The sequence below is a fragment of the Bradyrhizobium quebecense genome, from assembly GCF_013373795.3.
In the GTDB taxonomy this organism is placed as follows: domain Bacteria; phylum Pseudomonadota; class Alphaproteobacteria; order Rhizobiales; family Xanthobacteraceae; genus Bradyrhizobium; species Bradyrhizobium quebecense.
In genome coordinates this window covers 6166058-7088803 of sequence record NZ_CP088022.1, presented here as the reverse complement: position 1 = coordinate 7088803, position 922746 = coordinate 6166058, and the positions used below count along the sequence as shown (strand labels likewise).

At 64.2% G+C, this 922746-nt stretch carries 837 protein-coding genes, 8 tRNA genes, 18 pseudogenes and 1 riboswitch (2 of these 864 only partly in view); of the genes and pseudogenes, 453 read left to right on the top strand and 410 right to left on the bottom strand.

Annotated features, from left to right (window positions below; all coding sequences use genetic code 11):
• Positions 1–234, bottom strand: the beginning of a protein-coding gene (locus HU230_RS34055) for a hypothetical protein (RefSeq protein ID WP_176534429.1). 927 nt of this gene lie to the left of the window's left edge; the window shows 234 of its 1161 coding nt (coding positions 1–234); it begins with the start codon at positions 232–234; its stop codon lies off the left edge, out of view.
• Between the two features lie 93 nt (positions 235–327).
• Entirely contained in the window at positions 328–702 is a 375-nt protein-coding gene (locus HU230_RS34050) for a response regulator (protein ID WP_176534430.1), read from the bottom strand.
• A gap of 200 nt (positions 703–902) precedes the next feature.
• Between HU230_RS34050 and HU230_RS34045 the strand changes: the two genes are divergently transcribed.
• The 10 genes from HU230_RS34045 (at position 903) to HU230_RS34000 (ending at position 10682) form a co-directional block, all read left to right on the top strand.
• Complete coding sequence (locus HU230_RS34045; RefSeq protein WP_176534431.1) at positions 903–1667, top strand: Crp/Fnr family transcriptional regulator; 765 nt, start codon at positions 903–905, stop codon at positions 1665–1667.
• A gap of 302 nt (positions 1668–1969) precedes the next feature.
• Complete coding sequence (locus HU230_RS34040) at positions 1970–3256, top strand: IS4 family transposase (RefSeq protein WP_224943361.1); 1287 nt, start codon at positions 1970–1972, stop codon at positions 3254–3256.
• A gap of 73 nt (positions 3257–3329) precedes the next feature.
• Positions 3330–4049 carry a prolipoprotein diacylglyceryl transferase gene (locus HU230_RS34035; protein WP_176534432.1) on the top strand — a complete coding sequence of 240 codons (720 nt, stop codon included), beginning with the start codon at positions 3330–3332 and terminating at the stop codon, positions 4047–4049.
• Positions 4030–5475: a radical SAM protein gene (locus HU230_RS34030; RefSeq protein WP_176534433.1), complete on the top strand. Its 1446-nt coding sequence runs from the start codon at positions 4030–4032 to the stop codon at positions 5473–5475. The genes HU230_RS34035 and HU230_RS34030 overlap by 20 nt, the downstream gene beginning before the upstream one ends.
• Positions 5472–5744, top strand: coding sequence for a hypothetical protein (locus tag HU230_RS34025; protein WP_176534434.1), 273 nt, complete (start codon positions 5472–5474; stop codon positions 5742–5744). The genes HU230_RS34030 and HU230_RS34025 overlap by 4 nt, the downstream gene beginning before the upstream one ends.
• Positions 5741–5980: a hypothetical protein gene (locus HU230_RS34020; RefSeq protein ID WP_092121303.1), complete on the top strand. Its 240-nt coding sequence runs from the start codon at positions 5741–5743 to the stop codon at positions 5978–5980. The genes HU230_RS34025 and HU230_RS34020 overlap by 4 nt, the downstream gene beginning before the upstream one ends.
• A 282-nt stretch (positions 5981–6262) precedes the next feature.
• On the top strand, positions 6263–8089 hold the full coding sequence (gene typA / locus HU230_RS34015; RefSeq protein WP_176534435.1) for a translational GTPase TypA: 1827 nt from the start codon (positions 6263–6265) through the stop codon (positions 8087–8089).
• Between the two features lie 197 nt (positions 8090–8286).
• Complete coding sequence (locus HU230_RS34010) at positions 8287–9540, top strand: flavin monoamine oxidase family protein (RefSeq protein ID WP_176534436.1); 1254 nt, start codon at positions 8287–8289, stop codon at positions 9538–9540.
• Between the two features lie 72 nt (positions 9541–9612).
• Positions 9613–9852, top strand: coding sequence for a hypothetical protein (locus HU230_RS34005; RefSeq protein ID WP_176534437.1), 240 nt, complete (start codon positions 9613–9615; stop codon positions 9850–9852).
• Between the two features lie 20 nt (positions 9853–9872).
• Positions 9873–10682, top strand: a complete 810-nt coding sequence (locus HU230_RS34000) for a protein NO VEIN domain-containing protein (RefSeq protein ID WP_224943869.1) — start codon at positions 9873–9875, stop codon at positions 10680–10682.
• A 76-nt stretch (positions 10683–10758) separates the two neighbouring features.
• Here HU230_RS34000 and HU230_RS33995 read toward each other — a convergent pair whose 3' ends face one another.
• From HU230_RS33995 to HU230_RS33985, 3 genes are read right to left on the bottom strand one after another with little or no spacing between them, the layout of a single operon-like run.
• Positions 10759–11166 carry a thiol-disulfide oxidoreductase DCC family protein gene (locus HU230_RS33995; protein ID WP_176534438.1) on the bottom strand — a complete coding sequence of 136 codons (408 nt, stop codon included), beginning with the start codon at positions 11164–11166 and terminating at the stop codon, positions 10759–10761.
• Between the two features lie 59 nt (positions 11167–11225).
• Complete coding sequence (locus HU230_RS33990) at positions 11226–12554, bottom strand: SDR family oxidoreductase (RefSeq protein ID WP_176534439.1); 1329 nt, start codon at positions 12552–12554, stop codon at positions 11226–11228.
• 17 nt (positions 12555–12571) lie between these two features.
• On the bottom strand, positions 12572–13039 hold the full coding sequence (locus tag HU230_RS33985; protein ID WP_176534440.1) for a DUF2269 family protein: 468 nt from the start codon (positions 13037–13039) through the stop codon (positions 12572–12574).
• A 361-nt stretch (positions 13040–13400) separates the two neighbouring features.
• Here HU230_RS33985 and HU230_RS33980 point away from each other — a divergent pair, with 361 nt between their 5' ends.
• Both HU230_RS33980 and ppa read left to right on the top strand, forming a co-directional pair.
• Entirely contained in the window at positions 13401–13910 is a 510-nt protein-coding gene (locus tag HU230_RS33980) for a GNAT family N-acetyltransferase (RefSeq protein WP_176534441.1), read from the top strand.
• A 165-nt stretch (positions 13911–14075) separates the two neighbouring features.
• Entirely contained in the window at positions 14076–14606 is a 531-nt protein-coding gene (ppa, locus tag HU230_RS33975) for an inorganic diphosphatase (RefSeq protein WP_028343771.1), read from the top strand.
• Between the two features lie 151 nt (positions 14607–14757).
• Here ppa and HU230_RS33970 read toward each other — a convergent pair whose 3' ends face one another.
• The 3 genes from HU230_RS33970 to HU230_RS33960 are packed head-to-tail and all read right to left on the bottom strand — an operon-like array spanning position 14758 to position 16291.
• On the bottom strand, positions 14758–15642 hold the full coding sequence (locus tag HU230_RS33970) for a bifunctional methylenetetrahydrofolate dehydrogenase/methenyltetrahydrofolate cyclohydrolase (RefSeq protein ID WP_176534442.1): 885 nt from the start codon (positions 15640–15642) through the stop codon (positions 14758–14760).
• Between the two features lies 1 nt (position 15643).
• Positions 15644–15967 carry a DUF167 domain-containing protein gene (locus tag HU230_RS33965; RefSeq protein WP_092121274.1) on the bottom strand — a complete coding sequence of 108 codons (324 nt, stop codon included), beginning with the start codon at positions 15965–15967 and terminating at the stop codon, positions 15644–15646.
• A 33-nt stretch (positions 15968–16000) separates the two neighbouring features.
• Positions 16001–16291, bottom strand: a complete 291-nt coding sequence (locus tag HU230_RS33960) for a YggT family protein (RefSeq protein WP_021078230.1) — start codon at positions 16289–16291, stop codon at positions 16001–16003.
• A 297-nt stretch (positions 16292–16588) separates the two neighbouring features.
• Between HU230_RS33960 and HU230_RS33955 the strand changes: the two genes are divergently transcribed.
• Positions 16589–16664 (top strand) — tRNA-Ala (locus tag HU230_RS33955).
• Between the two features lie 112 nt (positions 16665–16776).
• Here the strand turns inward: HU230_RS33955 and HU230_RS33950 are convergent.
• The 7 genes from HU230_RS33950 to HU230_RS33920 all read right to left on the bottom strand — a co-directional run bounded on the left by HU230_RS33950 (position 16777) and on the right by HU230_RS33920 (position 24871).
• A complete protein-coding gene (locus HU230_RS33950; protein WP_176534443.1) occupies positions 16777–17586 on the bottom strand; it encodes an enoyl-CoA hydratase in 810 nt (269 codons plus the stop codon).
• A gap of 241 nt (positions 17587–17827) precedes the next feature.
• Positions 17828–18631 (bottom strand): glutamine amidotransferase, encoded by an 804-nt coding sequence (locus HU230_RS33945; RefSeq protein WP_176534444.1) that lies wholly within the window; start codon positions 18629–18631, stop codon positions 17828–17830.
• A gap of 145 nt (positions 18632–18776) precedes the next feature.
• On the bottom strand, positions 18777–19556 hold the full coding sequence (locus HU230_RS33940; protein ID WP_176534445.1) for an SDR family NAD(P)-dependent oxidoreductase: 780 nt from the start codon (positions 19554–19556) through the stop codon (positions 18777–18779).
• Positions 19557–19783: 227 nt separating this feature from the next.
• A complete protein-coding gene (locus HU230_RS33935; RefSeq protein ID WP_092121262.1) occupies positions 19784–20287 on the bottom strand; it encodes a tellurite resistance TerB family protein in 504 nt (167 codons plus the stop codon).
• Positions 20288–20455: 168 nt separating this feature from the next.
• Positions 20456–21865 carry an adenylate/guanylate cyclase domain-containing protein gene (locus HU230_RS33930; RefSeq protein WP_176534446.1) on the bottom strand — a complete coding sequence of 470 codons (1410 nt, stop codon included), beginning with the start codon at positions 21863–21865 and terminating at the stop codon, positions 20456–20458.
• 145 nt (positions 21866–22010) lie between these two features.
• Complete coding sequence (locus tag HU230_RS33925; RefSeq protein WP_176534447.1) at positions 22011–23396, bottom strand: cytochrome P450; 1386 nt, start codon at positions 23394–23396, stop codon at positions 22011–22013.
• Positions 23397–23479: 83 nt separating this feature from the next.
• The gene (locus HU230_RS33920; protein WP_176534448.1) at positions 23480–24871 is read right to left on the bottom strand and encodes a hydrolase; all 1392 of its coding nucleotides are present in this window, start codon (positions 24869–24871) and stop codon (positions 23480–23482) included.
• A gap of 164 nt (positions 24872–25035) precedes the next feature.
• Between HU230_RS33920 and HU230_RS33915 the strand changes: the two genes are divergently transcribed.
• The gene (locus HU230_RS33915) at positions 25036–26715 is read left to right on the top strand and encodes an MFS transporter (protein WP_176534449.1); all 1680 of its coding nucleotides are present in this window, start codon (positions 25036–25038) and stop codon (positions 26713–26715) included.
• 59 nt (positions 26716–26774) lie between these two features.
• On the opposite strand, the gene HU230_RS33910 is transcribed toward HU230_RS33915, so the two are convergent.
• Positions 26775–26990: a cysteine rich repeat-containing protein gene (locus tag HU230_RS33910; RefSeq protein WP_176534450.1), complete on the bottom strand. Its 216-nt coding sequence runs from the start codon at positions 26988–26990 to the stop codon at positions 26775–26777.
• A 164-nt stretch (positions 26991–27154) separates the two neighbouring features.
• A complete protein-coding gene (locus HU230_RS33905) occupies positions 27155–27439 on the bottom strand; it encodes a hypothetical protein (protein WP_176534451.1) in 285 nt (94 codons plus the stop codon).
• 217 nt (positions 27440–27656) lie between these two features.
• On the opposite strand from HU230_RS33905, the gene HU230_RS33900 reads away from it, so the two are divergent.
• Positions 27657–28712 carry a polysaccharide deacetylase family protein gene (locus HU230_RS33900; protein ID WP_176534452.1) on the top strand — a complete coding sequence of 352 codons (1056 nt, stop codon included), beginning with the start codon at positions 27657–27659 and terminating at the stop codon, positions 28710–28712.
• 278 nt (positions 28713–28990) lie between these two features.
• Here the strand turns inward: HU230_RS33900 and HU230_RS33895 are convergent, their stop codons facing one another.
• A complete protein-coding gene (locus HU230_RS33895) occupies positions 28991–29428 on the bottom strand; it encodes a hypothetical protein (RefSeq protein WP_176534453.1) in 438 nt (145 codons plus the stop codon).
• A gap of 87 nt (positions 29429–29515) precedes the next feature.
• The gene (gene pdxR, locus HU230_RS33890) at positions 29516–30910 is read right to left on the bottom strand and encodes a MocR-like pyridoxine biosynthesis transcription factor PdxR (protein WP_224943854.1); all 1395 of its coding nucleotides are present in this window, start codon (positions 30908–30910) and stop codon (positions 29516–29518) included.
• Between the two features lie 256 nt (positions 30911–31166).
• Between pdxR and HU230_RS33885 the strand changes: the two genes are divergently transcribed.
• Positions 31167–32234, top strand: a complete 1068-nt coding sequence (locus HU230_RS33885) for a hypothetical protein (RefSeq protein ID WP_224943851.1) — start codon at positions 31167–31169, stop codon at positions 32232–32234.
• Positions 32235–32357: 123 nt separating this feature from the next.
• Here HU230_RS33885 and HU230_RS33880 read toward each other — a convergent pair whose 3' ends face one another.
• Positions 32358–34991, bottom strand: a complete 2634-nt coding sequence (locus HU230_RS33880; RefSeq protein WP_176534455.1) for a glycosyltransferase family 4 protein — start codon at positions 34989–34991, stop codon at positions 32358–32360.
• A gap of 87 nt (positions 34992–35078) precedes the next feature.
• Between HU230_RS33880 and HU230_RS33875 the strand changes: the two genes are divergently transcribed.
• Complete coding sequence (locus HU230_RS33875) at positions 35079–35309, top strand: hypothetical protein (RefSeq protein ID WP_176534456.1); 231 nt, start codon at positions 35079–35081, stop codon at positions 35307–35309.
• A gap of 159 nt (positions 35310–35468) precedes the next feature.
• On the opposite strand, the gene HU230_RS33870 is transcribed toward HU230_RS33875, so the two are convergent.
• The 4 genes from HU230_RS33870 to HU230_RS33855 all read right to left on the bottom strand — a co-directional run bounded on the left by HU230_RS33870 (position 35469) and on the right by HU230_RS33855 (position 39606).
• Positions 35469–35544: transfer RNA gene (locus tag HU230_RS33870), tRNA-Thr, on the bottom strand.
• Positions 35545–35653: 109 nt separating this feature from the next.
• A complete protein-coding gene (locus HU230_RS33865; protein WP_176534457.1) occupies positions 35654–37420 on the bottom strand; it encodes a heme biosynthesis protein HemY in 1767 nt (588 codons plus the stop codon).
• 20 nt (positions 37421–37440) lie between these two features.
• Positions 37441–38688: a COG4223 family protein gene (locus tag HU230_RS33860; protein WP_176534458.1), complete on the bottom strand. Its 1248-nt coding sequence runs from the start codon at positions 38686–38688 to the stop codon at positions 37441–37443.
• Between the two features lie 189 nt (positions 38689–38877).
• Positions 38878–39606 carry a uroporphyrinogen-III synthase gene (locus HU230_RS33855; protein ID WP_176534459.1) on the bottom strand — a complete coding sequence of 243 codons (729 nt, stop codon included), beginning with the start codon at positions 39604–39606 and terminating at the stop codon, positions 38878–38880.
• A gap of 173 nt (positions 39607–39779) precedes the next feature.
• Here HU230_RS33855 and tsaD point away from each other — a divergent pair, with 173 nt between their 5' ends.
• Together tsaD and HU230_RS33845 are read left to right on the top strand one after the other, a co-directional pair.
• Positions 39780–40853: a tRNA (adenosine(37)-N6)-threonylcarbamoyltransferase complex transferase subunit TsaD gene (gene tsaD / locus HU230_RS33850; RefSeq protein ID WP_176534460.1), complete on the top strand. Its 1074-nt coding sequence runs from the start codon at positions 39780–39782 to the stop codon at positions 40851–40853.
• 13 nt (positions 40854–40866) lie between these two features.
• Positions 40867–41847, top strand: coding sequence for an NAD(P)H-dependent glycerol-3-phosphate dehydrogenase (locus HU230_RS33845; RefSeq protein ID WP_176534461.1), 981 nt, complete (start codon positions 40867–40869; stop codon positions 41845–41847).
• 65 nt (positions 41848–41912) lie between these two features.
• Here the strand turns inward: HU230_RS33845 and HU230_RS33840 are convergent, their stop codons facing one another.
• Complete coding sequence (locus HU230_RS33840; protein WP_176534462.1) at positions 41913–42677, bottom strand: haloacid dehalogenase type II; 765 nt, start codon at positions 42675–42677, stop codon at positions 41913–41915.
• 113 nt (positions 42678–42790) lie between these two features.
• Between HU230_RS33840 and HU230_RS33835 the strand changes: the two genes are divergently transcribed.
• From HU230_RS33835 to HU230_RS33825, 3 genes are all read left to right on the top strand, one after another.
• Entirely contained in the window at positions 42791–43696 is a 906-nt protein-coding gene (locus HU230_RS33835) for a LysR family transcriptional regulator (RefSeq protein ID WP_176534463.1), read from the top strand.
• A gap of 123 nt (positions 43697–43819) precedes the next feature.
• Complete coding sequence (locus HU230_RS33830) at positions 43820–44932, top strand: alpha/beta hydrolase (RefSeq protein ID WP_176534464.1); 1113 nt, start codon at positions 43820–43822, stop codon at positions 44930–44932.
• Between the two features lie 96 nt (positions 44933–45028).
• On the top strand, positions 45029–45442 hold the full coding sequence (locus HU230_RS33825; protein ID WP_176534465.1) for an EVE domain-containing protein: 414 nt from the start codon (positions 45029–45031) through the stop codon (positions 45440–45442).
• Positions 45443–45489: 47 nt separating this feature from the next.
• Here the strand turns inward: HU230_RS33825 and HU230_RS33820 are convergent, their stop codons facing one another.
• Positions 45490–46677, bottom strand: coding sequence for a DNA topoisomerase IB (locus HU230_RS33820; protein ID WP_176534466.1), 1188 nt, complete (start codon positions 46675–46677; stop codon positions 45490–45492).
• Positions 46678–47494: 817 nt separating this feature from the next.
• Here HU230_RS33820 and acs point away from each other — a divergent pair.
• From acs to HU230_RS33805, 3 genes are all read left to right on the top strand, one after another.
• A complete protein-coding gene (gene acs / locus HU230_RS33815; protein ID WP_176534467.1) occupies positions 47495–49447 on the top strand; it encodes an acetate--CoA ligase in 1953 nt (650 codons plus the stop codon).
• A gap of 18 nt (positions 49448–49465) precedes the next feature.
• Complete coding sequence (locus tag HU230_RS33810) at positions 49466–50260, top strand: hypothetical protein (RefSeq protein ID WP_224943848.1); 795 nt, start codon at positions 49466–49468, stop codon at positions 50258–50260.
• 337 nt (positions 50261–50597) lie between these two features.
• Positions 50598–51113 (top strand): L,D-transpeptidase, encoded by a 516-nt coding sequence (locus HU230_RS33805; RefSeq protein WP_176534469.1) that lies wholly within the window; start codon positions 50598–50600, stop codon positions 51111–51113.
• Between the two features lie 86 nt (positions 51114–51199).
• Here HU230_RS33805 and HU230_RS33800 read toward each other — a convergent pair whose 3' ends face one another.
• Both HU230_RS33800 and HU230_RS33795 read right to left on the bottom strand, forming a co-directional pair.
• Positions 51200–51808 carry a thermonuclease family protein gene (locus tag HU230_RS33800; protein WP_176534470.1) on the bottom strand — a complete coding sequence of 203 codons (609 nt, stop codon included), beginning with the start codon at positions 51806–51808 and terminating at the stop codon, positions 51200–51202.
• A gap of 40 nt (positions 51809–51848) precedes the next feature.
• Complete coding sequence (locus HU230_RS33795) at positions 51849–52076, bottom strand: DUF1674 domain-containing protein (protein ID WP_176534471.1); 228 nt, start codon at positions 52074–52076, stop codon at positions 51849–51851.
• 182 nt (positions 52077–52258) lie between these two features.
• On the opposite strand from HU230_RS33795, the gene HU230_RS33790 reads away from it, so the two are divergent.
• The 3 genes from HU230_RS33790 (at position 52259) to purH (ending at position 57306) form a co-directional block, all read left to right on the top strand.
• Complete coding sequence (locus tag HU230_RS33790; RefSeq protein ID WP_176534472.1) at positions 52259–53605, top strand: RsmB/NOP family class I SAM-dependent RNA methyltransferase; 1347 nt, start codon at positions 52259–52261, stop codon at positions 53603–53605.
• 137 nt (positions 53606–53742) lie between these two features.
• Positions 53743–55494, top strand: coding sequence for a heparinase II/III family protein (locus HU230_RS33785; protein WP_176534473.1), 1752 nt, complete (start codon positions 53743–53745; stop codon positions 55492–55494).
• A 219-nt stretch (positions 55495–55713) separates the two neighbouring features.
• Positions 55714–57306 carry a bifunctional phosphoribosylaminoimidazolecarboxamide formyltransferase/IMP cyclohydrolase gene (gene purH, locus HU230_RS33780; RefSeq protein ID WP_176534474.1) on the top strand — a complete coding sequence of 531 codons (1593 nt, stop codon included), beginning with the start codon at positions 55714–55716 and terminating at the stop codon, positions 57304–57306.
• A 47-nt stretch (positions 57307–57353) separates the two neighbouring features.
• On the opposite strand, the gene HU230_RS33775 is transcribed toward purH, so the two are convergent.
• On the bottom strand, positions 57354–58733 hold the full coding sequence (locus tag HU230_RS33775) for an MFS transporter (protein ID WP_176534475.1): 1380 nt from the start codon (positions 58731–58733) through the stop codon (positions 57354–57356).
• A 126-nt stretch (positions 58734–58859) separates the two neighbouring features.
• Between HU230_RS33775 and ggt (HU230_RS33770) the strand changes: the two genes are divergently transcribed.
• The 3 genes from ggt (HU230_RS33770) (at position 58860) to HU230_RS33760 (ending at position 63176) form a co-directional block, all read left to right on the top strand.
• The gene (gene ggt / locus HU230_RS33770; RefSeq protein ID WP_176534476.1) at positions 58860–60599 is read left to right on the top strand and encodes a gamma-glutamyltransferase; all 1740 of its coding nucleotides are present in this window, start codon (positions 58860–58862) and stop codon (positions 60597–60599) included.
• A gap of 174 nt (positions 60600–60773) precedes the next feature.
• On the top strand, positions 60774–62072 hold the full coding sequence (locus HU230_RS33765) for an MFS transporter (RefSeq protein ID WP_176534477.1): 1299 nt from the start codon (positions 60774–60776) through the stop codon (positions 62070–62072).
• A gap of 207 nt (positions 62073–62279) precedes the next feature.
• Positions 62280–63176 (top strand): SDR family oxidoreductase, encoded by an 897-nt coding sequence (locus HU230_RS33760; protein WP_176534478.1) that lies wholly within the window; start codon positions 62280–62282, stop codon positions 63174–63176.
• Position 63177: 1 nt separating this feature from the next.
• Here HU230_RS33760 and HU230_RS33755 read toward each other — a convergent pair whose 3' ends face one another.
• Entirely contained in the window at positions 63178–63513 is a 336-nt protein-coding gene (locus HU230_RS33755) for a GIY-YIG nuclease family protein (RefSeq protein WP_176534479.1), read from the bottom strand.
• A gap of 102 nt (positions 63514–63615) precedes the next feature.
• On the opposite strand from HU230_RS33755, the gene HU230_RS33750 reads away from it, so the two are divergent.
• Positions 63616–64041, top strand: coding sequence for a DUF1330 domain-containing protein (locus HU230_RS33750; RefSeq protein ID WP_176534480.1), 426 nt, complete (start codon positions 63616–63618; stop codon positions 64039–64041).
• A gap of 8 nt (positions 64042–64049) precedes the next feature.
• Here the strand turns inward: HU230_RS33750 and HU230_RS33745 are convergent, their stop codons facing one another.
• Positions 64050–64715 carry a glutathione S-transferase family protein gene (locus HU230_RS33745; protein WP_176534481.1) on the bottom strand — a complete coding sequence of 222 codons (666 nt, stop codon included), beginning with the start codon at positions 64713–64715 and terminating at the stop codon, positions 64050–64052.
• Positions 64716–64846: 131 nt separating this feature from the next.
• Between HU230_RS33745 and HU230_RS33740 the strand changes: the two genes are divergently transcribed.
• From HU230_RS33740 to panE, 4 genes are all read left to right on the top strand, one after another.
• Entirely contained in the window at positions 64847–65434 is a 588-nt protein-coding gene (locus HU230_RS33740) for a DUF2239 family protein (protein ID WP_176534482.1), read from the top strand.
• Between the two features lie 113 nt (positions 65435–65547).
• Positions 65548–66897 carry an MATE family efflux transporter gene (locus HU230_RS33735; RefSeq protein ID WP_420840816.1) on the top strand — a complete coding sequence of 450 codons (1350 nt, stop codon included), beginning with the start codon at positions 65548–65550 and terminating at the stop codon, positions 66895–66897.
• 121 nt (positions 66898–67018) lie between these two features.
• A complete protein-coding gene (locus HU230_RS33730; RefSeq protein WP_176534483.1) occupies positions 67019–67624 on the top strand; it encodes a 2-hydroxychromene-2-carboxylate isomerase in 606 nt (201 codons plus the stop codon).
• 117 nt (positions 67625–67741) lie between these two features.
• Positions 67742–68662 (top strand): 2-dehydropantoate 2-reductase, encoded by a 921-nt coding sequence (gene panE, locus HU230_RS33725; protein WP_176534484.1) that lies wholly within the window; start codon positions 67742–67744, stop codon positions 68660–68662.
• Between the two features lie 185 nt (positions 68663–68847).
• Here the strand turns inward: panE and HU230_RS33720 are convergent, their stop codons facing one another.
• The 5 genes from HU230_RS33720 to HU230_RS33700 form a co-directional block, all read right to left on the bottom strand.
• Positions 68848–69429, bottom strand: coding sequence for a c-type cytochrome (locus tag HU230_RS33720; RefSeq protein WP_176534485.1), 582 nt, complete (start codon positions 69427–69429; stop codon positions 68848–68850).
• A 182-nt stretch (positions 69430–69611) separates the two neighbouring features.
• A complete protein-coding gene (locus HU230_RS33715; protein ID WP_176534486.1) occupies positions 69612–70889 on the bottom strand; it encodes a PQQ-dependent sugar dehydrogenase in 1278 nt (425 codons plus the stop codon).
• Between the two features lie 268 nt (positions 70890–71157).
• Positions 71158–71526 (bottom strand): DUF2865 domain-containing protein, encoded by a 369-nt coding sequence (locus HU230_RS33710; protein WP_234600280.1) that lies wholly within the window; start codon positions 71524–71526, stop codon positions 71158–71160.
• A gap of 153 nt (positions 71527–71679) precedes the next feature.
• Positions 71680–71754 (bottom strand) — tRNA-Gly (locus tag HU230_RS33705).
• Positions 71755–71914: 160 nt separating this feature from the next.
• The gene (locus HU230_RS33700; RefSeq protein ID WP_176534487.1) at positions 71915–72370 is read right to left on the bottom strand and encodes an SRPBCC family protein; all 456 of its coding nucleotides are present in this window, start codon (positions 72368–72370) and stop codon (positions 71915–71917) included.
• 239 nt (positions 72371–72609) lie between these two features.
• Between HU230_RS33700 and trxA (HU230_RS33695) the strand changes: the two genes are divergently transcribed.
• On the top strand, positions 72610–73530 hold the full coding sequence (gene trxA, locus HU230_RS33695) for a thioredoxin (protein WP_176534488.1): 921 nt from the start codon (positions 72610–72612) through the stop codon (positions 73528–73530).
• Between the two features lie 31 nt (positions 73531–73561).
• Positions 73562–74236 carry an LON peptidase substrate-binding domain-containing protein gene (locus HU230_RS33690; protein ID WP_092121146.1) on the top strand — a complete coding sequence of 225 codons (675 nt, stop codon included), beginning with the start codon at positions 73562–73564 and terminating at the stop codon, positions 74234–74236.
• 6 nt (positions 74237–74242) lie between these two features.
• Here HU230_RS33690 and HU230_RS33685 read toward each other — a convergent pair whose 3' ends face one another.
• The 8 genes from HU230_RS33685 to HU230_RS33650 all read right to left on the bottom strand — a co-directional run bounded on the left by HU230_RS33685 (position 74243) and on the right by HU230_RS33650 (position 82168).
• On the bottom strand, positions 74243–74662 hold the full coding sequence (locus HU230_RS33685) for a hypothetical protein (protein WP_143046786.1): 420 nt from the start codon (positions 74660–74662) through the stop codon (positions 74243–74245).
• Complete coding sequence (locus tag HU230_RS33680; RefSeq protein WP_176534489.1) at positions 74652–75563, bottom strand: FAD:protein FMN transferase; 912 nt, start codon at positions 75561–75563, stop codon at positions 74652–74654. Before HU230_RS33680 ends, HU230_RS33685 begins: the two co-directional genes overlap by 11 nt.
• Entirely contained in the window at positions 75544–76014 is a 471-nt protein-coding gene (locus HU230_RS33675) for an FMN-binding protein (protein ID WP_176534490.1), read from the bottom strand. The genes HU230_RS33680 and HU230_RS33675 overlap by 20 nt, the downstream gene beginning before the upstream one ends.
• 68 nt (positions 76015–76082) lie before the next feature.
• Positions 76083–77705, bottom strand: coding sequence for a hypothetical protein (locus HU230_RS33670; RefSeq protein WP_224943845.1), 1623 nt, complete (start codon positions 77703–77705; stop codon positions 76083–76085).
• 241 nt (positions 77706–77946) lie between these two features.
• A complete protein-coding gene (locus tag HU230_RS33665; protein ID WP_176534491.1) occupies positions 77947–78504 on the bottom strand; it encodes a cytochrome b/b6 domain-containing protein in 558 nt (185 codons plus the stop codon).
• A gap of 10 nt (positions 78505–78514) precedes the next feature.
• Positions 78515–78784, bottom strand: a complete 270-nt coding sequence (locus HU230_RS33660) for a PepSY domain-containing protein (RefSeq protein WP_420840907.1) — start codon at positions 78782–78784, stop codon at positions 78515–78517.
• Positions 78785–79008: 224 nt separating this feature from the next.
• Entirely contained in the window at positions 79009–81543 is a 2535-nt protein-coding gene (locus tag HU230_RS33655) for a bifunctional diguanylate cyclase/phosphodiesterase (RefSeq protein WP_224924760.1), read from the bottom strand.
• A gap of 274 nt (positions 81544–81817) precedes the next feature.
• Entirely contained in the window at positions 81818–82168 is a 351-nt protein-coding gene (locus HU230_RS33650; protein WP_176534493.1) for a hypothetical protein, read from the bottom strand.
• A gap of 93 nt (positions 82169–82261) precedes the next feature.
• Between HU230_RS33650 and HU230_RS33645 the strand changes: the two genes are divergently transcribed.
• The 3 genes from HU230_RS33645 (at position 82262) to HU230_RS33635 (ending at position 84102) form a co-directional block, all read left to right on the top strand.
• The gene (locus HU230_RS33645; RefSeq protein ID WP_176534494.1) at positions 82262–82798 is read left to right on the top strand and encodes a TetR/AcrR family transcriptional regulator; all 537 of its coding nucleotides are present in this window, start codon (positions 82262–82264) and stop codon (positions 82796–82798) included.
• A gap of 106 nt (positions 82799–82904) precedes the next feature.
• Entirely contained in the window at positions 82905–83102 is a 198-nt protein-coding gene (locus tag HU230_RS33640) for a Trm112 family protein (protein WP_018269337.1), read from the top strand.
• Positions 83103–83187: 85 nt separating this feature from the next.
• Positions 83188–84102: an alpha/beta hydrolase gene (locus tag HU230_RS33635; protein WP_176534495.1), complete on the top strand. Its 915-nt coding sequence runs from the start codon at positions 83188–83190 to the stop codon at positions 84100–84102.
• Positions 84103–84219: 117 nt separating this feature from the next.
• On the opposite strand, the gene HU230_RS33630 is transcribed toward HU230_RS33635, so the two are convergent.
• Entirely contained in the window at positions 84220–85440 is a 1221-nt protein-coding gene (locus HU230_RS33630; RefSeq protein ID WP_176534496.1) for a ubiquinone biosynthesis hydroxylase, read from the bottom strand.
• 232 nt (positions 85441–85672) lie between these two features.
• On the opposite strand from HU230_RS33630, the gene tesB reads away from it, so the two are divergent.
• Positions 85673–86536: an acyl-CoA thioesterase II gene (gene tesB, locus HU230_RS33625; RefSeq protein WP_176534497.1), complete on the top strand. Its 864-nt coding sequence runs from the start codon at positions 85673–85675 to the stop codon at positions 86534–86536.
• 5 nt (positions 86537–86541) lie between these two features.
• On the opposite strand, the gene HU230_RS33620 is transcribed toward tesB, so the two are convergent.
• Positions 86542–87432, bottom strand: a complete 891-nt coding sequence (locus HU230_RS33620) for a DUF4339 domain-containing protein (RefSeq protein WP_176534498.1) — start codon at positions 87430–87432, stop codon at positions 86542–86544.
• A gap of 305 nt (positions 87433–87737) precedes the next feature.
• On the opposite strand from HU230_RS33620, the gene HU230_RS33615 reads away from it, so the two are divergent.
• The 8 genes and pseudogenes from HU230_RS33615 to HU230_RS33580 all read left to right on the top strand — a co-directional run bounded on the left by HU230_RS33615 (position 87738) and on the right by HU230_RS33580 (position 93758).
• Complete coding sequence (locus HU230_RS33615) at positions 87738–88076, top strand: P-II family nitrogen regulator (protein WP_176534499.1); 339 nt, start codon at positions 87738–87740, stop codon at positions 88074–88076.
• 155 nt (positions 88077–88231) lie between these two features.
• Positions 88232–89550, top strand: a pseudogene (locus HU230_RS33610) (ammonium transporter).
• A gap of 138 nt (positions 89551–89688) precedes the next feature.
• A complete protein-coding gene (locus tag HU230_RS33605; RefSeq protein ID WP_016841428.1) occupies positions 89689–90003 on the top strand; it encodes an ArsR/SmtB family transcription factor in 315 nt (104 codons plus the stop codon).
• Complete coding sequence (locus HU230_RS33600; RefSeq protein ID WP_176534500.1) at positions 90000–90353, top strand: SRPBCC family protein; 354 nt, start codon at positions 90000–90002, stop codon at positions 90351–90353. Before HU230_RS33605 ends, HU230_RS33600 begins: the two co-directional genes overlap by 4 nt.
• Positions 90354–90409: 56 nt before the next feature.
• Positions 90410–91012 (top strand): ATP-dependent Clp protease proteolytic subunit, encoded by a 603-nt coding sequence (locus HU230_RS33595; RefSeq protein WP_176534501.1) that lies wholly within the window; start codon positions 90410–90412, stop codon positions 91010–91012.
• Between the two features lie 316 nt (positions 91013–91328).
• A complete protein-coding gene (locus tag HU230_RS33590; protein WP_029080945.1) occupies positions 91329–91667 on the top strand; it encodes a P-II family nitrogen regulator in 339 nt (112 codons plus the stop codon).
• Positions 91668–91706: 39 nt separating this feature from the next.
• A complete protein-coding gene (locus HU230_RS33585; protein ID WP_176534502.1) occupies positions 91707–93155 on the top strand; it encodes an ammonium transporter in 1449 nt (482 codons plus the stop codon).
• Between the two features lie 198 nt (positions 93156–93353).
• Positions 93354–93758: a GFA family protein gene (locus HU230_RS33580; RefSeq protein ID WP_176534503.1), complete on the top strand. Its 405-nt coding sequence runs from the start codon at positions 93354–93356 to the stop codon at positions 93756–93758.
• A gap of 201 nt (positions 93759–93959) precedes the next feature.
• Here the strand turns inward: HU230_RS33580 and HU230_RS33575 are convergent, their stop codons facing one another.
• A complete protein-coding gene (locus HU230_RS33575) occupies positions 93960–94733 on the bottom strand; it encodes a GGDEF domain-containing protein (RefSeq protein ID WP_176534504.1) in 774 nt (257 codons plus the stop codon).
• Positions 94734–94882: 149 nt separating this feature from the next.
• A complete protein-coding gene (locus tag HU230_RS33570) occupies positions 94883–95356 on the bottom strand; it encodes an NUDIX hydrolase (protein ID WP_176534505.1) in 474 nt (157 codons plus the stop codon).
• Positions 95357–95550: 194 nt separating this feature from the next.
• Here HU230_RS33570 and HU230_RS33565 point away from each other — a divergent pair, with 194 nt between their 5' ends.
• From HU230_RS33565 to HU230_RS33550, 4 genes are all read left to right on the top strand, one after another.
• Positions 95551–96777, top strand: a complete 1227-nt coding sequence (locus HU230_RS33565) for an aminotransferase class I/II-fold pyridoxal phosphate-dependent enzyme (protein ID WP_176534506.1) — start codon at positions 95551–95553, stop codon at positions 96775–96777.
• 16 nt (positions 96778–96793) lie between these two features.
• Positions 96794–99268 carry a DNA translocase FtsK gene (locus HU230_RS33560; protein WP_176534507.1) on the top strand — a complete coding sequence of 825 codons (2475 nt, stop codon included), beginning with the start codon at positions 96794–96796 and terminating at the stop codon, positions 99266–99268.
• A gap of 100 nt (positions 99269–99368) precedes the next feature.
• Positions 99369–100193: an outer membrane lipoprotein carrier protein LolA gene (locus HU230_RS33555; protein ID WP_176534508.1), complete on the top strand. Its 825-nt coding sequence runs from the start codon at positions 99369–99371 to the stop codon at positions 100191–100193.
• Positions 100194–100348: 155 nt separating this feature from the next.
• Positions 100349–101164 carry an exodeoxyribonuclease III gene (locus HU230_RS33550; protein WP_176534509.1) on the top strand — a complete coding sequence of 272 codons (816 nt, stop codon included), beginning with the start codon at positions 100349–100351 and terminating at the stop codon, positions 101162–101164.
• A gap of 90 nt (positions 101165–101254) precedes the next feature.
• Here the strand turns inward: HU230_RS33550 and HU230_RS33545 are convergent, their stop codons facing one another.
• Together HU230_RS33545 and HU230_RS33540 are read right to left on the bottom strand one after the other, a co-directional pair.
• Complete coding sequence (locus tag HU230_RS33545) at positions 101255–101695, bottom strand: Crp/Fnr family transcriptional regulator (RefSeq protein WP_176534510.1); 441 nt, start codon at positions 101693–101695, stop codon at positions 101255–101257.
• Between the two features lie 57 nt (positions 101696–101752).
• On the bottom strand, positions 101753–102439 hold the full coding sequence (locus tag HU230_RS33540; RefSeq protein WP_016841446.1) for a response regulator transcription factor: 687 nt from the start codon (positions 102437–102439) through the stop codon (positions 101753–101755).
• A gap of 242 nt (positions 102440–102681) precedes the next feature.
• On the opposite strand from HU230_RS33540, the gene HU230_RS33535 reads away from it, so the two are divergent.
• Both HU230_RS33535 and HU230_RS33530 read left to right on the top strand, forming a co-directional pair.
• A complete protein-coding gene (locus HU230_RS33535; protein WP_176534511.1) occupies positions 102682–103221 on the top strand; it encodes a L,D-transpeptidase family protein in 540 nt (179 codons plus the stop codon).
• A 116-nt stretch (positions 103222–103337) separates the two neighbouring features.
• Positions 103338–103565 (top strand): annotated as a pseudogene (locus HU230_RS33530) (2-keto-4-pentenoate hydratase); the annotation flags it as partial.
• Here HU230_RS33530 and HU230_RS33525 read toward each other — a convergent pair.
• Positions 103563–104681: an IS630 family transposase gene (locus tag HU230_RS33525; RefSeq protein ID WP_166107040.1), complete on the bottom strand. Its 1119-nt coding sequence runs from the start codon at positions 104679–104681 to the stop codon at positions 103563–103565. The pseudogene HU230_RS33530 and the gene HU230_RS33525 overlap by 3 nt on opposite strands.
• 85 nt (positions 104682–104766) lie before the next feature.
• Between HU230_RS33525 and HU230_RS33520 the strand changes: the two are divergent.
• Positions 104767–105333: pseudogene (locus tag HU230_RS33520) on the top strand (2-keto-4-pentenoate hydratase); the annotation flags it as partial.
• Between the two features lie 147 nt (positions 105334–105480).
• On the opposite strand, the gene HU230_RS33515 reads toward HU230_RS33520, so the two are convergent.
• Positions 105481–106185: a YggS family pyridoxal phosphate-dependent enzyme gene (locus HU230_RS33515; protein ID WP_176534512.1), complete on the bottom strand. Its 705-nt coding sequence runs from the start codon at positions 106183–106185 to the stop codon at positions 105481–105483.
• Positions 106186–106294: 109 nt separating this feature from the next.
• Here HU230_RS33515 and HU230_RS33510 point away from each other — a divergent pair, with 109 nt between their 5' ends.
• The 4 genes from HU230_RS33510 (at position 106295) to holA (ending at position 112534) form a co-directional block, all read left to right on the top strand.
• On the top strand, positions 106295–107986 hold the full coding sequence (locus tag HU230_RS33510; protein ID WP_176534513.1) for a sensor domain-containing diguanylate cyclase: 1692 nt from the start codon (positions 106295–106297) through the stop codon (positions 107984–107986).
• Positions 107987–108325: 339 nt separating this feature from the next.
• Entirely contained in the window at positions 108326–110950 is a 2625-nt protein-coding gene (gene leuS / locus HU230_RS33505) for a leucine--tRNA ligase (RefSeq protein WP_176534514.1), read from the top strand.
• On the top strand, positions 110937–111494 hold the full coding sequence (lptE, locus tag HU230_RS33500; protein ID WP_176534515.1) for an LPS assembly lipoprotein LptE: 558 nt from the start codon (positions 110937–110939) through the stop codon (positions 111492–111494). Before leuS ends, lptE begins: the two co-directional genes overlap by 14 nt.
• Before the next feature lie 8 nt (positions 111495–111502).
• Positions 111503–112534, top strand: coding sequence for a DNA polymerase III subunit delta (gene holA, locus HU230_RS33495; protein WP_176534516.1), 1032 nt, complete (start codon positions 111503–111505; stop codon positions 112532–112534).
• Between the two features lie 123 nt (positions 112535–112657).
• Here the strand turns inward: holA and HU230_RS33490 are convergent, their stop codons facing one another.
• The 5 genes from HU230_RS33490 to mnmE all read right to left on the bottom strand — a co-directional run bounded on the left by HU230_RS33490 (position 112658) and on the right by mnmE (position 118827).
• Positions 112658–113545 (bottom strand): ParB/RepB/Spo0J family partition protein, encoded by an 888-nt coding sequence (locus HU230_RS33490; protein ID WP_176534517.1) that lies wholly within the window; start codon positions 113543–113545, stop codon positions 112658–112660.
• A gap of 141 nt (positions 113546–113686) precedes the next feature.
• Positions 113687–114538 carry a ParA family protein gene (locus HU230_RS33485; protein ID WP_176534518.1) on the bottom strand — a complete coding sequence of 284 codons (852 nt, stop codon included), beginning with the start codon at positions 114536–114538 and terminating at the stop codon, positions 113687–113689.
• A 31-nt stretch (positions 114539–114569) separates the two neighbouring features.
• Positions 114570–115235 (bottom strand): 16S rRNA (guanine(527)-N(7))-methyltransferase RsmG, encoded by a 666-nt coding sequence (rsmG, locus tag HU230_RS33480; protein ID WP_176534519.1) that lies wholly within the window; start codon positions 115233–115235, stop codon positions 114570–114572.
• 130 nt (positions 115236–115365) lie between these two features.
• Positions 115366–117249 (bottom strand): tRNA uridine-5-carboxymethylaminomethyl(34) synthesis enzyme MnmG, encoded by a 1884-nt coding sequence (gene mnmG, locus HU230_RS33475; protein WP_176534520.1) that lies wholly within the window; start codon positions 117247–117249, stop codon positions 115366–115368.
• A gap of 252 nt (positions 117250–117501) precedes the next feature.
• Complete coding sequence (gene mnmE / locus HU230_RS33470) at positions 117502–118827, bottom strand: tRNA uridine-5-carboxymethylaminomethyl(34) synthesis GTPase MnmE (protein ID WP_176534521.1); 1326 nt, start codon at positions 118825–118827, stop codon at positions 117502–117504.
• On the opposite strand from mnmE, the gene HU230_RS33465 reads away from it, so the two are divergent.
• The gene (locus tag HU230_RS33465) at positions 118727–118987 is read left to right on the top strand and encodes a hypothetical protein (RefSeq protein WP_176528453.1); all 261 of its coding nucleotides are present in this window, start codon (positions 118727–118729) and stop codon (positions 118985–118987) included. The two genes, mnmE and HU230_RS33465, sit on opposite strands and share 101 nt — an antisense overlap.
• A gap of 141 nt (positions 118988–119128) precedes the next feature.
• Here the strand turns inward: HU230_RS33465 and rho are convergent, their stop codons facing one another.
• Positions 119129–120394 carry a transcription termination factor Rho gene (gene rho / locus HU230_RS33460; RefSeq protein WP_028341998.1) on the bottom strand — a complete coding sequence of 422 codons (1266 nt, stop codon included), beginning with the start codon at positions 120392–120394 and terminating at the stop codon, positions 119129–119131.
• A 251-nt stretch (positions 120395–120645) separates the two neighbouring features.
• Complete coding sequence (gene hemJ / locus HU230_RS33455) at positions 120646–121068, bottom strand: protoporphyrinogen oxidase HemJ (RefSeq protein WP_176535299.1); 423 nt, start codon at positions 121066–121068, stop codon at positions 120646–120648.
• A 449-nt stretch (positions 121069–121517) separates the two neighbouring features.
• On the opposite strand from hemJ, the gene HU230_RS33450 reads away from it, so the two are divergent.
• The 4 genes from HU230_RS33450 to dnaQ are packed head-to-tail and all read left to right on the top strand — an operon-like array spanning position 121518 to position 124363.
• Positions 121518–122354 (top strand): pyruvate, water dikinase regulatory protein, encoded by an 837-nt coding sequence (locus tag HU230_RS33450; RefSeq protein WP_173639852.1) that lies wholly within the window; start codon positions 121518–121520, stop codon positions 122352–122354.
• Between the two features lie 10 nt (positions 122355–122364).
• Positions 122365–122973 carry a Maf family protein gene (locus tag HU230_RS33445; RefSeq protein ID WP_176534522.1) on the top strand — a complete coding sequence of 203 codons (609 nt, stop codon included), beginning with the start codon at positions 122365–122367 and terminating at the stop codon, positions 122971–122973.
• A 36-nt stretch (positions 122974–123009) separates the two neighbouring features.
• Positions 123010–123609, top strand: a complete 600-nt coding sequence (gene coaE, locus HU230_RS33440; RefSeq protein WP_176534523.1) for a dephospho-CoA kinase — start codon at positions 123010–123012, stop codon at positions 123607–123609.
• Between the two features lie 31 nt (positions 123610–123640).
• Positions 123641–124363, top strand: coding sequence for a DNA polymerase III subunit epsilon (gene dnaQ, locus HU230_RS33435; protein ID WP_176534524.1), 723 nt, complete (start codon positions 123641–123643; stop codon positions 124361–124363).
• Positions 124364–124547: 184 nt separating this feature from the next.
• Here the strand turns inward: dnaQ and secB are convergent, their stop codons facing one another.
• Complete coding sequence (secB, locus tag HU230_RS33430) at positions 124548–125036, bottom strand: protein-export chaperone SecB (RefSeq protein ID WP_176534525.1); 489 nt, start codon at positions 125034–125036, stop codon at positions 124548–124550.
• A gap of 418 nt (positions 125037–125454) precedes the next feature.
• Here secB and HU230_RS33425 point away from each other — a divergent pair, with 418 nt between their 5' ends.
• From HU230_RS33425 to HU230_RS33415, 3 genes are read left to right on the top strand one after another with little or no spacing between them, the layout of a single operon-like run.
• Positions 125455–126159 carry a Tim44/TimA family putative adaptor protein gene (locus tag HU230_RS33425; RefSeq protein WP_092121026.1) on the top strand — a complete coding sequence of 235 codons (705 nt, stop codon included), beginning with the start codon at positions 125455–125457 and terminating at the stop codon, positions 126157–126159.
• Complete coding sequence (gene mltA / locus HU230_RS33420; RefSeq protein WP_224943843.1) at positions 126137–127741, top strand: MltA domain-containing protein; 1605 nt, start codon at positions 126137–126139, stop codon at positions 127739–127741. Before HU230_RS33425 ends, mltA begins: the two co-directional genes overlap by 23 nt.
• Positions 127738–128331, top strand: coding sequence for a Smr/MutS family protein (locus HU230_RS33415; RefSeq protein ID WP_176534526.1), 594 nt, complete (start codon positions 127738–127740; stop codon positions 128329–128331). Before mltA ends, HU230_RS33415 begins: the two co-directional genes overlap by 4 nt.
• Positions 128332–128333: 2 nt before the next feature.
• Here the strand turns inward: HU230_RS33415 and HU230_RS33410 are convergent, their stop codons facing one another.
• The 5 genes from HU230_RS33410 to hslV all read right to left on the bottom strand — a co-directional run bounded on the left by HU230_RS33410 (position 128334) and on the right by hslV (position 132623).
• Positions 128334–129458 (bottom strand): hypothetical protein, encoded by a 1125-nt coding sequence (locus HU230_RS33410; protein WP_176534527.1) that lies wholly within the window; start codon positions 129456–129458, stop codon positions 128334–128336.
• Between the two features lie 160 nt (positions 129459–129618).
• The gene (gene hslU, locus HU230_RS33405) at positions 129619–130923 is read right to left on the bottom strand and encodes an ATP-dependent protease ATPase subunit HslU (protein ID WP_176534528.1); all 1305 of its coding nucleotides are present in this window, start codon (positions 130921–130923) and stop codon (positions 129619–129621) included.
• 61 nt (positions 130924–130984) lie between these two features.
• Positions 130985–131581, bottom strand: coding sequence for a DUF2585 domain-containing protein (locus tag HU230_RS33400; RefSeq protein WP_176534529.1), 597 nt, complete (start codon positions 131579–131581; stop codon positions 130985–130987).
• Entirely contained in the window at positions 131578–132063 is a 486-nt protein-coding gene (locus tag HU230_RS33395) for a GNAT family N-acetyltransferase (protein ID WP_176534530.1), read from the bottom strand. Before HU230_RS33395 ends, HU230_RS33400 begins: the two co-directional genes overlap by 4 nt.
• A 2-nt stretch (positions 132064–132065) precedes the next feature.
• On the bottom strand, positions 132066–132623 hold the full coding sequence (gene hslV, locus HU230_RS33390; protein WP_074130005.1) for an ATP-dependent protease subunit HslV: 558 nt from the start codon (positions 132621–132623) through the stop codon (positions 132066–132068).
• A gap of 182 nt (positions 132624–132805) precedes the next feature.
• Here hslV and hisB point away from each other — a divergent pair, with 182 nt between their 5' ends.
• From hisB to coaA, 7 genes are all read left to right on the top strand, one after another.
• The gene (hisB, locus tag HU230_RS33385; protein WP_176534531.1) at positions 132806–133399 is read left to right on the top strand and encodes an imidazoleglycerol-phosphate dehydratase HisB; all 594 of its coding nucleotides are present in this window, start codon (positions 132806–132808) and stop codon (positions 133397–133399) included.
• A gap of 86 nt (positions 133400–133485) precedes the next feature.
• A complete protein-coding gene (locus HU230_RS33380; protein ID WP_176534532.1) occupies positions 133486–134016 on the top strand; it encodes a DUF2628 domain-containing protein in 531 nt (176 codons plus the stop codon).
• Entirely contained in the window at positions 134013–134663 is a 651-nt protein-coding gene (gene hisH / locus HU230_RS33375; protein WP_176534533.1) for an imidazole glycerol phosphate synthase subunit HisH, read from the top strand. The genes HU230_RS33380 and hisH overlap by 4 nt, the downstream gene beginning before the upstream one ends.
• Positions 134660–135391 carry a 1-(5-phosphoribosyl)-5-[(5-phosphoribosylamino)methylideneamino]imidazole-4-carboxamide isomerase gene (gene hisA, locus HU230_RS33370; RefSeq protein ID WP_176534534.1) on the top strand — a complete coding sequence of 244 codons (732 nt, stop codon included), beginning with the start codon at positions 134660–134662 and terminating at the stop codon, positions 135389–135391. The genes hisH and hisA overlap by 4 nt, the downstream gene beginning before the upstream one ends.
• A gap of 9 nt (positions 135392–135400) precedes the next feature.
• Positions 135401–136177, top strand: a complete 777-nt coding sequence (gene hisF, locus HU230_RS33365) for an imidazole glycerol phosphate synthase subunit HisF (RefSeq protein WP_106321824.1) — start codon at positions 135401–135403, stop codon at positions 136175–136177.
• A 168-nt stretch (positions 136178–136345) separates the two neighbouring features.
• Entirely contained in the window at positions 136346–136669 is a 324-nt protein-coding gene (locus tag HU230_RS33360) for a phosphoribosyl-ATP diphosphatase (RefSeq protein ID WP_176534535.1), read from the top strand.
• A 38-nt stretch (positions 136670–136707) separates the two neighbouring features.
• Positions 136708–137664, top strand: a complete 957-nt coding sequence (gene coaA / locus HU230_RS33355; protein ID WP_176535301.1) for a type I pantothenate kinase — start codon at positions 136708–136710, stop codon at positions 137662–137664.
• A gap of 57 nt (positions 137665–137721) precedes the next feature.
• On the opposite strand, the gene HU230_RS33350 is transcribed toward coaA, so the two are convergent.
• The 3 genes and pseudogenes from HU230_RS33350 to HU230_RS33340 all read right to left on the bottom strand — a co-directional run.
• A complete protein-coding gene (locus HU230_RS33350) occupies positions 137722–139977 on the bottom strand; it encodes a PAS domain-containing hybrid sensor histidine kinase/response regulator (protein WP_176534536.1) in 2256 nt (751 codons plus the stop codon).
• 103 nt (positions 139978–140080) lie between these two features.
• Complete coding sequence (locus tag HU230_RS33345; protein ID WP_224943841.1) at positions 140081–140638, bottom strand: hypothetical protein; 558 nt, start codon at positions 140636–140638, stop codon at positions 140081–140083.
• Position 140639: 1 nt separating this feature from the next.
• Positions 140640–140735, bottom strand: a pseudogene (locus HU230_RS33340) (ATP-binding protein); the annotation flags it as partial.
• A 367-nt stretch (positions 140736–141102) separates the two neighbouring features.
• On the opposite strand from HU230_RS33340, the gene HU230_RS33335 reads away from it, so the two are divergent.
• The 5 genes from HU230_RS33335 (at position 141103) to HU230_RS33315 (ending at position 143549) form a co-directional block, all read left to right on the top strand.
• Positions 141103–141270 carry a hypothetical protein gene (locus HU230_RS33335; RefSeq protein ID WP_224943838.1) on the top strand — a complete coding sequence of 56 codons (168 nt, stop codon included), beginning with the start codon at positions 141103–141105 and terminating at the stop codon, positions 141268–141270.
• Between the two features lie 69 nt (positions 141271–141339).
• A complete protein-coding gene (locus HU230_RS33330) occupies positions 141340–141966 on the top strand; it encodes a hypothetical protein (RefSeq protein WP_176534538.1) in 627 nt (208 codons plus the stop codon).
• Between the two features lie 104 nt (positions 141967–142070).
• A tRNA-Ser gene (locus HU230_RS33325) sits at positions 142071–142144 on the top strand.
• 140 nt (positions 142145–142284) lie between these two features.
• Positions 142285–143175 carry a DDE-type integrase/transposase/recombinase gene (locus HU230_RS33320; protein ID WP_176534539.1) on the top strand — a complete coding sequence of 297 codons (891 nt, stop codon included), beginning with the start codon at positions 142285–142287 and terminating at the stop codon, positions 143173–143175.
• A gap of 80 nt (positions 143176–143255) precedes the next feature.
• Positions 143256–143549: a hypothetical protein gene (locus HU230_RS33315; RefSeq protein WP_176534540.1), complete on the top strand. Its 294-nt coding sequence runs from the start codon at positions 143256–143258 to the stop codon at positions 143547–143549.
• 87 nt (positions 143550–143636) lie between these two features.
• Here HU230_RS33315 and HU230_RS33310 read toward each other — a convergent pair whose 3' ends face one another.
• From HU230_RS33310 to rsmI, 4 genes are all read right to left on the bottom strand, one after another.
• A complete protein-coding gene (locus HU230_RS33310; protein WP_176534541.1) occupies positions 143637–144608 on the bottom strand; it encodes an MBL fold metallo-hydrolase in 972 nt (323 codons plus the stop codon).
• 188 nt (positions 144609–144796) lie between these two features.
• Entirely contained in the window at positions 144797–145744 is a 948-nt protein-coding gene (gene gshB, locus HU230_RS33305; protein ID WP_176534542.1) for a glutathione synthase, read from the bottom strand.
• Positions 145745–145774: 30 nt separating this feature from the next.
• Positions 145775–146158, bottom strand: a complete 384-nt coding sequence (locus HU230_RS33300; RefSeq protein ID WP_176534543.1) for a YraN family protein — start codon at positions 146156–146158, stop codon at positions 145775–145777.
• Positions 146145–147098, bottom strand: coding sequence for a 16S rRNA (cytidine(1402)-2'-O)-methyltransferase (rsmI, locus tag HU230_RS33295; RefSeq protein ID WP_176534544.1), 954 nt, complete (start codon positions 147096–147098; stop codon positions 146145–146147). The genes HU230_RS33300 and rsmI overlap by 14 nt, the downstream gene beginning before the upstream one ends.
• Before the next feature lie 219 nt (positions 147099–147317).
• Here rsmI and HU230_RS33290 point away from each other — a divergent pair, with 219 nt between their 5' ends.
• From HU230_RS33290 to HU230_RS33275, 4 genes are all read left to right on the top strand, one after another.
• The gene (locus HU230_RS33290) at positions 147318–148532 is read left to right on the top strand and encodes a penicillin-binding protein activator (RefSeq protein WP_176534545.1); all 1215 of its coding nucleotides are present in this window, start codon (positions 147318–147320) and stop codon (positions 148530–148532) included.
• A gap of 331 nt (positions 148533–148863) precedes the next feature.
• Positions 148864–149724, top strand: a complete 861-nt coding sequence (locus HU230_RS33285) for a tyrosine-type recombinase/integrase (protein WP_176534546.1) — start codon at positions 148864–148866, stop codon at positions 149722–149724.
• Positions 149725–149744: 20 nt separating this feature from the next.
• Positions 149745–150971 carry an IS91 family transposase gene (locus HU230_RS33280; protein ID WP_176396397.1) on the top strand — a complete coding sequence of 409 codons (1227 nt, stop codon included), beginning with the start codon at positions 149745–149747 and terminating at the stop codon, positions 150969–150971.
• A gap of 418 nt (positions 150972–151389) precedes the next feature.
• A protein-coding gene (locus tag HU230_RS33275; protein WP_176528729.1) for an IS630 family transposase occupies positions 151390–152341 on the top strand; the annotation gives its coding sequence in 2 pieces (ribosomal slippage) (positions 151390–151730 and positions 151729–152341; 954 coding nt in all).
• Between the two features lie 12 nt (positions 152342–152353).
• Here the strand turns inward: HU230_RS33275 and hemW are convergent.
• Genes hemW through rph form a run of 3 tightly spaced genes read right to left on the bottom strand, consistent with a single transcriptional unit; the run spans position 152354 to position 154858 of the window.
• A complete protein-coding gene (gene hemW / locus HU230_RS33270) occupies positions 152354–153511 on the bottom strand; it encodes a radical SAM family heme chaperone HemW (protein ID WP_176534547.1) in 1158 nt (385 codons plus the stop codon).
• A complete protein-coding gene (gene rdgB, locus HU230_RS33265) occupies positions 153498–154133 on the bottom strand; it encodes an RdgB/HAM1 family non-canonical purine NTP pyrophosphatase (protein ID WP_176534548.1) in 636 nt (211 codons plus the stop codon). Before rdgB ends, hemW begins: the two co-directional genes overlap by 14 nt.
• A gap of 11 nt (positions 154134–154144) precedes the next feature.
• Positions 154145–154858, bottom strand: coding sequence for a ribonuclease PH (rph, locus tag HU230_RS33260; protein WP_176534549.1), 714 nt, complete (start codon positions 154856–154858; stop codon positions 154145–154147).
• 173 nt (positions 154859–155031) lie between these two features.
• On the opposite strand from rph, the gene hrcA reads away from it, so the two are divergent.
• Both hrcA and grpE read left to right on the top strand, forming a co-directional pair.
• Complete coding sequence (gene hrcA, locus HU230_RS33255) at positions 155032–156120, top strand: heat-inducible transcriptional repressor HrcA (RefSeq protein ID WP_092120971.1); 1089 nt, start codon at positions 155032–155034, stop codon at positions 156118–156120.
• A gap of 164 nt (positions 156121–156284) precedes the next feature.
• Positions 156285–156890, top strand: a complete 606-nt coding sequence (grpE, locus tag HU230_RS33250; protein ID WP_176534550.1) for a nucleotide exchange factor GrpE — start codon at positions 156285–156287, stop codon at positions 156888–156890.
• 45 nt (positions 156891–156935) lie between these two features.
• Here the strand turns inward: grpE and HU230_RS33245 are convergent, their stop codons facing one another.
• The 4 genes from HU230_RS33245 to HU230_RS33230 all read right to left on the bottom strand — a co-directional run bounded on the left by HU230_RS33245 (position 156936) and on the right by HU230_RS33230 (position 160051).
• Positions 156936–157361, bottom strand: coding sequence for a VOC family protein (locus HU230_RS33245; protein ID WP_176534551.1), 426 nt, complete (start codon positions 157359–157361; stop codon positions 156936–156938).
• A 68-nt stretch (positions 157362–157429) separates the two neighbouring features.
• Positions 157430–158284 (bottom strand): helix-turn-helix domain-containing protein, encoded by an 855-nt coding sequence (locus tag HU230_RS33240; RefSeq protein ID WP_176534552.1) that lies wholly within the window; start codon positions 158282–158284, stop codon positions 157430–157432.
• A 24-nt stretch (positions 158285–158308) separates the two neighbouring features.
• Positions 158309–159019 carry a bifunctional nicotinamidase/pyrazinamidase gene (gene pncA / locus HU230_RS33235; RefSeq protein WP_176534553.1) on the bottom strand — a complete coding sequence of 237 codons (711 nt, stop codon included), beginning with the start codon at positions 159017–159019 and terminating at the stop codon, positions 158309–158311.
• 96 nt (positions 159020–159115) lie between these two features.
• The gene (locus HU230_RS33230) at positions 159116–160051 is read right to left on the bottom strand and encodes a hypothetical protein (protein WP_176534554.1); all 936 of its coding nucleotides are present in this window, start codon (positions 160049–160051) and stop codon (positions 159116–159118) included.
• Between the two features lie 553 nt (positions 160052–160604).
• Here HU230_RS33230 and dnaK point away from each other — a divergent pair.
• From dnaK to HU230_RS33190, 8 genes are all read left to right on the top strand, one after another.
• On the top strand, positions 160605–162506 hold the full coding sequence (gene dnaK, locus HU230_RS33225) for a molecular chaperone DnaK (protein WP_097671378.1): 1902 nt from the start codon (positions 160605–160607) through the stop codon (positions 162504–162506).
• A gap of 170 nt (positions 162507–162676) precedes the next feature.
• The gene (gene dnaJ, locus HU230_RS33220) at positions 162677–163807 is read left to right on the top strand and encodes a molecular chaperone DnaJ (RefSeq protein WP_176534555.1); all 1131 of its coding nucleotides are present in this window, start codon (positions 162677–162679) and stop codon (positions 163805–163807) included.
• A 100-nt stretch (positions 163808–163907) separates the two neighbouring features.
• Positions 163908–164510 carry a class I SAM-dependent methyltransferase gene (locus tag HU230_RS33215; protein ID WP_092120946.1) on the top strand — a complete coding sequence of 201 codons (603 nt, stop codon included), beginning with the start codon at positions 163908–163910 and terminating at the stop codon, positions 164508–164510.
• Positions 164511–164641: 131 nt separating this feature from the next.
• On the top strand, positions 164642–165220 hold the full coding sequence (locus HU230_RS33210; protein ID WP_176534556.1) for an NADPH-dependent FMN reductase: 579 nt from the start codon (positions 164642–164644) through the stop codon (positions 165218–165220).
• Between the two features lie 6 nt (positions 165221–165226).
• On the top strand, positions 165227–165937 hold the full coding sequence (gene pyrF, locus HU230_RS33205) for an orotidine-5'-phosphate decarboxylase (RefSeq protein WP_176534557.1): 711 nt from the start codon (positions 165227–165229) through the stop codon (positions 165935–165937).
• Between the two features lie 23 nt (positions 165938–165960).
• Positions 165961–166257, top strand: a complete 297-nt coding sequence (locus tag HU230_RS33200) for a DUF1330 domain-containing protein (protein ID WP_057020363.1) — start codon at positions 165961–165963, stop codon at positions 166255–166257.
• 124 nt (positions 166258–166381) lie between these two features.
• Positions 166382–167194 (top strand): 4-hydroxy-tetrahydrodipicolinate reductase, encoded by an 813-nt coding sequence (gene dapB, locus HU230_RS33195; protein ID WP_176534558.1) that lies wholly within the window; start codon positions 166382–166384, stop codon positions 167192–167194.
• Between the two features lie 47 nt (positions 167195–167241).
• The gene (locus HU230_RS33190) at positions 167242–167865 is read left to right on the top strand and encodes a 2,3-bisphosphoglycerate-dependent phosphoglycerate mutase (protein WP_176534559.1); all 624 of its coding nucleotides are present in this window, start codon (positions 167242–167244) and stop codon (positions 167863–167865) included.
• Positions 167866–168009: 144 nt separating this feature from the next.
• Here HU230_RS33190 and HU230_RS33185 read toward each other — a convergent pair whose 3' ends face one another.
• Entirely contained in the window at positions 168010–168906 is an 897-nt protein-coding gene (locus HU230_RS33185) for a methylated-DNA--[protein]-cysteine S-methyltransferase (RefSeq protein ID WP_176534560.1), read from the bottom strand.
• Between the two features lie 112 nt (positions 168907–169018).
• On the bottom strand, positions 169019–169579 hold the full coding sequence (locus tag HU230_RS33180) for a DUF2244 domain-containing protein (RefSeq protein ID WP_224943836.1): 561 nt from the start codon (positions 169577–169579) through the stop codon (positions 169019–169021).
• A 22-nt stretch (positions 169580–169601) separates the two neighbouring features.
• On the opposite strand from HU230_RS33180, the gene nth reads away from it, so the two are divergent.
• From nth to HU230_RS33150, 6 genes are all read left to right on the top strand, one after another.
• Positions 169602–170387 carry an endonuclease III gene (nth, locus tag HU230_RS33175; RefSeq protein WP_176534561.1) on the top strand — a complete coding sequence of 262 codons (786 nt, stop codon included), beginning with the start codon at positions 169602–169604 and terminating at the stop codon, positions 170385–170387.
• Positions 170388–170509: 122 nt separating this feature from the next.
• Positions 170510–171604, top strand: a complete 1095-nt coding sequence (locus tag HU230_RS33170; RefSeq protein WP_176534562.1) for an HlyD family secretion protein — start codon at positions 170510–170512, stop codon at positions 171602–171604.
• The gene (locus HU230_RS33165; protein ID WP_176534563.1) at positions 171591–173219 is read left to right on the top strand and encodes an MFS transporter; all 1629 of its coding nucleotides are present in this window, start codon (positions 171591–171593) and stop codon (positions 173217–173219) included. The genes HU230_RS33170 and HU230_RS33165 overlap by 14 nt, the downstream gene beginning before the upstream one ends.
• Positions 173220–173365: 146 nt before the next feature.
• The gene (locus HU230_RS33160; RefSeq protein ID WP_176534564.1) at positions 173366–174427 is read left to right on the top strand and encodes a type III polyketide synthase; all 1062 of its coding nucleotides are present in this window, start codon (positions 173366–173368) and stop codon (positions 174425–174427) included.
• On the top strand, positions 174424–174936 hold the full coding sequence (locus HU230_RS33155; protein ID WP_176534565.1) for an isoprenylcysteine carboxyl methyltransferase family protein: 513 nt from the start codon (positions 174424–174426) through the stop codon (positions 174934–174936). Before HU230_RS33160 ends, HU230_RS33155 begins: the two co-directional genes overlap by 4 nt.
• Entirely contained in the window at positions 174933–176501 is a 1569-nt protein-coding gene (locus HU230_RS33150) for a DHA2 family efflux MFS transporter permease subunit (protein ID WP_176534566.1), read from the top strand. The genes HU230_RS33155 and HU230_RS33150 overlap by 4 nt, the downstream gene beginning before the upstream one ends.
• Here HU230_RS33150 and HU230_RS33145 read toward each other — a convergent pair.
• The 3 genes from HU230_RS33145 to HU230_RS33135 all read right to left on the bottom strand — a co-directional run bounded on the left by HU230_RS33145 (position 176498) and on the right by HU230_RS33135 (position 179840).
• Complete coding sequence (locus HU230_RS33145) at positions 176498–177250, bottom strand: sulfate transporter family protein (RefSeq protein ID WP_176534567.1); 753 nt, start codon at positions 177248–177250, stop codon at positions 176498–176500. The genes HU230_RS33150 and HU230_RS33145 overlap by 4 nt on opposite strands.
• Positions 177251–177399: 149 nt before the next feature.
• The gene (locus HU230_RS33140; RefSeq protein ID WP_176534568.1) at positions 177400–178812 is read right to left on the bottom strand and encodes an MFS transporter; all 1413 of its coding nucleotides are present in this window, start codon (positions 178810–178812) and stop codon (positions 177400–177402) included.
• A 155-nt stretch (positions 178813–178967) separates the two neighbouring features.
• Positions 178968–179840, bottom strand: a complete 873-nt coding sequence (locus tag HU230_RS33135) for a LysR family transcriptional regulator (protein ID WP_176534569.1) — start codon at positions 179838–179840, stop codon at positions 178968–178970.
• A gap of 171 nt (positions 179841–180011) precedes the next feature.
• On the opposite strand from HU230_RS33135, the gene HU230_RS33130 reads away from it, so the two are divergent.
• Complete coding sequence (locus HU230_RS33130) at positions 180012–181181, top strand: CaiB/BaiF CoA transferase family protein (RefSeq protein WP_176534570.1); 1170 nt, start codon at positions 180012–180014, stop codon at positions 181179–181181.
• A 7-nt stretch (positions 181182–181188) separates the two neighbouring features.
• Positions 181189–182136 (top strand): hydroxymethylglutaryl-CoA lyase, encoded by a 948-nt coding sequence (locus HU230_RS33125; RefSeq protein ID WP_176534571.1) that lies wholly within the window; start codon positions 181189–181191, stop codon positions 182134–182136.
• Between the two features lie 62 nt (positions 182137–182198).
• Here the strand turns inward: HU230_RS33125 and nikR are convergent, their stop codons facing one another.
• From nikR to HU230_RS33110, 3 genes are all read right to left on the bottom strand, one after another.
• Positions 182199–182732, bottom strand: coding sequence for a nickel-responsive transcriptional regulator NikR (gene nikR / locus HU230_RS33120; RefSeq protein WP_338077315.1), 534 nt, complete (start codon positions 182730–182732; stop codon positions 182199–182201).
• A gap of 54 nt (positions 182733–182786) precedes the next feature.
• Positions 182787–184385: a glycosyltransferase family 39 protein gene (locus HU230_RS33115; RefSeq protein WP_176535307.1), complete on the bottom strand. Its 1599-nt coding sequence runs from the start codon at positions 184383–184385 to the stop codon at positions 182787–182789.
• A gap of 179 nt (positions 184386–184564) precedes the next feature.
• On the bottom strand, positions 184565–185446 hold the full coding sequence (locus tag HU230_RS33110; RefSeq protein WP_224943831.1) for a YiiX/YebB-like N1pC/P60 family cysteine hydrolase: 882 nt from the start codon (positions 185444–185446) through the stop codon (positions 184565–184567).
• A 198-nt stretch (positions 185447–185644) separates the two neighbouring features.
• Here HU230_RS33110 and HU230_RS33105 point away from each other — a divergent pair, with 198 nt between their 5' ends.
• On the top strand, positions 185645–187054 hold the full coding sequence (locus tag HU230_RS33105) for a flavin monoamine oxidase family protein (protein WP_176534572.1): 1410 nt from the start codon (positions 185645–185647) through the stop codon (positions 187052–187054).
• A 497-nt stretch (positions 187055–187551) separates the two neighbouring features.
• On the opposite strand, the gene HU230_RS33100 is transcribed toward HU230_RS33105, so the two are convergent.
• The 5 genes from HU230_RS33100 to pheS all read right to left on the bottom strand — a co-directional run bounded on the left by HU230_RS33100 (position 187552) and on the right by pheS (position 193588).
• Positions 187552–188496, bottom strand: coding sequence for an MBL fold metallo-hydrolase (locus HU230_RS33100; RefSeq protein WP_176534573.1), 945 nt, complete (start codon positions 188494–188496; stop codon positions 187552–187554).
• A gap of 29 nt (positions 188497–188525) precedes the next feature.
• On the bottom strand, positions 188526–189302 hold the full coding sequence (locus tag HU230_RS33095) for a sulfite exporter TauE/SafE family protein (protein WP_176534574.1): 777 nt from the start codon (positions 189300–189302) through the stop codon (positions 188526–188528).
• Between the two features lie 181 nt (positions 189303–189483).
• Positions 189484–191892, bottom strand: a complete 2409-nt coding sequence (gene pheT / locus HU230_RS33090) for a phenylalanine--tRNA ligase subunit beta (protein ID WP_176534575.1) — start codon at positions 191890–191892, stop codon at positions 189484–189486.
• Positions 191889–192323: an endonuclease domain-containing protein gene (locus HU230_RS33085; protein WP_224943828.1), complete on the bottom strand. Its 435-nt coding sequence runs from the start codon at positions 192321–192323 to the stop codon at positions 191889–191891. Before HU230_RS33085 ends, pheT begins: the two co-directional genes overlap by 4 nt.
• Before the next feature lie 182 nt (positions 192324–192505).
• Entirely contained in the window at positions 192506–193588 is a 1083-nt protein-coding gene (gene pheS / locus HU230_RS33080) for a phenylalanine--tRNA ligase subunit alpha (protein ID WP_176534577.1), read from the bottom strand.
• Positions 193589–193783: 195 nt separating this feature from the next.
• Between pheS and HU230_RS33075 the strand changes: the two genes are divergently transcribed.
• The gene (locus HU230_RS33075) at positions 193784–194194 is read left to right on the top strand and encodes a hypothetical protein (RefSeq protein WP_176534578.1); all 411 of its coding nucleotides are present in this window, start codon (positions 193784–193786) and stop codon (positions 194192–194194) included.
• Positions 194195–194196: 2 nt separating this feature from the next.
• Here HU230_RS33075 and rplT read toward each other — a convergent pair whose 3' ends face one another.
• The 3 genes from rplT to infC all read right to left on the bottom strand — a co-directional run bounded on the left by rplT (position 194197) and on the right by infC (position 195680).
• The gene (gene rplT / locus HU230_RS33070; RefSeq protein WP_029081033.1) at positions 194197–194556 is read right to left on the bottom strand and encodes a 50S ribosomal protein L20; all 360 of its coding nucleotides are present in this window, start codon (positions 194554–194556) and stop codon (positions 194197–194199) included.
• Between the two features lie 77 nt (positions 194557–194633).
• Positions 194634–194834 (bottom strand): 50S ribosomal protein L35, encoded by a 201-nt coding sequence (gene rpmI, locus HU230_RS33065; RefSeq protein WP_008539890.1) that lies wholly within the window; start codon positions 194832–194834, stop codon positions 194634–194636.
• 306 nt (positions 194835–195140) lie between these two features.
• Complete coding sequence (gene infC / locus HU230_RS33060) at positions 195141–195680, bottom strand: translation initiation factor IF-3 (protein ID WP_092126381.1); 540 nt, start codon at positions 195678–195680, stop codon at positions 195141–195143.
• Between the two features lie 228 nt (positions 195681–195908).
• Here infC and HU230_RS33055 point away from each other — a divergent pair, with 228 nt between their 5' ends.
• Positions 195909–196703 carry an alpha/beta hydrolase gene (locus HU230_RS33055; RefSeq protein WP_176534579.1) on the top strand — a complete coding sequence of 265 codons (795 nt, stop codon included), beginning with the start codon at positions 195909–195911 and terminating at the stop codon, positions 196701–196703.
• Between the two features lie 23 nt (positions 196704–196726).
• Positions 196727–197197 (top strand): nuclear transport factor 2 family protein, encoded by a 471-nt coding sequence (locus HU230_RS33050; RefSeq protein WP_176534580.1) that lies wholly within the window; start codon positions 196727–196729, stop codon positions 197195–197197.
• A gap of 101 nt (positions 197198–197298) precedes the next feature.
• On the opposite strand, the gene HU230_RS33045 is transcribed toward HU230_RS33050, so the two are convergent.
• The 3 genes from HU230_RS33045 to HU230_RS33035 are packed head-to-tail and all read right to left on the bottom strand — an operon-like array spanning position 197299 to position 199962.
• Positions 197299–198096 carry an acyl-CoA thioesterase domain-containing protein gene (locus HU230_RS33045; protein ID WP_176534581.1) on the bottom strand — a complete coding sequence of 266 codons (798 nt, stop codon included), beginning with the start codon at positions 198094–198096 and terminating at the stop codon, positions 197299–197301.
• A 34-nt stretch (positions 198097–198130) separates the two neighbouring features.
• On the bottom strand, positions 198131–199321 hold the full coding sequence (gene queG / locus HU230_RS33040; protein ID WP_176534582.1) for a tRNA epoxyqueuosine(34) reductase QueG: 1191 nt from the start codon (positions 199319–199321) through the stop codon (positions 198131–198133).
• The gene (locus HU230_RS33035) at positions 199270–199962 is read right to left on the bottom strand and encodes a glutathione S-transferase family protein (RefSeq protein ID WP_176534583.1); all 693 of its coding nucleotides are present in this window, start codon (positions 199960–199962) and stop codon (positions 199270–199272) included. Before HU230_RS33035 ends, queG begins: the two co-directional genes overlap by 52 nt.
• 263 nt (positions 199963–200225) lie before the next feature.
• On the opposite strand from HU230_RS33035, the gene HU230_RS33030 reads away from it, so the two are divergent.
• Positions 200226–201032, top strand: a complete 807-nt coding sequence (locus tag HU230_RS33030; protein ID WP_097671347.1) for an undecaprenyl-diphosphate phosphatase — start codon at positions 200226–200228, stop codon at positions 201030–201032.
• Between the two features lie 295 nt (positions 201033–201327).
• On the opposite strand, the gene HU230_RS33025 is transcribed toward HU230_RS33030, so the two are convergent.
• On the bottom strand, positions 201328–202356 hold the full coding sequence (locus HU230_RS33025) for an IS110 family RNA-guided transposase (RefSeq protein WP_176528479.1): 1029 nt from the start codon (positions 202354–202356) through the stop codon (positions 201328–201330).
• 182 nt (positions 202357–202538) lie between these two features.
• Positions 202539–203507, bottom strand: coding sequence for a complex I NDUFA9 subunit family protein (locus HU230_RS33020; protein ID WP_176534584.1), 969 nt, complete (start codon positions 203505–203507; stop codon positions 202539–202541).
• Between the two features lie 148 nt (positions 203508–203655).
• On the opposite strand from HU230_RS33020, the gene HU230_RS33015 reads away from it, so the two are divergent.
• From HU230_RS33015 to HU230_RS44415, 3 genes are all read left to right on the top strand, one after another.
• Positions 203656–203742, top strand: a tRNA-Leu gene (locus HU230_RS33015).
• Between the two features lie 150 nt (positions 203743–203892).
• A complete protein-coding gene (locus HU230_RS33010; RefSeq protein ID WP_224943825.1) occupies positions 203893–205350 on the top strand; it encodes a DUF6538 domain-containing protein in 1458 nt (485 codons plus the stop codon).
• Positions 205351–205463: 113 nt separating this feature from the next.
• Positions 205464–205577 (top strand): DUF6538 domain-containing protein, encoded by a 114-nt coding sequence (locus HU230_RS44415; RefSeq protein WP_476727276.1) that lies wholly within the window; start codon positions 205464–205466, stop codon positions 205575–205577.
• Positions 205578–206661: 1084 nt separating this feature from the next.
• Here HU230_RS44415 and HU230_RS33005 read toward each other — a convergent pair.
• Positions 206662–207411, bottom strand: a pseudogene (locus tag HU230_RS33005) (IS1595 family transposase); the annotation flags it as partial.
• A gap of 73 nt (positions 207412–207484) precedes the next feature.
• Here HU230_RS33005 and HU230_RS33000 point away from each other — a divergent pair.
• Entirely contained in the window at positions 207485–207637 is a 153-nt protein-coding gene (locus HU230_RS33000; RefSeq protein WP_176534586.1) for a hypothetical protein, read from the top strand.
• A gap of 2 nt (positions 207638–207639) precedes the next feature.
• Here the strand turns inward: HU230_RS33000 and HU230_RS32995 are convergent, their stop codons facing one another.
• A complete protein-coding gene (locus tag HU230_RS32995) occupies positions 207640–207924 on the bottom strand; it encodes a hypothetical protein (RefSeq protein WP_176534587.1) in 285 nt (94 codons plus the stop codon).
• Positions 207925–208193: 269 nt separating this feature from the next.
• Here HU230_RS32995 and HU230_RS32990 point away from each other — a divergent pair, with 269 nt between their 5' ends.
• The 7 genes from HU230_RS32990 (at position 208194) to HU230_RS32960 (ending at position 222996) form a co-directional block, all read left to right on the top strand.
• Positions 208194–209498, top strand: coding sequence for a metallophosphoesterase family protein (locus HU230_RS32990; RefSeq protein WP_224943821.1), 1305 nt, complete (start codon positions 208194–208196; stop codon positions 209496–209498).
• A 3-nt stretch (positions 209499–209501) separates the two neighbouring features.
• Positions 209502–212993, top strand: coding sequence for an ATP-binding protein (locus tag HU230_RS32985; RefSeq protein WP_176534588.1), 3492 nt, complete (start codon positions 209502–209504; stop codon positions 212991–212993).
• A gap of 24 nt (positions 212994–213017) precedes the next feature.
• A complete protein-coding gene (locus HU230_RS32980; protein ID WP_176534589.1) occupies positions 213018–215705 on the top strand; it encodes an AAA family ATPase in 2688 nt (895 codons plus the stop codon).
• A gap of 546 nt (positions 215706–216251) precedes the next feature.
• Positions 216252–219140, top strand: coding sequence for an SNF2-related protein (locus tag HU230_RS32975; protein WP_176534590.1), 2889 nt, complete (start codon positions 216252–216254; stop codon positions 219138–219140).
• Between the two features lie 40 nt (positions 219141–219180).
• Positions 219181–219762 (top strand): hypothetical protein, encoded by a 582-nt coding sequence (locus HU230_RS32970; protein ID WP_176534591.1) that lies wholly within the window; start codon positions 219181–219183, stop codon positions 219760–219762.
• Positions 219725–222592 (top strand): site-specific DNA-methyltransferase, encoded by a 2868-nt coding sequence (locus HU230_RS32965; RefSeq protein WP_176534592.1) that lies wholly within the window; start codon positions 219725–219727, stop codon positions 222590–222592. The genes HU230_RS32970 and HU230_RS32965 overlap by 38 nt, the downstream gene beginning before the upstream one ends.
• Entirely contained in the window at positions 222592–222996 is a 405-nt protein-coding gene (locus tag HU230_RS32960; RefSeq protein ID WP_176534593.1) for a hypothetical protein, read from the top strand. Before HU230_RS32965 ends, HU230_RS32960 begins: the two co-directional genes overlap by 1 nt.
• Here the strand turns inward: HU230_RS32960 and HU230_RS32955 are convergent.
• Positions 222923–223171 (bottom strand): annotated as a pseudogene (locus HU230_RS32955) (ATP-binding protein); the annotation flags it as partial. The gene HU230_RS32960 and the pseudogene HU230_RS32955 sit on opposite strands and share 74 nt — an antisense overlap.
• A gap of 378 nt (positions 223172–223549) precedes the next feature.
• On the opposite strand from HU230_RS32955, the gene HU230_RS32950 reads away from it, so the two are divergent.
• Together HU230_RS32950 and HU230_RS32945 are read left to right on the top strand one after the other, a co-directional pair.
• A complete protein-coding gene (locus tag HU230_RS32950; protein WP_224497196.1) occupies positions 223550–223702 on the top strand; it encodes a hypothetical protein in 153 nt (50 codons plus the stop codon).
• Positions 223677–225779, top strand: coding sequence for a recombinase family protein (locus HU230_RS32945; protein ID WP_176529005.1), 2103 nt, complete (start codon positions 223677–223679; stop codon positions 225777–225779). The genes HU230_RS32950 and HU230_RS32945 overlap by 26 nt, the downstream gene beginning before the upstream one ends.
• 15 nt (positions 225780–225794) lie before the next feature.
• On the opposite strand, the pseudogene istB (HU230_RS32940) reads toward HU230_RS32945, so the two are convergent.
• Both istB (HU230_RS32940) and istA (HU230_RS32935) read right to left on the bottom strand, forming a co-directional pair.
• A pseudogene (gene istB / locus HU230_RS32940) lies at positions 225795–226421 on the bottom strand (IS21-like element helper ATPase IstB); the annotation flags it as partial.
• Entirely contained in the window at positions 226421–227920 is a 1500-nt protein-coding gene (gene istA / locus HU230_RS32935) for an IS21 family transposase (protein ID WP_176535224.1), read from the bottom strand. The pseudogene istB (HU230_RS32940) and the gene istA (HU230_RS32935), both read right to left, overlap by 1 nt.
• Positions 227921–227981: 61 nt before the next feature.
• Between istA (HU230_RS32935) and HU230_RS32930 the strand changes: the two genes are divergently transcribed.
• Positions 227982–228269 carry a hypothetical protein gene (locus HU230_RS32930; RefSeq protein WP_176534594.1) on the top strand — a complete coding sequence of 96 codons (288 nt, stop codon included), beginning with the start codon at positions 227982–227984 and terminating at the stop codon, positions 228267–228269.
• A 116-nt stretch (positions 228270–228385) separates the two neighbouring features.
• Here the strand turns inward: HU230_RS32930 and HU230_RS32925 are convergent, their stop codons facing one another.
• From HU230_RS32925 to HU230_RS32890, 8 genes are all read right to left on the bottom strand, one after another.
• Complete coding sequence (locus tag HU230_RS32925; protein ID WP_176534595.1) at positions 228386–232369, bottom strand: hypothetical protein; 3984 nt, start codon at positions 232367–232369, stop codon at positions 228386–228388.
• A gap of 26 nt (positions 232370–232395) precedes the next feature.
• Positions 232396–233259, bottom strand: a complete 864-nt coding sequence (istB, locus tag HU230_RS32920) for an IS21-like element helper ATPase IstB (protein WP_166107168.1) — start codon at positions 233257–233259, stop codon at positions 232396–232398.
• Positions 233259–234758, bottom strand: a complete 1500-nt coding sequence (gene istA / locus HU230_RS32915) for an IS21 family transposase (RefSeq protein ID WP_166309211.1) — start codon at positions 234756–234758, stop codon at positions 233259–233261. Before istA (HU230_RS32915) ends, istB (HU230_RS32920) begins: the two co-directional genes overlap by 1 nt.
• A gap of 696 nt (positions 234759–235454) precedes the next feature.
• Positions 235455–238301 (bottom strand): DEAD/DEAH box helicase, encoded by a 2847-nt coding sequence (locus tag HU230_RS32910; protein WP_210284348.1) that lies wholly within the window; start codon positions 238299–238301, stop codon positions 235455–235457.
• Complete coding sequence (locus HU230_RS32905) at positions 238298–240343, bottom strand: phospholipase D-like domain-containing protein (protein ID WP_176528455.1); 2046 nt, start codon at positions 240341–240343, stop codon at positions 238298–238300. Before HU230_RS32905 ends, HU230_RS32910 begins: the two co-directional genes overlap by 4 nt.
• Complete coding sequence (locus tag HU230_RS32900) at positions 240340–241656, bottom strand: hypothetical protein (RefSeq protein ID WP_210284349.1); 1317 nt, start codon at positions 241654–241656, stop codon at positions 240340–240342. Before HU230_RS32900 ends, HU230_RS32905 begins: the two co-directional genes overlap by 4 nt.
• A 26-nt stretch (positions 241657–241682) precedes the next feature.
• Positions 241683–245006: a TM0106 family RecB-like putative nuclease gene (locus HU230_RS32895; protein WP_176534597.1), complete on the bottom strand. Its 3324-nt coding sequence runs from the start codon at positions 245004–245006 to the stop codon at positions 241683–241685.
• 51 nt (positions 245007–245057) lie between these two features.
• Positions 245058–246080 carry a helix-turn-helix transcriptional regulator gene (locus HU230_RS32890; protein WP_176534598.1) on the bottom strand — a complete coding sequence of 341 codons (1023 nt, stop codon included), beginning with the start codon at positions 246078–246080 and terminating at the stop codon, positions 245058–245060.
• Between the two features lie 101 nt (positions 246081–246181).
• On the opposite strand from HU230_RS32890, the gene HU230_RS32885 reads away from it, so the two are divergent.
• From HU230_RS32885 to HU230_RS32875, 3 genes are read left to right on the top strand one after another with little or no spacing between them, the layout of a single operon-like run.
• On the top strand, positions 246182–246931 hold the full coding sequence (locus HU230_RS32885; protein ID WP_176534599.1) for an E2/UBC family protein: 750 nt from the start codon (positions 246182–246184) through the stop codon (positions 246929–246931).
• Positions 246928–248316, top strand: coding sequence for a ThiF family adenylyltransferase (locus HU230_RS32880; RefSeq protein ID WP_176534600.1), 1389 nt, complete (start codon positions 246928–246930; stop codon positions 248314–248316). The genes HU230_RS32885 and HU230_RS32880 overlap by 4 nt, the downstream gene beginning before the upstream one ends.
• The gene (locus tag HU230_RS32875; protein ID WP_176534601.1) at positions 248313–248648 is read left to right on the top strand and encodes a ubiquitination-like system serine protease family protein; all 336 of its coding nucleotides are present in this window, start codon (positions 248313–248315) and stop codon (positions 248646–248648) included. The genes HU230_RS32880 and HU230_RS32875 overlap by 4 nt, the downstream gene beginning before the upstream one ends.
• A gap of 323 nt (positions 248649–248971) precedes the next feature.
• On the opposite strand, the gene HU230_RS32870 is transcribed toward HU230_RS32875, so the two are convergent.
• The 6 genes from HU230_RS32870 to HU230_RS32845 form a co-directional block, all read right to left on the bottom strand.
• Positions 248972–249214, bottom strand: a complete 243-nt coding sequence (locus HU230_RS32870) for a hypothetical protein (RefSeq protein WP_176534602.1) — start codon at positions 249212–249214, stop codon at positions 248972–248974.
• A gap of 116 nt (positions 249215–249330) precedes the next feature.
• On the bottom strand, positions 249331–249666 hold the full coding sequence (locus HU230_RS32865) for a hypothetical protein (RefSeq protein WP_176534603.1): 336 nt from the start codon (positions 249664–249666) through the stop codon (positions 249331–249333).
• 201 nt (positions 249667–249867) lie between these two features.
• Positions 249868–250611, bottom strand: a complete 744-nt coding sequence (istB, locus tag HU230_RS32860) for an IS21-like element helper ATPase IstB (RefSeq protein ID WP_176529054.1) — start codon at positions 250609–250611, stop codon at positions 249868–249870.
• Between the two features lie 13 nt (positions 250612–250624).
• Complete coding sequence (istA, locus tag HU230_RS32855) at positions 250625–252163, bottom strand: IS21 family transposase (protein WP_420840815.1); 1539 nt, start codon at positions 252161–252163, stop codon at positions 250625–250627.
• Between the two features lie 125 nt (positions 252164–252288).
• Positions 252289–252708 carry a DNA ligase-like domain-containing protein gene (locus tag HU230_RS32850; protein WP_176534605.1) on the bottom strand — a complete coding sequence of 140 codons (420 nt, stop codon included), beginning with the start codon at positions 252706–252708 and terminating at the stop codon, positions 252289–252291.
• 35 nt (positions 252709–252743) lie between these two features.
• Entirely contained in the window at positions 252744–253322 is a 579-nt protein-coding gene (locus HU230_RS32845) for a hypothetical protein (RefSeq protein ID WP_176534606.1), read from the bottom strand.
• Positions 253323–253459: 137 nt separating this feature from the next.
• Between HU230_RS32845 and HU230_RS32840 the strand changes: the two are divergent.
• A pseudogene (locus HU230_RS32840) lies at positions 253460–253623 on the top strand (helix-turn-helix domain-containing protein).
• Between the two features lie 315 nt (positions 253624–253938).
• On the opposite strand, the gene HU230_RS32835 reads toward HU230_RS32840, so the two are convergent.
• The 4 genes from HU230_RS32835 to HU230_RS32820 form a co-directional block, all read right to left on the bottom strand.
• Entirely contained in the window at positions 253939–254598 is a 660-nt protein-coding gene (locus HU230_RS32835) for a metallophosphoesterase family protein (RefSeq protein ID WP_176534607.1), read from the bottom strand.
• Positions 254599–254744: 146 nt separating this feature from the next.
• Entirely contained in the window at positions 254745–255086 is a 342-nt protein-coding gene (locus HU230_RS32830; protein WP_176534608.1) for a DUF2958 domain-containing protein, read from the bottom strand.
• A complete protein-coding gene (locus HU230_RS32825; protein WP_176534609.1) occupies positions 255079–256275 on the bottom strand; it encodes a PGN_0703 family putative restriction endonuclease in 1197 nt (398 codons plus the stop codon). The genes HU230_RS32830 and HU230_RS32825 overlap by 8 nt, the downstream gene beginning before the upstream one ends.
• Before the next feature lie 384 nt (positions 256276–256659).
• Positions 256660–257016 (bottom strand): hypothetical protein, encoded by a 357-nt coding sequence (locus HU230_RS32820; RefSeq protein WP_176534610.1) that lies wholly within the window; start codon positions 257014–257016, stop codon positions 256660–256662.
• 501 nt (positions 257017–257517) lie between these two features.
• Here HU230_RS32820 and HU230_RS32815 point away from each other — a divergent pair.
• Positions 257518–258174: pseudogene (locus tag HU230_RS32815) on the top strand (NAD-dependent protein deacetylase); the annotation flags it as partial.
• Here the strand turns inward: HU230_RS32815 and HU230_RS32810 are convergent.
• A pseudogene (locus tag HU230_RS32810) lies at positions 258174–258418 on the bottom strand (hypothetical protein); the annotation flags it as partial. The pseudogenes HU230_RS32815 and HU230_RS32810 sit on opposite strands and share 1 nt — an antisense overlap.
• A gap of 27 nt (positions 258419–258445) precedes the next feature.
• Complete coding sequence (locus tag HU230_RS32805; protein ID WP_338077313.1) at positions 258446–258796, bottom strand: hypothetical protein; 351 nt, start codon at positions 258794–258796, stop codon at positions 258446–258448.
• Between the two features lie 692 nt (positions 258797–259488).
• Here HU230_RS32805 and HU230_RS32800 point away from each other — a divergent pair.
• Genes HU230_RS32800 through HU230_RS32785 form a run of 4 tightly spaced genes read left to right on the top strand, consistent with a single transcriptional unit; the run spans position 259489 to position 265823 of the window.
• Positions 259489–260091, top strand: coding sequence for a hypothetical protein (locus HU230_RS32800; protein WP_176534612.1), 603 nt, complete (start codon positions 259489–259491; stop codon positions 260089–260091).
• 54 nt (positions 260092–260145) lie between these two features.
• Entirely contained in the window at positions 260146–261648 is a 1503-nt protein-coding gene (locus tag HU230_RS32795; RefSeq protein WP_176534613.1) for a primase-helicase family protein, read from the top strand.
• Positions 261649–261650: 2 nt separating this feature from the next.
• Positions 261651–263711: an AAA family ATPase gene (locus tag HU230_RS32790; protein ID WP_176534614.1), complete on the top strand. Its 2061-nt coding sequence runs from the start codon at positions 261651–261653 to the stop codon at positions 263709–263711.
• Between the two features lie 12 nt (positions 263712–263723).
• Positions 263724–265823 carry a hypothetical protein gene (locus tag HU230_RS32785; RefSeq protein WP_176534615.1) on the top strand — a complete coding sequence of 700 codons (2100 nt, stop codon included), beginning with the start codon at positions 263724–263726 and terminating at the stop codon, positions 265821–265823.
• Here HU230_RS32785 and istB (HU230_RS32780) read toward each other — a convergent pair.
• Together istB (HU230_RS32780) and istA (HU230_RS32775) are read right to left on the bottom strand one after the other, a co-directional pair.
• The gene (istB, locus tag HU230_RS32780; RefSeq protein WP_166107168.1) at positions 265750–266613 is read right to left on the bottom strand and encodes an IS21-like element helper ATPase IstB; all 864 of its coding nucleotides are present in this window, start codon (positions 266611–266613) and stop codon (positions 265750–265752) included. The genes HU230_RS32785 and istB (HU230_RS32780) overlap by 74 nt on opposite strands.
• Entirely contained in the window at positions 266613–268112 is a 1500-nt protein-coding gene (gene istA, locus HU230_RS32775) for an IS21 family transposase (RefSeq protein WP_166309211.1), read from the bottom strand. The genes istB (HU230_RS32780) and istA (HU230_RS32775) overlap by 1 nt, the downstream gene beginning before the upstream one ends.
• Before the next feature lie 514 nt (positions 268113–268626).
• On the opposite strand from istA (HU230_RS32775), the gene HU230_RS32770 reads away from it, so the two are divergent.
• The 5 genes and pseudogenes from HU230_RS32770 to HU230_RS32750 form a co-directional block, all read left to right on the top strand.
• A complete protein-coding gene (locus HU230_RS32770; RefSeq protein WP_210284350.1) occupies positions 268627–274560 on the top strand; it encodes a DUF3320 domain-containing protein in 5934 nt (1977 codons plus the stop codon).
• Between the two features lie 78 nt (positions 274561–274638).
• Positions 274639–275097 (top strand): IS66-like element accessory protein TnpA, encoded by a 459-nt coding sequence (gene tnpA / locus HU230_RS32765; protein WP_166073826.1) that lies wholly within the window; start codon positions 274639–274641, stop codon positions 275095–275097.
• On the top strand, positions 275090–275443 hold the full coding sequence (tnpB, locus tag HU230_RS32760; protein ID WP_166073804.1) for an IS66 family insertion sequence element accessory protein TnpB: 354 nt from the start codon (positions 275090–275092) through the stop codon (positions 275441–275443). Before tnpA ends, tnpB begins: the two co-directional genes overlap by 8 nt.
• Before the next feature lie 52 nt (positions 275444–275495).
• Positions 275496–277067: an IS66 family transposase gene (tnpC, locus tag HU230_RS32755; protein ID WP_166213725.1), complete on the top strand. Its 1572-nt coding sequence runs from the start codon at positions 275496–275498 to the stop codon at positions 277065–277067.
• A gap of 283 nt (positions 277068–277350) precedes the next feature.
• Positions 277351–277581, top strand: a pseudogene (locus HU230_RS32750) (dihydrofolate reductase family protein); the annotation flags it as partial.
• A gap of 277 nt (positions 277582–277858) precedes the next feature.
• Here the strand turns inward: HU230_RS32750 and HU230_RS32745 are convergent.
• Positions 277859–279055 carry a hypothetical protein gene (locus HU230_RS32745; RefSeq protein ID WP_176534616.1) on the bottom strand — a complete coding sequence of 399 codons (1197 nt, stop codon included), beginning with the start codon at positions 279053–279055 and terminating at the stop codon, positions 277859–277861.
• A 712-nt stretch (positions 279056–279767) separates the two neighbouring features.
• Between HU230_RS32745 and HU230_RS32740 the strand changes: the two genes are divergently transcribed.
• Together HU230_RS32740 and HU230_RS32735 are read left to right on the top strand one after the other, a co-directional pair.
• Positions 279768–281330, top strand: a complete 1563-nt coding sequence (locus HU230_RS32740; RefSeq protein ID WP_176534617.1) for an anti-phage dCTP deaminase — start codon at positions 279768–279770, stop codon at positions 281328–281330.
• A 302-nt stretch (positions 281331–281632) separates the two neighbouring features.
• Positions 281633–282121: a Panacea domain-containing protein gene (locus HU230_RS32735; protein ID WP_176534618.1), complete on the top strand. Its 489-nt coding sequence runs from the start codon at positions 281633–281635 to the stop codon at positions 282119–282121.
• Positions 282122–282150: 29 nt separating this feature from the next.
• Here the strand turns inward: HU230_RS32735 and HU230_RS32730 are convergent, their stop codons facing one another.
• Positions 282151–282993 (bottom strand): IS5 family transposase, encoded by an 843-nt coding sequence (locus tag HU230_RS32730; protein ID WP_176534619.1) that lies wholly within the window; start codon positions 282991–282993, stop codon positions 282151–282153.
• Between the two features lie 30 nt (positions 282994–283023).
• On the opposite strand from HU230_RS32730, the gene HU230_RS32725 reads away from it, so the two are divergent.
• On the top strand, positions 283024–283818 hold the full coding sequence (locus HU230_RS32725) for a hypothetical protein (RefSeq protein ID WP_176534620.1): 795 nt from the start codon (positions 283024–283026) through the stop codon (positions 283816–283818).
• 892 nt (positions 283819–284710) lie between these two features.
• On the opposite strand, the gene HU230_RS32720 is transcribed toward HU230_RS32725, so the two are convergent.
• The gene (locus HU230_RS32720; protein WP_176534621.1) at positions 284711–285976 is read right to left on the bottom strand and encodes an MFS transporter; all 1266 of its coding nucleotides are present in this window, start codon (positions 285974–285976) and stop codon (positions 284711–284713) included.
• Positions 285977–286338: 362 nt separating this feature from the next.
• Between HU230_RS32720 and HU230_RS32715 the strand changes: the two genes are divergently transcribed.
• From HU230_RS32715 to ptsN, 7 genes are all read left to right on the top strand, one after another.
• Positions 286339–286953 carry a ribonuclease D gene (locus tag HU230_RS32715; RefSeq protein WP_176534622.1) on the top strand — a complete coding sequence of 205 codons (615 nt, stop codon included), beginning with the start codon at positions 286339–286341 and terminating at the stop codon, positions 286951–286953.
• A 182-nt stretch (positions 286954–287135) separates the two neighbouring features.
• Positions 287136–287861: an LPS export ABC transporter periplasmic protein LptC gene (gene lptC / locus HU230_RS32710; RefSeq protein ID WP_176534623.1), complete on the top strand. Its 726-nt coding sequence runs from the start codon at positions 287136–287138 to the stop codon at positions 287859–287861.
• 5 nt (positions 287862–287866) lie between these two features.
• Positions 287867–288589, top strand: coding sequence for an LptA/OstA family protein (locus HU230_RS32705; RefSeq protein ID WP_176534624.1), 723 nt, complete (start codon positions 287867–287869; stop codon positions 288587–288589).
• A 264-nt stretch (positions 288590–288853) separates the two neighbouring features.
• Entirely contained in the window at positions 288854–289852 is a 999-nt protein-coding gene (lptB, locus tag HU230_RS32700) for an LPS export ABC transporter ATP-binding protein (RefSeq protein WP_176534625.1), read from the top strand.
• A 90-nt stretch (positions 289853–289942) separates the two neighbouring features.
• Positions 289943–291598, top strand: a complete 1656-nt coding sequence (rpoN, locus tag HU230_RS32695) for an RNA polymerase factor sigma-54 (protein WP_176534626.1) — start codon at positions 289943–289945, stop codon at positions 291596–291598.
• Positions 291599–291783: 185 nt separating this feature from the next.
• Entirely contained in the window at positions 291784–292383 is a 600-nt protein-coding gene (gene hpf, locus HU230_RS32690; RefSeq protein ID WP_176534627.1) for a ribosome hibernation-promoting factor, HPF/YfiA family, read from the top strand.
• Positions 292384–292614: 231 nt separating this feature from the next.
• Entirely contained in the window at positions 292615–293076 is a 462-nt protein-coding gene (ptsN, locus tag HU230_RS32685; RefSeq protein ID WP_029082506.1) for a PTS IIA-like nitrogen regulatory protein PtsN, read from the top strand.
• 185 nt (positions 293077–293261) lie between these two features.
• Here ptsN and HU230_RS32680 read toward each other — a convergent pair whose 3' ends face one another.
• Positions 293262–293900, bottom strand: coding sequence for a TetR/AcrR family transcriptional regulator (locus HU230_RS32680; protein ID WP_176534628.1), 639 nt, complete (start codon positions 293898–293900; stop codon positions 293262–293264).
• A gap of 332 nt (positions 293901–294232) precedes the next feature.
• Here HU230_RS32680 and HU230_RS32675 point away from each other — a divergent pair, with 332 nt between their 5' ends.
• The 7 genes and pseudogenes from HU230_RS32675 (at position 294233) to HU230_RS32640 (ending at position 299109) form a co-directional block, all read left to right on the top strand.
• A complete protein-coding gene (locus HU230_RS32675) occupies positions 294233–295036 on the top strand; it encodes an SDR family NAD(P)-dependent oxidoreductase (RefSeq protein ID WP_176534629.1) in 804 nt (267 codons plus the stop codon).
• A gap of 36 nt (positions 295037–295072) precedes the next feature.
• Positions 295073–296192 (top strand): annotated as a pseudogene (locus HU230_RS43890) (DUF5938 domain-containing protein).
• Positions 296193–296335: 143 nt separating this feature from the next.
• Positions 296336–297388, top strand: a pseudogene (locus tag HU230_RS32660) (AMP-binding protein); the annotation flags it as partial.
• Positions 297365–297874: a class I adenylate-forming enzyme family protein gene (locus HU230_RS43885; RefSeq protein ID WP_338077477.1), complete on the top strand. Its 510-nt coding sequence runs from the start codon at positions 297365–297367 to the stop codon at positions 297872–297874. The pseudogene HU230_RS32660 and the gene HU230_RS43885, both read left to right, overlap by 24 nt.
• Positions 297875–298286: 412 nt before the next feature.
• Positions 298287–298538, top strand: coding sequence for a hypothetical protein (locus HU230_RS32650; protein WP_176534630.1), 252 nt, complete (start codon positions 298287–298289; stop codon positions 298536–298538).
• A gap of 91 nt (positions 298539–298629) precedes the next feature.
• Positions 298630–298872, top strand: a complete 243-nt coding sequence (locus HU230_RS32645) for a hypothetical protein (protein ID WP_176534631.1) — start codon at positions 298630–298632, stop codon at positions 298870–298872.
• A 36-nt stretch (positions 298873–298908) separates the two neighbouring features.
• Positions 298909–299109 carry a hypothetical protein gene (locus HU230_RS32640; protein WP_176534632.1) on the top strand — a complete coding sequence of 67 codons (201 nt, stop codon included), beginning with the start codon at positions 298909–298911 and terminating at the stop codon, positions 299107–299109.
• A gap of 49 nt (positions 299110–299158) precedes the next feature.
• Here the strand turns inward: HU230_RS32640 and HU230_RS32635 are convergent, their stop codons facing one another.
• Positions 299159–299716: a cytochrome P460 family protein gene (locus HU230_RS32635; protein ID WP_176534633.1), complete on the bottom strand. Its 558-nt coding sequence runs from the start codon at positions 299714–299716 to the stop codon at positions 299159–299161.
• A 263-nt stretch (positions 299717–299979) separates the two neighbouring features.
• On the opposite strand from HU230_RS32635, the gene HU230_RS32630 reads away from it, so the two are divergent.
• Positions 299980–300327, top strand: a complete 348-nt coding sequence (locus HU230_RS32630) for a DUF6665 family protein (protein ID WP_176534634.1) — start codon at positions 299980–299982, stop codon at positions 300325–300327.
• A 338-nt stretch (positions 300328–300665) separates the two neighbouring features.
• On the top strand, positions 300666–301946 hold the full coding sequence (locus HU230_RS32625) for an MFS transporter (RefSeq protein WP_224943815.1): 1281 nt from the start codon (positions 300666–300668) through the stop codon (positions 301944–301946).
• Between the two features lie 151 nt (positions 301947–302097).
• Here HU230_RS32625 and HU230_RS32620 read toward each other — a convergent pair whose 3' ends face one another.
• The 9 genes from HU230_RS32620 to HU230_RS32580 all read right to left on the bottom strand — a co-directional run bounded on the left by HU230_RS32620 (position 302098) and on the right by HU230_RS32580 (position 309409).
• Complete coding sequence (locus tag HU230_RS32620) at positions 302098–302364, bottom strand: BQ00720 family protein (protein ID WP_176534635.1); 267 nt, start codon at positions 302362–302364, stop codon at positions 302098–302100.
• A 50-nt stretch (positions 302365–302414) separates the two neighbouring features.
• Entirely contained in the window at positions 302415–302840 is a 426-nt protein-coding gene (locus HU230_RS32615) for an Hsp20 family protein (protein WP_092120814.1), read from the bottom strand.
• A 75-nt stretch (positions 302841–302915) separates the two neighbouring features.
• Complete coding sequence (locus HU230_RS32610; RefSeq protein WP_176534636.1) at positions 302916–303092, bottom strand: hypothetical protein; 177 nt, start codon at positions 303090–303092, stop codon at positions 302916–302918.
• A gap of 23 nt (positions 303093–303115) precedes the next feature.
• Positions 303116–304198 carry a sn-glycerol-3-phosphate import ATP-binding protein UgpC gene (locus HU230_RS32605; RefSeq protein ID WP_176534637.1) on the bottom strand — a complete coding sequence of 361 codons (1083 nt, stop codon included), beginning with the start codon at positions 304196–304198 and terminating at the stop codon, positions 303116–303118.
• A complete protein-coding gene (ugpE, locus tag HU230_RS32600) occupies positions 304198–305046 on the bottom strand; it encodes a sn-glycerol-3-phosphate ABC transporter permease UgpE (protein WP_092120808.1) in 849 nt (282 codons plus the stop codon). The genes HU230_RS32605 and ugpE overlap by 1 nt, the downstream gene beginning before the upstream one ends.
• Positions 305046–305927, bottom strand: coding sequence for a sn-glycerol-3-phosphate ABC transporter permease UgpA (gene ugpA / locus HU230_RS32595; protein WP_176534638.1), 882 nt, complete (start codon positions 305925–305927; stop codon positions 305046–305048). The genes ugpE and ugpA overlap by 1 nt, the downstream gene beginning before the upstream one ends.
• A gap of 62 nt (positions 305928–305989) precedes the next feature.
• Positions 305990–307306, bottom strand: a complete 1317-nt coding sequence (ugpB, locus tag HU230_RS32590; RefSeq protein WP_176534639.1) for a sn-glycerol-3-phosphate ABC transporter substrate-binding protein UgpB — start codon at positions 307304–307306, stop codon at positions 305990–305992.
• 263 nt (positions 307307–307569) lie between these two features.
• Complete coding sequence (locus HU230_RS32585; RefSeq protein ID WP_224943812.1) at positions 307570–308775, bottom strand: CaiB/BaiF CoA transferase family protein; 1206 nt, start codon at positions 308773–308775, stop codon at positions 307570–307572.
• Positions 308776–308983: 208 nt separating this feature from the next.
• Positions 308984–309409: an organic hydroperoxide resistance protein gene (locus HU230_RS32580; protein WP_092120797.1), complete on the bottom strand. Its 426-nt coding sequence runs from the start codon at positions 309407–309409 to the stop codon at positions 308984–308986.
• 172 nt (positions 309410–309581) lie between these two features.
• Between HU230_RS32580 and HU230_RS32575 the strand changes: the two genes are divergently transcribed.
• Entirely contained in the window at positions 309582–310043 is a 462-nt protein-coding gene (locus HU230_RS32575; protein WP_097671434.1) for a MarR family winged helix-turn-helix transcriptional regulator, read from the top strand.
• 367 nt (positions 310044–310410) lie between these two features.
• Here the strand turns inward: HU230_RS32575 and HU230_RS32570 are convergent.
• From HU230_RS32570 to HU230_RS32560, 3 genes and pseudogenes are all read right to left on the bottom strand, one after another.
• Positions 310411–310649, bottom strand: a pseudogene (locus tag HU230_RS32570) (GIY-YIG nuclease family protein).
• A gap of 116 nt (positions 310650–310765) precedes the next feature.
• Positions 310766–310841: transfer RNA gene (locus tag HU230_RS32565), tRNA-Ala, on the bottom strand.
• Between the two features lie 95 nt (positions 310842–310936).
• Positions 310937–311344: a TIGR02300 family protein gene (locus tag HU230_RS32560; RefSeq protein WP_173640712.1), complete on the bottom strand. Its 408-nt coding sequence runs from the start codon at positions 311342–311344 to the stop codon at positions 310937–310939.
• Between the two features lie 146 nt (positions 311345–311490).
• Between HU230_RS32560 and aroA the strand changes: the two genes are divergently transcribed.
• Positions 311491–312828: a 3-phosphoshikimate 1-carboxyvinyltransferase gene (gene aroA / locus HU230_RS32555; RefSeq protein WP_176534640.1), complete on the top strand. Its 1338-nt coding sequence runs from the start codon at positions 311491–311493 to the stop codon at positions 312826–312828.
• Entirely contained in the window at positions 312825–313454 is a 630-nt protein-coding gene (cmk, locus tag HU230_RS32550) for a (d)CMP kinase (RefSeq protein ID WP_176534641.1), read from the top strand. Before aroA ends, cmk begins: the two co-directional genes overlap by 4 nt.
• A gap of 88 nt (positions 313455–313542) precedes the next feature.
• On the opposite strand, the gene HU230_RS32545 is transcribed toward cmk, so the two are convergent.
• Positions 313543–313716, bottom strand: a complete 174-nt coding sequence (locus HU230_RS32545) for a hypothetical protein (RefSeq protein ID WP_176534642.1) — start codon at positions 313714–313716, stop codon at positions 313543–313545.
• A 497-nt stretch (positions 313717–314213) separates the two neighbouring features.
• Here HU230_RS32545 and rpsA point away from each other — a divergent pair, with 497 nt between their 5' ends.
• From rpsA to HU230_RS32495, 10 genes are all read left to right on the top strand, one after another.
• Positions 314214–315923 carry a 30S ribosomal protein S1 gene (gene rpsA / locus HU230_RS32540; RefSeq protein ID WP_173639763.1) on the top strand — a complete coding sequence of 570 codons (1710 nt, stop codon included), beginning with the start codon at positions 314214–314216 and terminating at the stop codon, positions 315921–315923.
• 287 nt (positions 315924–316210) lie between these two features.
• Positions 316211–317188, top strand: a complete 978-nt coding sequence (sppA, locus tag HU230_RS32535; protein ID WP_176534643.1) for a signal peptide peptidase SppA — start codon at positions 316211–316213, stop codon at positions 317186–317188.
• A 174-nt stretch (positions 317189–317362) separates the two neighbouring features.
• Positions 317363–317692: an integration host factor subunit beta gene (locus tag HU230_RS32530; protein ID WP_050426527.1), complete on the top strand. Its 330-nt coding sequence runs from the start codon at positions 317363–317365 to the stop codon at positions 317690–317692.
• Between the two features lie 77 nt (positions 317693–317769).
• A complete protein-coding gene (locus HU230_RS32525) occupies positions 317770–318156 on the top strand; it encodes a LapA family protein (protein ID WP_176534644.1) in 387 nt (128 codons plus the stop codon).
• Between the two features lie 77 nt (positions 318157–318233).
• A complete protein-coding gene (locus HU230_RS32520; RefSeq protein WP_176534645.1) occupies positions 318234–318893 on the top strand; it encodes a phosphoribosylanthranilate isomerase in 660 nt (219 codons plus the stop codon).
• Entirely contained in the window at positions 318890–320107 is a 1218-nt protein-coding gene (trpB, locus tag HU230_RS32515) for a tryptophan synthase subunit beta (RefSeq protein ID WP_095731854.1), read from the top strand. Before HU230_RS32520 ends, trpB begins: the two co-directional genes overlap by 4 nt.
• The gene (trpA, locus tag HU230_RS32510) at positions 320104–320940 is read left to right on the top strand and encodes a tryptophan synthase subunit alpha (RefSeq protein WP_176534646.1); all 837 of its coding nucleotides are present in this window, start codon (positions 320104–320106) and stop codon (positions 320938–320940) included. Before trpB ends, trpA begins: the two co-directional genes overlap by 4 nt.
• Positions 320941–321044: 104 nt before the next feature.
• Positions 321045–321986, top strand: coding sequence for an acetyl-CoA carboxylase, carboxyltransferase subunit beta (gene accD, locus HU230_RS32505; RefSeq protein ID WP_092120775.1), 942 nt, complete (start codon positions 321045–321047; stop codon positions 321984–321986).
• Between the two features lie 95 nt (positions 321987–322081).
• Positions 322082–323326: a bifunctional folylpolyglutamate synthase/dihydrofolate synthase gene (locus tag HU230_RS32500; RefSeq protein ID WP_420840904.1), complete on the top strand. Its 1245-nt coding sequence runs from the start codon at positions 322082–322084 to the stop codon at positions 323324–323326.
• A 153-nt stretch (positions 323327–323479) separates the two neighbouring features.
• Positions 323480–324220: a metallophosphoesterase family protein gene (locus tag HU230_RS32495; RefSeq protein WP_176534648.1), complete on the top strand. Its 741-nt coding sequence runs from the start codon at positions 323480–323482 to the stop codon at positions 324218–324220.
• Between the two features lie 57 nt (positions 324221–324277).
• Here the strand turns inward: HU230_RS32495 and trxA (HU230_RS32490) are convergent, their stop codons facing one another.
• From trxA (HU230_RS32490) to HU230_RS32475, 4 genes are all read right to left on the bottom strand, one after another.
• On the bottom strand, positions 324278–324598 hold the full coding sequence (gene trxA, locus HU230_RS32490) for a thioredoxin (RefSeq protein ID WP_016847387.1): 321 nt from the start codon (positions 324596–324598) through the stop codon (positions 324278–324280).
• Positions 324599–324715: 117 nt separating this feature from the next.
• The gene (gene addA, locus HU230_RS32485; RefSeq protein ID WP_176534649.1) at positions 324716–328192 is read right to left on the bottom strand and encodes a double-strand break repair helicase AddA; all 3477 of its coding nucleotides are present in this window, start codon (positions 328190–328192) and stop codon (positions 324716–324718) included.
• A complete protein-coding gene (gene addB, locus HU230_RS32480; protein ID WP_176534650.1) occupies positions 328186–331332 on the bottom strand; it encodes a double-strand break repair protein AddB in 3147 nt (1048 codons plus the stop codon). The genes addA and addB overlap by 7 nt, the downstream gene beginning before the upstream one ends.
• 83 nt (positions 331333–331415) lie before the next feature.
• On the bottom strand, positions 331416–332492 hold the full coding sequence (locus HU230_RS32475; RefSeq protein WP_224943796.1) for a LysR family transcriptional regulator: 1077 nt from the start codon (positions 332490–332492) through the stop codon (positions 331416–331418).
• Here HU230_RS32475 and HU230_RS32470 point away from each other — a divergent pair.
• Both HU230_RS32470 and HU230_RS32465 read left to right on the top strand, forming a co-directional pair.
• Entirely contained in the window at positions 332464–333366 is a 903-nt protein-coding gene (locus tag HU230_RS32470) for a hypothetical protein (protein ID WP_176534651.1), read from the top strand. The two genes, HU230_RS32475 and HU230_RS32470, sit on opposite strands and share 29 nt — an antisense overlap.
• Positions 333363–334376: a DUF2891 domain-containing protein gene (locus HU230_RS32465; RefSeq protein ID WP_176534652.1), complete on the top strand. Its 1014-nt coding sequence runs from the start codon at positions 333363–333365 to the stop codon at positions 334374–334376. The genes HU230_RS32470 and HU230_RS32465 overlap by 4 nt, the downstream gene beginning before the upstream one ends.
• A gap of 250 nt (positions 334377–334626) precedes the next feature.
• Here the strand turns inward: HU230_RS32465 and HU230_RS32460 are convergent, their stop codons facing one another.
• From HU230_RS32460 to ubiE, 8 genes are all read right to left on the bottom strand, one after another.
• Entirely contained in the window at positions 334627–335349 is a 723-nt protein-coding gene (locus HU230_RS32460; protein ID WP_176535320.1) for a nucleotidyltransferase family protein, read from the bottom strand.
• A gap of 116 nt (positions 335350–335465) precedes the next feature.
• Entirely contained in the window at positions 335466–335786 is a 321-nt protein-coding gene (locus HU230_RS32455; protein ID WP_176534653.1) for a PilZ domain-containing protein, read from the bottom strand.
• An 87-nt stretch (positions 335787–335873) separates the two neighbouring features.
• The gene (gene tsaE / locus HU230_RS32450; RefSeq protein ID WP_176534654.1) at positions 335874–337397 is read right to left on the bottom strand and encodes a tRNA (adenosine(37)-N6)-threonylcarbamoyltransferase complex ATPase subunit type 1 TsaE; all 1524 of its coding nucleotides are present in this window, start codon (positions 337395–337397) and stop codon (positions 335874–335876) included.
• On the bottom strand, positions 337394–339904 hold the full coding sequence (locus HU230_RS32445) for a sensor histidine kinase (protein ID WP_176534655.1): 2511 nt from the start codon (positions 339902–339904) through the stop codon (positions 337394–337396). The genes tsaE and HU230_RS32445 overlap by 4 nt, the downstream gene beginning before the upstream one ends.
• Positions 339905–340230: 326 nt before the next feature.
• Positions 340231–340689 (bottom strand): dUTP diphosphatase, encoded by a 459-nt coding sequence (dut, locus tag HU230_RS32440; RefSeq protein ID WP_173639734.1) that lies wholly within the window; start codon positions 340687–340689, stop codon positions 340231–340233.
• A complete protein-coding gene (coaBC, locus tag HU230_RS32435; protein WP_176534656.1) occupies positions 340686–342110 on the bottom strand; it encodes a bifunctional phosphopantothenoylcysteine decarboxylase/phosphopantothenate--cysteine ligase CoaBC in 1425 nt (474 codons plus the stop codon). The genes dut and coaBC overlap by 4 nt, the downstream gene beginning before the upstream one ends.
• A 64-nt stretch (positions 342111–342174) precedes the next feature.
• Positions 342175–343749, bottom strand: coding sequence for a 2-polyprenylphenol 6-hydroxylase (ubiB, locus tag HU230_RS32430; protein ID WP_176534657.1), 1575 nt, complete (start codon positions 343747–343749; stop codon positions 342175–342177).
• Entirely contained in the window at positions 343746–344507 is a 762-nt protein-coding gene (gene ubiE / locus HU230_RS32425) for a bifunctional demethylmenaquinone methyltransferase/2-methoxy-6-polyprenyl-1,4-benzoquinol methylase UbiE (protein WP_176534658.1), read from the bottom strand. Before ubiE ends, ubiB begins: the two co-directional genes overlap by 4 nt.
• A 139-nt stretch (positions 344508–344646) precedes the next feature.
• On the opposite strand from ubiE, the gene mutM reads away from it, so the two are divergent.
• The 3 genes from mutM to ggt (HU230_RS32410) all read left to right on the top strand — a co-directional run bounded on the left by mutM (position 344647) and on the right by ggt (HU230_RS32410) (position 347880).
• A complete protein-coding gene (mutM, locus tag HU230_RS32420; protein WP_176534659.1) occupies positions 344647–345528 on the top strand; it encodes a bifunctional DNA-formamidopyrimidine glycosylase/DNA-(apurinic or apyrimidinic site) lyase in 882 nt (293 codons plus the stop codon).
• 1 nt (position 345529) lies between these two features.
• On the top strand, positions 345530–346093 hold the full coding sequence (locus tag HU230_RS32415; RefSeq protein WP_176534660.1) for a GNAT family N-acetyltransferase: 564 nt from the start codon (positions 345530–345532) through the stop codon (positions 346091–346093).
• Positions 346094–346200: 107 nt separating this feature from the next.
• Positions 346201–347880 (top strand): gamma-glutamyltransferase, encoded by a 1680-nt coding sequence (gene ggt, locus HU230_RS32410; RefSeq protein WP_176535322.1) that lies wholly within the window; start codon positions 346201–346203, stop codon positions 347878–347880.
• Between the two features lie 211 nt (positions 347881–348091).
• Here the strand turns inward: ggt (HU230_RS32410) and HU230_RS32405 are convergent, their stop codons facing one another.
• On the bottom strand, positions 348092–349465 hold the full coding sequence (locus HU230_RS32405) for a serine protease (RefSeq protein ID WP_176534661.1): 1374 nt from the start codon (positions 349463–349465) through the stop codon (positions 348092–348094).
• A gap of 111 nt (positions 349466–349576) precedes the next feature.
• Between HU230_RS32405 and HU230_RS32400 the strand changes: the two genes are divergently transcribed.
• Positions 349577–350377, top strand: coding sequence for a HesA/MoeB/ThiF family protein (locus HU230_RS32400; RefSeq protein WP_176534662.1), 801 nt, complete (start codon positions 349577–349579; stop codon positions 350375–350377).
• 317 nt (positions 350378–350694) lie between these two features.
• Here HU230_RS32400 and HU230_RS32395 read toward each other — a convergent pair whose 3' ends face one another.
• Positions 350695–351696, bottom strand: a complete 1002-nt coding sequence (locus tag HU230_RS32395; protein ID WP_176534663.1) for an aldo/keto reductase — start codon at positions 351694–351696, stop codon at positions 350695–350697.
• Positions 351697–351817: 121 nt separating this feature from the next.
• Here HU230_RS32395 and HU230_RS32390 point away from each other — a divergent pair, with 121 nt between their 5' ends.
• The gene (locus tag HU230_RS32390) at positions 351818–352732 is read left to right on the top strand and encodes a LysR family transcriptional regulator (protein ID WP_176534664.1); all 915 of its coding nucleotides are present in this window, start codon (positions 351818–351820) and stop codon (positions 352730–352732) included.
• A 48-nt stretch (positions 352733–352780) separates the two neighbouring features.
• Here the strand turns inward: HU230_RS32390 and HU230_RS32385 are convergent, their stop codons facing one another.
• On the bottom strand, positions 352781–353785 hold the full coding sequence (locus tag HU230_RS32385; RefSeq protein ID WP_176529999.1) for an IS30 family transposase: 1005 nt from the start codon (positions 353783–353785) through the stop codon (positions 352781–352783).
• A gap of 198 nt (positions 353786–353983) precedes the next feature.
• On the opposite strand from HU230_RS32385, the gene HU230_RS32380 reads away from it, so the two are divergent.
• Positions 353984–355012: an IS110 family RNA-guided transposase gene (locus HU230_RS32380; RefSeq protein WP_176528479.1), complete on the top strand. Its 1029-nt coding sequence runs from the start codon at positions 353984–353986 to the stop codon at positions 355010–355012.
• 500 nt (positions 355013–355512) lie between these two features.
• Here the strand turns inward: HU230_RS32380 and HU230_RS32375 are convergent, their stop codons facing one another.
• Positions 355513–356517: a 2-hydroxyacid dehydrogenase gene (locus HU230_RS32375; protein WP_176534665.1), complete on the bottom strand. Its 1005-nt coding sequence runs from the start codon at positions 356515–356517 to the stop codon at positions 355513–355515.
• Between the two features lie 357 nt (positions 356518–356874).
• Between HU230_RS32375 and HU230_RS32370 the strand changes: the two genes are divergently transcribed.
• Positions 356875–357399, top strand: a complete 525-nt coding sequence (locus HU230_RS32370) for an SH3 domain-containing protein (protein WP_420831860.1) — start codon at positions 356875–356877, stop codon at positions 357397–357399.
• A 72-nt stretch (positions 357400–357471) separates the two neighbouring features.
• Here HU230_RS32370 and irrA read toward each other — a convergent pair whose 3' ends face one another.
• Positions 357472–357963 (bottom strand): iron response transcriptional regulator IrrA, encoded by a 492-nt coding sequence (gene irrA / locus HU230_RS32365; protein ID WP_176534666.1) that lies wholly within the window; start codon positions 357961–357963, stop codon positions 357472–357474.
• 329 nt (positions 357964–358292) lie between these two features.
• Here irrA and fabA point away from each other — a divergent pair, with 329 nt between their 5' ends.
• The 3 genes from fabA (at position 358293) to fabV (ending at position 361331) form a co-directional block, all read left to right on the top strand.
• A complete protein-coding gene (gene fabA / locus HU230_RS32360) occupies positions 358293–358814 on the top strand; it encodes a 3-hydroxyacyl-[acyl-carrier-protein] dehydratase FabA (RefSeq protein WP_028343922.1) in 522 nt (173 codons plus the stop codon).
• 43 nt (positions 358815–358857) lie between these two features.
• Positions 358858–360081: a beta-ketoacyl-ACP synthase I gene (gene fabB, locus HU230_RS32355; protein ID WP_176534667.1), complete on the top strand. Its 1224-nt coding sequence runs from the start codon at positions 358858–358860 to the stop codon at positions 360079–360081.
• Between the two features lie 77 nt (positions 360082–360158).
• Positions 360159–361331, top strand: a complete 1173-nt coding sequence (gene fabV, locus HU230_RS32350) for an enoyl-ACP reductase FabV (protein WP_176534668.1) — start codon at positions 360159–360161, stop codon at positions 361329–361331.
• Positions 361332–361445: 114 nt separating this feature from the next.
• Here fabV and HU230_RS32345 read toward each other — a convergent pair whose 3' ends face one another.
• The 9 genes from HU230_RS32345 to rimP form a co-directional block, all read right to left on the bottom strand.
• Positions 361446–362042 carry a glutathione S-transferase family protein gene (locus tag HU230_RS32345; RefSeq protein WP_176534669.1) on the bottom strand — a complete coding sequence of 199 codons (597 nt, stop codon included), beginning with the start codon at positions 362040–362042 and terminating at the stop codon, positions 361446–361448.
• A 267-nt stretch (positions 362043–362309) separates the two neighbouring features.
• Positions 362310–364466 carry a polyribonucleotide nucleotidyltransferase gene (gene pnp / locus HU230_RS32340; protein WP_176534670.1) on the bottom strand — a complete coding sequence of 719 codons (2157 nt, stop codon included), beginning with the start codon at positions 364464–364466 and terminating at the stop codon, positions 362310–362312.
• 318 nt (positions 364467–364784) lie between these two features.
• The gene (gene rpsO / locus HU230_RS32335; protein WP_016844725.1) at positions 364785–365054 is read right to left on the bottom strand and encodes a 30S ribosomal protein S15; all 270 of its coding nucleotides are present in this window, start codon (positions 365052–365054) and stop codon (positions 364785–364787) included.
• Positions 365055–365056: 2 nt separating this feature from the next.
• The gene (gene truB, locus HU230_RS32330; RefSeq protein ID WP_176534671.1) at positions 365057–366166 is read right to left on the bottom strand and encodes a tRNA pseudouridine(55) synthase TruB; all 1110 of its coding nucleotides are present in this window, start codon (positions 366164–366166) and stop codon (positions 365057–365059) included.
• A complete protein-coding gene (gene rbfA / locus HU230_RS32325; protein WP_176534672.1) occupies positions 366166–366576 on the bottom strand; it encodes a 30S ribosome-binding factor RbfA in 411 nt (136 codons plus the stop codon). The genes truB and rbfA overlap by 1 nt, the downstream gene beginning before the upstream one ends.
• A 174-nt stretch (positions 366577–366750) precedes the next feature.
• Positions 366751–369453, bottom strand: a complete 2703-nt coding sequence (gene infB, locus HU230_RS32320; RefSeq protein WP_176534673.1) for a translation initiation factor IF-2 — start codon at positions 369451–369453, stop codon at positions 366751–366753.
• A 107-nt stretch (positions 369454–369560) separates the two neighbouring features.
• Entirely contained in the window at positions 369561–370247 is a 687-nt protein-coding gene (locus tag HU230_RS32315; protein ID WP_176534674.1) for an RNA-binding protein, read from the bottom strand.
• A 15-nt stretch (positions 370248–370262) separates the two neighbouring features.
• The gene (gene nusA, locus HU230_RS32310; RefSeq protein ID WP_176534675.1) at positions 370263–371876 is read right to left on the bottom strand and encodes a transcription termination factor NusA; all 1614 of its coding nucleotides are present in this window, start codon (positions 371874–371876) and stop codon (positions 370263–370265) included.
• A gap of 3 nt (positions 371877–371879) precedes the next feature.
• Positions 371880–372656, bottom strand: a complete 777-nt coding sequence (gene rimP, locus HU230_RS32305; protein WP_176534676.1) for a ribosome maturation factor RimP — start codon at positions 372654–372656, stop codon at positions 371880–371882.
• 347 nt (positions 372657–373003) lie between these two features.
• Between rimP and HU230_RS32300 the strand changes: the two genes are divergently transcribed.
• Both HU230_RS32300 and HU230_RS32295 read left to right on the top strand, forming a co-directional pair.
• Positions 373004–374074: a DUF2336 domain-containing protein gene (locus tag HU230_RS32300; protein WP_176534677.1), complete on the top strand. Its 1071-nt coding sequence runs from the start codon at positions 373004–373006 to the stop codon at positions 374072–374074.
• Positions 374075–374278: 204 nt separating this feature from the next.
• Complete coding sequence (locus HU230_RS32295) at positions 374279–375121, top strand: phytanoyl-CoA dioxygenase family protein (protein WP_176534678.1); 843 nt, start codon at positions 374279–374281, stop codon at positions 375119–375121.
• 47 nt (positions 375122–375168) lie between these two features.
• On the opposite strand, the gene HU230_RS32290 is transcribed toward HU230_RS32295, so the two are convergent.
• The 16 genes from HU230_RS32290 to murJ form a co-directional block, all read right to left on the bottom strand.
• A complete protein-coding gene (locus HU230_RS32290) occupies positions 375169–375909 on the bottom strand; it encodes a tRNA (guanine(46)-N(7))-methyltransferase TrmB (RefSeq protein WP_176534679.1) in 741 nt (246 codons plus the stop codon).
• Entirely contained in the window at positions 375906–377030 is a 1125-nt protein-coding gene (locus HU230_RS32285; RefSeq protein WP_176534680.1) for a M20 family metallopeptidase, read from the bottom strand. Before HU230_RS32285 ends, HU230_RS32290 begins: the two co-directional genes overlap by 4 nt.
• 207 nt (positions 377031–377237) lie before the next feature.
• A complete protein-coding gene (locus HU230_RS32280) occupies positions 377238–377654 on the bottom strand; it encodes a helix-turn-helix domain-containing protein (protein WP_176534681.1) in 417 nt (138 codons plus the stop codon).
• Between the two features lie 263 nt (positions 377655–377917).
• Positions 377918–379531 (bottom strand): apolipoprotein N-acyltransferase, encoded by a 1614-nt coding sequence (gene lnt, locus HU230_RS32275; RefSeq protein WP_176534682.1) that lies wholly within the window; start codon positions 379529–379531, stop codon positions 377918–377920.
• On the bottom strand, positions 379528–380640 hold the full coding sequence (locus tag HU230_RS32270; RefSeq protein WP_176534683.1) for a hemolysin family protein: 1113 nt from the start codon (positions 380638–380640) through the stop codon (positions 379528–379530). The genes lnt and HU230_RS32270 overlap by 4 nt, the downstream gene beginning before the upstream one ends.
• Before the next feature lies 1 nt (position 380641).
• Positions 380642–381139, bottom strand: a complete 498-nt coding sequence (gene ybeY, locus HU230_RS32265; RefSeq protein ID WP_176534684.1) for an rRNA maturation RNase YbeY — start codon at positions 381137–381139, stop codon at positions 380642–380644.
• A 68-nt stretch (positions 381140–381207) separates the two neighbouring features.
• Positions 381208–382203: a PhoH family protein gene (locus HU230_RS32260; protein WP_176534685.1), complete on the bottom strand. Its 996-nt coding sequence runs from the start codon at positions 382201–382203 to the stop codon at positions 381208–381210.
• Positions 382204–382268: 65 nt separating this feature from the next.
• The gene (gene miaB / locus HU230_RS32255) at positions 382269–383657 is read right to left on the bottom strand and encodes a tRNA (N6-isopentenyl adenosine(37)-C2)-methylthiotransferase MiaB (protein WP_176534686.1); all 1389 of its coding nucleotides are present in this window, start codon (positions 383655–383657) and stop codon (positions 382269–382271) included.
• A 179-nt stretch (positions 383658–383836) separates the two neighbouring features.
• Positions 383837–384520, bottom strand: coding sequence for an HAD family hydrolase (locus HU230_RS32250; protein WP_176534687.1), 684 nt, complete (start codon positions 384518–384520; stop codon positions 383837–383839).
• A 5-nt stretch (positions 384521–384525) separates the two neighbouring features.
• Positions 384526–384978: a Fur family transcriptional regulator gene (locus HU230_RS32245; RefSeq protein ID WP_092120651.1), complete on the bottom strand. Its 453-nt coding sequence runs from the start codon at positions 384976–384978 to the stop codon at positions 384526–384528.
• Positions 384979–385045: 67 nt separating this feature from the next.
• A complete protein-coding gene (rimI, locus tag HU230_RS32240; protein WP_176534688.1) occupies positions 385046–385531 on the bottom strand; it encodes a ribosomal protein S18-alanine N-acetyltransferase in 486 nt (161 codons plus the stop codon).
• Entirely contained in the window at positions 385528–386223 is a 696-nt protein-coding gene (gene tsaB / locus HU230_RS32235) for a tRNA (adenosine(37)-N6)-threonylcarbamoyltransferase complex dimerization subunit type 1 TsaB (RefSeq protein ID WP_176534689.1), read from the bottom strand. The genes rimI and tsaB overlap by 4 nt, the downstream gene beginning before the upstream one ends.
• Before the next feature lie 88 nt (positions 386224–386311).
• Positions 386312–386881 (bottom strand): NifU family protein, encoded by a 570-nt coding sequence (locus HU230_RS32230; protein WP_092120642.1) that lies wholly within the window; start codon positions 386879–386881, stop codon positions 386312–386314.
• Between the two features lie 201 nt (positions 386882–387082).
• Complete coding sequence (locus HU230_RS32225) at positions 387083–387577, bottom strand: universal stress protein (protein WP_092120638.1); 495 nt, start codon at positions 387575–387577, stop codon at positions 387083–387085.
• A gap of 140 nt (positions 387578–387717) precedes the next feature.
• On the bottom strand, positions 387718–388770 hold the full coding sequence (trpS, locus tag HU230_RS32220; protein ID WP_176534690.1) for a tryptophan--tRNA ligase: 1053 nt from the start codon (positions 388768–388770) through the stop codon (positions 387718–387720).
• A 65-nt stretch (positions 388771–388835) separates the two neighbouring features.
• Positions 388836–390374, bottom strand: a complete 1539-nt coding sequence (murJ, locus tag HU230_RS32215; RefSeq protein ID WP_176534691.1) for a murein biosynthesis integral membrane protein MurJ — start codon at positions 390372–390374, stop codon at positions 388836–388838.
• A gap of 249 nt (positions 390375–390623) precedes the next feature.
• On the opposite strand from murJ, the gene HU230_RS32210 reads away from it, so the two are divergent.
• The gene (locus HU230_RS32210; RefSeq protein WP_176534692.1) at positions 390624–391625 is read left to right on the top strand and encodes an adenosine kinase; all 1002 of its coding nucleotides are present in this window, start codon (positions 390624–390626) and stop codon (positions 391623–391625) included.
• 135 nt (positions 391626–391760) lie between these two features.
• Here the strand turns inward: HU230_RS32210 and HU230_RS32205 are convergent, their stop codons facing one another.
• The gene (locus HU230_RS32205) at positions 391761–393461 is read right to left on the bottom strand and encodes an AMP-binding protein (protein ID WP_176534693.1); all 1701 of its coding nucleotides are present in this window, start codon (positions 393459–393461) and stop codon (positions 391761–391763) included.
• 148 nt (positions 393462–393609) lie between these two features.
• Positions 393610–394803: a serine hydrolase domain-containing protein gene (locus HU230_RS32200; protein WP_176534694.1), complete on the bottom strand. Its 1194-nt coding sequence runs from the start codon at positions 394801–394803 to the stop codon at positions 393610–393612.
• Positions 394804–395149: 346 nt separating this feature from the next.
• Here HU230_RS32200 and HU230_RS32195 point away from each other — a divergent pair, with 346 nt between their 5' ends.
• Both HU230_RS32195 and HU230_RS32190 read left to right on the top strand, forming a co-directional pair.
• Positions 395150–395473 (top strand): hypothetical protein, encoded by a 324-nt coding sequence (locus HU230_RS32195; protein ID WP_176534695.1) that lies wholly within the window; start codon positions 395150–395152, stop codon positions 395471–395473.
• Positions 395474–395610: 137 nt separating this feature from the next.
• A pseudogene (locus tag HU230_RS32190) lies at positions 395611–397098 on the top strand (NAD-dependent succinate-semialdehyde dehydrogenase); the annotation flags it as partial.
• Between the two features lie 70 nt (positions 397099–397168).
• Here the strand turns inward: HU230_RS32190 and HU230_RS32185 are convergent.
• The 3 genes from HU230_RS32185 to HU230_RS32175 all read right to left on the bottom strand — a co-directional run bounded on the left by HU230_RS32185 (position 397169) and on the right by HU230_RS32175 (position 399264).
• Positions 397169–397561, bottom strand: a complete 393-nt coding sequence (locus HU230_RS32185) for a CBS domain-containing protein (RefSeq protein ID WP_176534696.1) — start codon at positions 397559–397561, stop codon at positions 397169–397171.
• A 65-nt stretch (positions 397562–397626) separates the two neighbouring features.
• Positions 397627–398103 (bottom strand): hypothetical protein, encoded by a 477-nt coding sequence (locus HU230_RS32180; RefSeq protein WP_176534697.1) that lies wholly within the window; start codon positions 398101–398103, stop codon positions 397627–397629.
• A gap of 261 nt (positions 398104–398364) precedes the next feature.
• Positions 398365–399264 carry an amino acid ABC transporter substrate-binding protein gene (locus HU230_RS32175; RefSeq protein WP_176534698.1) on the bottom strand — a complete coding sequence of 300 codons (900 nt, stop codon included), beginning with the start codon at positions 399262–399264 and terminating at the stop codon, positions 398365–398367.
• A gap of 144 nt (positions 399265–399408) precedes the next feature.
• On the opposite strand from HU230_RS32175, the gene HU230_RS32170 reads away from it, so the two are divergent.
• Both HU230_RS32170 and HU230_RS32165 read left to right on the top strand, forming a co-directional pair.
• Positions 399409–400110, top strand: coding sequence for a GntR family transcriptional regulator (locus HU230_RS32170; protein ID WP_176534699.1), 702 nt, complete (start codon positions 399409–399411; stop codon positions 400108–400110).
• A gap of 57 nt (positions 400111–400167) precedes the next feature.
• Positions 400168–401535: an NAD(P)/FAD-dependent oxidoreductase gene (locus HU230_RS32165; RefSeq protein WP_176534700.1), complete on the top strand. Its 1368-nt coding sequence runs from the start codon at positions 400168–400170 to the stop codon at positions 401533–401535.
• Between the two features lie 98 nt (positions 401536–401633).
• Here HU230_RS32165 and HU230_RS32160 read toward each other — a convergent pair whose 3' ends face one another.
• The 5 genes from HU230_RS32160 to HU230_RS32140 all read right to left on the bottom strand — a co-directional run bounded on the left by HU230_RS32160 (position 401634) and on the right by HU230_RS32140 (position 406794).
• Positions 401634–402680, bottom strand: a complete 1047-nt coding sequence (locus HU230_RS32160; RefSeq protein ID WP_176534701.1) for an alpha/beta fold hydrolase — start codon at positions 402678–402680, stop codon at positions 401634–401636.
• A 71-nt stretch (positions 402681–402751) separates the two neighbouring features.
• A complete protein-coding gene (locus HU230_RS32155) occupies positions 402752–403558 on the bottom strand; it encodes a crotonase/enoyl-CoA hydratase family protein (protein ID WP_176534702.1) in 807 nt (268 codons plus the stop codon).
• 47 nt (positions 403559–403605) lie between these two features.
• A complete protein-coding gene (locus HU230_RS32150; protein ID WP_176534703.1) occupies positions 403606–404646 on the bottom strand; it encodes a zinc-dependent alcohol dehydrogenase in 1041 nt (346 codons plus the stop codon).
• 216 nt (positions 404647–404862) lie between these two features.
• On the bottom strand, positions 404863–405777 hold the full coding sequence (locus tag HU230_RS32145) for a phosphoribosylaminoimidazolesuccinocarboxamide synthase (RefSeq protein ID WP_176534704.1): 915 nt from the start codon (positions 405775–405777) through the stop codon (positions 404863–404865).
• A 99-nt stretch (positions 405778–405876) separates the two neighbouring features.
• Positions 405877–406794: a pirin family protein gene (locus HU230_RS32140; RefSeq protein WP_176534705.1), complete on the bottom strand. Its 918-nt coding sequence runs from the start codon at positions 406792–406794 to the stop codon at positions 405877–405879.
• 269 nt (positions 406795–407063) lie between these two features.
• On the opposite strand from HU230_RS32140, the gene HU230_RS32135 reads away from it, so the two are divergent.
• The 5 genes from HU230_RS32135 (at position 407064) to HU230_RS32115 (ending at position 412424) form a co-directional block, all read left to right on the top strand.
• The gene (locus HU230_RS32135) at positions 407064–407639 is read left to right on the top strand and encodes a GNAT family N-acetyltransferase (protein ID WP_176534706.1); all 576 of its coding nucleotides are present in this window, start codon (positions 407064–407066) and stop codon (positions 407637–407639) included.
• Between the two features lie 63 nt (positions 407640–407702).
• Positions 407703–408761: a helix-turn-helix domain-containing protein gene (locus HU230_RS32130; protein WP_176534707.1), complete on the top strand. Its 1059-nt coding sequence runs from the start codon at positions 407703–407705 to the stop codon at positions 408759–408761.
• A gap of 302 nt (positions 408762–409063) precedes the next feature.
• Positions 409064–410491: a serine hydrolase domain-containing protein gene (locus tag HU230_RS32125; protein WP_224943772.1), complete on the top strand. Its 1428-nt coding sequence runs from the start codon at positions 409064–409066 to the stop codon at positions 410489–410491.
• A gap of 128 nt (positions 410492–410619) precedes the next feature.
• Positions 410620–410910 (top strand): DUF1330 domain-containing protein, encoded by a 291-nt coding sequence (locus HU230_RS32120; RefSeq protein WP_176534709.1) that lies wholly within the window; start codon positions 410620–410622, stop codon positions 410908–410910.
• Between the two features lie 485 nt (positions 410911–411395).
• A complete protein-coding gene (locus HU230_RS32115; RefSeq protein WP_176528479.1) occupies positions 411396–412424 on the top strand; it encodes an IS110 family RNA-guided transposase in 1029 nt (342 codons plus the stop codon).
• A 330-nt stretch (positions 412425–412754) separates the two neighbouring features.
• Here the strand turns inward: HU230_RS32115 and HU230_RS32110 are convergent, their stop codons facing one another.
• Complete coding sequence (locus HU230_RS32110; protein ID WP_176534710.1) at positions 412755–414125, bottom strand: MmgE/PrpD family protein; 1371 nt, start codon at positions 414123–414125, stop codon at positions 412755–412757.
• A gap of 147 nt (positions 414126–414272) precedes the next feature.
• On the opposite strand from HU230_RS32110, the gene HU230_RS32105 reads away from it, so the two are divergent.
• Entirely contained in the window at positions 414273–415412 is a 1140-nt protein-coding gene (locus HU230_RS32105) for an FUSC family protein (RefSeq protein WP_176534711.1), read from the top strand.
• A 7-nt stretch (positions 415413–415419) separates the two neighbouring features.
• Here HU230_RS32105 and HU230_RS32100 read toward each other — a convergent pair whose 3' ends face one another.
• The 9 genes from HU230_RS32100 to rpsT form a co-directional block, all read right to left on the bottom strand.
• The gene (locus HU230_RS32100; protein ID WP_176534712.1) at positions 415420–416076 is read right to left on the bottom strand and encodes a 2-hydroxychromene-2-carboxylate isomerase; all 657 of its coding nucleotides are present in this window, start codon (positions 416074–416076) and stop codon (positions 415420–415422) included.
• A gap of 35 nt (positions 416077–416111) precedes the next feature.
• Positions 416112–417509 carry an MATE family efflux transporter gene (locus HU230_RS32095; RefSeq protein ID WP_176534713.1) on the bottom strand — a complete coding sequence of 466 codons (1398 nt, stop codon included), beginning with the start codon at positions 417507–417509 and terminating at the stop codon, positions 416112–416114.
• A gap of 150 nt (positions 417510–417659) precedes the next feature.
• Positions 417660–418952: a UDP-N-acetylglucosamine 1-carboxyvinyltransferase gene (gene murA / locus HU230_RS32090; RefSeq protein WP_176534714.1), complete on the bottom strand. Its 1293-nt coding sequence runs from the start codon at positions 418950–418952 to the stop codon at positions 417660–417662.
• A gap of 225 nt (positions 418953–419177) precedes the next feature.
• Positions 419178–421613 (bottom strand): DNA topoisomerase (ATP-hydrolyzing) subunit B, encoded by a 2436-nt coding sequence (gene gyrB / locus HU230_RS32085; protein WP_176534715.1) that lies wholly within the window; start codon positions 421611–421613, stop codon positions 419178–419180.
• 229 nt (positions 421614–421842) lie between these two features.
• A complete protein-coding gene (recF, locus tag HU230_RS32080; protein ID WP_176534716.1) occupies positions 421843–422979 on the bottom strand; it encodes a DNA replication/repair protein RecF in 1137 nt (378 codons plus the stop codon).
• A gap of 46 nt (positions 422980–423025) precedes the next feature.
• Positions 423026–423313 carry a GIY-YIG nuclease family protein gene (locus HU230_RS32075; protein ID WP_176534717.1) on the bottom strand — a complete coding sequence of 96 codons (288 nt, stop codon included), beginning with the start codon at positions 423311–423313 and terminating at the stop codon, positions 423026–423028.
• Between the two features lie 51 nt (positions 423314–423364).
• Positions 423365–424483, bottom strand: coding sequence for a DNA polymerase III subunit beta (gene dnaN / locus HU230_RS32070; RefSeq protein ID WP_176534718.1), 1119 nt, complete (start codon positions 424481–424483; stop codon positions 423365–423367).
• 266 nt (positions 424484–424749) lie between these two features.
• On the bottom strand, positions 424750–426180 hold the full coding sequence (dnaA, locus tag HU230_RS32065) for a chromosomal replication initiator protein DnaA (protein WP_176534719.1): 1431 nt from the start codon (positions 426178–426180) through the stop codon (positions 424750–424752).
• Positions 426181–427419: 1239 nt separating this feature from the next.
• Positions 427420–427686 carry a 30S ribosomal protein S20 gene (gene rpsT / locus HU230_RS32060; RefSeq protein ID WP_173639982.1) on the bottom strand — a complete coding sequence of 89 codons (267 nt, stop codon included), beginning with the start codon at positions 427684–427686 and terminating at the stop codon, positions 427420–427422.
• A gap of 371 nt (positions 427687–428057) precedes the next feature.
• On the opposite strand from rpsT, the gene HU230_RS32055 reads away from it, so the two are divergent.
• From HU230_RS32055 to HU230_RS32045, 3 genes are all read left to right on the top strand, one after another.
• Positions 428058–428375, top strand: coding sequence for a hypothetical protein (locus HU230_RS32055; RefSeq protein WP_092120555.1), 318 nt, complete (start codon positions 428058–428060; stop codon positions 428373–428375).
• Positions 428376–428504: 129 nt separating this feature from the next.
• Complete coding sequence (msrA, locus tag HU230_RS32050) at positions 428505–429161, top strand: peptide-methionine (S)-S-oxide reductase MsrA (protein ID WP_176534720.1); 657 nt, start codon at positions 428505–428507, stop codon at positions 429159–429161.
• Between the two features lie 201 nt (positions 429162–429362).
• Positions 429363–430112 carry a polysaccharide biosynthesis/export family protein gene (locus HU230_RS32045; protein WP_176534721.1) on the top strand — a complete coding sequence of 250 codons (750 nt, stop codon included), beginning with the start codon at positions 429363–429365 and terminating at the stop codon, positions 430110–430112.
• A gap of 139 nt (positions 430113–430251) precedes the next feature.
• On the opposite strand, the gene HU230_RS32040 is transcribed toward HU230_RS32045, so the two are convergent.
• Genes HU230_RS32040 through HU230_RS32030 form a run of 3 tightly spaced genes read right to left on the bottom strand, consistent with a single transcriptional unit; the run spans position 430252 to position 432110 of the window.
• Positions 430252–430926 carry a dienelactone hydrolase family protein gene (locus HU230_RS32040; RefSeq protein ID WP_176534722.1) on the bottom strand — a complete coding sequence of 225 codons (675 nt, stop codon included), beginning with the start codon at positions 430924–430926 and terminating at the stop codon, positions 430252–430254.
• Between the two features lie 48 nt (positions 430927–430974).
• Positions 430975–431313, bottom strand: coding sequence for a hypothetical protein (locus HU230_RS32035; protein WP_176534723.1), 339 nt, complete (start codon positions 431311–431313; stop codon positions 430975–430977).
• 23 nt (positions 431314–431336) lie between these two features.
• Positions 431337–432110 (bottom strand): alpha/beta fold hydrolase, encoded by a 774-nt coding sequence (locus HU230_RS32030; RefSeq protein WP_176534724.1) that lies wholly within the window; start codon positions 432108–432110, stop codon positions 431337–431339.
• A 288-nt stretch (positions 432111–432398) separates the two neighbouring features.
• Here HU230_RS32030 and HU230_RS32025 point away from each other — a divergent pair, with 288 nt between their 5' ends.
• From HU230_RS32025 to HU230_RS32010, 4 genes are all read left to right on the top strand, one after another.
• A complete protein-coding gene (locus HU230_RS32025) occupies positions 432399–432890 on the top strand; it encodes a (2Fe-2S)-binding protein (protein ID WP_176534725.1) in 492 nt (163 codons plus the stop codon).
• Positions 432887–435172, top strand: a complete 2286-nt coding sequence (locus tag HU230_RS32020; protein ID WP_176534726.1) for a xanthine dehydrogenase family protein molybdopterin-binding subunit — start codon at positions 432887–432889, stop codon at positions 435170–435172. Before HU230_RS32025 ends, HU230_RS32020 begins: the two co-directional genes overlap by 4 nt.
• 292 nt (positions 435173–435464) lie before the next feature.
• The gene (locus HU230_RS32015; RefSeq protein WP_176534727.1) at positions 435465–436562 is read left to right on the top strand and encodes an HD-GYP domain-containing protein; all 1098 of its coding nucleotides are present in this window, start codon (positions 435465–435467) and stop codon (positions 436560–436562) included.
• Between the two features lie 142 nt (positions 436563–436704).
• On the top strand, positions 436705–437994 hold the full coding sequence (locus tag HU230_RS32010; RefSeq protein WP_176534728.1) for a cytochrome P450: 1290 nt from the start codon (positions 436705–436707) through the stop codon (positions 437992–437994).
• 95 nt (positions 437995–438089) lie between these two features.
• Here the strand turns inward: HU230_RS32010 and HU230_RS32005 are convergent, their stop codons facing one another.
• Together HU230_RS32005 and HU230_RS32000 are read right to left on the bottom strand one after the other, a co-directional pair.
• The gene (locus HU230_RS32005; RefSeq protein WP_176534729.1) at positions 438090–439670 is read right to left on the bottom strand and encodes an AMP-binding protein; all 1581 of its coding nucleotides are present in this window, start codon (positions 439668–439670) and stop codon (positions 438090–438092) included.
• Positions 439671–439888: 218 nt separating this feature from the next.
• The gene (locus HU230_RS32000; RefSeq protein ID WP_176534730.1) at positions 439889–440308 is read right to left on the bottom strand and encodes a VOC family protein; all 420 of its coding nucleotides are present in this window, start codon (positions 440306–440308) and stop codon (positions 439889–439891) included.
• A gap of 199 nt (positions 440309–440507) precedes the next feature.
• Between HU230_RS32000 and HU230_RS31995 the strand changes: the two genes are divergently transcribed.
• The 14 genes and pseudogenes from HU230_RS31995 (at position 440508) to HU230_RS31930 (ending at position 449925) form a co-directional block, all read left to right on the top strand.
• Complete coding sequence (locus HU230_RS31995; protein WP_176534731.1) at positions 440508–441479, top strand: Bug family tripartite tricarboxylate transporter substrate binding protein; 972 nt, start codon at positions 440508–440510, stop codon at positions 441477–441479.
• Positions 441480–441614: 135 nt separating this feature from the next.
• Positions 441615–441953 (top strand): DUF3551 domain-containing protein, encoded by a 339-nt coding sequence (locus HU230_RS31990; RefSeq protein ID WP_420840814.1) that lies wholly within the window; start codon positions 441615–441617, stop codon positions 441951–441953.
• Positions 441954–442086: 133 nt separating this feature from the next.
• Positions 442087–442542, top strand: coding sequence for an ArsR/SmtB family transcription factor (locus HU230_RS31985; protein ID WP_176534733.1), 456 nt, complete (start codon positions 442087–442089; stop codon positions 442540–442542).
• A pseudogene (locus HU230_RS31980) lies at positions 442527–442889 on the top strand (SRPBCC family protein); the annotation flags it as partial. The gene HU230_RS31985 and the pseudogene HU230_RS31980, both read left to right, overlap by 16 nt.
• An 18-nt stretch (positions 442890–442907) precedes the next feature.
• Positions 442908–443645 carry a DUF899 domain-containing protein gene (locus HU230_RS31975; RefSeq protein WP_176534734.1) on the top strand — a complete coding sequence of 246 codons (738 nt, stop codon included), beginning with the start codon at positions 442908–442910 and terminating at the stop codon, positions 443643–443645.
• A 111-nt stretch (positions 443646–443756) separates the two neighbouring features.
• Complete coding sequence (locus HU230_RS31970) at positions 443757–444113, top strand: DUF1428 domain-containing protein (protein ID WP_176534735.1); 357 nt, start codon at positions 443757–443759, stop codon at positions 444111–444113.
• A gap of 128 nt (positions 444114–444241) precedes the next feature.
• Positions 444242–444859 (top strand): hypothetical protein, encoded by a 618-nt coding sequence (locus HU230_RS31965; RefSeq protein ID WP_176534736.1) that lies wholly within the window; start codon positions 444242–444244, stop codon positions 444857–444859.
• Complete coding sequence (locus HU230_RS31960) at positions 444846–445226, top strand: transcriptional regulator (protein WP_176534737.1); 381 nt, start codon at positions 444846–444848, stop codon at positions 445224–445226. The genes HU230_RS31965 and HU230_RS31960 overlap by 14 nt, the downstream gene beginning before the upstream one ends.
• Before the next feature lie 29 nt (positions 445227–445255).
• Positions 445256–445996 (top strand): di-trans,poly-cis-decaprenylcistransferase, encoded by a 741-nt coding sequence (locus HU230_RS31955; protein ID WP_176534738.1) that lies wholly within the window; start codon positions 445256–445258, stop codon positions 445994–445996.
• Positions 445997–446110: 114 nt separating this feature from the next.
• Positions 446111–447637 (top strand): magnesium-protoporphyrin IX monomethyl ester anaerobic oxidative cyclase, encoded by a 1527-nt coding sequence (gene bchE / locus HU230_RS31950; RefSeq protein WP_176534739.1) that lies wholly within the window; start codon positions 446111–446113, stop codon positions 447635–447637.
• Between the two features lie 123 nt (positions 447638–447760).
• Positions 447761–448171 carry an aminoacyl-tRNA deacylase gene (locus HU230_RS31945; protein ID WP_224943769.1) on the top strand — a complete coding sequence of 137 codons (411 nt, stop codon included), beginning with the start codon at positions 447761–447763 and terminating at the stop codon, positions 448169–448171.
• 54 nt (positions 448172–448225) lie between these two features.
• On the top strand, positions 448226–448381 hold the full coding sequence (locus tag HU230_RS31940; RefSeq protein WP_224943765.1) for a response regulator: 156 nt from the start codon (positions 448226–448228) through the stop codon (positions 448379–448381).
• A gap of 89 nt (positions 448382–448470) precedes the next feature.
• A complete protein-coding gene (locus tag HU230_RS31935) occupies positions 448471–448620 on the top strand; it encodes a hypothetical protein (RefSeq protein ID WP_176534740.1) in 150 nt (49 codons plus the stop codon).
• Positions 448621–448686: 66 nt separating this feature from the next.
• Complete coding sequence (locus HU230_RS31930; protein WP_176534741.1) at positions 448687–449925, top strand: threonine ammonia-lyase; 1239 nt, start codon at positions 448687–448689, stop codon at positions 449923–449925.
• Positions 449926–450072: 147 nt separating this feature from the next.
• Here the strand turns inward: HU230_RS31930 and HU230_RS31925 are convergent, their stop codons facing one another.
• The 4 genes from HU230_RS31925 to HU230_RS31910 form a co-directional block, all read right to left on the bottom strand.
• On the bottom strand, positions 450073–451005 hold the full coding sequence (locus HU230_RS31925) for an IS110 family RNA-guided transposase (RefSeq protein WP_176534813.1): 933 nt from the start codon (positions 451003–451005) through the stop codon (positions 450073–450075).
• Positions 451006–451177: 172 nt separating this feature from the next.
• The gene (locus tag HU230_RS31920) at positions 451178–451702 is read right to left on the bottom strand and encodes a DUF1697 domain-containing protein (RefSeq protein ID WP_176534742.1); all 525 of its coding nucleotides are present in this window, start codon (positions 451700–451702) and stop codon (positions 451178–451180) included.
• Positions 451703–451709: 7 nt separating this feature from the next.
• Positions 451710–452351: a glutathione S-transferase family protein gene (locus HU230_RS31915; RefSeq protein WP_176534743.1), complete on the bottom strand. Its 642-nt coding sequence runs from the start codon at positions 452349–452351 to the stop codon at positions 451710–451712.
• A gap of 13 nt (positions 452352–452364) precedes the next feature.
• The gene (locus tag HU230_RS31910; protein ID WP_176534744.1) at positions 452365–452670 is read right to left on the bottom strand and encodes a hypothetical protein; all 306 of its coding nucleotides are present in this window, start codon (positions 452668–452670) and stop codon (positions 452365–452367) included.
• Positions 452671–452887: 217 nt separating this feature from the next.
• Between HU230_RS31910 and HU230_RS31905 the strand changes: the two genes are divergently transcribed.
• Positions 452888–453652, top strand: coding sequence for a dienelactone hydrolase family protein (locus tag HU230_RS31905; protein WP_176534745.1), 765 nt, complete (start codon positions 452888–452890; stop codon positions 453650–453652).
• 3 nt (positions 453653–453655) lie between these two features.
• Here HU230_RS31905 and HU230_RS31900 read toward each other — a convergent pair whose 3' ends face one another.
• Entirely contained in the window at positions 453656–454768 is a 1113-nt protein-coding gene (locus tag HU230_RS31900; RefSeq protein WP_176534746.1) for a helix-turn-helix transcriptional regulator, read from the bottom strand.
• Here HU230_RS31900 and HU230_RS31895 point away from each other — a divergent pair.
• The 5 genes from HU230_RS31895 to greA all read left to right on the top strand — a co-directional run bounded on the left by HU230_RS31895 (position 454745) and on the right by greA (position 461757).
• A complete protein-coding gene (locus tag HU230_RS31895) occupies positions 454745–455113 on the top strand; it encodes a hypothetical protein (protein WP_176534747.1) in 369 nt (122 codons plus the stop codon). The genes HU230_RS31900 and HU230_RS31895 overlap by 24 nt on opposite strands.
• Positions 455114–455392: 279 nt before the next feature.
• The gene (locus tag HU230_RS31890) at positions 455393–456526 is read left to right on the top strand and encodes a hypothetical protein (RefSeq protein WP_176534748.1); all 1134 of its coding nucleotides are present in this window, start codon (positions 455393–455395) and stop codon (positions 456524–456526) included.
• A gap of 269 nt (positions 456527–456795) precedes the next feature.
• Positions 456796–458013, top strand: a complete 1218-nt coding sequence (locus HU230_RS31885) for an efflux RND transporter periplasmic adaptor subunit (RefSeq protein ID WP_420840903.1) — start codon at positions 456796–456798, stop codon at positions 458011–458013.
• Positions 458010–461144, top strand: coding sequence for an efflux RND transporter permease subunit (locus HU230_RS31880; RefSeq protein ID WP_176534749.1), 3135 nt, complete (start codon positions 458010–458012; stop codon positions 461142–461144). The genes HU230_RS31885 and HU230_RS31880 overlap by 4 nt, the downstream gene beginning before the upstream one ends.
• 130 nt (positions 461145–461274) lie before the next feature.
• Positions 461275–461757 (top strand): transcription elongation factor GreA, encoded by a 483-nt coding sequence (gene greA / locus HU230_RS31875; protein WP_176534750.1) that lies wholly within the window; start codon positions 461275–461277, stop codon positions 461755–461757.
• Between the two features lie 17 nt (positions 461758–461774).
• Here greA and HU230_RS31870 read toward each other — a convergent pair whose 3' ends face one another.
• Positions 461775–462413 (bottom strand): GntR family transcriptional regulator, encoded by a 639-nt coding sequence (locus HU230_RS31870; protein ID WP_176534751.1) that lies wholly within the window; start codon positions 462411–462413, stop codon positions 461775–461777.
• A 122-nt stretch (positions 462414–462535) separates the two neighbouring features.
• Here HU230_RS31870 and bioB point away from each other — a divergent pair, with 122 nt between their 5' ends.
• From bioB to HU230_RS31850, 4 genes are all read left to right on the top strand, one after another.
• Complete coding sequence (bioB, locus tag HU230_RS31865; RefSeq protein WP_176534752.1) at positions 462536–463531, top strand: biotin synthase BioB; 996 nt, start codon at positions 462536–462538, stop codon at positions 463529–463531.
• Positions 463532–463597: 66 nt separating this feature from the next.
• Positions 463598–464752, top strand: a complete 1155-nt coding sequence (locus tag HU230_RS31860) for an 8-amino-7-oxononanoate synthase (protein WP_176534753.1) — start codon at positions 463598–463600, stop codon at positions 464750–464752.
• Positions 464749–465381 carry a dethiobiotin synthase gene (bioD, locus tag HU230_RS31855; RefSeq protein ID WP_176534754.1) on the top strand — a complete coding sequence of 211 codons (633 nt, stop codon included), beginning with the start codon at positions 464749–464751 and terminating at the stop codon, positions 465379–465381. The genes HU230_RS31860 and bioD overlap by 4 nt, the downstream gene beginning before the upstream one ends.
• Positions 465378–466640 (top strand): adenosylmethionine--8-amino-7-oxononanoate transaminase, encoded by a 1263-nt coding sequence (locus tag HU230_RS31850; protein ID WP_176534755.1) that lies wholly within the window; start codon positions 465378–465380, stop codon positions 466638–466640. Before bioD ends, HU230_RS31850 begins: the two co-directional genes overlap by 4 nt.
• 117 nt (positions 466641–466757) lie before the next feature.
• Here HU230_RS31850 and HU230_RS31845 read toward each other — a convergent pair whose 3' ends face one another.
• Positions 466758–468053, bottom strand: coding sequence for a YXWGXW repeat-containing protein (locus HU230_RS31845; RefSeq protein WP_176534756.1), 1296 nt, complete (start codon positions 468051–468053; stop codon positions 466758–466760).
• 300 nt (positions 468054–468353) lie between these two features.
• On the opposite strand from HU230_RS31845, the gene HU230_RS31840 reads away from it, so the two are divergent.
• Positions 468354–469763 carry an MFS transporter gene (locus tag HU230_RS31840; protein ID WP_176534757.1) on the top strand — a complete coding sequence of 470 codons (1410 nt, stop codon included), beginning with the start codon at positions 468354–468356 and terminating at the stop codon, positions 469761–469763.
• Here the strand turns inward: HU230_RS31840 and HU230_RS31835 are convergent.
• Positions 469760–470662 (bottom strand): LysR family transcriptional regulator, encoded by a 903-nt coding sequence (locus HU230_RS31835; RefSeq protein ID WP_176534758.1) that lies wholly within the window; start codon positions 470660–470662, stop codon positions 469760–469762. The genes HU230_RS31840 and HU230_RS31835 overlap by 4 nt on opposite strands.
• 96 nt (positions 470663–470758) lie before the next feature.
• On the opposite strand from HU230_RS31835, the gene HU230_RS31830 reads away from it, so the two are divergent.
• The 6 genes from HU230_RS31830 (at position 470759) to HU230_RS31805 (ending at position 475266) form a co-directional block, all read left to right on the top strand.
• Positions 470759–471460: a haloacid dehalogenase type II gene (locus HU230_RS31830; RefSeq protein WP_176534759.1), complete on the top strand. Its 702-nt coding sequence runs from the start codon at positions 470759–470761 to the stop codon at positions 471458–471460.
• On the top strand, positions 471447–472685 hold the full coding sequence (locus tag HU230_RS31825; RefSeq protein ID WP_176534760.1) for a CaiB/BaiF CoA transferase family protein: 1239 nt from the start codon (positions 471447–471449) through the stop codon (positions 472683–472685). The genes HU230_RS31830 and HU230_RS31825 overlap by 14 nt, the downstream gene beginning before the upstream one ends.
• Positions 472686–472710: 25 nt before the next feature.
• On the top strand, positions 472711–473133 hold the full coding sequence (locus tag HU230_RS31820) for a PaaI family thioesterase (protein WP_176534761.1): 423 nt from the start codon (positions 472711–472713) through the stop codon (positions 473131–473133).
• Positions 473134–473387: 254 nt separating this feature from the next.
• Complete coding sequence (locus HU230_RS31815) at positions 473388–474128, top strand: pentapeptide repeat-containing protein (RefSeq protein ID WP_176534762.1); 741 nt, start codon at positions 473388–473390, stop codon at positions 474126–474128.
• 121 nt (positions 474129–474249) lie between these two features.
• The gene (locus HU230_RS31810) at positions 474250–474720 is read left to right on the top strand and encodes an aminoacyl-tRNA deacylase (RefSeq protein WP_173640024.1); all 471 of its coding nucleotides are present in this window, start codon (positions 474250–474252) and stop codon (positions 474718–474720) included.
• Positions 474721–474846: 126 nt separating this feature from the next.
• A complete protein-coding gene (locus HU230_RS31805) occupies positions 474847–475266 on the top strand; it encodes a CBS domain-containing protein (protein ID WP_176534763.1) in 420 nt (139 codons plus the stop codon).
• A 76-nt stretch (positions 475267–475342) separates the two neighbouring features.
• Here the strand turns inward: HU230_RS31805 and HU230_RS31800 are convergent.
• Positions 475343–475419 (bottom strand) — tRNA-Arg (locus HU230_RS31800).
• A 131-nt stretch (positions 475420–475550) separates the two neighbouring features.
• Between HU230_RS31800 and HU230_RS31795 the strand changes: the two genes are divergently transcribed.
• Positions 475551–476630, top strand: coding sequence for an LLM class flavin-dependent oxidoreductase (locus HU230_RS31795; protein WP_176534764.1), 1080 nt, complete (start codon positions 475551–475553; stop codon positions 476628–476630).
• Between the two features lie 106 nt (positions 476631–476736).
• Positions 476737–477777, top strand: a complete 1041-nt coding sequence (locus HU230_RS31790) for an alpha/beta hydrolase (RefSeq protein WP_176534765.1) — start codon at positions 476737–476739, stop codon at positions 477775–477777.
• A gap of 18 nt (positions 477778–477795) precedes the next feature.
• Here HU230_RS31790 and HU230_RS31785 read toward each other — a convergent pair whose 3' ends face one another.
• The gene (locus tag HU230_RS31785) at positions 477796–479139 is read right to left on the bottom strand and encodes an oxygenase MpaB family protein (protein ID WP_176534766.1); all 1344 of its coding nucleotides are present in this window, start codon (positions 479137–479139) and stop codon (positions 477796–477798) included.
• Positions 479140–479227: 88 nt separating this feature from the next.
• Here HU230_RS31785 and HU230_RS31780 point away from each other — a divergent pair, with 88 nt between their 5' ends.
• The gene (locus HU230_RS31780) at positions 479228–479902 is read left to right on the top strand and encodes a CerR family C-terminal domain-containing protein (RefSeq protein WP_176534767.1); all 675 of its coding nucleotides are present in this window, start codon (positions 479228–479230) and stop codon (positions 479900–479902) included.
• A gap of 11 nt (positions 479903–479913) precedes the next feature.
• On the opposite strand, the gene HU230_RS31775 is transcribed toward HU230_RS31780, so the two are convergent.
• Positions 479914–480318 carry a YccF domain-containing protein gene (locus tag HU230_RS31775; protein ID WP_092120423.1) on the bottom strand — a complete coding sequence of 135 codons (405 nt, stop codon included), beginning with the start codon at positions 480316–480318 and terminating at the stop codon, positions 479914–479916.
• Between the two features lie 338 nt (positions 480319–480656).
• On the opposite strand from HU230_RS31775, the gene HU230_RS31770 reads away from it, so the two are divergent.
• Positions 480657–481220 carry a carboxymuconolactone decarboxylase family protein gene (locus HU230_RS31770; protein WP_210284352.1) on the top strand — a complete coding sequence of 188 codons (564 nt, stop codon included), beginning with the start codon at positions 480657–480659 and terminating at the stop codon, positions 481218–481220.
• A 224-nt stretch (positions 481221–481444) separates the two neighbouring features.
• Here the strand turns inward: HU230_RS31770 and HU230_RS31765 are convergent, their stop codons facing one another.
• Positions 481445–483217, bottom strand: a complete 1773-nt coding sequence (locus tag HU230_RS31765; protein WP_176534768.1) for a putative bifunctional diguanylate cyclase/phosphodiesterase — start codon at positions 483215–483217, stop codon at positions 481445–481447.
• Positions 483218–483430: 213 nt separating this feature from the next.
• A complete protein-coding gene (locus HU230_RS31760; RefSeq protein WP_176534769.1) occupies positions 483431–484393 on the bottom strand; it encodes a sensor histidine kinase in 963 nt (320 codons plus the stop codon).
• Between the two features lie 178 nt (positions 484394–484571).
• Between HU230_RS31760 and HU230_RS31755 the strand changes: the two genes are divergently transcribed.
• The 3 genes from HU230_RS31755 to HU230_RS31745 all read left to right on the top strand — a co-directional run bounded on the left by HU230_RS31755 (position 484572) and on the right by HU230_RS31745 (position 486852).
• Positions 484572–485414: an SDR family NAD(P)-dependent oxidoreductase gene (locus HU230_RS31755; RefSeq protein WP_176534770.1), complete on the top strand. Its 843-nt coding sequence runs from the start codon at positions 484572–484574 to the stop codon at positions 485412–485414.
• 21 nt (positions 485415–485435) lie between these two features.
• Entirely contained in the window at positions 485436–486455 is a 1020-nt protein-coding gene (locus HU230_RS31750; RefSeq protein WP_176534771.1) for an adenylate/guanylate cyclase domain-containing protein, read from the top strand.
• A 193-nt stretch (positions 486456–486648) separates the two neighbouring features.
• On the top strand, positions 486649–486852 hold the full coding sequence (locus HU230_RS31745; protein ID WP_176534772.1) for a hypothetical protein: 204 nt from the start codon (positions 486649–486651) through the stop codon (positions 486850–486852).
• Between the two features lie 749 nt (positions 486853–487601).
• Here the strand turns inward: HU230_RS31745 and HU230_RS31740 are convergent.
• Positions 487602–488843: an LLM class flavin-dependent oxidoreductase gene (locus HU230_RS31740; protein WP_176534773.1), complete on the bottom strand. Its 1242-nt coding sequence runs from the start codon at positions 488841–488843 to the stop codon at positions 487602–487604.
• 269 nt (positions 488844–489112) lie between these two features.
• On the opposite strand from HU230_RS31740, the gene HU230_RS31735 reads away from it, so the two are divergent.
• Both HU230_RS31735 and HU230_RS31730 read left to right on the top strand, forming a co-directional pair.
• Positions 489113–490519 carry an MFS transporter gene (locus HU230_RS31735; protein WP_176534774.1) on the top strand — a complete coding sequence of 469 codons (1407 nt, stop codon included), beginning with the start codon at positions 489113–489115 and terminating at the stop codon, positions 490517–490519.
• A 209-nt stretch (positions 490520–490728) separates the two neighbouring features.
• Positions 490729–491904: an extracellular catalytic domain type 1 short-chain-length polyhydroxyalkanoate depolymerase gene (locus tag HU230_RS31730; protein ID WP_176534775.1), complete on the top strand. Its 1176-nt coding sequence runs from the start codon at positions 490729–490731 to the stop codon at positions 491902–491904.
• A gap of 15 nt (positions 491905–491919) precedes the next feature.
• On the opposite strand, the gene HU230_RS31725 is transcribed toward HU230_RS31730, so the two are convergent.
• Positions 491920–492588, bottom strand: a complete 669-nt coding sequence (locus HU230_RS31725) for an MBL fold metallo-hydrolase (RefSeq protein WP_176534776.1) — start codon at positions 492586–492588, stop codon at positions 491920–491922.
• A gap of 175 nt (positions 492589–492763) precedes the next feature.
• Between HU230_RS31725 and HU230_RS31720 the strand changes: the two genes are divergently transcribed.
• Together HU230_RS31720 and HU230_RS31715 are read left to right on the top strand one after the other, a co-directional pair.
• Positions 492764–493576: an RMD1 family protein gene (locus HU230_RS31720; RefSeq protein WP_176534777.1), complete on the top strand. Its 813-nt coding sequence runs from the start codon at positions 492764–492766 to the stop codon at positions 493574–493576.
• A gap of 107 nt (positions 493577–493683) precedes the next feature.
• On the top strand, positions 493684–495291 hold the full coding sequence (locus HU230_RS31715; protein ID WP_176534778.1) for an alpha-amylase family glycosyl hydrolase: 1608 nt from the start codon (positions 493684–493686) through the stop codon (positions 495289–495291).
• Between the two features lie 96 nt (positions 495292–495387).
• Here the strand turns inward: HU230_RS31715 and HU230_RS31710 are convergent, their stop codons facing one another.
• A complete protein-coding gene (locus HU230_RS31710) occupies positions 495388–497079 on the bottom strand; it encodes an alpha-amylase family protein (protein WP_176534779.1) in 1692 nt (563 codons plus the stop codon).
• Positions 497080–497209: 130 nt separating this feature from the next.
• Here HU230_RS31710 and HU230_RS31705 point away from each other — a divergent pair, with 130 nt between their 5' ends.
• The gene (locus tag HU230_RS31705) at positions 497210–497692 is read left to right on the top strand and encodes an MmcB family DNA repair protein (protein ID WP_176534780.1); all 483 of its coding nucleotides are present in this window, start codon (positions 497210–497212) and stop codon (positions 497690–497692) included.
• Between the two features lie 130 nt (positions 497693–497822).
• On the opposite strand, the gene HU230_RS31700 is transcribed toward HU230_RS31705, so the two are convergent.
• From HU230_RS31700 to HU230_RS31690, 3 genes are all read right to left on the bottom strand, one after another.
• Positions 497823–498755 carry an IS110 family RNA-guided transposase gene (locus HU230_RS31700; protein WP_176534813.1) on the bottom strand — a complete coding sequence of 311 codons (933 nt, stop codon included), beginning with the start codon at positions 498753–498755 and terminating at the stop codon, positions 497823–497825.
• A gap of 353 nt (positions 498756–499108) precedes the next feature.
• The gene (locus tag HU230_RS31695; protein WP_016845514.1) at positions 499109–499663 is read right to left on the bottom strand and encodes an ActR/PrrA/RegA family redox response regulator transcription factor; all 555 of its coding nucleotides are present in this window, start codon (positions 499661–499663) and stop codon (positions 499109–499111) included.
• Positions 499664–499797: 134 nt separating this feature from the next.
• The gene (locus HU230_RS31690) at positions 499798–501117 is read right to left on the bottom strand and encodes an ActS/PrrB/RegB family redox-sensitive histidine kinase (RefSeq protein ID WP_176534781.1); all 1320 of its coding nucleotides are present in this window, start codon (positions 501115–501117) and stop codon (positions 499798–499800) included.
• Positions 501118–501223: 106 nt separating this feature from the next.
• Between HU230_RS31690 and HU230_RS31685 the strand changes: the two are divergent.
• The 4 genes and pseudogenes from HU230_RS31685 (at position 501224) to HU230_RS31670 (ending at position 505364) form a co-directional block, all read left to right on the top strand.
• A pseudogene (locus HU230_RS31685) lies at positions 501224–502048 on the top strand (ABC transporter ATP-binding protein).
• Positions 502045–502869, top strand: coding sequence for an ABC transporter permease (locus HU230_RS31680; RefSeq protein WP_176534782.1), 825 nt, complete (start codon positions 502045–502047; stop codon positions 502867–502869). Before HU230_RS31685 ends, HU230_RS31680 begins: the two are co-directional and overlap by 4 nt.
• Before the next feature lie 128 nt (positions 502870–502997).
• Positions 502998–504326 carry a polyhydroxyalkanoate depolymerase gene (locus tag HU230_RS31675; RefSeq protein WP_176534783.1) on the top strand — a complete coding sequence of 443 codons (1329 nt, stop codon included), beginning with the start codon at positions 502998–503000 and terminating at the stop codon, positions 504324–504326.
• Between the two features lie 198 nt (positions 504327–504524).
• Positions 504525–505364, top strand: coding sequence for a M48 family metallopeptidase (locus HU230_RS31670; RefSeq protein ID WP_097671176.1), 840 nt, complete (start codon positions 504525–504527; stop codon positions 505362–505364).
• 218 nt (positions 505365–505582) lie between these two features.
• On the opposite strand, the gene HU230_RS31665 is transcribed toward HU230_RS31670, so the two are convergent.
• The gene (locus HU230_RS31665) at positions 505583–507826 is read right to left on the bottom strand and encodes a transglycosylase domain-containing protein (RefSeq protein ID WP_176534784.1); all 2244 of its coding nucleotides are present in this window, start codon (positions 507824–507826) and stop codon (positions 505583–505585) included.
• A gap of 139 nt (positions 507827–507965) precedes the next feature.
• On the opposite strand from HU230_RS31665, the gene HU230_RS31660 reads away from it, so the two are divergent.
• A complete protein-coding gene (locus HU230_RS31660) occupies positions 507966–508391 on the top strand; it encodes a DUF1330 domain-containing protein (RefSeq protein ID WP_176534785.1) in 426 nt (141 codons plus the stop codon).
• 209 nt (positions 508392–508600) lie between these two features.
• Here HU230_RS31660 and HU230_RS31655 read toward each other — a convergent pair whose 3' ends face one another.
• From HU230_RS31655 to HU230_RS31645, 3 genes are all read right to left on the bottom strand, one after another.
• Positions 508601–509827: an ABC transporter substrate-binding protein gene (locus HU230_RS31655; RefSeq protein WP_176534786.1), complete on the bottom strand. Its 1227-nt coding sequence runs from the start codon at positions 509825–509827 to the stop codon at positions 508601–508603.
• A 375-nt stretch (positions 509828–510202) separates the two neighbouring features.
• Positions 510203–511423: an ABC transporter substrate-binding protein gene (locus HU230_RS31650; protein ID WP_176528456.1), complete on the bottom strand. Its 1221-nt coding sequence runs from the start codon at positions 511421–511423 to the stop codon at positions 510203–510205.
• A 127-nt stretch (positions 511424–511550) separates the two neighbouring features.
• Positions 511551–511913 carry a DUF1304 domain-containing protein gene (locus HU230_RS31645; protein ID WP_176528457.1) on the bottom strand — a complete coding sequence of 121 codons (363 nt, stop codon included), beginning with the start codon at positions 511911–511913 and terminating at the stop codon, positions 511551–511553.
• 204 nt (positions 511914–512117) lie between these two features.
• On the opposite strand from HU230_RS31645, the gene HU230_RS31640 reads away from it, so the two are divergent.
• On the top strand, positions 512118–512642 hold the full coding sequence (locus HU230_RS31640; RefSeq protein ID WP_176528458.1) for a methylated-DNA--[protein]-cysteine S-methyltransferase: 525 nt from the start codon (positions 512118–512120) through the stop codon (positions 512640–512642).
• A gap of 758 nt (positions 512643–513400) precedes the next feature.
• On the opposite strand, the gene HU230_RS31635 is transcribed toward HU230_RS31640, so the two are convergent.
• The 3 genes from HU230_RS31635 to HU230_RS31625 form a co-directional block, all read right to left on the bottom strand.
• Entirely contained in the window at positions 513401–513787 is a 387-nt protein-coding gene (locus tag HU230_RS31635; protein WP_210284155.1) for a response regulator transcription factor, read from the bottom strand.
• A 90-nt stretch (positions 513788–513877) separates the two neighbouring features.
• The gene (locus tag HU230_RS31630) at positions 513878–514552 is read right to left on the bottom strand and encodes a response regulator transcription factor (protein ID WP_176528459.1); all 675 of its coding nucleotides are present in this window, start codon (positions 514550–514552) and stop codon (positions 513878–513880) included.
• On the bottom strand, positions 514546–516327 hold the full coding sequence (locus HU230_RS31625) for a PAS domain-containing sensor histidine kinase (protein WP_224943759.1): 1782 nt from the start codon (positions 516325–516327) through the stop codon (positions 514546–514548). The genes HU230_RS31630 and HU230_RS31625 overlap by 7 nt, the downstream gene beginning before the upstream one ends.
• A 299-nt stretch (positions 516328–516626) precedes the next feature.
• On the opposite strand from HU230_RS31625, the gene HU230_RS31620 reads away from it, so the two are divergent.
• The 3 genes from HU230_RS31620 (at position 516627) to HU230_RS31610 (ending at position 520586) form a co-directional block, all read left to right on the top strand.
• On the top strand, positions 516627–516950 hold the full coding sequence (locus HU230_RS31620; protein ID WP_224943758.1) for a hypothetical protein: 324 nt from the start codon (positions 516627–516629) through the stop codon (positions 516948–516950).
• Positions 516951–517275: 325 nt separating this feature from the next.
• The gene (locus HU230_RS31615) at positions 517276–518643 is read left to right on the top strand and encodes an HlyD family secretion protein (RefSeq protein WP_224943757.1); all 1368 of its coding nucleotides are present in this window, start codon (positions 517276–517278) and stop codon (positions 518641–518643) included.
• Positions 518640–520586: a glycosyltransferase gene (locus tag HU230_RS31610; protein ID WP_176528461.1), complete on the top strand. Its 1947-nt coding sequence runs from the start codon at positions 518640–518642 to the stop codon at positions 520584–520586. Before HU230_RS31615 ends, HU230_RS31610 begins: the two co-directional genes overlap by 4 nt.
• 217 nt (positions 520587–520803) lie before the next feature.
• On the opposite strand, the gene HU230_RS31605 is transcribed toward HU230_RS31610, so the two are convergent.
• Positions 520804–523596 carry a [protein-PII] uridylyltransferase gene (locus HU230_RS31605; RefSeq protein ID WP_176528462.1) on the bottom strand — a complete coding sequence of 931 codons (2793 nt, stop codon included), beginning with the start codon at positions 523594–523596 and terminating at the stop codon, positions 520804–520806.
• A gap of 435 nt (positions 523597–524031) precedes the next feature.
• Here HU230_RS31605 and HU230_RS31600 point away from each other — a divergent pair, with 435 nt between their 5' ends.
• Positions 524032–524541, top strand: a complete 510-nt coding sequence (locus HU230_RS31600; RefSeq protein WP_176528463.1) for an OsmC family protein — start codon at positions 524032–524034, stop codon at positions 524539–524541.
• A 147-nt stretch (positions 524542–524688) separates the two neighbouring features.
• Positions 524689–525489 carry a hypothetical protein gene (locus HU230_RS31595; RefSeq protein ID WP_176528464.1) on the top strand — a complete coding sequence of 267 codons (801 nt, stop codon included), beginning with the start codon at positions 524689–524691 and terminating at the stop codon, positions 525487–525489.
• 99 nt (positions 525490–525588) lie between these two features.
• On the opposite strand, the gene mutS is transcribed toward HU230_RS31595, so the two are convergent.
• A complete protein-coding gene (gene mutS, locus HU230_RS31590) occupies positions 525589–528315 on the bottom strand; it encodes a DNA mismatch repair protein MutS (RefSeq protein WP_176528465.1) in 2727 nt (908 codons plus the stop codon).
• A gap of 214 nt (positions 528316–528529) precedes the next feature.
• Between mutS and pcaF the strand changes: the two genes are divergently transcribed.
• The 7 genes from pcaF (at position 528530) to HU230_RS31555 (ending at position 534252) form a co-directional block, all read left to right on the top strand.
• Positions 528530–529738, top strand: a complete 1209-nt coding sequence (pcaF, locus tag HU230_RS31585; protein ID WP_176528466.1) for a 3-oxoadipyl-CoA thiolase — start codon at positions 528530–528532, stop codon at positions 529736–529738.
• A gap of 105 nt (positions 529739–529843) precedes the next feature.
• The gene (pcaH, locus tag HU230_RS31580) at positions 529844–530545 is read left to right on the top strand and encodes a protocatechuate 3,4-dioxygenase subunit beta (protein WP_176528467.1); all 702 of its coding nucleotides are present in this window, start codon (positions 529844–529846) and stop codon (positions 530543–530545) included.
• A gap of 1 nt (position 530546) precedes the next feature.
• A complete protein-coding gene (pcaG, locus tag HU230_RS31575) occupies positions 530547–531149 on the top strand; it encodes a protocatechuate 3,4-dioxygenase subunit alpha (RefSeq protein ID WP_176528468.1) in 603 nt (200 codons plus the stop codon).
• 245 nt (positions 531150–531394) lie between these two features.
• The gene (locus tag HU230_RS31570; RefSeq protein WP_173640060.1) at positions 531395–531718 is read left to right on the top strand and encodes an ArsR/SmtB family transcription factor; all 324 of its coding nucleotides are present in this window, start codon (positions 531395–531397) and stop codon (positions 531716–531718) included.
• 10 nt (positions 531719–531728) lie between these two features.
• Positions 531729–532193, top strand: coding sequence for an SRPBCC domain-containing protein (locus HU230_RS31565; protein WP_176528469.1), 465 nt, complete (start codon positions 531729–531731; stop codon positions 532191–532193).
• A gap of 21 nt (positions 532194–532214) precedes the next feature.
• Positions 532215–533066, top strand: coding sequence for a shikimate dehydrogenase (locus HU230_RS31560; protein ID WP_176528470.1), 852 nt, complete (start codon positions 532215–532217; stop codon positions 533064–533066).
• Positions 533067–533082: 16 nt separating this feature from the next.
• Positions 533083–534252, top strand: a complete 1170-nt coding sequence (locus HU230_RS31555; protein ID WP_176528471.1) for a Gfo/Idh/MocA family protein — start codon at positions 533083–533085, stop codon at positions 534250–534252.
• A 247-nt stretch (positions 534253–534499) separates the two neighbouring features.
• Here HU230_RS31555 and HU230_RS31550 read toward each other — a convergent pair whose 3' ends face one another.
• The 4 genes from HU230_RS31550 to HU230_RS31535 all read right to left on the bottom strand — a co-directional run bounded on the left by HU230_RS31550 (position 534500) and on the right by HU230_RS31535 (position 539497).
• Positions 534500–535810, bottom strand: a complete 1311-nt coding sequence (locus HU230_RS31550; RefSeq protein ID WP_176528472.1) for an ABC transporter substrate-binding protein — start codon at positions 535808–535810, stop codon at positions 534500–534502.
• A gap of 291 nt (positions 535811–536101) precedes the next feature.
• Positions 536102–537658: an MDR family MFS transporter gene (locus HU230_RS31545; protein WP_176528473.1), complete on the bottom strand. Its 1557-nt coding sequence runs from the start codon at positions 537656–537658 to the stop codon at positions 536102–536104.
• Positions 537659–537849: 191 nt separating this feature from the next.
• The gene (locus HU230_RS31540; protein WP_176528474.1) at positions 537850–539022 is read right to left on the bottom strand and encodes an HlyD family secretion protein; all 1173 of its coding nucleotides are present in this window, start codon (positions 539020–539022) and stop codon (positions 537850–537852) included.
• Positions 539015–539497 carry a MarR family winged helix-turn-helix transcriptional regulator gene (locus HU230_RS31535; protein WP_176528475.1) on the bottom strand — a complete coding sequence of 161 codons (483 nt, stop codon included), beginning with the start codon at positions 539495–539497 and terminating at the stop codon, positions 539015–539017. Before HU230_RS31535 ends, HU230_RS31540 begins: the two co-directional genes overlap by 8 nt.
• A gap of 201 nt (positions 539498–539698) precedes the next feature.
• Between HU230_RS31535 and HU230_RS31530 the strand changes: the two genes are divergently transcribed.
• Both HU230_RS31530 and HU230_RS31525 read left to right on the top strand, forming a co-directional pair.
• Positions 539699–540184, top strand: a complete 486-nt coding sequence (locus HU230_RS31530) for a Fur family transcriptional regulator (protein ID WP_028338147.1) — start codon at positions 539699–539701, stop codon at positions 540182–540184.
• 168 nt (positions 540185–540352) lie between these two features.
• A complete protein-coding gene (locus tag HU230_RS31525) occupies positions 540353–541285 on the top strand; it encodes a DMT family transporter (RefSeq protein WP_176528476.1) in 933 nt (310 codons plus the stop codon).
• Between the two features lie 127 nt (positions 541286–541412).
• Here HU230_RS31525 and HU230_RS31520 read toward each other — a convergent pair whose 3' ends face one another.
• Complete coding sequence (locus HU230_RS31520; protein WP_176528477.1) at positions 541413–542288, bottom strand: sulfurtransferase; 876 nt, start codon at positions 542286–542288, stop codon at positions 541413–541415.
• A gap of 318 nt (positions 542289–542606) precedes the next feature.
• Between HU230_RS31520 and ispG the strand changes: the two genes are divergently transcribed.
• A complete protein-coding gene (gene ispG, locus HU230_RS31515) occupies positions 542607–543896 on the top strand; it encodes a flavodoxin-dependent (E)-4-hydroxy-3-methylbut-2-enyl-diphosphate synthase (RefSeq protein ID WP_176528478.1) in 1290 nt (429 codons plus the stop codon).
• A 336-nt stretch (positions 543897–544232) separates the two neighbouring features.
• Here the strand turns inward: ispG and HU230_RS31510 are convergent, their stop codons facing one another.
• Positions 544233–545261, bottom strand: a complete 1029-nt coding sequence (locus HU230_RS31510; protein WP_176528479.1) for an IS110 family RNA-guided transposase — start codon at positions 545259–545261, stop codon at positions 544233–544235.
• Between the two features lie 269 nt (positions 545262–545530).
• Between HU230_RS31510 and HU230_RS31505 the strand changes: the two genes are divergently transcribed.
• The 6 genes from HU230_RS31505 (at position 545531) to HU230_RS31480 (ending at position 550958) form a co-directional block, all read left to right on the top strand.
• Positions 545531–546424: a TauD/TfdA dioxygenase family protein gene (locus HU230_RS31505; protein WP_092120270.1), complete on the top strand. Its 894-nt coding sequence runs from the start codon at positions 545531–545533 to the stop codon at positions 546422–546424.
• A gap of 142 nt (positions 546425–546566) precedes the next feature.
• Positions 546567–547103: a hypothetical protein gene (locus tag HU230_RS31500; RefSeq protein WP_176528480.1), complete on the top strand. Its 537-nt coding sequence runs from the start codon at positions 546567–546569 to the stop codon at positions 547101–547103.
• A gap of 27 nt (positions 547104–547130) precedes the next feature.
• A complete protein-coding gene (locus HU230_RS31495) occupies positions 547131–548177 on the top strand; it encodes a TAXI family TRAP transporter solute-binding subunit (RefSeq protein WP_176528481.1) in 1047 nt (348 codons plus the stop codon).
• Positions 548174–548797, top strand: a complete 624-nt coding sequence (locus tag HU230_RS31490; protein WP_176528482.1) for a hypothetical protein — start codon at positions 548174–548176, stop codon at positions 548795–548797. The genes HU230_RS31495 and HU230_RS31490 overlap by 4 nt, the downstream gene beginning before the upstream one ends.
• 108 nt (positions 548798–548905) lie before the next feature.
• Positions 548906–549436 carry a DsrE family protein gene (locus HU230_RS31485; protein ID WP_224943747.1) on the top strand — a complete coding sequence of 177 codons (531 nt, stop codon included), beginning with the start codon at positions 548906–548908 and terminating at the stop codon, positions 549434–549436.
• A 181-nt stretch (positions 549437–549617) separates the two neighbouring features.
• The gene (locus tag HU230_RS31480; protein WP_176528483.1) at positions 549618–550958 is read left to right on the top strand and encodes a Rieske 2Fe-2S domain-containing protein; all 1341 of its coding nucleotides are present in this window, start codon (positions 549618–549620) and stop codon (positions 550956–550958) included.
• A 292-nt stretch (positions 550959–551250) separates the two neighbouring features.
• Here HU230_RS31480 and HU230_RS31475 read toward each other — a convergent pair whose 3' ends face one another.
• The 3 genes from HU230_RS31475 to HU230_RS31465 form a co-directional block, all read right to left on the bottom strand.
• Positions 551251–552279: an IS110 family RNA-guided transposase gene (locus HU230_RS31475; protein WP_176528479.1), complete on the bottom strand. Its 1029-nt coding sequence runs from the start codon at positions 552277–552279 to the stop codon at positions 551251–551253.
• 185 nt (positions 552280–552464) lie between these two features.
• Positions 552465–554072, bottom strand: a complete 1608-nt coding sequence (locus tag HU230_RS31470; protein WP_176528484.1) for a Na+/H+ antiporter — start codon at positions 554070–554072, stop codon at positions 552465–552467.
• Between the two features lie 108 nt (positions 554073–554180).
• Complete coding sequence (locus HU230_RS31465; protein ID WP_176528485.1) at positions 554181–554555, bottom strand: nuclear transport factor 2 family protein; 375 nt, start codon at positions 554553–554555, stop codon at positions 554181–554183.
• 201 nt (positions 554556–554756) lie between these two features.
• Between HU230_RS31465 and HU230_RS31460 the strand changes: the two genes are divergently transcribed.
• Entirely contained in the window at positions 554757–555203 is a 447-nt protein-coding gene (locus HU230_RS31460) for a GFA family protein (RefSeq protein ID WP_176528486.1), read from the top strand.
• 12 nt (positions 555204–555215) lie between these two features.
• On the opposite strand, the gene HU230_RS31455 is transcribed toward HU230_RS31460, so the two are convergent.
• Complete coding sequence (locus HU230_RS31455) at positions 555216–555626, bottom strand: hypothetical protein (protein ID WP_224943745.1); 411 nt, start codon at positions 555624–555626, stop codon at positions 555216–555218.
• Between the two features lie 204 nt (positions 555627–555830).
• Between HU230_RS31455 and HU230_RS31450 the strand changes: the two genes are divergently transcribed.
• Entirely contained in the window at positions 555831–557720 is a 1890-nt protein-coding gene (locus HU230_RS31450; RefSeq protein WP_176528487.1) for a caspase family protein, read from the top strand.
• A gap of 10 nt (positions 557721–557730) precedes the next feature.
• Here HU230_RS31450 and HU230_RS31445 read toward each other — a convergent pair whose 3' ends face one another.
• Together HU230_RS31445 and HU230_RS31440 are read right to left on the bottom strand one after the other, a co-directional pair.
• Complete coding sequence (locus tag HU230_RS31445) at positions 557731–558411, bottom strand: DUF1345 domain-containing protein (protein ID WP_176528488.1); 681 nt, start codon at positions 558409–558411, stop codon at positions 557731–557733.
• A gap of 18 nt (positions 558412–558429) precedes the next feature.
• Entirely contained in the window at positions 558430–559350 is a 921-nt protein-coding gene (locus tag HU230_RS31440; RefSeq protein ID WP_176528489.1) for a polyprenyl synthetase family protein, read from the bottom strand.
• A 199-nt stretch (positions 559351–559549) separates the two neighbouring features.
• On the opposite strand from HU230_RS31440, the gene mtgA reads away from it, so the two are divergent.
• From mtgA to HU230_RS31420, 4 genes are all read left to right on the top strand, one after another.
• Positions 559550–560221 (top strand): monofunctional biosynthetic peptidoglycan transglycosylase, encoded by a 672-nt coding sequence (gene mtgA / locus HU230_RS31435; protein ID WP_176534791.1) that lies wholly within the window; start codon positions 559550–559552, stop codon positions 560219–560221.
• Between the two features lie 157 nt (positions 560222–560378).
• Positions 560379–560564 (top strand): 50S ribosomal protein L32, encoded by a 186-nt coding sequence (gene rpmF, locus HU230_RS31430; RefSeq protein ID WP_021077536.1) that lies wholly within the window; start codon positions 560379–560381, stop codon positions 560562–560564.
• A 227-nt stretch (positions 560565–560791) separates the two neighbouring features.
• Positions 560792–561424, top strand: a complete 633-nt coding sequence (locus HU230_RS31425) for a hypothetical protein (protein WP_176528490.1) — start codon at positions 560792–560794, stop codon at positions 561422–561424.
• A gap of 19 nt (positions 561425–561443) precedes the next feature.
• Positions 561444–561914, top strand: a complete 471-nt coding sequence (locus tag HU230_RS31420; protein WP_176528491.1) for a YybH family protein — start codon at positions 561444–561446, stop codon at positions 561912–561914.
• A 22-nt stretch (positions 561915–561936) separates the two neighbouring features.
• On the opposite strand, the gene HU230_RS31415 is transcribed toward HU230_RS31420, so the two are convergent.
• Positions 561937–562221 carry a hypothetical protein gene (locus HU230_RS31415; RefSeq protein WP_176528492.1) on the bottom strand — a complete coding sequence of 95 codons (285 nt, stop codon included), beginning with the start codon at positions 562219–562221 and terminating at the stop codon, positions 561937–561939.
• Between the two features lie 219 nt (positions 562222–562440).
• On the opposite strand from HU230_RS31415, the gene HU230_RS31410 reads away from it, so the two are divergent.
• A complete protein-coding gene (locus tag HU230_RS31410; RefSeq protein ID WP_176528493.1) occupies positions 562441–564132 on the top strand; it encodes a putative bifunctional diguanylate cyclase/phosphodiesterase in 1692 nt (563 codons plus the stop codon).
• A gap of 168 nt (positions 564133–564300) precedes the next feature.
• Here the strand turns inward: HU230_RS31410 and phaR are convergent, their stop codons facing one another.
• Positions 564301–564891, bottom strand: coding sequence for a polyhydroxyalkanoate synthesis repressor PhaR (gene phaR, locus HU230_RS31405; RefSeq protein WP_176528494.1), 591 nt, complete (start codon positions 564889–564891; stop codon positions 564301–564303).
• Positions 564892–565206: 315 nt separating this feature from the next.
• Between phaR and HU230_RS31400 the strand changes: the two genes are divergently transcribed.
• The 4 genes from HU230_RS31400 to HU230_RS31385 all read left to right on the top strand — a co-directional run bounded on the left by HU230_RS31400 (position 565207) and on the right by HU230_RS31385 (position 569139).
• On the top strand, positions 565207–566385 hold the full coding sequence (locus HU230_RS31400; RefSeq protein WP_176528495.1) for an acetyl-CoA C-acetyltransferase: 1179 nt from the start codon (positions 565207–565209) through the stop codon (positions 566383–566385).
• 268 nt (positions 566386–566653) lie between these two features.
• The gene (phbB, locus tag HU230_RS31395; RefSeq protein WP_092120223.1) at positions 566654–567379 is read left to right on the top strand and encodes an acetoacetyl-CoA reductase; all 726 of its coding nucleotides are present in this window, start codon (positions 566654–566656) and stop codon (positions 567377–567379) included.
• A gap of 137 nt (positions 567380–567516) precedes the next feature.
• On the top strand, positions 567517–568389 hold the full coding sequence (yddG, locus tag HU230_RS31390; protein ID WP_176528496.1) for an aromatic amino acid exporter YddG: 873 nt from the start codon (positions 567517–567519) through the stop codon (positions 568387–568389).
• A 153-nt stretch (positions 568390–568542) separates the two neighbouring features.
• A complete protein-coding gene (locus tag HU230_RS31385; RefSeq protein ID WP_176528497.1) occupies positions 568543–569139 on the top strand; it encodes a hypothetical protein in 597 nt (198 codons plus the stop codon).
• A 156-nt stretch (positions 569140–569295) separates the two neighbouring features.
• On the opposite strand, the gene HU230_RS31380 is transcribed toward HU230_RS31385, so the two are convergent.
• Both HU230_RS31380 and gloB read right to left on the bottom strand, forming a co-directional pair.
• Positions 569296–569730 (bottom strand): cupin domain-containing protein, encoded by a 435-nt coding sequence (locus HU230_RS31380; protein WP_176528498.1) that lies wholly within the window; start codon positions 569728–569730, stop codon positions 569296–569298.
• Positions 569730–570497 carry a hydroxyacylglutathione hydrolase gene (gloB, locus tag HU230_RS31375; protein WP_176528499.1) on the bottom strand — a complete coding sequence of 256 codons (768 nt, stop codon included), beginning with the start codon at positions 570495–570497 and terminating at the stop codon, positions 569730–569732. The genes HU230_RS31380 and gloB overlap by 1 nt, the downstream gene beginning before the upstream one ends.
• Positions 570498–570680: 183 nt before the next feature.
• Between gloB and HU230_RS31370 the strand changes: the two genes are divergently transcribed.
• On the top strand, positions 570681–571433 hold the full coding sequence (locus HU230_RS31370; protein WP_176528500.1) for a class I SAM-dependent methyltransferase: 753 nt from the start codon (positions 570681–570683) through the stop codon (positions 571431–571433).
• A gap of 60 nt (positions 571434–571493) precedes the next feature.
• On the opposite strand, the gene HU230_RS31365 is transcribed toward HU230_RS31370, so the two are convergent.
• The 5 genes from HU230_RS31365 to HU230_RS31345 form a co-directional block, all read right to left on the bottom strand.
• Positions 571494–572255, bottom strand: a complete 762-nt coding sequence (locus HU230_RS31365; protein WP_176528501.1) for a DUF4167 domain-containing protein — start codon at positions 572253–572255, stop codon at positions 571494–571496.
• A gap of 514 nt (positions 572256–572769) precedes the next feature.
• Positions 572770–573651 carry a peptide chain release factor N(5)-glutamine methyltransferase gene (gene prmC, locus HU230_RS31360; protein WP_176528502.1) on the bottom strand — a complete coding sequence of 294 codons (882 nt, stop codon included), beginning with the start codon at positions 573649–573651 and terminating at the stop codon, positions 572770–572772.
• A gap of 183 nt (positions 573652–573834) precedes the next feature.
• Complete coding sequence (gene prfA / locus HU230_RS31355) at positions 573835–574914, bottom strand: peptide chain release factor 1 (RefSeq protein ID WP_173640103.1); 1080 nt, start codon at positions 574912–574914, stop codon at positions 573835–573837.
• A gap of 57 nt (positions 574915–574971) precedes the next feature.
• A complete protein-coding gene (gene ptsP, locus HU230_RS31350; RefSeq protein WP_173640104.1) occupies positions 574972–577239 on the bottom strand; it encodes a phosphoenolpyruvate--protein phosphotransferase in 2268 nt (755 codons plus the stop codon).
• Between the two features lie 498 nt (positions 577240–577737).
• Positions 577738–578994, bottom strand: a complete 1257-nt coding sequence (locus HU230_RS31345; RefSeq protein WP_176528503.1) for an aspartate kinase — start codon at positions 578992–578994, stop codon at positions 577738–577740.
• Between the two features lie 208 nt (positions 578995–579202).
• On the opposite strand from HU230_RS31345, the gene HU230_RS31340 reads away from it, so the two are divergent.
• The 3 genes from HU230_RS31340 (at position 579203) to HU230_RS31330 (ending at position 581579) form a co-directional block, all read left to right on the top strand.
• Positions 579203–579670, top strand: coding sequence for a PH domain-containing protein (locus HU230_RS31340; protein ID WP_176528504.1), 468 nt, complete (start codon positions 579203–579205; stop codon positions 579668–579670).
• Positions 579671–579684: 14 nt separating this feature from the next.
• Positions 579685–580437: a bifunctional 2-polyprenyl-6-hydroxyphenol methylase/3-demethylubiquinol 3-O-methyltransferase UbiG gene (gene ubiG / locus HU230_RS31335; RefSeq protein WP_176528505.1), complete on the top strand. Its 753-nt coding sequence runs from the start codon at positions 579685–579687 to the stop codon at positions 580435–580437.
• A 242-nt stretch (positions 580438–580679) separates the two neighbouring features.
• Positions 580680–581579 (top strand): DMT family transporter, encoded by a 900-nt coding sequence (locus HU230_RS31330; RefSeq protein WP_176528506.1) that lies wholly within the window; start codon positions 580680–580682, stop codon positions 581577–581579.
• A 2-nt stretch (positions 581580–581581) separates the two neighbouring features.
• Here HU230_RS31330 and HU230_RS31325 read toward each other — a convergent pair whose 3' ends face one another.
• The 5 genes from HU230_RS31325 to HU230_RS31305 all read right to left on the bottom strand — a co-directional run bounded on the left by HU230_RS31325 (position 581582) and on the right by HU230_RS31305 (position 584609).
• The gene (locus HU230_RS31325; RefSeq protein ID WP_176528507.1) at positions 581582–582022 is read right to left on the bottom strand and encodes an EamA family transporter; all 441 of its coding nucleotides are present in this window, start codon (positions 582020–582022) and stop codon (positions 581582–581584) included.
• Positions 582023–582152: 130 nt separating this feature from the next.
• Positions 582153–582623, bottom strand: a complete 471-nt coding sequence (locus tag HU230_RS31320; RefSeq protein ID WP_176528508.1) for a DUF1178 family protein — start codon at positions 582621–582623, stop codon at positions 582153–582155.
• Positions 582620–583498 (bottom strand): carbon-nitrogen hydrolase family protein, encoded by an 879-nt coding sequence (locus HU230_RS31315; RefSeq protein WP_176528509.1) that lies wholly within the window; start codon positions 583496–583498, stop codon positions 582620–582622. Before HU230_RS31315 ends, HU230_RS31320 begins: the two co-directional genes overlap by 4 nt.
• A complete protein-coding gene (grxC, locus tag HU230_RS31310; RefSeq protein WP_176528510.1) occupies positions 583498–583770 on the bottom strand; it encodes a glutaredoxin 3 in 273 nt (90 codons plus the stop codon). The genes HU230_RS31315 and grxC overlap by 1 nt, the downstream gene beginning before the upstream one ends.
• 29 nt (positions 583771–583799) lie before the next feature.
• Entirely contained in the window at positions 583800–584609 is an 810-nt protein-coding gene (locus HU230_RS31305; protein ID WP_176528511.1) for a ComF family protein, read from the bottom strand.
• Positions 584610–584689: 80 nt separating this feature from the next.
• Between HU230_RS31305 and HU230_RS31300 the strand changes: the two genes are divergently transcribed.
• On the top strand, positions 584690–585562 hold the full coding sequence (locus HU230_RS31300) for a methyltransferase domain-containing protein (RefSeq protein WP_176528512.1): 873 nt from the start codon (positions 584690–584692) through the stop codon (positions 585560–585562).
• 401 nt (positions 585563–585963) lie between these two features.
• On the opposite strand, the gene HU230_RS31295 is transcribed toward HU230_RS31300, so the two are convergent.
• Positions 585964–586374, bottom strand: coding sequence for a (deoxy)nucleoside triphosphate pyrophosphohydrolase (locus HU230_RS31295; protein ID WP_176528513.1), 411 nt, complete (start codon positions 586372–586374; stop codon positions 585964–585966).
• A 175-nt stretch (positions 586375–586549) separates the two neighbouring features.
• Here HU230_RS31295 and HU230_RS31290 point away from each other — a divergent pair, with 175 nt between their 5' ends.
• Positions 586550–587899: a TadE/TadG family type IV pilus assembly protein gene (locus HU230_RS31290; protein ID WP_176528514.1), complete on the top strand. Its 1350-nt coding sequence runs from the start codon at positions 586550–586552 to the stop codon at positions 587897–587899.
• A 278-nt stretch (positions 587900–588177) separates the two neighbouring features.
• Here HU230_RS31290 and argJ read toward each other — a convergent pair whose 3' ends face one another.
• Positions 588178–589419, bottom strand: coding sequence for a bifunctional glutamate N-acetyltransferase/amino-acid acetyltransferase ArgJ (gene argJ, locus HU230_RS31285; RefSeq protein ID WP_176528515.1), 1242 nt, complete (start codon positions 589417–589419; stop codon positions 588178–588180).
• Positions 589420–589705: 286 nt separating this feature from the next.
• Positions 589706–590644, bottom strand: coding sequence for a peptidylprolyl isomerase (locus HU230_RS31280; RefSeq protein ID WP_176528516.1), 939 nt, complete (start codon positions 590642–590644; stop codon positions 589706–589708).
• Positions 590645–591023: 379 nt separating this feature from the next.
• Between HU230_RS31280 and secA the strand changes: the two genes are divergently transcribed.
• Positions 591024–593888: a preprotein translocase subunit SecA gene (gene secA, locus HU230_RS31275; protein WP_176528517.1), complete on the top strand. Its 2865-nt coding sequence runs from the start codon at positions 591024–591026 to the stop codon at positions 593886–593888.
• Between the two features lie 57 nt (positions 593889–593945).
• On the opposite strand, the gene HU230_RS31270 is transcribed toward secA, so the two are convergent.
• Entirely contained in the window at positions 593946–594380 is a 435-nt protein-coding gene (locus HU230_RS31270) for a VOC family protein (protein WP_173640120.1), read from the bottom strand.
• A gap of 308 nt (positions 594381–594688) precedes the next feature.
• Here HU230_RS31270 and HU230_RS31265 point away from each other — a divergent pair, with 308 nt between their 5' ends.
• Positions 594689–597121, top strand: a complete 2433-nt coding sequence (locus tag HU230_RS31265; protein ID WP_176528518.1) for a spermidine synthase family protein — start codon at positions 594689–594691, stop codon at positions 597119–597121.
• A 17-nt stretch (positions 597122–597138) separates the two neighbouring features.
• Here HU230_RS31265 and HU230_RS31260 read toward each other — a convergent pair whose 3' ends face one another.
• Positions 597139–597582 (bottom strand): MarR family winged helix-turn-helix transcriptional regulator, encoded by a 444-nt coding sequence (locus tag HU230_RS31260; protein WP_038387042.1) that lies wholly within the window; start codon positions 597580–597582, stop codon positions 597139–597141.
• 178 nt (positions 597583–597760) lie between these two features.
• On the opposite strand from HU230_RS31260, the gene HU230_RS31255 reads away from it, so the two are divergent.
• The 9 genes from HU230_RS31255 to HU230_RS31215 all read left to right on the top strand — a co-directional run bounded on the left by HU230_RS31255 (position 597761) and on the right by HU230_RS31215 (position 606997).
• On the top strand, positions 597761–598942 hold the full coding sequence (locus HU230_RS31255; protein ID WP_176528519.1) for a substrate-binding domain-containing protein: 1182 nt from the start codon (positions 597761–597763) through the stop codon (positions 598940–598942).
• Positions 598943–599027: 85 nt separating this feature from the next.
• The gene (locus HU230_RS31250) at positions 599028–600191 is read left to right on the top strand and encodes a substrate-binding domain-containing protein (protein ID WP_176528520.1); all 1164 of its coding nucleotides are present in this window, start codon (positions 599028–599030) and stop codon (positions 600189–600191) included.
• Between the two features lie 182 nt (positions 600192–600373).
• The gene (locus tag HU230_RS31245) at positions 600374–601888 is read left to right on the top strand and encodes an amidase (protein WP_176528521.1); all 1515 of its coding nucleotides are present in this window, start codon (positions 600374–600376) and stop codon (positions 601886–601888) included.
• Positions 601889–601930: 42 nt separating this feature from the next.
• Positions 601931–602788: a branched-chain amino acid ABC transporter permease gene (locus HU230_RS31240; protein ID WP_092120142.1), complete on the top strand. Its 858-nt coding sequence runs from the start codon at positions 601931–601933 to the stop codon at positions 602786–602788.
• A 5-nt stretch (positions 602789–602793) separates the two neighbouring features.
• Positions 602794–604014: a substrate-binding protein gene (locus tag HU230_RS31235; RefSeq protein ID WP_176528522.1), complete on the top strand. Its 1221-nt coding sequence runs from the start codon at positions 602794–602796 to the stop codon at positions 604012–604014.
• A 7-nt stretch (positions 604015–604021) separates the two neighbouring features.
• Positions 604022–605149, top strand: a complete 1128-nt coding sequence (locus HU230_RS31230; RefSeq protein ID WP_224943743.1) for a branched-chain amino acid ABC transporter permease — start codon at positions 604022–604024, stop codon at positions 605147–605149.
• Positions 605136–605870, top strand: a complete 735-nt coding sequence (locus tag HU230_RS31225) for an ABC transporter ATP-binding protein (protein ID WP_176528524.1) — start codon at positions 605136–605138, stop codon at positions 605868–605870. The genes HU230_RS31230 and HU230_RS31225 overlap by 14 nt, the downstream gene beginning before the upstream one ends.
• Positions 605863–606564, top strand: a complete 702-nt coding sequence (locus HU230_RS31220) for a branched-chain amino acid ABC transporter ATP-binding protein (protein WP_176528525.1) — start codon at positions 605863–605865, stop codon at positions 606562–606564. The genes HU230_RS31225 and HU230_RS31220 overlap by 8 nt, the downstream gene beginning before the upstream one ends.
• Before the next feature lie 259 nt (positions 606565–606823).
• The gene (locus HU230_RS31215) at positions 606824–606997 is read left to right on the top strand and encodes a hypothetical protein (protein ID WP_176528526.1); all 174 of its coding nucleotides are present in this window, start codon (positions 606824–606826) and stop codon (positions 606995–606997) included.
• Positions 606998–607040: 43 nt separating this feature from the next.
• Here the strand turns inward: HU230_RS31215 and HU230_RS31210 are convergent, their stop codons facing one another.
• From HU230_RS31210 to HU230_RS31200, 3 genes are read right to left on the bottom strand one after another with little or no spacing between them, the layout of a single operon-like run.
• Entirely contained in the window at positions 607041–607472 is a 432-nt protein-coding gene (locus HU230_RS31210) for a DUF3147 family protein (protein WP_224944249.1), read from the bottom strand.
• A 53-nt stretch (positions 607473–607525) separates the two neighbouring features.
• A complete protein-coding gene (locus tag HU230_RS31205; RefSeq protein WP_176528527.1) occupies positions 607526–607870 on the bottom strand; it encodes a DUF3147 family protein in 345 nt (114 codons plus the stop codon).
• A complete protein-coding gene (locus tag HU230_RS31200; RefSeq protein WP_176528528.1) occupies positions 607867–608493 on the bottom strand; it encodes a phosphatase PAP2 family protein in 627 nt (208 codons plus the stop codon). The genes HU230_RS31205 and HU230_RS31200 overlap by 4 nt, the downstream gene beginning before the upstream one ends.
• A 160-nt stretch (positions 608494–608653) precedes the next feature.
• Between HU230_RS31200 and HU230_RS31195 the strand changes: the two genes are divergently transcribed.
• Complete coding sequence (locus HU230_RS31195; RefSeq protein ID WP_176528529.1) at positions 608654–608884, top strand: hypothetical protein; 231 nt, start codon at positions 608654–608656, stop codon at positions 608882–608884.
• Positions 608885–608916: 32 nt separating this feature from the next.
• Here the strand turns inward: HU230_RS31195 and HU230_RS31190 are convergent, their stop codons facing one another.
• The 5 genes from HU230_RS31190 to HU230_RS31170 form a co-directional block, all read right to left on the bottom strand.
• A complete protein-coding gene (locus tag HU230_RS31190; RefSeq protein WP_176528530.1) occupies positions 608917–609312 on the bottom strand; it encodes a nuclear transport factor 2 family protein in 396 nt (131 codons plus the stop codon).
• Between the two features lie 334 nt (positions 609313–609646).
• Complete coding sequence (locus HU230_RS31185; RefSeq protein ID WP_176528531.1) at positions 609647–611104, bottom strand: L,D-transpeptidase family protein; 1458 nt, start codon at positions 611102–611104, stop codon at positions 609647–609649.
• A 229-nt stretch (positions 611105–611333) separates the two neighbouring features.
• Positions 611334–612296, bottom strand: a complete 963-nt coding sequence (locus HU230_RS31180; protein ID WP_176528532.1) for an acetyl-CoA carboxylase carboxyltransferase subunit alpha — start codon at positions 612294–612296, stop codon at positions 611334–611336.
• A 202-nt stretch (positions 612297–612498) separates the two neighbouring features.
• The gene (gene xerD / locus HU230_RS31175) at positions 612499–613479 is read right to left on the bottom strand and encodes a site-specific tyrosine recombinase XerD (RefSeq protein WP_176528533.1); all 981 of its coding nucleotides are present in this window, start codon (positions 613477–613479) and stop codon (positions 612499–612501) included.
• A gap of 16 nt (positions 613480–613495) precedes the next feature.
• Positions 613496–613642: a hypothetical protein gene (locus HU230_RS31170; protein WP_050405944.1), complete on the bottom strand. Its 147-nt coding sequence runs from the start codon at positions 613640–613642 to the stop codon at positions 613496–613498.
• 145 nt (positions 613643–613787) lie between these two features.
• Between HU230_RS31170 and HU230_RS31165 the strand changes: the two genes are divergently transcribed.
• From HU230_RS31165 to HU230_RS31155, 3 genes are read left to right on the top strand one after another with little or no spacing between them, the layout of a single operon-like run.
• Entirely contained in the window at positions 613788–614420 is a 633-nt protein-coding gene (locus HU230_RS31165) for a shikimate kinase (protein ID WP_176528534.1), read from the top strand.
• The gene (gene aroB, locus HU230_RS31160; RefSeq protein ID WP_176528535.1) at positions 614417–615559 is read left to right on the top strand and encodes a 3-dehydroquinate synthase; all 1143 of its coding nucleotides are present in this window, start codon (positions 614417–614419) and stop codon (positions 615557–615559) included. The genes HU230_RS31165 and aroB overlap by 4 nt, the downstream gene beginning before the upstream one ends.
• Before the next feature lie 17 nt (positions 615560–615576).
• Complete coding sequence (locus tag HU230_RS31155; protein ID WP_176528536.1) at positions 615577–616887, top strand: HlyC/CorC family transporter; 1311 nt, start codon at positions 615577–615579, stop codon at positions 616885–616887.
• A 180-nt stretch (positions 616888–617067) separates the two neighbouring features.
• On the opposite strand, the gene HU230_RS31150 is transcribed toward HU230_RS31155, so the two are convergent.
• Positions 617068–617553 carry a hypothetical protein gene (locus tag HU230_RS31150; protein WP_224943741.1) on the bottom strand — a complete coding sequence of 162 codons (486 nt, stop codon included), beginning with the start codon at positions 617551–617553 and terminating at the stop codon, positions 617068–617070.
• Between the two features lie 91 nt (positions 617554–617644).
• Positions 617645–617920, bottom strand: coding sequence for a BolA family protein (locus HU230_RS31145; protein ID WP_173640141.1), 276 nt, complete (start codon positions 617918–617920; stop codon positions 617645–617647).
• Positions 617921–618029: 109 nt separating this feature from the next.
• Here HU230_RS31145 and HU230_RS31140 point away from each other — a divergent pair, with 109 nt between their 5' ends.
• On the top strand, positions 618030–618665 hold the full coding sequence (locus HU230_RS31140; RefSeq protein ID WP_021082239.1) for a J domain-containing protein: 636 nt from the start codon (positions 618030–618032) through the stop codon (positions 618663–618665).
• A gap of 170 nt (positions 618666–618835) precedes the next feature.
• Here the strand turns inward: HU230_RS31140 and HU230_RS31135 are convergent, their stop codons facing one another.
• Positions 618836–619930 (bottom strand): citrate synthase/methylcitrate synthase, encoded by a 1095-nt coding sequence (locus HU230_RS31135; protein ID WP_176528537.1) that lies wholly within the window; start codon positions 619928–619930, stop codon positions 618836–618838.
• 76 nt (positions 619931–620006) lie between these two features.
• Here HU230_RS31135 and HU230_RS31130 point away from each other — a divergent pair, with 76 nt between their 5' ends.
• On the top strand, positions 620007–621230 hold the full coding sequence (locus tag HU230_RS31130) for a citrate/2-methylcitrate synthase (protein ID WP_176528538.1): 1224 nt from the start codon (positions 620007–620009) through the stop codon (positions 621228–621230).
• A 61-nt stretch (positions 621231–621291) separates the two neighbouring features.
• Here HU230_RS31130 and HU230_RS31125 read toward each other — a convergent pair whose 3' ends face one another.
• On the bottom strand, positions 621292–621954 hold the full coding sequence (locus tag HU230_RS31125) for a DedA family protein (protein WP_176528539.1): 663 nt from the start codon (positions 621952–621954) through the stop codon (positions 621292–621294).
• Positions 621955–622246: 292 nt separating this feature from the next.
• On the opposite strand from HU230_RS31125, the gene cobS reads away from it, so the two are divergent.
• The 5 genes from cobS to HU230_RS31100 all read left to right on the top strand — a co-directional run bounded on the left by cobS (position 622247) and on the right by HU230_RS31100 (position 627922).
• A complete protein-coding gene (cobS, locus tag HU230_RS31120) occupies positions 622247–623245 on the top strand; it encodes a cobaltochelatase subunit CobS (protein ID WP_176528540.1) in 999 nt (332 codons plus the stop codon).
• A gap of 3 nt (positions 623246–623248) precedes the next feature.
• Positions 623249–623659, top strand: coding sequence for a GNAT family N-acetyltransferase (locus HU230_RS31115; protein ID WP_173640145.1), 411 nt, complete (start codon positions 623249–623251; stop codon positions 623657–623659).
• Positions 623656–625554: a cobaltochelatase subunit CobT gene (gene cobT / locus HU230_RS31110; RefSeq protein ID WP_173640146.1), complete on the top strand. Its 1899-nt coding sequence runs from the start codon at positions 623656–623658 to the stop codon at positions 625552–625554. The genes HU230_RS31115 and cobT overlap by 4 nt, the downstream gene beginning before the upstream one ends.
• Positions 625555–625557: 3 nt before the next feature.
• On the top strand, positions 625558–626676 hold the full coding sequence (locus HU230_RS31105; protein ID WP_176528541.1) for an esterase-like activity of phytase family protein: 1119 nt from the start codon (positions 625558–625560) through the stop codon (positions 626674–626676).
• Between the two features lie 133 nt (positions 626677–626809).
• Positions 626810–627922, top strand: a complete 1113-nt coding sequence (locus HU230_RS31100; RefSeq protein WP_176528542.1) for an NADH:flavin oxidoreductase/NADH oxidase — start codon at positions 626810–626812, stop codon at positions 627920–627922.
• A gap of 31 nt (positions 627923–627953) precedes the next feature.
• On the opposite strand, the gene HU230_RS43880 is transcribed toward HU230_RS31100, so the two are convergent.
• Positions 627954–628097, bottom strand: coding sequence for an aromatic-ring hydroxylase C-terminal domain-containing protein (locus tag HU230_RS43880; RefSeq protein WP_338025819.1), 144 nt, complete (start codon positions 628095–628097; stop codon positions 627954–627956).
• A 38-nt stretch (positions 628098–628135) separates the two neighbouring features.
• Here HU230_RS43880 and HU230_RS31095 point away from each other — a divergent pair, with 38 nt between their 5' ends.
• Positions 628136–628384 carry a hypothetical protein gene (locus tag HU230_RS31095; protein ID WP_176528429.1) on the top strand — a complete coding sequence of 83 codons (249 nt, stop codon included), beginning with the start codon at positions 628136–628138 and terminating at the stop codon, positions 628382–628384.
• Between the two features lie 106 nt (positions 628385–628490).
• The gene (locus HU230_RS31090) at positions 628491–629591 is read left to right on the top strand and encodes an LLM class flavin-dependent oxidoreductase (protein ID WP_176528543.1); all 1101 of its coding nucleotides are present in this window, start codon (positions 628491–628493) and stop codon (positions 629589–629591) included.
• A 62-nt stretch (positions 629592–629653) separates the two neighbouring features.
• Here the strand turns inward: HU230_RS31090 and HU230_RS31085 are convergent, their stop codons facing one another.
• Positions 629654–631336 carry a phospholipase D-like domain-containing protein gene (locus HU230_RS31085; protein WP_176528544.1) on the bottom strand — a complete coding sequence of 561 codons (1683 nt, stop codon included), beginning with the start codon at positions 631334–631336 and terminating at the stop codon, positions 629654–629656.
• A 214-nt stretch (positions 631337–631550) separates the two neighbouring features.
• Entirely contained in the window at positions 631551–633818 is a 2268-nt protein-coding gene (locus tag HU230_RS31080) for a DUF2235 domain-containing protein (RefSeq protein ID WP_176528545.1), read from the bottom strand.
• Positions 633819–634040: 222 nt separating this feature from the next.
• On the opposite strand from HU230_RS31080, the gene HU230_RS31075 reads away from it, so the two are divergent.
• Positions 634041–634460 carry a hypothetical protein gene (locus HU230_RS31075; RefSeq protein ID WP_176528546.1) on the top strand — a complete coding sequence of 140 codons (420 nt, stop codon included), beginning with the start codon at positions 634041–634043 and terminating at the stop codon, positions 634458–634460.
• Here HU230_RS31075 and HU230_RS31070 read toward each other — a convergent pair whose 3' ends face one another.
• Positions 634461–635081, bottom strand: coding sequence for a TetR/AcrR family transcriptional regulator (locus tag HU230_RS31070; protein ID WP_176534793.1), 621 nt, complete (start codon positions 635079–635081; stop codon positions 634461–634463).
• Between the two features lie 52 nt (positions 635082–635133).
• On the opposite strand from HU230_RS31070, the gene HU230_RS31065 reads away from it, so the two are divergent.
• From HU230_RS31065 to HU230_RS31050, 4 genes are all read left to right on the top strand, one after another.
• Entirely contained in the window at positions 635134–635388 is a 255-nt protein-coding gene (locus HU230_RS31065) for a hypothetical protein (protein WP_176528547.1), read from the top strand.
• A 286-nt stretch (positions 635389–635674) separates the two neighbouring features.
• Positions 635675–639133, top strand: a complete 3459-nt coding sequence (locus HU230_RS31060; protein WP_176528548.1) for an acyl-[ACP]--phospholipid O-acyltransferase — start codon at positions 635675–635677, stop codon at positions 639131–639133.
• Positions 639134–639196: 63 nt separating this feature from the next.
• Positions 639197–640972, top strand: coding sequence for an NAD(P)-binding domain-containing protein (locus HU230_RS31055; protein ID WP_176528549.1), 1776 nt, complete (start codon positions 639197–639199; stop codon positions 640970–640972).
• 23 nt (positions 640973–640995) lie between these two features.
• A complete protein-coding gene (locus HU230_RS31050) occupies positions 640996–641958 on the top strand; it encodes an alpha/beta hydrolase (protein ID WP_176528550.1) in 963 nt (320 codons plus the stop codon).
• Positions 641959–642176: 218 nt separating this feature from the next.
• Here the strand turns inward: HU230_RS31050 and HU230_RS31045 are convergent, their stop codons facing one another.
• Together HU230_RS31045 and HU230_RS31040 are read right to left on the bottom strand one after the other, a co-directional pair.
• Positions 642177–643382 carry an ABC transporter substrate-binding protein gene (locus HU230_RS31045; protein ID WP_176528551.1) on the bottom strand — a complete coding sequence of 402 codons (1206 nt, stop codon included), beginning with the start codon at positions 643380–643382 and terminating at the stop codon, positions 642177–642179.
• 369 nt (positions 643383–643751) lie between these two features.
• Positions 643752–643979 carry a hypothetical protein gene (locus tag HU230_RS31040; protein ID WP_176528552.1) on the bottom strand — a complete coding sequence of 76 codons (228 nt, stop codon included), beginning with the start codon at positions 643977–643979 and terminating at the stop codon, positions 643752–643754.
• Between the two features lie 1494 nt (positions 643980–645473).
• On the opposite strand from HU230_RS31040, the gene HU230_RS31035 reads away from it, so the two are divergent.
• Together HU230_RS31035 and HU230_RS31030 are read left to right on the top strand one after the other, a co-directional pair.
• The gene (locus HU230_RS31035) at positions 645474–645671 is read left to right on the top strand and encodes a hypothetical protein (RefSeq protein ID WP_176528553.1); all 198 of its coding nucleotides are present in this window, start codon (positions 645474–645476) and stop codon (positions 645669–645671) included.
• A gap of 364 nt (positions 645672–646035) precedes the next feature.
• On the top strand, positions 646036–646491 hold the full coding sequence (locus HU230_RS31030; protein WP_338077310.1) for a very short patch repair endonuclease: 456 nt from the start codon (positions 646036–646038) through the stop codon (positions 646489–646491).
• Here HU230_RS31030 and HU230_RS31025 read toward each other — a convergent pair.
• The 4 genes from HU230_RS31025 to rpmB form a co-directional block, all read right to left on the bottom strand.
• Positions 646447–647709: a DNA cytosine methyltransferase gene (locus HU230_RS31025; RefSeq protein ID WP_176528555.1), complete on the bottom strand. Its 1263-nt coding sequence runs from the start codon at positions 647707–647709 to the stop codon at positions 646447–646449. The two genes, HU230_RS31030 and HU230_RS31025, sit on opposite strands and share 45 nt — an antisense overlap.
• On the bottom strand, positions 647706–648725 hold the full coding sequence (locus HU230_RS31020; RefSeq protein WP_338077476.1) for a hypothetical protein: 1020 nt from the start codon (positions 648723–648725) through the stop codon (positions 647706–647708). Before HU230_RS31020 ends, HU230_RS31025 begins: the two co-directional genes overlap by 4 nt.
• Positions 648698–649816, bottom strand: coding sequence for an IS630 family transposase (locus HU230_RS31015; protein ID WP_166107040.1), 1119 nt, complete (start codon positions 649814–649816; stop codon positions 648698–648700). The genes HU230_RS31020 and HU230_RS31015 overlap by 28 nt, the downstream gene beginning before the upstream one ends.
• Positions 649817–650298: 482 nt before the next feature.
• Positions 650299–650607 (bottom strand): 50S ribosomal protein L28, encoded by a 309-nt coding sequence (gene rpmB / locus HU230_RS31010; protein ID WP_176528557.1) that lies wholly within the window; start codon positions 650605–650607, stop codon positions 650299–650301.
• A 352-nt stretch (positions 650608–650959) separates the two neighbouring features.
• Here rpmB and HU230_RS31005 point away from each other — a divergent pair, with 352 nt between their 5' ends.
• The 8 genes from HU230_RS31005 to HU230_RS30970 all read left to right on the top strand — a co-directional run bounded on the left by HU230_RS31005 (position 650960) and on the right by HU230_RS30970 (position 661313).
• Positions 650960–651790 (top strand): DUF3108 domain-containing protein, encoded by an 831-nt coding sequence (locus HU230_RS31005; RefSeq protein WP_176534794.1) that lies wholly within the window; start codon positions 650960–650962, stop codon positions 651788–651790.
• 706 nt (positions 651791–652496) lie between these two features.
• Entirely contained in the window at positions 652497–656048 is a 3552-nt protein-coding gene (locus tag HU230_RS31000; RefSeq protein WP_176528558.1) for a helicase-related protein, read from the top strand.
• Between the two features lie 32 nt (positions 656049–656080).
• Positions 656081–656365, top strand: coding sequence for an RNA-binding S4 domain-containing protein (locus HU230_RS30995; protein ID WP_092120020.1), 285 nt, complete (start codon positions 656081–656083; stop codon positions 656363–656365).
• Between the two features lie 137 nt (positions 656366–656502).
• A complete protein-coding gene (fdxA, locus tag HU230_RS30990) occupies positions 656503–656841 on the top strand; it encodes a ferredoxin FdxA (RefSeq protein WP_092120017.1) in 339 nt (112 codons plus the stop codon).
• A gap of 424 nt (positions 656842–657265) precedes the next feature.
• Positions 657266–658057, top strand: a complete 792-nt coding sequence (locus tag HU230_RS30985; protein ID WP_176528559.1) for a CarD family transcriptional regulator — start codon at positions 657266–657268, stop codon at positions 658055–658057.
• Between the two features lie 202 nt (positions 658058–658259).
• Positions 658260–659495 carry an MFS transporter gene (locus tag HU230_RS30980; RefSeq protein ID WP_176528560.1) on the top strand — a complete coding sequence of 412 codons (1236 nt, stop codon included), beginning with the start codon at positions 658260–658262 and terminating at the stop codon, positions 659493–659495.
• A 137-nt stretch (positions 659496–659632) separates the two neighbouring features.
• Positions 659633–660193 (top strand): hypothetical protein, encoded by a 561-nt coding sequence (locus HU230_RS30975; RefSeq protein ID WP_176528561.1) that lies wholly within the window; start codon positions 659633–659635, stop codon positions 660191–660193.
• A 721-nt stretch (positions 660194–660914) separates the two neighbouring features.
• Positions 660915–661313, top strand: a complete 399-nt coding sequence (locus tag HU230_RS30970) for a nuclear transport factor 2 family protein (protein ID WP_176528562.1) — start codon at positions 660915–660917, stop codon at positions 661311–661313.
• A gap of 71 nt (positions 661314–661384) precedes the next feature.
• Here HU230_RS30970 and HU230_RS30965 read toward each other — a convergent pair whose 3' ends face one another.
• From HU230_RS30965 to cyoA, 7 genes are all read right to left on the bottom strand, one after another.
• Positions 661385–661921 carry a response regulator transcription factor gene (locus HU230_RS30965; RefSeq protein ID WP_176528563.1) on the bottom strand — a complete coding sequence of 179 codons (537 nt, stop codon included), beginning with the start codon at positions 661919–661921 and terminating at the stop codon, positions 661385–661387.
• Positions 661911–663236, bottom strand: a complete 1326-nt coding sequence (locus HU230_RS30960) for an ATP-binding protein (RefSeq protein WP_420840902.1) — start codon at positions 663234–663236, stop codon at positions 661911–661913. Before HU230_RS30960 ends, HU230_RS30965 begins: the two co-directional genes overlap by 11 nt.
• A gap of 87 nt (positions 663237–663323) precedes the next feature.
• Complete coding sequence (locus tag HU230_RS30955; protein ID WP_176534795.1) at positions 663324–664076, bottom strand: SURF1 family protein; 753 nt, start codon at positions 664074–664076, stop codon at positions 663324–663326.
• Between the two features lie 2 nt (positions 664077–664078).
• Positions 664079–664486 carry a cytochrome o ubiquinol oxidase subunit IV gene (cyoD, locus tag HU230_RS30950; protein ID WP_176528565.1) on the bottom strand — a complete coding sequence of 136 codons (408 nt, stop codon included), beginning with the start codon at positions 664484–664486 and terminating at the stop codon, positions 664079–664081.
• Positions 664483–665112 carry a cytochrome o ubiquinol oxidase subunit III gene (gene cyoC / locus HU230_RS30945; protein WP_176528566.1) on the bottom strand — a complete coding sequence of 210 codons (630 nt, stop codon included), beginning with the start codon at positions 665110–665112 and terminating at the stop codon, positions 664483–664485. Before cyoC ends, cyoD begins: the two co-directional genes overlap by 4 nt.
• Positions 665109–667112 carry a cytochrome o ubiquinol oxidase subunit I gene (gene cyoB, locus HU230_RS30940; RefSeq protein ID WP_176528567.1) on the bottom strand — a complete coding sequence of 668 codons (2004 nt, stop codon included), beginning with the start codon at positions 667110–667112 and terminating at the stop codon, positions 665109–665111. The genes cyoC and cyoB overlap by 4 nt, the downstream gene beginning before the upstream one ends.
• Before the next feature lie 10 nt (positions 667113–667122).
• On the bottom strand, positions 667123–668289 hold the full coding sequence (gene cyoA / locus HU230_RS30935; protein WP_176528568.1) for a ubiquinol oxidase subunit II: 1167 nt from the start codon (positions 668287–668289) through the stop codon (positions 667123–667125).
• 246 nt (positions 668290–668535) lie between these two features.
• On the opposite strand from cyoA, the gene HU230_RS30930 reads away from it, so the two are divergent.
• The gene (locus HU230_RS30930) at positions 668536–669828 is read left to right on the top strand and encodes an MFS transporter (protein WP_176528569.1); all 1293 of its coding nucleotides are present in this window, start codon (positions 668536–668538) and stop codon (positions 669826–669828) included.
• Between the two features lie 153 nt (positions 669829–669981).
• Here the strand turns inward: HU230_RS30930 and HU230_RS30925 are convergent, their stop codons facing one another.
• The gene (locus tag HU230_RS30925) at positions 669982–670791 is read right to left on the bottom strand and encodes a transporter (RefSeq protein WP_176528570.1); all 810 of its coding nucleotides are present in this window, start codon (positions 670789–670791) and stop codon (positions 669982–669984) included.
• Positions 670792–671008: 217 nt separating this feature from the next.
• Here HU230_RS30925 and HU230_RS30920 point away from each other — a divergent pair, with 217 nt between their 5' ends.
• Complete coding sequence (locus HU230_RS30920; RefSeq protein WP_224943738.1) at positions 671009–671317, top strand: c-type cytochrome; 309 nt, start codon at positions 671009–671011, stop codon at positions 671315–671317.
• On the opposite strand, the gene HU230_RS30915 is transcribed toward HU230_RS30920, so the two are convergent.
• The 3 genes from HU230_RS30915 to HU230_RS30905 form a co-directional block, all read right to left on the bottom strand.
• Positions 671302–672253 (bottom strand): IS630 family transposase gene (locus HU230_RS30915; RefSeq protein ID WP_176528729.1). Its coding sequence is split into 2 segments (ribosomal slippage): positions 671302–671914 and positions 671913–672253, totalling 954 coding nucleotides; the frame shifts between segments, so codons are not numbered across the junction. The genes HU230_RS30920 and HU230_RS30915 overlap by 16 nt on opposite strands.
• 418 nt (positions 672254–672671) lie before the next feature.
• A complete protein-coding gene (locus HU230_RS30910) occupies positions 672672–673898 on the bottom strand; it encodes an IS91 family transposase (RefSeq protein WP_176528572.1) in 1227 nt (408 codons plus the stop codon).
• 20 nt (positions 673899–673918) lie between these two features.
• The gene (locus HU230_RS30905; protein ID WP_029085027.1) at positions 673919–674779 is read right to left on the bottom strand and encodes a tyrosine-type recombinase/integrase; all 861 of its coding nucleotides are present in this window, start codon (positions 674777–674779) and stop codon (positions 673919–673921) included.
• Positions 674780–674952: 173 nt separating this feature from the next.
• Here HU230_RS30905 and HU230_RS44185 point away from each other — a divergent pair, with 173 nt between their 5' ends.
• Positions 674953–675042 carry a c-type cytochrome gene (locus HU230_RS44185; RefSeq protein WP_420840813.1) on the top strand — a complete coding sequence of 30 codons (90 nt, stop codon included), beginning with the start codon at positions 674953–674955 and terminating at the stop codon, positions 675040–675042.
• Positions 675043–675106: 64 nt separating this feature from the next.
• Here the strand turns inward: HU230_RS44185 and HU230_RS30900 are convergent, their stop codons facing one another.
• Both HU230_RS30900 and HU230_RS30895 read right to left on the bottom strand, forming a co-directional pair.
• Complete coding sequence (locus HU230_RS30900) at positions 675107–676600, bottom strand: M48 family metalloprotease (RefSeq protein WP_143046776.1); 1494 nt, start codon at positions 676598–676600, stop codon at positions 675107–675109.
• 53 nt (positions 676601–676653) lie between these two features.
• Entirely contained in the window at positions 676654–677439 is a 786-nt protein-coding gene (locus HU230_RS30895; protein WP_224943734.1) for a thermonuclease family protein, read from the bottom strand.
• Between the two features lie 148 nt (positions 677440–677587).
• Here HU230_RS30895 and HU230_RS30890 point away from each other — a divergent pair, with 148 nt between their 5' ends.
• From HU230_RS30890 to HU230_RS30875, 4 genes are all read left to right on the top strand, one after another.
• Positions 677588–678793 (top strand): ABC transporter substrate-binding protein, encoded by a 1206-nt coding sequence (locus HU230_RS30890; protein ID WP_176528573.1) that lies wholly within the window; start codon positions 677588–677590, stop codon positions 678791–678793.
• 133 nt (positions 678794–678926) lie between these two features.
• The gene (locus tag HU230_RS30885) at positions 678927–679721 is read left to right on the top strand and encodes an enoyl-CoA hydratase (RefSeq protein WP_176528574.1); all 795 of its coding nucleotides are present in this window, start codon (positions 678927–678929) and stop codon (positions 679719–679721) included.
• 15 nt (positions 679722–679736) lie between these two features.
• A complete protein-coding gene (locus tag HU230_RS30880) occupies positions 679737–680492 on the top strand; it encodes a VOC family protein (RefSeq protein WP_176534797.1) in 756 nt (251 codons plus the stop codon).
• Between the two features lie 276 nt (positions 680493–680768).
• Positions 680769–682883 carry an acetate--CoA ligase family protein gene (locus HU230_RS30875; protein WP_176528575.1) on the top strand — a complete coding sequence of 705 codons (2115 nt, stop codon included), beginning with the start codon at positions 680769–680771 and terminating at the stop codon, positions 682881–682883.
• A 160-nt stretch (positions 682884–683043) separates the two neighbouring features.
• On the opposite strand, the gene HU230_RS30870 is transcribed toward HU230_RS30875, so the two are convergent.
• The 7 genes from HU230_RS30870 to HU230_RS30840 all read right to left on the bottom strand — a co-directional run bounded on the left by HU230_RS30870 (position 683044) and on the right by HU230_RS30840 (position 691425).
• Positions 683044–683844: an enoyl-CoA hydratase/isomerase family protein gene (locus HU230_RS30870; protein ID WP_074126635.1), complete on the bottom strand. Its 801-nt coding sequence runs from the start codon at positions 683842–683844 to the stop codon at positions 683044–683046.
• A gap of 204 nt (positions 683845–684048) precedes the next feature.
• Positions 684049–685209: an acyl-CoA dehydrogenase family protein gene (locus HU230_RS30865; protein WP_176528576.1), complete on the bottom strand. Its 1161-nt coding sequence runs from the start codon at positions 685207–685209 to the stop codon at positions 684049–684051.
• Positions 685210–685227: 18 nt separating this feature from the next.
• Positions 685228–686295, bottom strand: a complete 1068-nt coding sequence (locus HU230_RS30860) for an acyl-CoA dehydrogenase family protein (RefSeq protein WP_176528577.1) — start codon at positions 686293–686295, stop codon at positions 685228–685230.
• 231 nt (positions 686296–686526) lie between these two features.
• On the bottom strand, positions 686527–687378 hold the full coding sequence (locus tag HU230_RS30855) for an IclR family transcriptional regulator (RefSeq protein ID WP_176528578.1): 852 nt from the start codon (positions 687376–687378) through the stop codon (positions 686527–686529).
• 2 nt (positions 687379–687380) lie between these two features.
• Positions 687381–688514 (bottom strand): NADH:flavin oxidoreductase/NADH oxidase, encoded by a 1134-nt coding sequence (locus HU230_RS30850; protein WP_176528579.1) that lies wholly within the window; start codon positions 688512–688514, stop codon positions 687381–687383.
• A gap of 58 nt (positions 688515–688572) precedes the next feature.
• Positions 688573–689790 carry an ABC transporter substrate-binding protein gene (locus HU230_RS30845; protein ID WP_176528580.1) on the bottom strand — a complete coding sequence of 406 codons (1218 nt, stop codon included), beginning with the start codon at positions 689788–689790 and terminating at the stop codon, positions 688573–688575.
• 15 nt (positions 689791–689805) lie between these two features.
• Positions 689806–691425: an AMP-binding protein gene (locus HU230_RS30840; RefSeq protein ID WP_224943731.1), complete on the bottom strand. Its 1620-nt coding sequence runs from the start codon at positions 691423–691425 to the stop codon at positions 689806–689808.
• Positions 691426–691634: 209 nt separating this feature from the next.
• Between HU230_RS30840 and HU230_RS30835 the strand changes: the two genes are divergently transcribed.
• Positions 691635–692396: an N-acyl homoserine lactonase family protein gene (locus HU230_RS30835; RefSeq protein ID WP_176528581.1), complete on the top strand. Its 762-nt coding sequence runs from the start codon at positions 691635–691637 to the stop codon at positions 692394–692396.
• Positions 692397–692500: 104 nt separating this feature from the next.
• Positions 692501–693283, top strand: coding sequence for an SDR family NAD(P)-dependent oxidoreductase (locus HU230_RS30830; RefSeq protein WP_176528582.1), 783 nt, complete (start codon positions 692501–692503; stop codon positions 693281–693283).
• 94 nt (positions 693284–693377) lie between these two features.
• On the opposite strand, the gene HU230_RS30825 is transcribed toward HU230_RS30830, so the two are convergent.
• Together HU230_RS30825 and HU230_RS30820 are read right to left on the bottom strand one after the other, a co-directional pair.
• Positions 693378–693656 (bottom strand): GlsB/YeaQ/YmgE family stress response membrane protein, encoded by a 279-nt coding sequence (locus HU230_RS30825; RefSeq protein WP_176528583.1) that lies wholly within the window; start codon positions 693654–693656, stop codon positions 693378–693380.
• Positions 693657–693692: 36 nt separating this feature from the next.
• Positions 693693–694301, bottom strand: coding sequence for a YidB family protein (locus HU230_RS30820; protein WP_176528584.1), 609 nt, complete (start codon positions 694299–694301; stop codon positions 693693–693695).
• A gap of 150 nt (positions 694302–694451) precedes the next feature.
• Here HU230_RS30820 and HU230_RS30815 point away from each other — a divergent pair, with 150 nt between their 5' ends.
• Positions 694452–695459 (top strand): 2-dehydropantoate 2-reductase, encoded by a 1008-nt coding sequence (locus HU230_RS30815; protein WP_176528585.1) that lies wholly within the window; start codon positions 694452–694454, stop codon positions 695457–695459.
• A gap of 282 nt (positions 695460–695741) precedes the next feature.
• Positions 695742–696164 carry a CAP domain-containing protein gene (locus HU230_RS30810; protein ID WP_176528586.1) on the top strand — a complete coding sequence of 141 codons (423 nt, stop codon included), beginning with the start codon at positions 695742–695744 and terminating at the stop codon, positions 696162–696164.
• Here HU230_RS30810 and HU230_RS30805 read toward each other — a convergent pair.
• From HU230_RS30805 to HU230_RS30795, 3 genes are all read right to left on the bottom strand, one after another.
• Positions 696154–696837 carry a hypothetical protein gene (locus tag HU230_RS30805; RefSeq protein ID WP_224944236.1) on the bottom strand — a complete coding sequence of 228 codons (684 nt, stop codon included), beginning with the start codon at positions 696835–696837 and terminating at the stop codon, positions 696154–696156. The genes HU230_RS30810 and HU230_RS30805 overlap by 11 nt on opposite strands.
• Before the next feature lie 216 nt (positions 696838–697053).
• Positions 697054–698124 carry a helix-turn-helix transcriptional regulator gene (locus tag HU230_RS30800; RefSeq protein ID WP_176528588.1) on the bottom strand — a complete coding sequence of 357 codons (1071 nt, stop codon included), beginning with the start codon at positions 698122–698124 and terminating at the stop codon, positions 697054–697056.
• Positions 698125–698345: 221 nt separating this feature from the next.
• Positions 698346–698996: a TetR/AcrR family transcriptional regulator gene (locus tag HU230_RS30795; protein ID WP_176528589.1), complete on the bottom strand. Its 651-nt coding sequence runs from the start codon at positions 698994–698996 to the stop codon at positions 698346–698348.
• Positions 698997–699081: 85 nt separating this feature from the next.
• Here HU230_RS30795 and HU230_RS30790 point away from each other — a divergent pair, with 85 nt between their 5' ends.
• The 5 genes from HU230_RS30790 to HU230_RS30770 all read left to right on the top strand — a co-directional run bounded on the left by HU230_RS30790 (position 699082) and on the right by HU230_RS30770 (position 704505).
• Positions 699082–700587, top strand: a complete 1506-nt coding sequence (locus tag HU230_RS30790) for a flavin-containing monooxygenase (protein WP_176528590.1) — start codon at positions 699082–699084, stop codon at positions 700585–700587.
• A gap of 119 nt (positions 700588–700706) precedes the next feature.
• Positions 700707–700783 (top strand) — tRNA-Arg (locus HU230_RS30785).
• A gap of 178 nt (positions 700784–700961) precedes the next feature.
• Positions 700962–702371 carry a UbiA family prenyltransferase gene (locus tag HU230_RS30780; RefSeq protein ID WP_176528591.1) on the top strand — a complete coding sequence of 470 codons (1410 nt, stop codon included), beginning with the start codon at positions 700962–700964 and terminating at the stop codon, positions 702369–702371.
• Between the two features lie 2 nt (positions 702372–702373).
• Complete coding sequence (locus tag HU230_RS30775; protein WP_176528592.1) at positions 702374–703759, top strand: FAD-binding oxidoreductase; 1386 nt, start codon at positions 702374–702376, stop codon at positions 703757–703759.
• Complete coding sequence (locus HU230_RS30770; protein ID WP_176528593.1) at positions 703759–704505, top strand: SDR family oxidoreductase; 747 nt, start codon at positions 703759–703761, stop codon at positions 704503–704505. Before HU230_RS30775 ends, HU230_RS30770 begins: the two co-directional genes overlap by 1 nt.
• Here HU230_RS30770 and HU230_RS30765 read toward each other — a convergent pair.
• Entirely contained in the window at positions 704486–705739 is a 1254-nt protein-coding gene (locus HU230_RS30765; protein WP_176528594.1) for a glycosyltransferase family 87 protein, read from the bottom strand. The two genes, HU230_RS30770 and HU230_RS30765, sit on opposite strands and share 20 nt — an antisense overlap.
• 298 nt (positions 705740–706037) lie before the next feature.
• On the opposite strand from HU230_RS30765, the gene HU230_RS30760 reads away from it, so the two are divergent.
• Complete coding sequence (locus HU230_RS30760) at positions 706038–706811, top strand: tetratricopeptide repeat protein (protein ID WP_176528595.1); 774 nt, start codon at positions 706038–706040, stop codon at positions 706809–706811.
• A 266-nt stretch (positions 706812–707077) separates the two neighbouring features.
• On the opposite strand, the gene HU230_RS30755 is transcribed toward HU230_RS30760, so the two are convergent.
• Positions 707078–707791: a hypothetical protein gene (locus tag HU230_RS30755; RefSeq protein ID WP_176528596.1), complete on the bottom strand. Its 714-nt coding sequence runs from the start codon at positions 707789–707791 to the stop codon at positions 707078–707080.
• Positions 707792–708112: 321 nt separating this feature from the next.
• Between HU230_RS30755 and HU230_RS30750 the strand changes: the two genes are divergently transcribed.
• The 3 genes from HU230_RS30750 to HU230_RS30740 all read left to right on the top strand — a co-directional run bounded on the left by HU230_RS30750 (position 708113) and on the right by HU230_RS30740 (position 712422).
• On the top strand, positions 708113–709657 hold the full coding sequence (locus HU230_RS30750) for an aspartate ammonia-lyase (RefSeq protein WP_176528597.1): 1545 nt from the start codon (positions 708113–708115) through the stop codon (positions 709655–709657).
• Between the two features lie 197 nt (positions 709658–709854).
• A complete protein-coding gene (locus tag HU230_RS30745) occupies positions 709855–710943 on the top strand; it encodes an FAD-dependent oxidoreductase (RefSeq protein WP_176528598.1) in 1089 nt (362 codons plus the stop codon).
• A 9-nt stretch (positions 710944–710952) separates the two neighbouring features.
• On the top strand, positions 710953–712422 hold the full coding sequence (locus HU230_RS30740) for an FAD-binding oxidoreductase (RefSeq protein WP_176528599.1): 1470 nt from the start codon (positions 710953–710955) through the stop codon (positions 712420–712422).
• A gap of 15 nt (positions 712423–712437) precedes the next feature.
• Here HU230_RS30740 and HU230_RS30735 read toward each other — a convergent pair whose 3' ends face one another.
• A complete protein-coding gene (locus tag HU230_RS30735) occupies positions 712438–714273 on the bottom strand; it encodes a c-type cytochrome (protein WP_176528600.1) in 1836 nt (611 codons plus the stop codon).
• A 259-nt stretch (positions 714274–714532) separates the two neighbouring features.
• Here HU230_RS30735 and HU230_RS30730 point away from each other — a divergent pair, with 259 nt between their 5' ends.
• Entirely contained in the window at positions 714533–715213 is a 681-nt protein-coding gene (locus tag HU230_RS30730) for an alpha/beta hydrolase family protein (RefSeq protein WP_176528601.1), read from the top strand.
• Between the two features lie 111 nt (positions 715214–715324).
• A complete protein-coding gene (locus HU230_RS30725) occupies positions 715325–716059 on the top strand; it encodes an aspartate/glutamate racemase family protein (RefSeq protein ID WP_176528602.1) in 735 nt (244 codons plus the stop codon).
• A 100-nt stretch (positions 716060–716159) separates the two neighbouring features.
• Here HU230_RS30725 and HU230_RS30720 read toward each other — a convergent pair whose 3' ends face one another.
• Both HU230_RS30720 and HU230_RS30715 read right to left on the bottom strand, forming a co-directional pair.
• Entirely contained in the window at positions 716160–716939 is a 780-nt protein-coding gene (locus HU230_RS30720; RefSeq protein ID WP_176528603.1) for an SDR family oxidoreductase, read from the bottom strand.
• A gap of 40 nt (positions 716940–716979) precedes the next feature.
• Positions 716980–717954, bottom strand: coding sequence for a ketopantoate reductase family protein (locus tag HU230_RS30715; RefSeq protein ID WP_176528604.1), 975 nt, complete (start codon positions 717952–717954; stop codon positions 716980–716982).
• A 167-nt stretch (positions 717955–718121) separates the two neighbouring features.
• On the opposite strand from HU230_RS30715, the gene HU230_RS30710 reads away from it, so the two are divergent.
• Positions 718122–718922, top strand: coding sequence for an enoyl-CoA hydratase-related protein (locus tag HU230_RS30710; protein ID WP_176528605.1), 801 nt, complete (start codon positions 718122–718124; stop codon positions 718920–718922).
• Positions 718923–718937: 15 nt separating this feature from the next.
• On the opposite strand, the gene HU230_RS30705 is transcribed toward HU230_RS30710, so the two are convergent.
• The gene (locus tag HU230_RS30705; RefSeq protein ID WP_210284157.1) at positions 718938–719189 is read right to left on the bottom strand and encodes a hypothetical protein; all 252 of its coding nucleotides are present in this window, start codon (positions 719187–719189) and stop codon (positions 718938–718940) included.
• Positions 719190–719264: 75 nt separating this feature from the next.
• Positions 719265–720149: a LysR family transcriptional regulator gene (locus HU230_RS30700; protein ID WP_176528606.1), complete on the bottom strand. Its 885-nt coding sequence runs from the start codon at positions 720147–720149 to the stop codon at positions 719265–719267.
• A 118-nt stretch (positions 720150–720267) separates the two neighbouring features.
• Between HU230_RS30700 and HU230_RS30695 the strand changes: the two genes are divergently transcribed.
• The 4 genes from HU230_RS30695 to HU230_RS30680 all read left to right on the top strand — a co-directional run bounded on the left by HU230_RS30695 (position 720268) and on the right by HU230_RS30680 (position 724502).
• Positions 720268–721629, top strand: a complete 1362-nt coding sequence (locus HU230_RS30695; protein ID WP_176528607.1) for an FAD-dependent oxidoreductase — start codon at positions 720268–720270, stop codon at positions 721627–721629.
• Positions 721630–721745: 116 nt separating this feature from the next.
• The gene (locus HU230_RS30690; RefSeq protein WP_176528608.1) at positions 721746–722750 is read left to right on the top strand and encodes an ABC transporter substrate-binding protein; all 1005 of its coding nucleotides are present in this window, start codon (positions 721746–721748) and stop codon (positions 722748–722750) included.
• A 158-nt stretch (positions 722751–722908) separates the two neighbouring features.
• Complete coding sequence (locus HU230_RS30685; protein WP_176528609.1) at positions 722909–723682, top strand: ABC transporter ATP-binding protein; 774 nt, start codon at positions 722909–722911, stop codon at positions 723680–723682.
• Positions 723675–724502, top strand: a complete 828-nt coding sequence (locus HU230_RS30680) for an ABC transporter permease (RefSeq protein ID WP_176528610.1) — start codon at positions 723675–723677, stop codon at positions 724500–724502. Before HU230_RS30685 ends, HU230_RS30680 begins: the two co-directional genes overlap by 8 nt.
• Before the next feature lie 183 nt (positions 724503–724685).
• Here the strand turns inward: HU230_RS30680 and gtdA are convergent, their stop codons facing one another.
• Positions 724686–725726, bottom strand: a complete 1041-nt coding sequence (gene gtdA / locus HU230_RS30675; RefSeq protein ID WP_176528611.1) for a gentisate 1,2-dioxygenase — start codon at positions 725724–725726, stop codon at positions 724686–724688.
• A 206-nt stretch (positions 725727–725932) separates the two neighbouring features.
• Here gtdA and maiA point away from each other — a divergent pair, with 206 nt between their 5' ends.
• The 3 genes from maiA to HU230_RS30660 are packed head-to-tail and all read left to right on the top strand — an operon-like array spanning position 725933 to position 728260.
• The gene (maiA, locus tag HU230_RS30670) at positions 725933–726565 is read left to right on the top strand and encodes a maleylacetoacetate isomerase (protein ID WP_176528612.1); all 633 of its coding nucleotides are present in this window, start codon (positions 725933–725935) and stop codon (positions 726563–726565) included.
• Positions 726555–727067, top strand: a complete 513-nt coding sequence (locus HU230_RS30665) for a MarR family winged helix-turn-helix transcriptional regulator (protein ID WP_176528613.1) — start codon at positions 726555–726557, stop codon at positions 727065–727067. The genes maiA and HU230_RS30665 overlap by 11 nt, the downstream gene beginning before the upstream one ends.
• On the top strand, positions 727067–728260 hold the full coding sequence (locus tag HU230_RS30660; protein WP_176528614.1) for a 3-hydroxybenzoate 6-monooxygenase: 1194 nt from the start codon (positions 727067–727069) through the stop codon (positions 728258–728260). The genes HU230_RS30665 and HU230_RS30660 overlap by 1 nt, the downstream gene beginning before the upstream one ends.
• Positions 728261–728585: 325 nt before the next feature.
• Here the strand turns inward: HU230_RS30660 and HU230_RS30655 are convergent, their stop codons facing one another.
• The 5 genes from HU230_RS30655 to HU230_RS30635 all read right to left on the bottom strand — a co-directional run bounded on the left by HU230_RS30655 (position 728586) and on the right by HU230_RS30635 (position 733945).
• On the bottom strand, positions 728586–729614 hold the full coding sequence (locus HU230_RS30655; RefSeq protein ID WP_176528479.1) for an IS110 family RNA-guided transposase: 1029 nt from the start codon (positions 729612–729614) through the stop codon (positions 728586–728588).
• Positions 729615–729824: 210 nt separating this feature from the next.
• Positions 729825–731435, bottom strand: coding sequence for a benzoate-CoA ligase family protein (locus HU230_RS30650; protein WP_176528615.1), 1611 nt, complete (start codon positions 731433–731435; stop codon positions 729825–729827).
• Positions 731432–732562, bottom strand: a complete 1131-nt coding sequence (locus HU230_RS30645; RefSeq protein WP_176528616.1) for an FAD-dependent monooxygenase — start codon at positions 732560–732562, stop codon at positions 731432–731434. Before HU230_RS30645 ends, HU230_RS30650 begins: the two co-directional genes overlap by 4 nt.
• A 348-nt stretch (positions 732563–732910) precedes the next feature.
• A complete protein-coding gene (locus HU230_RS30640; protein WP_176528617.1) occupies positions 732911–733132 on the bottom strand; it encodes a cysteine rich repeat-containing protein in 222 nt (73 codons plus the stop codon).
• Between the two features lie 39 nt (positions 733133–733171).
• The gene (locus HU230_RS30635; protein ID WP_176528618.1) at positions 733172–733945 is read right to left on the bottom strand and encodes a cysteine rich repeat-containing protein; all 774 of its coding nucleotides are present in this window, start codon (positions 733943–733945) and stop codon (positions 733172–733174) included.
• A gap of 249 nt (positions 733946–734194) precedes the next feature.
• Here HU230_RS30635 and HU230_RS30630 point away from each other — a divergent pair, with 249 nt between their 5' ends.
• Positions 734195–735352 (top strand): efflux RND transporter periplasmic adaptor subunit, encoded by a 1158-nt coding sequence (locus HU230_RS30630; protein WP_176528619.1) that lies wholly within the window; start codon positions 734195–734197, stop codon positions 735350–735352.
• 10 nt (positions 735353–735362) lie between these two features.
• Positions 735363–738533: an efflux RND transporter permease subunit gene (locus tag HU230_RS30625; RefSeq protein WP_176528620.1), complete on the top strand. Its 3171-nt coding sequence runs from the start codon at positions 735363–735365 to the stop codon at positions 738531–738533.
• A 258-nt stretch (positions 738534–738791) separates the two neighbouring features.
• On the opposite strand, the gene HU230_RS30620 is transcribed toward HU230_RS30625, so the two are convergent.
• On the bottom strand, positions 738792–739793 hold the full coding sequence (locus HU230_RS30620) for an NADP-dependent oxidoreductase (RefSeq protein WP_176528621.1): 1002 nt from the start codon (positions 739791–739793) through the stop codon (positions 738792–738794).
• 317 nt (positions 739794–740110) lie between these two features.
• On the opposite strand from HU230_RS30620, the gene HU230_RS30615 reads away from it, so the two are divergent.
• On the top strand, positions 740111–741400 hold the full coding sequence (locus HU230_RS30615) for a dicarboxylate/amino acid:cation symporter (protein ID WP_176528622.1): 1290 nt from the start codon (positions 740111–740113) through the stop codon (positions 741398–741400).
• A gap of 12 nt (positions 741401–741412) precedes the next feature.
• Complete coding sequence (locus HU230_RS30610; protein ID WP_176528623.1) at positions 741413–742369, top strand: amino acid ABC transporter substrate-binding protein; 957 nt, start codon at positions 741413–741415, stop codon at positions 742367–742369.
• A 132-nt stretch (positions 742370–742501) separates the two neighbouring features.
• Here HU230_RS30610 and HU230_RS30605 read toward each other — a convergent pair whose 3' ends face one another.
• The 3 genes from HU230_RS30605 to HU230_RS30595 form a co-directional block, all read right to left on the bottom strand.
• On the bottom strand, positions 742502–742729 hold the full coding sequence (locus tag HU230_RS30605) for a hypothetical protein (protein WP_176528624.1): 228 nt from the start codon (positions 742727–742729) through the stop codon (positions 742502–742504).
• A 71-nt stretch (positions 742730–742800) separates the two neighbouring features.
• A complete protein-coding gene (locus HU230_RS30600; RefSeq protein ID WP_176528625.1) occupies positions 742801–742947 on the bottom strand; it encodes a hypothetical protein in 147 nt (48 codons plus the stop codon).
• A 116-nt stretch (positions 742948–743063) separates the two neighbouring features.
• Entirely contained in the window at positions 743064–743330 is a 267-nt protein-coding gene (locus HU230_RS30595; RefSeq protein WP_176528626.1) for a hypothetical protein, read from the bottom strand.
• A 200-nt stretch (positions 743331–743530) separates the two neighbouring features.
• Here HU230_RS30595 and HU230_RS30590 point away from each other — a divergent pair, with 200 nt between their 5' ends.
• Positions 743531–743887, top strand: a complete 357-nt coding sequence (locus HU230_RS30590) for a response regulator (RefSeq protein ID WP_176528627.1) — start codon at positions 743531–743533, stop codon at positions 743885–743887.
• A gap of 26 nt (positions 743888–743913) precedes the next feature.
• Positions 743914–744114, top strand: a complete 201-nt coding sequence (locus HU230_RS30585) for a hypothetical protein (protein ID WP_176528628.1) — start codon at positions 743914–743916, stop codon at positions 744112–744114.
• A gap of 33 nt (positions 744115–744147) precedes the next feature.
• Here the strand turns inward: HU230_RS30585 and HU230_RS30580 are convergent, their stop codons facing one another.
• A complete protein-coding gene (locus HU230_RS30580) occupies positions 744148–745083 on the bottom strand; it encodes an ATP-grasp domain-containing protein (RefSeq protein ID WP_176528629.1) in 936 nt (311 codons plus the stop codon).
• Positions 745084–745380: 297 nt separating this feature from the next.
• On the opposite strand from HU230_RS30580, the gene HU230_RS30575 reads away from it, so the two are divergent.
• The 3 genes from HU230_RS30575 (at position 745381) to HU230_RS30565 (ending at position 749640) form a co-directional block, all read left to right on the top strand.
• Positions 745381–746154, top strand: coding sequence for a ferredoxin--NADP reductase (locus HU230_RS30575; protein WP_176528630.1), 774 nt, complete (start codon positions 745381–745383; stop codon positions 746152–746154).
• Between the two features lie 229 nt (positions 746155–746383).
• Entirely contained in the window at positions 746384–747253 is an 870-nt protein-coding gene (locus tag HU230_RS30570) for a patatin-like phospholipase family protein (protein ID WP_176528631.1), read from the top strand.
• Between the two features lie 761 nt (positions 747254–748014).
• On the top strand, positions 748015–749640 hold the full coding sequence (locus HU230_RS30565; protein WP_176528632.1) for an FMN-binding glutamate synthase family protein: 1626 nt from the start codon (positions 748015–748017) through the stop codon (positions 749638–749640).
• Positions 749641–749815: 175 nt separating this feature from the next.
• Here the strand turns inward: HU230_RS30565 and HU230_RS30560 are convergent, their stop codons facing one another.
• The 4 genes from HU230_RS30560 to HU230_RS30545 all read right to left on the bottom strand — a co-directional run bounded on the left by HU230_RS30560 (position 749816) and on the right by HU230_RS30545 (position 756158).
• On the bottom strand, positions 749816–751285 hold the full coding sequence (locus tag HU230_RS30560; protein WP_176528633.1) for an FAD-dependent monooxygenase: 1470 nt from the start codon (positions 751283–751285) through the stop codon (positions 749816–749818).
• A gap of 223 nt (positions 751286–751508) precedes the next feature.
• Positions 751509–753503 carry a carbohydrate porin gene (locus HU230_RS30555; protein ID WP_176528634.1) on the bottom strand — a complete coding sequence of 665 codons (1995 nt, stop codon included), beginning with the start codon at positions 753501–753503 and terminating at the stop codon, positions 751509–751511.
• Positions 753504–754046: 543 nt separating this feature from the next.
• Complete coding sequence (locus HU230_RS30550) at positions 754047–755690, bottom strand: NRAMP family divalent metal transporter (protein ID WP_176528635.1); 1644 nt, start codon at positions 755688–755690, stop codon at positions 754047–754049.
• Positions 755691–755867: 177 nt separating this feature from the next.
• A complete protein-coding gene (locus HU230_RS30545) occupies positions 755868–756158 on the bottom strand; it encodes a hypothetical protein (RefSeq protein WP_176528636.1) in 291 nt (96 codons plus the stop codon).
• A 337-nt stretch (positions 756159–756495) separates the two neighbouring features.
• Between HU230_RS30545 and HU230_RS30540 the strand changes: the two genes are divergently transcribed.
• Complete coding sequence (locus tag HU230_RS30540) at positions 756496–756765, top strand: metal-sensing transcriptional repressor (protein WP_176528637.1); 270 nt, start codon at positions 756496–756498, stop codon at positions 756763–756765.
• 195 nt (positions 756766–756960) lie between these two features.
• Here HU230_RS30540 and HU230_RS30535 read toward each other — a convergent pair whose 3' ends face one another.
• Entirely contained in the window at positions 756961–757224 is a 264-nt protein-coding gene (locus HU230_RS30535) for a hypothetical protein (RefSeq protein WP_176528638.1), read from the bottom strand.
• 138 nt (positions 757225–757362) lie between these two features.
• Positions 757363–758169: a creatininase family protein gene (locus HU230_RS30530; RefSeq protein WP_176528639.1), complete on the bottom strand. Its 807-nt coding sequence runs from the start codon at positions 758167–758169 to the stop codon at positions 757363–757365.
• Between the two features lie 145 nt (positions 758170–758314).
• Between HU230_RS30530 and HU230_RS30525 the strand changes: the two genes are divergently transcribed.
• The 8 genes from HU230_RS30525 to HU230_RS30490 all read left to right on the top strand — a co-directional run bounded on the left by HU230_RS30525 (position 758315) and on the right by HU230_RS30490 (position 764975).
• Positions 758315–759346, top strand: coding sequence for an ABC transporter substrate-binding protein (locus HU230_RS30525; RefSeq protein ID WP_176528640.1), 1032 nt, complete (start codon positions 758315–758317; stop codon positions 759344–759346).
• Between the two features lie 16 nt (positions 759347–759362).
• Positions 759363–760166 (top strand): ABC transporter ATP-binding protein, encoded by an 804-nt coding sequence (locus HU230_RS30520; protein WP_176528641.1) that lies wholly within the window; start codon positions 759363–759365, stop codon positions 760164–760166.
• A complete protein-coding gene (locus tag HU230_RS30515; RefSeq protein ID WP_176528642.1) occupies positions 760163–760951 on the top strand; it encodes an ABC transporter permease in 789 nt (262 codons plus the stop codon). Before HU230_RS30520 ends, HU230_RS30515 begins: the two co-directional genes overlap by 4 nt.
• Positions 760951–761934 (top strand): 2-hydroxyacid dehydrogenase, encoded by a 984-nt coding sequence (locus HU230_RS30510; protein ID WP_176528643.1) that lies wholly within the window; start codon positions 760951–760953, stop codon positions 761932–761934. Before HU230_RS30515 ends, HU230_RS30510 begins: the two co-directional genes overlap by 1 nt.
• The gene (locus tag HU230_RS30505; RefSeq protein WP_176528644.1) at positions 761934–762629 is read left to right on the top strand and encodes an AprI/Inh family metalloprotease inhibitor; all 696 of its coding nucleotides are present in this window, start codon (positions 761934–761936) and stop codon (positions 762627–762629) included. Before HU230_RS30510 ends, HU230_RS30505 begins: the two co-directional genes overlap by 1 nt.
• A 290-nt stretch (positions 762630–762919) precedes the next feature.
• A complete protein-coding gene (locus HU230_RS30500; protein ID WP_176528645.1) occupies positions 762920–763291 on the top strand; it encodes a YciI family protein in 372 nt (123 codons plus the stop codon).
• 18 nt (positions 763292–763309) lie between these two features.
• Positions 763310–763660, top strand: a complete 351-nt coding sequence (locus tag HU230_RS30495; RefSeq protein WP_173640245.1) for a YciI family protein — start codon at positions 763310–763312, stop codon at positions 763658–763660.
• A gap of 16 nt (positions 763661–763676) precedes the next feature.
• Positions 763677–764975 carry an RNA polymerase sigma factor gene (locus HU230_RS30490; protein WP_176528646.1) on the top strand — a complete coding sequence of 433 codons (1299 nt, stop codon included), beginning with the start codon at positions 763677–763679 and terminating at the stop codon, positions 764973–764975.
• Between the two features lie 78 nt (positions 764976–765053).
• Here HU230_RS30490 and HU230_RS30485 read toward each other — a convergent pair whose 3' ends face one another.
• Positions 765054–765491, bottom strand: coding sequence for a styrene oxide isomerase (locus HU230_RS30485; protein WP_224943726.1), 438 nt, complete (start codon positions 765489–765491; stop codon positions 765054–765056).
• A 247-nt stretch (positions 765492–765738) separates the two neighbouring features.
• Here HU230_RS30485 and HU230_RS30480 point away from each other — a divergent pair, with 247 nt between their 5' ends.
• Together HU230_RS30480 and HU230_RS30475 are read left to right on the top strand one after the other, a co-directional pair.
• Positions 765739–766767 carry a putative zinc-binding metallopeptidase gene (locus HU230_RS30480; RefSeq protein WP_176528647.1) on the top strand — a complete coding sequence of 343 codons (1029 nt, stop codon included), beginning with the start codon at positions 765739–765741 and terminating at the stop codon, positions 766765–766767.
• A complete protein-coding gene (locus tag HU230_RS30475) occupies positions 766764–767798 on the top strand; it encodes a D-alanine--D-alanine ligase family protein (RefSeq protein ID WP_171947882.1) in 1035 nt (344 codons plus the stop codon). Before HU230_RS30480 ends, HU230_RS30475 begins: the two co-directional genes overlap by 4 nt.
• A 710-nt stretch (positions 767799–768508) precedes the next feature.
• Here the strand turns inward: HU230_RS30475 and HU230_RS30470 are convergent.
• Positions 768509–769600 (bottom strand): lytic transglycosylase domain-containing protein, encoded by a 1092-nt coding sequence (locus HU230_RS30470; RefSeq protein WP_210284158.1) that lies wholly within the window; start codon positions 769598–769600, stop codon positions 768509–768511.
• 253 nt (positions 769601–769853) lie between these two features.
• Here HU230_RS30470 and HU230_RS30465 point away from each other — a divergent pair, with 253 nt between their 5' ends.
• Positions 769854–770786: a L,D-transpeptidase family protein gene (locus HU230_RS30465; protein WP_338077307.1), complete on the top strand. Its 933-nt coding sequence runs from the start codon at positions 769854–769856 to the stop codon at positions 770784–770786.
• 146 nt (positions 770787–770932) lie between these two features.
• Positions 770933–772468, top strand: coding sequence for a serine hydrolase domain-containing protein (locus HU230_RS30460; protein WP_224943721.1), 1536 nt, complete (start codon positions 770933–770935; stop codon positions 772466–772468).
• A 446-nt stretch (positions 772469–772914) separates the two neighbouring features.
• Here HU230_RS30460 and HU230_RS30455 read toward each other — a convergent pair whose 3' ends face one another.
• Positions 772915–773091, bottom strand: a complete 177-nt coding sequence (locus HU230_RS30455) for a hypothetical protein (protein WP_176528650.1) — start codon at positions 773089–773091, stop codon at positions 772915–772917.
• 359 nt (positions 773092–773450) lie between these two features.
• On the opposite strand from HU230_RS30455, the gene HU230_RS43715 reads away from it, so the two are divergent.
• Entirely contained in the window at positions 773451–773582 is a 132-nt protein-coding gene (locus HU230_RS43715; protein WP_275948933.1) for a hypothetical protein, read from the top strand.
• A gap of 59 nt (positions 773583–773641) precedes the next feature.
• On the opposite strand, the gene HU230_RS30450 is transcribed toward HU230_RS43715, so the two are convergent.
• The 4 genes from HU230_RS30450 to HU230_RS30435 are packed head-to-tail and all read right to left on the bottom strand — an operon-like array spanning position 773642 to position 777247.
• Entirely contained in the window at positions 773642–774397 is a 756-nt protein-coding gene (locus HU230_RS30450) for a GntR family transcriptional regulator (protein WP_176528651.1), read from the bottom strand.
• Positions 774398–774403: 6 nt separating this feature from the next.
• Positions 774404–775384: a Gfo/Idh/MocA family protein gene (locus HU230_RS30445; RefSeq protein ID WP_176528652.1), complete on the bottom strand. Its 981-nt coding sequence runs from the start codon at positions 775382–775384 to the stop codon at positions 774404–774406.
• Complete coding sequence (locus HU230_RS30440; protein WP_176528653.1) at positions 775381–776268, bottom strand: NAD(P)-dependent oxidoreductase; 888 nt, start codon at positions 776266–776268, stop codon at positions 775381–775383. Before HU230_RS30440 ends, HU230_RS30445 begins: the two co-directional genes overlap by 4 nt.
• A 19-nt stretch (positions 776269–776287) precedes the next feature.
• Complete coding sequence (locus HU230_RS30435) at positions 776288–777247, bottom strand: Bug family tripartite tricarboxylate transporter substrate binding protein (RefSeq protein WP_176528654.1); 960 nt, start codon at positions 777245–777247, stop codon at positions 776288–776290.
• A gap of 135 nt (positions 777248–777382) precedes the next feature.
• Between HU230_RS30435 and HU230_RS30430 the strand changes: the two genes are divergently transcribed.
• The 3 genes from HU230_RS30430 to HU230_RS30420 all read left to right on the top strand — a co-directional run bounded on the left by HU230_RS30430 (position 777383) and on the right by HU230_RS30420 (position 780581).
• Positions 777383–777772, top strand: coding sequence for a carboxymuconolactone decarboxylase family protein (locus HU230_RS30430; RefSeq protein WP_097670965.1), 390 nt, complete (start codon positions 777383–777385; stop codon positions 777770–777772).
• A gap of 71 nt (positions 777773–777843) precedes the next feature.
• Positions 777844–779205, top strand: a complete 1362-nt coding sequence (gene pcaB / locus HU230_RS30425) for a 3-carboxy-cis,cis-muconate cycloisomerase (protein WP_176528655.1) — start codon at positions 777844–777846, stop codon at positions 779203–779205.
• A 119-nt stretch (positions 779206–779324) separates the two neighbouring features.
• Positions 779325–780581: an aminopeptidase gene (locus HU230_RS30420; protein ID WP_176528656.1), complete on the top strand. Its 1257-nt coding sequence runs from the start codon at positions 779325–779327 to the stop codon at positions 780579–780581.
• Positions 780582–780588: 7 nt separating this feature from the next.
• Here the strand turns inward: HU230_RS30420 and HU230_RS30415 are convergent, their stop codons facing one another.
• The 6 genes from HU230_RS30415 to HU230_RS30390 all read right to left on the bottom strand — a co-directional run bounded on the left by HU230_RS30415 (position 780589) and on the right by HU230_RS30390 (position 786481).
• Positions 780589–781521 carry a GNAT family N-acetyltransferase gene (locus HU230_RS30415; protein ID WP_176528657.1) on the bottom strand — a complete coding sequence of 311 codons (933 nt, stop codon included), beginning with the start codon at positions 781519–781521 and terminating at the stop codon, positions 780589–780591.
• A gap of 11 nt (positions 781522–781532) precedes the next feature.
• Complete coding sequence (locus tag HU230_RS30410) at positions 781533–782582, bottom strand: amidohydrolase family protein (RefSeq protein ID WP_176528658.1); 1050 nt, start codon at positions 782580–782582, stop codon at positions 781533–781535.
• Positions 782583–782665: 83 nt separating this feature from the next.
• The gene (locus HU230_RS30405) at positions 782666–784054 is read right to left on the bottom strand and encodes an MFS transporter (protein WP_176528659.1); all 1389 of its coding nucleotides are present in this window, start codon (positions 784052–784054) and stop codon (positions 782666–782668) included.
• A gap of 33 nt (positions 784055–784087) precedes the next feature.
• Complete coding sequence (locus tag HU230_RS30400) at positions 784088–784549, bottom strand: MerR family transcriptional regulator (protein ID WP_092119706.1); 462 nt, start codon at positions 784547–784549, stop codon at positions 784088–784090.
• On the bottom strand, positions 784549–785544 hold the full coding sequence (locus HU230_RS30395) for an aldo/keto reductase (protein ID WP_176528660.1): 996 nt from the start codon (positions 785542–785544) through the stop codon (positions 784549–784551). Before HU230_RS30395 ends, HU230_RS30400 begins: the two co-directional genes overlap by 1 nt.
• 121 nt (positions 785545–785665) lie before the next feature.
• Positions 785666–786481, bottom strand: coding sequence for an MBL fold metallo-hydrolase (locus HU230_RS30390; protein ID WP_176528661.1), 816 nt, complete (start codon positions 786479–786481; stop codon positions 785666–785668).
• A 174-nt stretch (positions 786482–786655) separates the two neighbouring features.
• Between HU230_RS30390 and HU230_RS30385 the strand changes: the two genes are divergently transcribed.
• On the top strand, positions 786656–787594 hold the full coding sequence (locus tag HU230_RS30385) for an alpha/beta fold hydrolase (RefSeq protein ID WP_224943717.1): 939 nt from the start codon (positions 786656–786658) through the stop codon (positions 787592–787594).
• A gap of 8 nt (positions 787595–787602) precedes the next feature.
• Here HU230_RS30385 and HU230_RS30380 read toward each other — a convergent pair whose 3' ends face one another.
• Both HU230_RS30380 and HU230_RS30375 read right to left on the bottom strand, forming a co-directional pair.
• Positions 787603–789123 carry a permease gene (locus tag HU230_RS30380; protein ID WP_176528662.1) on the bottom strand — a complete coding sequence of 507 codons (1521 nt, stop codon included), beginning with the start codon at positions 789121–789123 and terminating at the stop codon, positions 787603–787605.
• Positions 789120–789872, bottom strand: coding sequence for an ABC transporter ATP-binding protein (locus HU230_RS30375; RefSeq protein ID WP_097670958.1), 753 nt, complete (start codon positions 789870–789872; stop codon positions 789120–789122). Before HU230_RS30375 ends, HU230_RS30380 begins: the two co-directional genes overlap by 4 nt.
• A 293-nt stretch (positions 789873–790165) precedes the next feature.
• On the opposite strand from HU230_RS30375, the gene HU230_RS30370 reads away from it, so the two are divergent.
• From HU230_RS30370 to HU230_RS30345, 6 genes are all read left to right on the top strand, one after another.
• Positions 790166–791041, top strand: coding sequence for a branched-chain amino acid ABC transporter permease (locus tag HU230_RS30370; protein WP_021080282.1), 876 nt, complete (start codon positions 790166–790168; stop codon positions 791039–791041).
• A gap of 10 nt (positions 791042–791051) precedes the next feature.
• Entirely contained in the window at positions 791052–792203 is a 1152-nt protein-coding gene (locus HU230_RS30365) for a branched-chain amino acid ABC transporter permease (protein ID WP_176528663.1), read from the top strand.
• Entirely contained in the window at positions 792200–792958 is a 759-nt protein-coding gene (locus HU230_RS30360; protein WP_176528664.1) for an ABC transporter ATP-binding protein, read from the top strand. Before HU230_RS30365 ends, HU230_RS30360 begins: the two co-directional genes overlap by 4 nt.
• A 10-nt stretch (positions 792959–792968) precedes the next feature.
• A complete protein-coding gene (locus HU230_RS30355) occupies positions 792969–793748 on the top strand; it encodes an ABC transporter ATP-binding protein (protein ID WP_176528665.1) in 780 nt (259 codons plus the stop codon).
• A 148-nt stretch (positions 793749–793896) separates the two neighbouring features.
• Positions 793897–795735 carry an AMP-dependent synthetase/ligase gene (locus tag HU230_RS30350; RefSeq protein ID WP_176528666.1) on the top strand — a complete coding sequence of 613 codons (1839 nt, stop codon included), beginning with the start codon at positions 793897–793899 and terminating at the stop codon, positions 795733–795735.
• Positions 795736–795815: 80 nt separating this feature from the next.
• Complete coding sequence (locus tag HU230_RS30345; protein WP_097670954.1) at positions 795816–797015, top strand: ABC transporter substrate-binding protein; 1200 nt, start codon at positions 795816–795818, stop codon at positions 797013–797015.
• 136 nt (positions 797016–797151) lie between these two features.
• Here the strand turns inward: HU230_RS30345 and HU230_RS30340 are convergent, their stop codons facing one another.
• Positions 797152–797898: a transglutaminase-like cysteine peptidase gene (locus HU230_RS30340; protein ID WP_176528667.1), complete on the bottom strand. Its 747-nt coding sequence runs from the start codon at positions 797896–797898 to the stop codon at positions 797152–797154.
• Between the two features lie 594 nt (positions 797899–798492).
• Between HU230_RS30340 and HU230_RS30335 the strand changes: the two genes are divergently transcribed.
• Positions 798493–802656 carry a VCBS domain-containing protein gene (locus HU230_RS30335; protein WP_176528668.1) on the top strand — a complete coding sequence of 1388 codons (4164 nt, stop codon included), beginning with the start codon at positions 798493–798495 and terminating at the stop codon, positions 802654–802656.
• Positions 802657–802749: 93 nt separating this feature from the next.
• Positions 802750–804984: a CHASE2 domain-containing protein gene (locus HU230_RS30330; protein ID WP_176528669.1), complete on the top strand. Its 2235-nt coding sequence runs from the start codon at positions 802750–802752 to the stop codon at positions 804982–804984.
• A gap of 342 nt (positions 804985–805326) precedes the next feature.
• Here the strand turns inward: HU230_RS30330 and HU230_RS30325 are convergent, their stop codons facing one another.
• Both HU230_RS30325 and HU230_RS30320 read right to left on the bottom strand, forming a co-directional pair.
• A complete protein-coding gene (locus tag HU230_RS30325; RefSeq protein WP_176528479.1) occupies positions 805327–806355 on the bottom strand; it encodes an IS110 family RNA-guided transposase in 1029 nt (342 codons plus the stop codon).
• A gap of 177 nt (positions 806356–806532) precedes the next feature.
• Positions 806533–808140 carry an ABC transporter substrate-binding protein gene (locus HU230_RS30320; RefSeq protein WP_176528670.1) on the bottom strand — a complete coding sequence of 536 codons (1608 nt, stop codon included), beginning with the start codon at positions 808138–808140 and terminating at the stop codon, positions 806533–806535.
• A 210-nt stretch (positions 808141–808350) separates the two neighbouring features.
• Here HU230_RS30320 and HU230_RS30315 point away from each other — a divergent pair, with 210 nt between their 5' ends.
• The 7 genes from HU230_RS30315 to HU230_RS30285 all read left to right on the top strand — a co-directional run bounded on the left by HU230_RS30315 (position 808351) and on the right by HU230_RS30285 (position 815758).
• Positions 808351–810003 (top strand): ABC transporter substrate-binding protein, encoded by a 1653-nt coding sequence (locus HU230_RS30315; RefSeq protein WP_176528671.1) that lies wholly within the window; start codon positions 808351–808353, stop codon positions 810001–810003.
• Positions 810004–810203: 200 nt separating this feature from the next.
• The gene (locus HU230_RS30310) at positions 810204–811157 is read left to right on the top strand and encodes an ABC transporter permease (RefSeq protein WP_176528672.1); all 954 of its coding nucleotides are present in this window, start codon (positions 810204–810206) and stop codon (positions 811155–811157) included.
• Between the two features lie 65 nt (positions 811158–811222).
• Positions 811223–812110: an ABC transporter permease gene (locus tag HU230_RS30305; protein WP_176528673.1), complete on the top strand. Its 888-nt coding sequence runs from the start codon at positions 811223–811225 to the stop codon at positions 812108–812110.
• Between the two features lie 3 nt (positions 812111–812113).
• Positions 812114–813187: an ABC transporter ATP-binding protein gene (locus HU230_RS30300; protein ID WP_176528674.1), complete on the top strand. Its 1074-nt coding sequence runs from the start codon at positions 812114–812116 to the stop codon at positions 813185–813187.
• Positions 813184–813375 (top strand): hypothetical protein, encoded by a 192-nt coding sequence (locus HU230_RS30295; RefSeq protein ID WP_092119665.1) that lies wholly within the window; start codon positions 813184–813186, stop codon positions 813373–813375. Before HU230_RS30300 ends, HU230_RS30295 begins: the two co-directional genes overlap by 4 nt.
• Positions 813372–814784: an amidase gene (locus HU230_RS30290; RefSeq protein ID WP_176528675.1), complete on the top strand. Its 1413-nt coding sequence runs from the start codon at positions 813372–813374 to the stop codon at positions 814782–814784. Before HU230_RS30295 ends, HU230_RS30290 begins: the two co-directional genes overlap by 4 nt.
• Entirely contained in the window at positions 814781–815758 is a 978-nt protein-coding gene (locus HU230_RS30285) for an ABC transporter ATP-binding protein (RefSeq protein ID WP_176528676.1), read from the top strand. The genes HU230_RS30290 and HU230_RS30285 overlap by 4 nt, the downstream gene beginning before the upstream one ends.
• Here HU230_RS30285 and HU230_RS30280 read toward each other — a convergent pair.
• Complete coding sequence (locus tag HU230_RS30280; RefSeq protein ID WP_176528677.1) at positions 815755–816663, bottom strand: LysR substrate-binding domain-containing protein; 909 nt, start codon at positions 816661–816663, stop codon at positions 815755–815757. The genes HU230_RS30285 and HU230_RS30280 overlap by 4 nt on opposite strands.
• A gap of 112 nt (positions 816664–816775) precedes the next feature.
• Between HU230_RS30280 and HU230_RS30275 the strand changes: the two genes are divergently transcribed.
• From HU230_RS30275 to HU230_RS30265, 3 genes are all read left to right on the top strand, one after another.
• Positions 816776–817570: an acyl-CoA thioesterase domain-containing protein gene (locus HU230_RS30275; protein WP_176528678.1), complete on the top strand. Its 795-nt coding sequence runs from the start codon at positions 816776–816778 to the stop codon at positions 817568–817570.
• Between the two features lie 149 nt (positions 817571–817719).
• Positions 817720–819471, top strand: coding sequence for a type I secretion system permease/ATPase (locus tag HU230_RS30270; RefSeq protein WP_176528679.1), 1752 nt, complete (start codon positions 817720–817722; stop codon positions 819469–819471).
• Positions 819472–819479: 8 nt separating this feature from the next.
• On the top strand, positions 819480–820790 hold the full coding sequence (locus HU230_RS30265; protein ID WP_176528680.1) for an HlyD family type I secretion periplasmic adaptor subunit: 1311 nt from the start codon (positions 819480–819482) through the stop codon (positions 820788–820790).
• 171 nt (positions 820791–820961) lie between these two features.
• Here the strand turns inward: HU230_RS30265 and HU230_RS30260 are convergent, their stop codons facing one another.
• Positions 820962–821444 carry a CinA family protein gene (locus HU230_RS30260; protein ID WP_176528681.1) on the bottom strand — a complete coding sequence of 161 codons (483 nt, stop codon included), beginning with the start codon at positions 821442–821444 and terminating at the stop codon, positions 820962–820964.
• A 173-nt stretch (positions 821445–821617) separates the two neighbouring features.
• Here HU230_RS30260 and HU230_RS30255 point away from each other — a divergent pair, with 173 nt between their 5' ends.
• The 3 genes from HU230_RS30255 to HU230_RS30245 are packed head-to-tail and all read left to right on the top strand — an operon-like array spanning position 821618 to position 824213.
• Positions 821618–822694 (top strand): amidohydrolase family protein, encoded by a 1077-nt coding sequence (locus HU230_RS30255; RefSeq protein ID WP_176528682.1) that lies wholly within the window; start codon positions 821618–821620, stop codon positions 822692–822694.
• Complete coding sequence (locus HU230_RS30250; RefSeq protein ID WP_176528683.1) at positions 822691–823800, top strand: amidohydrolase family protein; 1110 nt, start codon at positions 822691–822693, stop codon at positions 823798–823800. Before HU230_RS30255 ends, HU230_RS30250 begins: the two co-directional genes overlap by 4 nt.
• A complete protein-coding gene (locus HU230_RS30245; RefSeq protein ID WP_016846808.1) occupies positions 823800–824213 on the top strand; it encodes a Rieske (2Fe-2S) protein in 414 nt (137 codons plus the stop codon). Before HU230_RS30250 ends, HU230_RS30245 begins: the two co-directional genes overlap by 1 nt.
• A gap of 151 nt (positions 824214–824364) precedes the next feature.
• Here the strand turns inward: HU230_RS30245 and tcuB are convergent, their stop codons facing one another.
• From tcuB to HU230_RS30220, 5 genes are all read right to left on the bottom strand, one after another.
• The gene (gene tcuB, locus HU230_RS30240) at positions 824365–825468 is read right to left on the bottom strand and encodes a tricarballylate utilization 4Fe-4S protein TcuB (RefSeq protein ID WP_176528684.1); all 1104 of its coding nucleotides are present in this window, start codon (positions 825466–825468) and stop codon (positions 824365–824367) included.
• Between the two features lie 71 nt (positions 825469–825539).
• On the bottom strand, positions 825540–826574 hold the full coding sequence (locus tag HU230_RS30235; RefSeq protein ID WP_176528685.1) for an alpha/beta hydrolase: 1035 nt from the start codon (positions 826572–826574) through the stop codon (positions 825540–825542).
• 24 nt (positions 826575–826598) lie between these two features.
• Complete coding sequence (gene tcuA / locus HU230_RS30230) at positions 826599–827999, bottom strand: FAD-dependent tricarballylate dehydrogenase TcuA (protein WP_176528686.1); 1401 nt, start codon at positions 827997–827999, stop codon at positions 826599–826601.
• A 132-nt stretch (positions 828000–828131) separates the two neighbouring features.
• Positions 828132–829457 carry an MFS transporter gene (gene tcuC / locus HU230_RS30225; protein ID WP_176528687.1) on the bottom strand — a complete coding sequence of 442 codons (1326 nt, stop codon included), beginning with the start codon at positions 829455–829457 and terminating at the stop codon, positions 828132–828134.
• Between the two features lie 177 nt (positions 829458–829634).
• Positions 829635–830534, bottom strand: coding sequence for a transcriptional regulator GcvA (locus tag HU230_RS30220; protein ID WP_176528688.1), 900 nt, complete (start codon positions 830532–830534; stop codon positions 829635–829637).
• Positions 830535–830652: 118 nt separating this feature from the next.
• Between HU230_RS30220 and HU230_RS30215 the strand changes: the two genes are divergently transcribed.
• Together HU230_RS30215 and HU230_RS30210 are read left to right on the top strand one after the other, a co-directional pair.
• Complete coding sequence (locus tag HU230_RS30215; protein ID WP_176528689.1) at positions 830653–830856, top strand: DUF1127 domain-containing protein; 204 nt, start codon at positions 830653–830655, stop codon at positions 830854–830856.
• 70 nt (positions 830857–830926) lie between these two features.
• Positions 830927–831550: a GNAT family N-acetyltransferase gene (locus tag HU230_RS30210; RefSeq protein WP_176528690.1), complete on the top strand. Its 624-nt coding sequence runs from the start codon at positions 830927–830929 to the stop codon at positions 831548–831550.
• A 121-nt stretch (positions 831551–831671) separates the two neighbouring features.
• On the opposite strand, the gene HU230_RS30205 is transcribed toward HU230_RS30210, so the two are convergent.
• Positions 831672–832502, bottom strand: coding sequence for an enoyl-CoA hydratase (locus tag HU230_RS30205; protein WP_176528691.1), 831 nt, complete (start codon positions 832500–832502; stop codon positions 831672–831674).
• A gap of 159 nt (positions 832503–832661) precedes the next feature.
• A complete protein-coding gene (locus tag HU230_RS30200) occupies positions 832662–833363 on the bottom strand; it encodes an SDR family NAD(P)-dependent oxidoreductase (protein ID WP_176528692.1) in 702 nt (233 codons plus the stop codon).
• Positions 833364–833434: 71 nt separating this feature from the next.
• Here HU230_RS30200 and HU230_RS30195 point away from each other — a divergent pair, with 71 nt between their 5' ends.
• Positions 833435–835216 (top strand): acyl-CoA dehydrogenase family protein, encoded by a 1782-nt coding sequence (locus HU230_RS30195; RefSeq protein ID WP_176534801.1) that lies wholly within the window; start codon positions 833435–833437, stop codon positions 835214–835216.
• A 195-nt stretch (positions 835217–835411) separates the two neighbouring features.
• Complete coding sequence (locus tag HU230_RS30190) at positions 835412–836500, top strand: Zn-dependent alcohol dehydrogenase (protein ID WP_176528693.1); 1089 nt, start codon at positions 835412–835414, stop codon at positions 836498–836500.
• Between the two features lie 144 nt (positions 836501–836644).
• On the opposite strand, the gene HU230_RS30185 is transcribed toward HU230_RS30190, so the two are convergent.
• From HU230_RS30185 to mbfA, 5 genes are all read right to left on the bottom strand, one after another.
• Positions 836645–836998, bottom strand: a complete 354-nt coding sequence (locus tag HU230_RS30185; protein ID WP_176528694.1) for a nuclear transport factor 2 family protein — start codon at positions 836996–836998, stop codon at positions 836645–836647.
• Positions 836999–837112: 114 nt separating this feature from the next.
• Positions 837113–838585, bottom strand: a complete 1473-nt coding sequence (locus HU230_RS30180) for an amidase (protein ID WP_176528695.1) — start codon at positions 838583–838585, stop codon at positions 837113–837115.
• A gap of 84 nt (positions 838586–838669) precedes the next feature.
• Positions 838670–839200: a cytochrome b gene (locus tag HU230_RS30175; protein WP_176528696.1), complete on the bottom strand. Its 531-nt coding sequence runs from the start codon at positions 839198–839200 to the stop codon at positions 838670–838672.
• A 36-nt stretch (positions 839201–839236) separates the two neighbouring features.
• A complete protein-coding gene (locus HU230_RS30170) occupies positions 839237–840064 on the bottom strand; it encodes a hypothetical protein (protein WP_224943715.1) in 828 nt (275 codons plus the stop codon).
• A gap of 55 nt (positions 840065–840119) precedes the next feature.
• Positions 840120–841091, bottom strand: a complete 972-nt coding sequence (mbfA, locus tag HU230_RS30165) for an iron exporter MbfA (RefSeq protein ID WP_173640298.1) — start codon at positions 841089–841091, stop codon at positions 840120–840122.
• Between the two features lie 165 nt (positions 841092–841256).
• On the opposite strand from mbfA, the gene HU230_RS30160 reads away from it, so the two are divergent.
• Positions 841257–841979, top strand: coding sequence for a hypothetical protein (locus HU230_RS30160; protein WP_176528698.1), 723 nt, complete (start codon positions 841257–841259; stop codon positions 841977–841979).
• Between the two features lie 78 nt (positions 841980–842057).
• On the opposite strand, the gene HU230_RS30155 is transcribed toward HU230_RS30160, so the two are convergent.
• Entirely contained in the window at positions 842058–842435 is a 378-nt protein-coding gene (locus tag HU230_RS30155; RefSeq protein WP_176528699.1) for a hypothetical protein, read from the bottom strand.
• Between the two features lie 206 nt (positions 842436–842641).
• Positions 842642–843787 carry an alpha/beta fold hydrolase gene (locus tag HU230_RS30150; protein ID WP_176528700.1) on the bottom strand — a complete coding sequence of 382 codons (1146 nt, stop codon included), beginning with the start codon at positions 843785–843787 and terminating at the stop codon, positions 842642–842644.
• Positions 843788–843891: 104 nt separating this feature from the next.
• On the opposite strand from HU230_RS30150, the gene HU230_RS30145 reads away from it, so the two are divergent.
• The gene (locus tag HU230_RS30145; RefSeq protein ID WP_176528701.1) at positions 843892–844398 is read left to right on the top strand and encodes a hypothetical protein; all 507 of its coding nucleotides are present in this window, start codon (positions 843892–843894) and stop codon (positions 844396–844398) included.
• A 224-nt stretch (positions 844399–844622) separates the two neighbouring features.
• On the opposite strand, the gene HU230_RS30140 is transcribed toward HU230_RS30145, so the two are convergent.
• A complete protein-coding gene (locus HU230_RS30140; RefSeq protein WP_176528702.1) occupies positions 844623–846167 on the bottom strand; it encodes an acyl-CoA synthetase in 1545 nt (514 codons plus the stop codon).
• A gap of 192 nt (positions 846168–846359) precedes the next feature.
• On the opposite strand from HU230_RS30140, the gene HU230_RS30135 reads away from it, so the two are divergent.
• Positions 846360–847388, top strand: coding sequence for an IS110 family RNA-guided transposase (locus HU230_RS30135; protein ID WP_176528479.1), 1029 nt, complete (start codon positions 846360–846362; stop codon positions 847386–847388).
• Between the two features lie 340 nt (positions 847389–847728).
• Here the strand turns inward: HU230_RS30135 and HU230_RS30130 are convergent, their stop codons facing one another.
• On the bottom strand, positions 847729–848901 hold the full coding sequence (locus HU230_RS30130; protein ID WP_176528703.1) for an acetyl-CoA C-acetyltransferase: 1173 nt from the start codon (positions 848899–848901) through the stop codon (positions 847729–847731).
• A 187-nt stretch (positions 848902–849088) separates the two neighbouring features.
• Between HU230_RS30130 and HU230_RS30125 the strand changes: the two genes are divergently transcribed.
• The 10 genes from HU230_RS30125 to HU230_RS30080 all read left to right on the top strand — a co-directional run bounded on the left by HU230_RS30125 (position 849089) and on the right by HU230_RS30080 (position 859831).
• Entirely contained in the window at positions 849089–849754 is a 666-nt protein-coding gene (locus HU230_RS30125) for a TetR family transcriptional regulator (protein ID WP_176528704.1), read from the top strand.
• 46 nt (positions 849755–849800) lie between these two features.
• The gene (locus HU230_RS30120) at positions 849801–850559 is read left to right on the top strand and encodes an SDR family NAD(P)-dependent oxidoreductase (RefSeq protein ID WP_066513200.1); all 759 of its coding nucleotides are present in this window, start codon (positions 849801–849803) and stop codon (positions 850557–850559) included.
• A 201-nt stretch (positions 850560–850760) separates the two neighbouring features.
• A complete protein-coding gene (locus HU230_RS30115) occupies positions 850761–851723 on the top strand; it encodes an IS110 family RNA-guided transposase (protein ID WP_176528705.1) in 963 nt (320 codons plus the stop codon).
• Between the two features lie 314 nt (positions 851724–852037).
• A complete protein-coding gene (locus HU230_RS30110; RefSeq protein WP_176528706.1) occupies positions 852038–852844 on the top strand; it encodes an enoyl-CoA hydratase/isomerase family protein in 807 nt (268 codons plus the stop codon).
• 41 nt (positions 852845–852885) lie between these two features.
• Positions 852886–854754, top strand: a complete 1869-nt coding sequence (locus HU230_RS30105) for an AMP-binding protein (protein ID WP_176528707.1) — start codon at positions 852886–852888, stop codon at positions 854752–854754.
• Positions 854755–854871: 117 nt separating this feature from the next.
• A complete protein-coding gene (locus HU230_RS30100; RefSeq protein WP_176528708.1) occupies positions 854872–855999 on the top strand; it encodes an acyl-CoA dehydrogenase family protein in 1128 nt (375 codons plus the stop codon).
• A 118-nt stretch (positions 856000–856117) separates the two neighbouring features.
• Positions 856118–857365, top strand: coding sequence for an acyl-CoA dehydrogenase (locus tag HU230_RS30095; RefSeq protein WP_176528709.1), 1248 nt, complete (start codon positions 856118–856120; stop codon positions 857363–857365).
• A 28-nt stretch (positions 857366–857393) separates the two neighbouring features.
• Positions 857394–858638 carry an acyl-CoA dehydrogenase gene (locus tag HU230_RS30090; protein WP_176528710.1) on the top strand — a complete coding sequence of 415 codons (1245 nt, stop codon included), beginning with the start codon at positions 857394–857396 and terminating at the stop codon, positions 858636–858638.
• Between the two features lie 2 nt (positions 858639–858640).
• On the top strand, positions 858641–859351 hold the full coding sequence (locus HU230_RS30085) for a nitroreductase (protein ID WP_176528711.1): 711 nt from the start codon (positions 858641–858643) through the stop codon (positions 859349–859351).
• A 69-nt stretch (positions 859352–859420) separates the two neighbouring features.
• Entirely contained in the window at positions 859421–859831 is a 411-nt protein-coding gene (locus tag HU230_RS30080) for a hypothetical protein (protein WP_176528712.1), read from the top strand.
• Here HU230_RS30080 and HU230_RS30075 read toward each other — a convergent pair.
• Positions 859828–860823: a helix-turn-helix transcriptional regulator gene (locus tag HU230_RS30075; protein WP_176528713.1), complete on the bottom strand. Its 996-nt coding sequence runs from the start codon at positions 860821–860823 to the stop codon at positions 859828–859830. The genes HU230_RS30080 and HU230_RS30075 overlap by 4 nt on opposite strands.
• Before the next feature lie 84 nt (positions 860824–860907).
• Between HU230_RS30075 and HU230_RS30070 the strand changes: the two genes are divergently transcribed.
• Positions 860908–861561, top strand: a complete 654-nt coding sequence (locus HU230_RS30070; protein WP_176528714.1) for a glutathione S-transferase family protein — start codon at positions 860908–860910, stop codon at positions 861559–861561.
• 14 nt (positions 861562–861575) lie between these two features.
• Complete coding sequence (locus HU230_RS30065) at positions 861576–862010, top strand: DUF6157 family protein (protein ID WP_176528715.1); 435 nt, start codon at positions 861576–861578, stop codon at positions 862008–862010.
• Between the two features lie 177 nt (positions 862011–862187).
• Here the strand turns inward: HU230_RS30065 and HU230_RS30060 are convergent, their stop codons facing one another.
• Positions 862188–862973 (bottom strand): enoyl-CoA hydratase/isomerase family protein, encoded by a 786-nt coding sequence (locus HU230_RS30060; RefSeq protein ID WP_176534802.1) that lies wholly within the window; start codon positions 862971–862973, stop codon positions 862188–862190.
• Between the two features lie 11 nt (positions 862974–862984).
• A complete protein-coding gene (locus tag HU230_RS30055) occupies positions 862985–864097 on the bottom strand; it encodes a cyclic nucleotide-gated ion channel (protein ID WP_176528716.1) in 1113 nt (370 codons plus the stop codon).
• A 318-nt stretch (positions 864098–864415) separates the two neighbouring features.
• Between HU230_RS30055 and HU230_RS30050 the strand changes: the two genes are divergently transcribed.
• Together HU230_RS30050 and HU230_RS30045 are read left to right on the top strand one after the other, a co-directional pair.
• A complete protein-coding gene (locus tag HU230_RS30050; RefSeq protein ID WP_176528717.1) occupies positions 864416–865084 on the top strand; it encodes a Crp/Fnr family transcriptional regulator in 669 nt (222 codons plus the stop codon).
• A gap of 29 nt (positions 865085–865113) precedes the next feature.
• Positions 865114–865983, top strand: a complete 870-nt coding sequence (locus HU230_RS30045; protein ID WP_176534803.1) for a DUF6537 domain-containing protein — start codon at positions 865114–865116, stop codon at positions 865981–865983.
• Positions 865984–866099: 116 nt separating this feature from the next.
• On the opposite strand, the gene HU230_RS30040 is transcribed toward HU230_RS30045, so the two are convergent.
• The 3 genes from HU230_RS30040 to HU230_RS30030 are packed head-to-tail and all read right to left on the bottom strand — an operon-like array spanning position 866100 to position 866809.
• Positions 866100–866321, bottom strand: coding sequence for a hypothetical protein (locus tag HU230_RS30040; RefSeq protein ID WP_176528718.1), 222 nt, complete (start codon positions 866319–866321; stop codon positions 866100–866102).
• Positions 866322–866367: 46 nt separating this feature from the next.
• The gene (locus HU230_RS30035; protein ID WP_176528719.1) at positions 866368–866583 is read right to left on the bottom strand and encodes a hypothetical protein; all 216 of its coding nucleotides are present in this window, start codon (positions 866581–866583) and stop codon (positions 866368–866370) included.
• 34 nt (positions 866584–866617) lie between these two features.
• Positions 866618–866809: a hypothetical protein gene (locus tag HU230_RS30030; protein ID WP_176528720.1), complete on the bottom strand. Its 192-nt coding sequence runs from the start codon at positions 866807–866809 to the stop codon at positions 866618–866620.
• Between the two features lie 307 nt (positions 866810–867116).
• Here HU230_RS30030 and HU230_RS30025 point away from each other — a divergent pair, with 307 nt between their 5' ends.
• The 4 genes from HU230_RS30025 to HU230_RS30010 all read left to right on the top strand — a co-directional run bounded on the left by HU230_RS30025 (position 867117) and on the right by HU230_RS30010 (position 869096).
• On the top strand, positions 867117–867323 hold the full coding sequence (locus HU230_RS30025; protein ID WP_176528721.1) for a hypothetical protein: 207 nt from the start codon (positions 867117–867119) through the stop codon (positions 867321–867323).
• Positions 867324–867429: 106 nt separating this feature from the next.
• Positions 867430–867792 (top strand): PRC-barrel domain-containing protein, encoded by a 363-nt coding sequence (locus tag HU230_RS30020; RefSeq protein ID WP_176528722.1) that lies wholly within the window; start codon positions 867430–867432, stop codon positions 867790–867792.
• A 200-nt stretch (positions 867793–867992) separates the two neighbouring features.
• Positions 867993–868751, top strand: coding sequence for a Crp/Fnr family transcriptional regulator (locus HU230_RS30015; RefSeq protein WP_176528723.1), 759 nt, complete (start codon positions 867993–867995; stop codon positions 868749–868751).
• 102 nt (positions 868752–868853) lie between these two features.
• The gene (locus HU230_RS30010; protein ID WP_176528724.1) at positions 868854–869096 is read left to right on the top strand and encodes a hypothetical protein; all 243 of its coding nucleotides are present in this window, start codon (positions 868854–868856) and stop codon (positions 869094–869096) included.
• Positions 869097–869417: 321 nt separating this feature from the next.
• Here the strand turns inward: HU230_RS30010 and HU230_RS30005 are convergent, their stop codons facing one another.
• Positions 869418–870818, bottom strand: a complete 1401-nt coding sequence (locus tag HU230_RS30005) for a TAXI family TRAP transporter solute-binding subunit (RefSeq protein WP_176528725.1) — start codon at positions 870816–870818, stop codon at positions 869418–869420.
• A gap of 419 nt (positions 870819–871237) precedes the next feature.
• Here HU230_RS30005 and HU230_RS30000 point away from each other — a divergent pair, with 419 nt between their 5' ends.
• Positions 871238–871591: a DUF3307 domain-containing protein gene (locus tag HU230_RS30000; RefSeq protein WP_176528726.1), complete on the top strand. Its 354-nt coding sequence runs from the start codon at positions 871238–871240 to the stop codon at positions 871589–871591.
• A 170-nt stretch (positions 871592–871761) separates the two neighbouring features.
• Positions 871762–872169: a hypothetical protein gene (locus tag HU230_RS29995; RefSeq protein WP_176528727.1), complete on the top strand. Its 408-nt coding sequence runs from the start codon at positions 871762–871764 to the stop codon at positions 872167–872169.
• A 91-nt stretch (positions 872170–872260) separates the two neighbouring features.
• Here the strand turns inward: HU230_RS29995 and HU230_RS29990 are convergent, their stop codons facing one another.
• Together HU230_RS29990 and HU230_RS29985 are read right to left on the bottom strand one after the other, a co-directional pair.
• Entirely contained in the window at positions 872261–872596 is a 336-nt protein-coding gene (locus HU230_RS29990) for a YkgJ family cysteine cluster protein (RefSeq protein ID WP_176528728.1), read from the bottom strand.
• Complete coding sequence (locus HU230_RS29985; protein WP_092119525.1) at positions 872596–873294, bottom strand: helix-turn-helix transcriptional regulator; 699 nt, start codon at positions 873292–873294, stop codon at positions 872596–872598. Before HU230_RS29985 ends, HU230_RS29990 begins: the two co-directional genes overlap by 1 nt.
• Positions 873295–873487: 193 nt before the next feature.
• Between HU230_RS29985 and HU230_RS29980 the strand changes: the two genes are divergently transcribed.
• The gene (locus HU230_RS29980) at positions 873488–873721 is read left to right on the top strand and encodes a hypothetical protein (protein ID WP_029077926.1); all 234 of its coding nucleotides are present in this window, start codon (positions 873488–873490) and stop codon (positions 873719–873721) included.
• A 40-nt stretch (positions 873722–873761) separates the two neighbouring features.
• On the opposite strand, the gene HU230_RS29975 is transcribed toward HU230_RS29980, so the two are convergent.
• Positions 873762–874713, bottom strand: a protein-coding gene (locus HU230_RS29975; protein ID WP_176528729.1) for an IS630 family transposase whose coding sequence is annotated in 2 segments (ribosomal slippage) — positions 873762–874374 and positions 874373–874713 — 954 coding nt in all. Because the reading frame shifts where the segments join, the coding sequence is not laid out codon by codon here.
• A 130-nt stretch (positions 874714–874843) separates the two neighbouring features.
• Here HU230_RS29975 and HU230_RS29970 point away from each other — a divergent pair.
• On the top strand, positions 874844–875575 hold the full coding sequence (locus tag HU230_RS29970; protein WP_176528730.1) for a glutathione S-transferase family protein: 732 nt from the start codon (positions 874844–874846) through the stop codon (positions 875573–875575).
• Here HU230_RS29970 and HU230_RS29965 read toward each other — a convergent pair.
• Positions 875572–876207: a pyridoxamine 5'-phosphate oxidase family protein gene (locus tag HU230_RS29965; protein WP_176528731.1), complete on the bottom strand. Its 636-nt coding sequence runs from the start codon at positions 876205–876207 to the stop codon at positions 875572–875574. The genes HU230_RS29970 and HU230_RS29965 overlap by 4 nt on opposite strands.
• A 118-nt stretch (positions 876208–876325) precedes the next feature.
• On the opposite strand from HU230_RS29965, the gene HU230_RS29960 reads away from it, so the two are divergent.
• Positions 876326–877219: a LysR family transcriptional regulator gene (locus tag HU230_RS29960; RefSeq protein WP_176528732.1), complete on the top strand. Its 894-nt coding sequence runs from the start codon at positions 876326–876328 to the stop codon at positions 877217–877219.
• A 10-nt stretch (positions 877220–877229) separates the two neighbouring features.
• Here HU230_RS29960 and HU230_RS29955 read toward each other — a convergent pair whose 3' ends face one another.
• Complete coding sequence (locus HU230_RS29955; protein ID WP_176528733.1) at positions 877230–877685, bottom strand: PaaI family thioesterase; 456 nt, start codon at positions 877683–877685, stop codon at positions 877230–877232.
• Between the two features lie 239 nt (positions 877686–877924).
• Positions 877925–879094, bottom strand: coding sequence for a 4-hydroxybenzoate 3-monooxygenase (gene pobA, locus HU230_RS29950; protein ID WP_176534804.1), 1170 nt, complete (start codon positions 879092–879094; stop codon positions 877925–877927).
• A gap of 268 nt (positions 879095–879362) precedes the next feature.
• On the opposite strand from pobA, the gene HU230_RS29945 reads away from it, so the two are divergent.
• The 9 genes and pseudogenes from HU230_RS29945 (at position 879363) to HU230_RS29905 (ending at position 888515) form a co-directional block, all read left to right on the top strand.
• Positions 879363–880388 (top strand): TRAP transporter substrate-binding protein, encoded by a 1026-nt coding sequence (locus tag HU230_RS29945; RefSeq protein WP_176528734.1) that lies wholly within the window; start codon positions 879363–879365, stop codon positions 880386–880388.
• A 229-nt stretch (positions 880389–880617) separates the two neighbouring features.
• On the top strand, positions 880618–881127 hold the full coding sequence (locus HU230_RS29940; RefSeq protein WP_092126276.1) for a TRAP transporter small permease: 510 nt from the start codon (positions 880618–880620) through the stop codon (positions 881125–881127).
• A gap of 18 nt (positions 881128–881145) precedes the next feature.
• Positions 881146–882450 (top strand): TRAP transporter large permease, encoded by a 1305-nt coding sequence (locus HU230_RS29935; protein WP_176534805.1) that lies wholly within the window; start codon positions 881146–881148, stop codon positions 882448–882450.
• Positions 882451–882454: 4 nt separating this feature from the next.
• A complete protein-coding gene (locus HU230_RS29930; protein ID WP_176528735.1) occupies positions 882455–882916 on the top strand; it encodes a DUF3237 domain-containing protein in 462 nt (153 codons plus the stop codon).
• A gap of 272 nt (positions 882917–883188) precedes the next feature.
• A complete protein-coding gene (locus HU230_RS29925; RefSeq protein WP_176528736.1) occupies positions 883189–883983 on the top strand; it encodes a crotonase/enoyl-CoA hydratase family protein in 795 nt (264 codons plus the stop codon).
• Positions 883980–885864: pseudogene (locus HU230_RS29920) on the top strand (feruloyl-CoA synthase). The gene HU230_RS29925 and the pseudogene HU230_RS29920 overlap by 4 nt, the downstream one beginning before the upstream one ends.
• 20 nt (positions 885865–885884) lie before the next feature.
• Positions 885885–886646, top strand: coding sequence for an SDR family NAD(P)-dependent oxidoreductase (locus HU230_RS29915; RefSeq protein WP_176528737.1), 762 nt, complete (start codon positions 885885–885887; stop codon positions 886644–886646).
• A 194-nt stretch (positions 886647–886840) separates the two neighbouring features.
• Positions 886841–887260, top strand: coding sequence for an acyl-CoA thioesterase (locus HU230_RS29910; protein ID WP_176528738.1), 420 nt, complete (start codon positions 886841–886843; stop codon positions 887258–887260).
• A 103-nt stretch (positions 887261–887363) separates the two neighbouring features.
• Positions 887364–888515 (top strand): ABC transporter substrate-binding protein, encoded by a 1152-nt coding sequence (locus HU230_RS29905; protein ID WP_176528739.1) that lies wholly within the window; start codon positions 887364–887366, stop codon positions 888513–888515.
• Positions 888516–888642: 127 nt separating this feature from the next.
• On the opposite strand, the gene HU230_RS29900 is transcribed toward HU230_RS29905, so the two are convergent.
• The 4 genes from HU230_RS29900 to HU230_RS29885 all read right to left on the bottom strand — a co-directional run bounded on the left by HU230_RS29900 (position 888643) and on the right by HU230_RS29885 (position 892796).
• Complete coding sequence (locus tag HU230_RS29900; RefSeq protein WP_176528740.1) at positions 888643–889038, bottom strand: endonuclease domain-containing protein; 396 nt, start codon at positions 889036–889038, stop codon at positions 888643–888645.
• 214 nt (positions 889039–889252) lie between these two features.
• Positions 889253–889984, bottom strand: a complete 732-nt coding sequence (locus HU230_RS29895; RefSeq protein ID WP_176528741.1) for an ABC transporter ATP-binding protein — start codon at positions 889982–889984, stop codon at positions 889253–889255.
• Entirely contained in the window at positions 889981–891750 is a 1770-nt protein-coding gene (locus tag HU230_RS29890; RefSeq protein WP_176528742.1) for a branched-chain amino acid ABC transporter ATP-binding protein/permease, read from the bottom strand. Before HU230_RS29890 ends, HU230_RS29895 begins: the two co-directional genes overlap by 4 nt.
• A gap of 5 nt (positions 891751–891755) precedes the next feature.
• Positions 891756–892796: a branched-chain amino acid ABC transporter permease gene (locus HU230_RS29885; protein ID WP_176528743.1), complete on the bottom strand. Its 1041-nt coding sequence runs from the start codon at positions 892794–892796 to the stop codon at positions 891756–891758.
• A 179-nt stretch (positions 892797–892975) separates the two neighbouring features.
• Here HU230_RS29885 and HU230_RS29880 point away from each other — a divergent pair, with 179 nt between their 5' ends.
• A complete protein-coding gene (locus HU230_RS29880) occupies positions 892976–893494 on the top strand; it encodes a MarR family winged helix-turn-helix transcriptional regulator (RefSeq protein ID WP_097676731.1) in 519 nt (172 codons plus the stop codon).
• Positions 893495–893633: 139 nt separating this feature from the next.
• Here HU230_RS29880 and HU230_RS29875 read toward each other — a convergent pair whose 3' ends face one another.
• The 11 genes from HU230_RS29875 to HU230_RS29825 all read right to left on the bottom strand — a co-directional run bounded on the left by HU230_RS29875 (position 893634) and on the right by HU230_RS29825 (position 906170).
• Entirely contained in the window at positions 893634–894917 is a 1284-nt protein-coding gene (locus HU230_RS29875; protein WP_176528744.1) for a glycerate kinase type-2 family protein, read from the bottom strand.
• Positions 894918–894938: 21 nt separating this feature from the next.
• Positions 894939–896171, bottom strand: a complete 1233-nt coding sequence (locus tag HU230_RS29870) for an ABC transporter substrate-binding protein (protein WP_176528745.1) — start codon at positions 896169–896171, stop codon at positions 894939–894941.
• A 200-nt stretch (positions 896172–896371) separates the two neighbouring features.
• On the bottom strand, positions 896372–897598 hold the full coding sequence (locus HU230_RS29865) for an ABC transporter substrate-binding protein (RefSeq protein WP_176528746.1): 1227 nt from the start codon (positions 897596–897598) through the stop codon (positions 896372–896374).
• A gap of 157 nt (positions 897599–897755) precedes the next feature.
• The gene (locus HU230_RS29860) at positions 897756–898985 is read right to left on the bottom strand and encodes an ABC transporter substrate-binding protein (RefSeq protein WP_176528747.1); all 1230 of its coding nucleotides are present in this window, start codon (positions 898983–898985) and stop codon (positions 897756–897758) included.
• Positions 898986–899211: 226 nt separating this feature from the next.
• Positions 899212–900438 (bottom strand): ABC transporter substrate-binding protein, encoded by a 1227-nt coding sequence (locus HU230_RS29855; RefSeq protein ID WP_176528748.1) that lies wholly within the window; start codon positions 900436–900438, stop codon positions 899212–899214.
• 119 nt (positions 900439–900557) lie between these two features.
• Positions 900558–901787, bottom strand: coding sequence for an ABC transporter substrate-binding protein (locus tag HU230_RS29850; RefSeq protein WP_176528749.1), 1230 nt, complete (start codon positions 901785–901787; stop codon positions 900558–900560).
• 29 nt (positions 901788–901816) lie between these two features.
• Entirely contained in the window at positions 901817–902833 is a 1017-nt protein-coding gene (locus tag HU230_RS29845; RefSeq protein ID WP_176528750.1) for a branched-chain amino acid ABC transporter permease, read from the bottom strand.
• A gap of 2 nt (positions 902834–902835) precedes the next feature.
• Positions 902836–903714 (bottom strand): branched-chain amino acid ABC transporter permease, encoded by an 879-nt coding sequence (locus HU230_RS29840; protein WP_021076976.1) that lies wholly within the window; start codon positions 903712–903714, stop codon positions 902836–902838.
• Between the two features lie 12 nt (positions 903715–903726).
• Positions 903727–904440: an ABC transporter ATP-binding protein gene (locus tag HU230_RS29835; protein ID WP_097676739.1), complete on the bottom strand. Its 714-nt coding sequence runs from the start codon at positions 904438–904440 to the stop codon at positions 903727–903729.
• Entirely contained in the window at positions 904437–905234 is a 798-nt protein-coding gene (locus HU230_RS29830) for an ABC transporter ATP-binding protein (protein ID WP_050406254.1), read from the bottom strand. The genes HU230_RS29835 and HU230_RS29830 overlap by 4 nt, the downstream gene beginning before the upstream one ends.
• 69 nt (positions 905235–905303) lie before the next feature.
• The gene (locus HU230_RS29825; RefSeq protein ID WP_176528751.1) at positions 905304–906170 is read right to left on the bottom strand and encodes an IclR family transcriptional regulator; all 867 of its coding nucleotides are present in this window, start codon (positions 906168–906170) and stop codon (positions 905304–905306) included.
• 170 nt (positions 906171–906340) lie between these two features.
• On the opposite strand from HU230_RS29825, the gene HU230_RS29820 reads away from it, so the two are divergent.
• The 5 genes from HU230_RS29820 (at position 906341) to HU230_RS29800 (ending at position 913811) form a co-directional block, all read left to right on the top strand.
• The gene (locus HU230_RS29820; RefSeq protein ID WP_176528752.1) at positions 906341–908437 is read left to right on the top strand and encodes a 3-hydroxyacyl-CoA dehydrogenase NAD-binding domain-containing protein; all 2097 of its coding nucleotides are present in this window, start codon (positions 906341–906343) and stop codon (positions 908435–908437) included.
• A 157-nt stretch (positions 908438–908594) separates the two neighbouring features.
• Entirely contained in the window at positions 908595–910283 is a 1689-nt protein-coding gene (pimA, locus tag HU230_RS29815) for a dicarboxylate--CoA ligase PimA (protein WP_176528753.1), read from the top strand.
• A gap of 181 nt (positions 910284–910464) precedes the next feature.
• Positions 910465–911655 carry a pimeloyl-CoA dehydrogenase large subunit gene (gene pimC, locus HU230_RS29810; RefSeq protein ID WP_018269091.1) on the top strand — a complete coding sequence of 397 codons (1191 nt, stop codon included), beginning with the start codon at positions 910465–910467 and terminating at the stop codon, positions 911653–911655.
• 162 nt (positions 911656–911817) lie between these two features.
• Entirely contained in the window at positions 911818–912963 is a 1146-nt protein-coding gene (pimD, locus tag HU230_RS29805) for a pimeloyl-CoA dehydrogenase small subunit (RefSeq protein WP_176528754.1), read from the top strand.
• 74 nt (positions 912964–913037) lie between these two features.
• Positions 913038–913811, top strand: coding sequence for an SDR family NAD(P)-dependent oxidoreductase (locus HU230_RS29800; RefSeq protein ID WP_092119436.1), 774 nt, complete (start codon positions 913038–913040; stop codon positions 913809–913811).
• 281 nt (positions 913812–914092) lie between these two features.
• Here HU230_RS29800 and HU230_RS29795 read toward each other — a convergent pair whose 3' ends face one another.
• Positions 914093–915301, bottom strand: coding sequence for an O-succinylhomoserine sulfhydrylase (locus HU230_RS29795; RefSeq protein ID WP_176528755.1), 1209 nt, complete (start codon positions 915299–915301; stop codon positions 914093–914095).
• 75 nt (positions 915302–915376) lie between these two features.
• A riboswitch (SAM riboswitch) is annotated at positions 915377–915456 on the bottom strand.
• 181 nt (positions 915457–915637) lie between these two features.
• Between HU230_RS29795 and HU230_RS29790 the strand changes: the two genes are divergently transcribed.
• The 3 genes from HU230_RS29790 to HU230_RS29780 all read left to right on the top strand — a co-directional run bounded on the left by HU230_RS29790 (position 915638) and on the right by HU230_RS29780 (position 919499).
• Positions 915638–916696 carry a 2'-deoxycytidine 5'-triphosphate deaminase gene (locus tag HU230_RS29790; RefSeq protein ID WP_420840901.1) on the top strand — a complete coding sequence of 353 codons (1059 nt, stop codon included), beginning with the start codon at positions 915638–915640 and terminating at the stop codon, positions 916694–916696.
• 190 nt (positions 916697–916886) lie between these two features.
• Complete coding sequence (locus HU230_RS29785; RefSeq protein WP_176528757.1) at positions 916887–917936, top strand: hypothetical protein; 1050 nt, start codon at positions 916887–916889, stop codon at positions 917934–917936.
• A 120-nt stretch (positions 917937–918056) separates the two neighbouring features.
• Positions 918057–919499 carry an MATE family efflux transporter gene (locus tag HU230_RS29780; RefSeq protein ID WP_176528758.1) on the top strand — a complete coding sequence of 481 codons (1443 nt, stop codon included), beginning with the start codon at positions 918057–918059 and terminating at the stop codon, positions 919497–919499.
• Between the two features lie 179 nt (positions 919500–919678).
• Here the strand turns inward: HU230_RS29780 and HU230_RS29775 are convergent, their stop codons facing one another.
• From HU230_RS29775 to HU230_RS29765, 3 genes are all read right to left on the bottom strand, one after another.
• A complete protein-coding gene (locus HU230_RS29775; protein ID WP_176528759.1) occupies positions 919679–920095 on the bottom strand; it encodes an SRPBCC family protein in 417 nt (138 codons plus the stop codon).
• A gap of 128 nt (positions 920096–920223) precedes the next feature.
• The gene (locus tag HU230_RS29770) at positions 920224–920583 is read right to left on the bottom strand and encodes a VOC family protein (RefSeq protein ID WP_176528760.1); all 360 of its coding nucleotides are present in this window, start codon (positions 920581–920583) and stop codon (positions 920224–920226) included.
• Positions 920584–920639: 56 nt separating this feature from the next.
• Positions 920640–921479, bottom strand: a complete 840-nt coding sequence (locus HU230_RS29765) for a helix-turn-helix domain-containing protein (protein ID WP_176528761.1) — start codon at positions 921477–921479, stop codon at positions 920640–920642.
• Between the two features lie 260 nt (positions 921480–921739).
• On the opposite strand from HU230_RS29765, the gene HU230_RS29760 reads away from it, so the two are divergent.
• A protein-coding gene (locus HU230_RS29760) for a glycosyltransferase family protein (protein WP_224943712.1) crosses the window boundary here: on the top strand, positions 921740–922746 show its 5' portion. It continues 514 nt past the right edge of the window; the window shows 1007 of its 1521 coding nt (coding positions 1–1007); it begins with the start codon at positions 921740–921742; its stop codon lies beyond the right edge, outside the window.

Here is a 922746-nt window from a genome sequence, read left to right as displayed (position 1 = left end):
GCGCAGGATCGATACGAAGTTCTTCAGGGCATTGTCGTAGGTCTTGAGCGCGGCCGATTGCTCGCTCGTGAGCGCGGCTGGCTCGGCGATGGCCGGAGACACGAAACCGTCGACGACGGCCGAGGCCAGCGACGACAACGCCACACCGGCCATCGGATGCGTCGCAACCGGCGCGAGGAGCAGCCCGAGAGAGAGCGCCGCTGCGGGCGCAGCGGCGGATGTCCTGATCGCCATGACGACTTCCCGATGCCTGTGCGTCGCCGAATCCGATAAGCCGGATAGTAGACGACGAACGCACCGGCTGCGAGGCCGAAGCCCGGCAATCGGTCAGTGTCCGTTTCTCAGCGCGGCCTCGAGCGCTTCGCTCGAGCACGGCTTGGTCAGCCGCGGCTTGCGGGCGAGCGATTCCGGCAGCCTGATGTCCGCGCCATAACCCGTGACGAACGCGAAAGGCACCTTCAGCACATCCAGCCGCTCGGCGATCACGAAGGTCTTCTCGCCCCTCACGAGGCCGACGTCGAGCAGCGCGAAATCCGGTGCGCGCTCGGCGATCAATTCGAGCGCGCGGGCGACGTTTGCAGCGGTGCGCACCGTCCGGGCGCCGAAGCCCAGGATGGTGTCCTCGAAATACAGCGAGATGATCGGATCGTCCTCGACCACGAGAACGTCACCGGGCATGCCGGCATTGGGGGCGGATTCCATGGCTCGGTGTCCATTGCTTCGATGATGGATGACAGACCGGATCAGTCCGGCCGGATGGCCCGCGACCGGCGCCCAGAAGCACGCCGGCTGTTCCCGGGATGAAACCCATCACATCGCAAGCTGCGGCGTCTGTTCACTAGTGAACATAGATCCGGGAACTTTTTCAGTATGGTCCGCGTTGGGCTTTCAGGATTTTCCAAATGATTGCGAAACGGACCGATTTGGCCGGGACGAATGACCGGCCGTTCAACAATCTCTTGCGCCGGCTGAACGCCGCCGATTACGAGCTGATCGCGCCGTATCTTGCGGTGGTCGAGGCCGCGGCCGGCGACTTGCTCTACAATCCCGGCGACGATGTCCAGATCGTGCATTTCCCATGCGGACCGAGCCTTGCGTCCTACCTGGTGGCCAACGAGGACGGCCGCGACGTCGAGACCATCCTGGTCGGCCGCGAGGGCGCGGTCGGCGGCATCGTCAGCCAGGGATTCCTGCCGGCCTTTACCCGCATCACCGTCAAGTTCGGCGGGCCCTTCGTGCGGCTGCCGATCAGCAAGCTCGACGCCGCGAAGCTGACGTCGATCTCGGTGCGCAACATCTTCGCGCGCTATGCCGACTGCATGCTGGCGCAGATGTTCCAGTCGACCGCCTGCAACGCGATCCACTCGATCGAGCAGCGCGCCGCGAAATGGATCATCTCGGCGATCGAGCGCACCAATGGCGACGGCGTGGTGCCGCTGACGCATGAGCAGCTCTCGACCTTGCTCGGCGTCGGCCGCAGCTATACCAGCCGGGTGATCCAGAACTTCAAGGCGGAAGGCGTGCTGGACACGCGTCGCGGTGCGATCGTGATCCGCGACCCCGACAAGCTCAAGCTGCGCTCCTGCCTGTGCAACGACGCAGTGAAGGATCACTTCGAGGAAGTGCTGCGCGGCGTGTATCCGAGCGAGGACAACCCGACGAACTAGGCAGGCCGGACGCTTACCTCGCCCCGCTTGCGGGGAGAGGTCGGATCGCATCGCCAGATGCAATCCGGGTGAGGGGGTACGGGTCTCACCGCGGTCACAACTCGCGGAGGCAGCCCTCACCCCAACCCTCTCCCCGTAAGAACCTATCGCATTCACACATCTGGGTTGCGATTAGCGGTAAAGCGGGATTCTCTATCGGTAGGCAAGCCGGTGGAGGTTTTGATGGCCGGGGTGGCATATGGACTGGGACGATTTGGCGATCGTCGCCTGGAAAAAGGGGGGCGCGGCTGCATGCGGCGCTGGTGGCCCGGCCTGGCTCGTGCATCCGCCGCCTCGGTGAGGACCGTGCGGGCGAGATGCAGTTTCGCCGGCTTCTTCACAATCCGTCGGTGACGGCCGCAGAGATGTCACGGCATGCCGGAGACCTCACCGGGCAGCGAGCGGCTGGTCGGCATGTTGTTGTCGCACAGGACACGTCGGAATTGATCTTGGGCGGCCGGCGGTCGCGACAATGCTACGGACCGGTCGCCAAAGGCAATGCCGCGGGTTTGTTGCTGCATGTGGCACTGGCGGTAGAGGCCGAGACGCAAGGGTTGCTCGGTCTGGTCTCGATGCAGGTCTGGAACCGTAACCGAGAGGAGTTGGCACCACGGCGCAAGCGGGCGACGGCGGCTAAGGAATCGCAACGATGGATCGAGAGCAGCGAACGGGCGGGTGAGGTACTGGCTGCGGCGGCCAGCGTCACGATGGTATCGGACCGCGAAAGCGACTTTTACGAACTGTTCGTGAAGCGTCCGCAAAACGTCGAATTGGTTGTGAGGGCCTGCCAGAATCGGCGGATCGAGGGGTCCGAAGAAGACCCGGATTTGCTGTTCACCTTCATCGACGCCCAGGCCGAACAAGGGCGCGTTGCCATGACGGTCCCCGCCGCACCAGGACGGCGCGCGCGCGATACCGAGTTCGCAGTGCGCTTCGCGCCGGTGGCCGTATGCCGGCCGCTCCATGGAGCCGATCCGACGTTGCCCGAGACGGTTCACCTGACGCTGGTCGATGTCCGCGAGGTATCGGAGCCGAAAGACGGTAGCGCACCTGTGCATTGGCGGCTTTTGACTACCCACGCTGTCGCTACATTGAACGACGCGCGTCAAGTGGTCGGCTTCTACCGGACGCGTTGGGTGATCGAGGAGTTCTTCCGTACGCTCAAGACGGCAGGCTTCGATATAGAGGAAGCCGATATCGGCGACCCGCAGGCCATGATCAACTTCGTCGCTGCTGCAGCCGTTGCGGCCATCACCATCAAGCAACTCGTCCAGGCCCGCGACGGCAACACGGATCAGCTCCTGAGCGATGCCTTCGAGCCGGACGACCAACCCATCCTCGAAGCCGTCTCCGCCCGGCTCGAAGGCAAGACCGAGCGGCAACGCAATCCGCACCCGAAGGGATCCCTGGCCTTTGTCGCTTGGGTCATCGCACGCCTCGGCGGCTGGACCGGCTACTACGGCAAGCCGGGTCCCAAAGTCATCCGCATCGGCCTTGCCAAGTTCCACGCCATCAAATACGGCGCCAATCTAAGGCTTCAGAATGTGTGAATCTGATAGCCGTAAGAACGGGGAGAGGGAGAACCTATATCGCCCAACGCGAAAATCACGCTACACTCGCCTCATGAGTGGGGCTGAACTTCACGCCGTTTTCGACGTCGCAGCATGGTGCGCGGCAGCCGTGGCGATGTGGTGGCTGTCGCGCCTGCGTGGGCTGCAATTCCCGCGGCAATCCTTCGAGCTGACGTATATCGCCGCGCTGGTGTTCGGCGCCGGCATCGGCGCCTACATCTTCGGCACGCTGAACCTGTGGTTCTCCGGCGTGCCCGGCATCGCCCGCTCGGTCGAAGGCGCGCTGGCGGGCGGCATCGTCGCGATCGAGCTCTACAAATGGCTGCACGGCATTTCGCTGCGCACCGGGGCGCGGTTCGCGCTGCCGCTTGCGGTCGGCGTCGCGGTCGGCCGGCTCGGCTGCTATTTCGCCGGACTCGAGGATTTCACCTATGGCACGCCGACCACGCTGCCCTGGGGCCATGATTTCGGCGACGGCATCCTGCGCCATCCGGTGCAGCTCTATGAAAGCCTCGCGATGGCGGCATTCGCCGCCTTCTACGTCTGGGCCGTGTTGAACCGCAACGCCGCTGTCATCACCAATGGATTCTACCTCGTGCTGTTCTACTACGGCCTGCAGCGCTTCGTGTGGGAGTTCATCAAGCCGTATGGCGCGCTGATCGGCCCGTTCTCGCTGTTCCACCTACTGTCGCTGTTTGTCATGGTCTATGCCGCCGTCATGCTGGCGACGGCCCCGAATGTGAGCTTGAAGCATGAACGCGCCGCTGCGTAAGTCCCGCCCCTACATCTTCTGGGGCCAGACCCAATCGCTTTGCGAGACCTGCCTGACCCTGGTGCCGACCAAGATCCAGATATCAGGCAACGAGGTCTGGTACGAGAAGCGCTGCAAGCAGCACGGCGTGCAGTCGACGCTGGTCTCGACCGACCAGGCCTATTGGCGGCTGTGCAAGGATTTCATCAAGCCCGGCGACCGGCCGCTGGCCTTCCAGCGCCACACCGAATTCGGCTGTCCCTATGATTGCGGGCTGTGCCCGGACCACGAGCAGCACTCCTGTCTGGCGTTGATCGAGATCACCGAGCACTGCAACCTGACCTGCCCGGTGTGCTTTGCGGAGTCTTCGCCGGTGCGAACCAGCTTCACGCCGCTGGCGAAGGTCGAGAAAATGCTCGATGCGCTGGTAGCGAGCGAGGGCGAGCCCGACCTCGTGCAGATCTCCGGCGGCGAGCCGACGCTGCATCCGGATTTCTTCGCCATCCTGGATGCGGTGCGCGCCCGCCCGATCCGCCACGTCATGATCAACACCAACGGCCTCAGAATCGCGCGCGAGCCGGACTTTGTGGCCAAGCTCGCCGAGAACAAGCGCGGGCTGGAGGTCTACCTGCAGTTCGACTCGCTGAAGCGCGAGGCGCTGGTCAATCTGCGTGGCGCGGATCTGCGCAAGATCCGCCAGCAGGCGCTGGAGAATCTCGAACGCCACGGCGTCTCGACCACGCTGGTCGCGACCATCAAGCGCGGCGTCAACGACGTCGAGATCGGCGACATCGTCCGCCACGCGCTGACCTGGACATGCGTCCGCGGCGTTACCCTGCAGCCGGTGCAGGACGCCGGCCGCAACCAGGATTTCAACAAGGACACCGACCGCATCATGCTGTCGGAGATCCGCCAGCGCGTGATCGAGACCGGGGTGTTCGGCGACAACGACATGATCCCGCTGCCGTGCAATCCCGAGAGCATCTCGATCGGCTACGGCCTGCGCAGCGGCGACAAGGTGTTGCCGCTGACCTCGCTGATCCCGCAGGAACAGCTCGTCGCCGTGATGCCCAACACGATCAGTCCGGAGAAATATCCGGTGCTCCGGGAAAAGTTCGTCGATTTGTTCTCGCTGTCGTCGGGGCCGCTGAACACCAGCGAGCGAGTCTGCGAATTGCTGTGCTGCCTGCCGAGCTTCGAGGTGCCGGACGGCCTGACTTACGAGAACGTGTTCCGCGTCACCATCGTGCAGTTTCTCGATCGCTTCAACTTCTGCGTCGGCAACGTCAAACGAAGCTGCATCCACTTCGTCACCGAGAGCGGCGCGATCATCCCGTTCGACACCTACAACCTGTTCTATCGCGACGGAAAGATCGACGGCATCCGCGCGAGCCTGGCCGGGCAAACCTATCGGGAGGCCCGGCAAGGTGAGGAGGTGCCGCGATGAGCGACGACGACCGCCCCATCAATCCGGATGGATCTCTGCCCTCGCTGCCCCCGCCCCTTCCGCCACCACGCGGCGGCTGCGCGACTGCGTTCATGGTGCTGTTCGGGCTGATCCTTCTTCTGCCCGGGCTCTGCGCCCTCCTGTTCGGGTTCGGCGTCCTGAGCGAGTCGAGAACCGATCCCTCCATTCTCTTCCTGATCCTGCTCGGGCTCGCGGTCTGCTTTGCCGGTGTGATGCTGATCCGCGCCGCGATCAAGGGAAGCTCATGAGCAATTCCGACACGCCCCCGCCAACGGAACCGCCGCGGCAGGAATCGCGCCTGCCGCGTGGTTGCGCGATTTTCATGCTGATCGTCGGGGTGCTGCTGCTGATCCCGGGCGCCCTCTGTGTGGTCCTCAGTGTCACTCTGGGTGGGTCCAACGACCCGATCACCGGCCTTGCGGTGCTTGTGACGCTTGGCGGGCTCGGGCTGATTGTGTTCGCGCGGGCGCAGAAGCGAGGCTGAATCGGCCCCGAAAAGCCCCTCAAAACCGGCTTCCGGAGCGAAAATCAGGCACTTAAACCGCCAATAAACCGTTGTTTTTTGACGTTTTCTGACTATATTGCGCCGCAACGCGCAAGGTGCCCGGTCCTCTGACCGGGCTTCCTTTTTGGGGTGATGCGTCCCCGTCAAATTTCTTGGGTATGAGCGTGATCCGGGCCCCGATTGGGCCACGTGAGCGAGCGGCCGGCCAAACTGGTCCGGCGAGATCGCGCATCTGACCATTGCACGACCAGAAGAAGAGCCATGAACCTTCGTAACGTCGCCATCATCGCCCACGTCGACCACGGCAAGACCACCCTCGTCGACCGCCTGCTGCAGCAATCCGGGACCTATCGCGAGAACCAGAAGGTCACCGAGCGCGCCATGGACTCCAACGATCTGGAGCGTGAGCGCGGCATCACCATTCTGGCCAAGGCGGCCTCGGTGCAGTGGAAAGATACCCGCATCAACATCGTCGACACCCCCGGCCACGCCGATTTCGGCGGCGAGGTCGAGCGCATCCTCAACATGGTGGACGGCGCGCTGGTGCTGGTCGATGCCGCCGAGGGCCCGCTGCCGCAGACCAAGTTCGTGGTGTCGAAAGCGCTCAAGGTCGGTCTGAAGCCGATCGTCGTGATCAACAAGGTCGACCGCCCCGACGCACGCCCGACCGAAGTCATCAATGAGGTGTTCGACCTGTTCGCCGCACTCGATGCCTCCGAGGAGCAGCTCGACTTCCCGATCCTGTACGGGTCGGCCAAGCAGGGCTGGATGGGCGACAGCCCGGAAGCTTCGCATGACGCCGGCATGCAGCCGCTGTTCGACCTGATCGTGCGCCATGTCGCGCCGCCGAAGGTCGAAGAGGGCCCATTCCGCATGATCGGCACCATCCTCGAAGCCAACCCCTATCTCGGCCGCATCATCACCGGCCGCATCTCATCGGGTTCCATCAAGCCGAACCAGGCCGTGAAGGTGCTTGGCGCCGACGGCAAGACCATTGAGCAGGGCCGTATCACCAAAATCCTCGCCTTCCGCGGCATCGAGCGCACCCCGCTGGAGGAAGCCGACGCCGGCGACATCGTCGCGATCGCGGGCCTCACCAAGGGCACCGTCGCCGACACCTTCTGCGACCCCACGGTCGAGACGCCACTGCCGGCACAGCCGATCGATCCGCCGACGGTGTCGATGTCGTTCATCGTCAACAACTCGCCGCTCGCCGGCACCGAAGGCGACAAGGTGACCTCGCGCATGATCCGCGACCGCCTGATGCGCGAGGCCGAGGGCAATGTCGCGCTGCGCGTCGTCGAGGCCGCCGACAAGGATTCAATGGAAGTCTCCGGCCGCGGCGAATTGCAGCTTGCGATCCTGATCGAGACCATGCGCCGCGAGGGTTTTGAGCTCTCGGTGTCGCGCCCGCGCGTCGTGCTGCAGAAGGACGAGGCGACCGGCGCGTGGCAGGAGCCGATCGAAGAGGTCGTGATCGACGTCGACGAGGAGCATTCCGGCGTCGTCGTGCAGAAGATGAGCGAGCGCAAGGCCGAGATGATCGAGATGCGCCCGTCCGGCGGCAACCGCCTGCGGCTGGTGTTCTACGCGCCGACCCGCGGCCTGATCGGCTACCAGGGCGAACTGCTGACCGACACCCGCGGCACCGCGATCATGAACCGTATCTTCCACGGCTATGCCGCCTACAAGGGCGAGATCCAGGGCCGCCGCAACGGCGTGCTGATCTCCAACGACCAGGGCGAGGCGGTGGCCTATGCGATGTTCAAGCTGGAAGACCGCGGCCCGATGATGATCGAGCCGGGCTGGAAGGTCTACAAGGGCATGATCGTCGGCGAGCACACCCGCGACAACGACCTCGAGATCAACGTGCTGAAGGGCAAGCAGCTCACCAACATCCGCACCACCTCGAAGGACGAAGCGGTGCGCCTGACGCCGCCGATCCGGATGACCCTGGAAAAGGCACTCGCCTATATCGAGGACGACGAGCTCGTCGAGGTGACGCCGAAGTCGATCCGGCTGCGCAAGAAGCATCTCGATCCGAACGACCGCAAGCGCGCCGAAAAGGCCAAAGAGGCTGTAGCTTAAGCCCGTCTGTCATGCCCCGGCACCGGGTCGGCGCGAAGCGCCGTCCGATGACCAACACCTCCGGGGCACCCAGTACGCCGCGGCCTGTCCGCTCAATCATCACCGTCTCTGGAATACTGGATCGCCGCATGCACGGGTGATGACAGTTATGCGCGTGGTGACTTCAGGCGTCTTTCCAGACGTGCTAGAGTCGGGCTATGAGTTCCCTCCCCTCCACGATCGATGTCGCCATCATCGGCGCCGGCGCTGCGGGCCTCGGCGCCGCGCATGCGCTGAAGGGCACCGGCCTTTCCGCCATCGTTCTGGAAGCCCGCGACCGCCTCGGCGGCCGCGCCCATACGATCCAGGCCGCACCTGACGTGGTGTTCGACGTCGGCTGCGGCTGGCTGCACTCGGCCGACCAGAACAGCTTTGTCGGCATCGCCCAGCAGCTTGGCTTCGAGCTCAACAAGGACCTGCCGCCGTGGCGCGAGCGCGCCTATGGCAAGGCATTCCCGCAGACCGACCGCGACGCGTTCATGCTTGCGCTCGACCAGTTCTACGACCGCATCGAGCAGGCCGCGCGCGGCGGCAAGGACGCATCCGCCGATCGCTATCTCGAGCCCGGCAACCGCTGGAACCCGATGATCGATGCGATCTCGACCTATGTGAACGGCTGCGAGCTCGACCAGCTCTCGATCCTCGACTTCGACGCCTATGAGGACAGCAACGTCAATTGGCGCGTCAAGCGCGGCTATGGCGCGCTGGTCGCAGCTTATGGCGAGCCAGTACCGGTCGCGCGGAACTGCGAGGTCCGGCTGATCGATCACGCAGGCCCGCGCCTGCGCATCGAGACATCGCGCGGCGTGCTTGAGGCGGACAAGGTGATCGTCACCGTGCCGACCAATCTGATCGCCGACGAGGCGATCCGCTTTTCGCCCGCGCTGCCGGGCAAGCTCGATGCCGCGCGCGGCCTGCCGCTCGGCCTCGCCGACAAGGTGACGCTGGCGCTCGCCGAGCCCGAGGCGCTACCCAAGGAAGGCAATCTGCGCGGCGCCACCATGCGCACCGAGATGGGCACCTATCACATCCGCCCGTTCGGCCAGCCCTGCATCGAAGGCTTCTTCGGCGGCCGCTTTGCGCGAGAGCTTGAAGACGCCGGCGACGGCGCCATCGCCGCCCACAGCATCGACGAGATCGTCTCCTTCCTCGGCAACGATTTCCGCCGCAAGCTAAGGCCGCTCAGCGAATCCCGCTGGGCGCACGACCCGTTCGCCCGCGGCTCCTACTCGCACGCGCTGCCCGGCCACGCCGACAAGCGCGCCGTGCTGGCCGCGCCGGTCGACGGCCGGCTGTTCTTCGCCGGCGAGGCCACCTCGCCGCATTTCTTCTCGACCGCGCATGGCGCGCGGGACTCGGGCGAGCGGGCGGCGAAGGAAGTGGTGGCGGCCATCGCTCCTAGCTCTCAGTAGCTGGATGTATCGCTTAGACTGATCTACTCTGTCGCAATAGATGCCGTACTCGCGATAGATTAAGGCCTCAAAATGAACAGTCTTGAAGATGGCTGGGCGTGGACAGACATGACTTTCTCCGAGTGGAGCATGGCCGTCAATCGACGGCTCAAGGATATTTACGCGATCAGCATTGCCGACGCGGGTATCGACCGCAAGCTTCTCAAGTCCCATTGGGAAGAGAAGGAAGCTCCGTTTGATTTTGTGTCGTGGTTTGGAAACAAATACGATCTCGACCCGAGGCAAATGTTTGGCCACGTGTGGATGAAATAATTTCTCCTTGTTGAACGAAAATGGCCGACGAGAATAGATTCGGATTGGATTGGAGCGATGATGAAGTAGACTTCATCATCGCCGATTATTTCGAGATGCTCCGCGCGGAACTGAATGGTGTCGACTACAATAAATCTGCGCATCGCCGCTCTCTTGTGGAGCGCATAGGGCGAACGGAAGGATCGGTCGAACGCAAGCACCAGAACATTTCCGCGGTTCTCATTGAGCTCGCGCTGCCGACAATCTCTGGCTACAAGCCACTTCCAAATTTCCAAAAGTCGATTATCGAAGGCATCGAGCGCTATTTGACCCGCAATCCGGGAGATTTGATTCCAGAGCCGTCGGCTAAGAGCTTTGGCGAAGCGCCGAGTCTATTTGTCGAACAGCCGCCAGTCCTTCAGACTGTCGCTCATAGAGATAGGGAGCTGGTGCGCTTGGTCAGGAAGTTTGACCCCGTTGAGCGCGACTTCCGGAACAGGTCTTTGGGAAAGGCAGGCGAAGAACTAATCTTTGCCTTTGAGCGGCAGCGTCTGATTACACATGACCGCACGGACCTTGCGCGGAAAGTTAGATGGGTCTCCCAAGAAGATGGAGATGGAGATGGAGCCGGGTACGACATCCATTCGTTCGATCACAACGGTTCAGAGCGTCTGATCGAGGTCAAGACAACCAACGGTCTTCAAACCACCCCGTTCTATCTGACAAGGAACGAACTTTCCTTTTCAAACGAGAGGCCAAGGGAATTTCCGCATATGTCGACTTTACGACTTCTCCAGAAAGCCAAAATTGTTCGAACTAGAGCCTCCCATCGAAAAACTTGTTCGACTTGAGCCGCTCTCCTTCGCGGCGTCATTTCATTGATGGCGGCACGCAGTTTGAGTAAGGCCCACTTGTTCCGTTGACAAGCTACTCCAGCACCCTCGCCCGCATATCCGCATCCGGCACGAAACACGTCTCGTATTTCCCGAAGATCTTGTAGCGATTGCGTGCGATGAGACTGTAGACTGCGTCGCGCAGCGGCTTAGGCACCGCGAACAGCACGCGGGTCCAGCGCCAGCCGGGGAGATGGCTCAGCACCGTCAGTGCCGCGTCCGACTTCATCCAGGCGATGCCGCCATGGACCACGGCGTTGGTGTCGGGATCGTCGGGGTCGATGCCGAAAGTCTTTGCCAGCCGCGTGCCGTAGTCGGACTGGATCGGCGTGAAGCGGAAGCGGCGCGTTGTGTCGCGGGCGATGACGAAGCGAACCCAGCGTGAGCAGAAGATGCAGACGCCGTCGTAGAGGATCACGTCGTCATCCGGCCACTTTCTCATCTTGATTTCCTTCGACGCGTTTTCTTCACGCGAACCGGTTCCCACTTCGCTCGAAAACGCTACCGGTTATCCAACATCAGCAACGCGACCAGCATCAGCACGATTGCAGGCCCGGTCTTCACCAGCGCGCCGAGCGGTTCGATCCAGAGATCGGGCGTCAGGATCGCCGATCCGGCCATGTAGCCGAGCGAAGCGATGATGCCTGCAACAAGACCGAACGCCGCCGTGCGGCGGAAGGCGATCAGCACACCGATGCTGATGTCCATCAGGCTGGTCAAGACCGTCACCGGCCCGACCAGGGCGGGCGGGAAATGGTGCGCGTTCAGGATGCCGGCTGCCGCGTCATAGGAGATGACCAGGGCGATGAAGCCGGACGCGACCCAGAACAGCACGAGGCTTGCAAAGATCAGCGCCTTGATCAGGAACAGCCGGGCGAACCATTTGTCCTGGATGGTCGCCGGGCGGCCGCCGACGGCTTGCGCGATGGTCTTCGGCACGATGCCGGTCGCTTCCATCCAGGCCGAGGGATTGCCGGTGACGCCGCGGCGCAATTCGGCGATCGCGTTGGAGCGCAGCGGCGGCATCCAGCCGAGGCGGCTCGTGAGATCGCCGAGGCGGGCGCCGAGATCGATCAGGAACGGCGGCGTCGGAAGGCGGACATGTTTCGCCGTGCCGAACGACCAGCGAAACTTAGCGATGACGCCGCCGAGCGAGATGGGTTGCGGCTGCATCAGATCCCATGTCACCGATCGCACCGCTTCATCGGCGACGTCGCGCGAAGCGAGCCACGCGATGGTGGCGGCGATATCCTCGACTACAACCGGTTGGAACGGCGTCGCGGCCTCGTCGGCCGGCAGATCGACCGGCAGCGCCGCCAGCGCGCGCAGCATGGCGCTGCCGCCATAGGCCGCAGGCGCGATGACAAAACCCGGGCGCAGGATTGCGTGTGCGATCCCGGACGCCGCGATCAGCCGTTCGGCCTCGCGCTTGGTGGTGCTGAAGGCCGTGCGGTCCTCACCATCCGTGCCCGGAATCGAAATGTGGACGAGACGGATGGCGCGGTGGCTGCCCCTGACAGCCTGCAACAGCCGCGCGACGAAATCGCGATGCACGGCGCGGGTGTCGCTACCCGGACCGTCCTGCAGCACGCCGAGGCAATTGACGACGATGTCCGCCTCGTGGGTGCGAAGCAGCTGCGTCAGTGCCGCCGCTTCCATCGACATCACCGGAAGCTCGAGGTCGGCCGCGCTCATCTTTTGCGCCGACTTGAAATGCCGCGCGATCCCGACCACGTGAAAGCCGCGCGCTCTCAGGTCGTCGGTGACATAGCGCCCGATCAATCCTGACGCGCCGAGCACGAGGATGTTGTGTGATGCGTCGTCACTCATGGGTGTCGGATCATGCGCTAAAATGGCTTTGCGATCATCAGCCACAGGATGATCATCACCGATCCGAAGCCGGGAATCCCGAACAGGAACCAGCGGCGAAACAGCGCATCGTAGCGCGGCGGCAGCGGGAGACCTTTGTCGGCGGCCGCCTGCGCGAGGTCGCGCATCTCCATCTGCATGAAGATGACGGGAACCCAGAACACGCCGGCCAGCGCGTAGAGCGCCAGCGAAACCAACAGCCAGCGTTCGGTCAGGCTTGTGGCCGACAGCATCATCAGCAGTCCGCCGCTCACCGGCTGCAGCAGCACGGCGCTCAGCGTGAAGATCATGTCCGCGATCACGACGGTCGCCGCCGTGCGCGCGATGAAAGCCGCATCATGCGTGCGATGCGCCGCCAGCATGAAGAAGGCGATGCCGGTCCCGGTGCCGAGGATCACGATGGCGCCGAGCACATGCAGATATTTGATCAGGAAGTAGAGCGTCATTGCAGTCCGCTCGCGATCGGGCCGGGTTCGGCGCGCACAGATACCGCTGCTGCCATAGGCCGGGCGTGCACGAAAATCCACCGCGGCGGCGCACTGGGAGTACCCACATCGCGTCTGGATCGCTCGCCAAATCGTGCCGGCGAATCAGCCTTGAATGAGCTTTTTCCAAGCGACGGCAGTGTCATATTGCGCGCGCGATTCACGCTTTGCACAGGCCCGGACCAGCGATTGGTCGCTTGAACCCGGCAAGTGTCCTTTTTCGGAACAAGTTTTCATGACACTGATGCAAAAAATCCACAGGTTAACCGATAATTAACGATGGACCTTGAAGGCGGCCCTCCGACTTGCTTTGATTGCAAGCATGAGCACAACGCTGATCGAGGTCCGGCCGGCCAAAGCTGCAGACGCAGCCTCGGTGGCGTCTACCCATGACGAAGCCTGGCGCTCGGCGTATCAGGGAATCATCCCCGGCGCCGAACTTGAAAAGCTGATCAATCGCCGTGGCCCGCAGTGGTGGGACAGTGCCATCCGCAAGGGCAGCCGCGTCAGCGTGCTGGTGTTCGGCGACCGGATCGCGGGCTACGCCAATTACGGCCGCAACCGCGCCCGCAGCCTGCATTTCGAAGGCGAGATCTACGAGCTCTACCTGCGGCCGGAATTCCAGGGCCTCGGCTTCGGCCGGCGCCTGTTCGCCGCAGCCCGCCGCGACCTCCTGCAGAGCGGCCTGAAGACCATGGTGATCTGGGCGCTTTCCGACAACGAGTCGGCGACCGAGTTTTACCGCGCCCTGGGCGGCCGCATGGTGGCGCGCTCCTCGGAGCGGTTCGGGCCGAAGTCGCTCGACAAGGTCGCTTTCGCCTGGTCCAACTGAAAATCCTGCTTCTCTCGCAGCTGCAGCAAGGCTAAACAGCCTGAGCGCTTGCGCGCGACGGCCAGCCCGGCTCCCAAGGCCGGGCCTGAAGCTGTTTCGCGGCCTGGCGGCGCCAAGCAAAAAATCACATCCTTTTCAACTTCCAAAGGCCACGCGGAGCAATCCATGCGTATCGACGCCATATCGATCGGAAAAAATCCGCCCCACGACGTCAACGTCATCATCGAGGTTGCCGTCGGCGGCGAGCCCATTAAGTACGAAATGGACAAGGAGGCCGGCACGCTGGTGGTGGACCGCTTCCTCTACACGCCGATGCGTTATCCCGGCAATTACGGCTTCATCCCGCACACGCTGTCGGGCGACGGCGATCCCTGCGACGTGCTGATCGTCAACACCCGCGCGATCGTGCCGGGCGCCGTGATGAGCGTCCGCGTGGTCGGCGTGCTGCTGATGGAAGACGAGGCCGGCGGTGACGAGAAGATCATCGCGGTGCCGTCATCGAAGCTGACCCAGCGCTACGACAAGGTGCAGAACTATAACGACCTGCCCGACATCACGCTGCAGCAGATCCAGCACTTCTTCGAGCACTACAAGGACCTCGAGAAGGGCAAGTGGGTGAAGGTGCTGCGCTGGGGCGACGCCGACGAAGCCCGCAAGCTGATCCTGGAAGGCATCGAGCGCGCAAAGAAGAAGTAATCTTAACCCCGCCCCGCTTGCGGGGAGAGGTCAGATCGCATCGCAAGATGCGATCCGGGTGAGGTGGTACAGATTCCCTCAGCCGTCAGCACTTGCGGAGAGAGCCCCTCACCCCAACCCTCTCCCCGCAACAGCGGGGCGAGGGAGTAGATCAGACCGCCGGCGCCGGCAGGCCGGCAATCGCGCAGGCGGCACGCAGGGTGTTGACCAAAAGGCACGCCACCGTCATCTGCCCGACGCCGCCAGGCACCGGCGTGATCGCGCCGGCGACGCCAAGCGCTTCCTGGAATGCGACATCGCCGACCAGCTTCGGCTTGCCGCCGGGCACCGGAATGCGGTTGATGCCGACATCGATCACGGTCGCGCCCGGCTTCAGCCAGTCGCCACGCACCATCTCCGGACGGCCGACCGCGGCATAGACCAGATCGGCCTGGGCGCAGAGCTTCGGCAGATCGCGCGAGCGCGAATGCGCGATCGTCACCGTCGCGTTCTCGTTCAGCAGCAATTGCACCAGCGGACGGCCGACCAGATTGGAGCGACCGACCACGATCGCGTTCATGCCCTCGAGCGAGGGGTGCACGCTCTTGGTCAGGATGATGCAGCCGAGCGGCGTGCAGGGCGACAGCGCGGCAAGACCGCCGGCGAGCCGGCCGGCATTATTCGGATGCAGGCCGTCGACGTCCTTGGCCGGGTCGATCGCGTTGATGACGGTTTCGGTGTGCAGCGATTTCGGCAGCGGCAGCTGCACCAGGATGCCATGCATCTGGGGATCGCGGTTGAGCTGTGCGATCAGCGCCAGCAGATCGGCCTGCGACACGTCCTCCGGCAGCTTGTGCTCGAACGAGGCCATCCCGGCGGCCTGCGTCTGGGTGTGCTTGCTGCGGACATAGACCTCGCTCGCCGGATCATGGCCGACCAGCACGACGGCGAGCCCCGGCGTCAGCGCATGGTCGCGCTTGACGCGGGCGGCCTCGGCGGCGACGCGGGTGCGAAGCTCGGCGGCGATGGCTTTTCCGTCGATGATGCGAGCAGTCATGTCAGTCCCTTGTTTCCTGCTTGGTCAGCTTCCTCAACGTTTCGCCAAGCCCTTTCGGGTCGCCGTCCACCGCCACCTGCTTCAGCCGCGAGGTAGCGCCGGACAACAGCTTCACCCTGGCCTTGGGCACGCCGAGCGCCTTGGCCAGCAGCTCGGTCACCGCACGGTTGGCCTCGCCGCCTTCTGCGATCGCGCGCACCCGCACCTTCACCACCGAGCGGCCGTTGGCCAACGTCTCGATCCCATCGATGTCGTCGCGGCCGCCGCGCGGCGTCACGCGCAAGGCGATGCTGATGCCCCCGGTGGAATAGCGCCAAGGATCCATCGCCAGGGCTCCATCAGCAAGGGTCGCGAGGGATCAGATCACGTTGGGATAGATGTAATAGGCAATCACCCGCTGGATGAACATGATGATCAGAATCACGATGATCGGCGAGATATCGAGCCCGCCCAGATTCGGCATCACGTTGCGAATCGGCCGCAGCACCGGCTCGGTGATCCGGTACAGGAACTCGGCTACCGCGGAGACGAACTGGTTGCGCGTGTTGACCACATTGAAGGCGACCAGCCAGGACAGGATGGCGGAGGCGATCAAGAGCCAGACATAGAGGTCGAGGACGATGATGACGATGTCGAGAACAGCGCGCATATGATGGGGGCTCGCGGGTGGGACGACCAGGTGAAGCGCTACGAGACCGGACTGGGCCGCCAGCGCGCTTCTTGTTTGAGCAGGATCTTTTCAGAAAGCCGCGACGCACTTTTTGCTGGCGCGGCTCGCCGGGTCCGGATCATGCTCTAAATATCGGTTCATTCCCCCGCAAACAAGGGAAGTTCCCGGCCGGACAGGTCGAAAACCGTTGTTTCAGCGTTCTTGACTTGGCCTTGGGCGGGACTGTAAATGGCGCCCGACTGACGGCCGGGATACTCAGCAATACCCGGCCGCAATGGGGCCATAGCTCAGCTGGGAGAGCGCGTCGTTCGCAATGACGAGGTCGGCGGTTCGATCCCGCCTGGCTCCACCACGCTTCGCCCTTCGGGCTACGCGTGGCGCAGCCGCGCAGAGCCCGAAGGGTGAAGCGTGGTGTCCGGCGAAGCCCGAAGGGCGAAGACGGACCTTATCGTCCCCTCTCCCCCTCACGTCCCCGTAAACCGGGGCGGGCGCTTCTCGACGAAACTCGCGACGCCTTCCCTGAAATCATTGCCCTTCAGCGCGATCTGCATTTCGCGGTTGGCATCGATGGTGGCTTCGGCAAGCGTCTGGAACGGCACGTCGTAGACCTGACGCTTGATCACCGCGATCGCACTCGGCGAGACGAAATCGGCGAGGTCGCGGGCATAGGCATAGGTTTCCTCCCGCAGCTTCTCCGGCGAAGAGAGCCGGTTGACGAGGCCGATGCGCAGCGCCTCCGCAGCCGATACGCGCCGCGCCGACATCAACAGATCGAGCGCGTTGGCGTGACCGACGATGCGCGGCAGCATCCAGCTGATGCCGTGCTCGGCGATCAGGCCGCGCCGCGCGAAGGCGGTGGTGAACACCGCGCTGTCGGCCGCGAAGCGCAGGTCGCAATACAGCGCGTGGACCAGGCCGATGCCGGCCGTGGCGCCGTTGAGCATCGCGATCACGGGTTTCTTGATGGCGGGGTAGTAGGCGTAGCGCGTCTGCCAGTCGGCGCGACGGTTCATGTCGAATGCAACGCCTTCACCGCGCCGGACCTCATTGGGATCGATCCCCTTCAGCGCTTCCATGTCGGCGCCGGCGCAGAAGCCGCGGCCCGCGCCGGTCAGCACGATGACGCGAACATTGTCGTCATTGGCCGCCGCCTCCATCGCATGGCGCACGTCGCGCTCCATGATCGCGGTCCACGCATTCATGCGGTCGGGGCGGTTCAGCGTGATGGTCGCGATCCTGTCGCTGACCTCATAGAGGATGTGTTGGTAGCTCACGGCGATCTCCCTGTGCTGTGTTTGTCTTGTTGTTCTGAGTTCGCGCGACCATGCGGCGCCGCGCGCAGCCGTTGCGAGACTAGAGCATTTTCGGTTCTGATTGAATCAGAACCGAATCTCTAGATTCTTGTTTGACGCGTTTTCTTCACGCGAACCGGTGTCCACTTCGCTCGAAAACGCTTTAGCACAGAAGCGAAAATGAATAGCCGTGTCGTGTGACGCGCGAAATTCCGCGCGGCGGCTATTCCGCGGCCTGCAGCACGACCGGCCGGGGCACGCGCGCAATCCAGCCGTCGATGAAATGCTTCAGCCAGGCGCGCTCGGCGGCATCGTGCACGGCGCGCTCGGCGAAGTGCAGATGACCCGGCTGCGCGCCCGGCGAATCCATCCGCGCGCAACCGCGCGTGGTCCAGCGATGCATCATCGCGTAGGTCACGTCGGGATGGAATTGCAGGCCGAAGGCGTTGCCGAACTGGAACGCCTGCACCGGGAAATCATCGCCCGCTGCGAGCAGGTCCGCGCCCGTGGGCAATTGAAAGCCCTCGCCATGCCAGTGATAGACCCGCGCCGGCCAGTCCGGGCACAACGCGCGGCCAGCCTCCGTCGGCCGGACCGGGTAATAACCGACCTCGACGCGGCCTTGCGGATGCGGCGCGACCTTGGCGCCGAGTTGCCGCGCCAGCATCTGCGCGCCGAGGCAGATGCCCAGGAACGGACGCTGCTCGCGCAGCGGCACTGAAATCCAGTCGATCTCGCGTCGCACATAGTCGTCGGGATCGTTGGCGCTCATCGGCCCGCCAAAGATCACCGCGCCGGCATGCGCCTCGAGCGTGTCGGGCAGCGCGTCACCGAAGCGCGGGCGACGGATGTCGAGCGGGTAGCCGAGCGCGCGCAGGGCGTTGCCGATCCGGCCGGGGGTCGACGTCTCCTGATGCAGGACCACCAGCACCGGCCGCAGCGACGCCCGGTCTGCCGGCGTGACCGCGGCCGGCCTTCGGCTCGCGAAGGGCACCACGACACGGGTTGGGTCAGACCGGAACGACATTGCCTCTGCTTAAAGTTTCGGCACGTAAGGCACGATCATAGCTAAGTGGTCGTTAACATCGTGTGAGTTTGCGCACACCCGTGCGAAGCAAATCGCGGGCCAGAGGCAGGCTTAGCGGCGCTGGAAGGGGGTCTTACGGGTGAAGCTAGCGCTTGCGGAGCTGAAATCCGCCGACCGCGGTCAGGATGAAGGAGCGCGGAAACAGCCGGAGCAGGAACGGCACCAGCTTGATGAAGGCGCCGGGCAGCACGGCGCGCTTGTTGGCCATCAGGCCGCGATAGGCCTGACGGGCGACCTCGGCAGGCGCAACGTCGAGGATGGCAGAATCAAAGCCGGGGGCAAAGCCGGCGCGGTCCTGGAATTCGGACGGCACGGGACCGGGGCAAACCACGGTGACGCGCACGCCCTTCGGCGCCAATTCGCAGCGCAACGCCTCGGAAAACGACAGCACATAGGCCTTGCTGGCATAGTACACGGCCATGCCAGGGCCCGGCAGGAATCCCGCGATCGAGCCGAGATTGAGGATGCCGCCGCGGTTGCGGATCAGCTGGTCGGCAAAGCGCAGCGTCAGGTCGGTCAGCGCGCGGATATTGACGTTGATGATGTCGAGTTGTTCGGCGCGGTCGCGCTCCACGGCGAGGCCGAACAGGCCGAAGCCGGCATTATTGACCAGATATTCGACCTCGACCCCGGCGTCGGTCAGGGCCTGTGCGATCCTGTCGCCGGCATCGGTCTGCTGCAGATCGCAGGGAATCACGATCGGCGCCGGGCCGCCCTTGGCGCCGAGCTCGTCGGCGAGGGTCTTCAGGCGATCGGCGCGCCGCGCCACCAGCGCCACGCGGTGACCATTCGATGCAAACACGCGCGCCAGTTCGGTGCCTATGCCCGCCGATGCCCCGGTTATCAGCGTCACACGCTCAGTCACGTTTCAAACTCTTACTGCAAATTCTAGTGAGGTCCCCAGCGGGGCGACGAGAGCATAGGGATGCGGTGTGACGCAAGCCGCGTATGGGCTTGTGGATAGCGGCGGGGCCGCTGGTTTCGTGACGAAACGACCGATTTTCAGTCGGATCGCCCACAATCGCGGCGGACATTAAAATTTCGTCATCCGCAACGCCGGCAGGGGGGCGTCCGCCTGCGCAGGCAGCCGTGTCAGATTGCCGCGTCTGCCGTGCCCCAGGGGCCCTTTGGCAGCTCCGCCTGCTTCTCGGCCACCCGGTGCTTGAGGTCGATGCGGTCGCGCGAGGAAATGCCGAGCAGATCGGCAGCACGCCAGACCACATTGTCCTCGAACTCGCTCACCTGGCCGTCGGCATAGACCAGCTCCCACATCATCTCGACGATGCGCAGCCGTCCCTCCTCATTCACCGAGCGCATGATCACACTGGTAAAGTGATAGAGATCCACGGCCTCACCTTCGACGCGCATGGCGGAGGCGATCAACTTGTCGGCGGTGCCGGGATCGAGCTGAAAGCGGCTCTCGATCAGGCTGTGCAGCTTGCGCGTCTCGGCCGGCGTCGGCTCACCATCCAGCGAGACGACATGCACCAATAGCGCCGTCGCCGCCAGGCGGTAGTCGCCGTCATCGAAGGCGCGGTCAGCCTGGGCATCGGGGGAGACGATATCGGCAATGAATTGGCGGAGTCCGTCGAGCATCGCTCTCTCTGGGATGAAGCCTGGAAGCTTTGATTGAGCATCCGTCCGGAAAACTGCCGGACCATGCGCTGTTGAAATCTATATGGCGTGGAAGCAGAACCGGCGCAATCCGCGCGGGTTCCCGCTGCGGCATTACGTTTCAGCAAGCATTACGTGTCGGCAATGTGACTACGGTATCTCGTACACCACGAGCTTGTCGGCAATGCCGCGCAGCGCCGCTTCCTTCTGGATCGGCTTGATCGCCGCGCGATCGAGGATGCCCGCGACCTCCGCTGCTTCCATCACCGGCTGGGTCAAATGGATTTCCTGTGACGTCGACAGGCTCTGCACCCGCGCGGCGATATTCACGGTCTGGCCGAAATAATCCTGCCGCTCGTTCAGCGTCACCGCGAGGCACGGCCCCTCATGGATGCCGATCTTGACGATCAGATCTTCCTTGCCGCGCTCGGTGTTGAGCTGCTTCATCGCGGCCCGCATCCGCAGGCCCGCCGACAATGCATGCTCGGGCCGGATGAAGGTCGCCATCACGGCATCGCCGATGGTCTTCACGACTGCGCCGTGTTCGGAGGCGATGATCTCGAGCAGCGCGTGGAAATGCGCGCGCACCAGGTCGAACGCGGCGAGATCGCCGACCCGCTCATAGAGCGCGGTCGATCCTTTGAGATCGGTGAACAGGAAGGTCAGCGCGGTGATCTTCAGCCGCTGGTCGACGGTGAGGTTGTCGGCCTTGAACACGTCGCGGAAGGTCTGGTTCGACAGCATCCGCTTCGCAGTGAGGATCGGCTTGCGCTTTCCGAGCAATTTGTGCAGCGGATCGCCCGCGATCCATACCGAAGGCAATACGCGAACGTCGGCATGATTCTCCAGCGAGAGCCGCAGCGGCCCCGGCCGCATCGTCGAGGTGCCGGTCGGCGCATGAGACTTGTTGAACGCGATCGAGAACTGCTGACGCTCGGTGGTCGGCTCGCCCTCGATGGCAAAGAAATGCGCCGAATGCGTCACCGGCTCGAACACGATGACGAACTGATTGGGCAGATTGAGCGACAGGATCGCCTTCTCGCCGGGCGGCAGCTCGAGCCCCTCCAGTGTCACCTCGTTGATCAGGGTCGACACCGCGCTCTCGTCGAACTCGATCCCGGAACTCCAGAACATCTGGCGGAAGTATTCCCAGATCGGCAGCGTGTTGGGATCGTGCGCGGCGATGTGGCGGACCCGCGGGCTGACGGTGAAGGCAACCTCGACCAGCTCGTCGACGGAGGCCTCGTAGCCGGCCGCGCACAGCGCGCAATTATAGTCGTCATGGCGCAGCGACTTCAGCGTGGTGTGGGCGTCGAGCACTCCGCCACAGCCCGGACACAGCACGTTCCAGCTCATGTCGAACAGCCCGAGCCGCGAAGCATGCAGGAAGCCGGAGATCACCTTCTCCTCTTCCAGCCCGGTGCGGCGCGAGAAATCCAGGGCGTTGATGCGATTGAGCTCGCGATCATGGCCGTCCGCGATCAGCTGCTGCATGGCATCGACGACGGCCGGATCGGTCGTCTGCCTGAGGACTGCGAAGTGGGCTTGCGTATCGCTCATGGTGAGCCCCTAGAGAGCATGATCCGGAAAAGTGTGTAGCGGTTTTCCGCAAAGATCATGCTCAAAACAAAGAGATAGAGCGGGATGACGATTCGACGAAGAGTCATCCCGCTCAAGATGAGCATTGGGACACCGTCGCGCAAGGTCAGCGCGGTCTGATCGTGAACACCGGCGAGCGGTTCGGCTGTGTCGTCACCACGCCGATCGGAAGCACCGGATCCTTGTCCGCCAGCGCGACGCGAAACGTACCGATCATCCGCGCAAGCGCAAGCGTCGCCTCGACCAGCGCGAAATGCGCGCCGATACAGACCCGCGCGCCGACCCCGAACGGCAGATAGGCGAAGCGATCGGGCGGCGTTTCCGCCATGAAACGCTGTGGCACGAACGCGTTAGGATCGCGCCACAACTTTTCATGCCGGTGCAACAGCCACGGCGCGATCAGGATTACGTCATGCTTTCTGACCGGACGGCCCGCGATGGTGTCGGGACCACCAGCCGCACGCGCGATCAGGAACGCCGGCGGATAGAGCCGCATGGTTTCGTCGATCACCGCGCGGGTGAATTTCAGCCGCTCGATGTCGAGCGCGCCAGACGTCGTCACGCTCCTGACTTCTGCTGCCAATTGTTCCTGGGTCTCGGGATCGAGCGCCAGCAGATAGAGCGCCCAGAACAGCGCGGTCGCGGTCGTCTCATGGCCGGCCAGGATCATCGTCGCGACCTGGTCGCCGAGCTGGGCGTCGGTGAAAGCCTCGCCGGTTTCAGGATCGCGCGCGGCACCCATCAGGTCGAACAGGTCGCGAGCCGGCGCGTTGTCATCCTTGCCGGTGGCGCGGCGCTCGGCCATCAGCTGGCCGACAAACGCGGTCCAGCGCTTGCGGAAGCGGGCGCGCCGGAAATCCTGCAGGGTCGGCCAGCTCAAGGGCAGCACCAGGTCGAGCATATGCGGCCGCGCCAGCGTGTCGCCATACTCCATCACGAAGTCGCGCAGCGCGGCGCCGTGGCGATCCATGCCGAACGAGAACATGGTGCGGCCCGCAATCTCCAGCGTCATGCGCTGCATCACCTCGCGCAGATCCACCGGGCCGCCGCTCGCGGCCTTCAGCTTGCCGATGGTCTCGTCGACCGCCGCGATCATGGAAGGCACCAGCGTCGTGACCGCGCGCGGCGTGAACGCCGGCGCCAGGGTGCGGCGCTGATGCTTCCACGCGCGGCCCTCGGCAATCAGCAGTCCCTCGCCCAGCATCGGACGCAGCACGCGGATGCCGGCCGGCGTGCGGGTGTAGTTCTCGTAATTGTCGACCAGCACATGGCGGATCGCGTCCGGCGTGTTGAGGATGAAGCTCGAGCGGCCGAGAAAGCGGCCCTGGACAATGTCGTCCTCATAGGCGCGCTGGCCCCAGGTCTCGATCGGCGAGTTGCGCATCACCCGCATCCGCTCGAACGCACCCATGTCGTCGGGCGCGCGCGGCGGCGCCGGCGGGACCAGGGGACGCCGCGTGACCGTGATGTCGCAGACTTCGGCTATGCTCATGGTCCTCGCTTCCTGCCTCACGCAATGGCCGATCCGGCTATGCGATCCCGGCGCCATGAAGGCGCGCGGACCCTCTACCAGACCTAGTAAGTCAGCTCGGCGACTGCAATCCGATTCTCCGACGCCGGCCAGGCCCGCATCACAATGCGTTCCTGATTGAAGGCGGCAACCACCGGACGGCCGACATCGGCTGCGGCGAGCCGCAACGTCGTCACCGCATCGGTCGGCACGCCGGATTTGACGTCGGCCGGTTCCTTGCCGTCGAACAGCACGATATCGCGTGGCAGGCCGAAATAGCCGCGCGGCCGCGACATCAGCACGATGGCGCCCGCGCCGGCATCGGCAGGCAGCAGCGGTCGTGCCGCGCGCAAATGCACGATCTCGGACGAGCGCGGAAATGGCGAGCGATAGATATGCGTCGTCACGGCATCAGGCGAGGTCAGCACGAATTCGAGCGGCCAGGACGGATCGACCTGCGCCGGACCCCAGCGGCCGTCGGCGCCGGTCTGCGAGCTGTGCAGCGGGCCGCCGACGCGCTCGCCGGTTTCCGCCGACACATGATAGATGTCGACCGTGGCACCCGGCACCGGCCGGTTGGTCGGCACGCCGCCGGGCGTGCCCGTGACAAGGCCGCTCAGCCTCACCACCGTCTCCGGCACGATCTCGATCCGCGACGGCTCGTGCCCCGCGATGAACTTGTAGATCTCGCGAAAGGCGCGCGGATGATACGCGGTCTCGCGATGGTCCACGGCGCCGAGCACCAGGTTGGTCGCGCCTTTCAACGCCGGACCTTCGGACGTGACGTTGGTCGGCGTGCCCGGCTTGCCGATGAAGCGGCCGTCGGCTTGCGCATATTTGTCGAGGCCATCGCTGCGCAAGGTCAGGAATGCGGTGCCAGCAGTCACTTCGCTGTCGCCATCGTTCAGCCCGCGCAGGAACGGACCACGCCCGTTGAACTCGTTCCCGAGCCCGTCGTCCGAGGCATACACACCATGATTGGGCGTGCCGCACAGCACCGCGTGGCTGATGTCGCCGCCACCACCGTTCTTGACGTAGTTGCGGATCGCATTGCCGCCGCGCGAATTTCCGACCAGCGCGATGCGCGCGGCGCCGCTCTTTTGCTTCAGCTCCCTGACCGCCTCGGCGAGCTCGCGGCGCTGATCCTCGGTCGAGGAGCGGTTGGCTTGCTCGACCTTGTCGTCCGTGCGCGCCAAGGGATCGGTGAAATTGATCGCGGCCATGCGCTCGCGCGGCACGCCGTTGGATTCCATCCGCCAGAGCGTCGTCAACCAGAGCGCCGCGTGATCGCCATTGCCATGCACGAACAGGATCGGCGGGATGTCGCCGGCGGGCGCCGACTGGGCCAGGGCCGACCGAACCAAGGCCGCCTGAGCCAGGCCCGGGACGGCAAGACGGCCGGACAGCAGGGACAGCGCGCCGGCCCCTTGCAAAATTGTTCGCCGCGACAGCGCCATCGGTCCCCTTCCCCTAAGCCTTCCTCAGGTCTTTCAGTGCTTTAGCTGTGTCCTGCAGCCCGTAAGGATACCGTAAACGCTGGACAGGACACGCGTTTCGCGGGCATCAGTTGATTACAGCCGGAATCATTCAACAAGCCATAGCAGGCCAACCGGAACCGGATATGACCGCACCGCCTGATCGACCCGACAGTATCACTGCACCGTTGCGGCATTCAATCTTCAGGCGGATCTGGCTCGCCAGCCTGCTCTCCAATCTCGGCATCCTGATCCAGGGCGTCGGCGCCGCCTGGGCGATGACCCAGATGACCGCGGAGGCCGACAAGGTCGCGCTGGTGCAGACCGCGCTGATGCTGCCTGTGATGCTGATCGCGATGCCGGCCGGCGCCATCGCCGACATGCATGACCGCCGCATCGTCGCACTGGTGTCGCTGGCGATCGCACTCTCCGGCGCCACCACGCTGACGGTGCTGGCCTGGCTCAATCTGGTGACGCCGAACATCCTGCTTGCGCTGTGCTTCGTCGTCGGCAGTGGCATGGCGCTGTTCGGCCCGGCCTGGCAATCCTCGGTCAGCGAGCAAGTGCCGTCGGAGACGCTGCCCGCCGCGGTCGCGCTGAACGGCATCAGCTACAACATCGCGCGCAGCTTCGGCCCGGCGATCGGCGGCATCGTGGTCGCCTCCGCAGGCGCCGTGGCGGCATTCGCCGCCAATGCGGTGCTGTATCTGCCGCTGCTCGCCGTGCTGTTCCTGTGGAATCGCGTCAGCGAGCCGTCGCGGCTGCCGCGCGAACGGCTGAACCGCGCCATTGTTTCCGGCGTGCGCTACATCACCAATTCGCCGTCGATCAAGATCGTGCTGACCCGCACCATGGTGACCGGCCTCATCGGCGGCTCGGTCTCGGCCCTGATGCCGCTGGTGGCGCGCGACCTGCTGCATGGTGGCGCGCAGACCTACGGCATCATGCTCGGCGCCTTCGGCATGGGCGCAGTGATCGGCGCGCTCAACATCAGCGAGATCCGCAGCCGGCTCAGCGGCGAAGCCGCGGTGCGCACCTGCGCGCTGCTGTTGGGCGTCGCGATCGCGATCGTCGCCGTGAGCAACCAACCGGTGCTCACCGCCGCCGCGCTGGTGGTTGCCGGCGCGGTGTGGATGCTTGCGATCGCGCTGTTCAATATCGGCGTGCAGCTGTCGGCGCCGCGCTGGGTCGCGGGCCGTTCGCTTGCAGCTTTCCAGGCCTCGATCGCCGGCGGCATTGCGATCGGAAGCTGGTGCTGGGGCCGCATCACGGACCTCGGCGGCGTCGAGATGGCGCTGTTGATCTCCGCCGGGCTGATGCTGCTGTCGCCGGTGCTCGGCATCTGGCTCAGGATGCCGCCGGTCGGCGCGCGCAACGAGGACGCGGCCGATACCCTGGCCGATCCCGAGGTGCGGCTGCAACTGACCGGGCGCAGCGGCCCGCTGGTGGTCGAGATCGAATACCGGGTGGCGCAGGACAATGCCCGCGCCTTCCACAATGTGATGCAGGACGTGCAGCTCAGCCGCCAGCGCAACGGCGCCTATGGCTGGTCGATCGCGCGCGATATCGCCGATCCCGAATTGTGGACCGAGCGCTATCATTGCCCGACCTGGCTCGACTTCCTGCGCCAGCGCAACCGCGCCACCCAGATCGAGCGCGAGCTGCATCAGAAGGCGGCCGGCTTCCACATCGGCGCGGAGCCGATCCGGGTGCGCCGGATGCTGGAGCGTCCGTTCGGCTCGGTGCGCTGGAAGGACGAGACCCCGGACCGCGCCGCCAAGGAAGTGATCCCGGTGGTCGCGACCGCGGCGGGCAGCAGCACGTAGTTTCTCAATCGTCGTTCCGGGACACGCGAAGCGCGAGCCCGGAATGACGACGATCGGAGCTACTGCCCGTTGTCGATGAGCGTCTGCAGGCAGGCCTTGCTGAGGCGGCTGCGGTGCTCCTTCAGGCAGGCCAGCACGACCTGATCGCCCTCGCTGAGATGGGCGCGGCAGAACCGCGAGGCGTCGCGCGAGCAGGCATCACGCCCCTGCTGCTGCGCGGAGGCGGCCGACGCCAACAGAACCAGTGGAACGACGGCAAACAGAAATCGGGTCATCTCTCAAAGCCTCTAAGGAATGCAACGCCGGTTCTATAGCGTTTCAGGGTCGCGAAGAAGCTTGAAACCGAGGGCGAATCGGCAGGTTCCGCCCGGAGATGACCATCCGGAGACGGCCTGCGTCTCGTCGCCGCAGGTTTGCCCCCATCAGATGCCGCGCAAGATCACTCCGCGGCGGCCCTGCGCTGGGCGGCGAGATCGCGATCCAGCACGACGCGGCAGCCGCTGCTCAGCTGGGAGCGATTCTTGACCATGCAGGCGGTGATCCTGGGGATGTTCGGGATCTCCGCGCTGCACAGGCGGAACGCGTCGCCCGAGCACATCTGCTGTGCCTCGGCGCTGAACGCAAAGCTCGCAGTCGGCGACAGCACGGAAACGGTGGCCGCAAAAGCCAACGCGACGCTGCGAACTGCACGCCCTAGAACCTGACTTTTGAAGACGGTGGTCATGATCGGCTCCCATCGGCGCCGCAAATGGCGGGGCCCGTTGTTCGATCATCCGATCCTGAACGGCAGCGCGTCTGAAGACTGTGACGGTCATCACGCATGGGTAAGACCCGCTTTTTGTTGTCCTTCCGGCGCCTTGTTGGGATCGCGTTAAGACCTTGTTGGCATTAATCGCTCGTTGCGGCTGTGGCGTATCCCGAGTTCCAAGAGAGTGTTAGCGATGCGTAGTGCGTTGGGCCTGATGCTGGCCAGTGTTGTAGCGGCGATCGTGATCGCCGGCGTGTGGTTCTGGACCTCCTCCCCGCGTGCCGACGCGGCTCCTCCGCAGACAACTGCCGCAGCCAAGGCCGATCCGCTCCCTGCGGCAGCGGCAAAGCAGGCTGCCAAGGACGATGTCGAGACGACCGCCGCGCTGTCGACGCGCGCCGATGCCACCCAGGCGGCAGCCCCGGCCGCTGCCCCCGCCCCGGCGCCGGCCCCGGTTGCCGCCGCACCCAGATGCGCCAATCCCGATGCGCTCGGCATCAGCCGCACCGTCGTGGTCGACACCACAGGCGGCCCGGGCTTCGGCTTCCTGCAGTACAAGCAGTATGACTTCCTGACCGACCATGAGGTCGTGCTGACCTTCGACGACGGTCCGTGGCCGACCACGCCCGCCGTGCTGAAGGCGCTGGCGGACGAGTGCACCAAGGCGGTGTTCTTCCCGATCGGTCTGCACACCACCTATCACCCGGACATCCTCCGCCAGGTCGCCGCCGCCGGCCACACCATCGGTGCCCACACCTGGTCGCACGCGCATCTGGCGAGCAAGAAGCTCACCGAGCAGCAGGCCAAGGACGAGATCGAGAAGGGTTTCAGCGCGGTGAAGCTGGCGCTGGGTGCGAACCCCGCTCCGTTCTTCCGCTTCCCAGCGCTGGCGCACACCCCGGCGACAACAGCCTATCTCGGCACCCGCAACATCGCGATGTTCTCGGTCGACGTCGACTCCAACGACTTCAAATCGAAGAGCTCGGACGAAGTCATCAACAACGTGATGACCAAGCTCGACAAGGAGCACAAGGGCATCATCCTGATGCACGATTTGCAGAAGCACACCGCCCAGGCATTGCCGACGCTGCTGCGCAAACTGAAGGCGGGCGGCTACAAGGTGGTCTGGATGAAGGCCAAGACCCAGATCGAAACGCTGCCGGAATACGACGCGATGATGGCGAAGACCGAGAAGCCGATCGCAACGGGCCGGCCAATCGGCAACGTCGTGCAGACGATCGCCGAGTAACGCAGCCCGCACATTGAATACGCCCAACGCAAAGCGCCCCCGGATCCGATCCGGGGGCGCTTTCGCTTTCTGATCGCAACCGCCTTCTGCTGGTCCGACACGACCGGGCGACCTTGAACGCCAATGCGCCTTCGAGAGTGGCGCCATCGCGCCCGCTGGCTGCGGCTGCCACCAAAATATCGAAAACAACCCCATGCAAAGTAGCTGGCGGGCGGGCCATTTTGCTTGAAGGCGCGCCCTCGCGCGCTTGCCCAGGCATGACGAAACTGAACTCGTGGCTACCAGTAAATCCCGTGGCGATGCAGCTCGCCGATGATGCGGCTCTCGCTCCAGCGCCGCGCGTGGCGGCGATGGCTCGACCTGTGCGAAGTCATCCGCTGCTCGCCGGCCAGCCTGGCGTCGGGCGCCGCCTGCGGCTGGACGTTGGCCTGTTGCACTGGCGCCTGCTGCACGGTGGGCTGGGCGGGCGGCTGCGGAGCCGGTGCTGCCGCCGCAACGGGTGCTGCGCGTTCGACATATTTCGGCGCTTCCGGCGGCTTCGGGGGCGGCTCGACGGCGGGCGCTGCCGGCGCAGCAGGAGCCCTGTCCGCCGTAGTGACCGAATTCGACACGGCTGCCGGCAAGGACTGTCCAGCGCCCAACGACAGGCTTCGTTCGCCGGCCTGCGCGCAAGCGGAAGCCAAAACCATCGCCGTGATCAGGATGAGTTTGCGCATTGTTGTTCTCCCGTTGGTGGCCGGAAAACTAGCCAAGTCGTACCAACGACTGTGTGAGCTGCTTCACGCAGCCATCGCGTGCCGCATTCATCTCCCTGTGATCGCCCGCCGCAACAACGCCACCACCTCGGCGACGTCCTGCTCCGCGATATTGGTGAAGCTCATCAGCAAGCCTTCGCCCGCATGATGCGCGAGGGACCGTTCGGATAGCGCCACCGGCGCGAGGCCATGTTGCCGCGCCCGATCGGCCAGCCGGACATCCGGCCCATGGTTCGGAAAGCGCGCCAGGATATGCAGGCCGCCGGGCTGCAGCGAAATGCACACGTCGGCGCCGAACTGTCGCTCCAGCTCATCGACGAGCGCCTTGCGCCGCGCGCGATAGTGCGTCCGCATCCGCCGCAGGTGCCGCGCGAAATAGCCCTCCGACAAGAAGGAAGCCGCGACCGACTGTTCGAACGCCGCCGCTCCGCGATGAAGCATCTGGCAGGTGCGTTCCGCCGTTGCGACGAACGCGGCCGGCAGCACCAGATATCCGAGCCGCAGGCTCGGATACAGCGTCTTGCTGAAGCTGCCGGCATAAAACACGCGATCCGCTGTATCGATGGTCTTCAGTGCCGCAGGCTTGCGGCCGCTATAGTAGAACTCGCAATCGTAATCATCCTCCAGCACCCATGCATCGCAGTCGGCGGCCCAGGCCAGCAGCGCCGCGCGACGCCGGGGCGACAACGGCATGCCGAGTGGAAACTGGTGGGTCAGCGTCACCACCGCGAGCCGTGCATCCGGACGGCTCGCGCGCGCGTCATCCACGCGAAGCCCCTCATCATCGACCGGAATCGGAACGATGCGCATCGAAAGGCGCGCGAACGCCTGCTGTGCGAAGACGTAACCGGGGTCCTCCAGCCAGACCTGATCATCGGGCTTGAGCAGCAGGCTCGCGACCAGGCTCAGGGCGCCCTGATAGCCTGACGTGACGACGACCTGATCCGGCCGGCAGACAATGCCGCGGGCAACAGCGAGATAGGCCGCGATCGCCTCGCGCAGCGCGGGCACGCCCATCGGATAGGCGTGGAAAAGCCGCGCCGCGGACAGCTTGCGCGCTTCCCGCGCGGCGAGCCGGGCCCAGACCTTGCGCGGAAACAGATCGAGGGCGGGCACGCCAAGCCGGAGCGGCGGCGGCATCTCGGTCGGTGCCGGACCACTTGTCGATGTCGGTGGCGCGAGCGGCTCGGCCGGCATCGCGCCGGAGCGCAGCTCGGGCGCGACGATGGTGCCGCGCTGGCCGCGTGCGACGAGATATCCTTCGCTCGTCAGTCGCGCGTATGTGATGTCGATGGTGCCGCGCGCGATGCCGAGCTGCGCCGCAAGGCTGCGCGTCGACGGCACGCGTTCTCCCGACTGGATCCGCCCCTCGACGATGGCCGCGCGAATGCGATCATAGAGCTGCTGCTGGATCGACGTACTCGAACCCTTCTCGATCTCCATGGCGTCCAAGTGCCAGCCCTCTGATGGCCCAATCGGATAGATGAAAAATGGCTCTGTCTGCCGGGCGGCGGCGGGATTAGTTCAGGCATATCGGCACCGATCCTGGCGCAGCGACATTGCCCGAGCGTGCCGGCGGCCGCAGCACACAGCTGCGTGTACTTATGGGAGCACGGTCAACTGTTCGCTTTGGCGCGCTGTTCCACGGACTGACCGCCGGGGTCTTTGCCGTCCTCAACTCGAGCTTCCGGAGATATCGGTGAGTGCAATCGAACAGAGCAGCATACGGCGCGGCAACGATCGCCTCGCGATAGCAGTCGCGGACAAGCTGCGCAGGCTGGCGCCGGCGGCCGGCGCGATCGCCTATCCGTTCCTGCTCGATGGATTTCATCTCGCGGTCTCGCCCGCTGACGATCCGATATCGTTTTGGCGGCTGGCGCTGGCGGCACTCCTTCTGCTGGCTGCAACGGCCGCGCCCTTGCTGGGTCTGGCCTGCGCCTATTGGATGACCAAGCCAGCGCCTTCGTCGTTCGAGCTGCGCGCCCGGCGGCTCGCCTATCTCAGCATCGGTACGCCGCCCCTGTTCGTGTTGACCGGCGTAGGTCTTGGATTGCTGCATATCCATGTCAGCGACGAGCTCGTCTGGGTCGCGGGTTGGCTCGCCGCGTGTCTCTATGCGCTGCTCGCCGGCGAGCAAGAGCGGCCGGCAACATCAGCCGCGATGGTTCCGTCCATTGCCAGATGGCGTGTCACGCATGGCATCGCCGCGGCGGTCATCCTTCTCTATGTCGCGTTTCACCTCACCAATCATCTGCTCGGCCTGCTCGGACCCGAGGTTCATGCCGCCGTGATGAAGATGGGCCGTACGGTCTATCGATCGTCCGTGGTCGAGCCGGCGCTTGTCGCTTTGATGCTGTTCCAGGTCGCCGTCGGGGTACGGCTTGCCTGGCGCTGGAGCTCACTGCCGGCCGACGCATTCCGCGTGTTTCAGATCGGCTCCGGCGTCTACCTCGCGGCGTTCATCGTCACCCATCTGAATTCCGCGTTCGTCTCGGCGCGGGCCGTGCACCACATCGACACCAATTGGGACTGGGCGTCGGGCGCACCGACCGGCCTGATCCACGACGCCTGGAGTATCCGCCTGGTGCCGCACTACGCACTCGGCGTCTTCTTCGTCCTCGCGCATCTCGCTTCAGGATTGCGCGGCATTCTGATCGCACACGGCATGGCGACGGCGGTCGCCAACCGGATCTGGGCAACCGGGCTCGGAGCCGGCGCGCTGATCGCAATTGCGATCATGAGCGGACTGTGTGGCGCGCGGATCTAGAGCGTTTTCGAGCGAAGCCTGTCCCGCACTTGATGCGGGATGGCCACCGGTTCGCGTGAAGAAAACGCATCAAAGCAAAATCTGGAGCTTCGGTTCTGATTCAATCAGAACCGAACAAATGCTCTAGGCGGCGCAAATCGTTCGATAGGCGGCCAGTTGGAGCGCGACGACGCGCTGCGCGGAATGACACTTCTCAAACCACAGACGCGCGGCATCGCCGCAGCCGTTGCCGTCCAGCGGATCAGCAAGAACCTCGAGAATCCGGGCCGCGCACGACTCGACACTGTCGGCGGCCAGGCAGGGCGGCGCCGCTCCGAAGAACTCCGCTGATTGGGTTTCATCTAGATTGGTTATCACTCGGCGTCCGAGCGCCATTGCCTCAAAGGTAACGCCGCCGATCGCCGGTATCCTGAACTGATCGACGACGACGTCGCTCGAGCAGTACAGCTGTCGAAGCTCCGCCTTGTTCAACGACGGTATCCACGAAACCATATCTTCGATTCGAAGCTCCTGAATCAGTTCCTTGCTTCGGTGAACGTCAACACCCCACTCGACCAGGATGATGCGAAAATCGCGGTCCGTCTGCGCAACCTGCGCGGCCGCCCTCAAGAAAAGGTCATTGCCCTTCTGCATCGAAACAGGTGCAGCGCGCCAGTGATGGCGCGACGGGCTAAAGAATGTGGTGACCTTGAAGTCTCGCTTCGGAAGCTTGAGGCCCGCTCGAAACCTTGAAATCTTTTCATCATCGAAGGCATGCGGAAGATAAACCGTCCGCTCCCTCTTCAATTTCAGCCGTGCCACAGACGGCAGCACGTCCGAGTTGGTCACGAAGGAGAAAGCCGCATTCTTGTACGACGCCGAACAAAGAATGCCGTTATAGGTTTTCTCAAAAGGCAGTTCCCGCAACGTGCCGTGCTCGTAACATGTGTAATTCTTGAGTCCGTTGATGAAGGGAATGAACCCGTCGATCGAATAACCCTGAATGATGTCATAGTGCTCCAATACGTCAGCGAATTCATTGGCAATGGTGGATGCGAAGGCTTCGACCAAGACCAGGGCTTCTGCCGGATAATCCGTGAACTGTCGCAGCAGGTCACCAAGAAGTGCCGCACGCTGCGTAGCGTTTCGATCCTCTCCCTTGCCGTATTTTTCGAAATAGCGAAACTCCGGGCGGTCGACGATGTCCGGGTGGGTCACCACGGGAATGACTGATGAACCGACGTCAGCGGCCGCGCCGTTGCTTGTGGTCGGCGTCACGGTGTCAAGATTTGGGATCGTGAACACATCGCTTTCGCTTGCAACCGGCGTCGCGGTGACAGGATTTGGGATCGTGAAGACATCAGCAGGAAACTCGAAGCCAAAGCGCGGCAAGCCGCGGCTGCGTCTCTGACTTCGCCAAATTGCGACCGCCAAATTTGGCCTGGCGACAACGCCGGCTTCCGCCTCACGCCGCAAATGAGCAAACACATATTTCGTCAGCAGGGAGCGATAGATCGACGTAAGGCGGCCAGGTCCTTCGGGAGTTGGTGACCGCGAATCGCGAGACGTCCGATCTTCATCGCTTTCGCCTGCAGCCGGCGTCGCGATGTCAGGATTTGGGATCGTGAAGACATCAGCAGGAAACTCGAAGCCAAAACGCGGCAAGCCGCGGCTGCGTCTCTGACTTCGCCAGATCGCGACCGCCAAATTTGGCCTGGCGACAACGCCGGTTTCCGCCTCACGCTGCAAGTGAGCAAACACATACTTCGTTAGCAGGGAGCGATAGGTTGATACGAGCCGGCTTGGCCCTTTGGGAGTTGATGACCGCAAGTCGCGGAACGTCCGGTCTTCATTGCCTTCGCCTGCAGCCGGCGTCGCGATGTCAGGATTTGGGATCGTGAAAACATCAGCAGGAAACTCGAAGCCAAAACGCGGCAAGCCGCGGCTGCGTCGCTGACTTCGCCAAATTGCGACCGCCAGACTCGCCCCGTCGGCGACGCCGGTTTCCGCCTCACGCCGCAAATGAACAAACACGTGCTTCGCCAGCAAGGCGCGATAGGTTGATACGAGGCGGCTTGGTACTTCGGGATTTGGATATTCGTTGGCGAGAGATCGGCTTTGCTCCGGCTGCGGATCTGGCGAGGCCGACTTTGATGAGGCCCGCGAAATCGGAGAGAGTGCAGACTCAGGCTCTATGGTCGCCCCTGGCAGGACGATGGTCGGCTGATCGGGCGGCGGCGCGATTTTGGATGCCCTGCTTGCCTGGAAATCCTGAAACTCGCGCGCAATTGAAATTGTGTCTGCCAGATGCTCCGGCATCGGTGGACGGACCCGGCTCTCTGCGGCAGCTATGCCATCAAGCATCTCCCAATATCTTGCCTGCAGCAGCGTCCAGAAAAATGCTGCGGCTGCGCTGTCACCGGCGTTTTTCGCACGAAGGTACGAGAGGCAATCGAGAACGGGGCCTTGCACAAACCAATCCGGTCGCCGCCAACCGCCCAACTCGGTGGCCCACCAATCCGGGAACATGTTGTCGACGTTGCCGTCGAAGCTTGCGGCCTCCCATTCCGGGCAACCCATGACGTGATAGTAGTTATAGCAAATGACATCCGCTTCGATTCCAAAGCGCCGCTGGATCAAAGCATTGTTGTAGGCGTTGTTCGCGATATTGCCGATATGCAGGACGCGCAGCGGGCGATTGTGGGCGCGTTGGAACTCCCTCAGGAAAGCAAGCTGTAGTTGAAAGTCGCTATCACGATCCTTCTGCACCAACGTCATTCCCCGGCAATCGTAGTTCAGGTATTAAACTTCCGCGCGAAAATGCACAATCAACGAACACCGATTCCGCAGCGTTTATTCTGCTCCATGTCGCGCATCATCTCACCAATCATTTGGTCGGCTTGCGCAATGGGTGCGGTTCGCCATGCGCTGGAGCTATCGGCGGATGTGTTCCGGGTGTTGCAGATCGGCTCGGGCGTTTACGTCGCCAGGTACATCGTCACCCATCTGAATACCGCGTTCATCTCGACGCGAGCCGCGCGTTCGGTGTTTTTTTCGTGTTTTCGCATCTCACGCCGGGGTTGTGCGGCGTCCTGACGCGCCCCGGGGCCACCACAGTCGCCAATCGGATCCGGGCAACCGGGCTCGCAGCAGGCGGAACTGGCCGCGATTGCGATCATGAGCAGATTGTGCGGTGCGAGAATCCCGGCGAACAAAGCTCCGCTGCACATCGAGGCGGGAGATGTTCCTGAGGGGTGGTGCCGCAAGAGGGACTCGAACCCCCGACCCCGTCATTACGAATGACGTGCTCTACCAACTGAGCTATTGCGGCGAACCGTTCGGCAACGGCCTGACAGCGCGCGCCACCTGATATCGGGCATGACCCCGATTGGCAAGGAAAACGCAGCTATTGAACCGGACACCGGTTATCTAACCGCCAATTAGCTTCCCAAACGTGACAGAAATCCGCGCCAACCGCCGATCTGGGCCTTGGGCGGGCCGATTTGTTCCGCAAATTCGTCCACGGCACCGTCCTCGTCGACCCCGGGGTCGTCGGGGGCCCGGACGATCGGGATGACGGCCGGAATGGGCGCAGGCGCCGCCTTCGGCAGGTCGGTCCGGGAACGGAACAGGGGGGCGGGCGCCGGGGGAACCGATTCGGCGGCCGGCGGCGGAGCCGGCTCCGATGCGGGCGGGTCGGCCTGAACTGGGGCCGGGTCGGCCTCGATGGCTGCCGGCAGGGGGGCATTATCCTGCACGGGCGGTGTGGCCGGCTCCAAGGACTTCGTCTCGACCGGCTTTACCTCGACCGGCTCGGCCGGCTTGCCGTCCGCCGGCTCGCTGGCCACGTCCTTGGGGGGCTCGACCCGGCGCGGCGCCAGCATCGCCTCCTCGAACGGCGAGGGCTCGATCGCATTGCCCTTGTCGGACGGCAGCGCCGCCACCGGCGTCTGCCACTGGAAGGCATCGAGACGGCCGGTGACCGGCGAGACCGGACGCCAGCGGTCGGAGACATAGCCGTCCGCGGTCCACACCGGATCGTGCAGCGCGCGCACCGCACGCAAGGTCCAGGCCCGCGCCCGGCCGCTGTCGCCATGCTCGGTGCGCTCGATCTCCGCCATCAACAGCGCGACGCGCTGCGTCGGCGCCGCCGTGAACGGCTCCAGCGCCGCACGCGCTTTGGCGAACTCGGTCGCATCGATCGCGGCGCGCGCGATCGCCAGCGCGCCTTCGATATGGCCCGGCGTTTTCGCTGCCAGCGTCTCGACCCGCACCAGGCGCTGGCGCGCGGCATCACCGAGCCGCACATGCGAATAGGCGTCGGCGAGATCGGGATGCGGCTGCGCCAGCCACGCGGCCTCGACGATCCGCATCGCACGGCGCACCTGATGCGCCTCGCTCTCGAATTTGGCGGCAAGCACCGCGGCCGGGATCAGCGTCGGCGCCAGCTTGAGCGCCTCCATCGCGCTCGCGCGCGACAGGTCGCGATCGACGGTCTCGAACTCCAGCGCACGGGCCGTGAGCAGCACGCCGCGTTGCCGCCGATAGGTCGCCTTGTCGATCAACCCGGCGGCCTGGTTATTGTCGATGATCGACAGCGCACCGGCCCAATCGCCCTTGGCGCAGCAGAAGCCGAGCACCGCATGCGAGGCCCAAGACGAGGACGGCGACATTTTCAGCGCTTCTTCGGCAATCATCACGGCCGCAACCGGATCGTCGGCGCGCTGCGCCTCGATGAACAGGCCGCGCAAACCGAGCAGCCGCGTGTCCGCCCGCTCGGCCATGGCGCGGAAGGCGCGCTGCGCGCCGTCGCGATCGCCGTCGAGCTGCGCCGATTGCGCGTGCAGCAACAGCGCCAGCGGATCGCCGCCGGCGTGGCGCCGCGCCACTTCGGCATGCGCGCGCGCGGCCGACGAATCGCCGTGCCCGATCGCGAGCAGGCCTTGCGTGATGGCGTGACGGCCCCGCGCGTGGCGCCGCTCGCGCCTGCCGCGGCGGACATGGCCGGGGATCTTCCATAGGCCGCGCAGGATCACACCGGCGACCATCGCGACGACGATGACGAGGCCGAGCAGATACATCGGCTGCTTGGACGTGAAGCGCAGACCGCCCCAGTTCAGCACGAGATCGCCGGGCTGATCGGCCAACCAGGCCGCACCCGCTGCAGCGAGCGCGATCAGCAGCAGGAACAGAATGATCCGGATCATCGAGAACCTATTGCAAAGACTTACTGGTTGACCGTGGCGAGCGCCGCCATGGCGTTGTCGGCAAATTTCCGCGACGCATCGAGCGCGGCGCGGCGCGCGTCCACCTTGGCGAGCCAGGCTTGCGCCGCGGTGCGATCGGCCGGCGGCAACGACTTCAATTCGCGCTCGGTCAATGCGAGATCATTATGCACGGCGGCCGATGTCACGCGCGCGACGATGCTGCCGCGGTCGGTGCCCGTGCCGTCGGTCCGCTCGATGCGGATCAGCTTGGATGCGCCGGCCTGCAGGCGGTCGACCAGCCCGGCGCTGGCTGCCGCAGCTTCCGGCGGCGGCGGTGCGAGTTGCGGCACGATCTCGATCAGCTCGCGGCACAGCTGGTTCGGGTTCGGCACGCCTGACGCAGCGAATACGTCGAGCGGCTTCAGCATGTCGGGATTGTCGGTGATCGCCTTGGCGGCCTCGAGCGCCGACGCATAGGGATCGCCGTGACGCACCGCGACGTCGAGCAGCGACGCCGCGACCACGCGGCGCAGCGGCACGTCATCCGCCTTCGCCTCGGCCTTGGTGTCGGCGATCTTGCTGTCCTGTCTGGCGATCGCGGCGCCCTGCGCCTTCACCGCGCCCTCGACCTTGTCGATGCGCGCCGTGATGCCGGAAATGTCAGGCGCCGCCGCGCCATCGCGTGGCGCAGACTTCGCGTCATTGACCGCAGCGGCAAGCTTGTCGGATTGCGCCCGCGTCGCGGCAAGCTCGGTGCGCAGGGCGGCGATCGATTTGTCGAGTGCCTCGAGCCTTGCGGTTGCCGCGGGATCGGCGACCGCAGCGGCCGGCCGGCTCGCCTTTGTTTCGAGCGCGGTCAGGCGCGTGCCGAGTTCGTCCATCGTCGCGGCGCTGGGCTGCGGCGCGGACGCCGGCGGCACCGAGGGCCAGCCGAGCAGCCAGCCGACCCCGATCACCAGCGCGGCGGCGACCGCGCCCGACACCGGCGCCACCACCCAGGGCGACACCGGCCGCGACGGCTCGGTATCCGGCGCGGCGGATGCGGCCTCCGGCTGCGGCTCTGCATGAGGGGCAGGATCGGGATGCGGCTCCGCCGCAGGCGCAGCTGCCTCCGCTGCCCTGTCAGCGTCGTTGGCGGCGTCCGCGCTGGCCTCGGCCTTCGACGGCTCGCTGGAGATCTCGGTCGCCTGAAGATCGATGGTCGGCGGCGCACGCTTGGGCCGGGAATCCGGCGAAGGTCCTGTGTCGTCGGGCCTTTCTTCAGCCATCGCGAGGGTCCTCAAAACTACTGGCCGCACATTCTAGAGCATGATCCGACCCGATTGAATCGGATCATGCCCTCATCCATTTGTTTGGTCGCGTTACCTTAACGCGGACCGCTCCGTCAGGCTCTTAGAGCACGATCCGAAAACCGGAGCATTGCCTAACATCATGGTCAGACGAAAGAATTATTCCGCTCACGGCGGCATTGTGCGGTCGAGCGCCTCCAGCAGGGCGTTTTCGTCCGGGCGCGCCGCCACCACCACATTGGTCGCGCCGGCGTCATGGAGCACCGCGGCGACTGCGGCCGAGATGCAGCACTGCGGCAGCGCTAGCGCCGAAATCTCCAGGCCGTCGGCCCGGATTGTGTCCAGGAAGGCCTGCGCGCTGCGGCGGGAATAATGCAGCACCGCCGTGATCCGGTTCGCCATGAAGGCGTCGCTGACCTCCCTTGGAAGGGCGGCCACCGGCGCCATCCGGTAGGTGGTGTGGGTGACGACGGTCAGGCCCCCTTCGCTGAGTTCGCCGGCGAGATCGCGCGACAGGTCGGCGCCGGCGAGATAAAGCAGCATGGCGGACGCCGGCAGCTCCCCGGCCTTGACCCGCGCGAGCACGAGATCGCGCAGCGAGATCGCGTCGCCCTTGGCGACGATCACCTTGTCGAAGCCCGCCCCGCGCGCGGCATCGGCGGTATGTTCACCCACCGCGAACAGCGGCAGCCGCAGCAGCCGGCTGGCGCCGAGATCGATCGCCCGCAGCGCGTTGGCGCTGGTCAGGATGACCGCGTCATAATCCGCATCATCGTCATGGAACGGCAGCGGCTCGAAGCGCAGCACCGGCGCCGCGATCGCCTCGTAGCCGCGCTGGCGCAGCGTCGCGAGCGTCGCGTCACTGTCCGGATGCGGTCGTGTGACAAGGATGGTCACGGGGTCAGGCCTCCAGCCTCGGAAATTGGACCTTGCCGACCGATTGCACTTTCAGACCTCGCAATGCTACCCCGGAGGGGACATTTGATGAGCATGATCTTGCCGGAAACCGGTTCCGGCCTGTCCGGATCATGCTCGTAGCACAAGGGCCGAATTTGGGACACGAACCACCGATGCTGGTGTTGGGGATCGAGACCACCTGCGATGAAACCGCAGCCGCCGTGGTCGAGCGCCAGGCTGACGGACAGGCAAGGATTCTCTCCAATGTCGTCCGCTCGCAGACCGAGGAGCACGCCCGCTTCGGCGGCGTGGTGCCGGAGATCGCGGCGCGCGCCCATGTCGACCTGCTCGACGGCATTGTCGCTTCCGCCATGAAGGAGGCCGGCGTCGGCTACGGACAATTGTCGGCGGTGGCGGCCGCCGCCGGCCCCGGCCTGATCGGCGGCGTGATCGTCGGCCTCACCACCGCGAAGGCAATCGCGATGGTGCACGACACGCCGCTGATCGCGGTGAACCATCTCGAGGCGCACGCACTGACGCCGCGACTGACCTGCGCGCTGGCGTTTCCCTATTGCCTGTTCCTGGCCTCGGGCGGCCACACCCAGATCGTCGCCGTGGTCGGGGTCGGCGAATATGTCCGGCTCGGCACCACGGTCGACGATGCGATGGGCGAGGCGTTCGACAAGGTGGCGAAGATGCTGTCGCTGCCCTATCCCGGCGGACCGCAGGTCGAGCGCGCGGCCGCCGGCGGCGACCCGACGCGGTTTGCCTTTCCGCGCCCGATGCTCGGCCGTCCCGATGCGAACTTCTCGCTGTCGGGATTGAAGACGGCGGTGCGCAATGAAGCGAGCCGGCTGGAGCCATTGGAGCCGCAGGATATCAGCGACCTCTGCGCGAGCTTCCAGGCCGCAGTGCTGGAAGCGACCGCGGACCGGCTGACCGTCGGCCTGCGGTTGTTCCAGGAACGCTTCGGCACGCCGCGCGCGCTGGTCGCAGCCGGTGGTGTTGCCGCCAACCACGCCATCCGCAGCGCGCTGCAGGATGTCGCCGCGAAAGCGCAGACCACGCTGATCATCCCGCCGCCGGCGCTCTGCACCGACAATGGCGCGATGATCGCCTGGGCCGGTGCCGAGCGAATGGCGCTCGGCCTCACCGACACGCTGGAAGCGCCGCCGCGGGCCCGCTGGCTGCTCGATGCCAACGCCAAGGCGCCGGCCGGCCACGCCAACAGCCGCGCCGGATATTGAACTGAGGGTTCCGATGCCCGCGCATATGTCAGTCAGCGTGATCGGTGCCGGCGCCTGGGGCACGGCGTTGGCCGAGGTCGCGGCGCGCGCCGGACGCAAGGTGACCCTGTATGCGCGCAATGCCGAGCATGCCGCGCAGATCCAGGCGACGCGGGTCAATCCGAAGCTGGCCGGTGTCCAGCTTCAGCCCGACATCGCGGTGACATCGGATATCGCCGCTGCCGCGCGCGCGGACATCATTCTCGCGGTCACTCCGGCGCAGCATTTGCGCGCCGCGGTCAGCCATCTGGCGCCGCATCTTGCGCCCGATACACCTGTCATCGCCTGCGCCAAGGGCATCGAGCACGGCACACACAAGTTCATGACCGAGGTGATCGCGGAAGCAGCACCGCGCGCCGTGCCCGCGATCCTGTCGGGGCCGAGTTTTGCCGACGACGTCGCGCGCGGATTGCCGACGGCCGTGACGTTGGCCACCCAGGACGAGGCGCTGGCACGCGCGCTCGTCCAGGCGCTCGGCTCGGCGACCTTCCGGCCCTATCACACCACCGATGTGCGCGGCGTCGAGATCGGCGGCGCGGCCAAGAACGTGCTGGCGATCGCCGCCGGCATTGTCGTTGGCAGAAATCTCGGCGCTTCCGCGCTCGCGGCGCTGACCACGCGCGGCTTCAGCGAACTCGCGCGATTGGGCCGCGCCTGCGGGGCGCGCACCGAAACCCTCTCCGGCTTGTCTGGATTGGGCGATCTCCTGCTCAGCTGCTCGACCGCGCAGTCGCGCAATTTTGCGCTCGGCCTCGCGCTCGGCCGCGGTGAAGCGGCGCCGGTCGGCAAGCTCGCCGAAGGCGCATTCACCGCGCCGGTGCTGTGCGAGCTCGCCGCCGCGCAGAGGATCGATATGCCGGTGTCAAGCGCGGTCGCCGCGATCCTGAGCGGCCGGCTGACGATCGATGACGCGATCGAAGGCCTGCTGACGCGGCCGTTCAAGGCCGAAGGCTAGAGCTGATCGTACTGACGCGTTGTCTCCACGCGAGACGGCGACCGCTTCGTTCAAGAGCGTTCTCATCACCGCGCCGTCGCGAAGGCGACGAGGTCGTGCAGTCCGGGCCCCGCTCCGTCGGGTGTCACGCCGAGCTCCTCGGCTGACGCGTTGCTGCGGTTGACCCAAAAGGTCGGATAACCGAACCATTTTGCGCCGGCCACGTCCCATCCGGCGAATGCGGCAAAGAGGATCTCCTCCTTCTTCAGTCCAAACGCGTCGACACCCATTTGATAGGCGCGCGCGTCCGGCTTGAAGGCAGCGACCTTGTCGGTGCTGAGGTGATCTTCGAACAGACCCTCGAGCCCGGAATTCTTGATCGCCGCGTCCAGCATCGGTGCGGTGAAGTTGGAGAGAAACGCCATGCGCAGGCCGGCGGCACGAAGTTGCACGAGCGCCGGCACGACGTCCGGCCACGCCTTCAGTTCCAGGTAGCTCTGCATCGCGCGGTCGCGCTGCTCGGGCGAGAGCGAGATCTTCATCGCCTTCGCCGCGAACACCAGCGCGTCCTCGGTGACCCGCCAGAAGTCGGCATATTGCCCGCCGAGCGTCCTGAGCCAGGTGTATTCGAATTGCCGGGTTCGCCACACGGCGCTCAGCTGCGCGCCCATGCCGGGGAGCATCTCGTCCAGCCGGGCGGACACGGGACGGGGATCGATCACGGGGAAGCCGTCGAAGGCGACCGCCCGGAACGGCGGGCGGCCTGCCGCGCGCGACCGACCGGGCAGCACCGTCGCCGCCGTGACGGAAGCCGCGGCCAGGGTCGTAAACGTCCGGCGATCCAGGAGCATGTCGTTTCCTCGCATTGTGTGCCGCCAGCGTTCACACAATTGCGTGTTGGCACAATCGCCCGATTTCAGCAGAGATCATTCCGTGTTTCAGAACAATCTGGAAGGGGATGACGATGGACCGGCTCGAGGAGTTCCGCCTGTTTCTCGCGATCGTCGACAGTGGAAAGTTTGCGTCCGCCGGCCGCAAATTCGCACGTTCACCGTCCTCGACGACGCGGATCGTTGCCGAGCTCGAGCGGCGCCTCGGCACCCGGCTGCTGCAACGGACCACGCGAAAGCTGTCGCTGACCGACTCCGGCGCGCGGCTTGCAGCGCAGGCGCGCCGCCTGCTCGCCGATTATGACGAGGCGATCGACGGCGCGATCGGAGAGGCCGCAAGCCTGCGCGGCAACATCAAGCTGTCGGCGCCGACGCTGTTCGGCAGCCGTCACATCGCACCGCTGGTGCGCACATTCCTTGAACGTCACCCCGACATCACGCTGCAACTGGCGCTCGAGGATCGTCTCGTCGATCTGATCGACGAGCGGATCGACATCGCGCTGCGGATCGGCCATCTGACGGACTCCTCGCTGAGGGCCCGGCGCATCGGAGAAGTCCGACGCATTGTCGTAGCCAGCCCCGATTATTTGAAGCGACACGGCCGGCCGCGCAGACCCGACGATCTCGCGCAGCATCACGCCGTGACCTTCGTCAATCAGGCGAGCCCCGCGATCTGGTCGTTCCAGCACAAACAAGCGGGTCCGCAGAAGGTCAAGGTATCGAGCCGCATGGAGGTCAACCGCGCCGAGACGGCAATCGGACTGACGCGTGACGGCATGGGCTTGACGCGGGTGCTGTCGTACCAGGTTGCAGGTGAACTCGCGGCGGGGTCCCTGGTCCGCGTGCTGAGGGATTATGAAGTCGCGCCGATACCGGTCCAGCTGGTCTATCCCAGCGCGCGCCTGATGGCGCCGCGCATTCGGAGCTTCCTGGACTTCGCCGCCGGCGAGATTCCCCTGATCGGGTTCAACCACCTATAGCGGGTCTGAGCTGTCGCGCTTGACGGCGCGGACTTCCGCGCAGAGATCATGCGCACTGTGATAGCGTGGCGGCGACCGTCGGATCCCGTTCCAACAACAAGATACCGAACTTGGGGAAAGTACATGCGTCAACCGCGTCGCGTTATCGTTTCGATCAGCATTCTGTTTGCCGTCGCCACCTCTTGCGCCACCACGCGCGCGCAAACGGCCGTACCGTACGACGAACTCGCCAAGCGCGAGGCTGCGGCGAACGCCGAGGACGGCAAGCGGGTCGCCCCGCTCAAATCGATCGGCAATCCCTCAAGTGACGTCTCCCCGGAGATGCAGGCGATGATCGGCGCGCCCTACCCGCCGCATTTCAACGCCGATCCGAAGACCCCAGCGGAGTGGAAGGAGTTGATCGACCGCCGCGCCAAGCTCCTGATCGCGGGCATTCCGGCCATGAAGGCGAAGCTCGGCGTCAAGGTCGAGGAAACCAGGATTGCCGGCGTGCACTGCTACATCGTGACGCCGAACAAGATCGCGCTCGAGAACCGGCGGCGCCTGCTGATCCACGTGCATGGTGGCGGCTACGTGTTCGGCCCCGGCGAAGCCGCGTTGCCGGAAGCCATCATGATGGCCGGCTTTGGCGGCTACAAGGTGATCTCGGTCGATTACCGGATGCCGCCGGACTTTCCCTATCCGGCTGCGATGGACGACGCGATGGCGGTCTGGAAGGAAGTCCTGAAATCGCACGAGCGCCACCGGCTGGCGATCTTCGGCACCTCGACCGGCGGCGCGATGACGCTTGCGATGGTGTTGCGTGCGAGGGACGAGAAGCTGCCGCTGCCTGCGGCCATCGCGCCGGGTACACCATGGTCCGACATCGACAAGATCGGCGACAGCTACGCGAGCAATGAGTGGGTCGACAATGTGCTGGTGACCTGGGACGGATGGCTCGGCCGCGCGGCCAGGCTCTATGCCAACGGGACCAGTCTGAAGAATCCCTACATTTCGCCGATCTACGGGGACTTCAAGGGTTTCCCGCCGACCATCCTGACATCAGGCACGCGCGACCTGTTCCTCAGCAACACGGTTCGCACGCATCGCAAACTGCGGCGCGCCGGCGTGATCGCGGACCTCAACGTCTATGAGGGACAATCCCACGCGCAGTACCAGATGAACATCGATGCGCCCGAGACGAAGGAAGCCTTCACCGACATTGCCAAATTCTTCGATCGATATTTGAAGCAGTGAGCGCTGTCGTCAAGATCAGCTGCCCACGCTTGTCGCGGGCGCCCGGGTGCCTGTAGATTGCCGCGCGATGAACGATCGAGACTGGGGTGAGTCGTAATGAATTATTGGCTGGTGAAATCCGAGCCGTCGACGTGGTCGTGGGACCAGCAGGTCGCCAAGGGCGCGAAGGGCGAAGCCTGGACCGGCGTGCGCAACTTCACGGCGCGACAGAACCTCGTCAACATGAAGAAGGGCGACAAGGCGTTCTTCTATCATTCCAACGAGGGCAAGGAGATCGTCGGCATCGCCGAGATCATCAAGGAGGCCTATCCCGATCCGACCGACAAGACCGGCAAGTTCGTCTGCGTCGACATCAAGGCCGACAAGCCGCTGAAGACGCCGGTGACGATGGCCGCGATCAAGGCCGACAAGAAGCTCGTCGACATGGCGCTGGTGAAATATTCGCGGCTCTCGGTGCAGCCGGTGACATCAGAGGAATGGAAATACGTCTGCAAGATGGGCGGGCTGTAGCCTTCCGACCAACTCTACCGTCGTCCCGGCGAAGGGGGATGCGGAGCTTACGCCCCGGCCGCCATCACCACCTGCGCCAGCAATTGCTCGCGCTTGGACTGGGTCCGGTAACCGCCCATCGTCGCGGCGAAGCGTTCGAGGATGCCGTCCTCGAAGGCGGTGACGATGGTGTCGTGGACATAGCTCTTGCGGCAGATCGCCGGCGTGTTGGAGAGCTGGTCAGCGGCGGCGCGGATCGCGTCCAGCACCTGGCGCTTGCGGCCGCGCTGGCTGGCGGCCGGCGTGATCCGCGACAGCGATTCCACGACGACGGCCGAGGCCATCAGGGTGCGGAAATCCTTCAGCGAGATCTTGATGCCGGCGAGCTCGCGCAGGAACGCATTCACCGCCGTGGTCGACGCCGCCCGGACGATGCCGGACCGGTCGTAATACTGGAACATGCGCTTGCCCGGGACGCCGCGCAGAATGCCGATCGCACGCACCAGCTTGGCCGCATCGCATTCCTTGCGCACGGCCTTGCCGCCCTTGGCCTTGAAGGTCAGCACCAGAGAATCGTCCTCCAGCGTGACGTTGGACTTCAGAAGCGTGGTGGCGCCGCGGGTGCCGTTGAGGCGGGCGTAGGATTCGTTGCCGGGCCGGATCGCGGTGCGCGCGATCAGCTCGATCACAGCCGACAGCGCGAACTCGCGCGTCGGCTCGTCGCCGGACAGGAACGCCGAGACCTTGCGCCGGATCTTCGGCAGCGCGGCGACGAGCTTGGCCAGGCGATGCGCCTTGCGCTGCTCGCGGACCTTCTCCCAGTCGGCGTGATAACGGTACTGCAATCGGCCCGCGGCATCGCGGCCGACCGCCTGCAGATGCGAGCTCGGATCGCTGGAATAGCGCACCTGGCGATAGGCCGGAGGAACCGCCATCGCATGCAGCCGGCGGATCGTGCGCGCATCGCGGACGCGCGAACCGTTGGCGCGAACGAACGAATAATTCTTGCCGCGCTTGATGCGGCGGATGGTCAGCTCATTCTGGTCGCCGAGCCGCAGGCCCAGATCGCGCGCCAGATCCTCCACCGAGGTCTTGATAACAGCGGGCGCGTCAAGCTTGAGCCTTGCCCGGAGCGACTGCAACTTTTGCAACTTTGCCTTCGGCTGCTTGGGCCATTGGCCCAGCGCCTTCGCCAGGGCGACAGCGGGATCGGCGGACAGGGGCCGCACAGCCGCGATGTTCTGCTGATCCATCATACTTCCAAGACGCCTTGTTCCGCTGTTCTCCCGGTAATGCCGTTGCTTCGGGCTTCGTTCCGGTGGGCCATCCGACCTCGGTTTCGCGATTTAGGGCGTCGAGGCCGACATTGCGAGTCGCGAATCAGTTATCGACGGTTCCTAATTACCTTTCATGGGTGCCATTCGCCCGCTAACCTTGATTTTGGTCGCTCCGGGATCGGTCAAAATGGCCAGATCGCAGCCCGGAACCGGCTTTGGGGGCCCCATCAGGCCGGCTGGACCGGCGCAAATCAGGTCAGAGACCATGTCCTTACACGCGCGGCGCGCAGCCTCATCCGCACGCTACAGGTTGGCCGCCCCCCTGTCCGGCCGGCAGGGACTGCGCGGCGCGAACGGGCGTCCTTGCGACAGATTTCTGGCTGGCCCGACCAAAGCCATCCAGATCTCCAACCGAGCAATTGTTGACGTAGATCATCGCGGCGACGTCCGGCAATTCGTTCAATGGCGGTTGAAGCGGTCCGTCAAAATTGGCGTCTGCGTATCCTGTCGCGCGCGGCATTGTTGCGGTGACGGCGCGGTGCGGAGAGCGACATCACTACGACCAAGAGACCAGTGACCCGGAGCAGGCGATAGAGCATAGGTTTCTCTCATCAACGAAGCGCGGTAAACCGCCCAATCAGATGCGGAAGCCTATGGGATGTCCGGCGGCTTCCACGCGACGAAAGTGACAGCCTTTTTCCTTGCCCGGCCGGAATGCGGCAACGCATAATCGCGGCAATGATCAAGGCGGCTTGTCGGCGCGTTGTGTGCGATCGGCAATAAGTGGAGGAAAATGATGTCCGAGAAGGTTTATGACGTGCCGGCCGACTGGGCCAAGCGCGCTTATGTCAACGACGCCAAATATCGCGAGATGTACGCGCATTCGGTCAAGGACCCGAACGGCTTCTGGGGCGAGCACGGCAAGCGGATCGACTGGATCAAGCCCTTCACCAAGGTCGAGAACGTCTCCTTCGCGCCGGGCAACATCTCGATCAAATGGTTCGAGGATGGCGTGCTGAACGTCGCCTGGAATTGCATCGACCGCCATCTCGAGAAACGCGGAGACCAGACCGCGATCATCTGGGAGGGCGACGATCCCTCCGAATCCAAGCACATCACCTACCGCCAGCTGCACGACGAAGTCTGCAAGATGGCCAACATCCTGCGCACGCGGAACGTCAAGAAAGGCGATCGCGTCACGATCTATCTGCCGATGATTCCGGAAGCGGCTTACGCCATGCTGGCCTGCGCGCGGATCGGCGCGATCCACTCGGTGGTGTTCGGCGGCTTCTCGCCGGACAGCCTCGCCCAGCGCATCAAGGACTGCGACTCGAAGCTGGTCATTACCGCCGATGAAGGCCTGCGCGGCGGCAAGAAGGTGCCGCTGAAGGCCAATGTCGATGCCGCGATCGCCAAAACCGGCGGCGTCGATTGGGTCGTGGTGGTGAAGCGCACCGGTGGTGCGATCGACATGAACCCGACGCGCGACCTCTGGTATCACGAGGCCGCCGAGATGGTGACGACGGAATGCCCGGCCGAGCACATGCATGCCGAAGACCCGCTGTTCATCCTCTACACCTCGGGGTCGACCGGCACGCCGAAGGGCGTGCTGCACACCTCGGGCGGCTATCTCGTGTTCGCGTCGATGACGCATCAATACGTGTTCGACTATCACGACGGCGACGTCTACTGGTGCACCGCCGACGTCGGCTGGGTCACCGGCCACAGCTACATCCTCTATGGGCCGCTCTGTAACGGCGCGACCACGCTGATGTTCGAGGGCGTGCCGAACTACCCGGACAATTCGCGCTTCTGGAACGTGGTCGACAAGCACAAGGTCAACATCTTCTACACCGCGCCGACCGCGATCCGCGCGCTGATGCAGGGCGGCGACGGGCCGGTGAAGAAGACCTCGCGCAAATCGCTGCGCCTGCTCGGCTCGGTCGGCGAGCCGATCAATCCCGAAGCCTGGGAGTGGTACTACCGCGTGGTCGGCGACGACCGCTGCCCGATCGTCGACACCTGGTGGCAGACCGAGACCGGCGGCATCCTGATCACGCCGCTGCCCGGCGCGACCAAGCTCAAGCCGGGTTCGGCGACGCGGCCGTTCTTCGGCGTGGTGCCTGAAATCGTCGATGCCGACGGCAAGACGCTGGAGGGCGAGACCTCGGGCAATCTCTGCCTGGCCAAGTCATGGCCGGGCCAGATGCGCACGGTTTATGGCGACCATGCGCGGTTCGAGCAGACCTATTTCTCGACCTACAAGAACAAGTACTTCACCGGCGACGGCTGCCGGCGCGATGCCGACGGCTATTACTGGATCACCGGCCGCGTCGACGACGTCATCAACGTCTCCGGCCACCGCATGGGCACCGCCGAGGTCGAGAGCTCGCTGGTCGCGCATGAGGCGGTGTCGGAAGCCGCCGTTGTCGGCTACCCGCACGACATCAAGGGCCAGGGCATCTACGCCTATGTCACGCTGATGAAGGGCACCGAGCCGACCGAGGCCTTGCGCAAGGAGCTCGTCGCCTGGGTCCGCAAGGACATCGGCCCGATTGCTTCGCCGGATCTCATTCAGTTCGCGCCCGGCCTGCCGAAGACGCGCTCCGGCAAGATCATGCGCCGTATCCTGCGCAAGATCGCCGAGAACGAGCCGTCGAGCCTCGGCGACACCTCGACCTTGGCCGATCCGGCCGTGGTCGACGACCTCGTGCAGAACCGGCAGAACAAGAAGGGCGCGCCGGGTTAGAGGCCACGAGACTTGGCTTTGTTCCGGCATTTGGTCGATCGCGCAGTCCTGCTGGCCTGCGCGATCGTGCTGTTCGGCAGCTTGTCGGCGCCCGCGCAGACGCCGGCACCTTCCCCGGACAATTTCACTTACTTCTACCGCGATCCAACACCGGAGCATCTGACCGACATTTTTGCTCACGTGCAAAGCGCGGCAACAAGTTGGAATGTCTATCCTCCGCTGACAGGCCTGCTGGCCGCCGATTTCAAATCTCACCCGGAGCACATCGATAGGCTTGTCCCGATCGTCACCGACGTCAAAGCTTCCTATGCCGTGATCACCGCGGCGCGGTTGTCCGGCCAACCGGCGAAGGCCGAACTGCTGCGCGCCAAATTCGCCAGCCTTGGTTTCGATCAAACGCTGAACTCCGAGTTCGCAGGCATCCCAACACGCTTCGAAGACCTGCGAATCACGCGACCTACACATCTGGATATTTTGTGGGGCGCGTCGTTCGCCGCCGGCGACGGCCGCTACGTCACACCGATCATCGACTATTTCGCCGCCGCCGCGAACGCGTCCGAGCTCGTTGCGATCGACATTGCCAAGACGACCATTGAAATGACGGGCGGCCCCAAAGGCACCATTGCGAGCCTCAAGGGAAAATACGGCGATGCCGGCGCCATGCAGCTGATCTATGCTGCGACAGCGCTTTGGGCGATTGCGGCCAATTCGCGCCAGCATCCGTTCGTGAAGCAGACCGTCACAGAGTACATCACAAATCACCCCGGCACGCCTGCAACGAAGGCCCTCTCAGCCCTGACCGGGATAAAGTAGGTTATCTTGTCGATGCGAGCGGCCGGCTTATCCGGCCGGGCCCGGCACGCTGTGTCCAACGCCGACCCGCACCATTTCGACCATTTCACGGGATTGTCAGAGGCGAGGCGCCATTGCGGCGCGTTTGTGGCCAAGTGTTGTTTTCAGGTCATTTACTTTAATCCGAACTTTTCCTTTTCTCACCGCCATCAGGACGTGTCTCGCGGCCGGTGTGAAACCAGCCGGTTAAGACACGCGGTTAATATTATGTGCGCGAGACCGGCGGGCCCGGTTTTTCAGGGCTCTGCACCTTCGTTTTTGGCTCCCTCACAGGAGCTGTTGGGAAGTGGAGAGGTTGATGTCGATGAAGTTTGCGGTGGCGCTGGCTGCCACCCTTGGTGCTGTTATTGTGATGTCGCAGACGGCCGAAGCGCGGCCGGAAATGGTCGGAATACACGCCGACAATTATGAGCCGGGCACCATCGTGGTGAAGACCAACGAACGGCGGCTCTACCTCATTCTCGATTCCGGCCACGCGATGCGTTATCCGGTCGGCGTCGGCAAGTCGGGCAAGCAGTGGGCCGGCACGACCCGGATCGACGGCAAGTACCGCAACCCGGCCTGGTCGCCGCCCGCCGAGGTCAAGCGCGACAAGCCGAGCATTCCGAACGTGATCGCAGGCGGTTCGCCCGCGAACCCGATGGGCGTCGCCGCGATGACGCTGGCCGGCGGCGAATACGCGATCCACGGCACCAACGTGCCGGGCTCGGTCGGCGGCTTCGTCTCCTACGGCTGCATCCGCATGCTGAATCCCGACATCACTGATCTCTATTCGCGCGTCTCGGTCGGCACGACGGTGGTCGTCACCCGCTGATCGCGCGCAAGGCGCTTCGCCGAAAGAAAAGCCACGCCACTGCGCGGCTTTTGTTTGGCTGTCCTGCGTTATCGCGCCGATAACACTTAGCGGGCAAAATTTCCGCACCAGCCGAAGCGATGGCCGCCATTGTAGGCGCGGGCATGCCCGGCCGCGAGCAGCGCGGCGGAGACGTTGTCGGTCTTCTTCGTCGCGACGTCGGCGACGACGCGACCCTGATATTTGTCGGGCCCGATATTGTAGATCGCGACATCGCCCTGGCCGAGCAGATGGCGCAGCGCCACCGTGGCTGCTTGCGCCATTTGCAGTTCGCGCGCGCACGACGCCTTCAGCTCCGGCGCATCGATGCCGCGCAGCCGGACCCGCGTGTACAGATCGGGTCCCGGCGCGAGATGCACCCGCGCCTCGAACGTGTCGCCATCGATCGTCCTGATGACATCGACAGAATGGCGAGCGTCGGGCGCGCCGGCCCGCTGCCAGATCATTTCGGCATCGCGCGACCGGCTCAACGACCAGTGCGGCGGCAAGGGTATCCATTGAGGCGCCCATCGGCGGATCGGCAGCGTGCTGCCGACGGCAATGCCGAGCACGAACACCCACGGCAGCGCTGCCGAGACGCGGCGGCCCCAGGGTGAGCGGCGAAAGGGCGGACGTCCCGTCCCACGATAAGGATTTATTCTCTCGTATGGGGACATATTCCCAGACTGGTCTGAGTCGGATCGTCAGGCAAGACGCTCAAAAATCCGAGGCGATGCCCTTGGTCTCCCAATCACCGTAACGCGTCGGTTCCGGTCCCTTCGGGCCCTGGAATTCCTTCGGCCGCGCGGCCGCCTCCTTCGCAGCGACCTCCTCGGCAGCCTTGCGCCGCGCCGCAGCCTCGGCGAGCGCGCGCTGCGCGGCCGGCGTCAGCGGCTTGCGCGGTGCGGGTTCCGGCGGCAATGGCGATGGCGATTTCTCAGACATTGGGGCCTTCTTGGCAAAACTTTCTGCCTGCGAGTTTCTTATCTTGGTGTTGGCTCAGTGACGGCATCACGAGAAATCCCGCAAGACGATTCTTACATTTGGCATATTCGCATGCCAGTGGTGTTTTCGAGTTGATGGCATGAGCCGAATGTAACTCAGCACCTTCGAGATATTTCCGCTCCATGCCTCCTTCAAGATTTGCAGTTCCTGCCGAAGTCCCCGGTCTCGCGGCGCGCCGTATCGCGGCCGACATCCTCGACGGCGTGCTGCATAAGCACCGCACGCTCGACGATCAGCTCGACGGCGCCGGCGCGCATCCCGGCCTGAAATCGCTGGCCGATCGCGACCGCGCATTGATGCGCCGGCTGGTGTCGACCATCCTGCGCAAGCTCGGCACGCTCGGCCATGTGCTGTCGCGCCTGCTCGACCGCGGCGTCCCGACCGATGCGCCGCGCGCGCAGAGCGCGCTCCTGATCGGCGCCGCGCAGATCCTCTGGATGGACGTGCCTGACCATGCCGCGGTCGATCTCTCGGTGCGGCTGGTGCAGTCGGACCGGCGCGCGGCGAAATATGCCGGGCTGGTCAACGCCGTGCTGCGCCGCTGCGCGCGCGAGGGCCAGGGCCTGATCGACGAGATCAGCCCGCAGACGCTGGATCTGCCGCAATGGATGCTGGCGCGCTGGAATGCGCATTACGGTGAAGCCACCGCGCGCGACATGGCGCTGGCGCTCGGCCATGAGCCGTCGCTCGATCTCACGGTGAAGTCCGACGCGCCGCAATGGGCGAGCCGCCTGCATGGCGAGATATTGCCGACGGGAACCGTGCGCACGCTGCTGCAGGGTTCCGTGACCATGCTGCCGGGCTTTGCCGAAGGCCAATGGTGGGTGCAGGACGCCGCCGCCGCGCTGCCGGTGCGGCTGTTCGGCGACATCAAGGACAAGCGGGTCGCGGACCTCTGCGCGGCGCCCGGCGGCAAGACGGCCCAGCTCGCGCTGGCCGGCGCACAGGTCACCGCGGTCGACCGCTCGCCGGCGCGGGTCGCGCGGCTGCGCGACAATCTCACACGGCTGGCGTTGCAGGCGGAAACTGTCGTCGCCGACGCCGCCGAATGGCCGGCGGAAGCCGCGAGCTTCGATGCTATCCTGGTCGATGCGCCCTGCACCTCGACGGGAACCATCCGCCGCCATCCCGACGTCGCCTGGCTGCGCCAGGAAGGCGACATCGCCGCGCTGACGGCCCTGCAGAAGCGGCTCCTGCATAAGGCCGCCAATCTGCTGAAGCCGGGCGGCACCCTGGTCTACTGCACCTGCTCGCTGGAGCCGGAGGAAGGCGAGCACGCGATCGCCGCGCTGCTGGCGAGCGAATCAGGCCTGCGCCGTGCGCCGGTCGAGACAAGCGAGGTCGCCGGCCTCGACGACATCATCACCGCCGACGGCGATTTGCGTACCTTGCCCAGCCATTTGCCCAACGCCGACCCGCGGCTGGGCGGGCTGGACGGCTTTTACGCCGCCCGGCTGGTTAAATCCTGATTTTAAACTTCAGTCTTCTAAGCTCGAAGTGATTCGTGCGGTATCAAGAGGGTGTCTTGTTTATCAAGAAGGTGTCTTGGGCGCGTTTCCGGATTAAATAAGGATTCGTTGAAAATTCCCTCCCCGCAAGGTTAGGCGTGTCGGTCGCTCAAAGCAGACGCATCTCGACGCTGATTGCTGGCCGGTTTGCCCGCAGCATGCTCGCACGCGCCAGCGGGAGCACGGTGGCGCTGTCGCGGCTCTGGCCCGGCCGCACCGACCGGCTGATCATCGCGCCGCACGACCTCCGGACCGCCGACGCCACCCGCGCGGCCGAGATCTATGCCGGGCGATTCGTGTTCGCCGGCAAGATCGTCACCTGCCACGGCCGCTCGATCTTCGATCTCGAACCGCCATCGGAGGATTGGGAAGCCGCCCTGCTCGGCTTCGGCTGGCTGCGTCATCTGCGCGCCGCCGACACCGCGCTGACCCGCGCCAATGCCCGCTCGCTGGTCGACGACTGGATTTCCAACCAGGCCCGCAAGCGGCCGCTGGAGCGGCGCGCCGACGTGCGCGCGCGGCGCGTGATCTCGCTGTTGTCGCAGGCGCCATTGGTGCTCGGCGACACCGACGGAAAATTCTACCGCAAGTATCTGCGCGGGCTGGCGCGCGAGATCCGCTATCTGCGCCACTCCACGCACGAGAATGACGGCGTTCCGCGCCTGCAGGTCTTGATCGCGCTGTGCTACGCCTCGCTCTGCCTCGCCAACCAGGCGCGCAACATCAAATCGGCCACGCGCAGGCTGTCGGACGAATTGCAGCGCCAGATCCTGCCCGATGGCGGCCACATCTCGCGCAATCCCGGCGCGCTGGTCGAGCTGCTCAGCGATCTCTTGCCGCTGCGGCAGACCTTTGCTGCACGGAATATCGCGCCGCCGCCGGCACTGCTCAACGCGATCGACCGCATGATGCCGATGCTGCGCTTCTTCCGGCACGGCGACGGCAGCTTCGCGCTGTTCAACGGCATGAGCACCGCGCCCTCCGATCTCGTCGCGACGCTGCTCGCCTATGACGACACCCGCGGCGTGCCGATGGCGAGCATGCCGCACACCGGCTTCCAGCGCCTCGATGCCGGCAACATGACCCTGATCATCGACACCGGTCCACCGCCACCGGCAAGCGTCAGCCAGGATGCGCACGCCGGCTGCCTGTCGTTCGAGCTCTCCTCCGGGGTCAGCCGCATCGTCGTCAATTGCGGCATGCCGAACACCGGGCGCGACAATTGGCGGCCGTTCGCGCGCTCCACCGCGGCGCATTCGACGCTGACCTATCGCGACACCTCGTCGTGCCAGTTCGTCGAGCTGTCGGCGATGAAGCGGCTGTTGCGCGGCGCGCCGGTCACCAGCGGGCCCGGCAATGTCGAGAGCTACCGCGAAGCCATCCCCGACGGCGACGTGCTGACCGCCTCGCATGACGGCTATCTCTCCCGCTTCGGCGTCATCCACCGCCGCGTGCTGATGATCGCCCAGGACGGCACCCGGATGGAGGGCGAAGACTCGCTGTCGCCGGCACCCGGCGGCCGCATCAAGGGCAGCGAGGCCGAATTCGCGCTGCGCTTCCATTTGCACCCCTCGGTGAAGGCGAGCCGGCTGTCGGATGCCCGCGGCGTCATGCTGGTGCTGCCCAACCGCGACGTCTGGACCTTCGAGGCGATGGACGACAAGGTCGACCTCGAGGACAGCGTCTTCCTGGCCGGCAATGACGGCCCGCGCCGCACCTCGCAGATCGTGATCCGGCAGAACGCAAGGCAGGCCGCTACCATCCGCTGGAGCTTCGTGCGCTCCTCGACCTCGGCCACCGCCACCAACGCCCGCCGCAACGCCCGCCGCGAGCCGGAACTGCCGCTGTAGCCTGACCGTCCGCCGCCGGACCGTCACCCTGAGGAGCGCGCACTGGCGCGCGTCTCGAAGGGTCGACGGCCGCCAGCCGGGCCGCGCATCCTTCGAGGCTCGCAAGGGCTCGCACCTCAGGATGACGGGGTCAATTTGCGGGGATTCGGTCCCACGGACCGGTTTCGTATGGCACAAAACCATGCTACCCGGCTGCCTTAACAGCCAGGGATTTCCTCAATGACCGAACAGCTTCGCCGCGTGACCCGCGCTCTGTTGTCCGTTTCCGACAAGACCGGACTGATCGATTTCGCCAAGGCGCTTTCCGACCATGGCGTCGAGCTGGTCTCGACCGGGGGCACCGCCAAGGCGATCGCGGCGGCCGGGCTCAAGGTCAAGGACGTCTCCGAGCTCACCGGTTTCCCGGAGATGATGGACGGCCGGGTCAAGACACTGCATCCGAAGGTGCATGGCGGCCTGCTCGCGATCCGCGACAACAAGGAACATGCCGCGGCGATGGCCTCGCATGGCATCGCGCCGATCGACCTCTTGGTGGTCAACCTCTATCCGTTCGAGGCCACCGTCGACAAAGGCGCCGGCTTCGAGGAGTGCATCGAGAATATCGACATCGGCGGCCCCGCGATGATCCGCGCCGCGGCGAAGAACCATGACGACGTCGCCGTGGTGGTCGAGGCGCAGGATTATCAGGCCGTGCTCGACGAGCTCGCCGCGCACAAGGGCGCGACCTCGCTCGGCCTGCGCCGGCGGCTCGCGGCCAAGGCCTATGCCCGCACCGCGGCCTATGACGCCGCGATCTCGAACTGGTTCGCCGTGCAGCTCGACACCAAGGCACCGGACTTCCGCGCCTTCGGCGGCAAGCTGATCCAGTCGCTGCGCTATGGCGAGAACCCGCACCAGACCGCGGCATTCTATGCCACGCCGGAGAAGCGGCCGGGCGTTGCGACCGCACGCCAGCTGCGGGGCAAGGAACTGTCCTACAACAATATCAACGACACCGACGCGGCCTATGAGTGCGTCGGCGAGTTCGATCCGCAGCGCACCGCGGCCTGCGTGATCGTCAAGCATGCCAACCCCTGCGGCGTCGCCGAGGGTCCGGATCTTGCGACCGCCTATGCCCGCGCGCTCGCCTGTGATTCCACCTCGGCCTATGGCGGCATCATCGCGGTCAACCGCAAGCTCGATACAGATGCTGCGCGCGCCATCATCGGCATCTTCACCGAGGTGATCATCGCACCCGATGCGACCGAAGAGGCGATCTCGATCATCGCAGGCCGGCGCAACCTGCGCCTGCTGCTTGCAGGCGGGCTGCCGAACGCGCGCGCGATCGGGCTCACCGCCAAGACCGTTGCCGGCGGCCTCTTGGTGCAGAGCCGCGACAATGCGGTCGTCGAGGACATGAATTTGAAGGTTGCGACCAAGCGCGCGCCGACCGATGCCGAGCTGCGCGATCTCAAATTCGCCTTCCGTGTCGCCAAGCACGTCAAGTCGAACACCATCATCTATGCCAAGGATCTCGCCACCGTCGGCATCGGCGCCGGCCAGATGAGCCGGGTCGATTCCGCACGCATCGCCGCGCGCAAGGCGCTCGATGCGGCAGCCGAGCTGAAGCTCGCAGAACCCCTGACCAAGGGGTCGGTGGTCGCCTCCGACGCGTTCTTCCCGTTCGCCGACGGCATGCTCGCCTGCATCGAGGCCGGCGCGACGGCGGTGATCCAGCCCGGCGGCTCGATGCGCGACGACGAGGTGATCAAGGCCGCCGACGAGCACGGCATCGCCATGGTGTTCACCGGCGTGCGGCATTTTAGGCACTAAACTCTCAGCACGGTCGTCCCGGCGAAAGCCGGGACGACGGCGGCGAGTTATCCGCGCACCTTCGCCAACAGCGCCAGCCCCACCACGAAGAACCCCACCAGCACCGCCATGCCGTATTTCTGGCTCGCGGTCGCTGCCGTGATCGCGCCGATCAACAGCGGGCCGATGAACGACGTCACCTTTCCGGTGAGCGCGAACAGTCCGAAATACTGCGCGATGCGATCCTTCGGCGCGAGCCGGATCAGGAGCGAGCGCGAGGCTGCCTGGAGCGGCGCGCCGGTGGCGCCGATCAGGCAACCCAGCACGATATAGGCGCGCTCGGCGGCGCCCGCGAACAGCGGAGCGCCAGGCACCGGCGGCGCGACCTGGATGAACAGGATGGAATCCTTGTTCACCGTGAGGATCACGACGATCGCAAACAGCAGGATCACGAGGCTGCCGGTGATCACGCGTTTCGGCCCGAACGCATCATCGAGCTTGCCGCCGAGCCAGCCACCGAACGCCCCCGCCACTGCCAGGATGATGCCGAAGGTGCCGATCCGGATCGTGTCCCAGCCGAACGTGCCGGCGGCATAGATGCCGCCGAACGTGAACAGCGAGACCAGCCCGTCGGTGTAGATCATGTTGGCCAGCAGGAACCGCGCCAGCGATTTCTGCTTCGGCAGGCTCACCAGTGATTCCCTGAGCTCGCGCAGGCCTTCGCCGAGCGCCGCGCGCATCGGGCGCTTCGCCGGATAGTCCGGCGTGAACAGGAACATCGGCGTCACGAAGATGATGAACCACAGCCCGGTCAGCGGCCCGGTGATGCGGTCGCCTTCATGCATGACCGGATCGAGACCGAACAGCGGCGTGAAGCCGAACAGCGTGCGGCCCGTCTCGGCGTTGGCGGCGAGGAAGCCGAGCACCAGCACGAGGCTCAGGATGCCGCCGACATAGCCGGTAGCCCAGCCGGTGCCGGAGAGCCGCCCGATCCGGTCCGGCGGCACCAGCGTCGGCATCATCGCATTGTTGAACACGGTCGCGAACTCGACGCCGACGCTCGCGATCGCATAGGCCAGCAGCAGCGCCGGGATGATGTCGGGATTGCCGGGCTTGCCGATCCACATCGCGCTCGAGCCGATCACCAGCAGCGCGCCGAAAACAGCGATCCACGGCTTGCGCCGGCCGCTGGCATCGGCGATCGCACCCAGCACCGGCGACAACAGCGCGATCGCCAGTCCCGCGGCTGCGGTGGCAAAGCCCCACAGCGCCTGCCCGCTCGCGGCATCGGGCGCAACGAAGCTCGCGAAATATGGCGCGAACACGAAGGTCGTGATCAGCGTGAAATAGGGCTGCGCGGCCCAGTCGAAGAAGATCCAGCTGACGACGGCTGCGCGGCCAGGATAGACGTTGGTGCAGGCCTTCGCATGTTCAGTGCCCGTCTGCATTGTTGCCGTCATCGCGAAAGATATTCCCCAACTCGAACCGCAGGCAGGCTTTCGCCGCTTCAATCCGTTCCCATATAGCATGGGCCGATTTTGCTGATACGGCGATGAACAGGGCAGGACATTTCGATGGCGCCAACGATGTCGCGACGGCTGTTTGCCGCTCTCCTCGTGATCGGCATCGCGACTCCCGCCCTCGGTCAGGTGCAGCGGCGCGCTTACGAGCCCTCAGCCACCAGTACGATTCAAAGCATTCGCGCCGAAAACGGCATGGTGGTGGCGCAGGAGAAGCTGGCGGCGCGGGTTGGCACCGACATCCTGCGGCAAGGTGGCAACGCCGTCGACGCCGCGGTCGCGACCGGCTTTGCAATGGCGGTGACCTATCCGCGCGCCGGCAATATCGGCGGCGGCGGTTTCATGGTGATCCATCTCGCCGGCCGCAACGAAGATGTCGCAATCGATTATCGCGAAACCGCGCCGCAGGCCGCGTCGCGCGACATGTTCCTGAACGCCGACGGCAAGCCGGACCCGGACAAGTCCCGCAATTCCGCGCTCGCGATCGGCGTTCCCGGCACGGTCGCGGGCCTTGCGCTGGCGCTGGAGAAATACGGCTCCGGCAAGTTCACGCTGGCGCAGATCGTCAAGCCCGCGATCGATCTGGCCCGCGACGGCTTCATCGTCACCGACGACACGTCGGACACGCTGTCGGACATGTATCGCCGCATGTCGCGCTGGCCGAACTCGGCCAAGACGTTCTCGCATGCCGACGGCACGCCGCTGCATGAGGGCGACCGCCTGATCCAGGGCGATCTCGCTGGCGTACTGACGGCAATTGCCGAGCAGGGACCGCGTGGCTTCTACGAGGGCGCGGTCGCCGAAAAGCTTGTCAGCGGGATCAGGAATGCCGGCGGCATCTTTACGCTCGCGGATCTGAGAGCCTATCAGCCGGTGATCCGTACGCCGATCCGCGGTACCTATCGCGGCTTCGACATCGTCTCGATGCCGCAGCCGTCCTCCGGCGGCGTCGTGCTGCTGGAGATCCTCAACATCCTCGAAGGCTTTCCGATGTCGGACATGAAGCAGGGCTCGGCCGCCTCGCTGCATGTCATGATCGAGGCGATGAAGCGGGCCTATGCCGATCGCGCCCGCTATCTTGGTGATCCCGCCTTCGTCGACGCGCCGACGCAATTGCTGATCGACAAGGACTATGCCGCCAGGCAGCGCGCGACCATCGACCTTGCCCGCGCCACGCCCTGGACCGATGTCCGCAACGCCAAGCAGCCGCACGAGGGCGACAACACCACGCATTATTCGGTCGTCGACGCCAACGGCAACACCGTCAGCAACACCTACACGCTGAACTTCCCCTACGGCGTCGGCCTCGTCGCCGACGGCACCGGCGTGCTGCTCAACAATGAGCTCGACGATTTCACCGCCGCGCCCGGCGCCTCCAACGCTTTCGGCCTGGTCGGCTTCGAGGCCAATCTGCCGGGGCCGGGCAAGCGCCCGCTGTCGTCGATGTCGCCGACCATCGTGCTGAAGGACGGCAAGCCCGTGCTGGTGACGGGATCGCCGGGCGGCAGCCGCATCATCTCCGCGGTGACGCAGATCATCGTCGACGTCATCGACTACAAGATGGACATCGCGGCCGCGGTCGCCGCGCCCCGCATGCATCATCAATGGCTGCCCGACGAGGTGCGGATCGAGCGCGGCTTTCCCGACGAGGTGCTCGCCGAGCTGCGCGCCAAGGGCCACAAACCGGTCGAGCCGCTCGGCTACTCCTCCGCGAACTCGATCGTCGTCACGACCAGTGGTCTGCTCGGTGCGCCCGATCCACGGACACGCGGCTCGGAAGCGGCCGGATACTAGAGCTTGATCCGGAAAAGTGCGAAGCGGTTTTCCGAAAAGATCATGCTCAAACTAAAGACCTAGATGGGCAAACGCGGCTTTGCCCGGCCTGCAACATCGCGATAGATTGGCGGTCCGCGCAACTCCGGCCGCGGATCGCAAACAGCCGGTGAAAGATTTCTCCGGGGAACGCGCATGAGCACGGCCGAATCCAAAACGATCGAAGTCGCAGAGATCGAGGACACCAGTCTCCTCGCCTTCTATCGCGACATGAACCTGCCGGAGCGGCGCACGTTCTGGGCCTGCGCCTCGGGCTGGACGCTCGACGGCATGGATTTCATGATCTATCCGCTGGTGATCGGCACCATCATCACGCTGTGGAAGGTCGATGCCGGCACTGCCGGCCTCGCCGGCACCGTGACGCTGCTGGCTTCCGCCGTCGGCGGCTGGCTCGGCGGCTATCTCTCCGACCGGATCGGGCGGGTCAAGACGCTGCAGCTCACCATCATCTGGTTCTCGTTCTTCTCGCTGGTCTGCGCCGTGGTGCAGAATTTCGACCAGCTCCTGATCGCCCGCGCGCTGCTCGGCTTGGGCTTCGGCGGCGAATGGGCGGCAGGCGCGGTGCTGATCGGCGAAGCGATCCGGCCGCAATATCGCGGACGCGCGGTCGGCTCGGTGCAATCGGGCTGGGCGATCGGCTGGGGCCTTGCGGTGCTGGCGCAGGCGATCCTGTTCTCGATCCTGCCGCCAGAGAACGCCTGGCGCTGGATGTTCGTGATCGGCGCGCTGCCGGCGCTGCTGGTGTTCTACCTGCGCCGCTATGTCACCGAGCCGGAGATCTCCGCCGCGACGATGGCGCAGCAGCAGGCATCCGGCAGCGGGCCCGCCGCATTGTGGGAGATTTTCCAGGGACCGATCCTGAAGACCACGCTGCTGGCCTCGCTGGTCGGCACCGGCATGCAGGGCGGCTATTACGCCGTCACCTTCTGGGTGCCGCGCTTCCTCACCACCGAGCGCAAGCTCTCGGTGGTCGGCTCGACCGGCTATCTCGCGACGCTGATCATCGGCTCCTTCATCGGCTATCTGGTCGGCGCCTGGCTCGCCGACCGGATCGGCCGGCGCAATCTGTTCCTGATCTTCTCGCTCGGCGCCATCGCGATCGTGCTGCTCTATACCCAATTGCCGCTGTCCAACGAGGTGCTGTGGGTGCTGGGCTTCCCGCTCGGCTTCTTTGCCTCAGGCTATTTCTCCGGCATGGGCGCGTTCCTGACCGAGCTCTACCCGACCCGGCTGCGCGGCTCCGGCCAGGGCTTCTGCTACAATTTCGGCCGCGGCGTCGGCGCGCTGTTTCCGTTCCTGGTCGGCGCGCTCTCGACCACGACCACGCTGGCTAACGCGATCGCGATCTTTGCGGTGGCGGCCTACGCCGTGTTCTTCATCGCCGCCTACGCGCTGCCGGAAACGCGCGGGCGCGTGCTGCATGCGGGTGGGTAACATTGAGCGCGAACCCTCAGCTTGCTCAGTTTTGCCTCTCCCCTTGTGGGAGAGGCCGGATTGCATCGGAAGATGCAATCCGGGTGAGGGGTCGCGGTCCATCCACACGGTTTGTCGTGTGGAGGGATACCCCTCACCCCCAACCCTCTCCCACAAGGGGAGAGGGAGCCTGACATGGTGCATCCCTAACTGTGGAGGAGCCAACAGATGACATCGCTCAAAGGCAAGACGCTGTTCATCTCGGGTGCGAGCCGCGGCATCGGGCTTGCGATCGCGCTGCGCGCCGCGCGTGACGGCGCCAATGTCGCGATCGCGGCGAAGACCGCCGAGCCGCATCCGAAGCTGAAGGGCACGATCTACACCGCCGCCGACGAGGTCCGCGCCGCCGGCGGCAAGGCGCTGCCGGTGATCTGCGACATCAGGGACGAGGCGCAGGTGATGGCGGCGATCGAAGCCACCGTCGCCGAATTCGGCGGCATCGACGTCTGCGTCAACAATGCCAGCGCCATCAGCCTGACCAATTCGCAGGCAACCGACATGAAGCGCTACGATCTGATGATGGGGATCAACACCCGCGGCACCTTCATGGTGTCGAAATACTGCATCCCGCATTTGAAGAAGGCGGAGAATCCGCACATCCTGATGCTGTCGCCACCGCTCGACATGAAGACCAAGTGGTTCGAGCATTCGACCGCTTATACGATGGCGAAGTTCGGCATGAGCATGTGCGTGCTCGGACTGGCCGGTGAGCAAAAATCCGCCGGCATTGCGGTCAACGCATTGTGGCCGCGCACCACGATCGCAACCGCCGCGGTCGGCAATCTGCTCGGCGGCGATGCCATGATGCGCGCCAGCCGCACGCCGGAGATCATGGGCGATGCGGCCTATGCGATCGTCACGCGGCCATCGCGCGAGTTCACCGGCAATTTCTGCATCGACGACAAGGTGCTCTACGCCAACGGCGTGCGCGACTTCGAGCGCTATCGCGTCGATCCCTCGGTGCCGTTGATGTCGGATTTCTTCGTGCCCGACGACGACGTGCCGCCGCCCGGCGTCACCGTGCAGCCGTTGCCGTCGGCGGGCGGTGCGCAGACGTCGCGTTAATCTAGACGGCCGACGCGTTGAGCTGCGCGCGCCAATGCTGCACGCGCTCCTTGAGCAGCGTATCGCGGACATAGGCAAGCTCCTCGTCCTCGATCCGCTCCAGCGTTTCGAGCGAGAGATTGTCCGCGCCATGCGCCGACCAGGCGCGCTGCAGCTCGGCATTGCCATGGCTGCCCATCCGCAGCGTGAACCAGATGCGGTTCTGGATTTTCTCCAGATCGAGCGCCTGCCCGACCCAGACCTCCCCGGTCGCGCGGCAGCGGATCGCGAACACGCCGGCCACAGCAGCGCGCTTCTTGTAGTCGGCAATGGCCAGCTTGCGGTCTTCGGTCTTCATGGCGGCTCCTGTCGTATCGGCACCAATTATATCCGGGTATTATTGACAAGGCAATTACACCCGGATAAAACATCGCATCGAACGCGAATAGGACGAGCTGACATGGACACCACCTGCCATCTGGAGCCGACGTGGAATGCCGGGCGCGACTTTGCCCAGCGCGAGATCACCGGCGAGCTGGTGATGCTCAACCTGCTGCGCTTCCGCGACATCGCCGACTATTCGCAAAGCCCGGAGCTGGCCCCGCCGCACCCGGTCACGGGTGCGGAAGCCTACGACCGCTATGTCGCGCACACGCTGTCGCATCTGCGGAAGAGCGGCGGCGACATCCTGTTCATGGGTGAAGGCGGCTCGTTCCTGATCGGGCCCGAGGGCGAGCGCTGGGATCGCGCGATGCTGATCCGGCAGAAGGGCCGCGGCGCGTTCCTCGCCTTCGCGGTGGCGGAAGCCTACCTCGCCGGCATCGGACACCGCACGGCGGCGCTGGCCGATTCACGGCTGCTGCCGCTGGTCGAGTTGCCGCGATGACCGAGATGCTAGCGGCCAACCTCGTACGGCCCGCCCTTCTCGAGCGCCCGCGCGTAGGCCGGGCGCGCGTGGATGCGCTCGAGGAAGGCAACACATTTCGGGTGGCCGTCCGCGAGCCCGCCACGCGCAGCGGCCGCCTCCAGTGGAAAGCTCATCTGGATGTCGGCGCCGGAGAATTCGTTGCCGGCGAACCACTCGCTCTTGCCGAGCTCGCCTTCCCAATAGGCCATGTGCTGCTTGAGCTGCGGATTGACCAGCGTGGAAAGCGCCTGATTCGACACCTTGCGCACCAGCGGCCGCAGCAGCGCCGGCGCGCGCTTCGGCATCAGCGTGAACAGCAGCTTCAAGAGCAGCGGCGTCATCGCCGAGCCTTCGGCATAGTGCAGCCAATAGGTGTAGCGCAGCCGCTCCGGCGTATCGGCCTGCGGGATCAGGCGGCCGTTGCCGTAGGTCGCGATGATGTATTCGAGGATCGCGCCGGATTCCGCGATCGTGTTGCCATTGTCGGTGACGACAGGCGACTTGCCGAGCGGATGGATCGCGCGCAGCTCCTTCGGCGCCCGCATGTCGGGCTGCCGCTGGTAGCGCACGATCTCGTAGGGCACGCCTAATTCCTCGAGCAGCCACAGCACGCGCTGCGAGCGGGAATTGTTGAGATGATGAACCGTCAGCATGGGCGTCCTCTGAAATGTCGGCGCAATCGGGCGGCGTGTGGTGCCAGCCGGGAACGGGAAAGTCGAGATCCACGCGCCGTGCTTGCTGGAAATGACCCGGGCAATACGTCGCGCAATCGATGAGGTCTACCATGAATCCTGCCTATGTCGCCTTCGAAGGCGAGCATCGCATCGGAGCCGGTGACCTCCCGGAGGTTGCACGCGCCGCCAAGCAGCTGCTTGACCGGCGCAAGGATGCCGCGGTCCTGGTGTTCAACGGCCGCACCTCGGCGCTGGTCGATATCGATTTCCGCGGCTCGGTCGACGACGTGCTGGCGCGGCTGCCGAAGCTCGCGCCTCCGCGCGACGAGGAACCGGCAACGCCAACCGCGCCGCGCGGTCCGGGACGGCCGAAGCTTGGCGTCGTCGCGCGCGAGATCACGCTCTTGCCGCGTCATTGGGACTGGCTCGCCCAGCAGAAGGGCGGCGCATCGGTTGCGATCCGCAAGCTGATCGACGAGGCGCGGCGCGCGAGCGGCGACAAGGACCGCACGCGCCGCGCCCAGGATGCCGCCTATCGCTTCATGACAACGATGGCCGGCAACCGGCCAAACTACGAGGACGCGATCCGTGCCCTGTTCGCGCATGACCGGCGGCGCTTTGCAACCCTGATCGCGGACTGGCCGGCCGATATCCGAGATCACGCGATCCGGCTCGCCTATAGCGATCAGGCGGACTGACGCGCTTTCGCGCGAAAGAGGTGGCGGTCGCGGATCGGTGGTTCGGCGTTCAGAGCAGAACCGCAGACCCAGCCCGCCGCCGTCCTGACGGTCTCGATTTTTGGAAGTTGAACGTGTCCAATCCTCCCTCCTTACGCAAAGCCTTCCTGTCGTTCCTGGCGCCGATGCTGCTGAGCAATGTACTGCAGTCGCTGTTCGGCACCATCAATGGCATCTATCTCGGCCAGATGATCGGCGTCGACGCGCTCGCCGCTGCGTCGGTGTTCTTTCCGGTGATGTTCTTCTTCATCTCCTTCGTGATCGGCCTGAGCGCGGGCGCCTCGGTCATGATCGGCCAGGCCTGGGGCGCCGGCGAGCCCGACCGCGTCAAGGCGGTTGCCGGCACGACCATGACCGTGACGCTGCTGCTGGCGCTCGCGATTGCGATATCAGGCGGCCTGTTCGCCCGCCCGCTCTTGATCGCGCTCGCCACGCCACCAGACGTCCTCGACGCCGCGGTGTCCTATGCCCGGATCATGATGATCACGATGCCGGTAACCTTCGCATTCCTACTGCTCGCCGCGATGATGCGCGGCGTCGGCGACACCGTGACGCCGCTGGTGGCGCTGACGGTCTCGACCGTCGTCGGCCTCGTGGTGACGCCCGCATTGATCCGCGGCTGGCTCGGCCTGCCGATGCTGGGCGTGGCCAGTGCCGCCGTTGCTTCCGCGATCTCGGGCGTGGTGACGCTGCTGTGGCTGCATATCCACATGCTGCGGCGCAAGCATCCGCTGGCCTTCGACGCCGCGTTCCTGCGCGCGATGCGGCCGAACGGCGCCCTTCTGCGCATCGTGCTGCGGCTCGGCATTCCGACCGCGATCGGCATGGTGGTGGTCTCGCTCGCCGAACTGGTGCTGCTCGGCCTCGTCAACGGGTTCGGCTCGGAGGCCACCGCCGCCTATGGCGCGGTCAACCAGGTGATCGGCTATGTGCAGTTTCCGGCGATCTCGATCGCCATATCCGTGTCGATCTTCGGCGCACAGGCGATCGGCCGCGGCGATTCCGACCGGGTCGGCGCCATCGTCCGGACCGGGATCGAGATGAACCTCGCACTGACCGGCGGACTGGTGGTGCTCGGCTATCTCTTTGCGCGGCCGCTGATGGGTTTCTTCATCGTCGACGGCGCCGTGCTCGCGCTGGCGCAGCAGCTTCTTTACATCGTGCTGTGGAGCATGGTGCTGTTCGGCATGGCGACGGTGTTCTCGGGCGCGATGCGTGCCGGCGGCACGGTGTGGATGCCGCTGTTCATCTCGATCCTGGCCATGACGCTGGTCGAGGTGCCGGTCGCGATCCTGCTCAGCCGGGCGGTCGGCATCAGCGGCATCTGGATCGCCTATCCCGCCACCTTCGCAACCATGTTCGTGCTGCAGATGGCCTATTACGCCCTGGTATGGCGCAAGCAGACCATCAAGCGGCTGATTTGACATCGCGCGCCGCGGCTCACATGATGAGTATCATATTCTCCTGATGGCGCCTGCGGCAGCAGGCCCATGCTCGAGAAAAGCCAAACAAGCCCAAACCAGACAGGCCGAGGGAGAGACCGCCGTGAGCCAGAATCCGCAATTCCTGTTCGATTTCGGCAGCCCCAACGCCTTCCTCAGCCACGAGGCGATCCCGGCGATCGAGCAACGCACCGGCGTCAAGTTCGAATATGTCCCGATCCTGCTCGGCGGCATCTTCAAGGCCACCAACAACAAGTCGCCGGCCGAGACGCTGGCGGGCGTCAAGAACAAGCCCGAGTTCATGAAGATCGAGACCGAGCGCTTCCTCAAGCGCTTCAACGTCAGGCCCTACGTCTGGAACCCGTTCTTCCCGGTCAATACGCTGAACCTGATGCGCGCGGCGGTCGCCGCCCAGTTCGAAGGCGTGTTCGAGAAATACATCGAGGCGGCTTTCCACCACATGTGGGTCGAGCCGAAGAAGATGGATGATCCCGAAGTAGCCGGCAAAGCCATCGCCGCCTCCGGCCTCGACGCCGCCAAACTGTTCGCCCGCGCCCAGGACGCCGACGTGAAAGCCAAGCTGATCGCGAACACCCAGGCCGCCGTGGAGCGCGGCGCATTCGGCTCGCCGACCTTCTTCGTCGGCAACGAGATCTTCTTCGGCAAGGAGCAGCTGCGCGAAGTCGAGGAACTGGTGTCGGGAAAGTGAGATGAGCAGTTGGCCAATAGCGGGTAGCGAATAGTCGAACAGCATTCCTATCTAGTCGCCATTACCCATTCGCACTTCGCTCGCTTCCCGGGCAACAACAAAGAAGGACAAATTCCCATGCGTGTTCTCGTGGTCGGCGCCGGTGCGATCGGCGGTTATTTCGGCGGCCGGATGCTTCAGGCCGGCCGCGACGTCACATTTCTCGTCCGGCCCCGCCGCGCCTCCGAGCTCGCCTCCGCCGGGCTCGTGATCAAGAGCCCGAACGGCGATGTCACCTTGAACAATCCGCCGACCGTGCAGGCCGACAAGCTCTCGGACAAATTCGACGTCGTGCTCTTGAGCTGCAAGGCGTTCGATCTCGAGGATGCGATCAAGTCGTTTGCGCCTGGTGTCGGCGACAAGACCGCAATCATCCCGCTGCTTAACGGCATGCTGCATCTCGATGCGCTCGACAAGAAATTCGGCGCTCAGCATGTGCTCGGCGGTCTCTGCGCGATCGCGGCGACGCTGAACGAGAAGCGCGAAGTGGTGCAGCTGCAGCCGATGCAGTCGCTCGGCTTCGGCGAACGCGCCGGCGGCCTGTCGGACCGGGTGCGCGCGATCGCCGAGACCTTCTCCGCGATCAACGGTGCGGCCGCCAGCGAGCACGTGATGCAGGATATGTGGGAGAAGTGGGTGTTCCTGGCGTCGCTCGCCGCTTCCACCAGCCTGATGCGGACCTCGGTCGGCAACATCCTGGCCGCGCCCGGCGGCCAGGATTTCCTGCTCGGCATCCTCGACGAATGCAGCGCGATCGCGGCCGATGCCGGCCACGCGCCGGGCGGCCCGTTCTTCCAGCGCACCCGCGGGCTCTTGACCACCGAAGGCTCGCCGATGACCGCATCGATGTTCCGCGACATCAAGGCGGGGCTGCCGGTCGAAGCCGATCACGTGATCGGCGACCTGATCGTCCGCGCCGATGCCGCCAAGATCCCCGTGCCGAAGCTGCGCACGGCCTATACGCATCTCAAGGCGTATGAGAAGCAGCGGGTTGGCTAGCCTTCACCCTCCCCTGGAGGGGGAGGGTCGGCTCACATGAAGCGAAGCGGAATGTGAGACGGGGTGGGGTGATCTCTCAACACGGGCACTGTTCGAGTGGAGAGACCGTCACCCCACCTCGTCGCTCATTTCATTCGCGCCGATCCTCCCCCTCCAGGGGAGGATAAGAAAGCGCGAGCGCCCTCTCACAAATGCGCCAGATAATGCGCGAGCGCGGTGATCTCCTCGTCGCTCAGCGGATACGCCACATCGGCCATCGCCGCCTGCGCTCCGCCGGAGCGTACGCCCGATTTGTAGTCATGCAGCGCCTTGACGAGATATTCCTCGCGCTGGCCGGCGATGCGCGCGACCGCCTTGGTACCGACAAAGGTATCGGTGTGGCATGAGGCGCAGCGGCGGCCGGCCGCGGCCTGTTTGCCCTTTTCGGACAATTCCGGATTGTCGTCCTTGCCGCCCTTGAACGGCGTCAGCGAGGCGAAATAGGCGCCGAGATTGCGGATGTCGTCATTGTTGAGCTGCTCGACGATCGGCTGCATCTGCTCGTTCTTGCGCGCACCGGCGCGGAAGAACACCAGCTGCCATTGAATGAACTGGTCGAGCTGGCCGGCCAGCGAGGGAATATTCTCGGTCTGCGAGATGCCGTTGTCGCCATGACACCCGGCGCAGATTTCGGCCTTCGCCTTGCCGGCGGCGACGTCGGCGGCCTGGGCAAGGGAAGTCATCGCGATCGCTGACGCGAACAGCATTCCGAATGACAAAAGGCGCATTGCCAGTTTTCTCCGCGTGTCATTGCCGGGCTCGACCCGGCAATCCATCTGGCTTGAAGAAGGGTTTCTTGGTTTGGATGGATGCCCGGATCAAGTCCGGGCATGACGAGGTGGTTCCGCGGCCGATCACAACAGAGGCTGCGGCCGCCTCGTGGCCACCGCAGCCTCTTGGCCTTCAACCGTTACTTCTTGCTGTAGCTGATGCGATAGATCGCACCGGCCCAGTCGTCGGCAACGAGGATGGAGCCATCCTTGTCGAGCAGGATGTCGGCGGGACGGCCGAGATAGCCCTGGTCACCCTCGATCCAGCCGGAAGCGAAGATCTCCTGCTTGGCATTCTTGCCGTCGGGGCTCGCGGTGATCTTCACGATGCGGCCGCCCTGATACTTGTGCCGGTTCCAGGAGCCGTGCTCGGCGATCAGGATGCTGTTCTTGTATTCGGCCGGGAATTGGCTGCCGGTATAGAACTTCATGCCGAGCGGAGCCACGTGGGCGCCGAGATTGTAGACCGGCGGGGTGAACTCCGAGCACTTGTGACCCATCGCGAATTTGGTGTCCGGCAGGTTGCCCTGGTGACAATAGGGATAGCCGAAATGCTCGCCGATCTTCGAGATCATGTTGAGCTTGTCGCTCGGCAGATCGTCGCTGATCCAGTCGCGGGCGTTTTCGGTGAACCAGTACTTGCCGGTGCGCGGATCGACGTCGCCGCCGACCGAGTTGCGCACGCCGAGCGCCCAGATCTCCGCATTGCCGGTCTTGGGGTCGACGCGGCGGATCTGCGACACCGAGGTCGGCGGGATGCCGATGTTGAAGGGAGGTCCGAATGGAATGTAGAACCAGCCGTCCTTGTCGACGGCGATGTATTTCCAGCCATGCGCCGCATACGACGGCATGTCGTCATACACCACCTTGCCGCTGCCGAGATTGTCGAGATTGGCTTCGGCATTGTCGTACTTGATCAGCTTGTCGACCGCGATGACGTACAGCGCGCCATCGCGGAACGCGAGGCCGGTCGGCATGTTGAGGCCCTTCAGGATGGTCTTGACCTCTTTCTTGCCGTTGTTGTCCTTGATCGCATAGACGTTGCCGAGGCCGAACGAGCCGACGAACAGCGTGCCCTTGTCGCCCCAGGCCATCTGCCGCGCCGCGAGCACGTTCGAGGCATAGACCTCGATCTTGAAGCCCGGCGGCAGCTTGATCTTCTTCATCATGGTGGCGAGTTCGGCGTCGGATGCGCCGGTCGGCGGACCGGACGGCGGGGCAAGACCCTTCTGCGCTTCGGTCTCGTCGCCGAGGAACCAGTCATCCGGCGGATGGGTCCAGAATTCCTTGGTACCGGATTCGTACTTCTTCAGCGCCCGGTTCTTGTCGGTTTGTTGCTGCGCATTGGCGAAGGTTGTCCCCGCCAGCAGCGCGATCGCCGCGAACGCAAGTATGGATCGATTGAAAGCCGATTTCATCGCGTCACTCCCCTACGCAAGCCGTTGCAGCTTGCCTGTTATTGATTTTGAACGCCTTGAGAGATGATGGTGGCGGTCTGTGAGGTAGGTCAGACGGCAAAATGGTAGCACATCCATCGACGCTGAAAAGCGCATGCTCGGGTGTGCGCTGCGTCAAAACAAGTTGAGACGAAATTTGAGACGAAATTTTCCTGCGCTGACTGCCTGATAACAAGGCATTCTGCACCGCAGCGTGATATTCAAACGAAGCTAACGCTCGCGATCGCGTCTATCGCGACGAGAGGCGCGAAAGGCCAAGCGCCTGCGCCTCGGCTTTCGACAGCGGCCTGAACAACACGCTGCGTTTCTGCCCGCTGGAGATTGCTGCGATCCTGAAGCCGTCATCGGCGGCGATGATGTCGCCGGTCCGCAGCATCATGTCGTCCTCGATCGCAATCGGTGACAGTCCGGTGGACGCGCCGGCGCTGCACGCGCATTGCGGCACGATCTCGCGCTGGAATCGGAATGCATTTGCGCGCGTCTTGTCGGTCTCGCCCGCTTCGGTTCCGGCGCTGTCGATATCGGAGCCGGAATGCAGCTTCACCTCGGCGGCGGGGCAGACCGCCTCGCAGGTCCCGACATCCGCCGCCGCATTCACGCGCGGCAGCGGGAAGAAGCGGCCGTCGCGGGCCGCGGCATCTTGACCGCGAGATCACGGCGCTGCCTGAACTGCAAAACCGTCCGAACAGCAAAAAGCCCGCACCAACGGGCGGGCCTTCATCAGACTGTCAGCTCGGTCAGCGAGATATTTTGGAGCGGGCGAAGGGGCTCGAACCCTCGACCCCGACCTTGGCAAGGTCGTGCTCTACCACTGAGCTACACCCGCATCCGAAATGGCGGCGATCACTCGCCGGCAACGGCAGACCTATGCCAAATGCTGTCTGTGAATGCAACACAAGAGCGCGGTCCGAACTTCACGAAATCGCACGGTTTCCTTAAAAATTGACCCCGAATCGGCCGAAACCGGTCGTCGCGACGATTTCTTTTTATGTTTCGGCCGGAACCAGCCTCAGAGCCATCTCATCCCGGAGCGATTCGAGCCAGGTCTCGAACCAGCCGGTCAGCTTCTGCACCAGCTCGACGCGGCGGTCCGCGTCGCAATCGAACACTGCCCACCATTCGATAAAGGCCCGGTCACCGTCGACCACCGGGGTCACCCGCAGGGTCGCGCTGAAGTCCGTCATCGGAAGGGTAGGCGGACCGGCAAATTCGTAGGTCTGAAAGCGCTCGACGTCGGACTGTGCGAGCAGCCGCTGCCGGATCCGCCGTTCCCGGTACAGGACGTTGCGCACGGCGCCGATCGTGTCGCCGGACTTGCCGTCCTCGATCTCGCTGGTGCCCGCACCGTGGACCCAGACCGGGTAATTGTTGAAATCGCGGATGATTTTCCAGACCTCGCCGGCCGGCTGCTCGTACACGGTGCTGTAATAGGCCTTTGCCATGGGCGATCCCCTGTTGCCATGAAGGAGCGCCATCGTCGGCCGTTCCGGACCTCAAACCCACCCGATCTCCGATGGAACAGGCCGGGCGGCGAGCGATTGAATTTTGCCGGCCAACCGCCATCTACGGAGCATGTTCCGGGATCATGCTCTAGGCTGACAGAACGGCTGAACACGCCGTCCGGAGCGTGCTAGAACGCCCCCGTATTTTTCCGACCTCAGAAGACCAAGGCGAGGACAACGTGACGATAATGGAGCAGGGCGGCCCCACGCCCGAGGCAGCGCCCGATCTGATCAAGGAGACGACGACCCAGACCTTCGTCAAGGACGTCATCGAGGAATCGCGCCGCCAGCCGGTCATGATCGACTTCTGGGCGCCGTGGTGCGGTCCGTGCCGCCAACTCACCCCAATGCTGGAAAAGGCGGTTCGCAACGCCAAGGGCCGGGTCAAGCTGGTCAAGATGAACATCGACGAGCATCCGCAGATCCCCGGCCAGATGGGCATCCAGTCGATCCCGGCCGTGATCGCCTTCGTGGGCGGCCAGCCCGCCGATGGCTTCATGGGCGCGGTGCCGGAGAGCCAGATCAACGCCTTCATCGAGAAGATCACCAAGGGCGTGCCCGCCGCCGGCGAGCCCAATCTTGCGGAGATCCTGGCCGAGGCCGACGCCGTGCTGGCCGAGGGCGACGTCGAGGGTGCGGCGCAGACCTATGCCGAGGTGCTTGCGCACGACGCCACCAACATCGCGGCGCTGGCCGGCCTCGCCAAGTGCTACGTCACGTCGGGCGCGGTCGAACAGGCCAAGCAGACGCTCGCGATGGTGCCGGAATCCAAGCGCAATGATGCCGCGGTGAAGGCGGTGCAGGCGGCGATCGATCTTGCCGAACAGGCCCAGTCGGTCGGCCCGATCGCGGAGCTGGAACAGAAAGTCGCGGCAAACCCGCTCGACCATCAGGCCCGATTCGATCTCGCGACCGCGCTCAATGCCATGAACAAGCGCACGGAGGCGACCGAGCAGCTGCTCGCGATCGTCAAGCGTGACCGCAAGTGGAACGACGACGGCGCGCGCAAGCAGCTGGTGCAGTTCTTCGAGGCGTGGGGCGGCACCGATGAGGCAACCGTCGAGGGGCGCAGGCGGTTGTCGACGATTCTATTCTCGTAACGCACGCCCCGTCACAGCAGCGGGACCGCAGATGCCGATCAATGCCGAATATCGCGGGCCCGGCGAGCTCCCCGAGGTGATCCCGGTGTTCCCGCTGCCGGGCGCGCTGCTGTTGCCGCGCGGCCAGATGCCGCTCAACATCTTCGAGCCGCGTTATCTCGCGATGATCGACGACGCGCTGCGCGACGGTCACCGCCTGATCGGCATGATCCAGCCCGACGTGGCGCATTCGCAGAAGGAGGCGAAGCCGGCGCTGTTCCGCGTCGGCTGCGTCGGCCGCATCACCCAGCTCGCCGAATCCGGGGACGGCCGCTACATCCTCGAACTGACCGGCGTCGCGCGCTTCAAGGTGGTCGAGGAGCTGACAGTGCAGACGCCGTACCGGCAGTGCAAGGTCGACTTCTTCTCCTTCGCCGGCGACTTCACCGCGCGCAAGGGCGAGGACGCCGTCGATCGCAAGGCGCTGCTCGAGGTGCTGGCGGATTTCCTGGAAGCCAACAATCTGAAGGTCGACTGGGAAGGCATCGAATCCGCGCCGAACGAGGCGCTGGTCAATGCGCTGGCGATGATGTCGCCCTATGGTCCGGCCGAGAAGCAGGCGATGCTCGAGGCGCCCGACCTGAAGACCCGCGCCGAGATCCTGATCGCCGTCACCGAGATGGACCTCGCCAAGAAGCGCACCTCCGGCGACCCGCCGGTGCAATGAGGCGCTTCACCGCAACTCTCGTCGGCCCAGCCAGATGTGAAGCGGAAACATCAGGGAGAGGGCAAATCCCGCTGTGAGGTGGATCCAACTCATCCAGGGCCGCACCTCCTCGGATCCAAGATAATAGAGCCCGAAGGCGGTCACGATCAGGACCGCATTGAACGCCGCCATGATCGATCCCGAAATGCGATTCTTCCGGCTCCGCCACGCGCGCAGCAGATGCACGGGGATGAGGGCGCCCAGCGTTAACAGCGCCAGCATGGCGACCCCGCCATGAACCATCAATAAATTGGCGGCGGCCTGCTGCCATATCTCGTCGCCGGCAACGTTCTTTTGCCAATCCGCCACCAGCCAACCGGCGCCCGTCAATAACAACGCTCCGAACGTCGCGTACATCGAATAGCGAAATGAACGTTTAAGCCGCAAGATGCACCGCCTGAGGCCAGTCGGAAGTGATCCGAACGTCGCCGTCGGTCGAGATCAGCAAGGCACTTGCCTTGTAATGCTCAAGCAGGTCGCCGGCATCGGTCCCCGAGATCATGACAGCCTTCGTCAGCGCATCGGCGATCATGCATGAGGGCGCGCAGACCGTAGCGCCGATCGCGACGTTGGTCGGATTGCCCGTGGCGGGATCGATGATTGCCGAAGTGCCCGGAGGCGCTCCGTCGACCAAATCAAAACGAAGTGCGGTCGATGCCAGCGCCTGATCAGTCAGCTTGATACGAGCGAGCAAGTGGAGCGGGTCGCGGGGGTCGCGCAGATGGACCGTGTGCTGTTCCTGTCCGAACACCCGAAGATCGCCGCCGGCATTTACTACCCCGCCCGGAATATCGAAGCCGCGCAACACCTCGACTGCGCGGTCGACGGCAAAGCCCTTGGCGATCCCTCCGAGATCGATCGTGATGCACGGTGATCGAAGGCGCACTGCTAATTCGGGCAGCAGCTCGATCGCATTGTCGAGGCTCTGTTCCGGCCCGATGACGCGACCGCCGCCCGGTCCGGGCAGCAGGCCCATGGCTTGCAACACCGGCGCAACGGTGACATCGAAGGCCCCCTTGGAGCGGCGACGCATCTCGAGCGCCGCCTCCAGGACCTCGAACGTCCAGGCATGAACGCGCGTCGGCCGGACGCCGGCATCCCGGTTGACGCGGCTGACGTCGCTGTCGTGCTCGTGAAAGCTCATCAGCCGATGAACCCGCGCAACGGCATCGAATGCGGCGTTAATGGCGGCATTCGTTTCGGGTCCGGCGGCAGCCGCGACCTCGATCTCGACGAAGGTGCCGAGCAGCGGCCGGGCGCGACGAAGACTATCGGAGACGACTGGCATAGGCGGCCAATATCCTCTTAACGCCCTCCGTGACATGCGTCGACGACAGTGTCGCGCCAGAAATATTCCGGATGTCGCCGTTGATCTTCAACGCGCTGCCGCCGGTCTTGCCGACGAATTGCGCCAGCCAGCTCGGACTCCGGATCTCGCCGCCATAGGACTCCCGATATTGCAGGATTTCGACCTTATGCACTGCGCCGCCCGGCGTCAGCGCCACAGCATAGTCGATGAACAGGTGCTTGCCGATCACCCGGTCGAAGACGAAGAAGCCCGCGACCTTGCCTCCGGCTTCGGCCTTCCAGACCCGGCCTGCCTGGACTTCGGTGAAATGCGTCGCCGACGGAAACGCCTGCTTCTGCGCCTCCTCGATCGACAGATACTGAACGGCATAGGCCGGCGAAGCAACCGACACGATCGCCGCTGCAGGCAGTGTATATCGAACCCACGTCATCTCTCACCTGGCTCCAATCGTTTTCGTCATGCGCGCGGAGCGTTTGCTCCGACGCGGCCGTGCTGATCTCAGAAGAAGAATCCGACGCCACCGAGGAACGAATCCGACATCGCGCCGGTGATGCTCTTGTCGATGACGTGCTGATAGGTCGCCTTCAGCGCGATCTTCGGTGACGGGAAGAGCGCGAAGCCGGCGGTGTGGAACTGGCGTTGGCCGGCGCCGGTCGGCATATTGGCATCCGTGCCGGCAAAGCCGCCGCTCTGCAAATTCTGGTAGGTGTAGCGATAGAAGGGCACCGCCTCCCACTCGCTGTTCAGGATGGTGCCGAGCGGCACGTGATAGGCGATCTCGCCGGAATAGCCGTACATCGCCTTACCGACATTGTTGGTGGGATCTGAATCGTTGTTCGCGCGCAGGTTCTCCGGATGGCTGAATTCGGCGTGAACATACTCGCCGCGAAGCTCGAGGCCCGTTTCCGGGACGCGGTAGCGGAACTCGGCGTCGAACATCGCCAGACTGGAGTGGCCCAGGAAATTGCCGAGATCATCGTGCGCCCCCCGTGGCGTCGTGTTCGGCGAGAAGTAGGCGCTCACACTTCCCGCGAACCCGGGCAGGAATGTCGGCGTGACGTCGAGCCGTCCGGAGACGGCGACGGCATTGTTGAGCTGCTGGAAGTCGCCGAGCGGGGGCCTGGAGAACCCGAGCCCATTCAGGCCATCGATGCCCGCGGCGTAGGGCGTTCCGGGAAGCGGCACGGTCTTCGCTGCGGTGCGATTGTCGAAGGTATCGCCGAAGTCCTCGTTGCTGGTGCTGACCATCACCTGATACTTCAGATCTTCGCTGATGGTGCCGTAGACGCTGCTCGACGGCACCTTCCAGGTCGATGGAATAAGGCCGTTGTACAATTCGGGCCGGTTCACACTGTAGAACTGCGTCGGCTCGTGATGCTGGTTGATGTAGCCTATCGGCACGAGATCGATGCCGGGCGCGCGCCAGTTGAACTGGTCGAGGATCTTGAAATCGATCCAGAGCTGCTCGATCTCCGCGGTGCCGTGCAGCTTGTCGTCATTGTCAAAACCGGACCCTGCGTGCTCGAACTCGATCTCGGCGTTGAAGATGATGTTCGGTGTGATCGCATAGGTCGGCAACAAGACGAATCGTGCAGCATCGAAGCCCTTCTGCCACTGGCCGTTGGCGGCAGGGTTTTGCATGGCGCCGAACTTGATCTCGCCATAGGCGCCGATGCTGAGACCGGCCACGGGCGAGTCCGTCAGCCCGAGAATGGGCTTGTCACCCACCGCTGGAAGCGGGGGCAACTGCAACATCGGCTTGGCCGGCGTCTGCGCTGATTGAGCCGCGGGCTTGCTCTTGGCGTCCTTCGGGTCCTTGGTGTCTGCTGCCTCTTTCGGCTCGACCGACGAAGCCGCGGCATTGGCGCTCCGGATCGACGCCGCCTGCGGCGCGGGTGTGCGGCTGTCCTTCTGCTTCAACTCGGCCTCGAGCGCCTGGATACGCCGCTCCATCTTGTCGAGCTTTTTCAGCAACGCCTCGTTCGCGCCATCTTCAGCTCCAAAAGCGCTGCCGCTGCTGATGATCGACAGCGCGGTCGCCGCGAGCAGCGCCGCGCCCCTGGAATTAAAGCCAAGATCGAGTATCGATGCACCTAACCCCACGCAACGATGCGATGACATGTGCCCCCCTGCCCTGCGGAAACGAAAAGCCCGCGACATAAGGGCGCACCTAACACCACTAAGAATGATTTCGGAAAGTTTCCGTCATCCGAGTGGCAGCTCGGCGATTAGAATCGCTCAAGTTTGGAATTGGAATAAGAATAAGCTTCAACTGTTGGTCGGGATCATCCAACGCCGGAGGCGGATTTGCGCATGGGCTTCCGAACCAAAGACGCGACCGGGCCTGACGGCTCGAAGGCGCTTACCGAGGACTGCGGAAAACCTTCCGTCCGGTGAACATCGCGCGCACCAGGTTCTGACGCTGCAGCAATCCGACCACGACGACGCCGAGCACGTGCAGCCCGACCAGGACGATCGCCGCATCCGAGGCATAGGCGTGGGTGTCCTCGACCCACCAGACGCCGAAGAAGGTGACGGTGACCTCCATTGCACCCGTAATCGCGGAGACCGCGAGCGTGAGCAGCAGTGCCACCAGCATCACGGTGCCCGCGGGATTGAGCCCGATATAGCGACCGGTGATGCCGCGGCGGAGATTCCAGATATAGCGCGGCGCGGCGCGCAATCGGACGCCGAGCTTGCCGAAGCGCGCATAGCGCGTGCCGGCAAAGCCCCAGATCAGCCGGAACGCCAATAGCCCGATCACGGCATAACCCGCCAGCCGGTGCAGCCGGTCATAGACGTTGGGCGTCACCCAGGCGACCAGGACGAGAATGGCGAGCGCCCAGTGCCAGAACCGCAGCGGCAGGTCCCAGACCTGCACGGTGGTGGCGCCGCGGCCGCCGGGCGCCGCCTTCGTCATCGCGCCTGCTTCACTTCGCGATCGTGTGCTTCAGGCTGAGATCTTCCGGGCTGTAGAACAGCTCGTAGAGCTTGCCTTCCTTGACGCCGTACACTTCGTAGCAGGAGCCCTCGATCTTCGAGCGGCGCACCTCGTAGCCGGCAGCCTTGGCCTTGGCTTCGGCATCGGTTGCCGGCTTCCACGACGCCTTGTCGAGCTTGGTGCAAGTCTTGTAGCCGTCGGCGAACGCCGCCGAACCCAAATGCCCCAGAACGCCCGCTGCAAGCGCAGCGCTCATCATTACTCTCACGCGCATCTCCCCTCCGTTGACGATCATGCCCACAACGCCATCGCGCTGAGCACATGCGTGAACAATGCCGAGGTGATTGCCAAGTCAAGGAAGCGCGGACGCGGCACGCTTTAGAGAAATTCTAACGGCTGCGAAAACCGCTTTGCGCTCCACGCGCAATTTCGTTTTGACCGCTTGCTGCGGCGCCTCATGGGTCTGCCGGCGCGGCCTTTCAGTCAGGACGCGGCACCCGCCATTGCCAGACGAACCGCGGGGCGTTCGGTCGTTACGGGCATCCGCCCACTGATCATCTGTGCGACCTTCTCGCTCTGGACCGCGGGGCTGAAGTGGAAGCCCTGCACTTCCACGCAGGCGTCGGCGCGCAGGATGTCGAGCTGCTCCCTGGTCTCGACGCCTTCGGCCGTCGTCGTCTTGCCGAGACTGACGGCGAAGCGAACGATCGCGCGCGCAATCCGGCGCGACTCGTCGGTTGCGCCCGAGAGTTCGGACACGAAGCTGCGGTCGATCTTGACCTTGTCGAACGGAAACTTCTGCAGGAAGCTCAGCGACGAATAGCCGGTACCAAAATCGTCGAGCGCGATCCGCACCCCGAGATCATGCAGCTGACTGAGCGCCGCGAACACCGCCTCGCTGTCCTGGATGATCGCCGTTTCGGTGACTTCGAGCTCGAGCCTGTCAGGCGAAACGCCCGAGCTCGCTAACGCGTGCACGATCACCGGGACCAGCTCCGGGCTCCTGAACTGCACCGGCGACAGATTGATAGCGATCTTGAGATCATCGGGCCATTTGGCGGCTTCCGCACACGCGGTGCGCAGCACCCATTCGCCGAGCGGCACGATCAGGCCGGTCTCTTCCGCCAGCGGAATGAACTGCGCCGGTGAGACCATGCCGCGTTGCGGATGATGCCATCGCAACAGCGCCTCGAAGCCACAGGTCTCCCCGCTCGCGACATTGATGAACGGCTGATAGTACAGCTCGAACTCACCGTTGGCGAGCGCGCTGCGCATGTCGCGCTCGAGGCTGCGCCGGGTCTGCAGCTGCCGATCGAGCTCCGGCTCGAAAAAACGGAACGAGCCGCGTCCGCCGCTCTTGGCCGAGTAGAGCGCAAGATCGGCGCTGCGCAGCACCTCGTCGGAATGGCTGCCGTCGCGCGGTGCGATCGCAATCCCGATGCTGCTCGTGGTGGTCACCCGATGATCGCCGAGATCGATCGGCTCGCTGAGCGCCTTTTTGATCTTCTCCGCGAGCAAACCGGCTTCCGCGACCGGATCGCTGACGTGGTCGATCACCGCGAATTCGTCGCCGCCGAGCCGCGCGACCAGCGTAGTGTCGCTGACGCACCGGCGCAACCGTGCGGCCACCGACTTCAGCAACGCATCGCCCGCCGGGTGTCCAAGCGTGTCGTTGACGTCCTTGAAGCGGTCGAGATCGAGCATCAGCACCGCGAGGCTCGGCCCGCCACATCTCGCGCCGGAGAGCGCCTGCTCCATCCACTCCTTGAGGAGCACGCGATTCGGCAAATCGGTCAGCGCGTCGTGTTGCGCCATATGGGTGATCTTAGCCTCGGAGCGCCGCTGCTCGGTGACGTCGCGATGCGTCGCCACCCAGCCACCGCCGGGCATCGGCTGTCGCGTCACGCAGATCAGCCGGCCGTCGGCAAGCTCGTCGACCCGGCTGCTGATCTCGCCGGCCGGCAGCGCGTTCAGTGTTGCGAGCACCTGGGTCGCGGCGCTGTCGCTGGTCTCGCCCTTGAGAAGGCCGTTGGCGATCCGATGCGTGATGATCTCGCGATGAGCGGTGCCGGGCAGCAGCAATTCGGGCGGCAGCCGGTACATCTTGGCGTAGCGATCGTTGCACACCACGAGGCGCTTCTCCGCATCGAACATGCAGAGGCCTTCACCCATGTGGTTGATCGCCGTATCCAGCCGGAGCCGGTGTTCCTCCAGCTCCTTCTGCGAGGCCTCGACCTGCTGCCGCGCCAGCGAGAGCTGGCTGATGATTTCCTCGAAGCGACGGGTGCGAAGCGCGAGGCGCCGGTCGGCAAGCACGCCGACCAGGCTCATCCCGAGCACGGACAGCGCCACGCCCGCGATCACGATGGCGAGGAAGGCGGGAGAGAGCGACAGGGCTTGCGGAGCTTGCAGCGGGTCCGGAACGATCTCGACCGCGCCCATCGCGGTGAAATGATGCGACACGATCGCAAGCGTCAGCAACAGCGCCGCGACCAGCGACATCCAGCGATCCTGATAGCGGACCGCGACCGACAGCGCGGCGTAACCGAACAGCATGCCGAGCACGATGGAGGCCGCCACGAGATCCATCGACCACACCACGTGGCCCGGCACTTCCAGCGCCCACATTCCGAGATAATGCATGCTGGCGATGCCGGCTCCGATCACCGCGCCACCGACCGGCGCACGCCAGGAGCCGGGGTCGCTGGCGGCAAGGCCGAGTCCGCCGGACGTCAGCATCATCGCGACGGCGAGCGACAGCGCCGTGAGGACGATGCCGTAGCCGGTCGGCACGCCCGGCTCGTAGGCGAGCATGGCGATGAAATGTGTTGCCCAGATGCCGTAGCCGATCGCAGCTCCCGCGATCGCGATCCAGATCAGCCGCGTCCTCGCCTGCGAAGCGATCGCGCGATGGAAGATGTTGACGGCGACAATGCTGGCAACGAAGCAGACCAGGCCGGCCAGCAGAACGAGCCGCCAGTCATGCTCACCTGAAAGACACGTAAGAACACGAAACATGCGTCGGTCCTGGTTGTCCGCGCCGACAAGCTAGGCCGATTGAATTGTCTTCTCGATAATTTTCTACAACTTTCAGTGGCATGGTTATCCGCGCGTAAGCCGATTCCGCACGGAAATTGATGGCTCCATAAATATTCCACATGACCTGCGATCGCACGTCTTCAGCCCTCGAGCGGAACCAGGACGGTTTCGCCGGTTGTGACCAGCGACGCCTCGCCCTGCGCGTTCTCCGCGAAACATGCGCAGGCCGATGCGATCGGTCGTCACGCGCCCGCTAGTAGCCGGCGGCGGCGAGCGCCACGACGGCGCTCATCGCCATCCAGCCGAAATGCCGGCCGCGGGTCGCGACCCCATTGGCGAGCGCGGCGCTGCCGAACACGATGGCGAGCGTCGCCACGATCCAGTGCCGCGCGGCATCGGAGGCCATCGCCGGCGCGGCGACCAGCAGCACGCCGCCCCCGATCCAGGCGACCGTGCCGGCCTGATAGACCAGACGAAGCAAGAGACGCAGCCGCGGCGGCTCGACGGTGGCGCGTGCGAACACTTTGGTCTCGCCGAGAACGCCATGGATCAGGCTGACCAGGATGGCGATGATTCCGGCGCCTTGCAGCAAAAGATCACGCATCGCGACGTCTCCATACAGTGCTGTATGGATAGGACACCGCCGGCTGGCGCCTGTCAATACACTTGTGTATGGTCCGGACGCGGACAGGGAACCATGACGGAACAGCTCTCGGTCAAGGACTGGCTCGATCAGGGCCTGAAGACGCTGGCGAAGCACGGCTTCACGGCGCTCAAGGCCGAGCCGCTGGCCAAGGCCATCGGGGTCTCGCGCGGCAGCTTCTACTGGCATTTCGCCGACATCGGCGCCTATCGCACCGCGATCCTCTACCATTGGCGCGAGGTTGCCGCCGAGCAGGTGATCGCCGAGCTCGAGACCGTTCCGGAAGGCGGCGACGCGCTGGCGCTGCTGCTGCGCCGGACCTTCTCGGCGCGGCTGGCGCTGGAGCGCGCGGTGCGCAGCTGGGCGACCGCCGATGCCGCGGCGCGCGCCGCCGTGCTCGAAGTCGACCAGCGCCGCATCGGCTATATCGAAACCCTGCTCCGCCACGCCGGATTCCCCGACGACGTGGCGCGCGGCCGGGCGCAGATCTTCTATTGGGCGTTCATCGGCTATGCGCTGTCCGAGCAAACGCTGCCGAAGCCGCGTCAGCAGGCCGCAATCGACGAGCTGTTGCGGATGACCAAGCGCTGACAGTTGACACGAGAATGTGCTACACGACGGCCAGTTTGTTCTGACGCGTTTTCTTCACGCGAACCGCTGCCCACTTCGCTCGAAAACGCTCCAGTCGGAGACATCAATGAATTCGACGACCGACCATCTCGAGAGCACCGCCGACCCAAAACTGCTCGAAATCCTGGTGTGCCCGATCACCAAGGGACCATTGGAGTTCGACGCCGCGCGGCAGGAGCTGATCTCGCGCTCCGCAAAGCTCGCCTATCCGATCCGCGACGGCATCCCGATCATGTTGCCGGAAGAGGCGCGCAAGATCGACTAAAACATGATCCGGAAAAGTGTGAGGCGGTTTTCCCGCGACAAACGCAAGCGTTTGCGCTGAGATCATGCTCCAATAAGAGGACCACATGCGCGCCCTCGTCACATGGCTGCTGCTGCTCGTCTCGGTGGCGAGCGCGACGGCCCACGAGAGCAGGCTGCGCATCGGCGCCATTGACGCGGTGCTGACCGTGCCGTCCGACATCGCAAAGCCGCCGGTGGCGCTGCTGATCGCCGGCTCCGGCTCGACCGATCATGACGGCAACGGGCCGCAGCTCAAGCCGGCAACGTTGAAGAAACTCTCCGAGCAGCTGGTCGCACGCGGCATCGCGACGCTGCGCTACGACAAGCGCGGCGCCGGCGAATGGAAGAAGGAGTTCGGTCGTCCGGAGGACTTTCGCTTCAAGGACTATGTCGGCGACGCGACGGCACTGATCGAGTATCTGCGCGGCAGCGGCAAGTTCGCTCATGTTGCGGTGGTCGGGCACAGCGAAGGCGGCCTGGTCGCGATCCTCGCCGCACAGCGCGTGCCGATCGACCGGCTGGTGCTGCTGGCAACGGCGGCGCGCAAGCAGGGCGACCTGTTGAAGGCGCAGCTCGAAAAGCAGCTGCCGCCGGACAAATTCGCGCCGATCGGAAAGGCCATCGACGACATCATGGCCGGGCAGATCGTCAACCCACCGCCGGCGGGACTGGCGATCGCGCCAGCGATGCAGCCCGCCATCGCATCTGCCTTCACCGAGGATCCGATCGATCCGATGAAGAAGATTACCGGGCTTGTCCTGATCGTCGCGGGCGGCCGCGACCATCAGCTGGCGCGGCTCGACTTCCTCGCACTCACCACCGCCGACTTCGCGGCCAAATCATTGTGGCAGCCGGACATGAATCACCTGCTGGTCGACGTCACCGACGCGGCGGACGACATGGCGAGCTACAACGAGCCGGAGCGGTCGCTCGACCCCGACCTGATCGACGCAGTGGCTGGCTTCATTTCACAGAAATAGTGGATGCGAAGGCCGTCACCCGGACGAAGCGCAGCGCAATCCGAGGCCGATCCACCTGAGGAGAGACTGCTCCCGGATTTCGCTTCGCTGCATCCGGGCTTACGGCACCGAGCAAGCCTACAGCGCCTCGCCCTTCAGCAGCCGCGGCACTTCGCCTGACAATCCCGCTGCCTGGCGGATGAACATGCTCTTCAGCGGCGGCGCGCGATCGACGAGGCCCAATCCGATGTCACGCACAGTGCGCAGCAGCGTCGATTCGTTGGAGAACAGGAAGTTGAGCGAGTTGGTGGCAACGCCCATCGCCATCGTATCGAAGCGCCGCCAGCGCTGATAGCGCTCGAGTACGTCGGCTTGTCCGAGATCCATGCCGAGCCGCGCCGCATCGACGACGACCTCGGCAAGTGCGGCGACATCCTTCAGGCCCATGTTGAGCCCCTGTCCCGCGATCGGATGGATCACATGCGCGGCGTCGCCGATCAGCGCCAGCCGTTCGGCGATGAAGGAACGCGCAACGAAATAGCCGAGCGGAAACGCCCGCGGCTTGTCGAGCGCCTTGATCTCGCCGAGATGCAGGCCGAACCGCTGTTCGAGCTCGGCGTGGAATTCCGCCTCGCTCAGCGCCGTGATGCGCGCGGCATCCTTGCGCGTCTCGGTCCACACCAGCGACGAGCGATTGCCGGTCAGCGGCAGTATCGCGAATGGACCCGCGGGCAGGAAATGCTCCTCGGCGCGGCCGTGATGTTCGCGCTCGTGTCCGACGGTGACCACGATGCCGGATTGGTCATAGTCCCAGCCATGGGTCGCGATCCCAGCGCGCTCGCGCAGCTTCGATCGCGCGCCGTCGGCGGCGACCAGCAGGCTCGCATCGATCTCGGTGCCGTCGGCCAGCCGCACGCTGACGCCGTCGGGCCGCGAGTCGAAACTCGACACCGGGGTGGCGCGCAGCTCGACCCCCTCGGCCTCGGCGCGGGTTGCGAGCGCATCGATCAGATAGCGGTTCTCGACCATATGGGCGAACGGCTCGCCCGGCTCGACATTGCCGGCGAAGGTCAGGAACACCGGACGCGTGGCGTCCTCGAGCTTGGAATCGGTCACGACCATGTCGGTGATCGGCTGCGCCGTCGGCGCCACCTGCCCCCAGACGCCGAGGGTCTCGAACAGCCGCCGGCAGGCCGCCACGATCGCGGTCGCGCGCGGATCGCGGCTCGGGCGCTGGCTCAGCGCCGGATCGGCCACGATGACCGGAATGTCCGGCCCCAGCCCCTGGCGCAACGCCACGGCCAGCGCCAGACCCGCAAAAGCGCCCCCGCAGATGACAATACTTCGCTGTGCCGGCATGCCGTTCCTTTACGCGCCCTGCGCTCTCAGACTGTGCTTGCTACCTGATAATAGCTGGGCGAAACAGGGGACAGAAACAAGAGCGGCTAATCAGCCCCGTCGTCATTCCGGGGCGCGCAACGCGCGAACCCGGAATCCATCAGGCCGCATCTTCCGTGGATGAATGGATTCCGGGCTCTCGCTTCGCGAGCCCCGGAATGACGGCATTTAACCCATTCAGGACGCACCCCTCATGTCCAAGAGCCTGATCGACCTGTTGTCCATCCTCGATCTCGAGCAGCTCGAGGTGAATTTGTTCCGCGGCAACAGTCCGAAGACGAGCTGGCAGCGCGTGTTCGGCGGCCAGGTGATAGGCCAGGCGATGGTCGCGGCCTGCCGCACCGTCGAGGGCCGGCTGCCGCATTCGATCCATTGCTATTTCATCCTGCCGGGCGATCCGCAGATCCCGATCATCTACCAGGTCGAGCGGCTGCGCGACGGCAAGAGCTACACCACCCGACGCGTCACCGCGATCCAGCACGGCAACGCGATCTTCTCCATCATGGTCTCGTTCCACGCCGAGGAAGAGAGCAACTTCAATCATCAGGAGAAGATGCCCGACGTGCCGCCGCCGGAGAAGCTGACCGCGGAGGAAGTGTCGAAGCAGCCGATGTTCAAGGAAATGCCGGAATTCATCCGCCGCTACTATGAGAGCGACCGGCCGATCGAGCTGCGCCCGGTCGAGCTCGGCCGCTATTTCGGTCAGCAGATCGAGGATGGCCGCATCCATGTCTGGATCCGTACCGCGGCGAAATTGCCCGACGATCCGGCGCTGCATCTGTGCGCACTCGCCTATGCATCGGATTTCTCGCTGCTCGATGCGGTCATGGCGCGCTACGGCCGCACGCTGTTCGACCGGCGCATGATGCCGGCGAGCCTCGATCACGCGATGTGGTTTCATCGCCCGTTCCGCGCCGACGAATGGCTGCTCTACGCGCAGGATTCGCCGAGCGCGCAGTCCGGCCGCGGCCTGACCCGCGGCCTGATCTTCAAGCCCGACGGCACGCTAGTGGCATCCGTCGCGCAAGAAGGTTCGGTGCGCGAACGCAAGGCGTAATCGCTTTAGCCGTTGGCGTAGGCGCCGCGCTCGGTCAGCGCGAATTGCGAGATGAACCAGTTGGCGTACCAGCGCAGCACCCACGGAATCGGGATCAGGAACCCGCAGCCGATGGTGAACACGATGGTTCGCCACAGCACCTCGAGGCCGGAGGCATTGAAGGTGACCTCGCGGCGCGTGCCCTCGACGTTGCGGCAGATCCAGCGCAGCCATGCCGTCATCACCCAGGCCCAGCCGATGATGGTGACGGCTGCGATCACCATCAGCACGTACCAGCCGACATAGACCGCCGGGCTGCCGTTGAACGAGATCGGCAGCTCCTGACCGCTCGAGCTGAGACGGCTGAAGATCCAGCGGACGATCATCCAGCTCAAGAAGCCCTGGAGCAGCAGCGAGAGCAGCGTGACGATGTTGCTGTTGGCCGCTCCGGCATAGGTCAGAAGACCGAGCACGATGAAGACGTACCAGATGTCGAGCGGCTGCCCGGTGAAGCCGAGATGCGGCCGCCCCGGCACGCGGATATAGGGAATCGCGAAGCGGTATAGGCCGGTCGCAGTCCACGGCGCGGGGATGACGAAAATCTGGCCGATGAACATCAGCAAGCTGCGTCCGAACAGGCCCCAGATCGGGAAGTCGGCGGACAGCGCGCCGCCGCTATAGCTTGCCGATGCGGCCACCGCCGGGGGTCCGCCGGCCTGCGGAAACGCCGGCGGCGCACCGGCGCTCGGAACAAGGCCAGGAATCTCCCCAGCCTTCTGCCAGCCGGCCATGCCCTCGGTCCACACCAAGGTATCGGCGCCCACCATGCCACGGGTGATCAGGTCGCGGAGCTGAGCTTCAGGCAGGGGGCCTTTTTGCTGGCCTTCAGATGCATAAAACCAGTTTCGATTCGACATTTTATTGTTCCTCGGGGCGCGGGTGCACGCGCTGTGGCGAGAATGAGCCAGCGGGAGCGCTGGCCGGGGCGGGAAAGCCATATTCTGGCCGACGGTTGTCGTCCCGTATAGTGACGGAGTTCACGCGCTGCGCACGTTTTCCCCTTCAACCTGCAACTTTTTTATGCCATTTGCCCAGAAAGCTGCCAGATTTGGCGGACGGCAAATTGCCGCTCCGCTGGCGGGACGTGCAGGCTCGGAGATGGCAAGTGCCGCTCCGGGGATGGACGCACACGGAAAACCTCAAGGAAATGAAGGCCTGAACCATGAAACTCGTCGTCGCGATCATCAAACCGTTCAAGCTCGATGAGGTACGCCAGGCCCTGACCGCGATCGGCGTTCACGGCATGACGGTGACCGAGGTGAAGGGCTACGGCCGCCAGAAGGGCCACACCGAGATCTATCGCGGCGCCGAGTATGTCGTGAATTTCCTGCCCAAGCTCAGGATCGAGATCGCCGTCGACACCGCGCTCGCCGAAAAGGCGGTCAGCGTCATCACCGAGCACGCCCGCACCGGCCAGATCGGCGACGGCAAGATATTCGTGACGCCGATCGACCACGCGCTGCGCATCCGCACCGGCGAGACCGACAACGACGCGCTCTGAGCCTTGAAGTATGGCTCCTGGAGCATGATCCGGAAAAGTGGAAGCCGGTTCTCCGAAAAGATCATGCTCAAGAAACGTTCGAGATCATCGCCGGCAACGACGCCGGTGCACGCCGAAATCCACACCGAGAAACGACGACACGCCGGGGAATGATGATGGGGGCACGAGCTCTTCGTGCAGCGATATCAGCTGCGCCGATCACTGCTGCAATCCTGCTCTCGTGGGGTACGCCGGCGTCAGCGCAAGACTCCAGCGCCACCGGTATCAACGCCGCCGACACCGCCTGGATGATGGTCGCCACCGCGCTGGTGCTGATGATGACGATTCCGGGGCTTGCGCTGTTCTACTCCGGCATGGTGCGCAAGAAGAACGTGCTGGCGACGATGGCGCAGAGCCTCACGGCCGTTGCGATCATTTCGATCCTCTGGGTCATCTTCGGCTATTCGCTGACCTTCGTCGGCAACGGTCCCTGGCTCGGCTCGCTCGACAGCTGGTTCCTCGCCGGCATCACGATGGACAGCGTCAATCCGGCGGCAAAGACCATCCCGGAAGCGCTGTTCATGCTGTACCAGATGACGTTTGCGATCATCACGGTGGCGCTGGTTGCCGGCTCGGTCGCCGACCGCATGCGGTTCTCCGCCTATGTGCTGTTCTCGATCGGCTGGTTCATCTTCGCTTATGTGCCGCTGGCGCATTGGGTGTGGGGCGGCGGCTTCCTCGCCTCGATGGGCGTGATGGATTTCGCCGGTGGCCTCGTCGTGCATCTGTCCGCCGGCATCAGCGGCCTGGTCGCGGCCAAGGTGATGGGCAACCGGCACGGCTATGGCCATGACAATCTGTCGCCGTTCGACCTGTCGCTCGCCGTGGTCGGCACCGGCCTGCTCTGGGTCGGCTGGTTCGGCTTCAACGGCGGCTCGGCGCTGGCGGCCAATTCGCGCGCGGTGATGGCGATCACCGCCACCCATCTTGCGGCCTGCGCCGGCGCGCTGACCTGGGGCGCGATCGAATGGGCGACGCGCGCCGCAAGCCGTCGGTGCTCGGCATGATCTCGGGCGCGGTCGCAGGGCTCGGCACCATCACCCCGGCATCCGGTTTCGTCGCGCCGTGGCACGGCATCATCATCGGCATCATTGCCGGCCTGGTCTGCTTCTGGGCCTGTACCTGGCTGAAGCACCGTTTCCAGTATGACGACTCGCTCGACGTGTTCGGCGTGCACGGCATCGGCGGCCTGACCGGCACGCTGCTCGCGGGCGTTTTCGCCACCGCGGCGATCGGCGGCACCTCCGGCCTTCTGGAGGGCAATCCGGGGCAGCTGCTGATCCAGCTCTACGGCGTCGTGGTCACGCTGGTCTGGTGCGGCGGCGTCACCTTCGTGCTGCTCAAGCTGGTCAGCGCCTTCGTCCCCTTGCGGGTCTCGATGCAGCAGGAGCTGGAGGGCCTCGACATCTCGCAGCACGGCGAGGCGCTGCAGTAGCGGCCGAGGTCATGGGGGCGCCGCGAGGGCAATCTCGCAAAACAACCCCATGCAAAGGGACCGGGCGCGATCTCACCCCGCACGGCGCGCGTAGAGTTCACGCTTGCACGACACATAAGTGTATGCCTATGTGTCGGCATGGTCGATACCGATATCTTCAAGGCGCTGGCCGATCCGACCCGCCGCAAGGTCTTCGAGAAGCTGGCCGGCGGCAGCCTGAATGCCAGCGCCTTGCGCGACGGATTGGAAATCAGCCAGCCGGCGATGTCGCAGCATCTGGCCGTGCTGCGCGCGGCTGGACTGGTGCGCGAGCAGCGGCAGGGCCGCTTCGTGAATTATGAAGTCGACCCGGACGGGATCGCCAGCATCGGGACCTGGCTCGCCCGCTACCGCGCCTATTGGCCGAAGCGCATCGAAGCGCTCTCCGACCTCTTGAAGGACATGGATCAATGAGCGACACGGTTGAGCCTGACGCCGACGCAGCCTTGGTGATCGAATACGACCTCGACGCACCGCCTGAAAAAGTATGGCGCGCCGTCACCATTCCAGCCCTGCGCGAGCGCTGGCTACCGGATCGCGATCTCGCGGGCGCTGAACCCTTATCATCCGTCGCAGGCGAAGAGGTGCGTTACCGGCTCCGCGATTCCGAGCCGCCGTTTCGCGAGAGTCACGTCACCTTCCGGATCGAGCCGAACGAGGCCGGGGGCACCCGGTTTCGCATCATCCAGGAAGCCTGCGACCAGCGCGCAAACCAGCCGCAAGCGGCCAACAGCAACAGCCGCGTGCTGATGCGCGCGGCCTGATCGCAGACTTCATCGTCCGCTGAAACTTCATCACCTGCTGAAATGGGAGGTCGCCGATGCGCGACATGATGCAACTCGTCCCGATGGTCGTCGAGCAGTCGTCCCGCGGCGAGCGGTCCTTCGACATCTATTCCAGGCTGCTGCGCGAACGCATCATCTTCCTCAACGGCGAGGTCAATGATGCGATGTCCGGACTGGTCTGCGCGCAGCTTCTGTTCCTCGAGGCTGACAACCCGAACAAGCCGATCAACCTCTACATCAACTCCTATGGCGGCGTGGTCACCAGCGGGCTTGCGATGTACGACACCATGCAGTTCATCAAGGCGCCGGTGCACACGCTGTGCATGGGCACCGCGCGCTCGATGGGATCGTTCCTGTTGATGGCCGGCGAACCCGGTCATCGCGCTGCGCTTCCCAATGCCAGCCTGCACGTGCACCAGCCGCTGGGCGGCTTCCAGGGCCAGGCGTCCGACATCCAGATCCATGCCGCCGAGATGCAGGCGACCAAGCGGCGCATCATCCGGCTTTATGCGCAGCATTGCCGGCGCACCGAGGCGGAGGTGGAACGGACACTGGACCGCGATCACTTCATGTCAGCGGAGCAGGCGCTCGAATGGGGATTGATCGACAGGGTTTTTGCAGCACGCGACGCCGCCTAATGGCCCGGCATTGCTTTATCTGGATACCGGCGCCTGCACCGCGGCTGAGCAGAATTGTGTCCGGACCCTGGCTTGCTCACGAATTAGGCCAATCTGATTAGATTTTAGGCGCGACGGAATAGCGCAGCGGCAGCTTGCTCCCGCAATGCGGGAAAAGGTCCGGATTCATAATCCATTAGCGAACCCGAGCCGTTTGGCACGGCATTTGATTCTAAGGGTCCCGGCTGTGCCCGCGTAGTGGATGTCTTCCGCGTGGTGAACCTCAGTCGAAACTCCCGGTGTTCGTTCGCACCGGGCCCAAGCGGGGATAGGACTCATGAAAATTGTTATGGCGATCATTAAGCCATTCAAGCTGGAAGAGGTCCGTGACGCCCTGACCGCCATTGGCGTTCACGGTCTCACGGTGACGGAAGTCAAGGGGTACGGCCGTCAGAAGGGCCACACGGAAATCTATCGCGGCGCCGAATATGCGGTGAGCTTCCTGCCCAAGATCAAGATCGAGGTCGCAGTCGCCTCCGACCAGGTCGACAAGACCATCGACGCCATCACCTCCGCCGCCAAGACCGGACAGATCGGCGACGGCAAGATCTTCGTCATCAGCCTCGAGCACGCCGTGCGCATCCGCACCGGCGAGGCCGATGCCGCGGCCCTCTGATTTCGCGCTCAACCTTTAAGACCTCAGGAGTGAAATAACATGACGTTCAAGCGTCCCTATGGCGCGGGACTGGCGGCCCTCGCAGTCGGCCTCTTTGCCGCAACCGCCGCCTACGCCGAGCCAACCGTCAACAAGGGCGACAACGCCTGGATGCTGACATCGACGGTGCTGGTGCTGTTGATGACCATCCCGGGCCTCGCGCTGTTCTATGGCGGTCTCGTCCGCTCCAAGAACATGCTCTCGGTGCTGGCGCAGGTGTTCTACACCGTCTGCATCGTCACCGTGCTCTGGGCCCTCTACGGCTACAGCCTCGCCTTCACCGGCGGCTCCGACTTCATCGGCGGCTTCTCCAAAGCCTTCCTGATGGGCGTCACACCGGACTCCAAGGCCGCGACCTTCTCGGTCGACGCCAACATCTCGGAGCTCGTCTATATGTGCTTCCAGATGACCTTCGCGGCGATCACGCCGGCCCTCATCGTCGGCGCCTTTGCCGAGCGGATGAAGTTCGCTGCGATCGCGCTGTTCATCCCGATCTGGGTGACCGTGATCTACTTCCCGATCGCGCACATGGTCTGGTATTGGCCGGGCCCGGACGCGATCCAGGATGCTGCCAAGGCGCTCGCCGCCGCGGCTGACGGCGATGCCAAGACGAAGGCGCAGGCCGCCCTCGACGCGATCAACGCCGACGCCGGCTGGATCTTCAAGAAGGGTGCGATCGACTTCGCCGGTGGCACCGTCGTGCACATCAACGCCGGCATCGCCGGCCTGGTCGGCGCGCTCCTGATCGGCAAGCGCACCGGCTACGGCAAGGAGCTGATGGCTCCGCACTCGCTGACCATGACCATGATCGGCGCCTCGCTGCTCTGGGTCGGCTGGTTCGGCTTCAACGCTGGTTCGAACCTCGAAGCCAATGGCGGCGCTGCGCTCGCCATGACCAACTCCTTCGTGGCCACGGCCGCGGCGGCGCTGGCCTGGATGTTCGCGGAATGGATCATCAAGGGCCATCCCTCGCTGCTCGGCGCGCTCTCGGGCGCGGTCGCGGGCCTCGTCGCGGTGACGCCAGCGGCCGGTTACGCCGGTCCGATGGGCGCCATCGTGCTCGGCCTCGTGGTTGGCGTGGTCTGCCTGTTCTTCTGCACGGTCGTGAAGAACGCGCTCGGCTATGACGACTCGCTCGATGTGTTCGGCGTCCACTGCGTCGGCGGCATCATCGGTGCGCTCGGCACCGGCATCCTGGTCAACCCGGCGCTCGGCGGTGCCGGCATCATCGACTACACCGCGATCCCGCCGAAGGTTGCCGATTACGACTTCGTGGCGCAGATGACCTCGCAGGTCTGGGGCGTCTGCACCACGCTGGTGTGGTCGGGCGTCGGCTCGGCGATCCTCTACAAGATCGTGGACGTGATCGTCGGCCTGCGTGCCAACGTCGAGACCGAGCGTGAAGGCCTCGACATCACCGAGCACACGGAGCGCGCCTACAACATGTGAGTTCTCCCGGGGCGCGACCTCCCCAAGCGGTCGTTCCCAGAACTACGGTCCGGGCACATACCCGGCAATGTCCGGACCGTTGAGGGGCTCCAGCGCAAGTTGGAGCCCCTTTCTTTTTTCTGCGGCTTGAGAAAATATTGTCGGAATTGCCTGCTATCGTGGAATAACAGGCTACAGACAAGAAAACGGGAGGACGTCATGAAGGTGCAAGGCAGGTGCTATTGCGGCAACGTGCGCTATGAGGCCGAAGGCGAACCGATGATGGCGGCGCAATGCCTGTGCCGCGAATGCCAGTACATCACCGGCGGCGGACCGAACATGTTCATGGCGATGCCGACCACCGGCTTCAAATACACCGCCGGCCAACCCAAGCAGTTCACCCGGAAAGACCTCGAGCGCGCCGTGACGCGCGAATTCTGCCCGGAATGCGGCACCCATCTCGTGACCAAGGTGCCTGGCCTGCCCGCCACGATCCTGAAGGTCGGCACGTTCGACGACCCCAGTGTGTTCACCCCGCAGATGACGATCTACACCTGCGACAAGCAGACCTTCCACCATGTCCCCGACGGCAAGCCGTCGTTCGAGAAGCTGCCGGCGCGGTAGACTTCATACCGTGCGGCTCAAACCTCCCCTTGAAAAGGGGAGGTCGCTTTGCTCATCAGAGCAAAGCGGGTGGAGATCTGCTCTCTCCACATGCACCGTTGCCCGCGGCTGACCCCCATCCCGACCTTCCCCCTTTCAGGGGGAAGGAGAGGATAAAGACCGCGGCGCGCCGGCGCGAGCGACCGCGCATAGGCCGACAAGTCACGCCGCGTCGCGCGCGTGCTCGACGCGGTCGCGGCCATGGCGCTTGGCGGCGTAGAGCGCCTGGTCGGCGGTTCGCATCAAATTGCCGAGATCGAAGCCGGAGTTCTTCAAGGTGAAGCCGATGCTGATCGTCACCGGCAGCTGAGTCACGCCGTCGAGGATCGTGCGCGCCGCGCAATCGCGGCGGATTTCCTCGGCGCCGTGCGCCGTCTGCTCGTGGCTCAGGCCGGTCACCACAGCTGCGAATTCCTCGCCGCCGTAGCGGGCGACCAGCGCGCCGTGCCGGATCGCGAACTGGCGCAACACGTCGGCGATCTCGACCAGCACTCTGTCGCCGATCTCATGTCCGTAGCGGTCGTTGATCGACTTGAAATGATCGATGTCGCACATCAGGACCGCCACCGACGCGCCATCCGCCTGCGCCTGGTCGAGCGCCGCGGCGGCCTCAGTGTCGAAGCCACGGCGGTTCAACAGACCGGTCAGCTGGTCGGTCTGCGAGATCTGGGCGAGCTCGCGGCGGGTATGCGCGAGCTCCAGCATCAAGAGGCCGGCGCGATAGGACATCGCGCCGCTGAGCGCGATTGAGATAAAGACGCCGGCGGTGAGCCCGAACAGCTGCATCTGCCCGACCGTGATCGGCGCGGCCAGATCGCGGCCGAACACCAGCATGCCGATGGTGAAGGACATCACCGCGGTCATGCTGGCGGCAATCACCATCACCTTGCCGGTACGGCGCAGAACGTCGCCGCGTGTCTCGATCCTGATGGCCATGTCCGTCTGCACGTCCTCGCAATACACGGGATCATTCGGTCGTGCTGTGTTGCGAATTGCTGAAGGGATTCGTGCTGCGGGACGCTGGCGTTAATGGCGGGTAAAGCGGATCACTCGAATGCGTGACAGCGTGCGTGCGCCAGGCCCTTTCAGTCGATCAGGACTTCCTCGTCCGGCAGTTCGCTTGGCGCGCCGTCGCGCAGATAGCTTTCAAGGATGCCGGCCAGCGACAGCGGCGTGAGGCGCTCCTCCGCGCGGGATAGATCGGCGATCGGCCACCAGCGGAAGCAATCGAGCACCTTCGCCTCGGCCTTGTCGGCCATCACGGGCGCGAAGCGATCCGAGTGGACGATCCGGTATTCTTCCCTCTGGGAGATTCGCCGGCCGCCCCAGTTGAAGATGTGATGACGCCGCCAGACGGCGGGACCGGGCTCGAAATCGATTAGCCCCAATTCCTCGGCCAACTCCCGCTGCAACGCCGCTTCCGGCGTCTCGCCGGCCTCGATGCCGCCGCCGGGCGCGATCCAGAAACAGTTGCCACCGTGCGGCGGGTGAATCCGCATCAGCAGAACGTCGCGTTCACCCGTGATGATGAGCGCCCTGACGGCGCGGCGATGGATCATGTCTTGGTGCAATTTTTTGCTGCGGCTTTTCAATGCGGGTTTCTCAGGGGAGCGCTGATATCACGCGCCGGCCAAACGTGCCGCGCCGCCGATGGTTAATCGCGTCTTAACCTCGCCCTATCTATGGTGATTTGATCGGTTTACGGTCGGCTCCCCTCACCCCCGACCGCAGTGAAAGTGCTGGCATTTCAACCATGGCAATGACCGCCTCATCCGGCTTGGCGCAGGGCGCCGGCGATGTCGCATCCGCCGGCCAGGCCGAGCGTTCCCCGTTCTTGCGTACAACCGAGCTGCTGGCGCCCTATCAGCCAGCCAAGTCTTTGATTACGCTGTCGTTAGGCGAACCGCAGCACCCCGTGCCCGAATTCGTCGGGCCGGTGCTGGCAAAGCATACCGCCGAGTTTGGCCGTTACCCGATCGCCAAGGGCATCGAGCCGTTTCGCCGCGCGGTCGCGACCTGGCTATCGAGCCGGTTCCAATTGCCGCGGCCGGTCGATCCCGAGAGCGAGGTGATGGTGTTGAACGGCAGCCGCGAGGGGCTGTTCTTTGCCGCCATCACCGCGTCGCGATATGTCGCCGCGCGCAAGGGCCGGCCGGCGATCCTGATGCCGAATCCGTTCTATCCGGCCTATGGCGCCGGCGCCCGCGCGGCCGGCTGCGAGCAGATCCATCTGCCGACCACGCTCGCCAACGGTTTTCTGCCCGATCTCGATGCGATCGACGAGGCGACATGGGCCCGCACCGTGGCTTTCTTCATCGCCTCGCCTGCCAATCCGCAAGGCTCGGTCGCCTCGCGCGCTTATTTTGCGCGGCTGAAAGAGCTCGCCGACCGGTTCGGCTTCATGATTCTCTCAGACGAGTGCTATTCGGAGATCTACACCCGCGAGGCGCCGGGCAGCGTTCTCGAATGCGCCGGTCCCGACTTCAGCAATGTGGTCGCGTTCCAGTCGCTGTCGAAACGCTCCAACCTGCCGGGCATGCGGGTCGGCTTCGCCGCGGGCGACAGAAAGTTCCTCGCTGCATTCCACGAGCTGCGCAATGTCGCCGCACCGCAGGTGCCGGTGCCGCTGCAGCATGTCGCGGTCGCCGCCTATAGCGACGAGGCGCACGTCGAGGAAAATCGCAGGCTCTATCGCATCAAGTTCGATTTCGCCGACCAGATCCTCGGCAACCGCTACGGCTACAAGCGCCCGGCCGGCGGCTTCTGCGTCTGGCTCGACGTCTCCGATCGCGGCAGCGACGAGGCGGTGACCGTCAGGCTCTATCGCGACGCCGGCGTTCGCGTGATTCCCGGCAGCTATCTGGCGCGCGAGCAGAACGACGGTTCCAATCCGGGCGCGGGCTATATCCGCCTTGCGCTGGTCTCCGACAGTGAATCGACGGCCGAGGCGATGCATCGCCTGGTCGAAACCCTGGGTTAATCGCGAAGCGCGAAGATTGAGTATGCCAGCGATCGAACGTGTCATCCCCCTGGTCGGCCACCTGCCGCTCTCGTTGCGCGAGGCGCTGGCGCGGCGGCTGCGCGAACTCACCGGGCTCGGCCTGATCGCGTTGTCGGGCGCCGTCACCGCTGCGCTGATGACCTGGTCGGTGCAGGATCCGTCACTGAGCCACGCCACCTCGCGCGCGATCCGCAACGTGCTCGGCTATCCCGGCGCGATCGGCGCCGACCTCTTGATGCAGATTCTCGGCCTCGGCGCCATCATGCTGCTGCTGCCGGTCGCGGTGTGGGGCTGGCGGATGCTGACGCATCGTCCGTTCGACCGCGAGGCGCTGCGGCTCGGCTGCTGGATCCTGTGCATGGTGATCGCGGCGGGCTTCGCCAGCTGCTGGCCGCACAACACCGCATGGCCGCTGCCGACCGGGCTCGGCGGCGTGGTCGGCGACGCGCTGGTGCGCACGCCGGCCGTCGTGTTCGGGCCGCCCGGCTTCCTCTATCGCGTCGTGCTCGGCCTGATCCTGTTTGTCGCGATGGCAGCTAGCTTCCTGTTCGCCTGCGGTTGGGGCGCCAAGGAGCAGGACGAAGAACTGACGCCGATCTCGGACGACGACGAGCCGTTCGTCGAGGACGAAGACAGCGACCGCAGCTCGGTCTCGCTGGGCTGGCTGTTCCACGCGCTGATGAGTGCGAAAGCACGGCTCGGCTGGCTGTTCTCGACCGCCTACAAATCGCTGGTCTCGAGCGGAGCGCAGGGCCGCAGCGCCGCGTTCGAGCGCCAGGAGCCCAATATCGGCGGCGGCCGATCGGCGCCCTCGATCGCGCCCGCCCATGACGAGAACGAAGACGAGACCGAGGCTTTCGACGACGAAGAAGCAGAGGATGACGAGGAGGAAGCTCCCGTCGCCCGCGCCCCGCGCAAGAAGGCCGAGCCGAAGCCGAAGAAGAAGAACTCCGACAAGTTCGAGCTGCCGTCGGTCTCCGTGCTCAGCGCGCCGAAGGCGAGCGATCGCCAGCCGCTGAGCAAGGCCGAGCTCGAAACCAATTCGCGCGCGCTCGAAGGCGTGCTGCAGGATTTCGGCGTGCGTGGCGAGATCGTCAAGGCCAATCCGGGCCCGGTGGTCACGCTGTACGAACTGGAGCCCGCGCCCGGCATCAAGTCGTCGCGCGTGATCGGACTGTCCGACGACATCGCGCGTTCGATGAGCGCGCTGTCGGCCCGCGTCGCCGTGGTTGCCGGCCGCAATGCGATCGGCATCGAACTGCCGAACGCGCATCGCGAAAAGGTCTACCTGCGCGAGCTCCTGGTCGCCAAGGAAAGCGTCGATTCGGTTGCGAAGCTGCCGCTGTGCCTCGGCAAGACGATCGGCGGCGATCCCGTGATCATCGATCTTGCGCGCACGCCGCATATGCTGATCGCCGGCACCACCGGCTCCGGCAAATCGGTCGCGATCAACACCATGATCCTGAGCCTGGTGTACCGGCTGCGGCCGGATCAGTGCCGCCTGATCATGGTCGATCCGAAGATGCTCGAACTCTCCGTCTATGACGGCATCCCGCATCTGCTCACGCCCGTCGTCACCGACCCGAAGAAGGCCGTGGTCGCGCTGAAATGGGCCGTGCGCGAGATGGAAGAGCGCTACAAGCGGATGGCCAAGCTCGGCGTGCGCAACATCGACGGCTACAATGCGCGCCTCGTCGAAGCGAAGGCCAAGGGCGAAGAGCTGACGCGCACCGTGCACACGGGCTTCGACAAGGAGAGCGGCAAGGCGATCTACGAGGAAGAGAAGCTCGACCTCGAGCCGCTGCCCTACATCGTCATCATCGTCGACGAAATGGCCGACCTGATGATGGTCGCCGGCAAGGACATCGAAGGCGCGGTGCAGCGCCTCGCGCAGATGGCGCGAGCCGCCGGCCTGCACGTGATCCTCGCCACACAGCGTCCGTCGGTCGACGTCATCACCGGCACGATCAAGGCGAACTTCCCGACCCGCATCGCCTTCCAGGTGACGTCGAAGATCGACAGCCGCACCATCCTTGGCGAGATGGGCGCCGAGCAGCTGCTCGGCCAGGGCGACATGCTCTACATGGCGGGCGGCGGCCGCATCAGCCGCGTGCACGGCCCGTTCGCATCCGACGAGGAAGTCGAGAAGGTGGTGCGCCACCTCAAGACGCAGGGCCAGCCGGAATATCTCGAAGCCGTCACCGCGGAGGAGCCGACCGACGAGGACGGCGCCGTGTTCGATGCCACCGGCATGGGTGGCGACGGCGGCGGCGATCTGTTCACGCAGGCGGTTGCGATCGTCAAGCGCGACCGCAAGGCGTCGACCTCCTACATCCAGCGCCGGCTGCAGATCGGCTACAACCGCGCCGCCTCACTGATGGAGCGGATGGAACTTGAGGGCATCGTCGGCCCGGCGAATCACGCCGGAAAGCGCGAAATCCTGGTCGAGGAGGAAGAAGGCCAGTTCTGATCGGGGGCGATCATCACGGAAAAACCATATCTCCCTCGGAAGAGGCGGGATAAAATCCGGCAAAGCGGGACGAGCGTCGAACAGAGACCTGACATATCTGATGGCAAAACATCTCATTGACCGCGGCACGCGCACTGCGCTGGCTCTTCTCGTCACCGCCGCGATCGCCGGCGGCGCGACTGCGCAGAATGCGCCGGCGACGCCGAAATCCGTGGCCAACGCGGGACCTAAGGCTGCACCGAAAGCCAAGGACGCCGGCGCGCAGAGCAACGCGGACAAGGGCCCGGCCACCACGGGCGCCACGCAGGCGCCGCCGGACCCGGTGATTCCCGATCCGCGCCGCAACGTGCCCGCCAACATCTTCCAGACCTTCGACGCCAACCAGAAGGCGCAGGCCGCCAAGGTCTCGGCCTATCTGTCGTCGCTGCAGACGCTGGTCGGAAATTTCGTCCAGGTCGGTCCCGACGGCACCAAGACCAAGGGCGATTTCTACATCCAGAAGCCCGGCAAGCTGCGCTTCGAATATGACAATCCGAGCACCATCGAGGTGATCGCCGACGGCTCGTCGGTCGCGGTGCGCGATCGCAGGCTCGCCACCCAGGACATCTATCCGCTGTCGCAGACCCCGCTGCGCTATCTGCTGTCGGACCGCATCGACCTGATGAAGGACACCAACGTCGTCAGCGTCACCGCCGACGACGTGTTCGTCAGCATCACGATCGAGGAGAAGCAGGCGCTGGTCGGCACCAGCCGCTTCCTGCTGATGATCGGCGCCAAGGACGGCAAGCTCAAGCAGTGGACCGTCACCGATCCGCAGGGCTACGACACCACAGTTGCAGTCTACAATCTCGACGCGACGCAGAAGCCCGATCCGGGGTTGTTCAAGATCGACTTCACGACGTATCCGGGTTCATCGCCGGGTTAGCCATCTTGCGTAGGATGGGTAGAGCGCAGCGAAACCCATCACCTTCGTGCCGTGAATTGAGATGATGGGTTTCGCTTCGCTCTACCCATCCTACGGCGCTTGCTTGTGGACAAAGCGCCAACCCGCAGCGAGAACCGTGCTAAGACGCACCTCTCATGCGGTTCTCCGTCACCACCTGGAACATCAACTCGGTGCGCCTGCGCATCGACATCGTCGCCAAATTCCTGAAGAGCGCGCGGCCGGATGTGCTGTGCCTGCAGGAGACCAAGTGCATCGACGATGCATTTCCGCTAAAGCGCTTCAAACGGCTCGGCTATGAGCACGTCGCGCTGAACGGGCAGAAGGGCTATCACGGCGTCGCCATCGTCTCGCGCCTGCCGTTCGAGACGACCGACATCCGGACGTTCTGCGACAAGATCGACTCGCGGCACATCTCGGTTTCCTTTGGCGAGAAAGCGCAGCTTTCAAAACCGCTGGTGCTGCATAATTTCTACGTGCCGGCCGGCGGCGACATTCCCGATCCCGCGCTCAATCCGAAGTTCGAGCACAAGCTGCAATTCCTCGACGAGATGAAGGCCTGCGAGCCGCTGCATCCGCGCGGCGACGACCGTCACATCCTGGTCGGCGACCTCAACGTCGCGCCGCATGAGAACGACGTGTGGTCGCACAAGCAGCTGTTGAAGGTGGTCTCGCATACGCCGGTCGAGACCGAGAAGCTGCTCGCAGCCCAGGCCCATGGCGAATGGTTCGACATCGCGCGCGAGCGGATCCCGATGTCGGAAAAGGTCTACACCTGGTGGAGCTATCGCGCCGCGGACTGGACCGTCGGCGACCGCGGCCGCAGGCTCGACCATATCTGGGTCTCGCGTGCGCTGAAGGATCAGGTTAGCGATTTCAAGATCACCCGCGACGCCCGCAGCTGGGAGCGCCCGTCGGATCATGTGCCGGTCACGGCGGTGATGGAGGTTTAGTCTCGCTGTCGTCCCTGCCTAGAGCGTTTTCAAGCGAAGTGGGGTACCGGTTCGCGCTCGCGATGCTCGCTTGTCCCGGACGACGAGGAATTACGTGCTCAACTTCCCGCCCGCTATCAGGATATCGCTCGCGAGCTGGCTGGTGCGCAGCGCGAGTTCGTCGCGTAGCCGGCGGGCAGCGGCCGGATCGCTTTCCAGCACGCGCTGGAACAGGCTGCGCGCGACGCGGATCACCGAGCCTCGCTCCAGCGCGGTCGCGGTCGAGGGCCGTTTCATCGCGACGATCAGCGCGAGCTCGCCGATCAGCGCGCCGGGACCGGCGATGATCTCGGCGCCGCCTTCCTCGACCCGGAACGTGCCGCGCTGCACGACATAGCCGGCATCAGCCGTGTCCCCGGTCTTGAACAGCACCTCGCCTGCGTTGAAATCGCGTTGCTCGGAGCCGATCGCCAGCATGCGCAAGGAGCTGTCGCCCAACAGACGCATCGTCGGGACCTGCTCAAGCAGGGCTACGTCATCATCGATCGACATTCAGGGCCGGTAATCGCGGTGCGCCTCGATTTCACGAATCGTTGAGCGCGAAGCGTATCACGGCACCAGCTTGTAGCCACCGGCTTCCGTCACCAGGATTTCCGGGTTGGCGGCGTCCTTCTCGATCTTCTGGCGCAGGCGGTAGATGTGGGTTTCCAGCGTGTGGGTGGTGACGCCCGAATTGTAGCCCCAGACTTCCTGGAGCAGGGTCTCGCGCGACACCGGCATCTGGCCAGCGCGGTAGAGGAAGCGCAGGATCGCGGTTTCCTTCTCGGTCAGCCGCACCTTGCGGGCATTGGCGCCGGTGAGCATCTTGGAGCCGGGCCGGAACGAGTAGGGGCCGACCGAGAACACGGCGTCCTCGCTGGCCTCGTGCTGGCGCAGCTGCGCCCGGATCCGGGCCAGCAGCACCGCGAAGCGGAACGGCTTCGCCACATAGTCGTTGGCGCCGCTTTCCAGGCCGAGGATGGTGTCGGAATCGGTGTCGTGGCCGGTCAGCATGATGATCGGGGCCTTGAAGCCGCCCTTGCGCAGGCTGCGCACCACTTCGCGGCCGTCGGTGTCGGGCAGGCCGACATCCATCAAGACCAGATCGGGAGAATTGGCTTTGGCGGCAGTGGCGCCCTTGGCGCCGGTATCGACTGCGGAGGCTTCGAATTCCTCGTGCAGGGACAGCTGCTCGACCAGCGTATCGCGCAGATCGGTATCGTCATCCACGATCAAGATCTTGCGGGCATTGGCCATAGGTACAATCCTTCGGGGGCGGGGCGGTCAGAAGCGGAGGGCGCTTATGGCCGTAGCATCGGCTAGATACGTGCTCAGGTAGGCCGTCGTTACCGATTCACAAGGCAGCGTAGTCTACCTCAAATCCGGCGGGGCAGGACGTGAATGTCCTGTAATGCCGGGAGATAGAATGATCGAACCGTCCAAGGCAAGTTCAGTTTTGAACGATTCTTAAGGGAAGACCAGCTATTTCAATCACTTATATGACAGCGAAACGTGATCGCCCGCTCTCCGCCATCGAGGTCCGCAGCGCCGCCGGCGATCGGCGCCGGGGTTGGCTGACGGCCGATGGCTGGACCGTTCCCGTGGCGCTCGGACGCGGCGGAATCCTCGCCAACAAGCGCGAGGGCGACGGCGGCACGCCGCGCGGCATCTTCCATCCGCGGCAACTTTGGTGGCGCGCCGACCGGCACCGGCGTCCGGTGACCTTCCTGCCGGCGCGGCCGATCCGTCGCGAGGACGCCTGGTGCGAGGACCCCGCCGATCGCCATTACAACCAGCCGATCCGGCTCGACCGGGAGCAGGGCGGCGACCGCCTGACGCGCGAGGATCACCTCTACGACTTCATTGTCGAGATCGACCACAACGCCGCGCCGCGCATCGCCGGCCGCGGCAGCGCCGTGTTCCTGCATCTGGCGCGGCCGAATTTCGCCCCGACAGCGGGCTGCGTCTCGATGACCAAGGCGTCGATGCTGCGGCTGCTGCGGCGGATGTCGCCGCAGACCAAAATCATCATCGGGTAAAATTCTCGAATTGCTGAGCATCGGTTTTCCCACGCGACAAGCGCGACGCGTTTGTGCTGAGATTGCGCGCAGCAGAAAAACATTCCCAAGAATGATTCACGGGGGAAGCGAAAACCATGCTCGACAACAACCAGATCGCCGCCGCTGCAAAAGTCCTGCACGATCACTGGCACGCAGGAACGAAACTCGGCGCGCTCGAAGGCGCCATGCGGCCGCGCGACCGCGTCGAGGGTTACGCGGTGCAGGCTCAGCTGGAAAAGACATCGCGCGAAAAACTGTTCGGCTGGAAGATCGCGGCGACCAGCGAGGCCGGCCAGAAGCATATCAATGTCGCAGGGCCGCTAGTGTGGTGGACCAGAAGTTCGCGATATCGAATCTGGATTTGGCGGAGCGTTGTACCGGCAGAAGCGTTCGATGGATGCCAGGATGTCATCGGCGGACTTAGTCCAGCGGAACGGCTTGGGATCGGCGTTGTGCCGGTCGATGAAGGAAGCGATGTCTGCCCGGAGGGCGGCAACGCTCCGATAGATGCCGCGTCTGATCTTCTTGTCGGTCAGGAGTGCGAAGAAGCGCTCGACCTGGTTGAGCCATGACGAACTGGTCGGGGTCAGGTGCACGTGCCACCGGGGCCGCTTGGCGAGCCATCTTCGGATCAATGGCGTCTTGTGCGTGGCGTAATTGTCCATGATCAAATGGACGTCGAGGTCGCGCGGCACGGCAGCCTCGATCTCGTCGAGGAACTTGCGGAACTCGACAGCACGGTGGCGTCCGTAGCACTTGCCGATCACCCGTCCACTGGCAATGTCGAGGGCGGCGAACAGCGATGTGGTGCCGTGCCTTGTGTAGTCATGGCTTCTTCGGGCCGGTTGGCCGGGACGCATCGGCAGCATCGGCTGACTGCGGTCCAGTGCCTGGATTTGGGATTTCTCATCCACACAGAGAACGATGGCGTGCTCCGGCGGGGAGACGTAAAGTCCCACGACGTCGCGCACTTTGGCCACGAAGTTTGGATCGGTCGAGAGCTTGAACGTCTCCAGCCGGTGCGGCTGGAGCCCGAAGGCCCGCCAGATGCGTTGCACCGTCGACACCGACAGGCCGCTGGCCTTCGCCATGCCGCGGGAACTCCAATGGGTGGCGTTCTCGGGGCAACTCTCCAACGTCCTTACGATCAGGGCTTCGATGCGGGCATCGTCAACCGTACGTGGCGCCCCGGAGCGGGCCTCGTCATGCAGCCCGTCCACGCGCCGCTCCACAAAGCGCCGCCGCCACTTGCCTACCGTTGACCGGCCCAAGCCCAGCTTGGCCGCCACTTCCTTGTTTTGACCGCCTTCCGCGCAGGTCAGCACGATCCGGGCTCTCAGAGCCAGCGCCTGCGCCGTCTTCCGCCGCGTCGTCAGCGCCTTCAGTTCGGCGCGCTCTTCATCACTCAATGTCAGGGAGGCAAGTTGCCGGACCGCCATCAGATCCTCCGTCACTGCTGCTGCCTCCAGCCTTGGCACAGCGACGCGAACCTACTGCGAATCTACGATTGCGAACTTGTGACTCGGGACACTAGCCGGGCGCATCCTCGCCGAAACATTGATCCCCGATGGCGGCACCGCATCGATGACGGGCAACGAGATGCGCGTCGGCGAGCCGGAATACGCCTTCCGCATGGCGCGCGATCTCGGTCCGCGCACCACACCGTACAGTGTGCAGGAGGTACTCGACGCGGTCGGCACGCTGCATCCCGCGATCGAGATTCCGGATTCACGCTTCGCTGATTTCGCATCCGCCGGCGAGGCGCAGCTGATCGCCGACAATGCCTGCGCGCATCTGTTCGTGCTCGGACCTGCAACGTCGGCCGACTGGCGCGCGATCGATCTGATCGAACAACGCCCGACCATCACGCTGCGCGGCGAGCGCTACACCGGTCATGGCAAGAACGTGCTCGGCGATCCCCGTGTGGCACTCGCCTGGTGCGCCAACGAGCTGCGCGCGCTTGGCCTGACGTTGCGGGCAGGAGAGGTCGTCACCACAGGCACCTGCCATCCGCCGCTGCCGATTCAGGCCGGCGACGTGTTCGCGGCGGACTTCGGCGCGATCGGAAACGTGTCGGTGAAGTTTGCGTAGGCGGCGCGCGCTCAACGCACACACCGCCGTCGTCCTGGCGAAAGCCAGGACCCAATACCACCGCTGTCGCTTGCAAGATGAATGTCTCGCCGCGTGCCCTTTGCGATGGCCGCGGCGTATGGGTCCTGGCTTTCGCCAGGACAACAGTCAGGGATGCGCCACCGTCCGCGTCCCGAAGATCGCCGAGCCCACCCTCACATGGGTGGCGCCCATCTGGATCGCCACCGCGAAATCCGCGCTCATGCCCATCGAGAGATTCTTCAGCCCGTTGCGCGCGGCGATCTTGGCGCACAGCGCGAAATGCGGCGCCGGGGCCTGGTCGACCGGCGGGATGCACATCAGTCCTGAAATCTTCAGGCCATATTTGTCGCGGCATGCCGCGATGAAGGCATCCGCGTCCTGCGGCGCGACGCCGGCCTTCTGCGGCTCCTCGCCGGTATTGATCTGGACGAACAGCTCCGGATGCTTCCCTTGATTTTTGATTTCCTTGGCTAACGCTTCGCAAATGCTGGCGCGGTCGACCGAATGGATCGCATCGAACAGCGCGACCGCTTCCTTGGCCTTGTTCGACTGCAACGGCCCGATCAGATGCAGCTGCAGTCCCGGATGAGCCTGGATCAATTCCGGCCACTTGCCCTTGGCCTCCTGCACGCGGTTTTCGCCAAATACGCGCTGTCCGGCGCGAATAATCGGAAAAATTGCGTCGGCCGCGAACGTCTTCGACACCGCGATCAAGGTCACCGACGCGCGCTCGCGACGCGCTTCCTTGCAGGCGTGTGCGATCTCCTGCTCCACGGCGGCGAGGCCGTGTGGTGAATCAGCCGATAACGGCGCAGTCGGGCTTTGTGTCATGCTTGTGCCGTTCTCTGACAGGCGCGGGGGGTTGGCTCGAATTTTACCAAATTCGGGAAAGGCTTTTTGAAGCCCTTCACTCTACCTTGCGCCCGGGCAAGGGACCAGAATGTCGGGCGTCACTTTCAACCGCAACCGGGTCAAACTCAAGAAGGTTCTGGGCATTCGTGCCCGGCTCGCCTTGCTTGCGGTGATGCTGGTCGCGCCCTTGATGCTCGATCGCGTCCGCACGCTGGAGAATTTCCGCTCAACGCAGATCGCGCAGGCCGCGGCAGGCTATGCCAACCTCACCGCGCACGCCGCCGAAACCCAGCGCGAGGTGGTCTCCTCGGTCGAGACCATGCTGAAATCGGCCGCCTATATCCGCGCTTCCGGCGGCATCGGGCAGAGCTGCGAGGTGCTGCGCGCCAGCCTGCCGACGGTGCTGCCATGGATCCGCAGCATCATGTTCGTCTCGAGAGACGGGCTGGTACAGTGTTCGACGCTCAACAGCCAGGTCGGGCTCAATCTCGGCGACCGCGAATATTTCAAGAAGGCGCAGGACAACCGCGGCTTCGTGTTCAGCGACTATCTGCGCGGCAGGACCAATGGCCGCCCGATGATGATGGCCGCCTATCCGGTGGCCGCGATCAATCCGGAGCTCGACTCCATCGTCGTCGCCGGCATCAATATCGACTGGCTGTCGCAGATCATGGCCAATCTCGGCGGCCAGCCCGGCATGTCGGCGGTTCTGGTCGACTCGACCGGCGTCGTGGTCGCAGCCCCCGCGGATCATGCGAGCCTGATCGGCCGCTCGCTCGACACCATCCCCTTGATGTCGGCGATTGCGGAGAAGGCGCTGAGCTACGACGAACCGTCAGGCTCGGTGTCGTTCACGGCGTCCGACGGCGCGCAGCGCACGCTGAGCTTCGCCCGCATCGCCGGAACGCAATCCCGCCTGATCGTGAGCATGGATGAGGCCAAGGTGACGGCGGCGATCAGCCGCGAGATCCGCACCGCCTATCTGCAGCTCGGCTTCGTCTGCCTCTTCGTTTTGTTGGGTGCCCTCGTCGGCGCGGAGCGGCTCGTCATCCATCCGATCGAGCTGATGACCAGCATGGCGCGCCGCTTCGGCGAGGGCGACTGGTCGGCGCGCGTCGCCAAGCACAGACTGCCGTCGGAATTCGTGCCGCTGGCGCGCGCCTTCAACGCGATGGCGGCGCAGCTCAGCCAGCGCGAGCGCGAACTCGTGGCGTCCAACGATCGTCTCACCGTGATGGCCTCGATCGATGCGCTGTCCGGCCTCGCCAACCGCCGCGGCTTCCAGAGCCGGCTCGATTTCGAGTGGATGCGGGCGCAGCAGTATGAATGCGAGCTGTCGCTGATGATGATCGATGTCGATCATTTCAAGCTCTACAACGACACCTACGGCCATCCCGAAGGCGACGTCTGCCTGACCCGGATCGGCGAGACGCTGGCCGGGATCGCCGCCGACACCATGGGCTTCGCCGGCCGCTATGGCGGCGAGGAATTTTGTCTGTTGCTGCCGAACACCGACGCCGCGCACGCACTCGCGATCGGCGAGACCGTGCGCACCGCAATCCTCGGCCTCGCCGTGCCGCACGCACCCTCGAGCCATTGCGTCGTTACCGTCAGCGTCGGCGTCGCGACGACAAAGCCGAACGAGACCCAGCGCCCCGGCGACCTGATCGAAGCCGCCGATGCCGCCCTCTACGCCGCCAAACGCCGTGGCAGGAATGCCGTGATCGAGCACGGGTTCTTGCAGACGCTGGATGAAGCGGGGATGGCGCTGGCGAGTTGAGCGGCGTCGCGAGGACGCGGAACCATGACCACCGGTGACGCCGCACCTTCGGTGTCGTCCTGGCGAAGGCCAGAACCCATTTCGCCCGCTGGTTGCGCGGAGCTGTGGCCGCGGTCCGTTATCCCAACAGAACCCTGTGGTTATGGGTCCTGGCCTTCGCCAGGACGACGGGGAGGCTGAGGGCGACGCCCCCTGCGACGGCGCAGGGCGGCTGCGCGACGGGATCGGGAGTTTGGAGCCCCCAAGCCGTTGACCCCATGGGCGATTTTATGGCCTAGTCCGCCGTCCCCGGATGGGACCCGAAAATCACCCAAAGCCACCCAGAATCCCTGCGATTTCATGACCTCCGAACGCTACAACGCCCGTGAATCCGAGCCCCGCTGGCAAGCCGCCTGGGACGACAAGGCGATCTTCGCCTCCAAAAACGACGATCCGCGGCCGAAATACTACGTGCTCGAGATGTTCCCCTATCCGTCCGGGCGCATCCATATCGGGCATGTCCGCAACTATACGCTCGGCGACGTGCTGGCGCGGTTCATGCGCGCCAAGGGCTTCAACGTGCTGCATCCGATGGGCTGGGACGCGTTCGGCCTGCCGGCGGAGAACGCCGCGATCGAGCGCAAGGTGGCGCCGAAGGCCTGGACCTACGACAACATCGCCGCGATGAAGAAGCAGCTCAAGTCGATCGGGCTGTCGCTCGACTGGTCCCGCGAGTTCGCGACCTGCGACCCCAGCTACTACAAGCACCAGCAGAAGATGTTTTTGGACTTTTTGCGCGCCGGCCTCGCCGAGCGCGAGAAGCGCAAGCTCAACTGGGATCCGGTCGACATGACCGTGCTCGCCAACGAGCAGGTGATCGACGGCCGTGGCTGGCGTTCCGGCGCCGTCGTCGAGCAGCGCGAAATGAGCCAGTGGGTCTTCAAGATCACGAAGTACGCGCAGGAGCTGCTGGAGGCGCTCGACGGTCTCGACCGCTGGCCCGACAAGGTGCGGTTGATGCAGCGCAACTGGATCGGCCGCTCCGAGGGCCTGTTGATCCGCTTCGCGCTGGATCCGGCGACGACGCCGGCCGGCGAGAACGAGCTGAAGATCTTCACCACGCGGCCGGACACGCTGTTCGGCGCCAAATTCATGGCGATCTCGGCGGATCATCCGCTGGCGCAGGCGGCCGCCGCGAAGAACCCGAAGCTCGCCGAGTTCATCGCCGACATCAAGAAGATCGGCACCGCGCAGTCGATCATCGATACCGCCGAGAAGCAGGGTTTCGACACCGGCATCAAGGCGGTGCATCCGTTCGATCCGAGCTGGAAGCTGCCGGTCTATGTCGCGAACTTCGTGCTGATGGAATACGGCACCGGCGCCATCTTCGGCTGCCCGGCGCACGACCAGCGCGACCTCGACTTCGTCAACAAATACGGCCTCGGCAACGTGCCGGTGGTCTGCCCCGAGGGCCAGGACCCGAAGACGTTTTTCATCACCGATACCGCCTATGACGGTGACGGCCGCATGATCAATTCGCGTTTCCTCGACGGCATGACGATCGACGAGGCCAAGGAAGAGGTTGCGAAACGCCTTGAGAGCGAGCTGCGCGGCAACGCGCCGGTCGGCGAGCGGCAGGTGAATTTCCGCCTGCGCGACTGGGGCATTTCGCGCCAGCGCTACTGGGGCTGCCCGATCCCGGTGATCCATTGCCCGACCTGCGACGTGGTGCCGGTGCCAGACGACCAGTTGCCGGTGACGCTGCCGGAGGATGTCAGCTTCGACAGGCCGGGCAACGCGCTCGACCATCATCCGACCTGGAAGCACGTCACTTGCCCGAAGTGCGGCGGCAAGGCGGTGCGCGAGACCGACACGATGGACACCTTCGTGGACTCGTCGTGGTACTTCGCGCGCTTCACCGACCCGTGGAACGAGACAGCGCCGACCACGCCCGCGGTCGCCAACCGGATGATGCCGGTCGACCAGTATATCGGCGGCGTCGAGCATGCGATCCTGCATCTGCTCTACAGCCGCTTCTTCACCCGTGCGATGAAGGCCACCGGCCACATCGACATGAGTGAGCCGTTCGCCGGCATGTTCACCCAGGGCATGGTGGTGCACGAGACCTATCAGAAGGCCGATGGCAGCTGGGTCACCCCGGCCGAGGTCAAGATCGAGGTCGGCGGCAACGGCCGCCGCGCGGTGCTGATGGCGACCGGCGAGGACATCGCAATCGGCCCGATCGAGAAGATGTCGAAGTCGAAGAAGAACACCGTCGACCCCGACGACATCATCGCAAGCTACGGCGCCGACGTCGCGCGCTGGTTCATGCTGTCGGACTCGCCGCCGGATCGCGACGTGATCTGGAGCGACGAACGCGTACAGGGCGCCTCGCGTTTCGTGCAGCGGCTGTGGCGGCTGGTGAACGAATCGGCGGAGATCGCGAAGGCGGCGCCGGCGGTCCGGCCGGGCACGTTTGGGTCCGAGGCGTTGGCGTTGCGCAAGGCGGCCCATGGCGCGCTCGACAAGGTGTCGTCCGGGATCGAGCGGCTGCATTTCAACGTCTGCCTCGCCCATATCCGCGAATTCGCCAATGCGCTGTCCGAGGTCCTGGCCAAAGGCGACAAGCCGGGGCCGGACGTCGCCTGGGCGGTCAAGGAAGCCGCGACCATTCTGGTCCAGCTGTTCTCGCCGATGATGCCGCATCTGGCCGAAGAGTGCTGGGTGGTTCTGGGCCAGTCCGGGCTGGTTTCCGAGGCCGATTGGCCGCAAATCGAACGCGATTTGCTGGTCGAAGACAGCGTGACCCTGGTCGTCCAGGTCAACGGTAAAAAACGAGGTGATGTTACCGTGCCACGGGCGGCGCAAAATGCGGATATAGAGGCTGCCGTTTTGGCGCTCGATGCGGTAAAAGCCGCACTGGGCGGCAAACCCGTCCGCAAGGTGATCGTGGTGCCCATGAGGATCGTCAATGTTGTCGGCTAGGATCAGGATCGCCGCCCGGCTCGTGGCCGTGGCAGCCTTGGCCGCGCTGACGGCTGGTTGCTTCCAGCCGATGTATGCCGAGCGCACCCTCGACGGTCAGTCGTCCGCCTTGCGCGAAAAGCTGATGGGCGTCGAGGTTCCGCCGGTCGACAAGGCGAACGCGTCCCGCGAGGCCCGGGTCGGCGTCGAAGTCCGCAACGCCCTGGCCTTCAAGCTCTACGGCACCGCCACCGGCGCGCCGCCGACGCACCGGCTGGTGCTGCGCTTCTATACCAGCCGCTCCTCGCTGATGATCGACCCGACCACTGCGCTGCCGACCAGCGAGAACTACGGTATCGATGCCCAGTTTAACCTGATCGAGATCGCGTCGAACAAGTCGGTCATGACCGGCACCACGTTCTCGCGCGTGTCCTATGACATGCCCGGCTCCTACCAGCGCTTCGCCCGCAACCGCGCCCTCCGCGACGCCGAGGACCGCGCCGCGCAGGAGATCGCCGACAACATCCAGACCCGCCTCGCCTCCTTCTTCTCAGCCGGGACCTGATCGCCGCATTGGTCGCGCTTCGCGGAAAAGAGATCGACAGCTTCCTCGCCCGGCCTGACGCCGGTCGCCCGATCATCCTGCTTTACGGTCCGGACCTCGGCCTGGTGCGCGAGCGCGCCGACGCGCTGATGGCCTCCGCCGTCGACGATCCCAACGATCCATTCTCGCTGGTGCGGCTCGATGGCGACGAGCTCGCCGCCGAACCATCGCGGCTGGTCGACGAGGCCATGACGGTGCCGCTGTTCGGCGGCCGCCGCGCCATCCGCGTCCGCGCCGGCTCGCGCAATTTCGCAAGCGGCGTCGAGACGCTGACCGAGACCACCGCGCTCAGGGATTGCCGCATCGTGATCGAGGCCGGCGAGCTCAGGCCGGAATCGCCGCTGCGCAAGATCTGCGAGCGCGCCAAGACTGCGGTCGCCATCGGCTGCTATCCCGACACCGAACGCGATCTGGCGAAGCTGATCGAGGACGAGCTGCGCGTCTCCGACCTGCGGCTCGCGCAAGATGCGCGCGCGGTGCTGATGTCGCTGCTCGGCGGCGACCGCATGGCCTCGCGCAACGAGCTGCGCAAGCTCACGCTGTTCGCGCATGGCAAGGATGAGATCACGCTCGACGACGTGATGACCGTGGTCTCCGACGCCTCCGAGCTGAAGCTCGATCCGATCGTCGACGGCGCGTTCGCCGGCAACGCCGCGCTGGTCGAGAGCGAGTTCACCAAGGCGATGGTCGCCGGCACCTATCCCGGCGTGATCATCTCGGCCGCGCAGCGCCAGGCGGCGTGGCTGCACAAATCGGCACTCGCGATCGCGGACGGCACGCCGGCGTCAACCGTACTCGAGGGCGGCTTCCCGCGGCTGCATTTCTCACGCAAACCGGCGGTCGAGATCGCGCTGCGCAATTTCACGCCGCCGCGGCTGGTGAACGTGATCGACCAGCTCGCGACTGCGGCGCTCGACATGCGCAAGCAGGCCGCGCTCGCCGCCGTCATTGCACAGCGCGCGCTGCTGTCGATCGCGGCGAATGCGAAGCGGCGGGGATGAGACACGATATTGGAGTGACGTCATTGCAAGCGAAGCGAAGCAATCCATCTTCCCGCATGCTCGGAAAGATGGATTGCTTCGTCGCTGTCGCTCCTCGCAATGACGGAGACGGATGTCGGCGGGCTAGCCGCCCTCCAGCCGCCGCACCACCTCGTCGAGCTGCTCGAGGTTACGGTAGCTGATCTGGACGGTGCCGCCGGGATCGCGATGGCTGACGGTGACGGCAAGGCCGAGCGCATCGCTGACGCGCTTCTCCAGCGCCAGCGTGTCGGCGTCCTTGTCGACCTTCGCGGCGCTGCTCCGCGGCTTCTGCGGCTTGCGCTCCGGCACGCCCTCCTCATGCGCCAGCGCCTCGGCCTGGCGGACGTTGAGGCCCTCGGCGACGATGCGCTTCGCGGCAGCGAGCGGATCCGGCACGCCGATCAGCGCGCGGGCGTGGCCGGCGGAGAGATCGCCCTTCGAGATCAGCGCCTGCACCTCGGCGGGGAGCTTGGTCAGCCGCATCATGTTGGCGACATGGCTGCGGCTTTTGCCGACGATCTTGGCGATGTCTTCCTGGCTGCGTTTGAACTCGTCGGCGAGCGCGTGATAGCCCAGCGCCTCTTCCATCGCGTTGAGGTCTTCGCGCTGGACGTTCTCGATGATCATGATCTCGAGCGCGTCTGCATCGCTGACCTCGACCGGCACGATCGGCACTTCATGCAGGCCGGCGAGTTGGGAGGCGCGCCAGCGGCGTTCGCCGGCGATGATCTCGTAGCGGTCCTGCACGCCCTTGATCGCGCGCACCACGATCGGCTGGATCACGCCGCGCGCCTTGATCGAATCGGCGAGCTCGCCGAGCTCGGTGTCGGCGAAGCTGCGCCGCGGATTGCGCGGATTGGCCTTGAGGAATTCGATCGGCACCTTGCGCTGCGTGCGCGGCCGCTCGACATGCGCGGCCGCCTCGCCGCCGACATCTCCGATCAGGCTTGCCAGCCCGCGCCCCAGTCGCGAACGCGCTTCATCGGCCATTGTTGCGAGCTCCCTTGGATTCACACGCAGTACTCCAGACTTGAATTTCAGAATCGTCGGATGGGCGGCGCGCCGCGAAACCCATCGCTCTCGTTGCGTGCCAGGATGGGGTTCGCTTCACTGCGCCCATCATCGGCATCGTCAGTGCGCGCGCAGCTCGCGCTCGCGCTGGATCACTTCGGTGGCGAGCTTGAGATACGCATCGCTGCCGGCGCATTTGAGGTCGTAGACCAAGACCGGCTTGCCGTAGGACGGCGCTTCCGAGATGCGCACGTTGCGCGGGATCATGGTGTCGTACACCTTGTTGCCCATGAACTGGCGCACGTCGGCAACCACCTGGTTGGAGAGGTTGTTGCGCGAGTCGAACATCGTCAGCACGATGCCGTGGATCGACAGGGTCGGATTGAGCGTCGAGCGCACCTGCTCCACGGTCTGCAGCAATTGCGACAGACCTTCGAGCGCGAAGAACTCGCATTGCAGCGGCACCAGGATCGCGTCCGACGCTGCCATCGCATTGACGGTGAGCAAATTGAGCGAGGGCGGGCAGTCGATCAGCACATAGGTGTAGTCGGCTTCCGGCGAGACGTTGTTGTTCAGCCCGGCAATCGCATCGCGCAGCCGGAACGCACGGCCCGGCGTGGTGCCGAGCTCGAGCTCGAGGCCGGACAGATCCATGGTGGAGGCCGCGATATGCAGTCGCGGCACGGCGGTCGCGACCACGGCATCGCGCAGCGGCGCCTCGCCGATCAGCACGTCGTAGGTCGAGCAGTTGCGGCTGCGGCGATCGATGCCGAGCCCGGTCGAGGCGTTGCCCTGCGGATCGAGATCGACAATCAGGACTCGCTCGCCAATCGCAGCGAGTGCGGTACCAAGATTGATCGCTGTGGTGGTCTTGCCGACGCCGCCCTTCTGGTTGGCGAGCGACAGGATGCGCGGATGGCCAGGCGGATGGGACGCCTTATCCTCTTGATAAACCTCGTCCATCACAGTCATACCAAAATACCATTTGCTCTTGCGGAGTCCCCTAGCGCCGCTCGATTGACCCGAGTTCGACGATCCAGCCCTGTCCGCCGGTCCGGCTGGAGTGTAGCTTTGCCTCAATATTCCAATATTTAGTGGCCTCGGTCAATTCGGCCTCTACATCTTGACCCTTCAAAAACAGCGCCTTCGCGCCCTTTTTGACCCACGGCTCTGCAAAGCCGATGAGTTGATGTAACGGAGCCAGCGCCCGCGCGGTGACGCAATCGATGGGACCTGCGATTCTATCCACAGTATCCCCGATATCAGCCACATGCACCGTCCCCGGTGACGCCGTGACCCGTATCGCCTCGCGCAAGAATGCGGCCTTCTTGGCGATTCGTTCAACCAGATGGATCCGTGCGCCGGGTGTCTCGGCCAACGCACAGGCGAGCACGACGCCCGGAAAGCCGCCGCCGCTGCCGAGATCGACCCAGGATTTTGCCGAGGGTGCGAGGTTCAGAAGCTGCAGCGAATCGGAGACATGCCGCGTCCAGAGATTCGGCAGCGTGGAGGGCGCGACGAGATTGGTCTTGGCCTGCCACTCCAGAAGGAGGGCGACGTAGCGATCGAGCCGCGCCTCTGTTTCACGTGAAACAGGCGTGAGCGCGAGCGCTGCGGCCTTGTCCTTGGCGGAGGCGCTGAGTTCGGCGGATTGCGGGGCTGGAGCCATTCTTGGTGCAGGCCGTTTGTCTGACGTGGTGAAAGCCGGGTGCGACGCCGACAAGCGGCACGTGGGTCGATTCGGGTCGATTCGCCTTCACAAAAGATAGGCGCTCACCCTTCGTGTTTCACGTGAAACGTCAGGCGGTCGCCTTGGCCGATTTCCGTCGTGCCTCGCGCCGCAGATAGGCCGCCAGGATACCCAGCGCCGCCGGCGTCACGCCGTCAATCCGGCCCGCCTGCCCGACCGTCCGCGGCTGCGCCTTCTGCAGCTTGGCGCGGGCCTCATTCGAGAGACCCGGCACGTCGGCATAGTCGACATCGGTCAGGACGAGGCTCTCGTCACGCCGGAAGGCGTCAACGTCGGCGGTCTGGCGCTTCAGATAGACATCGTATTTGGCATCGATCTCGAGATGCACCGCGATCGCAGGGTCAATGGCCGACAGCTCCGGCCAGATCGCCTGAACTGCGGGCCACTCGATCTCCGGGTAGGCCAGCAGCTCGAAGGCGGACCGACGATGACCGTCGCGATTGAGCGCCAACCCATGCTTGGCGGCCTCATTCGGTGTGATCGCAAGCGACTTCGCCAACGCCTTGGCCGCGCCCAGCGCCGCCATCTTGGTCCGGTGACGTTCCGCGCGCGCCGTTCCGACGCATCCGAGCGCGTTGCCCTTGTCGGTCAGCCGCTGGTCGGCATTGTCGGCACGCAGCGTCAGCCGGTATTCGGCCCGCGAGGTGAACATCCGATAGGGTTCGGTGATCCCGCGGGTCACGAGGTCGTCGATCATCACCCCGAGATAGCCGTCGGCGCGGTCGAACACGATCGGATCGGTCCCGCCGGCGGCCAGCGCAGCATTGAGCCCGGCAACAATGCCCTGCCCCGCCGCCTCTTCGTATCCCGTGGTGCCATTGATCTGGCCAGCCAGGAAAAGTCCGCGCAGACGCTTGGTCTGCAAGGTCGGATCGAGCTCGCGGGGATCGACGTGGTCGTATTCGATCGCATAACCCGGTCGGACCATCCTCACTCGTTCGAGGCCAGGAATGCTGGCGAGGATCGCGAGCTGGACCTCTTCCGGCAGCGAGGTCGAGATGCCGTTGGGATAGACCGTGCTGTCGTCGAGCCCTTCCGGCTCCAGGAAGATCTGGTGGCCGTCGCGATCGCCAAAGCGGACGATCTTGTCCTCGATCGAGGGGCAATAGCGGGGCCCGGAGCTCTTGATTTGGCCGGAATACATCGGCGAGCGATGCACATTGGCCCGGATCACCTCATGGGTCGCCGGCATGGTGCGGGTGATGCCGCACTGGATCTGCGGGGTCGTAATCCGGTCCGTCATGACCGAAAACGGCTCCGGAGGCTCGTCTCCGGGCTGCATTTCGACCGCGGACCAGTCGATCGTGGTGCCGTCGAGGCGCGGAGGCGTCCCGGTCTTGAGCCGGCCGAGCACGAAACCTGCCCGTTCGAACGAGGCAGACAGACCCATCGCCGGCGCCTCGCCGACCCGGCCGGCCGGCCAATTCTTCTCGCCGAGATGAATCAGACCGCGCAAGAAGGTGCCGGTCGTGATAACAACGGCATCCGCTGAAAGCTGACGGCCATCACCCAGGCGAATGCCGGTCACGCGCCCATCAATGACAATCAGCTCGTCCGCCTCGCCTTCGATGACGGTCAGGTTCGCAATCTCTGTGATCGCCGCCTGCATCGCGGCCGCATAGAGCTTGCGGTCGGCTTGGGCCCGGGGCCCACGGACCGCCGGACCCTTCCGGCGATTGAGCATGCGGAACTGGATGCCGCCGGCGTCGGCGACCCGGCCCATCAGACCGTCGAGTGCGTCGACTTCGCGGACCAGATGGCCCTTACCGAGGCCGCCGATCGCGGGATTGCAGGACATCGCGCCGATGGTCGTAAAACGATGGGTCACCAAGGCTGTCTTCGCACCCATCCGGGCGGCCGCACTCGCGGCCTCGCAGCCGGCATGGCCGCCGCCGATGACGATGACGTCAAATGTGTCTGCCCTGGAAGTCATGGCGGACTTCTATCGCGGAGTGATGAAAGCCGGAAGAACGAAGTTGGGTCGCGGGCCCGAGAACCAATCCTGGGTCGAGATATGGATTGATTCCGCCTTCGGGGACAAGTCGCTTCGTTCGCACTGACGGGAGCGGACCTGTTTCACGTGAAACAGGTCCGCTCATACCGCGACATTTGTTTCACGTGAAACAGGAGGAAGTGTCCTTAACCAGATCTAAACCATGTTTCACGTGAAACAGATGGGCGCCCGCTACTTCCCGACACAGAACTCGCGGAAGATGACGTCCAGGATGTCCTCGACATCCACCCGACCGAGCAGATGTCCGAGCGAATAAGCGGCCCTGCGAAGTTCCTCGGCGGCGAGTTCCTCGCCCTGCCCGACCACATCGATGCTGCGCCGGAGAGATTCGACGGTCTCCTCAAGCATTCTGCGCTGCCGCGTGCGGCTGATCAGACCGCCCTCGCTGGTCGCGAAATAGTCGTGAGCGAAACCGACCAGTGCGGCGATCAGTTCGGAGAGGCCGTCGCCGCGGGCCGCCGAGATCCGGAACTCGGCGTAACTGCTGTCTTCACCCGACGGGGCCCTGACGAGGTCGATCTTGTTCCGCACCAGCCAGGTTGGCGTCGTTCCGCCATGCCCCACCTTGTGGCCGCGGCTGTCGGCCAGCCACAGCACGAGATCGGCTTCCGCGGCGCGGGTCCGGGCGCGGCGGACACCCTCCTGCTCCACCGGGTCGTCGGTCTCGCGGATCCCGGCGGTGTCGATGACCGTGACAGGATAGCCATCGAGATCGAGCTGCACTTCGATCACGTCGCGGGTGGTGCCGGCATGCGGCGAGACGATCGCGACCTCGCGCTTGGCAAGCTGATTGATCAGGGTCGATTTGCCGACATTCGGCGGACCTGCGATCGCGACCACCAGGCCGTCGCGCAGCCGCTCGCTTTGGCCCTGCCCCGCAAGCACCTGTTTGATCTCATCATACAGCGCCCGGATCTTCTCGAGCGCCGGCGCGATCAGCTCCGCCGGGATATCGCCTTCATCGGAGAAATCGATGCCGGCCTCGATCAGCGCGGATGCCGCGATGATCCGCTCGCGCCAGTCGCGCGCGCGATCGCCGAGCAACCCTTTCAGCTGGCGCAGCGCCTGGCGCCGTTGGCGATCGGTATCGGCATGGATCAGATCGTCAAGGCCCTCGGCCTCGGTCAGGTCGAGCTTGCCGTTCTCGAATGCCCGCCGGGTGAACTCGCCCGGCTCGGCCGGCCGCACATTCTCGAACGCCGCGATGGCATCGAACAGCGCGGCCAACACCGCGCGTCCGCCATGGACATGAAATTCGGCCACGTCCTCGCCGGTCGCACTCGCCGGACCCGGGAACCACAACACGACCGCATCATCGATCGGTTGATGGTTCGAATCGCGGAGCAACGCGCGGGTCGCCATTCGCGGGACCGGCGTCTTGCCCACCAGTCCTGCAATGACCGACTCGGCCATTGGGCCAGACAACCTGACTATGGCGATCGCACTCGGTGGCCGCCCGGAGGACAATGCGAAGATGGTCTGGTCGCGCGGATGCATCGCCTATTTCTTCCAGCAAATCGGCAAAGGCAATGCCGCTTCCATTTCGCGTGCCATGCCGCAAATATACTGCAATGCAACAGAGCCCATCTGGTTGCGACAAGCGCGCGGCAATCTTTGCTGCACTACCGCTGACCAGACCATAGTCTATAAGGAATAAAGATGAATTATATCAGATATTTATGTGAATATTCGGTGAGCCGAACCAGCCCAAACCATGCTGCGCCCTACTGCAGCAAATCCGCAGCATAAAAAAGGCGCCCCGTTTGTGCGGAGCGCCCTATTCGGTTCGGCCGTGGCCTCAGGTGTTCATGGAATCGAAGAATTCCGAGTTGCTCTTCGTGTTCCGGAGCTTGTCGAGCAGGAAGTCGATCGCGTCCATGGTGCCCATCGGATTGAGGATGCGGCGCAGGACGTACATCTTCTTCAGCACCTGCGGATCGGTGATGAGCTCCTCCTTACGGGTGCCGGAGCGGGCAATATCGATCGCCGGGAAGGTCCGCTTGTCCGAGACCTTGCGGTCGAGGATCAGTTCGGAGTTACCGGTGCCCTTGAACTCTTCGAAGATGACTTCGTCCATACGGCTGCCGGTGTCGACCAGCGCGGTCGCGATGATGGTCAGCGAACCGCCCTCCTCGATGTTGCGCGCGGCACCGAAGAAGCGCTTCGGGCGCTGCAGGGCGTTGGCGTCGACACCGCCGGTCAGCACCTTGCCGGATGACGGCACCACGGTGTTGTAGGCCCGGCCGAGGCGTGTGATCGAGTCGAGCAGGATCACGACATCGCGGCCGTGCTCGACGAGACGCTTGGCCTTCTCGATCACCATCTCGGCGACCTGAACGTGACGCACGGCGGGTTCGTCGAAAGTCGACGACACCACCTCGCCCTTCACCGAGCGCTGCATGTCCGTGACTTCTTCCGGACGCTCGTCGATCAGAAGCACGATCAGATAGCAGTCGGGATGATTGGCGGTGATGGAGTGCGCGATGTTCTGCATCAGCACCGTCTTGCCGGTGCGCGGCGGCGCCACGATCAGCGCGCGCTGGCCCTTGCCGATCGGCGCGACGATATCGATCACGCGGGCAGAGAGATCCTTCTTGGTGGAATCCTCAAGCTCCATGCGGAAACGCTGATTGGGAAACAGCGGCGTGAGGTTGTCGAAATTGACCTTGTGCTTGGCCTTCTCGGGATCCTCGAAGTTGAGCGTATTGACCTTCAGCAGCGCGAAGTAGCGTTCGCCTTCCTTCGGGCTGCGGATGTGCCCTTCGATGGTGTCGCCTGTGCGCAGGCCGAAGCGGCGGATTTGCGAGGGCGAGACGTAGATGTCGTCGGGACCAGGCAGGTAGTTCGCATCGGGCGATCGAAGGAAGCCGAATCCGTCGGACAGCACCTCCACGACGCCCTCGCCGACAATGTCGGTCTCGGCGGCGGCGAGGTTTTTGAGAATGGCGAACATCAGCTCCTGCTTGCGCATGGTGCTGGCATTCTCGACCCCGTTCTCTTCCGCGAACGAGACGAGCTCGGCCGGCGTTTTCGATTTGAGGTCCTGGAGTTTGATTTCCCGCATCGGGGTCGTCCTGTGAGGAAGTAAGTAGGGAAGGGGTGCGAGGTGGCTTGGAAAAAGCGGACGCCAAAGGAAGGTCCGCAGGTCTCAGCCAGGAAAGTGCCGTTTGGGCTTTCAAACCTGATGCGGCGCCGGCCCGAAAAGAACCGAAACGCGACCACATCCGCCTGCGTGGGGTGGGATAAGCCCTATATAGAAAATCGATTCGTTCTTCGCAAGAAGGACTGAAGCATGCGTCTTGAGCATCGCGATGTCTAGAACGGCTTCACGACCACCATGATCACGATCAGGATCATCAGAAGCGTCGGCACCTCGTTGATAATGCGATAGAATTTCTGGGTGCGTTGATTCCGGTCGGCGGCGAAATCCTTGACGCAGCGGGACAAAAAGCCGTGGATACCCGACATGATGAGGACCAGCGTAAATTTGACGTGAAACCAGCCCGATAGGTACCAGTGTCCGGCCCAGGCCAGATAAAGCCCGGCGAGCCAGGTCACGATCATCGCGGGGTTGATGATCGCCTTCAAAAGTCGCCGCTCCATGACCTTGAAGATCTCGGACTGCTTCGAGCCCGTCTCGGCCTCGCAATGATAGACGAACAGCCGCGGCAGATAGAGCATGCCCGCCATCCAGGAGATCACGGCAACGATGTGCAGGGCCTTGATCCAGTCATACAACATCGCGGCGATGCCTTTCAGGGAACAGCTCGGGCGGTCTCAGCGTTGCGAGCCAAGCCCTGCTTGCGAGGGACCGATACATATCCGCTCACACGGCTCTCCTAAACTTAATTAAGTTTAGAATCTAAGGTTTGAGTCTAAGTGACGGTGAATTGGACTCATGCAAAACAATCCAGCCGTTCTTGCGGGCTTGTTCACATCCCTCAACATTTCGGCCGGCGGGACCGGACATCCGGAATCTGTCGCTCAACTCAATCGGTTGCGTACCTCTGTGGCCAGCTTATGAAGAGACAAATCCACACCGGTTCACTATCATCCGTCCGATGACGTCGACTTATCCTTTTCGGCGGTGCTGTGAAGAAGGGGACGAGATATACAGGGACCTGGCGGCGGACCCGGATTCTTCTCCTCGACCTCCACAGGGATTCACAGGATAGACAGGGGCCCCGGTGCCGACGACCTCTAATTATTTCCACCTGCATCTGGTGTCTGATTCGACCGGCGAGACGCTGATCACCGTGGCGCGCGCGGTCGCCGCGCAATACGCCAACGTGACCGCGGTCGAGCATGTCTATCCTTTGGTGCGCAGCCAGAAGCAGCTCGATCGCGTGCTCGACGAGATCGAGGAATCGCCGGGCATTGTCCTGTTCACGCTGCTTGAGAAGGATCTGGTCGGCCGGCTCGAGGGCAAGTGCAAGCAGATCAACGTGCCGAGCCTGTCGATCATCGGGCCGGTGATGCAGTTGTTCGAGGCGTATCTGGGTGCCGCGACGACCGGACGCGTCGGTGCGCAGCATGTGCTGAACGCGGAATATTTCAGCCGGATCGACGCGCTGAATTACACGATGATCCATGACGACGGTCAGCATGTCGAAGGCCTCGAGGAGGCCGACGTCGTCCTGGTCGGCGTGTCCCGCACATCGAAGACGCCGACCTCGATCTATCTCGCCAACCGCGGCATCCGCACCGCGAATGTGCCGCTGGTTCCGGGCATCCCGCTGCCGCACCAGCTCGAGACCCTGAAGAAACCGTTGGTGGTCAGCCTGCATGCGACGCCGGAGCGCTTGATCCAGGTCCGGCAGAACCGCCTGCTCACGATGGGCGACCGCGACAACGACACCTACATCGACAAGCAGGCGGTGGCCGACGAAGTCGCGTTTGCACGGCGCCTGAGCGCGAAATTCAACTGGGCATTGCTCGACGTGACGCGTCGCTCGATCGAGGAGACGGCGGCTGCGATCATGAAGCTCTATAACGACCGCCAGCGCGCGCGACCGTCGGAGTAACCGCCAAATCATGAGCATCTGGCGCGGCCCGCAGAAGCTGATCCTTGCATCGCAAAGCCGTGCGCGAAGGATGCTGCTTGAAAGCGCCAGCCTCGAATTCGAGGCGCTGCCGGCCGATATCGATGAGCGCGCGGTGCAGAAAAATTCCGGCCTTTCGGCGCCGGGCGAGATCGCATCGCTCCTGGCGCGCGAGAAGGCGCTGTTCATATCGAGGCAGAGGCCGGGTCAATATGTCGTCGGCGCCGACCAGACCCTGGCGCTGGGGGAGCGGATGTTCAGCAAGCCTGCCGGCCGTGCCCAGGCTGCCGAGCAGCTCGGCCTGCTCGCCGGACAGACGCACGCGCTGCACTCAGCCGTCTCGGTCGCGCGCGATGGGAAAGTCCTGTTCGACGATGTGAGCGTGGCCCGGATGACGATGCGGCGGCTTGCTGCCGACGAGATCGAAGCCTATCTCGACCAGGCCGGGGAGGCGGTGACGACCAGCGTCGGTGCCTACCAGCTCGAGGGCCTCGGCGTGCATCTGTTCGAGCGGATCGAAGGCGACCATTTCACCATCCTCGGCCTGCCGCTATTGTCGCTGCTCGCATTCCTGCGCCGCGAGAAACTTCTCGCGGTGTGAGGTGCCGAGACATGGCGACGGAGAGATGCTGATCCGATGTTGATTTTGGGACTCACCGGCTCGATCGGGATGGGAAAATCCACCACGGCCAAACTCTTCATGGAGGCTGGCGTGCCGGTGTACGACGCCGATGCGGCCGTGCATCAGCTCTATGAAGGCGAAGCCGCACCTGCGATCGAGGCAGCCTTTCCCGGCACCACTGCGAACGGCAAGGTCGACCGCGCAAAACTCTCGGCACGCGTGGTGCACGACCCTGCGGCGATGCGGCAGCTCGAGCAGATCGTGCATCCGATGCTTGGCGCCTCGCGGCAGAAATTCTTTGCCGACGCGGAAGCCGCCGGCGCGCCGATCGTCGTCGTCGACGTGCCGCTGCTGTATGAGACCGGCGGCGAGAAGCGCGTCGATGCGGTCGTCGTCGTCACCACCTCGCCGGAACTGCAGCGCGAGCGCGTGCTGGCGCGGGGCACCATGGATGCCGCCAAGCTCGACGCCATCATCGCCAAGCAGATGCCGGACGCCGAGAAGCGCAAACGCGCGGATTTCATCGTGGATACCTCGCACGGACTTGATCCGGTGCGGGCGCGCATCCGCGACATTCTGGCCGAGGTTGTTAAGATGCCGGAGCGGCGAACCTGATTCGCCGCGCTTTTCCGGATTCCCTCACGTCATGCGCGAAATCGTTCTCGATACCGAAACTACTGGCCTCGACCCGCTGCGCGGCGACCGGCTGGTCGAGATCGGCTGCGTCGAGATCTTCAACCGCATGCCGACGGGGCAGACCTACCACGTCTACATCAATCCCGAACGCGACATGCCGGCGGAAGCGTTCGCCGTGCATGGGCTGTCGACCGAATTCCTGGCCTCCAAGCCGCTGTTCAACGAGGTGGTCGACGAGTTCCTGGCCTTCATCGGCGATACGCCGCTGGTGATCCACAACGCGTCGTTCGACATCAGCTTCATCAATGCCGAGCTCGACCGCATCAAGCGGAAGGCCATTCCGAAAGACCGATTGGTCGACACGCTGTTATTGGCGCGACGCAAGCATCCCGGCGTGTCGAACCGGCTCGACGACCTCTGCTCGCGCTATCAGATCGACAATTCCCGCCGCACCAAGCACGGCGCCTTGCTCGACGCCGAGCTGCTGGCCGAGGTCTATATCGACCTGATCGGAGCGCGGCAGTCGCAACTCATCCTGGCGTCGGAAAATTCGAATGCGCGCAGCGGAAGCTACGGCGATACGCCGCGGCGGCAGCGCGAGACGGCGCTGGTTGCGCGGGTCAGCGACGCGGATCGCGAGGCCCACCGGGCGTTCGTCGCGACGCTCGGCGACAAGCCGATCTGGAACGATTACTTGCCGCCGCCAGCGCCCGCTGCAGCACCGGCGGCTTGATCTCTATATCCCCGTCATCCCCGCGCAAAGGCTTCGCCTTTGTCGCTGGAGGCGCGAGCGGAGCGAGCCTCGAAGGATGCACGGCCACCGGCGGGGCCGTCGATCCTTCGAGACGCCCGCAAGCGCGGGCTCCTCAGGATGACGGATTGCACTTCCCCGAGTGTTACTTTCTCGAGCGTAGGGATCAGCTCGGTTTGACGCCGGAGGCGGCCTGGGCGGCTGCCTGCCGCTCCATGTTCTGACGGTAGAGACCGACGAAATCGACGGGGTCGAGCAGCAGGGGCGGGAAGCCGCCGTCGCGGACCGAGGTCGCGACGATCTCGCGCGCGAACGGGAACAGCAGCCGCGGGCACTCGATCATGACCAGCGGATGAAGGTTCTCCTTCGGCACGTTCACGATCCGGAAGACGCCGGCATAGGCGAGGTCGAAGCTGAACATCACCTTGCCGGCCGACTCGGCCTTGCCCTCGATCGAGAGGATCACCTCATACTCATTCTCCGACAGGTTGTTGGCGGAGACGTTGATCTGGATGTTGATCGCCGGCTGCTGTTGCTGCTGGCCGAGCGAGGTCGGCGCATTCGGGTTCTCGAACGACAGGTCCTTGGTGTACTGCGCCAGTACGTTGAGCTGGGGAGTGGGCTGTTCGACGGGGGCGCCGTTGCCATTGGTCATGAAAATGTCTCCTGGAGCGGCGCTCGGGATTAGATGTCCGACGGCACGCGTTAAGGTTTGGGAATGCCGATGCCGGCGAGTGGCTATCATAGCCCCGGCTCGGTCCACAAGGACGACGAGCGCGTGCACCCCGGCGGGCCTGCGGCCAAATCGCCGGCAACGGGGCAGTGAGCGCAACTCCGCCCAATCCCTTAACGGCTTCCTAAATTATTGAAGATACGCGATTTCCGGGAAGGAACGGGTTTCCCCCGGGGTCAAAACGCGCTACACTTGCCCGTGCCAAAAAGCGCCATTGGCCGGGCATAGTTTCGTGCCTACATGCTGCGGACTCAATCGGTGATGTAATCTCTGCCGTTCCCGACCGGGAACGCTTTGATGCCCGGCCCGTTGCCGGCAGAGACCAGAAAGCGAATTCGACGTGGATATCTACACCATCATCTTCCTGGCGCTGGCCGTATTTATCTTCCTGCGCCTGCGCAGCGTTCTCGGCCAGCGCACAGGAAGCGAGCGGCCGCCGTATGATCGTGCAGCACCCAACGTCCTGCAGCGCGGCCAGGATAACAACGTCGTGCCGATCCCGGGATCGGTGATCGATCAGCCGGCCCCGGCCGCGCCCGCCGAACCGGTCGAGCCCACGGAGCGCTGGAAGGGCATCGCCGAGCCCGGCACGCCGCTGGCGCAGGGTCTCGACGCGGTTGTGGCCCAGGATTCCTCGTTCGATCCGCGGCATTTCCTCTCGGGCGCCCGCTCGGCCTATGAAATGATCGTGCTGGCCTTCGCCAACGGCGATCGCCGCGCGTTGCGCGACCTGCTGTCGGCCGAGGTCTATGAAAGCTTCGAGGCCGCGATCAAGGATCGCGAGAAGCACGAGCAGAAGACCGAGACGCGGTTCGTGTCGATCGACAAGGCCGAGATCGTCAGCGCGGAGACGCGCGATCGCTCGACCCAGCTGACCGTCCGCTTTGTGTCGCAGATGATCTCGGTCACGCGCGACAAGGCGGGAACGATCGTCGACGGCAGCCCGGACAAGGTCGCCGACATTACCGACATCTGGACATTTGCCCGCGACTCGACTTCCCGCGATCCGAATTGGAAGCTGGTTGGAACTGGAAGCGCTCACTAAACATCTCAGCTACGGGCGCCTCGCGATCGCGTGCTGCGCGCTCGCGGTTGTGTGCTCCACCGCGGCGATAGCCGCGCGCTACAGGTCGAGCCGGCACGCTGCGCCGCGACACGAGCATAGCCACCCGATCCCCTATCCCAATCTGGAATTGCCGTTGCAGGTCAGCGGCAGCCAGTATGAGCCGCTCGCCTGGGCCAACGTCTCCGGCTGGAGCGACGACGATCATCTCGCGGCCTACAGGGCGTTTCGCACCAGCTGCAAGCCGATCACGGCCCAGCAGGGCGCGCCCGCGGATTCGAAGGCGCTCGGCAGCTCGCTGCGCGATCCCTGCGGGATCGCCAAGGGGCTCGATCTCGCCAGTGGCGCGAAAGCGAAGGAATTCTTCGAGCAGAATTTTGTCCCGCTGCGCATCTCGCGCCTCGGCGAGGATGCCGGCTTCGTCACGGGCTATTACGAGCCGGTGCTCGATGGCTCGCGGACCCAGACCGACGTCTACAATGTTCCGGTCTATCGCCGGCCGTCCAACCTGTTCGTGCGGGGCAAGACGCAAGCTTCTGTCGGCCTGCCCAACAGCGGTCCTGTGTATCGCAAGATCGGCCGGCGCAAGCTCGTGCCCTATTACGACCGCGGCCAGATCGAGGACGGCGCGATCGCCGGCCGTGGGCTCGAGATCGCTTGGCTGAAGAGCCAGACTGATCTCTTGTTCGCGCAGATCCAGGGCTCGGCGCGGATCAAGTTCGAGGACGGCACCACCCTGCGCATCAATTACGACGCGCATAATGGCTATCCCTATACGCCGGTCGGACGCGTCCTGATCGACCGCGGCATCATCCCGAAGGACCAGATGTCGATGCAGAAGATCAGGGAGTGGATGGAGCAAAATCCCGACGGCGCCAAGGAGTTGCGGCGGCAGAACCGCGCCTACGTGTTCTTCCGCGAGGTTCCGCTGTCCGACAAGGACGAGGCGGTCGGCGCGCAGGGCGTGCCGCTGACGCCCGGCCGCTCGATCGCGGTCGACAAGGCGCTGCATGTCTACGGCACGCCGTTCTTCATTGCCGGCGAGCTGCCGATCGAATCCGAGCAATCCAAGACGCCGTTCCATCGCCTGATGATCGCGCAGGATACTGGATCGGCGATCGTCGGCCCGGCGCGCGCCGATCTCTATTTCGGCGCCGGCGCGGATGCCGGCAAGGTCTCGGGCCGGCTGCGGCACAACATGCAGTTCGTGATGCTGGTGCCGAAGGGGCTCGATCCCGTCGCGCGCGGCCACAAGCTGCCTATCCCTGACGAGCGGCCGTCGGCCAGGATCGCAAAACTGTTTCCGCAGACCGATCCGCTAAAGGACAAGCCGGCGGATGTACCGACTGCGACCGTCGCCAAGGCTGGGAGCAAGGACGCGGCAAATGGCGCCGCCAAGGGCCCGGCCGCGAAGGATGTCGCGCCCGCAGCACCGGCTGCAATGACCTCTGTTGCACAGTCGGCGCCTGTGGCAGAACCGGTGCCGTTGCCGGTCGCCCGGCCCGACATTCCGCAACCGGAGAAGCGGCGCACTCGGCGCTATCGTCATCACCGCGATCAATGAAACGACCCGTGCCGATCCCCGATCTGTCCGCTCCGTCGCGGCGCAAACGCGCGCTGAGCGAGGAAGAGCGTGCGCTCTGGGAAAGCGTGGCCAAGCAGGTCAAGCCGCTGCGCAAGAGGCCGGCCGCACCGAAAGCCCACGCCGCAGCCTCTGACCCGGCCACGCATCACGCCGCGGCCAAGCCCATCCCGGTCAAGCCGGTGACGTCGGTCAAGGCGGCGCCGGCGTCGCGTCCGCAGGTGCCGCCGCTGGCGCCGATCGGCCGCCGCGAACGTGCAAAGCTTTCGCGCGGCCGGCAGGAGATCGATGCGCGGCTTGATCTGCACGGCATGACGCAGATCCGCGCGCATCGCGTGCTGTTCACCTTCCTGCAACGCGCGCACAGCGACGGGCTCACCTTCGTGCTCGTCATCACCGGCAAGGGCAAGGTCGGCGGGGCGGATTCCGAACGCGGCGTGCTGCGCCGGCAGGTGCCGGAATGGCTCAGCCTGCCGGAATTCCGTTCGCTGGTGGTCGGCTTCGAGGAAGCGCATATCGGCCATGGCGGCGAGGGCGCGCTCTATGTGCGCGTCCGGCGCGCGCGAGCCTGAGATTAGAACGGCCGCACGATCCCGACGCGCGGGATCAGCGTAACGATCCAGCCGAAGATCGTCGTCTTGCGATCGTCTGACGGGATCGGCGGCACGTCCTTCGACGCTGGCAGCATCTTGGTGGCGTGCAGCATCAGGAACGTGCAGACCGCCCAGTTCGAGATCCAGCGCGAATAGTCGAACACGGTCACGAACATCACGAAATAGCCGGCGCTGATCATGATGAGTGCGGCGAACACGATCCGCCGATGCAGCTCATTCGCGAGCGCGCCGATCAGCCGCGTGAAATAGCGCCACAGCGGCGCGTGCAGCCAGATCAGCAGCGCAAACACCGGGACGCCCAGGATGTTCGAGGGCATCCGCGCCCAGGTGTCGGCGAACTCCTTCGACAGCGGCTGGTACCAGATGTAGCCGAACTGAAGCAGGTCGGTTCGCGACGGATCGGCCATCCGGCTCTGCAGATGACGGATGAATTCGTCATAAGGCACCTCGACCGTGCCCGCGAACTGCGCGACCAGGAACAGGATGCCGACCGCCGCGAGCGCGATAAGGCCGACGGCGATGTTCCGCGGCATCACGCGTTGCATCAGATAGAAGCGCAGCACCACGATCGCCGCGATGGTCGGAACATACATCAGGACGAAGATGTGATGGACCAGGATCAGCAGGATCGAGAACAGCGCCGCGATCAGCACATAGAGGACCGAGCGCGCCGGAATCAGCAGCAGCACGATCGTCAGCGCACAGCCATAGATGTCGAAATGGCCGAGCGTGTGCATGAAATTCTTCAGGAAGAACGGCGATCCCGCGATGAAAATGAACAGCGGCCAATGCGCATCGTCGAAGCCGAATGTCCGCTGGAACAGTTTGACGAACAGGGCGAGCGTCACCAGCCAGACCGCGCCGGCCAGCGCGAACACCAGCCACACCGGCACCTTGTCGGTGAACAGCGACACGATCGCGCCGATCAGTGCGCGCTTGGTGAAGCCGTAGTGATAGTCGACCAGGAGATGGATGTAGGGGACGAAGGGCGGCAGCGCGATCTTGTGCAGGAACACCCCGACCAGCACCGCCGCATTGACGGCCAGCATCAAGCGCCAGGGGTTTTCCCAGACTCGCAGATTCATCGATCGCCCACTCTCGTCGTCCCGGGCAAGCGAAGCGCGACCCGGGACCCATAACCACCGAAGGCAGTTTTTAGAAGGAATGTCGGCCCGAGTCTTGGTTACTGCGGGCTGCGGGGGTTATGGGCCCCGGCCTTCGCCGGGGCGACGATAGCTGTCCCGCCTACAAAATAAACCGGCTCAGATCGGCGTTCTTGGCGAGGTCGCCGACATGCTTGGTGACGTAGTCGGCGTCGACCTGGATCGTCTCGCCGTGGCGATCAGGCGCGGTGAAGGAGATCTCGTCCAGCACCCGCTCCATCACGGTCTGCAGCCGGCGCGCGCCGATATTCTCGACCGTAGAATTGACCGCGACCGCGACGTCGGCCAGCGCGTCGATCGCGCCGTCGGTGATGTCGAGCGTGACGCCCTCGGTCTTCAGCAGCGCGACATATTGCTTGATCAGCGACGCCTCCGGCTCGGTCAGGATCCGGCGCATGTCGTCGCGGGACAGTGCCTGCAACTCGACGCGGATCGGCAGGCGGCCTTGCAGTTCGGGCAGGAGGTCCGACGGCTTGGCGATATGGAAGGCGCCCGAGGCGATGAACAGGATGTGGTCGGTCTTGACCGCGCCGTGCTTGGTCGAGACCGTGGTGCCTTCGATCAGCGGCAGCAGGTCGCGCTGCACGCCTTCGCGGGAGACGTCGCCGCCGGCGCGGTTCTCGCGCACGCAGATCTTGTCGATCTCGTCAAGGAAGACGATGCCGTTGTTCTCGACGGCGCTGATCGCCTCCTGCACCAGCTGGTCGGTGTCGAGCAGCTTGTCGGACTCCTCGTTGACGAGGATCTCGTGCGAGCCTTCCACGGTCAGGCGGCGCGTCTTGCTGCGTCCGCCCATCTTGCCGAAGATGTCGCCGAGCGAGATCGCGCCCATCTGGGCGCCGGGCATGCCGGGGATTTCGAACATCGGCATGCCGCTGCCGGACGACTGCGTCTCGACCTCGATTTCCTTGTCGTTGAGCTCGCCGGCGCGCAGCTTCTTGCGGAACGACTCCCGCGTCGCCGGGCTTGCTCCGGGGCCGACCAGCGCATCCAGCACGCGCTCCTCGGCGGCGAGCTGGGCACGCGCCTGGACGTCCTTGCGCTTGCGCTCGCGGGTCTGCGAAATCGCCACCTCGACGAGGTCGCGGACGATCTGCTCGACGTCGCGGCCGACATAGCCGACCTCGGTGAACTTGGTGGCTTCGACCTTGAGGAACGGCGCGCCTGCAAGCTTGGCCAGCCGCCGCGCGATCTCGGTCTTGCCGACGCCGGTCGGCCCGATCATCAGGATGTTCTTGGGCAGAACCTCCTCGCGCAGGGAACCGGCAAGTTGCAGCCGCCGCCAGCGGTTGCGCAGCGCGATCGACACCGCGCGCTTGGCATCGGCCTGGCCGACGATGAAACGGTCAAGTTCAGAAACAATTTCGCGGGGGGAGAAGTCGGTCATTGGCTCTAGCTAGGTTGAAATCGTGGTCTCGGCAAGCGGCTGCGTTCCAAGGCATGACCGCCTAAAGGATCGGCGGTCCGGCCTGCCACTGCCTGATCGCCTCGAACGGGTGGATCAGCATGATGATGTTAAGCGTCAGATTGTCGCGAATGTGGAGCAGCATCACGGTTTCGAAGGCAACGCCGAGCGCGACCGTTGCAACGATTGGCAGCTTGCGCGCGAGCAGGAAACCGAAGACCATCGCCAACGTGTCCGACACCGAATTGACGATGGTGTCTCCGTAATAATCCAGCGAGATCGTGCCGGCGCGGTAGCGCTCGATGATCCAGTTCGAGTTTTCGACGAGCTCCCAGCTTCCCTCGATCAGCATCGCGACAATCAGCCGTCCCGGCCAGGCGCGGCGAGGCAGCGCCAGGAAGGTCAGGCCGTAGAACATCAGGCCATGCAGCACATGCGATAGCGTGTACCAGTCGGTGATGTGCTGCGAATTCTCCGAGCTCTGGACTGCACCATGCCAGAGTTTGACATAGCCGCAGGCGCAGATCGGCAGGCGGCCCATCGCATAAAGCAGCGCGGCCTGCAGTGCGAGCAGTGCGGCGGCGATTGCGAGCCAGTGCCAGGCTGAAACGCCGGTGTCGGACTTCGGCGCGAGTGTCATTTGTCGCGGACCATCAATAGCGCAGGCCCGTCGGGCGTATCGACTATTCCGGCCTCCTGAAAACCCGCTTTCGCATAGGCGCGTACGGCCCGCGCATTGGCCGGATCGGGATCGGTGACGATGCGTGGCGCGCCTTGCGCCAGCCGGTCGTCGACAAAGGCGTGGATCAGCGCCGAGCCGTGGCCACCTGCCACCATGTCGGGCTCACCGATGAAGAGGTCGATGCCGCGGGTGCCCTCCGGCTGCTTGCCGAAGCCGCAATTCCACGTCGTCAGGTCGTAGCACTGGATGTAACCGAAATCGTTGTCCTCGGAGGCAACGATGAACTGGTCCATCGCCGGCTCGTCGAGGTCGCCGCTGACCAGCGCATATTGCTCGGCCGGATCGCCCCACCACTCCCGGACATGCGGCTGTGCCAGCCACTGCTTGATTAGCGGCAGGTCGGCCGTCGTCATCGGACGGAAGTGATAGGGGCTGGCCATGCTCAGCCGCCGATCGTCTCGATCGTCACGTTCCGGTTGGTGTAGACGCAGATATCTGCGGCGATATCCAGCGCGCGGCGCACGATGGTCTCGGCGTCCTTGTCGGTATCGACCAGCGCGCGGGCCGCGGCGAGGGCATAATTGCCGCCGGAGCCGATCGCCATGACCCCGGAATCGGGCTCCAGCACGTCGCCGGTGCCGGTCAGCACCAGGGAGACGTCCTTGTCGGCCACGATCATCATGGCCTCCAGCCGGCGCAGATAACGGTCGGTCCGCCAGTCCTTGGCGAGTTCGACGGCCGCCCGGGTCAGTTGCCCCGGATATTGCTCCAGCTTGCTCTCCAGCCGCTCGAACAGGGTGAAGGCGTCGGCGGTGGCGCCGGCAAAGCCGCCGATCACGTCGCCCTTGCCGATCCGCCGGACCTTCTTGGCATTGGCCTTGATCACGGTCTGGCCAATCGAGACCTGCCCGTCGCCGCCGATCACCACCTTGCCGCCCTTGCGGACCGTGCAGATCGTGGTGCCATGCCAGACCGGCAGCTCATTTTGGGATGCTTGCATAGGTTACCTCTCTTCCGGGCAGATTTAGGCGGTCGGGCAGGGGGTTACAATCGGGCGATTTAGCAAGGAATTTGGGTCACCATGGCCCGAAGTTAGGGCGTTTCGGGATCATCCCGCAGTAGCGAAGGTGACATCAGCCTGTTAAAAGACCGGCGTTTTCGGCACGGGAAAGCTCAATCTTCATGCGCACGGCAACCATCAAGCGCAAGACCAAGGAGACCGACATCGAGGTGACGGTCAACCTTGACGGAGCGGGCGTATCCACGGTTTCGACCGGGATCGGCTTCTTCGACCATATGCTCGACCTCCTGGCCCGGCATTCGCGCATCGACATCACGGTGAAGGCGGATGGCGATCTCCATGTCGATTACCACCACACCACCGAAGACGTCGGAATCGCGCTCGGGCAGGCCGTGAAGCAGGCGCTCGGCAACATGGCCGGCATCACCCGCTACGCCTCGATCCACATGCCGATGGACGAGACGCTGTCGCGCATCGTGATCGACATTTCGGGCCGCCCGGTGCTGGTGTTCAAGGTCGAGTTCCCGCGCGACAAGATCGGCGAGTTCGACACCGAGCTGGTGCGCGAATGGTTCAACGCCTTCGCGATGAACGCCGGCGTGACTCTCCACGTCGAGACCCTATATGGCGAGAACAGCCATCATATCTCCGAATCTTGTTTCAAGGGTTTGGCGAGGGCGCTCCGGACGGCGGTTGCGATCGATCCGCGTGCCCAGGGCGAAGTGCCCTCGACAAAGGGCCAGCTCGGCGGCTGACCCCGGGAGCATGATCCGGACACGGTGGCACCGGTTTTCCCGGAGATCATGCGGTAAGTAAGAGTCCATCCTCGGCGGAGCGTTCGATGCCGGTCTATACAGTGCATGCCCCCGTGGCCAACGGCGCCGATCTCGCGGCGGCCGACAAGTTCGTCTTCGTGCGCGACGGCTTCCATTTCTGGGCCGCGGTCGCCGGCGCGGTCTGGCTGGCCTGGAACAGGCTCTGGCTGGCGCTGATCGGCTGGCTGGTGCTGACCTTCGCGATCGATTTTGCGCTGGCCAAGCTCGGGATCGGCCGCGGCGCGATCTTGCTCGTCGACCTGGTGTTGATGGTGCTGATCGGGCTGGAGGCTGCGACGTTGCAACGCTGGACGCTGTCGCGGCGCAAGTGGCGCCAGCTCGACGTCGTCGTGGCCGACAACATGGACGCGGCCGAGCGCCGCTTCTTCGAGCGCTGGACCGCGCGGCATCGCGGCGCTGTCAACGACCAGCGGTCTGTCGATCGCGGCGGACCGCCTCCGACCCGGGACGTGCCCGGTCAATCATTCTCAAAACCCCCGCCGATGCCGCAGGGCGGCATCATCGGATTGTTTCCAGAGCCGGGAGGATCGCGATGACCGTTGCAATCATCGATTACGGCTCCGGCAATCTGCATTCGGCGGCAAAGGCCTTCGAGCGCGCCGCGCGCAGCATGCAGGATCCGCAAGCCATCAAGGTGACGCGCGATCCCGATGCGGTGTATCGCGCCGATCGGATCGTGCTGCCTGGCGTCGGCGCGTTCGCCGATTGCCGCCGCGGCGTCGATGCGGTCGACGGCATGCTGGAAGCGCTCACCGAGGCGGTGCGGGTCAAGGCGCGGCCGTTCTTCGGCATCTGCGTCGGCATGCAGCTGATGGCGACGCGCGGCAAGGAGCACGTGATCACCGAGGGCTTCAACTGGATCGGCGGCGATGTCGTGAAGATCGAGCCGCGCGACGAGAGCCTGAAGGTCCCGCACATGGGCTGGAATACGCTCGACATGGTGCGCGAGCATCCGGTGCTGGAGCGGCTGCCGCTCGGGCCGAAGGGGCGCCACGCCTATTTCGTGCACTCCTATCACCTCAACGCCGCCAACGAGGCGGACGTGCTGGCCCGCGCCGACTATGGCGGGCCGGTGACCGCGATCGTCGGCAAGGACACCGCTGTTGGCACCCAGTTTCACCCCGAGAAGAGCCAGCGTTTCGGCCTCGCTCTGATCTCCAATTTCTTGAAGTGGAAGCCGTGATTCTTTTTCCAGCGGTTGATCTGAAAAACGGCCAGTGCGTGCGCCTGGAGCAGGGCGACATGGCGCGCGCCACCGTGTTCAATCTCGATCCGGCGGCGCAGGCGGCGAGCTTCGCCGCGCAGGGCTTCGAATATCTCCATGTCGTCGATCTCGACGGTGCCTTCGCCGGCAAGCCGATGAATGCGCATGCGGTAGAGGCGATGCTGAAGGCCGTCACCATGCCGGTGCAGCTCGGCGGCGGCATCCGCGACCTCAAGACCATCGAAGCCTGGCTCGACAAGGGCATTGCGCGCGTCATCATCGGCACCGCGGCGGTGCGCGATCCCGAATTGGTGAAGGGCGCGGCAAAGAAATTCCCCGGCCGCGTCGCGGTGGGTCTCGATGCGCGCGACGGCAAGGTCGCGGTCGAGGGCTGGGCCGAGACCTCGCATGTGACGGCGCTCGAGATCGCGCAGCGCTTCGAGGATGCCGGCGTGGCCGCGATCATCTTCACCGACATCGCCCGCGACGGCCTGCTCAAGGGCCTCAACCTCGACGCCACGATCGCCCTCGCCGACCGCATCTCCATTCCGGTGATCGCCTCCGGCGGCTTTGCCTCGATCGACGACGTCAAGGCGCTGCTGGAGCCGCGGGCCAAAAAGCTCGCCGGCGCGATCGTCGGCCGCGCGCTCTACGACGGACGGCTTGATCCGGCCGCCGCGCTCAAGCTGATCCGCAGCGCGGCGTAGGAGGCATACATGTTCAAGGTTCGTGTGATCCCCTGTCTCGACGTCAAGGACGGGCGCGTGGTCAAGGGCGTCAACTTCGTCGATTTGCGCGACGCCGGCGACCCGGTCGAGGCCGCGATCGCCTATGACGCCGCCGGCGCCGACGAGCTCACCTTCCTCGACATCACCGCCACGCATGAGAACCGCGGCATCATGCTGGATGTGGTGCGGCGGACGGCGGAAGCCTGCTTCATGCCGCTGACCGTGGGCGGCGGCGTCCGCACCGTCGACGACATCAAGATCCTGCTGCGGTCCGGCGCCGACAAGGTCTCGATCAATTCAGCGGCCGTCAGCCGCCGTGAGTTCGTCAAGGAAGCAGCCGAGAAGTACGGCGAGCAATGCATCGTGGTCGCGATCGACGCCAAGCGGGTCAAGCGCGCCGGCGGCTCGGAGCGCTGGGAGATCTTTACCCATGGTGGGCGTAATGCCACCGGGATCGATGCCATCGAATATGCCCAGGAGGTCGTCGCGCTCGGCGCCGGTGAAATCCTGCTGACCTCGATGGACCGGGACGGCACGAGGCAGGGCTTTGACCTGCCGCTGACCCGGGCGATCGCGGACAGTGTTCCCGTACCGGTCATCGCGTCCGGTGGCGTCGGCAATCTCGATCATTTGGTCGATGGCGTCCGCGAGGGTCATGCCACCGGCGTGCTGGCCGCCTCGATCTTCCACTTCGGGGAATTTACCATCCGCCAGGCCAAGGATCACATGGTGCGCGCCGGCCTGCCGATGCGCCTCGATCCCTAGCGTGCGTGGTCCGGACCGGTACGGCCGCGTTAGCGCAAAGTGGAGACCGGTTTTCCGAAAAGACCACGCTCAAACCGAGTGGTTGGGGACTCCGTGTCACAAAAATGCTAAGCCCCCACCTAGGGATGGCACCAAAGCGGTGCCGGTGCGCATGCTTGAGTTGAGTTGATGTCGCGTTTCACGGTCCACGATCTGGCTGCCACCATCGACGCCCGCGCTGCAACGGGCGGCGAGGCGTCCTATACCCGCAAGCTGCTCGACAAGGGCGCGGAGCATTGCGCCAAGAAATTGGGCGAGGAAGCGGTCGAGACCGTGATTGCCGCGGTCGGGAATGACCGCGATCATCTCATCGCGGAAAGTGCCGATCTGGTGTTTCACCTGCTGGTTCTGTTGAAATCACGCGGCGTGAAGCTGGAGGATGTCGAGGCCGCGCTGGAGAAGCGCACCTCGATGTCGGGACTGGAAGAGAAGGCGTCGCGCAAGCGCGACTAGCGCACATGATCGAGCGCATTGATGAGAGGGGCGGCCTCATGGACATCCGGGCACCAGATCAGCAGTACAACCCCTACCGCACCTTCACGCGCCAGCAATGGTCGCATCTGCGCGACGATACGCCGATGACGCTCGAGCCGGGCGAGTTCGACCGCCTGCGTTCGATGCACGACCGCCTCGATTTGCAGGAGGTCGAGGACATCTACCTGCCGTTGTCGCGACTGCTCTCCATTTATGTCGATGCGACCCAGCGGCTGTATTATTCGCAGCGCCAGTTCCTCAACATCCGCGACCGCAAGATGCCCTATATCGTCGGCGTCGCCGGTTCGGTGGCCGTCGGCAAGTCGACCACCGCCCGCGTGCTGCAGGCGCTGTTGGCACGTTGGTCGCCGCGGCCGAAGGTCGACCTGATCACGACCGACGGTTTCCTGTTTCCGAATGCCGTGCTCGAGCGGCAGGGCATCATGCAGAAGAAGGGCTTTCCTGAGAGCTACGACCTGCCGACCCTGCTGTCGTTCCTCAGCGACATCAAGGCTGGACGGCGCCGCGTGCGCGCGCCGGTCTATTCGCATCTGACTTATGACATCGTGCCGAACAAATGGGTTGAGATCGACCAGCCCGACATCCTGATCGTCGAGGGCGTCAACGTGCTGCAGACCGGGCGGCTGCCGCGCGACGGCAAGGCCGTGCCGTTCGTTTCCGACTTCTTCGATTTCTCGGTCTATATCGACGCCGACGAGTCCGCGCTGCGGCAGTGGTACATCACGCGCTTCCTGGCGCTGCGCGACACCGCGTTCACCGATCCGAGGTCCTACTTCCACCGCTATGCGCTGCTGTCGGACGAGGAAGCGACCGCAACCGCGATCGCGATCTGGGAGCGCACCAACCTCGCCAATCTCGAGGACAACATCCTGCCGACCCGGCCGCGCGCGACGCTGATCCTGAAGAAGGGCGCCGACCATGTGGTGCAGTCGGTCGCGCTGCGCCGGCTGTAGCGTTTCCAAATCACAGCCGTCGTCCCTGCAGGGACGACACTGGAGAGGTTTTGCCTGCTACGCCGCGATATGCCGCGCGGCGGCAAGGGTCGCCAGCGCTTCTTCGAGCTTCTCGCGGTCGAGCGGCTTGATCAGAAAGCCATCCATGCCGGCTTCGAAGCAGGCGTAGCGATCCTCCACCAGCGTGTTGGCGGTCAGCGCCAGGATCGGCGTCCGGCGTCCGGACTGGCCGGACAGCCCGCCGGACTCGTGGGCGCGGATCTGCTTGGTGGTCTCGATGCCGTTGAGGCGCGGCATCTGGATGTCCATCAGCACGAGATCGTAAGGCGTGCCGGCCGACCTCGCCGAGAGCCAGGATTCCATGGCCTGCTCGCCATTGGTGGTGATGACCACGGTGTGGCCGAGCCGGGCGAGCAGCGAGCGCATCAGGAGCGCGTTGATCTCATTGTCTTCCGCAACCAGGATCGAGAGCCCCGGTGGCGCGGCCGCCGGCGCAGTGGGCGCGGACTCGGCGACCGTCTCGATTGCAAGGCTTGGCGCGGCGATTTCGGGTGACGCGGTCAGGCGTGCGGCGAGCGACGACGCACGCAGCGGCTTGACCAGATAGCCCGTGAACACGGTTGCATCGGAGGCCGAGAGGTCGTGCCGCGTCGCCGGCGTGACCATCACGATGCGATGGGTTGCGTGGATGCGAGCAGCGTTGGCGAACGCCTCGATCGCCTGCGGGCCGAGCGTGTGATCGATCAGGACGGTGTGCCAGCTCCGCTCCGGCAGCAATGCCTCGGCGACATTGGTATCCGACACGATGCACGTCTGCGCGCCCCAGCGCTGCAGCCGCCGCGAGGCCAGCGAAGCCTCGATGCTGTGCGGTGCGACCAGCATGATGGATTGGCCGGCGAGGTCGGGCGCTGTGAAGCCATTGGCCTCGCCGGTGTCGGCGGCGGCGAGCGGGATCGAGACCTCGAAGGTCGAGCCCGCGCCCGGCGTGCTTGCAAGCGAGATCCGGCCACCCATTCGCTTGACGATGCGGTCGCTGATCGAGAGGCCGAGGCCGGTGCCGCCATAGCTGCGCGCGATGCGGTCGTCGGCCTGCTCGAACTCCCGGAAGATGCGCTGCTGCGCGTCCGGTGCGATGCCGATGCCGGTATCGCGAACCAGGAAGCTGATCTCGTTCGGCCAGATGCCGGGCTCGACGATCAGCGCGACGCCGCCGGTCGCGGTGAACTTGATGGCGTTGCCGGCGAGATTGAGCAGCACCTGGCGCAGTCGTGCGGCGTCGCCGGTTACCTGCATCGGCAACCGCTCGTCGACATAGGCGGCGATCTCGATGCCCTTGGCCTGCGCGCGCGGCGCCAGCAATTCGGTGGTGTCCTCGATCAAGCCGGACAGCGCGAAGGCGCGGTGTTCGAGATCGATCTTGCCGGCCTCGATCTTGGAATAGTCGAGCAGCTCCTCGATCAGCGCGAGCAGCGCGTCGCCGGAGGTCTTGACCGCCTTGACGTAGGTCGTCTGCTCTGGCGTCAGCTGGGTGTCCATCAGCAGTCCGCTCATGCCGATGATGCCGTTCAGCGGGGTGCGGATCTCGTGGCTTGCCATCGCAAGGAAGCGCGACTTGGCGCGGTTGGCGGCGTCGGCCTGATCGCGGGCTTCGGCCAGCGCGCGCTCGCTTTCGGTGCGGTCGGTGACGTCCCGGCCGACGCTCTGCATCTCGGCCGGCGCGCCGGCATCGTTGCGCACGAGGCCCTCGCGCCAGGCGATCCAGCGCGGCCCGAGCGGTCCCTCGATCTTCTGGTCGTAGACTCGCGTGCCGTTGGATTCGAGCGCGGTGTCGCCCTGCTCGAGCACCTTGAGGGTAGCGGTACTGCCGATCAATTCGCCGCGGGGGATTTGGGCCAGCGCGCAATAGGCGTCGTTGGCGTAGGTGATGAGGCCGTCGAGGTCGCGCAGCACGATCAAATCGTCCTGCGCCTCGAACAGGGCGGAGGCGCGCTGTTCGGCCTCCTGCAGTTCCCAGTTGCGGTCGGCCATCGCCTCATTGTGCATGACGATGGTGCGCAACCTTCTGCGCATCAGCCGCAGCCGGATGCCGAGCGTCACGATCCAGAGACAGGCGAGCGCGAACAGGAAGCTGACACCGATCGCGAATGTATTGGGATCGTAGCCGCTGTGTTGCGAGAGCGCGCCTGAAATGAACCCGAAGGCGCCGCCGAATGCGACGGAGAAGATCGTGAAGGAACGGACGATCGTCGCGACCCAGGAATGGCGTCGCAGGAAGCGGCGAAGGCGCAACTTGATCCGGAAGAAACGCCCCATCAATGGTGGTCCTGAGAGTGCCCGATCTGGTGACGACGATGCGTCGGCCACCTTGAAAAGTGCTTGAGGTTGGTGGCCGTTTCGCGCCACCCTCGGAACAGGGTTAGCGGGGGGTTAACTCCGCCATTGTCTGGTCGCGCAAGCGTGCGTACGGCGCCAGCGATGCCGCTTCGAGACGGCGGTGTCCGCCGCGGGCGCTGACGATCAGGGCAGCGGCATCGCGCGCCGAGAACGTCTTCGACTGCACGTAGACGCGGTAATCGAACGGGCCGTCATGGGAAAGATAGATGATCGGGCCGGTTGCGGTCGGCGCGCTGGAAATCCCGATCAGCTGCGGCGCGGCGTTGCCTTCGCAGGCGCCGGCCTCGGCCTCGTCGATGTCGTCGATCACCGTGAAGTCGGCGGCCTCGGCGCTGTCGGCGATCCGGACCCGGACGGTGGCAAGGCCGGGGTCGTCGGTGAAGCTGACGTGAAGCCGCGCCTGCCAGGGGACCGAAATGTAGCTGCGGGCAAAACAAAAACCAGCCGTGAGTAAGGCGGCGGCCGACCCCTTGAAGCCGATCTGAGTGAAGCCGGGGACGGGCGGGTGGCCAAATAGGGTCCGGTGAACGATAGGGGACCCGTAGAAATACGCTGATGTTTTGTCATTGACAGTCAGCATTTGCAAACGCTGGCAGACCCGGCGCGACCTGGACCTGTACGTCGACCGCGCGAGCCTCGATCCCCTCGAATGCGACGGTGGAAACCCGCTGGACCATGCTGCCCCTATCTTCCGCCACCCAAGGTAGCGGAGCAGGCTACCCAGCGGTAATGCCTCAGTTTGAAATCTTGGCAACTTGATCGGTCTGGCGATTCCGCCTACGGGCCGCCATATTTTGCCGATGTTCCGAGCAGAAGTTGTATTGGTCGATCAATACGGCCCCGACGATAACGAAGCGCCACTTCACGTCCTGCCGGACGCATTTGCGTCTGCGGCAGAGGCTGAAAAGTTTGCGCGCGTTGCCCTAATCTGCCTGAGACGACCGCCCGGAACAGCTTATTATCGCGTCTGGGAAGAACGGAAAGATACCGATGCCTAAAGGCCCCAAGGGCGAGAAGCGCCACGCTGACACCGTGCAGAACGCCATGCTGATCGGCCGCATCGCGACCGGCGAAGTCGAGGACGTGCCCAGCAAGGCCCCGAATCGGGCCAAGGGCGGCAAGATCGGCGGCGAATCACGGGCTGATAGCCTTTCCCCGGCGCGAAGGCGCGAGATCAGCAAGAAAGCTGCGCAAAAAAGGTGGGAATCTTAATCTTGTGCCTTGTAGAAGTTACGTAGAAGGCCTACACGGAACCCATCCGGTAGAATCGGGTGGACGTAGATGGACGACGAGGTTCGTAAAGCAGCTGCGGGCGCAGTAGTCGAGAAGTTCCGGGACTTGATGGAACAGCGCGCCGATGCAGTGCGTCGACGCGGCGAGGTTGAGCGCGAGATTCGCGGATTTGACCGCGCCTTGTATGATTGCAGGGCGGCCGGTCGGCTCTTTGGCGTCGATATCGAGCTGCCAGAAGATGTGCGCCCGGGGGTGATCATTCCACCGCGCTTGCAAGCTCGGGCACCCAGTCAAGCAACCCTTTTCCCGAAAGTACCATCCGCCTTTTTCTCTCAACCAGCTACGCCCAAGATCACGGCAGGCGATCTCACACAGAGCAGACCAGCGCCGACTGTGGCATCCACTACGTTGCCAGCAGGATCGGAGCCGTCAGTCCGCGACTTGATCCTCCATTATTTGCGCATTGCCGGTGCCGCGGGCGAAAAGGCGGCCGTTCTGCGTCGCCGCATAGAAACCTTCCTGAATCGTCAAATCCACTACAAAACCGTGGGGATGAGCCTTTACAGGCTCTCTAAAGAGACACCACCGCTCGTCCGGAGGCAGGGCCAGACCTGGTTCTTGTCCGAGGCGGGCATGGAAGCAAAGAACCCCAGCGCTGGAACGCCGGGGCTCTGAGAAAGGAGGTGAAGGCGATGAGTAGGCACCGCTACGACACCAGCTAGTTCTGATCGCGACTACCGGCGGGAGTAGCGCCCCGCCGGACTTTCTTTGCCTTGCGTGCACCGGTAGCTCAGCTGGATAGAGCGCCTGTCTGCTAAACGGGGGGTCGCTGGTTCGAGCCCAGCCCGGTGCACGCCTATAATGGGGAAAATTTGCCCCAACGCAACAAGAAATCCCTACGAATCCAAATGCTTACATGGAACTGGTTACCATTTGGAATCCAAACTGAACTAAATGCTTGACATCTGTAGGGAGTTTGTTCATGATACGTGCATGAATAGACTCCCGGTCGAGAAGCGCGCCCAAATCCTCCAGATGCTCTGCGAGGGTTCCTCCATGCGCTCCATCTCCCGGGTTGCCGACGTCTCTCTGAACACCGTGACTAAGCTGCTGGTGGATGCCGGCATCGCGTGCAGCGCCTTCCATGATGCGACCGTCCGCAACGTCAATTCCCAGCGCGTTCAGTGCGACGAAATCTGGAGCTTCGCCTACCCTAAGGCAAAGAACCTCCCGAGCGCGAAGGCCGCGCCCCTTGGTTCTGGCGATGTGTGGACGTGGACCGCGATTGATGCCGATACCAAGCTGATCCTGTCTTGGCTTGTCGGTGATCGCGACACCCACGCCGCGACCATATTCATCAACGATTTGAAAGATCGGCTCGCCAATCGCGTCCGACTCACCACTGACGGCCATCGCCCCTACCTGACGGCGATTAGCAATGCGTTCGGCCCGGACGGCATCGACTACGGCATTCTGCAAAAGCTGTATGGCAAAGAGTCGGAAGGTGCGAAGCGCTACAGTCCGCCGAAACTGATCGGCATTGACCGCGACCTGGTTCTCGGTTCGCCCGATATCAAGCACGTCTCAACGTCGTTTGTAGAGCGCCAGAACCTCACCATGCGTATGTCAATGCGCCGGTTCACGCGCCTTACTAACGCTTTCTCTAAGAAGGTCGAGAACCACTACCACGCGCTATCGCTCTATTTCGTCTGGTACAATTTCATCAAGTCGCACAAGTCACTTAAGGGCCTGACGCCCGCAATGGCCGCCGGTCTGGTCTCGTCGCCACTTGAAATGAGCGATATCGTGGCGCTGATCGACAAGCGCGAGGGCGAGCCGAAGAAGCGCGGGCCATATAAGAAGCGTGCAATTTCGGCCGCTTAAGCTTCACAAAGGGGGAAGAGGTGAGAACGCGAGTTTCAGCTTTAGTGATCTTCCTCACGTTACAGATAAGTACCCCGGCCATGTCTGGCTCCGTTGCGGCAGTGGGCGTGGGCACAGCAACGTGCGGACAGTACAGCACTTTATACAAGGCGAACTCAGAAGAAACCGAGAAGCACTTTATCGGATGGCTTGATGGCTTTCTTTCCGGATTGAACGTCTACGCTCTAAGGAAGGGCGAACGATCCAAAAATTTGGGCTCGCTTCAAGCCCGCAAAAGCTTGCTTCACAACTACTGTGACGAACATCCCCTGCAAGATGTCGGGAAGGCTGCGATGGCCATTTACGATTCGCTGCCCGCCAATCCGCCAAAGTAAATTTCAAACTGGGGCATTACCTGCCCAGCGCAAGAACATTAAGGGATCATCCGGGGGCGACGCGCGCCGCCCCCGGATGCGCCGCCGTCAGAGCGTCATTTGCATCGGTTCCGGATAGTAGTGGAAGCCTTCGCCGGCCTTGGCAACGTGGCCGTAGCCCGGCCAGGCGAAGTGATAGGACATCACCGGCGTCTTGTTCGCGGCCAGCATATCGAGGAGCTTGACCCGTGAGTTCGCCGCCTGCTTCGGATCGGTGTCGTAGGAGAACTCCATCCGCGGCCGCTCCAGCAGCAGCACCGCGTGATGCGAGAGGTCGCCGAGGAAGGCAAAGGACTTGCCGCCCGAACTGACCAGGAAGATGGTGTGGCCCACGGTGTGGCCGGGCGCCGCGATCGCCTGCACACCGGGCAGGAATTCCTGGCCATCCTTGAAGAACACGATCCGGTCGCGCACCGGCAGCAGGTTCTTGCGAGCGTGCACCACAAAGTCCTTCAACGGACTGCCCATCTTGCCTTCGTCGGTCCAGAAATCGAGATCGCTTTGCGCGATGTAGTACTGCGCATTCGGGAACAGCGGCTTGTCGTCGGCGCCGACGATGCCGCCGATATGATCGATGTGCGCGTGCGACAGCACGACGGCGTCGATGTCCTCCGGCTTGATGCCGGCTTCCTGCATGCTCTTCTGCTGCCGGCCGGTGGTCGGACCGAAGGCCTTCGAGGTGCCCATGCCGGTATCGAACAGGATCAGCCTGTCGCCCATGTTGACGATCGGCGAGTTCTGCTCGAGCACGACATTGTCGGGCGAGAGGAAATTGTCGGAGAGCATCTTCTTCACTTCTTCCTTCGGCACGCCGGTGAAGGTGCCGGAGGGGTCGCCGAGCGGAAGCGGGCCGTCGGAGACGACGGTCACTTCGGCATCGCCGAGAACGAAGCGGTGCCAATAGGGTGTCTGCGTGCCGAGCTTCGGCGCGCGCGCCTGTGCGGTGCCGCCGAGGAGTGTGCTGGCGCCGAGACCGGCACCGAGCGCGAGCAAGGATCGTCGTGAGACATTGAGCGTCATAACGTCTTCCTCCACATTTTTTATGAGATTTTCGCGTTGTCGCCCGCGTTGGCCGCCGCTTGACCTGACGCAGGCAAGAGGATGCTGCCTTCGCCTGCGCAAGCTGGCAAGAAGAATAAGGCGAACGGCAGCGCGGTCGAACTCTGGCTGGAGCTCAACCTGCATGTGCAGCGCACAAGGGAAGAGGATTATTTCGCGGCGCGCTTCTTCTCGATGGTATCCCAGATCATGGCTGCGACATCCGGGCCGTTGAGCCGCTGAATTGCGCGGATGCCGGTCGGCGAGGTGACGTTGATCTCGGTCAGATTGCCGTCGATCACGTCGATGCCGACGAACACCAGGCCGCGTTCGCGCAGCGCAGGTCCGAGCGTGGCGCAGATTTCGCGCTCGCGATCCGAGAGCTCGGTCGCCTTGGCGGCACCGCCCCGCACCATGTTGGAGCGCAGATCGTCCGCCGCCGGCACGCGGTTGACGGCGCCGGCGAATTCGCCGTCGACCAGGATGATGCGCTTGTCGCCATGCTTCACCTCGGGGAGGAAGCGCTGGATCACCCAGGCCTCCCTGAAGGTGACCGAGAACATGTCGAACAGCGAGCCGAAGTTCATGTCCTGCGGCATCACGCGGAACACCGCGGCGCCGCCATGGCCGTGCAACGGTTTCATGACGACGGCGCCGTGCTGGTCGCGGAAGGCGTTGATCTCGTCGAGGTCGCGCGAGATCAGGGTCGGCGGCATCAGCTGCGGGAAATTCATCACGAACACCTTTTCCGGCGCGTTGCGCACGCTGGCCGGATTGTTGACGACCAGGGTCTTCGGATGGATGCGCTCGAGGAAATGGGTCGAGGTGATGTAGGCGAGATCGAACGGCGGGTCCTGCCGCAGCAGCACGACGTCGAAGCCGTTGAGCGGCTCCCGCTTCGGCTCGCCCAGCGTGAAGTGATCGCCGACCTCGTCGCGCACGGTGAGAGGCTGCACCGGCGCCACCAGCTCCTCGCCGCGCAGCGACAGCTTGTCGGGCGTGTAGTAGGAAATGCCGTGGCCGCGCTTCTGCGCCTCGAGCAGCAGCGCAAAGGTCGAATCGCCGCGGATGTTGATGCGCGCGATGGGATCCATCTGGACGGCGATCTTCAAATTCATAAGTGTGTCCCGCGAGGTCTGAGGGTAACTTTAAGGGCTTGCGTCGAATGCCGCTAACAGATGGCGCGGCAGGCTCTTCGGCGCAATCAGCACGGCGTCGAATCTGAGATCAAATTCGGCATGTTCGGGATGCGCCATCAGCCAGGCCTGGGCGGCGTTGACGATGCGCTGCTGCTGGCGCGGCGTCACCGCATAGGCGGCGTCGTCGAGGCTGGCACGGGCCTTGACCTCGACGAAGGCGACGAGATTGCGCCGCCGCGCCACCAGGTCGATCTCGCCATAAGGGGTGCGGAAGCGCCTTGCCAGGATGCGATAGCCCTTGGCGATCAGAAGGGCCGCGGCGCGGCTCTCGGCCGAGATGCCGGTGCGGAACGCGGCGACGCGTTCGGGCGAGGCGCTGTCAGTCTTCGCCATCGCCGTCCCCGATGGTCTTCGCGAGCTCGAGGGCGCGGGCGTAAACTTCGCGGCGCGGCCGGCCCGACAGTTCGACCGCGTGGGCCACCGCATCCTTGACGCTGCCGCGGCCAAGCTGCGCGCGCAGGAGATCGTCGAGCGCATCCTGGCCCATCACCCCGGCATCATCGGCCGGCGGTCCAATCACGAGCACGAACTCGCCGCGCGTCTCCAGCGCGTCCGCGTCTGCCGCAAGCTCGGCGACCGGCGCGCGCTTGACCTCCTCGTGCAGTTTGGTCAGCTCGCGACAGATCGCCGCATCGCGCCCAGCCATGATCGCGGCGAGATCGCGCAGCGTGTCCTGCACCCGATTGCCCGATTCGAACATCACGAGCGTCGCATCGATCCGGGCGAGCTCGGTAAGCCGCGCGCGGCGCGCGTGCTCCTTCGCCGGCAAAAATCCTTCGAAGAAGAACCGGTCGGTCGGCAGCGCCGCAACCGACAGCGCTGATAGCACCGACGATGGCCCCGGCACCGCGATGACGGCATGTCCGGCGGCGCAGACCTCGCGCACCAGCTTGAAGCCGGGATCGGAGATCAGCGGCGTGCCGGCGTCGGAGACCAGTGCGATCGAGGCGCCCTGCGCCAATCGCTCGAGGATCTTGGGCCGGGCCTGGGCCGCGTTGTGCTCGTGATAGAGCGCCAGCTCGGCGGTGATTGCGTAACGTTCGGTCAGCCGGCGCGTAATCCTGGTGTCCTCGCAGGCGATGACGTCGACGCCCGCCAGCGTCTCCAGCGCGCGCAGGGTGATGTCGGCGAGATTGCCGATCGGGGTCGCCACCAGATGGAGCCCGGGCGCGGCCTTTGGCGCCGCCAGCTGCTGGCCGCCGATCGAAAAGGTCCTGGCCGCAGTGCCTGTCGTGGCATCGGAATGGTGGAGGGAACTGGCTTTTGCGCGCATAATGCCAATCTAGAGGGATGGCAGCACTTGCGCCACATCCGGAAACCGCGATGACGGTAGGCGGTTGCTGAGGGAAACGGGAGCCGCGGCAACGGCGCCGCGAGGCCATAATCCTTTTGTTTTAGTTAACTAATCGCCGACAATATGCCTGAATCCACCCGCCTCATCAGAGCCGGATGGAGTCCTGGCCGATCCTGGTCGGTCAAGAGAAGAGAGACGATGGCAGGTCCGCATCACCGCACGTCCCCACCGTCGGGCACGACCCGGCGAACCGCGCTTGGTCTGCTCGTGGGCGCGCCGTTGCTGAGCGCCTGTTCCGGCGTCCAGCAGAGCTTGAGCCAGTTTTCCAGTCCGTTCGGCGGCAACCAGGAAGCCGGTCCGGCCGGCCCGCCGCAACAGCCGCAGGCGGTCGGCACCGGGCAGGTCAAGATCGGGCTGATCCTGCCGCTGTCGGCGTCCGGCAATGCCGGCCTCGCCGCGCAGTCGATGCGTAACGCCGCCGAAATGGCGCTGGCCGAATTCCAGAACCCGAATATCCAGCTCCTGATCAAGGACGATGGCGGCAGCGCACAGGGCGCGGCACAGGGTGCGCAGCAGGCGCTGTCCGAAGGCGCCGAGATCATTCTGGGACCGCTGTTCGCAGGCTCCGTGCCGGCGGTCGCGCAACTGACACGGCCGCGCGGCACCTCGGTGATCGCGTTCTCCACCGATTCGAGCGTGGCCGGACGCGGCGTCTATCTGCTGAGCTTCCTGCCGGAATCCGACATCAATCGGATCGTCGACTACTCCGCCGGGATCGGAAAGCGCTCGTTCGCCGCGATGGTGCCGGACAACGCCTATGGCAACGTGGTCGAGGCCGCATTCAAGCAGGCGGTCGGCCGCAAGAACGGCCGCGTCGTCGCATTCGAGAAATATGGCGCCGATCGCGCAACGCCGGCGCGGACCGTTGCCCAGGCGCTCGGCCAGGCCGATGCGCTGCTGCTCGCCGACGACGGCGATTCGGTGGTCGCGACCGCCGACGCACTCACCACAGCGGGGGCCAATCTGCGCAACATCCAACTGCTCGGCACCGGGCTGTGGGACAATCCGCGGGTGTTCGCGAGCCCCGTCCTGCAGGGCGGCCTCTACGCCGCGCCCGATCCGTCGGGTTTCCGCAGCTTCGCCGGCCGTTATCGCGCCAAATACGGCGGCGAGCCGGTGCGCACCGCAACGCTTGCCTATGACGCCGTCGCGCTGATGGCGGCGCTGGCGCGTACCCAGGGTGCGCAGCGTTTTGCACCGGAGACGCTGACCAATCCATCCGGCTTTGCCGGGATCGACGGTCTGTTCCGTTTCCGCTCCGACGGCACCAATGAACGCGGCCTTGCCGTCATGAAGGTGGCGTCCGGCGGCGGCACGCCGGTCGCCGGCTCGCCGAAGAGCTTTGGCGCTTAATTTTCGTCAGGCGGTCAAGCTGCCTTGTCGAGCGCCGGAACCCGCCAGCTACTTTGCATGGGGTTGTTTTCGATATTTTGGCAGCGCCTAGAGCGTTTTCGAGCGAAGTGGATACCGGTTCGCGTGAAGAAAACGCGTCAAAACAAGAATCTGGAGCCCCGTTCCGATTCAATCCGAACGGGATAGGCTCTAGAGCATTTTCTGACCTGGCGGAATCGGAAGGGATTGAACTAAGCCGCTGCCGCGGCGTAGGGGGCAAGGTGGCATAGATCGCCTCCTGGCTGAGAGGATGTGGGTGTTGGAGCCCACCCCCTCAGACAGGAGTATCGAGATGGCCGATTTGAGCCCTCTTCGCCGCCGCCTGATCGAAGACATGACCGTCCGCAATCTGTCGCCGGCGACGCAAAGATCCTACATCAGCGCGGTTTCGAAGTTCAGCCGCTATTTTGGCCGATCGCCTGACCGGTTAGAGCTGGAAGACGTCCGCGCCTTCCAGGTGCATTTGGTCTCGACCGGCATCTCATGGCCGGCGCTGAACCAGATCGTCTGTGCGCTACGGTTTTTCTACGGCGTCACGCTCGGCGAGGCGCTCATCCCAGAGCGCATTCCCTATGCGCGAGAACCGCGCAAGCTGCCGGTCGTTCTCAGCGCCGACGAAGTGGTTCAGTTTCTTGAAGCGGTATCGAGCCTGAAGAGCCGCGCCGCGCTCACCACCGCCTATGCGGCCGGGCTCAGGGCCTCGGAGGTTGCGGGACTGCGGATCGAAGACATCGACAGCGCCCGCGGCGTCATCCAGGTGCGCCACGGCAAGGGCGCGAAGGATCGCAACGTGATGCTGTCGCCCCAGCTGCTGGGCATCCTGCGCACCTACTGGCGGCTCGCCCGGCCGCGGCTTTATCTGTTCCCTGGTCGTGACGAAGATCATCCGATCGATCAGACCGTGCTGCATGCCGCCTGCCGGTCGGCGGTGAAGGCTGCGGGCCTGACCAAGCGCGTCACGCTGCACACGCTGCGCCACAGCTTCGCGACACATCTTCTCGAGAACGGAACCGATATCCGGATCATCCAGGTCTTGCTCGGGCACAATAATTTGTCGTCGACAGCGCGCTACACGCAGGTCGCCACCGATACGATCCGAGCGACGCAGAGCCCGCTCGATCGCCTGTCGCTGGAGGTGACGCCACCTGGATGACCCGCAGCGGGATGCGGGTCATGACCCGCTCCGACATCCGCTCCAACAGGCCCGCCATCGAGATTGCCGATATTCTGCGCCGGCATGGCGACGCCTATCGCCGTGTACATGCCGGTCATCTGGGGCGGGTCGAGCGGCGCGTAATGAGCGCGATCGTTGCGTGCCGGACCGAGGCGCTCGGCGGCCACATGCAGGCTTGCGACGACTGCGGCACGACACGCGTTGCCTATAATTCCTGCCGCAATCGGCACTGTCCGAAGTGTCAGGGGAGAGCCCGAGCCGCGTGGCTCGCCGCGCGTCAAGCCGACCTGCTTCCGGTTCCCTATTTCCACGTCGTCTTTACACTTCCCGCACCGATCGCCGCGATCGCTTTCCAGAACAAGGCCGTCGTCTATGCCATCCTGTTCAAGGCTGCCGCCGAGGCGATGACGACGCTCGCCGCCAATCCACGCCGGCTCGGCGGTGCGATCGGCGGCGTCGCCGTCCTCCACACCTGGGGACAGACGCTGATGCATCATCCCCACGTCCATTGCGTCGTTCCGGGTGGCGGCCTCTCGCCCGATGGCGCGCGCTGGACCGCTTGCCGACCGAACTTCTTCCTGGCCGTCAAACCGTTGTCCAGACTATTTCGCACACTTTTTCTCAAACGTCTGTCGGCAGCCTTCAACTCCGGTGCCTTGCGTTTCTTCGGCGATCTCGGAGCTCTGGCCGAGCCGGCTGCCTTTGCGGCCCACCTCGACGCCATGCGACGCATCAACTGGGTTGTTTACGCCAAGCGGCCCTTCGGCGGACCCGCACAGGTCCTGGCCTATCTCGGCCGCTACACCCATCGCGTCGCGATCGCCAACAGCCGGCTCGTCGCACTCGACGACGATCATGTCGCCTTCTCATGGAAGGACTATCGCCAAAACAGCGCGACAAAGATCATGAATCTCAAGCCCGATGAGTTCATTCGCCGTTTCCTGCTTCATACGCTGCCTGACGGCTTCCACCGCATCCGCCACTTCGGCTTCATGGCCAACCGCCATCGCGCTGCCAAGCTCGCCCTTTGCCGCGAACTTCTCGATCATGAGCGAACAGCCCCAAACGATGGCCAGCCGTCGCCTGTGGATTCGGAGGCTCAAACCTGGGCCGAGGTTCCTGCCTGTCCCGATTGTGGTGGCGTCATGCGCATCATTGAGCGCTTTCGACATAGCTTCAGACGCCCCAGCCCTCGAACATCACCGTTCCGATGCGACACATCGTGAGCCAAGTCATGTCGTGCACGACGATCATCATTCGTCATTTCGCTCCCAGCGTCTCGATCATCGCGGACGATGTCGAATCCGTGCTGTCACACTGCGCGACAACAACCGTCCGATGCAGCAAAAGGCCTATCGCGATCTCAGGCGAAGCGCGTCTGATCTCAACTCTTCCAGGATGCGCACTCCTGTGTCTCTGCCTCACGCGCCGAGCCAGCAGATCGGGCATGGCGATCTCGAACAATCCCCATAGCTGCAAAACCGCGAATAGCCTCCCGCGCCTTCGTTCAATCCGGCTTCAATGAGGTCGCGTCATAAGCGCCTGCCGCGCCCTCGCGTGAGCGCGACCTCACAGAACCCTCCAGATTCCCTTGTGAGGCAAATCGTGATTCACCCTGAGGGCTGGTGATGGAGGCCAGCCCCCATGGCTAAGCCGCTCTCGCCGGACCTTCGCCTTCGCATTATTCGGGCTGTGGAAGAGGAAGGCATGAGCTGTCGGGGCGCCGCCGGCCGGTTCGGCGTAGCGCCATCGACAGCGATCGAACTGGTCAACGAATGGCGCAGCACCGGCGCTTGTGAGGCGGGAGCGCAGGGCGGAGACAGACGTTCAGCTCGGATCGAGGGTCATGCTGCGGAGATCCTCTCCCTGGTCAAGGCTACGCCTGACATGACGCTGGCCGAGATCGCTGACCATCTCCTCAAAGTCCACGGCGAGCGTTTCGTGCCGAGCGTGGTCTGGCGATTCTTCGATCGCCGCAACATCACGTTCAAAAAAAACATCGCACGCCAGCGAGCAGGATCGGCCGGACGTGGCCGCTGAACGCGCGGCGTGGAAGGCATCTCAGCCTGAGATCGGCATCCATCGGTTGGTGTTTATCGACGAGACGGGAGCCTCGACCAAGATGGCGCGGCGCTATGGCCGCTCGCCGTACGGCCAGCGCTGTGTCGCAGCGCTCCCGCATGGTCATTGGAAGACGACGACCTTCGTCGGCGCGCTCAGAGCGACCGGCATGACTGCGCCGATGGTCCTTGACGGTCCCATGGATGGTCTGGCGTTCGAGGCTTACGTGACGCAAGTCCTCGTGCCGACACTCAGGCCCGGCGACATCGTGGTGATGGACAATCTCGCAGCACACAAGCGCGCCGAGGTCGGCATCGCAATCGATGCCGTGGGCGCCCAGCTCCTCTATTTGCCGCCTTATTCGCCCGACCTCAATCCGATCGAAATGGCCTTCGCCAAGCTCAAAGCCGCACTTCGAAAGGCCGCCGCCAGATCAATCGAGGCTTTGGACAACGCTATTGCCACCGCCCTGACCGCCTTCACCGCCCAAGAGTGCCTGAACTTCTTCGCCGCAGCCGGTTATGACCGTGTCTGATCAGAATCTGCTCTAGGCCGCGAGATCCGCGACGACGGCGTCTAGCACCGGAAATCCCGACTTCGTCACGCGCAGCCTTCCGTCGGCATCGACGGCGATCGCGCCTTCCTCGCGCAGCATCGCGATCCGGTGCGGATCGAGCTTTCGGCCGGAGAGCTTCGCATAGCGCTGGGGATCGATGCCCTCGGCGAGCCGCAGCCCCATCAAGAGGAATTCGTCGGCGCGTTCTTCGCTGTTGAGGCTGTCATCGGTGACGACGCCATGACCGCGCTCCTCGACGTTCAACAGCCAGGCCTCGGGGCGCCGCTCGGTCGCGGTCGCGTGCCTGACGCCGTCGATGTCGAGCCTTCCATGCGCGCCGGGGCCGATACCGGCATATTGCTCGCCGCGCCAATAGACGAGGTTGTGCTTGCACTCGGCGCCGGTGCGGGCGTGGTTGGAGATCTCGTAGGCCGGCAATCCCTCGCGGGTGCAGACCTCCTGCGTCACGTCGTAGAGCGCGCGCGCGGTCGCTTCGTCCGGGGTCTGCAATTTGCCGGCGGCATGCAGCCCGAAGAACGGCGTGCCTTCCTCGATCGTGAGCTGATAGAGCGACAGATGCTCGGCCGCTTCCGAGATCGCCTGCTTCAATTCATCCGCCCACATTTGCGGCGTCTGGTCGGGCCGCGCATAAATCAGATCGAACGAGTAGCGGTCGAACGCGGAGCGCGCGATCGCAACCGCGTCGAGCGCCTCGCGCGCGGTATGCAGGCGGCCCAATGCCTTCAGCGAAACATCGTCCAGTGCCTGTACGCCGAGCGAGACGCGGTTGACGCCGGCTGCACGATAGCCGCGAAAGCGCGTCGCCTCGACGCTGGTCGGATTGGCCTCGAGCGTTACCTCGACATCGCGCGAGACCTGCCAGTGCTTGCCGATCGCATCGAGCACGGCGCCGACGGTCTGCGGCTGCATCAGCGAAGGCGTGCCGCCGCCGAGGAAGATCGACGACACTTCGCGTCCCGGCACCCGCGCGGCCGTGGTCTCGATCTCGCGGGCGAACGCGCGCACGAAGCGCGCCTCGTCGACCGGCGCGTGCCGGACGTGGCTGTTGAAATCGCAATACGGGCATTTCGACAGGCAGAACGGCCAGTGCACGTAGACGCCGAAAGCTTCTCGTTCAGCGTGGCTCAAGGCAGATCTCCGCGAGCTTCACGAAGGCGCGGGCGCGATGCGACAGGCCGAGCCCGAGCGGCGGCAGGCCGTGCTTCTCGATGCTGCTCATCTCGCCAAAGGTCCGCGTGTAGCCGTCGGGCAGGAAAGCCGGATCATAGCCGAATCCGGCGGTGCCGCGCGGCGGCCAGACCAGGGTTCCATCGGCACGGGCCTCGACCTCTTCGAGGTGATCGTCGGGCCAGGCCACGCACAGCGCGGAGACGAAGTGCGCCCTGCGCTGGTCCGGCGCGATGGCGCCGCGCTCCTGCAGCAAGCGCTCGATCCGCGTCATCGCCGCCTTGAAGTCCTTGCCCTCGCCGGCCCAGCGCGCCGAGTAGATCCCGGGTGCGCCGTCGAGCGCGTCGACCACGAGGCCGGAATCGTCGGCGAAGGCCGGCAGTCCAGAGGCCTTCGCGGCCGCGATGGCCTTGATCGCCGCATTGGCGCGAAAGTTGTCGCCGGTCTCGTCGGGCTCGGCGAGCCCGAGCTCGCCGGCCGACACCGCCTCCACGCCGTGCGGCGCCAGCAGTTCCCGCATCTCGGCAAGCTTGCCGGGATTATGGGTGGCGATGACGAGCCTTCCGGTGATTCGGCGATGCATGGCCAATCTGACTACGCCACCGCGATCTTTTGCAAGTCGACCAGACGCGCGACACCTTTGCGCGCCAGTGCCATCAGCGCCAGGAATTCACCTTCCGAGAACGGTGTCTTCTCGGCGGTGCCCTGCACCTCGATGATGCGGCCGTCGCCGGTCATGACGAAATTGGCGTCGGTGTCCGCCTCGGAGTCCTCGGCATAGTCGAGATCGAGCACCGGCGTGCCCTGGTAGATGCCGCAGGAGATCGCCGCCACGTTGTCGCGCAACACGTTGCTCTTCAGCATGTTGCGGGTCTTCATCCAGTTGATGCAGTCGGCCAGCGCCACCCAGGCACCGGTGATCGAGGCGGTGCGGGTGCCGCCATCGGCCTGGATAACGTCGCAATCGACCGTGATCTGGCGCTCGCCGAGCGCCTCGAGGTCGACGGCCGCGCGCAGCGAGCGGCCGATCAGCCGCTGGATCTCGACCGTGCGGCCGCCCTGCTTGCCGGCGGAGGCCTCGCGGCGCGTGCGTTCCAGGGTGGCGCGCGGCAGCATGCCGTATTCGGCGGTAACCCAGCCGCGGCCCTGGCCCTTCAGCCACGGCGGCAACCGCTCTTCCAGCGTGGCGGTCACCAGCACATGGGTGTCGCCGAACTTCACCATGCAGGAACCCTCGGCATATTTGACGACGCCGCGTTCCAGCGACACGGGACGCAGTTCATCGGGCGCACGGCGGCTTGGCCGCATTGGAAATCCTCCAGAATTCCGAGAAAATGAGTTGGCCGTGCTTGTAGGAGGGGGAAGGGGCAGCGGCAAGGGTTTTCGGCCCCGGTAACGTCCCGGTATCAAGGGGGTGAATGCATGCTTGTCACCGGCCTCCCGGATCGACAAATTAGACAGCAATTGTGAGGGACTGGAGTGTGACTCATCACGATCCGATCGGCCTGATCGCGCCGCATGCCGGGCTCGCCCAGCTCAATGAGCGGTCGCGCGACATTTTTCGTCAAATCGTCGAAAGCTATCTCGCGACCGGCGAGCCGGTCGGCTCGCGCAATATCTCGCGCCTGATCGCATTACCGCTGTCGCCGGCCTCGGTCCGCAATGTGATGTCGGACCTCGAGCAGCTCGGCCTGATCTATGCGCCGCACACCTCGGCGGGCCGGTTGCCGACCGAACTCGGCCTGCGTTTCTTCGTCGACGCCCTGATGCAGGTCGGCGACCTCACCGAGGCCGAACGGCAATCGATCCAGACCCAGCTGGCGGCCGTCGATCGCGCGCAGTCGGTCGAGGCGGCGCTTGGCGAAGCGCTGACGCGGCTGTCGGGGCTGACCCGTGCCGCGGCTGTGGTGCTGACGCAGAAGTCGAATGCGCGGTTGAAGCACATTGAATTCGTGCGGCTGGAGCCGGAGAAGGCGCTGGTCGTGCTGGTCGGCGAAGACGGCCAGGTCGAAAACCGGGTGCTGGCGCTGCCGCCGGGCGTGCCGTCCTCGGCCCTGACCGAAGCGACCAATTTCCTCAATGCGCGGATCCGCGGCCGGACGCTGGCCGAAGCGCGGCTCGAGCTCGAGACGGCATTGACGCAAAACCGCGCCGAGCTTGATCAGCTCACGCAAAAGGTCGTCGCGGCCGGCATCGCGAGCTGGTCCGGCGGCGCGAACGAGGACCGCCAGCTGATCGTGCGCGGCCACGCCAATCTGCTCGAGGATCTGCATGCGCTGGACGATCTTGAGCGCATCAAGTCGCTGTTCGACGATCTCGAGACCAAGCGCGGCGTGATCGATCTGCTCGGCCGTGCCGAGCGCGGCGAGGGCGTGCGGATCTTTATCGGCTCGGAGAACAAGCTGTTCTCGCTGTCGGGTTCCTCCACCATCATCGCGCCCTACGGCGACGCCCAGGGCCGGATCGTCGGCGTGCTCGGCGTGATCGGGCCGACGCGGCTGAACTATGCGCGGGTGATTCCGACCGTGGATTATGCCGCGCGCATCGTCAGCAAGATGCTGGGCGGCTGACCGGAGCGGATTTCGCTTTCATTTGACGGGTTTTCGTTGCCCAAGCCGGAGGTGCCTGTTCCCGGAGCCGGTATGTTACGCTTGATTTTCGCCGCCCAAAGCACGATATCCCGGCAAGCAATCCCCAAGATTTGAACCGACGCGAGTTTTCGAGAAGGCAAGCCATGACCGATCCGAACCGGGCCAATGACAACACCGAGAATTCGGCGCCGACGGGTGAGCCCGTGGTTTCGAAGCCCTACATCATGCCCGACGATCCCGAGGTGGGATCGGCCGAGGCGCTGGCCAAGGAACTCGCCGAGGCGAAGGACCGCACGCTGCGCACGCTGGCCGAGATGGAGAACCTCCGTCAGCGCACCCGCCGCGAGGTTGCCGACGCCAAGACCTACGGCATCACCGGCTTCGCCCGCGACGTGCTCGATATCGCCGACAATCTGCAGCGCGCGCTCGACGCGGTGCCGGCCGAGACCAAGGAAGCCGCCGATCCCGGCCTGAAGGCGCTGATCGAAGGCGTCGAGCTGACCGAGCGGTCGCTGCTCAACGCGCTGGAGAAGAACGGCGTGAAGAAGTTCGATCCGATCGGCGAGAAGTTCGATCCGAACTTCCAGCAGGCGATGTTTGAGGTGCCTGACACCTCGGTGCCGTCGGGCACGGTGGTGCAGGTCGTGCAGGCCGGCTACATGATCGGCGATCGCATCCTGCGTCCGGCGCTGGTCGGCGTCTCCAAGGGCGGCGCCAAGGCCGCTCCGAGCGCCGACATCACGGTCTGATTGCTTCGACGCCGGGCCTGAAGCTGTGAGCTTGCTGCTGTCGTGTCACGCCAGCGGCTTCTCATGAGCCTTCGGCCAATAGGTGCCGAAGCTCCAGAGATTTCCTTCCGGGTCACGGCAGGCGAAATCGCGGCTGCCGTAGTCGGTATCACGCAGTTCCATTTCGATCTTTGCACCCGCCGCCCTGGCCTTCGCATGCAGGGCGTCGGGATCGTCGACGGCGATGTAGATTGAATCGGTGCGGCGGCCGGTGACATCGCCGACCAGCCTGCCATAGGCATCGTCGCGGCTCTGCCCCAGCATCAGCATCGAGGAACCGTAGGCAAGCTCGGCATGGTGGATCACGCCGCCGTCGCGGTAGACCACGTGCTCGGTGAATCCGATCACTGTCTTGAGCCAGCCGATCATCGCCTCGGCGTCCTTGCAGCGCAGGGTCGGGTAGATGCGGGGCGGTTCGATGTCGTGCGTCATGGGGGCTCATCTCCTTGGCTGATGGCGCCACTCTGCACGAGGCAATCCGGCTTCGGCTTGAAGGTTTGTTACCAGTCCGACAGCAGCTCGCCGGAATGGGAGAGCCGGCTGTCGGACTGCGTCAGGCGGCGTGCCCAGGCGGTCGGTGGTTCCCCGGCAAACTCGACGAACTCGCGAGCGAGATGGGCTTGATCGGCGTAGCCGCTCTCGGCAGCGATTGTGGCCCAGCCGTCGGCTGCGCCAGACTGCGCAAGCCGGCAAGCCTGATGAAAGCGCATCATGCGCGCCACCGGCTTGGGCGCGAGGCCGAGCTCGGATCGAAACCGGCCAGCGAGGTGTTTACGGCTCCAACCGATCTCCGAAGCGATCGCCGTGATCCGGGCGGTGCCGCCCGATCGCGCCAACATTCGATAAGCGAACGCGACTTCCTCGGACGGCCCGCGGCCGAGGCGGCGAAGTACGAAATCCTCAATCAGGTCGAAGCGGCGCCGCCAGCACGGTACAGCGCCGATTTGCTCGCGCAGCCGCCGCCCATCGCGGCCCAGCACATCACCAAGATCGACCATGCGCCCGGTGAGCTCGGCAATGGCGCCGCCGAAGAAGCGATAGGCGCCAAGCGGCGTGAAATCCACCTGCACGGATTCGGCGCAGCCGTCGGACTCGATGTTGACGGGTCCGGCGTGCAGTCCGGCCGTGAAGCTCAGCTGACGGTCGGATGGTCCAGGCCGACGCGCGAGCGCGATTAGATAGGGCGAGCCGAAGCTGATGATCAACGGCACGATCAGCGGTGCGGTCTGACGGTGGAAGAAGTGGCCTGCCGCCGTCTCGCGGTAACCTGTAATTCCGACAATCAGGCCTGCCATGCGCGGCGACGGCGGGCGTCGCGCGAAGTCGAATGCGACGGGGGCCTCAAACTCGGCCATGCGAATCTCGCGCGAGGCCGCGACTTACCCGATATCGGACGACTGGATCCGCTTGACACCGGCCTTGTCCATGTCGGTCCAGGCCTTGGCCAGCGACCCCTGGGTGTCGATGCCGCGGCAGGCGTCCTCTACGACATAGGTTTCGAAGCCGGCCTTGCGCGCATCGAGCGCGGTCCATGCCACGCAGAAATCGGTGGCGAGCCCGGCCACGAAAACCCGCTCGACATTGCGCGCCTTCAGATAGGCGGCAAGCCCGGTGGTGGTCTTGCCGTCGGCTTCGGTGAAGGCGGAGTAGCTGTCGACGTCCTTGTGAAAACCCTTGCGGATGATCAGCTCGGCCTGCGGGATCGCGAGATCCTTCGACAGCGAGGCGCCGTCGGTGCCCTGCACGCAGTGGTCGGGCCACAGCACCTGCTTGCCGTAGGCGAGGTCGATGGTCTCGAACGGCTTCTTGCCGGCATGGACCGAGGCAAACGAGACGTGTCCGGGCGTATGCCAGTCCTGCGTCATCACCACATTGGCAAAGCTCTTGGCGATCTTGTTGATGACAGGCACCACCTGCTCGCCGTCCTTCACCGCGAGGCTGCCGCCGGGCAGGAAGCAGTTCTGGACGTCGATCACGAGCAGCGCGGAGCCCTCGTCGGGCTTGATCGCAGCGGCCCAGAGATTCCTGGGAACCAGGGTCGCAAGCGCCAACGTGCCGAGGCCTGCAACTATCTGTCGTCGATCCAACATCGCGCCCCTCCTCGCTTTGATACCGCGCGAGGAGGCTAGTTCCGTTCGGCGAACGACGAAAGTGGGATTTTTCCAACCGGCCTTGCGAACGGCCGATCAGCCGCGCGGCTGGATGCCGTCGCGGACCGCGCGGAAGCGCGGGAAGGCGGTCTCCCAATCGGTGCGCGGCGAGCTGCCGATGATCCGCAGCGATGTCTGCCCGCCGAACCGCAGCCACTGCACGATGGTCACCGGGGTGTTGTCCTTGCCGCTGACGGCGTCGATCCGGGTCTCGAAGCCGGGCTGGCCGTCGATCCGGATCGGTTCGGACATGGTGATCCGCCCATCGCGCACGCCGGGGATCGTGGTGGCGATCTGCTGGGCAAAGCGGCCGCGATCATCGGGCGTGGCCGGCGCCGAAGCGATCACGCCGAGCAGCATGAAGGGCTTGGTCTCCAGGCCCTTGTCGTCGCCGTCGGCCATCAGCAGCGCTGCGCCCGGCGCCAGCATGCGGATGTTCTTGAAGCTGCTGAGCTCGGTGACCTTGAACGGCATCATGGCGAGCTGCTCGTCGACCGGCACCTCCTTGCGGATTTCGGCGGAGGCGAACATCTGCCGGACGGCGTCGTCGGTGTAGATTTTGCTCGCGTTCTCCGGCACCTGCACCGCGACATAGCCGGAGAAGGTCGGCCCCGGCAGGATCATGGAATAGCGCCGCACATTGCTGGCGCCGTCGCGGGCGCTCTCCACGGTGTAGTAGGCGAGGCCGGCCGGCGTCTCGAGGCTCTCGGGCTTGATGTTTCCGGTACCGGCCGGGTTGGCCTTGAAGGCAGTCACGACCTCGTTGTAGGCGTCCGCGGGCAGGTCGGCGATCAGGACCTTGACGCCCTGGTCCTCGGTCTCGAAGCCGACGAAGGATTTGGCGCGGACGAGGCCCACCAGCGGTTTCATCCCGACATGCGCGCCCGGCGGAAACACCACGTCGGCGGCAAAGCCACGACAGGTGGCAGCAATCAGCAAGGCAACCGCAACGAGAACTCGAAAAGGCGTCATGGGGGATCTACCGGTTTTGCTTGGTGGCCGCGCAACGGGGCCGGTGCAGGGCTGGATGGCCTCTTCAGTCGGACCGCTTTTAGCGGTTTTGATGGCCCTGCAACAGGCCGCCAAATCTCCGCTCCAGGCCAGCCGGTTCGATTCCATGGGCTTTTCGCCTTGACTGGCAGGCACTTTCCAGTTTCCCGAGGTTTCCAGGAACGACCGCCTGCGGCCGCCAGCGGCCAAACAGCGCGCCCTCGACTCGTGCGCCGCTCTCGCATACGACGTTTGTGAGCGTTCACTCAACAGCGCTGACGTCGCGGTGGACGGCATTCTTGCCGATTTGTTAACTTGGTCTGGGCTTGAACCGGTGCCGCGGCCGGGCTGACACAATCTTTCAAACGTCAGTCTTTTCAGGCCTCAACGTTGCGTCCAGTCCTTGCGGGCAGGACCCTCTCTCCTATATCAGGCTCACCGTCGCAATATCGCGAGTATGTGAACGTCTGGGGGTTCGGTACGGAGCGCCGTCAGGGCCCAACCAACCTGCCGTAGCAAAGAGGATATCAAAACCATGGGTAAGGTCATTGGGATCGACCTCGGCACCACGAATTCGTGCGTCGCCGTGATGGATGGCAAGAACGCCAAGGTGATCGAGAATGCCGAGGGCATGCGAACGACGCCGTCGATCGTTGCTTTCACCGACGATGGCGAGCGCCTTGTCGGACAGCCGGCGAAACGCCAGGCGGTGACCAATCCCGAGCGTACGTTCTTTGCGGTGAAGCGCCTCATTGGCCGCCGCTATGACGACCCGATGGTCGAGAAGGACAAGAAGCTCGTTCCCTACAAGATCGTCAAAGCATCGAACGGCGATGCCTGGGTCGAAGCCGACGGCAAGACCTATTCGCCCTCGCAGGTCTCGGCCTTCATTCTGCAGAAGATGAAGGAGACCGCTGAGGCGCATCTCGGCCAGAAGGTCGATCAGGCCGTCATCACGGTTCCTGCCTATTTCAACGACGCGCAGCGTCAGGCCACCAAGGATGCCGGCAAGATCGCCGGCCTCGAAGTGCTGCGCATCATCAACGAGCCGACGGCTGCCGCGCTCGCTTACGGTCTCGACAAGACGAAGGCCGGCACGATCGCCGTGTACGATCTCGGCGGCGGCACCTTCGACGTCTCGATCCTCGAGATCGGCGACGGCGTGTTCGAGGTGAAGTCGACCAATGGCGACACCTTCCTCGGTGGTGAAGACTTCGACATGCGCCTGGTCGGCTATCTCGCCGACGAGTTCCAGAAGGAGCAGGGCATCAACCTGCGCAACGACAAGCTCGCTTTGCAGCGCCTCAAGGAAGCCGCTGAGAAGGCCAAGATCGAGCTGTCGTCGACCACGCAGACCGAAATCAACCTGCCGTTCATCACGGCCGACCAGACCGGTCCGAAGCATCTGACGATGAAGCTGACCCGCGCCAAGTTCGAGGCGTTGGTGGCCGACCTCGTCGAGAAGACCATCGAGCCGTGCCGCAAGGCGCTGAAGGATGCCGGCCTGACCGCCGGCGAGATCGGCGAAGTGGTGCTGGTCGGCGGCATGACCCGCATGCCGAAGATCCAGGAAGTGGTGAAGCAGTTCTTCGGCAAGGAGCCGCACAAGGGCGTCAATCCCGACGAAGTCGTCGCGATCGGCGCTGCGATCCAGGCCGGCGTGCTGCAGGGCGACGTCAAGGACGTGCTGCTGCTCGACGTGACCCCGCTGTCGCTGGGCATCGAGACGCTGGGCGGCGTGTTCACCCGCATCATCGACCGCAACACCACGATCCCGACCAAGAAGAGCCAGGTGTTCTCGACGGCCGAAGACAATCAGGGCGCCGTCACCATCCGCGTCTTCCAGGGCGAGCGTGAAATGGCGGCCGACAACAAGATGCTCGGCCAGTTCGATCTGATGGGTATTCCGCCGGCTCCGCGCGGCATGCCGCAGATCGAGGTGACCTTCGACATCGACGCCAACGGCATCGTCAACGTCTCGGCCAAGGACAAGGCGACCGGCAAGGAACAGCAGATCCGGATCCAGGCATCCGGCGGTCTGTCCGAGGCCGACATCGACAAGATGGTCAAGGACGCCGAGGCCAATGCGGCCGAGGACAAGAAGCGCCGCGAAGCGGTCGACGCCAAGAACCATGCCGATGGCCTGGTTCATTCGACCGAGAAGGCTTTGGCCGAGCACGGTTCGAAGATCCCGGAGACGGACCGTCGCGCAATCGAAGATGCCGTCAGCGACCTCAAGGAAGCGCTGAAGGGCGACGACGCCGAGGCGATCAAGGCCAAGACCAACACGCTGGCGCAGGCTTCGATGAAGCTCGGCGAGGCCATGTACAAGCAGCAGGCCGAGGCCGATGCGGCAAAGGACGCTGCAAAGGATGACGTTGTCGACGCGGAGTTCACCGAGGTCGACGACGACAAGAACAACAAGAAGTCTGCCTAAGCGGGCTTGCGATCATGGCCCTCACACCAAAGAGCACGCGACGCGTCTCGGAGGAGTGGGGGTCATTTTTCTTTAAGGCGATCGCTGCATCTTCCAGACAGGCGCAATCCTTGACGCAATCCTCAGCGCAATCTTTGGCGATCGCGATGAACTTCGGACGGAATTGAAGGATGTCCACCAAGCGCTGCTATTACGAGACCCTCGAGGTCGAGCGGAACGCGGACGAGACCAAGCTGAAATCGGCTTTCCGCAAACTCGCGATGAAATGGCATCCGGACAAGAATCCGGGCGACGCCACCAGCGAGGTCCGGTTCAAGGAAATCAACGAAGCCTATGAGGTGCTGAAGGACGGCGACAAGCGCGCCGCCTATGACCGCTTCGGCCATGCCGCTTTCGAGCAGGGCATGGGCGGTGGCGGTCCCGGCTTCGGCGCCGGCTTCGCCTCCTCCTTCTCCGACATCTTCGAGGACCTGTTCGGCATGGCCGGGCAGCGCCGCGGCGGTGGCGGCCGCGAACGCGGTGCCGACCTGCGCTACAACATGGAGATCACGCTCGAGGAGGCCTTCCAGGGCAAGACCGCGCAGATCGAGATCCCGGTCTCGGTGACCTGCGAATCCTGCTCCGGCACCGGCGCCAAGGCCGGCACCAAGCCGAAGACCTGCTCGCATTGCGGCGGCGCCGGCCGTATCCGGCAGGCCCAGGGCTTCTTCACGCTGGAGCGGACCTGCCCCGGCTGTCAGGGCCGCGGGCAGATGATCGAGGACGCCTGCGCCTCCTGTGCCGGTTCCGGCCGGGTGACGCGCGAGCGCACGCTGTCGGTCAACATTCCTCCGGGTGTCGAGGATGGCACCCGTATTCGTCTCGCCGGCGAAGGCGAGGCCGGTGTCCGCGGCGGGCCGCCCGGCGACCTCTACATCTTCCTGTCGCTGACCACGCACCAGTTCTTCCAGCGCGACGGCGCCGACCTGCACTGCCGCGTGCCGATCTCGATGGTGACCGCAGCCCTCGGCGGCGAGTTCGAGGTGCCGACGATCGACAAGGGCCAGACCAAGGTGAAGGTGCCGGCCGGGACCCAGTCCAGCCGCCGATTCCGCATCGCATCAAAGGGTATGCCGGTGCTCCGCTCGCGCCAGACCGGCGACATGTATGTCCAGGTTGTGGTTGAAACGCCGCAGAATCTGACCAAGAAGCAGCAAGAATTGCTGATGGAGTTCGAAAAACTCTCGTCCGGGGCAACGCAACCGGAGGCAGCGGGTTTCTTCTCTAAGGTCAAGGACTTCTTCGGAAGCCGCTCCGTCTAGCCGCAGTCGTTATGCTTGACCGTAACGACTTCGATCTATACGTGTTTATGACTGTTTTCTGACAACCGCTCGATTGTGCGCGGTCCCGCCTGGTAGCGACATGCCTCTGCAATCGTCCGTGCGTGCGTCGAAGAAGCCCCTGCGTCTTGACGACGAGGTTCGTTTTCTCCGTTCATGGATCGAGAAGCCGCTGCATATGGGCGCGGTGATGCCGTCCGGGCGGCTGCTCGCGCGCACCATGGCGCAATATGTCGATCCCGAAGCCGAAGGACCGGTTGTCGAGCTCGGACCCGGCACCGGTGCGATCACCAATGCGCTGATCGAGCACGGCGTCGATCAAAAGCGTCTCGTCCTGGTTGAATACAATCCCGGCTTCTGTGCGTTGCTGCGCGAACGCTATCCGCAGGCCAAGGTGGTCCAGGGCGACGCCTACAGGCTTCGCGATACGTTGTGGGACGTCATGAAGTCTCCGGCCTCGGCCGTGGTCTCCGGCCTGCCGCTGGTCACCAAGCCGATGCTGACCCGCCTGAAGCTGGTCCGCGACGCCTTCCTGGCCCTCGCGCCCGGTGCGCCGTTCGTACAGTTCACCTATTCGGTGGCGCCCCCGATTCCGAAGTCGCTGCCCGGCGTGTCCACCGAGGCGTCCGAGCGGATCTGGATGAACCTTCCGCCCGCGCGGGTCTGGGTGTATCGCAAGGGCTGACGCGTATTCCGCAAAAGCGGGTACCGGTTTTGCGCATGGAATACGCGCAGAACATTAGCTAAGAGCATTTTCAAAGAAAATGCTCGCCCTGCGTGGTCGCGCCGGGCGCGTGCCCTAACCGCGATTTCGAAATGTCCGCGCTGAAAATCCTTGTGATCCCCGGATCGCTGCGATCAGGCTCGCTCAACGCGAAGCTCGCCGCTGTGCTGGCGCAGGAGCTCGCGCAATCAGGGGCCGACGTCACCCGTATCTCCCTCGGCGATTTTCCGCTGCCGATCTATGACGGCGATTTGCAGGCCAAATCGGGCGTGCCGCAGCATGCCGTCAATCTGAAGCGGATGATCGGCGCCCATCATGGTGTTCTGATCGTGACGCCGGAATACAATTCCTCGGTGCCGGCGCTGGTGAAGAACACGATCGACTGGGTGAGCCGCGTGCAGGATCCGCACGAGACCCGTGGCCAGGTTTTCCATGGCCGCGCCTTCGCGATCGCGGCGGCATCCGGCAACCGGCTCGGCGGCACGCGCGCGCTGGCGGCGCTGCGCCTGATCCTGACCGCGTGCTACGCCACCGTGATCCCGAACCAGCTCGCGCTGTCATTCGCAGAACAGGCCTATGACGACATGGATCGCCTGAAGCATCAGGCCGACATCGACACGATGCGGGCGCTGGTGCGGCAGCTGATCGACCATTCCCAACGCATGATGTGAGGTGACATGCAGCCAGCCAAGATCGCTCCAAGAGACCGGTTGATTGTGGCGCTCGATTTGCCGTCGGTCGCGAGCGCCGAGGCGATGATCGACAGGCTCGGCGACAGCGTCACCTTCTACAAGATCGGCTATCAGCTCGGTTACGCCGGTGGCCTCGCGCTGGCGAAGCAGCTTGCAGGCAGCGGCAAGAAGGTCTTCCTCGATCTCAAGCTGCACGACATCGGCAACACGGTGGCGCGCGGGGTGGAAAGCGTCGTCGCTCTCGGCGCGACCTTTCTCACCGTGCATGCCTACCCGCAGACCATGAAGGCGGCGGTCGAGGCGCGTACCGGCTCCGGCCTGAAGATACTCGCGGTGACGGTGCTGACCTCCTACGACGACAGCGACCTGCACGCGGCGGGCTATCGCCTCAACGTCTCCGATCTCGTCGAGGCGCGCGCCAGGCAGGCGCAGGCGCTCGGTGTCGACGGCCTCGTCAGCTCGCCCGAGGAAGCCGCCGCCCTGCGCAAGATCGTGGGCGATCGGATGAACCTGGTGACACCGGGCATCCGCCCCGCGGGCTCGGCGACCGGCGACCAGAAGCGCATCATGACGCCGGCCCGCGCCATTGCCGCCGGCGCCGACTATCTGGTGGTCGGACGTCCGGTGATGGAAGCCGCCGATCCGAAGGCCGCGGCCGAAGCCATTCATGCCGAGATCGCCCAGGCACTCGCCTGAGCCAACAACAGGGGAGAACAGAGATGGCGAAGGGATACTGGATTGGACGCGTCGACGTTCACAATGAGGAGGGCTACAAGCCCTATATGGCGGCCAACCCCGCAATCTTCCAGAAATTCGGCGGCAAGTTCATCGTTCGCGGCGGCAAGTTCACCGGCGTGGAGGGCCAGAGCCGCTCGCGCAACGTCGTGATCGAATTCCCCGATTACGCGACCGCGCTCGCTTGCTACCAATCGCCGGAATACCAGGCCAATATCAAGGTGCGGCAGCCGCATTCGATCGCCGACCTGATTATCATCGAGGGGCACGACAGCCCGTAGCCCGGACGCCGGTTCGGCTGCTCGGAACAAGGCTCCGATGGCCGTCGTTCAGGCATGTTGTTGCTCCGGAAAACCGGTTTCCACTTTGCCGGATCATGCTTTATACGGCGGTGAGAGGTGAGCCATGGCAGACATGCGTCTGATTGTTGCGGGAGCCGGCGGCCGGATGGGCCGCACGCTGACGCGGGTGATTTCCGAAACCCCGGGGGCAGTGCTGGTCGGCGCGCTGGAAGCGCCGGGCTCGGAACTGCTCGGCAAGGATGCCGGCGTGCTCGCCGGCCTTCCCGCCAACGACGTCAAGCTGTCGGCCGATCTGTGGTCGATGTCGGCGGCGGCCGACGGCATCCTGGATTTCACGGTGCCGGCCGCGACCATCGCCAATGTTGCGATCGCGGCCGAGCGCGGCCTTGTTCACGTCATCGGCACCACCGGCCTGTCGCAATCCGACGACGCGGTGATCCGGAGTGTGACCAACCGCGCCATCGTGGTGAAATCAGGCAATATGAGCCTCGGCGTCAATCTGCTCGCCGCGCTGGTCAAGCGCGTTGCGCAATCACTCGACGAGAGCTTCGATATCGAAATTCTCGAGATGCACCACAAGTCCAAGATCGATGCGCCGTCGGGCACCGCCTTGATGCTCGGCGAAGCCGCTGCTGCCGGACGCAAGATCGCGCTGGAGCAGCATTCGGCGCGCGGCCGCGACGGCCTGACCGGCGCACGGCGCGCCGGCGATATCGGCTTTGCATCGCTGCGCGGCGGCACCGCGGCCGGCGATCACAGCGTGATCTTTGCCGGTCCCTCCGAGCGCATCACGCTGTCGCATCATGCCGAGGACCGCGCGCTGTTCGCGCAGGGCGCGCTGAAGGCGGCGCTGTGGGCGCACGGCAAGAAGCCCGGCATGTATTCGATGACCGACGTTCTCGGGTTGAACGACTGAGATCGGGCGACAAAATAAAATCCAGCCAAGCGAAAACGGAATCTGAAATGAGTGATCGTCTTCTTGTGCTCGTTCGTCACGGTCAGAGCGAATGGAATCTGAAGAACCTGTTCACCGGGTGGAAGGATCCCGATCTCACCGAGCAGGGCATCGCCGAAGCCAAGGACGCCGGCCGCAAGCTGAAGGCGCAGGGCCTGTTGTTCGACGTCGCCTTTACGTCGGACCTGACGCGCGCGCAGCACACGCTGAAGCTGATGCTCGCCGAGATCGGCCAGACCGGACTGCCGACGACGAAGAATCTCGCGCTCAATGAGCGCGACTACGGCGATCTCTCGGGCCTCAACAAGGACGACGCCCGCAAGAAGTGGGGCGAGGACCAGGTCCTGGTCTGGCGCCGCTCCTACGACGTGCCGCCGCCCGGCGGCGAAAGCCTGAAGGATACGCTGGCGCGCACGCTGCCCTATTACGTGCAGGAGATCCTGCCCGGCGTGCTGCGCGGCCAGCGCACGCTGATCGCCGCCCACGGCAATTCGCTGCGCGCGCTGATCATGGTGCTGGAGAAGCTTTCGCCGGAGCAGATCCTCAAGCGCGAACTCGCGACCGGCGCGCCGGTGGTCTATCGGCTCAACGCCGACTCCACCGTTGCCTCCAAGGTCGATTTGGCGGGCTAGGCAAATCGGTTTGGATCGTCGACCCGTCATCCTGAGGAGCGCGAAGCGCGTCTCGAAGGATGCACGGCCCCGCTGGTGGCCGTCGACCCTTCGAGGCTCGCTTGCGCGAGCACCTCAGGGTGACGGTGCAGCAGCGCGTTCGCTTTAGTGCAATCCCACCTGGCCGGCTTCCCAGCCCAGCATCGCCTGCTTGCGGGTGATGCCCCAGTGATAGCCGGTCAGCGCACCGCTCTTGCCGAGTGCGCGATGGCAGGGCACCACGAACGACACCGGATTGCGGCCGACCGCGGCGCCCACGGCGCGCGAGGCCTTCGGGCTGCTGATCTTGTTGGCGATGTCGGAATAGCTCACGGCGCGGCCCATCGGGACCTTGAGCAGCGTTTCCCACACCCGCACCTCGAAGTCGGTGCCGATCAAGACGACGCGCAGCGGCTGGTCTGCCCGCCACAACCGTGTATCGAACACGCGCTGCGCCAGTGCGGTGGTGCCGTCGGTGTCCTCGACAAAGGTCGCGTTCGGCCAGCGGCGCTTCATGTCGGCAAACGCGGTCTGCTCGTCTCCGGGGTCGGCGAAGGCAAGCCCCGCGAGCCCGCGGTCGGTTGCGATCACGATCGCGGTGCCGAACGGCGAGGGGTGGAAGCCGAAGCGCAGCGTCATGCCGCCGCCGCCGGTCTTCCATTCGCCTGGAGACATCGCCTCATGCGTCACGAACAGATCGTGCAGCCGTCCCGGTCCCGAGAGACCTGAGTCGAGTGCGGCGTCGAGCACGCTGGCGGAATCGCGCAGCAGGTTCTTGGCGTGGTCGAGGGTCAACGCCTGCATGAAGGCCTTCGGCGTCAACCCGGCCCAGCGGCGGAACAGATGGTGCAGTTCATCCGGCGTCACGGCGGCGGCATCGGCCATCGCTTCGATGGTCGGCTGCGCGCGCCAGTGCTCCGAAATGAACGCGATGGCGCGCCGCACCGAGTCATAGTCGCGCAGCGCGGCGCTCTGAAGGCCCGGCTTGGCCAGGCGCTGGTCGTGTATGGCGAGTGTCATCATAGTGTCTGATCTAGGAGCCATGGCGCGTCCAAACCACCCGATTTCCGACAAGCATGATCCGGAAAAGTGGGGACCGGTTTTCCGACGAGATCATGCTCAAAAACAAACTCGATCAAGCGATGGGATTGTAAGTCGGGCCGCGTTTCGCGGCATTCTGCGCGGCAGTCAAGGCTTTGGAAAAACTTGCCTTTTCGTCCGGGTTCAGGAAGCTGCCGACGCTGACCCGGCGGCCCCGGGACACCAGGTAAAGCCGTTCGATGCCGAATTCCTCATGCGAGATCTGCTCGAACCGCACCCAGAGCGGGTTGAGCACCCATTCGGCCACATGGCCGCGGTGACTGATCCGGCGCACCCGCAGTTCCGACGGCGTGACGGTGATCTCTTCGCTCGCCTTGGCGGTGCGGAAATTGACCTTGAACGCCCAGTAGATCACCAGCACGTCGAGGCCGAAGAAACCGAAGATCGGCCAGGCGCCCAGCCACCAGAACACCGCGCCGGCGATGAAGCTGACCACGGTGACGAACGACATCAGCACGATGAAGCCGGTGCGATTCAGCGAGCGGTGCGGCGTCAGCAGCGCCGAGAACAGTTTCGGCTCCGCTTCGGGCGCATCGACGTCGAGGTCATTGGCCCTGGGGTCTTCGCCCGGATCAAAGTCGTTGCCTGCGGTCATGACGTATCAGTATATCCCGTTCATGGCCAAAATCATCCGCTCTCAACACGCCAGCACCTCAAGCGTTCGGTCCGCGCCGAAGAAGAAAGCCGCTAAAGCGGCAAAGCCGCTGCCCAAAGGCGCGGCAAAGAAGCCGGCGACCAAGGCCGCCAAGAAGGTTGCAAAGCCAAAACCATGGACGGCGGCGGAGGTCTACGAGGCCTTCGACCGGTTCCGCAAAGCCAATCCCGAGCCGAAGGGCGAGCTCGAGCACCTCAACCCCTACACGCTGCTGGTTGCGGTGGTGTTGTCGGCGCAGGCAACCGATGCCGGCGTCAACAAGGCGACGCGGCCGCTGTTTGCAATCGCCGACACGCCGGAGAAGATGCTTGAGCTCGGCGAAGACAGAGTACGCGAGTACATCAAGACCATCGGGCTCTATCGCAACAAGGCCAGAAACGTCATCGCACTCTCCGAGAAGCTGATCGCCGAATTCGGCGGTGAGGTGCCGCGCACCCGCGCCGAAATCGAATCATTGCCCGGCGCCGGCCGCAAGACTGCGAATGTCGTGCTCAACATGGCATTCGGCGAACATACGATGGCGGTCGACACCCATGTGTTTCGCGTCGGCAATCGCACCGGTCTCGCGCCCGGCAAGACGCCGCTCGAGGTCGAGCTGGGATTGGAAAAGGTGATCCCGACGGAGTTCATGCTGCACGCCCATCACTGGCTGATCCTGCATGGCCGCTATACTTGCCTCGCCCGCGGTCCGCGTTGCGACGTGTGCCTGATCAATGATCTTTGCCGGTGGCCGGAGAAGACCATCTGAGCCATGATCGTCATGTGCTAAGTGACGCGCCCGGCGTTCGGCGCGTGTGATTGAGGGGAGTGTGGTGTGGCAGAGCAGGTTCAAGAGGTCCGTCACAAGTCAGCCCGACCGCGCCCGCACCAGTGGCAACACCAGCCAAGCCGCAGCCTGCGGGGAGCGGCTTCGGGAGCCGTTTCGCCATTCCGCTGTTTGCGGTGCTGGCCGCGCTTGTGTTCGTCGCGGTGGCGACCACGCATTGGGACGCCTGGGTCGGCAGTGCCACCATCCAGAGCACCAATGATGCCTATGTGCGCGCCGAGTTGACCCAGCTCAGCAGCCGCGTGTCCGGCGAAGTGCTCACCGTCGCCGTCTCCGATTTCCAGCGCGTCAAGGCCGGCGATCTCCTGGTGCAGATCGATCCTGCCGACTATCAGGCACAGGTCGCGCAGGCCGAGGCGGGGGTGGTCGGTGCGCAGGCCGCGCTCGATAACCTCAACAACCAGGTCGAGCTGCAATATGCGACCATCGCGCAGGCCGAGGCCTCGCGGTTGTCTGCGGAGGCGCAGCAGACCCTGGCGCGCCAGGAGGAAGAGCGTCAGCAGTCACTGTCGCAAACCGACGCCGGCACGCGGCAGCGGCTCGAGCAGGCCACCGCGGCCAGCGCCAAGGCGGAAGCCGATGTGCGCGCCAGCCGCGCGGTGATCGCAGCGCAACGCCATCAGCTCGAGGTCCTGCAAGGCACCAAGAAGCAGCGTGCCGCCGACCTCGACGCCGCCAAGGCGCTGCTGGCATCGGCCAAGCTCAAGCTTGGATACACCAGGATCGCCGCGCCGTTCGACGGCGTGACCGGCGAGCGCCAGGTGCAGCCGGGCGACTACGTCAACATCGGCACCAATCTGATCAATGTCGTGCCGCTGCCGAACGTTTACGTGATCGCCAACTACAAGGAAACCCAGCTGACCAACGTCAGACCGGGCCAGCCGGTCGAGGTCACCGTCGACACATTCTCCGGCCAGACGCTGCGCGGCGTCGTCGAGCGCATCGCGCCGGCGAGCGGCTCGCAATTCGCGCTGCTGCCGCCCGACAACGCCACCGGCAATTTCACCAAGGTGGTGCAGCGCATTCCGGTGCGTATCCAATTCGACAAGGGCCAGCCGTTGCTCGAGCGTCTGCTGCCGGGCATGTCGGTCGTCACGCGGATCAACACCGGCGAGGCGGTCGCCAATGCCGGAAAATGACGAGCGCGAGCGCGGTCCGGTCTCGCGGGGCGACGTCGCGCGCTATCCGGTGTTTGCCGTCGTCGCCGTGCTGCTCGGCGCGTTCCTCGCGAATTTCGACAGCCGCCTGACCTCGGTCGGCCTGCCCGACCTGCGGGGCGCGTTCTCGCTCACCTTCGACGAGGGGGCCTGGCTCTCGACCGCCGCCATCGGCTCGCAGATCTTCATCGCGCCCGCGGTGGCCTGGCTCGCCACCGCGTTCGGTCTGCGCCGCGTGCTCGGGATTCCGAGCCTGGTCTATGCCGTGGCCTCGCTGATCATCCCGTTCGTGCATGACTACACGACGCTGATCGTGCTCAGCATCGCCCACGGCATGCTGCTCGGCACCTTCGTGCCCGCGACGCTGATGATCATCCTGCGCAACCTGCCGATCCGCTGGTGGCTGCCGGCGATCGCGATGTATTCGATCCGCGTCGGCTTCGCGCTGGACTCGTCGAGCTCGCTGGTCGGATTCTATGTCGAGCATCTCGGCTGGCAGTGGCTGTACTGGCAGGGTGTCGTGATCGCGCCGCTGATGGGGCTGATGGTGTATCTCGGCACGCCGAATGAGCCGCTCAATCGCGACCTGCTGCACCATGCCGATTGGGGTGGCATGCTGCTGCTCGGCGCCGGCCTGGGGATGGTTTATGCCGGGCTCGATCAGGGCAACCGGCTGGACTGGCTGTCGTCGGGCACCGTGATGGCGCTCCTGATCGGCGGCGGGCTGTTGATCATCGCCTTCATGATCAACGAGACGGTCGCGCGCCGGCCCTGGGCGCATTTCAACGTGCTGTTCTCGCGCAATATCGGGCTCTCGCTGATCGTCATCCTGCTCTACACGCTGACCAGCCTGTCGAACTCGTCGCTGGTGCCGAATTTCCTCGGTACCATCGGCGCGCTGCGGCCGGAGCAGTCGGGCGTGCTGCTGTTCACCTACGGCGCGCTGCCGATGTTCGTGCTGGTGCCGATCTCGATTGTCCTGTTGCGTCACCTCGATCCGCGTATCGTCGTGGTGCTCGGATTCTCGGCATTCGCAGCCGCCAATCTCTGGGGCACGCAGCTGAGCCATGTCTGGGTGCGGGAGGACTTCGTCGGCATCGTCCTGCTCACGTCGGTCGGGCAGGCGTTCACGCTGCTGCCGATCATCATCATGGCGCTGTCCAATTCCGATCCGTCGCGGGCGACCGCGTTCGCGGCCTATATCCAGATCATGCGGCTCGGCGGCGCCGAGATCGGCATCGCCCTGATGGGGACCTGGCTGCGCGTCCGCGAGCAGATCCATTCGAATTATCTCGGCCAGCACGTCCAGAGCGGCGACGTCGACGTCGTGAACCTGCTGAAGCGGTTGGCCGGTGAATTTTCCGGCCACGGCATCGGGACGGCGACGGGGCGTGCCGTCGGCACGCTCGCGGCCCTGGTGCAGCGCGAGGCCAACACGCTCGCCTACATTGACGGCTTCTGGCTGTGCTTCTGGATCGCGATCCTGGCGCTGTTGCTGGTCGCCCTGATCACGCGCGCGCCGCAGGGTCCGCTGTCGCCGGTGCCGCTTGGCTTCGTGAAGAACGTGCTGCGCAGGCTGGGCGCCGCCGCTTCCTGATTTGCGAGCGGCGCGGCTCGGATATCTCCCGCGGCTTGCCGCTGCCGATGTCAATTTATAGTGAATGCGGCGCGCCAGCTATCTCGCGGGCGTCTGAAATATTTTGCATGCCGCGTGGTTCCACAAGCGGGAGAACGGGAGCCACGATGATCGAGACCAAGCAGACCGCCGCGCTTGTTTCCATGGCGACGGCGGTTCCATCGCATCTATTCCATCAGGGACAAGTCCTGCAGGCCGCGCGCGACCTTCTCGCCGACCGCTATCCGGAGTTCGACACGCTCTCCAGCCTGTTCGCCAACACCGGCATCCAGCATCGCTACGGCGTGAAGCCGATCGAGTGGTATCTCGAACGGCGCGGCTGGCCGGAGCGAACGCAGGCCTTCCTGGAAGGCGCGGAGGCGCTGTTCGTCGATGTCGCCCGCAAGGCGTTGACCCGTGCCGACCTGACCGGCAGCGACATCGATATCGTGGTCACGGTGTGCTCGACAGGCATCGCCACGCCGACGCTGGAGGCGCGCGTCGCCGGCAAGCTCGGCTTGCGGACCGATGTGTCGCGCGTGCCGGTGTTTGGCCTCGGCTGCGCGGGCGGCGTGTCGGGCCTGTCGATCGCGGCGCGGCTGGCACAGGCGGAGCCAGGCGCGAATGTGCTGCTGGTTGCGCTCGAACTCTGCACGCTCGCAGTCCGCCATGATGAGCTCACCAAGGCGAATATCGTCGCGGCCAGCCTGTTCGGCGATGGCGCCGCCGCGATCGTGCTGCGCGCCGGAGACGGCGGCGCGACGCGGATCGAGGCGGCCGGCGAAAAGCTGTGGCCGGATACGCTCGGCATCATGGGCTGGACGGTCGATCCGGAAGGATTCGGCGTCGTCTTTCAGCGCACCATTCCGGATTTCGTCCGCGACCATGTTGGACCGGCCGTTGCCGAAATTCTGGCGCGGATGGAGCTGACGGCCGATGACATCGATCGCTTCCTCTGCCATCCCGGCGGCTCCAAGGTCATCGCCGCCCTGGAGCGGGCGCTCGCGCTCGATCAGGGCACGCTCGATCACGAACGCGACGTCATCGCGGCTTGCGGCAACATGTCGGCCCCGACCGTTCTCTTTGTCCTCGAACGCGCCCGTGCCAGCGGCTTGCCGGCGCGCTCGCTGCTCACGGCGCTCGGGCCCGGCTTCACGCTTAGCTGCGTCGCGCTCAGGCACGCGGCATGAGCTTCGCTTCGGTCATCCTTGCGCTGGTGACGCTGCAGCGTCTCGGCGAGCTCGTGCTGGCGCGGCGCAACACGGAGCGGCTGCTGGCGCGCGGCGCGATCGAGGTCGGCGCCAGGCATTACCCGCTCATTGTGCTGGTTCACGCCGGCTGGCTGACCGCGCTGTGGATCTGGGGCCGCAACCAGGATGTCAACCTGGCCGCGCTCGCGGCCTTTCTCCTGCTGCAAGGCTTGCGGCTGTGGATCCTCGCCACACTCGGACCGCGATGGACCACGCGGATCATCGTCTTGCCGGGCACGCCGCTGGTCGCATCCGGGCCGTACCGGCATTTCCCGCATCCAAACTATGCCGTCGTCGTCGGTGAGATCGCGCTGCTGCCGCTTGCACTGCATCTGCCGGTGCCAGCGCTGATCTTCACCGTGCTCAATCTCGCGGTGCTTGCGATCCGAATTCGCGCCGAGAGCCGTGCTTTCTCGGTTGCGGATTGGCCGCGCGTCAGCACGCCATGAGCGGCCGGGCGGAGCATCGCACCGACAGCCCATCGGCGGCGACCTGGGCAGGCTTCCTCCTGATGTGCTTCGGCATGTTCATGGCGATCCTCGACATCCAGGTCGTCGCGACGTCGCTGCCGACGATCCAGCGCGCGCTCGCGATCTCGCCTTCCGCGATGAGCTGGATCCAGACCGCCTATCTGATCGCGGAGGTGATCGCGATCCCGCTGCCCGGATTGTTCACCCATGCGCTGTCGTTGCGATGGCTGTTCGCGATCGCCGTGAGCCTGTTCACCATCGCCTCGGTCGGTTGCGCCTTCAGTGGCGGCTTTGCCGTGCTGTTGGTGTTTCGCGTGCTGCAGGGATTTTCCGGCGGCGTCGTGATCCCTGCGGTGTTCTCTGCCGTGTTCACGCTGTTTCCGGCGCGGCTCCATGCGGTAGCCACCACGATCGGCGGCGTCGTCGCCGTGCTCGCACCGACCGTTGGACCGGTCGTCGGCGGCTGGATCACGCAGACCTGGTCGTGGCCTTGGCTGTTCCTGATCAACCTGGTTCCGGGAACGATTGCGGCCACGGTCACGCCGTTGCTGCTGCCGAAGCAGGGCGTGAATCTCCGCGGGTTCGCCAGACTGGATAAATCGTCGCTGGTCCTGCTGGCAGCGGCGCTCGCAAGCCTCATGATCGGTTTGAAGGAAGCGCCGCAGCGTGGCTGGGTCTCGATGCCGTGCCTGAGCCTGCTGATCGGAAGCATGGCCGGAATGGCGCTGCTGATCCGGCGCACGATCCGCGCGGCGGATCCGATCGCGCGATTGACCCTGTTCAGGCGGCGTTCGTTCGCGATCGGTTGCGCCCTGAGCTTCTGCCTCGGCATCGGCCTGTATGGATCGACCTATCTGATGCCGGTCTTCCTCGGCTTCGTCCGCCGCCATGATGCCTTCGAGATCGGCTCCATCATGCTGGTCACGGGGGTTGCGCAGCTGATCGCCGCGCCATTGGCGGCAATCCTCGAAAGCCGCGTCGGCGCGCTTTTGTTGACTGCTACAGGCTTCGCCTTGTTCGCGCTCGGTCTCGGCTTGAGCGCCTTTCAGCCGCGCACCGCGGATTTCGGCGAGATGTTGTGGCCGCAGATCGTGCGCGGTGTCGCGATCATGTTCTGCCTGCTGCCGCCGACACGCATTGCGCTGGGCACTCTGCCGGAGGCGGAGGTTGCCGACGCCAGCGGGTTGTTCAACCTGATGCGCAATCTGGGTGGCGCGATCGGGATCGCCTTGATCGACACCATCCTCTACGGCCGAAGCCCAATTTATGGTGAGGATTTTCGTGCACGCCTGCTGGCAGGTGATCTCAACGCGGCACAGGCGATCGGCCTCGATCCAATGTTGCTGATCAACCGTCCGCCGGGTCCGCCGGACGACGCGACGGTGGCGTTTATCCGGCCGCTGGTCGAGCGAGCATCGCTCGCACTCAGCGTCAACGAGGCATGGGCGATGCTCGCCTGCGTGGCGATCGTCGGGCTTCTGCTGGTGTTATTCGCGCGCGATCGGACGCCTGCACCACTGCCGGTGCCTCGGGACGCGGCCTAGATCGAGGATACGTTGCTTCGCCGCGCCGGCTCGATCAGCTCGCGCCGCGGGCCTGACAGGCGCTTGTACATGTGCACCATGAACGCCATCCCGAACAGCGGCGTCGCCAGATTGACGATCGGGATCGACACAAAGGCGGCGATGAACAGGCCGGCGGTGAACACGGTCGCCGCATTCTCCTTGCGCATCGCCTTGGCGTCCTCTGGCGAGCGGAAGCGCATCGCGGCGAGCTCGAAATATTCGCGGCCGAGCAGCCAGGCGGTCGCGATGAAGAAGATGATGAAGCCCGCGCCCGCGAACAGCACGAACGGCAGTGCGACCAGGTAGACCAGGATCGTCAGCAGCGCGGTCTTGACGCCCTCGATGGTCGCGAGCGTCACCGGCAACGCCGTGCCGGGATGGTCGGCCGGATAGTGCTCGCGCTCGACATGGTCGGCGACGTCGTCGACAAACAGGCTGGCCACCAGCGAGGTGATCGCGGGCATCAGGAAGATGCCGCCGAGCACGACGCCGAGGCCCGCCGAGATCGAGATGATCCAGGACAGCACGTGCAGGGTGGAATGGAAGTTGGGGCCGAGCATGCCTTCGGCCCAGACCTCGCCGGTGTCGGCAAACCAACCCAGCAGCCGCTGCAATCCGATTGCGAGCACGATGATCAGCACCAGTGCAAGCCCGATCGAACGCCAAAGGATCGTGCGCATCGGCGGCGACAGGATTTGCGAAAGCGCCTTGACGGCGGCGTCGAACATGACTGGGTTACCTCTGCAAAATGACGAGCGAGAGGTAGCCACCCAATATGGCTTCGGCAAGTGCCGCTTGTGTCGCGGTCACAGCCTTTTCGAGCGAAGTCCGCCCGCACTCGATGCGGGGTGGACTCCGGTTCGCGTCAAGAAACGCTTTAGGCGTCGAGCGGCTTGCCGCGGACGTTGGGCCCCCAGACACCGATCGTAATAATTACGATCACCATCGCCGCGGTGATCAGGCCGAACACCCCGCTGACGCCGGCCTCCTTCAACATGAACGCCACGATGAAGCCGGAGAAGGTCGCGCTGAGCCGGCTCATCGAATAGACGAGGCCCGCCGCGCGCGCCCGGATCGCGGTCGGGAACACCTCGGTCTGATAGGCGTGATAGGCATAGGACAGCGTCATGTTGGCGCCGGTCACCAGCACGCCGCTGGCGATCAGGAGCATCGGCTCGGTGAGCTGCGCGAAGGCGAGGCCGAACACCGAGATCGCGGCGGCCGCGCCGCAAATGATCCATTTGCGCTCGAAGCGGTCGGCGAAGGTTGCGGCCAGCAGCGGCGCGAGCGGATAGGCGAAGGCGATAATGAAGGAGTATTGCAGGCTCTTTGTGATGTTGATGCCCTTCTCGACCAGCAGCGCCGGAACCCAGTTGGAGAAGCCGTAGACGCCGAACGCCTGGCACAGATTGAAGATCATGAAGAGCACGACGAGCGAGGCGTAGGGCGGCCGGAACAAATCGGCATAGCCGGTCTCGACCGGCGCACGTGCCGGCGCCATCGCGGCTTTAACGGCAGGACGTGGCGCGGCCGCAGGCGATGAGGTCTCGAGCGTCCGCATGATCTTCTCGGCCTCGGCAAGGCGGCCATGCCGGGCCAGCCAGAGCGGGCTCTCCGGCACGTAGAGCCGCAGCACCCAGATGATCATGCTGGCGGCGGCGCCGATCAGCACCACCCAGCGCCAGCCATCGATGCCGTAAGGCGAGAGCGGCACCAGCCACCACGACAGCGCGGCGACGATCGGCACCGCCGACAGCATCACCGCCTGGTTGATTGCAAAGGCCCGGCCGCGCATCCAGCTCGGCACCAGCTCGGTGATGTAGGCGTCGATGGTGATGACCTCGATGCCGATCCCGATTCCGGCGATGAAGCGCCACAGCAGCACGCCGCCAGGCGTGGTCTGGCACGCCATAATCACCGACGCCGCGCTGTAGAACAGCAGTGAATAGGTGAAGACGGCCTTGCGCCCGTAGCGATCGGCGAGGAAGCCGAGGCAGAAGGTGCCGATGAACAGGCCGGCGAAAGTTGCCGCGACGAAGGCGCCGATCCCGGAGAAGCCGAAGAAGGCCTGCGTCGTCGTGGTCATCAGCCCGCTACGGGCGAGGCCCGGCGCGATATAGCCGGTGAAGAACAGATCGTAGATTTCGAAGCAGCCGCCGAGCGAGAGCAGGATCACCAGCCGCCAGACGTAGCCGGAGGTGGGCAGCGCCTCGAGCCGCCGCGAGATCTCGTCCGGTCCGCTTGTCGTGTTGGCAAGATCGGCAACCGAGCCGAGTTCGACGGCGCTCATGATGGTCCTCCCCGAATGGTCCAATGGCCGCCTTTCTTGCGAAGGCGTGCCGGTTGCGCATGTTTGGCAGCCGGGTGCCAGAAATCCAGACGAACATATCGAAGGAATCGTTCGATATTTTCGATAGCGCTGTTTCTGATGCGCTTGAAAGCGCCTTAGATCAGCAGCGTCGCCTCCCACGCGCCACGCCCGACCTGTTCAGCGATCAGGGAGCGGATCAGCCGGCACATCTCCTCCATCACATAGGTCATCGGCCGGTTGCGCAAGCGGCAGAGATAGAGCGTGCGGCTCAGCCTGGGTTCGATCACCTCGCGTGCGACCAGCAAGCGCGCTTTCAATGGCTCGCTGACGAAATGCGTCGTCGCGATCGTGCAGCCGAGGCCCGCGGTCAAGGCACCGATCATCCCGCTGGTTGAATTGAGGTGCAGGATTGCATTGGCCTCCAGCCGCTTCAGCGGCACGGGGTCGTCCAGCAGGGCGCGGGCCGACAGGCCGTGCCGCAGCAGGATCAGCGGCAGTTGGGCCACCTGCTCGAACGTGATCGGCCCCTTCTTGCCGATCAGCTTCTCGGTGCCGACGCAGAACATCTGCTCCTCCAGCACCGGCTCGGCGATCAGGTCCTTTTCCGACGGCGGATTGTAGACCAGCGCGAGGTCGACATCGGAGCTCATCAAATGCAGCAGCGTCGCGCCGGAGAGACTCTCGGTCAGCGACAGCTTCAGGTTCGGATACTTCGCCAGCACGGTCCGCATCAGCGGCACGCCGATCGCCTTCATGCCGGAATTGGCCATGCCGATCGAGATCTCGCCGGCAATTGCGCTGCCGCCTTCCTTGATCTCGCGCTCGCCCGCCGCGGTCGGTTCCATGCCGCGCGGCTTGCGCTCGAACAGCGGCGTGGCGAATTCCGCCTCGAGATTGGCGATGTGGTGGCTGAGCGCTGATTGCGCGACATTGGCCTGATCCGCCGCCCGCGACAGGTTGCGTTGCTCGTAAACCGCGATGAAATAGCGAAGCTGGCGCGAATCCATTGGGGTTCTGCGTTCTAGAACGACGAATGCACTATTCGACAGATTATATTTTTCAGATCGCGTGCGGAAGCCTAACCTGCGCCGATCACAAAGCGTTTTCGAGCGAAGTGGGTACCGGTTCGCGTGAAGAAAACGCGTCTGAACAAGAGTGCAACGAGCACGGAGAAACCGATGACCGGGAGCGGACTGCCGCTGGAAGGCGTGAGGGTCGTCGAGATGACCCACATGGTGATGGGGCCGACCTGCGGAATGATCCTGGCGCAACTCGGCGCCGAGGTGATCAAGGTTGAACCGCCCGCCGGCGACAAGACCCGCTCGCTCGGCGGCATGGGCGTCTCGTTCTTCCCGCTGTTCAATCGCGGCAAGCGCAGCGTCGTGCTCGATTTCGCCAAGCCCGAGGACCGCGACACCATGCATCGGCTGCTCGCCGGCGCCGACGTGTTCCTGGAGAATTTTCGTGATGGCCAGCTCGACAAGCAGGGGCTTGGCGCAGACGAGCTGCGCACGAAATATCCGCATCTGATCATCGCCGGCCACAAGGGCTTTCTCTCCGGCCCCTACGATCATCGCCCGGCACTCGACGAGGTCGTGCAGATGATGTCGGGGCTTGCGGCGATGACCGGCACGCGCGACAAGCCGCAGCGCGTCGGCTCTTCCGCCAACGACATCATGGGCGGCATGTTCGGCGTGATCTCGATCCTCGCCGCGCTCTATCAGAAGCGTGGCGGCAACCGGAATGGCGCCGACATCCGCATCGGCCTGTTCGAGAACTGCCTGTTCTTGGTCGCCCAGCACATGGTCGAGTACGAGATGACCGGGCGCAAGCCGCGCTCGATGCCGGAGCGCGAGCATGCCTGGCCGATCTACGACATCTTCGATGCCGCCGGCGGCGACCGCATCTTCATCGGCGTCGTCACCGAAGGCCATTGGCAGAGCTTCTGCCGCGAGTTCGGCCTGACGGAATTCGCCGACGATCCGACGCTGCGCTCGACCACGGACCGTATCATGGCGCGCGACCGGATCATTCCGCGCGTCGCCGAGGTGATCAAAGGCTGGAACGTCGCCGACCTCTCGGCCAGGCTCGACGCGCTCAACATCTGCTTCTCGCCGATCAACCGGCCGGAGGATCTGCTGCAGGATCCGCATGTGCTGCGGCCGGGTGGGCTCGTCAACAATGTCAACGCCGACGGCAAGCCGTTCCGCGTTCCGGCGCTGCCGGTCGAATGGAACGGCAGCCATATCGGCGAAGGCCTGAAAGTGCCGGTGCTGGGCGCCGATACCGATGCGGTCCGCGCCGAACTCGCACAACAGAAGATTTCATCAACCGGAAACGCTGCGTGAGGCTGATATGACCCGCATCCACGATATCTATCCCAACGACAAGGTGAGCCTGCGCGAGGTCGGCCTGCGCGACGGCCTGCAGCTCGTGAAGACATTCCCGTCGACCGCCGCGAAGCAGCGCTGGGTGCGCGACGAATATGCCGCCGGCGTCAGGCATTTCGAGGTCGGCTCGTTCCTGCCGGCCAAGACTTTCCCGCAATTCGTCGATGTGCGCGATGTCATCGCAACCATTGCCGCGCTGCCCGGCGCGCACGGTGTCGCGCTGGCGCTGAACGAGCGCGGCGTCAACGAAGCGCTGGCCTCGGGTGTCGCCGAGATCGCCTCGGTGGTGTCGGCGACCGAGGAGCACAGCCAGGCCAATGCCAACCGCTCGCGCGAGTCGGCGATCGAGAAGATCAAGCGCCTCTGTGAATTGCGCGACGCCAGCGCGCACAAGCCGCTCGTCAATGCGGCGATCTCGATGGGGCTCGGTTGCTCGATCGTGGGTGCGGTCGATCCGAAGGAGGTGCTGCGCCTCACCGAGAAGCTCTATGAGGTTGGCGTCGACATGGTCGCGATCGCCGATACCGTCGGCTATGCCGGGCCGAAGCAGGTCGGCGAACTGACGCGCGGCGCGGTGAAGATCGCCGGTTCCAAGCCGGTCTGCGTCCATCTGCACGACACCCGCGGCATGGGCATCGCCAATGCCTCCGCGGCGCTCGACGAGGGCGCCCGCGTGCTCGACGGCTCGCTCGGTGGCCTCGGCGGCTGCCCGTTCGCGCCGGGTGCCACCGGCAATGTCGTGTTCGAGGATCTCGTCTTCCTCTGCGAGAGCAAGGGATTTCCGACCGGCATCGATCTCGACCGCCTCATCGAGGTGCGCGCGATCCTGAAATCCGAGATGCCGAACGAGCAGCTCTATGGCGGCCTCGCCCGGGCCGGCCTGCCGCGCGGCGCCAAGGCGAAGGCGGCGTAGCGAATTTATCTGCGTAGCCCGGATTGCGCTGCGCTCCATCCGGGCTACGCAGCAGCGCAAGCTCAATCATGCCTGTCCCCGTGCCCCCGCTTGCGCGGCTTCTTGTTCGCGGCCGTCGGGATCATCACGACGCGGCCGTAACGCACCCCGCGCTCGGCGATGATGTGGTCGGCGAAATGGCGGACCTCGCAGCTGGCGCCCTTCAGCGCGGTCACCTCCATGCAGCTGTCGTCGTCGAGATGGACGTGCAGCGTCGCCAGCGACAGGTCGTGACGGCCGTGGAAATTCGGCACCAGCCGCTTCGACAGGTCGCGCGCGGCGTGATCGTAGACATAGACCAGCGCCGCGACGCATTGCCCTGACGGCGCGTCTTCCGCGCTTTGCTGCAGACCGGCGCGCGCGAGGCCGCGGATGATCTCGGAGCGGTTCTGATAGCCGCGCGCCTCGGCAGCGGCGTCGATCTCCGCGAGCAGATCGTCCTCGATGGTGATGGTGATGCGTTCCTCAATCTCTTCAACGCGCAAACCAACCAGATCGAATATGACTATCTGTCGCGGCTGCCGGGCGAACCGATCGACGGCGTCGCCGATCGTCATGAGCTTCCCGCCGAGCCGCTTGCCGTGCGTCTGACGCTGGCGGCGACGTTCTGATCAGTCGCGCGCGCGGCGGCTCGAGCTGAAATCCTCGACATCGGGCTGCGCAGGGGGTGTCTCGCGATAAGGCGGTACGATCAGCATCACGACCCGCCGTGTCCGGCCGCGCCTGCCCAGCAGCGTCGCCTGGGCATCAAACTCGGAGCGAAAGACGTCGGTCGCGCGCAACGTCGTCCGCTCCATCCAGCTCAGGCAATCCGTCTGGTCGGCGAAGCACAATGCGGCCCAGCCGCGATCGAGCGTGGTCTTGCGCGGCAAGCCCCAAGTGTACTGATAGGCGAACGGTCGGGCATAGTGCGGATGGTCCGGACTGTAGAAGGCGGCAGCGAAAGCGAGCGCGTCGTCGCCGCTGACGGCGGCGAGCGGTGTCCCGGCCGCATCGCGCCATCGCGCGGTGAGCTCCGCCGCGGCGGCGTGATAGAAGTCGCGGCCTTCTTCATAGCCGTAAGCATTGCGATAGAGGGCATGGATCGGAGCGCCGACGGTGACGGCGAGAATGGCGATCCCGGCCACCATGACGGCCAGGTTGACCGCGTAGAAGCGCTCGATCGGGTAGCTTGTTGCGCACACGATCAGAACCACGAACAGGAAGAGACCCTGCACCGCCCAGAGCGACGGCAGGTCGGTGCCGATCGCGAGCGAGACGATCACCGGAAACAGGATGGTCCCGATTGCGACCAGCAGCAGCAGACGGAGTCCGGGGTTCATCGCGCGGAAATCGGCCGGCAGCCGCGCCAGCCGCGAGCCGGCAATGAACACCCAGGTCACCGCCGGGATCGCGAGCGCCGCGATCAGGCCCGTGATGAAGTAGGTGACTTCCCATAGCGCGGCGACATGATCGGCGCCGGCATGCGCGAGCGCATAATCGAACGGCGTTGCCCCTGTGGTGGCGAGCCAGTGCAGATGCGGGCCAAGCACGAGCATGCCGGCCAACGCCGAGATCCAGGGCGAGGCCGACAGCAGATAGCGGCGGCGATCCGGATGCAGCACGGCTGCGAAGACGAAGCTCGCGACCAGGAAGATCGAATAATATTTGCCGAGCATCGCCAGTGCGCACGCCGCACCCGCCGCGATCGCCCAGCCGAGCTGCCTGAGCGCCTCGAACGCACGCAGGAAGCAGTAAGTTGCCAGCGGCCAGGCTGCCAGCAGCACCGTGTTCGCATTGAAGCGCTGGGCGTGGAATTGATAGACCGGCAGCAGCATCAACAGCAGCAGCACGATCGCCCGCTTCTCGCCGCGGACAAAGCGGCGGGCAATCAGGTCAACCGCCCACAGCGCCACCGCTGCGTTGACCATCGCCATCAGTTGCAGCGACCAGTCGGTCAGGGGGAAGATCGCCGTCCATCCCCGCGTGATCCAGCCCATCAACGGCGGATGCTTGGGATATCCCCATGCGAGGTGCCTGCCGAGCGTCCAGGTCTCGAGCACATCGGGGTGCAGGCCGGCGCCGAGATAGGCGATGACCAGATACGCAGTCCAGATCGCGACAAAGAGGACGAGCAGAATCGGGATCGACCACCCGGTCTCGATTCCCTCCAGCCATTTGATCAATGGACGGCGCCAGCGCGCCGGGTCCTGCTCCGACGCGGCAGCCATCGCCGAGAAACTGATGAACGAAAGCACCGTAAAACTACCGAATGAAAGCAGGCTTGAAGCGCGCCCACCCTAGTGATGCGAGAGCGAGAACTCAACGACGAAGCCGGATGACGAGACGAATTCCAGATCGGGCTCGACGCTGCCAGCGCTCGACATGTCGAGCCTGACGCCTGCGGCCGTCACACCGGTGCGGTTTCCGGCGCGGTCACTTCCGCAGCCGGAAGCGCCGCCTCTTCGTCAATCGCTTCAGGAGCAAGCGGCGGCGACTTGTACTCTGGAAACACACTGAATTCGCCCGCTACCTCCTGGAGCGGCTTCTGCTTGTCGGCCCAGTGCAGGGCCGTGTAGTCGAAACCGTGCACGATGGTGGGTTTGACGATCTCGAAATAGGGCGAGATGTCGAAATCGCGCGGCATGTAGAGCGAGGAATCGCGGATGTGCAGGATCTCGCGGCGCGCCTTGCGGCTGGCAGCACGCGTGATCTTGGGCAGGATCGGATAGCGCACGGCGTCGAATGCCTGCGCGATCAGCGCCGAACAGATGATCTTGGTCGGATCGCCGGAGCCAAATGCGATCATCCGGCGCCGCCAGCGCTGCGGGATCGGCAGCGGAAACAGATAGCGCGCGAGATCGACGATGTTCTTGGTGTCGTAGCCGAAGCCGATGCGGTTGATGGCGTAGCGGCACACCGTGGTGCGGTCCTCGAAGGACAGCCCGACCGGCCGGCAGAGGCGGGTGTGATAGGACAGGTATTTCGAAAGCGGCGCGGAGGTCACGCCGTCGCCGATATTGGCCTCGATCAGCACATGCTGTTCGCCGTCAGGCTCGAACGCGCCGTCGATCGGTCCAACGAAAAGCGCGGCATGCGACCAGGTCGATTGCGTGAGGTATTTGATGATACCGGAGATCCGGTTGTTGCCCTCGACCAGCAGCACATCGCCGGGCTGCATGATGCTCCGCAGATGGTCCGGGTCACTCGGCGTGAACGGCTCGTAACCGGGGACCTCCTTCTGCAGGTACCCCGCGATCCATTTACCGACGGTATCGAGCATTACGCCCATGGATTCCCCCCAGCGGTTCTACGACCGCTTCCGTTCACTTAATCATGGTCGCAAGCCGTTGCAATTTAGTTCATGCCATCGGCGGATCAATCATGATTGATTTACCATGATGGTTGCTGCGGTCGGTGAGATGCGGCACAGTTCGCGAAGCGTTCCCATTCTCCGCAAGTCCCCGGAAACCATGCCAGAAGCTATGTCATGACAGTGACCCGCCGCGATTTCCTGTCGGCGTCCGCAGCTCTGGCGCTGGCGCCCGTGCTGGGCGGCCGGGTTGTCGCTGCGCCGCTGCCGCGCGAGGCCGACATCGTGGTGATCGGCGCGGGGGCCGCGGGCATTGCCGCGGCGCGACGGATTGTTGCCGCGAACCGCAAGGTGATTGTGGTGGAGGCGTCCGGCCAGGTCGGCGGGCGCTGCCAGACCGATGCATCGACCTTCGACGTGCCGTTCGACCGCGGTGCGCGCTGGATGCACAATCCCGAAACCAATCCGATGATCCGGCTGGCGCGCTCCGCGGGCTTCGACATCGTCACCGCGCCCGCAGGCCAGAAGATTCGCATCGGCCGGCGCTACGCCCGCCCCGGCGAGACCGAGGAGTTTCTGGCGGCGCTGGTGCGCGCCAATCGCGCCATCGACGACGCCTCGCGCAAGGCCGATATCGCCTGCGCCGCGGCAATGCCGAAGGATCTCGGCGATTGGGCTGGCACTGCGGAATTCCTGCTCGGCGCCAATTTCAGCGGCAAGGATCTGAAGGACCTTTCGGCCGTCGACAAGGTGCGCGCGCAGGATCGCAACACCGCGATCGCCTGCCGGCAGGGGCTCGGCGCGCTGATCGCGAAGCTCGGCGAGCAGCTTCCGCTGGCGCTCTCGACACCTGCGCAGCGCATCCTGTGGAGCAATCGCGACGTGATGGTCGAGACGCCTGTCGGCAAAATCACCGCGCGCGCGGCCATCGTTACGGTGTCGAGCAACGTGCTCGCGAGCGGCAATATCAAGTTCGCGCCCGATATCCCGAAGCGCGCGCTCGATGCCGCCGCCAAGCTCGGCCTCGGCAGCTACGATCGCATCGCGTTGCAGATCCCCGGCAATCTGCTCGGGCTGTCGCGCGACGACGTCATCATCGAGCAAAGCAATTCGACCAGGACGGCGCTGCTCTACGGCAATATCGCGGGCTCCTCGCTGTGCACGATCGACGTCGCAGGCTCGTTCGGCCGCGACCTGTCCGCGCAGGGCGAGAAGGCGATGACTGCTTTCGCGGTGGAATGGCTGACCAAGCTCTACGGCAGCGAGGTCGGCGCTGCCGTGAAGAAGACCAGCGCGACGCGCTGGAATGCACAGCCCTTCATCCTCGGCGCGATGTCGTCGGCAGCCCCCGGCGCGCAATTCTCCCGCAGGATCCTGTCCGAGCCGATCGGCGCGATGTATCTCGCGGGCGAGGCCACGCACGAGACGCTGTGGGGCACGGTCGACGGCGCCTGGGAAAGCGGCGAGCGCGCAGCCGATGCCGCGCTGCGCAGGATCGGCGGGGTGAAGGATGCGACGCCGGAGCCCGCAGCGCCAGCCGCAAAACACAAGCGCCGCGCGCCTCGCTCCGCCGGGCCGATGAATTGATGGCTGTGTGAGATCAGGCATCGCGATCTGACAGGCTGGCAGAACGAGGCCGCCGAGCAACAGGTGTCGTCCCGGCGAAAGCCGGGACCCCTAACCACCGAACCATGTTATCGAAGTGAGCTGGAGCCCCAGCGTGGCGTCGCAATGACCATTGGTGTTTATGGGTCCCGGGTCGCGCGGAGCCTGTCATCGGGCGGCGCTTCGCGCCGACCCGTTGGCTTGCCCGGGACGACGCGGAATTTGTTTCACGACCCGAGAGTCATACATCCGCATTCTCGCGACATGATTTGGCCTCCGGTAAACCGAAATATTCTTGCTGCGGGGGCTTGCGCCGTCGGGCAACTCAGTAATTGGGGGGCGGTGACTCTCTCTCTCTCTCTCCCTTCATTCCGGGTGTGCGAAGCACGAGCCCGGAATCCATATCGAATGTGCGCCCCGATGGATGGATTCCTCGCTTCGCGAGCCCTGGAATGACGAGCGCAGAGAGTTTCGCCGGCTCACACCGGCAGCTTCAGCTCCATCAGATCCTTGGCCACCACGATCCGGCCCTTGAAATTCGTCTTCACGTCCCTGGTCCAGTCGTCGTCGGTGACATCAGGGTCGTCGCCGGGGACGAAGTGGCTCAGCACCAGTGTCTTTACGCCGGCGGCGGCTGCGATGCGGCCGACGTCTTCGGTCGAGGTGTGGCTGTCGAGCAGATGCTTCTTCAGCGTCGCGCCGTTCTTGGTCTTTGCCACCAGCCGATCGACCGCGGGAATGTAGAGGCATTCATGCACCAGCACGTCGGCACCCTCAGCGAACTCGGCAAGCTTCGGATTGTAGGCGGTGTCGCTGGAGAACACGATCGTGCCGTCCGGCGTCTCGAACTTGTAGGCGAAGTTGTCGACGATGGGCGGATGCGGCGTGCGGAACGCCGTGACGGTGACGTCAGGCGTCTTCAGCACCACGCCGTCGTTGGTGATGTCTTTGGCGATCAGCAGCTTGCGTGGATCGGGCCGGCCTTCGTCCGCGATCCGCGTCTCGACGTCGATCTTGTTCAGCTCCCAATATTCCTTGGTCATCGCCTCGATGCCCTTGGGACCGAACGAATGGATCGGCGTCGAGAGGCCGGCCGCCCAGGCGTTGTAGAACAAATTGCCGTATTCCAGATTGTGATCGGAATGGTGGTGGCTGATGAAGATGTACTTCACGGAGGGGATCGGCACGCCGGCGTTGACCAGCTGCCGGCTGACTCCCATGCCGCAATCGATCACGAACGGCGTGTCGTTGACGACGACGAGATTGGCCGGATTGGAAGCGCCGATGCCGACCCGCGGTCCGCCCTTGGTGCCGAGGAACACGATTCGCGTGCGCGCTCTTGTGCCCTGCGCGCGCACCGCCGGTGCCGCGAGCATAGCAGCGCTGCCGAGCGCCAGTTTCAATGCATTGCGGCGGTCGATCATCGGTTCTCTCCCTGATTATTTTCTGGACCCTACCCGCCGCGCAAAATGCCATCAAGCGCCGGCAGGCCGACGATGACGGCCGCCGCGATCAGCTCGTAGCAGATCGCGCGAAATACCTGCTCGCTGGCCTTGCCGAACAGCGAAGCGCCGAACCAGACGCCGATGCCGTAGATCGGGCCGACGATCAGCGAGAACTTGACCGATTCGATCGTGATCAATCCGGTGAACCAGTAGCTGACCAGCGAGAAGAAATCCGAGGCGCCGAAAAACAGCACGATGTTGGCGCGCGAGATCACCGACGAGATCGGGCGTCCCAGCCAGTAGGCGACGATCGGCGGGCCGCCGGTCTGCGCAAGGCCGCTGCAGAAGCCGGAGAGGCCGCCGACGCCGATCGAGAGCGCGGCGTGATCCTTGCCGTGATAGCGCCAGCCCGACAGCAGCAGCGCGAGCAGCGCCGCGACGAAGCAGGAGATGATCCAGCGCGTCGTCACCGGCTCGAGCACCGTCAGTAAATAGGTGCCGACGGGAACGCCGACCAGCGCGCCGGCGACCATGACCGCGGTCGCCTTGCGGTCGGCATGGGTCCAGGCGTTCGGCAGCAGCGGCGCCGCCGCCACGAAGTCGATGATCAGCAGCAGCGCCGCCACCAGCCTCGGCGCCGCCACGCTGCTTGCGAGCGGCATGAAGATCAGTGCTGAGCCGAAGCCCGAGAAGCCGCGCGCCGTGCCCGACACGAACGCAATCGCGCAGATCGCAAGTGCGATGCTGGTCGAGATGTCGGAGGGGAGGAGGGTGAGGGAGGTCATGGGAGGCGTCACTTACCTCGCCCCGCTTGCGGGGAGAGGTCGAAATTCAAGCACAGCTTGAATTTCGGGTGAGGGGGAGTCTCCGCAAGCAACTATCACCGTACACGTGGAGAAAGCCCGTCACCCCAACCCTCTCCCCGTAAGAACGGGGCGAGGGAGCAATCCATCGTCTGCGTCGACATCACGCCCGCAGCGTGCCGCCGGTCTTCTTCGTCACCTCGGCGACGACCTTGGCGGCGATCGTGTCGATCTCCTGGTCGGTCATCGTCTTCTCGCGCGGCTGGATCGTCACCGCGATTGCGATCGACTTTTTGTCGGGATCGATGCCCTTGCCTTCATAGACGTCGAACACGGTGACGTCGGTGATCAGCTTCTTGTCGACATTCTGCGCCGCGCGGACAATGTCGCCCGCCTTGACGCTGCGATCGACGATGAAGGCGAAGTCGCGTGACACCGGCTGGAACGCCGAGAGCTCCAGCACCGGCTTGGCGCGCGTCGCCCGCTGCTTGCCTTGCCGGACGCGATCAAGGATCACCTCGAACACGATCATCGGGCCGTCGGCGCCGAGCGCCTCGGCCGCACGCGGATGCAATTCGCCGAAGGTGCCGAGCACGTTCTGCGGGCCGATCTGGATGGTGCCGGAGCGCCCCGGATGCAGCCAGGCGGGACCGCCCGGGACAATCTGCAGCGCCTGCATCGGCGCGCCGGCGGCCGCCAGCAGGGCGAAGGCATCGGCCTTGGCATCCATCGCGTCCGCCGTGGCCGAGCCGGTCCAATGCCGCCCGATGCCCTTCGACGAGGCGTAGCCATGGCGTACGCCGGAGGCAGCCACGAGCTGGTCCTCGGGTCTGTCGCCGCGGAACACCTGGCCGACCTCGAACAGCGCGACATCGGGATAGCCGCGGTTGATGTTGGCCTGAGCCGCCGCGACGAGGCCGGGCAGCAGGCTCGGCCGCATGTCGGAGAGATCGGCCGCGATCGGGTTGGCAAGCACCAGCTCGCTCTGGCCGCCGCCGAACAGTTTTGCCGCGTCGTTGGTGATGAACGACCAGGTCACGGCCTCCACCATGCCGCGGACGCCGAGCGCGCGCTTGGCGCGGCGGGTGCGCAGCTGCATCGACGTCAGCACCGGCTTGCGCGGCTCCTCGCCACGCTCGAACGGCGTCATCGGCACCTTGTCGACGCCGACGATGCGCACGATCTCCTCGACGATGTCGGCCTTGCCCTGCACGTCGGTGCGCCAGGACGGGATCGCGATCTTCACGACAGGGCCGTTGCCGGCCAGCATGAAGCCGAGCCGGGTCAGGATCAGCTTCACTTCGACCAGCGGGACCTCGATGCCGGCGAGGCGCTTCACCTCGCTGAGCGGAAAATCGATGATGCGATCCTCGCCGAACTGCTTGCCGACCACGACGTTCTCGGACGGCGTGCCGCCGCACAGCTCCAGCACCAGCTTGGTCGCGAGCTCGAGCCCGGGAACCATGAAGGCCGGATCGACGCCGCGCTCGAAGCGGTAGCGTGCGTCCGAATTGATGCCGAGCTTGCGGCCGGTCTGCGCGATGTTGATCTCGTTCCACAGCGCCGATTCGATCAGCACATCGGTGGTGTTGTCGTCGCAGCCCGAGGCCTCGCCGCCCATGATGCCGGCGAGCGACTCGACGCCGTGCTCATCCGCGATCACGCAGACATTGCTGTCGAGCGTGTAGGTGCGGCCGTCGAGCGCGAGCAGGGTCTCGCCGTCTTTCGCGCGGCGTACGGTGAGGTTGCCCTTAACCTTCTTGGCGTCGAACACGTGCAGCGGACGCGCGCGGTCGTAGGTCATGAAGTTGGTGATGTCGACCAGCGCGTTGATCGGGCGCAGGCCGATCGAGGTCAGCCGCTGCTGCAGCCATTCCGGCGACGGACCGTTCTTCACGCCGCGCACCAGCCGCAGCGCGAAGCCCGGACACAGCGCGGCGTCTTCCACCTTCACCTGAACCGGGCAGGGGAATTCGCCCTTGATCGGCCTGATGCCCGGGTCCCTGAACTTGCCCATGTCGGCGGCGGACAGATCGCGCGCGATGCCGTGCACGCCGGTGCAGTCCTGCCGGTTCGGCGTCAAATTGATCTCGATGACGGGATCGCCGAGCCCGGCCCAGTCGGCATAGCCCTTGCCGAGCGGCGCGTCCGCCGGCAATTCCATGATGCCGTCGTGGTCTTCGGAGATCTGCAATTCGGCCGCCGAGCACAACATGCCGCGGCTCTCGACGCCGCGGATGGTGCCGACGCCGAGCGTGATGTCCTTGCCCGGGATGTAGGTGCCGGGCGGCGAGAACACGCTGACCAGCCCGGCGCGCGCATTCGGCGCACCGCACACCACCTGCACCGGCGCGCCGCCGTCGCCGGTGTCGACCATGCAGACGCGCAGCCGGTCGGCATTCGGGTGCTGCTCGGCCGAGATCACGCGCGCGATGGTGAACGGCGCGAGCGCCTTCGCCTTGTCCTCGATGTTCTCGACCTCGAGCCCGATCATGGTGAGCTTGTCGGCGAGCTTGTCGAGCGGCTCGTCGGTCTCGAGATGTTCCTTCAGCCAGGAGAGGGTGAACTTCATGACGATGACTTCTCCGGTCCCCTCTCCCGCTTGCGGGGGAGGGTCAGGGTGGGGGCTCTCTCCGCAATGGCAGCGGCGATTGTTTCAAGGACGCCTGCTCGGTTTGTCATGACGTCGAGATTGCTGAAGCGAAGCACTTTGACGCCTCTCGCTTCGATGACGGCCGAGCGCGCGGCATCGGCGCGTTCGCCCTGGTCTGAAGAATGCTGGCCGCCGTCGAGTTCGATCACCAGCTTTGCGGCATGGCAGACGAAATCTGCGATGTAGTTGTCGATCGGCACCTGTCGGCGGAAGGTTGCGCCGTTCAGACGCTTGCCGCGCAGTTCCGACCAGAGCATTCGCTCCACATCGGTCGAGTTCTTGCGAAGTGCGCGGGCGTTGGACCGGAGTGTACCGGACACCTTCCAATCCGGATGCTCGGGATCGACCATCGGCAGCCCCATTGTGGAGAGACCCCCACCCCAGCCCTCCCCCGCAAGCGGGAGAGGGAGTCCGACCATCCGCGGCGATGGAGTCTTCGTATCCACTTGAACAAGTCCTATCCATTCCCTCCCCCGCTTGCGGGGGAGGGTTAGGGTTGGGGCTTTCTCCACGGTGGGAACGAAGTCCAAGCTCACGTACTCAATCCTCCCGCGATCGTCGGGATGTCGAGCGGCTTGAAGCCGTAGTGGTTGAGCCAGCGGATGTCGTTCTCGAACAGCTGCCTGAGATCGGCGATGCCGTATTTCAGCATCGCGATGCGATCGATGCCCATGCCCCAGGCGAAACCCTGGTAGACGTCGGGATCGATGCCGCAGGCGCGCAGCACGTTCGGATGCACCATGCCGCAGCCGAGGATCTCCATCCAGTCCTCGCCCTCGCCGAAGCGGATCTCGCCCTTGTCGCGGCGGCACTGGATGTCGACCTCGAGCGACGGCTCGGTGAACGGGAAGAACGACGGCCGGAACCGCATGTTGATGTGGTCGACCTCGAAGAACGCCTTGCAGAACTCGTGCAGGATCCATTTGAGGTGGCCAAGATGCGAGCCCTTGTCGATCACGAGGCCCTCGACCTGGTGGAATTGCGGCGTGTGGGTCGCGTCCGAGTCGATGCGATAGGTGCGGCCCGGGCAGATCACGCGGATCGGCGGCTTCTGGGTCAGCATGGTGCGCACCTGCACCGGCGAGGTGTGGGTCCGCAGCAGCATGCGCGAGCCGTCCTCCTTCGGATTGAAGAAGAAGGTGTCGTGCATCTCGCGGGCCGGATGGCCGATCGGGAAGTTCAGCTTGGTGAAGTTGTAGTCGTCGGTCTCGATGTCGGGACCTTCGGCGACCGCAAAGCCCATGTCGGCGAAGATCGTGGTGAGCTCGTCCCACACCTGGCTCAGCGGATGGATGCGGCCGGTCTCCGCCGGCGTCTCGCGCAGCGGCAGCGTGACGTCGATGGTCTCGGCGGCAAGGCGTGCATCGAGCGCGGCCGCTTTCAGCACATCGCGCCTGGCCGCGAGCGCCTGCGTCACCGCGTCCTTGGCGAGGTTGATCCTGGCGCCCTCGGTCTTGCGCTCCTCTGGCGACATCTTGCCGAGGGTGGCAAGCAGGGCCGAGATCGAGCCCTTCTTGCCGAGCGCCGAGACGCGCACCGCCTCGAGGGCGGTCTCGTCAGCGGCCGAGGCGATCTGGTCGAGGATGGATGTTTCGAGCGTTGCGAGGTCGGACACGGTCAATTCCTGCGCTGAGCATGATCCGGCGGGAAGAGCCATCTTCCGAACCATGCGCCAAAATTCGGCTGGGTTGTCGCCGCCCGAAGGCCGTAACGTCAAGCAAAAAGCCGGTCATTTCGGGCTTGTGGCCGGCGGCATTGAACCCCGCGCGGAGGTCGGGCTACCCAAGGGGAGTTCAAGGAGACCCACGCGATGTTGCTGCGATCTTGCCTGGCCGTGCCAGCGGTCCTGTTCATGCTCGGCACGGCGTATGCCGCGACCGAGGAATGTCCCGCCAAATCGACCCAGATGGACGACATCATCGCGGTGCTGGAGAAGGCGCCGAGCTGCAACCGCGCGATGAAGATCTTCGAGGCGTGCGAATACGGCGCCAGCGGAGACGTCCAGTTCGGTGCCGTGGTCGAGAAGAAATGCGAGGCGGACTTCCGGTCCGGCCTCAAGGGCGCGCCGAAGCGGGCGTATCAGCACGAGATGCAGGTCTGCGACCGCAAGTACCGGAATGAATCCGGCACCATGTACATCTCGTTTACGGCGTTCTGCCGGGCGCAGGTCGCCCAGCGCTATTCGCAGAAGGCGCTGAAAGCGGGCCCGAAAGCCCGCTAGGATCAGGCAGCCAGCGCGGCCTTGGCCTTCTCGGCGATCGCCTGGAACGCAACCGGCTCGTGGATCGCGAGATCCGACAGCACCTTGCGGTCGACCACGACGCCCGACTTGGAGAGGCCGTTGATGAACACGCTGTAGGTCATGCCGAACGGACGGACCGCGGCGTTGATGCGCTGGATCCAGAGCGCGCGGAAGGTGCGCTTCTTGCGCTTGCGGTCGCGGAAGGCGTACTGGCCGGCCTTTTCGACGGCCTGCTTGGCAGTGCGGATGGTGTTCTTGCGGCGGCCGTAATAGCCCTTGGCGGCCTTGAAGACTTTCTTGTGCTTGGCGTGAGAGGTCACACCGCGTTTGACGCGAGACATGACTGATATCCTTGAGATCTAGAAGAAGTGACGGGGCGCCGCGCTTCAGGCGGCCGGGTTCAAGCGGAGGAGCGCGATCAGGCGTTCGGCAAGAAGTACTTCTTGACGTTGTCGCCGTCGGTCTTGAACAGCACGCGGGTGCCGCGGAGCTGACGGATCTGCTTCTTCGTCCGCTTGATCATGCCGTGGCGCTTGCCGCGCTGGGCGTGCATGACTTTGCCAGTGGCAGTCACCTTGAAGCGCTTTTTAGCGCCCGACTTGGTCTTCAACTTGGGCATTTAGCTCTCCTGTCGCCCAACACGAATATCGCCCAAAGAGGCGTTCGGCCGGCTAAAATGCTCGTTAGAGCGTTGAAAGTGCTATGGTTTTTTCCGAATTGAAAGAACCTGCACTGAACGTCGCCACGGCAGCCCTTGATCAGCCGGGCGGCGAAGGCCCGGCTTATGACAGAGGATCGGCGGTTTTGCAACGTTTCAGGTAGCTAAACTACGGAACCGTAGCCCGGATGAAGCCCCCCAGACACGAAACGGCCCGCCAGAGGGTCTGACGGGCTGCTCCATTTTCAGCAAAGCGACAAACTCGAATTAGCGCGGCGCCAGCACCATCACGACCTGGCGGCCTTCGAACCTCGCGTCCTGCTCGACCTTGGCGAACTCGGCAACGTCGGCCTTCACCTTGTCCAAGAGCTTGGTGCCGATCTCCTGGTGCGCCATCTCACGACCGCGGTAGCGCAAGGTGATCTTGACCTTGTCGCCTTCCTCGAAGAAGCGCTGCATCGCGCGCATCTTCACGTCATAGTCGTGATCGTCGATCATCGGGCGGAGCTTGATCTCCTTGATCTCGACGACCTTCTGCTTCTTGCGAGCTTCGGCGGCCTTCTTCTGCGCGGAATATTTGTACTTGCCGTAGTCCATGATCTTGCAGACCGGGGGACTGACGTTCGGCGAAATCTCGACGAGATCCATGCCGGCTTCCATGGCCATCTTGATGGCCACCATGGTTTCGACGGTGCCCTGGTTGACACCATCTGAATCAATCAGCTGGATCTGCGCGTTGCGAATCTCATCATTGGTGCGCGGCCCGTCTTTTGCGACTGTGGGCGGGGCTCTATTGGGACGGCGAATGGGTAACTCTCCAAAGTTGTGAAAGGGAAGGCGGATATTTTGAAGCAAGACGCTGCGACGGGCAAGCGAACTTGCTCTTTTACGCGGCAAAACCGTCAATTGCGAGGCATTTTGGCCACGCCCGGCACATATAGCGGGCGCGCCTGCTCTGCAAGGCGGGCCTGCTGCCGTTGACCGCTGCCGCGCGACGATTGAAAAGCGGACATCTGACACGCGAGTGACCAAACCATGAGCCAAACCGCCACATCCGAGCAGGAACCCGCGTTCATCGAGGTCGGCGAGGGCAGTTCGGCACGCCGGATCGCGGCGCGCGCCCGGGCTGGCAGCAATCCCGGCCTGGTCTGGCTCGGCGGCTTCAAGTCCGACATGACTGGCACCAAGGCGATCGCGCTCGATGCATGGGCCGCCGAGCATGGCCGCAGCTGCGTCAGGTTCGACTATTCCGGCCATGGCGAATCCGGTGGCGAGTTCGCCGACGGCACGATCGGCCGCTGGCTCGAGGAGAGCGTCGCGGTGTTCTCGCAGTTCTGCCGCGGGCCGCAGGTCGTGATCGGGTCCTCGATGGGCGGCTGGATGGCGCTGCTGCTGGCGCGCGAGATCATGCGTCGCGGGAACGCGAAGGCGCAACTCGCCGGTCTGGTGCTGATCGCACCGGCGCCCGACTTCACCGAGGAATTGATGTGGAAGGGCTTCTCGCCGGAGATCCGCGCCGAGATCGAGGCCAAGGGCGTCTGGCTCAGGCCATCCGAATATGGCGACGGCTCGCCCTATCCGATCACCCGCAATCTGATCGAGGAGGGCCGCAACCACCTCTTGCTCGGCAGCAAGATCGACGTCGGCTGTCCGGTACGCATTCTGCAGGGCGCGCAGGATCCCGACGTGCCGTGGAAGCATGCGTTCGCGCTGGTGCACCGGCTGCCGGCCGAGGACGTGGTGCTGACCATGATCCAGGACGGCGATCACCGCCTGTCGCGTTCGCAGGACATCGCGCGGATCATCGCCGCGGTGGCGGAGATCGGCTAAGCTCCCTGCACAGGGAGAAGCCGATGGATACGACAACGATGCTGCGCGCGTTCTGCGACGCGGTCGAACAGCGCGACGGCAAGGCCTTCGCAAGCCTCTTCACCGAGGACGGCGTCTACCACGACGTGTTCTACGGCGCGTTCGAAGGGCGCGCCAGAATCGCCGAGATGATCGACGACTGGTTCTACCGGACCGCGACCGATTTCCGCTGGGTGATGCACGATCCCGTCTCCGACGGCGCGACGCTCTACGCGCGCTACACGTTCAGCTACCGCTCGACGTTGCCGGAAGCCAAGGGAGCGCGTGCGATGTTCGAGGGCGTCGCGATCATGCGGCTGCGCGACGGCAAGATCACGGAGTACCACGAGGTCGCCAACACCGCGCCGGCCTTCGTCGATCTGAACTTCGCGCCGGAGCGGATCGCCAGGATCGTCGGCAAGCAGGGCGCCGCGCTGAGGGCCCGGCCGGAGATGAAGCGGCATTTGGCAGAGTAGTTCGCCGTCATTGCGAGGAGCGAAGCGACGAAGCAATCCATGCCTCAGCAAGCGGAGCCATGGATTGCTTCGCTTCGCTCGCAATGACGAAGGTAGAGAGCCTACGGCGGCGGCGGATTGCTCATCGGCTTGCGCTGGGCGAGCGCCGCCACGGTGGACGTGCCGATCGCGCCCTTCTCGTCATAGAGCCAGCATTCGCCGATCGCTACGCCGTCGGTGGCGTGATGGTTGACGACCTCGAAGCCGATCCAGTTGCTCACCGGCAAACGGTGCAGATAGATCGTGACGTCGCTGTTGATGTAGCCGAGGCCCTGGTCGCCGGCATTGGCGAAGGGGCTGGCGAAATCCGCGCCGGTTGCGACATGGACGAACGGCGTCATCTTCACGCCCGCGACGAGCTCGCGGACTTCGCTCATCCAGAGCCTGCGCTCGCCGAGCGAGCCCATGTGGCCGATGATCGGCCGCGTCTCCCACTTGCCATTCATGCCGAGCCTCGGATCGGTCGGCTTCGGGATCTCCGCGGGCGCCGGCACCTGCCAGTTGGGCGGCGACCACACATTGCCGGGTGCATTTTCCGTCCTGCGCAACAATTGGCAGGAGGCGCGCGCCATGCTGGTGCCGCCGGAGACGAACTCGGCCTCGATCACCTTGATGCGGAGCCCATCGCGCACGAGCTTCGTCGTCACCTCGACCGGCGTCGTGATGTTGGGCAGCCGGAACATGTCGACCGTGAGCCGTGCCGGGACGAAATCGTCGGAGCCGTGGCGCTCCTCGATGACGAAGCCGAGCAGGCCGATCACGACGCGGCCGTGCATCGATTCCGGGCTCCACGGTCCGTTCGCAACTGACGTCGGCATGAAGCCGTCGCCATGTCTGGTGAAGAAGGGCGGGTTTGTCATGGTTGTCGACCATGACGGGAACGGCGCGATGAAATCAAGAGGCGGCTGCCGCGCGCCACTCCTGCTGCACGCTGATATCAGGCTCGCCACCGGCCCGTGACGCCAGCGCCGCGAACGCATCGCGGGCGATCAGTTGCGACAGCGCCCACACCGCTGCGCCGCGCACCAGCGGGCTTGCATCGTCGAGCAAACGCTGCGCCTCACCGGCGAGGCTTGCATCGCCGGAATTGCCGATCGCGATCAGCACATTGCGGATGAAGCGGTCGCGGCCGATGCGCTTGACCGGCGATTTCGTGAAAAGCGCGCGAAACGCGGCATCGTCGAGGCGTGCGAGATCGGCGAGCGCGGGCGCGCGCAACGCGTCGCGCGCCGCAAGCTTCTGCTCGCGTCCCGCCATAGCGAACTTGTTCCACGGACACACCGCGAGGCAGTCGTCGCAGCCATAGATGCGGTTGCCGATGGCCTTGCGGAATTCGTGCGGGATCGGACCCTTGTTCTCGATCGTCAGATACGAGATGCAGCGCCGCGCATCGAGCTTGTAGGGGGCGGGAAACGCCGCGGTCGGGCAGATGTCCTGGCAGGCGCGGCAGCTGCCGCAATGATCGGCTTCGTCCTCATCGCGCGGCAGCTCGGTGGCGGAATAGATCGCGCCGAGAAACAGCCACGAGCCGAAGTCGCGCGACACCAGATTGGTGTGCTTGCCCTGCCAGCCGATGCCCGCGGCTTGCGCCAGCGGCTTCTCCATCACAGCGGCGGTGTCGACGAACACCTTCACCTCGTCGCCCGTCATCGCGGCGAGCCAGCGCGCCAGAATCTTCAGCCGCTTTTTGATCACGTCGTGATAGTCGTCGCCCTGCGCATAGACCGAGATCGCGCCATGCGATCGGCGCGCGAGAATGTTGAGCGGATCGTCGTCGGGCCCGTAATTGACGCCGAGCATGATGATCGAGCGCACGGCACCCCACAGCACGCGTGGGTCCGTGCGCCGCTCCGGATTGGCCGCGAGCCAGTCCATCTCGCCATGGCCGCCGGAGCCGAGGAATTCAAAAAAATATTGTCCGGCCGCGCGCGTCGCATCCGGATCGGTAAAGCCGATGGCATCGAAGCCGAGCGCGCGCGCCTCGCGCCCAAGCGCTTCCTTGAGATCGGACGGAGAGAGCCTGACCGCCCGGTTCAGAAGTCGAGGTCCACATAGGTGCGCGACGCCGGCACCCCCGCCAGCCATTCGCTGAGCAGCGGGCGGAACGACGGGCGGGATTTCACCCGCGCGTACCACGACTTTGCCGCGTCGTCCTCGCTCCATGGCACGTCGCCCAGATAGTCGATCGCCGAGAGGTGCGCCGCGGCGGCGAGATCCGCGTAGGTCAGGCGGTCGCCGGCGAGATAGTTCCGCGTCTTCGCCAGCCAGCCGATATAGTTCAAATGATAGCGCACATTGACCTTGGCGGCGCGCATGATGTCGGGGGCCGGCGGGCCGCCGCCATTGTCCTCGCTCATGAAGCGCTTGTAGATCCGCTCGGTCACCAGCGGGTTGGAGGCTTCTTCGAAGAATTTCTCGTTGAACCACGCCATCAGCCGGCGCACCTCGACGCGCTCGGCCGAAGACGTCGGCAGCAGCCGACGCTCGCCGGCATCGAGACCATGCGTCTCGTCGACATATTCGGCGATCACGGGCGCCCCCGGAATCGGCGGAAAGCCCTCGGCGATCAGCACCGGCGTGTTGGCCGCCGGATTGAGCGCGAGGTACGCCTCGCGCCGCTCCCAGACCCGTTCTTCCACCAGGCGCAGATCGAGGCCATACTCGCCGAGCACGAGGCGAATGAAGCGCGAATGCGGACAGAACGGATGGTGATACAGCGTATACATGAAGCCCTTGGTAGTGTCGTGGCGCTTAAGAAACCATCAACCTGTGTGACCTGAACCTGTGATTTGGCCAGACCAGTTCCGCTCGTCTCTATGTCGCGTCGGCACGCAAACCGGTAGCCACCCCCGCAGATGGTGCGGGTCACAAAAACGCTATAGCCCAGCAAATCGGCCGGGTAACCCATTGTTTGACGATTCTTTGCGATTGCGGCCTATGTGCGAATAAGCGAGAAGAATTCGGTTTTCCACACAGGGCAGATCAGATCATGATGACGGATATGCTGCGGGCGGTGATTCTCGGCATCGTCGAGGGCGTCACGGAGTTCCTGCCGGTCTCTTCGACAGGCCACCTGCTGCTCGCGGAACGTTTCTTCAATCTCGGCGAAGGCAATTTCTGGAAAAGCTTCGCGATCCTGATTCAGCTCGGTGCGATCCTTGCGATCCTCGCACTCTACTTCACCAGATTGTGGCGCGTCGCGCTCGGCATGTTCTCCAATCCCGACGACCGCCGCTTCGTCATCGGCGTGCTGGTGGCGTTTCTGCCCGCCGTCGTGATCGGCCTGATCGCCGGCAAATACATCAAGGAATTCCTGTTCAATCCGTGGGTGGTCTGCTTCACGCTGATCGTCGGCGGCGCCGTCCTGCTCTGGGTCGATCAGCTCGATCTCAAAGTGTACGAGGACGACGCGACCCGGTTCCCGCTGCTGATGTATTTCTGGATCGGCGTCGCGCAGTGCCTGGCGATGATCCCCGGCGTGTCGCGCTCCGGCGCCAGCATCGTGGCTGCGATGCTGCTCGGCGCCGACAAGCGCTCGGCGGCGGAGTTCTCGTTCTTCCTCGCGATCCCGACCATGGTCGGCGCGTTCGCCTATGATTTCTACAAGAACCGCGCCGACTTCTCGTCCGACAATCTCAGCGTCATCGCGGTCGGCTTCGTGGTCTCCTTCATCGTTGCAATGGTCGTGGTGAAGACGTTCCTCAACTACGTCACCCGCCACGGCTTCACGTTCTTCGCCTGGTGGCGCGTGATCGTCGGCACGCTCGGCCTGATCGCGCTGGCGATGGGAAGGTAAGGCCTAGCTCGTCGTCCCGGCGAAGGCCGGGACCCATATGTGGACGGCCCCCGTGGCACAAGAGCTTTCTGGGATTGGTCGGATCGCTGTCATCCATATGTCCGGCCTGTTTGATGCGATCGTGTTGATCGCTGGGCCAAGATGGTTTCCGCGACGCGAGTGCCAAACAACCTGGCGACCTTGTGAAGGCCAATGGGTCCCGCGGCTTGTCTCGCGTTCTGGATCGATCGATCATTCCATCTGCTCTTGCAGCTCCGGTTCGTCCGGCGAGCGCTACGTCCGGCCGGCCGACCTGTTAGGTGACAGCGTTCATGCGTGCGGCATCATAGCTCTCGCCGGTCGCCATCAGCTTCCAGGCGATGCGGGCCACCTTGTTGGCGAGCGCCACGGCCGCAAGCTTCGGCGGCTTGCGCCTGAGCAACGCCACGAGCCAGCGCGAGGGGTGGCCGCGCCCGAGCCTTGCCTGCCGGATCACCGCGGTCGCCCCGGCCACGAGCAGGCGACGCAGGGTCTCGTCGCCAGCGCGGGTGATCTTGCCGAGCCTGGTTTTGCCGGCGGTGGAATGGTCCTTGGGCGTCAGGCCGAGCCAGGCCGCGAACAAGCGGCCGGAGCGGAAGGCGTGCGGGTCCGGCGTCTTCATCACAAGCGAGGTCGCGATGATCGGACCGACCGAGGGGATCTGGGCCAGACGACGGCTTGTGGCGTTGGCCTGGTGCCAGGCCAGCAGCCTGGCCTCGACCGCCTTCAGCTCACCCTGCAACTGCGCATAGTCACGGCCCTGCATGGCGAACAGCTCGCGCGCCATAGCGGGAACGCTCTCGTCCTGCGTGATCCGGGCCAACAGCGGCTCGATCTTGTCCAACCCCTTCGGCGCGATCAGGCCAAACTCCGCCGCGTAGCCGCGGATCGCATTGCTGAGCTGGGTACGGCGGCCGATCAGCCCATCGCGGACACCTGCAAGCATCAGCGCGGCCTGCTGTTCGGCGCTCTTCACCGGCACAAACCGCATCCGCGGTCGGCCCATCGCTTCGCACACCCCATCCGCATCTCGCCCGTCGTTCTTGTTCCGCAGCACATAAGGCTTCACCAACTGCGGCGCTATCAGCTTCACCTCATGGCCAAGCTTGCCAAGCTCGCGCCCCCAGTAATGAGCCGCCCCGCAGGCCTCCATCCCGATCACGGTCGGCGGAAGCTTGGCAAAAAACTCAAGCACCTGCTTGCGCGACAGCTTCTTGCGCAACACCGGCTGTTCCGCCGCGTCAACTCCATGCAGCACAAAAATATGCTTCGACGTATCCATCCCAATACGGATAATCTCTCTCACGGACGGTCTCCTTGTCTGAGATTTACAACAACCTCATTCTGGCACACTGATGCCGTAGGGGGCCGTCCACACCATCAACCCAAGTCTTTGTTGGTTACGCGAGATGGGGCCACAGCTCCGCACAAAGCGGACATTTGTGGCTATGGGTCCCGGCCTTCGCCGGGACGACGGGTGGAGAGTGCTTACGCGCTCTTCTTCTGGAACTGCCCCGTCGCGCGGAAGCGCCAGAGATATTGCGGGGCGATCGCTTCCATCGAATCGGGCGTGATGCCGAGGCCGGCGAAGGTCAGGCCGGCGGCCTTGGCGGCGTCGGACACCACATTGTCCGAGCGCAGCATCGCGACCTGATCCGGGGTCAGCGTGAACGGCCCCGGCGCGAATTGCAGGACATACGACTGCAGCTTGGCGAGGCCGAACGGCAGCGGCGCCAGCAGGCGGTCGCGCTGGGTGATCTGAAGGATGATCTGCATCACCTCGCGCATGGTCAGCACTTCCGGGCCGCCGAGCTCGTACGTCGCGCCCGGCTTCGCCTTGCCGTCGACGGCATCGGCCACGGCGTCCGCGACGTCGGCGACATAGGCCGGCTGCAGTCTGTTGACGCCACCGCCGACCAGCGGCAGCACCGGCGACATCCGCGCCAGCGCCGCAAAGCGGTTGGTGAACTGATCCTCGGGCCCGAACAGTAGCGACGGCCGCATGATGGTGGCCTGCGGCAGGGCGGCCTGCACCGCCTGCTCGCCTTCCGCCTTGGCGCGGTAATAACCCGACAGCGAATCCTTATCGGCGCCGATCGCCGAGACATGGACCATCCGCCCGCCCACGGCGGCTGCCGCCTTGGCGATGGTCTCGGCGCCCTTCACCTGCACGGCGTCAAAGCTCTGCCCGCCGCCCTCGGCCAGGATGCCGACCAGGTTGATGGCGATATGCGAATCACGCATCGCGGCCTCGACCGAGGCCGGGTAGCGCACATTGGCCTGGACGGCGTGAATCTGCCCGACGCGGCCGAGCGGCTGCAGATGGCCGGCCAGTTCAGGCCGCCGCACCGCAACGCGGATGCGGTAATCGCGCTTGCAGAGCGCCCGGACCACGTTCCGCCCCAGAAAACCGGATCCGCCGAAGACCGTGACGAGCGTTTCCAGGTTCGATGCCATGAGGTCCATTCCTGCCGGATTCGAGAGCGATTGGGCGTATTTAGAGCCTCTCGCGATACGCCATCAGCCCAATCCTGTACAGGCTATTTGAATTTCCAATCGCGAATTTGACAAGCGCGTAACCGATCCTTACTAAGCCGCTCCACATGCCCAGGTGGCGGAATTGGTAGACGCGCTGGCTTCAGGTGCCAGTGGCTTAACGGCCGTGAAGGTTCGAGTCCTTTCCTGGGCACCACACTCCTTCTAAGCAATTGTTTTGGAAGGAAATAAGCAAGATCAATGGCTTGACGCTACCCGCCTGGTACAAAAGGCTGGTACAATGCCCCTTGCAATGTCACGTCCCTGGAAACATCCGAATAGTGGTGTCTACTGGCTCCGGAAAGGTGTGCCGGAGGACCTGCGCGCGCTTGTCGGCAAGCGGGAGGAGAAGCGGAGTCTGCAGACGCGCGACCCCGTCGAGGCCAAGCGTCGGCATGCCGAAGCCCTCGCTGAAATCGAGGAACGCTGGGCCAATCTACGCGCGGGCCCAAAGGCGCTTACCGAGCGAGAGGCCCACCAGTTGGCTGCGGTCGTTCATGACCGGTGGTTGCAGCAGCACGCGGACAATCCGAGCCAACAGACCGCCTGGAACGTTGATCTCGCCGATCGCCTGTTCGCGCCTCCTCGGAGACTGAGGTCGTATAATATTTTGGATCCTGACTTTGACGACCCAAACGGCGTGCAAATCCTTCAAATGGAGAGATGGTGCCTGGAGGGGGCTGACGAATGCTTGGCGACCCGTGGGATGGTGGTGGACGACCAAAGTCGACGCCTCCTCGCCAAAGCCATCGCGGCAGCAGTGCAACGGGCAAGCCTGACGCTGGCGCGGCTAGCGATGGGAGAAGTACCCGCAAGTGGGTTCTTGCCGGTACAAAGCGCGGTGGTGCCATTCGCAGCGTCCCAACAGCCTCTTCCTCTGACCGATCTTGTAAAGGGTTGGGCAGCTGAACGTCGGCCCGCCGCCAAGACGCTCTATGAGTGGTCGCGTGTGGTGCGTCAGTTGGGAGATTACTTAGGCCACAGCGACGCCCGGCGACTAACCGGTGAAGATTTAATTGGTTGGAAGCAATCGATGGTCGAGGGCGGTCTGCGACCCAAAACGATCCAAGACGCCAAATTGGCGCCGATGAGGGCCATTTTGCAATGGGGCGTTCATAATAAGCACATTGCCTCAAATCCCGCCGAGGGCATTTCTCTCGATGCCAGAAGTAAGCAGGGCGAGAAAAAACGCAGTTTTTCGGATGAGGAGGCAAAGATAATCCTTCGTGCGGCACTGGCAGAAAAGGACCCGGTTCGACGGTGGGTGCCTTGGATTGGGGCCTATTCCGGGGCGAGAGTTTCTGAAATTTGCCAGCTGCGCTCGGAAGACATCATCAAGATCGAAGAGATCTGGTGCATGAAATTTGACCCGGAAGCGGGTTCACTGAAAACCAGTGGATCCGAAAGGATCATTCCTCTTCATCCAGCTCTCATCGAGGCAGGATTTTTGAAGTTCGTGGCGAAGATAAAGGCGGGGCCAATATTTGCGGCTCTTGCGCCCGATAAATTCGGTAAGCGCGGTGGAAACGGCACGAAGGTGATCGGGCGATTCGTTCGTCAGCTGGGTTTAACCGACACCCGACTTTCCCCCAGCCATTCCTGGCGGCACCGAATCAAAACGTCGGGGCGGAAGCATGGGCTGGCTCAGGATATTTTGGATGCCATCACCGGCCACGGGTCCAGGTCGGTTGCGGACTCGTATGGGGAGTTTCCGGTTGAGGCCCTCTATAGGGAAATCTCTAAGATCCCGAAACTTGAACTGTAGGACGTTTTCGAATCCCTCCGGCTCCGCCCTTCCTAAGCGACTGATTTTACTAGAACAACGTCCGAAATAATCACGAAATCTGTCACAGGCCCCTGTCACACGCAGGGTTCAAAATGTACGTTGCTAAAAGGAACGGCGTTTACCAGTTCCGCAGACCCATTCCCAATTCTCTTAAGCCATTGTTCGGCCGCGACGACCTGCGGATGAGGGCGGTAATACACATTTGATGATCTCGCGAACGGCAAAGAGCCGCCGGAGCAACTCTGATGTCCAACAACCTTGCGCGACCCGCGTCCAGACGAATGGCAACGAGGGGATTTATTTCCTTTCATCGAGGAGGCTTGGAGCAACTCGGTCGGGATCGTCGGCAACAACAATGTGGTGGCGGCGCGGTTAACGGCGATCGATGGCTCATGACAAAGCGGGTCGGAGTCGCGCTGCGGGTCAACGTGAAAACGGCGTTGTCCGGTGCGATCAGGGGCCGGGGCAATACATGCTTTGGGAGATTGCCCGATAGCAGGGCGGACAAGCCCGTAGCTTCACGTGAGTCCTTCCGGGGCAAGCCCTCGGCCACAATAAATAATTGCCCCGTGAACAACAGAATATCGGCATGGTGTAGGCCATTGGCCGACAATTTTTCGCTTGGGAATCCCTGAGGAATCACTGATACTTATAGGTAATTTGGGGTTACGGGACATCCCGGTTTCCCCCTCTTTCCACCATATTTAGTATTTGATTCAGGAACTCGTACTAATCGTTGACGCCCCAGATAGAGTCGCCTTACCGTTACGGGTGTTCGGGCCGCGGATTCGCGGTCCCGTCAACGAAACGCCCCAACCTTTCGGAAGGGGCGTTCTACGGAAGCTGTGTCACCAGCTTTCGCTGCGTGGGCCGGGGTAGCTTATTGGTGCAAGCGCTGGTCTGTTAAACTTGAGACGCTCGGTTCGATTCCGACACCCGGTACCACCATCCTGAAGATAAGGCTCCCTCGAAAGAGGGGGCCTTTTTCTTTACCGCAGTGAGAATGCCAGAGTCGACTCTTTCTAGCAAGCAATTTAATGTCGATTTTTGGCAATAAAATGCGCCGAGTTGAGTATGGCGGGGGCTCCACAAAAGGAAGATACGATCCTGATACGGCTAACCGTATCGCGGAATGTGTATGCTTACCTCCGGCTGCTTAAACGAAAAACGGCTCTGGGCGCGTCTGAGGGGGACATAGCGCGATACGTCCTCACCCAGCGCATTGAACAAATGATTGCTGAAAAATATCACGACGCGCAGGCTGTCCCGACTGGCGATTAAGGATCGCAGTTACCGGCGCGCCACGCGTTGCCAATAGCCCTTCCACTGGCGCGAAACAGGATGCGCGAGCGCTGCGCTAGTCGTCATCAAATACTGTTCGCCATTGCTGACGCGGCGGTTGTTTTCGCGCCAAGCCATTTCGCTGGCATAGGCTGATAGGTACGGTCCGGCCACATGATGGTGGATGCCGATTTCGGCGCGGCGCAAGCGGGAGAAAAACGACTCAGCCTGATTGGTATTGGCTTCGTCCGTTGAATACGCCTCAGAGTGATTGATCCGCTTCGTCAGGAAGCGCGCATGAAGCGCGTCCCAATGACCGGCTTCGTCGGCATAGACGACACTGCCGGGGGCAACGGTGCGGGCAATCGTGACGACCGAAGCGTCCTCAGACCTGAACACGAAAGGCAGCGTCCGGCCGCCGCGCTCGCGCATGATGACAACAACGCGGCGCTTGCCCGTTTGATGTTCGGCAGGACGGCGATCGCGGCGATTGATCTTGTTGTTGGCCTGGCGCACATGCCCGCCAAAATACGCGCCGTCCACCTCGACCTCGCCGGAAACGGTCGCGCCGTTCGCTTCGGACGCCAGCCTTTCCCGGATTTTGTGCGCCATGACAAACGCCGTCTTGTACTGGCAATCCAGGTCCCGGCTCAGTTGCAGGGCGCTATGGCCCTTCGCGCCGTTGACGAAAATCGCGATGGCAAGCAAGTAGTCGCGGATTGAAAGCTTGCGGCTGGCAAAAATGGTCCCGCTCGTCACGCAAAGGACTCGTTCTGGTTGTGGATTTTGATATTATCCATCTGTGATTCAGTGAGTCGCAGGGAGAGATTTGATGGCGAAGAAAGAGCAAATTATCCCGCCGAAGAAATCGGCGGGCAGTCAGGCCAGTGGCGGCCTGAAAAAGGGTAATCCGGTCTCGGCGCGAGTTATGGCCGACCTGTCTGTCGCCAAGCGCCAAGGTGTAAAGCGTCCGCCGGGAAAATGATCTCACTTGAGCCGCCTTTCCGAAAGGATGGCGGACTTAGGAATCAGCATTCCCCCATACGCGTGCCGATTGTCCGGATGCTCAAAATCCGCGATGGTCGGCACAATTATTTTGCCGTTTTTGTTTTCCGAGATCAGGAAGCCAACGCTGATACCGCGATGCAGGTACGGGTCGGGAATATCGCCGTAATCCATCCAGCCTACCGCTAAGCGGCTAGCGTCCGTCCACTCAATCAGAACCAGCGGATGGCCAATATTAGGCCCCGCCTTTCCGCCTGATTTCTTCATGTTTTGACCTTGGTGAGTTTGCTACCTAATGCCGACCATCTGCACATCCTAACCGGGTATCGAATCACGTACGGTTGCGGTTACAACCGGATGGCTGCGGGTTTTTGCGAGGCTGTCTTAGTAATTTGGCCGTTGCATGCGGTAGTTCTACCGCGACAACTCATCGTCCTAGCAATGGGGTTGAGTTGCGTTCAGAGGCAACAAGAGGAAAGATCTGTGGCGACCATAGCGCCGTAAATGCAAATGGCGTTGACAGCTAGGCGGGCGGGGTGACGCCCAATCTAGTTACGAAGGAGGGGAACATCGCATCGTATCGCTTCGTCCATGCCGCCGATATCCATCTCGATTCTCCGCTGCTTTCGCTTGCCCTGCGCAACCCCGATCTTGCCGATCTGATTGGGAACGCGACGCGGCGGGCTTTCGTGCGTATCATCGATCTGTGCTTGGAAGAGCGTGTCGACGCGCTCATGTTGGCAGGCGATCTTTATGATGGCGACCAGACGTCGATGAAAACGGCCCGTTTTCTGGCCGAGCAGATCCGCCGACTTCATCAGGCCGGGATTCAGGTCTTCGTCATTCGCGGCAATCACGACGCGCTCTCACGGATCACCAAGGAGCTGATCTTTCCTGGCTCGGTGAAGGTCTTCGGCGGTCGCGCCGAAGCGGTGGCGGTCGGCCGGGACGCAGGCGATTTTTCAGTTGCAATCCATGGCCTGAGTTTCGCTCAACCGCACGCGCCCGAAAGCCTGATTGCAAAGTACAAACCTGTTGTCGCGGGCGCGGTGAACATTGGCATCATGCACACGAGCCTCGCGGGCGCTCCTGGTCACGATCCTTATGCGCCATGCAGTATCGCTGACCTGCACGCCACCGGCTTTCAGTATTGGGCCCTGGGTCACGTGCATAAGCGGTCGATCGTGCAAGGCGCCTGCGCGATCGTGATGCCGGGCATGCCGCAAGGACGCGACATTAATGAAGCCGGCGCCAAATCGGTGACGCTTGTTACCATCCGGGATGATCGTTCGATCCACATCGAAGAGCGCGCCACCAGTATCGCGCAGTTCGAACGGGTCTCAGTCGACGCCGCCGGCCTTGATGACTGGCGTGATCTTATCACTGCAGTGACGCGCGCGCTGGAGCAGGCGCGTGAGTCCGTCGTCTCCGAACACCTCGTCGCCCGGCTGCGCGTGACCGGGGCCACGCCATTGTCCTGGCGCATTCGGCGCGACCTCGATCTCCTTAAGGCCGAGGCGGATGATCGTGGCACTCGAATTGGTGCGTGCTGGATCGAAAAGCTGGAAGTGGCAACCCGCGCCTCGGACGAGATCGTCGATTCCTCCGCCGACCCGCTCGTTGAATTACGCCGCCTCATAGAGGAGGAGGTGCTTCAGTCGGAGACGTTTCAGACGGATCTCTTAACGGTCGCCGAGGAATTGAGAGCGCAGCTTCCGCAGGAGTGTCGCGACAGTCTCGGGGCCGACGAGACAGCCTTCAAGGCTGGCCTCGGGCTTCTCGCGCGAGAGGGCGCTGAAGATATTCTTGCGAAGCTCCATGCATCCGAAAAAGGCGCATAGCTCATGCGTCTCAAGCGCCTCGATCTCACCCGCTACGGGAATTTCACCGGTCGCAGCATCGAGTTCGGTGAGAAGCAACAAGGCCTGCCTGACCTGCACATCGTCTATGGTCCGAACGAGGCGGGCAAGTCGACGGCTCTCGCGGCCTTCCTCGATCTGTTGTTCGGGATCGGAACGCAGAGTCCATTCGGCTTCCTTCACCCCTATCCGACCATGCGGGTGGGCGGCCTCATCGAGGTCGGCGCTGAAGCCCGGGAGCTGGTTCGCATCAAGCGGCCGCAGAACAGCCTGCTTGATGCCGACGATCGACCCATTGCCGAAAACGTCATCCGCGGTGAACTCGGCGGGGTCGATCGCGAGTCATATCGCACCATGTTTTCACTTGATGACGAGACCCTGGAGAAAGGCGGCGAGAGCATTCTAGCCAGCAAGGGCGATCTTGGAGAACTGCTTTTTTCGGCCAGCGCGGGCCTTGCCGATCTCAGCCGCAGGCTGCTCGACCTGAGGGCGGGGGCCGAGGGCTTCTACAAATATCGTGCGCGTAGCGGGATTCTTGCCGAACTCAAAACGCGTCTCGCCGAATTGAAGGCCGAACGGGAGCGGTTCGATACGCAGGCGTCTGACTACGCGCGGCTCATCGACATTCGCGACCGGGCTTCGTCACAATATGACGAAGCGATCGGTGAACGGACGCGCATCCAGGCGCGGGTCGATGAAATCCAGCGTCATCTCGCTGCTCTGCCGCGTCTCGCTGCGCTCCGAGCGATCCGCGAACGTCTCCAACCGCTCGCCGAGTTGCCTGCTCCGCCGCCAGTCTGGAGCGAGGAATTGCCCAAGCTCCAGAAGGAGGAGATAGAGCTCGGCGTACAAACGCGTGCGGTCGCCGACGAGATCGAGCGGCTCGGCGCCGAAATCGACTCGATCGTCATCGACGAGCCCGCGTTGCGTCTGCTCAGCAAAGTGGAGCAACTCGCCGACCTTCGAGCCCGTCACGTGACAGCCGAGAAAGATATCCCGGAGAGGCGGTTGCAACTGCAAGCGGCGGAATTAGCCGTGTCAGGCATCTTGACGCGGATGGAACGGGAAGGGGAGGCGGACCCCCGCCGACTCTTACTCGGCGCCTCGACGGTCGGCCGCCTGCGCGAACTGGTCGAATCCCGTTCGGGCATTGACAGCGCCATCCGCACCGCGGCAACGGAACTTACTGACGCCCGTCGTCGTCTGACCGATGCCGAGGCCTTGCTGCGTGAGGCCGGAGACGATCCGAAAACCGAGCGAGGCAGGGACGGCGCGATAGCCCGACTGACGGCCGCCATGGCCGCTTCGCGCAACACCGACCATGTTGCGCGGCGCCGATTGGCGGAGAGAGCCCGTGAGACCGCAATCACGACCCTGACCGACCGTCTCCGTACGCTGCATCCTTGGCGAGGCGAGGTCGAGGATCTTGTCGGTATGCGATGCCTTAGTGGGGATGCGATCCAGCAGTGGAAGACAGCGCTTGATAATGCGCAGCGAGAGCTCCGCCAACATGTCAACGATGTCGATCGGCTGACAAGCGAGATCCGCCGACTAGAGGCGGAACGCGACGCCATCGCCGGCATGACAGGCATCGTCTCCGACCAGGAGGCTGCCGCCATCCGGACACATCGTGAGCAGGCCTGGTCAGCGCACCGCCGTCATCTCGAGGCCACATCCGCCGATGCGTTCGAGAGTGCGCTGCGGCACGACGACATCGTCACGTCGAGCCGCCAAGCGCATATGTCAGACTTGGCGAAACTCCATCAGACCGGACAGTCTCTCGCCATCGCCGCAGCTGAATTGACGCTGGTGACTGAACTCAAAGATGCGGCTGCCGCGGCCGTGCAGTCAATCCGCGAAAAGATTGCTACTGCCGTTCGGACGATGGCGACGTCGTTTGCCGACGATGTCACGCTGACAGACGTCGAAGACTGGCTCGCGCGCCGCGACAAGGCACTGGAAGCACGAGAGGCTATTCTCGCGGCCGAGCAGGACCTACGCGAAGCCAAGGCCGACGCGCAGGAGGCTCACGACCGATTGAAGGCCGCGCTCGATGGCGCCGGCCTATCCTATGACGCTGAATCCGGATTCGACGGTCTTCTCACGGCGGCTCAAGTCGTCCTCGACCGCGAAGGCGAGACCCGGGCGCTGCGCGTTGCGACGGAGGAGCGAAAACGCGAGCTGCTACTACGCGAACGCGCGGCGGAGCAGGCGAACGCAGATGAGCAGGCCTGGACCGCATCCTGGACTACAGCGTGCAAGGCTTGCTGGCTCGGCGATCAGGCCGAAATTCCGACGCTTGCGACAGTGCGCGAGATTCTATCGGCCGCCGGCGATCTCGGGCCTGCTCTCGAGAAGAAGGTCGGCTTGGTCGACCGTATCGAAAAGATGGAGAAGGACCAAGTCTCGTTCCGGGACGAAGTTGCGGCCATCTGCGGCGATATGGCGATTCCGGTCGGTTCAAACGCGGTTCTCGATCTGGCGCAGCGCGTCGGCGATCGTGTTCGTGACGCGGTCGCCGAACGCGCGCGCCGCACCAAAACGACAGATAGTCTCGAAGAAGCGCGGAAGAGGAACCGGTTGCTTGCCGAAACCCTGGCGGTTCACGAACAGCAGAAACAGACGATGACGTCGTTCTTCAGCGTCGGGTCGCTGGCCGAGGTAGCTGGGAAGCTTCTGGATGTCGCGAAACGACGTGAGTTACGGCAGCACGTCGAAGATGCCGAGCATGAGATCCTCGAAGCGATGCGACTCTCCGATATCACTGAAGCCGGACGCATCCTCGATACCGCCGATCGGCCCGCGCTGGAAGCGGAGCTTATCGAGCTCAAGGCGCGTTTCGATGACCAGGACAGGCGCTGTCACGAACTTTTCGCCACGCGCAGCCAAGCGATTGATCAAGTGGAGGCGATCGGAGGGGATTCGAAGGTCGCCGAAATCGAGGAGCGCCGCCGCACAACGCTGCTTGAAATCCAGGACGGCGCGGAACGCTACCTGCAACTGCGTGCCGGTACGGTCGCCATGGAGCAGGCGCTGCGCGCCTATCGCGAGCGCCATCGCAGCTCGATGATGACGCGCGCCTCCGCTGCATTTCGGACTGTCAGCCGCGGCGCCTACAGCGGGCTCGCAGCCCAGCCCGGCAAGGACGGCGAAACCTTGATTGCCCTGTCGGAGGGCGGCGGCTCAAAGTCCGCCAACGAACTATCGAAAGGCACGCGGTTTCAACTCTATCTGGCCCTGCGCGTGGCCGGCTACCACGAATTCGTTCGAGCGCGCTGCCCCGTGCCGTTCATCGCTGACGACATCATGGAGACGTTTGACGATTTTCGAGCCGAAGAGGCGTTCCGTCTGTTCGCTGACATGGCCGGGGTAGGGCAGGTCATTTATCTGACCCATCATCAGCACCTGTGCGACATCGCGAAGAAAGTCTGTCCGGACGCGCGATTACACAGGATCGGAACAGATCAACAAGAATAATGACGATAAGTTTTGGGGGCGGGAATGGCCGAAGTTGGACTCCTGGAATGGGCAGACAAGCAGCATGACTGGATCAGAGACGCTTTAAGAAGGCATGCCGCGCGACCCGGCTTTATCCTCGAGGAGGAGGACAGGGCCGGTATAGCCGCTCGGGTCCGCCACGTCGGTGGATTTGCGTTGGATGAGCCGCCGGAATGTTCTCCGCTCGCGGCGGAGCATTTGAAGGCCAGTAGTTCGGACGAGCCGCGTGCGGTGCTTTGCTCGCTCGGCCCCGTCAAGCATTTGAACCGCCTTGCGGAAGAACAACAGTTACGGTTCGCTACCGATGGCGTCACCATTATCTACGGAGACAATGGAAGCGGAAAAAGCGGCTATTGCCGGATCGCTAAGAAGCTCTGCCGCAGCCTGACGGCGGATGATCTTCTCGGCAATGTGTTCGAGATCGGTGCCAAACCGCCGGCCGAGGTGCTTGTCCGGTTTCTCGAAGAGGGCGCCACTGAACCGACTCCCATCACCTGGAAGGACGGAACGCAACCGCCTGCGACAATTGCCCGGATTTCTGTTTTCGATTCCGCAAACGCACGCCTTTACGTCGACAAGCATAACCGGATCGGGTTTCTGCCGGCAGCCATCGCGCTTCTCGAACGTCATGGCCTTCATCGCGGCGAGCTCGAGGCAGAATTTCGGGAAGAAATTAAAGCGATCGAGAAGAAACTGAAGACACCACCGCCCGGCGGATACACTGCTGCCGGCGCGGTCGCAAAGCTGCTGGCCCGTCTCGAAATCAAGTCCAAGGAAGCGGTGCCGTCCATCGACGAGATCAAGAATCTCGCGGCGGTGTCAGAACAGGAGATGGCTGAGCTCGCTGGTCTCGAGCAGGCTCTGGCAAGTGACCCTTCAACAATGGCGGCAAGGCGTCGGCGCTGCAAGGCGGCCTTGGAAAAACTCCTGACAGCATCTGAACAGATCGACGAGGCGCTCTCAGTGGCGGCTGTCGAGACCTATCGCGATCTTTATGCAACAGCCGAGTCGGCAGCCCAGGCCGCAAAGCTCGCTGCGTCAGGCGCCTTCGCGACGATGCCGCTGACCGGCGTCGGGCTTTCTCCCTGGAGGCTCATGTTTGACCATGCCCGCGCTTATGCGGCGAGCGTCACCGGTATCGATCATCAGCATTTACCGGATCAGGAAGGCGATCGTTGCATGCTGTGCCAGGAGCCCATGACGGCGGATGCTGCCGAGCGCGTGCGGGCGTTCAACGACTTCGTGACGGGTGCAGCAAACAAGGCAGCCCAAACCGCGTCCGTGGCCCATGGCGAGGCTCTGCGCAGAATAAAGGAACTTGTTATCGCCAGCGAAGATGTCGTCGAGACAGCGCTCGGCGAATTCGGCGATCTATCGGCCAAGCGCAAGGAGATGGTGCCGTTGATCGCGACTTATTGCGGCAACGCCGGTAAGAGGCGGGATGCAATTGCCGCCGTCGCCACGCTGGCCGACTTCGCCGCACTCCCTCTGCTTGCGGACCCTATCGCAGCGAAGGTGCGAACGGAGGTGGAAGAACTGGAAGCCGAGGCGCTGGCGGATGACGAGGCCGCGGCCAACGACGGCAATCGCGCTACCGATCGGACGCGGCGCGACGCGCTCAAGGATCGAAAGAAGCTGTCTGACGATCTCGCCGTAATTCTGGCGCGTCTGGCGGATTTGGAAGAGCGACGCAAACTTCTCGCATGCTGCGACGCCGTCGAGACAGGTTCGGTCTCCCGGCAGATGACATCGCTTCGGCGTAGCCTTGTCATGGAGAGTCTCGAAAAGCGCATAGTCGCCGAGATCGAGACTCTGGCGCTAACGCACATTCCTTTCGCCGTTAATGATCGTAGCCAGGATGGGCAGAGCTATTTCGAGGTTGGCCTCAACGCGGCGAAAGCCATCACAAACAGCAAGGTGCTGAGTGAAGGAGAACAGCGCGCGCTTGCACTGGCCTGTTTCCTTGCCGAAGTCGGAGGAGACACATCGCGCCAGGGCATGATCATCGACGATCCCGTATCGTCTCTCGACCATGTCCGGATCAGGCGGGTTGCCGCAAGGCTCGTGAAAGAAGCCGCGACCGGGCGTCAGATCATCATCTTCACGCATAATCTTCTGTTCTTCAATGAGGTGATCGATGCAGCAGCCCAAGCCAGTCCGGCGATTCCCCTCGTCCGAAATTATATCAACAAGTCGGAATCTGCTGGCTTTGGCCTGATCAGCGAAACTGATGAGCCGTGGATAGCGCAGTCTGTTACGAAGCGCATCGACACTCTCAGGGCGCGCCTGAAGGATTTGGACGGCGCCGCGGATTTCACAAATGACGCGTGGCGAAGGTCTGCGAAGGACTTCTACACCGACCTTCGAGAGACTTGGGAAAGGCTCGTCGAGGAAGTCCTGCTTGGCAAAGTCGTTGAGCGGTTTAACAGCGATGTCAAAACGCAGAGCCTGAAGGGTGTCGTGGTCGAGGACGAAGACCACAAAAAGGTCTTTTGGGCCATGAAACGGGTGTCCGAACGCTCGGGACATGACATGGCGGCCGGTAAGGCCATTCCGATTCCGACACCGGCCGATATGAAGAGCGATCTTGATGTGATTGACCAATATCGTATTGACGTCAACAAACGAAAGAAGGATGCCGAAAAGCGGCGCATCGATCTTGAGCAACCTCCTAAGGCGACCGTGATGTAGATGAAGCGGCTAAGCGATGATCAGAGCTGCCGCGTTGGCAGGTGGAATGATCGAGCTCAAGTCCGCAGCATCGAAGACGCCGCAGCGCAGCTTGGTTGAGCGAGCCTAAGGCTTAGCAGGACGAGCTTTCTTCATTGCGAGTAGGTGGCTTCCGTTGGCTTCCGAGAGTATGCGACGTCGTGAGCCTTGAATCTCGCTCTTACCTGCCAAATTTGCGTGCTGCGCTGATTGCCGATCTGCTAGCGTGTCCATCGGCTCCGAACTAAAAGGGCGCCAAACACGTGACGAATGGTATTGCCAAGGATGGGATTTAACGCCGAACAGGTCTAAAGTGGTTGCAACTCTCGGGGGGGGGGTATACTTGCGCCGTACATCCATAAACGCTGCCGAAGACAGCTTCGGATGGGCCGGCTTCGCTGCGTCCAAATCCTTGGTGATCGAAAGACTGCGAAGTCCGAACGATGGTGTCAGCGCCGGTGAAGAATATCGACATTCTACGCTGCAAGTTCCATCGCAGGCAGAGCGTAAGAGGCCTAAAGACCACAAATGAACGTTACGGCCTATCACGCCAAATACTATGCGTACGACCTAACCCGCAAAGCAGCGACCGGGCTTGATCGCCTCTCCATGTCCTTATTTGATGCCGCGGTAGACCTCAATCCACATCAGATTGAGGCCGCTTTATTCGCGCTCGAATCACCACTTTCTAAAGGCGTCCTACTTGCCGATGAAGTCGGACTCGGGAAAACCATCGAGGCAGGCATTGTGCTTTGCCAGCTATGGGCCGAGCGCAAGCGCCGCCTCATCGTAATCTGTCCGGCTTCAATCAGAAAGCAGTGGGCTCTTGAACTTTCGGAAAAATTTAATCTTCCGACGCGGGTGCTGGATGCAAAAGCCTTTAAAGACGAACAACGCCTCGGCCGAGCTCCGCTAAACGAAAGATCAATCCTTATTGTTTCATTTAATTATGCAAATGCTTTGCGTGAAGACATCAAGGCGATTGCATGGGACCTAATTGTCATCGACGAAGCGCATAAGTTGCGGAACGCATATCGTCCGAGCAACAAGGTTGGTCAAGGCATACGCTGGGCAACCGAAGACTGCCGTAAGTTGTTGTTAACGGCGACGCCTTTGCAAAACTCACTTATCGAACTCTACGGGCTTTCAACACTCATCGATGATTATCTGTTTGGCGACATCAATGCGTTCAGGGCGCGCTATGCCAGCGCCGGGAGCAGCCTCACCGACCTTCGGCAGCGGCTGGCAACATTTTGCAAGCGTACGCTTCGCAACCAGGTTACCGAGTACGTCAGGTATACGGACCGGCGGGCGATTACTCGTCCCTTCACCCCGAATGACGCAGAGCATTCCCTCTACGAGGCCGTGTCAGCGTTTTTACAGCGTCCCAACAGCTATGCGCTGCCTCAGCGCCAGCGTCACCTGACAGCACTTATCCTACGGAAACTGCTGGCGTCATCATCCCAAGCGATAGCCGGCACGCTGGATACCCTGCGGCTACGTCTGGAAACGCTGCGTGACGAACAAATCGCAGATGATCCCGAGTTCGCCGAACGTCTCGTTGAATCGGAGGATATCGAGGACGAGCTGCTTGACGACATTCTCGCGGAGGAAACGCCATGGCAGAATGCAGAAGAGCGCCCTCTCGCCATCGATCGGCAACGGCTCAAAGAAGAGATCGACCTTCTGCAGCGCCTCGCGACCCGGGCACGAGGGATTCCGGTCGATACCAAAACTGAGACCCTGCTCAAGGCGCTCGATATCGGCTTCGCGCAGATGGCCGAAACTGGCGCGGCGCGAAAGGCGCTGATCTTTACGGAGTCCCGCCGGACGCAGGACTATCTGAAGAGTTTTCTGGAGGCCCACGGCTACAAGGGGCAGGTCGTGCTGTTCAACGGGACTAACGGAGGCCCGGAGGCGACGACTATCTACGAAAACTGGCTTGCGAACAACCGAGATACCGGGCGATCATCGGGGTCGCGCGCGATTGATGTTCGCGCCGCTTTGGTCGAGCACTTCCGCGATCAGGCGACGATCTTTCTGGCGACGGAGGCGGCTGCTGAGGGTGTGAACCTCCAATTCTGCTCGCTTGTAGTCAACTACGATCTGCCGTGGAACCCACAGCGGATCGAGCAGCGCATTGGACGATGCCATCGTTACGGCCAGAAGCACGACGTGGTCGTCATCAATTTTCTGAACGAGCGCAACGAGGCCGATCGGCGCGTTCTTGAGTTGCTCGGCGAGAAGTTCAGTCTGTTCGACGGCGTGTTTGGCGCATCGGATGATGTTCTCGGCAGCATCGAGTCAGGTGTCGATTTCGAGAAGCGCATCCTTGCGATTTATCAGGAGTGCAGGACATCTGAAGAGATCGAAGCCGCCTTCCAAAAACTTCAAGAAGAAATGGATGAGAGCATCCGCGCCCGGATGGATGACACGCGGCGCAAGCTGTTCGAACGGTTCGACGAGGACGTTCATCAACGGCTCAGGATCAAACTCGCCGACGCGAAAGCTCAGCTCGATCGTGTCGGACAGCGGTTCTGGTCGTTGACGCGTTTCATCCTGGGTGAGCGCGCGCGATTCGACGACGATGCGCTGGCTTTTGATCTCACGCGGCCACCGATCCCGGACATTAGCATTGGTCGCTATCATCTTATCTCCAAGTCGCAGCCGGAATCCGGATTGGACCGAAGTGACGAACAGGGCCGCTTCCTGTACCGCTTGTCGCATCCGCTGGGTGAAAACGTTGTCCAAAGCGGTAAGACGCTGGTCACACCGTCCGCCGGCCTGATGTTCGATGTCACGAACCATGCCCCCCGCGTACATGTTGTCGAGGCGCTTCGCGGTAAGGCTGGTTACCTAATTCTGACGCGCCTGCAGATCGAGTCCTATGAGCGTGAGGAATATCTTTTGTTCTCCGCCTTTGACGATGAGGGTGCATCGCTCGATCAGGAGACGATGGAGAAGTTGTTCGGATGTTCTGGCCGGGTCGACGACAACACCCAGATTCCGGATGCGATCGGCAAGAGGCTCGACGCGGAAGCCCGGCGTCACGCCAAGGCAACGATCAGTCTGTCGTTGGAGCAAAACAGCGCTCATTTTAACCAGGCCCGCGAGAAGCTTGAGAAGTGGGCCGATGACATGGTGCTTTCCGCCGAGAAGGCGCTGGCCGACACGAAAGAGCAGATCAAGGTGTTGCGTCGTCAGGCGCGGCAAGCCGTGACTCTTGAAGAGCAACACGGCATCCAGGAAAGAATCCAGAAGCTGGAACGCCAGCAGCGCCGTCAGCGGCAGGAGATTTTTACGGTCGAGGACGAGATCATGGGGAAGCGGGATTCTCTCATCGACCAGCTGGAGCAGCGCCTCGCGCAGCGGACGGAAACAGAGACCCTCTTCACCATCCGCTGGCGGGTCGTTTGATCCGCTGCGAATGCAATTTAAACAAGAAACGAGACGCATAATGAGCCAGAAATTCGAGAAGCTGAAGACCCTGCTCAAGGAGTTGTTCCAACTCGACCAGCCCGATTTGGATTTCGGCCTCTATCGGATCATGCACGCCAAGAGCGCCGAGGTGACGCAGTTCCTCGACAAGGATCTGCTGCCGCAGGTGAAGCAGGCGTTCGGCCTCTATAAGACTTCCGACAAGGCGGAACTGGAAAAGGAACTCGCCAAGGCGATCCAGCAGGCTCAAAGCCTTGGCGCCGATCCCGAGACATTGCCGAAGGTCAAGGACCTGCGCGCCAAGCTCGCCAACGACGCGGTCGATATCGGCGGGCTTGAGAACGAGGTCTACGACCATCTGTTCAGTTTCTTCCGCCGCTACTATTCGGAGGGCGATTTTCTTGCCAAGCGAGTCTATAGGCCGGGCGTCTACGCGATCCCCTATGAGGGCGAGGAAGTCAAACTTCACTGGGCCAATCGCGACCAGTATTACATCAAGACCAGCGAGTACCTGCGGGATTACGCTTTCCGGCTGAAGCCGGACGATGCCCCTAATCCCATGCGTGTTTACTTCCGGCTCGGTAGATGCTACCGAGGGTGAGCACGGCAACGTCAAGGCGACTGAGGGCAAGGATCGCGTCTTCATCCTGGCGGGCGAGGATTTCATCGCCGAGGAAGATGGCGATCTGGTTCTGCGCTTTGCCTATCGCCCAGCGACGTTGACCGACTGGCCGGAGAGTGAGCGGGAAGGGAAAAAGAAGCCGCCTGCTCAGAAGGACCTCACGGCGTCCGCTGTCAGTCGCATTCTGGCGGTCACTGATGCAGCCTTCACGTCGTGGATTGCCGAACTCGCCAAGCCGCATGTGAACCTGAACGGCGAAACGCCCGGCCATTCCCGCCTCGAAGGGCATTTAAGGCGCTACACCGCCCGCAACACCTTCGACTATTTCATTCACAAAGACCTGGGCGGCTTCCTGCGCCGAGAGCTCGATTTCTACGTCAAAAACGAGGTGATGCATCTCGACGATATCGAGAGGGACACCGCGCCGCGCGTCGAACAATATCTCTCGAAGATCAAGGTGATCCGACGGATTGCCGGCAAGATCATCGACTTTCTTGCACAGCTTGAGGATTTCCAGAAAAAGCTGTGGTTGAAGAAAAAGTTCGTCGTCGAGACGCAGTATTGCATCACGCTGGATCGGATTCCCGAAGAGCTTTACCCGAAGATCGCCGCAAACGATGCGCAGCGCGCGGAATGGGTGAAGCTCTTTTCGATCAAAGAGAAGGAAGGATACTCGGCTCCGCTATCCGTTGAGTTTCTGAGCCAGAACCAATCACTGGTTCTAGATACAACCCTATTCGATGTGCAGTTTTTGGAGAGCGTCCTTTCTTCGCAAGATCAATTGGGCGAGGCGCTGAGTGGCATCATGGTTCACTCGGATAACTTCCACGCTCTCACGCTAGCCCGCCGGCGCTTTAGCGATGTTATAAAATCCATCTACATCGACCCTCCCTACAATACGGACAGCAGCTCGATTCCCTATAAGAACAACTACAAGCATTCCTCTTTTGCGACTCTGATGAGAGATCGAATTGCCGCCTGCCATCCTCTCTTAAGACAGGATGGGGCGATCTTCGTGAGCATCGACAAGACGGAGCGAACCATTCTGGAGCACGCTCTCGATGAAGTTTTCGGAGCAGAGAACCACATCGAGGAACTGATCTGGACGCAGGCGACCGCCAACAGCCAGCTGCCGAACTATTCCACCAACCACGAATACGTGGAGGTCTACGCGAGCAATCGTGCTTCCGTGGAAGCTGACAAGGCCATGTTCCGTGAGCCCAAGCCCGGCTTTTCCGAAGTCATGGAACTGGTCGCGACATTGGACGCCGACTATCCGCCGCTCAGCGACGTGTCGAAAGCACTGCAGACGCTCTTCGAAAAACACAAAGAGGAGTATCGAGCCGAGGTTGAAGGGACTGGGCAGGAATGGGACGCGGACGCGAAGCGGCAGGACCCCTGGCGTGGGCTCTATCCCTACAATCGTGCTGAGTATCGCGACGCAGGAGGGACGTATGTTCCGGAAGAGGAGGCCAGGCAACGCCAGGCGAAGCTCTGGGTATGGAGTGAAATCCCCACCGGCGCGCCCGCATCCAAGCAGTCGCCAACCACCAAGGACCCCAACCACCCCAACTACCGATATTACAAGCCTGTTCACCCGGTGACCGGCAAGCCGTGTCCGCATCCGCAAAGTGGATGGAAATTCCCGGCGAAGCCGGACAACAACAATGCTGATCGCCGGTCTTTCGAATCTCTGGAAGCGGACAAGCGGATTGCTTGGGGAGACGACGAAAATAAGGTTCCAAGGACAAAAGGGTTCCTCCACGAAGTAGAGACAAACATCGGCACCAGCGTCTTCTATGAGTACAACGATGGCGAGGCCGAACTCGGCAATTTGTTCGGAGAGTCTGGGCTGTTCCTGTCTCCGAAAAGTTCGAAGTTCGTCAAGAAGTTCGTGCTCCAGTCAACCAAGGCGGACAGCTGGTTTTCGGACTTCTTTGGCGGAAGCGGGAGTTCGGCCCACGCCATCATTCAGGCCAACCGGGAAGACGGCGGGCAAAGGAAGTTTCTGACTGTTGAAATGGGCCACTATTTCGACACGCTCACCAAGCCGCGCATTCTCAAAGCGCTTTACGCTAGCGATTGGAAAGGCGGCGCGCCGCGCTCACATGACGGAGGAAGCGCCGTCATCAAGATCGTTCGTCTCGAATCGTACGAGGATGCACTTAACAACCTCGTGCCGGTGCGCACCGCGCGGCAGGAGGATCTCCTGACTTCGGCTGAAGCGCAGGGCGCCGATCGCTTCAAAGAGCAGTACATGCTCCGGTACATGCTCGACGTGGAGACGCGCGGCAGTCAGTCGCTTCTGAACGTCAAGGCTTTCACGGACCCGACCGCCTACCAGCTCAAGGTGAAGCGCCCGGGATCGGACGAAAGCCGGGAGGTGAATGTCGACCTGCTGGAGACCTTCAACTGGCTGGTCGGCCTCACCGTTCAGGGCATCGCCGCACCGCAGACCTTCGCCGCCGAGTTTGAGCGGGACAGCGAGGGACGGCTCGTCCTTAAGGGGCGGTTGCGCCTGGATGCGGGCGGCCCTTGGTGGTTCCGCACCGTGACCGGCACCACCCCGGATGGGCGCCGCGCGCTCATCATTTGGCGCAAGCTCACCGGCAACGCCGAGCAGGACAATCTCGTGCTCGACACGTGGTTCACGCGCGCCGGCTATTCCGCCAAGGACAGCGAATTCGGGCTCATCTACGTCAACGGCGACAACAATCTGGAGAACCTGAAAGCGGCCGATGACACATGGAAGGTCCGCCTCATCGAAGAGGACTTTCACCGGCTGATGTTCGACACGGAGGGCCTGTGATGGCACGCGGCGCGACAACGACCGCGCGCCGGCGCGCCAATGGCCGACCGCAGGTTCCCTTCGTTCACAAGCTGGTTCTGAACCAGTGGCTGCTCTCGCTGTTCGACGTGAAGCGGTTCGAGCAATTGGCCGAGCATCTGCGTAACGAGAAGCTGGAAGGGATGGACGAGAACAACGTCCACCATTTCCATCACGCGCTGACGGCACAGCTGTTCAACCTGACCAAACTTCCAACCGAGCTTCTGCTGGAATACGACCAGAACATCGTCAAGCACACCCAGCGCTTGAACGAGCGCCGCATTACGCGCGGCGAAGCGCCGATCGTCTGTGTCAATCGGCGTTCGACTGGGACCCCCTATCGGCATCCAAAAGGGACCCCTTTGATCGGCGTGCTCTGCTGGTAGCGCTCGGGTCGTCGGAGCTGGTCGGGGTTGCGGAGACGGCGCGAGCGCGGGTTGTTTGAACATCGTCGCGGCTTTTGAATCGCCAGCTGTCGTTGCCGGTCTCGACGATGTCGCAGTGATGGGTCAATCGGTCGAGTAGCGCGGTGGTCATTTTGGCATCGCCGAACACGGCAGAGTACCCCTATTCTTGAACGGGTCGTGTCTCACGTCACGATCACTGACCCGCATCATTTCCTATTTGGGCACCGGCTTGAGGTGCTGAAGGAGCGGTCGGGACGCGGTCCCGCCTACGTTGTTGTCGCGCTGCCGGACGGACGGCGGCGGGGGGTTCGGATCGCGTCGACGGATCTTACCGAGACGTCGATCGCTTTCCGCCCGAACGCGGCCGACCTGCCGCGCATCAGTGTACGGACGCTGATCCCATTGATGCAACATTTGAGCGCGAGTCTGAGCCTTCTCGACGAGAAGGTGATTCGCGATGACCCACCGACCGCTCCCAGGTCGCGTTGCGTATCGACCCCTGCCAACGTTGGCAAATCCATCCGGCCGTCCGATGGCCGATATTCCGCGCCTCTGGCCGAATCTGTCGACCGCGACGCAAACCCAGATTGCTCAAACGATCGCCGCGCTGATGCGGCGAATGCAAGCGATCCCCGGCACGCCCGGAAGGGGACTGGGTCGTGCTGATCAGCTCGACCGTCGCTGACGAGCGGCTCACGACGGCTCACCGAGCCAAGTTGGCCTATGTCTACGTGCGGCAGTCATCCGTGAACCAGGTGCGCCAGCATCAGGAGAGCACCGAGCTGCAGTACCGCCTTGTCGATCGCGCCATCGGTCTGGGCTGGCCGCCCGAGCGCGTCCAGGTGATTGACGAGGATCTGGGCAAATCCGGTGCTGGCGGCGTGGACCGTCATGGTTTCCAGAAGCTCATTGCCGAGATCGGCCTTGGCAACGCCGGTCTCGTGGTGAGTCTCGACGCTTCGCGCTTGGCCCGCAATAACCGGGACTGGCATCAGCTTCTCGAACTGTGCTCGGTATTTGGCGTGCTGATTGCGGATGGCGAGCGGCTTTACGATCCGCGCGCCTATCACGACCGCCTGCTGTTGGGCCTGTCCGGCATCATGAGCGAGGCGGAGCTGCATCAGCTTCGGATGCGCCTTCACCAAGGGGAACGGCAGAAGGCGGCGCGGGGCGAACTGCGGCTGCCGCTGCCGGCCGGGCTCGCCTACGATCGAGCGGGCACAATTGTTCTCAATCCGGATGAGGAGGTGCGCGCCCGTCTTCATCTCGTGTTTGCTAAATTCCGGGAACTGCAAAGTGCGCGCCGTGTGATGCGCTACTTGGACAGGAATGGATTGTCCTTGCCGGTTCGGCCGCTGCTTGGACCTTCTCCACACGAGATCGTCTGGCGTGCGCCAGATAGCACACGCGTCCTTAATATCCTTCAGAATCCGGCCTATGCTGGGGCGTATGTTTATGGCCGCCGGCAAAAGGACCCGAGCCGATGCCGGCGGGGATCGCTGACGGGAACGGTCAAGGTAGCGATCGCGGATTGGGCGGTTTGCCTCCACGCCGCTCACCCAGGCTATATCAGCTGGGAGGAGTTCATGGCCAACCAGGGGCGATTGGCAGATAACGTCTGCCGCTATGAGGCAGGTCACTCTGGCGTACCGCGCAAGGGGGCAGCCCTGTTACAAGGAATTGCGGTCTGCGGTCGTTGTGGACGGCGCATGAGCATGCGCTACACGGGCCCGAATGCCGACTATCCGGTCTATTGCTGCCGCTCGGATCGGGACCAGCAAGGCAGTGCAATGTGCCAGGAAGTCCGGGCCTTGGCGGTTGACGCGCTGGTCGAGCGGATAGTCCTCGACGCCCTGGTGCCGGATCAGATTGAGATCGCACTCGCAGCCGCGGGCCAACTGGAGCAGGAGAGCCGTCAGCTCGAGCGCCAGTGGGCGCTTCGCGTGGAGCGCGCCCGCTACGAGGCCGAGCGCGCTCGGCGCCAGTATGACGCCGTAGAGCCCGAGAACCGTCTTGTGGCGCGCTCACTTGAGCGGGCTTGGGAAGAGAGGCTGCGTGTCGCAGAGGCGGTCGAGCAGGAGCATGCGCGTTGGCGCGGGCAAGAGCCGCTTCTGATTGGCCCGGCGGAATGCGCAGGGCTACAAGCGCTCGGCGAGAACCTGCCGCGGATTTGGAACGCGGCCACCACGTCGGCAGCCGATCGCAAGCGCATTCTGCGATTTGTGATCCGCGAAGTCGTTCTTGATCAGAAGCGGACCCGAGGTCAGGTGTGGCTCAAGATCGTCTGGCAGACCGGTGCAACCAGCGAGCATCACGTGCAACGGCGCGTTCAGACATACCGTGATTACATCGACATTGATCGGTTGCGGCAACGGATCGTCGAGTTGAATGCTGAACACAAAATGGATGCCGAGATCGCGGCAATACTCAATCAGGAAGGCTTCGTCGCGGCTCGAGGCTGCGCCTTCAAAGGCGAGAATGTCTGGCTGTTGCGTACCCGCTGGGGCATTCCCACCGTCAAAATCAACGGCGTGGACAAGAATCCGATGCGCTGGCCCGATGGAAGCTTCTCAATTCAGGGCGCAGCGGCTGAGCTTGGAGTGACCCCGCAGACGGTGTTCGATTATCTCGCGCGGGAATTGCTGGCAGGTCGTCAGTTAGCCAAAGGCCAGCCATGGCAGATCGAGCTCTCAGACGACCAAATCCGTCAGCTTCGCAATCGGGTACGACGCACCAAGCGTTCGAAGAAGGAGGCATCATGAAGTCATCGGCTCACCGAACACACTGGGCCATTCGCCGAACGCAAGATTGGTGGTGACAATGATGGAGGTGCGCTCGTAGAGCCGGCTGATGAGATGGAACAGGAGCTGACCGCCGGATTGCGCGAACGGCAGATAGCCCAGCTCGTCGAGAACGATGAAGTCCATGCGGGTCAGATGCTCGGCGAGCCGTCCCTGCCGACCGTTGCGGGTCTCGGTCTCGAGCCGGTTGACGAGGTCGACTACGTTGTAGAAGCGTCCTCTGGCGCCATCGCGGATGCAACTTCTGGCGATGGCAATGGCCAGGTGGGTTTTGCCTGTACCGGTGCCGCCAACCAGCACGACGTTGCGTTGTTGGGCGATGAAGCCGCCGCCAGCGAGATCATTGACGAGAGTCTGATTGATCGGCGTGCCGTCGAACTGGAAGTCGGCGATGTCCTTGGCGAGCGGCAGCTTTGCAATGGTGAGCTGGTATTTGATCGACCTGGCTTGCTTCTCGTTGATCTCGGCGTTGAGCAGGTCGCCGACAATGCGTTGAGGCTCGTGCTGGCGCTTGACGGCAGTTGCCATGATCTCGTCGAAGGCAGCCTTCATGCCGTAGAGCTTAAGTTCGCCCATGAGGTCGAAGATTTGGGTTCGTTCCATCAGATGGTCCTCCGGAGGTTGTCGTAGCGGGCACAATCGGCGATCGGTGCATGACGGAGCGTCAGTGCGGCCGGCGTCATGATGTTGGCCGGTGGGGCGGGTTCACGTTGACGGGCCAGGATATTGAGAACGACATCGGCGGAATGGACGCTGTGACTGAGCGCTTCGGCACAAGCCGCTTCCACCGCGGACAGACCGTCAGTCAGCACCGCGGTGAGGATGTCGACCATCTGCCGATTGCCATCGTCGGTGCTGGCCAGCTTGCGCCGGATCCGCTCGATCGCGGCCGGCAGCACCCAGTCTTTGAAGGGAGCACCGTTGCGCAAGGCGCCGGGTTTGCGGGCGAGCACCGGCACATAATGCCAGGGGTCGTAGACGGTATCGCCGCGGCCAAAGGATCGCGGGTGCTCGGCAACGATACGTCCATCCTGACGGATCACGATGCGATCGGCATAGGCTTGAACCTCGACCGGTCGTCCGACTGCACTGGCTGCGACCGAGTACTTGTTGTTGTCGAAGCGCACCAGGCAGGTCTTCGAGACCGATGCTGTCACCGCATGGAAGCCGTCGAAGCGGCCGGCATAGGGAACGAGTTTGGGGCGTTCGGCTTCGAACACGTCCCAGATCGTCTGATCGACCAGCTCCGGATGGCGATGAGCCTTGGCGTAGGCGATGCACTTGTCGAGCAGCCAGGCGTTTAACTCGTCGAGGTTTTTGAACCGCAGCCGCGGCGTGAAGAGGCGCTCCCGGACCAGCCCGACCTGGTTCTCGACCTGCCCCTTCTCCCAGCCCGACGCTGGCGTACAGGCGACCGGATCGACCAGATAGTGGCTGCACATCTGCAGGAAGCGGCGATTGTAGAGACGGCCTTTACCGACAAAGATCGTCTCCACCGCGGTCTTCATGTTGTCGTAGATGCCGCGGGTGCAGGTGCCTTTGAACAGGGCGAATGCCCGGTCGTGGGCGTCGAACACCATCTCCTGCGTCTCCCGCGGATAGGCCCGCACGAACAGCATGCGACTGTGACAGAGCCGAACATGAGCAGCCTTCACCATCACCGTGGTGCCGCTCAGCAGGACCACCTCGTGGCTCCAGTCGAACTGGTAGGCTTCGCCTGGTGCAAAGCTCAGCGGCACATAAGCCGACGCTGTCGAGGTGCCGCGTTCCTTGGTCCACCGTCGGGCGTATCGACGAACCGCATCATAGCCGCCGGCATAACCCAGGCCGCGGAGTTCCTCGAATAGCCGGATCAGCGTCAGCCGTTCCCGCGCCGCCTTGCTCTCATTCCCTGCCAGCAACCGATCAAGCTCGGCACTCCAGGCACCCATCTTCGGGAGCGGCTGCGTCTCGCGCTCGTACCGGAACTCCGTCGCTTGAGAACGAATGACCTTGCGAACCACCTTCCGCGATACGCCAAGTTCTCGGCAGATCGCCTTGATCGGACGACCATCAACAAAGTAGGCGCGACGGATCTTACCAATCGTCTCCACCACCAGCATCCCAACCTCGGCTTCCATGACTCGATGGAAGCCACTGTGGACCCTTATCCCGGGGTCCCGATTGGATGCCGATCACCCCGAAACGGGGGTCCTTATTCCATGCCGAAACACACCAAAGATTCAATTCTTCCAAACCATCAAGGACATCGAGCGACGCCTCAATGAGCCGTCGGTGACCCTGAGCAGCTTCATTGTTTCAAACACGCCTTCGCACGTGATGCGACTGTTATGGGCGGTCGACAAGCCAGCAATGGAGGCACGGAACATCCTTTTCCAGGAGGAGGACAAGGAAACCTACATTGGCAAAATGATGCAGCGGATAGCCTCGACTCCGATGGCTTCAACGTAAACCACTAGGCACGAACATTGGTGGTTGCATCCAGATCGGCCTCAATCGGACCTTTGGTAAGAAAGGCCGTAGCGACAACAGGGCACCCAAGCATATCTGGGGAACGCCGCTGCCGTTTATAGGCAGCTCGCCGCTTTCGCCGGTTGCGTTGCCGGCAAATCGACGATCCGGTGCTTAAGTAGAGCCAGATCGGAGGCGTCCCGGGGCAAAGAGTTCACCAGCGCCGCCGTCAACGCTACGCGGTATGTGAAGCTGCGCGGCGGCATCGAAGGCGGTGAGGTCGGTTGCCAATCGCCATCGGGCAATTGGTCGCTTCTTCGTCCCTCCCAGATCCAATCGACGAACCGCTCGGCATTCGCGAGTTCGACGGCCGGTCGCCAGATCCATGCAACCTCGTAGTCGTCCTGCAATTGCAGAGGAAGCAATACTGCGAGGCAATACTCATCGCCGATCGCGCCGCATTTTGCGAACTCGAGATCCGACCAGTAGATGAGTCCCGGCATGCTACCAAGGCGTTTGACTTCGATGTGGATCGCTCGCCCGTCGAGCCGAATCACGAAGTCGCTTTCGCGGTTCAAAACGTCACGCTCGTTTCTGGCGATCGGACGCCCGGGAAACGCCGCGGTCAGCTTGGCGTAGAGCCAGTCTTCCGCGTGCCGTCCGGCTTCGGAAGCAGCTGCCGGATCCCCGCGTCCATCACCGCGTGACGTCCACGGTTGCGTTCCTAGGCGCTGCACATGCACAGCTGGCTGGCCGGTCGTCCCTATCTGGGCTCTCGTCCTCTCCCATCGGCCGGCCGTCGAGGAGATCGTCGGAGACGCTCCGGGCGCGATTGGGTTTCCGGGAGCGGGGTGTGATCGCGTTACGGCCGGCTGCGTCGTCGCCGGCATACCCGTCTCGCTCACTTTCGCTTCGTCGTGCGTCGAGATATCGCTCGACGCAAACTTTGAGCCAGCTCTTTCCTTCGACATCTCCGCATGAACGGCCTCGAGCTCTTGAGCAGGAACGCCCTGATCCCTGAGTCGCTCGATCACTTCCTCCTCATCCGCCGCCGAAAGAATGTTCTCGAATATCGCGGTATGTCTGGGATTGCCGATCACGTAATGGGCGAGGCCCAATCCGAGTGCGCGACAGTAGGCGCCGTCGCCCGCGATCATCAGCGTACTGTGCCGGTTGCGGAAAGCCCGCACTTCCGCGGCAGCGATTTCCCTTCCGTCTCCGGAAAGCATCGAGATGGATAGGCGGGACGTCGCTTCGATCCGTAGTTCCTCCTTCAGCAACGCTCGCTGGGACTCGGGGACCACGGCGCGCAAAGCACGTATCCTCGACAGATAGAGTGCACCGGAGACGGCTGTGCCTTCCTCGTCGATCCCGCCGGAAACCGGCGTCAGCGACACCGCGTCCGAAAGGCGACCGATGCCGAGAAGCTTGTCCGCTTCATCGGCTTGGTTCAGGAAAAGGATGAAGATGCGATAGCCGTGCGCCAAAAGTGCATGCCGTATATCCGGCGCCTCGAAGATCGCCTGGTCGAGCCATTTCGCTTCGTGCGCCCGGACGAACGCCAAATGCTCCTGATCCTCTCCTCCGGCGAAGCAGGGCACGCGCAGTCCGGGAAATGCGTAGATATCGTCGATGGCAGCGTTGAACAGCCGGCGATAGAGTGTCTTTGCAACCTCGAATAGGATCGACTTGTCCGCCGGCGCGTGTCGAGATGCGTCGGCCAGACGTTGCATCCAATCGATCCATGCGGATCCATCCTTCGGGAGGGAATCCTTGATGCCGATCGCCCTGAGGAAACGCAACAGTTCGTTCTTCCGCCTGGGCTCGACGTCGGGCAGGGCGATCTCGGGAAGAAGTCCCTCTATTCCTTTTCCCGCCAGGTAGGCATCGGCAGCTGCCACCGCTCCTTTCGGAAAAAGCAGGGACTTCCTGTGGGGAAGCCACTCGGCCGCTTCGAGTTGTTGACGCGAGAAGTTGGTCTTCAACGTCTGATACTTCTGCTTGGACGGCGCGATATATTTCGCGGGATATCTGAGCGTGGTCGCCAGCAGCGTTCTGCCCGCCTCGAGCAACGGAAGAAGCCTGTTCTCCGTGGCAAGACATTGCGGAAAGTGCTCGATCTGAAGATCGAATTCGCTCCTGTTGAACTCCGCAAGATGTCTGTCGACGTATTCGCGAGTGAGTTCGCCCCAATGGGCCGCGACGAGCTTCGGCTCCCAAGCCACGCCCGCGAAGCGCAAAAGGCCCTTCCAGGCGTCGAGGTCGGTCTGCCCCCGCAGCGGCTCCTGCCAACCGCGGAGCGGCCGCACTACCGCGCGATTCTCTACGTCTTTGAAGTAGGCTCTGAACGACTTGGGTGCTCCCCACGTTAGACCGGCGTAGCACTGCTCCGCCGCCCGCCAGCCCTTATCCGTCGGCAGGTGAAGTGCCCGCGACAGCCGACGCCGAAAGACATCTACCCCCTCAAGCTCGCGGTCTTGGACGATCGGAAGTCCTGAAACGTCCTCGAATTTCCGTTCGGGCGACCATTCGCGGTACCAGCGCAGAACGTGCCACCCGCTCTCGTCCCATTCCTGCGGGGTCATCTCTTCCATCGAGGGCAGAAGTGCCCTTTCGAGATATTCGCCCTTATGAACGAACCGCCTGACGACCCAATCCCAGGCCGCGTGCTTGCGCTTCGCCGCAGCGTCGGCGGAGAACTCCGTTTCAATGGCGGTCAAATGACGACGGGCTTCCGTCGAGAGCGCATCGGCCGGCACGGACTTCGGCCAATTCCGCGGTCGGGAGTAAAGCAGGATGCCGCCGGCGATCGATCGCGCCGATCCGGCTTCCGTCCACCAGCACGGCACCTGCTCCAGCCAACCGTAGTACGGGTTCCAACCGAGTATCGGCGCGCCTTCGTGCAGCAGCACGTCCACAGCGCTTTCGCACTCCGCCGGCGAGCCGTTCCTGCAGTAACGCATCGCACCGAAGAAGTCGTGTGCATCGATCGATTTGGCCTGTAACGCCTGCAGCACCGCGTTGCGATCGCTCACGGAAGGATGCAGAAGGCGGTAGTCCTTCAGTTCGGCCGCATCGTGCCGAAGAACCGTCCCGAACTTCCCGGTCCAGACCACCACGTCGCGCGGCCGCACTTTTTCGCCGCCTATGGTAGGAACGAAGCATGTCTCCTTGACCGCGTCCAATATCGCCGAAGCTAGACCGCGCGCCGCGCCGCTCGCGGCCTTGGGATCGACGGAGCCAAACACGTCGAGAACGACTTCCGCCGGGACCGCGGCGATGATCTTGGCGACGAGCTCGCGCATCCGTGGATAAACGAGCGCGTTCCGTTCGCTGATACGGAAATGCTTTCGGTTTTCTGTGACATCCAGAGACGCATGAACGATCGCCCTCGCACCGATCGTTTCGTCGGTTGGGAAAAAGACGTGCACCGGAGGCTTGTCGTCCTCCGCGAGGGCGCGGGGCTCGGCCGCCTTCGCCTCGCCTCGCGGCAGGCACACGGCCACGCTCAAGCGCTTGTCTTCGCCTTCGTGATTCCATTGATGGAACCATTTGGTCCAACGTTCGACGTTCGTCTTCGCGCCCAAGGCCCGCGTAGAAAGAGCGATCTCCTCCCTGCCCGAAGTGACGGATGACCGACTGACGCCGATCTTGCGGAGCCGTCCGGATACCTCGATCTGCAGCCGTTCGACATGCTGCAACAGAAGGAGAAACCTGTGGTCGAGACGTTGTACATCATCGCGCACCTTCGCGGCGATCTCGGCGTTTCGGAATGGAAGACGTATCGCCGTGGCGTACCCCTGCTGCAGCACTTCCGTGATCTCGAGAGTTTCGTCGGCAGCATGCGGAATCTCGAAAGTCGGAGCACGGACCTTTTTGCCTAGGCTTGATTGCAGCAGCGCCTCCGTGTCCGCCTTGCTGAAGTAGAAGGCGAACGGCCGAGAGAAGATTTCCGGCCGATCCGTTATTTCCAGGACCGAGATGAACCCCAACCCTTTCGTGCCAATCAGTTCGGCCGCTTCTGCGGAATCGTCGGCGAGCGCGTCGTCTGCGTTTTGAAGGAGTTCCCAAAGATATCGGCCCCTGTAATCGGCCGTCACGCCTCTTTCGTGCCGGAGATCGCGTGTCAATCGGCGTTCGACTGGGACCCCCTATCGGCATCCAAAAGGGACCCCTTTGATCGGCGTGCTCTGCTGGTAGCGCTCGGGTCGTCGGAGCTGGTCGGGGTTGCGGAGACGGCGCGAGCGCGGGTTGTTTGAACATCGTCGCGGCTTTTGAATCGCCAGCTGTCGTTGCCGGTCTCGACGATGTCGCAGTGATGGGTCAATCGGTCGAGTAGCGCGGTGGTCATTTTGGCATCACCGAACACACTGGGCCATTCGCCGAACGCAAGATTGGTGGTGACAATGATGGAGGTGCGCTCGTAGAGCCGGCTGATGAGATGGAACAGGAGCTGACCGCCGGATTGCGCGAACGGCAGATAGCCCAGCTCGTCGAGAACGATGAAGTCCATGCGGGTCAGATGCTCGGCGAGCCGTCCCTGCCGACCGTTGCGGGTCTCGGTCTCGAGCCGGTTGACGAGGTCGACTACGTTGTAGAAGCGTCCTCTGGCGCCATCGCGGATGCAACTTCTGGCGATGGCAATGGCCAGGTGGGTTTTGCCTGTACCGGTGCCGCCAACCAGCACGACGTTGCGTTGTTGGGCGATGAAGCCGCCGCCAGCGAGATCATTGACGAGAGTCTGATTGATCGGCGTGCCGTCGAACTGGAAGTCGGCGATGTCCTTGGCGAGCGGCAGCTTGGCAATGGTGAGCTGGTATTTGATCGACCTGGCTTGCTTCTCGTTGATCTCGGCGTTGAGCAGGTCGCCGACAATGCGTTGAGGCTCGTGCTGGCGCTTGACGGCAGTTGCCATGATCTCGTCGAAGGCAGCCTTCATGCCGTAGAGCTTAAGTTCGCCCATGAGGTCGAAGATTTGGGTTCGTTCCATCAGATGGTCCTCCGGAGGTTGTCGTAGCGGGCACAATCGGCGATCGGTGCATGACGGAGCGTCAGTGCGGCCGGCGTCATGATGTTGGCCGGTGGGGCGGGTTCACGTTGACGGGCCAGGATATTGAGAACGACATCGGCGGAATGGACGCTGTGACTGAGCGCTTCGGCACAAGCCGCTTCCACCGCGGACAGACCGTCAGTCAGCACCGCGGTGAGGATGTCGACCATCTGCCGATTGCCATCGTCGGTGCTGGCCAGCTTGCGCCGGATCCGCTCGATCGCGGCCGGCAGCACCCAGTCTTTGAAGGGAGCACCGTTGCGCAAGGCGCCGGGTTTGCGGGCGAGCACCGGCACATAATGCCAGGGGTCGTAGACGGTATCGCCGCGGCCAAAGGATCGCGGGTGCTCGGCAACGATACGTCCATCCTGACGGATCACGATGCGATCGGCATAGGCTTGAACCTCGACCGGTCGTCCGACTGCACTGGCTGCGACCGAGTACTTGTTGTTGTCGAAGCGCACCAGGCAGGTCTTCGAGACCGATGCTGTCACCGCATGGAAGCCGTCGAAGCGGCCGGCATAGGGAACGAGTTTGGGGCGTTCGGCTTCGAACACGTCCCAGATCGTCTGATCGACCAGCTCCGGATGGCGATGAGCCTTGGCGTAGGCGATGCACTTGTCGAGCAGCCAGGCGTTTAACTCGTCGAGGTTTTTGAACCGCAGCCGCGGCGTGAAGAAGCGCTCCCGGACCAGCCCGACCTGGTTCTCGACCTGCCCCTTCTCCCAGCCCGACGCTGGCGTACAGGCGACCGGATCGACCAGATAGTGGCTGCACATCTGCAGGAAGCGGCGATTGTAGAGACGGCCTTTACCGACAAAGATCGTCTCCACCGCGGTCTTCATGTTGTCGTAGATGCCGCGGGTGCAGGTGCCTTTGAACAGGGCGAATGCCCGGTCGTGGGCGTCGAACACCATCTCCTGCGTCTCCCGCGGATAGGCCCGCACGAACAGCATGCGACTGTGACAGAGCCGAACATGAGCAGCCTTCACCATCACCGTGGTGCCGCTCAGCAGGACCACCTCGTGGCTCCAGTCGAACTGGTAGGCTTCGCCTGGTGCAAAGCTCAGCGGCACATAAGCCGACGCTGTCGAGGTGCCGCGTTCCTTGGTCCACCGTCGGGCGTATCGACGAACCGCATCATAGCCGCCGGCATAACCCAGGCCGCGGAGTTCCTCGAATAGCCGGATCAGCGTCAGCCGTTCCCGCGCCGCCTTGCTCTCATTCCCTGCCAGCAACCGATCAAGCTCGGCACTCCAGGCACCCATCTTCGGGAGCGGCTGCGTCTCGCGCTCGTACCGGAACTCCGTCGCTTGAGAACGAATGACCTTGCGAACCACCTTCCGCGATACGCCAAGTTCTCGGCAGATCGCCTTGATCGGACGACCATCAACAAAGTAGGCGCGACGGATCTTACCAATCGTCTCCACCACCAGCATCCCAACCTCGGCTTCCATGACTCGATGGAAGCCACTGTGGACCCTTATCCCGGGGTCCCGATTGGATGCCGATCACCCCGAAACGGGGGTCCTTATTCCATGCCGAAACACAATCGCGCTTCGGACGGTTTGGGTCGGCCCGATACACGCCGATGGCGCTGTTTGCGATGGCTTGGAGCAGCTCTTTGTCGGGCGTATGGGGATAATCCTCAGGTTTCTCGTCTTCGCGTCCACTCTTCTCAGAGAGATCGGACGCGCAGAGCGCAAGAACACCGAGGCGAGAAACAGGTCGGCCGTCGTTCGCCACGATGAGGGCGTCGTCGGTAACTCGGATCAGGACTTCGCTGCGTTGTTTTGACATCGAGAGGTGACGCCTACATTTGTTGAGCGCCACCGGCGTCATTTGCGTCGGGGGTTGCGCTGATGTTTGCAGATATTAGCGGCTCGTTTCTCGGAATCCAGATCAAGGAGACGTAGTACCCCCTGGTTGCGTCACCGCCTTCGCGGCCGACCACCTGACTGGTCAGCCTCGTCACTCAGACGTCTCACCCGCTCCTGCCCAGGCTCGTTCGAACTTGGAAGTGCATAGTGATGGGCTTGGAAAGTCGAGCTAGCAAGCTATTGAAGTATTTATTAAAGTAGACCATCGCTCAACTACTGATCCGTCGCGATTTTCTATGCGTTAGCGCCTGACCTCTAGGTTGTCTGTCGCGCACCAATTGGCGACTCTTCATGTTTCCGGGCATCGCAGGCAGACTTGACCGATAAGTCGAACGCGAGCGCCCTCGCAGCGGCGACGGGCAGGGGAATCCGCTCCGCCGCCTTTTCGGTAAAGTGCTCATCGGTTCGATAGTCGGCGCCCATCAGTACTTGGAACCAGCGCTCCCGGTCCATGACGACACGAAATTGTTTCTCATCCTGTGTCCCACCCACATACGGAAGGAAAACCTCGATCGGTTTTCGGACCGTTTCGGCTATGGCGCCGATTCTATCGACACGGCCCGTTCGCTGCTCAAGGGTGCTTGGATTCCAGCTTAAATCATGATGGATCACATGCCGGCAGCTGAGGTGGAGATCGACGCCCTCGGCAAGCACGCTTGAGGCGACAAGGACCTCCGGAAAAAACGGGGTATTAAAAGCTAGCATCAGCCGTTGGCGCGTCTCTTGCTTCACCAGCCCGTTGGCGAGCCGGATGTTGGGCATCACGCTAATCCCTTTCATCTGGCTCAAATCATCGTCATTCTCGCGCAGGGTTTCCCCGCGAATCCCCGGCTGCATTCGGCTCAGGGCTTCGAGGTAATCCTTTCGCTCAGGATGCGAGCATCGCCTAGCGATGAATTTCAAGAACGAATCGATCTTCTCGCCCAGGGAGATGCCGGACAAGTCGCGCGTGCCGAACGCCTCCCGCAATGTGGATTCGCCTGAGCGCGCGTCGATGTCGAAGTGGCGGGCGACAAACAGCGGCGTTCGGACGAAGCGCCGAACGACATCCTGTATGTGATTTCGCTCCTCGCTACTCAATTCAACGTAAGGCGCGAGGCGCCGAGCCAATTCCTCGTGCAAGGGCTGACGCATGCCCCCATTCGTGTCGAAGCGTGCCCCAAAATCGGCAACGGCTTTTCGGACGGCTTCTTGCTCAAGCCCAAATCTTTGTGCAGCGTCGCTCCAAAGCTGTCGTTCCAGCGCCGCCGACAGGTGCCTTACGATGGCTCGCCCGGTCTCACGGTAATGACAGAAGACCACCACTTTCTCGCGGTGCCGCCAAAGATCGAGAACCCGCGCAATCAGCGGGGCAATCTTCGGATGCTGGGCATAAGCAGCTTCATCGGGAAGCGCCGTCGTCAGCTTCTCAACGTAACGGTTAACGAGCTGGCCGGGCAGCGCCGCCTTGAGTTCCTGTTCCTCGTCCTCGTGGGACGATCCGTTGCGTCGCGTCTCAAGGAAAGCTTCGTAACTCGACGCTAGCCCTTCCGCAAATGTCGCCCGTCCGGCCTTTATGCCTTCGCGCACAACCACAGCCTGGGCACGAGCGGCGAGTAAGAACGGAAGCAAAGCCTCGTCGCCCACAGGCAGACCGCCATCGCCTTCGAGCGACAAAGAAAGCGCCCGGCCGGAATGTCGCGAACGCCGCGGCACGTTGGTGCCCGGAAGCATTGGATCGCGCAGGTGGCGGACAACCCATTTGCGCAGCGGCGCCTCGGCTTCTTTCATCGCGGCCTGGGCCTGATGGAAGGATCGCATGACCATTTGAATGCGTTCCGGGCGATCCTTGGAATCAGCGGCGGCACTTTGCCACCAATCGTCGATAGACACCTCCCGGCCGCTTTTATCGACGAGATCGCCTTCACGGAGGGAAGCCCATCGCTTGTCGAGTTCGGCCGCGCGGTGTTGTGCGCAGTCCAGTGTCTTACCGAGCGCCTCCAGTTCCGCTTCAAACTGCTCCTTTGTGTAGTGGGGCATCGTTTTCCAGGCCACGCCGCGGAATCGGTCGATCACGTTTAGCAGTTCATGATGCCCGAGCTGAAATGGCGTGGCCGTCAAGAACATCATCCGCTCGAACGACCCCTCCAACGCGCCCGTGATGGTGCCGGCATCCTCCCGCGCTTCATCGGTCACAAAGAGGGACGCCAAGCGGGTCGCCGGATTTTTCAGATGATGGGCTTCGTCCATGATCAGAAGGGGAGAGCGAAACCGGGCTTTCGCGAGGGTCGATGGCCACATCGTTCGCAGCGCATCGTTAATCGCGCGGCGTGCGCGCTCCAGTCGCTCGTTGATGAAAGCCGACTCCCTGGCAGGCAATTCGCGCAAGCAGTCGCGCAATTCGGCGACATCGATGTCGCTCGAATCGAGCACTTTCTGAATCGCCTCGGGAATGGGCGTGTCATGGAGTTGAAGATCGGGGCGGGCCCGATAGTGTTCGTTGATGACGAGCCGCCATTCTCGATTGGGGATACGCAGCAGCTTGGCGAAGAGCTCCGGGTCATTGTAGGAGGACTTGGTTCGCAGCAAGTCGGCGGCAAACCTGGGCAACGCATTTCGCTTTTCGCCGAGATGTATGCCGCTGATCGCGCGCTTGATCAGTGCGAGACGTACCCACTGATCAATGTTCTGCACATGGAAAGCTCCATGCTTGAGAAAAATGATCTGCGGACGGTTCCTGGCTTCGCTATCGATGAGTCGGAAAAATTCGAGCGCTGACGCAACAGGTTTGGCGCGAAGCGCCTTGTCATCGGAGCGCTGGATCGCGCGATCGACGAATACCTTAAAATCGCGAGGCCATTTCTCGTGTAGTGAAGCGGGCACCATGATGACGACGGGCCGCTTCCCGCGGTCGGAGAGGGCCGCCTTCATCGCAACGCCAAGCGCGACAAATGTTTTACCCATGCCAACTTCATCGGCCAGCACGATGCCTGGCTGATTGCCGAGCCGGCGCAGAATCTCCGCGATCGTTCGCTGTTGCCGTAACGCATCCTCGCTGCTGACGCGATCGTTTCTGAGATCGAGACGCTCGCCGAGATCGCCGGTATCAACGGGCCAAGTCACGATAGCAGCTCCTCAAAAGAGGTCGCGACATAGGCGGCAAGACCGGACGGGGCGGGTGCCGCGTGGGCAAGCTCCTGCAATGACCGGGTGATCTCGCTGACTTCGAGGCCAATGGCATGCTTGTCGAGCGTGCCCAAAGGCCTCCACACGACGCTGCGCAGTGTGGCGGCGACCTCGGCGATCATGAACGCTGCACCTTCCGAATCTTCGGCCGAGAGCCGCTTGGCCAGGGCAACGGGTCCGATCGGCCCGCGCAGGCGCCAGCGAAGAGCGTCGAGGGAGCTCACCGGCTGTTGCATGCGTTCACGCATACCCTCCAGCGCCTGGGCAACGCGCCGCATGCGACGCAGCAGGAATTGGCTTGTGTCGACTCTTTTGTGCGGATCAACCTCGATAGCCGTTCCAGGCTGTTTCTGGCTTTCCCGGCGCTGAAGGATACGAAGAACAACCTCGTGCAGCGGGCGCGCGGACGTAAGAATCTCAATAAGTTCCGCGAGCGAAAGGCTTCCGAGCTCATCGGGTGGCGGCAGGGCCGACGTATCGGCAACATTCACGATCCATGGCGCGCTCCATTCGTGCTTCGCAGCGTCATGCCAGCGAACTTCGAGCGAGCTGGGAGGTCGCTTCGTGTCCCAGGGAAGAACGACGGCATGCGGACTTCCGCTGCTTGCCCAGCCCTGATTGTCTAGGAGTGATCCGTGCTCATTGGACAGGATCTCAAAGACCAGCGGCGCGTCGGTGCCGATCTCAAGTTCAAGGCGCGCGCCATGTTTGTCCAGGCAGAATAGCGCCAGGCCGAAAGCGGCCGGCAAGGGTGGAGCATCCAAGTTGTCGGCCGAGTCAGGTGATCCGCCGAGAAACTGGACACTCTCGATGTCCTCGAGTTCATTCTCGTGTGGCCACGACTGCGCGCAGAGCTTTCCGAAACGCGACGCGCGATCACGGATGATGTAGGCGAGGTTCAATTCGATATTGTGCCGGGGGTGGAGGCCAAGCCCCGCAGCCGTGAAATTGCTCGATCCAAGCATGTAGAGAGCGCGGTCGCCGCGCTCCAGCCAGACGGATTTCGCGTGAAGCGGCCGATCTTCCTGTTTTCTTTCGATCTCGATGCGCTGTTCGACGACTGCAAACGTATGCTGGAGTGATGGATGCGAAGATTTCTTGAGCGTTGCTGGTGCATCAATCTGCACCGTTCCGTCCGGCAGGGTCCGTCCGGGCCCGGCAAAGCTTAGCCAACGTTTACCGCGCACCGTGAGAAGGGCTGCAAAAGCTTCTGCTGTGGCGCCGGCACGGGTCTCCTCGTCGAAAAACGGGCTCAGCACCCATGCACGGTCCGGCCGTGGTCCAACCCACCGTGCGGCGAGTTGCTGAATGACCGTATCCCCGTCGGGGACGAGGGGTATCAACGCGCATTCGGCATCGTCACGATCCGCGGGCGGCAATGAGCGAGCCCGTCGATCCACGGATGATAAAAAGTCCGCTAGAGCGACTTGTGGTCCGCTGCCGGTACGATCGATGCCAGGGGCGTACCCTCGCACGCGATGGAGGAAGGCAATACACGCGCGCAGCAGTTCGGGTGCAGCATTGCTCTCGGGACCGAAATCGAGCGTGGCCATGACCTCTTGATTTCGGCGGTAAGCAGGTTCCGTCAGATTGGCGGACCCGATCAGAACCCGAATAAAATTCTCCCACACAAGCAGGGTGAGCTTAGCGTGCAATATGCCGCCGCCCGGCAATCGGACCGGCAACATATGCCAACGCAAGCTGCGGTTGGCGGCGGTATGCGTGGCATCGACAAGGACACAGGCGAAGCATTGAGCAAGCTTTTCTTCACGTTCGATGAGGTAGGCTTTCGCGGTTTCGTTGGGATTGCTTTGGATCGACAAGAACCGCGCCAGGCACTGCTCTTCAAAATGCTCGGCGTCGAACGTAAAGCTTGTTGCCACGCAGCCGAGCGGGCGACCAAAAGCTTCCTCGCGGGTCCAAAGGTCGAGCAGGCGCGCCCGCGGTTGCTCGGAAGCCGACGAACGCCGAGCGCTCATTGAAGGACTCCCAAGTCGGAGAGAAAACCGGAAAAAGTTGGAATGCGATATTCGTGAACATAGCCGCCCTTGCCGGAAGGCGGTTCGGGCAGGGTATAGCCGGCGCGCAAAACCACCCGCCCGTGCGGGCCACGCTCGAACCAAGCGCGTTTCCCATGTGGGGGCTTCTTGCTCTGAACTTGATCGTGATGATGGAGGATTGCATCAAAGAGGTCGGCGGTGGTTCGAACCTCGTCGAACCGGTCGACGGCTTGTGCAATGCCTTTCTCGTCGTGTTCCCATTCCAGCAGTGTTGGATGGGAGCGAACACGCGCGAGGCTGGGGGCCAAGAGTGCGAGCGCGGACTGGGCAGACTTTGTCGCAGAGAAAATCTGGGCGCCTACCGGCGCGCCACCGTTACTCGATGCGCAATAGCGCAAGCCATCGAACGCGTCGGTGATCACGCGCCCAAACATTTCATACGCATCGATCGCGGTGAGCAGTTGTTGAAGCTCGGCGGGAGCCTTGCGAGCAAGTTTTCGGAGAAAGGATGCTTCATGGTCCCGCCCGCTGACGCCACCTTGCCCAACCAGGGCGTCTTTGAGGTGCGCGATCATTTCGGCGTCGCCGGCACGTGATAAAATGCGCTCAGTCAGGATTGTTTTTTCGCGGCGGCCCGGTGCTGTCGGATCGAGGCGGCTCGCGAGCTCTCGCCAGAACTCCCCAGACTGGTATGTGGTGTGTCCCTTGTCCATGCCTTGAGCAACCGCACGCCGAAGCCGCTCACGAAAGGCGTGCCCGGCGCCCCCGGACCCGTCGAGGAAGCCGTCGAGCCCTTGATCCGTTGCCCATGCGGAAACTAGTTCATAGCCGCCGTCGTCGAGCGCGCCATCGTCAGTGATGATCCCGACTCGATAGGCAAGGCGCCGAAACACGCCGGTAAAGCCAAACGCATTCGGAGTTTTGAGATAGGCCGTCGCACAGACAGGCCGTTGGTCGCGGAGTGCCCGCCTAACTTTCTGGATGCCGGGAACGCCGGACCTCGCTGAGGGGGAGTTCTGCGAGCGCACGAACGCCTCGACGACAAACCATTCCCACACGAGCCATGGCGGCGTTATGCCGTCTGCGGCAACCGCATCGTCGTCCCAATCGTCCAATAGGCGGGCGCCGACCGCTATGGCCGTTACGAAGCGTGGATGGCCCATCCGTACGGTAACGGCTGGCAACAAGCGGTCGGCGAGACGTTCGTAGCTGGGCAGCAGTCCCAACGGATCGGTACTGCCTTCGGCTTCCTCGGAAGGATCAAACTCGGAACTGAACGGCGCTCTCAACATAACTTTCTACTCAAAAACAGGTGCGCTCACGGTCGGTTCAGCGCGATTGATTCGGCGTGAGCAAATAGATTCAGGCGGCGAAGGTCGTCGATCTTCGTCCACGCGCCTTCGAGCAGCTGGGCGCCATGAACGACAAGAGCCAAGCATTGCGCACGGCTTACGGCAACGTTGAAGCGGTTTGGATTGAACAGGAATTCGGTGCCGCGCGGCGCCTCGACACCTTTGGATGTCGTCATCGAGACGATCACGACCGCGGCTTCCTGCCCCTGAAACTTGTCCACCGTGCCCACGTGAGAGCCCGACGGCAAGAGCTGCTTTAGAAGGTTCACTTGCAAGTTATAGGGAGCGACGACCAGAATATCGTCGAGGGTGAGGGGCGACGCGCTGCCATCCCTAATGACCTCTTGCGCCAACAGCGCCTGCACGAGCTCGGCAATCGCCTCGGCCTCGGCGCGGCTTGACTGAGTGCAGCCATCATGCCCGACCGGGACAAAGGACAATCCAGCCGGCCGAAGCGCACCAGGAGCATCGGGCCGAAGGCGCAGGTATCGGGCCTCCGTCGATGGATGCGAGCCGAGGCGTCCATCATAAATCGCATTGGAAATAAATCGGCAGAGTGCCGGATGCAGGCGGCGGCTCTCGTTCAGAAGGATGCCGCGGTCCTCCGGCACTGTGGCGCGGTCCTCCAGAAGGTACTCAAGGCTTGAGAGGCCGGTCTCGCCCGGATGCACGCCCTGGACCGGCTGGGGAAGCTGCATTTGATCGCCCACCAGCACGATATTGGCCGCGGCGGCCCCCATCGCGACGAGATTGCCAAGCGACACCTGTCCGGCCTCGTCGATAAACAGATAGTCATACTCGTTGCGCTGATCGTCGCGGCAGAAATGAAACACAGTCCCACCGACGAGGCTGTGCTGCGGCATCACATCCTCCGATTTAACGACCGTCACGATGTTGGTGCTGTCGTATTCAGTCTCGGGTTTGCCGTCGTTGCCCTTCTTGGCGCCCTTAAAGCGGAATTGCGCCTCGGCGGCGCGCGCATCAACCTCGGCAAGCAGCTTGTTGATCGCCTTGTGCGAGTTCGAGGAAACACCGACGCGCTTGCCGGCCTTGAGCAGCGTGACGATCGCCAGCGCGGCCGTATAGGTCTTGCCCGTTCCGGGCGGTCCTTGGATGAAGAGATAGCTATGGTCGAGATCGGCGACGGCGCGGATCACAGCGTCGGTCAATGGCTCGTCCGGCTGGCGTATCGGCAATCCGGTCGTTCGGCCCTTCAAGCGCGGGGTGCTGCGCATCAGAATATCGAGCAGTGCCTGATCTTCCTGGCTCGCTCCACTGACGAAGCGATTGGCGAAGTCCAGAACGGCCTCCGGGACGCCTTGCAAATTGATCGGTGCCGGAACCAGGCTGAAACGGTCCGGCATGACTGGAGCCTTCGCGCCGCGTCGAAGCACGACACGGCCATCTTCCGCTGAAATCTCGATGATCGTGCCGGCACTGCCGATCGTTTCGGCAATGCGCGGCATGTCGCCAACTTTGAGCTTGGTGTCCTGCGGCGGAAAGACGAATGCCGTGTCAAATGACCGTTTGACCGGCACAGGCGCTTTCGAGGTGTCGCGTTGAAGGCCGCCGAGGCTTTCGGCGTCGTCAACCAGCTCATCTTCCGACCAGGCCTGCCGCTCGAAGAGAGCCCACCAGCCTGGCTTCTGCGAGCGCTGGTGGAACCACAACAGCTCGGCGATAAGGTCGCGCATGCGCGCGTCGCCATGGGGACAGGTCCGCACGGCCACCGCAAGAGCCTGCTTGCGGACCTCAAGCTGGGCGCGCTCGGCCGACTGCTCGCGTTTCTCGCCGGCAGTATCGTCGACAATCTCAAGATTGATGCCGGGCGGACGCAGCTTCTCAAGCCAGGCGTGCAGCTGTGCCGTCGAAACACAGTCGTCCTTGTTGTAGGCGGCAATCGAATCGAGGATGGCGTTGTCTTTGGTCAGGCACCAACGCTCGTATTCGACGATGCTGTCGGAAGCCGTGCGTACCTCGCCGCTACGCGCGCGCCAATAAAGAGCTTCGAGGTCCTTGATCGAATAGCTCTCGGTCGATGCGCGCATCGCCTGTACGACGGCCCGGTAGAGATCGACGAAACGGCGCTCGCGCAAGAGTTGATCGAGCTCCGCTTCCATCGTCGCGTAACGCATGGCAAGGCGCTTGAGGGCGGTCGTCTCGTAGGCGGCGTAATGATAGATGTGCGCGTTCGGATGGCGCCGCACCTGTTCGATGAGAAGGCGCATCAGCTTTTCAAACGCCACCTTCTCATCGGCGGGATTATGCGCCCAGATGGGCTGGAAGGCCGGCTCGTGCGAGCCGTTCAAGCGACCGTAGATGCCGAACAGGTATTCGAGCCCTTCGCCTGCCAGAGGATCGCCCTCCATATCGAAGTAGAGATCGCCGCCGTCGGGGACGGGAAGCATCGCAAAGCCGCGCCCGCGTGCGTAAGGTAGCAGTTCGAAGCCGTGCTGGCCGCTCGCGCGGGCCGCGCCCTGAAGGCGGGCTTGCGCCGACAGCTTCTCCAGCGTTTCTGTACCCATGCCATCGACTTTGGCGTTCGCCGGCAGAGCCGCCAACTGCGCGAGCGTGGTGACGCCGGCCGCCGCGAGTTTTGTGACCTGTGCCCCGCTGACGCCTGCCACGAAAAATGGACTGTCGGCTTCGCGCCATTCGGATTCGCAGCGCGCCTTGTAGTCGCATTGGGGGCAGGCGGCGCAGGGTCGCGGCTTGGTGGCGCGTTTCTCTTTGGCGACGAAGCGCTCGAAGCTGCGCATCAGCCGCCGGAGAATAAAGCGTGTGCGCCGCAGATCGAAGGGCACCGGTTCGCCGGCTGCGACGTGGATGACGCCGCCCTGCACGGGGATGCCGAACAGCTCTTCCAGCAATTCGGCATAGATCCCAAGTTGCAGGACATATTCCCCTTTGGCCGACCGCGCGAGCTTCGCGTCCTCGGGCTCGAAGGTGGTCGCGCCGTCATCTCCGTTTCGCACCAGGAAGTCGGGATAGCCGAGCCACGCATCCTTGATAAGCGCGCCCTGATATATCAACTTCGCACCGCGCGTGATGGCTTCTCGCGTCAGGCGAGTGCGGTCGGCGAGACTGGCATCCGAAGGGATGTGCTCGGCAGGACCGAAGCGCTCTTCGAGCCGCGCCAGCACGGCGGCCTCATGTTCGAAGCCCTTGTCGCGGATGAGTTGCAAGGTCGCGTCCGCGTCCTCGGCCGGCTTGATGCCGGCAAGCCAAAGCGCGGCCTGGTGTGGGCAGCCGAGATAATCATTGAGGCGTGAGGCGGAAAGCGAAGGCATGATGCGGGAAAATGGAAGTTGGGTGCGACAGAATTGGACGTAGCCGTCCGGCTAGGATGCTTTCTTCGGGTCAGCGACGTAGGCGAAACGCAGGGGTTCTTCGTGATGCGCCAGTGCGGCGCGCAATTCGGTGGTGATCTGCTGGCGCAGGGAAAGCGGCTCGACGATCTCGACCTTGTTGCCCCAGGTGAAGAGATGCCACGCCAGCTCCAGCATGCCACTGGCGCGGAAGCGCACGATGAGGCCGCCATCGGGGTGCGCATCGACGGTCTGGGTTGAATGAAACCGATGGTTTTTGAAATCCTCCAGGCCGCTCGGGAGGATATGCAAGACTACGTCTTCCTGTTCGCCCTCGAAATAGGCGAAAGCCGTGTTGGCGAACACCGCGAGGTTAAAGTCCGCCGGAGGCGACGCAGTCTCGTCCAGGCATTCGAGCTGTTCGATCCGGTCGAGCCGCCAGTGCTTCGGCTTGGCCGTGCCGGCATCGGCGCCGATCAGATAATTCATTCGGCCGAAGATGATGCCGTAAGGGGCGACGTCGCGCGAAGCCCCCGGCCTTGAGCCGCCATGATAGATGAAGCGCAACATTTTCATCTCCAGAAGCGCACGGCGAAGGATCATGAGAACGGCCGGGTCCTCCGTCGGCCGCGGTCCCGCCTGCATCGCGATGCGTTCGGCGCGCAGCAAAGCCTCAACATCCGTCTCGGTGGCGCGGCGGCGCCCGTGCCGCATGGCTGCGCGGATTTTCTTCTCAAGCCCGCCGAGCGACGTAGCGCGCGCGGTTGCTCCGGACTCGCTGAGCTCGGCAACAACGACGCCAAGATCGCTCAGCTCTTCGGTCGTCGGGTCCTGGAAGAAGCCGTCGAGCCCCCTCGGAATATGGAACCGCTTCTTCGGGTGATCCGGAACTTCTTCCATCTGTGGGAACACCGTGCGGATGGTGTCCCGCATGCGCTCAACAGTGCGTCGCTCGCATCCCGTCACCTCGCACATCTCGTCCAGCGTCAGACCCTCGGCGCTGCTAGCCAGGGCCCGTGCCAATTCCAGGATGTTTCGGGTTTTATCATAACGCATCGCGTGTACGTCCAAATCTGACGCAGCAAGGTAGCAAAGTACAGGCTCGCGGTCACATCGACCGGAAAACGACGTCAAAACAGATAGATACGGAGACTAGAATGAGCAACGAGAACGAATCCCCTCCGAACGGTGAGGGCGAAGAGCCTCATCGTCACCACGAGGGTGGCCAAGCCGGTCACCACCACCATGGCGCGCATGAGCATCATCATTCGCATCATGAGGTGTGGAAACTGAATGTTCAAGGCGTCATCATCGAGTCGCGGAAGCCCGAGATTGTCGTGCGGGAGGCGATCCAGCAAGCCGGCTTCAACCCCGATATGCCGTGGATCATCGTGCTCAAGGTGGCGGGCGAGCCGAAGCGGGAGGTGGCTCTCTCCTTTGTTATCGACCTGCGCCACAAGGGCATCGAGAAACTCCGCCTCACCCCGCGGCAGATCAACAACGGGGAGATTTGCGGGCAGCGCCGCATTGCTTTTGCGATGCTGCCGCAGGACGAGGCGCTTCTCGACCGCCTTGGCTTCGTATGGGAAACCGTGGTCGATGCTGGCCGCCGCTGGCTGATCATCCGCAACTATCCGCTTCCGCCGGGGTATCGGGTTGCGACGGCGACGATCGGCATCGAGGTGCCGGTCAGCTATCCGGGCGCCCAGCTCGATATGTTCTACTGCCATCCGCCGCTCGCGCTTTCCTCGGGCGCGGCAATCCCGCAGACGCAGCAGATCGAGACGGTCATCGGCTTGCCGTTTCAGCGGTGGTCGCGCCACCGCCAGTGGGACTCGGCGCGCGACACGCTGGCGACCCACCTCGCTCTCGTCGATGAATCTTTGCACCGCGAGGTAGGGCAATGAAGCGCGGTCATACCTTGGTGCTGACCGCGAAGCTGGCCGACGAACTTAGGGCCCATCTCTTTCCCGGTGATGGTCTCGAAGCGGCCGCGCTCTTGCTCTGCACAGTGACAGGCGCACGGCGCCAAAAATGGCTCGGTCGGGAAGTTATTTGCGTTCCTCACGCGCACTGCACGCGCCGGCCCGATTTCATCACCTGGCCAGGCGAATATGTGGAGGCGGCGATCGACCGAGCGTCGGCGCGCGGTGACGCGGTGATCGCTGTCCATGCGCATCCGGGTGGGCTCTTTTCGTTCTCTGGTACCGACAACGAAAGCGACCGCATGCTGATGCCTGCCATACGGGCCGGCACCGACTGCGCAGCGGGCTCGGCGATCATGATACCGAGCGGAGCGATGCGGGCGCGTCTCTATGATGACGACCGCGCCACACCGATCGACCTCGTTATGAAAGCCGGAGCTGACATCGAAACCTGGTGGCACACCGGGGCGACGGCCTCAGGCCCGTTGAAGCCGGCGATGGCTTTCACCGGCGAAATGCGGGCGTCGCTCAACCGTCTCAGCGTCTGCGTGATTGGCGTGTCAGGGACCGGATCGATTGTTGCCGAGCAGCTCGCCCGCCTCGGTGTCGGCGAAATTATTCTCATCGATTTCGACAAGATCGAGGAGCGTAACCTCAACCGCATCCTCAACGCGACGCACGCTGACATCGGCTCCCTCAAAGTCGAAATGTTTGCCGACGCCATCCGGCGCTACCGGTCCGATGTCGAGGTGGTCGGCGTGCCGCACTCCGTCGCAACGCGCGAAGCTGTCCTGGCAGCGAGCCAGGCCGATATTCTCTTTTCCTGCGTCGATTCCGCGGAAGGTCGCCATATCGCAGACCGGCTAACCGCCAGTTTCGCGATGCCGTTATTCGATGTCGGCGTTGCGATCCCGACCGAGACGTTGCCATGCGGTGGGCACCGCATCGCGGAGGTCTACGGTCGCGTTGACTATGTCTATCCCGGCGGCTCAAGCCTGATGGATCGCGGCGTCTACGATGCGGCGCTTCTCGAAACAGAGTATCTCGCGCGCTCGGCGCCCCACGCGCTCGCCAGGAAGATCGAGGACGGCTATCTACGCGGAATGGCGGAGGAAGCGCCGGGCGTCATCACTCTCAACATGCGCGCGGCATCGGCCTGCGTCGTCGAATTTATCGCGCGGCTGTTTCCATTCCGTGAGTCCTCAAACGAAAGGAGAGCGCGCACGATCTTTATGCTCGCTGAAGGGGACGAAGACGTGTTTGCCGAAAGCCAGTTCAAGTATGGGTGCCGCTTTCCGGTGGCCCAAGGCGCGGCCGAGCCGCTCCTTGGTCTGCCTGCACTCGCGGTGCAGCGGAGGGTCGCATGAAAAAGAAGCCGCTTTGGTGGCGTCGGCTCGTTGCCGCCCTCGCGCCTCGCCGCAAGCTCAAAATCGTCGATGGCGACATGCTCCCGGAAAAGCTGCCGTTGTGGACTCTTGTCATCGCCCGCGACGACGGCGAGGATTGGTCAGTCGGCATGCGGTGCCCCTGCGGCTGCGGCGAGCGTTTGGAAATGATGCTGCTGAGGGAGGTGAAGCCGCGGTGGGATGTTTCTGTCGATTCTCGTGGCCACATATCGTTGCATCCCTCCGTCTGGCAGCGCGAAGGGTGCAAGTCGCATTTTTGGGTACGATCGGGCAAGATCATTTGGTGCGACTGACAGCATCCGGCGCCCAGCCACGGAATGCGGACTTACTCACCAACCGACCCCAACCTTCCGTCGAACATTTTTGCCCATACCCCAGCCCATATTTGTGCGGAAATTGCAGGCGAATAGGTGCGACTGCGTGTGGTGCCGAGCGCACAGCTTACGCCTATGGCGCGCGCTTTTCTTGGATGCCGGCGACCACCGACGAATGAGGGCGATATAGCCTGTTTTGGACACTCTCTCCGCCAAGGATCTGCATGATGGAAGCGTCGCGAAGATGCCGATCGCCATGCCCGGAGTGCAGTTGTGGAAACCTGCGCCACTCCGAGGATACCTTAGGATGGTCGCTGCGCTGAGAAGAATGCTTTAAGTCGATCAAGCTCAGGCCCGGCGTCCTCAATTGCTCGTGCGATCTCAGTGAGGTCCTTGCGCGTGCAATCTCCCAGCGGTTTGCCGTTTGGCATCATCAAACTGAGCATATTCCCTTCTTTTGCGGCAATGTCGATCCGAGCCGTTAAAGCCAAGGCTTCAATAGCGGAAATCCTTAATTTCGTTTTGGTCTTTCGTTTTTCCGGCATGACTACTTTCTAGCTTGCTTGAGGCGATGATAAAACAGCATGGATCATAACGGCGAGGACGGCAAAGTCATCCCGTTGTATGTTATACAAGACTCGCGGACATTGGACTGAGCTGGTTATGTGACAGTTTTATCCGGACGCATGCGGACGAAGAAGGGGTGCCGGAATTGACCGTCTAGCGTGATCTCGAGGCAACTAACTTCGATCATTTGTCCGACCAGTCTACCAGCCTTCGCTTCGGCCCATAAGAGTTCGCGCTCGGTGTCCGAGAAGCCGCTGCCCACGCCACCCTTAGCTGTAGTGACGTAACCCAGCCGGCCGCTATGCTTGCCGCGGCCTTCGAAGAAGCCGGTGATCGTGACGTCGTGCGTTTCTTCTGGCTTGACCTTAATCCAGTGATTGCGTTGACGAAGGACCAAACCTTCGTGGCCGAGGTCGTTTGCGTATTCCACGGATGGTGATCAGCGATTGCAGGCGATCGTGATCACGGATTCCAGACGATGGTGATCACTTGCGGAGGCGAACACGACTGACGTGCTTAATGTGTGCTGGAAATGGTCTTCCTGGTCAAGACAGACGGGAGGGTTTGGAGATCGGTCCGGCGGTCCATGGGAGGGACCTGTGGGCCGGTGGGGCGATCGGGCGTGCGGTGGTCACGCGTTTGTCCTATCGTCGGCCCGCCGACGCAGGCTGTCGCCCTTGAGCTCGATGCGGTGTGCATTGTGAATGATGCGATCCAAGATGGCATCGCCAAGCGTGGGATCGGCAATCACGTCATGCCATTGCGACACGGGGAGCTGACTTGTGATCAACAATGATCCCTTGTCGTAGCGATCATCGACGATCTCGAGTAGATCACGACGCTGGTCGGCGGTGAGCGGTTCGGGTCCCCAGTCGTCAAGGATGAGTAGATTGACGCGCTCCAGCGCCGCGATCAGACGGGCGAGACGGCCTTCGCCACGCGCCTGGGCGAGATCGGCGAACAAGCGGGGCACGCGCTTGTAGAGGACGGAGAAACCATCGCGGCATGCTCTGTTGCCGAGCGCGCAAGCCAGCCAGGACTTACCGGTGCCGGTCGGGCCGACAATCACCAGATGGTTGTGATCGCGGATCCATTGGCCGGAGGCGAGGGTCTGGAAGAGCGAACGGTCGAGACCGCGCGCGGTGCGATAGTCGACGTTCTCGATGGTGGCGGCCTGGCGGAGCTTGGCATTGCTCAAGCGGCGCGTGAGGCGACGGTTGTCGCGGGCGGTCACCTCGCGATCGACGAGGAGGCCGAGCCAATCGGGGTGCGGCATCTCGGCGGCCTCGGGATTGTTCTGCAGTTCGATGACGGTATCGGCCATGGCAGTGAGGCCGAGTGCGCGCAGGCGTTCGACGGTCGGATGGATGAGCACGATGATCTCCTGATCAGTTGTAGTAACCGCGGCCGCGGATGTTGGCGTGGAAGAGGATGGGTGCGTCCTGGGTCGGAGGCGCGGTTTTGTCGGTGCCGTTCTTGAGGATGGCAGCGACCGATTTGTAGGAACGGGCATTGAGCAAAAGGGCACGGGCGCAGGCGGCGTCGACGCGCTCCTGGCCATAGCGTTTGACCAGCCCGAGAATGCCGATGGCCGAGCGGAAGCCCTGCTCCGGATGCGGCCGCGAGCGCAGGATGACGTCGATCAGGGTCTCGGCGTCGGGCCCCACCTTGGCGGCTTCGGAGCGGATGCGCTCGTGGGTCCAGTCGCGGTAGCGGCGATGCGAGCTTGGCATATGCTCGGGGATCGTCGTCGGACGATGCGGCAGGGTGCTGCGCAGATGCGAGGCGACACGCTTGCCGCGCAGGAAAATCTCGACGGTTTTGAGGGTGATCCGTGCCTCGACCTCCTGATGCACGAGGTGGTGAGGCACGCTGTAATAATGTTTGGCAATCTCGATATGATAGTCGAGATTGACCCGGCAGCGCTTCCACTCGGCATACTCGTAGGGCTCATCCGGCAAGGGGGTCAGCGCCGGGCGATCGAGCTCCTCGAACAGGTCGCGCCGGCTTCGTCCCCAGCTCCGGAGAGGTCGATCGTTCAGCTCGACAAGGAGTGCGTAAATTGCCTCGTTGAGGGCGGCGAGCGAGAAGAAGCGGCGGTTGCGCAGGCGCGCCAGAATCCATCGCCCGACGATCTGGACCCCGACTTCGACCTTGGCCTTGTCGCGCGGACGATACGGCCGCGCCGGCACAATGGCGGTGCGGTAATGGCGGGCGAGATCGGCATAGGTCCGGTTCACCATCGGCTCGTGAAAGCAGGCCCGGGTGATGCCGGCCTTCAGATTGTCGCTCACCGTCTGCCGGGCGGTGCCGCCGAAATAGGCAAAGGCGCGGACGTGCGAGCCGATCCAGTCCGGCAGGCTCTGGCTGAGGCTGGCCTCGGCGTAGGTGTAGTTCGAGGCACCGAGCACGGCGACGAAGATCTGCGCGCTGCGCACCTCGCCGGTGAGCCCGTCAACCACCTCCATGGTGTGGCCAGAATAGTCGACGAACAGCTTCTCGCCGGCGACATGAACCTGGCGCAGGGTCGGCTTGAGGCGGCTGGCCCACTCCCTGTAGCGTTCGCAGAACCACGAATAGCTGAAACTGTCGGAGTGGGAGCCGCAATACTCCTCCCACAACAACATCAGCGTGACGTTCCTCCGCCGCAGCTCGCGATGCACGAGCGCCCAATCCGGCTGCGGCCGCTCGTCGCTGGGCAAATCGGACGGTGGCGGAAACAGCCGGTTCTCGAGCCGGACATCGTCATCGAGCTCCGGCGGCAACGGCCAGGTCAGGCCGGCCCGGCGCGCTAGGTTGAGGTACTTGTTGACCGTGCCCTGGGCCAGGCCGAGGCTGCGGGCAACCGCGCGCTGCGACATGCCGACGCTGTAGTGCAGGCGTAAAACTTCGCGAATGTGGCGCATGGACAGTCTCTCTGTCGGCATCTCGATCCTCTGCTGTCGGGCAAAAGATCAAGCTACCTGGGTTGCAGACTGTCAGTGGTGTCCGGCTCGCTGTCCCCGATCATGATCCGCTGGAAATAGCGATCACGATCCTGTGGAATTGGTGATCACGATCCCCTGGAAACGGTGATCACGATCGTCTGGAACGCGCAGTCGTTGGCGCGTTGAAGCTGGGCGAGGATGTCGTCGGGGGTCGGATTGGTTAGCGTGCCCCAACGGAGGCGCGGATCGAGCGGTTCGAGGCCGTACATGTGCGTTGGTAGAATGGCGGGCGTGTTGCCGTTTACGAATTTGGTGCGCGTCGCTTTGATAGTGTCGCGAAACGTTCCGACGAAAACCTCGCAATCGCGGGGGCGGCCTTGCCGGCATGGTGGAAGGTTGTAGAGCGGTTTTTTGGCTCGGCTTAGCCAGCCTTGCTCGTCGTGCCAAATAGCACGGACGCCATCAATCTTGAGGCTCACTAACCAGTCGCCGGCTAGTTTGTTGCCATTCCAGGCGCGGGGTCTGTTGATCTCGGCGCTTTTCATGCGATCTCCGTTTTGCAATCTCGCCGGCGTCGCGCCTAAAGCTGCTTTTTGATTGCGTCCGGGACCTTTTCGAGGGACGGCTTGAAGTTCTTGTATTTCCTCTCGTTCTGTTTGACGCACTCTGCCAGCGGGGCGAGCATCGTGCTTCCCTTGCTTTCGAAGCTGGCAGAGAGATTCTGGAGGTTGCCCGGCATTACCAGAGTGAAGTATCGGGTATTCCAAATAGCGTCTGAGAAGCGCTTGGGCTCGATCTGCAAGACTAGAATCGTATTCTTGTCCTTGACGACGAACTCGAAGTCCGCGCCGTTGACGAGAGCGCCTTTGGCACCGAAGAAGTTCCAACGAAGCTGACCACGGTCCTGCCCCTCGATCTCCCACGCGGTGTTGTGGATGATGGCCCAGATTTCACCGTCAACCAGGGAACGATGAATTTGAATGAATGATCCGTCCTTTTTATTCGCGCGGCCGTAGCAGGTGGCTTGCCCTGTCTCGGCGTCGGCTCCGCCAAACACCGACCACCAGCTGTCCGTCTCCCGTTGATAAAAGGAGATTTCCTCGGCGCCTGCGCTGCAAGCGTAAAGAGCGAGGAGCAGTATCGCTGAGATCAGACGCATTTCGCTTTCCTGTTACGTCAATGTGGCGAGGGCGCTTCAAGCCGAAGGGAGTCCACCCAGCAGCTTCGCCTCTTTGGATTCAGAAATAAGGTTTCGATGTTACCTGCCGCTGGCCAACGGCTGCGTCGGCGAAGGGGCTGACTCAGGAAGGGGAGGAGGCGCGGTCGGGGCTCATTCCGAAGCATCTCAGCGGCCTGGAGCGGGGGTGCGCAACCCAACCGTTCTAACGCTGTATGAATTCGCCCGGGCCCTCGATGTATCGGTGATCGATCTCGTACGACCGGATCGAAAGAGGGATTAGTCCGAATTTCGCATTGACCGCCGGCAGACGAACGCGTGGCAACGTCCCAAATAATGGTTTTCTCGGCAAAGCGCAGACGGGATTTTATTTCCCGTCTGATGGATGGCGGGTAGGTCGGGGGTGGGTGACGGGTCGGTGGATAGGTGGATAGACAGACAGATGGATAGGAACTGACCTCTTAATTAATATAGCGCTGAGAAAGGGCCAAGCCTACGCCGCTAAGTGAAATATCGCGCAATGGGTAGAGCGTTTCACACGACTGAGTAGCGCGGCGGTACGCTTGCTGACCTTCACGAAGACGACCGCCAGGTCTAACTAATCGGCCGCAATGAAACCCTTCGGACCGGTTTCGTCCGCCTCGAAGACAGCTGCAGTCAGTGGGCCACCGAAGACTGCCCCGGTATCCAAGTTCAGGCGATTGGCACGGAGGTCCGGTCGCCAACTAGCCAGCGGTGTGTGACCATGAACGATAAGACGCCCGTATTCCCTTTCCGATAAAAGAAATCGCTTTCTGATCCAGAGTAGATCGTCTTCATCTTGCCGGTCGAGAGGGCGGTCCGGGTGGACACCGGCGTGCACGAAAAAGCGCCGGCTATCGTCGAAAAACAACGGGAGCTTTCGAAGCCAATGAACGTGGTCCTCGGGGAGTTCGGCGGCGCTTGTTACCCCGTAGCTTTCGAGCGTCTCAACTCCGCCATTGTCCAGCCAGCGATCCTCGAAGAAGTCGCTGTCTGCGGCCGCGACCAGAAGATCCTCGTGATTTCCCTTGAGGAAGATATCCCGGCCAGTGTGGGCTCGCTGGAGTTCCATCAGAAACGGTACGACGCTCCGACTATCGGGCCCCCGGTCGACATAGTCGCCTAGGAACACATATCGCATTGGCCGGCCGGCGGCGTCATTGTCACAGCGACGGATAAGTTCTTCGAGCTTGACCATGCAGCCATGGATGTCGCCGATGGCATACGTAAGAATCATAACGGCACTGCGCTTCCGTAAATTACGCCGATGTATCTGAGGCTGGCGCCCGATTCGTGCAAGGGGTCTAGTGTTGTTACGGTGGTCTCCCGATCGATAGTGGTTTCAACCAAGGGCGGCGGTTCTATCCACCGCCCTTGATGATGTTAAGTAATGATGCGGCCTTTGGCGCGGGCTTCCTCGGCGTAAGACGACAGCGGCTTGTTGGCGACGAAATTGGCGTCGCGTTCGACCGGGAGCCCCAGGCGGCCTCTGACTTCCTTGATTTCCGATAGGTTGACCCAACCGAGTTCAGGAAAATTAAGACCGAGGTCGCACAAGCCGAACAGCCGATCCGGTTCGTCAGGGTCACATTCCGAGATCAGCCAGGTTGCGTTCGCATCCGGTGTAAAGATTTTTACAACCGGATATGGATCACGTTCGTTAGCCAAGGCGTTAATCAACAACCTGACCCGATCGTCCACTCCAAGAAGATCGTCGTCAAGCATGCTGATCTTCCTTTTTCTCCCCGGATTGAGGTTCAGAGGTGCGCGGTTGCTCCGCGGACCGCTGTCGATCTTGCTTCCGAGAGGCATTGCCTGATTCATTCACCATTTTCGGCGAACGCGGCGAGCCACTCAGACCTGCCTTGGGCGCGAGGACGTTGAGCGCGGCGTCGTAGATCCGCTGGAAGTTACAGTATCGCTGCCACAATCGATCTGCCGTCTCTCGGTCGCCCGCGACGTCAATGGCGTCAATGAAGGCTTCGAGCGTAAAGTGCTGGAAGGCGACGCGGGTTGGATCGGTCCCGTCGACCGGCAGAAGCTCGTTGGCATAGACACGGAAGGCGGCTTGGACTCGTCGGTTGAGGCGCGGCCCGATGGCAATGAACATCGCGCGTGGGACGATGCCGTTGTCTACGGAGAGCTGCGCGATCGCGTGTTCTCGGAAAAGCTGCTCTATTGGCGCCGAGCGGAGGATGGGACTGTCCGGGTTTTTGTAAAGCTTAACCTCATGAAGTGCCTCAGAGTAACGATCGCGCCACCGTGCCACTGGGCCAAGCAAGTCCTCGCTCAGCTTGACTTCGACATAGACGATGCCTGGTTCGCCTTGGGGCGTAGCGACATGAATGGCTAGATCGAACGCTGTACGGTCGGAGAGGTAGCGTGGATCTTTGCGCCCCGGGCTGTGCTCCCAGGCAACACGCTGGACCGAATGGACGAAATCTGGGAGCAATTGACGAAGGACCTTGGAGCCGAATTTAGTGTCGAGGGCCAATGGACCGAAGAGGTTCACGGCCAGCGGCATCGAACTCAACGGGTTCGAAAGCAATCGGTCCTCGTCAACGGCGGCATCCTCCTCGCGCATAAGTAGGAGCTCCCTCAGCGCAAGCAGATGAAGTTCTGGGGAGTGGAAGTTGAGCCCTGCTTCTGCCGCATCGGCGCTGAGATGCGAGGCGAGATGCGAGAAGCGATCGCCATCGGCGCTACCTGTTGGAATCTCGTGGTCCCGCATCCAAAAGACACTCAGAAGTCGCTGGGCGCGCCGGAACCGGCTATCAATATCGCATATGCCGCCGTATTCCTGAAGAAGCCGCTCTGGCACCCAGGGGACGCGGCCGAGTTGCGTGAATTTAGGCTTTCTTTTCCGGGTGCTTGATGAAGCGGAGGCCGGTGTCGTTGCTTCGGTGTTGCTCAAGGTGTCTCTCTCTCTCTTGTTTCGCCGTTGTGGCAAGAGGGATTCGAGCGACCGCCGATGGAATTGATGATCGGACAAAAATTAAGTCCAGTCCGACAGGACGAATGTTCCTCACCTTGTAGACGCGCATTCGTCATTTCGGAGCGAAATTCGCCGTTCGATCCGACTGAGGATGTCGAAAAGACAATCCGTTTGTCGCTCGGACAGATGGGTGCGCATACCGAATTTGTCGATCTGCATGGAGATGCTATAAAGAAAGGTGGCCTCGGACTCCTTAGCGTATCCGCTGAGGAGCACATCATTGATGCGGGTCTCGAGGCGTTTGTGGCTATATTTTATGAACATTCGAGCTCAGTCCGACTTTGTTACCGGGAAGGCAGGCGCTTACGGGGCGCTTCGAATTGTGAAACGGATTTTCTCATCGTCATCTTCAATAGCCGATCTGATATCGAACTCTTTGGGTCGCTCCTCCTCGTGCAGAGCGAATTTGTTGGAAGATGCTCTCTTTGAATCGCTTTTATTCAGGGTGCGGACGTTGTTCAGAATAGTCAGGAATTTCTCGAGGCCGCGCTCGGTAAGTGCCGTTTTCGCGCCGTCCAGGTAGATCGTCCCCTTGTTCGGATAGAAATTGTAGGGGCCGACCTTGATTTGGAACGGGGAAGTTTGCTGGTGACGAATGCCCAAGGCAGTGAGCCGCTTGATAGCGGAATTCATTTCATCACTATTGTCGCGATGGTTCACGGATAGTCTCCTTCGTTAAATGGTTCTCGGCGCAAAGCGCGGAAGGGAAGTCTCTTGGCAGCTGGATCGATCGGCGAGTGGATAGAGTTGAGAGTCTTATCGTTGGACCATCAGTCGGAGGATCGCTGGCTCTCCAAAATCATATAGAGCGCGACAGCGGGGCAGCTCAGCTGACCAGAGGCGATTGTTCGCCATGTGTACAGCGATGCGGAGAGAGCGATTGGCAGCTCAAGTGATTGCTTTGTGCGGCGGTGGTCTCGCCGAAAGCCCGCAAGTCCGCTCGACTGTGGGGGCGACACCGGCCTAATCAGCAGGTTGACTATCTCCACGTCGTTATCAAGATGGAGCCAGGCCCGGGGAGAGCGAAGTGGTGTCAGATTCAATCGTTGAGAAGATCAAAGGCGCGTTCAAGCATTATGAACATGCCGAAGGTTCTTCAATGAGAATGGGTGCTTTTTCCGCCGCTCCTAAGCGGAACTAGTGTCGGCCGCGCGTATCGCAATGGCAAATGCGTCGATCAAATCCTTCGTTGAAAGACATCGGCGGTCCTGACCGGAGCCGGCTGCAGCACGAACTCCGGCATTCCCGATTATCGCGATCGCAACGGGAATTGGAAGCGCGCGCAGCCGGTCCGCATCCAGGAATTCCTCGCTGAGGAGATGACGCGCCGTCGGTATTGGGCGCGCAGCATGGTCGGCTGGCGGCGGTTCGGGCAGGCCCGGCCCAACGATGCGCACCATGCCTTGGCCAGGCTCGAGGCCAACGGGGGATGTCAGCTTCTCCTCACGCAGAACGTCGATCGGTTGCACCAGGCCGCCGGAAGCAGGAAGGTCGTCGATCTGCACGGACGGCTTGACCACGTGCGATGCATGGCTTGCTCGGCAACAACATCCCGAGCGGACTTTCAGAAGGTGCTGGCCAATCTCAACACCGACTGGATCCGTCTGGACGCCGTGGCGTTGCCCGATGGCGACGCCGACATCGATCGTCTTGATTTTTCCGGCTTCACCGTTCCGCCTTGCGGCTCTTGCGGCGTATCCTTAAGCCCGACGTTGTTTTCTTAGGTGAAAGCGTGCCGCGCACGATGTCGCTGCAGCCCAAGCAGCCATGGAACAAGCTGCCGCCATGCTCATCGTCGGTTCTTCGCTGATGGTCTACCCGCCGTTGACCGCCTGGTCGATTGTCGGCGACGGATCGACGGACCTCGATCGGCCCACATTCGTTCATTCCATGATTCGCAGAGCAACCGGTTGGCTTCCCGGATCAAAGCTTCGCCTTTGCCCCTAAGTTCGTGCGACTGTCGCGCGAGCACGGTCGTCATGGCGCGGGCTCGGTCGAGCTCGTTCTTCAATGCTTTCCTGTTGCCTCCGCTCAGGGGCGTGGGGTGGTATTTCGGCGCCATCGGAACATCCGAACGCGGCAGGATGAGTTACTCGAATCTCGGCCAGCAGCCGTCCTCTTCGTAGCGACCCGTGCGCTGCTGGCAGGTGTTGTCGAGCAACCGTTGCCCGACGTCCTTCCACACCGCGTCCGGACCGTAGAAGCGGGCGGCGTCGACCTTCTGAATCTCGACGATGCGACCGCAGCGACCGCAGGAGACCCGCAACAGGTGCCGCGAGATTTCGGAAAGCCGCAGCGTCCGGTTCGAACGGCCGGGTGCTTCGGCATCGAGGCGGGGATCGTTGGCGACCGACTCCCAGTATTCGGCCGGCATCTCGTCGCGCGGCCCGAAAGTCCGGGTCGCAGGGTTGTTTCCGCCGGTCGAAGCCAGCTTTTCCATCTCTTTTGGGGTCGGAATGCGCCAGGTGGCGGGTCGGTCACTCATACAGCGATTAGAACATAACAAGAACAAATGTCGAGTCGGCTCCGACTAAAAAATGCGGTTGGACGTCCAGAGGGGGGGGCGGACCCACACCGGTCAGCTTCTCGGACGCCCGCCCAGGCATTCGGATTCGGGCGCGGCCCCCTAAGTCATCGAAAGAGATGTTCGGCTTTCATCATGTTCAGCAGCCTGATCAGGTTCGTCAGGTTCGTCAGGATCGTTAGCCTGTAAGGCGGCGCGCCCGCGCGCAGAAACTTCCTAAACAAAATGAGTACGCCCCGCTCTCGGATGCGAGGCGTCACACAAACGTCGTCCATAAAAGATGGCCGGACATCAGTAATCGACGCTCTGCCGGAGCAGCTAGCGCTTCAATGCGTAGTTCGCGCCGACAATGTACGTGCTTCTGCGGCGGGGTCGGTTCGCGCTTACAGCACGACGAAAAGAACGCGTTCGTCCGCTGTATTTTGCGGGTATTGGAGTTGAATATACAATATCTAGCGGGGAGCATAGTTAGGAAAAAGCTTAGGGCTTTAAGTGGCAACCAAAGACGATACATCCGGGTTTCTAGCATGCGTCGCCTTTCGGCACGTCCACCAAACCGAGAGACCAATGCGTTCTCTCATTTCTAACTAACTAGGAATCTCCCAACCATGACTATCGATAGTAAACCCGGCTCGAACCGGGATCACGCTTTGCGCGCGCAAAGCCCAGTGGCTTCAAAAACACTGTCCTCACCAAAAGTAGAATTTGTGTCCATTTACACGCGTGAAGAGCTGACGCTTACCTCAGATTCGAATGTCCGCGTTCACGGCGGAATACCGCAGGTTAAGAAGCTCGAATTGCGTAGCTGGAAGGACTTGCTCAAACTCATCGCTGAGCGCGACGGACTGCCGTTTATTGATACAGATGATCTGTCCTCTTCTTCAGATGACGAAATGCCTGAGACTAGCTCGATCCCGGCCCTCGGCTCGTCGTCGGCGTGCTTGCCGTATGACGTTTCTATCGAAGCTGATGACAGCGTCTCGAAGGTTGAAGGCGACGATACTGACGAGGTCGACAATGAAGCATTCTACGAAAATCACCCTGAAATGCGCGACGTAGACATGATCTACGACCGGGAGGAGAAGGCCCATTTTTTGCGGATGTCCGGCCTTGATCCGAACGCCCACCCTCGCATCAACGCTGCCTTTCGCAGCACTGCCTCCCGCAGCGGCCTTCATTCCTGCATGCTTCGCGCTTCTGGAATGATCTAACGACTGACACAAACGCAGCCGCCGCGGTTACCGCGGCGGTGGCGGTGAGCTTCCATGCAAGAAATCCAAGAAAATAGCAGTTCGACCGTGACGCTCGCCCCGACAGCTGCGCCCGGCAGCGTGTCGCAGCACTGCGTTGATCTGATTCCGCTTCAGGAATCTGTACCGCATCACGCCCGATCGCGAACGGCCAATGATGTTGCCGACGTCGACGCAACGATCGAGTTCGTCAGAGACTACATCAACACTCAACAAATCGAGATTCTTTTCGACGGCACGCTGTTCCTTCGAGGACGGCCGTTGCAGGCGACGATGCCCGACGAGGTCGACGCTGTTCTTGCCGTCGATGCGCCGAGCGTGTCGGATTTGCTCGATGAACTTTACTTCTTCGCCAAGAACAGCGGCTTTCGCGCCAAAAAGGTCGAGCTTTCCGCCGCATTACGTCAACTACTGCGCTCAGAAAAGCGGCGCCGGTATCAGGCCATCATGGGTCCGCTGATTTCGGGCGACGTCTCGTCGCGCGCGCAGGCAGAGGAGCAGTGGGACCGGCTTGGTACCCTATTCGATATGGACCGCAAACTCGCTGTTGCTGTCCTGCAGCATTTCTGCTGGAGCGTGAAGCAAAAGCAGCTTGGTCGTCCAGTCGTGCATCATTGCATGCCGATCATCTTCAGCGCCGAGCAGGGCACCGGCAAGACCGTCTTCGCGAAGAAATTCCTTTCGCCGTTGCGCGAGCTCGCAACCGACTCCGCGCTCTTCAGTGACCTAGCGGATCGCCGAAGCGGAGACATCTTCCGATTTCCGGTCATTCTGCTGGATGATATGGAGCAGATTCCATCCTCAATGGTGCCGGTGCTTAAATCTGTTCTAACCTCTGACAGACTTCGGCGGCGACGGCTTGGGACATCCTTGTCCGACGGCATCCGGCAATGCAGCGTTCCCATCGGTACCTCAAACCAGATGGTCCACGAGTTGGTTGAAGATGGCACCGGCCACCGACGCTTCGTCATGCTGCCGTTCCGCAATGGTGCCATCGCCAAAGGCGGTGATGCCGATATATGGCAAATCGTGAATTCAACGGACTACGAAATGTTGTGGCGAGCGGTTGACGCCTTCGCGCCTAGCCCTCTTCTGCCGCACCTGGAGAAGCTCCGAGATCATCAGGGTGCCGGTAGCAACAAAGGTGGCGTTCTTGAATGGGTGCGCGGCCTTGATCTAGACTCGGAGCCGGTCCGGAACTTGACCACGAAGCGCGGCATTCGAGCGCAAGGGTTGCACGCCCTCTTCATGGCGCAGACCGGCATCGATCTCTCACCTAAGCGTTTTTCCGACGAGATGAACCGGTGCGCCCTGCGGCCGGATACGCCGTTTGCCGACAAGATCAAGATCGAGACCGGCTGGCTCTATCGTCCCAAGGGCACTCTGAGTGACGCCCGCGACCAAAAACGTCAGGCTCCCCTAGCTCAGCGGTCGGCCCCAAGTTCGGCATCTCTGTTAGGTCCGTCAGCTTCGTCAGCTCCGTCACGCGTGTTGAGCGCGGATGAGGGGATTGAGTAACCATGGGTCTTACGCTTGCCGACAAATACCGGCCTCAACGGTTCGACGACATTTGGGGTCAGGCGACCTCTGTGAAACTGCTGTCCAGGTTGGCCCAGCTGCGTCGAGGTAAACCTTTGCTGCTCAGCGGCGCCTATGGGTCTGGGAAGACCTCGCTGGTCAGACTCTTTGCCAAGGCTCTCAATTGTGAGCGCCCCGACAAGGACGGCTCCCCCTGTCATGAATGTCGGTTCTGCCTCGGCCAAGAACATAGTTATCTTGTCGAATACGACGTTCCTGCCAGTGGTGGTGAAAAGGACAAAGTCCGAGCGTGGGTTGATGCGCACCACCGCGAAGTTCGTGACGGTTGGCGCATTCTGTTTCTAGACGAAGCGCACGCCTTGACACCGGCTGCGATGACCAGCCTCCTCAAGGACGTCGAGGACTCTAAGCGTGGAATCGCTTTCGCCTTTGCCACGACCGACCCGTGGCAATTGACAGCGGCATTGCGGTCTCGGTTGTTGGATATTGAAGTTCGTCCGCTCGATGTGGCTGATGCGGTCGATTTCTTGGAGTCCATCGCCCGACGTGAAGGTATCTCTTACGACAGAGAGGGGCTAATCCTACTCGCCTCGGTCAAGCAGGGGCACGTCCGCGATTTACTCGGTGGCCTTGAGCATGTTGCTGGCTCCTTCGGCCACGTGAGCGCCGAGAATGTAAAATCGATTTTTTCCGTCCACCATCTCGAATTGCTGGTCGAGTATTTCCAGGCGCTTGCCGCAGGAGATCCTGAAGGCCAGATATCGGCGATGCGGAGATGGCATGATCCGATTTCCGCAAAGGTCCAAGGCGTGCAAGCGCTTCTCACATCGATTTTTTATAATGAAATCCTCGGCCAGAAGGTCCTGATCGACGCTTTCGTAGATTCGCTAACCAGTGAGCGGGTGGGGATCGTCTCCCGTTTCTGCACGCGCCTCAATGTTGACAGCCCGCGGAAGCTTGAGCGCTTCTGGGAGAAAATGCTGAGGTTTTGGGCTGGTCGTCAATCAAAGGATGAAACCAGCCTGGGGCTTTGCCTCTCACTATTTGAGAATCTGGTGAACCGAGGTCTGACACCTGAAGTCGGGTTGATGGCGACTATTGTTCCTTTTGCCGAAAGCCCACCGGCTCCACAGGAGACGTGGGGTCCGAACATTGCTGCCGGGCTCGTCTTCGAACCCCTTACAGAGGTCGACGATAAGTGTGATCAATATCTGAGCCGCGCTGACGTCCGCGAAATCATAAACCGTGCCTCATTTTTCATCCAGCATCACGATCGAATGATGAATGCAGCGTTCACCGTCTATCCCTCTTGGCGGGCCCGGTCGTCCGAACGCACGGCAATTGAAGCCATCAGGCAATTTCGGGAAAAACTGGATTGTCTTTGCTCGGATGCGGGAGAGGCGCATGCAAGCATGACAGTCTATGAACGTGACCTAGATGGCATTTTCGGACATGTAGTAGCTCACGTTCCGCAGCTTATTCGGAAACCAAAATACGCAGCCGTCCTTGCGGACTGGTGCAATGGCTTCGACGAAGACGATAGCGGTGGGCTTCTTGTTAATTGCGATCAAAATCCCGGCCCCAACGATCCGAGATCCCTGACGTTCCATTGGGACCGCGTCTTGGCGCTTTGCGCCTCGTTAGACGACGACGAGGTATTTCGTAGTCCGTACTCGCTTCTCGATTATCTACGGATACCTCGAAAAATCAGACGACAATCGGGACCGATACGGAGCCCGGTGCTTGAGTTGTCGGGCGCTCTAACTACGGAGGCCATCGAGAAATCCTGTGTGAACAACATGACGCCTTTGTCCGCGTTCGATGCGCTGGAATGGTCATGGATCCGACGGGGCTGGGAACGCAAGGAGTACGTCGACCGGCAAGAGGAGATCAAAAGACGGCAAGATGAGCTAGCCAGAGTTCAGAGGATCTGGGCCGCTGACCGCGGTCGGCAAGTCGCCGAGGCGGAGAACCTCACGAAGGGGTGGCCGAGCGATCCGCAGAATCGTAACCGGAGTTGGCGCGGCTGGTGGGTTGCTTAGAGGTCGCGTAACGTGCTGGACGTCGAATATCTTCTGAAGCCCCCGGTTCGCCTTGAGCGAACGCTGGTCTATCGCTACCGAACCGGGATGCTGCGTTCGGGGCTAATAGAGGCTCTTTCCCAAATTGCGGAGCGCGATGGAAATCTAGTCCTTGACTGCTCCTTTGACGAATTGTGCTCCTCGAGTGTCGGTGGCGGTCTATTTCAAGGAATAGGCATCTGTGACTGGCCAGAGGATGGGCTCGACGTCACCGCCGACCAGATTGCCGCGACATTGGAAGCAATTTGCCGCCCGGACGGGCAGCCGGTGGTCCTATTCGTTTCCAACGAGAGCGCGCTTCTAGAGCATCCGCTGTGGTCAAAGGTGGAGGAAGCGTGCGACGTGATTCACGAGCCTGTCGTGAGTCCTGCTACTCTGCTGCCGATATTAACGTATCTCGAGTCGCGAAGTGTTCTTGTCCCGCGGCGCGGCCTTCTAAGCCAGCGTGAATTTCTGAACTATTTTGAAAATATCGTCGGTCAAGATCCGATGAACTTACCTGAGCTTAGGGGGGCATTTGATCGCGTTGTCTTGCTGTTCGTTGATCCCGATACCGGTCTGTTCTCCGGTGAAAGTGCTAGCCGAGAGCAGCAACGTAGCCGCAGCATCGTCATGCGGCCATTGCGCGCGATGGTCGAGCGGCGGGATTCGGTACAGCTTCCCGAATTACTGCGCGGGCTGGCGGTTCGGTTCCCAAGCGGACGACGAGGGGGAGAGCTAGCCGATGAACTGGCTCGGCACACACAGACTCTCCTGAAGCTAAATCCCTCGAGCGATCGGCAGAGGGGCGCATCGGGTAACTCTGCGTGGTCAGGTAAGCCCGAAGATCGCAAAAGTAGGGCGTTGGTTTGGGCTTGTATTGTCTTAATATTTGCGTATCGATTCTCCGAAATCGATGCCCAGCGGCACACTTCCAGGTTCAGGGTTGATCAAACCCTTGTCTTGGTCGACGAGCTGGGGCGCGATTTTTTGGATCGAACGGCGCCGGCCATGGCGGACGATCCGCTGGTTGGACTCTGGGCAGAGCTACGGACCTCGATATCACTCGCGCGCGCCAGTAGGGAGGAGACCGATACGAGCCTCGGCAAAGGTGTGCGAGATCTCGTTTCCTTTTTGACTGAATCGGCGGTGGCGGAAAGGCCGTGGGTTGCACGCCTGCTTGAGCTCCTGACGAACGATGCGAATGCCGTCACAAGCAAGCGGCAATCCGATGAATCGAGCTCGCCGCGGCCAGTTTCGAAACTTCAGCCGCAGTCGTTTGTCGACGTCATCGGTCATCAGGTTGCTGTCCAAGGACTGCAGCAACGCATCAGCTCGGATCGGCATAGCACACCGCTAGTTCTTTGCGGGCCTGAGGGTGTCGGTAAGAGAACGCTTGGACGCATTTACGCAAACAGGCTGCTATGCGAGGGTGCGCTTAACGTGAGTGGATCGCCCTGCGGAAAATGCCCAACCTGCAAGGAGTTTGAAACAGGAAGTCCGTTTGACTTTATCGAATTTGATGCTGGATCTCCGTCTGCGGTGCAATATGTGCAGGAGGAACTGCTAAATAACCTGAGGTTTGCCTCGATGTCGGGCCGCCGCGCCGTAATGGTCACGAACCCAGATAGCAATCCACAGCTCGTTGAAATCTGCCTCAAGACGCTCGAAAAATCCTCGGCGGTAAACAGCTTCATATTCACCGTCACCGATGTAAGGGGGCTTAGCGGCGCCGGACAATCCCGATCCGAGATGTATCGCCTCGCCGCACTTACTCCACCAGAAAGCAGGCGACTCGCAGAGAGTTTTTTAGGGCCCGCCGCACGTTCATACGATAGCCAAGTGCTTGATGTGATAGTGGCCGAATCTGGCGGATTGCCGCGTCGGTTGCAGGAATTGTGTTACCGCGTCGCGAGCACGCAATCAACAACACTCGACGAAGTGCGAAGTGCATTAGGGCTAGGCTGGGCGGGGGCAGCAATATCTTTTTGGCGTCTGCTCCTTGCGCAGCACGAGCCTGTCAATCGGCGTTCGACTGGGACCCCCTATCGGCATCCAAAAGGGACCCCTTTGATCGGCGTGCTCTGCTGGTAGCGCTCGGGTCGTCGGAGCTGGTCGGGGTTGCGGAGACGGCGCGAGCGCGGGTTGTTTGAACATCGTCGCGGCTTTTGAATCGCCAGCTGTCGTTGCCGGTCTCGACGATGTCGCAGTGATGGGTCAATCGGTCGAGTAGCGCGGTGGTCATTTTGGCATCACCGAACACACTGGGCCATTCGCCGAACGCAAGATTGGTGGTGACAATGATGGAGGTGCGCTCGTAGAGCCGGCTGATGAGATGGAACAGGAGCTGACCGCCGGATTGCGCGAACGGCAGATAGCCCAGCTCGTCGAGAACGATGAAGTCCATGCGGGTCAGATGCTCGGCGAGCCGTCCCTGCCGACCGTTGCGGGTCTCGGTCTCGAGCCGGTTGACGAGGTCGACTACGTTGTAGAAGCGTCCTCTGGCGCCATCGCGGATGCAACTTCTGGCGATGGCAATGGCCAGGTGGGTTTTGCCTGTACCGGTGCCGCCAACCAGCACGACGTTGCGTTGTTGGGCGATGAAGCCGCCGCCAGCGAGATCATTGACGAGAGTCTGATTGATCGGCGTGCCGTCGAACTGGAAGTCGGCGATGTCCTTGGCGAGCGGCAGCTTGGCAATGGTGAGCTGGTATTTGATCGACCTGGCTTGCTTCTCGTTGATCTCGGCGTTGAGCAGGTCGCCGACAATGCGTTGAGGCTCGTGCTGGCGCTTGACGGCAGTTGCCATGATCTCGTCGAAGGCAGCCTTCATGCCGTAGAGCTTAAGTTCGCCCATGAGGTCGAAGATTTGGGTTCGTTCCATCAGATGGTCCTCCGGAGGTTGTCGTAGCGGGCACAATCGGCGATCGGTGCATGACGGAGCGTCAGTGCGGCCGGCGTCATGATGTTGGCCGGTGGGGCGGGTTCACGTTGACGGGCCAGGATATTGAGAACGACATCGGCGGAATGGACGCTGTGACTGAGCGCTTCGGCACAAGCCGCTTCCACCGCGGACAGACCGTCAGTCAGCACCGCGGTGAGGATGTCGACCATCTGCCGATTGCCATCGTCGGTGCTGGCCAGCTTGCGCCGGATCCGCTCGATCGCGGCCGGCAGCACCCAGTCTTTGAAGGGAGCACCGTTGCGCAAGGCGCCGGGTTTGCGGGCGAGCACCGGCACATAATGCCAGGGGTCGTAGACGGTATCGCCGCGGCCAAAGGATCGCGGGTGCTCGGCAACGATACGTCCATCCTGACGGATCACGATGCGATCGGCATAGGCTTGAACCTCGACCGGTCGTCCGACTGCACTGGCTGCGACCGAGTACTTGTTGTTGTCGAAGCGCACCAGGCAGGTCTTCGAGACCGATGCTGTCACCGCATGGAAGCCGTCGAAGCGGCCGGCATAGGGAACGAGTTTGGGGCGTTCGGCTTCGAACACGTCCCAGATCGTCTGATCGACCAGCTCCGGATGGCGATGAGCCTTGGCGTAGGCGATGCACTTGTCGAGCAGCCAGGCGTTTAACTCGTCGAGGTTTTTGAACCGCAGCCGCGGCGTGAAGAAGCGCTCCCGGACCAGCCCGACCTGGTTCTCGACCTGCCCCTTCTCCCAGCCCGACGCTGGCGTACAGGCGACCGGATCGACCAGATAGTGGCTGCACATCTGCAGGAAGCGGCGATTGTAGAGACGGCCTTTACCGACAAAGATCGTCTCCACCGCGGTCTTCATGTTGTCGTAGATGCCGCGGGTGCAGGTGCCTTTGAACAGGGCGAATGCCCGGTCGTGGGCGTCGAACACCATCTCCTGCGTCTCCCGCGGATAGGCCCGCACGAACAGCATGCGACTGTGACAGAGCCGAACATGAGCAGCCTTCACCATCACCGTGGTGCCGCTCAGCAGGACCACCTCGTGGCTCCAGTCGAACTGGTAGGCTTCGCCTGGTGCAAAGCTCAGCGGCACATAAGCCGACGCTGTCGAGGTGCCGCGTTCCTTGGTCCACCGTCGGGCGTATCGACGAACCGCATCATAGCCGCCGGCATAACCCAGGCCGCGGAGTTCCTCGAATAGCCGGATCAGCGTCAGCCGTTCCCGCGCCGCCTTGCTCTCATTCCCTGCCAGCAACCGATCAAGCTCGGCACTCCAGGCACCCATCTTCGGGAGCGGCTGCGTCTCGCGCTCGTACCGGAACTCCGTCGCTTGAGAACGAATGACCTTGCGAACCACCTTCCGCGATACGCCAAGTTCTCGGCAGATCGCCTTGATCGGACGACCATCAACAAAGTAGGCGCGACGGATCTTACCAATCGTCTCCACCACCAGCATCCCAACCTCGGCTTCCATGACTCGATGGAAGCCACTGTGGACCCTTATCCCGGGGTCCCGATTGGATGCCGATCACCCCGAAACGGGGGTCCTTATTCCATGCCGAAACACACACGAGCCGAACGAAAGGGAGCTTAGCCCCCGGTGGGAGTGCCTCCCAGCGAAGCGGCTTATCGTGTTCGGTCGGTTCTGAACGAAATCTACTATGTCCATTCAGGCGGGGAGACGCGACATCCGGCCCTGATGCACTTGGAAGGTGACCCGATCTCGGAGCTTGTCTCCAAAATCACCGCTCGATCAGCAGAGCGGGGAATGTCATTTCACGAGCTATGGGCCGCGCTGTCAGAACTTTGGCTAAGCGACGATCACGGGGACGCGGCGGGATTTCGGAGCGCTAGCCTAAAGTCGCATGCTATCCTTTGATCTGGATCCGCCGGCTGCCTGTTTCGGGTAGAACTTTCCTCCTTCGATCAATTATTGCTAGAATGTGGCCCACTACTGGGGGCACAAGAATATGGCGGAGACCATCGAGGCGGAAGGGGAAACGGCCAAGGGACTAAAGGTCACTTGCGTCGCGGCGCACCAGGTCAACATCGCCTTCTATCAGAACGCGATCCCGATTGTTCGCGAATTGGCTTTGGAAAATAGACTAGGTCGCGACCTGACGGACATTTCGGTTCACCTTTCCGCTGAGCCGCCGTTTCTCACCCCGAGTGTGTGGCGTGTAGAACGCATCTCGGATAGCGCCACACATCACATTCGCAGCCTCGATTTTAAGCTCGACCCTGCGTTTCTGGCCGGGATTAACGCCTCGCGCCGGGGGGAGCTGCGCGTTCGCGTTCAGGCCGCGGGCGAGACCGTTGCTGAGCATACCCTGGACATCGATCTCCTTCCGCCATCTCACTGGGGCGGAATCAATTCGGCGCCCGAACTTCTTGCCGCTTTCGTCCGTCCGACCGATCCGAGTGTGGACGTTATTCTTCGCGAGGCGTCCGGAAAGCTAGCCGCGGCCGGCCGCAGCGATGCCATGGACGGTTACCGAAAGGGGACTAAGGCGCGCGCCTGGGAAATCGCCGACGCCATTTGGGCGGCACTGGTTTCTCACGGCATTGCTTATGTGTTGCCGCCCATGAGCTTTGAGCGTTCTGGGCAGCAAGTCCGTGGCCCAAGCGACATCCTTTCACGAAAGGTCGGCACCTGTCTCGATCTGACGCTGCTTTACGCCTCTTGCCTCGAACAGGCTGGCCTCAACCCCATCCTAGTATTGACAGAGGGACACGCGTTCGTGGGTGTCTGGTTAGTCGATGAGGATTTCTCGACTTTCGTGATCGACGATCCGCAGCTGCTGCGAAAGCGAGTTCAGCTCGATGAGATGGTCTTAGTCGAGACGACACTTCTGACGGGCGCTACCCCAGGGCGGTTCAAGCAAGCGGTCGAAGCAGGTAAGAAGCTGGTTGCCGAGGAAGCCGCCGTGGCCTTCGAACTCGCGATCGACGTGCGTCGGGCGAGGAGCGCCAAGATTCGGTCGCTCGACCTTTCGGACTCCAACGAGCCAGCGATCACGCCTGCGACAGCAGCGCCAGTCGCTCAGGAGGTCGGCGAAACGCCGCTGTTTGAGGAGGAGCTGGACAAGCGACGCGAGGCCACTCCGGGTAAACCGCTTGATCGACTCGAGACTTGGAAAAGAAACCTCCTCGACCTCTCCTTGCGGAATAAGCTACTCAATTTCAAGGACACGAAGTCGACTATCGCCATCGAGTGTCCCGACGCCTCAAGGCTCGAGGACCAACTCGCCAGCGGAGCTAAATTTAAGCTGCTCGGCAGGACGGGCATTCTCGATGGCAGCGATGGCCGCGATAGTACGCTGTTGGGGGAACGGCGGGACGACGACGTCCGCAAGGACTTCCTTCTGGACGCAATGGGGCGCGGCGACCTGCACACCAGCGTTCTCGAAACCGAAGTCGATGGCCGCCTGACCGACCTTTATCGGGGTTCGAAACTTGCCTTCGAGGAAGGAGGCGCGAACGTCCTCTACCTTTGTCTGGGGTTCCTCAAATGGACTCCCTCCGAGGGAGCCGGGCCATATCGAGCACCGGTGGTGCTCGTCCCCGTCCAGCTCGAACGCAAGAGCGTGCGCTCCGGCTTCAGGTTGACGCTGCACGAAGACGAAACGCGCTTCAATCCGACGCTGCTGCAAATGCTCAAACAGGACTTCGATCTGGCGATGCCGGAGTTCGAAAATGAATTGCCAGAAGACGGCTCGGGCATAGACGTCGCGGAGATATGGCGGTCCGTCCGCCGGCACGTAAAAAACATCAAGGGCTGGGAGGTGACCGAGCAAGTTGTGCTCGCGACCCTCTCCTTCACGAAATACCTGATGTGGAAGGATCTGATCGATCGCACCGACATCCTTAAGCGGAATCCGGTGGTTCGCCATCTGATAGACACGCCCACGCACACTTATGCGGGGGGCTCGGGAAGCTCCTTTATCGTGGCCAACACGATAGACCAAATCATCGACCCAGCCGACCTGTTCACGCCGTTGTCGGCCGATTCGTCGCAGATCGCAGCCGTCGTTGCCGCCCAGCGCGGCGGGGATTTTGTGCTGTTTGGCCCGCCGGGAACCGGCAAGAGCCAGACGATTGCAAACATGATCACCAACTGTCTGGCCCACCAAAAGACAGTCCTGTTTGTTTCTCAGAAGACCGCCGCCCTAGAGGTTGTCCGGCAGCGCATGAATTCCATCGGGCTAGGCAGCTACTGCCTCGAGGTCCATTCCACAAAGGCTCAAAAATCGAGCGTTCTGGAGCAACTGGCGAGCGCATGGCGCGAGCGTGACGAGGTGACGGAGGAACATTGGTCGTCTGCCGCCGGCGATCTGAAGGCAAAGCGCGACCAGCTGAACAAGCTAGTATCCGCGCTCCACCGGCGGCGCGCAAACGGCATGACAGCCTATGAGGCCTTCGGCCGGGTGGTAGCCGATCGAGGCCGTCTTCCAGATATCGAACTGAGCTGGCCGGTTGGAACGGTGCATTCACCGGCGGAGCTCGCACGGATGCGAGACACATGCGCCGATATCCGAACCGCGCTTCAAGCGGTCGGCGATCCGGCCACGCATCCGCTTCAGGGTATCGAACAAACGAAATGGAATCCAGCTTGGGTCCAGGCGCTGCAGCAACACGTCGATCGCCTTCAGGCAGCTTTAATCGAAGTAAAGACGGCTGCCGAAGGCCTCGCCATATCGGTTGGGCTCGAGCAGGTCATTACCGACGGATTGTTGCCTCAGCTGGTGAAGCTAGCCTCTGTGATGCTGCACGCCGATGCGGCCGACGGCGTATTACTCTTGACCGATGATGCCCTCGAACACGTTCGCGCGCTGTCGGACCTAGCTGACGCGGTACGTAGATTGGAGGCCAAGAGGGCGGAGCTTTCGGCCGAGTACGATCTCAAGGCTACTCATCTCGACCTGGAGGAATTGCAACGCGATTGGTTCGAGGCTTGCGCTTCCAACATGGTCATGCGCGGAAGCCGCAAGAAAAAAGTCCGGCTTGTACTTGAACCCTATTGTAGCGGCGGTGTCCCGGATGACATCGGTCGAGATATCGTGGTGATGCAGGACCTCGCGATATTGCTGCGCGAGATCGCAATGATCAGACCGCGATTCGCGGGTATCGAGCGTCTTTGGCGGGGGACGGCGACCGATGTCGCTCGGTTTGACAGCTTGATTTTGTGGGCGGACAGCATGCGTGACGTTGTGGACGCTGTTAAGCTTGACGATGTGGCCCCCGAACGCCTGCTCGCCTACGTCGCGGACCAACTGAATCGCGACGTGGCCAGGTTTAGGCCCGGCGGACAAGCGAGACGTGCATTCGAAGCTATGACTAGGGCTTTCCCCGCGATGCGCGAGGCAGCTCGTGCGCTTGGTGCCTGCGTCGGCCTTGAAGAACCAGAGAGCATTATCAGCGTCGAAACGGGGTGGATAGATAAGCTCCTCGAGCGGACTGCGCGTTGGAAGGCAAACGTCATCAAGGCCCCGCAATGGGCGACCTGGCAGGCGGCTGCGCAGGGAGCGCGCGGGGCAGGCCTCTCTCCGCTGATCGATGCCGTCGAGCAGGGGCGGATTGCGGGACAGGAAATAACCCGTGCATTCGAATACTCCTATGCGCGATGGACCGCGGAAGCGATCGTCAACGAGGACGAGACCTTAAGTAGCTTCCTTGCCCAGAAGCACGAGGCCACGATCGAGGGGTTCGTCGCGGCCGACAAAAAGATTGGCGATCTTGCTCGCCAAATCGTTAAGGCGCGTATCGGAACTGCGCTGCCGACCCAGACGAACTTTGGCGCGGATCCGGAATGGGGCACGCTCGCACGCGAAATCAATAAGAAGGCAAAGCACATACCTCTTCGCCAGTTATTTGGACGTATTCCGAACGTTCTGACTAAGCTTGCGCCTTGCGTGATGATGAGCCCGCTGTCGATCGCGCAGTACCTGCCGGCGGACGCCAATCCCTTCGATGTCGTGATCTTCGACGAGGCTTCGCAGATCCCAGTTTGGGATGCGATTGGCGCCATCGCCCGTGGCAGTCAGGTCGTCATCGTGGGTGACCCCGAACAGTTGCCGCCGACCAGCGTTGGCCAGCGCGGCGTCGACGACGAAGACGACGACGGGTCAACTATCCAGAGCCAGCAGAGCATCCTCGACGAGTGCCTCGCTTCTAATCTACCGAGCATGCGGTTGAGTTGGCATTATCGTAGCCGTCACGAGAGCCTCATTGCGTTCTCTAATGCAAAATACTACCGCGGCGAGCTGATGACTTTTCCGTCGCCGGTAACTCGCGACACCGCTGTGCGCTACATCCACGTGGCAGATGGTGTTTACGAACGCGGCGGCGCCAAGGTCAATCGCAAGGAGGCCGCCGCCGTCGTAGCAGAGATCGTCAGGCGCGCAAAAAGCTCCTCGGACTCGATTGGCGTTGTCACTTTCAACTCAGAACAGCAGCGATTGATCGAGAACATGCTCGACCAAGAGCGCCGCAGCGATCCATCCCTCGAACCGCACTTCGACCGGAACCAGACCAGGGAGCCGATTCTCGTCAAGAACATTGAGAACATCCAAGGCGACGAGCGCGACATCATCATCTTCTCGGTAGCGGTTGGACCCGACAAGACGGGACGTATCACGGCCCAGATCTCGTCGCTCAACGGTGAGGGCGGGCATCGCCGGCTAAACGTCGCAGTGACCCGCGCACGGCGCGAGCTTCTCGTATTCGCGACCCTGCGGCCGGAGCAGATCGACCTTGGGCGCACCAATGCGAAAGGTGTTGTCGATTTTAAGCACTTCCTGGAATTTGCCGAAAGCGGCGCGCGCGCCATCGCCGAAGCATTCTCACCGACAGGGCGCGGAACCGAGTCACCCTTCGAAGATGCTGTGATGCGAGCACTCCAGGAGCAGGGTTGGGTAGTTCATTCCCAGGTCGGCGTCTCTTTCTTTCGTATCGACCTTGGGGTGGTGCATCCGGACTTCCCGGGGCGTTACCTCGCGGGTGTCGAATGTGACGGCGCCACCTATCACCGCTCGGCGACGGCGCGCGATCGCGACCGACTGCGCGAGATGGTGTTGACCGACCTTGGCTGGCGGATCAGGCGTATCTGGAGCACCGAGTGGTGGATGGATGCAGCCACTGCGATGGAAAAGCTCCACGCCCGCCTGACTGCCGACCTGGAAGCTGACCGAGCATCTCGCGCGATGGCGTCCACAGCAACCGCAGCACCGGACACTGAGATCGCCGTGCCAACGAACGATGATGTGGATGATGGCCCCGCCGTGTCGTCGGTCCTAGCCGCGCCGCCGACCGTAGCTGACGATCGGGCGCAACCGCTGCCGCAGCCGGCTAACGACCGCGACGAGGTCGAGCTCCGGAGATACGCCCGCGGGCCCGAAACAAGCGATCCAAGCCGCGAAGTGCCGCCAGGTACATATGTGAAAGCCAATCCTGAAGATGTAGCTCGCCCCGATCGCGAAAGTTTCTATGAGCCGTCCTACCGCGGCCACCTACGCCGCATGGTTGATCATGTGATCTCGCAGGAAGCTCCGATCTATTTCGACGTACTCGTAGAGCGCATCGCTCGAGCTCACGGTTTCCAGCGCTCCGGTGAGGTCGTACAGAAGACAGTTTGGGCAGCGCTGGGCAAGGGACGCTTCCCGAGCAGCCGGGATGGCGACCGTCATCTTATCTGGCCTGTGGACGCCGAAGTGGTCTCCAAGACTTCTTATCGTGGCGCCGGCGGCCGTGACCATGGCGACATTCCACTCCCGGAACTCGCTGGCCTTGCCGAAATCCTGCGGGCCGAAGGTCTGGAGGAAGAAGAGGAGATCATTCGCGGGATGCAGGAGCACTTCGGCTTGGGAAGGCTCGCTGCATCAACGCGCGAGCGATTTGAAGCGTAAGCGCGAATTTCTCCGCACCTTTTGCTTTTGAGAGTCCTGATGCATGAGGTGTCCACCAAAATAGGTGGACACCTTGTGATGAGCGACGATGATCAGAAACTGCGGGTCAGGCTTGTCGGCCGGAACGGTCGCCGGCGCTACGAGGCGGCATCGAAAGAGCGTCTTGTCGCGGCCTGCCTTGAGCCTGGGGTTTCGGTATCGAGGCTTGCACTCGAACATGGGGTCAACGCGAACCTCCTTCGGAAGTGGATCAAGAAGCACAGCGCGACCAGGTCGCTGCCGCCGTCCTCACGCCCGGCGTTCATCCCGGTTCAGCTTGAGGGGAAGTCCGAGCGGGACCTGTCGCGAAAAGACAGCGTGGCGACGGTTGATTTGCCGGCTTACGATGAAGTGCGTGGTTCGGAACCCAAAGGGACTCCAGCTTTTTGTTCTCCGGCCAAAGTGAGCGTGTCGCTGCCGAATGGCGTGAAGCTCGCGCTGGAATGCGGCGATGTGGATGCATTGACGGCGATCATCGGAGCGCTGGGCGATGTTTAGACTGGGCGATGACCTGCAGGTCTATCTGCACCGTGAGCCGATCGACTTCCGGGCTGGCATCAACAGCCTTGCGGTCCTGGTCCAGGAGACGATGGCGCTCGATCCATTCACTCCGGCGGTTTTTGCGTTCTGCAATCGCCGTTGCGACCGGATGAAGCTTCTGTTCTTCGATCGGTCCGGCTTTGTACTGGTCCTGAAGCGGCTGACCGAAGACAGGTTCCGATGGCCGCGCCGCCAGGAGGCGATCGTCACGCTGACGACGGAGCAATTGCACTGGATCCTTGACGGCATCGATATCGATGCGATGGTCCGCCATCCGGTGCGGCAATATCAGGTTGCCGGCTGAGCTCTCGAGTTGAGCGGTTGACGCGTCGGTACGGTTCAGATTCAAGAATTCGATGAATCGAACCGGCGATCCGAGTGTTGAAGTGCTGTTGGCACGCATTGCTGCGCTGCAGGCGGAGAACCATCAACTCGCCGACCGCGTCGCCAAGCTCGAGGAAGAACTGGCGCTGGCACGCCTGCATCGTTTTGCGCCGCGCAGCGAAAAGCATGTTGATCGTCTCTTCAATGAAGCCGAGCAGGCCTCCGATGAGGAGGACGCCGGCAGTGAAACGAACAATATCGCCGAACTTCCGGACACGGGCTTGCCACCCGTCGAAAACACAATGGGAAAGAAGCGCGGCCGCAAGCCGCTGCCGGGGAACCTGCCTCGTGAGCGCGTCGAGTATGACCTGTCCGACGATCAGAAGGCGTGTCCTTGCTGCCGTGGCCAGATGCATCGCATGGGCGAGGCTGTCACCGAGCAACTTCATATCGAGGTGAAGGCGAAGGTTTTACAGAATGTGCGCTTCAAATATGCGTGCCGCCATTGCGATCGCACCGGGATCCACGCCCCTGTCGTGACCGCGCCGATGCCGCCGCAACCATTGCCGGGCAGCGTTGCCACGCCCTCGACGCTGGCGTTCGCGCTGGTTCACAAATATGTCGATGGCACGCCGCTCTACCGCCTGGCGCAGGCCTTCGAACGTGCAGGTGTTCCTGTCAGCCGCGGCGCTTTGGGCCACTGGGTGATTGGCTCGAGCGAGAAGCATCTGCATCGCATCTACGACGCCCTGAAGCTGCGGCTCAGATCACAACCTCTCATCCATGGCGACGAGACAACGGTTCAGGTCCTCAAGGAGAAGGACAAACGGGCCACCAGCACATCGTACATGTGGGCTTATCGCAGCGGCAAGGGCAGCCACGAGCCGATCGTTCTTCTGGATTATCAGCCGGGCCGCGGCCAAATCCACCCGCAAGCCTTCCTCGGCGATTACCGTGGCATTGTAATGAGTGACGGCTATACCGCATGGCGCACGCTGGAAGGGGCCACCCACATTGGATGCATGGCCCACTCCCGGCGGCGCTTTGTCGATGCCCTCAAAGCCAGGAAGAAGGGCGGCGGTCCGCCCGAGCAAGCGCTGCGGTTCTTTGAACAGCTCTACCGGGTTGAAAGGCGGGCGTGGGACGGAATACCGGAGAAGGGTGAAACACAGGCCTACTGCATTCGCCGCTTCCGCCAGCAACATAGTGTCCCCATCCTCAATGCTCTCAAAGTATGGCTCGATGACATGGCCCCGAAGGTCTTGCCTGACAGCAAGCTCGGCGACGCCGTATCCTACACCCGAAACCAATGGGAATATCTGACGCGCTACACCGGGGACGGCAGCATGCCGATTGACAACAATCTTCTGGAGCGCGACATCAGGGTTTTTGCAACTGGCAGGAAGAGTTGGTTGTTCAGCGATACCGTGGACGGAGCCAAGGCCAGTGCCGTCGTCTATAGCCTGATGCTGACCTGCCGCGCCTCACGTGTCGAGCCGTTAGCGTGGTTGCGCCACGTCCTCACCGAATTGCCTCAGCGCGCCGGCGACGCCGATATTACAGACCTGCTGCCCTTCAACTTCCACAAAGCCGCCACTGCCTGAACGGCTCGGTATCGCCCGATACCAGGGCAATCCATCAAAACCGCCGGCGTGCGAAGAAAATCGCGCTTACTTTGAAGCAGCTACGCGTGAATGACCAATAGCCAAAGCGGGCGAAGACGAAAAAAGTGTGCGAACTCTCGACAATGCATGGAAATATTGAGGACTCGGCACGATGTTGCCAGACGCCCCCGCGTTTCACAAAGTGTGAATCGGCGTGGGGTCCCGATGCCGATCGGCACGCTAAGCCATTGATTCATTTTTGCGGTGGAGGGGTCACTCTTGGGCTTATTCACAGCTGAAGGCCGAGCGCGACGGGGAGATCGAAGTTGCTGGGCCGGACTTGGCGCAAAGCCTCACCGAATTTGGCCTGATCGATGAATATCGAATCTACCTGCACCCCGTCGTGCTCGGTCACGGCAAGCCATATTTCGCCCGACCCCGGCCGCCGCTCCGCCTTATGGCTAATGATCGGATTGGCGAGGATGTGATTAGGTTGACGTACATTCCTGCTTAATCACGCGACTTGCTTGCCGGACTGCGCCGTCATTCGCTCACGAAAGGGGCTGTCCGCGCCACGTCCGCCTTTCCCCCGATTGTTGCACGAACTGCTGCCCTGGGAATGGAAGCTCCTGCGCCAAGCCGACAAGCCCGCCGGTCAGCAGGCCGCCTGAACTTCACGCAACGCCATCATAGCGCTCGCCGTCCCCGCGCGCATGCGTCAATCCGGCGGTCTTCGTCGTATGCATACGGTAGATCTTAATCGCTGCCGGTCTAAGTTGTGTTGGTTACGCTTAATATTTGTATCCGAGCTTGACCAAGTATTGATCGCTCTTGACCAGAGTATCTCTGTCGGTCCCGTGATCGTACTCTAACGAAATAGTAGACCCGCCGGTTATTGCGCAATCTGGATAGACTCCAACGACAGGCGCGTCAAAGCTGCAGAGACCAAGATTATATTGAAGTTGTGCAGAGTAGGAGCGAACGTCCATCGAGGAACGAGCATCCCAATAATATTGAGCGGTGCCAATCAGCGTGAACCTATTTACGAGCCATGTATCGATCCATGCATTCCCGGTAGGAAGAGGCAAAAATAGCACCGTCCCTCGCGCAGCATAACCGAGCCATTCATAAAAACCCTTCCGCTGATTGGTAACGCCAGGATCAGAAACATCGCGCAGATCGAACTCTGGCCTAAAATTCCAAAAAACCTGAACATATCCCGTTGTCTTCCCAGCTCCCAAATGAAGCTCGGGAATGACCGGCTCCCAACTGAAATTGAGTCCCCCCGTTCGTTCCAAACCACGAAAATCGGTTAGAACATAAGGATCGAAGCCAAAATAGTTGTCCCAATGGCGTCCTGAAGCAAAGAGGTCGTCACTTATAATTCTGAGCTGGCTGTCTGCACCAATCTTGAGCGCAGTGTTCTCGGGTCTCTTTAGCGGCTGCTTCCAAGTCCCGTTGCCTGAAATCCACCCCGCGAAGGCGTATTCGTATCCCTTGTCCAGGTCGGAAACACTCGGAGGAACTAAAAGGTAACTGACTCGGCCGTTTATGGTCGCTGACTGTGTGTCGGCCAACCGATCATTTGTGTAGCTCACGGAAGCGCCTTGGACACCCGTTAGCCCGGCGCCCGGAGGAGCCAATGAATACCAGAAATTATCGATGGCATCGGCTCGTACAAACAAGCGCTTCGGTTCAGCATCTCTGGGCGGAGTTTGGTTGTTTAGAGTTGGCGGAAGTTCTGCCCGCGCACTTTCGGGTCCGAGATTGCTCAACTTGCTCTGGGCCGCTTTGATTTCAGTAGCGCGGTTACTCCGCTTTGTAGCAAAAAATGCACCGCAATCCCGCAATGTTTGGTTGTCGTCGGTGAGTGCCGCGCGATGACATATACGAGACAATACCTCTTTTGCAGATGAGTTTGGTTCAGCATGGGCTATGCCGCATGTAGTCACGGCAACAATTGCCACCAATGAAAGTCGCTTGCTCATTTGCCCCCGCCCTGCCAGCAACTGTTTCAGTCTTGAATTACCGTCCAACCTCGCGACTTGTACCAAGCTTCAATCTTCTTCTCGAAATCGAGAAGAGTAACGGTCCCTTCAACAGCCGAAAGCTTTAAGCCGGTCTGCTTGTTACTGAGGCCATCATCTATAAACGTTCTGTATTGGCAGACGTCATCCCACATCTGCTCAGCTGGGTCGTTCCCGCCATACACCCGTGAAATAGCAATATTCAGATCAATGTGCGGTTCGTCGATTGCCGCTCGAACGCACTCTTTCACCGTTGAGCTAGTAACCCTCTTTGAAAGAGATGGGCTTCCTCTGTATGGGGTTGATATACCCCTCGAGCTGCGCGCCATCCTGCCCCTCGCAATGCTTTGTTTATTCTGCAATACACGCAATGGATGACAGAGTGTTACCGGGCAACCAATCGAGTCAAGCCCTTGGGCGCCTTACCCGGTCAAGATTACCTATTTTTTCGAGTGTGAGGGCGGTCGCAGCCGAGGTTCCCTTTCGTCGCCCAACACGTCAATCCGGCATTGGGTAGCAAACTCACCTTCTGCCTGGCGGGGGTTGTAGATGGCTGATTTTCAGCTAATCCTGTTCGCCTCCGCGAGAGAACTCGGCGCGCGAACGTCACCAATATTTCAAAGGCAACCCGTGATCTTACTGGGAAGGTTATCAACAAAACCGGGAGGAAGCTGTGGTTGAGCCAATCGTCTTGCGACCGAGAGCGGTCGAAGAGCAGCAAAAACTAGCCAATGAAATCTCCGAAAGACTCTCGCAAGAGCTCGTCATCGCGCTTGTTGGTCCAGTAGGATCAGGCGTTTCAACTTCGGCCAGATACATCGCGGAGATATTGATCCAACAGTTCGGGTATGACGTTGCCCCAATAATCGGCATGAGCGATATTATTCGCGCTGAGGCGCGTCGCGTTAGCATAACGCCGCCTGTCGCTATTCCGATTAACAACTACATCAACGTGATGCAGAATGCGGGGAATGAGCTTCGGTCGAAGTTCGGAAACAATTATTTGGCGGAGAAAGCTGTCGAAAGAATCGCTAAGTTTCGGGGTGAGCGAGGTGGCACTACGGCGGACGGCAGCCTAATGCCCGGACGCCGAGCTTACATTATAGACTCACTGAAAAATGCGGAAGAACTCGCACTATTGCGCCAAATTTATCGCGAGACCCTCTTGCTGTTTGGAGTATTTGCGCCGGACGAGATTCGAAAGAAACGCTTGGTGGACAAGGGCGCAGATGAGAAGGACGTGCAGACAGTCGTGGATCGGGATCAGGGCGAAGTAGCGACGTTCGGTCAAATGACCCGAAAGATATTTGTGCTCTCCGACTTTTTCATTTGTAACGATAAAAAAGAAGATGAATTGAAACGTCGTCTCAATCGATATTTAGAGATCATTTTCGACACGAATATTCACACACCAACCAAATTTGAGTCGGCGATGTATGAAGCGACTGCCGCGATGGCGGGATCAGCGTGCATGTCACGGCAAGTCGGAGCAGCCATTATCTCGGCAACCGGTGAATTGATTTCGGTAGGTTGGAATGATGTTCCAAAGTTTCGTGGTGGATTGTATACCGAAGACGATCAGAATGTTTGGGATCAAGCAAAGCGCGGTCTTGAAGACAAGGATCATCGTTGTTTCAAGTGGGGTAGCAAAATTTGTCACAACGAAGTGCGTCGAACCAAAATCGGTGATCGCATCGCAAAGCTTGTGCTAGATTCTGGGCTGCTCAAGGCAGGCTCAAAGCTTGAGCAGATACGTAAGATAATAGACGGCACTGAAGTAGATGACCTGACAGAGTTCTCGCGCTCCATTCATGCTGAGATGGAGTCCATTCTTGCCGTCGCACGGGAAGGCCGGCATTCCCTTGTTGGGGCAACGATGTTTACAACCACTTATCCATGCCATAATTGCGCAAGGCATATAGTCGCAGCAGGTATTGCAAAGGTGATATACATCGAGCCTTATCGAAAGAGCCTAGCCATTGCCTTACACAGCGACGCAATTACTGAAGATCCGGAAGACCGAACAAAAGTCATCTTTCAACAATACGATGGGGTCGGACCCCATCTTCATCTGAAGTTATTTCGGCAAACGACACCCCGTAAGCAGGATGGAAAGTTCGCGCGGCAGGAATCCAAAAATGCGGTTCCGATATTTCAGGTACCGCTGGACTCGCCTGTTGAATACGAGGCCAAGATCATTGCGGATCTGTCCGCGAAAGAAGATACTATTCGTTAGCGAATCAGGCGCAGATATTTGATATGTCAAAGCAAGACGCGCCCCATAGTTCTCCACAGCAATTGTCGCTCGATTTTTGCAAGAAGAACGAGCTGCGTGGGCATTCGGGAGATATTTCCGATGTGCGAAACTTTGTCGACTCAGGGACGTTGGCGGTCCGCAGGCAGGCACTGGAACGGGTCAAGGCGGCGAAGATATTTGTACCGCCTAATCGTCGATCGCGCTGAGCGCCAAAACTTCCAACGGCACTGCCCGTCCGACTATCGGGCTGAAGAAGCTGCGATTTATGCCGAAGTTGAACTATGCCCTATGATGTTAGAGCCATCGCAAACTTGGTCCTTCAAACGGCTGAGCGGTTAGATATTACCGTTACGAATATTGCGATCAACAAGATCGTCTACTTCTTGCATGCGTGGTACGTCGCAAAAACAGGCAAGCCGCTCGTAACGGCGAAGATTGAGGCTTGGCACTACGGGCCAGTTTTTCGAGAGTTGTACACACAATTTAAGCGTTTCGGCGCAAGCAAGATTTCGGCTAGGGCGACCAGAAGAAACCCCTTAACTGCGCAGGAAGAAGAATGCCCGTCGGATGTCGATCCAACGGACTGGGAATTTCTTCGACCGTTGCTGATTCGCTACCTTGGAATGTCTTCGAGCTCCTTAATAGAACTTTCCCACACCCCGGACGGACCGTGGGATCAGGTATATAATCATTCTGGCGAATCGAATCCCGGGATGCGAATTTCTGATGAAATTTTACGCCGACATTTCGAGTCCCAAACAAGGCACTGACTGAGGCTCAAAATGTCTAAGAGCCTGACTCAAAATTGCATTGCTGTTTTTATCGCTGCGATGCGCCTTGTCATGAGTTGGACAGAGGCGAGGAAGAGCCAGGCAGTTGCGCTTTCGATGGTTCGCTCGAAGTCCTTGGCTAATCTGCGATTGCGGCCGAGCCAGGCGAAGGTTCGTTCGACGACCCAGCGCCGCGGAAGCACCTGGAAGCCCCGTGCAGCATCGGAGCGCTTGATGATCTCGACAGTCCACCGGCCGATCTTTTCCAGCACCGCCTTGAGCTTTTCGCCGGCATAGCCGCCATCGGCGAAAATATGGCGCAGCCAGGGGAAGCGATAGCGAATGCTGCACAGGACATCTGGCGCGCCATCGCGATCCTGGACGTCGGCAGCGTGAACAATCGCTCCGACCAGGAGCCCTTGGGTGTCGGTGACGATGTGACGCTTTCGACCCTTGATCTTCTTTCCCGCGTCGTAGCCGCGAGGGCCGCCACTTTCCGTGGTCTTGACCGATTGGCTGTCGATCACGCCGACCGTCGGCGAGGCCTCCCGGCCGATCGCCTCGCGCGCCAACATCAGGAGTGCGTGGTTGATCGATTGCCACAATCCGCTGTCGCGCCATTGGTAGAAATAGTACTGCACCGTGGTCATTGGTGGAAACAGAGTGGGCGGCAGCATGCGCCACGGCAACCCGCCGCGCAGCAGATAGAGCACTGCCTCGACGATGTCGCGATAGCTCCATTTCGGGCGCCGCCCGCGCTTGGCCCGCACAGGAAGCAACCTCTCCAGCACGCCCCATTCCGCATCCGTCAAGTCGCTTGGCAAACGCAGCTCCTCTCGGGCAAACTGTGCCCGGGTGATATCAGTCCACATTCTCGATCCCTTTGATGCTTCGCAACACCAATGGAATCAGAACTCGCTGATATCACTCAACTTATTTTTCGGTCGGACACTAAGAAGATCGATCGTCCGCCGTTTGTCCATAATTGGGTACGCTTCAACCATCCCACCGAACTTTCGACTGTAAAGTCGATCGTTTCTTTTATGACGGGGACGCCCCAAATCTCTTATGCAGCGGGGCAACCAATTATTCGAGACAGGATCGCCCTTAAGTTAGATCGCGATACCGCGCTAAAGGCGGCGCTCAACAATGGTCACAAAAAAAGTAGGCCGTACGTCGCAGAGTACGTTAACGCTTTCTATGACTATGATGACGTTCGAAACTACTCGGGGAAACCATCATACGATCAATACGTGGCTCCTTATAGCATTAGCCGCGATACAAGAATCCCGGTGAAGCCTCTGATAGTTATTTCTGAGGCAGGCGTTCTGAAGCCTATCTTCATCGTGGGATGGGCGACGATGCCCCTGACACTATTCCAAAGACGCCTCCTTATGACGGTTTTGGAAGATGCCGTATTCTCCTTGACCGATTTCCAAGATTCCCCAGGTGAATTTATCTGCTTTCCAAGGGCGAAGGGCACTGGCTCTGGCCGCTATGCCGAAGTCTGGAACCGTGGAGACTTTGTGTTGCTCACGGAGTCCGAAATGAAGGATCAAACGGAGCTGTATCTTCGTGCCCTCGCTACGGCGAAATCGATAGTCGCGGGAACGACGCCAACGGAAGCTCCGTCACAAACAGAGCGTACAAGCGTTGACCAAACTCAGACCGGTGACCTCTTCGGCAAACGATGGTGAGTCCTACCTTGCCCGGCTAGCCTGCCGCCCGAGCGCTGCCGCGGTCCGCCCCAACCCCTGTGACGCTTTGTGACTAATCCGAAGTGTGCGTTGCCGAGTCGAGCAGCCGACCAACCGACTGATCTGACTCACGATTCTCGAAAATCGCCTTTTTCGCTACTGGACACGCAGTTCGCTGCCCTGGAGTTTCGAATCGAATCACAAATGGGATGATTTGTGAACATCGGCTCGGCCAATCACATGGACACTTTTGGCAAGCGAATTTTGCCTCAAGTGATTCAAGAGATTCGGTTTTCTGCGTATCGCCGCCGCAAACTTCGGACTAATGGGTCGGTCCTTCGCGACTCCGCGCGAACGTTACAACGTTACCAACATTTCAAAGGCAAAAGGCGTTATAGCGTTGATCGTTCATACGTCCCAATTATGTACAGCCCTCCGTCAAATGCGTGAGCGCGCCTGAAGCAGAGCGGCAGAGATAATAGCAAGCTAAGTAGGCAGAGCATTGGGGAAGACGAATTCTGCTATCGACATCGGCACATTTGCTTGGTACAAAGCCGGCATCCGAGGTGGCGTTAAGTAATTGGTTTTGCTTGCTTTAAGCGTCTTGGGAGACAATCCTTTCCTGGGCACCACCCCCTTTTCAAGCGATTGAAATCGCTAACGTTCGTGGGGCGGGTTAGGCGAAGCCGTAACCCGCCACCGACGAGGGCGTTTGGGCTTCAAGCAGCACTGATCTTAGAAGTAGGCGGATCGTTGCGTCGCTGCCTAACGAGATCAACCCAGTATCGACAAGACCAATCGGACGAGACGGCCAGCCCGCGCCACCAATTGGTCCGCGCTGGCCGATTCAAGCTCGTCCCGGCCGCCATACCTCCAGATCCGCGACCGCCCGTCACACCACCCGCCGCCCCGCGCGCTTTGCGATCGGCCGCTGCACAAAGTACATCGCGATCATTGAGATCATCGAGCTCGCTACCACGACATAGCCGATCCGGTCGAAATGCAGCAGCGAGCCGTCCGGATTCTCGGCGACGATCGCGGCTGCAGCCACCGAGCCCAACCCGCCCGACAACTGCTGCACCGACGCGCTGATCGCGCTGAACGATCCGCGCTGGCTCGCATCGGGGATCGCCGACATCAGCGCCTGGGAGGGGATCATGCGCGAGAAGATGCCGACGAACATCAGCACATTGACGATGATCGCGGTCAGCAGCGAGACGTGGCCGAGATGGGTGTAGATCAGCACCATGATGGCCGACACCACGCAGCCGAAGATGAAGGTCGGATATTTGCCGAACGCATCGCTGGCGCGGCCGACCAGCGGTCCCATCAGGATGCTGAACAGGCCGGAGACCAGATAGATCGTCGGCAGATGGACGATGTCGATGCCGAGATTGTGCACGGTGAAGGCGCTGCCGAACGGCATCAGCATGAAGCCGCCGGTCGCCAGCAGCGTCGTGACCAAAAAGGCCAGCGTGTAGCGCGGCTGCGCGACGGTTGAGATCAAATGCTGGAACGGGTTGCTGTCGTGCTGCAGCTTGAGATGTCCGTCGACCGGCTCCATCACCAGCGCGATGGTGGCGATTGCCGCGATCGACAGGCCGACGATGGCCACGAAGCAGATGTGCCAGTTCCAGTGATTGGCGAGGAAAAGCCCGGCGGGCACGCCGAGCACCTGGCTCGCGGCGAACGCAGTCTGGATGAAGCCCATCACCCGGCCGCGCAGATGCAGCGGAAAAAGGTCGGTGACGATGGCGAGCACGACGGAGCCGATCACCCCGCCGAACAGGCCGGTGACGATGCGGCCGAGCAGCAGCACATGGAAATTCTGCGCCAGGGCGCAGAGCACGGTGCCGAACGTGAAGCCGACATAGAAGAACAGCAAGAGCCGCTTGCGGTCGAAGCGATCGGCAAAGCCGGCGGCGAGGATGCCGGAAATGCCGGCCGCGAACGCGTAGGCCGAGACCGCGACGCCGAACTGCCCGGCCGTGATGTTGAGCGACGGCATCAGGATGGCGCCGAGCGGCGACATGATGATGAAGTCGAGGATCAGGGTGAACTGCGTGAAGGCAAGCAGCGCGATCAGGAACGATTGATAGCGCGAAAAGCCGCGTTCCTGCGGCTCGTCGATCGGCGCGGCGATGGTCTGTTCCGACATGAGGCTCATTCGTGATGATGAGTGGAGCTGCGAGCGGCTGGGCACAGATAGGGGCCCCGTTCGCGGATTTCATCGGCGCCGAAATGCAAAAAATGCGCGGAAGCGTGATCGAGGGCCGCGAAATTTCCCATGCTTCCATATGGGAATTGTGCCGCCTCCGATCATCCCACCTCTGATCGTTTGAATTGCAGCGTGATCCAAATGCAACAGCAGTCGCGCGACTGGGCCGCCGTGTCGGGATATGGCAAAGCTGGGCGGAAACCCTTGGCTGAGGGGCCCGAGACGTCCTATCCGCTCGCATCCCGGGCGTTTGAGCGCTAGTGTCGCCCGTCGAATCGATCCGAGACCCGAGGCCCTTTTTCATGACCATCCGCCTGCATCGCGGCGACCTGCCTGATCTGTCCCGCTACACCGATTCCGTGGCAATCGACACCGAGACCATGGGACTGCATCCGCACCGTGACCGGCTCTGCGTGGTGCAGATGTCGAACGGTGACGGCACCGCCGACGTGATCCAGATTCCGAAGGGGCACACGGACTCGCCGAACCTGAAGGCGCTGCTCGCGAATCCTGCGATCACCAAGATCTTCCATTTCGCGCGGTTCGACGTCGCGGTGCTCTACAACACGTTCGGCGTGATGCCGGCGCCGGTCTATTGCACCAAGATCGCCTCGCGCCTGGCGCGCACCTATACCGACCGCCATGGCCTGAAGGATCTGGTGCGCGAGGTGCTGAACGTCGAATTGTCGAAGCAGCAGCAGTCGAGCGACTGGGGTGCGCAAAGCCTCAGCGAGGCCCAGCTCGCCTATGCCGCGTCCGACGTACTGCATTTGCATGCGCTGCGCGACAAGTTGAATGTGATGCTGGCGCGCGAGGGACGGACTGATCTCGCCCAGGCGTGCTTTGATTTCCTGCCGACGCGCGCCAGGCTCGATCTTGACGGCTGGGAGGCTGAGGACATCTTCGCCCATTCGTGATTTCGCCCGTTCATGGTGGGCGCCGAATTCGTCGCAGCCGGGCCGGTTCCGCCCCGTTTCGGCCAAACTGTTCACGCGTGGTCCGCCTTGAAGTCGGCTTGGGGCGCGCGACGCGAGGTCCGGGCTGCATATTGGGGCGGCTCCGGCTAGAATAGGGGCAATTCCGCGCCTCTGGAGCTCAGGTGAATTCGGTTCAGAATCCAGCCTATGTCACGGGCCTCGAGGCGCGCTTTGCCGCCGCCGCGCGGCACAGCCGCATGGTGCGGATCCTGCGCATCGCGGTGCCTGCGGTGGTCGGGCTGTCGATGGCCTCGATCATCTTCATCTCGCTCTACAATCCATTCCGCGAGCTGATCCCCAAGCTGCCGGTCGAGATGGACAACCTCGTCGTGTCCGGCACCAAGATCACGATGGAATCGCCGCATATCGCCGGCTTCTCGGCCGACGGCCGGCCCTATGAAATGTGGGCCAAGGCGGCGATCCAGGACGTCACCGATCCCGACCATGTCGAGCTGAAGACGATCCGCGCCAAGGTGGCGCAGCAGGATCAGTCGACGGTGACGATGGATGCACGCACCGGGTTCTTCGACAACAAGAAGCAGCTGCTCGACCTGCGCGAGGATATCTTCCTGCAGTCGTCCACCGGCTATGAGGCCAAGCTGACGCAGGCCTTTGTCGACATCAACAAGGGCAACGTGTCGTCGGACGAGCATGTCGACGTCAAGCTGCTCGAAGGCACGCTGACCGCCGACCGCCTCAGGATCTACAACAGCGGCGAGCTCGTGCGGTTCGAAGGCAATGTCGTGATGAACCTGGACAAGCTCGGCGACAACAACCCGAGCCCGCCCGCCGAGCCCGCGCCACCTCCGCCGCCACCGAAGCCGCGCAAGTCCGCCAACCCGAAATGAATTTGATGATGAGACGTTTTCCGCACGGCATCGCAATTGCGGCCTTTCTGCTCACGCTGTTCGCAGCCGGCGCTGCGTCCGCGCAGGGCTCGATGAGTGGCGTTCCCAACGCCATGCAGGGCTTTTCGCAGAACCGCGACCAGCCGATCCAGATCGAGGCCGCCTCGCTCGAAATGCGCGACAAGAAGAAGGAGGCGACCTTCGCCGGCAATGTGAAGGTCGTGCAGGGCGACACCACCATGACCTCGAAGGTCCTGGTCGTGTTCTACGAGGATAAGTCGACCCAGACGCCGGCGCCTGCTCCGGCCGGCAGCAAAGGCGGGGCCACCAAGGGCGCTGCGCCGATACAGTCGGCAACGCCCGGCCCCGGCGGCGCGTCCTCGATCAAGCGCCTGGAGGCGAAGGGCAATGTCGTCGTCACCCAGAAGGATCAGGTGGTTACCGGCGAGACCGCGATCTTCGACACCAAGACCAACCTGATCACCATGCTTGGCGGTGGCGGCGGCCAGGTGGTGCTGACCCAGTGCCAGAACGTGCTGCGCGGCGACCGTCTGCTGGTCGACATGACCACCGGCGTCTCGCGGGTGGAATCCGACAGCGGCAAGGTGCAGGGCCTGTTCATCCAGTCGCAGGGCGGACAGAACGGCAAGGGCGGCTGCGGCGCGCCGGCTGCCCCCGGCGCGGCCCCGTCGCCGCTCCAACTGTTTCCGGGTAGCAAGTCGAAATAGGCTTCACAAAGTAAGCTTCGCGTAAGGTGAAGTAGAATCAATAAGTTAGATAATATTTTGCGACCGCGAGGTTGAAGCGCGCGGGGCGAGACTGTATCTACTGCAGCGGCCCGGCCGGACGATGTGCCTTTGAGGGGGAGTTATGTTGGCCGGGACAGGGGCATCCATTCATTCAAGGCGCGGGTGATCGCGCTTCGCCGTGCGAATCGATTGGTGCGCAGGCAAGGTTGCGGGATCACCGTGAAAGGCTGAAGCGAAGCGGGGATGGTGGATTTTCTCGGCATGTTCCGGCGGCGCCCTGCGAAACGCAGTTCCGGATTTGCGCGCGCGCATGACGACATCACGGCGCTCGGCGACCAGTTCGGCGAGATGCTGACGTCACCGGTGCGCGACGCGCCGCCGATGGCGCGCGCCGCTCCGGTTCCCGCCGTCGAGCTGCCGCGATCCCAGCCCGCAGCAGCACCCGCCCCGGCGCGGGCGAGGCCGGCCAGGAATCCGGCTAAGAACAACGCCGCTTCTGCGCCGCAGCTCATCAAGCGGCCGGGCTATCTGGCTGTGCATAGCGTGGAAAAGAGTTTTGGCAGCCGCCAGGTCGTGCGCGGCGTCAGCATCTATGTGCGCCGCGGCGAGGCGGTCGGCCTGCTCGGGCCCAACGGCGCCGGCAAGACCACGGTGTTCTACATGATCACCGGCCTGATCAAGGCCGATCGCGGCGCGATCGAGCTCGATGGTCACGACGTCACCAAGCTGCCGATGTATCAGCGCGCGCGGCTCGGCATCGGCTATCTGCCGCAGGAAGCCTCGATCTTCCGCGGCCTGTCGGTCGAGCAGAACATCCGCGCGGTGCTCGAGGTCGTCGAGCCCTCGAAGAAGAAGCGCGAGCACGAGCTGGATTCGCTGCTCGACGAATTCAACATCACGCGGCTGCGCAAGAGCCCGTCGATCGCGCTGTCCGGCGGCGAGCGCCGCCGCGTCGAAATTGCGCGCGCGCTGGCGACGCGTCCGAACTACATGCTGCTCGACGAGCCGTTCGCCGGCATCGACCCGATCGCGGTCGGCGACATCCAGGACCTCGTGCGCCATCTCACCAACCGCGGCATCGGCGTGCTCATCACCGACCACAACGTCCGCGAGACGCTCGGCCTGACCGACCGTGCCTATATCGTCTATGCCGGTGAGATCTTGACTGAGGGCAGCCCGGAGGAGATCGTTAACGACCCGGATGTACGCAGGCTTTACCTTGGCGAGGAATTCCGCCTGTAGCCCAAATTTTGCATCCGTCAAGCCGTGTACATCCCAAGCGGACTAAGATAAGCAAGAATCGAGCCAATTTTTGGGATCGTTCTTGCCTCCATGGCGCTGACGCAAAGACTAGAGTTCCGCCAGTCGCAGTCGCTGGTGATGACGCCGCAGCTGATGCAGGCGATCAAGCTGCTGCAACTGTCGAACCTGGATTTGTCGGCCTTTGTCGAGGAAGAGCTGGAGCGCAACCCGCTGCTCGAGCGGGCCGCCGACGGGCCGGAACCGCCGGTGGCAGGCGAGCCGGCGATGGAGCGGCCGGACTACGGCGATTCCGATGGTTCCTCGAGCTACGGAGACGAGGGCGAGGCGTCCGACATGACCGCAGGCTCGGGCGGCGAGGCCGCCTTTGAGCCCGGCCAGGAGGAATGGCTGAACCGCGACCTCGGCACCCGCGCCGAGATCGAGCAGACGCTCGATACCGGGCTCGACAACGTGTTCTCCGAAGAGCCGGCCGAAGCCGCCGCGCGCGCCGCGCAGGACGCGCCGCCGTCGGTCTATACCGAATGGGGTGGTGGCGCCTCCAGCGACGACGAATACAATCTCGAAGCCTTCGTGGCCGCCGAGCTGACGCTCGCCGATCACCTCGCCGAACAGCTCGCCGTGGCATTCTCGGCGCCGGCGCAGCGTATGATCGGGCAGTATCTGATCGACCTGGTCGACGACGCCGGCTACCTGCCGGCCGATCTCGGCCAGGCCGCCGAGCGGCTCGGAGCGCCGCAGCAGGCGGTCGACGAAGTCGTCGCGGTGCTGCAGAAGTTCGATCCGCCGGGCGTGTGCGCGCGAAACCTGAGCGAGTGCCTGGCGATCCAGCTGCGCGAGCTCGATCGCTACGATCCGGCGATGCAGGCGCTGGTCGAGCATCTCGATCTGCTCGCCAAGCGCGACATCGCGGCCTTGCGAAAGCTGTGCGGCGTCGACGACGAAGACATCACCGACATGATCGCGGAGATCCGCCGGCTCGATCCGAAGCCGGGGCTGAAGTTCGGCACCGCCCGGACGCAGACCATGGTGCCCGACGTCTATGTGCGTCCGGGCCCCGACGGCGGCTGGCATGTCGAGCTCAACAGCGACACTCTGCCGCGCGTCCTGGTCAACCAGACCTATTACTCTGAGTTGTCGAAGACGATCCGCAAGGACGGTGACAAGTCGTACTTCACCGACTGCCTGCAGAACGCGACCTGGCTGGTCCGCGCGCTCGATCAGCGCGCCCGCACCATCCTGAAGGTCGCAACCGAAATCGTCCGCCAGCAGGACGGATTCTTCACCTATGGCGTCGCGCACCTAAGGCCGCTCAATCTGAAGGCGGTGGCGGATGCGATCCAAATGCATGAATCGACGGTGTCGCGCGTCACCGCCAACAAATACATGGCGACCAATCGCGGCAGTTTTGAATTGAAGTATTTTTTCACCGCGTCGATCGCCTCCGCCGACGGCGGCGAGGCGCATTCGGCCGAAGCGGTGCGTCACCACATCAAGCAATTGATCGACGGCGAGGCGGCGTCGGCGATCCTGTCCGACGACACGATCGTGGAACGTTTGCGCGCTTCAGGCATTGATATCGCCCGCCGCACCGTCGCGAAGTACCGCGAGGCGATGCGGATACCATCCTCGGTGCAGCGTCGCCGTGACAAACAGAGCATGCTCGGTAATGCCCTATCGGCTCCTGCCTCCTCGCCCGACCGCTCGCGCGATACAGCCCCCGTTTAGGTTACTTCTTGAGTACGACCCCGTCCGAGTACGGGCAGGATCATGCCCTCGTTGCGTTCGCGTCAAATCGCGATAGTCTCAATCTTTCCTGGCGAAGCGTCGTCCAGCAAGGGAGGTGACCGGAAGCCCAGCAAACATCATGCTCCTGCAAGAGTGATCGAGGCATCCAGCAATTGAGGCATCAAATGACCCTTCGAATCTCGGGAAAGAGCATCAGCATCGGCGAGGCGCTTCGCGCGCGCGTCAGCGAGCGCACCGACGAGGTCCTGCGAAAGTATTTTGATGGCAACTATTCCGGTCACATCACGCTGAGCAAGGATGGCTTCGGCTTCCGAACCGACTGCTCGCTGCATCTGGATTCCGGCATCACGCTGGAAGCCGAATCCAACGCCGCCGATGCCTATGCCAGCGCGGATGCCGCGCTCTTGATGATCGAGAAGCGCCTGCGCCGCTACAAGAGCCGGCTCAAGGACCGCTCGGCCCGTAAGACCTACACCGCGAACGCTGCGTTTGCCGAATTGAACGGCGTCGGGCTCGACGCGCCGAGCTACGTGATCGAGGCGCCCGAGAACGAGGACGAGGTCACCGAATACAGCCCGGTAATCATTGCCGAGGCAACCACCGCGCTGAAGCGGCTGTCGGTCAGCGAAGCCGTCATGGAGCTCGATCTGACCGGCGCCTCCTGCCTGGTATTCCAGCATGGCGGCAGTGGCCGGTTGAACATCATATACCGCCGTACGGACGGCAATGTCGGCTGGGTCGATCCGCCGGCGGTGAGCCCCTGAGGATAGTTGGCCCATGGCATTGACGTCCGAAGCTAGCCCTGCTTATGGTCCGCCGCCTCCAGGAATAAGGGGGCGGAACAGGGTTCGCAGGTGTTGGCACCGCCGATACGTTGGAGTAGAAGCCCTGCCAGCTGGACCCGGGCTAAGCCCGCATCCCACCTCAACTTCTTGACGCCGCCGCTGTAAAGCCTATTTCGCAACCTGACGGTTCATTCACCTCGGAACGTCCCAATGCCGATTACCGATTTGGTCGCACCCGAGGCGATTCTCCCGGCTTTGAAAGTCATCAGCAAGAAGCAGGCGCTGCAGGAACTCGCGGCGCGCGCGTCCGCGCTGACCGGGCAGAACGAACGCGCGGTGTTCGAAGTGCTGCTGCAGCGCGAGAAGCTCGGCACCACGGCGGTCGGTTATGGCGTCGCCATTCCGCACGGCAAGCTGCCCAAGCTGGAGAAGCTGTTCGGCTTCTTCGCCCGCCTCGAGCGCCCGATCGATTTCGAGGCGATGGACGGCCAGCCGGTCGATCTGATCTTCCTGCTGCTCGCGCCGGAAGGCGCCGGTGCCGATCACCTCAAGGCGCTGGCGCGCATTGCCCGCCTACTGCGCGACCAGGACGTCGCCAAGAAGCTGCGTGCCTCGCGCGACGCGCAGGCGATCTACTCGGTGCTCGCGCTGCCGCCGGCGAGCGCGGCCTAATCATCCGCATTCGCGAATTCGTTCGCGCAACTGTCATCAAGCCATAGTTCGTTCGTCACGCGATGGCGCGCGACACTGCGCGATCATTTCGATCGCCGTAGCCCGGATGAAGCGAAGCGCAATCCGGGGAAAATCTCGCAAGCCGCGCAAATCCCGAATTTCGTTGCGCTTCGTTCGCAACTCTATCAACAGATCGTCGGCAGCAGACGGCGGACTTCGTCGAGCAGATCGGGGATGGCCTTCTCGTCGCTGGCGAGGTGCCTGAGCAGCGCGCTCTGGAACAGGCCGTCGAATAGCGCGTAGAGCGCAGCCGGAGATGATGCCGGCTTCCTGTTGCCCAACTCCGCGTAGCGCGTGGCGATGCGCCAGATCATCGCTTCCAGGCTCTTGTCGATCTCGAGCACGTCCTTGCGAAACGCGGGCTCGAACATCGCTTGCGAGCGCAGGTCGTACCAGAGCCGGTGCATGCGGGCTTCGTCCTGCAACGTCGCCGCGAGCTTGGCGAGGAAGCCTTCGGTCAATTCGTCGCGGCTTCGTGCCGTCGTCACCACCTCGTCGTAGCGCGTCACGCATTTCGCCTTGTAGTGACGGACGCAGCAGCAGATCAGATCGAGCTTGTCGCTGAAGTAGTAGTGAAACACACCGTGCGTGAACGCGGAGTTCTGCGCGATCTCGCGCAGGCTGGTGCGCGCGAAGCCGAGTTCGCCGAGCGTTTCCAGCGCGGCCTCCGCAAGCTCGATGCGGCGTGCGTTGAACTTCTCGTCGCGCAGCGTCTCGGCCGCCACCGCCACGCGTTGGGCCGCTCCTGTCGCTTGCCGCGCCATCTCGTGCCTTTCCTGTCTCTTCCCTGCAGCAACTTATACCGCGCGGACCGCAGCGCGCTCCATCTCTTCAAAATCATCCTCTTGGACACTTGTCAAATTCAGGCTTGACAAGTGTCAAGTTCCTGGACGAGGGTTGGCGCAATAATTTGGACAACCGTCAAGACGGCTGACCTAACGACATCAAGGAGGAAATGCACTGCGGGGCGCGCCAACGCTGCGCCCCCGCCGACGCCGGCCGTGACCACCAATGCGCTCAGAATGCGCAAGGCCGCCGAGCGTGCTGTCGATCGCCAAAGCACCGATCAATCACCAAGCAAAGGGAGGACTACGTCATGAGTGGGAAGAGCCTTGAAGGCAGGAAAGCCCTGGTCACCGGCGGCGCCCGGGGGATTGGCGCAGCAATCGCGCAGGCGCTGGCGCAGTCCGGCGCCGCGGTCATGATCGGTGATATCCTCGACGATGCCGGCAAGGCCAGCGCCGCCGAGATCGCCAAGGCCGGGGTGAAAACCGGCTTCGTCAAGCTCGACGTCACCGACGACGCGCAATGGGAGCGGGCCGTCGCCGCAACGGTCGAAACCCTCGGCGGCTACGACATCCTGATCAACAATGCCGGCATCGAGATCACCTCGCTGGTCGCCGAGATCAAGGCCGAGGACGCGCGCCGCATGTGCGACGTCAACATCGTCGGCACCGTGCTCGGCATGAAGCACGCCTTCCGCGCGATGCGGCCGGGCGGAGCCGCGGGCAAGGGCGGCGCAGTCGTCAACATCGCCTCGGTCGCGGCGACGATCGCCTTTCCGAGCATCGCCGTCTACTCCGGCACCAAATCCGCCGTCGATCGCATGACGCGGGTCGGCGCGATGGAAGCCGGCAAGCTCGGCTATGGGGTGCGGGTGAATTGCATCTATCCCGGCCTGATCCCGACCGACATGGGCCTGCAGCTCGCCAATGACATCGTGAAGATCGGACTTGCGCCCGACGTCAACGCCGCCGTCGGCTCGGTGGTGGAGCAGACGCCGCTCGGCAAGCTCGCCGAGGTCTCCGACATCGCCGACGCCGCGGTGTTCCTGTGCTCGAACGAGGCCCGCTTCATCACCGGCATCGGCCTGCCGGTCGATGGCGGAATGGGCATGTAGTAACAAAGCCGACAACAAGCATTTCGGAGGATCGCAATGAGCGAGAAGAAGCCCGTCATCGTCTATGGCGCTTCCGGCTACACCGGCCGGCTGGTCTGCGAATATCTGCGCGAGTACAACATCCCCTTCATCGCCGCCGGTCGCAGCGGCGAGAAGCTCAACGCGGCGATGAAGTCGAACGTGGCCGGCATCGAGACCGCCGACCACGAGGTGGTGACGGTGCAGCACACCGTGGCGGCGCTGACCGAATTGTTCAAGGGCGCCTCGGTGGTGCTCAACACCGTGGGTCCGTTCGCCAAGTTCGGCAACGAGGTGGTGCAGGCCTGCCTGGCTGCCAAGTGCCACTACACCGACACGACAGGCGAGCAGGACTGGCTGATCACGCTCGAGCAGGAGTTTGGCACCAAGTTCGCCAATGCCGGCCTGCTGCTCGCGCCGGGCATCGCGCAGATGTACACCACCGGCGAGATCGCCGCGCAGCTGTGCCTGGAGACGCCCGGCCTGGACACGCTTGATATCGCCGTGTTCTGGGGCGGCAGCCCGACCATCGCCTCGACGCAGACCATCCTGGTCAACGCCGCGATGGCCAAGGCTTACTACCTTGAGCAGAACAAGTACGTCGAGCATCAGCCCGATGCCGGCCTCTACAACCTCGCCATCCCCGGCCAGCACGAGCTGGCGCTGGGGCGGCACCTCGCACCCGGTGTGGTTCAAGCGCGATCCGCGCGTGGCCAACGTGAAGGTGCTGGGCGGGGTGTTCAACCGTGCGCTGATGCTGGGCGTGCCGCAGATCGTTGCCGCCGCGCTGGAAGCGACCAAGGACATGAAGCCCGACGAGCGCTACGCCGCGCTGGCGCAGACCGCTGCCGGCGTGATGAACACCATGCCGCCGCGCGAGAACCCGCGCGTCAACAAGTCGATGGATTCGGTGTATGCCTCCGGCCCGCTGGGGCGCGCGCACTGCGTCATCTACGGCAACAGCAACTACAAGCAGACCGGCATGCTGCAGGCCTTTGCCGCGGCGTACCTGCTGCAGCAGCCGCCCAAGCGCGTGGGCTTCGCCTCCGGCTGCCAGGCGTTCGGCCATCACGAGTTGCTCGGGCAATTGCGCAGCTTCGGCCTGGTCGGCAAGCCGGTCCTGACCGTGCACGATTGAGCTTGGGCCCCGATTGGCTCGGGGCCCAACACTCCGTTCCCTGAAGCGTTTTCGTCAAGCGGACCGGTATCCAATTTGCTCGAAAACGCTGCTTCCGCGGGTGACGCAGTAGCGCGTCACCCGCCTCTTGCGCGAGACCTGCCATGCGCTTCATCGATTATCTCGACAAGGGTGCCTCGCTCGGCGCCGACGCGCCGTGCCTCACGATGGATGGCCGCGATCTCAGCTATGGCGAGGTACAGCGGCTGAGCTACCGGATCGCGCGCGGGCTCGAGCAATCGGGCATCGCGCCCGGCGAGAAGGTCGCGATCCTGTCCGGCAACGATCCGCTCGCCTTCGCCTGCGTGTTCGGCATCTCGCGCGCGGCCGCCGTGTGGTGTCCGATCAATCCGCGCAACGAGGCGACCGAGAACAAGTTCATCCTCGACCAGTTCGATTGCAGCCTGCTGCTGTTTCATTCGAGCTTCGCGCCAATGGTCGAAGCGGTGAGGCAGGATCTGCCCAAGCTGCGCGCGCTGGTCTGCCTTGATACCGAGCTGCCATTTGCGCCGTGATTCGACCGCTGGCTCAGCGGTGTCGCCGATGATGTCTATCAGCGCGAGACGATCGACGATCTCGCGATGATCCCGGGCACCGGCGGCACCACCGGAAAGCCGAAGGGTGTAATGCTCTCCGGCCGCAACATCGAGGCGATGACGGCGCTGACCCTGATGGGCTACCCGTTCAAGGGCCGTCCGATCTATCTGGCGCTGGCGCCGCTGACGCATGCCGCCGGGGTGCTTTGTTTCCCGATCATGACGCTCGGCGGCCGCGTCGTGATCATGCACCACCCTGACATCGGCGAATACCTCGCGCTGATCGAACGCTATCGCGTCACGCATACGTTCCTGCCGCCGACTGTGATCTACATGCTGCTCGATCATCCCGGGCTCGATGCAGCTGATCTCACCTCGCTGCAATGCTTCTGGTACGGCGCGGCGCCGATCTCGGCGACGCGGCTCGCCGAGGCCCTGAAGCGGATCGGGCCGATGGCGCAGCTGTTCGGCCAGACCGAGGCGCCAATGATGATCTCGATGATGGCGCCCGCCGATCACTACAATCCAGACGGCACGATCGCGATGGAGCGCCTTGCCTCCGCCGGGCGGATCGGTCCGCTGGTGCAGGCCGGCATCATGGATGGCGCCGGCAGGCTGTTGCCCGCGGGATCGCGCGGCGAGATCGTGGTGCGCGGTTCGCTGGTCATGGAAGGCTACTACAAGAACCCGGAGGCCACGCGTGAGGCCTCGGCGCACGGTTGGCACCACACCGGCGATATCGGCTACATCGACGGCGACGGCTACCTCTACATCGTCGACCGCGCCAAGGACATGATCATCACCGGCGGCTTCAACGTCTACTCGATCGAGGTCGAGAACGCGTTGCGTGCCCATGAGGCGGTGCAGGATTGCGCGGTGATCGGACTGCCCGACGACAAATGGGGCGAGCGCATCGTCGCGGTGGTGCAGCCGCGCGCCGGCCAAACCGTCGATACGACGGCGCTGGCCGCGTTCGTCAAGCAGCGGGTCGGCAGCATCAAGACGCCGAAGCAGATCGAGGTCTGGGACGATCTTCCGCGTTCCAAGGTCGGCAAGGTGCTGAAGCCGGACATCCGCGCGCGCTTGACCGAGCGTTCAGGCAGCTAGGGCGGCGCTTGATGGTGACGCTGTGGACCTGACGCTGCTGCCGCACCGGGTTTTAAACGCTCGCTATTCGCCGACCTTGAGCGTAGAGTCGCGTCATCACCGCCCATCCACGGCATCCACCGGTGACTGAGGGTAACGTAGGGCTCCCGCCAAAAGATGAGGAGCATACGTGTCTGGATTTCGTCTGGCCGATTGGATCGTGCCGCCGGTGATCGTTCCCCTGTTTCTTCTGCTCCTGGTGGCCGCTGCCGCCGTCCTGCATGGATAAGGCGACGCAACGATGAATTCGGCAGCGCCGGCGTTTGGCCACGCCAGGCGGACGCCCGATGCGACCGGCAACGCGCAAGCGCGCAGTCGGCGCACAACCAAAATCATCAAACGCTCGGTGTGAGTCGCCCGGAAAGGCACCTGTATGAAAACGCTTCTATTCGCCGCGGTGGCGGCCGGCCTGCTTGCACAAGGCGCGTTCGCCGCCGAACCGGCCTGCCACAAGATCGAAGGCACGGTCGGTCGTCTCGCCTGCTACGATGCCGCGTTCCCTCCGACGGTCAAGAAGCCTCCGGCCATCGATAGCAACGCGCCGCGATCCGAATACAAGGACCCGTTGATCGCGGAAGAGGCCCGCCTTGCGGCGAAGCTGAAGAACATTTGTCGCGGTTGTTGAGATTTGCGACGAGATACGCGAGTGGCCGGCGACGAGCGCATCGCTTCGTCCTTGGCGTCACCGCGTCCGGTGGCCGGCGGAGGGAGCCTTGATGGCAAGCGAAACAACCTACGTCGTGCAGGCGTTCAACGCCGGCAAGGGCGGGCATCTCAAGCCGGACCCTCCGATCGTCTGCAAGACGGCAAATGGCGCACTGCGAACGGCAGAGCGCCTGGCGTTGAGCAAGCTCGCCGTCGTTGCATTCTCGTCCACCGGCGATCCCGAAATGGGTGACTATGATGATGAGCCGATGGTCTTCTTCCGGAAGGGCGATCTTCCGGCGGTGTTCGGCTAAGGCCCGGTTGCGAAAGCTACGTAAGGGAGGACCCGGATGAGCGAGCGACTCGAAACACTGAAGAAGGCCCGCGATCGCATGATCGAGGACAGGGACGCGCATGCGAAAGTGCTGGCCGCTCCGTTCGATCGTGACAAGGCGGAGCGGGCCCGCAGCAAGTTCGTCGAGGTTCAGGCGTTGGTCGAGGCTCTGGATCGCGCCATCAGCGCGGAGGCCTCCGTTTCAGCAAGGGACTGAAGCCGGAAACCGGCGCGGCTAACGGAACGCCGGCTCGCGCGATCGGCGTTCACCTCTTGCCGTATTCGGTGAAAACGTAATCGCGGTTTTGTACCACGGTGTGGCAGGCATAGCCACACTTCGCGTCGTTCTCCTGTGGCGGATTGTCCGCCGTGGTGGCCGGCCTGAACACATCCGACGCCGCGTCATACTCGAACGCGCCGTATCCCCATCCGCCGCTATCCGCGAACCGCTTGCTGTCCTTCAGCATGAAGTCGACGTCGTGTTGGGCGCCCGGCACCGTCGGCTGACCGGGATACGCTTCCTGCTTTTTCGGGATCCAATGGATCTTCGCCATCCTGGCGCCGTCCGGGAACGTCTTGCCATTGCCGGGCACGCCCTCGCGGTAAGCGCCGATCATCGCCGGATTGCCCAGGATCACGGCGATGACGCCTTCGTTCTCGCTGATCGCGATCACCGGCCAGTCCTCGTATCCCCTGAACTCGGAGAATGCGAGCCCACCAGGCACTTGCAGACTGTATTTGTCCTGCGCGGAAATCGCGACACCGGTCGCGAGGATGGAAATCGACACCGAAGCAACGAGATTGATCAGCGAGCTCTTCCGCATGGTCGCATCTCCCTCAATCGATTTGGCGGCGGATAATCTCTTGCTGGAAATTCCTCTTTATCGCGTTGCCTTCTCCGAGGCTCAGGACTGCGCGGACCGTCGGTCACGGGAACGAATTACAGCATGGAATGGCGCGGAGCGAAATGGGGCCGCTGCCATGGTCCGCGGCCCGAAGCCACGGCGTGAGCGCCTATTGACAACCGTCCCATCGCGCCAGAAGACTCAGGGCGCATCGTCGTGCATGCGACCCCATGGGATAACCGATGTCCCTCGACTTTCGCTTCCATCGCACTCCCGTCGACGTTCTCGCCTACGAACTCGCCGAGGAGAAAGCTTCGGCACTCGGACGGATGGGCCGCGCGCTGGAACAGGCTCTCGCCAGGCTGCGCGAGTTCGATGCTGCCCATCCGCGCGCTGAAGCACCGGCATCCGCCCAACAGGCACGGCGCATCCTGGTGCGGGAAGCCGGCCACGCGCTCTGGATGTTCGTGGTGCAGCGGGAAGCTTGCGGCATGCGCGACAGCCGCGCGATCATGCGCACCTACAATGTGCCCGGCGAAGTGCAGCACTGCATGGGCCCGATGCTCGCCGCATCGACCGCATCGCCATAAAGGCGCGGACCGCCACCGCGCTGCAGCAGTGGCAGACGAGCATGTTCGACGACCATTCCCACAGACCAAGGTCGAATTTACCGGGCGGACCGAAGGACTAGATTTCGGATTGCAAGACCGTGTCATGAAGGGATGTCGTACTCCCGCGATGGCGATCGGTTAGGCCGCGCGCGATCCAGGACCGGCTTCCTCAAGGCCTGCATGGGCACGCCCCGCGCATTTGCGGCCCTGCCCCAACCAAACAAATAACCGGGCATCGATACCCCCGTCCACCGCCGTGGACGGGGGACGAAACGCATTCCAGATGGCCCGAACATGTCGGGCCAGGGAGATGTACAATGACGACATTGGACATTGCAGTCGCCCCGCTCCCGGAAGCCGAGCATCAGGCGCAATTGCGGCGCGCATTGATTGCCAGCACGGTAGGCACCACCATCGAATGGTACGACTTTCTGCTCTACAGCACGGTGACCGGCCTGGTCTTCGGCAAGCTGTTCTTTCCCAAGTCCGATCCCCTGGTTGGCGTGCTGGAGGCCTTCGCCATCTACACGGTCGGCTTCATCGCGCGGCCCATCGGCGCCGCGATCTTCGGCCACTATGGCGACCGCATCGGCCGCAAGGCAACGCTGATCGCCACGTTGCTGCTGACCGGGCTTGCCACGACGGCGGTCGGCCTCGTCCCGACCTATGACAGCATCGGCATCTGGGGTGCCGTCATCCTGACCGTCATCCGCTTCATTCAGGGCGTCGGGGTCGGCGGCGAATGGGGCGGCTCGGTGCTGCTGTCGATGGAGTGGGCGCGGACCAACAAGCACCGCGGCTTCATCACGTCCTGGCCGCAGCTCGGCGGTCCCGCGGGATTGCTGCTGGCAAACATCGCGGTGCTGGTGTTCAGCCGCATTTCCGGCGACCAGTTCCTGGTTTGGGGCTGGCGCATCCCGTTCCTGCTGAGCCTCGTGATGATCGCCATCGGGCTCTACATCCGGCTCGGCATCATGGAGACGCCGACATTCCGGCGGATCGTGGCCGAGAACCGTGTCGCGCGCGTCCCGGTGATCGAGGTGATCAAGCGTCAGCCGCGGTCGATCATTCTCTCGGCGCTGGCGCGGATGGTCGAACAGGCGCCGGCCTACATCTACCTGGCCTTTGTCTTCGCTTACGGCACCCAGGTCATCCATCAGGATCGCGACTTCCTGCTCATCTGTCTGATCTGCGCCGGCACCCTTGAGCTCTTCACCATCCCGCTGGCGGGGCACCTGTCGGATCGGATCGGGCGCAAGCGCCTGTACCTGATCGGTGCGGTTCTGACCGGGCTGTTCGGCTTTGCGTATTTCGCGCTGCTGAACACGGCAGCTCCGGCGTTGATCTTCATCGCCATCGTGCTGTCATTCATACCGCATGCTCTGACATATGGCCCGCAGGCGGCGCTCATAGCCGAGTGCTTCACCCCGCGGCTGCGGTACAGCGGTTGCTCGATCGGCTACCAGCTCTCCTCGGTCATTTCAGGCGGGCCGGCACCGTTGATCGCCACCGCACTGCTGGCCGCCACCGGCTCGGGCTACGTGATCGCGCTCTACATTCTGTTCTCGCGGTCGTCAGCATTGTCGCGACCGCCATGATGCCCGACTACACCAACAAGGACATTTCCGAGGAGCACGACAGGCCTTGATCGAATGATCCAAACGAGGTCTGCAAAAAAATGCGCGGGCCGCCTCGATCGGTGTCGAGGCATGCCCGCGCATTGAACTCGCGGATGCTGAATTAGCCGCGCTAGTGCACGCTGACGGCCTGCAGCTCGTTGCTCCAGGCGTTCGCGATCGCGGCTTCGCGGCTGTCGGTCAGCATGATCGGCGTGCCGTCGGCGGCATGCAGTGCGAACAGCTTGAGGCCCGGCGCGATCTTCGGCGCCTGCGGAAAGAGATCCGGCACGTCCTCGGAACGGACTTGCTTCACATAGGCGATATGGCCCTCGCCCAGATGGGCCAGCGCTTCCGGCGTGACGCTCTCGGATTGGAAGATGATATTCGCTTCACTCATGGTCTCGACTCCTCAGTCAGATAAGCGGTCGAGTCCGCTCGTTGTTTCTATTATTCGTGTTCATTGATAGCGATTGTCTTAACGACCCGTTCAGGTTCCGGCCTGGCCAGGTCAATCGACAACAACCCGTTCTTCAGATCCGCGCCGAGCACCTGCATCCCCTCCGCCAGCACGAAGGTGCGCTGGAAGTGGCGCGCGGCGATGCCGCGATGGATGTATTGCCGAGCCTTGTCGTCCTGCTGGCGGCCGCGGATGACGAGCTGATTTTCCTCAATAGTTACATCGAGTTGGTCGCGGGTGAAGCCCGCTACCGCCAACGTGATGCGCAACCGCTCGGGCTGCCCGTTGGTACGGTCGCACCGCTCGATATTGTACGGAGGATAGCCGTCAGCGCCCTTCACGACGCGGTCGAGCGCACGCTCGATCTCGTCGAATCCCAGAAGGAACGGACTGGACAACGATGGAACACGAGACATTACAAAGTCCTCTCGAAGCGACTTTGAGGGGCCCTTGCGGCACCCCATGCAACCGGCGGGCCGCTTGCCCGTCGGTCACCAGCCAATATGGGAGTGATCTGGATAGCGTTCAAGCGCCTCTGAAACCAGCGTAAATGCCGCCTGGAGCAAATCGGTTCTGATCAAATCAGGACCGATATGCTCCACTTTTTGTTTCGGGCGCGTTTTCTTCACGCGAACCGGTGTCCACTTCGCTCGAAAACGCGCCAGCATGGCCCCCAATCGTTCCGGATCGGTTACGGGCCGACGCGCTTGCGGCCGTCAGCGGTAAAAAGATGCAGTTTGTCGCGCGGCGCGACCGCCCGGATCTGCTCGCCGATCGCAGGCCCAGTGGCGCCGGGAATCCGGACGATCACTTCGCCGGGCGGCAGCTCGCCCGGATTGGCGGCGATGGCCCGTTCCTCGCGCTGGCGGCTGCCATAGACGAAGGTCTCGGCGCCGACATGCTCGATCGCCTCGACCGTCAGGCCAAGCGCGACGCCGCCGGATGCGGTCTCGCTGGTGATCACGAAATCTTCCGGCCGGATGCCGACGATGCCGGCACCATCGGCGCCCGCGATCTGGGACGTCAGCTCGTCCGAGCGCAGCGGCATCAGGTTCATCGGCGGCGCGCCGATGAAGGAGGCGACGAAGGTGGTCGCCGGCTTCTGATAGATCTCCAGCGGATTGCCGATCTGCTCGACCTGGCCGCCATTCATGACCACAAGGATGTCGGCGAGCGTCATCGCCTCGAGCTGGTCGTGGGTGACGTAGATCGAGGTGGTGTTGAGCCGGCGCTGCAGCTTGCGGATCTCGACCCGCATCGCGATGCGCAGCTTGGCGTCGAGGTTCGACAGCGGCTCGTCGAACAGGAAGACTTTCGGCTGGCGCACGATCGCGCGGCCCATCGCGACGCGCTGGCGCTGGCCGCCGGAGAGCTGCCGCGGCTTGCGCTCCAGCATCGGCGAGAGCTCGAGGACGCGCGCGGCTTCCTCGACGCGGGTCTTGACTTCGGCTTCGGCCATGCCGCGGTTGCGCAGGCCGTAGGCCATGTTGTTATAGACGCTCATATGCGGATAGAGCGCGTAGTTCTGGAACACCATCGCGATGTCGCGATCGGCGGGCTCGATCTGGTTGACGACGCGGCCGCCGATGTCGATCTCGCCGCCGGTGATGGTCTCGAGCCCCGCGACCATGCGGAGCAGCGTGGACTTGCCGCAGCCGCTTGGGCCGACCAGCACGCAGAACTGGCCGTCGCCGACGTCGACATCGACGCCCTTGATGGCCTCGAAGCCGCCGGGATAGGTCTTGCGGACGCTGCGCAGCGTGACGTTAGCCATTACTTTTCCGTCTCCACCAATCCGCGCACGAACAGTTTCTGCATCACGACGACGACGAACACCGGCGGCAGCATCGCGAGCAGCGCGGTCGCCATCACGACGGGCCATTCGGTCAGTGCGTCGGTCGTGGTGATCATCTTGCGGATGCCGACCTGGATGGTCTGCATGTCGTCGCGCGTGGTGATCAAAAGCGGCCAGAGATACTGATTCCAGCCGAGGATGAACAGGATCACGAACAGCGCGGCCATGTTGGTGCGCGACAGCGGCAGCAGCGTATCCCAGAAAAAGCGGAACGGGCCCGCGCCGTCGATGCGCGAGGCCTCCAGCAATTCATCCGGCACGGTCATGAAGAACTGCCGGAACAGCAATGTCGCGGTGGCCGAGGCGATCAGCGGCAGCGACAGGCCGGCATAGCTGTCGAGCAGATGCAGATCGGCGACGATCTTGTAGGTCGGATAGATGCGCACCTCGACCGGCAGCATCAAGGTGATGAAGATGATCCAGAAGATCGCCATCCGGAACGGAAATCGGAAATAGACGATCGCGTAGGCCGAGATGATCGAGATCGCAATTTTGCCGACCGCGATCAAGAGCGCCATGATCAGCGAGTTCAGCATCATGTTGAGCACCGGTTCGCGGGTCGAGCCGCTCGTGCCGACAAACAGCGTCTGGTAGTAGGTCTCGAGGAAATGGCCGCCGGGCAACAGCGACATCTGGCCGTTGGCGATGACGGCATTGTCCTGGGTCGAGGCGACGATCGCCAGATAGACCGGGAAGGCGACGATCGCGATCCCGATCCACAGGATGGCGTGAGCCAGATAGCGCTGGAAGCCTTCCTCCTCGACCATCAGTAGGTCACCTTGCGTTCGACGAAGCGGAACTGGATTCCCGTCAGCACGACGACGATGACCATCAGGATGACCGACTGTGCCGCGGAGGAGCCGAGATTGCCGCCGAGCAGGCCATCCGTATAGACCTTGTAGACCAGCGTTTCGGTCGCCTTGCCCGGGCCGCCGCGGGTCATCGTGTCGATGATGCCGAAGGTGTCGAAGAAGGCGTAGACGATGTTGATCACCAGGAGGAAGAAGATGGTCGGCGACAGCAGCGGGAAGATCACGGTCCAGAACCGCCGCATCGGGCGGGCGCCGTCGATCGCGGCGGCCTCGATCACGCTCTTCGGGATGCTCTGCAGCCCGGCGAGGAAGAACAGGAAATTGTAGGAGATCTGCTTCCAGGCCGCGGCGAGGATGATCAGGGCCGCCGCCTGGTCGCCGTCGAGCAGCGGATTCCAGTCAACGCCCATCGCGCGCAGATAGCGCGACAGCACGCCGAGCGAGGGGTGCAGCATGAACACCCAGAGCACGCCGACCACCGGCGGGGCGACCGCGTAGGGCCAGATCAGCAGCGTGCGGTACAGCGTCGAGCCGCGCAGCGGCTTGTCGGCCATGACCGCGAGCAGCAGCGCGAACGACAGCGAGGAGACCGCGATCGCGAACGAGAACGCGAAGGTTCGGACGATCGCCGCGAAATAGGCCGGGTCCTTGAACAATTCGAGATAGTTCTCGAACCACACGAAGGCGGTCGAAAGGCCGAAGGCGTCCTGCAGCAGGAAGGATTGGATCACCGCCTGCGCGGCCGGCCAGTAGAAAAAGATCAGGACAATCGCGAGTTGCGGGGCAACCAGCGCGTAAGGCAACAGCTTTGACTGGAAAATCGCTTGCTTTTGCATGATCTCGGCAAAATGGCAGGCCGCGTTTGCGGCCTGCCGGTTGATGGCCTCAAGGCATCATGTCAGTGGACGGCGGTCTTTTCAAACTGCCGCAGCATCTGGTTGCCGCGTTCGACGGCCGAGTCCAGCGCCTGCTTGGCGGTCTTCTTGCCGGCCAGCGCCTGCTCGATCTCCTCCGACCACATGTCGCGGAGCTGCACCATGTTGCCGAGGCGCAGACCGCGGGAATTCTCGGTCGGCTCCTTGTTAGTGAGTTCGAGCAGCGGGGTCTCCAGATAGGGCTGGTCCTTGTAGAAGCCCTCTTCCTTGGCCTTGGCGTAGGCTGCCTTGGTGATCGGCAGATAGCCCGAGGCCTTGTGGATCCAGATCTGGCGGTCAGTGTCCGAGAGGAAGGTCAGGAACTTGGCCACGCCCTTGTATTCCTCGGCCGACTTGCCGCCCATCACCCAGAGCGAGGCGCCGCCGATGATCGAGTTCTGCGGTGCGCCCTTGGCGTCGGGATAATAGGGCATCGGCGCGGCGGTGAAGTTGAACTTGGCCTGCGCCTTGACGTTGCCGAAGAAGGCCGACGAGGTCAGGTAGATCGGGCATTCACCCGCGGTGAAGCGGCCTTCACCGGTGTTGGTGCGGCCGGCATAGTCGTAGGTCTTGTCCTTCTGTAACTCGACCAAGTTCTCGAGATGCTTGACCTGCAGCGGGCCGTTGAATTCGAGCACGGTGTCGAAGCCGTCGAAGCCGTTGGCCTTGCTGGCGAGCGGCACGTTGTGCCAGGCCGAGAGCTGCTCGAGATTGACCCAGGTGACCCACGAGCCGGAGAAGCCGCAGGTGGTGTAGCCGGCCGCCTTCAGTTTCTTGGCGTCCTCGAACACTTGCGGCCAGGTCTTCGGAATCTCCGCGATGTTGGCCTTCTTCAGCGCGTCGAGATTGACCCACATCACGGTCGACGACGAGTTGAAGGGGAACGACAGCATCTCACCCTTCGAGGTCGAGTAGTAGCCGGTGATCGCGGGCAGATAGACGCTCGGATCGAACTTCTCGCCGGCATCGGCCATCAGCTTGTAGACCGGTTTGACGGCGCCGGTGGCGGCCATCATCGTTGCGGTGCCGACCTCGAACACCTGCATGATGTGCGGCGCGTTGCCGGCGCGGAATGCGGCGATGCCGGCGTTCATGGTGTCGGCGTAGCCGCCCTTGTAAGTCGGGATCACCTTGTAGTCGGATTGCGAGGCGTTGAAGTCGTTGGCCAGCTTGACGATGACGTCGTTGTTGGCGCCGGTCATCGCGTGCCACCACTGAATCTCCGTCACCGCGAACGCAGGCGACGCGAATACAAGCGTGGCAGCAGCTGCCGCAGCAGCGCCGAGTCGTCTGAAAACCATCAAAAGCCCCTCCGGTTGGAACACCATCTTTCGTTGGGCGCGTTATCAGCGCCGGATGACGTTCAAATGACCGTATAAACGAAAGCCATGGTACGGGGGAAGCCGAAGCGAAGGGAAGCGCTAAAAAAGGCGGAGAACGCCGCCCGCGTGCGTGCGGTGCAACGCCGGACGCGACGTTGCACCGCAGGGGCGATGTGTTGGCTTGATGTGAACGGTGCCCATCCCGCATCACGTGCGGGACGGGCTTTGCTTCGAATACGCTGTTAGCGCTTGCGCTGGGGACCGCAGACCACGCCCTTGTCGACCAGGCCGTTGATCTCGTCCTTGGAGTAGCCGAACTCGCCGAGTACTTCCGCAGCGTGCTGGCTGAACTTCGGTGGCGTGCGGCGCAGGCTCGGCTTGGTCCGTTCGAGCCGGATCGGCGAGGCGACGCCCTTGTACCAATCCTTCTCGATGACGTCGCCGCGATGGATCGTGTGCGGGTTGGTCAGCGCCTGGTCGATCTTCTGCACGGGGCCGGCCGGCAGGCCGGCGGCGAGCAGCCGGTTGCACAGCGGCTCGGCCTCGTGCTGGCTGAACACCGCGGCAAGCTCGGCCCGCAGCGCATCGCGGTTGGCGATGCGGTCCTTGTTGCGGGCAAAGCGCGGATCGGTGCCGAGCTCCGGCTTGCCGATCTCCTTGGCGAGCTTGCGGAAGGTGCCGTCATTGCCGACGCCGATGAAGATATTGTCGGTCTTGGTCGGGAAGATCGCGTAAGGCACGAGGTTGGGATGCTCGTTGCCGGTGAGCGACGGTGGCTTGCCATGCATGAAATAGTTCGCGGTGTGCGGATGCATGATCGCAAGCCCGGTCTCGTACAGCGTGGTCTCGATGAACTGGCCGAGCCCCGAGCGCTGCCGCTCCGACAGCGCCATCAGGATGCCGATCGCCGCGTAGAGGCCGGTCGTGATGTCGACCAGCGGCACGCCGATGCGCATCGGGCCGCTCTCCGGCGAGCCGGTCGCCGCGATCATGCCGGTCATCGCCTGGATGATCGCGTCATAGCCGGGATTGCCGCCGCGCGGGCCGTCGGCGCCGAAGCCGGAGATCCGGCAATGCACGAGGCGCGGAAATTTCGCGCGCAGCACGTCGTTGCCGATGCCCCATTTGTCGAGTGTGCCGGGCTTGAAGTTCTCGATCAGCACGTCGGCCGTCTCGAGCATCTTCATCAGCACCGCACGTCCCCCCTCGGAGGCGAGGTCGAGGCCGATCGAGCGCTTGTTGCGGTTGATGCCGACGAAATAGGCCGCGTCATCTTCATGGAAGGGAGGGCCCCAGTCGCGCACCTCGTCGCCGGCGGGCGGCTCGACCTTGATCACATCGGCGCCGTGGTCGGCAAGGATCTGGGTGCAATACGGGCCGCCGAGCACGCGCGTCAGATCGATCACGCGCAGTCCGGTCATCGCGCCCGTAGCCGCTGGGGTATTCATGGAAACAACCTTCGCTCAGTTGGGATCGGAAAACGAGGGTCCCAGAGCTAACGGTCTTCAGGCGAGGCAGCAATGCTTCCGTCGGCGCAGGCCCATGCAGCAGGCAGCGCGCGCGTTCGCCAAGCGAACTGGCATCCGAGATGCAATACTCTCTTGAAAAGCAATAGTCCGCCACGCGGGACGTGGCGGACAATTGGCAGTCGGTGAACTAGACGACGCTCAGCTTGACGTCGACATTGCCGCGGGTCGCGTTGGAATAGGGGCACACTTGATGGGCCTTCTCGACCAGCGCTTCGGCGTCGGCGCGTGAGAGGCCGGGCAGCGAGACGGCGAGATCTACGGCGAGGCCGAAGCCGCCTTCCGAGCGCGGGCCAATCCCGACCGTCGAGGTCACGGAGGCGTCGGCGGGAACCTTGGGGCCACCCTGGGAGGCCACGAACTTCATGGCGCCGATGAAGCAGGCGGCATAGCCGGCTGCGAACAGCTGCTCCGGATTGTTGCCGGCGCCACCGCCGCCACCGAGCTCCTTCGGGGTCGTGAGCTTGACGTCGAGCGCGCCGTCGAGCGTTGCCGCATGGCCGTCGCGGCCGCCGGTCGCCTTGGCGCTGGTCTTGTAGAGCACGTTCACAGACATCGTGGTCTCCCTTGGGTTTGGACTGAAGTTTGGATTCAACGTCGAATGTATTGCATCCAATTAGATTGTGTACAATATAAATTATGCGGCCTCACATTTAATTGTTCGCAATTGAATCCGCGGTCCTGTGAGCCCAGAATGACCCGCAAACGAGATGGATTCGATGGGAATCATGGTCAGGAAACAAACGGCGGCGGATCAGGCGCTGCGGCTCGATAACCAGATCTGCTTTGCGGTCTATTCGACCGCGCACGCCTTCAACCGCGTCTACAAGCCGCTGCTCGACCGGCTCGGGCTGACCTATCCGCAGTATCTCGTGATGCTGGCGCTGTGGGAGCGCGACGACGTGCCGGTGAAAGACCTTGGCGAGCGGCTGTTCCTGGATTCCGGCACGCTGACACCGCTGCTGAAACGGCTCGAAGCGGCGGAACTGATCCGGCGGACCCGCAGCACCGAAGACGAGCGGGTCGTGCTGATCGCGCTGACGCCGCAGGGCCACGCGCTGCGTGAAAAGGCCAAGGCCGTTCCGCAGTCGATCCTCGCGGCCTCGGACTGCACGGTTGGTGAGCTGATGGCGATGAAGGATGAGATCGTCGCGCTGCGCGACCGGCTGAATGCGGTGCTGGGGGAGTAGGGGGCGTGGAACGAGGTGCGCCTGTTATGGCAGCACCGGCACTCGACAAGTCGTGCACTGGAAATCGCTGCCGCGCTCGTCGTGAAGAATCTCAAAGCCCTCCGGGACCCTATCGATCCGGTTTCTGAAGGGGGTGATTTCCGAGAGCCGGGCATAGCCCGTGCGCGGGCACCTTGGGCACCGCAAGAATTCCGTCCAGGTGGAATTGCGCATGGCTTGGCATCCGTTGGCGCCAGATGGGGTAGCAAGCGATAGACGCTCGAACTTTGTTCTGAATCAAAATGCGGGGCGGATCCCGTGGATCGGCGAACTGTTCGCACGAGGGATAAGATCGTCGTGCTGCGCGATGGCTGGGAAGGGTGGGTGGTCAGAGGCGCTTCTTGGCGAAGGCGCGGCCGGATGCGACTTGAGGTATTTCTCGAACGCCAGGGCTTTGTACTTGTCGGGAAATGCGCAGTACCAGATGAGCTGCCACGGCTTGAATTTTGAGGTGTGCGCGGATTTGCCGGCATTGTGCTCGGGGACCCGTCGTTTCAGGTCCTCGGTGGCGCCAACATATTCCTGGTCAGGGAAGTTGATGCTGCGGATGATGTAGACGTACCACATTTGCACCCATGGCTAGCCGGAGTACCGGACCGTCCGTCTTCGCCCTACGCCGGACACCACGCTTCGCCCCTCAGGCAACTCGTGGCTGCGCCACGCGTGGCCCGAAGGGCGAAGCGTGGTGGAGCCAGGCGGGATCGAACCGCCGACCTCTTGCATGCCATGCAAGCGCTCTCCCAGCTGAGCTATGGCCCCTTATCCAGTGGGGATGATCCTGGGGGATCGATCCCGGCCCGCGCGGCCTGGATGACTCGCGCGGCAGCACCGTTGATCATAGATCGGCGCCGATCTCAAGTCTCTTCGTCACCGCCGACGTCACCAATAATATCGGTCACGTCCTCATCGCCCTCTTCCTCGTCGGCGATGAAGGTCGAATCGTCGTCGTCATCGTCGTCGATGGTCTCATCGACCTCGATATCGTCCTCGGATTCGGGAACCACGGCCTTGACCTTGCCGGTGTTCTCCTCGGCATCGGCCTCCTCGAGCGAGACCAACTCTTCGGTCTCGGCCGCCTCGGGCATCTCGGCGGCGGTCGCGGGCGAACTGACGGTGGCGCCACGACCCCGCGGCGGGGTGACAGGCGCGATCGGCACGACCTCACCGGTGTAGGGCGAAATCACCGGATTCTTGTTGAGGTCGTAGAACTTCTTGCCCGTGGTCGGGCAAATGCGCTTGGTTCCGAGCTCGGACTTGGCCAACGTGGTCATCCCAGAATTTTGCTGAAAAACGGTGCTTCACTTGGCTAGTTGAGGAGCCGCTGTCAATAGCGGTTTGCGCGCAAGTGACGGGCGCGTGACGCGGTGTTGCCTATGTGATACCTGCCGCGGCGCGAGAGGACACAATCTTGGCTCATTCCGACACCCCGACCCCGCTGGAATCGCGCGTTTGCGGCCCCCTGGCCGGCAAGGTCCGCGTTCCCGGCGACAAATCGATTTCCCACCGCGCCCTGATCCTCGGGGCGCTTTCGGTCGGCGAAACCCGCATTTCCGGCCTTCTGGAGGGCGAGGACGTCCTCAATACCGCCAAATCCATGCGCGCGCTGGGCGCCAAGGTGGAGCGGACGGCGCCCTTTACCTGGTCGGTCTCGGGCGTCGGCGTCGGCGGCTTCGCCCAGCCCGCGGCCCCGCTCGATTTCGGCAATTCCGGCACCGGCTGCCGGCTGGTGATGGGCGCGGTGGCCGGCTGCCCGATCGCGGCCATTTTCGACGGCGACGCCTCGCTGCGCTCGCGCCCGATGCGCCGGATTCTCGATCCGCTGGAGCTGATGGGCGCCCGGACCAGCGACATCAGGGAGGGCGGCCGGCTGCCGCTCACCCTGCACGGCGCCCGCTATCCGGTGCCGATCGTCTACAAGACCCCGGTCGCCTCGGCCCAGATCAAGTCCGCGGTGCTGCTGGCGGGCCTGTCCGCGCCCGGCATCACCACGGTCATCGAGCAGGAGGCGAGCCGCGACCACACCGAACTGATGCTGAAGCATTTCGGCGCCGAGATCTCCACGGAGAAGGAAGGCAGTCACGGCCGCAGGATCTCGCTGAACGGCGAGCCCGAGCTGCATGGCGCCCAGGTCGTGGTGCCCGCCGATCCGTCCTCGGCGTCGTTCCCGATCGTCGCGGCGCTGATTGTCGAAGGGTCCGACGTCGTGTTCTCCGACGTGATGACCAATCCCCTGCGCACCGGCCTGTTCACCACGTTGCGTGAAATGGGCGCCTCGATCGAGGAGAGCGATCTGCGCGGCGATGCCGGCGAGCCGATGGCGCAATTGCGCGTACGCGCCTCGAAGCTGAAGGGCGTCGAGGTGCCGCCGGAGCGCGCGCCGTCGATGATCGACGAATATCTGGTGCTGGCGGTTGCGGCGGCGTTTGCCGAGGGCACCACGATCATGCGCGGCCTGCAGGAGCTGCGCGTCAAGGAGTCCGATCGTCTCGAAGCCACCGCCGACATGCTGCGCGTCAACGGCGTCAAGGTCAAGGTTTCCGGCGATGATCTGATCGTCGCGGGCCGCGGCCACGTTCCAGGCGGCGGCCTTGTTGCCACCCATATGGATCATCGCATCGCGATGTCGGCGCTGGTGATGGGCTGTGCTTCGGATCGGCCGGTGAAGATTGATGACACCGCCTTCATCGCCACCAGTTTCCCGGATTTCATTCCGATGATGCGCGCGCTCGGAGCTGACTTCGCATGATCATTGCCATCGATGGACCCGCCGCCTCCGGCAAGGGCACGCTCGGCAAGCGGCTCGCCCACCACTACGGCTACCGCCATCTCGACACCGGCGTGATCTACCGCGCTGTGGCCTATGCGATGATGGCGCAGGGCGCCGACCTCAACGACGAGGCGCTGGCGGTGGCCGTCGCGCTCGAGCTCGATCCCGAGAAATTCGGCAATCCGATCCTGAAGACCCAGAAGGTCGGCGAGGGCGCATCTGTCGTCTCGGCCTTTCCCAAGGTCCGCGAGGCGCTGGTCAACTTCCAGCGCCAGTTCGCCGCTGATCCGCCTGGCGCGGTGCTGGATGGACGCGATATCGGCACCGTGATCTGCCCGGATGCCGACGTGAAGATCTTCGTGGTCGCCGACCCCCGCGTGCGGGCGCGGCGGCGCACCCTGGAGGCCCGCGCCCGCGGCGAGGACGCTGACGAGGAGGCGGTGCTGGCCGACATCCTCAAGCGTGACGAGCGGGACAAGAACCGCGCCGTCGCGCCGTTGCGGCCGGCGGCGGATGCCCACACGCTGGACAATTCCAATCTCGACATCGAGGCCGGCGTCCGCGCCGCCATCGCCATCGTCGAGGCGGCGCGCGCCCGGCGCTGACCGGTCAGGCCCCGGACAAGAAAAAGCGCGATGACGAGGTCATCGCGCCAAGCGCACTTCAGGCCGTCTGCTTTTTGGACCCGTTGGATCAGTTCTTCGACCAGTAGCGGTCAAACGGCAATTCCTGCTCGGCCATGCTGAGCAGCGGCTGCGCCGCCGCGGCAGACGTGCCGTGCGCGGCCGGAGCAGCGCCGGGCATCCCGGCAATCGCATTTCCGATCGTCAGGACGGCGATCGCCGCCAGCACCACAAAGCTTTTCATTGGTAATCCCCCTGTTTTGAACGGTGCTATTGTGTGGGGTGCTGCTTAAGGGCGGGTTCCGCGGCGTTCTCTTGCGGGGGCCTTTCGCGCGACGCGGTCAACAGCGCGTTGAGACAGCGGATCTGGAGCGCCGCCGGGGCGAGATTAGCCTTAAGCGCCCGTAAATCGGGCATTTCCGGCTTGCCCAAAATGGGCCCCGGAGCTATATCAGCGCCGTTCGGAGCAGCATCGACGGTGTCGAGGCCGTGTCTGAGCGGGCCGGCGCCGGGTTTGAGCCCTCGCCGCATATGGAGGAACGCCCGCTCCCAGGTCTTGAAGTCGATATTTTCGTTTCAGGCTCCCGACAATTCAAACGTACCGAACGTGCAGTTTTGCTGCCGGCCCGCTGTTGCACCTCCTGCAATATGCGGTCGTCAGGGTTTGCGGAACCCTGACACTTCACGCGCGGTGCGCCCATCAACCCGAACGGCCGGCAAGATCCCGCATTTGGAGAACAAATGGCTTCGAATACTGTGTCTTCCTATTCCCCGACCCGCGACGACTTCGCGGCGATGCTTGATGAATCCTTTGCCGGCGGCAATTTGCAGGAAAGCTCGGTCATCAAGGGCAAGGTGGTTGCAATTGAGAAGGACATGGCCGTCATCGACGTCGGCCTGAAGACCGAAGGCCGCGTTGCGCTGCGCGAATTCGCCGGCCCCGGCCGTGAAAGCGATCTGAAGGTCGGCGACGAAGTCGAGGTGTTCCTCGACCGGATCGAGAATGCGCTCGGCGAAGCCGTGCTGTCGCGCGACAAGGCGCGCCGCGAGGAAAGCTGGGGCAAGCTCGAGAAGGCGTTCCAGAACAACGAAAAGGTCAACGGCGTCATCTTCAACCAGGTCAAGGGCGGCTTCACGGTCGACCTCGACGGTGCGGTGGCCTTCCTGCCGCGCTCGCAGGTCGACATTCGTCCGATCCGCGACGTTGCGCCGCTGATGAACAACTCGCAGCCGTTCCAGATCCTCAAGATGGACCGCCGCCGCGGCAACATCGTGGTGTCGCGCCGCACGGTTCTCGAAGAGACCCGCGCCGAGCAGCGCCAGGAACTGGTGCAGAACCTCGAAGAGGGTCAGGTGATCGACGGTGTGGTCAAGAACATCACCGATTACGGTGCGTTCGTTGATCTCGGCGGCATCGACGGCCTGCTCCATGTGACCGATATCGCCTGGCGCCGCGTCAACCACCCGACCGAGGTGCTGACCATCGGCCAGACGGTCAAGGTCAAGATCATCAAGATCAACCACGAGACGCACCGCATCTCGCTGGGCATGAAGCAGCTGCTGGATGATCCGTGGCAGGGCATCGAAGCCAAGTACCCGCTGGGTGCCCGCTTCACCGGCCGCGTCACCAACATCACCGACTACGGCGCGTTCGTCGAGCTCGAGCCCGGCATCGAAGGCCTGATCCACGTCTCCGAGATGTCGTGGACCAAGAAGAACATGCACCCCGGCAAGATCGTTTCGACCTCGCAGGAAGTCGAAGTGCAGGTGCTCGAAGTGGATTCGGTCAAGCGCCGCATCTCGCTCGGTCTCAAGCAGACCATGCGCAATCCCTGGGAAGTCTTCGTCGAGAAGTTCCCGGTCGGTTCGGTGGTCGAGGGCGAGGTCAAGAACAAGACCGAGTTCGGTCTGTTCCTCGGTCTCGAGGGCGATGTCGACGGCATGGTCCACCTCTCCGACCTCGACTGGAAGCTTCCTGGCGAGCAGGTCATCGACAACTTCAAGAAGGGCGACATGGTCAAGGCCGTGGTGCTCGATGTCGATGTCGAGAAGGAGCGCATCTCGCTCGGCGTCAAGCAGCTCGAAGGCGACCCCTTCGCCGAGCCGGGCGACGTCAAGAAGGGCGCGGTCGTGACCTGCGAAGTGCTCGAAGTGAAGGAGAGCGGCATCGAGGTCCGGATTTCGGGCACCGAGTTCACCACCTTCATCAAGCGGTCCGAGCTGGCCCGCGATCGCAACGACCAGCGCGCCGAACGCTTTGCTGTCGGCGAGAAGGTCGATGCCCGCGTCATCCAGTTCGACAAGAAGGCCCGCAAGGTGCAGGTCTCGATCAAGGCGCTGGAAGTTGCCGAAGAGAAGGAAGCCATCGCGCAGTATGGCTCCTCCGATTCGGGAGCGACGCTTGGCGACATCCTCGGCACCGCGCTGAAGAATCGCGGCACCGACAAGTAAGCGTTCGCTTGAGTTCAGGCGAACATTGGGGCCCCGGCGCAAGCCGGGGCCCTTTTGCTTTGGGAATGCCCGTAGCCCGGATGAAGCGCAGCGAAATCCGGGAGCGCCTCTGCCGTAGATGCAGGCCCCGGATTACGCTGCGCTTCATCCAGGCTACCAATGTCGGCGATGTCGCGGGCCTTGTTTTCTTCATATTGCGTCGCAATTGATGTATTTGGCTAAGCTGATAGTGACGCTGCGACGGCAAAACGCGCGGATTGCGCGCTGACTATTTCTGGAGAGATCGGATGTCGCTGGATTCAGACGTGATCGTCGACCGCCGCCGTATCAGGCGCAAGCTGACATTCTGGCGCGTCGCCGCTGCCGTCATTGCGATCGCGGCCATCGTCGGCGTGGGCGTGATCGCTGCCGGTGGACGCGGCGCCTTCTCGACGTCGAACACGATCGCGCGGATCAATATCGACGGGCTGATCCGCAGCGACCAGGAGCGCGTCGAGGCGCTGGAGCGGCTCGGTAAGTCGAGCTACGCGGCTGTTGTCGTGCACATCAATTCGCCCGGCGGCACCACCGCGGGCTCCGAGCAGCTTTACGATTCGCTGGTGCAGTTGAAGGCGAAGAAGCCGCTCGTCGTCGTGGTCGAGGGATTGGCGGCCTCGGGCGGCTACATCACGGCGATCGCCTCCGACCACATCGTCGCCCAGCAGACCTCGCTGGTCGGCTCGATCGGCGTGCTGTTCCAGTTCCCCAACGTTTCCGAATTGCTCAAGACCGTCGGCGTGAAGATGGAGGAAATCAAATCTTCCCCGCTGAAGGCGGCGCCCAACGGCATGGAGCCGACCAGTCCGGAAGCCCGCGCCGCGATCGAGGGTCTGGTCAAGGATTCCTATGCATGGTTCCGTGGATTGGTGAAGGAACGGCGCGGCATGGACGACGCCCTGCTGGAGAAGGTCGCGGATGGACGCGTCTTCACCGGCCGGCAGGCGGTCGATCTCAAGCTGATCGATCAACTCGGGGATGAAAAGACCGCGATCGCCTGGCTGGTTGCGGAGAAGAAGGTTAAAAGCGACCTGCCGGTGCGCAATTACAAGCTCAATCCGCGATTCAGCGACCTGACCTTCCTGCGCACCGCGGCGTCGATGACGCTCGATGCGTTCGGTCTTGGCGGCATCGCGCGGCGGGTCGAGCAGGGTGGCGTAGCCCAGGCGGTCGACCGGTTCGGGCTCGACGGCATGCTGGCGCTGTGGACTCCCGGAGGAACCGACTAGCCGAGCGCGAAAGGCGTACTGATCGGGGTATTCCCGCTCTGCGGGAATCGCCGCATGCCCCAATTGGGCTATTTGTCACGCGATTTCACGGCGCTCTAAATTGATTTAGCGTCTTGACAGTGCACGGCATTTTCACGGAAATGGGTTTCCGCAAGAGCCCGGATCCCATTTTCGATGATCAAATCCGAACTTGTTCAGCGTATCGCCGAGCACAACCCGCACCTCTACCAGCGGGACGTCGAGAACATTGTGAATGCGATTCTCGATGAAATCGTCGCGGCGCTGGCGCGTGGCGACCGCGTCGAGCTGCGCGGTTTTGGCGCTTTCTCGGTGAAGCATCGCCCGGCCCGTGCCGGCCGCAATCCGCGTACCGGTGAGCATGTGCCGGTCGACCAGAAGAGCGTGCCGTTCTTCAAGACCGGCAAGGAAATGCGCGAGCGCCTCAATCGCGACGAAGCCGAGGCTGGAGCCTCCAAGATCGACGCGCCCAAGGCTGACGCTTAAGGCTGACGCTTGGCGCGACGCCCGCCGTTGCCGCGGGCGATGGGCCCGCACTTTCTCCATCGCGGCGAGAGATGGTCATGCGAAAGTTCTTCACGGCAGTGATCGTCGTTCCGCTCGGGCTGATCTTCATCATCTTTGCCGTCGCCAACCGTCACTGGGTGACGGTGTCGTTTGATCCCTTCAACTCTGTGACGCCGACGGTTGCGGTCACACTGCCGCTGTTCGTCGTCATCATCGCGTCCGCCATTCTCGGCGTGATCGCCGGTGGCATCGGAACCTGGTTCAAGCAAGGGCGCTGGCGCCGTGCCGCCCGCCAGCACGAGGCCGACGCCCGCCACGTCCGCGCCGAGCTCGCCGACCTCAGGGCCACGGCCTCCCGGGACGACGCGCAGCGTCGTTCGGCCCCGGCCCCGCTGGGCTTTTACGGGCCCAATGGGCGAGACAAGCAGGGCGCGACGTTGTAGAACCCGCCGCGTCGGACCGGGGGCCAGCCCCTGTTCCGGCCGCCCGAAAACCCGTTTTTGAGACCCGTTTCGAGACCATGCCCCTGCTCGTCAAAATCTGCGGCCTGTCCACGCGCGAGACGCTCGACGTCGCGCTTGATGGCGGTGCCGACATGGTGGGGTTCGTGTTCTTCTCCCCGTCGCCGCGCCATATCAGCCTCGAGACCGCGCGCGAGCTCGGCAGCCGCGCCAAGGGCCGCGCCGTCAAGGTCGCGCTGACCGTCGATGCCGACGACGCCACCTTGGAAAACATCGTCGAGACGCTGCGGCCGGATATCCTGCAACTGCACGGCAAGGAAACCACCGCGCGGCTGCGCGACATCAAGCAGAAGTTCGGCCTGCCGCTGATGAAGGCGCTGCCGGTCGAGACCGCTGCCGACCTCGCCCCGCTGCCGGGCTATGCCGGCGTCGCCGACCGCATCCTGTTCGATGCCCGCGCGCCGAAGGATGCCACGCGGCCGGGCGGTCTCGGCGCGCCGTTCGATTGGCACCTGCTCGAAAATCTCGATCTCGCGCTGCCCTACATGGTCTCCGGTGGGCTCAATGCCGACAACGTCGCTGAAGCTGTCCGCGTCACCCGCGCCGGCGGGGTCGACGTGTCGTCGGGCGTCGAGCGCACGCCGGGCGTCAAGGATCCCGAGCTGATCCGCGCCTTCATCCGCGCCGCACGCGCAACCCAAGAACTGATGGTTCGATGAATCAAAACCTGCCCAATTCCTTCCGCAGCGGCCCCGACGAGCGCGGGCATTTCGGCATTTTCGGCGGACGCTTCGTCGCGGAAACGCTGATGCCGCTGATCCTCGATCTGGAAAAGGCCTATGCCGACGCCAAGGCCGATCCGGCATTCCAGGCCGAGATGAACGTCTACCTGAAGGACTATGTCGGCCGGCCCTCGCCGCTCTATTTCGCCGAACGGCTTACCGAGCATCTCGGCGGCGCGAAGATCTATCTGAAGCGCGAGGAACTCAACCACACCGGTTCGCACAAGGTCAACAACGTGCTGGGCCAGATCATGGTCGCGCGCCGCATGGGCAAGAAGCGCATCATCGCCGAGACCGGCGCCGGCCAGCACGGCGTGGCGACGGCGACGCTGTGCGCGCGGTTCGGGCTCGAATGCGTCGTCTATATGGGCGCGGTCGACGTCGAGCGGCAACAGCCCAACGTGATCCGCATGGAGATGCTGGGTGCCAAGGTCGTCCCGGTGCAGTCGGGCGCGCGCACGCTGAAGGACGCGATGAACGACGCGCTGCGCGACTGGGTCACCAACGTGCACAACACCTTCTATTGCATCGGCACGGTGGCGGGACCGCACCCCTACCCGATGATGGTGCGCGATTTCCAGTCGATCATCGGCCACGAGACGCGCAAGCAGATGCAGGAGGCCGAAGGCCGCCTGCCGGACTCGCTGATTGCCTGCATCGGTGGCGGCTCCAATGCCATGGGCCTGTTCCATCCGTTCCTCGACGATCCCTCGGTCGAGATCTTTGGCGTCGAGGCAGCCGGTCACGGGCTGACGCAGCTGCATGCCGCCTCGCTTGCCGGCGGGCGTCCCGGCGTGCTGCACGGCAACCGCACCTATCTTCTGATGGACGCCGACGGCCAGATCGAGGAAGCGCATTCGATCTCCGCCGGCCTCGACTATCCCGGCATCGGCCCCGAGCACGCCTGGCTGCACGAGACCGGCCGCGTGAAATATCTCTCGGCGACCGACGAGGAAGCGTTGGCCGCGTTCCAGCTGCTGTCGCGGCTCGAGGGCATCATCCCCGCGCTGGAATCCGCGCACGCGATCGCGAAACTGTCCGAACTCGCGCCGCAGCGACCGAAGGATCACCTGATGGTGGTCAACCTCTCGGGCCGTGGCGACAAGGACGTGCCGCAGGTCGGCGACATCTTGAAGGCGAGGCAGAAGTGAGCACCCGTATCGACGCACGTTTCGCCGAGCTGAAGCAGCAGGGCCGCTCCGCTTTTGTCACCTTCGTGATGGCCGGCGACCCCGACGCAAAAACCTCGCTCGACATCCTCAAGGCGCTGCCGAAGGCCGGCGCCGACGTCATCGAGATCGGCATGCCCTTCACCGATCCGATGGCCGATGGCCCGTCGATCCAGGCCGCCGGTCTGCGCGCGCTCAAGGGCGGCATGACGTTGCGCAAGACGCTGGCGATGGTCCGCGACTTCCGCAAGGACGACAACACGACGCCGATCGTGCTGATGGGCTACTACAATCCGATCTACATCTACGGCGTCGAGAGCTTCCTGGCCGATGCCAAGACCGCCGGCGTCGATGGGTTGATCATCGTCGACCTGCCGCCGGAGGAAGATACCGAGCTCTGCATCCCTGCGATGAAGGCCGGGCTGAACTTCATTCGCCTCGCGACGCCGACCACCGACGACAAGCGTCTGCCGGCGGTGCTCGCGAACACCTCGGGCTTTGTCTATTACGTCTCGATCACCGGCATCACCGGCGCTGCGACGGCCGATTCGAACGCGGTTGCGGAAGCCGTCGCCCGCATCAAGCGGCATACCAAGCTGCCGGTCTGTGTTGGCTTCGGCATCCGCACCCCGGAAACGGCGCGCGCGATCGCCGAGAACGCCAATGGCGCCGTGGTCGGCACCGCGATCGTCGACGTGGTGCGCGCCAATCTCGATGCCGAGGGCCGCGCGACGCCGAAGACCGTGAGCGCGGTCGCGGACCTGGTGTCCGCGCTGGCGCAGGGGGTCCGGGGCGCCAAGCAGGCCGCTGAATAAGCCACATTTTGCGGCAACAAGGCCGCAGACGGCGGCTTGCCGGGTTCGCCCGGCCCGCCATATATCCAGCTGGTGCGGGACCGACCCGCATTTCGGAGCGAACCATGAACTGGCTCACCAACGTCGTCCGGCCGAAGATCCGCAACATCCTGCGGCGCGAGACGCCGGAAAACCTCTGGATCAAGTGCCCGGATTCCGGGCAGCTGGTGTTCTACAAGGACGTCGAGGCCAACCAGTTCGTGATCCCCGGCTCGAACTACCACATGCGCATGGGCGCGGTGGCGAGGCTGAAGTCGATCTTCGACAACGAGACCTGGTTCGATGTCGCGCTGCCCGAGGTAACGGCGGATCCGCTGAAATTCCGCGACGAGCGCAAATATGTCGACAAGATCAGGGATGCGCGGGCCAAGACCGGCCTGAACGACGCGGTCAAGGTCGGCTACGGCAAGCTCGAAGGCACCGGCGTCGTGGTCGCGGTGCAGGATTTCGATTTCATGGGCGGCTCGCTCGGCATGGCCGCGGGTGAGGCGATCGTGCGCGGGCTCGAGCTCGCGGTCGAGAAGAAGTCGCCCTTCATCGTGTTCGCCGCGTCCGGCGGTGCACGGATGCAGGAAGGCATCCTGTCACTGATGCAGATGCCGCGCACCACGGTCGGCGTGCAGATGCTGCGCGAGGCGAAGCAGCCCTATATCGTGGTGCTGACCAATCCGACCACCGGCGGCGTGACAGCCTCTTATGCGATGCTCGGCGACGTCCAGATTGCCGAACCCGGCGCGCTGATCGGCTTTGCCGGCGCGCGCGTGATCGAGCAGACCATCCGCGAGAAGCTGCCGGAAGGTTTTCAGCGCGCCGAATATCTGCGCGAGCACGGCATGGTCGACATGGTCGTGCATCGCCATGAGATGAAGGCCACGCTGGCGCGGCTGTGCCGCCTGCTGACCAGGGCACCGGCGCTTGAAACCGCGTCCAAGCCCACGGTCGCCGTCACCGAGCCGGCCCAGATCGTCACGGCCCCGGAGACGGTGCCGGCCGCGCCGCACGCGTGACGGCAAGCGCCGCCCCATCGCAACCCTCGTTCGAGGCGTTGATCGCACGGATATCGGCGCTGCATCCGAAGCGCATCGATCTCAGCCTCGATCGCATGCGCAGCCTGATGGAGCGGCTCGATCATCCCGAGCGCAAGCTGCCGCCGGTGATCCATGTCGCGGGCACCAACGGCAAGGGCTCGACGATCGCCTATCTGCGCGCGATCCTCGAAGCCGCCGGTCTGCGCGTGCACGCCTTCACCTCGCCCTATCTGGTGCGGCTCAACGAATGCTACCGGCTGGGTGCCACGGGCGGCGGCAAGCTCGTCGGTGACGACGAGCTGCGCACGACGTTCGAGCATTGCGAGCGCATCAACGCCGGCAACCCCATCACCATCTTCGAGATGGAAACCGCAGTCGCGTTCTGCCTGTTCGCGAAGCATCCGGCCGATGTCGCGCTGCTCGAGGTCGGCCTCGGTGGCCGGCTGGATTCGACCAATGTGGTCGAGACGCCGCTGGCCTCGGTGATTACGCCGGTCAGCATGGATCACATGGAATTCCTCGGCGATACGCTGACTTTGATCGCCGGCGAGAAGGCCGCGATCATCAAGCGCAAGGTGCCGGTGGTCTCTGCCGAGCAGGCGCCGGACGCGATGGCCGTGATCGAGGCGGAGGCGAGGCGCATGCGCGCGCCGCTGCATGCCGCCGGACAGCAATGGCATGTCGGCGTCGAGCGCGGCCGGCTGGTCTATCAGGACGAGCGCGGACTGATGGATCTCGCTGCGCCAAGACTGTTCGGCCGGCACCAGTTCGATAATGCGGGGCTTGCGATCGCGACTTTGCGCGCGATCGACACGTTCAAGCTCAACATCGCGGCCTATGAGGCCGGCATCGTCAATGCGGAATGGCCGGCGCGGATGCAGCGGCTGGTCTCAGGCAGCCTCGTCTGCCAGGGACCGCAGGGCTCCGAGGTCTGGCTCGACGGCGGGCACAATGCCGAAGGCGGCCGCGTTGCAGCCGCTGCACTCGGCGATCTCGAGGAGCGGGTGTCGCGGCCGCTGGTCGTGATCACAGGCATGATGGCCAACAAGGATGCCAATGCCTTCCTCGCCAATTTCGCCGGACTGACCCGCCACATCATCGCGGTCCCGGTGCCCGGCCGCGACAACGGCATGGCGCCGGACAAGCTCGCCGATGCAGCCCGTGCGCTCGGCATGCGGGTCGAGATCGCATCCGGTGTCGACGCCGCGTTGCAACGGCTTGCCACGCTGGCCTACGAGGTGCCGCCGCGCATCCTGATCACCGGCTCGTTGTACCTGGCGGGTCCAGTGCTTGCCGCCAACGGCACGCCTCCTGCATAAGTGGTCCCGCGTCCCGGATGCGGTGCGCACCAGAGTCCTTTCCGTTCCGATTGAATCGGAACGGAAAGGACTCTGGATTTTCGTTTGACGCGTTTTCTTCACGCGAACCGGTACCCACTTCGCTCGAAAACGCTTCAGGGGGGACGAGACGTCATGCGCTTTGCTGCAATCGCCGACATCCACGGCAACCATCTCGCACTTGAAGCGGTGCTGTCGGATATCCGGGCGCAGGGAATTTCTGACATCGTCGACCTCGGCGACATGGTGAGCGGGCCGCTCGACGCCCGGCCGACCATCGACGTGCTGATGCAGCTCGATGCCGTCCATCTGCTCGGCAATCACGACCGCTATCTCATCGACCGTCCGCACGAGAAAATGGGCTCATGGGAGCGGCTGACCTATACGCAGCTCGAGCCGCAGCATCTCGACTGGCTGCGCACCCTGCCGGCGAATGCGGTCTATCGCGACGCGGTTTTCCTCTGTCACGCGACGCCCCAGGATGACGAGACCTACTGGCTCGACACCGTGCTGCCGGGCGGCGAAGTCTGCATGTCCACGCTGGAATCGATCGAGGCGCGGGCGGCCGGCCTGACGCAATCGCTGATCCTTTGCGCGCACACCCATACCGCGCGAGCCGTGCGGCTTCGCGATGGGCGGCTGATCGTCAATCCCGGCAGCATCGGCTCACCCGGCTATCGCGCCGGCAAGCCGCATCCGCATGTCGTCGAGGCCGGCTCGCCCGATGCGCGCTACGCGGTTCTTGAAAAGGTTGATGGCGGCTGGGACGTGACCTTCCGCCACATCCCCTACGATCACGCGGCGATGGCAGCGCTGGCGCGGCGCAATGGTCAAGCCGAGCTCGCCTCGGCGCTGGCGACGGGATGGATCAGGTAAAACAAAACGGCCGGCTTCTCGCCGGCCGTTTGCACAAATCAGCTAATGCGAAACAGATCAGACCGCAGCGGTGATCCACTGCTGCAGCTTGGCCTTCGGCGCGGCGCCGACCTGACGGGACGCCATCTCGCCGCCCTTGAAGATCATCAGGGTCGGGATCGACATCACGCCATATTTCGACGCGGTCTTCGGGCTCTCGTCGACGTTGAGCTTCACGATCTTGACCTTGTCGCCCATCGCGCCGGAAATTTCATCGAGAGCGGGCGCGATCATGCGGCAGGGTCCGCACCACTCGGCCCAGAAGTCGACGACCACCGGCCCGGTCGCCTTGAGCACTTCGGCTTCGAAATCGGCGTCAGAAACCTTGCCAACGGCCATGCGAGTACCTCGTTCGGTTGAGACAAAAGGGCGCGGCGGAGAATCGCGCCCGGGGAGCATGGGTCAAACCTATGAACGCCCCCTTGCCGGGTCAAGCTCGGTCACATTGACATGATCTTATGCCAGCCCGGCGTCCAGCGCGGAGGCCGAAATCTCCATGATTTCAGGTGTTTCGGTCCAAAGCAGCGCCGCCCGGACGGGCAGTTGGGGATAAAGCTTCGCCAGCACGGCCCGATAAAGCGCGAGCTGCCGGACATAGCCCTGCGGCGCCTCGGCAACGGTCTTGGGCGGGGCGTGGTTGGTCTTGAAATCGACGATCAGGACGTCGGTTGGCGTCACCACCAGCCGGTCGATCTGGCCCGAGACCAGCGCCTTCGGCTGGCCCGGTCGCTCCAGCCGTCCGACGATCGAGACCTCCGCGCGGCTGCCGGGCGCGAACACGGCGGCGAAACGCGGATCGGCAATCAAGTCCAGCACCTGGTCTGCGAGCGTGGCTTGCTCCTCTGCGCTCCAGCCGTCGGCGTTGCGCGCGAGGTAGCCGAGCGCGGCGGTGCGCCGCCGCTCGGCGGCAATTTCGGGCAACGATTGCAGCAGACGATGCACCAGCGTGCCGCGTTGCAGAGCACGGGCGCGCAGCAGCACCGATTCGCCGGTTCGTATCGGATGGCTGTCGCCATCGGCCGGATCGGACGGGCGCAGCACGCCCGTTGCGGACGCTTCAGGTGCAGCCGCCGTCCGCAGCCAGGACGGCAGCGCGATCCGCTCTGCGGCCGTTGATGCAGCAGCGCCGGTGAGATCGGCGACGTCATCCGGCCGCGAATAGCGCATCACCTTGCCGGCCGGCGTCTCGATCTCCTCGAGCTTGAGCCCGGCATTGGCGAGCCCCTTGGTAATCAGATCGTACCAGGAGGATTTCCGTACCGTGTTCATGTTGCCGGGCATGCAGCCGCCGACGATCAGCCGGTCGGCCGCACGGGTCATCGCGACATAGAGCAGGCGGCGATATTCGTCCTCGGTGTCGCCGAGCATCGCCTTGCGCGCATCGGCGACATTAGGGGGATCCTCGGCCTTCTTGCCGGCCCACACCACGACGCCGGGCGCGTTCGGCGCGGCGTTGCCCTGCGGCAGATGGATCAGCCGCAGCCGCTGCGTGTCGGACGGCGAGGTCGTGGTGTCGACCAGGAACACCACCGATGCCTCGAGGCCCTTGGCGCCGTGCACGGTCATGACGCGAACCTCGTCGCGCGAAATCTCCATGTCGCGCTTCACCTCGGTGTCGGCGGCGCGCAGCCAGGCGACGAAGCCCTGCAGCGAGGCCGGCGCCTTGCGCTCATAGCTCAGCGCGAGCTCGAGGAATTCGTCCAGCGCGTCATTGGCCTCGTGGCCGAGCCGACGCAGGATGCGCGCCCGCCCGCCGTCGCCGCCGAGCAGCCAGGCGTAGAATGCGAACGGCGTCTCCTGGGTGAAGCGGCGCTCGCATTGTTCGAGGCGGCGCAGCGCGGCTGAAAAGCGTTCATCGGTCGGCGCCTGCGTGGCCAGCGCCTCGCGCAGCGTGCCGCGGCGCTGATACGCCAGCTTGAACAGATCGTCGTCGGTGAGGCCGAACAGCGGGCTCTTCAGCGCCACCGCGAGCGCGAGGTCGTCCTGCGGCAGCAGCAGCGCGTCGGCGAGGTTCATCAGGTCGATGATTGCGATGTGCTCGGTCAGCTTCAGCCGGTCGGCGCCGGCGACCGGAATGTTGGCGTGCTTCAGCGCCTGGATCACCGCGTCGAACGCGTTGCCGCGCCGCCGCACCAGGATCAGCATATCGCCGTAACGCAATGGCCGCCGCCCGCCGACGCTGCCGGTCATGGTGCCGCTGCTGACGAGGTGCTTGATCTCGGTCTGGATGCGCCGCGCGAGTTTTACCTCGGGGCTGGTCACCGCGACGCCGTCGAACGGCGCGCGCCAGCCCTCGATGTCCTGGCGGTCGTCCGCGACCGCGAGATCCCACAGCTCGATCAGGCTGGGGCCGGCATCGGCCATCGCATTGTGAATCGGATAACCGTTCTCGACCGCATGAATGCTGCGGAAGATCTCCTGCTCACGAAACACATGGTCGACCGAATGCAGGATCACCGGTCCCGAGCGGAACGAATAGGTGAACGACACCGGGTCGAATTTCAGCCCGGCTTCCTCGAAGCGCCGCTTCAGCTCGCGCCGCCGTAGGTCGAATTCGCGCGGTGCTGCGCCCTGGAACGAGAAGATCGACTGCTTCTCGTCACCGACCGCGAACACGGTGCGCACCAGGCAGTCGCGCGCGCCGGCGCCGGAGGTGAATTCCGAGATGATGTGCGCGACGATGTCCCATTGCCGTGGGCTCGTATCCTGCGCCTCGTCGATCAGCACGTGATCGACGCCGCGGTCGAGCTTGTAGTGCACCCAGCCCGAGGAGACGCGGTCGAGCATCGCCAGCGTCTTGTCGATCAGATCGTCATAATCGAGCAGGCCGCGTTCCAGCTTTTCGCGCCGGTAGTGCGCGGCCGCGGCGGTCGCGATATGGATCAGCGCCTCGGTGCGGTCGCGCGCGACCACGGCGCGGCGGCGCTCGATCAAGGGGGCGAGACGGTCGACCTCCGCCTCGAACCGGTGGCCTGCGACGGAATTCTTCTTGATGAAGCTGTTGGTGACGACAGACGCGCGCGGCGCGCGGTCATCGGTCAGGAAGACGCCGAGATATTCATCGACCTGGGCTGCGCCGGTGAAGGTCAGCGCCGCCCGCAGCCGTTCGGCCTGCTTCTGATCCGCCTTGCTGCTGGTGTCGAGCAGCGTCGCCATCTCCTTCCAGCTCGACCGCGGCAGGTTCGGACCGTCGACGATCTCGCGCTCGACATCCTCGATACGGATATCGGCGGAGACGCCGAGCGCGGCGGACATCTGCGCGGCCGCGGCCGCGGCATTGCCGGCGGCATCGGTCCAGGCCATGAAATGGTCGCGGCTGAGACAGGCCTCGCGGACCACCTCCTTGAAAGTGACGTCGGCAGCATTCGCCATCGCCGTCCGCAGCGCGCGGCCGATGGGACTGTCGGGAATCCGCGACGCCTCGAGGAACACCGCCAGATTGGCGCGTTCCATCATCTCGTTCTGGTCGCGGTCGTCCAGCACAGCGAAGCGCGCCGGCACGTTGGCCTCGAACGGAAACTGTTGCAGCAGACGGGTGCACAGCGCGTGGATGGTCTGCACCTTCAACCCGCCGGGCGTTTCCAGCGCGCAGGCAAACAGCTTGCGCGCCTCGCGCCGCAGTGTGGCGCTGGGATGCGCGATGCCGGCCTCGCGGATCGCGGTATCGAGCGCGGCGTCATCGAGCGTCACCCATTGGCCGAGCGTTGTGAACACGCGCTCGGCCATGTTGGCCGCGGCAGCCTTGGTGAAGGTGATGCAGAGGATCTTCTCCGGCGGCACGCCGGACAGCAGCAGGCGGATCACGCGCTGCACCAGCACGTGGGTCTTGCCCGAGCCGGCATTGGCCGACACGAAGGTCGACGCCTTCGGATCGGACGCGCGCGCCTGCGCGTCGCGCACCGCCGGCGGGATGGGTCTGATAGCCTTCACCATTCCTCGATCCCCAGGCCGCCGGCCGCGGACCATTCCTTGATGCGCGCAAGATCGTCATAGGCGCCGTAACGGTTCGCCCACATCGAGAGGTTCAGCGAGGTGTAGGCCTGCTGCTCGTCGTCGAATGCGCGGATCAAGGCTTCCAGCTTGCGCCGTGCGCTGTCGGCGGCTTCATCGGGCGGCTGCGGCGTGTCGTTGGTCTTGATCTTCAGCTCCAGCGAACGCTGCTCGCCCGGCGGGTTGTTGCCGCTCAGCCTGACATAGACGAGGTCGCCGACCGAGGAGCCCGCCGGGATGCCGGCAAAGCCGCCCTCGCGCAGGATCGCGGCTTCCAGCGTGAGCTGCGGCGACAGGCCCATGCGCACCTGCTTGCCGGTCGGCGGCTGGCCGGTCTTGTAATCGAGGATCGCAAAGCTGCCGTCAGCATGCCGTTCGATGCGGTCGGCGCGCGCCGAGAGCACGAATGTCCTGGCATCGTCGAGGGGGATGCCGATCTCGCCGCGGATCTCGGCCTTGATCGCGTCGATACTGCCGCGCCGGGCCTGTTCCCATTCGGCAAACCACGCCGCGATACGCTGGAAGCGTGGCCACCACAGCGCGCGCGCTTCGGGCCGCTCCATCAGTGGCGCAAAATGCTTGGCCCCGATGTCGCGCAGCGCGCTCTTGATGTCGTCAGGCAGCGCGTCGGCATAGACCTGCGTGAACTCGCCGAGCGCCTCATGGATCGCCGAGCCGCGATCGGCCGCCGACAGCGGCATGTCGACGGGATCGAGCGGGTCGAGCTTCAGGATATAGCGCGCATAGATCGTGTAGGGATCGCGCAGCCAGTCCTCGATCGCGGTGACCGACATTTTCAGCGGCCGCGCCTCGCGCGGCGGCCGCGGCTCCGGTTGCGGGATCGGCTGAACTGAGTCGGGCCGGTCGAGCTCGGCGGCATATTGCACGTAAGCTTCGCCGGCCGATGTCGCCGCCTTCCAGCGCGCTTCGCCCGCAACGGCTTCGAGCCGATGCAGGAAGCGCGAGGCGACCGCCGGCGCGCCGCCGACCTTGGCGGCGTGGGTGAGGATCACCTCGTCATGGCCGAGCAGCTGCGCAAAGTCGTGCGCGGAGAGGCCGATGCGCCGTTCGGGGAGATCAAGCCCGAGCTCGTGCCGCATCGGCCGGCTCAGCCACGGATCGATCCGCGGCGCCGGCGGCCAGACGCCCTCGACCAGACCGCCGAGGATGACGCGATCCGACTCGGTCAGACGTGCTTCGAGCTGGCCGAAAATGTTGAGCTGCGCGCGCGCCGATTCCGGCCGCCGCACCATGCGGTCGGCGAACGCGGTCTGGAACACCTCGGGATAATCTGACAGCGGCGTCATCAGCCCGCTCGGCTGCTGCTTGGCGAGCAGCTCGTCGAAGGCGGACGCGAGCGAAGCCCCGGTGCGCTCCTCGAACACGATTGCGACGCCGTTCTGGTCGGCCGACAGCGCGATCAGCGCCTCGCGGTGACGCGCCGCCAGCTCGGCGAAATCATGGGGCTTTGACGAGGCCATGCCTTCCAGCGGCGCCAGCGCCGTTTGAAGCTTATCTATCAGGGCCTGTGCCTGATCGAGTTCGCGGTCCCGCAACCGTGCGCGTTGCTCCTGTCGATGCAGCGAGGAAGTTTCGCCGCTATTGAGTTTGACGAGCTCGGCGCGGAAGCGGGCGAAGTCGCGCGCGAGGCCGCTGGTCGCAGCTTGCGGCCGCGTGCCGCGGAGCAACGCGATCTCCAGCACCTCGATCGCACGCTTCAGCGCGCCATGGGCGCCGCCGAGCCGGAACAGCGGATGCTTGAGCAGCGCGAGCAAGGTCGGCGGCTCAAGCCCCTTGGCCGCGGCCTCCGCGGTGAGGCGGGCGAACACACCGGCCGGCGTTTCCATCAGCGCATCGCCGCCGGAATCGTCGAACTCCAGCTTCCAGCGCGTCAGCGAGGCCATCACGCGGCGTGCCAGCGCGCGATCCGGCGTCACCAGCGCAGCCGATTTGCCGAGATGCCGCGCCTCGCGCATCGCAACCGCGATCGCCAGCGCTTCCATTTCCGGATTGGGGGCTTCGACCACCGTGAGATTGGTCATCCCGGCGGAAATCCGCGCCACGATCTCGGGCCGTTCCAGCCGGTCGTGCCATTGCGCGGTCGCGGTCGACGGCCGCATCGTCTCCGACACCAGCACCTCGCGGCCGAGCGGCGCAGGCTCAGCAAGGCTCTCGACGTCGCGGCGCTTGATGCCGAAGCGGTCGAGCAACGCGTGCATCGCGAATTGCGGGTGGTTCGACGAGGGCGGCGTGGCGAACCTGCCATCGTCGCCGCGCTCGCCGCCGATCGTGTCCCAGGAATCTTCGTCGAGATCGGTATCGAGCCCAGGCAGCACCACGGCGCCGTTCGGAAGCTTCGCCACCGCGTGGAGGAATTTTGCGGTGGCCGGCATCGAGCCGGTCGAACCGGCCGCGATCACCGGGCCGGCGTGATGCGCGGTCAGCCGCGCCGCTTCCGCCTCGATCAGCTGATCGCGGCGCGCCGCGGGCTCGATCCGGCCGATCTCCTTGAGGTGGTTCGGCCAGGCGTCGCGCGCGATGCGCAGGAAGTCGAGCGAATGCTGCCAGTATTTGTCGAGCTGGTCCGGCACCAGGCGGTCGAGCGCGCGCCAGTCGACGCCGCGCGTCACCATGTCGTCCATCAGCCGCGCCAGGTCGCCGGCGAGCTGCAGCGTCGAGGCCGGGCCGCCGACCACCAGCGGCGCCGACACCGGCGTCTTCGCCCAGGCCGCGACCAGATGCGCCAGCGTCAACCGGCGCTCGAGTTCGCCGAGTCTCGGCGGGATCTCCAGCGGCGCAGTGCCGCCGACATCGTCGCCCTGGTCGGCGAAAGCGAGCTCGTCCTCATCGATCTCGCCGAGCGCGACGATGCGCGGCAGCACCGCGGCGTCGGAATCGAGCACATCGAGGAAGATCTCGCGCGCCAGCCGTCCGGCGCGGCGGGTCGGCAGATAGAGCGTGGCGCCGGCGAGCCTTGCCGGATCGCTCTGCGCCTCGAATCCCGCGACCAGCCGGCCATCGACCAGCGCCGAAATGACGGTGCGCAGGAACGGCGCAGAGACGGGAACGCTGAAAACGCGCATGGGCTGCCTGGTTCGAATCAGGCGCCAATATAGGGAGCGGCGGCCGTCGTTAGCCACCCCTGCGGGTCAGCCATCACCGCTGATTATCGTAGCCGGGTGGCGCAGCGATCGACGGCATCCAGGAACCAGCGCAGCGCCGGATCTTCAGCCGCGCGGACTGTATGGATCAGGTCGATTGCGAAGGCCGGGATGTCGATCGGCGGCATCACGACGGCAATTTCGGCGAGATGCGTGAAACGGCGGGCGACGCGTTCGGCCATCGTGGCGATGAGATCGGTGCCGGCCACGGCGAAGGGAACGGCCACCACATGCGCCAGCGTCACGGCCACCCGTCGTTTCAGCCGATGGCGCGCCAGCAGCGCGTCGATCACGCTCGGCAGCCCATCGCCGCCGGCCGCGGAGAACAGCGCGTGCGGCAGGGTCACGTAATCTTCCAGGCTGAGAGCCTCGGATCGGCTCGCGCGCGCCGCATCGCGGATGCAGACGAAGCGTTCCTCGAAAAGCCGGTGTCGGACGCAGCGTGGCGAGTCCGGCAGATGGCCGCCGATCAGCGCATCGAGTTCGGCGCGCTCGAGCTTGGCCAGGGCCGCCGTCGTGTCAGTTAGCGGACGCACGGCAAGGTCGATGCCCGGCGCTTCCATGCGCAACAGGCGGCTCAATTCCGGCACCAGAACGAGGTCGCCGTAGTCGGTCGCTGCGATGGTGAAGCGCCTGCGCGCGGTGGCCGGATCGAAGCTCCGATCGGGCGCCAGCGCGCCCCGGATGTGCCGCAACGCCTCTCCGATAGGCCCGGCCAGCGCCAGGGCCTTCTCGGTCGGCTGCATGCCCGCGCCGGCGCGCAGGAACAGTTCGTCCGCAAACAGCGCGCGCAGCCTGCGCAACGCGCTGCTCATCGACGGCTGGGCGAGGCCAATGCGCTCGGCCGCACGGGTGACGTGGCGCTCCTCCATCAGCGCCTCGAAGGCGACCAGCAGGTTGAGATCGACGGCGGCTAAATTCATCACAGCAATAATGCTTATACCAATAATCGATTTCAACAATGATTTGCACAAGCCTACGATTGCGACTGACACGACGATGAGGCGGGAAGACTTGAGACGTTCAGACTTGGGACGATCATTCGCGAAGCTGATGCCGCGCGGGCCGACCTTGCTGATCATCGGCGTGCTGGCCGGGCTGGCTTTCCCGGCCCTGGCGGACAGCGTGCGCCCGCTGATGGCGGCAGCGATCTTCGTCCTGGTTCTCGGGACCTTTCTCCAGGTCGACGGCGCGGCGTTCCGGCGTGCGCTGGGGCGTCCGCTGGTCTCGCTGCTGTTGCCGGCGCTGGCGATGCTGGCTTGTCCGCTTGCGGTCGGCTTCGCGGCGCGCGGCGCCGGATTTCGGCCGGAGTTGATCGTTGCATTGGTGCTGTCGGTGTGCGCGCCGCCATCGACCGGCACGGCGGCAGTCGCGCGCATGCTCGGCTTCGACGCGACCGTTCCATTGGCCGTGACGCTGCTGTCGATGGCGCTGGCCCCGATCACGGTTCCGCTGATCGCAGCGGGATTTGCCGATCTTGCGCTCGATCCGCTGGCGCTCGCCGCGCGGCTGGCGCTGCTGGTCGTCGGCGCCGGCGCGCTGGCGTTGCTGCTGCGCCGTCAGGCCGCTGCACAATTGGCGCGGCATTCGCGCACCATCGACGCGCTTGTGGTCGCCTCACTGTTGCTGTTCGCCATTGCCACCATGGCCGGGGTGCGTGCGCAGGTCGCAGCGCAGCCGGCCACCGCGCTGGCCTTGGCCGGCCTTGCCTTCGCCTGCAATCTCGCGCTGCAAGCGCTTGGCGCGGTGCTCACGCTGGGCCCGCTGGCCGAGCGGTTGACCACGGGCCTCATTCTGAGCAACCGCAACGTCGGACTGGTCTGGTCGGCGATGGGCGCGGCGGTGTCGCCGATGACGGCGCTGTTCTTCGCCGCCACGCAGTTTCCGATCTATATGATGCCGCGCCTGATCGAGCTGCTGGTCCGGCGCGAGCGCAAGGAGAAAGCCTCATCATGAGCGAGACGATCCTGACCGAAGACCTCGCCGTCCGTTTCGCCCGCATCGCGCTCGGCCATGTCGGCCGCGAATATCCGAACAAGCCGGATCATGTGCTGGCAGGGCCGCAGGACGCACGCACGCCGCGCGAGCTGCATCCGGTGTTCTTCGGCAGCTACGATTGGCACTCCTGCGTCCATAGCTACTGGATGCTCGCCCGGCTGCTTAACCGCTATCCGGCGTCAGAAGCGGCGGACGATATCCGCACCCTGTTCGACGCGCAGTTCGTCACGGAGAAGGTCGCGGCCGAATGCGCCTATCTCTCGGCCCCGACGGCGCGCGGCTTCAAGCGGCCTTACGGCTGGGGCTGGCTGTTGAAGCTCGCAACAGAACTCTCGTTGCTCGATGAGACGCGATGGCGGGAGCGGATCGCGCCACTTGCCGCAATCTTCGCGCAGCGCTTCCGCGATTTCCTGCCGCTCGCCACCTATCCGGTGCGGGTCGGCACGCATTTCAACACCGCGTTCGGGCTTCGCATGGCCGCCGACTACGCCGCGGCGACGCAGGACGATGCGTTCGACGCGCTGTTGCGTGAGACCGCGTTGCGCTGGTACGGCGCCGATCAGGATTGTCCCGCCTGGGGTGAGCCGAGCGGTGATGATTTCCAGTCGTCTGCACTGATTGAAGCGGAGTGCATGCGCCGGCTGCTGGCGCCGGGCGACTTCCTGCCCTGGTTCGACCGCTTCCTGCCGCGGCTCGCGCAACGCGCGCCCGCAACTCTGTTCCGGCCCGCAACGGTCACCGATCGGTCGGATGGCAAGCTGGCGCATCTCGATGGGCTCAATCTCAGCCGGGCATGGTGCTGGCGCGCGCTGGCCGGCGCGTTGCCGGAGGGCGATGCGCGGCGCCCGATCCTGCAGGATGCTGCGCGAGGCCATCTCGACGCCGGCCTGCCGCATATCGCCAGCGACTATATGGGCGAACACTGGCTCGCGAGTTTTGCAGTGCTCGCCATCGACAGCGATGGCTAAGAAAGCTTTGCCTAAAGCGGGACGAGTTTTGGTCGAATCGGCTTGGCGCGGTCTCGGTTCACCTCTCCCCATTGGGGAGAGGTCGGATTGCGCCTGGCGATGCGAAGCATCGTCCAGTGCAATCCGGGTGAGGGCCCTTGCTCTCTCGATAGACCGTAACCCCTCACCCGATTTGCTGCGCAAATCGACCTCTCCCAAGGGAGAGGTGAACTTGCGACGCCGTTCTAGCTCAAGCCAGTCTCATCAGGCTCTAAGCGACGCTTTCGAGGAAAGCTTCTTCCGCGGCCAGGATCGCGTCGGGGGTCCCGACATGCATCCAGACGCCGTCGAGGCGCAAGCCGAACAGCCGCTCCTGCTCGTTGGCGCGGTCGAACATCTTGGTCAGCGAGAATTCGCCGGTGGGGGCGTCGGCGAACAGCGCAGGCGACATGATCGCTGCGCCGGCATAGACGAACGGCACCACCTGGTTCTCCCGCCGCTTGCGCAGCGCGCCGTCGGGCAACATCGAATAGTCGCCGCGGCCGCTATAGCCGATGCTCGAGGCGGTCGGCGCCATCAGCAGCAGAATGTCCATCCGCGCGGGATCGAAGGCTTCCGCCAGCCGCGCCAGATTGGAACGCACGCCGTCGATCCACATCGTGTCGGCATTGAGATGGAAGAACGGCGCATCACCGAGCAGCGGCAGCGCCTTCACCACCGCGCCGCCGGTGCCGAGCACCTGGTCGCGCTCGTCGGAGATGATCACGCGCGGGCGGCTGCGGGTCTTGACGTGCTCGATGATCTGGTCGGGCAGGTAATGCACGTTCACGACCGCTTCGGTGACGCCGGCGCCGGCAAGCTTGTCGAGCACATGGTCGAGCAGCGGCTGGCCGGCGACGCTCACCAGCGGCTTCGGCATCGTGTCGGTCAGGGGGCGCATGCGCACGCCGAGGCCCGCAGCGAGCACCATAGCCTTGTGGGGAGTGACGGGCATTTTCCTGATATTCTCGGTCATCATCTCTCGGCGCCGATCATATCACGGCGATTCGGCAAGCGCATCGATCAGACGCCATAGTCACGGGACATGACGGCCGTAAGACGGCAACGGGCCTAGACGTCGGCAGCTTGCGCGCCGCGTTTGGCAGTTTTCTTCTTCTTGTCGCCTTGTTTGAGGAAGTTGACGCCGATCTGGTCGCCATTGACCCATGCCAGCTCGCAGCGGCGATAGGCCAATCCTGTGGACGACAGCAGCAGAAAGAACTCCTTCAGGTTCAGGCCCTCGACCGAGCCGTCGACGGAGAGCTTGGCGCCCGTCTCCGACACGTCTTCCATGGTGCAGTCGCGCCGCCAGGTGCCGTCAATGCCCATCATGTGCGCGGCTATGCCGCGCTCAAACGTGACACGATCGCCCCTGCGTCGTTCCGTCCCCATCGTGTGGTCCTGCTCCCGATCCGGCCGCGTTCTGGATGAAATGCGGCCTTCGCAACTTTAGGAGACCCAAGGCTAATAACCCGTAAACTAAGGTACTGGGGGAGGGACGTTGGCTGTGTACCAGATGCGGAAGGTGGCCAATGCCGGATGGGCCAGTGACCGTTCCAGGTAGGTCCAGATCCGCGGCTGGTGCTTCAGATACTGCGGCTTGCCGTCGCGGCGGTTGAGCCGCGCAAAGGTGCCGAGCAGACGGGTGTTCCGCTGCGCCGACATGATCGCATAGGGCTCGGCGAACCCTGCGGGATCGAAGCTCTCGTCGGTCGCGCGCCGGGCCTTGATGTAGCGCGTCAAGAGCGACAGCTCGAGCTGCTCGGGCACGTCGATCCGCGCATCCTGCAGCAGCGACACCACGTCATAGGCCGCAGGCCCGAGCAGCGCGTCCTGGAAGTCGATGATTCCGACGCGCAGGATGCCGGTGCGCTCGGCAAGCCAGATGATGTTCGGCGAATGGAAGTCGCGGATTACCCAGGTCTGCGGCGCCGCGGCGGGCTTCTGCAGAAGCCCGCGCCACATCCCGAGGAATTCGGTGCGGAGCTCCTCGTCCGGCTGCATGCCGCGGTCGGGCAAGTACCATTCCAGCATCAGCCCGATCTCGATCAGCCAGGCGTCGATATCGAACACCGGAATGTCGTAGCTCTCGTCTGACGTCACCGGCAGCGTGTCGGGCAGCACCTCGCGATGCAGCGCCGCCAGCATGTCCACGGCGGCCTCGTAACGTTCGACGATCGGCCGCGGCGGATCGCCTTCGATCACGCCTTCGGCGCCGAGATCCTCGGTGATCAGGAAGCCGGATTCGAGATCGATGTGGCGGATCGCGGGTGCGGAGAAGCCGTGCTTGCGCAGGCCGTTTCCGATGGCGACGAACGGCCTGACATCTTCGGCGAGATGCACCGCTGCACTGTAGGACCGGCCGTTGTAGATCGCCGGGCCGTCGGGACGGCGCGGCGAGTTCATCAGGATGACGCTGCCGTCGTCGTTGCGCAGCCGCGCATAGGAGCGCGTCGAGGCATCGCCCGGCATGCGCTCGCGCCGGGCGTTGAGGAAGCCGCCGCGCTCGAGGAACTGGCGCAGCTCGTTGAGCCGCGCAACCTTCGCCGCGCCCTTGCCATGGCCGGTGATCTCGGCCGCGCGTGCGGCCGATCCGAGCGCCGGGCGGTGGCTGAACGCGATGTCGATGCGATCAGTGGGCATGGCGTCCGGCGCGCGTTCCGGCCATTCGATCAGCGCCACGATATCGTCGGGCAACGGCGACAGCCCGATCTCCTCGAGTTCGCTGGCATCGTTGACGCGATAGAGGTCGGCATGAACCAGCGGAAACGACGGCAGCTCGTAGCTCTGCGCCAGCGTGAAGGTCGGGCTCGGCACTTCCAGCGTTTCGTCGGCGGCGAGGTAGCGGATCAGCGCGCGTGCGGCCGCGGTCTTGCCGGCGCCGAGGTCGCCCGACAGCGTGATGACGTCGCCGGCGCCGATCAAGAGCGCGAGGTCGGCCATCAGCTCGGCCGTCGCGGTTTCGTTCGCGAGTGCCATCGAGAATGTCGAGGTCGCCGTCATTCGGCGGCGTTGCGATGTGCGGTCTGGTCGATCGGGAAGTCGCAGGTCACGGTCGTGCCGCGGCCTACGATCGAATCGACGCGCACCCGTCCGCCGTGCAGTTCGACAAAAGAACGGACCAGCGACAGGCCGAGCCCCGCGCCGCGATGCCGCGAGCCGTGCGAATGGCTCTCGAACCACTCGAACACCTTGTCGCGCATCTCGGCCGGAATGCCGGGACCGGCGTCGGTCACCGAAAACACCACGCTGTGCTCGGTGCGGTGCGCGCTGATCGTGACGACGGCATCATGCGGCGAGAAGCCGACCGCGTTGGCGAGCAGATTGTAGAGCACCTGCACCACGCGCCGCTCGTCGCCGACGAAGGCGCCGATGTTGGGCTCGATATCGACCTTGAGCGTGATGCGGTCGGTCGCGAGACGATCCTGGATGCCTTCGGCGGCGGCCTCAATCGCCTGGCCGATATTGACCGGGCCGAGCTCGAGCTTCATCGCGCCGGCGTCGATGGTGGCGAGATCGAGAATGTTGTTGGTCAGCGCCAGCAGCGCGTTGGTCGATTTGGTGACGTAGTCGAGATATTCGGCCTGCTTCGGCGTCAGCGGTCCGGTCGAGGGATCGCTGAGGAAATGCGCGAAGCCGATGATGGTGGTGAGCGGCGCGCGCAGCTCGTAGGAGACGTGGTGGACGAAATCCACCTTCATCTGGTCGGCGGCTTCCAGCGCCTCGTTGCGCTCGCGCAGCGCCCGCTCGACATTCTCGGTGTCGGTGATGTCCTGGAAGGCCAGCAAGGTCTTGCCGTCGGGCAGCGGGATGGTCATGCAATTCAGCACGCTGCCGTCCTTGCGCTCGAGCTTGAGCGCGACCTGGGCGCGGTTCTCGATCGCGGTGATCTGCTCGCGCAGCGTCCGCCAGGTCAGCGCGTCGTCGAGCAGCGGCCGGCACAGCGCTTCCACCGCCTCGATATGCGGTTCGCCCTGCAGCGCATCGGCCGGCAGCTTCCACATCTTGGCGAAGGGCGGGTTGAACAGCTCGGCGCGGCCGTTGCTGCCGAACACCGCGACCGCTTCGCCGAGATTGTCCAGAGTCTCGCGCTGCACCCGGGTCAGGCGGTCATAGCGGCGTGCGAGGTCGAGGCTCTCGGTGACGTTGTCGAACAGATAGGTGACGCCGCCCTCGAGGTTCGGCGTGGTGACGACGCTGATGGCGCGGCCGTCGGGCAGGAACCAGGTATAGGTCTCGGATTCGACCGCGCGATAGGCCTCGTGCAGCTTGGCCTTCCAGGCGCGGAAGTCCGGCTGCTCGGGCAGCTTGCGGTTGGCGCGCAGCCGGTCCAGCACGCTGGAATCATCGGGATTGCTGTCGAGGAAGGCCTGGTCGAGGCCCCACAGCCGCCGATACGACTCATTGTAGAAGGTGAGCCGCCGGTCGGCATCGAACACGGCGACGCCCGAGGATAGCTGATCGAGGGTGCGCCGGTGCGCTTCGACCATCCGCGCGATCGCCGCACGCAACGCGGCGGCTTCGCTAGCGTCGATTGCGATACCGGCGCTGCCGCCGTTTAGCTTGAGCGCCTGCACGTCGTAGATCCGCCGCTCGCCGCTGACCACGATCGGCAGCCGTGCCGCGTAATTGGCATTGTCGTTCAGCGCGCGGGTCAGTTCGGTCCGCTGGTCGCTTTCGAGCAGTTCGAGGTTGCGCTGGAGCGCGTCCGACACGCTCTTGCCCTCGGTGGCGCGGACATAGGCCGCGTTGGCATAGCGCAGATTGCCCTCGAGGCTCTTGGCCCAGATCGGCCATGGCGCGGCGGCGGCGAAATCGCGCAGCAGCTCGGTCTCCTCCTGCAGCGTCTTGTAGCGCAGGTTGGATTCGGCAAGTTCGCGGCGCAGGCCGCCGAGCTCGCGGATCCGCACGATGGCCTGGCCGCCGATCGCGCGGCCCATCGCCTCGATGGCGCGGCCGGCCGAGGTCGAGAGGTTGAGCAGAAACGCTTCGCCCTTCTCGCGCAGCGCGTCGACCGCGTGGTCCATCTGCAGCGCCGGCTCGGGCGGCAGCCAGGTTCCGAAGGCAAGGATGCGTTGCGGCGCGCTTTCCTGCGACATCACCAGCGAGACGTCGCCCGAGATCTGCGGCCGGTTGTCGCCCGCGGCCCAGGAGATCAGGACCTGCGGTTCGACGAACAGCAGCGCGCGCAGCCGGTCCGATTGCGCCTGCAGGTCCGTGATCTCGGACTGCAGCTGCTCCTCGTTCCGGGTGGCGCGCAGGCGAGTGCGCATCAAAAGGATCGCGGCGACGGCGGAAAAGCCGACCAGCGCGAACGACGTCGCGAGAACCGCGATCTCCTGATGATTGAAGCCGAAATGATCCGACATCGCCTGGGCGACCAGGCTTTCAGCGGCAAAGGACGTGCGGGCCGGCAGCAATGCGGTGATGGCGAGCCCAAGCATGCCGTCGCGCGCCAGTGAGGTGCATGACAGCAGGGTTCGACGCATTGCCGCGACTACGCCCGACATATGTTGCCCCAGAACGCACAAACCTTAAGGCATGATCCGGAAAACAGGAGACCGGTATTCCCCCATGGCAAACGTATAACGTTTGTCCGGGGACCATGCCCAAGCAGGACCCAACAGCCCGACGAAGACCCCCGTCGCGCTCGAATCAATCCAGAATAGTCCCAACCGGACTCGGCGAGTAAGAGTCCAGACCGTGAACGCAGAATCCGCTGTGAAAAAATGCGGCGGCTGATGTGGATTTTACGCGAATTGACTCCGTATTCGCGCGGAGAGCGCGCCCGAAGCGTGATCTCCCGGAGACGGCCGCACACTTCTCTGGTCGCGTTCTAGCGTCCGGTCGAGCCGAAGCCGCCGCTGCCGCGATCGGTCGACGACAGCACGTCGACCGGAACCAGCTCGGCCCGGGTGACCGGCGCGATCACCATTTGCGCGATGCGCTCGCCGCGCCGGATCGAAAACACCTCCTGGCCGTGATTGATCAGGAGCACATTGATCTCGCCGCGATAGTCGGCGTCGATCGTGCCGGGCGAGTTCAGCACCGTGACGCCGTATTTGGCGGCGAGGCCGGAACGCGGCCGCACCTGCGCCTCATAGCCCGGCGGCAGCGCGATCGTCAGCCCGGTCGGAACCATCTCGTAGCGGCCCGGCAGCAGCAGCAGCGGCGCCGACCGCGGCACCGCGGCCAGCAGGTCGAGCCCGGCGGCGTCGGCGGTCTGATAGATCGGCAGCAGAAGATCCGCGCCATGCGGCAATTGGTGGACTTCGACCTTGATGGTGGCGCTCACGATGCGGTTCCTACGGCTCTTGCGATGCGCGATACCAGCGCGCTCGCGACTTCTTCCTTGGTCATCACAGGCCAGGAGTCGACGGTGACATCCTTGCCCTCGCGCGAGAGCAGATGAATGGTGTTGCGGTCGCCGCCCATCACGCCGGTTGCCGGCGAGACGTCGTTGGCGACGATCCAGTCGCAGCCCTTGCGCGCGAACTTCGCCTTGGCGTTCTCGATCAGATGCTCGGTCTCGGCCGCAAACCCGATCACCAGCGGCGGCCGCTTCTCCTTCAGCTTGGAGATTGTCGCAAGGATGTCGGGGTTCTCGACGAGCTGCAGCGGCGGCATCCCGGCCGGGGTCTTTTTCAGTTTCTGGCTGCCTTCGATGGCGACGCGCCAGTCGGCGACCGCGGCGGCGAAGATCGCGACGTCGACCGGCAGCGCCGCCTCGACCCGGTGCAGCATGTCGCGCGCGGACTCTACCCGCATGACGGAGATGCCCTGGGGATCGCCGAGCTCGACCGGGCCGGTCACCAGCACGACCTCGGCGCCGGCGGCACGCGCGGCGGCGGCAATGGCAAAGCCCTGTTTGCCGGACGAGCGATTGGCGATGTAGCGAACTGGATCGATCGCCTCATGGGTCGGGCCGGCGGTGATCAGCACGCGCTTGCCGGCCAGCGGACGCGGCTGCGGCGGCCGCAGCATGCGGTCGGCGGCGGCGGCGATCTCGGTCGGCTCGGCCATTCGCCCGACGCCGGCTTCGCCGGCCTCCGCCATCTCGCCGGCATTCGGACCGACGGTATGGACGCCGTCGCGGCGCAGCTGCAGCACGTTGCGGCGGGTGGCCGGGTTGTTCCACATCAGCGGGTTCATCGCCGGTGCCAGCAGGATCGGCCGGTTGGCCGCCAGCAGCGTGGCGGTAGCCAGATCGTCGGCATGGCCCTGCGCCATCTTGGCCATCAGGTCGGCGGTCGCCGGTGCCACCACGATCAGATCGCAGTCCCGCGCCAGGCGGATATGACCGGCGTCGAACTCGCTCTCGGCGTCGAACAGGTCGGTGTAGACGCGCTCATGTGACAGCGCGCTGGCGGCCAGCGGGGTGACGAATTGCTGGGCCGCCTTGGTCAGCACGCAGCGGACCTGGATGTGCCGCTCCTTGAGCCGCCGGATCAAATCCAGCGCCTTGTAGGCCGCGATCCCGCCACCGATGATCAGGGTCACCTTGGGCTCGCCGGTCGCGCTGGTGACCCGTGGAGCAGGGTCTGCAGCCGTCGGGGAACCCGCGCGGGGCGTCTCTGCGGGCTCCGTACCGCCCTCTGCGAGCTCCCGGAGGATCACCCGGATCTCCTCCTCGACCGAGCGCCCGTTCCTGGCGGAGCGAAGCCGCAGATAGGCCTTCAGAGTGTCGTCGAGTTTGCGGATGGTCAGGCTGGCCATGGCGTGCCCCCAGCATCATGCTCAAATATGATAGCGATGCTATCACATAGTGCATGCATTGCAATCAGTGCGCGCGGATGGCGAAAAAGATTGCGATCAGGGCAGCGGCAATGACCCAGAGGCCGATGGTCTGCACCCGCGCCTTGCGGGCCTCCGCGCGGGCCATTTCGTCGATCGAATCGGACGACAGCATGTGGCCCTCCCGCGTCATGGTCTCCAGCTGCTCGAGCACAGTCACGGCGCGGTTGGCAATCGACGGCAGGTTGGCGACGATGCGGCCGAGTTCGCCCGCGCCCGATAGCGCGCCCTGGATGCGTCCGGCCGGGCCGAGATTGTGCGTGATCCATTCGCGCACCACGGGGTCTGCGATCTTCCAGATGTCGAGCTTGGGGTCGAAGCCGCGCGCGACGCCCTCGACCACCACCATGGTTTTCTGCAGCAGGATCAGTTCGGGCCGCGTCTGCATGTCGAACAGCCCGGTGACCTCGAGCAGAAGCGTCAAGAGCTTCGCCATCGAGATTTCCTCGGCGGTGCGGTTGTGGATCGGCTCGCCGATGGCGCGGATCGCCTGCGCGAAATTCTCCACCGAATGGTGGCCCGGCACGTAGCCGGCCTCGAAATGCACCTCGGCGACGCGGCGATAGTCGCGGGTGATGAAGCCGAGCAGGATCTCGGCAAGGAAGCGCCGCTCTTTCAGCCCAAGCCGCCCCATGATGCCGAAATCGACCGCGACCAGCCGGCCGGCCTCGTCGAGGAACAGGTTGCCCGGATGCATGTCGGCATGGAAGAAGCCGTCGCGCAGCGCATGCCGCAGGAAGCTCTGGATCACCTTGCGGCCGAGGTCCGGCAGGTCGACCTCGGCCTGCGCCAATCGGGCGTGATCGTTCAACGCGATGCCGTCGATCCATTCCATCGTCAGCACGCTGTGGGCGGTGCGATCCCAATCCACCGCCGGCACCCGGAAGTCCGGATCGTCGCGGGTGTTCTCGGCCATCTCGGACAGCGCGGCCGCCTCGAGCCGCAGGTCCATCTCCATCGCGACCGAGCGCGACATCGTGTTGATGACCTCGATCAGCCGCAGACGCCGCGCCTCGGCGGAATGCGCTTCCGCCTTGTGCGCGACAAAGAAGAAGTCGCCGAGGTCGCGGCGGAAGCGCGCGGCGACATTGGGCCGGAGCACCTTGACCGCAACCTGATGCCGGACACCGTCGCGCTCGACCTCGGCGCGATGCACCTGCGCGATCGAGGCTGCGGCAACCGCCGGACCCAGATTCACAAAGGCCTGCGACAGCGGCCGCTCCAGCGATTGCGTGAGGACAGCTTCGGCCTCTTCCTGCGCGAATGGCGGCAGCCGGTCCTGCAGGGCTTCGAGATCGCGCGCCATCGCCACGCCGACGACGTCGGGCCGGGTGGCGAGGAATTGCCCGAGCTTGAGATAGGCGGGCCCGAGCCGGGTCAGCGCGCGCGACAGCCGCGGACCGGATTTGGCGGAGCGGCGCTCGATCAGCCGCGCCAGCTTCAACGCAAGCTGCCCGGGCGGCGGCACCAGCGAGGGATCGACGACGCCGAACACGCCCTCGCGCGCAAACACGAAACCGGCGCGGGCAAGGCGCGCGATGTGGGTCAGTGCAGAGATCACAAACGCCAGCCCGAATGCAGCGCCACGATGCCGCCGGAGAGGCTCTGCCACTTCACGCGCGCAAAGCCGGCGGCGCCGATCATTTCGGCGAACGCGTTCGGCCGCGGGAATTTGCGGATCGACTCGACGAGATATTGATAGGACTCGGCGTCGCCGGTGACGGCGCGGCCGAGCGGCGGGATCACCTTGAAGGAGAACAGGTCGTAGATCCGGTCGAGGCCGGGCACATCGACGGTGGAGAATTCCAGGCACAGGAAGCGGCTGCCGGGCTTGAGCACCCGGTAGGCCTCGCGCAGCGCGAGGTCGATCTGCGGCACGTTGCGGATGCCGAACGCGATGGTGTAGGCGTCGAACGAACGATCGGCGAAGCCCAACGCCTCGGCATTGCCCTCGACAAACGACACGCGGTCATCGAGGTGCTGCCTCGTGGCGCGCTCGCGGCCGACGGCGAGCATGTCGGTATTGATGTCGCAGACCGTGGCATGGAAGCCGGTGCCCGCAGTCTTGGCCGCCCGGAACGCGATGTCGCCGGTACCGCCGGCGACGTCGAGCAGCGCGAACGGCCGGTCGCCCTTCGGCGGGTCGAGCGTGGTGATCATGACGTCCTTCCAGGCCCGGTGCAGGCCCACCGACATCAGATCGTTCATCAGGTCGTAGCGCGACGCCACGCTGTGAAACACCTCGTTCACCAGCGTCTGCTTCTCGCCCAGGGGCACGTCCCTGAAGCCGAAATGGGTGGTTTGATCCGGCCGATCCATCAACTCATACTCTCACCTTTTTGGTCGCGTTTTCTTCACGCGAACCGGTGCCCACTTCGCTCGAAAACGCTCCAGCCGGACCATAGCGCGGCGGCCGCAATGGCGCTATCACGTCACTTCCAAAAGGTGAATGCCTGCCATGCCGGAATTACCCGAAGTCGAGACCGTCCGCCGCGGCCTGCAACCGGCCATGGAGGGGTCGAAAATCCTCAAGGCCGAGGCCCGCCGCAAGGATTTGCGGTTTCCGTTTCAAAAGGACTTTATCGCCCGGCTCGAGGGCCAGACCATCACCGGGCTCGGCCGCCGTGCCAAATATCTGATGGCGGACCTGAACTCCGGCGACGTGCTGCTGATGCATCTGGGCATGTCGGGCTCGTTCCGCGTGCTGAAGCAGGAGGGCGCGGCGGCGCCGGGGCAATTCCACCATCCGCGCAGCGAGGATCGCGCGCACGATCATGTCGTGTTCCACATGTCGTCGGGGGCTGCGGTCGTCTTCAACGATCCGCGACGCTTCGGCTACATGAAGATCATTGCCCGCAACGCGATCGAGGATGAACCGCTGCTGAAGGGGCTCGGACCCGAGCCGCTCGGCAACGAATTCGACGCGGCGATGCTGGCGCGCTCCTGCCACAACAAGAAGACCAGCCTGAAGGCCGCGCTGCTCGATCAGCGCGTGGTGGCGGGACTTGGCAACATCTATGTCTGCGAGGCGCTGTTTCGGTCGCATCTGTCGCCGCGGCGGTTGGCCGCGACGCTCGCAACCAAGAAGGCCGAGCCCACCGACCACGCCAAACGGCTGGTCGACGCAATCCATTCGGTGCTCAACCAGGCGATCAAGGCCGGCGGCTCCTCGATCAGCGACCATCGATTGACCAACGGCGATCTCGGCTATTTCCAGCATTCGTTCCAGGTCTACGATCGTGAAGGCGAGACATGCCGCACCTCGAGCTGTGAAGGCATCGTCAGGCGCTTCACCCAGAACGGCCGTTCGACGTTCTGGTGCCCGAAGTGCCAGAAGTAACATGGTCGAGACGCCACGCATCGAGACGCGACGCCTGATCCTGCGGCCGCTGGCGCTGTCGGATGCCGCTGCGATCCAGCGTCACTTCAACAATTGGAACGTGATCAAGACTCTCGCCACGGTGGTGCCGTGGCCCTATCCCGAGGACGGTGCGGAAAGCTTCATCAAGCGGGAGCTCGACAAGATCGCGGCCGGCGAGGAGAGCTATCAATGGGTGCTGGTGTTGCGCACCGGCGATGGCGAGGCGATCGGCAACGTCAATTTCCGGCCGCGCGCCGACGGCCGCAAGGGCAATCGCGGGTTCTGGCTGGCCGAGCCTTACTGGAATCGTGGCCTGATGACCGAGGCGATCGCCGCGGTGAATGATTTCGCCTTCCTGACGCTCGGCCTCGATCACTTCCATGTCTGCAACGCGCAGTCCAACGTCGCCTCGCGCCGGGTCAAGCAGAAGACCGGAGCCGAGTTCGTCGGCTTCGTCGAGCTTCCGCACCACAATGGCGAATCCCGAGCGGAGAAGTGGAAGGTCACGCGCGAAACCTGGCTGCGCGATCGCCCAACGACGTGACCTCATCGCGAATGCCGCCGTGAGGGAATTCGGTACGGCTTGACCGCGCGTGCGCGGCTGGCGAACATGGGCGCCATCGCTCCTTCAAAAACGAGAACACAATGGCGATCAACGGCAACTGGCGCGATCGCGCCGCGACAATCTTTCAGTGCGAGAAGCAACCGGCCACCAGCAGCCGCGGCATGGTGGTGAGCAATCATCCGCTGGCGTCGAGCGCGGGCGCCGAGATGTTAGCTGCCGGCGGCAATGCGATCGATGCAGCGATCGCGACCCTGTTCACGCTGACTGTGGTCGAGCCGATGATGGTCGGCATCATCGGCGGCGGCATGGCGCATATCCGGCTCGCCGACGGCAGCCATCGCTTCATCGACGGCCAGAGCACAGTGCCGAAGGCGGTGCGGCCGGACACCTACACCTCGAAACCCGGTTCGGCGCATGACGTGTTCGACACCGTCGGCAACGAGAATCTGAACGGGCCGAAGGCGGTCGCGGTGCCGGGCTCCTTGAAGGCCTGGTGCGAAACGCTGCGCCGTTTCGGCACCATGAGCCTGGCCGACGTGATGCAGCCCGCGATCAACCATGCCGCACGCGGCTACGCGGCAACGCCCTATCTGCACGAATGCATCACCGATGGTGCCGAGGAGATGCTGAAGGACAAGCCGATCTCGGCGATCTATCTGCCCGACGGCACGCCGCTGAAGCCGGGCGAGCGCGTCGTGCAGGCCGAATATGCCGAGACGCTGAAATACATCGCCGACCATGGCGACAACGCGCTTTACCAGGGGCCGCTCGGCGACATCCTTGTCGACTACATGAAAAAGAACGGCGGCTTCATCGCGCAGGAGGATCTCGCGGCTTACAAAACCGTCGAGCGGCAGCCGATCCGTTGCGACTACCGCGGCTGGGAAATCCTCGGGCCCCCGCCGCCCGCGGCGTCAGGCGTGCACATCACAGAGATGCTCAACATCCTCGAAGGCTACGACATCGCGCGCCTCGGCTTCGGCACGACTGATGCGATCCACTATCTCGCCGAGGTGCTGAAGATCGCCTTTGCCGACCGCGCGGCCGCGAGCGGCGATCCCGCCTACATCAACGTTCCGGTGGAGCGGCTGACCTCGAAGGCCTACGCCGAGGAGCGGCGCCGCGCCATCGATCCCGACCACGCGCAGGCCTGGAGCGCCGGCGTCAGCCAGCTCGAAAGCGCGCACACCACGCACATGACCGCTGCGGATGCGATGGGCAACGTGGTCGCGACCACGCAGACCATCAACAATCTGTTCGGCGCCAAGATCCTGATCCCGGGCCTCGGCACCGTGCCGAACAATTACATGAACCTGCTCGATCCGCGGCCGGGGCACGCGCTGTCGCTCGCCGCGGGCAAGCGCGTCACCACCTCGATGTCGCCGATGATGGCGCTGCGCGACGGCAGACTGGTCTACGCGCTCGGCCTGCCCGGCGGAAAGCGCATCTTCCCGAGCGCGATGCAGGCGCTGATCAACCTGATCGACCACGGCATGGACCTGCAGGAGGCGGTCGAGGCGCCGCGGGTGTGGACCGAGGGCAATGCGCTGGAGGTCGAGCAGGCGATACCGGAGAGCATCCGCGCCGCGCTGTCGGCGAAAGGCCACAAGGTGCAGGTCGTGCCGACGGTCGCCGGCGGCATGAACGCGATCCAGTTCCACGCTGACGGCACCATGTCGGGCGCGGCCTGCTGGCGCGCCGACGGCACCCCGGTCGGCATCGCCGGCGGTCTGGCCCGCGCCGGGGTGCGGTTTGCGTTGAGGTGAGCGCAACTACGCCTTTTGGCAGGTTGAACCGAGCACCATCCCCATCGTCGTCCTGGCGAAAGCCAGGACCCATTACCCCAAATCTCATTGTTGTGCGACGCCGGCGCCGCGATCTGGCTTCATCGCTGAATGCGGTGGTTATGGGTCCTGGCTTTCGCCAGGACGACGCGTGGGAAGAGCCGTGGCTGAATCACGGTGATGACGGCCTGAATTATTTCCGCACGCAGATCACGCGGACCACGGCGGCCTTGGCGTCCGCCGATTCGCCCGACGCGTTGACGCCGTGCGCCTTCAGGAAGTTGCGCACCGTGTCGGCCGGCACCAGCGCGGCTTGCGCCGGCGGTGCCGCATTGGCCGGGCCTGCAACGATGACAGGCTTCAGCATCGCGATGCCGGCAAACTTGCCGCCGCCGTCGAGTGCTGCCGCGCCGGAGAACCCGATCGCCGGCGGCGGCGACAGCGCCTGATCGCCGCCGCCGAGTTGCGCCACCGACGCCTTGACGCTGCTCGCAGCTGCACCGCCGCCCTGGTTCTGCGGATCGGCGATGCCGGTGATGTCGAGCGCGGTCTGCGTCGCCTGGCCTGCGATGTTGAGCGGCTTCAGCCCGCGCGCGCCATAGATGCGCAGCAAGGCGAGATCGTGCTCCTTGTCCACCGCGACCCGATCGGCACTGCCGTAGCCCGGGATCGTCAGCGCGATGCAGTCGTCGGTCGCCACGCGGTCGGTGACGACAGCGCCATCGTCGCTGACCACGACGCCGGTGGCATATTCGACGGTCTTGCGCGGCGGCGGGCCGGCCTGCACGCCGGACGGAAATGCGTTGAAGGCGCTCGACATCGCGATCAACACCGGCTCGACGGTGGTCTGCATCGCCTGGTCATAGAGAATAGTCAGGATGCGCACCTCGTCACCCTTCAAGGTGCCGCGCAGATAGAACTTCTTCAGCCCCTGCATGCCCGACAGCACGAAGAAATCCGGCTTCACCACGGTGTAGTCGATGGTGCGGCCGGCCGGCTCCTTCTTTTCCTGCTCGGCGAGCTTTGCGGTGGTCGGGCTCGCCTCCTTGCGCCGGGTCAGCAGCACCTGGACGGTGCCGGTTGGCGAGGTCCATTTGGCGCCGGAGGCGTCGCTGGTGAGCTGCGGCACCAGTTTGGTGGGAATGCCGAGCCGCGCCCCGGTGGCAGGCTCGGTGACGACCCTCCAGCCGACGCTCTCCTGCTTCCGCCGCGCGGTGTCGGCGAGCACGCCGCGCTCCTGCGGGTTCAGCACGCCGGTCGGCTTGCCGCCGCGGTTCTTCTGGAATTCCTTGATCGCATTGACCATGCGCTCGCTGACGTCGCCGGTGATTGCGCCATTATATTCGCCGACCCAGGCGAGATCCGATTGCAGCGCCAGCCGCTCGGCCTGCGCCATCGCGCTCGCGGTATCTTCCGGCTTCTGCAGAGCGGGGCGGACCGGCACCGTCGTCACGGTCTTCGGCTTGGCCCCGGCCGTCGTCGGCGGCGTCAACTGGGCGTGCGCGGCGCCCATACCTGCGACCATCATGGCCGCGACCATCGATGTTGCCGAAAGCACCAATCTCATGACAAATCCGGGGGAAATGACTGATACCATTGACGTCCACGCAATTAAGCACATCTGCTTGGTCGGCAACAACCGCGCTCCGGTTCAGGGAACAGCGCGCAGGACATCAAGATGCTGAGTGCCGACGAACTTGAACGCTATGCCCGCCACATCGTGCTGCGCGAGGTGGGCGGCCCCGGCCAGAATGCACTGAAAAAGGCGTCGGTGCTGGTGATCGGCGCGGGCGGTCTTGGCGCGCCGGTGCTGATGTATCTGGCCGCCGCCGGCGTCGGCCGGCTCGGCGTGATCGATGACGACATCGTCTCGCTCTCCAACCTGCAGCGCCAGATCATCCATACGACGTCTGATATCGGCAAGCGCAAGGTCGACAGCGCGGCAACGCAGATTCACGCACTCAACCCGCATGTGACGTTCGAGGCGCATCCAACGCGGCTCACCGCCGACAATGCGATGGCGCTGATCGGAAATTACGATCTCGTGCTCGACGGCTCCGATAATTTCGAGACCCGCTATCTTGTCGCCGACGCCTGCTTCCTCGCGAAAAGGCCGCTGATCACCGCGGCGCTGGGGCAGTTCGACGGTTCGCTGACCACGATCCGCGCGCATGAGAAGAACGCGGACGGCGTGTTCAACCCGACCTATCGCTGCCTGTTCCCGGAGGCGCCGCCGCCGGGGACGGTGCCGGCCTGCGCCGAGGCCGGCGTGATGGGCGCGCTCGCGGGCGTGCTGGGATCGATGATGGCGCTGGAAGCGATCCGCGAGATCGTCGGCTTCGGCGAGGGCCTGGTCGGCCGCCTCCTGATGGTGGATGCGCGCGCGATGCGGTTCGAAACCTTGCGCTACGCGCGCGATCCGCAGAACCCGCTCAACGGTGATACACCCGGCATCACCGATCTGAGCGGGCATCGGTAGTTCGTCACAGCATGATCCGGAAAAGTGTAAGAGCGGTTCCGGAAAGATCATCTTCAAGAAGAAGCTATGGCAGGATGACGTGAGGTTGAATCAGTTTGGCCTCGGGTTCGGCTCACCTCTCCCCAGCGGGGAGAGGTCGATTTGCGGAGCAAATCGGGTGAGGGGCCGCAGCTCCAACGCGAGACCGTAACCCCTCACCCGGCGCTGCGCGCCGACCTCTCCCAAGGGAGAGGTGACCTTCGACGCTGCTCCAATTCAACTTGATCTCATCCTGCTCTGGGGCGCGGGAAGATGCTGACCTCCTCGCGCCTCGGCGTTCAGGTCGCGGGCTTCTCGCTGTCCATGTGCCGGAGGTGCTCCTCCGGATAGCGTCCGCCGGCGGCTGCGCCGGGCGGAAATGCTTCGGCGAGCGCGGCGAGATGCGCTGCGGTCAGCTTCACATCGAGCGCGCCGAGGGCCTCGGTCAGCCGCTCGCGCCGCCGCGCGCCGACCAGCGGCACGATGTCCTTGCCTTGCGCCGCGACCCAGGCAATCGCGACCTGCGCCGGAGAGGCGCCGATCTCGCCGGCGATGATGCGTAGCCGATCGGCGAGCGCGAGGTTGGTGTCGATATTGCCGGCCTGGAAGCGCGGGCTCAGCAGGCGAAAGTCTTTTGCACCTGCGCGATCCTTCGACCAGTGCCCGCTGATCAGCCCGCGTGCCAGCACGCCATAGGCTGATATGCCGATGCCGAGCTCGCGGCAGGTCTTCAGGATGTCGGTCTCGATGCCGCGCGAGATGAGCGAATACTCGATCTGCAAATCGGCGATCGGATGCACCTTGTGGGCGCGGCGGATGGTGTCGGAACCGACCTCCGACAGGCCGATATGCCTGATCCAGCCGGCCTTGATCATGTCGGCCATCGCGCCGACCGTGTCCTCGATCGGCACGTTGGGATCGAGCCGCGCCGGGCGATAGATATCGATGTGATCGACGCCGAGCCGCTGCAGCGAATAGGCGACGAAATTCTTCACGGCAACGGGACGGCTGTCATAACCGAGGAAGCCATAGTTGCGATCGCGCAGCGCGCCGAACTTGACGCTGATCTGCAGATTGTCGCGGCTGCGGCTCTTCAGGGCCTCGCCGATCAGCATCTCGTTGTGGCCCATGCCGTAGAAGTCGCCGGTGTCGAGCAGCGTGATGCCGGCATCGAGCGCGGCATGGATGGTGGCGATGCTCTCGCTGCGGTCGGTGGGACCGTAGAAGTCGGACATGCCCATGCAGCCGAGGCCGATCAGCGAAACCGTCGGGCCGGTGGAGCCGAGTTTGCGTGTGTCCATGGTGGTGTTCCCAAAACGTTGCAGCGGATGATCCGCCGCCAAATGACGCGGCTGATATGGGCCGGTTCGGTCTTCGGGATAAGCTGGACAATCCCGAATGGGTTGTTCACTATATCGAACAATGCAGGATTTCGACCTTCGCGACCTCGATGCCTTCGTGGCGGTGGCGCGCACCCGCAACTTCCGGCGTGCGGCTCTCGAACAGCGCGTCTCGGTCTCAAGCCTCAGCCAGCGCCTGCGCGACATGGAGGAGCGGCTCGGCGTCCGCCTGATGAACCGCACCACCCGCAGCGTTGCGCTGACCGAAGCCGGCGAACTGCTGCTCGCCCGCGTCGCACCGGCAATGGTCAACGTCGCCGACGCGATCACCGAGGTGCGCGGCCTGCGCGCCGAGCCGTCGGGGCGCCTGCGCATCAACGCGCCGCCGCCCGCGGTCGATCTCGTGCTGGCGCCGATGGTCGCACCGTTCCTCGCCAGATATCCGCAGGTCGATCTCGATATCGTCGCCGAAAGTGCGTTCGTGGATATCGTCGCGCAAGGCTTCGACGCCGGCGTGCGCTATGGCGAGCATCTGGCGCAGGACATGGTGGCGGTCCCGCTCGGCGCGCCGCAGCGTTACGCGGTGGTGGCGTCGAGCGATCATGTCGCGAAGCACGGCCGGCCGATGCACCCGAAGGACCTGCTGAAGCACGCCTGCATCCGCACCCGCTTCGGCAGCGGTGCGATCTTCGATTGGGAGTTCGAGAAGAACGGTCGCGTGGTGAAGGTTTCGCCACCGGCCAGGCTGATCGCGACCTATCTCGGCCTCGCGTTGCGTGCGGTCCATGACGGCGTCGGCTATTGGGCGACGTTCGAGGGTTATGTGCGTTATGGCGTCAAATCCGGCGCGCTGGTCAGCGTGCTCGACGACTGGTGTCCGCCGTTTGACGGGCCGTTCCTGTATTACCCAAGCCGCCGCCAGCCGCCACCGGCGCTCGCCGCGTTCGTGTCGTTCGTCGCCGACTGGCGCAAGCAGGCGCGGCGGAAGACGAAATAGGGCGGGCCGTCACCACATCGTCGTCCCGGCGAAAGCCGGGAGATGGAGTCACGTTTGAAGTGCAACGATTGATTTGAGTTTGGAGAATGCCTCGGCGGGGGTCTTGAAGTCGAGGCATTTGCGTGGGGTATCGTTGAGGCGCTGAGCGAGGCGCCTGAGGACGGCTGCCGTGATGAACCTGAGGTCAGTTTTGCGTGGCAGAGAGCGTCGTAAGCGCCCGATGGAGTTTTCCACGCCGCCTTTTTGCCAGGGACTATGGGGATCGCAGAAGAAGGTTTGGACGCCGAGGGCGTTGTGAAGCCTGTGATGCTCGGCGAACTCGGTTCCGTTGTCGAAGCTGATGGTTTTACGGATCGCCTGTGGAAGCTTGCCGAGTTGACGGGCGATGGTCCGAGCGGTGAGGACAGCTTTCCGATCGCGTGGGTGCAGCACGATGCTGAAGCGAGTTTGGCGCTCGTGGAGAACCAGCAATCCTTGGCCATATCGCGCGAACAGCATGAAGTCGGCTTCCCAATGACCCGGCGTCCCGCGACCTTCGACCTCGGAGGGTCGTTCATCGATCGAGCGCCGTTGTTTAATGAAGCTGGCAGGGCTGCCGCCTGGGCGTCGCCGGCGCCCTCGTCTGAGTTTATGGCGCGGCAGCAGGCGGTGCCAGTAATCCTTCTGGGCGGTACGATGATAGATGAAACGATAGATTGACTCGTGGCTGATCATGACGCGACCATGTTCTCGCGCCAGTCGACCAGCGATCTGCTCCGGCGAATGTCCCATCGCAAGGCTTTTGCCGACGCAGTCCCGCAGGGCCGGCTGGCGCGCCAGCTTGAAGCGGCCATCCTGCCGTCGCCGACGTTCGGCCAATTGTTGAGCCCGGACCGGTTCGTAACCGCCCTTCCAGACCTTGGTAGGCCGCGAGTTGCGCTTCAGCTCCCGACTTATCGTCGACGTCGCGCGGTCAAGCGCAGACGCAATATCGTTTTGAGATTTACCGCCTACATGCAGGCGGTAAATCTCAACGCGCTCTTCAAGGCTGAGCTGGCCATAACATTGTCCCATCGCCACAACACCCTAGCAGGTGTTGCACTTGTGTCGTGAACCCAAGGGACCCATACTCCGCAGCGGAAGTTGGGAGCGGGACTCGTCGTTCCAGCACGGTGGAGCAATGACTATCGGTGGTTGATGGTGTGGACGGCCCCCTACGGCATCAGTGTGCCAGAATGAGGTTGTTGTAAATCTCAGACAAGGAGACCGTCCGTGAGAGAGATTATCCGTATTGGGATGGATACGTCGAAGCATATTTTTGTGCTGCATGGAGTTGACGCGGCGGAACAGCCGGTGTTGCGCAAGAAGCTGTCGCGCAAGCAGGTGCTTGAGTTTTTTGCCAAGCTTCCGCCGACCGTGATCGGGATGGAGGCCTGCGGGGCGGCTCATTACTGGGGGCGCGAGCTTGGCAAGCTTGGCCATGAGGTGAAGCTGATAGCGCCGCAGTTGGTGAAGCCTTATGTGCTGCGGAACAAGAACGACGGGCGAGATGCGGATGGGGTGTGCGAAGCGATGGGCCGACCGCGGATGCGGTTTGTGCCGGTGAAGAGCGCCGAACAGCAGGCCGCGCTGATGCTTGCAGGTGTCCGCGATGGGCTGATCGGCCGCCGTACCCAGCTCAGCAATGCGATCCGCGGCTACGCGGCGGAGTTTGGCCTGATCGCGCCGAAGGGGTTGGACAAGATCGAGCCGCTGTTGGCCCGGATCACGCAGGACGAGAGCGTTCCCGCTATGGCGCGCGAGCTGTTCGCCATGCAGGGCCGTGACTATGCGCAGTTGCAGGGTGAGCTGAAGGCGGTCGAGGCCAGGCTGCTGGCCTGGCACCAGGCCAACGCCACAAGCCGTCGTCTGGCCCAGATCCCCTCGGTCGGTCCGATCATCGCGACCTCGCTTGTGATGAAGACGCCGGACCCGCACGCCTTCCGCTCCGGCCGCTTGTTCGCGGCCTGGCTCGGCCTGACGCCCAAGGACCATTCCACCGCCGGCAAAACCAGGCTCGGCAAGATCACCCGCGCTGGCGACGAGACCCTGCGTCGCCTGCTCGTGGCCGGGGCGACCGCGGTGATCCGGCAGGCAAGGCTCGGGCGCGGCCACCCCTCGCGCTGGCTCGTGGCGTTGCTCAGGCGCAAGCCGCCGAAGCTTGCGGCCGTGGCGCTCGCCAACAAGGTGGCCCGCATCGCCTGGAAGCTGATGGCGACCGGCGAGAGCTATGATGCCGCACGCATGAACGCTGTCACCTAACAAGTCGGCCGGCCGGACGTAGCGCTCGCCGGACGAACCGGAGCTGCAAGAGCAGATGGAATGATCGATCGATCCAGAACGCGAGACAAGCCGCGGGACCCATTGGCCTTCACAAGGTCGCCAGGTTGTTTGGCACTCGCGTCGCGGAAACCATCTTGGCCCAGCGATCAACACGATCGCATCAAACAGGCCGGACATATGGATGACAGCGATCCGACCAATCCCAGAAAGCTCTTGTGCCACGGGGGCCGTCCACATATGGGTCCCGGCCTGCGCCGGGACGACAGCGAGTGTTGGTTTCAAGTTGCGTGGTCGAGCTCCGGCCGCACCGGCTACTTTGCATGGGGTTGTTTTCGATATTTTGGCGGTGTCGTAGCCCGGATGAAGCGAAGCGTAATCCGGGGCGGTCTTGACGCGGCGATGCTGTCCCGGATTTCGCGGAGCCTGTCATCGGGCGCGCGTTCGCGCGACCCGTTGGCTCCATCCGGGCTACGGAATTCCTACAGCATGCTCGGCAGCACGCGATCCGGCGGCTTGTGGGCGTCGAGGAAGGTTCGGATGTTGATGATCACCTTCTCGCCCATTTCGACGCGGCCTTCGATGGTGGCCGAGCCCATATGCGGCAGCAGCGTCACCTTGCCGGCCCTGGCAAGCCGCACCAGTTTCGGGTTCACCGCGGGCTCGTGCTCGTAGACGTCGAGACCCGCGCCGCCGACATCGCCGGCTTCGATCAGCTTGATCAGCGTGTCCTCGTCGATCACCTCGCCGCGCGCGGTGTTGACGATATAGGCTTCTTTCCGGATCAGCTTGAGCCGCCGCGCCGAGAGCAGGTGATAGGTGGCCGGCGTGTGCGGGCAGTTCACCGAGATGATGTCCATCCGCGCCAACATCTGGTCGAGGCTTTCCCAATAGGTCGCCCCCAATTCATCGGCGATCATGGGCGCCACCGGACGGCGGTTGTGATAGTGGATCTGCAGGCCGAAGGCGCGGGCACGGCGCGCCACGGCCTGGCCGATGCGGCCCATGCCGATGATGCCGAGCCGCTTGCCCCCGATGCGGTGGCCCAGCATCCAGGTCGGCGACCAGCCGGCCCAGTGTTGCTTGCCTTCGGTCAGGATCGCGGCGCCTTCGATCATGCGGCGCGGCACGGCAAGGATCAGCGCCATCGTCATGTCGGCGGTGTCCTCGGTCAGCACCTTCGGCGTATTGGTCACCGTGATGCCGCGGGCATGCGCGGCGGTGACGTCGATATTGTCGACGCCGTTGCCGAAATTGGCGATCATCTTCAGCTTGCAGTCGGGCTGATTGATCACGTCCTCGCGGATCATGTCGGTCACGGTCGGCACCAGCACGTCCGCGGTCCTCGCCGCTTCGGCGATCTGCTCCGGCGTCATCGGCGCGTCGTCGAGATTCAGTCTGGCATCGAACAGCTCGCGCATCCGGGTCTCGATCGAGTCCGGCAGCTTGCGGGTGACGACGACGAGAGGCTTTTTCTTCACCGACATGTCCTGCTTTCATGAGGCGCGCGGCCCGTCAAAAACCGAGCCGTTGAGGCCTCATTAACCCGGTTGTTCGACACTGCTGATAGCCGCGCTGTCCCGGCGTTTCCTTCGCGTTTCCTAGGGTTCCCCGATACTTGCCCCGGCTGTCGCCAAGGGGAGGCAACGGGAAATTCGGGTGTTCTGGCTCTCAGGCGCTCCGTCCTCTCTAGCAGAAGGCCGGGCCAAGACAAGAACCCCTCGGATCCGTGCGGTCAGGGAACGAATAGCGCCGGCGCAGGGGCCCTCGGGCACGGGTTTGAATTTGGGTTTGGGTTGCAGCTCGCCGAATGCGGGTTGGGCATCTCGGCAGGAGACGAGTTGATGGTCTGGCGTTTCGGTTCATTGGTGGCTCTGGTCGGGAGCATGCTGAGCGCGTCGGTCATCCCCGGACATTCCGCCAAGGATTTGAGCCCCACCACCAGCGGCCTGCCGATTCCGCGCTATGTCAGCCTGAAATCCGATCATGTGAACGTCCGGGCCGGCCCGACCAAGGACAATGACGTCGCCTGGGTCTACACGCGGTCGGGGCTGCCGGTCGAAATCACCGCCGAGTTCGAGAATTGGCGCCGGGTGCGCGATTCCGAAGGCGCCGAAGGCTGGGTCTATCACTCGCTGCTGTCCGGTCGCCGCACCGCGGTCGTCACGATGAAGAACAAGGACGACCTGGCCTCGCTGTACGATCGTCCCGACGCCACCAGCGCCATCGCCGCGCGCCTGCAGGCCGGCGTCGTCGCACAGGTCAAGAAATGCGCCAACAACTGGTGCCGGGTCACCGGCAACGGCTTCGACGGCTGGATCGAGCAGCAGCGCCTGTGGGGCGTCTACGCCGACGAGAAGGTGGACTGAGTTTCTTCGTCGCAAACGACAATGGCCGGGACGAGCCCGGCCATCACAAGTCAAATCGCCGTCAAGGCCGGATCAGCGCTTCTTGCGCAGCCGCACGACCATGTCGACGCGGGAAATCTCGTAGCCATCAGGCACGTTGGGCATCCTCGACAGCACGAGGTTCGGGTCGGGAATGTCGACCAGCTCGTGATTGTGCTCAAGATAGAAGTGGTGATGCGTCGACACGTTGGTGTCGAAATAGGTCTTGGTGCCGTCGACGCTGACCTGGCGCAGCAGGCCGGCATCGGTCAGCTGGTTGAGCGTGTTGTAGACGGTCGCCAGCGACACCGGAACCTTGGCCAGCGTGGCTTCCTCGTACAGCATTTCAGCGGTCAGGTGGCGGGCGCCCTTGCCGAACAGCAGCCAACCCAGCGCCATGCGCTGACGGGTCGGCCGGAGACCGGCAGACTGCAGCATCTCGTTGACGTCATGCCACGGACAGCCGGTCAGGGCAGGGTGGTGCCCAGCGCCCCGGGCAGCCGGGTGCACGGCATCATCGTTCACAGCCGGTACTTCGTCGTTCATATCCACTCTATGCACCCAACTCATGCAATATTCCTCATAAATATAAAAAGGATGCCCATCAGATGCAAGTTTTTCGCAACTAGAACAAATCCAAGCTGCGGTAGAAACCTAAGGAGAAACGGTAATTTATCATCGGAATGCCGCTTTGCCGCCCGATTGGCCCTATGTTAGAGAGCGCGCGGACCACATATGCGCTTTCGGCAGAGATAACAGGTCGGCAGCGTACCCAGGTAGCGCCGAGATGCGGGACGGGTTATTCCGGTTCCCGTGGGTAGATTAAGGTCCGACCAAGCAAAGCGCTTCATCGGGACATCAGAGGTGGAATGAGGATGCTGGATCGGCGCGGCGGTTACGAATACGAGGATTTGCTGGCTTGCGGGCGGGGCGAGCTCTTTGGTCCCGGCAACGCCCAGTTGCCGCTGCCACCGATGCTGATGTTCGATCGGATCAGTGAGATCTCGCAAACCGGCGGCGAGTACGGCAAGGGGCTGGTGCGCGCCGAACTCGAAGTGAAGCCGGATCTCTGGTTCTTCGGCTGCCATTTCAAGAACGATCCGGTGATGCCGGGCTGTCTCGGCCTCGATGCCATGTGGCAAATGGTCGGCTTTTACCTCGGCTGGATCGGTGGCGAAGGTCGTGGCCGCGCGCTCGGCCTCGGCGAGCTGAAGTTCTCCGGACAGGTGCTGCCGCACGCGCGCAAGGTTGTGTACAACATCGATATCAAGCGCGTGATGCGGTCAAAGCTCGTGCTTGGAATTGCCGACGGGTGGCTTTCCATGGACGACGAGATTATTTATCGCGCCAAGGATTTGAAGGTCGGATTGTTCAAGCAGGGCACGGCGCCATCTTGAGCAGGATCATCATGCGGCAACATAAAGGCAGGGCGAGGCGAACATGAGGCGGGTTGTCATCACGGGGATGGGGATTGTCTCGTCCATCGGTAACAACACCCAGGAAGTGCTTGCGAGCCTCTACGAGGCAAGGTCGGGCATTTCGCGTGCGGAGAAGGCTGCCGAGCTCGGCTTCCGTTCGCAGGTGCACGGTGCGCCGACACTCAATCCCGCCGAGGTGATCGATCGCCGCGCGATGCGGTTCCTCGCCGAAGGTGCCGCGTGGAATCACGTCGCCATGGAGCAGGCGATCCGCGACTCCGGCCTCGAGGAGAACGAGGTCTCCAACATCCGCACCGGCATCATCATGGGATCCGGCGGACCGTCGACGCGCACGCTGGTGGAGGCCGCCGATATCGCGCGCGCCAAGGGCCCGAAGCGCGTTGGTCCGTTCGCTGTGCCGAAGGGAATGTCCTCGACCGCGTCGGCGACGCTCGCGACCTGGTTCAAGATCAAGGGTGTGAACTACTCGATCTCCTCGGCCTGCGCGACGTCGAACCATTGCATCGGCAATGCCTACGAGACGATCCAGATCGGCAAGCAGGACATCATTTTCGCCGGCGGCTGCGAGGAACTCGACTGGACGCTGTCGGTGCTGTTCGACGCCATGGGCGCCATGTCGTCGAAGTACAACGACACGCCGGCGACCGCCTCGCGTCCCTACGACATCAGCCGCGACGGTTTCGTGATCGCCGGCGGCGCGGGTGTCGTGGTGCTCGAAGAGCTCGAGCACGCCAAGGCACGCGGCGCGCGGATCTACGGTGAGGTCGTCGGCTACGGCGCAACCTCCGACGGATACGACATGGTGGCGCCGTCGGGCGAGGGCGCCGAGCGGTGCATGCGCATGGCGATGTCGACGGTGGACACGCCGGTCGACTACATCAATCCGCACGCCACCTCGACGCCGGCCGGCGATCCGCCGGAGATCGAAGCGATCCGCAAGGTGTTCGGTACCGGCGACAAGTGCCCGCCGATCTCGGCGACCAAGGCGCTGACCGGCCACTCGCTCGGCGCCACCGGCGTCCAGGAAGCGATCTACTCGCTGCTGATGCTGAACAACGGCTTCATCTGCGAAAGCGCGCATATCACCGAGCTCGATCCGGTGTTCGCCGACATGCCGATCGTGCGCAAGCGCATCGACAACGCCAAGCTCAATACCGTGTTGTCGAACTCGTTCGGCTTCGGCGGCACCAACGCCACGCTGGTATTCAGGCGGCTTGATGCCTGATTTCGCCTCTCCTCGCTTGCTGAGGGAGGTCCGCAGGCAGCGAATGGGATATTGCAACGATCCGGAATGGGGTGGGAATGATTATTGAACCGCGCGTGCGAGGCTTCATCTGCACGACGGCACATCCCGTCGGCTGCGCCACGAATGTCCGCGAACAGATCGCCTACGTTCTCAAGCAGGGTCCGGTCGCTGACTGTCCGAAGCGGGTCGCCGTGCTGGGCTGCTCGACGGGCTACGGCCTCGCGAGCCGCATCGTGGCGACCTTCGCCGGCGGCGCTGATACGATCGGCGTATCGCTGGAGCGCGAACCGTCGGAAAAGAGGAGCGCCAGCGCCGGCTGGTACAACAACCGCGCCTTCGAGATCGAGGCCGAGAAGATCGGACGCTCGCCGCTCACGCTGGAGGGCGATGCCTTCTCCGACGAGATGAAGAAAGACTTCATCGAGCGTGTGCGCGAAAAATTCGGACAGCTCGACTTGCTGGTCTACAGCATGGCGGCGCCGGTCCGGACCGACCCCGACACCGGCAAGACCTATCGCTCGGTCATCAAGCCGCTGGGCGCGCCGGTCGAGATCAAGACGCTCGACACCGAGACCGGCGAGGTGTTCCAGACCACCCTCGAGCCTGCGAACGAGGATCAAACCGCGGCCACGGTTGCGGTGATGGGCGGCGATGACTGGAAGCGCTGGATCGACCAGCTCGCTGATGTCGGCGTGCTGGCGCCGGGCTTCCGGACGCTCAACTACACCTATATCGGCAGCGAGCTGACCTGGCCGATCTACTGGAACGGCACGCTCGGCCGCGCCAAGGTCGATCTCGACAGCAAGGCGGAAGCGATCCGGGTCCGGCTCGGTCCGGACGCCGCCCGCGTCGTCGCGCTGAAGGCCGTGGTTACCCAGGCGAGCTCGGCGATTCCGGTGGTGCCGCTCTATGGCACGGTGCTGTTCAAGGTGATGAAGCAGCTCGGGCTCCATGAGGGCTGCATCGAGCAGATCGACCGCCTGTTCCGCACCCGCCTTGGCAAGGGCGTCGAGCTCGACGATGCGCAGCGCATTCGGGTCGACGATTGGGAGCTTTCGCCCGAAGTGCAGACGGAAGTGTCGCGGCGCTGGCCGCTGCTCACCACCGAGACGCTCGGCGAGTTGGCGGATCTCGGCGAATACAAGAGCCAGTTCCTCCGCCTGTTCGGCTTCGGCATCGACGGCGTCGACTACACGAAGGACGTCGATCCGCGTGTCGTCCCGGGCTAGGGCCGGAACCACCGCTCCGTAGCCCGGATGCAGCGAAGCGCAATCCGGGACAGAGGTTGACGTGGAGATAGTTTCCCGGATTTCGCTTCGCTGCATCCGGGCTACGTCGCTGCGTTACCCCGCCGCGATCTTCTCTGCGCGCTGGAACGCGGGCCGCGCCACGCAGCGGTCGATATAGGCCTCAAATGACGGCCGCGGCGGCACCATCTTGAACACGTGCACCGCAAAGTTCAGTCCCGCGCCGATCGCGATGTCGGCGGCGGAGAACTGATCGCCGAGGATCCATGGCCCCTTCTGCAACTCGGCATCGAGCACGTCGAACACCTGCGCCGCGCTGCCCCATGCCGCGGTGCTGGTCGGCACCTCGAGCTTGGTGAAGAGCTGGATCAGCGCCGGCTCGATGCAGCTCGGCGAGAAGAACAGCCATTGCAGATAGCGTGCGCGCTTCGGATCGTTGGTGGCCGGCGCGAGCTTCGTCTCCGGATAGCGGTCAGCGACATAGGCGCAGATCGCGGCGGCCTCGGCGAACTGGGCGTCGCCGTCGGTCAACGCCGGCACCTTGCCCATCGGGTTGATCTTGAGGAACTCCGGCGACTTCTGCGCGCCGGTGCTGATATCGGTCAGCACCCGTTCGTAAGCCAGGCCGGATTCTTCCAACAGCCAGATGGCGGAGAATGAGCGCGAGCGCGGCGACCAGTACAGCTTGATCATGGTGCGGTCCCTTCTTTGGCATGGACGAACGGCGTCCGTTACATCGCGCGTCCGCCACGAATTGGCAACGCACGACGGATGGGCAAATCGCGTGACCTCAGGTCGAGATGTTGGTCAATTAGGTTGGCTGCGACAGATTGGACTCCTGGAGCGTTTTCGAGTTGCCACCAGCGAGCCCTGCTCGGTATCGCGCCCGGCGCTCAGGCATCGCACCAAACAAAAAGGGCGGCCTTTCGGCCGCCCTTCGTTGTTTCATTCCAGACAGGCTTACTCGCCGGCAGCTTCGCGCGGGGCCGGGGCGTCGGTCTTCTGCTTGGCCTCGAGGTCCTCGCCGGTCTCCTGGTCGACCGCCTTCATCGACAGGCGGGTCTTGCCGCGATCGTCGAAGCCGAGCAGCTTGACCTTGACCTTGTCGCCTTCCTTGACGACGTCGGAGGTCTTCTGCACGCGGCTGGCCGCGAGCTGGCTGATGTGGACAAGGCCGTCCTTGGCGCCGAAGAAGTTCACGAACGCGCCGAACTCCATCACCTTGACGACGGTGCCCTCGTAGATCTGGCCGACCTCCGGGTCGGAGGCGATCGACTTGATCCACTTGATCGCAGCCTTCATCGCCTCGCCATCGTTGGAGGCGACCTTCACGGTGCCGTCGTCCTCGATGTTGACCTTGGCGCCGGTCTTCTCGACGATCTCGCGGATCACCTTGCCGCCGGTGCCGATCACTTCGCGGATCTTGTCGGTGGCGATCTTGAAGGTCTCGATGCGCGGCGCGTATTCGCCGAGCTCGGCGCGCGCCGCGGTCAGGGCCTTGGACATTTCACCCAGGATGTGGATGCGTCCTTCCTTGGCCTGGCCGAGCGCCACCTTCATGATCTCCTCGGTGATGCCCTCGATCTTGATGTCCATCTGGAGCGAGGTGATGCCCTGGTCGGTGCCGGCGACCTTGAAGTCCATGTCGCCGAGATGATCCTCGTCGCCGAGGATGTCCGACAGCACCGCGAAGCGCTGACCTTCGAGGATCAGGCCCATGGCGATACCGGCGGTCGGCCGCTTCAGCGGCACGCCGGCATCCATCAGCGACAGCGAGGCGCCGCAGACCGAGGCCATCGAGGACGAGCCGTTCGACTCGGTGATCTCGGAGACCACGCGGATCGTGTACGGGAACTCGTGATGCGGCGGCAGCACCGGGTGGATCGCGCGCCAGGCGAGCTTGCCGTGGCCGATCTCGCGGCGCTTGGTGCCGCCGAGGCGACCGGTTTCACCGACCGAGTAGGGCGGGAAGTTGTAGTGCAGCAGGAACGTTTCCTTGTACGTCCCCGACAGCGCGTCGATGTACTGCTCGTCCTCGCCGGTGCCGAGCGTGGTCACCACCATCGCCTGGGTCTCACCACGGGTGAACAGCGCCGAGCCGTGGGCGCGCGGCAGCACGCCGGCCTCGGCGATGATGTTGCGCACGGTCTTGGCGTCACGGCCGTCGATGCGCTTGCCGGTGTCGAGGATGTTCCAGCGAACGATCTTGGCTTCCAGTTCCTTGAACACGCCGGCGACGCGGAGCTTGTCGTATTTCGGCTCCTGGCCTTCCGGGAAGAAGTGCGCCAGCACCTTCTCCTTGACGGCGCCGACCGCGGCATAGCGTTCCTGCTTGACCGGGATCGCGTAGGCCTTGCGGAGATCCTGCTCGGCAATGCCAAGCATCTCCTTCTCGATCTCGGAATTGTCGATCGTGGTGACTTCGCGCGGCTCCTTGGCGGCCTTCTCGGCGAGCTCGATGATCGCGTTGATGACCGGCTGGAAGTGGCGGTGGCCGAACATGACCGCGCCGAGCATCACGTCTTCGTTGAGCTCCTTGGCTTCCGATTCGACCATCAGCACGGCGTCGGCGGTGCCGGCGACGACGAGATCGAGCTGGGTCTCGGTCATCTCGTCGAGCGTCGGGTTGAGCACGTATTCGTCATTGGCGAAGCCGACGCGCGCGGCGCCGATCGGGCCCTTGAACGGCGCGCCCGACAGCGTCAGGGCGGCGGAGGCGGCGACCAGCGACACGATGTCCGGATCGTTCTCCATGTCGTGCGACAGGACGGTGACGATCACCTGGGTCTCGTTGCGCCAGCCGTCGACGAACAGCGGACGGATCGGGCGGTCGATCAGACGGGAGACCAGCGTCTCCTTCTCGGTCGGACGGCCTTCGCGCTTGAAATAGCCGCCGGGAATGCGGCCCGCGGCGTAGGTCTTCTCCTGGTAGTCGACGGTGAGCGGCAGGAAGTCGACGCCTTCGCGCGGCGTCTTCGCCGCGACGACGGTGGCAAGCACCACGGTCTCGCCGTAGGTGGCCACCACGGCACCATCGGCCTGGCGGGCGATCTTGCCGGTTTCAAGTTTGAGGGGACGTCCACCCCAGTCGATCTCGACGGAATGCGAATTGAACATTTCGGTTTTCTTTCATGGTTTCACGAAAGCACGGCGCCCCGAAACACAAAGACCATGCCAAGACGGCGAGACACTGATGCGCTGCTGCGCGGTCAGCATCCGGCGATCCTGCCATGGTCCCTGGATTTCGGATGGCGTCCATCCTTTCGGTCATCTGGGCATCTTGCCCGGTCCAGCGGCCGGATTGCTGCTGGACGCTAGTGTGCATGGCGCGATGGCCATGCTGTTGCGCATGATCATCTTTCGACAATTCGAAAGCCCGAGTTCACGGACGACCATACGAAAACGCGCGCGAACCTCGCGCGCGTGCTTCTCAAATCAACGACGGATGTTGTGCTTCTCGAGCAGCGCCTTGTACCGCGCCTCGTCCTTGCGCTTGATGTAGTCAAGCAGGGAGCGACGCGTCGACACGAGCTTCAGGAGGCCACGGCGTGAATGGTTGTCCTTCACATGGCTCTTGAAGTGCTCGGTGAGGTTATTGATGCGTTCCGACAGGATCGCGACCTGAACCTCGGGCGAGCCGGTGTCGCCGGCTTTGTTGGCATTCGTCTTGATGACTTCCGCTTTGCGTTCGGCGGTAATCGACATCGTCAGTTACTTTCATTGTTGCGAGCCGGACCGGCAGTCAGTCCGTTCAGGTTGAACACGCGCTTGGGGATGAGTTCGCCATTGCCAATTTCGGCAAGCGCGAGAAGTCGGCCTGCCACCGTGACATAGACTGTGCCGCTGGTATTGGGCGCATCCCGTCCGCGCAACAAAACGGCCTGGCCCCGGTGGAGCCTTGCCGCATCAGCCCGTGTGACGGCCAGTGCCGGGATGTCGTCCAGCGCGGTCTCAACGGGCAAAAGCGCGTCGGCGAGGCTGCCCTCGCCAGACGCGGCTCTATTGCATAAAGCCTCCAACTGTTCCAGCGGAATCATGTCCCGCTCGGTAAACGGACCGACCAGGGTCCGCCGCAGGGCGCAGATATGGCCGAAACAGCCCAGAATCCGGCCCATATCGCGGGCCAAGGCCCGGACATAGGTTCCCTTGCCGCACTCGGCCTCGAACACGGATTGTCCGTTATCTCTATGTTCCACAAGGGTTAATTCGTGAATCTCGACCGGGCGGGGCTTCAGCTCCACGGTCTCGCCGTCGCGTGCCAGATCATAGGCTCGCTCGCCCTGCACCTTGATCGCCGAATATTGCGGCGGGACCTGCTCGATCACCCCGGTGAAGCGCGGCAGCAGTTGGCGGATCGAATCGGCGGTCGGCCGGCTCTCGCTGGTTCTGACCGGCCGTCCCTCGGTGTCGTCGGTGTCGCGCTCCTCGCCCCAGCTGACCGTGAAGCGGTAGCGCTTGCGGCCGCCCATCACGAACGGCACCGTCTTGGTGGCCTCGCCCAGCGCGATCGGCAGGCCGCCGGAGGCGAGCGGATCGAGCGTGCCGGCATGGCCGGCGCGCTTGGCCTGGAACAGGCGCTTGAGCACGGCCACGGCCTGCGTCGAGGTCATTCCGATCGGCTTGTCGAGCACCACCCAGCCATGGACGTCGCGCTTGTCGCGGCGCGGCTGCTGGTTCTGCTTGCCCTGCTTCTGGCGCGGGTCGTTGTTGGTGCGGCGCGCATCGTCGGTGCGCGGCCCGGCAAAAGCATCCCGCTCAGCGTCGCGCGCGTCGGCATCCTTCGCGTCGATCACGCTGTTGGTCGTCATCACAGTCATCACTCGTCGTCCGAATCGGGTGCAAGGTCTCGCTGCACCGCAGGTGTCCGCAGTAGTTTCTCGATGCGCTCCGCCTCGTCGAATCGCTCATCGACGCGGAAGCGAATGTCGGGTGCAAATTTCAGGTTGACGCGATGCGCGACCTCGCCGCGAAGGAACTTCTTGTTGCGCTCGAGCGCGGCGATCACCGCGTCGGTGTCGCGTCCGCCGAGCGGCATCACGTAAACCGTGGCGAGCTTCAGGTCCGGCGACATATGCACCTCGGGAACGGTGATGATGTGGCCTTCCAGATCGGGATCGTGGACCTCACCCTGCGACAGAATCTCGGCAACTGCATGGCGAACCGTTTCGCCGACGCGTAGCTGACGTTGCGATCCGCCGGGGCTGGAACTCTTCTTTTGACGGGGCATGACCTTCTTCCAAAACCGTCGCGCCCGCCGGCCTTGGCCGCGGGCATCAATGTCTAGCTTTGCTTTCAATCGGACGATGCGCCGGTGGCCGGACTAAAAGTCCGGCCACGTCGTCGCATTCTCAGTTAAATGGACCCAACGCTTAGTAAGATCTGCGCTTCGTAAGATTTGGACTTACAGCGAGCGCTGGATCGTCTCGATGCGGTAACATTCGATCACGTCGCCGACACGCATGTCGCCATAGTTCTCGAATGCCATGCCACACTCCTGGCCGGCGACCACTTCCTTCACTTCGTCCTTGAAGCGCTTCAGCGTCGACAGCTTGCCTTCGTGCACCACGACGTTGTCGCGGATCAGGCGAACATTGGCGCCGCGTTCCACGGTGCCGTCGGTGACGCGGCAACCCGCGACCTTGCCGACCTTGGAAATGTTGAACACTTCCAGGATCTGCGCGTTGCCCAGCATGGTTTCGCGCAGCGTGGGCGCGAGCAGGCCGGACATCGCCTTTTTGATGTCATCCACGAGGTCGTAGATGATGTTGTAGTAGCGGATCTCGATGCCGTTGCGCTTGGCTGCGGCCGCGGCTTCCTTGTTGGCTCGGACCGAGAAGCCGATGATCGCGGCGTTGAAGCCTTCCGCCAGCGTGACGTCGGACTCCGAGATGCCGCCGACGCCGGCATGCAGGATGCGGGCGGCGACTTCGTCGGTGCCGAGCTTCTCGAGCGAGCCCAGGATCGCTTCCAGCGAGCCCTGCACGTCGGCCTTGACGATCAGCGGGAACTCCTTGCGGCCTGCGGTCTTGAGCTGCGACATCATCTGCTCGAGCGAGCCGCGCATGCCGGAGATCGAGGCAGCCGCGTTCTCGCGCTTCTGGTGCGCGCGGTAGCTCGTGACCTGGCGGGCGCGGGCTTCGTTCTCAACGACAGCGAGACGGTCACCGGCTTCCGGCGGACCGTTGAAGCCGAGCACCTCGACCGGAACGGACGGGCCGGCCTCGTCGAGATTCTCGCCCTGGTCGGAGATCAAGGCGCGGACGCGGCCCATCTCGGCGCCGGCCACGATGATGTCGCCGATCCGCAGCGTGCCGCGCTGGACCAGCACGGTCGCGACCGGACCGCGGCCGCGATCGAGCTTGGCTTCGATCACGGTGCCTTCCGCCGGACGCTGCGAATTGGTCTTCAGGTCGAGGATTTCGGCCTGCAGCGCGATCATCTCGAGCAGCCGGTCGAGATTGGTCTTGTTCTTGGCCGAGACCTCGACGTCGACGACGTCGCCGCCGAGCGATTCGACCTGCACCTCGTACTGCAGCAATTCGGTGCGCACGCGCTCCGGCCGCGCATCGGGCTTGTCGATCTTGTTGATCGCCACGATCATCGGCACCTTGGCCGCCTTGGCGTGGTTGATCGCCTCGATCGTCTGCGGCATCACGCCGTCATCGGCCGCGACCACCAGCACGACGATGTCGGTGACCTTGGCGCCGCGGGCGCGCATTGCGGTGAACGCGGCGTGGCCCGGCGTATCGATGAAGGTGATCTTCTTGCCGCTTTCCGGCGAAGTCACCTGATAGGCACCGATGTGCTGGGTGATGCCGCCGGCTTCGCCCGACACCACGTTGGCGTGGCGCAGCGCGTCGAGCAGCGAGGTCTTGCCGTGGTCGACGTGACCCATGACGGTGACCACGGGCGAACGCGGCTCGGTGTCGGTGGAATTGTCGACGACGTCGAACAGGCCTTCCTCAACGTCGGATGCGGCGACGCGCTTGACGCTATGGCCGAGTTCTTCGGCGATCAGTTGCGCGGTGTCGGCATCGATCACGTCGGTGATCTTGTGCATCGCGCCCTGCTTCATCAGCATGCGGATGACATCGACCGCGCGCTCCGACATGCGGTTCGCGAGTTCCTGGATCGTGATCGCTTCCGGAATGACCACTTCGCGAATCAGCTTTTCCTTCTGCTCGTTCGCGGCGTGACCCTTCAGACGCTGGGTACGGCGGCGGAACGAGGCGATCGAGCGCTCGCGCACGTCGTCGGCGTTGAGCGCCGTGACGACGGTGAGGCGTCCGCGCTGCTTCTGCGGGCCGGGCTTCTGGGTGGTCTTCGGGGCCGCGACGGGACGCACGGCGCCGCCGGGACGGCGCACCAAGCGCGGACCTTCGTCTTCGTCCGCCGCCTCTGCGGCAACCCCCGGGGGCCTCGGCGCGACGACCGGTGTGCGCGCAGGCGTCGCGGTCGTGGTGCGGGCTGCCGGCGCCCGGGCTGCCGGAGCAGACGCGGGTGCGGCTGTGGCAGGCCTGGCCGGTGCAGCGGCAGGCGCTGCGCCGGGCTTGGCTTCGCCCTCGCCGAAGCGGCGCTTGGCCTCGACTTCGGCCTTGCGCTTGGCCTCTTCCTCGTGGCGGTGGCGTTCCTCTTCCGCCTTGCGGCGGGCCTCGGCGGCTTCACGCTCGACCTTCTCGGCAGCCTCGCGGACAGCGCGGCGCTTGGCTTCCTCTTCGGCCTGACGACGCTCCTCGATGTCGCGCTGACGCGCGTCGGCAAGCGCGCTGGCACGCGCGGAACGCTCGTCCTCAGTTAGGGTCGGCAGCACCACGCCGGAGCGGGTGTTGCGCTGTTGCTGGCCCGACGACGGGCCTCCGGGGCGGCCCTGCGGCGGCCTGGGGGCGGGCGCCGCCGGCTTTGCAACCACGGGTTCCGGCGCATGCGCCTCGCCGGGGCCATCGCCACCGACGCGACGCTTGCCGCGTTTCTCGACCACGACCTGCTTGGTCCGGCCGTGGCTGAAGCTCTGGCGCACGGTGCCCGTCTCGACGCGCGGCTTCAGCGACAACGTCTTGCTCGGGACACTCAGAGTCTTGTCGCCAGGGGTCTTGGTATCAACCATTCAGCAGTCCTAATCTCGTTTCGCTGTGCGTATGCCGCACAAATCCTTCAACTGTCGTCGTTTGCTGAGCATGATCCGGTCGGAAAGACGGCATCCGCCTTCCTGGATCAGGCTCTGGAATTTCTGGCCGCTTCGGCGGTCTTGTCGTCGTCGGCCATCCGGTATCGGACCAGCATCTGGCAGCGCGACAGGAACGTCTTGCTCGCCGGGCCCGCGAGCAGCGCAGCATGTATCACATTTGACCGCCCAAGTGCCAAATCCAATTCTTCCGACGTCAAAACATTGACGACGGCGATTACCGGCGATTCACCACGTTTTTCGCCCCTTTGCCTGACGATCGCGCCCAATTTGCGGATTCCGTCCGCCGCGCCGTCCGAAGCGTGGATCAGGGCTGCAGTTTCGCTCCGGTTGAGGGCGTCCTCGACCTTGCCGAAGCCCGCGACGACCTGACCGGCCTTGGCGGCCATCGCCAGGGCCTCGGTGACGCCGCGGACCAGGAGGGCGTCGGTGTCGGCGGGAAGGGTCGGCGCGACGCGGACATCGCGCTTGAATCCCTTGCTAAATTGGTGACGACGGACCGCTTCCGCAACGCTGCGCCGCGATGCGGAAACCCACATTCCGCGGCCCGGCAGCTTGCGCTTGAGATCCGGGATCACCTCGCCCGTGGGCGCGATGACGAACCGGATCAGTTCGTCGATCGGACGCACCTCGCGGCTGACCGCGCACATCCGCGTGGTCGCGGACTTCTGCATCCGCGGCCCATCGTCGAGATCGGGGTCAGCCTGAGCGAGCATCCGTGGGGCATCTCCTTACGACGCCGTTTCTGCTTCGGCGGCCTCGGCCTCCTCAGCAGGCTTGGCAAGGTCGGCCTCGGTGATCCAGCCGGCCTTCAGACGGGCCTGCATGATCAGGGCCTCGGCCTCGTCGCGCGAGACCTCGATGCCATCGAGGAACCCGGCATGCTTGGTCGGCTCGCCGCCTTCTTTGCGCTCGGTCCAGCCGACCAGGTCGTCGGTGGCACAGCCGGCCAGATCCTCAACGGTCTTCACGTCGTTCTCGCCGAGCTTCACCAGCATCTTGCCGGTGACGCCGGGCACGTCCTTCATGGCGTCCTCGACGCCGAGTTCCTTGCGCTTGACCTCGAGTTCAGCCTCAAGCTGTTCCAGATATTCACGGGCGCGGGTCTGCAGCTCGGTAGCGGTCTCCTCGTCGAAACCTTCGATACCGGCGAGTTCCTTGACGTCGACCAGCGCGAGTTCCTCGACCGAGGTGAAGCCTTCGGAGGCGAGCAGCTGGCCGACCACCTCGTCGACATTGAGCGCTTCCATGAACACGCGGGTCGAGTTCTCGAAGTCGGCCTGGCGGCGCTCCGACTCTTCCTGCTCGGTCAGGATGTCGATGTCCCAGCCGGTCAGCTGCGAGGCGAGACGAACGTTCTGGCCGCGGCGGCCGATCGCCAGAGAGAGCTGGTTGTTGGTGTCGGGAACCACGACCTCGATGCGCTCGCGGTCTTCGTCGATCACGACCTTGGCGACTTCAGCCGGCGCCAGCGCGTTGACGACAAAGGTCGCGATGTCGGGCGACCACGGAATGATGTCGATCTTCTCGCCCTGCAGCTCGTTCACCACGGCCTGCACGCGCGATCCGCGCATACCGACGCAGGCGCCGACCGGATCGACCGAGGAATCGCGCGAGATCACACCGATCTTGGCGCGCGAGCCGGGATCGCGGGCGACCGCCTTGATCTCGACGATGCCGTCGTAGATTTCGGGCACTTCCTGCGCGAACAGCTTCGCCATGAACTGCGGATGGGTGCGCGACAGGAAGATCTGCGGACCGCGGGTCTCGCGGCGGACGTCGAAGATGTAGGCGCGGACGCGGTCGCCGTTGCGGAACACTTCGCGCGGCAGCATCTCGTCGCGGCGCACGATCGCTTCGCCACGGCCGAGGTCGACGATCACGCTGCCATATTCGACGCGCTTGACGATGCCGTTGACGATGTCGCCGATGCGGTCCTTGAATTCCTGGTACTGCCGGTCGCGCTCGGCTTCGCGCACCTTCTGCACGATCACCTGCTTGGCGGACTGCGCGGCGATACGGCCATATTCCAGCGGCGGCAGCGTGTCGGCGATGGTGTCGCCGACCTGGGCGCCCGGATTGGCGCGCTGCGCATCGTGCAGCGAAATCTGGTTCGACGAGTTCTCGACGACATCGACCACCAGCATGTGGCGGGTCAACCGCAGTTCGCCCTTCTTGGCGTCGATCTCGGCATGGACGTCGGTCTCGCTGCCGTAGCGGGCACGCGCGGCCTTGGCGATGGCGTCTTCCATCGCCGCGATCACGATGGAGCGGTCGATCGACTTTTCGCGCGCAACTGCGTCTGCGATCTGCAGCAGTTCGAGTTTGTTGGCGCTGACTGCCATGGCTTAGTCTCCTTCGAATGGATCGATCTCGCCACGGCGCGCGCGTTCGGCGGCCAGGCGGTGCTTTTTGGTGTTGGTCGGGGCCGGCTTGGTGCCGGGCTTGTGAGCAGGCTTGGGTTTCGGCTTCTGACTCTTCGCAGGATCGCCCTTCCTGGCGTGGGCCGGCTGCGGCGGCGCGAGGCCGAACTCGCGGCGCAGCTCGCGCTCGGCGGCCTTGCCGCGGCGCATCGATTCCTCGATCAGCTCGTCGGTCAGCACCAGCCGCGCGTCCGAAATGTCTTCCATCACCAGGAGAACTTCAGCGTCCTCGGTGGGACGTGAATCGTCGCGCTTGATGCGCACCGCATTGCCTTCGACGCCGGCGAGCAGGCCGCGGAACCGCTTGCGGCCCTGATGCGCCACCGCCATTTCGATCTTCACCAGATGCCCGGTGTAGCGCTCGAAGTCGGAGCGGCGCACCAGCGGCCGGTCAATTCCGGGCGACGAGATTTCCAGCCGGTAGGCGCGCTCGATCGGGTCGGCGACATCGAGCACCGGCGACAGCGCGCGCGAGATCGCCTCGCAATCCTCGAGCTGCATCGAGCCGTCGGGACGCTCCGCCATGATCTGCACGGTGCAGCCGGCGTCGCCCGAGACCTTGATGCGGACCAGGCGATAGCCCATGCCCTGCAGCACCGGGACCGCGACGGCGGCGACGCGCGCCGCGACCCCGGGCTCGACGACAAGCCGCGGCTCGGCGAGCAGTTCGGTGTCCACGGACGTGGCGGTCGGATCGGTCATATCCAGTGTCAAAGGCTGTCTAAGGTCTAGAGGTTGTCTGAGGTCTGTTGTGTTGTTCAGGTGGCCTTAAGGGGCCGCTAACGCTACCTAAACTGGACCCGGCCTCGCTGGGTCCCGTCAGGTAATAAAAAAGAGCGGGTCCCGGGGGGCCCACTCTCCTACGCGATCGTATGAGATACCATAAGTTGCGGTGGATATAGCCCTTTCGCCGGGGTCCGGCAAGGCCTCCCGGCCCGGCGGAGGGCGATTTTGCGGGCTCCGGGGTGCAGGTTTGACCTAACCCTCCGTTTACGAACGGGGCCATAGATTGCCGAAAATCGGCAGAAGTCGCCGGTTGGACAAGGCTCATGACGACAGCCCCCGCGCTGATCCCGGAACTCGACGACATCGTTCGCCGCGGCGACCCCAAGCGCCGCGCCGAAGCCGCGCGGCGGCTCGGCGAGCTGTTCCTGCAGGGCGCCGCGAGCTTTCGCCCCGACCATATCGACCTGTTCGACGGGGTGCTGACCAGTCTGGTCCCGCATGCCGACCTTGCTGCACGGATCGATCTCGCCGAACGGCTTGCGCCGCTCGCCAACGCGCCGCGGCATCTGGTCGGGCAACTCGCCCGCGAGGACGAGGTCGCGATCGCGGGGCCGGTGCTGCGCCAATCGCCGGTGATTGACGAAAAGGTGCTGGTCGAGATCGCCAATGCCAAGGGCCAGGGCCATCTGCTGGCGATGGCCGAGCGGTCCAAGCTCTCGACCGCGGTGACCGATGTCATCGTCCGTCGCGGCGATCGCGACGTCATCCGATGCGCAGCCGGCAATGCGGGCGCGGCATTCTCGGACGCGTCCTTCACGACGCTGGTGCGGCGCGCCGGTCAAGATGGCGTGCTGACGCTGCGGATCGGCCGCCGCGACGATCTCCCGCCCGTGCATCTGAAGAGCCTGCTGGCCGGCTCGATCGACGTGATCCGCCGCCGATTGCAGGTCGTCGCCAAGCCGGAACGGCAGGCCGAGATCAAGCTGGCGCTGAACGAGATCGAAGGCGTCGTCGCGCAGGTCGAGGGCCGCGATTTCGCTGCCGCGCAGCGCGCGATCCTGGCATTGCATCGCGCCGGCGAATTGAACGAGGCCGCGGTGGCAGGCTTAGCCAAGGCCTTCAAATACGAGGAATGCGTGGCGGCGCTGGCGGCGATGACCAGCGTGAAGATCGTCACGCTCGATCGCCTGATCTCCGGCGATCGCTACGATCCGATCCTGATCGCCAGCAAGACCATCGGTTTCGAATGGCCGACCGTGCGCGCCCTGATCCTGATGCGGCTCGGGCCGAACCGCGTGCCGTCGCCGGCCGATATCGAAGGTGCGCGGGTGAACTTCGTCCGCCTGATGCCGTCGACCGCGCAGCGCGTCGTGGATTTCTGGAAGTCGCGCTAGTTCGAGGGGCGGGCTAACTCTCTCCCTGTCATTGCGAGGAGTGAAGCGACGAAGCAATCCGCCACAACAAACGGTAGAATGGATTGCTTCGCTTCGCTCGCAATGACGAGGCTAAGCGGCAGTGTCGAAAATTCCTTCCCAAAAACTGAAACGGCCCGCTATGCTTTCCGCAAGGCGCGACACAGCGCCAACGGGGAGATCGCCATGCTGACGGACGCCGACATCCAATCCCACGCCGAGCGGATCCGCGACGACGGATACACCGTGATCGAGCGCGCCGCCTCGCCGGACCTGATCGAGGGATTGAAGGACGCGGTGCTGAGAATCGAGAGCGAGCACAATCTCGCACCTGCCAGGACATCGTTCGAGGGTTTCAAGACGCTGCGCATCAACAACCTCCTGACCTTTGACGATCTGTTCTGGGAGGTGCCGCTGCATGAGAACGTGCTGCCGGTGGTCGAGCGCGTGCTGGACAAAGAATGCCTGCTGTCGTCGTTCTGCTCGCTAGTGCTTGGCCCCGGCCAGGAGGCGCAGCCGATCCACGAAGACACTCAATTGATCCCGCTGCCGCGGCCGCACATTCCGATCACGATCAATGCGATCTGGGCGCTGTCCGATTTCCGCGACGACAACGGCGCGACGCGGATCATTCCGCGCAGCCACAAGTTCGATTCGTCGCCGGAATACGGCAAGGACTACGACGCCGTCACCGCGACCATGCCGACGGGCAGCGTGATGCTGTTCGACAGCGCGCTGTGGCATGGCGGCGGCGCCAACACCAGCGACGCCAGGCGCTTTGCCTTTTCCTGCGCCTATTGCTGGGGCTGGATGCGCCAGCAGGAGAATCTGCAGCTCGGCATTCCGCGCGAGACCGCGGCCCGCTTTCCGCGCCGCCTGCAGGAATTGTGCGGTTACAGCGTCTACAAGGGCCAGTTCGGCCACATCGACAATCACGATCCGATCGAGCTGCTCGGTCGCGAACGCGGCAAGCGCATGGTCTGGGAGGCCACCGACGTCAGGAAGGCGCGGATGGCGGGGCAGGGATAGCATCTCGTCGATCCGGGTTCGTGCTTCGCACGCCCCGGAATGACGACTTAGGCCAATCGCCGAAACCTCAGATACGCAGCCTTGCGCCCCTCGCGCTCGGCCTTGGCGCCGTAGCGCGTCATGGTGTAGTCCGGCCACGGCTGCTGCCAGTCGATCGCGCGCTCGGCGAGCCAGGCGAAGTCGGGCGAGCGCAGCAGATGCGCGAGCGTCCAGGCGCAGTAATCGTCGATATCGCTGACGAAGCGGAATTCGCCGCCCGGCGGCAGCAGCCGGGTCATCGCCGCGACCGTTGCATCCTGAACGAAGCGCCGCTTCCAGTGCCGCCGCTTCGGCCAGGGATCGGGATGGATCAGGTCGATGCGCGCCAGCGAGCGCGGCGGCGCCCAGGCCAGCAGCTCGGCGGCGTCGCCGGCGAACAGGCGGATGTTGCCGATATTGTGCGCCTCGATCTGGGTCAGGATCTTGGCCATCCCGTTGACATAGGGCTCGCAGCCGATGAAGCCGGTCGCCGGAAATGCCTGTGCCTCCGCGATCAGATGCTCGCCGCCGCCGAAGCCGATCTCGAGCCTGACATTGTCGATGCCCTCATCGAACAGTTCGGTCAGCGCCTCGGGCGCGGGCGCCGAGATGTCGAGCGAAAGATGCGGCAGCAGATTGTCGATCAGATCGGCCTGGTGCGCGCGCAGCTTGTGGCCCTTGCGCCGCCCGAAGAACGAGCCGCGCGAATGGGCCGTCGCGCCATCGTCGGAAGAACCGCGACCGCCGCTGTCGTTCGGAGCCGGTGTCATCGCAGCGTCTGGTAGAGACGGTGGAGCAGGCGCGCGCGGGGCTCGATCGACGAGATGTAGAGCTGCTCGTAATGGGTATGCGCGCCCTTGCCGTCGACGCCGAGTCCGTCGAGCGTTGCAGTATGCGGTGCGGTGAAATTGCCGTCGGAGCCGCCACCGGTGAACACATCGATCAGCTCGAAGCCGAGTTCGCCTGCAAGCTCCCTGGCGTGTTCGTAGAGCGCGGCGCCGGCATTGCTCTTCTCATAGGGCGGACGGTTCAATTCCCCGGTCACCTTCACGGTAACGCCGTCGGTGCGCGAGGTGATGCCGAGGATCTTCGGCACCAGCTCGTCGGCGTCGGCCATGGTCGGCACGCGCATGTCGACTTCGGCGTAGGCCTCTTCGGCGATCACATTCGGCTTGGTGCCGCCGCGGACCACGCCGACATTGACGGTGACGCCGCGCTTGAGATCGTTCATCGCCTCCAGCGCCAGGATCACATGGCCGAGTTCCCGGATCGCGCTGCGGCCATCCTCGGGGCGCGTGCCGGCATGTGCCGGCGCGCCCTTGATATGCACGTCGAAGCGCGCGACGCCCTTGCGCCCGGTGACGATCTTGCCGCCGTCGCGCGCCGGCTCGGTCACCAGCACGTATTTGGCCTTGCGTCCCTCGGCCTCGATCAGCGCCCGCGAGGTCGGGCTGCCGATCTCCTCGTCCGATACGTAGAGCTGGGTGATGCCGAGCGGCGGGCGCACGTCAGCGGCGCAGATCTGCCGGAACGCATGATAGGCGAGATAGGCGCCGCCCTTCATGTCGTAGATGCCCGGGCCGAACGCACTGTCGCCTTCGATCTTGAATGGTAACCGTTCGATGAATCCCATCGGATGAACTGTGTCGAGATGGCTCAACACCAGAATGCCCGGTGCGTCCTGCCCCCAGGACGAGCGCGTCACCAGGTGATCGCCGCAGCCGTCGCGTCCCGCAACGCGGTCGACGGTGGCCGGCAGGTCGCGATATTCAGACGCGACGAGATCAGCCAGCTTGTTGACCTGATCCGGCCGCTCCGTCGGAGATTCGATCTCGACCCAGCGGCGAATTCCGTCGAGGATATCAGCGGTTTCGAACGGGTTGCTGGCCATGTTGTTATCGTCGCCTGTGAATTCGCTTTGTCATTCAGCGCACGCGCCAAAGCATGATCCGGAAAAGTGTGACGCGGTTTTCCGAAAGATCATGCTCGATCAAGGAGCTAGAGCGCGACGAGATTCCATCGGAACTCGTCACGCTTTAACACTGCGCCGGAATGACATATTCCAGATTTGACGATCTCTCAAACGGATATGGCCGGATCAGACCTGCTCGGCCGCCTCGCGCGCCGCGATCTGCTCGACCAGTTCGACGATGCTGCGACGGAGCTTGACGTCCGCGATCCGCGTGAACGCGCGGGTCAGGGCCAGGCCTTCGGCGGTTGCCAGAAAATCGGACACATAGGCCGGCGAGGAGCCCTCGCTGAAGCCGTCAGCGGTCTTGACCCCGCTCGGGCCGCCATCGAACAGGAAAGAGACCGGCACCTGCAGGATTTCGGAGATCTGCTGCAGTCGGCTGGCGCCGACACGGTTGGTGCCCTTCTCGTATTTCTGCACCTGCTGGAACGTCAGGCCTAACGCCTCGCCCAGCTTTTCCTGGCTCATGCCGAGCATGATGCGTCGCATACGGACGCGGCTGCCGACATATTTGTCAACAGGATTGGGCGCTTTGGTGGACATCTCCAACTCTCCTAAGGGATTGCGCGCCCGGGGGGTGAGGCAAGTTGGACGTGGAGTATGCCTCAGGCGCCGGTGCCGTCAAATCCTGCAAGGAGGATCGGGACGAAATGCGGACAATTTGCGCAAAGGGGCTGACTTGGCTTGTGATTTCGCGTGGACCCGTACAATGCGAAGTGCACGGTCGATCTGTCAACAGGTGGAATCACGCTGAGGTAAATTTCGACACTTTTTCGGGTTCGTGTGACAACCGGCGATAAGCGCCGTCAGGCCTTTCGCCTGACAAAACGCCTCCGCAATACGATTGCGAGGGCAACTAACACAATCACAGCGGCGGGGATGTTTCCGACACGCGCATAGATCGTCGGCGCGATGGCCGCCGGCAGGCCGGCATCGAGCACGCCTTCGATGCCGAGCCCGAGTCGGGCGACAATCCGCCCGAGCGGGTCGATGATGGCCGATATGCCCGTATTCGCGGCGCGCACCATCGGCAGGCCTTCCTCGATCGAGCGCAGCCGGGCCTGCTGCAGATGCTGATAGGGACCGGTCGAGATTCCGAACCAGCCGTCATTGGTGACGTTGATGATCCAGCCGGGACGGTCGTCGCGGCTCACGACATTGCCGGGAAAGATCGCCTCGTAGCAGATCAAGGGCAGCGCGCGCGGCGCGTTCGGAATATTGAGCGTCCGGCGGATCGTGCCGGGAATGAAGCCGCCCTGCACCTTGGTGAGCTGCACGAAGCCGAGCTTCTCCATCCAGTCCTGGAACGGCAGATACTCTCCGAATGGGACAAGGTGCAGCTTGTCGTAGACCGCAAGCACGCTGCCGTCATGGTCGATGACGTAGATCGAATTATACGCGCGCGTGACGCGGACGCCGGGCGGCAGATCGGGCGCGCGCACCGAACCGGTGATCAGCACGGTACCCTTCGGCAGCAAGTCGGCGATCTGCGCCATCGCGTCGGCTTCCTTGGTCAGGAAGAACGGAAACGCGGATTCCGGCCAGATCAAGATGGTGGAGTCGCTCACGCCGGTCGAGTGTGGCCCGGACGCACGATCCGACAGAGTGAGATATTTCTGCATCACCGCCGCCTTGGCGGAGTAGTTGAACTTGGCGTCCTGCTGCAGATCGGGCTGCATGATGCGCAGCTTGACGCCGCTGACCATGCTGGTCGGCTCTCGCGAGAGGCGCACCGCACCGAACGCCAGCATCGCGGCGAGAACCAGCACCGCGGCCACTGGCGCGCGCCACGGCTTGCGGCCGCGCGAGGCGCCGTCGATCAGCACGGCGGGACTTGCGAAGATCGCGACTGCCAGGAATGTCATGCCCCACAGCCCGATCAGCGATGCGGTCTGGGCCAGCGCCAGGGGTTCGGTCAGTGCGTAGCCGAACGCATTCCATGGAAAGCCGCTGAGGAGATGGCCGCGCAGCCATTCCGAAATCGTAAGCCCGATCGCCAGCGCCAGCACGCGCGAAGCGTCGCGCGGCCAGGTCAGCCGTGCGAGCGCGAAGCCGAAGGCGGTGAACAGCGCGAGATAGGCGGGCAGGCCGAGCACCGCGAACGGCGTCAGCCAGGCGAAGGTGTCTGCATCGACGAAGAAGGCGTAGCCGATCCAGTACAGTCCCGGCACGAAATAGCCGAGGCCGAACCAGAAGCCGGACAGCGCTGCGGCGGGTACGCCGCGCCAGCGTCCCGCAGCGCTACCATCGATCAGCCAGACCGCGATCGAAAACGTCAGAAACAGCACCGGCCAGGCGTTGAACGGCGCCATCGCCAGCGAGGACAAGGCGCCGGCCGCGAGCGCGAGCACGACGCGCTTCCATCCCCATGTCAGGATGACGGCGAGACCGATCGATCGGAGCTTGTCGGAAAGCCTCACTGCGGACCGGCTCCCTCGCCGGGCGGCGGCATGTTGTCATTCGCCTGCGGATTGCCGGAGTCCGGTGCCTGCTCGCGGCGCCGCTCGCGCTCCTTGCGCGGCGCCGGCCGTTCCTTGCGCGTCGTGATTCGCACACGCTTGACCCGACGCGGATCGGCGTCGAGCACCTCGACCTCGTAATTGCCCGGACCGGAAATCACCTCGCCGCGCACCGGCAGGCGGCCGACGAACGACACGAGATAGCCGCCCAGCGTCTCGACCTCCTCGCCGGCCTCGCCGGTGACGAAGTCCTCGCCGATCACCGAACGGACATCGTCGAGGCTGGCGCGCGCGTCGGCGATAAAGGAGTTGTCCGGCTGGCGGACAATGGACGGCGGCTCGTCGGAATCATGCTCGTCGTCGATCTCGCCGACGATCTGCTCGACGATATCCTCGATCGACACCAGCCCGTCGGTGCCGCCATATTCGTCGACCACCAGCGCGAGATGGATGCGCGAGGCCTGCATCTGCGCCAACAGGTCGATCGCGCGCATCGACGGCGGGATGTAGAGCAGCTTGCGGATGATATGAGCGTCGGCCAGCGGCAGCGCGAGATCGACGCTGCGCAGATCGAGTCCGGCCGGGAACGGTTTCTTGCGCTTCGTCTTGGTCGCGTCGGTGACGCGCGCCTTCGCGGTCATGAAGGCGAGCAGGTCGCGGATGTGCACCATGCCCTCGGGGTCGTCGAGGGTTTCGTTGTAGACGACGAGCCGCGAATGCGCGGCGCTCTCGAACAGGCTCATCAATTCGCCGAGCGGGATGTCACGCTTGACCGCGACGATGTCGGCGCGATGGATCATGACGTCGGCGATCCGCCGCTCGTTCAGCGACAGGATGTTGCGCAGCATGGTGCGCTCGATCGCCGAGAAGCCGACATCGTCGGGCGTCGAGGCGTCGAGCACCACCTGCAAATCGTCGCGCACCGAGCCGGCCTTCCAGCCGAACAGCGTGCGGATCGCGCGCACCAGCCAGCCTTCGGCGGCCGGGCGCTGCACCTCGCCGTCGTGCACGACGGCAGGCAGGTTGCTCACGTTGCGCGGATTGTCATGGGTCGGGTCGGAATCCGGCATGTCAGGCGATCCGATCCGCATAGGGGTCGGGAATGCCGAGGGAGGAGAGGATCTCGCGCTCGAGCGCCTCCATGTCCTCGGCATCGTCGTCGTTCTCGTGGTCGTAACCGATCAGATGCAGGAAGCCATGCACCGCGAGATGGCTCAAATGATGGTCGAACGGTTTCTGTTCTTCATCGGCTTCCCGCCGCGTCGTCTGATAGGCGATCGCGATATCGCCGAGCATGCGCGGGGCATCGTCGGGGCCGCCGGCGCCTTCCGGCTGCAGCGCCGGAAACGACAGCACGTTGGTCGGCTTGTCGATGCTGCGCCAGTTGGCGTTCAGGGTGCGGATCCCGGCGTCGTCGGTCAGCATCACCGCAAGCTCGGCATCCGCGACATCGGCGTCGGCGATTGCGGCGGCGGCCTCGATGGCGCGGTGAATCACCGCGTCGGCATCGGGCTCGGCCTGCCAGCATTCGGCGGTGACGAGAACCTCGGTTGCAGGAAAAGCAGACACGTTGGTTTCAAAATCTGCGTTAGGGCCGGAACCCGCATCGCGCGGGCTCGCGGCCGAAGCTATTGGTCTCAAGATCTGGCGTTTGCCGGCTTTTGCGGCAATCCCTCATAGGCGGCCACAATGCGCGCCACCAATTCATGGCGGATGACGTCCTCGGCCTTGAAATGCACCTGCGCGATGCCCTCGACGCCGCCGAGCAGCTTCACGGCTTCCGTGAGCCCTGAAGCCTGGCCGTTCGGCAGGTCGACCTGCGACGGATCGCCGGTGACGATCATCCGGCTGTTTTCGCCGAGACGCGTCAGGAACATCTTCATCTGCATCGTCGTGGTGTTCTGCGCCTCGTCGAGAATGATGGCGGCATTGGTCAGGGTGCGACCGCGCATGAAGGCGAGCGGCGCGATCTCGATCTCGTTGCCCTGCAGCGCGCGCTCGACGACGCGGGCATCCATCAGATCGTACAGCGCATCGTAGATCGGGCGCAGATACGGATCGACCTTCTCCTTGAGGTCGCCGGGCAGGAAGCCGAGCCGCTCGCCGGCCTCGACCGCGGGCCGCGTCAGGATGATGCGATCGACTTCCTTGCGCTCGAACAGTTGCGCTGCGTGGGCGACCGCGAGCCACGTCTTGCCGGTGCCGGCCGGGCCGATGCCGAACACCAGCTCATGCCGCTTCAGCGCGCGGATGTAGGAATCCTGCGCCGCGGTGCGGGCGCGCACCGGACGCTTGCGAAGATTGATCGTTTCAAACGTCGGCTTGGCGGTCTTGTTGTCGAACTCGAACAGCGAGCCCTGCGCGATCACGGCGCGGATCGCGCCTTCGACTTCGCCCTGATCGAGGTCGTGCCCCTCGACGGCCTGTGCATACAGGGTCTCAAGCACGCGCCGCGCCGCGTCGCAGCCGTCGCGGGAGCCCGCGATGGTGAGATGATTGCCGCGGGAATCGACCACGACGCCGAGCCGCCGCTCGATCAGCGCCAGATTCTGTCCGTAAGGGCCGACCAGCGCGGATGCGGCACGATTGTCGTCGAAATCGATGACGACCTGGGTCTCAGGTGGCACTTGCATGTCGCGGTCAGGTTTGCGGCTGGGAGCTAACGAAGATGAATCCGATGCGCTTTTGGGCAAGGATTTCAGGCTCCAATGGTCTGCGAAATGAGGCCGGGTGCGGATCGGGTCGCGAGCTCGCCGATCAGGCTGTAGCGCTCGAGGCTGTCGATCCTCACCGGGAGGATCTGGCCGATGATGTCAGGCGATGCCATCACATGGGCGGGCTGCAGATAGGCGGTCCGGCCAACGATCTGGCCCGGATTGCGCGCGGCGCGCTCGAACAGCACATCGACCGTTGTGCCAATCGCAGCCCGGTTGAAGGCCGATTGCTGGCTGTCGATCAATTCCTGAAGCCGCCCCAAGCGCTCGTCCATCTCGGCTGCTGACACCGTCTCCCGCATCTCCGCCGCCGGCGTGCCTGGCCGAGGCGAATACTTGAATGAATACGCCGCAGCGTAGCCGATTTGCGTGACAAGCGCGAGAGTGGCGGAAAATTCTTCCGCGGTCTCGCCGGGGAAGCCCACGATAAAATCTGATGAAAAAGCAATGTCTTGCCGCGCCGCCCGGAACCGGTCGATGACGCGCCGGTAGTCATCGGCGGTATGCTTGCGGTTCATGGCGGCCAGGATCCGGTCCGCCCCCGATTGCACCGGCAGGTGCACGAACGGCATCAACTGGGGCAAATCGCGATGCGCCGCGATCAGGTCGTCGTCGACGTCGCGCGGATGGCTGGTGGAATAGCGCAGCCGCGTGACGCCGGGCATTTCGGCGAGCCGCTGCAGCAATTTGCCGAGCGGCCAGGCGCGGCCATCGGGCCCTTCGCCGTGATAGGCGTTGACGTTCTGTCCGATCAGCGTGAATTCGCGCACGCCGTTGTCGGCGAGTTGCTTGACGTCGTCGATGATCTTCGCGACCGTCCGCGAGACTTCCGCGCCACGCGTATAGGGCACCACGCAGAAGGTGCAGAACTTGTCGCAACCTTCCTGCACCGTCACGAAGGCGGAGATGCCGCGGGCGCGGATCGCATCGGGCTTCGGCTGCGGCAGGAAGCTAAACTTGTCCTCGACCGGAAATTCGGTCTCGAGCGCGCGGCCGTTTTCCTTGGCGCGCTTCAGCAGCGCAGGCAGATGATGATAGCTCTGCGGCCCGACCACGATGTCGACGGTCGGCGCGCGGTGGATGATCTCGGCGCCTTCCGCCTGCGCGACGCAGCCGGCGACTGCGATCTTCATCTCGCGGCCCTGGCGCGCGGCTTCATCCTTGGCGACGCGGAGCCGCCCGAGTTCGGAGTAGACCTTTTCCGACGCCTTCTCGCGGATGTGGCAGGTGTTGAGGATCACGAGATCGGCGTCTTCGGCGCTCGCGGTCTCGACAAAGCCCTCGCCGGCCAGCGTGTCCACCATGCGTTGCGCATCGTAGACGTTCATCTGGCAGCCATAGGACTTGATGTGCAGCTTGCGCGGCGGCGTCATGGAACCCTGAATGCGAAAATGGAAACGGCGCCATCAGGGCGCCGTTGCTCAAATAAGGCTTAAACCGGGGAAAATCCAGCGTCTCAACCGTCATTCCGGGATGGTCCGAAGGACCAGACCCGGAATCTCGAGATTCCGGGTTCGCTCCCTTCGGTAGCGCCCCGGAATGACGGAGTGGCTCAGTCGGCGATCTGGAGGTCAGCGCCAGCTTGGGCGATCAAATCGGGCAATTGGCGCATATCTGCGAAGGTTATGGCCGCGCCGGCCTGGCGCAGCATGTCCTCAAGTTCCGCCGTGCAATGGCTGCCGCCGTAAAAGCCGAGCACGGTCATCCCGGCGGCGCGGGCGCCGGTAATGCCGGCCACGCTGTCCTCGATTACGATACAGCGCGCAGGGTTGGCGCCCATCTGGGTGGCCGCCAACAGGAACAGATCGGGCGCCGGCTTGCCGCGCTTGACCTGGGTGGCGGAGAAGATATGCGGCGCGAGCTGGTCGTAGAGCCCGGCGCAGGTCAGGCCGTGATGGATCTTCTCCGGCGTGCCGCTCGACGCCACGCATTTCGGCAGATCGAGCGCGGCGATCGCCTCACCGACATGCGCGATCGCGCTGAGATCGTCGGCATATAGACTGAGCGTCGCATGCTTGACCTCGGCCTCGAAGCTGTCGGGCAGCGGGCGGCCGATCTCGCTTTCGACGATCCGCCGCGCCTCGCGGTCGGATACGCCGAGGAAACGCTTCAGCACGCCGTCGGGCGTGATCGGAAAGCCGTGCCGCGTCAGCGTGTCGGCATGCGCGCGACAGGAGATCACCTCGCTGTCAACCAGCACGCCGTCGCAATCGAAGATGACGAGATCGAAGCTCACCCGGTTTACGACTTGCTGTCGTCATCGAGCGGGACGCAATAGAGCTCGAGACGGTGATCGACCAGCTTGTAGCCGAGCTTGCGCGCGATCTCGGCCTGCAGCTTCTCGATTTCCTCGGAAGTGAACTCGATCACCTTGCCGTCGCGCAGATTGATCAGATGGTCGTGATGGCTCTCGGGCATCTGCTCGTAGCGCGCGCGGCCCTCGCGGAAGTCGTGACGTTCGATGATGCCGGCATCCTCGAACAGCTTGACGGTGCGATACACCGTCGAGATCGAGATCTTGTCGTCGACCGCCACGCAGCGGCGATAAAGCTCCTCGACATCGGGATGATCCATCGCCTCCGCCAGCACCCGCGCGATCACGCGGCGCTGTTCGGTCATGCGCATGCCTGTCGCGGCGCATCGCGCCTCGATGCCGGTATTTTTATGCGCAGGCGGGATTTTCACCGTGGTCATGGGTTTCGGGCCGTATTCTTCAAACCTTGGGTGGCAGAGCGGAGGGTGTTCTGCCATCGCGCCGATGTTACGACAAGTCGCGGCGCATCAGAAGCGCGTTCAAATGTTCCCCGCCGGGCTGCTTGTAATAGCGTTCGCGGCGGCCGATCACGCCGAATCCGGCCCTTTCATAGAGCCGTCGCGCCGGCTGATTGTTCTCTTCTACCTCGAGGAAGATGGTGCGGATGCCGCGGCCGGCAAGGTGGCCGAGATGGGTCAGCAGCAGCTCGCGCGACAGGCCGCGCCCGCGCTGATTGGAATCGATCGCGATCGACAGGATTTCCGCCTCATCCGCCGCCATCCGCGAGACGGCGAAGCCGATCACCCTGCGGCCCTGGCGCAGCCGGTGCACCAGCGTGTTGCGCTCGGTCAGCATCGCCTCGAATTCGCCTTCGCCCCAGCCGCGATGAAACGAGGCGCCGTGCAATTGGGCGAGCCGCGCCGCATCACGCAGCGATGCGGGCTCGACCGCGGCCGGACCGCCGCCCCACCATCGCGACAGCCAGCCGATCATGTCGATGGCGGCGCGCTGATGACCAGGCGATCCTTCGGCGGCTTCGCGTCGGGTGCGCGCAGATAGAACGGTCGCGGCGGCGCAGTGTCGGGATCCACGGCGGCGCCGACCCACGCGACCCAGGTAATGTCGGGTGCGGGCTGCCTGTCGACCTTGACCGGCGGAGCAGCGTCCGCAGGCCATCGCTCGGCGAGGATATTGGCGGCGTTGCCGACCAGATGCAGCGGGCCGAACTGTGCGGCCTCGAGCGCTTCCGCGATCGGCGCAACCTTCGGCTTGAGCATCAAGCTGCCGTCGCCGCCCACGAGTTGGAAATAGACGTGATCGTGCCGCGCATCGATCGCCGACAGGATCGCGTGCGCGCCATTCTCGGCAACCACGGGCGCGGCGTAGGCGGCGAGCGTCGATAGCCCGACGACCGGCTTTTCCGCAGAGAGTGCGAGGCCGCGCGCTGCCGACAGGCCAACGCGGAGGCCGGTGAAACTGCCGGGGCCGGTGGTGACGGCGATGCGGTCAAGCCCGGCAAAGCCGATGCCGCTCTCCTTCATCACCCGCGCGATCAACGGCATCAGCGCCTCGGCATGGCCACGCTGCATCGCCTGTGATTCGATGGCGATGGTATTGCCGGACGTGGTGTCGAGCACCGCCGCGGAGCAGGCGTCGAGCGCCGTATCGATCGCGAGAATCATCATGGGAGGGCGAATGGCGAATACGAAGTGGCGAACAGGGAATTCGAGGAGAACGCTATTCGCGATCCGCCATGCGCCATTCGCCGCTCCATCACATCGGCCGGACTTCCTGCACGTCAGGCACGAAGTGCCGCAGCAGGTTCTGGATGCCGTGTTGCAGGGTCGCGGTCGATGACGGGCAGCCGGCGCAGGAGCCCTTCATGTTGAGATAGACGATGCCGTCCTTGAAGCCGCGGAAGGTGATGTCGCCGCCGTCATTGGCAACCGCCGGACGCACGCGGGTCTCGATCAGGTCCTTGATCTGCTCGACCGTCTCGGCGTCGGCCTCGTCGAAGAACTCGTCTTCTTCGTCGCGTGCGTCGTCGCTGCCAGCGGTGCCGTCGGCGAGCAGCGGCGCGCCGGACATGTAATGCTCCATGATGGCGCCGAGGATCGCGGGCTTGAGGTGCTGCCAGTCGCCGTCCGCTTTGGTCACGGTGACGAAGTCGGCGCCGTAGAACACGCCGGTGACGCCGGACACGGCGAACAGCCGTTCGGCGAGCGGCGAGCGCGCGGCGGATTCGGGCGAGGAGAATTCCATGGTGCCGCTGTCGAGCACCGTACGGCCCGGGATGAATTTCAGGGTGGCGGGATTGGGCGTGGCTTCGGTCTGAATGAACATTTGCTGTCTCCGGCGTCGCCGGTTCAAGGCCGGCGCGTTGGGTTCCATTATAGCGTTTTCGAGCGAAACGACACCGGGTCGCGTGAAGAAAACGCGTCAAATCAAGGAGTCAGATGGCAATTAAAAAGCCCGCGATCAAGCTGCAAAACCGCGGTTCCAGGCCCCAATCCATGCTCTGGAGCGGCTTCGAGGCCGATAACGCTAGGACAGGGCGTCGATCTCGGCGTCGGTCAGGCCGCCGGGCACAATGGTTACCGGGATCGGGAATGCCCCCATGGTCTTGGCCATGGTTGTGATGATCGGTCCGGGCCCCTCGGCGCCCGGGTTGGCGGCCAGCACCAGCATCGCGATATCGACGTCCTTGTCGATCACGTCGAGGATCTGCTCGGTCGGGTCACCCTCCCGAATCACCCGCTCCGGCGTAATCGCGGCGATGCCGTTGGCGCGGCCGGCGGCGCGATCGAGCGCCTCGTTGGCGGCTTCCTCGGCCTCCGCGCGCATGATGTCGGCGACCCCCAGCCATTGCTGGTTCTGGTCCTCCGTCTCGATCACCCGCAGCATCAGAACGCCGCCGCCGACCCGGATGGCCCACCGGCTGGCGTAGTAGACCGCGCGGTCCCATTCCGCGGTGTCGTCAACGATGACGAGGCATTTCGGCTTGTGACCTGTCTCGTAGCTTCGTCGCTGGGCGGTCATGCATGTCCCGGTGCTGAACCAACAAGCATGATCCGGAAAAGTGCGCAGCGGTTTTCCGAAAAGATCATGCTCAAATGAGACCCATGCTGCCACACTCCCTCCCTGTTGGGGAGAGGGCGCGCGCAGTTCTGCCGGCGATGTCAGCGTGGGCGGATGAAGCCGACGATGTCCTTGGTGAGGCGCATGGTCTCGTCGGCGATGCCGCGGGCGCGGTTGGCGCCGTCGACCAGGATCGAATCGACATGGCCGGGATCGGCGACCAGCTTCTTCATCTCGGAGGCGATCGGCGCCAGTTTTGCGACGCAAACATCGACCAGCGCGTTCTTGAAGCTCGAGAACTGCCCCCCGCCGAACTGGGTCAGCACCTCCTGCTTGGAGACGCCGGCGAGCGCCGCGTAGATGCCGACCAGATTGTCGGCCTCGGGGCGGGTCTCGAGACCCTTTTCCTCCGACGGCAGCGGCTCCGGATCGGTCTTCGCCTTGCGGATCTTCTGCGCGATGGTGTCGGCGTCGTCGGTGAGGTTGATGCGCGAATTGTCCGATGCATCCGACTTCGACATCTTCTTGGTGCCGTCGCGCAGGCTCATCACCCGCGTCGCGGGTCCCGTGATCAGCGGCTCCGGCTGCGGGAAGAACAGGCCGTCGGCAAAGCCATGGCCACGGATCGAATCGCCGAAATCGTTGTTGAACTTCTGCGCGATGTCGCGGGACAGCTCCAGATGCTGCTTCTGGTCCTCGCCGACCGGCACATGGGTCGCGCGATACAGCAGGATGTCGGCAGCCATCAGCACCGGATAGTCATAGAGGCCGACGGAGGCGTTCTCGCGGTCCTTGCCGGCCTTCTCCTTGAACTGCGTCATGCGGTTCAGCCAGCCGATGCGCGCGACGCAGTTGAAGATCCAGGTCAGCTCGGCATGGCCGGCGATCTGGCTCTGGTTGAACACGATGTGCTTCTTGGCATCGATGCCGGAGGCGATGAAGGCCGCGGTCACCTCGCGGGTGTTGCGCGCGAGCTCGGCCGGGCCGCCCCAGACCTCGACGCCTTGCGTGATCGCATGCATGTCGACGACGCAATAGATGCAGTTGTGGGTCTGCTGCATCTTCACGAAGTTGACGATGGCGCCGAGGTAGTTGCCGAGGTGCAGATTGCCCGTCGGCTGGACGCCTGAGAAAACCCGTTCAATGAACGCCATGGTCTAATTCCCGGAAATTGCGGCTTTGGCGGCGTCGTTTGCCACTTAAGCCCCGCGTGCGCAAGTCAGGCCGGGCGTCTTTGCCTGACGGCGTTAACCGCCTCACGCCAGCCTGTGACGCCGAAAAGCTGCAAGAGGAGCCCGTAACTGGCGATCCCGGCCGCGATCAGCACGAGGAGGGAGGCCGCCTGCACGAAACCGTGGCTGCCGGCGGCCGGCAGCGCGCCTGCCGCGAGCCAGAGCAGGGCGCCCATCGCGAGCGCTGCGGCCAGGATGCGTGGCAGCCGGCGGCGCGCCTCGGCATCGATCGAAAAGCCGAAGGTCGCGGCACCTTTGCGGATCAGCGCCAGCGCATTGCTCCAGGCGCCGAGCGCAACGCCCGCCGCGATTCCGCTCGCGCCGAACATATGGCCGAGCAGGAAGGCCGCCGCGATCGCGACCACAACGGCCTTCAGCATCGCAAATAGCGGCGTCAGCGTGTCCTCGCGCGCAAAGAACGCCGGCGACAACGCCTTCACCAGCACATGCGCCGGCAAAGCGAGCGTCAGCCAGATCAAGGCCTGCGCGGTGGCCGCGGTATCTTGCCCGGTGAATGCGCCATGCTCGAACAGCATCCGCACGATCGGCTCGCTCAGCACCATCAGGCCGAGCGTTGCGGGCAAAGCGAGCCCGACCGCGAGTTCGAGCCCGCGCGATTCCGCATGCGCGATCGCGGCGGGCTCGCCGCTGCCTACCGCGCGCGTCATCTCCGGGATCAGCACCGTGCCCATGGCAACGCCGACGATGCCGAGCGGCAGCTCGAGCAGGCGGTTGGCGAAATAGAGCCAGGACACCGCCGATGGCGAGGTCGATGCGATCACCGCGCCCGCCACTATCAGCCATTGCGGCGCGCTGCTCGCGACCATGCCGGGGACCGCGCGGCCAAGAAAGCCGCGCATCTCGGGGTCGAAGGAGACGCGGAGCGGCGCGGCGAGTTTTGCGCCGCGCAGCGCCAGCATCGAGAGTTGTAGCAAGCCGGCGACGCCGATCGTCGCGGCCATCACCAGCGCAGCCTGCACCGGCTGCTGCTGCCGCGCCAGCAGCGCGGCCATCACCGCGATCAGCGCAATGTTGAACAGCAGTGGCGAGAACGCCGTCAGCGCGAAGCGTCCCTGCGCATTGAGCAGCGCCATCATCACAGTGACAGGGCCGGCGAAGGCGAGATAGGGCAGCATCAGCCTTGCGTCGTCGACGGCGAAATGCAGCGTGTCGCGGCCGACAAACCCCGGCGCGATCGCCGCGATCACCAGCGGCATCAGCACGCCGATCACGAGCGCCGCCGCGATGACAGCGGCGCTGACGGTGCCGAGCACGCGGCCGGCAAACGCGGTCGCCGCGGCCGCGCCGTCGGCGTCGCGCGTCTTCAGCCATGCCGGCACCAGGGCGGCATTCAATCCACCCTCGGCGAGCAGCCGCCGCACGACATTCACAAGCTGGAATGCGGCCAGAAAGGCATCCGCCACCGGCCCCGCGCCGAGCAGCGCCGCGATCACGGAATCGCGCACGAAGCCGAGCAGTCGCGAAGCCAGCGTTCCCGAGGAGACCGTGAGGAAGGAGCGGAACATGGGGCCTGTATAGCAGCCGCGCGCTTTGCTGCCAGCGTCACTGTACTAAACCCGTCATCCTGAGGTGCGAGCCTCTTCGGCGAGCCTCGAAGGATGAATCGGCCCGGACTGTGGCCGTGCATCCTTCGAGGCTCGCTCCGCTCGCGCCTCAGGATGACGGAACAGACAGCTTCAGCTTCCCTTGCTGCCCCGAGGCCTAACGTGATAGGTCGCGGCTCTTGTTGGGTGGCGTTAACACAGGGCAGGTCTATGGCTGACGCAAAATACGACGTTCTCGGGATCGGCAACGCGATCTTCGACGTGCTGGTGCAGACCGACGAGGCATTCCTTGCCCGTCACGGCATGACCAAGGGCTCGATGCAGCTGATCGACGAAGCGCGTGCCACCGCGATCTACAGCGACATGGGCGTGGCGACCGAGATGTCGGGCGGCTCGGCCGCCAACACCATCGTCGGCGTCGGCAATCTCGGCGCCCGCGCCGCCTATGTCGGCAAGGTCAAGGACGACCAGATCGGCAAGCTTTACGTTCACGACATCCGCGCGGCCGGCGTCACCTTCGACACCGCGCCGGCCAAGACCGGCGCGGCCACCGGCTGCTCCTACATCCTGGTGACGCCGGATGGCGAGCGCACCATGAACACCTATCTCGGCGCCGCGCAGGACCTGACGCCCGACGACATCGATCCGGCCCAGATCGCAGCCGCCGGCATCATCTATCTCGAGGGCTATCTCTGGGATCCGAAGAACGCCAAGGACGCCTTCGTGAAGGCGGCTGAGATCGCGCATAGCGCGGGCCGCCAGGTCGCGCTGACGCTGTCGGATTCGTTCTGCGTCGATCGCTACCGCGACGAATTCCTCGGTCTGATGCGCAAGGGCACGGTGGATCTGGTGTTCGCCAACGAGTCCGAGCTGCATTCGCTGTATCAGACCTCGGATTTCGACACCGCGCTGAAGCAGTTCGGCAAGGATACAAAACTCGGCGTCGTCACCCGCAGCGCGAAGGGCTGCGTCGTGATCTCAGGTGATGGCGTCGTATCGGCGCCCGCCTCCCCGATCGACAAGCTCGTCGATACCACCGGTGCCGGCGATCTGTTCGCCGCAGGCTTCCTGATTGGTCTCGTGCGCAATGTCGGCCATGAGAACGCCGGCCGCCTCGGCGCGCTCGCCGCCGCCGAAGTGATCCAGCACATCGGCGCCCGGCCGCTGGTCTCGCTGAAGGATCTGGCGAAGCAGAAGGGGTTGCTGGTGTAAGGGCGGCGGGTTCTTCACCTCTCCCGCTTGCGGGGGAGGTCGGCGCGTAGCGCTGGGTGGGGCTCTCTCCACGATGTGACTCGCTGAGAGAGCCCCCACCCCGACCCTCCCCCGCAAGCGGGAGAGGGAGAAGAGTCACGCCGTCTTCGCAGCCTTCAATCCCAGCCGCTGCTCGACCGCGTCGCGCATCACGAATTTCTGGATCTTCCCCGTCACCGTCATCGGGAATTCCTCGACGAACTCGACATAGCGCGGGATCTTGTTGTGGGCGATCTGGCCCTGGCAGAAGGCGCGGACTTCGTCTGCGGTCAGCGTCTCGCCGGCCCTGACCCTGACCCAGGCGCAGAGCTCCTCGCCATAGCGCGGATCGGCGACGCCGAAGATCTGCACGTCCTGGATCTTGGGATGGCGGTAGAGGAATTCCTCGATCTCCCTTGGATAGAGGTTCTCGCCGCCGCGGATCACCAGGTCCTTGATGCGGCCGACGATGTTGCAATAGCCTTCGTCGTCGATCACGGCGAGATCGCCGGTGTGCATCCAGCCATTGGCGTCGAGCACCTCGCCCGTCTTTTCCTTCTCGTCCCAATAGCCGAGCATCACGCTGTAGCCGCGGGTGCAGAGCTCGCCGCGTTCGCCGCGCGGCACCACCTTGCCGTCGAGATCGACGACCTTGACCTCGACATGCGGATGGATGCGGCCGACGGTCGAGACGCGACGCTCCAGGGGATCGTCGGTCGCGCTCTGGAAACTCACCGGGCTGGTCTCGGTCATGCCGTAGGCGATCGTCACCTCGCGCATGTTCATCTCGGTATTGACGCGCTTCATCACCTCGATCGGGCAGGGCGCGCCGGCCATGATGCCGGTGCGCAGCGACGACAGATCGAAGCGCTTGAACTCGGGATGGTCGAGCTCGGCGATGAACATGGTCGGCACGCCGTACAGCGTCGTGCATTTCTCCTGCGCGACCGTCGCAAGCGTCGCCAGCGGGTCGAAGCCTTCGCCGGGATAGACCATGGTGGTGCCCAGCGTGACCGATGCGAGGTTGCCCATCACCATGCCGAAGCAGTGATAGAGCGGCACCGGAATGCAGATGCGGTCCTGTTCGGTCAAGCGCATGGCGCGGCCGGTGAAGTAGCCGTTGTTGAGGATGTTGTGATGGGTCAGCGTCACGCCCTTCGGCGAGCCGGTGGTGCCGCTGGTGAACTGGATGTTGACCGGATCGTCGAATTGCAGGCTGTCGCCGAGCGCCGCGAGCTGCTCGCGATGGCGCGCACCGCCCATCTTCGACACCTGCTCGAATGGAATCGTGCCTGGTGCTGCCGGTCCGCCGATCTGGATCACGGCGCGCAGTTGCGGCAGCCGCGCCGAGCGCAGATGGCCGGGCTCGGAGCTTGCAAGCTCGGGCAGCAGCGTGTTCAGCATCTCCATATAGGCCGAGGTCTTGAACGCGGTCGCGGTCACGATCGCGGCGCAGCCGACCTTGCCGAGTGCGAATTCGAGCTCGCTCAGCCGGTAGGCCGGATTGATGGTGACGAGGATCAGGCCGGCCTTCGCGGCGGCGAATTGCGTCAGCGTCCATTCCGGCCGGTTCAGCGACCAGATGCCGATCCGCTCGCCGCGTTGCAGCCCGAGTGCAAGGAAGCCCGCCGCCAGCGCTTCGACGCGCTCGGCGAATTCGTTCCAGGTCCAGCGCACATTGTGGCTGGGCGAGACCAGTGCCTCGCGCTCGCCCCAGCGCGCGCGTGCGCGGTCGAGGCTGCGGCCGATGGTTTCACCGAGCAGCGGCGTATCGGAAATGCCGCAGACATAGCTGTCTGCCTTGGGTGTGGGTGCCAAGCTGGTCCTCCTCCTGGTCGTATTTGTGTCGTCACGCTTTTTTGCGCGATCTTAGTCGTTTGGCGCCGACAGGACAGGCCCGACCTATGGCGGGTATGAAAAATCCCTCCCTGTGAGGGGAGGGATTTCTTGTTGCTAGACCGGAACTTCAGGCCGCCCGCTGCCCGCTGCCGGCATCGAGGCCGGCATAGATGCCCTTCTCGAAGCCTGCGAAGGCCTCCAGGCTGTGCTTGTCCGCGAACGGCAACAGCTGGGTCAGGATCACGCCGCAGACGTCGCGCGACGGATCGATCCAGTAATAGGTATTGGCGAGCCCCGCCCAGGCGAGGCTGCCAGGGCTGCGGCCTTCCGGCGTCTTGGCGGTGTTGATCAGGAAGCTCAGCCCCCACTTCTTCACCTGGTCCGGATAGAGATCGACGTCGTTGGTGTACATCGGCGCCGCCGTCGTCATCTTGTCGACGGTGAGCTCGCCGATGTGGTTCTGTCCCATCAAAGCTACGGTCTCGGCCTTCAGCACCTGGTTGCCGTTGCCTTTGCCCTTGTTGAGGATCATCTGGCAGAACTTGATGTAGTCGGCCGCGGTCGAATAAAGGCCGCCGCCACCCATGTGGAATTCGGGGTTCTGCTCGAGCTCGAACGGGATCGCGGCCAGCGTGCCGTCCTCGCCGCGGGCATGCATGCCGACCAGCCGCTTGCGCATGTTGTCGGTGATCTTGAAGGCGGTGTCGCTCATGCCGAGCGGCGCGAATATGTGCTCGCGCAGATAGGCATCGAGCTTCTTGCCGGATGCGGCTTCCACCGCCTTGCCGACGAAATCGATATTGGTGCCGTATTCCCAGCGCGTGCCGGGGTCGGTCATGATCGGCGTCTTCAGCGCGGCATTCAGGCAGGTGATGATGCCGGGCGTGCCGGTCTTCTCCAGATATTTCCCGAGATTGGCGTCCCACATGTCGTAGGCGAAGCCGGCGGTGTGGGTCATCAGCTGACGCAGCGTGATCGGCTTTTTCGCCGGCCGCAGCTTCGGCTCGCCCTTGGCATCGAAGCCGTCGAGCACCTGTACGGCGGCGAGATCGGGCAGCAGCTTGCCGATCGGCTCATCGAGCGAGAGCTTGCCCTGCTCGACGAGCTGCATCGCGCCCGCGGAGGTCACCGCCTTGGTCATCGAGGCGATCCAGAACACGCTGTCCGCCGTCATGGGATCGCTCTTGGAAAGGTCGCGCTTGCCGAACGCGCCCTCGTAGATCACGTCCTTGCCGGTGGCCGCGATGGCGACCACGCCGGGAATCTCCTTTGCCTCGCTCTTCTGCCGCAATACCTGATCGATCTGAGCCTTGCTTTGCATTGGGGGCTTCCTCCGGTGGGGTTTATTGTTTTGAAGTGGGCGGATCATCCTCCCGCTTTCCCGCTCCCGCAAGGCAGGCGCGATGCGATGATGTCGCGATGTCGTGAAAGCCGGGGTGGCAGGAACGGTCTCGCTTAGCGGGCGTTCACCACGCGCCCAGATTTTGCGGTGGACTTTGGGCAAGTCCGGGTGACCGGCAGGGAGGGCCACGGTAACGTGATCGACAGATTGATTTTCGTACCTGTTTATTTGCAATAACGCATTCAGATCGCTGCACAATCGGTGCGGCACAAACGGATGATTTGACGAAAACCATCGTCATATTTGGGGTTGCGGGGACGCAGCAATGATTTCGACATGGAGTGAATGGAAGCGCTATCCGCGGCCGGGCCGCGGCGAGAATATCGAAGCGCCGATCAGCCCGGGTCTCTACGAAGTTCGTTACACGGGTACCGGTGCCCTGCACTCGTTCGAGGCGGTCGACAATGTCGCGCAGGCGCTGGCGCTGCTGCAGACGGGCACAAAATCCTGGTTCGGCCGCCGCGATGCGCGGGCGCAAGCCGACCTCGAATACCGGACCTGCGCGACCTCGACCAAGGCGGATGCCAAGGCTGCGGCCGAGCGCATGATCGGCCGCCGCGAAACCTATATGTCGGGCGGCGCGCTCTAAGCGCCGGCGTATCTAGGAACGGCGCGCCAGCCCTCAATATTGCTTGAAGCAGGGTCGCGCCCGGCGCCGGTGCATCGCAGCGGCTTTCCGCTTATATAGGCCGCGAATACCCCCAAAGAAATTCCAGGAGTAACGCCATGACCCCGCCCGTTGCCGCACGCGCTACGCAATCCGCAGCATCCTCCCTGCAAAGCCGCCTGAAGGACCCCTCGCTGCTGCGCGACCGCTGCTACATCGACGGCGCCTGGGTCGGCACGCCGGAGTTCGCCGTCAACAATCCCGCGACCGGCATCGAGCTGATCAGGATTCCGCAGCTCGGCGCAGACGATGCGACCAGGGCCGTCGAAGCCGCCCAGCGCGCGTTCCCGGCCTGGGCCAAGCTGACCGCCAAGCAGCGCTCCAATACCTTACGCAAATGGTTCGACCTGATCATCGCCAACCGCGAGGATCTCGCGCTGATCCTGACCTCCGAGCAGGGCAAGCCGCTGGCGGAGGCGCTCGGCGAAGTCGATATCGGCGCGGCCTATGTCGAGTTCTTCGCGGAGGAAGCGCGCCGCGTCTACGGCGAGACGATCCCGACCCAGCGTCCGGATGCCCGCCTGCTCGCGATCCGGCAGCCGATCGGCGTCTGCGGCGCCATCACGCCGTGGAATTTCCCGAACTCGATGATCACGCGAAAAGTGTCGCCGGCGCTGGCCGCCGGCTGCACCGTCGTGCTGAAGCCCGCCAACGAGACGCCGCTGTCCGCGCTCGCGCTGGCTGTGCTGGCCGAAAAGGCTGGCGTGCCGAAGGGCGTGCTCAACATCGTCACCGGTGATGCGCCGCCGATCGGCAAGGTGCTGTGCGAGCATCCGGCGGTGCGGTTCGTCGGCTTCACGGGTTCGACCAATGTCGGCAAGATCCTGTACCGGCAAGCATCGGTCGGCGTGAAGAAGCTCGGCCTCGAGCTCGGCGGCAATGCGCCGTTCGTGGTGTTCGACGATGCCGACATCGACGCCGCGGTCGAAGGCGCTATCGTCTCCAAGTACCGCAACATGGGCCAGACCTGCGTCTGCGCCAACCGTCTCTACGCGCAGGACAAGATCTACGACCAGTTCGTCGAGAAGCTGTCGAAGAAGGTCGCCGAGATGAAGATCGGCGACGGCACGGAGGCCGGCGTGACCCAGGGACCGCTGATCAACATGAAGGCGATCGAAAAGGTCGAGCGGCACATTGCGGATGCGGTGAAGGGCGGTGCCAAGGTCGTGACCGGTGGCAAGCGCTCGGCGCTGGGCCGCAGCTTCTTCGAGCCGACCGTGCTGTCGGACGTGAGACCCGACGCGCTCGTCGCGCAGGAGGAGACCTTCGGCCCGCTGGCGCCGGTGATCCGCTTCAAGGACGAGGCCGATGTGATCGCGATGTGCAACGCCTCGCCGTTCGGTCTCGCCTCCTACTTCTATTCGCGTGACATCGGCCGCGTCTGGCGTGTCGCCGAAGCGCTGGAGTCGGGCATGGTCGGCGTCAACTCCGGCCTGATCACGACCGAGGTCGCACCGTTCGGCGGCGTCAAGGAAAGCGGCCTCGGCCGCGAAGGTTCGCGCCACGGCATGGATGAGTATGTCGAGATTAAATACGTGATGATGGCCGCGAGCGGGCCCGCCCCGCCATCCGGCGGTTGCCGGATGGCGGGTGCTCACCTCACAGCCGAACTCGCCATCAGTAAACGGTGACCTCCACCATCATGTGATCATTGACGGTGGTCACGCCGGCTGCGACCCTGATGGCTCGCCGGGCGGTATCCGGTTCGGCAAAGCCCCAGAGATCGACGACGCCGTGGCTTACGGCCACGTTCAGCCTGTGAGCGTGCGCCCACGGCTGTTTCTTCAACTCGTCGAGCAGCCGGGTGCGGATCGTGGCATCCGGGACGCTGACCTCGAGTCTTGGCCGCGCGCCTGCGATTGCCTGGATGATGTTGGCGCGGGTAACGATGCCGACCAGATCGCCACCCTCGCTGACGATCGGGACGCGGTTGATGTGGCTCTCTTCGAACATTCCCGCGATATCATGCAAGGGCGTGTCCGGAAACGCCGTCACCACGTCGCGCGTCATGATGTCTTTCACGCTGGTCGCGTGAGATTTGATGTAGTTCTCCGCAATCACACGTTCGCCGATGGCTAAGGCTTGCCCTTCGGCTGGAACGCCTGGTTCGAAAACGGCTGCTCGGCAGGTGTGCGCAGCACGATGAAGGCGCGGTCCATCGATTGGTGACAGCTGTTGCAGCCCTTGGTCAGCTCGCCGAACTCCTTCACGAACCTGTCCGGGTCCTTGCGGTCGATGGCCTCCGAGATAACGGAGATGGTCGAGGCGAGCGTTGTGATGTTGGAGACTGGAATCCCCCTGTAAAGCAGCGCTGCCTCGACGAGGCTTTCCTTGATTTGTTGCAGCTCATAGGCCGCAAGCGGCCAGTTTCGGGCCGTTCCGGCGGACCACAGCTTGAGATGCTGAAGTTGCGCGGCGGTCATGATGTTGGCGAGCTGCGGGACATATCGCTCGGAGTTGCTCGCAGCGGGGAGCGACTCGGCCCAACTGGTCGGGATCGTCGCCGCGACCGACATGGCGACCAGCACGGCCGCAAATGGCATTGCTTTCATGCGCGTTCCAGACTTCGAAGGGCGGGGCGATCACGACGCCCACGAACACCTCATGTTTCTCAAACAAGCATGCGTCAGCCGAGGTGGCCTCGCGTTGATCCAGCGCAAGGGAATCGATTTCGGAACGTTTCGAAATTATCATAACGGGCTCTGGCCGAGGCTGGCCCCATGAAGCTGCCGCGGCCGCGGCTACCATGTCCGCGTCGGGCCGGATGCCGAGTGGCCGTCGTCGCTGCGGGCCGACCCGAACCGCCGCGCCTGTCAGACGCCCTTGTCGTTCGGATTGGCGACCGCGTCCTTCAGCGGCGCCGTCATCGGGAAATTCAGGTTCACATTCTTCGGCGGAATCGGCCGCGTGAACCATTTCGCGTAGAGCTCCTGGAATTCGTTGCTCTTCATCATGGCAGCCAGCGTCCGGTCGACCAGCGCCTTGAATTCCGGATCGCCCTTGCGGATGATCAGCCCGTAGGGCTCGGTGCGCAGGCTGTCGTCGATGATGCGCCAATCGGACGGATTGGGGCTGCCCGCGATCAGGCTCGCGAGCAGGATGTCGTCCATCACGAAGGCGTCGCTGCGCCCGGTGGTCAGCGCGAGGAACGACGCGGCATGATCCGGGGTCAGGATGTTCTTGGTCTGAAAGTTCTTCGCCTGGGCGCGCGCGCTCAACAGGCCGATCGAAGTTGATCCCGAAGTCAGCGAGACCGGCCTGCCGCCGAGGTCCTCGAAGGTCTTGATCGGGGCGTCCTTCTGCACCACCGCGCGGATGCTCGACACGAAGATCGTGGTGCTGAAGGCGACGACTTTCTGCCGCTCCAGCGTGTTGGTGGCGGGACCACAGACAATGTCGATGGTGCCGTTCTCGATCAGCGGTATCTGGGTGGAGAGCTGGATCGGCTGCAGCCTGGCCTGCAACGCCGGCAGCTTGAGCTCGCTCTTCACCGCCTCGACGATCCGCGCGCAGAGGTCCATCGCGAAGCCGACCGGCTTCTGGTTGTCGTCGAGATAGGAGAACGGGACCGAGACGTCGCGGTGCCCGAGCCGGATTTCGCCGGTATCGCGGATCTTGGCCAGTGTCCCGCCGGGCGATTGGGCCTGCGCCGGGACGGATGCCATCGTCGCAAGAAAGGTTAGGTAGATCAATCGCTTGAATGCTTTGTTCATGAGGGTTCTCGCGGACGCCGGCAGAATTGGATACGATGGCTCAAGATTTTATACATTGGATTGCATAATCAGCAATCTAATTTTATACAATCATGACCAAGTCGGATATCTTGGCTTGGCTCACCAGCGAGAGAGAGAAGCCGGATGGAACCTGCGACCGCCGCCAGCCATCGAGGGGCCGGACCTCACGGTTCCGCTCCGGACGCCGTGCGCGAGGCACTGCGGGCCGCGATCAGTTCCGGCGAGCTCGCGCCCGGACTGCAGCTCCGTCAGGACGAGCTCGCTGCCCGGTTCGGCACCAGCCGCATCCCGGTGCGCGAGGCGCTGCGCCAGCTCGAGGCCGAGGGTTTTGTGACCTTCCTGCCCAACCGCGGCGCTGTCGTCTCCGACCTATCGATCGATGAGGTGATCGAGCTGCTTGAGATCCGCATCGCACTCGAATGCCACGCGTTGCGATTGGCAATCCCCGCGATGGGCGAGATCGATCTCGAGGCGGCAACGAAAATCCTCCGTGCCTACGACGCCGAACCTGATCCGGCGCAATGGGGCGCCTTCAACTGGAAATTCCACGCCACGCTCTACGCGCCGTGCAATCGTCCGCGCCTGCTCAGCATGATCGAGGCGAACTACGGCCACGTTGGCCGCTTCACGCGGGCGCTGGTGTCACAGGCGACCGGCAAGGAGCGTCCGCAACGCGAGCACTACCGGCTGCTCGAACTCTGCCGCGACGGCGAGGTCAAGAAGGCCGTCCGCCTGCTGCGCGATCACATCGAGGAGACGCAGAAGACGCTGCGCTCGGCGCAACGCCAGGCGTTGCGCGATGCGGGCCCGGAACGTCCGATCTGATCGCTGGGACAATTCAAATCATCGCAGGCCCCACTGCGGGCCTTTGGGAGACACCGCGTGAAGACCAATGACGTCGAAATCCTGGTGATCGGTGCGGGCATCGTCGGCATCGCCACAGCCTACTACCTCGCCGTCCAGCACAAGCGTTCGCGCCTTTTGATCGTCGATGAAGGCCAGCCGATGGCACTGACCTCGGCGCAGTCGGGCGAGAACTACCGCAACTGGTGGCCGCATCCGACGATGGCCGATTTCACCGATCATTCCACCGACCTGATGGAGGAGATCGCGCGCCGCAGCGACAACCGCATCCACATGACGCGGCGCGGATATCTGCTGGTCACGCGCGAGGAGAAACCTGAGGAATTGCTCCAGCAGCTCTACGCCGGCTACGGCGAGCAAGCTGCAACGTTGATCCGCCTGCATGAAGGATCGGGCCGCGGCTATGTGCCGCCGCATTCGTCGGACTGGCAGAGCGCGCCTGACGGCGTCGACGTTCTGCTCGGCCGCGATCTGATTGCGGCGCATTACCCGACCTTCGACAAGAAGGTTTCGGCTGCGCTGCATATCCGCAGGGCAGGCGACATCAGTGGTCAGCAGCTCGGCCAGTACATGCTGGAGACGATGCGGCCGCTGGGCGCGCAATTCCAGCAAGCCAAGGTGGTCGGCATCGCGGAGACCGATCGCTTCGCCGTCGACGTGCTGGCCGATGGCGCGAGGCAGACCATCAAGGCGGACATCATCGTCAATGCCGCGGGCCCGTTCGCCGCGCATGTCGCGGCGATGCATGGCGAAGCGCTTCCGATCGTCAACGTGCTGCAGCAGAAGATCGCGTTCGCCGATCGCAACCGCGCGGTCGATCGTAAAATGCCGTTTGCGATCGATCTCGACGACCAGACGCTGGCCTGGTCCGATGACGAGCGCGAGGCGCTGTCCGCGGCGCCTGAATTCGCGCGCCTGCTGGCGCCGATGCCGGGGAGCATTCATTGCCGGCCTGATGGCGGCGACCATGGCGAATGGATCAAGCTCGGCTGGGCCTTCAATGCCGAGCAGACCACGGCGCCGGTGCGCGAGCCGGAGCTCAATCCATATTTCCCCGAAGTCGTGCTGCGCGCGGCGAGCCGGCTGCAGCCGCGGCTCGCGCAGTATCTCGGCGCGCTGCCGCGCGACCGCGTGCATTACGGTGGCTACTACCCGATGACGAAGGAAAACTGGCCGTTGATCGGCGCGGCGAAGACGCCGGGCGTCTTCCTCGCCACCGCGCTGTCGGGTTACGGCACGATGGGTGCCTGCGCCACCGGCGATCTCTGCGCCCGCGCCGTGGTCGGCGCGCCCACACCCGCATTCGCCCGCAGCCTTTCGCTGGCGCGCTATGACGACAAGGCGCTGATGGATCAGCTCGAAGCGACCGCGAGCGGCTTGCTCTAGAGCAATTTCGGTTCTGATTGAATCAGAACCGAAGCTCTAGACTCTTGTTTGACGCGTTTTCTTCACGCGAACCGGTGTCCACTTCGCTCGAAAACGCTCTAGCCGAGGCTCTCCATGAACGCGCGCAGCTGCGGCGCCCATTTGTGCGCGTCGCGGCCCGATGCCGAATGGCCGTAGTCGCTGTCGAGCAGAAAATAATCGGCGTCGACGCCGGCGGCCTTCAGCGCCGGCATCACCTGCGGTGCAAGCTCCGGCGGGAACAGCTTGTCGGTCCGCGACAGGACATAGAGCACCTTGGCCTTGATCTGTCCGAACTGCGCCGTGACGTCGAAGCCGCGCAGCGCCTTGGCCAGAGTCAGCAGCGAATTGGCGTCGAACCCCCTGGCCCATTCCGCCGCCTCGGCGCGGATCGCGGTCTCGATCTCCGCCGGGTCGGTCATCGTGTCGCGCAGCCGCGTCTCGATGCCGTAGCTCTTCAGCGTCGCGGTGCGGATCTGGATCATGCTTTCGAGCACGCCGCCGTGATCGTAATAGTCGCCGCCGTTCCAGTTCGGATCCTGCGACAGCACCGCCATCAGGCGCGCGACATTGCCTTCGGCGCGCTCGCGCGGCACCAGCGGCGCGGTGACGACAGCGGCGATGCCGCGCATGGCGTCGGGATAGTTCACCGCCCATTGCAGCGCCTGGAAACCGCCATAGGACGGACCGACGATCGCAACGAGCTTGTCGATCCCGAGATCATCGAGCATCGCGCGCTGGGTGGCGACGATGTCGCTGACGGTGATGTCCGGGAAGCGCGGCCCGTAACGCCGGCCGGTCCGCGGGTCGATACTCGCCGCATTGGTCGAGCCGTAGGACGAGCCCAGCATGTTCGGGCAGATCGCGAAGTAGCAGTTGGTGTCGACAGCCTTGCCGGGGCCGACGATCTCGTTCCAGCTGCCTTCGCCGGTCGATCCGCCGGGATCGATCATCTGCGGCCCGCTGGTGTTGCCGTGGGTGATCAGCACGACATTGTCGCGGTTGGGCGCCAGCGTGCCGACGGTGCGGTACGCGACGGTGACTTCGCCCAGCACGCTGCCGTTCTCCAGGCGGAAATCGGATGTCGTGAAGTTCTCCAGCTCGGTTGCGATCGATTGTGCGGGCATGGTTTTGCTTTCGGAATGGTGCGACAGCTCAGCACGTCGGCAGCAGGAGCGCAAAGGCTGGCGCTGTGGGACTACCCATTGCCGCCCTCATTGCCGAACGCGCCGTGGCGGCCGATACCCGAGGCGAAGCGCGCCGCGCCGGATAGCGTCTCGCCTGAAGCGATCACCTCGAGCCCGCCGCGCATCTCGTTCCGGATCGCCTCTTCCTCGTCGAGGTCCCATTGCCGCAACGCCGACAGCCGATCGGCGCGCAGGCAGTTCTGCGGGAATTTCGCGATGTCCTTGGCGAGCACAATGGCGTGCGCGCGCGTCTCGCCCTTCGGCACCAAGCGGTTCGCGAGCCCCATGCGAAGCGCCTCGGGGCCTGCGACCGGACGTCCTGTGAGGATCAGATCAATCGCCTGGGAATGGCCGATCAGCCGCGGCAGGCGGATGGTGCCGAGGTCGATCAGCGGCACGCCAAAGCGGCGGCAGAACACGCCGAAGGTGGCGTCCTCGGCGACGACGCGCATGTCGGCCCACAGCGCGAGCTCCATGCCGCCGGCGACCGCAAAGCCCTCGATCGCGGCGATCACCGGCTTCGACAGCCGCAGCCGGCTTGGCCCCATCGGCGCGATCGTGTTGTGTCCGCGAACCTCGCGCTTCTTCTCGGGATCGCCCGCTGCCACCGCCTTCAGGTCGGCGCCGGCGCAGAAATAGCCGCCGGTGCCGGTGAACACCGCGACCGATGCACTCGCGTCGGCGTCGAAGGCCAGAAACGCGTCATACAGTTTTCGCGCGGTGGCGCCATCGACGGCGTTGCGGTTGTGCGGACGGTTGATGGAGATGATGGTGACAGGACCATCGCGCTCGACGAGCACGGTATCGGCATCGGACATGGGTCGCTCCCTGGGCTTGTTAGTTGGAGCCAACCTAATGGTCCCGGTCAGGCAATGCCATCACGAACGAAGGCGACGCGGATGGTCGGGTCCCCGATCGCCTCATGCGCATCCTCGAAACGGACGCGGCGGGTGATGACATGTTCTGGATGGTAATGTCCTGCCGTCACATGCGCGACGCAGTCGGGCAGCTCGGCGCGCACATTGACGCGGCTGACCTTCAACGTGATCCCGACTCCATACATATGCCGCAGCGGCACCGGCGTGGTCTCGGCGAAGGCGCCATACATGCGCTGGCAGATGCCGTTGGGTTCCGTCGCGCGGAATGCCAGCAGGATGCTGGTGTCGGTCGCGGCCGCATCGATCACGATCGGGAACAGGCCGGGCGGCTCCATCGACAGGCCGACTGGCGCTTCGATGATGTCGGCCCCGAGCGACTTCGCCTTGGCGAGGCGCGGCGCGTGGTCGTCGAGATAGACGACGCGGCCCGCGCCGCGCGCCACCGCCGCCTGCACCGCGAACAGTGCGAGCGACTGCGCGAAGCCGCCGATCACGAGCACGTCGGCGCCGGGCCGTTGCGCGAGCCAGCGCGCCACCGCGCTGAACCCGTCGGTCGCGCCATCGGCCAGTCCTGCGGTTTGCGACAGGGCATGACCGTTCGGCTGGCGGACCAGCATGTGATCGGCAAACGGTACGCGGATGAGGTCGGAGAGGCCGCCGCCATATTCCACGCCGCAGACCGGCTTCAGCCCGTAGGACGAACGAAACGGCACCGCCATGCAGGCATTGGTGTGGCCGCGCCGGCAGCGGTCGCAAGTGCCGCAACTGATCTGGAACGGAACGATGACGAGATCACCGGGCGCGAAATTCTTCACCGCGCCGCCGATGTCGACGATGCGGCCCGCGGTCTCGTGTCCGAGTGCAAACGGACCGGCGAGGCCCGATCGGCCATGCACGATCGCAAGATCGAGATCGCAGCGCGTCACGGCAAGCGGCTGCACCAGCGCGTCGCGGTCATCCTGGAGCTTGGGTGGGGGAACGTCCCACCATTCGACCTTGTTGCCGCCGATATAAGTCAATTGCCGCATCGTGCACTCTCCGTTTAGGCGGAGAGTGCAGGGAGGCTGACGCGACGACAAAAGGTATGTCTTCAACCGGGGTGAATTGGATTCACTTCAGCCCGCTCTGCTCGTCATTGCGAGGAGCGGAAGCGACGAAGCAATCCATCCTTCCACACGTGGCGAGGTGGATTGCTTCGCTTCGCTCGCAATGACGGAGGAAGAATACGGCGCTGCTGACGGAAGCTAGATCTTCAGCTCGCTGCCCGTCACGCGGCGATACGCTTCGAGATACCGCTTGCTGGTCGCATCCACCACGCTGGCGGGCAGCGGCGGCGGCGGGGCGTCGCCGTTCCAGCGGCCGGCGTGGCGTTCGACGTCGAGATAGTCGCGCAGCGGCTGCTTGTCGAAGCTCGGCTGCGGCTGGCCGGGCTTGTAGGCATCGACCGCCCAGAACCGCGACGAATCCGGCGTCATCACCTCGTCGATCAGGATGATGCGGCCGTCTTTGTCGCGGCCGAATTCGAACTTGGTGTCGGCGATGATGATGCCGCGGGCGCGGCTGGTTTGTTCGCCGTAAGCGTAGACATCGCGCGCCATCTTCTCGAGTGTCGCGGCAATGTCCGCGCCGACGATCTCGCGCACCCGCTTAACCGTGATGTTCTCGTCATGGCCGGCCTCGGCCTTGGTCGCCGGGCTGAAGATCGCGGGCTCGAGCTTTTGGCTCTCGACCAGGCCTGCTGCCAGCTTCTCACCGGCGAGCGTGCCTTCAGCGGCGTATTCCTTCCAGGCCGAGCCGGAGATGTAGCCGCGGATCACGCATTCGATTGGGAATACGGTGGTGCGCTTGCACAGCATCGCGCGTCCGAGGATGTCGGCGCGATGATCCTTCAATGCAGGCACTGCGCGGATGATCTCGTCGGCATCGGCGCTGATCATGTGGTGCGGCACGGTGCCTTCGAGCTGCCGGAACCACCAGGCGCTGATCTGGGTCAGCACCGCGCCCTTCATCGGAATGGTTTCCGCCATCACCACGTCGAATGCCGAGATGCGGTCGGTGGTGAGCAGCAGCACACGGTCGTCGCCGACGGCGTAGATATCGCGCACCTTGCCGCGGCCGATCCGGGGCAGGGGCAAATCGCTGGAGAGCATCGCGGTCATGGGCGGGGTCTTTCCGGGCTCGTTTCTCAAAGACGCAGTGTTCAAAGACGTGCGCCCGCACGAGGCGTGCGGGCGCCGAAGACTAACACGGGAAATAGCTCACTCCGGCAGCGGAATGAACTCGTGTTCGTGCGGAACCTGCGAGAAACGCCCGGTTTTCCAGTCCTGTTTGGCCTGCTCGATCCGCTCCTTCGACGACGAGACGAAATTCCACCAGATGTGGCGCGGCCCTTCCAAGGCGTCGCCGCCTAGGAACATCATGCGGGTCGGCCGCAGCGTCTTCACGGTGATGCGGTCGCCGGGCCGGAAGATCAGGAGCCGCGGGCCCTCGTGGCGGTCGCCCGCGATCTCGACCTCGCCCTCGACGAGATAGATCGCGCGCTCCTCGTGATCGGGGTCGAGCGGCACCGAGGTGCCGGCCTGCGCGGTCACTTCAGTGTAGAACCACGGCGAGACCATGCTGACCGGCGAGCTGATGCCGAACGCTGAACCTGCGATGACGCGCGCGGTAAAATCGCGCTCCGAGATCATCGGCAGGTCGCCCGCGCCATAGTGCTGGAACGAAGGCGCGATCTCCTCCTTGCCGGCCGGCAGCGCGATCCAGCTCTGTAGCCCGAGCATCTTCTGGCCGTCGCGGCGCTGCACGTCGGGCGTGCGCTCGGAATGCGCGATGCCGCGGCCCGCGGTCATCAAATTCATCGCGCCGGGCTGAATCTCCTGGATGTTGCCCTCGCTGTCGCGGTGCATGATGCTGCCGTCGAATAGATAAGTGACGGTGGCGAGCCCGATATGCGGATGCGGCCGCACATCCATGCCCTTGCCGGCGAGGTATTGCACCGGACCGAAATGATCGAAGAAGATGAAGGGCCCGACCATCTGCCGCTTGCCATGCGGCAGTGCGCGACGCACGGCAAAACCATCGCCGAGATCGCGAGTGCGCGGCACGATGATCAGGTCCAGCGCGTCGCAGGTCTTGGGATCGCCGAGTTCGGGATCGGTTGAAGGCTGCCAGCTCATGTCGGACTCCTTGCAGTTTTGCCGGATCATACTCTCTATCTGTCGTCCCGGCCAAGCCAACGGGTCGGCGCGAAGCGCCGCCCGATGACAGGCTCCGCGCGAGCCGGACTCATAACCACGAATGCTTACGTTGCGAAGGCTGTGGCCGCAGCCCTCCGCACCAACTGATATCGGTGGCTATGCTCCCTGCTCTTTCGCAGGGACGACGAAGTACTTCTGGCGTGTGCACGCGCGTGATAACAGCATAAATTTGGAAACCGGAGCCAACCATGGTTTCTCTGATCAAGCCGGGCGCAAAGCTGTTGCAGGTCGATGGGCCCGTGATCGAGACCGCGCGTCTCATCCTGCGGCCGTGGCGCGCGTCCGACATCGCTGACAACACGCGGATGCTGTCCGATCCCGAGACGGCACGCTTCATCACGCCGGATCATCAGCCGGTCGCGTCGGAGCTGAAGGGCTGGCGCAATGCGGCGGTCATCTCCGGCCATTGGGCGCTGCACGGCTTCGGCATGTTCGCGGTCGAGGAGAAGTCTTCCGCCCGCTACATCGGCCGCGTCGGGCCGTATTGTCCGCCTGAATGGCCGGGCCTCGAAGTCGGCTGGGGCATCGCCAAGGAGTGTCGCGGCAAGGGTTATGCGGTGGAGGCGGCGCGTGCCGCGATCGACTTTGTGTTTGCCAATTTCACGGTTGACCGCATCATCCATTGCATCGATCCCGCCAACGTCGCCTCGCAGGCCGTGGCGCGGCGGCTGGGTGCGGTGAATGAGGGCCTGGGCAAGCTCGAGGGTGATGTCGTCGATATCTGGGTCACGCAGCGCAGCCGCTGGCCGCGCGATGGTTCTTGAAAAAGCCGGCGTGACGGCCGATGTTCGAGCCGTTGCCGTTTCGAGCCCGAAGCAAACCGACCGATGACCTTTGCCGCGACCGAACTGTGTCTGCGCGCCGCCACCGTGACGCTGCTGATGGTGCTTGCGGCCTCGATGTTCGCAGATTTCCGCAAGGTGCTGGCCGGGCGGCTCGCGATCGCCTTCGCGCTCGGCTCGGCCGCGCATGCGGTGACCGCGTCGATGGGTGCCGGGCCGCCGGTCTCGGACTGGCATGCGCCACTGATCGCGCTCGCGACCGGCGATATCGTGGTGTTCTGGCTGTTCACGCGCGCGCTGTTCGATGACGCGTTTCAGCTGCGCTGGTGGCACGGCCTGATCTGGGCTGCGGTCGTGGCCTACAGCTTCGTCAATTGCATGTGGATCGCACCCGCCGGTCACGCGCGGATCGCGATCATCATGGTCAATTCGCTCACGCTCGCCTTCGTTGCGCTCGCGGTGGCGCAAACCATCGGATCGTGGTCGGCGGATCTGGTCGAGCGCCGCCGCCGTGTCCGCGTCTTCATCGTCGCCGCATCTGCGCTGTACGGCGGCATGAACGCGCTGCTTCAGATCGCCTATGCCGGCAGCCGCGTGACCGTGGAATGGGCCAATTTGCTGAACGCGGCCGTGCTCACCGCCATCGTGGCCGCAATCACCTGGGCGATGATGCGCGTCGACGGTGCCGACCTGTTCACGGTGCCGGCGGAGGCCGTCGTGCTGACGAAGCCGGCTGCGGTCGAGGAGGCGGCGGACCAGAGACTGGTCGATGCCCTGATGCGGCTGATGGCGGACGAGCGCATCTATCGCCACGACAACGTCACGATCGGCACGCTGGCAACCCGGCTGAAGATCCCCGAATATCGTCTCCGGCGGCTGATCAACCAGCGGCTCGGCTACCGCAATTTCAATGTCTTCCTCAACAATCACCGGATCGAGGAGGCCAAGGCCGCGCTCGCCGATCCCTCGCAGTCCGCAGTTCCCGTCATCACCATCGCGATGGACGCCGGCTTCCAATCGCTCGGCCCCTTCAACCGCGCCTTCAAGGCGACGACCGGTGTGACGCCGACGGAGTATCGGAAGCGGAAAGCGAGCGCGGTGTGACTCTTCTCCCTCTCCCGCTTGCGGGGGAGGGCCGGGGTGGGGTGCCTCCGCGAGGTACGCGCTGTCATTCTGAGGAGAGAATCCCCACCCGGATCGCATCGTTCGATGCGATCCGACCTCCCCCGCAAGCGGGAGAGGTGACACGAGTCCGCGGTTGCACCCTTTGTAATCATTGTACAATTCCAGAATCGGCGAGTCGCACCGAGTCCTCGGCCAGCGCGATTCCAAATCCGGCGAGCGCTTGCGCGTCCGCTCCGGCCTGATCCCGGCCACGCGCCCCACGCGCCATGCCGGAGGATCCCGTGACCCGTCGAAAGCTCGCCTTCATTCTCATTGCCACCACCGCTTTCGGTGCGCTGGCGCTGTCTGCCGCCCGGGCCCGCGATGTGCCCAAGGTTGCGACCGGCTTTGTCGCCAACGTCGTCTGCTCGGAGACCTTCGTCAGCGGGCTCGATCCGAAGCGAAACCTGGCCGAGACCACAGATGCGATGCCGGGGGCCGGCCTGATCATCTGGGCGATGGACACCGAGGTCGACCTTGGTCGGAAAGACGTCACCGTGACGCTGTTCGGGCTTGGCCGCAGCCACGCGGTCTATCGCGAGGGGTTCGGCTGCACGCTCGACCACGGCGTGGTGCTCGCCGATACCGCGCCTCCGCCCTCGAAACCGCAAGCCGCATCGCTGCCCGAGATCGCAGGTCCTGCGCTCGTCGCGCCACAAAGCCCGCAGCTTGGGGCCGCGCTCGACCGTGCCTTTGCCGAGCCGGCGGAGCCGCCGTTCCGCCACACCCGCGCTGTTGTCGTGATGAAGGACGGTCGCATCGTCGCTGAACGCTACGCCGACGGCATCGGCATCGAGACGCCGCTACTCGGCTTCTCCATGAGCAAGTCGGCGGTCTCGGCCCTGATCGGAATCCTCGTCCGCGAAGGCAGGCTGACGCGCGACCAGCCGGTCCCGATCGCTGCCTGGCGGAATCCAGACGATCCGCGCCACGCGATCACGGTCGACGAGCTGCTGCGCCACACCGCAGGGCTTGCGCTCGGCAGCTCGCTGCAGGCGTCGCTGGCGTCCGTGCTCGAGCCGGTCAACCGCATGAAGTTCATGGAATCCGATATGGCCGCCTTCGCCGAGAGCGCTCCGCTGGAGAGCGTGCCTGGCCAGGTCTGGAATTATCATGACGGCAACTACCTCATCCTCTCGCATCTGATCCGCAACGCCGCCGGCGGGCAGGCGGCGGACGTCATCCGCTTCGCGCGTGAGAAGCTCTTCGGTCCGCTCGGCATGCGCAATGTCGTGATGCAGTTCGATGCTGCGGGTACGCCGGAAGGATCGGGCGCGATGATGGCGAGCGCACGCGACTGGGCGCGTCTCGGCCAGCTCTACCTCAATGACGGGATGGCCGGCGACAAGCGCATTCTGCCCGAAGGCTGGGCGGCCTATTCGGCTTCGGCCACGCCGAATGCCTGGGTCGGCTACGGCGCGGGCTTCTGGACCAATCTCGGCAACAGCTTCGGCGCCAACCATCGCATCGCGCATGGCTGGCCGCGCGATGCCTTCTTCGCCAAGGGCACGATCGGGCAGTATGTGATCATCGTGCCGTCACAGCGGCTCGTCATCGTGCGGCTCGGCCGCTCGCCGAACATGCCGCCCCAGGCGGACGGCGTGTTCGATCTGGTTCGCGATGTGGTGACAGCAACCACCACAGGCGCGCGGCTCGCGGGCGGCAATTGACTGCTACGTCACACAACACCCGCGCGATCGTGAATTGAATCTCGGCCTCCGGAATTTTCTGATGCTGTGGCGCATCTCGCAGGAGATGCGCCACAGCTTCTTGAAACACGCCTCAGCCGGAGACCATCATGCCGAAAGCCTACTGGATCGTGCACGTCACGGTTCACGACGAAGCGCATTATCCCGAATATCTCGCCGCCGCGATGCCGGTATTCGCCAGATACGGCGCCAATTTCATCGTGCGCAACGGCCCCTATGAGGTGATGGAAGGCGCAACGCGTGAGCGCAACTTCGTCATCGAGTTCAAGGATCGCGCCACCGCGATGGAATGCTACACCTGCCCCGACTATCAGGCCGCGAAAGCGATCCGGCAGAAATACTCGGACGGGGATTTTGTGATCATTGATGGAGCGGAGTAGGTCTCCGTCATTCCGGGGCATGCGAAGCATGAGCCCGGAATCCATTTTGCCACGCGTGATGCGGCTTGATGGATTCCGGGCTCATGCTTCGCGAGCCCCGGAATGACAGTGAGGTTCGGACGAATCATGTCGTGAAAATGCGAAGCTGCGTCGTCAACCACACCTGTCATCGCCCGGCTTGACCGGGCGAGCCAGTACGCTGCGGCCTCTCGGCTCAAGCACAGCTGTCTCTGGAATACTGGATCACCCGCATGCGCGGGTGATGACACCGAACAAGCTGTTTGACGCCTTGAATTGCGCGACCCATCCTCATCGTCGTCCTGGCGAATGCCAGGACCCATTACCCCGAATGCGCATTGTTGCGCGAAGCTGGGGCCGCAGCTCACTCTCACAACGCAACCCTGTGGTTGATGGTGTGGACGGCCCCCTACGGCATCAGTGTGCCAGAATGAGGTTGTTGTAAATCTCAGACAAGGAGACCGTCCGTGAGAGAGATTATCCGTATTGGGATGGATACGTCGAAGCATATTTTTGTGCTGCATGGAGTTGACGCGGCGGAACAGCCGGTGTTGCGCAAGAAGCTGTCGCGCAAGCAGGTGCTTGAGTTTTTTGCCAAGCTTCCGCCGACCGTGATCGGGATGGAGGCCTGCGGGGCGGCTCATTACTGGGGGCGCGAGCTTGGCAAGCTTGGCCATGAGGTGAAGCTGATAGCGCCGCAGTTGGTGAAGCCTTATGTGCTGCGGAACAAGAACGACGGGCGAGATGCGGATGGGGTGTGCGAAGCGATGGGCCGACCGCGGATGCGGTTTGTGCCGGTGAAGAGCGCCGAACAGCAGGCCGCGCTGATGCTTGCAGGTGTCCGCGATGGGCTGATCGGCCGCCGTACCCAGCTCAGCAATGCGATCCGCGGCTACGCGGCGGAGTTTGGCCTGATCGCGCCGAAGGGGTTGGACAAGATCGAGCCGCTGTTGGCCCGGATCACGCAGGACGAGAGCGTTCCCGCTATGGCGCGCGAGCTGTTCGCCATGCAGGGCCGTGACTATGCGCAGTTGCAGGGTGAGCTGAAGGCGGTCGAGGCCAGGCTGCTGGCCTGGCACCAGGCCAACGCCACAAGCCGTCGTCTGGCCCAGATCCCCTCGGTCGGTCCGATCATCGCGACCTCGCTTGTGATGAAGACGCCGGACCCGCACGCCTTCCGCTCCGGCCGCTTGTTCGCGGCCTGGCTCGGCCTGACGCCCAAGGACCATTCCACCGCCGGCAAAACCAGGCTCGGCAAGATCACCCGCGCTGGCGACGAGACCCTGCGTCGCCTGCTCGTGGCCGGGGCGACCGCGGTGATCCGGCAGGCAAGGCTCGGGCGCGGCCACCCCTCGCGCTGGCTCGTGGCGTTGCTCAGGCGCAAGCCGCCGAAGCTTGCGGCCGTGGCGCTCGCCAACAAGGTGGCCCGCATCGCCTGGAAGCTGATGGCGACCGGCGAGAGCTATGATGCCGCACGCATGAACGCTGTCACCTAACAGGTCGGCCGGCCGGACGTAGCGCTCGCCGGACGAACCGGAGCTGCAAGAGCAGATGGAATGATCGATCGATCCAGAACGCGAGACAAGCCGCGGGACCCATTGGCCTTCACAAGGTCGCCAGGTTGTTTGGCACTCGCGTCGCGGAAACCATCTTGGCCCAGCGATCAACACGATCGCATCAAACAGGCCGGACATATGGATGACAGCGATCCGACCAATCCCAGAAAGCTCTTGTGCCACGGGGGCCGTCCACATATGGGTCCCGGCCTTCGCCGGGACGACAGTGGTAGATGCGGCGTGCAGCCTGCGCCTCGACGACGGCCCGGCTTACTGCCTTCCCAGCTGCGTCGCCTTCTCCACGCGGTCGAACCGCTCCAGCGTCAGGATCGCGTCCGCGAGCTGGTCGGCGCGCTTGTCGAGCACCGGGCGGGCCAGCGTCAAGAACTTCTGCTGCATCGCCTGCGCATCGGGGAACGAGGTCGGCTCGCCGGATGGATCGGCATAGAGGCGCTCGTGGGTGCCGTCATCGGTGGTGATCGAGACGCGAGCGCCGAACGGATGGGTGCGGCCGACCTCGAGGCGGTCGTCCTGCACCACGTCGAACTTGTCGGCGAGCGCGTCGATCGCCGCATCACCGAGCCGATCGTAATCGTCCCAGCCGAAATGGCCCTGGTCGAGCGCGATTGCGCCGGTGAAGAACATCGAGAACTGGCCGCCGACCACCGAGGTCGGGTGGCGCTTGGTGGCGGCATCGCCGGTCAGCGTGATGCCGTTGCGGTGCAGGCCGATCTCGACCTTCCTGATCTGGTCCGGCGTCAGATTGTGCTCGCGCCGCATCGCGATCAGCGCGTCGATCGCGGCATGGGTATAGCGGCAGCTCGGATACGGCTTCACGCCGATCTTCAGCGTCTCATAGGTGCTGCCAAGTCCGGCCACTGCCTTGTCCGGATGCGCGTCATCGGTATAGCCGACCAGCAGGCCGTGCTTGCCCTCGACCGATTCGCTCGAACCGATGAAGTCGTTGCGCGCCAGGGTCGCTGCGATCACGCCGTTCATCGCGGCGGCGCCGACCTGGTAGCGCTTGTTCCAGGCGCCGTTGACCAGGAATTGCAGCGAGCCGGCAGCCTGGCTGCCGGAGACGCCGAACGCGGAGACGATCTGCTGCTTCGACAGGGCGAACAGCTTGGCCGCCGCCGCCGCCGCGCCATAGGTGCCGGCCGTCGCAGTCGGGTGGAAGCCGCGGGCGTAATGCGAGGTCGGATCGAGGGCGTTGCCGAGCCGGCAGCACACTTCATAGCCGGCGACGATCGCGGTCAGCACGTCGCGGCCGGAGGCGCCGACCATCTCGCCGACCGCGAACGCGGCAGGCACCACGGGTGCGCTCGGATGCAGCGAGGAATCGGCATGGGTGTCGTCGAAGTCGAGCGAATGGCCGAGCGCGCCGTTGAGCAGCGCCGCGACCGCCGGCGTCCAGGTCTTGGTGTCGCCGAACACCGTGGCCTCGCCCTTGCCGTCCAGCGCCAGCGCCTCCAGCATCTTCATCAGCGACGGGGTCGATTCCGCATCGCGGCGGGCGCGGATGGTGCTGCCCAGGAAATCCAGCGTCAAAACCTTGGCGCGCTCCAGCACCTGCGGTGGGATATCGGAATATTTCAGGTCGGCGACGTAGGCGGCGAGCGTTGCGGTTTCGTGGGCCATCGTGTTTCCTCAATTTTGCGGCGCAGGGTAGGCGGGCGGGTTTGGCCTTTCAAGCCACCTTGCCGCCGCGGGCAGCAGCCATGCTTCCGGTCGCTGGACGTCAAGTCATGTAACACGGGCCTTTCCATTGATTGCGGATCAGGGTGCATGAGGACCTTCGCAAAACGCATGTTCGAGCAGCTCTGGACCCGCAAGACGCAGCTGGCGCTCGCGGTCCGGATCGCGTCCGCCGGCGTGGCGGCCTATGCCATAGCGCTGGCGCTGCACCTGCTGCTGCCGCTGTGGGCGGTGTTGACCTCGCTGATCGTGACCCAGATGAGCGTCGGCCGCTCGCTGAAGGCAACCCGCGACTACATGCTCGGCACCATCGGCGGCGCCATCTATGGCGGCGCGATTGCGGTGCTGATCCCGCATTCCGGCGAGGGCAGCCTGCTGGCGCTGCTGGTCTTGGCTATCGTGCCGCTGGCGTTCATCGCCGCGCTCAATCCCAGCCTGAACTCGGCGACGGTGACGGCGGTGATCGTGCTGCTGCTGCCGACGATGCATCATTCCAATCCGCTGGACTCCGCCATCGACCGCGTGCTCGAGGTCACGGTCGGTGCGCTGACTGGCCTTGTGATCTCGTTCCTGGTGCTGCCGTCGCGCGCGGTCAGCCAGATCAGGGTCAATGCGTCGAAGCTGCTGGAACTGCTCGCGGCGGCATTCGCCGAATTGCTCGCCGGCCTGACGCGCGGGCTCGACAACGACGCATTGCACCGGATCCAGGATGGCATCGGCAGCGCGGTGACCAATCTGCACGCAACCGGCCTCGAGGCCGAGCGTGAACGCACCATGCATCTGTCATCCGGGCCGGACACCGGTCCGCTGCTGCGGACGATCCAGCGGCTGCGGCACGACGTCGTGATGATCGGGCGCGCCTGCGTCGTGCCGCTGCCGGCCGATATCCAGGCCAGGCTGGCGCGGCCATTGGCCGACGTCAGCAATGCCATCGTGACCTATATGGTGGCGGTCGCGACGGCCCTGCGCGCCGGCAGCGGCCCGGCCGACATGGCGCCGGTCGATGCCGCGCTGCATGCCTACAGCGAGGAGGTTGCCGCGGTGCGCAGCGAGGGCCTGACCCGGGGCCTTCCGGTCGATGCCATGGAGCGGTTCTTCGCGCTTGGATTTTCGCTCGACCAGATGCGGCAGAACCTGAACGACCTCAAGCGCTGCCACGGCAATTGGTGCACGAACGAAGATGGTTCCGAGAAGATCGTTGCGGAAACTTCGGAGAAGAGCGCGGCATGACCTTTGGCTATGCCGTGCGGCGCGTCAGGCCCTTGCTCTCCATGCGCCAGATCAGGAGGTCGATACGGTCCTGACCGAAGAACGGTTCGTTGGCGAACACGAAGGTCGGCACGCCCCAATGGCCGGAGGCCGCATGCGCCTCCTCGTTGCCCTTGATGACCGCTTCATAGCGATCGGGGTCGGCGGCGATCGCCGCATCCATCGCAGCGAGATCGAAACCGGCGGCATCGGCTGCTCGTGCCAGATGATCGCCCTCGTTCCAGCCTTTCACCGAGCCGTCCCACAGCACGCGGCTGATCGCGGAGGTGAAGGCAAGCGACTGCCCCTCAAGCTGGACGGCAGCGCCGAGCCGGGTCAGGCGGTGGATGTAGGGCTGGTGTTCGGCGACGTCGAGCGTCGTCATGTCCTGCACGATCGGGTCCGGGCGCGGAAAGCGGAACGGGATGTTCTCGTGCTTGGCGACGCGGCCGGAATCGAGCACGACATAGCGGGCGAATTGCGGATTGGTCTTCTTGAAGAAGCCGGGCACGCGCACCGCGAGCGGATAGACCGGCCGCAAATTCACCGCGACGTCGTAGTCGGCGACCATCTTCAGCGTCTTCGGCAGCGCCAGGTAACTGTACGGACTGCGGAACGAGAAGAACAGGTCGACCGCCAAGGTCATGCGCTAGCCTCCGTTCGGTGCGACCTCGGCAACCTTCATCCAATCAGTCTGCGTGCCAGCAGGCGGAAACGCAAGATCAGGAGGGTCGCATAAACCGCAGTCCCGAGTGACAGCCCGATCCAGACGCCGGGCGCCTGGAGCCCGGCCCAGAAGGCGAGCGCGTAGGCGGACGCGAACCCGATCAGCCAGTAGCTGATGGTCGCGAACAGCAGCGGCACCCGGGTGTCGTGCATGCCGCGCAGCGCGCCGGCGGTGGTGGTCTGCACGCCATCGGCGATGAAGAACGTCGCGCCGATCAGGAGCAGCATCGCGGTGAGCTGCGCGGTGGCGTCAGAAGCTTCGCCGAGGAACAGTGCCGCGATCTCGAAGCGCGCCAGGATTACCGCGAGCGTCATGATGCTCATGAACACGCCGGAGAGCGCGACCGCGACAAAGCCGGCACGCTGCACCGCGTCGGTGTCACGGCGGCCGACCGCCTGGCCGACCCGCACGGTGGCGGCCATGCTGACGCCGAACGGCACCATGAACAGGATCGCCGCGATCTGCAGCGCGATCTGGTGCGCCGCCAGCGCCGTGGTGCTGATCAGCCCCATCAGCAGGCCGGCCGCGCCGAACAGGCCGTATTCCAGGAGGAAGGCGATCGAGATCGGCGCGCCGATGGCGACAAGCTTGCCCATCAACGGCCAGTCGATGCGCCACACGCGGCTGAAGACATGGTACTTGCGGAACGGGCGGCGCCGCGCCGCGAACCACACCCCGGCGAGGAAGGTGCCGAGATTGACGATCGTGGTCGCAAGCCCGGCGCCGAACATGCCGAGTTCGGGCATGCCCCATTTGCCGTAGAGCAACAGGTAGACCATCAGCGCATTGGCCGGGATCGCCGCGAGCGTGATCCACAGCACCGGCTCCGGCCGGTTCACCGCGCTCATGAAGCCACGGATCGCAATGAACCACAGCGCCGGCAGGATGCCCCAGGCGAGCCCGAACAGATATTGCTGCGCCAGATGCGCGGTGGCCTGGCTCTGGCCGAGCGCGAGCAGGACGCGCTCGCCCTGGAACGGCAGCGCCATCAGCGGCAGCACCATGAAGAAGGCGGCCCACAACCCGACGCGCAGCGAACGCCGCATCACGCGCGGGTTGCGGGCGCCGAACGCCTGCGCGGCCAACGGCGAGACCGCCGCCATCATGCCCATGCCGATGGTGAAGCTGACGAAATACTCGGTATGCGCCAGCGCCGCCGCAGCCACGTTCTCGCTGCCGAGCCGGCCGATGAAGGCGAGATCGGTCGTCATCATCGCGATCTGTCCGAGCTGCGTCAGCGCAAGCGGCACCGCGAGCTTCAGCGTTTCGGCGAGCTCGGCCGTGAGCAGCTTGCGAGAGGGGACGACGGCCGCGTGCGACGCGGCCGGATCGATCTTGTCGATGCAGGTCATGACGGCACGCTTTGCACGGCAAACCGGCCGGAAGGATGGCCAAACTGCCCAAACGCGACGATCTCACGCAGAGATCATCGCCTCCCAGATTGTCGTCTGAGCATGGTCCGACCGAAAAAAAGCTTCACGTTTTTCCGGATCACGCCCGGATCACGATCGCGCTGGTATCCGCTTGATCTTGGCGCCGAGCGCGTTGAGCCGTTCGTCGATCCGCTCATAGCCGCGCTCGATCTGGTCGGCATTGTTGATGGTGGAGGTGCCGTTGGCGCACACCGCGGCCAGCAGCATCGCCATACCGGCGCGGATGTCGGGCGAGTTCATCGGCGCGCCGCGCAGCCGGCTCGGACCGGCCACGATCGCGCGGTGCGGGTCGCACAGCACGATCCGGCCACCCATCGCGATCAGGTTGTCGACGAAGAACATCCGCGACTCGAACATCTTCTCGTGCATCAGGATGACGCCGTCGCACTGCGTCGCGGTGACGATCGCAATCGACATCAGGTCCGCCGGGAAGGCGGGCCAGGGCTGGTCCTCGAGCTTCGGCACGTGGCCGCCGAAATCGTCCTGGATCTTCATGGTCTGGTTCGACGGCACGACGAGGTCGTCGCCCTCGACGCCGCAGACGATGCCGAGCCGCTCAAAGCCCATCCGGATCGAGCGCAGATGCTCGACGCCGGCGCGCGCGATGCGCAGCGGCGAGCGGGTCACCGCCGCAAGGCCGATCAGCGATCCGACCTCGATATGGTCGGGCTGGATCGCATAGGTCGTGCCGCCGAGCGTCGCCTGGCCGTGCACGGTGATGGTGTTGGTACCGATGCCTTCGATCTTTGCGCCAAGCGCGACCAGGAAATTGGCGAGATCCTGCACATGCGGCTCGGAGGCTGCGTTGCGCAGATAGGTGGTGCCGCGGGCGGCGACGGCGGCGACCAGCGCGTTCTCCGTCGCGGTGACGCTGGGCTCGTCGAGGAACACATCGGCGCCCTTCAGGCGCGCGGCGCGGAATTCCAGCCGGTGCGTCGCGGTGACCGTGGCGCCGAGCTGCTCGAAGGCCAGAAAATGCGTGTCGAGCCGGCGGCGGCCGATCACGTCGCCGCCGGGCGGCGGCAACGCGACCTCGCCGCAGCGGGCGAGCAGCGGACCTGCCAGCAGGATCGAGGCGCGGATCCGCGCGCACAGAGCCGGATCGAGATCGGCGGCGCGGATCTCCTTGGCATGGATCTGCAGCGTGTTGCGCTTGGTCCATTCGGCGCTGGCGCCGACCGAGCGGCACAGCTCGACCAGCGTTTCGGTGTCGCGAATGCGCGGCACGTTGGTCAGCGTGACCGGATGCTCGGTGAGCAGGGCAGCTGCGATGATCGGCAGCGCGGAGTTCTTGTTGCCCGACGGCTCGATGGTGCCCGAAAGGCGGCGGCCGCCTTCGACGATGTATTGGATCGGCGGCACGCGGAATGTCCCCTAACGCATCATCCAGACTTGGATTCGAATTGGGCCACGCGAAATTCCGTAGCGGAATCAATGGCTGTCCGGCACCGTAACACGACTCCCGGCGCAGCTTCCACACGAAAGGTAGCCGCGCGACGGTGCGGAGCGCGCGGTCACGGACACGTCATCTTGGCCGAGCCGTCGCGTCGGAAAGCGCATGTCCGCCTGGCCGCAGGGAGCAGGTCCCTAGATGTCGATGGTGGCGCTGAGCGAGTTTTCCTGGATGAAATCGCGGCGCGGTTCGACCACATCGCCCATCAGCTTGGTGAAGATATCGTCGGCCTCGTCGACCTCCTTGATCTTCACCTGGAGCAGCGAGCGCGCCTCGGTGTCCAGCGTGGTCTCCCACAGCTGCTCGGGGTTCATCTCGCCGAGACCTTTGTAGCGCTGCAGCGAGACGCCCTTGCGGGCGGCATCGGTCACGGCCTCGAACAGGTCGATCGGGCCGTGAATGGTCTGCTCGGCATCCTTGCGCCGGAGCTTGCCCGCCCGCACGTAGATCTCCTGCAGCCTGGTCGCATACTCGTCGAGCTTGCGTGCATCGGCCGAGCCGAGAAACGCGTCGTCGATCACGGCCACTTCCTTGACGCCGCGCACGGTGCGCTCGAACTGGAAGCCCTGGCCTTCCGTGAAGGTGCCGATCCAGCCGCGCTCCACTTCGTCGGCAACTGCGTCCAGCCGCTTGGCGATGTAATCAGCCGCGGAGTTGGCGGTCGCGATATCGCTGGTGATTCTCGGGGTCAGCACGCCGGCGATCGCGGCCTGCTCGATCACCGCGCGATTGTAGCGGCTGTGAAGGTTGCGCAGCACGGAGCGGATCGTCCGGGCGTCTTCGACCAGCGACAGCAAGTCACGGCCCGAGCGGTCTTCGCCGGAGGCCGGCTTGAAGACGCATTCGTCGAGCCCGGTCGAGATCAGGTAATCCTCGAGCGCGCGTTCGTCCTTCAGATATTGCTCGGACTTGCCGCGCGAGACCTTATAGAGCGGCGGCTGGGCGATATAGAGAAAGCCGCCATCGATGATCGAGCGCATCTGGCGATAGAAGAAGGTCAACAGCAGCGTGCGGATATGGGCGCCGTCGACGTCGGCGTCGGTCATCACGATGATCTTGTGGTAGCGCAGCTTGTCGACCGAGAAGTCGTCGCTGATGCCGGTGCCGAGCGCGGTGATCAGCGTGCCGATCTGCTCCGACGACAGCATCTTGTCGGGGCGCACGCGCTCGACATTGAGGATCTTGCCGCGTAGCGGCAGCACCGCCTGGAATTCGCGGTTGCGGCCCTGCTTGGCGCTGCCGCCTGCCGAGTCGCCCTCGACGATGAACAGTTCGGACTTCGCCGGATCCTTCTCCTGGCAGTCGGCGAGCTTGCCGGGCAGCGAGGAGACGCTGAGCGGATTCTTGCGGGTCAGCTCGCGCGCCTTGCGCGCAGCCTCGCGGGCTGCGGCGGCCTGGATCACCTTGCCGACGATTTCCTTGGCTTCCTTCGGATTCTCCTCGAACCAGGCCGCCAGCGCCTCATTCAGGACGTTCTCGACCACCGGTCGAACCTCCGAGGACACCAGCTTGTCCTTGGTTTGCGACGAGAATTTCGGATCGGGCACCTTCACCGACAGCACCGCGGTGAGACCTTCGCGGCAATCGTCGCCGGTCAGCGCGATCTTTTCCTTCTTCGCATTGGCCTCGGCATAGCCGTTGACCTGGCGCGTCAGCGCGCCGCGGAAGCCGGCCAGATGGGTGCCGCCGTCGCGCTGCGGGATGTTGTTGGTAAAGCACAGCACGTTCTCGTGGTAGCTGTCGTTCCACCACAGCGCGGCTTCGACGCCGATGCCGTTGGCTTCCGCGCGCACCATGATCGGCGCCGGCACGATCGCCTTCTTGTTGCGGTCGAGATATTTGACGAATTCCTCGACGCCGCCGGAATAGTGCATCTCCTCGCGCTTCTCGACCGCGTGGCGCATGTCGGAGAGCACGATGTGGACGCCGGAATTGAGGAAGGCGAGCTCGCGCAGCCGGTGCTCGAGCGTCGCGAAATCATATTCGATGTTCTTGAAGGTCTCGGGCGAGGCGAGGAAGGTGACCTCGGTGCCGCGTTTGCCCGGGGCATCGCCGACCACCCTGAGCGGCGCCACGGCATCGCCGTGCGCGAATTCGATGTAGTGCTCCTTGTCGTCGCGCCAGATCCGCAGCCCGAGCTTGCTGGACAGCGCGTTGACGACGGAGACGCCGACGCCGTGCAGACCGCCGGAAACCTTGTAGGAGTTCTGGTCGAACTTTCCGCCGGCGTGGAGCTGGGTCATGATGACCTCGGCCGCGGAGACGCCTTCGCCCTTGTGGATGCCGACCGGAATGCCGCGGCCGTCGTCGTACACGGTGACGGAATTGTCGGCGTTGAGGGTGACCAGGACGCGGCTTGCATGGCCCGCCAGCGCCTCGTCGATCGCGTTGTCGACGACCTCGTAGACCATGTGGTGCAGGCCGGAACCGTCGTCGGTGTCGCCGATATACATGCCGGGCCGCTTGCGGACGGCGTCGAGGCCCTTCAGCACCCGGATCGATTCCGCACCATATTCAGCCGGAATGGGATGCTCAGATTCGGCAGGTGTCTGCCGGGCAGGTTCAGTCATGTGAGGCCTTCGAGGATGTCCCGAATCAGCTGCACAAAATGAGGCGCTGATTCCGCTATTTGTGCCATGAAAGAGCAGTTGCGCCTAGCGCAAAGTCTCCGTCTACAAACTATTGAATAAATAGGATTTTTTCGGCCTGTTTCAAGGCTCTCAAAGGCCGATTCCGGAGGCTCTGAAAAGCCCGATTCGAAGGCAGATTCGCCCCCCTTTCGGAGGCGATTCCGCGCGCTTAGCCGCGCCGTGTGGCGCGGCCGGATTCAACGTCGAAAATCTCTCCCGTCGGGCCGATATCGAGGAAGGCGGCAGGATCGGCGCCGGTCATCCAAACCTGTGCGCCGAGCTTGGCGAGTTCGTCGAACAGCGCCTTGCGCCTATTGGGATCGAGATGGGCGACGACCTCGTCGAGCAGCAGCAGCGGCACGATGCCGGTCATCTCCGCGACCATCGTGGCATGCGCCAGCACCAGCCCGATCAAGAGCGCTTTCTGCTCGCCGGTCGAGGCATCGCGCGCCGGTATGTTCTTCGGCGCGTAGACCACCTGCAGATCGGTCAGATGCGGTCCGTCGAGCGTGCGCCCGGCGGCGGCGTCGCGCGGACGGCTGGCGCGCAGGATCTCGCGGTAGCGGTCCTCCACCGCGGTCGCAGGCTCCTGCAGCAGCGCGTTCTCCATCCAGCCGTCGAGCATGATCTCGGCGGACGGGAAGGCCGAGGCGGCGCCGCGCTCGTGCAGCATCGCGGCGAGCTTGGCGGCGGTCTGGCCGCGCGATGCTGCGACCGCGACCGCAAGCTCCGCGGTCTCGCGCTCGATCGCATCACACCAATGGTCGTCGTAGTTGCGCACCTCGAGCAGCCGGTTGCGCGAGCGTAGCGAGCGCTCCAGCGCCGAGACCCGGCTGGAATGCTCGGAATCGATCGCCAGCACCAGGCGGTCGAAGAAGCGCCGCCGCTCGGAGGCGGCGCCCATGAACAGGCCGTCCATCGCCGGCGTCAGCCACACGATGCGCAGATGGTCGCCGAAGGCGGTCGCGGACCCCACCGGTTCGCGATCGATGCGGCAGCGCCGGCTGTTGCTCGCCTCGCCGGTCGGGGGATCGATGCCGGTGCCGAGCGTGGCGAGGCCGAGCGCGCCCTCGACTTCGGCCGAGACCGCCCAGGAGCCGTCGCCCTGATTGTCGGCGACGTCCTCCAAGGTCGCGCGGCGCAGCCCGCGGCCCGGCGACAGGAACGAGACCGCCTCCATGCAATTGGTCTTGCCGGCGCCGTTCGGCCCGACCAGCACCACCATGTCGCCCGCGACCTGCAGCGTCGCCGCCCGGTAATTGCGGAAATGCGTCAGCGACAGGCGATGAATGCGGGACGGGGTCATGTTACCTTGTCATTGCCGGGCTTGACCCGGCAATCCATCGTCCGCGCTAGCCGACAATTTCATCATATAAGTCTCGCCAGTCGGGATTGCCGGCAACGATCAGATCAATCTTCCACTCACGCGACCAGTGCTTGATGTTTTTCTCGCGCTGAAGCGCCGCGGCGATTGTCTCATGCGCCTCAAAGTAGACGAGGGTCTTGATGCCGTACCGCTTGGTAAAGCCTTCGGCCAGACCCTCGCGATGCTCATAAACTCGCCGGACCAGATTATTGGTCACGCCAACGTAGAGAGTTCCACCGGGCTTGCTCGCGAGGATGTATACCCAATAGTTCATCTCTTGTTCGATGGATGGCCGGGTCAAGCCCGGCCATGACGAGAGGAGAAGTCACACTCGCATCGGCATCAGCACGTAGAGCGCGCCCTTGCTGTCGCGGTCCTGCACCAGGGTCGGGGAGCCGGGATCGGCAAGCTTCAGCACCGCGACCTCGCCCTCGATCTGGGCAGCAATGTCGAGCAGATAGCGCGAGTTGAAACCGATATCGAGCGCGTCGGAGGCGTATTCGACCTCGAGCTCTTCGGTGGCGCTGCCGGAATCCGGGTTGGTGACCGAGAGCACCAGCTTGCCGGGGGACAATGCCAGCTTCACCGCGCGGCCGCGTTCGCTGGAAATGGTCGAGACGCGATCGACGGCGGCCTCGAAATCCTTCTTGTCGACCACCAGTTCCTTGTCGTTGTTCTGCGGAATGACGCGGCCATAGTCCGGGAAGGTGCCGTCGATCAGCTTCGAGGTCAGCACCACATTGCCGAGCGTGAAGCGGATCTTGCCATCCGACAGCTCGATCGAGATCTCGGCGTCGTCGCCCTCGATCAGCCGCTGCACCTCGCCGACCGTCTTGCGCGGGACGATCACGCCGGGCATGCCGGTCGCGCCCTTGGGCAGCGCGAGGTCGATCTGCGCCAGACGATGGCCGTCGGTCGCAACCCCGCGCAAGGTCGCAGCCTTGGCGCTGCCGGCGGCGTGCAGATAGATGCCGTTGAGGTAATAGCGGGTCTCTTCGGTCGAGATCGCAAACTGGGTGCGGTCGATCAGCCGCTTGATGTCGGAGGCCGGCAGCGAGAACGAATGCGTCATGTCGCCGGCGGCAAGGCCCGGGAAATCGCTTTCGGGCAGCGTCTGCAGCGTGAAGCGCGAGCGGCCGGCGCGCACCGCGAGCACCGAGCGGTCGCCGTCGGCCTCCAGCACGATCTGCGAGCCGTCGGGCAGCTTGCGGACGATGTCATAGAACATGTGCGCGGGCACCGTGGTCGAGCCGGCGGTTCCGGTCTCGGCGGCCAAGGTCTCCGTCACCTCGAGATCGAGGTCGGTTGCCTTCAGCGACAATTTGGCGCCCTCGGCGCGGATCAACACGTTGCCGAGGATCGGGATGGTGTTGCGGCGCTCGACCACGCGGTGAACGTGACCCAGCGATTTCAGGAGTTGCGCGCGCTCGACGGTGACCTTCATTGCAATACCCGCCAGATCCCTCAGATGGAAAAGCCGGGCGGCCGTTCAGGGCAGCACCGCGGCATTGGAAACCCGATAAGCCGGATCAATACCGGATTTGATCAAACCCACGGGGGGACCGCAAGGTGGCGCGGATGGGCGACCGGTGCAAGGGATACCGGCGCGAAACGGGCCCCGTTCCCCACGTTTTGGGCCGGAAAAAAGTTTAGCCCTCCCCTCTTGATAAAGGGGAGGGCTATGGAACGAGCCAGCCAAATGAGGCGGTCTTATTCCTGCAGCTGACGCTTCAGCGATTCGACTTCCTCTGACAGCGTCGTGTCCTTGGCGACCAGTGCCTCAATCTTGCGCACCGCGTGCAACACCGTGGTGTGGTCGCGGCCGCCGAAGCGCCGGCCGATCTCCGGCAGCGAACGCAGGGTCAGCGTCTTGGCCAGATACATCGCAACCTGGCGCGGACGCACCACGTTGGCGGTGCGGCGGGACGACAAGAGGTCGGAGCGGCTGACATTGTACTGCCGGGCGACCACGCGCTGGATGTCCTCGATCTTGATCCGCTTCGGCTCCTGCGGGCGGATCAGGTCGCGCACCTCGCGCTCGGCCATCTCCAGCGTCACCGGCTGGTTGTTGAGCTTGGAGTGCGCCAAGAGGCGGTTGATCGCGCCTTCGAGGTCGCGGCCGTTGTGAGTGATGGTGCGCGCCAGATAGTCCAGCACTTCCTCCGGCACGTCGAAGGTCGCATGGTGGGCGCGGGCCGCGGCGACGCGCGACTTCAGGATGCCAAGCCGCAGTTCCTCGCCGAGCGAACCCATCTCGACCACCAGGCCACCGGCGAGCCGCGAGCGCACGCGGTCGTCGAGGCTTTCGAGATCGGACGGCGGACGGTCGGCGGCGATCACGACCTGGCGGCCGGCGTCGATCAGCGCGTTCAGCGTGTGGCAGAACTCGGCCTGCGTCGACTTGCCTTGCAGGAACTGCAGATCGTCGATGACCAGCACGTCGATGCCGCGCAGCGCCTCCTTGAACGCCAGCGCCGTCTGCGTCTTCAGCGCCGCGACGAAGCCGTACATGAACTTCTCGGCGGTGAGATACAGCACCTTGCGCTCGCCGCCGGAATTGCCGGCCCAGGTCACGGCTTGCAGCAGGTGCGTCTTGCCGAGGCCGACGCCGGCATGGATGTAGAGCGGGTTGAACATCACGGGATCGCCGCGGCGACCCTCCGCGACCTGGCGCGCAGCCGCATGGGCCAGCGTGTTCGAACGGCCGACGACGAAGCTTGCAAAGGTCAGGCGCGGATCGAGCGGCGAGCCGCCAAGCGCGTCATGGCTGGCGGACACCGGCGCCGTCGCGAACGAGCGCAGTTCAGGCGCAGAACGGCCGTCATTGCGCTCGACACGGCGCACTTCGACCGGCGCAGCCGCTTCCTTTACTGGGGCCATCGCGCGGATCGCCGAGCGCACGGTGAGGTCGATGCGATGTACTTCGGGCATCTCGGCCTGCCAGCAGGACAGCACGCGTTCGGCGTAATGCGCCTGGATCCAGCTCTTGAGGAACCGGGTCGGAACCGACAGATGCACGCTCTCATCGTGCACGCTCTCGAGATCCATCCGCGCGAACCAGCTCGTGTAGACGTCCTCGCCAACGCTCGTCCGCAAACGTCCCTTTACCCGCGACCAGCGATCCTGTTCCGTGTTCGTCATTGCCTTCGTACTTTTCCAAAACTGAGAGATGATGATTGCGAAAGCGCCGTGCAGGGGTCCTGCCACGACGCGACCTCTAGCGGGCGCGGTCTGCTCCGGACAAAGCTCTCCCGTGTGGCGGCCATGCGCCACGCGACAGGTCAGCTGTTTGGAGAAGATGCGTCCCGCGAGGTCAGCGCGTACTCGACGGTCTCTGCGGGTAAGAGCCAGCGTCCGAGGGGTTGATTACGGCACCACAGGAAATTTGCACTTCGGCCGTCGTTGGTTCGACTGCAGTGATGATACCGTAAGGCATAAGTCCTCCCCCTCCCGCCGCGACGTATCGCGGCAAGTTGCCAGCTTGCTCGTGTCTTCAAAATCGAACTGCCGCTACCGAACACCGAGATGCCCGGCGCTTCGCCGCCGCGTGTCGTCGTCAACCCGTTCGCTCGCGCCGCGTTCCCGTTGCCAGATTCCGACTGACGCCCTGGTCTCTCTTGTTCGATCCCCCAAATTGTCGGGGACACCGCCGGAGATATTTTGACACAGGTCGACCGTCCTCATATCGCTATGAGCCGTCAATCTAGCTTCGCTTGGAAAGCGTCGCTAACGCGCACACCGCCGCCGATTTGCACGTCCGCCCTTGGGTCTCAAACCGCGCTGATCTGGAGATCCGTGAGCGTCGCGAACAAGAAATAAATACACCAAGCGCATTTTCTGACAATCCGTGGATTCGACGGGGATCGAGACTCTTCGCGACTGTTGCGGTGTTGCCGACGCTGAGTTGCGAAAGCAAGGTTTTGAATCAGCGCACAGATTCACGCGTGTCACAAACGACGGTGCAATACCAAAATTTTTTCATAGAAAATTTACATTTGGTCTCGCGCCGGTCATTTTTCCAATCGCTGTTCAGCGCTATGTGCATAAGTAATTCGCGAGACGTCATTTTTCGCGATTACTTTTGCAGGGTAACCCCGCTGCACAATTTTCAACGCGAGATATTCGCGCACTATTCCATCTATCCAGCTTAGCGCAGAACAATCTGTGCGCGAGTGCGGCGCATTAAGCATAATGAGCCGGTAGAACTACGGACGCGACGAAACATGACACGCAGTTCGTTGCGCGGCAACGCCGACTCTTCTCGCGCTATGAGACTTCCACGACAAAATGCGAGACCAAAACAAAAAGCCCGGCGCGAGCCGGGCTTCGTGACGAATGTGTTCTTCGGTCAGCTCACGCGGCGAGCTGTACTCGCTGAGCTTACTTGGCGAGCTTGGCGATGCTCTGCGTGAGGCGCGACACCTTACGGCTCGCATGGTTCTTGTGAATGATGTTGCGCTGCGCTGCCTTCATCAGTTCGGGCTCGGCGTGGCTCATCGCCTTGAGTGCCGCCTCGCGGTCGCCGCTCTTGATTGCTTCCTCGACGGTGCGCACCGCGCCACGCATCTGCGTGCGGCGCGACTTGTTGACGATGGTGCGGCGGGCAATCTTGCGGGTCGCCTTCTTGGCGGAGGTGGTGTTGGCCATGGTTCTCTAACTGTCCTTCGGCGGTGATCGCTCGGTGGTCGGGCTTGCGCGCACCGGCCGGTTCAAATCTCAACTCTGATGTATTTGTCCAAGGTGGTTTTCTCGGGTGTCCTTGAGGCGGCCATGCCAAGGCGCATAATGCTGCCCCCGCATGCGGCACTGTCCAAAGAACAGCGGCGGCAGGATTGCGCCCGCCGCCATCGGCCGGTCTTATAGATGGCGCAGGCGTAACCGTCAACGCTTTCGGGACCGAAAAAGGGCCCGAAATCGGCCTCGCAAGGGCCGGATAAGCCGCTGAAGAGGTTGAATTTCCGGGGGCGCCCGGTAAGGCCTGTCGACGCGTGGGGCGTGACAGGGAGTTAGGGTGACGCATGATCCGCGGCTTTTTCCGCCTGATCGGCCTTTTGCTGCTGGCCGGCAGTTTCATCTTCATGGTCTATGACGGGGCCCGCTACGTCGCCGACCAGAGCCTGCGCTTTACCCAATTCGGCCAGTTCTGGAATGATATCCATCAGTCGAGCCAGCAAGCGTTCCATGCCTGGGTGGATCGCTTCGCGCCCTGGCTCTGGAACGGCGTGATCCGCGTGCTTCTGGAGCAGCCGGTGTTCGCGGTGCTCGGCATTGCCGGCATCCTGCTGATGATCCTGTTCCGGCCGCGCAAGCCGCTGATCGGCTACGCACGCGACTGAGTTGGCTGCAACCCTGTTGGCCGCGGCCGTCAGTAACGGGGCTGCCATCATCCGCGTAAGGACATATATAGGTGAAAGCCGGCCCGCAGGCCGTTGCCGCGTCGGCCGATGTCCCGCCCGGAGGTATCCATGTTGTTCATGCGCAAGACCACCGCGTTGCCAAGCGCCGCCGAGGCGCTGCCAGGCCGCGCGACGCCGATCCCGACCGCGACCACGCATTTCGTCAATGGCAGCAAATTGACGCCGCCCTATCCGCAAGGCCTCGAGCAGGCCGTGTTCGGGCTCGGCTGCTTCTGGGGCGCGGAACGGAAGTTCTGGGAACTCGGCGACGGTATCTACACCACGGCGGTCGGCTATGCCGGCGGCCACACGCCGAACCCGACCTATGAAGAGGTGTGCTCGGGACGCACCGGCCACACCGAGGTCGTGCTGGTCGTGTTCGACCCGAAGAAGGTCTCCTACGAGAAGCTGCTGAAGACATTCTGGGAGAACCACAACCCGACGCAGGGCATGCGCCAGGGCAACGACATCGGCACGCAGTATCGTTCCGCGATCTACACGTTCAGCGACGCGCAGCACAAAGCCGCCGATGCGTCGCAGGCGATGTATCAGAAGGCGCTCGCCGCCAAGGGCCTCGGCGCGATTACGACGGAAGTGGCACCGGCCGGCGAGTTCTACTTCGCGGAGGACTACCATCAGCAATACCTCGCCAAGAATCCGGCGGGTTATTGCGGGCTTGGCGGCACCGGCGTGTCCTGCCCGATCGGCGTCGGCGTTACCGCCTGATCGCTGCTTCTGTTGAGTATGATCTCCGCGCAAACGCTTTCGCGTTTGTCGCGAGGGAAAACCGGTTCCCACTTTTCCGGATCATGCTCCAAATCGAGGGGGGAGGTCGGCTTTCCGGCTCCCCATTCGGTCCTCGAAAACCCTTTATTAACCATAAGCGGTGCAAGACTGGGCTTGTCTCGCCGTTGAGGGATAGGTCCGGTGCCGGTTGCACGCGCGTTACGATTGCCGATCACTGCCGTTGTGGCTGCGCTCGCGCTGTCTGGCTGCATGAGCACGTCGGGTCCGGTTGCTGTCGGCCCGCAAGGTGTCGATGCCGTCACCTATGGACCGGATTACGCATCCGGCCCGGTTGCCGATGCCGGCGGTGGTGGTGCGATCAGCGCGCTGCGTTCCGCCTTTGCCAGTACTTCTCCTGGTTATGGCTATGCCGCGCCGGGGACCGCCCCGGTGGTTTATGCCGCCGCACCGGGTGGGCCCGCCGGTTACGACAACTCCTATCATCTCGGCCCGGGCGACAAGCTCCGCGTCGTGGTGTACGGTCAGGAAGGCCTGACCAACTCCTATGCGATCGACGCCGCCGGCTCGATCACCATGCCGCTGATCGGCTCAGTGCCGGCGCGCGGCCGCACGCCGGCCGGGCTCGCCGGTGAAATCTCGGCACGGCTGCGCAACGGCTTCATCCGCGATCCTTCGGTGGCGGTCGAGATCGAGTCCTACCGGCCGTTCTTCATCCTCGGCGAGGTCCAGGCTCCCGGCCAGTATCCCTACGTGCCGAACATGACCGTCGAGAGCGCGGTCGCGATCGCCGGCGGCTTCTCGCCGCGCGCCAAGCGCGACCAGGTCACCCTCACCCATACCGATGCGTCCGGCTCCGGCCGCTTCGTGGTGCCGCTGGGCACGCCGATGAGCCCAGGCGATACGGTGTTCGTCGGCGAGCGCTGGTTTTGACGAAGGACAACCTCCTTCGTCATTCCGGGGGCGATGCGCAGCATCGAACCCGGAATCTCGAGATTCCCCACTACGCAATTGCGCACCTGCAGCCCGCGCTTTGCGCGCCCCGGAATGACGAGTTGGAGAAGGCGGCGCCCTATCTCTTCAAATGCTTTCCGAAAAATTCCATGCTGCGCGGCCAGGCGATGTCGGCGCTCGCCTTGTCGTAGCTTGCGCGCTCGTCGCAATGGAAGCCGTGCTGCGCGCCGGGATAGATGAAGACCTCCACCTCGGGCCGCTTCGACTTGATGGTCTCGACATCGCTCAAGGGAATGCCGGCATCCTTCTCGCCGAAATGCAGTTGCGTCGGCACGGTCGGCTTGTCGTCGGCGAAGCGGATCACGGCGCCGCCGTAATAGCCGATCGCGGCCGAGAGCCCGGTCAGCTTGGTGGCGGCCGCATAGGCGATGCTGCCACCGAGGCAGAAGCCGATGATGCCGACCGGCCCGACCGACCTCACCGCGTCGATCGCTGCCTGGCTGTCGCGCAGCATCGCGGCAAAGTCCGGATTGGCGACGAACTTGCGCGCTTCGGCCACCTCATCGGGGGAGTAGCCGCTCTGGAAGTTCGGCGTGATGCGGTCGAAGATCGACGGCGCAACCGCGACATAGCCTTCCTTCGCCAGCCGGTCGCAAACCGAGCGGATGTGGTGGTTGACGCCAAAGATCTCCTGGATCACCACGATCGCGCCCTTCGGCGCGCCAGCGGGATCGGCGCGATAGGCGCCGAGTTCAAATCCATCTGAAGCCTTCAGTTTGATGTCTTGTCCCATGGTCCATCCTTGTCATGTTGGGGGTTGCATGAAGCTCATCGATGAGGTTTAGCGCCACATCCAGTTCTCGCCCCAGTCAGCCTTCCAGCCAGTCAGCCGGTGCTTGCGAAATTGCAGGAAGAGGCGGTCATGGTGCGGAAACAGCCCGCTGCCGCCGAGGTCGCGGAAGGTCAGGAATATCTCGTTGCCAGGCCGTCCGCTGACATGGGTGAAGGGGGTGCCCAGCGCGCGCTGCGCGGCCGCGACATCCATGCCGAACACCAGCGGTGTGTTGTTCGACAGCGTCGCGGTGAAGGCCGATGCGGGTCCGCCGAACGGCGGAAGCTTCTCCGCGCTGGCGGCCGTGGCGGCCCCAGTCAGCAGCAGGGCGACGGCGATCGTCTTCATGGCCTGATCCTTCATTTGGCCTTTCACGCTGCGCCGGTTTCGAGGCGATCCAGGAACGGCAGCACGGCGGCGATGAAGGCCTGCGGCTGGTCGATGTTGACGGCATGGCCGGCGTTCGGAATCACCGCTTTCTGCGCACCCGGAATCTTCGCCGCCATGTAGTCGGACGCCGCCAGGAACGGCGTGTCGTCGGCCCCGACCACGACCAGCGACGGGACATTGATCCCGGGTAATGACTCGATCACCCGCGCATCGCGCTGCGCCAGCATGCCGCGCGCGGCGAGCGCCAGGCCCCTGGCGTTGCGATGCGTGACCGACGCGCGCTCGGCGCTCAGGGATTTCAGCACCTCGAGCCCTTCGCGGTCGAAGCGGTCGCCGGTGTCGCGGGCGCGCGTGTTCCAGACCTCGCGGGCGTCGTCCTTCTTGAATCCCGGGCCGGTGTCGATGATCAATAGCGCGCGCACCCGCTCCGGATGGGCGCGGTGGAAGGCGAGCGACATGTAGCCGCCGAGCGACAGGCCGCCGACGATCGCCTTGTCGGCGCCGGCAACATCGAGCAGGGCGGCGATGTCGCCGACCGTCGCCGCTTCACTGTAAGCATCCGGATTGTCGGGATAGTCGGACTGGCCGTGCCCGCGCATGTCCCAGAGAATGAGCTTGTGCCGCCTCGACAGCGCCTCGATCTGGCCGTGCCACATCGCCGACGTCGACGAATAGCCGTGGGTGAGGATCAGGGACGGGCCGCTGCCGTGAATCTCGTAGTAGATATCGACGCCGCTGCGGTTGAGCTTGGCCATTGACGGGCTCCTTCCTGTTGTCGATGTCAGGTCCGGCAGCGCTACCGACCTTGGTAGGAGTGATCGATACGGCATCAATACTGGCATTTCAAAAGCTTCATGCCGTTGCCGCATCGCACAACAGGTAGTTTCCGAAATTTATTCCTTTCGAGCAATTCCAAATTGGATTGCCTCCAGCCAGGAACCGGATCATTGTTTCGGCAACTGTCGCTTACCCGGTGGGCGCCAGCCATGACCCAACAGTGAGTTGCCGCCGTAAGCGGCTTCCTACACCGGAAGGGGAGAGAGATGCCAAATCTCAATATCAACGGACGGAATATGTCCGTCGAGGCGGCCAATGACACGCCGCTGCTTTGGGTCATCCGCGAGCAATTGCAGATGACGGGCACCAAATTCGGTTGCGGCGCCGGTCTCTGTGGCGCCTGCACGGTTCACGTCAATGGCGAAGCGGTGCGGTCCTGCCAGACCTCGCTCGCCGACGCCGTCGGCAAGAAGATCACCACCATCGAAGGCCTCTCCGCCAAGGGCGAGCATCCCTTGCAGAAGGCCTGGGTCGCCGAGCAGGTGCCGCAATGCGGCTACTGCCAGTCCGGCCAGATCATGCAGGCGGCAGCGCTGCTGTCGAAGAACACCAATCCGACGAAGGAAGAAGTGGTCGCGCATATGGACGGCAACCTCTGCCGTTGCATGACCTATTCACGAATCCAGAAGGCGATCATGCGCGCTGCGTCCGACATGCGCACCGCATCGGCCACCGGATCCGAGCGGAGGGCCACATGAACAAGCACGTGAAAAACCTCGCTCCCGAGACGACCGATCTCAGCCGCCGATCCTTCCTGGTCGGCACCGCTGCGACCGGCCTCGTGCTCGGCTACGCCGCGTCCGGCATCGATGAGGCGCTCGCGGCGCCCGCACCCGCCAACTTCGAGCCGAGCGTCTGGTATTCGATCGCGCCCGATGGTCTCGTCACCGTGACCTGCGGCAAGGCCGACATGGGCCAGCACGTCGCCTCGACGATGGCGCAGATCGTGGCCGAAGAGCTCGGCGCGAACTGGAAGGACATGCGGGTCCAGCTCGCCTCCAACGATCCGAAGTTCAACGATCCCGTGCTGGGCGCGCAGATCACCGGCGGCAGCTGGTCGACGATGATGAACTTCGACGCCATGAGCCGCGCCGGCGCCGCCGGTCGCATCGCATTGACCGAGGCGGCGGCGGCCTCGATGGGCGTGCCGGCCAGCGAGCTGGTGGTGCGCGCGTCGACGATCAGCCATCCGAAGTCGAAGAAGTCGATGTCGTTTGCCGAAGTGGTGAAGAGCGGCAAGGCGACCAAGACCTTCACGGCGGATGACCTGAAGGCGATCAAGCTGAAGTCTGCCGATCAGTACACCATGATCGGCGTCTCGGTGCCGCAGCTCGACATTCCGTTGAAGGTCAACGGCACCGCCAAGTACGGCATCGACGTGATGCTGCCGGGCATGGTCTACGGCGCGCTGGTCACCCCGCCGATCCGCTACGGCGCCACCGTGAAGTCGGTGGACGATAGCGCGGCCAAGAAGGTGCCGGGCTTCATCAAGGCCGTCACCCTGGACGACAAGACCACAACCACGACCGGCTGGGTCGTCGCGGTTGCCAACACCTATGCGCAGGCGAAGAAGGCGGCCGAAGCGCTGAAGATCAGCTATGATGGCGGCCCGAACGCCAAACTGTCGAGCGAATCGCTGTTCGCCGAGGCCAAGCGACTGCAGGGACTCAGCGATTCCGGTGAGTTCTTCGTCAAGGACGGCGATCCGAATGCAGCCTTCGGCACGGCGGCCAAGGTGTTGGAGGCGGAATACACCACCAACATCAATATCCACGCGCCGATGGAGCCGATGAACGCCACCGCGGAGTTCAAGGGCGACATCCTGCACATCTATTCCGGCAACCAGTTCGCGACGCGCTCCGGCGCGATCGCAGCCGGCGCCGCCGGGATCGATCCGAAGTTCGTGGTGATGCACCAGATGTGGCTGGGCGGCGGCTTCGGCCGGCGTCTCGACGCCGACATGATGGTGCCCGCGGTGCAGGCGGCCAAGGCCGTCGGCAAGCCGGTCAAGGTCATCTACACGCGCGAGAACGACATGACGATGGATTTCTCGCGTCCGCTGACCTACCAGAAAGTAAAGGCTGGCGTGGACGGCGACGGCAAGCTCGTCGCATTGAGCCACGATGTCGTCTCTGCCTGGCCGACCCAGCGTTGGGGCATCCCCGACTTCCTGTCGCCCTCGGTCGACAAGAAGGGACCGCTCGATGCTTTCACGGTGAACGGTTCGGACTTCTTCTACACTGTCCCCAACCACTATGTGCGGGCGATCAAGAACGAGATGGCGCACAACGCCACCCCGTCCGGTCAGCTCCGTTCGGTGGCGCCGGGCTGGACGTTCTGGGCGGTCGAAAGCATGGTCGACGAGATCGCGCATGCGACCGGCAAGGATCCGGCCCTGCTTCGCGTCGAGCTGCTCGACGGCAAGGGCAAGAACGACGGCGGCGCACAGCGTCTCCGTAACACCTTGCTCGCGGCGATGGGTCTCGCCGGCTACGGCACCAAGAAGCTGCCCAAGGGCGAAGGCATGGGCGTTGCCTGTGTGTCGTCGCAGGAGCGCGCCACGGCGAGCTGGACCGCTTGCGTCGCCCACGTCGCAGTCGCCCCCTCGGGCGAGGTGACGGTGAAGAAGCTGACGGTTGCGACCGACGTTGGTACGCAGGTGAATCCCGACGGCATCCGGGCCCAGGTCGAGGGCGCGGCGCTGTGGGGCATGTCACTGGCGCTGTTCGAGAAGGCGACGTTGAAGGACGGCGGCATCGAGCAGACCAATTTCGACACCTACACGCCGCTTCGGATGAGCCAGCTGCCGGAAGTCGCGGTCAACGTCATCGCCAATGGCGAGAAGGCGACCGGCGTCGGCGAGCCTGCGGTGACGGTGGTGGCGCCGGCGATCGGCAACGCTGTCTTCAACGCGGTCGGCGCCCGCGTCCGCGGCCTGCCGATCACCGCGGAGGCCGTCAAGGCTGCGATGAAGGCATAACGGCCTGAACCAAGAAGACGCCGGAGAGCACAAGCTCTCCGGCGTTTTTCTTTGCGCCGGGTGTCGGTCGGCTGGTGACGGCATCACCATCTTTGACGCCGCAAGAATTCATGATTTGCCAGCGCTGCCTCCGGCGGCGTCGGATTTCGGCCGGCCTGATTTTGCTGGCGGATTTGACGGTCCCTCAAATTGTATCCATTGCGCTTAACCGTCGTTCAGCATCCCCATTAAGCCGGAGGGAACGCATCGTCAGGTAGCGTCCACCGTCGGTCGTTACCGCGACGGGGATTCCATGACTGCCTTGGCCAACAACCAGACTTCGAAGCGCCGCCTCTTGCTGGCCTCAGATCGAACCGATCAGAGCAACGAACTCGCCAGCATCCTGCGCTCGGTGGGCGAGGTCGATACCGTTCCGACTTCGGACATTCCCGAGCACCCGGCCCGCGATCTCTCCGGCATCGTGGTCGACATCAATCTGCGCTCGCCCGAAGCCGTGCAAATGGTCCGCGCCAAGCTGCAGACCGACGCTTATCGCGAGATGCCGCGGCTGTTCGTGCTGGCGGATGCGCTGCATCACGCCTCGATGCAGGCCTGGGCGCTCGGCGCCACCGACACGATCTCGCGGCCGTTCGACGCGCGCGGCATCCTGCAGCGCATCCGCGCCGCGTTTCCCGATAACAGCGGCTATGACGAGACCGACCGCGGCAAGGCGCTCAACCGCGGCGTCGAGGCCGCGCACGGCGTGATGGTCAAGATGTTCGAGCGGATGCGCGCCGGCGAGCCGCTGAAGTTCGAGGACATCGTCGCCGCCGAAAACAAGATCCTGAAGGCGATCAAGCACAACTCGCTGCGTGAATGGCTGACCACGGTCGGCTGCCATCACCAGGAGACCTACCGCCACTGTCTGTTCGTGACCGGCTTTGCGGTCGCGTTCGCGCAGCATCTCGGTATGCGCGACGACGACCAGCGCCGGCTCGCCCGCGCTGCGCTGCTGCACGATGTCGGCAAGGCCTTCGTTCCGGTCGCGCTGCTCGACAAGCCCGGCGCATTCACGGTCGAGGAAATGGCCGAGATGCGCGAACATCCGCGCCGCGGCTACGAGGCGCTGTCGGCGCAGGGCGGCTTCCCGCCGGAAATGCTCGACGTGATCCTGCATCATCACGAATTCCTCGACGGCACCGGCTATCCGAACGGCCTCAGCGGCAACCAGATCAGCGACATCGTCCGCGTCACCACGATTGTCGATGTCTATGCCGCTTTGGTCGAGAAGCGCGCCTACCGGCTGCAATTCACCCACGCCAAGGCTTTCTCCATGATGGAGGAGATGGGCGGCAAGCTCGACCAGCAGTTGCTGCAGGCGTTCCGCCCGGTGGCGTTCGGGCATTATTGAACCCGCCGTCATTGCTCCGCCACGCCGCGCAATAGCGTGTGCGGCGCGGCGTCTAGCCAATCAACGCAAGTCGTCCTCCTTACCTCCGCCTAGATTTCGGCGATCATCGGCGCGACCGGTGCTTGGGCAGGTGAGGACGATCATGGACACGACAACGACCGGGGATCTCGACATCCCCGCCAACATCGCGGAAACCCTCGTCGATCCCGTCGCCTATGCCGACGACCGCATCCACGACAGCTATCGCTGGCTGCGCGCCAACAACCCGCTCGGCATCGCGCGGCCCGACCGCTTCGACCCGTTCTGGGTGGTGACCAAGCACGCCCATATCCAGGCGATCAGCCGGCAGAACGAGCTGTTCCACAATGCCGACCGCCCGACCACGCTGACGACGCAGGCGCTCGAGGAGCGGGTGCGCAAGATCACCGGCGGGCCCAATCTGGTGCGCTCTCTGGTGCAGATGGACGCGCCCGACCATCCGAAATACCGCGCGCTGACGCAGGGCTGGTTCATGCCGGCCAATCTCGGCAAGTTCGAGGGCCGCGTCCGCGAGATCGCGCGTGCCACAGTGCAGCGCATGCTCGACCGCGGCGGCGCCTGCGATTTCGTCGAGGACGTCGCGCTCGGCTATCCCCTGCACGTCATCATGGAGATCCTCGGCGTGCCCGAAGCGGACGAGCCGCGCATGCTCAAGCTGACGCAGGAGCTGTTCGGCCCCCAAGATCCCGACACCGCGCGCGTCCGTGAGGCGTTGAGCGCGGAACAGGTCTCGGCGATGTTGCAGGCGATCGTCGCCGACTTCTCCGCGTACTTCCGCAAGATCACCGAGGATCGCCGCCGGAACCCGCGCGACGATCTCGCCACGGTCATCGCCAACGCAAAGATCGGCAGCGACTACATGCCCGAGCACGATCAGACCAGCTATTACATGATCGTCGCGACCGCGGGCCACGACACCACCTCATCCTCCACCGCGGGCGCGATCTGGGCGCTGGCCAGGGACCCCGCGGAATTCGCCAAGGTGAAGGCCAACCCGGAATTGATCCCGGGCCTGGTTGACGAGGCGATCCGCTGGATGACGCCGGTCAAGCATTTCATGCGCTCGGCCACCGCGGATACCGAGCTCGGCGGCCGCAGAATCGCGAAAGGCGACTGGCTGATGCTGTGCTACGCCTCGGGCAATCGCGACGAGGACGTGTTCGAGGATCCCGATCGCTTCCGCAGCGACCGCAAGCCCAATCGCCACGTCGCGTTCGGCTATGGCGCGCATCTCTGCCTCGGCCAGTATCTGGCCAAGCTCGAGATGCGCATCTTGTTCGAGGAGCTGCTGCCGCACCTGAAATCACTCAGCCTCGCCGGCGAGGTGAAGATGACGCAGGCCTATTTTGTCAGTGGCCCGAAGAAGCTGCCGATCCGGTTTGAGGTGAATTGAGCGTCATTGCGAGGAGCGAAGCGACGAAGCAATCCATTGTCCCGCATGCGCTGAACCATGGATTGCTTCGCTTCGCTCGCAATGACGATAAGGGTCTATTCCAGCATCTTCCGCAGCTCCGCCTTCGCAACCTTCTCCAGCGTCGAACGCGGCATCTCGTCGACGAAGCGGATTTCCCGCGGCACCTTGAAGTCGGCGAGCGCAGAGCGGCAGGCAGTCATGACCTTGTCGTGCAGGTCGGCGGGCAGCGCCGCGACGCCGGTTTGCGGGATGATGAAGACGACCGGCACCTCGTCCAGCATCGGATGCTTCTTCGCCACGACGGCGGCCTCGCGCACGCCCGGCACCACCGCGATCACCTGCTCGATCTCGGAGGCCGCGACATTCTCGCCGCCGACCTTGAGCATGTCCTTGGAGCGATCGCCAAACCTGACATAGCCGCGTTCCAGCATCGTGACGCGGTCGCCGGTGATGAAGTAGCCGTGTTCGTCAAAGCTCTCGCGCGTCGCCTTCTCGTTATACAGATATTCGGCGAACAGCGACAGGCCGGGGATGCCCTTGATCAGGAGATTGCCGGTCTCGCCGACGCCGGTCGGCGTACCATCATCGTTGGTGATGCGGATTTCGTATTCGGGCGCGGCGCGGCCGATCGACATCGGCGGGTTCGGCTGGTCGACCTCGCCGATGATGCCGTGGGTGATGGTTTCGGTCATGCCCCACCAGCCGATGATCTTGATGCCGAACACGGCGAATGCCGGCGGCTCGTTCACGGCCGTGCCCCAGAGCCTGAACGTGTGGTTCTTCGGAACCTCGTGCTCCAGCAGCGCCTTCATGCAGAACGGGATCGTCGAGGTCCAGGTCGAGCCGTGCTCGAGCGCCACCGGCCAGAAGCGGCTCGCCGAGAAGCGCGGCTGGATCACGCAGGTCGCGCCCACCCACAGGCTTGCCAGCATCGAATAGGCCAGCGCGTTGGTGTGGAACAGCGGCAGATAGGTCTGGTGCACATCAAAGGCGTGCAGATCCTGATGCGCGGCGTTGATCTTGGCGCCCCATAGCGCGTTGGCATGCGTCCAGAGCACCGCCTTCGGCCGCGACGTGGTCCCCGAGGTGTATTGCACGCTGCACGGTGCGAGCGGATCGATCGGGCGCTTCGGCCGGTCGGCGCTGTCGGCGAACAGCGCGTCAAAGCTGTCGCCGCGCGCGGGCGCCTGTGCCGGCGGCTGGCCCGCATCGTGCGAGGTCACCGCGATCCAGCGCAGCCCCTTGCAGTTGGCCGATAGCAGTTCGGCATAGGCCGGCTGGGTGATCGCGGCGACCGCGCCGCAATGGCCGACAAAGTAGTCGATCTCGGCCGCAGCCGAGCGGGTGTTGGTGGTGACGGCAATGGCGCCAAGCTCGACACAGGCGAACCACGACATGATCGCCTCGACGCAGTTGTCGAGATGGATCAGGACATAGTCGCCCTGCTTGATGCCGCGCTTGGCGAGGCCCGCCGCGAGCGCGCCGACGCGCTCATGGAATTCGCCGTAGCTCCAGCGCCGCGCCGGCGCATCGAACGGCGCCCAGATCAGGAACGGATGATCGCGGCGCACCTCGGCGCGCATCCTGAGCAGCCATGGCACGTCGAGCCCCGCAAACGGTCCGACGATGCCCGGCACTGGCTGTGAAGTCGTCATATGTCCTCCCGCGCAGCCTTGCCGGCCGCCATTGATCTTGGTTGGGACCAGTTCTGCCATCGGCGTGCGCCGAGAGCAAATCGGCATTTGCAAAGTCATCTTGCGCTGGCGCGACGAAGCAATTCCGTTCCGCCGCACGGAACGGATGGATCTATTCGCGCGGCCTGTCGTCGGGCGCGCATTCGCGCGAACAGTTGGCTCGCAATGACGAACGATGGCTAGCCTGGATCCCTCTCATACGACGAGATCTCGATCAGGCTGCCATCGGGGTCGCGGCAATAGACCGAGCGCAGCGTGCCGCGCGCGCCCTGCTTGGCCACCGGGCCTTCCTCGATCTTGACGCCATGGGCCTTCAGATGCGCGACAACCGCCTCAGGCGTGCTCGAGGTGAGAAAGCAGAGATCGTCGCTGCCGGCCGCTTCATGATCGGCGGTGAACCACTCCACCTTGTCGGCGTCGCGCGGCCGCACATTGATCTTCTGGTTGCCGAACACCAGCGAGGTGCGCGGTGTCTTGCCCTGGCCGGGGTCGAACACCTTCACCTCCATGCCGAGGATCCTGCTGTACCAGGCAACCGAGCGCACCACATCGGTGACGTTGATCACGAGATGGTCGAGCCCATTCACCTTGACGGACATGATCGATCCTCTTCGGTCCAGAGTCTTAGACAAGAATTCAACGCTTCGGCCTGATGCAGGGCCGAGGCTTAGCCTTTCGTCGCGGTCGGTGTCGCACGTGTCGCACTGGCCGCTTCAGACATTGTTTGTTAAAACCGCGCCGCACGCAACGCAACAGAAACGGGCAGGGGTCAAACCCTGCGGGATTGGGAGAGACTTCATGATTTCACGCCGCGCCGCGCTGGGCCTGATCGGGTCGGGGATTTCGACATTCGCGATCGGCCGCGCTTCGGCTGCTGACTATCCGGCGCGACCGGTGCGCTGGATTGTTGGCTATCCGCCGGGCGGCGCCACCGACATCATCGCGCGCCTGATCGGGCAGCGGCTGTCGGAGAAGCTCGGCCAGCAGTTCGTGATCGAGAACAAGCCGGGCGCCGGCAACAATATCGGCACCGAAGCTGCGATCAACGCCGAGCCGGACGGCTACACCGTGCTGCTGGTCAATCCCGCGAACTACATCAACGCCTCGCTCTACGCCAATTTGAAGTTCAATTTCGTGCGCGATGTCGCGCCGGTTGCTTCCTTCAACCGCGTGCCGAACGTGATGACCGTCAACAAGGACGTGCCGGCGAAGAACGTCGCCGAGTTCATCGAGTATGTGAAGGCCAGTCCCGGCAAGGTGAACATGGCCTCTTCCGGCAACGGCACCTCGGTGCACCTCTCCGGCGAGATGTTCATGTCGATGACCGGCTGCAAGATGCAGCACGTGCCGTATCGCGGCGCCGCGCCTGCGATCACCGACATGCTCGGTGGCCAGGTGCAGGTGATCTTCGACAACATGCCTTCGATCATCCAGCACATCCGCTCCGGTTCGCTGCGCGCGCTCGGCGTGACCACGACGGAGCGCTCCTCGCAATTGCCGGACGTGCCGGCGATCGCCGAGACCGTGAAGGGCTATGAAGCAAGCGCGCTGTTCGGCATGGGTGCGCCGAAGAACACGCCGAAGGAGCTGACCGCCAAGCTCAACACCGAGATCAACGCCGTTCTCGCCGAACCCGACATGAGGAAGCGCCTGGTCGAGCTCGGCGGCGACTCGCTGATCCAGACGCCGGAGGCCTTCGGCAACGACATCAAGGCCGAGACCGACAAGTGGAAGAAGGTGGTCGAGTTCGCCGGCCTCAAGGTCGAGTAGTCTTCGGGCTGCAAATGCGGGACAGGTCCGGCCGCAAGGGGCGGACTTGTCTTGCGGCCGGGCTCCAAGACCGGGACTCTAAGAATTGACCGGCCCTGACGCCGAATAAGATGGCGTTCAGGAACTTGACCCGATATGTCGCGGTTGATTGATTGCGGCATCTTGAGAGTCGGAACGGGTGGGATCATGCGCACATCGCGATTGGCAGTGCTTGTGTTGGGAACGATGACGCTTGCCGGTGCGGCGAGCATCGATCGCGCGTCCGCTGATCCCTATGATTACCCCTGGTGCGCACAGGGCCCGAGCCTCGGCTATCCCGGCGAATGCGCCTACCAGACCTACGATCAGTGCCTTGCGAGCGTGTCCGGACGCTTTCTTGCTTGCGGAGAAAATCCGCGCGTCCTGTTTCGCGAGCAGCTCCAGCCCGAGCAGCCTCGGCCGCACCGTCATCGGCATCGGCACCATCGGCAGTAGCCGCCGGCTGGGAGGGCGCTTCTGCTCTCCGCCCGCGATCGTCCCAACCATCCGGCGTCGTGGTGTCCCGGCATTGACGTGATCGTGAAGCCGGGCGCTTGACGTCCTGCCGATTACGCCTATACTAAACCGTATGGTTAAGTATCAAGACGAGACGCTGGACCGGACCTTTGCTGCGCTTTCCGATCCCACCCGCCGCGCGCTTCTGGCGCGGCTCGGCGAGCGGGAAAGCCTGTCGGTGAGCGAGCTGGCGCAGCCATTCGCGATGTCGTTGCCGGCGATCATGAAGCATCTCGACGTGCTCACGGATGCCGGCCTGGTCGCCCGCGAAAAGACCGGCCGCACGGTGGCGTGCCGGCTCACCGCGAGGCCGATGGAGCAGGCGATGAACTGGCTCAATCGCTATGCGCAATTCTGGTCCGACAATCTCGACCGCCTTGCCGCTTTTGTGGAGGAAGACCCATGGCAGTTAAATCCGCAGTCGCAGCCGACGCCGGCCTTGCCGCGCGTCCAAGCCTCACCCTCACGCGGCGCCTCCGCGCCCGGCCGGAAAAAGTCTACGCCGCGTGGACCGAGCCGGAAAACCTAGTGCAGTGGTTCGGCCCGGGCCAAGTCAAGCCCGGCACGACGCAGGCCGAGCTTGATGTCCGTGTCGGCGGCCGCTACCGGATCAAGTTCACCGGCACCAACGGCGAATATCACGAGGTCGGCGGCGTCTATCGCGAGGTGGTGCCGAACGAGAGACTGGTGTTCAGCTGGGCCTGGCATTCGACGCCGGAACGCGAATCCGAGGTGACCGTGTCGATCAAGCCCGATGCCGGCGGCACATTGCTCACCTTCCATCACGCGCAGTTCGTCGACGAGACCGCGCGCGACAACCACCAGCGCGGCTGGACCGAATTCCTCGGCAATCTGGCACAGTATGTCGACGCCTGAACCGCAAAGGAGCATCTCATGCAACAGCACAAGATCGTCTCGCGCGAAGAATGGATCGCAGCCCGCAAGGCATTGATGGCCGGCGAGAAGGAGCTCACTCAGGCCCGCGAGGCGCTGAGCCGGCAGCGCCGTGAACTGCCCTGGGTGAAGGTCGACAAGGACTATGTGTTCGACGGGCCTGACGGCAAGGTGACGCTCGGCGATCTCTTCAAGGGCAGGCCGCAGCTTGTGGTGCAGCACGTGATGTTTGCGCCGGAGTGGGATGCAGCCTGCAAGAGCTGCTCGTTCTGGGTCGACGGCTTCGAGCGCATGGTTCCGCATCTCGCCGCGCGCGACACCACGATGGTCGCGGTCTCGCGGGCGCCGCTGGCCAAGCTCGAGGCCTTCAAGCAGCGGATGGGTTGGACCTTCGACTGGGTGTCGTCGGGCACCAATGACTTCAATTACGATTACGGTGTGTCGTTCACCCAAGGGCAGATCGATGCGGGGGACGCGAAATACAATTACGGAACCACCCCGCTCTATGGTCCCGAGCTGCCTGGCATCAGCGTGTTCTTCCGCGACGACAAGGGGATCGTGTTCCACACTTACTCGACCTTCGCGCGCGGCCTCGACATGATGAATGCGGCCTATCACTATCTCGATCTGACGCCGCTCGGCCGTCACGAGGAGGGATTGCCCTATCCGATGGATTGGGTGCGGCTACGTGACCAGTACCAACCGGCGCCGGTTCAGGCATCCTGTTGTCACTCCTGATCGTCATTGCGAGCGAAGCGAAGCAATCCATCGCGCCGCAAGCGTCGAGATGGATTGCTTCGTCGCTTTGCTCCTCGCAATGACGGCGAAACCAAACAGCAGGAAACGCCCATGCCTTACGTCGATGGTTTCGTCGTCGCCGTGCCGAAGAAGAAACTCAAAGCCTATGCGCAGCTCTCGAAAAAGGCCGGCAAGGTCTGGCGCGAGCATGGCGCGCTGGATTATCGCGAATGGGTCGCCGACGACGTCAAGCCGGGCAAGCTGACCTCGTTTCCGCAGAGCGTGAAATTGAAGGCCGGCGAAACCGTCGTGTTTGCCTGGATCACCTACAAGTCACGCGCCCAGCGCGACAGGATCAACGCCAAGGTGATGGCCGATCCTCGGCTGGCGTCGATGGGCACGGGCGACGTGCCGTTCGACGTCAAGCGCATGATCTATGGCGGCTTTGCGAGTCTGGTGAAGGTCTGAGCCGGCACGGTTTCGCCGCAATCTGCGCAGCAACCAGCTGTTAAACGTCACGACCGGCACGCCGCGCGATGCCGCTTGCGTTTACTTGGCGATCCCGTATACTTTGCATTACAAAGTGCGGGCAAAACATGCGCGACCTCGACAAGGCGTTGGCCGATATTCTCGCGATCCGCAGCCAGATTGCGGCCGGAACCGCGTTCCGCGGCTACGGTCCGGCGACGGTCGCCGCCACCAGTGGCATCGCGCTGGTCACGGCGCTTGCGCAATATCTCTGGCTCGACAATCCCACCGGCCATCCAATTGTGTTTCTCGCGGGCTGGGCGGCCGCCGCGTTGCTGTCCGCGTTGCTGATCTGGATCGAGATGCAGGCGCGCTCGCGGCGGCATCATTCGGGCCTTGCGGATGCGATGGTCCAGCAGGCGATCGAGCAGTTCGTTCCCGCTGTGATCGCCGGCGTGCTGCTCGCGATCCTGCAATGGAAATTCGCGCCCGAGACGCTGTGGATGCTGCCCGGCCTGTGGCAGGTGCTGGTCAGCCTCGGCGTGTTCGCCTCGGTCCGCCTGCTGCCGCGCACGATCGCGCTCGGCGGCGCCTGGTACTTCCTGTCGGGCTTCACGGTGTTGTTGATCGCAAGCCAGAGTCACGCGCTGTCGCCCTGGACCATGGGACTGCCGTTCGCGATCGGCCAGTTGCTGCTCGCGGCACTGTTGTATTTCGCTTCCGGAGGCAATGATGCCGAAGACTGACCTGACCACCGCGCCATTCGCCTATGATGGCCTCGACCGCGTCATCCACGAGAAGGCACGGCTCGGCCTGTTGACCTCGCTGATGGCGCATCCGAAGGGCCTCGCCTTCGCCGATCTCAAGCAGCTCTGCGGCCTGACCGACGGCAATCTCAGCCGGCATCTGCAGGTGCTGCAGGAGGCCGGCCTCGTCGACGTCATCAAGGGCTATGAAGGCAATCGCCCGCACACCACCTGCCGTTTGACCAAGAGCGGCCGCCGCCGCTTCCTCGACTATCTCGCCGTGCTCGAGCAGCTGGTGCGCGACGCGGCCAGCGCCGCCGGCAAAGACGAAGGCAGGTCTCGCCGCCTTGGTATCCAGCCGATTTGATCATCCCATTTTTGTCCGGAGACTTTGTGATGCAAAGTAACGTCGCGCTCAAGCCGGAGGTAGCCGGACGGCTCCACGTCGGCATCATCATGGACGGCAACGGCCGCTGGGCGACACGGCGCGGCCTGTCGCGCCTGCGCGGCCATGAGGCTGGCGTCGAGGCGATCCGCCGTATCGTCGAGACCGCACCGGACCAGGGCGTCGGCACGCTGACGCTCTACGCGTTCTCGAGCGACAATTGGCGCCGCCCGAAGGCCGAAGTCACGGCGCTGATGGGGCTGCTGCGGTTCTATCTCGCCAACGAGATCGCAGCCCTCGTGCGCAACGGCGTTCGCCTCACCGTGATCGGCCGCCGTGATCGGTTGCCCGACGGCATCGCCGCCGCGATCACTCGCGCCGAGGCCGAGACCGCCGACGGCACCACGCTGCATCTGCGCATCGCGATCGACTATTCGGCGCGCGACGCCATCCTGAACGCCGCCGCGCGCGTCGCCGGCGCAGGCCAGCTGAGCCGCGAGGCTTTTGCCGATCTGATCACCGGCGAGGCCGGCCTGCGCGATGTCGACCTGATCATCCGCACCTCGGGCGAGAAGCGGCTGTCGGACTTCCTGCTCTGGGAAGGCGCCTATGCCGAACTGCATTTCACCGAGCGGATGTGGCCCGAATTCGATGCCGACGATCTCGCCGACGCGCTCTCTTCGTTCCATCGCCGCGAGCGCCGTTTCGGCGGCCTGACCGCGATCGCGCCGGCGGAGGTGCCGAACCTCTAGCGCGTCAAGCGGCGCAAGCTGCTCTCTTCTCAAAGCCCGGCCGGGGGGTTGGGCTCTCCTTACACAAGATGCGGGGACGAACGATCACGCCAACCAAAGCGGGAGCGATCATCCATGCGCATTCTTCTCATCAACGTGCCTCATCCGGCGATCGGCAGCCGGATCCCCGACGATCATTTGCCGCCGTTCGGCCTGCTGTCGATCGGCGGTCCCCTGATCGACGACGGACATGAAGTCCGTCTTCTCGATGCCGAGTTCGGGCCGATGCCGCTGACTACCATCCTGGCGGAGGCATCGCGGTTTTCGCCGGATGCAGTGTTGTTCGGCCACTCCGGCTCGACCTCGGGCCATCCCGTCATCGCCGAGGTGGCGCAGGCGGTCGTCAGGGCTGTGCCCGGGACGCTGATCGTCTACGGCGGTGTGTTCCCGACCTATCACTGGCGCGAGATTCTGCGCGAGGAGCCCTACGTCACCGCGATCGTGCGCGGCGAGGGCGAGGAGATCGCGCGCCGCCTGATGCGGGCGCTGGAATATGGCGGCGATCTCGGCAGCATCGACGGCATCGCATTCCGCGACGATGGGGGGCCGCGCGCCACGCGGCCCGCGCCGGTCATCCGCGATCTCGATGCCTATCGCGTCGGCTGGGAATTGATCGATCACGCGCGCTACAGCTACTGGGGCGGGCTGCGCGCCGTCGTGGTGCAGTTCTCGCGTGGCTGTCCGCATCTCTGCAATTATTGCGGCCAGCGCGGCTTCTGGACGCGATGGCGGCACCGCGATCCCGCGCGTTTCGCCAGGGAATTGGCACGGCTCCATCGCGAGCACGGCGTCAAGGTGATCAATTTCGCCGACGAGAATCCCACCGTCTCGAAGAAGGTCTGGCGGGCTTTCCTCGAGGCCCTGATCGCGGAGAATGTCGATTTGATCCTGGTCGGCTCCACCCGCGCCGACGACATCGTCCGCGATGCCGACATCCTGCATCTCTACAAGAAGGCGGGCTGGCAGCGCTTCCTGCTCGGCATGGAGAACACCGACGAAAGGACGCTGCAGCTGATCCGCAAGGGTGCGACCACCACGATCGATCGCGAGGCGATCCGCCTGATGCGCCAGCACGGCATCCTGTCGATGGCGACCTGGGTGGTCGGCTTCGAGGAGGAGACCGATCGCGATCACTGGCGCGGTTTGCGCCAGCTGTTGTCCTACGATCCCGATCAGATCCAGATGCTCTACGTCACGCCGCATCGCTGGACGCCGTATTTCCGTCTCGCGGCAGAACGGCGCGTCATCCAGACCGATCGCAGGCTCTGGGACTACAAGCATCAGGTGCTGGCGACACGGCACATGCCGCCGTGGCGGGTGCTGCTCTGGTTCAAGTTCACCGAGATGGTGCTGCAGTGCCGCCCGAAGGCCTTGCTCCGCGTGCTGCTGCATCGCGACGCCGGACTTCGTCATGCGATGCGCTGGTACACGCAGATGGGACGCCGGGTCTGGCCGCACGAGATTCTCGGCTTCCTGCGCGCCCGCAGATTGAAGCACGGGCCGACGGTGCGGGAATTTTGGGGCGCGCCCCAGGATATGGAAGAGGAGTCGATGTCGTCGCAGCGGCCCGAGCGCCGCGTCGGCGCATCACGCGCAGCGTAAATCGATACCGTCATGCCGTCTCTGGATAACTGGCGCTGATGACTGGACGCCTGAGTCATCAGCGCGATAATTTCCAGATCGGCTGCGCAGAACAAAAAGAACCGTGGCGGTCGAGGCGTCGAGTTGAGCATACAGGTTGCGATCTTAAAAATATTGGCCAGTCACGTCAGCGGCAGAGCCACGCTCGATTCACTCAAGCACGACCTCGCTATCCTCTCGTCGAGCGGCGAGGATTGGCATGCGCGGATCAAGCGCCTCGCGTCGCGGGTTCCCGAACTCGACATCTTTAGCAATGGCTACGTGCTGCGTGACGCCGAAGGCTGGGAGATCACAGCGGCCGGTCGTGAGTTCCTGCGCGCGCTGGAGGCCGTCACCCAGGACAATCTACCGCTTGAGCCATTGGCCGAGGCCGCGATCCGCGAAGAAGGCAAGCTGATCGTGGTCGGTCACCGCTTCAGGAACAGGGCACGGCCACAGCGTAACCCGGAGCCGAGCGCATCGGTGCGCCGCCGGCCGTTCCGCGAGCCGCGTTGAACCTCATAGCTCTGCGCGCGACCTAACTTCGGGACGTGGCTCTGGAGGTCGCAAATGACTGCTTTGGCTCAATCGATCGCACGCGTGTTTCCGGCCAATTCGCTTCGGAGCAGCATCGCCCGGCATGTCCTGCTGTTCGGCTTCGCGGTCCTGTTCGTCGCGGTGCTCAGGGCGAGCTACGGTCTCGATCTCAGCGCGGGCTTCTTCTGATTTTTCCAGCGGCACGTCATATTGGATTAACCGGACCGGGATAGCTAAGCGCACGCTTTCCTTGCATCTCGAACCCGGGTCGATCTTCCATGGACAAGCCGATGCGCTGCCGGTGCGGCAGGACGCGCACCATTGTGCTCGACAAGCATTTCCGGACCGCGCTGGTTTGCCCCAAATGCGATGAGATCGAGCTGGCCGGGCCGGCCAAGCCGGAGGAAGAGGCATTGACCGAGCGATAGCGCGGTCGTTTTCGGCGCCGAAACACGCTAGGTTCCGTCCGACGAAACGGTCCAAAGCGAAACCCGATGCCGCATCCTTCCGATACTACCGCCGTAACTCCTGCTGACGTCACTCTTGCTGACGTGCGCCGTGCCGCCGACGTGATCCGGGATTCGGTCATGGTCACGGCGTGCAACGAGAGCCGCACGCTGGGCGAGATCTGCGGCTGCCGCCTGTTCCTCAAATTCGAGAACCTGCAATTCACCTCGACCTTCAAGGAGCGCGGTGCGCTGAACAGGCTGCAGGCGCTGTCCCCCGAAGAGCGCAAGCGCGGGGTGATCGCGATGTCGGCCGGCAATCACGCCCAGGGCGTCGCCTATCACGCCAAGCGGCTCGGCATCCCCGCCACCATCGTGATGCCAATTGGCACGCCGATGGTGAAGATCGAAAACACCAGGCGGCACGGCGCCGAGGTCATCATCACCGGGCAGACGCTGGAAGAATGCTTCGCGTTCGTCAGCGCGTATGCCGCCGAGCGCGGCCTGATCCTGATCCATCCCTATGACGATCCGCTGATCATTGCCGGACAGGGCACGATCGGGCTCGAAATGCTCGCGGCGGTGCCGGAGCTCGATATCCTGGTGGTGCCGATCGGCGGCGGCGGGCTGATCTCAGGCATCGCCACCGCCGCCAAGGCGATCAAGCCGTCGGTGCAGATCGTCGGCGTGCAGGCCCAGCTCTATCCGTCGATGTACAATGCCGTCAAAGGCGAGCAGCTGCCGATGCGCGGCGACACGCTTGCCGAGGGCATCGCGGTCAAGGCGCCCGGGCAGATCACCACCAGAATCGTCCGCGATCTCGTCGACGACATCGTGCTGGTCAGCGAGGACCAGATCGAGCGCGCGGTCGCGACCCTGATCTCGATCGAGAAGACGGTGGTCGAGGGCGCCGGCGCCGCCGGCCTCGCGGCAGTGCTCGCGGCACCCGGCCGCTTTGCCGGCCGCAATGTCGGCCTCGTGCTCACCGGCGGCAATATCGACACCAGGCTGATCGCTTCGGTCCTGACCCGCGAGCTGGCGCGCGAGGGGCGGCTGACGCAACTGGCGCTCGACATCGTCGATCGGCCCGGCCAGCTCGCGGCGGTGTCGATCCTGCTTGCGGACGCCGGCGCGAACATCATCGAGGTTTCGCATCAGCGCACCTTCTCCGACCTGCCGGCGAAGGCGACGCTGCTCGAACTCGTAATCGAAACCCGCGACCGCGCCCATCTGGAAGAGGTGCTGGCGACGCTCGGCGCCGAAGGATTCGCGGTGCGGGAGAGCTAGCGACGCTGCTCCTATCCGCGAGTCGAAGCACCTAACCCGTCATCCTGAGGCACGAGCGGAGCGAGCCTCGAAGGATGCACGGCCCGGCTGGTGGCCATTCATCCTTCGAGGCTCGCTGCGCTCGCACCTCAGCGACTGTGTTCTTGGTCAAGCGGGTTGCCATGGTTTTTGGTCCCTGAGCATGGCGTTGAGGGTTGTAAGGACTTTGCGCGCAACGGCGATGAGGGCGACCATCTTGGGCTTTCCAGCGGTCACCAGGCGCCGGTAGAAGACCTTGAGCTGCGGATGGTATCGGCTGGCCGACAGAGCGGCCATGTAGAGCCCGGCACGCAGCTTGGCTCTTCCGCCGCCGATCATGCTCTTGCCCTTCCAGCGGCCCGACTGGCGGGTGAACGGGGCAAGACCGGCGAGGCTCGCAATCTGGCGCCGATTGAGCGTGCCGAGCTCCGGCACCTCGGCAAGGAAGGTCCGCGCGAGGGTGTTGCTCACACCAGGAAAGCTGACCAGCAGCTCCTCCTTGGCGCGCCAGACTGGCGAGCCGCGCACCAGCGTGTCGATGTCGTTGTCGATCTCCGGCAGCTCCTTCTCGAGGACCTTGATATGGCGGGCAAGGCTCTTGCGGACGCGGACGTTCTCGGCGCGCTTCTCGCGCTGACGCTCGGCAACGATCATCTCGATGATCTGCCGTCGGCGGCTGACCAGCTCAGCCAGCAGCCGAGCTTCCTGATCCGGCATGGCACGTGGCTCCGGCTTCACGGCCTCGACAAACCGCGCGATCACCGCCGCATCGATCGGGTCCGTCTTGGCACGCTGACCAACCGCCTGCGCGAAGTGCCGGATTTGGGCCGGGTTGACCACCACCAGCGGCAGCTGGGCGCCGGCCAGCGCAGCAGCAACGATCGTCTCGAAGCCGCCAGTTGCCTCTACCGCAATCAGCACCGGCGAGATCGCCTGCAAGCGCGCAACGAGCTCTTCCAAGCCTTTGCCGTCACGCGCCACGGCAAAGGCTTCCTCGCCCGGACGGACATGCACGTCCAACCGGTCCTTCGACACATCAATGCCAACATAGATCGCTTCCATCTGCACCCCTCCTTGCGCAATCGGGCTCGCCAGGCGGCCCTCGCGACTGTTCGGGTTCAATGGAACAACGGACGGGGCGCCGCGCTGAGGTTCGGGCTTCGATGCCCTGGGATGAAGCGGTCTCCCGTCCGTCACCGCGCCGGACATTCTAGCCGATCCGGCGATTCGAGACTTACAAGGATGACGGGTCCTGGGCCGCGAGCTCGGCGAGCTTCGCGATCGTGTTGAGGTTGCGCGCGGTGCCGTTGGCGGCGGCGGGAATCTTCAGCTTCGAGCGGCCCATGCCGCTGCCATAGGCGACATAGATCTCGCGCTTGCCGAGGCGCATTTGCTCGTCCTGTTGGCCCTTGACGTCCTTCAGGGCGTCTTTGGGTGGCGGCTCGTCGAGGAAGATCGCGACGGTCGTGTTCGGCGGCGCTTTCGGAAACGGATTGGCTTTCAGCACCGCGGCGATCTCGTCCGCGCTCCGCACTGCGACGCCAACCGGCTTGCCGGCATAGGCGTGCAGTCGCTTCTCCAGCGCGGCCTTGACCTTAGGCGCGCCGAGCTTCGAGGAGAACACGACATTGCCGCTGGCGATGTAAGTCTGCACGTCGGTAAATCCCTCGTCGACGCACATCGCCATCAACTCGGTCATCGGCAGCTTGCCGGTGCCGCCGACATTGACCGCGCGCAGCAAGGCGACAGAACGCGGCATCACGGCCTCACGTCAGCAGCAGCGCCATGCCCGGATCGCCCTTCTGCATCGCGCGCTGATAGGCCGGGCGTGCGGCGATGCGGCCGAGATAATTCCTGATGTTGGGGCAGCGGCCGAGGTCGTAGGGCAGGAAATAGCGCATCGTCGTCAGCGAAAAGCCGATCATGATATCGGCCGTCGTGAACGCCTCGCCCGCGAGATATTCGGCGTCGCGGACGCGTGCCTCGATCAGATCGAACGAGCGGTCGACCCGCGCTTTGGTCGCTATCAGCATCGGATTGTCGGCCGCGAGGTTGAGCCGGTTCAGGATCATGCTGCGGCCCATCTGCGCCTGCAGCGTGCCGTTGGCGAAGTGAAACCAGTACAGGAACTGCGCGAAGTCGGGATGGTCTGATGTCAGCGTCAGCCGTCCATTGCCGTATCTTGCGACGATATACTCGACGACCGCACCGGATTCGGCCAGCACCAGGGCGCCGTCGGTGATGACGGGCGCGGCGCCGATCGGGTGCAGCGCCTTGTAGTCGGCCGGCGCCAGCATCGTGACCGGATCGCGCGTGGTGTGCTTCAGCTCGTAGGGGATTTCCAGCTCCTCGCACAGCCAGACGATCCGTTCCGATTGCGACTTGCCGAGATGGTGAACGATGAGCATGCGCGCTCCTTAACTAGGCGTCCGCTTTCTTCTTCGCAGGCTTGCTGGCCGGCGGCGGCTCTTCCATCGCCTTCTTCATGGCGCGGGCATAGGCGTCGGCGGCGTTCTCTGCCGAGTTCTGCAACCGCTTGGCGGTCGCGGTCGCGTTCAGGATCGTGCTCTTGGCCAGGAAGCGGAAGCGCGCCTTGGTCTCCTTGTCCTTGGCCTTGGCGGCGCGCGCGACCCAGACGGCCTGGCGCTTCTTGGCAGCCGCCATCACGGCCTTGGTCTGCGCTCTTGCGGTTTGCCGGATGACGGCGTCGAGGTCGGCTTCGGCCATTCAGATACACTCATTGACTGGACGTGCGCCAGGGTGGGCGCGCGGTGGGAGGAGGGGGAGGTATCACTAGCGCAACCCGCGCCGTTTGAACATGCGATCCTTCGATGCCCCGAGGGGCGTGGCCCGGCGGATGGTTGCACGCTCTATCGGGCGTGCGGTTCGGCATGATATAGCGGCGCGGCCCGGCCGGCGGCCGCGCAGTCCAGGCGAGGTTTCGATGCAAGCGATCAGCCGAAGGAGCCTGCTTGGCGGCATTGCCCTGCTGGCGACGGCGTCTTCGCTTGCAGCGGCGGCCGAGCAGCTGACCGTCGATGCCGGCGAAGGCCGCGTCACGGTCAGCCGGTTTGCCTCGGAGCGCAGCGGCAAGCGGCCGGCCGTGCTTGTCCTGCACGGCTCGCGCGGCTTCGATCTCAGGCCGCAGGCCTATCAGCGCTATGTCAAAGCGCTGACGGCAGACGGCATCGACGCTTATTTCGTTCGTTACTACACCCCGGCCGACGAGAAGGCATTCGGGACGCTGAACACGCGCGAAACCCGCGAGGCCTACGAGACCGGGCGTTTCGAGGCCTGGGCCGCGCGGGTCTCGGCGGTACTATCGGCGGTGCTGTCGGGCGCGTACAGTTCCGGCCGGATCGGACTGCTCGGGTTTTCGCTTGGCGGCTACGTTGCTGCGGCCGCGGCGGCCCGTGACGAGCGGGTGTCTGCGCTCGCCGTGCTGTACGGCGGCATGCCCGACAAGATCGCGCCGCAGGTGAAACATCTACCGCCGATGACCGAGTTGCACGGCGAGGCCGACCGCAACGTGCCGCTTGCCAGCGGTGAGGCGCTGGTCAGGCTGGGCGAGTCGGTCGGCGCCGCGGCGGAGATCGTCCGATATCCGGGCAAGGCGCACGGCTTCGACTTCGCCGACAATGATCCAATGACTGCCGATGCAGTTAACCGTGTTGGCGATTTCTTCCAGGCCCGTCTGAACGCAGCTTGAGTCTCAGTCGGCAGACGAACCCGGCGGCACCTTGGCGCCGGCGAGCAGTCCGGCCAATTCCACCTGTCGGCCGAGCCCGGTCTTCGCCAGCACGGCCTTGAGCTGGTTGCGCACCGTTTCGCGAGAGATCCCGAATGCGACGGCGATGGCCTCGACGGTTCGTCCTTCGCCGATGCCGCGCGCGACGCGCGCCTCGGCCGGCGTCAGGTCGAACAGGCCTTGCAGCACTTCCGCGGTCGGCACCTCCGATGGCACCACCGGCGTCACGATCACGATCGCCAGCGCGCGGTCGAACAGATCGCGCGCGGCGCCCTGGATCGGGACCAGGTGCACGATCAGCGGCGGCCGATCGTCCTGTGCGGCGATCGGCACCGAGCGGACCTCGACGCCGATGAGCCCCTGATCGAGCGCCGCCACTGCCTGCGCGAACAGCGCGTCGGCGGTAGCTGCCGCCAGCGTCAGGCGATCGGTGCGATCCTGCATCACGTCGGGCACCAGGCGGTCGAACAGCGTGTTGGCCGTCATCAGACGGCCGCCGCGCCGCAGCACCGCCGCGGGCAGTCCAAGCATCGCCAGCGACTCGGTTGCCGCCCTGGCGCGCTCCATTCCAAGCCGGGCCGACAGCAGCGCCGCCCGCGCCAGATGCGGGCGCAGCGCGTCGAGCTGCTCGATCGCTTCCCGCTCGATCGGTCCGTGCTGGTATTCGCGCTCGACGCTATAGATCAGCACGTCGCCGCTCGGCACCGGGATCGCGGTACCGGCGCCCCATCCGAGCCCGCGTGGGCGGAAGAACTCGCGGATCTGGAAATCCTGCTGCACTTCCTCGGGCGTATCGAACACGTCGATGTCGCGCAGGAAGCCGGCATGATTGGCCGCGAGCAGGCGTGGCAACCGCCCGTTGCGCTCGTGCCAGCAGCCTTCGACATAGGCAACCGTGTCGTCGTGCATGTCGGGGGATGCGACCCAGCGGACATCGTGCGGGGCTGCCGTCAGCAGCACGATACCGCGCGCCCGCGCGATCGCGCCGACCTGATGCAGCAGGTTCGGCCACAACTCGGGGATGACCGCGGCCTCGTAGGCCAGGTCAATCAGATGCTCGTGCAGGTCGTTCGCCATCGGTCATTCCAGGAAATATTGCTGCCCAACAGATTAACCCCTCGACCGCGTAAGTATTGCGTAGAGCAATTCAGCCCAAGCCACGAGTCCGGGCTTTCCCGGTGCGCGTCAGCGCGCATCAAGGGGAATTGCGGCGTTCGCCGGGGCTCGTTCGGGATTTTCGCGTATGATTTCGGCGACGGATATATCGGCACGGCCGGCGCCTCCATCCGGCAGGTCCGGCGGCCCGACGAGGTTCAGCCCTGGGCGCTGAACGTGCAGATCGGCTTCCAGAAGAAGCTCGATTTCGGCGACGCGCCGAAGGCCGCCGACGCAAAGGTCACCGAGGTCAAGCCCAAGACGTGAAGATCAAGAGTTGATGGTCAAGGCCTGATGATCGGGACCTGACGATCGCCGCCGCGTGTGGCGAAATTGATCCCGCGTGACAGTCAGAAATACTTTCGAAGCGTCTCGAAACGTATTCAGCATGAATCGCTGCGGCGCGAGGCCCGTCAGCGTCACACGTTTGCAACGCTGCGCGCGATCCTTCAACCATGAACATCCTTTAATTTGTATCCGCACGACTTGTCGCGCCTGCTAAGCGGCGACATGCAGTCGAGCCATCGCCGGCTCGGGGGAGGGCCGATGATCAGCCGCAGGGCGCTTTCCGGATTGTTGATGACACTGGTCGGTCCCTCGTCGGTCACCGGCAACACGCTGACGCTGAGTCATTGCCAGGGATCATGCGCGAATGTCGATCTGCCGGCGCTGGGCTACGATACGTTCTGCCGGTCGTTCTTCGATATCGCGACGCGAGGAAAGCTGCGCGCAGTCGCCACCGGCCCCGACATCCGAAGGGAGATGCGGTCGCTGTTTCGGGGGCGGCGGCTGTATCGGCCGTCGCGCGACGAGATCCGGATTCTCTGGCGCGGCACCGCGGATGGATTCTCGGTCGTGAGGGTCGAGTTCGATCTGGAATGCGGCGTGCCGGTGCGCGGATGTCTCGGGATTCCCGACGGCGCGTTCAAGGGATTGATCCTGCTCGGCCATGGCATGGCGAGCACGCCGGAGCGGTGCTTCGATGATGCCGACAAGGATTACATGAACGCGCTCGGCAAGCAGCTTTGCCAGGACGGCTATGTCGTGTGGTGCCCCTACATCGTCCAGATCGGAAATCAGGAGAGCCAGAACAACATCGCCGCGATGCTGGCATCCCATGGCATCTCCGCGCACAACGTGTCGTGTGCATCGATCGACGCCGGCGAAACCGTCTGCCGGAAGCTGACCGGAGCGTCCGGTCTGAATGTCGGCGTCTACGGGGTGTCCTCGGGCGCCTTTCTCGCGCTGCATCTGGAAGCCGCCACCGGGCGGATGCGGCCGACCGTCGCCTCCGGTTATATGCGTGACGAGAAGAAGTTTCTGACGTCGTCCGCCATCAGCAAGAACCTCGGCATCGAACTTGCGGCCTACATTCATTTCGCCAACAGCCGCGCCAAATACACCGGCGCGGAGCTCGCGTATCTGCTCTGTCCGTGTCCGCTGTTCGTCGAGATTGGCAGCCGCGATACTGCAAACGCGATCGATCTCGGGCGGGATGAGAAGTTCGCGGAGATGCGATCCGTCTATACGTCGTCGACCCATCCGCATTTGATCGACATGGATGTCTTCGACGGCGCGCACGAGGCCAACGGCAGGCGCGCAAGGCCATGGCTATACGGCCATCTGGCGTCGCCCGCCTACCAAGAGACGTCGCGCTTGAAGAACGCCATCGCGTTGTGAGCGGCACGCGCCGTTGTGTCTGCTTTCAAGACGCCGGCATACAGGCGCCACGTCTGACTTCGACCATACATAGCTCGAAGCGCCTGTTGCCGGGATCAGCGAAACAGGGCGATCGGGCTACAGGATTGTCGGATTGGCCGCGTTATGATCTCCTGTCATGCACCTAGCCCATCCTGACCTTCTTCGGTCTGAGGGAACTCGACGTCATATCCGTCTCGTAGAGCTTGTTGGTAGCCGAAGGGTTGGACAGCATGAGTGGTACGGAACGAATGCTCGGTGGATTGGCAGGGCTTCTGGTATCGGCGGGATTGGCGGCACTCGGGATTTCGGCGGCCCATGCCCAGGCGGGTCCGCCCGGGCCTCCTGCCGTGGGCGTGTTCGAGGCGGTGAAGCGGCCGATTACCCAATCCAATGAATTCCTCGGACGCATCGAGGCTCCCAACCGCGTCAACGTGGTGGCGCGCGTCACGGCGTTTCTTGAGAAGCGGAACTTCGTCGAGGGCTCCGAAGTCAAGGCCGGTGACCTGCTGTATCAACTCGAGCGCGGTCCGTTCGAGGCCGACCTGGCATCGAAGAAGGCCCAGGTCGCGCAGTTGCAGGCGACGCTGGTCAACGCCAAGCTGACCACCGACCGCGCCAAATCGCTGCTCGGCGGACCGGCCGGCCAGCAATCGAGCGTCGACGCCGCAGTCGCCAACCAGCAGAGCCTCGAGGCACAGGTGCAGGCCGCGCAGGCGCAGGTCGACCTGTCCCAGATCAATCTCGACTACACCGAGATCCATTCACCGATTGACGGCAGGATCGGACGCACCGCAGTCACCGAGGGCAACGTCGTGACGCCGAGCTCGGGAACCCTGACGACCATCGTCAGTCAGGACCCGATGTATGTCACGTTCCCGGTGCCGGTGCGCGAGGCGCTCGATCTGCGCGAACGCTATGCGACGCGCGGCGGCTTCAAGGCCGTGGTCATCCGGCTGCGCCTGCCCGACGGCCGGCTCTACGACAAGGTCGGCGAGCTGAACTTCGTCAACAACACCATCGCGCAGAACACCGACACTATCTCCTTGCGCGGCACCATCCCTAACCCGTCGACGTACACATCCGTCGCAGCCGGCGGTGCGGTCCGCGAGCTGACCGACAATGAGTTCGTGACCGTGCTGCTGGAAGGCGTGCAGCCGGTCGAGGTGCTGGCGATCCCGCGCTCGGCGGTGCTGTCGGACCAGCAGGGTGAATATGTCTACGTCGTCGGCGCGGACAACAAGGCCGAGCAAAAGCGGATCCAGCTTGGGCAATCGACATCGACGATTGCCGCGGTGACGAACGGCATCGCGCTCGGCGACAAGGTGATCGTCGAGGGGTTGCAGAAGGTCAGGCCGGGCGAGGCGGTCGCGCCGGGGCCCGCCAGCGCGCTGATCCAGTCGAGCATGAAGGTTTCTGCGGACGGCGGCGCCACCAGCACGCCGAAATCGACGGGCAATAACCCATGATCTCCGCTGTCTTCGTCGATCGTCCGCGGCTTGCGATCGTCATCGCGTTCGTGATCACGATCGCGGGCGCGCTGGCGCTGATGCAAATCCCGGTCGCCCAGTTCCCGGACATCGTGCCGCCGCAGGTCACGGTCTCGGCCGTATTCCCTGGTGCTTCGGCCGAAGTGGTAGAATCGAGCGTCGCCCAGCCGCTGGAAGCGCAGGTCGTCGGCGTCGACAAGATGCTCTACATGAAGTCGACCAGCGGCAATGACGGCAGCTACACGCTGACGGTCTCGTTCGCGCTCGGCACCAACCCCGATATCAACACCGTCAACGTCAATAACCGGGTGCAGAGCGCGCTCGCGCAATTGCCGACCGAGGTGCAGGCGCAGGGCCTGACCGTGCAGAAGAAATCCTCGGCGGTGCTGCAGTTCATCGTGCTGTACAGCAAGAGCGGCGAGCAGGACCCGCTGTTCATCACTAATTACGCCATCATCAACGTGCTGGACGCAATCTCGCGCACGCCCGGCGTCGGACAGGCCTCGCTGTTCGCCAAGCTGAACTATTCGATGCGGATCTGGTTCGATACCCAGCGCCTGACCAGCCTCAATCTGGCGCCGTCGGACGTGATCGCCGCGATCCGTGCCCAGAGCGTGCAGGCGCCGGTCGGCCGCATCGGCGCGCGTCCGATCAGCAACGACCAGCAATTCCAGTTCAACGTGCAGACCCAGGGCCGCCTGACGACATCCAAGCAGTTCGGCGACATCGTGCTACGGGCCAATCCGGACGGATCGGTGCTGCGGATCAGGGATGTCGCCCGCGTCGAAATCGGCGCGCAGAACATGGATTCGGAATCGCGGATCGACGGCAATCCCGGTGTGCCGATGGGCATCTATCTCGCACCCGGCGCCAACGCCGTGACCACGGCCAAGGCCGTGCAGGCGACGCTTGCGAAGTTGTCGGAGCGGTTCCCGCCGGGGCTGACCTACCTCGTGCAGTACGACTCCACGACCTTCGTCTCAGATACGATCAAGGAAGTCATGAAGACGCTCGGCGAAGCCTTCGTGCTCGTCGTGATCGTGGTGTTCCTGTTCCTCGGCAATCTGCGCGCCACCGTGATCCCCGCGGTCGCGGTTCCGGTCAGCCTGATCGGCGCCTTCGCGGTGCTGCTGGCGCTCGGCTATTCCGCCAACACGGTCTCGCTGCTGGCGATCGGCATCGTCGTCGACGACGCCATCGTCGTGGTCGAGAACGTCGAACGCGTCATGGAGGAGGAGCCGGAGCTGTCACCGGCCGATGCCACCAAGAAGGCGATGGAGCAGATCACGGCGCCGATCATCGCGATCTCGCTGGTGCTGCTCTCGGTGTTCGTGCCGATTGCGTTCATTCCCGGCATCTCAGGTACGCTGTTCCGCCAGTTCGCGGTGACGATCAGCGCCGCGATGGTGATCTCGGCGCTGAACGCGCTGACATTGTCGCCGGCGTTGTGCGCCGTGTTCCTGCGTCACGGCGGGCCGCGCCGCGGCATCATGGGACGGGTGCTGGGCGGCATCGACTGGATCCGCGACCGCTATGCTGGCATCGTGCAGCGGCTGCTCCGCGTGGCGGTGCTGTCATTGGTCGCAGTGCTGGTGTTTGCCGGCGCGGTGTTCGGCGTGTCGAAGATCACGCCGACCGGCTTCCTGCCCGAGGAGGACCAGGGCGCCTTCTTCATCGCGGTGCAACTGCCTGACGGCGCGTCGGTGGCGCGCACCAGCGAGGTCACCAAGCAGGTCGAAGCGATCCTGAAGAAGAACCCGGCGGTCGACCACGTGCTGTCGATCATCGGCTTCTCGCTGCTCGACGGCGCCAGCGAGCCCAACTCGACATTCATGGTGGCACGCATGAAGCCGTTCGCCGATCGCAAGGCTGTCACCGACTCGGTGCAGGCCGCGATCCGGCAGACCTTCATCGCGGGATCGCAGATCCGTTCGGCCTCGGTGCTGCCGTTCAACCTGCCGCCGATCATCGGGCTCTCGACCTCCGGTGGCTTCGAATATCAGCTCGAGGCGCTGGAAGGGCAGGATCCGGCTGCCCTCAGCAGCGTGATGGGCGGGTTGATCGGTACTGCAAACCGCAATCCAAATCTGACCCGCGTGTTCTCGACCTTCACCGCGACCAACCCATCGGTCTATCTCGATATCGACCGCGCCAAGGCGCAGGCGCTCGGTCTCAACATGGCCGACGTGTTCACTGCGCTGCAGGCCACGCTCGGCGGCATCTATGTCAACAATTTCAACCTGTTTGGCCGTACCTGGCAGGTCAACGTGCAGGGCGACGCGGCCGACCGCGGTGACATCCCCGACATCTGGCAGATCTATGTGCGCAACACCGGCGGCGAGATGGTGCCGATCCGCTCGATCGCAAGCTTGCGGATCGTCACCGGCCCGCAGGTGATCACGCGCTACAACAATTATCGCTCGGTCACCGTGAACGGCAGCCCGGCGGCGGGCGTGTCCTCGGGCACCGCGATTGCGACGATGGCCGACCTGTCCAAGACGACTCTGCCTTCAGGCTATTCCTATGAATGGACCGGCACGGCCTATCAGGAGCAGGCGGCGTCCGGCCAGACCGGTATTATCCTCGCGCTCGCGGTGCTGTTTGCCTATCTGTTTCTGGTGGCGCTGTATGAGAGCTGGACGATCCCGATTCCGGTGCTGCTATCGGTCACGGTCGGCGTGCTGGGCTCCTATCTCGGCATCAAGCTCGCAGGCCTCAATCTCGATCTCTACGGCCAGATCGGCCTCGTGGTGTTGATCGCGCTCGCCGCCAAGAACGGAATACTGATCGTCGAATTCGCCAAGGAGCAGCGCGAGGCCGGCCGGCCGATCGCGGAGGCCGCGACGATGGGCGCGCAAATGCGCTTCCGCGCCGTGATGATGACATCGATCGCCTTCATCCTCGGCCTGGTGCCGCTGGTGGTCGCGACCGGCGCCGCGGAAATCAGCCGCCGTGCGGTCGGCACCGCGGTGTTCGGCGGCATGCTGGCCGCGAGCTCGATCGGCATCTTCCTGGTGCCGATGCTGTTCGTCACATTCCAGGGGTGGCGCGAGGGTGTAAAGAACCGGTTTGGTCGTCGGGGCAAGGCGGAACAGCCGGCGTCGCATTAGCGCATGATCCGGAAGGATCATGCGTAAACAACGAGCTAATCTGCGATGACGATCCAGCCTAATCCCATCGCGCATTAGCGGCGCGGGTGCGGCGGGGCTATACTACCTGCCCCATCGATGGAGTTCCGGATTGAGCGTCGCCTTCACCAAGGAAGAAAGTGCCGAGACCGCGTCCGAAACGCTGTTGCCGGACCGCCCCATTTCGCCGCATCCCAATCTGGTGACCGAAGCAGGACGCAGAGCGCTGGAGCGCCAGCTCCAGGAGGCACGCGAGGCCTATGAGGCGGCGCAGCAGCTGGACGACGTCAACGAACGGCGACGGCAGTCGGCGGTTCCGTTGCGCGACACACGCTATCTCACGGAACGGCTCCGCACCGCGCAGGTCGTGCCCGACCCTGCCTCGGCCGAAACCGTTGCCTTCGGCAGCACCGTGACCTTCAGCCGCGCCGATGGCCGCGTGCAGACTTATCGCATTGTCGGCGAGGACGAAGCCGATCCAAAGGCCGGCTCGATCTCTTTCGTCTCGCCGGTGGCGAGGTCGCTGATGGGCAAAGCCGTGGGCGACGTCGTTGGGTCGGGCGCCCAGGAGCTGGAGATCGTGGCGATCGCCTAGCGGATCGCAGATCCCGATCACGCCGCCGGCAGGGCAAGCCGCTCGATCGTCTGAATATGCCGCGCGAGCAGGCTGCAGGCTTGCTCGACGTTGCGGGCGCGCAGCGCCTGCAGGATCACGCGATGATCCTGGCTGGGCCGCGGCCGCCAGCCGGCATTGCGCGCCATCGCGAACACCAGTCGTGAGTTGGCAAGTTGCAGGCCGTCGAGGCTGGCGAGCAGACGCGGCATCGCGCAGGGCGCCACCAGCGCGTGATGGAAGGCGCGATTGGCCAACTCGAAATCCTGCACCGTCTCGGCATTGTCGCCTTCGATCAACGCGACCTCGATCCGCGCCAGATGGGCCGGCGTGAATTTCGGCGCCGCATTGCGCAGCGCGACCACCTCGAGCGCGGCGCGCATCTCGGCGATCTCCTTCACCGACTTGGTGTCGAGCGGCGCAACCCGCACCCCGCGCCGTGGCACAGCAACGACGAGATGCTGCGCCTCCAATTGTCTGAACGCCTCGCGCACCGGGACGTGGCTGGAATGGAATTCCCGCGCGACATGATCCTGGCGGAGCGGGGCGTCCGGCGGCAACGCGCCGCTGATGATGCGCTCGCCGATCGCCTCGGCGATGCGTCCCGCCGTCGTCGTGTTCTCGCCAACGTCAGTCATAGATTATCTATCACAAAAACGGGTGCGCTTCCGCGCGGGCTCGGTTAGCATCATTCCAAGTCCATAATCATAGATAATACACCGTATTATCTATGATCTGCAACAATCGAGAAGGCAAGCCTATGGTTGATGTCGTTGAGATCGAACGGACCGACAGAAGCAGCAACGCACCGCTCCACAAGCACTGGGAGCGTGCCGAAGCCGAGGCGCTCTACAACCTGCCGTTCGCGGACCTGATGTTCCAGGCGCAGGGCATCCACCGCGCCAATTTCAATCCGAACCACGTCGAAACCGCGAGCCTGCTCAGCATCAAGACCGGCGGCTGTCCGGAAGACTGCGGCTACTGCTCGCAAAGCGCGCATTACGACACCGGCCTGAAGGCCACCCGCCTGATGCCGCGGGACGAGGTGGTCGCGGTCGCGCAGCGCGCCAAGGACGCCGGCGCAACCCGTTTCTGCATGGCCGCGGCCTGGCGCAGTCCCAAGGACCGCGATCTCGATCAGGTCTGCGACATGGTCAGCGCGGTGAAGGGGCTCGGCATGGAAACCTGCGTCACGCTCGGCATGCTGACGCCGGACCAGGCCGAACGCCTCTCCGACGCCGGACTCGATTTCTACAACCACAACGTCGATACCTCGCCCGAGTTCTACGACAAGATCATCACCACCCGCACCTTGCAGGATCGCATCGATACGCTCGCGCATGTGCGCGACGCCGGCATCAAGGTCTGCTGCGGCGGCATTATCGGCATGGGCGAGCAGGTCGAGGACCGGCTCGGCATGCTGATGCTGCTCGCCAATCTCCCCAGCCATCCCGAAAGCGTGCCGATCAATCTGTGGAACGAGGTCAAGGGCGTGCCGGTCAACGACACCGCCGAGCGGCCCGATCCGATCGCGCTGGTGCGGCTGGTTGCGACCGCGCGGATCATGATGCCGAAGAGCGTGGTGCGGTTGTCGGCCGGACGGCAATACATGACCGATGAACTGCAGGCGATGTGCTTCCTCGCCGGCGCGAACTCGATCTTCATCGGCGATGTACTGCTGACCACCAAGAACCCGCAGCGCGATCGCGACGCCGATCTGCTCGACCGGCTCGGCATCACATCCCGTCTCGCCTGACTGTACCCTCCGGCACGCGCGCGGCGTCATTCGCCGCGCGACCAACCACCATCCTGAGAGTAAAGCATGAGCGCAATCCATGCGGCCAAGGCCGCTGATTACGCCGCGGCCTTGCGCGCCCTGAGCAAGGACGATCGGCTGCGCGGTCTGAAGCCGCGTGCGGGCATCGATTTCGTGTCGAACGACTATCTGGCACTCGCGAGCGCGCCACGCATCAAGCAGGCCGTGTCGGCCGCGCTCGAGGCAGGCACGCCGATCGGCGCCGGCGGGTCGCGGCTGTTGCGCGGCAATTGCGAGGAGCACGAAAGGCTGGAGGCCGAGGCCGCCGCGTTCTTCCGCGCCGAGACCGCGCTGTTCTTCGGCGGTGGTTATGTCGCCAACTTTGCCGTGCTGACGACGCTGCCGCAGCGCGGCGATCTGCTCGTTCTCGATTCGCTGGTGCACGCCAGCATCCACGAAGGCGCGCGGGCAGGCCGGGCCGCGTTCCGGTTCAGCGCGCACAACGACCCCGGGTCGGTCGAGGACACCATTCGCGACTGGCGCGCCGATGGCGGAACGGGCCGGGTCTGGATCGTGGTCGAAAGCGTCTACAGCATGGACGGCGATGTCGCGCCGCTCGACGACCTCGTCGCCATCGCCGAGCGGCACGACGCGTTCCTGATGGTGGACGAGGCGCACGGCACCGGCGTCTACGGCGAGCAGGGGCGAGGGCTGACGGCGCCCTATGAAGGGCGCGAGAATCTCGTGATCGTGCATACCTGCGGCAAGGCGCTGGGCGCCGCCGGCGCATTGGTCACGGCCTCGACCGTGCTGCGCGACTTCATGGTCAATCGCTGCCGCCCGTTCATCTTCGCCACCGCGCCGTCACCGCTTGTGGCCGTCGCCGTGCGTGAAGCACTGCTGATCCTGCGAGAGGAGCCCGAGCGCCAGCAGCGCCTCGCAGAACTGGTCGCGTTCACGCATCGCGAGCTCGATCGGCGCGGCCGGCGCAGTCCGTCGCGCTCGCAGATCGTGCCTTATATCGTCGGCGACAATGCGCGCGCGATGCAGCTTGCCTCGGCGTTGCAGGCGCGCGGCTTCGACATTAGAGGCATCCGCCCGCCGACCGTGCCGGCGGGCACCGCGCGGCTGCGGATTGCGTTGACACTCAATGTCGACGAGGACGACGTGCGCGCGCTGCTCGATGCGCTTGTCGAGGAGACGAAAGGCTGGTCGCGATGATCAGCTGGATCGTGGTGACCGGCACCGACACCGGAATCGGGAAGACGATCTTCTCCGCGGGCCTCGTCGGCTTTCTCGGCGCGAGCTACTGGAAGCCGGTTCAGTCCGGCCTTGAGGAAGAGACCGACGCGCAACTGGTGACGCGGCTTGCAGGTCTTGCGGCCGATCGCATCGTGCCGGAGCGTTACCGGCTTCACACGCCGGCGTCGCCGCATCAGTCCGCGGCGATCGACGGCGTGCGCATCGATCCCGCCGCGCTCGATCTGCCCGACACGGGGGACCGGCCGCTGGTGATCGAGGGCGCCGGCGGACTAATGGTGCCGCTGAATGACGACACGCTCTTTATCGACATGTTCGAGCGGTGGCGGCTTCCGGTCGTGCTCTGCGCCCGCACCGCGCTCGGCACCATCAATCACTCGCTGTTATCGGTCGAGGCGCTGCGCAAGCGCAACATCGATGTTCTCGGGATCGCCTTTATCGGCGAGAGCAATCCCGAGAGCGAGCGCGCCATCTGCGAGATCGGGCAAGTGCGCCGGCTGGGCCGGTTGCCCTGGCTGTCTCCGCTCGCGGCAGACACGCTGCAAACGGCTTTCCACGCCTCGTTCCGGCGCGACGATTTCAACTCATGATATCAGCGCAGAGATCGCCGATCTGGCACCCGTTCACCCAGCACGCGCTGCACGATCAGATGACCAGGATCGTGCGCGGGGAGGGTGCCTATCTCTACACCGCGGAGGGACGCCGGATCATCGATGCGATCGCATCTTGGTGGGTGGTGACCCACGGCCATTGCCATCCGCATATCGTACGCGCGATCCAGAACCAGGCGGAACAGCTCAACCAGATCATCTTTGCCGGCCATACCCACGATCCGGCCGAAGACGTTGCCGCGCAGCTCCTGAAGCTGGCGCCGCGTGGCTTGGAGTATGTGTTCTTCTCCGACTCTGGATCGACCAGCGTTGAAGTGGCGCTGAAGATGGCGCTCGGCTACTGGCACAATATCGGCGTGCCGCGCACGCGGATCATCGTGATGCAGCACTCCTACCACGGCGACACCGTGGGGACGATGTCGGTCGGCGCGCGCGGCGTCTTCAACAAAGCTTATGAGTCGCTGCTGTTCGACGTCGTGTCGATCCCGTTTCCGGCCGCCGGCCACGAGCAGGCGACACTCGATGCGCTCGAAGCCGCGTGCAAGACGGAAACTGCGGCCGCATTCATCGTCGAGCCGCTGATCCTGGGCGCGGGCGGGATGCTGATGTATCCGCCCTCGGTGCTGAAGGAAATGAAGCGCATCTGCGAGGCCTCCGGTGTGTTGTTCATTGCTGATGAGGTGATGACCGGCTGGGGCCGCACCGGCACATTGTTCGCGTGCGAGCAGGCCGACGTTACGCCGGACATTGCCTGCTATTCGAAGGGCCTCACCGGCGGATCGCTGCCGCTCGCAGTGACGCTCTGCCGCGCCGACATCTACGACGCGCATTATTCCAGCGATCGTTCGCGAACCTTCTTCCATTCGAGTTCCTACACGGCGAACCCGGTCGCCTGCGCCGCCGCAAGGGCAAACCTCGAACTCTGGCAACGCGGCGCGGGCGAGCGCACAGCCTCGCTCGCCGCGATGCAGGAGCGACTGATCGCACCATTCCGCACCGACACACGATTTGAAAACGTCCGCCGCACCGGGACCATCACGGCGCTTGACCTGAAGGCAAGCGATGCCGGCTATCTCGCAGGCATCGGCCCAAAACTTCAGGCCTTCTTCACGCGTCGAAACCTGCTGCTGCGCCCACTCGGCAACACGGTCTACGTCATGCCGCCCTACTGCGTGACGGAGGCTGATCTCGTTGAGATTTATGCCGCGATCGCGGATGCAGCTGACGAGCTGGCCTGACGGTACGCTTGCGCGCCTGAAATCCCGTGACTGACGATTTGCATCGCGTGCCGTTCTGCGCGCGATGGGTTCCCATGTGAAATCGGCGTGCCGTTGCGGGCACGCCGATGGGCTGGATCACGCGTGCCTGTGTGGCGCCGGCCTCGCAGCGGGATGCTGCGGCCGTGGCGCGGGATGAGGCCGCGGAGCCGGCCGCGACACATGCGGTGCTGCGGGCCGGGGCGGCGGCCGGTGCACAGCCGCTTGCGCGACGCGCGGCGCCGGCGGATGCGCGGCCGGGCGTGGCGCCGCTGGTGCGTGCTGTGCGATCTGCGGTCTCGGCGCGTGCACGGCTGGCGCTGCGACGTGCGGTGCCGGAGCGGGATGGTTGACGGCGACAGGCGGAGCGTGTCCCGTCGGCAGCGCGTGTGCAGCCGGCGAAGCGCTTGCCGCAGGCAAGGCGTGTCCCGTTGTCGACGCATGTGCCGGCGGTAGCGCGTTTCCGGTGGGCAAGGCGTGTCCTGTCGTCGTTGCCTGTGCCGGCGGCAGCGCGTTTCCGGCCGGCAGGGCATGCCCCGTCGGCGATGCGTGTGCAGCCGGCAGAGCGTTTCCGCTCGGCAGAGCGTGTCCCGGCGGCAGAGCATTTCCTGTCGGCAGAGCGTGGCCTGCGGTGGCCTGCGCATGATGAGGCGGCGGCGCAGCGATTGGCTTGCCCGGGTGCGCGGCGATCACGCCGGCGCCGCTGAACCGTGCCGCGTGCGCGGTCGCGGCGATCGCCGGATGACCGTGGTTGTTGGCGAGCGTCAGCGCCGGATCCTTCATCGCTGCTTCCGCGTGCCGCGTTTGCTCGGCGGTCGCAGCCACATGGCGCTCGTTCGCGACGGCGAGCTGCTGCGGCGTCGGTCTCACCGTGGTGCCGCCGGTGCCACCGTTGTAGCTGACGTTGGTCGTGTTGTTGATGACGGTCTTGTTGTAGACGTTGGTGACCGAGACATTCGAGATGTTGTTGACGGAGCTGTTGTAGAAGAAGTTGCCGCCGCGCCAATAGCCGCCCTCATAGCCGATGCCGGTGTAGCCGAAGCCATAAGAGATGCCGCCGTAGAAACCGACGGTCGCTCCCCAATAACCGGCGTGGAACGCGTAGACGCCATCGTTCCAGCCCCAATAGCCGGGCGTCCAGAGCAATGCAGGCGCGGGCGGAAGCACCCAAGTGCCGGGAACCCAGTAGTAACCGATATCGTCGCTCCACGCCCAATAGCCGGGCGTCCAGATGTAGCCGTCGCCTGGGATCGGCGGCTGTTCGTAGACGGGCAGTGGCGGCGGTGCTGCATCGATGCTGATGCCGATGGCGAGCTGGGCGCGCGCAGCGTGCGGTGGTGAGAGACAGCAGAGGCTGAGAGCTAAGGCGAAAGGCAGTCCGGCGATGCGGCGCATGGCGCATACTCCAATCTTCTTCCCCCAGCGTTGGAGTTGAATAGTGGCGCCGACATGAACCCGCTGTGAATGTTTGTGCTGACATCGTGATTTCGCGATCGCGCTTCGATGGAAGCGTTAACGACAGCGAGTGCGCGTCAGCTCGGTGTCAGGATGGAACGCGATCCGTGCGGTTTCGGCGGCTTCATCACTGCGCCAAATAGTCGAATTTTTGTTTTGAATTGGACGACGCCCCCCTGCGCGTCATCAATCGGTGATCGGAGCATCCGGCTCGCACAAGGCCGGGCAGGGAGGTTTGGAATGGCGCGATCCGCCGACATCGACATCAACGCGGGCGCGCGTCTGGACAGGCTGCCGATCTGCGGATTCCACTGGCGCATCCTGGCCCTGATCGGCGCCGGCATGTTCCTCGATGCATTCGACATCTATCTCGCCGGCGGCGTGCTGGGCGCGGTGCTCAAGGAAGGCTGGTCGACGCTCGAGCTCAACGCGGCATTCGTCTCCGCGACCTTTGTCGGCATGACGATCGGGGCGTGGTTCTCCGGCATCCTCGGCGACCGCTTCGGTCGCCGCTTCTCCTACCAGATGAACCTCGCGATCTTCGGCCTCGCGTCGATCGCGGCTGCTTTCGCGCCCAGCATGACGGTTCTGATCGGTCTCCGTTTCATCATCGGCATTGGCCTCGGCGCGGAGATCGTGGTCGGCTACGCGACCTTGACGGAGTTCGTGCCGGCTGCTTCGCGAGGACGCTGGATCGGGCTTCTGGCCGTGATCACCAACTTCTCGCTGTTCGCGTCATCCATGATCGGCCTGTGGGTGATCCCGACGCTTGGTTGGCGCTACATGTTCGCCCTCGTAGGCCTCCTGGCGATGATCGTCTGGTTCTTGCGCAAGTCGATGCCGGAATCGCCGCGCTGGCTGGCCACCAACGGCCGCGCCGATGAAGCCGAGAAAATTCTATCCGCGATCGAAGCGGAGGCCGCGCGCAAGGGAGCACTGGCTCCCATCGCTGCGAGCGCGCCGGCGCAGGAATCGCCCGGCGCGGTCTGGCGCCTGTTCCAGCCGCCATATCTCGCGCGCACGCTGCTCGGCAGCCTGCTGCACATCGTCGTCGGCTTCAGTCTCTACGGGTTCATCGGCTGGCTGCCGACCTTCATGGTCAAGGGCGGCCACAGCGTGGTCTCTTCGCTGGGCTACACCACCGTGATGGCGTTGGGCGGGCCGGTCGGATCGCTGATCGGGCTCGTGCTGGCGGACCGGCTCGGACGCAGGCTCTCGATCGTCTGCTCGTCGATTGCGGCGGCAGTGCTCGGCATCGCCTATCCGTACATGGCGGATGGTGTCGCGCTCGCGGGCGTCGGCTTCCTGCTGGTCACCGCGATCTACGTCATGCTGGCGACCGGGTTCGCGATGCACGTCCCCGAACTGTTCCCGACGCGCTACCGGCTTCGCGGCACGGCAATCTGCGCCACGTCCGGGCGGATCGCGACCGCGCTGGTGCAGTACGTCGTGGTCGCGATCTTCGCCTGGCAAGGGTTGACCGGCGTGCTGACGACCCTGGCCGGCATCCTCGTGTTCCAGGCTGTGGTGTTTCTCGTGTTCGGATTCGAGACCAAGGGACGCTCGCTGGAGGACGCGTCGGCCGTCACGGAAGCCGAGGCAGGAAGCGAGCCGTCCATCGCGCGGAGGCCGGCGGACATCGGCGCCTAGCTCAGATCGGAGCACGCAGCCCTGAGCCGATCGCGGAGCCAGCCGTTGGCATTGCTCTGATCGTATCTGCGATGCCAGTACAACATCCAGTCGAACGGCGCGGACTCGAACGGCAGTTCCTCCATCCGCAGGCCGTCGTCCATCAGCACCGCGGCGAGGTGCCGCGGCATCACCGCGAGCAGGTCGGTCTGCTTGAGAACATGAGGCACGACCAGCCAATGCGGCACGTTCAGCGCGATGCGTCTTCGATGGCCGCGTTCGGCGAGCACGTCGTCGACGAAGCGAAGGTCGGTCGGGCTCATCGAGACCTTCATGTGCTCCTGCGCGATGAAGCCGTCGAAGGTCAGCCGTCCGCGCTTGACCTGGTGACCGCTCCGCATCAGGCAGACCATGCGGTCGCGCAGCAGCGTCTCCGAACGGATCGACGCGGAATGCTCGAGGCCCATGCTGACCGCGACGTCGATCTCGTCCCGCTCCAGCGCATCGATCGTCAAGGCGGGCGGCAGATGGATCGTGTTGTAGGAGATCCGCGACTCAGGCGGCCGCGCTGCGGCGAGTCTCGGCAACAGCAGGCACGCGAGAATGTCCGACATTCGGATCGTGAAGGTGCGTTCGGTCCGGCCTGGATCGAAGCCGGTGTCGCTCGCCATCACGCGTTCTACCTGGCGCAGCACCTGACGCAGCGGCTCCGCCAGTTCGGTGGCGCGGGGCGTGGGCTTCATCCCGCTCGTCGTCCGCACCAGGAGTTCGTCCTCGAACATCGCGCGCAGCCGGTTGAGCGCGTTGCTCATGGCCGGTTGACTGAGGCCGACGCGGTCGGCCGCCTTGGTGACATGACGCTCGGTCAACAGTGCGTCCAACGCGACGAGCAAATTGAGGTCGATGGATCGGAGGTTCATGCCGTCATTCATATCGTGAATAGTGAGAGAGCACAAATCCATTTCATCTATGGCAGTGCGGCGCGTATCCAATCGATCTGAACCAAGGAGGCATCAATGAGCTTTGAGACCATCAAACGCGAAGTGAAGATCTGCATGTTCGATCAGTACGGCACCGTCGTCGACATGCAGGGCGGCCTGACCAGGATCGCGGCGCCGTTCCTCGCAAGGAAGGGCTGGAAGGGCGATCCGAATTCCTTCGTCACATGGTGGCGCCGCACGCATTTCGAGAACTCGATGATCGATGCGCTGCTGCATCGCGAGCACACGCCCTATCGCGAGATCGGGCATCGCGCGGTGTCGCACGTGATGGACCGCGCCAAGATCGACTACACGATGGATGACGTGCGTTATCTCGTCGGCGAGATCGAGAAACTGGTGCCGTTTCCGGAAGTGCCGGAAGCGCTCACACGGTTGCAAGCCAAGTACAAGCTGGTGGTGCTCTCGAACGGCGATCCCGACATGCTCGAGACCGCGAAGCAGTATCACAAGGTCCCGTTCGATCGCGTGATCTCGGTGGCCGAGGCCAATTCGTTCAAGCCGCATGTCGCGACCTATACGAAAGCGGCCGAGATCATGGGCGTGAAGCCCACCGAGGTGCTGTTCGTCGCCAATCATGCCTTCGACTGCATCGGCGCCAAATCCGCCGGCATGCGGACGGCCTTCATCGACCGGCGCAGCCGCCCGTTCGGCATCACGCCGCACCAGCCCGATATCCTGGTGCCGTCGATGAAGGACCTCGCTGATGCGATCGTCTGATCGCGAACCGCTGTCGGGCATCAGGGTTCTCGACCTCTGCCGGGTAGTCTCCGGCCCCTTTGCCACGATGCAGCTCGGCGATCTCGGCGCCGACATCGTCAAGATCGAGGATCCGCGGCAGGGCGATGAAAGCCGGCGCTACGGACCGCCCTTCGTCGGCGGCGAGAGCGCATACTTCCTGTCGGTGAACCGCAACAAGCGTAGTTGCGCCATCGATTTGAAGTCGCCGGCGGGGCGCGACGCGGTGCTCGATCTTGCATCCGCCGCCGACGTCGTGATCGAGAATTTTCGCCCGGGTACCCTCGACAAATGGGGCCTCGGCTTCGACGCGCTGCGCGCCCGCAGGCCCGACATCATCCTGTGCAGCATCTCGGGGTTTGGCCGCACCGGCGCGGACGCCGGGCGCCCCGGCTACGACCTGATCCTGCAGGGCGAATCCGGCGTGATGGACATCACCGGCGATCCGATTGGGCCGCCGACCAAGGTCGGCACCTCGATCGCCGATCTTGTCACCGGCCTGTATGCGTCGCATTCGGTGCTCGCCGCCCTGATGCGGAAGAGCCGGACGGGCGAGGGCGGCCGGGTCGACGTCGCCATGCTCGACGCCATGGCATCGCTGCTGACGTTCAACGCCGGCATGTACTTCGCCACGGGAGAAAGCCCGAGGCGCCGTGGCAACGTCCATCCGACCATCAGCCCGTACGAGCCGTTCGAGGCGAGCGACGGCTGGATCAATGTCGGGGTCGCAAACGACAAGTTCTGGGCGGCCTTTTGCGACGTCATCAGCCAGCCGGACCTGCGCGAAGATAGCCGCTTCGTGACCGCCCCGAAGCGCGCGGCGAGCCGGAACGAGCTCGTTGCGATCCTCGCCCCCATCTTCGCCGGCAGGAGTCGCGCCGATTGGCTACAGGCGCTGGGCGTGGCCGGCATCCCCTGCGGCGCGATCAAGTCGGTCGGCGAGGTCTGCGAGACGCCGCAACTCACGCAGCGCGGAATGGTCCAGACCGTCCACCATCCAGCCGCAGGAGATGTGAGGTTCATCGCGAGGCCGACGCGGTTCGGCGACGAACCGCCGGCACCTTCCACGCCGCCGCCGATGCTCGGCGAAAACACAAGCGAGGTGCTTGCGGAATGGCGCGGCTGGACCGACGATCGGCTCGAGAGATTCGCCCTCGAAGGCGCGTTCGGAGACTTTGGACGGAGCTTCGTGCGATCGCCCAGGTGAGGATCGCAATCAAGTGAGTGTCGTCATGAGAGATATCGCCGAACAAATGATGCGTCGCGCCGTCGCAGACGAGCGGCAGGAATTCGGGTCGTTCTTCCTGTCGCGTTTCCTCGGCCTGGAGATCGCCTACCAGGGCGAGGCGTGCATCGTCTCCTTCGATGTCGTGACGCCGCTGTACAACCCGCAAGGCACGCTGCACGGCGGGGTTCTCGCGACCGCGCTCGACATCTCGATGGGGCATCTGGTCAACCACGTCGCGGGTGCCGGCACCACGCTCGAGATGAAGGTGCAGTATCTCGCCGCGGTGCGCGAAGGGCGCGTGACCTGTCACGCGACCTTCCTGAAGCGCGGCCGGAAGACCTTCTTCCTGCAATCCCAGGCATCCGCCGCGTCCGGCGAGACGATCGCGCATGCCACGTCGACCTGGCAACTGCTGAGCCGAGGCTGAGAAGCGCGGCCGGTTCGCGTCGACCCGTTGTCTCGCTGCCAAAACTGTCGGTTTCGCGGCGGAGCGGACCCCTGACGCGAATCTCCGATGTCGTGAAAGCACGACCTCCCGAGGCCCCGTTCCTTCGCACGAAACGGTCACGAGCATTGCCAGGATCGTGATCCGGTCTCATACTCTGAAGCTGGAAGCGCATCTCCACGGCGCGGCCGGTGCAAAGATGCGAGAGGCGATATCTCAAAAGCGGAAAGACGGCGATGCGGTCTCATCTCGCATTTGCCCTTGTATCGATGGCGGCGCTGCTCGTTGATCCGATTGCCGCCATGTCGCAGGACATGTTGCGCAGCGTCGACCTCGACAGTCCCGAGATGACGACGTCGGAGATGACGCGCGCCGAGGTCGACGCGCTCCTCAAGGCCGCGCCTCAAGGGGACCGACGCACTTTAGATTTGGAGGGAAAGCGGCTGTCGCACCTCGATCTCTCGGGCCTCGACTTCTCCGGCGGCAACCTTCATCTCGTTAAGCTCAACCGAACCAATCTGAAAGCCGCGCGCTTCGATCGGGCCATACTGAACCAGGCTTGGCTCATCGACGCAGATCTGACGGAGGCGTCCCTCGTCAAGGCATCGCTGCTCGGCACGCAGATGCAGCGCGCCAAGCTTGGCGGCGCGGATTTGAGCGCTGATATGCGCAACCAATCGATGGGCCTGATGCGTGGCGTGCTCAAATCCGCCGATCTCCGGAATGCGGATCTGAGCGGCGCCAATCTTGCGCGCGCCGATCTCGAATTCGCGCAGTTGCAGAATGCCAATTTGGCGAACTGCAACCTCAACAAGGCTGACCTGGCGGGAGCCGATCTATCTGGAGCCAATCTCGCCGGCGCCGATTTCACCGAGACCGACCTTGCGTCGGCCCTCTTGCCGGGTGCGACCGCGCTGGCCGAGGCCCGCAATCTGGACAAGGCCCGGAACTTGGACCTGGCGCGGCGCCCAAACTAGCGATCGAATTGCAGTGTCCTGCAGCAGGGCTTATATTTTGCGTTGAGAACCACGCAGCCGCTCATCGTGCGGCAGGCAGGGACCACGGTGGATGGTTGCATGTCGCACCGGAGGTGACGCCATGACCATTTCTCCCACACTGCACAAGTATCTCGCCGCCGAAAACATCGCGTACGACGAGATCCCGCATGTGCTGACGCTGTCGTCGGCCCTGACCGCCCAAGCATGTCACGTCCCGGGTGATCGCCTGGCCAAGGCCATTGTGTTGCGCCGCAATGGCGGCTACCTGCTCGCCGTGCTGCCGGCATCGCATCACCTCAGGCTGGCGGATCTGAGGGCGAGCTTCGGCGACGATATCGCCATGGCCGCTGAAAGCGAAATCGATCGGCTGTTCGCGGACTGTGCGCATGGGGCGGTTCCCGCCGCCGGCATCTGCTACGGGCTCGACGTCATTGTTGATGACAGCATCCAGATGCAGCCCGAGATCTATATCGAAGCCGGCGATCATGAGACGTTGCTTCATCTCGGTCGTGCGCAATTCGCGCGCTTGACCGCCGGTTCCCTGCACGGCCGCTTCAGTACGCACGACTGAGGGCATGATAGCCGGACCACCTGTCGCTGCGCCTTGACCAAGGCGCAGCACGCACGCATGCGATCACGCCCGATCTGCTGTATAGTTGCAAGCGAGGGGGCTGCTGCCTTGCAAGGGAGGTCCTCCATGAAGGTCAAGGATGTGATGCACAAGGGCGTCGATTGGGTCAGCCCCGATACCCCGATCACTGAAATCGCGAAATTGATGCAAGGGCACGACGTCGGGTGCATTCCGGTCGGGCAAGACGATCGTCTGATCGGGATGGTGACGGATCGCGACCTCGTCTGCAAAGGTCTTGCGAGCAAGGACTTCAACTCTACGCGCACGACAGCGCGCGATGTGATGACCGAAGGCATCCACTGCTGCCGGGAAGACGACGATCTGGCGAAAGCGGTGCATCACATGGAGACGCTGAAGATCCGCAGGCTGCCTGTCATCAACAAGAGCAAACGGATGGTCGGCATGGTCAGCCTGGGGGATATAGGCCACTTTGCCGGTGCCGATCTGATGTCCCAATACATGAAGGGCGTGTCGGCTCATCATTGAGGCGAGGCCGGTCTGCCGGAAACCGGCAGATCGGCCGGCACTATGGCCGGACATCGAAGCGGACAAAAAATCGAAGTGGCGCACCCGACACGATTCGAACGTGTGACCTTTGCCTTCGGAGGGCAACGCTCTATCCAGCTGAGCTACGGGTGCGTGCAGGCCACCATTTAGCTGATTGGCTCCGGGTCGGCAACGGCGTTGTCCGGCCGGTTAAGGGCTGTAAACTGCCTGCGCCAATATGACAGGCCTTGCGGAAAAAGGCTGTCTTTCGAGGGAGTTTGCCCATGCGTCCGCTGGAATTCGGCTGGTATCTGCCCACGCATGGCGACACCACGGCCTATGGGCTGATAGAGGCGCAGGTCGCCGGCTCGCCGGAACTCTGCGACCGCGTGGTCAAGGCGGCCGAGGATGCCGGGTTCGAATATCTCCTGATTCCGGTCGGCTCGGTGTGCTGGGAGGCCTGGATATCCGGCGCGTTCATGGCGGCACGCTCGGCGCGGATCAAGCCGCTGATTGCAGCAAGGCCGGGCTACATCAACCCGGTGCTGATGGCCAAGATGATCTCGACTTTCGACCAGATGTCGGGCGGGCGGATCTGCATCAACCTGATCGCCGGGCAGAACGAGAGCGAGGTCGAGGCCGAAGGCGTACGCTACGCCAAGGAGGAACGCTACGCGTTGATGGAGGAGGAGGTCTCGATCCTGAAAGCGCTGTGGACGACGCGCGGCCCGGTCAACTTCCAGGGCAAGTTTCACACCATCTCGGGCGCGCATATCCGGCCGCGTCCGCTGCAGCAGCCATTTCCAAGATTCTATCTCGGCGGCGGCTCGCGGCAGGCCTGGGAGGTCTCGGCGAAGCATTCCGACGTTCATCTGTTCTGGGGCGATCTGCCGGAGCGCATCGCGGAGAATATCGCCGAGATCCGGCGGATGGCGCGGGCGCATGACCGCGAGGACGCGATCGGCTTCGGCATGCGGCTGCAGATTATCTGCCGCGAGAACGAGGCGGATGCCTGGGAGGCGGCCGACCAGCTGGTGCGCCACGCCACCGAGCGGCAGAAGCAGGAGATAAGGACGCTCTATGTCAGGTCCGAGGCCAACCAGCGCGTGCAGCAGCTCGCGCGCGACTATGGCGACCTCGTGATGCCGCATCTGTGGACCGGGATCACCAAGGTGCGGCCCGGCGCCGGCATCGCTGTGGTCGGTAATCCCGCACAATGCGCCGCGACCTTGCAGCAGTTCATCGACGCCGGCTGCCACTCGTTCTGCCTGTCCGGCTATCTGCATGACGAGGAGGCCGAGCGGTTCGGCCGCCTGATCCGCCCGATCCTTGCCGCGAACAATCGCGGGCGGTTCGCCGCCTGAGATGCGGTCCGGAAGCTTTCCCAAAATTCATGGGTGAATCGGCGCCTGACGCGACATGACCCAGCTTCATCGCATCGCGCCTGGCTGCGCTAACGGAGTTTGAACCATGCATCGTCAAGCCTGGCTTGCGGCACTGGCGCTGCTCGCCATGACGGCGGCTCACGCGCCGATCGCGTCGGCAACGCAGACGCGGATCGAGCGTGACCGGAAGCCGGTCAAGGAGGTCGCCAGCGGTCGCGTTGCCGTCGGCAGCGCGACCTTTCCGGTCTATCTCTCGGCCGACTGGTCCAATCCGTTGCCGGACGTCACCCGCGCGGTGCTGGTGCTGCACGGGGTGCTGCGCAATGCCGACGACTATTTCCGCGCGGCGCTAAGCGCGCAGGCTGCGGCCGGCGATACCGGCAAGAGCACGCTGATGATCGCGCCGCAATTTTTGATCGAGCCCGACGTCGAGGCGTTCAAGCTGCCGGCGGAAACGCTGCGCTGGAGCCTCTATGGCTGGCAGGGCGGCGAGCCCGCGCTCGCGCCGGGTCCGGTGAGCTCGTTCGAGGCGCTCGATGCGATCCTGGCGAAGCTCGGCGACCGCAAGCTGTTTCCGAACCTGAAGCAGGTCGTCGTGTTCGGCCATTCCGGCGGCGGCCAGGTGGTGCAGCGCTATGCGATCGCGGTGAAAGGCGACCAGGTGCTGCTGCGCGAGGGCATCGGCGTACGCTACGTCGTCGCCAATCCGTCCTCCTACGCCTATTTCACCAAGGAGCGGCCGCAGCCCGCGATCGCCGCGAAGTGCGAAGGCTACAACAGCTGGAAGTTCGGCATGGACGACCGTCCGCCCTATCTCGCCGAGCCGACGCCGGCCGCGCTGGAGCAGGCCTATGTCGCGCGCCGCGTGATCTATCTGCTCGGAACGCTCGACACCAATCCCAATCATCCCGCGCTCGACAAATCATGCATGGCGGAAGCCGAAGGGCCGTATCGCTACGCGCGCGGGCATTCCTATGTCGCCGCGATGCAGGCGCGCGACCACGGCGCGACGAACCACAGCGTGTGGGATGTGGCCGGCGTAGGCCACGAGGGCGGCAAGATGCTCAACTCGCCTTGCGGCCTGACCGCGGTGTTCGACATCCCCGGCTGCGAGGCGGCGCGCTGAGCCCGCGCCGGAAGTGCACTAGGATTTCGCCGGCGAGGGGTGGGCGGGTCGATAGGCCGTGGCGTCCGTCGTGAACTCGGCGTGGCCGTAGTCCTTCAAGAGATTTTCGATTCGCTTGACCAGCCGCCGGTCCGCTGCCGCGCGCAGGCCGGGAATGCGGGATGCCAGCCGGTAGAGCGCAAGCCGGGTGAACAGGAAAATCCCGACCACGGCCGTCACGGTGCGATCCCTGGCCGTGATCGGCACGCCGATCGATGCGGCTCTGGCCCGATCGCCGTTGAGGAAGCTGTTCAGGAAGAACGTCTTCGCGAAGCTGCGCTCGAAGAATTCGAACAGACGGCCGCCAATGGATTCGTCGGAGCGCAAGGTTGCCGCCATCGTGGCCCGGACCAGTTCGCCGCAGGTCTTGTCGTCATAGCCGGCCCGCAGCGTCGCGGAGCGCAACAGCATGAGGTCGACAATTCCCTTCGGCGTGTCGGCGAGCAGGTCCTCCGGCAGGCCGAGCAGGAAGCAGCGGTAGCGCGCAAGCTCGACGCGGGCCCGTTCCTCCGGCGTGAACTCCGTGCGGCCGTCGGCCAGCACTTTCTGCGCCAGCAGGAAGATCGGGATCAGTCCGGCAGGCATCTGGTCGACTTGCGGAATCGGGATGCCGTAGACCGCAATGTCCCAATTGTCGGCGCGCCGCATCACGTTGGCGCGCACCATCGAATGCATCAGCCGCACCATCGCCGCCGCCTTGAAGCCCGGCCCGAACCGCCCGAGCGCACCGGGAAGCACTGAGGTGGCAAAAAACGTTGCAGTTTCCTTGACGCGACGTGCCGACGTGCCGCTCGACAATGCGTTGGTGATCGCCATCGGCAGCGCCGCGTACTTGTTCATGAAGGTCGCAAGGAACGCGCCGCGGATGATGAAGGGGCTCAGATTGGCGGCCGCATTGCGATCGATCCGCGCGCCTTCCTCGACCAGTTTCATGTCGAGCCAAGCGGGCGTTCGCTCCATGTCGCGGATCAGCGCGATCAGTTCGCCCGGCGCATCCTCCACCGCCTCGACGCCCGCATCGCAGGCCTGAACCAGCATGGTGACCAGCCTGCGGAAGCCGTATTCGCGCATCAGCGCCGCATAGGCGTCGGCCGGCGGATCGCCCATCATCGTATAGCTGCGGATGAACGCCATGCGGTCGGGATCGGCCAGCAGCGCCGCGCGGGCGGCTGCGAATTTTTCGGGAAGCACGCTCGGCGTGCCGGCATCTTCCGCAAATCGCTCCGGGACGATGGCGAAATCGACCTTGCCGTAGATCCCGGGATTTCTCTCCCTTTGCGCGGCAACATTGCTGCGCAGCTTGTCCAGCGTTCCGGCCTGCATGAGCGGCTCTCCCTGATCTTCGTTGGACTTCAATTTATATCAAGCGATAGGAAATGCAATAAATAATATCGTGTGATATGATTTTTTGATGAGCGCACGAAACAGCCCCCTGCCGCCGCCGACGCGATCGGCCACGACGCCTTACAAGAAGGGTGACGAGACCCGCGACCGCATCCTCAATGCCGCCCTCGCGGCGTTCGGCGACAGCGGCTTCGCAGGGGTGACGACCCGCCGGATCGCCGAGGACGCCGGCATCAACCTGCCTGCCCTCAACTATTATTTCGGCAACAAGGAGGGCCTGTATCTCGCCTGCGCGCATGAAATCCTGGCGCGCTATCGCGAGAGCATGGCAGCGGTCGGCGAGGCCGCCCTGGCCTCGCTCGAGGGGCCGCCCGATCCGGACGCCGCCCGCGCGCAGTTGAAGCTTCTGCTGACGGCGCTGGCACGCTTCCTGCTGACGTCGGCGAGCGAGCAGAACCGTCTGTTCGTTCAACGCGAGCTGGCGGATCCCGGGCGCGCGTTCGAGGTTCTCTATGCCGGGCTGTGGCGGCCGGGCATCGAGCTCGTCGCCCAACTGATCATTGCAGCTTCCAAAGAGCGATTGACGGCGGCGCAGGCGCGCGTCCGCGCCGTGATGATGATTGCGGGGCTGACGGGCTTTCAGTCCGGCGCGCCGATCATCTCGCGGACGATGGGCAAGGCGGCCTCGTTGACGATGGTGATCGAGGCGCTCGAAGCGCAGGTCGACGCGCTGGCGAACTGACGCCGGAGACGCTACGCCGGCACGATCACCTTGCCGATCGGCCACAGCGCGATGCCGGCGAGCTTGAGATGCGCCCAGGCGAAGGGGATGCCGATGATGGTCACCGCCAGCAGGATCGCCGTGATCAGATGGCCGATCGCAAGCCACCAGCCGGCCAGGATGAACCAGATCAGATTGCCGATCACGCCGAGCGGTCCGGTTCCGATATCGGACATGCCGGTGACTTCGTCGCGGCGCACCGCACGTGAGCCGAACGGCAAGAGCGTGTAGACCGCGATGTTGAAGGCGGCGCGCGCCCAGGGCAGCCCGATGATGGTTACGGCCATGATGACAGCGGCGATCAGCCAGCCGAACGCCATCCAGGCGCCGCCGATCAGGATCCAGAGGATGTTGAGGAGGATAGACACAGGCTGCATGGTTGACACCTTCGCGCCGCTTCGGACGCCCTCAATATAGGTTGATGTCGGACGTGGCGGTAGGTGCGGCCAAACGCGCGCCGACCTCGTTGCATCTTCCTCGATCGCGACTAGAGCATTTTCGGTTCTGATTGAACCGAAGCTCTAGATTCTTGTTTTGACGCGTTTTCTTCACGCGAACCGGGTCCACTTCGCTCGAAAACGCTCTAAGCTCGCGCGGTCGTGCAGGACACAAGAAGCCTGCATCGAAAAGGGAGAGCAACAATGAGAAAATTACTTGGGGCGGGCGTTCTGGCGGTCCTGGCGTTGGCCGCGCGGCCGCGCGCAGCGAGGACGCTGTGCGGTTCGCGCCGCTCAAGGCCGAGGAACTGTCGCCGCCGCAAAAGGCCTGGGCCGACCTGATCAGCGCGTCGCCGCGCAACGCCAAGTTCACCGTGCCGCCCTACCGCGCCTATATCCGCAACCCCGATCTGGCGCCGAAGCTGTCGAACCTGTCGGATTATCTGCGCTGGAATACCTCGCTGCCGGCGCGGCTGAGCGAAATGGCGATCCTGATCACGGCGCGGCACTGGACCGCGCAATACGAATGGTACGCGCACTATCCGCTGGCGATGAAGGGCGGGCTCGATCCGAAGATCGCAGACGGCATCGCCAAGGGCACGCGGCCCGACGGCATGAAGGACGACGAGGCCGCGCTCTACGATCTCGGCATCGCGCTTTATCGCGATCGGAAGGTCAGCGACGCCATCTACAAGGCCGCGCTGGAGAAGTTCGGCGAGCGCGGCATCATGGATATCATCGGCATCATGGGCTATTACGACCTGGTCTCGATGACGCTAATCACGATGCAGGCCGGCTCCGCCAATGACAGCGTACCGCCGTTGCAGGTGCTGGAGAAGTAGGGCTGTAAGTTTGTCGAACCTTAGACGCGCCGGGACCGCGCTCCCTCGCCCCGCTCTTGCGGGGAGAGGGGTGGGGTGAGGGGTTCCCTCCACAGATTCGGTGGCAGATGGATTCGCGGTGACTCCCCCTCACCCGGATCGCATCTGACGATGCGATCCGACCTCTCCCCGCGAGCGGGGCGAGGTGGCAAGCAGCGTCTGCTTGTTCGAAACGAAGCGGTCTTTTATCGCCGAAAGCCGCTGGCGCGCGAGTAGCTCTGGCGGCCTTCCTGGGCCGGGCGCGCCGCCATGCTGGCGCGCGTCTCGCTGGCCACCGGCGTCGCGGGCTTCAGGTCCTCGAGGAAGATCGGCTTGGCGAAGTAATAGCCCTGGGCGTAGCGGATCTTGGTCGCCGCCTGCAGATAGGTGAGCTCCTCGTAGGATTCGATGCCCTCGGCGATCACGGTCATGCCGAGCGCCTCGCTCAGCGATTCGATCGCGCGCAGGATGCCCTGGCTGCGCGGCCGCTGATGGATGTCGGTGATGAAGGAGCGATCGATCTTGATCTCGTCGGCGGTGATGTCGGCGAGCGCCGACAGCGACGAGTAGCCGATCCCGAAATCGTCGATCGAGATGCCGACGCCGATGCCGCGGAGGATCGGCAGGATCTGATCCTGGAAATGCGACCGGGTCACGAACGCGTCCTCTGTCACCTCGATCATGAATCGCTTCGGGAAGCCGGTCTCCTCGATCGCGCGCGCGAAGCGGCGCATGAACTCGACGTTGGAGGCCTGCTTGGCGGCGATATTGATGCTGATCGTCGCCGTGGGGCCGAACGTGTCGTTGATCAGGTCGATTGACTTGACGATCTCCGCCAGCACCAGAAACGTCAGCTCGTCGATCAGGCCGAGCTCCACGGCGAGGTTGATGAAGGTGCCCGGCGCCTGGATCACGCCCTCGTCGTCGCGCAGCCGCACCAGCGCCTCGATGCCCTTGATCTCCTGGGTGCGGATATCGACCTTGGGCTGGAATGCGCAGCAGAAGCGCTTTTCCAGGATCGCCAGCCGCAGCGACTGCTCGATCTTCATCCGCGCCAGCGCCTCGCGCTCCATGCTGTTGTCGAAGAACGCGGTCGCACCCTTGCCGTTGTTCTTGACGCGGTACATCGCGATGTCGGCGTTCTGGCGCAGCGCCTCGTAGCTCCTGCCATGCATGGGGTGGAGGCTGACGCCGATCGAGGTCGAGGCGAAGATCTCGGAGTCCTCGATGAAGAACGGCGCCTTCAGCCGTTCCTGCATGAGGTGGATGAATTCGGCGACCTCGTCGTTGCCGCTGATCGGGTTCAGCAGCAGCAGGAACTCGTCACCGGAGATCCGCGACAGGATATCGGTCTCGCGCAGCGCGTGGCCGAGCCGCTTGGACAGCTCGACCAGCAGCGCATCGCCGATCGCGTGGCCGTAATAGTCGTTGATGTGCTTGAAGTTGTCGACGTCGAGGAAGGCGAGCGCGAAATGGCTCTGCGCGGAGTCGCGGATCAGGCCGTTGACGCGATGCTCGATCACCCGCCGGGTCGGCAGGCCGGTCAGTTCATCGTAATAGGCCGAGCGGAACAGCTGATCCTCGAACGCCTTCTGCTCGCTGATGTCGGTCGAGGTCGAAATCAGGAGATTGCGCCCGGCGATCTGGACCGGCCGGTGCGCGGTGAGAAACACGTATTTGGATGCGCCGCAGGCGAGGACTTCCTCGAGCACCACCGGACGGCCGCTGCGCAACAGGTCCAAATTGGCGGCGTGGCGCTCGTCGACCGGCGATGGCTGGCTGGCGCCCGCGGCCAGCTGCAACTGGCTCGCTGCCGCTTCGTTCACCAGGATGAACTGGCCCTGCTCGTCCTGGACGGTCACGCCGGCCGGCAACAGCTGGAGAAGATCGCGCAAGATGCGCAATTCATTGCTGGAAATGTCGTCCTGCCCGGTCGCTGCCGTGCCCGCCTGAAAATCGTTTTTGGTGAAACTATGCATGTGCCGACCTTGGCAAAGTCCGTTGTAGTTTTGGTTAAGCGGACTTACGAAAGGCCGTGACAGAAAGAGACCCGGGCTGCTTTCGCAAGCCGTCGCGGCAATCGTCATTAACAGAGTATCAATGTCGGCATCGGCCGCCGGTGAAAGCGATTGCGGCGCGCGCGGTTGCATCGGCACGCGCAAACAAAGCGCGTGTGCCGAAAAGCAGACTTATCAACAGCTGGGGAGATTGCACTGCATGGTGCAGTGAACACCGGTCTTCAGGTAACTGATCTCGGTCTTGCCGTCGAACGGCCGCAGCGCCGACTTCAAGAGTTTGGTGCCGAAGCCGGCTTCGCCGACGACCTCGACCACCGGTCCCTCGGTTTCGTCCCAGATCACGTTGAGACGCCCATCGTCCACCGTCCATGACACCTGCAGAAATCCGCGCGGCGAGGAGAAGGCGCCGTATTTTCCGGCGTTGGTTGCGAGCTCATGGAAGATCAGCGCTAGCGAGACGGCGAGCTTGGCGGGCAGGAACAATTGCTCGCCATTGAGATTGAACCGCACGTGGCCGTAGGGCCCGAGCTCCGAGCGCAGCAAATCCTTGATATCGCAACCATAGCCGTCGACCCGCGCGATCAGATCGTCGGTCGCCGCGAGCGCGCGGATACGATGGTCGATGCGCTGCCAGACATCGGGCCGGTCCTGCAGCGCTTGATGCAGCACCGCATGAATGGTCGAGGACTTGTTCTTCAGCCGGTGCTGTAATTCATCGACCACGATCTTGCGGTACTGCTCCTCCTCGATCAGCCGCTTGGAAACCTCGCGCTGCTGCGCGACCAGGGAACGGTAGTGCTCCACCCCCCAGATCGCGATGCCGCACACCACCCAGAAGATCATCAGCAGTGCAAAGCGCGCCGGGTCGGCGTGCGCGCTGCTGAAATTGAGCACGACGCCGAGCAGGCCGCTGGCCAGCGCGGTTGCGATCCCGATCCGGAAGCCGCCAAGGGCGGTCGCGAAGAACACCGCCGGGAAATAGGGCGTGAAGAACACGTCCGGTCTGATCTGGGCCAGCCCGAACCGGGCGGCCGTGGCCAAAACGAGACAGAGCACGGCGAAGCTGACCGCAAGCAGCAGCGATGGCGGCGCATCGCCCCGCCAACTCGCCCTGAAATCGTCGATCCACTTCACCATCGGTCGTTCCAGTTCACGTGAACAGGCGATCCAAAATAAGGCCGCTGCGACCGAAAAACCGCAGTTGTGGCCTTCTGGCCACAGGCGGACCTCGCCGGCCGTTAACCGCACCTGCGCTTGCGTTGTCAGGAGCGGCTGGGGAATATCCGCAACATCATACGTAAGTTGGGGGATCGGCATGGGACGGCTGGACGGCAAGGTCGCGGTGATCACTGGGGCGACCAGCGGCATCGGGTTACGCACGGCCGAGATCTTTGTCGCGGAGGGCGCGAGGATCGTGATCGCCGGACGCCGCGCGGCGGAGGGCGAGGCACTGGCCCGCCGGCTCGCCGGCAACTGCATCTTTCGCCAGACCGACGTCACGGTCGAGCAGCAGATGCAGGCGCTGATCGCGCTTGCGGTGGAGAAGTTCGGCCGGATCGACTGCCTGTTCAACAATGCCGGCGGCCCGGCGCAGACCGGGGGCATCGAGGGCCTCGACGTCGAGCGGTTCGACGCTGCGATGGCAACCCTGGTACGCAGCGTCATGCTCGGCATGAAGCATGTTGCGCCCATCATGCGCCAACAGGGTTCCGGCAGCATCATCAACAATGGCAGCATCGCCGGCCGGCTCGCCGGCTTCTCGTCGTCGATGGTCTACGGCGCCGCGAAGGCCGCGGTGATTCATTTCACCAAATGCGTGGCGATGGAGCTCGGCGAGTCCGGCATCCGCGTCAACTCGATCTCGCCCGGCGCGATCGCCACCGGCATTTTCGGCAAGGCGCTGGGGTTGCCGACCGAAGCCGCCGAGAAGACTTCGGCCGTGATGCGCGATGTCTACAAGGCGGCGCAGCCGATCCCGCGCGCGGGCCTGCCCGACGACATCGCGCATGCCGCGGTGTTTCTGGCGAGCGACGAATCGAGCTTCATCAACGGCCACGACCTCGTCGTCGACGGCGCCATGACCGGCGGCCGCAACTGGAGCCAGCAGCAGGCGGGCTACGTCGCGCTGCGCAAGGCGTTCGATCAGGGGGCGGGGTGACGCTGTCACCGGGGCGGGAGCATGAACGCGAAGCTTGAACGCCGGCTGCGCTATCTGGTCGCCGTCATTGTCGCGGGCGTGGTGGCGAGCATCGGAATCAATCTCGTGCAAGGCCGTCATACGCTTGGGCCGCTGGTTGCGGGATTCGCTTATGCCTTCGTCACCTGTGTGGCGATCGGAGGGGTCGAACTCTTCATCCTTCAGGGCCCGATGATGGAACGGCTCAATCGCCTGTCCTTCGTCGGGCTTCTCGCTGTGCGCAGCACGATCTACGCTGTCATCATCATCGTCATACAATTGCTCCAGGTCGGCGAACGGGTTGCCGGGTTTCCACTGCAAACCTCGATCGCGGATTTCGGTGTCAGCATCGCCTATTCCGCCGCGGTCTCGGTGCTGCTGAACCTGGGTTTCAGCATCGCCAACCTGATCGGCCCGCGCGTCTTCATGAACTTCGTCTCCGGCCGCTATCACTCCCCGGTCGAGGAGAACCGCTTCGTGCTGTTCGTCGATATCGCAGGGTCGACCGGGCTTGCCGAACGGCTCGGCGGCATCGGCATTCACCGCTTTCTCGATCGTACCTTTCGTCTGCTCACGGAATCTGTCGTGGATTATCGCGGCGAGGTGCTGAACTATGTCGGCGACGAAATCATTGTGACCTGGCCGGAACACCATGGGGCGATTGACTGCCGGCCGCTGCGGTGCTTCGTGGCGATGCGCGCAGCGCTGCGGAAGGCGGCGTCGCAATTCGAGCGCGAGTTCGGCGCGGCGCCGCAGATCCGGGGCAGCCTGCATTTCGGGCCGGTGATCGTTGGCGAGATCGGCGACATCAAGCCGGCCATCGTGTTCAACGGCGACGTCATGAACACCGCGGCGCGGCTGGAGGAGCTGAGCCGCAAGGTCGACGGCGGCTTCCTCGCCTCGCGCGCGGCAATGGCGCGCTTCGCCGCGCCGCCGCCATTTCCGGTCAGCGATCTCGGCCAGCTTCCGATCCGTGGCCGTGTGGATGGCATCGATGTGGTGGGGATCGGGGCGGTGGCGTAACTGTTCATCTATCTCGCAAGCGGAGGGGGGAGGCGTTGTCTCGATGCGGCTTGTGATGGGGCGTGTGTTCACGTCGAGTTTCGATATGAGTGCATGTCTGCTTCGGGCAAACGGAGGCAGGTCGAAGAAGCGCCAAATTCCCGAAGCAGATTGGCTTCGGCAAAGTGTTCCCGCGAGAAAATGAGATCGCCTCATGGACGCGAAATCAGCCGCAAGATTTAAGCAGCACGCAGAGCGCGTCATTGAGGAGTTGTCCTTGGCGCTCACGCTCGCCAAAGAAGGCTCTCCAACAGATGAGCTTCTGAGATTGAGGACATCGATCGGCGATATCATCGCTCGGGTAGACACTATGCTTCTGGAGAGTATCTATAAAGATCATCCCGATCTGATGGTATAAAGCACGGACCTGTTGGCGGCCGCTTCGGGCCCACAAGGCGACATAAGCCATCGTCGTCGGAGCACGAGGCTGCGACAAATTAACCCGACGGGCAAATTTTCGTTTCGCGTTTCACCCAACTCAGATGTTCAATATGTCTGTCTCACCCGATCGAGGGGCGGATCGCGATCGTCACGAACGCGGTGTGGGATGCGGTGGACGCGGATGTCACGGCTGACGAGTGTGACTGAAGCGGACGGTGAAGTCGTGTGGTCCTGACGCCCTAGTGGCAGGTGTCTTTTCGCATTGCGCGATGCGCGTTGTGAAGACGGTGACAAACAAGCCCAGTCTCGCCGGGGAGAGCACGAAGTAAGCCGTAACCCATCGCGCAGGGAAAGCCGGAGTGTTTCCGGTTACACCTGTGGTCCTACCCCCGTGCTTTCTACCTTTTGCACGGGGCCCATGGGTGCGATCGGCACCCGGCTTTCCCTGCGCCCTCTATTCATGAGAGGGCGGAACGAAATGCAAAGCTCGGACAGATCATGTCGCGAGAACGCGGAAGTATGACTCACCGGCCGCGCAACAAATTCGACGTCGTCCTGGCGAAGGCCAGGACCCATTACCCCAAATCTCAATTGTTGCGCGATGCTGGGGCCGCGATCCCGTTCATCACCGAGTGCAGTGGATATGGGTCCTGGCTTTCGCCAGGACGAGGGTGTGGGTGTAGCGCGACGTGCGTTACCTTCGCCCCTCGGGGCGAGGGTAGCAAATCACACCTTCTGCTTCGCCGCTTCCTTCGCGAGGTCGGGCGCATTCACGGCCGGGATCGCGACGCGGCCGGTGCCGGTATGCTGAAGCGCGGCGGCGGCCTTGTCGTTCTGCATGATCTTGGCCATGACAGCCTGGCCGGCGCGTTCGAACACGGCGCGGTTGTCGATCACGAACTGGCGCGACTTGCGCAGGCCGTCGATATAGCCGTTGATCTCGGGCACGACGTAGCGCGCGACCATGTCCCAGCTGCGGCGGGTGTTTTCTGGATTGGCCCAGTCATGGGCGAAGCCGATGATCGATCCGACGCCGCCGGAGACGTCGACCAGGTTCTTGATCATTTTGATCAGATCATCCGGCGTGCCGATGGTGGAGGCAGCACCTTCGACGAAGGCGGTCTTGTCGACGGCTTCGTCCGGCGAGGCGAACGCGGTCAGGCCCGGCCGCATCAAGGTGCCGACGTTATATTCGTTGTGCCAGCGCAGCAGCCCGGCGCCGGCCTCGCGCCGCGCCTGCTCGCGCGTCTCGGCGATGTGCCAGGACAGCAGCACGCGCCAGTTGGAACGGCTCACCGTGGTGCCGGCCTTCTTGGCGGCGTCCTCGGCGAATTGCCACTGCTGCGGCAGTGCCATCAGGCCCTGGGTCGACATCGAGCCCAGCGAAATGATGCCGATGCCGTATTTGCCCGCGAGCGTCATGCCGGACGGCGAGATCTGCGAGGCCACCACGAACGGCATGTCCTCCTGCAGCGGCAGGATCTGCAGCGCGGCGTCGTGCATCTCGAACCAGTCGGTCTTCGCGGTGACGCGCTCGCCGTTGAACAGGCGGCGGATCACCGCGATCGCCTCGTCCTGGCGGTCGCGTTGGGTCATCGGGTCGATGCCGAGCGTATGCGCGTCGGAGGCGAGCGCGCCCGGGCCGGAGCCGAAGATGGCACGGCCGCCGGTCATGTGGTCGAGCTGCACCATGCGCTGCGCGACGTTGAAGGGATGGTGATAGGGCAGCGAGATCACGCCGGTGCCGAGCTTGATGCGCTTGGTGCGCTCGCCGGCGGCGGCCAGGAACATTTCCGGCGAGGCGATCGTCTCCCAGCCCGAGGAATGGTGCTCGCCGCACCAGAATTCGTCATAACCGAGCGCGTCGAGCTGTTCGACGAAATCGAGGTCGCGGCGGAATTGCAGCATCGGATGCTCGCCGATCGGGTGATGCGGGGCGAGGAAGGCTCCGAACTTGAGGCGCGCCATGGGTCGTTCTCTCCGGCTTATTGTTGTCGGGGGCTTTCCGCCAACCTACGGGGTGGCCCGAGGCAAGGCAATGCTCCGGGGCTGCGGCGCCCGCATGGTTGTTGCGCAAATCGGCGGCGATTGCCGCCCTCCGGAATGTTTCCCAGCGCGTCAACGCAAATTGGAGCCGGGTCGAGCGTCTGTGATCCTCTACCTACCTCGCGGGTAATCGAAGCGATGACCGGAATCTGCTGATGTCGGCCGCAACGTCATTTCGGGCAGGACAGGGCATGCACCAGATCGTATCGACGCGCGCGGAGACCTCCCGCCGCTGGTGGGTGCTTGCGATCGTCGTCGCCGCGCAGTTCATGTTCGGCGTCGATGCCTTCATCGTCAACGTCGCGATCCCGACGATCGCGGCGGAGCTGCACGCGACGCCCGCCCAGATCGAGGCCGTGATCGCGATCTACCTGATCGCCTATGCCACTCTGGTGGTCACCGGCGGCCGGCTCGGCGATATCCATGGCACCAGGAACGTGTTCATCGCCGGCGTCGCGGGCTTCTCGGTGACCTCGCTGTGGTGCGGTCTCGCGCAATCCGGACCCGAGCTGATCGTCGCACGGCTGGCACAGGGCGCGACGGCGGCGCTGATGGTGCCGCAGGTGCTGGCGACGCTGCATCTGCTGTTCTCCGATGCCGCCCGTGCACGGGCGTTCGGCATCTACGGCATCGTGCTGGGGCTGGCCGGCGCGGCCGGCTTCCTGCTCGGCGGCGTGCTGGTGACGCTCGATCTCGCCGGCCTCGGATGGCGCGCGGTGTTCTTCGTCAACGTGCCGTTCGGCGTCATCATCATCGCAGCCGCGCTGAAGATCATGCCGACGGTGCCGCGCCGCGCCGGCACGCGGCTCGATATCCCGGGCGCGGTCGTGCTGTTTGCGGGCTTGCTGTGCCTGATCGGGCCGCTGCTGTTCGGTCACGATCTCAACTGGACGGCGTGGGTGTGGCTGGCGATGGCCGCTGGTGTTGCGATCATCGCGGCCTTCGTGCGTCTCGAACACAGCGTCGCGCGCCGTGGCGGCATGCCCCTGATCGACCTGTCGCTGCTGTCGGATCGCGCCTTCATGCGCGGCCTGGTCGCGGTGTTTTTCTTCTTCTTTGCGAACCTGTCCTTCTACCTGGTCATGACCATGTTCATGCAGCAGGGCTTGCAGATCCCGCCGTTGCAGGCGGGGCTGGTGTTCGTGCCGCTGGCGCTGACCTTCGTGATTGCCTCGCGCCACAGCGGCATGCGCGCCAGGCACCGCGGCACGCTGGTGCTGATCGAGGGCTGCGCGCTGCAGATCGTTGGCCTCGGTGTGCTGGTCGCGACGGTCCAGGCGATCGCATCACCATCGGCGCTGTTGCTCGCGCTGGTGCTTGTCATCTTCGGCTATGGTCAGGGCCTGGTGATGGCGCCGCTGTCGAATGCGGTGCTGTCGAGCGTGAAGCCTGCGAGTGCAGGCGCCGGCTCCGGCATGTACGGCACGACCACGCAGATCGGTAACGCGGCCGGCGTCGCCGCGATCGGCGCGGTGTTCTTCGCCGTGGAGAGCGCGAAATCAGCACATCTGGCGCTGTTTGCGGCATGCGCATTGTTCGGGCTGTCGATCATTATTTCAGCCGCATTTCTGTCATGGATGCGCCGCGCGAGCGCATGAATCCGTAGGGATCTGGCGCCGATTTTCGAAAAGTTCACGTTCGAACAAGGTGCTACGGCAACTATTTCGATCGGTCCTCGGCGCGATCACGCGTTAACGCCGATTCTCACATTTCCGCAGGCAAAGACAGCACACGGCCTTTTCATTTTGCAGTGCAGCAATTATCTGATCGGGTGACACAGAAGAATAAATCACCTCAGGAGTTGCTGTTGTCCCTGGTCAACAACGTCGAATTTTTGCGTCATCTGCCCAAGATGAACGCGTTTAGCGGTCTCGGCGCGCTTGCGCCGGCCGTGCCGACGCCGCTCGTCGAGACGACCGAATTCGGCGTCAACCCCGGCGATCTGAAGATGTTCTCGTTCGTGCCCCCGCAGCTTGCGCGGTCGCCCGCGCTCGTCGTGGTGCTGCATGGCTGCGGCCAGACGGCTGCGTCCTATGATCTCGGCGCCGGCTGGTCGACATTGGCGAAGCATTACGGCTTTGCGTTGCTGATGCCTGAGCAGCAGGCCGTCAACAACGGCAACACCTGCTTCAACTGGTTCAATCCGCAGGACATCGCGCGCGGGCAGGGTGAAGCCTGTTCGATCCGGCAGATGATCGCGCACATGGCCGGCGCGCATCAGATCGATCCGCGCCGCATCTATGTGACGGGACTGTCCGCCGGCGGCGCGATGGCCTCGGTCATGCTCGCGACCTATCCGGATGTGTTCGCGGCCGGCGCCATCATTGCCGGCCTGCCGTTCGGCGTCGCCACCGATCTGCGCGAAGCGCTGCATGCGATGATGCATGCGAGCGCACTGTCCGCGCCCGAACTCGGCGGTTTCGTCCGCAACGCGTCCACGCATGACGGCGCATGGCCGAGGCTTTCGGTGTGGCATGGCAGCGCCGACCGCACCGTACATCCCGGCAATGCCGATGCGATCGTCCGGCAGTGGCTCGACGTTCACGGCCTGCCGCTGGCGGCAATGTCGAAGGCGGATGTCGACGGCCATCCGCGCGAGGTCTGGTGGAATGTCGATGGCGAAACGCTGGTCGAATCCTTCAGCATCACCGACATGGCGCATGGCACGCCGCTCGGGTTGGCCGACAATGACGAGCGCTATGGCGTGGAGGGCGCGTTCCTGATCGAGGCCGGGATCTCCTCGTCGTATCACATCGCGAGCTTCTTCGGCCTGACCGACAAGGTCCGTCAGCCGCATATTGCTCCGACCGGAATCCCGCGCGAGCGCGCTGACACGATCTCGATGACGATCCCGGTGCCTGCGGCCGAGCCCGAGGCAGTATCCGGCCGCAAGAGCGACCGGCCGCGCAAGCGACGGAGCAAGGGTGTCGACGTCGGCGCCGTCATCACGCGGGCGCTGACCGCCGCAGGCCTGATGAAGTAACGGTTGATGAAGTAGTTACATCTCGCCGGTCAGGAACGGGTTCGTCATCCGCTCCTGGCCGATGCTCGATCCCGCGCCGTGGCCGCAGATGAAGCCGACATCGTCGCCGAGCGGCAGCAGCTTCTGCTTGATCGATTGAATCAGCGTCGGATGGCTGCCGCCCGGCAGGTCGGTGCGCCCGACCGAGCCGGCAAACAGCACGTCGCCGACATGGGCGAAGCGCAGCTCCTTGTTGAAGAAAACCACGCTGCCCGGCGAATGGCCGGGGCAGTGCAGGATGTCGAAGGTGAGGTCGCCGATCGAGACCTGATCGCCCTCGTCGAGCCAGCGATCCGGCCCGAAATTGCGCACCCCGGTCATGCCGAAGCGCTCGCCGCTCGAGACGACGTTGTCGAGCAGATATTTGTCCGCAATATGCGGGCCTTCGATCTTGACCTGCAGCGCGTCGCGCAATTCGGCGGCGCCGCCGACATGGTCGATATGGCCGTGGGTCAGCCAGATCTTCTCGACCGTCACGCCGGTCTGCTCGATCGCGGCCTGGATCTTCGGCACGTCGCCGCCAGGGTCGATCACCACGGCCTTCTTGGTCGGCTCGTGCCAGATGATGGTGCAGTTCTGCTCGAACAGCGTCACCGGCACGATGATCGCTCCGGCCTTCGGTTTGGTATCGGTTGTCTCGTTCATGGGGGCACCATAGGCTACCGGAAAATGCCGTCAACACGCTCGGGAAATGCGTCGGCCCCGGCGTGTGATCCCAAAACGGACCGTGATAAGGTCGCCTCCAGCAGAACATGTTCGTGAGCAGGCCGGTACGCGGTTGCTCTTGATCACGATCTAAGTCCTCGCAGTCCGGAACTTCATGACCCAAGCCCCCAATTCACCGCTCGGCGGACCCCGGACCACCGCCCGCGCCTTCTTCGTCGCGGACCGCATCAACACGTCCGGCCTCGAGCGCGGCGACGTGCTGGCCACGACGCCGCTGGCGTTTCGTGTCAATGACAATGGTGTGGCGATCCTGTTCCGCTATGGCGTCGTCGTTCTGATCGGTCTCAACGCGCTGGAGGAGGATGAATTCCTGCGCAGCCTGCAGTCGCGCATGACCGGATTATTCACGCGGCGCGAGGAGGAGATCGCGATCATCGAGCTCGCGGCCGAGAAGGAGGACCAGATTCCGCCGGGCGGCCCGATCTATCTGCAAAGCCTGTCGCCGGAGCGGCTGATCCTGGTCGGCGAGGCGCTGGCCAAGAGCGTGGTGCTGGCGCGGCATGAGCGTGAGGTCCGGGCCGTCTTCGACACGACCGAGCCTTTGGCGCGCGAGCTTGCGAAGGGCGGCCAGGTCCATGGCGGCCGCGTCGCGATCCTCAAGCACATCGGCAACGCGCTGTTGGTGCGGCATCGCGTGGCCGGACCGGTCGAAGTGTCGGAGAAGCCCGACATCCTCTGGGACAAGCCGCATCTCGAGCGGCTCTATGCCCGGCTCGAGGACGAGTACGAATTGAAGGAGCGTGCGGAATCGCTGAACCGCAAACTCGCAGTCGTGGCTGAAACCGCGCAGGTGCTGACCGATATCATCGACACCAGCCGCTCGCTGCGGCTGGAGCTGATCATCGTCTTCCTGATCCTGTTCGAGGTGCTGATCACGATCTATCAGCTAGCGATCGCCCGCCACTGACGCATTGCAGCCATTTTTCCGTCCCGAATTATGCGTCATCCCTGAACCGACAGGCCGCCCCGGGGCGCGGGGCGGCCTGGACCGGGCTGCGAGCTTGGGGGGACGGGATGGATCAGGACGGCAGGGACTGGTGGCGGCGTGGCATCTTCTATCAGGTCTATCCGCGCTCTTTCGGGGATAGCGATGGCGACGGCGTCGGCGATCTCAGGGGGATCATCGCGCGACTGCCCTATCTGACGCGGCTTGGCGTCGACGCCGTCTGGCTGTCGCCGATCTTCCCCTCGCCAATGGCCGATTTCGGTTACGACATCTCGGATTACACCGGCATCGACCCGCTGTTCGGGACGATGGAGGATTTCGACGCGCTGGTCGCGGCTGCGCACGATTCCGGCCTCAAGCTGATCCTCGACCTGGTGCCGAACCATACATCCGATCAGCATCCGTGGTTCATCGAAGCGAAGAGCTCGCGCGATAACCCGAAACGCGACTGGTACATCTGGCGCGATCCGGCGCCGGATGGCGGTCCACCGACCAACTGGCTGTCGGAGTTCGGCGGCAGCGCCTGGACGTATGACGAGGCCTCCGGCCAGTACTACTATCACGCGTTCCTGACCCAGCAGCCCGATCTGAACTGGCGCAATCGCGAGGTAAGAGATGCGATCTACGATGTGATGCGCTTCTGGCTGCGCAAGGGCGTCGACGGTTTTCGTGTCGACGTGATCTGGCACCTGATCAAGGATGCCGAATTCCGCAACAATCCGCCGAATCCGCATTATCGCGAGGGCCGGCCGCCGCATGAGAAGGTGCTGACGCAATATTCGACCGATCAACTCGAAGTGCATGAGGTCATCACCGAGATGCGCCGCGTCACCGAGGAGTTCGACAACCGCGTGCTGATCGGCGAGGTCTATCTGCCGCTGCACCGGCTGGTCGCCTATTACGGCAACGATCTGCGCGGTGCGCAGATGCCGTTCAATTTCGCGCTGCTGTCGACCTTGTGGAGCGCGCGCTCGGTCGAGCAGATCATTGCCGATTACGAAAAGGCGCTGCCGCCGGGCGCATGGCCGAACTGGGTGCTCGGCAATCACGACCGGCCGCGGGTGGCGAGCCGGGTGGGGCCTGCACAGGCACCGGTCGCCGCGATGCTGCTGCTGACGCTGCGCGGCACGCCGACGCTGTATTACGGCGACGAGATCGGCATGCACCAGGTTGCGATTGCGCCGGACGAGGTGCGTGATCCCTTCGAGAAGAACGTGCCTGATATCGGCGTCGGCCGCGACGGCTGCCGCACCCCGATGCAATGGAGCGCCGAGCGCTATGCAGGTTTCTCGACCGCCAGGCCGTGGCTGCCGCTTGCGCAGGATTTCGCAAGCGACAATGTCGCAAGCCTGGAGGCGGAGCGAGCGTCGATCCTCAACCTTTACAAGGCGCTGATCTCGTTGCGGCGAAAGCTGCCGCAGCTCGTCCATGGCAGCTATGAGCCGGTGACGGCGCACGGCGATGTCCTACTCTACCGGCGGCGCAGCGCCGAGGGCGTGGCCGTGATCGCGCTGAACTTCGGCGCGGCCCCCGCATCGGTCTCCTCCAGCGCGATCGGCTTCAGCAACGAGGTTCTGCTCTCGACCTTCATGGACCGGCAGGGCGAGAAGGTCGAAGGCGTGCTCGATCTGCGCGGCAATGAGGGCGTGATCCTCGGGCCGCATCAGGACGACTAAAGCGCGATGAGATCAGGTTGAATCATCGTCACGCTTTAGCTTCGTGTTTGGGCATGATCCTTTCGGAAAACCGCTTCACACTTTTCCGGATCATGCCTAACGCGACGTACGGGGCTCCTTGGTGTCGATATCGCTACGCTTGAGCAGGTAATCGAGCCCACCGACCCTGTACCAGCGATAGCCGTAGGCTTCGATCAGAAGCTTGTGACGGCCGCTATCGTCGGCGCGGCTGTGATCCTCGGTCAGAAGGTTGACGAGGTGATTGCCGGCGTCATCGGGCAGCCCAACGTCGAACGATATCTCGAGTGGCTTTTCCGCGAAATTGTGCACGAACAGCACCGAGTTGTTGCGCCAGTCGTAACGAATGACCAGGACGGCAGGATTTCGGCTGCTGATAACCTTGAAGTCTCCCCAGCCGATCTCGGGGACTTCCTTGCGCATGCGGATGATGCGTTCGGTCCAGTTCAGCATCGAATTCGGGTCACGTCGCTGCTTGGCGGCGTTGACGTGTTCATAGCCGTAGGGGCCTTCGTCGATCACGGGCACACATGGCCGATCGCTCTCGGTAAAGCCGCCATGCGGCTCGGTCGACCATTGCATCGGTGTGCGCGCGCAAGTGCGCTCGGGCAGGTCGAGATTATCGCCCATGCCGAGTTCGTCGCCGTAGCGGATCACGGGCGTGCCGGGAAGCGTGCACATCAAGCTATAGGCGAGCTCCAGGCGCCGCCGATCGCCGCCCAGCATGGGCGCAAGGCGCCGACGAATGCCGCGGTCGTAGAGCTGCATGCTCTTGTCGGGACCGAATGCCTTGAACACCGTCTCGCGCTGGGCCTTGGTGAGGCGGCCGAGATCGAGTTCATCGTGATTGCGCAGGAACAGGCCCCATTGTGCGGTCGCGGGCCGTGGCTTGGTCGCCGTCAAGGCTTTCGCCAATGGCTTCGAATCCGCTGACGCCAGCGCGTAGAACAGATGCTGATTGACGTGGAAATTGAACATCATCTGCATGCGGTCGCCGTCGCGCCCGAAATACTCCATGTCCGTTTCGGGCAAGACATTGGCTTCGGCGAGGATGATCGCGTTACCCTGGCGCCATTGCAGGAATTCGCGGAACGATCGCAGCATGTCGTATTGCTCGACCGGCTTGCGCACGGAGGCGCCCTTGGTTGCGATCACGAAGGGCACGGCGTCCATGCGGAAGCCGGAGACGCCGAGCTGGATCCAGAACCCCATGATCTTGAGGATCTCGGCCTGTACGTGCGGGTTCGACGTGTTGAGGTCCGGCTGGAAATCGTAGAAGCGATGGAAGTACCAGGCTCCTGCCTGCTTGTCGCGCGTCCAGGTCGATTTCTGCACCCCCGGAAACACCATGCCCGTGTTGGCATTAGCGGGCTTCTTGTCCGACCAGACATACCAGTCGCGGTAAGGCGAGTCCTTTGGGCTGCGCGCTGATCGAAACCAGGCGTGTTGGTCCGAGGTGTGATTGACGACGAGATCAATGATCACGCGGATGCCGCGTTGCCGGCAGCCATGGGTGAATTCGACGAAATCGCCCAGCGTGCCGTAGCGCGGGTCGACGCCGTAATAGTCTGCAATGTCGTAGCCGTCGTCCTTGCAAGGCGAAGGCTGAAACGGCATCAGCCAGATCGCAGTGATGCCGAGCCCATGCAGATAATCCAGACGGCGCAGCAGACCCCTGAAATCGCCGATGCCGTCGCCATTGGCATCCATGTAGGTGCCGACGGAGAGGCAGTAGATCACGCCGTTCTTGTACCAGAGGTCGTCGATCACCAGGCAGCCCTCATCGGTCCGCCCATGGTGGCGGCCGTGGGATAAGCGGCGAGGCGGCGGTGGGTTCCTGCCCGGAGCGCCGTTCCACTTTTCCGGATCATGCTCTCGTGGAATCGGCTATTCTTGAGCGATGGAATCGCCCGCCCGCCAGATCGCGCTTGTGCCCTCGCCCGACCGACGCCAGTCGGAGACCGCGCTGGCGATCGCGCGCGGGACGGCGCGGCTTCTGAGGTCGCTGGGATTTTCCTGCATCAGTGAATTGCCGCTGCCGTCCGGCCGCCGGGCCGATCTGGTCGCGCTGAATGAACGCGGCGAGATCTGGATCGTCGAGATCAAGTCATCTCTCGAGGATCTGCGCGCCGACCAGAAATGGCAGGACTACCGGATGCATTGCGACCGGTTGTTCTTCGCCTTCACGCAGGATCTGCCGTGCGAAATCTTCCCGGCCGGCACCGGCCTGATCATCGCCGACGCCTACGGTGCGCATCTGCACTGCGAGGCGCCGGAGCATCGGCTGTCGGCAGCAACCCGCAAGGCGATCACGGTGCGCTTTGCGATGGCGGCAGCGCAGCGGATCAATCGCCTGGTCGATCCGCAGGGGTATGAACTCTAACATCAAGCGCTATCGTAATCCGTCATCCTGAGGAGCGCGGAACGCGCGTCTCGAAGGATGCACGGCCACGAGCCGGGCCATTCATCCTTCGAGGCTCGCTGCGCTCGCACCTCAGCGACTGTGTTCTTGGTCAAGCGGGTTGCCATGGTTTTTGGTCCCTGAGCATGGCGTTGAGGGTTGTAAGGACTTTGCGCGCAACGGCGATGAGGGCGACCATCTTGGGCTTTCCAGCGGTCACCAGGCGCCGGTAGAAGACCTTGAGCTGCGGATGGTATCGGCTGGCCGACAGAGCGGCCATGTAGAGCCCGGCACGCAGCTTGGCTCTTCCGCCGCCGATCATGCTCTTGCCCTTCCAGCGGCCCGACTGGCGGGTGAACGGGGCAAGACCGGCGAGGCTCGCAATCTGGCGCCGATTGAGCGTGCCGAGCTCCGGCACCTCGGCAAGGAAGGTCCGCGCGAGGGTGTTGCTCACACCAGGAAAGCTGACCAGCAGCTCCTCCTTGGCGCGCCAGACTGGCGAGCCGCGCACCAGCGTGTCGATGTCGTTGTCGATCTCCGGCAGCTCCTTCTCGAGGACCTTGATATGGCGGGCAAGGCTCTTGCGGACGCGGACGTTCTCGGCGCGCTTCTCGCGCTGACGCTCGGCAACGATCATCTCGATGATCTGCCGTCGGCGGCTGACCAGCTCAGCCAGCAGCCGAGCTTCCTGATCCGGCATGGCACGTGGCTCCGGCTTCACGGCCTCGACAAACCGCGCGATCACCGCCGCATCGATCGGGTCCGTCTTGGCACGCTGACCAACCGCCTGCGCGAAGTGCCGGATTTGGGCCGGGTTGACCACCACCAGCGGCAGCTGGGCGCCGGCCAGCGCAGCAGCAACGATCGTCTCGAAGCCGCCAGTTGCCTCTACCGCAATCAGCACCGGCGAGATCGCCTGCAAGCGCGCAACGAGCTCTTCCAAGCCTTTGCCGTCACGCGCCACGGCAAAGGCTTCCTCGCCCGGACGGACATGCACGTCCAACCGGTCCTTCGACACATCAATGCCAACATAGATCGCTTCCATCTGCACCCCTCCTTGCGCAATCGGGCTCGCCAGGCGGCCCTCGCGACTGTTCGGGTTCAATGGAACAACGGACGGGGCGCCGCGCTGAGGTTCGGGCTTCGATGCCCTGGGATGAAGCGGTCTCCCGTCCGTCACCGCGCCGGACATTCTAGCCGATCCGGCGATTCGAGACTTACAAGGATGACGGTGATAAGCTTTGACGATCTGTCGGATGGGTAGAGCAAAGCGAAACCCATCGCTTGTCGCCACGGCACGAAGGCGTGGGTTTCGCTTCGCTCTACCCACCCTACGAAAGGACAAAAGCAAATGGCCGGGGCGAGCCCGGCCATCGCAAAACAATATGAAGCGATCGCTTAGCGCGGCGCACGCTTGGCGAGGATGCGCTGCAGGGTCCGGCGGTGCATGTTGAGGCGGCGCGCGGTCTCCGAGACGTTGCGGTTGCACATCTCGTAGATGCGCTGGATGTGCTCCCAGCGCACGCGGTCCGCCGACATCGGATTGGCCGGCAGTTCGGACTTCTCGGTGCCGGTGGCGAGCAGCGCAGCGACGACGTCATCGGCGTCGGCGGGCTTCGAGAGATAGTCGACGGCGCCCATCTTCACCGCGGTCACGGCGGTCGCGATGTTGCCGTAGCCGGTCAGCACGATCGCGCGCGCCTCGGGGCGCTTGCGCTTCAACGCGGAGACGACGTCGAGGCCGTTGCCGTCGCCAAGGCGGAGGTCAACGACCGCAAAAGCGGGCGCGGCGCGGCCGATCTCAGCGAGACCATCGGACACCGTGTCGCATGACTTCACCGCGAAACCCCGCGTCTCCATCGCGCGCGACAGGCGTTCCAGGAACGGCTTGTCGTCCTCGACGATGAGGAGCGAGCGGTCGGCATGGTCATTCAGTTCAGTGATGGCGTTCACGATCCATTTTTCCCTGTGGCAGGCACCTATTATATGGGGTCCTACTGCGGCGCTGCCAAGGCAGCCGAAAGTCGCGTGCAGCTCTGGAAAGAGCGATGCATCCGGTATGCCAGAGTTGCGACTAAGAATCGTTCTTAGGCTTCGTTTTCGTCGGCCGGCGTGGCTTCTTCGAAACGCTCTCGGGGCCAGACGATCTGCACCACGGCGCCGTGATCGGGGAAGGTGCGATTGGTAAACGACACCTTGGCTCCGGTGCGTTCCAGCAGCGTTCTTGCGATGAAAACGCCCAAGCCCAGGCCGCCACGCGCGTTTTGGGCCTCGTCTGCGCCCCGGCGGCGCGACAAATACGGCTCGCCGATCCGTTTCAGCATGTCGGGTGCGATGCCCGGGCCGTCGTCGGAAACGACGATCTCGATGGTTTCGGCGTTCCACCACGCGTTCACCTCGACGGTCTGGTGCGCGAAATCGACCGCATTTTCGAGAATGTTTCCGACGCCATAAAGGATCGCGGGATTGCGCGCGGCGACCGGTTCGCGCGTTGCTGCGACAGCAAGCCGCACCTTGATGTTGATGCCGAAATCGCGATGCGGCGCCACCGCCTCCTCGATCAGGGTCGACAGCTTCATGGTGTCGAACGGCGCGCCGCTTGATGACAATTGCGCGATCTTGCTCAGGATGTCGCGGCAGCGCTGCGCCTGCTCGCGCAGGGTCTTGAGGTCGTCGGCGATCGCCGGGTCGTGCACCGTCTTCTCGAGCTCGCGCGAGATCAGGAAGATCGTCGACAGTGGCGTGCCGAGTTCATGCGCGGCGGCGGCGGCGAGACCGTCGAGCTGGGTCAGATGCTGCTCGCGCGTCAGGATCAGCTCGGTCGCGGCAAGCGCGTCGGAGAGCTGGCGGGCCTCCTCCGTCACCTGGAATGCGTAAAGGCTGGTGACGCCGATCGCGAGCAGGATCGAGAGCCAGACGCCGATCAGATAGATCGGCGGCAGCACCAGCGGGTCGTCACCATCCCAAGGCAGCGGCAGATGGTAGAAGAACAGCGCCGAGGCGCAGGCGACCGCAAGGCAGCCGAGCGCGATCGTCAGGCGGATCGGCAACACGGTGGCCGAGATCAGGACCGGCGCCAGGAACAGGAACGAGAATGGGTTCTGCAAGCCCCCGGTGAAGTACAGCAGACCGCCGAGCTCGACGATGTTGAAGGCGAGCAGGGCCGCGGCATAGACCGGCTCCAGCCGCTGCATCGGGTTGAACGCGACCTGCAGCGCCAGGTTGAGCAGCGCCGAGAAGGTCACAATGATGACGCAGGGGACGATCGGAACGTCGAATTCCAGTCCCTGGGCCACGATGAAGATCGCGACGAGCTGGCCCAGCGCGGCGAGCCAGCGCAGCCGCAGGATCGTATCCAGGCGGACATAGCGGCGAGGTTGGCGGAAATCCGAAGCGAAGTCGGTCATATCAGGGACTTTAGCTGTGCCGTGGGCGGCGCACAAATTCGCGACTTAGCGCAAGCGCGCCGGGCAAGCCTTGCGCTTATTGTCGCAATGGCTCAATGACGGCCATATGCAACAGCGCGGGACAGGTCAGGCGCAAGCGCCTGCGGCCAACCAGGCGCCCGCGGCCGATCAGGACGGATCGGCCGCGATCGACGTTGCGCATCTGGTCAAGGTCTACAAGGCCACCCGCGCGGTCGACGATATCTCCTTCCGGATCGCGCGCGGCAGCATCACCGGCCTGCTCGGCGGCAACGGCGCCGGCAAGACCACGACAATCGCGATGATCATGGGGCTGGTGCTGCCGACCTCGGGCAGCGTCACGGTGCTCGGCGCGAAAATTCCCGACCAGCGCTATGACGTGCTCGGCCGGATGAATTTCGAGAGCCCCTATGTCGACATGCCGATGCGGCTCACGGTGCGGCAGAACCTGACCATCTTCGGCCGCCTCTATGCCGTGAAGCATCTGCGCGAGCGGATCGAGCAGCTCGCCGCCGATCTCGATCTGAAGGAATTCCTCGACCGTTCCAACGGCAAGCTCTCCGCTGGGCAGAAGACCCGCGTCGCGCTGGCGAAGGCGCTAATCAACGAGCCGGACCTGCTGCTGCTCGACGAGCCGACCGCATCGCTCGACCCGGATACCGCCGACTGGGTGCGGCAGCATCTCGAGACCTAACGCAAGACCCATAACGCGACCATCCTGCTGGCCTCGCACAACATGCTGGAGGTGGAGCGCCTTTGTGACCGCGTCATCATCATGAAGCGCGGCAAGATCGAGGATGACGACAGTCCCGAGGGGATCATGGCGCGCTACAACCGTGACACGCTGGAAGAGGTGTTTCTCGACGTGGCGCGCGGCCGCCTCCGGGAGGGCGCGCCAGAGGGCACACCATGAGCGAGATCGTCAGCCATCAGCGGCGCGGCATTTCACTGCAACGCATCAACGCGATGGTGCTGCGCTATTGGTATCTCTTGATGTCGTCATGGCCGCGGCTGCTGGAACTGGTCTACTGGCCGGCCTTGCAGATCATCACCTGGGGCTTCCTGCAGAACTACATCTCGCAGGCATCCGGCTTCTTCGCCAAGGCGGGCGGCACGCTGATCGGTGCCGTGATCCTGTGGGACATTCTGTTTCGCGGCCAGCTCGGCTTCTCCATCTCGTTCCTGGAAGAGATGTGGGCGCGCAATCTCGGCAACCTGATGATGAGCCCGCTGAAGCCGATCGAATTCCTGCTCTCGCTGATGATCATGAGCCTGATCCGGCTCGCCATCGGCGTGATCCCGATGACGCTGCTGGCGCTGTTCTTTTTCGGCTTCAATTTCTACGCCATCGGGCTGCCGCTGATCGCGTTCTTCTGCAATCTGATCTTCACGAGCTGGTCGGTCGGCGTGTTCGCCTCGGGGCTCGTGCTGCGCAACGGGCTCGGCGCGGAGAGCATCGTCTGGACGCTGATGTTCGCGGTGATGCCGCTCGCCTGCATCTACTATCCGGTCGACGTGCTGCCGGTCTGGCTACAGTATGTCGCCTGGACGTTGCCGCCGACCTATGTGTTCGAAGGCATGCGGTCGCTCCTGATCGATCACGTCTTCCGTGCCGACCTGATGGCCTGGGCGCTGGTCATCAACGCCATCCTGTTCGTTGCCTCTTTTGCGGTCTTCCTTGCCCTTTTGCAGAGCGCCAAGCGCAACGGATCGCTGCTCGGGGGTGGTGAATAAATGTCACTTTCCCGTGGATTCTCGGTGTTTTAGCCCGATATCGACCCCATATTCGGCTCGCGGCGCATTGACGCATTGTTACGCATTGGTCAGTATGCTGCGGCGCAAAACAGGGGTCTGAAAATACTATGCCCATCGGTGAATTTGGCGGTGCCCCGCCACTAGCGGCGGAAGGCAGCCCGGCACTCACGACGCCGCTGTACTGGATGTACGAGATGGCGCATGCGTCGCTCAATCCGGTACGGGCCGTGACCGACGCCACCAAGATCCTGTTTCAGAATCCGCTCAATCCGTGGACGCACACCGAGTTCGGCAAATCGGTCGCCGCCGGCTGCGAGTTGTTCGAGCGCACCACGCGCCGCTACGGCAAGCCGGATTGGAACCTGCCGACGACCGAGGTCAATGGCATCCGCACGGCGGTCGAGGTTCGCACCGTCTGGGAAAAGCCGTTCTGCCGTCTGCTGCATTTCGATCGCAAGCTGACGCGTCCGCTGCGCTCGCCGCAGCCGCGCGTGCTGATCGTGGCGCCGATGTCGGGCCATTATGCGACGCTGCTGCGTGGCACGGTCGAGGCGTTCTTGCCGACGCATGAAGTCTACATCACCGACTGGGCCGATGCGCGCATGGTGCCGCTCGCGGAGGGCCGGTTCGATCTCGACGACTATGTCGACTACGTGATCGAGATGCTGCACGCGCTCGGCGGCAACATGCACGTCGTCGCGGTGTGCCAGCCCTCGGTTCCGGTGGTTGCGGCCGTCTCCGTCATGGAAGCCAACCACGACCCGTTCGTGCCGCTGTCGATGACGCTGATGGGCGGCCCGATCGACACGCGGCGCAACCCGACCGCGGTCAACAACCTCGCGGGAGAGCGCGGCATCGAATGGTTCCGCAACAATGTCATCACCAAGGTGCCGTTCCCGCATCCGGGCGTGATGCGCGACGTCTATCCGGGTTTCCTGCAGCTCAACGGCTTCATCAGCATGAACCTGGATCGGCACATGGACGCGCACAAGGCGTTGTTCGCCAATCTGGTGAAGGGTGACGGCGATCTCGTCGACAAGCACCGTGAATTCTATGACGAATATCTCGCGGTGATGGACCTCACCGCCGAGTATTATCTGCAGACCGTCGACCTCGTCTTCGTCAAGCACGCGCTGCCGAAGGGCGAGATGACCCATCGCGGCAAGCCGGTCGATCCGTCGAAGATCCGCCGCGTCGCGCTGATGACGGTGGAAGGCGAGAAGGACGACATCTCCGGCCTCGGCCAGACCGAGGCAACGCACGCGCTCTGCACCGCGATTCCGAACCATCGCCGCGTGCACTACGTGCAGAAGGGCGTCGGGCACTACGGCGTCTTCAACGGCTCGCGGTTCCGCTCCGAAATCGTGCCGCGGATCTCCGATTTCATGGTTTCGGCGGCCAATACGTGGCTTTCCCTGGTCGCCGCGGCCGAATAGGTATCGCCCCGGCCGCGTTTATCGCGGTCGCGCAAGTCGCTGATTTAACTAAAAGAATCTCAAATCAGCCAAGGCTCAAGTGATGAATTTAATTTCATCTCTTGGGCCTTTTTCGTGACTCCGATTCATCAGAAAAAATCGGGTTCCGCCCCCTGCCGGTAGAGGTCAATTAACGGCCAACCCCTGTATATTGGGCAAATGATTTGTTTTTGCGCCGAGCGCTTTCCCTGGCGGCGGATATGGCAAAGTTCGGGCGAACTCCTGCTCCCCGGACTCTCAGAAATGGCTACTCGCGCGCTCCTCTATCGGCGGCCTGCCGAACCCGCGACCGTATTGGTCAGACACGGCTCCCAGTTCTTCACCGTCAGGCTGCGCCGGCATAGGCGCGCGCGCCGCTATACGCTCAGGATTCATCCAACCGATCGCGAAGCGATCCTGACCATGCCGCCGCGCGGCACGATCGTGGAGGCGAAGGAGTTCGCCAATATCCATGGCGGCTGGATCGCCGCCCGTCTTGGCCGTTTGCCGAAGGCCGCGCCGTTCCAGCCCGGCACCGTGGTGCCGTTGCGCGGTGTGCCGCATCGTCTGGTGCATCGCTCGGGAGAGCGCGGCACGGTCTGGACCGAGACGCGCGACAGCGGCGAGAAGATCCTCTGCGTCGCCGGCGGCGTGGAGCACATGGATCGCCGGGTGCATGACTTCCTCAAGCGCGAGGCGCGCAAGGATCTGCAGAAGGCGGCGCAGCTGCACGCCGCGGAGCTCGGGGTGCGGGTCCGGCGGATCTCGATCCGCGACCAGTCGAGCCGCTGGGGCTCGTGCACCTCGGCCGGTTCGCTGTCGTTCTCGTGGCGGTTGATCCTGGCGCCGCCCTTCGTGCTCGACTACCTCGCCGCGCATGAGGTCGCGCATCTCGTCGAGATGAATCACTCGGCGCGGTTCTGGCGGGTGGTCGACAAGGTCTGCGCGTCGGTCACGCGCGCCAAGAACTGGCTCGACACCTACGGCAACGACCTGCATCGCTACGGGATTCAGGAGTAAGCCAACTCTTCGCCCCGGTTATTGCTGTCATCGCCCGCGAAAGCGGGCGATCCAGTATTCCAGAGGCAATTGTAACTGAGCCGAAAAGCCGCGGCGTACTGGATCCGCCGAGGCATTCTCCAAACTCAAATCAATCGTTGCACTTCAAACGTGACTCCATCTCCCCGCGTTCGCGGGGACGACAGCCGAAATTGGGCTCGGCTAAAGCCTATATCGGCCTACCGAAACAACCTATCCGCAAGCCAGCCGTCCAGCCCCGCCGCCGCTTCGGGCCGCGCGTTCGGGTTGGGTGGCGCCGAGGCGCGGGCCGGCGTCGGCGGTGGCTGGCGATAATAGCCGCCGCCGGGCGGGACCGGCGCGGGCGGTGGCGCCTGCATCGGCGGTTGAATCTGCATTGGCGCCGCCGGTGCTGAAGGCGCTGATATCTGCGACGAGATCTGCATCAGGTTCGCCGGCGCCCAGCTGCCCTGCGAGTTCGGGATCGCCGCGACCGGCACGCCCTGATGCGCGGCCTTCATGAAGCGGGTCCACACTTCCACCGGCAGTCCGCCACCCGTCGCCTTCTTGGTGGGCGAATTGTCGTCATTGCCGAGCCAGACGCCGGTGACGAGCTTGGCGGTGTAGCCGATGAACCAGGCGTCGCGATAATCCTGGCTGGTGCCGGTCTTGCCGGCGGCGGTCCAGCCGGGGATCTCCGCCTTGCGCGCGGTGCCCGAGATCAGCGTCTCGCGCATCATGCTGTTCATCATCGCATCATAGCGCGGCTCGATCACCTGGTTGGGCGGCTCCGTCGGGCGGTCATAGAGCAGCTTGCCGGAGCTGGTCTTGATTCTGGTCACCACATGCGGCGACACGGCGTAGCCGCCATTGGCGAACGGCGCATAGGCGCCGACCAGCTCAATCACGGATACTTCCGACGTGCCGAGCGCGATCGAGACGTTCGGTTCGAGCTTGGAGGAGATGCCGAGCCGGTGCGCGGTGCGCACCACATTCTTGGCGCCGACCTCGACGCCGAGCCGCACCGCAACCGTGTTCAGCGACATCGCCAGCGCCTGGGTCAAGGTCACCGAGCCGAAATATTCGTGGGTGTAGTTCTCCGGCTTCCAGCCCTTGATGTCGAGCGGCGCGTCGGTGCGGATCGTGTCCGGCGTCAGCCCGGATTCGACCGCGGTGAGATAGACGAACGGCTTGAACGACGAGCCCGGCTGCCGCTTCGCGGTGACCGCGCGATTGTACTGGCTCTCGGCATAGTTCCGGCCGCCGACCATGGCGCGCACCGCGCCGTCGGGCGTCATCGCCACCAGCGCGCCCTGGCTGACATTGAACTTCACGCTCTTGGCGGCGAGCTCGTCGATCACGGCGGCTTCGGCGACGTTCTGCAGCTTCGGATCGATCGTGGTCTGCACCACGATGTCCTGGTCGATCTGACCGACCAGATCGTCGAGCACTTCACCGATCCAGTCGGCGACATAGTTCACGGTGCCGGCGCCGGCCGGCTTCACCGCAATCGAGGGTTGGCCGATCGAGGCCTTTGCTTGCGCTTCGGTGATGAACTTGGCGTCGGCCATCGCCGCGAGCACGACCTGCGCGCGCTGCTCGGCGCCCTCGGGGTTGCGGTTTGGCGCCAGCCGCGACGGCGACTTGACGAGGCCCGCGAGCATCGCAGCTTCCGGCAAGGTCACGTTCTTCGCCGACTTGCCGAAATAGCGCTGGGCGGCGGCCTCGACGCCGTAGGCGCCGGAACCGAAATAGACGCGGTTGAGATAGAGCTCGAGGATCTCGTTCTTGGAATGCTTGCGTTCCAGCCACAACGCGAGCTCGGCCTCCTGCAGCTTGCGTTGCATGGTGCGTTCCTGAGTCAGGAACAGGTTCTTGGCGAGCTGCTGGGTCAAGGTCGAGCCGCCCTGCGAGACGCCGCGATGCAGCACATTGGTCACTGCTGCGCGTAGAATGCCGAGCGGGTCGACGCCGAAATGCGAATAGAAGCGGCGGTCTTCAATGGCGATGAACGCCTTCGGCAGATAGGGTGGCAGGTCCTTCAACGCGATGTTGGCGCCGGCCATTTCGCCGCGCTGCGCCAGTACGCTGCCGTCGATCCCGACGATCTGGATCGTCGGCGGACGTTTGGGAATTTCCAGGGACTGGATCGGCGGTAGATGCGCGCCGACCCACACCACGACACCGATCACGGCGATGCCCGCCCACAGGCCGAGCACCGCGGTCCAATAGAACAGCCGGCCGATCCCAAAGCCGCGCGACTTGCTGCGCCGCTTGCTGCCGCTGCGCGACGGGCGCGGTTTCTCGCTGCCGGAATCGCTGCTCTTGGGTTTGGATTTGGCGGGCGTATCGTCGCCGCCGCCTGGAACGCGATCGGAGGGCGACAGTCTGAGGTCGGCAAGCGCAGCCGGAAGCCCGAACAGCGGCTCCTTGCGCGCACCGCCTTTTTTACGTCCCCACGCCATCCGCAACGCTCACACCCTGACAGGGGCGCACGCTAGCGTTCCCGGTTTAAGGGGCGGTTACGCAAAGCTTAACGGGGGATTAGGAGGTGAGGCGGTGCGTGCTAAATAGAGATGGAACAACAAAACAAAGGAGCACCGCATGGGCCATATCGATCCGACCAAGGACGTGTTTGCGCAATTCCGGGACAACAACCGGACGGGCCCGATCCACATGCTCAATCTGGTGCGCTTACGCGAATGGGCCGCCTATCCCGACGGCCGCAAGGCGACCGGCGCGGAGGCCTATGCCGCCTACGGCCGCGAGAGCGGGCCGGTGTTCGAACGCCTCGGCGGCCGCATCGTCTGGCAGGGCCGCTTCGAGCTGATGCTGATCGGTCCGCAAGAGGAGCGCTGGGATCACTGTTTCATCGCCGAGTATCCAAGCGTTGCCGCTTTCGTCGAAATGATCCGGGATCCCGTCTATCGCGAGGCGGTGAAGCATCGCCAGGCCGGCGTGGAGGATTCGCGGTTGATCCGACACGCCGTGCTGCCGGTCGGGAAGAATTTTGGCGAGATTCCGGAGTGAGCGCACGAAGCGAGATTTCTATCCCGTCATCCTGAGGAGCCGCGAAGCGGCGTCTCGAAGGATGCACGGCCCGGCTGGTGGCCGTCGACCCTTCGAGACGGCCGCTGCGCGGCCTCCTCAGGGTGACGGTGATGGAGTGGTCGGGCGAAGCCCAAAAACAAATCGGCGGCCCGGAGGCCGCCGATTGCATTTCAAACCTGCACGAACGACTAGCCCGCCGGGCCGGCATCCTCGAGGATCGGGCCGAACAGCTCCCAGCGCTCGCCGTTGAACTTCATCATCTGCAGCTGCTTGTTGACGCGATAGTCGTTCGGCGTGGTGTTGCCCTTGATGCCGGGCAGCGCCATGTCGAGGTCGACGTTCTTCAGGTTGGTGGCCTGCTTCAGCACGTTCTCGCGCGTCAGCTCGTCGCCGCACTGCTTCAGCACATGCACCATCAGCTGGGCGGTCGAGTAGCCGTAGGTGTTGAAGTTCGAGTTCTTGTCGCCGTCGGGATAGTACTTGGCCATGAAGTCGAAATAGCGCTTCATGCCCGGATCGTCCTTCCACTGCGGATCGGCCGGATCCTTGCCGTAGTTGGTCGAGATCAGGCCCTTGGAGGCCTCCAAGCCCGCCGGCTGCAGCACGGCGCCGACCGAGGTGGCGTTGATGTCGACGATGTGGACCGGATGCCAGCCGAGCTCGGCAATCTTCTTGATCGCCTGCGCTGCCTGCTTCGGCGTCGAGGCCGAGAAGAACAGGTCGGCGCCGGCGTCCTTGATCTTGATCACCTGGGAATCGATCGTCGGGTCGGAGACCTCATAGGAGGCTTCGGCCACGATCATCTTGGCCGCCTTGTCGCCGAGGCCGGCCTTGATGCCGTTCAGATAATCCTTGCCGAGGTCGTCGTTCTGATAGAGCACGCCGATCTTGGCGTTCGGATGCTCCTTCAGGATGTACTGGCCGTAGATGCGGCCTTCGACGAAGTAGTTCGGATTGAAGCCGAGCGTCCAGGGGAAGTTCTTCGGATCGGTGAACTTCGAGGCGCCGGTGGCGGCGAACAGCTGCGGCACCTTCTTGGCATTGAGATACTTCTGCACGGCGGCGTTCGACGGCGTGCCGACGATCTGAAAGGTCAAGAGCACTTCGTCGCTCTCGACGAGCTTGCGCACCTGCTCGACGGCCTTGGGCGGCGAATAGGCGTCGTCATACTGGATCAGGTTGATCTTGCGGCCGTTGATGCCGCCCTGATCGTTGATCATCTTGAAATAGGCCGCCTGGGTCTTGCCGATCGAGGCATAGGCGGAAGCCGGTCCGGAGAAGGGGACGGTCTGGCCGATCTTGATCTCGGTATCGCTCGCGCCGGGATCGTACTTCTTTTGCGCAGAGGCCGACGTTGCAGACAGCGCGATCGCGAGCGCCGTTCCCGTGACCAGGTGGAAAATCCCATTCCTCATAATGCTGTTTCCCTCACGTGACTGATGGTTGGCCGATGATCTTGTCCGCGGGTTCAAGGTCCCGCGGTCGCCATCGCTGGGCCGGGATACTGGAGGAACCGTTGCTGCGACGCAAGACGACGGATGCCGAAAAGGCGAGCAATTTCAGTCAACGAAAGTAGGAGGCGGCGCAAAAAGAACCGGCGCAGCGGGGATGCGCTGCGCCGGCTCCAGTGCTGTCTCTTGCTTCACCTCTCCCGCTTGCGGGGGAGGTCGGATTGCATCGCAGATGCAATCCGGGTGGGGGCTCCTTCCGCAACATGACTCTTGGATAGACCCCCACCCCAACCGTCCCCGCAAGCGGGAGAGGGGGAGCAGCTTCTTCGCGTCCGCGACCTAACCCGCCGGCCCGGTGTCCTCGATGATCGGGCCGAACAGCTCCCAGCGCTCGCCGTTGAACTTCATCATCTGCATCTGCTTGTTGATGCGATAGTCGTTCGGTCCCGTCGTGATCGACATGCCTGGCAGCGCCAGACTCGGCACGAACTTCTTCAGGCTGGTCACCTGCTTCATCAGGTTCTCGCGGGTGAGGTCGTCGCCGCACTGCTTGAGCACCTGGATCAGGAGCTCGGCCGTCGAATAGCCGTAGGTGTTGACGGTGTTGAGCTTGTCGCCCTCCGGGTAATACTTGTCCATGAAGGCGAAATAGGCCTTCACGCCGGGATCGTCCTTCCACTGCGGATCGGCCGGGTCCTTGCCGTAATTGGTCGAGATGATGCCCTTGGAGATGTCGAGGCCGGCCGGCTTCAGCGTTGCCGACACCGGGCTCGCATTGATGTCGAGGATGTGCACCGGGTGCCAGTCAAGGTCCGCGACCTTGCGGATCGCTTGAGCAGCGAATTTCGGCGTCGACGCGTTATAGAGCAGGTCGACGCCGGCGGCCTTCAGCTTGACGATCTGGGAATCGACGGTCGGGTCGGTCAGCTCGTAGGACACCTCGGCGACGATCATGCTCGCTGCCTTGTCGCCGAGCCCGCTCTTCAGGCCGGTGATGTAGTCGCGGCCGAGATCGTCGTTCTGGTAGAAGATGCCGATCTTGGCGTTGGGGTGATTGGCCAGGATGTATTTGGCGTAAATGCGTCCCTCGGACTGGTAGTTCGGGTTGAAGGCGATCGTCCAGGGTGCGTTCTGCGGATCGGAGAAGCGCGAGGCGCCGGTGGAGGCGAGCAGCTGCGGCACCTTCCTGGCATTCAGGTATTTCTGCACGGCGGCATTTGAGGGCGTGCCGATGATCTGGAAGGTGAACAGCACCTCGTCGCCCTCGACCAGCTTGCGCACCTGCTCGACCGCCTTCGGCGGTGAATAGGCGTCGTCATACTGGATCAGGTTCAGCTTGCGGCCGTTGATGCCGCCCCGATCGTTGATCATCTTGATGTAGGCCGCTTGGGTCTTGCCGATGCCGGCATAGGCGGATGCGGGGCCCGAGAACGGCACGGTCTGGCCGATCTTGATCTCGGTGTCGGTCGCACCGATGTCGTATTTCTTCTGCGCGGTGGCCGATGTAACCGACAACGCGATGGCAAGCGCTGTCGCAGCGAGCAATTGCACGCTCCTCATGTCCGTGACCTCCCATGTTGCCGGTGATCTTGTCCGCAAGCATTGGCCGGCGGATGTCACCGTTATCAGGGATGATGGAGGAAGGGCGCGGGCATTGCAAGGCGATGCTCCTGCGCGCGATGTCGCGTCAGGCGAGCCAGAGCAGGATCAGTGCGAGCGCCGCGGGTGCCGCCTGCACATAAAGGATGCGCCGGCTGACGGTGGCGGCGCCGTAGGCGCCGGCGACGATCACGCAGAGCAGGAAGAATGTCTTGATCTGGAATGCGAAGCCGGCATTGCCGTGCACCAGGCCCCAGATCAGCCCGACGGCGAGGAAGCCGTTATAGAGCCCCTGATTGGCGGCGAGCACCGCCGAATCGGTGGCCTTCTCGATCGAGTTGCGGAAGGTCTTCAGTCCGAGCGGCTTGGTCCAGAGAAACATCTCGAGCACAAGGAAATAGATGTGCAGCGTGGCCACCACCGCGACCAGAGCATTGGCAAGCAAAAGCATATTGCGGCCCCCCAGAGCTTCGGTTCTGATTGAATCAGAACCGAAGCTCAAGATTCTTATTTTGACGCGTTTTCTTTACGCGAACCGGTGTCCACTTCGCTCGAAAACGCTTTAACCGGAATTCGGGTGGACGCTAGCACGCGCACGGTGAATTGTATGCCGAGCGACCTGTTTCGAGAGCAATGACGTTCCAGAGTGACTGATATGGCCGACCGTAAGACCGCACAGACGTTCAACCTCGACCGCCTCAAGACGCCGATCGGCACCGCGCTGCTGGTGGCCGATGACGATGGCGTGCTGCGCGCGCTCGACTGGGACGACTATGAGGGGCGAATGCTCGACCTGCTGCGGTTGCACTATGGCGCCGTGACGCTGCGGGACGGCCGCGCACCGGCGGCGATGCGCAAGGCGCTCGGCGATTACTTCAACGGTGATCTCGATCGCCTGACCGATGTCGAATGGCGCGTCGCCGGCACGCCGTTCCAGCAGAAGGTCTGGCACGCGTTGCCGAAAATTCCGCCGGGCACCACCATGAGTTACGGCGCGCTGGCTATGAGGCTGAAAGTGCCGAATGCGATGCGCGCGGTCGGCCACGCCAACGGCTCCAACCCGATCAGCGTCGTCGTGCCCTGTCACCGCCTGATCGGCGCCAACGGCTCGCTGGTCAAATATGGCGGCGGACTGGAGCGCAAGCGCTGGCTGCTGCGCCACGAGGGTGTCGAGATATAGCGTCCGACCTCGGCCGCAGTGAGACGATCAATCGAGATCCTCGCGAGGCATGTTGCGCAGATCACGCACGATGTAGAGGAATACAACGAACGAAGGCACCCACGCGAGGATCGCTCCTACCAGCATCGCATCGACCGTCGTCATCGGAGCTCCCTGGAGCGTTGTTCGCGCATTTTCGAACGAGGTGGCCGCCGGTTCGCGTGAAGAAAACGCGTCAAACAAAATCTGGCCTTCTCCCTCAGATCAGCTTTTTCGATGGGCCGCCGGTTGTCGGAGGGGATAGAGCCACTTCCAATAGACCTTGTTGCGCTCCAGCTGCCGCTTGTAGATCTCGCGGCACTTCGTCGAGCAGAACTGCTCGAAGTACCAGCTGTGCCGGATCAGTCCGAAGGGCCGCCGGCATCCTGGATTCCCGCAACGGCCTGTCACGATGCTGCCTCCGCATTCGCTCGCCAAAGCCAGCGAATGAAGTTCTCCTGACCCTTGTGAAGACAGAGCCGTCCGCAGTAGCGTTCACCCGCCGGATTTCGCAAGCAGATGATCTTGGCATCTTCGCTGTCACACTGGGCGCAGCGCGGTTCCGTACGCATGGCGACTTCCCTCCGAGGAACTGCCATTTGCCAATCAAAAATGTCTGATGCTGTCGTCACCGTCGGCCTTCTTGAGGGACGGCGCCGCGAAATCTCGCGCTGCCACCGTCGATGTGCAACTTGTCCAGATGTTTCTCGGCATCATCCTTGCGTATACTCGATTTGAACTCACCCGCGCGTCGCTGTGCCATGCTGTGCGAGAGCGGCATCGAGGCATTCGACCAGCGCATCTCCGTCGAACGGCTTGATCAGAAAGCAGATCGCGCCCGCCTCCATGGCTCGAGCCCGATCGGCTTCCACGGAGAAGGCCGTGATGAAAATGAACGGAAGGCGCCGGCCGTCGGCAATCAGGCGCGCCTGCAGGTCGAGCCCGCTCATGGCCGGCATCCTGACATCGGCTATCACGCAGGAGGTGTCGTTCAGTTGCGGCGAATGCAGGAATTCTTCGGCCGACGCGTAGGTCTGGACCGCGTAGCCAAGCGACCTGACCAGATTGTCGGTCGCGGTGCGGACCGACATGTCATCGTCGACGATTGATATCACCGGGTTGGACAAGAAGGGCTTTCCTGGAACGGCCAGAGGGGCCTCTGGTGTATGCGATCACGGAGCCACAGTGCGTCGTCGGCCGCAGCCGGAGAATCATACTTAGGTTTGCGCGCCGCCGGATGCCTGCTTGATCCCGAGGATCTGCGCCATCCTGACCAGATCGGGCAACGACTTCGCCGCCATTTTCCGCATAATGTGCCCGCGGTGTATCTTGACTGTGATCTCGGCTACGCCGATCTCGGCGGCGACCTGCTTGTTCATGAGCCCCGCGGTGACGAGGCTCATGATCTGGCGCTCGCGAGGGGTCAGGGTCGCGAAGGCTGCACGCAGGTTCGCGAGCGCCCTGGCCTCATTGCGGCGCGTTCTGTCGCGTTCGATCGCAGTCGTGACGGCATCCAGCATGTCCTGATCGCGGAACGGCTTGGTCAGGAAGTCGACGGCTCCGGCCTTCATGGCTCTGACCGTCATCGGGATATCGCCATGGCCGGTCATGAAGATGATCGGAATATGAATGTCGGCCCGGGCCAGCTCCGCCTGGAAGTCGAGGCCGCTCAGCCGAGGCAGCCTGATGTCCAGGATCAGGCAGCTCGGAACATCGGGGAGCGTCTGCTGCAGAAATTCATGGGCCGACCCGAACGCTGTGGTCCGCAGGCCGACCGACCGGAAAAGATTGCTCAGCGAGTCTCGCACCGACAAATCGTCGTCGACGATGAACACGATCGGATCCTCGACGTTCGCGAGGGCGGAGGGCGATGCCGCGCGTCCAATCACCATGCATGATCCTCCTGACGCAGCGGCAGGGTGAACTGGAACGTCGTGCCGGGGCCGATATTTCTGCACACGGACAGGCGCCCTCGGTGGGCTTCGACGATCGAGCGGCAGATCGACAACCCCATTCCCATGCCGCTGGCTTTGGTGGTGTAGAAGGCGTCAAACAGCCGCTCGGCATTCTCCGTCGCAACCCCGACACCGCAGTCGGTGACCGTGACCAGGATCTGCCCGGCATCGTCATGGCGGGTCCGGATCACGAGCTCCCGTGGCCTGTCCGTGACCGGCTGCATTGCCTCGATGCCATTGACGACGAGGTTGAGGATGACTTGCTGCAGCTGGATGCGGTCGGCGACGACGGGCGGGAGCGCGGCAGCGAGGTCCAGCTGCAGGGATACAAGGTGGCTCTGCAGTTCATGCTGCACCAGGCCGATCACCTCGTTGATGGCTTCATTGATGTCGAGCGGCGCCATCTGACCGGTTGTCTTGTTCATCAGGGCGCGGACGCGCTGGATGACCTCGCCGGCCCGGTTGCCGTCGCTGATAATCGACCTGACCGCCCCGCGCGCTTCATTCAGATCGGGAGCCGCCCGGTCGAGCCAGCGCAGGCATGCCGCGGCGTTGGCGACCACGGCGGCAAGCGGCTGGTTCACTTCATGGGCGATCGATGCGGCGAGCTCGCCGAGTGCCGTCACGCGCGTGACGTGCGCGAGGTTGGTCTGTGCTTCATGCAACTCCGCCTCGGCTCGCTTGCGGGCGGTCACGTCGGTCACCGCTCCGATGAATTCGGTGTCGCCCGAAGGGGCGGTCACCGCATGCGCCCTGGCGTGAACATATTTGATCGCGCCGTCCGGCATCAGCAATCGGTAGCCGTGCTCGAAGTCCTTGCCGTCGAGCGAGGCACGGTCGACGGTCCGTTGCACGCGGGTGCGATCATCCGGATGGATGCGCTGAAGGACCGTGGCATGCTTGATGGAAGGAGCCCTGTCGAATCCGAAGATCCTGAACGTCTCTTCCGACCAGATCACCTCACCGCTGGCGACGTGCCAGCCAAAGCTGCCGGTGTGGCTCAACCGCTGGGCTTCGCTCAGGTACATCTCGCTCTGCTGCAGCGCGTTTTCGGCTTGTTTGCGCTCGGTGATATCCTCGCATGCGATCAGGACGATCAATCGATCGTCCTGCCGCCGCACGGCCTTGGCATTTTCACGAACCCAAAGTCTTGAGCCGTCCTTGCGGACCTTCCGGATTTCCCAATTGTGGGTTTGGCCGATGTTGTCGAGGCACGCCGCGACGTTGCGCTGGACCGTCTGATGGTCTTCGGCGGCGAAGACCCGCAGCACGGATTGTCCAAGCAATTCGTCGGCGGTGTAGCCGAGTTGTGCCGCGCCGAACGTGTTGACCGACAGCACGAGACCCGTGGCGTCGACCATGAAGTACATGACCGGGTTGTGCTCGAACACCTCCTTCCATTGCGCTTCGCTGTTCCGCAGGGCCTCTACCGCGCGCTCTTCGCCGCTGGCCCGGCCACGCAACATGGCTTCCATCTGCCTGTGGGTGCGCGCCACCACGCCCATCATCAGCAACGCGGCGGCAAGCGACGCGATCAGCAGCGCCAGGGCAATCAGATGGGCGGAAGCTGCAGGCTGCGGACCAAGCAGCAGCCCGATGCAGGTTGCGGCCAAAGCCAGCACCATGCCGCCGAGCAGCCATTGCTCGGCCGACCAGGACTTCGTGGTCGGGATGCGCATCATTGGCAGCACCAGCACTTGGCCGTTCAGCACTTGGCCATCATGGGCCGCGCTGCGTCGCTAGGTGACCGCTACCATCAGCGGCGACAACGTCGCCCTCCTAACAAACTGCATACTAGCAGCTTTCTCGACGTCCGAACGGGATCGTGGGGGCGATTTTAGCGATCCACTCGCGTGGCGTGAGATCGCGCGGAAAGCGCAATCGCCGGACGAACTCAGGCCCAGGTTGCGGCTAAACCAAGGTATGTCGTCCCCATCCGAATGTAACGGCCGGATCAACCTCCGTTCAATGGCCCGTTTCCTCCCGGTGGCTACGCTTATTGGGTAACTCGATGACAGTAGATGCCTTTCGGGGTTCAACAATCGCCAATCAGAGACGGGAGATTGAAATGCCCAACACGCGCCTGCATCTGATCCTTTGCTCCGACGACGTCGCGCGCGAGACGACGCCTCAGAGACGTAACCGCAGCTTTCAGCCCTCCGTGATCGACGGCGGCAAGCAAGCAGCGACCGTGCAGGCTGACAATTCGTGGATCGATCTGCTCGACGTCTTCGATTTGAGCGTTGTGCTCTGTCAGGCGAGCTACCTGGCCTTGCTGGGGGCAAGCCTCGCGGCGCTGCAGCCGCAATTGAACGTGCCGGATCCAGGGTCGTAGCCCGCTCTGGATCTAAGTCCGGCAGGCTGCCGGGACCGACGCGCTGGCTGCTCACGCCTGGGTCGCGCAAAGCGGGTCCGACAACAGCCTCCGTGAGAGCCCGGAATCCACTCCCCGTCTAGCCCTGGCCCTGATGGATTCCGGGCTCAGTCCCTGCAGGTGCACCGAGCTCCTGAACGTGACAAATTGCAGCAGTTTTTCCGAAAGATGGCCGGTTCGCTTTAGCCGCCTCTGAAGCACCTGATTATTGGATCTGTCGGGCCACAACATCGCTCCGCCGAGTTGTGCGTTGGTTTGCGCACTGACAGTTCAGGGGCCGGTCATCATGAATCAGGCACAGCCGCAGAAGCCGCTTCCCGAAGGCGATATTTCCGTCATCAAGGACGAGGAAGCGGGCGCGCGGGGATTGCAGCGCGACTTGCAGGACCGATTGCAGCCGGCGGACGACGAGCCGGTCAGCGAGCCTGTCAATGATAGCGCCCCCCATCCCGAAGCGCCTGCAGGCTCGGGCCGGTGGGTTCGACGCCTGCTCAAGGTCGGCATTGGCCTCGCCCTCGTCGCGATCTTCGGATGGCTGCCGCTGAAGGCCGTGCTGCAGACCTCGAGCGTCGAGGCTGTGGTCAATGCCAGGATCGTGACCCTGCGCTCGCCGATCGACGGCACCGTGAGTGCGAAGCCGCAGAGCTCCACGCAGCTCAGTGTGGTCCACGAAGGCGATACGATCCTTCATGTCGTCAACGCGCGCGGCGATCGGGTGCGGCTCGACGATCTCCGGCGGCAGATGTCCCGGATGGAGAATGAGCGCCCGAGTCTCGCCGCAAAGCTTGCGGCCGCCGAGACGTCGCAACAGGACCTCGCGCGCCAGGCGGCCCAGTTCCGCGACGGCCGCATCCTCCAGCTCGAGGCGCGCATCGCCGAAATTCAGACCGCGATCGAGGCCGCGGCCGCGCGACGGGAAGAAGCGACGGCGGCGGTTGAACGCGCCTCGTCGCTGATCAAGTCGGGCAGCGTCTCGACGGTCGAAATGGCCCGGCTGACGCGCGAGCAGGCGATCGCCCATCAGACCGAGATAGGCGCGCAGCGCCGGCTCGACGCCGCCAAGGTCGAACTCACCGCGGCAAGGAACGGCACCTATCTTGGCGACAGCTACAATGACCGGCCGAGTTCCGTGCAACGCGAAGAGGAGATGCGCCAGCGCGTCAGCGATCTGCGCGCCGATCTGGTGCATTCCGATGCGGAGATCGACTGGCTCACCCACGAGATTGCCTCGGAGCAATTGCACTACGTTAACCGGGCGGAAGCCGACATCAAGGCGCCGGTCGGCGGACGCATCTGGGAGATGATGACGTCGCCGGGCGAGGACGTCAGGGCCGGGCAGCCCCTGCTCAAGCTGCTTGATTGCAGCGGTGCGGTGGTCACCGCCAATGTCACCGAAGGCGTCTATAACCGCCTCAGGCTTGGTGAGCAGGCGAGCTTTGAGCCGAACGACGGCAGCGCTTCGATCAAGGGTGAGATCGTCAACCTCACCGGTGCATCGGGGGCGCCCGCGAACCTTGCGATCAATCCGGATGCGCTGAACAAGGAACCGTACCGGGTGACGGTCTCGATGCCGGAGCTCGATACCACGGGCAAGGAATGCGCAGTCGGCCGCACCGGGCGGGTGGTGTTCAACACGGACGCGGCAAAGTCATGATGGCGGCATTCGCGCCCGGGCTGGTTGCCTTCGGCGCCTGTCTTGCGATCCTGCCGCTGCTCCGGCACGAGCAGACGCTGGGGCGCGTCATGATGACCGGCATATCGTTCCTGCTGCTGTTGCACTACTTCGTCTGGCGGGTGACCCAGACCTTGCCGCCGTTGGGGCTCACCGCCGACGCGGTGGTCGGCTATCCCTTCGTGGCGGCCGAGGCGGCCTCGATGATCGCGGTGTGCCTGTCGTTGCTGTTCCTCAGCCGCACCATCGACCGTTCGCCCGCGGTCAATGCCATCCTGCGCCGATCCAGGACGTCGACGAATGCGCCGCGCGTCGACGTCTTCATCTGCACCTACAATGAAGAGAAGGCGATCCTCGAGCGCACCATCATCGGCGCCACCGGGCTGAACTATCCCAACTACCGCGTCTGGGTGCTCGACGACGGACGGCGGCTCTGGCTGCGCCGGCTCGCCCAGGAGCTCGGCTGCAACTATCTGACCCGTCCGGACAACCGCCATGCCAAGGCCGGCAACATCAATCATGCGCTCCAGCACGTTTCCGGGCTGCCGGACCGGCCGGAGTTCGTCTCGATCCTCGATGCGGATTTTGTCCCGATGCCGGACTTCCTGACGCGGGCGATGAGCCTGATGCAGGACGGCACCGTCGGCGTCGTGCAGACGCCGCAGCACTTCATCAATCCGGATCCGATCCAGACCAATCTCGCCGCAACCGACGTCTGGCCCGACGAACAGCGTTTCTTCTTCGACATCTTGATGCCGGCCAAGGACGCCTGGGGCACCGCGTTCTGCTGCGGCACCTCATCGCTGATCCGTTACTCCGGACTGATGCAGATCGGCGGCTTTCCGACCGATTCGGTGACGGAGGATTATCTCGTCACGCTGCGCCTGAAGGAAGGGGGATTGCGCACGGTCTATCTCAACGAGCGCCTGACCATCGGCCTCGCGCCGGAGGGATTGAAGGAATACATCACGCAGCGCGGGCGCTGGTGTCTCGGCTTCATGCAGATCTTCAGGGGCCGCAGCGGGCCGTTCTCGCGGCAATCGAAGCTCGCCTTCATGGACCGGCTGTCGCTGGTCGACGCTTTCATGAGCTGGGCGGCGGTCTATGGCACCAAGGTTTTCGGCCTCGTCGTGCCGTGGCTCTATCTGCTGTTCGGCATCAAGGCGGTTCACGCCGATCTGTTCGAGCTTCTGAAGTACTTCATGCCGTTCTATGTCTGGCACGCCTTCACCATGGCCTGGATCTCGCGCGGTCGCTCGCTCGCGATCATGACCGACGTGTCGCAATACATCGCAGCCCCCGCGGTCCTGAAGGCGGTCGTGACCGGCCTCGCCAAGCCGCAAGGCCACAAGTTCAAGGTGACGGCCAAGGGCGGCGACCGCAATCGCCGCTTCATCGAGTGGCCGCTGCTGCGGCTCTATGGCAGCGCCTTGCTCATCACGCTGCTGGCGATCGCCTACGCATTCATCCTGCATCTGCGCGGCGACAGCATCGCCTATGGCGGGCTGGCGCTGGCCTGGAGCCTCTATAATTGCGTCGTGCTCGCGATCGTGTGCTTCATTTGCATCGAGCAGCCGCGGCGTCGCAAGGCCGAGCGCTTCGAACGTGACGAGCCGATCCTGATTCACGAAGGTACGGAGCCGCGGCTGGTCCGGATGGTCGACATTTCGATCTCGGGCGCGCGCTTCATCGATCGCGCCCCTCCCGCAATCGGCGCCTCGATCAAGTGCAATGTCTACGGACAGAACGTGGCCGCGCTCGTGGTCCGCCGCACCCGCGATGGCTTCGGCGTCCGTTTCGAGGACGCGGTTGCGACGCGGATCAATGTCGTGCGCGCATTCTATGCCGGCGAATATGTCCGCGCCTTCCGCAGTGTCCGCGCAGCGCCGGTCGGCAAGGCCCTGCTGATGCGGCTGTTCGGTTGAAGTGCTGCGATCGGGCTTCGCGGTGTTGCTCCTTCCGCGAGCGCTTTCCATTCCGTCATCCTGAGGAGCGCGGAACGCGCGTCTCGAAGGGTGAACGGCCCGGACGCTTCCGCGTACTCCGACTCGTTCGAATAGCCGGGCCGTCGATCCTTCGAGACGGCCGCTCCGCGGCCTCCTCAGGATGACGGGACAGGCCTATGCGCCTCTACGATTCGGCCTACGCTGCCGGCTTCGCCGCCTGGTCCTCGGTCGACAACAGATGCAGCAGCGCGCTCTTGATCGCGGCCTGCCGGGTCGGCGCGGTGATCTGGGCGCCGAGCAGGTCGGTGACATAGAACACGTCGCGGGCGCGCTCGCCGAAGGTCGCGACATGCGCCGAGGCGATGTTGAGGTTGAGCTTCGAGATCGCGGTGGTCAGCTGGTAGAGCAGGCCGGGGCGGTCGAGGCCGGAGACCTCGATCACGGTGTAGCGGTCGGACCACTGGTTGTTGATGGTCACTTCGGGCTCGACGACGAATGGCCGCGCCTTGCTGCGCACCGCGCGCTTCGCCACCGCCTCGGGCAGCCTGAGCTTGCCTTCCAGCACCTGCTCGATCATCTCGCCGATCCGCGTCGCGCGGCGGCCTTCGTCATCGTCGCGATCGTATTCGCGCGAGATCGAGATGGTGTCGAGCGCGCGGCCGTCGGTCGTGGTGTAGATCTGCGCGTCGACGATGTTGGCACCGGCGGACGCGCAGGCGCCGGCGATGATCGACAGCAGCCAGGGATGGTCGGTCGCCAGAATCGTGAGCTCGGTGACGGCACGGACCTCGTCGAAGCCGACATTGATCGCGAGCTTGTGGCCGGCCTGCTCGCTGGCGCGGATGAAGCGCGCCTGGCGGATCTTGCGTTGCAGCTCGACCTTGAGCCAGTACGCCGGGTAGTGCCGGCCGATATAGGCGTTGAGCTCGACCTCCGGCCATTCGGTGAAGGCGCGGCGGAACTCGGCCTGCGCCACCGCGATGCGCTGGGCGCGGTTGACCTCGGAGAAGCCACCGGTCAGCACCGGCTCTGTTTCATAGTACAGCGTGCGCAGGAGCTGCGCCTTCCAACCGTTCCAGACGCCGGGGCCGACGCCGCGGATGTCGGCGGTGGTCAGGATCGTGAGCAGCTTCATCTGCTCGACCGACTGCACCACGGCGGCGAAATTCTCGATGGTCTTGCGGTCCGACAGATCGCGCGATTGCGCCACCGTCGACATCGTCAGATGTTCCTCGATCAGCCACGCCACCAGCTCGGTATCGGCGGCAGAGAAGCCGAGCCGCGGGCATAGCCGCCGCGCCACCTTGGCGCCGGCGATCGAGTGATCTTCCGGCCTGCCCTTGGCGATGTCGTGCAGCAGGGTCGCGATATAGATCACCGGGCGGTGCTCAGGCCTGATCTTGCGGAACAGGTCGCTGGCGACCGTGAACTCCTCGTTGCCGCCGCGCTCGATGTCCTGCAGGAAGCCGATGCAGCGGAGCAGATGCTCGTCCACCGTATAGTGGTGATACATGTTGAACTGCATCATCGACACGATCTTGCCGAAGGCGCGGATGAAATGGCCGAGCACGCCGGTCTCGTTCATCCGCCGCAGCACGGTCTCCGCGTCGTTCGAGGTCAGGATCTCCATGAACAGGCGGTTGGCTTCCTCGTTGTCGCGGAGCTGGGTGTTGATCAGCTTCAGCGAGCGCGTCACCGTACGCATCGCATCGGGATGGAAGGCGAGGTTGTTCTGCTGCGCGAGGCGGAAGATCCGGATCAGGTTGACCGGATCGTGCTTGAACACATCAGGGGCGGCGAGGTTGATGCGGTTGTTGTCGACGATGAAGTCGTCGCTGCCGGCCACCCGCCGCCGCTTGGTGCCGGGCCGCAGCCGCGCCACCATCCGGCTCAGCACCGGCGCCGGCTTGTTGTGCTCCTCCTCGAGCTTGGCGCACAGGATCGCGGTGAGATCGCCGACGTCTTTTGCGATCAGGAAGTAGTGCTTCATGAAGCGCTCGACGTCCTGCATGCCGGGATGCGAGGTGTAGCCGAGGCGCACCGCGATCTCGCGCTGCATGTCGAACGACAGCCGCTCCTCGGCGCGTCCGGCGAAGAAGTGCAGATTGCAGCGCACCGACCACAGGAAGTCGGCGCAGCGGCGGAAGGTGCGGTACTCCTGCGCGTCGAACACGCCGCGTTCCAAGAGCTCGTCGGTCTCGCGCACGCGGTAGACGTATTTCGCGATCCAGAACAGCGTATGCAGGTCGCGCAGGCCGCCCTTGCCGTCCTTGACGTTGGGCTCGACCAGATAGCGCGACTGGCCGGCGCGGCGATGCCGCTCCTCGCGCTCGGCGAGCTTGGCGGTGACGAATTCCGCAGCGGTGCCCTGCACCACTTCCTTGTCGAAGCGTTCGACCAGCTCGTCATAGAGCGGCTGGTCGCCGGTCAGGAAGCGGGTCTCCAGGATCGCGGTGCGGATCGTCATGTCGCCGCGCGCCTGGCGGATCGATTCATCGACCGAGCGCGTGGCGTGGCCGACCTTCAGCCCCATGTCCCAGAGGCAATAGAGGATGGCTTCGGCGACCTGCTCGCCCCAGGCGGTCTGCTTGTAGGGCAGGATGAACAAGAGATCGATGTCGGATTCCGGCGCCATCAACCCGCGGCCATAGCCGCCGGTCGCGACCACCGCCATGCGTTCGGCGCCCGAGGGGATCGGCGAGTGATAGAGATGCCGGGTCGCCGCGGCGTAGAGGATGCGGATGATCTCGTCCTGCACGAAGCACAGCCGTTCGGCGCAGCGGCGGCCGTGGCGGTCCTTCAGCAGCAGCTCCTGCGCCGTGGCGCGCGCCGCGATCAGCTCGGTCTTGAGCAGCTGCGCCATCGCGGCGCGGAACTGGTCCTCGCGGCCGGCATGCTGTTCGGCGAGTGCATTGACCGCCGCGGTGATCCGCTCGGTCTCGAAACGACCATCCGCTTCAGGGCGGACTTCGGCTACGACGCTGTCCATACGTTCATCCGATATCGGACGGAGCTGTTGCTGTCACTGACCAAAGTATATGGACAGCCGCTCCATGCTCTCGTGGCGGCGCTTCGCGCAAGACCACTTCCGCGCCATCTGGTGAAGGGTAGAGATTTTCCCGATGATCGCAAGTCTAACTCATTGAATTAAATGATTGTTTCTTGATTGGTGGCGAGCCGATCTGCTGATGCAGAAATTTCCCGGCGCGCCTGAAGCTCAACGACGGCATCATCTCGGTGCAGCCGGCCAGCTCCAACAAAGGCGCTCGAATTCCTCGACGCCGGTGTGATCGATCTCGGCTCGACCGGACCGCTTGCGCGATCTCACCGCTAAATCCAGCGCCGGCGAGGCGATGTGGTGGTGACATCCGCTCTTGAAGGTCTTACATCCGAAGACCAAGAAGAATAGCCGGGAGACAAGTCCATGGACTCCGCCGAACTCCGCGCAATGCAGGCTCCGATCAAGGAGCGCTACAAGGCCGACCCCTCGGCCGCCGTGATCACGCTGAAGGCCAAGGCCACGATCGACAGCGAAAGTCTTTCCTGCAAGGTCGAAACCGGCCGCGCGCTCGCGGTCGCCGGCCTGCATCCCGCCACCGGCGGCTCCGGGCTCGAGCTCTGCTCCGGCGACATGCTGCTGGAGGCGCTGGTCGCCTGCGCCGGCGTCACGCTGAAATCGGTCGCGACTGCCGTCGAGGTGCCGCTGAAGGTCGGCAACGTCTTCGCCGAAGGCGATCTCGATTTCCGCGGCACGCTCGGCGTCGACAAGGAGGCCCCGGTCGGCTTCCGCGAGATCCGCTTGCGCTTCGACGTCGGCACCGACGCGCCGCAGGACAAGCTCGATCTGCTGCTGAAGCTCACCGAGCGTTATTGCGTGGTCTACCAGACCATCAAGAACGGCCCGAAAGTGTCGGTGACGATGCAGCGGGTTTAGCGCGTCGTCCCGGCCTAGTGCGCAATTGCGCACGGGAGCCGGGACCCATACGCCGTGTCCCATCGTTGAAATCCTGCTGTTCGACGGCTTTCGTTCCCCACTAGCTGTCGTGGTTATGGGTCCCGGCCTTCGCCGGGACGACGCTCGATGTCCTCCGAACTCCATTTCGTCCTGCTCCTCGTGCTGCGCATGGCGGTTGCCGCCGCCTTCGTGGTCAGCGCGTCCATCATCACGGAACGTTCGGGGCCGGTGATCGGCGCGCTGATCGCAACCCTGCCGATCTCGGCCGGGCCGTCCTACACCTTCCTTGCGCTCGACCATGACGCCGCCTTCATCGCCGAGGGCGCGCTGTCGAGCCTGCCGGTCAATGCGGCGACGATCTTCATGGGCCTCACTTATGTCGTGCTGGCGCAGCGCTTCAGCATGTGGATCAGCGCGGGAAGCGCGATCGCATTGTGGCTCGTGCTCGGCACCATCATCCGCCAGTTCGCGTGGACACTCGCCGGCGGGCTGATCCTTAATGCCATAGCGTTTGCGATCTGCATTCCGCTGCTGAGGCCTTATCGGCACGTCGCAAAGATGCCGCTCATCGCGCGGCGCTGGTACGACATCCCGCTGCGCGCTGCGCTGGTCGCAAGCCTGGTCGGCACGGTCGTCACTGCGTCGACCTGGGTCGGTCCGCGCGTTACCGGCGTGATCGCGCTATTTCCGATCGTATTCTCCTCGATGATGCTGATCCTGCATCCGCGGATCGGCGGCCCCGCGACCGCCGCCGTGCTCGCCAACAGCGCTTGGGGTCTGCTCGGCTTCGGTCTCGGCATCGCCGTGCTGCACGTCGCGGTGCTGCAATTCGGCTCGCCCATCGGCCTCTGCTGCGCGCTCGCCACCTGTGTCGCGTGGAACCTGGCGCTGTGGCAGATCGGGCGAAGGAAGAGCGGGAAAGCGTAGCCACGTCATTGCGAGGAGCGCAGCGACGAAGCAATCCATCTCTCCGCGTATGTGGAACGATGGATTGCTTCGCTTCGCTCGCAATGACGATGGAGAGCGCTACCCCTTCGGCAGTTTCGCCCGCAATGCATACAGCGCATCCAGCGCTTCGCGCGGTGACATCTCGTCGGGATGCAGCGCCTTCACCGCCTCGACCAGCAAATCCGCCTCGCTCGGCGGCTTGTCCTCACTTGCGGCGCGGGAGGGCACGGCGAACAGCGGCAGGTCATCGGCCAGCGCGCGGGCGGTCTGGCCGCGATCCTGGGCCTCGAGTTTCGCCAGCACTGATTTGGCGCGCGTGATCACCGCGGGCGGCAGGCCGGCGAGTTTTGCGACCTGGATGCCGTAGGAGCGGTCGGCGGAGCCCGGCAGCACCTCGTGCAGGAACACGACGTCGCCCTGCCACTCCTTGACCCGCACCGTGGCGTTGAACATCCGCGGCAGCTTGGCCGAGAGCGCCGTCAGCTCATGATAGTGGGTGGCAAAGAGCGTGCGGCAGCGGTTGCTCTCATGCAGATGCTCGATCGCGGCCCAGGCGATCGACAGGCCGTCGAAGGTCGCCGTTCCACGGCCGATCTCGTCGAGGATCACCAGCGACCGCTCGCTCGCCTGGTTCAGGATCACGGCGGTCTCGACCATCTCGACCATGAAGGTGGAGCGTCCCCGCGCCAGATCGTCGGCGGCGCCGACGCGCGAGAACAGCCGGTCGACGATGCCGAGCCGCGCCCGCGACGCCGGCACATAAGAGCCGATCTGCGCCAGCAGCGCGATCAGCGCATTCTGGCGCAGGAAGGTCGATTTGCCGGCCATGTTCGGACCGGTGATCAGCCAGAGCTGGCCGGATTTCTGTCCGGGCGCGGGCGACAGATCGCAGGCATTGGCAATGAACGGCTGGCCGTCGCGCTTCAGCGCCTGCTCGACCACCGGATGGCGGCCGCCCTCGATCGCAAAGCCGAGCGAGCCGTCGACGTCGGGCCGCACGTAATTGTCGTCGATCGCAAGCTTCGCCAGCGAGGTCGCGACGTCGAGCATCGCAAAGGCATGCGCGGCGTTGCGCAGATCGTCGCTGGCGGCGAGCGCCAGCGCGCTCAGCCGCTCGAAGATCTCGAGCTCGAGATTGAGCGCGCGCTCGCCGGCATTGGCGATCTTGGCCTCGGTCTCGCCGAGTTCCGAAGTGGTGAAGCGAACCTGTCCGGCCAGCGTCTGGCGATGGATGAAGGTCGCATTGAGCGGTGGTGCGAACAGCTTGTCGCCGTGCTGTGCGGTGACCTCGACGAAATAGCCCAGCACATTGTTGTGCCGAATCTTCAGCGTCTTGATGCCGGTGTCCTCGGCATAGCGCGCCTGCATCGCGGCGACGACGAGGCGCGAGGCATCGCGCAAATTCCGGCTCTCGTCGAGCGCGGCCTCATAACCTTCGCGGACGAAGCCGCCGTCGCGCTTGATCAGCGGCAATTGCTCGGAGAGTGCGCGGGAGAATTCCTGCGCCAGATCGCGTGACGGACGCTGTAGCGCCGCCATCACGGTCGAGATTTCGGCCGGGGGACTAGCGAGCTGCGCCAGCAGCTCCAGCGCCTGGTCGGCGGCGAGGATGCCGTCACGCAGGCTGGCAAGGTCGCGCGGCCCGCCGCGGCCGACCGAGAGCCGCGCCAACGCGCGCGATATATCGGGTGCCGCGCGCAGCACGGTTCTGATGTCCTCGCGCGCCGCGGAATCCGCGACGAAGGCGGAGACGGCATCGAGCCGCCGCGCGATCACGGCAACATCGGTGAGCGGCGCGGCAAGGCGCTGCGCGAGGAGGCGCGAGCCCGCCGCAGTGACGGTGCAGTCGATCGCATCGAGCAGCGAGCCGCGGCGCTCGCCGGCCAGCGTGCGCGTCAGTTCGAGATTGGCCCGGGTCGCCGGGTCGATCGCCATCGTGGTGCCGGCAGCCTCGCGCGCCGGCGGCGACAGCGGCGGACGTTTGCCGACCTGGGTGCGGTCGATATAGGTGACGGCCGCGGCCGCGGCAGTCGCCTCCAGCCGCGACATCGCGGAGAGGCCGTCCATGGTCGCGACCGCGAAATAGTCGCACAGCCGCCGCTCCGCGGTGGCGCTGTCGAACACGTCGCGGGTCAGCGGCGTCACCGAGGGCAGCTCGCGCAGGGTCGGCGCGAGTTCGTTGTCGCTATAGAGCGCGTCGGTGACGATGGCCTCGTTCGGATTGATCCGCGCCAGTGTTGCCGCAAGCTCTGATGTCGCGCACTCCGTTACCATGAATTCGGAGGTCGAGATGTCGATCCAGGCGAGGCCGAGACGATCCGCGCCGGCCGAGCCACGGGCGCGCGCGATCGCGATCAGGTAATTGTTGGTGCGGGCGTCGAGCAGCGTGTCTTCGGTCAGCGTGCCCGGCGTCACCAGCCGCACCACGCCGCGGCGGACCACGCTCTTGTTGCCGCGGGCCTTTGCCTCCGCGGGATTTTCGGTCTGCTCGCACACCGCGACGCGGTGCCCGGCGCCGATCAGGCGATGCAGGTAGTCCTCGGAGCGCTCGACCGGAACGCCGCACATCGGGATGTCCACGCCCTGATGCTTGCCGCGCTTGGTCAGCACGATGCCGAGCGTCTTCGAGGCGATCTCGGCGTCCTCGAAGAACAGCTCGTAGAAATCGCCCATCCGGTAGAACAGCAACAGGCCGGGATGGGCCGCCTTGATCTCCAGATACTGTTCCATCATCGGCGTGACGCGCGACGGCGCCTCGGCGGCTGTGGCTTCGGGCGGAACGGGGATGGGCTGCTGAATGGTCATGAGGGAGCGGAAACTACAAAATTTCGTCGCGCGGTCCTATCCAAGAGGATGGGGTTTTCCACCCTCTCCACGGCTCGAAATATGACGAGGCCTCACGGGAACGCGCTGATGCCACCCAGCCACGTCAATTGACCTGCCGCGGGCACACTCCTAAAACTCACCTCAAGTTCCAGCCGATCCAGCGCCTAAGTCGCGGCATTCAGGGAGAGATTCAATGCGTGATGTCTATATTTGCGATGCCGTCCGGACTCCGATCGGCCGTTTCGGCGGCTCGCTCGCCAAGGTGCGCGCCGACGATCTCGCGGCGGCCCCGATCAAGGCGCTGATGGCCAAGCACCCGACGCTCGACTGGAATCAGGTCGACGAGGTCTTTTTCGGCTGCGCCAACCAGGCCGGCGAGGACAACCGCAACGTCGCGCGTATGGCACTGCTGCTCGCCGGCATGCCGGAGTCGGTTCCCGGCCAGACCCTGAACCGGCTTTGCGCCTCCGGTCTCGACGCGGTCGGTGCCGCGGGCCGCGCGATCCGCGCCGGCGAAATCGATTTCGCGATCGCTGGCGGCGTCGAGTCGATGACGCGCGCGCCGTTCGTGATGGGCAAGGCCGCGGAAGCCTTCTCGCGCTCGTCCGAGATCTACGACACCACGATCGGCTGGCGCTTCATCAATCCCTTGATGAAGGCGCAGTACGGCGTCGATGCGATGCCGGAGACCGGCGAGAACGTCGCCGAGGAATTCCAGGTCTCGCGCGCCGATCAGGACGCGATGGCGATCCGCTCGCAGCAGCGCGCCGGTGCCGCGATCGCGTCGGGCTATTTCGCCGAGGAGATCGTGCCGATCCAGGTGCCCGGCGGCAAGGCCGGTCCGATCACGGTCGACAAGGACGAGCATCCGCGGCCGGAGACGACGCTCGAAGGTCTCGCCAAGCTGAAGCCAATCGTGCGCAATCCGGGCACGGTGACCGCGGGCAACGCGTCGGGTGTCAATGACGGTGCCGCCGCGATGATTCTCGCGTCTGAGGCCGCGGTGAAGAAGCACGGCCTGACCCCGCGCGCAAAGATCCTCGGTCTCGCCTCGGCCGCGGTGCCGCCGCGCATCATGGGCATCGGCCCGGTGCCCGCGACCAGGAAGCTGGTCGAGCGTCTCGGCATCAAGGTGTCGGACTTCGATCTGATCGAGCTCAACGAGGCCTTCGCCTCGCAGGGCATCGCCTGCCTGCGCCAGCTCGGCGTCAAGGAAGATGCCGATTTCGTCAATCCGCATGGCGGCGCGATCGCGCTCGGCCATCCGCTCGGCATGAGCGGCGCGCGGCTGGTTTTGACCGCCGTGCACGGCATGGAGAAGCGGGGCGGGAAGCTTGCCTTGGCAACTATGTGCGTCGGCGTCGGCCAGGGCGTCGCGGTCGCGATCGAAAAGCTGAACTAATCCAATAGCTTGGAAGGGCTGAAAACAGCCCTTCCCCAATTTGGTTATGCATTATAATGATCTGATGTGAGCTCACCGGGCGCGTGGGCCGCGGAGGAATTCGCCATGACCCTGTTGTATCCGCTGCAATCGCTTGCGGCCCATCCGGCGCGGCTGTCGCCGGACTACCGCTCCACCGTGAAGCGCTCGCCGCAAAAGCCGTTGATCCCGATGCGGCACACGCTCTCGGAGCTGACCGGGCCGGTCTATGGCCATGAGACGGTGCGCGCGCACGACAACGATCTCACCATCCAGGCCAAGGGTGAGCCGCTCGGCGAGCGCATCATCGTGCACGGTCATGTGCGCGACGAGGACGGCCGCGGCGTGCCCAACACGCTGGTCGAACTGTGGCAGGCCAATGCCTGCGGCCGCTACATCCATGTCGTCGACCAGCATCCGGCGCCGCTCGATCCCAATTTCACCGGCGCCGGCCGCACCCAGAGCGATGACAAGGGTTATTACAAGTTCATCACCATCAAGCCCGGCGCCTATCCCTGGGGCAATCACCACAATGCCTGGCGGCCCGCGCATATCCACTTCTCGGTGTTCGGCCACTCCTTTATCTCGCGTCTGGTGACGCAGATGTATTTCCCCGGCGATCCGCTGTTTCCGTTCGACCCGATCTTCAACTCGGTGACGGATGAGAAGGCGCGAGCGCGGATGATCTCGTCGTTCGATCTCGAGAACACCAAGCCGGAATGGGCGCTGTGCTACCGCTTCGATATCGTGCTGCGCGGGCGCAACGCCACACCGATGGAGACCAAGTAACGTGTCGAACCAGCGTCCTGATGGAATCACGCCCTCGCAGACCGTCGGTCCCTACTTCAAGTACGGCCTGACGCCGAACGGCGAATATGCGTGGAACGACGCCTTCAGCAACAATCTGCTGACGCCTGACGTCTCGGGCGAGCGCATCCGCGTCGAAGGCACCGTCTATGATGGCGACGGCGCCGTGATCCCGGACTGCATGCTGGAGATCTGGCAGGCCGACAGCCAGGGCCGCTTCTCCGATCCGCAGGATGCGCGCGCGCTGCCGAACTCCTCCTTCAAGGGTTTTGGCCGCTGTGGCACCGACAAGAGCGGTGGCTACGCGTTCGACACCATCAAGCCAGGCGTGGTGCCTGACGCTGACGGCAAGCCGCAGGCGCCGCACATCGTGCTCGCGGTGTTCGCGCGCGGCATGCTGCTGCATCTCTACACCCGGATCTATTTCGACGACGAAGCCGGCAACGCCGGCGATCCTGTGCTCGCATTGGTGCCGGCCGATCGCCGCGCTACGCTGATTGCGAAGCGCAAGGCCGGTGCGGGCAACACCTACACCTTCGACGTCCATCTGCAGGGCGACAACGAGACAGTGTTTTTCGACGTCTAATGCGCGATGAGATTAGGTTGAATCGTCATCGCGCATTAGCTCTTTGTTTGAGCATGATCTTTTCGGAAAACCGCTTCGCGCTTTTCCGGATCATGCTTTAGCCGCTGACCGCGCCGGCGGCGCGCAACTCCAGCATTGAAGGGACGACCCCAATCCGCTGCGCGCCCTCGCCGCAGCGGATTTCGCTTGAATATACGCAATAAGTTATATAGCAAGTTAGTTATATAACTGAGGCGAGATCAAGCATGCCCAACCTCGACGCCGCTTTCTCTGCGCTCGCCGACCCGACCCGCCGGGCGATCCTGGCACGTCTCGCGCTGGGCGAGGCGACGGTGATGGAGCTGGTCGAGCCGTTCGAGATGACCCAGCCCGCGATCTCCCGCCATCTCAAGGTGCTCGAAGGCGCGGGCCTGATCGTGCGGCGCGTTGAAGGCACCAAGCGGCCGTGCCGGCTGGCGCCGACGGCGGTCGCCGAGATCGATCAATGGCTCGGCATGCTCAGGCGGGCGCTGGAAACCAATTATGACCGGCTGGACGGAGTGCTGGCCGCCATGAAGCCTGAGAAGTGATGGGTATCCCATGAGCAAGTTGACGCTGAAGACCGAAGGCGACCGCTACATCGTTGTCACCAGGCGCTTCGTCGCCCCGCCCGAGGCGGTGTATCGCGCGCACACCGAGCCGGAGCTGCTGCAGAAGGGGCTGCTCGGCCCGGAAGGCTGGACCATGCCGGTCTGCGTCAGCGAGCTCAGGCCCGGCGGCAAGATCCGCTACGAATGGACCGACGGCAGGGGCGGCGGCTTTCACCTCACCGGCGAGTATGTCGCGCTCGAACCGTTCAGCCGCATCGTGCATGTCGAGCGCATGCATCTGCCGGACCCGACGCCGGACAATCATGTCGAGACGCGGTTTGCGCCTGACGGCAGCGGCACCGTGATGACCATGCGGATGACCTTGCCGGATGCCGAGACGCGCGCGGCGATGCTCGCGACCGGCATGGAGCACGGCATGGAAGACAGCTATGCTCGGCTCGACCGCATGAGCTGAGCACTGCCAACGTGAGGGACAATGCGCGATCGCTTCCTGACCGGTCTGATCGGGTATCCGATCGCGCATTCGGCGGCGCCTGCGATGCACGAGCAGGCCGCAGCAGTGCTCGGCATTCACTGTCACTATCAGCTCATCGAAGTGAAGGGCGCCGGGCGCGACGATTTGCGTGCGATGTTGGAGGGCGTCAGGCGGCTCGGCTTTGCCGGCGTCAACGTCACCTTTCCCTACAAGGAGGCGGTCGTCGATCTGCTCGATGACCTCGCGCCGGACGCGCGCGCGATCGGCGCAGTCAACACCATCGTCGTCGATGGCGTGCGTCTGGTTGGGCACAACACCGATGCGACCGGCTTTGTGCGTGCGATCGAGCCGCTGCTTGGGTCAGCGCCGCGCGGTCCGATCGCGCTGATCGGTGCCGGCGGCGTCGGCAAGGCGATCGCCTTCGCGCTCGCCGGCCTCGGCGTCGCCGGGATCAGGATCTTCGACGCCGATGCCGCCAAGGCCGCGCAGCTTGCGGGCCAGTTGCGGGATCGCCATGCCGTCCACGCCACCAGCGTCGCGACCGCGGTGGACGGCGCCGCCGGTCTCGTCAATGCAACGCCGGTCGGCATGCTGCCGAGCCGCGAGGCGCCGGTGCCGGATGCGCTGCTGCATCCGTCGATGTGGGTCGCCGATGCGGTCTACACGCCGCTCTGGACGCCGCTGCTGACAGCGGCCAAAGCCAGGGGCGCAAGCGTCCTGACCGGACGGGACCTCGCGATCAACGCCTCGGCCGATGCATTCAAACTGTTCACGGGACTGGCGCCGTCGCATGCGGCGATGGGAAATGCGTTCGACGCCGTGATGGCTGCACGCTACTCTCCGCCCGCCTGAAGGGCGGAGGCATGAAATGAAAAAAATCAAGATCGGTCTGGCCGGCTGCGGCTTCGTGTCGGAGCTGCATATGTATGCCTACCGGCGGGTCTATGGCGTCGATGTCGAGGTGAGGGCAGTGGCGGCGCGCGGCGCTCACGTGGTCGATTTCGCGCGCAAGCATCAGATTCCGAACGCCTATCGCAGCTTCGCCGAGTTGGTCGCCGACGCTGATATCGACGTCATCGACATCTGCACGCCGCCGAACCTTCATGCCGCGATGATCGTCGATGCCATACAGGCCGGCAAGCACGTGATCTGTGAGAAGCCGTTCAGCGGCTATTTCGGCCGCGACGGCGACAAGGCGCCGATCGGCAAGCATGTCCCGAAGGCGCTGATGTACCAGCGCGTGATGGAGGAGATGGAACAGACCCGCGCCGCGATCGAGCGCAGCGGAAAACTGTTCATGTATGCCGAGGACTGGGTCTACGCACCGGCGGTGACCAAGACCGCCGAGATCATCCGCGCGACAGGCGACAAGATCCTGTTCATGAAGGGCGAGGAGAGCCATTCCGGCTCGCATGCCGCGCACGCCGCAGAGTGGGCGATGACCGGCGGCGGCTCGCTGATCCGGATGGGCTGCCATCCGTTGTCGGCCGTGCTCTATCTCAAGCAGGTCGAGGCGAAAGCGCGCGGCGAGGCGATACACGTTGCCAGCGTCACCTGCGATGTCGGCAATGTCACCGCCGGTCTCAAGCCGGGGGAGCGCACCTACATCAAGGCCAATCCGGTCGACGTCGAGGATTGGGGCACGCTGACCGCGACCTTCTCCGACGGCACCAAGGCCACGGTGTTCTCCGGCGACATGATCATGGGCGGCGTGCGCAATCTGATCGAGACCTACACCTCGGGCGGCTCGCTGTTCGCCAACATCACGCCGAACACGCATCTCGTGAGCTACCAGACCTCGGAGGAGAAGCTTGCCTCCGTCTACATCACCGAGAAGGTCGATCGCAAAACCGGCTGGCAATATGTCTGCCTCGAGGAGGAATGGACCCGCGGCTACCTGCAGGAGATCCAGGATTTCATGGAGTGCGTCGCAACCGGCCGCGCGCCGCTCGCCGACCTCGCGTTGGCGTATGAGACGACGAAGGTGAACTACGCCGGCTATTGGGCCGCGGATGAGGGCAAGCGGGTGGTGCTGTAGGTGCGCGCGGTGCGTTTCCCTTCCCTTGTGGGAGAAGGTGGCGAGCGTAAGCGCGCCGGACGTCACCGCATCGGGACTCTGCTCCCTCGCCCCGCTCTTGCGGGGAGAGGGGTGGGGTGAGGGGCTCTCTCCGCGAGTATTGATGGCCGATGGACCTGTACCCCCTCACCCGGATTGCATCTGACGATGCAATCCGACCTCTCCCCGCAACCGGGGCGAGGTAAGAAGGCCGGGCTGCGCCGCGGCCCTACGCCCCGTACACGGATCCCTTCGGCAGCGGAAACACCGGATCCTGCGTCCTGATGTTGGTCGGCCACACCACGGTGATGCGCTCACCGGCGTTCTGCATCACGACTGGCGTCGAGCGCTCGTTCTGGCCCGACATCGGCGTGCCCGGCGGATAGAATTTTACGCCATAGCCCTGGATGGTGCCGCCCGGCGGGATGTCGACATCGAGCGCGGCCTTGCGGATCGCCTCGGGATCGAAGCCGCCATATTTTTCCTTGGCGACCGGCAGCACATTGTTGAGCAGCACCCAAGTCTGGTTGAAGCCCATCGAGCAGTGCGGCGGCACTTCGGTGGCGCTGGTCTTCTCGCGATAGCGCGCAACCATCACCTTGGTGAGGTCGCCGACCCCCGGCGCCAGCTTGGCGGGATCGAGCAGCTGCGCCGGAACGGGATCGATGTTGCAGAAATTGTCGATGTCGGCGCCGAACGTCGTGCGCAGCTTGTCGAGCTGGCTATAGCCGGCGCCGGCGCCGAACAGCATCTTGAATTTCAGTCCGCTCTCGCGCGCCTGGCGCAGGAACAGCGTGATGTCGGGGTTGTAGCCGGCATGCGAGATGATGTCGGCCTTGGCGCGCTTCAATTTGGTCACCAGCACGGAGAGATCGGGGGCGGAGGCCGAATAGCCTTCCTTGAGCACGACCTGCAGCCCGGCTTCCTTCGCGAAGGTTTCGTCGGCGGCGGCGACGCCGACGCCGTAGGGACCGTCCTCATGGATCAGCGCGACCTTGACGTCTTTCGGCTCCATGCCGAGCCTGGCCTTGGCGTGTTCGGCGAGGAAGCCGCCGAAGGCCTGGCCGTACTGGTCGGAATGGATCTGGGCGCGAAACACGTAGTGCAGGTTCTTGTCCTTGAACACGGCGGTCGAGACCGCGGTCGTGATCCAGAGGATCCGCTTCTGCTGCTCGACCTTGGCGGCGAGCGGCACCGCGTGCGAGCTCGCGAACACGCCGTTGAGGATATCGACCTTCTCCTGGTCGATCAGGCGATTGGCCTCGTTGATCGCGACATCAGGCTTGCTTTGAGAATCGACGTTGACCGGCGCGATCTTGTACTTGCCGCCGACGCCACCCTTCTCATTGACGAGATCGATCGCGATCTGCGTGCCGATCGAGGAGGCGACCGAGCCGCCGGCGGCAAACGGACCGGTCAGGTCGTAGATCACGCCGATCCGGACCGTTTCGGCCTGCGCCTGGGCGCGTGTCCAATCGAAGCTGAAAGCAGCGGCGGCAGCCGCTGAAGTCTTCAGCAGCGTCCTGCGTGAAGTCGGCATCGCGTCCTCCCCTGAAACCGTCATTGCTGTGACGGTATTGCTTGTTTTCTAGCGAGTATTGGGAGGCGAGGTCGGAAAGTCAACGCGCTTGCGGCTGCGGTGTCTTGCGCTTTCGGAGGGGGCCGCCGCATTGAAAACTGTCGTCGCCCGGCTTGACCGGGCGACCCAGTATTCCAGAGGCTGCAGTGCTTGAGCCGATAAGCCGCGGCGTACTGGATCGCCCGGTCAAGCCGGGCGATGACCTCAATCGCGCGGTTAGCGAGTGCGATCGAAGCGCAGGGACGCGAGGACCTACTCCATCACCGCGGCATGATCCGGCGGCGCCGACTGCGCGCGCAGCGTGGCCTTGGTCGAGCCAATCATCAGCGCGAGCGGGATCGAGACCAGGATGAACAGCATCACCAGCTGGTAGTCGTGCGAGAATGCGATGATCTGCGACTGCGCCGCCACCATCCTGTCGGCCATCGCGCGGCCGGCATCGGTGTTGAGGTTGATCATGCCGGCGACATCGGGCATCTGCAGCGCGTGGTTGAACGGATTGATCTGCTCCGACAGCTTTGCGTAGATCCGCCGCCCGCCTTCGGTGAGCTGTGCGATCACGATCGAGATGCCGATCGAGCTTGCGACGTTGCGGAACAGCGTCAGCATCGAGGTGCCGTCGGTACGCAGCTGGTTGGGCAGCGTCAGGAACGCCACCGTCGACAGCGGCACGAACACGAGGCCGAAGCCAAAGCCCTGGATCACGCTGACGACGATGATCTCGCTCGCCTGCGTCATGTCGGTCCAGCCGGTCATCTGGAATAGCGACGCCGCGGTCAGTGCCAGGCCGGAGATGATCAGCGTGCGCGCCTCGATGTAGCGCATCAGGCGGCCGACCAGCATCATCGCGACGAAGGTGCCGGCGCCGCGGGTCGCCAGCAACAGGCCGGCGGTGATGATCGGATAGCCGACCACGTTCTGCAGATACGGCGAGGACAGCGCCATGGTCGAATACAGCACGAGGCCCATCACCGTCATGAACACGACGCCGCCGAGGAAATTGCGGTCCTTGAAGATCGCGAACTGGATGAACGGCCTGTCGGTGGTCAGCGAATGGGCGAAGAAGAAGTAGGCGCCGACCGCCGCCACAATGAACTCGATCACGATCTCGTTGGATTCCAGCCAGCCGAGCTGCTCGCCGCGGTCGAGCGCGAGCTGCAGCGCGCCGATCGCGACTGCGAGCGCGCCGAAGCCGAACCAGTCGAAGCGCAGCGCGCGGTCCTGCCTGGTCTCGTCCATGAACACCGCGAGGCCGAGCACGGTGAAGGCGCCGAACGGCAGATTGACGAAGAACACCCAGTGCCAGGAATAGGTCTCGGTCAGCCAGGCACCGAGCGAGGGGCCCATGATCGGACCCATCATCACGCCCATGCCCCAGATCGACATCGCCTTGGCACGCTCATGCAGCGCGTAGGAATCGAGCATCACCGCCTGCGACAGCGGCACCAGCGCCGCGCCGAACACGCCCTGCAACAGGCGGAACAGCACCATCTGGTTGATGTCCTGCGCCAGGCCGCAGAACACCGAGGCGACGGTGAAGCCGGCCGAGCAGATGATGAAGATGCGCTTGCGGCCGAAGCGGTTGGCGATCCAGCCCACCGGCGCGGTCATGATCGCGGCCGCGACGATGTAGGAGGTCAGCACCCAGTTGATCTGGTCCTGCGAGGCCGACAGCGAGCCCTGCATATAGGGCAGCGCGACGTTGGCGATCGTGGTGTCGAGCGCCTGCATGATCGTCGCGGTCATCGCGCAGATCGTCACCATGTTCCGGCGCATGCCGGGCACGGCGGATGGTGACGGTGCATTCATTCAGGTCGGTCTCGCTTTGTCGAATGTGTCGGGGGTCACCTCTCCCGCTTGCGGGGGAGGTCGGCGCGTAGCGCCGGGTGGGGGCTCTCTCCGCAATGTGACTCGTGGAGAGAGCCCCCACCCCAGCCCTCCCCCGCAAGCGGGAGAGGGGGCGCACTGTCTCTGCGGTCGATTATCGACCGCATTTCATGCTACTCGTGGTCCGGGTGCGCGGAGGCTGAGCGCAGCCCGAGCAGGCCGGCCAGCGTGCGGCGGTGGTTGGTGTCGATCGTCGCGTAGACGCTCATGCCGGCCTTCAGCTTCTTCACGAACGGATCATTCTCGTCGAAGTAGATCCGCACCGGCACCCGCTGCACCACCTTGACGAAGTTGCCGGTGGCGTTCTGCGGCGGCAGGATCGCGAATTGCGCGCCGGTGCCGGGCGACAGCGAGCCGATCTTGCCCTTGAATTCGTGGTTCGGGAACGCGTCGACGTCGAGCGTCACCGGCTGGCCGACCGCGACATAGGTGAAGTCGCTTTCCTTCGGATTGGCGTCGACCCAGGGATGGTCGACATCGATCACCGAGAACACCGGCGCGCCTGCGGCGACGAAGCGGCCGAGCTGGATCTGGTCGACTTGGGTCGCCACGCCGTCCATCGGCGCGCGCAGCACGGTGTGATCGAGATTGCGCTGGGCGTCGTCGAGCTTGGCCTTGGCCTGGGCGTAGGGCGGGAATCGCTCGATCGGCAAATCGACATCGCCGAGCAGCTGCGTCTTGGCGTTGGAGATCTGCTGCCTGATGTATTGCGCCAGGCTCTCGGCCGTGACCTGCGCATTCGCCGCGTTGTCGAGGTCGAGCTGTGAGCCGAAATTCTGCTTGGCGAGCGTCGATTTGCGATCGACGTCCTTCCTCTTCAATTCGATGCTCTGCTGGGCGAATTCCAGCATCCTGGTGTTGATCTTGATGTTCTCGACCAGATTGTCATAGGTGGTCCTGGTCTGGTCGAGCGCCGCCTTGGCCTGGTCGACCGCGAGGCGGAACGGCACCGGGTCGATCTCGAACAGCTCGTCGCCCTTCCTGACGTGCTGGCCTTCCTTCACGACGATCTTGTCGATCTTGCCGGAGATTTCCGGCGTGATCAGCACCTTCTGCGCGCCGACATAGGCGTCGTCGGTGCCGACATAGCGGCCGCCATTGAGATAGAACACGCCGCCGCCGATCACCGCCACGATCGGCAGCACGACGAGCAGCAGCACCCGGCGATAGCGCCGCAGGCCCGCCATCAGGCGGCGGCGCGGCGCACGGCTCGCCTTGCCCGACGGCGCTGATACGCCCGGATTGCTCTTCTGTTCAGGGGCCAGCTTGAGGACGGGTTCAGCCATAGCGTTGTTCCTTTCGGGGGGGCTCGCCGGCTGGGTTTTGGATGGCATTGCGAACGTTTTCCTTGATCGATTCCAATTGAGTGAGCAGGCGGTGCGCGTCAGCGGGGCTGATGCCCTCGAGCGCGGTCGCGGTGAGTTCGGAGCGCAGACCGGCCAGCTTCCCGAGCAGCGGGCGCGCGGCCTTCTTCAAATAGAGGCGGTTGACGCGGCGATCGTTCTCGTCACTGCGGCGCTCGATCCAGTCATTGTCGCAGAGCTTGTCGATCAGCCGCGTCAGGGTGATCGGCTGCATCTCGAGCAACTCGGCGAGCTCGGTCTGCTTCAGCCCTTCCTGGCGCTCCACCTTCGACAGCACGGCCCATTGTGCACGGGTGATGCCGTAGCGCGCCGCCTCCTTGTCGGCGTAGACGCGGATCAGCCGGAACAATTCGCCCAGCGTAAACATGAAGTTCGCGTCCACGGAACTGCGCATCAATGCTATCTCCATAAGCTTGCAATATAATAAGCTTGCTTATGAATTCTGCATGCGAGGTTAACGGGAGGCTGCCCCGCATGGCGCACATGGCTGCAAGGCCGTGAGAGACTGGCTTCGGTACCGGGCTTGGGTATTGGGCTTCGATGATTGGGCCTGGGCCGGGCTATGGGAACGAGAGCGGAAATGCTACATATCTGGGCAATGAGCCTCGCCAAGCCGACGTTTCCTGCCCCCGACCACGATCACGGCCGCTGCGCCGCGGACGCGATGGCGCATGCCGAGCAGGTCTGCGCGCGCCGCGGCCAGAAATTCACCCCGATCCGGCGTCAGGTGCTGCAGGCGCTGCTGTCGAGCCATCGGCCGCTCGGCGCCTATGAGGTGATCGACGAACTGGCCAAGACGATGCCGCGGCCGGCACCGATTACCGTCTATCGCGCGCTCGATTTCCTGATGGAGAACGGCCTCGTTCACCGCATCGAAAGCCGCAACGCCTTCCTCGCCTGTGCGCACGATCATGACGAGACCTCGATGGTGGCGTTCCTGATCTGCGACCATTGCGGCTCGGTCGGCGAAATCCCGGCCGCCCCGGTCGCGCAAAGCCTGACCGCCGCGGCGCGGGCCTCGGGCTTCATCCCAAAGCTCTCCGTGGTCGAGATCGCCGGCACCTGCGCGCATTGCCAGAAATGATTGTTCTTGTCCGAGACCCTTCTCCCGTCATTGCGAGGAGCGAAGCGACGAAGCAATCCATGCCTCGGCAAGTGGCGAAATGGATTGCTTCGCTCCGCTCGCAATGACGATCCAAGCGACACGCGAATACTAACAACAACAGGCCGATAGGCCGGCCCGCGAGGAAACATGTCGACCCAAGCGATCTCCGCCAGCGTCACGAGGCCCGTCAGCGTCGGCCACGGGCTGCCGCCCGGCGCCATCGCATTGATGCTGATGCTGTGCGTGAGCTGGGGCTTCAACCAGCTCGCGGTGAAGCTCGCGCTGCCCGATGTGCCGCCGATGCTGCAGGCGCTGATCCGTTCCTCCGGCGCGCTGCCGGTCATGCTGATCGTCGGCCGGCTGCGCGGCGTCAAATTCTTCGAGCGCGACGGCACGCTGCTGCCGGGCGTGATCGCCGGGCTGATGTTCGGCTGCGAGTTCGTGCTGATCTTCACCGGGCTGGTCTTCACCTCGGCCTCGCGCGCCTCGGTCTTCCTCTACACCGCGCCGTTCTTCGTCGCGCTCGGCTCGCATCAGTTTCTCGGCGAGCGTCTCTCGACCGTGCAGTGGAGCGGGCTGGCGCTGAGCTTTGCCGGCGTCGCGCTCGCGATCGGCGTGCCGCAGCCGAATGTCGATGCCAAGGTGCTGCTCGGCGACCTCATGGTGGTCGGCGGCGGCGCGCTCTGGGCGGCGACCACGCTGGTCGCCAAGGGCACGCAGCTGCGCAAGGCCGCGCCGGAAAAGGCGCTCGGCTACCAGGTCGCGATCTCGATCCCGATTCTCGCGTTCGCCGCCTGGATCGCCGGCGAGCGGATCGAGCACGTGCCGAGCGCGCTCTCGATCTCGCTGCTCGCCTATCAGGCGGTCTGGGTGGTGGGCTGCACTTTTGTCATTTGGTTTGCGATGGTGAAGACTTATTCGGCCAGCAAGCTCTCCGCCTTCACTTTCGTCACGCCGCTGTTCGGCGTGGTCGCGGCCTATTTCATCATGCACGACACGTTGACGCCGGTGTTCGGCGTCGCCGCGCTGCTGGTGATCGCCGGCCTCTATCTCGTCAACAAGCCCGACCCCAAGGTGTGACGCCGGATCCGAACGTTCCGGCGTGAGGGTTTGCTCGGGGATGTGTGCCTCGTCAGCGCGCCCGACATTCAGTGTCGTCCTGGCGAAAGCCAGGACGACGAAGGAGGGAGGCACTGCGCCTCGTTCGCTACCCCGTCTCGATCGGCAGCGCCGGATCCTTCGCCCATTCGCCCATCGAGCCGTCATAGAGCGTGAGATTGTCGTAGCCGAGCCGATGCAGCTGGAACAGGTCGATGGTCGCGGAGATGCCGCCGCCGCAATAGGCGATCACGCGCTTATCCTTGCTGATACCCTGCGCGGCGAAGGTTGCCTCCGCCTCCGCAAGCGGCACGAACGTCTTGCCCTTGGGATCGATCAAGGTTGCCGCCGGCACGCTGACGCTGCCGGGGATGCGGCCCGGCCTGCCGTAACGGCTTGGCTCGAGCCCCTTGTAGAATTGCGGGCCGAGCGCATTGACGATCACGGTATCGCGCTCCGTGGTCGCGGCGAGCACGTCATGCTTGCCGACGAACATTCCGTCCTTCGGCCGCGCCGAGAATGTGGCCTGCGGATAGCCGCCGGCAAGCCCGGTCTCGATGTCGCGTCCCTCGGCGGTCCATTTGTCGATGCCGCCGTCGAGCACCGCGGCGCCGTCAAAGCCGAGCGAATGCAGCATCCACCAGAACCGCGTCGCCCACATCGCCGTGCCGATCGAATAGAGCACCACGCGGCTGCCGGCCGAGATCCCATGCCGGCCGAAGGCGGCCTCGAGCTGGGCCGTCGGCGGCATCATGAAGCGCAGCTCGGCGCGGGGGTCGGAGAACTCGGCCTGCAAATCGAGGAAATTCGCGCCCGGGATGTGGCCGGCTTCGAACGTCTGGCGGCCCGAGACGACAATATAGGGAACGCTGCTGCCGGCCGGGGCCGGCTCCAGATAGGTCGTGCAGTCGAACAGGCGCAGTTCGGGGCGGGTCAGGATGTCGGCGAGTTCCGCCGTGGTGATCAGCTCGCTATGGCCGGCCATGTCGCGCTCTCCCAGAATGATCTTAAGGGGATGCTAGAGCATGATCCGAAAAAGTGGGTACCGGTTTTTCGGAAAGATCATGCTCAAACCGGAAGGAGTCCGCCAGGTCATATGAAAAGCCGTCACTTTGCCCTTTGATTCACCCCAATTCGGCCCAATATAGCTGTCCATGCAGGACGCCGCTGCATGGCTTGCCTTTGGCCTCAATCGGCGCCATAAGCTGTTGAATTCACTCCGAAACATGACCGTTTGGCCCGCCCTGCGCGCGGCCCATCGCCCCCTTGGTGAATGTCACCGAAACCTGATATTCGAGACGCCATGAACAAGCCCGAGATTTTGCCGCAAGACGACATCGCCGGTCCCGCACCGCGGCACCACACCACGCAGGTCATGGTCGGCAACGTCGCCGTCGGCGGCGGCGCGCCGATCGTCGTGCAGTCGATGACCAACACCGACACCGCCGACATCGAGGGCACCATCGCCCAGGTCGCCGCGCTGTCCCGCGCCGGCTCCGAGATGGTGCGCATCACCGTCGACCGCGAGGAAGCCGCCGCCGCCGTGCCGCACATCCGTGACGGCCTGCGCAAGCGCGGCATCACCACGCCCCTGATCGGCGACTTCCACTATATCGGCCACAAGCTGCTCGCCGAGTATCCGGCCTGCGCCGAGGCGCTCGACAAGTACCGCATCAATCCCGGCAATGTCGGCTTCAAGAACAAGCGCGACACCCAGTTCGCCGACATCATCGAGATCGCCAACAAGAACAACAAGCCGGTGCGTATCGGCGCCAATTGGGGCTCGCTCGACCAGGAGCTGCTGACCAAGCTGATGGACGAGAACACGGCCTCGGCCAATCCGCGCGATGCCCGCGCGGTGACCCGCGAGGCGATGGTGCAGTCGGCGTTGCTGTCGGCGGCGCGCGCCCAAGAGCTCGGCATGCCCAAGAACAGGATCATCCTGTCGGCGAAGGTGTCGGCCGTGCAGGATCTGATCGCGGTCTATCAGGAAGTCGTGCGCCGCTCGGATTACGCGATCCATCTCGGCCTCACCGAGGCCGGCATGGGCTCGAAGGGCATTGTCGCCTCCTCGGCCGCGCTCGGCATCCTGCTGCAGCAGGGTATCGGCGACACCATCCGCATCTCGCTGACGCCGGAGCCCGGCGGCGATCGCACGCTGGAAGTGCAGGTCGCGCAGGAACTGCTGCAGACCATGGGCTTCCGCACCTTCGTGCCGCTGGTTGCGGCCTGCCCGGGGTGCGGCCGCACCACCTCGACCACGTTCCAGGAGCTGGCGCGCTCGATCCAGGATTTCATCCGCGACGAGATGCCGGCCTGGAAGACCAAATATCCGGGCGTCGAAGAGCTCAACGTCGCTGTGATGGGCTGCATCGTGAACGGCCCCGGCGAATCCAAGCACGCCAATATCGGCATTTCGTTGCCCGGCACCGGCGAAGCGCCCGCGGCGCCTGTCTTCGTCGACGGCAAGAAGTTCCGCACCCTGCGCGGTCCGGGCATCGCCGCCGACTTCAAGGCGCTGGTGATCGACTATATCGATCAGCGTTACGGCAGCGGCGCCAAGCTGCCGGAGCCGGCCGGCGCCGCGGAGTAGTTTCACTCCGCGCGCGTGACCCACGCGCAATTGTCGTCCCTGCCTAGTGCGCAATTGCGCACGGGAGCAGGGACCCATATGTGGACGGCCCTCGTGGCACAAGAGCTTTCTGGGATTGGTCGGATCGCTGTCATCCATATGTCCGGCCTGTTTGATGCGATCGTGTTGATCGCTGGGCCAAGATGGTTTCCGCGACGCGAGTGCCAAACAACCTGGCGACCTTGTGAAGGCCAATGGGTCCCGCGGCTTGTCTCGCGTTCTGGATCGATCGATCATTCCATCTGCTCTTGCAGCTCCGGTTCGTCCGGCGAGCGCTACGTCCGGCCGGCCGACCTGTTAGGTGACAGCGTTCATGCGTGCGGCATCATAGCTCTCGCCGGTCGCCATCAGCTTCCAGGCGATGCGGGCCACCTTGTTGGCGAGCGCCACGGCCGCAAGCTTCGGCGGCTTGCGCCTGAGCAACGCCACGAGCCAGCGCGAGGGGTGGCCGCGCCCGAGCCTTGCCTGCCGGATCACCGCGGTCGCCCCGGCCACGAGCAGGCGACGCAGGGTCTCGTCGCCAGCGCGGGTGATCTTGCCGAGCCTGGTTTTGCCGGCGGTGGAATGGTCCTTGGGCGTCAGGCCGAGCCAGGCCGCGAACAAGCGGCCGGAGCGGAAGGCGTGCGGGTCCGGCGTCTTCATCACAAGCGAGGTCGCGATGATCGGACCGACCGAGGGGATCTGGGCCAGACGACGGCTTGTGGCGTTGGCCTGGTGCCAGGCCAGCAGCCTGGCCTCGACCGCCTTCAGCTCACCCTGCAACTGCGCATAGTCACGGCCCTGCATGGCGAACAGCTCGCGCGCCATAGCGGGAACGCTCTCGTCCTGCGTGATCCGGGCCAACAGCGGCTCGATCTTGTCCAACCCCTTCGGCGCGATCAGGCCAAACTCCGCCGCGTAGCCGCGGATCGCATTGCTGAGCTGGGTACGGCGGCCGATCAGCCCATCGCGGACACCTGCAAGCATCAGCGCGGCCTGCTGTTCGGCGCTCTTCACCGGCACAAACCGCATCCGCGGTCGGCCCATCGCTTCGCACACCCCATCCGCATCTCGCCCGTCGTTCTTGTTCCGCAGCACATAAGGCTTCACCAACTGCGGCGCTATCAGCTTCACCTCATGGCCAAGCTTGCCAAGCTCGCGCCCCCAGTAATGAGCCGCCCCGCAGGCCTCCATCCCGATCACGGTCGGCGGAAGCTTGGCAAAAAACTCAAGCACCTGCTTGCGCGACAGCTTCTTGCGCAACACCGGCTGTTCCGCCGCGTCAACTCCATGCAGCACAAAAATATGCTTCGACGTATCCATCCCAATACGGATAATCTCTCTCACGGACGGTCTCCTTGTCTGAGATTTACAACAACCTCATTCTGGCACACTGATGCCGTAGGGGGCCGTCCACACCATCAACCACAGGCGGTGGTTATGGCGCGAGATGCGGGTTGCAGTTTTCGCAAAACCCGATCCTGTGGTTACGGGTCCCGGATCTGCGCTCCGCTTCGCTGCGCTTGTCCGGGACGACGGATATGCTTGCGGCGCGGATTGCGCTTCGCTCCATCCGGGCTACGATGCTCCCAATCAAGAACATCGGGAGAACGCCCATGAGCTCGCTGTCCGGCAAGCAGGGTCCGCGCTACCGCCACCTCGCCGACCAATCCGAGCCCTATGAGACCATCGGCGTCGAGAAGCTGACGCCGATCATCGGCGCGGAAATCTCCGGCGTCGATATTGGCAGACTGGTTGGCGACGATGCGCGCTCCAACCGGCAGATGGACGAGATCCATCGCGCGCTCGCCGAAAATCTCGTCATCTTCTTCCGCGATCAGCACATCAGTCCCGACCAGCACCTCGCCTTCGGCCGCAAGTTCGGCGAGCTGCATGTGCATCCGGCGGCGCCGAACGAGGGCGATCCGGCGCTGATGAAGATCTATGCCGACAAGGATTCCCCGCGCGCCAATGGCGAAGGCTGGCACACCGACGTGTCCTGCGACCTCGAGCCGCCGATGGGCTCGATCCTCTACATCAAGCAATGCCCGCCGCGCGGCGGCGACACGCTGTTCGCCAACATGTACGCGGCCTATGAGGCGCTGTCGGACCGCATGAAGGCCTATCTCGACGGGCTGACCGCGCTGCATGACGGCGAGCAGACTTACCGTGGCCTGTACGCCAATTACGGCGTCGCCGACAAACGGGAATATCCCCGCGCCGAGCATCCGGTGGTCCGCACCCATCCGGTAACGGGAAAGAAGTCGCTCTACGTCAATCGCGGCTTCACCCGCTTCATTGTCGGCATCCCACGCGACGAGAGCGATGCCATGCTGGCCTATCTCTACCAGCATGCGGAGAACCCGCTGTTCCAGTGCCGTTTCCGCTGGACCGAGAACGCGATCGCGTTCTGGGACAATCGCTGCGCCCAGCACCGCGCGATGTGGGACTACTGGCCGCACACCCGCTCCGGCACCCGCGTGACCGTGAAGGGCGAGCGGCCGGTGTGAGGACAGCGCCGGCCTTGCGCCGTCGCGCCGGCCGCGGCTGAGCTCGATGCTTCAGCCTGGCCCAAGGCGGTGAGGTTAACAGGGGTAATCCTTGCGGGTCATAGTATCCGTGAGCCGGTGAGCCCTATGATGCCGCATCAGAATGGGCGATATCACCATGCGGCAGGTGATACTGGATGCGCGCAGACATGAGAGCATCGTCATTCGCGCCGATGGGAACTCAGCTTGTGAACGTGCCGGCTCGCGTGTCAGATCGGATCGAGCGCCATTTGCTCCGAGGACGATGCGCCGGGTGGCGCCGCTATGGTTCGCTGCAACCCTCGCGCTGACATGTCTTTCGGATGTGCCGGGTTCCGGCGGCGTCGCGCACGCGCAGTCCCATGGCAGCGCCGGCAATTGCCTGCAACCGGCACAAGGCAAGACGAGCGCTGCGGTTAACGCTGCTCCAGCCAAACAAGCGCCAAGCGCGGACGCGCTCGTCCGCGAACTCGCGACGGCGCGGCGAGATATTGAATTGCTGCAGCTCTCGACCCGGGGAACGTATGGAACGCGCGGCCATGCGACCAAGGCCTGCGATCCCTACGCGAAGGCTGAGGCCGAGTGGAATCAAGGAGGCAAGGGCGCGATTCGAGGCGCTGCATTGATCGAACGATCCTTGCAGCAAGGACGATCGTGCTGACGGGATGTCGTGCAAAGGAGTTGCTCGATGAATAGATCTACCGGATTGCGTCCGCTGTTCCTGCTTGCGACCCTGGTGTCGTTGCTCGTGGTGCCGCAGCCGCCCGCGGCGGATGCGCGGCCGCAACATGGTCAGCCCCACAAGGCTCGCCTGATCCGAGCCGAACCGCCCCAACCCAGGCCCGAGGTACTGGCCGTGAATGCCTGGACCGTGGGCCTCGCCGGCGGCCTGCTCGAGGGCGCGCCGATACGCCTGGCCGCGGAGATGGCCCGCGTGGTCGATGACGGCGACAATCTGCACGTTCTGCCCGTCGTGACGCGAGGGCCCGTGGAGAATCTGAACTCGCTGCTGTATCTGCGCGGCATCGACGCGGCGATCATCAATTCCGACGCACTGGAGGAATACAAGAGCCAGGTGCCGGACATCCAGCGACGGATTACCTACGTCCTGAATCTGTTTCCGTCCGAGCTGCATATCTTCGTGCGGCCGGAGATTCAGAGTCTGGCCGACCTCGCCGGCAAGAAGGTGAACTTCAACAGCCAGGGTACCGCCGCGGCCTATTCGGGTCCGCTGATTTTCAGTCGCCTCGGCATCGAGATCGAGAAAACGTTCATTCCGCACCAGATCGCGCTCGAGCAGATGCGGAAGGGCGAAATGGCGGCCGTCGTCTTCATTACCTCGAAGCCGGTCGATGCCTTTGTGAAAGGCCGATTCGAAACGGGGTTCAAGTTCCTGCCGGTCCCGTATGACAGCAAGTTCGAGGACTATTATCTGCCGGCAGCGCTCGATGCCGCCGATTACCCAAATCTGATCAAGCCGGGTGATCGTGTGGCCACGATCGCCGTGCCGACCGCTCTCGTCGCCTTCAATTGGCCGGCCAACACCAACCGGTTTGAGCGTGTTGCGCGTTTCGTCGATCATCTGTTCTCGCGTATCGACAAGCTGCAGGGACCCGGCTTCGACCCGAAGTGGAAATCGATCAATCTCGGAGCGACCGTGCCCGGTCTCGCGCGCTTCCCTGCCGCGCAGGCGTGGCTCGACCGTCAGTCGGCGACGGCACGGGCATCGCGATGACCAGGATCACCGCCCCGCTTCTTGCGGCAATCGCCGTCGTCAACGGCGTTGCCCTGGCGCAAGGGGTGGAAGATCCCATGGCACAGCTTCGGGCCTGTTCTCAGCTGCAACGTGAAGCGCGTCTGGAGTGCCTCGACAAGCTGTCGCGCGCCACTGCGCCGGCCCGCCGCGAAGCGTCGAGAGCGGACAACTGGACGGTCAGCGAGACGACGTCTCCGGTCGATTATTCACCGATCGCCACTGCAACGACGTCCGATTCGGTCGATTCGTCCATGAAGCTGTCGATCCGGTGTCGCGGCGGGCGGACCGAATTGTCCTTTGTGGGGCCTGCGATCTCCGGCCGGGGCGACGGCTATGTGATCTCCTACCGCATCAACGACGGTCGGCCTGTGCAGGTCGCTGCCACCGTGCCGGCGGCTGGTTCCGGCGTCGCCGTCGCGGGCGATGCCGTTCGCTTGTTGCAATCGCTTCCCGACAACGCGGTCCTTGCTGTCCACCTCTCACCCGGTGCCGGGGCTGCCCATGATGCAACATTCTCGCTCGCGGGGCTGGACGCGATACGAGCGAGGATGGCTGCGACCTGCAAATGGCCGCTCGCTGTCGCAAGGCCCGGCAATTGAAAAAGTGTGTTCGCCGTTTTTTCGAGATGGAGATCCCTAATGTGCAATCTTGAGTCTGTTGCGAAATTTGTTGCGATGGCTGCCATCGCTATGCTGGCTTCCACGTCCTTGGCGGTGGCCGAGCAAAGTGGGAAGTACTGGGTGCCGACTGCGCAGTCCACGACTGCCCCGGCGAGCAACGCCCGGAAATCTGAAACGCCGCGATCCGCCGCCGAAATGCGCAAGCGCGCGGCACTTGCGCGCATGCACGATCCGGCGGCGCCGAAAGGGAAGGAGCATCATCTGGTGCTGCAGGTGAACAGCAATGATCCTGCCGCCATGAATCTCACGCTCAACAACGCAACGAACGTGGCCGAGTATTACAAGGGCCTTGGCGAAAAGGTGAAGATCGAGGTGGTCACGTTCGGCCCGGGCCTGCACATGCTCCGCGAGGATACGTCGCCGGTGAAGGCTCGCATCGAGGAAATGGCCCTCAGTTCACCCGAGGTGTCGTTCAAGGCCTGCGGCAACACCCAGGAGAAGATGCAGAAGGCCGAGAACAAGTCGATCCCGATCATCAAGCAGGCGGAAGTCGTGAAGTCCGGCGTCGTGCGCGTGATGGAACTGCAGGAGAAGGGATGGGCCTACGTGAAGCCGTGAGCTCGAGGGCCAGCTTGCCTTGAACCCCTTTGCGCGGGCGCGGACCGGCCGGCGTAGAGAATGGGTGTAAATCCATCAGCGCGCGGGACAGGGCTGCCGGCCGCGCAGCCAATCGCATTGACGCCGCGCATCGGCTACGCCAAGCTCCGGGAAAATCAAGAACAACTCCCGGGGAAACGCCATGCTCCGCGCCGAAGACAACAAATTCCTCACCGAATCCGGTGCTGGAACGGGAATGGGCGAATTGCTGCGCCGGTTCTGGATTCCGGTGCTGCTGTCGGAAGAGCTGCCGGAGCCGGACGGCGACCCGAAGAAGATCGTGGTCATGGGCGAGGAGCTGCTCGCCTTCCGCGACTCGAGGGGCGTGGTCGGCGTCATCGATCAGTATTGCCCGCACCGCGGCGCCAATCTCTGGCTCGGCCGCAACGAGGAATGCGGCATCCGCTGCGTCTATCACGGCTGGAAGTTCGACACCGACGGCCGCTGCGTCGACATGCCGACCTCCTATCCGGACCTCAACGCCAAGGACCTGATCCGCATCAAGTCCTATCCCGTGCGCGAATGGGGCGAGATGATCTGGGCCTATATGGGCCCCGCCGAGGTGATGCCCGAATTGCCGGCTCTGGAGATGGCGCTGCTGCCGGCCTCGCATCGCTTCGTCACCAAGAAGTGGCAGGACTGCAACTGGGTGCAGGCGGTGGAAGGCTCGATCGACACCGCACATTTCACCTTCGCGCATCTCTCCTTCGAGAAGGAGGAGAACGAGATCCTCGACATCAAGAAGCATTTCGTCAACCCGCTGACGCGGGTCGCGACCGACCACATGCGCTGGATCGCCGAGGATCCGCGGCCGGTGATCAAGATCAATCCGCATGAGGCCGGCCTGACGGTCGCGGGCGGACGGCTGACCGGCAGCGACAACATCTACTGGCGCATCGCCCAGTTCCTGATGCCGTTCCACAGCTATGCGCCGAGCTCGATGCCGGGCGAGAACATGTTCGGCCAGACCTTCGTGCCGGTCAGCGACACCAATTGCTGGATCTACACCTACGCCTGGAATCCGCACCGGCCGCTGACCGATGCCGAACGCGACGGCTATGCCAATGGCAACGGCGTGATGGCTGTCGTCGACGAGAACTATGTGCCGCTGCGCAACAAGGCAAACGACTATCTGATCGATCGCCAACTGCAGCGGACCAAGAGCTACACCGGGATCAAGGGCGTCTCCGAGCAGGACGCCGCGGTGCAGGACAGCCAGGGCCCGATCGCCGACCGCACCCGCGAGCATCTCGGCCCGACCGATCTCGGCATCATGCACTTCCGCAAGCTGGTGATGGAGGCGGCCCGCGCGCTGCAAAAGGGCGAGGCGCCGCCGCACGCGACGCACCAGGATCGCTACACGGTGCGCTCCGGCGCCTGTGTCACCAGCAAGACCAAGGATCTCACGGCCGTGATGATCGAGCGGTTCGGCGATCCGGCGGGCTTCGTCGGCGGTCCCGGGCAGAACGCGGCGGCGGAGTAGGGACACTGTCGTCCCTGCGAAAGCAGGGACCCATATGTGGACGGCCCTCGTGGCACAAGAGCTTTCTGGGATTGGTCGGATCGCTGTCATCCATATGTCCGGCCTGTTTGATGCGATCGTGTTGATCGCTGGGCCAAGATGGTTTCCGCGACGCGAGTGCCAAACAACCTGGCGACCTTGTGAAGGCCAATGGGTCCCGCGGCTTGTCTCGCGTTCTGGATCGATCGATCATTCCATCTGCTCTTGCAGCTCCGGTTCGTCCGGCGAGCGCTACGTCCGGCCGGCCGACCTGTTAGGTGACAGCGTTCATGCGTGCGGCATCATAGCTCTCGCCGGTCGCCATCAGCTTCCAGGCGATGCGGGCCACCTTGTTGGCGAGCGCCACGGCCGCAAGCTTCGGCGGCTTGCGCCTGAGCAACGCCACGAGCCAGCGCGAGGGGTGGCCGCGCCCGAGCCTTGCCTGCCGGATCACCGCGGTCGCCCCGGCCACGAGCAGGCGACGCAGGGTCTCGTCGCCAGCGCGGGTGATCTTGCCGAGCCTGGTTTTGCCGGCGGTGGAATGGTCCTTGGGCGTCAGGCCGAGCCAGGCCGCGAACAAGCGGCCGGAGCGGAAGGCGTGCGGGTCCGGCGTCTTCATCACAAGCGAGGTCGCGATGATCGGACCGACCGAGGGGATCTGGGCCAGACGACGGCTTGTGGCGTTGGCCTGGTGCCAGGCCAGCAGCCTGGCCTCGACCGCCTTCAGCTCACCCTGCAACTGCGCATAGTCACGGCCCTGCATGGCGAACAGCTCGCGCGCCATAGCGGGAACGCTCTCGTCCTGCGTGATCCGGGCCAACAGCGGCTCGATCTTGTCCAACCCCTTCGGCGCGATCAGGCCAAACTCCGCCGCGTAGCCGCGGATCGCATTGCTGAGCTGGGTACGGCGGCCGATCAGCCCATCGCGGACACCTGCAAGCATCAGCGCGGCCTGCTGTTCGGCGCTCTTCACCGGCACAAACCGCATCCGCGGTCGGCCCATCGCTTCGCACACCCCATCCGCATCTCGCCCGTCGTTCTTGTTCCGCAGCACATAAGGCTTCACCAACTGCGGCGCTATCAGCTTCACCTCATGGCCAAGCTTGCCAAGCTCGCGCCCCCAGTAATGAGCCGCCCCGCAGGCCTCCATCCCGATCACGGTCGGCGGAAGCTTGGCAAAAAACTCAAGCACCTGCTTGCGCGACAGCTTCTTGCGCAACACCGGCTGTTCCGCCGCGTCAACTCCATGCAGCACAAAAATATGCTTCGACGTATCCATCCCAATACGGATAATCTCTCTCACGGACGGTCTCCTTGTCTGAGATTTACAACAACCTCATTCTGGCACACTGATGCCGTAGGGGGCCGTCCACACCATCAACCACCAGCGCGAATTGTCGAAGCGCGCTGTGGGCCCAACCTTCGCCAAACCTGCAACGGTGGTTATGGGGGTCCGGCCTTCGCCGGGACGACGTGGGGTCGAGTTCGCTACAGCGGAATCCTGCGGTACTCGCGGTTGGAGAGGCTCGCCTCCTCCAGGTCGAGGTCGCGTTCGATGCGCCGCCTTGTCTCGTCGGTGATCTTGCCGTCGCGCAGCAGCATGTGGATGAACTTGCGCTCGGAGGCGATCAGCTCCCGCGTCAGCGCGGTGCCGGCGGCGGAGACGTCGTGCTTGTCGGGATCGAGCGTATCAGGCAGCTGGTTGATGCGGATTTCGTGGCGCGAGCGCAGCAGTTTGATCACCTCGTCGGAGAGCTCGCGGTCGTCGGTGATGGCGTCGAGCGATTTCAGCGCGGCGTTCAGCGCCTCGCGCCGCGCCTCGATTTCCTGCTCGTGCTCGGCGATATGCTCGCTGCGCCCGTCCTTGGCGAGGCCGAGCACGCGCACCACCGGCGGCAATCCGAGGCCGAGGCCGACCAGGGTTACGAAGATCACGCCGAAGGCGACGAACAGGATCAGGTCGCGATACGGGAAGGCCTCGCCACCGGGCAATGTCAGCGGCAGCGCAAGTGCCGCGGCGAGCGAGACCGCGCCGCGCACGCCGGTGAAGGCGACCACGAACACCGCCCGCCACGACGGCAGCGGATCGCGCTCGCGCACGCGGGCGCTGATCCAGCGCGGCAGATAGGTGCCGGGGAACACCCAGAGGAAGCGCGCGACGATCACAATGACGGCGACCAGCGCGGTCGCGGTCAGGATGTCGTGCAGCGGGAACGCCTTCGACTTCTCGTACAGCGAGCGCATCTGGAAGCCGGTCAAGAGGAACAGCAGGCCCTCGATCAGATAGATGATCAAGTCCCAGAAGAAGATGCCCTGCAGGCGCGTCGCGGCCGAGATCAGCAGCGGTCCGTTCCAGCTCATATAGAGGCCGCAGGCGACGGTTGAGATCACGCCGCTGCCGCCGAAATGCTCGGGGATCCAGTAGGCGAGATAGGGCGTGATCAGCGACAGCGTGATCTCGACCTGGGGATCCCTGGCGCGGCGGCGGGCGCGCAGGCTGAGCCAGCCGACCGCGGTGCCGAACGCGATCTCGCCGGCAACGATGACGAGGAACGTGCCGGTCGCCTTCGGCAGCGAGAACAGCCCGGTGGTGATGGCGGCCAGCGCGAAGCGGTAGAGGATCAGCGCGGTCGCGTCATTGGCGAGGCCTTCGCCCTCGAGCACGACCAGGATGCGGCGGGGCATGCCGAGCTTGCGCGCGATTGCGAGCGGTGCGACCACGTCCGGCGGCGCGACGATCGCCCCGAGCAGGAAGCCGATGCTCCAGGGCAGCCCGATCAGATAGTGGGTCGCGGCCGCCACCATGAAGGCGGTGAAGATCACGCAGCCGACCGAGAGCAGGATGATCGGCCGCAGATTGGCCTTGAACTCGCGCCAGCTCATCGCGACGCTTGCCGAATAGATCAGTGGCGGCAGCACCACCAGAAGCACGAGCTCGGGCGGCAGTTCCAGCGACGGCATGCCCGGCACGAAGGCGAGCACGATGCCGACCAGCAGGAGCAGGATCGCCGGCGCGATGTCGGTCCGCCGCGCCGCCAGGGCGGTTCCCGCCAGCACGCCGAGCAAAGTGAGAAAGATCTGAAACTTGGCTTCCATAATGGGCTCAATTCGCCCGGAAACCCGCGCCAGTCAATGCGGTCCGGCCGGAGCCGGACCGTTGGGGCGTGTCACAAAGCCGTCGCAGGGATGCGGTGGGGCCGCCGGTCAGTCCCGCTGATCGTAGCGGTAGGACTTCGAGACGATCTGCCAGCCATCGGTGAGCTTCATGGCCACCAGATAGTCGGTGAAATAGCGCGGCGGCAGCTGGCAGCGCACCTTGATGAAGGCGGTGTTGTCGTCGGAGCGGTCGATGGTGACGATGAAGTCCTCGCGCGGCTTGCCTTCGGCCTTCGCCGATGGCCGCTTGCGCACCAAAGCGAGCCAGTCCGGCACGCTGAGGACCTTCAGCTCGCCCTTGTCCACCCAGCGCAGGTCGGCACTGGGATGAAAGGCCGTCGCGAGCTTGTCGGCATTGCTCTCGTAGAGGCCGTCGAAATAGGTTTGCACGACGCTCTCGACGCTGGATCGTTCTTGGTTCATTGGGTGGTCCTCCCGGCAGGGTTTTGGTTGACTAGAGCGCTTTCGAGCGAAGCGGGTACCGGTTCGCGTGAAGAAAACGCGTCAAACAAGAATCAAGAGCCCCCGTTCCGATTCAATCGGAACAGAAAGGGCTTAGGATTTAGCCATGAACCGCCGGATTGCGCCATGGTCGGTGATAAAATTCCGCGTGAGGAGTGAGTTGTGACCGCATCTGCAAATTCGAACGCAAGTTCGAGCGAAACTATTCTGACCGGCGAATGCTTCTGCCGCGACGTGCGCTACGAAGTCGCCGACGCGTTCACCTATGCGCTGAATTGTCACTGCTCGAACTGCCGGCGCACCACGGGCTCGGCGTTCAAGCCGTTCGCGGGAATCGTGCGCGAAAAATTTACCGTCACCGGCGGCGCCGAGGGTCTTTTGATCTACGGCGACGAGCTCACCCACGACGCGCATTGCGGCCGTTGCGGGTCGCTGCTCTATTCGCGCGTCCGTAACGGCGGCTATGTCCATGTCACGATGGGTACGCTGCGCGATGCGCCGACGATCCGGCCGACCGCGCATATCTTCGTCGGCTCCAAGGCGCCCTGGTACGAGATACTGGACGACCTGCCGCAATATCAGGAGCACGTCACGCAAGGCGGGGAATAAATCCGCGTGACGTCAATTCTTGTCTTGGGCTTGGTCCGCTTGCGCGGCAACGGTCGCGGATGGTCCCAACGCGAAGGCGAGCACGACGTTGTCGGCGCGTTGCTTGAATTCCTTCCCAACCGCGCTGCGCGCGGCGTCGGCAAGTTCCTGCAACGGCTTGTCCTGCAGCAGGCCAGGGAAGGTGACGGTCACAGACGTGAGCCGGCCATTGTGCCAGTTGAAGCCAACCGCCGGTTTGACCCCGATCGTTGCAAGGAGATCCTGCTCCACGGCCCTGGCGTGCTTGAAGCCGTCGAATACGGCATCGACCAGGCCGCAGCCCGCGGCGCAGCCGGCCAACAGCGCGAGGGCGAGGAGGGCTCGTGCCGTGCTGCGGACCTTGCCGGCTCTGGCGGCTGGAACCGCCACGCTTGTGCCCTGCATCATGTCCTCCGTGCTTCTGTTCTTGTTGCCGCGATCGTGCACGAAATCGCGCGACCGGCCAAATCCGAACCGCCGGTCTGTTTCGCCGACTAACAGTCAGGATGGCATGGTCCACGCCGTCGCGGATCGTGAGGCGCCTCACAAAGCACCCCGGCTGCTTCTGGTAAACGGACCTGCATGCTAGAAAACGGCCAGAGTGTCGCCATGAACGGGTCTGGGTTCTTGAGCTTGAATCGGTTGCTGCTCGCTGTGGCGGCCTTGCTGCTGATCGCCTGCCAGCCCGCCTTCGCCGAGAAGCGCGTGGCGCTGGTGCTTGGCAATTCGGCCTATCGGAACACGGCGCCGCTGGCCAACCCGGTCAACGACGCCTCGGTGATGGCCGCGACGTTGAAGAATGCCGGCTTCGACGTGGTCGACTTCCGCAAGGACCTCCCGGCCGTCGAAACCCGCCGCGCGCTGCGCGAATTCGCCGACCTCGCCCGCGATGCCGATATCGCGCTGGTCTATTACGCCGGCCACGGCATCGAGGTGGACGGCGCCAATTATCTGATCCCGGTCGACGCGCGGCTGGAGCGCGATACCGACGTCTATGACGAGGCGTTCTCGCTCGACCGCATCCTGGTCGCGATCGAACCGGCTAGGCGACTGCGGCTGGTGATCCTCGATGCCTGCCGCGACAATCCGTTTGCCAAGACCATGAAGCGGACGCTGGCGACCCGGGCGATCGGGCAGGGGCTCGCCAAGGTCGAGCCGACCAGCCCGAACGTGCTGATCGCCTATTCTGCGAAGGCCGGCTCGACCGCGGCCGACGGCGACGGCAAGAACAGCCCGTTCACGATCGCGCTGTCGAAGTTCCTGCCGACCCCCGGTCTCGATGTCCGCCGCGCCTTCGGCTATGTCCGCGACGAGGTGCTGAAGACCACGAACAACCGCCAGGAGCCGTTCGTCTATGGCTCGCTCGGCGGCGAGGACGTGCCGCTGGTGCCGGCACCGGCCAAGCCGGCACCCGCCGCTGCTGCTGCCGCGCCCACAGCGCCGGCACCGACACCGCAGTCGGAGGCCCGTCGCGATTACGAGCTGGCGCTGCAGATCGGCAATAAGAGCGCGATGAACGCCTTCCTCGCCCAATATCCGAGCGGCTATTACGCCAGTCTCGCCAGGCTGCAGCTGGAGAAGTTTACCGCCGAGGATGCGCGCGTGGCCGCCACCGAGAAGGCGCGTCTGGCCGCGCAGGAGCGCGCCCGGCTCGCCGCCGAGGGCGCACAGAAGGCGCAGCAGGCCAAGGCCGAGGCCGACGCAAAGGCTGCCGAAGCGGCGCGTGTTGCCGCGGAACGGGCCAAGCAGGTCGCTCAGGAACAGGCCGCGGCCGCCGAGCAGAAGCGGCAGGCGGATGTTGCGCTGGCCGATCGTGCCGCGACGGACAAGGCGGTTCCCGATCAAGCGGCAACGCAGGCCGCGGTCGCACCGCCGGCTGCTCCCGAGAAGACTACGACCGTGGCCGCATTGGCCACCGGGTCACCCGAGGTGGACGTGGTCAAATCGGTGCAGACCGAATTGCGCCGCGTCGGCTGCCTGACCGGTACCGTCGATGGCGACTGGAACGCAGCCTCGCAGCGCTCGCTGACGTTGTTCAACCGCTATGCCGGCACCAAGCTCGACATCAAGACCGCGAGCGTCGACACCCTCGATGCCGTCAAGCTGAGGCAGTCCCGGGTCTGTCCGCTGGTCTGCGAGCGCGGCTACAAGGCTGACGGCGATCGCTGCAGCAGGATCGTGTGCGCCGAGGGCTCGTTCCTCAACGACGACAATGAATGCGAGAAGCGGCGTGAGCGGAAGCCTGTCGCCAAGCGCGACAGCGACGAGCGACCGTCGCGCCGTGACCGCGAACGCGCCTTCCGTCCCCAGCGCGAGCCACAGATCCCGTCCGCAGACATTCCGCGCCCGCAGGGCCGCGCCAGGGCGGAAGGCGGCGGCAGCGGTCAGATCATGTGCGATGCCTATCTGTGCCGTCCGGTCAGGCATGGCTGTCATCTCGAGTATCGCGGCGGCGGCGGTCCCGGCGGCAACGTCGGCAATGTCGAGGTCTGCAACTAGCTCTCAGCGGCTAGATCGCGCTCGCTGCGATATTCACCATCAGGGCCAGCAGCGCGGTATTGAACATGAACGAAATGATGCCGTGCACGGTCGCGGTGCGGCGGATGATCTTGTCGGTGATGCCGACGTCGGAGACCTGCGCGGTCATGCCGATCACGAACGAGAAATAGACGAAATCCCAGTAATCGGCGTCGGTATGCGCATCGCCGCTCGGAAACTGCAATCCGCCGGGCGTCTTGCCGCGGTAGAACTCGTGGGCGTAGTGCAGCGCGAACGCGGTGTGGACCGCCGTCCATGACAGCGTGATGGTGACGATTGCCACCGCCAGTCCGGCCGGGTTGCCCTTGGATGCGCCGAGTTCGAATACGATGGCCAGCAGGCTCGCCAGCGCGCCGAACGCGGTCAGCAGCAGGATCAGGAAACGGCCATCGTCCTGCAATATGGCGCTGCGCTTGATGTGGGCGACGCCACAGCGCAGCATCATCACATAGGCGAGCACGAGATAGAGCGCGGCGAAGGCGTCCCAGCCGGCGAGCATGCGGGTGACGAGGCGCGTCGATCCGGGGATCAGCAGCGCGACGGCGATTCCGACCGCGACCGAGACGAAGGTGCGCGGCCGGCCCACCACCACGCGGACCGGCAGCGGCAGCTTGCGGAAACGAACAAGGCGATCGTCGAACTCCTCGCTCATTTCGCGCTTTGCTTTCGGCTAGTTCTTGCGCTCGGCAACGAAGCGGGCGGCCGCGCGCAGCACGTCGCCCCGGTTGCCGAACACCGACAGCGCGGCGTCGGCGCGGGCCAGCAGGTCGCTCACGCGCTGCTTGGCGCCGTCGATGCCGAGCTGGGTGACGAATGTGGTCTTGCCGAGCGCCGCGTCCGCGCCTGCCGGCTTGCCGAGCGCGGCGGCGTCGCCCTCGACGTCGAGCAGATCGTCGGCGATCTGGAAGGCTTCGCCGAGCGCTTTGCCGTAATCGTCGAGCGCCTGGTATTCCTTCTGCGAGGACTGGCCGAGGATCGCGCCGGCGATGCAGCCGAAGCGGAGCAGCGCGCCGGTCTTCATCTGCTGCAGGCGCGCGACGTCGACCGGTTCGCGGTCGCCGAAGCGGCCTTCGCCGGCGAGGTCGAGGATCTGGCCGCCGGCCATGCCGCCGACGCCGGAGGCGCGCGCCAGCGCGCGGGTCAAGAGCAGGCGCACCTGGGCGTCCTTGTGGATCGCATCGCGGGTGATGATGTCGAAGGCGATCGTCAGCAGCGCGTCGCCGGCGAGGATCGCGGTGGCGTCGTCATAGGCCTTGTGCAGGGTCGGGCGGCCGCGGCGCAGATCGGAATTGTCCATCGCGGGCAGATCGTCGTGGATCAGCGAGTAGCAGTGGATGCATTCGAGCGCTGCGCCCACCAGCAGGGCGGGTTCGCGCGGGATGCCGAACACCGCGGCGCTCTCGACCGCGAGGAACGGCCGCAGCCGCTTGCCGCCGCCGAGGCTCGAATAGCGCATGGCCTCGATCAGCCGCTTCGGGCGCACGATCTCGTCGCTCTCGGTCGCATCGGACAGCAGTTTGGCGAGCAGGGCTTCGGTATCCTCCGCGGTCTGGTCCAGCCGCTTGGAAAACTCTGCAGTACCGGTCGTCATTAAGAATTGCTCCAGATCGATTTTCGGCCGGACAATCGTTGATGGGATCGGCTTCGTCAATTCCCGGCCTGCGACGGATTGCGCCTTAAAAGTGCTGGAAAACCGTGAATTATCCCGCAGACGTCTGACGGCGCCGGCCGTGTTCTGGCTGGCGGGTCCCAAATCCTCCCTGGAAAGGTCCTCCCCGGAAACCCCAGCTTTGCGCATTGTCCGGATTTTATTGCTGCTTTTGCTGGCCCTGCTGTTGCTGCCCTATCTGGTGACGCCGTTCTACCGCACCGGTCAGCCAGTTTCGGCCCTGATGGCGTGGCGGACCCTGCGAGGGGCGCCGGTCTCACGGCATTGGATCGATTTCGGCGCCATGTCGCCGTCGCTGCCGCGGTCCGTGGTCGGCTCGGAGGACGCCCATTTCTGCAAGCATCGGGGCGTCGATTGGGGCGCGCTGCGCGAGGTGATCGACGACGCCGGGGATGGTGAGGCGGCCCGCGGCGGCTCGACCATCACCCAGCAGGTGGCCAAGAACCTGTTCCTGTGGCCCGGCCGCAGCGTGATCCGCAAGGGACTGGAACTGCCGCTGGCGCTGTGGATCGATTTCGTGCTGCCGAAACAGCGGATTCTGGAAATCTACCTCAACATCGCGGAAATGGGGCCGTCCGGGCAGTTCGGGGCCGAGGCCGGTGCCCAATATGCCTTTGGCCGGTCGGCGGCAGAGCTGTCACCCCGGGAGGCGGCGCTTTTGGCGGCGATCCTGCCGAATCCGGTCAAAAGGAGTGCCCGGAACCCGGGTCCGGGGGTCCGCAGGCTGTCCGGCACCTACATGGCCCGGGCCAACACCGTGACGCGCTGCTGGCGCGAAAATCGCGGCTCTTGAGCGCGATTTCGGGCGGATTTTGCTGTCTCCGGGCCTAGATTTACGCGGTCCCTTCCTCTATAAGCGCGGCCTTACCGGCATCGCAGCTTGCGCTTCGAAGCGCTGAGCCCGTCCGCATTTCGGACGATGCCTCCGCAACACCCTAGAGGACACCGTCATGGCCGTTCCCAGAAGAAAAACCTCGCCGTCGCGCCGTGGCATGCGCCGTTCGGCCGATGCGATCAAGACCCCGACCTATGTCGAGGACAAGGACTCCGGCGAACTGCGCCGTCCGCACCACCTCGACCTGAAGACCGGCATGTACAAGGGCCGCCAGGTCCTGAAGGCCAAGAAAGAGTCCTGATCGGACCTTCGGCTTTCGCGCCGCAGGCGGGAGCATGATCCGGAAAAGTGCGTAGCGGTTTTCCCTCGCGACAAACGCCAAAGGCGTTTGCGCGGAAATCATCCTCCAATCAAGACGGCGCTGCGCCTGAATTCGGCCAACGAGTGCGGCCAAGACGGGCGCGTCGGCGGCGAGGCCAATGAGCATCGCCGCATTGCTGGTTCTCCCTGAATAAGGCGCAAGCCCCGATGGTCGGTTTTCCGCTGCTGCTCGTTCCGCTCGCGGTCTACAACATCATCGCCTTCCTGATGCCCGGCGTGTCGTTCACGGACCCGCTGATCAGGCTGACATTGCTGTCGGGCGAGCAGTGGCAGATCACGCTCAGTGACATGCTGCTTGCCGCCGGTGTGCTGTTGTTGCTGCTCGAGGTCATCAAGGGCGCGCGCCCCGGCGCGAAATATCTCACCGACCATCTCCTGTCGCTGATCGTGTTCGGCGCGGCGGCCGCCGAATTCGTGCTCTGGCCGAAATTCGGCAACTCGACCTATTGCCTGCTGACGCTGCTGGCGCTGGTCGATTTCATTTCCGGAATTGCGCTGCGCACCCGCCGCCGCGCGGTGGTCGCGCCCGCAGCACCGGCGCCGGTCAGCAAGTCGCAGCCCGCCACGGTCGAGACGCCACGACCCTCGCCCGCGGTGGCGCCTGTGCTGCCGCGGCCGGAGCCTGCACCCGTCGTCACACCGGCGCCCGCCGCGCCGGTCCCGCCAGCGACGTCAGTTGCGGAATCTGTGCTGCTCGATCAGTCCGCGCCAAAGCCCACGGTCAATTTGCCGGATTTGCAGCCCGGCGGCCAGCCACCGTCGGACACGCCGCAGCGCTAGACCCTTTTCGAGGACGATCATGAGCGGAGAAACGGCCCTTCCGATCGCCGATTCAACGACCACTCAATCGATCTTCGACTGGCTCGAACGGTTCGCCGCCTGCGTCAGGGCGGTCGACTATGCTGCCGCCCGTCCGTTCTGGCATTCGGACATCATCTCGTTCGGCACCTATCAGGAGCTCATCCACGGCCGTGCGCGCTGGACCGAGATGCAATGGGACAATGTCTGGCCCCGCACCGCGGATTTCGCCTTCGATCTCGCGCATACGCAGGTGCTGATCAGCGCCGACGGCGGCATGGCGACGGTGATCACGCCGTGGACGAGCACCGGCTTCCATGCGGACGGCAGCCGCTTCGACCGGCCGGGACGGGCGACGATCATTCTCGCGCGTCAGGCCGACGGGCGCTGGCTCGGAATCCATTCCCACATGTCGCTGCGCCGCGGCGTGCCGCAGGACAGCCACGGCAACCGGCCCGTCAAGGCGCATTGATCGCAGTGCGGCGTTTGACCTTCTAGATGATTTGCCTGGTGCGCCGCGCGACGCTGCGGCGTTCGTCGAGATGCGGGCCGTAGGCGCTCTGCGCGTCAGCCAATGACCCACGCCGCAGCCAGCAGGTCTGCGGCTCGTGGGCGGCGGTGGCGATCAGATGGGCCACAAACGACGGATCGGCATGCGCCAGCGGGATCTTGGGCGCCCAATGGGTGGTCGCGGCCAGCGGCACCAGAGCCGTGCCGGTCGCCCCGGCAGTATCTGTGAACTCGCCGTCCAGGACCTCTGATTGATCGATATCGCGCATCGCCTGCGACCCGTTGGAGCGTCATCATTTGGGACGTTGCGTCCCTCTGCAACACCCTCATGGCAAGGGTCATGCCCGTCATCCCCAGTTCGTTCCACGGCAGTCGAAAACGTGGTTTCCAGATTATTTATCAAGTTCTCCTAGCGTTGGATTCACCGGAACCACTATCTTGAGGATGTGTAGAATCACCGGGTGCCGTCCCAAATCGAGACATAGTCGATGCCCCCTGTCCCGCCAGCTGCCAGCATCCTCGCCTCGCTCGGCCAAGCGACATTCGCCTGGGACCTGGCGACCGACGCGATTGCCTGGAGCGACAATGTGGCGACGGTCTTCCCGGACATTCCGGTCGCTGCGCTTGCGAGCGGCGGCGAGCTCGCAAAGCTGATCGAGCCAATGCGCTCGGTTCGATCAGATGCGCTCGGCCAGACTGGAACGGTGCGGGGCGGCGAGGGGGTTCCCTACCGGATCGAATACGGCGTGCGGGCCGTCACCTCAGCGCCGTTAATCTGGATCGAGGAGACCGGCTGCTGGTTTGCCGGCGCCGACGGCAAGCCGGCGCGCGTGCAAGGCGTCGTTCGCATCAACAATGAACGGCATGCCCGCGACGAGCAGCTCGTGAAGCTGTCGCGGCACGATCCGCTGACCAACGAGCTCAACCGCACCCATCTGATCGCCTCGCTCGCCGAGACCATCGAGGAGTGCGCGCGCTTCCGCACCTCCTGCGCGTTCATGCTGATCGGCATCGATCATCTGGCGCGGGTCAATGATGCGTTCGGCTTCGATGTCGCGGACGCCGTCATCGCCGAGGTGGCGAAACGGATTCGTGCGCGGCTGCGCAGCGGCGACATGCTCGGCCGCTTCTCCGGCAACAAGTTCGGGCTGATCCTGCGCAACTGTACAGTCGACGACACCAACGTGGCCGCCGAGCGTTTCCTCGCCGCGGTGCGCGACGAGGTGGTGCCGACCAGATCCGGCCCGGTGTCGGTAACGGTCTCGATCGGCGCCGTCACCATCCCGCGCCACGCGAAGTCTGCGGAGGAGGCGGTCAATCGTGCCCAGGAGACGCTGGACGCCGCCAAGAGCCGCCGCGCCGGATCGTTCGCGCTGTGGAAGCCGAACGTCGAGCGCGATGCCCAGCGCCGCGTCAACATCCGCGTCACCGACGAGATCGTCACCGCGCTGAACGAGCGCCGCATCCTGATCGGCTTCGAGCCGGTGGTCGATGCGCGTTCGCGGCAGCCTTCGTTCTACGAGTGCCTGGTCCGCATGGAGCAGGAGGACGGCAGGGCGCTGCTCGCGCCCGATATCGTGCCGGTCGCCGAGCGGCTCGGCCTGATCCGGATGGTCGATCATCGCGTGCTGGAGCTTGCGATCGCCGAGCTCGCCGCCGCCCCTGGTGTTCAGCTCAGCCTCAACATCTCGCCGGACACCACGATGGATCCGGACTGGTGGGCCACCATCGAATCGCTGATGCGCGCGCATCCCGGCGTCGGCGAGCGGCTGATCGTCGAGATCACCGAGACGGTCGCGATCCAGGACATCGACGACGTCCGCGGCTTCGTCACGCGGCTGAAGAATTTCGGCAGCCGAATCGCGATCGACGATTTCGGCGCCGGCTACACCTCGTTCCGCAATTTGCGCAAGCTTGGCGTCGATATTGTCAAAATCGACGGCGCCTTCGTGCAGAACATCGTGCGTTCGGCCGACGACCGCGCCTTCGTGCAGACGCTGATCGATCTCGCGCGCCGCCTTGAAATCAAGACCGTCGCCGAATGGGTGCAGGACGAAGAAGCCGCCGTGATGCTGCGCGAATGGGGCTGCGATTTCATCCAGGGCCGCCTGATCGGCCTCGCTTCACCGGACCGGCCGTGGAACGCTCCGGCGGAGAAGGCCGTGCCAGCCGCGGGCTGATCTGTTCGCCAAATTAACGGTGTCGTCCCGGCGAAAGCCGGGACCCATACGCCGCGGCTTCTCAATGAGGCGACCTGGCAGACGCCTCGTTCAATCAACAAGCATTTGTGGTTGAGTCCCGGCATTCGCCGGGACGACGATGGGGTGAGTAGCGCGCAAGAACGAGACCTATTCGTCCTTCTTCGTCGGCTGTGACATGCGCTCGAGGCGTTCCTGCATGTCCTTCATCTGGCGGCGAAGGTCGTCGATGTTGCCGTCGTCGGCCGCGGGCTCCGGCGCCTTCTCGGCTTCAGTGCCGCCGCGCTGCGGCACGAACGGCTTGAACATCGAGAAGGTCTGCTGGAACAGCTCCATGTTGCGGCGGACCTGTTCTTCCAGGGGAGCAAACGGCGTCCCGCTCAGGGCGCCTGCGATCTGCTTGCGGAATCTCTCCTGTTCCCGGGTCAGCGTATCGATCGACTGCTCGAGATATTTCGGCACCACCATCTGCATGCTGTCGCCGTAGAACCGGATCAGCTGGCGCAGGAAGGTGGTCGGCAGCAGGTTCTGCCCGGCCTTGTTCTCCTGTTCGAAGATGATCTGCGCGAGCACGGAGCGGGTGATGTCATCGCCGGTCTTGGCGTCATAAACGAGGAAATCCTCGCCTTCCTTCACCATCGCCGCGAGATCCTCGAGCGTCACATAGGTGCTCGTACCGGTATTATAGAGCCGCCGGTTCGCGTATTTCTTGATCGTGGTCGGTTGTTCAGATTTTGCCATGGGCTCACACTTCAACACCGAAGGACCTGGAACCCGGCAGCATCGCCGCTGGGCTAAATGCAACGCATCGCAGCAAAGGTAAGCATTTTCAAAGCCGTTCGGCTACCGTTTTGTGCTGCACGGTTAATCCCAAAGCAAAGGTATTGCTCAGGAAAGTGCCAAGGACGTCATTTTGAATGCGTCGCGGCGCGCGATTTGCGCGTCAGCGCGATTGACATGGCTCAATGAGGTTTACAGGATAGTCATTAAGAGACAGGTCCGCCGACCCGGCCGCCCGCCGTCGAGAAACCCAGCTACAACCCAAAGGAGATGTCCATGTCAGACGATGTCGTCATCGTCAGCGCCGCCCGCACCCCGGTCGGCAGCTTCAACGGTGCGTTCGCCACCACGCCGGCCCACGACCTCGGCGCGATCGCCATCAAGGCGGCGCTGGAGCGTGCCGGCGTCGAGGGTGGTCAGGTCTCCGAAGTCATCATGGGCCAGATCCTCACGGCGGCGCAGGGCCAGAATCCGGCCCGCCAGGCCTCGATCGCGGCCGGCATTCCGGTGGAAAGCCCGGCCTGGGGCGTCAACCAGCTCTGCGGCTCGGGCCTGCGCACGGTGGCGCTCGGCTACCAGGCGCTGCTCAACGGCGATTCCTCAATCGTCGTCGCCGGCGGCCAGGAATCCATGAGCATGGCCCCGCACGCGCAATATCTGCGCGGCGGCGTCAAGATGGGCGACCTGCAGCTGATCGACACCATGATCAAGGACGGCCTGTGGGATGCCTTCAACGGCTACCACATGGGCAACACCGCCGAGAACGTCGCCAAGCAGTACCAGATCACCCGTTCGCAGCAGGACGAGTTCGCGGTCGGTTCGCAGAACAAGGCCGAGGCGGCGCAGAAGGCCGGCAGGTTCAAGGACGAGATCGTCCCGGTCACGATCAAATCCCGCAAGGGCGATATCGTGGTCGACGCCGACGAGTATCCGCGCCATGGCGCCACGATCGATGCGATGGCCAAGCTCCGCGCCGCCTTCGAGAAGGACGGCACCGTGACCGCCGGCAACGCCTCGGGCATCAACGACGGCGCCGCCGCCGTCGTGCTGATGACCGCCAAGGAAGCCGCCAAGCAGGGCAAGAAGGTGCTCGCCCGCATCGTCTCGTGGGGCCAGGCCGGCGTCGACCCCAAGATCATGGGCACCGGGCCGATCCCCGCCTCGCGCGCCGCGCTGAAGAGGGCCGGCTGGAACATCGCCGACCTCGACCTGATCGAGGCCAACGAGGCGTTCGCCGCGCAGGCCTGCGCCGTCAACAAGGACCTCGGCTGGGATCCGGCCAAGGTCAACGTCAATGGCGGCGCGATCGCGATCGGCCATCCGGTCGGCGCGTCGGGCGCCCGCGTGCTGGTGACGCTGCTGCATGAGATGCAGAAGCGCGATGCCAAGAAGGGCCTCGCGACGCTGTGCATCGGCGGCGGCATGGGCATCGCTATGTGCGTTGCACGCGACTGAACAAGAGGCAGCGAGGTCGGTTAGGTGATGAAAAGATCATCTGTCAACCACGGCGCGAGCTGATAGAAAAGATGCCCGGCTTTGTGCCGGGCATTTTTGTTTCGAGAGCATGATCCGGAAAAGTATGAAGCGGCTTTCCGAAAGGATCATGCTCAAAAGAGCGAGCTAAAGCGCGATGACGGTTGAGCCTAATCTCATCGCGCTTTGTCGAGTGAGTGCGAGGACCGGAGTGATCCGGTTATAAAAGACGGCCAAGGAGGAAACGGACATGGCACGTGTTGCATTGGTGACGGGCGGAACGCGGGGCATTGGAGCTGCAATCAGCAAGGCGATGAAGGCGGCGGGCTACAAGGTGGCGGCGAGCTACGCCGGCAACGACGCCGCGGCGGAGAAGTTCAAGGCGGAGAGCGGCATCCCGGTCTACAAGTGGGACGTCGCATCGTTCGACGCCTGCGCGGCCGGCGTGAAGCAGGTCGAGGCCGATCTCGGTCCGGTCGACGTGCTCGTCAACAATGCCGGTATCACCAAGGACACTGCATTCCACAAGATGACGCTGGAGCAGTGGAATGCCGTGATCAACACCAACCTCGGCTCGCTGTTCAATATGACGCGCCAGGTGATCGAGGGCATGCGCGCCCGCAAGTTCGGCCGCGTCATCTCGATCTCCTCGATCAACGGCCAGAAGGGCCAGTTCGGCCAGGTCAACTACTCCGCGGCGAAGGCCGGCGATATCGGCTTCACCAAGGCGCTCGCGCTGGAGAACGCCAAGGGCGGCATCACCGTCAACGTGATCTGCCCGGGCTATATCAACACCGAGATGGTGCAGGCGGTGCCGAAGGACGTGCTCGAGAAGAACGTGATCCCGCAGATTCCAGTCAACCGGCTCGGCGAACCCGAGGAGATCGCGCGTGCCGTGGTCTTCCTCGCGGCTGACGAGGCGGGCTTCATTACCGGCTCGACGCTGACCATCAACGGCGGCCAATATCACGCCTGACGCGAGAAGCGTCGTCGCGTCGCAGGTGCCATCAATCACGTCGTAATGCCCGGCCTTGTGCCGGGCATTTTCGTCGTTACAACCGCAAGGCGCGAAGCAGAGACGTGGCCGGGGCGGCCACGACGGATTGAGTTCAGATGACGACCCGAACTGCCACCCTTGTCGGACTGACCGCCATCCTGATGTGGTCGCTGCTGTCGGTCATGACGGTCGCGACCGGGGCGATCCCGGCGTTCCAGCTCGCCGCCATGACGTTTGCGATCGGCGCCGTGGTCGCGTTCGCAAGCTTCCTCTTCCGTCCCGCAGCGTTCGGCGCATTGAAGCAGCCGCTGGTCGCCTGGGTCGTCGGTGTCGGCGGGCTGTTCGGCTATCACGCGCTGTATTTCCTGGCGCTGCGCTTCGCGCCGCCGGCCGAGGCCGGCCTGCTCAACTATCTCTGGCCGTTGCTGATCGTGCTGTTCTCGTCTCTGCTGCCGGGCGAGCGGCTTGCGATCCATCACGTCGTCGGCGCGCTGCTGGGCCTTGTGGGCACCGTGCTGCTGTTCGCCGGCAACACCGGCAGCTTCTCGAGGGAGCAGATTCCAGGCTTCGCGGCCGCCTTCGTCGCGGCCTTTGTCTGGGCCGCCTATTCGGTGATGTCGCGCCGGCTCAAGGCGGTGCCGACCGATGCGGTGGCGGGCTTCTGCCTTGCCACGGCCGTGCTTGCCGCGCTGGTGCACATGTTGGTGGAAACCACGGTGTGGCCGGCGACGCCGCTGCAATGGCTCGCGGTTGCAGCACTCGGCATCGGTCCGGTGGGCGCGGCATTCTTCGCCTGGGACATCGGCATGAAGCGCGGCGACATCCGCGTGCTCGGCGCCGCGTCCTACGCCACGCCGCTGCTCTCGACCGCGTTTTTGATTCTGGCGGGTTTTGCCAAGCCCAGCGCCAACATCGCCATCGCAGCGATCCTGATCGCCGGCGGCGGCCTGATCGCAGCGAAAGATATGGTACTAGGAAAAAGAACGTAGGATGGGTAGAGCGCAGCGAAACCCATCATGCTTCGTCGCGTGACGATCGATGGGTATCGCTTCCGCTCCACCCATCCCACGAGGATGGCTCGCGACGAGTTTCGATCCAAAAGAAAGGCAGATCAGCGCAATATCTAGCGCCAGAAGGAAATGATGTTGGACGCACCGTTTTTGGAGCTGGCCTATTTCGTAGGTGAAGCAAACCTGGAGCAGGCGCTTGACAAGGTAAGAGCTGAGACGCCGCTCGAGGGAGCGGCAAGAAAGTTCACGGCCTCGAACGTGATCGGAATCGCTGGGCCGGCTGAGCAATTGGCGGTTCGTGGTGGTGTAATAGAATTGCGCACCGAAGGCGAAGCCTTTTGCGGACCGTCGGCGCGTCTCGACCCGAGAGCCCGGAGGCTGGGCAACATTGCGTACCGGAGGTTCGTCCACTGGGCGCGTCTTCTGAACCCTACGTATGGCGCGATACTCGTCGAGTACTCCCTGGAGAATCCGGATGAGCTCCGCAAAGATCAACGCAGTCTCGCGTTTCGAGATTTCTATTTAGCAAAGCGGGCATTGGATGTGCGTGCTTGGTCCAAGCTTCATGAGATTGTGGGCGACCGGGCGTATCGACACGCCCTTCCTGATGGCTTGTACGTCTCCATGACTCCCTACTTCAATCCGGAGGCGGCAGGGCTGGCTTCAGGCGATGCTCAGGTACTATCGGCGAAAATCGCTGAGCTGTTGGCTCGTTCGCTCCGTGATTAGGGGCAAAAGAACGTAGGATGGGTAGAGCGAGCCTGTTTCACCGTCACCCTGAGGAGGCCGCAACCCGGCCGTCTCGAAGGGTCGACGGCCCGCCTGTGGCCGGTTCATCCTTCGCGGCTCGCTGCGCGAGCACCTCGGGATGACGGGGTAAAAACCTTACGAAGCCGGCTCCCAGCCCTTCGGCGCGAGTTCGAACTTCGCGAACTCGAAGCCCGGCGCGACGGTGCAGCCGACCAGCGTCCAGTCGCCGCTGCTTTCCGCGGCCTGCCAAGCGCCCGCCGGCACGATCGCCTGGGGCTGTTCGCCGTTCGCGACATCCGGCCCCAGGGTGATCGAACGCGGCGGCTCGCCGTCCTGCGCGATCTTCAGCGTCAGCGGCGCGCCGGCGTAGTAGTGCCACATCTCGACCGCGTCGATGCGGTGCCAGTGCGAGCGCTCGCCGCGCGCGAGCAGGAAATAGATCGCGGTCGAATGCGCGCGTCCACTGGCGTCGCAGCGTTGGTCGCGAAACGTCTCGCGATAATGCCCGCCTTCGGGATGCGGCTGCAGCGCGAGCCGCGCGATGATGTCGGCAGCAGCGAGCTGTGACATCAGGACTTGTTCTTGCGCTCGCGGAGCTCGCCGAACACCAGCGCCGGGTCGGCGCCCTTCATGTGCAGCTTGGCGGCGACAACAGGCTCGTCGGCGCGCAGGAACACGTTGGCCTTCTTCTCGTCACCCAGCAGCACGGGAATCGTCGGCTTGTTCTCGGCGCGCAGCTTCGTCACTTCCTCGGCGCGGGCCTGCAAATGCGGATTGTCGCCCTCGATGGTGAGCGCGAACTTCACGTTGGAGGCGGTGTATTCATGGCCGCAATACAGACGGAAATCGTCCGGCAGCGAACGCAGCTTCAGCAGCGAATCCCACATCATGGGATAGGTGCCCTCGAACACCCGGCCGCATCCGATCGAGAACAGCGTATCGGCGGCGAACACCGCCTTCTCGCCGTCGAATACATAGGAGATATGGTCGAGCGTATGGCCGGGGGTCTCGACCACGCGCGCGAGCAGGCTGCCGACCTTGATGACGTCGGCATTGGCGGCGCGCAGATCGACATTGGCGATCTTGGCAGACTTGTCGTGCGGCGCGACGACGCGGCAGCCGTACTTCTGCTTCAGCTCGGCGACGCCGCCGACATGGTCGCCATGGTGATGGGTGATCAGGATGTCGGTCAGCGTCCAGCCTTCGTGCTCCAGCGCCTCGATGATCGGGCCGGCCTCCGGCGCGTCGATCGATGCCGTCGCCTTGGTGGCGGGATCGTGGATCAGGTACCCGAAATTGTCGGTGAGGCAGCTGAAGGTGCGAATTTCGGCGGTCATGATATCTCCACGAACAAACGGGACGGACATTTCAGAGCATGTTTTTTTCGAAAAGCCGGCGTCGCCGTTTCCGGATCATGCTCTTACCTCGCCCAATATAGGGGTGAAATATGGCGTTAACGCTCCGGCGGCAACGCAAATTTCGGCGCTCCCCGGCTGTAACGGGCATGTTAGGCTAGGATCATGGACGTCATCGACCTCCGCGACTTCTATTCGCAGCGCCTCGGCATCGTCGCGCGGCAGCTGATCAACCGTGGCATCCGTGCGCGGTGGCCGAACGCGGAAGGCCAGCGCGTGCTCGGGCTCGGCTATCCGACACCTTACCTCGGCCTGTTCCGTGATACCTGCGAGCGCTGCATCGCCTTCATGCCGGCGGCCCAGGGCGTGCTGAAATGGCCGACCGGCCGGCCGGCGCTGGCGACCCTGATCGACGAATTCTCGATGCCGCTGCCGGATGCCGCGGTCGACCGCGTGCTGCTGGTGCATGCGCTGGAGATGTCCGACGATCCCGAGCGGCTGCTGCGCGAGGTGTGGCGGGTGCTGTCACCGTCGGGGCGGCTGATCGCGATTATCCCGAACAGGCGCGGCGTCTGGACGCGCACCGATGCCACGCCGTTCGGCCATGGCCGGCCCTATTCGCGGGCGCAGATCACCCAGCTGTTGCGGCAGACCTGGTTCACGCCGGCGTCATGGGGCGAGGCGCTGTTCATGCCGCCGGTGCAGGGCAGCTGGTTCTTGCGCTCGGCGATGGCGTGGGAGCGGGTCGGTGCGGCGCTGTCGATGCCGTTCGCCGGTGTGCATATCGTGGAAGCGAGCAAGCAGGTCTATCGCGCGATCCCGGCGCGCCGCGAGCGCACGCAACTGATCCCGTCATTGCGTCCGGTGCTGGTGCCGTCCTCGACGGCGACGCGCAAATCCAGTCACGCGGAGTCGTAAGACGACGTGACACGAATGATTCACCCTCCCCTGGAGGGGGAGGGTGGCCGCACAGTTGCGTTACTCGTTGCCCGGATTGAAGTCGTCGCTCGGCGCCGGCTGCGCCGCCATATCGGGGCGCGGGCCGTGCGGACGGCGGCGACGGCGCGGAAAACGCTCGCTCCGTTCGCCGCGTTCTGCGCCGCCATTGCTGGCTTCATAGGCGCCACCGTTGACCTGCGGCTGCGCGCCGCCGGTGATGAACGAGGGCAGGCGATCGACGCCGCCGGCATCGGCCACCACCGGCTGCGGCTGGTTCTGCGGTAGCGGTTGATACTGCGGCTGCGGACGATGTTCGCGTTCGCGGTGCTCACGCGGCTGCTGTTCACGCTCGCGATGCTCCCGCGGCTGCTGGTAGGGCTGCTGGCCGTTGTCGCGCATGAACGGCTGTTGCTGCTGCGGCACGAAGCCCGGCTCCTGGCCGAAGCTCGAATAGCCGTCGCTGTCGTCGTCGCCGTCCTCGGTCTGCGTCACCTCGGCGTCGGGGCGCGGCGGCTGCTGACTCTGCCGGAACTGCTCCTGCGCGGCCGCGATGATCCGGTAATAGTGCTCAGCGTGCTGGTAGTAGTTCTCAGCTGCCACCGGATCGCCGGAGGAGCGTGCATCGCGCGCAAGCTGGACGTATTTCTCGGCCACGTGGGAGGCCGTGCCGCGGATCTTGATGTCGGGTCCGTTCGATTCGTACACCCGTGTCAGGGGATTCTGGCCGCGCCGGTTATTGTTGTTGTTATTGTTGTTGTTATTCCGGTTGCGCATCCGCTTGTTGTTCTGACCGTTTCTCATCTGTCGCCTTTTATTCCAGCCCTGAAGTTATTGCAGTCCACAGTCCGATTTCTCAGAAGTCCGAATTCTCAGAAGTCCGATTCCCAGATTCCAATTCCCAGAGTCCGATTCGGCGTGCGCCCAGGCACACGGAATCGCAATACCGTTCGAAGTGGCATCGATGTCGCCGACCATCTCGTTCAGCAAAGTCGCGTTCAGCAAAGACGCGTTCCCCAACCGCCGCCGGCCAAACACGCCAGCGACAAAATCATTCCGCCCGTTGAGACAGGCCCAGTTCTCGTGCGTAAGTGTTCAAGCGCAATAACAGGCTTTCGTTCGCTTGGCGGTCGAGAGCAGCACAGCTTCGGCTATTGCGCTCAATGAGACCTGCGTTCCTGGAACCTTTCGATCGGCGGGCTCTGCTGAACCCTGGTCATCACCCGTAACGGTTACGGGGCCAGCACCGATGTCGTGGGCGGAACGTAGTCGTTCCCGGGGGATATTCCAAGAGGTTTTTTTGCGTTCCAATAGGACTTTATCGGGGCAGCCGGCGGGCTGAAACGGCCCTTGGAACGCCCGCGAGATCGGCCTTGGGCGGCCCCGTTGGGGATAACCCGGAAGCCGTCATCAGCGCTTCAACGTCGCCGCTCTGGCCCTGTCCGACTTCCACAACCAGAAATCCACCCGAGGTCAGAAGACCCGCAGATTGCGAAATCAGCGCGCGGTAGGCGTCGAGCCCGTCGGCCCCGCCGTCGAGCGCCGCGCGCGGGTCGTGCGCGCGCACCTCGATGGCGAGGCCGGCGATGTCGGCCGAGGGGATGTAGGGCGGATTGGACACGATCAGGTCGAACGCGCCGGTCAGGGCGCTGCCATAGCCGCACGCGATCCATGTCGCGCGATCGGCGAATCCGAGTTCGGCGGCGTTCCGGCTCGCCGTCTGCAGCGCCTCTGTGGAGATGTCGGTGCCGAAGCCATGCGCGTGGGGCAGTTCCGAGAGCAGCGCCAGCAGGATCGCGCCCGAACCGGTGCCGAGATCGGCGATCCGCAACGCGCGATCCGCCGCGCCGTCGGTGCGCAGCAACTCGAGCGCGCGCTCGACCACGGTCTCGGTGTCGGGGCGCGGCACCAGCGTTGCGGCGGTCAGATGCAGCGGCAGCCCCCAAAACTCCTTGATGCCGAGAATGCGCGCGACCGGTTCGCCGGCGAGGCGGCGCCGCGCCAGGCCCTCGAGGCGATCCGCTTCGTCCTGGGTCAGCGTACGTTTCGCTCTCGTGACCATGCCGGTCAGATCGAGGCCAAGCGCCGCGCCGACCAGCAGCCGTGCATCGAGTTCGGCGGAATTGTTGCCGGCCGATTGCAGCTGCGCAGCCAGTGCGCGGCGGGCGCTCTCGACTGTTGCGTTGACCACAGGCGCCATCACGCGGTGTCCTCGCGCAACACCAACCGTCCGTCGTCCCCGCGAAAGCGGGGACCCATACGCCGCGGCCCTTCGATCTGGGCGGTCGGGGTCGATATCGGGATCAACAATGACGCCCTGTGGTTGTGGGTCCCTGCTTTCGCAGGGACGACGACGATCAATGGAGCCAGCAGCCGGATCGGTTCACGCCGCCGCGCCCTGTGCCGCGAGCTGCGCGGCCTGATGCTCGGTGGTCAGCGCATCGATCAGTTCGCCGAGCGCCTCGCCCGCGATCACCTGCGGCAGCTTGTAGAGCGTCAGGTTGATACGGTGGTCGGTGACTCTCCCTTGCGGGAAATTATAGGTGCGGATGCGCTCCGAGCGGTCGCCGGAGCCGACCTTCTCCTTGCGGTCGGCGGAGCGCGCGGCATCGACACGCTGGCGCTCGGCGTCATAGATGCGCGAGCGCAGGATGTTCATCGCCGACGCCCGGTTTTTGTGCTGCGAGCGGCTGTCCTGCATCATCACCACGATGCCGGTCGGCAGATGGGTGATGCGGATCGCGGATTCGGTCTTGTTGACGTGCTGGCCGCCGGCGCCGCCGGCGCGCATGGTCTCGATCCGCAAGTCGGTGTCCTTGATGTCGACGTCGACGTCCTCGACCTCGGGCAGCACGGCGACGGTAGCGGCCGAGGTGTGGATGCGGCCCTGCGTCTCGGTGTCGGGCACGCGCTGCACGCGGTGCACGCCGGACTCGAATTTCAGCTTGGCGAAGGCGCCGCGGCCCTGCACCTCGGCGATGATTTCCTTGTAGCCGCCGACGGTGCCTTCGCTCGCCGAGATCACCTCGACCTTCCAGCCCTGCAAGGCCGCGAAGCGCTCATACATCCGGAACAGGTCGCCGGCGAACAGCGAGGCCTCGTCGCCGCCGGTGCCGGCGCGGATTTCCAGCACCACGTTGCGGTCGTCCATCGCGTCCTTCGGCAACAGCGCGACCCGGATCTTCTGCTCGAGATCGCCGATGCGCGCCTGCAGCGTCTCCAGCTCGGCTTCCGCCATGCTGCGCATCTCGGGATCGGTCCCCGCATCGGCCAGCAACGCCTCGGTGTCGGCGAGTTCCGATCGGGCAGAGCGATAGGTCTTCACCGCATCGATCAGCGGATTGAGCTCGGCGAGCTCGCGCGTGATCGCAACATAGCGCTCGGAGTTGACCTGGCCGAGCAGCTCGGCCTCCAGCGAGGCGTGATGGGCGAGCAGGACGTCGAGTTTGGCTTCGGGTAGCATGGCGGAGTCTCGAATTGCTGAAAGCGCGAAGGGGTGGCAGAGGCGACGGCAGCGTCGCTACAAGGCCAGCCCCTCGGTTTCCGCAAACTTCGTCAGCGCCCCGCGGATCGAGACGCTGCCGACCGGCGCGTCCAGCAGCGGATTGATCATCGCCTCGGCCTTCTTGGCGTCGAGGTCGAGGATCAACGCCTTGACCGGGCCGTGCGCGGTCGCCGACAGCGACAGCGAGCGATAGCCGAGCGCAATCAGCGCCAGCGCGCCGATCGGCTTCGACGCCATCTCACCGCACAGCGAAGCGGCCTTCTTCGCGATCTTGGCCTTGCGCACGATGTCGCGCAGCGCGCGCAGGATCGGCGCCGACAGGATGTCGAAGCGTTCCGAGACCTTGGCATTGCCGCGGTCGACCGCGAACAGGAACTGGAACAAGTCGTTGGAGCCGACCGAGACGAAGTCGACCTTCTTCAGCAGCTCGTCGAGCTGGTAGAGCAGGGCCGGCACCTCGACCATGGTGCCGATATCGATCCGTTCGGGCAGCGAATGGCCGTGCTGTCGCAGATAGGTCAGCTCGCGCTCGACGATCGCCTTGGCCTGGTCGAACTCGGCGATCTCGGAGATCATCGGGAACATGATCTTCAGCGCACGTCCGCCGCCGGCGCGCAGCAGTGCGCGGATCTGGCCGCGCAGCAGGCCGGGGCGGTCGAGGCCGAGCCGGATCGCGCGCCAGCCGAGCGCGGGATTTTCCTCGACCACGGTCTCCATGTAGGGCAGCGCCTTGTCGCCGCCGATGTCGAGCGTGCGGAAGGTGACGGGCTTGGTGCCCGCGGCATCGAGCACGGTGCGGTACAACGCGAGCTGGTCGCTCGAACGCGGCAGGCTCGGGCTCACCATGAACTGCAATTCGGTGCGGAACAGGCCGATGCCGGCGCTGCCGGTGTCCTCGATATGCGGCAGGTCGATGGTCAGGCCGGCATTGATCAGGAGCTCGATCGGCTGGCCGTCCTTGGTCACGCAGGGCTTGTCGCGCAGCGCCGAATATTGCGCCTGCCGCCGCGCCCGGAACCGGACGCGCTCGGCGTAGGCGGATTCGATCTCGGCGGAGGGGCGGACATAGATCTCGCCGGAAATGCCGTCGACGATAATGGCATCGCCCGGATCGGCAATGCCGGGCGCGTTCGGCACCTCGCCGACCGCGGGAATGCCGAGCGCGCGTGCCACGATCGAGACGTGGGAATTCGCGGTGCCTTCCTCCAGCACCAGGCCGCGCAGCCGCTTGCGGTCATAGTCGAGCAGCGCTGCGGGGCCCATCGCGCGGGCGATCAGGATGGCGTTGTCGGGCAGCTGCTCGCGCGTCGGCGCATGGTCCTGGCCGACCAGTTGCCGCATCAGGCGATGGCCGAGATCCTCGAGATCGTGCAGGCGGTCGCGCAAATAGGGATCGGTCGAGCGCAGCATGCGCGCGCGGGTGTCGGACTGCACGCGTTCGACGGCGGCTTCCGCGGTGAGGCCGGTGGCGACCGCCTCATGCAGCTTGTGCGACCAGCCCTGGTCGTTGGCGAACATGCGGTAGGCTTCCAGCACATCGCGATGCTCGCCGCCTTCGGCGACGTCGCCGCGCTCCAGCATGCGGTCGAGATCGGCGCGCAGATTGGCGAGCGCAGTGTCGAGCCGCTTGATCTCCTTCGGCAGGTCTTCGGCGATATAGTTGGTGATGACGACGCGCGGCTCGTGCAGCACGACATGGCCGAGCGCGATGCCGTCGGAGAGCACCGCGCCGGTCTTGTGCAGCGAGTGCCGCGCGGCGGGCTCGGCGCCGGGCTGGGCCAGCGCGGCAAGCTCGCCTGAGGCGATCATCTCCGCCAGCACCATGGCGGTGGTCTGCAGCGCCTCGACCTCTTCCTCGACATAGGTGCGCTTGGCGCGGTTCTGCACCACAAGCACGCCGAGCGTGTTGCCGGCGCGCAGGATCGGCACGCCGAGGAACGAGTGGTAGATCTCTTCGCCGGTTTCCGGGCGGTAGGCGAAGGCGGGATGGCTTTGCGCGTCGGAGAGATTGAGCGGCGTCGCCTCGCTGGCGACGAGGCCGACCAGGCCCTCATGCGCGCTCAGCACGGTGCGGTGCACGGCGTCGCGGTTCAGACCCTCGGTGGCGTAGAGCTCGAGCGTGTTGTCGATGCGCAGCACGTAGCAGGAGCAGACCTCGGCCACCATGTTGGCCGCGATCAGCACCACGATCTTGTCGAGGCGTTCCTGGGCGGAGACTTGCTCCGCCATGGTTTCGCGGAGCCGCCTCAACAGGACGCGGGGGCCTCCCGACGCGCTCCGCATGTGCTTCAGTCCCTCCCCACCAGGCCGGCGCACGGGGCCGGCCGGCCGTTGGCGCAAAACTCGTCAAACACAACAATTTTAGTCATTCGGCGTCGCCGCTCGCGCCAGTTCCCGCCGATTCGGGATCGCACAAACTGTGCCACAGTTTGCGACAGCCCACCTGACTGGCCGTATAGCCAATCGAGGCTCGCTTTGCCAAGCAAAACGCCTGCCAGTAGCAAATAACGTCTGCGTCAGCCCGATGCTGCGCCCGCTAAGAGAAATTCTAACTCCGGGATGTGGGTACCGGAGGCCCTCTTCCTTCTCCCCTTGTGGGAGAAGGTGGCCACAGGCGGCCTGCGGCCGCCGTTCTTGGAAACGCCGATGCTGCGCATCGGCTACGCGCAGTCCGCGACGGATGAGGGATCTCTATCCGCGGAGGCAGACCCCTCACCCGGTTTCGATGCTAAACGCATTGAAACCACCCTCTCCCACAAGGGGAGAGGGTTTCCCAAAGCCCTACGCCTGGTCCAGCCCGTACAGCGTGTGCAGCGTGCGGACCGCGAGTTCGGTGTAGGCGGCGTCGATCAGGACCGAGAACTTGATCTCGGAGGTGGTGATGGCGCGGATGTTGATGTTGCGATCGGCCAGCGCCTTGAACGCCTTCGCCGCGACGCCGGCATGGCTGCGCATGCCGCTGCCGATCACCGAGACCTTGGCGACATCGGTCGCGGTGTCGAGCCTGGCGTAGCCGATCTTGGCCTTGGCGGAGGTAATGGTGTCCCTGGCGCGGTTGTAGTCGGTGGCCGGCACGGTGAAGGTGAGGTCGGTGGTCTTGCCGTCCTCCGACACGTTCTGCACGATCATGTCGACGTTGATGTTGGCATCCGCAAGCGGCCCGAAGATCGCCGCGGCGACGCCGGGCTTGTCCTCGATCTGGCGCACGGAAATCTGGGCTTCGTCCTTGGAGAAGGCGATGCCGGTGACGACGTGCATTTCCATGATTTCCTCCTCGCTGCAGATCAGCGTGCCCGGCGGCTGGTTGGCGTGCGGGTCGATATCCTCTGGCTTGTCGAAGCTGGAGCGTACGAAGATCGGCATGTTGTGCACCATGCCGAGTTCCACCGAGCGAACCTGCAGCACCTTGGCGCCCTGCGAGGCCAGCTCCAGCATGTCCTCGAATGCGATCTTGTCGAGCCGGCGCGCCTTCGGCACCACGCGCGGATCGGTGGTGTAGACGCCGTCGACATCGGTGTAGATGTCGCAGCGGTCGGCGCGCAAAGCGGCCGCGATCGCCACCGCCGAAGTGTCCGAACCGCCGCGGCCGAGCGTGGTGATGCGGCCGGTCTGCGGGTTGATGCCCTGGAAGCCGGCGATCACGGCGACTTCCTTGCGCTCCTTGAAACGGCCGATGATCTCGCTGCCGTCGATATCGAGGATGCGCGCCGAAGCATGCGCCTCCGAGGTCTTGATCGGGATCTGCCAGCCCTGCCAGGAGCGCGCCTGGATGCCGATGCCCTGCAGCACGATCGCGAGCAGGCCCGAAGTGACCTGTTCGCCGGAGGCGACCACCGCGTCATATTCGCGCGCGTCGTGCATCGGCGAGGCCTCGGTGCACCAGGCCACCAGTTCGTTGGTCTTGCCGGACATCGCGGAGACAACGACGGCGACCTCGTGGCCGGCGTCGACCTCGCGCTTCACGTGCTGGGCGACGTTGCGGATACGATCGATATTGGCGACGGACGTACCGCCGAATTTCATCACGAGGCGGCCCATGACGACGCGTCTATTCCTTTAAGAGGATAAGTAGGTTAACCCACGCCGAAAACCGCAAGCGCGGGCACCGAAAGGCGCGTATACATAGCGCCGCGCCCGGGGGCAAGCCGGTTGGTAGGGGTCCCCCGAGGGTCTTTTGGGGGTGTTTTACCGGTTGAGGCCGGCTGTGGCGCAAGGGTAACGCGGGGGCAACGCGAAGGCGGATTGGATGGGACGCTACATCGACGAAATCCTGCAGCCTGGCGAGAAGGTGCTGTATTCCACCAACGCGCACTGGATGTTCTATCTGCCGGCGATCGCGGCCTGGATCCTGGTCCTGGCGCTCTTGATCCTGTCACGGATGACGACGGTCGACGGCCTGGTGCTGGCCTGCCTTACGGGCGCCGCCGTGGTCGCGGTCGCGGCGCTGTACTGGACCGGCGCGGCCTGGTTCCATCGCTGGACTACCGAGACTGACGTGACCAATTTCCGCGTCGTGCACAAAACCGGCTTCATCAAGCGGCGCACCTTCGAGATGAGCCTCGACAAGGTCGAGAGCGTCGACGTCAACCAGAGCATCATGGGGCGCCTGCTCAATTATGGCGACGTCACCATCCGCGGCGTCGGCGAGGGCATCGAGACCATCAAGACCATCGCCTCGCCGCTGTCGTTTCGCAATTCGATCACCGCGCGATAGGGGCGCGCGCAATCATGACCACAACGCTTTCCAATTCCACCGCCGCCTCGGTCGATCCGGCCGAAATCGCGAAGTTCTCGAAACTGTCGGATGAATGGTGGGATCCGCGCGGCAAGATGGCGCCGCTGCACAAGATCAATCCGCTGCGCCTGACCTATATCCGCGACGCCGCCTGCCGCAAGTTCGAGCGCAACGCCAAGAGCCTGAGCTGCCTGTCCGGCCTGCGCCTGCTCGACATCGGCTGCGGCGCCGGCCTGCTGTGCGAGCCGTTCACCCGGCTCGGCGCCCAGGTGATCGGGATCGATCCGTCCGCCACCAACATCGCGGCCGCGAAGCTGCATGCCGACAAGGGCCATCTGTCGATCGACTACCGCTGCACCACGGTGGAGGAGATGGACGCACGCGAGCGCTTCGACATCGTGCTGGCGATGGAGGTGGTCGAGCACGTCGTCGATGTCGGCGCCTTCATCAAGCGCTGCGCCGTCATGCTCAAGCCCGGCGGGCTGATGGTGGTCTCGACCTTGAACCGCAACTGGAAGAGCTTTGCGCTGGCGATCGTCGGCGCCGAATACGTGCTGCGCTGGCTGCCGCGCGGCACCCATGACTGGAGCAAGTTCGTCACCCCCGCCGAGCTCGAGCGCTATCTCGGCGACGTCAATCTCACCGTCACCGAGCAGGCCGGCGTGGTCTACAACCCGCTCGCCGACAAATGGACCGTCTCGACCGACATGGACGTGAACTACATGGTGGTGGCGGAGGAGGTGTGAGCTCGTTACCTCGCCCCGCTTGCGGGGAGAGGTCGGATTGCGAAGCAATCCGGGTGAGGGGGACTCTCCGCGCGCGTCGCTCGTCGAATTTGCGGAAGCAGCCCTTCACCCCAACCCTCTCCCCGCAAGAGCGGGGCGAGGGAGTAGGGACGCAATCCAGTCATGCGCCGTTTCGATTGACCGCGTCGGCGGTAATCGGCACGCTGCGCGCGTAATCCTGCCCGGCACATTTCCCTTCCCGCATGCTCACAATCGCCTCGCTCTGGATTCCCTTCACCATCGTCGCTGCGTTCGGGCAGGTGGCGCGCAATGCGATGCAGCGGCATCTGACCGGGCCGCTCGGGACCTGGGGTGCGACCAATATCCGCTTCCTGTTCGGCCTGCCGTTTTCGGTGGTGTTTTTCGCGCTGGCGATGCTGCTGACCGGCGATCGCGTGCCGTGGCCGGCGGACTCATTCTGGCCGTGGCTGTTGTCCGGCGCGCTCAGCCAGATCGTCGGCACCGGCTTCATGCTGCTGGCGATGAACGACCGCTCCTTCGTGGTGACCACGGCCTACATGAAGACCGAGGCGATCCAGACCGCGATCTTCGGCTTCATCTTCCTCGGCGACCATCTCACGACGCCTAAGGTGATCGTGATCGTGATCGCAACCATCGGCGTCGTCGTCACCGCGCTCAGGCCGGGCGGCTCAAGGAGCTTTGCCGATCTGCGCCCGACCGTGCTCGGCCTCGGCGCCGCTGCGGTGTTCGCGATCTCGGCGGTGAGTTTTCGCGGCGCGATCATTGCCGTGCCCGGCGTCTCGTTTGTGACGGCGGCCTCCTACACGCTGATGTGGAGCCTGTTCGTCCAGACGCTGATCCTGTCTGTCTATCTGTTGCTGCGCGCGCCCGACGTGCTGCGAAAGATCCTCGGCCTGTGGCGGCCCTCGATGTTCGCGGGCTTCATGGGCGCGTTCTCCTCGCAGTTCTGGTTCCTGGCGTTCGCGCTCACCGCCGCCGCCAATGTGCGGACGTTGGCGCTGATCGAGGTGCTGTTCGCGCAGGGCGTGGCGTATTTCTCGCTCAAGCAGCCGTTCTCGCTGCGTGAGGTGATCGGCATCGTCCTGATCGTGATCGGCGTCGCGCTGCTGATTGCCGCGTAAGACTACCCCTTCACGGCGATCAGCACCGCGCCGGCCGAGATCAGCGCGATCCCGATCCAGCCATAGGCCGAGGGGCGCTCGCCGAGGAACACGGCGCCGAACAGCGCCACCAGCACCACGCTGAGCTTGTCGATCGGCGCGACCAGTGTGGCGGGGCCGAGCTTGAGCGCGCGGAAATAGCAGATCCACGACGCGCCGGTGCCGAGCCCGGACAGCAGCAGGAACAGCCAGCTCTTGCCCGAGATCGGTCCGGCCTGGGTGAATTGCCCGGTCGCGAACAGGATGGCCGACAGCGTGATCAGCACGACCACGGTGCGGATTAGCGTGGCGAGATCGGAGTTGATGCCCTCGACGCCGACCTTGGCGAAGATCGCGGTCAGCGCGGCGAAAATAGCCGAAAGGAACGCCCAGACCTGCCAGGAAGAGAATGTTTCGGGGGTCATTCGGGACGCTCGGCCGGTTTAGCCCACCCGTCATTGCGAGCGAAGCGAAGCAATCCATAGCGCAACAAGCACGAAGCTGGATTGCTTCGTCGCTTCGCTCCTCGCAATGACGGGAGCGAAGCGGTGCGCGTCAATTCCGGTCTTCCGGCAGCGTCGGCAGCGGCGAGACCTCGACGCCTTCGTCGATCAGCGCGCGCGCCTCTTCGGGCGAGGCCTCGCCATAGATCGGCCGGTGCTCGATATCGCCGTAATGCATCTTGCGTGCCTCGTTCGGGAAGCGCTCGCCGACATTGTCGGCGTTCTTCACGATATGGTCGCGCAGTTCCTTCAGCTTGCTGCGCAGCTCGCGCTCCTGGGCCATCATCAGTGACGTCGATTCACTGACAGGTGCCTCGACGGGAGCGGCTGGCGCCGGCTGCGCCGGTTCGCGGCCCTTCTTGCTGACGATTTGCGGCGCCATGATCGCGCGCTCGATCTTATCAGAGCCGCAGGACGGGCAATCGATCAGGTGACGCCGCTCCTGCGATTCATAGGCCGATGAGCTCTGGAACCAGCTCTCGAACTGATGGCCGCGCTCGCAGCGCAGCGTGTAGCGGATCATGCCGAACCCCGGACGAGGTGCAGATGCTCCGGGCCGGCCTTGGGGTCGGCGATGCCGAAACGCCTGCCGTGCTGAAGTGAAGGGATGGTCTTGCGCGCGGTCTCGACCTTGGCGGGATCGATCTCGGCCAGGAACACGCCGGGCTCGACGCCGCCCTCGGCGAGGATCTCGCCCCAGGGGTCGATGATCAGCGAATGCCCGAAGGTCTCGCGCTTGTTCTCATGCAGGCCGGCCTGCGCCGCTGCGAACACGAAACAGCCGGTCTCGATGGCGCGGGCGCGCAGCAGCATGTGCCAATGCGCTTCGCCGGTCTTGCGGGTGAAGGCGGAGGGGACGGTGAGGAAGGACGCGCCGGCCTCGGCAAGCGCACGATACAGCGCCGGGAAGCGCACGTCGTAGCAGATCGTCAGCCCGATCCGGCCCCAGGGCAGGTCGGAGATCACGGCGGTCTCGCCGGGCTGGTAGTTGGCCGATTCGCGATAGCTCTCGCCGCCCGGCAGATCGATGTCAAACATATGGATCTTGTCGTAGCTCGCGAGCACATTGCCCTCGGGCCCGATCAGGAACGAGCGGTTGACCGCCTTCTCCGGCGAGTAGCGCAGCGCCAGCGAGCCGATATGCAGATGGATCTTCAGTTCGGCGGCCAGTGCGCGATAGGCCTGCAGCGACTTGTCGTCCTCTTCGCTGGCCAGGTGCTCGAACAGCGCCTTGCGGTTCAGCTGCATCATGTTGCTGACTTCGGGGGTCAGCACGTATTTGGCGCCCTGCGCCGCAGCTTCGCGGATCAGCTGCGTGCCCTGCTCGAGGCTGGGCTCCGGCAGCAATCCGGTGCGCATCTGCACCATGGCGGCGGTGAAAATGTTGTCCGTGCTCATCAGGCGCCGCCTCCGTTGCTGATCAGGCCGTCGAGCTTGCCCTCGCGGTCGAGCGCGTAGAGCTCGTCGCAGCCGCCGACATGGGTCTTGTCGATGAAGATCTGCGGGAACGTCGACCCGGCGCCGGCGCGGTCGTACATCTCGTCGCGATAGGCCGGGTTGCTCGCAACGCTCAATTCGGTGAACGCGGCGTTCTTGCGCGTCAAAAGCGATTTGGCCGCGGTGCAATAACCGCAGCCCGGGCGGGTATAGATTTCGATGGCAGCGGTCATGGTGTGCTCGGTTGAACCTGAGTGACAGATTATATGGGAGCGCGGTGGGTATCGACAACCCGGGCAAACACCAGCACGTCGACCTGCGCGGCTTTGGCGCGCAACAGCGCCCGCGCGCAGGCATCCACCGTGGCGCCTGAGGTCAGGACGTCGTCGACCAGGATCGCGCGGCGGCCCTGGATGTCAGCCTTGCGTTCATCGGCGACCCCGAATGCGCCCTGCACATTGCTGGCGCGGTCCTTGCGCGACAACCCGATCTGCTGCTTGGTGGCGCGGGTGCGCCGCAGCGCCTCGGACACCATTTTGACGCCGCTCTGGCGCGCGATCACCTTGGCGAGCGCGCCGGACTGGTTGTAGCGCCGGCTCCAGCCGCGCCGCCAATGCAGGGGAACCGGCACCAGCATGTCGGCGCCTTGGAGCAATTCCTTCCCCGCCCGCGCCATCCAGCGGCCCATTGTCGGCGCCAGATCGGTGCGATCCTGATATTTCAATGCATGCACCAAGGTGCGCGCGACGTCGTCATAGCGCACCGCGGCGCGGGCGCGCTGGTAGGCCGGCGGATTGGCGATCGCCTCCATCGAGAGCAGCTCCGGCCCGGGATCGTAGACAAAGGGAATCCCGAGCCGCGGGCAGAACGGCGGCGCGATGAACGACAATTTGGCCCAGCAGACCGCGCAGACGCCGGCACCATCGACCGGCTCGCGGCACGACACGCACAGCGTCGGCAGCGCGATGTCGAGCGCCAGCCGCGCGGTGCGCAACCACGCGCCCCCGACTGTGCCGAGCGCACGCTGGATGTGACCTGAAATGGAGCGTGTCGGTGATGCTTCGGCGTCCATGCCTGATGAGGCTAGCGTTTGAGCCGCACGGGCTCAAGGCGCGCATTGCCTGCTGCGGCGGTCCGGCGTAACCAGCGCGGATGGCACCGACCCCGGCCACGGCCCCCATCCTGTTCGATCGCGCACTGCTTGGCGCGCGGCTGGCGCGCGCGCGGCGCGAGGGGGCGGCGACGTTCCTGCTCGAGCGGGTCACAGAGGACATGGCCGACCGCTTGCTGGCGGTGTCGCGCAGCTTTTCTTCCGCGGCCGACGTCTGGACGCCGGGTGATGGGATCACGGAGGCCCTGCGCGGACGTGTCGCGGCGGTCGATGCGATCGGTTTTAGCGAGGCGGAAGCGCTCGGGCTGCTGCCGGAATCGCTCGATCTCGTGGTCTCCGCGCTCGCCTTCCAGTTCGTCAACGATCTGCCGGGCGTGCTGGCGCAACTTCGCCGGGCGCTGAAGGGCGATGGGCTGCTGCTCGCGGCGATGCTCGGCGGCGACACGCTGACCGAGCTCAGGCAAAGCTTTGCCGCGGCGGAGGCGGAGTGCGAGGGCGGGGTGTCGCCGCGCGTCGCGCCATTCGCCGATCTGCGCGACATCGGCGCGCTGTTGCAGCGGGCCGGCTTCGCGCTGCCGGTGACCGATGTCGACCGCGTCGTGGTGCGCTACGCCAGCGCGTTCGCATTGATGGCCGATCTCAGGCGGATGGGCGCGACCAATGTGCTGCGCGAGCGCCGTCACACCCCCACCCGCCGCGCCACCATGCTGCGCATGGCGCAGATCTATGCCGAACGTTTCGCCGACCCCGACGGCCGCATCCGCGCCACCTTCGACATCGTCTGGCTCTCCGGCTGGGCCCCGCACGAAAGCCAGCCGAAGCCGCTCAAGCCGGGCTCGGCGAAGGCGAGTCTGGAAGCGGCGGTGAAGGCTTCATCCTCCCCTGAAGGGGGAGGATCGACGCGAATGAAATGAGCGGCGAGGTGGGGTGACGGTCTCTCAACTCGAACAGTGCCCGTGTTGAGAGACCGTCACCCCACCTCGATCCGCATTCCGCTGCGCTTCATGCGCATCGATCCTCCCCCTCCAGGGGAGGATGAAGAGATCACAGCAGCAAATCCATCAGATGCGGCAGCAGCGGGATGTCCGCGGGCCGCATCGGGACTGTGGCCGTGGCAGAAGTCCGCACAGATGCCAAATGCGATCGCCCCCGTGGCGGCGGCTGCTTGCGCGATTTCGGAATATTGGAAAATACCTGTGAGTTGCCCGACGCGTCAAGTCGCTTGGCCGAACGCCGGCCGCCGCCGGCTACTGTGCATGGGGTTGTTTTCGATATTTTGGGTAGCCGCCTCTCCCGCCAGCGGGGGAGGCTAAGATCACAGCAGCAGATCGATCAGATGCGGCAGTAGCGGAATGTCCGCCGGCGGCATCGGGTAGTCGCGCAGCTTGCTGGCGCGGACCCAGGCCAGGTTCTGGCCCTCGCGCGCCACCGCCATGCCCTCCCAGCGCCGGCAGATGTAGAGCGGCATCAGCAAATGGAAGGTCTCGTAGGCATGGCTGGCGAAGGTCAGCGGCGCAAGGCACGGCTCGCTCACGGTGATGCCGATCTCTTCATGCAGCTCGCGGATCAGGGTCTGTTCCGGCCGCTCGCCGGGCTCGATCTTGCCGCCGGGGAATTCCCAAAGCCCCGCCAACGCCTTGCCTTCGGGACGCTGCGCCAGCAGCACGCGCTTGTCGGCGTCGACCAGCGCGCAGGCCACGACGAGGGTCAGCTTAATGTCAGCCATGCAGCACGAATGTTCCTTCTGGTCTTGCAAGCTTTCATTAACCAGCAACGCGCCGTCAGCCAAACGATTTGTGCCTGCGCTTTTTCTGCATTCGCGATAAGCCGGCCTTAATGCGCGGTCGGCAGAGTGAAGGTCCTGATTTATCAGCCCATCATTTTCTCTGCCGATATAACCCATGCGCACCTTGCTCCGGACCGTCAGCCGTTTCCGCCGCGATCGCTCCGGCAACATCGCGATGATCTTCGGCCTGGCCCTGCTGCCGCTCCTAATCGCGGTCGGATGCGCGGTCGACTATTCCCGCGCCAACCAGATCCGGAGCAAGCTGATATCCGCTGCCGACGCGGCGAGCGTCGGATCGGTCGCCAAGGCGTCGCCCGGCTTCATCGCGGCCGGCGCCATGACCTCGGACGGCGAGATCTCGGCCGGCGAGGCCGACGCGAGGAAGATCTTCAACGGCAACGTCTTCAACCAGAACGGCTTCACGCTGACCAGCGTGACGCCGACCATGACCAAGAGCGGCGGCACCATCACCTCGACGGTCCAATTCACCGCAGATGTCCCGACCATGTTCCTCGGCGTGCTGGGGCGGAGCAAGGTGTCGGTGTCGGGCACCTCGACCTCGACCGCGAACATGCCGCTCTATATCGATTTCTATCTGCTGCTCGACAATTCGCCGTCGATGGGGGTCGGCGCCACGCCGACGGACGTCGCCAAGCTGGTCACGGCCACCACCGGCAACAGCTTCAAGCCGAACGACCAATGCGCTTTCGCCTGCCACGACTACAACGACCCCAACAACTACTACAATCTGGCGAAATCGCTTGGCGTCACGACGCGGATCGACGTGCTTCGCAGCGCGACCCAGCAATTGATGGACACCGCGGCGGCGACCCAGACCTATTCGAGCCAGTTCCGCATGGCGATCTATGACTTCGGCGCGTCCTCAGCGACCTACGGACTGCGAAGTCTGTTCTCGCTGTCGTCAAGCCTGTCGAGCGCGAAGTCGGCGGCCGGCAACATCGATCTGATGGGCGTCTACGGCAACAACGATGCCTACACCGCGGACAAGGACAGCCAGTTCACCGCGATTTTTCCCCAGATCAACAATGCGATCGCAAACCCGGGCGCGGGCACGTCGTCGGCGCCGCTCAAATACCTGTTCTTCGTATCTGACGGGGTCGCCGACGAGCCGAATTCAAGCTGCCTGAAGCCGATCACCGGCAGCAATCGCTGCCAGTCGCCGATCAATCCGGCGCTCTGCGATGCGATCAAGAAGCGCAACATCAAGATCGCGGTGCTCTACACCACCTATCTGCAGCTGCCGACCAACAACTGGTACATGACCTGGATCGATCCGTTCAATCAGGGCCCGTTCGGCCCCTCGCCGAACAGCCAGATCGCGCAGAACATGCAGACCTGTGCATCGCCGGGCTTCTATTTCGAGGTCAGCCCGACGCAAGGCATCGCGGACGCGATGAACGCGCTGTTCAAGAAGGCAGTCGCCGACGCGCGGATCTCGAGCTAGCGAAAAAACGTTCTCTCTCCGTCACCCTGAGGTGCGAGCGGAGCGAGCCTCGAAGGGCGACGGCCCCGCTCTTTCCGCGCGGCGGCATCACGGCCGTGCATCCTTCGAGACGCCGCTACGCGGCTCCTCCAGCGACAACGGCGAAGCCGTTGCGCGGGGATGACGGGAATAACCGTCATTGCGAGCGTAGCGAAGCAATCCATCTGTCCGTATGCTTGGACGGATGGATTGCTTCGTCGCTTCGCTCCTCGCAATGACGGAGGTGATTGGGAAAGCGGCTACGACCTGTAATCGCCGTTGATCGCGACGTATTCCTTGGTGAGATCGCAGGTCAGCACCCGGTCTCTCGCCTTGCCGAGGCCGAGCGCGACCTTGATCTGGATCTTCGGCGCCTTCATCGCCTCCGACACCTCTTTCTCATTGTAGGACGGATCGCGCGCGCCGCTCTTGGCGACGCGGATGCCGTTGAAGGAGATCGAGAGCTTGTCGCGGTTGGCGGGCTCGCCGGCCTTGCCGACCGCCATCACCACGCGCCCCCAATTGGCGTCCTCGCCGGCGATCGCGGTCTTCACCAGCGGCGAATTGGCGATCGACATTGCGATCTTGCGCGCCGACGGCTTTGTCGTCGCGCCCTCGACCACGACCTCGACCAGCTTGCGCGCGCCTTCGCCGTCGCGTGCCACCTGTTCGGACAGATTGGCGAGGATCTGCTGGAACGCCTTGGTGAAGGCCTTCAAGCGCGGGTCGCTGGCGCGCGAAATCTTCGGTGCGCCATTGGCTGCAGCAGCACCGGTCGCAAACGCGAGCAGCGTGTCCGAGGTCGAGGTGTCGCCGTCGATGGTCAGCGCATTGAAGGTGTCCTCGACGCCGGCCTTGAGCAGGGATTGCAGCACGGATGCCGACAGCGGCGCGTCGGTGAAGACGAAGGACAGCATGGTCGCCATGTCGGGCATGATCATGCCGGCGCCCTTGGCCATGCCGTTGATCGTCACCTTGGCCTTGCCGAGCTTGACGGTCGCGGTGGCGACCTTCGGGAAGGTGTCGGTGGTCATGATCGCCTTGGCCGCGTCCATCCAGAGGTCAGGGGTCGCGGTCTCCGCGAGCTGCGCCAGCACGCCGTCGAATTTGGTGGCGTCGAGCGGCTCGCCGATCACGCCGGTGGAGGCAAGGAAGACGTCCGCCGTCGAACAGCCCACCGCCTTCGCCGCGATCTGCGCGGTCAGCGCGGTGGACGCCTTGCCGGTCTTGCCGGTGAAGGCGTTGGCGTTGCCGGAATTGACCACCAGCGCGCGCGCAGCCCCGCCCTTCAGCTTGGCGCGGCACCATTCGACCGGCGCCGACGGGCACTTCGACTTGGTGAAGACACCGGCCACCGTGGTGCCCTTGTCCAGCAGCGCGAGCAGCACGTCGGTGCGGCCCTTGTAGCGGATGCCGGCGGCAGCGGTCGCAAGCCGCACACCCGCGATCACGGGCATCTCGGGAACGTCGGGCGGGGCGAGGGGGGAGACGGCGGTGGACATGAAAGGCTTCCGGCTACGGGGAGGGAAGCGCTGCATAACATCTCGCCGGCTGAAGCGGGAGAGGGCTCGGGTGCGAACGCGCAGCGGCGTCGTCCCGGCGAAAGCTGGATCCATAACCACCGTCATCAATTGTTCAAGAAACTGCTGCCGCGGCAAGAAGGGCTCCGCCGCGGATTATGGGTCCCGGCCTGCGCCGGGACGACGCGATCAATCGAACGCACCTCAAAACGCAAATGGCCGGGACGAGCCCGGCCATCGCGCATTGAAGCTGTTGGCTTAGCGAAGCTTACTTCTTCGCCGGCGCCATCTTGTTGTCGGCGGGCTTCGGTGCATCCTTGGCGGCATCCGCCGGCGCCGTCGCGTCCTTGGCCGTCTCGGCCGGCTTGTCCAGGCGCTCGACCTTGGCGGCCTCGCGCAGCTTGGCGACATAGTCGGCCTGGGCCTTGCGGGTCACATAGGTCTCGATCTGGGCCTTCACCTGCTCGAAGTCGGGCGCCTTGCGGTTGCGCTTTTCCTCGACCTTGATGATGTGCCAGCCGAACTGCGACTTGACCGGATCGGAGATCTTGCCCGGCTCGAGCGTGAAGGCGACCGCGGAGAATTCCGGCACCATCTGCTCCTTGGTGAAGAAGCCGAGGTCGCCGCCGTCGGAGGCGCCGGGATCCTTGGACTTCTTCTTGGCGAGCTCGGCGAAGTCCGCGCCCTTGTCGAGCTCGGCCTTGATCGCCTTGGCCTCGTTCTCAGTCTCGACCAGGATGTGGCGGGCGCGCACCTCCTGCTCGCCGGTGATCTGCTTGGAGGCCTCTTCATAGACCTTCTTCATGGCGTCGTCGGTGGTCGCGGCCTTGCCCTCGCTGGCAAGCAGGCTGTCCATCAACAGGCGGTTGCGGGTGAAGGCGAGCCGCTTCTTGAAGTCGTCGTTGTTCTCGATCTTCTTGTCCTCGGCGGCCTTGGACACGATCTTCATGTCGATCAGGAAGGACAGCACGTTGTCCTTCTTGGTCGCGGGGTCCATCTGCGCCAGGCTCGGGCCGAGTTCCTCCTCGGCGAGCGCCACGTCGCTGGCGTGGATCTCGGAACCGTTCACCTTCGCCAGCACCGGGTCGGATTCCGCGGCGCGGACCGGGAGGCCGGCAGCCAGCACTGCGACAAGACAGCCCGTGGCGGCCAGGGTGGCGAGGCCGAGGCGCAGGCCGGTTTTGGTTTCCGGAGGCGAGGTGGTCATGCAAAATCCTTGTCTCAAAGGGGGGAAGCTCGAGCGGGGCGGACACTCGCCCAATCGTGTTACATTGGCAACGCGAAAGTCTTGTCAAAATGATGAATTCCTTGACATCTTGGCGGCGTTGACAACCCCCCGACCGGGCCATATCTCTGGCCGACCGTGTCGGCGGTGAGAGCGCTTATTTTGCTGCGTTTTTCGCCGTTGAACCCAGGATGGCCTGTTTCCCACTCAATTGGCGGAGGAGCCCCGGGTCGGGGCTCGAACCGTAGCGCGTCACGGTGAGTTGATAGGCAATCCGACGGGCTATCTCAGGCTGTATTCCAAGACTGAAATTCAAGACTGAACCAAGACCGAACTCGAGACCGAAGAACAGGAATTTCGCATGATCGGCGCGCTCGCCCGCAAGTTTTTCGGCTCCGCCAACGACCGTCGGGTCAAGGGGTATCAGTCCCGTGTCAGCGCCATCAATGCCCTGGAGCCCGACCTCGTCAAACTGACGGACGACCAGCTCAAGGCCCGCACCGCCGAGTTCAAGCAGCAGCTCGCCAGCGGCAAGACGCTCGATGACCTCCTGGTTCCGGCCTTCGCCACGGTGCGCGAGGCGGCCAAGCGGACGCTCGGCCAGCGCCATTTCGACGTCCAGCTGATCGGCGGCATGGTGCTGCACGAGGGCGACATCGCCGAGATGAAGACCGGCGAAGGCAAGACGCTGGTCGCGACGCTCGCGGTCTACCTCAACGCGCTCGCCGGCAAGGGCGTCCACGTCGTCACCGTCAACGACTACCTCGCCCGCCGCGACTCCGGCTGGATGGGCCAGATCTATTCGTTCCTGGGGCTGACCACCGGCGTGATCGTGCACGGCCTCGACGACGCCGAGCGCAAGGCCGCCTATGCCTGCGACATTACCTACGGCACCAACAACGAATACGGCTTCGACTATCTGCGCGACAACATGAAGTACCGCCTGGAGGACATGGTCCAGCGCGAGCATTTCTACGCGATCGTCGACGAAGTGGACTCCATCCTGATCGACGAAGCGCGCACGCCGCTGATCATCTCTGGCCCGCTCGACGACCGGTCGGATTTCTACAACACCATCGACACCTTCATGCCGAAGCTCGTTAAGAAGGACGACTACGAGGTCGACGAGAAGCAGCGCACGGTGACGCTGACCGAAGGCGGCATGGAGAAGCTCGAGAACCTGCTGCGCGACGCCGGCCAGCTCAAGGGCGAGTCGCTGTACGACGTCGAGAACGTCTCCGTCGTGCACCACGTCAACCAGGCGCTGCGCGCGCACACGCTGTTCACGCGCGACAAGGATTACATCGTCCGCGACGACGAGGTCATCATCATCGACGAGTTCACCGGACGCATGATGCAGGGCCGGCGCTATTCGGAAGGCCTGCACCAGGCGCTGGAAGCCAAGGAGCATGTCACGGTCCAGCCCGAGAACCAGACGCTGGCCTCGATCACTTTCCAGAACTATTTCCGGATGTACCAGAAGCTGTCCGGCATGACCGGCACGGCGCTGACCGAAGCCGACGAACTGTTCGACATCTACAAGCTCGAGGTCGTGGAGATCCCGACCAACCTGCCGGTGGCGCGTCTCGACGAGGACGACGAGGTCTACCGCACCCAGAACGAGAAATACGCCGCGATCCTTGCCGAGATCGAGCGCGCCAACAAGCGGTTGCAGCCGGTGCTGGTCGGCACGGCGTCGATCGAGAAGTCGGAAGTGCTGGCCGAGTACCTCAAGAAGCACGGCTACAAGCAGATCGATTTCGGCTCCGAGTCCGGCATGGACAAGCTTTATGCGGCGGCCCGCGCGGGCAAACCTGCAAAACTGTTCGCGGTGCTGAACGCGCGCTTCCACGAGCAGGAAGCCTATATCGTCGCGGAAGCCGGCGTACCGGGCGCGATCACGATCGCGACCAACATGGCTGGCCGCGGCACCGACATCAAGCTCGGCGGCTCGCTTGAGATGCGGATCCAGCAGGAGACCGCCGCGATCACCGACGAGGCCGAGAAGGCCGAGAAGATCGAGCTGATCAAGGCCGACATCGAACGCTTCCGCGAGCTGGTGCTGAAGGCGGAAGAGGATTTCGAGGTCGAGCCCGCCAAGGGCAACAAGCCCGCCAAGACGGTGAAGAAGCCGGGCGGCCTTTACATCATCGGCTCCGAGCGCCACGAATCCCGCCGCATCGACAACCAGCTGCGCGGCCGTTCCGGCCGTCAGGGCGACCCGGGCCGCTCGAAATTCTTCCTGTCGCTTGAAGACGATCTGATGCGCATCTTCGGCTCCGACCGGCTCGACAGCATGCTGCAGCGGCTCGGCCTGCAGGAAGGCGAAGCCATCATCCATCCCTGGATCAACAAGGCGCTGGAGAAGGCCCAGCAGAAGGTCGAGGCGCGCAACTTCGACATCCGCAAGAACCTCTTGAAGTTCGACAACGTCCAGAACGACCAGCGCAAGGTGATCTTCGACCAGCGCATCGACCTGATGAAGGACGACAGCGTCGTCGAGACCGTGACCGACATGCGCCACGCCTTCGTCGAGGACGTCGTCGCCAAGCACATTCCCGAGCACGCCTATGCCGAGCAGTGGGACACCGCGGGCCTCAAGGAAGAGCTGAAGCGCGTGCTCGATGTCGACCTGCCGGTCGACGAATGGGCCAAGGAAGAGGGCATCGCCGACGAGGAGCTGCTCAACCGCATCGAGAATCATGTCGACGAGCGCATGGCGGCGAAGGTCGCGCAATGGGGCCCCGACGTGATGCGTTACGTCGAGAAGACCATCCTGTTGCAGACGCTCGACCATCTCTGGCGCGAGCACCTGATCATGCTCGACCATCTGCGCCAGGTGATCGGCCTGCGCGGCTACGGCCAGCGCGACCCGTTGCAGGAGTACAAGACCGAAGCCTTCAATCTCTTCCAGGAGATGAGCGCGCATCTGCGCGAGGCGGTCACCGCGCAGCTGATGCGGGTCGAGATCGTGCCGCCGGACGAGCCTGCGATGCCGCTGCCGCCGATGGAAGCGCACAAGCTCGATCCCCACACCGGCGAGGACGAGTTCGCGCAGGCCCGCCTGACCGAGGCCACCTACGCCCAGGCCTCGCTGGCGCCGGGGATGCCGGCCGCCGACCGCAATCCGAATGACCCGGCAAGCTGGGGCAAGGTCGGCCGCAACGAGGATTGCCCCTGCGGCTCAGGCAAGAAGTACAAGCACTGCCACGGGCGGTACGCGTAAGCCGTCGCAAGCCCTGACGCGGCGGGCGCCTGGCCCGCCGTCGAAGCTGCATCGCCGTCAGCCGGCGAACGCCTTGTCGAGATCGGCGATGATGATCTTCTGCATCTTCAGCATCGCCTGCATCGCGCGATCGGCCGCCTTGCGGTCGGGATCGCCGAGATAGCGGCTCAGCGCCGTCGGGATCACCTGCCAGGACAGGCCGAAGCGGTCCTTGAGCCAACCGCAGCGCGATTCCTGGCCGCCGTCGGTGAGCTTCTCCCAGAAGTAATCCACCTGCTCCTGGGTCTCGACGCTGAGGAAGAACGACACCGCCTCGTTGAACTTGTGCTGCGGCCCGCCATTGAGCGCGTAGAACCGCTGCCCCTCGAGCTCGAAACTCGCCATGAAATCGCTGACGGTCTCGATCTCCGCGTTCGGAAACACCGATTTGTAGAAGGCGACGGCGTCGCGGACATTGTTGTCGAGCCAGAGGAACGGCGTGATCGAAGTCATGACGGGGGAATCCTTGTGATCGATGAGGAGGATGAGCCGGAACCGCGCGCTCAGCGTTAGCGCATCCGGAGGACGAGCCCGCGACCGGCACTCCGACATGTTGACCGGACTATTTTCGCGATTTTGGGTTCCCTGGTAACCCCGCGCTAAGCCCGCCGACGGTCCGGCCACTACTCAAAGTCGGTATTGGCTCGTCCAATCAATTACTTGTTAGTGCTCTGTGCTTCAATATTGCTGGGCGCGTTGGGCGAGCCGCCAACGCGCATCAAAGCGTCTCTTTGATCAAGGCTCGATCAGGAGGCCGCGCCTTGCAGACCGCGACGACGATGCCCGGCCGCTACTATCCGGCGATCTTCGTGCTGGCGTCGGCCACGCTGGCCTATCAGATCCTCATCACCCGCTTCTTCAGCGTGATGGTGCATTACCACTTCGCTTTCGGGGCCATCGCCCTTGCGATGTTCGGGCTGACGCGCGGTGCAATGAAGGTTTATGAGGATTCCGCCCGTTATGCGCCGGAGTGTGTGGCGCCGGAATTTGCCCGTCACGCAGCGCGGTTCGCGCTCAGCGGCGTCGTCGTCATGTGCGCCTTTCTGTATGCGCCGCTGGTCGTGCCCGACGCATATGCCATGTCTGCGCTCGCCGTGGTGGCGCTGGCTTTCACCATTCCGTTTGCCGAGGGCGGCATCTGCATCACGATTCTCCTGACCCGGCTGCCCTATGTCGGCGGCTGGCTTTACGCTGCCGATCTGGTCGGCGCCGCGGTCGGATGCCTCGGCATCATCTTCGTGCTGCTGGTGATCGATCCGGTCAGCGCGACGCTGTGGATCGGCGCCTGCGCCGCGGCCGTCGGCTGGTTCGTGGTCCGTCACGGTGAAGGCCGAAGCGATGTGCGCCTGAGCCGCAACGCCGCGCTTGGTCTCGCCGCGCTCGCCGCGGTTCACACCGCGCTTGCCGCAACCGGCAGCAGCCATCTTGGCGTGATCTGGGCCAAGGGTACCCAGCAGACCGGAACGTTGTTCGAGCGCTGGAACACCTATTCGCGCATCCGCGTGACCGATCTCGGGCTCACGATTCCCTTCGGCTGGTCCTTCTCGCGCACCCCGGATACCAGGATCGAGCAACTCTATCTCGACATCGATGCCGACGCGGCGACGCCGATCACCCGCTTCTCCGGCGATCTGACGAAGATTTCCTATCTCAAGGACGACGTCATCAACGCGCCCTATCTGGTGCAGCAACGGCCGGGCGATGTGGCCGTGGTCGGCGTCGGCGGCGGCCGCTACATCCTCTCCGGCCTCTATTTCGGCGCGCAGCGAATTCACGGCATCGAAATCAATCCCGCGATCTTCGAAGTGCTGACCGACAAGTTCGCCGATTATTCGGGCCATCTCCATCGTCAGCCCGGCGTGTCGCTGGTCAATGCCGAAGCGCGCAGTTACATCAACCACTCGCCCGATCGCTACGACCTGATCCAGATCTCGCTGATCGACACCTGGGCGGCCACCGCAGCCGGCGGGCTGACGCTGACCGAGAACAGGCTCTACACCGTGGAGGCGTGGGACGATTTCTTCCGCGCATTGAAGCCGGGCGGCATGCTCTCGGTGTCGCGCTGGTACGAACCGACGGTCTATCGCGGCGAGTTCTATCGCCTGATTGCGATCGCGGCCGAGGCGCTGCAGCATCAGGGCGTGCCGATGACCGAACTGTCGCAGCATGTGATTGCGGCGAATGTCGGCAGCGTTGTCACGGTCATGACCCGGCCCGAGGCGTTCACGGCGGTGCAATGGCAGGGCGCGCGCGACCGGCTGGAAGCACAGGGATTCAAGCTGCTGCTCGGGCCGGATATCGCGTATGACAGTGTCGCCTCGACCCTTCTATCGGGCAAGGCCGACCAGAGCTTCCTTGATTCATTGCCGGCAAACATCGCGGCCTCGACCGACGACAAGCCATTCTTCTTCTATACCGCGCGACTTGCCGATCTGTTCCTCAAGAACGGCTTCGAGGCGCAGAACAACGCAGCGCTCGGCATCATCAAATGGGTGCTCGTCTTCCAGCTCGGCATCTGCATCTACTACATCGGCATTCCCTTCACGCGCCTGATGCGGCGGATGCCGGTGGCCACACTGGTGCCGCCGGTGGCCTATTTCGCCGCGATCGGCATGGGCTTCATGCTGATCGAGATTTCGCAGATGCAACGGCTGATGGTGTTCCTCGGCCACCCGGTCTACGGGCTCAGCGTCGTGCTGTTCACGATCCTGCTGTTCGGCGGTATCGGCAGCGCCACTGTGGGTGCCGCGCCTTCGCGGCCGGCCATGTTGATCGCTCGCCTCGTGGCGCTGGGCGCAACGCTGGTAGCCGCAGGCCTGCTGACGCCGGCCGTCACCGCTTGGGCGCGCTCCGCGCCGACCGACATCCGCATCCTGGTATCGGTCGCGCTGCTGGCACCGCCGGCTTTCTGCATGGGCATGATGTTCCCGCTGGGCCTCGGCATCTGGCGGCGGCATGACGAGCTGCTGCCTTTCTTCTGGAGCACCAACGGCATCACCTCGATGCTTGCTTCCGTGCTCGGCATGGCGCTGTCGATCCAGTTCGGCATCACCACGACATTCGCACTCGGCGTCTGCTGCTATGCGGTGTGCGCGATCATGATCGTCGGCAACCGGCTGGCCCATCCGGTCGCTGATACCGCCCTCAAGCCGGTGCGGCCGGCCGGCCTGATGGCGCAGGACGAGGTGGCGTAGTAGCGGAGGCTGTTGCCTCAGTTCGCGCTGCCGATCAGGCTTTCCAGCAGGCGCTTGAGCTCGGTGGTCGACTTGTCGCCATAGCTCTCGACGATGTGCTCCTCCTGGCTCACCGCCAGCGAGTTCAGGCGGCGGCACAGCGCCTTGCCTCGGTCGGAGACGAACATCAGGACCTTGCGGCGATCCTTCGGATCCTGCACGCGATAGACCAGCGCGTCCGACACCATACGGTCTATCATCTTGGTCAGCGTCGGATGGTTGAGCAGCACCGCGTCGGCAAGCTCGCCCATCGAGTGTCCGTTGCCGTCGGACAGCACTTTGAGGATGCGCCACTGCTCGACCGGCACGCCTTCCTTGGCCAGCCGCGTCTCCAACTGCCGGTTGATCTCCCGGTTGGCTTGCGCGAGCAGGTAGGTGAGGTGTTCGGTGATCGGGGAATTTTCTTTCGGCGGTTTAGCCACGGCGTGAGACCTGGTTCCTGACCCGGTGAATGAATGTCCGGCAACTCATGCCATTTCTATATGCACTTCAATTGTTGAATATTCAATATTTTCCCCTAGGATATTCCCCCAACCAAAGGGCGGATGCCGCGATCGCCCGCTGGCTGCGTTGCGTACTGCTTCCCAGACAGGAGTTGGCGTGCTCTCGACGGTCTCCTTCCAGGCGTATGGCGGCATGCCCGTCGCGCCGCCGCACCTGTTTCGAAATCCGTCGTCCTGTGCGGCCGATCTCGCTTTGACCGTCAAGCCGAGCTCTTCGCGCCGTGGCGGCACCGACGGCAAGCTTAGGATCGGCAATTTCATCACCTTCTCCGGCGCGCCCGGGATCTGGGGGCCGATCTCGGCCAACAGCGTCATGCTGGCGGTTGCCGAGATCAACCGGCGCGGCGGCATCCGCGGCCGCGAGGTCGAATTGTCGATGTACGACGCCGGCGGGCCGATCGAGGAAGTGGTGCGCCGCGCCGAGCGGGCGATCGCCTTCGACGAGATCGACGTGATCATGGGCTCGCATATCTCGGCGGTCCGCCTCGCGCTGCGCAAGGTCACGGCCGGCCGCATACCCTATGTCTACACGCCGGTCTATGAAGGCGGCGAGCGGACGCCCGGCGTGATGGCGATCGGCGAGACGCCGCGCGCCGAAAGCCGTCCGGCGATCCACTGGCTCACCGAGGTCAAGAAGGCGCAGCGCTGGTACCTGATCGGCAGCGACTATGTTTGGCCCTGGCAGTCGCATCGCGCGGTGAAGCGCTACATCAAGGAGGCCGGCGGCCAGGTGGTCGGCGAGGAATTCGTCCCGCTCGGCGAGGACGATCACGAGCCGCATCTGGCGCGGATCCGCGCGGCCCGGCCCGATGTCGTGCTGATCACCCTGATCGGGACCGACAGCATCACCTTCAACCGCGCCTTCGCCGACGCAGGACTCGCCGCCACCACGCTGCGCTATGCCGGCGCGATGGACGAGACCGTGCTGCTCGGCATCGGGCCGGACGCGACCGAGAACCTGTTCTGCGCCTCCGGCTATTTCGGCTGCGTCGATTCGCGCGCCAATGACGAGTTCCAGATCAGCTACCGCGCGATGTTCGGGGCGCACGCGCCGCCGATCGGCTCGGTCGGACAGTCGAACTACGAGGGGATGCGCTTTCTCGAAGCGGCGGCCAACCGCGCCCGCTCGCTGTCCACGGGGCCGTTGTCCGCGGCGGCGCGCAACCTCGTCTACAGCGGCGCCCGCGGCACCGTCACCATTCGCGACGGCCGTGCCGAAATGCCGATCTATCTTGCCGAGGCCGACGGTCTCGACTTCAATGTGATCAAGACGATCTAGCGTGGCACCGTCGCCCGTGAGGGCGATGCCGTGAGCGGCGTGCGGGTGCCGGACAGGAGCAGGTGTGCATTCGACGCCCAACGTCATGGCAAGAAACCTCCCGTTCCCGCCATCCCTGCTGTTCAGGAACCTGGCGTCGGCGGCGTCGGATCGCCTGCTTGCGCCGATGGATCGTGGCGGGTTCGGTCCGCGCGGCGGGCGCAACCGGCTGCGGATCGGCGGCTTCGTCTGTTGCTCCGGTTCGCCCGGGATGTGGGGGCCGGCCGCGACCTCGACCGCGCAGCTCGCCGTTGCGGAAATCAACCGGCGCGGCGGCATTCTTGGCCGGGAGATCGAGTTCTCGGTCTACGACGCCGGCGGCCCAATCGACGAGGTGATCGACCGCGCCGAGCAGGCGATCGCCTCCGACGAGGTCGATCTCATCATGGGCATGCACACCAGCGCGGTGCGTGTCGCGCTGCGCAACCTCATCACTCGCAGCAAGATCCCCTACATCTACACGCCGGTCTATGAGGGCGGCGAGCGGACGCCGGGCGTTATTGCGATCGGCGAGACGCCGCGTTGGCAGAACCGGCCGTCGATCCACTGGCTGGCCGAGGCGAAGCGCGCCAGGCGCTGGTACCTGATCGGCAGCGATTATGTCTGGCCCTGGCAGTCGCACCGCGCGGTGAAGCGCTACATCAAGGAGACCAGGGGCCTCGTGGTCGGCGAGGAGTTCGTGCCGGTCGGCGAGGACGATCACGAGGCGCATCTGGAGCGGATCCGTGCGGCGAAGCCCGATGTCGTGCTGATCTCGCTGATCGGTACCGACGGCGTGACCTTCAACCGCGCCTTCGCCGAGGCCGGGCTCGCCGCTACCACGTTGCGCTTTGCCGGCTGTTTCGACGAAACGGCGCTGCTCGGCATCGGCGCCGACAAGACCGAGAACCTGTTCTGCGCCTCCGGCTATTTCCCCTCTGTCGGCTCGCAGGCCGGCGACGATTTCAGGGACCGCTATCGCGCGATGTTCGGTCCGTTCGCGCCGCCGGTCGGATCGTGCGGCGAGTCCGCCTATGAAGGCTTCTGCCTGCTGGAGGCTGCCGCCAACCGCGCCGGCACGCTGGACATGCGCCCGCTGCTCGCGGCAGCGGACAATCTCGTCTATCGCGGCCCGCGCGGTCCGGTCACGGTGCGCAATGGCCACGCCAGGATGCCGATGTATCTTGCCGAAGCCGATGGCCTCGACTTCAGGGTGATCAAGGCGATCTGACGCCGGATGCGACAGCCTGCCTACCCGATCCGTGAAATAATACTTGAAAAGGAAAATATTTCCGTTTTCAATACAGCAACGGGGTGAGCGGTTCGCGCGGGTCAACGCGCCGCTGCTGCTTCGTGCCCAAGGAATCGGATCCAGGAATCGAATCCAGAGATCAAAAGCTTCAGGAGAGCGCCGTGACCGTCGTCCTTCCCACGCCAACGCAACTTCGTGCCGTCGCCGAGCAGTGCGGCCTGTCCCTGACCGATGAGGACGTGGCCTCGTTCCGCGGCCTGATGCAGGGCTCGGTCGATGCCTATAACCTCGTCGCCCAGATGCCGGACGAATTGCCCGAAGTGAAATATCCGCGCACGCCTGGCCATCGTCCGGCACCGGAAGACAACAGGCACAACGCCTGGTACCGCAAATCGACGGTGAAGGGCGCAGCCTCCGGCAAGCTCAAGGGCAAAACGGTGGCGCTGAAGGACAACATCATGCTGGCCGGCGTGCCGATGACCAACGGCTCGTCGACACTGGAAGGCTATATCCCCGATTTCGACGCCACCATCGTCACGCGCATGCTGGATGCCGGCGCCGAGATCGCCGGCAAGACGCACTGCGAGCATTTCTGCCTGTCCGGCGGCAGCCACACCGGCTCCTACGGGCCGGTGCACAATCCGCACAAGATGGGCTATTCGGCCGGCGGCTCGTCGTCGGGCTCGGGCGTGGTGGTCGCGCTCGGCGAGGTCGACATGGCAATCGGCGGCGACCAGGGCGGCTCGATCCGCATGCCGTCCTCGTTCTGCGGCACCTACGGCATGAAGCCGACCTGGGGCCTCGTGCCCTACACCGGCATCATGCCGATCGAGATCTATGTCGACCACACCGGCCCGATGACCGCGACCGTGGAAGACAACGCGCTGCTGCTGGAAGTGCTGGCCGGCGACGACGGCTACGATCCCCGGATCAAGGCGCCGAAGGTCGACGACTACACCAAGGCGCTCGGCAAGGGCGTCAAGGGCATGAAGATCGGCATCGTCAAGGAAGGTTTTGAGCAGCCGACCGCGGAGGCCGCGGTGAATGAAAGCGTGCATGAGGCGGCCAAGCGCTTCAAGGATCTCGGCGCGAGCGTCGAAACGGTCTCGATCCCGATGCACATGCTGGGCGGCGCGATCTGGACGCCGATCGGCACCGAAGGCCTGACCCAGACCATGATGTTCGGCGACGGCTACGGCCTCAGCCGTGGCGACCTCTATTCGACCTCGCTGATGGATCACCATCGCGGCTGGCGCCGTCAGGCGGATTCGCTGTCCGAGACCACCAAGCTGTTCATGATGCTCGGCACCTACATCAACAACAATTTCGGTCCGCGCTTCTACGGCAAGGCGCTCAACATTTCGCGCCGGCTGGCCGCGGCCTACGACAAGGCCTTCAAGGACTACGATCTGCTGCTGATGCCGACCACGCCGATGAAGGCGACGAAGTTGCCCGAGGCCAATGCCAGCCGCGAGGAGTATGTCGCCCGCGCGCTGGAGATGATCTCCAACACCGCGCCGTTCGATATCACCCATCACCCGGCGATGTCGCTGCCCTGCGGCATGGTCGATGGCTTGCCGGTCGGCCTGATGCTGGTCGGCCGGATGTTCGAGGAATCCACCATCTACCGCGCCGCGCACGCCTTCGAACAGGCCGGCGACTGGAAGAAGATGTGAGGCGTCGCTTGTCGCAGAAACAGGCCGAACGGATCGGGCGCCATGGCTAGCACCTTCGCCGCGGTGTTCGAGATCGTGAGCTTCGGCGCGATCATCGTGCTGGTCGTGCTCGGGCTCGGCATCATTGCCAGCATGATGGGCATCTTCAACTTCGCGCAGGGCGAATTCGTCCTGCTCGGGGCCTATGTGACCTATCTGGCCTACGCCCACGGTGCGCCGGTCTGGGTCGGCATGGTCGCCGCGCCCTTTGTGGTCGGCGCGCTCGGCTTCGTGCTGGAGGCGCTGATCATCAGGCGGTTCTATGCCGCGCCGATCGTGGCGATGCTCGGCACCTATGCGCTCGGGCTGATCATCCGCGAAAGCGTCCGCGGCCTGATCGGCGGCTTCTATCTCACGGTGCCGGAGCCGATCGGCGGTTCGATCGACCTCGGCTCCGTCCACATCTCGGCCTGGCGCTTCACCATCATCGTGATCACGCTCTTGGTGATGGGCGGCTGCTATCTGCTGCTGGCGCGCACGAGCTTCGGGCTTCGGGTCCGCGCCACGCTGGAAAACCCGGCGCTGGCGCGTGCGTCGGGCATCTCGACGCCGCTGATCTACGGCGCGACCTTTGCGTTCGGCGCGGCGCTGGCCGGGCTTGCCGGTGCGCTGATCGTGCCGGTGTTCAGCCTGTTTGCCGATCTCGGCATCCGCTTCCTGATCCAGGGCTTCGTCGCCGTGATGGTCGGCGGGGTCGGCTCCTTCATCGGTCCGGTCGCCGGCGCCGGTGTGATCGGCACGCTCAGCGCAGCGCTGCCATGGGTCATGTCTCCCGTCGTCGCCGACGTCCTCGTCTTCGTGCTCGCCATCGCCTTCATCAAATTCCGGCCGCAAGGCCTCATTGCTGGGAAAGGGGTCTAATCACCATGTCGATTGAACGCATGAATCTCACACGCCGCCGCTTCATGAGCAATTTCGCCTTCGCGACCGGCGCGCTCGCGACCGGGGTCGGAAGCTGGGTGGTGAGGCCCGATTGGGCCAACGCCGCCGAGGGCCCGATCAAGGTCGGCATCGCAACCGACCTGACCGGCCCGATCGCCTATGCCGGCAATGCCGACGCCAACGTCGCCAAGATGGTGATCAAGGAGATCAACGCCGGCGGCGGCCTGCTCGGCCGGCCGCTCGAGTTCTATATCGAGGACACCGCCTCGAACGAATCGGTCGCGGTCGGCAATGTCCGCAAGCTGATCCAGCGCGACAAGGTCGACATGGTGCTGGGCGGCATCACCTCGTCGATGCGCAACGCGATCAAGGACCCGATCGTGGCGCGCGGCAAGACGCTCTACATCTATCCGCAGCTCTACGAGGGCAAGGAGTGCACGCCCTATCTGTTCTGCACCGGGCCGACGCCGGCGCAGCAATGCGATGAGTTCATTCCGTGGCTGATCAAGAACGGCGGCAAGAAGTTCGCGCTGCCGAGCGCCAACTATGTCTGGCCGCACACGCTCAACGTCTACGCCCGCAAGGTGATCGAGGACAATGGCGGCGAGGTCGTGTTCGAGGAGTATTACCCGCTCGACCAGGTCGACTTCTCGTCGACCGTCAACCGCATCATCTCGAATAAGGTCGATGTCGTCTTCAACACCGTGATCCCGCCCGGCGTCGGCCCGTTCTTCAAGCAGCTTTATGAAGCCGGCTTCCTCAAGAACGGCGGACGGCTCGCCTGCGTTTACTATGACGAGAACACGCTCAACATCAATCAGGCCAACGAGATCGAGGGCCTGGCGAGCTGCCTCGATTACTTCAAGGTGCTGACCAAGGAGGATCCGTTCAACGCCAAGATCCAGGCGGCCTATGAGAAGGATTTCCCGGGCAACTTCCTGTTCGCGGCCGGCAGCGCCGCCACCGGAACCTATCGCGGCCTCAAGCTGTGGGAAGCCGCGGTCAAGGAAGCCGGCAAGGTCGACCGTGACTCGGTTGCGGCCGCGCTCGATCACGCCAAGATCGCCGAAGGGCCCGGCGGCCCCGCCGAAATGGTTCCGGGCAAGCGTCACTGCAAGATGAAGATGTACACCGCTGTTGCCAAAGGCGGGAACTATGAGATCGTGGCACGCAGCGCCGGTCTCGTCGATCCCAAGGAATGCTGAGCAATCAATGGGTGGAGCAAGAGAGGCCGTCGCACGCATCGGTGAGGGACCGGATGTCGTGACGGGTGAAGGTGCACCGGCCGCGAGTGCGCCGGCGGGACGGGCATCGGCAGGATGGAAGGTCCTGCCGATCGTGGAAGGGCTGGTGCTCTTGATCGCACTGGTCTTGCCATGGGTGCTGCAGGATTATCTCACGGTGTTCGCCACCCGCGTGGTGATCCTCGCGCTGTTCGCGCTGTCGTTCGACCTGGTGTGGGGCTATGCCGGCATCATGAGCTTCGGCCAGGCGCTGTTCTTCGGCGCCGCCGGCTACGGCGTTGCGCTGATGGCGCGCGACCTCAACGTCACCTCGATCCTTCTGATCCTGCCTGCCGGCATGCTGATCGGCCTCACGGCGGCGCTGCTGCTCGGCGGCTTCCTGCTGCTCGGGCGCTATCCCTCGAGCGTGATCTTCGTCTCGCTCGGCACCCTGACCGGCTCCTATGCGGCGGACCGGCTGGCGCGCGGCTGGTACTATCTCGGCGGCCAGAACGGCATCCCGTCGATCCCGCCGCTCACGCTCGGCAGCTACGAATTCGAGGAGGGGCCGGTCTACTACTACATGGTGCTCGGCATCCTCGTGGTCGTCTATCTGCTCTGCCGCTTCCTGGTCCGCTCGCAATTTGGCCTCGCGCTCGCCGGCCTGCGCGAGAACGAGCAGCGCATCGCCTTCTTCGGCTACAAGGCGCAGCATCTGAAGGCGATCATCTTCGCGGTCGGCGGCACCATCGCCGGTCTCGCCGGCAGCCTCTATGCCTTCCACGAAGGATTTGTCTGGCCCAACATGCTGGGCGTCGTGTTCTCGACCCAGGTCGTGCTCTACGTCTTGTTCGGCGGCTCCGGCACGCTGATCGGCGCCGTGATCGGCACCGTGATCATCGAGGGCGTCAGCTTCTGGCTGTCGGACAATTACCGCGACGTCTGGCCGATCATCCTCGGCGTGCTGCTGTTGCTCGTGATCATGTTCCGTCCGCTCGGGCTGGTCTCCTTCGTGCTCGGCGAGCGCGAGCGGGTCGGCAGCTTCGGCAAGGGAACAAACAAGAAGGGACCAAACAAGGCGCCAAAGCCAAAGGAGACCGGCAATGCCGCTCCTTGAGGCATCAGGAATCAGCAAGGTGTACGGCAAGCTCACCGCGCTCGACGGTGCGGCGCTGACCGTCGGCGAGAACGAGTTTCACGGCCTGATCGGTCCCAACGGCTCGGGCAAGAGCACGCTGATGAAATGCGTCGCCGGCGCCGAGGTGCCGACCACGGGCAAGGTTTCGTTCGTCAACACCGACATCACGGCGTTCACGCCGACCGAGCGCGCCCGCGCCGGCATGAGCCTGAAGTTCCAGATCACCTCGGTGCTGCCGACGCTGACGCTGTACGACAACATCCTGCTGGCGCTGCAGGCGCATTCGTCGCTGTTCGATCTCGTGCTGTCGCGCACCCGCAACAGGCTGCACGATCAGGTGATGACGATGCTGACCCAGTTCCGTCTCGCCGATCGAGCGTATGACGCCGCAGCGGCACTGTCGCACGGCCAGCAGCAATGGCTCGAGATCGCGATGGCGCTCGCCGGCAAGCCGCGGCTGTTGCTGCTGGACGAGCCGACCGGCGGCATGAGCCTCGAGGAGCGCCGCGTCACCGGCGAGCTGTTGCAGCCGATCAAGCAGCATTGCTCGCTCGTCATCGTCGAACACGACCTCGATTTCATCCGCGACATCTGCGACCGCCTCACCGTGCTCGACCAGGGCAAGGTGCTGGCGTCGGGTACGGTCGCGGAAATCCAGGCCAACAGAAACGTCCAGGAGATTTATCTTCGCCGTGCCTGACCAGTCCTTCCTCGATATCCGGCATCTCGATGCCGGTTATGGCCGCAGCCAGGTCCTGTTCGATGTCAACATCGGCATTCCCTGGCGCGGGGGCGTCGCCGTGCTCGGCCGCAACGGCGCCGGCAAGACCACGCTGATGAAGACCATCGTCGGCGAGCTCGCGAGCTCGCAGGGCGAACTGTTCTTCGACGGCCGCGACATCACCCGCCGCCGCACCGAGGAGCGCGTGCGCTCCGGCATCGGCTATGTGCCGCAGGAGCATTCGGTGTTCGCCCGCCTGTCGGTGCGCGACAACCTCGCCGTCGGCTCGCTGACCAATTCCGATACGAGCGCGGTCGATCGCGTGCTCGAGATCTTCCCCAAGCTCGGCCAGCGCCTCGACCAGCCGGCCGGCACGCTGTCCGGCGGCGAGCGCAAGATGCTGGCGATCGGCCGCGCCATGCTCGGCAATCCGAAACTGCTGCTGTTGGACGAGCCGACCGAAGGCGTCTGGATCGGCGTGATCGAGGAGATCACCGAGCGGCTGATCGAACTCGCCAAGAGCATCTCGGTCGTGATCGTCGAGCAGCATCTCGACCTCGCGCTGCGCGTCGCCGACTATGCCTATGTGCTGGACCGCGGCCGCGTCGCGCTGCAGGGCGGTGCGAGCGAAGTGCGAAGCGATCCGGAACTGCTGCGGTATCTGGCGCCGTAGCCGCCAGCGAACGGGGCCTGGAACCCTTCCTGGATTGTCGGGATCGCGGCTCCGGCTCGCAAGGGGCGGCGCTATCCCTGGCCTGGCTCTGACCGTTCCGGCCTGTGAGGGCCATAGCCGCCACGAGCGTTCGTTATCTTGACAAAGGTCAACGCAGACCCGGCGAGGACGTGCTGAATTGCCAACGGGCTTCCGGTTGCGTCCTGGAGCCGCAACGGATTTTTGCATTCGTTGGATCGGCTATCGTGCGGGGACAGTCTTGACGAAAGAACGGCAGGCGGAAGATGCGGCGGATACATTCCGGCTCCTTCGGGCCTTTCGCTCGATCCGGGACCGTGCTGCGCGACGACGTGTCGTCGAGACGGTTGAAGCGATCGCGAATGACCGCGCACCGGACGCCGACGCAATGTCGGTCGTCATCGATCAAAAATGAAGTTCAATGTCCAACCGATTGCTCTGCCCCGTTCTTGCCAGGTTCAGTGCACGATGCGGTCAGGCTTGCGCCGGACAGGGTCGTTTCCCTGCGTCCGCGTCCGTCGCACTGATCGCATCTTGCGACGCGCATACCAGGCAGCGACCGAGCAACTCAGCCAGGCAAGCGATGCGGCGATGAAGGCGGCTGGGACGCTGCGATCCACCGTCAGCGAGAACACAATCGCAAACGCCAGCATGCCGATCGCGCCCAGCGCCGCGCCCGCGGCATCGAGCGCGGCGGCTTGCTGGCCGCGCCGCACCCCCTCAAAACCCGCTTGTCGCTTGCGGCGGATCTCATGCTTCTCGATCAGGGTTGCGCTGGCGCAGAAAATGGCGGGAAGTGCAAGAAAGGCGCCGCCGATATACGCGCCGCAATAGCTGCTGATTAGCCCGGTGAAGACCGTCGCGCCGCCGCCAAGCACGAAGCGGATCAGATATTCGCTTCAGCTGCCCTCTCTCAGCGCCGACGGTGAGAAGCGGACCGGCGTCATGCTTGCCCTCCGGCAAGGGCCAGCAGGCCGAACACGATCGTCAGCCAGACGGCAAGCGACAGCGATGTTGCAGGGATTGCGAACCTGGTACGAATCAGCAGTTGGCAGACCACGAAGCTATAGACGGCGAGCGCGAGTGCGCCGGCGATCATCGCGCGGCTCTGCAGGGCGGCGTATTCGGCGCCGTGCTGGTACACGGCGATGCCGAGCGTGGCGAGCGCAACGGAAGGCGCCGCGCCGAACAGGCCGGCGAAGCTCTTCGGGCGCAGAACGTCACCCAGCATCGCGAAGGCCGATACGACGGCCCCGCCCAAGAGAAAGCGGATGACATATTCGGTCATCGAGCCTTGCTCCGCTGCGGACCATCGACCGGATAGCCGGTCCACAATCGCAGCAGCCGCTCGAGACCCGCGCCGAGCGCGAATCCTGCGATCACGTCGCTTGTCCAGTGTGCGAGAACGACAATGCGCGTCAGCGAAAGGCCGACCGCAAGCCCCTGAATTATGCGGCGAGCGCTGGCGGGCAGCGTCGCGGCCGCCGACGCCAGCGCGCCCATATGCAGTGCGTGGCCGGAGGGAAAGGCGTCTTCACGCTTGCCGGAGATCGAGACGCCGTTGAGGTGGCTAACCACGGTCAGACGGTCGGGGCGGGTCTGGTTGAACAGCAACTTCAAGCTGTGCGGCAGCAGCGACGCCGCGACCGTCACCAGTAGCGCATGATTGCCGGCGCGTTCCAGCGCTGCGCCGCGCCCGCGCGAGGCGAGCCAGCCCGCGGTGGCGAGAACGAGCAGCACCTTTTCGTCGGCGCCCCAGGTCAGCCCGCGGGCAATTTGCTCTGGAGCAGGCGCGGTGTTGCGGGCGATCGCATGCGCGATCATGACGTCCGCGTCGGTCGGGCGGATGGTCATCGGGAAGGTTGGTGCGCCTGGAAGGCGGCGTGCTCGAAGTGCGACTGCGGTACGCATGGTCCTCCAAAGCCGGGTTCCTTTCCAACGCGCCAACCACGGCATGGGTCCTAATCGGGCGTGTGGGCGAGGTCCACGGAGGAGCCAACGGCAGTTCGATCTTCGTTCCCCAGGGAACGAAGAGCCCCGGCTGCCGTTGGGCAGCGGGAGGAATTCACCGATGCGTTATCTTTCGATCATAGCCCTTTGTGCCGCTGCCGTGATGAGCGGCGGTACCGCGCTGGCGCAGCATGCCGGCACCAAGTCCGAACAATCCGCATGCTCGCGCGACGCACAGCGTTTCTGCCGCAAGGACCTCGGCAATGACGGCGCCGTGCAGAACTGCCTTCAGATGAAGCGAGCCAGCTTGAGCTCAAGCTGCAAGAAGGTTTTCGAAAGTCACGGCATGTAACAGTCACCGGCCGACGCAGATCTTCTTGTTGATCAACGCGACGACGGTCCGCCGACGTGTTCGATAAGGTGCGCGCGCGAGGGTGACGGCTCAAACCTGTCAGCGAAGTACTGCGTTTCGTGGGCGACCAAACCGTCGCGGAACTCCATGATGCTCACCGTGTAAGACGGTATGCCGTCATAGGTCAGCACGAATTCGGTGATCCAGAGATCGCCGCTACCCATCATGCGCTGGACCGTGAAGCGCTTCTTGTTCGGCTGAACCGTCCGGCTCTGCTGAATGTTGCGCCGGCCACGGATCCGCTCGCCCGATTGCGGATAGTCGAGCACTGCATCCTCGCGATAGATCTCGTGCTCGCGCTCGAAATCGCTCGCGTCCGACGCCTCCCAATGGCGCTGCAGCGCCGTGCGTATGGCCCGATCATCCATCGCAATCTCCCGGCTGTGCCCCGTGCATGATCTGGTGATCATCCACGCGTGGTTGGCAAGAGGAATGTGGTGGCGAAGGGCGGCTATGATTGAGAGGGCATGTCGCGAGAATGCGGAACTGCGACCCAATGGCCGAGCAACACATTCGGTCGTCCCGGTCTTGAGCCGGGACCCCATAACCACGAATGCGAATTGTCTTGAAAAGCTGCGGCCACGGCGCGCTTCAACAACACGGCCCTGTGGTTAGGGGTCCCTGCTTTCGCAGGGACGACACCTTGTGCTGTTCGAAGTGTTGATTGGAGACGACGAGCGCCGCGGCGCAAGCCGGCCGCGCTTACTTCACCGCGGAGAAGCGGGTGTCGAACGAGTTGGTCTGCACGACCGGCGCGGAGCCGGCGAGTTGGGTCGACGATGCCGCGGGGGCCGGCGCGGCGGCCGCAGTGTTGGTTGCCTGCGGCTTCGGCGCGGGCTTGGCGGCCTGCTTCGGCTCCACCTTGGGGGCGACGCGAACCACCGATTGCGGCTTGGCCTCGGCGACCTTCGGCTTGGCCGGTGCGGCAGCGACCGGAGCCGGCGGCGGTGCGGTGGTCTTGCTGGCGTCGGCGGTGCCGCCGATGCCGACCTTCTGGGCAAAGCTGGAGAAGAAACCTTCGGATTTGTCGGTCGTGTTCGCCGAGGCGACGCGGGCAGTCGACGACGTCGTCGCTACCACAGGCTCTTCCTGCTGGACCGCGAGATTGGGTTTGGGCGGATTGACCGTGCCGGGGATCGTGCCGGGCGCGCGCGCCAGCGACATCGATTGCAGCGCCTGGCTGTCGCCGCCTTCGGACAGACCGGTGTTTCCTTCCGGAATCTTCGAGGCGAAGATCGCGTTCATGCCGCCGTCGATGCCGGTGTTGAGGCGCGCCACGGGCGTGCCCTTGGACACCAGCTTGGTGGTCTCGGCGGCGTCCTGCTGCTCCTTCTCGCGCACGGCGCTCGCGATCTCCTCGGGGATCACATAGGCCGGGCACTTCGCGGAGGCGTCGAACACCGGATCGCGCGTTGCGTTCGGGGCCTTGACCGCATCGAACACGTACTTCTTCTCGCAGAAGTCGACCCTCGGCTCCTGCTTCGTCACCTCGAAATGATCATAGCCTTCCTTGATCATCTTCCAGAAGGGCATGTTCGGATTGTTGCGGTGCTTGGCCATGTTCACCGGCGTCATCCGGAACGGGTAGGCCTGCAGCTGGAACGCCTTCTGGCCGCCGAAGAACGACTCGCGGCCGAGCGAATAGATTTCCGCGATCTGCTCGTCGGTCATCGCGTAGCAGCCGCGCGAGGAGCAGTCGCCGTGCACCATCAGCTGCGAGCCGGTGCGGCCGAGCGCCTTGTCGAACGCGTTGGGGTAGCCGGTGTTGAACGACAGATAATAGGCCGACTGCGGGTTCATCTGGCTCGGATTGATCGAGTAGAATCCCTCGGGCGCCTGGCGGTCGCCTTCGCGGACCTTCGGGCCGAGATCGCCCGACCAGCGGCAGATCGGATAGGTCTTGAGCAGCGCAAACTGGCCGGAGCGGGTCTGCTTCCAGACCTCGAGCTCGGCCTCCTGCTTGAACAGCCGCACCAGGATCGGCGACTGCATGTCCATGTCCTTCTCGGTCATGGCAGCGACGAGCTTCGGCGGGACTGGCTGGTTGGCCTTGGCGTTCTGGGCGAGCGAGATCTGGTCGCTGTCACAGCCGGCGAGCATGACACCCGCGGCGAGGACCGCCGAAGTCAGAAGCGCGCGTACGAGCGTGCGATGAGTCAAGTCCGAGCTCCACACCCACCGGGCGATTTTCGCGACCCCAACACGGCGAATATGCCCTGAAGCCATTGTGTAAAATATTAGCCTTCGACCACCCCTGCTCGCAACCTGAACCGAGGCTGACAGCCTTCACGGTAGCAGGCATGGTTCAAGGAACGTTAAAGACCCGGCTCGGGGCCCAATTACGGCAAAATCGGCTGATTTGGTTGAAAAATCCGGCGGTTTGGGCGCCTCAGCCCAGCTTGCGGCCGATATCCAGGAACTTCTGCCGCCGCTGTTTGCGAATCGCGTCCGGATCAAGATTTCGTAGGTCGTTGAACGCCTGGGCGATCGCATCGCCTGTGATCGTGATCATCGCGGCGGGGTCGCGATGAGCGCCGCCGGAGGGCTCTTTCAGGATCTGGTCGATCACGCCGAAGCGCAGCATGTCCTGCGCGGTGATCTTCATGCTGTTGGCGGCTTCCTGCGCCTTGGTGCCGTCGCGCCACAGGATCGAGGACGCCGCCTCCGGCGAGATCACACTGTAGATCGCGTGCTCCATCATCAGGACGCGGTTGGCCGTGGTGATGGCGATGGCGCCGCCCGACATGCCTTCGCCGGTGACGATCGCGACGTTGGGCACGCCGAGCGACAGGCAGGCGTCGATCGAGCGCGCGATCGCCTCGGCCTGGCCGCGCTCCTCGGCGCCGATGCCGGGATAGGCGCCGGCGGAATCGACGATCGACAGCACCGGGATGCCGAAGCGGTCGGCCATCTCCATCAGGCGCACCGCCTTGCGGTAGCCCTCGGGACGCGCCATGCCGAAATTGTGCTTGATGCGGGTATCGGTGGTGGCGCCCTTCTCCTGGCCGACCACGCAGATGCTCTCGCCGCGGAAGCGGCCGAAGCCGCCGATCAGAGCCTCGTCGTCGGCGAATTTGCGGTCGCCGGCCATCGGGGTGAATTCGGTGATCAGGCCGCCGATGAAATCGGTGAAGTGCGGCCGCTGCGGATGCCGCGCCACCAGCGTCTTCTGCCACGGCGTCAGATTGGCATAGAGGTCGGTGAGGGCCTGCGCCGCCTTGTCCTCGATCCGCGCGACCTCGTCGCCGATGTCGCTGCCGCTCGCGGCAAGCGCACGCAACTCGTCGATCTTGGATTCAAGCTCGGCGACGGGTTTTTCGAAGTCGAGATAGCTGCGCATCGGGTCGGGCATCAACTCAATATAGGGAGGAACAGTGCGAGGGGCGAAGCGGTTTTGGCGGTGGCAAGAGAAGTTTCGTAACTTCAATCGGTTAACGCGCATTCGGGCGGAATGCACGCTTCGGGATCGCAGGCAGGTGACGCTCTTTCTGCGGAGACGACGCGGAAGTCAAGGCGGATCAGGTGAAGGTATCGATGTCTGGCGGGCGGCGGACTTACTTCTCCGCCAGCGGATGCAGGTCGCGGACCAGGCTCTTCAGCCGCTCCTCGACCACATGGGTGTAGATCTGGGTGGTGGAGATATCGGTATGGCCGAGCAGGGTCTGCACGATGCGCAGGTCCGCGCCGTTGTGCAGCAGGTGGCTGGCGAAGGCGTGGCGCAGCACGTGCGGAGACACCAGCCGCGGCGCCAGGCCGGATGCGGCCGCGAGCTCCTTCAGGTCGCGGGCGAAATGCTGCCGGGTCAGGTGGCCGCTCTCGCCGGAGGACGGAAACAGCCATTTCGACGGCGCTGTTTTCTTCGCCTTCGGCTGCATCACCTCCAGCGCCGCGAGATAATCCGCCATCGCCTGGCGCGAAGCGTCGTTCAGCGGCACCAGCCGCTCCTTGTTGCCCTTGCCGCGCACCACGATCATCCGCGCATCGCGCCGCGCCGCGGAGACCGGCAGCGACACCAGCTCGGAGACGCGCAGCCCGGTGGCGTAGAGCACCTCGAGCAGGCAATACAGCCGCAGCGCGCGCAGCCGCTGCGCCGGCGAGACGTCGGTCTGGGTCAGCTCCTTGGCGCGGGTCAGCATCCGGTCGACATCAGCAATCGACAGCACTTTGGGCAGGCCGCGACCGCGCTTCGGCCCCGACAGGATCGCGGCCGGATCGTCGCCGCGGATCCGCTCGTTGAGCAGGAAGCGATAGAGATGCCGCATCGCCGACAGCCGCCGCGCCACACTCGTCGACTTGAAGCCTCTGGTATCGAGGTCGGCAAGGTAGCCGCGCAGCGTCTCAGTGTCGGCGCCGGCGAAATCGGCGCCGGCATGGGCGAGATAATCGGAGAAGTCGGTGAGGTCGCGCCGGTAGGCGTCGAGCGTGTTGACGCCGGCGCCCTGTTCCGCGGCGAGCATGTCGAGGAACAGCGCGGTCAGCTTGGCGTCGGAGGACTTGGTTTTGGTCTTCACAGGAGCTTTGGCAGCAGCGGGCATGCCAGAATCATAGCGCCTATTTCTTGAGGAACTTATCCGGCGGAATGGTCACGCTCATTTCCCGCGGTTTCGGGTGCACGAAATTGGCCAGCGCGAAGACGATGCCGTAGCCGATCCCGAAAATCACGGCGACGACCGTCAGGAAGCGGAACAGGCTGGGCATGGAGGCGACTCAGGCGGCGAATTAACCAATGAAATCATCCAACATGTTCCCCGCGCGGTTGCAAGAGTCGCTGGTAACGGTATCGCCGGGGGTAGTATAGGTGGCTCGAATTCTGAACAAATCGTCCCAATATCCGAGCTTTTTGATGTCCGACGCAGCCGTCCCGGCGCCCACCCACCCGACCCTGGAGGCCGACATTACGGCTGCGCTGGGGACGCGGTCGATCGTGCTGGTCGGCATGATGGGGGCCGGCAAGTCGACCATTGGCCGGCGGATGGCGGCGCGGCTCAAGCTGGCGTTCACCGATGCCGACACCGAGATCGAGGCGGCGGCCGGCATGACGATCCCGGAGATTTTCGAGACCCACGGCGAACCGTATTTTCGCGACGGCGAGGCGCGGGTGATCGCCCGCATCCTCGACAGCGGCCCGATCGTGCTGGCGACCGGCGGCGGCGCCTTCATGCGCGAGGAGACCCGCAACCGGATCCGCGACCGCGCAGTTTCGATCTGGCTCAAGGCCGACAGTGATATCATCATGCGCCGGGTCCGGCGCCGCGCCGATCGTCCGCTGCTGCAGACCGCAGACCCCGAGGCGACCGTCAACCGGCTGCTCAGCGAGCGCGAGCCAGTCTACCAGAACGCCGATCTGACGATCGCCTCGCGCGACGTGCCGCACGACCGCATTGTCGACGAATGCCTCGAGGCCCTGCACGCGCATCTGTGCGGCGTGCGTCCGGCCGGCGAGCCACCACCTGATGGATTGAACGCGACCTCATGACTGCGCCCTTGAAACACTCCGCCTCCGTTACCGTTGATGTCGCGCTCGGCGACCGCGCCTATGACATCGTCATCGGCCGCGACGTGCTGGCCTCGCTGGGCGAGCGTGTCGCGGCGCTGCGGCCCGGCGTGCGGACCGCTGTTGTCACCGATCGCACCGTCGCCAGGCACTGGCTGGAGCCGGCCGAGGCGTCGCTGGCTGCCGCAGGCGTCCCGACGTCTCGGATCATCGTCGAGGAGGGCGAGGGCTCGAAGAGCTACGCCACCCTGACGCAGGTCAGCGAGGCGCTGATTGCGGCGAAGATCGAGCGCAACGATCTGGTGATCGCGCTCGGCGGCGGCGTGGTCGGCGATCTCGCCGGCTTCGCGGCCGCGATCCTGCGCCGCGGCGTCGATTTCGTGCAGGTGCCGACCTCGCTGCTGGCGCAGGTCGATTCCTCCGTCGGCGGCAAGACCGGTATCAACTCGCCGCAGGGCAAGAACCTGATCGGCGCATTCCACCAGCCGGTGCTGGTGATCGCCGACACCTCGGTGCTCGACACGCTGTCGCCGCGCCAGTTTCGCGCCGGCTACGCCGAGGTCGCGAAATACGGCATCCTCGGTGACGAGGCCTTCTTCGCCTGGCTCGAAAAGAATCATGCCGACATCTTCTCGGGCGGCGCGGGGCGTGAGCACGCGATTGCGACCTCCTGCCGCGCCAAGGCCGCCATCGTCTCCCGCGACGAGCGCGAGACCGGCGAGCGCGCGCTGCTCAATCTCGGCCACACTTTCGGCCATGCGCTGGAAGCCGCGACCGGCTTCTCCGACCGCCTGTTCCATGGCGAGGGTGTCGCGGTCGGCATGGTGCTCGCGGCGGAATTCTCCGCGCAGCTCGGCATGATTTCGACGGACGACGCTGCCCGCATCGCGCGTCATCTTTCTGCGGTAGGATTGCCGACGCGCCTGCAGGATATCGCAGGCTTCACGCAGGAAGGGCTTGCCGATGCCGACGCTCTGTTGGCGCTGATGGCGCAGGACAAGAAGGTCAAGCGCGGCAAGCTCACCTTCATCCTGCTGGAGGCGGTCGGCCGCGCCGTGATTGCAAACAATGTCGAGCCACAGCCGGTGCGCGACTTCCTGCAAGCCAAGCTGAAGGCTTAAAGCCACGGATCAAGCCAGTGGGATGGTTGACCTTCTCGATCGTGCTGCTCTGTCTGCTCGTCTCCGCCTTCTTCTCGGCGAGTGAGACGGCGCTGACCGGCGCTTCGCGCGCCAGCATGTTGCGGCTGTCGAAGCAGGGCAACAGCGAGGCCACGGTCGTCTCGAGCCTGATGGCGATGCGCGAGCGGATGATCGGCGCGCTGCTGCTCGGCAACAATATCGCCAATATCGGCGCCTCCGCGCTCGCCACCGGCATCTTCACCGCCTGGTTCGGCGATGTCGGCGTGCTTTATGCCACCGGCGTCATGACGGTGCTGGTGGTGATCTTCGCGGAAGTGCTGCCCAAGACCGTCGCCATCAATGCGCCGGACCGGGTGTCGCTGCTGGTGGCCCGGCCGATGCGGTTGACGGTGTTCGTGCTCGGGCCGCTTCTCACCATCATCGAAGGGATCGTCCGCGCCCTGATGCGGCTGCTCGGCATCAAGATCGGCGCGCATCAGGCCATCCTGTCGCCGACCGAACGCCTGCGCGGCGCGGTCGATCTGCTGCATCACGAAGGCAAGGTCGAGAAGCAGGACCGCGACATGCTCGGCGGGTTGCTCGACCTCAGCGAACTGCAGGTCTCCGACGTGATGGTCCACCGCACCGAGATGACCATGGTCAATGCCGACCTGCCGCCCGAGGAATTGGTGCGCGAGGTGCTGGCGAGCGAATACACCCGCATCCCGCTGTGGCGCGAGAAGCCGGAGAATATCGTCGGCGTGCTCCACGCCAAGGATCTGCTGCGGGCGATGCGCGCTAATGAAGGCGACATGTCGGCGATCGATGCCTCCGCGATCGCGCTGCCGCCCTGGTTCGTGCCGGAGATGCGCCCGGTCTCCGAACAGCTGAAGGCGTTCCGCCGCCGCAAGACCCACTTCGCCCTGGTGGTCGACGAGTATGGCGAGGTCGAAGGCATGGTGACGCTGGAGGACATCCTGGAGGAGATCGTCGGCGACATCTCCGACGAGCACGATGTCGTTGTCGCCGGCGTGCGTGCCCAGCCGGACGGCTCGGTCGTGGTCGACGGCTCGGTGCCGATCCGCGATCTCAACCGCGCGATGGACTGGCGCCTGCCGGACGAGGAGGCGACCACGGTCGCCGGCCTCGTGATCCATGAGGCGCGGTCGATTCCTGATCGCGGCCAGAGCTTCACCTTCCACGGCTTCCGCTTCCGCGTGCTCCGCCGCGAGCGCAACCGCATCACCGCGCTGCGCATCGTCGCCGTCCCGCGCGAGGCCGCCGAGCCCGACGAGAAGAAGCCGAAGCGGGCGGGGACGGCGTTCTAGGGCTGGTGCGGCAAACGAAGCCTATCCCCGTCACCCCCGCGCAACGGCTTTGCCGTTGTCGCTGGAGGAGCCGCGAAGCGGCGTCCCGAGGGGTCGACGGCCCGGCTGGTGGCCGCGCATCCTTCGAGGCTCGCAAGGGCTCGCGCCTCAGGATGACGGGTCTGGCGAATATTCCGAACGCTACTCGATATCGATCGAAATGCCCGACAGCTTCCACGCACCGTCGGAGGGGATGAAGCCGAGTTGATACTTCACCTGCTTGGGCGTGGTGTCGAAATGGCCCTTGAGCCGCAACACGCCCTTGTCGTCGATCTTGGCATCCTCATCGAGGACGATCGGCTTGGCGACCACGGCGTCGAACACCGCATGCTTGTCGACCAGATCCTTGAAGATCGTCTTCAGCTTGTCCGGCGAAAACTGGTCGCGGAACGGCTTTGAGATCTTGGCGTGGAACACGGCGAAATTGTTTGCGGCCACCGCGTCGTTGAGCGAGACCATGATGCTCTTGATCAGCACCTCCTGGACGAACGGGCTCGGCATATCCAGCGCCAAGGCCGGGCGCAACGCGCAGATCAGGAGCAGGCCGGCGGCGGCGACAATCGACCGGAAACGTGGCCAGCAAGGGATCATCAATGGCCCCATAACAAGCGTGGCGATGCGATCCATCATACACCTGCTCACATATGGAGCAGGTCTATCGCCGGAGGTCCTAGTCTCATAACGGAAAACCACTGTTTCGTCTTGAGCCAAGCGCGAGCTAGCGCGGCTTTTCCCCGGGGCCGTGGGCATGGATCGCCAGCGCATGCACCGAGCCGGCGAGTTCCTGCGCCAGCGTCGCATTTATCATGCGATGGCGTTCGAGCCGGCTCTTCCCTTCGAAGGCCGGAGACACAATATATAGCCTGAAATGCGTCTCGCCGCCTGGCCTGTGGCCGGCGTGGCCCTCATGCAGATGTGACTCATCGACCACGTCGAGGCTTTCGGGCAAGAAAGCTTCACGCAACTTGTTTATGATAGCGTCTTTGGTGCTCATGGCGGCGGAGTTAGGTCCGCGACGGCTTTTCGTCAATGGTGCAAGCGGGAAACGAGGTCTGCGCAATGTCAAGACTTGAAGATTTGTGCATTGCGTAGTCAAAGAGAACATGCCGATCGATTCATCAAAATTCTTCGACTCCATTCGCATCAAGCCGACCAAGGTGAGTGCGAAGCGCCAGGCGCAGGCCGGCGAGCAGGCCGTGACCTGCGAGTGGGCGGGTTGCCAGAACAAGGGCGCGCACCGCGCCCCGAAAGGCCGCGAGAATTCGCGCGAGTATTGGCACTTCTGTCTCGATCACGTCCGCGAGTACAACCAGTCCTACAATTTCTTCCAGGGCATGAATCCTGACGACGTCGCGCGCTACCAGAAGGACGCGCTGACCGGCCACCGTCCGACCTGGAAGATGGGCGCCAACAACGGCAAGAAGGAGAGCGGTCTCGACGCCGCCTCCGATCCGTTCCACGTGTTCTCCGAGCTCAACGGCCGCGGCCGCTGGCGTCCCGGTCCGGGCGGCGCGGAGCCCAAGCCCGAGACCCGCAAGGTCATGAACGCCGAGCGCAAGGCGCTGCTGGTGATGGGGCTCGGCGCCGGCGCGACGCTCGAAGACGTCAAGTCGAAGTACAAGGCGCTGGTGAAGCAGCACCACCCCGACGCCAATGGCGGCGACCGCTCCACCGAGGATCGCCTGATCGAGATCATCAAGGCGTATAATTATCTGAAGACCGTGGTGCGCGAGGCGTAAGCTCTTGCCTCCGTCGCCCCTGCCAAAGCAGGGCCCATAACCACCAGCGGTTATAGTTCTCGTCAGGTGTCGACCCCATCGTCCCATTGATAGGCCGCGGCGTACGGGTCCCTGCTTCCGCAGGGACGACGGCAGAGTTTGTGGCTCCGCCGTCGGATGCTTCCTGCTGTTCAGCCCTTCGGCACTGCTCCGACATAGGACGAGCTCGGCCGGATCAACCGGCCGGTGCGCCGCTGTTCCAGCGCATGCGCGGTCCAGCCGGCGGCACGGGCCACCGCGAAGATCGGCGTGAACGCCTGCCGCGGGATTTCCAGCGCATCGAGCAGGATCGCGGTGAAGAACTCGACATTGGTCTCGAGCGGCCGCTCCGGATTCTTCTTCCGCAGCGCTGCGCGGATATAGGCCTCGACCTCGCCGGCAAACGGCAGGTCGGCGCCGTCGGCTTCGAGGCGTTCGATCGCGATCTTCAACACGTCGGCGCGCGGGTCACGCACGCGATAGACGCGATGACCAAAGCCCATCAGCCGTTCGCCGTGCGCCAGCGCGCCGTCGACCCAGGGCTTGATGCGCTCACGGGTGCCAATTGCGTCCAGCATCTCCAGCACCGGCTCCGGCGCGCCGCCATGCAGCGGGCCGGTCAGCGCGCAGTAGCCGCCGGTGACGGCCGCGAACAGATCGGCCTGGGTCGACGCGATCACCCGCGTCGTGAAGGTCGATGCATTCATGCCGTGGTCGCAGACGGTGACGAAATAGGCGTCGAGCGCCGCAACCTCGCGCGGCTCGGCCTTGCGCCCCCGCAGCATCCGCAGCGTGTCGGCCGCGTGGCTGGCATTCGGGTCCGGCGAGATCGGGGCATGTCCCTTGGCGTGCTGGACCAGGGCGCCCGCGATCACAGGGAAGGCGCCGACGATGGTTGCCTCGTGCTCCAGCCCGTTCTCGCCGCGGAGGCCTGCGATCGCGGCCCGGAAGCCGTCGACGATCGACATGCCGCGCGTCGCCGGCATCAGGTCCGGCAGCCGCGCAAAGGCGCGTTCGCGGGCGGCGCCGAGGCCGGCGCGGACGTTGGCTTCGCTCAGCGACTTGCCGGTGGCGCCATTCCACAGCCGCGCCGTGACGCCCTCGAAGCTCGACTTGTCTGCGAGGTTGGCGACGTGCTCGCCGGCGATGATCAACTCGCCGCGCTCGCCGTCGACATGGCTCAACACGGTCTCGGCAGCGGGGACGCCATCCAGACCGATCTGGCTCTTGGTGAGAATCATGTTCATGGCCCGATCTCCTTGCTTCACCCTGTAAAGATCGAGCCTCTCGACGAGTTGATCAATCTTGATTATATTAATCAATATGAAAAAATCCGCCGAGCTTTACCTCTCCGCCCGCGAGGCCGCCGCCGAACTCGCGATCTCGCCGGCGACCCTCTACGCCTATGTCAGCCGCGGCCTGATCCGCTCCGAGCCGTCGCCGGATTCGCGCAGCCACCGCTACCGCGCCGAGGACATCAGGGGGTTGAAGGAGCGCCGCGTGCCGTCACCGGAGCCGCGCGGCTTTCGCAATTTCGACGCCGATCTGCCGGTGATGGATTCGGCGATCGCGACCATCACCGAGCAGGGCCCGATCTATCGCGGCGTGAACTGCGTCGATCTCGCCGAGCGCGACACGCTGGAGCACACCGCGACGCTGCTGTGGGACGTCACCGGCGTCGACCCGTTCGCGCCCGACAATTGCCCGCATGTCTCGGATGAAATGCGTGCGATCGCCGAGGCCGCGCGGCGCGCCCAGCCGATCGACCGGACGGTCGCGGTGCTGGCGCTGGCGGCGAGTGCCGATCCCGGCGCCTTCACCCGCGCGCCTGATGGCCGTGCGATGGTCGGCGGGCGCATCCTGCGGCTGCTGGTCGCGACCATGCTGAACGCCGTGCCATCGGCCGGGCCGCTGCATGAGCAGGTCGCGCGGGTCTGGACGCCGGACAACAAGCACGCGCCCGACCTGATTCGCCGCGCGCTGGTGCTGCTCGCCGATCACGAACTGAATGCCTCCACCTTCACGGCACGCTGCGCGGCATCGACCGGGCTCAATCTGTACGACTCCGTGATCGCGGGTCTCGTCGCGTTGAAGGGGCCGATGCATGGCGGCGCCGGTGTGCTGGCCTCGCGCCTGGTCAAGACCATGATCGACAATGACGTTGCGCCTGTGGTCCGCGAGCGGGTCGCGCTCGGCGAACGCTTCGCCGGCTTCGGGCACGGCGTCTACAAGAAGGGCGATCCGCGCGCGATTTCGCTGCTCGAGGCCCTGACGCGGGCCGGCGCACCGCGGAAATTCACCAGGGAAGTGCCCGAGCGGATCGCGGAAGCGACCGGCGAGTTCGTCAACATCGACTACGCGCTGGCGGTGCTGGTGCATGCGCTGCGGATGCCAGCGGGGAGCGAGCTCGCGCTGTTTGCGATGGCCCGCAGCGTCGGCTGGATCGCGCATGCCAGCGAGCAACTTCAGCTTGGCAAGCTGATTCGGCCCCGCGCGCGCTATGTCGGCCCGGCACCCGGGCGGACCGGCACGACCAATAGTATCTAGCGCATGGTCCGGAAAAGTGGGGACCGGTTTTCCGAAGAGATCATGCGCAAAAAAAAACGGGCTATTTCGCAGGCTTGGCCGGTTCGATCAGGCCGCCGCCATGCCGGCGGCGGATGGTCCAGATCGCCAGCGACAGGATGACGGCAGCGCCCGCGACCGCGAACATCCACAGGTGCTTGCCGACATGTTGATGATGCGGCAGGCCGGCATAGTCGTGCAGCGCGGTGACGGCGAGCACGCCGGGCAACACATGCGCCGGTGCCCAGAGCAGGATCGCGGGGATGTTGATCGCGTAGAAGCGCGCCGGCGGCATGTCGAGCGCGCCGGCGGTGATCGGCACAAAGGCGCGGATCGGCGGCACGAAGCGGGCGAAGAACACCGCGAGCACGCCCCAGCGGTTGAAGAAGGCCTCGCTCTGCGCGACCACCCGCGGATAATTGGAGAGCGGCCAGGCCGACAGGATCTCGCGCTGGCTGCGGTAGCCGATCAGGTAGGCGGTGCCGTCGCCGAGCATCGCGCCGGCGGCCGCGGCGGCGAGCACCGGCACGAGCTTCAATTCGCCGCCCGGGACCAACGCGCTCAGCGCCAGGATGATGGTCGAGCCCGGCACCAGCGAACCGACCACCGGGACTGCTTCCAGCAGGGCGGCCAGAAACAGCGTCAGATAGGCGAGCCAGGCATGGGCCGAAACGAACGCGATCAATGGGTCAAGGAATGAAGTCACAGAATCCCTGGGTGCGGTAAAATAGGTCCGAGACCTAACAACTCCCCGCCAGGCTGAAAAGTGCCCGGCCGTGTAGGCCGCCGTGACGCTGCGGCGAAAGTACGGCGGGATTTGCAGAGCAGCCTTCCAAAAACCGAGTTTCGCGCCTATCTTTATGATACAACAACGGAACTTTGATTTGCCCGTGGGCTTCTGCCGGCCGATGCTCTCTGCTAGGCTTGTGCGTAGCACCCCATCCGCAGCCAAATGACCTAAATCTGGTTTCGGGAATGCCCGGGACCTCGGAGGATGAATGACGACGGCCGTCCAGACCAAAGCGCAAGAACCCGTCGGGATGCCCGACATGAAGGTGTCGGTTCGGCAGGTCTTCGGGATCGATAGCGATCTGGAAGTTCCGGCCTATTCCGAAGTCGATCCGCATGTGCCGGAAGTCGACAGCGACTATCGCTTCGACCGCGCCACCACGCTCGCGATCCTCGCCGGCTTTGCCAAGAACCGCCGCGTGATGGTCACCGGCTATCACGGCACCGGCAAATCGACTCACATCGAGCAGGTTGCGGCCCGACTCAACTGGCCCTGCGTGCGCGTCAACCTCGACAGCCACATCAGCCGTATCGATCTCGTCGGCAAGGATGCCATCGTGGTCAAGGACGGCAAGCAGGTCACCGAATTCCGCGACGGCATCCTGCCCTGGGCGCTGCAGCACAACATCGCGCTGGTGTTCGACGAGTACGACGCCGGCCGTCCGGACGTGATGTTCGTGATCCAGCGCGTGCTGGAGGTGTCCGGCCGCCTGACGCTGCTCGACCAGAACAAGGTGATCAAGCCGCACCCGGCGTTCCGCCTGTTCTCGACCGCCAACACGGTCGGCCTCGGCGACACCTCGGGCCTCTATCACGGCACCCAGCAGATCAACCAGGGCCAGATGGACCGCTGGTCGATCGTCACCACACTGAACTACCTCGCCCATGACGAGGAAGTTGAGATCGTGCTGGCGAAGGCGAAGCACTATCGCACCCAGGAGGGCCGCGACATCGTCAACAAGATGGTGCGGCTGGCGGATCTCACCCGCAACGCGTTCGCCAATGGCGACCTGTCGACGGTGATGAGCCCGCGCACGGTGATCACCTGGGCCGAGAACGCCGACATCTTCAACGACATCGGCTTCGCGTTCCGCGTCACCTTCCTCAACAAGTGTGACGAACTGGAGCGGCCGCTGGTCGCCGAGTTCTACCAGCGCTGCTTCAACGTCGAGTTGCCGGAATCCTCGGTCAACGTGGCGCTCAGCTAGTCCATGCCGAAAATCTCCGTCGAGCGCACAGTCACACAGACGAAGAAAGCGGTGCTCGGCGGATTGCTCCGCTACAACAACGAGAAGATGGGGAAGCAGAAGTACAAGCGCTTCGCCATCTCGCTGCGGCAAGGCGACGAGATCGTCGGCGGCATCGTCGGCGAGGTCTGGACCGCGGTGTTGTTCATCCAGCTGTTCTGGATGGAGCAGAAGTTTCGCAACAAGGGTTTTGGCGCGAAGCTGATCAAGGCGATCGAAGACGAGGCGCGGCGCTTCGGAGCGACGCGATCCTATCTGGATACGATGAGCTTCCAGGCGCCGGGCTTCTACCGCGCCAATGGATATAAAGAGTTCGGTTCGATTGAGGGGTATCCCGGCGGCGTCACGCGCCACTGGTTTACGAAATCGCTATGACAACCTCCAATATCAAATTCCGTCCCGGATCAAAGGAAGCGCCGACCGAGCCGTTCAAGCGCTCGGTGTCGGCGTGCCTGAAGGCGATCGCCAAGAAGCCGGAGCTCGAGGTCTCTTTCGCCGCCGAGCGGCCGGGGCTTGCGCCCGGCAAGGCGCGGCTGCCGGAGCCGGCGCGCAAGATGACCAAGCGCGATGCGGCGATCGTGCGCGGCCATGCCGACTCGATCGCGCTCAAGATCGCCTGTCACGATCCCAAGGTGCATCGCAAGCTGATGCCGGGCAATCCGCAGGCGCGCGGCGTGTTCGAGGCGGTCGAGCAGGCGCGCGTCGAGGCGATCGGCTCGCGGCGGATGGCGGGCGTCGCGAAGAACCTCACCGCGATGCTCGACGATCATTTTCACCGCGGCAAGTATGACGAGATCACCGACCGCGCCGATGCGCCGCTGTCGGACGCGCTGGCGATGCTGGTGCGCGAACGCCTGACCGGCATGGCGCCGCCCGCGGCCGCCAAGAAGATGGTCGATCTCTGGCGTCCGACGCTGGAGGACAAGATCGGCTCGCGGCTCGACCAGCTCAGCCGTTTCACCGAGGACCAGGCGAGGTTCGGCGACCTCGTCCATGATCTGCTGTCGGCGCTCGATCTCGGCGACGACCGTAACATGGATTCCGACGACGACGATGACCAGGACGAGAACCAGGACGGCGAGAACGATCAGTCCGGTGCCGAGGGTTCGCCCGATTCCGACGCCGCGCAGGAGATGAGCGCCGACCAGGCCCAGACGAGCGCGGAAGAGATGAGCGAAAGCGCGATGGAGAGCGCGCAGGCCTCCACGTCAGACACGTTCGACGACGGCGAACTCGGCGACGACGAGACGCCGGGCGAGGCGACACGGCCGAATTCGCGTGGCCAGAACGAACCGCGCGGCCCGGAATATCATGCGTTTGCGCCGAAGTTCGACGAGGTGATCGCCGCGGAAGATCTCTGCGATCACGACGAACTCGAGCGGCTGCGCTCCTATCTCGACAAGCAGCTCGCGCATCTGCAGGGCATCGTAGCGCGGCTCGCCAACCGCCTGCAGCGCCGCCTGATGGCACAGCAGAACCGCGCCTGGGATTTCGATCTCGAGGAAGGCATCCTCGATCCGGCGCGGCTGTCGCGCGTTGTCACTGATCCCTATCACCCGCTGTCCTTCATGCACGAGAAGGAGGCGACCTTCCGCGACACCGTGGTGACGCTGCTGCTCGACAATTCAGGTTCGATGCGCGGTCGTCCGATCACGGTTGCCGCCACCTGCGCCGACATCCTGGCGCGCACGCTGGAGCGTTGCGGCGTCAAGGTCGAGATCCTGGGCTTCACCACCCGCGCCTGGAAGGGCGGGCAGTCGCGCGAGGCGTGGCTTGCGGCCGGCAAGCCGGCCAATCCCGGCCGCCTCAACGACCTGCGCCACATCATCTACAAGTCGGCGGATGCGCCGTGGCGCCGTGCGCGGAAAAATCTCGGCCTGATGATGCGCGAGGGCCTGCTGAAGGAGAACATCGACGGCGAGGCGCTCGACTGGGCGCACAAGCGTCTGCTTGCGCGTCCCGAGCAGCGCCGCATCCTGATGATGATTTCCGACGGCGCGCCGGTCGACGACTCCACGCTGTCGGTCAATCCGGGCAACTATCTCGAGCGGCACCTGCGCCACATCATCGAGGAGATCGAGACCCGCTCGCCGGTCGAGCTGATCGCGATCGGCATCGGTCATGACGTGACGCGCTATTATCGCCGCGCCGTCACCATCGTGGATGCCGAAGAGCTTGGCGGCGCGATCACCGAAAAGCTCGCCGAGCTGTTCAGCGAGACCCACGGCTCGGCGCCCGCACCGGGCACGCGGCGCCGCCTTCACTCGTGAGACATGCGCTCACCCTTTAGCCGCCGCCATGTCCTGCATGGGATGGCGGCGGGGCTGTCGGCCGCAGCATCGCCGCGTCTCGCGCAGGCACAGGGCGCGAGCCAGCCGGCGCTGACGCCGGGACCGCCCGGCAGGCCGGGCCGCCACCGCGTCGACGAACCCGCAGCTGTCGAGGTCAACGCACGGCCGCTGCCGTCGTTCGATATTCGCGATCGTGCGCGGGTGCGGTTCGGCGCGCTGGAATATCGCAGCGGCCTGATCCTGACCTCGTCATTCTCCGGCTTTGGCGGCCTGTCCGCGATGCGGCTCGACGCCAAGGGCGAGCGCTTCATTGCGGTCAGCGACCAGGGCACCTGGTTCACCGGCCGCATCGTCTATCGCGGCCGGGAGATGGCCGGGCTCGACGATGTCGAGGCGGCGCCACTGCTCGACGCCCACGGCAAGCCGATCACCGCGACCCGCGGTTGGTACGATTCGGAATCGCTCGCGCTGGACGGCTCCATTGCCTATGTCGGGCTCGAGCGGGTCAACCAGGTGCTGCGCTACGATTTCGCCAAGGGCTTCACCCGCGCGCGCGGCGAGCTGGTGCCGCTGCCCGCGGCGGCGCGCAAGCTGCCCATCAACAAGGGGCTCGAGGCGCTCGTCTTCGTGCCCAAGGTCATGCCCAACGCCACACCCAAGGCCGCACCGCCGAGCCAGCCGCTGGCCGGTACGCTGATCGCGTTTTCCGAACGCGGCCTCGATACTGGCGGCAACCTGATCGCCTTCCTGGTCGGCGGCAGGACGCCGGGCCAGTTCAGCGTCCGCCGCACCGAGAATTTCGACATCAGCGACGCGGTCCTGCTGCCGTCGGGCGATCTGCTGATCCTGGAGCGGAAATTCTCCTGGCTCGGCGGCGCCGGGATTCGCATCCGCCGCCTCGCTTTGTCTGATATCGCGCCCGGCGCCGTCGTCGATGGTCCGGCAATCTTCAATGCCGATCTCGGCAACGAGATCGACAACATGGAAGGCATCGACGCCCATGTCACCGCGGAGGGCGAGACCGTGCTGACCATGATCTCCGACGACAATTTCTCCCTGATCCAGCGCAATTTGCTGCTGCAATTCACGCTGGTGGACTGAGGCGCCGGCCTGCGGGCCACCGTTATCGCATTGCTGATCTGCCCCGGCCCGTTCGGCGACCGCGGCAGTTGGTGATCGCGGCGGCCGCCTCTATCTTGTGGTGGCCGTTTCCCCGATCCCGGATACCCCTCGCATGAGCACCCTGTTTTCCCCGATCGAACTGCGCAGCCTCAAGCTCTCCAACCGGATCATGGTCTCGCCGATGTGCCAGTATTCGGCCGACGACGGCTCCGCCAATGACTGGCATTTCACCCACATCAACATGCTGGCGCTGTCGGGCGCCGCGATGTTCTGCATCGAGGCCACGCATGTCGAGGATATCGGGCGGATCACGCCGGGCTGCCTCGGCCTCTACAGCGATGCCAACGAGGCGTCGCTGAAGCCGATCCTGGCCTCGGTGCGCAAGCATTCGAAGGCGGCGGTCGCGATGCAGCTCGCCCATGCCGGCCGCAAGGCTTCGAGCCAGCGTCCGTGGGAGGGTGGGCAGCTGATCCCGATCGCCGAAGGCGGCTGGCAGACCGTGGGCCCATCCGATGTCCCGCATAAGGACGGCGAGGCGCCGCCGCTGGCGCTCGATGACGCCGGCCTGAAGCGCATTCGCGAGGCCTTTGTCGCGGCCGCCCGGCGGGCCGACCGGCTCGGCATCGATGCGCTCGAGCTGCACGGCGCGCACGGCTATCTGCTGCACCAGTTCCTGTCGCCGATCGCCAACAAGCGGACCGACCGCTATGGCGGCTCGCTCGAAAACCGCATGCGCTTCCCGCTGGAAGTGTTCGACGCGGTGCGCGCCGTATTCCCGGATCACAAGCCGATCGGCATGCGGGTGTCGGCGACCGACTGGGTCGAGGGGGCCTGGGACCTCGCGCAGACCATCGAATTTGCCAAGGAGCTGAAGAAGCGCGGCGTCGACTGGATGGACGTCTCCTCCGGCGGCGTGTCACCGCTGCAGAAGATTCCGCTCGGTCCGGGCTACCAGGTGCCGGCGGCACAGGCGGTGAAGGAGGCGACCGGCGTCACCACGATGGCGGTCGGCCTGATCACCGAAGCGAAGCAGGCCGAGGAGATCGTTACCTCAGGGAAGGCCGACATGGTCGCGCTCGCCCGCGGCATGCTCTACGACCCGCGCTGGGGCTGGCACGCCGCGGCCGAGCTTGGCGGTGAGGTGAGTGCGCCGCCGCAATATTGGCGCTCGCAGCCCTCAACGCAGAAGGCGCTGTTCGGCAAGACCACGTTCGGGACGCGCTGAGACGCCGTCTCGCCTGGCCTCGCCTGCGAGGTCAATGCGTGGCGGGTCCGAACCACCGCGTCAGCGCGGCGTCGAGGCCCGCAAGGTCCTCGCCGTCGGCCACCCAGGCGATGCAGGCATCGGGGCGGATCAGCTGCGACGGGCCGGCGCGCCTTGATACGCATCGTACGAACATGTCCCAGCGAGCCGCGATTGCTGACGCGGCGCCGCCCGTTGCGTGACGAGTTGATCGATGATCTTGCAACGGTGCTGGCGGGCGCCATCAAGCGGCCGCTCGCCGATGCCGATGCCCGGCTCGCCGCGTCGATGGTGGTCACCGCCGTGACTGTCGCCTATGCGGAGGGGCTTCGCGGGCACAAGGCGCGCCGATCGGCGGCCTCGACACGCGAGGCCTTCCTGCAGATCATGGAGCGCAGCTTTTCGGGTATCGCGGTCGTGCTGAAGGGGACGCCTTACGCGTAATCCCGGCCGGGGCGGCATGCGACAAAGCCATTGTTCTGCCGTAGCCGGGGCAGGTACTCTCCGGAGCGCGTGCGGAAGACACGCATCGAACAAAGAGAGGAAACCCATGGAACTCGGATACTTCGCGATGCCGTCGCATCCGCCGGAGTGCGGACTGAAAGAGGGCCACGACTGGGACCTGCAGGTGCTGCGGTGGCTGGACGAACTCGGCTATCAGGAAGCCTGGATCGGCGAGCACCACACCGCGCCCTGGGAGCCGCATCCGTCGCCCGACCTGTTGGTCGCGCAGGCGCTGCTGCAGACCAAGAACATCCGCATCGGACCCGGCGGCTTCCTCTTGCCGTATCATCATCCGGCCGAACTCGCCAACCGCGCGGCGATGCTCGATCATCTCTCGAACGGACGGCTGAACTTCGGCGTCGCGGCCTCGGGCCTGCCGAGCGACTGGGCGATGTTCAACGTCGACGGCATGTCGGGCCAGAACCGCGACATGACCCGCGAGGCGCTCGAGATCATCCTGAAGATGTGGACCGAGCCGGCACCGTGGACCCACAAGGGCAAGTTCTGGACGGTGACCAAGCCGGACACGATGTTCGATTTCCTCAAACCGCACATCAGGCCTCAGCAAGCGCCGCATCCGCCGATCGGCGTCGCCGGTCTGTCGAAGAATTCCGACACGCTCAAGCTCGCCGGCGAGCGCGGCTTCATCCCGATGAGCCTGAACCTCAACCCCGCCTATGTCGGCAGCCACTGGGACTCGGTCGAAGCCGGCGCGGCCAAGACCGGCCGCAAGCCGAGCCGCAAGGACTGGCGGATGGTGCGCGAGGTGTTCGTCGCCGAGACCGACGAGGAGGCATGGAAGCTCTCGACCGGCGACATGATGGGCCGGATGATGGGCGAGTACTTCCTGCCGCTGCTCGGCCACTTTGGGTTCAAGGATTATCTGAAGGCGTCGCCCGACGTTCCCGATAGCGACGTCACGGTCGAGTATTGCGCCCGCAACAACTGGATCGTCGGCTCGCCCGCGACCGTCACCGAGAAGATCGAGAAGATCTATCAGGAGGTCGGCGGCTTTGGCGTGCTGCTGGTGTTCGGTTTCGACTACAAGCACAAGCCCGAGGCCTGGCACAATTCGCTGCGGCTGCTGAAGCAGGAGGTCCTGCCGAAGCTGAAGCACCTCGACGCCTCGGTCGGCCGCGCGGCGTAGGCTAGAGAAAGAGCGCGGGGCAGCGACAACGCTGCCCCGTATGTCATGGCGGATCGCCGGCCTCAGGCGGTGCCGAGCCAGAACCGGGTTTCGATTTGCGCCCAGCCCTTGCCGATGCGGCTGCTCAGCCAGCTGTCGCTGCGTTTCAGACTCTTGTCCTTCTGGCCTTCCGGCGTGTTGCGCCAGGCCTGCCAGCGGTACTGGCCGTAGATGCTGACGATGCGCGCGGCGTAGGTCAGCGCCAGTCGTGAATCGCCTCTGATGATGACGAGGTTGTCGTCGTTCTTGGTGCTGGCGCGGTCGGAGAAATTGTGCGAGCCGGTCATGACCACCGGGTTCTTGCCGGCCGGATCCAGCACGATCACCTTGCTGTGCACGGCGATCATGAACTTTCCGGTGTTCTTGATCTCGTGCTGCCACCAGTCGGCGGTCTTGTCGATGCCGGCGGGCCGGATTACGTCGGCAATCTGCTTGCCCTTGAAGACCTGCTGCTGACCGCCGCCGGCCAGCAGTTGCAGCTGATCCTTCGGACTGTCCTTGCCCTGCGCCGGGAAATTGTTGAGCACCCCGCGCACATAGAGGTTCTTGTCCCGTGCCTTCTGCAGGATCGGGCCGAGCAGGCCCTTGTTGCCCGGATTGAGCATCAGGCACACCGCGCCATGCTCGGCGTCCTCGATCATCTTGGTCGCTTCCTTGAGATCGCCGCTCTTCGTGGTCGGCGTGAACCAGACGTTGATGTTCGAGTTGCCGATCGTGAACGGCCATTCGTGATCGCCGGCCACGGCCAGCGCCTTCGGCGACTTGCTGCCGTCGGCATAGATCGCTTTCCAATGCTCGTGATAGGCCGCCGCGATCTTGTCGTCGGTGATCTCCAGCCCATTGTTGTTCTGGGTGCACAATCCGGTCCGGGTCCAGTTGGTGCTGCCGGTCCAGACCACTTTCGGTGTCTCGGCGCCGTCGCAGAACACCGCGAACTTGTTGTGGGCGTAACGAGCCGGCGCGATCTTGCGGCGGACGATGTCGACGCCCGCCTTCTTCAGCACGCCGGCGTTCTTCTCGGTTTCCTTTGCGGTAGCGTCGGACTTGCCGGTGCTGTTGCCGAGTACGACGTGGGCCTTGCCCTTCATGGCCGTCAGCGCGGCAACCAATTCGGGATCGTTGAGCTCGTAAAGCGCGACATAGACGTCGACCTTGTCCTTCTTGGCCCCGGCCAGCAGGGCGAGCAGGCGCGCGCCAAGCTCGCCCTTGAGGAAGTCGCGGATCTTGTTGCCCTTGGTGGAGATCGCCTTCTCCAGCGTCTGGGAGGCTTTCGGCGTGGTACCGATCGCGCGCGACAGCCATTGTGCCGAGATCGTGCCGCGGTTGAACCATGGCTTCAGCGGGCCCGACGGCGTGGCCGAGACGTAGTCGGTCCATGTCGCTGGCGCACTGTAGGCGGGCTTCACCTTGGTGGCGCCGTCCTTGAGAACCGGCACGACGCCATAGCGGACCGGCGCATCGGCCGGGGCCAGGAAATCGGTCCAGTTCGTCTTCTGCACCGGCCATTCGGTGCTCGGACGATGATCTCCCGCCTTGTGGCCCTGCACCTGATCGTCAAACCCGACCCAGGTGTCGACGACGGTCGCGCTCTTGCCCTGCTGCTGACGATAGAGCGCAAAGCCGAGGCAGTCCGGGATCATTGCCGCGACCTCCCAAACCACGAAGATGCCGTCGGTGGTTGGAAACGCCTGAATTGTGGAAATCATGGTGATGCCTCCAAATCACTGATGAGAAATATCCGCTCGATATGAACCTGGCGCGTCAGCGCCGCAGGAGATCCGAGGTGTCGCGTCGGATCGTTCCGGGCGCCTGGCGGCTCGTCTAGCAAGAGGAGTATGTAATAAAATTTGCAACCGAAACTATCGGCTGGATCACAGATGGATCACGCCGTGCGGACCCTTCCGCTGCGGTTGCGGCTGTCTAGAGCAACTTCACCGTGACCTTCGCCTTGCCCTTGTGATCGCCGTAGAACCATTTGTAGATCCAGGGCAGGCCGATGACGGCCTGGTTGACGTAGAGAAAGATCTCGCCGCTGCGATCGGCGGTGAACCACGCCTTGTAGACTTGCGGATCGGTGTTCGGCGCCGGCAAGGGATCGAGGAAATACTCGTCGACGCCGGTCTCTCCGACCCGTGCGATCAGCCTGAACCATGGCCGGAACAGGATGCGTCGCAGGAAGATCGTGGCGTATCCGCGCCAGCGTTTTGCGCCCTCGATGGTCGAGGTCCGGTATCCGATGGGCGTGACCGCGCGTCCGGCGTCCTCCCATGGCTCCGACATCGTGATCGCGATCTCGTACTTGAAGCCGGTGCGGACCTTGAAGCCGGTCGGCGCACAGATCGCGCTGGTGTCGAAGTCGGCCGCATCCTGCGGGATGCCCTTGTCGGCGGCGACGAGCTTGTCGGCCGTGGTCCCCTTGCAGAAGGCGCCCATCGAGTCCGCGGCATTGAACAGGAAATGGCTGAGCAGCGTCGCACCGAACCAGACCAGCAAGGCCGTGAGCAGGAACGGCGCGACATGCCGCTTCCCGACATTGAGAATCCACTGATAGATCGTGCTGGTCCGGAAGCGATAGATCGCATTGTGCACGATCCCGGAGAGCGGCGTCGGGTTCGCGCGGTCACGCCAGATGATCCGCATCCTGTCGCTGATCGTTGCGCTGAGCGAACTGCCCACAGCCATCAGTACGAAAACGGCGATGATGCCGCCGGCGAACCATTCCGGATTGCCGGCATACCAATCGGTCCACCAATGAAACGAAGCGGGCAGGAACGATTCGACGAAGCGCACGAGCTCCGAGATCATCCTGAACCAGGAGCTGAATTCGTGCTCCTTGTGCTGGTTGTGGAACAGCCAGAACGTCGCCAAATGCAGCGACGCCGCCAAGGTGGCGAAGTAAGCGATCCGCCGCATCCAGACGAAATTCCACAGCTTCTCCTGGGCGGCATGACGCGCCGGCGCGCCGGCGGGCGTTTCAAACGTATTGGTGCCCAGCGGTGTCACCTGGCCGCTGCGGGAGACGACCACATAGTTCGGCGGAAGTCCGATCGGGGCATAGGCGTTGGCGCCGCTGTCGATCCGCTCGAATACGCTTTCGTGGATCTTCGGCATCGGCACGCTGACGCCGGCGTAGGGATCGTTGCAGAGATCGGCGACCTTGCGGGGACCGTACCGGTAATAGGCGCCGAGGCCGGCCCGCGAATCATAGAGGCGGCCATCCTTGTCCTCCGAGGACCTGATCGCCTTGATCGCATCGGGATCGGCAATCGGCGCGCTCTTGAACACGAGCCCGCGCTTGACGGCTTCGTCGACCAGCCAGGCCAGCGGCACGAACGCGACGGCGTCGTCCGGATAGCCGCCGCCGACATTGGCATGCATGCCGACGAACCACACCTGAACGAGGCGCTCGCCATCGATCGTTGCCGGCACGGCCGGTGCGGGCTGTCCCGGCTCCTGCTCCGTCCAGAGCACCGGATGGAAGGTCGTGCGCTCGTCGTCGAGCGCCAGCGCATGCCGTGCGCACTTGACCTTCGGGCTGAGAATCCGGTTCGGCAGCTCGAGCGGCCACACCCAGTTGGAGATGCCGCGTGTCATCTCGTCGATCGGCAGGCCATAGGCCGCGACGGTGTCCCAGATGCCGATGAACTCGATCGCTGGCACCGGCTTCCGTGCGATCTCCGCATAAGGCTTGTTGCGCTGAAGGCGGTCCAGCACCGGCACGAGGATGTAGTCGCGCAGCGCGCGGAACAGCACCTCGATGCGCCAGATCGAGTGGTAGCCCGCGGCCCGGTACGCGCGATAGGCCTTCACCGCGCCGTCGTGCAGTTCGGCTTCAGTGCCGGCGGCGATCAGGCCTTGATCGAGGATGAGTGCGGCGAGCGTGCGCACGGTGAATGCGCCGCGGCTGAATCCGAACAGGTAGATTTGCGAATCGTTCTGGTGGTCGTAGTTGCGGCAGATGAATTTGTAGGCATCCAGGATATTGCGCTTCAGACCGTAACCGAAAGCGCCGCCGAGCAGCGCAAGCGGGACGAAGGACGACGTGCCGACGCCGTCATCATACTTGGCGGCCTGCGCGTTGCCCTGCAAATCCAGCGACTGGAATATCCGCCAGACATTGGTGCGCCAGACGCTGGAAGCGGCGTTGCCGGTGCCGTCGGACAGGATAATGATCTTGGGGCTCGGCATCGAAGGACGCTCGCTGAAGTGGATGAAGCGGATGGCGCAGCGTAGCAGGGGCCGGATCGATTGCTACCTTGGATCGATCTTTAATCATTCGGCGCCGCGATAGGTGTGAACTGGCGCACAAAAGCGCCCCGAGGTCGCGGCCATTTGAGGCGAGACGGCTTTCGCGGCGTAACAAAAAGGCCTAGCCTGACCAGCGGTGCAATTCATTGATGAGGCACAGCAATGCGCAGCCGCGTCAGAAAATTTGCCCATATCCTGGAGCGCTTCGGCCTCGCCTTGGCGGGAGCAGCCAGCGGTCTGTTCGTCGCCATCCATGTCGGCTCGAGCGTCTCGGCGCTGACGTCGCAGGCGTTCCTGCTGATCATGATGCTGGGCGGCGCGATCGGCTTCTATCTCGGCATCGACACGCCACCAAAGCTGTTTCATCCGAAGGACGGGAGCTCGACGCGCAAGATCGACGCGGCGGAGCTGCTCAGCGCGGTCGGCACCTTCCTCGCGACCATGGTCGCGTTCTTCTCGGTCGGCGTCGTCGTGCTGCGCAGCGAGCCGGATATCGCCTGGACCGCGGCGATCATGGCAGGCTGGGTGCTCGGCGTCACGATGCAGATCGTCGCCGGCACGATCGCCCGCACCCGGGTCTAGCTACGCACTGCGCGTGACGCCCAATCCTGCAAGATGCGTGTCGACGAACTGCACGAGGCGTTCGCGCAGCTGCTCCGGCGGCACTGCGACCATGCGCTCCTCGAGGCCGAGCGAGATGATGCCGTGGACCGCGGAAAACATCATCCGCGACAGCAGCGCGACATCGTCGGGATCGCGATCGGGCAATAGCCGCACCAGCGGTGCATACATCAGCGCAAAGGCCTCCATCACCATCGCCAGGATATCTTCCGGAAACGGCCGGTCATCCTCCATCCGGTGCTCGAACAGCGAGCGCAGCAGATTGGCGTGCTCGGTGGCGAAGCCGAGATAGGCGTCAGCAAGCCCGTGCAGCTGGCGCAGGGGATCGTCGGCCGGGACAGCCTTGAGCCGCGTGGTCAGGGCCTGAACGGTCTCCCGGTTCACGGTCAGGATCAGGCCGTCGAAGTCGCCGAACTCGTTATAGACGCTGCCGATGGAGCAGCCGGCAGCTTCGGCAACATCGCGAACCTTCAGTGATCTCAAGCCTTTAGTTGCAATATACCGGCGCGCGATCTCGATCAGCAGACCTCGCCGCTGAAGTTTTTTCCGGTCGCGTCGCGATTCTTCTTGAACAATGTTCATTTTTGAACTACTAATTTGAGCGTTGCTCAAGTTGGCATAGGAGGCCACTCACATGCAGACCCTAGCACTTCAATTGACCACCACCTTTGTCGATGACGCGATCGAGCTCGTGAAGGGCTTTGGCCGCGCCATTTTCTCACTGGCGACTGCCCCGATCGAGCGGATCGCCCGCGCCTGCGACGTCGCAGGTGTCCTGGAGCAGCGGCGCGCCGATCGGCGCGCGCCGCGCCAGGCGGCGCGTGGTGGCCGGTGCAAGTCGCGCAACTGCCGATGGACCCCGTTCGGCGGCCTGAGTGATCTGACCTGACGCGCCCACATCGCAATTGTCGCCGAAGCCTCAACAAAGCGCTCACCATGTCCCTCGCGAGCCCGTTTCGATGTCGATCGACCACAACCCTGGATAAGGTCTGGTACATTTCTGCCGGGCATTGTCGCGCCGCCCGGCGCGGCCGATCCGCACTGGTTCGAACCGATACGTTGCGGAAAAGACTAAAGGCTGCTGCATCTTCGTCATTTTCACCATGCTCACCATTCTCTGCCAGGCGAATTCGCAGACCTGCCAGCGCCGTGCGCGCTAACCCAAGGAACCGGTCATGATCAAGGAATTGATGACGTCCCGCCGCTTCGCGCCGCTGTTCTGGTCGCAGTTCTGCTCGGCGCTGAACGACAACGTGCTGAAGAACGCGCTGGTCATCATGCTGCTGTATGGCATCGCCAACGAGCAGGGGCCGGCGCTGGTCCAGCTCGCGGGTGCGGTCTTCATCGCGCCGTTCTTCGTGCTGTCGGCGCTCGGCGGCGAGCTCGCCGACCGCTACATCAAGTCCGTCGTCGCCCGCCGGCTGAAGTTCTTCGAGATCTTCGCCGCTGCCTTCGCCGCGGCCGGCTTCTTCACCTATTCGATCCCGCTGCTGTTCATCGCGCTGGCGCTGTTCGGCATCGTCGCCGCGCTGTTCGGCCCGGTGAAATATGCTGTGCTGCCCGACCAGCTCTCGGTTGCCGAGCTCGCGACCGGCAACGCGCTGGTCGAGGGCGCGACCTTCATGGCGATCCTGATCGGCACCATCGCGGGCGGCATGTTCGTCGCCGGCGCCAGCCACATGGGCTGGATCTGCGCAGCCGTCGTGGGTCTGTCGGTGCTGTCCTGGGGATTTGCGTCGCGCATTCCGGTGACGCAGCCCTCCGCGCCCGATCTGCCGATCACCAAGAACCCCTGGACCTCGACGGTGCGTCTGTTGAAGTCGCTCTATGCCGAACAGCGGCTGTGGGACGGCATGGTGATCGTGTCCTGGTTCTGGATGGTCGGTGCGATCGTGCTGTCGCTGCTGCCCGCGCTGATCAAGGAAGGCGTCGGCGGCACCGAGGGCGTGGTCACGCTGTGTCTCGCCGTGTTCGCGATCGGCATTGCTGCCGGCTCGCTGTTCGCCGCGCAGCTGAGCCACGTCCGTCCGAATCTCGCACTGGTGCCGATCGGCGCCATCGTGATGGGCGTGATCGGCCTCGACCTCGCCTGGGCGATCGCCACCACCTCGCTCGGCAAGGAGGTCACCGCGGCGGCGTTCGCGGCCTCGTTCGGCGGCTTCCGCATGCTGGCTGATTTCTTCCTGTTCGCGTTCGGCGGCGGCCTGTTCGTGGTGCCGTCGTTTGCGGCCGTGCAGGCCTGGACCGCGCCGTCCGAGCGCGCCCGCATCATCGCTGCCGGCAATATCCTGCAGGCAGGCTTCATGGTTGCCGGCGCGGTGTTCGTCGGCGCGCTGCAAGCTGCCGGCCTGCCGATCGCCTGGATCTTCTTCGGCCTTGCCATTGCGAGCTTCGGCACGGTCTGGTTCGTGCTGACCAAGTGGGGCAAGGAAGGCGTGCGCGATTTCGGCGCGCTGCTGTTCCGCGCGCTGTTCCGCCTCGAGGTGCGCGGCATGGAGAACCTGCCGCCCGCAGGCACCCGGATGCTGATCGCGCCGAACCATGTCAGCCTGGTCGATGGTCCGCTGCTGCACGCCATGCTGCCGATTGACGCGAGCTTCGCGGTCGACACCGGCATCGCCAAGGCATGGTGGGCCAAGCCATTCCTGAAGATGATCAAGCATTACACGATGGATCCGTCGAAGCCGCTGGCGGCACGCGACCTGATCAAGCTGGTCGCCGCTGGCGAGCCGGTCGTGATCTTCCCGGAAGGGCGCATCACGGTCTCCGGTTCGCTGATGAAGGTCTATGACGGCACCGCGATGATCGCCGACAAGGCCGATGCGGTCGTCGTCCCGGTTCGGATCGAGGGCGCGCAGCGTTCGCATCTCAGCTATCTCAAGAATGGCGAGATCAAGCGCTCCTGGTTCCCCAAGGTGACGATCTCGATCCTGCCGCCGGTGAAGCTGCCGGTGGACCAGTCGCTGAAGGGCAAGGCGCGCCGCAATGCCGCCGGCGCCGCGCTGCAGGACGTCATGATCGACGCCATGGTCCAGAACGCGATGCTCGACCAGACGCTGTTCGAGGGCCTCGGCCATGCTTATCGCGACCGCGACACCGGCAAGCCGATCATTGAGGACGCGCTGGGCACCAAGCTGACCTATCGCAAGCTGATCCTCGGCGCGCAGGTGTTGAGCCGCAAGCTCGAGCAGGGCACTGCCGGCGGCGAAAATGTCGGCGTGCTGTTGCCGAACTCGGCCGGCGTCGCTGTGGTCTTCATGGCGCTGCAGACCATCGGCCGCGTGCCGGCGATGCTCAACTTCTCGGCCGGTCCAGTCAACGTGCTGGCCGCGATGAAGGCGGCGCAGGTGAAGACCGTGCTGACCTCGCAGGCCTTCATCGAAAAGGGCAAGCTCGACAAGCTGATCACGGCGATGGCCGGCCAGGCGCGCGTCGTCTATCTCGAGGACGTCAGGGCCGACATCGGCCTCGCCGACAAGATCGCAGGCTTCCGCGCCGGCATCGCGCCGCGCGTCGCCCGCCAGGCCAACGATCCCGCGGTCATCCTGTTCACCTCGGGTTCGGAAGGCACGCCGAAGGGTGTCGTGCTGTCCCACCGCAACATCCTCGCCAATGCGGCGCAGGCGCTGGCGCGGGTCGATGCCAATGCCAACGACAAGGTGTTCAACGTTCTGCCGGTGTTCCATTCGTTTGGTCTGACCGGCGGCATGATGATGCCGCTGCTCGGCGGCATCCCGATCTTCATGTATCCGTCGCCGCTGCACTACCGGATCGTGCCCGAGCTGATCTACCAGACCGGTGCCACTATCCTGTTCGGCACCGACACCTTCCTCACCGGCTACGCCCGCTCGGCGCATGCCTATGATTTCCGTACGCTGCGGCTGGTCATTGCCGGCGCGGAAGCGGTGAAGGAGCGCACGCGGCAGACCTACATGGAACGCTACGGCATCCGCATCCTCGAAGGCTATGGCGTCACTGAGACCGCGCCGGTGCTGGCAATGAACACGCCGATGGCAAACCGCCAGGGCACCGTCGGCCGCATTTCGCCGCTGATGCAATACCGCCTCGATCCGGTCCCCGGCATCGAGGAAGGCGGACGGCTGTCGGTGAAGGGTCCGAACGTGATGATAGGCTACCTCCGCGCCGAAAATCCCGGCGTGCTCGAGCCGCTGCCGGAAGGCTGGCACGACACCGGTGACATCGTCACGGTCGATGCGCAGGGCTTCATCGCGATCAAGGGCCGCGCCAAGCGTTTTGCCAAGATCGCGGGCGAGATGGTCTCGCTGTCGGCGGTGGAGACCATGGCATCGGCGCTGTGGCCGCAGGCGATGTCGGTTGCGGTCTCGATCCCCGACGCGCGCAAGGGCGAACGCATCGTGCTGCTCACGACGCAGAAGAATGCCGACCGCGCCGCGATGCAGCGCCAGGCCAAGAGCGTCGGCGCGTCCGAGCTCGCGGTGCCCGCCGACATCCGCGTCGTCGACAAGGTGCCGTTGCTCGGCACCGGCAAGACCGACTATGTCGGTGCTACTGCGCTTGCCAAGGAGCTCGCTGCGGCACCTGCGGCGCAGGCCGGGCCTGCCGGCGAGGAGGGTGAGGCCGAGCCGGCGTCGCTGCAGCAACACGTCGCATGATGGTTGTGCTTTTCGGGAGCATGTTGTCAGATAGACGGCAACTGCTCCCGAGAAAGCACGATCATGCTGGACCAACTGAACCCGGCTACCGAGGACACGCCTGAACTCCTGGCCGAGCGCTGGATCGGTGCGCTGGATGCGGCGCTGACGAGCCGTTCCCTTGACGCTCTTGCCGCACTGTTTGCGACCGAGAGCCACTGGCGCAACATCCTCGGCATTTCCTGGCATTTTGCGACGTTCAGCGGGCGGCAGCGCGTGGTTGCCGAGTTGCTCGCGCACGCAGGCGCAGTGAACGCGCGCGGCTTTCGTCTCGATGGCCGTGCCTTGATACCGCGGCGCGCCGTGATGGCCGGACGCGAGGTGATCGAGGCGATCTTCACCTTCAACACGTCGAATGGCCCCGGCACCGGCGCGGTCCGCCTGTTGCAAGAGAGGGGTGGAAATTCCGCGTCGTGGACGTTCTCCACGATGCCTGACTTCGACCGCATCTGCGACGCGCGCGCCAAACACGCCACTGAGGAATCCTTCGCGCGCGATTTCGCCGCGCCCGATTGGCTGGAACAGCGGCAGACCTCGCGCGCCTATGCCGACCGCGAGCCCGACGTGCTTGTTGTCGGCGGCGGCCATGCCGGCATCGCGGCCGCCGTCGAGTGCAAGCGGATCGGGCTCCATGCCCTGATCGTCGATCGCCAGCAGCGCATCGGCGACAATTGGCGGCTGCGCTATCGCGGGCTCAAGCTGCACAACAAGACGCCGGTCAATCTGTTCCGCTATCTGCCGTTCCCGCCGACCTTTCCGGACTACATCCCGAAGGACAAGATCGCGAACTGGCTGGAGAGCTATGTCGACATCATGGAGCTCGACTTCTGGACCGAAACTGCGTTCGAAGGCGCGCGCTATGACGAGACCGCGCAGCGCTGGACGGCGACGCTGCAACGGCCTGACGGTCCGCGCACGCTGCATCCGAAGCACGTCGTGCTCGCGACCAGCGTCAGCGGCACGCCGAACATCCCCGCGATCCCGGGCATCGCGCAGTTCGGCGGCAAGGTGCTGCATTCCAGCGCGTTCGCGGCGGGACGCGAATGGGCAGGGCGCTCGGTGATCGTGTTCGGCACCGGCACCAGCGCCCATGACATCTGCCAGGAGCTGCACGCGGCTGGTGCCGACGTCACCATGATTCAGCGCAGCCCGACCATGGTGGTCAATGTCGAGCCCGCGCAGCTTTACGACAAGACCTATCTCGGTGATGGTCCGCCGATCGAGGTGCGCGACATCCTCAATTCCGGCGTGCCGCTGCCGGTGATGAAGATCGCGCACCGGATCATCACCGACGAGGTGAAGCGGCTCGATGCATCGTTGCTCTCGCGGCTGGAGCGCGCCGGCTTCCGGCTCGAATTCGGCGAGGACGGCACCGGCTGGCCGCTGAAATTCCGCTCCCGCGGCGGCGGCTATTACTTCAATGTCGGCTGCTCCGAATTGATCGCCGACGGCAAGATCCGCCTGATCCAGGCCGCCGACATCACCGGCTTTACCGCCGATGGCCTCGCGCTGAAGGACGGCACGACGCTCGCCGCCGAGCTGTTCGTGCTCGCCACCGGCTACAAGGGCCACGATCACCTGCTCGCCAAGCTGTTCGGCGAGGACGTCGCCGAGCGCGTCGGCCGTGTCTGGGGCTTTGACGATGCGACGCAGGAGCTGCGCAACATGTGGACGCGCACGGGCCAGCCCGGCCTCTGGTTCACCGGCGGCGCCTTCTCGCAGGCCCGCATCTACAGCCGCTTCATCGCGCTGCAAATCGCAGCGATCGAGGCCGGCAGCCTTTCCAAGCATCTGAACTGAACTGCAAGCACTCAAGGACTCCCATGCCGCTTCCGCTCGATCCCGTCATTGAGACAATCATCCCGCTGCTGCCGCTGCGCGATCCCGCAACCATGACGCCGCAGAGCTGCCGCGATTCGCTCCGCGCACTGGCCGAGGCGCGCAAGGCGGTGCCGCCGCCGCCGGTCGATGTGGCTGATGATATCGCGGTCGCGGGCGCCGCGGGCAAGCTCGCGGCGCGGCTCTATCGCAACGGCCGTGGCACGGCGCCGACCGTGATCTTCTTCCACGGCGGCGGCTGGGTTGCCGGCGATCTCGAGACCCACGACCGCCAGGCGCGCAACCTCGTGATCGAGACCGGTGCGGTGGTGATCTCGGTCGATTACCGCCGCCCGCCGGAGACGCGCTTTCCCGGCGCCTTCGAGGATGCGTTCACTGCTGTCCGCGACGTCGTCGCGCGCATCGCTGAATTCGGCGGCGATCTCTCCCGCGTCGGCGTCGCCGGCGATTCCGCGGGCGGCAATCTCGCCGCCGCCACGGCGCTCGCCTGCCGCGACGCCGGCATCAGGCTCGCCGGGCAATTGCTGGTCTATCCCGTCACCGACGTAGCAGGCAATTTTGCCGATGCGGGCGAGAACGCGAAATATCCGTCGCGCGCCGAGAATGCCGAGGGCTACTTCCTGACCCGTGCGACGATGCAGTGGTTCGCGGGACATTACCTCGCAGATCCCGCGCAGGGCGCCGACTGGCGGGTCTCGCCGCTGCGCGCGAAGTCTCTCGCCGGTGTGGCGCCGGCGGTCGTCACCACGGCCTGGTTCGACCCGCTGCGCGACGAGGGCCATGCCTATGCCAAGGCGTTGCAGGCGGCCGGCGTGCCCGTGACGTATCATACCGGCGAAGGCCTCATTCACGGCTACTTTGGCCTCGGCGATGCGTCGGAGGCGGCGCGCGCCGAGGCGCAGCGCGCGCGGGTGGATTTTCGGGTGCTGTTGGAGCGGGGAGTTTAGTCTCCCGTCGCACCAGCCATCGTTGGCGAAGGGAGTATTGCCACATCGTTGTCCCGGCCTTGTGCGCAATTACGCACAGGAGCCGGGATCCGTAACCACCGCAGTTCGTTGTTGCGATGGCTGTGGCCCCAGCGTCGCGCCACACTTCCATTCGGGGTAATGGGTCCCGGCCTGCGCCGGGACGACGCTGGGGATGGTTTTGCGTTCGACAACTCCCCTCAATCATTCCCGATCGTGTCGCCGAACAGCTGCCATGTTTCGCCGTTGAACTTCTGCAGCCGCATCGCCTCGACCGGGAAGTAGTCGGTCGGCGAGGTCTTCACCTTGATGCCGGGCAGGAACATCGGCAGCGCGATGTCGAGGTTGGCGGCCTGCTTCATGATGTTCTCATGGGTGAGGTCGTCGCCGCATTGCTTCAACACCTGCACCGTCGCCTCCGCCACCACATAGCCGTAGACGATCAGCTGGTCCTGCAGATTGCCGTCCGGGAAGTATTTCTTCATGAAGTCCTGCCAGGCGATCACGTCCGGATCCGTCTTCCACTGCGGATCGTTCGGATCCTTCAGCGAGTAGGACGAGATGATGTCCTTGGCGTAGTCGAAGCCGGCCGGCTTCAGCACCGAGGACACCGAGGTCGAGGTCGCCGCGAGGAAGAACAGGTCGGGCTTCCAGCCGATCTCGCCGATCTTCTTGATCGCCTGCGCGGCCTGCTTGGGGATCGCGTGCATGAACAGCACGTTGGCGCCGGAGGCTTTCAGCTTCACGATCTGGCTGTCGACGGTCGGATCGGTGGATTCGTAGGTGGTCTCCGCCACCACCATCTTCGCGGTGTTCTCCGGTCCCAACCCCTTCTTGAAGCCGTTGCCGTAATCCTTGCCGGCGTCGTCGTTCTGGTAGAACAGCGCGATCCTGGCGTCCGGCTTTTGTGTCAGCACATATTTCGCATAGACGGCGGTCTCGGCCTGGTACGACGGCTGAAAGCCGATCGACCACGGATAATGCTGATAGTCGCCCCACAGCGTGGCGCCGGCGCCGACGAACAGCTGCGGCACTTTCTTGTCGTTGAGATATTTGCGCACCGCAAGGCCGGTCGGCGTACCCAGCGGATTGAGGATCGCGGCGACCTCCTCCTGCTCGACCAGCTTGCGGGTCTGCTCCACGGTCTTCGGCGGCGAGTAGCCGTCGTCGAGCGTGATCAGATTGATCTTGCGCCCGTTCACGCCGCCCTGGTCGTTGATCATCTTGAAGTAGGCGGCCTGCGTCTTCGCGATCACGCTGTAGGCCGACGCCGCGCCGGAGAATGGCGAGGTCTGTCCGAGCTTGATCTCGGTGTCGCTGGCGCCCGCGCCATATTTCTTCTCGGCGGCGTGCGCCTGTGTCGCGAGCGCAAGCGCGAGTGCTGCCGTGATGGCCTTCCAGATCATCGTGAGCCTCCCTGTGGCGTTCTTATTGTTCGCGAGGGAGAGCTTACGTGAGGTCGAGGGAGGCAGGCTTGCGACGAGACGCCGGGGCAGGGATGCGAAAATGCGGCGGGGTTGCAATAGCGAGGCTGGCAAAATCAGCGCAATGTGCGGTGGCTTGCCGTAGAGTGAAATAATTGCCGCCTCCAAACCTCGCCCCGCTTGCGGGGAGAGGTCGGATCGCATGGAGCGTAGCGCAATGCGATCCGGGTGAGGGGGTACAGGTACGTCCGCGAGTCCTGCTGGCGGAGAGAGCCCCTCACCCCAACCCTCTAAGAGCGAGCTTCGCTCGTCTCGACCCCGCAAGAGCGGGGCGAGGGAGAACTCCTAACCTCAGCGGTAGCGCACGCTGCCGGTGGTGACCGGATCGGTCGGCAGCACGGTGGCGCCGGCTCTACTGGCGGCGGCGGAGGTGATCATGCCGGGCTCGGCCGCGGCCTGCACATCACGGGGCGGGTTGAATTCGAGGATGACGAGGACTGCCGTAGCCAGCACCGCCACGGCGGCGGTTGCGAGCGCAGGCACCAGTCTTCCGCGCGGATCGGCTGCGCGAACTTGCATTGACCAATTCCTTTATTGGGGTCGTTCTTTGGACGTGATGTAGGAACGGCCAGGCTTCTTCCCAAGAGTGCGGCGCACATGCCTCACAATCAGTTGTGCCGGCCGTGATGTCCTTCACGGTGTTCGAGCCGCGCGGCGTGACCGCGTCGAATCGCATTCGTGTCGGACGGCTTGTTTGCACACCATGAGTTGGAAGAGATCGTGGCGTTTTGCATGCGCCTCATGCGCTCGTGATTGATCGCGTGAGGTTGTGATTAATGCCTTCCGCCTTCGCTGAAGCTACAGCGCGACAAGCCGCTTTTTGCCGTGATTTAGAGGCTTTCTTCGATGTGTATGGCGTGTGCGTTAAGGCTTTTTTCACGCGCTTTCGACGCATCACGCAGAGATTCGTGTGATGTGCGCGTGATGGAAGTGATGACACCGCTGTCATTGGCAGCAGCAGTCAGTTGGCTTGCCATAAACTCGCGCCGTCGTCATTGCGAGGCGTGTCGCGCCGTAGCTTCAGCGGAGGCGGAAGCAATCCATCTCTCCTCACGCGACGCGATGGATTGTTTTACTCCGCGCGTCATCACGCAAAGAAGAATCCTCTCCGGCACCGCGCATGCACGTCATGGTCGGATCGATTCACCTGTCAGACAGCAGGAGAGGGTATGCGCTCGCGATCTCGCGGCACGATCGGCCCGAGCTGAGCTGTAGCTTGACCCTCGCTGATGAAGCAGAGGGCGCAGGGAACGCCGGGTGCCAGCACGCACCCATGGGTCCCGAGCAACAAAAAGCTCGGGAGGTAGGACCACAGGTACGGCCGGGCGATCCCGGCGTTCCCCGCGCGGTTGGTTTACGGCTTATACGTGCTCTCCCCGGCGAGACTGGGCTTGTTTGTCACCGTTTTCACAAGACGCGTTTGCGTCTTGTGAAAAGACACCTGCCGCTAGGGCGTCAGGCCTGCACGATTTCGCCGTCCGCGATGAGGCGCACTCGTCTCGCGCGCTTCTCGCGTCCACCGCATTCCGCACCCAACGTCCGTGACGATCGCGATACGCCCCTCTCAGAGGAGGCGGGACGCGGTCTTGTACTGCTGAGTTGGGGTCCCGGGGAAGAGGAATATTTTCTTCGTGCGGACTGGACAGGGTGTGTCGCCTTGAACTTGCTGGCGAAATTCGTTTTTGGCGCACGGCTGCCGCGGCCGTGGAACTTGCGCTGCGGTTCCGACTTGATGCTGCGGGCTGGTTACCGGCCTGCACGGCCTTGCAATTTCCTGCCCCCAAAGCCAGGGCCGTGCACTCCCCCGGGGGCGCCAGCTCCCGGGGCCTAGCCCGCGTGGCGCCAACTCCCTTCAAAAGGTCGCAGTCGATTTCCTTCGCTGTGTTCACTACTGCACCGTCAAGCCGCGCCCCGCAGGCGTAGTCTCGGCTCATCACCGCGCGAATGTCCGGCACTGCCGGTGACCGAGAACGCCAGTTGCGCTCCCGCCTTCGGATGCAATGGAGCAGCGTGATGCAGAACAGCCTTCCCAACCCGCGCAGGTCCCCGGAGCAGCACCTTGCGGATGAATCGATCCGCCTCCGCGACCAGGCCCGCGTCATGCCGCCCGGCGTCGCACGCGACCGCCTGATCCGCATGGCCCGCCAGGCCGAAACCGCCTCGCGCATCGACGCGTGGGTGATGTCGCCGGGGTTGCGGTCGCCGAAGTGAGGTGGGTGGCGGGCGACAGCGCGATCCGTCCTGTCCTCGTGACGTGTTACGATCTGGAGCGCGTGATCCGGCAGCGGCCGCGACATCGGTGAATTCGACGGCGCTGGTCACGATCGCGCAAGCAGTGGTCGGTCGATGTAGACTTAGGACATTGCGAGGTGACCGCGTGCATTGGCGCGGCGCGATCGGCCCAAGTTGTGCGGGTGGTTCACTTTGAAAATTGCTGGGAAAATTGGAGGCTTAGCGCACGGATCGCGTTTGCCGTTCACTCTTGCATCGGTCTCAGGTTCGATAGCTAGCCGCCCGCCCGAAGTGAGCGCAACGACAAGAGCAATCAATCATTGTCGCATCGGCATTTGGTGCGATGCCTCTTTCCGAATGCAGAGCGGAGGAGCAAACCAGCATGAGTTCTATCCCTTCCGACGTCCGTTCGCAGATGATGCGGAGCATAAGGAAGTCAAACACAGCGCCGGAGCTATCTGTTCGGAAGTTGCTTCGCGATATCGGTGTTCGCTATCGACTCCATGCGAGAGACCTGCCCGGTAGCCCAGACATTGTCCTGCGCCAGAAGCATAAGGCTATCTTCGTACATGGTTGCTTCTGGCACCAGCACCCCGGCTGCAAGCTGGCAAAGCGTCCTTCCGCTCGACCGGAGTACTGGCTGCCAAAGCTCATACACAACCAAGAACGCGACAGATTGGCGCTGGCTGCATTAGCTGACTTGATGTGGAGCGTGCTCGTTGTGTGGGAATGCGAATTGAATGATCCCGAGCTTCTACGGACTAAGCTCAAAAGGTTCGTCTGCGCCGACCGGCGTTGATCCATCGCGCGAAGTGGCGCGATAACCTCGGCCCGTTCCTGGATGTGCCTCGTGATCGCCTCGCAGCATCAAGTACTCCGCCGGAACGCGCGCGACCTTTTCGGGAGCCGGAATGGGGGCCCGGGCAAGACTAATCGCTAGCTTACGCGCACCCTTCACAGGGCGGTTGAGCAACTGAAAACTGATCTCACCCGCAAGAACTTCCGCCAGGAGTGAAGGCACAGCATTCCCTAGTTGACGCTGTGCATCCGCATACGAGCCCGCAATCTGAATATCCTTCGGAAAAGTCTGTAGTCGTGCGATCTCGCGGACGCTCAAAAGCCTACTAGTCCAGTGAAAAGGTCCGGTGGCGGGCCCTGGCTGAGCTTGAATGGTCCAGGAGGGAGCGTTCTTCGCAAGCTTCAAGAGAAACGACCAATACCGTCGTCTCCATCCAAACAGTGGTTCTCCTTCCCCCCGATCTGTGTGCCAAAGGTAGTTCTGGCCCTCGGGGATGCTGGGTAGAAGGTTGGCCCATTTGCCGCGCAATTTTAGGGACGCTAGTTCAGCTTTCGAAAGTCGAATTGAGCGTAGCGCATCCCAAGCGGTTAGGTACCGTCGCTGACCGGCGCGTAATTCGGCCAACGGTGCGTGGCTTTCGTCAGGAAAAACAAACGAGGAGCCGTCCCGCGCAGCGATGACGAACAGCCTCCTACGAAGTTGGGGAACTCCGAAATCGGCAGCGTTCAACACTGCAGTAAATGGCACGTAATTTGTGCCGTGCTGAACGTTAATCTCGTCAAGCCTCTTACGTATGTGTTGTAGTCCTTCGTCTTTGCCTTTGAAGCCGAGCCCTTCGACGTTCTCCATCAAAAACGCGCGCGGCTTTGTACCCTCCAGGACTCGCAAGAAATTCTCTAGGGTCGATGCTCTCGGGTCATCAAGCCGCTTCGTCGAGCCTGTAGCCCAGAAGCCGGATTTCGAGAAAGGCTGGCAAGGCGGTCCTCCGATCAAGACGTCTGGTTCGGAGACCTTTAACTTGGCCTTCTCCAAGATCTGATCAACGCTGACCGAGTTGATGTCTGATTGAATGACAGGCCATCGCCGATTCAATTGGATTGTCTGAACGCACAACTCGTCCAACTCAACGGCGACTGCTGTTCGAAAACCAGCTGCTTCGAAGCCATAATCCAGTCCACCGGCCCCCGTATACAGACTAATGGCGGTGAACTTCTTCATGAGTTTCTCGCGTTCGCTGCTGCTCGGAAAACCGCTGTGGGATCACTCTGCCAATTGTGATCGACGCGAAGATTGCTTGCCAACTTCCCCTCACACTTACCATGTTGGGGCAAATAATTTGGAAGTATGTATCGAAATTCCCAAGATTCTGTCACGGCATGTAGGCATGCGGCAACGACGTCGAAGTCATCTTGCGAGTAGTAGCGAGAGCAAGGATCCGCTTTTGATGCCCTCGTTCGCTGGAAGTCGAGGCGCGGCAATCCCTTACTGTCAGTTTCTCGAAGCACGTTCTTGCACTCGATCGTAAGAAGAGGGCCTTCCTCAAACCTTACGTGTAGGTCGGCCGCACCTTCCTTGTTAATTGGCTGACAATAGGTAATCCCGGCGGTGCGCGCGAGAGTGTCCTTCAAATGTCTCTCCGCTACCCAGCCACGAACAGCCATCTTGAGACGCTGGGCGCCAGCAATTACGTCGAGGACTTCCTCCGGAGCCAATCGTAGTTCCGCAGCTAAGGGATGCTGCACGACGTCCGTGAGCGACAGATTTGCTCCGGGTGCCGTAGGCAGCCGAGAAAAGAACTCCGCTTTTTGGGCAAGGAGCTGTCGGTTCCCGGGATCCAGACCCTGCGCCGCGCGCTCAAACCTAATTAGGTCGAGAAGGCGATCCTTGGTGCCTCCCACGAGCACTTCGACTGGGTCGTCTTGGCGATTGATCCGGCTTCTTTCCCAAGCGATCCAGCCTTCACGCTTGATGTCGTCGGCGTTCTTGTCCTTGAATTCAATGCGGATGAAAAATTTTGTCGGATTATGTATCTCAGGATCCACTGCGACAAAGAATCCTTCATCAGGCGATATGCCTAGAAAGATCGTTGTGAAAAGTCCGAGCGGATCTTGGAAGACGGGATGCAGATTGTTGTCGAGCTTGCTTCCGTATTTGACTTGAAAGCTTCGTTCGTCTTCCGGCCGGTTCTTGGTGGGGGTGCGCGTCGCTAGTGTGGTGGACCAGAAGTTCGCGATATCGAATCTGGATTTGGCGGAGCGTTGTACCGGCAGAAGCGTTCGATGGATGCCAGGATGTCATCGGCGGACTTAGTCCAGCGGAACGGCTTGGGATCGGCGTTGTGCCGGTCGATGAAGGAAGCGATGTCTGCCCGGAGGGCGGCAACGCTCCGATAGATGCCGCGTCTGATCTTCTTGTCGGTCAGGAGTGCGAAGAAGCGCTCGACCTGGTTGAGCCATGACGAACTGGTCGGGGTCAGGTGCACGTGCCACCGGGGCCGCTTGGCGAGCCATCTTCGGATCAATGGCGTCTTGTGCGTGGCGTAATTGTCCATGATCAAATGGACGTCGAGGTCGCGCGGCACGGCAGCCTCGATCTCGTCGAGGAACTTGCGGAACTCGACAGCACGGTGGCGTCCGTAGCACTTGCCGATCACCCGTCCACTGGCAATGTCGAGGGCGGCGAACAGCGATGTGGTGCCGTGCCTTGTGTAGTCATGGCTTCTTCGGGCCGGTTGGCCGGGACGCATCGGCAGCATCGGCTGACTGCGGTCCAGTGCCTGGATTTGGGATTTCTCATCCACACAGAGAACGATGGCGTGCTCCGGCGGGGAGACGTAAAGTCCCACGACGTCGCGCACTTTGGCCACGAAGTTTGGATCGGTCGAGAGCTTGAACGTCTCCAGCCGGTGCGGCTGGAGCCCGAAGGCCCGCCAGATGCGTTGCACCGTCGACACCGACAGGCCGCTGGCCTTCGCCATGCCGCGGGAACTCCAATGGGTGGCGTTCTCGGGGCAACTCTCCAACGTCCTTACGATCAGGGCTTCGATGCGGGCATCGTCAACCGTACGTGGCGCCCCGGAGCGGGCCTCGTCATGCAGCCCGTCCACGCGCCGCTCCACAAAGCGCCGCCGCCACTTGCCTACCGTTGACCGGCCCAAGCCCAGCTTGGCCGCCACTTCCTTGTTTTGACCGCCTTCCGCGCAGGTCAGCACGATCCGGGCTCTCAGAGCCAGCGCCTGCGCCGTCTTCCGCCGCGTCGTCAGCGCCTTCAGTTCGGCGCGCTCTTCATCACTCAATGTCAGGGAGGCAAGTTGCCGGACCGCCATCAGATCCTCCGTCACTGCTGCTGCCTCCAGCCTTGGCACAGCGACGCGAACCTACTGCGAATCTACGATTGCGAACTTGTGACTCGGGACACTAGAAACGCGTACGCTACGACCCCAATCCGCTCACCTGCCGCCGTTTCAAATGTGATGATGAACGGAGCCGTGTCTGGCGCGGAAGAATGGATGATCCGGCAGCCCTGGCCTTCCAACGCCTCACGTATGAACCGCAGAAGAGGCTCGCGGCTTGCCCTCTGCACCCGATAGGTGCGTGGCCCCTCAAACATCTTGTCCTCACGGCTTTCAAAATTCCAGCAGGCCGCTGCAATTTGGCGAATCGAGAATGCAAGTGAACGAATACCATACTAGATCGCGCTCTTCGTCGCTTCCGCGAGCGAGGGCCGGAGTAGCAAAACAAAAACAGCCGGGTCATCCGACCCGGCCGTTTCAAATCTCTTTCCGCGAATTCCGCTCTTGCGTCGCGCTTAGCTCGCCTTCTTCACGAACGCCGGCTTGCCGACCTTCTTCTCGATCGCGCGCTTGAGATCGAGGGCGCGGGGCGACAGCACCTCGGCCTTGGCCTTGATCAAGTAGGCATCGAGGCCGCCATTGTGGTCGACGCTCTTCAGCGCGTTGGTCGAGACGCGCAGGCGCACGTTGCGGCCGAGCGCATCCGAGATGAAGGTCACATTGGCCAGGTTCGGCAGGAAGCGCCGCTTGGTCTTGATGTTCGAGTGGCTCACCTTGTGGCCCGTCTGGGGGCCCTTGGCCGTCAGTTCGCAGCGCCGGGACATTACCAAAATCCTTATTGCATCCCCGCCTCTCGATCGGACGTGCAATCACACGGCCCGCGCGGGGGTTTTGAATTCGCGTCCATTTTCCAGGAACCGCGGGTGTATAGGGGGAGAATACCCGAGCGTCAAGATTATATCGCCGCATGGACGTCCCGGGAAATGGCGGTTCATAAGCGCTACCAGCCACTTAACGGCGGATATGGCAACCATATAAAGGGCGTATTCGGCTGCAAGTCTTGGTTCCATAACAGATGCGCGCGTTGTCCGGCCGAATTGAACGTCCAGATGGATGACGAAAGAGCGCCGATAGCAGGACCGTCAGGTAGGTTAAGTGACCACCGCCATTGCCCTTTTGCCCCCGCTCGGCCGGCTCGTCGGTCTGTGCGCCGGTGTCCTCTTGCTGTTTTGCGCCGAGCGCGCGAGCGCGCAGGGGCGGCTCGACGCCCAGTATGAGGCGACGCTCGCCGGTATCCCGGTCGGCAAGGGCAGCTGGACCATCGAAATCGGCGACGACACCTTCTCGGCCTCGGCCCAGGGCGGCACCGCGGGGCTCCTGAAGGCGTTCTCCGGCGGCAGCGGCTCGGGCGCCTCGCAGGGCCGCGTCGTCAACGGTGCGCTGACAGCCTCGTCCTACACCGCGACCACCACCACCTCGAAGAAGTCGGAGACCATCCGGATGGTGCTCGCCAATGGCGGCATCAAGGAATCCACGATTGAGCCGGAGCCGCCGGTCGATGCCGACCGCCTGCCGGTGACCGATGCGCAGAAGAAGAACGTGTTCGATCCGATGACCGGCTCGTTCCTGCGCGCGCCCGGCAATGCCGAATTGATGAGCCCGGATGTCTGCCGCACCGGCGCCGGCGTGTTCGACGGCCGCATGCGCTACGACCTCAAGCTCGATTTCAAGCGGGTCGAGATCGTCAAGGCCGAGCGCGGCTATCACGGCCCGGCGCTGGTCTGCGCGCTTTATTTCGTGCCGATCTCGGGCTACATCCCGGATCGCCCCGTCATCAAATATCTCGCCGCCCAGCGCAACATCGAGGTCGCCTTCGTGCCGATCGCGGGCACCCGCCTTCTGGTGCCGTTCCGCATGACGATCCCGACCCCGCTCGGCCAGGCCATGCTGGAAGCCACCTCGTTCGTCACCACAGCCGCGCCGCCGCGCGTGGCGAAGACGCAGTAGGGATTTCGTTCGCTGCCACGCTGCTCGACCGTCACCCTGAGGAGGCCGCGCAGCGGCCGTCTCGAAGGGCGACGCCACCGGCCGGGCCGATTCATCCTTCGAGGCTCGCTCCGCTCGCACCTCCAGCGACAAAGGCGAAGCCTTTGCGCGGGGATGACGGGTCAGGGAGGGCGACTTGTCAGGGAATGCAACAAACGTCACCGGAATCCAGTTGACTCTTGCCCGCTTCTGATTCGACTCGGCCGCCTCTGGAACTTAAGGAATTCAGTCCGCATATCCTGTGCTTGTGGAGCCCTCTCAAACTTGATCTAGTGCCGCCGCCATCAGCCTGCCCGAGATGTTGCGGTGAACGTTTCAGGTCTGGAATGGAGTCACCGATTCGGGCGCGATTCGTTCCGGAGTCGTTCCGAAGCTTAAGGGCGGCGCAGAAAGCGTCGCATTGTGAGACAGATTTTGCGAAACACGCTGCCAATGCGAAACATGCAGCCAGACCGTCACCCTGAGGAGGCCGCGCAGCGGCCGTCTCGAAGGGCGACAGCCCCGCTCTGTCCGCGAGAGGAAAGTTCGATCAGAACGTGCGGATAGATCTTGGCCGTGCATCCTTCGAGGCTCGCTTCGCTCGCACCTTTAGCGACAAAGGCGAAGCCTTTGCGCGGGGATGACGGGTTGGGGATATCGCCTTCAATAAAAGAAACACCTGCAAAATATGGCTTTCTCAACTTCGTTCGGAAATGACCGCGTGCCCGGCGCAGGCGTCACTGCGGTGCTGGGGCCGACCAACACCGGCAAGACGCATCTGGCGATCGAGCGCATGCTGGCGCATTCGTCGGGCTTGATCGGGCTGCCGCTGCGGCTGCTCGCGCGCGAGGTCTACAACAAGGTCGCGGCCCGCGCCGGCGTCGACAATGTCGCGCTGATCACCGGCGAAGAGAAGATCAAGCCGAAGGCGCCGCGCTTCTGGGTCTCGACTGTCGAGGCGATGCCGCGCGATCTCGATGTCTCGTTCCTCGCGGTCGACGAGATCCAGATCGCGGCCGATCTCGAGCGCGGGCATGTGTTCACCGATCGCATGCTCAACCGCCGCGGCCGCGACGAGACGCTGCTGCTTGGCGCTGCCACCATGCGGCCGATCATCGAGCGGCTGTTGCCGGGCGCCTCGATCGTCACGCGGCCCAGATTGTCGCAGCTCGAATTCGCCGGCGACCGCAAGATCACGCGGCAGCCGCGGCGCACCGCGATCGTCGCGTTCTCCGCCGATGAGGTCTACGCGATTGCCGAACTGATCCGCCGCCAGCATGGCGGCGCGGCCGTGGTGCTGGGCTCGCTCTCGCCCCGCACGCGCAATGCGCAGGTCGAGATGTTCCAGAACGGCGACGTCGATTATCTCGTCGCCACCGACGCGGTCGGCATGGGGCTCAATCTCGATGTCGATCACGTCGCCTTCGCCTCCGACCGCAAATATGACGGCTACCAGTTCCGCCGGCTGACGCCGGCCGAATTCGCGCAGATCGCGGGCCGTGCCGGCCGCGCCACGCGCAACGGCACCTTCGGCACCACGGGCCGCTGCGCCCCGTTCGAGCCGGAGCTCGTCAACGCGCTGCAGAACCACACCTTCGACAGCGTCAAGATGCTGCAATGGCGTAACGCCAGGCTCGATTTCGCCTCGCTCGGCGCGTTGCAGGTGTCGCTGGCGCTGACGCCCAATCATGAGGCACTGACGCGGGCCCCGGTGGCCGAGGACCTGCGCGTGCTCGAACATGTCGCACGCGACGCCGAGGTGCGCGAATTCGCGCATGGCGCGGCCGCGGTGGAGCGGCTGTGGGAGGCCTGCCAGGTTCCGGACTACCGAAAGCTGTCGCCGGCCGCCCATGCCGAACTCGTGACCACGCTGTACGGCTTCCTGATGCAAAAGGGGCGTATCCCTGACGCATGGTTTGCCGCCCAGGTCGACCAGGCCAACCGGACCGACGGCGATATCGACACGCTGTCGGGCCGGATCGCGCAAATCCGGACCTGGACCTTCGTTGCCAACCGGCCCGACTGGCTCTACGACCCGGAGCACTGGCAGGGGATCACGCGCGATCTCGAAAATAAATTGTCCGATGCGCTGCATGAACGGCTCACGGAGCGTTTCGTTGACAGGCGGACCAGTGTATTGATGCGCCGCCTGCGGGAGAACTCAGTTTTGAATACGGAAATTGGCAAGACCGGTGAAGTGATCGTGGAAGGCCACGTGATCGGCCGGCTCGATGGTTTCACCTTCGCACCTGATGCGGCCGAGGCCGGCAGCGACGCCAAGGCGCTGCAAGCCGCCGCCCAGCAGGTGCTGGCGCGCGAGATCGATACGCGTGCCGAGAAACTGGGCGCCGCCCCCGACGAGCAGTTCGTGCTGACCTCCGACGGCACCATCCGCTGGACCGGCGATGCGGTGGCCAAGCTGGTGGCCGCCGACGACGCGCTGCATCCGCGGCTGCGCATCATTTCCGACGAGCGGCTGACCGGCGCCTCGCGCGAGGCCGTGCAGACCCGGCTCGATCTCTGGCTCAAGACGCATATCGAAAAGCTGCTCGGGCCGCTGTTCGAACTGTCCAAGGCCGAGGATATCCAGGGCATCGCCCGCGGCATCGCCTTCCAGCTCGTCGAGGCGCTCGGCGTGCTCGAACGCAGCAAGATCGCCACCGAGATGAAGGATCTCGACCAGCCCTCGCGCGCCGCGCTGCGCAAATACGGCGTGCGGTTCGGCGCCTACCATATCTATTTCCCGCAGCTCCTGAAGCCCGCCGCGCGCTCGCTGGCCTCGCTGCTGTGGGCCGAGAAGCAGAGCAATGTGGACATGGGCGCGCTGTCGAATGTGCAGCATCTCGCCTCCAGCGGCCGCACCTCGTTCCCGGTCGACAAGGCCCTGCCGCGCGACGGCTATCGCGTGCTCGGCTATCGCCAGTGCGGCGAGCGCGCGGTGCGCGTCGACATTCTGGAGCGGCTCGCCGATCTGATCCGTCCGGCGCTGGCCTGGCGCGAGACCTCGCCGGGCGAGAAGCCCGCCGGTGCGTTCGATGGCCGTGGCTTTGTCGTCACGCAGGCGATGACCTCGCTGACCGGCTCTGCCGGTGAGGACTTTGCCTCGATCCTTCGCGCGCTCGGCTACCGCATGGACCGCCGTCCGCCGCTGCCGCCGAAGGCTGTCGAGATTGCGCCGGTCGAGACCACCGAGACCGTCGCTGCGGAGACGCCGCCGGTCGAGGCGACGTCCGACGTCGCAGCGGATGCGCCGGTCGATGCCGAGGTCGTGGCCGATGCGCCGGAGGCTGCCGCTGCGCCCGAGGCCGAGACTGCCGCCGATCAGCCGGTGTCCGGCGATCCCGCGCCGTCGGCCGCGCTGCTGCCCGACGTCGGCTTTGCCGAGGTGGTCGCCAGCGAAGCGACACCGGTGGTGCTCGAGACCCAGCAGGATGCTGTGGCCGAGCGCGCCGCGCCGGTCGATGAGCCCACTGTTGCCGAAGCGCCCGCTGCTGAAGGCGCCGCTGCTGAAGCGCCCCCTGCTGAAGTGCTGGCCGAACCCGCGCCTGCGGTGGAAGCCGCTGCGGAGACGCCGCCGGAGGCCGTTGCCGCAGAGACACCGTCAGAGTCCGCCGCCGAAGCGCCTGCGGAGACCGCGAGCGCTGACGCAGTAACCGCCGAGGCCGCTCCCGCCGCCGCGGAAACGCCGGCCGAGCCGCAAATGGTCGAAGTCTGGCGTCCCGGTGGTCGCTCCGACGAGCGCCGTCCGCATCATCGCGGTCACGACCGCAACCGCGGCCGTCACCAGAATAAGCCCGCGGAGGGCGCGCAGGCTGCCGAAGGCGGCGGCGAGGGCGAGAAGCGCGAGCATCATCGCCGGCCGCGCCGCCATCAGGATTTCCGCGTTCCGCGTCCTGGCGCGCCCGCTGACGGCGCTGCGCAGGCTGCTGCCGCGCCGGCCGACGGCGCGCCGCGCGAGGACAAGGGCCAGCGCCGCGAGCGCTTCGAGGGCAAGGGCCGCGATCGCGACAATGAGCGTCGCCGCGACAACAAGTTCGGCGGCGGCGATCGCAAGGGCGGTGATCGTGACCGCGGCGGCCGCGATTTCGGCAAGGGCGGCCGCGACAAGCGCGAGGGCGGCCCATCGCATCGGCCCTATGCGTCGAGCGCGCCGCGCGAGCGCGACCGTCCGATCGATCCGAACTCGCCGTTCGCCAAGCTCGCTGCCCTGAAGGAGCAGCTCGCCGGCCGGAAGGAATAATCCAACCCTTGGTCCAGTTCTTGGTCTGACGCTTGGACAGACAGCGGCTCGACAAATGGCTGTGGCACGCGCGCCTGGTGAAGGCCCGCACCAGCGCGGCTGAACTCGTCGCATCAGGTCATGTCCGCATCAACGGCACGCGCGAGAAATCGCCGGGCCATGCGGTGAAGGCGGGCGACGTCATTACCGTCGCGCTCGACAACAGTGTCCGCGTGCTGAAGGTCACGGGCTTTGCCGAGCGGCGCGGCGATGCCAGTTCGGCGCGCGTGCTGTACGAGGATTTGCAGGCCGGCAATTTGCAAGCAGGCAAGGAGTAGTTATCTAGCGCTTGCTATCCCAATTTGGGGTGGCAGGCGCGTGAGAATACTGGCGTTTTTCAGGGTCGGCTTCCCTTGCGGCCCCGGTATTCCTGCGCTACGCAACCCCAGAAAAATCGATCGTTCCGGAGTTTTGGATGACCTACGTCGTCACTGAAGCCTGCATCAAGTGCAAATATACCGACTGCGTCGAGGTCTGCCCCGTCGATTGCTTCTACGAGGGCGAGAACATGCTGGTCATCCATCCTGACGAATGCATCGATTGCGGCGTGTGCGAGCCGGAATGCCCGGCTGACGCCATCAAGCCGGATACCGAGCCGGGGCTGGAGAAGTGGCTCGAGGTGAACACCGAATATGCCAAGAGCTGGCCGAACATTACCCAGAAGAAGGACTCGCCCGAGGACGCCAAGGAGTGGGAAGGCAAGGAAGGCAAGTTCGAGAAATATTTTTCTCCGAATCCGGGCAGCGGCGACTGATTCGCTGACGCACTCTTCGGGATTACCCCGATAGGGGCGGGCCTGGGCCCGCCGCTGGCCCTCCGTTCAGCCGCCGATTTAACCCTAATGACGGACATATGACCTGAGGATGCCCTGTTATGCCCGGAATCGGGCGTAAACCATTGATTTTTGCGGAAAATGTGCTATATCTGCACCATTACAGGCCAAGAACCCCCTGCCATGCGTACCTTGTGGCGTCGAGGTTCCCGCAAACATCGAACAGGGGCGTGGCAGTTTCCGCGCGCAGGCTGTGTCACAGAAAACGCGTAAAAAGAGTGCTTCAAAGACGACGAAGAAAGCCGCTGTCGTTGCTCGCAGCGCAACCAAGGGCCGTGCCAAGGCGCCCGTGAAGGGGGCCAAGAAGGCGGCGGCTGCAAAGTCCTCAAAGAACAAAAGAAGCGTGATGCCAGAAAAGACTGCCAAGACTGCCGCGAAAGCGGCAGCTGCGAAGCCCGCTGCTGCGAAGGTCGCCCCCAAGACTGCTGCTGTTGCGCCGAAGCCGGCCGCCCCGAAGGCTGCCGGCCCCGCCGCTGCTCCGAAGGTTGCCGCCAAGCCGGCCGCTCCGTCCCGCCCGGAAGAGAAGAAGGTCGTGACCCAGCGCCAGGGCTTCAAGGCCAATGAATTCGTCGTCTATCCCGCTCACGGCGTCGGCCAGATCCTGGCGATCGAGGAGCAGGAGATCGCGGGCGCCAAGCTTGAGCTGTTCGTGATCAATTTCATGAAGGACAAGATGACGCTGCGCGTCCCGACGGCGAAGGTCGCCAATGTCGGCATGCGCAAGCTGTCGGAGCCGGCGCTGGTCAAGAAGGCGCTGGAGACGTTGAAGGGCCGCGCCCGCGTCAAGCGCACCATGTGGTCGCGCCGCGCCCAGGAATACGAAGCGAAGATCAATTCGGGCGACATCGTCGCGATCGCCGAGGTGGTCCGCGATCTCTACCGTTCGGAATCGCAGCCCGAGCAGTCCTACTCCGAACGCCAGCTTTATGAAGCGGCGCTCGACCGTCTGTCGCGCGAAATCGCGGTTGTGCAGCACTCGACCGAGACCGAGGCGATCAAGGAGATCGAAGGCCAGCTCGCCAAGAGCCCGCGCCGCGGCGCCAAGGCGGAAGCCGAGGGTGAAGGCGAGGGCGATGCCGACGGTGAGGATGCCGATACCGATGGCGACGATACCGCCGTCGAAGACGAAGCCGCCTAAACAACGCTGCAGGATTTCGAAGAGCCCGGTCGAGAGACCGGGCTCTTTGTTTTGGTGCACGATCTCGCCGGGCACGGAAGCGGCGTCGTGCGTACGGCCTTGCATATCGTCGTGCACAAATCGCCCCTTGGCTGATCGCCGCGACTCATGACCTGCTGCGCCGCGCTGGCGGCGAGATCGCGGAGCCGGCGAGGGGCGCGGCATGCTTGCAGGACGGTCGCTGGGGCGCGGTTACGACTGGCTGTGGACCGCGTTCGCGGTCTCGACGTTCGGCACCTGGATCGCCTTCGACGCGTTCCCGCTGCTCGCGATCCTGGTGCTGCATGCAAGGCCGGAGGCGGTCTCGGCGCTTGCGGCCGTGGGGCTGCTGGCCGGGGCCGCGGTGGCGGTGCCGCTCGGGCCCTGGATCGAATTCCGCCGCAAGCGGCCGGTGATGATCGCAATGGATCTGATCCGCTTCGCGGCGACGATCAGCGTTCCCATCGCGTTCGTGCTGGGACGGTTGACCTTCGTCCAGCTCGTCGTCGTCGCCGTCATCATGGCCGCCGCGGACATCGCGTTCCGTGCGGCGAGCGGCGCCTGCCTGAAGGCGCTGGTCAAACCGGACGATCTGATGATCGCGAACGGGCGGCTCGAAGCCACGACCTGGACCGCGACCGCGATCGGGCCGCCGCTTGGCGGCGCGGCAATCGGAGTGTTCGGCCCGGTGGTGACCGTGATCGCCAACGCGCTCAGCTTTCTGCTCTCGGCGCTGGCCATCCGGCGGATCGGCGGAAGCGAGCCTGCGCCCGCCCAGCGGCAGGCCCAGGGATTTCGCGCGGCCGGACTGATCGAGGGATGGCGGGCGATCCTCGCGCATCCCGTGCTCCGCCTGCTGTTCTTCAACACCGTGCTGGTCAACGGCCTGATCATGGCGACAGCGCCGCTGCTTGCGGTGCTGATGCTGCGCGATCTCGGCTTTGCGCCCTGGCAGTACGGACTCGCATTCGGGGCGCCCTGTATCGGCGGCCTGATCGGCGCGCGGCTCGCGCCAGCGCTGGCCGCGCGCTTCGGGCAGCACAATGTGTTGCTCGCGGCCGGCACGCTCCGTGCCTGCTGGTCGCTCGGCCTCGCCTTCGTGCCGAACGGTGCCGCGGGTATCGCCGTCGTCTTTGCGCTTCAGTTCGGTCTCGTCACCTGTGCCGGCATCTTCAATCCGGTGTTTGCGGCCTATCGTCTGGCCCAGATCGAGATCGAGCGGACCGCGCGCGTGCTCTCGGCCTGGACCATCACCAGCAGTGCAACCATCGCGGTGCTGACGGCGCTCTGGGGCCTGCTGGCGGGCTTCGCCGGTGTCCGGACGGCGATCGCGCTCAGCGGCCTGCTTCTGCTGACCACGGCGTTATTGCTGCCACGTCGCGCGCTGAGAGCGTGGGAGGGGGCAGGCTCTCGATCGTGATCTTCAGCCGAGCAGGTTGATGTTCCAAGCTGTCCGCACCGCCAGCCTCTCGGACGATGGGCACTCATTGCCGAGTTATCCGAAACGGAACGCCGGTATCTTTCGCGCGTTCGCTCGTCATCGGAGGAGAGTGGGCCATGACATCAAAGACAGTCATATTTTTCGCTGGCGTCGGAACAACCTTCATGATTCTCGGTGCTGGTTTCGGTGGTGGACTACTCATGGCCAATTCGGCGCTCAGGGATACTGCCAACGTTCAGACGCGCGTCTCTTCGCCAGCACCTGCGGAACCAGCACGCGTTGTCCTGCCATCGACAGCCGAAGTCGCGCAGGCGCCGCAACCTGCCACCCAGCCGGAGCCCGCCACGCCAGAAGCTACCCCGCCTCCGCAGCCGCAGGTACACCCGGAGCCAGTCAAGGTTGTGCAAGCGCCCGTCGAGAGGCAGGTGGATGCGGCGGACGCGAGGAAATCTGAAGTTGAAGAAAGGGAACGGCGAAAGCGGTACGCTGAACGTAAACCCAAGCGCATTGCGTCCGAGCAGGCGAGGCGTCAACAGCGGCGCATCGAGCAGAGCGAACAACGCCGCGAAGTTCCGGTGCTCCTGGAGCAGGCAGAGCGCCGCGAAGCGCCGATTATGGCATCCGAAGGCGATGCCTCCCCACCTCGTCCGTTCGCGGATTTCTTCGGGAATGATTGAGCGCATTGCGCGGCAACTCGGCTCCCTTAAGGGAGCCGAGGAACGGCCAGCGATTTCGGAGCGTTAGTACCATCAATTGGTCTGGCCTTGATAACGGACGTCGGAGCGCCGCATCCAGCTTACTACGACCTGTTTTGCCCAGACACCGTGGACTGCGTTCCAGTGGTTATGCCTGAGGGCTGTATATGGCTAACGAAGACTCCATTGCTTCCAGTGACACTCCTGAACAGCGAATAGAGCGGGCGTCAGAGGCGATCCGTCAGATGGCTGAGCACGATGTATTTGAGCCTTTGCCGCAACAAGATCGGTGGTTGCATTACTTGAGTGAAGCGACCAAGGCTGCTCCCCTTCAATCACTTGCCATTGCATTCTTGCTAGGGGGCTTCCTAGCTCGGCGGTAGCGCTGGACGGTCCGGTCTGTCGACGGGCCTGTTGCCGACTGAGTGGAGCCTGTCATCGGGCACGCATTCGCGCGACCCGTTGACTCCATCCGGGCTACCGCATCGGCTACTTCACCCGCCGTTTCTCTCGAGCTTCCGCGCCAGGGACCTCCGGACGCCGAACGGCGCTCGAAAGCCACGTAAGCAACCCTGACCAGAATCGTCCTGTGTTGTTTCGCGGATGACGACGGCGATCGGAGCGCCGCATGCTATGCTGGCTGCCCGGCCGCTATTTGATCGACATTAAGGTGACCCATCAATTTGCAGCGAGGAGAAATCCGATGACATCCAATGTTGAGGCAACCAGGAAGGGTTATGAGGCGTTTCAACGCGGTGACATTCCGGCGCTCATGAGAGATCTGATCGATGACGACTGCACGTGGATAACCCCAGGTCCCCGGGACAAATTGCCTTGGGCTGGGACCTTTAGAGGAAAGCAGCAGATTGCAAACTTCTTCGTCCAGGTCGGCGAGAATCTGGAATTCAGCGAGTTTGCACCGCGTGAGATGATTGAGCAGGGCGACACTGTCGTGGTCTTGGGCACGCTCACGGCGCGGGCAAAGAGAACAGGGAAGACCGTCAAGAACGAATGGGCCCATGTTTTCAAGTACCGCGGAGGAAAGGCGGTCTATTTTCAGGAGTACATCGACACTGCGGCGGATGTCGCCGCGATGTCGTAACGGAGCGAGAGGCGGCCGGCTAAATCGGGCGCGGATTCGCGTGCCTCGTTGGCATCATCCGCCTCTATCGTTTACTTCACCCGCTGCTTCTCGAGCTTGCGGGCCAGGGTACGGCGGTGCATGCCGAGGCGGCGCGCGGCTTCGGAGATGTTGAAATCCGTCTCCATCAGGGTCTGGTGAATGCGCTCCCATTCCAGCGTCTTGATCGAGGTCGGCCGCGCGCCGACCTCGATGGCGGCGTTGCCTTGCGCTTTAAGGAACGCGGCCTCGATGTCGTCGGTGTTCGACGGCTTGGCCAGATAGTGGCAGGCGCCGAGCTTGATCGCCTCGACCGCGGTCGCGATGCTGGCGAACCCGGTCAGCACCACGATCAGCATATCCGGGTCATGCGCGTGCAGCGCTTCGACGCAGGCAAGGCCCGATGCGCCGCCGGCGAGCTTCAGGTCGACGACGGCATAGCCGGGCGATTGCTGCTCGAGCAGCTCGCGGACCTCGTCGAGCGAGGCCGACACCGCGACGCCGTAGCCGCGGCGCTCGAACGAGCGCTTCAGCGTGCGGGCAAAGCCTGAATCGTCCTCGACGATCAGGAGCTGGCGTTCATCCGTCAAGATGGTCTCCGATCGCAAGCGTCGAGAGCGGCAGCTCGAGCCTGACCGCGGCGCCGATATCCGGCCGGTTGCGCGCCGTCACCACGCCGCCCAGCTTGCGCACGACATTGACGACCAGGAACAGGCCGAGGCCGCTGCCGGAGCTGCCCTTGGTCGACTGATACGGCTTGCCGACATGCGCCAGCATCTCGCGCGAGAAGCCCGGACCGCGATCGGTCACCGACAGCACAAGCTTGTCGGCATTGCGTTCGGCCATCAGCTCGATCCAGTCACGCGAGACCTCGGCAGCATTGTCGAGCACGTTGAAGATCGCCTGCTTGAGCGCGATGTCGGAGACGATCGCCAGATCGGCGCCGAAAGCGTTGCGGAAATACAGCGTCGCCGACGGCCGCGTCGTCCGCCATTCCTCCACCAGCGCGGTCAGGAACGCCGCGACCGTGGTCGGCGAGGAGCCTTCGCCGCGGGCTTCGCCGGCCGACAGCAGGATGCCGGTGACGATCGACTTGCAGCGCTGCACCGAGATCTCCATCTCGCCGAGGTCCTGCGACAGCTCGGGATCGGAGGCGAGCGCCGGCATCCGGCGCCAATCGCCCAGGATGACCGACAGCGAGGCGAGCGGCGTGCCGAGCTCATGCGCGGCGCCGGAGGCCAGAAGGCCCATCTGTACGATGTGGTCCTGCTCGGCCGCGTGCTGGCGCAGCGCCGCGAGGCGGAGGTCGCGGTCGCGCAGGTTGCGGTTGATCCGGGTCATGAACACCACGAGCAGCACGGCGTCGAGCACGAGGCCGATGAACGTGCCGGCGATATAGAGATTGAAGGCTTCGGCAAAGCCCTGCGGCAGCTCCAGCGGCCGATAGTAGCTGGTCAGCCAGGCGAAGTTCATGCAGACCAGCGCCACCAGCGACCAGGTCGAGGGTGCATCGAGCAGCACCGCGCCGAGCGTCACCTGCAGCAGATAGAGCGACGTGAAGGGATTGGTGGCGCCGCCGCTGAGATAGAGCAGGGCGGTCAGCGCCGCAACGTCGAGCGCCAGCGCGACCAGCAGCTCGCGGTTGTTGATGTCGGCGCGGTAGCGCAGCCACAGCAGGCTGACGAGGTTGAGCGCGACGAGCCCGAAGATCACGGCGGCCATCGGCAGCAGCGGCAGCGCGACGTCCATCCAGAACTGCACGAAGCCGATGGTGGCGATCTGCCCGATCACGGCGATCCAGCGCAACTGGACCAGCAGCGCCATGTTCTTGCGATTGGTCGCGAGGTCGGCGGGTGCTGCGAGATCGAACGGCATGCCGGCAGCCGCGCGCACGGCGGACGGCATCACGGCCGTGGCATTTGCGTCATGCAGATCCGATGTGCGCTCGAGCATCTGGGCCTGTGTCGCGAGACAGATTGCGGGCTGCGCCGATCAGGCGGCGCGCCTTGAGCCCCACCTTGGGTCGAAGGCGCCAGCGCGGCCCCTGCCGCTGATGACGCGCAGGAGCGCGCCGGCCAGCATAAAGGCCAGCGCGAACCATGTCAGCGCGTAAATCAGGTGGTTGTTCGGAAACCGCACGATCGTGAGCCCGCCGATGGGGGTGCCGCCCGGATTGGGCGTCGCATCGGCGTCGATGAAGAAGGGGGCTACCTGCGACAACCCGTGCAAGGCGGCGATCGCGGCGACGTCGCGCGAATACCAGCGGCCCGCCGCGGGGTCATTGTTGCGCAGGAAACCGCCCTTGGGTTCCGACATCCGCAGCAGCCCGGTCACGCTGAGCACGCCCTGCGGGATGCCGTCGCGCCGCGTCGCGGGATCGCGCCGATCAGGCGGAACGAAGCCGCGATTGACCAGCACCGTGGTTCCGTCAGCCATTTGCAGCGGGGTCAGCACCCAGAAGCCAGGGCCGTCCGTGGTGACGGCCTGCACCAGCGTCTCGTCGGCGTTGAGGAAGGTGCCGCGCACGGTGACGCGGCGATATTCGTCGCTTGCGGCCGTAACCGCCGGCCATGACGAGGGGGGCGGCGGCGCTGTCGGCGCCGCATGCATGCGCTGTTCGACCCGTTCGATCAGCGCCAGCTTCCAGGTCCTGCGTTCGATCTGCCAGATACCGAGCGCGCTCAGCAGCACCACGCCCAGCATGCCGAGCGTGAGCAGCGCAAGCGATGGTCTGGCAGACCGCATCGTCACGGCATCTGGCTCATGTCGTGGATCGGCATCATGTTGACGTTGAGATGATGCATGACCCACAGCGAGCCGGTCAGCGCGATCACCACCATGATCACGGTGAAGATCATCGCCATCATGGTCCAGCCGTTCTCGGACCGCGTGTTCATGTGCAGGAAGTAGATCATGTGGACCACGATCTGCACCGCCGCCAGCACCAGCACGATCAGCGCGGTGACCGCCTTGTCGGCGATGGCGCCGGTCATCACCAGCCAGAACGGCACCGCGGTGAGGACGACGGAGAGGCCGAAGCCGATCAGATAGCTCTTCAGCGAGCCGTGTGCAGCCCCGTGATGGGCCGCGCCGCCATGGTCATCATGGCCGTGACCGCCGGCATTGGCTTCGAGAGTGCGGGCTTCTGTTGTCATCGCAGCATTCCCAGGAGATAGACGAAGGTGAAGACGCCGATCCAGACCACGTCGAGGAAGTGCCAGAACATGGAAAGGCACATCAGCCGGCGCCGGTTGGCCTCGGTGAGGCCGAAGCGCGCGGTCTGCACCATCAGCGTCACCAGCCAGACCAGGCCGAAGGTGACGTGCAGGCCGTGGGTGCCGACCAGCGTGAAGAACGACGACAGGAAGGCGCTGCGCTGCGGCGTCGCCCCTTCATGGATCATGTGCGCGAACTCGGTGAGCTCGATGCCGAGGAAGGCGAGGCCGAACAGCCCGGTGATCGCGAGCCAGGCCTGCGTCGCGTCGATCCTCGATTTCTCCATCGTCAGCATGGCAAAACCATAGGTGATCGAGGAGAGCAGCAGCATCGTGGTGTTGAGCGCGACCAGCTTGAGGTCGAACAGGTCCTTCGGCGCCGGGCCGGCGGCATAGTTGCCGCCGAGCACGCCGTAGGTCGCGAACAGCATCGCGAAGATGAGGCAGTCGCTCATCAGGTAGATCCAGAAGCCCAGCATGGTGCTGGCGCCTTCCGGATGCGCGTGCTCGTCGAGGACGTGAAAGACCGGTTCGGAACTTTGTGTGGAGACGGTAGCAACGGTCATGTCTGGGCTCCTGCGGCGAGAACGCGCGTACGCGCGTCTTCGGTCCGCACCACCTCATCCGCCGGGATGTGGAAGTCGCGGTGATAGTTGAAAGTGTGGCCGATCGCGACCGCGAGCAGCGCAACGAAGCTGACGGCGGCAAGCCACCAGATGTACCAGATCAGGCCGAATCCCATCACCGTCGCGAGGGCAGCGAGGATGACGCCGGTGCCGGTGTTGGACGGCATGTGGATCGGCTTGAAGCCGGTCAGCGGCCGCCTGTAGCCGCGGCGCTTCATGTCCCACCAGGCATCGTTGTCGTAAACCACCGGGGTAAAGGCGAAGTTGTAGTCCGGCGGTGGCGAGGAGGTCGCCCATTCCAGCGTGCGCGCGTCCCAGGGATCGCCGGTGGTGTCCTTCAGCTGCTCGCGGCGCAGGATACTGACCGCGAACTGCATCAGCATCGCGCCGATGCCGAGCAGGATCAGGAAGGCGCCGAAAGCGGCGATGACAAACCAGATCTGCAGGGACGGATCGTCGAACACGCGGAGCCGGCGGGTCACGCCCATCAGGCCGAGCACATAGAGCGGCATGAAGGCGAAGTAGAAACCCGAGACCCAGAACCAGAACGACAGCTTGCCCCAGAACGGATCGAGCCTGAAGCCGAATGCCTTCGGGAACCAGTAGTTGATGCCGGCGAACAGGCCGAACAACACGCCGCCGATGATCACGTTGTGGAAATGCGCGATCAGGAACAGGCTGTTATGCAGCACGAAATCGGCCGGCGGCACCGCGAGCAGCACGCCGGTCATTCCGCCGATCACGAAGGTCAGCATGAACGCCACCGTCCACATCATCGGCAGCTCGAAGCGAATGCGGCCGCGATACATCGTGAACAGCCAGTTGAACATCTTCGCGCCCGTCGGGATCGAGATGATCATGGTGGTGATGCCGAAGAACGAGTTGACGCTGGCGCCGGAGCCCATCGTGAAGAAGTGGTGCAGCCAGACCAGATAGGACAGGATCGTGATGACGACCGTGGCGTAGACCATCGAGGTGTAGCCGAACAGCCGCTTGCCGGAGAACGTCGCGGTCACCTCCGAGAAGATGCCGAACGCCGGCAGCACCAGGATGTAGACCTCTGGGTGGCCCCAGATCCAGATCAGGTTCACGTACATCATCGGGTTGCCGCCGAAGTTGTTCGTGAAGAAGTTGGTGCCGACGTAACGGTCGAGCGACAGCAGCGCCAGCACGGCCGTGAGGACCGGGAAGGAGGCGACGATCAGGACGTTGGTGCAGAGCGAGGTCCAGGTGAACACCGGCATCTTCATCATCGTCATGCCCGGTGCGCGCAGCTTGACGATGGTACAGACCAGGTTGATGCCCGATAGCGTGGTGCCGACGCCGGCGACCTGTAGTCCCCATATGTAATAATCGACGCCGACGTCAGGACTGTAGCCGATGTTCGACAGCGGCGGGTAGGCCAGCCAGCCGGTGCGGGCGAATTCGCCGACGAACAGCGACATCATCACCAGCACGGCGCCGCCGACCGTCATCCAGAAGCTGAAATTGTTGAGGAAGGGGAAGGAGACGTCGCGGGCGCCGATCTGCAGCGGCACCACGTAGTTCATCAGACCCGTGACCAGCGGCATCGCCACGAAGAAGATCATGATCACGCCGTGCGCGGTGAAGACCTGGTCGTAGTGATGGGCCGGGAGGTAGCCGTCGGAGCCGTTGAAGGCGATCGCCTGCTGCAGGCGCATCATCAGCGCGTCCGCGAAGCCGCGCAGCAGCATCACGATGCCGAGGATCATGTACATGATGCCGATGCGCTTGTGGTCCACGGTGGTGAACCATTCGCGCCACAGATAGCCCCAGAGCCGGAAGTAGGTGACAATGGCGAACAGCGCCAGCCCGCCGGTCGCGACCACCGCGAAGGTGCCGACCAGGATCGGCTCGTGCAGCGGCAGCGCGTCCAGATTGAGGCGGCCGAAGATCATCTTGATGAGATCGGGATTCATGCGGCGCTCCTCAGGAGTCTGATTTTGGGCGCTGGCCGAGCAGCAAGGATGTCGATGACGGATGAGCGGGAGAGAACGGCGGGCGCTTCAGCCCGACGCCACGCAGCGGCGTCAGGTCGAGCGGCGCGAGAACGTCGCGCGACGGCGCGTCCTTGATCTCGTCCATCGCGCAGATGCCGGCGACGAAAGTCGGTGAGGCGCCGAGCGGCGCGCCGCGGCGGGCGTATTTGTCGTAAGTGAGCGGCAGCGTGTTGTTGAGGCCTTCGCGGCCGAGGCCGCCCTTGGCGTCGATCGCCATCATCTCGCTCATGCACATCTTGCCGGGCTCGACGCACATATTGAGGATCGCCTTGTAGAGATCGCGATCGACCGAGCGATAGAGCCGGACCGGATCGTTCTGGCTCGGACGCTCGAGCTGCAGATAGTCGGTGCGGCCGAGCATGTTGCCGCTGGTCCTGGCGGTGCCGATCCACTTGTCGAAATCGGCGCTCGACAGGCTCTTGAACTCGAAGTGCATGCCGGAGAAACCGGCGCCGCTGTAATTGGCGGAGAAGCCGCGGAAGGTGCCGGCCTTGTTGGCGACCGCGTGCAGCTTGGTCTCCATGCCGGGCATGGCGTAGATCTGGCCGGCAAGCGCGGGGATGTAGAACGAGTTCATCACGGAAGACGCCGTGATGCGGAAGCGGATCGGGCGGTCGACGGGAGCTGCGAGCTCGTTGACGGCGGCGACGCCGTAGTCCGGGTAGATGAACAACCACTTCCAGTCGAGCGCGACCACCTCGACATTGAGCGGGGCGTCCTTGCTCTCGATCGGCTTGTCGGCGGCGATGCGGCCGAGCGAGCGGTAGGGATCGAGCAGATGGGTGCCCATCCAGGTCAGCGCACCCAGGCAGATGATGATCAGGAGCGGCGCCGACCAGATCACGAGCTCGAGCTGGGTGGAGTGATCCCACTCCGGCTCGTAGGGGGCCGCGGTATTGGACTGGCGGTAGCGCCAGGCGAAGAAGATGGTCAGCGCCATCACCGGAAGCACGATGATGAGCATCAGGACGGTGGAGATCACGACGAGGTCGCGCTGCTGGATGGCGACGTCGCCGGCAGGGGCCAGGACGACGAAATCGCACCCGCCAAGGAGCGCCGCGAACGGCAATAAGGCCAATAATTTCAAGGCGCGCACGGCTCACCCCACTTGAATTTTATGAGTTCCGCCAAGGGGTAGCTGCGATGCAGCAAAGTTGACATTGGACAATTTGTCCAATGTTGCACTGCGGGATAGGAGGTCAGAAGGTGAGGTGGACCGCGCGGCAAAGGCTGCCCGTGGCCTCATCTCTAGTCTGAGCATGATCTGTTCGGAAAACCGGTTTCCACTTTTCCGGATCATGCTCCAAAGGACGGTTCTCCGGCGATGGCACAGGCCCCTGCAATGGCTCACGGCTCCCCGACGGCATCAGGTCACGGGCAGGCGAAACCCGGCGAAATCGCCATCGGCGTCATCATCGGGCGCACGTCGGAATTCTTCGACTTCTTCGTCTACGCGATCGCCTCGGTGATCGTTTTCCCGAAGCTGGTGTTCCCGTTCGTCAACGAGCTGACCGGCACGCTCTATTCATTCGGGATCTTCGCGCTGGCCTTCGCCGCGCGGCCGCTCGGCACCGTGATCTTCATGGCGGTCGACCGCCGCCACGGCAAGGGCGCCAAGCTCGTCATCGCGCTGTTCCTGCTCGGCACCGCCACGGTCGCGCTCGCCTTCCTGCCCGGCTACGACACGATCGGCGTCGCGGCGATCTGGCTGCTCGCCGCAGCGCGTGTCCTGCAGGGCATCGCCTGGGGCGGCGCGTGGGACGGCCTCGCCTCGCTGCTCGCGATGAACTCGCCGGCGAATCGCCGCGGCTGGTACGCGATGGTGCCGCAGCTCGGCGCGCCGCTCGGCCTGATCGTGGCGAGCGCGCTGTTCGCGTTCTTCGCCGGCAACCTTTCGGCGGATGATTTCTTCGATTGGGGCTGGCGCTATCCGTTCTTCGTCGCCTTCGCCATCAACGTGGTGGCGCTGTTCGCGCGGCTGCGCATGGTGGCGACGGATGAATATTCCGAGCTGTTCGAAAGCCGCGACCTCGAGCCGGCGCGCGTCGGCGAGACCGTGGCGCAGGAGGGCCGCAACATCCTGCTCGGCGCCTTTGCGCCGCTGGCGAGCTTTGCGCTGTTCCACATGGTCACGGTGTTTCCGCTGTCCTGGGTGTTCCTGTTTACCAAGGAAAGTCCGGTGCGCTTCCTGATCATCGAGATGATCGGCGCCATGGTCGGGGTCGTCGCGATCATCGCCTCCGGCATGATCGCCGACCGCGTCGGGCGCAAGCCGCTGCTGCTGGGGTCCGCGGTCGCGATCGCGGTCTATAGCGGCTTTGCCCCTCAGCTGCTCGACGCTGGTGCGTTCGGCGAGACGATCTACATGGTGCTCGGCTTCGTGCTGCTCGGCCTGTCGTTCGGCCAGTCGTCCGGCGCGATCGCCTCGAATTTCGCGCGGACTTATCGCTACACCGCCTCGGCGCTGACCTCGGATTTCGCCTGGCTGTTCGGCGCCGGCTTTGCGCCGCTCGCCGCGCTGCTGCTGGCGACGCATTTCGGCCTGATCTCGGCCGGTGCGTATCTGTTGTCGGGTGCGGTGTGGACGCTGCTCGCGCTTTGGCTGAGCGGCCTGCGCGAAGCCGAAGTCAATTAACCACGCGGCCTTTATCTTCTCCTTCCCCCTGAAAGGGGGAAGGTCTGGATGGGGGGGGGCCAGCCACACGCACCAGCGCGCGTGGAGAGAGCAGATCCCCACCCGCTTTGCTCTCACGAGCAAAGCGACCTCCCCTTTTCAAGGTGAGGTGGACTACCGAAACAGCCCGTCGACGCGGAATGAATAGCCGAGACCTACGATGTAGTTCGGCGAATTGCGGTTGAGCCCGAACGCGAAATGGAGATCGAGTTGCTGGGTCGGTGTGAGCCGGTACAGGCCGCCGGAATTGATCAGCTGGATCGGCCGCGCGCCGTCGGGATAGTCGCCGACATATTCGGTGAACACGCTGATCCGCTCGGACAATTTCTTCTCGATCACGAAGGTCGTTTCCGACATGTGCTGGCCGGTCAGCTCGGCCGGGCGGAAGAATTCCGTGAACATGCCGCTGACACCCCAGCCGTCATGCAGCTCCCATGACCATGGCAGCTGGATGTAGGACTGCGCGCCGCGCCCGGCGATGGCGGCCACGCCGGTCGGCAGCGCGACGCCGGCGGTGACCGACAGGTCGATCTTTCCCGGCACCGGGCTGATCTGCCATTTGAGCCCGGGCGCGACGTCGGAGAAGCCCGAGGCACCCGGCGATCTCACATTGTCGGTATAGCTCGGCAGGTCGATCAGGACCTCGAGGCAGGGCGCGATGCCGAGCCGCCAGCGGCTGTTGCTGCCGTCGATGGTGCGGCCACTGTTGCGGCCGGTGAGGTTGATGCCGTTCTCGCTCTGCAGGCTCCCGACCGGCACGACGATACTCGAATTGGTGACGTCGGGCCGGTCGGTCGCAATTTCGTCACTCGGCTTGGGACAACCGTCCGCGCGCGCGGCGGTGGCTGCTGCGAGGGTGAACGCAGCAAGCACGCACCCGAGTTCGGCAAGTCGAGCGACGGCGCCGAACCGATTGTGAAACACTGGGGATGCTCCAAAAACCCGGCGCCGCTGCGGAGGTGGCAGCGTGGATATAGATTGGCGGGGCGCGCGGATATTCCTCACGGGCGGAAAAAACTTCAACAAGACGTGCCATTCTCGGCGATCGATGCGGCTGGTGTCCAGCGGGCGGGCGAAATTTCAGGGAATAGAATGACAGCCTCGCTGCTCCTGTTGTGGTGGCAAAACAGGAGACCCCGGAATGACTATTCGTTCGATCGCAGGCGTGCTGGCGCCGCGGCAGGCCAAAATCGCCGCGATGGCGGCTATCGCGATCTTGCTCGCCGTCAACAGCGCCCGCGCGGCGGGCGATCCGGCGCGCGGCGCCACGCTGTACCAGGGCTGCGGCGATTGCCATTCGATCGAGAAGAACGACGTCGGTCCGATGCACAAGGGGGTGGTGGGCCGCCTTGCCGGCTCGGTTGCGGGCTACAATTACTCGCCGGCGCTGAAGAACTCGAGGATCGTGTGGACGGAGGCTAGAGCAGATTCTGATCAGACACGGTCATAACCGGCTGCGGCGAAGAAGTTCAGGCACTCTTGGGCGGTGAAGGCGGTCAGGGCGGTGGCAATAGCGTTGTCCAAAGCCTCGATTGATCTGGCGGCGGCCTTTCGAAGTGCGGCTTTGAGCTTGGCGAAGGCCATTTCGATCGGATTGAGGTCGGGCGAATAAGGCGGCAAATAGAGGAGCTGGGCGCCCACGGCATCGATTGCGATGCCGACCTCGGCGCGCTTGTGTGCTGCGAGATTGTCCATCACCACGATGTCGCCGGGCCTGAGTGTCGGCACGAGGACTTGCGTCACGTAAGCCTCGAACGCCAGACCATCCATGGGACCGTCAAGGACCATCGGCGCAGTCATGCCGGTCGCTCTGAGCGCGCCGACGAAGGTCGTCGTCTTCCAATGACCATGCGGGAGCGCTGCGACACAGCGCTGGCCGTACGGCGAGCGGCCATAGCGCCGCGCCATCTTGGTCGAGGCTCCCGTCTCGTCGATAAACACCAACCGATGGATGCCGATCTCAGGCTGAGATGCCTTCCACGCCGCGCGTTCAGCGGCCACGTCCGGCCGATCCTGCTCGCTGGCGTGCGATGTTTTTTTTGAACGTGATGTTGCGGCGATCGAAGAATCGCCAGACCACGCTCGGCACGAAACGCTCGCCGTGGACTTTGAGGAGATGGTCAGCGATCTCGGCCAGCGTCATGTCAGGCGTAGCCTTGACCAGGGAGAGGATCTCCGCAGCATGACCCTCGATCCGAGCTGAACGTCTGTCTCCGCCCTGCGCTCCCGCCTCACAAGCGCCGGTGCTGCGCCATTCGTTGACCAGTTCGATCGCTGTCGATGGCGCTACGCCGAACCGGCCGGCGGCGCCCCGACAGCTCATGCCTTCCTCTTCCACAGCCCGAATAATGCGAAGGCGAAGGTCCGGCGAGAGCGGCTTAGCCATGGGGGCTGGCCTCCATCACCAGCCCTCAGGGTGAATCACGATTTGCCTCACAAGGGAATCTGGAGGGTTCTGTGAGGTCGCGCTCACGCGAGGGCGCGGCAGGCGCTTATGACGCGACCTCATTGAAGCCGGATTGAACGAAGGCGCGGGAGGCTATTCGCGGTTTTGCAGCTATGGGGATTGTTCGAGATCGCCATGCCCGATCTGCTGGCTCGGCGCGTGAGGCAGAGACACAGGAGTGCGCATCCTGGAAGAGTTGAGATCAGACGCGCTTCGCCTGAGATCGCGATAGGCCTTTTGCTGCATCGGACGGTTGTTGTCGCGCAGTGTGACAGCACGGATTCGACATCGTCCGCGATGATCGAGACGCTGGGAGCGAAATGACGAATGATGATCGTCGTGCACGACATGACTTGGCTCACGATGTGTCGCATCGGAACGGTGATGTTCGAGGGCTGGGGCGTCTGAAGCTATGTCGAAAGCGCTCAATGATGCGCATGACGCCACCACAATCGGGACAGGCAGGAACCTCGGCCCGGGTTTGAGCCTCCGAATCCACAGGCGACGGCTGGCCATCGTTTGGGGCTGTTCGCTCATGATCGAGAAGTTCGCGGCAAAGGGCGAGCTTGGCAGCGCGATGGCGGTTGGCCATGAAGCCGAAGTGGCGGATGCGGTGGAAGCCGTCAGGCAGCGTATGAAGCAGGAAACGGCGAATGAACTCATCGGGCTTGAGATTCATGATCTTTGTCGCGCTGTTTTGGCGATAGTCCTTCCATGAGAAGGCGACATGATCGTCGTCGAGTGCGACGAGCCGGCTGTTGGCGATCGCGACGCGATGGGTGTAGCGGCCGAGATAGGCCAGGACCTGTGCGGGTCCGCCGAAGGGCCGTTTGGCGTAAACAACCCAGTTGATGCGTCGCATGGCGTCGAGGTGGGCCGCAAAGGCAGCCGGCTCGGCCAGAGCTCCGAGATCGCCGAAGAAACGCAAGGCACCGGAGTTGAAGGCTGCCGACAGACGTTTGAGAAAAAGTGTGCGAAATAGTCTGGACAACGGTTTGACGGCCAGGAAGAAGTTCGGTCGGCAAGCGGTCCAGCGCGCGCCATCGGGCGAGAGGCCGCCACCCGGAACGACGCAATGGACGTGGGGATGATGCATCAGCGTCTGTCCCCAGGTGTGGAGGACGGCGACGCCGCCGATCGCACCGCCGAGCCGGCGTGGATTGGCGGCGAGCGTCGTCATCGCCTCGGCGGCAGCCTTGAACAGGATGGCATAGACGACGGCCTTGTTCTGGAAAGCGATCGCGGCGATCGGTGCGGGAAGTGTAAAGACGACGTGGAAATAGGGAACCGGAAGCAGGTCGGCTTGACGCGCGGCGAGCCACGCGGCTCGGGCTCTCCCCTGACACTTCGGACAGTGCCGATTGCGGCAGGAATTATAGGCAACGCGTGTCGTGCCGCAGTCGTCGCAAGCCTGCATGTGGCCGCCGAGCGCCTCGGTCCGGCACGCAACGATCGCGCTCATCACGCGCCGCTCGACCCGCCCCAGATGACCGGCATGTACACGGCGATAGGCGTCGCCATGCCGGCACAGAATATCGGCAATCTCGATGGCGGGCCTGTTGGAGCGGATGTCGGAGCGGGTCATGACCCGCATCCCGCTGCGGGTCATCCAGGTGGCGTCACCTCCAGCGACAGGCGATCGAGCGGGCTCTGCGTCGCTCGGATCGTATCGGTGGCGACCTGCGTGTAGCGCGCTGTCGACGACAAATTATTGTGCCCGAGCAAGACCTGGATGATCCGGATATCGGTTCCGTTCTCGAGAAGATGTGTCGCGAAGCTGTGGCGCAGCGTGTGCAGCGTGACGCGCTTGGTCAGGCCCGCAGCCTTCACCGCCGACCGGCAGGCGGCATGCAGCACGGTCTGATCGATCGGATGATCTTCGTCACGACCAGGGAACAGATAAAGCCGCGGCCGGGCGAGCCGCCAGTAGGTGCGCAGGATGCCCAGCAGCTGGGGCGACAGCATCACGTTGCGATCCTTCGCGCCCTTGCCGTGGCGCACCTGGATGACGCCGCGGGCGCTGTCGATGTCTTCGATCCGCAGTCCCGCAACCTCCGAGGCCCTGAGCCCGGCCGCATAGGCGGTGGTGAGCGCGGCGCGGCTCTTCAGGCTCGATACCGCTTCAAGAAACTGAACCACTTCGTCGGCGCTGAGAACGACCGGCAGCTTGCGCGGTTCTCGCGCATAGGGAATGCGCTCTGGGATGAGCGCCTCGCCGAGCGTGACGCCGTAGAAAAACCGTAGCGCACAGACGATCTGGTTCAGCGCCGGCCATGAGATGCCGGTCGAGACCAAATGCACCTGGAAGGCGCGGACGTCTTCCAGCTCTAACCGGTCAGGCGATCGGCCAAAATAGCGGCTGAACTTCGAAACCGCGCTGATGTAGGATCTTTGCGTCGCCGGCGACAGATTGCGGACGGTCATGTCTTCGATCATGCGGCGGCGAAGAGGGCTCAAATCGGCCATCTCGATACTCCTGTCTGAGGGGGTGGGCTCCAACACCCACATCCTCTCAGCCAGGAGGCGATCTATGCCACCTTGCCCCCTACGCCGCGGCAGCGGCTTAGTTCAATCCCTTCCGATTCCGCCAGGTCAGAAAATGCTCTAATCTCGACAAATGGCTCACCGGTCCGGACGCGATGGTTCCCGGCACCAAGATGTTCTACGAGGTTCAGGATCCGAAGGATCGCGCCGACATCATCGCCTTCCTCAAGGAGAAGGCGAAGTAGGGCGTTCTTTCTCTACGTCGTCCCGGCGTTCGCCGGGACGACGGTGGTGAGGGTGCGTGCAGCCTCAATCCACCACGATCTTGACGCGGTCGCGCGGCTTGACCTGGGCGTGGGCGTCGAGGCCGTTGAGCACGCGGAAGCGCTCGGCCGGATGATCGACGCCGGCCATGCGGTGCGACAGCGATTCCACGGTGTCGCCGGGCTGCACGTTGATGACCTTGATGCGCAGCGGGCGCGCGGCCTGGATCTCGTCGAGCGTCAGGCGGCGGAACGAGTTGACGGTCTCGCGCGCGTTGCGCTCGCTCTCGGTCGATTTCTGCTTGGCGGCGAAGATGAAACGGTAGACGTCGCTGCCGAAGCGCAGCGCGTAGACCTTGAACTGCCACTGGTCGCCATGCGCGGTGGCCGATGCGGCCGGAAAGCCGTTGATATTGAGGTCCTCGGTCGAGGACTTCTCGACGCCTTCCATCCAGCCGGAATTCAGATAGTCGCCGAGCGACTGTTCGGCCGGCACCCGCACCACGTCGAAGCGCATCGCTTGGCTGCCGCCCTCGCGCACGCCGATCACCGCCTGCGCGGTGTTGTCGAGTGTGAAATTGTCGGGCGCGGTGAAGGTGAAGCCGAGCTTGGGATGCAGGAAGCGGCGGCCGCGCACAAAACCTTCGCTGGGGTCCTCGCCATAGACGATGTTGTCGATCGCGGCGAGATAGGTCTCGCGGTCGCGCTCGTTGCTCTCGGGCGATGAGTATTGCCGCGCGGTAGTCTGCGCATTGGAGATGCGCTCCGGCGTTGCCGGATGCGACGAGGTGAAGTCCTGCGCGCGCGGATCGAGCGCGGTTTTGCCGATCTTGAGCGCGGCATTGCGCTCCATCGCGGTCAGGAAGCGCGCCGCGCCGTAGGGATCGAAATGCGCACGCGCGGCGATCCCGACGCCGATGCCGTCGGCCTCGAACTCCTGCTGCCGCGAGAAGCTCGCCATCGTCAGCTTGGTCTTGGCGAGCGCCAGCGCCGTGAGATCGGGATCGGTGCTCATGTCGGTGACGACGCGCGTCACCACCGCCGCCTGGCGCGCCTGGTCCTCGCGCATCGCGGCATGCTTGGCCAGCACATGCGCCATCTCGTGGCTCAGCACCGAGGAAAGCTCGGAAGTGTCGCTGGCGAGCGCAATCAGGCCGCGCGTGACGTAGAGCTGGCCGGTCGGCAGCGCGAAGGCGTTCACCGCGCCGGAATTGAGGATCGTCACCTTGTAGGCCTGGTCGGGCCGTTCGGACGCGGCGACCAGCCGGTCGACGGTCTTGCCGATCAGCGCCTCGAGCTTCGGGTCGTCGTAGGCGCCGCCATAGGACGACAGGATGCGCTCATGCTCGCGCTCGCTGTTGGGCGTCTGCTGCACCACGCGGTTCGGCTTCACCGGCGCAGCCGCCGCGGTCGGCGCGACCTGCTCGAACCGGCCGACATTGCCGCAGGCCGACAGCGTCAGGGCCGCGCAGACGAGCGCCAGCGCAGCCGAAAGCCGGCGGCCAGTTCCATCTTCACGCCGTCCAGCGCGCTCAATCACGTCAAAAACCCACAAACTGTCCCGTAATCGGCCAGGCCGTGGCCCGTGGGCCCCTAGTTCCCGCCGAGTACTTCAATCTGCCCTACCCGGAGCAATTCGATTCGCGGCCCACGTCGTGCTTCCACCCAGCCTCGCACTCGAATCCTACGATTTTCCAGAGACTTGGGCGCAAGCCCGGCCGCCTCAAACGCAGGGACTATGCGCCTTGAAATAGTCAGAGCAAAGTCCCGTGTCCAGTTTCGGCCGAAATTCAGGTAGGTGGTCGCCCCCGCCTGACGCACGGACAAAACCCTGCCCTCGACGACGGTAAAGCGCCCGATCCCGGCCAAAATATCGTCCGGACTTTCGGCGTTTTTTATGACCATGGCCTCCGCCCAGGTTCCCGATCGGGCGGCCCGTGCCTCGGCCTCCGCCGCCATCAGCGTGCTGACACAGTCCCTGTCGGCGATCTCGGACGACACCAGCGCGAGGCCCTGGCGCAGCAGCTCGCTTTGTACAGGCATCTCTTGGCCATCGAGGAACGCGTAGGCCGGCTGCCGGCCGTAGCGGTCCGGCGTGTCGTCCTGTCCGCGCAGCGTCACCTCGCGTCCGACCAGCAGCGCCGACAGTACTGTGGTGGCCTTCGCCCGGTCCGCCACCTCGATGCCGGCGAGCTTGACCTCGCGGCCGTCGTCCAGCCGCAGGCTGCGTGCATCGACCACAGCGGCGACGCGACCTTCGCCCTGAATCTCGAAATTGCATCCAGCCGCGTGACTTGCGCCGCAAGCAAGCAGTGTCGTGCACGCGAGGAGGGTGCTGCGAGCTAGCGTCGACAGAATCTGCATCGATTGAATCTGCATGGCTCGATCTTCGCACATCTTGACCATTCCGTTCAGCGGAAAACACGTGTCAGCTCCGCGGCTTGCCGCTGTGCATGGCATGCGGCATGATCCGGCCCTCGAAACGGACCTGATGGAATGAGGTCCGCATCTCAAGGGGAGGGTTTGAATGAGACGGGTTTTGGCCGGCGTGTTGGCCTGTGTGTTTGCGATCTCGGCGAATGCGTCGCTGGCGCAGGACAAGCCTCCGCTGAAGCTCGGCGGCATCCTCGATATGTCGAGCCTCTATGCCGACATCACCGGTTCGGGCAGCGAGACCGCCGCCAAGATGGCGGTGGAGGATTTTGGCGGCACGGTGCTCGGCCGCAAGGTCGAGATCGTGGTCGGCGACCATCTCAACAAGGCCGACCTTGCCGCCAATATCGCCCGCGACATGATCGATAACCAGGGCGTCGAGATGATCTTTGACGTCGCGGCCTCCGCGACCGCGCTCGCCGCCGGCGAGATCGCCAAGGCCCGTGGCAAGATCATCATGTTCAACGGCCCGGGCTCGATCCGCCTCTCCAACGAGGCCTGCGGCCCCTATACCGTGCACTACGTGTTCGACACCTTCGCGCAGGCCAATGTGACGGGCCTTGCCGCGGTGAAATCCGGGCTCGACACCTGGTTCTTCCTGACCGCGGATTACGCATTCGGCCAGGACCTCGAAAAGGACACCAGCAATGTCGTGGTGAAGTCGGGCGGCAAGGTGCTCGGCAGCGTGCGGCACCCGATCAATACCTCGGACTTCTCTTCCTTCCTGCTGCAGGCGCAGGCCTCGAAAGCGAAGGTGATCGGGCTCGCCAATGCCGGCGGCGACACCATCAACGCGATCAAGCAGGGCGCCGAGTTCGGCATCACCAAGGGCGGCCAGAAGATCTCGCCGCTGCTGGCCTTCGTGACCGATATCGACAGCGTCGGGCTCGAGACCGCGCAGGGGCTGCTGCTCGCGGAAGCCTTCTACTGGGATCTCAATGACGACACCCGCGCCTTTACCAAGCGCTTCATGGAGCGCACCAAGCGGGTGCCGACCTCGGCCCAGGCCGGCGTGTACTCCTCTGTGATGCACTATTTGAAGGCGGTGAAGGCCGCCGGCACCACCGATGCGGCCGCTGTCATGAAGGTGATGAAGGAGACCCCGATCAACGACATGTTTGCCAAGAACGGCCGGATTCGCGAGGACGGCCGCATGGTGCACGACATGTATTTGTTCGAGGTCAAGAAGCCTTCGGAGTCGAAAGGCCGCTGGGACGACTACAAGCTGCTCGCGACCGTGCCCGGCGACCAGGCGTTCCAGCCGTTGTCGGAGTCGCGCTGCCCGCTGGTGAAGAAGTGACAATGTTCGGCCGTCATTGCGAGGAGCAATAGCGACGAAGCAATCCATCTCTCCCAGGATTGAGGCATGGATTGCTTCGCTTCGCTCGCAATGACGGTGGGGAAACAACCAAAACAACGAAAGGCCAAACGCCATGAGCGATAATCAGATGGTTCTCCAATCCCTCGACAAGGGCCTGCTCACCATCACCATGAACCGGCCGGATCGGCGCAATGCGCTCAATCCCGAGATGACGCGCGGCCTCGTTGAGGCGGCGCGGCGTGCGCAGGACGATACTGAGGTGCGTGCCGTGCTGATCCGCGGCGCCGGAGGCACCTTCTGCGTCGGCGGCGACGTCAAGTCGATGGCGGAAGGCCGCGCGCCGCTGCCGTTCGAGGCCAAGATGGCCAACCTACGCCGCGGCATGGAGGTCTCGCGTATCCTGCATCAGATGCCGAAGCCGGTGGTGGCGCAGCTCGACGGCGCGGCGGCCGGCGCAGGCCTCTCGATCGCGCTGTCCTGCGATCTGCGCGTCGCCAGCGCCTCCTGCAAGATCACCACCGCGTTTGCCAAGGTCGGCTTCTCCGGCGACTACGGCGGCACCTATTTCCTGACCAAGATGCTCGGCAGCGCCAAGGCGCGCGAGCTCTATCTGATGTCGCCGGTGCTGTCGGCACAGGAAGCCTATAACCTCGGCATGGTCTCCAAGGTGGTGCCTGATGCCGATATCGAGGCCGAGACGCTGGAGTTGGCGCGCTCGCTGGCGCAGGGACCGTCGGTGGCGCTCGGCTACATCAAGCGCAACATCAACAATGCCGAGACCATGACACTCGAAGCCTGCTTCGACGGTGAGGCGATCCACCACACCCGTGCCGGCGAGACCACCGACCACAAGGAAGCGGCCAAGGCGTTCGTCGAGAAGCGCAAGCCTACCTTCCAGGGGCAGTAAGCCGTGACCAATTCCATGGCCGAATACATGCGGCTGCGGCAGATCTGCCTGGTGGCGCCGCAGCTTGCGCCCGTGATCGCGGACATTTCCGCGATCATGGGCCTCGATGTCTGCTACCGCGACGGCAACGTCGCCAAATACGGCCTCGAGAACGCGCTGCTGCCGGTCAATACGATCCTGCTTGAGGTGGTGGCGCCGTTCCAGCCGGGTCCAGGCACCGCGGCCGGCCGCTTCATCGAGAAGACCGGCGGCCGCGGCGGCTACATGGCAATCTTCGCTTGCGAGGATCCCGACGCGCGCGGCGCGAAAGCCAATGCGATCGGCGTGCGCACCGCCAACGTGATCACGCACGCGCCGTATCACGGCGTGCAACTGCACCCGCGCGACTGCCGCGCCGCCTTCATCGAGTTCAATCACACCGACGGCAGCGACGACATTCTCGGGCCATACCCGCCGGCCGGCCCGGACTGGCAGAAATCGATCCGCAAGGACACGACCCTGGCGCTGACCGAGGTCGAGATGCAGGGCCCAGAGCCCGAAGGGTTGGCGGCGCATTGGGGCCGTATCATCGGCGTTCCCGCCGACGGCACCGTGGTGAAGCTGCCGAACACTAGCTTCCGCTTCCTCAAGGGCGATAGCGAGATCATGAGCGGCTTGACCTTCAAGGTCGTCGACAAGGCCAAGGTGCTGGCTGTCGCGAAAGCCAGGGGCTGCGCGGTTGATGGCGATGAGTTCCAGCTTTGCGGCGTGATGTTCAAGCTGACGGACTGATGTCGTAGCCCGGATCGAGCGCAGCGAAATCCGGGGCCACTCCGTCCGCGATTGGACCGCCCCCGGATTGCGCTGCGCTCCATCCGGGCCACGCGCTCCCTAGTCCGTCATCCTGAGGTGCGAGCGGAGCGAGCCTCGAAGGATGCACGGCCACAGACGGGCCGATCCATCCTTCGAGACGGCCGCATTGCGGCCTCCTCAGGATGACGGGGTAAGGTTGAGCCCGCGGCGACGATCCAATATCGTCGAGCGCAACAAGAACAACGGAACGCCCTCATGCCGCATCCGCTCGATTCCTTCTTCGCCCCAAAGAGCATCGCGCTGATCGGCGCCTCGCGCGATCATGAGAAGATTCCCGGGCGGCTGCTCGCGATGCTGCGCAAGAACGGCTATCCCGGTGCGCTCTATCCGATCAATCCGAACTATGACGAGATCGACGGGCTGAAATGCTTCAAGTCGATCGCCGACATCGGCGCGCCGATCGACCTCGCCGTCATCGTCATTCCGGCGCGCGCGGTGCTGCCGGCGCTGGAACAGTGCGCGGCAGTCGGCGTCAAGAACGCTGTCATCATCTCGTCCGGCTTTGCCGAGGAGGGCGGCGACAGCGCAGCAATGCAGGACGCGATCGTGGCGCTGGCAAAGCGGACCGGGATGCGGATCTCGGGTCCGAACGCCGAAGGATTCTATAGCCAGGTGCAGAAGGTCGCCGCGACCTTCAGCCCGACTGTCGACGTCAAGCCGGATGCAACTGACTTGGCTGCGAGCCAGCGGCGGATCGGCATCGTCGCGCAGAGCGGCGGCATCGGCTTTGCGATCTATCATCGCGCCAAGGCGCTTGGTGTCGCGCTCAGCTATGTCGTGAGCGCCGGCAATGAGAGCGATCTCGGCGCCGGCGAATTCCTCGATTACATGGTGCAGGATCCCTCGACCGACGTGATCCTGCTGTTCATCGAAGGCATCCGCGACGTCGACAAGTTCCTGCTTGCAGCGAAGCGCGCGGCAGAGCTCAGGAAGCCTGTCATCGTAACTAAAGTGGGCCGTTCCGGCGCCGGCGAACGCGCGGCGGCCTCGCACACCGCGAGCATGGCGGGCTGGTCGGCGGCCTATGACGCGGTGTTCGCAAAGTACGGCTTTATCGTCTCCAACGACCTCGACGAGGCCGTGACCATTGCTGCCGTATTCACCACCAATCCGCTGCCGAACGGCGATCGCGTCGCGGTGCTGACGGTGTCCGGCGGCGCCGGCATCTGGGGCGCCGACACCGTGTCGATGCAGGGCCTGCGCGTGCCGGAGTTCTCAGTCGCGATCCAGAGCCAGATCAAGCAATGGATGCCGTCCTATGGCGCGGCAGGAAATCCGGTCGACGTCACCGCGCAGGGCGTCTCCTCCGGCGGCCTGCAGAAGAGCATCGAGCTGTTCGACGCCTCCGACGAGGTCGATGCGACCTTGGTCGTGCTGTCGCTGTCGAGCGAAACGCGGATGCCGTTCAAGGAGGCCGAGCTGAAGCCGGTGATCTCAAGGCAGAACAAGCCGGTGGTGTTCTATTCCTACACGCTGCCGTCGCACTTCGCGCGGCAGGAGCTGGCGAAGTCGGGCGTGGTGGTGCTCTCGGGGCTGACCCATGTCGGCGTCGCGATGCGGCGGCTGGCGGACTATGCAGCGTTCAGGCCCGCACCGGAGGTCGCGGCATCTGACTCGCAGATGCGCGATCTCTCTGCGCATCTCACAGCGAAGACACTCTCCGAACATGACAGCAAGTCGCTGCTGCGCGCCGCCGGCATCGCGTTGCCGGACGAGGTGCTGGTGATCGATCGCGACGGGCTCGACGCGGCGATCGAGCGGGCCGGATTTCCACTTGTCATGAAGATCCAGTCGCCTGACATCGCGCACAAGAGCGAGGTCGGCGGCGTCCGCATCAACATCGCCGCCAAGGGCGCGGCGTTCATCGCCTATCGCGACATGCTGGAGACGGTGCAGAAGGCGCGGCCGGATGCTGCGATCCAGGGCGTGCTGGTCGGGCCGATGGCCAGGAAGGGCGTCGAGATCATCGTCGGCACCATGACGGATGGGACCTTTGGCCCGATGGTGATGGTGGGGCTCGGCGGCATCACCACCGAGCTGTTCAAGGACGTGGTCTATCGCCCGGCACCGGTGAGCCCGGCGGAAGCGACCACGATGCTGGAAACCCTGAAGGCCGCGCCGCTGCTGCACGGCTTCCGTGGCGCGCCGAAGGCCGATGTCGCGGCGCTCGCGCAATTGATCTCGCAGATCTCAGTGCTGGCGGCGCAGCACCGAAGCGAGATCGCCGAGATCGAGGTCAATCCCGTGCTGGTGCATCCGGAGGGGCAGGGCGTCACGATCGTCGATGCGCTGGTGGTGCCGAGGGGATAGCGAGCCATCTCCCCAACGTCGTCCCGGGCTTGACCCGGGACCCATACGCCGCGGCCCGCGGAAAGGGCACAAGGGGAGACGGCTTGTCTCGCCACTCGCATCGGTGGCTATGGGTCCCGGCCTTCGCCGGGACGACCCGTGGAGAGAGCGGCGCGAGGTCTTACCGCCCCTTGAAGTTGGCGACGCGGCGCTCGGCGGTGGCCTTGACGCCTTCCTTGAAGTCTTCGGTCGCGCGCAGCTTGGTCTGCTCTTCCAGCTCGTGGTTGGTCGCGGCGAGCACGCGGTCGGCGAGGCCGGCGCGCATGGTGGCGCGGGTCGAGACCAGGCCGAGTGGCGAGCATTCGGCGATCTCCTGCGCGAGCTTCATCGCCTCGGCGCGCACTTGATCCTGCGGCACCAGCACATTGGCGAGGCCCCAGCGATAGGCCTCTTCGCCGGTGACGCGGCGGCTGGTGTAGAACATCAGCTCGGCATTGTTCTTGCCGATCAGCTCCGGCAGCGTCGTGGTGAGGCCGAAGCCCGGATGGAAGCCGAGCTTGGTGAAATTCGCGGAGAAGCGGGCCTCGGGGCAGGCGACGCGGAAGTCGGCCGAGACGGCAAGGCCGAGACCGCCGCCGATCGCGGCGCCATGGATCGCCGCGACGATCGGCTTCTTGTTGCGGAAGATGCGCACCGCCTGAACGTAGAGATGGTTGATCGGCAGGTTCGAGGCCGGATCGCTCTTGGCGCGCTCCTCCTGCTCCTGGCGGGCCGGGTCGCCGAAATTCGCGCCGGCGCAGAACGCCTTGCCCTGGGCTGCGAGCACCGAGGCGCGGATCTCGATGTTGTTGTCGAACTCCTCCAGAGCGTCGGCGATCTGGTTGATCAGCGCGACGTCGAAGAAGTTCAGCGGCGGCTTGCGAATTTCGATCAGGCCGACATGGCCATGGGTTTCGACGCCGATATCAGTATACTTGGTCATCTGTTGTCTCCAGTAAGGGCTTCAATCTCTCGGCGCGAAAGCGAGTCACCTCTCCCAAGGGGAGAGGTCGATTTGCGCCAGCAAATCGGGTGAGGGGCTGTGCTCTATCGAGGGACCGTGATCCCTCACCCGGCGCCGTGCGCCGACCTCTCCCGATGGGAGAGGTGCAAGAGCTTGCGGTGAGATCATCGGTCCCATTGACGGTCAGCGCAAACCAAGCCCGCGGGCGATGATGCCGCGCAGCACTTCGGTGGTGCCGCCCTGAATCGTCAGCTTGGGCGCGGTCTTGATGGCGAAATCGAGCTGCTTTTCCAGCGTCTCGCGATTGGTCGCGGTCTCCTCGACGAACGCCGCGAGATCGCGGACGCGATGCGGCAGCTGCTGCTCCCACACCGTGCCGATGTCCTTGACGATGGAGGCCTCCACCACCGGCTCCTTGCCGGACTGCAGCATGCCCGCGACCGACACCGACATGCGGCGCATCGTGTGAACCTGCGCCACCAGGCGGCCAATACCCTCGGCGCTGCGGGTGTCCGGGTTCTTGCCGACCGCACGCACCAGCTCGGTGAGCACGTAATAGGTCTCTAGGAAGCGCTCGGGGCCGGAGCGTTCATAGGCGAGCTCGGATGTTGCCTGCTTCCAGGCGCCGTCGACCTCGCCCAGCACGTGATCGTCGGGCACGAAGTAATCGGTGAACACCACCTCGTTGAACTCGAACTGGCCGGTGATCTGGCCGATCGGATTCACCTGGATGCCCGGCTGCTTCATCTTGACCAGGAACTGGGTCAGGCCGTGGCGGCGGTTTTCCTTGGTCGGCGATGACGTGCGGAAAATCGCGATCATGTAGTCGGCGATATGCGCCGACGAGGTCCAGATCTTGGTGCCGTTGATCAGATAGCCGCCGTCGGTCTTGGTCGCGCGGGTCTTTGCCGCGAACAGATCGGAGCCGGAGTTCGGCTCGCTCATGCCGATCGCGAAGCAGACCTCGCCGCGGCAGATCCGCGGCAGGATGTCCATCTTGATGTGCTCGGGCGCATATTTCAGCAGCACGGGCCCGCTCTGGCGGTCGGCAACGAAGAAGCGCCGGGTCGGCGCGTTCGCCACCCGCATCTCCTCGGTCACGACATAGCGTTCGAGGAACGAGCGCTCCTGGCCACCATATTTCTTCGGCCAGGTCATGCCGAGCCAGCCCTTGGCGCCGACGCGGCGGGAGAATTCCGGCGCGTCATTGTCCTCGCGGTTCGGCGCGTGGGGATCGAAGGTGCCGGCGGCGATTTCCTCAGCGAGGAAGGCCCGCACTTCCTTGCGGAGCTGCTCGCATTTTTCCGGCAGGCGGATCGGATCGAAACGAAGGGCTGCGGTCATGATGTCTCTGTCCTGAGCTCAGCGCGAAGCCACCAACGGCCACAATTCATCGGCGCCACGCTCGGCGACGAGCTTGCCGAGCTCCACCGCCCAGTAGCTCTCCGAGCCGAAATCGTCGCGCCACGCCAAGGCGCGCAGCGAGTAGCGGTGCAGGATGTGCTCGATGGTGAAGCCGATCGCGCCATGCACCTGGTGGGCGATGCCGCTGCCTTTCTCGGCCGCTTCCGAGCAACGGATTTTTGCCGAGGCGGCTTCAAGGAACACCGCGTCATTGTCGAGCGATGCCGCGCTCGCGATGGTGTCAGCCGCGGAAGTCGCGGCAGCCAGCGCCGCGGCGGACTCGCCGGCGAGACGGGCGAGGTTGTGCTGCACCGCCTGGAACTTGGAGATCTTCTTCTCGAAGGCGACGCGCTCGTTGGAATAGCGCACAGAAATGTCGAGCATCGATTCCAGGGCGCCTGCGATCTGCAGCGACCGCACCACGCCGCCCATCAGCATCAGCGTGGTCTGGTCAAAGCCCTTGGGCGCCGGCCGGGTCGTGACCGGCTGCACCTTGTCGAGCGTGACGGTGTCGTTGTGGTCGCCGCCAAGCCCGATGCCGGATTCGATCCGGCACTTCGCGGCGTCGACCAGCGCGATCGAGATGCCGCCACTGCCATCAGCCAGCACGGCGAAATGTTTTGCGTCTTTCGCGAACGGCACGCCGCGGGCACGGCCCGAGAGCGAGCCGTCGGCGCCAACCGTGACGCGGTCCTTCGGGCTTGCCGGCAGCACGGTCATCTCGCCTTCCGGGGAGGTGATCTTGCCTTGCGTCAGCAGCCAGCCGGCCAGCATTGTTTCGGCCAGCGGAACAGCAATCGCATGCCGCCCGGCGACGCTGAGGACGCTGAAACCTTCCGCGAGACTGGCGCCGGAACCGCCGAGATCATCTGGCACCCAGGACAGCGGCAGGCCGGCTTCGGTCAGCGCCCGCCACAGCGGCGCCTTCCATGCGCCGTGCTTGTCGTGATTGATGGTTTGGGCATCCGCGAGATCGGCGAAAATCTTTTCCGCGGTCTCGGCGACGATGTTCTCACTCTCCGCCACAGCGTTCCTCGTGTTGATTGGCTTGGGGTTGGCCGTTCGGCCATGCCCTGCTTGCGATGTTGTCTTGCGCTCAATGATGCGGAAAAGCCATAGCCGTGACAAGCGTTGCCCGCAGGGCCACTTGCACAGACGGCATGAAGCCGGACCGGGCGCGCGAATTCCGCATAGTGAACTTTCGACCGCCTCGGTTTGTATGCCACGCGCGGAAGTAAATTGGCCGGCGACATTCGTTCAGTCCGCCAGATGAAACTCGATCGCCTTCCGCATCAGGTCGGCGAACTCGGTCTCCTGGGTGACCAGCGCGTCGTTCAGTCCGGCCACGCACAGCACCAGCGGCTCGTTCGATTCCGCTGATGGCGGCAGGTTCATGGCAACGGCGCCCGCGCCCGGCGTGACCAGGCCGAGCGAGAAGGCATGCCCCTTGGCGCGGACCTTCTTCAGCTCCAGCAGCAAGGCCTTGATGTCGATCTGCCGATCGGGTCGCGGCTCGTTGGCGTTGATCAGGCGCACCAGGCGGCGTACCTCCTTGTCCGGATAGGCCGACAGCAGCGCGTAACCCGATGCGGATCGCGCCAGCGGCCGCAGCGTTCCGGCCTTGACATAGAGCCGCATTGGCAGTCTGGCCTGAACGATATGGACATATTGCGCGCTGAGCCCGTTGCGTACCGCGAGCATGATGGTCTCCCCGGTTTTCTCGGAGAGTTCGTTCATCAAATTGATCAGGCGCCCCCGCGTGAACAGCGCCGGGCTCAGCCAGTGCCCCAGCATCGATATCCGCGGCGTCGGGATATAAGTGCGGCGGCTGGTGTCGTAATGCAGATAGCCGAACGCGGTCATCGTCCGCATCAGCGCCGAGGTGCTGGACTGCGGGAATTTGAGCGCAGCTGCGACCTCGATGGCGGAAGCTGCGCGCTGGTGCTCCTCGAAGAATTCGAGCACGTCGAACACCCGCCGCGCCGACTTGACCGCATTGTCCATCTTCGGCAGGTCGCGCGAAGTATCGCCGGGGAAATCGGGGCCGTCGAAAGACCGCGGGCCGGCGGCCGCGCCGGCTTTCGCTGCATCTTTCTTCGCCACCGGCATCGCTATCGTCCCTGCTGTGCCACCCGCCGCTTCAGCCACCAGCCGTATTGCTCGGGCCAGCTGGTCCACTCCGGATCGCATCCGAGCGCCAGCGCCGTCTGCGCGGGCCAGTTCGGATTCCACAGCAGTTCGCGGCCGAGTGCAATAAGCGTCGCCTTGCCGTCCCGCAAGATGGCTTCCGCGTAATCCGGTTCGCGGATCAGCCCGACCGCGACCGTCGGCATGCCGGCCTCCTTCTGGATGCGCTCGGCGAACGGCACCTGGAAGCCCGGGGTGCGCGACACCAGCGAGTTGCCGCGCGGCAGCTTCATGCCGCCCGATGAGCAGTCCACCATGTCGATCCCGATCGCCTTCAGCTCGGTGGCAAATGCGATCGAGTCCTCGATCGACCAGCCGATGTCGACGCCGTCGACCGACGAGATGCGGACGAAGGCTGGCAGATGATCCGGCCATTCCTCGCGCATGATCGCAGCGATCCGCAGCGGCAGGCGCATGCGATTTTCGCGCGACCCGCCATACGCGTCGTTGCGGTTGTTGGCGAGCGGCGACAGGAACGAGTGCATCAGATAGCCGTGCGCGCAGTGCAGCTCGATGACGTCGTAACCGGCGGCCCTGGCGCGGCGAAACGCCTGGCGGTAGTCGTCGACTAGGGTATCGATCTGCTCTGAAGTCAGCATCTGCGGTGCCGGCCAGCCGTCGTCGAAGGGAATGCCGCTCGAGGCCGCGATCTGCCACGGGCCTTCGCCACGCGCCTTGATATCGGCCTCGCCGAGCGGATTGCCGCCTTCCCACGGCCGCTGCGCCGAGCCCTTCCGGCCGCCATGTGCGATCTGGATCGCGGCCTTGGCGTTGAAGCTGTGGATCAGCGCGGCGAGGGCGGCATGATCCGCGATGTGCGTATCATCCCAGATGCCGAGGCATCCATGGGTGATGCGTCCCTGGACGTTCACCGAGCTCTGCTCGACGAACACGAGACCGGCGCCGCCGGCGGCGAGCTTGCCGATATGCGCCGTGTGCCAATCGGTGGCGCGCCCGTCCTGCGCCGAATAGGTCGCCATCGGCGAGACCATGATCCGGTTCTTCAGTTCGAGGTCGCGGAGTTGCAGCGGAGTGAAGAGCAGCGGCAGTTCGGTCATGCGATGTCCAGCCTTGCTTGTGATTTCTTGCCTGTGGTCTTGCGAATTCGTGAGAGCATCATTTCTTCAGCAGTGGGCATGCGCTCTCCTCAGGCGTCGCAAATGCCTCCTTGCCCGGGATCACCTGAACCAGCTTCTCGTAGTCCCAGGCGCCCTTGGATTCCGCCGGCGATTTCACCTGCACGAGATACATGTCGTGGATTAGCTGGCCGTCCTCGCGCAGGAATGCATTGCGGGCAAAGAAGTCGTCGATCGGCATGTCCTTCATCTGCGCGATCACCTTGGGGCCGTCGTCGGTGCCGGACTTCTCGATTGCCTTGAGATAGTTCATGACCGCCGAGTAGAGACCGGCCTGCACCATGGTCGGCCGCTTGTTGGTCTTGGCCATGAAGCGCGCGGCGAAGTCGCGGGTCTTGTCGTCGAGATCCCAATAGAAGGCGGTCGCGAGCTGCAAACCCTGGGCGGCCTGCAGGCCGATCGCGTGGATGTCGCTGGTCTGCATCAAGAAGGCTGCCAGCTTCTGCTGCTGCGCCAGCCCGAATTCCTGCGCCTGCCGGATCGAATTGGCGAGATCGCCGCCGGTGTTGGCAAAGGCGATCACGTCCGCCTTCGAGCTCTGGGCTTGCAGCAGATAGGACGAGAAATCCATGCTGTTGAGCGGATGCCGCACCTCGCCGGCGATGCTGCCGCCGACCTTCTCCACGGTCTTGGCTGCATCGTTGCGCAGGGCGTGCCCGAAAGCGTAGTCGACCGTGACGAAGTACCAGCTCTTTGCACCTTCCTTGGCCAGCGCCCGAACCGTGCTGTTGGCGAGCGCATAGGTGTTGTAGGTCCATTGCACCGAATTGGCCGAGCAGCCCTTTCCGGTCAGATCGGAGGAGCCGGCCGACGACACCAGCATCGCCTTGTTCTTCTGCTTGGTGAGTTCGAGCACGGCGAAGGCGACGGCGGAATTGGCGAAATCGACGATGACGTCGACATTCTCCTGCTCATACCAGCGCCGCGCGATGCCGGCGCCGATGTCGGCCTTGTTCTGGTGGTCGGCATCGACCATCGTGATCGGCTTGCCCAACACCTTGCCGCCGAAATCCGCGATCGCCATCCGGACCGCCTCGACCGCTCCGGGGCCGGCAGCGTCGGCATAGAGACCGGCGTGATCGGTCAGCACGCCGATCTTCACCATGTCGTCGGAGATCTGCGCGCGGGATGGAGTGGCTGCGAAGGTGGCCGTCAGCAATGCAGCGCTCGCGGCGAGCCATCCGTAACTCGATGTCATTGTCCTTGGTTTCCTCTAGTTCGATTGCCTTATGGCGTTGGTCTTTTCTTGCCGCAGGTCGATCATGTCAGGATGCGCCTGCGGGTTCTTGTCCGTGCCGAGCAGCGTGTGCTTCTGGATCTTGTTGGTCGAGGTCAGCGGCAGGTCGGTGACGAAGGCGATCCACGCCGGCAGCTTGAATGGCGCGAGGCGCTCGCGGCAGAAATGGAAGATCTCCTGAGCGAGCGCGCGCGAAGCAGCGGCGCCGCCGTCGTTGATCACGATGAAGGCCGCAACCTCTTCGTCGCGGATCGGATCGCGCGCGGCAACGACCGCCGCCTGTTTGACCAGGTCGGATGTTGTCAAGACGGCCTCGATCTCCGCCGCCGAGATGTTTTCCCCGGCGCGGCGAACCAGATGCTTCAGCCGGTCGACGAATACGAACGCGCCGTCATCGTGCTGCCAGGCGCTGTCGCCGGTGTGAAACCAACCGCCGCGCCAGGCCTGCTCGGTGGCCTCGGGATCCCTGAGATAGCCCGAGAAGAAGCCGCGCCGTGGCGTCGCTTCCGAATGGCGTACGCAGAGTTCGCCGACCGTGCCCGGCGGCAGCGCATCGCCGTCGGCATCGAGGATGATCATTTCGAGGCCGGGCACGCTGCGGCCGATCGTGTTGGTCTCCAGATGGCGCGGCTCGACCGTGTTGAATGGACTGCGTCCGGTCTCCGTCATGCCCCAGCCCTCGACGAAGGGGATGCCGAAACGCTCGCGGGCTCGCGCGCGCTGCTCGGGATTGGCGCCGACGCCCATCGAGAACCGCAGCGCATGAATTTTCTCGTCCGGCGTCTCCGGCTGGGCGAGCAGGGCCGCGACGATCACGCCGAGATAGTGCAGCACGGTTGCATGGCAGGAGACGATGTCGCGCCAGGCCAATTTCGCGTTGAAGCGCTCCGGCAGGATCAGGCAGCCGCCGGTCAGCATCATCGCGATCGGCGTCAGCGTCAGGCCGGCCATGTGGAACAGCGGCAGCGGGCTGTAGAGACGCTCCGTTCCGGCATGATACGTCGCCTCGCCGCCGTGGCTGACGTACCAGCGACCGGTCGAGACCACGTATTCATTGGTCAGGATGCAGCCCTTCGGACGCGCCGTCGTGCCCGACGTGTAGAGCAGCGCGGCCTCGGTCTCGCTGCCCGGCTCGCCAATGCGCGGTGGTGGCCGCCGGGCAGGAATCTGCGTCACGCTCGCGCCGAGATCGTCGCCGGACACCTCGAGCACGGGCACCGCACCGGTCAGCGCCTTCTGTAACTCCTTCTGATCGTGCAGCGTGACGATCAGGTCGGGCTCGGCATGTGCGATCAAATACTCGATTTCCGCCGCGCGATAGGCCGGGTTGATCGGAACGATCGAGACGCCGAGGCCGTTGAGCGCCAGCCAATGCACGATGAAGTCGGGCCGGTTCTCCAGCAGCAGACAGGCGCGGTGTCCGTGGCCGAAGCCGGATGCGCGGTATCGATCGCGCAATGCGCAGACCTGCCGCGCGATGTCGCCATAGGACAGTTCGACGCCGTCGGGAAAGTATGCGCGGTCGGGACGGGCGGGAATGCAGAGGAAGGGTCTGAACGCCGCAGCATCTGATGTCGCAGCGAACGTGCTGAACACGGTGTACATCGTGGCGAAACTTCCCTTTGACGGCCGCTGGTCGATGTCAACGATGCCGATCCGAAAGAGCCGGGTGCTTCGTTGAGCGCACTTGTCATGCGATCACGACGTTGCGCGGAAGCTATAAGGACGAATAATATGCTGTCAAATTGATTATGAGTTTCCATAAAACTCATATGTAGTTTGAAACCAAAAACGGGGATAGCGAGATGAAGATGCACATGTTGTCGGGCGGCCGTCTGCAGATGTCGAAGCGGACCTATCTGCCTGATGCGCCGCGCGGCGAGATGATCGAGCTTCCGGTGTCCTGCGTGCTGTTACGGCACACGCAGGGCAATGTGCTGTTCGACACCGGATGCCATCCCGATGTCGCGACCGATCCCGAAGGGCGGCTCGGCACGCTCGCCAAATACATGCGTCCGCTCATGCCGGCGGACGATCATGTGCTGACGAGTCTGAAGGCGGTTGGCCTTGGCCCCGACGATATCGACGTGGTGATCTGCTCTCACCTGCACACCGATCATTGCGGTTGCAACGCCTTCTTCAAGAGGGCGACGATCTTCGTCCACGCGCTCGAGGTCGAGGCCGCGAATGCGGATAACGCGTTCGATCGCGGATACATCAAGGCGGATTGGGATCATCCGCTGAAGATGGAGATCTTCGACCGGCAGATGGATGTGTTCGGCGATGGCAAACTGACGCTGGTGCCGCTGCCGGGACATTCCAAGGGAACGACTGGCGCGCTGGTCAAGCTGGATCAGAGCGGTGAATATCTGCTCGCGTCCGACGCACTCAGTGTGCGCGCCAATCTCGATCAGCGGACCTCACCGAGGAACAGCCTTGACGTCGACCAGTTCCTGAACTCGCTCGACGAGATCGCCAGGCTCGAGGCATCCGGGGTCAAGATCATCTGCGGCCATGACGATGCGCAATGGGCCAGCCTGCAAAAGGGCCCGAACGCGTATATGTGAGGGCCTGTACCTGAAGCCTTGGCGCGGTTTGCAGATGGCATCCCGCGCGATATGGTATGCCACCGCCGGAGTTCATCTGGCTCACAACAACAAGGAAAATGCAGATGTCCAAGGATGGTTTGTGCGCGATCGTGACGGGATCGGCATCGGGCCTCGGCGCCGCCACCGCGCAAATCCTCGCCACGCCGGGCGCGCGCCTCATCATCAACTATTCCAACAGCAAGGCGGAAGCCGAGGCGACCGCGGAAGCCTGCCGCAAGCAGGGCGCCGAGGTGCTGGTGGTGCAGGGCGACGTGTCGCGCGATGAGGATTGCAAGAAGATCGCAGCCGCTGCGCAGGGCTGGGGCCGTCTCGACGTACTGGTCAACAATGCCGGCACCACGAAGCATGTGCCGCATCACGATCTCGACGGCCTGACGGCGGAGGATTTCCAGCGCATCTATGCCGTCAACACCATCGGCCCGTTCCAGATGGTCCGTGCCGCGCGTGCGCTGCTCGAGATCGGTGCAAAGGCCTCCGGCCGTCCCTCGGCGGTGGTGAACGTTTCCTCGGTCGCGGGCATTTCCGGCGGCGGTTCGTCGGTCGCCTATGCCGCGAGCAAGGGCGCGCTCAACACCATGACGCAGTCGCTGGCGCGCGCCCTGGCGCCGTTGATTCGCGTCAACACCGTGTGCCCCGGCTATATCGATACGCCCTGGTTCACCAAGGGGCGCGGCGAAGCGGGCGCCAAGCAGGTGCGTGATGCCGTGGTCGCGCGCGTGCCGCTGAAGGTCGCATCAACGGCCGAAGATATCGCCAATCTCGTCTGCTTCCTGGCGAGCCCGGCGTCGAGCAACATGACCGGCGAATTCGTCCGCATGGACGCCGGCATGCATCTCATTCAGTGACGTCGCAATCCACGCCTTCAGGGTAGTTGCTGAAACGAAAATGCCCGGGCCAGGCCCGGGCATTTTGATTTTGACCCAATGTGCGGCTTCGCCGTCACCGGTTTCCGATATCCGGGATCACGCGCGCCGCGACCAGCCGGTTCCAGATGAACAGCACCACCAGCGCGCCGATCGTGGCGGTGATGAAGCCGGCGCCCTGTTCAGGACCGTAGTGGCCGATGGCCTGGCCGATGAAGGTCGCGAGAAACGCGCCGGCGATACCGAGCACGGTGGTGAGAATAAAGCCGTTTGGATTATTCGGTCCCGGCGACAGGAGCCGCGCGATGATCCCCGCGACAAAGCCGACGATGATGACCCAGATGATGCCGCCCATGACTGTCGTCCTCCTCAGATGGAATCAACGCTGGCGCTAAAGCCGGCCGTTCAGCTCGTCGCCGCTCGGCAGCCGGCCGTCCGGCGTCAGATGATTGATCGCGTCGGGCAGATACTGGCTCAGGCCCTGCAGCAATTGGTCGCGCGACATGCCGCTCTGCGACGCCAGCGAGTCGATCTGGTCAGCGCCGAGCGCGTTGGCGAGATCGCCGGGCGCGATCTGCTTGTTGGGGCCGTTGCTGACCCAGGAATTGGCGGCGTCGCCATGGCCCTTCTGCTGCAATTGGCTGAGCAGATCGCCGAGGCCGCCGCTGAGCACGGTGCCGGCTGCGCCGCCGGCGAGCAGGCCGCCAAGGCCGCCCTTGAGCAGATCACCGAGCCCGCCACCACCGGCTCCGCCGGGCAGGCTCGCGGTGACGTTGCCGGGGAGTGATGGCGCTTGCGCCGGCGTCGGCTGAGGGGCGGTCGCGCCCGGCTGGCCGCCGGAGAAATGCTTGACCGCCTTCCAGGCGAGCAACGCCAGGATGGCCATGGTCATCGGCGACATTCCGCTGCCGCCGCTGCTGGAGCTGTCGGATGGTGTGCTCGGCGCGCTGGGACCGCGGGGCCCGTTCTGCATGCCGTTGAGTACGTCGAGTAAACCCATGATCGTCTCCTGCCGCAACCGTGCCCCGAGCCGGAAACATAGCTTCGGGCCATGACGGTTACAAGGCGGGCCACCCGGGCGGCGGCGCGTGGAAATAGGCAGGCAACCCAAGGTCTGCTATCGAGCCCTGATGAACGGACGTTTAGCCAGATGAACGCGGACCGGCCGATCGGCATCGCGGGTGCCGGAAGCATCGGGTGCTTCGTCGGCGGCATGCTGGCAGCGTCCGGCCGCCGCGTCGCGCTGCTGGCGCGGCCGCGGTTGATCCAGGAGATCGCAGGCAACGGCTTGCGGGTCAGCAGTTTCGACGGCTCGGAGCGGGCGGTATCCGCGGACCGGCTCATTCTGTCCGACGATCCGTCGATCCTGCACGACGTCCGGACGGTGCTGGTGACGGTGAAGAGCGCCGATACAGCCGAGATCGCCGAACTGATCGCACGCCACGCAGCTGCCGATGCCGCGGTGATCAGCCTGCAGAATGGCGTCGGCAATGTGCCGCTGCTGCGCGACCGCCTGCCGGCCCGCAAGGTGCTCGGCGGCATGGTGCCGTTCAATGTGGTCGCGCTCGGCGACGGCCGCTTCCATCGCTCGACCTCGGGCGACATCGTGATCGCGCAGGACGATGCCGGCACCGCGGCGTTTCTGTCGGTGCCGGGTCTTGCGATGAACGGCACCGCCAACATCGACGGCGTGCAGTGGGGCAAGCTGATCGTCAATCTCAACAACGCGCTTAATGCGCTGTCCAACATTCCGCTGCGACAGCAGCTCGCACAGCGCGGCTGGCGACGATTGTTCGCCGACCAGATGGCCGAGGGTTTGGCCGCGATTCACGCCGAGGGGATTGTGCCGGTGTCGCCGACGCCGCTGCCTTCGAGCTGGATGCCGACATTGCTGCGGCTGCCGGACGCGCTGTTCGACATGCTGCTCGGCCGCACCATGAAGATCGATCCCGAAGCGCGCTCCTCGATGTGGGAGGATCTGCAGCGTGGCCGGCGCACCGAGATCGACTATCTGCAGGGCGTGATCACCGCGATCGCGGATCGCCGCGGCCTGGAGGCTCCGTTGTCGCGCCGCGTCATCGCGCTGATCCGGAAAGCGGAGGCCGACGGCAAGGGGTCGCCGGGGCTGACGCCGGAACAGGTTCGCGATGGCGGCTGACCGTAAGCGCCGACGATCGTCGGGCATAGCGTTCGGATAACCGAGGAGGTGACATCATGAAACGATGCTGCATCATACTGCTCACGCTTGTTGCGCTTGGCACCAGCCCGGTGCGCGCGGCGCCGCCGACCGTGACACCTTCGCCGGGCTATGATGCGCGTTTGCAGGAGCAGCGCGCGGCGGCGGCGTCGAGCCAATCGGTCAGGCCTGCGCGCAAACCGGTTACGCATCGACACCACAAGCGCGATCGCGCGCACTGATCCATTGCAGAGAAGACCTCAGATGAAGCTGCTGCTCCTCGCGCTCGCCGTCGTACTCGGCATCACTACGGCTGCCGACGCCGCCGATTATGCCGGTTCGATCAGTGCCTACCGGCGCGCCAATCATATGCCCGCGGTGAAGCTCGACGCGAAGCTGAATGCGATGGCGCTGAAGCAGGCGCAGGCGATGTCGGCAACCGGATCGGTCAGCCACTCCGCGGGCGGCAGCTTCTTCACCCGCATCGCGCCGCTGAAGAAGCAGCGCGCCGCAGAAAATATCGGCGCCGGCTTCATCGCCTTCGCCGAGATGCTGAAGCAGTGGGAGAACTCGGCGGGACATCGCGAGAATCTCTTGATGCCAGGCGCGAAGCGCGTGGGTGTTGCCTTCGTCGACAATCCGAAGTCGCCGTACCGCAGGTTCTGGGCGATGGTGATTACCGACTGACGTCGGTTCGCTTCGCAACCTTGGTCGGCGGCGGCGACGCCGGCGTGAACAGTTTCTTCAGGCCGTCCAATCCTTCGGAAAGCCGCGGCCATTCGCAGGAGAACGTGCCCTTCACGCAACTCGCTGCCTGCGGCCGTACCTTGGGAAGAGGGGCAGCAGCAGTCCGCGGCTTGACCGGCCGTGCGACCGGGGCCGGGACTTTCGCCGGCTCGCTGTGCACTGGCTCGTTGTGCACCGGCTCGCCGTGCAGTGACACTTGCTGAAGCTGCGGCGGCCGCACCTGCTGCTTGTCCTGCCGCTCGAGCTGCTTGGCATTGAACGCCGCGACGATGCTCGAGCGGCGCTCCTTCTCGAGATAGCCGGTATATTCCTGGTCGATCTTCCTCTGCTCGTCCGGCGTCGGATTGGGGCCGGCGATGTCGAAGCTGCGATCCTGCATGAAGTCGTAGTAGGTGTAGCCGCCGCCGGGCTTGCGGCGTCCGGCAAACTTGGCATTGCAGTCGGCGAGTTGCGCGGTCTTGTCTTCCCTGGACTTCGCCTTCTCGGCGAGGTCGGCGCAATCCTCAAAATCCTTCGGCGCGCCGCGCCACCATTGCGCGTGCGCGCTCAACGGCGCCAGCGCGAACGCGGCGACAAAAGCGGCAACAGCCAACGTCGATGATCGTGACGGCATCACGGACATTGCAACCAAATCCGAACGACACAGAGTGAGCAGATTGTCGCCATTTTAGTGACGCTTGTCACCTGGAACCGGACGATTTCCCTGACCATTTAAGTCGCAGATCAGCCATTTTGGCCTGATCGAGTAATCGCTGTACGCAATTGCAATGTATCAAGAATTCTTACCGTAACGGCGCGGCGGCAATTGGAACAATTCGCCTCGAATAGTTCATTTCACTCTATGCAGCAATGCGACGAGTTCCGCCTGCCGATGCGTGCCGGTCTTCTGGAAAATCGTCTTGAGCTGATTGCGCGCGGTGGCAAGGGCAATGCCGGCTTCCCGTGCGGCCGCCTCGATCGAATCGCCGCGCGCAAGTCGCGTGGCGAGGCGCGCCTGGGCCGGCGTCAGCTCGAACGCCGCCGCCAGCAGCGCCTGATCGAATGCGGCGTTGCCCTCGAGATCGCGGATCAACAGGATCGCGCGCGCGCCCAGGAATGGTGAGCGTGCGGCGGGAGGCACCGGCTGCATCTGGATCACGATTGGCCGCTTGTCGATCCTGCGCACCACGATCGGCGATGTCGGGAGCGGGTGCAGGTCCGAACTGTGGGCCAGAAGATCGATCAGCCTGGTCAGATCGGCATTGGCCTGCCGGTCGAGCAAGGTGAGGCGGTTGTTCCGGATCGCAAGTTCATGGCCGAGGCAGGCTTCCGCCTGGCCGTTCATGCCGATGACGGCGCCGAAGCGGCCGACGGCAATCGCCGCGATCTGAATCAGGTCGAGCGCGCTGGTAATGCCCGAAATTGCGGAGCGGCCGACGACGGCAGAGAGCGTCGCGGCTTCGGTGAGCCGCGCCGACACGCGCGAGAGTGCCTTGACCTCGTCGGCGTCGAACATGCCTTCCTTCGGCGAGCGCTGGATCGTCAATCCCCACAACGCAGGGCCGGAGCGGAAGCCGATAGCGGCAAACCATTTCAGCCCGAACTCGCCGAGCGACGTGTAGAGGGGGTCGCGCAGCATCTCGGTTTCGCCGCCGAACAGGTCGGCGTCGGTGATGACGTTGGTGCCGGCGAGCATCAGCGGCACGCCGCGCGCCGCGCGAATGTCGGTGAGATGAAGATTCTGCGGGAAGTAGGTCTTGGTGAAATAGTCGGTGATCGATTGCGTGCGCGGAATGTCTTCGGTGCGGATATCGCTCTGAAGCATCGCCGCCCCGGTCGCGCCGACGGCCGCGCAGACCTCGTCCATGAAGGACGGCCAGGTCGCGGGATCGAGAACCACGTCGCCAAGGCGCGCGGTCACGTCGTCCAGCCTGTGCACGTCGACCAAAGGCTCAGCTCCGCCTGATGCAGATGTTTGTTGTTTCACAGGACGAAACAGGTCGGACCTGTTTGCGACCGGTACCGTGCATAAGAAAGCCCGGACCGTCAGATATGCAAGTTAAATCAGCGTCACGGCCGAAGGCCGCCCCCCAAACCCCGACGAAACATGATCGAAAATCGGCGAGCGGCGCGAGCCCGCCGCTACAGCAAATGCAGATCCCGGCGGCGATCGGCCTCGGCCAGCGCCACGCGGCAGAAGCTGGCGGCGATCGCGACGACGTCCTCGACGGCTTGCGGATATTGCTTCGAGACCCAGCGTAGCGCGATCGAGATGACCGCACCGACCATGCCGATCGAGAGCAGCGTGGCAGCGGCGGCCTTGTCGCCGTGTCTGGGATCAAGCGTCGGCGGCACCAGGATATCGCTGAAGACGCGCAGGGCGTCGAGCTTGACGGCATCGACCGCCGGACTGATGCCGGAAATCTCCAGCAGGAAGACCCGCGCGGGCTTCGGGTGCTCCTTCAAACGGGTGAAATACAGCGTCAGCGCGGCGCGCAGCCTCATCTCGGCATCGCCGCCGGCGGCCGCCGCGGCGGCCGTCATTTCCTCGTGGAGGTGGCCGACGACATGGTTGTAGGCGGCGATCAGCAGGCCTTCGCTGTTGGAAAAGGATTCGTAGAAATAGCGTTCGGTGAGCTCGGCCGCCTCGCAGATCGCCTTCACGGTGGCGCCGCGATAGCCGACCTCGCCATAGACCTCGATCGCCGCATTGATCAGCTTCAGCCGCCGCTCGGCGCGGCGTTCCTCGGCGTCCATACCGCCATAGAGGCGGGCTTTCCGGCTGCTTGCCATGAAAAGTGTATTGACACGCGCCATTGTCAGATGTCAAGTTATCTGACAATAGATATTGTCAATTGTGCCGCGGGAGGGTCAGGGCATGTCTGCTCATTTCGACGTGTTGATCGTGGGTGCCGGGCTGTCGGGCATCGGTGCCGGCTATCATCTGCAGACCAACTGTCCGGATCGCAGCTACGCCATTCTCGAAGGCCGCGATTGCATCGGCGGGACCTGGGACCTGTTTCGCTATCCCGGCATCCGCTCCGACTCCGACATGTACACGCTCGGCTATTCGTTCCGGCCCTGGACCGAGCCGAAGGCGATCGCCGACGGCCCGTCGATCCTCAATTATGTGCGCGAGACCGCGCGCGTGTACGGAATCGACAAGAATATCCGCTTCAACCACCGCGTCGTGCGCGCCGACTGGTCATCGGCCGACTCGCAATGGACGGTCGAAGTGGAGTGCGGGCCGGAGAAGACGATCGAGCGTCTCACCTGCAACTTCCTGTTCATGTGCAGCGGCTACTACAAATATGAGCACGGCTACACGCCTGACTTCCCCGGCATCGCCGATTTCGCCGGCCGCGTCGTCCATCCGCAGAAGTGGACCGATGACATCGACTATGCCGGCAAGAAGGTGGTCGTGATCGGCAGCGGCGCGACCGCGGTGACGCTGGTGCCGGAAATGGCCAAGACCGCAGCTCATGTCACGATGCTGCAGCGTTCGCCGACCTATGTCGTGGCGCGGCCGGACGAGGACAAGGTCGCCAACTGGCTGCGGGCGCGGCTGCCGGCTAAACTCGCTTACGGCCTCACGCGCTGGAAGAACGTGCTGTTCGGCATGTATTTCTACCGGCTCTGCAAGCGCGATCCGGAGCGCGTGAAGAAGCTGATCCTCGGCGGCGTGCGCCATGCGCTCGGCCCCGATTACGACGTCGCCACCCACTTCACGCCGAGCTACAATCCGTGGGACCAGCGGCTTTGCCTGGTGCCGAACGGCGATCTCTTTCAATCGCTGCGCAGCGGCGGCTCGTCTGTCGTGACCGACCAGATCGAGACCTTCACGCCCGGTGGCATCAAGCTCAAGAGCGGCAATGTGCTCGACGCTGACGTCGTGGTGACCGCGACCGGCCTCGATCTGCAGGTCCTCGGCGGGCTCGAGATCAAGGTCGACGGCGTGCCCGTCGATCTGTCGAAGACCCTGAACTACAAGGGGCTGATGTATTCGGGCGTGCCGAACCTCGCCGCGGCCTTCGGCTACACCAACGCGTCCTGGACGCTGAAATGCGACCTGACCTGCGAATATGTCTGCCGCATCCTCAACCACATGAAGGCGAACGGCTACGCCCAAGTCACGCCGCGGCGAAACGATCCGACCGTGACCGAGCTGCCCTGGGTGGATTTTTCCTCGGGCTATATCCAGCGCGCCGCCGCCAGGTTCCCCAAACAGGGCTCGCGCCGGCCGTGGCGGCTCTATCAGAACTATGCGCTCGATATCATGACGCTGCGCTTCGGCTCGCTGAAGGATGAGGCGATCGAGTTTCTGCCGGCGCGCCGGGCCAGCACGGCGAATGCTGCCGCGAATCCGGCCCGGCAGGTGGCGTAACGCGCGAACCGCCGGCTCAACGCAACTTCGCGCGCGCCCGATGGGACGCGGGCTGGCGATCATTCGGCACCTCTGCTATGGGATGGCGGCGCCCGCATGCTTCGGCTAGCGGGCGGTGCGGTCCCGTAGCTCAGCCGGATAGAGCGACGGTTTCCTAAACCGTAGGTCGGAAGTTCGAGTCTTCCCGGGATCGCCATTTTCCGCCTGGCTGCGCCCAATGCGCGCCATGGGCGCACCCTTCACCGATCTCGAAGCCTCAACGGCGTTTGCGCAACGGGCTCCGGCACGGTCTGCCGGGCGTCAGCCGCCTCAGTTCACCCCAAATTAGGGAAAGCCCGGGACAATGGGGAGGGGGCCACCGGAAGACCGCGCGCATGCGAGCCAGCGTTCCAGAACGGGTTGGAGAGGGCGGCAACGACGCCCTTCGCGATCCGCTGCGTTCGAAGGGCCGGCCGCTCGTTGTCGATGTCGACGGGGTGATGGTTCCGGGAAACTCCTTCCCGGCGGATATCGCTTCCGGGATCACAAGCCGCTTTCGCGCCGTCACCACGGCGATTGCCACCGCCTTGGGACTCGCAGCACGTATTGCTGATGCATCGGGCTTCGATCCATCCCGCGCGCGGTTCGACCACGACGTCGTGACCTTCCTTTTGCAGGTGCTGGGCGAAGGCCGCCCCGTCTATCTCTGTTCGGAAATCCATCCCGAGCCGTTCGTCAGCGCGGTTGCCCAGCATCTCGGCGTCTTCACGGCCTGGGCCGCTACACCGGACGGTCGGTCGCCGGCTTCGCGGAGCGACGACCTGCCGCCCGTGCTCCGGCAGGGCTTCGACTACATCGGCGGTGAAGCGGTCGCGCTGCCCGGCTTTGCGTCGCGCGTGGCGCGCCATGGTCGATCCGCCCCGGCGGCACCCGCGCCGGCCGGTGTGCGCAGCTGGCTGAAGCTGCTTCGGGTGCATCAATATGCGAAGAACGCGCTCGTGCTGGTGCCGCTGCTGACCGCGCATAAATTTGCACCGGCGTCGGCGGCGACGTCGCTGCTTGCGGTGATCGCATTCTCGCTCTGTGCGTCGGGTGCCTACATCCTGAACGACATTCTCGACATCAACGCCGACCGCGCGCATCCGGCCAAGCGCAACCGTCCGATCGCAAGCGGCACCATCGCGGCGCCGCTAGCTGCGGGCGCGATGGCGCTGGCGCTGGTCGGCGCGTTCGCGATCGGACTGTGCATATCGGTCGAATTCAGCGGCGTCCTGCTCGGCTATTTCGCGCTGACCACCTCCTATTCATTGTGGCTCAAGCGCATCGCAATCGTCGACGTCGTCGTGCTGGCGACGCTTTACACCGTCCGGGTGATCGGCGGCGCGGTCGCGATCAGCGTGCCGATGTCGGAATGGCTGCTCGCGTTCTCGCTGTTCATCTTCATGTCGCTGGCGCTGGTGAAGCGCCATATCGAGCTCGCCAGCCAGCCGGACGGCGCGGTGCTGGCGGCGCGCGGCTACCGGATCGAAGACAAGTCGATGGTCGCGATCCTCGCGGCCGCGTCGGGCTTCAACGCCGTCGTGATCTTCACGCTCTACATCTCGTCCGATACGGTTCGCGCGCTCTACAGCCATCCGCAGCTGCTTTGGCTCTGCTGTCCGATCCTGATGTACTGGATCGGCCGCGTGATGCTGTTCGCGCAGCGCGGATTGATCGATGATGATCCGGTGATGTTCGCGCTGCGGGATCGCGCCAGCTGGGCCGCCCTTGGCGCGATCGGCGTCATCATGCTCGCCGCCATCTAGCAATGCCGACCGTAGCATTGCCAGGACGTGCAAGCGCGATCTCCGATCCGGGCGAGATTCGTCTCTCCGGCTGGGGCAACTATCCGAAGGCATCGACCAAACTGCTGGAGCCACCGACGCCAGCGGCCGCGCGGGATGCTCTGCTCGGACGCTCCGGCGTCGTCGCGCGCGGAGCGGGCCGCGCCTATGGCGATGCGGCGATCGGCACGCAAGCCACGATTTCATCGCGCGGCCTGAGCCGGATGCGGCGCTTCGATACCGCGACCGCCCAGTTGACGGTCGAAGCGGGCGTGACGATCGCCGACATCCTTGCCGCGTTCGAGCTGCGGGGCTTCTTCCTGAGAGTCGTGCCCGGCACGAAATTCGTGACGGTCGGAGGTGCGATCGCAGCCGACGTTCATGGCAAGAACCACCATCGCGACGGCGGCTTCGGCAATATCGTCGATTCATTCCGCCTTGCGCTGCCCGGCGGTGAGATCGTTTCCTGCTCAAGGTCGGAAAACGCCGCGCTGTTCGCGGCGACGCTGGGCGGCATGGGCCTGACCGGCATGATCCTCGAGGCGACACTGCGGCTGCTCCCGATCGAGACGGCCTGGCTGCGGCAAGACACCCGCGTCGCCGGCAATCTCGACGCAGCGATCGATCAGTTGGAAGGCAACGCGTCCTCCACCTATTCGGTGGCCTGGATCGACTGCCTTGCGCGCGGCGCGGCGCTCGGACGGTCGCTGGTCTATCTGGCCGAGCACGCCACCCGCCGCGACATCGATAGGTTGGGGCCCGACCTCGCGCCGTTCCCCAGCCCTCGCACCCAGCTTCTGTCGGTGCCGGAGTTGTTTCCTGGATGGCTGCTCAATGGCACGTCGATGCGTGTATTCAACGAGCTGTATTTCCGCCGCGGCGCTGCACATCAGGGCAAGCAGCGGCTCGTCCACTGGGATCCCTATTTCTTTCCGCTCGATGCGATCTCCGACTGGAACAGGATCTACGGCCGGCGCGGTTTCGTGCAGTATCAATGCGTGATCCCGCTCGAGCGCGCCCGCCGCGTGCTTGCCGACATCCTGGATCGGGTGTCCCGGCGCGGCGATGCGTCGTTTCTTGCGGTGCTCAAGCAGCTCGGCGATGGCGGCGGGCCGATGTCGTTTCCGCTTCGCGGCTACACCCTGACGATGGACTTTCCCGTCAGCGACACGCTGTTCGCGTTTCTTGATCAGCTCGACGCGCTGGTGGTCGATGCCGGCGGTCGGCTCTACCTCGCCAAGGACGCGCGGCAATCGCGCGCGACATTCGAATCCGGATATCCCGGCCTTGCGGCCCTCCGGGACATCCGCCAGCACACTGGGGCGAACACGCGCCTCGCGTCGCATCTTTCAGCACGGCTTGGAATTTGATGACCGGCACAAAATCAATTCTGGTGATTGGCGGCAGCTCGGACATCGGGCACGCGACGGCGCTGCGTTATGCAAAGGAGGGGTGGCGCGTGACGCTCGCCGCCCGCGATCTCGCAGCCGCGCAGCGCAACGCCGACGATATCGGGACGCGAAGCGGCGTCGACACGACGGTTCAGTCGCTCGACGTGCTGCAGACCGGGCAGCTTGCCGGCTTCGTTGCCGGCCTTTCCGTGCTTCCGGACACCGTCGTGTGCGTTGTCGGAGAACTCGGCGATCAGCTGCGTGCCCAAACCGATCCCGAGCTTGCGACGACAATCATGCGTACCAATTTCGAGGCACCGAGCCTGTTGCTCGAACAGTTCGCGCAAGCCTTCGAGGCGCGCGGCTCGGGAACGATCGTCGGGGTCAGCTCGGTCGCGGGCGATCGCGGGCGGGCGTCGAACTACTACTACGGCGCGGCCAAGGCCGGCTTCACGCAATTTCTGTCCGGCCTGCGCAATCGCCTGGCGCTCGCGGGCAAGGTCCGCGTCGTCACCGTCAAGCCCGGATTCGTGCGCACGAAGATGACGGCGCATATGAAGCTGCCGGCGCCCCTGACCGTGCAGCCGGATCGGGTCGCGGAGGATATTTACCGCGCCGACGTGACGAGGCCGCGGGACGTGATCTATGTGGCCAGGCGATTTTGGCTCGTGATGGCGATCATCTGCGTGCTGCCGGAGACAATCTTCAAGCGGATGCGCATCTGACGCTGGCCTCGTTGATTGCTTCCGCTCTTGAGCTGCGCAGCAGCACAATTCCGACAATGAGCGCGATCAGCGGAACGATTGCGAAGCCGCCGATCGAGAGCGTGCCGAGCGCCTGTTCGCCGTTGTGGGACGACGCCATCTGGGTCGCTTGCAGGTAGCCAAACGCCCCGATCGGGATCGGCAAGGCGTAAATGATGCCTCGTTCCCACTCGCGCGCGCTCGCCAGAAGCGCCGGCAACAACAGCGCCAGGCCGACGCTGAAGATCAGAAAGTCGTAATCGTAGGCGTAGGGGCTGATGCAGACCGACACGATCACGACGAGGCCGAGGCGCTCGCGCGCCGGTATCGCCCGGAAGGCGGCGATGAGAACGACGGCAAGCGCCAGGACCGCGTCGGCGCCCTGGGCGACGAATGCTGCCGACGCGGACGTCCCTGCCGTTCGCAACGCGGCATAGATCGAGATCATGCGATGCATCGGGTAATTTCCTTGCTCCAGGAACACCGACGAATCGCGCACGCTCTGCAGGAATGCGCGCCAGATCTCCACGCCGAAAACCGCCGTACAGATCGCTGAGCTGATCAGCACGACAGCGGCCGCCGTCATCACGACGATCCGGGAACGCCGCAGGATGGCGTAGACCGCGAACGCGATGGCGAGATGCGGCTTGATGATCATCAGGCCGAGGGAAGCCCCGGCGAGGATCGGCCGCTCTTCAAAGAACAGGCAGACCATTCCGATCAGCGCGGCCGTCAGCAGGCCGTTCTGCCCGCAGGCCAGTGTGATCCCGATGGTCGGAAAGAAGACGATGAGCACGAGCACAAAGTTCTCGCCTGCGAGACGGCGCAGCACGGCAAGGTAAAGCGTCAGCGTCGAGGCGGCGAACAGCGAATAGGCAATCCCGACCGGGATCAGCGCGAACGGCGCCAGCAGCAGGCTGAACTGCGGCGGATAGGTCCACGACATGAAACCATCGTGCCCGCGCGATGCCTCTCTCTGGATGACGATGAGCTTCGCGAACTGGTAGGCCTGATCCACGGTGCCCAGCCACACCAGCTTTGCGGTGATGTAGAAGGCGGCAAAATCGACGAGCTCGCGGCCATGCCCGAGCCCGACTTGAGCGAGCCACACCGCCTTGAAGACGATGGCGATGGTCAGGAGCGCGAGGATTCCACGGATGTAGGCGGTCCGCTTCGACGTGGTCGACCGAATAGCTTCGAGGGTAGTTGCGAACATCAAGCCGGGCCCTGTTTCGGCAGTTCAGGCTAGGCCGAATAGGTTAAGCAGTCGAAAAATCGGGTGGGAGAGCGTAGTTCAGCGCCTGTCGCCCGATAGCCGCCGGGACGTATCACATCGGCCCGTGCGGGCGTTGCCGGAACCGGGCGGTATCTTGGTGCCCGGCGGCGACTTTCGCTGGAGCTCTGTCGGCGGCAGTGATAACGGCTGGGAAAACCATCTCATGACGGGCCGCATGCCGAAACCTCCGCCTCCTTCCCATCGCGGGCCCAGCCCACTCCCGGCTCTGCAACGTGCCATGGTCGCGTTGCAGATGGGGCAAGTCGTCGAAGCCGAGCGGCTGGCGGCGGAGGTGTTGAAGGCAAACCGGACCGATGTCGGCGCGGCCTCGATCCTGGCACGGGCGCTGATGGCCCAGAGGCGCAACGAGGAGGCGATCGCGCCGCTCGAGCGCGCCACGCGCCGCGTCGAGGATCCCGGCCTCGAAACCCTGCTCAGCGCGGCGCTCGGCGGCGCCGGTCGCCGCAGCGAGGCGATCGATCTGTTGCGGCGAACCATCGCGCGGCGGCCGCCGTTCCTTCCCGCATTTCAGGAGCTGGCTGGGCAATTGGCCGCGGCCGGCCGCTTTGACGAGGCGGTTGCCGTCATCGATAGCGCGCTTGCTCTCGCGCCCGCGAGCCTCGAATTGCAGCTCCTGCTCGCGCAGATCCTGCCCCATCGCAATGAGCGCGGCCGCGCGCGGGAGATTCTGGAGAAGCTGCGCACCGTGGCGCCGGGGCATCCCGATATCCTGGCCGCGCTCGCGCGCGTGCTGCTACTCGATGGTGAATACGCGGCTGCGGCGGATCTCTACCGTCAGGTGCTGGCGCAGCGCCCCGACGATCCCCTGACGCGGACCAGCTTCTCCGCCTGTCTTCTGGAGATGGGCGACCGCGCCGCCGGCGAAGCCAATCTGCGTCTGGCGTTGCGCGGCCGGCCGCAAATGATCGGCCGCACGGCGTCCGCGCTGGCCATGGCATCGCACGGCCGCTTCTTCTTCCGTCCGAGCGCGGTTGCGAAATTTCTGAGCTAGGCAAAGCTCGGGCAAATCATGTCGCGAGACTGCGAAGCCGCAACCTTATCCTGATGACACCGACTCTGCTGTTTGACCGTTGAATCAAAAGCTCACCCCGTCATCCTGAGGTGCGAGCGGAGCGAGCCTCGAAGGATGCACGGCCCCGCTGGTGGCCGTCGATCCTTCGAGACGCCGCTTTGCGGCTCCTCAGGATGACGGGGCACCAGCGTAGCGGGGACTACGAATGGAGGAAGCCGCGCCGAACGCCGTCTCTTGCGCCCGATCTACGTCCGAAACTGGCGGCGATAGAGTCCAGGCTCGCGGGCCATCCTGTTGGACAGTTCCTGTGCGCGCGACGTTTCATCCGGTGTCATCGCCGCGGTCTGGGCGACCCAGTTTTCGCGCTTCATCGGGAAGCATTGCGCAACCGGCGTGCCCTTGGGCAAGGTGCCGCTGAAATTGGTGTCGTGCCAGCGCGCCGGGAAGTGAATCCAGCTGTCGTGAAACTGATCGCAATCGACTATGCCGGTCAGTGTGGTGAACGGCAGGTCGAACCGATTGACCGGATGCGTGAAGAACAGCGAGTAGCCCGCCGGCGCCTCGATGGTCCACAGATTGACGAACTTGATGAGGAAGCGGTCCTGTTCGAACAGCGGCGAGCCGATCACCTGGCTTTCGTCGTGGAATCCGACCGGCGAGCGCGGGAATTCGAGCACGCCGCCGGACGGCAGGTCGTTGTCCCATGTGATCTCGCCATTCTCGATCTTGAGGTCGCAGACCAGCGGCATCAGGAAACCCGATGTCATCGCATCAACGAATGGCGGGCAGCGCTTGACGGTATCCTCCTCGCGATTGCTCATCGCATTGAAGGCCTGCGTCGGCATCGCCTTGAGCCATCCGGGAAGGCCCAATGACGCGGGCACCGGCGCTGGAATCTTGCCCTCGAGCTCCGCTGGGCAGCGGAATTTGATGGCTAACGCTTCGTTGTTGTTGGACACGGTTTGGCCCTTGGTTCGTTCAGTGTCGGCAGCGCCCTTGCGCCAGTCGATGCTGATCTAGCACGCGATGACGGGGCGGAGAAAGCAGCCGCATCTCGCGCAGCGCGAGCCGCGGTGTAGACCTATAAGTTGTTGTTATCATGACGGATAAGGTAAGCCCTCAATTCCCCGCGCGGCGCGCATGCCGATCCCGTTTTGACGCGTCTTTTCGTTCGCCGGTGTGCAAGACTTTGCCGATAGGCATTGGCTTTCGATGCCTGTCGGGCGCATCATGGCTGGTGTCGCCGACGACGAGATTTGCAGCAGGTAACGGAGGGACTGATGGCCGAATCGAAGGTTGAGACCGCCAACACTGCAGGCGCCGCGCCACCCTCCGGCGACAGCGGCGGCGTCAGCGAACTCGCGATCGCGACCGTCCGCACCGTGCCGATCGGGCAGGCGCAGTCCCGCACCGAGCACGATCTGCTCGGCGAGGACGATGTGCCGGCCGATGCGCTGTGGGGCATCCACACCAAGCGCGCGGTGGTGAACTTTCCGATCACCGGCGTGCCGGTCGGCCATTTCCCGGAATTCGTCCGCGCGCTGGCGCTGGTGAAGCAGGCGGCCGCCCGCTCCAACAAGCGCCTGGGCTATCTCTCACCGGAAAAGGCCGATGCGATCGACAAGGCCTGCACCCAGATCGCGACCGACAAGGTCTATGCCGAGTCCTTCGTCGTCGACGCGATCCAGGGCGGCGCCGGGACCTCGACCAACATGAACGCCAACGAGGTGATCGCCAACGTCGCGCTGCGGCTGATGGGCAAGAAGCCCGGCGATTATCACACGCTGCATCCGAACGATGACGTCAACATGGCGCAGTCGACCAACGACGCCTATCCGACCGCGCTGCGGCTCGCGGTGATCTTTGCGACCCAGCCGCTGGTGCGTGCGCTCGATGACCTTGCCTATGCCTTCAAGGGCAAGGCGGTGGAGTTCGCCGATGTCCTGAAGATGGGCCGCACCCAGCTTCAGGATGCGGTGCCGATGACACTCGGCCAGGAATTCGACGCCTTCCACGCCACCGTGAAGGAGGACGTCGCCCGGCTGAACGAGATCTCCAGCCTGTTCCGCGAGGTCAATCTCGGCGCCACCGCGATCGGGACCGGCATCAATGCCGATCCACGCTATGCGGCGCTGGCGGTCGAGGAGCTGTCGCGGTTGTCGGGGCAGCCCATGGTGCTGGCTTCGAACCTGATCGAGGCAACCTCCGACCTCGGCGCCTTCGTGCTGTTCTCCGGCGTCTTGAAACGCGTCGCGGTGAAGGTGTCGAAGATCTGCAACGACCTCCGCCTGCTGTCGTCGGGGCCACGGACCGGCATCGGCGAGATCAGGCTGCCTGCGGTGCAGGCCGGCTCGTCGATCATGCCCGGCAAGGTCAACCCGGTGATTCCGGAGGTGGTCAACCAGGTCGCCTTCCTCGTGATCGGGCACGATCTCACGGTGACGATGTGCGCCGAGGGCGGCCAACTGCAGCTCAACGCCTTCGAGCCGACCATCGGCTATTGCGTGTTGAGCTCGCTGCGCATGCTGACGGCGGCGATCGATACGCTGACCAAGCGCTGCGTCGACGGCATCGAGGCCGACCGCGAGCGTTGCCGCAGCCTGGTGCAGGGCTCGATCGGTCTGATCACGGCGCTGGCGCCGGCGCTCGGCTATGAGGCCTCATCGCGCGTGGCGCGCCGCGCGCTGAAGGAGAACCGCTCGGTCGCCGACATCGTGCTGGAGGAAAAGCTCCTGACCGAGGAGCAGCTCAACCAGCTGCTCGAGCTCGAAGCCATGACCCGCCCGGCGCGCCGTCAGCCCGTGCCCAAGTTGAAGGAAAGTTGAGAGCAGGCGTTACGGATCCCGCCCGACGAACATCCATTTTGACCCTTGCAGGACGGACGTGCCGGCCACATGCCGACGCGTCCGTGATGGCGCTTTTGTGAAGCCGGTCACACGTCCATCGGAGATGTATGATACGATGAAGCAACTCTAGATAATTGATGTACCGCGCTCGCGGCACAGGGATTGCGAGGTTTGCCATGGCCACGCCGAACCTGCCGACGCCAGATTTCGCCTTCGATCCCAATCAGCCCGGCGCCTGCATTGCCGGCGTGCGGCCTTATCGCAACGGATCGTACCGGCTCGATGCCGAAACCATCTCGCAGAGCTTCATCGTGCACAATTACGGGCATGGCGGCGCCGGCATCACGCTGAGTTTTGGCTGCGCCGCGAAGGTCCGCGACATCGTCAGGGATCATCTGGCCGCAAGCCGTGGGGTTACCGAAGCCGCCGTGCTCGGCGCCGGCGTGATGGGCCTGACCGCCGCGACGTTGCTGCTCGATCTCGGGCTCAAGGTCACGGTCTATTCCGATCGCGCGCCGCTCGAGACCACCTCCGCCAAGGCCGGCGGCCAGTGGGCCGTCTCGGTGGTGGAATTCGCCGGCAAGGAGCGCGAGCTCACCGACATCATCAAGAGCGCCTATCGTGCGTTCAAGGATCGGATCGGGCAGGGGTTCGGCGTGTTCGAGCGGCCGAACTACACCGCGACGCGCGCGCACAATCTCGACATCGTGCTGCAACTCGCGCCCGGCCTGATCCCGCCGCGGCAGCCGCTGCAGCGCTTGCCGTTCGCGCACCACACCAAGCCCGGCTTCGTCTACCAGACCCTGCTGATTGAGCCGCCGGTCCTGCTCGCCAGGCTGAAGGCTGACCTCGACCAGCGCGGCGTCAGCTTCGTGTCGAAGCGGTTCGTCAACCGGTCCGATATCCTGGCCAGCGTGCCGCAGCCGATCGTCGTCAACTGCACCGGGCTCGGATCGATGACGCTGTGGAGCGACACCAAAATGATGCCGATCAAGGGACAGCTTGCGCTGCTGCGGCCGCAGCCGGCGCTGCAATATCTCTACGGCCAGAACGGCTACCTGTTCCCGCGCAGCGACCACGTCGTGATCGGCGGCACCTTCGAGCCCGGCGTCAACGACGAGACCCCGGACAAGGCGGTGTGCCAGGGCCTCGTCGATCACATCGCCTCGCTGTTCGGCAAGGCACCGGCGAAGCCGCTGCCCGACATCCATATCCACAACCCCGTCCACGCGCCGATCGTCAACCCGGCAATTCCCGAGGTCTGAGGGTTCGCCATGGAACATCCGCTTCGCGTCGACGAGTTCTTGCCTTCCGATGCGCTGGTTACCGCCGCCGACGCCGAGATCGCCGCGCCGCCGGCGGAGGCCGTGGCACCGCTGCCGCCATTGCCGAACCTGCCGGTGACCGACGTTCAGTTCCTGCGGCCGCAGGACGCGCACTATGCGGATTACCTGCCTGCCGCGAGCAAGCGCAAGCAATTGGCGCCGGCGCTGCGTGCGGTCTGCAGGACCGAGCACGCGGTTGCCGTGATGGTCGACTGGGTGCGCAGCAACGGATTGAGCTTCGCCGTTCGCTGCGGCGGGCATTCCTATGAAGGCCTGTCGCAATCGTCCGGGGTTGCGATTGACGTGCGCGGATTGCAGCAGGTTGTGGTCGACAAGGCCTCGAACCTGGTCACGGCAGGCTCCGGCGTATCGCTGTACGCGCTCTATTCCGCGTTGGCCGCCCAGGGCCTCGCACTGCAGGCAGGGAGTTGCCCGACCGTCGGCATCTCCGGCCATCTCACCGGCGGCGGCCACGGCCTGCTCGCGCGCTCGCATGGACTGACCTGCGACGGCCTGCTGCAGGCGAATGTCGTCGACGCCCAGGCGCGTGTGCTGCAGGCCAATGCGACATCGGAGCCGGACCTCTGGTGGGCCTGCCGCGGCGGTGGTGGTGGCAGCTTCGGCATCGCGACCGAGTTCAAGATCGAGGTGTTTCCCTTGAAGACGACGCGGGTGTTCGGTGTCTCCTGGAAACTGTCGCAGGCCCACGCCGCGCAATTGTTCGCCGCCTGGCAGGACTGGGCGCCGAATGCGCCGTCGAACATCACCTCGATCATGAAGGTCGGCCCGGCCGGCCACGGCCTGATCACGATGCGCTGCATTGGCCAGTCGGTCGGCAGCGAGAGCGAGCTGCGCAGCGAACTCCGGCGATTGACGGCGGTGCGGCCACCGTCATCGGCGCTGTCGGTGCAATCGCTCGCCTTCCTCGATGCGGTCAAGCACTTTGCCGGACCGCTTGCCTACGAGTCGGTGCTGATGAAGGCGAAGTCGGACTATGTGCTGACGCCGCTCGCCTCCGACGGCATCGAAGCCATGATGGCGGCGGTCGCGCCGATCGTGCCGGGCGGCATCGTGCTGCTGTGCGATTCCTATGGCGGTCGGATCGCCGATGTTTCCGCCGACGCAACTGCATTCCCGCGCCGCGCCGGCACGCAGTACTGTATCCAGTATTTCTCGAGCTGGAGCCGATCCGCCGATACCGCGGCGCATCTCGCTGACGTCGCAAGGGTCTATGCGGCGATGCGCCCTTTCATGCCGGGCGCGTCCTACGTCAATTATTGCGACCTCGACCTCGACGACTATGCGTCAGCCTATTGGGGCGACAACCTCGCCCGCCTGGTCGCGGTGAAGCAGCAATATGATCCCGATGATTTGTTCCACCACGCCCAGAGCGTGCCGCTCAGCGTGCCGACGGCATGAGGAGCAGGCCGAAGCTCAAAGCGTCTTGATGAACTCGATCAGGGCGCGGCGCTCGTCTTCCTTCAGCTCCGGCCCGATCACGCCGGTGCGCTTCTCGTTCGAGAATTCGTGTCCGGAATTGCTGTTGCCGCGCTTGCTGGTGTCGAGCACGAAGGCGTTCTTGATGTTGTCCTTCCAGACATGGCCGAGATCCTTGGGATCGTACTCCCGGTTGCCGAGATAGAAGGTCGACGGACGATCCTTCACCGGCGACAGCAGCGCGTAGATGGTCGGCACGGATCCGTTGTGCAGATAGGGCGGGGTCGCCCAGATGCCGTTGAGCGGCCGGACCTTGTAGGCCAGTGGCGCCTGGATCTCGTTCGGCCGGTAGCCGTTGATGCGCTTGCGGTCCTCGGGCGGGGTCTTGTTCTGATCGTACCAGTAGTCGACGGTCTTCTCGACCAATTCGCCGAGTGCCGGCCCGAAACCGCCGTCCTTGATCTTCAGATTGGCGGGCGTCTCGACGGTGCGGCTCGCAAGGCCCTCGGCCTGCGCACTGTCGGTACCGATATGGCTGATCGGAATCATCTCGACGTCGAGCAGCGGTTGGCCGGCGTCGTTCTTGATCCAGCGCTTCCTGTCCTTGAACAGCGCAAAGGCTTCGCTCGCGGGCAGCGCCTTGCTGTCGATCGCCGGGCCGTGGCAACCTTGACAATGCGTCTTGTAGAGTTCGCCGCCCTTCTTCGCGAGATCCATGTTGATCTGCCCCAGGATGCTCTCCGGCCATTTCGGCGACGCCAGGCCGCCAAAGCCCTTGTCCTCGCTGGGCGGCTCGCCGGCGATCATCCGCTCCATCTCGTGCAGCACGTCGATCCGCGCGCTCGATTTGAACAGGCCCCTGGACTCGTCGAGCAGATTGAGCTCGGCGCTGACGCCGAGCGCCTCGCCGGCATTGCGCACCATCGGCTGCATGATCGAGCCGTCATACTGCACCCAGCTGAACCACGGCGCGTTCCAGATCCGCGGGAAATGCACCGGCGCCGAATGCGAGGCGTAGTTGTTCGGATTGTTTAGGTCTATCGAGAACACCTGGTTGCCGATCCGGTTGAGCGCGTCGAGCCGTGCATAGCCTTCCTCGACGCTGTTGGCGGCGACCTTGTTCTCCAATGAATTGATGTTGGCGTATTGCTTCAGCACGAGATCGAGCTGGCCGCGCAGCGCCATGCCCTCGTCGAGGCTGGCATCCTTGCCGAGGATCTCATCGGCGAAGCGCGAGAAGCGGCCCGGCCAGAACCGCGTCAACAGCAGCGAGACGCCGACGCTCTTCTGGAATTCGAACAAATTGGTGTTGGCGGGCCCGCCGTCGATCACGATCTCGGTACCGCGGTAGCTGAAGCTTCCGGTGTGGCAGGCGGAGCAGGTCAGCCCGACCCCGTTCATGTCGGCTTTGCTATGCGGGTTGCGCCAGGGCGCGCCGTTGGCGTCGGCCATCGGGCCGCTCGGCGCAAAGCCGATCGGCAGTGCATCGGGGCTACCCGGAATCACGGTGTCGGGAATAAAGCCGAAGCGGCCGAGATAATTGGTCTCGCTGAGCCGCGGTGCCGCTGTGAGCAGCGGCCAGACCGTCGGCTGCTCCAGCGCCATGAACCACTCAAGGGGAATGCCGAAAGTCCGCGTGCCCTGGTCGGCATGATAGAACCAGCGCAGCCGTTCGGCGCTGACATTCTGATCCAGCCACACCGTCTTTGCCGGCGGCTGGTAGTCGACGACCTTGACGCGGAAGCCGCTCGCCACCGTCTCGATATCGTCCTTGAGGTAGAGGACGCCGGCGACAATCAGCAGCCCGATGAAGAAGATCGTCTTGCGAGGCATGCCCCATCCCCCATTTCGCGGTACCCGCGCGTCATATTGATGAGATATTAAAAATCGCCGAAACAGGTTCGCGTTAAGCGTGTGATGCGCTGTGCGCCATCCTACAGTAGCGGCGCTGGGTCTACCAACGGAAATGTTGCAAAGGAAATTTCGATTGGCTGTGAGCCAGTTCACTTGCGGCGTGCTCTCCCCGGCGGCATTTGCGCGCATGGCTGCCTATGGCTAGAAATGACGGAGCACAATTCTTCGAGATGTCATCTTGAACGCGACAGGCGCACAACCGCTCACGATCACGGTCTCGGACGACAGCGCGGTGTCCGCTCTGCTGCTGCGCCCGGCGCAGGCCCGTAGCGCCTATGTGTTTGCGCACGGCGCCGGCGCCGGCATGACGCATCCGTCGATGGAGACGATTGCGGTCGGCCTCGCCGAGCGCGGCATCGCGACCTTGCGCTATCAATTTCCCTACATGGAGAAAGGCAGCAAGCGGCCCGATCCGCCCGCCGTCGCGCAGGCGACGGTCCGTGCCGCGGTCGCGGAGGCTGCGCGCCGTTGCGGCGAACTGCCGCTGTTCGCCGGCGGCAAGTCGTTCGGCGGACGCATGACCTCGCAGGCGCAGGCCAAAGCGCCGCTCGCCGGCGTGCGCGGGCTGGTGTTCCTCGGCTTTCCCCTGCATCCCGCCGGCAAGCCGTCGAGCGAGCGCGCCAAGCACCTCGCCGAGGTCAAGGTCCCGATGCTGTTCCTGCAGGGCACGCGCGATGCGCTGGCGGAGCTCGATCTGCTCGAACCGGTGGTGAAGGCGCTGGGCGCGCGTGCCACGCTGCAGTTGGTGCAGGAGGCGGATCACTCCTTCCATGTCCTGAAGCGCTCCGGCCGCAACGACCGCGAGGTGATGGCCGAGGTGCTCGATGGCTTCGCGGCCTGGGTCGCGAAGCATTCGTAGGTGTGTAGCCCGGATGAGCGAAGCGACATCCGGGGTCTGCAGATCGATCCCGGATGTCGCTTCGCTCATCCGGGCTACGCTTGACCGCGAAAGGGATGCTAGTCTCGGCTCATGACCAAAATCCTGATCGTCAATCCCAACACCTCCGCGTCGATGACCGCGACGATCGCGACCGCCGCGCGGGCGGTTGCCGCTGATGGTACCGAGATCGTGGCCGTCACATCGTCGATGGGACCCGCCTCGATCGAAGGCTTCTACGACGAGGCGTTCGCCGTTCCCGGGCTGATCGAGGCACTGCTGAAGACGCCGGGCGCCGATGCCGGCATCATCGCCTGCTTCGACGACACCGGGCTCGACGCCGCGCGGTCGGCGGCGCGTTACCCGGTGGTCGGCATCTGCGAGGCGGCGCTGGTTACGGCCGGACAGATCGCAAAGCGCATCGGCATCGTCACCACGCTGCCGCGCTCGATCGTGCCGCTCGAGGAACTGGTCCGCCGCTACGGCTTTGCTGACCGCGCAACGGTCACCGCCTGCGACGTCGCTGTGCTCGATCTGGAGAAGCCGGGGTCGGGCGCCAGGCCAAAGCTAGAGGCGGAGATCGCCCGCGCGCTGGAAAAGGGCGCCGACGCCATCGTGCTCGGCTGCGCCGGCATGGCCGATCTCGCCCGTGAACTCTCGGTGCAGTTCGGCGTGCCGGTGGTGGACGGCGTGGCCGCCGCGGTGAAGCAGGCGGAAGCACTCGCCGGCCTCAAGCTCACGACCTCACGCCGTGGCGCCTACGCTTCGCCGGTGGCGAAAAGATACTCGGGGTTGCTCGAAGGATTCGCGCCGGTTCCAGAGGACTAACCGCCGTCATTGCGAGCGAAGCGAAGCGATCCATGGCGCCGCACGCCGAGAAATGGATTGCTTCGTCGCTGTCGCTCCTCGCAATGACGGGGAGACGGGTTTATGACGCCGCGCCGCCATAGATCCGGTCGCGCAGGCGGCGCATGCCGGACAGCCAGCGCTCGCGATTGGTGGCCTTGCGCTGCATGTATTCCTGCACCTGGGGATGCGAGAGAATCAGGAAGCGTTCCTCGGCCATCGCTTCGATCACCATCCGTGCCACTTCGCCGGGCTGCAGCACGCCGTCGACGCGCGCCGCGCTCGGGCCCGGCGTGGTCATTCCGGTCTGCACCGATTGCGGGCAGAGCACGGAGACTCGGATGCCGCGATCGCCATACTGGATGGCGAGATGCTCGGCGAGCGCGACCGCGGCATTCTTGGTCACGCCATAGGGCATCGAGTTCAGCGAGGCCAGCAGACCCGCGGCGGATGCGGTGTTGAGCAGATAGCCGGAGCCGCGCGCGAGCATGCCGGGCACCAGCGCGCGCGCCGCGAACACGTGGCTCATCACATGGACGCGCCAGCTCACATCCCAGTCGGCATCGGACGCGGCTTCCTGTCCCTTGCGCGACAGCCCGGCATTGGAGAAGAACACGTCGACCGGGCCATACTTGTCCTCGGCCGCGGCGATCAGCGCCTTGACGTCCTCCTCGAGCCCGACATCGGCAGTGACCGCAAGCCCGTCGATGTCGCCGGCAACGTTGGCGAGCCGGTCGCGCGAGGTCTTGAGATCGGCGACCACGACGCCGCGGGCGCCGGCGTCGGCATAGGCCCGCGCCACCGCTTCGCCGATCCCGCTCGCGCCGCCGGTGACGATGCAGACCTTGTCCTTGACTTGCATGGTTCGATATCCCTGCTTGTTAGCGTCGTGGGGCGGATTGTCAGCTCTGATAGAGCCCCTTGTCACGTGCCTTCTGGATCGCGAGCGCGGCCATCAGGTCGAGCATCGGGGTCGGAAGGTTAGCTGCGCGGGCAAACGCCGCCGGGGCGCGCACCAGCACATCGATCTCCATAGCGCGGCCGAGTTCGTAGTCCTGCAGGATCGACGGCTTGTGGTCGGGCGCCGGCCCTGAGCGGGTGACGTGCTTGACCTCCGGAATGTAGTGCGTCGCCACCGCATTGGCCTCGTCGAGCAGGCGCGGGATCACGTCCTGCATGTCGGGATCGTCGCGGACGCCGCGTGCGGTCAGACCCGTCAGCAGGCAGAGCACCGACATCGACATGTTGGTGAGTAGCTTCGACCAGATCGTCTCGCGGATCTCCGTGACCTCGGGCGATTCGATCGCGGCGCCATCGAGCGCCGCGCGCAGATTGGCGATGCGCTCGCTCCGGCGATCGTCGCATTCGCCGATCAGGAGGCGGTTGCGATCCGGCGACAGGTTCGTCGCCACGCCGGGTGCGATCACCTCATTGGAGGAGAAGATCACGCCGCCGATGATCCGCTCCTTCGGGATCGCGCTGCGCAAGCGCCCGCCGGGATCGAGGAAGCCGAGATCGGGGATCGCAGGATGCCGGGGCGGCAGGCCGAGATCGTACCACCAGGGAATGCCGTTCTGCGCGAACACGATTGCGGTGTCGCGTTCAAGCAGTGGCAACAGCCCGGTTGCGAGCGCGCCGACGCCGGTTGCCTTCAGCGTGCTGATGACGACGTCCTGCGGCCCCAGATCGACAGGATCGGCCGACGCCTTCACCTTCGCGCTCACGCTGCTGTCGCCGACCTTCAGCGTCAAGCCGTTGGACCGGACCGCGTCCAGATGCGGTCCGCGCATCACGCAGGACACATCGTGGCCGGCGCGTGCCAGCCGGACCGCGAAATGGCTGCCGACGGCGCCCGCGCCGAAAATGCAAATGCGCATGAGTGGAACAAGTCCTTGCAACGTGTCGCGTCAGTTTCCACAAGCGCAGGGCATTGCGCAACCCGCCATGCATGCGGCGCGGCCGCGCGCGCTCGAAAGTGATGGATCAAGGCAGCTCCTCTCGCCATAGTGGCTGATAACAGCAATGCCGAACGAGGGAGAACGTCATGTCGGCCAGCCCAGTCCTGTGGAGCCTCGATGCGCGCGGGGTCGCGACCGTCACGCTGAATCGCCCCGAGGTCAACAATGCCTATGACGGCGCGCTGATCGCGGGCGTGCTGGCCGCGATCGACGATCTCTCGACCAAGCCGGTGCGCGTCGTCGTGCTGAACGGCAACGGCAAGCATTTCCAGGCCGGCGCCGACCTGAAATGGATCAACGGCGTGCGGCCGAAATCTTTGGAGGAGAACGAGGCGGCGTCGCGCGCCACCTTCGAGGCGGTGCAGCGCCTCAACACGCTGCCGGTCCCGACCGTGGCGCTGGTGCAGGGCGGCTGTTTCGGCGGCGGTACCGGCGTGATCTCGGCCTGCGATATCGTGATCGCGGCCGATAACGCCCTGTTCTCGATCACCGAGGTGCGCTGGGGCCTGACGGCTGCGATCATCATCCCGCAGCTCTGCGATGCCATCGGCGTGCGCCAGGTGCGCCGTTACGCGCTGACCGGCGAACGTTTCGGCGCTGAGGACGCCCGCCGCATCGGCCTCGTGCACGAGGTGGTGCCGCTTGCTGATCTCGAGAGCGCAGGGGCCAAGGTCGTGGAGCAACTGCTCGGCAACGCGCCGGATGCGATGGCAGAGACCAAGAAGCTCGCGATGGAAAGCTCGTTCGGCGGCATGGGCGTCGACGATGAGGCCTACAAGCGCCTCGTCCATCTGCACTCGGCGAAGCGGCAGACCGCCGAGGCCGCCGAAGGGCTCGCATCCTTTGCCGAGAAGCGGGCGGGCCGATGGGGTAGCGGCGCGGCATAAGCTCGGCCGCTCAGCTCAACAAACCCGGCAGATGCCACGCATGCTGCGATAGACCTCTTCGTCGTCACGGCGCATCTGCTGCAGCGATTCGAATGTCCTGGATTCGCTCGACTGGGTGATCGTCGGCTCGGGCTTGCGCTTGGCCGCCAGCTCCTGCTCCTGGCGATGGTAGCAGGCCTCGCGTTCCGGCTTGGCCTCGATGAACCGGCACGTCTCGATCGCCGCCGCGGGTCCAGCGGCGAGGATGAGGCCAAGCGACACTGACATCAGGAGTTTCAAAGCGGGCGATCCTTATCCGTCCTTATTTCAAGTCAGCATGCAGGGGGCAAGACTGCCGCCATGTCAAAGCGATTGCGCCAGCGACTTCTTCAATGTCTTCAGCAGCGCCTGCACCGCGGCGGCATTGATGCGGCGTTCCGGAACGGCGGCCTTCACCCACAGTTCCGGGATCGGAAACTCGGCGAGGATCGGCTGCAACGCGCCGTCGCGCAGCGCGTCCGCGACCAGATAATGCGAGAGCAGCGCGATGCCATTGCCTGCGATCGCGCTTTGCGTCAGCACGCGGCCCTCGTTCGACGAGAGGATCGGGCGCACCTGGACATTGATGCGGCCGCGGGGTCCCTCGAACGGCCATTCCGGTCCGGTCGGCAGGAAACTGAGGCAGCGGTGATCGACCAGATCGCGGGGATGTTTCGGCGTGCCGTGCTTCTTCAAATACGCTGATGAGGCGCACAACAGCCGCGGCAGCCGGCACAGCGGCTCGTCGACGACGCCGCCGAAGGAATGCGGGAAGGCGCCGATCGCGATGTCAAAACCTTCGGTCACCGGATCGACCGGGCGGTCGATCATCACGATCTCGAGCTTCACGCTCGGGTTCTGTTTTTGGAAGACCGTGAAGGCATCGGCGAGCCGCGCCACCGTCAGCGAGGTCGGCGCCTTCACGCGCAGATGATCGGTGAGGTCGCGCTGCTTCTCGCCCATCCGCGACAGGAGATCGCCGACATCGGCAACCACGCCGCGGGCGCGATGCACATATTGCTGCCCGGCCTCGGTCAGCCGCAATTGGCGGGTCGAGCGGTGGAACAGCGCGGTGCCGATCCGCTCCTCGAGCTGGGTGACGCGCTTGGCGACGACTGACGTCGCGACGTTGAGCTTGCGCGCCGCGGCGGAGAAGCCGCCGGCGTCGGCGGTGGCGAGGAAGGCTTCGAGGTTGACCAGCGTGTCCATCTGCTCTTCCCAAGAGCCTTTCTCGATTCGCGAAAGCTGATTACATAATTTGGTGGATTGTACTGCAATCCGCATCAATTCATAGTTGGCCCAATCAACTTTGTTCAGGGCGGAAATGATGCGAGCGAGCACGATCGAAGAGCCTGCGCGGCAGGTCCCGGTCTATGGCGAATATGACGTGGTGGTGCTTGGCGGCGGTCCGGCCGGCATCGCGGCAGCCGTCGGCGCGGCGCGCGCCGGGCGGCGGACCCTGCTGATCGAGCGCTACGGCTTTCTCGGCGGCATGGGCACCGCGGCCGGCGTGACCAATTTCTGCGGGCTGCACGCCAACATCTTCGGCGAGATGCACCGGGTGGTGCAGGGCATCGCCTCCGACCTGCTGGCGCGGATCGACCGGCTCGGCGGATTGAACGCGCCGCATCTGATCCTCGGCAAAATCCTTGCGCAGGCCTATGACACCGCGGCCTACAAAATCGCGGCGGACGATCTGCTGGCGCATCACAAGGTCGATATCCTGTTCCACGCGCTCGGTGCCGGCGTCGTGATGGATGGCGCGCACATCCGCGCGCTGATGGTGGAAACCAAGGCCGGCCGGCAGGCCGTGCGGGCCGGCATCTTCATCGACTGCTCCGGGGACGGCGACCTCGCGGTGTGGGCGGGCGCGCCCTATGAGGTCGGCGACAACAAGGGCGGCATGCTCTACCCCTCGATGATGTTCCGCCTCAACGGTATCGATCCGGCGAAAGCGGGCGATGCGTGGCGGACGATCCCGGCGTTGATGGCGCAGGCCGAGGCCGCCGCCACGCATAAATTCCCGCGCAAGTCCGCGATCGTGCGGCCGCAGAAATCGCAGATCGAATGGCGGGTGAATTTCACCCAGGTGACGCGAAGCGATGGCGGCGCCATCTCCGGCATCGATCCCGATGACATGACGCGCGGTGAGATCGAGGGCCGCCGTCAGGCGGTCGAGGCCTTTGCCTTCCTGCGTACGGTGCCCGGCTTCGAGAATTCCTACATCGTCGATCTGCCGCCGCAGCTCGGCATCCGCGAGACGCGCCGCGTGATCGGCGGCTACATGCTGTCCGGCGAGGACGTGCTGGGCTGCGCCTCGTTCGAGGACTCGATCGGCGTCAACGGCTGGCCGAAGGAATCCCACGTGCCGGGCGACGTGATCTTCGAGTTTCCGCCGATCCCGGAAAGCCGCGGCTACAACGAGTTGCCGTATCGCATGCTGGTGCCTGACGGCGTCGACAATCTCCTGGTCGCCGGCCGCTGCGCCTCGATGACCCATGAGGGGCAATCGGCGGCGCGCGTCTCCGGTGCCTGTTTTGTGATGGGCGAGGCGGCGGGAACCGCGGCGGCACTCGCGCTGTCGGGCAATACGATTCCGCGCGACATTTCCGTCGAAAAGTTGCAACAACAGCTCGGCAAGCAGGGCGCGTTCATCGGTCGCGATCAGGCCGTGCCCGAAGGAATCTAGTGCGTTTTCAAGCGAAGTGGATACCGGTTCGCGTGAAGAAGATGCGTCAAGACAGGAATCTGGAGCCCCGTTCCGATTTGATCGGAACGGAAAGGGCTGTCGGCGGAGGACGTTCAATGAAGGGTTGGGCGCGGCTCGCACTCGCGGGTCTGCTGGTCTGGGCCGCGAGCGGCATCGCGCGGGCCGATGATCTCCTGAAGGCGAAGGTCGGTGTGTTGCGCCTGTCGTCCTCTGCGCCGGTGTTCATCGCGCAGGACAAGGGCTATTTCCACGACGCCGGGCTCGATGTCGAGCTGAAGTTCTTTGACGCGGCGCAGCCGATCGCGGTCGCGACCACGTCGGGCGATGTCGATTTCGGTATCACCGCCTTCACCGCCGGGCTCTACAATCTCGCCGGCAAAGGCACGCTGAAGGTGATCGGCGGCATGAGCCGCGAGAAGGCCGGCTATCCGCTGATCGGCTATTTCGCCAGCAACAATGCCTATGCCGCGGGCCTCAAGACCCCGAAGGATCTCGCCGGCAAGCGCGTCGCGGTGACCCAGGTCGGCTCCAGCTTCCACTATTCGCTCGGCCTGCTCGCCGACAAATACGGCTTCAAGCTGTCCGACGTGAAGATCGTGCCGCTGCAATCGCTGTCGAATGCGGCCGCGGCGCTGAAGGGCGAAACCGTCGACGCGGCGCTGTTGCCGGTCTCGACCGCGCGGTCGTTGATGGATTCGGGCGGCGCGAAATTCCTCGGCTGGGTCGGCGACGAGACGCCGTGGCAGTTAGGGGCCATCTTCGCCTCGCCGAAGACGCTGACCAATCCACAACTGGTGACCAGGCTGCTCACCGCGCTCACCCGGGCGGACCACGAATACCACGACGTGATCCTGACCGCGATCAAGGATGGCGTGGCGCCGATCAACGAGAAAACAAAACCGCTGCTCGAGATCATCGCCAAATACACCAATCTTCCGGTCGAGCAGGTGGTGGGCAACTGCGCCTATGTCGATCCCGACGGCAAACTCGACGTGAAGAACGTCGACAACCAGATCAAATGGCTGCAAGGGCAGGGTTTTGTGGACAAGGGTGTCGACGCCGGCACGATCATCGCCAAGGATTACGTGAAGGCGGATTGATGGTGGATGACATCGATCACAACTCTCTCCCCGTCATCCTGAGGTGCGAGCGGAGCGAGCCTCGAAGGATGGACGGCCGAGATACATCCGGGCCGTCGACCCTTCGAGACGCCGCTGCGCGGCTCCTCAGGGTGACGGATCAGATAGTGAGCCGCTAGATGGACCTGATCGCCGACCATATCAGCCATCGCTTCGGTGCACTCGACGTGCTCGACGATGTCTCCTTCACGGTTCGCGCCGGCGAGATCGTCGCGATCGTCGGGCCGTCCGGCTGCGGCAAGAGCACGCTGCTGTCGATCCTCGGCGGCCTGCTGCGGCCCGCGGCGGGCGCCGCCGAGTTACGCGGTGCGCCGCCGGCCGGCAGCCTCAATCCGTTGACTTTCGTGTTCCAGGATTTTGCTTTGCTGCCGTGGAATACGGTCGAAGAGAACGTCGCGTTTCCGCTGCTGCACGCGGCCTTGAGCGCCGGCGAGCGCCGCGCTGTGATCGACGACGCGCTGCGCCGTACCGGACTCCTGGACTTTCGCGCTGCCTATCCGAAGCAGCTGTCCGGCGGCATGCGCCAGCGCGTCGGTATCGCGCGTGCGCTGGCGGTTCGCCCAGCCATATTGTTGATGGACGAGCCGCTGTCGGCGCTGGATTCGCAGACCCGCGAGCTCCTGATGGAGGATTTCGTCGGCCTGCTCGCCGACGGCGCGATGGGCGCGGTCTATGTCACGCATAATCTCGAGGAAGCGGTGCGTCTCGCCGACCGCGTCGTGGTGCTGTCGCGCCGCCCTGGCCGCATCAGGGAGATCGTGACCATCCCGATGACGCGCGCCGAGCGCGGCGCGGCGGATGCCCGCGCGCGGTTGGCCGCCTTGCAGGGCGAATTGTGGTCGCTGATCCGGAAAGAAGCGATCGATGCCGAGCGCGAGGTCCAGCATGCTTGACCGATCCCCGCAAGAGACGAAGGACCAATCGGCGGAAGCGACGCGGCCGGTCGCGTTTCGCGGCGCCGGCTTTACTTCTGGCGGCAGCCGTCATGCCGGCTGGATCGCACTCGCGCTCGTCATCGCGGTCTGGCAGCTTGCCGGCAGTGCAGGGTTGGTCAATCCGCTGTTCCTGCCGGCGCCGTCGGCGATCGCGGTTGCGATCTATAAGCTCGCGGTGTCGGGGGCGCTGTGGCAGCACCTCTCGTGGTCGATCATGCGGATCGGCACCGGCTGGATCATCGGCACGGCAGCGGGCGTCATTGTCGGCTTCGCGATCGGGCTGTCGACCATGGCGCGTGGCGTCGGCATCACCTTCATCTCGGCGCTGTTCCCGATTCCGAAGATCGCGCTGCTGCCGCTGCTTATCCTGTGGCTCGGGATCGGCGAGGAGCCGAAGATCGCCACCATTGCGCTCGGGGTGTTCTTCTCGACCGCGATCTCGGTCTATAGCGGCGTCGATGCGGTGCCGCGCAATCTGATCCGGATGGCGCAGAGCTTCAACGTGCCGTTCCACGCCATCGTGCGCCGCGTGATCTGGCCGGGCGCGCTGCCCTCGATCCTCGCCGGCTTTCGCATCACCGCGTCGGTCGCGCTCTTGCTCGTCGTCAGCGCCGAGATGATCGGCGCGCAATACGGCATCGGCGCCTTCGTGCTGCAGGCCGGCAACCTGATGCAGACCGATCAGCTGCTCGCCGGCGTCGTGATCCTGTCGCTGTTCGGGCTTGCGGTCGGGAAGCTGATCAATCTGCTGGAGACGCGGCTGCTGCACTGGCGGTGAAGGCCGCGCTGTTCACCACAAACTCAATGTCGTCCCTGCGAAAAGCAGGGACCCATAACCACAGGATGTCGTTATTAGAAAAGGCTGTGGCTCCAGCACCTCGAACAACAAAACCCTGTGGTTATGGGTCCCGGGTCGCGCTTCGCTTGCCCGGGACGACAGCATTACACTTTGCTGCGCCTCTTACGCGTTACCCCTGTCCTCGCGGAACAGGTCGAGCTTCTGCTGCACCGGGCGGTCGGAGAACGAGAACAGCACGGAGTCGGTATCGGCCTCATGGGTGACCCAATGCCAGCTCGGCACCACGAACAGATCGCGCGGTCCCCACTCGAAAGTCTGGTCGCCGACCCGGGTGCGGCCCTTGCCCTCGATCGCGGCGAACACGGTGGCATCGGTCGACCGATAGCGCGCGGTCTTAAAGCCCTTCGGCAGCAGCTGGATGAAGGTGCCGATGGTCGGCATCGCAAAATCGCCGGTCTCGGGGTTGGAGAATTTCAGCTTCAGGCCGTGGCAGGCGTCCCATTCGTCGCCGACCCTGGCCTTCTCCAGCGCCTCGCGGGTGTATTCATAGGGGTAATTGAAGATCGGCGAGGTCTTCGAAGTCCGCTTCTGGTCGATCGGCAGCAGGTTGTGACCGTAGCGCGCGAAGCTGGCGCCGGCCGGCTTGGAGATCGACTGCTGATCCTCCTTGGCGCCCTCGGCGAACGAACAGTCGAAGAACTGCACCATCGGGATGTCGAGCCCGTCGAGCCAGAACATCGGCTCACTGGTTTCGTTGGAATGGTCGTGCCAGGTCATCGACGGCGTGATGACGAAGTCGCCCGGCGACATCGCGGTGCGTTCGCCGTCAACGGCAGTGAAGGCGCCCTTGCCCTCGAGCACGAAGCGCAGCGCGGACTGGGCGTGACGATGCGCGGGGGCGATGTCGCCCGGCACCACCATCTGCACGCCGGCGAACAGCGAGGTCGTGATCTTGGACTGGCCGCGCAGCCCCGGATTTTCCAGCACCAGCACGCGGCGCTCGGCTTCCTTGGCCGTGATCAGCCTGCCGGCCTCGTTCATGTAATCGCGGATCTGGTCGAACTTCCACAGATGCGGACGGCAGGCGCTCCTTGGCTCCGGCGTGATCAGATCGTTCATCACGTTCCAGAGCGCCGAGAGGTTTTGGCCGTCGATCTTCTTGTAGAACGCCTCGCGCTCGGGGGTCTTCTGCACGGCTTCCATGGCAAGCCTCCCATCATTCTTGTCGGTTCAATTGATTGACAGTATACTTACAATATGGCTAGCGTCAATGAAGCCGGAGCGTTTTCGAGCGAAGTGGATACCGGTTCGCGTGAAGAAAACGCGTTAAAACTTGAATCTAGAGCTCCGTTCCGATTCCATCGGAACGGAAAAGCTCTAGCCAATGAGGAAATGTAAGGGAGGTTCCGATGAAGCTGCATGGCTATTTCCGGAGCAGCGCGTCCTACCGGGTCCGGATCGCCCTTAATCTGAAAGGGCTGACTTCAGAGCATCTGCCGCATCATTTGCGCAAGGGCGAGCAATGCGCGCCGGCCTATCTCGCGATCAATCCGCAGGGGCTGGTGCCGACCCTGGAGAGCGATGCCGGCGCGATCCTCACCCAGTCGCTCGCGATCATCGAGTGGCTCGACGAGACCAATCCCAATCCGCCGCTGCTGCCGAAAGACCCGCTGCGGCGCGCCAAGGTGCGCGCGTTCGCGCAGGCGATCGCCTGCGACACCCACCCGGTACAGAATCTGAAGGTGCTGGCGCGGCTGCGCCAGCTCGGCCTGCCCGAGGAGCAGGTGACGGAGTGGGCGGCCTGGGCCAATCGCGAAGGCCTGTCGGCCTGCGAGACCCTGATCGCTGAGGAGGCTGGGCCGTTCTGCTTTGGCGACCAGCCGACGCTCGCCGATCTCTGCCTGGTGCCGCAGCTCGCCAATGCGCGGCGCTTCGGCGTCGACGTGTCGGCCTATCCGCGCCTGCTCAAGGCCGAAGCGGCCGCAAAACAAATCAAGGCGTTCGCCGATGCCGCCCCGGACAAGCAGCCCGATGCCGAATAGCAAGCCAAGACCCGTCACCATGGACGCGGTCTACACCGCGCCCGGCTACCTGTTCCGGCGCATGCAGCAGATTGCGGTCGCGTTGTTCATCGAGGAATGCAAGGCGTTCGACCTGACGCCGGTGCAATACGCCGCGCTGGTCACGATCTCGACCCACCCCGGCATCGACGCCACCCGGCTCTCGGCGGTGATCGCGTTCGACCGCTCGACGCTCGGCAATGTGATCGAGCGCTTGCAAGCCAAGGAATACGTCGTGCGCAAGCCGGCGCCGGAGGACAAGCGCGTCAAGCTGCTCTACCTCACCAAGGCCGGCGCTTCCGTGCTCAACGACATCATGCCCTCGGTCGACAAGGCACAGGCGCGGATGCTGCAGCCGCTGAAGCCGGCCGATCGCAAGACGCTTCTCTCGCTCTTGACCCAACTTGTCGACCTCAACAACGAGGCGTCGCGCGTGCCGCTGCGCGCCGAGGATGCGCTCGAACATCTGGGGAGGTCGGGCTGATGGCTGAGACGAGACCTGTCCTGATCGCGGGCGGCGGCATCGGCGGCCTCGCCGTGGCGCTCGGCCTCGCGCAGAAGGGCATCCGCTCGATCCTCTTGGAGAAGGCCGCCGCGCTCGGCGAGATCGGCGCCGGCATCCAGCTTGGGCCGAACGCGTTCCACGCCTTCGACTATCTCGGCGTCGGCGAAGCCGCGCGCAACATGGCGGTCTATATCGACCAGCTCCGGCTGATGGATGCGCTGACCGCCGATGAGATTACCCATATCGATCTCGGCGACGCCTTCCGCACGCGGTTCGGCAATCCCTATGCCGTCGTGCATCGCGGTGATCTGCATGGTGTGTTCCTGCGCGCGTGCCATAACCATGAGCTGATCGAACTGCGCGTGTCCAGCGAGGTGATAGGTTACGAGCAGGACGGTTCGTCGGTGACCGCAAAGCTCGCCAGTGGCGAGCGCATCACCGGACGCTTGCTGATCGGCGCCGACGGGTTGTGGTCCAACATCCGCAAGCAGGTGACGGCGGATGGCCCTCCGCGCGTCTCCGGCCACACTACCTATCGCTCCGTGATCCCGACCGAGCAGATGCCGGAGGATCTGCGCTGGAACGCGGCCACGTTGTGGGCCGGCCCGAAATGCCACATCGTGCATTATCCGCTCTCGGGCTGGAAGGTGTTCAACCTCGTCGTCACCTATCACAACGATGCGCCGGAGCCGGTCGCGGGCAAGCCGGTCTCCGAAGAGGAGGTGATGAGGGGCTTTACCCACGTCCATGAGCGGGCGCAGACCATCATCCGCCATGGCACCAACTGGAAGCTCTGGGTGCTGTGCGATCGCGATCCCACCGAACGCTGGATCGACGGCCGTGTGGTGCTGCTTGGCGACGCCGCGCATCCGATGCTGCAATATTTCGCGCAGGGCGCCTGCCAGGCGATGGAGGACGCGGTGTGCCTGTCGCACATGCTGGCCAGTCATGATGATCAGCCGGCAGCGCTCGACGCCTACCGCGCGCAACGCTTCCCGCGCACGGCGCGCGTGCAATTGATGTCACGTGCGATCGGCGAGCACGTCTACCATCCCGCCGGCGACCACGCCCGCATCCGCAACGCGATCATGAGCGCGAAGTCGCAAGCCGAGTGGTGCGACGATATCGCGTGGCTGTATGGCGGGACGGGGCTGGGCGCTGCCGGCAGTTAGGGAAGATGGGTGGCGGCCGCATCCTCTGTCGTCGTCCCGGACAAGCGAAGCGCGATCCGGGACCCATATGTGGACGGCCCCCGTGGCACAAGAGCTTTCTGGGATTGGTCGGATCGCTGTCATCCATATGTCCGGCCTGTTTGATGCGATCGTGTTGATCGCTGGGCCAAGATGGTTTCCGCGACGCGAGTGCCAAACAACCTGGCGACCTTGTGAAGGCCAATGGGTCCCGCGGCTTGTCTCGCGTTCTGGATCGATCGATCATTCCATCTGCTCTTGCAGCTCCGGTTCGTCCGGCGAGCGCTACGTCCGGCCGGCCGACCTGTTAGGTGACAGCGTTCATGCGTGCGGCATCATAGCTCTCGCCGGTCGCCATCAGCTTCCAGGCGATGCGGGCCACCTTGTTGGCGAGCGCCACGGCCGCAAGCTTCGGCGGCTTGCGCCTGAGCAACGCCACGAGCCAGCGCGAGGGGTGGCCGCGCCCGAGCCTTGCCTGCCGGATCACCGCGGTCGCCCCGGCCACGAGCAGGCGACGCAGGGTCTCGTCGCCAGCGCGGGTGATCTTGCCGAGCCTGGTTTTGCCGGCGGTGGAATGGTCCTTGGGCGTCAGGCCGAGCCAGGCCGCGAACAAGCGGCCGGAGCGGAAGGCGTGCGGGTCCGGCGTCTTCATCACAAGCGAGGTCGCGATGATCGGACCGACCGAGGGGATCTGGGCCAGACGACGGCTTGTGGCGTTGGCCTGGTGCCAGGCCAGCAGCCTGGCCTCGACCGCCTTCAGCTCACCCTGCAACTGCGCATAGTCACGGCCCTGCATGGCGAACAGCTCGCGCGCCATAGCGGGAACGCTCTCGTCCTGCGTGATCCGGGCCAACAGCGGCTCGATCTTGTCCAACCCCTTCGGCGCGATCAGGCCAAACTCCGCCGCGTAGCCGCGGATCGCATTGCTGAGCTGGGTACGGCGGCCGATCAGCCCATCGCGGACACCTGCAAGCATCAGCGCGGCCTGCTGTTCGGCGCTCTTCACCGGCACAAACCGCATCCGCGGTCGGCCCATCGCTTCGCACACCCCATCCGCATCTCGCCCGTCGTTCTTGTTCCGCAGCACATAAGGCTTCACCAACTGCGGCGCTATCAGCTTCACCTCATGGCCAAGCTTGCCAAGCTCGCGCCCCCAGTAATGAGCCGCCCCGCAGGCCTCCATCCCGATCACGGTCGGCGGAAGCTTGGCAAAAAACTCAAGCACCTGCTTGCGCGACAGCTTCTTGCGCAACACCGGCTGTTCCGCCGCGTCAACTCCATGCAGCACAAAAATATGCTTCGACGTATCCATCCCAATACGGATAATCTCTCTCACGGACGGTCTCCTTGTCTGAGATTTACAACAACCTCATTCTGGCACACTGATGCCGTAGGGGGCCGTCCACACCATCAACCACCACTGTTTATGAGGTTAAAACCTGGGGCCACAGCTCAGTGCAACAATAGGCATTTGTGGTTATGGGTCCCGGCTTTCGCCGGGACGACAGCGAATGTGTGGTGACAGCGTCGCGCCAGGGCACGCGTCTCACATCCGCATCACCGCCTGGCGATCAATCTTGCCGGTGCCGGTCTTCGGCAGCTCGTCGATGAATTTTACCTCGCGCGGATATTTGTACGGCAACAGCTTTGCCTTGACGTAGTCCTGCAGCCGTCGCGTCGCCTCATTGGTGTCGAAGCCGGCCTTGTTCATCACCACCACGGCGCGCAGCGTCATGCGTCGATCAGGCAATTCGGCGCCGTAGACGGCGCATTCGCGGACGTCAGGGTGATCGGCAAGGCACAGCTCGACCTCCAGCGGATAGACCCACTGGCCGGAGATCTTGATCAGATCGTCGGCGCGGCCGCGGAAGAAGTGAAAGCCGTCGCTGTCGCGCATGAAGCGGTCGCCGGTGTAGATCCAGCCGTCCTCGCGCACGGTCTCGGCGGTCTTGTCCGGCCGGTTCCAGTACAGCGGGGTCGCGGAATCGCCGCGCACCCACAGGATGCCTTCCTCATTGTCGCCGACCTCGCGGCCGTCGCTGTCGCGCAGCATGATCTCGTAGCCCGGCACGCGCAGGCCCGCGGCGCCGAGCTTCTTCTGCTCGGTGCGGTTGCTGAGATAGACGTGCAGCACCTCGGTCGAGCCAAGCCCTTCGATGATCTCGAGCCCGGTAAGCTGCTTCCAGCCGTTGAACACATCGGCCGACAGCACCTCGGCGGCCGAGACTGCCATCCGCAGCGAGGAGAAATCGGCAGCGTCCGCGCCTTCGGCCTTGGTCAGGGTAATGTAGAGCGTCGGCAGGCCGAAGAACACGGTCGGCCGGTACTGCGCGATGGCCGCGAAGATCGCGGCCGGTTTCGGCTGGCCCGGCAGCAGCAGCGTCGCGGCGCCGACCGAAAAGGGAAACGTGATCGAATTGCCGAAACCGTAGGCGAAGAAGATCTTCGGCACCGAGAAGCAGATGTCGCCGGGCTCGAGCTTCAGCACATTGCGGGCAAACGCGCGCTCGCTATAGGCCATGTCGTGCTGCAGATGCACGATGCCCTTGGGGCGGCCGGTCGAGCCCGAGGAATACATCCAGAACGCCATCTCGTTGCGGTGGGTGTCGGCCTCGTCGAACTCGCCTGGAAATTCTTGCAGCCATTCGCCGGCGTTGCGCGCCTCGGCAACCGCATGATCGCCGGCGGCGCCATTGACCACGATCAACGTGCGCAGCGGCGTGTCCTTGCAGGCCTCGGCGTTGAAGCGCGAACAGAACTCCGCATCGGTGACGGCGACCTGCGCGCCGGCGTCGGACAGATAGAATTGCAGCAGCTCCGGCGTCGTCAGCGTGTTGATGAGCAGCGGCACGAAACCGGCGCGCACCGCGCCGAAGAAGGCCGCCGGATAGGCCGGCGTGTCGTCGAGGAACAGCAGCACGCGGTCGCCGCGTTGCAGCCCGAGCGATTGAAATGCGTGGCCCCAGCGCGCTGCGTCAGTGCACAGCTCGCGATAGGTCCTCGTGCCGGCGGGACCAGTCAGCGCCAGGCGTTCGGCGTTGCCGTTGCCGAGATTGTCGAACAGGATGCGGCTCGCATTGTAGCGTTCGGGGATCGTGAAGCCGATCTCGCGTGCACCGGGATTGTCCTGCGGAACCAGGTCGGCGATCCCAGTCATGAGCGTCCCTTTGCGGCCTCAAAACGGGCCATGAAGGCCGGCGACATCGCGCGCAACCGCGCATCGTCGATCCGGCCGGAGCGGGTGATGTAGCTGTAGGCGAAATCCATCAGGTCGCGCTTCATATGCGCGGGGAAATGCTCGTACCAGTCGGCGCTGGTCCGCGCCGCAGTGACGAGCTTCTTCACGATCGGCTTGCGCTCGGCCTCGTAGCGGGCAAGCGCAGCGGCGATGCGGCTTTCGGTCTCCAGCGCCTTGGTCAGCGCGATCGCATCCTCGATCGCGAGCCGGGTGCCCGAGCCGATCGAGAAATGCGCGGAATGCAGCGCGTCACCGATCAGCACCATGTTGCCGTGCGACCAGCGCTCGTTCCAGATCCATGGGAAATTGCGCCACACCGATTTGTTCGAGATCAGCTTGTGACCGTCCAAGGTCGCGGCGAACACCTGTTCGCAGATCGCCTGCGATTCCTCGATCGTCTTGTCGGCAAAGCCATAGGCCGCCCAGGTCGCCGCGTCGCACTCGACCAGGAAGGTGCTCATGTCCTTTGCATAGCGATAGTGATGGGCGTTGAAGTTGCCGCGCTCGGTCGCCACGAAGGTCTGCGACAGTGTCGCGAAGGTCTTGGTGGTGCCGTACCAGGCGAATTTGTTGGTCGAATGCGAGACCGACGCGCCGAACGCGGCCTCAAAATCGCGGCGGACCATCGAGTTCAACCCGTCGGCGGCGACGATCAGGTCGTAACCCCTGAGCTGGTCGATCGATTGCACAACGGTGTCGAAGCGCGGCGTGACGCCAGTGCTGCGCACGCGCTCTTGCAGGATCGTCAGCAGCGCCAGCCGCCCGATCGAGGAGAACCCGACGCCGTCGATCTCGACGCTCTCGCCGCGCAGATTGAGGGTGATGTTCTTCCAGCTCTCCATCTTCGGGGTGATGGCGTCGACCGTCTCCGGGTCGTCGGCGCGCAGGAACTCCAGCGCCTGCTCGGAGAACACCACGCCGAAGCCCCAGGTGGCGCCGGCGGCGTTCTGCTCGAACAGATCGATCTCGGCGTCAGGATGACGCTTCTTCCAGAGATAGGCGAAATAGAGCCCGCCGGGCCCTCCGCCGATCACGGCGATCCGCAACGTCTGCCTCCCAGATTGACAGTGTACTTACAATTGGGTCCAGACTAATCGCCCTCTGGCGGGAACGCCAGAGGGAAAATGCGCGGCTGGGCCAGTAGCAGGACGGCGTTAGGATGAGGCGGGATGGCGGCAGTCTGGCTGCACCTCTCCCGCTTGCGGGCAGGGCAATCGCATATGGCAAAAAATTCGGTTGTTCCGAAGGAAACGGGCAGAATTGTTCCGTATTCGATTCCACTTCGTTCGCGATCTCTCCCGGAGTGAGGTTGGTTGGCCTGTTTGTGACAACAAGGTGCTGCGGCTCCGTGCCCGGCAAATCGCCGGGCACCTATCGTCTCACCGCCTGCGCGACTATTTCTTTTCCGCTTCTGCCAGCACCTTCTTGCAGGCGGGCGTCAGCTTGTCGCTCTCCTTGGCAAGACAGGCAATGATGCGCCCGCCGCCGGGCGTCACGCTTTTGCAGAACTTCTGATAGTCGCCCATGCAGGCGTCGCGTTGCGCTGATGACAGCTCCTGGGCGTAGACGGCGGTTGAGCCGCAAAGCAGAACGGCGGTCAGGACAAGACGCAGCATCGATTGCTCCCTTCTCCGATCAGTCGCGTGACAACAGGATCACCGCGCCGCGAACGGCGCCAGCACATCGCGGCACGCCGGCGACAGCGAGCCGGCATTGGTCGCCAGGCACTGCACGATCCGCCCGCCGCCCGGCTGCACGCCGCCGCAGATCGAGCGGACGTCGGCGCCGCAGGCCGAACGCAGCACGAAAATCTCTTCGCGCGGCCGCAGCGGCCGCAACGCGATCACCGCCGGCGCGGCCGCTGGAGCCGCGGCCGGTGCTGCAATTGTCGTGGCACCCGCGGCGTCACCGCCGCCGGCGGCCGCCACGGCCTTCTCGCAGGCCGGCGAAAGCTTCTCCTTGTTCTTCTCGAGGCACTGCAGCGCCGGCGCACCGCCGGTCGGCACGCCCGCACAGACCTTGGGATAATCGGAGCGGCAGGCGCTGCGGATCGCGGAGATCTGTGCGCTGCTTGGCTTTGCAGCCGCGGCCTTCGGTGCCGCCGTCTCCGCGGGCTTGGCCGCCGTCGCCGCCGGAGCCGCGTCGGTCTTGGCTGCTGCGGGAGCAGCGGCCGGTGCTTCCACGGCCTTCACGGCGCTGGCGCAGTCAGGTCCGAGGCTTGCCATGTTTTTCTGCAGGCATTGCAGTGACGCTTCGCCGCCGGGCGGCACGCTGGAGCAGTGTGCGATGTAATCGTTGCGGCATTGCGACTTGATGGCGTCGCGCTGCGCCTGGGTCGGCGCCTGCGACAAGGCTGGTGCGGTGCTCATCAGTGCCGCAAGCGCAAGCCATGCGAAGAGCCTCGTTGCACGTGTCAACGCGTTGATCATTTGAATAAATCCTCTCGTCGCGCCGGAAGCCTCCGGCTCAACTGAACTGAGTCTGAAATAATTTTGCTCTAACAACCTTCGCGAGCGACATCATTTTCGCTTTCGAGTTCCGCTGCAAGCGGATTGTTGCTATGGAAGAAGCCGGCTGAATTTTTTGCTCGCTTCGACATCTTTGAATTAGGTCATTCGGACTGAGGCTCGGAAATGAGGCATGCGCGCGCGTCGGCACATTTCAGTCAGAGCGATTTTGTGCGGCTGCGAAATGCGCCGCTTGTGCGCATCGCCTTCGCCGTAACCGCCTTTGTCAGTTTAAGTGCCTGCGAGCAAAACAGTTTTGTTGCGCCGCCGCCGCCCAAGGTCGAAGTCGCGCCGCCGGTGCAGCGCGCCATCACGCGCTACCTGGACGCCACCGGAAACACCGCGCCGATCAAGACCGTCGATCTGGTCGCGCGCGTGCAGGGCTTTCTGCAGTCGATCAACTATCAGGACGGCTCGCCGGTGAAGGAGGGGACCACCCTGTTCACGATCGAGCCCGAGACCTACAAGCTGAAGCTGGAGCAGGCGCAGGCCGCGGAAGTGGGCGCGCAGGCGACGCTCAAGCAGGCCGATGCCGACTTCAAGCGGCAAGCGGACCTGGTACAGCGCCAGGCGGTCTCGCAAGCGACACTCGATACCTCGACCTCGACCCGGGACAACGCCCAGGCCAATCTGCAGCAGGCCCAGGTCAACACCAAGATCGCAGCGGTCAATTACGGCTACACCAATGTGGCCGCACCGTTCGACGGCATCGTCAGCAACCATCTGGTCTCGGTCGGCGAACTGGTCGGCGTCGCGTCGCCGACACAGCTTGCCACCATCGTGCAGCTCGACCCGATCTACGTGAATTTCAATGTCAACGAGCAGGACGTGCAGCGTGTCCGCGACGAAGCGCGCCGCCGCGGCATGACGACCGCCGAGATCAGGCAGTTGCCGATCGAGGTCGGGTTGCAGACCGAGACCGGCTATCCGCACAAGGGCAAGCTCGACTACGTCTCGCCGACCGTCAATCAGTCGACCGGCACGCTTGCCGTTCGCGGCCTGGTGCCGAATCCGGATCGCGTGCTGCTACCGGGCTTCTATGTCCGCGTTCGGGTGCCGTTCGACAAGCAGGACAATGCGCTGCTGGTGCCTGACGTTGCGATCGGCAGCGACCAGGGCGGCCGCTACGTGCTGGTCGTCAATGCCGACAATGTGGTCGAGCAGCGCAAGGTGGCGACCGGTCCGCTCGACGAAGGGCTGCGCGTCATCGAGAGCGGACTGAAGGCGGACGACCGCGTCGTGACCGCCGGATTGTTGCGCGCGATCCCCGGGCAGAAGGTCGATCCGCAGATGCAGAAGGGCGACGCGACGCCGGCACCGGCCAAGTGAGAGGCGCGCCATGATCTCGAAATTCTTCATCGAGCGACCGGTCCTTTCCAACGTCATCGCGATCCTGATGATCCTGATCGGCGGCGTCGCGCTGTTCAATCTCGCGGTCGCGCAATATCCCGATGTGGTGCCGTCGACGGTCCAGGTGACGACGCGCTATCCCGGCGCGTCGGCTAAAACCGTGATCGACACGGTGGCGCTGCCGATCGAGCAGCAGGTCAACGGTGTCGAGGACATGCTCTACATGCAGTCCTACAGCGGCGCCGACGGCACCTACACGCTGACGGTGACCTTCAAGATCGGCACCGACCTCAACTTCGCGCAGGTGCTGGTGCAGAACCGCGTCTCCTCGGCACTGTCGCAACTGCCGACCGCGGTGCAGAACCAGGGCGTCACGGTGCAGAAACGGTCGACCTCGATCCTGCTGTTCGTGACGCTGACCTCGCCGAACAAGACCTACGACAGCCTGTTCCTGTCGAACTATGCCACCATCAACATTCGCGACGAGCTGTCGCGTCTGCCGGGCGTCGGCAACGTCACCGTGTTCGGCGCCGGGCAGTATTCGATGCGGGTGTGGCTCGATCCGAACAAGCTGCAGGCGCGCGGGCTGATGCCGCAGGACGTCATCCAGGCGATCCAGCAGCAGAGCCAGCAGGTCACCGCGGGTCAGGTCGGCGCGCCGCCCGCGCCGCAGGGGCAGGCGTTCCAGTACACGCTGAACGTCAACGGCCGGCTCGACGATGCGAGCCAGTTCGAGAACATCATCGTCAAGACGGGCAATGTCGGCGACGTCATCCGCGTCCGCGATCTCGGCTCGGTCGAGCTCGGCGCGCAGACCTACAGCCAGGTGTTCTCGCTCAACCAGAAGCCGGCCACCGGCATCGGCGTGTTCCTGTCGCCGGGTGCTAACGCGCTGCAGGTCGAGAAGGAAGTGCAGAAGAAGGTGGCGCAGCTCGCCAAACAGTTCCCGCAGGACATCAAATACGACACGCCGTTCGACACCACCAAATTCGTCCAAGCCTCGATCGACGAGGTCTACCGGACGCTGATCGAGGCCGGCCTGCTGGTGCTGGTCGTGATCCTGGTGTTCCTGCAGGACTGGCGGGCGATGCTGGTGCCTGCGACCACGGTGCCGGTCACCATCATCGGCGCGTTCGCGGCGATGGCCGCGCTCGGCTTCACCATCAATCTCTCGACGCTGTTTGCGATCGTGCTGGCGATCGGCATCGTGGTCGATGACGCCATCGTGGTGGTCGAAGGGGCCGCGCACAATATCGAGCGCGGCATGTCCGGGCACGATGCCGCGATCAAGGCGATGGACGAATTGTTCGCGCCGATCGTCGGCATCACGCTGGTGCTGATCTCGGTGTTCCTGCCGGCGGCCTTCCTGCCGGGGCTGACCGGCCGGATGTACGCCCAATTCGCCCTGGTGATCGCAGCGACCGCGCTGCTCAGCGCCGTCAATGCCGCGACCTTGAAGCCGACGCAATGCGCGCTATGGCTGCGCCCGCCGGTGCCGCCGGAGCAGCGCAATTTCTTCTATCGCGGCTTCAACGCGGTGTATGACCGAGTGGAGCGGGGCTACACCCGGACGATCGGCAGCATCGCCGGTCACGCCAAGACCTCGGTCCTCGTCGCGCTGATCCTGATCGGAATTGCCGGCTACGGGTTGTCACGGGTGCCGACCGGCTTCATTCCGATCGAGGACCAGGGTTACCTGCTGGCCGCGGTGCAGTTGCCCGACGGCGCCGCGATCGATCGCACCCAGCGGGTGCTTGATCAGGTCACCGAGATCGCCCGCAAGACGCCGGGTGTCGAGCAGGTGGTCGCCATCGCCGGCATCTCCGCGCTCGACAACTCGTCGAGCCTCGCCAATGCCGGCGTCGCCTATGTGATCCTGAAGGATTGGGGCTCGCGCGGGCCCGGCGAGGATCTGCGCTCGCTGGTCTACGGCCTCAACGACAAGCTTGCGGTGATTCCGGAGGCGCGGATCCTGGTGATCCCGCCGCCGCCGATCCAGGGCATCGGCAATGCCGCCGGCTTTGCCATGCAGGTGCAGCTCCGTGACGGCAACGCCGATTACGGCAAGCTGCAGGCGGTCATCGGCGCGGTCGTCAGCAATGCGCAGACGCAAAGCGCGCTGCAGCGGGTGCAGTCGTCGTTCCGCTCGATGGTGCCGCAGTTCGATGTCCAGGTCGACCGCGTCAAGACCGAGACGCTGCACGTCACCACCGACCAGATCTTCTCGACGCTGTCGTCCTATCTCGGCGCGAGCTACGTCAACCAGTTCACCAAGTTCGGCCGCACCTTCCAGGTCTACACCCAGGCCGATGCGCAATACCGCCTGACGCTGCGCGACATCGAGAACATGATGGTGCGCAACAGCAATGGCGACATGATCCCGCTCGGCACCGTGGCGAAGATCACGCCGTCGGTCGGGCCGTCGCTGATCAGTCTCTATAACCTCTATCCGTCCGCGACCATCATCGGCCTGCCGTCACAGGGCTACAGCTCCGGCCAGTCGATGACGCTGATGGAGGAGATCGCCGCGAAGACGCTGCCGCCCGGGACCGGCTATGAGTGGACGGCGATGTCGTACCAGGAGAAGGAGGTCGGCAGCCAGATCTACCTCGTGTTCGCGCTGGCGCTGCTGCTGGTCTATCTCGTGCTCGCCGGACAATATGAGAGCTGGTACGCGCCGATCTCGGTGATCCTGGCGGTGCCGCTGTCGCTGCTCGGGCCCATGCTGGTGCTGACGTCGCTTCGGATCGAGAACAATCTCTACACCCAGATCGGCACTATCCTGCTGATCGCGCTGTCGGCCAAGAACGCGATCCTGATCGTGGAGGTCGCGCTCGAGCATCACATCCGCGACGGCAAGCCGGTGCTGGAGTCGGCGATCGACGCGGCCCGCGCCCGGTTCCGGCCGATCCTGATGACGTCGTTCGCCTTCATCCTCGGCGTGCTGCCGCTGGTGCTCGCGACCGGCGCCGGCGCCAACGCCCGCAAATCGATCGGCATCACTGTGTTCTCCGGGATGATCGCCTCGACCTGCCTCGCGGTGCTGTTCGTGCCGGCGTTCTTCGTCGTGGTTCAGAATTTCGAGAACTGGCGCAAGGCGAAGAAAGGCAAGGCGGCCACGCCGCAAGCCGCACCGCAGGCGCCGGGCACGGTGCATTAGAGCCGCGCGCTCCACGCTCAAGTCTTTCCCCGTCACCCTGAGGTGCGAGCGGAGCGAGCCTCGAAGGGCGAACGGCCCGTCTCTCTCTGCGCGGCGGCGTCCGGGCCGTGCACCCTTCGAGGCGCGCAAGGGCGCGCACCTCAGGATGACGGGATTGATAGCAAGGGGTGGGTTAGCCGAAGGCGTAACCCACCGTTCGCGGCACGGAAGATGGTGGGTTACGCTTCGCTTAACCCGCCCTACGCATCGTGCTCCCGGCTACACCCTCACCATGCGCTTGCCGCGGTTTTCGCCGGCGAGCAGGCCGATCAGCGCCTGCGGCGTGTTCTCGATGCCGTCGATGACGTCTTCCTGGACCTTGAGCTTGCCCGAGGAGACCCAGGATTGCAGGTCGGCGAGCGCGGCGTCGCGCTGGTCCATGTAGTCCATCACGATGAAGCCCTGCATGATCAGCCGCTTCACCACGATCAGGCCGGGCACGCCGCGCGGGCCGTGCGCGGAGGGCACGCCGTCATATTGCGAGATCGCGCCGCAACAGGCGATCCGGCCGCGATTGTTCATCTGGGCCAGGCAGGCCTCCAGGATGTCGCCGCCGACATTGTCGAAATAGACGTCGATGCCCTTGGGCGCCGCTGCGCGCAGCGCCTTGTAGGTGGCGCCGTCCTTGTAATCGACCGCGGCGTCGAAGCCGAGCTCTGAGGTGAGCCAGTGGCACTTGTCCTTGCCGCCGGCAATGCCGACCACGCGGCAGCCCTTGATCTTGGCGATCTGGCCGACGATCGAGCCGACCGAGCCGGCGGCCGCCGACACCACCACGGTCTCGCCTTCCTTCGGCTTGCCGACATGGAGCAGGCCGAAATAGGCGGTCAGGCCGGCAATGCCATAGACGCTGAGCAGATGCGTCATCGGCTCGAGCTTCGGCATCTTGGCGAGGTGCTTGGCGGGCACGGCGGCATAGTCCTGCCAGCCGGTGTCGCCGAACACGATATCGCCCGGCTTCAGGCCGGGGTCATTCGACGACACCACTTCGGCGATGCTGCCGCCGGCCATCACGGTGTTGGCTTCCACCGCAGCGCGATAGGTGGCGCCGTGCATCCAGGCGCGGTTGGCGGCGTCGAGCGAGATGTAGCGCGTCCGCAGCAGCGCCTCGCCATCCTTCGGCGCGGGGACCGTGCCCTTGGTCAGGCGAAAATGCTCGGGGCCAAGCTTGCCGGTCGGCTTTTCAACAAGCAGGATCTGGCGATTGACGGTGTCGTTCATTGGCGGTGTCTCCCCTCGCGTTGGTCGTTTCGCATGCAGTTTGACTGCGACGCGCGCAGCGTGTTGCACAGATTGTGCGCTGCACGAACGCTAGAGCATTTTCGAGCGAAGTGGAAACCGGTTCGCGTAAAGAAAATGCGTCAAAACATGAATCTAGAGCCCGTTCCGATTCATCGGAGCGGAAAAGGCTCTCGTCCGCGCGCTGGCATTCCACAACGGGAACATATCGGCAAGGTCCCGCTCGGCGCGAAGCGTGTTGCGTAGCTGCGTAAATCTGCCACACTTGCCCTTCGTCGGGAACTTACGGGGGTAAGAGAATGTCGAACAGGTTTACGCAATACATCCTGATTGCGATGGTCCTTGGCATCGCAATGGGGACGATCGTCTTCAACTACTTTCCTGACAGCCGCGCCGAGATCGCGGCCGACGTCAACCTGATCGCAATGCTGTTCCTGCGCTTGATCAAGATGATCATCGCGCCACTGGTGTTCGCGACCCTCGTCGGCGGCATCGCCCATATGGGAAGCGGCGCCAAGCTCGGGCGCATCTTCGCCAAGACCATGGGCTGGTTCGTCTCCGCCTCCTTTGTCTCGCTGCTGCTCGGCCTCGTGATGGTCAACCTGTTGCAGCCCGGCGCCAATTTCCCCGGCACGCTGCCCGACAAGGCCCAGTCCACCGGCCTGCCGGTCTCGGCCTTCTCGATCGAGAAATTCCTGACCCATCTGATCCCGACCTCGATCGCGGATGCGATGGCGCAGAACGAGATCCTGCAGATCGTGGTGTTCGCGGTGTTCTTCGCGGTGGCACTCGGCGCCATGCCTGAGCGGGCCAAGCCGATCATGAGCCTGATCGACGACCTCGCCCACATCATGCTCAAGGTCACCGGCTACGTGATGCTGTTCGCACCGATCGCGGTGTGGGCCGCGATCATGGCGACCGTCTCGAAGAACGGCCTCGGCGTGCTCTGGAAGCTGATTGTCTTCATGGGCGGCTTCTACCTGTCGCTGCTGATCCTGTGGGGCATCCTGGTCATCGTCGGCTTCATCGTGATCGGGCCGCGTTACAGCCATCTGCTGCGGCTGATCCGCGAGCCGCTGATGATCGCGTTCTCGACCGCCTCCTCGGAGGCGGCCTACCCGAAGACGCTGGAGGGGTTGAACAGGTTCGGCGCCTCCTCGCGGATCTCGGCCTTCGTGCTGCCGCTCGGCTACTCCTTCAATCTCGACGGCACGATGATGTACTGCACCTTCGCGAGCATCTTCATCGCGCAGACCTACCACATCGAGATGTCGCTCGGCACGCAGTTCGCGATGCTGGCGACACTGATGATCACCTCGAAGGGGGTCGCCGGCGTGCCGCGCGCCTCCCTCGTCGTGATCGCCTCGACGCTCGGCCAGTTCGGCATCCCCGAGGCGGGACTGTTGATGATCATGGGCATCGACACCTTCCTCGACATGGGCCGCAGCGCCACCAACGTGATCGGCAACTCGCTGGCCACCGCCGTGGTCGCGAAGTGGGAGGGCGAGCTGAAGGCCGAGCACGAACTCGGGCCCGACGACGCGGTGCCGCAGGATGCGGTGCCCGGCGCCGTGATGGCCGGTCATTGACGGGAGGGATGCATGCATCGCGCCCGCTGGAGGCCGATACGGGCTGAGGCGCCTCTACTGTCGACATGCCTGCTGTCAGCATGTCTGCTGGCGGCAAGCCTGCTGATCGGACCGGTGTCCGCACAGCCGGCGGGCGAGGGGCTCAGCCCCACGCTCGCCAACATCAAGGCCACGCACGCGGTGCGGATCGGCTATCGCGAAAGCTCGCCGCCGTTCTCGTTCCTCGATCACTCCAACCGGCCGATCGGCTACAGCCTCGAACTGTGCGATGCGATCGTCGATGAGATCGCGGCCGAGGTCGACGACGCCAACCTCAAGATCGACTACGTCAAGGTCACCTCCGACGACCGCATTCCGGCGGTCGTCGACAAGAAGATCGATCTGGAATGCGGATCGACCACGGCGAATGCCGAGCGCGGCAAGCAGGTCGCGTTCTCGCCGCTGATGTTCGTGGCCGGCACCAAGCTGATGGTGCCGAAGGCCTCCGGCGTCACCCAGGTCGCCGACTTGAAGGGCAAGACGGTGGTGGTGACCAAGGGCACCACCAACGAGCAGGCGATGCTTAATGTCGACGCCAAGCAACAGCTCGGCCTCAACATCGTGACCGCCGGCGACCATGAGCAGTCCTACCAGATGCTGGTGGACGGCAAGGCGGATGCGTTCGCGACCGACGACATCCTGCTTTACGGCCTGATTGCGCGGCACAAGTCGCAGGACAAGTTCCGCGTCACCGGTGACTATCTGTCCTACGATCCCTACGGCATCATGTACCGCAAGGGCGAGCCGCAGATGAAGGACGTGGTCGAGCGCGCCTTCCGCAAGCTCGCCTCGAACCGCGACATCATCCCGCTCTACAACAAGTGGTTCGTCGCCCGCCTGCCGACCGGCGAGAAGCTTAACGTCGCGCTCTCACCGCAGCTCGAAGACGCCTTCAAGGCGCTCGACGATTCGGCGGGCGGAGCGAACTAGCCTCGAAGTCCGGCCTCTCTCCTTGCGGGAGAGGCCGGATTGCGTTGCAGACGCAATCCGGGTGAGGGGTCTTGCGCAACGCGCGCGGCTTTCCAGGTGGTCCCGAACTGTCCCGACGAAGCGCGACTTCGCTCATCGCCAATAGCGATGCGACAAATCCAGGCACTGTCGAACCCAGTAGCCGTTCACATGGATCAACTGGCATGTGCTCGGTGGCGGCTCCTTGATGATCGGATAGCCGTGGATGTCGATATTCGTCGGCGCCGTGACGCCGCGCCAGAACACGGCGTTGGCGGCAGGAGGATTGAAGGCGGCGACGAACGCCGTGATTGCGAGGAAGCTCAAAAGAAGTTTGCGCATAATCTGTATCCGGATCGATTAATGCACATCAGCGTACTCCCTTGGGCGGAAGGAGCAAGCCGCTGAATGGATCAAAATGGCGGCGAGAATTTTGCGGCAAGCTGTACTGCCGCAGGGGCGTAGCCGCCGTGGACCGCCATGGAAGCGAGGGCAACGATACTGACCGCAGCCAGAACAACCATGACCTGGAAGATCGCGCGTCCAAGGATCGCTCCCATCAAAACTCCATTGATCCGGCGGGGATCTTGGTTCGAGTTTCCGCGCCGCGATCTCTGGAGCATCATCGGCAGGCGAGATTCCGCTGTTGAAGTCTGCGAACTGGTCACTTCACCAGCTAGTGTCGCTCCGCGACAAGCCGATCGACCTGCTGCTTGAGCTCCGCTTCCATCTCGGAAACGATGTCGTGCGGCAGGCGAGCGCCAAGGGGATTGCCAGGCGAACCGGTCGTCTCTCGCTCCATCGCCTGATGCCGCATGTCATTGGCATCCGGGACCGGGTCTTCGACCCGTCGTCGAGAGGATAGATAGCTGGGCGGGCCAGCCGCCGCGTCGGCTTTGTAGGGTTCAGAAAAATCCTGATCCGGCCGTTCAGCGTTCTTCATGAGCTTTGCCTCCTGGCAAGACTTCCTTTCCCCAGGCCCGAACCTTCTGGCTCGTCTCTCATCAATGACGCGGCAGCCTCGAATGTTGTTCCGCTCGGAACTTGCAAACGTTCGCCGGAACCTGCCGGTTATCGAGCCTGGAACCAGAACAATAAGCGTCCTCAGTCATTGACACTGGGGTTGACCGTTTGGAGGTTGCCATGGGCTACGCGAGGTCAATTCACCAGACCGCAATTGTGGTCGAAGACGACACGATCCAGCGCGACATGATTGCGCTGTTGTTGAAAGAGGGCCACTTCGACGTCATCCAGTGCGAAGATGCCGAGACGGCAGCGCTGGCCATCAAGATGCGTCACCCGTCGCTGCTGGTCACCGATATCAAGCTCACGGGCAGAATGAACGGCATCGAACTCGCACAATTGGCCCTCGATTGCGACCCACGCGTGCGCGTGCTCGTGATCTCAGGCCTGGCGCCGCCCAGTGATCTGCCTGACGGCGTCAAATTTTTTGCCAAACCGGTTTACCCAGCCGCGTTGCTGCGCGAACTGGCGTCGTAAGCCCTGTCCGATAGAGACATAGATTTATGCAAGACGATCCCGAAATCGATTGGCACCGCGAGCAGATCACGAAGAATCGTGAACTGCTCGCGGAGTTGCAATCCGGAAATATGGCAGGCGCTGACGTGTTTCCGGAGACGCAAGCCGAGATCGACCGTCTCACGGCACAGGTCGAGCAATCGGAACTGATCGTCGCCGGCTATGAGAAAGAGCACCCGCGAGACTGATCGGGCGCTCAAGGGAAGCGCGTGGCACGCTGCTTAGGCGAACACGGCGTCTAGCGCCGCGTGATACGCCGCCTCGACCAGCGCCGGATGGCGGCGGCCCAGCGTCTCCATCTTCACGCCGGAATTCACTTCAAGCACCTGCCACGCGCCATCAACGTGCACGACGTCGATGGAGGCGAAGCGGATGCCGACGGCTTGCGCGGCCTCGATCGCGAGCGCGACGCAATCGTCGCGTGTCGCAACATCGGTGAGCAGCACCGGCTCGGCGCCGGCATCGAGATTGTGCCGCCAATTGAGCAGAAGCCGTTCGCCGGCCGGCGGAACGGCGTCGAGCGCGGCGGCATCGAAGTCCTCGGAGAGGGCCTTCAGCTGTTCTGCCGTCGCGGTCGCCTGCGCCAGCGCGCGCAGCGAGTGAGCGCCGTCGCCAACCACCGAGGGCCGTGTCTTGCGGTAGACGATCAGCGCGCGATCATCGAGCAGCACGACCCGCACCTCGTCCTTGATCTCGACATAAGGCGAGATCGCAAGGCTTGGATGCGCGGCGAGGATGCGGGCGACCGCCGTCTCCAGCTGCGTTGGCGTCGTCACGCGGAAGACGAGCTCGCCGGATGTCCCCTCATTGGGTTTGACGACGAGGCCGTGCGGATGCTGCGCGAGCAGAAGCAACATTGCATCCAGCGAGTCCGATCCGGGGATGTGCTTGCTGAGCTTGCTGCCGAGAAACAACCTGTGCGGAATGGCGGATATGCCGGCCGATGCCAGCACTTCGGCGCAGGCCGATTTGTCGTTGGCGACCTGATGCGCGACCGCGCTGTTCAGCCCGATGTCGTAGCCGATCGCAAGCCGACGCGTGTCGCCCTTGGTCATGATGACCAGCCAGCCGCCGGACCGCACCTCGACGGCAATGGAGCGCGCCAAACAATATTTTTTGATGGTTTCCAGGAAGATTCGCTGGCTGATCAGGACCACGAGATCATTTTCCCTTCATCGCGGTTTTCGTAGCAATTAATTGCCAGATCAGCGCCGATCTCAGCAAGTAAATTACCTGCAGCATGACGTGTTAACGATGTCGTGGCTGAACCTCCGCGCGAAATCGGACGACTGCCATTCTGAGATCGCAATTGCACGCCAGTTGATCTTGACTATCTCATGCATTGGCGCAATGGACACGCGAGATCTTCAATGATTTCGGCCACTTCAGCGCCGCCGCGAGCACTCTAGAAATCAAATCATTCTAAATCTGATCAGTCGAGAAAACGAAAACCCATGAGCGCGTTCTATCGAGAGAAAGTTCTTTCTGTTCAGCACTGGACCGACACGCTTTTCAGCTTCCGAGCGACCCGCGATTCCGGTTTCCGCTTCCAGAATGGCCAGTTTGCCATGATCGGCCTCGAGGTCGATGGCCGGCCGCTGCTGCGCGCCTATTCGATGGCGAGCGCCAATCACGAGGAAGAGCTCGAGTTCTTCTCGATCAAGGTGCAGGACGGCCCGCTCACCTCCAAGCTGCAGAAGATCCGCGAGGGCGACACCATCCTGGTCGGCCGCAAGGCAACCGGCACGCTGATCACTGACAATTTGATCCCCGGCAAGCGGCTGATGCTGCTGTCGACCGGCACCGGCCTTGCGCCGTTCGCGAGCCTGATCAAGGACCCCGAGGTCTACGACCGCTACGATCAGATCCTGCTGGTGCATGGCTGCCGCCAGGTCTCCGAGCTCGCCTATGGCGAGGAGCTGGTCGCCAAGCTGCGCGACGACGAACTGTTCGGGCCGCTGCTGTCCGAGAAGCTCTTCTACTATCCGACCGTGACGCGCGAGCCGTTCCGCAACCGCGGCCGCATCACCGACCTGATCACCTCGAACCAGCTGTTTGCCGACCTGCATCAGGGGCCGCTCGACATCGAGACCGACCGCATCATGATGTGCGGCAGCCCAGCGATGCTGGAAGAGCTGAAGCAGCTGTTCGAGACCCGCGGCTTCAAGGAAGGCAGCGGCAACACCCCCGGTCACTTCGTGATCGAGAAGGCGTTCGTCGAGCGCTAGTTGTCGTCCCGGCCAAGCGAAGCGCGAGCCGGGACCCATAACCACCGTTGCTGATTGGACAAAGGCTGGGGCCCCCATCGGGCTCCAGCCTTTTTCATTTGTGGTTATTGGTCCTGGCTTTCGCCAGGACGACATCTGTGTATGTGGCGCCGTCTAATCCCCGACTGCTATAAATCCCGCCAACGCCGCGCAGCCGTTTCCTGAACGCGGCGACCCAGGGAGCAGCACCTTGTCCATCACCGATCCGGATGCCCCGAAGACCGCCTTTGTGTTCGCCGGCGGCGGCAGCTTTGGCGCGATCCAGGTCGGCATGCTGCAGGCGCTGGCCGCGCATGGCGTGGCCGCCGACATGGTGGTCGGCTCCAGCGTCGGCGCATTGAACGGCGCGTTCTATGCCGGCGACCCGACCGTGTCGGGCGTGGCACGGCTGGCCGAGATCTGGCGCGGCCTGAACCGGCAGGACGTGTTTCCGGTCACCTGGCGGACATTGGTGGGCTTCCTGTGGCGGCGCGACTTCCTGATCCCGCATGACGGGGTCCGCAGGCTGATCGAGGATTACATCCCGTTCCGTAATCTCGAGGACGCGCGGCTCCCGATCCACATCGTCACGACGGACATCATCAGCGGCGACAGCGTGGTGCTGTCGGAAGGCTCGACCGTGGAGGCGATCGTCGCATCGACCGCGATCCCCGGCGCATTCACGCCGGTGCACTACCGCGATCATTTCCTCGCCGATGGCGCGATCTCCAGCAACACACCGGTCCGCGTCGCCGTGAAGCATGGGGCAAAGCGCCTGATCGTGCTGCCGACCGGATATGCCTGCGCCAACCAGGCGCCACCGGTCGGCGCGCTCGCCAATGCGCTGCATGCGCTGACGCTCCTGATCGCGCGGCAGCTCGTCAACGAGCTCGAGAACATCGGTCCCGACGTCGAGTATTTCGTGGTGCCGCCGCTCTGCCCGCTGGTCGGTTCGCCCTACGATTTCTCCCGGACATCCGATCATATCGCCCGCGCCCTCGACACCACCAACGCGTGGCTCGCCAGCGACGGCCTGAAGGCGGGGCATATCCCCCACGAAATGCGGCCGCACGACCATTGATGCGAACAGTGCACTCTCCTCACTCCCCCGCAAGCGCAGGCAATCGCATATGCGTCTTCGCCGGCCGCGCAGGTGGTTGGCCTCGTGATTCGAGACGCGCCGCAAGCGGCGCGTCTCACCAAGAGGATCTACAGTTTAGGCACGAAACAAGAATATCCTCGTCCACCGCTGTCATCGCCCGGCACTCGACCGGGTGATCCAGTACGCCGCGGCTCCTCGATTCAAGCGGAGGCGTCTCTGGAATGCTGGATTACCCGCATGCGCGTGTGATGACACTGAGCAAGCTGAGCAATTACCCCGTCATCCTGAGGAGCCCGCCAACGGCGGGCGTCTCGAAGGATGGCCACAGGGAAGTAACGCACCAGGGTTTTCCCGGATGTGATGCGAATCGCCCCCGCAAGCGCAGCGCGATAGCCGCCAGGGCGAGGGGCGACTGTACGATTTCTGGATAATGGAAGAATGTCGCTGATTTGCCCGACGAGTCAAGTTGCCGTGTCCGCCGGCTACTTTGCATGGGGTTGTTTTCGATATTTTAGCGGTGCGCCCTGCCCGCAAGCGGGAGAGGGGGCGCAGTCTTTGTGGAGCTCCACTGCGTTGCACTGCAAAAGGCGATTTCGTTTCAATTTGACTGGTGCCGTACCCGCCCATCCGGGCGGTTGTCACATCTGTGACTGCTCGGCCGTATAACCGTAGTGCACTTGTTCCGCGACTTGGACTAGCTTACGGCCGACGGGGTATTCAAGGCAGACCGGAGGGATTTGATGGATACGATGCTGCTTCCGTTCTCGCCGCGCTTCATCGTGCTGACGATCTGCGCCGTCGTCACTGCACTCCTGTTGCTGGTCGGGATTTTCGACCACAAGGTCTTCAAGATCGTTGTGGTCCCGCTGGCGATCTTCGGCGCGCTGACATTGCTCGGCATCCGCGACCTGACGCAGAAGAACCATGCGGTGCTCCGCAACTACCCGATCTCGGCGCATGTCCGCTTCCTGCTCGAGGAAATCCGCCCGGAGATGCGGCAGTATTTCTTCGAGAGCGAGAAGGACGGCATGCCGTTCTCCCGCGATACCCGCGCGGTGGTCTATCAGCGCGCCAAGGCGGTGCTCGACAAGCGGCCGTTCGGCACCCAGGAGGATGTCTACCGCGAGGGCTATGAGTGGATGCACCACTCGGTGGCGCCGAAGCCGCGTGCCGACGAGAAATTCCGCATCACCATCGGCGGCCCCGACTGCACCAAGCCGTATTCGGCCTCGGTCTTCAACATCTCGGCGATGAGCTTCGGCGCGCTCAGCCCGAACGCGGTGCGGGCGCTGAATGCCGGCGCCAAGAAGGGCGGCTTCGCCCATGACACCGGCGAGGGCGGCGTCAGCCCCTATCACCGCGAGATGGGCGGCGACATCATCTGGGAGATCGGCTCCGGCTATTTCGGCTGCCGCAACCGCGACGGCACCTTCAATCCGGAGCTGTTCGCAAGCGTCGCGGGCGACGACCAGATCAAGATGGTCGAGCTCAAGATCAGCCAGGGCGCCAAGCCCGGCCATGGCGGCGTGCTGCCGGCTGCGAAGGTCTCCGAGGAGATTTCCAAGATCCGGGGCGTGCCGATGGGCGAGGACTGTATCTCGCCAGCCTATCACAAGGCGTTCTCGACGCCGCTGCAGATGATGGAATTCGTGGCCCAGATGCGCAAACTGTCCGGCGGCAAGCCGGCCGGTTTCAAGATGTGCATCGGCCATCGCTGGGAGTTCCTGGCGATCTGCAAGGCGATGAAGGAGAGCGGGCTCTATCCCGACTTCATCGTGGTCGACGGCAATGAGGGCGGCACCGGCGCCGCGCCGCTCGAGTTCATGGATCATCTCGGCATGCCGATGCGCGAGGGCGTCAATTTCGTCCACAACGCGCTGATCGGCATCGGGGCGCGCGATCGCATCAAGATCGGCGCTGCCGGCAAGATCGCGACTGCTTTCGACATGGCGCGCGCGATGGCGATCGGGGCCGACTGGTGCAATTCGGCGCGCGGCTTCATGTTCGCGCTCGGCTGCATCCAATCCCTGAGCTGCCACACCGATCGCTGCCCGACCGGCGTCACCTCGCAGGACCCGATCCGCAACCGCGCGCTCTACGTGCCGGGCAAGATCGAGCGCGTGTACAACTACCACCATTCGACCCTGCACGCGCTGACCGAGCTGCTCGCCGCCGCCGGCCTCGAGCACACCAAGGATCTGCGCCCGATCCACTTCTCGCAGCGGAGCTCGACCACCGACGTCCGCACCTTCGCACAGCTCTATCCGACGCTGCGCCCGGGCGAACTGCTCGAAGGCACCCAGGATCCCCGCTTCCGCGACGCCTGGGCAATGGCGCGCGCGGATTCGTTCCAGCCGGCGGGGTAGGGGGCGCGGTTTTGGTTCACCTCTCCCGCTTGCGGGGGAGGTCGCCGCGCATAGCGCGGCGGGTGGGGGCTCTCTCCACGATGTGACACGCGGAGAGAGCCCCCACCCTAACCCTTCTCCGCAAGCGGGAGAGGGGACGCAGTCCCGATGCTGCCAACGCCGGGGCCCTATCTTGTCACGCAGCTGGCGCGCCGAACCATTTGGTCAGCGCCTCGGCAAGGCCCAACTGACTCCGGTCTCCGACCCACGCCACATATCCGTCGGGCCGGACCAGCACCGCGCCGGGCGCCGGCACCGTTCCGAGCGCGGGAATCTCCCACGCGCCGGCGTAATCGGCGTCGACCAGCTGAACCCGGTCTCCCCATCCCGCGACGTCGAAGCTGTAGGGTTCACCAAAATTGAGCAGCACCGGCCGTGCGCCGTGCAGCAGCGCGAAGACCCGCAGCGGGCCGTTGGCCGTCACCAGATCGAGATCGGGCATGCGCCGTCCGAGCAGCGGATGGCCGTCGCCGAGATCGTAGTGCAGGTCGAGGCCCGACATCATCGCGGCGAATTTTCGGCGCGGCTCGTCCATGCGCAGCAGTTCGGAGACGATCTCGTGCACCGCCTTGCTGCGCGCGTCGGTCCGGCTGAGCGCGACATGCGCCATGGTGTTGCGCAGCACGCGGGCCGCCACGGGATGCCGCTCGGCCTGATAGGTGTCGAGCAGGCCGTCCGGCGATGTCTGCTTGACCACCTGGGCGAGCTTCCAGCCCAGATTCGCTGCGTCCTGCACGCCGATATTGAGGCCCTGTCCGCCCATCGGCGGATGCACATGGGCGGCATCGCCGGCCAGCAGCACGCGCTGCTTGCGGTAGGTCACCGCCTGCCGCGTCATGTCGGTGAAGCGTGATATCCAGACCGGACTGTGGATGCCGAAATCGGTGCCGTAGACCGCGGCCAGCCTCCCGCTGACGTCGCGCAGGGTCGGCTCCCTGTCGGTGCCGAGTTGCCCTTCCGTCAGCACGAGCCGCACCCGTTCACCGTCTTCCACCTTGCCGATGGCATAGATGCCGGTGTCGTCCTGGCGAAAGCCCCATTCCGGTTCGTCTGACATCTCGGCCTCGGCGATCAGCCAGCTCCTGGTCGGATCCCATCCGGCGAATTCGATGCCGGCCGTCTTGCGGACGATGCTGCGGCCGCCGTCGCAGCCGACCAGATAGCGTGCCCGGAGCACCTGGCCATCCGACAGCGCGACATCGACGCCATCCTCGTCCTGCGTGAAGCCGGTCACGTCGCGTCCGCGCTCGATCGGCACCGCCAGTTGCTCGGCCCATTCGCCAAGCACGCGCTCGATATGGTTCTGCCGCAGCCCCAGCGTGAAATTGCGCCGGGTCGGGAAGTCGCTGATCCCCAGCGGAACCAGATGGGAGTGGAACAGCACCGCTGGATGCCGCGTCCCCAGCGCGACGAAGCGGTCGCCGATGCCGCGCTGATCGAGCACCTCGATGGTGCGTGCGTGCAGACCGCCTGCCCGCGCGCCGATCAGGTCCGGATTCTCGCGCCGCTCGACAATCGCAACGTCAACGCCGGCCAGCGCCAGCTCGCACGCCAGCATCAGCCCGGTCGGCCCTCCGCCGGCAATCACCACAGCATGTTCCCGCATCGCGCACTCCTCCGTTCGATTGGGCGCGCGTTCTACGGGATGACCCCGGGCTTGCGGCAAGCCCGGGGGGTCTACATATATCTGAGTGGGGAGAGGGCGTTGGCGTGGCCGTGCCCCAACCTCGGTCAATCCGTCATTGCGAGGAGCGAAGCGACGAAGCAATCCATGCTTCCGCGCGTGCGGAACTATGGATTGCTTCGCTTCGCTCGCAATGACTTCGGGATCAAAACTCGCCGTGGATGCGGCCGGAGAAGATGTGCACCGGGCCGCGATCGGCGTTGTAGGCGGGGTTGGTGATGAACTGATAGTCCGCGGTCAGCGTCAGGCTCTTGTTCACCTGGTAGGCATAGTAGGTCTCGAAGATCCGCTCCGGACTGTAGTTGAGCGCGCCGTCGCCGATCAAAAGGCCGAGGCCGCCGGCGGCGAGGTAGTCGCGATGCGCTGACGACAGTCCGTTGACCGCGCCGCCGATGCCGATCGTGTCGTTCGCCCGGCCCCAATAGCTGCCCTTGATCGACACGCCGCCGGAGACGCTGCGGTCGACATCGGTGAACGACAGGATCTCGTTCCGGCCGTCGTTCCAGCTCAGGCGGCCGAACAGGCCGACATCGGTTGCGATCTGCTGCTCGCCGTTCAGGTAGAAGCCGTACTTGGTGTTGTCCTTGCGGATACCGGCCATCACGTCGTTGATGTCGAGCTCGGGGTTGGCGTCCTCGATCGCGAGCGCTTGGGCGTAATTGCCGGTGTTGCCGCGATTGCCGAACACGCCGACACGCAGCTTGCCGGGTTGATCGAAGATCGAGTAGCGGCCTTCGAATTCCACCACCGCGCCGCCATTGTTGGCGTTGGAGACCAGCACGTCGCTGTTCGGTGCATTGGGCACCTGGAACACGCCGGCGCGCACCGCCCAGTCCTTGCGGTTGAGCTCGACCACGGCGCCGCGGGTGTACCCTGGCAGATCGGCCGGGAAATCGTAGGCCGCGGAGGCCCACATCGCCCAGTTCATGAAGTCGGCGCGCGGATCCTTGGCGTAGGAATTGCCGTCGAAGAAATCGCCCACCGCAAAGCGGCCGACGATGATCGTGAGGCGGTCGATATCGCGCTTGCCTGCGATCTGGTTGGGGCCGTCGGGGACGTCTTCCTGTTCGCCGCCGAAGCCGAAGGTCTGCTTGAAGTAGTAGCGCTGCGGCCGGATCTTCGGGAACGCCGCGCCGGCCTTCTGCGCCTCGCCGTTCGAGAAGCCGGCTAGGCCGAGCGTGCCGTTGAGGCCAAAGCCCTGCGCCGTCTCCGGATTGAAGTAGAACTCGCCGCCTTCCCAGAGCCGCACGCCGAGAAACGCCGTCGTGGTCCAGGTCTCTTGCACTTGTCCCGCACCCGGAAGGCTGTTGGTGCCGGTATAGGGCGCACGGAACGACGGATAGCCTTGCGCGAGCAGCGTCGTCTGTCCGTGCACGCTCCAGTCGCTTGAGTCCGGCAGCGTGGTCCGTGTCGGCGTCGCCGACCAGGGCGAGTCGCCGAGCTGGTAGTTCAGGCCGAATTTCAGCAGGTGAATGCGCGGGTCGATACTGACGCTGGGCATGCCGAAATCGTTGAGACCGAGCGTGCGGCGCGACAGGTCGATGTAGTCGTATTCGACCTTGGCCGTCCAATTGCCGCTTACCGCGAATTCGGCACCGGCGCCGACCGTCCAGCCGGTCTGGTACTGGCCGGGCTGCGAGATCACCGTGCCGCCGGCATCATTGACCCTGACCTCGGTGTGTCCCCAGGCGAAGCCGCCGGTCACATAGGGCATCCAGGGGCCGAAGCTGTAACCGGCGCGGCCGCGCAGCGTGCCGACATAGTCGATCGACGAATTGAAGGGCCCCAGCACGCGCCGCGGCAGGTCGATCGGGCCGGTGAAGGTCGCATCCGCCTCGATGCCGAGCACGAAGCGGTTGGCGAATTCCTTGTTGTATCCGGCCTGGAAGCCGCCGATCCCGCCGGTGATCGTGGGCGGAAAGAACACGCCCTGTTCCAGGATCGGATTGGTGCCCGGACCCAGCGTGCCGTCGCCATAGCCGACATGGCCGCCGACGTAAAAGCCGGTCCAGCTGTAGACCACCTTGGCGGCAGGAGACTTAAGGGGCAGATCGGCCGCGGCTGCCGGCGTGCCGAATGCCGCCGCGCCGAGCGCTGCGCCGGCGGCGATCCGAACCCGGAAGAGACGGACGCAGGTCATGACGCGGCTTTCCGCGAACGGTTGGCAGTTTCGCCCGGCATTGCAGATTTGGCGGCCACTTGCCACCCGAGATTTGAATTCATCGCCCGCCGTCCCCGGTCCGATCCGTGTCGTCCCATCCAAAGCCAGATCAGCACCTAGCATCCCCTGTGGCTTGTTGCAAGTAATTCGCAATAGCAACTGAGGTGCGCCCGATACCTCTCCGATTTGCACGCCACTATGACAGTCGCGTAACACCCCGAGGCTGTGGGCCTCATCCGCTGCGATCGACCGCGCAGCTGTGGCAAATCGGTCGAAATCCGACCGTTCAATCGAGGCCACCATTGTCTTCGTCCCTTGTCTTGATGAATGCCGGCTGCGATGGCCTGCCGAGTACGACCCTTGCGCCGGCCCGTTCGACACATCGCGCCATGGACAGCGCCGTCCGCAGCTCGGCGCCTGAAATCTTACGTCGCTGATAAAGCGCGGTTGCGCCGCGCAGGATGGCGCTTGCCAGCCTGAACAACACGATCGCGCCCCATCGCCGGCCGCGGCCAGGCGCGGTCACGCCCCCACCGTGGCGAGCTGGACGATGCGCAGCAGCACGAGGCCGGCAGCGACGACGAGGTAGCCGCGTAGCACCAGCATCCAGATCCGGCTCAACGGGCTGAGCCGCGCCGGCGGCAGCCGGTCGAGCGGCGGCATCCGCCAGGTGTCGCGGTCGAACAGCGGCGGCTTGTGCTTGAAGCGGGAGGATGCGCGACCGTGCGACAACATCTCGTACAGTTTGACCGCCGCGGTGACTGCGAGCGCGAGCAGGCTGCCGCCGACCAGGATGCCGATGATCCATGCCTCGCTGAGATCCGGGAACAGCACCGCGGCAGTCAGGATCACCGACAGCATCACGAGGCCCGCCACCACCGCGCCCGTGAACAGGTTCAGCCGGGTCGAGTTGATCCAGGGCCCGAGGATGTGGCGGTCGTTGCACAGCAAGAGCAGGAACACGGTCGCGCTCGGCAGTAGCACGCCGGCCAGCGTCTGCACCGCGTTGGTGAGCAGTCCGAGCGGCGTGCCCGGCGTCAGCACCAGCACGGCGGCGAGCACGATCAGTCCGCAATAGACGCCGTAGAAGCCCTTCGCATCCCACGGCTTGCGGTGCAGCGAGTGCTTGACCGCGAACACGTCACCGATCGCATAGGCCGTCGACAGGGAGACCGCGGCCGCGCCGATGATGCAGGCATCCAGCAGTGCGAGGGCAAACAGCACCGCCGGCAGCCGCCCGGCATATTTCTCCAACCCGACCGCGGTCCCCAGCGCGTCGGTGTAATTGCCGAATTCGGGCTTTCCGGTGAACACCTCGGCGCAGAACGAGATCATCGCGACGGCGCCGACCACGACCAGCACGATGCCGATGCACAGATCCATCCGCTCATAGCGGATAAAGCGCGGCGTGATCCGCTTGTCGACGATGTAGCTCTGCTGGAAGAACAATTGCCACGGCGCCACCGTGGTGCCGACGATGGCGACGATCAAAAGCATCACCTCGCTGAGCTTGGCGTCCTTGGGCATCTTCGGCACGAAGAAATCAGCCGCGATCTGCCCGACCGGCGGATGCACCATCAGGATCACGGGCACCAGCAGCAGGCTGCCCGCGACCAGCACGATGCCGAAGCGTTCGAAACGGCGGAAGTCCCCGGTCGAGACCGCCAGCATCACGATAACAGCCGAGGCCAGCACGCCCCAGAACTGCGAGACGCCGAGAAAATGAAGCGCGAATGTGATGCCGATGAACTCGGTGACGATGGTCAGCGCGTTCAGCACTAGGAGGTCGATGACGCTGAAGGCGCCCCAGAACCTGCCGAAGCGCTCGAAGATCAGCCGCGCATGGCCGACGCCGGTGACGGCGCCAAGCCGCACCACCATTTCCTGGTTGACGTAGAGCACGGGGATCAAAAGCAGCAGCGTCCACAGCAGCGTGGTGCCGTAGTTTTGTCCGGCCTGGGTGTAGGTGCCGAACGCGCCGGCGTCGTTGTCGCCGACCATCACGATCAGGCCGGGGCCGACGATCGCCAGCAATGTTTTCAGCCGGGCCAGCAGTGTCGCGCGCGGCGCAGTGTCGTCGCGCGCGATGCTGCCGAGCGCGCCGTGGATGTCGCCGGCATGCGCGCTATCGAGAATGGCGGTCTGGGCGGTCTTGCTTTCGGTCATTTCGCGTCTCCTCGCCGCCGTTCGGGCACGGCGGGAGGGACGCAGGCGTCGTCAGGCGCGCACGTCTCCGCTGCCGTGAGCAGCGGCATTTCCAGATGTGGTGCAGTTCAGGAATCCCGTTGCAGCGCCTGACAGCCGCGCAACGGGGCAACTAGGTCCTTCGTCCATGTCGGCCTCCTAAGCGCACCGCCGCGGCTTCGCCGCGGCGCGACGCGCGCTTGTTTCACGCGGGCCAAAATGCCGGCCCGCGCGTCGCTGCTGATCAAAGTCGCCGCCGGTGTCGTCGATGGTCCACCGGCATTCCAGGTGGCCGTCGATCAGGACCCAATGACAGGCCGGGGTTGGACGCCGGCGATCCGCCGGGCGGCGAAAACCCGGCAGGTTGTCATTGGAATAGGTGGCCGGAATCGTCCACGGCGCGACGCGCTGGGGTTGAAACGGCCGGAATTTTGCGAGCTTTTCGAACATCGCTCACCTCCACTTCCGCTGTCGCGCGGCAGGCCGGTGAGGAGCAGGCGGTTACGTGAGGCGTGACCACCCATCCACGCAGGCGAAATCTGCGCGATCAGTCTTGCTGTGTTGCGGCGTCAATAGTCCCGTCAGCGGTCTACTGTCGCCTGAGTTGCTACTGCCCATGTGCCTTCTGTGTTGGCTCGTGGTCGGGTTGATGTCCGGGGGCAGACCCCGGTGCGGAACGAACGTTCCGACGATCGGGCACTACGCCTGCCACAATGGCCTGTCAAGGCGATTCTGCTATCCTCCGGGGAGGATCATGATTATCCTCCAGGGAGGATAGGAGAACCGAATGTCAGACGACCATCCGCACGCTGCGATCGCCCGGCGCCTGAAGCGTGCCAACGGCCATCTCGAGACCATTGTCGAGATGATCGAGCGGGGCCGGCCCTGCGCGCAGATCGCCCAGCAATTGCAGGCGGTGGAGAGTGCGATCGAGAGCGCCAAGAAGGCGCTGATCCACGATCACATCGGCCACAGCCTGGAGGAGACGCTGAAGGCATCGGGCCCGAAGGGCCGCAACATGCTGCGCGACTTCCGGCTGATCGCAAAATATCTGTGATCGCTGCGTTCAAGAATTGACCCGCCCGGGGGGATCGCCGGACGGGTCGTGTGCGACACGGGGTGGATGAGGACCCGTGCCGAACGCAGGATCCGCAGCCCTAGAGCCTATTCGGCTCTAGATTCTTGTTTGACGTGTTTTCTTCACGCGAACCGGTGCCCACTTCGCTCGAAAACACTACGAAAATCCCGTCGATCAGTAGCAGGAGCGCACGCGGCCGATGTAGTTGCCGTAGGCGTCGAACTGGCGCACCCAGGCGCAGCGCCGATAGCCGCCGTCGTAATAGCCGTCACTGGCCGCGATCGCGCTGCCGACGATGGCGGCGCCGACGAGGCCCGCGCCAACGCCCCAGCCCCAGCCATACGGCTTGGCTTCGGCCTGCGACGTCGTGGACGCGATGGTGCCGGTCACGGCGAGCGCGGTGAGGGCGAGGGCGGCAAACTTGGTCTTGATCGACATGGGATACTCCATCCTGTTTGAGCGCGGCGCCGGTATGGTCCGCATGCCCGTTGGACGGAGGCTTTTCGGTTCCGGTTCGAAGGCCGAGCCGGAAATATGGTTTCGTGGATTGTTTCGTTGCCTCCGCCAGGACCCGGGTCAGTTGCCCCGAAATACGCCCGGATCGAACCTGTCGACGTCGGCCAGCAGCTCGCAGAACGCGCGCGCGCCGTGCTCGAGCAGCTTCTCGCCCTTCTCGGCCGAGGCCTTGTTCGCATCGCCGATCGCGCCGCTCGGATTGAGGTCCTGCGCCTGCCAGGCGAACGGCGCCGGCCGCTGGGTCGACAGAAAGCGGTGATCCTTCTCGATCTGCACGCTCGTGGGCTTGAAATCCGCGATCGCATCCTTGCGCACATGTTGCGGATACTTCGCCAGCATGATCGAGGTCTCGACCGCACCGCCATGGATGCCGTGGCGCAATTCGTCGGCATCGAACAGCCCGTCGGGCGTGCCGAAGCGCGACCAGCTCGTGGTCACCACCAGCATCTTGTGTTGCGCGCGCAGGTCCTGCGCCACGAGCTGCATCGTGGCGGAATTGCCGCCATGGCTCGTCACCATCACGAGCTTCTCGACGCCGGCGCGCGCCACGCTCTCGCCGAGCGCCATCCAGCTGTTCAGCGCGACCTTGGTCGGCAGGGTCAGCGTGCCCGGAAAATCGATGTGCTCGGTGGAGATGCCGACCGGTTGCAGGGGCAGGAACGTCGCCGGGATGGCCGCCGGCAGCAGCTCCTGAACCCGCGCCAGATACGCCTCGCCGATCATGACGTCGGTTCCGAGCGGCAGATGCGGCCCGTGCTGCTCGGTCGCGGCCAGCGGCAGCACCGCGATCCAGCGCGCGGCCGCACCCTCGGCGAGGTCGGGCCAGTGGATAGCGGTCCAGTCACGGGGCGGAAGCTGAGAAGTCATCGAGCAAGTCGTTTCAATACAAGCGTTTCATGGGATGGATTTGCAGGCTAGTTTGTTTAACATCAGCGAGGCGTTCGCGTCTCCGGGCGCGGTCCACGTCTTCCCGCCTTCCATCATGGGCCATAATGATCGACGGAGTCCAACCATGATCCCGGCCTTTTTGCCGCGAGCGTTAACCACGGCCCTTCTGGCCGCCACCCTCGGCGTTTCCGCAGGCTTCCTCCCGGCGCGGGCGCAGACGCTGGACAAGGTCTCGTTCGGCACCAACTGGGTCGCCGAGGGCGAGCATGGCGGGTTCTTCCAGGCGCTCGCCGACGGCACCTACAAAAAATACGGCCTCGACGTGTCAATCGTGCCCGGCGGTCCCAACGAGAACAACCGCATGCTCTTGATCGCGGGCAAGCTCGACTTCTTCATGAGCGCGAACTCGTTGCAGACCTTCGACGCCGTCACCAACAACGTGCCGCTGGTCGCCGTCGCGGCGATGTTCCAGAAGGACCCGCAGGTCTTCCTGACCCATCCTGAAGTCAAGGTCAGCAAGATCGAGGATCTGAAGCCGCTGACGCTTTTGATCTCGAAGGAAGGCATCACCAGCTACTTCCAGTGGCTGAAATCCGAATACGGATTCGACGAGAACAAGGTGAAGCCCTACACCTTCAACCCGCAGCCCTTCATCGTGAACAAGCAGACCGCGATGCAGGGCTATGTCACCTCGGAGCCCTTTGCAGTGGAGAAAGCCGCCGGCTTCAAGCCGAACGTGCTGCTGCTCGCCGATTATGGCTTCAACTCCTATTCGACCTTGATCGAGACCCGCCGTGACCTGGTCGACAAGAAGCCGGACCTGGTGCAGCGCTTCGTCGATGCTTCCGTTGTCGGCTGGTACACTTACGTCTACGGCGACAACTCGGCCGGCAATGCAATGATCAAGAAGCTCAATCCCGAGATGAACGACGAGCTGCTGGCCTATTGCGTCGCCAAGATGCGCGAGCACGGCATCGTCGATTCCGGCGATTCCATCAAGAACGGCATCGGCGCGATGACCGACGAGCGGATGGCGAGCTTCTTCGACAAGATGGTGCGCGCCGGCGTGGTCAAGAGCACCATCGACTATCGCCAGGGCTACACGCTGCGCTTCGTCAACAAGGCGGTCGGCGTCGAGCTCAGGCCGAAGAACTGACGGGTGCGGACGCGCGATGGCGGAGCCTGCGTTGTCTGGACCTGATGCCGGATGGGCTGTGCGCCTGCGCGGCGTCACCAAGACCTATGACAGCGGGGTGATGGCGCTCGGGCCGCTCGACCTCGATGTTCGGCGCGGCGAGTTCGTCTCGCTGCTCGGCCCCTCCGGTTGCGGAAAATCCACCGCGCTGCGCCTCATTGCCGGCCTCGCCGCCCCAAGCGCCGGCGTGGTCGAGCTTGCCCATCCCGATGTGGAGCCGCGCGGCAGCCACAGGATCGGCTTCGTGTTTCAGGAGCCGACGCTGATGCCGTGGGCCAATGTGCGCGACAATGTCCGCCTGCCGCTGAAGCTCGCCCGGCTGCCTACGACCGACGCCGAAGCGCGCATCGATGCTGCGCTCGATCAGGTCGGGCTCGCGGAATTCGCGGCCGCTTATCCGCGCGAATTGTCCGGCGGCATGAAGATGCGGGTGTCGCTGGCGCGCGCGCTGGTCACCGATCCCGACATTCTCCTGATGGATGAGCCGTTCGCGGCACTCGACGAGATCACGCGCTTTCGCCTTAACAACGACCTGCTGTCGCTGTGGCGGAACCTGCACAAGACCGTCATCTTCGTGACGCACTCGGTGTTCGAGTCGGTCTATCTCTCGCAGCGCGTGATCGTGATGACGGCGCGTCCGGGCCGGATCGGCGCCGAGTTTCGCATCACCTCGCCCGAGCCGCGCGGCGAGGAGTTCCGCACGTCGGCCGAATATGCCGCGTTCTGCCGCGAGGTCTCAGGCGCGCTGGCGCCGTCTTATGCAGGGCAGGCGGGCGCATGAAGTCTCCGCAGGACCTCGTCCGCTTTCTGCTTCCGCTTGCGGTGTTTGCCGCGGGCCTTGTGCTCTGGGAGGCGATCGTCCGCGCCTATGGCATCCAGCCCTATGTGCTGCCGAGCCCGCTCCTCGTGCTGAAGACGCTGGTTGCGGACTGGCCGGTGCTGTCGCAATCGCTCGGCGTCACGCTCCTGACCACGCTCGAAGGCTTCGCCGCCGCCGCGGTCGGCGGCGTCGTGCTGGCGCTGCTGTTCAACCAGTCGAAATGGCTGGAATATTCGTTGTTCCCTTACGCGGTGGTGCTGCAGGTCACTCCCGTGATCGCGATCGCGCCGCTGCTCCTGATCTATCTGCAGCAGCAGACCGCGGTGATCGTCTGCGCCTGGATCGTGGCGTTCTTTCCGGTGCTGTCGAACACGACGCTCGGCCTCAACTCGGTCGATCGCAACCTCGCCGGATTGTTTCAACTTTATGGCGCATCACGGCTGCAGACGCTGCTGTTGCTGAAGCTGCCTGCGGCGCTGCCCTATATTCTCGGCGGCCTGCGCATCGCCGGCGGGCTGTCGCTGATCGGCGCGGTGGTGGCGGAGATCGCGGCGGGCAGCGCCGGCGCCGGCTCGGGCCTTGCCTTCCGGATCGCTGAATCGGGCTACCGGCTGAATATTCCCCGCATGTTCGCAGCACTTCTGCTGCTATCGCTGGCCGGGATTGTCATCTATGGGGTGCTGGCGTTAGTTTCGCACCTTCTGTTGCGGCGTTGGCATGAAAGCGCGTTAGGAAAGGACAATTGATGGCCCCGATTTCTTCCGAAAAGATCGATCTGTTGATCTATGGACCGATCCGGCCAATCCTCGAAAACGGCTTTTCCGATCAATACGTGCTGCACCGGGCCGAGAGCCGCGGCGACCTTGAGCGCCTGACGCCCGACACGATGGCCAAGATCCGCGGCATCGCCGTCACCTATCACACGATGGCGACCGACAAGACCGCGATGGCGATGTTTCCGAAGCTCGAGATCGTCGGCAGCTTCGGCGTCGGTTACGACCACGTCGATTCCGGTTATGCGCGGGATCACAATATCGTGGTCACCAACACGCCCGACGTGCTGACCGAGGAGGTCGCCGACGTCGCGATGGGCCTGTTGATCGCGACGCTGCGCGAATTCGTCAAGGCCGACCGCTATGTGCGCTCCGGCCTGTGGCAGACCCAGAATTATCCGCTCAGCGTCGGCTCGTTGCGCGATCGCAAGATCGGCATCGTCGGCATGGGCCGGATCGGCCAGGCGATCGGGCGCAGGCTCGAGGCCTCGCGCGTGCCGGTGTCCTATCATTCGCGCAATCCGTCCAAGGACGTCGCCTACAAGCACTATCCCGATCTGATCGAGATGGCGAAGGCGGTCGACACCTTGATCGTCATCGTGCCGGGCGGCGCCTCGACGGCGAAGATGATCAACGCCGACGTCCTGAAGGCGCTCGGCCCGCGCGGCGTGCTGATCAATGTCGCGCGCGGCTCCGTCGTCGACGAGCCGGCGCTGGTCGCGGCGCTGAAATCCGGCACCATCCTGGCCGCCGGTCTCGACGTGTTCGCGGCCGAGCCGAACGTGCCCGACGAATTGAAGGCGATGCAGAACGTCGTGCTGCTGCCGCATGTCGGCTCGGCCTCGGTGGTGACGCGCAATGCGATGGACCAGCTCGTGGTCGACAACATCAAGAACTGGTTCGCCGGCAAGCCGCCGCTGACGCCGGTTGCGGAAACGCCGGTGAAGGGGCGCTGATGTCGCTGTCCCGCTTCAGCGTCGTGCTGCTTGTGCTGCTGGCCGCGTGCGGTCAGGCCGCCGCGCAGGACGCGTCGACGTTGAAGAAGGACATGATCGGGCAGTGGGAGCTCGCCACCACCGAGCGCAGCAAGACCTGCGTCGTGACGCTGAAGAGCGATGCGACGCCGCAAGGTTTCAAGCTCGAGCTCGAGCCGGCCTGCGCCGCCGCGTTGCCTTTCACCAAGGACATCACCGGCTGGAGCATCAAGGGCCTCGGCGACATCGTGCGGCTGCAGAATGCGGCCGGCGACGCCGTGATCGATTTCACCGAGGTCGAGACCGGCATCTTCGAGGGAATGCGCACCAACGAGGGCGTCTACATTCTGCAAAACCTCGCAGCTGCCCGCGCGCTCGCCAAGTCGATGGACCAGATGATCGGCGACTGGTCGATGGTCCGCGGCAACGGCCAGGCGATCTGCGCGCTGGTGCTGACCAACACCGACGCCGGCAACGACAATTTCCAGCTGTTCCTGAAAGGCAAATGCGATCCCGCGGTCGTAGCCTTCAACCCGACGCTGTGGCGGCTCGACCACGGCCAGATGATCCTGATGTCGCCCAAGGGCGAGACCTGGCAGTTCGAGGCCGACGACAACGCCCAGTGGCGCCGCGTCCCCGACAGCGCCGATCCCCTGATCATGCTGCGGGAGCAATAGAACGCAACGCGGGTCGGAACCTCCGCTTGAAAAGGGGAGGTCGCTTTGCTCGTGAAGCAAGGCGGGTGGGGATCCGTTCTCTCCGCTTGCAGCTGTGTCTGCGGCTGACCCCCATCCCGACCTTCCCCCCTTCAGGGGGAAGGTGAAGGATCCCCAAGCCCAGATGTGCTTTTTCGCCTCAAAATAATTCCCCACCCCTTGTCGATCCGGCAGCTGCCGGATCGTCGTCTCCAATAGCGAGCCGATTTCACCGCGATTATCCCGTGGCTTGCCGCAAACAGGAGCAGTTCATGCGCTTTATGTCGATCGTCACCTCGCCCCAGCCGCCCGCACAGCCGACCCCGGCGCTGCTGGACGCCATGCACAAGCTCGCCGACCGCGAGATCAAGGCCGGCCGCATGGTCGATACCGGCGGGCTGATGCCGCTCGCGACCGGCGCGCAGGTCCGCATTGTCGATGGCCATCTCAGCGTCGTCGATGGTCCGTTCGTCGAGGCCAAGGAAGTGATCGGCGGTTACGCGATCTTCGAGCTGGGCAGCAAGGAAGAGGCGGTGGCGCTCGCGGTCGAATTCATGCAGCTCCACAAGGATCACATGCCCGGCTGGCAAGGCACCTGCGAGGTCCGCGCCTTCGCAGGCTTTGCCGGACAGTGTCCCGAGTGAGCCGTAGGAGGACAGGCGATGCGCTTCATGTATGTCCTGGTGGCCGAGAAGCCGATGCTGCCGAACCCACCATTGCGGGAGGCAATCGGCAAGCTCGCCGAACGCGAGATCGCGGCCGGCCGCATGCTCGATACCGGCGCGCTGTTGCCGCGGACGGCGGGCGCGGAAGTGAAGATCAAGGATCGCAAGCTCACCGTCACCGACGGCCCTTTCATGGAGGCCAAGGAGGTGGTCGGCGGCTACGCCGTGTTCGAGCTGAAGGACAAGGAGGAGGCCGTGGCGCGCGCCGTCGAGTTCATGCAGCTTCATCTCGACCATATGCCGGATTGGGAACTGTCGTGCGAGGTTCGCCCCTTCATGGACTGCTGACGGTCGCCTCCGTCGCATGCCGGTGGTCGGCGTGACGGAGGACGAGGTCAAGCGCACCATCCTCGGTGTGTGGCGCATCGAGCAGCCGCGGCTGATCACCAGCCTGTCGCGAATGCTGCGCGACGTGCCGCTCGCCGAGGATCTGACCCAGGAAGCGCTGATCGCGGCGCTCGAGCACTGGCCGCTCAGTGGCGTGCCGGAGAAGCCGGGGGCCTGGCTGATGGCGACCGCCAAGCGGCGTGCGCTCGATCATGTCAGGCGCAACCGCATGCTGACCGGAAAGCACGGCATGCTTGCGCATGATCTGGTGCGGGAGCAGGAGACCATGCCCGATTTCGATTCCGCGCTCGACGACGATATCGGCGACGAATTGTTGCGGCTGATCTTCACCGCCTGCCATCCGCTGCTGTCGCGCGAGGCGCGCGCCGCGCTGGCGCTTCGGATGATCTGCGGTCTCACCACCGAGGAGATCGCGCGCGCCTTCCTGCAGGCGGAGGCGACCATCGCCCAGCGCATCGTGCGCGCCAAGCGCACGCTGTCGGAGTCAGGTCTTGCCTACGAGACGCCGCGCGGCGCCGCGCTGTCGGAGCGGCTCGCCTCCGTGCTCGAGGTCGCCTACCTGATCTTCAACGAGGGCTACACCGCGGCAAGCGGCGACGAATGGCTGCGGCCGCAGCTCTGCAACGAGGCGTTGCGCATCGGCCGCGTGCTGAGCTCGATCGCGCCGCACGAGCCGGAGGCGCACGGCCTGCTGGCGCTGATGGAATTCAACGCCTCGCGGATGGCGGCGCGCACCGACGCGGCCGGCGAGCCGATCCTGTTGATGGACCAGAACCGCGCGCTGTGGGACCGCCTGCAGATCCGCCGCGGGCAATTGGCGCTGGCGCGTGCCCGCGAGCTCGGCGGCGCCGGCGGCTTCTACGCGCTGCAGGCCGCGATCGCCGCATGCCACGCCGAGGCCGACACGCCTGACGCTACCGACTGGCGCCGTATCGCCGCGCTGTACGGCGATCTCGCCGCGCTGCTGGATTCGCCGGTGATCGAGCTCAACCGCGCGGTCGCGATCGGCATGGCCGAAGGGCCGGTTGCGGCGCTTGCGATCGTCGACGGTCTCGCCGACGAGCCGGCGCTGAAAGCCTATCATCTGCTGCCGAGCGTGCGCGGCGATCTGTTGCACCGGCTGAGCCGCTTCGCGGAGGCGCACGCCGCGTTCGAGGCCGCTGCAGCATTGGCCGGCAACGCACGCGAGCGCGAGTTCCTCAAGCGGCGCGCGGCGGTCGCGGCACGCGCCGCGCAGGATCACGGCCAGTCGTGAAAAAATACATCGCGATCTCGATGAAAAACGTAATTGCGTAGCCCGGATGAGCGCAAGCGACGGGGAAGTCAGGAGGAGCTATCTCGCGTCACGGGCAAGTGCAGCCTTGCCGCGCAGCCCCCACAGCAGCAAGATCGATGCTGCGATGATCGCAAGACCGATTGAGATGAACCCGGCGGTCACCAGCGTTTCCTGCCACGGCGCGGCACCACGGTCGGCCGCAGTGACCGGCGAAAGTGCGCCGGTTCCGAGCACGGCGGCGAGCGTCGTCACGGCCCAGTTGCCGTATGTCCCGCACAGCAGCGCCCAGTAGGCTGCGACGCTCGCGCGGGGCGGCAGCCTGACCTCGCTCCAGATCGCGCCGACCGCGAGCAGGAACGTACCGTTCATCACGCCTTCGAGATGCGCTGCGAGCGCCATCCGCACATTGCTGAAGTGCTGCTCGAGAAGGCCGGTCAACAGCCCGATCAGGAACAGGGCCATGCCGTGAAAAAGCAGACGCCGCCGATAATCCACTCTCGCCTCTCAAATAGCTTGCCTGAAGATCGGCCGATCATAGCAGAAAGTACGAAGGCGCCCCACCGGCGGTCTGGACCGTAGCCTGGGCTCTCCGTGTCCCGCCGAGCCTGCGGCGGACGCACCGGGGCGGGGTTGGTGCCAAGCGGCGCCGGCCGGAGGCCTGGCGCAAAAGTCCGGCGGTTGTTGCCGGCGGCAACCTATGACACCATCCCGATTCCGGTTTGTTTTTTGACTTTGGAAGCCTATGCCGCGTCGCAAATATGCCTGGGAGAAGCTCACGGATGCGCAGTTGCTCGAGCAACGCCTCAGCAGTCTGAGGGTTGCGGTCGAAGGCACCTGGCTCGCGGATTGTGTCAGCACGCTCTACGAAGAGCTCGAAGAGCGCGGCATCCGGCTGCGGCCGCACACTTGGATCTCGAGCGAATGGTTCAGCCCGGCCGATGTGCCCGGCATCGCCATTCCCTTCTATCTCGCCCATCCCCGTCTGATGAAGCTCGAGAAGAAGATGATGCTCGACGTCGAGGGCGCCTCGTGGTCCGAGTGCATGGCCATTCTCCGCCACGAGGCGGGGCATGCCATACAGCACGGCTACCAGCTGCAACGCCGCCGGCGCTGGCAGCAGCTGTTCGGCCCATCGTCGCAACACTACCCGCGCTACTACCGGCCCAATCCGGCCAGCCGCAATTACGTCCAGCATCTGAGGCTGTGGTACGCGCAGAGCCATCCGGACGAGGATTTCGCCGAGACCTTCGCGGTGTGGCTGCGGCCGCGCTCGAACTGGCGGACGCGGTATGCCGGCTGGCCGGCGCTGAAGAAGCTCGAATATGTCGACGAGCTGATGGGCGAGATCGCAGGTGAGCGGCCGTTGCTCACGACGCGGGAGCGGGTCGATCCGCTGCATACGCTGAAGCAGACGCTGGGCGAACACTACAAGAAGAAGCAGGCGTTCTACGCCTTCACGCCGCCGAAGACCTACGACCGCGATCTGTCCAAGCTGTTCTCCGCCGATCCGCGGCATCAACGGCATCCGTCGGCCGCGGTCTTCATCAGGCGGCACCGCGCCCAGATCAGGCAGCTGGTCGCGCGGTGGACCGGCGAGAACCAGTTGACGCTCGATGCCGTGCTCGATGACATGATCCTGCGGTGCCGCGAGCTCAATCTGCGTGCCGTCGGTCCCGAGCAGAAGCTCGTGACCAATTTCACCATCCTGCTGACGGCCAAGACCATGCACGCGCTGTTCGGCCCGTCGCGCCGCAAATGGATCGCGCTATGAAACACTTTCGCATTCTGGTGCTGATGCACCCGGACTGTGTGCCGCCGGACTCCAGCGACGGATACTCCGCGCGGGAAATCAACGAGTGGAAAACCGAATACGACGTGGTGAGTACCCTGCGCGCGGCCGGCCATGAGGTTCGTCCGCTCGGCGTGCAGGAGGAAATCAAGCCGGTGCGCGACGAGATCGAGGGCTTCAAGCCGCACGTGGTGTTCACGCTGCTGGAGGAGTTTCACTACGACGTCGTGTATGACCAGCACATCGCGAGCTATCTCGAGCTGATGAAGATCCCCTATACCGGGTGCAATCCGCGCGGCCTGATCCTGGCGCGCGGCAAGGATCTGTCCAAGACGCTGGTGCATCACCGCCGCATCCCGGTGCCGGCCTTCGCCGTGTTCCCGATGCGCCGCAAGGTCAAGCGGCCGCCGCGGCTCGCGCTGCCGCTGATCGTCAAGAGCCTGAGCAGCGATGGATCGCTCGGCATCTCACAGGCGTCGATCGTCGATACCGACGAGAAGCTCGCGGAGCGAGTCGCCTTCATCCATGAGCGGATCGGAACGGCCGCGATCGCCGAGCAGTTCATCGAGGGACGTGAGCTCTATGTCGGCGTGATCGGCAACAACAGGCTGCGGGTCCTGCCGGTTTGGGAATTGAAGTTCGGCAGCATGGGCGGCCCCGCCGCACGCCAGATCGCCACCGAGAAGGTCAAGCACGATACCAGCTATCAGGAGCGCATCGGAATTGCGGACGGGCCGGCCGAAGATCTGACGCCGGAACTATCCGCCCATATTCAACGGCTGGCGAAACGCATCTACCGGACCTTGGGGCTCGATGGCTACGCGCGCATCGACTTCCGCCTGTCCACCAACGGCGTTCCGTATTTCATTGAGGCCAACCCCAATCCCGAAATCGCCAAGAGCCAGGAGTTCGCGACAGCCGCCGGGCATGATGGACTGGACTATCCGGTTCTGCTGAATCGCATTGTTGCGCTCGGGATCAGCCGGGCCAAGGCCGGCGTATCTCTGGGCTGAAACGAAGCTCTCGATTCTTGTTTTGACGCGTTTTCTTCTCGCCAACCGGCGCCCACTTCGCTCGAAAGCGCCTTAAAGGCTGCGCTGCATCAGGTGGCGTCGCGCGTCCCTGGGGATGAACATCGCAAACGTTTCCCTAACGCGCGCCGCCGGGGTCGCGGTGGCCGTGGTTGCGGGAGCGGGTGCCGCCTCCGGACGAAACGCATCCGATTCCGGCCAGCGCCGTGCAATCACGTCGCTCACGGGAGTCGCCCTGAGCAAGCCGTCGCTGCGGCAGGCATCGTAGACGTACAAAACGGCAAGAAAAATCGATGCGACAACAAGGATCGTCCTGAAAATCGGCATTGTGATTGCGCCTTCTTGATTGAGGCGAACAATGCCCGGTCACGGTGAACCGCGCGTTTAGCGCGCTGGCCGATCGGCCGATACGGTTCCCAACTCATGAACGGAAGCTTGCGTAAACGGCTCGCTTACCAATGCCTTCAAGGTTGCGGCAACCAGCTTTCCTCACCGGCGGGAAAGAAGTCTCTGGCATCAAGAGACCAACAAGAAGACTGAGGAGGCACCATGTTCGTCGCCATTCGAGTCATGATCCTGATCGCCAGTGCTTACGCCGGCTCGGCCGTTGCAGAGATGCAGTTCGCGCCGCTGCCGAGCCTTGCGGCGTCGTCCGCGCCGTAGCACCGGCAACCGACGAGTGCCCCGGCGCTTTACGCCGGATTGGGTGTTGCCGCGGCAACCCCGATTGCGCGGGCTGCGTTTTCCGTCATCCGGGTTGCCGTCAGCCGCAGGAAATACAGCGACAGTCCTGGATTGCGTTTAGCTTCAGCCCGACGACGCGAGCGCGAGGCTACGCGAATGGCGCGGCCCTTCGCCGATTTTACCTTGGCGGAGACGATGGCCGGGCGTGCCTTGCCGAGCCGGGCTGCACCGGGCGAACCCTTTCTGAGCAGGAGTGCGAGTCGTTTGCGTGTGCGGCTCGCCACGGACCTTGCCGCCTGCTGGGCCGCCTCCGCCTTGCGAATGAGCGTGGTCACGGCAGATGCCGGTGATGCAGAGACGAAAGCGACATCCTTCGACTTCGACAGGCCGCCGGTTCCTTCGCAAGGCGCTTCGCTCGGTAGATCGATACGAATAGCGAGCGTGTCGACGCTCTCGATCCAATCCTCAGCCTTGGTCCCGGTGATGATCCGGACATAGTCGCGGGTCTCGCGCGGCAACTCGCTTTGCCTGGCGAGCCACTTCTGGACGCGGCCGCTGCCGGCGTTGTAGGCGGCAGCCGCAAGGCCGAGGTTGCCGAAATCGTCGCGCAGCTTGCGCAGCAGCTTGGCCGAAGCAGGCAGGGCCTTGAGCGGATCGAAGGGATCGTCGAGCCCGACTTCCGCGGCCGTCTCGGGCATGAACTGTGCGACGCCCTGCGCGCCGGCGTGGCTGACTTCGTTCGAACGAAAGCGGCTCTCCTGCCAGATCAGGCGCGCAAAGAACGCAACGGGGATTTCGCTCGCCTGGGCCGCGTCCTGCAAGGAGTGGCAGAACGTTTCGATCGCGGACGCCTGCGGCTCGGCCGCGGCATCGCGCGGCTCGATCGCAGGCGCCCGCGCCTCATCCTCGACCGTCGCACCGGGCGCTTCGCTGGCATCGGCGCTTTCGATGAAGCGGGCGGCGAAAGGAACGGCGTCCGTTGTAGTGTCGTGCGAGAACGTGGGGGCTTGGACTGTGGGGGTGTTGATTGAACTTGGCGAACGATCGACGTCGAGCATCAAGACAAGAAACGCGGCAAGCGCCGCGATGATGAATCGCATTTGCTTCGAGAGGCCTGAACTGTGATGTGAACTGCGCGCAAATGCGCTTCGGATGACGACTTTTTAACGGGTCGATTGCGGCGATGCCGCGATATCAGCTGTTCCACCGCAGAACTCGGCCGCCGTTTGCATTGGAACTTCGACGCTTTCCGTAACTTTACGGAATGGAGCCACGTTGGGATACGCGATGTTTCGACATTGTTTCGTTGCGCGTTTTGCTTTTGTACTTTTGCTTGTCTCCGCCGCGCCAGTGATGGCGGCGGGCCTCGATGCCGCTGCGATCAACGACGCAGTGGCGCCACCGGGAAAATTGCCGGGCCGACACCAGGTCAGCGCCTCCATTGCCAAGCTCGAAATTCTGCTCGATCGCGCGCATTTCTCTCCCGGCGAAATCGACGGCCAGCTCGGCGAGAATGCGCAGAAGGCGCTCACGGCGTTTGCCGGGGCGAATGGACTGTCGTTCGACAAGGCCGTGACGCCGGATCTCTGGAGCAGGCTCGCCGCCGCCAGCGAAGGGGCCGTGATCGTCAAATACACGATCGCGGATGCCGACGTAAAAGGGCCCTTCCTGAAGCAGGTCCCTGCGAAGATGGAGAGCATGAAGGACTTGCCCGCGCTGAATTACACCGGCCCGCGCGAGGCGCTAGCCGAGAAATTCCACATGAGTGAGGCGCTCCTTCAGGCGCTCAATCCAGGACAGAAGTTCGACAAGGCCGGTGACAGCATTGCGGTCGCGAACGTTATCGACGCCGGAGGTTCAGCGCCGGTTGCACGCGTCGAAGTCGACAAGACGCGGCAGACGCTCGGCACATTCGACGCCGCAGGGAAGCTCATCGCCTTCTATCCCGCAACGGTCGGCAGCACTGAGAAGCCGACGCCGAGCGGCACGTTGAAGGTGACGGCGATCAACAAGGACCCGACCTATCGCTACAATCCAAAATACAGATTCAAGGGTGTCAAATCGAAGAAGCCGTTCACGATCAAGCCCGGCCCGAACAATCCGGTCGGCTCGATTTGGATCAACCTCTCGGCAGAAGGCTACGGCATCCACGGCACACCCGAACCCGGCAAGGTTTCCAAGGCCGTGTCCCATGGTTGTGTTCGGCTCACGAATTGGGATGCGCAGCGGGTCGCGGCCGGTGTCGCGAAGGGGACGCCGGTTACGTTCGTGGAGAGCTCGCGATAATGCGATTGACGCAGGAGGAGCCGCGCCGTCGTCGCAAATCGCTGCCGCCACGGCGGCACCGAGATTGACAGGTATGGCAGGGATCGCGGATGGTGCGGTGACAGCCGCATCCTGATGGGGCGCAGATGCATCTCAGACATTTGGCCGTGTCGACGCTACGGGGGCTGTCGCTTGCCGCGCTGATCTGGTCAGGTGCAGCCCGCGCAGAAGGGGCCGCCGATCCGGTGTGGCCGACCCGGCAATGGCAGACGACGACGCCGGAAGAGCAGGGGATGGATTCCGCCGCGCTGGCGCGGCTCGTCAACTTTGGCGCGGCTCACAGTTTCGATAGCCTCCTGATTGCGCGTCATGGCCGGATCGTGCTCGACGCTTACTATGCGCCGTACACGCCGGAGATCCCGCATCTGATCAATTCAGCCACCAAGGCGGTGACCGGCACGCTGGTCGCGATGCTGCTCAAGGATAATTTGCTCGACAGCCTCGACCATCGCATGGTCGATTTCTTCGGCGACCGCACCATCGCCAATCTCGATGACCGCAAGCGGGCGATCACGATCCAGACCATGCTCGACATGACCTCGGGGATGGCCTGGACGGAGGGCGTCGAGGGCGGCAGGCCGGACTCGCTGATCGAATGGGGGCGCAGCCCCGATGCGATCCAGTTCATCCTGGACCGTCCGATGGCGAAGGCGCCGGGCGAGGCGTTCTACTACAACACCGGCAATCCGCAGTTGCTGGCCGCGATCATCAACAAGCTCACCGGCGTGAGCGCGCGGGACTATGCGGTGACGAAATTGTTTCGCCCGCTCGGGATTGCCGCGCCCTACTGGCACAGCATCGGGCCGGGGCTGACGCAGGGCGGCGGCGGGCTTCTGCTCGCGCCGCGCGACGCCGCCAAGATCGGGCTGCTCTATCTGCATGACGGCGAATGGGAAGGGCAGCGGCTGCTGCCGTCCGGCTGGGTCGATCGCATCAGGCACGCGACGACAGAGATGCACGCCTCGTTCGACCCGTCCCTGCGCTATGCCAATTTCTTCTGGGTGATGCCGAAGCAGCAGGCCTTCATGGCGGTCGGCGACCGCTGCCAGCTGTTCATGATCTTTCCCGCGCTCGACATCGTCACGGTCGTGACCGCGCGCGACTACTGCTCATTCGGCAGGATGGCCGACGACATTTCCGGCGCCGTCAAGTCCGACACGGCGCTGCCGGTGAACTCCGCCGGCGGCAATCAGCTCGCCGCGGCGCTGCGCGACAGCGCGACGGAAAAGCCGTCGGCGGCCGGTGCGGTGCCCGAGATTGCGGCGGCCATCTCGGGCAAGACCTGGCGCTTCCCGCCCAACGGCCTCAATCTGCGGGCGCTGACGCTGTATCTGACCAATCCGTCCGCGCACTACGAGCTGGAAACAGCGACGCCGGATGCGGCGAGGCCGGTAGTCAAATTGGCGGGACCGATCGGGCTCGACGGCACCTATCGTCTCGGCCAGCCAACGCCGCTCGGCGTGATGGCGCTGAAGGGGACGTGGCAGACCGCTGAGACGTTTGCGATCGACCTGCGTCTGGTCGGCGGCGATACCGATCACAGATGGCTGCTCACGTTCGACGGCGGCAAGACCAGGCTCAGCGGCAAGGATCGCTTCGGCCACGATGTGCAAGTCGATGCGGAAGCGCAGGGCGCGCAATAACGATTCGCTATTTTGAGGCTACGCGTACGGTGCAATGACGGTGATATGGTCACGCACCCGGCTTTCCCTGCGCCCTCTGTTCAAGAGAGAGGGCGAAACAAAATGCAAAAACTCGGACAAGGATGTCGCGAGAACGCGGAAGGGTGATCCACAAGCAGCGCCATAAATTCAGTGTCGTCCCGGCGAAAGCAGGGACGACGCCTGGGAAGGAGCCGTGCACTCGATCACCCGCTTTCGGCTTTCGCGGGTGATCGCACCGAACGAGCTGTTTGACAGGTCAATCGGACTTCTCCCCGTCGCGCGTGCAACGGCTTTGCCGTTGCGGCCTGAGCAGGCCCCCAGCACGACTGACGCACGCCAACGCGCACCGGCCATTGTCAGATGGCCGCGCGGGTCAGCAATGCTACGGAGATTGTGCGCCCTTGAGTCGCGGCGCGGCAGCGCGCCTAGTGGTCGGTTTTCGGCGTCTTGGCTGCAAAGTCGAGGCCGAACCGAAGGGCGCGTTCCTGGCGCTCTTCCGTCAGGAGCTGCAGCTCCCGTTCCAGCGACCGCGCGACCTCGTCCTGCGTTTCCTTGGAGTGGCGGCGGGAGCCGCCTTGCGGTTTGGCCGATTGGGCAGTCACGGGAGAATCCCTGTCATCGCAGTGTCATAGGCCGTGATGCCACGGCCGGAGTCCGGCGGACAATCAAAAAGAATTCAGCGGGATCCCTTTGGAATGTTTGTTGTGCATCTGACTCAAATTTAAGCAGGAAATTCTCCCGGCCTTGTCGCGAACGCCGAAGCCGTAGACCCGCGGTCTCATCAATTCGGATGAGACGGCCCGGTTCCCACGAAATCATTTCCGGATTCGCACGAAGACGTCCCGAAACCGACAAGGTCTAACCTTAGTAGCGTTGTGAAGGACGGGTGCCTGGTGAGACGCTGACGATTGAGGTTGCAAGATTCATCGGTGCTCCTGAGACGTTGGGGATGATCTCGGAAATGAAGAAGCCGAATGCTGTGCCATATGTCTGGGCGGCCGCGCTGATCGCGGTCGTCATCTGGGGCGTGAGCGGAACCCCGCAGATGGCGCATACCTCTGCCAGCAGCACGCATCTGGCTCGGGCGCGCTAGCGCGATTTCAAGCGAAGCGGCTTCCGGCTCGCGTGAAGACAACGCGTCTCGGCAAATACCTAGAGCTTCGGGCGCAGCGAACGCTGCATATCCATCGTGTAGGTATAGCGCCCTTCCGGGTGCGTGGTGATGGTGACCTCGAACAGTTCCTCGCGCAGGCCGTAGTAGCGGCGTACCACGGTGAGCGCCGGCGAGCCGGTCTTGACCCCGAGCGCCTTGGCGATCGGCGCCGGCATGCCGCGCACGAAGATTTCCATCTGCGCGCGCTCGGTGACCTGGCCATACATCTTGGCGATCTGCTCGTGCACCGGCGTGCGGCCATGGTCGGGCCGCGTCACGACATCGGCGAACCGGCGCAGCACGTAGATCTCGGTCCAGCCGAGCGGCGCGGCGAACTGGTCGGAGCGGCGCACGGCCTCGATCAGGAACCAGCTCTTGCCGGGCTCGCATTTCAGAAGCGCAGCCAGCTTGCGGTCGGCGACGATGTCGCTGCTGCCGACCACGTCGCGGTAGGTCTCGTTGGAATAGCGCAGCCACTCGCCGAGCGACTTGACGCTGTGGGTGAACAGCACCGGCGGTTCGGAGGCGATCACCACCGAACCGAGGCCGGCGCGGCGTACGATCAGGCCCTGGTCGATCAGGATGCGCAGCGCCTCGCGCACGGTCTGGCGACTCGCCTGATAGCTCGCCATCAACTCGGTTTCGGTCGGCAGCAGATTGCCGACCGCGTAGGTGCCGAGACGGATGTCCTTCTGCAGTCCGGCGGCGATGTCGCGGTAGCGGGACGATCTCGCCCTCTCCGGTTGTTCAGGCATGGCGGATCACTGGTATGCCGTATGGCAGGCAACCGGATATCCAGACTGCATCGACTGCAACGCGGCCTCGAGCGCGGCGAGCGTCGCCAGCACATCTGCTTCGGGCACCGGGAACGGCTGTCTGCGTTCGACCGCATCGGCAAAGGCCGAAAGTTCCGCGGTGAGCGTGTTGACCACCGGATAGCGCGTCGTCGCAGGCGCCTCGCCGGATTTCCGTAGCACCATCGTCCCCTCGTCGAGCACCTCCGCGGATCCCTTCGTCCCGAACACATGCACGCGCCAATAGAACGGTGTTGCGCGGACGGTAGCAAGGGTTGCACTCACGCCATTCACAAATTCAATCGCTAAAGTTGCAGTGTCGAGCGGCGGCGGTCCGGCCTCACGTTCACTCAACCGGGCATAGACCTGTCGGGCAGGACCAAGGAGGCTGACGAAGCCGTCGAGCACATGCAGCCCTGCGCCGGTCAGCCCGCCGCCCGGCGACTCCTCGGGCGACAGCCGCCAGCCCTGTGTGATGCCTTGCGAGTTCTCGTTGCTGTTGTGGCCCTCGACATGCAGGATCGTGCCGAGCTCGCCGCCGGCGACCATCGCGCGCAGCGCCTGCATCGACGGCCAGAACCGGCGGTTATGCCCGACCGCGAGCAGCACGCCGGCGTTGCGGCAGGCTGCGAACATCTCGGCCGCATCGCGGCGCTTGAGCGCCAGCGGCTTCTCGCAAAACACCTGCTTACCGGCCGCGGCGGCGGCGATCACCTGGCTCCTGTGCAGCGAATGCGGTGTTGCCAGCAGCACGGCATCGATCTCAGGCTCGGCCAGCACGGCCTGGAGGCTGGTCGCGGGGGACAGGCCATGTGCCGCGCAAAAGCTCGCGGCGCCGCTCATGTCGGGTTCCACCGCGCGGACGACGCTCAGCCGCGGCTCGTTCTGCGCAGCCTCGACCAGCGCGCGGCCCCAGCGGCCGAGGCCCGCGATCGCACAGTTGATCATGTGTGTTCCCCGTCCTGATCGCGTTCGGCACGAATCGCCTCGATGACAGCGGCGCTGTCGCTGTCCGGGCCGTTGAGTGCGATCGCCTTGCGCAGCAGCTCGGCCTGCACCGAGGTCAGCGGCAGAGGCAGGCTGTGCCGGCCGGCCTCCTGCAGGATCAGCTCGGCGTCCTTCAGGGTCTGCGCGATATGCGATTGCGGCGAGAAATCCCGCGCCAGCATCTTCGGTCCCTTGCTGTCCATCACGGCGGAATATGCCGCCGATTGCCGCGCGGTCGCAAGGAAGCTCGCGCCGTCGAGGCCGAGGCTCTCGGCGAACGCGATGCCTTCGGCGAGCGCGGCGCGGTTGTTCTGCAGGATCAGGTTGATGGCGAGCTTGGTGCGGCTCGCATTGCCGATCGCGCCGACATGGATCCGCTGCGGGCAGAGGATGTCGAGCGTCGCCGCGGCGGCTGCGATGACGTCGCGATCACCGGCGACCAGCGCGGTGGCCGTGCCCGCGCGGACCTCGGCGCTGGTGCCCGAGATCGGCGCTTCGATGAAGGAGAGCCGCGAGCGCGCGGCGAACTCGGCGATCGCCGTGATCTCGCCGGGCGCGCAGGTGGTGGTGCAGATGACGAGCGGCGGCGGCTCGGCGTTCGCGAGGTCCGGCAGCAAGCCCGTGACCTGGGCCGCGTCGTACACCGCAATGAGGATGGTCCGGCAGCGCGCCGCCACGTCGGCGGCGAAGGCCGCGAACTCGGCGCCGCTTGCCCGCAACCCGTCCGTCTTGGCCGCATCGATGTCGAAGCCGATCACCCCGACGCCGGCGTCGATCAGCCGCGCGGAAAGTGCCGATCCCATCAGGCCCAGGCCAATCATGCCGACCGGTGTCTCGCGAGCCATGATGCGACGGAGCTCTGGTCTATTGCGGCTGGATGCCGGCTGCCTTCACCTCCGCCGACCAGCGCACGACCTCGCTGCTGACGAAGGCGCCGAACTCGGCCGGCGTCAGCGGTGCCACCATCACGCCGACATCGGCGAGCTTCTTCCTGGTCTCCGGCATTGCGAGGTACTTGGCGCACTCGGCGTAGATCTTGTTGACCACCGGTTCCGGCGTGCCGGCGGGTGCGAATAGCCCGTACCAGATGGTGGCCTCGAAGCCGGGCATCGCTTCCGAGAGCGCAGGCAGGCCGGGCGTCAGCTCGTTGCGGGTCGCCGATGTCACGGCGATCCCGCGCAACGTGCCGCCCTGCATCTGCGGGATCGCGACCGAGAAGTCGCCGAACGTCAGGTCGATCACCCCTGCCATCACATCGGTCATCGCCTGCGGCACACCACGGTATGAAGCTGCGATCAGCGACAGGCCGCCGCGCGACTGCAGCTGCGCGATCGAGATCTGCGATGCGCCGGAGCCGTAGCCCGCGGTGAGATTGGCGGTGGCCTTGGCGTAGGCGAGGAACTGCGGCAGGTCCTTGGCCGCAAGCTTCGGGTTGACCAGCAGCACCATCGCCGTGGTGGTGGTGCGGATCACGGGCGCGAAATCCTTCACCGGGTCGTAGGGCAGGCTCTTGAGCGTCGCGACATTGCTGGCATGGGTGGTGTTGGTGCCCATCAACAGCGTGTAGCCGTCGGGTGCGCTGCGGGCGACCTCCTGGGCGCCGATGCTGCCGAGCGCGCCGGCGCGGTTCTCGATCAGCACGGTCTGGCCGAACGCGTCCTGCAAATGCTGGCCGACCAGCCGCGCGACATTGTCGGGCCCGGCGCCGGCCGGAAACGGCACGATGATCCTGAGCGGCCGTTGCGGGAAATCGTCCGTCGCGAAAGCCGGCAGGGCCGGGAGCGCAGCGAGCAGGACGACGAGCAGCCCCAGCCGTAACTTCATCCGGTCCCCTCCGCCTCTGCTTTTGGCAAATTTATACGGACAAATACATCAGAAAGGCAAGTATCAAGCCGACAGGAATATTGAGATGCGACATATTTATCCGTATAAATAGCCCATACAGGGGAGCAGACGACGATGGTGGACACCAGCGATCTTCACGCCCGCGGGCTGCGCCGGCGCCAGAAGATGTTCGGCGAGGTCGATGTCGCCAAGCGGATGGCGGCCGCGGGCGATTTTGGCACGCCGCTGCAAAACATCATCAATGCTTACGTCTATGGCGACGTCTGGGAGCGCAGCGGGCTGTCCGACCAGATCCGCAGCCTCGTGATGCTCGGCATCACTGCGGCGAGCAGCAAGCCGACCGAGTTCCGCGTTCATGCCAAGGGTGCGCTGGCCAATGGCTGCACCGCCGCGCAGGTGCAGGACGTGCTGCTGCTGGTCGCGATGTATTGCGGCATTCCGGCCGCGATCGAGACCAGCAAGATTGCAGCCGAAGTGTTCGGCGAGGCGCCTGCGGAGGGATAGGGCGCGGACCCGCGCCGTGATAGGGACGTTGCCGACTGCGACCGGCAACAGGATGTGCCCAAGGATCTGCCATGTCCGCCTTTCCGACCTCGACCACCGTGCTCGATTCCGTGCTGTTTCGCGATGCCTTCGGCACAAGCGCGATGCGCGAGGTGTTTTCCGACCTGCGGCTGCTGCAACGCTATGCCGAGGTCGAAGTCGCGCTGGCAAAGGCCGAAGCGCGCTGCGGCGTGATCCCTGAGGAAGCGGCCGAGGAGATCGCAAAGCGCACCGACGTCGCCGCGTTCGATTTCGACCTGCTGCGGCAGGAGACCGACATCGTCGGCTACCCGATCCTGCCGCTGGTGCATCAGATGGCAAAGCAGTGCGGCGAAGCGGGCCGATATGTCCATTGGGGCGCGACCACGCAGGACATCATGGACACCGCCGTGGTGCTGCAGCTGCGCGACGGCCTGAAAATCGTTGAGGAGGATATCAGCGCGCTGCGCGGCATCCTCGCCGACCTCTCGAAACGATACCGCGACACGCCGATGGCCGGTCGCACCCATCTGCAGCAGGCGCTGCCGGTGACCTTCGGCTACAAGACCGCGATCTGGCTCGCCGCCTTCGATCGCCACGCCGCGCGGCTGGCGGAGCTGAAGCCGCGCGTGCTGGTCGGTCAGTTCGCCGGCGCCGCCGGCACGCTGGCCTCGCTGGGTGACAAGGGCTTCGAGGTCCAGCAGGCGCTGTGCGAGGAGCTCGGCCTCGGCATTCCCGTCTCCACCTGGCATGTCGCGCGCGACGGTCTGGCGGAAGCGGTGAACTTCCTCGCGCTGGTGACGGGAACGCTCGGCAAGATCGCGCTCGACATCATGATCATGGCGTCGACCGAATTCGGCGAGGTCTACGAACCCTTCGTGAAGGGACGCGGCGCCTCCTCGACCATGCCGCAGAAGCGCAACCCGATCTCGTCGGAGCTGATGCTCGCCGCTTCCAAGGCGGTGCGCCAGCATGCAGGTTTGATGCTGGACGCGATGGTGCAGGATTTCGAGCGCGCCACCGGCCCGTGGCACGCCGAATGGATGGCGATCCCGGAAAGCTTCGTGCTGACCGCAGGCGCCCTGCACCAGGCCAGGTTCGCGCTTGGCGGCCTGATCGTCGACGAGAAGCGGATGGCCGACAATCTCGACATCAGCCGCGGGCTGATCGTCGCCGAAGCCGTGATGATGGGCCTTGCGCCCGCGATCGGCCGGCAGGAGGCGCATGATGTGGTCTACGACGCCTGCCGTGTCGCCAACGACAGGGGTCTGACGCTGGCCGAGGCGCTGGCGGCGGATGATCGCGTCACGAGCCGGATCGACGGGGCGACGATCGACCGCCTCGCCGCGCCGAAAAACTATCTCGGCCTCGCGCCCGCGATGGTCGACCGGGTGCTGGCTTCAGTGAAGCGGTAAAATTCGACGCAATTGCTCGCCGTCGCGTGATCGGGCGCGGCGGGCGGGAACCTTGCGGATGCGGATCGAATTGGACTACGAATCCTTAAAAGCCCTCAAACGACACGGCCGGACACTTCATGACCGCACATCAACGCAACCTTTCCGCCTCGATCGATCCTGTAAAACTCGATCGTCTCGCCGAAGTCGCGATCAAGGTCGGCCTGCAGCTGCAGCCGGGGCAGGATCTGCTGCTGACGGCGCCTGCGGCGGCAATGCCGCTGGTGCGGCGGGTCGTGGAGCATGCTTACAAGGCCGGCGCGGGTCTCGTGACCCCGTTCTTCTCGGATGAAGAGCTCACGCTGGCGCGCTACCGCTACGCCAACGATGCGAGCTTCGATCGCGCCGCGGGCTGGCTCTACGAGGGGATGGCGAAGGCGTTCGGCGCCAACACCGCGCGGCTTGCGATCGTCGGCGACAATCCGATGCTGCTGTCCGGCGAAGACCCGACCAAGGTGGCGCGCGCCAGCAAGGCCAATTCGATCGCCTACCAGCCTGCGCTGGAGAAGATCGTCAATTTCGACACCAACTGGAACATCATCGCCTATCCCAGCACGTCCTGGGCGAGGCAGGTATTCCCCGACGATGCCGAGGATGTCGCGGTGGCGAAGCTCGCGGACGCGATCTTCTCAGCGTCCCGGGTCGATCAGGACGGCGCCGTCGCCAACTGGGAGAGGCACAATGCCAGGCTGCGCGAGCGCACCGAATGGCTGAACGGCCAGCGCTTCCACGCGCTGAAATATTCCGGTCCCGGAATGGACCTCACTATTGGCCTTGCCGACGGTCATGAATGGGAAGGCGGCGCGTCGACCGCCAAGAACGGCATTGTCTGCAATGCCAACATTCCGACCGAGGAGGTCTTCACCACGCCGCACTGCCGCCGCGTCAGCGGCCACGTCGTCAGCTCCAAGCCGCTGTCCTATCAGGGTACCCTGATCGACAATATCTCGGTCAAGTTCGAGGAGGGCCGCATCGTCGAGGCCAAGGCCTCCCGCGGCGAGGAAGTGCTGAACAAGGTGCTCGACACCGACGAGGGCGCGCGCCGCCTCGGCGAGGTCGCGCTGGTGCCGCACTCATCGCCGATCTCGAAGAGCGGGCTGTTGTTCTTCAATACGTTGTTCGACGAGAACGCCGCCTCGCACATCGCGCTCGGCCAGTGCTACTCGAAATGCTTCGTCAACGGCGACAAGCTGACGCCGCAGCAGATCGCCGAGCAGGGCGGCAACAAGAGCCTGATCCATATCGACTGGATGATCGGCTCCGCCCACACCGACATCGACGGCATCCACGCCGACGGCCGCAGCGTGCCGGTGTTCCGCAAGGGCGAGTGGGCGTAAGGCGCGGCTACCAAAGCTTGCGCGCACGCGCGGCGATCAGGTCGCCGCGCGGCGCGCTGAAGCGGCAGGTCTCGTGCTGGGGCCGGAAGCCGAGCCGGCGATAGATCTTCAGCGCGGGCGCGTTGCGGCTCGAGACGTTGAGCCAGCAGGGATGTTCGACCGACACGTCGTGTGCGGCCAGTACGCGATAGACCAGCAGTTGGCCGAGCCCGCGTCCTTGCCGCGCCGGATCGACGGCGACCGACTCGATCCACATCGAGTTCCGCTCCGGCTCGGTCAGGCAGAAGCCCGACATCTGGCCATCTTCCGACGCGATCCAGACTTCGCTCTCGGTCAGGACCTGCGCCATCTCCTCCGGCGAATACCGGCGGAACGCGGAGTCCGAGGCATAGGCGGCGTTGTGGAGGCGCGCCACCTCGGCGGCGCAGGCGGTGACGTCGCTGACCTGCTCGATGGTGGCGCGGGCCGCCGCGAGCGTGCGTGCCGGCTGCAACGGCTCGACGCATTTCATCCCGATTTCGGACTCGACATGAACAAAGCCGAAGGCGGCCACGAAGGCCATTCCCGCCGGCCAATCGCTGCTCACCAGCGTCTGGACGGTGAGATCGGGATCAGTGTCGATCGCAAGCACGTCGTCGAACAGCGCGAGGCCAATCCGGCGGCGCCGCATCTCGGGCGCGACGACGATCTTGAGGAACCGGGAATGATGCGGGCCCTGATCGCGCAACGATGATTCAGCGAGCCCGAGGAGCCGGCCGTTCCGTTCAGCAATGCGGAAGTCGCGGCCGCCACGGTTCTGCGGCAGTTTCAGGAACTGGTCCCACTGCGGCAGCGTGACAGGGCCCAGCCGCGGTTCCACCGCAGCCGCCTTTGCGTAAAGTTCGACCACCGCTTCTGCATCAGCCTCACGAAGCGGCCGGATGGTGATGCTGTCATCCATGAGTCGCAAGTTTACCCGATATCGAGCCGATAGACATCCTTTGCCGTCTGCAAGAACAACGCCGTCTTCTCGGCTTCGCTATATTGTGATGCAAGCCGTTTAAAGGTGTTGAAGATCACCTGATAGCTGCACTGTCCCTTATCAGGTGGGAAGTTGCTTTCGAACATGCAACGGTTCGGGCCGAACGCCTCGATGCAGGTCTCCACATAGGGCCGCCAGGCGGCGGCGAGTTCCTCCGACGAGGGCGGCTTGGGGCGGAGGTGGAAGTCGTAGCCGAGCAGGCACATCGCCAGCCCGCCGAGCTTGACCACGACGTTCGGGCATTTGGCGATCTCCCGGATCGACGCCTTCCAGACCGGAAAGGTCTCCTCGCGCTTGCCAGCGAAGCGGCCGGTGCCGACCGGGCCACCGCAATGGTCGAGCACGATTCGGGTGTCGGGAAAGGCACGCGCGAGGTCGGTCAGTTCGCCGATCTGCGGGTGGAACAGCCAGGCATCGAAGCTGAGGCCGAGCGGCGCCAGGCAGGCGAACCCCCTACGAAAGGTGGCATCCAGCAAGATGCCCTTCGGGCGGTTGGCATACATGTGGGCGACGTTGGGGTCCTCGTCCCAGGCCGAGGAGTGGCGAATGCCGCGGAACCGGCCGTTGCCGGCGGCGATTTCCGCCTCGAGCACCGCCTTGGCCTGGTCGCCGATCAGAAGGTTAACGTGGCTGACGATGCCGGCGCAGATCGCCGCCTTGCCGTAGCCGCCGCTCGCCGCCATCGCCGCCACGCCGTTGGCGAACTCGACCTCGCCGACCGGCCGGAACGCCTCCGGGCCATCGGCGCGATACATCGACCGGCAATCGACATAGACGGTCGCCACGATGTTGTGGCCGGAGGCGATGTCGTCGCGCATGTCCTCGATCAGATAGCGCAAGCCCCCGCGGTCCCAGAGATGATGGTGCGGATCGACGATCGGCCTGTTAGGATCGATGATCTCCTCGGTGTATTGGGCGAGCCAGTCTTCGCGCGGATTGGCATAGAGCCCGCTCGCAGAGGCGGGCAGAGTGCTGGCCATGGATGATGCTCCCTGTTCTTGCTCTTGTCGGCCGCCGATCCGATATCGGCTGTGCGAAGGATAACGAGCCGCGCGCGAGCAGGTCAAATGCGCAGGCGTGGCGCCTCGTGCCCCGTCACCATCCACGCCACGCCGGCGCCAGCGAACTGGACGAGGCTTCCGGCGATCATCGCGAGCAGCAGGCCGTGGCTGCCGCCGCCGGTTGCGGCGTAGCACGCGCCGAGCACCGCAACCCCGATCGTCGCGCCGCTGATCCGGGCCACGTTGATCAGCGCCGCAGCCGTACCGGCCCGCGCAGCGGCGACGTCGCCGACGGCCATCGCCGAGAGCGGCCCCGCAGCGAGGCCGAGCCCGAGCCCGGTGATGGCCAGTCCGAGCTCAGCCAGGGCAATGTCTGGTTGCAGGCCACCGAGGCCGATCATCAGGAGGCCGACGCCCATCAGCGTCACGCCGCCCGAGGTGGCCGCGCGCAGCCCGAGCTTGTCCGACAGCATGCCGGAGAACGGTGAGACCAGGACGAAGACCAGCGACATCGGCAGCAGCGCGGCGGCGCTTGCCGCGGCATCGAGCCGTCCGCTCGACTGCCACGCCAGCGGCAGTACGAAGACCATGCCGTACCCGCCGAATGTCATGCCCGTGGTGGCGATCATCGCGGCGCGGAACCGGCGCGCGCTGAAAATCTCCGGCGACAGCAGCGCCCCGGCCCCTCTCCTTCTTTCGACGGCGATCAGCAGGGCTACCGAAAGCGAAGCGACTATCAGTGCTACGGTCATCGCGCCCGGCGCCGATTGTGCGCCGATGGCGGCATAGGTCAGGCTTCCAAGCGCCAATGCACCGCAGAGCTGGGCCGGAATGTCGACCGCGCGCCGCTGCGGGTTGACCGATTCCGGGATCGTCGACCCAGCCATCAGCACGACGAGCAGGCCGAACGGCACGATCACCAGGAAGATGCTGCGCCAGCCCAACCACGGGATCAGCAGCCCGCCAAGGCTCGGTCCCAGTGCCATGGCGACGCCGTTGCAGGCCGCCCAGATACCAAGCGCACGGGCGCGCTCGTCCGGCCGGTCCCAGACCACCCGGATGATCGCAAGCGAGGCCGGAATCATCAGCGCGCCGCCGGCGCCCGTGAGGGCACGTCCGCCGATCAGCACCAGCGCGGATGGCGCGGCCGCGCACAGCAGTGACGCGAAAGTGAAGATCAGAGCGCCGCAGATCAGGATGCGGCGCCGGCCGTATATGTCCGCGAGCATCCCGCCGGTCAGCAGCGAGACCGCGTAGACCAGATTGTAGCTGTCGACGATCCATTGCAACTCATCGACACCGGCGCCGAAATGATCGCCGATCGCGCGCGCGCCGAGATTGACGATGAACGTATCGATGTGCGCGATCGTGACGGCGAGGCACAGCGTCAGCAGCGTGAGCCGGTGCGATGCGCGCATGGCAAAGGGTTTACGCCGAAGCATATCGTCCATCGCGGATCCTGCTATTCGATGTTGGCCGGGCGTTCAGGCCCTGGTGGCGGACCGCTTGGCGCGGGCGCGCTGCTGTGGCGAGACCTTGGGTCGCGTGCCTGCCGCGACCCACTCGTCGTAGAACTCGATCTTGGCGTCGACCAGCGCGAGCGCTTCGGTCCATTTGGCGATCATGGCCCGGACGCGGAGCTGGTGCTCGGCGAGCAGCGCGCGGCGCTTGCGCAAGGTCGCGCTGCCCTGCTTCACGAGCGTGGTATAGTCGCGAAGCTGCTTGATCGACATCCCGGTCAAGCGCAGCCGCTCCATCAGATCCAGCCAGCCAATGTGATAGTCGTTGTAGACGCGGCGCCTGCCGCGGTCCCTCACGACGCCGGGCATCAGGCCCTGCGCTTCATACCAGCGGATGGTATGCACGCTTCGGCCGGAGCGCCGCGCGATGTCGCCGATGTAGAGTGCGTTCGGCGTCGCCTGCAAATCGGGTGTCCTGGCGTCCATCACAGATAGACCGCTTTCATCGCGCCGGCCGGATAGCGCTCACCTGCCGCGGCGCCGGCCGGGATGGCTGCTGAAATCCGTGCCAGCTCGTGCGGCGAAAGCACCACGTCGAGGGCGTCGATGTTCTCGTCCAGCCGGCTGCGCTGCTTGGTGCCGGGAATCGGCACGATGTCCTGTCCCTGAGCCAGCAGCCAGGCGAGCACGAGCTGAGCCGGTGTGCAATTCTTCTCGCGTGCGATCGTCACGATGCCGCTGACGAGATCGCGGTTGCGGGCAAAATTATCGCCGGCGAAGCGCGGATGATCGCCGCGGCGATCGCCCGCGATGTCGGCCTGCGACTGGATCTGCCCGGTCAGGAAGCCGCGGCCGAGCGGCGAATAGGCGACGAAGGCGATGCCGAGCGCCCGCGTCGTCTCCAGGGTCTCCTCGGCCTCGCTGCGGTACAGCAGGGAATATTCGGTCTGCACCGCGGCCAGCCTGTGCACCTTGTGCGCGCGGCGAATGGTTTCGGGGCGCGCCTCGCACAGGCCGAGATGGCGAACCTTTCCTTGCTCGACCAGACGCGCCATCGCGCCGACCGTATCCTCGATCGGGACGTTCGGATCGATGCGGTGCTGGTAGTAGAGATCGATGGTTTCGATGTTGAGCCGCTTCAGGCTCGCCTCGCAGGCTTGCTGGACATAGGCGGGCCGCCCGTCCACGCCCTGTCCGGTCGCGGTCTTCACTTGACCGAATTTGGTCGCGATCACGACCCTGTCGCGCAGGCCCTTCAGCGCGCGGCCCAGCAATTCCTCGTTGTGGCCCCAGCCATAGAGATCGGCGCTGTCGAGGAAGTCGATGCCCCGGTCGATGGCGTAGCGGATGAAGTCGGGCGTCGCCGTATCGTCATTGGCGCCGTAGACGCCGGACAGTGACATGCAGCCGAGCCCGACGGCGGAAACCTGCGGGCCGTCGTTGCCGAGCCTGCGGTGCGGGAGCTTGCTTGAAGGTGTCATGCGGTTGGTCCTCGTGGCCGGGTGTTGCCGGACGATCCCGAGTGAACAAGCTAGAGTATACTCTAGGTCAAGCGCGAAAAGTGCAGGCGCACGAAATCGTGTCAGGGGGCAGTCGGGCGCCTTATACGCCGTCGAGGATGATCACCGTTGGCGTCCCCGGCAGCGTGTCGCGCGAGATCCGCAAGGTGCGCTCGCCGCCGCGGCGGTCGATCTCGAATTGCTGGCCGATCAGGCGCATGAACTCGTCGAGCGGGGTCGCGAACCGGTGCATCGGCAGCACGACGGCGGCGCGCAACCGCCTGGTGATCTCGGAGATGCCGTCGAGCGACATCGTATAGGTGCCGTCGATCGGCACCATCACGATGTCGAGCCGGCCGATCGCCGCGAAATGGCTGTCGTCGAGCTTGACATGAAGGTGGCCGAGATGGCCGATGCACAGGCCGGCGACCTCGAAGATGAAGATCGAGTTGCCGTCCTTGATCATCTCGCCGCCGGAATCTTCGCCCCAATAGCGGCGGATGTCGGTGGTGACGTTGCGGATATAGACGTCGCCGATCCGCATCCCGTAATGCGCGGCCTGGCCGTTCTCGCCCCAGCCATGCAGCACGTGCGGAATCCTGGGATCGGGAAACAGCGTGTAATGCGTCGCGTGGGCCCGGTTCATGGTCGCGATGTCGGGCAGCCGCCCGGTCTGATAGACGCCGTTGTAGTCGGTCGCGATCCTGATGCCGCCGGGTGTGTCGATGTAATAAGTGGAATGGCCGGCATAGGTGATCGCGACCTCGTCGGCTTTGGCCGCGACGCGCCGGTAGCTTACCGGGACGGCGCGGAGCGGCGCATTGGCCATCGCCAGGCACTCGCTGCGCTGGGCATCCTGCGCCAGGGCGTAGCTGGTGAACGTTCCCAGCAGGACGAGCGCGGCGAGCAATCTCAGCATGACCTGTTCCGCCTTCGGCGATATCCGCCGGCGTCAGACTATCGCGCAATTGGCGTGCCGTCATGATGAGGCGGGCGCATCGCTCCATGTCGTTGGCTGCAATACGATCCGGGCGATTATTGCGTCAGGACGCGTTACCATGCTGCGCAGATCAGAGCGATCAGGGAGTTCTGCGTGACTGACAATAGCTCCGCGCCGCGCGCGTCATCCACCAAACGGCTCGAGCCATTGCGCCATGTCGACGCCGGCGTGCTCGACATCGCCTATTTCGAGGCGGGTCCCGCCGACGGTCCGGCCGTGATGCTGATGCACGGCTTTCCCTACGACATCCATTCCTATGTGGATGTTGCCCCGATGTTGGCGGCACAGGGTTGCCGGGTCATCGTGCCCTATCTGCGTGGCTACGGCCCGACGGTATTCCGTGACAAGGCGACGCCGCGCTCGGGCGAGCAGGCGGCGGTCGGGGCTGACCTGATCGCGCTGATGGATGCGCTCGGCATCAAGCGCGCGGTGGTCGCCGGGTACGATTGGGGCGGCCGCGCCGCCTCGATCGGTGCGGCGCTGTGGCCGGAACGATGCATCGGGCTCGTCTGCACCAACGGCTACATGATCCAGGATATCGCACATGCGATGGTGCCGGCTCGGCCGGATCACGAAGTGGCGCTGTGGTATCAATATTACTTCCAGCTCGAGCGCGGACGTGCCGGGCTTGCCGCCAACCGGCGCGGCATCGCCAGGATATTGTGGTCGCAGTGGTCGCCGAGCTGGGCGTTCGACGACGCCTGTTTCGAGCGCACCGCGATCGCATTCGACAATCCGGACTATGTCGACGTCGTGATCCACAGCTACCGGCATCGCTTCGGCCTCGCCGATGGGGACCCGCAACATGCGGAGGTGCAGCGGCGGCTCGCCGCATTGCCGGTGGTCACTGTCCCCACGATCTCGCTCGATGGCGCCGACGACGGCGTGACGCCTGCGCGCGACGGCAGCGCCAGCGCGGCCAAGTACACTGCCCGCCGGGCGCATCGCGTGATCCCGGGCGCCGGCCACAATCTGCCGCAGGAAGCGCCGGAGGCGTTCGCCGCGGCGGTGATGGAGCTGGTGAAGGGCTAGCGTGGTTCCTACGCGCGGCGCGGGCTGATCTTCCAGGCGATCGCGAGCGTCAACAGCGTCAGAATGCCGCTGACGAACGCGGCCGTCGGGATCGTCAGGGCCAGCGCTGCGGTTGCGGCCCAGCCGATCGAGGAGAAGGCTTCCGCGAAGGTGGCGATGCGGGAGGAGGTCTGGCGCCGGCGGAACTGGCTGCGCTTGGCCTGCGCGCGGAACCAGAGCTGGACCGCGGCGGCGGATGCGGTCGCGATGACGATCGCGATCGCCGTGACCGCGGCCTGCCCCGGCGAGGCGAATGCCAGCGCGGCCACCAGCGGCGCGAAGACGGCGGCGATCGCGATCAGGACGACCTCGACCTTGGCGCGGGTCACGCGCGACGGCGGCAGCGGCGCGGTCGCCACCAGATCGGGCGCGTCCTCGCCCGAGATGGTCAGCCACGCCAGTCCGCCGGCGAGCTGGCCTGCGGCCATCACGATGACCGGCGTGATCAGCACGATCGCGGTCGACGTGCCGGAGAAGCTGCGCCACAGCATCAGCGCCGGCGGCAGCAAATAGAGCATCTGCATCAGGCTCTGCGACAGCAGCCACGGATCGCGGCGCAGCAGCAGGAACTCCTTGCGCCGCAGCGCCTGCTGCCGCGAGCCGGTCCGGAACGCGCGGGCGCGTCCCTGCGTGACCGTCGCCGGATTGGCGGCGACACGTGCGACGGTGTCGGCAAACCGCGGCGCGAACACCGCCATCACGACGCCGAGCAGCACGAGCGCGGTGGCGAGCAGCAGCATCATGATTTCGAAATCGCCGAGCGATGCGCGCGCCGGCCACCAGACGAGGCTGTCGAGGGTCGGGGCAATTCGTGCCGCGGTATCCGAGGTCAGAAAGGCAAAGCGCGACAGCGTGCCGTAGGACAGCACGGCGACGACTTGCAACGCGATGACGAAGCCGGCGCCGATGACGGCGGAGACGATCTGTGCCACCAGCCGCGTCCGGCCCGGTCCGATCAGGCGAAACAGCAACGCGGTGACGGCGATCGCCGCCGCCGCCGCCGACAGCCCGATCGCAAGGACGACGCCGAAGCCGGCAAGCCAACGTGCACCGCCGAGATATACCAGCACGTCGATGAACGGCGTCGACAGCAAGAGCGCCATGCTGCTCACCGTCAGCGCGATCGCGGCGATCCGGATCGAGAAGATGTTGGTGAGCTTTGCCGGCGACGACATGATCAGGTCGAGATCGGCGCGGGCGTAGAACACCCGCGTCACCGACTCGATCGCCTGCGAGAGCATCAGCGCCCAGGACAGGAAGATCGTTGCGGTCAGCACGATCAGCGAGGACGGATCGAGCGGAAACCGCAGGTCGACATAGCGGGCGACCACGGCATAGGCCGGCAGATGCAGGATCGCCGCGAAGATCAGCAGGCCGATGACGGCGTGGTTGCGCCGACGCCGGCCGCCGGTCATCATCGCCAGCCATTCGCGCCACGCCAGGCGGAATTCGTGGCGGGCGAACCAGGTGAGATGAGCGGTCGAGCTCACGCGGCGGCCGCCTCGGTATCGACCAGCGCGATGAACATGTCCTCGAGGGTGGTATCGTTGCGGCCGTTCTGCTCGCGCAGCTCGGCCAGCGTGCCCTCGGCGATCAGCCTGCCGGCCGCGATCACGCCGATCCGGTCGGCCATGCGCTCGGCGACCTCGAGAATATGGGTGGTCATGATCACGGTGCAGCCGGCGCGGACGCGCTCCTGCAGCAGTCCCTTGACGTGACGCGCCGACAGCGCGTCGAGGCCGGTCAGCGGCTCATCGAGAATGATCAGGCGGGGATCGTGCACCAGCGCACCGGCGAGCGCCACCTTCTGGCGCATGCCCTTGGAGAAGCCCTCGCAGCGCTCGTTGAGATGCGGCTCGAGCCCGAGCGACACCAGGAGATTGCGCGCCGACTTCTCCGACGTGCGGGGATCGATGCCCCATAGGCCGGCGACGAATTCGAGATATTCGAGCGGCGTCAGCTTGTCGTAGATCATCGGCTCGTCGGACACCCAGGCCATGATCTGCTTGGCTGAGACCGGGTCGGCCAGCGCATCGATGCCGAGGATCGACACCGAGCCGGCATCGGGCCGCAATAGCCCCGCCACCATGCGCAGCGTCGTGGTCTTGCCGGCGCCGTTCGGCCCGAGCAGCGCATAGAATTCACCGACACGGACGGTGAGATCGAGCGCGTCGACCGCCGGGCGGTCGAAACGCTTGGTTAACCCTCGCACGGCGAGTGCGGACAGTTCCGAAGTCATGGTGCGTTGGCGATCCGGGAGTTCGCTCGTCGGTTGCATAAGCTTGGACAAAAACCGTTTCGGTGCAGTGAATCGCACGGGGCAAATCGAACGCGATATCCGTATTAGTCCGTGCTGCGGCATATCTCCGCAAATGTGATGATACAGCCGGATCAGCGGTTTGTTGACAGGGATCGGGCCTTTTGGCTCAATCGGGGCGGACATTGGCGGCTTTCAGCGCTTCCGACACAAGGGCGCGAAGGCGGGATGCAACGAGCGATCGGGAAGAATCGCCGGGCATCGGGGAGGGAACGATGCTGGACTTTGTTCAGCAGCTCGTCAGCGGCATCGCGCTCGGCTGCGTTTACGGCCTGATCGCGCTCGGCTTCGTGCTGGTCTACAAGGCAACCGAGGTCGTCAATTTCGCGCAAGGCGATTTGATGATGCTGGGCGGCTTTTTCGCCTTCACCTTCATCGGCATGCTCGGGCTGAATTACTGGGTCGGCTTCGCCGGTGCGGTGATCTGCATGGCGCTGTTCGGCATGCTGGCCGAGCGGCTGGTGGTACGGCCGATCCTCGGCTATCCACAGTTCTCCATCATCATGGCGACGATCGGGCTCGGCTATTTCCTGCGCTCGGTCGCGGGCATGATCTGGGGCACCGACGACTTCAAGATCGAAACGCCGTTCAGCCAGGGCGTCTTGAGGATCGGCAGCCTGGTGCTCGCCTATGACAAATTGTCGGTGATCGCGGCGACCATCATCCTGTGCGCGCTGCTCTATCTGTTCTTCAACCGCACCACGCTCGGCACCGCGATGCGCGCCAGCTCCGAGAACATGCTGGCTGCCTATTACATGGGCATCCCGGTCAAGCGCGTGGTCTCGATCGTCTGGGCGATCTCGGCGGCGGTGGCGACCTGCGCCGGCGTGCTGCTGGCGCCGATCACCTTCATCCATTCCAATGTCGGCCTGGTGCTGGGGCTGAAGGCGTTTCCGGCCGCGGTGCTCGGCGGCTTCGGCTCGATCCCCGGCGCGGTGGTCGGCGGCGTGCTGATCGGCGTGATCGAGAGCATGGCTGGCTTCTATCTGCCGCAGGGATGGAAGGACGTCGCGCCCTACATCGTGCTGCTCGCGGTGCTGCTGCTCAAGCCCGAGGGCCTGTTCGGCCTTCATGTCCGTAAGAAAGTCTGAGGAGGAGCGCATGCGGTTTCTCTTCAAGACCGACTACGAAGACGACATCAGGCTGTTCCCGCATTCCGGCTATATCTATTCCTACGGCCTGTTGCTGGCGGTGCTGCTGATCGCGCCCTACCTGCTCTCAAGCTATCTGATGAGCCAGCTCGTCTTCGTCTGCATCTATGCGACCGTCGGCGTCGGGCTGATGATCCTGACCGGCTTCACCGGGCAGGCCTCGCTTGGCCATGCCGCGTTTCTTGCCATCGGCGCCTACACGGCGGCCTATCTGCAGCAATTCAACGTGCCGTTTCCGGTCTATTTCCTCGCGGCGGGGCTGTTGACCGGCGTGGTCGGCGCGCTGGTCGGATTTCCGGCGTTGCGCCTGCAGGGCATCTATCTCGTGATCGCGACGATCTCGTTTGCCTTCATCGTCGAGGAAATCCTGGCGCGCTGGGAAAGCGTGACCCACGGCAATGAGGGCATGCGGGTCAAGACCATTCAGCTGCTCGGCAGCACGGTGTCGCGCGACGGCCCGACCTTCTACTATCTGTGTCTTGCGGTGCTGGTGCTGACCATCGTCGGCACGCTCAATCTGCTGCGCTCGCCGACCGGGCGCGCCTTCGTCGCGATTCGCGACAGCGAGACCGCGGCGCGCAGCATGGGCATCAACGTCGCGCTCTACAAGGTGAAGTCGTTCGCGATCTCGGCGGCGATCACCGGCTTTGCCGGCGTGCTGTTCGCCCACAAGCTCTCCTTCATCTCGCCCGAGATGTTCACCCTGCAGCTCTCGATCGAGTTCATCATCGTGATCCTGATCGGCGGCACCTTCAGCCTGCACGGCGCGGTGCTCGGCGCGATCTTCCTGGTCATGATCGATCCGTTCCTGACCTACCTGAAGGACGACATGCCCGGCGTGATCAGCGGCGTCGCTGCCACGTTCGGCGCCGGCACGGAACGCGCGGGCCACATCCAGGATGCGGTCGCGGCGTTTGCCTCCGCCAACGGGCTGAAGGGCGCGATCTACGGCATCATCATCGTGGTGTTCGTGCTGTTCGAGCCCTTGGGGCTCTATGGCCGCTGGCTTAAGATCAAGCTCTTCTTCCAGCTGTTCCCGCTGTACAAGCGCGCGACCTTCAAGCGGCAGAAGATCTACGTGAAATCGGAGCGGAACCGATGAGCTATTTCCGCGCCGAGGACCTGTCCCTGCATTTCGGCGGCCTCAAGGCCGTCGATGCCGTCAGCTTCGCGGTCGAGAAGGGCGAGATCCTCTCGATCATCGGACCCAATGGCGCCGGCAAGAGCTCGATCTTCAACCTGATCTCGCGGATCTATCCGCCGACCTCGGGCAAGATCTTCTTCGAGGATCAGGACATCACGCAGGAGCCGGCCTACGACATTGCCAGGCTCGGCATCGCGCGGACCTTCCAGAACATCGAGCTGTTCGAGAATGCGACCGTGCTGAGCAATCTGCTGGTCGGCCGCCATCGCCATTCCACCACCCAGCTCTGGCAGGAGCTCTTGTTCCTGCCGAGCGTCCGTGCCGGCGAGAAGGCACATCGCCGCCGGGTCGAGCAGGTGATCGAATTCCTCGATCTCGAGCCGTACCGCGACAAGCTGATCTCGGGGCTGCCCTACGGGGTGCGCAAGGTGATCGAGCTGGCGCGGGCGCTGTGCTCGGAGCCGAAGCTGATCCTGCTCGACGAGCCGTCATCCGGCCTCAACGTCGAGGAGACCGACGACATGTCGTTCTGGATCCGCGACATGAAGAGCGAGCTCGGCATCACGGTGCTGATGGTCGAGCACGACATGACGCTGGTCAACCGCGTCTCCGACCGCGTCATCGCGCTGAACTACGGTCGCGTGCTGGCGATGGGCTCGCCGTCCGAGGTGCAGCACCATCCCGACGTCGTCGCAGCGTATCTCGGCGCATGAGGATGATGCCATGAGCGCAGCAGACATCATCCTGAAACTCTCCAACATCGAGAGCTATTACGGGCCGATCATGGCGATCCGCGGCATCAGCCTCGAGGTGCCGCGCGGCCGGATCGTGACGCTGCTCGGCGCCAACGGCGCCGGCAAGACCACGGTCTTGAAGACGATCTCCGGCATCCTCGATCCGCAGAAGGGCTCGATCGAATTCCTGGGCAGGTCGATCCAGCGCATGGAGGCCGACCGGATCGTGCGGCTCGGCCTCAGCCACGTGCCGGAAGGACGTGAGGTGTTTCCGTTCCTGTCGGTGCGCGAGAACCTGATGATGGGCGCCTATCTGCGCAAGGACCGCGACGGTGTGGCGCAGGACCTCGAGCGCGTCTACGGCTATTTTCCACGGCTGAAGGAGCGGCTCGGCCAGCCGGCAGGACAGCTTTCGGGCGGCGAGCAGCAGATGCTTGCGATCGGGCGGGCGCTGATGAACCGGCCGACGCTGCTGCTGCTGGATGAGCCGTCGCTCGGGCTGTCGCCGATCCTGGTGAAGGAGATCTTCACCATCATCCGCCGCGTCAATGAGGAGCAGGGCATGTCGATCCTGCTGGTCGAGCAGAATGCCAAGATCGCGCTGGAGACGGCGCATTACGGCTATGTGCTGGAGATCGGCCGCGTCGTCATGAACGACACCTGCGAGCGGCTGTTGAATTCGCCCGATATCCAGGAGTTCTACCTCGGCGCCAAGGAAGCGGGCGCGCGGGGTGAGCGGCGCTGGAAAAAGAAGAAGACGTGGCGCTGAGCTCGCTGACGAACGTTGGCGTCGACTAAAGTTGGCCGAGGAAGGTTTGGCGCTCAGAGCGAGTTGGAGCTAGATTTCGAGCCTGCTTCGCGAACAAGACCGGCATTCGAGCCGGCGGGTGAGGCAAGCGGCAGAGGAGGGAGCGCGCATGGCAGGACCAGCGGTGCTGACGGTTGCCGACACGATCGCGAGGAGCTTTCTGCTCGCGGTGCAAACGCGTGGCGACAGGCCCGCAATCCGCGAGAAGAAGTTCGGCATCTGGCAGCCGACCAGCTGGCGCGAATGGCTGCAGATCTCCAGGGACATCGCCTTCGGCCTGCATGCGACCGGCTTCCGTCCCGGCGACGTCGCCTCGATCATCGCCAACGCGGTGCCGGAATGGGTCTATGCCGACATGGGCATCCTGTGCGCCGGCGGCGTGTCCTCCGGCATCTATCCGACCGATTCGGCGGCGCAGGTCGAATACCTCGTCAATGATTCCCGCACGCGGGTGATGTTCGTCGAGGACGAGGAGCAACTCGACAAGGTGCTGACCTGCCGGTCGCGCTGTCCGACGCTGGAAAAGATCGTGGTGTTCGACATGGAGGGCCTCTCTGGGTTCTCCGATCCGATGGTGCTGTCGCTCGCCGAATTCACCGCGCTCGGCCGCAATCATGCGCAGGGCAACGACGCCCTGTGGGATGAAATGACCGGCAGCCGCACCGCCTCCGATCTCGCGATCCTGGTCTATACGTCGGGCACCACAGGCCCGCCCAAGGGCGCGATGCATTCCAACCGCAGCGTGACGCACCAGATGCGCCACGCCAACGATCTCTATCCCTCGACCGACAGCGAGGAGCGGCTGGTGTTCCTGCCGCTCTGCCATGTCGCCGAGCGGGTCGGCGGCTACTACATCTCGCTCGCGCTGGGCTCGGTGATGAATTTTGCCGAGAGCCCGGAGACGGTGCCGGACAATCTGCGCGAGGTGCAGCCGACTGCATTCCTTGCGGTGCCCAGGATCTGGGAGAAGTTCTATTCCGGCATCACCATCGCGCTGAAGGACGCGACCCCGTTCCAGAACTGGATGTACGCTCGGGCGCTTGCGATCGGCAACCGGATGACCGAGTGCCGGCTGGAGGGCGAGACGCCGCCGCTGTCGCTGCGGCTCGCCAACCGCGCGGCCTACTGGCTGGTGTTCCGCAACATCCGCCGCATGCTCGGGCTCGACCGCTGCCGGATCGCACTGACCGGGGCGGCGCCGATCTCGCCGGATCTGATCCGCTGGTATCTCGCGCTCGGCATCGACATGCGCGAGGTCTACGGCCAGACCGAGAATTGCGGCGTCGCGACCATGATGCCGGCCGACCGCATCAAGCTCGGCTCGGTCGGCAAGGCCGCGCCCTGGGGCGAAGTGATGATCTGCCCGAAGGGCGAGATCCTGATCAAGGGCGACTTCCTGTTCATGGGCTATCTCAACCAGCCGGAGAAGACCGCCGAGACGATCGACGCGAAGGGCTGGCTGCACACCGGCGACGTCGGTGCGATCGACAATGAAGGCTATGTGAAGATCACCGACCGGATGAAGGACATCATCATCACCTCCGGCGGCAAGAACATCACGCCGTCGGAAATCGAGAACCAGCTCAAATTCTCGCCTTACGTCTCCGATGCGGTCGTGATCGGCGACAAGCGGCCGTATCTCACCTGCCTGATCATGATCGATCAGGAGAATGTCGAGAAATACGCCCAGGATCAGGACATCCCCTTCACCAACTACGCGAGCCTGTGCCGTGCCCGCGAGATCCAGGACCTGATCCAGCGCGAGGTCGAGGCGGTCAACGCCAAGTTCGCGCGCGTCGAGACCATCAAGAGATTCTACCTGATCGAGCGCCAGCTCACGCCCGAGGACGAGGAGCTGACGCCGACCATGAAGCTGAAGCGCAATTTCGTGAACAAGCGCTACGCGGCCGAGATCGACGCCATGTATGGCGCGCGGGCGGTTGCGTAGCCGGACGACGACGGACGCGGCGAAGGAGCGAGCAGGCCCGACCCTTCGCTCAACATGGGCCATGTAAGGAGGAGACTGCAATGTCGAAATCGCTGAAGGCGCTGGGCCTTGCGGTGAGCGCGCTGGCGCTGACCTGTCTGCCGGCCGCAGCCCAGACCAAGGTCACCAATGAAGGCATCTCGCCGACCGAGATCGTGATCGGAACGCATCAGGATTTGTCCGGCCCGATCAAGGTCTGGGGCGTCCCGGTGTCCAACGGCATGAAGATGGCGGTTGAGGAGATCAATGCCAGCGGCGGCATCAACGGTCGCAAGATCAAGATGATCCTGGAGGACAATGGTTACGACCCGAAGAAGGCCGTGCTGGCCTCGCAGAAGATGGTCGAGCGCGACAAGGTCTTCGCGATGATCGGCCCGATGGGCTCGCCGACCGTGCTCGCCGCGCAGGACATCCTTTTCGATGCCGGCGTGCTGCAGCTGTTTCCGCTGACCGCCGCCGAATTCACCTTCAAGTTCGATCCCGCCAAGCCGCAGGAGCGGCTGAAGTTCAACAACCTGCTGCCCTATGTCGAGAGCACGCGCGCCGCGATCAAATACATGATGGAGTGGAAGAACTTCAAGAAGCCCTGCATCATGCACCAAGACGACGAGTACGGTAAGAACGTGCTCGACGGCTTCACCCAGCAGCTCGCCGCGATGAAGGTGCAGCCGGCCTCGGTCACGAGCTACAAGCGCGGCGCCTCCGACTTCTCGGCGCAGGTCGCCAAGATGAAGTCCGACGGCTGCGATCTCGTCGTGCTCGGCACCGTGATCCGCGAGACCATCGGCGCGATGAACGAGGCGAAGAAGCTCGGTTGGGACGTCACCTTCCTCGGCGCGACGCCGACCAACGTGCTCGAAGTGCCAGCGCTCGGCAAGGAAGCCGTCGAGGGCCTCTACGCCGCGTCGGGCTTCGAGATTCCCTACGAGGACACGGCCAAGGGCAAGGTGAAGGACTGGCTCGTCAACTACAAGAAGATGTTCAACAGCGAGGCCAACACGCAGGCCATCATCGGCTACAACGCGGTAATGACCTTCGCGTTCTACGCGCAGAAGGCGGGCAAGGATCTCACCGGCCAGAAGATGCTCGACGCGCTGGAGTCGGGCGACAAGTTCCTCGACATCTTCAGTTCGCCACCGACCAAGTTCTCCAAGACCGATCATCTCGCCAACACCATCACCCAGGTGCAGCAGGTCAAGGGCGGCCGCTGGGTGTTGGTGAAGGACAATTTGATGTTCTGAGAGGCGGTCCAGAATTCCAACTGGCCGTCATTGCGAGCGCAGCGAAGCAATCCATACCTCCCGAGAGGAAATGTGGATTGCTTCGTCGCTTCGCTCCTCGCAATGACGGAAGCGAGTTTCGATCACCTGGCTCAATTCACCGCGCCGTCGGCCGCCACGCGGCCTCGGCGACGGGCGGCGCATCGACATAGCGGCTGACGGCATTCTGGTCGATCACGAAGGTCGGCCGAAAACGCCTGATGTCGGCGTCCTCGATCATCGCCATGCGGCGGTTGTCGAGCGTCAGCCAGTGGCCGTCGAGCCGCGCCGCGACCACGGCATGGTCCTCGCCGCCGAGCAGGTCATGCATCACGACGATGCGCAAATCTTCCGGCGCGACGCCGGCCTTGCCGAGCGCCACGAATTTCGCGATCGCATAGTCCTCGCAATCGCCGCTGCCGCGGGCAAAGGTGGCGAGCGGCGTGGCCCAGACGTCGGGCTCGCCATAAGTCGCGAGATCGCTGCCGGGGCGGATCGCCAGATTGATCGCGCGGTTGATCTCGCCGAGACGGGCGCGGCCGGTGCGCGCGCGACCGGCATCGACGATCGCCAGGAACCGCAGCGCCTCCGGCGACGCACATCCCGCGCGGTCGCTCTCGCAGGCTGCGAGCTGCACCAATTCGTCGGCAAGCTGACGTTGCACGCCGAGCCATTTGTCGTGCAGGCCGCCGCCGGCAAGCGAACTGGTCGGCAGGCCGAACGGCTCGGTCGACTTTCTGAGCAGTGTCGCCGGGCCGGGCGAGAGCACCGAGGCGGCCTTGAGCTCGGCAATCGGCGCGGCCAAGGCCAGGCCGAAGCCCAGCATGACGGCGCGCAGCGCAAACGAGCGAAGCGAGTTACCCATGCGACACCCCCTGTCCGCTCATCGACGGGTGGATACTGCACCGCGCACGCGACCGGATCGTTTCATGCCGACAGCATGGCCAACGATCCCTTCGAATCGACTTAAGATGTGGGGAATCCGGGCAGGAGCCTAAAGGGCGTGTGGCCCGGGTCCCGAAAACTTTACCGGTTTGTGAAACGAACCGGCGAACCTTTTTCCACCGCAAAACGCCTCATCGTTGCCCTCTGGTTAGCCCGGCCGGTCCGCGCACGGGATAGCTGCGATTTGTAAGCCAGGTCACAGCTTTAACCGGAAAAATGGGGTCAGATGCCCTCTCGGGGCTGCGGGGAAATAAAGGCAAGTAGAGAAATGCCAGTCAATACCACGAATACGTGGCTCAGTACCCATCTTGGCTTGAATCCCATCTCATGGTACCGTCCGGTAAGTCCGGACTACACGACTCATCTGAGAGTGAGCCAAGTCACACCCAGTCAAACCGCGCAATCAGAGCACCTTGCGAAACCACAGCATGATTTCGCGAAGCTTTATCCGATGATATGCAGGCGTAATCATTCGGATATTCTACCAATATTAACCCTCGTGCGGTGATCCGCAGTGAACTTTGTCGAGAAATTCGACGGCCATTTGCCGAACGCGGACGCTTATGCCCGTGGATCGGTGCATGTCGACAGCGTTTCCACGCACGCTCCGCCCGGCGCGATCACGGTCGACGACGGGCAATTGCTGTTCACCGGCGACTTCAAGCGGACCGGGCTCGATCTCGTCATCTCGAAGGACGACCGGGAACTCGTCCTGCACGACTACTTCAAGGGCGGGAAACACGCGGCCCTGGCGTCGCCTGAAGGCGCGCATCTCACCGGCGACCTCGTCAACGCGCTCACCGGCTACACCCAATATGCCCAGGCCGGCGGCGCGGTGGAACCGGCGAAGGTCATCGGCCACGTCACCAAGCTGGTGGGCAACGCCACCGCGATCCGCAATGGTGTCGCGATCGTTCTGAATCAGGGCGACAACGTCAACAAGGGTGACGTGGTGCAGTCCGGCGGCGACTCGACGCTCGGCATCACCTTCATCGACGGCACCGTGTTCGGTCTCGGACCGAATGCCAAGATGGTGCTGAACGAGATGATCTACGACCCGAACGGGTCGAGCAATTCGTCGCTGATGAGCCTCGTCTCCGGCACGATCTCGTTCGTTGCCGGCGCGACCGCCAAGCATGGCGACATGAAGGTCGATACGCCGGTCGCGACCATGGGTATCCGCGGCACCGCGGTGCTGGTCGAGATCGATTTCGACGTCCAGGGCACGGGTGGTGTGCCGCCGGCCAAATTCCAGGTGCTGGTCGAGCCCGACGGCTCCACCGGCTCCTACATCCTGTTCGACAAGACGACGCTCAATCCGATCGCAACCGTCGATCAGGCCGGCACCCAGACCATCGTCAACGGCCAGGGCAGCGTCAGCTTCGTGTCGTCGGCGCAACTGTCGACCGATGCGCAGAAGCTGATCTCCGATGTCTTCGCGCTGAAGTTCACCGACAATTCGAATCCCAACACCAAGCTCACGACGAACTTCACGGACAGCGTCGTCCCGGTCACGATCGGCCTGAAACTCGCGACCGGCGACGCCATCGTGCCGATCAGCTTTCTGCTTGGGTTGACCAACAATCCCGGATCGCAGCCCGCTCCCATCAAGTCCGACCACATCGCCGGACCGCCGCATGTCGTGACCCAGAATGGGGCGATCACCGAACAGGCGGGGCTGACCCACAGCGCGCTGCCCGACACGGTGAACGGCCAGATCACCTGGGTGGACGTCAATCTCGGCGACAAGCCGACTGCAACCGTCAACTTCAGCACGTTCAGCTACCACGACGCCGGCGGCAACGACGTCACCTCGTCGCTGACGGCGGCGGAACAGGCGGCCATCGCGGCCGTCGAGGTCCCGGTGCTGCTCGACCCCAATCCGCTCAACAGCAACATCGGCTCGGCGACCTGGACCTACAGCCTTGCCGACGGCGCCTTCGACTTCCTCGCCGCCGGCGAAACGCTGACGCTGACCTACATGGTGCGCGTCGATAACAACTACGCGCTGAGCAACGAGACCGCATTCAAGACCTTCACCATCACGATCACCGGCACCAACGACACGCCGGTCGTGACGTCCGCCGCACAGGTCGGATCGATCACCGAGCTTCCATGGACGACGAATTCCGCCTCGCCCGATACGGCGGATGGCACGGTGACGTTTACCGATGCGGATTTGACCGACACGCACACTGTCGCCATCACCGGCGTCACCGCGACCGGCTTCACTGGCGGAATTCCCAACCAGGCCACCATGCTGAGCTGGCTGTCGCTGGGCACACTGACCGATTCGACCGACGGCGTGACGGGATCGCGCTCCTGGACGTTCTCGGCCGCCGACAAGAGTTTCGACTATCTCGCCGTCGGCGAGACGCTGACGCTGATCTACACGGTCCAGATCGACGACCATCATGGTGGCGTCGTCACGGTCCCGATCACGATCACGATCGTCGGCGCCGACGACAAGCCGGTGATCACCTCGCCGGCCCAGGCGGCCGCCATCACCGAGGCCGAGGGCGTAACCGGTTCGGCGAATCCGGATAGCGCGTCCGGCACCGTGACCTTCACCGATGCCGATCTCAGCGACACCCACAGCATCACCGTGGCCGGTGTCACCGAAGCGGGCGTGACCACCGGGCTCCCCGATCAGGCGACGATCCTGAGCTGGCTGTCGCTCGGCACGCTGAAGGATACGACCGGCGGCGTCACCGGATCCAATGCCTGGACGTTCTCGGCCGCCGACAAGAATTTCGACTATCTGGCGGCCGGCGAGAAGCTGACGCTGACCTACCTGATCCAGGTCGACGACCACCATGGCGGCGTCGTCACCCAGCCCGTCACGATCACCATCACGGGCACCAACGACACCCCGACCTTCGCGTCGGAACCGCCGACCACCTCGGTGCCCGAGGCGATCGGCGAGACCGGCTCGACCAAGCCGGACGCGGTCCAAGGCGTGGTGGCGTTTGCCGACGTCGATCTCAGCGACACCCATACCGTGTCCATCACCGGCGTCGCAGAATCCGGCACGACCACGGGCCTGCCTGTGGACGAGTCCACGGTCCTGAACTGGCTGTCGCTGGGGACGCTGACGGATTCGACCGGCCATGTGAATGGTTCGCAGGCCTGGACCTTCTCGGCCGCGGACCAGAATTTCGACTATCTCGCCGTCGGCGAGACGCTGACGCTGACCTACACAGTCAAGATCGACGACCATCATGGTGGCGTAATCAGCCAACCGGTGACGATCACGATCGTCGGCAGCAATGACGCGCCAACCGTCACGTCGGCGCCGCAGACCGCCATCATCCCCGAGCAGCCCGACACGACGGGTTCATCCAAGCCGGACGTCGCATCGGGCGTGGTGGGATTTGCCGATGTCGATCTCAGCGATACTCACACCGTATCCATCACCGGTGTGACCGAATCCGGGACGACCACCGGCCTGCCCGAGGACCAGTCCACGATCCTGAACTGGCTTTCTCTGGGGACGCTGACGGATTCGACCGGCCATGTGAACGGATCGCAGGCCTGGACCTTCTCGACTGCGGATCAGAATTTCGACTATCTGGCCGCCGGCGAGACGCTGACGCTGACCTACACGATCCAGATCGACGACCATCATGGCGGCGTCATCACCACGCCTGTGACGATCACGATCAACGGCGCCAACGACGCGCCGACGCTGGCCGAGGTCAACGCCGGCACGCTCACCGATACCGCTGCTGACGACACGTTCAGCCCGCTCACCGGCGCGCTGCACGGCCATGACGTCGACGACGGCGAGACCGCGACTCTGACCTATGCCGCCCTCAATTCGGACCATGTCGCGGTCAACTCCTCGATCGCTGGCCTCTACGGCTCGCTCACGGTCAACGCGGACGGCACCTACAGCTATGTTCCCGACGCCGCCGCGATCAACGCGCTGGCCAAGGGCACCTATGCCGACACGTTCACCGTCGAGACCATCGATGCCCATGGCGCGACCGGGACTGCGACGCTGACGGTCGATGTCGTCGGCGCCAACGACGCGCCGGTGATCCATACCGACAACATCAACATCACCGACAATCCCAACGGGACCGAAACGATCTCCGGCCTGACGGTCACGGATGTCGATGCCGGCGCCAACGAGAACTTCACCCTGGCGGCCGCGACCAACCCCGGTTCGGGCAGCAGCGTCGCGCCGCCAGCGTTGGTCGGCCATCTCCCGGATCTCAACACCGCGCTCGGGTCGCCCGGCCTTGTCTACGACCCGGGCCAGACCCCGCCGGCGACCGACAAGATCGCGCTCTCCGTGACCGACGGCCACGGCGCGAGCGATACGGTCAACCTGATCTTCAACGTCCAGCAAAATCCGTCTCAGCCAGTGACGCTAACGGGCACCAGCGACAAGGACGTGTTCTTCGGATCGGGCTATCAGGACAAATTCGTGTTTGCGCCGAACTTCAATCACGACACGATCCTGAACTTTACGCCGGCCCAGGACCAGATCGACCTGTCCACGGTCGTCTCGACAAGCACCTTCAGCAGCTGGTTCGATCAGAATGTGACGACGTCGCCGACGAATTCGGCGGATACGCTGATCACGGTCGACAGTGCAGACACGATCACGTTGCACAATGTCTCGAAGGCGAGTTTGTCGCAGAGCGACTTCATCATTCATTATACGTGATGGGCGTCGGCCTCCTGAAAGGGCCGACCGGATCCTGCATTGCGCAACGACTGCTTGATTGGAACAACTCTCCGCGCGTGATATCCAGACGGCATGAAACGGCTGAAGGCGATACGAAGGTGGTTCGGACGGCGCTTCGGCTATGCGCGGCTGGCCTGCGTGGCGCTGTTGATCGGCATCGCCGCGCTGCGGATCGCGGATCCGGCTCCGGTGCAGGAGCTCCGCGTCAGGACGTTTGACACGTTCCAGGTGCTCGAACCGCGCCAGAAGACCGCGCGGCCCGTCACCATCGTCGATATCGACGAGAAGAGCCTCGCTGACCCCCGGCTCGGGCAATGGCCGTGGCCGCGGACGCGGCTCGCCGACATCGTCATCAACCTCACCCGGCTCGGCGCCGTGGTGATCGCGTTCGACGCGGTGTTCTCCGAGCCCGATCGTCTCAACCCCGATATCGCGGCCGATACGTTCAGCAGCCTGGACGAGGAGATGCGCGCCAGGCTGCGGCAGCTGCCGAGCAACGACAGCATCCTGGCCGACGCCATCAAGAACTCGCGCGTGGTGCTCGGCGAGTCCGGCGGCCCCAACGTGCGCGCCGACCTCAACGAAAGGCTGCCGGTCACCGGGCTTGCGATGCTCGGCGAGGAGCCGCAGAGCTTCATGTTCCAGTTTCCGGGATTGTTGCGCAACGTGCCGGTGCTTGAGGAGGCCGCGGCCGGGCGAGGCCTGTTCACGATCAGGCCGGAACGCGACGGCATCGTCAGGCGGGTGCCGATGATGATGGTCGCCCAGGGCATCACCATGCCGTCGCTGACCTTCGAAATGCTGCGGGTGGCGGGCGGCTCGGGCACCATCCTGATCAAGGCCGACAAGGCCGGCATCAAGAGCCTCGGGATCAAGGGCTTTGCGATCCCGACCGATCTCCACGGCCAGCTTTGGATCCACTATGCGCGGCGTGACCCATCGATCTACGTCTCGGCCGTCGATGTGCTGGATGGGCGGGTGCCGCCGGACAGGATCGCCGGCAAGCTGATCCTGATCGGCACCTCCGCGGTCGGGCTCAACGACATCAAGACCACGCCGGTGACGCCGGCGATGCCCGGGGTCGAGGTTCACGCTCAGGTGCTGGAGAGCGCGCTGACCGGTGACGTGGTTTCGCAACCGAACTACGGCATCGGCATCGAGTTCTTCGCCGCGCTGATCATGGGGCTCCTGGTCATCGCCTTCGCGCCGAAGTTCGGTCCGATCACGCTGGTCGTCGTCGGCGGGATGTTCGCTTCGGTGCTGACCGGCACATCCTGGTATTTCTATTCCCAGCATCGGCTCCTGATCGATTTTACCTATCCTCTGATGTCGACCACGGCGATCTATCTCACGCTGATCTTCTCCGCCTTCGTGCGCGAACAGCAGCAGCGCCGGCAGATCAGGTCGCAATTCGTGCAGTACATGTCGCCCGCGCTGGTCGAGCAGCTGGCGCAATCGCCGGAGCGGCTCGTGCTCGGCGGCGAGGAGCGCGAGATGACCATCATGTTCTCGGACATGCGCGGCTTCACCTCGATCTCGGAAACCTACAAGCGCGATCCGCAAGGCCTCACGGCGCTGATGAACCGTTTCCTCACGCCGCTCACCAACGCGATCCTCGCCCGCAAAGGCTATATCGACAAATATATGGGCGACGCCATCATGGCATTCTGGAATGCGCCGCTCGACGACAAGCAGCACCAGCTCAACGCCTGCGACGCCGCGCTTGACATGCTGGGGCACGTCGGCGACCTCAACCGCAAGCGCGAACAGGAAGCGCTGGACGGTGGCCACGTCTATGTGCCGCTCAACATCGGCGTCGGCCTCAACACCGGCACCTGCGTGGTCGGCAATATGGGGTCTGATCTCAAGTTCAATTATTCGGTGCTCGGCGACAGCGTCAATCTGGCGGCCCGGCTGGAGGGGCAGTCCAAGGAATACGGCTTCCCGATCATCGTGGGATCGAAGACCGCGCTCGCGGTGAAGGAGAAGTTCGCGATCCTCGAACTCGACTTCATCATGGTGAAGGGCAAGAAGGAGCCCGAGGTGATCTATGCGATCGCCGGCCGCGAGGACGTGGCCGGTTCCGGCCGCTTCCAGCGGCTGCGCAACCTGACCATCGAAATGCTCGCCTGCTACCGCAGCCGTGATTGGGACGGTGCGCTCGCCGCGATCGAGCGCGGCCGCAAGACCGACGAGGCGCAGACGCTGCAATATCTCTACCGCCTCTACGAGGCGCGCATCCGCGCCTTCCAGAAGGAGCCGCCGCCGGACGATTGGGACGGCGCCTTCGCGTTGACGACGAAGTAAGTGCCACAAACCCGGTGTCGTCCCGGCTGACGACGAAATAGACGCCGCACGTTCGTCGTCGTCCCGGCGAAGGCCGGGACCCATATGTGGACGGCCCCCGTGGCACAAGAGCTTTCTGGGATTGGTCGGATCGCTGTCATCCATATGTCCGGCCTGTTTGATGCGATCGTGTTGATCGCTGGGCCAAGATGGTTTCCGCGACGCGAGTGCCAAACAACCTGGCGACCTTGTGAAGGCCAATGGGTCCCGCGGCTTGTCTCGCGTTCTGGATCGATCGATCATTCCATCTGCTCTTGCAGCTCCGGTTCGTCCGGCGAGCGCTACGTCCGGCCGGCCGACCTGTTAGGTGACAGCGTTCATGCGTGCGGCATCATAGCTCTCGCCGGTCGCCATCAGCTTCCAGGCGATGCGGGCCACCTTGTTGGCGAGCGCCACGGCCGCAAGCTTCGGCGGCTTGCGCCTGAGCAACGCCACGAGCCAGCGCGAGGGGTGGCCGCGCCCGAGCCTTGCCTGCCGGATCACCGCGGTCGCCCCGGCCACGAGCAGGCGACGCAGGGTCTCGTCGCCAGCGCGGGTGATCTTGCCGAGCCTGGTTTTGCCGGCGGTGGAATGGTCCTTGGGCGTCAGGCCGAGCCAGGCCGCGAACAAGCGGCCGGAGCGGAAGGCGTGCGGGTCCGGCGTCTTCATCACAAGCGAGGTCGCGATGATCGGACCGACCGAGGGGATCTGGGCCAGACGACGGCTTGTGGCGTTGGCCTGGTGCCAGGCCAGCAGCCTGGCCTCGACCGCCTTCAGCTCACCCTGCAACTGCGCATAGTCACGGCCCTGCATGGCGAACAGCTCGCGCGCCATAGCGGGAACGCTCTCGTCCTGCGTGATCCGGGCCAACAGCGGCTCGATCTTGTCCAACCCCTTCGGCGCGATCAGGCCAAACTCCGCCGCGTAGCCGCGGATCGCATTGCTGAGCTGGGTACGGCGGCCGATCAGCCCATCGCGGACACCTGCAAGCATCAGCGCGGCCTGCTGTTCGGCGCTCTTCACCGGCACAAACCGCATCCGCGGTCGGCCCATCGCTTCGCACACCCCATCCGCATCTCGCCCGTCGTTCTTGTTCCGCAGCACATAAGGCTTCACCAACTGCGGCGCTATCAGCTTCACCTCATGGCCAAGCTTGCCAAGCTCGCGCCCCCAGTAATGAGCCGCCCCGCAGGCCTCCATCCCGATCACGGTCGGCGGAAGCTTGGCAAAAAACTCAAGCACCTGCTTGCGCGACAGCTTCTTGCGCAACACCGGCTGTTCCGCCGCGTCAACTCCATGCAGCACAAAAATATGCTTCGACGTATCCATCCCAATACGGATAATCTCTCTCACGGACGGTCTCCTTGTCTGAGATTTACAACAACCTCATTCTGGCACACTGATGCCGTAGGGGGCCGTCCACACCATCAACCACAAATGGGTGTTGTTAGAAAGCCGTCTGGCCGCTTGCCTATTGCGCAGGCCGCGGCGTATGGGTCCCGGCCTTCGCCGGGACGACGGTGGAGCGAGTTACTCCAGGCCGATCTGCGTCAGATCCTGGAACCAGTGCTGCGCCTGCACGAAGGTCTTCACCTTCGGCGACAGCGCGTGCGGATTGGTGTCGTGCACCACCCACACCAGCGCGGCATCGTCGACGATCAGCGCGTGCGCCTGCGCCAGCAGCGCATCCTGTTTCGCGCTGTCGAACGTCTGTTTCGCCTCGTCGATCAGCGCGTCGACCTTCGGATTCTTGTAGCCGCCCCAGTTGACGCCTGTCGGCGCCACCTGGCCGGAATGGAAGAACCGCACGATGGCGTAGAGCGGATCCGAGGTGACATAGGCGATGTTGTTGGCGGTGATGCCGGCGTTCATCTCGTCGGCCGCGCCCTTGCGCCAGTGCGAATAGAGTGTCTCGAGCTCGACGACCTTGAAGTCGATGTCGATGCCGATCTCCTTGAAGCTCTGCTGCAGGAATTCGTTCATCGGCAGCGACAGCATCTGCCCGGTGCCGCCCTGGGCGATGATGAAGGTCGTCTTCAGCGGCTTGTCCTTTGAATAGCCGGCTTCCTCCACCAGCTTTTTGGCGGCCGCGAGGTCGTATTTCAGTTCGAAGCTCGGCTTGCCGAACCACGGGCTCGACGGGTCGACCTGGCCCTTGGCCGGCTTGGCCAGTCCGTTCATCAGGCCAACCACCGCATCGCGGTCGATCGCGAGGTTGAGCGCCTTGCGCAGGCGGATATCGGTCCAGGGCGAGCCCGGCAGCACGCTCAAATGATAATTCCAGACATGCGGCGTCACGTTGTCGACGATCCTCATGCCGGCGGCCTTGAGCTGCGGCACGGCGTCGGGCGCCGGCGTTTCGATCAGGTCGACCTGGCCAGCCAGCAGCGCGTTGGTGCGGGTCAGCGCCTCCGGCATCGGGATCAGGATCATCTTGTCGACCTTCGCAAGCCGCTTCTTGTCCCAATAATCCGGGTTCTTGGTCAGCTCGGCGAGTTCGCGCGGCACCAGCTTGGTCAGCTTGAACGGGCCGGTGCCGGAGGGCTGGCTGGCGAACTTGTCCCAGTCCCTGCCGAGCTTCTCATATTGCGCGGGGCTCGAGACCAGGAACCAGAGCATCTGGTAGGGGAAGAAGGAGTCGACCGTCTTGGTGGTGACCTCGATGGTCTGGTCGTCGATCTTGGCGTAGCTTGCGACCGAGGGCAGCCGGGTCTTGACCTGCGCGCTCTGCCGCTTGTCGAATTGCGGTGCCTTGTCGTTCAGCACCTTGTCGAGATTCCAGATCACCGCGTCGGCGTTGAAGTCGCTGCCGTCGTGGAATTTGACGCCCTTGCGCAGGGTGAAGCGCCACTTGGTCTTGTCGCTATCGTCGACCTTCCATTCGGTCGCGAGCCCGGGCACCAGTTTGCCCGGCCGGTCGGCGACATCCATCTCCCAGGCCACCAGCGGATCGTAGATCGTGTAGGCCGTGAACTGATAGGCGCCGGCGCCGCGATCGGGCTGGCCGGTCGTCAGCGGAATGTCGGCCATCGAAATGCCGTAGCGCACAATGGACTCTGCTCGCGCGGACATGGCCGGCCAGCCCGCGGTCAGGGCGAGCGCCATTGCCGCCGTCAGGATCGAATTGCGCGCGCGCATATGAAGGCTCCGTTGGTGGGAAGTCGGGGCCGAATCCTGCAAGCATGATGCCAGAATAGGCATCTTCGCACGGTTGGGGCGCGAGGTGGGAAGAAATGACGCGCCTAGCGGTTATTTGCTGAAGAACTATTCCCCTTGGCACAGGCATTGCATACGCTTGCCCAAGAAATAATCACTAAAACGTCACCAGACTTCGAAGGGGTTGCTCAGATGCGTAACAGGAAGACCAATGCGACGGCGATCATGCTGGCGCTTGCGATCGCCAATTGTGTGCCGGCGATCGCCAGCGCCGAGACCGTGCTGCGCATTGGCATGACGGCTGCCGATATTCCGCGCACGCTCGGGCAGCCCGACCAGGGTTTTGAGGGCAACCGCTTCACCGGGCTCACGATGTATGACGCGCTGACGATGTGGGACCTGTCCTCGTCGGACAAGGCGAGCGCGATGATTCCGGGCCTTGCGACCGAGTGGAAGGTCGACGATGCCGACAAGACCAAGTGGGTCTTCAAGCTGCGTCCCGGCGTCAGCTTTCACGACGGCTCACCGTTCAATGCCGATGCGGTGGTCTGGAACGTCGACAAGGTGCTGAAGCAGGACGCGCCGCAATACGATGCGAGCCAGGTCGGCGTCACCGCCTCGCGCATGCCGACCTTGGTCTCGGCGCGCAAGATCGACGACATGACGGTGGAGCTGACCACCAAGGAGCCGGACAGCTTCCTGCCGATCAACCTCACCAATTTGTTCATGGCGAGCCCGGCCAAGTGGCAGCAATTCTACGACAAGGCCGAAGGCGCCGATGCCAAGGCGAAGTCGCAGGCCGCATGGGCGGCGTTCGCCAAGGACGCTTCGGGCACCGGCCCGTGGAAGATGTCGAGCTTCACCCCGCGCGAGCGGCTCGAGCTGGTGAAGAACGAGAATTACTGGGACAAGGCCCGCGTGCCGAAGACCGACAAGATGGTGCTGTTGCCAATGCCCGAAGCCAACGCGCGCACTGCGGCGCTGCTGTCGGGGCAGGTCAACTGGATCGAGGCGCCGGCGCCCGACGCACTGCCCGAGATCAAGCAGCGTGGCTTCAATCTCTATTCCAACGAGGAGCCGCATGTCTGGCCGTGGCAGTTCTCCCGCGTCGAAGGATCGCCGTGGAATGACATCCGCGTCCGCAAGGCCGCCAATCTCTGTGTTGATCGCGAAGGGCTGCGTGACGGCCTGCTCGCGGGGCTGATGGTACCCGCCACCGGCACGTTCGAGCCCGGCCATCCCTGGCGCGGCAACCCGACCTTCCAGATCAAATACGACAAGCCGGCCGCACAGAAGCTGATGCAGGAGGCCGGCTTCGGTCCGAACAAGAAGCTGACGGTCAAGATCCAGACCTCGGCGTCGGGTTCGGGCCAGATGCTGCCGCTGCCGATGAACGAGTATCTGCAACAGGCTTTGGCCGAGTGCTACTTCGATGTGCAGCTCGACGTCATCGAGTGGAATACGCTGTTCACCAACTGGCGGCGCGGCGCCAAGGATCCGTCGGCCAACGGATCGAACGCGACCAACGTCACCTATGCGGCGATGGATCCGTTCTTCGCGCTGGTGCGCTTCCTGCAGTCGGGCATGGCGCCGCCGGTCTCGAACAATTGGGGCTTCATCAACAATCCGAAGTTCGATGAGCTGGTGAAGAAGGCCCGCCAGACCTTCGAACCGGCAGCGCGCGACGCCGCGCTTGCCGAACTGCACGCCGCCTCGGTCGATGATGCGGCGTTCCTGTACGTCGCTCACGACGTTGCGCCGCGCGCGATGAGCCCGAAGGTCAAGGGCTTTGTGCAGCCGAAGAGCTGGTTCGTCGACTTCTCGCCGGTCTCGGTCGTGCCGTGAGATAACGCGCGACGCTCTTAGGCACCCTCTCCCCTTGTGGGAGAGGGTGGCTTCGCGACAGCAAAGCCGGGTGAGGGGTCGTCTCCGCGGACGCTCCTCGCCGAAAATGAAATGACTGTATCCGCGGATAGAACCCCTCATCCGGCGCGCTCCGCGCGCCACCTTCTTCCCACAAGGGGAGAAGGTAGAAAGAACGCAACGTGCTCGCCTATACGTCCAGACGGATCGTCTACGTCATTCCGATCGTGCTCAGCGTTGCGCTGGTGTGCTTCCTGTTGGTGCACATCACGCCCGGCGATCCGCTGGTCGCGGTGCTGCCGGCCGATGCCTCGCAGGAGCTCGCCGCGCAATTGCGCAGCGCCTACGGCTTCGATCGCCCATTGCCGGTGCAATTCGGTCTGTGGCTGTGGCGCGCGATCCATGGCGATCTCGGCAATTCGATCGCCACCGGGCGGCCGGTGCTGTCCGAAGTGATGCGCGCGGTCGGCAACACCGTGATGCTGGCGATTGCGGCAGCGATGATCGGTTTTACGCTCGGCCTGCTGTTCGGGCTGATCGCCGGCTATTTCCGCGACACCTGGGTCGACAAGGTCGCGACGTCGGTTGCCATCGCCGGCGTCTCGCTGCCGCACTACTGGCTCGGCATGGTGCTGGTCATCATCTTCTCGGTGCAGCTCAACTGGCTGCCGGCGGTCGGTGCCGGGCCGGGCGGCTCCGGCGCCTGGGCGTGGGACTGGGAGCACCTGCGCTATCTGGTGCTGCCCGCGATCACCACCTCGGTGATCCCGATGGGCATCGTCACGCGCACGGTGCGCGCGCTGACCGGCGACATCCTGAGCCAGGATTTTGTCGAGGCGCTGCGCGCCAAGGGCCTGCGCGAGACCGGGGTATTTCGTCACGTCATCAAGAACGCGGCGCCGACCGCGCTTGCGGTGATGGGTCTGCAACTCGGCTACATGCTCGGCGGCTCGATCCTGATCGAGACCGTGTTCTCCTGGCCGGGCTCGGGCCTGTTGCTGAACTCCGCGATCTTCCAGCGCGATCTGCCGCTGCTGCAGGGCACGATCCTGGTGCTTGCGCTATTCTTCGTGCTGCTCAATCTCCTGGTCGATATCGCGCAGGCCGCGATCGATCCGCGCATCAAGCGGAGTTAGAGCATGATCCGGAAAAGTGGATACCGGTTTTCCGCGAAGATCATGCTCCAACTAAGAGTCTTCCCATGAGTGCGATGTCAGATACTGCATTGCAGGCCGCCCCCGCGACCAAGGCACGCGGCTACTGGGCGACGGTTGGGCGCCGCATCAGGCGCGACAAGGTCAGCATGGCCTGCGCCATCATCCTGGTTCTGATCTTTGCCTCCGCGCTGCTGGCGCCATGGCTGCATCTCGCCGATCCCTATCAGGGCTCGATGATCCGCCGTCTCCGCCACATCGGCACGCCAGGCTATCCGCTCGGCACCGACGAACTCGGCCGCGACATGCTGGCGCGACTGATCTATGGCGGACGGCTGTCGCTGGTCATCGGCATCCTGCCGGTGATCCTCGCCTTCATGATCGGCACCTCGCTCGGCCTCGTCGCCGGTTACGTCGGCGGCAAGCTCAACACCGCGATCATGCGCACCGTCGACGTGTTCTACGCATTTCCTTCGGTGCTGCTCGCGATCGCGATCTCGGGTGCACTCGGCGCCGGCATCACCAATTCGATCGTGTCGCTGACCATCGTGTTCGTGCCGCAGATCACCCGCGTCGCCGAAAGCGTCACCACCGGTGTCCGCAACATGGACTTCGTCGAGGCGGCGCGCGCGTCCGGCGCCGGTCCGTTCACCATCATGCGCGTCCACATGCTCGGCAATGTGCTCGGCCCGATCTTCGTCTACGCCACCGGCCTGATTTCGGTGTCGATGATCCTGGCCGCGGGCCTCTCGTTCCTCGGGCTCGGCACCAAGCCGCCGGAGCCGGAATGGGGCTTGATGCTGAACACGCTGCGTACCGCGATCTATGTCAATCCATGGGTCGCGGCGCTGCCGGGTGCGATGATCTTCGCGGTCTCGATCTGCTTCAATCTGCTCAGCGACGGCATGCGCAGCGCCATGGACATCAGGAATTAGAGCATGAGCGAGGCCAATCTCTCTGTCGATATGCTGGAGCCGGTCGCCGATATCGGCGGCGCCGCGCAGCCGCTGCTGCAGGTCAAGGGACTGACCAAGCACTTCCCGGTGCGCGGCGGGCTGTTCAGCCCGCGCAAGACCGTGCGTGCCGTCGACGACGTCAGCTTCGCGGTCATGAAGGGCGAGACCGTCGGCATTGTCGGCGAATCCGGCTGCGGCAAGTCGACCACCGCGCGGCTGTTGATGCACCTGATGGCGCGCGATGCCGGCGACATCATCTTTGACGGCCGGCAGGTCGGTCCGGCGCTCTCGCTGCGCGATTTGCGACGCGGCGTGCAGATGGTGTTCCAGGACAGCTACGCCTCGCTCAACCCGCGCCTCACCATTGAGGAGTCGATCGCGTTCGGACCCAAAGTCCACGGCATGGCCGATGACACGGCGCGGACGCTGGCGCGCGAGTTGCTCGGCAAGGTGGGCTTGCGGCCGGAGATCTTCGCCAACCGCTACCCGCACGAAGTGTCCGGCGGCCAGCGCCAGCGCGTCAATATCGCCCGCGCGCTCGCGCTGTCGCCGCGGCTCGTGATTCTCGATGAGGCGGTTTCCGCGCTCGACAAATCGGTCGAGGCGCAGGTGCTCAATCTGCTCGCCGATTTGAAGCGTGAATTCGGCCTGACCTATCTTTTCATCAGCCACGATCTCAACGTGGTCCGCTACATCTCCGATCGCGTGCTGGTGATGTATCTCGGCGAAGTCGTCGAGCTCGGCCCGGTCGACGCGGTCTGGGACGCGCCGGCACATCCCTATACCCGCGCGCTGCTGGCGGCGATGCCGTCATCCGATCCCGACAGGCGCACCGAGGTGCCGCCGATCTCGGGCGATCCGCCCAATCCGATCGACCCGCCGGCCGGCTGCCGGTTTCACACCCGTTGCCCGTTTGCGGAGCCGCTCTGCGCAAACGACACGCCAAAACTCAGCGATCTCGATACAATGGGCCATCAAGCGGCGTGCTACATGGCCATTGCTGGCTCGGGGCACAGCCGCGCGCCGGCAAAAGCAAAAGGAGAAAACGCGGCATGACCAGACCCACTCCCAAGGACGTCAAGGTGATCGCGCACGTCGCCGACGTGCCCGCCGATGACGATGTCGCGACCCGCATCGCCAACTCGATCGGACCGGCATTCGACGGCTTCGCGCCGATCTCCGGCACGCTGCCGTTCGATCTCGAACCCGCGAGCTTCCTGCTGGCGCAGAAGGTGTCGAAATGAGCACCGAACCGGCCCTGATGACGCTGACCGCGGTCGCCAAGGCGATTGCCGACAAGAAGGTCTCCTCGCATGAGGTGACGCGCGCCGTGCTGCATCGCATTGCGGAATGGCAGCCGCGCCTCAACGCCTACATGGCGATCGAGTCCGAACAGGCGCTTGCGGCCGCGACCGAAGCCGATGCCGCGCTCGCCAAGGGCAACGGCCGGGGGCCGCTGCACGGCGTGCCGCTGGCGCACAAGGACATGTATTACGAGGCCGGCAAGGTCGTGACCTGCGGCTCGCTGATCCGCCGCGACTTCGTGCCGAAGACGACTGCGACGGCGTTGCAGCGGCTGAAGGATGCCGGGCAGGTCCGGCTCGGCTCGCTGCAGATGGTCGAGTTCGCCTATGGGCCGACCGGCCACAACGTGCATTACGGCGCGGTGCGCAATCCCTGGAACGTCGCGCACATCACCGGCGGCTCGTCGTCGGGTTCGGGCTCGGCGGTCGCCGCGCGGCTCACCTTTGCCGCGCTGGGTTCCGACACCGGCGGCTCGGTGCGCATGCCCGCGCATTTCTGCGGCGTCACCGGCCTCAAGACGACGGTCGGCCGCGTCAGCCGGGCCGGCGCGATGCCGCTGTCGCAGTCGCTCGATACCGTCGGTCCGCTGGCGCAGACCGCTGAGGACTGCGCGCTGCTGCTCGGCCTGATGGCCGGCGCCGACCCCGAGGATCTGACGGCGTCGACGCAGCCGGTGCCCGACTATCTGGCTGCGACCAGGCAGTCGCTGAAGGGCCTCAAGATCGGCGTCCCGACGGCGTTCTATGTCGACGACCTCGATGGTGAGGTGGCACGCATCCTCGACGAGACCGTGGCCACCCTGAAGAAGGAGGGCGCCGAGATCGTCAAGGTCGAGCTTCCCGATCAGCGCCAGCTCAGCGCCGCGTCGCAACTGGTGCTCGCGGCCGAGGCCGCAGCCTACCACAAGCGCTGGATGATCGAGCGGCCGCAGGACTACGGCGCACAGGTCCTGATGCGGCTGCAGAATGGCCTCACCATTCCCGCGGTGACCTACCTCGAGGCGATGCGCTGGCGCGGACCCGCGCTCGCTGCGCACAACGCGGCGGTCAGCGGTGTCGATGCGGTGATCGCGCCGTCGGCCCCGGTGCCGGCGCCGACGATCGCCGAGAGCGACGTCGGCAATGGCCCGGGCGCCGAGGCGGTGATCCAGCGCCTGACGCGGTTCACCCGCCCGGTCAACTATCTCGGCCTGCCGTCGCTCTCGATCCCCTCGGGTTTCACCAAGGCGGGTCTGCCGGTCGGCATGCAGCTGATCGGCCGCTCCTTCGAGGAAGCGGTGTTGCTCCGGATCGGCGCCGCCTTCCAGCGCGCGACCGATTTCCACGCCAGGGTACCCAAGCTCGCATGACCAACCTCGTCGAGATCAACAACCTCAACATCCGCTTCACCGGAGATCGTACGGTCCATGCCGTGAACGATCTCAGCCTACAGCTCGGCGAGGGCGAGGTGTTGGGGCTGCTCGGCGAGTCCGGCTCGGGCAAGAGCGTGACGCTGCGCGCACTGATGCGGCTGTTGCCGAAGAAGCGCACGCAGATCACCGGCAGCGTCAATGTGCTCGGTCGGGACGTGCTGGCGATGGATGACGAGGCGCTGTCCGCATTCCGCGGCCAGACCGTCTCGATGATCTTCCAGGAGCCGGCGCTGGCGCTCGATCCGGTCTACACCATCGGTCGCCAGATTGCGGAGACGGTGATGCGCCACGAGGGCAAGAGCGAGCGCGACGCCACCGCGCGCGCGCTCGAGATGCTCGAAGTGGTGCGGATCCCGTCCGCGAAGCGAAGGCTCGAGTCCTATCCGCATGAGATGTCGGGCGGCATGCGCCAGCGTGCGATGATCGCGCTGGCGCTGGCCTGCAAGCCGAAGATCCTGCTCGCGGATGAGCCGACCACCGCGCTCGATGCCACTGTGCAGATCCAGATCCTGCTGCTGCTGCGCGAGCTGCAGCGCGAGTTCGGGATGTCCGTCATCTTCGTCACCCACGACATCGGCGTTGCCATCGAGATCTGCGATCGGGTCGCGGTGATGTATGCCGGCCAGATCGTGGAGCAGGGCGCCTTGCGCGATATCGTGCGCACGCCGGTTCATCCCTATGCGAAGGGCCTGCTGGCCTCGACCATTCACGGCGCGATGCGCGGTCAGCGGCTCGAGACCATTCCGGGCACGCCGCCCTCGCTCGATCACGCACCGGCGAGCTGCTCGTTTGCACCACGCTGCAAGTTCGCCGAGCCGCGCTGCAGTGAACAATTGCCGCCCAGCGTGCAAACCGCGCCCGGGCATCTGGCGCGCTGCGTTCTCGCAGAGTCGGCGGTCGCCGCGGTTTAGGATGCCCGCGCCACCGCGTCGGCGATCCAGCGCCGCACAGCCGCGATCCGCCGGTCTCGTGCCTGCTCGGTGCGGGAGACCAGGTAGATCGTCTCGTGATGCGCGGCCTCGAACGCAAACGGCGCCACCAGCCGCTTGCCGAAGCCCGGCCGCGCCTTGATGAGGGGCGCCATTGCGAGCGCCACGCCGAGCCCGTGTTCGGCGGCCTCCAGCATCGCCGGCACGCTGTCGAGCCACAGATGCCCGCGCGGGGCGAGATGCGGCAGCCCGGCCTCCTTCAGCCAGGCCGGCCACGCCCGCGGTTGCGTCGTGACATGGATCAGCACCTCGCGGGACAGGTCCGCAGGGCTCCGAAGCCCCGCCTTGACCATCGCCGGCGTGCAGACCGGCAATCCCTTGACCTGGACCAGCGGCTCGACCTTCAGCCCGGCGGCATGTTCCCGCCCGTAGCGGATCGCGACATCGACGCGCGAGCCGTTGAAGTCGGCATATTGGTGCGTGGCCTCGATCCGCAGCGTCAGTTGCGGATGACTCCGCTTGAACTCCGGCAGCGCCGGCAGCAGCACGGCGCTGGTGAAGAACGGCAATGAGCTGATCCACAGCTCGCCGCTGGCCTCGCCGCGTTGCCGCAGCATGTCGCGGCTCGCCTCCTGCAGCGTCGCCAGCGCGGTCGACACCTTTGCAAGGTAACGTTCGCCGTCCGCGGTCAGCCGCACCGAGCGCGCGCCGCGGACGAACAGCTTGGTGCCGAACTGCTGCTCCAGTCCGCGGATCTGATGGCTGATCGCCGACGGGCTCAGCGACAGGTCGCGCGCGGCGCGACGGAAGCTGAGCTGGGTTGCCGCGCGCTCGAAGGCAAGCAGCGCCGGCAGCGGTGGGATGGCCCGTGGATCCGGGGCATCCAATGGGTGAATCCTGTTCACCTGCAGTGATGAATGGCCTTTTGTCATGGTCGCTATTTCTGGATCAGATTGCTCCCACGCTCAACCCTGCTCACCTCAGGAGATCTCATCCGCCTTGGCTATCTTCGAACCGCTCGTCACGCCGCATCACTGGAAGCCGGCCGCGCTGGCGGCGGGGCCGTTCGCAGGCCTCCAGGGCGGAGCGGTCGCAAGTCTCTTGACCGCCGAGGTCGAGGCGATGGCAGGTCCGCGCAACTGGGGCGCCGCGATATCGGCTTCAGCCTGGTTCCTGCGGCCGACGCCGATGGCGGAATTGCGCACGCAAGTGACCGTCGTGACCGAGGGCGGCCGGGTCAGCGTCGTCGACAACACCCTGTGGCCAGCCGGCGAGGAGCAGCCCTGTGCGACGGTGCGCGTGACGCTGTCGCGCGAACGTGCGGTCGAGGTCCCCGGTTTTCACGGCAGCGCAGCCGACCCGGTGGATCCCACGCGCTTTCCGTTGCACAGCCCGCACGCGGTCCATGGCCGCAGCTGGTTCATGGACGCGATGGAAGCCCGTGCCGGTGGCGATGTCGCCTGGTTTCGCATGCATCATAGCGTGACTGCGGATGCCGGCCCACTGGCGCGCGTGCTCGGTCCGGCCGACTGGACCCACGGCATCGCGCGCCCGGTGCAGAATGTGGTGGCCGACCCCAATCCGAACCTTGCGGTGCAACTGTTCCGGCCACCGCGTGGCGAGTGGGTCGGCGTTCGCGCCGAGGCCCGCTGGCGCCCGGAGGCCGGGCTCGGCGTCGGCAGCGGGGTATTGCTCGACGTGGAAGGCGAAATCGGCCGGGTCTCGATGTCGGTCATTCTCGTGCCCTTTCCGAGAAGCGCACCCGCTGCGGGTCCGGGTTTCGCGGCAGGTTAACCCTAATTATTCCGTCAACTGTCTGTGGGATCACAAAAATAGGCCGCGAACCATGCTTTGGTTGGCGCGACTTGAAATGGACGGTGGTCGCAAACGTCTGTACAACATGGCGATCACGTAACTCTTTTGTTTTGCAGAGATCGGTTTTTATGGCAGCCGCGCCCGCTGTCCGGCGTTCCGAACTGGCTGAGGCGCTGCGCGCATGCCGCAGTGCCTTCATCGGCGTCGGCCTCATCAGTTGCATGATCAACCTGTTGTATCTGACAGGTTCGATGTTCATGCTGCAGGTCTACGACCGCGTGCTGCCGAGCCGCAGTGTTCCGACCCTGGTCGGCCTCGTCGTCATCGCTGCGGTCCTCTACATGGCCCAGGGCGTGCTCGATCTGTTGCGCGGACGGATCCTCGGCCGCGTCGGCACCTCGCTCGACGAAGCGCTCAATGCGCGGGTGTTCGACACCATCGTGCGGCTGCCGCTGATGGCTGGCAATCGCAGCGAGGGCCTGCAGCCGCTGCGCGACCTCGACAATGTGCGTTCCTTCCTCGGCAGCATGGGGCCTGGCGCGTTCTTCGACCTGCCCTGGCTGCCGTTCTACATGCTGATCTGCTTCGCGTTCCATTGGCTACTCGGCGTCACAGCGCTGGTCGGTGCCGTCATCCTGGTGACGCTGACGCTGATCACCGAATACATGTCGCGCACGCCGGCCAGGGAAGCGATGTCGCTCGCGGCGCGGCGCAACGATCTCGCCGCCTCCAGCCGCCGCAACGCCGAAGTGCTCGTGGCGATGGGCATGGCCGGGCGGATGAACAAGCGCTGGAACGAAGCCAACGAGGAATATCTGTCCGGCAACCAGCGTGCGAGCGACGTGAGCGGCGGGCTCGGTGCGGTCGCCAAGGTGCTGCGCATGATGCTGCAGTCGGCCGTGCTCGCGGTCGGTGCCTATCTCGTGATCCACCAGGAGGCCACCGGCGGCATCATCATCGCCGGCTCGATCCTGAGCGCGCGGGCGCTGGCGCCGGTCGATCTCGCGATCGCGCATTGGAAGAGCTTCGTCGCCGCGCGGCAGAGCTGGCAGCGTCTCAACCGCCTGCTGCAGCAGATTCCAGCGCGGCCGGAGCAGACGCTGCTGCAGGCGCCGGAGAAGAAGCTGTCGGTCGAGGCGGTGACCATGGTTGCGCCGGGCGACCAGCGCCCGATCGTGCAGGATGTCACCTTCGCCGTCGAAGCCGGCAGCGGCGTCGGCGTGATCGGCCCGAGCGGGTCCGGCAAGTCGTCGCTGATCCGGGCGCTGGTCGGCGTCTGGGTGCCGGCGCGCGGCAAGGTACGGCTCGACGGCGCCGCGCTGGATCAGTGGTCGTCGGACCAACTCGGCCGCCATGTCGGCTATTTGCCGCAGGACGTCGAACTGTTCGCCGGCACGGTCGCGCAGAACATCTGCCGGTTCGATCCCGACGCCAAGTCCGACGGTATCATCGCGGCGGCCAAGGAGGCCGGCGTGCATGAGATGATCATCAAGATGCGCGAGGGCTACGACACCCAGGTCGGCGAGCAGGGTACGGCGCTTTCCGCAGGCCAGGCGCAGCGCGTCGCGCTGGCGCGCGCGCTCTACGGCAATCCGTTCCTGATCGTGCTGGACGAGCCGAACTCCAATCTCGACAGCGAAGGCGACGAGGCGCTGACCCGCGCGGTGCGTGGCGCCCGCGAGCGCGGCGCCGTCGTCATCGTGGTCGCACACCGGCCGATTGGCATCGAGGGCGTCGACCAGTTGCTGGTGCTCAAGGATGGCCGCATGCAGACCTTCGGGCCGAAGGAGACCGTGCTCGCGCAGGTGCTGCAGCGCGTCGCGCCGCCGGTGCCCACACCGATCAAGATCGTCGCCGATGCGGGGGCGGCCAAGTCATGAGCGACCGCATGACCGATCAGCCGCGCAACGCACATGCTTCGATCAGAAAGCACCTCGTGGTCGGCCTCGTCGTGGTCCTGGTTCTGGGCGGCGGCGTCGGCGGCTGGGCCGCGACGGTGCCGATCTCGGGCGCGCTGATCGCGCCGGGCTCGGTGGTGGTCGATACCAACGTCAAGAAGGTGCAGCATCCGACCGGCGGCGTCGTCGGCGAAATCCTGGCGCGCGACGGCGACACGGTCAAGGCGGGCGACGTCGTCGTGCGTCTCGACGAGACCGTCGTGAAGGCGAGCCTTGCGATCGTGGTCAAGACGCTGAACGGTCTCTATGCGCGCGCGGCCCGGCTCCAGGCCGAGCAGCAGGGCCTCGACAAGATCGCGTTTCCGCCGCAGCTCACCGAGCAGGCAAGGGATCCCGACGTCCGCGACATCATGGCGAGCGAAACCAAGCTGTTCGAGGTCCGGGTTAACGGCCGCGCCGGCCAGAAGGCGCAGCTGCGCGAGCGTGTCACCCAGCTCAACGAGGAAATCGCCGGCCTGCAGGCGCAGGAAACCTCAAAGGACAAGGAGATCGCGCTGGTGCAGCAGGAGCTGGTCGGCGTCCGCCAGCTGTATGAGCAGCATCTGGTGCAGCTCACCCGCCTCACCACGCTGGAGCGCGACGCGGCGCGGCTCTCGGGCGAGCGCGCCCAGTACATTGCGTCGCGCGCCCAGGCCAAGGGCAAGATCACCGAGACCGAACTGCAGATCATCCAGGTCGACAAGGACATGCTCTCGGAGGTCTCGAAGGACCTGCGCGAGGCCAACGACAAGATCGGCGAGTTCGTCGAGCGCAAGGTCACCGCCGAAGACCAGCTCCGCCGCATCGACATCCGCGCCCCGCAGGACGGTGTGGTGCTGCAATCGACCGTCCACACGGTCGGCGGCGTCGTCACCGCCGGCGATGCCATTATGATGATCGTGCCCCGGGCCGATGACCTGTCGGTCGAGGCCAAGGTCAATCCGCAGGACATCGACAAGCTCCAGGTCGGGCAAAAGACCGTGCTGCGGCTCTCCGCGTTCAATCAGCGCACCACGCCGGAGCTGAACGGCGTCGTCACCCGCGTCTCCGCCGACGTCAACACCGACCAGCGCACCGGGCAGAGCTACTACACGATCCGCGTCTCGATGCCGCCGCAAGAGGTCGCGCGCCTCGGCAGCGAGGTGAAGATCATCCCCGGCATGCCGGTGGAGGCCTTCGTCCAGACCGGCGACCGCACCATGCTGTCGTATCTGATGAAGCCGATGAGCGACCAGTTCATGCGCTCGTTCCGCGAGAAATAGTTTCCTTACAGACGACCCGTCTTCGCCCCGTCATAGGAGCACGAAGCGCGTCTCGAAAGATGCACGGCCCCGCTGGTGGCCGTCGATCCCTCGAGACGCGCTTCGCGCTCCTCAGGATGACGGGGATAGATCGATGATCCGACATCGCCGAATGCGGCGCGTGTGGGGAGATTACCGCGCCAGATTCTTCAACAACAGCTCCAGCGCCGCCTTGGCAAATGCCTGCATATTGGCCTGCCGGTCGCCGCTGGCGGTTTCCAGCGTGATCACCTGTTGCTGGGGACCTGCGACCGCCATGCAGCTATGGCCGGCGGCATCGCCGTAGCGGTTGCCGGTCGGGCCGGCGGCGCCGGTTTCCGACAATCCCCAATCGGTCGAGAGGCGTTCGCGGATCTGGCGCGCCAGCAATTGTGCGTAGGGTTCCGACGACGAGCGGAGGCCGCGCATGGCGTCGTCGGAGATGTCCATCAGCGCGCGCCGTGCATCGCGGGTGTAGATCACGCCGCCGCCGAGGAAATAGGCCGATGCGCCGGGCACTGCGAGCAGCGATGCCGAGATCAGTCCACCGGTGGACGATTCCGCGACCGCAATCGTCTGCTTGTTCGCGATCAGCTTCGCGGCGACCTGTTCGGCGATGGATATGAGTGCGTTCATCGGCGCTCTCTCTTGTTGCTTGCCATGAAAATCCCGTGGGGCGTTCTGCCTTCCTAGCACACCACACCGGCCCCTGCCGAGTTGCGGACCGCAGCCCGACCTGATTGAATATCGGACAAGAACCAAGCGGCGCCCGACAAGTTGTTGTGAGAGCGTGCGCCGGAGGAAACACAATGACGTTGCCGATCGCGGGTGGCGTGGATTGCGATCTGCATCCCGCCGTGCCTCATCTCACCAGCCTGCTGCCGTATATGAACGACTACTGGCGCGACCAGGTGACGACGCGCGGCATGACCGACCTGATCTCGCAATCCTATCCGACCAATTCGCCGATCGCCTCGCGGCCGGACTGGCGTCCCGCCCAGGGCAAGCCGGGTTCGAGCCTTGCCGACATGCAGCGCCAGGCGCTCGACCGGTTCGGCACCGCCACCGGCATCTGCAATCCGCTCTATGGCGTGCAGATGGTGTTCTCCGAGGACATGGCCGATGCCTTCTGCCGCGCGCTGAACGATTGGCTGGTCAAGGAATGGCTCGACAAGGACGATCGCATGCGCGGCTCGATCGTGATCCCCGTGCAGAGCATCGGCAAGGCGGTCGCCGAAATCGAGCGCTGTGCGCAGGACAAGCGCTTCGTGCAGGTGCTGATGCTCGTGATGGGCGACATGCCGCTCGGCAAGCGTCACTATTGGCCGATCTACGCCGCGGCCGAACGGCTCGGCCTGCCGATCGGAATCCATGCCGGCAGCGCCTATCACAACCCGCCGACCTCGGTCGGCTGGGGCTCCTATCACATCGAGGATTATGTCGCGCAGGCGCAGGCGTTCCAGACCCAGCTCACCAGCCTGATCGTCGAGGGCGTGTTCGCGCGGCATCCGAACCTGAAAATGGTGATGCTGGAGTCCGGTTTCACCTGGCTGCCGCCATTCCTGTGGCGGCTTCATAAGTTTTGGCGCGGCGTGCGCATGGAGACGCCGTGGGTCGACCGCGCGCCGCTGGAGATTGTGCGCAGCAACATCCGTTTCTCGCTGCAGCCGGTCGACGCACCGCCGGACGGCGACACGCTGAACCGGCTGTTCGACCATATGCAGTCGGACGAATTGATCCTATTCTCGACCGACTATCCGCATTGGCAGTTCGACGGTGACGAGGTGCTGCCGAAGGGGCTGTCGCAGGATCTGGTTCGCAAGATCGTGATCGACAATCCGCACGCGACATATGCGCGCTTGCAGGTGAAGGAGACGACGCCATGAACATCCAGATTCGGGAACGTCCCGACGCGGCTGCGTCAGCTGGCATCAAGACCGCGATCGCCGATTGCGACATCCATCCGGCACGCGCGACCAAGGACGAGCTGCATCCTTATCTGGCCAAGCGCTGGCACAGCCATCTCGAGACCTTCGGCGTCCATCCGTATCAGGGCATGATGGAAGGCCCGCCCTATCCGAAGGCGCAGCCGAACGCCTCGCGCCGCGATGCCTATCCGCCGGAAGGCGGCCCGCAGGGCTCGTCGCTGTCGTTCATGCAGAAGCAGCATCTCGATCCCAACAATGTCGCGCTCGGCGTGCTCAACCCGCTCAACACCGGGCAGGGCATCCGCAACCAGGATCTCGCCGCCGCGATCTGCTCTGCGATCAACGACTGGCAGATCGAGAAATGGACCGGCAAGGACTCGCGCCTGAAGGGCTCGGTCGTTGTCGCCAACGAGGACGGCGTGTCGGCCGCGGCCGAAATCCGCAGGCGCGCAGGCGATACGAATTTCGTCCAGGTGCTGCTGCTGAGCCGCAATGTCGAGCCGCTCGGCCAGCGCCGCTACTGGCCGATCTATGAGGCGGCGCAGGACGCCGGCCTTCCGATCGGCGTGCACGCCTTCGGCTTCGGCGGCAACCCGATCACCGCGTCGGGCTGGCCGAGCTTTTACATCGAGGAGATGGTCGGGCATTCGCAGTGCCAGCAGACCGCGCTGGCGAGCCTCGTGCTCGAGGGCGTGTTCGAACGCTTCCCGAAACTGAAGATGGTGATGGTCGAGGCCGGGTTCGGCTGGGCGCCGTCGCTGGCCTGGCGGCTCGACAAGGTGTTTGCGCGGCTGCACGCCGAGGTGCCGCATCTGAAGCGCAAGCCGTCGGAGTATATCCGCGATCACATCTGGTGGACGACGCAGCCGATGGAGGATCCGGAGAGCCGCGACCATCTGTTCCAGACCATCGAGTGGATCGGTTGGGATAAGCTGTTGTTCGCGACCGATTACCCGCACTGGGATTACGACGAGCCGTCGCGCGTGCTGCCGGCCGGCGTCAGCGATGCCAATCGCCAGGCATTCTACCTCGACAATGCGAAGCAGCTGTACGGCGTCTCTTGATGGCAAGGCATGTGATCGCCCCGGTGGACGAGTTGCCGCCGGGGTCGCGAAAATTCCTCGAGATCGACGGACGGCCGATCGCCGTCTTCAACGTCAAGGGCGAGTTCTTCGGCCTGCTGAACCGCTGCCCGCATCAGGGCGCGGCGCTGTGCGAGGGGCCGCTGATCGGGCTCGCCTCGTCGTCAGACCCCGGCGAGATCGAATACACGAAGCTCGGTGAGATCCTGCGCTGTCCCTGGCATGGCTGGGAGTTCGATATCCGCACCGGCCAGTCCTATTGCGACCCACGCCGCTTCCGCGTGCGCGCCTATCCCGTCAGTGTCGAGCCGGGTACCAATGTGGTGAAGGGACCGTATGTCGCCGAGACCATCAAGGTCGCGGTCGAAAGCGACTACGTCGTAGTGGATCTCTGACCATCCGTCATTCCGGGGCGCCGTGAAGCGGCGAGCCCGGAATCCATTCCACCGCTTGTTCTCCGGCTCGATGGATTCCGGGCCTGCGCCTTCGGCGCATCCCGGAATGACAGGATGCGGGTGAGCCAGCGTAGCTCAACCGACCCACCACTCATTCCGCCATCATCTGCCGTTCCCGCGCGTAGCGCACCAGCGCGACGAAGCGGTAGATGCCGTGCACGAATTTGCCGTAGGGCATGGTGATGAACAGCGCGAACACCATGCCGAGATGCAGCGCCAGCAGCGGCCCCATCGCGGCGCTCTCGCGCCACAGCAGCAAGGCAAGGCCGGTGACGCTGGTCAGGAACAGCATCAGGATGAACGCGGTGTCCATGCCCATCTGCTGCTCGTCGACCAGCACGCGGTCGCGCTTCCATTTCTCTGACAAGAGCCCGATCGGGCCGACGACGAGGCCGATGCCACCGAGTGTGCCGAGCACGACCGGCAGGTCCCACCACGCATAGGGCGCTTCGCGCGCCAGCAGATAGTGGTACAGCGTGCCGACGCAGGTCGCGGCAAAGCACAGCACGAAGCCGTAGAAGGTGAAGTGGTGATACAGCTTGCGGCGGTCGGTCGGGTGGTCGTCCTCGTTGAAGCAGCCGACGCCGCCGCCGTCGAGATAGCGCAGCTCGCCGGCGTCGCGGATCGCCTGCAACAGCGATCTTGCGTCCGTTTTCATGCCGACGGGCTCGCCGATCGCGCGCCAGAACGCGCGCACGGCCATCACCAGCGCGAGGATCGCGTAGAGCAGGGCGACGCCGAACAGCAGCGCCATCGCATTGTGCGGCATCAGTTTGTAGAATGCGCCGCGCCCGGTGTGGATGCCATAAAGCACACCGCGGTCGTTGATCGCGGCGAAGCCGAAGATGAAGGCGGCGACGCTCAGCGCCGCGATCAGGCTGATGACGAGGCCGTTGCGCGCGAACGCGCCGGCAAAGGCGCGCGGCCAAGCATAGGCAGCATAGGATTCCGCGCGCACCACCGCCAGCGTCTTCGGCACATTGACGTTGAACTCGTGCGGTGGCGAGAACTGGCAGTCGGTGTAGCAGGCGCCGCAGGCATGGCACAGATTGGCGAGATAGTTGAGGTCGCCGTCGGAGAAGGCGCGGCGCATCTCCATCGCGGGAAACACCGCGCACAGGCCTTCGCAATAGCGGCAGGAATTGCACACCGTCATCAGACGGTCGGCTTCCTGCAATATCCTCGTCCCGTGCATCGCTCTAGCTCTTTTAGTTTGACGCGTTTTCTTGACGCGAACCGGTTCCTACTTCGCTCGAAAACGCTGTGCTATTTCTTCGTTAGCCCTTTGCCTTCCAGCCATGTCTGGATCAGGCCGGCGACCTCGGCATTGTTCTTGTCCATCATCATCATGTGCGAATTGCCCTTGATGCCGGTCTTGGGCAGATCGACGACATCGACGCTGCCGCCGGCGGCGCGGATGGCGTCGGCGAAGGCGCCGCCGGTAGCGCGGATCTTCGGCCAGCGCGAATCGCGCTCGATGTAATCGCCATAGACCATCAGCGTCGGGATATTCTTCAATGCGTCGACCTTGGCGGGGTCGCCGACGCCGGCCGGCTCGATTGCGATCAGCGCCTTCACCTTGTCGGGCCGCGCCTGCGCGACCTTGAAGCCGAACGTGCCGGCCTGGCTGTGGAACAGGATGATGCACGGACCGACGCGATCGATCTCGGCGATGTAGGCCGCGATCGTTGCGTCATCGGTGGTGGTCCAGCGCGGCACGTTCTGCTTGACGAAGTTCTCGTAGCCTTCGTTCGGGAACTGGCTGCCGGGCATCAGGTGGCGCTTGGCCGGATCGGGATCGTAGGAGCCGGGGCCGTCGCCGATCCGAAAGCGCTCGAACGGATTGGCTGTCGTGAGGAACACCGGCTCGCCCTTGAAGATGTCGGGGTATTGCGCCCAGCCGGCGCGGCCGCGCTCGACGGCGTCCGAATTGTAGACGCTCCAGCCCTTGCGCAGGAAATAGTTCAGCCAGCCCTCGCGGCCATCAGGCGTTGTCTCATAGGTGACGCCGGTCAGCCCGCCGCCATGCCACAGCAGCAGCGGATAGGCGCCCTTCTCGTTCTGCGGCAGGAAGTACTGCACGTACATCTGCTCGACCTGGTAGGTGCCGTTCGGATCGACCTTGGCCGGCACGCCGCCGGGCGTGAAGGTGACGTCCTTGACCGGCTTGCCGCTGATCTCGACCAGGCGGCCGCCGACATGGAACGAGCCCATGTCGCGCAGTGCGATCGGCTCGGCGGCGTGGCTCGCGGCCGATGCCATCAGGGCAGCCGCAGCGGCGAACATCGCAAGACGTGACATCGCTCCTCCCTGATCGCACGAGGCTCAGTTCCGCGCATTCTTCGCCGCTTCCCGCCCGGCGACGCGGCCGAACACGCTGCCGATGGTCATGCCGATGCCGGCGGCGTAGCCCTTGCCGAGTACGTTGCCGGCCATGATCTCGCCGGCGGCGAACATGTTGGCCGACGGCTTGCCGTCCTTCATCAGCATCCGCGACTGCTTGTTCACGCGGGTGCCGAGATAGGTGAAGGTGATGCCCGGCCGCACCGGATAGGCGAGATAGGGCGCCGTCTCGATCCTGCGTGCCCAATGCGTCTTCGCCGGCGTGATGCCTTGGGTGCGGCAGTCGTCGAGGATGGTGTGGTCGAACGTCCCGGGCTGTACGGCGGCGTTGAACTCGGTGATGGTCTTTTCCAGCGCTGACGCATCGAGCTCGAGCTTGCCGGCGAGCTCGGCGATCGTTGCGCCCGCGATCGGCGGAAACAGCGTCGGCATGAAGCTCGTCACAACGGTCGAGTCGAAGATGATGTAGGCGATCTGGTCCGGCTGCGCGGCGACCAGGCGGCCCCAGATCGCGTAGCGCTTCGGCCAGATGTCCTCGCCCTCGTCGTAGAACCGCTCGGCGTGCTTGTTGACGACGATGCCGAACACGACCGAGTCGTGGCGGGTGATGATGCCGCCGTCGAATTTCGGCGCACGCGCATCGATCGCCACCGCATGGCATTGCGTGGGATCGCCGATCTCCTGCACGCCCTTGGCGAGCAGCATCTTCAGGATCGCGCCGCGGTTATAGGGCGTACCGCGAATCAGGAAATTGTCGGCGGCCTCGCCCCAATATTCTTTCAGCCACTCGATATTGGCCTCGAAGCCTCCGGCGGCCGCGACCAGCGTCGAGGCGCGCACCTCGGTCTTGCCGCCGACCGGCTGTTTCAGCTGCGCCGACAGGAACATGCCGTCCTCGATCTTGAGATCGATCACCTCGGCGTTGTAGAGGACGTCGACGCCGAGCTCCTCGGCGGTGCGATAGAGCGCGTTCAGCATCGCGCGGCCGCCGCCGAGGAAGAACGAGTTGGTGCGGCCGAGGCTCAGCGTGCCGCCGAGCGAGGGCTGCCAGCGCACGCCCTGTTCGACGATCCAGTTCAGGATGTCCTTGGACTCGTGGATCATGAAGCGCGCCAGTTCCTCGTCGGTCTGGCCCCCGGTCACCAGCAGCAAATCCTTCCAGAATTCCTCCTCGGTGTAGGGACCGGTGAGGATCTCGGTCGCCGCGTCATGGGCGCAGCGCATGTTGCGGGTGTGGCGGGTGTTGCCGCCGCGGTAGAATTTCGGGGCGCCCTCCAGCACCAGGACGGAGGCGCCGGCGCGCCGGGCGCTGATCGCAGCGCAGAGGGCAGCGTTGCCGCCGCCGATCACCAGCACGTCGAACCTGCGCGTCAGATCAACCATGCGCTCTTGTTATCGTTGTTGGCATGGAAAGCAACAGGGGCAGGCGAATGAGCATGATCCGGAAAAGTGTGTAGCGGTGTTCCGAAAGATCATGCTCAAATCAAGGAGTCTGCCCCAATTGCATGCACAGGATCAGGCCGCAACCGTCTCGCGCTGCTCGATGGTCTGGCCGCCACGATAGACGATCAGCGCGGCGATGATGCCGAGAACGGCGCCGAACATGAGCCAGTAGGCAGGCGAGGCCTTGTCCTGGCCGGTCATGGCGATCAGCTTGGTCGCGACGAACGGGGTCGATGTGCCGAAGATGCCCGCCGCCAACGCGAACGCGATCGAGAAGCAGGTGGTGCGGACATGCGCCGGCACGATCTCGACCAGGCATCCCAGCATCGTGCCGCTGTAGACGCCAAAGTAGAACGAGAACATCATCTGCACGGCCAGCAGCTTCCCGAGCGTGGGCTCATGCGAGAGCCACGACAGTGCCGGGTAGGCCGTCACGAACGACAGGCTCGCGATCGCGATCAGCACCGGCTTGCGGCCGATCCGGTCGGACAGCGCGCCGCCGACCGGATTCCAGATGAAATTCGTCACCGCAACGAGCAGGGTCACCAGCAGCGTCCCGGAGGCTGAAAGGTGCAGCTCCTTGCCGAAGCCGGGCGCATACACCGTGATGAAATAGAACGTCGTGGTGGTCAGAACCGCGATCATCATGCCGAGAATGACGATGCGCCAGTTCTCCAGCGCCGAGGCGAACACTTCGCTCGGCGTCGGATGCTTCTTCATGGCCAGGAAGGCCGGCGTTTCCTCGAGCGAACGCCGCAACATGAAGATCACGGGAATGATGAGGCATCCAATGAAGAACGGGATGCGCCATTTGGCGACGCCGCCGATCGCATCCAGGAAAGTGTCGCCGGGGATCACCTCTCTCAGGACGAAGCCGATCACGGCTGCAACAAAGATGGCAACCTGCTGACTGGAGGATTGAAACGAGGTGTAGAATCCCCGATTGCCGGGTGTTGCGATCTCGGAAAGATAAACGGAGACACCGCCCAGTTCGACTCCGGCGGAGAAGCCCTGGATCAGCCGGCCAATCAGCACGATGATCGTTGCGGCGATGCCGATCGATGCGTAGGACGGGCAGAAGGCGATCACCACCGTGCCAAGCGCCATCAGCGCGAGCGTCACGATCAGGCCCTGGCGGCGGCCGATGCGATCGATGTAGGAGCCGAGCACGACCGCGCCCACGGGACGCATCAGCGCGCCGAGCCAGAACACGCCATACGCATTGAGCAGCGCCGCCGTCTCGTTCTGGGCGGGGAAGAACGCCTTCGCGATGTCCTGCGCATAGAAGCCGAACAGGAAGAAGTCGAATTGCTCGAGGAAATTGCCGCTGGTCGCGCGCAGGATGGCGCCGAGACGCGACTTGATCTGCGGGACTTGCGATGAACTCGACTGCGACATAACGCCCTTTCCTCCCCGTGACAAAACGGCCGGCGCAAATTGTGTCGCCGGCCAAGGCAGTTAACTGCCATATGCGGCAATTTGGCACGGCTGTCCGGCGCGACCAACCCGAAATCGCGCCGGCGCTATGGGAAAAAAGCCGTAGGTGGGAATTTTGCTGATGCGGCGTGCGCCGCATCAAGGCGCTGTGTGTGCCGCAGCGCCGAGCCACGATCGGAATGCAGAAAGCTTTGGTGAATCGGCGCGTCCCTGCGGCGTGACCAGATAGAAGCCGGCGTCGGCGGGCAGCGCGATCTTGAAGGGAACCACGAGACGGCCCTTGGCGATGTCGTCCTGCACATAGGAGGTGCGGCCCATCGCGATGCCGATGCCGTCGATCGCGGCCTGGATCGTCACGAACAGCAGGTCGAAGGTCACGCCCGGCTGCTTGGAAATGTCGGTCGGCAGTCCCGCCGCGGTCAGCCACAGCCGCCAGTCGTCGCTGTTGGCGTTACTGGTGTGCAGCAGCACATGGTCCCTGAGATCTTCGGGGCATTTGAGCGGCTTGGTTCCATCAAGCAGCGACGGGCTGCACACCGGAAACAGCTCGTCCGCCATCAGCCAGTCCGCGCGCAGGCCCGCCCATTGTCCGCGGCCATAGCGGATCGCCGCGTCGACCTTGTCGCGCTGGAAGTCGACCAGGCTGGTCGAGGTGGTGATGCGGACATCGATGCCGGAATGCGCCTCCTGGAACGCCGACAGTCGCGGCAGCAGCCATTTGGCGGCGAGCGATGCCAGCGTCGAGACGGTCAGCACGTGACCGTCGTCCCGGCGCAGCAGGCGGTCGGTCGCGAGCCTGAGGTCGTTGAAGGCGGCGCGAACGCCGGGAAGGTATTCGGCGGCCTCCGGCGTCAGGCTCAACGAGCGGTTCTGGCGGACGAACAGACGAACGCCGAGCTCTTCCTCGAGGCGCCGGATCTGATGGCTGATCGCGGTCTGCGTCACGTTCAGTTCGGACGCCGCGACCGTGAAGCTCATGTGCCGCGCGGCGGCCTCGAACGCCCTCAGGCCGTTCAACGAAGGCAGGCGGCTGGTCATCTCAGAATGGCCTCCAAATACATGACTTTAATTCATGCGAAGTGGTACAAAGTGTCGTTTGTGAACAGGCCGAATTGCTCCGATATTACCGCCAACAGGTTACCGATAGGAGCCGCAGATGTCCATTTTGACCCATGAATCGATGACAAATCATCATACGCCTGGGCTACTGAACCAGGTCAGCGACACGCTGCACGTCTGGTGGGATCGCTATGAGCGCCGCCGCGAGCTGTCGCAGTGGACCGAGCGCGACCTGCACGACATCGGCATGTCCCGCAGCGACATCGTTTTCGAGACCGACAAGCCGTTCTGGCGGGCCTGACAAGGACGCCTTCGCCGGCGCTGCCTCGACCGAGGGGCGCCGGCCAATTCCTTCACGCGGGGAGCGTATCATGACTGCGCTGCATCTCGACGATCTCAAGCAATACTCTGATGTGCTGCGCGCCAAGAACGGCAGCGAGATCAAGGTGCGCTTCGTCGAGCCGCGCGATCGTGAAGAGCTGCAGGCTTACATCCGCTCGCTCTCCGCCGGGTCCCGTTACAACCGCTTCCTGGGTGCACTAAGCGAGCTGCCGAAGATGGAGCTCGAGCGTTTTATTCACGTCGGCGAGGCTGACCGGTTCACGGTGGTCGCGACGATGCTGGTCGATGGTTTTGAGACCATCGTCGGCGAAGCCCGCTACGCCTTCCATGCCGATACGTCGAGCGTCGAGTTCGGCCTGTCGATCGATGACCGGTGGCAGGGCCACGGCATTGGCAAGGCGCTGCTGAAGAATCTCGAATGCCGCGCGGCGTCTTTCGGAGCCGAGCGCATCTTCGGCGACGCGCTGCGGTCCAACGCCACGATGATCGGTCTCGCCCGCAAGTCCGGCTATGCCTTCACTGCGAGCCCCGGCGATTGGAAGCTGGTGCGCTTTGCGAAAGAGATCTACGTCGAACCACAAGACATTCCCTGTGCCAGCTGGCGGCTTGCCGCCACTTCCCGCTCGGCCACGATGTCCTCGCTTGCGGTTTGACTGACTAGGCCCGGTTCTGGCCCCTCCAGAACCGGGCCCTTTTCTTTGGAACTTACTCGGGGCTACGCGCTTGCTTCGCCTCTCCCACAAAGGGAGGGGTGACTTGAAGGGCGCTACGCGCTCAATTACCCCTAAACACCGGCTTGCGCTTCTCGATGAAGGCCTGCACCGCCTCCTTGTGATCGGCCGTTGTGGTCAAGCGGATCAGCCGCTCGGCTTCGTGGTCGCGCGCGGTGGCGAAGTCGAACTGCAGTGCCTCGTCGAGATTGTCCTTCATGTAGCGCAGCGCGAGCGTCGGGCCTTCGGCCATCGACTTCGCCAGCGCGAACGCCTCGTCCTGCAGCGTCTCGTCCGGCACCACGCGGTTGACGAGGCCGATCTGCTCGCATCTTGCGGCATCGACCTTCTCGGACGTGAACATCAGCTCGCGGGCGCGCGAGGTGCCGACCAGGCGCGTCAAGAGCCAGGCCATGCCGTAGTCGCCGCTCAGCGCCACGCGCAGATAGCCGGTCGAGATGAAGGCGGATTGTGCGGCGATCCGGATGTCGCAGGCCATCGCGATCGCAAGGCCGGCGCCCACCGCCGGGCCGGGCAGCGCGGCAATGGTCGGCTTCCGTACCGAGGCCAGCGCGCCGGTGAGCAGGCGCTGGCGCTCCTGCAAGTCGGCGACCTTGTCCTCATAGGACATTTCGAGCTTCTTTGGATCGCGATTGGCGCCCATGCCCTTGACGTTGCCGCCGGCGCAGAACGCCTTGCCGGCGCCGGTGACGAGCAGCACGCCGACCTCGGGGTTCTCGCCGCAGGTCCGGATCATCGTGCGCAGCGCCGGCGTGAGCGTGTCCGACAGCGAATTGCGGGCGTCCGGACGGTTCAGCGTGATGACGGCGACGCGGTCGCGGATCACGCAGAGCAGTTCGTCGGTGCCGGTCTCGATCTTGATTTCGTGGGTCATGGTTCCTCCGGAGGCAATCGTTGCCGTCATTGCGAGGCGCGAAGCGCCGAAGCAATCCATTGCTCCGCTTGTGGCGGTGTGGATTGCTTCGCTCCGCTCGCAATGACGGATGCGGCGGGTCGTCGCCGACGTTACGCCGCTTGCATGATCTCCGTCATCTCAAAACTTCTCAACCCAGGGCCGCAATTCCAGCTCCCAGCTCCAGGCGCTGCGCGGCTGCTGCAGCACGTTCCAGTAGCTCAACGCGATCGCGTCGGGATCGAGCATCGAATCCGGGCGGTCGGCGGGCTCGGCGCGCGCGGCGCTGCGGATGCCGCCGTCGATCACGAAATGCGCGACGTGGATGCCCTGCGGCGACAATTCGCGCGCCATGCTCTGCGCCAGCCCGCGCAATGCGAACTTGCCCATCGCGAACGGCGCCGATTGCGCATAGCCCTTGACGCTGGCGGAGGCGCCGGTGAACAGGATCGCGCCCTTCTTGTTGGGCAGCATCCGCTTCGCCGCCTCCTGCGCCACCAGGAAACCGCCAAACGCCGAGACCGCGATCGCCTGCTCGACCTCGGAGGGGACGAGTTCAACGAAGGGGCCGCGCGAGCGCCCGGAGGCGTTATAGACCACGAGGTCGGGTGTTCCGATCTCGCGCTCGACCAGGCCGAACAGACGCTCGACGTCTTCCGCCTTGGTGGCGTCGCAAGCATAGGCGCGCGCGCCGGTTTCCGTGCAGAGCGCACCGAGCTTTTCGATGCTGCGCGCGCCCAGCGCGACGCGAATTCCCTCCCGCGAAAATAGCCGCGTCAGCGAGGCGCTCAGGCCCTCGCCGGCGCCGACGATCAGGGCGATCTTGTACTTCGGAATATCCATTGGGCTTTCCTTTGCTCGGCCGGAGGAGGATAGTCGTGCCCAAACAAATGAGCACCGCAACCGGGAATTCAATGCAGCCGCACAAGCAGGATCCGAAAACGTCGTCCGCCAGCCAGCCGGGCCTGCTCGCGCCCGACACGACGGGCATGAATTTCTACCGGGCCGATCCCGCGCTGACCGATCTTCTGAAGCTGCATCTGCCCGAGGCGTTGTTCCGCCACATCGAACCGCATCTTGACCGGCTCGGCGGATTGGCCGGCGGCGCTCTCGACGAATGCGCGCGGCTTGCCGACCGGCATGCGCCGGTGCTGCACCAGCGCGACAAGTTCGGCCGCGACGTGCAAACAATCGAATATCATCCGGCCTATCGCGAGATCGAGAAGGCCGCGTTCGGCGAGTTCGGCATTCACGCGCTGTCGATCCGCAAGGGCATCATGGGCTGGCCCGACAAATATTCCGTGGTGGCCAAGCATGCCTTCACCTTCCTGTTCAACCAGACCGAATTCGGCATGGGCTGTCCGATCAACGTCACCGACGGGTGCGCAAAGCTGCTGGCGAATTTCGGCAGCGAGGCGTTGAAGGCGAAATATCTCGACGGCCTGACCCAGACCGACATGAACAAGCTGACGCAGGGCGGCCAGTTCATGACCGAGAAAGAGGGGGGCTCCGACGTCGGCACGCTGACCACGCGCGCGGTGCAGGAGGGCGACTACTGGCGGCTCTATGGCGAGAAGTGGTTCTGCTCGAACGCCGACGCCAAGGTGGTGATGCTGCTGGCGCGCCCCGAAGGCGCGGGGCCGGGCACCAAGGGTGTCGGCCTGTTCCTGATGCCGCGTTTCCTCGACGACGGCTCGCAGAACCACTACCGGATCGTGCGCCTCAAGGACAAGCTCGGCACCCGCTCGATGGCCTCGGGCGAGATCAAGCTCGACGGTGCGATCGCGTATGCCGTCGGCAAGCTCGACCGCGGCTTCGTGCAGATGGCCGAGATGGTGAACTCGTCGCGGCTCTCCAACGGCGTGAAGTCGACCGCGCTGATGCGCCGTGCCTGGCACGACGCGATCACGGTCGCGAAGGGGCGTGTGGTGTTCGGCCAACGCATCATCGACCTGCCGCTGGCGCGGCGCCAGCTGATGAAGATCATGCTGCCGACCGAGCAGGCGCTGTCGATGAGCTTTTTGACCGCCGACGCGCTCGACCGCGCCGAGGCCGGCAGCCAGGATGCCGCGGCACTGCTCCGCATCCTGACGCCGACTTTGAAATTCCGCGCCACCCGCGATGCCCGCAAGGTCTGCGGCGATGCGATGGAGATGCGCGGCGGCATTGGCTACATCGAGGAATTCGTCACGCCGCGGCTGCTGCGCGATGCGCATCTCGGCTCGATCTGGGAGGGCACCGGCAACATCGTCGCGATCGATGCGCTGAAGCGCGCGGTCGGGCGCCATGGCGCCGACAATGCGCTCGCAGCCGATCTGCATGCGCGGCTCGATGACAGCCCGAACGTGCCCGAGGCCTGGCGCAACCGGCTGCGCGATCTCAGCGATCGTGCGATCGGGTTTGCGCGCGAAGTCGCAGGCCGCATTGACAATGAGGGCGATTCGCGGCGCGCCACCAGCCTGCTCTATCACGTCGCGAGCGCCGTGGCGCTGGCATGGGAGGGCGGACGTATCCACGAGATGCGTGGCGACGCGCGCCGGCTGCTGCTGTCGCGGATGGTGATCGATCACCGCGTGATGCCGGGCGATCCGTTCCGGCTTACGGAAAATACCGTTCAGCGCAGGATGACCGAGCACCTGCTCGGCGATCGCGCCGTCGGCATGGCCGAGGTTGGCGAATTGCTCGTCGCAGCGTAGGCTCGCCGTGGCCGCTCGCGCAGTCTCACCTCTCCCATCGGGAGAGGTCGGATCGCGCCAGCGATCCGGGTGAGGGGTTGCGCTCTATCGATAGACCTGAACCCCTCACCCGGACCGCATCTTCGATGCGCTCCGACCTCTCCCGTTGGGAGAGGTGGAGAGCGTGCGCAACAAAAAACATGAGAGGAAATTCCGATGAAGGCCGCCGTCCTGCATGAAGTCAATCAGCCGCTGGTGATCGAGGATGTCAGTGTGCCCAATCCGGGGCCGCGCGAGGTCCTGATCCGCACCGCGGTCGCGGGTCTCTGCCATTCCGACCTTCACTTCATGGAAGGGCTTTATCCGCATCCGCTGCCGGCGGTGCTCGGCCATGAATCGGCCGGCGTGGTCGAGAAGGTCGGCTCAGACGTCAATTACGTGAAGCCCGGCGATCACGTCGTGACCTGCCTCTCGGTGTTCTGCGGCACCTGCGACAATTGCACCACCGGCCGCACCGTGCTGTGCACCGACACCACGGTGAAGATGCTGCCCGGCGCCTCCAACCGCCTGTCGTGGGGCCGGAAGGAGAAGCTCAACCAGTTCCTCAATCTGTCGTCCTTCGCCGAGCAGATGCTGGTGCACGAGAACGCGATCGTGAAGATCAAGAAGGAGATGCCGCTCGATCTCGCCGCGCTGATCGGCTGCGGCGTCATCACCGGCTATGGCGCCGTGGTCAACACCGCGAAGGTGACCGCCGGCGAGACCGTGGCTGTGATCGGCTGCGGCGGCGTCGGCATGGCCGCGATCAACGGCGCGCAGATCGCCGGCGCCGGCCGCATCATCGCGATCGACACCAATCCAGCGAAGCTGCAGCTTGCGACCAAGTTAGGCGCCACCGACATCGTCGATCCCGCGCGCGGCGACGTGGTTCAGCAGGTGCGCGAGCTCACCGGCGGCGGCGTGCAGCACTCCTTCGAGGTGCTCGGCCGCAAGGAAACCGCCGAGCAGGCCTTCGCCATGCTCGCGGCGGGCGGCACCGCGACCATCGTCGGCATGATCCCGTTCGGCCAGAAGATCGAGCTGCACGGCTTCGACTTCCTGCGCGAGCGCCGCATCCAGGGCTCGTCGATGGGCTCCAACCACTTCCGCGTCGACATGCCGCGCCTCGTCGACTTCTACATGCGCGGTAAGCTGCATCTGGAGGACTGGATCTCGGCCAAGCTGAAGCTCAGCGAGATCAACGAGGGTTTTGCCAACATGAAAGCCGGCAAGACGCTGCGCAGCGTGATCATGTTCGATAGTTGAAGTTTCGGCCGTCGTCGCCCGGCTTGACCGGGCGACCCAGTACGCCGCGGCGGAAGTTGTGTGAATCAACTGCGGCCGCGGAGTACTGGATGCCCCGCATGAAGCGGGGCATGACAGCGGAGGGTGAGGCTGCGAACGTCGCCCTCACCGCGCGACGTGCGCTGACACTGCAAGCCATTTGCCGTTCTGCCGCGCCCAGCAGTCGGTGTAGCGGCCGTGCGCGCTCTCGCCGTCCGCATTGGTGTAGCTGGTTTGGGCGTGGATGATGGCGAAATCGCCGAGGATGCGGATCTTGACGTCCTCGGCCTTCAGTCCCTTGATCTTCACCGGGATCGCCGTCTGCTTCAGGAAAGCGGCGCGGTCGACCAGGCTCTTGTCTGGATTGGTGCAGTAGAAGTCCTGCGCCAGGATTTCATCGAAGCGCTTGACGTCGCAGTTCTGAACTGAATCGACGTAATCCTTGTTGAGCTTTGTCAGCTCTTCGAGGTCCTTGCTCATTGGTGTTCTCCCTGTTGCTCGTCATTGCGAGCGCAGCGAAGCAATCCATCGCTGTGCTCGCTGATATATGGATTGCTTCGTCGCTTCGCTCCTCGCAATGACGGCAGCAACCACCTAGTCATCGAACATCTTCGGCGGCACGAAGCCGCCGAACTCGCGCTCGATCAGCTCGGCGAGCTTCAGCGGCGTGCGGTCTTCCAGCATGGGGCCGACGATCTGCACGCCGACCGGCAATCCGTCGGGCGCAAAGCCAGTCGGGATCGCTGTCGAAGGCAGGCCGGGCAGCGTCGCGATGCCGGGCCAGGCGAGCTGGTCGGTATACACATGCGGCTCGCCGTCGATCAAAATCCGCCGCTGCTCCTGGTCGGGCGAATGATCGTGCGGATAGGCCGGCGTCGGCATGATCGGGCAGATCACGGCGTCGAACGATTTGAACAGCTCGCGCCATTGCGCGCGCAGCCGCGCGCGGCCGCCGTCGGCGATCACCCAGTCGCGATGGCTGAGCGCGATGCCGCGCAGCCGCTCGGCTTGCAGGCTGGTGTCGCTGGCCGGCAGCGCGGCTGCCGCCGCGCAGGCGCCGGCATAGACCTCGGGCGGGAAGGTCGCCCCAAGGAACGACAGCAGGATCCGCATGTAAAGCCGCGAGGACGCGGCGAAGTCCGGCAGCAGCGGGCTCGAGCGAGACACCTTCGCGCCGGCCTTGTCGAGATTGCTCGCGAGCTTGTCGATGCTTCCGCGGATCACCTTGTCGGTCGGCAGCACCGGATCGCTGTCGATCACGAGGACGCGGAAATCCTTCAGGGCGGTGTGGCGCGCCGCCGGCAGGTCCAACCGGTAGGCCTTGCCCGCTTCGAGCGGATCGGGGCCGGCCATCACGTCGAGCACGAGTGCGAGGTCGGCCGCGCCGCGAGCCATCGGGCCGATCACGGACAGGTCGCGATCGAACGGCAGCGGCGGCAGCGGCGGCGGGGTGTGACCACGCGACGGCAGCAGCGCGAAGGTCGGCTTGTGCGCATAGATGCCGCAGTGGAATCCCGGCACGCGCAGCGAGCCGCCGATGTCGGAGCCGAGCGACAATGCGCCGTAGCCCGCGGCAAGCGCCGCCGCTGATCCGCCGGAGGAGCCGCCCGGCGTGCGGCCGAGGTCGTAAGGGTTGTTGGTGGTGCCGTAGATCTCGTTGTAGCTCTGCCAGTCGGCGAGGCCGACCGGCACGTTGGTCTTGCCGAGGATGACGGCGCCGGCGTCCTTTACCCGCGTGATCGAGAGCGCGTCTTCCGCCGGCACGAAGTCCTTTTGCGGCGGGAAGCCCCAGGTCGTCGGCAATCCCGCGACGTTGAAGGATTCCTTCACCGTCATGGGAATGCCGAGCAGCGGTCTGTGCTCGCCGCGCGCGATCGCGGCATCGGCAGCGCGGGCAGCAGCGAGGCCCCGCTCGAAATCGCGCACGCAAACTGCGTTGATCTTGCCGTCATGGCGCTCGATGCGGCCGATCGCGTCTTCCGCGAGTTCGACTGCCGAGACCTGCTTGTTGCGCAGCGCCTCCGACAGTTCGACGGCGGTCTTGAAACTCCATTGCGATTTGGCCACGGCGTGCTCCCTTGTTCTGGCGGCGATCATGCGCAGAATGGAACGGGCGGGCAAGCCCGGCTTGATCGCAATTGCGCTGGCCGCCTAGCCCGGAAGCATGCGCTGCATGATGCGGTCGCGGTAGATCAGCAAGTGCACCAGCGCGGTCGCGACGTGGAGGCAGATCAGCACCAGCAGAGACCATTCTGCAGCCTGATGCAGGCCGTCGATCGCCTTGCCGGCCGCGGCATTGTCCGAGGCCAGCATCGGCAGCGGCATCACGTAGAAGAACGAGACGGTCCAGCCGCGAAACGATGCAAACAGCCAGCCGCTGATGGTCGTTGCCAGCACGAGAACATAGAGCATCCAGTGCACGGCTTCCGAGCTCAGCCGTTGCCACGCAGGCAGCGAGCTTTCCGGCGCGACCGGATGCGTCAGCCGCCAGATGAACCGCAGCATGATGAGCGCAAGGATGACGATGCCGAAGGAAATATGGAACGTCATGGCGGCGCCAGGAGCCTGACCGCGATGAATGTCCGGCATCAGCCAGCCGATCGGGTATTGCACTGCCAGCAGGGCGACGATCACCCAATGCAGCAGCTTCGCGGTGGTGCCGTAATGCAGACGACCGGTCATAAACTTTCGAGCCGTTTCTGAGATTGTCGAGCTAATCTAATACGGCGTGCTGCGCGCCGACAGATGCGCCATTGGATTGATGGGGCCGCTCGCGCTGGCGCGCTCGCTGCTCTCCTTGGTCCCGGGCACCGGGAAAGCGTATCCGATGATGGTCTTGACGACGAGCCGGTCCGACGCCGGCGTGAGGCCGTAGCCGACGCCGAAGTCGATGTCGACATCACCCACCTTGAAGTCGGTCACCGCGAACAATGTGTGTTGCTGCTGGGCGAGCGGGCTGAAGGCGCCGATCCTGCCGAAATCGGCGTAGTATTCGAGGCCGACATACACATCGTCCTTCAGCTTGCGCGCGACGCGCGCGGCCGGCGCGAAATCGGCCTCGCCATATTTGCCGAAGCCGACATCGACGATCGGGTTGACGATGAATTCATAGTCCGCGTTGCGCACGCCGATGATTGGCCGGATTTCCAGGCCCCAGCGGGTCTGCGCGAATTTCGGCATCTCGTAGCTCAGCTCGAAATTGATGCCGTAGAACAGGTTGCGCTTGTCGGCGTTCGGCGAGACGAACAGCGTGCGCAGCTTGAATGCGTCGGACAGGAATTGCCGGTCCTGCACGGCGAACGGCAGATAAAGGCCGAGCTCCCACCAATCCGTCATGCCATAGGCAAACTCCGGCGTGCCGTTGAGGCTGTGGTTGGAGGGAAAGCCGCCGGGGAAGGGCGGGTCCTTCTGGCCGATGCCGACATAGTTGAGATGCTGTTGGACGGTGAACTGGCCGACTGCCGCAATGCCGGCATTGTAGACCTGGATCTCATCGGTCGCCTGCGCATGGCTGCTGTATCCGACCGCGCCGAGCGCAATCAGCACCGCGCCGGCTATATCTCTACATTGTTGCCGGGATCGCATCGGGAGCCTCGCCGTCCTACGCCGCGCCGATCAGGATGCCGACCGCGAGCACGATCGCGCCGCCGAGCACGATCTGGAACACCGCCTGCAGGAACGGCGTGTCCATGTAGCGCGAGCGGATGAAGGCGATCGCCCACAACTCGAAGAACACGACGATCCCGGCGATCGCGGTCGCGATCCAGAATGCGTTCGGCCAGGCATCGGGCACCAGATAGGGAATGGTGTGGCCGAGGCCGCCGAGCGTCGTCATCAATCCGCAGGTGATGCCGCGCAGCCAGGGCGAGCCGCGCCCGGTCAGCGAGCCGTCGTCGGACAGCGCTTCGGCAAAGCCCATGCTGATGCCGGCGCCGATCGAGGCGGCAAGGCCGACCAGGAACGTCTGCCAGTTGTGATGCGTGGCGAAGGCGGCGGCGAACAGCGGCGCCAAGGTCGAGACCGAGCCGTCCATCAGTCCGGCGAGGCCCGGCTGCACATATTGCAGCACGAACATCCGCCGCCGCGTGCGGTCTTCCTCTGCACGCACATCGGGCTTGAGGATGTCGCCGGTCAGCTTGACCGCGAGTTTCTCGTGGCCCTTCTCCTCTTCGGCGAGATCGCCGAGCAGCCGGCGTACGCCGGTATCCTCAGCCTTTTCCGCCGCCTTGGCATAGAAGCGCTCGGCCTCGAGCTCCATGGTCTCGACTTCCTTGCGGATGGTGTCGAGCGGCAGGTTCTTGGTCAGCCAGATCGGACGCCGGCGCAGAAAGCCTTTGACGTCCTCGCGCCGGATCGGCGGCAGATGCGGGCCGAAGCGCTGCTCATAGGTCTCCAGCAGCCGATGGCGATGGCCGCGCTCTTCCTCCGCCATCTCCTCGAAGATCTTTGCGGTATCAGGATAGCGGCCGGCGAGGTCCTCGGCGAAGGACATGTAGATGCGGCTGTCCTCCTCCTCGGAGGCAATCGCGACCGCCAGCACCTCGCGCTCGGTCAGATCGGCGAAATTCTTCACGGCAACGCCTTGTTTACGGAGTTTAGAATTAGAATAATTCTAATATTTGTTCGTCAGGCCGAGGTCAATCCCGGATGGGTGCGTCTCTGCCGGTTCGTGATCAAGATCAGGGGAACTAGGCCGTGCTACGTCCGTTCGAGTTCCTGCTGTGCACGAGAGGATGCCATGGACACCGTCAAATTCCGCCTGAACGATGCGCGACTGGCGCCGCGGCGGACGAAACTCGAGATTCCGGGCTGGGCCGGCAACCGGGAGCCGCGCAGCGATGGTTCGCGCGAGCAGGTCTGGCATTGCGTGCCGTTCTCGGAAGGCGCGCAATACGGGATCGAGCTGTTCTATCCCTATGATTTCGAGCTGCACGTCACCACGAAGGACGGAAGGCTACAACTCGACGCCGATTGGGGGGAGCCGCCGGACAGCGGCGTGCAGTGGCCGCCGTTCCGGAATTTCGGCGACGCGTTCTACACCTATCAGATATTGCTCGATCTCAAGGTCGAGAAGGGCATGGCGATCCGTACCGAACCGCATCCGCGCTTCTACACCGATCGCTCCGACACCGTGCCGATCGCCGTTCCGGCGCTCGTGCGCAATTGGTGGCCGATGATGTTCTTCACGGTGTTCAAGGCGCCGGCGGAAGGGCGCACTCACATTTTCCGGCCGAACGAGCCGTTCGCCCAGATCATCGTGATTCCCGAGGAAGCGAACTTTCAGCTCGAGCAGATGGGCGAGGAGGAGGCCGCCGAACGCGAATTGCAGGCGCGCCGCATCTACAACAATCGGCCCAAACTGGCCGCCGGAACGGAATGGACGTCGTCATCGGACACGGTGTTCGACGGCACATATCGCCATCTGCACCGCGCCGCAAAGGAGAAGGCGCGCAACGATTGAGCGAGATGCCGCATCATAGTTGATAAAACAACGGGGCCCATGGGCCCCGTTGTGGTATCGCCGATCGGTCGCCCTCGCTCAGTAATCGCGACGGTAGAAGCTGTGATGATGATGATGGTGGTGATGATGGTGATGGTGGTAGCGCCGATAGCGCGGCACCACGATGACCGGGGGCTCGTAGTAGCCGCGGCGATAGTAGCCGTGATGATGGTGGTGGTGGTGGTGATGGTGGTGGTAGTAGTACTGTGCAAGCTGCACGTTCTCGCGGGCCGGAGCGGGCGCAGCCTCGTCGAGCGCCTGCAGCTTTGCGGAGGCGTTCGAGATCGGCTCCAGCAGGTCCGCGTATGAGTTCGCCTGCAGAACGTCGGCCGGGTTCGGCCCAGGCGCAGCTTCGGCGGCACCGACCGCGCCGAACGCGGCCACCGCTCCCAGAAGTCCAGCGATTTTTCTATCCATCTTTGCTCTCCTCAAAAAGTCGCCGGACCGAGCGCCGGTTTCTAGCAACGCCAATCATTGCCCAATGTTTCGTGAACCGCGCATTAACGCCCTGTGACGGGATCGTGGCGGCACGCATCTGACGCGGGACGGATGCCGGTTCGCGCGAAGAAAACCTGCCAAAACAAGAATCTAGAGCGACTGATTCGATCAGAACCGAAGTGGCTCTAGCTTGCGCGATCGAGGAACTGCAGCAGCAGCCGGCCCACTTCGTCCGGCTGCTCCTGCTGCACCCAGTGGCCGGCGCCGTCGACCAGATGGCAGCCGATCATTTTGGTACAGGCCTTGGTCTGCATCGTCTCGAACACGCCGGGCCTCTGATAGGTGCCCCAATCCTGCTTGCCCGAGATGAACGCGGATGGTTGTTCGATGCAGCGGCCGCTCCAGGTCTGCAATTCCGCCGTGAACGCGCCTGACGTCCCGCAGCGATACCATTGCAGCCCGCCCTGGAATCCCGTGCGCTGATACTCCGCGCTGTAATAGGCGAGGTCGCGGTCCGGCAGCCATGTGTTGGCGGCGATCGCCGCGCGCGACGGCATTTCCTCGGCCACCGTCGCAGCCATATCCTTGGCGAGGTCCATCACATAGTAGGTCGGCAGTTTGGCCAGCTCCCCCGCCGACCAGGATTGCAGCGGATACGGCTTGTTGTCTTTCCAGTCCGCGCTCTTGTGATGATAGTAGGCGCGCAGGAAGTCGTGCACGCCCCGTGGAGCGCGATGCATGTCGGCATTGGCCTGATGCGTCGAATAGTACCATTGGTAGTGCTTGCGCGGACGCGGCAGCGCCGCCAGCTCGCGATGCACGGGGTCTTCGTTCGCGGGTTTCGCGGGCTCACTTGCGGTGTTGAACGGCAGCGACGGCGGTCCTCCGAACGGCGCGCTCATCATGACGACAGCGCGGAACACGTCGGGGCGGATCAGCGCGCACCATGCCGCGACCGACGAGCCGAAATCATGCCCGATCACGGCATCGACGTGCGTGTAGCCGAACGCCGCCACCAGCCCAAGCGCATCGCGCACCAGATTGGGCAGGCGGAAGGGGGCGAGATCGCCGTCATACTCCGCGCTCCAGCCTGTGGTGCGGCCATAGCCGCGCTGGTCCGGCGCGATCACGTGATAGCCGGCAGCGGCCAGCTTCGGCATCACCTTGCGCCAGGAGAACGCCAGCTCGGGAAAACCGTGCAGCAGCAGCAAGCAGGGACGGCCGGCTGTTTCGAAGCCGGCCTCCAGCACATGCATGCGCAGGCCGTTGATCCCGTCGACATAACGCGAGCGGATGGTCGAGGGCAGCGGGACGTCGGGGAGCGTTTCCATCGTGCAGATCACCTGTTGGGCCTCGCCGCACAACCAGCGCATTTTGCTGTATGCTGGCGGCCATCGACTCACGATAGCAACTTTGGCCACGGGATGCATACCGCATGCGCCACGCGAGGATTGCAGAGCTGCCCGGCTGGATGTCGCGTCTCGGTCTGATGATCGTGGCCGCCGGCCTGATGCTGATGTCCGCGGTCCGCGCGGCCGACATCAGGGAGCTCACCGAAAAATTGCCGCGCGCCTATATCGGCGAATTCCTGTGGGATGGCGACAACACGGTGCAGAACGTCGTCATCACCTTCGACAAGGTGCAGGCCTTGAACGAGCAGAACGCGGAAGCCCGAGGTTGCGGTTCATATGAGGTCGGCCGTCTTGTGACCAGGATCGGCGTGCAGATGTTCATCCGGCTGTCCGATCTCGAAGTCGAGATCTTCGAACGGTCGCCCGATGGCAACGGTGCATTCGAGACCGACGGCAGCCACCGCGGCAAGCTGTCGGAAGATTTTCAGCACATCGACGCGCAATGGACCAGCACGGCATCAGGCAAGCACGGCCAACTGCATCTGCGCGCCGCGGCGTCGGTGGCATGCGGACCGGCAGAGGATTTGTAGGTCGGTGGGTTGGGCGCAAGCGGCGTCCCGCATGCGCTCTTCATCCTCCTGGAGGGGGGGCGGATCGCCTGCACGATTTCGGAATATTGGAAATATATCCCTGAGTTGCCTGACGTGTCAAGTTGCCTTGTCGAACGCCGGCAGCCGCCAGCTCCTTTGCATGGGGTTGTTTTCGATATTTTGGCCGCGCGCGGCGGTGGCCATCCAGGGGAGGTGAACCGCGGTCACGCCCTGGCAGGCGCCTTCGGCCAGTATCTGTCGCGCAGATGCCGCTTCACCAGTTTCCCGGTCGGGGTCCGCGGCAACTCTTGCTCGAAGTCGATGCTCTTCGGGCATTTGATCGGCGACAGATGCTGGCGGCAGAACGCGATCAGCTCGGCCTCGAGCTCCTTGCCGGCCCTGGCGATGTCGTGCGGCTGCACCACGGCCTTGACCTCTTCGCCCATCTCCTCGTTGGGCACGCCGAACACCGCGACGTCGGAGACCGCGGGATGCGTGATCAGCACGTCCTCGGTCTCCTGCGGATAGATGTTCACGCCGCCGGAGATGATCATGTAGCTCTTGCGGTCGGTGAGGTAGAGGAAGCCCTCTTCATCGAGGTAGCCGACGTCGCCGAGCGTCGACCAGCCCTTGGCGTTGTAGGCCTTCTTCGTCTTCTCGGGATCGTTGTGATAGCTGAAAACCGGCGCGTCGGCGAAATAGACCTGGCCGATCTGGCCGGTCGGCGCCTCCTCGTCGTTCTCGTCGAGAATCTTGACCTTGCCGACCACGGCGCGGCCGACCGTGCCGCGATGGGTCAGCCATTGCTGCGAGGTCGAGACGGTGACGCCGTTGCCTTCGGAGCCGGCGTAATACTCGATCAGGATCGGTCCCCACCATTCGATCATCTTGGCTTTCACGTCGACCGGGCAGGGTGCCGCGGCGTGGATCGCTCCTTTCAGCGATGAGACCTTGTAGCGGGCGCGCACCTCGTCGGGCAGCTTCAGCATGCGCACGAACATGGTCGGCACCAGCTGCGACTGCGTCACCTTGTGCTTCTCGACCTGCTTCAGGAATTCCTCGGCGTCGAAATGCTCCATGATGACGGAGGTGCCGCCGAGCACCGTCGCCATCATGTTGAAGCGTAGCGGAGCCGCGTGATAGAGCGGCGCCGGCGACAGATAGATGCTGTCGGCGTTCATGCCGCACATATCGGCGGTGAGGATCCGCAGGAACGGGTTCGGCACGTCGATCCGGTTGCCCTCGAACTCCTTCTTGATGCCCTTGGGCCGGCCGGTGGTGCCGGAGGAATACAGCATGTCGTAGCCGGCGACCTCGTCGGCAACCGGCGTGGTCGGCTGCGCGGCGGCCTCCTTGTCGTAGGAGCGGAAGCCTGGTGCCGGCTCATCCATCATGTAGAACAGCGGTTCGTCCGGCTCGCCCTTGATCAGGCCCTTCACCTTGTCGGCGCATTGCGGCGTGGTGATGAACACCTTCGCTCCGCAGTCTTTGATGATGTAGGCGATCTCCTCTTCCGTCAGGTAGCGGCTGATCGCCGTGTAATAGAGCCCCGAGCGCTGCGCCGCCCAGCAGATCTCCATGAAGGCGAGGCGGTTTTCCATCAGGAGCGCGATGTGGTCGCCGGCCTTCAGGCCGAGCGAGCGGAACAGATGTGCGCCCTGGTTCGAGAGCTCGTCGAGCTCGCGATAGGTAATCGCCTTGCCGCTGCCCGCCATCTGGTAGGCGATCTTGTTCGGATGGTTGCGCGCGTGGATGGACGGGTGGGTCAAAGATGTTTCCTCAGGTGGTGCGTCGTCCCTGCGAAAGCAGGGACCCATAACCACCGTGTTGTGTTGTTGAAACGGGTTGGGGCCGCAGCCCGGCATAACCACATCGACCTGTGGTTGATGGTGTGGACGGCCCCCTACGGCATCAGTGTGCCAGAATGAGGTTGTTGTAAATCTCAGACAAGGAGACCGTCCGTGAGAGAGATTATCCGTATTGGGATGGATACGTCGAAGCATATTTTTGTGCTGCATGGAGTTGACGCGGCGGAACAGCCGGTGTTGCGCAAGAAGCTGTCGCGCAAGCAGGTGCTTGAGTTTTTTGCCAAGCTTCCGCCGACCGTGATCGGGATGGAGGCCTGCGGGGCGGCTCATTACTGGGGGCGCGAGCTTGGCAAGCTTGGCCATGAGGTGAAGCTGATAGCGCCGCAGTTGGTGAAGCCTTATGTGCTGCGGAACAAGAACGACGGGCGAGATGCGGATGGGGTGTGCGAAGCGATGGGCCGACCGCGGATGCGGTTTGTGCCGGTGAAGAGCGCCGAACAGCAGGCCGCGCTGATGCTTGCAGGTGTCCGCGATGGGCTGATCGGCCGCCGTACCCAGCTCAGCAATGCGATCCGCGGCTACGCGGCGGAGTTTGGCCTGATCGCGCCGAAGGGGTTGGACAAGATCGAGCCGCTGTTGGCCCGGATCACGCAGGACGAGAGCGTTCCCGCTATGGCGCGCGAGCTGTTCGCCATGCAGGGCCGTGACTATGCGCAGTTGCAGGGTGAGCTGAAGGCGGTCGAGGCCAGGCTGCTGGCCTGGCACCAGGCCAACGCCACAAGCCGTCGTCTGGCCCAGATCCCCTCGGTCGGTCCGATCATCGCGACCTCGCTTGTGATGAAGACGCCGGACCCGCACGCCTTCCGCTCCGGCCGCTTGTTCGCGGCCTGGCTCGGCCTGACGCCCAAGGACCATTCCACCGCCGGCAAAACCAGGCTCGGCAAGATCACCCGCGCTGGCGACGAGACCCTGCGTCGCCTGCTCGTGGCCGGGGCGACCGCGGTGATCCGGCAGGCAAGGCTCGGGCGCGGCCACCCCTCGCGCTGGCTCGTGGCGTTGCTCAGGCGCAAGCCGCCGAAGCTTGCGGCCGTGGCGCTCGCCAACAAGGTGGCCCGCATCGCCTGGAAGCTGATGGCGACCGGCGAGAGCTATGATGCCGCACGCATGAACGCTGTCACCTAACAGGTCGGCCGGCCGGACGTAGCGCTCGCCGGACGAACCGGAGCTGCAAGAGCAGATGGAATGATCGATCGATCCAGAACGCGAGACAAGCCGCGGGACCCATTGGCCTTCACAAGGTCGCCAGGTTGTTTGGCACTCGCGTCGCGGAAACCATCTTGGCCCAGCGATCAACACGATCGCATCAAACAGGCCGGACATATGGATGACAGCGATCCGACCAATCCCAGAAAGCTCTTGTGCCACGGGGGCCGTCCACATATGGGTCCCGGCTCAAGGCCGGGACGACACTTTTTGTGTGGCCGCTTGTACGGCTCGTTTGTCCGTTGATGCGGACTCTCTCTTACAACCGCTCGACGATCGTGACGTTCGCCATGCCGCCGCCTTCGCACATGGTCTGGAGCCCGTAGCGCTTGTTGCGCTGCTTCAGGGCGTGCAGCAGCGTCGTCATCAGCTTGGTGCCGGAGCCGCCGAGCGGATGGCCGAGCGCGATCGCGCCGCCATTGACGTTGAGCCGGGCCGGATCGGCGCCGGTGGTCTTCAGCCACGCGGTCGGCACCGAGGCGAAGGCCTCGTTGACCTCGAACAGGTCGATGTCGTCGATTGTCATGCCGGCCTTCTGCAGCGCACGCTGGGTTGCCGGCAGCGGCGCTTCCAGCATGATCACGGGGTCGCCGCCCATCATGGTGAGGTGATGGATGCGCGCCATCGGTTTGACGCCGAGCGCCTTGAGGCCCTTCTCGTTGACGACCATGACGCCGGAGGCACCGTCGCAGATCTGGCTGGCGCTCGCCGCGGTCAGCTTGCCGTTCTCGGCGATCAGCTTGACGCCCTTGATGCCGTCGAGGCTGGCGTCGAAGCGGATGCCTTCGTCGATGTGGTGGGTGTCGGTCGAGCCGTCGGCGCGGGTGATTGTCACCGGCACGATCTCGTCCTTGAAGTGGCCGGCTTGCGTGGCCGCGATCGCGCGCTGATGGCTGTTGTAGGAATATTCGTCGAGCTCGTCCTTCGACAGGCCGTACTTCTCGGCCATCATCTCCGCGCCGGTGAACTGGCTGAAGACGATGTTGGGATATTTCGCCTCAATGCCCGGGCTCTTGTAGTGGCCGAAGCCGTTCTTGGCGGGCAGCGAGGAGGCGAGGCCCATCGGCACGCGGGTCATCGATTCCACGCCGGCCGCGATCACACAGTCCATGGTGCCGCTCATCACGGCCTGCGCCGCGAAGTGCAGCGCCTGCTGCGAGGAGCCGCACTGGCGGTCGATCGAGGTCGCGGGCACGCTCTCCGGCAGCTTCGAGGCCATCACCGCGTTGCGCGCGACGTTGGTGGACTGCTCGCCGGTCTGCATCACGCAGCCCATGATCACGTCCTCGACCTGCGCCGGGTCGGCGCCTGATCGTTCGACCAGCGCATCGAGCACGGTGGCGGCCAGATCGGCCGGATGCCAACCGGAAAGACGCCCTCCCTTGCGGCCGCCGGCGGTGCGGGCGGCGGCGACGATATATGCCTCGGCCATGTCTGATCTCCCTGATGTTTCTGGATTGGGCTGTTTTGAAAGTTGGGCCGGATTTAAGGGGTGGCTCAGCATTTAGTCAATCAATCAATTAACTCTTGAGTGCAGCCCCGCCATGGGCTTATGTGCGGCCTCGATTTACCGGCGAGCCAAGAAACAGCCGGGGACACAGAGCGGGACCAGAGCGCAGTTGAATACCAGCGTACCGACGAAACTTCCGGCCGGCAAAAATGCCACTGCCGACAAGCTATTGGTCGCAGCCAGCGAGCTGATGATCGAGCGCGCCTCGATCGAGGTGTCGCTGTCCGATATCGCGCAGAAGTCGGGCGTCAACGCCGCGCTGGTGAAATATCATTTCGGCAACAAGGACGGGCTGCTGCTGGCGCTGTTGGCGCGCGACGCCGCCACCGAGATCTCGCAGCTCGAATATCTCCTGGCGCAGCCGATCACGCCGTCCGCGAAACTGCGCCTGCATATCGGCGGCATCATTCGCGCCTATCACCAGTTCCCCTATATGAACCGGCTGATTCATTATCTCCTGCACGAGAGCTCGACTGCCGCCGCGAACGAGGTGTCGAAATTCTTCGTCGCGCCGCTTTTGGATTTTCACCGTCGGCTGCTCGCCGAAGGCATCAAGGCCGGCGAGTTTCGCAAGATCGATCCGGTGCTGTTCTACACCAGCCTGATCGGCGCCTGCGATCACCTGTTCTTCGGCCGCCACGCGATGTCGCGCGCGGTCGGCGTCGGTCCGGTCACGGACGAGGTCTGCCGCGAATACATCAAGCACATGGAAGCGCTGATCTTCGGCGGCGTGCTCAATCCCGATAAGGAAACGGCGGCGGTTATCGCCGGATAGCAAGTTCGAAGTCTAGAGAAGAAACGCCCAAGGAAAGGTTGCTCCCATGCAGTTGAAAGACGTTGCTGTTCTCATCACCGGCGGTGGCTCCGGCCTCGGTGCCGCAACCGCGCGCGCCATGGCCGCCAAGGGCGCCAAGATCGGCGTGATCGACCAGAACAAGGAAAACGCCGAGAAGGTCGCCGCCGAAGTGAAGGGCGTTGCCCTGCACGCCGACGTCACCGACGAGGAGGCGATCAAGGCCGCGATCGCCAAGGCCGAGGCCGCGCACGGCATCGCGCGCGTGCTGATGAACTGCGCCGGCATCGGCGGCTCGCAGCGCATCGTCGGCAAGGACGGCGTCTATCCGCTGGCGAAGTTCGTCCGCATTATCAACGTCAATCTGATCGGCACCTTCAACGTGCTGCGCCTGTTCGCCGAGCGCCTGGCGACCGAAGCCCCGATCGGCGAGGAGCGCGGCGTCGCGATCAACACCGCGTCGGTTGCCGCCTATGAAGGCCAGATCGGCCAGATCGCCTATTCGGCCTCGAAGGGCGGCGTCGTCGGCCTCACGCTGCCGGCCGCGCGCGACCTCGCCAGCCTGAAGATCCGCGTCAACACCATCGCACCCGGCCTGTTCCTGACGCCGCTCTTGATGGGTCTCAACGAGGAAGCGCGCAAGAGCCTCGGCGCCCAGGTGCCGCATCCGGCCCGCCTCGGCGACGCCTCGGAGTACGGCAACCTCGCGGTCCACATCGTCGAGAACCCGATGCTCAACGGCGAAACCATCCGCCTCGACGGCGCCATCCGCATGGCCCCGCGCTAACGGCGAATTCCGCCGTCGTCCCTGCCTTGCGCGCAATTGCACGCTGGAGCAGGGACCCATACTCCGCGGCGTCTGTAGCAGGCAAGCCTGGCAGACGTCGCGCAAAACAACAAAAGCCTGTGGTTGATGGTGTGGACGGCCCCCTACGGCATCAGTGTGCCAGAATGAGGTTGTTGTAAATCTCAGACAAGGAGACCGTCCGTGAGAGAGATTATCCGTATTGGGATGGATACGTCGAAGCATATTTTTGTGCTGCATGGAGTTGACGCGGCGGAACAGCCGGTGTTGCGCAAGAAGCTGTCGCGCAAGCAGGTGCTTGAGTTTTTTGCCAAGCTTCCGCCGACCGTGATCGGGATGGAGGCCTGCGGGGCGGCTCATTACTGGGGGCGCGAGCTTGGCAAGCTTGGCCATGAGGTGAAGCTGATAGCGCCGCAGTTGGTGAAGCCTTATGTGCTGCGGAACAAGAACGACGGGCGAGATGCGGATGGGGTGTGCGAAGCGATGGGCCGACCGCGGATGCGGTTTGTGCCGGTGAAGAGCGCCGAACAGCAGGCCGCGCTGATGCTTGCAGGTGTCCGCGATGGGCTGATCGGCCGCCGTACCCAGCTCAGCAATGCGATCCGCGGCTACGCGGCGGAGTTTGGCCTGATCGCGCCGAAGGGGTTGGACAAGATCGAGCCGCTGTTGGCCCGGATCACGCAGGACGAGAGCGTTCCCGCTATGGCGCGCGAGCTGTTCGCCATGCAGGGCCGTGACTATGCGCAGTTGCAGGGTGAGCTGAAGGCGGTCGAGGCCAGGCTGCTGGCCTGGCACCAGGCCAACGCCACAAGCCGTCGTCTGGCCCAGATCCCCTCGGTCGGTCCGATCATCGCGACCTCGCTTGTGATGAAGACGCCGGACCCGCACGCCTTCCGCTCCGGCCGCTTGTTCGCGGCCTGGCTCGGCCTGACGCCCAAGGACCATTCCACCGCCGGCAAAACCAGGCTCGGCAAGATCACCCGCGCTGGCGACGAGACCCTGCGTCGCCTGCTCGTGGCGTTGCTCAGGCGCAAGCCGCCGAAGCTTGCGGCCGTGGCGCTCGCCAACAAGGTGGCCCGCATCGCCTGGAAGCTGATGGCGACCGGCGAGAGCTATGATGCCGCACGCATGAACGCTGTCACCTAACAGGTCGGCCGGCCGGACGTAGCGCTCGCCGGACGAACCGGAGCTGCAAGAGCAGATGGAATGATCGATCGATCCAGAACGCGAGACAAGCCGCGGGACCCATTGGCCTTCACAAGGTCGCCAGGTTGTTTGGCACTCGCGTCGCGGAAACCATCTTGGCCCAGCGATCAACACGATCGCATCAAACAGGCCGGACATATGGATGACAGCGATCCGACCAATCCCAGAAAGCTCTTGTGCCACGGGGGCCGTCCACATATGGGTCCCGGCTCGCGCTTCGCTTGGCCGGGACGACGGTCGGGAGGACCATGCGCGTGTCTCAACCGCTGCTGATCGAACATCACGACGGAACAGATTGGGTCACGCTCAATCGCCCCGAGAGCCTCAACGCGCTCGATCCCTCGCTGATCGATGCGCTCAATACCTACTTCCAGGGCCTGCAGCGCAATCGCGACACCCGCGTCGTGGTGCTGAAGGGCGCCGGCGCGAATTTCTGCGCCGGGCTCGACCTCAAGCATGCGATGGCGCGCCGCGGCGGCCAGACCGAGCCGCCTGGCGTCACGGAGTCGCTCGACTCGCAGCGCCGCATTGCCGACATCGTGATGCTGATGCGGCGCTGTCCGCAGCCGATCATCGCGCTGGTGCAGGGCGCGGCGGCCGGCGGCGGTTTTGCGCTGGCGCTCGCGGCCGACATCCGCATCGCGGCCAAGAACGCGCGGATGAACTGCGCCTTCATCAAGCTCGGCCTCGGCGGTTGCGACATCGGCACCAGCTACTTCCTGCCGCGCCTCGTCGGCGTGTCGGTCGCCTCCGAATTGATCCTCACCGGGCGTTTCATCCATGCCGACCGTGCGCTTGCGGTTGGCCTGGTGTCCGAGGTGGTCGAGGCGTCCGATCTCGACACTGCGGCCAATCCTTATGTCGACGCGATGACGACGGCCTCGCCGGTCGGTCTGCGCCTCTCGAAGGAATGCCTCAACATGAGCGTCGATGCCGGCTCGATCGAGGCCGTGATTGCGATGGAGGATCGCAATCAGGTGCTGTGCAGCCGCTCGGAAGATTTCCAGGAAGGCATCAAGGCCTTTCTTGAGAAACGAAAGCCTGTCTATATCAGGCGCTGAGAACAGATCCTCAAAAGGACGAGAATTCCGGGAGACGCAAAATGGATGGAGACGCGGCGATGCTGACGAAGCCTGCCTTTCGCAAGGTGGATTGGCTCGCGCGTGACATCGCGGTCGAGCGGCGCGCTGACGGCACCGTCGTCCTGAAGTCGCGGATTCCGCTCCAGGCCTACGAGATCCACATCCCGGCCTATCTCGCCAAATGGGCGGCGCAGGCGCCGGAGCGGATCTGGCTGGCGCAGCGCGGCGGCCCCGACCGGCAGTGGCGCAAAGTCTCGTACGGTGAAGCCAAGCGCACCGTCGATGCGCTGACGCAAGGCCTGCTCGATCTCGGCATCGCCGACGGCCGGCCGGTCGCGATCCTGTCCGGCAATTCGATCGAGCACGCGCTGATGACGCAGGCCGCGATGCAGGCGCGGCTGCCGGCCGCGCCGGTGTCACCGGCCTATTCGCTGATGAGCCAGGATCATCTCAAGCTCAAATACCTCTTCAACCTGATCAAGCCCGCCGTCGTGATGGTGCAGGACGGTCCAACCTTCGAAAGGGCGCTGAAGGCGATCGATCTTACCGGCATCACGGTTGTTCACGTGCAGCGTCCCTGCGAGGGGATCAAGAGCGTGTCCTTCGCCGAGCTCGCGACAACGCCGGTGACAGCCGATGTCGGCGCGTCGATCGCGAAGATCGCGCCCGAGACCGTTGGCAAGCTGCTGTTCACTTCGGGCTCGACCGGCATGCCCAAGGCCGTCATCAACACCCAGCAGATGATGTGCGCCAATGCGGCGATGATGATGCAGGTGCGCCCGCGCGAGACGGCCGGCCCGATCCCGACCGTGCTCGACTGGATGCCCTGGAACCACACCATGGGTGGCAACGCCGCGTTCAATCCGGTGCTGGTCGACGGCGGCACGCTCTATATCGATGACGGCCGGCCGATGCCGGGGCAGCTCGAGGAGACCATCAGGAACCTGCGCGAGGTGTCGCCGACCTATTACGCCAACGTGCCGGCCGGCTATGCGGCGCTCGCGGCGGCAATGGAGAAGGACGCCGCGCTGTGCGCGAGCTTCTTCAAGAACCTCTCGATCATGGCCTATGGCGGTGCCCGGCTGCCCGACGATCTCTATGACCGGATGCAGGCGCTGGCGGTGAAGACCACGGGCGAGCGCATCGTGTTCTACACCGGCTGGGGCTCGACCGAGACCGCGCCGACCTCGACCGGCACCTATTGGGACACGGAGCGCGTCGGCCTGATCGGCCTGCCATTCCCCGGCGTCGAGCTGAAGATGGTGCCGTGCGGTTCGAAGTACGAATTGCGGCTGCGCGGCGTCAACGTCACGCCGGGCTATTTCGGCCAGCCGGACCTGACGGCCAAGATGTTCGACGAGGAGGGCTTTTACTGCATCGGCGATGCCGGCGTGTTCGTGGACCCTGAGGATCCGCTGCAGGGCATCATCTTTGCCGGCCGCGTGGTGGAGGACTTCAAGCTGACCACCGGCACCTTCGTCCATGTCGGCTCGCTGCGCACCGATGCGATATCAGCTGCGACGCCGGTCGTGCATGACGCACTGGTGGCGGGGCAGGACCGCGAGTTCATCGGCCTGTTGTGCTGGCCGAACCTGCATGCCTGCCGCCAGCTGGTCGGCAATGCGGATGCGAGCTATGAGGACGTGATCCGGCATCCCGAGGTGGTCGCCTGTCTCAGGAAAGGCTTGCAGGCGCACAATGCATCTTGCACCGGCAGCAGCATGCGGATCGCGCGTGCGATGCTGATGGTCGAGCCGCCGTCGATCGACGGCAACGAGCTCACCGACAAGGGCTACATCAACCAGCGCGCCGGTCTCGAACGCCGCGCCGCGCTGGTGGAGAAGCTCTATGCCGACAAGCCCGGTGATGAGGTGATCATTTTGAACTGATCGTAGGATGGGTAGAGCGTAGCGAAACCCATCATCTCTGACCAAGCCATCGATGGGTATCGCTTCGCTCCACCCATCTGACGATGCCAACGAACAACAGCAACGCGGGTAAGCGCCATGAATTTCGATTTCTCCGACGAACAGAAGCAGATGCGCGACGAGGCGCGGAAGTTCCTCAGCGAGCAGTGCCCGCCGAAGGCCGTGCGCGAGGTGCTCGACGGCAAGGCGCCCTACGACAAGGCACTGTGGAAGGGTCTCGCCGAGATGGGCTTCCTCGGCGTGGCAATTCCGGAGCAGTTCGGCGGCGCCGGTGCCGGCCATCTCGAGCTCTGCGTGATCGCAGAAGAAATGGGCCGCGCGCTGGCGCCGGTGCCGTTCTCGTCGACCGTCTATCTCGCCGCCGAAGCGATCCTGATCGCAGGCAGTGACGCGCAGAAGCAGAAGTGGCTGCCGAAGATCGCCTCCGGCGATGCCATCGGCACGCTGGCGTTGTTCGAGGGCAAGGGCAATCCGTCGCCGAAGGCGATCAAGGTCGCGGCCAATGGCGGCGTGCTCAACGGCGTCAAGAAGCCGGTCGCCGACGGCGCGATCGCCGATTTCGCCGTTGTCGCCGCGCGCACCGGTTCGAGCGGACGCGAGTCCGACATTTCCTTGTTCATCGTCGACCTCAAGGCAGGCGGCGTCGAGGTCAAGTCGCTGACCAACATCGATCTGACCCGCGGCCAGGCCGAGATCACCTTCAAGGACGCGAAAGCCGAGCCGCTCGGCGCCGCCGGCGAGGGTTGGGGCGTGATCACCCAGGTGCTGGATCGCGCAGCCGTGTTGACGGCGTTCGAGCAGGTCGGCGGCGCCGACCGCGCACTGGAGATGGGCCGCGACTACGCGCTCGACCGCATCGCGTTCGGCCGTCCGATCGGCTCGTTCCAGGCGGTCAAGCACATGCTGGCCGACATGTATGTCTCGGCGACCCTGGCGCGCTCGAACTGCTACTACGGCGCCTGGGCGCTCTCGACCAATGCCGGCGAGTTGCCGGAAGCGGCCGCCGCCGCGCGCATCAGCGCAACGCAGGCGTTCCAGCACTGCGCCAAGAACAACATCCAGGTCCATGGCGGCATGGGTTTCACCTGGGAGTTCGACTGCCACATGTACTACCGCCGCGCCAATGCGGTGGCGCTCGGTCTCGGCAGCCCGTCCTATTGGGAAGATGCGCTGATCGACCGCATGCGCAAGAAGAACGCGGCGTAAGGATTCGCAACTTGTAGGATGGGTTGAGCGCAGCGAAACCCATCATGGCGCGGGTGGTCCAAAGATGGGTTTCGCTGTGCTCTACCCATCCGACGACACCGGCGAAGGATGACAGACCATGAATTTCGACGATACCCCGCAGGAAGCCGCATTCCGCGCCGAGGCGAAAGCCTGGATCGCGGCCAATGCGCCGAAGCAATATGAGGAGGAGCTGCGCAAGGCCTCGCTCGGCCGCGTGCAGCTCAAGGGGGCCAACATTCTTGAGGTGGCGAAGGCCTGGCAGAAGAAGAAGGCCGATGCCGGCTGGGCCTGCCTGCACTGGCCGAAGGAGTATGGCGGCCGCGGCTCGTCGCCGATCGAGCGCGTGATCTGGCAGCAGGAGGAGGGCCCGTTCGGCCGCCTCAGCTCGATGTTCATCATCGGCCACGGCATGTGCGGCCCGACCATGATGGCGTTCGCCGGCGAGGAGCAGAAGCGCAAATATCTGCCGCCGCTCGCCTCCGGCGAGAAGGTCTGGTGCCAGCTGTTCTCCGAGCCGGCCGGCGGCTCCGACGTCGCAGGCCTGCGCACCCGCGCCGAGAAGCAGGGTGACGAATGGGTGATCAACGGCCAGAAGATCTGGACCTCGGGCGCGCATTACTCCGATTACGGGATCCTCTTGACCCGCACCGATCCCAATGTCGCAAAGCACAAGGGCCTCACCATGTTCTTCCTGGACATGAAGAGCCCGGGCGTTGAGGTCAGGCCGATCAAGCAGGCGAGCGGGGCCTCCGACTTCAACGAGGTCTATTTCACCGACGTGCGGATTCCGGACTCGCAGCGGCTTGGCAATGTCAATGACGGCTGGAACGTGTCGCTGACGACGCTGATGAACGAGCGGATGTCGATCGGCGCCGGCGTCGCGACCGGCTTCCCCGAACTGTTCGACTTCTGCAACAGCCTGATGCTGGAGGATGGCCCCGCGATCGAGAACCGCGCGGTGCGCGCGAAGCTCGCGAACTGGGCGGTGAAGGCGAGCGGGCTGAAATACACCAGCATGCGCGCGATCTCCGCGCTCTCCCGTGGCGAGCGCCCCGGGCCTGAGAACTCGATCGGCAAGCTGGTTGCCGGCTCGATGATCCAGGACGTCGCAACCTACGCGCTCGATTTGCAAGGCGCCGCCGGCGCCTTGACCGGACCCGAGGATGCCGAGGTCGCCGGCAAGTTCCAGGCGATGCTGCTGCGCGCGCCGGGCACCCGTGTCGAGGGCGGCACCGACGAGATCATGCGCAACATCATCGCCGAGCGCGTGCTGGGCCTGCCCGGCGACATCAGGGTCGACAAGGACGTTCCCTTCAACAAGATCCCGACCAAGGGCCGCGCCTGAGCGCGCGCAAAATCAAAAGAGGTTCGCCATGAATTTCGACGACACGCCGCAGGAAGCTGAATTCCGTAGCCTCGCCCGCAACTGGATCGCGGCCAACGCGCCGAAGGAGTTCGAGGAAGAACTCTCGAAGTCCTCGCTCGGCCGCATCAGGCTCGCCAGGCACGACATGGTCGAGGTCGGCAAGGCCTGGCAGAAGAAGAAGGCGGAGGGCGGCTGGGCCTGCCTGCACTGGCCGAAGGAATATGGCGGCCGCGGCGCCACCCCGATCGAGCGCGTGATCTGGCAGCAGGAAGAGGGCGTCTACGGCAAGCTGACCCAGCCGTTCCAGATCGGCGAGGGCATGTGCGGCCCGACGGTGATGGCCTGGGGCCGCGAAGAGGCCAAGCGCCGCTATCTGCCGAAGCTCGCCTCCGGCGAGGAGATCTGGTGCCAGCTGTTCTCCGAGCCGTCGGCGGGCTCCGATGTCGCCGGCCTGCGCACCCGCGCCGAGAAAAAAGGCGACAACTGGGTCGTCAACGGCCAGAAGATCTGGACCTCCGGCGCGCATTACTCCGACTACGGCCTTCTGATCGCGCGCACCGATCCGAATGTGCCCAAGCACAAGGGCCTCACCATGTTCTTCCTCGACATGAAGAGCCCCGGCGTCGAGGTCAGGCCGATCAAGCAGGCCAACGGCATGCAGGAGTTCAACGAGGTCTATTTCACCGACGTCGTGATCCCGGACAGCCAGCGCTTAGGTGCGGTCGGCGAGGGCTGGAGCGTGTCGCTGACCACGCTGATGAACGAGCGCATGTCGATCGGATCGCGGCTTGCGACCGGTGTCCCTGAAATGTTCGAGTTCTGCTCCAATCTGATGCTGGAGGATGGCCTTGCGATCGATGATCCGGCGGTGCGCTCCAAACTTGCGAGCTGGGCGGTGAAGGCAAGCGGGCTGAAATACACTAGCTATCGCGCGATCTCGGCGCTGTCGAAGGGCGAGCGGCCCGGTCCGGAAAATTCCATCGGCAAGCTGGTCTCCGGCCTGATGCTGCAGGACATCGCGACCTATGCGATGGACCTCGAGGGCGCCGCGGGTAGCCTCACGGGCACCGACGAGGAGCAGGCCAACGGCCAGTTCCAGCAGATGCTGCTGTCGTCGCCCTCGATGCGCATCGCCGGCGGCACCGACGAGATCCTGCGCAACATCATCGCCGAGCGCGTGCTCGGCCTGCCGGGCGACATCCGGGTCGACAAGGACGTGCCCTACAACAAGATCCCGACCAAGGGCCGCTGAGCATGGATGCCACCACCAAGCCGCGTTTCGCGGCCGAAGACCGCATCGGCGCGCTCGAGGAATTGCTCAACGAGCGCTACTCGGTGCGCGCGTTCGAGCCGCGCGAGGTGCCGCGCGACGTCATCGAGCATATCCTGACGACCGCGCAGCGCACCGCGTCGTGGTGCAACAGCCAGCCCTGGGAAGTCCTGATCGTCTCCGGTGAGGCCAAGGAGCGCTTTCGCAAGGCGATCTATGCCGAGGCCTCGCGCGGCCTCGGCGAGGACTACGACTTCACGCCGCCGCGCGAATATGTCGGGGTCTATCTGGAGCGCCGCCGCGAGAGCGGCTTCCAGCTCTACAACACGCTCGGTATCGCGCGCGGCGATAGGGCGGCCTACGCAAAACAGGCGCTGGAGAATTACAATTTCTTCGGCGCCCCGCACATTGCCGTGATCCACACCAACGAGCCGCTTGGCATCTATGGTGCGATCGACTGCGGCGGCTATGTCTCGAACTTCATGCTGGCCGCGCAGGCACTTGGGCTCGGCACCATCCCGCAGGCCGCGATTGCGCGCCATTCCGGCCTGATCCGCCGCCATTTCAACCTGGCTGGCGATCGCCGGGTTGTCTGCGGTATCTCGTTCGGCTATGCGGATCATGCGCACAAGGTGAACAGCTACCGCACGTCGCGCGCAACTGTGGCGGATACTGTCACATTTGTGGATGTATAACTTCCTCAGGGCGGGAAGGTCGGTTCACCCTCCCGCCGAGGACAAGAAGAAACGACGACTAGAACAACAATGGCGAATAACGCCTCCCTGACGCCGGCGGAGATCAGCTGGCAACTGCACCATCTGCCTGCGTTTGAGCGCGACGCGTTCATCGCCGCGCATTACCTGGGACAGCCCGTTGCCTGGAAGACCCGCTTCTTCGACGCGATCGACTGGGGCGCGGGCTCGGTGCTGCAATTCAGCTTTCTGCAACGCGGCTGGCATCGCCATTCCCGGCTCGACAACCCGATCTATGCCTATATCGACATCGAGCAACATCCGGAAACACGCAACCTGCGCCGCGGCCGGCGGATCGACCTCGAGGGCACAATCAAGGGCGTCGACTTCGTGACCGGGATTACGCTCACGCTCGACCGGTTCGAGATCCTGCCGGTCAACTTTCTCGACCGCTTCGTCATCAGCTCCGACAGCCGGTATTAACGGCGGGCAGCGCGGCGCGGCGGCGCGTCGGCGTAGCGCGCGGCCATCGCGCCGGCGAGCTCAGCCATCTTCTCGCGCAGCTCCGCGGGCGCGATTACCTCGGCCTCGGCGCCGAGCCGCAGCAATTCGGAGGCGGCATGCCACACCGTCTTGCCGACCGGCATGGTGGCGACGCGCCAGCCGTCGGGCTCGACGCTGTCGGCAAGCCGCATCCGCGCCTTCACGTAAGGATGGCCCAGCGCATCGAACAGCTGCAGCCCCAACGGCGACAGCCGCACCGTGGCCTCGTTCGGATGCAACTCGGCCTCGAGCCGCGCGATCGAGGCGCGCCAATAGGTGGCGAGATCGAACTCCGCCGGCCGCGCGAACGGCGTCTCCAGCACCGTGCAATCCAGCACCCGCGCGACCCGATAGGTGCGCACATTGCCGTCGACGAGGCCGGCGAGATACCAGCTGCCGCCCTTCAGCACGAGGCCGAGCGGCGCCACGCGCCGCCGCTTCTCGGCTTTCCAGCTCTGGTAGCGGATCTCGATCAGGGTCTCGCGCAGCACCGAGGCTGCAATGGCGCGCAGATGCTTCGGCTCCTCGGTCTCGCCGAACCAGCCGGGTGCGTCGAGATGGAAGCGCTGCTGCATGCCCCGCGCGTTGGGGCGCAGCTTCTCCGGTAGCGCCGCCATCAGCTTGGTCTGCGCCGCCGCCATCGCGGCATCGAGGCCGAGCGCGGCGGCGGGGCCGGGGAGCCCAGCCATGAACAGCGCCTCGGCCTCGCCCTGCGACAGCCCATTCAGCCGCACCCGATAGCCGTCGAGCAGGCGGTAGCCGCCCTCGGCGCCGCGGTCGGCATAGATGGGGACGCCGGCGGCCGAGAGCGCATCGATGTCGCGATAGATCGTGCGCACCGAGACCTCGCAGGCCTCGGCCAGCTCGGGCGCGGTGACCTGTCCCCGCGCCTGCAGGGTGGTGAGGATGGAAAACAGCCGGCTCGCGCGCATGGGAGGATCATACCTGACACAAGATGTCAGGTATAGGCGGACATAAGGAGGCCATGCCCCCTGACGGCGCAAGGAGACCCGCTGATGACCACCGCTGCCACCACCGACCGCGTCACGCTGTATTACTCGCCACAGAGCCGCGCCACCGGCACGCGCGTGCTGCTGGAGGAGCTCGGCGCGCCCTATGATTTGCACATCCTCAACATGAAGGCGGCCGAGCAGCGCAAGGACGCCTATCTCGCGATCAATCCGCTCGGCAAGGTGCCGGCGATCCGCCATCGCGACGCGCTGGTGACCGAGCAGGTCGCGATCTTCATCTATCTCGCCGATCTGTTTCCGCAGGCGGATCTCACGCCCGCGCTGAACGATCCGCGCCGCGGCCCGTATCTGCGCTGGATCGCCTATTATGGCTCGTCGTTCGAGCCGGCGGTGATCGATCATTTCATGAAGCGCGAGCCGGCGCCGATCACGCAGTCGCCCTACGCCGACTACGACACCATGCTGGACGCGCTCGAGGCGCAGCTCGCAAAGGGGCCCTATCTGCTCGGCGAGGAGATCACGGCGGCCGACATCCTCTGGGGCATCGCGCTCAGCTGGACCATGAGGTTCGGCATCGTGCCGAAAAGGGACGCCTTCGTCCGCTATTCCGAACGCATCTCCGCGCGCCCGGCTTTCATCCGGATCTCGAAGGCCGACGACGAGATGGCGGCGCAGCATGCAGCCGCCGCCGGAGTGTGATACGGATCGTGCCGATGGCGAAACCCCTGTACAGCACCAACTGCTTCAACACCCTGATCCGCGTCGCCGAGGATTGCCCGGCGCAGAGCGGCGAGGAGCCGCAGCTGCGCGGCGGCCAGCCGACGGTTGCCGTGCTGCAATATCGGATGATCGCCGAAGCGCCCTACAAATACACCTCCGACGACGTGGTGTTCGCGACGTCATCGGCCGGCCGCGCGCTTGATGCGAAGGCGGCGAAGAAGGTGCGCAGCCTCGCCCGCGAGACGTTCTTCTCGCGCGGCCAGGCCTGCATGCGCGCCTCGCCGCTCGGCAAACGTTTCGGCTGGGGCGTCCACGCCGACGCCGAAGGCCGCATCGCGATCTACGCCGTCGACAGCAAGCGCTACCAGGCGCTGGCGCGTGATCCGGAGGTTACGCAGGTTCGTGCGATGCGGTCGAAGCGGGCGTAGCGACAGTTCTTATCCTATCCTTCCCTGGACAGCGTCGCCGTAAGTCCCGTCATCCTGAGGTGCGAGCTCTTGCGAGCCTCGAAGGATGCACGGCCACCAGCCGGGCCGTCGACCCTTCGAGACGCGCGCAAGAACGCGCTCCTCAGGGTGACGGTACTGATGGTGTAGAGCGCTCGACTAAAACCTCGGTGCCCGCTTCTCGGCGAACGCCTTGATGCCTTCCTTGATCTCGTCGCCGCGCATGCTGTCGCGGTGGCGCTGGTCGGCGGCGGCCTCATCCAGTTCGCCGCGGGCGAATTCATTGATCGCGCGCTTCATGCCGGCCATCGCCTTCGGCGCATTGCCGGCCAGGATCGTGGCGAGCTTGTCGACCTCCTCGTCGAGCAGGTCGAGCGACACCATGGCGGTGAGGTAGCCGATCCGCAGCATCTCCGGCGCCGTGATCTTTTGCGCGGTCAGGAACAGCATCTTGGCGTTGTCGACGCCGATCCGCGTGACGTAGCGCTGGATGCCGCTCTTGTAATAGTGCAGCCCGAGCCGCGCCGCGGGCATGAACATCTCCGCGGTGTCGACGCCGATCCGGAAGTCGCAGGCGAGCGCGAGGTCGGTCGAGCCGCCATAGACGCCGCCATTGAGTCTGCAGATCGTCGGCACGCTCAAATCCTCGAGCCGGTTCACCACCACCTCGAACGCCGAGCCCGCACTCTGCTGCTCGCTCTCGCTCACCGCGCGCTCGGCGACCGAGTTGAGGTCGTAGCCGGCGGAGAACGCGCGGCCGGTTCCGGTCAGCACCAGCACGCGGATCGCGGGATCGGCCTCGATCCGGTCGAACAGCCTGACGAGGTCGCCGAGATCCTCGGCCTGCAGGCGGTTGAGGTGCTTCGGCCGGTTGAGGCGGATCGTGGCGCGGGCGCCCGCGATTTCGAGCACGGGTCCGCTGGCGGTGTCGGCCGCGTCGGCCATCTTGGTCTCCATCATTGGTTCTCACGTTCGCGCCGCTTCGCCTCGGCGTCGATGGTCTCGGCGAGATCGGGATGCCTTGCCATCAACAGGCGGAAATCGACGAGGTCAAGCACCAACAGCCGGGTCACCTTGCTGGTCGAGACACTGGCGCCCCGCTTGGCGTTACCGAGCAGCGCCATCTCGCCGAAGAACGCGCCTTCGCCGAGCTTGACCTTGCGTCCGGGCAGGTCGACCTCCACCTCGCCGGCGGCGACGAAATACATGCAGTCGCCATTGGTGTCCTTGCGGATGATCATGGTGCGCGGCGGCAGGTCCATGGTCCGCAGCACCTGGGTGACGTCGGCGATTGCGGCCGGGCCGAGATGCGCGAAGAACGGCACCTTGCTGACGGTCTCCCAGGTTCTCAGAAAATTGTCGCGGCGGGTTTCCGCGGCAAAGCCGGTCGCCAGAATACCGGTCCACAGCCCAAACACGCCGAGGCCCGAGATCATCACCATGGCAGCGACCATGCGGCCGAGCGGGGTGATCGGCACCACGTCGCCATAGCCTGTCGTGGTCAGCGTCACCACCGCCCACCACAGCGCCGCCGGCACGCTGCCGAAGGTCTGGGGCTGGACGTCCCGCTCCAGGAAATATTCGGCGACCGAGGCCAGGAACACCACCATCAGGAAGATCACGAGCACGCTGAGCAGCGGGCCGGATTCCACCACGAGCACGCGCCGGAGCTGGCGCAGGCCGGGAATGCCCGGCACCACCTTGAGCACCCAGAGCACGCCGAGCAGCCATGCGGTTTTCGGCTCGATGCCGGCGAGCAGCGCCAGCGGCACCGCCAACGCGCCGACCGCATCGACCACACCTGCGCTTGATAGCGCGTAGAACCAGAGCTTGTCCTGCCGCCGCATGTGCCGTAGCCGCACCAGCCATTCGAATACGAAATAGGCAAGGCAGGCCCACAGCAGCGCATCGACCCAGTGCGGGACCGTGTCATAGGCCGGCGCGACCGTCAGCAGCGTCATCATGGCGACACCGACCGTGACCGCGACATAGGCCGCCTTGGTCATGTTGCGGCCGGCGGTGGCGGATATGAAGCGCGTCAAGGCCGGAAGGACGAGCGGCTTGGACATCGGAACGGAGCTTGCCTGTCGCTGAACTGCTGGAATTGAGGCCCCTGCGAATGGCGGAGCCTGTGTCACAACGTGCCTCTCCCGGCTGAGGCCGTCAACGCGCAGGCGGTGGCGGGATGGTCGCGGCGAAAGTCCCAAATGGTGGACGAATGGCCTAACCATGTTGGCCCGTTTTTGCGCCCGCGAATGTGAGAAATCAGACAAATCGTCGCTTTTTCACCGTATATCAGGGATGCTGGTCACCGATGCGACCTCGGCCGGAATGAAGCGACTAGTAAGGCGATCTTGTTCACTTCTTGAGAAATTGGTTGGTTTCCGATGGATACCTCACATCTCGCGGAGCACGCCGGCGCCGCCGGCAGTTTCTTCGCATCGATCTTCGTGGTCGCCACGCTGTCGATGCGGACCATGATCCCGTTGCGCGTCTTTGCCATCCTGACCAACATCATCCTGATCGCGACCGCCGTCCCGACCCACAATTACGCGACGCTGATTCTGCATGCCGTGCTGCTGCCGGTGAACACCTATCGTCTGCACCAGATGCTGCAACTGGTCCGCAACGTGAAGAAATCGGTCAACAGCGATCTGTCGATGGACTGGCTGAGGCCGTTCACGACCGAGCGCAAATGCACCGCGGGCGAAGTCCTGTTCTACAAGGACGAGAAGGCCGACAGCATGTTCTACATTGTCAGCGGCCGCTTTCGCCTGGTCGAATCCGGCATCGAGCTGCCGGTCGGCGCCCTGGTCGGCGAGTTCGGCATGCTGTCGCCGTCGAACACGCGAACCCAGACGCTGGAGTGCGTCGAAACCGGCATGGTGCTGTCGGTGACCTATGACCAGGTCGAGCAGCTTTACGTTCAGAACCCGGCGTTCGGCTTCTACCTCCTGCGTCTGTTCAGCGCCCGCCTGTTCGAGAATATCTCGACGCTCGAGCAGCGGCTCGCGCAGCACGCCACCCCACAGGTCGCGGAGCCAAAACCTGCATGAGCCCCGCGACGAGTTCTGGAGGCGCCGCAGTGCCGGATGACGACAGTCTGCTGGCTTCGCTTCGTTACCTGTTTGCCGATATCATCGGCGATGAGGACGAGGGGCCGCCGGTGCTGCCCGACGCCTGCCCGGACCACCTCGGGCCCGCGGTCACCGAGGCCATCGATCTGTTGATCGCCTATCAGAGCACGAGCTACGCCCAGCTCTATATCGACCGGCTCAAGCGCTTCGTCGGCCGCCGCGGCGTTGACGACGCCCTGCTTGCCGAGATCGCGCGGCTGATGGCCGATCGCATGGCCTATGAGGACGCGATCCGCATCGCGCAGCTCAAGCTCGGCGAAGTCAATGCGGCGGGCGGCCTTGCGGCGCGCTCGGCCGACGACGTCAAGAAGCTCCGCTTCGACGAGTTGATCGACGCCCTGCCTGCGATGGTCGCCGATCCGATCCTCGCCGTGCTCGATCAGCTCGGCTGGCGCCGCCGCCGGGTCTCGATCAGCTTTAGGGCCAATACCCGCTTCAGCATTCGCCGGCTCAGGATCGAGGCGGGCCTCAAGCGCTGGCGGCTGTTCTCGGGGCGTTACGCCAAGGAGCGGGTCTGGGTCGAGCGCTGGCTGCACATGATCGACCGCAGCCTGACCAAGCAGCCAGGCGCGGCTTCAGCGATTGTGCAGACCGCGACCATGATCCAGGGCTACGGTGATCCCTATCGTCAGGGCATCGCGGACTGGCACGTGATCATCGACGGGCTCGTCAAGCCGACCTTCGACGGCGTGCTCGCGCTTCCCGATCTTGCCGCCGCCATCACCGAGGCCCGCGCCGCCATCATGCCCGATCCGCGGCAGGCGTCGCTGAAGCGCAAGGTCGCCGAGATTCGCGCGCGGGTGCCCGTAACGTCCTAGCGCCAGGCTATCGTCGTCATTGCGAGCGAAGCGAAGCAATCCATCGATCCGCGTATGGGGAGGGATGGATTGCTTCGTCGCTTTGCTCCTCGCAATGACGGGGAGGCGCTCGTAATCTACCGCTTGATGTGCGGCGGCGCGTCGTAGCCGCGGCGGCTGGAATAGAACAGCAGGCCCATCAGGCCGACGCCGACCGCGACCAGCAGGGTGATCCCGATCGTGAGCATGACGATGCCGTAGGTCGGCACTGGCGCATCAAGCACCATCAAGCCTTCAAACGCGTAGGCGCCGACGGCGGCCAGGAGGACCAGCAGGCCGATGCTGATTGCAATGCGCATCGTAGCCGCCTCTGCCAAAGGCCGAGAGCAGGGCAGGTTGCGGCGGCTATTCCGCCGCAGCGGCGACTTTGGCCAGCGCCTGCTGCCCGGCCTCGAGAAGCTCGGGGAGTGTCGTCCTGCCGCTCCCGGCGCACTTGATGATGTATCTGGCAACGCGCTTGCGGGTGTCGTGTTCCTCGCCGTGCAGCGCATCGGCGCATACGCGATCCAGCGCAAAATTCATGACGGCGAGCGTATGTGAGTCGAATCTCTCCTCGATCATCGCGGCCCTCCCTATGGACCGGTGTCCGGCGCGGCTATTTGCGGAGCGTCAGCCAATCGCTGACTTCCATCACTGTCTCGGTTTGTCTGGCTTTCTTCATCAGCATTTCGCGTTCCCGTCCCGGCGGCAGCTTGCGTGCCGCAAGGCGTGCATCTTCGGCAAATTTTTGCAGGCGGTCCTCGAACGATCCGGGGGGACGCGCCCTGTTGCGTTTCTTCTTGATCATGCCGCCTCCGAACTGGAACCAGCAATTTTTGGCATGTTGCCCGGAGGCCGTCGTTAACCCATGACATCGGGCGAATTGAAAAATTACACCGAAAGATCGCAAGTGCGATCTTGAGATCGCAAGTGCGACTTAGAGATCGCAAGAGCGATCATGCGATCGCAGGAACGATCTTCGGCGCACTGCGTAACACCATGCGTTCGCTGCTTTGCTCCCCGGAAAGCGGTGAACCACTCCGGTGACGGGCCTCGGCGAAATTCATCGCCGGGGCCCGCATAGCTTCAAGGGATATCAGCCAGGGAGTTTAGCAATGCCACATTCCAATCACGGTATCGTCAAGGATAACAAGGGTCAGGAGCAGCCGGCCGACAAGGAGCGCGCGCAGACCGCTCACAAGACCGAGCCCCGAAAGCCGCCGACGCGCGAAGCGACGCGTGATCCGAAACTGAACGACCCCGACAAGACGCCGGGCTCCGGCATGACATCAGACGATCGCGGCGATCCTCCAACGGGCTGAAACAAGCATTTTGCTGTGCAGCAAGTGGGGCAATGCGGCAGGAACGACGGTCCGGCTCCGCCGTTGGCCTCGCGAGACAGCCTTGGGACATCAATGGAGAACTGACATGGCGATGGACGAGAAAGAGGTCGGAAACCTGATCGGCAGCGACAAGGTCGAGGGCACCGCGGTCTATGGATCGGACGAGCGCAAGATCGGCTCGATCGAACGCGTGATGATCGACAAGCAGAGCGGACGGGTGTCCTACGCCGTGCTCGGCTTCGGCGGTATCCTCGGGCTTGGCAACGACCACTATCCGCTGCCTTGGCAGTCGCTCAAGTACGACACCAGGCTGGGCGGTTATGTCACCGGCGTGACCGAGAGTCAGCTGCGCGGCGCGCCCAAATACGGCAGCGAGCGAGACTGGAATTGGGCAGATATCGGCCGCACACGCGCGGTGGATGATTATTACGGCGTGCCGCTCGTCTGAGCGGCGACGAATCCTGGAGGTCCCGCCCTTAAAGGGGCGAGGGCCTTCGGGCTGAGTTGTACGGCGCTTGAGGACGTAACCCGTTACGGCTTCTGGCGTCTGTACACTTGTGAACAGACGGAATAGTTGCGCTATGTAACATACGTTATTGAAATCGGCCCGGCGGTTACTCGATTAGATATCCGGGGAGACCAATGTCGTTGGCGTCGTTAGTTCGGAAATTGGAGCAGTTCGTACGGCTTTCGCCGGTTGATCATGCCATTCTTAATCGCGCGTCGAGCGAGCGCGTCCGCCACTTCGGGCCGCGCGTCGATATCGTTCGTGAAGGCGAGAAGCCGAAAGACGTCCACCTGATCCTGTCCGGCTGGGCCTACCGCTACAAGCAGCTGGAGGATGGCCGGCGCCAGGTGGTGTCGTTCTTCCTGCCCGGTGATATCTGCGACGTGAACGTCTTCATCCTGCGTGAGATGGATCATTCGATCGGCACCATTACCGCGGTGTCGATCGCCGACCTCTCCCGCGAATTCTTCGACAAGGTTGCAGCCGAACATCCGCGCATCGTCACCGCGTTCTGGTGGGAAACCCTGGTCAATGCCGCGATCCAGCGCGAATGGACCATGAGCCTCGGCCAGCGCACGGCGCTCGAGCGGATAGCCCATCTGCTCTGCGAGATCTGGCTTCGTTTGCGGCTGGCCGGTCTTACTCAAGGCGACAGTTGCGACTTCCCGCTGACCCAGGGCGACCTCGCCGACGCCACCGGGCTCTCCAAGGTCCACGTCAACAGAACTTTGCAGGAGCTGCGCGCCGACGGCCTGATCGTGCTCAAGGGAAAGACCCTCGCCCTCCCCAATCTCGACCGGCTGATGCGGGCAGGGCTGTTCAACCCGAACTATCTGCATATGGATCATGAGGGGCGGCAGCTCGATGCGGTCGGGATGACTGACGCCGCGGCGGGGTGATCGGGCCCGCCACCGGAGGCTGTGCCAAAATTCCCATTGGCAAAACGCGCCAGGGAAGCGTCATCTTCACCCGGCATAAGGCTGGGGATCAGGTAAGGGCAGATGACCGAAACAGCGCGCGAATATATCGACTTTTGGGTGGAGAATAGCGTCCACGCAGCCGAGCAGTTTAGAACGCCGGGCGCGACGCAGGACGTCGAGGAATTGGTGCGACGGCTCATTGCCGGCGCCGGAGGGCAGGGCATCACGGAGGAGGCCATGCGGGACGAGGTTGGCGATATCGCCGACTACATCCGGGAAAAATTGAAGGCCGCCAACAAGGCCGAAAGCGGTCGGCAGCAGTAGTCGCAGCAGCCAAGCTGCATTCGAGCGAGATGCTTTTCCAGTGACGTCGTGCGCCCTCTGTTCGAAAGAGAATGAGAGTCATGCCTCGCATGATTCACGTCGCGAGTTTGCAGAGAGTGAATCACAGGTTGTTCAAGAGACGCAGTGTCGTCCTGGCGAAAGCCAGGACCCATTACCCCAAATCCCAATTGTTGCGCGACGCTGGGGCCGCGATCCCGTTCAGCACCGAAAGCGGTGGTACTGGGTCCTGGCCTTCGCCAGGACGACAGCGGTGGATCTGGCGCGACCGCAGGGAGGGGCGTGTATGTGGTGCAACCGCCTTCACCCGTTCGCGGTCTTCACCACGACGAGATTGTCGTCGACTGCCGGCGGGTGGCGCTTGAGATGGTCGCGGCGTAGCGCGATCTCGTCGCGGACCAGCTCGTAGCCGAGCTTGAAGGTGTCGAGGCCATCGCCGGAAACGGTGCCGTCGCGCAACCCGATCACCGCGCCGCGCAGGATCGCCTCGAGCTCGTCCTGCAATTCGTCGAGATGTTCGGCGCAGGTGGTGTGCTCGACGCGCTCGCCGATGTCGAGGATCCGGCCCGCCAGTTCGCTGGCCTTCTCCGGCGCGACGCGGGTGATCTTGGTGTAGATCGCAGCGAAGATCGAGCCGATGATACTGAGCGCGGCGGCGCCGAGATACATCACGTCGCTGTAGCGATCCATGAACGATTTGGTATCGTCGTTGATGTATTCGGCCGCGCCCTGATGGGCGACGATGAAGGCGTCCTTGTCGGTCGCCGCCGGCTCGATCTTGGAGGCGAAGCCGTCGTCGAGCGCGAGCTCGGACTTGTTCTCATAGACGATGCGCGCGAGTTCGGCCGCCGTCGTCGTGGGCATCCAGGATTGCGCCACCAGCAGCCATTCCAGTCCGATGGTGTCGACGTCGTCGTCGGGGATCGCCGGCGAGGACGACAGCATGCCGGTCGAGACCGTCTCCTCCGAGATCGCCGGATATTTGCGCGCCAGCGCCTTGGCCTCGTCGATCGCGTTCAAGGTGAAGCCGCCGGCACGTTTGGCATATTGCTCGTAGGTCTTGTCCTTGATGATCTTCGAGGCATGCTCGATCACGACCACGGCGGCGAAGCCCGAAGCGAACAGCTTGTCGAACGGCGTGTTCGGCGGCGCCTGCTGCACCCGCTGCGCCACATCCGGGCTGTCGGAAATCTCCAGCGCGCTGCGGACGAAATTGACGCTGTTCTCGCCGTCGCCGACGACCGCGATCTTCTTTCTCTTCAGTTCGGTCAGCGACTTGATCTTCTTGCCGCCGGGGCTCAGCACCAGCACCACGTCATGCTCGAGGATCGCGATGGCGCGGGCGCGCGGCGGCACCTTTCCGTCGGTGCGCAGGATCGCAAGCGTTGCTGCGCGGCGATCGAACTGCGCCAGTGCCTTGGCGTTATCGGGGTTCGGCGCGATCTTCAGCCGCAGCCGCGACGAATTGTTCTTCAGCACGGTGGCGAGGCGGGCGGCGAACTTGGCCTCCGGGCCCTTGGCATCGCCGACCGCAAACACCAGCGTTTCCGAATTACGCAGCCAGACCCGGCCACCGACCACGGTGATCGCGCTCAGGAACAGCGTCAGCATGGTGAAGATGATGATCTGCGCGCGGTTGCTCTTGGCGACCGGAGGGCGTGGCCGCGGCAACACTGGCGAAGGCGCGGGGGCTTCGGCACTCATGGCTGATCACCTGGCTCATCACCCGTCCGGGACGGCCCGCTGCCGCGACGGCGCGGCGCTGCCCGGTGAATCCGTAAATGACTATAAAAGAAAGAAAATTTCCTGTGCCGCCGACGATATACCTCCCCGGCGGGAATGCAAACCGGCCACCCATCGTAACCTTAATCCCGGTTCGCCTGCGCCGCGATGCCACATGACCATCGCCACTATCGACGTCCGAACCCAGATGTGATTTTCGAGGGGCCGCAGGTGCATTCCTCCGCCGGAGATGTCATAAATGACACAAGCTCCGCTTTGCGGAATTGTGCTGACGGCCTGACCCGGATTTCTTGCAATCACATTCATCGAAGTAAAAGGGCGTCAGCTTGTTGTTTCCTTCCATGTCATCGTCGGTGTCGGTTGGTGCCCTGGTGGGATGGATGTTGCTTCTCACCGCAAAGCACATCATCGCTGACTTCATGCTGCAGAACGCCTGGATGGCGATCGGCAAGGACCAGAAGACCGGCTGGGCCATGCCGCTGCTCGCGCATTGCCTGGTCCATCTCGCGGTCGCGCTGGCGCTGATCCTGGTGGTGGCGCCGCGATTCTGGTACGTCGCCTTCGTCGACTTCGTGATCCACATCATCGTCGATCGTTGCAAGGGCATCTGCGCCTCGCATCTCGGCGTGACGCTGGAGTCCAGCCATCCCTGGTTCTGGACCCTGATCGGGGTCGACCAGGCGCTGCACCACCTCACCGGATTCGCGCTGTCGATCTACATGGCCGCGAACTGAGCGGCGCGCGGACGCCTCCTTCCACATCCTGTCCCTACCACGACCCTGCTTGCTGCGGGCGGATGTGATTCGCGTGCAACGGGCAAGGGGCCCCGGAGGCGACCGGAGGCCGTGGTTAACCTTTCGTTAGAGGATTGCGCGGCATCTTCCCGATCGAGGGGGATTTGCAAATGTTTTCAAGCCGCGACGCGTTCGAGAACGATGCCTGCCCAGTTGCGGACGACCTGCTCGGCCAGATGTACCGCGCCAATCCGAACGGGCTTTCGCTGCTGGTTGCCAATGTCGCGCCCGACGTCAGGGCGATGCTCGCGCTGTTCTGCTATCGCCGCAGCCATCTGCACGCACTCGCACTGGCGATTGCGTCGAGCTGCAGCGAGTGGGAGCTGGTCAATTCCGGTGGCCGCGTCGGATCGACGCTGTACGCTCTGTCGCGTGAGCCGGCCCGTGCTGCGACCGTGTCGCATGGCGGCCGCAAGCCGATCACGCTGTCGACCAAGCCGCTGTCGAGCTTCGCGCCTGTTGTCGATGACGAACTCGACGACGAGGACGTCAGCGAGACGGTGACTGTGACGGCTTAAGCATGATCCGGAAAAGTGGAATCCGGTTTTCTCTCGCGACAAACGCGGAACGCGTTTGCGCGGAGATCATGCGCAAATAAAAGAGCCGTGCTCAATCCGGCTGCGCGCTCGGGATGAGCGGCAGCCCGTGCCGGCGCCGCGCCATTGCGCATTCTGCGTCGCCCGGCAGGCAGGTTCGGCACACCTCCGGCCGCACCGCATAGACCTCGCAGCGCGTTGCTTCGCCGACCCGGCCTGACAGCGCCGAGCAGCGGTCACCCTCGCAGCGCATCCCTGATTGCCGCGCGTTGACGAATTGCGGTGGGATCAGATCGAGCTGCGCGTCGTCTTCCACCGTGAAGCGCGGCCAGTTCACCGAATAGCTGCAGCAGGCGCCGCAGGACTGACAGGGGCTCGCGTCCGTCGCGTCGATCGCGTTGCCGGTCATCAGGTGTCCCTCGGTGCTTCCCACACCAGGCTGCGCCGCCAGCGCGCCCTGAGCAGGTCGCGCCGCTCCGGATATTTCTCATCGTGATAGATCGCGGTGACCACGCGGTCGGTGCGGAAGCTGCGGAAATCCTTGCGCAGCTCGCACCAGGCGGCGAGCAGCCGCACCGCCTCGTGATAGCCGACCGCGATCGGCCAGATCGTGCGCTCGCTATCGCGGCCATGCTCGTCGCGATAGTTGAGCGTGATCTTCTTGCCTTCGTGGATCTGGCTGCGGGTCCTGACCATGTCGATACGGTCGGGCTCCCGGTTCCAGGCGGAGCGGGCGCGGCTCGCCGGCTCTAGCACGAACGGCCGCAGCCGGTCGGGCACGGTCTCGGCGATCTTGGCCATCAGGTCCTCGGCCGCGCGCGCCAATGCCGGATCGGCGTGACCGACCACCCATTGCGCGCCGAGCACGCAGGCCTCGATCTCGTCGGGTGTCAGCATCAAGGGCGGCAGGTCAAAGCCCTTCTCCAGGATGTAGCCCATGCCGGCCTCGCCGCGGATCGGCACCCGCTGCTCGATCAGGCTGGCGATGTCGCGATAGATGGTCCGCTTCGATGTCTCGAGTTCGGCTGCGATCGCGTCCGCGGTCAAAGGCTTACGGGTGCGGCGGAGCACCTGGATGATCTGAAACAGCCGGTCGGCGCGTCTCATGGCAATTCTCTTGGTCGCTCTCTTGGCGGGTGTCTTAGCAGTGTTTTGGCAGCTGTCTTGACGAGTGTCTTGACGGGTCTCGCAGTGTCTCGGCGGGTCGGCTTTTCGCGCCCCCTGTCACTGCTGCTGACAGCATGTTGGCAGCAGGTGGGGGCTATATCAGGACAACACCTCAAGTGAAGGGAATTTGTCCATGACGAATCTTGATGAACTCGGTTTCCGGCAGGCGCAGAGCTTCGCGCTGGAACAACTGGTCACGGTCTACTCCACCTCCGGCGACCTGCGCTGGGCCCTGGTCGCGCTGGTCGCACAGTCGATCGGCGCAGCCTGGTCCTACGGGCGGGCACGGCTGGTCAAGCGCGTTCGCGAGGCGGTTCGCCGCCTCGCGCCGGTCGGCCCGCTCGACAGTGAATGCCACTACTGCTGACACCATGCTGGCAGCAGGGGGCGGCTAGAGCAGATTCTGATCAGACACGGTCATAACCGGCTGCGGCGAAGAAGTTCAGGCACTCTTGGGCGGTGAAGGCGGTCAGGGCGGTGGCAATAGCGTTGTCCAAAGCCTCGATTGATCTGGCGGCGGCCTTTCGAAGTGCGGCTTTGAGCTTGGCGAAGGCCATTTCGATCGGATTGAGGTCGGGCGAATAAGGCGGCAAATAGAGGAGCTGGGCGCCCACGGCATCGATTGCGATGCCGACCTCGGCGCGCTTGTGTGCTGCGAGATTGTCCATCACCACGATGTCGCCGGGCCTGAGTGTCGGCACGAGGACTTGCGTCACGTAAGCCTCGAACGCCAGACCATCCATGGGACCGTCAAGGACCATCGGCGCAGTCATGCCGGTCGCTCTGAGCGCGCCGACGAAGGTCGTCGTCTTCCAATGACCATGCGGGAGCGCTGCGACACAGCGCTGGCCGTACGGCGAGCGGCCATAGCGCCGCGCCATCTTGGTCGAGGCTCCCGTCTCGTCGATAAACACCAACCGATGGATGCCGATCTCAGGCTGAGATGCCTTCCACGCCGCGCGTTCAGCGGCCACGTCCGGCCGATCCTGCTCGCTGGCGTGCGATGTTTTTTTTGAACGTGATGTTGCGGCGATCGAAGAATCGCCAGACCACGCTCGGCACGAAACGCTCGCCGTGGACTTTGAGGAGATGGTCAGCGATCTCGGCCAGCGTCATGTCAGGCGTAGCCTTGACCAGGGAGAGGATCTCCGCAGCATGACCCTCGATCCGAGCTGAACGTCTGTCTCCGCCCTGCGCTCCCGCCTCACAAGCGCCGGTGCTGCGCCATTCGTTGACCAGTTCGATCGCTGTCGATGGCGCTACGCCGAACCGGCCGGCGGCGCCCCGACAGCTCATGCCTTCCTCTTCCACAGCCCGAATAATGCGAAGGCGAAGGTCCGGCGAGAGCGGCTTAGCCATGGGGGCTGGCCTCCATCACCAGCCCTCAGGGTGAATCACGATTTGCCTCACAAGGGAATCCCTTCCGATTCCGCCAGGTCAGAAAATGCTCTAGCTTCAATTCACGACCACAGGCGATCGGGAGCTTCATATGATTACGCTTTTTGGCTTTGGCACGGGCTTCGGCTTGCCGGAAATCAGCCCCTTCGTGACCAAGACCGAGGTCCAGCTCAAGATGGCCGGGCTCGACTATCGCAAGGAGAAGGCGATGCCGCCGGCCTCTCCCAAGGGCCAGCTGCCGTTCATCGCCGATGACGGCGAGACGATCGCCGATTCGACCTTCATCCGCGCCCATATCGAGGGCAAATACGGCTTCGATTTCGACGCGCCGCTGAGCCTGCAGGCGCGCGCGCAGGCCTGGGCCTTCGAGCGCATGATCGAGCATCACGTCTACTGGGCGCTGGTCGGCGCGCGCTGGGTCGACGACACCAATTTCGCCAAGGGGCCCGCGCATTTCTTCGACGGCGCGCCCGATCATCTGCGCGACAAGATGCGCGAGGACGCCCAGTTCCGCGTCGCCGAGAACTATCTGTTGAGCGGGCTTGGCCGCCACGGACCCGACGAGGACGTCGATCTCGCGCTCCGCTCGCTGTTTGCGCTGTCGGTGCAGCTCGGCGACAAGCCCTATCTGATGGGCAACGCCCCGTGCGGCACCGACGCCACCGCGTTCGGCGCGCTCGCGGGAATCCTGACGCCGTTCTTCGATTCGCCGCTGCGCGAGCGCACCGAGAAATTCGACAACCTCACCGCCTATGTCGGCCGGATGATGCAGCAATATTATCCGGAATTCGCCTGGGCGCCGTTGCAGCAGCAGGCGGCCTAACCGGCTGGGGCAGGAGCGGGCTCGCCCTTCAATGCGGCGAGCTCCGCCTCGAGTTCGGCGATGCGCTGGGCGCGTGAGGCAAGCGCGCTGGCCACATCGGCCGCGTCGAACTTCTGCGGGATATGCTGCGGGCAGTTGGTGTCCCACGCCGCGACCTTGAACAGAATCACCTGCTCGGGCCGCGCGCGATAGCCCTGCGGCATCAGCGAACGCGTCAGCGCCGGATCATCTTCAACCACCCGCGCCTCGCCCCAGATCTTCACGCGCTGCCGGTAGGCGTAGTTCATCACGAAGATGTAGGCCTTCGGGTTCTCCGAGAGGTTGCCCTGGCTGATGAATTGCCGGTTGCCGCTGTAGTCGGCGAACGCGATGGTGTGCTTGTCGAGCACCTTGATGAAACCCTTCGGCCCGCCGCGATGCTGGATGTAGGGCTGGCCGCCGGCCGAGGCGGTGGCGAGATAGAAGCTGTTGGTGTTGGTGAGGAAGGCCGCGAGGTTCTCGTCGACCTCGGTTTGCCAGCCGCCATGGGCCTCGACCTCGGCATAGGTTGCGCGCGAGCCCTTGCGGGTCTGGATTTCCTTCACCGCCGGGGTGAACCCGACATCGCTCGAATAGCTGTGAACCTCTGACATCTTAGCCTCCCGCCACGGGCGACAAAGCGGCCGTCCTCGGACCCTAACATGGGCATTTCCGGATTGTAGGCAATCTTGGGAATTGACAGTTCACTGTTGCCGATTATGCAATAGTCTCATGGACCGGATCGATGCCATGCAGGCCTTCGTCGCGGTGGCGGACCTCGAGGGGTTTGCCCCCGCCGCCCGCAAGCTCGGCCTGTCTCCGTCCGCCATCACGCGGCTGATCGCGGCGCTGGAGGAGCGGCTCGGTGCGCGGCTGCTGCAGCGGACCACGCGGCAGGTGACGCTGACCGACGCTGGCTCGCGCTATTTGGAGCGGGCGCGGCGGATCTTTGCCGACGTCGAGGAGGCCGAGGACGCGGTAGAGAGCGAGCGCACCCGCCCCGAAGGCCGCTTGGTGATCTCGGCGCCGTTCGGCTTCGGGCGGCTCCATGTCAGCCCGGTCGTGACCGCCTACCTCAAACGCTATCCCGATGTTGGCGTCGACCTGCGGCTGTCGGATCGCCGGATCAACCTCGTCGAGGACGGCGTCGATCTCGCGGTCAGGCTCGGGCACCTGCCGGATTCGACGCTGGTGGCGCGGCATGTCGGCCAGATGCGCCGCATCGTGGTGGCTTCGGCCGGTTATCTCAAGCTTCGCGGCGAGCCGAAGCGGCCGGCGGACCTCACCGCCCACGACACGATCCAGTTCGGCGCGATGACCGCGACGCCGGATTGGCGCTTCATGGAGGACGGCCAGGAGATCCGCATCACGCCGACGCCACGCTTCACCAGCAACAGCTCGGACGCTGCCATCCAGTACGCCGAGCAGGACGGCGGACTGACGCGGGTGATGGCCTACCAGGCCGCCGAATCGCTGAAGGCGCGGCGGCTCAGGATCGTGCTCGCCGAATTCGAGCAGCCGCCGGTGCCGATCCATGTCGTCTACCCGACATCCCGGCTGTTGTCGGCCAAGGTGCGGACCTTCATCGATCTCGTCACCGAGATCACCGACTGGCACTTCGGCTAGCGCGAGACGCTTAGCTCGCTGGTGCCTTCTTCGGCACCACGCGGAACGTGCCGCTGGCGCGCGCGATCGTCACACCGTCGGCCTTGATCAGGCTTTGTGCAAAGCAGATCGTGCTGCCGGTCTTGATCACATCGCTCTCGATCGCGAGCCACTGTCCGACATTTGCGGAGCCGACGAAATCGACCGTGAGCGAGATCGTCACATACGAGGTCGTCCAGCCGGTCGCCTGGCCGCAGCTATAACCCATCGCGTTGTCGGCAAGGGCCGCGATCAGCCCGCCATGGATCAGGCCGCGGCCGTTGGTGTGCGGCCTCGCCAGCCGCAGGCCGATGATGACGGCCCGCTCGGTCTTCCTTTGGTACAGCGGCTCCCAGGGCTCGGTGAGCGGGCTCTTGCGGAACAGCGGCTCGAAGCCATCGGGGACATCTTGAGGAATGTCGGGGGCGACTTGCGTGTCGGTGGTCATCTCTGGCTCGCGTATGGCGTTGCGTTGCCGCCATTGAACGCGATGTCGATCGCGGTTTCACCGCCTACAAAGTTTTAAACGCGATTTGCAGGGGCGTTTGAAAGTGGCTCCGGCCTGTCGCCATATCCCTCGCCGTCATCGTCCGGAGAGGCCACGGCGTACTGGATACCCCGCATGCGCGGGGTATGACAGCTGACGGCACATCGGCGAGGTTGCTCGACGAAAAAACAGCAACCGATCTAGAACGGCAGCCCCACATAATTCTCCGACAGCGAGGTCGACGCCGCCTTCGAGCTGACGAGATAGTCGAGCTCGGCGATCTGGATGCGCGCGGCGAATTCGCCCTCGTCGGGGAATTTGTGCAGCATCGAGGTCATCCACCAGGAGAAGCGTACTGCCTTCCAGACCCGCGCCAGCGCTTTGGCCGAATAGAGGTCGAGACCGGCCGAGGATTTCTCGTCGTAATATTCGCGTAGCGCCTGCGACAGATAATGCACGTCGCTGGCCGCAAGGTTCAGCCCCTTGGCGCCGGTCGGCGGCACGATGTGCGAGGCGTCGCCGGCCAGGAACATGCGGCCGAACCGCATCGGTTCGGCGACGAAACTGCGCAGCGGCGCGATGCTCTTTTCGATCGAGGGGCCGGTGATGATCTCGTCGGCGGCCTTCTGGTCGAGGCGCCGCTTCAATTCATCCCAGAACCGCTCGTCGGACCATTGATCGACATGATCGTCGAGCGGGCACTGCACGTAATAGCGGCTGCGATGCGTCGAGCGCATCGTGCAGAGCGCAAAGCCGCGCGCGTGGTTGTTGTAGATCAGCTCCGGCGAGACCGGCGGCGTCTCCGAGAGGATGCCGAGCCAGCCGAACGGGTACACCCGCTCGTAGCTGGTGATCGCCGACGCCGGCACGCTGGCGCGGCTGACGCCGTGGAAGCCGTCGCAGCCGGCGATGAAATCGCAGGCGATCTCGTGGGTGACGCCGTCCTTGACGTAGCTGACGCGCGGATGATCGGTGCCGAAATCATGCGGCGTGACGTCGGCGGCGGAGTAGACCGAGGTCAGGCCGGCCGCCTTGCGGGCGTTCATCAGATCGAGCGTGACCTCGGTCTGGCCGTAGATGGTCACGGTCTTGCCGGTCGCCGCGTGCATGTCGATGCGGTGCCGCGCCCCGCCGAACGCCAGCTCGACGCCGTGATGAACCAGGCCTTCCTGGTGCAGCCGGGCGCCCGCACCGACGCTGTCGAGCAGCGACACGGTGCCTTCCTCGAGCAGGCCGGCGCGGATCCGCCCCAGCACGTAATCCGGGGTCTGCCGCTCGAGAATGACGTTGTCTACGCCGAAAGTATGAAGTAGTTGCCCAAGCAACAGTCCGGCCGGACCTGCGCCAATGATTGCTACTTTTGTCCGCAACACCTGCTCCTCCCGATCGGATAGGCTTTCAGCAGGCGCCCGCGCCGGGGCGGTCGCCATCAACTTGCCAAGGCAACTATATCATATAACAGTTTTGGCAAGGCGGATTTGCGCGGGACCTGCGTTCGCCGCAGCGCAAGATGCGGGAGAGGCCGGGTGCGACGAGGCGTCCACTCTGCGGATTTCGTCTTGAATATCCGAGCGAATTAGATAACATGTTAAGTAATGAGACCGGGCACGAAGCCCGTCCTGGAGAGGAGGAGAGGTGATGAGGAAGAGTTTGTTGGCGCTGCTGATGGCAGCCGCCGCCATCGTGCCGGCCGCAGGTCCTTCGCAGGCGCAGGACAAGACCGTCAATCTGAAAGTGTCGCTCTGGGTGCCGCCGGCGCATCCGCTGGTGCCGGCGACGCAGGCCTGGGCCGCCGACATCGAGAAGGCATCGGGCGGCACCATCAAGGTCACCGTGTTTCCGTCCGAGCAGCTCGGCAAGGCATTCGACCATTACGACATGGCGCGCGACGGCATCGCCGACGTCACCTATGTCAATCCCGGCTATCAGCCCGGCCGGTTCCCGATCGCGGCCGCGGGCCAGCTCCCGTTCGTGTTCTCGGACGGCAAGAAGGGCACGCTGGCGCTGAACGAGTGGTACCACAAATACGCGCCGACCGAGATGAAGGACACCAAGCTCTGCTTCGCCTTCATCCACGATCCGGGCGCGCTGCACGGCAAGAAGAAGATACTGCTGCCGAGCGACCTTAGCGGCGTGAAGGTGCGACCGGCGCAGAGCACCATCGGCGAGATGGTGAAGATGTTCGGCGGCACCAATGTGCAGGCCTCCGCCCCGGAATCGCGCGACGCGATCGAGCGCGGCGTGGCCGACGAGATCACCTTCCCCTGGGGATCGATCTTCCTGTTCGGCATCGACAAGGTGGTGAAGTACCACATGGACGTGCCGCTCTACACGACGGTGTTCACCTACAACATCAACCTCGCCAAATATAATGCGATGTCGGACGCCCAGAAGAAGGTGATCGACGATCATTGCACGCCGGAATGGGCCTCCAAAGTCACCGATCCCTGGACCGATTTCGAAGCCAATGGCCGCACCAAGATGAAGGCGCTGCAAGGCCACGAGGTCTATCCGCTGACGGCGGATCAGCTCGCCGAATGGAAGAAGGCGGTCAAGCCGCTGCGCGACAGCTGGGCCGAGGCGGTGAAGAAGGCCGGCGGCGATGCGGAGAAGATCGAGGCCGATCTGCAGGCCACGCTGAAGAAGTACGAGGCGGGGATCTGATCCCGTTGCCCCTTCACCTCGCCCCGCTCGCGGGGAGAGGTCGGATCGCATCGTCAGATGCGATCCGGGTGAGGGGGTACAGGTCTCACCGCCTTCACAACTCGTGGAAGCAGCCCCTCACCCCAACCCTCTCCCCGCAAGAGCGCGGCGAGGGAGCTCATCGAAGCAACGCATGACGCAATCTGCCGAAGTTTCCCAGGACGGCGCGATCACCGGTCCACCCGAGCCGGTGCGCAAGAATTTCATGGACCGCTTCATCGATTCGATCGAATGGGTGGCGGCCTTCTTCGTCGGCGTCGTCGCGCTCAACACCTTCACCGCGGTGTTCATGCGCAAATTCTTCTCGGTGACGATCCCCGACTACTACAATTTCGGCCAGTTCCTGCTCGGCATCCTGATCTTCTGGGGCATCGCGGCGACGAGCTATCGCGGCACTCACATCACCGTGGATCTGGTCTGGGCCAATGCCTCGCCGCGCTATCAGCGCTGGATCGACATCTTCGCGACGCTGGTGCTGCTGTTCGTGGTGACGGTGCAGACCTACACGCTGGTCGACAAGGTGATCGACACCAGGAACAGCCACATCGTCACGATGGATCTCGGCGTGCCGGTCTGGCCGTTCTTCCTGGTGTCGTGGCTCGGCGACGTCTCCGCGGTTTTGCTGATCGCGATCCGGACCTACCGCCTGATCTTCCATCCGGAAGATATCCATGATGCCAAGATCAAGACTGCGGAGTAGACGGCCATGAGTCTCGATTTGAGTCCCGAGGCCGTCGCCGTCATCGGCTTCGTCTGCCTGTTCGCGCTGATGCTGTTGCGTGTACCCGTCGGCATGGCGATGGGCCTCGTCGGCATCACCGGCTTTGGTTATCTCACCGGCTTCGCTCCGGCGCTGAAGCTGGTCGGCCAGACCACGATGCGCACGGTGACGGATTATTCCTTCGGCGTGATCCCGATGTTCCTGTTGATGGGCGCCTTCGTGTCCGTCTCCGGCATCAGCCGCGAGCTGTTCCGCGCCGCCAACACCTTTGTCGGCCACTGGAAGGGCGGGCTCGGCATCGCGACCATCGCAGCCTGCGGCGGCTTTGCCGCGATCTCGGGCTCGTCGGTCGCGACCGCCGCGACCTTCTCGGCGGTGGCCTATCCGGAAATGCGCCGCTTCGGCTATCCGCAATCGTTCTCGACCGGCGTGATCGCGGTCGGCGGCACGCTGGGGGCAATGCTGCCGCCATCCACGGTGCTCGCGGTGTATGGCATCATCACCCAGCAGGATATCGGCAAGCTGTTCATCGCCGGCGTGGTGCCGGGCCTGCTCGCGATCCTGATGCACATGATCACGATCGGCATCATCGGCGTGACGCGGCCGGGCTTCCTGCCGGCAGGCAAGAAGGCGTCGTGGCACGAGCGCGCCATGGCTATGCGCGACGTCTGGTCGCCGCTGCTGCTGTTCCTGTTCGTGATCGGCGGCCTTTATGGCGGCTTCTTCGTCCCGACCGAGGCGGGCGCGGTCGGCGCGGTCGGTGCCTTCATCATCGGCATCCTCAGGGGTAAGCTGACCAGGGACGGCATCCTGCAATCGCTGCTGCAGGCGACGCGCACCGCGGCGGCAGTGTTCACGGTGCTGATCGGCGCGCTCTGCTTCGGCTATTTCCTCACCATCACCCAGACGCCGCAGAACGTCACTGAATTCCTCACCGGGCTCGGCATCGGCCCTTACGGCGTGCTGGCGCTGACCCTCCTGATGTATCTGGTGCTCGGCTGCCTGATGGACGCGATGGCGATGGTGATCCTCACCGTGCCGATCGTGTTCCCGGTGGTGACCGCGCTCGGTTTCGACCCGATCTGGTTCGGCATCATCATCGTCATGACGGTGGAACTCGGCCTGATCCATCCGCCGGTCGGCATGAACGTGTTCGTGATCAAGAGCGTGATCAAGGACGTCAACATGTCGACGATCTTTGTCGGCGTGCTGCCGTTCGTGATCACCGATCTGATCCGGCTGGTGATCCTGATCCTGTTCCCGCTGCTCGCGACCTGGCTGCCGCAGCGTATGATAGGGTAAATCCATGGTGCCTGAGCTTCAGACCAGATACGTCTTCACCATCACCGCCCGGATCGCGGAGGTGACCTCCGCCGGCGACATCGGCACCGGCGTCCGCCGCATCATTCCGATCATCGGCGGCGAGGTGAGGGGCGAGACTGTCAACGGCAAGGTGCTGCCGTTCGGCGCCGACTTCCAGATCATCCGGCCCAACGAACTGATCGAGCTGGAGGCAAAATATGCCTTCGAGACCGACGACGGCGCCGTCGTCTATGTCGAGAACAAGGGCATCCGCTTCGGGCCGGTCGATCTGCTCAAGAAGCTCAAGCGTGGCGAACCGGTCGACCCGAAGCTGATCTACTTCCGCACCGTGCCGAAATTCGAAACCGGCGCCGAAAAGTACCGCTGGCTGATGGAGCACATCTTCATCGGCTCCGCCGCTCGCCACGCCGACCGCGTCGTGATCGACGTGCATCAGGTGTTGTGAGGAAGGCAACGGCCACCTCCTGGCTTTCGCCATGACGACGATGATCTGCTGTCATCGGCCGGCTCGACCGGGCGATCCAGTACGCCGAGGCCTCTCGGCTCAAGCACGAACGTCTCTGGAATACTGGATCACCCGCTTTCGCGGGTGATGACACCGTGAACGGAATGCAGCCTTGCGTGCAATGGCAAGCGTTCCGCCCACCAACGTCCCGTATTGACTCCTGCGATGATAGTTATAAAATATAACTATTCTAACCAGGAAACAATAACGCCATGGGAAACGCTGCCGACGCGGGTGATGCCTCGCTGCTCAAGATCGAGACGCGAGGGGCGGTGCTGACCGTCGGGCTCAACCGGCCGGCCAAGCGCAATGCGCTCAATGACGGCATCATCCTGGCGCTGCGCGACTGCTTTTCCGCGATTCCCGACACGATCGGCGCCGTCGTCATCCATGGCGTCGGCGATCATTTCTCGTCCGGCCTTGATCTCTCCGAACTGACCGAGCGCGACGCCACCGAGGGGCTGGTGCATTCCCAGATGTGGCACCGCGTGTTCGACCGCATCCAGTATTGCCGCGTGCCGGTGATCGCCGCGCTGAAGGGCGCAGTGATCGGTGGCGGGCTGGAGCTTGCCTGCGCGGCGCATATCCGGGTCGCCGAGCCGTCGGCCTATTTCGCGCTGCCCGAAGGCCAGCGCGGCATCTTCGTCGGCGGCGGCGGATCGGTGCGGCTGCCGCGCCTGATCGGTGTGCCCAGGATGGCCGACATGATGCTGACCGGCCGGGTCTATTCGGCGACAGAGGGCGCAGCCTACGGCTTCTCGCAATATCTCACCGAGGCCGACGGCGCGTTGCCCAAGGCGCTGGAGCTTGCCGAGCGCGTCGCAGCCAATGCGCCGCTGACCAACTTCGCAGTGTTGCAGGCGCTGCCGATGATCGCCGAGGCCAATCCGCAGACCGGCCTCTTGATGGAATCGCTGATGGCTACGGTGGCGCAGAGCGACAAGGAGGCCAAGAAGCGGATCCGCGCGTTTCTGGATCGCAAGACCGCCAAGGTGAAGCCGACATGAGCGCCAAGGCTGATATTTCTGCGTCTGCGTCCACTGCGAGTGCGCATCCGCTGCGCCCGATCTCGTTTGGCAATCCCGACGTCACCGTCGAGCGCCGCGACGACGGCACGATCTATCTGCGCCCCAAGCTCAATCTCGCCGACTATCCCGTTCGCCTCACCGATCGCCTGCATCATTGGGCAGCGACCGAGCCGAGCCGTGTGTTCATGGCCGAACGTGCAGCGGGCGGCGGCTGGCGCCAGATCACCTACGCACAATTGCTGGAAACGACCCGGCGCATTGCGTCCGCGCTGACCGCGCGCGGGCTGTCGGCTGAGCGGCCGATCATGATCCTGTCGGGCAATTCGATCGATCACGCGCTGATCGCGCTCGGCGCGCTCTATGCCGGCATTCCGTTCTGTCCGGTCTCTCCGGCCTATTCGCTGGTGTCGCGCGACTACGGCAAGCTCAGCTTCGTCATCAAGCTGCTGACGCCCGGCCTCGTCTTCGTCGACGACGCCGACAAATTTGCCGACGCGTTGCGCGCCAATGTCGGACCCGATGTCGAGATCGCGGCAAGCCGCGGGGCCGTCCCCGGCCGCGACGTGACGCGGCTTGCCGGCCTCATGGCAACGCCGGAAGACCCACGCCTCGATGCGACCAATGGGAAAATCAGTCCGGATACGATCGCAAAATTCCTGCTGACGTCGGGCTCGACCGGCAATCCCAAGGCCGTCATCAACACCCAGCGGATGATCTGCGCCAACCAGGTGATGCTGCGCGAGACGCTGGCGTTCCTGAAGGACGAGCCGCCTGTGATCGTCGACTGGCTGCCGTGGAATCACACTTTTGGCGGCAACCACAATGTCGGGCTGACGCTCTTCAACGGTGGCTCGATGTATCTCGACGAGGGCAAGCCGATGCCCGGCGGCATCGAGGAGACCGTGCGAAACCTGCGCGAGATCTCGCCGACGGTCTATTTCAACGTGCCCAAGGGCTACGAATCGCTGCTGCCCTATCTGCGCGACGATGCTGGCCTGCGGGCAAGATTCTTCCACCGGCTGCATGCGATGTTCTTCTCGGGCGCCGCGCTGTCGCCGTTCATCTGGAACAGCCTCGATGCGCTCGCGGTGCAGGAGAAGGGCTATCGCGTGCCGATGCTGACCGGGCTCGGCGCCACCGAGACCTCGCCGTTCTTCATGTCGGTGCGGCCCGATACCAGCCGCTCCGGTCATGTCGGGCTTCCGGTGTCGGGCAATGATGCGAAGCTGGTCCCCAACAACGGCAAGCTCGAGGTCCGAGCTAAGGGGCCGAACGTGACGCCGGGCTACTGGCGGCAGCCCGAACTGACCGCCAAGGCATTCGACGAGGAGGGTTTCTATAAATTCGGCGACGCGCTGAAGCCCGCCAACGCCGATGATCTCGATGCAGGGTTCGATTTCGACGGCCGCATCGCCGAGGATTTCAAGCTGGCGAGCGGCACCTGGGTCAGCGTCGGGCCGTTGCGGGCGCGCTTCGTCGGCGCCTGCGCGCCGCTGGTGCGCGACGTCGTGATCGCGGGGCTCAACCGCGACGAGCTGGCGGCGAGTCGTGATCCTCGATCTCGATGGCTGCCGCCTGATCAATCCACAGCTTGCCTCTGGTGACATCGCGGCTGCGGCCAACGATCCGCTGGTGCGTGAAGCCTTCCGGGAACGTCTCGCGCGCGTGCTTGCGAGTGCCACCGGCTCGTCGAACCGGATCGCGCGGGCGCTCCTGCTCGACACGCCGCTGTCGATCGATCGCGGCGAGGTCACCGACAAGGGCTCGATCAACCAGCGTGCGGTGCTGGAGCATCGCACTGACATCATCGAAGCGCTCTATGCGCCGGTGCCGCCGGCATCGGTGATCATACTCGTCTGAAATTTGAAGAGGAGAATGCCATGCAGTTGAAGGACCAGGCCGCCATCGTCACCGGCGGTGCATCGGGATTGGGCGCGGCGACCGCGCGCCGTCTGGCTGCGCAGGGCGCCAAGGTCGCGGTCTGCGACCTCAACGCCAAGCTCGCCGAGAGCGTCGCAGCCGAGATCGGCGGCATTTCGGTCGTGTGCGACGTCGCCGATGCGGCCGCTGCCGAAGCCGCGGTGGCTGCCGCCGCCAAGGCGCACGGCCCGGCGCGGGTGCTGGTCAACTGTGCCGGCATCGGGGTGGCAAAACGCGTGATCGGCCGTGAAGGGCCGATGGCGCTCGCCGACTTCGACAAGGTGATCAAGGTCAACCTTATCGGCTCGTTCAACATGCTGCGGCTTGCGACCGCCGAGATGGCGAAGCTCGAGCCGCTCGCGACCGGCGAGCGCGGCGTCGTGATCTCGACGGCCTCGGTCGCGGCCTATGACGGCCAGATCGGGCAGGCGGCCTATTCGGCCTCCAAGGGCGGCATCGTTGCGATGACGCTGCCGATCGCGCGCGAGCTCGCGCAGTTCGGCATCCGCGTGCTGACCATCGCGCCGGGCCTGTTCATGACCCCCTTGCTGGCCGGCCTGCCGCAGGAGGCGCAGGACTCGCTCGCCGCCGCGATCCCGTTCCCGCGCCGGCTGGGGCAGGCCGACGAGTTTGCCTCGCTGGCGCTGCACATGATCGACAATCCCTATCTGAACGGCGAAGTGGTGCGGCTCGATGCCGCGCTCCGGATGGCGCCACGCTGACTATGGTCATGAGTATGAATCAGGAGCATCCGACGAGCTTGCTTCCACCTCTCCCATTGGGAGAGGTCGGATCGCGCAGCGATCCGGGTGAGGGGTTACGATCAACAACGAAGACCGTACCCCCTCACCCCAGCCCTCTCCCCATGGGAGAGGGAGTTCACCGCGGTTGCCGCGCTATCGGGGTTGGCTAAACCATGTTCGTCCATCGGCGCGACGTGCAGATCCAGTGGGGCGATTGCGACCCCGCCAACATCGTCTACTACCCGCGCTACTTCGCGATGTTCGACGACTCGACCTCGATCATGTTCGAGGCGGCTGGTTGCTCGAAGCAGGATCTCATCCACAAGTACGGACTTGTCGGCATTCCCATGGTCGACACGCGGGCGAAATTCCACATCCCGTCGACCCATGGCGACTGGATCACCATCGAGAGCCGGATCGAGAGCATCAAGCGCTCGAGCTTCGAGGTAGTGCACCGCGTTTTCAAGGGCGAGGTGTTGGCGATCGAGGCGTTCGAGACAAGGGTGCTGGTCGGCCGCCACCCGGACGATCCCGCCAGGCTGAAATCGGCGCCATTTCCGCAGGAGGTCATCGACCGCTTCATGAAGGGCTGACTTGTTCAGGGCTGACTCGCGGCCCCTCATGACCTAAAGAAGGGGCTGAATTTGCCCGCAAACCTGGTTTAAACCCAAAAAACATATCCGCAGGGAGGAATGAATGAGGAAGGCCACTCTCGCCGCAGCAGTGCTCGCAGCTGCTATCGCGCTGCCGGGCGCGCCCGCGCTGGCGCAGACCAATGAAATCACCATCGGCATCTCGATCTCGACCACCGGCCCCGCCGCGGCGCTCGGCATTCCCGAGCGCAACGCGCTCGATTTCGTGCCGAAGGAAATCGGCGGCGTGCCGCTGAAGCTGATCGTGCTCGACGACGCCGGCGATCCGACGGCTGCGACCACCAATACGCGGCGCTTCGTCACCGAGTCCAAGGCCGACATCATCATGGGCTCCTGCATCACGCCGACGACGATCGCGGTATCGACGGTCGCCAACGAGGCCGGCATCCCGCATCTCGGCCTCGCGCCGTTCCCGATCAATGAGGCCCGCGCAAAGTGGTCGGTCGACCTGCCGCAGTCGATCCCGATCATGGGCAAGGTGCTCTACGAGCACATGAAGGCGCACAACATCAAGACCGTCGGCTATATCGGCTATTCGGATTCCTACGGCGATCTCTGGGTCAACGACTTCAAGGCGCAGGCCGTGCCGATCGGCCTGACCATGACCGATGAGGAGCGCTTCGCGCGTCCGGATACGTCGGTCGCGGGCCAGGTGCTGAAGCTCGTCGCCGCCAATCCCGATGCCATCCTGGTCGGCGCCTCCGGCACCGCCGCGGCGCTGCCGCAGACCGCGCTGCGCGAGCGCGGCTACAAGGGCCTGATCTACCAGACCCACGGTGCCGCCACCATGGACTTCATCCGCATCGCGGGTGCGTCAGCGGAAGGCGTCATCATGTCGGCCGGCCCGGTGATGTCGCCGGAAACCCAACCCGACAGCGCGCTGACCAAGAAGCCGGGCCTGACGCTGAACGCGGCCTATGAAGCCAAATACGGCGCCAACAGCCGCAGCCAGTTCGCCGGCCATTCCTTCGACGCCTTCGAGGTGCTCAAGCGCATCATCCCGACGGCGCTGAAGACCGCCAAGCCCGGCACGCCGGAATTCCGCGAGGCGATCCGCCAGGCCTTCATCTCCGAGAAGGAGATCGTCGCGAGCCAGGGCGTCTACAACTGGACCGAAAAGGATCGCTACGGCCTCGACGACCGCTCGCGCATCCTGCTGACGGTCAAGGACGGCAAATACGTCCCGGCGATGTGAGCCGATCTTGATCTGCGAAACGAAGAAGCTGGCCTCGCTAAAGGGCCGGCTTTTTCTCTACCCTCCCCTGGAGGGGGAGGGGCGCTTCGCATCGCGTGAGCGATGTGAAGCGGGGTAGGGTGATACTCTATCGTCGTCGGTGGTGCTTCAGCGGCACGGCTTCCGCTTCGCGAGCGTCGTAGAGCTCGACATAAATCCGCTCCAGCACAGCGCCGAGGTCAGCCGTGATTTCCGAGTTCCAGAACCGGATGACGCGGAAGCCCTCTTTTTCGAGCCATTGTTGTCGCTCGCGATCGCGCATTGCCGTTTCATCGTCGTTGTGATGCCCGCCGTCGAGTTCGATGATCAGCCGCTTGGCCGGACAGAAGAAGTCGACGACATAGGGGCCGATCGGAGCTTGCTTTCGGAAATGCGTGCCTTCCGTCGGCAGTTCCTTCAGCGCACGCCATAATATCCGCTCGTGCGGCGTGGCATTTGCGCGCAGCTTCTTCGCAGCCGCTCTTCGGATCGATGCTGAGACCATTCGTGCGGCTTCACCCCACCCCGATCGCACCCGACGATGCTACGCATCGCCGTGCGCGCTCGACCCTCCCCCTCCAGGGGAGGGTGAAGTGGAGCGCAAGCATTGCGCGAATGCAAGCGTGGTCAGACGTGGTTCATCAGGAGACGCACCCGCCTTCATCCTCCCCTGGCGGGCGAGGTGGGGTGACGCTCTCTCCGCGCTGGCGCGGCGCGTTCTAGATCGCGCTCTCGCCTTCGAGCTGGAAGCCGAGATAGCTCGCGGCGACGCCCTTGTTGGCGGCGATGTCCCTGGCCGGGCCCGACAGCACGAACTCGCCGAGCTCCATCACATAGGCGCGGTCGGCGATCTGCAGCGCGGCCTGGGCGTTCTGCTCGACCAGCAGCACCGAGACGCCGGCTGCGCGGAGCTCGCCGACGATGCGGAAGATGTCGGCGACGATGATCGGGGCGAGGCCGAGGCTCGGCTCGTCCAGCATCAGCAATCTCGGCGCGCCCATCAGCGCGCGGCCCATCGCCAGCATCTGCTGCTCGCCGCCGGACAGCGTGCCGGCGAGCTGCTTGCGCCGCTCCTTGAGCCGCGGAAACAGCGTGTAGACCCGCTCCAGCGAGCGTGCTGCGGTTGCCTTCGCGATCCGGAAGGCGCCGAGCTCGAGATTGTCCTCGACATTCATGGTGCCGAACAATTCGCGATGCTCGGGCACCAGGCTGAGGCCCGTTGCGACGCGGTCCTCGATGTCGAGCGACGCCATGTCGACGCCGGCGAAGGTGGTGCGGCCCCGCAGCGGCAGCACGCCCATGATGGCGTTGAGCAGTGTGGTCTTGCCGGCGCCGTTGGCGCCGATGATGGTGACGATCTCGTTCTCTCCAACGTCGAGCGAGACGCCGCGTACAGCCTCGACCTTGCCGTAGGCGATGTGGACGTCGGTCACCGATAGCAGCGCACTCATGCGGCGGCTCCGAGATAGGCTTTGATCACGTCGGGGTTGCGCTTGATCGCGGCCGGCGTGCCCTCGGCGATCTTGGTACCGAAATCCAGCACCACGATGCGGTCGGCGAGATCCATCACGAACCCCATGTCGTGCTCGACCAGCAGCACCGACATGCCGCCGTCGCGCAACTGCCGGAGCAGCGCGGCCAGCCGCTGCTTCTCCATGTGGCGCAGCCCGGCCGCCGGTTCGTCCAGCAGCAGCAGCATCGGATCGACGCACAGTGCGCGGGCGATCTCGACGATGCGCTGCTGCCCGAGCGACAGCGAGCCCGCGAGCTGGTCGATCTGGTCGGACAGGCCGACGCGCGCGATCTGCCGCGCGGCTTCCGCCAGCAGTTTCGCCTCATCCGCGCGGTCGAGCCGCAGCATGCTGGAGATCGCCCCGGAATTGCCGCGCAGATGCGCGCCGATCGCGACGTTCTCCAGCACGGTCATGTCGGGCACCAGCTTGACGTGCTGGAACGTGCGGGCAACGCCGAGCTTGACCACCTCTTGCGGCGGAGCGTTTGCGACCTCCCTGCCGAGCACGGCGATCTTGCCGCTGGTTGCGGCCAGGACGCCGGTGATCAGGTTGAAGGTCGTGCTCTTGCCGGCGCCGTTCGGGCCGATCAGTGCGACGATCTCGCGGGTGTTGACGTCGAACGAAACGTCGTTCACGGCGAGCACGCCGCCGAACTGCTTGCGCGCCTTGTCGATGTGCAGCAGGACCGGAGACGTTCCCGCCGCCCGCTCACGGTGTTCCAGCTTCACCGATGTGTCCGGCGTCTTGCGGGCCGGCTTGAACGGCAGGTGCGACATCAGCCAGGGCCAGACGCCCTGCGGTGCGAGCTGCAACAGCAGCACCAGCATGATGCCGAACACGATGGTCTCGAGCTGGCTCTGGCCGCCGAAGATGTAGGGCAGGTAGCTCTGTAGCACCTCTTTCAGGATCACGACGATGCCGGCGCCGAGCACGCCGCCCCAGACGTAACCGGCGCCGCCGACGACAGCGATGAACAGATACTCGATGCCGGCCTGCGCGCCGAACGGCGTCGGGTTGGCGGCGCGCTGGAAATGCGCGTAGAGCCAGCCGGACAGGCCGGCCAGCACCGCCGCATAGATGAACACCAGGAGCTTGGCGCGCGGCGTCTGCACGCCGAACGCTTCGGCCGCGATATGGCCGCGCCGCAACGCGCGGATGGCGCGCCCCGTGCGGGAATCCAGCAGGTTCATGGTCAATAGCGCCGAGAGCAGAACCGCAACCCAGATCGCGTAATAGATCGTGTCCGGGCTCAGCATCTTGAACAAGCCGATCGAGAGCGGCGGGATACCCGAAATGCCGTCGTTGCGGCCGAGGAATTCGAGCTTGCTGAACAGGTAGAACAGGCCGATGCCCCAGGCGATGGTGCCGAGCGGCAGATAGTGGCCTGACAGCCGCACCGTGACGATGCCGAGCAGCACCGCTGCAATGCCGCTGACCACGAGCGAAGCCGGCAGCGTCAGCCACGGCGAGACGCCGTAGGCGGTGGTCAGCACCGCCGTGGTGTAGGCGCCGAAGCCGCAGAACGCGGCCTGTCCGAACGAGGTGAGGCCGCCGACGCCGGTGAGCAGCACCAGCCCCATCGCGACCAGCGCGGCGAGGCCGATATTGTCGAGCAGCACGATCCAGAATGGCGGGACGCCCGGGAGAAGCGGGATCACCGCCATCACGAGCGCGAAGATGATGAGAGGGAGCCGCTGTGTCATCGCGCTCAGTCCTTCTCTTCCTCGACCTGGGGCGCTGCGAGCGAGCGCAGCACCAGGACGGGAAGGATCAGCGTGAACACGATGACTTCCTTGAAATTACTGGCGTAGAACGACGAGAAGGCCTCGACGATGCCGACCACGATGGCCGCGACCGCGGTCAGGGGATAGCTGACCAGGCCGCCGATGATGGCGGCGATAAAGCCCTTCAGGCCGATCAGGAAGCCGGTGTCGTAATAGAGCGTCGTGATCGGCACGATCAGGATGCCGGAAATCGCGCCGATCACGGAGGCGAGCAGGAATGCGATCTGGCCCGACAGCGTGGTGCGGATGCCGACCAGGCGGGCGCCGAGGCGATTGACCGCGGTGGCCCGCAGCGCCTTGCCGGTCTTGGTGTAGCCGAAGAACAGCCACAGCCCCACGATGAAGCCGACCGTCAGGCCATAGACGGCGAGGCTCTGGCCGGTGAAGCGCAGCGGACCCGCGGTCACCGCGGCGCTCGACAGCGCCGGGCCGCGCAGGCCTTCGGCGCCGAAGAACACCAGGCCGAGGCCTTGCAGCGCCAGATGGCAGCCGACCGAGGCGATCAGGAGCACCAGCACGGAGGTGTGCGCGATCGGCTGGAAGGCGATGCGGTAGAGAAACAGCCCGATCGCCGCCACGATCAGCAGCACCAGCGCAATGTTGACGGCGATCGGCGTATGGGGACCAACCAGGGCATAGACGAGGCCGAGCAGCGCTGTAGGAAAGACGATATTGAGCGCGACCGAGCGCAGCACCAGCCGGGCATGCAGCGCCTTGCGGGCGAAGAACAGGTCGAGTGCGAACGCGACAAGGCCCATCGCGACGGCAAGGCGCACCGTGCCGGGCACCTGGCCGGTCGCCAGCATGGCGTAGCTCAACGCGCCGTAGGTCACGAATTCGCCCTGCGGGATCAGGATCACCCGCGTCACCGCGAACACCAGCACCAGGGCCAGCCCGAGCAGTGCGTAGATCGCGCCATTGGTGATGCCGTCCTGCAGCAGGAACAGCATGATCGTTGTGTTCAAGGCCGAGCGCTCCCCCTCAAGCGTCGGACCGCCGCGGCCGGCTGTGCCGGTCGGGTCGGCCGATACCGGCTGTTGATAGCCGTCGATATTTGATATGGTGTATAACGATTATTAGATATAATCTCAAGGTCCCCGAGCGTCCCGCGGGGTTTTTGTACCGGGATTGCGAGCCTGGAGCGATGACTGTTTCGAAAACCGCCTCCGATGCCGTCCGTTCGTCGCGTGCCCTGCGCAGGGAACCGGTCGATCCTGCCGGGGACGACAGCATGTTGCAATTGGGCGAACTGTCCGGACTGCTCGGCTATTCGCTGAAGCGCGCGCAGCTCAAGGTGTTCGAGGACTTCCTGCGCTGCGTCGCGCCGCTGCAGCTGACGCCGGCGCAGTTCTCGGTGCTGCTGCTGCTCGACAAGAATCCGGGCCGCAACCAGACCGAGATCGCCAACACGCTCGGCATCCTCAGGCCGAATTTCGTCGCCATGCTCGACGCGCTGGAGAGCCGCGACCTTTGCGCGCGGATGCGCTCGACCAACGACCGGCGCTCCCACATTCTGGTCCTGACCGACAAGGGCCGCGCCGTGCTGGCGCGCGCCAAGAAGCTGGTTGCCAACAAGCACGAGGCCCGGCTGATCGAGGTGCTCGGCCCGGCCAACCACGCCGCGCTGCTGGAGATGCTGGCGAAGCTCGCGCAGGAGTTTTGAGGCCTGTCATTCCGGGGCTCGCGAAGCGAGAGCACGGAATCCATTGCGCAGCAAGCTTCGCGACTGAATGGATTCCGGGCTCAGCCCTTCGGGCTGCCCTCAGGTGCGCAATTGCGCACCGGGGAATGACGAAGGAGGATCAATCCACCAAAATCACGCGCACGTCGTTGACATTCGTCAGCGTCGGCCCGGTCAGCAACAAATCGCCGGTCTGTGCGAAGAAGCCCGTGGCGTCGTTGTTCTCGAGATAGGCCCTCGGATCGAGGCCGATCGATTTCATCTTCGCGAATGTCGCCTGATCGATCACGGCACCCGCAGGGTCGCTCGCGCTGCCGGCGCCGCCGTCGGCACCGTCGGTGTCGGCGGCGAGCGCCGAGATGTCGGGCGTATCCTTGAGCAGGTCGGCCAGCGCCAGCGCGTACTCCTGGTTGGGGCCGCCGCGGCCGTTGCCGCGCACCGTCACCGTAAGTTCGCCGCCGGAGATGATCGCGACGCGCTTGCGCTCGCCGCGGGCCTTCAGCGCTAGCCTGGCGTGTCCGGCCGCGACGTCGCGGGCCTCGCCTTCGAGATCGGCGCCGAGCGCAATGGTCTCGTAGCCGGCGTCCTGCGCGACCTTCACCGCGGCGTCGATCGAAGCCTTGGGCTTTGCCAGCAGCTCGAACGTCGCACGCGCAAAGGCCGGATCGCCCGGCTTGCAGCTCTCGTTCCGGGGATCGTCGAGCGCGCGGCGGACCGCGTCATCGATCGCGAGATTGTACTTGGCGACCAGCGCGCGGGCATCCGCGAGCGTGGTCGGATCCGGGACGGTCGGCCCCGAGGCGATCGCGGAGGGATCGTCATGCGGCACGTCGGAAATCGCCAGCGTGACGATCTCGGCGGCGTGCTGGCCGGCGCGCGCCAGCCGCCCCCCTTTGATGCGCGACAGATGCTTGCGGACGATGTTCATCTCGCCGATCGGCGCGCCGGAGCGCAGCAGCGCGCGGTTGACCTGTTGCTTCTGGGCGAAGCTCACGCCTTCGACGGGCGCGATCCAGTTCGCCGAGCCGCCGCCGGTCAGCAGCACCAGCAGCAGATCATCGGGCGTGGCTTGCGCCGCCAGCCGCAGCGTATCGTCGGCCGCGCGCAGGCCGGCCTCATCGGGCACCGGGTGGCCGGCCTCGACCACCTGGATACGGCGGGTCGCCACGCCATGGCCGTGGCGGGTGGTGGCGATGCCGACCAGCCGCGACGGTTCGAGGCCGAGCGTGTCGAGATAATGCCGTTCCGCCGCCGCGGCCATGGCGCCGGCGCCCTTGCCGGCGGCGAGGCAGATCACGCGTCCCTTCGGCGCCGGCCGCAGCCGCGATGCCAGCACGACATCGGGATGCGCAGCCGCCACCGCGGCATCGAAGATCGAACGCAGGAAGGGACGACGGTCGGTCATGGCTGTGCTTTCGTTACGCGGTCAGTTTCCGGCGACTTCGCCGCTGATGACGTCGCCGAACAATTGCCAGCGCTCGCCCTTGAACTGCATCAGCTGCAATTGCTCGATCGGCTGGAAGTCGGACGGCCCGGTCGACAGCGTCACGCCGGGCAGCAGGCCGCCCTGCGCAAACTGCTTCAGGCTTGCCGCCTGTTTCATCACGTTGGCGCGGGTGAGGTCGTCGCCGCAGCGGCGCAGCACCTCGACCATGGTGGTCGCCATGTTGTAGCCGGTCATCGCCGAGGCATCGACGCGGTTGGTGTCGGGCATGTACTTGGCGAGCAGTTCGTCGAACGCCTTCATGCCGGCGTCGTCCTTCCACTGCGGATCGCTGGCGTCCTTGGCGTAGGCCGCCGAGATCACGCCCTGCGCATTGTCGAGCCCGGCCGGACGCATCACCGTCGCAGTGGAGGCCGAGACGTTGGAGACGATCGTCACCGGCTTCCAGTTCATCTCGCCGAGCTTCTTGATCGCCTGGGCGCCGAATTTCGGCGTGGTGAAGAAGATGATGACGTCGGGGTTGGCGGATTTCAGCCGCACGACATGGGAATCGATGGTGGGTTCGGCGACTTCGTAACTCTCCTTGGCGGCGATCCGCGCCGGATCGCTGGCGAAGCCGTCTTCCAGGCCCTTGAGGTAGTCCTTGCCCATGTCGTCGTTCTGGTAGAGCACCGCGACCTTGGCGGCGGGCTTCTCCTTGAGCAGATATTTCGCGTAGATCCGCGACTCGCTCTGGTAGCTCGGCAGCCAGCCCATGGTCCACGGGAACGTTTTCGGATCGTTCCACTTGGTCGCGCCGGTGGCGACGAACAGCTGCGGCACTTTCTTGGCGTTGAGGTATTTCTGGATCGCGGTGTTGGAGGCGGTGCCGAGCGTGCCGAACAGGAACAGCACTTCGTCGCTCTCGACCAGCTTGCGGGCCTGCTCGACCGCCTTCGGCGGCGAATAGGCATCGTCATAGGAGATGAAATTGATCTTGCGGCCGTTGATGCCGCCATCGTCGTTGACCTTCTTGAACACCGCGGCCATCGCCTTGCCGACCACGCCATAGGCCGACGCCGGGCCGCTATAGGGCACGATGTTGCCGATCTTGATTTCGGTATCGGTCGCACCGGTGTCGTATTTCTTCTGCGCCCACGCGGCATTGCCGGTCACGGCGGCGACGGCGAGGCCGAGCAGGGCGGTTGCGACACGGTGACGGATCGGCTTCGGCATTTCCCGAAAACTCCTTGTTGTTGCCGGCGCGCAAGGGCGCCGGGTTCGCTGCGGTTGTTGCCGGTTTTCCTAGCGCATTGCCGGGCAAAGTGTAAGCAGGCATCGCCCTCGGCCGGTCGTTGAGCCGGCCGCATGGCCGATGAAAAGCCCCCTGCGACGGTATCGCAGGGGGCCATTGTCGGTCGATTGTCGGCAGGAAATCAGCCGCCGACGTCGGCGCTGATGACGTCGCCGAACAGTTCCCATTTCTCGCCCTTGAACTTCATCAGCTGCAACTGGCTGATCGGGGCGAAATCGTTCGCGGCGGTGTTGATCTTGATGCCGGGCAGCAGCACTTCGGTGCGGAAGTCCTTCAGATTCGCCGCCTGCTTCATGATGTTCTCACGGGTGAGGTTGTCGCCGCACTGCTTCAACACCTGAACCAGGGTCTGGGCCACGCCGAAGCCGACCACGGTGCCGCCGTCGAGCTTGTCGCCCTCGGGGAAGTCCTTGGCCATGAAAGCGTAGAATTCCTTCATGCCGGGATCATTGTCCCATTGCTTGTCGGAAGCGTCCTTCAGGTAGGCGGCGGAGATGATGTCCTGCGCATTCTCGAAGCCGGCCGGTTTGATCACGCTGCCGACCGAGGCCGACACGTTGTTGAGGAAGTGGGTCGGCTTCCAGCCGATCTCGGCGACCTTCTTGATCGCCTGCGCCGCGAATTTCGGCGTCGCGATGTCGATGAAGACGTCGGCGTTGCTGGCTTTCAGCTTGACGATGTTGCTATCGATGGTCGGCTGGGAAGTCTCGAAGCTCTCTTCGGCGACGATCATGCCGGCGGCCTTCTGGCCGAGACCGTCCTTCAGGCCCTTCAGATAGTCCTTGCCGTAATCGTCGTTCTGGTAGAGCACCGCGATCTTGGCGTTCGGCATGTTCTTCAGGATGTACTTTGCGTAGATCTGGGTCTCGCTCTGGTAGTTGGGCTGCCAGCCCATGGTCCAGGGAAAGTCCTTCGGATCGTTCCACTTGGTGGCGCCGGTGGCGACGAACAGCTGCGGCACCTTCTTCGAGTTCATGTATTTCTGGATCGCCGAGTTCGACGGCGTGCCGAGCGAGTTGAAGATCAGCAGCACCTCGTCGCTTTCGACCAGCTTGCGGGCCTGCTCCACGGCCTTCGGCGGCGAGTAGGCGTCATCGTAGGAGATGAAGTTGATCTTGCGGCCGTTGATGCCGCCGGCATCGTTGATCTTCTTGAAATAGGCGGCCTCGGTGCGGCCGATGATGCCGTAGGCGGAGGCGGGTCCGCTGTAGGGCATGATGTTGCCGATCTTGATCTCGGTGTCGCTGGCGCCGGTGTCGTATTTCTTCTGGGCAAGCGCAGCGCTGCTGGATGTCGCGACGAGCGCGAGCGCGGCCCCGAGGACCGCAAGTCTTGTGGTAGCGAACATCTATGTCTCTCTCCCTGTTGTCAGACGAACGTGTCGCGGCCCCTTTTCGAGGGCTCTGTTATTTGATTGCAATGATTAGCATTTCAGGCGGCCCGTCTCAATGAAAAGCCCCTGCGACAACGCCGCAGGGGCCTCGTCTTTAGTCGACAATTCCGGGTTAACCGCCGACGTCGCCGCTCAAAATGTCGCCAAAGCGCTCCCAGGTCTGGCCCTTGAAGCGGATCAATTGCAGTTGCGAGAGCGGCGCGAAATCGGTCGCCGAGGTGTTGACCTTGACACCCGGCAACAGGCCGCCGGGTTCGTAATCGCGAATGCTGGCCGCCTGCTTCATGACGTTCTCGCGGGTCAGGTCGTCGCCGCACGCCTTGAGCACATGCACCAGGCCCTGCGAGACGATGTAGGCGTACATCACCGAGGCATCGGCGCGGTTCGCTTCCGGATAGTATTTATCGAGGAACTCGTTCCAGGCGATCATTGCCTTGTCGGTCTTCCACTGCGGGTCGGTCGGGTCCTTGAAATATTGCGACGAGATGATGTCCTGGGCGTTCTCGAAGCCGGCGGGCTTGATCACGCTGCCGATCGATCCGGAGACGTTGTTGAGGAAATGCAGCGGATGCCAGTTGAGTTCGGCGTTCTTCTTGATCGCCTGTGCCGCGAATTTCGGCGTCGTGATGTTGAAGAACACGTCGGCGCCGGAAGCCTTGAGCCTGACGATGTGGGAGTCGATGGTCGGCTCCGTCACCTCGTAGCTGTCCTCGGCGACGATCATCGATGCGGCCTTGGCGCCGAGCCCGTCCTTGAAGCCCTTCAGATAGTCCTTGCCGTAATCGTCGTTCTGGTAGAGCACCGCGATCTTGGCGTCCGGCTTGTTCTTCAGGATGTACTTTGCGTAGATGATGGACTCGCTCTGGTAGTTGGGCTGCCAGCCCATCGTCCAGGGAAATTCCCTCGGGTCGTTCCACTTGGTGGCGCCGGTGGCGACGAACAGTTGCGGCACCTTCTTCTGGTTCATGTACTTCTGGATCGCCGAGTTCGGCGGCGTGCCGAGCGAATTGAAGATCAGCAGCACCTCGTCGCTCTCGACGAGCTTGCGCGCCTGCTCGACGGTCTTCGGTGGTGTGTAGGCGTCGTCATAGCTGATGAAGGTGATCTTGCGGCCGTTGATGCCACCCTCGGCATTGATCTTGCGGAAATAGGCCTCCTCGGTCTTGCCGATCACGCCATAGGCGGAAGCCGCTCCGCTGTAGGGCATGATGTTGCCGATCTTGATTTCGCTGTCGGAGGCACCGATGTCGTATTTCTTCTGCGCGACGGAGGGACTCGTGGTCGCTGCGAGCAATGCGACGGCAGCCGAAAAGGCCCCCAACCGCAAACGGATAGCAGGCATTTTGATCTCCCTTGGATCACGGTGAATGTGTCACGATTTTTGGAGTGGAAGCACTTTGCGGCTCCTCGCGGCATTGAATACCTTTCGTCAGGTGCCAGCAACAGAAAGCCCCCCGCGGCGCTGCCGCGGAGGGCGTCATTTAGTCGAACGCGTTGCGAGGAAAGCCGATGCCGCACAAACGCTCCGCAACACACGCGAAGCGTTTGCATGGTGATCGTGCGTCGTCCTAGTTGCTGAGTCCGCTCGAGATGATGTCGCCGAACAGCTCCCACTTCTCGCCCTTGAAGCGCATCAGCTGCAACTGCTTGATCGGCGCGAAGTCGGTGGCCGAGGTGTTGATGCTGATGCCCGGCAGCAGCGTGCCGGGGACATAATCCTTCAGGCTCGCGGCCTGCTTCATGATGTTGGCGCGGGTGAGGTCGTCACCGCACATCTCCAGCACCTGCACCATGGTCTGTGCGGCGGCGTAGCCGAAGGAGGTGGCGCCGTCGAGCTTGTTGGCGTCGGGATAATCCTTCTTGAGGAAGGCAAGGAATCTCTCCATGCCGGGATCCTTGTCCCATTGCGGATCGGCGCCGTCCTTGAGATAGGACGCCGACAGGATGCCCTGCGAATTCTCGAAGCCGGCCGGCTGCATGACGCCGCCGACCGAGGCTGAGACATTGGCGACGAACTGCAAGGGCGTCCACGCGATTTCGGCCGCCTTCTTGATTGCCTGCGCCGCGAATTTCGGTGACGTGATGCTGATGAAGGTGTCGGCGCCAGCGGCTTTCAGCTTGACGATGTGATTGTCGATCGCAGGCTCCGACGTCTCGTAAGCCTCTTCGGCGACGATCATCGAGGCCTTGTCGCCGAAGGCGTCCTTCAGGCCCTTGAGGTAGTCCTTGCCGAAATCGTCGTTCTGGTAAAGCACGGCAACCTTGGCGTCTGCCTTGTGCTTCATGATGTATTTTGCGTAGACCCGCGCCTCGTCCTGGTAGGACGGCTGCCAGCCCATGGTCCAGGGATAGTTCTTGGGGTCGTTCCACTTGGAGGCGCCGGAGGCGATGAACAGCTGCGGCACCTGCTTCTCGTTCATGTATTTCCGGATCGCAGCGTTGCCTGCGGTGCCGACCGAGCCGAACAGCAGCAGCACCTCGTCGTCCTCGACCAGCTTGCGCGCCTGTTCCACCGTCTTGGGCGGCGAGTAGCCGTCGTCGTAGGAGATGAAGGTGATCTTGCGGCGGTGGATGCCGCCGGCCTGGTTGATCATCTTGAAGTAGGCCGCCTCGGTCCTGCCGATCACCCCATAGGCTGAGGCGGGACCGCTGTAGGGCATGATGTTGCCGATCTTGATCTCGGTGTCGCTGGCCCCGGTGTCGTACTTCTTCTGCGCCAGCGCGACATTGCAGCTCGCCAGGAGCACAGCCAATGCGGACAAGAGCGCCGTCAGGGACGGACGTGCGGCAGTCATGGTTTCCCCACCTCGGGTTCTTTAGTTTCGAGTATTCAATACGATCGGCGCGGGGCGTCAACAAAAAGCCCCCGCGACTGTTATCGCGGAGGCTGCTGTTTTATTCCCGCAGTGCAACGTCACTCAGAGGGGACGTCGCCGGAAATGATGTCACCGAACAGTTCCCACTTCTGACCCTTGAAGCGCTGCATCTGCAGCTGGGCGATCGGGGCGAAGTCGGTGGCGGAGGTGTTGATCTTGACGCCGGGCAGCAGGGTATCCGGCGAAAAGTCCTTCAGGCTCGCCGCCTGCTTCATGACGTTGGCGCGGGTGAGGTCGTCGCCGCACATTTCCAGCACCTTGGCGAGCGTCTGCGCGGCGCCATAGCCGTAGACATAGCCGCCGTCGGTCTTGTCGGCGCCCGGCATGTACTTGTCGAGAAACTCGGACCACTTCTTCATGCCGGGGTCGTTGTTCCACTGCGAGTCGGCGCCGTCCTTGGCATAGGCCGCCGACAGCACGCCCTGGGCGTTGTCGAAGCCGGCCGGCTGCATCACGCTGCCGACCGAGGCCGACACGTTGGTGATGATCTGCAGCGGCTTCCAGCCGAGCTCGGCGGTCTTCTTGATGGTCTGCGCGCCGAACTTCGGCGTGGTGTAGATCAGCAGCACGTCGGGATTGGCGGCCTTGATCTTGACGATGTGGCCGTCGATCGACGGCTCGGACACCTCATAGCTCTCCTCCATGATGATGCTGGAGGCCGCCTTGGCGCCGAAACCGTCCTTGGTGCCTTTGAGGTAGTCTTTGCCGAAGTCGTCGTTCTGATAGAGAATCGCGACCTTGGCGTCGGGCTTCTCCTTCATCAGCCACTTGGCATAGATCTGCGCTTCGCTCTGGTAGCTCGGCTGCCAGCCCATGGTCCACGGGAAGTTCTTCGGATCGTTCCACTTGGTGGCGCCGGTGGCGACGAACAGCTGCGGGATCTTCTTGGAATTCAGGTATTTCTGGATCGCGGTGTTGGACGGCGTGCCGAGCGGGTTGAAGACCAGCAGCACTTCGTCGCTCTCGACCAGCTTGCGCACCTGCTCGACCGCTTTCGGCGGCGAGTAGGCGTCGTCATAGCTGACGAAATTGACCTTGCGGCCGTTGATGCCGCCGCGGTCGTTGATCATCTTGAAGTAGGCTTCTTCGGTCTTGCCGATCACGCCGTAGGCGGAGGCCGGTCCCGAATAGGGGATGATGTTGCCGACCTTGATCTCGGTATCGCTTGCGCCGGTGTCGTATTTCTTTTGGGCGAATGCGGCAGTGGACGTCGCGGCAACAGCGACGATCGCCGCGGAAATCGCGGCGATCCGAACGGTAGAAAGCATAATGTCTCCTGGTTTGGTTCTAAAGATTCTTAGTTCTTCTTGAGCTTTGCGGCCAGTTGCTGGGCAACGATCGCAACCTGCCTGGCGCCGTGCGGCACGAGGAAGATGACGAGGAACAGCAGCACGCCGAACACCGCACCCGAAAGGCCCTTCGAGATGCCTTCGGCGATGTTCGGCACGAAGATGATGAAGGCGGAGCCTACGATCGAGCCCGGCAGCCAGCCGACACCGCCGACCACCATGCCGAGGAACAGCGAGATCGCGAGCTGGATGGTGTAGCCGTCAGGCGCCACGAACTGCACCGCGATAGCGCCGAGACCGCCGGCAACGCCGGTGATGCCGGCCGAGACGCCGAACGCCAGCGTCTTGTACAGCGCGACGTCGACGCCCATCGCGGAGGCCGCGATCTCGTTGTCGCGGATCGCCATGAAGGCGCGGCCGGAGCGCGAGCGCAACAGGTTTACCGAGGCGATGTAGATCGCGATCCCGACCGCCAGGGTGAAGTAATAAAGCCACATATCCTGCGACATCGGCAGCCCGAACGGGGCATCCGGCTTGGTGACGACGAGGCCCTGCACGCCGCCGGTCCAGTGCTCGAAATAGCCGAGCTTGAGCAACTGCGGCATTGCGGTGGCGAGCGCGAAGGTCGCGAGCGCCAGATAGACGCCGGATAGCCGCAGCGCCGGCTGGCCGAACAGGAAGCCGAAGCCGAAGCAGACGATGCCGGCGACCGGCAGCGTCAGGGCATAGTTCATGCCCGCATGCTCCATCAGGATCGCCGACGTATAGGCGCCGACGGCGTAGAACGCGCTCTGGCCGAGCGAGAACTGGCCGCTTCCGCCGGTCAGGATGTTGAGCGCCATCACCGCAAGCGCGTAGATCAGAAGCATCGTCATCTGGAAGATGATGAAGTTCTTCACGAACAGCGGGATCAGGATCAGCGCGGCAAGCACGACGAGCGAGGTGCCGTAGCCCAGCGTCATGGCACGCTTGGGCACAGCCTCGACGGCGGGGGCTTCTGTGACGATGTCTTCAGCGGCGCTCATGATCAAACTCGCTTGACGATGGCGCGGCCGAACAGGCCTGCCGGTTTAACGACCAGGACGACGATGATCAGCGCGAGCGCGATCGGAAGTTTCAGCTCATTGCCGACGCCGGGGATGTAGGTGCCGACGAGGTTCTCGAAGATGCCGACCAGGAAGCCGCCCATCACGGCGCCGAACGGCGAGGTCAGGCCGCCGAGCACGGCTGCGGCAAATCCGTAGATCAGCACGCCGAGCATCATGTTCGGCTCGAGGAACACCACCGGCGCGATCATCATGCCGGCGATCGAGCCAATCGCGGACGCCATGCCCCAGCCCAGCGCGATCATCCAGGAGGTATTGATGCCGACCAGGCGGGCCGATTCAGGCAGCGAGGCGGCCGCCCGCATCGCAAGGCCGACCCGGGTGAAGCGGAAGAAGAAGAACAGCAGCAGCAGCATCAGCAGCGTGATGCCGATCATGCCGGCCTGGTGGGTCGAGATCAGCTGGCTGCCGAGGAACGGCGAGGAGCCGAACGGCGTCGGATACTGCTTGATGGTGAAGTCCCAGATCAGGCCGGCGACCGAGTTGATGATCGCATACAGCGCGATGAAGCCGGCGACATTGGTCAGGATCGGGGCCTTGGCCAGCGGCTTGAACAGCAACCGCTCGATGACGATGCCGGCGGCAAATGAAAACGCGACGGTGAGCACGAAGGCGCCCCAATATGGCACACCCCATTGCATCAGCTGCCAGGACACGAAGGTCGAGAACATCGCCATTTCGCCCTGGGCGAAATTCAGATGGTCGATGGCCTGGTAGATCATCACGACCGCGAGCGCCATGCAGGCATAGATCGCGCCCGTGGCGATGCCGGCCAGGACCTGGTTGGCAAAAAGCTCCATTGTGCCAGCTCCTCAGTAGCCGAGATAGGATTTGCGGACGTCTTCGTTGTTCGCGATGTCCTTGGCATTGCCCGACATCACGATCCGTCCGGTTTCGATCACATAGGCCTGGTCGGCGAGCTCGAGCGCGAGCTGCGCGTTCTGCTCGACCACCAGGATGGTCACCTTTTCCTCGCGATTGATCTTGCCGAGGATGCGGAACAGGTCGCGCACGATCAGCGGCGCGAGGCCGAATGACGGCTCGTCGAGCAGCATCAGGCGCGGCCGCAGCATCAGCGCGCGCGCCACCGCGAGCATCTGCTGCTCGCCGCCCGACAGCGTGCCGGCCTGCTGGGTGTAGCGCTGCTTCAGCACCGGGAAATGCTCGTACATCCGCTCGATATCGGAGCCGATGGCGTTCTTGTCGGAACGGCTGATGGCCCCGAGCTGCAGGTTTTCCTCCACCGTCATGTTGGTGAAGGTGCCGCGGCCCTGCGGCACATGGGCGATGCCGAGGCGGACCACGTTCTCGGTGGAACGGGTGCCGATCGGCTTGCCCTCGAACTCGATCGCGCCGGTCGAGCGCACCATGTTGCAGATCGCCCGCAGCGTGGTGGTCTTGCCGGCGCCGTTGGCGCCGAGCAGGGTGGTCAACGAACCCTCGTTGAGCGAGAAACTGAGGCCATGCAGGGCCTGGACCTGACCGTAATAGGCGCGCAAGTCCTTGACGTTGAGCATCGCTGTCATTGGTCCTTGCTCCCCAGATAGGCCTTGATGACGTCGGGGTCGGCCTGGACCTGGGCCGGCGTGCCTTCGGCCAGCTTGCGGCCGAAATTGAGCGCGACGACGTGGTCGGCGATCGACATCACGAGACCCATGTGATGCTCGACCAGCAACACCGTAATTTTACGGTCATCGCGGATTTTGCGGATCAGGTCGCCGAGCACGTAGACTTCCTCGTGATTGAGGCCGCCGGCCGGCTCGTCGAGCAGCAGGATCTTCGGATCCGCCGCCAGGGCGCGTGCCAGTTCGACGCGCTTCTGGGTGCCGAACGGAAGTCCCGAGACCACGGTGTGGGCGACGTCCTCGAGATCGAGATAGCCGAGGATGTCGTGCACCTTCTTGTTCATGTCGCTCTCGCCGCGGCGGACCCAGGCGAGGCGCAGCGAGTCGCTGACGATGTCGCTCGAGGTGCGGGCATGCGCGCCGACGCGCACATTGTCGATCACGGACAGATTGGGGAACAGCGCGACGTTCTGGAACGTGCGGCCGATGCCGATCTCGGCGATCCGGTGCGGCGGCCGCGACAGGATGCTCTTGCCTTCCATCAGGATATCGCCGGACGAGGGCTGGTAGAGCCGCGACAGGCAATTGAACAGGGTCGTCTTGCCGGCGCCGTTCGGTCCGATCAGGCCGAGGATCTGCCCATGGCGCATGTCGAACGACACGCCATTCAGTGCGATGATGCCGCCGAACACGACGCTGACGTCGCGAACCGCGAGCAGGGGATCATTCCCCTGCGCGAGCTGTGCCTGCGTCATCTCGTCTCGCCCGCCATCTCTGAGCGGTGCGAGCGGCCCTGCGATGGATTTCGCCGGACGCGATGGAGGCTATCTGATCCCCTCGGCCAAACGTGCAACTTTCCCTCCTACTCTAGACTTTTTGCTTTGTTCTTTTTTGGATTGCGGCGCCATTCCACCGAGCGCCTGCTCGATGTTCCTTACCATCGCGACAAGGCGAGGTCCAATGTCGTTGAGTAATCTATCTTCCGTGAAGCGGAATGCCGGCGCGCCGCAATTGAAGGCGTAAGGACCGGTTCCGTCGTTCAATTTCAATGCAACGCCGGCTGCGGCGACGTCGTTCTGCCAGTCGCCGGTGGACAGGGTGAAGCCGTGCTTCGCCACCGTCTCGCCGGAGCGCTCGATGCCGTCGCGGATCTTGGCCCAGCGGCTGCCATAGTGATCCCGCAGCTCGCGTAGTAGAGCCGCACGTTCTTCGGGTGGCAATGCCCAAATATAGGCACGGCCCATCGCGGTGGTCGCGATCGGTACCCGCGAGCCGACGTCGAGCTGCACGCCGAGCGCCAGGCCGTTCCGGCTCTGGCCGAAATAGATCATGCTGTGACGGTCGCGGCCGCCGACAGCAACTGCGCCGCCGGTCGCGCGCATCACTTCTTCTCGATACGGCTCGGACAAATGCCGAACGCCGAGATTGGCGAGCGCGGCGTAGCCGAGCGCCATCGCCGACGGCGCGAGCTGATACTTTTCGAATTTTGGTACAGGTGTAAGGTATCCCAGCTTGGTCAGCGTGTAGGTCAGCCGGGAAATGGTTGGCTTCGGTAACTTGGTGCGGGCTGCAATCTCCTGATTGCCGAGCAGCCCGTCATTGGGTTGAAATGCACGCAGGACATCCAGTCCGCGGGAAAGCGCGACGACGAAATTGCGATCGGTCGCTGCTTTCTTGCTGGCGCGCTTCATTCCCTGCCCTTGTCATGCTCGTTGACAAGGCTCGTGCTTCAAAATAACCCTCCGTGTCAAGATGTGGAATTAAATTTCGCAGTGCGAAATTGGTCTAATCCTAGCCGCTCGACGCAAGTCGTGCAGCTACTCAACACAAGTTCAAGAACAAGCATCCAGGGAGAGTCCCGGTGAGTGAAGTCGTCAAGCTCGAACGTCATGACAACATTGCCGTCGTCACGGTTAACAGTCCGCCCGTGAACGCGCTGAGCGCTGCCGTGCGCGGCGGCATCTTCGATTGCGTCAAGAGCGCCATCGATGACGCGCAGGTCCAGGGTATCGTGCTGACCTGCGCCGGCCGCACCTTCATCGCCGGCGCCGACATCACCGAATTCGGCAAGCCGCCGAAGCCGCCCGGCCTCGCCGAAGTGCTGAGCCTGATGGAGAGCTCGCCGAAGCCGATCGTTGCCGCGATCCACGGCACCGCGCTCGGCGGTGGCCTCGAGGTTGCGCTGGCCTGCCACTATCGCGTCGCCACCAAGGACGCCAAGCTCGGTCTGCCCGAGGTGAAGCTCGGCCTGCTGCCGGGCGCCGGCGGCACCCAGCGCCTGCCGCGCGCGGTCGGTCCCGAGCTCGCGGTCAAGATGATCGTCGGCGGTGATCCGATCGGCGCGGATGCCGCGCTGAAGGCCGGCCTGATCGACGAGATCGTCGAGGGTCCGGCGTCGGGCGGTGAGGCATTTGCGCGCAAGGTGGTCGCCGAGAAGCGTCCGCTACGCAAGCTGCGCGATGACGACAGCAAGCTCGCCGCGGCCAAGGCCGACCGTTCGATCTTCACCAATGCGGTCGCCGCGCTGACCAAGAAGTCGCGCGGCCTCGAGGCGCCGTTCGCCGCTGCCGACGCCGTCGGTGCCGCGATCGACCTGCCGTTCGATGAGGGCCTGAAGAAGGAGCGCGAGGGCTTCCTCAAGCTGATGAACGGCGACCAGTCCAAGGCGCAGCGCTACGCGTTCTTCGCCGAGCGCGAAGCCGCCAAGATCTCCGGCGTCCCCGAGGGCACCAAGGGCCGCAACGTGGCGCGCGTCGCCATCCTCGGCGCCGGCACCATGGGCGGCGGCATCGCGATGTCGTTCGCCAATGCCGGCATCCCGGTCACCCTGATCGAGACCGGCGAGGAGCAGCTCAAGCGCGGCATGGGCATCATGCAGAAGAACTACGAGGCGACCGCCGCGCGCGGTGGCATCCCGGCGGACGCGCCCGCCAAGCGCATGGCGCTGATCAACGGCGTCGTCGGCATCGAGAACATCGGTGACGCCGATCTGGTGATCGAGGCGGTGTTCGAGACCATGGCGGTCAAGAAGGAAGTGTTCGGCAAGCTCGATCAGTACGCCAAGCCGGGCGCGGTGCTGGCCTCCAACACCTCCTACCTCAACATCGACGAGATCGCGAAGGCGACCAAGCGTCCGCAGGACGTGCTCGGCATGCACTTCTTCTCGCCGGCCAACGTCATGAAGCTGTGCGAGATCGTGCGCGCCGACAAGACCGCGCCGGATGCGCTGGTCACCGCCGTCTCGATCGCGCGCAAGATCGCCAAGGTGCCGGCGGTGGTCGGTGTCTGCGACGGCTTCGTCGGCAACCGCATGCTGGCGCAGCGCGGCAAGCAGTCCGAGAAGCTGCTGTTCGAAGGCGCGCTGCCGCAGCAGGTCGACGCTGTTGTCACCAAGTTCGGCATGCCGATGGGCCCGTTCGCGATGGGCGATCTCGCCGGTCTCGATATCGGCTGGCGCTCGCGCAAGGATCGCGGCATCAAGTCGGAGATCGCGGACGCGCTGTGCGAAGCCGGTCGCTTCGGCCAGAAGACCGGCAAGGGCTACTACAAGTATGAGCAGGGCTCGCGCGCGGCGCTGCCCGATCCGGAGGTCGAGAAGCTGATCGACGAGACGCTGGCGCGCCTCGGCCGCAAGAAGCGCGTCGTCAGCGACGACGAGATCCTCGAGCGCATGATGTACCCGATGATCAACGAAGGCGCGAAGATCCTCGCCGAGGGTATCGCGGCGCGTCCGTCTGACATCGACGTGGTCTGGCTCTATGGCTATGGCTGGCCGATCTATCGCGGCGGCCCGATGTTCTGGGCCGACACCGTGGGCCTCAAGCACATCGCCGATCGCCTGGCCTTCTACGCCAAGGAGACCAACGATCCTTCGCTCGAGCCCGCGCCGCTGCTGAAGAAGCTCGCGGACGAAGGCAAGACCTTCGCCTCGCTCGCCGCCGCGTCGAAGGCGGCGTGATTGGCCGAAGGCCTGATCACATGTCGTTCCGGGGCATCGCAAAAGCGATGAACCCGGAACCCATCGCGCCTCAGCGCGTGTGGATTGATGGATTCCGGGTCTGGCCCTTCGGGCCATCCCGGAATGACGACTTCATAGAGTCCCTGCGAAGGCATCCATGACCTATCCCGGCGAACAATATTATCCCAAGGGCGTGCAGTGGAGCGACGAGATCACGCGCGGCACGCTGCCGGACCTGCTCTCGAATGCCGCCGCTGAGTTCGGCGCGCGTCCGGTGCTTGAATTCCGCGACCGGCAGATCAGCTACAGCGAGCTCGAGGCGCTGGTCGAGACCGCGGCTGCCGCCTTCATGCGTGCCGGTTACGGCAAGGGCACCTCGGTCGCGCTGTTTCTCGGCAACTCGCCGGATCATCCGATCAACTTCTTCGGCGCGCTGAAGGCCGGTGCCCGCGTCGTGCATCTGTCGCCGCTCGACGGCGAGATCGCGCTGTCGCACAAGCTGTCCGATTCAGGCGCGCGGGTGCTGGTCACCAGCAATCTCTCGGCGCTGTTGCCGACCGCGCTGAAATTCCTCGCCAAGGGGCTGCTCGACCGTCTGATCGTTTGCGAGGATGATCATTGGGGCAAGGTCGGCACGCCGCAGACCGCGTTGCCGGACAATCCAGCTGTTATCACGCACCGCCAGTTCATTGACGGTGCAGTCAAGCCGTCGCAATGGCCCGCGGTCGATGTCGAGGACGTCGCGTTGCTGCAATATACCGGCGGCACCACCGGCCTGCCCAAGGGGGCGATGCTCAGCCACGGCAATCTCACCGCGGCGGTGTCGATCTATGATGTCTGGGGCAAGCCGGGGCGGCTCGAACGCAATGCGATCGAGCGCGTCATCTGCGTGCTGCCGCTGTTTCATATCTATGCGCTGACCGTCGTGCTGCTGTCGGCGATCCGGCGCGGCCATCTGATCTCGCTGCATCAGCGCTTCGACGTCGAGGCCGTGATGCGCGACATCGAGGTCAAGCGCGCGACGGTGTTTCCCGGTGTGCCGACGATGTGGATCGCGATCGCCTCGCTGCCCGACCTCGACAAGCGCGATCTGTCCTCGCTGGTGGTCGCCGGCTCCGGCGGCGCGCCGCTGCCGGTCGAGGTCGCAAAGATCTTCGAGCGCCGCGTCGGCATGAAGCTGAAGAGCGGCTGGGGCATGACCGAGACCTGCTCGCCCGGCACCGGCCACCCCAAGGAAGGGCCGGAGAAGCCGGGCTCTATCGGGCTGATGCTGCCCGGCATCGAGATGGACGTGGTGTCGCTGGAGGATTCCACCAAGGTGATGCCGGTCGGCGAGGTCGGCGAAATCCGCATCCGCGGCCCGAACGTCACCAAAGGTTACTGGAACAGGCCGGCGGAGACCGCGGAGGCCTTCGTCGGCGACCGCTTCCTGACCGGCGATATCGGCTACATGGATGCCGACGGCTATTTCTATCTGGTCGACCGCAAGAAGGACATGATCATCTCCGGCGGCTTCAACGTCTATCCGCAGATGATCGAGCAGGCGATCTACACGCATCCCGCCGTGCAGGAAGTGATCGTGATCGGCATTCCCGACGACTACCGCGGCGAGGCGGCAAAGGCCTTCATCAAGCTGCGCGACGGCGAGAAAGTGTTCTCGGTCGACGAGCTGCGCGCATTCCTCGCCGGCAAGGTCGGCAAGCATGAATTGCCGGCGGCGGTCGAGTTCGTCGACGAGCTGCCGCGCACCCCGGTCGGCAAGCTGTCGCGTCACGAATTGCGGCAGCAGCAGCCCAAGACATCTCCATCCAAACCACAACAAACCGCATCAGGATCGCGCTCATGATGGACGATATGGTGCAATAAATCCGTCGTCCCGGCGAAAGCCGGGACCCATACGCCGCAGCCTGTGTAAGAGGCACAAGCGGCAGCCGGCTTTGCCAAACGCGAATGCCGGTGGTTTATGGGTCCCGGCCTTCGCCGGGACGACCAGGACAGAAGCAGTTGAACTTTAAAAGGAGGATCCGATGGATCTCGCTTTCACCAAGGAAGAGATAGCGTTTCGCGAGGAGGTACGGGAGTTCTTCAAGAACAACGTGCCGCCGGAGACCCGGCGCAAGCTGCAGGAAGGCCGCCATCTGTCGAAGGACGAGATGGTCACCTGGTGGCGCATCCTCAACAAGAAGGGCTGGGGCGTCACCCACTGGCCGAAGGAATATGGCGGCACCGGCTGGAGCACCGTGCAGCACTATATCTTCAACGAAGAGCTGCAGTCCTATCCGGCGCCTCAGCCGCTCGCCTTTGGCGTCAGCATGGTCGGCCCGGTCATCTACACCTTCGGCAACGAGAAGCAGAAGAAGGAATATCTGCCGCGCATCGCCAATGTCGACGACTGGTGGTGCCAGGGCTTCTCGGAGCCGGGCTCGGGTTCGGACCTTGCGTCGCTGAAGACCAAGGCCGAGCGCCGTGGCGACAAGTGGATCATCAATGGCCAGAAGACCTGGACTACGCTCGCCCAGCACGCCGACATGATCTTCTGCCTCTGCCGCACCGATCCGGCCGCGAAGAAGCAGATGGGCATCTCCTTCATCGTGTTCAGCATGAAGTCGAAGGGCGTCACCGTGCGCCCGATCCAGACGATCGACGGCGGCCACGAGGTCAACGAAGTGTTCTTCGACGACGTCGAGGTTCCCTACGAGAACCTGATCGGCGAGGAGAACAAGGGCTGGGATTACGCAAAATTCCTGCTCGGCAATGAGCGCACCGGCATCGCCCGGGTCGGCGTCTCGAAGGAGCGGCTGCGCCGCATCCGCGCGCTGGCCTCCAAGGTCGAGTCCGGCGGCCGTCCTGTCATCGAGGATCCGGCGTTCCGGGAAAAACTCACGGCCTGCGAGATCGAGCTGAAGGCGCTCGAGCTGACCCAGCTCCGCGTCGTCGCCGACGAGGGCAAGCACGGCAAGGGCAAGCCCAACCCGGCGTCCTCGGTGCTCAAGATCAAGGGCTCGGAAATCCAGCAGACCACCACCGAGCTTCTGATGGAGATCATCGGTCCGTTCGCCGCGCCCTATGACGAGCACGGCGATGCCGGCTCGAACGAGAGCATGGATTGGACCGCCCAGATCGCGCCGAGCTACTTCAACAACCGCAAGGTTTCGATCTACGGCGGCTCCAACGAGATCCAGCGCAACATCATCAGCAAGGCGGTGCTGGGGCTTTAAGCCGCACATTTAGCTGTCGTCCCCCGCCTTGTGCGGGGGACCCAGTACGCCGCGGCGGTCATGGCAGACGACGACTGCCGGCGATTGCTGGATCCCCGCATTCGCGGGGATGACGAGTGGAGACCAGGGCAGGCGCCCGCGTGATTTTGGAGAGATGGTAAAATGGATTTTGATCTGTCCGAGGAGCAGCGGCTTCTCAAGGAAAGCGTCGACGGGTTGCTGGCGGATGCCTACGACTTCGATGCACGCAAGAAGTACATGAAGGAGAAGGGCGGCTGGAGCAAAGCGCTCTGGGGCAAGCTCGCCGAGCAGGGCCTGCTTGGTCTGCCTTTCGCGGAGACCGACGGCGGCTTCGGCGCCGGCGCGGTCGAGACCATGATCGTGATGGAAGCGCTCGGCAAGGCGCTGGTGGTCGAGCCTTACCTCGCCACTGTCGTGGTCGCCGGCGGCTTCCTGCGTCATGGCGGCTCGGCCGAGCAGAAGGCCAAGTACATTCCCGGCATCATCGACGGCAGCAAGACCTTCGGTTTCGCGCAGCTCGAGAAGAACTCGCGCTACGACCTCTTCGACGTCGTGACCACGGCCAAGAAGAAGGGCGACGGCTGGGTGATCGACGGCGAGAAGTTCGTCGTGCTGAATGGCGAGAACGCCGACACCTTGATCGTGACCGCGCGCACCAAGGGCGGCCAGCGCGACAAGGCCGGCATCGGCGTGTTCCTGGTTCCGGCGGATGCCAAGGGCGTCACCAGGAAGGGCTATCCCACCCAGGACGGTCTGCACGCGGCCGACATCACCTTCACCAATGTCGAGGTCGGCGCGGATGCCGCGATCGGCGATCCCGAGAATGGCCTGCCCCTGATCGAGCGCGTCGCGGACGAAGCCCGCATTGCGCTGTGTGCAGAAGCCGTCGGTGCGATGGACGAGTCGCTCAAGGAGACCGTCGAGTACATCAAGACCCGCAAGCAGTTCGGTGTGGCGATCGGCTCGTTCCAGAGCCTGCAGCATCGCGCGGCCGACATGTTCGTGGCGCTGGAGCAGGCCCGCAGCATGTCGATGTTTGCGACCATGGCGTCGGACTTCAGCGACGCCAAGGAACGTTCGTCCGCGGTCGCGGCCGCCAAGGTGCAGGTCGGCAAGTCCTTGAAGTTCGTCGGCCAGCAGTCGATCCAGCTTCATGGCGGCATCGGCATGACCATGGAAGCCAAGATCGGCCACTACTTCAAGCGGCTCACCATGATCGAGAACACGCTCGGCGATACCGACTACCACCTCCGTCGCGTCAGCGAGGGCGGCGGGCTGTTGGCCTGAGCCCACACATGGTCATTCCGGGTTCGCGACTGCGTCGCGCCCCGGAATGACGGCGCATCCGGGAGGCAACAACAATGAAAAACACTCCGTTCGATCTCACCGGCCAGGTCGCGGTCGTCACCGGCTCGAGCCGCGGCATCGGCCGCTCCTCGGCGGAGCTGCTGGCAAAACTCGGCGCCAAGGTCGTGATCTCCTCGCGCAAGGCCGATGCCTGCCAGGAGGTTGCCGACGGCATCAAGAAGGCGGGCGGTGACGCGCTCGTCATCCCCTGCAACATCGCGCGCCGGGCGGAAGTCGAGGGACTGATCTCCGGCACGATCAAGCACTACGGCAAGATCGACATCCTGGTCTGCAACGCCGCAGTCAATCCCTATTACGGCCCGCTGCTCGACATCACGGACGAGGCCTTCGACAAGATCATGGGCTCGAACGTCAAGAGCAACATCTGGCTTTCCGCGCTGGCGATCCCGCAGATGGCCGAACGTGGCAAGGGCTCGGTCGTCATCATCTCCTCGATCGGCGGCCTGCGCGGCTCGACCGTGATCGGCGCCTACGGCATCTCCAAGGCGGCGGACTTTGCGCTGTGCCGCAGCCTCGCCGGCGAATGGGGCCCGAAGGGCGTGCGGGTCAATTGCGTGGCGCCGGGCCTGGTGAAGACCGATTTCGCCCGCGCGCTGTGGGAGGATCCGGACAATCTGAAGCGCCGCACCGCATCGACGCCGCTCCGCCGCATCGGCGAGCCCGACGAGATCGCGGGCGCGGTGGCCTATCTCGCCTCCGATGCCTCGACCTTCATGACCGGCCAGACCATCGTGGTCGACGGCGGCGTGACGACGGCTGCGACCTAGAGCATGATGAGATTAGGTTAGGCCTGGAACGGCGTCGAAAGTTCACCTCTCCCTTGGGAGAGGTCGATTTGCGCAGCAAATCGGGTGAGGGGTTACGGTCTATCGAGAGAGCAAGAGCCCTCACCCGGATTGCTTCGCAATCCGACCTCTCCCCAACGGGGAGAGGTGAACCGAGACCGCGCCAAGCCGATTCAACCAAAACTCATCCCGCGTTAGGTCTCACTTGCGAGAAGCCATCATGGCCGGGTTCAAGCCCGGCCATGATGCGTTCTAACTCTGCCTCAAACCTGCTCCAGCGCGCGCTCGAAATCCTCGATCAAATCGTCGGGGTGCTCGAGCCCGGCCGAGAAGCGAATAAAACCTTCGCTGATGCCGAGCTCGGCGCGAGCCTCCGGCGCCAGGCGCTGATGCGTCGTGGTCGCGGGATGCGTGACCAGGCTCTTGGCATCGCCGAGATTGTTGGAGATGCGCGAGATCTTCAGCGCGTTGAGGCAGCGGAAGGCGCCGGCCTTGCCGTCCTTGACCTCGAAGCCGACCAGCGTCGAACCGGCGCCCATCTGCTTCTTCACCGTTTCGGCCTGCGGATGATCGGGGCGGCCGGGATAGACCAGCCGCGTGATCTTCGGATGCTTCGCCAGCGCCTCGGCGATCTTCGCCGCGTTTTCGGTCTGCGCGCGGACCCGGATGCCGAGCGTTTCGAGACCCTTCAACAGCACCCAGGCGTTGAACGGCGACAGCGACGGACCGGTCTGGCGCATGAAATTATGGATGTGCTCGGCGATGAAGGCTTCCGACGACAGGATGACGCCGCCGAGGCAGCGGCCCTGGCCGTCGATATGCTTGGTCGCGGAATAGACCACGACGTCGGCGCCGAGCGACAGCGGGCTCTGCCAGATCGGCGTCGCGAACACATTGTCGACGATCAGCCGGGCGCCGCCGCTATGCGCGATCTCCGCGATCGCTCCGATGTCGAGCACGTCGAGCGTCGGATTGGTCGGGCTCTCCAGGAAGAAAGTCTTGGTGTTGGGCCGCAATGCGCGCTGCCACTGGTCGAGATCGAGGCCGTCGACCAGCGTCGTCTCGATGCCGTAGCGCGGCAACAGGTCCTGCACCACGTAGAGGCAGGAGCCGAACAGGGCCTTCGACGCCACCACGTGATCGCCGGCCTTCAGCGGTGCGAGGATCGCGGTCGTTACCGCGGCCATGCCGGTCGCGGTCGAGCGCGCGGCTTCCGCGCCCTCGAGCTCGATCATGCGGCGCTCGAACATCGCAATGGTCGGATTGGAATAGCGCGAATAGATGAAGCCGGGATCCTGGCCCTTGAAGCGCGCCTCGCATTGCTCGGCGGTGTCGTAGACGTAGCCCTGGGTGAGAAACAGTCCCTCCGACGTCTCCCCGAATTGCGAGCGGAGCGTGCCGCCATGGACGAGGCGGGTTTCGGGACGAAGATGGGCAGTAGACTTGGATTCAGAAGACTTGGATTCAGACATGTGACCTCCGAAGTGGCCATTTCCTGGCGAAAATGGCCACAAAAAACCGGCCTGGAGCTACCTCCACAAGCCGGGATCACACTGTCCCCGGCCTGTTTAGCGACTTATTTAACGTGGCTGCAAGCCGGCCGGCTCAAATCACCACGGGATAAGTGGAGCTGATATTCCCTCGCGCCCTTTCCGTCAAGACGGTCATCGGATAACCCGTAAAAGCCCATAATTTGGGGCTTGGTGGCCGCTCAGAGTATGATTTTGGGCCATCTCGAGGGATCGCCGAGGGACCGCGACGTGTCGTTCACGCTGGAAGACGAATCCAACGGAATTCTGCCCGACCGCATGATCGCGGAGATGGCGGAGGCCGGCCTCATTCTGCCCGCCTACGACTTCGTCGAGAGCCAGATCCAGCCGGCGAGCCTCGATCTCCGCCTCGGCGACATCGCCTACCGCGTCCGCGCCAGCTTCCTGCCCGGGCCCGATGCCACGGTCGCGGAGCGGATCGACCAGCTGAAGCTGCACGAGATTGATCTCTCCGACGGCGCGGTGCTGGAGACCAATTGCGTCTACATCGTCCCGCTGCTGGAAAGCCTGGCGCTGCCGCCGGAGATCGTGGCCGCGGCCAACCCGAAGAGCTCGACCGGACGGCTCGACGTCTTCACCCGCGTGATCGCCGACGGCACCCGCCGCTTCGACATGATCGGCGCCGGCTATCACGGTCCGCTCTATGCCGAGATCAGCCCGAAAACGTTTCCCGTGCTGCTGCGCGAGGGCTCGCGGCTCAGCCAGGTCCGTTTCCGGATCGGCGAGGCGACCTTGACCGCCGACGAGCTCGACGCGCTGCATGCCGCCGAGCGGCTGGTCGATGCCGACAATGCCGATCTCACCCATGGCGTCGCGCTCTCGGTCGATCTGTCCGGCGAGAACTCGGGCGGCTTCGTCGGCTATCGCGCCAAGCGTCACGCTGGCGTGGTCGATGTCGATCGCCGCGGCGGCTATTCGGTCGAAGAATTCTGGGAGCCGATCAAGGCGCGGCCCGATGGCAGCCTCATCCTCGATCCTGGCGAGTTCTACATCCTGGCGTCGAAAGAGGCCGTGCAGGTGCCGCCGGACTACGCCGCAGAGATGGTGCCGTTCGATCCGCTGGTCGGCGAATTCCGCGTCCACTATGCCGGCTTCTTCGATCCCGGCTTCGGCTATGCCGGCGCCGGCGGCAAGGGCGCACGCGCCGTGCTCGAAGTGCGCTCGCGCGAGGTGCCGTTCATTCTCGAGCATGGCCAGATCGTCGGCCGGCTCGTCTATGAACGCATGCTCGAGCGCCCCGACGCGCTCTACGGCCAGCGCATCGGCTCGAACTACCAGGCGCAGGGCCTGAAGCTCTCCAAGCATTTTCGCGTGTAGCGGAATTTCTCCGCTGTCATTCCCCGCGAAAGCGGGGAATCCAGTACGCCGCGGCTTCTCAATAGACAACGTCCGTCTCTGGAATACTGGATCGCCCGATCGAGTCGGGCGATGACAGCGAATATGTGTCTGGTTGCGTCGCATCTATCGCGATGACAAACTCCGGCAAAACAAGAGATCGGGAGCAAGCATGACTCAGGAGCAGGACGCGCGCGAAGCGCAGTGGCGGAAGTGGCGCAGCGTCGCCGATCTCTATCACGCCTTCTTCACCGGGCTGATCCTCACCGTGGTCACGCGCCGCGGCACCGCCGACGCCGCCGAATTCGTCTTCCGCGTATTTCGCCGCCAGCAGCAGGAGCGCTTCCTGCCCGGCTTGAAGAAGCTCGGCCTCGACGGTCTGCCGCCGGCGGTCGCGGCCGCGCAATATCACTATCTCTCCAACTGGATCGGCGGCGTGCATGTCGAATACATGTACGAGTCCGACCGCAAGGCCTGGATCCGCTATCCGCCGCCGCGCTGGATCTGGAAGGGCACGGCGATCTGCGGCGTGCCCGGCGAGGTCTCGCGCGCGATGCTGCGCGGCTGGCACGCCAACAACGGTGTCGCGCTTGGCGATCTCAGGCTCAGCTTCGTCTGCACCAAGCAGAGCGTCGACGGCCAGGACGGACTCGAGGGCTATTACTTTGAATACGATCATCCGCTCGAACTCGACCAGCGCCTGGTGTTCGCGCGCCACCTCGAGGCGCCGCTGTTCGATTCCAGAACCGCGCCGGCATTGCCGGTCGACAGCTGGCCGAAACCGCGGCTGGAAAAGGCCTATCGCAACTACGCGATGGAATATGTGAAGACGGCCGCGCCTGTCATCGTGCAGGTGTTCGGCCCCGAGGATGCGAGCTATCTGCTGCATCTCACCGGCAAGCTGATTGGCATGCAGTATTACGACGAGGTCGCGCAGGCGCTCGGTGGCCGTCGTGGCCGCGCCGCGGAATTTGCCGCATTCCTGCGCGTGCTCTTCGAGTCGCAGGATGATGTCGCTGACATCAGCGAGTCTGAGGGCCAGTTCGAGATCCGCCAGCAGGGCTGGAAGCTGATGGCCGATGTGGCCGATTATCACCCGGCCTGCGCCAGCGTTCTGACAGGCTTGTTCGAAGGGCTGGCAGCCGGCTGCGGACGGCATATTCCGGTGCATCTGAGGCCGAATGGCGCCGCCGGCGCGCCGTTCGTCTGGTCGGTCGGCTAGGTCAGAGGTTCACCTGCAATCACGCAGGCCCCCCTTGCGTCCCGCGCACGTGGAATCCGCGTTCGCCATGGTAGGGAAACACCATGGCGCGGCTCCCGAAGATCGCGCGTGGGAGTGGAAATGTCCGACCTCGGCCTCGCCGAAATACCTGTCGACGAACAAGAACGGCCGCTGCCGCCGCCGGTGACTAGGCCGGCGCGCAACGCGCTGCTCGACGGGCCGATTTTGCGCACGCTGTTGTGGCTGGCGTGGCCGAACGTGATCGCGCTCTCCGCCGGCACCTGCGTGGTGATCGCGGAGACCTCCTATATCGGCCGTCTCGGCGTCGAATCGCTCGCGGCGATGGCGCTGGTGTTTCCCTGCGTGATCCTGACCATGACGATGTCCGGTGGTGCGATGGGCGGCGGGGTCGCATCCGCGATCGCGCGCGCGCTCGGCGCCGGCGAGATCGAGCGCGCTTCGACGCTTGCAATGCATGCGCTGCTGATCGGATTGACGTTCGGTGCCACCTTCATGCTGGGCATGCTGACCTTCGGTCCGCGCCTGCTCGAATTGCTCGGCGGCCGCGGCAATGTGCTGGCGCAGGCGATCGCCTATTCGCAAATCTTCTTCGGCGGCGCGATCCTGCCCTGGCTGATGAACACGATGGCCGGCATCCTGCGCGGCACCGGCAACATGAAGCTGCCGTCGACCATGATCCTGTCCTCGGCGGTCTGGCAGATCATTCTCGGCGGCACGCTCGGGCTCGGCCTCGGGCCTGTGCCGCAATTCGGCATGCGCGGCGTCGCGGCGGGTTCGCTGATCGCCTATTCGATCAGCATCAGCGTGATGGGCTGGTACCTGTTCTCGGGCCGCGCCCGCGTGAAGCCGAAACTCAAGGGGTTGCGCGTGCAATGGGCGATGTTCATCGACATCCTCAGGGTCGGCGCGGTCTCCTGCTTCTCGCCGCTGCAATCGGTTTTGACGATCTCGATCTTCACCCACATGCTGGCGCAGTTCGGCACCGCGGTGCTCGCCGGCTACGGCATCGGCGCACGGCTGGAATTCATGCTGACCTCGGTCGCGTTCGCGGTCGGTATCGCCTCGGTGCCGATGATCGGCATGGCCGTTGGCGCCGAACGCGTCGCGCGGGCGCGGCGCATCGCCTGGACCGCGGGCACGCTGTCGTTCCTCTCGGTCGGCGTGGTCGGCAGCTTCATCGCCGTCTTCCCCGACCTCTGGGTCAACCTGTTCACCAATGATCCGCATGTCCGGGCGACCAGCCATCAGTACCTCTCGACCGCCGCGCCGATGTACGCTTTCATCGGCCTCGCAATGTCGATGTATTTCTCCTCGCAGGGTGCTGCGAAGGTGCTGGGTCCGGTGCTGGCGCAGACCGCACGGCTGATCTTCATCGGCACCGGCGGCTGGTTTCTGTCGACGCATGAGGCGAGTGCGCAAAGCTTCTTCACACTCGCGGCCGCATCGATGGGCGTGCTCGGCGTGCTCTCCTGCCTCAGCGTGATCCTGACGCGCTGGGGCAGATCTGCGCCGGTCGCCGAGGCGCAGCCGGCGCTGTCTTAAGCTATTGGACCCGTCATCCTGAGGAGCGCGCAGCGCGTCTCGAAGGATCGACGGCCCCGATGCTTCGGCGTCCGCTCGCGGACACAGCGGGGCTGTCGCCCTTCGAGACGGCCGCTGCGCGGCCTCCTCAGGGTGACGGTCGTATGTTGAATGCGCGGACGGTCGCGTGACCTGCAAGGTCACGCCGCGTTCTTGTCCCTGGCCGATTTGGCCTGCGCGGCCTGCATCGCAGCCGCGCCAAGGTCCATCTGCGCGTCCATATAGGGCGCGATCTCGTGCGGCAGCACATCCGCGATCCACACCACCCGGCAGCGCGCATCACCTTCGGCGAACACCTGCACCGAGGCGGAATGCTGCTTCAGCCGTTCGCTGGTGATCGCATAGACCAGCCGTTGTCGCTTGTCGTCGCAATCGACCAGCGTTTCGCGCGCCACGGTGCCGTTGGCGAAGCTGACGGTGCGGACGTCGCCGACGAGTTGCGTATTGGTCACGAAGCCCGGCACCAGCCGCGTGTGCAGCGCGCCGAAATCGCGCAGTGCGTCCCAGACATGATCGGCCGGCGCGTCGATCGGAATGTCCTTGTGAATCGAAGCCATGGTGTTGATCCTTTCAAGAGGGGGCGTCATTGCGAGGAGCGAAGCGACGAAGCAATCCAAATCGCAGCAAGCGGAAACATGGATTGCTTCGCTCCGCTCGCAATGACGGCGGAATGCGGGGAATGCGTTTAGGTCGACACCGCCTCGACATTGTTGCCGTCGGGGTCGAGCAGGAATGCCGCGTAGTAGGTCGGGCTGTAGTCCTTGCGATGGCCCGCCGCGCCGTTGTCCTTGCCGCCGGCGTTCAGGCCCTCGGTGTGGAATTTTTTGATCGCGTCATGGCTCGGGGCGCGGAACGCGATGTGCGCGCCGCCCTGGGTCTTGCCCTTGTGCAGATGCAGCCAGAGCGCCGGTTCGCCCTTGGGGCCGAAGCCCGCGCCGCTGTCGTCGCGTGAGCAGAGCACGAAGCCGAGCGGCGCCAGCACCGCGGTGTAGAAGCGCACGCTGGCGTCGAGGTCGGCGACGCGCAATCCGATGTGGTCGTACATCATGGGGTCTCCAGTCGCTGGGCGCGTCGATGGACGCGCGGACCGGAAGAACCTAGCTATTGCAGCGCAAGGCGTTCTTGGAGAATCTTGCGGTCGCCGCGGGAGGCCTGGCGGAACTTCAGCGGCGAGGCACCGGCGGCGCGGTGGAAGCTGCGCACGAAATTGGAGAGATCGCCGAAGCCGACGTCATAGGCGATGTCGGTGACCGGGCTGTCGTCATCCACCAGCCGTCGCGCCGCATGGCGTAGCCGCGAGCGCACGAGATATTGATGCGGGGTCACGCCGAGCACCGCGGAAAACAGCCGCAGGAAATGGAAGGTGCTTAGGCCGGCCTGCTCCGCGGCATCGTCGAGGTCGATCTGATGGTGTGAATTGGCGTCGATCCACAGCGCCGCTTCAACGGCGCGGCGGCGGTCGCGCAGGCCGGCGGTGAGGGGCTTTGCCTTGCGGTCCGACACCAGCTCGACAAGACGGCTGGCGAGGAGGTGGCCGATCTCGTCGAGCCCGACGTCGCTGTTGCCAGCTGCCGCCGTTTGGGCGAGCTCTCCGATCACCATCAATTCGGGCAGCGGCGGCACCGAGCCGACCTGCCAGACCGAGGTGCGGTCGCCGATCGTCTCGACCAGCTCCGGGTCCAGGAAGAACGACAGGCATTCGTCGCCGACCACATGGTCGTGCGTGCAGGTGTATTCGTCGCCGGGGTGGCCGACCAGGATCGAGCCTGCCACCAGCTCATGGAAGCGGCCGCGGCAATGGCAGCCGAAGCTGCCGCTGCGCACATAGGACACCGAGTGGCAGGCGAATTGTTCGACAAACGGTTTGTCGCCGGGCTCCGCCGTGCAGCGAAACTCGTTCACCGTGATGCGATCGCGCTCTAGCAGTGTGGTCCGGGTCATACCCCAGATTTAGGGGTGCGGCCGCGGCGGCGCAACGCCGGCAAGATCACCATTGCCGCCACGCATGATCGCGGCGGTACCCCACGATCGCCTCGATCTCCCCGGGGGGCCGCATCTCGCCCGCATCTGGAATCTTGACGTTCGGTTAAGCATGTCACGGCTGGACTGTGCGGCCCGACGAGCCTCCGGTCACGCATCTTAAAGGCTTTGCCCGCTATCTGGTCGCCGGCATGCTGCTCGAAAAAACGATCGGCGGAACGATGACGAGCACGAGCGCCGAAGCCGCGCCCGGCAGCGCAGGCATGGCCGGGCGCGCGAGCGGGCGTGTTCACCCGCTCTTCGCGTTGCTGCTGCTGGCGTTGGTGTTGCGCCTTGCGGCCGCCGTCTGGCCCAACGTGATCTATCCCGACGAGACCTTTCAGTATCTCGAGCCGGCGTGGCGGATGCTCGGCCATGACGGCATCTTGACGTGGGAATGGCGCGACGGCATTCGCGGCTGGTTCCTGCCGACATTGATGGCCGGGCCGGTTGCCCTCGGCGATGCGATTGCGCCTGGTGGCGCGGGTGCGTTCCTGGTGCCGCGTCTGATCGCCGCATGCGCGTCGCTGTCGATCGTGGTCAGCGCCTGGTTCCTTGGCGCGCGGGTCTCGCGAACCCATGCCGTCGTCACGGCCTTCGCGGCCGCGGTCTGGTTCGAATTGATCATGCTCGCGCCACACACATTGGGCGAGCCGCTGGCGACAGCGCTCATCGTTCCGGCGGCGCTACTGGTCACCGATCATCCGTCACAGCGGCGTCTCGCGATTGGCGGTGCCTTGCTCGCCTTCGCCTTTGTCTGCCGCTTCCAGTTTGCGCCGGCCATCGCCGTGCTGGCCCTCGGGGCGTGCTGGACGCGCTGGCGAAACCCGGTTCCGCTGGTCGCCGGCGGGCTCGTTGCGCTGTTGATTGCGGCCGCGATCGACCTGGCGCATGGCAGCGTGCCGTTCGCCTGGCTGATCGCCAATATCAGGGAAAACCTTGTCCACGATCGCGCCATCGAATTCGGCGTGTCGCCGCCGTCGGCCTATCTGATCGACTTCATGACCGTCTGGTCTGTGGCGATCCTGCTCCCGCTCGCTGCGATCTGGCGCGGCTGGCGGCACGCACCGTTGCTCGCGACCGTAGCGCTGGTCAACCTCGCCTTCCACAGCCTGATCGCGCACAAGGAATACCGCTTCATCTTCCTGTCTGTGGTGCTGTTCACCATCGTCGCGGCGCTGGGATCGGC

Coding starts and splice junctions, on each gene's coding strand:
- HU230_RS32850 (WP_176534605.1), bottom strand. CDS start 252,708: ATGAAAAGCGCCGAGATCAACAGACCCCGCGCCTGGAATGGCAACAAA.
- HU230_RS30075 (WP_176528713.1), bottom strand. CDS start 860,823: ATGCGCGCGAGCCGGCTGTTTTCCATCCTCACCACCCTGCAGGCGCGG.
- HU230_RS30665 (WP_176528613.1), top strand. CDS start 726,555: ATGCCGAATAGCAAGCCAAGACCCGTCACCATGGACGCGGTCTACACC.
- cmk (WP_176534641.1), top strand. CDS start 312,825: ATGATCATTGCCATCGATGGACCCGCCGCCTCCGGCAAGGGCACGCTC.
- HU230_RS33115 (WP_176535307.1), bottom strand. CDS start 184,385: ATGGCTGCCGCGTCGGAGCAGGACCCGGCGCGCTGGCGCCGTCCATTG.
- HU230_RS33555 (WP_176534508.1), top strand. CDS start 99,369: ATGGCAAAACATCTCATTGACCGCGGCACGCGCACTGCGCTGGCTCTT.
- HU230_RS33490 (WP_176534517.1), bottom strand. CDS start 113,545: ATGGCCGATGAAGCGCGTTCGCGACTGGGGCGCGGGCTGGCAAGCCTG.
- trxA (WP_016847387.1), bottom strand. CDS start 324,598: ATGGCCGTTGGCAAGGTTTCTGACGCCGATTTCGAAGCCGAAGTGCTC.
- HU230_RS32390 (WP_176534664.1), top strand. CDS start 351,818: ATGCAGGATTTCGACCTTCGCGACCTCGATGCCTTCGTGGCGGTGGCG.
- HU230_RS31610 (WP_176528461.1), top strand. CDS start 518,640: ATGATGGCGGCATTCGCGCCCGGGCTGGTTGCCTTCGGCGCCTGTCTT.
- argJ (WP_176528515.1), bottom strand. CDS start 589,419: ATGTCCACCGCCGTCTCCCCCCTCGCCCCGCCCGACGTTCCCGAGATG.
- tnpA (WP_166073826.1), top strand. CDS start 274,639: ATGAGCGACGATGATCAGAAACTGCGGGTCAGGCTTGTCGGCCGGAAC.
- HU230_RS30795 (WP_176528589.1), bottom strand. CDS start 698,996: ATGGCAAGCAGCCGGAAAGCCCGCCTCTATGGCGGTATGGACGCCGAG.
- HU230_RS31380 (WP_176528498.1), bottom strand. CDS start 569,730: ATGTCACAGCTCGCTGCTGCCGACATCATCGCGCGGCTCGCGCTGCAG.
- HU230_RS30690 (WP_176528608.1), top strand. CDS start 721,746: ATGAAGGGTTGGGCGCGGCTCGCACTCGCGGGTCTGCTGGTCTGGGCC.
- HU230_RS32470 (WP_176534651.1), top strand. CDS start 332,464: ATGCCGCGCGGGCCGACCTTGCTGATCATCGGCGTGCTGGCCGGGCTG.
- HU230_RS30505 (WP_176528644.1), top strand. CDS start 761,934: ATGTCGCTGTCCCGCTTCAGCGTCGTGCTGCTTGTGCTGCTGGCCGCG.
- HU230_RS30535 (WP_176528638.1), bottom strand. CDS start 757,224: ATGTCGATCAAGACCAAGTTTGCCGCCCTCGCCCTCACCGCGCTCGCC.
- HU230_RS33795 (WP_176534471.1), bottom strand. CDS start 52,076: ATGTCTGAGAAATCGCCATCGCCATTGCCGCCGGAACCCGCACCGCGC.
- HU230_RS31340 (WP_176528504.1), top strand. CDS start 579,203: ATGGGACGCTACATCGACGAAATCCTGCAGCCTGGCGAGAAGGTGCTG.
- HU230_RS32130 (WP_176534707.1), top strand. CDS start 407,703: ATGACCTTTGCCGCGACCGAACTGTGTCTGCGCGCCGCCACCGTGACG.
- HU230_RS33075 (WP_176534578.1), top strand. CDS start 193,784: ATGTTGCTGCGATCTTGCCTGGCCGTGCCAGCGGTCCTGTTCATGCTC.
- HU230_RS31410 (WP_176528493.1), top strand. CDS start 562,441: ATGCCCCCTGTCCCGCCAGCTGCCAGCATCCTCGCCTCGCTCGGCCAA.
- prmC (WP_176528502.1), bottom strand. CDS start 573,651: ATGGCGCCTGTGGTCAACGCAACAGTCGAGAGCGCCCGCCGCGCACTG.
- HU230_RS33515 (WP_176534512.1), bottom strand. CDS start 106,185: ATGACACAAAGCCCGACTGCGCCGTTATCGGCTGATTCACCACACGGC.
- HU230_RS30175 (WP_176528696.1), bottom strand. CDS start 839,200: ATGACCGGTCGTCTGCATTACGGCACCACCGCGAAGCTGCTGCATTGG.
- HU230_RS32395 (WP_176534663.1), bottom strand. CDS start 351,696: ATGGACACACGCAAACTCGGCTCCACCGGCCCGACGGTTTCGCTGATC.
- HU230_RS33845 (WP_176534461.1), top strand. CDS start 40,867: ATGCCCGCGCATATGTCAGTCAGCGTGATCGGTGCCGGCGCCTGGGGC.
- infB (WP_176534673.1), bottom strand. CDS start 369,453: ATGGTTGATACCAAGACCCCTGGCGACAAGACTCTGAGTGTCCCGAGC.
- HU230_RS33245 (WP_176534551.1), bottom strand. CDS start 157,361: ATGACGCACGACATCGAACCGCCCCGCATCTACCCGACCCTGCGCTGC.
- HU230_RS31805 (WP_176534763.1), top strand. CDS start 474,847: ATGAAGGTCAAGGATGTGATGCACAAGGGCGTCGATTGGGTCAGCCCC.
- HU230_RS30205 (WP_176528691.1), bottom strand. CDS start 832,502: ATGACCCACGAAATCAAGATCGAGACCGGCACCGACGAACTGCTCTGC.
- HU230_RS33330 (WP_176534538.1), top strand. CDS start 141,340: ATGGACGACGAGGTTCGTAAAGCAGCTGCGGGCGCAGTAGTCGAGAAG.
- HU230_RS30700 (WP_176528606.1), bottom strand. CDS start 720,149: ATGGACACGCTGGTCAACCTCGAAGCCTTCCTCGCCACCGCCGACGCC.
- HU230_RS33140 (WP_176534568.1), bottom strand. CDS start 178,812: ATGAGCGCCGTCGAACTCGGCTCGGTTGCCGATCTTGCCAACACGACA.
- HU230_RS30790 (WP_176528590.1), top strand. CDS start 699,082: ATGTCTGCTCATTTCGACGTGTTGATCGTGGGTGCCGGGCTGTCGGGC.
- pheT (WP_176534575.1), bottom strand. CDS start 191,892: ATGAAGTTCACCCTCTCCTGGCTGAAGGAACATCTCGAGACCGACGAG.
- HU230_RS30960 (WP_420840902.1), bottom strand. CDS start 663,236: ATGCCGTCCGCCGTGCGCGCGGCTGCCGGCATGCCGTTCGATCTCGCA.
- gshB (WP_176534542.1), bottom strand. CDS start 145,744: ATGAATTTGAAGATCGCCGTCCAGATGGATCCCATCGCGCGCATCAAC.
- rpsT (WP_173639982.1), bottom strand. CDS start 427,686: ATGGCCAACACCACCTCCGCCAAGAAGGCGACCCGCAAGATTGCCCGC.
- HU230_RS31675 (WP_176534783.1), top strand. CDS start 502,998: ATGCCCATCGGTGAATTTGGCGGTGCCCCGCCACTAGCGGCGGAAGGC.
- HU230_RS33790 (WP_176534472.1), top strand. CDS start 52,259: ATGCCTCCTTCAAGATTTGCAGTTCCTGCCGAAGTCCCCGGTCTCGCG.
- HU230_RS29890 (WP_176528742.1), bottom strand. CDS start 891,750: ATGACACAGCGGCTCCCTCTCATCATCTTCGCGCTCGTGATGGCGGTG.
- HU230_RS31560 (WP_176528470.1), top strand. CDS start 532,215: ATGCGCGATCGCTTCCTGACCGGTCTGATCGGGTATCCGATCGCGCAT.
- HU230_RS33145 (WP_176534567.1), bottom strand. CDS start 177,250: ATGTTCGACGCCGCCGTCAAGGCGCTTTCGCAAATCCTGTCGCCGCCG.
- HU230_RS32800 (WP_176534612.1), top strand. CDS start 259,489: ATGACTATCGATAGTAAACCCGGCTCGAACCGGGATCACGCTTTGCGC.
- rpmB (WP_176528557.1), bottom strand. CDS start 650,607: ATGTCCCGGCGCTGCGAACTGACGGCCAAGGGCCCCCAGACGGGCCAC.
- HU230_RS32385 (WP_176529999.1), bottom strand. CDS start 353,785: ATGGGACAATGTTATGGCCAGCTCAGCCTTGAAGAGCGCGTTGAGATT.
- HU230_RS33835 (WP_176534463.1), top strand. CDS start 42,791: ATGGACCGGCTCGAGGAGTTCCGCCTGTTTCTCGCGATCGTCGACAGT.
- HU230_RS30080 (WP_176528712.1), top strand. CDS start 859,421: ATGGCGAATAACGCCTCCCTGACGCCGGCGGAGATCAGCTGGCAACTG.
- HU230_RS31440 (WP_176528489.1), bottom strand. CDS start 559,350: ATGACGACCGGTACTGCAGAGTTTTCCAAGCGGCTGGACCAGACCGCG.
- HU230_RS32645 (WP_176534631.1), top strand. CDS start 298,630: ATGGCAAGCGAAACAACCTACGTCGTGCAGGCGTTCAACGCCGGCAAG.
- HU230_RS43885 (WP_338077477.1), top strand. CDS start 297,365: ATGGATGGCGCCGGCAGGCTGTTGCCCGCGGGATCGCGCGGCGAGATC.
- HU230_RS31995 (WP_176534731.1), top strand. CDS start 440,508: ATGATTTCACGCCGCGCCGCGCTGGGCCTGATCGGGTCGGGGATTTCG.
- HU230_RS29960 (WP_176528732.1), top strand. CDS start 876,326: ATGGACCGGATCGATGCCATGCAGGCCTTCGTCGCGGTGGCGGACCTC.
- prfA (WP_173640103.1), bottom strand. CDS start 574,914: ATGCTACCCGAAGCCAAACTCGACGTCCTGCTCGCCCATCACGCCTCG.
- istA (WP_176535224.1), bottom strand. CDS start 227,920: ATGCTGGTGGTGGAGACGATTGGTAAGATCCGTCGCGCCTACTTTGTT.
- HU230_RS34025 (WP_176534434.1), top strand. CDS start 5,472: ATGAGCGACGACGACCGCCCCATCAATCCGGATGGATCTCTGCCCTCG.
- HU230_RS30025 (WP_176528721.1), top strand. CDS start 867,117: ATGCCACATTCCAATCACGGTATCGTCAAGGATAACAAGGGTCAGGAG.
- HU230_RS31320 (WP_176528508.1), bottom strand. CDS start 582,623: ATGATCCGCTACACGCTGCGCTGCGAGCGCGGCCATCAGTTCGAGAGC.
- HU230_RS32100 (WP_176534712.1), bottom strand. CDS start 416,076: ATGACCTTGGCGGTCGACCTGTTCTTCTCGTTCCGCAGTCCGTACAGT.
- HU230_RS34050 (WP_176534430.1), bottom strand. CDS start 702: ATGGAATCCGCCCCCAATGCCGGCATGCCCGGTGACGTTCTCGTGGTC.
- HU230_RS31725 (WP_176534776.1), bottom strand. CDS start 492,588: ATGAACGAGACAACCGATACCAAACCGAAGGCCGGAGCGATCATCGTG.
- HU230_RS32630 (WP_176534634.1), top strand. CDS start 299,980: ATGTCCCTCGACTTTCGCTTCCATCGCACTCCCGTCGACGTTCTCGCC.
- rpmI (WP_008539890.1), bottom strand. CDS start 194,834: ATGCCCAAGTTGAAGACCAAGTCGGGCGCTAAAAAGCGCTTCAAGGTG.
- HU230_RS30470 (WP_210284158.1), bottom strand. CDS start 769,600: ATGCGATTCATCATCGCGGCGCTTGCCGCGTTTCTTGTCTTGATGCTC.
- HU230_RS29770 (WP_176528760.1), bottom strand. CDS start 920,583: ATGTACGACCACATCGGATTGCGCGTCGCCGACCTCGACGCCAGCGTG.
- cyoB (WP_176528567.1), bottom strand. CDS start 667,112: ATGAATCCCGATCTCATCAAGATGATCTTCGGCCGCCTCAATCTGGAC.
- maiA (WP_176528612.1), top strand. CDS start 725,933: ATGAAGCTGCATGGCTATTTCCGGAGCAGCGCGTCCTACCGGGTCCGG.
- HU230_RS31060 (WP_176528548.1), top strand. CDS start 635,675: ATGATCAAGGAATTGATGACGTCCCGCCGCTTCGCGCCGCTGTTCTGG.
- HU230_RS32185 (WP_176534696.1), bottom strand. CDS start 397,561: ATGACGCGCGACGTGGTGACGGCGTTTCCGGACACGCCCTTGCATGAT.
- HU230_RS33655 (WP_224924760.1), bottom strand. CDS start 81,543: ATGTTTCGTGTTCTTACGTGTCTTTCAGGTGAGCATGACTGGCGGCTC.
- hisH (WP_176534533.1), top strand. CDS start 134,013: ATGACCGTTGCAATCATCGATTACGGCTCCGGCAATCTGCATTCGGCG.
- HU230_RS29795 (WP_176528755.1), bottom strand. CDS start 915,301: ATGTCTGAATCCAAGTCTTCTGAATCCAAGTCTACTGCCCATCTTCGT.
- HU230_RS33750 (WP_176534480.1), top strand. CDS start 63,616: ATGGACACCACCTGCCATCTGGAGCCGACGTGGAATGCCGGGCGCGAC.
- HU230_RS31180 (WP_176528532.1), bottom strand. CDS start 612,296: ATGCCCGACCCGATGCGCAGCTATCTCGACTTCGAAAAACCCGTCGCC.
- HU230_RS33185 (WP_176534560.1), bottom strand. CDS start 168,906: ATGATGACACTCGCCATACACGACCAGCGCCTGGCCAAGCCGGGCCTT.
- HU230_RS32880 (WP_176534600.1), top strand. CDS start 246,928: ATGAAGCGCGGTCATACCTTGGTGCTGACCGCGAAGCTGGCCGACGAA.
- HU230_RS31385 (WP_176528497.1), top strand. CDS start 568,543: ATGTTGGACGCACCGTTTTTGGAGCTGGCCTATTTCGTAGGTGAAGCA.
- pimD (WP_176528754.1), top strand. CDS start 911,818: ATGGATTTTGATCTGTCCGAGGAGCAGCGGCTTCTCAAGGAAAGCGTC.
- HU230_RS31145 (WP_173640141.1), bottom strand. CDS start 617,920: ATGAGCACCAAAGACGCTATCATAAACAAGTTGCGTGAAGCTTTCTTG.
- HU230_RS30835 (WP_176528581.1), top strand. CDS start 691,635: ATGAAGATGCACATGTTGTCGGGCGGCCGTCTGCAGATGTCGAAGCGG.
- HU230_RS32960 (WP_176534593.1), top strand. CDS start 222,592: ATGGCACGCGGCGCGACAACGACCGCGCGCCGGCGCGCCAATGGCCGA.
- mutM (WP_176534659.1), top strand. CDS start 344,647: ATGCCGGAATTACCCGAAGTCGAGACCGTCCGCCGCGGCCTGCAACCG.
- HU230_RS33155 (WP_176534565.1), top strand. CDS start 174,424: ATGAGCTTCGCTTCGGTCATCCTTGCGCTGGTGACGCTGCAGCGTCTC.
- HU230_RS31445 (WP_176528488.1), bottom strand. CDS start 558,411: ATGAGCGAGGAGTTCGACGATCGCCTTGTTCGTTTCCGCAAGCTGCCG.
- HU230_RS30480 (WP_176528647.1), top strand. CDS start 765,739: ATGCCGCGTCGCAAATATGCCTGGGAGAAGCTCACGGATGCGCAGTTG.
- HU230_RS32285 (WP_176534680.1), bottom strand. CDS start 377,030: ATGGCCAGCAACCCGTTCGAAACCGCTGATATCCTCGACGGAATTCGC.
- HU230_RS31135 (WP_176528537.1), bottom strand. CDS start 619,930: ATGAACATGATTCTCACCAAGAGCCAGATCGGTCTGGATGGCGTCCCC.
- HU230_RS31480 (WP_176528483.1), top strand. CDS start 549,618: ATGCTCCGCGCCGAAGACAACAAATTCCTCACCGAATCCGGTGCTGGA.
- HU230_RS32680 (WP_176534628.1), bottom strand. CDS start 293,900: ATGGCGCGGCAAGCGACAGGAGCGGCCCAACGCGTGGCGGTGGCGGCC.
- HU230_RS32790 (WP_176534614.1), top strand. CDS start 261,651: ATGGGTCTTACGCTTGCCGACAAATACCGGCCTCAACGGTTCGACGAC.
- HU230_RS33585 (WP_176534502.1), top strand. CDS start 91,707: ATGACGTTCAAGCGTCCCTATGGCGCGGGACTGGCGGCCCTCGCAGTC.
- HU230_RS31490 (WP_176528482.1), top strand. CDS start 548,174: ATGACCAGGATCACCGCCCCGCTTCTTGCGGCAATCGCCGTCGTCAAC.
- fdxA (WP_092120017.1), top strand. CDS start 656,503: ATGACCTACGTCGTCACTGAAGCCTGCATCAAGTGCAAATATACCGAC.
- rsmG (WP_176534519.1), bottom strand. CDS start 115,235: ATGGCTCCAGCCCCGCAATCCGCCGAACTCAGCGCCTCCGCCAAGGAC.
- HU230_RS33525 (WP_166107040.1), bottom strand. CDS start 104,681: ATGGCGGTCCGGCAACTTGCCTCCCTGACATTGAGTGATGAAGAGCGC.
- hslV (WP_074130005.1), bottom strand. CDS start 132,623: ATGCAAGCATCCCAAAATGAGCTGCCGGTCTGGCATGGCACCACGATC.
- HU230_RS30270 (WP_176528679.1), top strand. CDS start 817,720: ATGGCAGCCGCGCCCGCTGTCCGGCGTTCCGAACTGGCTGAGGCGCTG.
- HU230_RS29780 (WP_176528758.1), top strand. CDS start 918,057: ATGTCCGACCTCGGCCTCGCCGAAATACCTGTCGACGAACAAGAACGG.
- HU230_RS30590 (WP_176528627.1), top strand. CDS start 743,531: ATGGGCTACGCGAGGTCAATTCACCAGACCGCAATTGTGGTCGAAGAC.
- HU230_RS33575 (WP_176534504.1), bottom strand. CDS start 94,733: ATGGCCATCAGGATCGAGACACGCGGCGACGTTCTGCGCCGTACCGGC.
- HU230_RS31505 (WP_092120270.1), top strand. CDS start 545,531: ATGAGCTCGCTGTCCGGCAAGCAGGGTCCGCGCTACCGCCACCTCGCC.
- HU230_RS32475 (WP_224943796.1), bottom strand. CDS start 332,492: ATGATCAGCAAGGTCGGCCCGCGCGGCATCAGCTTCGCGAATGATCGT.
- HU230_RS31835 (WP_176534758.1), bottom strand. CDS start 470,662: ATGAACCTCCGATCCATCGACCTCAATTTGCTCGTCGCGTTGGACGCA.
- HU230_RS29860 (WP_176528747.1), bottom strand. CDS start 898,985: ATGCCTGCTATCCGTTTGCGGTTGGGGGCCTTTTCGGCTGCCGTCGCA.
- rimI (WP_176534688.1), bottom strand. CDS start 385,531: ATGATCGGCTGGCTGTCGCGATGGTGGGGCGGCGGTCCGGCCGCGGTC.
- HU230_RS31660 (WP_176534785.1), top strand. CDS start 507,966: ATGGGCCATATCGATCCGACCAAGGACGTGTTTGCGCAATTCCGGGAC.
- HU230_RS32995 (WP_176534587.1), bottom strand. CDS start 207,924: ATGAAGAAATCAGGCGGAAAGGCGGGGCCTAATATTGGCCATCCGCTG.
- HU230_RS30920 (WP_224943738.1), top strand. CDS start 671,009: ATGACTATTCGTTCGATCGCAGGCGTGCTGGCGCCGCGGCAGGCCAAA.
- secB (WP_176534525.1), bottom strand. CDS start 125,036: ATGACCAATGGCAACGGCGCCCCCGTCGAACAGCCCACTCCCCAGCTC.
- HU230_RS33395 (WP_176534530.1), bottom strand. CDS start 132,063: ATGGCCAGCCCCTATCACTTCCGTCCGATGACGACGGCCGACCTGCCG.
- HU230_RS30120 (WP_066513200.1), top strand. CDS start 849,801: ATGCAGTTGAAAGACGTTGCTGTTCTCATCACCGGCGGTGGCTCCGGC.
- HU230_RS32040 (WP_176534722.1), bottom strand. CDS start 430,926: ATGGGACAAGACATCAAACTGAAGGCTTCAGATGGATTTGAACTCGGC.
- HU230_RS32875 (WP_176534601.1), top strand. CDS start 248,313: ATGAAAAAGAAGCCGCTTTGGTGGCGTCGGCTCGTTGCCGCCCTCGCG.
- HU230_RS33150 (WP_176534566.1), top strand. CDS start 174,933: ATGAGCGGCCGGGCGGAGCATCGCACCGACAGCCCATCGGCGGCGACC.
- HU230_RS31345 (WP_176528503.1), bottom strand. CDS start 578,994: ATGGGCCGCCTCGTGATGAAATTCGGCGGTACGTCCGTCGCCAATATC.
- HU230_RS32075 (WP_176534717.1), bottom strand. CDS start 423,313: ATGAACTATTGGGTATACATCCTCGCGAGCAAGCCCGGTGGAACTCTC.
- HU230_RS31055 (WP_176528549.1), top strand. CDS start 639,197: ATGCTGGACCAACTGAACCCGGCTACCGAGGACACGCCTGAACTCCTG.
- bchE (WP_176534739.1), top strand. CDS start 446,111: ATGCGCATTCTTCTCATCAACGTGCCTCATCCGGCGATCGGCAGCCGG.
- HU230_RS30050 (WP_176528717.1), top strand. CDS start 864,416: ATGGATACCTCACATCTCGCGGAGCACGCCGGCGCCGCCGGCAGTTTC.
- HU230_RS30285 (WP_176528676.1), top strand. CDS start 814,781: ATGACCAACCTCGTCGAGATCAACAACCTCAACATCCGCTTCACCGGA.
- HU230_RS32770 (WP_210284350.1), top strand. CDS start 268,627: ATGGCGGAGACCATCGAGGCGGAAGGGGAAACGGCCAAGGGACTAAAG.
- HU230_RS30260 (WP_176528681.1), bottom strand. CDS start 821,444: ATGAACGCACTCATATCCATCGCCGAACAGGTCGCCGCGAAGCTGATC.
- HU230_RS30395 (WP_176528660.1), bottom strand. CDS start 785,544: ATGACACCTTCAAGCAAGCTCCCGCACCGCAGGCTCGGCAACGACGGC.
- HU230_RS30265 (WP_176528680.1), top strand. CDS start 819,480: ATGACCGATCAGCCGCGCAACGCACATGCTTCGATCAGAAAGCACCTC.
- HU230_RS33800 (WP_176534470.1), bottom strand. CDS start 51,808: ATGTCCCCATACGAGAGAATAAATCCTTATCGTGGGACGGGACGTCCG.
- HU230_RS29825 (WP_176528751.1), bottom strand. CDS start 906,170: ATGAAGCGCGCCAGCAAGAAAGCAGCGACCGATCGCAATTTCGTCGTC.
- HU230_RS31190 (WP_176528530.1), bottom strand. CDS start 609,312: ATGGATGATCGGGCCATACGCACGGCGCTGCAGCGCCATTGGGAGGCG.
- HU230_RS31130 (WP_176528538.1), top strand. CDS start 620,007: ATGAAAAAATCCGCCGAGCTTTACCTCTCCGCCCGCGAGGCCGCCGCC.
- gloB (WP_176528499.1), bottom strand. CDS start 570,497: ATGACCGCCGAAATTCGCACCTTCAGCTGCCTCACCGACAATTTCGGG.
- HU230_RS30510 (WP_176528643.1), top strand. CDS start 760,951: ATGGCCCCGATTTCTTCCGAAAAGATCGATCTGTTGATCTATGGACCG.
- hpf (WP_176534627.1), top strand. CDS start 291,784: ATGACCCTTCGAATCTCGGGAAAGAGCATCAGCATCGGCGAGGCGCTT.
- HU230_RS31955 (WP_176534738.1), top strand. CDS start 445,256: ATGCAAAGTAACGTCGCGCTCAAGCCGGAGGTAGCCGGACGGCTCCAC.
- msrA (WP_176534720.1), top strand. CDS start 428,505: ATGTTGTTCATGCGCAAGACCACCGCGTTGCCAAGCGCCGCCGAGGCG.
- HU230_RS44185 (WP_420840813.1), top strand. CDS start 674,953: ATGGTTCCCGGCACCAAGATGTTCTACGAGGTTCAGGATCCGAAGGAT.
- HU230_RS30145 (WP_176528701.1), top strand. CDS start 843,892: ATGCGCCACGCGAGGATTGCAGAGCTGCCCGGCTGGATGTCGCGTCTC.
- HU230_RS31150 (WP_224943741.1), bottom strand. CDS start 617,553: ATGGATCGCATCGCCACGCTTGTTATGGGGCCATTGATGATCCCTTGC.
- HU230_RS30255 (WP_176528682.1), top strand. CDS start 821,618: ATGACGTTGCCGATCGCGGGTGGCGTGGATTGCGATCTGCATCCCGCC.
- HU230_RS30070 (WP_176528714.1), top strand. CDS start 860,908: ATGACCACCGCTGCCACCACCGACCGCGTCACGCTGTATTACTCGCCA.
- HU230_RS32575 (WP_097671434.1), top strand. CDS start 309,582: ATGGTCAGGAAACAAACGGCGGCGGATCAGGCGCTGCGGCTCGATAAC.
- HU230_RS31890 (WP_176534748.1), top strand. CDS start 455,393: ATGATCAGCCGCAGGGCGCTTTCCGGATTGTTGATGACACTGGTCGGT.
- HU230_RS30095 (WP_176528709.1), top strand. CDS start 856,118: ATGAATTTCGACGATACCCCGCAGGAAGCCGCATTCCGCGCCGAGGCG.
- fabB (WP_176534667.1), top strand. CDS start 358,858: ATGAGGCGGGTTGTCATCACGGGGATGGGGATTGTCTCGTCCATCGGT.
- HU230_RS33230 (WP_176534554.1), bottom strand. CDS start 160,051: ATGACGCCTTTTCGAGTTCTCGTTGCGGTTGCCTTGCTGATTGCTGCC.
- HU230_RS30955 (WP_176534795.1), bottom strand. CDS start 664,076: ATGCGGTCTGCCAGACCATCGCTTGCGCTGCTCACGCTCGGCATGCTG.
- HU230_RS29915 (WP_176528737.1), top strand. CDS start 885,885: ATGCAGTTGAAGGACCAGGCCGCCATCGTCACCGGCGGTGCATCGGGA.
- HU230_RS30880 (WP_176534797.1), top strand. CDS start 679,737: ATGGCCGAATACATGCGGCTGCGGCAGATCTGCCTGGTGGCGCCGCAG.
- HU230_RS30695 (WP_176528607.1), top strand. CDS start 720,268: ATGCGAGCGAGCACGATCGAAGAGCCTGCGCGGCAGGTCCCGGTCTAT.
- HU230_RS33860 (WP_176534458.1), bottom strand. CDS start 38,688: ATGGCTGAAGAAAGGCCCGACGACACAGGACCTTCGCCGGATTCCCGG.
- dnaN (WP_176534718.1), bottom strand. CDS start 424,483: ATGAAGGTCACCGTCGAGCGCGCGCAACTCCTGAAATCGCTGGGTCAC.
- HU230_RS31750 (WP_176534771.1), top strand. CDS start 485,436: ATGAACGCGAAGCTTGAACGCCGGCTGCGCTATCTGGTCGCCGTCATT.
- dnaA (WP_176534719.1), bottom strand. CDS start 426,180: ATGACGAACACGGAACAGGATCGCTGGTCGCGGGTAAAGGGACGTTTG.
- HU230_RS32180 (WP_176534697.1), bottom strand. CDS start 398,103: ATGAAAGCAATGCCATTTGCGGCCGTGCTGGTCGCCATGTCGGTCGCG.
- HU230_RS30100 (WP_176528708.1), top strand. CDS start 854,872: ATGAATTTCGATTTCTCCGACGAACAGAAGCAGATGCGCGACGAGGCG.
- HU230_RS30530 (WP_176528639.1), bottom strand. CDS start 758,169: ATGACTTCTCAGCTTCCGCCCCGTGACTGGACCGCTATCCACTGGCCC.
- HU230_RS32280 (WP_176534681.1), bottom strand. CDS start 377,654: ATGTCCACCAAAGCGCCCAATCCTGTTGACAAATATGTCGGCAGCCGC.
- pnp (WP_176534670.1), bottom strand. CDS start 364,466: ATGTTCAATTCGCATTCCGTCGAGATCGACTGGGGTGGACGTCCCCTC.
- HU230_RS31455 (WP_224943745.1), bottom strand. CDS start 555,626: ATGCAGGGCACAAGCGTGGCGGTTCCAGCCGCCAGAGCCGGCAAGGTC.
- ubiG (WP_176528505.1), top strand. CDS start 579,685: ATGACCACAACGCTTTCCAATTCCACCGCCGCCTCGGTCGATCCGGCC.
- dnaJ (WP_176534555.1), top strand. CDS start 162,677: ATGTCCACCAAGCGCTGCTATTACGAGACCCTCGAGGTCGAGCGGAAC.
- HU230_RS31690 (WP_176534781.1), bottom strand. CDS start 501,117: ATGACCGACTTCGCTTCGGATTTCCGCCAACCTCGCCGCTATGTCCGC.
- HU230_RS33285 (WP_176534546.1), top strand. CDS start 148,864: ATGGCCGATTTGAGCCCTCTTCGCCGCCGCCTGATCGAAGACATGACC.
- HU230_RS32500 (WP_420840904.1), top strand. CDS start 322,082: ATGCGCAGCCTGATGGAGCGGCTCGATCATCCCGAGCGCAAGCTGCCG.
- HU230_RS31270 (WP_173640120.1), bottom strand. CDS start 594,380: ATGACTTCGATCACGCCGTTCCTCTGGCTCGACAACAATGTCCGCGAC.
- HU230_RS34045 (WP_176534431.1), top strand. CDS start 903: ATGATTGCGAAACGGACCGATTTGGCCGGGACGAATGACCGGCCGTTC.
- HU230_RS32375 (WP_176534665.1), bottom strand. CDS start 356,517: ATGTCGGTGAAGAAAAAGCCTCTCGTCGTCGTCACCCGCAAGCTGCCG.
- HU230_RS31290 (WP_176528514.1), top strand. CDS start 586,550: ATGCGCACCTTGCTCCGGACCGTCAGCCGTTTCCGCCGCGATCGCTCC.
- HU230_RS32135 (WP_176534706.1), top strand. CDS start 407,064: ATGGTTTCTCTGATCAAGCCGGGCGCAAAGCTGTTGCAGGTCGATGGG.
- HU230_RS33360 (WP_176534535.1), top strand. CDS start 136,346: ATGTCGCGTTTCACGGTCCACGATCTGGCTGCCACCATCGACGCCCGC.
- mutS (WP_176528465.1), bottom strand. CDS start 528,315: ATGACCATTCAGCAGCCCATCCCCGTTCCGCCCGAAGCCACAGCCGCC.
- HU230_RS30345 (WP_097670954.1), top strand. CDS start 795,816: ATGTCGAAATCGCTGAAGGCGCTGGGCCTTGCGGTGAGCGCGCTGGCG.
- HU230_RS30085 (WP_176528711.1), top strand. CDS start 858,641: ATGGATGCCACCACCAAGCCGCGTTTCGCGGCCGAAGACCGCATCGGC.
- HU230_RS33775 (WP_176534475.1), bottom strand. CDS start 58,733: ATGCAGACGGGCACTGAACATGCGAAGGCCTGCACCAACGTCTATCCT.
- HU230_RS30010 (WP_176528724.1), top strand. CDS start 868,854: ATGACCGAAACAGCGCGCGAATATATCGACTTTTGGGTGGAGAATAGC.
- HU230_RS34020 (WP_092121303.1), top strand. CDS start 5,741: ATGAGCAATTCCGACACGCCCCCGCCAACGGAACCGCCGCGGCAGGAA.
- cobS (WP_176528540.1), top strand. CDS start 622,247: ATGACGACGGCCGTCCAGACCAAAGCGCAAGAACCCGTCGGGATGCCC.
- pcaF (WP_176528466.1), top strand. CDS start 528,530: ATGCGTGATGTCTATATTTGCGATGCCGTCCGGACTCCGATCGGCCGT.
- HU230_RS32455 (WP_176534653.1), bottom strand. CDS start 335,786: ATGGGGACGGAACGACGCAGGGGCGATCGTGTCACGTTTGAGCGCGGC.
- HU230_RS29835 (WP_097676739.1), bottom strand. CDS start 904,440: ATGACAGCGATGCTCAACGTCAAGGACTTGCGCGCCTATTACGGTCAG.
- HU230_RS30565 (WP_176528632.1), top strand. CDS start 748,015: ATGGATACGATGCTGCTTCCGTTCTCGCCGCGCTTCATCGTGCTGACG.
- HU230_RS33335 (WP_224943838.1), top strand. CDS start 141,103: ATGCTGATCGGCCGCATCGCGACCGGCGAAGTCGAGGACGTGCCCAGC.
- irrA (WP_176534666.1), bottom strand. CDS start 357,963: ATGAACGACGAAGTACCGGCTGTGAACGATGATGCCGTGCACCCGGCT.
- HU230_RS31225 (WP_176528524.1), top strand. CDS start 605,136: ATGCCGCTCCTTGAGGCATCAGGAATCAGCAAGGTGTACGGCAAGCTC.
- HU230_RS33605 (WP_016841428.1), top strand. CDS start 89,689: ATGGTCGATACCGATATCTTCAAGGCGCTGGCCGATCCGACCCGCCGC.
- HU230_RS32635 (WP_176534633.1), bottom strand. CDS start 299,716: ATGCGGAAGAGCTCGCTGATCAATCTCGTTGCTTCGGTGTCGATTTCC.
- HU230_RS34030 (WP_176534433.1), top strand. CDS start 4,030: ATGAACGCGCCGCTGCGTAAGTCCCGCCCCTACATCTTCTGGGGCCAG.
- xerD (WP_176528533.1), bottom strand. CDS start 613,479: ATGCCCGCTGCTGCCAAAGCTCCTGTGAAGACCAAAACCAAGTCCTCC.
- pdxR (WP_224943854.1), bottom strand. CDS start 30,910: ATGGAGATCGAGAAGGGTTCGAGTACGTCGATCCAGCAGCAGCTCTAT.
- HU230_RS31745 (WP_176534772.1), top strand. CDS start 486,649: ATGGACGCGAAATCAGCCGCAAGATTTAAGCAGCACGCAGAGCGCGTC.
- HU230_RS30640 (WP_176528617.1), bottom strand. CDS start 733,132: ATGCTGCGTCTTGTCCTGACCGCCGTTCTGCTTTGCGGCTCAACCGCC.
- HU230_RS33675 (WP_176534490.1), bottom strand. CDS start 76,014: ATGACGTGGGTTCGATATACACTGCCTGCAGCGGCGATCGTGTCGGTT.
- istA (WP_166309211.1), bottom strand. CDS start 268,112: ATGCTGGTGGTGGAGACGATTGGTAAGATCCGTCGCGCCTACTTTGTT.
- HU230_RS43715 (WP_275948933.1), top strand. CDS start 773,451: ATGAAGAAGCCGAATGCTGTGCCATATGTCTGGGCGGCCGCGCTGATC.
- HU230_RS33825 (WP_176534465.1), top strand. CDS start 45,029: ATGAATTATTGGCTGGTGAAATCCGAGCCGTCGACGTGGTCGTGGGAC.
- HU230_RS33240 (WP_176534552.1), bottom strand. CDS start 158,284: ATGGCCGAGTTTGAGGCCCCCGTCGCATTCGACTTCGCGCGACGCCCG.
- HU230_RS33055 (WP_176534579.1), top strand. CDS start 195,909: ATGAGCCAAACCGCCACATCCGAGCAGGAACCCGCGTTCATCGAGGTC.
- HU230_RS32725 (WP_176534620.1), top strand. CDS start 283,024: ATGGAATCAGAACTCGCTGATATCACTCAACTTATTTTTCGGTCGGAC.
- HU230_RS32140 (WP_176534705.1), bottom strand. CDS start 406,794: ATGAGCTGGCAGCCTTCAACCGATCCCGAACTCGGCGATCCCAAGACC.
- HU230_RS30185 (WP_176528694.1), bottom strand. CDS start 836,998: ATGAGCAAGGACCTCGAAGAGCTGACAAAGCTCAACAAGGATTACGTC.
- HU230_RS31655 (WP_176534786.1), bottom strand. CDS start 509,827: ATGAGGAATGGGATTTTCCACCTGGTCACGGGAACGGCGCTCGCGATC.
- HU230_RS30445 (WP_176528652.1), bottom strand. CDS start 775,384: ATGATCAACTGTGCGATCGCGGGCCTCGGCCGCTGGGGCCGCGCGCTG.
- HU230_RS31880 (WP_176534749.1), top strand. CDS start 458,010: ATGATCTCCGCTGTCTTCGTCGATCGTCCGCGGCTTGCGATCGTCATC.
- HU230_RS31170 (WP_050405944.1), bottom strand. CDS start 613,642: ATGCCCAGCCTGTTCCGCTTCCTGACGGTCGTCGCCGTGATTTTCGGG.
- HU230_RS32640 (WP_176534632.1), top strand. CDS start 298,909: ATGAGCGAGCGACTCGAAACACTGAAGAAGGCCCGCGATCGCATGATC.
- HU230_RS33020 (WP_176534584.1), bottom strand. CDS start 203,507: ATGGCATCGAACCTGGAAACGCTCGTCACGGTCTTCGGCGGATCCGGT.
- HU230_RS30195 (WP_176534801.1), top strand. CDS start 833,435: ATGCAGCCGCACAAGCAGGATCCGAAAACGTCGTCCGCCAGCCAGCCG.
- HU230_RS31000 (WP_176528558.1), top strand. CDS start 652,497: ATGGCTTTCTCAACTTCGTTCGGAAATGACCGCGTGCCCGGCGCAGGC.
- HU230_RS30060 (WP_176534802.1), bottom strand. CDS start 862,973: ATGGCCGACGCGGCCGACACCGCCAGCGGACCCGTGCTCGAAATCGCG.
- HU230_RS31970 (WP_176534735.1), top strand. CDS start 443,757: ATGCCTTACGTCGATGGTTTCGTCGTCGCCGTGCCGAAGAAGAAACTC.
- HU230_RS32000 (WP_176534730.1), bottom strand. CDS start 440,308: ATGTCCGTCAAGGTGAATGGGCTCGACCATCTCGTGATCAACGTCACC.
- HU230_RS32525 (WP_176534644.1), top strand. CDS start 317,770: ATGCGAAAGTTCTTCACGGCAGTGATCGTCGTTCCGCTCGGGCTGATC.
- HU230_RS30595 (WP_176528626.1), bottom strand. CDS start 743,330: ATGAAGAACGCTGAACGGCCGGATCAGGATTTTTCTGAACCCTACAAA.
- HU230_RS31600 (WP_176528463.1), top strand. CDS start 524,032: ATGGACTCCGCCGAACTCCGCGCAATGCAGGCTCCGATCAAGGAGCGC.
- HU230_RS31670 (WP_097671176.1), top strand. CDS start 504,525: ATGATTTGTTTTTGCGCCGAGCGCTTTCCCTGGCGGCGGATATGGCAA.
- ugpB (WP_176534639.1), bottom strand. CDS start 307,306: ATGGTTTTCAGACGACTCGGCGCTGCTGCGGCAGCTGCTGCCACGCTT.
- HU230_RS32620 (WP_176534635.1), bottom strand. CDS start 302,364: ATGAGTGAAGCGAATATCATCTTCCAATCCGAGAGCGTCACGCCGGAA.
- HU230_RS30605 (WP_176528624.1), bottom strand. CDS start 742,729: ATGCGCAAACTTCTTTTGAGCTTCCTCGCAATCACGGCGTTCGTCGCC.
- HU230_RS30910 (WP_176528572.1), bottom strand. CDS start 673,898: ATGACCCGCTCCGACATCCGCTCCAACAGGCCCGCCATCGAGATTGCC.
- HU230_RS30895 (WP_224943734.1), bottom strand. CDS start 677,439: ATGCAGATTCAATCGATGCAGATTCTGTCGACGCTAGCTCGCAGCACC.
- HU230_RS33280 (WP_176396397.1), top strand. CDS start 149,745: ATGACCCGCTCCGACATCCGCTCCAACAGGCCCGCCATCGAGATTGCC.
- HU230_RS31815 (WP_176534762.1), top strand. CDS start 473,388: ATGCGGTCTCATCTCGCATTTGCCCTTGTATCGATGGCGGCGCTGCTC.
- HU230_RS31545 (WP_176528473.1), bottom strand. CDS start 537,658: ATGAATGCACCGTCACCATCCGCCGTGCCCGGCATGCGCCGGAACATG.
- HU230_RS32735 (WP_176534618.1), top strand. CDS start 281,633: ATGCCCTATGATGTTAGAGCCATCGCAAACTTGGTCCTTCAAACGGCT.
- HU230_RS29895 (WP_176528741.1), bottom strand. CDS start 889,984: ATGAGTGCGCTGCTATCGGTGACCGACGTCCACATCGCCTACGGCAAG.
- HU230_RS30825 (WP_176528583.1), bottom strand. CDS start 693,656: ATGGGCGGCATCATCTGGGTCATCATCGTCGGCTTTGTCGCGGGGATC.
- istB (WP_166107168.1), bottom strand. CDS start 233,259: ATGGAACGAACCCAAATCTTCGACCTCATGGGCGAACTTAAGCTCTAC.
- HU230_RS31075 (WP_176528546.1), top strand. CDS start 634,041: ATGCGCAGCCGCGTCAGAAAATTTGCCCATATCCTGGAGCGCTTCGGC.
- HU230_RS32415 (WP_176534660.1), top strand. CDS start 345,530: ATGGTCGAGACGCCACGCATCGAGACGCGACGCCTGATCCTGCGGCCG.
- HU230_RS29790 (WP_420840901.1), top strand. CDS start 915,638: ATGATCGCGGAGATGGCGGAGGCCGGCCTCATTCTGCCCGCCTACGAC.
- istA (WP_166309211.1), bottom strand. CDS start 234,758: ATGCTGGTGGTGGAGACGATTGGTAAGATCCGTCGCGCCTACTTTGTT.
- HU230_RS31925 (WP_176534813.1), bottom strand. CDS start 451,005: ATGGAAGCGATCTATGTTGGCATTGATGTGTCGAAGGACCGGTTGGAC.
- HU230_RS31330 (WP_176528506.1), top strand. CDS start 580,680: ATGCTCACAATCGCCTCGCTCTGGATTCCCTTCACCATCGTCGCTGCG.
- HU230_RS31025 (WP_176528555.1), bottom strand. CDS start 647,709: ATGAAGAAGTTCACCGCCATTAGTCTGTATACGGGGGCCGGTGGACTG.
- rph (WP_176534549.1), bottom strand. CDS start 154,858: ATGCGGCCAAGCCGCCGTGCGCCCGATGAACTGCGTCCCGTGTCGCTG.
- addB (WP_176534650.1), bottom strand. CDS start 331,332: ATGCGCGTTTTCAGCGTTCCCGTCTCTGCGCCGTTCCTGCGCACCGTC.
- HU230_RS30970 (WP_176528562.1), top strand. CDS start 660,915: ATGACATCCAATGTTGAGGCAACCAGGAAGGGTTATGAGGCGTTTCAA.
- HU230_RS33635 (WP_176534495.1), top strand. CDS start 83,188: ATGCGCGCCCTCGTCACATGGCTGCTGCTGCTCGTCTCGGTGGCGAGC.
- HU230_RS30930 (WP_176528569.1), top strand. CDS start 668,536: ATGGCTCACGGCTCCCCGACGGCATCAGGTCACGGGCAGGCGAAACCC.
- HU230_RS32055 (WP_092120555.1), top strand. CDS start 428,058: ATGATCCGCGGCTTTTTCCGCCTGATCGGCCTTTTGCTGCTGGCCGGC.
- HU230_RS31860 (WP_176534753.1), top strand. CDS start 463,598: ATGAGCGCAATCCATGCGGCCAAGGCCGCTGATTACGCCGCGGCCTTG.
- HU230_RS30000 (WP_176528726.1), top strand. CDS start 871,238: ATGTTGCTTCTCACCGCAAAGCACATCATCGCTGACTTCATGCTGCAG.
- HU230_RS30490 (WP_176528646.1), top strand. CDS start 763,677: ATGCCGGTGGTCGGCGTGACGGAGGACGAGGTCAAGCGCACCATCCTC.
- HU230_RS31930 (WP_176534741.1), top strand. CDS start 448,687: ATGCCGCATCCTTCCGATACTACCGCCGTAACTCCTGCTGACGTCACT.
- accD (WP_092120775.1), top strand. CDS start 321,045: ATGAACTGGCTCACCAACGTCGTCCGGCCGAAGATCCGCAACATCCTG.
- HU230_RS33290 (WP_176534545.1), top strand. CDS start 147,318: ATGGCAGGTCCGCATCACCGCACGTCCCCACCGTCGGGCACGACCCGG.
- HU230_RS32985 (WP_176534588.1), top strand. CDS start 209,502: ATGCGTCTCAAGCGCCTCGATCTCACCCGCTACGGGAATTTCACCGGT.
- HU230_RS31870 (WP_176534751.1), bottom strand. CDS start 462,413: ATGACTGACGTTGGCGAGAACACGACGACGGCGGGACGCATCGCCGAG.
- HU230_RS33820 (WP_176534466.1), bottom strand. CDS start 46,677: ATGATGGATCAGCAGAACATCGCGGCTGTGCGGCCCCTGTCCGCCGAT.
- HU230_RS32585 (WP_224943812.1), bottom strand. CDS start 308,775: ATGAATACCCCAGCGGCTACGGGCGCGATGACCGGACTGCGCGTGATC.
- HU230_RS31700 (WP_176534813.1), bottom strand. CDS start 498,755: ATGGAAGCGATCTATGTTGGCATTGATGTGTCGAAGGACCGGTTGGAC.
- HU230_RS33615 (WP_176534499.1), top strand. CDS start 87,738: ATGAAACTCGTCGTCGCGATCATCAAACCGTTCAAGCTCGATGAGGTA.
- HU230_RS33840 (WP_176534462.1), bottom strand. CDS start 42,677: ATGCTCCTGGATCGCCGGACGTTTACGACCCTGGCCGCGGCTTCCGTC.
- HU230_RS30650 (WP_176528615.1), bottom strand. CDS start 731,435: ATGACTGGGATCGCCGACCTGGTTCCGCAGGACAATCCCGGTGCACGC.
- HU230_RS33570 (WP_176534505.1), bottom strand. CDS start 95,356: ATGATCCATCGCCGCGCCGTCAGGGCGCTCATCATCACGGGTGAACGC.
- HU230_RS32520 (WP_176534645.1), top strand. CDS start 318,234: ATGCCCCTGCTCGTCAAAATCTGCGGCCTGTCCACGCGCGAGACGCTC.
- HU230_RS33680 (WP_176534489.1), bottom strand. CDS start 75,563: ATGCCAGTCGTCTCCGATAGTCTTCGTCGCGCCCGGCCGCTGCTCGGC.
- HU230_RS32210 (WP_176534692.1), top strand. CDS start 390,624: ATGGCTGACGCAAAATACGACGTTCTCGGGATCGGCAACGCGATCTTC.
- HU230_RS32120 (WP_176534709.1), top strand. CDS start 410,620: ATGCCGAAAGCCTACTGGATCGTGCACGTCACGGTTCACGACGAAGCG.
- HU230_RS30885 (WP_176528574.1), top strand. CDS start 678,927: ATGAGCGATAATCAGATGGTTCTCCAATCCCTCGACAAGGGCCTGCTC.
- trpB (WP_095731854.1), top strand. CDS start 318,890: ATGAATCAAAACCTGCCCAATTCCTTCCGCAGCGGCCCCGACGAGCGC.
- HU230_RS31425 (WP_176528490.1), top strand. CDS start 560,792: ATGGTCGGTTTTCCGCTGCTGCTCGTTCCGCTCGCGGTCTACAACATC.
- HU230_RS33925 (WP_176534447.1), bottom strand. CDS start 23,396: ATGAGCATAGCCGAAGTCTGCGACATCACGGTCACGCGGCGTCCCCTG.
- HU230_RS33935 (WP_092121262.1), bottom strand. CDS start 20,287: ATGCTCGACGGACTCCGCCAATTCATTGCCGATATCGTCTCCCCCGAT.
- HU230_RS30845 (WP_176528580.1), bottom strand. CDS start 689,790: ATGACATCGAGTTACGGATGGCTCGCCGCGAGCGCTGCATTGCTGACG.
- HU230_RS33105 (WP_176534572.1), top strand. CDS start 185,645: ATGACAGTGACCCGCCGCGATTTCCTGTCGGCGTCCGCAGCTCTGGCG.
- HU230_RS32970 (WP_176534591.1), top strand. CDS start 219,181: ATGAGCCAGAAATTCGAGAAGCTGAAGACCCTGCTCAAGGAGTTGTTC.
- HU230_RS32015 (WP_176534727.1), top strand. CDS start 435,465: ATGACTGCCTTGGCCAACAACCAGACTTCGAAGCGCCGCCTCTTGCTG.
- murJ (WP_176534691.1), bottom strand. CDS start 390,374: ATGTTCCGCTCCTTCCTCACGGTCTCCTCGGGAACGCTGGCTTCGCGA.
- ptsN (WP_029082506.1), top strand. CDS start 292,615: ATGCCGATTACCGATTTGGTCGCACCCGAGGCGATTCTCCCGGCTTTG.
- HU230_RS33980 (WP_176534441.1), top strand. CDS start 13,401: ATGAGCACAACGCTGATCGAGGTCCGGCCGGCCAAAGCTGCAGACGCA.
- phbB (WP_092120223.1), top strand. CDS start 566,654: ATGGCACGTGTTGCATTGGTGACGGGCGGAACGCGGGGCATTGGAGCT.
- HU230_RS30130 (WP_176528703.1), bottom strand. CDS start 848,901: ATGGCCGAGGCATATATCGTCGCCGCCGCCCGCACCGCCGGCGGCCGC.
- dnaK (WP_097671378.1), top strand. CDS start 160,605: ATGGGTAAGGTCATTGGGATCGACCTCGGCACCACGAATTCGTGCGTC.
- HU230_RS32830 (WP_176534608.1), bottom strand. CDS start 255,086: ATGCTTGACGACGATCTTCTTGGAGTGGACGATCGGGTCAGGTTGTTG.
- HU230_RS30245 (WP_016846808.1), top strand. CDS start 823,800: ATGGCAAGGCATGTGATCGCCCCGGTGGACGAGTTGCCGCCGGGGTCG.
- HU230_RS33960 (WP_021078230.1), bottom strand. CDS start 16,291: ATGCGCGCTGTTCTCGACATCGTCATCATCGTCCTCGACCTCTATGTC.
- ptsP (WP_173640104.1), bottom strand. CDS start 577,239: ATGCGGAGCGCGTCGGGAGGCCCCCGCGTCCTGTTGAGGCGGCTCCGC.
- HU230_RS31975 (WP_176534734.1), top strand. CDS start 442,908: ATGCAACAGCACAAGATCGTCTCGCGCGAAGAATGGATCGCAGCCCGC.
- HU230_RS29800 (WP_092119436.1), top strand. CDS start 913,038: ATGAAAAACACTCCGTTCGATCTCACCGGCCAGGTCGCGGTCGTCACC.
- HU230_RS31755 (WP_176534770.1), top strand. CDS start 484,572: ATGGGACGGCTGGACGGCAAGGTCGCGGTGATCACTGGGGCGACCAGC.
- HU230_RS31780 (WP_176534767.1), top strand. CDS start 479,228: ATGAGCGCACGAAACAGCCCCCTGCCGCCGCCGACGCGATCGGCCACG.
- HU230_RS31495 (WP_176528481.1), top strand. CDS start 547,131: ATGAATAGATCTACCGGATTGCGTCCGCTGTTCCTGCTTGCGACCCTG.
- istA (WP_420840815.1), bottom strand. CDS start 252,163: ATGCCGACAGAGAGACTGTCCATGCGCCACATTCGCGAAGTTTTACGC.
- fabV (WP_176534668.1), top strand. CDS start 360,159: ATGATTATTGAACCGCGCGTGCGAGGCTTCATCTGCACGACGGCACAT.
- HU230_RS30585 (WP_176528628.1), top strand. CDS start 743,914: ATGCAAGACGATCCCGAAATCGATTGGCACCGCGAGCAGATCACGAAG.
- tcuB (WP_176528684.1), bottom strand. CDS start 825,468: ATGCACGGGACGAGGATATTGCAGGAAGCCGACCGTCTGATGACGGTG.
- HU230_RS33130 (WP_176534570.1), top strand. CDS start 180,012: ATGACCGGGAGCGGACTGCCGCTGGAAGGCGTGAGGGTCGTCGAGATG.
- HU230_RS30235 (WP_176528685.1), bottom strand. CDS start 826,574: ATGTCACGTCTTGCGATGTTCGCCGCTGCGGCTGCCCTGATGGCATCG.
- HU230_RS29910 (WP_176528738.1), top strand. CDS start 886,841: ATGTTCGTCCATCGGCGCGACGTGCAGATCCAGTGGGGCGATTGCGAC.
- HU230_RS32870 (WP_176534602.1), bottom strand. CDS start 249,214: ATGCCGGAAAAACGAAAGACCAAAACGAAATTAAGGATTTCCGCTATT.
- tcuA (WP_176528686.1), bottom strand. CDS start 827,999: ATGGTTGATCTGACGCGCAGGTTCGACGTGCTGGTGATCGGCGGCGGC.
- HU230_RS30760 (WP_176528595.1), top strand. CDS start 706,038: ATGGTCGCGTTGCAGATGGGGCAAGTCGTCGAAGCCGAGCGGCTGGCG.
- HU230_RS33485 (WP_176534518.1), bottom strand. CDS start 114,538: ATGACTGTGATGGACGAGGTTTATCAAGAGGATAAGGCGTCCCATCCG.
- HU230_RS30035 (WP_176528719.1), bottom strand. CDS start 866,583: ATGATCGAGGAGAGATTCGACTCACATACGCTCGCCGTCATGAATTTT.
- HU230_RS31400 (WP_176528495.1), top strand. CDS start 565,207: ATGTCAGACGATGTCGTCATCGTCAGCGCCGCCCGCACCCCGGTCGGC.
- HU230_RS30710 (WP_176528605.1), top strand. CDS start 718,122: ATGTCGGCCAGCCCAGTCCTGTGGAGCCTCGATGCGCGCGGGGTCGCG.
- HU230_RS33690 (WP_092121146.1), top strand. CDS start 73,562: ATGCCGATCAATGCCGAATATCGCGGGCCCGGCGAGCTCCCCGAGGTG.
- cyoD (WP_176528565.1), bottom strand. CDS start 664,486: ATGACAACAGAAGCCCGCACTCTCGAAGCCAATGCCGGCGGTCACGGC.
- HU230_RS31100 (WP_176528542.1), top strand. CDS start 626,810: ATGAGCACCCTGTTTTCCCCGATCGAACTGCGCAGCCTCAAGCTCTCC.
- rsmI (WP_176534544.1), bottom strand. CDS start 147,098: ATGCGCGCAAAAGCCAGTTCCCTCCACCATTCCGATGCCACGACAGGC.
- HU230_RS33995 (WP_176534438.1), bottom strand. CDS start 11,166: ATGAGAAAGTGGCCGGATGACGACGTGATCCTCTACGACGGCGTCTGC.
- rpoN (WP_176534626.1), top strand. CDS start 289,943: ATGGCGCTGACGCAAAGACTAGAGTTCCGCCAGTCGCAGTCGCTGGTG.
- HU230_RS30355 (WP_176528665.1), top strand. CDS start 792,969: ATGAGCGCAGCAGACATCATCCTGAAACTCTCCAACATCGAGAGCTAT.
- pncA (WP_176534553.1), bottom strand. CDS start 159,019: ATGTTGGATCGACGACAGATAGTTGCAGGCCTCGGCACGTTGGCGCTT.
- tsaE (WP_176534654.1), bottom strand. CDS start 337,397: ATGACGGCGACCTCGACATTCTCGATGGCACTCGCGAACGAAACCGCG.
- rpsO (WP_016844725.1), bottom strand. CDS start 365,054: ATGTCGATTACCGCCGAACGCAAAGCGGAAGTCATCAAGACGAATGCC.
- HU230_RS31040 (WP_176528552.1), bottom strand. CDS start 643,979: ATGCAAGTTCGCGCAGCCGATCCGCGCGGAAGACTGGTGCCTGCGCTC.
- ispG (WP_176528478.1), top strand. CDS start 542,607: ATGAACAAGCCCGAGATTTTGCCGCAAGACGACATCGCCGGTCCCGCA.
- HU230_RS33165 (WP_176534563.1), top strand. CDS start 171,591: ATGCCGGAAAATGACGAGCGCGAGCGCGGTCCGGTCTCGCGGGGCGAC.
- HU230_RS33300 (WP_176534543.1), bottom strand. CDS start 146,158: ATGGCGAAGACTGACAGCGCCTCGCCCGAACGCGTCGCCGCGTTCCGC.
- HU230_RS32580 (WP_092120797.1), bottom strand. CDS start 309,409: ATGTCTGTGAACGTGCTCTACAAGACCAGCGCCAAGGCGACCGGCGGC.
- HU230_RS32465 (WP_176534652.1), top strand. CDS start 333,363: ATGAGCGAGACGATCCTGACCGAAGACCTCGCCGTCCGTTTCGCCCGC.
- HU230_RS31810 (WP_173640024.1), top strand. CDS start 474,250: ATGACCATTTCTCCCACACTGCACAAGTATCTCGCCGCCGAAAACATC.
- HU230_RS32200 (WP_176534694.1), bottom strand. CDS start 394,803: ATGCAAAGCAAGGCTCAGATCGATCAGGTATTGCGGCAGAAGAGCGAG.
- HU230_RS31830 (WP_176534759.1), top strand. CDS start 470,759: ATGAGCTTTGAGACCATCAAACGCGAAGTGAAGATCTGCATGTTCGAT.
- coaA (WP_176535301.1), top strand. CDS start 136,708: ATGGACATCCGGGCACCAGATCAGCAGTACAACCCCTACCGCACCTTC.
- HU230_RS30305 (WP_176528673.1), top strand. CDS start 811,223: ATGAGTGCGATGTCAGATACTGCATTGCAGGCCGCCCCCGCGACCAAG.
- HU230_RS32835 (WP_176534607.1), bottom strand. CDS start 254,598: ATGATTCTTACGTATGCCATCGGCGACATCCATGGCTGCATGGTCAAG.
- HU230_RS32950 (WP_224497196.1), top strand. CDS start 223,550: ATGGCCGATATTCCGCGCCTCTGGCCGAATCTGTCGACCGCGACGCAA.
- HU230_RS33880 (WP_176534455.1), bottom strand. CDS start 34,991: ATGACGTTGGTGCAGAAGGATCGTGATAGCGACTTTCAACTACAGCTT.
- HU230_RS33600 (WP_176534500.1), top strand. CDS start 90,000: ATGAGCGACACGGTTGAGCCTGACGCCGACGCAGCCTTGGTGATCGAA.
- HU230_RS30105 (WP_176528707.1), top strand. CDS start 852,886: ATGGATGGAGACGCGGCGATGCTGACGAAGCCTGCCTTTCGCAAGGTG.
- HU230_RS31115 (WP_173640145.1), top strand. CDS start 623,249: ATGCCGAAAATCTCCGTCGAGCGCACAGTCACACAGACGAAGAAAGCG.
- coaBC (WP_176534656.1), bottom strand. CDS start 342,110: ATGGCCAGCCTGACCATCCGCAAACTCGACGACACTCTGAAGGCCTAT.
- HU230_RS31840 (WP_176534757.1), top strand. CDS start 468,354: ATGGCGCGATCCGCCGACATCGACATCAACGCGGGCGCGCGTCTGGAC.
- HU230_RS33745 (WP_176534481.1), bottom strand. CDS start 64,715: ATGCTGACGGTTCATCATCTCAACAATTCCCGCTCGCAGCGCGTGCTG.
- HU230_RS31935 (WP_176534740.1), top strand. CDS start 448,471: ATGGACAAGCCGATGCGCTGCCGGTGCGGCAGGACGCGCACCATTGTG.
- HU230_RS33050 (WP_176534580.1), top strand. CDS start 196,727: ATGGATACGACAACGATGCTGCGCGCGTTCTGCGACGCGGTCGAACAG.
- HU230_RS29905 (WP_176528739.1), top strand. CDS start 887,364: ATGAGGAAGGCCACTCTCGCCGCAGCAGTGCTCGCAGCTGCTATCGCG.
- HU230_RS33100 (WP_176534573.1), bottom strand. CDS start 188,496: ATGATCGACCGCCGCAATGCATTGAAACTGGCGCTCGGCAGCGCTGCT.
- HU230_RS30330 (WP_176528669.1), top strand. CDS start 802,750: ATGAAACGGCTGAAGGCGATACGAAGGTGGTTCGGACGGCGCTTCGGC.
- HU230_RS33180 (WP_224943836.1), bottom strand. CDS start 169,579: ATGACCGCAGGCAACGACTTTGATCCGGGCGAAGACCCCAGGGCCAAT.
- HU230_RS34000 (WP_224943869.1), top strand. CDS start 9,873: ATGGCCGACGAGAATAGATTCGGATTGGATTGGAGCGATGATGAAGTA.
- HU230_RS30415 (WP_176528657.1), bottom strand. CDS start 781,521: ATGGATGACAGCATCACCATCCGGCCGCTTCGTGAGGCTGATGCAGAA.
- HU230_RS32675 (WP_176534629.1), top strand. CDS start 294,233: ATGAGTGGGAAGAGCCTTGAAGGCAGGAAAGCCCTGGTCACCGGCGGC.
- HU230_RS30560 (WP_176528633.1), bottom strand. CDS start 751,285: ATGCGGGAACATGCTGTGGTGATTGCCGGCGGAGGGCCGACCGGGCTG.
- HU230_RS32175 (WP_176534698.1), bottom strand. CDS start 399,264: ATGAACAAAGCATTCAAGCGATTGATCTACCTAACCTTTCTTGCGACG.
- HU230_RS30320 (WP_176528670.1), bottom strand. CDS start 808,140: ATGCGCGCGCGCAATTCGATCCTGACGGCGGCAATGGCGCTCGCCCTG.
- HU230_RS31885 (WP_420840903.1), top strand. CDS start 456,796: ATGCTCGGTGGATTGGCAGGGCTTCTGGTATCGGCGGGATTGGCGGCA.
- HU230_RS34010 (WP_176534436.1), top strand. CDS start 8,287: ATGAGTTCCCTCCCCTCCACGATCGATGTCGCCATCATCGGCGCCGGC.
- HU230_RS31850 (WP_176534755.1), top strand. CDS start 465,378: ATGATATCAGCGCAGAGATCGCCGATCTGGCACCCGTTCACCCAGCAC.
- HU230_RS31140 (WP_021082239.1), top strand. CDS start 618,030: ATGCCGATCGATTCATCAAAATTCTTCGACTCCATTCGCATCAAGCCG.
- mnmE (WP_176534521.1), bottom strand. CDS start 118,827: ATGCATCCGCGCGACCAGACCATCTTCGCATTGTCCTCCGGGCGGCCA.
- HU230_RS30810 (WP_176528586.1), top strand. CDS start 695,742: ATGAAGCTGCTGCTCCTCGCGCTCGCCGTCGTACTCGGCATCACTACG.
- HU230_RS31940 (WP_224943765.1), top strand. CDS start 448,226: ATGACTGCTTTGGCTCAATCGATCGCACGCGTGTTTCCGGCCAATTCG.
- HU230_RS32290 (WP_176534679.1), bottom strand. CDS start 375,909: ATGACACCGGCTCCGAACGACAGCGGCGGTCGCGGTTCTTCCGACGAT.
- HU230_RS30210 (WP_176528690.1), top strand. CDS start 830,927: ATGACTGCGCTGCATCTCGACGATCTCAAGCAATACTCTGATGTGCTG.
- HU230_RS32885 (WP_176534599.1), top strand. CDS start 246,182: ATGAGCAACGAGAACGAATCCCCTCCGAACGGTGAGGGCGAAGAGCCT.
- HU230_RS31570 (WP_173640060.1), top strand. CDS start 531,395: ATGCCCAACCTCGACGCCGCTTTCTCTGCGCTCGCCGACCCGACCCGC.
- ppa (WP_028343771.1), top strand. CDS start 14,076: ATGCGTATCGACGCCATATCGATCGGAAAAAATCCGCCCCACGACGTC.
- HU230_RS31300 (WP_176528512.1), top strand. CDS start 584,690: ATGGCACCGACCCCGGCCACGGCCCCCATCCTGTTCGATCGCGCACTG.
- HU230_RS29850 (WP_176528749.1), bottom strand. CDS start 901,787: ATGCTTTCTACCGTTCGGATCGCCGCGATTTCCGCGGCGATCGTCGCT.
- HU230_RS32900 (WP_210284349.1), bottom strand. CDS start 241,656: ATGTTGAGAGCGCCGTTCAGTTCCGAGTTTGATCCTTCCGAGGAAGCC.
- rplT (WP_029081033.1), bottom strand. CDS start 194,556: ATGTCTCGCGTCAAACGCGGTGTGACCTCTCACGCCAAGCACAAGAAA.
- HU230_RS30190 (WP_176528693.1), top strand. CDS start 835,412: ATGAAGGCCGCCGTCCTGCATGAAGTCAATCAGCCGCTGGTGATCGAG.
- HU230_RS33045 (WP_176534581.1), bottom strand. CDS start 198,096: ATGACAAACCCGCCCTTCTTCACCAGACATGGCGACGGCTTCATGCCG.
- HU230_RS33125 (WP_176534571.1), top strand. CDS start 181,189: ATGACCCGCATCCACGATATCTATCCCAACGACAAGGTGAGCCTGCGC.
- HU230_RS33465 (WP_176528453.1), top strand. CDS start 118,727: ATGACCGACTCGGCCATTGGGCCAGACAACCTGACTATGGCGATCGCA.
- HU230_RS32610 (WP_176534636.1), bottom strand. CDS start 303,092: ATGCTGGCGCGTTTTCGAGCGAAGTGGACACCGGTTCGCGTGAAGAAA.
- HU230_RS33985 (WP_176534440.1), bottom strand. CDS start 13,039: ATGACGCTCTACTTCCTGATCAAATATCTGCATGTGCTCGGCGCCATC.
- HU230_RS30525 (WP_176528640.1), top strand. CDS start 758,315: ATGATCCCGGCCTTTTTGCCGCGAGCGTTAACCACGGCCCTTCTGGCC.
- HU230_RS29840 (WP_021076976.1), bottom strand. CDS start 903,714: ATGGAGCTTTTTGCCAACCAGGTCCTGGCCGGCATCGCCACGGGCGCG.
- HU230_RS31760 (WP_176534769.1), bottom strand. CDS start 484,393: ATGGTGAAGTGGATCGACGATTTCAGGGCGAGTTGGCGGGGCGATGCG.
- HU230_RS30765 (WP_176528594.1), bottom strand. CDS start 705,739: ATGTTCGCAACTACCCTCGAAGCTATTCGGTCGACCACGTCGAAGCGG.
- HU230_RS30875 (WP_176528575.1), top strand. CDS start 680,769: ATGCCGCATCCGCTCGATTCCTTCTTCGCCCCAAAGAGCATCGCGCTG.
- panE (WP_176534484.1), top strand. CDS start 67,742: ATGCGTGTTCTCGTGGTCGGCGCCGGTGCGATCGGCGGTTATTTCGGC.
- HU230_RS33760 (WP_176534478.1), top strand. CDS start 62,280: ATGACATCGCTCAAAGGCAAGACGCTGTTCATCTCGGGTGCGAGCCGC.
- HU230_RS30545 (WP_176528636.1), bottom strand. CDS start 756,158: ATGTTCGAAAAGCTCGCAAAATTCCGGCCGTTTCAACCCCAGCGCGTC.
- HU230_RS31735 (WP_176534774.1), top strand. CDS start 489,113: ATGCACCAGATCGTATCGACGCGCGCGGAGACCTCCCGCCGCTGGTGG.
- HU230_RS30350 (WP_176528666.1), top strand. CDS start 793,897: ATGGCAGGACCAGCGGTGCTGACGGTTGCCGACACGATCGCGAGGAGC.
- HU230_RS30300 (WP_176528674.1), top strand. CDS start 812,114: ATGAGCGAGGCCAATCTCTCTGTCGATATGCTGGAGCCGGTCGCCGAT.
- HU230_RS30850 (WP_176528579.1), bottom strand. CDS start 688,514: ATGACCGAACTGCCGCTGCTCTTCACTCCGCTGCAACTCCGCGACCTC.
- HU230_RS31240 (WP_092120142.1), top strand. CDS start 601,931: ATGGCTAGCACCTTCGCCGCGGTGTTCGAGATCGTGAGCTTCGGCGCG.
- HU230_RS32300 (WP_176534677.1), top strand. CDS start 373,004: ATGACGACAGCCCCCGCGCTGATCCCGGAACTCGACGACATCGTTCGC.
- HU230_RS31680 (WP_176534782.1), top strand. CDS start 502,045: ATGAGCGAGATCGTCAGCCATCAGCGGCGCGGCATTTCACTGCAACGC.
- HU230_RS31370 (WP_176528500.1), top strand. CDS start 570,681: ATGGACGTCATCGACCTCCGCGACTTCTATTCGCAGCGCCTCGGCATC.
- HU230_RS30030 (WP_176528720.1), bottom strand. CDS start 866,809: ATGATCAAGAAGAAACGCAACAGGGCGCGTCCCCCCGGATCGTTCGAG.
- HU230_RS29990 (WP_176528728.1), bottom strand. CDS start 872,596: ATGACCGGCAACGCGATCGACGCGACGGACGCGAGCCCCTGTCAGTCC.
- HU230_RS32110 (WP_176534710.1), bottom strand. CDS start 414,125: ATGGCCCACGAAACCGCAACGCTCGCCGCCTACGTCGCCGACCTGAAA.
- HU230_RS33595 (WP_176534501.1), top strand. CDS start 90,410: ATGCGCGACATGATGCAACTCGTCCCGATGGTCGTCGAGCAGTCGTCC.
- HU230_RS29955 (WP_176528733.1), bottom strand. CDS start 877,685: ATGACCACCGACACGCAAGTCGCCCCCGACATTCCTCAAGATGTCCCC.
- HU230_RS31045 (WP_176528551.1), bottom strand. CDS start 643,382: ATGATCTGGAAGGCCATCACGGCAGCACTCGCGCTTGCGCTCGCGACA.
- HU230_RS33030 (WP_097671347.1), top strand. CDS start 200,226: ATGATGACGGATATGCTGCGGGCGGTGATTCTCGGCATCGTCGAGGGC.
- HU230_RS30250 (WP_176528683.1), top strand. CDS start 822,691: ATGAACATCCAGATTCGGGAACGTCCCGACGCGGCTGCGTCAGCTGGC.
- HU230_RS31605 (WP_176528462.1), bottom strand. CDS start 523,596: ATGGACAGCGTCGTAGCCGAAGTCCGCCCTGAAGCGGATGGTCGTTTC.
- HU230_RS32105 (WP_176534711.1), top strand. CDS start 414,273: ATGAGGACCTTCGCAAAACGCATGTTCGAGCAGCTCTGGACCCGCAAG.
- lptE (WP_176534515.1), top strand. CDS start 110,937: ATGTTGTCGGCTAGGATCAGGATCGCCGCCCGGCTCGTGGCCGTGGCA.
- HU230_RS30905 (WP_029085027.1), bottom strand. CDS start 674,779: ATGGCCGATTTGAGCCCTCTTCGCCGCCGCATGATCGAAGACATGACC.
- HU230_RS31235 (WP_176528522.1), top strand. CDS start 602,794: ATGTCGATTGAACGCATGAATCTCACACGCCGCCGCTTCATGAGCAAT.
- HU230_RS32730 (WP_176534619.1), bottom strand. CDS start 282,993: ATGTGGACTGATATCACCCGGGCACAGTTTGCCCGAGAGGAGCTGCGT.
- HU230_RS32160 (WP_176534701.1), bottom strand. CDS start 402,680: ATGCCCGCACAATCGATCGCAACCGAGCTGGAGAACTTCACGACATCC.
- HU230_RS30615 (WP_176528622.1), top strand. CDS start 740,111: ATGTCGAACAGGTTTACGCAATACATCCTGATTGCGATGGTCCTTGGC.
- tcuC (WP_176528687.1), bottom strand. CDS start 829,457: ATGTCGCAGTCGAGTTCATCGCAAGTCCCGCAGATCAAGTCGCGTCTC.
- pcaB (WP_176528655.1), top strand. CDS start 777,844: ATGTCCGCCTTTCCGACCTCGACCACCGTGCTCGATTCCGTGCTGTTT.
- HU230_RS33510 (WP_176534513.1), top strand. CDS start 106,295: ATGTCGGGCGTCACTTTCAACCGCAACCGGGTCAAACTCAAGAAGGTT.
- HU230_RS30040 (WP_176528718.1), bottom strand. CDS start 866,321: ATGCGCATTGCAATCAGCATCGGCCTGCTGGTCCTCCTGGCCGCCGTC.
- HU230_RS32230 (WP_092120642.1), bottom strand. CDS start 386,881: ATGTTCATTCAGACCGAAGCCACGCCCAATCCCGCCACCCTGAAATTC.
- HU230_RS30365 (WP_176528663.1), top strand. CDS start 791,052: ATGCGGTTTCTCTTCAAGACCGACTACGAAGACGACATCAGGCTGTTC.
- HU230_RS30980 (WP_176528560.1), top strand. CDS start 658,260: ATGCTTGCAGGACGGTCGCTGGGGCGCGGTTACGACTGGCTGTGGACC.
- HU230_RS30705 (WP_210284157.1), bottom strand. CDS start 719,189: ATGTCAGTGTCGCTTGGCCTCATCCTCGCCGCTGGACCCGCGGCGGCG.
- HU230_RS32615 (WP_092120814.1), bottom strand. CDS start 302,840: ATGTCTCGTGTTCCATCGTTGTCCAGTCCGTTCCTTCTGGGATTCGAC.
- HU230_RS31325 (WP_176528507.1), bottom strand. CDS start 582,022: ATGACCCCCGAAACATTCTCTTCCTGGCAGGTCTGGGCGTTCCTTTCG.
- HU230_RS32845 (WP_176534606.1), bottom strand. CDS start 253,322: ATGCGTCTGATCTCAGCGATACTGCTCCTCGCTCTTTACGCTTGCAGC.
- HU230_RS31420 (WP_176528491.1), top strand. CDS start 561,444: ATGAGCGGAGAAACGGCCCTTCCGATCGCCGATTCAACGACCACTCAA.
- HU230_RS30750 (WP_176528597.1), top strand. CDS start 708,113: ATGGCCGAATCGAAGGTTGAGACCGCCAACACTGCAGGCGCCGCGCCA.
- bioD (WP_176534754.1), top strand. CDS start 464,749: ATGATCAGCTGGATCGTGGTGACCGGCACCGACACCGGAATCGGGAAG.
- HU230_RS31645 (WP_176528457.1), bottom strand. CDS start 511,913: ATGCTTTTGCTTGCCAATGCTCTGGTCGCGGTGGTGGCCACGCTGCAC.
- HU230_RS30065 (WP_176528715.1), top strand. CDS start 861,576: ATGGCGAAACCCCTGTACAGCACCAACTGCTTCAACACCCTGATCCGC.
- HU230_RS32345 (WP_176534669.1), bottom strand. CDS start 362,042: ATGATCAAGCTGTACTGGTCGCCGCGCTCGCGCTCATTCTCCGCCATC.
- HU230_RS29845 (WP_176528750.1), bottom strand. CDS start 902,833: ATGAGCGCCGCTGAAGACATCGTCACAGAAGCCCCCGCCGTCGAGGCT.
- HU230_RS29870 (WP_176528745.1), bottom strand. CDS start 896,171: ATGCCGAAGCCGATCCGTCACCGTGTCGCAACCGCCCTGCTCGGCCTC.
- HU230_RS33445 (WP_176534522.1), top strand. CDS start 122,365: ATGAGCATCTGGCGCGGCCCGCAGAAGCTGATCCTTGCATCGCAAAGC.
- HU230_RS30635 (WP_176528618.1), bottom strand. CDS start 733,945: ATGATCAACGCGTTGACACGTGCAACGAGGCTCTTCGCATGGCTTGCG.
- HU230_RS31775 (WP_092120423.1), bottom strand. CDS start 480,318: ATGCAGCCTGTGTCTATCCTCCTCAACATCCTCTGGATCCTGATCGGC.
- HU230_RS31715 (WP_176534778.1), top strand. CDS start 493,684: ATGGATCAGGACGGCAGGGACTGGTGGCGGCGTGGCATCTTCTATCAG.
- HU230_RS32010 (WP_176534728.1), top strand. CDS start 436,705: ATGGACACGACAACGACCGGGGATCTCGACATCCCCGCCAACATCGCG.
- HU230_RS30660 (WP_176528614.1), top strand. CDS start 727,067: ATGGCTGAGACGAGACCTGTCCTGATCGCGGGCGGCGGCATCGGCGGC.
- HU230_RS29980 (WP_029077926.1), top strand. CDS start 873,488: ATGACGAATCTTGATGAACTCGGTTTCCGGCAGGCGCAGAGCTTCGCG.
- ugpA (WP_176534638.1), bottom strand. CDS start 305,927: ATGCAAAAGCAAGCGATTTTCCAGTCAAAGCTGTTGCCTTACGCGCTG.
- HU230_RS31500 (WP_176528480.1), top strand. CDS start 546,567: ATGGGCGATATCACCATGCGGCAGGTGATACTGGATGCGCGCAGACAT.
- HU230_RS33830 (WP_176534464.1), top strand. CDS start 43,820: ATGCGTCAACCGCGTCGCGTTATCGTTTCGATCAGCATTCTGTTTGCC.
- HU230_RS29875 (WP_176528744.1), bottom strand. CDS start 894,917: ATGACCGACCGTCGTCCCTTCCTGCGTTCGATCTTCGATGCCGCGGTG.
- hslU (WP_176534528.1), bottom strand. CDS start 130,923: ATGACCGACTTCTCCCCCCGCGAAATTGTTTCTGAACTTGACCGTTTC.
- HU230_RS32650 (WP_176534630.1), top strand. CDS start 298,287: ATGAAAACGCTTCTATTCGCCGCGGTGGCGGCCGGCCTGCTTGCACAA.
- HU230_RS32020 (WP_176534726.1), top strand. CDS start 432,887: ATGAACAAGCACGTGAAAAACCTCGCTCCCGAGACGACCGATCTCAGC.
- HU230_RS34005 (WP_176534437.1), top strand. CDS start 9,613: ATGAACAGTCTTGAAGATGGCTGGGCGTGGACAGACATGACTTTCTCC.
- HU230_RS31470 (WP_176528484.1), bottom strand. CDS start 554,072: ATGGAAGCCAAGTTTCAGATCTTTCTCACTTTGCTCGGCGTGCTGGCG.
- HU230_RS32720 (WP_176534621.1), bottom strand. CDS start 285,976: ATGTCGGAACAGACCATCGCCGCGCCGATCGACGAGCCGCAGGAACGC.
- HU230_RS30435 (WP_176528654.1), bottom strand. CDS start 777,247: ATGAAGTTACGGCTGGGGCTGCTCGTCGTCCTGCTCGCTGCGCTCCCG.
- HU230_RS30685 (WP_176528609.1), top strand. CDS start 722,909: ATGGACCTGATCGCCGACCATATCAGCCATCGCTTCGGTGCACTCGAC.
- HU230_RS31785 (WP_176534766.1), bottom strand. CDS start 479,139: ATGCAGGCCGGAACGCTGGACAAGCTGCGCAGCAATGTTGCCGCGCAA.
- HU230_RS30625 (WP_176528620.1), top strand. CDS start 735,363: ATGATCTCGAAATTCTTCATCGAGCGACCGGTCCTTTCCAACGTCATC.
- HU230_RS30420 (WP_176528656.1), top strand. CDS start 779,325: ATGACCGCACATCAACGCAACCTTTCCGCCTCGATCGATCCTGTAAAA.
- pimC (WP_018269091.1), top strand. CDS start 910,465: ATGGATCTCGCTTTCACCAAGGAAGAGATAGCGTTTCGCGAGGAGGTA.
- HU230_RS31595 (WP_176528464.1), top strand. CDS start 524,689: ATGTCCTCCGAACTCCATTTCGTCCTGCTCCTCGTGCTGCGCATGGCG.
- HU230_RS33910 (WP_176534450.1), bottom strand. CDS start 26,990: ATGACCCGATTTCTGTTTGCCGTCGTTCCACTGGTTCTGTTGGCGTCG.
- HU230_RS31640 (WP_176528458.1), top strand. CDS start 512,118: ATGGCCGACCGTAAGACCGCACAGACGTTCAACCTCGACCGCCTCAAG.
- sppA (WP_176534643.1), top strand. CDS start 316,211: ATGTCGCTGGATTCAGACGTGATCGTCGACCGCCGCCGTATCAGGCGC.
- HU230_RS29765 (WP_176528761.1), bottom strand. CDS start 921,479: ATGACCCGGACCACACTGCTAGAGCGCGATCGCATCACGGTGAACGAG.
- HU230_RS31820 (WP_176534761.1), top strand. CDS start 472,711: ATGAGAGATATCGCCGAACAAATGATGCGTCGCGCCGTCGCAGACGAG.
- HU230_RS31070 (WP_176534793.1), bottom strand. CDS start 635,081: ATGAACATTGTTCAAGAAGAATCGCGACGCGACCGGAAAAAACTTCAG.
- HU230_RS31230 (WP_224943743.1), top strand. CDS start 604,022: ATGGGTGGAGCAAGAGAGGCCGTCGCACGCATCGGTGAGGGACCGGAT.
- HU230_RS32530 (WP_050426527.1), top strand. CDS start 317,363: ATGATCAAATCCGAACTTGTTCAGCGTATCGCCGAGCACAACCCGCAC.
- HU230_RS32895 (WP_176534597.1), bottom strand. CDS start 245,006: ATGCCTTCGCTTTCCGCCTCACGCCTCAATGATTATCTCGGCTGCCCA.
- rpsA (WP_173639763.1), top strand. CDS start 314,214: ATGGCTTCGAATACTGTGTCTTCCTATTCCCCGACCCGCGACGACTTC.
- HU230_RS33720 (WP_176534485.1), bottom strand. CDS start 69,429: ATGCGCCTTTTGTCATTCGGAATGCTGTTCGCGTCAGCGATCGCGATG.
- HU230_RS30450 (WP_176528651.1), bottom strand. CDS start 774,397: ATGCCTGAACAACCGGAGAGGGCGAGATCGTCCCGCTACCGCGACATC.
- HU230_RS31090 (WP_176528543.1), top strand. CDS start 628,491: ATGGAACTCGGATACTTCGCGATGCCGTCGCATCCGCCGGAGTGCGGA.
- HU230_RS30215 (WP_176528689.1), top strand. CDS start 830,653: ATGTCCATTTTGACCCATGAATCGATGACAAATCATCATACGCCTGGG.
- HU230_RS32625 (WP_224943815.1), top strand. CDS start 300,666: ATGACGACATTGGACATTGCAGTCGCCCCGCTCCCGGAAGCCGAGCAT.
- HU230_RS29880 (WP_097676731.1), top strand. CDS start 892,976: ATGACTGTTTCGAAAACCGCCTCCGATGCCGTCCGTTCGTCGCGTGCC.
- HU230_RS30440 (WP_176528653.1), bottom strand. CDS start 776,268: ATGGCTCGCGAGACACCGGTCGGCATGATTGGCCTGGGCCTGATGGGA.
- HU230_RS32905 (WP_176528455.1), bottom strand. CDS start 240,343: ATGAGCGCTCGGCGTTCGTCGGCTTCCGAGCAACCGCGGGCGCGCCTG.
- HU230_RS31080 (WP_176528545.1), bottom strand. CDS start 633,818: ATGCCGAGCCCCAAGATCATTATCCTGTCCGACGGCACCGGCAACGCC.
- nusA (WP_176534675.1), bottom strand. CDS start 371,876: ATGGCAGTCAGCGCCAACAAACTCGAACTGCTGCAGATCGCAGACGCA.
- HU230_RS30855 (WP_176528578.1), bottom strand. CDS start 687,378: ATGCCGGTGGCGAAGAAAGATGCAGCGAAAGCCGGCGCGGCCGCCGGC.
- HU230_RS33535 (WP_176534511.1), top strand. CDS start 102,682: ATGACAGCGAAACGTGATCGCCCGCTCTCCGCCATCGAGGTCCGCAGC.
- HU230_RS32400 (WP_176534662.1), top strand. CDS start 349,577: ATGCTGAGTGCCGACGAACTTGAACGCTATGCCCGCCACATCGTGCTG.
- HU230_RS33400 (WP_176534529.1), bottom strand. CDS start 131,581: ATGACACTCGCGCCGAAGTCCGACACCGGCGTTTCAGCCTGGCACTGG.
- HU230_RS30830 (WP_176528582.1), top strand. CDS start 692,501: ATGTCCAAGGATGGTTTGTGCGCGATCGTGACGGGATCGGCATCGGGC.
- HU230_RS32170 (WP_176534699.1), top strand. CDS start 399,409: ATGGAACCTGCGACCGCCGCCAGCCATCGAGGGGCCGGACCTCACGGT.
- HU230_RS32260 (WP_176534685.1), bottom strand. CDS start 382,203: ATGCAAGTGCCACCTGAGACCCAGGTCGTCATCGATTTCGACGACAAT.
- HU230_RS31985 (WP_176534733.1), top strand. CDS start 442,087: ATGGTTAAGTATCAAGACGAGACGCTGGACCGGACCTTTGCTGCGCTT.
- HU230_RS44415 (WP_476727276.1), top strand. CDS start 205,464: ATGTACGTTGCTAAAAGGAACGGCGTTTACCAGTTCCGCAGACCCATT.
- HU230_RS33315 (WP_176534540.1), top strand. CDS start 143,256: ATGTCTGGCTCCGTTGCGGCAGTGGGCGTGGGCACAGCAACGTGCGGA.
- HU230_RS33650 (WP_176534493.1), bottom strand. CDS start 82,168: ATGCGTGATCTTTTGCTGCAAGGCGCCGGAATCATCGCCATCCTGGTC.
- leuS (WP_176534514.1), top strand. CDS start 108,326: ATGACCTCCGAACGCTACAACGCCCGTGAATCCGAGCCCCGCTGGCAA.
- HU230_RS32370 (WP_420831860.1), top strand. CDS start 356,875: ATGGTCTGGCGTTTCGGTTCATTGGTGGCTCTGGTCGGGAGCATGCTG.
- HU230_RS33345 (WP_224943841.1), bottom strand. CDS start 140,638: ATGCTGACTGTCAATGACAAAACATCAGCGTATTTCTACGGGTCCCCT.
- HU230_RS33110 (WP_224943831.1), bottom strand. CDS start 185,446: ATGGGCGTAATGCTCGATACCGTCGGTAAATGGATCGCGGGGTACCTG.
- HU230_RS30620 (WP_176528621.1), bottom strand. CDS start 739,793: ATGAACGACACCGTCAATCGCCAGATCCTGCTTGTTGAAAAGCCGACC.
- HU230_RS31795 (WP_176534764.1), top strand. CDS start 475,551: ATGCGTCCGCTGGAATTCGGCTGGTATCTGCCCACGCATGGCGACACC.
- HU230_RS31905 (WP_176534745.1), top strand. CDS start 452,888: ATGCAAGCGATCAGCCGAAGGAGCCTGCTTGGCGGCATTGCCCTGCTG.
- HU230_RS31705 (WP_176534780.1), top strand. CDS start 497,210: ATGGAATCGCCCGCCCGCCAGATCGCGCTTGTGCCCTCGCCCGACCGA.
- HU230_RS33210 (WP_176534556.1), top strand. CDS start 164,642: ATGTCCGCGCTGAAAATCCTTGTGATCCCCGGATCGCTGCGATCAGGC.
- HU230_RS30520 (WP_176528641.1), top strand. CDS start 759,363: ATGGCGGAGCCTGCGTTGTCTGGACCTGATGCCGGATGGGCTGTGCGC.
- HU230_RS30315 (WP_176528671.1), top strand. CDS start 808,351: ATGCGTAACAGGAAGACCAATGCGACGGCGATCATGCTGGCGCTTGCG.
- HU230_RS29930 (WP_176528735.1), top strand. CDS start 882,455: ATGGTGCCTGAGCTTCAGACCAGATACGTCTTCACCATCACCGCCCGG.
- HU230_RS33350 (WP_176534536.1), bottom strand. CDS start 139,977: ATGGGGCGTTTCTTCCGGATCAAGTTGCGCCTTCGCCGCTTCCTGCGA.
- pimA (WP_176528753.1), top strand. CDS start 908,595: ATGACCTATCCCGGCGAACAATATTATCCCAAGGGCGTGCAGTGGAGC.
- HU230_RS30610 (WP_176528623.1), top strand. CDS start 741,413: ATGCATCGCGCCCGCTGGAGGCCGATACGGGCTGAGGCGCCTCTACTG.
- HU230_RS31525 (WP_176528476.1), top strand. CDS start 540,353: ATGTCGACCCAAGCGATCTCCGCCAGCGTCACGAGGCCCGTCAGCGTC.
- HU230_RS32145 (WP_176534704.1), bottom strand. CDS start 405,777: ATGACCGCGATGCTCTCCAGCGATTTGCCCCTGCCCCGGATCGGCCGC.
- HU230_RS31065 (WP_176528547.1), top strand. CDS start 635,134: ATGCAGACCCTAGCACTTCAATTGACCACCACCTTTGTCGATGACGCG.
- HU230_RS29970 (WP_176528730.1), top strand. CDS start 874,844: ATGATTACGCTTTTTGGCTTTGGCACGGGCTTCGGCTTGCCGGAAATC.
- HU230_RS30775 (WP_176528592.1), top strand. CDS start 702,374: ATGCCGACCGTAGCATTGCCAGGACGTGCAAGCGCGATCTCCGATCCG.
- HU230_RS30975 (WP_176528561.1), top strand. CDS start 659,633: ATGACATCAAAGACAGTCATATTTTTCGCTGGCGTCGGAACAACCTTC.
- HU230_RS31050 (WP_176528550.1), top strand. CDS start 640,996: ATGCCGCTTCCGCTCGATCCCGTCATTGAGACAATCATCCCGCTGCTG.
- HU230_RS31205 (WP_176528527.1), bottom strand. CDS start 607,870: ATGACCGAATATGTCATCCGCTTTCTCTTGGGCGGGGCCGTCGTATCG.
- HU230_RS31915 (WP_176534743.1), bottom strand. CDS start 452,351: ATGCTCATCGTTCACCATCTCGGCAAGTCGCAATCGGAACGGATCGTC.
- HU230_RS32035 (WP_176534723.1), bottom strand. CDS start 431,313: ATGAAGACGATCGCCGTCGCCCTGCTGCTGACTGGGGCCGCCACGGCC.
- HU230_RS30865 (WP_176528576.1), bottom strand. CDS start 685,209: ATGACCGCAGCCCTTCGTTTCGATCCGATCCGCCTGCCGGAAAAATGC.
- HU230_RS31280 (WP_176528516.1), bottom strand. CDS start 590,644: ATGACCACCTCGCCTCCGGAAACCAAAACCGGCCTGCGCCTCGGCCTC.
- HU230_RS33715 (WP_176534486.1), bottom strand. CDS start 70,889: ATGAAATCGGCTTTCAATCGATCCATACTTGCGTTCGCGGCGATCGCG.
- HU230_RS31465 (WP_176528485.1), bottom strand. CDS start 554,555: ATGAACCAAGAACGATCCAGCGTCGAGAGCGTCGTGCAAACCTATTTC.
- rdgB (WP_176534548.1), bottom strand. CDS start 154,133: ATGCATCGCCGAATCACCGGAAGGCTCGTCATCGCCACCCATAATCCC.
- HU230_RS30360 (WP_176528664.1), top strand. CDS start 792,200: ATGAGCTATTTCCGCGCCGAGGACCTGTCCCTGCATTTCGGCGGCCTC.
- HU230_RS31540 (WP_176528474.1), bottom strand. CDS start 539,022: ATGGCTGAACCCGTCCTCAAGCTGGCCCCTGAACAGAAGAGCAATCCG.
- HU230_RS33700 (WP_176534487.1), bottom strand. CDS start 72,370: ATGGCAAAGGCCTATTACAGCACCGTGTACGAGCAGCCGGCCGGCGAG.
- yddG (WP_176528496.1), top strand. CDS start 567,517: ATGACGACCCGAACTGCCACCCTTGTCGGACTGACCGCCATCCTGATG.
- HU230_RS33620 (WP_176534498.1), bottom strand. CDS start 87,432: ATGTCGAATCGAAACTGGTTTTATGCATCTGAAGGCCAGCAAAAAGGC.
- HU230_RS31615 (WP_224943757.1), top strand. CDS start 517,276: ATGAATCAGGCACAGCCGCAGAAGCCGCTTCCCGAAGGCGATATTTCC.
- mnmG (WP_176534520.1), bottom strand. CDS start 117,249: ATGACTTCCAGGGCAGACACATTTGACGTCATCGTCATCGGCGGCGGC.
- HU230_RS29830 (WP_050406254.1), bottom strand. CDS start 905,234: ATGACGCAGGCACAGCTCGCGCAGGGGAATGATCCCCTGCTCGCGGTT.
- HU230_RS33755 (WP_176534479.1), bottom strand. CDS start 63,513: ATGAAGACCGAAGACCGCAAGCTGGCCATTGCCGACTACAAGAAGCGC.
- HU230_RS30515 (WP_176528642.1), top strand. CDS start 760,163: ATGAAGTCTCCGCAGGACCTCGTCCGCTTTCTGCTTCCGCTTGCGGTG.
- HU230_RS31520 (WP_176528477.1), bottom strand. CDS start 542,288: ATGGCCGGCCATAGCGAGCTGATCACCACGGCGGAACTCGCCGACATC.
- HU230_RS29855 (WP_176528748.1), bottom strand. CDS start 900,438: ATGACTGCCGCACGTCCGTCCCTGACGGCGCTCTTGTCCGCATTGGCT.
- HU230_RS31990 (WP_420840814.1), top strand. CDS start 441,615: ATGTCGCGGTTGATTGATTGCGGCATCTTGAGAGTCGGAACGGGTGGG.
- HU230_RS29900 (WP_176528740.1), bottom strand. CDS start 889,038: ATGGTCTCAGCATCGATCCGAAGAGCGGCTGCGAAGAAGCTGCGCGCA.
- HU230_RS31630 (WP_176528459.1), bottom strand. CDS start 514,552: ATGGTGATTGGACGCGCGGCATCGCCCTCCGCCCTCGCGAACGTCGAG.
- HU230_RS33630 (WP_176534496.1), bottom strand. CDS start 85,440: ATGCCGGCACAGCGAAGTATTGTCATCTGCGGGGGCGCTTTTGCGGGT.
- HU230_RS32150 (WP_176534703.1), bottom strand. CDS start 404,646: ATGCGGCAATTGACTTATATCGGCGGCAACAAGGTCGAATGGTGGGAC.
- secA (WP_176528517.1), top strand. CDS start 591,024: ATGATCGGCGCGCTCGCCCGCAAGTTTTTCGGCTCCGCCAACGACCGT.
- HU230_RS30150 (WP_176528700.1), bottom strand. CDS start 843,787: ATGGAAACGCTCCCCGACGTCCCGCTGCCCTCGACCATCCGCTCGCGT.
- HU230_RS30090 (WP_176528710.1), top strand. CDS start 857,394: ATGAATTTCGACGACACGCCGCAGGAAGCTGAATTCCGTAGCCTCGCC.
- addA (WP_176534649.1), bottom strand. CDS start 328,192: ATGGTGAAGGCTATCAGACCCATCCCGCCGGCGGTGCGCGACGCGCAG.
- HU230_RS30715 (WP_176528604.1), bottom strand. CDS start 717,954: ATGCGCATTTGCATTTTCGGCGCGGGCGCCGTCGGCAGCCATTTCGCG.
- pcaH (WP_176528467.1), top strand. CDS start 529,844: ATGACCCTGTTGTATCCGCTGCAATCGCTTGCGGCCCATCCGGCGCGG.
- HU230_RS33905 (WP_176534451.1), bottom strand. CDS start 27,439: ATGACCACCGTCTTCAAAAGTCAGGTTCTAGGGCGTGCAGTTCGCAGC.
- HU230_RS31305 (WP_176528511.1), bottom strand. CDS start 584,609: ATGGACGCCGAAGCATCACCGACACGCTCCATTTCAGGTCACATCCAG.
- HU230_RS30780 (WP_176528591.1), top strand. CDS start 700,962: ATGCGAGCCAGCGTTCCAGAACGGGTTGGAGAGGGCGGCAACGACGCC.
- HU230_RS32315 (WP_176534674.1), bottom strand. CDS start 370,247: ATGCTCGCTCAGGCTGACCCCGATCTCGACGATGGGCCGCGGATGCAG.
- HU230_RS32545 (WP_176534642.1), bottom strand. CDS start 313,716: ATGAAAAGCTTTGTGGTGCTGGCGGCGATCGCCGTCCTGACGATCGGA.
- rho (WP_028341998.1), bottom strand. CDS start 120,394: ATGCGGGAAATCAAACTCCAGGACCTCAAATCGAAAACGCCGGCCGAG.
- tnpC (WP_166213725.1), top strand. CDS start 275,496: ATGAATCGAACCGGCGATCCGAGTGTTGAAGTGCTGTTGGCACGCATT.
- HU230_RS31365 (WP_176528501.1), bottom strand. CDS start 572,255: ATGAGAAACGGTCAGAACAACAAGCGGATGCGCAACCGGAATAACAAC.
- HU230_RS33740 (WP_176534482.1), top strand. CDS start 64,847: ATGAATCCTGCCTATGTCGCCTTCGAAGGCGAGCATCGCATCGGAGCC.
- miaB (WP_176534686.1), bottom strand. CDS start 383,657: ATGACGCCGCCGCGCAAGCTGCACATCAAGTCCTATGGCTGCCAGATG.
- HU230_RS30890 (WP_176528573.1), top strand. CDS start 677,588: ATGAGACGGGTTTTGGCCGGCGTGTTGGCCTGTGTGTTTGCGATCTCG.
- HU230_RS33580 (WP_176534503.1), top strand. CDS start 93,354: ATGAAGGTGCAAGGCAGGTGCTATTGCGGCAACGTGCGCTATGAGGCC.
- HU230_RS31900 (WP_176534746.1), bottom strand. CDS start 454,768: ATGGCGAACGACCTGCACGAGCATCTGATTGACCTGGCCTACGAGGCC.
- HU230_RS33540 (WP_016841446.1), bottom strand. CDS start 102,439: ATGGCCAATGCCCGCAAGATCTTGATCGTGGATGACGATACCGATCTG.
- HU230_RS29965 (WP_176528731.1), bottom strand. CDS start 876,207: ATGTCAGAGGTTCACAGCTATTCGAGCGATGTCGGGTTCACCCCGGCG.
- HU230_RS33310 (WP_176534541.1), bottom strand. CDS start 144,608: ATGACGCTCAATGTCTCACGACGATCCTTGCTCGCGCTCGGTGCCGGT.
- HU230_RS30055 (WP_176528716.1), bottom strand. CDS start 864,097: ATGTCCAAGCCGCTCGTCCTTCCGGCCTTGACGCGCTTCATATCCGCC.
- HU230_RS32980 (WP_176534589.1), top strand. CDS start 213,018: ATGGCCGAAGTTGGACTCCTGGAATGGGCAGACAAGCAGCATGACTGG.
- HU230_RS31720 (WP_176534777.1), top strand. CDS start 492,764: ATGACCCAAGCCCCCAATTCACCGCTCGGCGGACCCCGGACCACCGCC.
- HU230_RS33990 (WP_176534439.1), bottom strand. CDS start 12,554: ATGAGTGACGACGCATCACACAACATCCTCGTGCTCGGCGCGTCAGGA.
- HU230_RS31035 (WP_176528553.1), top strand. CDS start 645,474: ATGCAGAACAGCCTTCCCAACCCGCGCAGGTCCCCGGAGCAGCACCTT.
- HU230_RS32745 (WP_176534616.1), bottom strand. CDS start 279,055: ATGAGCAAGCGACTTTCATTGGTGGCAATTGTTGCCGTGACTACATGC.
- pyrF (WP_176534557.1), top strand. CDS start 165,227: ATGCAGCCAGCCAAGATCGCTCCAAGAGACCGGTTGATTGTGGCGCTC.
- bioB (WP_176534752.1), top strand. CDS start 462,536: ATGGTTGATGTCGTTGAGATCGAACGGACCGACAGAAGCAGCAACGCA.
- HU230_RS30680 (WP_176528610.1), top strand. CDS start 723,675: ATGCTTGACCGATCCCCGCAAGAGACGAAGGACCAATCGGCGGAAGCG.
- HU230_RS33380 (WP_176534532.1), top strand. CDS start 133,486: ATGCCGGTCTATACAGTGCATGCCCCCGTGGCCAACGGCGCCGATCTC.
- HU230_RS30465 (WP_338077307.1), top strand. CDS start 769,854: ATGGCGGCGGGCCTCGATGCCGCTGCGATCAACGACGCAGTGGCGCCA.
- HU230_RS30985 (WP_176528559.1), top strand. CDS start 657,266: ATGCCAGAAAAGACTGCCAAGACTGCCGCGAAAGCGGCAGCTGCGAAG.
- HU230_RS31015 (WP_166107040.1), bottom strand. CDS start 649,816: ATGGCGGTCCGGCAACTTGCCTCCCTGACATTGAGTGATGAAGAGCGC.
- HU230_RS31740 (WP_176534773.1), bottom strand. CDS start 488,843: ATGGCGCGCCTCAAGTTCGGAGCCTTCCTCGCCCCGCATCACCCGATC.
- HU230_RS30410 (WP_176528658.1), bottom strand. CDS start 782,582: ATGGCCAGCACTCTGCCCGCCTCTGCGAGCGGGCTCTATGCCAATCCG.
- trpS (WP_176534690.1), bottom strand. CDS start 388,770: ATGGCGTTCATTGAACGGGTTTTCTCAGGCGTCCAGCCGACGGGCAAT.
- HU230_RS32095 (WP_176534713.1), bottom strand. CDS start 417,509: ATGACCTGCATCGACAAGATCGATCCGGCCGCGTCGCACGCGGCCGTC.
- HU230_RS30495 (WP_173640245.1), top strand. CDS start 763,310: ATGCGCTTCATGTATGTCCTGGTGGCCGAGAAGCCGATGCTGCCGAAC.
- HU230_RS32975 (WP_176534590.1), top strand. CDS start 216,252: ATGAACGTTACGGCCTATCACGCCAAATACTATGCGTACGACCTAACC.
- HU230_RS31845 (WP_176534756.1), bottom strand. CDS start 468,053: ATGCGCCGCATCGCCGGACTGCCTTTCGCCTTAGCTCTCAGCCTCTGC.
- HU230_RS30160 (WP_176528698.1), top strand. CDS start 841,257: ATGGACACCGTCAAATTCCGCCTGAACGATGCGCGACTGGCGCCGCGG.
- HU230_RS30550 (WP_176528635.1), bottom strand. CDS start 755,690: ATGACCGAAAGCAAGACCGCCCAGACCGCCATTCTCGATAGCGCGCAT.
- HU230_RS33545 (WP_176534510.1), bottom strand. CDS start 101,695: ATGTCGATCGATGATGACGTAGCCCTGCTTGAGCAGGTCCCGACGATG.
- tsaD (WP_176534460.1), top strand. CDS start 39,780: ATGCTGGTGTTGGGGATCGAGACCACCTGCGATGAAACCGCAGCCGCC.
- HU230_RS33200 (WP_057020363.1), top strand. CDS start 165,961: ATGGCGAAGGGATACTGGATTGGACGCGTCGACGTTCACAATGAGGAG.
- HU230_RS33805 (WP_176534469.1), top strand. CDS start 50,598: ATGTCGATGAAGTTTGCGGTGGCGCTGGCTGCCACCCTTGGTGCTGTT.
- HU230_RS33550 (WP_176534509.1), top strand. CDS start 100,349: ATGCGGTTCTCCGTCACCACCTGGAACATCAACTCGGTGCGCCTGCGC.
- HU230_RS33920 (WP_176534448.1), bottom strand. CDS start 24,871: ATGGCGCTGTCGCGGCGAACAATTTTGCAAGGGGCCGGCGCGCTGTCC.
- HU230_RS30815 (WP_176528585.1), top strand. CDS start 694,452: ATGAACGCGGACCGGCCGATCGGCATCGCGGGTGCCGGAAGCATCGGG.
- HU230_RS29925 (WP_176528736.1), top strand. CDS start 883,189: ATGGGAAACGCTGCCGACGCGGGTGATGCCTCGCTGCTCAAGATCGAG.
- HU230_RS31565 (WP_176528469.1), top strand. CDS start 531,729: ATGAGCAAGTTGACGCTGAAGACCGAAGGCGACCGCTACATCGTTGTC.
- HU230_RS30200 (WP_176528692.1), bottom strand. CDS start 833,363: ATGGATATTCCGAAGTACAAGATCGCCCTGATCGTCGGCGCCGGCGAG.
- HU230_RS33095 (WP_176534574.1), bottom strand. CDS start 189,302: ATGACCTCCCTCACCCTCCTCCCCTCCGACATCTCGACCAGCATCGCA.
- recF (WP_176534716.1), bottom strand. CDS start 422,979: ATGACCCCGTCCCGCATTCATCGCCTGTCGCTGACGCATTTCCGCAAT.
- typA (WP_176534435.1), top strand. CDS start 6,263: ATGAACCTTCGTAACGTCGCCATCATCGCCCACGTCGACCACGGCAAG.
- hisB (WP_176534531.1), top strand. CDS start 132,806: ATGCGCACGGCAACCATCAAGCGCAAGACCAAGGAGACCGACATCGAG.
- HU230_RS30805 (WP_224944236.1), bottom strand. CDS start 696,837: ATGCCGTCACGATCATCGACGTTGGCTGTTGCCGCTTTTGTCGCCGCG.
- HU230_RS30555 (WP_176528634.1), bottom strand. CDS start 753,503: ATGACCTGCGTCCGTCTCTTCCGGGTTCGGATCGCCGCCGGCGCAGCG.
- HU230_RS33565 (WP_176534506.1), top strand. CDS start 95,551: ATGGCAATGACCGCCTCATCCGGCTTGGCGCAGGGCGCCGGCGATGTC.
- nikR (WP_338077315.1), bottom strand. CDS start 182,732: ATGACGATCGGCGACGCCGTCGATCGGTTCGCCCGGCAGCCGCGACAG.
- HU230_RS30500 (WP_176528645.1), top strand. CDS start 762,920: ATGCGCTTTATGTCGATCGTCACCTCGCCCCAGCCGCCCGCACAGCCG.
- HU230_RS33645 (WP_176534494.1), top strand. CDS start 82,262: ATGACGGAACAGCTCTCGGTCAAGGACTGGCTCGATCAGGGCCTGAAG.
- HU230_RS32225 (WP_092120638.1), bottom strand. CDS start 387,577: ATGACCGCCCAGCGACGAAGCTACGAGACAGGTCACAAGCCGAAATGC.
- HU230_RS31165 (WP_176528534.1), top strand. CDS start 613,788: ATGTCCGACGCAGCCGTCCCGGCGCCCACCCACCCGACCCTGGAGGCC.
- HU230_RS30370 (WP_021080282.1), top strand. CDS start 790,166: ATGCTGGACTTTGTTCAGCAGCTCGTCAGCGGCATCGCGCTCGGCTGC.
- HU230_RS33765 (WP_176534477.1), top strand. CDS start 60,774: ATGAGCACGGCCGAATCCAAAACGATCGAAGTCGCAGAGATCGAGGAC.
- HU230_RS33085 (WP_224943828.1), bottom strand. CDS start 192,323: ATGGTCGATCCCGAGCATCCGGATTGGAAGGTGTCCGGTACACTCCGG.
- HU230_RS31920 (WP_176534742.1), bottom strand. CDS start 451,702: ATGCCGCGTTCTGTCGCCTTGCTGCGCGCGGTCAATGTCGGCGGCACC.
- HU230_RS32195 (WP_176534695.1), top strand. CDS start 395,150: ATGATTTCGACATGGAGTGAATGGAAGCGCTATCCGCGGCCGGGCCGC.
- tnpB (WP_166073804.1), top strand. CDS start 275,090: ATGTTTAGACTGGGCGATGACCTGCAGGTCTATCTGCACCGTGAGCCG.
- HU230_RS30295 (WP_092119665.1), top strand. CDS start 813,184: ATGACCAGACCCACTCCCAAGGACGTCAAGGTGATCGCGCACGTCGCC.
- HU230_RS30740 (WP_176528599.1), top strand. CDS start 710,953: ATGGAACATCCGCTTCGCGTCGACGAGTTCTTGCCTTCCGATGCGCTG.
- HU230_RS32715 (WP_176534622.1), top strand. CDS start 286,339: ATGACCATCCGCCTGCATCGCGGCGACCTGCCTGATCTGTCCCGCTAC.
- dapB (WP_176534558.1), top strand. CDS start 166,382: ATGGCAGACATGCGTCTGATTGTTGCGGGAGCCGGCGGCCGGATGGGC.
- HU230_RS32495 (WP_176534648.1), top strand. CDS start 323,480: ATGCGCTTTGCTGCAATCGCCGACATCCACGGCAACCATCTCGCACTT.
- ugpE (WP_092120808.1), bottom strand. CDS start 305,046: ATGGTCGAGGAGGAAGGCTTCCAGCGCTATCTGGCTCACGCCATCCTG.
- HU230_RS31415 (WP_176528492.1), bottom strand. CDS start 562,221: ATGCGCGATATCGATCAATCAGAGGTCCTGGACGGCGAGTTCACAGAT.
- phaR (WP_176528494.1), bottom strand. CDS start 564,891: ATGGCAAAATCTGAACAACCGACCACGATCAAGAAATACGCGAACCGG.
- HU230_RS30340 (WP_176528667.1), bottom strand. CDS start 797,898: ATGGGTAACTCGCTTCGCTCGTTTGCGCTGCGCGCCGTCATGCTGGGC.
- HU230_RS31790 (WP_176534765.1), top strand. CDS start 476,737: ATGCATCGTCAAGCCTGGCTTGCGGCACTGGCGCTGCTCGCCATGACG.
- queG (WP_176534582.1), bottom strand. CDS start 199,321: ATGGCTGGCGGGGGTGCCGGCGTCGCGCACCTATGTGGACCTCGACTT.
- HU230_RS33875 (WP_176534456.1), top strand. CDS start 35,079: ATGTCGCGCATCATCTCACCAATCATTTGGTCGGCTTGCGCAATGGGT.
- gtdA (WP_176528611.1), bottom strand. CDS start 725,726: ATGGAAGCCGTGCAGAAGACCCCCGAGCGCGAGGCGTTCTACAAGAAG.
- HU230_RS29775 (WP_176528759.1), bottom strand. CDS start 920,095: ATGGCTTCGATTCACAAGGACATTCCGATCGACGCGCCGGCCGATCAT.
- HU230_RS31530 (WP_028338147.1), top strand. CDS start 539,699: ATGAGCCTCGCCAAGCCGACGTTTCCTGCCCCCGACCACGATCACGGC.
- HU230_RS31105 (WP_176528541.1), top strand. CDS start 625,558: ATGCGCTCACCCTTTAGCCGCCGCCATGTCCTGCATGGGATGGCGGCG.
- HU230_RS33135 (WP_176534569.1), bottom strand. CDS start 179,840: ATGGATTCGCGCCAGCTTCGCTATTTCATCGCGGTTTACGAGCAACGC.
- HU230_RS32890 (WP_176534598.1), bottom strand. CDS start 246,080: ATGCGTTATGATAAAACCCGAAACATCCTGGAATTGGCACGGGCCCTG.
- cyoC (WP_176528566.1), bottom strand. CDS start 665,112: ATGACCGTTGCTACCGTCTCCACACAAAGTTCCGAACCGGTCTTTCAC.
- aroB (WP_176528535.1), top strand. CDS start 614,417: ATGACTGCGCCCTTGAAACACTCCGCCTCCGTTACCGTTGATGTCGCG.
- HU230_RS31315 (WP_176528509.1), bottom strand. CDS start 583,498: ATGAGCACGGACAACATTTTCACCGCCGCCATGGTGCAGATGCGCACC.
- HU230_RS30375 (WP_097670958.1), bottom strand. CDS start 789,872: ATGACTTCGGAACTGTCCGCACTCGCCGTGCGAGGGTTAACCAAGCGT.
- HU230_RS30735 (WP_176528600.1), bottom strand. CDS start 714,273: ATGCCTCGCAAGACGATCTTCTTCATCGGGCTGCTGATTGTCGCCGGC.
- rimP (WP_176534676.1), bottom strand. CDS start 372,656: ATGACCGATCCGACCGCCACGTCCGTGGACACCGAACTGCTCGCCGAG.
- HU230_RS31555 (WP_176528471.1), top strand. CDS start 533,083: ATGAAAAAAATCAAGATCGGTCTGGCCGGCTGCGGCTTCGTGTCGGAG.
- HU230_RS32805 (WP_338077313.1), bottom strand. CDS start 258,796: ATGGAAAAGCTGGCTTCGACCGGCGGAAACAACCCTGCGACCCGGACT.
- tsaB (WP_176534689.1), bottom strand. CDS start 386,223: ATGATGATTCTCGCGATCGATACGGCGCTCGACGCCTGCTCCGCGGCG.
- HU230_RS30600 (WP_176528625.1), bottom strand. CDS start 742,947: ATGGGAGCGATCCTTGGACGCGCGATCTTCCAGGTCATGGTTGTTCTG.
- truB (WP_176534671.1), bottom strand. CDS start 366,166: ATGACTGTGATGACGACCAACAGCGTGATCGACGCGAAGGATGCCGAC.
- HU230_RS31195 (WP_176528529.1), top strand. CDS start 608,654: ATGCGTTATCTTTCGATCATAGCCCTTTGTGCCGCTGCCGTGATGAGC.
- HU230_RS32245 (WP_092120651.1), bottom strand. CDS start 384,978: ATGACCACGGTGAAAATCCCGCCTGCGCATAAAAATACCGGCATCGAG.
- HU230_RS33660 (WP_420840907.1), bottom strand. CDS start 78,784: ATGATGAGCGCTGCGCTTGCAGCGGGCGTTCTGGGGCATTTGGGTTCG.
- dnaQ (WP_176534524.1), top strand. CDS start 123,641: ATGCGCGAAATCGTTCTCGATACCGAAACTACTGGCCTCGACCCGCTG.
- HU230_RS31965 (WP_176534736.1), top strand. CDS start 444,242: ATGCGCGACCTCGACAAGGCGTTGGCCGATATTCTCGCGATCCGCAGC.
- HU230_RS29945 (WP_176528734.1), top strand. CDS start 879,363: ATGAGGAAGAGTTTGTTGGCGCTGCTGATGGCAGCCGCCGCCATCGTG.
- HU230_RS31295 (WP_176528513.1), bottom strand. CDS start 586,374: ATGGCTGACATTAAGCTGACCCTCGTCGTGGCCTGCGCGCTGGTCGAC.
- HU230_RS31665 (WP_176534784.1), bottom strand. CDS start 507,826: ATGGCGTGGGGACGTAAAAAAGGCGGTGCGCGCAAGGAGCCGCTGTTC.
- HU230_RS33665 (WP_176534491.1), bottom strand. CDS start 78,504: ATGACGAAGGCGGCGCCCGGCGGCCGCGGCGCCACCACCGTGCAGGTC.
- HU230_RS29865 (WP_176528746.1), bottom strand. CDS start 897,598: ATGTTCGCTACCACAAGACTTGCGGTCCTCGGGGCCGCGCTCGCGCTC.
- HU230_RS31765 (WP_176534768.1), bottom strand. CDS start 483,217: ATGCATAGTTTCACCAAAAACGATTTTCAGGCGGGCACGGCAGCGACC.
- HU230_RS33930 (WP_176534446.1), bottom strand. CDS start 21,865: ATGAGCGATACGCAAGCCCACTTCGCAGTCCTCAGGCAGACGACCGAT.
- HU230_RS30540 (WP_176528637.1), top strand. CDS start 756,496: ATGTCAGACGACCATCCGCACGCTGCGATCGCCCGGCGCCTGAAGCGT.
- HU230_RS32005 (WP_176534729.1), bottom strand. CDS start 439,670: ATGACGACTTCACAGCCAGTGCCGGGCATCGTCGGACCGTTTGCGGGG.
- HU230_RS33190 (WP_176534559.1), top strand. CDS start 167,242: ATGAGTGATCGTCTTCTTGTGCTCGTTCGTCACGGTCAGAGCGAATGG.
- grxC (WP_176528510.1), bottom strand. CDS start 583,770: ATGACCGCTGCCATCGAAATCTATACCCGCCCGGGCTGCGGTTATTGC.
- HU230_RS30870 (WP_074126635.1), bottom strand. CDS start 683,844: ATGACCAAGTATACTGATATCGGCGTCGAAACCCATGGCCATGTCGGC.
- HU230_RS43880 (WP_338025819.1), bottom strand. CDS start 628,097: ATGTTCGTACGATGCGTATCAAGGCGCGCCGGCCCGTCGCAGCTGATC.
- istB (WP_166107168.1), bottom strand. CDS start 266,613: ATGGAACGAACCCAAATCTTCGACCTCATGGGCGAACTTAAGCTCTAC.
- HU230_RS30400 (WP_092119706.1), bottom strand. CDS start 784,549: ATGGACGCCAGGACACCCGATTTGCAGGCGACGCCGAACGCACTCTAC.
- HU230_RS30430 (WP_097670965.1), top strand. CDS start 777,383: ATGGTGGACACCAGCGATCTTCACGCCCGCGGGCTGCGCCGGCGCCAG.
- HU230_RS30820 (WP_176528584.1), bottom strand. CDS start 694,301: ATGGGTTTACTCGACGTACTCAACGGCATGCAGAACGGGCCCCGCGGT.
- HU230_RS33215 (WP_092120946.1), top strand. CDS start 163,908: ATGCCTCTGCAATCGTCCGTGCGTGCGTCGAAGAAGCCCCTGCGTCTT.
- HU230_RS31030 (WP_338077310.1), top strand. CDS start 646,036: ATGCCTCTTTCCGAATGCAGAGCGGAGGAGCAAACCAGCATGAGTTCT.
- HU230_RS31450 (WP_176528487.1), top strand. CDS start 555,831: ATGAACGGGTCTGGGTTCTTGAGCTTGAATCGGTTGCTGCTCGCTGTG.
- lptB (WP_176534625.1), top strand. CDS start 288,854: ATGGTGGATTTTCTCGGCATGTTCCGGCGGCGCCCTGCGAAACGCAGT.
- HU230_RS33035 (WP_176534583.1), bottom strand. CDS start 199,962: ATGTATACGCTGTATCACCATCCGTTCTGTCCGCATTCGCGCTTCATT.
- HU230_RS30575 (WP_176528630.1), top strand. CDS start 745,381: ATGAGCGCGTTCTATCGAGAGAAAGTTCTTTCTGTTCAGCACTGGACC.
- HU230_RS30005 (WP_176528725.1), bottom strand. CDS start 870,818: ATGAGTGCCGAAGCCCCCGCGCCTTCGCCAGTGTTGCCGCGGCCACGC.
- HU230_RS30725 (WP_176528602.1), top strand. CDS start 715,325: ATGACCAAAATCCTGATCGTCAATCCCAACACCTCCGCGTCGATGACC.
- HU230_RS31085 (WP_176528544.1), bottom strand. CDS start 631,336: ATGATTTCCACAATTCAGGCGTTTCCAACCACCGACGGCATCTTCGTG.
- HU230_RS33670 (WP_224943845.1), bottom strand. CDS start 77,705: ATGTCATCGCATCGTTGCGTGGGGTTAGGTGCATCGATACTCGATCTT.
- tesB (WP_176534497.1), top strand. CDS start 85,673: ATGTCCAAGAGCCTGATCGACCTGTTGTCCATCCTCGATCTCGAGCAG.
- HU230_RS33945 (WP_176534444.1), bottom strand. CDS start 18,631: ATGTCGTTCCGGTCTGACCCAACCCGTGTCGTGGTGCCCTTCGCGAGC.
- HU230_RS33160 (WP_176534564.1), top strand. CDS start 173,366: ATGATCGAGACCAAGCAGACCGCCGCGCTTGTTTCCATGGCGACGGCG.
- HU230_RS29785 (WP_176528757.1), top strand. CDS start 916,887: ATGACTCAGGAGCAGGACGCGCGCGAAGCGCAGTGGCGGAAGTGGCGC.
- HU230_RS33590 (WP_029080945.1), top strand. CDS start 91,329: ATGAAAATTGTTATGGCGATCATTAAGCCATTCAAGCTGGAAGAGGTC.
- HU230_RS32605 (WP_176534637.1), bottom strand. CDS start 304,198: ATGGCTAACGTCACGCTGCGCAGCGTCCGCAAGACCTATCCCGGCGGC.
- HU230_RS31910 (WP_176534744.1), bottom strand. CDS start 452,670: ATGGCCGAAGCCGACCTCGACGCCGTCATCCGGCAAACCGCAAGAGCG.
- HU230_RS32460 (WP_176535320.1), bottom strand. CDS start 335,349: ATGCCCGTCACTCCCCACAAGGCTATGGTGCTCGCTGCGGGCCTCGGC.
- HU230_RS33000 (WP_176534586.1), top strand. CDS start 207,485: ATGGCGAAGAAAGAGCAAATTATCCCGCCGAAGAAATCGGCGGGCAGT.
- HU230_RS32025 (WP_176534725.1), top strand. CDS start 432,399: ATGCCAAATCTCAATATCAACGGACGGAATATGTCCGTCGAGGCGGCC.
- acs (WP_176534467.1), top strand. CDS start 47,495: ATGTCCGAGAAGGTTTATGACGTGCCGGCCGACTGGGCCAAGCGCGCT.
- HU230_RS33915 (WP_176534449.1), top strand. CDS start 25,036: ATGACCGCACCGCCTGATCGACCCGACAGTATCACTGCACCGTTGCGG.
- HU230_RS30390 (WP_176528661.1), bottom strand. CDS start 786,481: ATGCTGAGATTGCTCGCCGCGCTCGTCCTGCTGGGAACGTTCACCAGC.
- HU230_RS33640 (WP_018269337.1), top strand. CDS start 82,905: ATGAATTCGACGACCGACCATCTCGAGAGCACCGCCGACCCAAAACTG.
- HU230_RS30405 (WP_176528659.1), bottom strand. CDS start 784,054: ATGGACGATATGCTTCGGCGTAAACCCTTTGCCATGCGCGCATCGCAC.
- HU230_RS32030 (WP_176534724.1), bottom strand. CDS start 432,110: ATGGCCAAGCTCAACCGCAGCGGCGTCGATATCTACTACGAGATTCAC.
- HU230_RS32270 (WP_176534683.1), bottom strand. CDS start 380,640: ATGCCGGATTCCGACCCGACCCATGACAATCCGCGCAACGTGAGCAAC.
- HU230_RS33900 (WP_176534452.1), top strand. CDS start 27,657: ATGCGTAGTGCGTTGGGCCTGATGCTGGCCAGTGTTGTAGCGGCGATC.
- gyrB (WP_176534715.1), bottom strand. CDS start 421,613: ATGACTGAACCTGCCCGGCAGACACCTGCCGAATCTGAGCATCCCATT.
- HU230_RS32295 (WP_176534678.1), top strand. CDS start 374,279: ATGCTGACGGACGCCGACATCCAATCCCACGCCGAGCGGATCCGCGAC.
- HU230_RS32405 (WP_176534661.1), bottom strand. CDS start 349,465: ATGAGATTGGTGCTTTCGGCAACATCGATGGTCGCGGCCATGATGGTC.
- HU230_RS33415 (WP_176534526.1), top strand. CDS start 127,738: ATGAAACGACCCGTGCCGATCCCCGATCTGTCCGCTCCGTCGCGGCGC.
- HU230_RS29995 (WP_176528727.1), top strand. CDS start 871,762: ATGTTTTCAAGCCGCGACGCGTTCGAGAACGATGCCTGCCCAGTTGCG.
- HU230_RS30220 (WP_176528688.1), bottom strand. CDS start 830,534: ATGACCAGCCGCCTGCCTTCGTTGAACGGCCTGAGGGCGTTCGAGGCC.
- fabA (WP_028343922.1), top strand. CDS start 358,293: ATGCTGGATCGGCGCGGCGGTTACGAATACGAGGATTTGCTGGCTTGC.
- HU230_RS33965 (WP_092121274.1), bottom strand. CDS start 15,967: ATGGATCCTTGGCGCTATTCCACCGGGGGCATCAGCATCGCCTTGCGC.
- HU230_RS30745 (WP_176528598.1), top strand. CDS start 709,855: ATGGCCACGCCGAACCTGCCGACGCCAGATTTCGCCTTCGATCCCAAT.
- coaE (WP_176534523.1), top strand. CDS start 123,010: ATGTTGATTTTGGGACTCACCGGCTCGATCGGGATGGGAAAATCCACC.
- hisF (WP_106321824.1), top strand. CDS start 135,401: ATGTTCAAGGTTCGTGTGATCCCCTGTCTCGACGTCAAGGACGGGCGC.
- HU230_RS31960 (WP_176534737.1), top strand. CDS start 444,846: ATGCCGAAGACTGACCTGACCACCGCGCCATTCGCCTATGATGGCCTC.
- HU230_RS30475 (WP_171947882.1), top strand. CDS start 766,764: ATGAAACACTTTCGCATTCTGGTGCTGATGCACCCGGACTGTGTGCCG.
- HU230_RS31250 (WP_176528520.1), top strand. CDS start 599,028: ATGGCAAGAAACCTCCCGTTCCCGCCATCCCTGCTGTTCAGGAACCTG.
- HU230_RS31650 (WP_176528456.1), bottom strand. CDS start 511,423: ATGAGGAGCGTGCAATTGCTCGCTGCGACAGCGCTTGCCATCGCGTTG.
- ggt (WP_176534476.1), top strand. CDS start 58,860: ATGGCGCCAACGATGTCGCGACGGCTGTTTGCCGCTCTCCTCGTGATC.
- HU230_RS33320 (WP_176534539.1), top strand. CDS start 142,285: ATGAATAGACTCCCGGTCGAGAAGCGCGCCCAAATCCTCCAGATGCTC.
- HU230_RS31825 (WP_176534760.1), top strand. CDS start 471,447: ATGCGATCGTCTGATCGCGAACCGCTGTCGGGCATCAGGGTTCTCGAC.
- cobT (WP_173640146.1), top strand. CDS start 623,656: ATGACAACCTCCAATATCAAATTCCGTCCCGGATCAAAGGAAGCGCCG.
- HU230_RS32445 (WP_176534655.1), bottom strand. CDS start 339,904: ATGTCGGGCGTAGTCGCGGCAATGCGTCGAACCCTGCTGTCATGCACC.
- rbfA (WP_176534672.1), bottom strand. CDS start 366,576: ATGCCCCGTCAAAAGAAGAGTTCCAGCCCCGGCGGATCGCAACGTCAG.
- HU230_RS32795 (WP_176534613.1), top strand. CDS start 260,146: ATGCAAGAAATCCAAGAAAATAGCAGTTCGACCGTGACGCTCGCCCCG.
- HU230_RS31550 (WP_176528472.1), bottom strand. CDS start 535,810: ATGCCGACTTCACGCAGGACGCTGCTGAAGACTTCAGCGGCTGCCGCC.
- grpE (WP_176534550.1), top strand. CDS start 156,285: ATGACCGATCCGAACCGGGCCAATGACAACACCGAGAATTCGGCGCCG.
- HU230_RS31895 (WP_176534747.1), top strand. CDS start 454,745: ATGCTCGTGCAGGTCGTTCGCCATCGGTCATTCCAGGAAATATTGCTG.
- HU230_RS29985 (WP_092119525.1), bottom strand. CDS start 873,294: ATGAGACGCGCCGACCGGCTGTTTCAGATCATCCAGGTGCTCCGCCGC.
- HU230_RS30720 (WP_176528603.1), bottom strand. CDS start 716,939: ATGCAAGTCAAGGACAAGGTCTGCATCGTCACCGGCGGCGCGAGCGGG.
- HU230_RS30020 (WP_176528722.1), top strand. CDS start 867,430: ATGGCGATGGACGAGAAAGAGGTCGGAAACCTGATCGGCAGCGACAAG.
- purH (WP_176534474.1), top strand. CDS start 55,714: ATGACCGAACAGCTTCGCCGCGTGACCCGCGCTCTGTTGTCCGTTTCC.
- ubiE (WP_176534658.1), bottom strand. CDS start 344,507: ATGGATCGGCCGGATCAAACCACCCATTTCGGCTTCAGGGACGTGCCC.
- HU230_RS31200 (WP_176528528.1), bottom strand. CDS start 608,493: ATGCGTACCGCAGTCGCACTTCGAGCACGCCGCCTTCCAGGCGCACCA.
- HU230_RS33895 (WP_176534453.1), bottom strand. CDS start 29,428: ATGCGCAAACTCATCCTGATCACGGCGATGGTTTTGGCTTCCGCTTGC.
- HU230_RS33865 (WP_176534457.1), bottom strand. CDS start 37,420: ATGATCCGGATCATTCTGTTCCTGCTGCTGATCGCGCTCGCTGCAGCG.
- HU230_RS32155 (WP_176534702.1), bottom strand. CDS start 403,558: ATGTCCGATGCCGATACCGTGCTCGTCGAGCGCGATGGTCCTGTCACC.
- HU230_RS34035 (WP_176534432.1), top strand. CDS start 3,330: ATGAGTGGGGCTGAACTTCACGCCGTTTTCGACGTCGCAGCATGGTGC.
- HU230_RS30770 (WP_176528593.1), top strand. CDS start 703,759: ATGACCGGCACAAAATCAATTCTGGTGATTGGCGGCAGCTCGGACATC.
- HU230_RS30155 (WP_176528699.1), bottom strand. CDS start 842,435: ATGGATAGAAAAATCGCTGGACTTCTGGGAGCGGTGGCCGCGTTCGGC.
- HU230_RS32705 (WP_176534624.1), top strand. CDS start 287,867: ATGATGAGACGTTTTCCGCACGGCATCGCAATTGCGGCCTTTCTGCTC.
- rpmF (WP_021077536.1), top strand. CDS start 560,379: ATGGCCGTTCCCAGAAGAAAAACCTCGCCGTCGCGCCGTGGCATGCGC.
- nth (WP_176534561.1), top strand. CDS start 169,602: ATGGCCAAAATCATCCGCTCTCAACACGCCAGCACCTCAAGCGTTCGG.
- HU230_RS31620 (WP_224943758.1), top strand. CDS start 516,627: ATGACAGTAGATGCCTTTCGGGGTTCAACAATCGCCAATCAGAGACGG.
- HU230_RS33410 (WP_176534527.1), bottom strand. CDS start 129,458: ATGAATCTGCGAGTCTGGGAAAACCCCTGGCGCTTGATGCTGGCCGTC.
- HU230_RS30290 (WP_176528675.1), top strand. CDS start 813,372: ATGAGCACCGAACCGGCCCTGATGACGCTGACCGCGGTCGCCAAGGCG.
- HU230_RS33970 (WP_176534442.1), bottom strand. CDS start 15,642: ATGACTGCTCGCATCATCGACGGAAAAGCCATCGCCGCCGAGCTTCGC.